General features: G+C 61.0%; 861 protein-coding genes, 17 tRNA genes, 9 rRNA genes, 6 pseudogenes and 5 riboswitches (2 of these 898 only partly in view). Of the genes and pseudogenes, 518 read left to right on the top strand and 375 right to left on the bottom strand.

Translation table 11 applies throughout. The annotated features are described in order from the left end of the window. The 10 genes from ACYQ47_RS19665 to ACYQ47_RS19710 all read left to right on the top strand — a co-directional run. On the top strand, positions 1–29 hold the end of the coding sequence (locus tag ACYQ47_RS19665) for a KdsC family phosphatase (protein WP_459906542.1). 538 nt of this gene lie to the left of the window's left edge; only the last 29 of its 567 coding nucleotides appear in the window; the start codon falls outside the window, past its left edge; the stop codon is at positions 27–29. A gap of 4 nt (positions 30–33) precedes the next feature. After that, positions 34–636: an LPS export ABC transporter periplasmic protein LptC gene (gene lptC, locus ACYQ47_RS19670; RefSeq protein ID WP_459906543.1), complete on the top strand. Its 603-nt coding sequence runs from the start codon at positions 34–36 to the stop codon at positions 634–636. A 40-nt stretch (positions 637–676) separates the two neighbouring features. Then, entirely contained in the window at positions 677–1378 is a 702-nt protein-coding gene (gene lptA, locus ACYQ47_RS19675) for a lipopolysaccharide transport periplasmic protein LptA (RefSeq protein WP_309841269.1), read from the top strand. Positions 1379–1389: 11 nt separating this feature from the next. Then, positions 1390–2157, top strand: a complete 768-nt coding sequence (lptB, locus tag ACYQ47_RS19680; protein WP_244826923.1) for an LPS export ABC transporter ATP-binding protein — start codon at positions 1390–1392, stop codon at positions 2155–2157. A gap of 149 nt (positions 2158–2306) precedes the next feature. Beyond that, entirely contained in the window at positions 2307–3824 is a 1518-nt protein-coding gene (locus ACYQ47_RS19685) for an RNA polymerase factor sigma-54 (protein ID WP_244826922.1), read from the top strand. Between the two features lie 179 nt (positions 3825–4003). After that, complete coding sequence (gene hpf, locus ACYQ47_RS19690; protein WP_244826921.1) at positions 4004–4363, top strand: ribosome hibernation-promoting factor, HPF/YfiA family; 360 nt, start codon at positions 4004–4006, stop codon at positions 4361–4363. A gap of 395 nt (positions 4364–4758) precedes the next feature. Beyond that, a complete protein-coding gene (ptsN, locus tag ACYQ47_RS19695; protein WP_244826919.1) occupies positions 4759–5214 on the top strand; it encodes a PTS IIA-like nitrogen regulatory protein PtsN in 456 nt (151 codons plus the stop codon). 222 nt (positions 5215–5436) lie between these two features. Then, positions 5437–6405: an HPr(Ser) kinase/phosphatase gene (gene hprK, locus ACYQ47_RS19700; protein WP_061172712.1), complete on the top strand. Its 969-nt coding sequence runs from the start codon at positions 5437–5439 to the stop codon at positions 6403–6405. A gap of 81 nt (positions 6406–6486) precedes the next feature. Next, complete coding sequence (gene rapZ, locus ACYQ47_RS19705; protein WP_250462862.1) at positions 6487–7383, top strand: RNase adapter RapZ; 897 nt, start codon at positions 6487–6489, stop codon at positions 7381–7383. Positions 7384–7418: 35 nt separating this feature from the next. Continuing rightward, positions 7419–8051: an LON peptidase substrate-binding domain-containing protein gene (locus ACYQ47_RS19710; protein WP_244826917.1), complete on the top strand. Its 633-nt coding sequence runs from the start codon at positions 7419–7421 to the stop codon at positions 8049–8051. A 4-nt stretch (positions 8052–8055) separates the two neighbouring features. Here the strand turns inward: ACYQ47_RS19710 and mutY are convergent, their stop codons facing one another. After that, positions 8056–9117, bottom strand: coding sequence for an A/G-specific adenine glycosylase (gene mutY, locus ACYQ47_RS19715; RefSeq protein WP_459906544.1), 1062 nt, complete (start codon positions 9115–9117; stop codon positions 8056–8058). A gap of 5 nt (positions 9118–9122) precedes the next feature. After that, positions 9123–9953: a bifunctional DNA-formamidopyrimidine glycosylase/DNA-(apurinic or apyrimidinic site) lyase gene (gene mutM, locus ACYQ47_RS19720; RefSeq protein ID WP_250491739.1), complete on the bottom strand. Its 831-nt coding sequence runs from the start codon at positions 9951–9953 to the stop codon at positions 9123–9125. Positions 9954–10039: 86 nt separating this feature from the next. On the opposite strand from mutM, the gene ACYQ47_RS19725 reads away from it, so the two are divergent. The 8 genes from ACYQ47_RS19725 (at position 10040) to hisC (ACYQ47_RS19760) (ending at position 17184) form a co-directional block, all read left to right on the top strand. Further along, complete coding sequence (locus tag ACYQ47_RS19725) at positions 10040–11908, top strand: tetratricopeptide repeat protein (protein WP_310394780.1); 1869 nt, start codon at positions 10040–10042, stop codon at positions 11906–11908. Then, on the top strand, positions 11908–12543 hold the full coding sequence (gene lolB, locus ACYQ47_RS19730; protein ID WP_250462854.1) for a lipoprotein insertase outer membrane protein LolB: 636 nt from the start codon (positions 11908–11910) through the stop codon (positions 12541–12543). The genes ACYQ47_RS19725 and lolB overlap by 1 nt, the downstream gene beginning before the upstream one ends. A 16-nt stretch (positions 12544–12559) precedes the next feature. Beyond that, positions 12560–13441: a 4-(cytidine 5'-diphospho)-2-C-methyl-D-erythritol kinase gene (gene ispE / locus ACYQ47_RS19735; protein WP_459906545.1), complete on the top strand. Its 882-nt coding sequence runs from the start codon at positions 12560–12562 to the stop codon at positions 13439–13441. A gap of 53 nt (positions 13442–13494) precedes the next feature. Then, positions 13495–13571, top strand: a tRNA-Gln gene (locus ACYQ47_RS19740). Between the two features lie 50 nt (positions 13572–13621). Beyond that, positions 13622–14575: a ribose-phosphate pyrophosphokinase gene (locus tag ACYQ47_RS19745; protein ID WP_244826911.1), complete on the top strand. Its 954-nt coding sequence runs from the start codon at positions 13622–13624 to the stop codon at positions 14573–14575. A gap of 152 nt (positions 14576–14727) precedes the next feature. Then, the gene (locus ACYQ47_RS19750; protein ID WP_244826910.1) at positions 14728–15345 is read left to right on the top strand and encodes a 50S ribosomal protein L25/general stress protein Ctc; all 618 of its coding nucleotides are present in this window, start codon (positions 14728–14730) and stop codon (positions 15343–15345) included. Positions 15346–15492: 147 nt separating this feature from the next. Next, a complete protein-coding gene (gene pth, locus ACYQ47_RS19755) occupies positions 15493–16095 on the top strand; it encodes an aminoacyl-tRNA hydrolase (protein ID WP_459906546.1) in 603 nt (200 codons plus the stop codon). 18 nt (positions 16096–16113) lie between these two features. Continuing rightward, positions 16114–17184, top strand: a complete 1071-nt coding sequence (gene hisC / locus ACYQ47_RS19760) for a histidinol-phosphate transaminase (protein WP_459906547.1) — start codon at positions 16114–16116, stop codon at positions 17182–17184. A 17-nt stretch (positions 17185–17201) separates the two neighbouring features. On the opposite strand, the gene ACYQ47_RS19765 is transcribed toward hisC (ACYQ47_RS19760), so the two are convergent. From ACYQ47_RS19765 to rsmD, 3 genes are all read right to left on the bottom strand, one after another. Continuing rightward, complete coding sequence (locus ACYQ47_RS19765) at positions 17202–17459, bottom strand: YfhL family 4Fe-4S dicluster ferredoxin (RefSeq protein WP_250462846.1); 258 nt, start codon at positions 17457–17459, stop codon at positions 17202–17204. A gap of 80 nt (positions 17460–17539) precedes the next feature. Further along, on the bottom strand, positions 17540–18046 hold the full coding sequence (gene coaD, locus ACYQ47_RS19770; protein WP_244826906.1) for a pantetheine-phosphate adenylyltransferase: 507 nt from the start codon (positions 18044–18046) through the stop codon (positions 17540–17542). Positions 18047–18149: 103 nt separating this feature from the next. After that, a complete protein-coding gene (gene rsmD, locus ACYQ47_RS19775) occupies positions 18150–18797 on the bottom strand; it encodes a 16S rRNA (guanine(966)-N(2))-methyltransferase RsmD (protein ID WP_459906548.1) in 648 nt (215 codons plus the stop codon). A 244-nt stretch (positions 18798–19041) separates the two neighbouring features. Here rsmD and ftsY point away from each other — a divergent pair, with 244 nt between their 5' ends. Then, complete coding sequence (gene ftsY, locus ACYQ47_RS19780; protein ID WP_250525337.1) at positions 19042–20331, top strand: signal recognition particle-docking protein FtsY; 1290 nt, start codon at positions 19042–19044, stop codon at positions 20329–20331. 97 nt (positions 20332–20428) lie between these two features. Continuing rightward, entirely contained in the window at positions 20429–21796 is a 1368-nt protein-coding gene (locus ACYQ47_RS19785; protein WP_459906549.1) for a Fic family protein, read from the top strand. A gap of 31 nt (positions 21797–21827) precedes the next feature. On the opposite strand, the gene ACYQ47_RS19790 is transcribed toward ACYQ47_RS19785, so the two are convergent. From ACYQ47_RS19790 to ACYQ47_RS19800, 3 genes are read right to left on the bottom strand one after another with little or no spacing between them, the layout of a single operon-like run. Next, the gene (locus tag ACYQ47_RS19790) at positions 21828–22460 is read right to left on the bottom strand and encodes a LysE/ArgO family amino acid transporter (RefSeq protein WP_244826902.1); all 633 of its coding nucleotides are present in this window, start codon (positions 22458–22460) and stop codon (positions 21828–21830) included. Then, entirely contained in the window at positions 22457–23101 is a 645-nt protein-coding gene (gene maiA, locus ACYQ47_RS19795; protein WP_459906550.1) for a maleylacetoacetate isomerase, read from the bottom strand. Before maiA ends, ACYQ47_RS19790 begins: the two co-directional genes overlap by 4 nt. 9 nt (positions 23102–23110) lie before the next feature. Further along, positions 23111–23809 carry a fumarylacetoacetate hydrolase family protein gene (locus ACYQ47_RS19800; RefSeq protein ID WP_250462832.1) on the bottom strand — a complete coding sequence of 233 codons (699 nt, stop codon included), beginning with the start codon at positions 23807–23809 and terminating at the stop codon, positions 23111–23113. 297 nt (positions 23810–24106) lie between these two features. Between ACYQ47_RS19800 and ybiB the strand changes: the two genes are divergently transcribed. Continuing rightward, positions 24107–25084 (top strand): DNA-binding protein YbiB, encoded by a 978-nt coding sequence (gene ybiB / locus ACYQ47_RS19805; RefSeq protein ID WP_244826899.1) that lies wholly within the window; start codon positions 24107–24109, stop codon positions 25082–25084. A gap of 467 nt (positions 25085–25551) precedes the next feature. Then, on the top strand, positions 25552–27207 hold the full coding sequence (gene leuA / locus ACYQ47_RS19810; RefSeq protein WP_459906551.1) for a 2-isopropylmalate synthase: 1656 nt from the start codon (positions 25552–25554) through the stop codon (positions 27205–27207). A 23-nt stretch (positions 27208–27230) separates the two neighbouring features. On the opposite strand, the gene ACYQ47_RS19815 is transcribed toward leuA, so the two are convergent. Next, a complete protein-coding gene (locus ACYQ47_RS19815; protein WP_250491732.1) occupies positions 27231–27614 on the bottom strand; it encodes a nuclear transport factor 2 family protein in 384 nt (127 codons plus the stop codon). 45 nt (positions 27615–27659) lie between these two features. Continuing rightward, positions 27660–28226, bottom strand: a complete 567-nt coding sequence (locus ACYQ47_RS19820) for an acyloxyacyl hydrolase (protein ID WP_284502949.1) — start codon at positions 28224–28226, stop codon at positions 27660–27662. Between the two features lie 353 nt (positions 28227–28579). Between ACYQ47_RS19820 and rpoH the strand changes: the two genes are divergently transcribed. Beyond that, a complete protein-coding gene (gene rpoH, locus ACYQ47_RS19825; RefSeq protein WP_244827955.1) occupies positions 28580–29515 on the top strand; it encodes an RNA polymerase sigma factor RpoH in 936 nt (311 codons plus the stop codon). 185 nt (positions 29516–29700) lie between these two features. On the opposite strand, the gene nagE is transcribed toward rpoH, so the two are convergent. The 5 genes from nagE to ACYQ47_RS19850 all read right to left on the bottom strand — a co-directional run bounded on the left by nagE (position 29701) and on the right by ACYQ47_RS19850 (position 37139). After that, entirely contained in the window at positions 29701–31485 is a 1785-nt protein-coding gene (gene nagE, locus ACYQ47_RS19830; protein WP_250491731.1) for an N-acetylglucosamine-specific PTS transporter subunit IIBC, read from the bottom strand. Positions 31486–31542: 57 nt separating this feature from the next. After that, positions 31543–34131 carry a phosphoenolpyruvate--protein phosphotransferase gene (gene ptsP, locus ACYQ47_RS19835; RefSeq protein ID WP_459906552.1) on the bottom strand — a complete coding sequence of 863 codons (2589 nt, stop codon included), beginning with the start codon at positions 34129–34131 and terminating at the stop codon, positions 31543–31545. Between the two features lie 12 nt (positions 34132–34143). Beyond that, on the bottom strand, positions 34144–35151 hold the full coding sequence (locus ACYQ47_RS19840; RefSeq protein WP_244827954.1) for an SIS domain-containing protein: 1008 nt from the start codon (positions 35149–35151) through the stop codon (positions 34144–34146). Beyond that, positions 35144–36247, bottom strand: coding sequence for an N-acetylglucosamine-6-phosphate deacetylase (gene nagA, locus ACYQ47_RS19845; RefSeq protein WP_459906553.1), 1104 nt, complete (start codon positions 36245–36247; stop codon positions 35144–35146). Before nagA ends, ACYQ47_RS19840 begins: the two co-directional genes overlap by 8 nt. A 157-nt stretch (positions 36248–36404) precedes the next feature. Continuing rightward, the gene (locus tag ACYQ47_RS19850; protein WP_459906554.1) at positions 36405–37139 is read right to left on the bottom strand and encodes a GntR family transcriptional regulator; all 735 of its coding nucleotides are present in this window, start codon (positions 37137–37139) and stop codon (positions 36405–36407) included. 330 nt (positions 37140–37469) lie between these two features. Here ACYQ47_RS19850 and ACYQ47_RS19855 point away from each other — a divergent pair, with 330 nt between their 5' ends. Then, positions 37470–38399, top strand: a complete 930-nt coding sequence (locus tag ACYQ47_RS19855; protein WP_459906555.1) for a bifunctional helix-turn-helix transcriptional regulator/GNAT family N-acetyltransferase — start codon at positions 37470–37472, stop codon at positions 38397–38399. 225 nt (positions 38400–38624) lie between these two features. On the opposite strand, the gene ACYQ47_RS19860 is transcribed toward ACYQ47_RS19855, so the two are convergent. Next, positions 38625–39437 carry a MetQ/NlpA family ABC transporter substrate-binding protein gene (locus ACYQ47_RS19860; protein WP_459906556.1) on the bottom strand — a complete coding sequence of 271 codons (813 nt, stop codon included), beginning with the start codon at positions 39435–39437 and terminating at the stop codon, positions 38625–38627. Positions 39438–39638: 201 nt separating this feature from the next. Between ACYQ47_RS19860 and ACYQ47_RS19865 the strand changes: the two genes are divergently transcribed. Beyond that, entirely contained in the window at positions 39639–39935 is a 297-nt protein-coding gene (locus tag ACYQ47_RS19865; RefSeq protein WP_244826889.1) for a YciI family protein, read from the top strand. 48 nt (positions 39936–39983) lie between these two features. Here the strand turns inward: ACYQ47_RS19865 and ACYQ47_RS19870 are convergent, their stop codons facing one another. Genes ACYQ47_RS19870 through ACYQ47_RS19890 form a run of 5 tightly spaced genes read right to left on the bottom strand, consistent with a single transcriptional unit; the run spans position 39984 to position 44068 of the window. Then, positions 39984–40586 carry an SCO family protein gene (locus ACYQ47_RS19870; RefSeq protein WP_459906557.1) on the bottom strand — a complete coding sequence of 201 codons (603 nt, stop codon included), beginning with the start codon at positions 40584–40586 and terminating at the stop codon, positions 39984–39986. Next, positions 40583–41488, bottom strand: a complete 906-nt coding sequence (gene cyoE / locus ACYQ47_RS19875) for a heme o synthase (RefSeq protein WP_244826887.1) — start codon at positions 41486–41488, stop codon at positions 40583–40585. Before cyoE ends, ACYQ47_RS19870 begins: the two co-directional genes overlap by 4 nt. A 9-nt stretch (positions 41489–41497) precedes the next feature. Then, complete coding sequence (locus ACYQ47_RS19880; protein WP_244826886.1) at positions 41498–42607, bottom strand: COX15/CtaA family protein; 1110 nt, start codon at positions 42605–42607, stop codon at positions 41498–41500. A 37-nt stretch (positions 42608–42644) separates the two neighbouring features. After that, positions 42645–43277 (bottom strand): SCO family protein, encoded by a 633-nt coding sequence (locus ACYQ47_RS19885; RefSeq protein WP_250462804.1) that lies wholly within the window; start codon positions 43275–43277, stop codon positions 42645–42647. Positions 43278–43327: 50 nt separating this feature from the next. Beyond that, positions 43328–44068 carry an SURF1 family protein gene (locus ACYQ47_RS19890; protein WP_250525327.1) on the bottom strand — a complete coding sequence of 247 codons (741 nt, stop codon included), beginning with the start codon at positions 44066–44068 and terminating at the stop codon, positions 43328–43330. A 123-nt stretch (positions 44069–44191) separates the two neighbouring features. On the opposite strand from ACYQ47_RS19890, the gene ACYQ47_RS19895 reads away from it, so the two are divergent. Further along, positions 44192–44401 (top strand): twin transmembrane helix small protein, encoded by a 210-nt coding sequence (locus ACYQ47_RS19895; RefSeq protein ID WP_244826883.1) that lies wholly within the window; start codon positions 44192–44194, stop codon positions 44399–44401. Positions 44402–44571: 170 nt separating this feature from the next. On the opposite strand, the gene ACYQ47_RS19900 is transcribed toward ACYQ47_RS19895, so the two are convergent. From ACYQ47_RS19900 to ACYQ47_RS19935, 8 genes are all read right to left on the bottom strand, one after another. Continuing rightward, positions 44572–45429, bottom strand: coding sequence for a cytochrome c oxidase subunit 3 (locus tag ACYQ47_RS19900; RefSeq protein WP_244826882.1), 858 nt, complete (start codon positions 45427–45429; stop codon positions 44572–44574). Positions 45430–45505: 76 nt separating this feature from the next. Then, positions 45506–45718, bottom strand: a complete 213-nt coding sequence (locus tag ACYQ47_RS19905) for a DUF2970 domain-containing protein (RefSeq protein WP_459906558.1) — start codon at positions 45716–45718, stop codon at positions 45506–45508. A 5-nt stretch (positions 45719–45723) separates the two neighbouring features. Beyond that, positions 45724–46293, bottom strand: coding sequence for a cytochrome c oxidase assembly protein (locus ACYQ47_RS19910; RefSeq protein WP_459906559.1), 570 nt, complete (start codon positions 46291–46293; stop codon positions 45724–45726). A 9-nt stretch (positions 46294–46302) separates the two neighbouring features. Next, positions 46303–46443, bottom strand: a complete 141-nt coding sequence (locus ACYQ47_RS19915) for a cytochrome oxidase small assembly protein (protein WP_459906560.1) — start codon at positions 46441–46443, stop codon at positions 46303–46305. Between the two features lie 66 nt (positions 46444–46509). Next, positions 46510–48123, bottom strand: coding sequence for a cytochrome c oxidase subunit I (gene ctaD, locus ACYQ47_RS19920; protein ID WP_244826878.1), 1614 nt, complete (start codon positions 48121–48123; stop codon positions 46510–46512). 100 nt (positions 48124–48223) lie between these two features. Then, positions 48224–49822, bottom strand: coding sequence for a cytochrome c oxidase subunit II (gene coxB, locus ACYQ47_RS19925; RefSeq protein ID WP_459906561.1), 1599 nt, complete (start codon positions 49820–49822; stop codon positions 48224–48226). 56 nt (positions 49823–49878) lie between these two features. Next, entirely contained in the window at positions 49879–50355 is a 477-nt protein-coding gene (locus tag ACYQ47_RS19930; RefSeq protein ID WP_244827953.1) for a DUF2244 domain-containing protein, read from the bottom strand. Between the two features lie 233 nt (positions 50356–50588). After that, positions 50589–51572, bottom strand: a complete 984-nt coding sequence (locus tag ACYQ47_RS19935; protein ID WP_459906562.1) for a methyltransferase domain-containing protein — start codon at positions 51570–51572, stop codon at positions 50589–50591. A gap of 158 nt (positions 51573–51730) precedes the next feature. Between ACYQ47_RS19935 and ACYQ47_RS19940 the strand changes: the two genes are divergently transcribed. Then, entirely contained in the window at positions 51731–52507 is a 777-nt protein-coding gene (locus ACYQ47_RS19940; RefSeq protein ID WP_459906563.1) for a phosphoribosyltransferase family protein, read from the top strand. 20 nt (positions 52508–52527) lie between these two features. After that, entirely contained in the window at positions 52528–52998 is a 471-nt protein-coding gene (trmL, locus tag ACYQ47_RS19945; protein ID WP_244826875.1) for a tRNA (uridine(34)/cytosine(34)/5-carboxymethylaminomethyluridine(34)-2'-O)-methyltransferase TrmL, read from the top strand. Between the two features lie 44 nt (positions 52999–53042). On the opposite strand, the gene ACYQ47_RS19950 is transcribed toward trmL, so the two are convergent. From ACYQ47_RS19950 to ACYQ47_RS19965, 4 genes are all read right to left on the bottom strand, one after another. Then, positions 53043–54041 carry an NAD(P)H-dependent glycerol-3-phosphate dehydrogenase gene (locus ACYQ47_RS19950; RefSeq protein WP_459906564.1) on the bottom strand — a complete coding sequence of 333 codons (999 nt, stop codon included), beginning with the start codon at positions 54039–54041 and terminating at the stop codon, positions 53043–53045. A 51-nt stretch (positions 54042–54092) separates the two neighbouring features. After that, positions 54093–54563 carry a protein-export chaperone SecB gene (secB, locus tag ACYQ47_RS19955; RefSeq protein WP_244826873.1) on the bottom strand — a complete coding sequence of 157 codons (471 nt, stop codon included), beginning with the start codon at positions 54561–54563 and terminating at the stop codon, positions 54093–54095. A 94-nt stretch (positions 54564–54657) separates the two neighbouring features. Then, positions 54658–54918 carry a glutaredoxin 3 gene (grxC, locus tag ACYQ47_RS19960; RefSeq protein ID WP_244826872.1) on the bottom strand — a complete coding sequence of 87 codons (261 nt, stop codon included), beginning with the start codon at positions 54916–54918 and terminating at the stop codon, positions 54658–54660. Further along, positions 54915–55340, bottom strand: a complete 426-nt coding sequence (locus tag ACYQ47_RS19965; protein WP_244826871.1) for a rhodanese-like domain-containing protein — start codon at positions 55338–55340, stop codon at positions 54915–54917. The genes grxC and ACYQ47_RS19965 overlap by 4 nt, the downstream gene beginning before the upstream one ends. A 183-nt stretch (positions 55341–55523) precedes the next feature. On the opposite strand from ACYQ47_RS19965, the gene gpmA reads away from it, so the two are divergent. The 3 genes from gpmA to ACYQ47_RS19980 all read left to right on the top strand — a co-directional run bounded on the left by gpmA (position 55524) and on the right by ACYQ47_RS19980 (position 58987). Further along, complete coding sequence (gene gpmA / locus ACYQ47_RS19970; RefSeq protein WP_244826870.1) at positions 55524–56270, top strand: 2,3-diphosphoglycerate-dependent phosphoglycerate mutase; 747 nt, start codon at positions 55524–55526, stop codon at positions 56268–56270. A 223-nt stretch (positions 56271–56493) separates the two neighbouring features. Next, on the top strand, positions 56494–58074 hold the full coding sequence (locus ACYQ47_RS19975) for a S41 family peptidase (protein WP_244826869.1): 1581 nt from the start codon (positions 56494–56496) through the stop codon (positions 58072–58074). Positions 58075–58222: 148 nt separating this feature from the next. Next, positions 58223–58987, top strand: coding sequence for a HesA/MoeB/ThiF family protein (locus tag ACYQ47_RS19980; RefSeq protein ID WP_244826868.1), 765 nt, complete (start codon positions 58223–58225; stop codon positions 58985–58987). 3 nt (positions 58988–58990) lie between these two features. Here the strand turns inward: ACYQ47_RS19980 and ptsP (ACYQ47_RS19985) are convergent, their stop codons facing one another. The 7 genes from ptsP (ACYQ47_RS19985) to ACYQ47_RS20015 form a co-directional block, all read right to left on the bottom strand. After that, positions 58991–60751 carry a phosphoenolpyruvate--protein phosphotransferase gene (gene ptsP / locus ACYQ47_RS19985; RefSeq protein ID WP_459906565.1) on the bottom strand — a complete coding sequence of 587 codons (1761 nt, stop codon included), beginning with the start codon at positions 60749–60751 and terminating at the stop codon, positions 58991–58993. 210 nt (positions 60752–60961) lie between these two features. Continuing rightward, positions 60962–61231, bottom strand: a complete 270-nt coding sequence (locus tag ACYQ47_RS19990) for an HPr family phosphocarrier protein (RefSeq protein ID WP_244826866.1) — start codon at positions 61229–61231, stop codon at positions 60962–60964. Between the two features lie 35 nt (positions 61232–61266). Beyond that, positions 61267–61755 carry a PTS sugar transporter subunit IIA gene (locus ACYQ47_RS19995; RefSeq protein ID WP_244826865.1) on the bottom strand — a complete coding sequence of 163 codons (489 nt, stop codon included), beginning with the start codon at positions 61753–61755 and terminating at the stop codon, positions 61267–61269. Positions 61756–62061: 306 nt separating this feature from the next. Further along, on the bottom strand, positions 62062–63018 hold the full coding sequence (gene gshB / locus ACYQ47_RS20000) for a glutathione synthase (protein ID WP_244826864.1): 957 nt from the start codon (positions 63016–63018) through the stop codon (positions 62062–62064). Between the two features lie 65 nt (positions 63019–63083). Further along, positions 63084–64373, bottom strand: coding sequence for a glutamate--cysteine ligase (gene gshA / locus ACYQ47_RS20005; RefSeq protein WP_250462790.1), 1290 nt, complete (start codon positions 64371–64373; stop codon positions 63084–63086). Positions 64374–64725: 352 nt separating this feature from the next. Beyond that, positions 64726–66198: an ammonium transporter gene (locus ACYQ47_RS20010; protein WP_244826862.1), complete on the bottom strand. Its 1473-nt coding sequence runs from the start codon at positions 66196–66198 to the stop codon at positions 64726–64728. Between the two features lie 33 nt (positions 66199–66231). Next, the gene (locus ACYQ47_RS20015; protein ID WP_014190273.1) at positions 66232–66570 is read right to left on the bottom strand and encodes a P-II family nitrogen regulator; all 339 of its coding nucleotides are present in this window, start codon (positions 66568–66570) and stop codon (positions 66232–66234) included. A gap of 434 nt (positions 66571–67004) precedes the next feature. On the opposite strand from ACYQ47_RS20015, the gene ACYQ47_RS20020 reads away from it, so the two are divergent. Together ACYQ47_RS20020 and ACYQ47_RS20025 are read left to right on the top strand one after the other, a co-directional pair. After that, positions 67005–67265: an accessory factor UbiK family protein gene (locus ACYQ47_RS20020; protein WP_250525320.1), complete on the top strand. Its 261-nt coding sequence runs from the start codon at positions 67005–67007 to the stop codon at positions 67263–67265. 95 nt (positions 67266–67360) lie between these two features. After that, positions 67361–68911, top strand: a complete 1551-nt coding sequence (locus tag ACYQ47_RS20025; protein ID WP_250462787.1) for a YifB family Mg chelatase-like AAA ATPase — start codon at positions 67361–67363, stop codon at positions 68909–68911. 363 nt (positions 68912–69274) lie between these two features. Here ACYQ47_RS20025 and ACYQ47_RS20030 read toward each other — a convergent pair whose 3' ends face one another. Then, complete coding sequence (locus tag ACYQ47_RS20030) at positions 69275–69889, bottom strand: hypothetical protein (protein ID WP_459906566.1); 615 nt, start codon at positions 69887–69889, stop codon at positions 69275–69277. A gap of 174 nt (positions 69890–70063) precedes the next feature. Between ACYQ47_RS20030 and ACYQ47_RS20035 the strand changes: the two genes are divergently transcribed. Further along, on the top strand, positions 70064–70600 hold the full coding sequence (locus ACYQ47_RS20035) for a peroxiredoxin family protein (protein ID WP_250462782.1): 537 nt from the start codon (positions 70064–70066) through the stop codon (positions 70598–70600). A 229-nt stretch (positions 70601–70829) separates the two neighbouring features. Here the strand turns inward: ACYQ47_RS20035 and ACYQ47_RS20040 are convergent, their stop codons facing one another. From ACYQ47_RS20040 to ACYQ47_RS20065, 6 genes are all read right to left on the bottom strand, one after another. Continuing rightward, positions 70830–72158, bottom strand: coding sequence for a sigma-54-dependent transcriptional regulator (locus ACYQ47_RS20040; protein WP_244826858.1), 1329 nt, complete (start codon positions 72156–72158; stop codon positions 70830–70832). Between the two features lie 37 nt (positions 72159–72195). Then, positions 72196–74166, bottom strand: a complete 1971-nt coding sequence (locus ACYQ47_RS20045) for a sensor histidine kinase (RefSeq protein WP_244826857.1) — start codon at positions 74164–74166, stop codon at positions 72196–72198. Between the two features lie 21 nt (positions 74167–74187). Further along, positions 74188–75471: a dicarboxylate/amino acid:cation symporter gene (locus ACYQ47_RS20050; protein ID WP_459906567.1), complete on the bottom strand. Its 1284-nt coding sequence runs from the start codon at positions 75469–75471 to the stop codon at positions 74188–74190. Positions 75472–75948: 477 nt separating this feature from the next. Continuing rightward, positions 75949–76953 carry a lipoyl synthase gene (gene lipA, locus ACYQ47_RS20055; protein WP_459906568.1) on the bottom strand — a complete coding sequence of 335 codons (1005 nt, stop codon included), beginning with the start codon at positions 76951–76953 and terminating at the stop codon, positions 75949–75951. Next, the gene (lipB, locus tag ACYQ47_RS20060; RefSeq protein WP_309841196.1) at positions 76950–77768 is read right to left on the bottom strand and encodes a lipoyl(octanoyl) transferase LipB; all 819 of its coding nucleotides are present in this window, start codon (positions 77766–77768) and stop codon (positions 76950–76952) included. The genes lipA and lipB overlap by 4 nt, the downstream gene beginning before the upstream one ends. Positions 77769–77841: 73 nt before the next feature. Beyond that, entirely contained in the window at positions 77842–78168 is a 327-nt protein-coding gene (locus ACYQ47_RS20065; protein ID WP_244826854.1) for a DUF2917 domain-containing protein, read from the bottom strand. 96 nt (positions 78169–78264) lie between these two features. Between ACYQ47_RS20065 and ACYQ47_RS20070 the strand changes: the two genes are divergently transcribed. Beyond that, positions 78265–79245, top strand: a complete 981-nt coding sequence (locus ACYQ47_RS20070; RefSeq protein ID WP_459906569.1) for a transcriptional regulator GcvA — start codon at positions 78265–78267, stop codon at positions 79243–79245. On the opposite strand, the gene ACYQ47_RS20075 is transcribed toward ACYQ47_RS20070, so the two are convergent. The 10 genes from ACYQ47_RS20075 to ACYQ47_RS20120 all read right to left on the bottom strand — a co-directional run bounded on the left by ACYQ47_RS20075 (position 79229) and on the right by ACYQ47_RS20120 (position 88146). Further along, entirely contained in the window at positions 79229–79525 is a 297-nt protein-coding gene (locus tag ACYQ47_RS20075; RefSeq protein ID WP_244826853.1) for a DUF493 family protein, read from the bottom strand. The two genes, ACYQ47_RS20070 and ACYQ47_RS20075, sit on opposite strands and share 17 nt — an antisense overlap. 29 nt (positions 79526–79554) lie before the next feature. Beyond that, positions 79555–80448, bottom strand: a complete 894-nt coding sequence (locus ACYQ47_RS20080) for a D-amino acid aminotransferase (RefSeq protein WP_459906570.1) — start codon at positions 80446–80448, stop codon at positions 79555–79557. A gap of 12 nt (positions 80449–80460) precedes the next feature. Further along, positions 80461–81675: a D-alanyl-D-alanine carboxypeptidase family protein gene (locus ACYQ47_RS20085; RefSeq protein WP_370652117.1), complete on the bottom strand. Its 1215-nt coding sequence runs from the start codon at positions 81673–81675 to the stop codon at positions 80461–80463. 534 nt (positions 81676–82209) lie between these two features. After that, a complete protein-coding gene (locus tag ACYQ47_RS20090) occupies positions 82210–82845 on the bottom strand; it encodes an alpha/beta hydrolase (protein ID WP_309841191.1) in 636 nt (211 codons plus the stop codon). Between the two features lie 29 nt (positions 82846–82874). Further along, positions 82875–83204 (bottom strand): (2Fe-2S) ferredoxin domain-containing protein, encoded by a 330-nt coding sequence (locus tag ACYQ47_RS20095; protein ID WP_244826850.1) that lies wholly within the window; start codon positions 83202–83204, stop codon positions 82875–82877. Between the two features lie 52 nt (positions 83205–83256). Further along, the gene (locus tag ACYQ47_RS20100) at positions 83257–84417 is read right to left on the bottom strand and encodes a VanZ family protein (protein ID WP_250462765.1); all 1161 of its coding nucleotides are present in this window, start codon (positions 84415–84417) and stop codon (positions 83257–83259) included. Positions 84418–84433: 16 nt separating this feature from the next. Then, positions 84434–85081, bottom strand: coding sequence for an ABC-type transport auxiliary lipoprotein family protein (locus ACYQ47_RS20105; RefSeq protein ID WP_459906571.1), 648 nt, complete (start codon positions 85079–85081; stop codon positions 84434–84436). A gap of 19 nt (positions 85082–85100) precedes the next feature. Continuing rightward, positions 85101–86069, bottom strand: a complete 969-nt coding sequence (locus ACYQ47_RS20110) for an MlaD family protein (protein WP_244826847.1) — start codon at positions 86067–86069, stop codon at positions 85101–85103. Between the two features lie 64 nt (positions 86070–86133). Next, a complete protein-coding gene (locus ACYQ47_RS20115; protein ID WP_250525313.1) occupies positions 86134–87012 on the bottom strand; it encodes an ABC transporter ATP-binding protein in 879 nt (292 codons plus the stop codon). A 6-nt stretch (positions 87013–87018) separates the two neighbouring features. After that, complete coding sequence (locus tag ACYQ47_RS20120; RefSeq protein WP_244826845.1) at positions 87019–88146, bottom strand: MlaE family ABC transporter permease; 1128 nt, start codon at positions 88144–88146, stop codon at positions 87019–87021. A gap of 178 nt (positions 88147–88324) precedes the next feature. On the opposite strand from ACYQ47_RS20120, the gene ACYQ47_RS20125 reads away from it, so the two are divergent. The 6 genes and pseudogenes from ACYQ47_RS20125 (at position 88325) to ACYQ47_RS20150 (ending at position 91296) form a co-directional block, all read left to right on the top strand. Continuing rightward, the gene (locus ACYQ47_RS20125; protein ID WP_459906572.1) at positions 88325–88672 is read left to right on the top strand and encodes a type II toxin-antitoxin system RelE/ParE family toxin; all 348 of its coding nucleotides are present in this window, start codon (positions 88325–88327) and stop codon (positions 88670–88672) included. Further along, entirely contained in the window at positions 88665–88997 is a 333-nt protein-coding gene (locus ACYQ47_RS20130) for a helix-turn-helix domain-containing protein (RefSeq protein ID WP_244826843.1), read from the top strand. Before ACYQ47_RS20125 ends, ACYQ47_RS20130 begins: the two co-directional genes overlap by 8 nt. Positions 88998–89046: 49 nt before the next feature. Beyond that, positions 89047–89949, top strand: coding sequence for a biotin--[acetyl-CoA-carboxylase] ligase (locus ACYQ47_RS20135; RefSeq protein WP_459906573.1), 903 nt, complete (start codon positions 89047–89049; stop codon positions 89947–89949). Further along, positions 89946–90062: pseudogene (locus ACYQ47_RS20140) on the top strand (type III pantothenate kinase); the annotation flags it as partial. The gene ACYQ47_RS20135 and the pseudogene ACYQ47_RS20140, both read left to right, overlap by 4 nt. Before the next feature lie 150 nt (positions 90063–90212). Beyond that, positions 90213–91040, top strand: a complete 828-nt coding sequence (locus tag ACYQ47_RS20145; RefSeq protein ID WP_459909242.1) for a type III pantothenate kinase — start codon at positions 90213–90215, stop codon at positions 91038–91040. 16 nt (positions 91041–91056) lie between these two features. Continuing rightward, positions 91057–91296 (top strand): hypothetical protein, encoded by a 240-nt coding sequence (locus ACYQ47_RS20150; protein ID WP_244826841.1) that lies wholly within the window; start codon positions 91057–91059, stop codon positions 91294–91296. Between the two features lie 322 nt (positions 91297–91618). On the opposite strand, the gene rfaE2 is transcribed toward ACYQ47_RS20150, so the two are convergent. The 7 genes from rfaE2 to ACYQ47_RS20185 form a co-directional block, all read right to left on the bottom strand. Beyond that, complete coding sequence (gene rfaE2, locus ACYQ47_RS20155) at positions 91619–92101, bottom strand: D-glycero-beta-D-manno-heptose 1-phosphate adenylyltransferase (protein ID WP_459906574.1); 483 nt, start codon at positions 92099–92101, stop codon at positions 91619–91621. A 147-nt stretch (positions 92102–92248) separates the two neighbouring features. Beyond that, entirely contained in the window at positions 92249–93124 is an 876-nt protein-coding gene (locus tag ACYQ47_RS20160; RefSeq protein WP_244826839.1) for a ferritin family protein, read from the bottom strand. A gap of 393 nt (positions 93125–93517) precedes the next feature. Then, a complete protein-coding gene (locus tag ACYQ47_RS20165; protein WP_309841170.1) occupies positions 93518–94516 on the bottom strand; it encodes a MerR family transcriptional regulator in 999 nt (332 codons plus the stop codon). Between the two features lie 329 nt (positions 94517–94845). Further along, positions 94846–95580: a PhaM family polyhydroxyalkanoate granule multifunctional regulatory protein gene (locus ACYQ47_RS20170; RefSeq protein ID WP_250508496.1), complete on the bottom strand. Its 735-nt coding sequence runs from the start codon at positions 95578–95580 to the stop codon at positions 94846–94848. 36 nt (positions 95581–95616) lie between these two features. After that, positions 95617–96444: an enoyl-CoA hydratase/isomerase family protein gene (locus tag ACYQ47_RS20175; RefSeq protein ID WP_250525309.1), complete on the bottom strand. Its 828-nt coding sequence runs from the start codon at positions 96442–96444 to the stop codon at positions 95617–95619. 18 nt (positions 96445–96462) lie between these two features. After that, the gene (locus ACYQ47_RS20180) at positions 96463–97635 is read right to left on the bottom strand and encodes an ABC transporter substrate-binding protein (RefSeq protein WP_459906575.1); all 1173 of its coding nucleotides are present in this window, start codon (positions 97633–97635) and stop codon (positions 96463–96465) included. A 126-nt stretch (positions 97636–97761) separates the two neighbouring features. Continuing rightward, entirely contained in the window at positions 97762–98748 is a 987-nt protein-coding gene (locus ACYQ47_RS20185; RefSeq protein WP_459906576.1) for a fumarylacetoacetate hydrolase family protein, read from the bottom strand. Between the two features lie 106 nt (positions 98749–98854). On the opposite strand from ACYQ47_RS20185, the gene ACYQ47_RS20190 reads away from it, so the two are divergent. From ACYQ47_RS20190 to ACYQ47_RS20220, 7 genes are all read left to right on the top strand, one after another. Further along, on the top strand, positions 98855–99664 hold the full coding sequence (locus ACYQ47_RS20190; RefSeq protein WP_459906577.1) for an IclR family transcriptional regulator: 810 nt from the start codon (positions 98855–98857) through the stop codon (positions 99662–99664). A gap of 114 nt (positions 99665–99778) precedes the next feature. Continuing rightward, entirely contained in the window at positions 99779–100948 is a 1170-nt protein-coding gene (locus tag ACYQ47_RS20195; RefSeq protein ID WP_459906578.1) for a DUF3108 domain-containing protein, read from the top strand. Between the two features lie 137 nt (positions 100949–101085). Next, entirely contained in the window at positions 101086–101877 is a 792-nt protein-coding gene (locus ACYQ47_RS20200; protein WP_459906579.1) for an alpha/beta fold hydrolase, read from the top strand. A gap of 135 nt (positions 101878–102012) precedes the next feature. Continuing rightward, the gene (locus tag ACYQ47_RS20205) at positions 102013–102270 is read left to right on the top strand and encodes a BTH_I0359 family protein (protein ID WP_244826831.1); all 258 of its coding nucleotides are present in this window, start codon (positions 102013–102015) and stop codon (positions 102268–102270) included. Between the two features lie 213 nt (positions 102271–102483). Beyond that, positions 102484–103545, top strand: a complete 1062-nt coding sequence (locus ACYQ47_RS20210) for a homocysteine S-methyltransferase family protein (RefSeq protein WP_459906580.1) — start codon at positions 102484–102486, stop codon at positions 103543–103545. A gap of 41 nt (positions 103546–103586) precedes the next feature. Further along, on the top strand, positions 103587–106304 hold the full coding sequence (gene metH / locus ACYQ47_RS20215; RefSeq protein WP_459909244.1) for a methionine synthase: 2718 nt from the start codon (positions 103587–103589) through the stop codon (positions 106302–106304). A gap of 143 nt (positions 106305–106447) precedes the next feature. After that, on the top strand, positions 106448–106654 hold the full coding sequence (locus ACYQ47_RS20220; protein ID WP_250462726.1) for a hypothetical protein: 207 nt from the start codon (positions 106448–106450) through the stop codon (positions 106652–106654). Positions 106655–106757: 103 nt separating this feature from the next. On the opposite strand, the gene ACYQ47_RS20225 is transcribed toward ACYQ47_RS20220, so the two are convergent. Beyond that, positions 106758–107084 (bottom strand): DUF1840 domain-containing protein, encoded by a 327-nt coding sequence (locus ACYQ47_RS20225; RefSeq protein ID WP_244826828.1) that lies wholly within the window; start codon positions 107082–107084, stop codon positions 106758–106760. Positions 107085–107338: 254 nt separating this feature from the next. Here ACYQ47_RS20225 and argS point away from each other — a divergent pair, with 254 nt between their 5' ends. From argS to ACYQ47_RS20245, 4 genes are all read left to right on the top strand, one after another. After that, positions 107339–109123, top strand: a complete 1785-nt coding sequence (argS, locus tag ACYQ47_RS20230) for an arginine--tRNA ligase (protein ID WP_459906581.1) — start codon at positions 107339–107341, stop codon at positions 109121–109123. A gap of 133 nt (positions 109124–109256) precedes the next feature. After that, positions 109257–110000 carry an SPOR domain-containing protein gene (locus ACYQ47_RS20235; protein ID WP_459906582.1) on the top strand — a complete coding sequence of 248 codons (744 nt, stop codon included), beginning with the start codon at positions 109257–109259 and terminating at the stop codon, positions 109998–110000. A gap of 103 nt (positions 110001–110103) precedes the next feature. Continuing rightward, positions 110104–110751, top strand: coding sequence for a thiol:disulfide interchange protein DsbA/DsbL (locus tag ACYQ47_RS20240; protein WP_244826825.1), 648 nt, complete (start codon positions 110104–110106; stop codon positions 110749–110751). Positions 110752–110766: 15 nt separating this feature from the next. Beyond that, positions 110767–111540: an SDR family oxidoreductase gene (locus tag ACYQ47_RS20245; protein WP_459906583.1), complete on the top strand. Its 774-nt coding sequence runs from the start codon at positions 110767–110769 to the stop codon at positions 111538–111540. Positions 111541–111598: 58 nt separating this feature from the next. On the opposite strand, the gene ACYQ47_RS20250 is transcribed toward ACYQ47_RS20245, so the two are convergent. From ACYQ47_RS20250 to flhD, 14 genes are all read right to left on the bottom strand, one after another. After that, complete coding sequence (locus ACYQ47_RS20250; protein WP_250462714.1) at positions 111599–112909, bottom strand: DUF3443 domain-containing protein; 1311 nt, start codon at positions 112907–112909, stop codon at positions 111599–111601. Positions 112910–112927: 18 nt separating this feature from the next. After that, positions 112928–113437: a DUF2844 domain-containing protein gene (locus ACYQ47_RS20255; RefSeq protein ID WP_404989354.1), complete on the bottom strand. Its 510-nt coding sequence runs from the start codon at positions 113435–113437 to the stop codon at positions 112928–112930. Between the two features lie 321 nt (positions 113438–113758). After that, entirely contained in the window at positions 113759–114430 is a 672-nt protein-coding gene (gene cheZ / locus ACYQ47_RS20260) for a protein phosphatase CheZ (RefSeq protein ID WP_244827944.1), read from the bottom strand. Between the two features lie 38 nt (positions 114431–114468). Then, a complete protein-coding gene (cheY, locus tag ACYQ47_RS20265) occupies positions 114469–114864 on the bottom strand; it encodes a chemotaxis response regulator CheY (protein WP_244826821.1) in 396 nt (131 codons plus the stop codon). Positions 114865–114918: 54 nt separating this feature from the next. Continuing rightward, positions 114919–116043 (bottom strand): protein-glutamate methylesterase/protein-glutamine glutaminase, encoded by a 1125-nt coding sequence (locus ACYQ47_RS20270; RefSeq protein WP_244826820.1) that lies wholly within the window; start codon positions 116041–116043, stop codon positions 114919–114921. Continuing rightward, on the bottom strand, positions 116040–116807 hold the full coding sequence (gene cheD / locus ACYQ47_RS20275) for a chemoreceptor glutamine deamidase CheD (RefSeq protein ID WP_244826819.1): 768 nt from the start codon (positions 116805–116807) through the stop codon (positions 116040–116042). Before cheD ends, ACYQ47_RS20270 begins: the two co-directional genes overlap by 4 nt. Next, a complete protein-coding gene (locus ACYQ47_RS20280; RefSeq protein ID WP_244826818.1) occupies positions 116804–117733 on the bottom strand; it encodes a CheR family methyltransferase in 930 nt (309 codons plus the stop codon). Before ACYQ47_RS20280 ends, cheD begins: the two co-directional genes overlap by 4 nt. A gap of 147 nt (positions 117734–117880) precedes the next feature. Continuing rightward, on the bottom strand, positions 117881–119698 hold the full coding sequence (locus tag ACYQ47_RS20285; RefSeq protein WP_459906584.1) for a methyl-accepting chemotaxis protein: 1818 nt from the start codon (positions 119696–119698) through the stop codon (positions 117881–117883). 46 nt (positions 119699–119744) lie between these two features. Next, positions 119745–120263 carry a chemotaxis protein CheW gene (gene cheW / locus ACYQ47_RS20290; protein WP_244826816.1) on the bottom strand — a complete coding sequence of 173 codons (519 nt, stop codon included), beginning with the start codon at positions 120261–120263 and terminating at the stop codon, positions 119745–119747. Positions 120264–120285: 22 nt separating this feature from the next. Beyond that, positions 120286–122547: a chemotaxis protein CheA gene (gene cheA / locus ACYQ47_RS20295; protein ID WP_250462705.1), complete on the bottom strand. Its 2262-nt coding sequence runs from the start codon at positions 122545–122547 to the stop codon at positions 120286–120288. Between the two features lie 63 nt (positions 122548–122610). Next, positions 122611–122991 (bottom strand): response regulator, encoded by a 381-nt coding sequence (locus tag ACYQ47_RS20300; RefSeq protein ID WP_244826814.1) that lies wholly within the window; start codon positions 122989–122991, stop codon positions 122611–122613. A 77-nt stretch (positions 122992–123068) separates the two neighbouring features. Further along, positions 123069–124052: a flagellar motor protein MotB gene (gene motB, locus ACYQ47_RS20305; protein WP_244826813.1), complete on the bottom strand. Its 984-nt coding sequence runs from the start codon at positions 124050–124052 to the stop codon at positions 123069–123071. Positions 124053–124068: 16 nt separating this feature from the next. After that, the gene (gene motA, locus ACYQ47_RS20310) at positions 124069–124929 is read right to left on the bottom strand and encodes a flagellar motor stator protein MotA (protein ID WP_244826812.1); all 861 of its coding nucleotides are present in this window, start codon (positions 124927–124929) and stop codon (positions 124069–124071) included. A gap of 462 nt (positions 124930–125391) precedes the next feature. Next, positions 125392–125703: a flagellar transcriptional regulator FlhD gene (gene flhD, locus ACYQ47_RS20315; RefSeq protein ID WP_250508485.1), complete on the bottom strand. Its 312-nt coding sequence runs from the start codon at positions 125701–125703 to the stop codon at positions 125392–125394. Positions 125704–126352: 649 nt separating this feature from the next. Here flhD and ACYQ47_RS20320 point away from each other — a divergent pair. The 3 genes from ACYQ47_RS20320 (at position 126353) to ACYQ47_RS20330 (ending at position 128970) form a co-directional block, all read left to right on the top strand. Beyond that, entirely contained in the window at positions 126353–127417 is a 1065-nt protein-coding gene (locus tag ACYQ47_RS20320) for a glycosyltransferase family 4 protein (protein ID WP_244826810.1), read from the top strand. A 250-nt stretch (positions 127418–127667) separates the two neighbouring features. Next, the gene (gene aqpZ / locus ACYQ47_RS20325; RefSeq protein ID WP_244826809.1) at positions 127668–128387 is read left to right on the top strand and encodes an aquaporin Z; all 720 of its coding nucleotides are present in this window, start codon (positions 127668–127670) and stop codon (positions 128385–128387) included. 298 nt (positions 128388–128685) lie between these two features. Next, a complete protein-coding gene (locus ACYQ47_RS20330; protein WP_459906585.1) occupies positions 128686–128970 on the top strand; it encodes a PXPV repeat protein in 285 nt (94 codons plus the stop codon). 494 nt (positions 128971–129464) lie between these two features. Here the strand turns inward: ACYQ47_RS20330 and ACYQ47_RS20335 are convergent, their stop codons facing one another. Next, complete coding sequence (locus ACYQ47_RS20335) at positions 129465–130289, bottom strand: Cof-type HAD-IIB family hydrolase (protein ID WP_250525299.1); 825 nt, start codon at positions 130287–130289, stop codon at positions 129465–129467. A gap of 47 nt (positions 130290–130336) precedes the next feature. Then, a complete protein-coding gene (locus tag ACYQ47_RS20340) occupies positions 130337–131233 on the bottom strand; it encodes a glucosamine kinase nucleotide-binding domain-containing protein (protein WP_459906586.1) in 897 nt (298 codons plus the stop codon). 109 nt (positions 131234–131342) lie between these two features. Between ACYQ47_RS20340 and ACYQ47_RS20345 the strand changes: the two genes are divergently transcribed. From ACYQ47_RS20345 to ACYQ47_RS20355, 3 genes are all read left to right on the top strand, one after another. Continuing rightward, on the top strand, positions 131343–131954 hold the full coding sequence (locus tag ACYQ47_RS20345; protein ID WP_244826805.1) for a DNA-3-methyladenine glycosylase I: 612 nt from the start codon (positions 131343–131345) through the stop codon (positions 131952–131954). A gap of 441 nt (positions 131955–132395) precedes the next feature. Beyond that, positions 132396–132821, top strand: coding sequence for a hypothetical protein (locus ACYQ47_RS20350; RefSeq protein ID WP_244826804.1), 426 nt, complete (start codon positions 132396–132398; stop codon positions 132819–132821). 17 nt (positions 132822–132838) lie between these two features. Next, positions 132839–133216, top strand: a complete 378-nt coding sequence (locus ACYQ47_RS20355) for a phospholipase D-like domain-containing protein (RefSeq protein ID WP_244826803.1) — start codon at positions 132839–132841, stop codon at positions 133214–133216. 100 nt (positions 133217–133316) lie between these two features. Here the strand turns inward: ACYQ47_RS20355 and rpsU are convergent, their stop codons facing one another. Both rpsU and ACYQ47_RS20365 read right to left on the bottom strand, forming a co-directional pair. Next, positions 133317–133529, bottom strand: coding sequence for a 30S ribosomal protein S21 (gene rpsU / locus ACYQ47_RS20360; RefSeq protein ID WP_244826802.1), 213 nt, complete (start codon positions 133527–133529; stop codon positions 133317–133319). 322 nt (positions 133530–133851) lie between these two features. Continuing rightward, entirely contained in the window at positions 133852–134802 is a 951-nt protein-coding gene (locus ACYQ47_RS20365) for an aldo/keto reductase (protein ID WP_244826801.1), read from the bottom strand. Between the two features lie 187 nt (positions 134803–134989). Between ACYQ47_RS20365 and ACYQ47_RS20370 the strand changes: the two genes are divergently transcribed. From ACYQ47_RS20370 to ACYQ47_RS20385, 4 genes are all read left to right on the top strand, one after another. Then, positions 134990–137230, top strand: a complete 2241-nt coding sequence (locus ACYQ47_RS20370) for a tetratricopeptide repeat protein (RefSeq protein ID WP_244826800.1) — start codon at positions 134990–134992, stop codon at positions 137228–137230. 275 nt (positions 137231–137505) lie between these two features. Next, positions 137506–138642, top strand: coding sequence for a flagellin (locus ACYQ47_RS20375; RefSeq protein WP_250508479.1), 1137 nt, complete (start codon positions 137506–137508; stop codon positions 138640–138642). Between the two features lie 179 nt (positions 138643–138821). Next, positions 138822–140363, top strand: a complete 1542-nt coding sequence (gene fliD, locus ACYQ47_RS20380) for a flagellar filament capping protein FliD (protein WP_244826798.1) — start codon at positions 138822–138824, stop codon at positions 140361–140363. A gap of 9 nt (positions 140364–140372) precedes the next feature. Next, positions 140373–140672 carry a flagellar protein FliT gene (locus tag ACYQ47_RS20385; protein ID WP_244826797.1) on the top strand — a complete coding sequence of 100 codons (300 nt, stop codon included), beginning with the start codon at positions 140373–140375 and terminating at the stop codon, positions 140670–140672. Positions 140673–140797: 125 nt separating this feature from the next. On the opposite strand, the gene ACYQ47_RS20390 is transcribed toward ACYQ47_RS20385, so the two are convergent. After that, positions 140798–141808 (bottom strand): sodium:calcium antiporter, encoded by a 1011-nt coding sequence (locus ACYQ47_RS20390; protein ID WP_309961731.1) that lies wholly within the window; start codon positions 141806–141808, stop codon positions 140798–140800. Positions 141809–141939: 131 nt separating this feature from the next. Continuing rightward, positions 141940–142093: riboswitch (yybP-ykoY riboswitch) on the bottom strand. Positions 142094–142292: 199 nt separating this feature from the next. Here ACYQ47_RS20390 and ACYQ47_RS20395 point away from each other — a divergent pair. Continuing rightward, positions 142293–143888: an ABC transporter substrate-binding protein gene (locus ACYQ47_RS20395; RefSeq protein ID WP_459906587.1), complete on the top strand. Its 1596-nt coding sequence runs from the start codon at positions 142293–142295 to the stop codon at positions 143886–143888. A gap of 115 nt (positions 143889–144003) precedes the next feature. Here the strand turns inward: ACYQ47_RS20395 and ACYQ47_RS20400 are convergent, their stop codons facing one another. Both ACYQ47_RS20400 and ACYQ47_RS20405 read right to left on the bottom strand, forming a co-directional pair. Continuing rightward, positions 144004–146028: an ATP-binding protein gene (locus tag ACYQ47_RS20400; protein ID WP_459906588.1), complete on the bottom strand. Its 2025-nt coding sequence runs from the start codon at positions 146026–146028 to the stop codon at positions 144004–144006. Between the two features lie 176 nt (positions 146029–146204). Continuing rightward, positions 146205–147278: an MBL fold metallo-hydrolase gene (locus ACYQ47_RS20405; RefSeq protein ID WP_459906589.1), complete on the bottom strand. Its 1074-nt coding sequence runs from the start codon at positions 147276–147278 to the stop codon at positions 146205–146207. Between the two features lie 123 nt (positions 147279–147401). Between ACYQ47_RS20405 and ACYQ47_RS20410 the strand changes: the two genes are divergently transcribed. The 11 genes from ACYQ47_RS20410 (at position 147402) to bioB (ending at position 158850) form a co-directional block, all read left to right on the top strand. Beyond that, the gene (locus ACYQ47_RS20410) at positions 147402–147824 is read left to right on the top strand and encodes a MerR family transcriptional regulator (protein ID WP_250491677.1); all 423 of its coding nucleotides are present in this window, start codon (positions 147402–147404) and stop codon (positions 147822–147824) included. A 24-nt stretch (positions 147825–147848) separates the two neighbouring features. Next, positions 147849–149648 carry a bifunctional isocitrate dehydrogenase kinase/phosphatase gene (gene aceK, locus ACYQ47_RS20415; RefSeq protein WP_244826792.1) on the top strand — a complete coding sequence of 600 codons (1800 nt, stop codon included), beginning with the start codon at positions 147849–147851 and terminating at the stop codon, positions 149646–149648. A gap of 42 nt (positions 149649–149690) precedes the next feature. Then, positions 149691–150467, top strand: a complete 777-nt coding sequence (can, locus tag ACYQ47_RS20420) for a carbonate dehydratase (RefSeq protein WP_250462664.1) — start codon at positions 149691–149693, stop codon at positions 150465–150467. Beyond that, a complete protein-coding gene (locus ACYQ47_RS20425; RefSeq protein WP_250491676.1) occupies positions 150460–151653 on the top strand; it encodes an acetyl-CoA C-acetyltransferase in 1194 nt (397 codons plus the stop codon). The genes can and ACYQ47_RS20425 overlap by 8 nt, the downstream gene beginning before the upstream one ends. 47 nt (positions 151654–151700) lie before the next feature. Continuing rightward, on the top strand, positions 151701–152309 hold the full coding sequence (locus ACYQ47_RS20430) for a glutathione S-transferase family protein (RefSeq protein ID WP_250491675.1): 609 nt from the start codon (positions 151701–151703) through the stop codon (positions 152307–152309). Beyond that, positions 152306–152728, top strand: a complete 423-nt coding sequence (locus tag ACYQ47_RS20435; protein WP_459906590.1) for a YchJ family metal-binding protein — start codon at positions 152306–152308, stop codon at positions 152726–152728. Before ACYQ47_RS20430 ends, ACYQ47_RS20435 begins: the two co-directional genes overlap by 4 nt. Positions 152729–153054: 326 nt before the next feature. Continuing rightward, entirely contained in the window at positions 153055–154299 is a 1245-nt protein-coding gene (locus ACYQ47_RS20440) for a dienelactone hydrolase family protein (RefSeq protein ID WP_250491673.1), read from the top strand. 283 nt (positions 154300–154582) lie between these two features. Continuing rightward, positions 154583–155896, top strand: coding sequence for an adenosylmethionine--8-amino-7-oxononanoate transaminase (locus tag ACYQ47_RS20445; protein WP_459906591.1), 1314 nt, complete (start codon positions 154583–154585; stop codon positions 155894–155896). Further along, positions 155893–157098 (top strand): 8-amino-7-oxononanoate synthase, encoded by a 1206-nt coding sequence (bioF, locus tag ACYQ47_RS20450; protein ID WP_459906592.1) that lies wholly within the window; start codon positions 155893–155895, stop codon positions 157096–157098. The genes ACYQ47_RS20445 and bioF overlap by 4 nt, the downstream gene beginning before the upstream one ends. Then, positions 157095–157796, top strand: coding sequence for a dethiobiotin synthase (gene bioD / locus ACYQ47_RS20455; protein WP_459906593.1), 702 nt, complete (start codon positions 157095–157097; stop codon positions 157794–157796). The genes bioF and bioD overlap by 4 nt, the downstream gene beginning before the upstream one ends. Positions 157797–157800: 4 nt before the next feature. Then, positions 157801–158850, top strand: coding sequence for a biotin synthase BioB (bioB, locus tag ACYQ47_RS20460; RefSeq protein ID WP_309841117.1), 1050 nt, complete (start codon positions 157801–157803; stop codon positions 158848–158850). Positions 158851–158896: 46 nt separating this feature from the next. On the opposite strand, the gene ACYQ47_RS20465 is transcribed toward bioB, so the two are convergent. Beyond that, positions 158897–159874 carry a sulfate ABC transporter substrate-binding protein gene (locus ACYQ47_RS20465; protein WP_250491775.1) on the bottom strand — a complete coding sequence of 326 codons (978 nt, stop codon included), beginning with the start codon at positions 159872–159874 and terminating at the stop codon, positions 158897–158899. Between the two features lie 110 nt (positions 159875–159984). Beyond that, positions 159985–160584, bottom strand: coding sequence for an RBBP9/YdeN family alpha/beta hydrolase (locus ACYQ47_RS20470; protein ID WP_244826782.1), 600 nt, complete (start codon positions 160582–160584; stop codon positions 159985–159987). 150 nt (positions 160585–160734) lie between these two features. On the opposite strand from ACYQ47_RS20470, the gene ACYQ47_RS20475 reads away from it, so the two are divergent. Continuing rightward, entirely contained in the window at positions 160735–161676 is a 942-nt protein-coding gene (locus tag ACYQ47_RS20475) for a 2-hydroxyacid dehydrogenase (RefSeq protein WP_459906594.1), read from the top strand. A gap of 57 nt (positions 161677–161733) precedes the next feature. Here the strand turns inward: ACYQ47_RS20475 and ACYQ47_RS20480 are convergent, their stop codons facing one another. After that, complete coding sequence (locus ACYQ47_RS20480) at positions 161734–169002, bottom strand: non-ribosomal peptide synthetase (RefSeq protein ID WP_459906595.1); 7269 nt, start codon at positions 169000–169002, stop codon at positions 161734–161736. 293 nt (positions 169003–169295) lie between these two features. Between ACYQ47_RS20480 and ACYQ47_RS20485 the strand changes: the two genes are divergently transcribed. From ACYQ47_RS20485 to ACYQ47_RS20510, 6 genes are all read left to right on the top strand, one after another. Further along, positions 169296–170219 carry a hydroxymethylglutaryl-CoA lyase gene (locus tag ACYQ47_RS20485; protein ID WP_459906596.1) on the top strand — a complete coding sequence of 308 codons (924 nt, stop codon included), beginning with the start codon at positions 169296–169298 and terminating at the stop codon, positions 170217–170219. A 30-nt stretch (positions 170220–170249) separates the two neighbouring features. Further along, on the top strand, positions 170250–170753 hold the full coding sequence (locus tag ACYQ47_RS20490; protein WP_250462638.1) for a YbaK/EbsC family protein: 504 nt from the start codon (positions 170250–170252) through the stop codon (positions 170751–170753). 38 nt (positions 170754–170791) lie between these two features. Next, positions 170792–171346, top strand: coding sequence for an FAS1-like dehydratase domain-containing protein (locus ACYQ47_RS20495; protein ID WP_459906597.1), 555 nt, complete (start codon positions 170792–170794; stop codon positions 171344–171346). Further along, positions 171343–172254 (top strand): MBL fold metallo-hydrolase, encoded by a 912-nt coding sequence (locus tag ACYQ47_RS20500; RefSeq protein WP_459906598.1) that lies wholly within the window; start codon positions 171343–171345, stop codon positions 172252–172254. Before ACYQ47_RS20495 ends, ACYQ47_RS20500 begins: the two co-directional genes overlap by 4 nt. Before the next feature lie 454 nt (positions 172255–172708). Beyond that, positions 172709–173191 carry a hypothetical protein gene (locus ACYQ47_RS20505; RefSeq protein WP_250508463.1) on the top strand — a complete coding sequence of 161 codons (483 nt, stop codon included), beginning with the start codon at positions 172709–172711 and terminating at the stop codon, positions 173189–173191. A gap of 81 nt (positions 173192–173272) precedes the next feature. After that, positions 173273–174175 carry a DUF7164 domain-containing protein gene (locus ACYQ47_RS20510; RefSeq protein WP_459906599.1) on the top strand — a complete coding sequence of 301 codons (903 nt, stop codon included), beginning with the start codon at positions 173273–173275 and terminating at the stop codon, positions 174173–174175. Positions 174176–174206: 31 nt separating this feature from the next. Here the strand turns inward: ACYQ47_RS20510 and ACYQ47_RS20515 are convergent, their stop codons facing one another. After that, complete coding sequence (locus ACYQ47_RS20515) at positions 174207–175097, bottom strand: alpha/beta fold hydrolase (protein WP_309841106.1); 891 nt, start codon at positions 175095–175097, stop codon at positions 174207–174209. Positions 175098–175323: 226 nt separating this feature from the next. Between ACYQ47_RS20515 and ACYQ47_RS20520 the strand changes: the two genes are divergently transcribed. Continuing rightward, the gene (locus ACYQ47_RS20520; RefSeq protein ID WP_459906600.1) at positions 175324–176286 is read left to right on the top strand and encodes an NAD(P)H-dependent flavin oxidoreductase; all 963 of its coding nucleotides are present in this window, start codon (positions 175324–175326) and stop codon (positions 176284–176286) included. Between the two features lie 83 nt (positions 176287–176369). Here ACYQ47_RS20520 and ACYQ47_RS20525 read toward each other — a convergent pair whose 3' ends face one another. Together ACYQ47_RS20525 and ACYQ47_RS20530 are read right to left on the bottom strand one after the other, a co-directional pair. Then, entirely contained in the window at positions 176370–177464 is a 1095-nt protein-coding gene (locus ACYQ47_RS20525) for a porin (RefSeq protein WP_244826773.1), read from the bottom strand. Between the two features lie 512 nt (positions 177465–177976). Beyond that, positions 177977–178375: a hypothetical protein gene (locus ACYQ47_RS20530; RefSeq protein ID WP_244826772.1), complete on the bottom strand. Its 399-nt coding sequence runs from the start codon at positions 178373–178375 to the stop codon at positions 177977–177979. Between the two features lie 477 nt (positions 178376–178852). On the opposite strand from ACYQ47_RS20530, the gene ACYQ47_RS20535 reads away from it, so the two are divergent. The 9 genes from ACYQ47_RS20535 to ACYQ47_RS20575 all read left to right on the top strand — a co-directional run bounded on the left by ACYQ47_RS20535 (position 178853) and on the right by ACYQ47_RS20575 (position 186534). Continuing rightward, positions 178853–179872 (top strand): bile acid:sodium symporter family protein, encoded by a 1020-nt coding sequence (locus tag ACYQ47_RS20535; RefSeq protein WP_250508459.1) that lies wholly within the window; start codon positions 178853–178855, stop codon positions 179870–179872. Between the two features lie 270 nt (positions 179873–180142). Beyond that, complete coding sequence (locus tag ACYQ47_RS20540; RefSeq protein ID WP_459906601.1) at positions 180143–181189, top strand: acyl-CoA dehydrogenase; 1047 nt, start codon at positions 180143–180145, stop codon at positions 181187–181189. After that, positions 181177–181983, top strand: a complete 807-nt coding sequence (locus ACYQ47_RS20545) for a PIG-L deacetylase family protein (RefSeq protein WP_244826769.1) — start codon at positions 181177–181179, stop codon at positions 181981–181983. Before ACYQ47_RS20540 ends, ACYQ47_RS20545 begins: the two co-directional genes overlap by 13 nt. Further along, positions 181980–182588 carry a class I SAM-dependent DNA methyltransferase gene (locus ACYQ47_RS20550; protein ID WP_309961772.1) on the top strand — a complete coding sequence of 203 codons (609 nt, stop codon included), beginning with the start codon at positions 181980–181982 and terminating at the stop codon, positions 182586–182588. The genes ACYQ47_RS20545 and ACYQ47_RS20550 overlap by 4 nt, the downstream gene beginning before the upstream one ends. A gap of 194 nt (positions 182589–182782) precedes the next feature. Continuing rightward, a complete protein-coding gene (locus ACYQ47_RS20555; protein WP_459906602.1) occupies positions 182783–183784 on the top strand; it encodes a LacI family DNA-binding transcriptional regulator in 1002 nt (333 codons plus the stop codon). Positions 183785–183796: 12 nt separating this feature from the next. Further along, positions 183797–185041, top strand: coding sequence for an AGE family epimerase/isomerase (locus tag ACYQ47_RS20560; RefSeq protein ID WP_250462623.1), 1245 nt, complete (start codon positions 183797–183799; stop codon positions 185039–185041). A 5-nt stretch (positions 185042–185046) separates the two neighbouring features. Next, on the top strand, positions 185047–185964 hold the full coding sequence (locus ACYQ47_RS20565; protein ID WP_459906603.1) for a carbohydrate kinase family protein: 918 nt from the start codon (positions 185047–185049) through the stop codon (positions 185962–185964). Between the two features lie 63 nt (positions 185965–186027). Next, a complete protein-coding gene (locus ACYQ47_RS20570) occupies positions 186028–186249 on the top strand; it encodes a hypothetical protein (RefSeq protein ID WP_244828154.1) in 222 nt (73 codons plus the stop codon). A 42-nt stretch (positions 186250–186291) separates the two neighbouring features. Further along, complete coding sequence (locus ACYQ47_RS20575; protein WP_244826764.1) at positions 186292–186534, top strand: hypothetical protein; 243 nt, start codon at positions 186292–186294, stop codon at positions 186532–186534. 7 nt (positions 186535–186541) lie between these two features. On the opposite strand, the gene ACYQ47_RS20580 is transcribed toward ACYQ47_RS20575, so the two are convergent. Then, positions 186542–187189, bottom strand: coding sequence for a glutathione S-transferase family protein (locus ACYQ47_RS20580; protein ID WP_459906604.1), 648 nt, complete (start codon positions 187187–187189; stop codon positions 186542–186544). 234 nt (positions 187190–187423) lie between these two features. Here ACYQ47_RS20580 and ACYQ47_RS20585 point away from each other — a divergent pair, with 234 nt between their 5' ends. Continuing rightward, complete coding sequence (locus tag ACYQ47_RS20585) at positions 187424–190999, top strand: indolepyruvate ferredoxin oxidoreductase family protein (RefSeq protein ID WP_459906605.1); 3576 nt, start codon at positions 187424–187426, stop codon at positions 190997–190999. A gap of 24 nt (positions 191000–191023) precedes the next feature. Here ACYQ47_RS20585 and ACYQ47_RS20590 read toward each other — a convergent pair whose 3' ends face one another. Further along, complete coding sequence (locus tag ACYQ47_RS20590) at positions 191024–192343, bottom strand: sensor domain-containing phosphodiesterase (protein ID WP_244826761.1); 1320 nt, start codon at positions 192341–192343, stop codon at positions 191024–191026. 364 nt (positions 192344–192707) lie between these two features. On the opposite strand from ACYQ47_RS20590, the gene ACYQ47_RS20595 reads away from it, so the two are divergent. Next, on the top strand, positions 192708–194372 hold the full coding sequence (locus ACYQ47_RS20595) for a Na+/H+ antiporter (RefSeq protein WP_244828152.1): 1665 nt from the start codon (positions 192708–192710) through the stop codon (positions 194370–194372). 55 nt (positions 194373–194427) lie between these two features. On the opposite strand, the gene ACYQ47_RS20600 is transcribed toward ACYQ47_RS20595, so the two are convergent. From ACYQ47_RS20600 to ACYQ47_RS20620, 5 genes are all read right to left on the bottom strand, one after another. After that, positions 194428–195729 (bottom strand): solute carrier family 23 protein, encoded by a 1302-nt coding sequence (locus ACYQ47_RS20600; protein WP_250462612.1) that lies wholly within the window; start codon positions 195727–195729, stop codon positions 194428–194430. A 293-nt stretch (positions 195730–196022) separates the two neighbouring features. Beyond that, the gene (locus ACYQ47_RS20605) at positions 196023–197582 is read right to left on the bottom strand and encodes a methyl-accepting chemotaxis protein (RefSeq protein ID WP_244826759.1); all 1560 of its coding nucleotides are present in this window, start codon (positions 197580–197582) and stop codon (positions 196023–196025) included. Positions 197583–198066: 484 nt separating this feature from the next. Beyond that, positions 198067–198609 carry a response regulator transcription factor gene (locus ACYQ47_RS20610; protein WP_244826758.1) on the bottom strand — a complete coding sequence of 181 codons (543 nt, stop codon included), beginning with the start codon at positions 198607–198609 and terminating at the stop codon, positions 198067–198069. Positions 198610–198641: 32 nt separating this feature from the next. Continuing rightward, positions 198642–199934: an ATP-binding protein gene (locus ACYQ47_RS20615; RefSeq protein WP_459906606.1), complete on the bottom strand. Its 1293-nt coding sequence runs from the start codon at positions 199932–199934 to the stop codon at positions 198642–198644. A 90-nt stretch (positions 199935–200024) separates the two neighbouring features. Further along, positions 200025–200264, bottom strand: a complete 240-nt coding sequence (locus tag ACYQ47_RS20620) for a cysteine-rich CWC family protein (protein ID WP_459906607.1) — start codon at positions 200262–200264, stop codon at positions 200025–200027. A 111-nt stretch (positions 200265–200375) separates the two neighbouring features. On the opposite strand from ACYQ47_RS20620, the gene argB reads away from it, so the two are divergent. Both argB and ACYQ47_RS20630 read left to right on the top strand, forming a co-directional pair. Beyond that, positions 200376–201275, top strand: coding sequence for an acetylglutamate kinase (gene argB, locus ACYQ47_RS20625; protein ID WP_244826756.1), 900 nt, complete (start codon positions 200376–200378; stop codon positions 201273–201275). Between the two features lie 76 nt (positions 201276–201351). Further along, complete coding sequence (locus tag ACYQ47_RS20630; protein WP_250508449.1) at positions 201352–202122, top strand: pyrimidine 5'-nucleotidase; 771 nt, start codon at positions 201352–201354, stop codon at positions 202120–202122. Here ACYQ47_RS20630 and ACYQ47_RS20635 read toward each other — a convergent pair. Both ACYQ47_RS20635 and ACYQ47_RS20640 read right to left on the bottom strand, forming a co-directional pair. After that, positions 202112–202432 (bottom strand): type II toxin-antitoxin system RelE/ParE family toxin, encoded by a 321-nt coding sequence (locus tag ACYQ47_RS20635; RefSeq protein WP_244826754.1) that lies wholly within the window; start codon positions 202430–202432, stop codon positions 202112–202114. The two genes, ACYQ47_RS20630 and ACYQ47_RS20635, sit on opposite strands and share 11 nt — an antisense overlap. Further along, entirely contained in the window at positions 202429–202710 is a 282-nt protein-coding gene (locus tag ACYQ47_RS20640) for a type II toxin-antitoxin system Phd/YefM family antitoxin (protein WP_244826753.1), read from the bottom strand. The genes ACYQ47_RS20635 and ACYQ47_RS20640 overlap by 4 nt, the downstream gene beginning before the upstream one ends. A gap of 293 nt (positions 202711–203003) precedes the next feature. Here ACYQ47_RS20640 and metX point away from each other — a divergent pair, with 293 nt between their 5' ends. Genes metX through ACYQ47_RS20670 form a run of 6 tightly spaced genes read left to right on the top strand, consistent with a single transcriptional unit; the run spans position 203004 to position 209094 of the window. Continuing rightward, positions 203004–204149, top strand: a complete 1146-nt coding sequence (gene metX, locus ACYQ47_RS20645; protein ID WP_244826752.1) for a homoserine O-succinyltransferase MetX — start codon at positions 203004–203006, stop codon at positions 204147–204149. Beyond that, the gene (gene metW, locus ACYQ47_RS20650; protein WP_250462600.1) at positions 204146–204754 is read left to right on the top strand and encodes a methionine biosynthesis protein MetW; all 609 of its coding nucleotides are present in this window, start codon (positions 204146–204148) and stop codon (positions 204752–204754) included. The genes metX and metW overlap by 4 nt, the downstream gene beginning before the upstream one ends. Before the next feature lie 59 nt (positions 204755–204813). After that, positions 204814–206100, top strand: a complete 1287-nt coding sequence (locus tag ACYQ47_RS20655; RefSeq protein ID WP_250491655.1) for an AmpG family muropeptide MFS transporter — start codon at positions 204814–204816, stop codon at positions 206098–206100. Beyond that, complete coding sequence (locus ACYQ47_RS20660) at positions 206082–207020, top strand: M48 family metallopeptidase (RefSeq protein WP_459906608.1); 939 nt, start codon at positions 206082–206084, stop codon at positions 207018–207020. The genes ACYQ47_RS20655 and ACYQ47_RS20660 overlap by 19 nt, the downstream gene beginning before the upstream one ends. Positions 207021–207059: 39 nt before the next feature. Beyond that, the gene (locus ACYQ47_RS20665) at positions 207060–207509 is read left to right on the top strand and encodes a hypothetical protein (protein WP_459906609.1); all 450 of its coding nucleotides are present in this window, start codon (positions 207060–207062) and stop codon (positions 207507–207509) included. Between the two features lie 55 nt (positions 207510–207564). Beyond that, on the top strand, positions 207565–209094 hold the full coding sequence (locus ACYQ47_RS20670) for a P-loop NTPase family protein (RefSeq protein ID WP_459906610.1): 1530 nt from the start codon (positions 207565–207567) through the stop codon (positions 209092–209094). A 54-nt stretch (positions 209095–209148) separates the two neighbouring features. On the opposite strand, the gene ACYQ47_RS20675 is transcribed toward ACYQ47_RS20670, so the two are convergent. The 5 genes from ACYQ47_RS20675 to gatC all read right to left on the bottom strand — a co-directional run bounded on the left by ACYQ47_RS20675 (position 209149) and on the right by gatC (position 214284). Next, entirely contained in the window at positions 209149–209931 is a 783-nt protein-coding gene (locus ACYQ47_RS20675) for an exodeoxyribonuclease III (protein ID WP_244826749.1), read from the bottom strand. Positions 209932–209950: 19 nt separating this feature from the next. Then, positions 209951–210790, bottom strand: a complete 840-nt coding sequence (locus ACYQ47_RS20680) for a PPK2 family polyphosphate kinase (RefSeq protein WP_250462594.1) — start codon at positions 210788–210790, stop codon at positions 209951–209953. A gap of 138 nt (positions 210791–210928) precedes the next feature. Further along, positions 210929–212404: an Asp-tRNA(Asn)/Glu-tRNA(Gln) amidotransferase subunit GatB gene (gene gatB / locus ACYQ47_RS20685; protein ID WP_250525272.1), complete on the bottom strand. Its 1476-nt coding sequence runs from the start codon at positions 212402–212404 to the stop codon at positions 210929–210931. Next, on the bottom strand, positions 212401–213894 hold the full coding sequence (gatA, locus tag ACYQ47_RS20690; protein WP_459906611.1) for an Asp-tRNA(Asn)/Glu-tRNA(Gln) amidotransferase subunit GatA: 1494 nt from the start codon (positions 213892–213894) through the stop codon (positions 212401–212403). Before gatA ends, gatB begins: the two co-directional genes overlap by 4 nt. A gap of 90 nt (positions 213895–213984) precedes the next feature. Beyond that, positions 213985–214284, bottom strand: a complete 300-nt coding sequence (gene gatC / locus ACYQ47_RS20695; RefSeq protein WP_244826745.1) for an Asp-tRNA(Asn)/Glu-tRNA(Gln) amidotransferase subunit GatC — start codon at positions 214282–214284, stop codon at positions 213985–213987. Positions 214285–214672: 388 nt separating this feature from the next. On the opposite strand from gatC, the gene ACYQ47_RS20700 reads away from it, so the two are divergent. From ACYQ47_RS20700 to rodA, 5 genes are all read left to right on the top strand, one after another. Beyond that, positions 214673–215716 carry a rod shape-determining protein gene (locus ACYQ47_RS20700; protein WP_004189550.1) on the top strand — a complete coding sequence of 348 codons (1044 nt, stop codon included), beginning with the start codon at positions 214673–214675 and terminating at the stop codon, positions 215714–215716. Positions 215717–215912: 196 nt separating this feature from the next. Then, positions 215913–217031: a rod shape-determining protein MreC gene (gene mreC / locus ACYQ47_RS20705; protein WP_459906612.1), complete on the top strand. Its 1119-nt coding sequence runs from the start codon at positions 215913–215915 to the stop codon at positions 217029–217031. Further along, the gene (gene mreD, locus ACYQ47_RS20710; RefSeq protein ID WP_244826743.1) at positions 217028–217540 is read left to right on the top strand and encodes a rod shape-determining protein MreD; all 513 of its coding nucleotides are present in this window, start codon (positions 217028–217030) and stop codon (positions 217538–217540) included. Before mreC ends, mreD begins: the two co-directional genes overlap by 4 nt. 77 nt (positions 217541–217617) lie before the next feature. Then, positions 217618–219939 carry a penicillin-binding protein 2 gene (mrdA, locus tag ACYQ47_RS20715; protein ID WP_459906613.1) on the top strand — a complete coding sequence of 774 codons (2322 nt, stop codon included), beginning with the start codon at positions 217618–217620 and terminating at the stop codon, positions 219937–219939. Positions 219940–219951: 12 nt separating this feature from the next. After that, positions 219952–221106: a rod shape-determining protein RodA gene (gene rodA, locus ACYQ47_RS20720; protein WP_244826741.1), complete on the top strand. Its 1155-nt coding sequence runs from the start codon at positions 219952–219954 to the stop codon at positions 221104–221106. Positions 221107–221145: 39 nt separating this feature from the next. Here the strand turns inward: rodA and ACYQ47_RS20725 are convergent, their stop codons facing one another. The 5 genes from ACYQ47_RS20725 to queC form a co-directional block, all read right to left on the bottom strand. Continuing rightward, complete coding sequence (locus ACYQ47_RS20725; protein ID WP_244826740.1) at positions 221146–221835, bottom strand: tetratricopeptide repeat protein; 690 nt, start codon at positions 221833–221835, stop codon at positions 221146–221148. Next, the gene (locus tag ACYQ47_RS20730) at positions 221832–222614 is read right to left on the bottom strand and encodes an HpcH/HpaI aldolase family protein (RefSeq protein WP_459906614.1); all 783 of its coding nucleotides are present in this window, start codon (positions 222612–222614) and stop codon (positions 221832–221834) included. Before ACYQ47_RS20730 ends, ACYQ47_RS20725 begins: the two co-directional genes overlap by 4 nt. A 162-nt stretch (positions 222615–222776) precedes the next feature. Then, positions 222777–223223, bottom strand: a complete 447-nt coding sequence (gene queD / locus ACYQ47_RS20735) for a 6-carboxytetrahydropterin synthase QueD (RefSeq protein ID WP_459906615.1) — start codon at positions 223221–223223, stop codon at positions 222777–222779. 17 nt (positions 223224–223240) lie between these two features. Further along, the gene (gene queE, locus ACYQ47_RS20740; RefSeq protein WP_250525267.1) at positions 223241–223873 is read right to left on the bottom strand and encodes a 7-carboxy-7-deazaguanine synthase; all 633 of its coding nucleotides are present in this window, start codon (positions 223871–223873) and stop codon (positions 223241–223243) included. 24 nt (positions 223874–223897) lie between these two features. Further along, entirely contained in the window at positions 223898–224632 is a 735-nt protein-coding gene (gene queC, locus ACYQ47_RS20745) for a 7-cyano-7-deazaguanine synthase QueC (RefSeq protein ID WP_309961806.1), read from the bottom strand. Between the two features lie 1492 nt (positions 224633–226124). Here queC and ACYQ47_RS20750 point away from each other — a divergent pair. After that, positions 226125–227036: a lipopolysaccharide biosynthesis protein gene (locus tag ACYQ47_RS20750; protein WP_459909247.1), complete on the top strand. Its 912-nt coding sequence runs from the start codon at positions 226125–226127 to the stop codon at positions 227034–227036. Positions 227037–227211: 175 nt separating this feature from the next. On the opposite strand, the gene ACYQ47_RS20755 is transcribed toward ACYQ47_RS20750, so the two are convergent. The 9 genes from ACYQ47_RS20755 to def form a co-directional block, all read right to left on the bottom strand. Beyond that, a tRNA-Phe gene (locus ACYQ47_RS20755) sits at positions 227212–227287 on the bottom strand. A gap of 95 nt (positions 227288–227382) precedes the next feature. Further along, the gene (esaR, locus tag ACYQ47_RS20760) at positions 227383–228096 is read right to left on the bottom strand and encodes a response regulator transcription factor EsaR (RefSeq protein ID WP_250462569.1); all 714 of its coding nucleotides are present in this window, start codon (positions 228094–228096) and stop codon (positions 227383–227385) included. Next, complete coding sequence (locus tag ACYQ47_RS20765; RefSeq protein WP_459906616.1) at positions 228097–230526, bottom strand: sensor histidine kinase; 2430 nt, start codon at positions 230524–230526, stop codon at positions 228097–228099. Positions 230527–230548: 22 nt separating this feature from the next. Beyond that, positions 230549–231145 carry a DUF4390 domain-containing protein gene (locus tag ACYQ47_RS20770; protein WP_250462564.1) on the bottom strand — a complete coding sequence of 199 codons (597 nt, stop codon included), beginning with the start codon at positions 231143–231145 and terminating at the stop codon, positions 230549–230551. Beyond that, entirely contained in the window at positions 231142–232602 is a 1461-nt protein-coding gene (gene rsmB, locus ACYQ47_RS20775) for a 16S rRNA (cytosine(967)-C(5))-methyltransferase RsmB (protein ID WP_459906617.1), read from the bottom strand. The genes ACYQ47_RS20770 and rsmB overlap by 4 nt, the downstream gene beginning before the upstream one ends. Before the next feature lie 164 nt (positions 232603–232766). Beyond that, a complete protein-coding gene (htpX, locus tag ACYQ47_RS20780) occupies positions 232767–233621 on the bottom strand; it encodes a zinc metalloprotease HtpX (RefSeq protein ID WP_244826731.1) in 855 nt (284 codons plus the stop codon). Positions 233622–233750: 129 nt separating this feature from the next. After that, positions 233751–234398 (bottom strand): LysE family translocator, encoded by a 648-nt coding sequence (locus tag ACYQ47_RS20785; protein WP_459906618.1) that lies wholly within the window; start codon positions 234396–234398, stop codon positions 233751–233753. Positions 234399–234492: 94 nt separating this feature from the next. Then, positions 234493–235485 carry a methionyl-tRNA formyltransferase gene (fmt, locus tag ACYQ47_RS20790; protein WP_459906619.1) on the bottom strand — a complete coding sequence of 331 codons (993 nt, stop codon included), beginning with the start codon at positions 235483–235485 and terminating at the stop codon, positions 234493–234495. A 35-nt stretch (positions 235486–235520) separates the two neighbouring features. Next, positions 235521–236024: a peptide deformylase gene (gene def / locus ACYQ47_RS20795; RefSeq protein ID WP_244826728.1), complete on the bottom strand. Its 504-nt coding sequence runs from the start codon at positions 236022–236024 to the stop codon at positions 235521–235523. A 201-nt stretch (positions 236025–236225) separates the two neighbouring features. On the opposite strand from def, the gene dprA reads away from it, so the two are divergent. The 3 genes from dprA (at position 236226) to ACYQ47_RS20810 (ending at position 240694) form a co-directional block, all read left to right on the top strand. Beyond that, positions 236226–237428, top strand: a complete 1203-nt coding sequence (gene dprA / locus ACYQ47_RS20800) for a DNA-processing protein DprA (RefSeq protein ID WP_459906620.1) — start codon at positions 236226–236228, stop codon at positions 237426–237428. Between the two features lie 72 nt (positions 237429–237500). After that, on the top strand, positions 237501–237878 hold the full coding sequence (locus ACYQ47_RS20805; protein WP_244826726.1) for a thioredoxin family protein: 378 nt from the start codon (positions 237501–237503) through the stop codon (positions 237876–237878). A gap of 158 nt (positions 237879–238036) precedes the next feature. Continuing rightward, positions 238037–240694 (top strand): DNA topoisomerase III, encoded by a 2658-nt coding sequence (locus ACYQ47_RS20810; protein WP_250491639.1) that lies wholly within the window; start codon positions 238037–238039, stop codon positions 240692–240694. A 76-nt stretch (positions 240695–240770) separates the two neighbouring features. Here ACYQ47_RS20810 and ACYQ47_RS20815 read toward each other — a convergent pair whose 3' ends face one another. Next, complete coding sequence (locus tag ACYQ47_RS20815) at positions 240771–241856, bottom strand: LysR family transcriptional regulator (RefSeq protein ID WP_244826724.1); 1086 nt, start codon at positions 241854–241856, stop codon at positions 240771–240773. A 335-nt stretch (positions 241857–242191) separates the two neighbouring features. Beyond that, positions 242192–244060 (bottom strand): phosphoenolpyruvate carboxykinase (GTP), encoded by a 1869-nt coding sequence (locus ACYQ47_RS20820; RefSeq protein ID WP_459906621.1) that lies wholly within the window; start codon positions 244058–244060, stop codon positions 242192–242194. Positions 244061–244533: 473 nt separating this feature from the next. Between ACYQ47_RS20820 and ACYQ47_RS20825 the strand changes: the two genes are divergently transcribed. Continuing rightward, complete coding sequence (locus ACYQ47_RS20825) at positions 244534–245550, top strand: D-2-hydroxyacid dehydrogenase family protein (RefSeq protein ID WP_244826722.1); 1017 nt, start codon at positions 244534–244536, stop codon at positions 245548–245550. Positions 245551–245580: 30 nt separating this feature from the next. Here the strand turns inward: ACYQ47_RS20825 and ACYQ47_RS20830 are convergent, their stop codons facing one another. Genes ACYQ47_RS20830 through ACYQ47_RS20840 form a run of 3 tightly spaced genes read right to left on the bottom strand, consistent with a single transcriptional unit; the run spans position 245581 to position 247378 of the window. Further along, a complete protein-coding gene (locus tag ACYQ47_RS20830; protein WP_250508438.1) occupies positions 245581–246057 on the bottom strand; it encodes an OsmC family protein in 477 nt (158 codons plus the stop codon). 16 nt (positions 246058–246073) lie between these two features. Continuing rightward, a complete protein-coding gene (locus tag ACYQ47_RS20835; protein WP_459906622.1) occupies positions 246074–246943 on the bottom strand; it encodes a patatin-like phospholipase family protein in 870 nt (289 codons plus the stop codon). A 9-nt stretch (positions 246944–246952) separates the two neighbouring features. Beyond that, positions 246953–247378: a PaaI family thioesterase gene (locus tag ACYQ47_RS20840; RefSeq protein WP_250508436.1), complete on the bottom strand. Its 426-nt coding sequence runs from the start codon at positions 247376–247378 to the stop codon at positions 246953–246955. A gap of 146 nt (positions 247379–247524) precedes the next feature. Between ACYQ47_RS20840 and ACYQ47_RS20845 the strand changes: the two genes are divergently transcribed. After that, a tRNA-Lys gene (locus tag ACYQ47_RS20845) sits at positions 247525–247600 on the top strand. Positions 247601–248424: 824 nt separating this feature from the next. Here the strand turns inward: ACYQ47_RS20845 and ACYQ47_RS20850 are convergent. Continuing rightward, positions 248425–249057, bottom strand: a complete 633-nt coding sequence (locus tag ACYQ47_RS20850) for a TetR/AcrR family transcriptional regulator (protein WP_459906623.1) — start codon at positions 249055–249057, stop codon at positions 248425–248427. Positions 249058–249502: 445 nt separating this feature from the next. Continuing rightward, the gene (locus tag ACYQ47_RS20855) at positions 249503–250948 is read right to left on the bottom strand and encodes an efflux transporter outer membrane subunit (RefSeq protein WP_459906624.1); all 1446 of its coding nucleotides are present in this window, start codon (positions 250946–250948) and stop codon (positions 249503–249505) included. 263 nt (positions 250949–251211) lie between these two features. Here ACYQ47_RS20855 and ACYQ47_RS20860 point away from each other — a divergent pair, with 263 nt between their 5' ends. Together ACYQ47_RS20860 and ACYQ47_RS20865 are read left to right on the top strand one after the other, a co-directional pair. Further along, the gene (locus tag ACYQ47_RS20860; RefSeq protein ID WP_459906625.1) at positions 251212–252333 is read left to right on the top strand and encodes an efflux RND transporter periplasmic adaptor subunit; all 1122 of its coding nucleotides are present in this window, start codon (positions 251212–251214) and stop codon (positions 252331–252333) included. Continuing rightward, entirely contained in the window at positions 252330–255437 is a 3108-nt protein-coding gene (locus ACYQ47_RS20865) for an efflux RND transporter permease subunit (protein ID WP_459906626.1), read from the top strand. Before ACYQ47_RS20860 ends, ACYQ47_RS20865 begins: the two co-directional genes overlap by 4 nt. A gap of 1465 nt (positions 255438–256902) precedes the next feature. On the opposite strand, the gene ACYQ47_RS20870 is transcribed toward ACYQ47_RS20865, so the two are convergent. The 5 genes from ACYQ47_RS20870 to ACYQ47_RS20890 all read right to left on the bottom strand — a co-directional run bounded on the left by ACYQ47_RS20870 (position 256903) and on the right by ACYQ47_RS20890 (position 260985). After that, positions 256903–257181, bottom strand: coding sequence for a BrnA antitoxin family protein (locus ACYQ47_RS20870; RefSeq protein ID WP_459906627.1), 279 nt, complete (start codon positions 257179–257181; stop codon positions 256903–256905). Continuing rightward, positions 257165–257434: a BrnT family toxin gene (locus ACYQ47_RS20875; RefSeq protein ID WP_459906628.1), complete on the bottom strand. Its 270-nt coding sequence runs from the start codon at positions 257432–257434 to the stop codon at positions 257165–257167. The genes ACYQ47_RS20870 and ACYQ47_RS20875 overlap by 17 nt, the downstream gene beginning before the upstream one ends. A 770-nt stretch (positions 257435–258204) precedes the next feature. Beyond that, a complete protein-coding gene (locus tag ACYQ47_RS20880) occupies positions 258205–259191 on the bottom strand; it encodes an NAD(P)H-quinone oxidoreductase (RefSeq protein WP_459906629.1) in 987 nt (328 codons plus the stop codon). A gap of 14 nt (positions 259192–259205) precedes the next feature. Further along, on the bottom strand, positions 259206–259535 hold the full coding sequence (locus tag ACYQ47_RS20885) for a carboxymuconolactone decarboxylase family protein (RefSeq protein ID WP_459906630.1): 330 nt from the start codon (positions 259533–259535) through the stop codon (positions 259206–259208). A 13-nt stretch (positions 259536–259548) separates the two neighbouring features. Continuing rightward, the gene (locus ACYQ47_RS20890) at positions 259549–260985 is read right to left on the bottom strand and encodes an NAD-dependent succinate-semialdehyde dehydrogenase (RefSeq protein WP_459906631.1); all 1437 of its coding nucleotides are present in this window, start codon (positions 260983–260985) and stop codon (positions 259549–259551) included. A 360-nt stretch (positions 260986–261345) separates the two neighbouring features. Here ACYQ47_RS20890 and ACYQ47_RS20895 point away from each other — a divergent pair, with 360 nt between their 5' ends. Then, positions 261346–262302 carry a LysR family transcriptional regulator gene (locus ACYQ47_RS20895; protein ID WP_459906632.1) on the top strand — a complete coding sequence of 319 codons (957 nt, stop codon included), beginning with the start codon at positions 261346–261348 and terminating at the stop codon, positions 262300–262302. 379 nt (positions 262303–262681) lie between these two features. Here the strand turns inward: ACYQ47_RS20895 and ACYQ47_RS20900 are convergent, their stop codons facing one another. Beyond that, a complete protein-coding gene (locus ACYQ47_RS20900) occupies positions 262682–263578 on the bottom strand; it encodes a LysR family transcriptional regulator (protein WP_459906633.1) in 897 nt (298 codons plus the stop codon). Positions 263579–263685: 107 nt separating this feature from the next. Between ACYQ47_RS20900 and ACYQ47_RS20905 the strand changes: the two genes are divergently transcribed. Then, the gene (locus ACYQ47_RS20905) at positions 263686–264393 is read left to right on the top strand and encodes an SDR family NAD(P)-dependent oxidoreductase (protein ID WP_459906634.1); all 708 of its coding nucleotides are present in this window, start codon (positions 263686–263688) and stop codon (positions 264391–264393) included. A 659-nt stretch (positions 264394–265052) separates the two neighbouring features. Here ACYQ47_RS20905 and ACYQ47_RS20910 read toward each other — a convergent pair. From ACYQ47_RS20910 to ACYQ47_RS20925, 4 genes and pseudogenes are all read right to left on the bottom strand, one after another. Further along, a pseudogene (locus ACYQ47_RS20910) lies at positions 265053–266286 on the bottom strand (porin). A gap of 330 nt (positions 266287–266616) precedes the next feature. Then, positions 266617–267633, bottom strand: a complete 1017-nt coding sequence (locus ACYQ47_RS20915) for a Gfo/Idh/MocA family protein (protein ID WP_459906635.1) — start codon at positions 267631–267633, stop codon at positions 266617–266619. Between the two features lie 118 nt (positions 267634–267751). Beyond that, positions 267752–268615 carry a shikimate dehydrogenase family protein gene (locus ACYQ47_RS20920; protein ID WP_459906636.1) on the bottom strand — a complete coding sequence of 288 codons (864 nt, stop codon included), beginning with the start codon at positions 268613–268615 and terminating at the stop codon, positions 267752–267754. Positions 268616–268732: 117 nt separating this feature from the next. Continuing rightward, positions 268733–270166 carry an MFS transporter gene (locus ACYQ47_RS20925; RefSeq protein WP_459906637.1) on the bottom strand — a complete coding sequence of 478 codons (1434 nt, stop codon included), beginning with the start codon at positions 270164–270166 and terminating at the stop codon, positions 268733–268735. A gap of 85 nt (positions 270167–270251) precedes the next feature. Between ACYQ47_RS20925 and ACYQ47_RS20930 the strand changes: the two genes are divergently transcribed. The 10 genes from ACYQ47_RS20930 to arsH all read left to right on the top strand — a co-directional run bounded on the left by ACYQ47_RS20930 (position 270252) and on the right by arsH (position 278741). After that, on the top strand, positions 270252–271061 hold the full coding sequence (locus ACYQ47_RS20930; protein WP_459906638.1) for an IclR family transcriptional regulator: 810 nt from the start codon (positions 270252–270254) through the stop codon (positions 271059–271061). Continuing rightward, positions 271058–271867 (top strand): 2-keto-4-pentenoate hydratase, encoded by an 810-nt coding sequence (locus tag ACYQ47_RS20935; protein ID WP_459906639.1) that lies wholly within the window; start codon positions 271058–271060, stop codon positions 271865–271867. Before ACYQ47_RS20930 ends, ACYQ47_RS20935 begins: the two co-directional genes overlap by 4 nt. Positions 271868–271879: 12 nt before the next feature. Further along, on the top strand, positions 271880–272773 hold the full coding sequence (locus tag ACYQ47_RS20940; RefSeq protein ID WP_459906640.1) for a fumarylacetoacetate hydrolase family protein: 894 nt from the start codon (positions 271880–271882) through the stop codon (positions 272771–272773). 28 nt (positions 272774–272801) lie between these two features. Then, the gene (locus ACYQ47_RS20945) at positions 272802–273497 is read left to right on the top strand and encodes a hypothetical protein (RefSeq protein WP_459906641.1); all 696 of its coding nucleotides are present in this window, start codon (positions 272802–272804) and stop codon (positions 273495–273497) included. A gap of 108 nt (positions 273498–273605) precedes the next feature. Further along, positions 273606–275177: a UxaA family hydrolase gene (locus ACYQ47_RS20950; protein ID WP_459906642.1), complete on the top strand. Its 1572-nt coding sequence runs from the start codon at positions 273606–273608 to the stop codon at positions 275175–275177. Positions 275178–275564: 387 nt separating this feature from the next. Then, positions 275565–275888, top strand: a complete 324-nt coding sequence (locus ACYQ47_RS20955) for an ArsR/SmtB family transcription factor (protein WP_459909249.1) — start codon at positions 275565–275567, stop codon at positions 275886–275888. A 12-nt stretch (positions 275889–275900) separates the two neighbouring features. Beyond that, positions 275901–276377 (top strand): ArsI/CadI family heavy metal resistance metalloenzyme, encoded by a 477-nt coding sequence (locus ACYQ47_RS20960; protein ID WP_459906643.1) that lies wholly within the window; start codon positions 275901–275903, stop codon positions 276375–276377. 23 nt (positions 276378–276400) lie between these two features. Then, positions 276401–276895, top strand: a complete 495-nt coding sequence (locus tag ACYQ47_RS20965) for an arsenate reductase ArsC (protein ID WP_459906644.1) — start codon at positions 276401–276403, stop codon at positions 276893–276895. Between the two features lie 22 nt (positions 276896–276917). Beyond that, entirely contained in the window at positions 276918–278003 is a 1086-nt protein-coding gene (gene arsB, locus ACYQ47_RS20970) for an ACR3 family arsenite efflux transporter (protein ID WP_459906645.1), read from the top strand. Between the two features lie 15 nt (positions 278004–278018). Further along, positions 278019–278741: an arsenical resistance protein ArsH gene (gene arsH / locus ACYQ47_RS20975; RefSeq protein ID WP_459906646.1), complete on the top strand. Its 723-nt coding sequence runs from the start codon at positions 278019–278021 to the stop codon at positions 278739–278741. A 209-nt stretch (positions 278742–278950) separates the two neighbouring features. On the opposite strand, the gene ACYQ47_RS20980 is transcribed toward arsH, so the two are convergent. The 3 genes from ACYQ47_RS20980 to imuA are packed head-to-tail and all read right to left on the bottom strand — an operon-like array spanning position 278951 to position 284212. Beyond that, complete coding sequence (locus ACYQ47_RS20980; protein ID WP_459906647.1) at positions 278951–282100, bottom strand: error-prone DNA polymerase; 3150 nt, start codon at positions 282098–282100, stop codon at positions 278951–278953. Positions 282101–282111: 11 nt separating this feature from the next. Further along, the gene (locus ACYQ47_RS20985; RefSeq protein WP_459906648.1) at positions 282112–283575 is read right to left on the bottom strand and encodes a Y-family DNA polymerase; all 1464 of its coding nucleotides are present in this window, start codon (positions 283573–283575) and stop codon (positions 282112–282114) included. Further along, the gene (imuA, locus tag ACYQ47_RS20990) at positions 283499–284212 is read right to left on the bottom strand and encodes a translesion DNA synthesis-associated protein ImuA (RefSeq protein WP_459906649.1); all 714 of its coding nucleotides are present in this window, start codon (positions 284210–284212) and stop codon (positions 283499–283501) included. The genes ACYQ47_RS20985 and imuA overlap by 77 nt, the downstream gene beginning before the upstream one ends. Before the next feature lie 146 nt (positions 284213–284358). Between imuA and ACYQ47_RS20995 the strand changes: the two genes are divergently transcribed. The 3 genes from ACYQ47_RS20995 (at position 284359) to ACYQ47_RS21005 (ending at position 286115) form a co-directional block, all read left to right on the top strand. Further along, the gene (locus ACYQ47_RS20995; RefSeq protein ID WP_459906650.1) at positions 284359–284715 is read left to right on the top strand and encodes a hypothetical protein; all 357 of its coding nucleotides are present in this window, start codon (positions 284359–284361) and stop codon (positions 284713–284715) included. Then, positions 284712–285068, top strand: a complete 357-nt coding sequence (locus ACYQ47_RS21000; protein ID WP_459906651.1) for a hypothetical protein — start codon at positions 284712–284714, stop codon at positions 285066–285068. Before ACYQ47_RS20995 ends, ACYQ47_RS21000 begins: the two co-directional genes overlap by 4 nt. Before the next feature lie 87 nt (positions 285069–285155). Next, positions 285156–286115: an SOS response-associated peptidase family protein gene (locus ACYQ47_RS21005; RefSeq protein ID WP_459909251.1), complete on the top strand. Its 960-nt coding sequence runs from the start codon at positions 285156–285158 to the stop codon at positions 286113–286115. A gap of 75 nt (positions 286116–286190) precedes the next feature. Here the strand turns inward: ACYQ47_RS21005 and ACYQ47_RS21010 are convergent, their stop codons facing one another. From ACYQ47_RS21010 to ACYQ47_RS21075, 14 genes are all read right to left on the bottom strand, one after another. After that, positions 286191–286850, bottom strand: coding sequence for a flavin reductase family protein (locus ACYQ47_RS21010; protein WP_459906652.1), 660 nt, complete (start codon positions 286848–286850; stop codon positions 286191–286193). A 571-nt stretch (positions 286851–287421) separates the two neighbouring features. Next, positions 287422–287982: a flavoprotein gene (locus ACYQ47_RS21015; RefSeq protein WP_459906653.1), complete on the bottom strand. Its 561-nt coding sequence runs from the start codon at positions 287980–287982 to the stop codon at positions 287422–287424. A gap of 7 nt (positions 287983–287989) precedes the next feature. Continuing rightward, on the bottom strand, positions 287990–288367 hold the full coding sequence (locus ACYQ47_RS21020) for a CBU_0592 family membrane protein (RefSeq protein ID WP_459906654.1): 378 nt from the start codon (positions 288365–288367) through the stop codon (positions 287990–287992). Continuing rightward, entirely contained in the window at positions 288259–288681 is a 423-nt protein-coding gene (locus ACYQ47_RS21025; protein WP_459906655.1) for a hypothetical protein, read from the bottom strand. The genes ACYQ47_RS21020 and ACYQ47_RS21025 overlap by 109 nt, the downstream gene beginning before the upstream one ends. 523 nt (positions 288682–289204) lie before the next feature. Then, positions 289205–289780 carry a LuxR C-terminal-related transcriptional regulator gene (locus tag ACYQ47_RS21030; RefSeq protein WP_459906656.1) on the bottom strand — a complete coding sequence of 192 codons (576 nt, stop codon included), beginning with the start codon at positions 289778–289780 and terminating at the stop codon, positions 289205–289207. Between the two features lie 659 nt (positions 289781–290439). Beyond that, positions 290440–293232 carry a DUF927 domain-containing protein gene (locus ACYQ47_RS21035; protein WP_459906657.1) on the bottom strand — a complete coding sequence of 931 codons (2793 nt, stop codon included), beginning with the start codon at positions 293230–293232 and terminating at the stop codon, positions 290440–290442. Next, positions 293229–293564, bottom strand: coding sequence for a hypothetical protein (locus ACYQ47_RS21040; RefSeq protein ID WP_459906658.1), 336 nt, complete (start codon positions 293562–293564; stop codon positions 293229–293231). Before ACYQ47_RS21040 ends, ACYQ47_RS21035 begins: the two co-directional genes overlap by 4 nt. Next, positions 293561–293791: a transcriptional coactivator p15/PC4 family protein gene (locus tag ACYQ47_RS21045; protein WP_459906659.1), complete on the bottom strand. Its 231-nt coding sequence runs from the start codon at positions 293789–293791 to the stop codon at positions 293561–293563. Before ACYQ47_RS21045 ends, ACYQ47_RS21040 begins: the two co-directional genes overlap by 4 nt. Continuing rightward, on the bottom strand, positions 293788–294021 hold the full coding sequence (locus tag ACYQ47_RS21050) for a hypothetical protein (RefSeq protein ID WP_459906660.1): 234 nt from the start codon (positions 294019–294021) through the stop codon (positions 293788–293790). Before ACYQ47_RS21050 ends, ACYQ47_RS21045 begins: the two co-directional genes overlap by 4 nt. Then, a complete protein-coding gene (locus tag ACYQ47_RS21055; RefSeq protein ID WP_459906661.1) occupies positions 294014–294442 on the bottom strand; it encodes a hypothetical protein in 429 nt (142 codons plus the stop codon). The genes ACYQ47_RS21050 and ACYQ47_RS21055 overlap by 8 nt, the downstream gene beginning before the upstream one ends. Then, a complete protein-coding gene (locus tag ACYQ47_RS21060; protein WP_459906662.1) occupies positions 294435–295142 on the bottom strand; it encodes a hypothetical protein in 708 nt (235 codons plus the stop codon). Before ACYQ47_RS21060 ends, ACYQ47_RS21055 begins: the two co-directional genes overlap by 8 nt. After that, positions 295139–295348, bottom strand: a complete 210-nt coding sequence (locus ACYQ47_RS21065; protein WP_459906663.1) for a DNA-binding protein — start codon at positions 295346–295348, stop codon at positions 295139–295141. Before ACYQ47_RS21065 ends, ACYQ47_RS21060 begins: the two co-directional genes overlap by 4 nt. 241 nt (positions 295349–295589) lie before the next feature. Further along, positions 295590–296336 (bottom strand): hypothetical protein, encoded by a 747-nt coding sequence (locus tag ACYQ47_RS21070; protein ID WP_459906664.1) that lies wholly within the window; start codon positions 296334–296336, stop codon positions 295590–295592. Positions 296337–296441: 105 nt separating this feature from the next. After that, on the bottom strand, positions 296442–297740 hold the full coding sequence (locus ACYQ47_RS21075) for a tyrosine-type recombinase/integrase (protein WP_459906665.1): 1299 nt from the start codon (positions 297738–297740) through the stop codon (positions 296442–296444). A 554-nt stretch (positions 297741–298294) separates the two neighbouring features. Between ACYQ47_RS21075 and ACYQ47_RS21080 the strand changes: the two genes are divergently transcribed. From ACYQ47_RS21080 to ACYQ47_RS21090, 3 genes are read left to right on the top strand one after another with little or no spacing between them, the layout of a single operon-like run. After that, on the top strand, positions 298295–298972 hold the full coding sequence (locus tag ACYQ47_RS21080) for a CsgG/HfaB family protein (RefSeq protein ID WP_459909253.1): 678 nt from the start codon (positions 298295–298297) through the stop codon (positions 298970–298972). 25 nt (positions 298973–298997) lie between these two features. Continuing rightward, positions 298998–299363 carry a DUF4810 domain-containing protein gene (locus ACYQ47_RS21085; protein WP_459906666.1) on the top strand — a complete coding sequence of 122 codons (366 nt, stop codon included), beginning with the start codon at positions 298998–299000 and terminating at the stop codon, positions 299361–299363. A 9-nt stretch (positions 299364–299372) separates the two neighbouring features. Next, a complete protein-coding gene (locus ACYQ47_RS21090; RefSeq protein WP_459906667.1) occupies positions 299373–300044 on the top strand; it encodes a DUF799 domain-containing protein in 672 nt (223 codons plus the stop codon). Positions 300045–300079: 35 nt separating this feature from the next. Here ACYQ47_RS21090 and ACYQ47_RS21095 read toward each other — a convergent pair whose 3' ends face one another. Further along, a complete protein-coding gene (locus tag ACYQ47_RS21095) occupies positions 300080–300466 on the bottom strand; it encodes a DUF488 domain-containing protein (protein ID WP_250462448.1) in 387 nt (128 codons plus the stop codon). A gap of 218 nt (positions 300467–300684) precedes the next feature. On the opposite strand from ACYQ47_RS21095, the gene ACYQ47_RS21100 reads away from it, so the two are divergent. Then, entirely contained in the window at positions 300685–302070 is a 1386-nt protein-coding gene (locus ACYQ47_RS21100) for an MFS transporter (protein ID WP_244826715.1), read from the top strand. 212 nt (positions 302071–302282) lie between these two features. Here the strand turns inward: ACYQ47_RS21100 and dbpA are convergent, their stop codons facing one another. From dbpA to dnaA, 5 genes are all read right to left on the bottom strand, one after another. Then, the gene (gene dbpA / locus ACYQ47_RS21105; protein ID WP_459909255.1) at positions 302283–303671 is read right to left on the bottom strand and encodes an ATP-dependent RNA helicase DbpA; all 1389 of its coding nucleotides are present in this window, start codon (positions 303669–303671) and stop codon (positions 302283–302285) included. Further along, positions 303668–303862, bottom strand: a complete 195-nt coding sequence (locus ACYQ47_RS21110; protein WP_459906668.1) for a hypothetical protein — start codon at positions 303860–303862, stop codon at positions 303668–303670. Before ACYQ47_RS21110 ends, dbpA begins: the two co-directional genes overlap by 4 nt. Before the next feature lie 236 nt (positions 303863–304098). Next, the gene (gene gyrB, locus ACYQ47_RS21115; RefSeq protein WP_244826712.1) at positions 304099–306570 is read right to left on the bottom strand and encodes a DNA topoisomerase (ATP-hydrolyzing) subunit B; all 2472 of its coding nucleotides are present in this window, start codon (positions 306568–306570) and stop codon (positions 304099–304101) included. A gap of 114 nt (positions 306571–306684) precedes the next feature. Beyond that, positions 306685–307791, bottom strand: a complete 1107-nt coding sequence (gene dnaN / locus ACYQ47_RS21120) for a DNA polymerase III subunit beta (protein ID WP_244826711.1) — start codon at positions 307789–307791, stop codon at positions 306685–306687. A 270-nt stretch (positions 307792–308061) separates the two neighbouring features. After that, positions 308062–309648 carry a chromosomal replication initiator protein DnaA gene (gene dnaA, locus ACYQ47_RS21125; protein WP_244826710.1) on the bottom strand — a complete coding sequence of 529 codons (1587 nt, stop codon included), beginning with the start codon at positions 309646–309648 and terminating at the stop codon, positions 308062–308064. A 463-nt stretch (positions 309649–310111) separates the two neighbouring features. Between dnaA and rpmH the strand changes: the two genes are divergently transcribed. The 4 genes from rpmH (at position 310112) to yidC (ending at position 312886) form a co-directional block, all read left to right on the top strand. Further along, a complete protein-coding gene (gene rpmH, locus ACYQ47_RS21130) occupies positions 310112–310246 on the top strand; it encodes a 50S ribosomal protein L34 (protein ID WP_004198824.1) in 135 nt (44 codons plus the stop codon). 104 nt (positions 310247–310350) lie between these two features. Beyond that, positions 310351–310827 carry a ribonuclease P protein component gene (rnpA, locus tag ACYQ47_RS21135; RefSeq protein ID WP_244826709.1) on the top strand — a complete coding sequence of 159 codons (477 nt, stop codon included), beginning with the start codon at positions 310351–310353 and terminating at the stop codon, positions 310825–310827. Between the two features lie 59 nt (positions 310828–310886). Further along, positions 310887–311207, top strand: coding sequence for a membrane protein insertion efficiency factor YidD (yidD, locus tag ACYQ47_RS21140; protein WP_244826708.1), 321 nt, complete (start codon positions 310887–310889; stop codon positions 311205–311207). Between the two features lie 8 nt (positions 311208–311215). Beyond that, complete coding sequence (gene yidC, locus ACYQ47_RS21145; RefSeq protein ID WP_459906674.1) at positions 311216–312886, top strand: membrane protein insertase YidC; 1671 nt, start codon at positions 311216–311218, stop codon at positions 312884–312886. A gap of 94 nt (positions 312887–312980) precedes the next feature. Here the strand turns inward: yidC and ACYQ47_RS21150 are convergent, their stop codons facing one another. Beyond that, positions 312981–313397, bottom strand: a complete 417-nt coding sequence (locus ACYQ47_RS21150) for a helix-turn-helix domain-containing protein (RefSeq protein ID WP_244826705.1) — start codon at positions 313395–313397, stop codon at positions 312981–312983. 306 nt (positions 313398–313703) lie between these two features. Between ACYQ47_RS21150 and mnmE the strand changes: the two genes are divergently transcribed. Continuing rightward, on the top strand, positions 313704–315092 hold the full coding sequence (mnmE, locus tag ACYQ47_RS21155) for a tRNA uridine-5-carboxymethylaminomethyl(34) synthesis GTPase MnmE (protein WP_459906676.1): 1389 nt from the start codon (positions 313704–313706) through the stop codon (positions 315090–315092). Between the two features lies 1 nt (position 315093). Here the strand turns inward: mnmE and ACYQ47_RS21160 are convergent, their stop codons facing one another. Beyond that, positions 315094–315570, bottom strand: a complete 477-nt coding sequence (locus tag ACYQ47_RS21160) for an SgcJ/EcaC family oxidoreductase (protein ID WP_250462436.1) — start codon at positions 315568–315570, stop codon at positions 315094–315096. Continuing rightward, a complete protein-coding gene (locus tag ACYQ47_RS21165; RefSeq protein WP_250491629.1) occupies positions 315567–316193 on the bottom strand; it encodes a LysE family translocator in 627 nt (208 codons plus the stop codon). The genes ACYQ47_RS21160 and ACYQ47_RS21165 overlap by 4 nt, the downstream gene beginning before the upstream one ends. 402 nt (positions 316194–316595) lie before the next feature. Here ACYQ47_RS21165 and sap1 point away from each other — a divergent pair, with 402 nt between their 5' ends. Then, positions 316596–316949 carry a surface attachment protein Sap1 gene (gene sap1, locus ACYQ47_RS21170; protein ID WP_459909257.1) on the top strand — a complete coding sequence of 118 codons (354 nt, stop codon included), beginning with the start codon at positions 316596–316598 and terminating at the stop codon, positions 316947–316949. Between the two features lie 4 nt (positions 316950–316953). On the opposite strand, the gene ACYQ47_RS21175 is transcribed toward sap1, so the two are convergent. Next, entirely contained in the window at positions 316954–317193 is a 240-nt protein-coding gene (locus ACYQ47_RS21175; protein WP_244826700.1) for a hypothetical protein, read from the bottom strand. On the opposite strand from ACYQ47_RS21175, the gene ACYQ47_RS21180 reads away from it, so the two are divergent. The 3 genes from ACYQ47_RS21180 to ACYQ47_RS21190 all read left to right on the top strand — a co-directional run bounded on the left by ACYQ47_RS21180 (position 317192) and on the right by ACYQ47_RS21190 (position 320841). Further along, positions 317192–317743, top strand: coding sequence for a YaeQ family protein (locus ACYQ47_RS21180; RefSeq protein ID WP_250462431.1), 552 nt, complete (start codon positions 317192–317194; stop codon positions 317741–317743). The genes ACYQ47_RS21175 and ACYQ47_RS21180 overlap by 2 nt on opposite strands. A gap of 997 nt (positions 317744–318740) precedes the next feature. After that, complete coding sequence (locus tag ACYQ47_RS21185) at positions 318741–319064, top strand: site-specific integrase (protein WP_459906680.1); 324 nt, start codon at positions 318741–318743, stop codon at positions 319062–319064. Positions 319065–319584: 520 nt separating this feature from the next. Continuing rightward, entirely contained in the window at positions 319585–320841 is a 1257-nt protein-coding gene (locus tag ACYQ47_RS21190) for an SAM-dependent methyltransferase (RefSeq protein ID WP_459906682.1), read from the top strand. On the opposite strand, the gene ACYQ47_RS21195 is transcribed toward ACYQ47_RS21190, so the two are convergent. The 5 genes from ACYQ47_RS21195 to ACYQ47_RS21215 all read right to left on the bottom strand — a co-directional run bounded on the left by ACYQ47_RS21195 (position 320824) and on the right by ACYQ47_RS21215 (position 326631). After that, positions 320824–321852 (bottom strand): hypothetical protein, encoded by a 1029-nt coding sequence (locus ACYQ47_RS21195; RefSeq protein ID WP_459906684.1) that lies wholly within the window; start codon positions 321850–321852, stop codon positions 320824–320826. The two genes, ACYQ47_RS21190 and ACYQ47_RS21195, sit on opposite strands and share 18 nt — an antisense overlap. Further along, positions 321849–322484, bottom strand: coding sequence for a hypothetical protein (locus tag ACYQ47_RS21200; RefSeq protein WP_459906686.1), 636 nt, complete (start codon positions 322482–322484; stop codon positions 321849–321851). Before ACYQ47_RS21200 ends, ACYQ47_RS21195 begins: the two co-directional genes overlap by 4 nt. A gap of 21 nt (positions 322485–322505) precedes the next feature. Beyond that, on the bottom strand, positions 322506–324596 hold the full coding sequence (locus ACYQ47_RS21205) for an AAA family ATPase (RefSeq protein WP_459906688.1): 2091 nt from the start codon (positions 324594–324596) through the stop codon (positions 322506–322508). A gap of 458 nt (positions 324597–325054) precedes the next feature. Then, positions 325055–325750: a hypothetical protein gene (locus tag ACYQ47_RS21210; RefSeq protein ID WP_459906690.1), complete on the bottom strand. Its 696-nt coding sequence runs from the start codon at positions 325748–325750 to the stop codon at positions 325055–325057. Next, on the bottom strand, positions 325747–326631 hold the full coding sequence (locus tag ACYQ47_RS21215; protein WP_459906692.1) for a DNA-processing protein DprA: 885 nt from the start codon (positions 326629–326631) through the stop codon (positions 325747–325749). Before ACYQ47_RS21215 ends, ACYQ47_RS21210 begins: the two co-directional genes overlap by 4 nt. Positions 326632–327496: 865 nt before the next feature. On the opposite strand from ACYQ47_RS21215, the gene ACYQ47_RS21220 reads away from it, so the two are divergent. Together ACYQ47_RS21220 and ACYQ47_RS21225 are read left to right on the top strand one after the other, a co-directional pair. Further along, positions 327497–327628 carry a hypothetical protein gene (locus ACYQ47_RS21220; protein WP_459906694.1) on the top strand — a complete coding sequence of 44 codons (132 nt, stop codon included), beginning with the start codon at positions 327497–327499 and terminating at the stop codon, positions 327626–327628. A gap of 635 nt (positions 327629–328263) precedes the next feature. After that, positions 328264–329017: pseudogene (locus ACYQ47_RS21225) on the top strand (YoaK family protein). 169 nt (positions 329018–329186) lie between these two features. On the opposite strand, the gene ACYQ47_RS21230 reads toward ACYQ47_RS21225, so the two are convergent. Further along, positions 329187–330422 carry an MFS transporter gene (locus ACYQ47_RS21230; RefSeq protein ID WP_459906696.1) on the bottom strand — a complete coding sequence of 412 codons (1236 nt, stop codon included), beginning with the start codon at positions 330420–330422 and terminating at the stop codon, positions 329187–329189. A gap of 945 nt (positions 330423–331367) precedes the next feature. Between ACYQ47_RS21230 and ACYQ47_RS21235 the strand changes: the two genes are divergently transcribed. Both ACYQ47_RS21235 and ACYQ47_RS21240 read left to right on the top strand, forming a co-directional pair. Beyond that, positions 331368–332426, top strand: a complete 1059-nt coding sequence (locus tag ACYQ47_RS21235) for a helix-turn-helix domain-containing protein (RefSeq protein ID WP_459906698.1) — start codon at positions 331368–331370, stop codon at positions 332424–332426. Then, complete coding sequence (locus tag ACYQ47_RS21240) at positions 332426–332914, top strand: PIN domain-containing protein (protein ID WP_459906700.1); 489 nt, start codon at positions 332426–332428, stop codon at positions 332912–332914. Before ACYQ47_RS21235 ends, ACYQ47_RS21240 begins: the two co-directional genes overlap by 1 nt. Before the next feature lie 170 nt (positions 332915–333084). On the opposite strand, the gene ACYQ47_RS21245 is transcribed toward ACYQ47_RS21240, so the two are convergent. From ACYQ47_RS21245 to ACYQ47_RS21265, 5 genes are all read right to left on the bottom strand, one after another. After that, a complete protein-coding gene (locus ACYQ47_RS21245; protein WP_459906702.1) occupies positions 333085–333894 on the bottom strand; it encodes a 2,3-dihydro-2,3-dihydroxybenzoate dehydrogenase in 810 nt (269 codons plus the stop codon). A gap of 20 nt (positions 333895–333914) precedes the next feature. Continuing rightward, complete coding sequence (locus ACYQ47_RS21250) at positions 333915–337841, bottom strand: amino acid adenylation domain-containing protein (protein ID WP_459906704.1); 3927 nt, start codon at positions 337839–337841, stop codon at positions 333915–333917. Positions 337842–338046: 205 nt separating this feature from the next. After that, positions 338047–338922, bottom strand: coding sequence for an isochorismatase (locus ACYQ47_RS21255; RefSeq protein WP_459906707.1), 876 nt, complete (start codon positions 338920–338922; stop codon positions 338047–338049). A gap of 49 nt (positions 338923–338971) precedes the next feature. Beyond that, complete coding sequence (locus ACYQ47_RS21260) at positions 338972–340585, bottom strand: (2,3-dihydroxybenzoyl)adenylate synthase (protein WP_459906710.1); 1614 nt, start codon at positions 340583–340585, stop codon at positions 338972–338974. Then, the gene (locus ACYQ47_RS21265) at positions 340585–341763 is read right to left on the bottom strand and encodes an isochorismate synthase (RefSeq protein ID WP_459906712.1); all 1179 of its coding nucleotides are present in this window, start codon (positions 341761–341763) and stop codon (positions 340585–340587) included. The genes ACYQ47_RS21260 and ACYQ47_RS21265 overlap by 1 nt, the downstream gene beginning before the upstream one ends. 639 nt (positions 341764–342402) lie before the next feature. Between ACYQ47_RS21265 and ACYQ47_RS21270 the strand changes: the two genes are divergently transcribed. Then, positions 342403–342696, top strand: a complete 294-nt coding sequence (locus tag ACYQ47_RS21270) for a helix-turn-helix domain-containing protein (protein WP_459909259.1) — start codon at positions 342403–342405, stop codon at positions 342694–342696. A gap of 235 nt (positions 342697–342931) precedes the next feature. Here ACYQ47_RS21270 and ACYQ47_RS21275 read toward each other — a convergent pair whose 3' ends face one another. Beyond that, positions 342932–343249, bottom strand: coding sequence for a hypothetical protein (locus tag ACYQ47_RS21275; protein ID WP_459906714.1), 318 nt, complete (start codon positions 343247–343249; stop codon positions 342932–342934). Between the two features lie 821 nt (positions 343250–344070). On the opposite strand from ACYQ47_RS21275, the gene ACYQ47_RS21280 reads away from it, so the two are divergent. Further along, positions 344071–346185, top strand: coding sequence for a prolyl oligopeptidase family serine peptidase (locus tag ACYQ47_RS21280; protein WP_459906716.1), 2115 nt, complete (start codon positions 344071–344073; stop codon positions 346183–346185). A 50-nt stretch (positions 346186–346235) separates the two neighbouring features. Here ACYQ47_RS21280 and ACYQ47_RS21285 read toward each other — a convergent pair whose 3' ends face one another. The 7 genes from ACYQ47_RS21285 to ACYQ47_RS21315 all read right to left on the bottom strand — a co-directional run bounded on the left by ACYQ47_RS21285 (position 346236) and on the right by ACYQ47_RS21315 (position 355297). Further along, positions 346236–347321, bottom strand: a complete 1086-nt coding sequence (locus ACYQ47_RS21285; RefSeq protein ID WP_459906718.1) for a glycosyltransferase — start codon at positions 347319–347321, stop codon at positions 346236–346238. A 619-nt stretch (positions 347322–347940) separates the two neighbouring features. After that, positions 347941–348987 carry a fimbrial protein gene (locus tag ACYQ47_RS21290; RefSeq protein WP_459906720.1) on the bottom strand — a complete coding sequence of 349 codons (1047 nt, stop codon included), beginning with the start codon at positions 348985–348987 and terminating at the stop codon, positions 347941–347943. A 48-nt stretch (positions 348988–349035) separates the two neighbouring features. Further along, complete coding sequence (locus tag ACYQ47_RS21295; RefSeq protein WP_459906722.1) at positions 349036–351543, bottom strand: fimbria/pilus outer membrane usher protein; 2508 nt, start codon at positions 351541–351543, stop codon at positions 349036–349038. Between the two features lie 43 nt (positions 351544–351586). Further along, entirely contained in the window at positions 351587–352276 is a 690-nt protein-coding gene (locus ACYQ47_RS21300) for a fimbrial biogenesis chaperone (protein ID WP_459906724.1), read from the bottom strand. Positions 352277–352408: 132 nt separating this feature from the next. Next, positions 352409–353074, bottom strand: coding sequence for a fimbrial protein (locus ACYQ47_RS21305; protein ID WP_459906726.1), 666 nt, complete (start codon positions 353072–353074; stop codon positions 352409–352411). Positions 353075–353666: 592 nt separating this feature from the next. After that, positions 353667–354884 carry a beta-ketoacyl-[acyl-carrier-protein] synthase family protein gene (locus ACYQ47_RS21310; RefSeq protein WP_459906728.1) on the bottom strand — a complete coding sequence of 406 codons (1218 nt, stop codon included), beginning with the start codon at positions 354882–354884 and terminating at the stop codon, positions 353667–353669. After that, positions 354881–355297: a hypothetical protein gene (locus tag ACYQ47_RS21315; protein ID WP_459906730.1), complete on the bottom strand. Its 417-nt coding sequence runs from the start codon at positions 355295–355297 to the stop codon at positions 354881–354883. The genes ACYQ47_RS21310 and ACYQ47_RS21315 overlap by 4 nt, the downstream gene beginning before the upstream one ends. A gap of 845 nt (positions 355298–356142) precedes the next feature. Here ACYQ47_RS21315 and istA point away from each other — a divergent pair. Then, positions 356143–357699, top strand: a complete 1557-nt coding sequence (gene istA / locus ACYQ47_RS21320; RefSeq protein ID WP_459906732.1) for an IS21 family transposase — start codon at positions 356143–356145, stop codon at positions 357697–357699. A gap of 16 nt (positions 357700–357715) precedes the next feature. Next, a complete protein-coding gene (gene istB / locus ACYQ47_RS21325; RefSeq protein WP_459906734.1) occupies positions 357716–358465 on the top strand; it encodes an IS21-like element IS408 family helper ATPase IstB in 750 nt (249 codons plus the stop codon). Between the two features lie 944 nt (positions 358466–359409). On the opposite strand, the gene ACYQ47_RS21330 is transcribed toward istB, so the two are convergent. The 7 genes from ACYQ47_RS21330 to ACYQ47_RS21360 all read right to left on the bottom strand — a co-directional run bounded on the left by ACYQ47_RS21330 (position 359410) and on the right by ACYQ47_RS21360 (position 364431). After that, positions 359410–362136, bottom strand: coding sequence for a DUF927 domain-containing protein (locus tag ACYQ47_RS21330; protein ID WP_459906736.1), 2727 nt, complete (start codon positions 362134–362136; stop codon positions 359410–359412). Further along, a complete protein-coding gene (locus ACYQ47_RS21335) occupies positions 362133–362468 on the bottom strand; it encodes a hypothetical protein (protein WP_459906738.1) in 336 nt (111 codons plus the stop codon). Before ACYQ47_RS21335 ends, ACYQ47_RS21330 begins: the two co-directional genes overlap by 4 nt. Continuing rightward, positions 362465–362695 (bottom strand): transcriptional coactivator p15/PC4 family protein, encoded by a 231-nt coding sequence (locus ACYQ47_RS21340; protein ID WP_459906740.1) that lies wholly within the window; start codon positions 362693–362695, stop codon positions 362465–362467. Before ACYQ47_RS21340 ends, ACYQ47_RS21335 begins: the two co-directional genes overlap by 4 nt. Further along, complete coding sequence (locus ACYQ47_RS21345) at positions 362692–362922, bottom strand: hypothetical protein (RefSeq protein ID WP_459906742.1); 231 nt, start codon at positions 362920–362922, stop codon at positions 362692–362694. Before ACYQ47_RS21345 ends, ACYQ47_RS21340 begins: the two co-directional genes overlap by 4 nt. Beyond that, entirely contained in the window at positions 362915–363343 is a 429-nt protein-coding gene (locus ACYQ47_RS21350) for a hypothetical protein (protein WP_459906744.1), read from the bottom strand. Before ACYQ47_RS21350 ends, ACYQ47_RS21345 begins: the two co-directional genes overlap by 8 nt. After that, on the bottom strand, positions 363336–363515 hold the full coding sequence (locus tag ACYQ47_RS21355; RefSeq protein WP_459906746.1) for a hypothetical protein: 180 nt from the start codon (positions 363513–363515) through the stop codon (positions 363336–363338). Before ACYQ47_RS21355 ends, ACYQ47_RS21350 begins: the two co-directional genes overlap by 8 nt. Positions 363516–364227: 712 nt before the next feature. Continuing rightward, on the bottom strand, positions 364228–364431 hold the full coding sequence (locus tag ACYQ47_RS21360) for a helix-turn-helix transcriptional regulator (protein WP_459906748.1): 204 nt from the start codon (positions 364429–364431) through the stop codon (positions 364228–364230). A 292-nt stretch (positions 364432–364723) separates the two neighbouring features. Here ACYQ47_RS21360 and ACYQ47_RS21365 point away from each other — a divergent pair, with 292 nt between their 5' ends. The 3 genes and pseudogenes from ACYQ47_RS21365 to ACYQ47_RS21375 all read left to right on the top strand — a co-directional run bounded on the left by ACYQ47_RS21365 (position 364724) and on the right by ACYQ47_RS21375 (position 366905). Then, a complete protein-coding gene (locus tag ACYQ47_RS21365; RefSeq protein ID WP_459906750.1) occupies positions 364724–364906 on the top strand; it encodes a hypothetical protein in 183 nt (60 codons plus the stop codon). A 141-nt stretch (positions 364907–365047) separates the two neighbouring features. Continuing rightward, positions 365048–366257: pseudogene (locus tag ACYQ47_RS21370) on the top strand (IS3 family transposase). 219 nt (positions 366258–366476) lie between these two features. Next, positions 366477–366905 carry a PRC-barrel domain-containing protein gene (locus ACYQ47_RS21375; protein ID WP_459906752.1) on the top strand — a complete coding sequence of 143 codons (429 nt, stop codon included), beginning with the start codon at positions 366477–366479 and terminating at the stop codon, positions 366903–366905. A 356-nt stretch (positions 366906–367261) separates the two neighbouring features. Here the strand turns inward: ACYQ47_RS21375 and ACYQ47_RS21380 are convergent, their stop codons facing one another. The 10 genes from ACYQ47_RS21380 to ACYQ47_RS21425 all read right to left on the bottom strand — a co-directional run bounded on the left by ACYQ47_RS21380 (position 367262) and on the right by ACYQ47_RS21425 (position 375456). Further along, on the bottom strand, positions 367262–367789 hold the full coding sequence (locus ACYQ47_RS21380; protein ID WP_459906754.1) for a hypothetical protein: 528 nt from the start codon (positions 367787–367789) through the stop codon (positions 367262–367264). Next, positions 367758–368444, bottom strand: coding sequence for a LuxR C-terminal-related transcriptional regulator (locus ACYQ47_RS21385; RefSeq protein ID WP_459906756.1), 687 nt, complete (start codon positions 368442–368444; stop codon positions 367758–367760). Before ACYQ47_RS21385 ends, ACYQ47_RS21380 begins: the two co-directional genes overlap by 32 nt. A 562-nt stretch (positions 368445–369006) precedes the next feature. After that, on the bottom strand, positions 369007–370401 hold the full coding sequence (locus tag ACYQ47_RS21390) for an alpha/beta hydrolase (protein ID WP_459906758.1): 1395 nt from the start codon (positions 370399–370401) through the stop codon (positions 369007–369009). Positions 370402–370916: 515 nt separating this feature from the next. Beyond that, the gene (locus tag ACYQ47_RS21395) at positions 370917–371495 is read right to left on the bottom strand and encodes a hypothetical protein (protein WP_459906760.1); all 579 of its coding nucleotides are present in this window, start codon (positions 371493–371495) and stop codon (positions 370917–370919) included. Between the two features lie 28 nt (positions 371496–371523). Next, positions 371524–372732, bottom strand: a complete 1209-nt coding sequence (locus tag ACYQ47_RS21400; RefSeq protein ID WP_459909261.1) for a tyrosine-type recombinase/integrase — start codon at positions 372730–372732, stop codon at positions 371524–371526. 378 nt (positions 372733–373110) lie between these two features. Next, positions 373111–373186 (bottom strand) — tRNA-Ala (locus ACYQ47_RS21405). Positions 373187–373246: 60 nt separating this feature from the next. Further along, a complete protein-coding gene (locus ACYQ47_RS21410; RefSeq protein ID WP_309964189.1) occupies positions 373247–373591 on the bottom strand; it encodes a c-type cytochrome in 345 nt (114 codons plus the stop codon). A 2-nt stretch (positions 373592–373593) separates the two neighbouring features. After that, positions 373594–374397: a BON domain-containing protein gene (locus ACYQ47_RS21415; RefSeq protein ID WP_244826698.1), complete on the bottom strand. Its 804-nt coding sequence runs from the start codon at positions 374395–374397 to the stop codon at positions 373594–373596. Between the two features lie 22 nt (positions 374398–374419). Continuing rightward, on the bottom strand, positions 374420–375007 hold the full coding sequence (locus tag ACYQ47_RS21420; RefSeq protein ID WP_244826697.1) for a phosphoheptose isomerase: 588 nt from the start codon (positions 375005–375007) through the stop codon (positions 374420–374422). A gap of 89 nt (positions 375008–375096) precedes the next feature. After that, positions 375097–375456 carry a YraN family protein gene (locus tag ACYQ47_RS21425; protein ID WP_244826696.1) on the bottom strand — a complete coding sequence of 120 codons (360 nt, stop codon included), beginning with the start codon at positions 375454–375456 and terminating at the stop codon, positions 375097–375099. Positions 375457–375530: 74 nt separating this feature from the next. Here ACYQ47_RS21425 and rsmI point away from each other — a divergent pair, with 74 nt between their 5' ends. After that, the gene (gene rsmI, locus ACYQ47_RS21430) at positions 375531–376412 is read left to right on the top strand and encodes a 16S rRNA (cytidine(1402)-2'-O)-methyltransferase (protein WP_459909264.1); all 882 of its coding nucleotides are present in this window, start codon (positions 375531–375533) and stop codon (positions 376410–376412) included. A gap of 46 nt (positions 376413–376458) precedes the next feature. Here rsmI and ACYQ47_RS21435 read toward each other — a convergent pair whose 3' ends face one another. Further along, positions 376459–377061 carry a septal ring lytic transglycosylase RlpA family protein gene (locus ACYQ47_RS21435; protein ID WP_250466280.1) on the bottom strand — a complete coding sequence of 201 codons (603 nt, stop codon included), beginning with the start codon at positions 377059–377061 and terminating at the stop codon, positions 376459–376461. Positions 377062–377727: 666 nt separating this feature from the next. Here ACYQ47_RS21435 and ACYQ47_RS21440 point away from each other — a divergent pair. The 3 genes from ACYQ47_RS21440 to ACYQ47_RS21450 all read left to right on the top strand — a co-directional run bounded on the left by ACYQ47_RS21440 (position 377728) and on the right by ACYQ47_RS21450 (position 379557). Then, positions 377728–378372: an MBL fold metallo-hydrolase gene (locus ACYQ47_RS21440; RefSeq protein WP_250466279.1), complete on the top strand. Its 645-nt coding sequence runs from the start codon at positions 377728–377730 to the stop codon at positions 378370–378372. Further along, positions 378369–379004 carry a 3'-5' exonuclease family protein gene (locus ACYQ47_RS21445; RefSeq protein WP_250466277.1) on the top strand — a complete coding sequence of 212 codons (636 nt, stop codon included), beginning with the start codon at positions 378369–378371 and terminating at the stop codon, positions 379002–379004. Before ACYQ47_RS21440 ends, ACYQ47_RS21445 begins: the two co-directional genes overlap by 4 nt. Before the next feature lie 82 nt (positions 379005–379086). After that, positions 379087–379557, top strand: coding sequence for an Lrp/AsnC family transcriptional regulator (locus ACYQ47_RS21450; RefSeq protein ID WP_244826692.1), 471 nt, complete (start codon positions 379087–379089; stop codon positions 379555–379557). A 3-nt stretch (positions 379558–379560) separates the two neighbouring features. Here ACYQ47_RS21450 and ACYQ47_RS21455 read toward each other — a convergent pair whose 3' ends face one another. The 3 genes from ACYQ47_RS21455 to ACYQ47_RS21465 form a co-directional block, all read right to left on the bottom strand. After that, the gene (locus tag ACYQ47_RS21455) at positions 379561–380742 is read right to left on the bottom strand and encodes a cation diffusion facilitator family transporter (RefSeq protein ID WP_459906764.1); all 1182 of its coding nucleotides are present in this window, start codon (positions 380740–380742) and stop codon (positions 379561–379563) included. Between the two features lie 195 nt (positions 380743–380937). Next, positions 380938–381240: an H-NS histone family protein gene (locus ACYQ47_RS21460; RefSeq protein WP_244826690.1), complete on the bottom strand. Its 303-nt coding sequence runs from the start codon at positions 381238–381240 to the stop codon at positions 380938–380940. Between the two features lie 352 nt (positions 381241–381592). After that, complete coding sequence (locus tag ACYQ47_RS21465; RefSeq protein ID WP_250466273.1) at positions 381593–382258, bottom strand: HugZ family pyridoxamine 5'-phosphate oxidase; 666 nt, start codon at positions 382256–382258, stop codon at positions 381593–381595. A gap of 203 nt (positions 382259–382461) precedes the next feature. On the opposite strand from ACYQ47_RS21465, the gene ACYQ47_RS21470 reads away from it, so the two are divergent. Then, on the top strand, positions 382462–383640 hold the full coding sequence (locus tag ACYQ47_RS21470; RefSeq protein WP_244826688.1) for an MFS transporter: 1179 nt from the start codon (positions 382462–382464) through the stop codon (positions 383638–383640). 57 nt (positions 383641–383697) lie between these two features. Here the strand turns inward: ACYQ47_RS21470 and ACYQ47_RS21475 are convergent, their stop codons facing one another. Further along, positions 383698–384843, bottom strand: coding sequence for a branched-chain amino acid ABC transporter substrate-binding protein (locus tag ACYQ47_RS21475; RefSeq protein ID WP_244826687.1), 1146 nt, complete (start codon positions 384841–384843; stop codon positions 383698–383700). A gap of 595 nt (positions 384844–385438) precedes the next feature. Here ACYQ47_RS21475 and ACYQ47_RS21480 point away from each other — a divergent pair. After that, a complete protein-coding gene (locus ACYQ47_RS21480; protein WP_250466311.1) occupies positions 385439–386140 on the top strand; it encodes a dienelactone hydrolase family protein in 702 nt (233 codons plus the stop codon). Between the two features lie 125 nt (positions 386141–386265). Here ACYQ47_RS21480 and ACYQ47_RS21485 read toward each other — a convergent pair whose 3' ends face one another. Then, positions 386266–386451 (bottom strand): hypothetical protein, encoded by a 186-nt coding sequence (locus tag ACYQ47_RS21485; protein ID WP_244826686.1) that lies wholly within the window; start codon positions 386449–386451, stop codon positions 386266–386268. Positions 386452–386704: 253 nt separating this feature from the next. Next, positions 386705–387943: an MFS transporter gene (locus ACYQ47_RS21490; RefSeq protein ID WP_459906768.1), complete on the bottom strand. Its 1239-nt coding sequence runs from the start codon at positions 387941–387943 to the stop codon at positions 386705–386707. A 384-nt stretch (positions 387944–388327) separates the two neighbouring features. Here ACYQ47_RS21490 and ACYQ47_RS21495 point away from each other — a divergent pair, with 384 nt between their 5' ends. The 3 genes from ACYQ47_RS21495 to ACYQ47_RS21505 all read left to right on the top strand — a co-directional run bounded on the left by ACYQ47_RS21495 (position 388328) and on the right by ACYQ47_RS21505 (position 390546). Next, positions 388328–388540, top strand: coding sequence for a hypothetical protein (locus tag ACYQ47_RS21495; RefSeq protein ID WP_244826684.1), 213 nt, complete (start codon positions 388328–388330; stop codon positions 388538–388540). Between the two features lie 62 nt (positions 388541–388602). After that, positions 388603–389637 (top strand): serine/threonine protein kinase, encoded by a 1035-nt coding sequence (locus ACYQ47_RS21500; protein ID WP_309845070.1) that lies wholly within the window; start codon positions 388603–388605, stop codon positions 389635–389637. Between the two features lie 186 nt (positions 389638–389823). Next, complete coding sequence (locus tag ACYQ47_RS21505) at positions 389824–390546, top strand: PepSY-associated TM helix domain-containing protein (protein ID WP_250466269.1); 723 nt, start codon at positions 389824–389826, stop codon at positions 390544–390546. Between the two features lie 128 nt (positions 390547–390674). Here the strand turns inward: ACYQ47_RS21505 and ACYQ47_RS21510 are convergent, their stop codons facing one another. The 13 genes from ACYQ47_RS21510 to mgrA form a co-directional block, all read right to left on the bottom strand. Then, entirely contained in the window at positions 390675–391886 is a 1212-nt protein-coding gene (locus tag ACYQ47_RS21510; RefSeq protein WP_459906771.1) for a PepSY-associated TM helix domain-containing protein, read from the bottom strand. Between the two features lie 135 nt (positions 391887–392021). Then, positions 392022–393041 carry an XdhC family protein gene (locus tag ACYQ47_RS21515; RefSeq protein WP_459906773.1) on the bottom strand — a complete coding sequence of 340 codons (1020 nt, stop codon included), beginning with the start codon at positions 393039–393041 and terminating at the stop codon, positions 392022–392024. Then, the gene (locus ACYQ47_RS21520; RefSeq protein WP_244826679.1) at positions 393014–393559 is read right to left on the bottom strand and encodes a CoxG family protein; all 546 of its coding nucleotides are present in this window, start codon (positions 393557–393559) and stop codon (positions 393014–393016) included. Before ACYQ47_RS21520 ends, ACYQ47_RS21515 begins: the two co-directional genes overlap by 28 nt. A gap of 18 nt (positions 393560–393577) precedes the next feature. Next, positions 393578–394789 carry a vWA domain-containing protein gene (locus ACYQ47_RS21525; RefSeq protein WP_244826678.1) on the bottom strand — a complete coding sequence of 404 codons (1212 nt, stop codon included), beginning with the start codon at positions 394787–394789 and terminating at the stop codon, positions 393578–393580. Then, the gene (locus ACYQ47_RS21530; RefSeq protein WP_250466310.1) at positions 394765–395661 is read right to left on the bottom strand and encodes an AAA family ATPase; all 897 of its coding nucleotides are present in this window, start codon (positions 395659–395661) and stop codon (positions 394765–394767) included. Before ACYQ47_RS21530 ends, ACYQ47_RS21525 begins: the two co-directional genes overlap by 25 nt. Positions 395662–395724: 63 nt before the next feature. Then, the gene (locus ACYQ47_RS21535; RefSeq protein WP_250466260.1) at positions 395725–396525 is read right to left on the bottom strand and encodes an FAD binding domain-containing protein; all 801 of its coding nucleotides are present in this window, start codon (positions 396523–396525) and stop codon (positions 395725–395727) included. Positions 396526–396538: 13 nt separating this feature from the next. Beyond that, entirely contained in the window at positions 396539–398920 is a 2382-nt protein-coding gene (locus ACYQ47_RS21540) for a xanthine dehydrogenase family protein molybdopterin-binding subunit (protein ID WP_309961977.1), read from the bottom strand. A 58-nt stretch (positions 398921–398978) separates the two neighbouring features. Then, positions 398979–399455, bottom strand: a complete 477-nt coding sequence (locus ACYQ47_RS21545) for a (2Fe-2S)-binding protein (protein WP_244826675.1) — start codon at positions 399453–399455, stop codon at positions 398979–398981. Positions 399456–399854: 399 nt separating this feature from the next. Further along, positions 399855–401267 carry an amino acid permease gene (locus tag ACYQ47_RS21550; RefSeq protein WP_250466256.1) on the bottom strand — a complete coding sequence of 471 codons (1413 nt, stop codon included), beginning with the start codon at positions 401265–401267 and terminating at the stop codon, positions 399855–399857. A gap of 168 nt (positions 401268–401435) precedes the next feature. After that, the gene (locus tag ACYQ47_RS21555) at positions 401436–402092 is read right to left on the bottom strand and encodes a response regulator (protein WP_459906777.1); all 657 of its coding nucleotides are present in this window, start codon (positions 402090–402092) and stop codon (positions 401436–401438) included. Positions 402093–402100: 8 nt separating this feature from the next. Then, positions 402101–402910 carry a sensor histidine kinase gene (locus ACYQ47_RS21560; protein WP_459906779.1) on the bottom strand — a complete coding sequence of 270 codons (810 nt, stop codon included), beginning with the start codon at positions 402908–402910 and terminating at the stop codon, positions 402101–402103. A gap of 336 nt (positions 402911–403246) precedes the next feature. Continuing rightward, the gene (locus ACYQ47_RS21565) at positions 403247–404017 is read right to left on the bottom strand and encodes a ferredoxin--NADP reductase (protein ID WP_244826671.1); all 771 of its coding nucleotides are present in this window, start codon (positions 404015–404017) and stop codon (positions 403247–403249) included. 490 nt (positions 404018–404507) lie between these two features. Next, positions 404508–405551 carry an L-glyceraldehyde 3-phosphate reductase gene (gene mgrA, locus ACYQ47_RS21570; RefSeq protein ID WP_244826670.1) on the bottom strand — a complete coding sequence of 348 codons (1044 nt, stop codon included), beginning with the start codon at positions 405549–405551 and terminating at the stop codon, positions 404508–404510. A gap of 211 nt (positions 405552–405762) precedes the next feature. On the opposite strand from mgrA, the gene ACYQ47_RS21575 reads away from it, so the two are divergent. Both ACYQ47_RS21575 and ACYQ47_RS21580 read left to right on the top strand, forming a co-directional pair. Further along, positions 405763–406554: a mechanosensitive ion channel family protein gene (locus ACYQ47_RS21575; protein ID WP_244826669.1), complete on the top strand. Its 792-nt coding sequence runs from the start codon at positions 405763–405765 to the stop codon at positions 406552–406554. A 71-nt stretch (positions 406555–406625) separates the two neighbouring features. Further along, entirely contained in the window at positions 406626–406832 is a 207-nt protein-coding gene (locus tag ACYQ47_RS21580) for a DUF3185 family protein (protein ID WP_244826668.1), read from the top strand. A gap of 14 nt (positions 406833–406846) precedes the next feature. On the opposite strand, the gene ACYQ47_RS21585 is transcribed toward ACYQ47_RS21580, so the two are convergent. Further along, positions 406847–407623, bottom strand: a complete 777-nt coding sequence (locus ACYQ47_RS21585; RefSeq protein WP_459906782.1) for a phytanoyl-CoA dioxygenase family protein — start codon at positions 407621–407623, stop codon at positions 406847–406849. Positions 407624–408001: 378 nt separating this feature from the next. On the opposite strand from ACYQ47_RS21585, the gene ACYQ47_RS21590 reads away from it, so the two are divergent. Next, complete coding sequence (locus tag ACYQ47_RS21590; RefSeq protein WP_250466308.1) at positions 408002–408286, top strand: hypothetical protein; 285 nt, start codon at positions 408002–408004, stop codon at positions 408284–408286. A gap of 99 nt (positions 408287–408385) precedes the next feature. On the opposite strand, the gene metK is transcribed toward ACYQ47_RS21590, so the two are convergent. After that, on the bottom strand, positions 408386–409573 hold the full coding sequence (gene metK, locus ACYQ47_RS21595; protein ID WP_244826665.1) for a methionine adenosyltransferase: 1188 nt from the start codon (positions 409571–409573) through the stop codon (positions 408386–408388). A 279-nt stretch (positions 409574–409852) separates the two neighbouring features. Between metK and ACYQ47_RS21600 the strand changes: the two genes are divergently transcribed. The 12 genes from ACYQ47_RS21600 to ACYQ47_RS21655 all read left to right on the top strand — a co-directional run bounded on the left by ACYQ47_RS21600 (position 409853) and on the right by ACYQ47_RS21655 (position 422941). Continuing rightward, positions 409853–410737, top strand: a complete 885-nt coding sequence (locus ACYQ47_RS21600) for a lipid A biosynthesis lauroyl acyltransferase (RefSeq protein ID WP_459906785.1) — start codon at positions 409853–409855, stop codon at positions 410735–410737. A 79-nt stretch (positions 410738–410816) separates the two neighbouring features. Further along, on the top strand, positions 410817–411701 hold the full coding sequence (gene dapF / locus ACYQ47_RS21605; protein ID WP_459906787.1) for a diaminopimelate epimerase: 885 nt from the start codon (positions 410817–410819) through the stop codon (positions 411699–411701). Between the two features lie 36 nt (positions 411702–411737). Further along, a complete protein-coding gene (locus tag ACYQ47_RS21610) occupies positions 411738–412451 on the top strand; it encodes a DUF484 family protein (RefSeq protein WP_244826662.1) in 714 nt (237 codons plus the stop codon). A 7-nt stretch (positions 412452–412458) separates the two neighbouring features. Next, a complete protein-coding gene (gene xerC / locus ACYQ47_RS21615; protein WP_244826661.1) occupies positions 412459–413382 on the top strand; it encodes a tyrosine recombinase XerC in 924 nt (307 codons plus the stop codon). A gap of 40 nt (positions 413383–413422) precedes the next feature. Beyond that, positions 413423–414622, top strand: a complete 1200-nt coding sequence (locus ACYQ47_RS21620; protein ID WP_459906790.1) for a class I SAM-dependent rRNA methyltransferase — start codon at positions 413423–413425, stop codon at positions 414620–414622. A 133-nt stretch (positions 414623–414755) separates the two neighbouring features. Next, positions 414756–415859, top strand: a complete 1104-nt coding sequence (locus ACYQ47_RS21625; RefSeq protein ID WP_459906792.1) for a CobW family GTP-binding protein — start codon at positions 414756–414758, stop codon at positions 415857–415859. Positions 415860–416423: 564 nt separating this feature from the next. Then, entirely contained in the window at positions 416424–416840 is a 417-nt protein-coding gene (dksA, locus tag ACYQ47_RS21630) for an RNA polymerase-binding protein DksA (protein WP_035962045.1), read from the top strand. 342 nt (positions 416841–417182) lie between these two features. Then, on the top strand, positions 417183–417719 hold the full coding sequence (gene hslV, locus ACYQ47_RS21635; RefSeq protein ID WP_244826658.1) for an ATP-dependent protease subunit HslV: 537 nt from the start codon (positions 417183–417185) through the stop codon (positions 417717–417719). Positions 417720–417743: 24 nt separating this feature from the next. Further along, the gene (hslU, locus tag ACYQ47_RS21640) at positions 417744–419090 is read left to right on the top strand and encodes an ATP-dependent protease ATPase subunit HslU (protein ID WP_244826657.1); all 1347 of its coding nucleotides are present in this window, start codon (positions 417744–417746) and stop codon (positions 419088–419090) included. A gap of 352 nt (positions 419091–419442) precedes the next feature. After that, the gene (gene ada, locus ACYQ47_RS21645; protein WP_459906795.1) at positions 419443–420531 is read left to right on the top strand and encodes a bifunctional DNA-binding transcriptional regulator/O6-methylguanine-DNA methyltransferase Ada; all 1089 of its coding nucleotides are present in this window, start codon (positions 419443–419445) and stop codon (positions 420529–420531) included. Between the two features lie 145 nt (positions 420532–420676). After that, on the top strand, positions 420677–422290 hold the full coding sequence (gene gshA, locus ACYQ47_RS21650; protein ID WP_459906797.1) for a glutamate--cysteine ligase: 1614 nt from the start codon (positions 420677–420679) through the stop codon (positions 422288–422290). Positions 422291–422431: 141 nt separating this feature from the next. Further along, a complete protein-coding gene (locus tag ACYQ47_RS21655; protein ID WP_244826654.1) occupies positions 422432–422941 on the top strand; it encodes a hypothetical protein in 510 nt (169 codons plus the stop codon). 3 nt (positions 422942–422944) lie between these two features. Here the strand turns inward: ACYQ47_RS21655 and ACYQ47_RS21660 are convergent, their stop codons facing one another. Both ACYQ47_RS21660 and ACYQ47_RS21665 read right to left on the bottom strand, forming a co-directional pair. After that, positions 422945–424504, bottom strand: coding sequence for a DHA2 family efflux MFS transporter permease subunit (locus tag ACYQ47_RS21660; RefSeq protein ID WP_250466235.1), 1560 nt, complete (start codon positions 424502–424504; stop codon positions 422945–422947). A gap of 96 nt (positions 424505–424600) precedes the next feature. Then, complete coding sequence (locus ACYQ47_RS21665; RefSeq protein WP_459906800.1) at positions 424601–425101, bottom strand: MarR family winged helix-turn-helix transcriptional regulator; 501 nt, start codon at positions 425099–425101, stop codon at positions 424601–424603. Positions 425102–425300: 199 nt separating this feature from the next. Here ACYQ47_RS21665 and ACYQ47_RS21670 point away from each other — a divergent pair, with 199 nt between their 5' ends. Continuing rightward, complete coding sequence (locus tag ACYQ47_RS21670) at positions 425301–425582, top strand: hypothetical protein (protein WP_459906802.1); 282 nt, start codon at positions 425301–425303, stop codon at positions 425580–425582. Between the two features lie 190 nt (positions 425583–425772). Next, a complete protein-coding gene (locus tag ACYQ47_RS21675; RefSeq protein ID WP_459906804.1) occupies positions 425773–427407 on the top strand; it encodes an efflux transporter outer membrane subunit in 1635 nt (544 codons plus the stop codon). 222 nt (positions 427408–427629) lie between these two features. Here the strand turns inward: ACYQ47_RS21675 and ACYQ47_RS21680 are convergent, their stop codons facing one another. The 12 genes from ACYQ47_RS21680 to gspD form a co-directional block, all read right to left on the bottom strand. Further along, a complete protein-coding gene (locus ACYQ47_RS21680; RefSeq protein WP_244826649.1) occupies positions 427630–428409 on the bottom strand; it encodes a type II secretion system protein N in 780 nt (259 codons plus the stop codon). 1 nt (position 428410) lies between these two features. Then, on the bottom strand, positions 428411–428914 hold the full coding sequence (gspM, locus tag ACYQ47_RS21685) for a type II secretion system protein GspM (protein WP_244826648.1): 504 nt from the start codon (positions 428912–428914) through the stop codon (positions 428411–428413). Beyond that, positions 428911–430224, bottom strand: coding sequence for a type II secretion system protein GspL (gene gspL, locus ACYQ47_RS21690; protein ID WP_250526423.1), 1314 nt, complete (start codon positions 430222–430224; stop codon positions 428911–428913). Before gspL ends, gspM begins: the two co-directional genes overlap by 4 nt. A gap of 17 nt (positions 430225–430241) precedes the next feature. Then, the gene (gene gspK / locus ACYQ47_RS21695) at positions 430242–431354 is read right to left on the bottom strand and encodes a type II secretion system minor pseudopilin GspK (protein ID WP_459906807.1); all 1113 of its coding nucleotides are present in this window, start codon (positions 431352–431354) and stop codon (positions 430242–430244) included. Then, positions 431351–432022 carry a PulJ/GspJ family protein gene (locus tag ACYQ47_RS21700; protein ID WP_250492853.1) on the bottom strand — a complete coding sequence of 224 codons (672 nt, stop codon included), beginning with the start codon at positions 432020–432022 and terminating at the stop codon, positions 431351–431353. Before ACYQ47_RS21700 ends, gspK begins: the two co-directional genes overlap by 4 nt. Further along, positions 432000–432386: a type II secretion system minor pseudopilin GspI gene (gene gspI, locus ACYQ47_RS21705; RefSeq protein WP_244826644.1), complete on the bottom strand. Its 387-nt coding sequence runs from the start codon at positions 432384–432386 to the stop codon at positions 432000–432002. Before gspI ends, ACYQ47_RS21700 begins: the two co-directional genes overlap by 23 nt. Continuing rightward, complete coding sequence (locus tag ACYQ47_RS21710; RefSeq protein ID WP_244826643.1) at positions 432386–432868, bottom strand: GspH/FimT family pseudopilin; 483 nt, start codon at positions 432866–432868, stop codon at positions 432386–432388. The genes gspI and ACYQ47_RS21710 overlap by 1 nt, the downstream gene beginning before the upstream one ends. 13 nt (positions 432869–432881) lie before the next feature. Next, the gene (gspG, locus tag ACYQ47_RS21715) at positions 432882–433340 is read right to left on the bottom strand and encodes a type II secretion system major pseudopilin GspG (RefSeq protein ID WP_244826642.1); all 459 of its coding nucleotides are present in this window, start codon (positions 433338–433340) and stop codon (positions 432882–432884) included. Positions 433341–433457: 117 nt separating this feature from the next. Then, on the bottom strand, positions 433458–433871 hold the full coding sequence (locus ACYQ47_RS21720; protein WP_244826641.1) for a type II secretion system protein N: 414 nt from the start codon (positions 433869–433871) through the stop codon (positions 433458–433460). Next, positions 433871–435088: a type II secretion system inner membrane protein GspF gene (gene gspF / locus ACYQ47_RS21725; protein WP_244826640.1), complete on the bottom strand. Its 1218-nt coding sequence runs from the start codon at positions 435086–435088 to the stop codon at positions 433871–433873. Before gspF ends, ACYQ47_RS21720 begins: the two co-directional genes overlap by 1 nt. 5 nt (positions 435089–435093) lie before the next feature. Continuing rightward, positions 435094–436605 carry a type II secretion system ATPase GspE gene (gene gspE / locus ACYQ47_RS21730; protein ID WP_370652050.1) on the bottom strand — a complete coding sequence of 504 codons (1512 nt, stop codon included), beginning with the start codon at positions 436603–436605 and terminating at the stop codon, positions 435094–435096. Further along, positions 436602–439025, bottom strand: coding sequence for a type II secretion system secretin GspD (gene gspD / locus ACYQ47_RS21735; protein ID WP_250492893.1), 2424 nt, complete (start codon positions 439023–439025; stop codon positions 436602–436604). The genes gspE and gspD overlap by 4 nt, the downstream gene beginning before the upstream one ends. Before the next feature lie 624 nt (positions 439026–439649). Here gspD and ACYQ47_RS21740 point away from each other — a divergent pair. Together ACYQ47_RS21740 and ACYQ47_RS21745 are read left to right on the top strand one after the other, a co-directional pair. Further along, complete coding sequence (locus tag ACYQ47_RS21740) at positions 439650–440096, top strand: lytic transglycosylase domain-containing protein (RefSeq protein WP_250492851.1); 447 nt, start codon at positions 439650–439652, stop codon at positions 440094–440096. Between the two features lie 182 nt (positions 440097–440278). Further along, positions 440279–441487 carry a GTP-binding protein gene (locus ACYQ47_RS21745; protein ID WP_459906812.1) on the top strand — a complete coding sequence of 403 codons (1209 nt, stop codon included), beginning with the start codon at positions 440279–440281 and terminating at the stop codon, positions 441485–441487. Positions 441488–441631: 144 nt separating this feature from the next. Here the strand turns inward: ACYQ47_RS21745 and ACYQ47_RS21750 are convergent, their stop codons facing one another. Continuing rightward, a complete protein-coding gene (locus ACYQ47_RS21750) occupies positions 441632–441910 on the bottom strand; it encodes an HU family DNA-binding protein (RefSeq protein ID WP_008352404.1) in 279 nt (92 codons plus the stop codon). 299 nt (positions 441911–442209) lie between these two features. Here ACYQ47_RS21750 and ACYQ47_RS21755 point away from each other — a divergent pair, with 299 nt between their 5' ends. The 8 genes from ACYQ47_RS21755 (at position 442210) to ACYQ47_RS21790 (ending at position 452456) form a co-directional block, all read left to right on the top strand. Next, complete coding sequence (locus tag ACYQ47_RS21755) at positions 442210–443235, top strand: VTT domain-containing protein (protein ID WP_459906815.1); 1026 nt, start codon at positions 442210–442212, stop codon at positions 443233–443235. 83 nt (positions 443236–443318) lie between these two features. Beyond that, the gene (gene mnmC / locus ACYQ47_RS21760; RefSeq protein WP_459906817.1) at positions 443319–445109 is read left to right on the top strand and encodes a bifunctional tRNA (5-methylaminomethyl-2-thiouridine)(34)-methyltransferase MnmD/FAD-dependent 5-carboxymethylaminomethyl-2-thiouridine(34) oxidoreductase MnmC; all 1791 of its coding nucleotides are present in this window, start codon (positions 443319–443321) and stop codon (positions 445107–445109) included. A gap of 783 nt (positions 445110–445892) precedes the next feature. Next, positions 445893–447095 (top strand): cation:proton antiporter, encoded by a 1203-nt coding sequence (locus ACYQ47_RS21765; RefSeq protein WP_250466215.1) that lies wholly within the window; start codon positions 445893–445895, stop codon positions 447093–447095. Between the two features lie 44 nt (positions 447096–447139). Beyond that, complete coding sequence (locus tag ACYQ47_RS21770) at positions 447140–448255, top strand: YbdK family carboxylate-amine ligase (protein WP_244826634.1); 1116 nt, start codon at positions 447140–447142, stop codon at positions 448253–448255. A gap of 803 nt (positions 448256–449058) precedes the next feature. Then, positions 449059–449703 carry a MarR family winged helix-turn-helix transcriptional regulator gene (locus ACYQ47_RS21775; RefSeq protein ID WP_244826633.1) on the top strand — a complete coding sequence of 215 codons (645 nt, stop codon included), beginning with the start codon at positions 449059–449061 and terminating at the stop codon, positions 449701–449703. 145 nt (positions 449704–449848) lie between these two features. Beyond that, on the top strand, positions 449849–450577 hold the full coding sequence (locus tag ACYQ47_RS21780) for a glutamine amidotransferase (RefSeq protein ID WP_250466213.1): 729 nt from the start codon (positions 449849–449851) through the stop codon (positions 450575–450577). A 101-nt stretch (positions 450578–450678) separates the two neighbouring features. Next, positions 450679–451791: an NADH:flavin oxidoreductase/NADH oxidase gene (locus ACYQ47_RS21785; protein WP_244826631.1), complete on the top strand. Its 1113-nt coding sequence runs from the start codon at positions 450679–450681 to the stop codon at positions 451789–451791. Between the two features lie 215 nt (positions 451792–452006). After that, on the top strand, positions 452007–452456 hold the full coding sequence (locus ACYQ47_RS21790; RefSeq protein WP_244826630.1) for an SET domain-containing protein: 450 nt from the start codon (positions 452007–452009) through the stop codon (positions 452454–452456). A 54-nt stretch (positions 452457–452510) separates the two neighbouring features. Here the strand turns inward: ACYQ47_RS21790 and ACYQ47_RS21795 are convergent, their stop codons facing one another. The 3 genes from ACYQ47_RS21795 to ACYQ47_RS21805 form a co-directional block, all read right to left on the bottom strand. Continuing rightward, positions 452511–454031, bottom strand: coding sequence for a sensor histidine kinase (locus tag ACYQ47_RS21795; RefSeq protein WP_370652049.1), 1521 nt, complete (start codon positions 454029–454031; stop codon positions 452511–452513). 20 nt (positions 454032–454051) lie between these two features. Beyond that, positions 454052–454738, bottom strand: a complete 687-nt coding sequence (locus tag ACYQ47_RS21800) for a response regulator transcription factor (RefSeq protein ID WP_244826629.1) — start codon at positions 454736–454738, stop codon at positions 454052–454054. A gap of 282 nt (positions 454739–455020) precedes the next feature. Further along, complete coding sequence (locus ACYQ47_RS21805; protein WP_459906821.1) at positions 455021–455284, bottom strand: hypothetical protein; 264 nt, start codon at positions 455282–455284, stop codon at positions 455021–455023. Positions 455285–455286: 2 nt separating this feature from the next. On the opposite strand from ACYQ47_RS21805, the gene ACYQ47_RS21810 reads away from it, so the two are divergent. Next, positions 455287–455772, top strand: coding sequence for an Lrp/AsnC family transcriptional regulator (locus tag ACYQ47_RS21810; RefSeq protein WP_244826627.1), 486 nt, complete (start codon positions 455287–455289; stop codon positions 455770–455772). On the opposite strand, the gene ACYQ47_RS21815 is transcribed toward ACYQ47_RS21810, so the two are convergent. Next, positions 455748–456287 carry a class IV adenylate cyclase gene (locus ACYQ47_RS21815; RefSeq protein WP_244826626.1) on the bottom strand — a complete coding sequence of 180 codons (540 nt, stop codon included), beginning with the start codon at positions 456285–456287 and terminating at the stop codon, positions 455748–455750. The genes ACYQ47_RS21810 and ACYQ47_RS21815 overlap by 25 nt on opposite strands. A gap of 88 nt (positions 456288–456375) precedes the next feature. Continuing rightward, complete coding sequence (locus ACYQ47_RS21820; protein ID WP_459906824.1) at positions 456376–457278, bottom strand: LysR family transcriptional regulator; 903 nt, start codon at positions 457276–457278, stop codon at positions 456376–456378. Positions 457279–457403: 125 nt separating this feature from the next. On the opposite strand from ACYQ47_RS21820, the gene ACYQ47_RS21825 reads away from it, so the two are divergent. From ACYQ47_RS21825 to ACYQ47_RS21955, 27 genes are all read left to right on the top strand, one after another. Further along, positions 457404–459080 (top strand): GMC family oxidoreductase, encoded by a 1677-nt coding sequence (locus ACYQ47_RS21825; protein ID WP_250466205.1) that lies wholly within the window; start codon positions 457404–457406, stop codon positions 459078–459080. Between the two features lie 312 nt (positions 459081–459392). After that, positions 459393–460172 (top strand): ABC transporter ATP-binding protein, encoded by a 780-nt coding sequence (locus ACYQ47_RS21830; protein ID WP_244826623.1) that lies wholly within the window; start codon positions 459393–459395, stop codon positions 460170–460172. Next, positions 460169–460930, top strand: coding sequence for an ABC transporter ATP-binding protein (locus tag ACYQ47_RS21835; RefSeq protein WP_459906827.1), 762 nt, complete (start codon positions 460169–460171; stop codon positions 460928–460930). The genes ACYQ47_RS21830 and ACYQ47_RS21835 overlap by 4 nt, the downstream gene beginning before the upstream one ends. 95 nt (positions 460931–461025) lie before the next feature. Next, the gene (locus tag ACYQ47_RS21840) at positions 461026–462243 is read left to right on the top strand and encodes an ABC transporter substrate-binding protein (protein WP_459906829.1); all 1218 of its coding nucleotides are present in this window, start codon (positions 461026–461028) and stop codon (positions 462241–462243) included. Between the two features lie 83 nt (positions 462244–462326). Then, the gene (locus ACYQ47_RS21845) at positions 462327–463211 is read left to right on the top strand and encodes a branched-chain amino acid ABC transporter permease (protein ID WP_244826620.1); all 885 of its coding nucleotides are present in this window, start codon (positions 462327–462329) and stop codon (positions 463209–463211) included. Further along, positions 463211–464182, top strand: coding sequence for a branched-chain amino acid ABC transporter permease (locus ACYQ47_RS21850; RefSeq protein ID WP_244828141.1), 972 nt, complete (start codon positions 463211–463213; stop codon positions 464180–464182). Before ACYQ47_RS21845 ends, ACYQ47_RS21850 begins: the two co-directional genes overlap by 1 nt. Before the next feature lie 504 nt (positions 464183–464686). Next, positions 464687–465853, top strand: a complete 1167-nt coding sequence (locus tag ACYQ47_RS21855) for an ABC transporter substrate-binding protein (protein ID WP_459906831.1) — start codon at positions 464687–464689, stop codon at positions 465851–465853. 248 nt (positions 465854–466101) lie between these two features. Next, positions 466102–467274, top strand: coding sequence for an ABC transporter substrate-binding protein (locus tag ACYQ47_RS21860; protein WP_250466197.1), 1173 nt, complete (start codon positions 466102–466104; stop codon positions 467272–467274). A 156-nt stretch (positions 467275–467430) separates the two neighbouring features. Next, positions 467431–468486: a branched-chain amino acid ABC transporter permease gene (locus ACYQ47_RS21865; RefSeq protein WP_459906834.1), complete on the top strand. Its 1056-nt coding sequence runs from the start codon at positions 467431–467433 to the stop codon at positions 468484–468486. Positions 468487–468490: 4 nt separating this feature from the next. Further along, positions 468491–470275: a branched-chain amino acid ABC transporter ATP-binding protein/permease gene (locus tag ACYQ47_RS21870; protein ID WP_459906836.1), complete on the top strand. Its 1785-nt coding sequence runs from the start codon at positions 468491–468493 to the stop codon at positions 470273–470275. Further along, complete coding sequence (locus ACYQ47_RS21875; RefSeq protein ID WP_459906838.1) at positions 470275–471027, top strand: ABC transporter ATP-binding protein; 753 nt, start codon at positions 470275–470277, stop codon at positions 471025–471027. Before ACYQ47_RS21870 ends, ACYQ47_RS21875 begins: the two co-directional genes overlap by 1 nt. A gap of 150 nt (positions 471028–471177) precedes the next feature. After that, positions 471178–473142 (top strand): tRNA uridine-5-carboxymethylaminomethyl(34) synthesis enzyme MnmG, encoded by a 1965-nt coding sequence (gene mnmG, locus ACYQ47_RS21880; protein ID WP_459909268.1) that lies wholly within the window; start codon positions 471178–471180, stop codon positions 473140–473142. Further along, a complete protein-coding gene (rsmG, locus tag ACYQ47_RS21885) occupies positions 473139–473804 on the top strand; it encodes a 16S rRNA (guanine(527)-N(7))-methyltransferase RsmG (protein ID WP_459906840.1) in 666 nt (221 codons plus the stop codon). Before mnmG ends, rsmG begins: the two co-directional genes overlap by 4 nt. A gap of 75 nt (positions 473805–473879) precedes the next feature. Beyond that, positions 473880–474650, top strand: a complete 771-nt coding sequence (locus tag ACYQ47_RS21890; RefSeq protein WP_459906842.1) for a ParA family protein — start codon at positions 473880–473882, stop codon at positions 474648–474650. 46 nt (positions 474651–474696) lie between these two features. Next, a complete protein-coding gene (locus tag ACYQ47_RS21895) occupies positions 474697–475599 on the top strand; it encodes a ParB/RepB/Spo0J family partition protein (RefSeq protein WP_244826612.1) in 903 nt (300 codons plus the stop codon). Between the two features lie 3 nt (positions 475600–475602). Next, positions 475603–476739, top strand: a complete 1137-nt coding sequence (locus tag ACYQ47_RS21900) for an SLC13 family permease (RefSeq protein WP_459906844.1) — start codon at positions 475603–475605, stop codon at positions 476737–476739. A 303-nt stretch (positions 476740–477042) separates the two neighbouring features. Beyond that, the gene (locus ACYQ47_RS21905) at positions 477043–477522 is read left to right on the top strand and encodes an ATP synthase subunit I (RefSeq protein WP_250509722.1); all 480 of its coding nucleotides are present in this window, start codon (positions 477043–477045) and stop codon (positions 477520–477522) included. A 167-nt stretch (positions 477523–477689) separates the two neighbouring features. After that, entirely contained in the window at positions 477690–478541 is an 852-nt protein-coding gene (atpB, locus tag ACYQ47_RS21910; RefSeq protein ID WP_244826610.1) for a F0F1 ATP synthase subunit A, read from the top strand. 90 nt (positions 478542–478631) lie between these two features. After that, positions 478632–478901 (top strand): F0F1 ATP synthase subunit C, encoded by a 270-nt coding sequence (gene atpE, locus ACYQ47_RS21915; RefSeq protein ID WP_244826609.1) that lies wholly within the window; start codon positions 478632–478634, stop codon positions 478899–478901. A 136-nt stretch (positions 478902–479037) separates the two neighbouring features. Beyond that, on the top strand, positions 479038–479508 hold the full coding sequence (locus ACYQ47_RS21920) for a F0F1 ATP synthase subunit B (RefSeq protein ID WP_244826608.1): 471 nt from the start codon (positions 479038–479040) through the stop codon (positions 479506–479508). 2 nt (positions 479509–479510) lie between these two features. Then, positions 479511–480053, top strand: a complete 543-nt coding sequence (locus tag ACYQ47_RS21925) for a F0F1 ATP synthase subunit delta (RefSeq protein WP_250466184.1) — start codon at positions 479511–479513, stop codon at positions 480051–480053. A 57-nt stretch (positions 480054–480110) separates the two neighbouring features. Further along, on the top strand, positions 480111–481652 hold the full coding sequence (atpA, locus tag ACYQ47_RS21930; protein WP_244826606.1) for a F0F1 ATP synthase subunit alpha: 1542 nt from the start codon (positions 480111–480113) through the stop codon (positions 481650–481652). Between the two features lie 70 nt (positions 481653–481722). Beyond that, positions 481723–482619 (top strand): F0F1 ATP synthase subunit gamma, encoded by an 897-nt coding sequence (atpG, locus tag ACYQ47_RS21935; protein WP_244826605.1) that lies wholly within the window; start codon positions 481723–481725, stop codon positions 482617–482619. A 44-nt stretch (positions 482620–482663) separates the two neighbouring features. After that, positions 482664–484058: a F0F1 ATP synthase subunit beta gene (gene atpD, locus ACYQ47_RS21940; protein ID WP_244826604.1), complete on the top strand. Its 1395-nt coding sequence runs from the start codon at positions 482664–482666 to the stop codon at positions 484056–484058. Positions 484059–484127: 69 nt separating this feature from the next. Then, a complete protein-coding gene (locus ACYQ47_RS21945) occupies positions 484128–484553 on the top strand; it encodes a F0F1 ATP synthase subunit epsilon (RefSeq protein WP_244826603.1) in 426 nt (141 codons plus the stop codon). A gap of 218 nt (positions 484554–484771) precedes the next feature. Continuing rightward, positions 484772–486502, top strand: coding sequence for an AMP-binding protein (locus ACYQ47_RS21950; RefSeq protein WP_459906849.1), 1731 nt, complete (start codon positions 484772–484774; stop codon positions 486500–486502). A 601-nt stretch (positions 486503–487103) separates the two neighbouring features. Further along, entirely contained in the window at positions 487104–488051 is a 948-nt protein-coding gene (locus ACYQ47_RS21955; RefSeq protein WP_310394451.1) for an alpha/beta hydrolase, read from the top strand. 4 nt (positions 488052–488055) lie between these two features. Here the strand turns inward: ACYQ47_RS21955 and ACYQ47_RS21960 are convergent, their stop codons facing one another. Then, positions 488056–488895 (bottom strand): transporter substrate-binding domain-containing protein, encoded by an 840-nt coding sequence (locus ACYQ47_RS21960; RefSeq protein ID WP_250509673.1) that lies wholly within the window; start codon positions 488893–488895, stop codon positions 488056–488058. 141 nt (positions 488896–489036) lie between these two features. Here ACYQ47_RS21960 and hemE point away from each other — a divergent pair, with 141 nt between their 5' ends. The 4 genes from hemE to ACYQ47_RS21980 all read left to right on the top strand — a co-directional run bounded on the left by hemE (position 489037) and on the right by ACYQ47_RS21980 (position 498461). Further along, positions 489037–490134, top strand: a complete 1098-nt coding sequence (gene hemE, locus ACYQ47_RS21965; protein WP_459906852.1) for a uroporphyrinogen decarboxylase — start codon at positions 489037–489039, stop codon at positions 490132–490134. Positions 490135–490587: 453 nt separating this feature from the next. Continuing rightward, complete coding sequence (locus ACYQ47_RS21970) at positions 490588–492825, top strand: primosomal protein N' (RefSeq protein WP_459906854.1); 2238 nt, start codon at positions 490588–490590, stop codon at positions 492823–492825. Between the two features lie 465 nt (positions 492826–493290). Beyond that, positions 493291–497220 carry a trifunctional transcriptional regulator/proline dehydrogenase/L-glutamate gamma-semialdehyde dehydrogenase gene (gene putA / locus ACYQ47_RS21975; protein WP_250526401.1) on the top strand — a complete coding sequence of 1310 codons (3930 nt, stop codon included), beginning with the start codon at positions 493291–493293 and terminating at the stop codon, positions 497218–497220. Positions 497221–497312: 92 nt separating this feature from the next. Further along, entirely contained in the window at positions 497313–498461 is a 1149-nt protein-coding gene (locus ACYQ47_RS21980) for a branched-chain amino acid ABC transporter substrate-binding protein (protein WP_459906856.1), read from the top strand. An 83-nt stretch (positions 498462–498544) separates the two neighbouring features. On the opposite strand, the gene ACYQ47_RS21985 is transcribed toward ACYQ47_RS21980, so the two are convergent. Continuing rightward, positions 498545–500227, bottom strand: coding sequence for a thiamine pyrophosphate-binding protein (locus tag ACYQ47_RS21985; protein WP_459906858.1), 1683 nt, complete (start codon positions 500225–500227; stop codon positions 498545–498547). Between the two features lie 404 nt (positions 500228–500631). On the opposite strand from ACYQ47_RS21985, the gene flhF reads away from it, so the two are divergent. Genes flhF through ACYQ47_RS22000 form a run of 3 tightly spaced genes read left to right on the top strand, consistent with a single transcriptional unit; the run spans position 500632 to position 504079 of the window. Then, positions 500632–502416 carry a flagellar biosynthesis protein FlhF gene (gene flhF, locus ACYQ47_RS21990; RefSeq protein WP_244826591.1) on the top strand — a complete coding sequence of 595 codons (1785 nt, stop codon included), beginning with the start codon at positions 500632–500634 and terminating at the stop codon, positions 502414–502416. Continuing rightward, positions 502409–503329: a MinD/ParA family ATP-binding protein gene (locus ACYQ47_RS21995; RefSeq protein WP_244828138.1), complete on the top strand. Its 921-nt coding sequence runs from the start codon at positions 502409–502411 to the stop codon at positions 503327–503329. Before flhF ends, ACYQ47_RS21995 begins: the two co-directional genes overlap by 8 nt. An 18-nt stretch (positions 503330–503347) precedes the next feature. Then, positions 503348–504079 carry an RNA polymerase sigma factor FliA gene (locus ACYQ47_RS22000; protein WP_244826590.1) on the top strand — a complete coding sequence of 244 codons (732 nt, stop codon included), beginning with the start codon at positions 503348–503350 and terminating at the stop codon, positions 504077–504079. A 94-nt stretch (positions 504080–504173) separates the two neighbouring features. Here ACYQ47_RS22000 and ACYQ47_RS22005 read toward each other — a convergent pair whose 3' ends face one another. Continuing rightward, entirely contained in the window at positions 504174–505268 is a 1095-nt protein-coding gene (locus ACYQ47_RS22005) for a GGDEF domain-containing protein (RefSeq protein ID WP_244826589.1), read from the bottom strand. Positions 505269–505471: 203 nt separating this feature from the next. Here ACYQ47_RS22005 and ACYQ47_RS22010 point away from each other — a divergent pair, with 203 nt between their 5' ends. Continuing rightward, a complete protein-coding gene (locus ACYQ47_RS22010; RefSeq protein ID WP_459906862.1) occupies positions 505472–506449 on the top strand; it encodes a Rieske 2Fe-2S domain-containing protein in 978 nt (325 codons plus the stop codon). A 52-nt stretch (positions 506450–506501) separates the two neighbouring features. On the opposite strand, the gene ACYQ47_RS22015 is transcribed toward ACYQ47_RS22010, so the two are convergent. Next, complete coding sequence (locus ACYQ47_RS22015; protein ID WP_309844921.1) at positions 506502–508748, bottom strand: glycosyltransferase; 2247 nt, start codon at positions 508746–508748, stop codon at positions 506502–506504. Positions 508749–509041: 293 nt separating this feature from the next. Between ACYQ47_RS22015 and ACYQ47_RS22020 the strand changes: the two genes are divergently transcribed. Continuing rightward, positions 509042–510196, top strand: a complete 1155-nt coding sequence (locus ACYQ47_RS22020) for a DegT/DnrJ/EryC1/StrS family aminotransferase (protein WP_459906865.1) — start codon at positions 509042–509044, stop codon at positions 510194–510196. 150 nt (positions 510197–510346) lie between these two features. Here ACYQ47_RS22020 and ACYQ47_RS22025 read toward each other — a convergent pair whose 3' ends face one another. From ACYQ47_RS22025 to ACYQ47_RS22075, 11 genes are read right to left on the bottom strand one after another with little or no spacing between them, the layout of a single operon-like run. Beyond that, positions 510347–511327: a transketolase family protein gene (locus tag ACYQ47_RS22025; RefSeq protein ID WP_459906867.1), complete on the bottom strand. Its 981-nt coding sequence runs from the start codon at positions 511325–511327 to the stop codon at positions 510347–510349. Between the two features lie 9 nt (positions 511328–511336). Continuing rightward, a complete protein-coding gene (locus ACYQ47_RS22030; protein ID WP_309844914.1) occupies positions 511337–512206 on the bottom strand; it encodes a transketolase in 870 nt (289 codons plus the stop codon). Positions 512207–512218: 12 nt separating this feature from the next. Then, a complete protein-coding gene (locus ACYQ47_RS22035; protein ID WP_309962056.1) occupies positions 512219–512965 on the bottom strand; it encodes an SDR family NAD(P)-dependent oxidoreductase in 747 nt (248 codons plus the stop codon). Positions 512966–512990: 25 nt separating this feature from the next. Further along, positions 512991–513404: a hypothetical protein gene (locus tag ACYQ47_RS22040; RefSeq protein WP_459906870.1), complete on the bottom strand. Its 414-nt coding sequence runs from the start codon at positions 513402–513404 to the stop codon at positions 512991–512993. Beyond that, the gene (locus ACYQ47_RS22045; protein ID WP_459906872.1) at positions 513401–515071 is read right to left on the bottom strand and encodes a GMC family oxidoreductase; all 1671 of its coding nucleotides are present in this window, start codon (positions 515069–515071) and stop codon (positions 513401–513403) included. Before ACYQ47_RS22045 ends, ACYQ47_RS22040 begins: the two co-directional genes overlap by 4 nt. Before the next feature lie 2 nt (positions 515072–515073). Beyond that, positions 515074–515565 carry a 3-hydroxyacyl-ACP dehydratase FabZ gene (fabZ, locus tag ACYQ47_RS22050; protein ID WP_459906874.1) on the bottom strand — a complete coding sequence of 164 codons (492 nt, stop codon included), beginning with the start codon at positions 515563–515565 and terminating at the stop codon, positions 515074–515076. Between the two features lie 25 nt (positions 515566–515590). Continuing rightward, positions 515591–516823 carry an acyl-CoA reductase gene (locus ACYQ47_RS22055; protein WP_459906876.1) on the bottom strand — a complete coding sequence of 411 codons (1233 nt, stop codon included), beginning with the start codon at positions 516821–516823 and terminating at the stop codon, positions 515591–515593. Next, the gene (locus ACYQ47_RS22060; RefSeq protein WP_250509659.1) at positions 516804–517904 is read right to left on the bottom strand and encodes a LuxE/PaaK family acyltransferase; all 1101 of its coding nucleotides are present in this window, start codon (positions 517902–517904) and stop codon (positions 516804–516806) included. The genes ACYQ47_RS22055 and ACYQ47_RS22060 overlap by 20 nt, the downstream gene beginning before the upstream one ends. Then, the gene (locus tag ACYQ47_RS22065; protein WP_459906879.1) at positions 517883–519337 is read right to left on the bottom strand and encodes an AMP-binding protein; all 1455 of its coding nucleotides are present in this window, start codon (positions 519335–519337) and stop codon (positions 517883–517885) included. Before ACYQ47_RS22065 ends, ACYQ47_RS22060 begins: the two co-directional genes overlap by 22 nt. Continuing rightward, the gene (locus ACYQ47_RS22070) at positions 519334–519573 is read right to left on the bottom strand and encodes an acyl carrier protein (RefSeq protein WP_309962065.1); all 240 of its coding nucleotides are present in this window, start codon (positions 519571–519573) and stop codon (positions 519334–519336) included. The genes ACYQ47_RS22065 and ACYQ47_RS22070 overlap by 4 nt, the downstream gene beginning before the upstream one ends. Positions 519574–519587: 14 nt before the next feature. Further along, positions 519588–520250, bottom strand: coding sequence for an acetyltransferase (locus tag ACYQ47_RS22075; RefSeq protein WP_459906882.1), 663 nt, complete (start codon positions 520248–520250; stop codon positions 519588–519590). A gap of 858 nt (positions 520251–521108) precedes the next feature. Between ACYQ47_RS22075 and ACYQ47_RS22080 the strand changes: the two genes are divergently transcribed. The 3 genes from ACYQ47_RS22080 (at position 521109) to ACYQ47_RS22090 (ending at position 523542) form a co-directional block, all read left to right on the top strand. Beyond that, the gene (locus ACYQ47_RS22080; protein ID WP_459906884.1) at positions 521109–521879 is read left to right on the top strand and encodes a hypothetical protein; all 771 of its coding nucleotides are present in this window, start codon (positions 521109–521111) and stop codon (positions 521877–521879) included. A gap of 811 nt (positions 521880–522690) precedes the next feature. Continuing rightward, positions 522691–523242 (top strand): DUF4019 domain-containing protein, encoded by a 552-nt coding sequence (locus ACYQ47_RS22085; RefSeq protein WP_459906886.1) that lies wholly within the window; start codon positions 522691–522693, stop codon positions 523240–523242. Positions 523243–523293: 51 nt separating this feature from the next. After that, the gene (locus tag ACYQ47_RS22090; protein WP_459906888.1) at positions 523294–523542 is read left to right on the top strand and encodes a hypothetical protein; all 249 of its coding nucleotides are present in this window, start codon (positions 523294–523296) and stop codon (positions 523540–523542) included. Between the two features lie 65 nt (positions 523543–523607). Here ACYQ47_RS22090 and ACYQ47_RS22095 read toward each other — a convergent pair whose 3' ends face one another. Continuing rightward, positions 523608–523853, bottom strand: coding sequence for a hypothetical protein (locus tag ACYQ47_RS22095; protein ID WP_459906890.1), 246 nt, complete (start codon positions 523851–523853; stop codon positions 523608–523610). A 614-nt stretch (positions 523854–524467) separates the two neighbouring features. Between ACYQ47_RS22095 and ACYQ47_RS22100 the strand changes: the two genes are divergently transcribed. Both ACYQ47_RS22100 and ACYQ47_RS22105 read left to right on the top strand, forming a co-directional pair. Then, on the top strand, positions 524468–524926 hold the full coding sequence (locus tag ACYQ47_RS22100; RefSeq protein ID WP_459906891.1) for a GNAT family N-acetyltransferase: 459 nt from the start codon (positions 524468–524470) through the stop codon (positions 524924–524926). A gap of 161 nt (positions 524927–525087) precedes the next feature. Next, a complete protein-coding gene (locus ACYQ47_RS22105; RefSeq protein WP_459906893.1) occupies positions 525088–525858 on the top strand; it encodes a hypothetical protein in 771 nt (256 codons plus the stop codon). An 11-nt stretch (positions 525859–525869) separates the two neighbouring features. Here ACYQ47_RS22105 and ACYQ47_RS22110 read toward each other — a convergent pair whose 3' ends face one another. Together ACYQ47_RS22110 and ACYQ47_RS22115 are read right to left on the bottom strand one after the other, a co-directional pair. Then, positions 525870–526922, bottom strand: a complete 1053-nt coding sequence (locus ACYQ47_RS22110; protein WP_459906895.1) for a phage portal protein — start codon at positions 526920–526922, stop codon at positions 525870–525872. After that, complete coding sequence (locus ACYQ47_RS22115) at positions 526919–528685, bottom strand: terminase ATPase subunit family protein (protein WP_459906897.1); 1767 nt, start codon at positions 528683–528685, stop codon at positions 526919–526921. The genes ACYQ47_RS22110 and ACYQ47_RS22115 overlap by 4 nt, the downstream gene beginning before the upstream one ends. Before the next feature lie 143 nt (positions 528686–528828). Here ACYQ47_RS22115 and ACYQ47_RS22120 point away from each other — a divergent pair, with 143 nt between their 5' ends. The 25 genes from ACYQ47_RS22120 to ACYQ47_RS22240 all read left to right on the top strand — a co-directional run bounded on the left by ACYQ47_RS22120 (position 528829) and on the right by ACYQ47_RS22240 (position 546143). Continuing rightward, entirely contained in the window at positions 528829–529641 is an 813-nt protein-coding gene (locus ACYQ47_RS22120) for a GPO family capsid scaffolding protein (RefSeq protein ID WP_459906899.1), read from the top strand. Between the two features lie 32 nt (positions 529642–529673). Continuing rightward, the gene (locus ACYQ47_RS22125; protein ID WP_459906901.1) at positions 529674–530690 is read left to right on the top strand and encodes a phage major capsid protein, P2 family; all 1017 of its coding nucleotides are present in this window, start codon (positions 529674–529676) and stop codon (positions 530688–530690) included. After that, entirely contained in the window at positions 530687–531349 is a 663-nt protein-coding gene (gpM, locus tag ACYQ47_RS22130; protein ID WP_459906903.1) for a phage terminase small subunit, read from the top strand. Before ACYQ47_RS22125 ends, gpM begins: the two co-directional genes overlap by 4 nt. 121 nt (positions 531350–531470) lie before the next feature. Continuing rightward, the gene (locus ACYQ47_RS22135) at positions 531471–531947 is read left to right on the top strand and encodes a head completion/stabilization protein (protein WP_459906905.1); all 477 of its coding nucleotides are present in this window, start codon (positions 531471–531473) and stop codon (positions 531945–531947) included. After that, positions 531947–532153: a tail protein X gene (locus ACYQ47_RS22140; protein ID WP_459906907.1), complete on the top strand. Its 207-nt coding sequence runs from the start codon at positions 531947–531949 to the stop codon at positions 532151–532153. The genes ACYQ47_RS22135 and ACYQ47_RS22140 overlap by 1 nt, the downstream gene beginning before the upstream one ends. A gap of 13 nt (positions 532154–532166) precedes the next feature. Continuing rightward, entirely contained in the window at positions 532167–532511 is a 345-nt protein-coding gene (locus ACYQ47_RS22145) for a putative holin (protein ID WP_459906909.1), read from the top strand. Position 532512: 1 nt separating this feature from the next. Beyond that, complete coding sequence (locus tag ACYQ47_RS22150; RefSeq protein ID WP_459906911.1) at positions 532513–532785, top strand: phage holin family protein; 273 nt, start codon at positions 532513–532515, stop codon at positions 532783–532785. Then, a complete protein-coding gene (locus ACYQ47_RS22155; protein WP_459906913.1) occupies positions 532782–533621 on the top strand; it encodes an N-acetylmuramidase domain-containing protein in 840 nt (279 codons plus the stop codon). Before ACYQ47_RS22150 ends, ACYQ47_RS22155 begins: the two co-directional genes overlap by 4 nt. Next, positions 533618–534058, top strand: a complete 441-nt coding sequence (locus ACYQ47_RS22160) for an Rz-like lysis system protein LysB (protein WP_459909438.1) — start codon at positions 533618–533620, stop codon at positions 534056–534058. The genes ACYQ47_RS22155 and ACYQ47_RS22160 overlap by 4 nt, the downstream gene beginning before the upstream one ends. Next, complete coding sequence (gene lysC, locus ACYQ47_RS22165; protein WP_459909270.1) at positions 533943–534194, top strand: Rz1-like lysis system protein LysC; 252 nt, start codon at positions 533943–533945, stop codon at positions 534192–534194. Before ACYQ47_RS22160 ends, lysC begins: the two co-directional genes overlap by 116 nt. Then, complete coding sequence (locus tag ACYQ47_RS22170) at positions 534187–534600, top strand: phage tail protein (protein ID WP_459909272.1); 414 nt, start codon at positions 534187–534189, stop codon at positions 534598–534600. The genes lysC and ACYQ47_RS22170 overlap by 8 nt, the downstream gene beginning before the upstream one ends. Positions 534601–534663: 63 nt before the next feature. After that, positions 534664–535137, top strand: a complete 474-nt coding sequence (locus ACYQ47_RS22175) for a phage virion morphogenesis protein (RefSeq protein WP_459906915.1) — start codon at positions 534664–534666, stop codon at positions 535135–535137. Positions 535138–535230: 93 nt separating this feature from the next. Next, complete coding sequence (locus tag ACYQ47_RS22180) at positions 535231–536034, top strand: phage baseplate assembly protein V (RefSeq protein ID WP_459906917.1); 804 nt, start codon at positions 535231–535233, stop codon at positions 536032–536034. Next, a complete protein-coding gene (locus ACYQ47_RS22185; protein ID WP_459906919.1) occupies positions 536031–536387 on the top strand; it encodes a GPW/gp25 family protein in 357 nt (118 codons plus the stop codon). The genes ACYQ47_RS22180 and ACYQ47_RS22185 overlap by 4 nt, the downstream gene beginning before the upstream one ends. Continuing rightward, positions 536384–537298, top strand: a complete 915-nt coding sequence (locus ACYQ47_RS22190) for a baseplate J/gp47 family protein (protein WP_459906921.1) — start codon at positions 536384–536386, stop codon at positions 537296–537298. Before ACYQ47_RS22185 ends, ACYQ47_RS22190 begins: the two co-directional genes overlap by 4 nt. Further along, positions 537291–537842, top strand: coding sequence for a phage tail protein I (locus ACYQ47_RS22195; RefSeq protein ID WP_459906923.1), 552 nt, complete (start codon positions 537291–537293; stop codon positions 537840–537842). Before ACYQ47_RS22190 ends, ACYQ47_RS22195 begins: the two co-directional genes overlap by 8 nt. 6 nt (positions 537843–537848) lie before the next feature. Then, entirely contained in the window at positions 537849–539207 is a 1359-nt protein-coding gene (locus tag ACYQ47_RS22200; protein WP_459906925.1) for a phage tail protein, read from the top strand. 11 nt (positions 539208–539218) lie between these two features. Continuing rightward, positions 539219–539821, top strand: a complete 603-nt coding sequence (locus tag ACYQ47_RS22205) for a tail fiber assembly protein (RefSeq protein WP_459906927.1) — start codon at positions 539219–539221, stop codon at positions 539819–539821. Positions 539822–539833: 12 nt separating this feature from the next. Next, positions 539834–541006 (top strand): phage tail sheath protein, encoded by a 1173-nt coding sequence (locus ACYQ47_RS22210; protein WP_459906929.1) that lies wholly within the window; start codon positions 539834–539836, stop codon positions 541004–541006. Positions 541007–541033: 27 nt separating this feature from the next. After that, the gene (locus ACYQ47_RS22215; protein WP_459906931.1) at positions 541034–541543 is read left to right on the top strand and encodes a phage major tail tube protein; all 510 of its coding nucleotides are present in this window, start codon (positions 541034–541036) and stop codon (positions 541541–541543) included. A gap of 51 nt (positions 541544–541594) precedes the next feature. Further along, the gene (locus ACYQ47_RS22220) at positions 541595–541918 is read left to right on the top strand and encodes a phage tail assembly protein (RefSeq protein WP_459906933.1); all 324 of its coding nucleotides are present in this window, start codon (positions 541595–541597) and stop codon (positions 541916–541918) included. An 8-nt stretch (positions 541919–541926) separates the two neighbouring features. Further along, on the top strand, positions 541927–542049 hold the full coding sequence (locus tag ACYQ47_RS22225; RefSeq protein ID WP_459906935.1) for a GpE family phage tail protein: 123 nt from the start codon (positions 541927–541929) through the stop codon (positions 542047–542049). Between the two features lie 2 nt (positions 542050–542051). Next, positions 542052–544661 carry a hypothetical protein gene (locus tag ACYQ47_RS22230; protein WP_459906937.1) on the top strand — a complete coding sequence of 870 codons (2610 nt, stop codon included), beginning with the start codon at positions 542052–542054 and terminating at the stop codon, positions 544659–544661. Between the two features lie 16 nt (positions 544662–544677). Next, positions 544678–545076, top strand: a complete 399-nt coding sequence (locus ACYQ47_RS22235; protein ID WP_459906939.1) for a phage tail protein — start codon at positions 544678–544680, stop codon at positions 545074–545076. Between the two features lie 11 nt (positions 545077–545087). After that, a complete protein-coding gene (locus ACYQ47_RS22240; RefSeq protein WP_459906941.1) occupies positions 545088–546143 on the top strand; it encodes a phage late control D family protein in 1056 nt (351 codons plus the stop codon). A 535-nt stretch (positions 546144–546678) separates the two neighbouring features. On the opposite strand, the gene ACYQ47_RS22245 is transcribed toward ACYQ47_RS22240, so the two are convergent. Further along, positions 546679–547257 (bottom strand): hypothetical protein, encoded by a 579-nt coding sequence (locus tag ACYQ47_RS22245; protein WP_459906943.1) that lies wholly within the window; start codon positions 547255–547257, stop codon positions 546679–546681. A gap of 23 nt (positions 547258–547280) precedes the next feature. Further along, entirely contained in the window at positions 547281–547733 is a 453-nt protein-coding gene (locus tag ACYQ47_RS22250; RefSeq protein ID WP_459906945.1) for a helix-turn-helix domain-containing protein, read from the bottom strand. An 80-nt stretch (positions 547734–547813) separates the two neighbouring features. Here ACYQ47_RS22250 and ACYQ47_RS22255 point away from each other — a divergent pair, with 80 nt between their 5' ends. The 11 genes from ACYQ47_RS22255 to ACYQ47_RS22305 all read left to right on the top strand — a co-directional run bounded on the left by ACYQ47_RS22255 (position 547814) and on the right by ACYQ47_RS22305 (position 555264). After that, on the top strand, positions 547814–548050 hold the full coding sequence (locus ACYQ47_RS22255) for a hypothetical protein (RefSeq protein WP_459906947.1): 237 nt from the start codon (positions 547814–547816) through the stop codon (positions 548048–548050). Positions 548051–548053: 3 nt separating this feature from the next. Next, positions 548054–548350, top strand: a complete 297-nt coding sequence (locus ACYQ47_RS22260; RefSeq protein ID WP_459906949.1) for a DNA-binding protein — start codon at positions 548054–548056, stop codon at positions 548348–548350. 115 nt (positions 548351–548465) lie between these two features. Then, positions 548466–548714: an Ogr/Delta-like zinc finger protein gene (locus ACYQ47_RS22265; protein ID WP_459906951.1), complete on the top strand. Its 249-nt coding sequence runs from the start codon at positions 548466–548468 to the stop codon at positions 548712–548714. Between the two features lie 282 nt (positions 548715–548996). Continuing rightward, on the top strand, positions 548997–549128 hold the full coding sequence (locus ACYQ47_RS22270) for a hypothetical protein (RefSeq protein ID WP_459906953.1): 132 nt from the start codon (positions 548997–548999) through the stop codon (positions 549126–549128). Positions 549129–549232: 104 nt separating this feature from the next. Beyond that, positions 549233–549781, top strand: a complete 549-nt coding sequence (locus ACYQ47_RS22275; protein WP_459906955.1) for a BRO-N domain-containing protein — start codon at positions 549233–549235, stop codon at positions 549779–549781. 13 nt (positions 549782–549794) lie between these two features. Beyond that, entirely contained in the window at positions 549795–550007 is a 213-nt protein-coding gene (locus ACYQ47_RS22280) for a hypothetical protein (RefSeq protein ID WP_459906957.1), read from the top strand. Between the two features lie 2 nt (positions 550008–550009). Beyond that, positions 550010–550213, top strand: a complete 204-nt coding sequence (locus ACYQ47_RS22285) for a hypothetical protein (protein ID WP_459906959.1) — start codon at positions 550010–550012, stop codon at positions 550211–550213. Positions 550214–550364: 151 nt separating this feature from the next. Continuing rightward, positions 550365–550628 carry a hypothetical protein gene (locus ACYQ47_RS22290; protein ID WP_459906961.1) on the top strand — a complete coding sequence of 88 codons (264 nt, stop codon included), beginning with the start codon at positions 550365–550367 and terminating at the stop codon, positions 550626–550628. 2 nt (positions 550629–550630) lie between these two features. After that, complete coding sequence (locus tag ACYQ47_RS22295; RefSeq protein ID WP_459906963.1) at positions 550631–553417, top strand: toprim domain-containing protein; 2787 nt, start codon at positions 550631–550633, stop codon at positions 553415–553417. A 567-nt stretch (positions 553418–553984) separates the two neighbouring features. Next, entirely contained in the window at positions 553985–554320 is a 336-nt protein-coding gene (locus ACYQ47_RS22300; RefSeq protein WP_459906965.1) for a helix-turn-helix domain-containing protein, read from the top strand. Next, positions 554233–555264: a tyrosine-type recombinase/integrase gene (locus ACYQ47_RS22305; RefSeq protein WP_459909274.1), complete on the top strand. Its 1032-nt coding sequence runs from the start codon at positions 554233–554235 to the stop codon at positions 555262–555264. Before ACYQ47_RS22300 ends, ACYQ47_RS22305 begins: the two co-directional genes overlap by 88 nt. Positions 555265–555318: 54 nt before the next feature. Here ACYQ47_RS22305 and ACYQ47_RS22310 read toward each other — a convergent pair. Further along, positions 555319–555394: transfer RNA gene (locus tag ACYQ47_RS22310), tRNA-Arg, on the bottom strand. Positions 555395–555698: 304 nt separating this feature from the next. On the opposite strand from ACYQ47_RS22310, the gene ACYQ47_RS22315 reads away from it, so the two are divergent. After that, positions 555699–556598 (top strand): c-type cytochrome, encoded by a 900-nt coding sequence (locus ACYQ47_RS22315; protein WP_244826577.1) that lies wholly within the window; start codon positions 555699–555701, stop codon positions 556596–556598. A 185-nt stretch (positions 556599–556783) separates the two neighbouring features. On the opposite strand, the gene ACYQ47_RS22320 is transcribed toward ACYQ47_RS22315, so the two are convergent. Continuing rightward, positions 556784–558871, bottom strand: coding sequence for a UvrD-helicase domain-containing protein (locus ACYQ47_RS22320; RefSeq protein ID WP_459906968.1), 2088 nt, complete (start codon positions 558869–558871; stop codon positions 556784–556786). Positions 558872–559182: 311 nt separating this feature from the next. Between ACYQ47_RS22320 and ACYQ47_RS22325 the strand changes: the two genes are divergently transcribed. The 8 genes from ACYQ47_RS22325 (at position 559183) to ACYQ47_RS22360 (ending at position 569262) form a co-directional block, all read left to right on the top strand. After that, entirely contained in the window at positions 559183–560226 is a 1044-nt protein-coding gene (locus tag ACYQ47_RS22325) for an oxidoreductase (protein ID WP_459906970.1), read from the top strand. Between the two features lie 154 nt (positions 560227–560380). Beyond that, complete coding sequence (locus ACYQ47_RS22330) at positions 560381–561181, top strand: hypothetical protein (RefSeq protein WP_459906972.1); 801 nt, start codon at positions 560381–560383, stop codon at positions 561179–561181. Beyond that, entirely contained in the window at positions 561178–561570 is a 393-nt protein-coding gene (locus ACYQ47_RS22335; protein ID WP_250526389.1) for a hypothetical protein, read from the top strand. Before ACYQ47_RS22330 ends, ACYQ47_RS22335 begins: the two co-directional genes overlap by 4 nt. 105 nt (positions 561571–561675) lie before the next feature. Continuing rightward, positions 561676–561789, top strand: a riboswitch (glycine riboswitch). Positions 561790–561811: 22 nt separating this feature from the next. After that, positions 561812–561930: riboswitch (glycine riboswitch) on the top strand. A 125-nt stretch (positions 561931–562055) separates the two neighbouring features. Continuing rightward, on the top strand, positions 562056–563177 hold the full coding sequence (gcvT, locus tag ACYQ47_RS22340) for a glycine cleavage system aminomethyltransferase GcvT (protein ID WP_250509649.1): 1122 nt from the start codon (positions 562056–562058) through the stop codon (positions 563175–563177). A gap of 75 nt (positions 563178–563252) precedes the next feature. Beyond that, positions 563253–563633 carry a glycine cleavage system protein GcvH gene (gene gcvH, locus ACYQ47_RS22345; RefSeq protein ID WP_250466057.1) on the top strand — a complete coding sequence of 127 codons (381 nt, stop codon included), beginning with the start codon at positions 563253–563255 and terminating at the stop codon, positions 563631–563633. Positions 563634–563690: 57 nt separating this feature from the next. Then, positions 563691–566621: an aminomethyl-transferring glycine dehydrogenase gene (gcvP, locus tag ACYQ47_RS22350; RefSeq protein WP_459906975.1), complete on the top strand. Its 2931-nt coding sequence runs from the start codon at positions 563691–563693 to the stop codon at positions 566619–566621. 172 nt (positions 566622–566793) lie between these two features. Then, on the top strand, positions 566794–567840 hold the full coding sequence (locus ACYQ47_RS22355) for an alginate lyase family protein (protein ID WP_250509721.1): 1047 nt from the start codon (positions 566794–566796) through the stop codon (positions 567838–567840). A 33-nt stretch (positions 567841–567873) separates the two neighbouring features. Then, entirely contained in the window at positions 567874–569262 is a 1389-nt protein-coding gene (locus ACYQ47_RS22360; RefSeq protein ID WP_250526387.1) for an L-serine ammonia-lyase, read from the top strand. Positions 569263–569393: 131 nt separating this feature from the next. On the opposite strand, the gene ACYQ47_RS22365 is transcribed toward ACYQ47_RS22360, so the two are convergent. Continuing rightward, a complete protein-coding gene (locus ACYQ47_RS22365; protein WP_310394413.1) occupies positions 569394–569687 on the bottom strand; it encodes a hypothetical protein in 294 nt (97 codons plus the stop codon). A gap of 218 nt (positions 569688–569905) precedes the next feature. Here ACYQ47_RS22365 and ACYQ47_RS22370 point away from each other — a divergent pair, with 218 nt between their 5' ends. Next, positions 569906–570658, top strand: a complete 753-nt coding sequence (locus tag ACYQ47_RS22370) for a hypothetical protein (RefSeq protein WP_459906978.1) — start codon at positions 569906–569908, stop codon at positions 570656–570658. A gap of 22 nt (positions 570659–570680) precedes the next feature. Here the strand turns inward: ACYQ47_RS22370 and flhA are convergent, their stop codons facing one another. From flhA to flgA, 5 genes are all read right to left on the bottom strand, one after another. Next, the gene (flhA, locus tag ACYQ47_RS22375) at positions 570681–572777 is read right to left on the bottom strand and encodes a flagellar biosynthesis protein FlhA (protein ID WP_244826565.1); all 2097 of its coding nucleotides are present in this window, start codon (positions 572775–572777) and stop codon (positions 570681–570683) included. After that, entirely contained in the window at positions 572774–573982 is a 1209-nt protein-coding gene (gene flhB, locus ACYQ47_RS22380) for a flagellar biosynthesis protein FlhB (protein WP_244826564.1), read from the bottom strand. Before flhB ends, flhA begins: the two co-directional genes overlap by 4 nt. Positions 573983–574661: 679 nt before the next feature. Next, positions 574662–575096: a flagella synthesis protein FlgN gene (locus tag ACYQ47_RS22385; RefSeq protein ID WP_250466048.1), complete on the bottom strand. Its 435-nt coding sequence runs from the start codon at positions 575094–575096 to the stop codon at positions 574662–574664. 109 nt (positions 575097–575205) lie between these two features. After that, the gene (gene flgM / locus ACYQ47_RS22390; protein ID WP_244826562.1) at positions 575206–575529 is read right to left on the bottom strand and encodes a flagellar biosynthesis anti-sigma factor FlgM; all 324 of its coding nucleotides are present in this window, start codon (positions 575527–575529) and stop codon (positions 575206–575208) included. A 303-nt stretch (positions 575530–575832) separates the two neighbouring features. Continuing rightward, the gene (gene flgA / locus ACYQ47_RS22395; RefSeq protein WP_459906982.1) at positions 575833–577320 is read right to left on the bottom strand and encodes a flagellar basal body P-ring formation chaperone FlgA; all 1488 of its coding nucleotides are present in this window, start codon (positions 577318–577320) and stop codon (positions 575833–575835) included. 464 nt (positions 577321–577784) lie between these two features. On the opposite strand from flgA, the gene flgB reads away from it, so the two are divergent. The 13 genes from flgB (at position 577785) to ACYQ47_RS22460 (ending at position 590491) form a co-directional block, all read left to right on the top strand. Continuing rightward, on the top strand, positions 577785–578288 hold the full coding sequence (gene flgB, locus ACYQ47_RS22400; RefSeq protein WP_244826560.1) for a flagellar basal body rod protein FlgB: 504 nt from the start codon (positions 577785–577787) through the stop codon (positions 578286–578288). Between the two features lie 14 nt (positions 578289–578302). Further along, the gene (flgC, locus tag ACYQ47_RS22405; RefSeq protein WP_244826559.1) at positions 578303–578728 is read left to right on the top strand and encodes a flagellar basal body rod protein FlgC; all 426 of its coding nucleotides are present in this window, start codon (positions 578303–578305) and stop codon (positions 578726–578728) included. 11 nt (positions 578729–578739) lie between these two features. Then, positions 578740–579471 carry a flagellar hook assembly protein FlgD gene (locus ACYQ47_RS22410; RefSeq protein ID WP_250466045.1) on the top strand — a complete coding sequence of 244 codons (732 nt, stop codon included), beginning with the start codon at positions 578740–578742 and terminating at the stop codon, positions 579469–579471. Between the two features lie 27 nt (positions 579472–579498). Continuing rightward, positions 579499–580716: a flagellar hook protein FlgE gene (gene flgE / locus ACYQ47_RS22415; RefSeq protein WP_244826557.1), complete on the top strand. Its 1218-nt coding sequence runs from the start codon at positions 579499–579501 to the stop codon at positions 580714–580716. 34 nt (positions 580717–580750) lie between these two features. Next, positions 580751–581503 (top strand): flagellar basal-body rod protein FlgF, encoded by a 753-nt coding sequence (gene flgF / locus ACYQ47_RS22420; RefSeq protein ID WP_244826556.1) that lies wholly within the window; start codon positions 580751–580753, stop codon positions 581501–581503. A gap of 33 nt (positions 581504–581536) precedes the next feature. Next, entirely contained in the window at positions 581537–582325 is a 789-nt protein-coding gene (gene flgG, locus ACYQ47_RS22425; RefSeq protein WP_244826555.1) for a flagellar basal-body rod protein FlgG, read from the top strand. Between the two features lie 27 nt (positions 582326–582352). After that, complete coding sequence (locus tag ACYQ47_RS22430) at positions 582353–583048, top strand: flagellar basal body L-ring protein FlgH (RefSeq protein ID WP_244826554.1); 696 nt, start codon at positions 582353–582355, stop codon at positions 583046–583048. A gap of 6 nt (positions 583049–583054) precedes the next feature. After that, on the top strand, positions 583055–584182 hold the full coding sequence (locus ACYQ47_RS22435; RefSeq protein WP_244826553.1) for a flagellar basal body P-ring protein FlgI: 1128 nt from the start codon (positions 583055–583057) through the stop codon (positions 584180–584182). Between the two features lie 13 nt (positions 584183–584195). Beyond that, a complete protein-coding gene (gene flgJ / locus ACYQ47_RS22440) occupies positions 584196–585236 on the top strand; it encodes a flagellar assembly peptidoglycan hydrolase FlgJ (protein WP_309844826.1) in 1041 nt (346 codons plus the stop codon). Between the two features lie 272 nt (positions 585237–585508). Continuing rightward, complete coding sequence (locus ACYQ47_RS22445; RefSeq protein WP_370652046.1) at positions 585509–586297, top strand: flagellar brake protein; 789 nt, start codon at positions 585509–585511, stop codon at positions 586295–586297. 352 nt (positions 586298–586649) lie between these two features. Then, positions 586650–588575: a flagellar hook-associated protein FlgK gene (gene flgK / locus ACYQ47_RS22450; protein ID WP_244826550.1), complete on the top strand. Its 1926-nt coding sequence runs from the start codon at positions 586650–586652 to the stop codon at positions 588573–588575. 11 nt (positions 588576–588586) lie between these two features. Beyond that, positions 588587–589822, top strand: a complete 1236-nt coding sequence (gene flgL, locus ACYQ47_RS22455; RefSeq protein ID WP_309844822.1) for a flagellar hook-associated protein FlgL — start codon at positions 588587–588589, stop codon at positions 589820–589822. A 246-nt stretch (positions 589823–590068) separates the two neighbouring features. Beyond that, positions 590069–590491 (top strand): hypothetical protein, encoded by a 423-nt coding sequence (locus ACYQ47_RS22460; protein ID WP_250466040.1) that lies wholly within the window; start codon positions 590069–590071, stop codon positions 590489–590491. A gap of 23 nt (positions 590492–590514) precedes the next feature. Here ACYQ47_RS22460 and fliR read toward each other — a convergent pair whose 3' ends face one another. The 13 genes from fliR to fliF all read right to left on the bottom strand — a co-directional run bounded on the left by fliR (position 590515) and on the right by fliF (position 602124). Then, entirely contained in the window at positions 590515–591312 is a 798-nt protein-coding gene (gene fliR / locus ACYQ47_RS22465; protein WP_459906989.1) for a flagellar biosynthetic protein FliR, read from the bottom strand. 8 nt (positions 591313–591320) lie between these two features. Further along, positions 591321–591590 carry a flagellar biosynthesis protein FliQ gene (gene fliQ / locus ACYQ47_RS22470; RefSeq protein ID WP_244826546.1) on the bottom strand — a complete coding sequence of 90 codons (270 nt, stop codon included), beginning with the start codon at positions 591588–591590 and terminating at the stop codon, positions 591321–591323. A 28-nt stretch (positions 591591–591618) separates the two neighbouring features. Further along, on the bottom strand, positions 591619–592389 hold the full coding sequence (gene fliP / locus ACYQ47_RS22475) for a flagellar type III secretion system pore protein FliP (RefSeq protein WP_244826545.1): 771 nt from the start codon (positions 592387–592389) through the stop codon (positions 591619–591621). Beyond that, the gene (gene fliO, locus ACYQ47_RS22480) at positions 592389–592904 is read right to left on the bottom strand and encodes a flagellar biosynthetic protein FliO (RefSeq protein WP_250526377.1); all 516 of its coding nucleotides are present in this window, start codon (positions 592902–592904) and stop codon (positions 592389–592391) included. Before fliO ends, fliP begins: the two co-directional genes overlap by 1 nt. Beyond that, complete coding sequence (gene fliN, locus ACYQ47_RS22485; RefSeq protein ID WP_244828135.1) at positions 592901–593293, bottom strand: flagellar motor switch protein FliN; 393 nt, start codon at positions 593291–593293, stop codon at positions 592901–592903. The genes fliO and fliN overlap by 4 nt, the downstream gene beginning before the upstream one ends. Before the next feature lie 46 nt (positions 593294–593339). Next, on the bottom strand, positions 593340–594338 hold the full coding sequence (gene fliM / locus ACYQ47_RS22490) for a flagellar motor switch protein FliM (protein WP_244826543.1): 999 nt from the start codon (positions 594336–594338) through the stop codon (positions 593340–593342). A 36-nt stretch (positions 594339–594374) separates the two neighbouring features. Next, positions 594375–594866, bottom strand: coding sequence for a flagellar basal body-associated protein FliL (gene fliL, locus ACYQ47_RS22495; RefSeq protein WP_244826542.1), 492 nt, complete (start codon positions 594864–594866; stop codon positions 594375–594377). A gap of 297 nt (positions 594867–595163) precedes the next feature. Continuing rightward, a complete protein-coding gene (locus ACYQ47_RS22500; RefSeq protein ID WP_250509634.1) occupies positions 595164–596606 on the bottom strand; it encodes a flagellar hook-length control protein FliK in 1443 nt (480 codons plus the stop codon). Between the two features lie 31 nt (positions 596607–596637). Further along, on the bottom strand, positions 596638–597087 hold the full coding sequence (gene fliJ, locus ACYQ47_RS22505) for a flagellar export protein FliJ (RefSeq protein ID WP_459906992.1): 450 nt from the start codon (positions 597085–597087) through the stop codon (positions 596638–596640). 71 nt (positions 597088–597158) lie between these two features. Further along, positions 597159–598673 carry a flagellar protein export ATPase FliI gene (fliI, locus tag ACYQ47_RS22510; RefSeq protein ID WP_250466294.1) on the bottom strand — a complete coding sequence of 505 codons (1515 nt, stop codon included), beginning with the start codon at positions 598671–598673 and terminating at the stop codon, positions 597159–597161. An 8-nt stretch (positions 598674–598681) separates the two neighbouring features. Beyond that, complete coding sequence (gene fliH, locus ACYQ47_RS22515; RefSeq protein WP_250466034.1) at positions 598682–599353, bottom strand: flagellar assembly protein FliH; 672 nt, start codon at positions 599351–599353, stop codon at positions 598682–598684. Beyond that, positions 599346–600341 (bottom strand): flagellar motor switch protein FliG, encoded by a 996-nt coding sequence (gene fliG / locus ACYQ47_RS22520; protein ID WP_244826535.1) that lies wholly within the window; start codon positions 600339–600341, stop codon positions 599346–599348. Before fliG ends, fliH begins: the two co-directional genes overlap by 8 nt. Then, a complete protein-coding gene (gene fliF, locus ACYQ47_RS22525) occupies positions 600331–602124 on the bottom strand; it encodes a flagellar basal-body MS-ring/collar protein FliF (protein ID WP_244826534.1) in 1794 nt (597 codons plus the stop codon). Before fliF ends, fliG begins: the two co-directional genes overlap by 11 nt. A 297-nt stretch (positions 602125–602421) precedes the next feature. Here fliF and fliE point away from each other — a divergent pair, with 297 nt between their 5' ends. The 5 genes from fliE (at position 602422) to ACYQ47_RS22550 (ending at position 605501) form a co-directional block, all read left to right on the top strand. Beyond that, positions 602422–602787, top strand: coding sequence for a flagellar hook-basal body complex protein FliE (gene fliE, locus ACYQ47_RS22530; protein ID WP_244826533.1), 366 nt, complete (start codon positions 602422–602424; stop codon positions 602785–602787). A gap of 241 nt (positions 602788–603028) precedes the next feature. Beyond that, entirely contained in the window at positions 603029–603448 is a 420-nt protein-coding gene (gene fliS, locus ACYQ47_RS22535) for a flagellar export chaperone FliS (protein ID WP_244826532.1), read from the top strand. A 29-nt stretch (positions 603449–603477) separates the two neighbouring features. Then, positions 603478–603807 (top strand): flagellar protein FliT, encoded by a 330-nt coding sequence (locus ACYQ47_RS22540; RefSeq protein WP_244826531.1) that lies wholly within the window; start codon positions 603478–603480, stop codon positions 603805–603807. 75 nt (positions 603808–603882) lie between these two features. Next, positions 603883–605205, top strand: coding sequence for a flagellar hook-length control protein FliK (gene fliK / locus ACYQ47_RS22545; protein ID WP_459906997.1), 1323 nt, complete (start codon positions 603883–603885; stop codon positions 605203–605205). Further along, positions 605202–605501 carry an EscU/YscU/HrcU family type III secretion system export apparatus switch protein gene (locus tag ACYQ47_RS22550; RefSeq protein WP_244826529.1) on the top strand — a complete coding sequence of 100 codons (300 nt, stop codon included), beginning with the start codon at positions 605202–605204 and terminating at the stop codon, positions 605499–605501. Before fliK ends, ACYQ47_RS22550 begins: the two co-directional genes overlap by 4 nt. Here ACYQ47_RS22550 and ACYQ47_RS22555 read toward each other — a convergent pair. Further along, entirely contained in the window at positions 605498–607186 is a 1689-nt protein-coding gene (locus ACYQ47_RS22555) for an isovaleryl-CoA dehydrogenase (protein WP_459907000.1), read from the bottom strand. The two genes, ACYQ47_RS22550 and ACYQ47_RS22555, sit on opposite strands and share 4 nt — an antisense overlap. A 313-nt stretch (positions 607187–607499) precedes the next feature. Between ACYQ47_RS22555 and ACYQ47_RS22560 the strand changes: the two genes are divergently transcribed. Then, a complete protein-coding gene (locus tag ACYQ47_RS22560; protein WP_459907002.1) occupies positions 607500–609197 on the top strand; it encodes an OmpA family protein in 1698 nt (565 codons plus the stop codon). Between the two features lie 119 nt (positions 609198–609316). Here the strand turns inward: ACYQ47_RS22560 and ACYQ47_RS22565 are convergent, their stop codons facing one another. Beyond that, entirely contained in the window at positions 609317–610258 is a 942-nt protein-coding gene (locus ACYQ47_RS22565; RefSeq protein WP_250466025.1) for a LysR family transcriptional regulator, read from the bottom strand. Between the two features lie 112 nt (positions 610259–610370). On the opposite strand from ACYQ47_RS22565, the gene ACYQ47_RS22570 reads away from it, so the two are divergent. The 12 genes from ACYQ47_RS22570 to ACYQ47_RS22625 all read left to right on the top strand — a co-directional run bounded on the left by ACYQ47_RS22570 (position 610371) and on the right by ACYQ47_RS22625 (position 622986). Further along, a complete protein-coding gene (locus tag ACYQ47_RS22570; RefSeq protein WP_250509630.1) occupies positions 610371–610829 on the top strand; it encodes a CidA/LrgA family protein in 459 nt (152 codons plus the stop codon). Between the two features lie 3 nt (positions 610830–610832). After that, complete coding sequence (locus ACYQ47_RS22575) at positions 610833–611555, top strand: LrgB family protein (RefSeq protein WP_459907005.1); 723 nt, start codon at positions 610833–610835, stop codon at positions 611553–611555. 98 nt (positions 611556–611653) lie between these two features. Beyond that, positions 611654–612433 (top strand): glycosyltransferase family 2 protein, encoded by a 780-nt coding sequence (locus tag ACYQ47_RS22580; protein WP_459907007.1) that lies wholly within the window; start codon positions 611654–611656, stop codon positions 612431–612433. 88 nt (positions 612434–612521) lie between these two features. Then, positions 612522–612638: riboswitch (S-adenosyl-L-homocysteine riboswitch) on the top strand. Positions 612639–612670: 32 nt separating this feature from the next. Next, positions 612671–614092 (top strand): adenosylhomocysteinase, encoded by a 1422-nt coding sequence (gene ahcY / locus ACYQ47_RS22585; RefSeq protein WP_250466021.1) that lies wholly within the window; start codon positions 612671–612673, stop codon positions 614090–614092. A gap of 96 nt (positions 614093–614188) precedes the next feature. Further along, positions 614189–614542 carry a phage holin family protein gene (locus ACYQ47_RS22590; protein ID WP_244826521.1) on the top strand — a complete coding sequence of 118 codons (354 nt, stop codon included), beginning with the start codon at positions 614189–614191 and terminating at the stop codon, positions 614540–614542. Positions 614543–614583: 41 nt separating this feature from the next. Beyond that, positions 614584–615423 (top strand): methylenetetrahydrofolate reductase [NAD(P)H], encoded by an 840-nt coding sequence (metF, locus tag ACYQ47_RS22595; protein ID WP_244826520.1) that lies wholly within the window; start codon positions 614584–614586, stop codon positions 615421–615423. Between the two features lie 366 nt (positions 615424–615789). Beyond that, a complete protein-coding gene (locus tag ACYQ47_RS22600) occupies positions 615790–617421 on the top strand; it encodes an ABC transporter substrate-binding protein (protein ID WP_244826519.1) in 1632 nt (543 codons plus the stop codon). A gap of 149 nt (positions 617422–617570) precedes the next feature. Continuing rightward, entirely contained in the window at positions 617571–618581 is a 1011-nt protein-coding gene (locus tag ACYQ47_RS22605) for an ABC transporter permease subunit (protein ID WP_244826518.1), read from the top strand. A 258-nt stretch (positions 618582–618839) separates the two neighbouring features. Continuing rightward, on the top strand, positions 618840–619760 hold the full coding sequence (locus ACYQ47_RS22610; protein ID WP_244826517.1) for an ABC transporter permease subunit: 921 nt from the start codon (positions 618840–618842) through the stop codon (positions 619758–619760). 1 nt (position 619761) lies between these two features. Continuing rightward, positions 619762–620754: an ABC transporter ATP-binding protein gene (locus ACYQ47_RS22615; RefSeq protein ID WP_459907012.1), complete on the top strand. Its 993-nt coding sequence runs from the start codon at positions 619762–619764 to the stop codon at positions 620752–620754. Beyond that, complete coding sequence (locus tag ACYQ47_RS22620) at positions 620751–621755, top strand: peptide ABC transporter ATP-binding protein (protein WP_459907014.1); 1005 nt, start codon at positions 620751–620753, stop codon at positions 621753–621755. The genes ACYQ47_RS22615 and ACYQ47_RS22620 overlap by 4 nt, the downstream gene beginning before the upstream one ends. Before the next feature lie 124 nt (positions 621756–621879). Beyond that, a complete protein-coding gene (locus ACYQ47_RS22625; protein WP_244826514.1) occupies positions 621880–622986 on the top strand; it encodes a TraB/GumN family protein in 1107 nt (368 codons plus the stop codon). 13 nt (positions 622987–622999) lie between these two features. Here the strand turns inward: ACYQ47_RS22625 and ACYQ47_RS22630 are convergent, their stop codons facing one another. From ACYQ47_RS22630 to pxpB, 5 genes are all read right to left on the bottom strand, one after another. Next, positions 623000–623956 carry a DUF979 domain-containing protein gene (locus ACYQ47_RS22630; RefSeq protein ID WP_459907016.1) on the bottom strand — a complete coding sequence of 319 codons (957 nt, stop codon included), beginning with the start codon at positions 623954–623956 and terminating at the stop codon, positions 623000–623002. Further along, positions 623953–624672, bottom strand: coding sequence for a DUF969 domain-containing protein (locus tag ACYQ47_RS22635; RefSeq protein WP_250509626.1), 720 nt, complete (start codon positions 624670–624672; stop codon positions 623953–623955). Before ACYQ47_RS22635 ends, ACYQ47_RS22630 begins: the two co-directional genes overlap by 4 nt. Before the next feature lie 106 nt (positions 624673–624778). Further along, the gene (pxpA, locus tag ACYQ47_RS22640; RefSeq protein ID WP_459907019.1) at positions 624779–625534 is read right to left on the bottom strand and encodes a 5-oxoprolinase subunit PxpA; all 756 of its coding nucleotides are present in this window, start codon (positions 625532–625534) and stop codon (positions 624779–624781) included. A gap of 22 nt (positions 625535–625556) precedes the next feature. Further along, the gene (locus ACYQ47_RS22645; protein WP_459907021.1) at positions 625557–626603 is read right to left on the bottom strand and encodes a 5-oxoprolinase subunit C family protein; all 1047 of its coding nucleotides are present in this window, start codon (positions 626601–626603) and stop codon (positions 625557–625559) included. Then, entirely contained in the window at positions 626600–627253 is a 654-nt protein-coding gene (gene pxpB, locus ACYQ47_RS22650; protein ID WP_244826510.1) for a 5-oxoprolinase subunit PxpB, read from the bottom strand. The genes ACYQ47_RS22645 and pxpB overlap by 4 nt, the downstream gene beginning before the upstream one ends. Positions 627254–627434: 181 nt before the next feature. On the opposite strand from pxpB, the gene ACYQ47_RS22655 reads away from it, so the two are divergent. Continuing rightward, entirely contained in the window at positions 627435–627947 is a 513-nt protein-coding gene (locus tag ACYQ47_RS22655) for a winged helix DNA-binding protein (protein WP_244826509.1), read from the top strand. A 1-nt stretch (position 627948) separates the two neighbouring features. Here the strand turns inward: ACYQ47_RS22655 and ACYQ47_RS22660 are convergent, their stop codons facing one another. Beyond that, positions 627949–628566 carry a 5-formyltetrahydrofolate cyclo-ligase gene (locus ACYQ47_RS22660; protein ID WP_404989366.1) on the bottom strand — a complete coding sequence of 206 codons (618 nt, stop codon included), beginning with the start codon at positions 628564–628566 and terminating at the stop codon, positions 627949–627951. A gap of 8 nt (positions 628567–628574) precedes the next feature. Between ACYQ47_RS22660 and ACYQ47_RS22665 the strand changes: the two genes are divergently transcribed. The 4 genes from ACYQ47_RS22665 to ACYQ47_RS22680 all read left to right on the top strand — a co-directional run bounded on the left by ACYQ47_RS22665 (position 628575) and on the right by ACYQ47_RS22680 (position 633480). Continuing rightward, entirely contained in the window at positions 628575–630542 is a 1968-nt protein-coding gene (locus ACYQ47_RS22665; protein WP_250509623.1) for a lytic transglycosylase domain-containing protein, read from the top strand. A 120-nt stretch (positions 630543–630662) separates the two neighbouring features. Further along, entirely contained in the window at positions 630663–631619 is a 957-nt protein-coding gene (locus ACYQ47_RS22670; protein WP_244826506.1) for a complex I NDUFA9 subunit family protein, read from the top strand. Between the two features lie 11 nt (positions 631620–631630). Then, positions 631631–632254, top strand: a complete 624-nt coding sequence (locus ACYQ47_RS22675) for a glutathione S-transferase family protein (protein WP_459907025.1) — start codon at positions 631631–631633, stop codon at positions 632252–632254. After that, the gene (locus ACYQ47_RS22680) at positions 632251–633480 is read left to right on the top strand and encodes a multifunctional CCA addition/repair protein (RefSeq protein ID WP_459907027.1); all 1230 of its coding nucleotides are present in this window, start codon (positions 632251–632253) and stop codon (positions 633478–633480) included. The genes ACYQ47_RS22675 and ACYQ47_RS22680 overlap by 4 nt, the downstream gene beginning before the upstream one ends. A 3-nt stretch (positions 633481–633483) precedes the next feature. On the opposite strand, the gene ACYQ47_RS22685 is transcribed toward ACYQ47_RS22680, so the two are convergent. After that, on the bottom strand, positions 633484–633678 hold the full coding sequence (locus ACYQ47_RS22685) for a DUF2905 domain-containing protein (RefSeq protein WP_244826503.1): 195 nt from the start codon (positions 633676–633678) through the stop codon (positions 633484–633486). 9 nt (positions 633679–633687) lie between these two features. Beyond that, positions 633688–634893 carry a class I SAM-dependent methyltransferase gene (locus tag ACYQ47_RS22690; RefSeq protein WP_309962147.1) on the bottom strand — a complete coding sequence of 402 codons (1206 nt, stop codon included), beginning with the start codon at positions 634891–634893 and terminating at the stop codon, positions 633688–633690. 13 nt (positions 634894–634906) lie between these two features. On the opposite strand from ACYQ47_RS22690, the gene ACYQ47_RS22695 reads away from it, so the two are divergent. The 7 genes from ACYQ47_RS22695 (at position 634907) to ACYQ47_RS22725 (ending at position 641517) form a co-directional block, all read left to right on the top strand. After that, positions 634907–635752, top strand: a complete 846-nt coding sequence (locus ACYQ47_RS22695) for an SDR family oxidoreductase (RefSeq protein WP_459907030.1) — start codon at positions 634907–634909, stop codon at positions 635750–635752. 35 nt (positions 635753–635787) lie between these two features. Beyond that, complete coding sequence (locus tag ACYQ47_RS22700) at positions 635788–636189, top strand: dihydroneopterin aldolase (RefSeq protein ID WP_250465976.1); 402 nt, start codon at positions 635788–635790, stop codon at positions 636187–636189. Continuing rightward, complete coding sequence (ttcA, locus tag ACYQ47_RS22705; protein ID WP_309844738.1) at positions 636186–637145, top strand: tRNA 2-thiocytidine(32) synthetase TtcA; 960 nt, start codon at positions 636186–636188, stop codon at positions 637143–637145. Before ACYQ47_RS22700 ends, ttcA begins: the two co-directional genes overlap by 4 nt. Before the next feature lie 97 nt (positions 637146–637242). Continuing rightward, positions 637243–638607 carry a bifunctional UDP-N-acetylglucosamine diphosphorylase/glucosamine-1-phosphate N-acetyltransferase GlmU gene (glmU, locus tag ACYQ47_RS22710; RefSeq protein WP_459907033.1) on the top strand — a complete coding sequence of 455 codons (1365 nt, stop codon included), beginning with the start codon at positions 637243–637245 and terminating at the stop codon, positions 638605–638607. A 61-nt stretch (positions 638608–638668) separates the two neighbouring features. Further along, positions 638669–640486, top strand: coding sequence for a glutamine--fructose-6-phosphate transaminase (isomerizing) (glmS, locus tag ACYQ47_RS22715; protein WP_244826497.1), 1818 nt, complete (start codon positions 638669–638671; stop codon positions 640484–640486). Between the two features lie 549 nt (positions 640487–641035). Beyond that, complete coding sequence (locus ACYQ47_RS22720; protein ID WP_459907035.1) at positions 641036–641329, top strand: HipA domain-containing protein; 294 nt, start codon at positions 641036–641038, stop codon at positions 641327–641329. Positions 641330–641343: 14 nt separating this feature from the next. Next, positions 641344–641517 (top strand): hypothetical protein, encoded by a 174-nt coding sequence (locus ACYQ47_RS22725; protein WP_459907037.1) that lies wholly within the window; start codon positions 641344–641346, stop codon positions 641515–641517. A 279-nt stretch (positions 641518–641796) separates the two neighbouring features. Here ACYQ47_RS22725 and ACYQ47_RS22730 read toward each other — a convergent pair whose 3' ends face one another. Next, complete coding sequence (locus ACYQ47_RS22730) at positions 641797–642501, bottom strand: FadR/GntR family transcriptional regulator (protein ID WP_459907039.1); 705 nt, start codon at positions 642499–642501, stop codon at positions 641797–641799. Between the two features lie 333 nt (positions 642502–642834). On the opposite strand from ACYQ47_RS22730, the gene garL reads away from it, so the two are divergent. The 3 genes from garL (at position 642835) to gudD (ending at position 646420) form a co-directional block, all read left to right on the top strand. Continuing rightward, positions 642835–643620: a 2-dehydro-3-deoxyglucarate aldolase gene (gene garL / locus ACYQ47_RS22735; RefSeq protein ID WP_250509614.1), complete on the top strand. Its 786-nt coding sequence runs from the start codon at positions 642835–642837 to the stop codon at positions 643618–643620. A gap of 70 nt (positions 643621–643690) precedes the next feature. Beyond that, positions 643691–644584: a 2-hydroxy-3-oxopropionate reductase gene (locus ACYQ47_RS22740; RefSeq protein WP_459907042.1), complete on the top strand. Its 894-nt coding sequence runs from the start codon at positions 643691–643693 to the stop codon at positions 644582–644584. A gap of 486 nt (positions 644585–645070) precedes the next feature. Further along, positions 645071–646420: a glucarate dehydratase gene (gene gudD / locus ACYQ47_RS22745; protein ID WP_250465959.1), complete on the top strand. Its 1350-nt coding sequence runs from the start codon at positions 645071–645073 to the stop codon at positions 646418–646420. 280 nt (positions 646421–646700) lie between these two features. Here the strand turns inward: gudD and ACYQ47_RS22750 are convergent, their stop codons facing one another. The 3 genes from ACYQ47_RS22750 to ACYQ47_RS22760 all read right to left on the bottom strand — a co-directional run bounded on the left by ACYQ47_RS22750 (position 646701) and on the right by ACYQ47_RS22760 (position 648219). Beyond that, positions 646701–647519, bottom strand: a complete 819-nt coding sequence (locus ACYQ47_RS22750; RefSeq protein ID WP_244826482.1) for a DUF72 domain-containing protein — start codon at positions 647517–647519, stop codon at positions 646701–646703. A gap of 36 nt (positions 647520–647555) precedes the next feature. Next, positions 647556–647822: a cupin domain-containing protein gene (locus ACYQ47_RS22755; protein WP_459907046.1), complete on the bottom strand. Its 267-nt coding sequence runs from the start codon at positions 647820–647822 to the stop codon at positions 647556–647558. 100 nt (positions 647823–647922) lie between these two features. Then, entirely contained in the window at positions 647923–648219 is a 297-nt protein-coding gene (locus tag ACYQ47_RS22760) for a hypothetical protein (RefSeq protein ID WP_459907048.1), read from the bottom strand. Positions 648220–648637: 418 nt separating this feature from the next. Between ACYQ47_RS22760 and arsC the strand changes: the two genes are divergently transcribed. Continuing rightward, positions 648638–649060, top strand: a complete 423-nt coding sequence (arsC, locus tag ACYQ47_RS22765; protein WP_244828133.1) for an arsenate reductase (glutaredoxin) — start codon at positions 648638–648640, stop codon at positions 649058–649060. A gap of 109 nt (positions 649061–649169) precedes the next feature. Next, positions 649170–649442, top strand: a complete 273-nt coding sequence (locus tag ACYQ47_RS22770) for a hypothetical protein (protein ID WP_244826479.1) — start codon at positions 649170–649172, stop codon at positions 649440–649442. Between the two features lie 106 nt (positions 649443–649548). On the opposite strand, the gene ACYQ47_RS22775 is transcribed toward ACYQ47_RS22770, so the two are convergent. Continuing rightward, the gene (locus ACYQ47_RS22775) at positions 649549–650043 is read right to left on the bottom strand and encodes an MgtC/SapB family protein (protein ID WP_250466292.1); all 495 of its coding nucleotides are present in this window, start codon (positions 650041–650043) and stop codon (positions 649549–649551) included. Positions 650044–650174: 131 nt separating this feature from the next. Here ACYQ47_RS22775 and ACYQ47_RS22780 point away from each other — a divergent pair, with 131 nt between their 5' ends. Beyond that, positions 650175–650549, top strand: a complete 375-nt coding sequence (locus tag ACYQ47_RS22780; protein ID WP_284503230.1) for a RidA family protein — start codon at positions 650175–650177, stop codon at positions 650547–650549. A gap of 3 nt (positions 650550–650552) precedes the next feature. On the opposite strand, the gene ACYQ47_RS22785 is transcribed toward ACYQ47_RS22780, so the two are convergent. Continuing rightward, positions 650553–651149 carry an alpha-ketoglutarate-dependent dioxygenase AlkB family protein gene (locus ACYQ47_RS22785; protein WP_459907050.1) on the bottom strand — a complete coding sequence of 199 codons (597 nt, stop codon included), beginning with the start codon at positions 651147–651149 and terminating at the stop codon, positions 650553–650555. A gap of 130 nt (positions 651150–651279) precedes the next feature. Between ACYQ47_RS22785 and ACYQ47_RS22790 the strand changes: the two genes are divergently transcribed. Beyond that, the gene (locus ACYQ47_RS22790; protein WP_244826475.1) at positions 651280–651669 is read left to right on the top strand and encodes a response regulator; all 390 of its coding nucleotides are present in this window, start codon (positions 651280–651282) and stop codon (positions 651667–651669) included. 7 nt (positions 651670–651676) lie between these two features. On the opposite strand, the gene ACYQ47_RS22795 is transcribed toward ACYQ47_RS22790, so the two are convergent. Together ACYQ47_RS22795 and ACYQ47_RS22800 are read right to left on the bottom strand one after the other, a co-directional pair. Beyond that, on the bottom strand, positions 651677–652486 hold the full coding sequence (locus ACYQ47_RS22795) for an endonuclease/exonuclease/phosphatase family protein (protein WP_250465929.1): 810 nt from the start codon (positions 652484–652486) through the stop codon (positions 651677–651679). A gap of 50 nt (positions 652487–652536) precedes the next feature. Continuing rightward, on the bottom strand, positions 652537–653076 hold the full coding sequence (locus tag ACYQ47_RS22800) for a hypothetical protein (protein WP_459907053.1): 540 nt from the start codon (positions 653074–653076) through the stop codon (positions 652537–652539). A 384-nt stretch (positions 653077–653460) separates the two neighbouring features. Here ACYQ47_RS22800 and ACYQ47_RS22805 point away from each other — a divergent pair, with 384 nt between their 5' ends. From ACYQ47_RS22805 to ACYQ47_RS22820, 4 genes are all read left to right on the top strand, one after another. Further along, complete coding sequence (locus ACYQ47_RS22805; RefSeq protein WP_459907055.1) at positions 653461–654438, top strand: AAA family ATPase; 978 nt, start codon at positions 653461–653463, stop codon at positions 654436–654438. Between the two features lie 185 nt (positions 654439–654623). Next, on the top strand, positions 654624–655724 hold the full coding sequence (locus ACYQ47_RS22810; protein WP_459907057.1) for an NAD(P)/FAD-dependent oxidoreductase: 1101 nt from the start codon (positions 654624–654626) through the stop codon (positions 655722–655724). Between the two features lie 125 nt (positions 655725–655849). Beyond that, the gene (locus tag ACYQ47_RS22815) at positions 655850–656164 is read left to right on the top strand and encodes a high-potential iron-sulfur protein (RefSeq protein WP_244826470.1); all 315 of its coding nucleotides are present in this window, start codon (positions 655850–655852) and stop codon (positions 656162–656164) included. Positions 656165–656393: 229 nt separating this feature from the next. Then, on the top strand, positions 656394–657683 hold the full coding sequence (locus tag ACYQ47_RS22820) for an MFS transporter (protein ID WP_244826469.1): 1290 nt from the start codon (positions 656394–656396) through the stop codon (positions 657681–657683). Positions 657684–657707: 24 nt separating this feature from the next. Here ACYQ47_RS22820 and ACYQ47_RS22825 read toward each other — a convergent pair whose 3' ends face one another. Together ACYQ47_RS22825 and ACYQ47_RS22830 are read right to left on the bottom strand one after the other, a co-directional pair. Continuing rightward, entirely contained in the window at positions 657708–657977 is a 270-nt protein-coding gene (locus tag ACYQ47_RS22825; protein ID WP_244826468.1) for a hypothetical protein, read from the bottom strand. Positions 657978–658031: 54 nt separating this feature from the next. Beyond that, positions 658032–658790: a Mut7-C RNAse domain-containing protein gene (locus tag ACYQ47_RS22830; RefSeq protein WP_459907060.1), complete on the bottom strand. Its 759-nt coding sequence runs from the start codon at positions 658788–658790 to the stop codon at positions 658032–658034. A 90-nt stretch (positions 658791–658880) separates the two neighbouring features. On the opposite strand from ACYQ47_RS22830, the gene ACYQ47_RS22835 reads away from it, so the two are divergent. The 3 genes from ACYQ47_RS22835 (at position 658881) to ACYQ47_RS22845 (ending at position 660641) form a co-directional block, all read left to right on the top strand. Next, the gene (locus ACYQ47_RS22835; RefSeq protein ID WP_250509607.1) at positions 658881–659753 is read left to right on the top strand and encodes an NAD(P)-dependent oxidoreductase; all 873 of its coding nucleotides are present in this window, start codon (positions 658881–658883) and stop codon (positions 659751–659753) included. Between the two features lie 89 nt (positions 659754–659842). Continuing rightward, positions 659843–660268, top strand: coding sequence for a hypothetical protein (locus tag ACYQ47_RS22840; RefSeq protein WP_244826465.1), 426 nt, complete (start codon positions 659843–659845; stop codon positions 660266–660268). Positions 660269–660275: 7 nt separating this feature from the next. Then, on the top strand, positions 660276–660641 hold the full coding sequence (locus tag ACYQ47_RS22845; RefSeq protein ID WP_309844700.1) for a response regulator: 366 nt from the start codon (positions 660276–660278) through the stop codon (positions 660639–660641). A gap of 213 nt (positions 660642–660854) precedes the next feature. Here ACYQ47_RS22845 and argC read toward each other — a convergent pair whose 3' ends face one another. The 4 genes from argC to ACYQ47_RS22865 all read right to left on the bottom strand — a co-directional run bounded on the left by argC (position 660855) and on the right by ACYQ47_RS22865 (position 663748). Continuing rightward, positions 660855–661808, bottom strand: a complete 954-nt coding sequence (argC, locus tag ACYQ47_RS22850; RefSeq protein ID WP_459907063.1) for an N-acetyl-gamma-glutamyl-phosphate reductase — start codon at positions 661806–661808, stop codon at positions 660855–660857. A gap of 162 nt (positions 661809–661970) precedes the next feature. Beyond that, positions 661971–662537: a flavodoxin family protein gene (locus ACYQ47_RS22855; RefSeq protein WP_459907065.1), complete on the bottom strand. Its 567-nt coding sequence runs from the start codon at positions 662535–662537 to the stop codon at positions 661971–661973. 185 nt (positions 662538–662722) lie between these two features. Next, positions 662723–663229: a YbhB/YbcL family Raf kinase inhibitor-like protein gene (locus tag ACYQ47_RS22860; protein ID WP_250465911.1), complete on the bottom strand. Its 507-nt coding sequence runs from the start codon at positions 663227–663229 to the stop codon at positions 662723–662725. A gap of 255 nt (positions 663230–663484) precedes the next feature. Continuing rightward, the gene (locus tag ACYQ47_RS22865) at positions 663485–663748 is read right to left on the bottom strand and encodes a hypothetical protein (RefSeq protein WP_459909440.1); all 264 of its coding nucleotides are present in this window, start codon (positions 663746–663748) and stop codon (positions 663485–663487) included. Between ACYQ47_RS22865 and ACYQ47_RS22870 the strand changes: the two genes are divergently transcribed. Beyond that, positions 663647–664306, top strand: coding sequence for a response regulator (locus ACYQ47_RS22870; RefSeq protein WP_250509719.1), 660 nt, complete (start codon positions 663647–663649; stop codon positions 664304–664306). The two genes, ACYQ47_RS22865 and ACYQ47_RS22870, sit on opposite strands and share 102 nt — an antisense overlap. A gap of 99 nt (positions 664307–664405) precedes the next feature. On the opposite strand, the gene ACYQ47_RS22875 is transcribed toward ACYQ47_RS22870, so the two are convergent. Further along, a complete protein-coding gene (locus ACYQ47_RS22875; protein WP_244826459.1) occupies positions 664406–665092 on the bottom strand; it encodes an orotate phosphoribosyltransferase in 687 nt (228 codons plus the stop codon). Positions 665093–665347: 255 nt separating this feature from the next. Here ACYQ47_RS22875 and ACYQ47_RS22880 point away from each other — a divergent pair, with 255 nt between their 5' ends. Both ACYQ47_RS22880 and ACYQ47_RS22885 read left to right on the top strand, forming a co-directional pair. Beyond that, complete coding sequence (locus ACYQ47_RS22880) at positions 665348–666574, top strand: MFS transporter (RefSeq protein WP_459907068.1); 1227 nt, start codon at positions 665348–665350, stop codon at positions 666572–666574. A gap of 243 nt (positions 666575–666817) precedes the next feature. Then, positions 666818–669097, top strand: a complete 2280-nt coding sequence (locus tag ACYQ47_RS22885) for an NADP-dependent malic enzyme (RefSeq protein WP_459907070.1) — start codon at positions 666818–666820, stop codon at positions 669095–669097. Positions 669098–669210: 113 nt separating this feature from the next. Here ACYQ47_RS22885 and ACYQ47_RS22890 read toward each other — a convergent pair whose 3' ends face one another. After that, positions 669211–672798 (bottom strand): indolepyruvate ferredoxin oxidoreductase family protein, encoded by a 3588-nt coding sequence (locus tag ACYQ47_RS22890; protein WP_459907072.1) that lies wholly within the window; start codon positions 672796–672798, stop codon positions 669211–669213. Between the two features lie 347 nt (positions 672799–673145). Between ACYQ47_RS22890 and ACYQ47_RS22895 the strand changes: the two genes are divergently transcribed. Continuing rightward, positions 673146–673349: a hypothetical protein gene (locus ACYQ47_RS22895; protein ID WP_250509602.1), complete on the top strand. Its 204-nt coding sequence runs from the start codon at positions 673146–673148 to the stop codon at positions 673347–673349. Between the two features lie 113 nt (positions 673350–673462). On the opposite strand, the gene hppD is transcribed toward ACYQ47_RS22895, so the two are convergent. Further along, positions 673463–674566 carry a 4-hydroxyphenylpyruvate dioxygenase gene (gene hppD / locus ACYQ47_RS22900; RefSeq protein WP_459907075.1) on the bottom strand — a complete coding sequence of 368 codons (1104 nt, stop codon included), beginning with the start codon at positions 674564–674566 and terminating at the stop codon, positions 673463–673465. A 135-nt stretch (positions 674567–674701) separates the two neighbouring features. Here hppD and ACYQ47_RS22905 point away from each other — a divergent pair, with 135 nt between their 5' ends. Next, positions 674702–675205, top strand: a complete 504-nt coding sequence (locus ACYQ47_RS22905) for an Lrp/AsnC family transcriptional regulator (RefSeq protein ID WP_244826453.1) — start codon at positions 674702–674704, stop codon at positions 675203–675205. 56 nt (positions 675206–675261) lie between these two features. On the opposite strand, the gene ACYQ47_RS22910 is transcribed toward ACYQ47_RS22905, so the two are convergent. From ACYQ47_RS22910 to ACYQ47_RS22925, 4 genes are all read right to left on the bottom strand, one after another. Beyond that, a complete protein-coding gene (locus ACYQ47_RS22910) occupies positions 675262–675894 on the bottom strand; it encodes a GNAT family N-acetyltransferase (RefSeq protein ID WP_459909279.1) in 633 nt (210 codons plus the stop codon). Positions 675895–676129: 235 nt separating this feature from the next. After that, positions 676130–676735 (bottom strand): TetR/AcrR family transcriptional regulator, encoded by a 606-nt coding sequence (locus tag ACYQ47_RS22915; RefSeq protein WP_250509599.1) that lies wholly within the window; start codon positions 676733–676735, stop codon positions 676130–676132. A 28-nt stretch (positions 676736–676763) separates the two neighbouring features. After that, on the bottom strand, positions 676764–677564 hold the full coding sequence (locus ACYQ47_RS22920) for a DUF1835 domain-containing protein (protein ID WP_459907078.1): 801 nt from the start codon (positions 677562–677564) through the stop codon (positions 676764–676766). Between the two features lie 166 nt (positions 677565–677730). After that, positions 677731–679200 carry an MFS transporter gene (locus ACYQ47_RS22925; RefSeq protein WP_244826449.1) on the bottom strand — a complete coding sequence of 490 codons (1470 nt, stop codon included), beginning with the start codon at positions 679198–679200 and terminating at the stop codon, positions 677731–677733. A gap of 181 nt (positions 679201–679381) precedes the next feature. Here ACYQ47_RS22925 and ACYQ47_RS22930 point away from each other — a divergent pair, with 181 nt between their 5' ends. Further along, positions 679382–680644, top strand: a complete 1263-nt coding sequence (locus tag ACYQ47_RS22930) for a TIGR03862 family flavoprotein (protein ID WP_459907080.1) — start codon at positions 679382–679384, stop codon at positions 680642–680644. A gap of 7 nt (positions 680645–680651) precedes the next feature. On the opposite strand, the gene ACYQ47_RS22935 is transcribed toward ACYQ47_RS22930, so the two are convergent. Then, positions 680652–681830: a methyltransferase gene (locus tag ACYQ47_RS22935; RefSeq protein WP_250465890.1), complete on the bottom strand. Its 1179-nt coding sequence runs from the start codon at positions 681828–681830 to the stop codon at positions 680652–680654. Positions 681831–682009: 179 nt separating this feature from the next. On the opposite strand from ACYQ47_RS22935, the gene ACYQ47_RS22940 reads away from it, so the two are divergent. The 55 genes from ACYQ47_RS22940 (at position 682010) to dsbD (ending at position 727000) form a co-directional block, all read left to right on the top strand. Beyond that, positions 682010–683305 carry an SGNH/GDSL hydrolase family protein gene (locus tag ACYQ47_RS22940; protein ID WP_459907083.1) on the top strand — a complete coding sequence of 432 codons (1296 nt, stop codon included), beginning with the start codon at positions 682010–682012 and terminating at the stop codon, positions 683303–683305. Between the two features lie 469 nt (positions 683306–683774). Then, positions 683775–685307, top strand: a 16S ribosomal RNA gene (locus ACYQ47_RS22945). 64 nt (positions 685308–685371) lie between these two features. Then, a tRNA-Ile gene (locus ACYQ47_RS22950) sits at positions 685372–685448 on the top strand. 56 nt (positions 685449–685504) lie between these two features. After that, positions 685505–685580, top strand: a tRNA-Ala gene (locus ACYQ47_RS22955). A 305-nt stretch (positions 685581–685885) separates the two neighbouring features. Beyond that, positions 685886–688766 (top strand): 23S ribosomal RNA (locus ACYQ47_RS22960). Between the two features lie 117 nt (positions 688767–688883). Continuing rightward, positions 688884–688997 (top strand): 5S ribosomal RNA (rrf, locus tag ACYQ47_RS22965). Together the 16S, 23S and 5S rRNA genes with 5 tRNA genes alongside form the textbook arrangement of a ribosomal RNA operon. Positions 688998–689144: 147 nt before the next feature. Next, positions 689145–689230: transfer RNA gene (locus ACYQ47_RS22970), tRNA-Tyr, on the top strand. Positions 689231–689259: 29 nt separating this feature from the next. After that, positions 689260–689333, top strand: a tRNA-Gly gene (locus ACYQ47_RS22975). Positions 689334–689348: 15 nt separating this feature from the next. Next, positions 689349–689423, top strand: a tRNA-Thr gene (locus tag ACYQ47_RS22980). A 62-nt stretch (positions 689424–689485) separates the two neighbouring features. After that, positions 689486–690676, top strand: a complete 1191-nt coding sequence (gene tuf / locus ACYQ47_RS22985) for an elongation factor Tu (RefSeq protein WP_090541958.1) — start codon at positions 689486–689488, stop codon at positions 690674–690676. 66 nt (positions 690677–690742) lie between these two features. Next, positions 690743–690818, top strand: a tRNA-Trp gene (locus ACYQ47_RS22990). A 34-nt stretch (positions 690819–690852) separates the two neighbouring features. Beyond that, entirely contained in the window at positions 690853–691233 is a 381-nt protein-coding gene (gene secE, locus ACYQ47_RS22995; RefSeq protein ID WP_244826445.1) for a preprotein translocase subunit SecE, read from the top strand. Between the two features lies 1 nt (position 691234). After that, positions 691235–691792, top strand: coding sequence for a transcription termination/antitermination protein NusG (gene nusG / locus ACYQ47_RS23000; RefSeq protein WP_244826444.1), 558 nt, complete (start codon positions 691235–691237; stop codon positions 691790–691792). Positions 691793–691939: 147 nt separating this feature from the next. Then, positions 691940–692371, top strand: a complete 432-nt coding sequence (rplK, locus tag ACYQ47_RS23005) for a 50S ribosomal protein L11 (RefSeq protein ID WP_244826443.1) — start codon at positions 691940–691942, stop codon at positions 692369–692371. Next, positions 692372–693070, top strand: coding sequence for a 50S ribosomal protein L1 (gene rplA / locus ACYQ47_RS23010; RefSeq protein WP_244826442.1), 699 nt, complete (start codon positions 692372–692374; stop codon positions 693068–693070). 301 nt (positions 693071–693371) lie between these two features. Further along, positions 693372–693869 (top strand): 50S ribosomal protein L10, encoded by a 498-nt coding sequence (rplJ, locus tag ACYQ47_RS23015; RefSeq protein WP_250465884.1) that lies wholly within the window; start codon positions 693372–693374, stop codon positions 693867–693869. Positions 693870–693952: 83 nt separating this feature from the next. Then, positions 693953–694327 (top strand): 50S ribosomal protein L7/L12, encoded by a 375-nt coding sequence (rplL, locus tag ACYQ47_RS23020; RefSeq protein WP_244826440.1) that lies wholly within the window; start codon positions 693953–693955, stop codon positions 694325–694327. A gap of 368 nt (positions 694328–694695) precedes the next feature. Beyond that, the gene (gene rpoB / locus ACYQ47_RS23025; protein WP_244826439.1) at positions 694696–698802 is read left to right on the top strand and encodes a DNA-directed RNA polymerase subunit beta; all 4107 of its coding nucleotides are present in this window, start codon (positions 694696–694698) and stop codon (positions 698800–698802) included. 21 nt (positions 698803–698823) lie between these two features. Then, positions 698824–703065 (top strand): DNA-directed RNA polymerase subunit beta', encoded by a 4242-nt coding sequence (gene rpoC / locus ACYQ47_RS23030; RefSeq protein WP_244826438.1) that lies wholly within the window; start codon positions 698824–698826, stop codon positions 703063–703065. A 188-nt stretch (positions 703066–703253) separates the two neighbouring features. Continuing rightward, the gene (gene recQ / locus ACYQ47_RS23035) at positions 703254–705101 is read left to right on the top strand and encodes a DNA helicase RecQ (protein WP_309962266.1); all 1848 of its coding nucleotides are present in this window, start codon (positions 703254–703256) and stop codon (positions 705099–705101) included. Positions 705102–705321: 220 nt separating this feature from the next. After that, a complete protein-coding gene (gene rpsL / locus ACYQ47_RS23040) occupies positions 705322–705702 on the top strand; it encodes a 30S ribosomal protein S12 (RefSeq protein WP_006053290.1) in 381 nt (126 codons plus the stop codon). A gap of 203 nt (positions 705703–705905) precedes the next feature. Then, the gene (gene rpsG / locus ACYQ47_RS23045; RefSeq protein ID WP_006053291.1) at positions 705906–706376 is read left to right on the top strand and encodes a 30S ribosomal protein S7; all 471 of its coding nucleotides are present in this window, start codon (positions 705906–705908) and stop codon (positions 706374–706376) included. 129 nt (positions 706377–706505) lie between these two features. Continuing rightward, positions 706506–708608, top strand: coding sequence for an elongation factor G (gene fusA, locus ACYQ47_RS23050; protein ID WP_250509591.1), 2103 nt, complete (start codon positions 706506–706508; stop codon positions 708606–708608). Positions 708609–708673: 65 nt separating this feature from the next. Then, positions 708674–709864: an elongation factor Tu gene (gene tuf, locus ACYQ47_RS23055; RefSeq protein WP_090541958.1), complete on the top strand. Its 1191-nt coding sequence runs from the start codon at positions 708674–708676 to the stop codon at positions 709862–709864. A gap of 137 nt (positions 709865–710001) precedes the next feature. Continuing rightward, positions 710002–710313, top strand: coding sequence for a 30S ribosomal protein S10 (gene rpsJ / locus ACYQ47_RS23060; RefSeq protein WP_006998489.1), 312 nt, complete (start codon positions 710002–710004; stop codon positions 710311–710313). Positions 710314–710498: 185 nt separating this feature from the next. After that, a complete protein-coding gene (gene rplC, locus ACYQ47_RS23065) occupies positions 710499–711158 on the top strand; it encodes a 50S ribosomal protein L3 (RefSeq protein ID WP_244826435.1) in 660 nt (219 codons plus the stop codon). Continuing rightward, positions 711158–711778, top strand: a complete 621-nt coding sequence (rplD, locus tag ACYQ47_RS23070) for a 50S ribosomal protein L4 (RefSeq protein ID WP_244826434.1) — start codon at positions 711158–711160, stop codon at positions 711776–711778. The genes rplC and rplD overlap by 1 nt, the downstream gene beginning before the upstream one ends. Then, positions 711775–712089, top strand: coding sequence for a 50S ribosomal protein L23 (gene rplW, locus ACYQ47_RS23075; RefSeq protein ID WP_008343846.1), 315 nt, complete (start codon positions 711775–711777; stop codon positions 712087–712089). The genes rplD and rplW overlap by 4 nt, the downstream gene beginning before the upstream one ends. 2 nt (positions 712090–712091) lie before the next feature. After that, positions 712092–712919 carry a 50S ribosomal protein L2 gene (rplB, locus tag ACYQ47_RS23080; protein ID WP_250465880.1) on the top strand — a complete coding sequence of 276 codons (828 nt, stop codon included), beginning with the start codon at positions 712092–712094 and terminating at the stop codon, positions 712917–712919. A gap of 10 nt (positions 712920–712929) precedes the next feature. Beyond that, positions 712930–713205 carry a 30S ribosomal protein S19 gene (rpsS, locus tag ACYQ47_RS23085; protein ID WP_035506764.1) on the top strand — a complete coding sequence of 92 codons (276 nt, stop codon included), beginning with the start codon at positions 712930–712932 and terminating at the stop codon, positions 713203–713205. A gap of 12 nt (positions 713206–713217) precedes the next feature. Beyond that, complete coding sequence (rplV, locus tag ACYQ47_RS23090) at positions 713218–713547, top strand: 50S ribosomal protein L22 (protein ID WP_011490054.1); 330 nt, start codon at positions 713218–713220, stop codon at positions 713545–713547. 11 nt (positions 713548–713558) lie between these two features. Continuing rightward, positions 713559–714359, top strand: a complete 801-nt coding sequence (rpsC, locus tag ACYQ47_RS23095; RefSeq protein WP_244826432.1) for a 30S ribosomal protein S3 — start codon at positions 713559–713561, stop codon at positions 714357–714359. A 2-nt stretch (positions 714360–714361) separates the two neighbouring features. Next, the gene (gene rplP / locus ACYQ47_RS23100; RefSeq protein WP_061170924.1) at positions 714362–714778 is read left to right on the top strand and encodes a 50S ribosomal protein L16; all 417 of its coding nucleotides are present in this window, start codon (positions 714362–714364) and stop codon (positions 714776–714778) included. Between the two features lie 10 nt (positions 714779–714788). After that, entirely contained in the window at positions 714789–714983 is a 195-nt protein-coding gene (gene rpmC, locus ACYQ47_RS23105) for a 50S ribosomal protein L29 (protein WP_035933103.1), read from the top strand. Further along, positions 714980–715252 carry a 30S ribosomal protein S17 gene (gene rpsQ, locus ACYQ47_RS23110; RefSeq protein WP_008343854.1) on the top strand — a complete coding sequence of 91 codons (273 nt, stop codon included), beginning with the start codon at positions 714980–714982 and terminating at the stop codon, positions 715250–715252. Before rpmC ends, rpsQ begins: the two co-directional genes overlap by 4 nt. 299 nt (positions 715253–715551) lie before the next feature. Beyond that, complete coding sequence (gene rplN / locus ACYQ47_RS23115) at positions 715552–715920, top strand: 50S ribosomal protein L14 (RefSeq protein ID WP_006998478.1); 369 nt, start codon at positions 715552–715554, stop codon at positions 715918–715920. Between the two features lie 9 nt (positions 715921–715929). Beyond that, complete coding sequence (gene rplX, locus ACYQ47_RS23120) at positions 715930–716238, top strand: 50S ribosomal protein L24 (RefSeq protein WP_244826431.1); 309 nt, start codon at positions 715930–715932, stop codon at positions 716236–716238. Between the two features lie 14 nt (positions 716239–716252). Next, positions 716253–716792 carry a 50S ribosomal protein L5 gene (rplE, locus tag ACYQ47_RS23125; RefSeq protein WP_244826430.1) on the top strand — a complete coding sequence of 180 codons (540 nt, stop codon included), beginning with the start codon at positions 716253–716255 and terminating at the stop codon, positions 716790–716792. Positions 716793–716799: 7 nt separating this feature from the next. Beyond that, positions 716800–717105: a 30S ribosomal protein S14 gene (rpsN, locus tag ACYQ47_RS23130; RefSeq protein WP_244826429.1), complete on the top strand. Its 306-nt coding sequence runs from the start codon at positions 716800–716802 to the stop codon at positions 717103–717105. 14 nt (positions 717106–717119) lie between these two features. Then, positions 717120–717515, top strand: coding sequence for a 30S ribosomal protein S8 (rpsH, locus tag ACYQ47_RS23135; RefSeq protein ID WP_062638157.1), 396 nt, complete (start codon positions 717120–717122; stop codon positions 717513–717515). Between the two features lie 19 nt (positions 717516–717534). Then, the gene (gene rplF, locus ACYQ47_RS23140; protein WP_244826428.1) at positions 717535–718068 is read left to right on the top strand and encodes a 50S ribosomal protein L6; all 534 of its coding nucleotides are present in this window, start codon (positions 717535–717537) and stop codon (positions 718066–718068) included. Positions 718069–718080: 12 nt separating this feature from the next. Continuing rightward, the gene (gene rplR, locus ACYQ47_RS23145; RefSeq protein ID WP_035967614.1) at positions 718081–718446 is read left to right on the top strand and encodes a 50S ribosomal protein L18; all 366 of its coding nucleotides are present in this window, start codon (positions 718081–718083) and stop codon (positions 718444–718446) included. Between the two features lie 14 nt (positions 718447–718460). Continuing rightward, the gene (rpsE, locus tag ACYQ47_RS23150; protein WP_244793886.1) at positions 718461–718979 is read left to right on the top strand and encodes a 30S ribosomal protein S5; all 519 of its coding nucleotides are present in this window, start codon (positions 718461–718463) and stop codon (positions 718977–718979) included. A gap of 14 nt (positions 718980–718993) precedes the next feature. Beyond that, positions 718994–719176 (top strand): 50S ribosomal protein L30, encoded by a 183-nt coding sequence (gene rpmD / locus ACYQ47_RS23155; protein ID WP_016346466.1) that lies wholly within the window; start codon positions 718994–718996, stop codon positions 719174–719176. A 30-nt stretch (positions 719177–719206) separates the two neighbouring features. Further along, positions 719207–719641: a 50S ribosomal protein L15 gene (gene rplO, locus ACYQ47_RS23160; protein ID WP_244826427.1), complete on the top strand. Its 435-nt coding sequence runs from the start codon at positions 719207–719209 to the stop codon at positions 719639–719641. A 41-nt stretch (positions 719642–719682) separates the two neighbouring features. Further along, the gene (gene secY, locus ACYQ47_RS23165) at positions 719683–721029 is read left to right on the top strand and encodes a preprotein translocase subunit SecY (protein ID WP_250465878.1); all 1347 of its coding nucleotides are present in this window, start codon (positions 719683–719685) and stop codon (positions 721027–721029) included. A gap of 8 nt (positions 721030–721037) precedes the next feature. Further along, positions 721038–721256, top strand: coding sequence for a translation initiation factor IF-1 (infA, locus tag ACYQ47_RS23170; protein WP_004521905.1), 219 nt, complete (start codon positions 721038–721040; stop codon positions 721254–721256). Positions 721257–721276: 20 nt separating this feature from the next. Beyond that, complete coding sequence (rpmJ, locus tag ACYQ47_RS23175) at positions 721277–721393, top strand: 50S ribosomal protein L36 (protein ID WP_004199844.1); 117 nt, start codon at positions 721277–721279, stop codon at positions 721391–721393. A 42-nt stretch (positions 721394–721435) separates the two neighbouring features. Continuing rightward, entirely contained in the window at positions 721436–721801 is a 366-nt protein-coding gene (gene rpsM, locus ACYQ47_RS23180; protein WP_061179113.1) for a 30S ribosomal protein S13, read from the top strand. A gap of 28 nt (positions 721802–721829) precedes the next feature. After that, on the top strand, positions 721830–722234 hold the full coding sequence (rpsK, locus tag ACYQ47_RS23185; protein WP_006052224.1) for a 30S ribosomal protein S11: 405 nt from the start codon (positions 721830–721832) through the stop codon (positions 722232–722234). A gap of 171 nt (positions 722235–722405) precedes the next feature. Then, positions 722406–723029 (top strand): 30S ribosomal protein S4, encoded by a 624-nt coding sequence (rpsD, locus tag ACYQ47_RS23190; RefSeq protein WP_244826425.1) that lies wholly within the window; start codon positions 722406–722408, stop codon positions 723027–723029. A 146-nt stretch (positions 723030–723175) separates the two neighbouring features. Then, entirely contained in the window at positions 723176–724153 is a 978-nt protein-coding gene (locus tag ACYQ47_RS23195; RefSeq protein WP_244826424.1) for a DNA-directed RNA polymerase subunit alpha, read from the top strand. Between the two features lie 138 nt (positions 724154–724291). Next, a complete protein-coding gene (gene rplQ / locus ACYQ47_RS23200) occupies positions 724292–724687 on the top strand; it encodes a 50S ribosomal protein L17 (protein ID WP_016346459.1) in 396 nt (131 codons plus the stop codon). A gap of 149 nt (positions 724688–724836) precedes the next feature. Beyond that, a complete protein-coding gene (cutA, locus tag ACYQ47_RS23205; protein WP_459907103.1) occupies positions 724837–725169 on the top strand; it encodes a divalent-cation tolerance protein CutA in 333 nt (110 codons plus the stop codon). Beyond that, positions 725162–727000 carry a protein-disulfide reductase DsbD gene (gene dsbD / locus ACYQ47_RS23210; RefSeq protein ID WP_459907105.1) on the top strand — a complete coding sequence of 613 codons (1839 nt, stop codon included), beginning with the start codon at positions 725162–725164 and terminating at the stop codon, positions 726998–727000. The genes cutA and dsbD overlap by 8 nt, the downstream gene beginning before the upstream one ends. A gap of 37 nt (positions 727001–727037) precedes the next feature. On the opposite strand, the gene hemB is transcribed toward dsbD, so the two are convergent. Both hemB and yihA read right to left on the bottom strand, forming a co-directional pair. Continuing rightward, a complete protein-coding gene (gene hemB / locus ACYQ47_RS23215; RefSeq protein ID WP_459907107.1) occupies positions 727038–728036 on the bottom strand; it encodes a porphobilinogen synthase in 999 nt (332 codons plus the stop codon). A gap of 252 nt (positions 728037–728288) precedes the next feature. Next, a complete protein-coding gene (gene yihA, locus ACYQ47_RS23220) occupies positions 728289–728942 on the bottom strand; it encodes a ribosome biogenesis GTP-binding protein YihA/YsxC (RefSeq protein ID WP_244828132.1) in 654 nt (217 codons plus the stop codon). Between the two features lie 298 nt (positions 728943–729240). On the opposite strand from yihA, the gene ACYQ47_RS23225 reads away from it, so the two are divergent. From ACYQ47_RS23225 to msrQ, 5 genes are all read left to right on the top strand, one after another. Further along, a complete protein-coding gene (locus tag ACYQ47_RS23225; protein WP_459907110.1) occupies positions 729241–729900 on the top strand; it encodes a c-type cytochrome in 660 nt (219 codons plus the stop codon). A 201-nt stretch (positions 729901–730101) separates the two neighbouring features. Continuing rightward, positions 730102–732339 carry a cytochrome c biogenesis protein ResB gene (locus tag ACYQ47_RS23230; RefSeq protein ID WP_459907112.1) on the top strand — a complete coding sequence of 746 codons (2238 nt, stop codon included), beginning with the start codon at positions 730102–730104 and terminating at the stop codon, positions 732337–732339. A gap of 4 nt (positions 732340–732343) precedes the next feature. Beyond that, positions 732344–733555, top strand: coding sequence for a c-type cytochrome biogenesis protein CcsB (ccsB, locus tag ACYQ47_RS23235; protein WP_244826418.1), 1212 nt, complete (start codon positions 732344–732346; stop codon positions 733553–733555). 155 nt (positions 733556–733710) lie between these two features. Further along, a complete protein-coding gene (gene msrP, locus ACYQ47_RS23240) occupies positions 733711–734700 on the top strand; it encodes a protein-methionine-sulfoxide reductase catalytic subunit MsrP (protein WP_459907115.1) in 990 nt (329 codons plus the stop codon). 3 nt (positions 734701–734703) lie between these two features. Then, positions 734704–735372 (top strand): protein-methionine-sulfoxide reductase heme-binding subunit MsrQ, encoded by a 669-nt coding sequence (gene msrQ, locus ACYQ47_RS23245; RefSeq protein WP_459907117.1) that lies wholly within the window; start codon positions 734704–734706, stop codon positions 735370–735372. A 48-nt stretch (positions 735373–735420) separates the two neighbouring features. Here msrQ and lysA read toward each other — a convergent pair whose 3' ends face one another. Further along, positions 735421–736683 carry a diaminopimelate decarboxylase gene (gene lysA, locus ACYQ47_RS23250; RefSeq protein WP_459907119.1) on the bottom strand — a complete coding sequence of 421 codons (1263 nt, stop codon included), beginning with the start codon at positions 736681–736683 and terminating at the stop codon, positions 735421–735423. A 44-nt stretch (positions 736684–736727) separates the two neighbouring features. After that, complete coding sequence (gene lptM / locus ACYQ47_RS23255; protein ID WP_244826414.1) at positions 736728–737015, bottom strand: LPS translocon maturation chaperone LptM; 288 nt, start codon at positions 737013–737015, stop codon at positions 736728–736730. A gap of 36 nt (positions 737016–737051) precedes the next feature. On the opposite strand from lptM, the gene cyaY reads away from it, so the two are divergent. Further along, complete coding sequence (cyaY, locus tag ACYQ47_RS23260; protein ID WP_244826413.1) at positions 737052–737372, top strand: iron donor protein CyaY; 321 nt, start codon at positions 737052–737054, stop codon at positions 737370–737372. 20 nt (positions 737373–737392) lie between these two features. On the opposite strand, the gene ACYQ47_RS23265 is transcribed toward cyaY, so the two are convergent. Continuing rightward, positions 737393–739798, bottom strand: coding sequence for a penicillin-binding protein 1A (locus ACYQ47_RS23265; RefSeq protein ID WP_250465854.1), 2406 nt, complete (start codon positions 739796–739798; stop codon positions 737393–737395). 277 nt (positions 739799–740075) lie between these two features. On the opposite strand from ACYQ47_RS23265, the gene pilM reads away from it, so the two are divergent. From pilM to ugpQ, 13 genes and pseudogenes are all read left to right on the top strand, one after another. Then, positions 740076–741059: a pilus assembly protein PilM gene (pilM, locus tag ACYQ47_RS23270; protein ID WP_244826411.1), complete on the top strand. Its 984-nt coding sequence runs from the start codon at positions 740076–740078 to the stop codon at positions 741057–741059. After that, a complete protein-coding gene (locus ACYQ47_RS23275; protein WP_459907123.1) occupies positions 741056–741727 on the top strand; it encodes a PilN domain-containing protein in 672 nt (223 codons plus the stop codon). The genes pilM and ACYQ47_RS23275 overlap by 4 nt, the downstream gene beginning before the upstream one ends. Continuing rightward, positions 741724–742566, top strand: a complete 843-nt coding sequence (pilO, locus tag ACYQ47_RS23280) for a type 4a pilus biogenesis protein PilO (protein ID WP_459907125.1) — start codon at positions 741724–741726, stop codon at positions 742564–742566. The genes ACYQ47_RS23275 and pilO overlap by 4 nt, the downstream gene beginning before the upstream one ends. Continuing rightward, positions 742563–744098: a type IV pilus secretin PilQ gene (locus ACYQ47_RS23285; protein WP_459907127.1), complete on the top strand. Its 1536-nt coding sequence runs from the start codon at positions 742563–742565 to the stop codon at positions 744096–744098. Before pilO ends, ACYQ47_RS23285 begins: the two co-directional genes overlap by 4 nt. A gap of 160 nt (positions 744099–744258) precedes the next feature. After that, positions 744259–744765 (top strand): shikimate kinase, encoded by a 507-nt coding sequence (locus tag ACYQ47_RS23290; protein WP_244828131.1) that lies wholly within the window; start codon positions 744259–744261, stop codon positions 744763–744765. An 8-nt stretch (positions 744766–744773) separates the two neighbouring features. Continuing rightward, positions 744774–745862, top strand: a complete 1089-nt coding sequence (gene aroB / locus ACYQ47_RS23295; RefSeq protein WP_459907129.1) for a 3-dehydroquinate synthase — start codon at positions 744774–744776, stop codon at positions 745860–745862. Between the two features lie 124 nt (positions 745863–745986). Then, a pseudogene (locus ACYQ47_RS23300) lies at positions 745987–747153 on the top strand (deoxyguanosinetriphosphate triphosphohydrolase); the annotation flags it as partial. A 47-nt stretch (positions 747154–747200) separates the two neighbouring features. Beyond that, a complete protein-coding gene (gene ugpB, locus ACYQ47_RS23305; protein ID WP_459907131.1) occupies positions 747201–748526 on the top strand; it encodes a sn-glycerol-3-phosphate ABC transporter substrate-binding protein UgpB in 1326 nt (441 codons plus the stop codon). 58 nt (positions 748527–748584) lie between these two features. After that, the gene (gene ugpA, locus ACYQ47_RS23310) at positions 748585–749469 is read left to right on the top strand and encodes a sn-glycerol-3-phosphate ABC transporter permease UgpA (RefSeq protein ID WP_244826404.1); all 885 of its coding nucleotides are present in this window, start codon (positions 748585–748587) and stop codon (positions 749467–749469) included. Further along, on the top strand, positions 749466–750311 hold the full coding sequence (ugpE, locus tag ACYQ47_RS23315) for a sn-glycerol-3-phosphate ABC transporter permease UgpE (RefSeq protein ID WP_459907134.1): 846 nt from the start codon (positions 749466–749468) through the stop codon (positions 750309–750311). Before ugpA ends, ugpE begins: the two co-directional genes overlap by 4 nt. 69 nt (positions 750312–750380) lie before the next feature. Further along, positions 750381–750692 carry an antibiotic biosynthesis monooxygenase family protein gene (locus ACYQ47_RS23320; RefSeq protein ID WP_244826402.1) on the top strand — a complete coding sequence of 104 codons (312 nt, stop codon included), beginning with the start codon at positions 750381–750383 and terminating at the stop codon, positions 750690–750692. A gap of 3 nt (positions 750693–750695) precedes the next feature. Then, complete coding sequence (locus ACYQ47_RS23325; protein WP_459907136.1) at positions 750696–751781, top strand: sn-glycerol-3-phosphate import ATP-binding protein UgpC; 1086 nt, start codon at positions 750696–750698, stop codon at positions 751779–751781. A 14-nt stretch (positions 751782–751795) separates the two neighbouring features. Further along, entirely contained in the window at positions 751796–752545 is a 750-nt protein-coding gene (ugpQ, locus tag ACYQ47_RS23330) for a glycerophosphodiester phosphodiesterase (RefSeq protein ID WP_310394275.1), read from the top strand. 42 nt (positions 752546–752587) lie between these two features. Here the strand turns inward: ugpQ and ACYQ47_RS23335 are convergent, their stop codons facing one another. Further along, entirely contained in the window at positions 752588–752965 is a 378-nt protein-coding gene (locus tag ACYQ47_RS23335; RefSeq protein ID WP_250509569.1) for an ElaB/YgaM/YqjD family protein, read from the bottom strand. Between the two features lie 29 nt (positions 752966–752994). Between ACYQ47_RS23335 and ACYQ47_RS23340 the strand changes: the two genes are divergently transcribed. After that, positions 752995–753225 (top strand): hypothetical protein, encoded by a 231-nt coding sequence (locus ACYQ47_RS23340; RefSeq protein ID WP_459907139.1) that lies wholly within the window; start codon positions 752995–752997, stop codon positions 753223–753225. Positions 753226–753257: 32 nt separating this feature from the next. Here ACYQ47_RS23340 and ACYQ47_RS23345 read toward each other — a convergent pair whose 3' ends face one another. Further along, positions 753258–753965: an OmpW/AlkL family protein gene (locus ACYQ47_RS23345; RefSeq protein ID WP_370652139.1), complete on the bottom strand. Its 708-nt coding sequence runs from the start codon at positions 753963–753965 to the stop codon at positions 753258–753260. 223 nt (positions 753966–754188) lie between these two features. Between ACYQ47_RS23345 and ACYQ47_RS23350 the strand changes: the two genes are divergently transcribed. From ACYQ47_RS23350 to ACYQ47_RS23360, 3 genes are all read left to right on the top strand, one after another. Further along, a complete protein-coding gene (locus ACYQ47_RS23350) occupies positions 754189–754896 on the top strand; it encodes a transposase (protein ID WP_244826396.1) in 708 nt (235 codons plus the stop codon). 321 nt (positions 754897–755217) lie between these two features. After that, a complete protein-coding gene (locus tag ACYQ47_RS23355; RefSeq protein WP_250526317.1) occupies positions 755218–759921 on the top strand; it encodes a glutamate synthase-related protein in 4704 nt (1567 codons plus the stop codon). A 78-nt stretch (positions 759922–759999) separates the two neighbouring features. After that, a complete protein-coding gene (locus tag ACYQ47_RS23360) occupies positions 760000–761466 on the top strand; it encodes a glutamate synthase subunit beta (RefSeq protein WP_459907142.1) in 1467 nt (488 codons plus the stop codon). A gap of 135 nt (positions 761467–761601) precedes the next feature. Here ACYQ47_RS23360 and ACYQ47_RS23365 read toward each other — a convergent pair whose 3' ends face one another. Next, complete coding sequence (locus tag ACYQ47_RS23365; RefSeq protein WP_250526316.1) at positions 761602–763344, bottom strand: ABC transporter ATP-binding protein/permease; 1743 nt, start codon at positions 763342–763344, stop codon at positions 761602–761604. A gap of 247 nt (positions 763345–763591) precedes the next feature. Further along, positions 763592–763719, top strand: a riboswitch (TPP riboswitch). Between the two features lie 202 nt (positions 763720–763921). On the opposite strand from ACYQ47_RS23365, the gene ACYQ47_RS23370 reads away from it, so the two are divergent. The 29 genes from ACYQ47_RS23370 to tatC all read left to right on the top strand — a co-directional run bounded on the left by ACYQ47_RS23370 (position 763922) and on the right by tatC (position 785315). Continuing rightward, positions 763922–765064 carry an FAD-dependent oxidoreductase gene (locus ACYQ47_RS23370; RefSeq protein WP_459907144.1) on the top strand — a complete coding sequence of 381 codons (1143 nt, stop codon included), beginning with the start codon at positions 763922–763924 and terminating at the stop codon, positions 765062–765064. An 18-nt stretch (positions 765065–765082) separates the two neighbouring features. Continuing rightward, positions 765083–765280 carry a sulfur carrier protein ThiS gene (gene thiS, locus ACYQ47_RS23375; protein WP_244826389.1) on the top strand — a complete coding sequence of 66 codons (198 nt, stop codon included), beginning with the start codon at positions 765083–765085 and terminating at the stop codon, positions 765278–765280. Positions 765281–765306: 26 nt separating this feature from the next. Continuing rightward, positions 765307–766116, top strand: a complete 810-nt coding sequence (locus ACYQ47_RS23380; RefSeq protein WP_250509564.1) for a thiazole synthase — start codon at positions 765307–765309, stop codon at positions 766114–766116. Continuing rightward, entirely contained in the window at positions 766113–767177 is a 1065-nt protein-coding gene (gene thiE / locus ACYQ47_RS23385; protein WP_250509563.1) for a thiamine phosphate synthase, read from the top strand. Before ACYQ47_RS23380 ends, thiE begins: the two co-directional genes overlap by 4 nt. Positions 767178–767274: 97 nt before the next feature. After that, the gene (locus tag ACYQ47_RS23390; protein ID WP_459907147.1) at positions 767275–768090 is read left to right on the top strand and encodes an ABC transporter ATP-binding protein; all 816 of its coding nucleotides are present in this window, start codon (positions 767275–767277) and stop codon (positions 768088–768090) included. After that, the gene (mlaE, locus tag ACYQ47_RS23395) at positions 768087–768854 is read left to right on the top strand and encodes a lipid asymmetry maintenance ABC transporter permease subunit MlaE (protein WP_244826385.1); all 768 of its coding nucleotides are present in this window, start codon (positions 768087–768089) and stop codon (positions 768852–768854) included. The genes ACYQ47_RS23390 and mlaE overlap by 4 nt, the downstream gene beginning before the upstream one ends. Positions 768855–768958: 104 nt before the next feature. Further along, positions 768959–769525 (top strand): outer membrane lipid asymmetry maintenance protein MlaD, encoded by a 567-nt coding sequence (gene mlaD, locus ACYQ47_RS23400; protein WP_244826384.1) that lies wholly within the window; start codon positions 768959–768961, stop codon positions 769523–769525. Positions 769526–769536: 11 nt separating this feature from the next. Then, the gene (locus ACYQ47_RS23405; protein WP_250509562.1) at positions 769537–770466 is read left to right on the top strand and encodes an MlaA family lipoprotein; all 930 of its coding nucleotides are present in this window, start codon (positions 769537–769539) and stop codon (positions 770464–770466) included. 124 nt (positions 770467–770590) lie between these two features. After that, positions 770591–771220, top strand: coding sequence for an MlaC/ttg2D family ABC transporter substrate-binding protein (locus ACYQ47_RS23410; RefSeq protein WP_244826382.1), 630 nt, complete (start codon positions 770591–770593; stop codon positions 771218–771220). After that, on the top strand, positions 771217–771516 hold the full coding sequence (locus ACYQ47_RS23415; protein ID WP_309844566.1) for an STAS domain-containing protein: 300 nt from the start codon (positions 771217–771219) through the stop codon (positions 771514–771516). The genes ACYQ47_RS23410 and ACYQ47_RS23415 overlap by 4 nt, the downstream gene beginning before the upstream one ends. A 202-nt stretch (positions 771517–771718) precedes the next feature. Beyond that, positions 771719–772645 (top strand): ABC transporter ATP-binding protein, encoded by a 927-nt coding sequence (locus ACYQ47_RS23420; protein ID WP_459907152.1) that lies wholly within the window; start codon positions 771719–771721, stop codon positions 772643–772645. After that, entirely contained in the window at positions 772642–773397 is a 756-nt protein-coding gene (locus ACYQ47_RS23425; protein WP_244826379.1) for an ABC transporter permease, read from the top strand. Before ACYQ47_RS23420 ends, ACYQ47_RS23425 begins: the two co-directional genes overlap by 4 nt. A 17-nt stretch (positions 773398–773414) precedes the next feature. Further along, the gene (locus ACYQ47_RS23430) at positions 773415–773654 is read left to right on the top strand and encodes a BolA family protein (RefSeq protein WP_244826378.1); all 240 of its coding nucleotides are present in this window, start codon (positions 773415–773417) and stop codon (positions 773652–773654) included. Between the two features lie 144 nt (positions 773655–773798). Then, a complete protein-coding gene (gene murA, locus ACYQ47_RS23435) occupies positions 773799–775070 on the top strand; it encodes a UDP-N-acetylglucosamine 1-carboxyvinyltransferase (RefSeq protein WP_459907155.1) in 1272 nt (423 codons plus the stop codon). Further along, positions 775067–775759 (top strand): ATP phosphoribosyltransferase, encoded by a 693-nt coding sequence (gene hisG, locus ACYQ47_RS23440; protein WP_244826376.1) that lies wholly within the window; start codon positions 775067–775069, stop codon positions 775757–775759. The genes murA and hisG overlap by 4 nt, the downstream gene beginning before the upstream one ends. 47 nt (positions 775760–775806) lie before the next feature. Continuing rightward, positions 775807–777129, top strand: coding sequence for a histidinol dehydrogenase (gene hisD, locus ACYQ47_RS23445; RefSeq protein WP_310394260.1), 1323 nt, complete (start codon positions 775807–775809; stop codon positions 777127–777129). A gap of 72 nt (positions 777130–777201) precedes the next feature. Continuing rightward, complete coding sequence (gene hisC, locus ACYQ47_RS23450) at positions 777202–778275, top strand: histidinol-phosphate transaminase (protein WP_244826374.1); 1074 nt, start codon at positions 777202–777204, stop codon at positions 778273–778275. A 33-nt stretch (positions 778276–778308) separates the two neighbouring features. Continuing rightward, positions 778309–778896 carry an imidazoleglycerol-phosphate dehydratase HisB gene (hisB, locus tag ACYQ47_RS23455; RefSeq protein WP_244826373.1) on the top strand — a complete coding sequence of 196 codons (588 nt, stop codon included), beginning with the start codon at positions 778309–778311 and terminating at the stop codon, positions 778894–778896. Between the two features lie 54 nt (positions 778897–778950). Next, the gene (locus tag ACYQ47_RS23460; RefSeq protein ID WP_244826372.1) at positions 778951–779571 is read left to right on the top strand and encodes a MarC family protein; all 621 of its coding nucleotides are present in this window, start codon (positions 778951–778953) and stop codon (positions 779569–779571) included. Beyond that, complete coding sequence (gene hisH / locus ACYQ47_RS23465; protein WP_459907159.1) at positions 779568–780209, top strand: imidazole glycerol phosphate synthase subunit HisH; 642 nt, start codon at positions 779568–779570, stop codon at positions 780207–780209. Before ACYQ47_RS23460 ends, hisH begins: the two co-directional genes overlap by 4 nt. 118 nt (positions 780210–780327) lie before the next feature. Beyond that, entirely contained in the window at positions 780328–781080 is a 753-nt protein-coding gene (hisA, locus tag ACYQ47_RS23470) for a 1-(5-phosphoribosyl)-5-[(5-phosphoribosylamino)methylideneamino]imidazole-4-carboxamide isomerase (protein WP_244826370.1), read from the top strand. 86 nt (positions 781081–781166) lie between these two features. Continuing rightward, a complete protein-coding gene (hisF, locus tag ACYQ47_RS23475) occupies positions 781167–781940 on the top strand; it encodes an imidazole glycerol phosphate synthase subunit HisF (RefSeq protein WP_459907161.1) in 774 nt (257 codons plus the stop codon). A gap of 2 nt (positions 781941–781942) precedes the next feature. Continuing rightward, complete coding sequence (gene hisI, locus ACYQ47_RS23480; RefSeq protein WP_244826368.1) at positions 781943–782347, top strand: phosphoribosyl-AMP cyclohydrolase; 405 nt, start codon at positions 781943–781945, stop codon at positions 782345–782347. Then, positions 782344–782712, top strand: a complete 369-nt coding sequence (locus ACYQ47_RS23485; protein WP_250509558.1) for a phosphoribosyl-ATP diphosphatase — start codon at positions 782344–782346, stop codon at positions 782710–782712. The genes hisI and ACYQ47_RS23485 overlap by 4 nt, the downstream gene beginning before the upstream one ends. 28 nt (positions 782713–782740) lie before the next feature. Then, positions 782741–783133 carry a DUF4870 family protein gene (locus ACYQ47_RS23490; RefSeq protein ID WP_244826366.1) on the top strand — a complete coding sequence of 131 codons (393 nt, stop codon included), beginning with the start codon at positions 782741–782743 and terminating at the stop codon, positions 783131–783133. A 36-nt stretch (positions 783134–783169) separates the two neighbouring features. Beyond that, on the top strand, positions 783170–783532 hold the full coding sequence (locus ACYQ47_RS23495) for a histidine triad nucleotide-binding protein (RefSeq protein ID WP_250509557.1): 363 nt from the start codon (positions 783170–783172) through the stop codon (positions 783530–783532). Between the two features lie 155 nt (positions 783533–783687). Beyond that, on the top strand, positions 783688–783924 hold the full coding sequence (gene tatA / locus ACYQ47_RS23500; RefSeq protein ID WP_250465805.1) for a Sec-independent protein translocase subunit TatA: 237 nt from the start codon (positions 783688–783690) through the stop codon (positions 783922–783924). 36 nt (positions 783925–783960) lie between these two features. Next, positions 783961–784494 (top strand): Sec-independent protein translocase protein TatB, encoded by a 534-nt coding sequence (gene tatB / locus ACYQ47_RS23505; protein ID WP_459907166.1) that lies wholly within the window; start codon positions 783961–783963, stop codon positions 784492–784494. A 44-nt stretch (positions 784495–784538) separates the two neighbouring features. Further along, positions 784539–785315 (top strand): twin-arginine translocase subunit TatC, encoded by a 777-nt coding sequence (gene tatC / locus ACYQ47_RS23510; RefSeq protein ID WP_244826362.1) that lies wholly within the window; start codon positions 784539–784541, stop codon positions 785313–785315. A 96-nt stretch (positions 785316–785411) separates the two neighbouring features. Here tatC and ACYQ47_RS23515 read toward each other — a convergent pair whose 3' ends face one another. Further along, on the bottom strand, positions 785412–786635 hold the full coding sequence (locus ACYQ47_RS23515) for a S1C family serine protease (RefSeq protein WP_244826361.1): 1224 nt from the start codon (positions 786633–786635) through the stop codon (positions 785412–785414). 20 nt (positions 786636–786655) lie between these two features. On the opposite strand from ACYQ47_RS23515, the gene ACYQ47_RS23520 reads away from it, so the two are divergent. The 13 genes from ACYQ47_RS23520 to ACYQ47_RS23580 all read left to right on the top strand — a co-directional run bounded on the left by ACYQ47_RS23520 (position 786656) and on the right by ACYQ47_RS23580 (position 799244). Next, the gene (locus ACYQ47_RS23520; protein ID WP_459907168.1) at positions 786656–787402 is read left to right on the top strand and encodes a Nif3-like dinuclear metal center hexameric protein; all 747 of its coding nucleotides are present in this window, start codon (positions 786656–786658) and stop codon (positions 787400–787402) included. 215 nt (positions 787403–787617) lie between these two features. After that, positions 787618–788247 (top strand): ubiquinol-cytochrome c reductase iron-sulfur subunit, encoded by a 630-nt coding sequence (petA, locus tag ACYQ47_RS23525; RefSeq protein ID WP_310394247.1) that lies wholly within the window; start codon positions 787618–787620, stop codon positions 788245–788247. Next, positions 788247–789629, top strand: a complete 1383-nt coding sequence (locus ACYQ47_RS23530) for a cytochrome b (RefSeq protein ID WP_250526309.1) — start codon at positions 788247–788249, stop codon at positions 789627–789629. Before petA ends, ACYQ47_RS23530 begins: the two co-directional genes overlap by 1 nt. A 23-nt stretch (positions 789630–789652) precedes the next feature. Then, a complete protein-coding gene (locus ACYQ47_RS23535; protein ID WP_459907171.1) occupies positions 789653–790411 on the top strand; it encodes a cytochrome c1 in 759 nt (252 codons plus the stop codon). An 89-nt stretch (positions 790412–790500) separates the two neighbouring features. Next, the gene (locus ACYQ47_RS23540) at positions 790501–791112 is read left to right on the top strand and encodes a glutathione S-transferase N-terminal domain-containing protein (protein ID WP_008344155.1); all 612 of its coding nucleotides are present in this window, start codon (positions 790501–790503) and stop codon (positions 791110–791112) included. Between the two features lie 63 nt (positions 791113–791175). Beyond that, complete coding sequence (locus ACYQ47_RS23545; RefSeq protein ID WP_250509553.1) at positions 791176–791685, top strand: ClpXP protease specificity-enhancing factor; 510 nt, start codon at positions 791176–791178, stop codon at positions 791683–791685. Positions 791686–791703: 18 nt separating this feature from the next. Then, a tRNA-Thr gene (locus tag ACYQ47_RS23550) sits at positions 791704–791779 on the top strand. 445 nt (positions 791780–792224) lie between these two features. Next, positions 792225–793757: ribosomal RNA gene (locus ACYQ47_RS23555) — 16S ribosomal RNA — on the top strand. Positions 793758–793821: 64 nt separating this feature from the next. Continuing rightward, a tRNA-Ile gene (locus ACYQ47_RS23560) sits at positions 793822–793898 on the top strand. Positions 793899–793954: 56 nt separating this feature from the next. Continuing rightward, positions 793955–794030 (top strand) — tRNA-Ala (locus ACYQ47_RS23565). A gap of 305 nt (positions 794031–794335) precedes the next feature. Then, positions 794336–797216 (top strand): 23S ribosomal RNA (locus ACYQ47_RS23570). A 117-nt stretch (positions 797217–797333) separates the two neighbouring features. Continuing rightward, positions 797334–797447: ribosomal RNA gene (gene rrf, locus ACYQ47_RS23575) — 5S ribosomal RNA — on the top strand. A gap of 156 nt (positions 797448–797603) precedes the next feature. Next, complete coding sequence (locus tag ACYQ47_RS23580; protein WP_459907174.1) at positions 797604–799244, top strand: NAD(P)/FAD-dependent oxidoreductase; 1641 nt, start codon at positions 797604–797606, stop codon at positions 799242–799244. Positions 799245–799364: 120 nt separating this feature from the next. On the opposite strand, the gene ACYQ47_RS23585 is transcribed toward ACYQ47_RS23580, so the two are convergent. The 3 genes from ACYQ47_RS23585 to ACYQ47_RS23595 form a co-directional block, all read right to left on the bottom strand. Then, entirely contained in the window at positions 799365–800906 is a 1542-nt protein-coding gene (locus ACYQ47_RS23585) for a UxaA family hydrolase (protein WP_244826355.1), read from the bottom strand. Positions 800907–800915: 9 nt separating this feature from the next. Continuing rightward, complete coding sequence (locus tag ACYQ47_RS23590; protein WP_244826354.1) at positions 800916–802196, bottom strand: MFS transporter; 1281 nt, start codon at positions 802194–802196, stop codon at positions 800916–800918. 115 nt (positions 802197–802311) lie between these two features. Next, the gene (locus tag ACYQ47_RS23595; protein ID WP_459907177.1) at positions 802312–803436 is read right to left on the bottom strand and encodes a mannitol dehydrogenase family protein; all 1125 of its coding nucleotides are present in this window, start codon (positions 803434–803436) and stop codon (positions 802312–802314) included. Between the two features lie 252 nt (positions 803437–803688). Here ACYQ47_RS23595 and ACYQ47_RS23600 point away from each other — a divergent pair, with 252 nt between their 5' ends. After that, positions 803689–804387, top strand: coding sequence for a FadR/GntR family transcriptional regulator (locus tag ACYQ47_RS23600; protein ID WP_250465782.1), 699 nt, complete (start codon positions 803689–803691; stop codon positions 804385–804387). Positions 804388–804437: 50 nt separating this feature from the next. Here the strand turns inward: ACYQ47_RS23600 and ACYQ47_RS23605 are convergent, their stop codons facing one another. Further along, on the bottom strand, positions 804438–804758 hold the full coding sequence (locus ACYQ47_RS23605) for a DNA-binding protein (RefSeq protein ID WP_244826352.1): 321 nt from the start codon (positions 804756–804758) through the stop codon (positions 804438–804440). 389 nt (positions 804759–805147) lie between these two features. On the opposite strand from ACYQ47_RS23605, the gene ACYQ47_RS23610 reads away from it, so the two are divergent. Next, positions 805148–806017 (top strand): class I SAM-dependent methyltransferase, encoded by an 870-nt coding sequence (locus ACYQ47_RS23610; protein ID WP_309844526.1) that lies wholly within the window; start codon positions 805148–805150, stop codon positions 806015–806017. Here the strand turns inward: ACYQ47_RS23610 and ACYQ47_RS23615 are convergent, their stop codons facing one another. Beyond that, entirely contained in the window at positions 806018–806575 is a 558-nt protein-coding gene (locus ACYQ47_RS23615) for a DUF1415 domain-containing protein (RefSeq protein ID WP_459907180.1), read from the bottom strand. It abuts the gene before it with no gap. Beyond that, positions 806572–807216, bottom strand: coding sequence for a TetR/AcrR family transcriptional regulator (locus ACYQ47_RS23620; RefSeq protein ID WP_459907182.1), 645 nt, complete (start codon positions 807214–807216; stop codon positions 806572–806574). The genes ACYQ47_RS23615 and ACYQ47_RS23620 overlap by 4 nt, the downstream gene beginning before the upstream one ends. Before the next feature lie 127 nt (positions 807217–807343). On the opposite strand from ACYQ47_RS23620, the gene ACYQ47_RS23625 reads away from it, so the two are divergent. Beyond that, on the top strand, positions 807344–808627 hold the full coding sequence (locus ACYQ47_RS23625; RefSeq protein ID WP_459907184.1) for an MFS transporter: 1284 nt from the start codon (positions 807344–807346) through the stop codon (positions 808625–808627). Positions 808628–808837: 210 nt separating this feature from the next. Continuing rightward, complete coding sequence (locus ACYQ47_RS23630) at positions 808838–809434, top strand: nitroreductase family protein (protein ID WP_459909283.1); 597 nt, start codon at positions 808838–808840, stop codon at positions 809432–809434. Between the two features lie 49 nt (positions 809435–809483). Here the strand turns inward: ACYQ47_RS23630 and ACYQ47_RS23635 are convergent, their stop codons facing one another. Further along, on the bottom strand, positions 809484–810971 hold the full coding sequence (locus ACYQ47_RS23635; RefSeq protein WP_459907186.1) for an MFS transporter: 1488 nt from the start codon (positions 810969–810971) through the stop codon (positions 809484–809486). 197 nt (positions 810972–811168) lie between these two features. On the opposite strand from ACYQ47_RS23635, the gene ACYQ47_RS23640 reads away from it, so the two are divergent. Beyond that, entirely contained in the window at positions 811169–812443 is a 1275-nt protein-coding gene (locus ACYQ47_RS23640) for an Hsp70 family protein (protein ID WP_244828124.1), read from the top strand. Between the two features lie 64 nt (positions 812444–812507). Here the strand turns inward: ACYQ47_RS23640 and ACYQ47_RS23645 are convergent, their stop codons facing one another. Then, positions 812508–812711, bottom strand: a complete 204-nt coding sequence (locus ACYQ47_RS23645; RefSeq protein ID WP_016346375.1) for a cold-shock protein — start codon at positions 812709–812711, stop codon at positions 812508–812510. Positions 812712–813187: 476 nt separating this feature from the next. Between ACYQ47_RS23645 and ACYQ47_RS23650 the strand changes: the two genes are divergently transcribed. Beyond that, entirely contained in the window at positions 813188–814780 is a 1593-nt protein-coding gene (locus tag ACYQ47_RS23650) for an APC family permease (RefSeq protein ID WP_250465772.1), read from the top strand. A 90-nt stretch (positions 814781–814870) separates the two neighbouring features. Here the strand turns inward: ACYQ47_RS23650 and ACYQ47_RS23655 are convergent, their stop codons facing one another. From ACYQ47_RS23655 to ACYQ47_RS23685, 7 genes are all read right to left on the bottom strand, one after another. Further along, positions 814871–815656 carry a DODA-type extradiol aromatic ring-opening family dioxygenase gene (locus ACYQ47_RS23655; protein ID WP_459907189.1) on the bottom strand — a complete coding sequence of 262 codons (786 nt, stop codon included), beginning with the start codon at positions 815654–815656 and terminating at the stop codon, positions 814871–814873. Positions 815657–815765: 109 nt separating this feature from the next. Continuing rightward, on the bottom strand, positions 815766–816362 hold the full coding sequence (locus ACYQ47_RS23660; protein WP_459907191.1) for a UbiX family flavin prenyltransferase: 597 nt from the start codon (positions 816360–816362) through the stop codon (positions 815766–815768). 13 nt (positions 816363–816375) lie between these two features. Continuing rightward, entirely contained in the window at positions 816376–816687 is a 312-nt protein-coding gene (gene grxD / locus ACYQ47_RS23665) for a Grx4 family monothiol glutaredoxin (RefSeq protein WP_244826344.1), read from the bottom strand. Positions 816688–816784: 97 nt separating this feature from the next. Beyond that, positions 816785–817621: a peptide chain release factor N(5)-glutamine methyltransferase gene (prmC, locus tag ACYQ47_RS23670; RefSeq protein ID WP_459907194.1), complete on the bottom strand. Its 837-nt coding sequence runs from the start codon at positions 817619–817621 to the stop codon at positions 816785–816787. Beyond that, the gene (gene prfA / locus ACYQ47_RS23675; RefSeq protein ID WP_244826342.1) at positions 817618–818700 is read right to left on the bottom strand and encodes a peptide chain release factor 1; all 1083 of its coding nucleotides are present in this window, start codon (positions 818698–818700) and stop codon (positions 817618–817620) included. The genes prmC and prfA overlap by 4 nt, the downstream gene beginning before the upstream one ends. A 94-nt stretch (positions 818701–818794) precedes the next feature. Continuing rightward, positions 818795–820129 (bottom strand): glutamyl-tRNA reductase, encoded by a 1335-nt coding sequence (gene hemA / locus ACYQ47_RS23680; RefSeq protein WP_244826341.1) that lies wholly within the window; start codon positions 820127–820129, stop codon positions 818795–818797. A 162-nt stretch (positions 820130–820291) separates the two neighbouring features. Further along, complete coding sequence (locus ACYQ47_RS23685; RefSeq protein WP_309962336.1) at positions 820292–821104, bottom strand: glycosyltransferase family 2 protein; 813 nt, start codon at positions 821102–821104, stop codon at positions 820292–820294. A 251-nt stretch (positions 821105–821355) separates the two neighbouring features. Here ACYQ47_RS23685 and ACYQ47_RS23690 point away from each other — a divergent pair, with 251 nt between their 5' ends. From ACYQ47_RS23690 to ACYQ47_RS23700, 3 genes are read left to right on the top strand one after another with little or no spacing between them, the layout of a single operon-like run. Beyond that, positions 821356–821628 (top strand): hypothetical protein, encoded by a 273-nt coding sequence (locus ACYQ47_RS23690; RefSeq protein ID WP_244826339.1) that lies wholly within the window; start codon positions 821356–821358, stop codon positions 821626–821628. 47 nt (positions 821629–821675) lie between these two features. Then, positions 821676–823505 carry an aminopeptidase P family protein gene (locus tag ACYQ47_RS23695; RefSeq protein ID WP_459907197.1) on the top strand — a complete coding sequence of 610 codons (1830 nt, stop codon included), beginning with the start codon at positions 821676–821678 and terminating at the stop codon, positions 823503–823505. 27 nt (positions 823506–823532) lie between these two features. Further along, on the top strand, positions 823533–824156 hold the full coding sequence (locus tag ACYQ47_RS23700) for an HAD family hydrolase (protein WP_244826338.1): 624 nt from the start codon (positions 823533–823535) through the stop codon (positions 824154–824156). Positions 824157–824159: 3 nt separating this feature from the next. On the opposite strand, the gene ACYQ47_RS23705 is transcribed toward ACYQ47_RS23700, so the two are convergent. The 4 genes from ACYQ47_RS23705 to ychF all read right to left on the bottom strand — a co-directional run bounded on the left by ACYQ47_RS23705 (position 824160) and on the right by ychF (position 828912). Continuing rightward, complete coding sequence (locus tag ACYQ47_RS23705) at positions 824160–825284, bottom strand: DUF748 domain-containing protein (protein WP_244826337.1); 1125 nt, start codon at positions 825282–825284, stop codon at positions 824160–824162. Between the two features lie 242 nt (positions 825285–825526). After that, positions 825527–827194, bottom strand: coding sequence for an energy-dependent translational throttle protein EttA (gene ettA / locus ACYQ47_RS23710; RefSeq protein ID WP_244826336.1), 1668 nt, complete (start codon positions 827192–827194; stop codon positions 825527–825529). A gap of 178 nt (positions 827195–827372) precedes the next feature. Then, the gene (locus ACYQ47_RS23715; RefSeq protein ID WP_244826335.1) at positions 827373–827696 is read right to left on the bottom strand and encodes a DUF3761 domain-containing protein; all 324 of its coding nucleotides are present in this window, start codon (positions 827694–827696) and stop codon (positions 827373–827375) included. A 121-nt stretch (positions 827697–827817) separates the two neighbouring features. Continuing rightward, complete coding sequence (gene ychF, locus ACYQ47_RS23720; RefSeq protein ID WP_244826334.1) at positions 827818–828912, bottom strand: redox-regulated ATPase YchF; 1095 nt, start codon at positions 828910–828912, stop codon at positions 827818–827820. Between the two features lie 240 nt (positions 828913–829152). On the opposite strand from ychF, the gene ACYQ47_RS23725 reads away from it, so the two are divergent. The 4 genes from ACYQ47_RS23725 to ACYQ47_RS23740 all read left to right on the top strand — a co-directional run bounded on the left by ACYQ47_RS23725 (position 829153) and on the right by ACYQ47_RS23740 (position 833739). Further along, on the top strand, positions 829153–830325 hold the full coding sequence (locus ACYQ47_RS23725) for a UbiH/UbiF family hydroxylase (protein WP_459907202.1): 1173 nt from the start codon (positions 829153–829155) through the stop codon (positions 830323–830325). A gap of 30 nt (positions 830326–830355) precedes the next feature. After that, positions 830356–831087 (top strand): DsbC family protein, encoded by a 732-nt coding sequence (locus tag ACYQ47_RS23730; protein ID WP_244826332.1) that lies wholly within the window; start codon positions 830356–830358, stop codon positions 831085–831087. A gap of 98 nt (positions 831088–831185) precedes the next feature. After that, positions 831186–833003 carry a M61 family metallopeptidase gene (locus tag ACYQ47_RS23735; protein WP_459907205.1) on the top strand — a complete coding sequence of 606 codons (1818 nt, stop codon included), beginning with the start codon at positions 831186–831188 and terminating at the stop codon, positions 833001–833003. Between the two features lie 139 nt (positions 833004–833142). Then, positions 833143–833739, top strand: coding sequence for an FMN-dependent NADH-azoreductase (locus ACYQ47_RS23740; RefSeq protein ID WP_250465758.1), 597 nt, complete (start codon positions 833143–833145; stop codon positions 833737–833739). Between the two features lie 98 nt (positions 833740–833837). Here ACYQ47_RS23740 and ACYQ47_RS23745 read toward each other — a convergent pair whose 3' ends face one another. The 8 genes from ACYQ47_RS23745 to rpe all read right to left on the bottom strand — a co-directional run bounded on the left by ACYQ47_RS23745 (position 833838) and on the right by rpe (position 841025). Continuing rightward, the gene (locus ACYQ47_RS23745; protein ID WP_250526291.1) at positions 833838–834614 is read right to left on the bottom strand and encodes a uracil-DNA glycosylase; all 777 of its coding nucleotides are present in this window, start codon (positions 834612–834614) and stop codon (positions 833838–833840) included. Further along, the gene (locus ACYQ47_RS23750; protein WP_244826328.1) at positions 834611–835264 is read right to left on the bottom strand and encodes a CYTH domain-containing protein; all 654 of its coding nucleotides are present in this window, start codon (positions 835262–835264) and stop codon (positions 834611–834613) included. Before ACYQ47_RS23750 ends, ACYQ47_RS23745 begins: the two co-directional genes overlap by 4 nt. 21 nt (positions 835265–835285) lie before the next feature. Next, positions 835286–836071: an indole-3-glycerol phosphate synthase TrpC gene (gene trpC, locus ACYQ47_RS23755; RefSeq protein WP_459907208.1), complete on the bottom strand. Its 786-nt coding sequence runs from the start codon at positions 836069–836071 to the stop codon at positions 835286–835288. An 11-nt stretch (positions 836072–836082) separates the two neighbouring features. Then, positions 836083–837114 (bottom strand): anthranilate phosphoribosyltransferase, encoded by a 1032-nt coding sequence (gene trpD, locus ACYQ47_RS23760; RefSeq protein WP_459907210.1) that lies wholly within the window; start codon positions 837112–837114, stop codon positions 836083–836085. A gap of 5 nt (positions 837115–837119) precedes the next feature. Then, a complete protein-coding gene (locus ACYQ47_RS23765; RefSeq protein WP_459907212.1) occupies positions 837120–837704 on the bottom strand; it encodes an aminodeoxychorismate/anthranilate synthase component II in 585 nt (194 codons plus the stop codon). Positions 837705–837716: 12 nt separating this feature from the next. Continuing rightward, on the bottom strand, positions 837717–839213 hold the full coding sequence (gene trpE / locus ACYQ47_RS23770; protein WP_250465751.1) for an anthranilate synthase component I: 1497 nt from the start codon (positions 839211–839213) through the stop codon (positions 837717–837719). 385 nt (positions 839214–839598) lie between these two features. Then, entirely contained in the window at positions 839599–840339 is a 741-nt protein-coding gene (locus ACYQ47_RS23775) for a phosphoglycolate phosphatase (RefSeq protein WP_459907215.1), read from the bottom strand. Beyond that, on the bottom strand, positions 840336–841025 hold the full coding sequence (gene rpe / locus ACYQ47_RS23780) for a ribulose-phosphate 3-epimerase (RefSeq protein WP_244826322.1): 690 nt from the start codon (positions 841023–841025) through the stop codon (positions 840336–840338). The genes ACYQ47_RS23775 and rpe overlap by 4 nt, the downstream gene beginning before the upstream one ends. Positions 841026–841320: 295 nt before the next feature. Between rpe and apaG the strand changes: the two genes are divergently transcribed. Both apaG and mltA read left to right on the top strand, forming a co-directional pair. Continuing rightward, complete coding sequence (gene apaG, locus ACYQ47_RS23785; RefSeq protein ID WP_250509525.1) at positions 841321–841695, top strand: Co2+/Mg2+ efflux protein ApaG; 375 nt, start codon at positions 841321–841323, stop codon at positions 841693–841695. A gap of 90 nt (positions 841696–841785) precedes the next feature. Continuing rightward, positions 841786–843027: a murein transglycosylase A gene (gene mltA / locus ACYQ47_RS23790; protein WP_250509549.1), complete on the top strand. Its 1242-nt coding sequence runs from the start codon at positions 841786–841788 to the stop codon at positions 843025–843027. Here mltA and paaK read toward each other — a convergent pair. The 4 genes from paaK to paaN form a co-directional block, all read right to left on the bottom strand. Further along, the gene (gene paaK / locus ACYQ47_RS23795) at positions 843024–844322 is read right to left on the bottom strand and encodes a phenylacetate--CoA ligase PaaK (RefSeq protein WP_250509524.1); all 1299 of its coding nucleotides are present in this window, start codon (positions 844320–844322) and stop codon (positions 843024–843026) included. The genes mltA and paaK overlap by 4 nt on opposite strands. 70 nt (positions 844323–844392) lie before the next feature. Then, positions 844393–844779: a hydroxyphenylacetyl-CoA thioesterase PaaI gene (gene paaI, locus ACYQ47_RS23800; protein WP_250509548.1), complete on the bottom strand. Its 387-nt coding sequence runs from the start codon at positions 844777–844779 to the stop codon at positions 844393–844395. Positions 844780–844837: 58 nt separating this feature from the next. Then, the gene (paaG, locus tag ACYQ47_RS23805; protein WP_250465747.1) at positions 844838–845629 is read right to left on the bottom strand and encodes a 2-(1,2-epoxy-1,2-dihydrophenyl)acetyl-CoA isomerase PaaG; all 792 of its coding nucleotides are present in this window, start codon (positions 845627–845629) and stop codon (positions 844838–844840) included. 102 nt (positions 845630–845731) lie between these two features. Next, positions 845732–847441, bottom strand: coding sequence for a phenylacetic acid degradation protein PaaN (paaN, locus tag ACYQ47_RS23810; protein WP_459907219.1), 1710 nt, complete (start codon positions 847439–847441; stop codon positions 845732–845734). 139 nt (positions 847442–847580) lie between these two features. Between paaN and ACYQ47_RS23815 the strand changes: the two genes are divergently transcribed. From ACYQ47_RS23815 to rrf (ACYQ47_RS23840), 6 genes are all read left to right on the top strand, one after another. After that, entirely contained in the window at positions 847581–848357 is a 777-nt protein-coding gene (locus ACYQ47_RS23815; protein WP_459907221.1) for an enoyl-CoA hydratase, read from the top strand. Between the two features lie 495 nt (positions 848358–848852). Continuing rightward, positions 848853–850385: ribosomal RNA gene (locus ACYQ47_RS23820) — 16S ribosomal RNA — on the top strand. Between the two features lie 64 nt (positions 850386–850449). After that, positions 850450–850526 (top strand) — tRNA-Ile (locus tag ACYQ47_RS23825). 56 nt (positions 850527–850582) lie between these two features. Continuing rightward, positions 850583–850658: transfer RNA gene (locus ACYQ47_RS23830), tRNA-Ala, on the top strand. Between the two features lie 305 nt (positions 850659–850963). Continuing rightward, a 23S ribosomal RNA gene (locus ACYQ47_RS23835) occupies positions 850964–853844 on the top strand. A 117-nt stretch (positions 853845–853961) separates the two neighbouring features. Further along, a 5S ribosomal RNA gene (gene rrf / locus ACYQ47_RS23840) occupies positions 853962–854075 on the top strand. A 119-nt stretch (positions 854076–854194) separates the two neighbouring features. On the opposite strand, the gene ACYQ47_RS23845 is transcribed toward rrf (ACYQ47_RS23840), so the two are convergent. After that, on the bottom strand, positions 854195–855385 hold the full coding sequence (locus ACYQ47_RS23845; protein WP_459907223.1) for a M20 aminoacylase family protein: 1191 nt from the start codon (positions 855383–855385) through the stop codon (positions 854195–854197). Between the two features lie 166 nt (positions 855386–855551). Between ACYQ47_RS23845 and ACYQ47_RS23850 the strand changes: the two genes are divergently transcribed. Together ACYQ47_RS23850 and ACYQ47_RS23855 are read left to right on the top strand one after the other, a co-directional pair. Further along, entirely contained in the window at positions 855552–857633 is a 2082-nt protein-coding gene (locus ACYQ47_RS23850; RefSeq protein ID WP_459907225.1) for a molybdopterin-containing oxidoreductase family protein, read from the top strand. A gap of 130 nt (positions 857634–857763) precedes the next feature. Next, positions 857764–859437: a long-chain fatty acid--CoA ligase gene (locus tag ACYQ47_RS23855; protein WP_244826314.1), complete on the top strand. Its 1674-nt coding sequence runs from the start codon at positions 857764–857766 to the stop codon at positions 859435–859437. Positions 859438–859590: 153 nt separating this feature from the next. Here the strand turns inward: ACYQ47_RS23855 and ACYQ47_RS23860 are convergent, their stop codons facing one another. After that, positions 859591–860769, bottom strand: coding sequence for a porin (locus tag ACYQ47_RS23860; protein WP_244826313.1), 1179 nt, complete (start codon positions 860767–860769; stop codon positions 859591–859593). A 346-nt stretch (positions 860770–861115) separates the two neighbouring features. Between ACYQ47_RS23860 and coq7 the strand changes: the two genes are divergently transcribed. The 18 genes from coq7 to lpxC all read left to right on the top strand — a co-directional run bounded on the left by coq7 (position 861116) and on the right by lpxC (position 881627). After that, on the top strand, positions 861116–861772 hold the full coding sequence (gene coq7, locus ACYQ47_RS23865; protein ID WP_244826312.1) for a 2-polyprenyl-3-methyl-6-methoxy-1,4-benzoquinone monooxygenase: 657 nt from the start codon (positions 861116–861118) through the stop codon (positions 861770–861772). Between the two features lie 384 nt (positions 861773–862156). Next, positions 862157–862585 (top strand): division/cell wall cluster transcriptional repressor MraZ, encoded by a 429-nt coding sequence (mraZ, locus tag ACYQ47_RS23870; protein WP_250465724.1) that lies wholly within the window; start codon positions 862157–862159, stop codon positions 862583–862585. A gap of 27 nt (positions 862586–862612) precedes the next feature. Continuing rightward, entirely contained in the window at positions 862613–863554 is a 942-nt protein-coding gene (rsmH, locus tag ACYQ47_RS23875; protein ID WP_459907229.1) for a 16S rRNA (cytosine(1402)-N(4))-methyltransferase RsmH, read from the top strand. Then, positions 863551–863895 (top strand): cell division protein FtsL, encoded by a 345-nt coding sequence (gene ftsL / locus ACYQ47_RS23880; protein ID WP_244826309.1) that lies wholly within the window; start codon positions 863551–863553, stop codon positions 863893–863895. The genes rsmH and ftsL overlap by 4 nt, the downstream gene beginning before the upstream one ends. Continuing rightward, positions 863892–865751: a peptidoglycan D,D-transpeptidase FtsI family protein gene (locus ACYQ47_RS23885; protein WP_244826308.1), complete on the top strand. Its 1860-nt coding sequence runs from the start codon at positions 863892–863894 to the stop codon at positions 865749–865751. The genes ftsL and ACYQ47_RS23885 overlap by 4 nt, the downstream gene beginning before the upstream one ends. Beyond that, positions 865748–867274, top strand: coding sequence for a UDP-N-acetylmuramoyl-L-alanyl-D-glutamate--2,6-diaminopimelate ligase (locus tag ACYQ47_RS23890; RefSeq protein WP_459907232.1), 1527 nt, complete (start codon positions 865748–865750; stop codon positions 867272–867274). Before ACYQ47_RS23885 ends, ACYQ47_RS23890 begins: the two co-directional genes overlap by 4 nt. Next, positions 867271–868701, top strand: a complete 1431-nt coding sequence (locus ACYQ47_RS23895) for a UDP-N-acetylmuramoyl-tripeptide--D-alanyl-D-alanine ligase (RefSeq protein ID WP_459907234.1) — start codon at positions 867271–867273, stop codon at positions 868699–868701. Before ACYQ47_RS23890 ends, ACYQ47_RS23895 begins: the two co-directional genes overlap by 4 nt. Positions 868702–868721: 20 nt before the next feature. Then, positions 868722–869891: a phospho-N-acetylmuramoyl-pentapeptide-transferase gene (mraY, locus tag ACYQ47_RS23900; protein WP_250465716.1), complete on the top strand. Its 1170-nt coding sequence runs from the start codon at positions 868722–868724 to the stop codon at positions 869889–869891. 77 nt (positions 869892–869968) lie between these two features. Next, on the top strand, positions 869969–871480 hold the full coding sequence (gene murD / locus ACYQ47_RS23905) for a UDP-N-acetylmuramoyl-L-alanine--D-glutamate ligase (RefSeq protein ID WP_459907237.1): 1512 nt from the start codon (positions 869969–869971) through the stop codon (positions 871478–871480). Next, a complete protein-coding gene (gene ftsW, locus ACYQ47_RS23910) occupies positions 871477–872775 on the top strand; it encodes a putative lipid II flippase FtsW (protein ID WP_244826303.1) in 1299 nt (432 codons plus the stop codon). Before murD ends, ftsW begins: the two co-directional genes overlap by 4 nt. Next, positions 872772–873905: an undecaprenyldiphospho-muramoylpentapeptide beta-N-acetylglucosaminyltransferase gene (gene murG, locus ACYQ47_RS23915; RefSeq protein WP_250526273.1), complete on the top strand. Its 1134-nt coding sequence runs from the start codon at positions 872772–872774 to the stop codon at positions 873903–873905. The genes ftsW and murG overlap by 4 nt, the downstream gene beginning before the upstream one ends. A gap of 3 nt (positions 873906–873908) precedes the next feature. After that, positions 873909–875300 (top strand): UDP-N-acetylmuramate--L-alanine ligase, encoded by a 1392-nt coding sequence (murC, locus tag ACYQ47_RS23920; RefSeq protein ID WP_244826301.1) that lies wholly within the window; start codon positions 873909–873911, stop codon positions 875298–875300. A gap of 26 nt (positions 875301–875326) precedes the next feature. Next, positions 875327–876268: a D-alanine--D-alanine ligase gene (locus ACYQ47_RS23925; RefSeq protein WP_244828120.1), complete on the top strand. Its 942-nt coding sequence runs from the start codon at positions 875327–875329 to the stop codon at positions 876266–876268. A 30-nt stretch (positions 876269–876298) separates the two neighbouring features. Continuing rightward, positions 876299–877051 carry a cell division protein FtsQ/DivIB gene (locus ACYQ47_RS23930; protein ID WP_244826300.1) on the top strand — a complete coding sequence of 251 codons (753 nt, stop codon included), beginning with the start codon at positions 876299–876301 and terminating at the stop codon, positions 877049–877051. Positions 877052–877077: 26 nt separating this feature from the next. Further along, positions 877078–878310 (top strand): cell division protein FtsA, encoded by a 1233-nt coding sequence (gene ftsA, locus ACYQ47_RS23935; protein ID WP_244826299.1) that lies wholly within the window; start codon positions 877078–877080, stop codon positions 878308–878310. A gap of 144 nt (positions 878311–878454) precedes the next feature. Continuing rightward, positions 878455–879657 (top strand): cell division protein FtsZ, encoded by a 1203-nt coding sequence (gene ftsZ / locus ACYQ47_RS23940; RefSeq protein ID WP_244826298.1) that lies wholly within the window; start codon positions 878455–878457, stop codon positions 879655–879657. Positions 879658–879939: 282 nt separating this feature from the next. Continuing rightward, the gene (locus ACYQ47_RS23945; protein WP_244826297.1) at positions 879940–880443 is read left to right on the top strand and encodes a peroxiredoxin; all 504 of its coding nucleotides are present in this window, start codon (positions 879940–879942) and stop codon (positions 880441–880443) included. 266 nt (positions 880444–880709) lie between these two features. Beyond that, on the top strand, positions 880710–881627 hold the full coding sequence (gene lpxC / locus ACYQ47_RS23950; protein WP_244826296.1) for a UDP-3-O-acyl-N-acetylglucosamine deacetylase: 918 nt from the start codon (positions 880710–880712) through the stop codon (positions 881625–881627). 50 nt (positions 881628–881677) lie between these two features. Here the strand turns inward: lpxC and ACYQ47_RS23955 are convergent, their stop codons facing one another. Further along, a complete protein-coding gene (locus ACYQ47_RS23955) occupies positions 881678–882172 on the bottom strand; it encodes a DUF721 domain-containing protein (RefSeq protein ID WP_309844456.1) in 495 nt (164 codons plus the stop codon). 288 nt (positions 882173–882460) lie between these two features. Here ACYQ47_RS23955 and secA point away from each other — a divergent pair, with 288 nt between their 5' ends. The 4 genes from secA to ACYQ47_RS23975 all read left to right on the top strand — a co-directional run bounded on the left by secA (position 882461) and on the right by ACYQ47_RS23975 (position 888026). Then, complete coding sequence (gene secA / locus ACYQ47_RS23960; RefSeq protein WP_244826294.1) at positions 882461–885274, top strand: preprotein translocase subunit SecA; 2814 nt, start codon at positions 882461–882463, stop codon at positions 885272–885274. 171 nt (positions 885275–885445) lie between these two features. After that, complete coding sequence (gene argJ / locus ACYQ47_RS23965) at positions 885446–886687, top strand: bifunctional glutamate N-acetyltransferase/amino-acid acetyltransferase ArgJ (protein ID WP_310396762.1); 1242 nt, start codon at positions 885446–885448, stop codon at positions 886685–886687. 26 nt (positions 886688–886713) lie between these two features. Continuing rightward, entirely contained in the window at positions 886714–887577 is an 864-nt protein-coding gene (locus tag ACYQ47_RS23970; RefSeq protein ID WP_459907244.1) for an ATP-binding protein, read from the top strand. Between the two features lie 5 nt (positions 887578–887582). Further along, the gene (locus ACYQ47_RS23975) at positions 887583–888026 is read left to right on the top strand and encodes an NUDIX domain-containing protein (protein ID WP_244826291.1); all 444 of its coding nucleotides are present in this window, start codon (positions 887583–887585) and stop codon (positions 888024–888026) included. Here ACYQ47_RS23975 and ACYQ47_RS23980 read toward each other — a convergent pair. From ACYQ47_RS23980 to ACYQ47_RS24020, 9 genes are all read right to left on the bottom strand, one after another. Beyond that, positions 888023–888214: a DNA gyrase inhibitor YacG gene (locus tag ACYQ47_RS23980; RefSeq protein WP_244826290.1), complete on the bottom strand. Its 192-nt coding sequence runs from the start codon at positions 888212–888214 to the stop codon at positions 888023–888025. The genes ACYQ47_RS23975 and ACYQ47_RS23980 overlap by 4 nt on opposite strands. Positions 888215–888281: 67 nt before the next feature. Then, positions 888282–889037 carry a cell division protein ZapD gene (gene zapD, locus ACYQ47_RS23985; RefSeq protein WP_244826289.1) on the bottom strand — a complete coding sequence of 252 codons (756 nt, stop codon included), beginning with the start codon at positions 889035–889037 and terminating at the stop codon, positions 888282–888284. 147 nt (positions 889038–889184) lie between these two features. Next, positions 889185–889790: a dephospho-CoA kinase gene (gene coaE / locus ACYQ47_RS23990; RefSeq protein WP_459907247.1), complete on the bottom strand. Its 606-nt coding sequence runs from the start codon at positions 889788–889790 to the stop codon at positions 889185–889187. A 16-nt stretch (positions 889791–889806) separates the two neighbouring features. After that, the gene (locus ACYQ47_RS23995) at positions 889807–890718 is read right to left on the bottom strand and encodes a prepilin peptidase (RefSeq protein WP_459907249.1); all 912 of its coding nucleotides are present in this window, start codon (positions 890716–890718) and stop codon (positions 889807–889809) included. Between the two features lie 31 nt (positions 890719–890749). Continuing rightward, positions 890750–891958 carry a type II secretion system F family protein gene (locus ACYQ47_RS24000; protein WP_459907251.1) on the bottom strand — a complete coding sequence of 403 codons (1209 nt, stop codon included), beginning with the start codon at positions 891956–891958 and terminating at the stop codon, positions 890750–890752. Then, complete coding sequence (locus ACYQ47_RS24005; protein ID WP_250526265.1) at positions 891955–893148, bottom strand: GspE/PulE family protein; 1194 nt, start codon at positions 893146–893148, stop codon at positions 891955–891957. The genes ACYQ47_RS24000 and ACYQ47_RS24005 overlap by 4 nt, the downstream gene beginning before the upstream one ends. 74 nt (positions 893149–893222) lie before the next feature. Next, on the bottom strand, positions 893223–894512 hold the full coding sequence (locus ACYQ47_RS24010; RefSeq protein WP_459907253.1) for an HlyC/CorC family transporter: 1290 nt from the start codon (positions 894510–894512) through the stop codon (positions 893223–893225). 160 nt (positions 894513–894672) lie between these two features. Then, a tRNA-Pro gene (locus ACYQ47_RS24015) sits at positions 894673–894749 on the bottom strand. Positions 894750–894790: 41 nt separating this feature from the next. Then, complete coding sequence (locus ACYQ47_RS24020; protein ID WP_244826283.1) at positions 894791–895783, bottom strand: polyprenyl synthetase family protein; 993 nt, start codon at positions 895781–895783, stop codon at positions 894791–894793. Between the two features lie 247 nt (positions 895784–896030). Here ACYQ47_RS24020 and rplU point away from each other — a divergent pair, with 247 nt between their 5' ends. The 4 genes from rplU (at position 896031) to proB (ending at position 899146) form a co-directional block, all read left to right on the top strand. Next, entirely contained in the window at positions 896031–896342 is a 312-nt protein-coding gene (gene rplU, locus ACYQ47_RS24025; RefSeq protein WP_244828118.1) for a 50S ribosomal protein L21, read from the top strand. A gap of 52 nt (positions 896343–896394) precedes the next feature. Then, positions 896395–896655 (top strand): 50S ribosomal protein L27, encoded by a 261-nt coding sequence (gene rpmA, locus ACYQ47_RS24030; protein WP_014192314.1) that lies wholly within the window; start codon positions 896395–896397, stop codon positions 896653–896655. Positions 896656–896865: 210 nt separating this feature from the next. After that, a complete protein-coding gene (gene cgtA, locus ACYQ47_RS24035) occupies positions 896866–897978 on the top strand; it encodes an Obg family GTPase CgtA (protein WP_459907256.1) in 1113 nt (370 codons plus the stop codon). 49 nt (positions 897979–898027) lie between these two features. Next, entirely contained in the window at positions 898028–899146 is a 1119-nt protein-coding gene (proB, locus tag ACYQ47_RS24040) for a glutamate 5-kinase (protein WP_459907258.1), read from the top strand. 92 nt (positions 899147–899238) lie between these two features. Here the strand turns inward: proB and ACYQ47_RS24045 are convergent, their stop codons facing one another. Both ACYQ47_RS24045 and ACYQ47_RS24050 read right to left on the bottom strand, forming a co-directional pair. Further along, positions 899239–899802: a CNP1-like family protein gene (locus tag ACYQ47_RS24045; protein WP_370652138.1), complete on the bottom strand. Its 564-nt coding sequence runs from the start codon at positions 899800–899802 to the stop codon at positions 899239–899241. Positions 899803–899908: 106 nt separating this feature from the next. Further along, complete coding sequence (locus ACYQ47_RS24050; RefSeq protein ID WP_244826279.1) at positions 899909–900559, bottom strand: RNA pyrophosphohydrolase; 651 nt, start codon at positions 900557–900559, stop codon at positions 899909–899911. A gap of 295 nt (positions 900560–900854) precedes the next feature. Here ACYQ47_RS24050 and ACYQ47_RS24055 point away from each other — a divergent pair, with 295 nt between their 5' ends. Both ACYQ47_RS24055 and ACYQ47_RS24060 read left to right on the top strand, forming a co-directional pair. Then, entirely contained in the window at positions 900855–902591 is a 1737-nt protein-coding gene (locus ACYQ47_RS24055; protein WP_459907260.1) for a proline--tRNA ligase, read from the top strand. Position 902592: 1 nt separating this feature from the next. Beyond that, a complete protein-coding gene (locus tag ACYQ47_RS24060; protein ID WP_244826277.1) occupies positions 902593–903192 on the top strand; it encodes a MarC family protein in 600 nt (199 codons plus the stop codon). Between the two features lie 47 nt (positions 903193–903239). Here the strand turns inward: ACYQ47_RS24060 and ACYQ47_RS24065 are convergent, their stop codons facing one another. Continuing rightward, positions 903240–903791 carry a hypoxanthine-guanine phosphoribosyltransferase gene (locus tag ACYQ47_RS24065; RefSeq protein ID WP_459907263.1) on the bottom strand — a complete coding sequence of 184 codons (552 nt, stop codon included), beginning with the start codon at positions 903789–903791 and terminating at the stop codon, positions 903240–903242. Between the two features lie 115 nt (positions 903792–903906). Beyond that, positions 903907–905274: a signal recognition particle protein gene (ffh, locus tag ACYQ47_RS24070; protein WP_244826275.1), complete on the bottom strand. Its 1368-nt coding sequence runs from the start codon at positions 905272–905274 to the stop codon at positions 903907–903909. A 121-nt stretch (positions 905275–905395) separates the two neighbouring features. Between ffh and ACYQ47_RS24075 the strand changes: the two genes are divergently transcribed. The 3 genes from ACYQ47_RS24075 to ACYQ47_RS24085 all read left to right on the top strand — a co-directional run bounded on the left by ACYQ47_RS24075 (position 905396) and on the right by ACYQ47_RS24085 (position 910666). Beyond that, on the top strand, positions 905396–906307 hold the full coding sequence (locus tag ACYQ47_RS24075; protein WP_244826274.1) for a cytochrome C assembly family protein: 912 nt from the start codon (positions 905396–905398) through the stop codon (positions 906305–906307). A 28-nt stretch (positions 906308–906335) separates the two neighbouring features. Beyond that, on the top strand, positions 906336–906677 hold the full coding sequence (locus ACYQ47_RS24080) for a PP0621 family protein (protein ID WP_459907266.1): 342 nt from the start codon (positions 906336–906338) through the stop codon (positions 906675–906677). Between the two features lie 986 nt (positions 906678–907663). Next, complete coding sequence (locus ACYQ47_RS24085) at positions 907664–910666, top strand: ribonucleoside-diphosphate reductase subunit alpha (RefSeq protein WP_459907268.1); 3003 nt, start codon at positions 907664–907666, stop codon at positions 910664–910666. Positions 910667–910825: 159 nt separating this feature from the next. On the opposite strand, the gene ACYQ47_RS24090 is transcribed toward ACYQ47_RS24085, so the two are convergent. After that, on the bottom strand, positions 910826–912220 hold the full coding sequence (locus ACYQ47_RS24090; RefSeq protein ID WP_459907270.1) for an MFS transporter: 1395 nt from the start codon (positions 912218–912220) through the stop codon (positions 910826–910828). A gap of 119 nt (positions 912221–912339) precedes the next feature. On the opposite strand from ACYQ47_RS24090, the gene ACYQ47_RS24095 reads away from it, so the two are divergent. From ACYQ47_RS24095 to ACYQ47_RS24110, 4 genes and pseudogenes are all read left to right on the top strand, one after another. Then, positions 912340–912552, top strand: a complete 213-nt coding sequence (locus tag ACYQ47_RS24095; protein WP_250465684.1) for a DUF3820 family protein — start codon at positions 912340–912342, stop codon at positions 912550–912552. 696 nt (positions 912553–913248) lie between these two features. Further along, on the top strand, positions 913249–914508 hold the full coding sequence (locus ACYQ47_RS24100) for a ribonucleotide-diphosphate reductase subunit beta (RefSeq protein ID WP_250465682.1): 1260 nt from the start codon (positions 913249–913251) through the stop codon (positions 914506–914508). Positions 914509–914612: 104 nt separating this feature from the next. After that, a pseudogene (locus ACYQ47_RS24105) lies at positions 914613–914949 on the top strand (hypothetical protein). A 31-nt stretch (positions 914950–914980) separates the two neighbouring features. After that, the gene (locus tag ACYQ47_RS24110) at positions 914981–915709 is read left to right on the top strand and encodes a histone H1-like DNA-binding protein (protein ID WP_244826268.1); all 729 of its coding nucleotides are present in this window, start codon (positions 914981–914983) and stop codon (positions 915707–915709) included. Between the two features lie 264 nt (positions 915710–915973). Here the strand turns inward: ACYQ47_RS24110 and ACYQ47_RS24115 are convergent, their stop codons facing one another. From ACYQ47_RS24115 to tpx, 3 genes are all read right to left on the bottom strand, one after another. Beyond that, on the bottom strand, positions 915974–916453 hold the full coding sequence (locus ACYQ47_RS24115) for an outer membrane lipoprotein (RefSeq protein ID WP_244826267.1): 480 nt from the start codon (positions 916451–916453) through the stop codon (positions 915974–915976). A gap of 17 nt (positions 916454–916470) precedes the next feature. Continuing rightward, the gene (locus ACYQ47_RS24120) at positions 916471–917409 is read right to left on the bottom strand and encodes a carbohydrate kinase family protein (protein WP_244826266.1); all 939 of its coding nucleotides are present in this window, start codon (positions 917407–917409) and stop codon (positions 916471–916473) included. 136 nt (positions 917410–917545) lie between these two features. Further along, positions 917546–918004: the 3' portion of a thiol peroxidase gene (gene tpx, locus ACYQ47_RS24125; RefSeq protein WP_250465680.1), read on the bottom strand. The gene runs 42 nt beyond the window's last position; 459 of the gene's 501 nt are visible here — the last part of the coding sequence; its start codon lies off the right edge, out of view — the gene reads right to left on this strand; it ends in the stop codon at positions 917546–917548.

Here is a 918004-nt window from a genome sequence, read left to right on the forward strand (position 1 = left end):
CGCTGCTAGCCGCGGCGCTCGGAGAATAAGCCAATGCCTCGTCCCGGCCGTTTCTCCTCCTTGCTGCCGCTCGTCGCCATGGCGGCGCTCGCGGGCATCACCTATTGGCTTCTGCAGAGCACGCTGCCGTCCGGTGCGCCCGCGCCCGAGCAGCCAAAGCGTCATACCGCCGATTACTTCGCCGAGAATTTTTCCGTCTCCGAACTCGATACCTCGGGCACGACGCAGTATCGCCTCACGGCCAAGTCCATGGTGCATTACGAAGACGACGAAAACAGCGACCTGACGCTGCCCGCCATGCGCATGTTCCAGCCGCAAAAGCCCACCGTCACGGCGACGGCGCAGCGCGGCACGGTGAACGGCGACGTGTCCATCGTCGATCTGTACGACAACGCCCGCATCCTGCGCGCAGCCGGTTTCGGCGATCCGCAGATGCAAGCGGATTCGCAGCATTTTCGCGTGCTGGTGAACGACGATGTCATCCTGACGGAAAAACCGGTTAGACTTCAGCGCGGCCCGTCCGTGATGACGGCCAACGGCATGAACTACAACAACGTGACCCGGGAAATGAAGCTCTTTGGTAACGTGCGCGGCGCGATAGCCGCGTCGGACATCAATGGCGGCTCGTCAAAGTAACCTAGTTATCCCGGCAAATCCTTCCGAATTTTGTGACTGCATGAACCAAAGCTTCCCTCGTCCCGATGGCGGCCACACGCGCGCAATGTTCGCGCGCCGCACCGCGCACGCCGTGCGGGCTGGGCTCGCGGCCGCCCTGGTCTCGCTGACTTCGCTCACCGCGATGCTGGCGCTGCCAACTCCGGCGCACGCCGAAAAGGCCGACCGCGACAAGCCGCTCAACATCGAAGCGGACAACATGTCCTACGACGACCTGAACCAGAAGAACGTGTTCACCGGTCACGTCGTTGCGACCAAAGGCACGATCGTCATCAAGGCGGATCGCGTCGATGTCACGCAAGATCCACAGGGCTATCAGTACGCGACCGGCACCTCGACCGGCAACAATCTCTCGTACTTCCGTCAAAAGCGCGATGGTCTCGACGAGTACATCGACGGCAACGCGGTTCGTATCGACTACGACGGCAAGAACGACTTCACCAAACTCACGACGCGCGCCACCGTGCGCCGCCTGCAAGGCCTGACCAAGGTGCAGGACGAAGTGCACGGCAGCGTCATCACCTACGACGGTCAGAAAGACTTCTACACGGCAACCGCTGGCAAGGACGTGGCCTCACCAGGCAATCCGACCGGCCGCGTGCGCGCCATGCTCGCGCCGCGCAGCGGCAACGCGGCGTCGCTGGATGGCCCGCCCGCCACGCTTGCACCGTCGAACACTCTAAAGGGAACGCCGCAGCAGTGAACTCGCCAGCCATGCCCCACCGTAAGCCGGAAGGCCAGTCGAGCTCGCTGGTCGTGCGTAATCTGAAGAAGCGTTACGGCTCGCGCACCGTGGTGAAAGACGTGTCGCTAGATGTGAAGAGCGGCGAAGTCGTCGGTCTGCTTGGGCCGAACGGCGCAGGCAAGACTACGTCGTTTTATATGATCGTCGGCCTCGTGCCGCTCGACGCAGGCGAAATCGTGCTCGACGATACCTCGATCAGCCTTCTGCCCATTCACCAGCGCGCGCATCTCGGTTTGTCGTATCTTCCGCAGGAAGCCTCGGTGTTTCGCAAGCTCACCGTCGAGCAGAACATTCGCGCGGTGCTCGAACTGCAGACGGACGAAACGGGCAAACGCCTGTCCAAAGACGCCATTACACAGCGCGCCGAAGCCCTGCTCGATGAACTGCAGATTGCGCATCTGCGTGAGAATCCGGCGTTGTCGCTGTCGGGCGGCGAACGCCGACGCGTTGAAATAGCGCGCGCGCTTGCAACCAACCCGAGCTTCATCCTGCTCGACGAGCCGTTCGCGGGCGTCGATCCTATCGCGGTGCTGGAAATCCAGAAGATCGTGAAGTTTTTGAAGCAGCGCAACATCGGCGTGCTGATCACGGACCACAACGTGCGCGAGACGCTCGGCATTTGCGACCACGCGTACATCATCAGCGATGGCAGCGTGCTGGCAGCGGGTGCGCCGAGCGAGATCATCGAGAATGAAAACGTGCGGCGCGTTTATCTGGGTGAGCATTTCCGCATGTAACGCATAGGACGAAAGGCGCGTGTACCGCGCCGCATCAAGTCGCAAGTGCAATTTTTACGTGCCGCCCACCGAGGCGGCACACGCTTTTTTGGATTCGCCGCGAGGTTTCGCGCGCGTGGCAAACTCTCTACAATGAATAAAAATTTGCCATGAAAGCCAGCCTCCAACTCCGACTATCGCAGCATCTTGCGCTGACCCCACAACTGCAGCAGTCCATCCGGCTGCTGCAGTTGTCGACGCTCGAATTGCAGCAGGAAGTGGCAATGGCCATCGCGCAAAATCCGCTGCTCGAGAACGAGGACGACTGGATTGCAAGCCCGCTGCGCGTCGCGGCAGACGGCTCGCTGATCTCGTCTCCCGCTTCGAACAATTCGGCGCCCGAACCCATGATGAGCAACGGCTCGTCATCGAGCACGTCGAGTTCCGATCGCTCGGAGAACGGCGAGCCGCAAGGTGTCGACGAATACAACGGCATGGGCTCCGACAACGGCGCGGATTCGAGTTCGTGGAACCTCGAAGACTATGGCCGTTCGAACAATGCCTCCGACGACGACGATCTCCCGCCGCTGCAAATCCACGAATCGACCACGACGCTGCGTGACCATCTGACCGCGCAGTTGCGCATGACGTCGGCGAACCAGCGCGATCGCGCGCTGATTACGTTCCTAATCGAGTCATTGGACGAAGACGGTTATCTCACGGCCACGCTCGAAGAAGTCCAGGCCGATCTGCCCGACGAACTTGAAGTCGATGTCGACGAACTCAGCGCGGCACTCGCCTTGCTGCAGAGTTTCGATCCGCCCGGTGTGGGCGGCCGCTCGGCATCCGAGTGTTTGAAGCTGCAATTGCTGCGACTGGATGGTTCGCCCACGCGCACGCTTGCGCTGGACATCGTCAACAATCATCTGGAATTGCTTGCCGCGCGAGATTTCACGCGTCTGCGCAAGCATCTGAAGGCGAGCGACGATTCGCTGCGGGACGCGCATTTGCTGATCAAGTCATTGGAGCCTTTTCCAGGAGCTGCCTATGGCAAGAGCGAAGCCGATTACGTCGTACCGGACATTCTCGTGCGCAAGATGTCTGGCGGGTGGACCGCCGAGTTGAATCCGGAGATTGTGCCGAAGCTGCGTATCAACCACTTGTACGCGAACATTTTGCGCAACAACCGTGGTGATCCGGGCAGCGGTTCGTTGCGGCAACAACTTCAGGAAGCGCGCTGGCTCATCAAGAATATTCAGCAGAGATTCGAGACGATTCTTCGCGTCGCGCAGGCCATTGTCGAGCGTCAGAAGAACTTCTTCGCTCATGGCGAAATCGCCATGCGGCCCTTGGTTTTGAGGGAAATTGCTGATACGCTGGGTTTACACGAGTCGACGGTTTCACGCGTGACGACCGGAAAGTACATGCTCACCCCATTCGGGACGCTTGAATTTAAGTACTTCTTCGGATCGCATGTTTCGACTGACACTGGAGGCGCGGCATCGTCCACGGCGATCCGGGCCCTCATCAAGCAACTGATAGGAGCGGAAGACCCCAAAACTCCTCTTTCAGACAGCCGCATCGCCGAACTGCTGGCGGAACAAGGCTTCGTGGTTGCGCGGCGCACTGTCGCCAAGTATCGCGAGGCACTGAGAATTCCCGCAGTGAATCTGCGCAAGTCTCTTTGACCCGTCTCTATAGTCTGTCGCATGTCGCGACGGACGTTTACCGGCCGCAGCGCAAATGCGCGGACGAGCCGGTCGGTGCGCCTTTCCTCACGCGCTCGTAGCTCATGCGCTCTGGAGTCGCATCGCCGACCGGTATCGGACGAGCCTTGGCCTGGCGGCCATCAGCTTGGAGAGCAACTATGAACTTGAAGATCAGTGGACACCACCTCGAATTGACGCCTGCGTTGCGCGAGTACGTGATCACGAAACTGGACAGGGTGCTGCGTCACTTCGATCAAGTGATCGACGGCAGCGTTGTCCTCTCGGTCGACAATCATAGGGAAAAGGACAAGCGGCAAAAGTGTGAAATCAACTTGCACGTGAAGGGCAAGGACATTTTCATCGAGAGTTGTGACGTTGATATGTACGCGGCCATCGATCTAATGGTGGACAAGCTGGATCGTCAGGTCATCAAGCACAAGGACAAGATCCAGGGCCACGCTCACGAGGCCATCAAGTACCGCGCCGAAGCGCAAGAACTGGAAGCGCCGTCGCCCTGAATGCGGCGCGTCGCGTGATCCGAGGTCGTTTGCACGTGCCCGCCGCCAGCCGGTGGGCGGGTTTGGAGGAAATCCTCCAACCTTGGCCGAACAGTCATCGAGAGCACAGACCAGAGCAAAGCCGCCCGCCTTGGCGGCTTTTTTGTTGGGAATCGGTGACGAGTCAGTACAAGCCATTGATTTCCCGGGTTTTGTACTGCACATTGAGTTGCAATAGGGCAATGGCGCGCCGCACCATCACGCATTACCCTGTTCTATAATGGCCCGGTTGTTACAGGGGTTAACCAAACAGATACGCTGCAGGAAGCCCAAGCGCATTTTCCGTCCGATCGTCGCCGTGAGCGCTTACAGTAGCCACGATGAGGAGCTATCAGGCCACGCATCAGCCTGCCAACATGAATCGTTTAGCTAAATTTCTTCCCATCGAGAACGTGGTTCTCGGACTGGCCGTTACCAGCAAGAAGCGTGTATTCGAGCAGGCGGGTCTGATTTTCGAGAACCAGAACGGCATCGCCCGCAGCATCGTCACCGACAATCTCTTCGCTCGTGAGCGTCTCGGCTCGACTGGCCTCGGCGAAGGCGTCGCCATTCCACATGGCCGCATCAAGGGGCTGAAGCAACCGCTCGCCGCCTTCGTGCGCCTGGCGGAGCCTGTCGCGTTCGAATCGCCCGACGGGCAGCCGGTTTCGCTCCTGATCTTCCTGCTCGTGCCCGAGCAGGCGACCCAGCAGCATCTTGAAATTCTCTCGGAGATCGCGCAATTACTCTCCGACAGCGAAGCGCGCGAGCGTTTGCACAAGGAAGAAAATCGCGAGGCCCTGTATCAGGTCCTCACGCAGTGGCAGCCATAAGCGGCGCGCTCGCATTGCCGAGAGCCGCATTTGCAGCAGGTCAGCCGCCCTTTCCAGGCTTTTTGGGGCGTCTCGCTTATGCGGTGCTTCTGCGGCACAATCGTTTCAAACGCGGTCTGAACGCGGGTCAAACGCAGTGAAATGCAGCACCATGCGGCTGATTGAAGCAATTCGCTTCGGCGCGCGTTGGCTGCTCCCGGCTTCCAACGGAGTTCCGGCCTCATGGATACGTCCAGCATCAACGCCCAAAGCATTTTCGACGACAACGCCGCCACTTTGAAGCTCAGTTGGCTGACTGGGCACGAAGGCTGGGAACGCGGGTTTTCGAGTGAAACCGTTGCCAACGCGACCTCCAGCGCGGACTTGGTCGGCCACCTGAATCTGATTCACCCCAACCGTATCCAGGTGCTCGGCGACGCCGAGATCAACTACTACCAGCGCCAGTCCGACGAAGACCGTTCGCGCCACATGGCCGAACTGATCGCACTGGAACCGCCGTTTCTCGTGGTGGCCGGCGAAGTCGGCGCGCCGCCGGAACTCGTGCTGCGCTGTACGCGATCGTCCACACCGCTTTTCACGACGCGCATGTCCGCGGCCGCGGTCATCGACAGTCTGCGCGCTTACATGTCACGCATTCTCGCGCCACGCGCCACGCTGCATGGCGTGTTCATCGACATTCTGGGCATGGGAGTGCTTCTGACCGGCGACTCCGGCCTCGGCAAAAGCGAACTCGGGCTGGAGTTGATCAGCCGTGGCCACGGTCTGGTGGCCGATGACGCCGTGGATTTCGTGCGCCTTGGTCCTGATTTCGTCGAAGGGCGCTGCCCGCCCCTGCTGCAAAATCTGCTCGAAGTGCGCGGTCTCGGTCTGCTGGACATCAAGACGATTTTCGGCGAGACCGCCGTGCGCCGCAAAATGAAACTCAAGCTGATCGTGCAACTGGTTCGTCGGCCGGATGGCGAGTTTCAACGGCTTCCGCTGGAAAGTCAGACCGTGGATGTCCTCGGTCTGCCGATCAGCAAAGTGACGATTCAAGTCGCCGCGGGCCGAAACCTTGCTGTGCTGGTAGAAGCGGCGGTACGCAATACGATCCTGCAATTGCGCGGCATCGACACGTTGCGGGACTTCATGGACCGTCAGCGGCTCGCCATGCAGGACCCGGATAGCCAGTTCCCCGGCAAACTGATCTAATTTCCCGCCCGAGTTCACGCTCGAAGCGCGAAAAAACGGACCCGAAGCCAGTGCTAAGATAAGGCAATTGAAGCGAAGCCCATGCGTATCATCCTGATCACCGGCATCTCCGGCTCTGGCAAATCGGTTGCGCTGAACGCTCTCGCGGACGGCGGCTACTACTGCGTCGACAATCTGCCGCCGCGCTTCTTGCCCGAACTGGCCGATTACCTGTCGAGCGAAGGACAGCAGCGTCTCGCCGTCGCCATCGACGCGCGTTCGAGCCATTCCCTGGACGATGTCCCCGGCATCATCCACACACTGTCTAGCAAGTACGACCTGCGCGTGTTGTTCCTCAACGCAAGCACGCAGTCGCTCATTCAGCGCTTCTCCGAGACGCGTCGCCGTCACCCGCTTTCCGGTTCACCCATGCACGAGGCCGATGTCGGTGTGCTCAACTCGCTCGCGGAAGCCATCGAGCGGGAACGCGAACTCGTGGCCGACCTGGCCGAGTACGGCCATCAGATCGACACCAGCAATCTGCGCGCGAACGTCCTGCGCGCGTGGGTCAAGCGCTTCGTCGAAACCGATGCCGCCGACCTCACCCTCATGTTCGAATCGTTTGGCTTCAAGCGCGGCGTGCCGCTCGACGCCGATCTTGTTTTCGACGTGCGCACGCTGCCGAATCCGTATTACGACCGCGAGTTGCGCCCGTTCACGGGCCTCGATCAGCCGATCATCGACTATCTTTCGGCGCAGCCCATGGTCGGCGAGATGATCGACGACATCGGCGAATTCGTCGGCAAATGGCTGCCGCGCTTTCGCGACGATAACCGCAGCTATCTCACGGTTGCGATCGGCTGCACAGGCGGGCAACATCGCTCGGTGTACATCGCACAGGCGCTGGCCGCGCGCTTTCGCGGCGACGCCAATGTGATCGTGCGGCATCGTGACGCGCCCATCCCCGTGGATGACAGCGCAATCCACACGCGAACCTGATCGCCGCGTCGGCGGTCGCAAACTGGAGGCGCGCAATGTCCTCGAACCCCGTTCTAGCCGACTTGCCGCTGTTTCCGCTTCACACCGTCCTCTTTCCCGGCGGCCTGCTGCCGCTCAAGATTTTCGAGGCGCGCTATCTCGACATGGCGCGTTCGTGTTTGCGCGAGAAGTCGCCGTTCGGCGTGTGCCTGTTAAAGAGCGGTCATGAGATCGCGTCGCCGGGAGATCCGTCGGTGCCGGAAAGCATCGGCTGTCTTGCCGAAATCACGGAATGCGATGTCGATACCTTCGGCCTCCTGCTCGTGCAGGCGCGCGGAACGGAACGCTTTCGGCTCGTGACGCATCGCGTCGACCCGAGCAATCTGCTGGTTGGAACGGCGGAAGTGCTGGGCGAGGATCAGCCGCTGCATGGCGCCGAAACGCTCGCCAAGTTCGGCGCGTGCGCGGAGGTGCTGGAGCGCATCATCGAGACCATCAAAACGCGCGAGCCGCAGAACCTTCCGTTCGTCGAGCCCTATCTCTTCGACGACCCCACCTGGGTGTCGAACCGTCTTGCCGAAATCCTGCCGATTCCCATGCGCGCGCGCCAGAAGCTCATGGAACTGATGGATGCCGGCGCGCGTATCGACGTCGTGCATCACTACATGCAGCATCATCAACTGCTTTAGCGCTTTAGATGAGCGAGCCGGTGAGTCCGTCGAGCAGCTTGCGAACGGGCGCGGGAACGCCGAACGCATCGAGCCGGGAAAGCGGCGCCCAAACGGTTTGCGCGTCGTTCAGTTCGCGCGGCGTGCCACGGGTTTCGCCGAGACGCGGCTCGATTTCCAGTTTGAAATGCGTGAACGTATGCGAAAGCGGCGCAAGCCGCTGCAACTGCGCGTCGCCGCCAAAACTGTGCGCCACGGCCGCGAGCGCGGCTTCGTCGGCGGCTTCGGGCAAGCTCCAGAGACCGCCCCAGATTCCCGTCGGCGGACGCTTTTCGAGCAGGATCGAATCGCCGTCTTTCAGCACCAGCATCCACGTCTTGCGCGTCGGCACCGCTTTCTTCGGACGCGCCGCCGGCAACTCGCGCTGACGTCCTTCCACGTTCGCCACACAATCCGGCGCGAACGGACAGCGCGCGCAATCGGGCTTGCCGCGCACGCACAGCGTCGCGCCGAGGTCCATCAGGCCTTGCGTGTAGGCGGTGACTTCATCCTTGTTGGCGGCATCGGGCAAGAGCGATTCCGCGAGCGTCCACATTGCGTTCTCCACACGCTTTTCGCCCGGAAAACCTTCGACGCCGAACACGCGCGCAAGCACACGCTTCACGTTGCCATCGAGGATCGTCGCGCGTGCGGCGAACGCGAACGATGCAATCGCCGCCGCCGTCGATCGGCCGATGCCCGGCAATTCCGCGAGCGCTTCGACTGTCCGCGGAAACGCGCCGCCGTGTTCGAACGCCACGACCTGCGCGCAGCGATGCAGATTGCGCGCGCGCGAGTAATAGCCGAGCCCGGCCCAGAGCGCCATCACGTCGTCGATCGGGGCGTCCGCGAGCGCAGTCACGGTCGGGAAACGTTCGAGAAAACGCGCGTAGTACGGAATGACCGTGCTGACCTGCGTCTGCTGCAGCATGATCTCCGAGAGCCAGATGCGGTAAGCATCGCGCGTGTTCTGCCACGGCAGGTCGTGACGGCCGTGAATGCGTTGCCACGCGATCAGGCGCGCGGAAAAGTCTGTAAGAGCGAGCATTGAGTTCAACGTTGGCAGCGCGGGCAGAAGTACGTCGAGCGTTGCCCCTGGACGATTTGCTTGATGGCGGTGCCGCAAACATGGCAGGGCAATCCGGCGCGATCATAGACGAAATAGTCGAGCTGGAAGTAGCCCGATTCGCCATTGCTGCCGACAAAGTCGCGCAGCGTGCTGCCGCCCTTTTCGATCGCCGCCGCGAGCGTCACGCGCACGGCATCGGCGAGCAGATCGTAGCGCACGAGCGAGATGCGCCCGGCGGCAGTCGTCGGACGAATGCCCGCGCGAAACAAGCTCTCCGACGCGTAGATATTGCCCACGCCCACGACGATTCCACCCGCAAGCAGCGCCTGCTTCACCGATACTTTGCGCCCGCGCGTCGCGCGAAACAGCAGCGCGCCTGAGAATTCCGGCGAGAACGGTTCGACGCCGAGACTCGCGAGCAAGGGATGAGCGAGCACGTCGCCATCGGCGCGTGCGTGCCACAGAATCGCGCCGAAGCGACGCGGATCGCGAAAGCGCAGGATGAAGTCATCGAACACGATATCGACGTGATCGTGCTTGGCGGCATCCGGTGGGCGCGGCACGTTACGCAAGACGCGCAGCGTGCCTGTCATGCCGAGATGCACGATGAGCCAGCCTTCGGCCGTCTCGAAAAGCAGATATTTGCCGCGCCTTTCGACCTTCTCTATTTTCAGGCGCGCGAGCGTCTTTGCGAGATGCGCCGGAATGGGCCAGCGCAGCGCGGGCGTACGCACATCGACATGCTCGACGCGCCTTCCGGCGACATAAGGTTCGATTCCGCGACGGGTGACTTCTACTTCCGGCAGTTCTGGCATATTTCCTGGAGAGCGTCTTGCTGGGACGAGTGTGCCGGTATTTTAGCCACCGCGTTACAATCGACCGAAACATCGTCTGGATTTCCATGAACCCGTTCGAAATCAAACTGAATACGTTGCGTCAGGCCGGCCTCATCCGATCGCGTGCACGGTCAAGGGCGCGGTTCACGCGCATGGCCGGCGCGATTGCAGTTGCATTGTCCGCGATCGCTTTCACGCCCGCGCACGCTCAGGTACCGAACGCGACACCCGTGCCGAGCACCGACGATCAGGCCGCGGCGCAAAACGCGTCTGATCTTCTGACCGCGCCTGTCAATAACGCGGAGTCGCAGGATTTGCCGAACGTGGCGGCATCCAGCCAGATCGTCTTTCAGGTGTTGGCGGCGGAAGTCGCCTTGCAGCGTGGCCAGGCCGCGCCCGCCTACCAGACTTACCTCTCGCTCGCGCGCGACACGCATGATCCGCGCTTCGCTCAGCGCGCCACGGAAATCGCCATTGCCGCACAGAGCCCCACCGACGCAATGACCTCCGCGCAGCTTTGGCAGCAATTTGCGCCGCATTCCGAGCGCGCCGCGCAGTTGAGCGCTTCGTTGTTGATCGTGTCCGGCAAGCCCGACGACGCGAAGCCCACGCTGCAAAACGAACTCGCCAAGGTTCCGGCCGAGCAACGCGGCGAAGCCATTCTTTCGTTGCAGACGCTGCTTGCACGCGGACCGAATCGCGTAGGCGGCCTGAATGTCCTGAAGGATCTCTCCGCGAACGACTTGGATCTGCCCGAAACGCAACTCGCGCTTGCCCGTCAGCAGTTGCTCGCGGACGACCAGCCGGGCGCGAAGGCATCGCTGGAAAAGGCGTTGAAGCTGCGCCCGGATTACTTGCCCGCGGCGCTCACGCTCGCGCGCATGGGCCCGGAAGAGCGCAAGGAAGGCATCGCTTCGTTCGAGAAGTATCTCGACAAGAATCCGAAGTCGCATGACGCGCGGCTCGCGCTGGCGCAGTTGTATCTGTCGTCGGACCGGCTCGACGACGCGCAGAAGCAGTTCGAGATCATGCGCAAGAACGACTCGAAAGATCTGACGCCGCTCATGGCGCTCGCGCTCATCGACATTCAGAAGAAGCAGTTCGACAAGGCGCAGGACCTGCTCAAGCAGTACGCGCAGGCTGCGGAGGCGTCGCCCAACGGCGATCCGGGACAGGCTTACATCTACCTCGCACAACTGTCGCTCGAACAGAAGGACGAGGCGCAAGCAAGCCAGTGGCTCGACAAGATTCCGCGCACGAGCCAGCAATATTTGCCCGCGCAGATCACGCGCGCGCAACTGCTCGCGAAGCAAGGCAAGGTGGATGAAGCGCGATCGCTTCTCAATGGCCTGCAAAGTTCCGATCCGCGCGACCTCGCATTGCTCGCGCGCACCGACTCGGCGATTCTTTTCGAGGCGCATCGCTACGACGAAGCGGAAGCGAATCTCGCGAAGGCCGTGGCCGCGTTCCCGGACGATCCGGATCTCGCCTACGACTACGCCATGGCCGCCGAAAAGAACGGTCACTACGACGTAATGGAAACGCAGTTGCGCAAGCTCATGCGCGTGGACCCGAGCAATCCGCAGGCATATAACGCACTCGGCTACTCGCTCGTGGATCGCAACCAGCGTGTCGACGAAGCGGTGAAGCTGATCGAGAAGGCGGTGTCGCTCGCGCCGAACGACGCCTTCATCATGGACAGCCTCGGCTGGGCGCGCTTTCGCCAGGGCAACGCGGCCGAAGCCGAAAAAATTCTCTCGGACGCCTACAAGATTCAGCCGAACGCGGAGATCGGCGCGCATCTCGGCGAGGTGCAGTGGAAGTCCGGGGAGCAGGATCAGGCGCGCGCCACGTGGCGTCAGGCGCAGAAGCTCGAACCCGACAACGACACGCTCGTCAAAACGCTCAAACGACTTCAGGTAAACGATCTTTGATGGCTTTCGATTTCATTGCCGGCGCGTCGCGCGGTTTCATGCGCAAAGGCGCGCTCGGTTTTACGGCCGCGACCGTGTTGATGCTTGCCGGTTGCGCATTGCAGCCGCGTTTGCCGACCACATCGGATAAGACGACTTCGCTCACCACGCAGACGAGCCGCGCGTATCACGGACGCTTCGCCGTGCAGTACAACGACCAGAACGGCACGACGCGCAACGCCTACGGCAACTTCGACTGGCAGGAAACCGGCGACACCGTGACGCTCCAGTTGCGCAACCCGCTCGGCCAGACCATGGCGATCGTCACTTCGTCGCCGTCGCTCGCGACGCTCGAACTGCCGAACCGGCCGCCAGTGAACGCCGAGAACGTGTCGGAGCTGATGCAGAACACGCTTGGCTTCGCGCTGCCGGTCGAGGGCTTGCGCTACTGGCTGCAGCCGTCCGCGGCGCCAACCTCGCGCGCGCAGACCACGCTCGACCCCGAAGCCAACAACGGCCGCCCCAAAGAGATCAGACAGGACGGCTGGACCATCGACTATCTCGCCTATGCCGACGCGCCCGCGACGGGCGTCAAGCGCGTGAACCTGGTCCGCTCGGAACCGCCGCTCGATATCAAGCTGGTGCTCGATCAATAACGCCTTCGCATCAGAAATGTCATCGACTCACGACTCGCTTCGCAACTGCCTCGCGCCCGCGAAGCTGAACCTCTTTCTGCACATCACGGGCCGTCGTCCGGATGGCTATCACTCGCTGCAGACTGTCTTCCAGTTGCTCGACTGGGGCGACATGCTGCACTTCAAACGACGCGATGACGGCATCGTTACGCGCAAGACGCTCGTGCCGGGCGTACCCGAAGCGGACGATCTGGTCGTGCGCGCGGCGCGCCTGCTGCAGAAGCACACCGGCAGTCGCTTTGGCGTCGAGATCGAGATCGACAAACATCTGCCGATGGGCGCGGGGCTTGGTGGAGGAAGTTCCGACGCGGCAACGACTCTTTTAGCGTTGAAACGTCTCTGGGGTGTTGATCTTTCGCGTGAGATTCTGCAGAATCTCGCCCTGCAACTCGGCGCGGACGTGCCGTTTTTTGTCTTCGGGCAAAATGCTTTTGCAGAAGGTGTTGGCGAAGCGCTGCAGGCAGTCGTTCTGCCCAAGCGTTTTTTTCTGGTAGTTACTCCTTCAGTTCACGTCCCGACGGCGGCGATTTTTTCGGAAAAGGCCTTGACAAGGGATACGAAGGTCGCCACAATGACGGACTTTCTTGCAGCGCAAAAGTCAGACACTAACTGGCCAGACAGCTTCGGTCGAAATGACATGCAGGCTGTAGTCGCAAGAAAGTACGCGGAAGTTGCACAGGTGCTCGAGTGGTTTTCCAATCTCGCACCCGCGCGAATGACCGGATCTGGAGCAAGCGTGTTCGCCGCTTTCCCGAGCCGAGCCGAAGCAGAGATGGCGCAAGCCAAACTCCCGGCAAGCTGGAAGAGCGTGGTGACAAGCAGTCTGGAACGTCATCCTCTCTTTGCTTTCGCGTCATAGGTTTCGTTTTGCCGGGTATGTCCTACACTTCCCGGCGAGACTCAAAGTTGTGTAGGGGAGTCGCCAAGTTGGTCAAGGCACCGGATTTTGATTCCGGCATGCGAGGGTTCGAGTCCTTCCTCCCCTGCCATTCCTTTTCTCGCGTTTTTCCTCTCGCCTCCAGCCGCAGACAGGTGCACGATGAGCAGTGACGGCCTGATGGTATTTACTGGCAACGCAAATCCCGCGCTTGCACAGGAAGTCGTCAAGATCCTTGGAATTCCTCTCGGCAAAGCGATGGTCAGCCGTTTCTCCGACGGCGAAATCATGGTCGAGATTCAGGAAAACGTTCGAGGTAAAGACGTATTCGTTCTGCAGTCCACCTGCGCACCGACGAACGACACCCTGATGGAACTCATGATCATGGTCGATGCGCTCAAGCGCGCATCAGCAGGCCGGATCACCGCAGCCATCCCCTACTTCGGCTATGCGCGTCAGGACCGCCGTCCGCGTTCCGCGCGAGTGGCCATCTCGGCGAAGGTCGTCGCGAACATGCTGGAAATTGCCGGCGTCGATCGCGTGATCACCATGGACCTTCACGCCGACCAGATTCAAGGTTTCTTCGACATCCCCGTCGACAACATTTACGCCACGCCCGTTTTGCTCGGCGATCTGCGTAAGCAAAATCACGATCATCTGCTGGTTGTATCGCCGGACGTCGGCGGCGTGGTGCGCGCACGTGCACTCGCCAAGCAGTTGAATACGGATCTCGCGATCATCGACAAACGTCGTCCGAAAGCGAATGTCGCCGAAGTGATGAACGTGATCGGCGAAGTGGAAGGCCGTACATGCGTCATCATGGACGACATGGTCGACACCGCCGGCACGCTCTGCAAGGCAGCGCAAGTGCTGAAAGATCGCGGCGCGACTCAGGTTTTCGCTTATGCCACGCATCCGGTGTTGTCGGGTGGCGCAGCGGAGCGTATCGCGGCGTCGCAACTGGACGAACTCGTGGTGACGGACACCATTCCGTTGTCGGCGGAGTCGCTCGCGTGCCCGAAGATTCGTCCGCTGTCGAGCGCGGGTCTGCTCGCCGAGACGTTCTCCCGAATCCGGCGCGGCGACTCGGTCATGTCGCTTTTCGCGGAAGGTTGAGCAAGAATTAGCAAGGAACGCGGAGCACGAGCTTCGCGTTTTTGCATGATCGGCAGGAACGAACGAAGGTTCTTGCCGTTGTTGTGGGATCAGCGCATTTTCGTTGATCCCGATTTTCACTGCCTGGTCGCGGGCAGATATAGGAGTTTCAAATGAAAGTCGTCGCTTTCGAGCGTAGCAAGCAAGGTACGGGTGCGAGCCGCCGCCTGCGCAATTCGGGCAAGACCCCGGCTATTGTGTACGGTGCGGACAAGGACGTTCAACTGGTCGAACTGGACCACAACGCCCTGTGGCACGCGCTGAAGAAGGAAGTGTTCCATTCGTCGATTTTGGAACTGGAAGTCGCTGGCGGTTCGCAACAAGTTCTGCTGCGCGACGTGCAATATCACCCGTTCAAGCAACTGGTGCTGCACGTGGATTTCCAGCGTGTCGACGCGAACAAGAAGCTGCACACCAAGGTGCCGCTGCACTTCATGAATCAAGAAACCAACCCGGCCGTGAAGCTCGCGGGCGCGGTGATCTCGCACGTCGTGACGGAACTGGAAGTGGAATGCCTGCCGGCAGACCTGCCCGAGTTCCTGGAAATCGATCTGGCGACCATCGAAGCCGGCCAAACGATGCACGCAAAGGACATCCCGCTGCCGAAGGGCGTGAGCCTGACGATCGCGATCGAAGCGGAAAACCCGGTGGTTGCATCGGCGACCATTCCGGCTGCTGTCGTGTCGGATTCGACGGACGAAGCCACGGGTGAAACGCCGGCTGCTGAGTAAAACGCATCAGCTAGCGAAGTTCGCTATCCTCTCGATCCGTTCGCAAGGACGGTCGACGTGACCCGCCGGCGCGCAAGCCTCGGCGGGTTTTTTTTCGCATCAACATTAAACGATACGAGCAGGCTTCCTAGCCTGCGATGATTCGACATGATCAAGCTGATCGTTGGCCTGGGAAATCCGGGCGCCGAATACACCGCGACGCGCCATAACGCGGGCTTCTGGCTAGTCGACCAATTGGCGCGCGACGCCGGCGCGAGTCTGCACGACGAGCGCCGCTTTCACGGTCACTATGGCCGCGGACGTCTGAACGGGCATGAAATCCATTTGCTGGAACCGCAGACGTTCATGAACCGCTCGGGACAATCGGTGGTTGCGGTCGCGCAGTTCTTCAAGATTCTTCCCGATGAGATTCTCGTCGCACACGACGAACTCGATCTTCCGCCCGGCACCGTCAAGATGAAGCTCGGCGGCGGCAGCGGAGGCCACAACGGGCTCAAGGATATTTCCGCACATCTGTCGTCGCAGCAATATTGGCGGCTGCGCATTGGCATCGGGCATCCGCGTGATCTGATTCCCGAAGGCGCGCGTGCGGGCGCGAAGCCGGACGTCGCCAATTTCGTGCTGAAGCCGCCGCGCCGCGAAGAGCAGGACGTGATCGATCAGTCGATCGAGCGCGCGCTCGCCGTCATGCCCTTCGTCGTCGCGGGCGAAAACGAACGCGCGATGATGAACCTGCATCGCAATCCCTGACTTCCACTGGAGCAGACCGTGAGCCGTTTCTGGAGCGATATCGTCCATCGACTGACGCCTTATGTGCCGGGCGAACAGCCCGCGCTGGCACATCCCATCAAGCTCAACACCAACGAGAATCCGTATCCGCCGTCGCCGCGTGTGGTCGAGGCGATTACGCGCGAACTCGGCAAGGATGGCGCGTCGCTGCGCAAGTACCCGGATCCGACCGCGCGCGCGTTGCGTGAGGCGGTGGCGAAGCATCACGGTTTGCGCGTGGAGCAGGTGTTCGCGGGGAACGGTTCGGACGAAGTGCTCGCGCACGCGTTTCAGGCGCTCTTGAAACACGAAAAGCCGATTCGTTTTCCCGACATCACGTACAGCTTCTATCCGGTTTATGCCCAGTTGTACGGTGTGGAATACGAGGCGATCCCGCTGAACGCGGATTTCGGTATCGATACCGACGATTACCGCGCGCCAGGCGGCGGCGTGCTGTTGCCGAATCCGAATGCGCCGACGGGCCGCGCCCTGCCGCTCTCCGAAATCGAGGTGCTGCTGAAGGCGAATCCGGATGCGCCAGTCATCATCGACGAAGCGTACGTGGATTTCGGCGCGGAATCGGCCGTGAATCTGGTCGATGCTTATCCCAATCTGCTGGTCGTGCACACGACTTCGAAGGCGCGTTCGCTTGCGGGCATGCGCGTGGGTTTCGCATTCGGCGATGCAAGCCTGATCGAAGCGCTAACGCGCGTGAAGGACAGCTTCAACTCGTATCCGCTCGACCGGCTCGCGCAAGTAGCGGCGCTCGCTTCGTATGAAGACCGCGCGTGGTTCGAGGAGAGTTGCGGCAAAGTCGTCGCGAGTCGCGACAAGTTGACAGCGCAATTGAGCGCGCTGGGATTTGAAGTGGTGCCGTCGGCGGCGAATTTCGTCTTCGCGAAACACCCCGCGCACGACGCGCTCGCGCTCGCCACCGCGCTTCGAACGAAGGAAATCTTCGTGCGGCATTTCAAGCTGCCGCGCATCGACCAGCATTTGCGGATAACGGTCGGCACGCCAGACGAATGCGATGCGCTCGTCGCTGCACTGACCGAACTCGCCAGCGCGTAAGAACAGAGATAAGGCGGTTACTCGCCTTTCGCCGCCATCAACGCGCGGTATTTGTCCATCAACTGCTCCGGCGACTCGACGTGCGCCGGGTCGCGCGGAATGCATTCGACGGGGCACACCTGTTGACACTGCGGCTCATCGAAGTGGCCGACGCATTCCGTGCACTTGTTCGGATCGATCACGTAGATCTCCGTACCCATCGAAATGGCGTCGTTCGGGCACTCGGGCTCGCACACGTCGCAGTTGATGCACTCGTCGGTAATGATCAAAGACATGATGCTTCACTCTCTTGCGCCGGCGATGTTCCGGCATGGAGTCCGCGCATCGCGCGAGCGCTGATACGCGGACCCGGCGCTCAAGGCGCCGAAGGATCTTTCTGGGCGGCCACGCCGACCTTGTCGGTCAGCCGCTTCTCCACCGATGGAAACACGAACTTGCTCACATCGCCGCCAAGCTGGGCGATCTCGCGCACGATGGTGCCCGAAATGAACTGGTACTGGTCCGACGGCGTCATGAACATGGTTTCGACGTCGGGCAAAAGATAGCGATTCATGCCGGCCATCTGAAACTCGTACTCGAAATCCGATACGGCGCGCAGGCCCCTCACGATCACCCGCGCGTTGTTCTTGCGCACGAAATCTTTTAGTAGCCCGGTGAAACTGCTTACCTGGACGTTCGGATAATGCCCGAGCACGTCGTGGGCGATATCCAGCCGTTCCTGCAGCGAAAAAAACGGCTTTTTCGCGCGACTGTCGGCCACGCCGACTACCAGCGTATCGAAAATGCTCGATGCGCGCCGGACGATGTCTTCATGCCCGCGCGTCAGCGGGTCGAACGTTCCCGGGTACACGGCGACAACCATGAGCTTTCTCCTCTTTTATTTACCTTGGACCGCGTGACAGCGATGGCCCATTTTCCCCGCCCCCGTCCGAACGCGCCGGGCGCGTCAGATCGGGGAACGCGCATTATTCATCATTTTGGCGGCGCAGCAAATGATAGCGAACCATGCCCGCTTTCCCTTCGCGCGTGATTTCCCAGCCCGCCAGAGCGTCGATGCTCGCCGGTTCCAGCGGATCGCCGCATTCGACGTAGAGCGCGCCATCCGCGGCGACGAGCGGCGCGGCGATCTCAAGCGCGCGCAAGAGCAAAGCCTGATCGCCGAAAGGAGGATCGAGGAACACGACATCGAACGAGCCTGGCGCGAGACTGCGGGCGAGACGCAGCGCGTCGGCTTCGGCGATCTCGATGTTGCGCGCATCCAGCCGCGCCTGATTCGCTTTGAGTTGCGCGACCGCGCGGCCGCTACGCTCGACCATGAGCACGCGTGCCGCGCCGCGCGACGCGGCTTCGAAACCGAGCGCGCCGCTGCCGGCGAACAGGTCGAGACAGCGCTGGCCATCCAGGTCCTGGCCGAGCCAGTTGAAGAGCGTTTCGCGGACACGGTCGGGCGTGGGTCTCAGACCGTCGAGATCGAGGACGGGCAGCGGCGTGCGCTTCCAGTTCCCGCCGATGATGCGAATGGTGTGCGGCTTGCCGCTGCGCGACGACGCGCGGCTCGAAGAGGCCGAGGAACGGGCCGGAATATGCGGACGAGTGTCGGACGAACGGGACATAAAAGAGATTGAGTGAGACTGGCGCGCGGCCCGGCCGATGGGCGTTTTGACTGTTCCCGGCGACTGGCGTGGGCCGTGAGCGCCCACGTTACCACAGCGCGGCGTCGTGCCGGGAGGCGCACAGGCGCGTCGGGCCGCGCCTGATAAAATACGCGGCTTACACATCTCAGCGCGAGCCGCGCACACGCGAGCGCATCGGCGCGCAGACGCGAACCGGCAAGCACGCGCGCTCTCCTCACATACCATGTTCAGCTTCTTCAAACGATTCAAAAAGCCGGCTGACGAGCCGCTCGACACGCCGGAAGAGGACAACCTCGAAGCGGACGACGACGGTTCCTCGGTTGCATTAGAGGACGAGGCGTCGGGCGAGCATGTTCATGGTGAAGACGCGGCGGCCTCGAACACGCAAGCTATTCGCGGCGACGCGGCGGCGTCTGACGAACATGTTCATGGCGGCAACGCGAAGCCGCATCAGGCTGAAGCTGCAAACACATCATCACATCGAGCACCGGCGCCTTCGGCCGCAGAGCCTACGCAATACTGGCAAGGCCGCACCGAATCTCAATGGCTGCGCGCGCCCGAGACCGATCAGGCGAGCGAGGAAATCATGCCGCCGCCTGAGCCCGATCCGGCCGCGCGCAAGTCCTGGCTCGCGCGTCTGCGCAATGGGTTATCGAAGACGAGCACGAGCCTCACGGGAATCTTCGTCGGCGCGAAGATCGACGAAGATCTCTACGAGGAGCTCGAAACCGCGCTTCTGATGTCCGACGCGGGCGTCGATGCCACCGAATATCTGCTTGAATCCTTGCGCGAAAAAGTGCGCGCCGAGCGTTTGACGGACGCCACGCAAGTGAAGGCCGCACTCCGCGTGCTCTTGATCGACTTGCTGCGTCCGCTCGAAAAGTCGCTGATGCTTGGCCGCGCCCAACCGCTCGTGATGATGATCGCGGGTGTAAACGGCGTCGGCAAGACGACGAGCATCGGCAAGCTGGCGAAGCATCTGCAGCATTTCAATCAGTCGGTGCTGCTCGCCGCCGGGGACACGTTCCGCGCCGCCGCGCGCGAACAACTCACGGTCTGGGGCGAGCGCAACAACGTGATGGTGATCGCGCAGGAAAGCGGCGACGCGGCCGCCGTCATCTTCGACGCCGTGGGCGCTGCCCGCGCGCGCAAGATAGACGTGATGATGGCCGACACCGCCGGCCGCCTGCCGACGCAGTTGCATTTGATGGAAGAACTGCGCAAGGTGCGCCGCGTGATCGCCAAGGCGATGCCCGACGCGCCCCACGAAGTGCTGCTCGTGATCGATGCCAACACGGGACAGAACGCCCTCGCGCAAGTGAAGGCTTTCGACGACGCGCTCGGCTTGACGGGTCTTATCGTGACCAAGCTGGACGGCACGGCGAAAGGCGGCATTCTCGCGGCTATCGCGCGTCAGCGGCCGATTCCGGTGTATTTCATCGGCGTTGGAGAAAAGGTCGAGGATTTGCAGCCGTTCAGCGCGGAAGAGTTCGCGGACGCGTTGTTGGGGTGAGGTGGGGCGCTGATGAGATTCGATTAGATCGGCGTTAATCTTATCAATCTTATCAGGCCGATGATAAGATTAAGCTATTCTTATCATCGGCGCCGTTATGATCGACCAATCGCTTCTTCTAGCCATCGTCCAGTGCGTAGCGCAACGCATCGAGGCGGGTGATCCCGGTGTTTCTGCTGGCGTCATCGAGGCAAGCATCGGGCCGTGGTCCAGACCGACAGTCAACCGCGCTCTGGCCCGGCTGGTCGCGCAAGGCTCACTGGAGCGACAAGGCGCGGGAAGGTCGACCATCTATCGAACGACCAATTCTTCGTCGTTGGTCGGGGTGCAAGAGGAGCTCCGCGGGCCTGCCGGTACACGCTATCGTGCGTTGGATGACGAAGCGCGGAAACTGATTGCCGCGCTGTCGGCTCCGCTGGGAATGCGACAACCTGTCTCTTATCAACGCTCATTTGTCGATGCTTATCGGCCGAATTTCGGCGGTCTACTGCCCGCCGCTCTAGCCGAAGATCTGTATTCAAAAGGCAAGTCGCAGGATCAACAGCCTGCCGGAACATATGCGCGAAAAGTTTTGGAACAACTGCTCATCGACTTGTCATGGTCGTCATCGCGACTCGAAGGCAATCAGAAGACCCTGCTAGATACGCGAGAACTGTTCGAAAGGGGACGAACGGAAACCGATGACCGCGACGCGACCATGCTTTTGAATCACAAGGAAGCGATCGAATTCATGGTCGATGCGGTTCCCACCGAAGGCATGACGGTGCCTGTCGTTCGAAATTTGCAGAGTCTGCTCATGCGCGATCTTTTGCCGGATGCAGCCGATCTCGGTGCTATCCGAAGCAAGATCGTTAGCATTCATGGGTCAGTGTACATGCCGAGTCAGGTGCCGAAGCTGCTCGGAGAGATGCTTTCGCAAATCATCGATAAAGCGACTCGAATCCATAATCCTGTGGAAGCAGCGTTTTTCGTTTGGGTGAATCTCGCGTATCTGCAGCCTTTCGTCGACGGGAACAAGCGCACTAGTCGCCTGAGCGCAAATATGCCGCTCATGTTGTCGAATTGCGCACCCTTGTCCTTCCTCGACGTCGAGCAAAGCGATTACGCGCTGGCGATGATAGGCGTCTACGAGCGACTCGACGTCACTTTGGCAATCGATTTGTTCGAGTGGACCTACCGCCGCTCGATCGATAAATATCAGGTCATCGTCGAGTCCATGGGCGGCCCAGACCCGTTGAGAGCCCGCTATCGTGAGCAGCTTGGTGAAGCGATTCGACAGATCGTGTTTTTCGGTTCTACCTTGAATCAGGCAGTCGAAGGCGCAGGCTTATCCGAAACCGATATGGCCGCTTTCAACGGAATGCTCAGGACAGAACTCGAGCACCTCGAAGCGTTCAACTGTGCAAGATATCGTCTCCCGATGATCAAGACACAGGAATGGATAGACAAAGGACGCCGCTTCTAGCGTCGGCTTGCTTCATGGCGCGCTGGACTCTTCACCGCGCCACCACCAACGTCCCTGCAATCCACCACATCACGCAGCCGACGATCACATCCAGCACGCGCCACGACACGTCCTTCTCGAACCACGGTTTTAGCAACCGCGCGCCATACCCTAGCGCCGTGAACCAGACGACCGACGAACACATCGCGCCCGCCGCGAACCACGCGTTTCCCGGCCACGCATAGCGCGCGCCGATTCCGCCCAGCAGCACCACGGTATCCAGATAAACATGCGGATTGAGCAGCGACAACGCAAAAACCGTTGCCGCCGCGCCAGCCGCCGTCTGCGAATCGCGCTCCGAGGCATTCAAATGTCCCGGCCCGCGCCACGCCGCGAGAAACGCCCGCACGCCGTAGAGAAAGACGAAAGCCGCGCCCGCCCAGCGGATCACGTCGAGTAGAACCGGTGCACGCTGGATCAGCGCGCCCATTCCGCCAATGCCAAGCCCGATCAACATGACGTCGATAGCCGCGCAGATCGCCACGACAATTCCCACGTGCTGGCGTTTCAGACCCTGCCGCAACACGAACGCGTTCTGCGCGCCGATCGCGACGATCAGACTCGCGCCCAAACCCGCGCCCGACAGATAACTCGACAGCGCACCCGCCGGAATCACTGCCGTCATTCGGCGTCCGGTTGCTGGCCAGGCGCGGCACGCGCGAAGGCGTCGATCTGGCCGGCATGATCGGCAATGCGCGCAATCGTCGGATACGCATTCAGATCGATACCGAAGCGTCGCGCATTGAACACCTGCGGCACGATGCACAAATCGGCGACGGTCGGGGTATCGCCGAAAGTGAGCGCGCCGACGCGCTCGTCGCGCGCCAGCCGCTTCTCAAGCGATTCGAACCCCGCCTCCACCCAGTGCCGGTACCAGGCGTCCTTCACGTCATCAGGCGTCTTCACCTCGTGCTTGAGGTATTTGAGCACGCGCAGATTGTCGAGCGGATGAATCTCGCACGCGACCTGCAGCGCGACCGAACGCACGAACGCGCGATCCACCGGGCGCTCGGGCAACAGCGGCGGCTGCGGATGCGTCTCCTCCAGATACTCGATGATCGCGAGCGACTGCGTGAGCACGTCAGCGCCATCGACGAGCGTCGGCACGATGCCGTCCGGATTGAGCGCGCGGTATTCGGGCTTCAGTTGCTGACCGCCTTCGCGCAGCAGATGAACGCCCTCGTACTCGTAGCCGAGCCCCTTCAGATTCAACGCGATACGCACCCGATAAGCCGCCGAGCTGCGAAAGTAGCTATAGAGCTTCACGGGCGAGCCTCAAACCACGCGCACGGAGAAATCGCCGATACCTTCCACGCCGCCCTTGAGCAGATCGCCCTTCACCACCGCGCCGACGCCTTCGGGCGTGCCGGTGAAAATGAGATCGCCAGGGAAGAGTTCGAAAAGCGTGGAAAGGTAAGCCACGGTCTCGCCGACCGACCAGATCAGCTGCGAGATGTCGGAGCGCTGCTTTTCCTCGCCGTTGACGGTCAGCCAGATCGCGCTTTTTTCCAGATGCCCGACTTTCGATACCGGATGAATCGGACCGATGGGCGCGGAGCGGTCGAAACCCTTCGCGGTATCCCACGGGCGCCCCATTTTCTTCGCTTCGGCTTGCAAGTCGCGACGCGTCATGTCGAGGCCGAGCGCGTAACCGTAGACGTAATCGAGCGCCTCGTCGGCGGGAATGTCCTTGCCCTGCTTGCCGATAGCGGCGACGAGTTCCATCTCGAAGTGCAGGTTTTTCGTCTGCGACGGATACGGAAACTCGCCCGTGGCTCCCGGCGCGACATACAGCACGGCATCGGCAGGCTTGCTGAAGAAGAACGGCGGTTCGCGGTCGGGATCGTGGCCCATTTCACGCGCGTGCGCTTCGTAATTGCGGCCGACGCAGTAAATGCGGCGCACCGGGAATTGCTCGCTCGAACCGTCGACTGGCACCGCCGCTGCGGGCGCCGGAGGAAACACGTAACTCATTCCGCTCTCCTTTTGCTGTTTTCTGGGTTGCCGCCTCGTTCGGTGCGAACACGCGGCGAGAGAGCGAGTGTAACGCGCGAGGCCGAATCGTGGCGGCGCTTGCCTGGCGGGCTTTCGCGGGCATTCGCGTGCTTTCGCCGAGCCGACAGCGGGCTTACCGGCGCGAACGGATTCGGCGTTGGCAACTTGCCAGCATCGCTTAAATGCGATACTGAAGGTCTATCCCGCTCCTTCGAACTCGCGTGCCGCATCGCTCACGAACTTGAACATCGAGCCTGCGGCCCGCGCAAGCCGCCAATGACAGAGACAGAAACCCCCGCCAACCACTTTGCCTGCGCACGCTACATCAAGGAAATCGGCCGCGGGCCGAACGGCGCGCGCGCATTGTCCCGCGACGACACCTACGCGCTCTACGAAGCCATGCTCGACGGCCGCGTGTCCGATATCGAACTCGGCGCCGTGCTGCTCGCTTATCGCGTGAAGGGCGAGACATCAGCCGAACTCGCCGCGATGCTTGCCGCCGCGCATCGCTCGTTCGAGCCGCTGCACGTGCAGGAAGGCCGCGAGCATGCGCGGCCCGTGTCGATTCCAAGCTACAACGGCGCGCGCAAGCAGCCCAATCTCACGCCGCTCCTGTCGCTTTTGCTCGCGCGCGAAGGCGTGCCGGTGCTGGTGCACGGTGTCGTCGACGATCCCGGCCGCGTGACGAGCGCCGCGATTTTCGGCGAACTCGGCATTCCGCACGCGGCTTCCCGCGACGAAATCGAGGATAGTCTCGCGTCCCGCCGGCTCGCGTTCGCGCCGATCGCCTCGCTCGCGCCGAAGCTCGCGCGCCTTTTGAAACTGCGCCGCGTGATGGGCGTGCGCAATTCGACGCATACGCTCGTGAAGATTCTTCAGCCGTTCGCCGATCCGGGCTTGCGGCTCGTGAACTACACGCATCCGGAATATCGCGAAAGCCTGACCGGGCTTTTCACCGAGCATCCGGACGCCGCTGCCGGTGGTGCGCTGCTCGCGCGCGGCACGGAAGGCGAAGCGGTGGCAGACACGCGCCGGCAAGTCCAGGTCGACTGGTTCCACGACGGCCACGCGGAAACGCTGATTTCGCCCGAACATTCGCAACCGGATGCGCCGCCCATCGATTTGCCCGAGTCGCTCGATGCCGCGATCACCGCGCGCTGGATCGAAAGCGTGATGCGCGGCGACGTGCCCGTGCCGCCCGCCATCGCGCGTCAGGTGGAAGTCATCGCCGGGATCGTTCGAAAGCCGGTCTGAGTGCCCCGGATTCGGCTTGTGCCGATTGCAAAAAGATTCAGCACGTATTTGACACGATCTTAAGCAGTGGTTTAGAGTGCAAATATGCGTCTCACCCAGTCTTCCTCCCTCCGAATTATTTCGGGCCGCCTAGCGCGGCCCCTATCGCTACGTCTAGCGTAAATCGCCAGGCGTAGCGCCTCGCGTCGTCAAGGCGCGCGGTCCTGCCAGTAGTTCTCGTAGTTCCTTCCTTACCACTTGTAGTCGTCAGCTTTTCGGCTCGCTCATCCTGCGAACTGAAAACGCGAGGGTCAAATGCACGCTGCTTCGCGCACGTTCACGTTGGTCGCAGGCGTCACCATCGCCGGGACGCAACGTGTACGCTCGCCAGGCGCTGTCTCACGTGCATCGCGCCATTGCCGGCCAGCCGCCGGTGAAGGCATCTCTTGCAGACGCTACGCAAACTGTCCGAAGAGAGATCGACGATCATGATGCCGAACCCCGCCGAGAAATACCGCCCGTTTCCGCAAGTCCGCCTGAATGGCCGCCGCTGGCCGAACCGCACGATCGAAAAAGCGCCCATCTGGATGAGCACCGATCTGCGCGACGGCAACCAGTCGCTCATCGAGCCGATGAGCATCGCCGCAAAGCTCGAATTCTTCGAGATGCTGGTGGCAACGGGCTTCAAGGAAATCGAGGTGGGGTTTCCGTCGGCATCGCAGACGGATTTCGATTTCGTGCGCAAGCTGATCGACGAAAAGCGCATCCCGGACGACGTGACGATCGAAGTGCTGGTGCAATCGCGCCGCGAATTGATCGAGCGCACGTTCGAGGCAGCGGAAGGCGCGAGCAAGGTGATCGTGCACTTGTACAACGCGATCGCGCCGTCGTTCCGGCGCATCGTGTTCAATCAGTCGCAGGAAGAAGTGAAGGCGCTGGCGGTGGAAGGCACGCGCATCATCAAGGAATGCGCCGATGCACGGCCGCAGACGCGCTGGACCTACCAGTACTCGCCCGAGACCTTCAGCATGACGGAGTTGCCGTTCGCGCGTGAAGTCTGCGACGCCGTCGCGCAAATGTGGCGTCCGACGCCCGATCACAAGATGATCGTCAATTTGCCGGCCACCGTGGAAGCCGCGACGCCGAACGTATTCGCCGATCAGGTCGAATGGATGGACCGCAATCTCGGTTATCGCGACAGCATCGTGCTTTCGGTGCATCCGCATAACGATCGCGGGACGGCGGTCGCGGCCGCGGAGCTCGCGGTGCTCGCGGGCGCGGAACGCGTCGAAGGTTGTCTTTTCGGCAACGGCGAGCGCACGGGCAACGTCGATCTCGTCACGCTTGCGCTCAATCTCTACACGCAGGGCGTCGATCCGGGCCTCGATTTCTCCGATATCGACTCGGTGCGTCGCGTCGTCGAGCGCTGCAATCAGTTGCCGGTGCATCCGCGTCATCCGTATGCGGGCGATCTTGTTTTCACGGCGTTTTCGGGCTCGCATCAGGACGCCATCCGCAAGGGTTTTGCGCAGCGTCAGCCGGGCACGGTCTGGGAAGTGCCGTATTTGCCGATCGATCCCGCCGATCTCGGTCGCAGCTACGACGCCGTGATCCGCGTGAACAGCCAGTCCGGCAAGGGTGGCGCGACTTATCTGCTCGAACGCGGGCTCGGCTTCACGCCGCCGCGCCGCGTGCAGATCGAGTTCAGCCACGCCGTGCAAAGACTTGCGGACATGTCGGGCGAGGAAGTCACCGGTGACGCAATCTGCACACTCTTCAAGCAAGAATATTTCGACGCGGGCGGCGTGGTCGCGCGCGTCGATGCGGCGACGCTCTCCGTGTTCGGGCGCAACGTCGCGGTGCCGCCGGCATCAGGCGCGACGAGCGGCGATGTCTACGCGCAAGCCGTGGCGGCGTGTTTCGATGTATCGGCAAACGTGAGCTGGTTCGAAACGGCGGTAACGGCGAGCGGCGACACAGCCGTCTTCGTAGGCTGCCGCGTCGGCGACGAGCCGTTGCGCTTTGGCGTCGCGGTGCACGCGAATCCGGCGTTGGCTGTCGTGGATGCGGTCGTCAGTGCGGTGAATCGGTCGAAACCCTTGGGCCGTCACGCAGAGCGGCAAGACGAAGCGGTCGAGGCTTGAGGCCTCGACGTCGCGCGCGGCGGCTACTCCAGCGCCACGCGCGTCGCCTGCAAGGCTAGCAGCAGCCATTGTCCGTCGGTCTGAACGTGAACCGCGGTGTAGGCAATGGGAAACAGCAGCGCGCCGTTTTTCGATTCCATCTCGATCAGCGCCCGTCCCGAGACGAGGCAGGTGTCCTTGCCGGCGACGATCACGTCCTGCGACTGGATCTCGATCTGCCGATAGCGGCGTCGACCAGCGGTGATCGCGTCGATGAACTGGCGCTTCGTCTCGCGCTTGCCGTTCGTGTGAACGTAGCTGACGTTCTCGGCCAGAAGCGCATCCAGAGCCGGGCCGTCGCTGTCGACCATCGCCCGGAAGCGGTCGCGCTCGAGGCCTCGAATGGCCTCCGTGGATTTTGCCGGCATCTGTCGGTTCCCCTTGTGTCGAGAAACCGATGCGCCGGCGCCCCGTCAGAAGTTGTATTGCAGATATAGCTGGCTGAAATTTATACCAGGATTCGGCTCTTTGATACTGGCGTTCGACAGATGCTGAAACCGGAAGCCCGCCTGATAGTTCTGCTTCTCGCCGAAGATCGCACCGACGCCGACCATATCCGCGAACTGGAACGCGGACGACACCGTGAAATCCGTCGTGATTCGCGTATGCGACAGAAGCCGCACGCCGACGCCCGCTTCAATGAACGGCCGGATATATCCCGAACTCTTCACGAAGCGCAGAACCGGCGTCACACCGAATTCCCAGATGTTCGGGTGCACGGCGTTGCTTTCCTGCGAGTGCCAGTAGGCAACGTGACCTTCGCCGAGCAAGGTGAAGTGAAAGCCGCCGATTTCCCACCAGGTCAGATTCGGGTCCCATACGAAGCCGAGATCCGCCTTTTTGATGTCGCGATCGGCCACGCCGCCCGCGATTTGCAAACCAAAGCGGTCGGCATGCGCTGCCGCCGACGTGACTCCTAGTAACAGGGCAATTGCGCCATGGGACAACAGATGACGCCAAGGGCCTTTATTTTTCTGCATGGACACCCCATCTGTGGGATTGACGAGTCGAGCCGCCAAGCGGGCTTCGCGCATTGTAGATTCATCGTCTCATAATTGCACGAATGATTGCCATTAGCCTATTTGCTTGAATATCCTGTCTTCCTTACGTCAAAGTAAGGTAACTAATTCTATCGCACGTGACGAATCGGTAAAAATGGTACGATTCGAATACAGTGCTCGGCTATGAATCCACAAAGTTGATAGCTTTGTGGGAACTCTCACATTCGTTTCCCCTCTAACACTTAGCACTCGTTGAAGCGGAGTGCTAATATCATGTCTGACTTGCCGCGCCTTTGCGGCAACAGGCATTTGTTGATAAGGAGCTTATGAGCGTGTCCAATGCGATGACCCTTCCGAATGTTCTTAGCTCGGCACCTGCCAAGGCAACTTCGGCAGGCGCGCTGACGTACGCACAATCGTCCATGTTGACCGGCCAGATCGGCAACATTGATTCATACATACAAGCGGTGAACCGCATTCCAATGCTTTCGCAAGCAGAGGAGCGTCAGTACGCCACCGAATTCCGCGAACAGGGCAACCTGAATGCGGCGCGGCAACTGGTGCTTTCGCACCTGCGCCTCGTCGTGTCCATCGCCCGGAATTACCTGGGTTATGGTCTGCCGCACGCGGACCTGATCCAAGAAGGCAATATCGGTCTGATGAAGGCCGTCAAGCGCTTCGATCCCGAACAAAACGTACGCCTCGTGTCGTACGCCATGCACTGGATCAAGGCGGAGATTCACGAGTACATCCTGCGCAACTGGCGCATGGTGAAGGTCGCGACGACCAAGGCGCAACGCAAGCTGTTCTTCAACCTGCGCAGCCACAAGACCGGCACTTCGGCGTTCACACCGGAGGAAATCGAAGGTCTGGCAAGCCAGTTGAACGTGAAGCGCGAGGAAGTCGCCGAGATGGAAACGCGTCTGTCGGGCGGAGATATCGCGCTCGAAGGCCAGGTCGAAGATGGCGAGGAGGCCTATGCGCCGATCGCCTATCTGGCTGACTCGCATAGCGAGCCGACGAATGTCATCGCCGCGCGTCAGTTCGACAAGTTGCAAAGCGACGGTCTGGCTTCCGCGCTTGAATCGCTGGATGCGCGTAGCCGCCGTATCGTCGAAGCGCGCTGGCTCGAAGTGCAGGACGACGGCTCGGGCGGCATGACGTTGCACGAACTGGCGGACGAATTCGGCGTATCGGCTGAGCGAATCCGTCAGATCGAAGCGAGCGCGATGAAGAAGATGCGTTCCGCGCTGGCCGAGTACGCGTGATATCGCGGTAGTTCGATGACCGTAGTTCGGTGCTGAAGTAAGTTCGAAGCCCGCTGTTCCGAAAGGACAGCGGGTTTTTGTTTTTAGGTGGAGGTGTGCCGTAACGGCAGCAGTGACTTAAAACGTCGCCCACTATAAAAACGGCGCCCGAAAGCGCCGTTCATCAAACCAGACCGAATCTCGCATCAAGCCGGCAACGGCGATGCCCCGCCGCCACTTCCCGGCACGCGCGTCGCGAGTTGTGCCGCGTAACGCTGCGCGGCCGCGCCCACGACAATGTGGAACGTATCCGCCGACACCCACGCGACATCCAGCGTCGACAGGCGCTGACGATCCACCGCCGAAGGATCGCGCACGACCACGCGCAGTCGCGTTTGCGCGACGGCATCGAGCGTGACGACATTGGTCGCGCCGCCGAACACCGCCAGCCAGCGCAGCGGATCGGGATCGAGCGGGCCGGCAGTCTGATCGAAGGCGCCAACGTTCGCGGAAGCCACCGAAGCAGCGGCCGGAGCGGACGAAGCCGGCGTCGCTCCGCGCGTCGACGAATGTTCGAGTTCACCGCGAATTTCATCGGCGATGATGTCCGCCTCCGGTCCGATGATCACCTGCACGTTCGTCGCGCCGCGCTTGAGCACGCCACGCGCGCCGATGCTCTTCAACTGCGCTTCCGACACCTTCTCCGTATCCGCCACCGACAAACGCAGACGCGTCGTGCAGGCATCGACGAGCGTCAGGTTCGACGCGCCGCCCAGCGCCGCAATGTACTTCGCGGCGCGCGTGTTCGCTGCACCCGGCAGCGGCGTGCCGTAGCCGCCTGCAACCGGCGTGGCGGACGTTTCGGCATCGGTCGTGGCCGGCTCGCGGCCCGGCGTCGCCATATTGAACTTGCGGATGAAGAAGCGGAACAGGCCGTAATAGATCACGCCGTAGACGAGCCCGAGCGGAATTGCCATCCAGCCGCGTTGCGACAGACCGTAGTTCAGCACGTAGTCGATCGCACCCGCCGAAAACGTGAAGCCCAGATGAATGCCGAGCGCCGAGCAGATCGCGAGCGACACGCCGGTAAGTACCGCATGGATCGCGTAAAGCACCGGAGCCAGAAACATGAAGCTGTATTCGATCGGCTCGGTCACGCCCGTCAGGAACGCGGTGAGCGCCATCGAAAACAGCAGGCCGCCGACGACCGCGCGGCGCTCTTTCGGCGCTTCGTGGAACATCGCCAGACACGCGGCCGGAAGGCCGAACATCATGATCGGGAAGAAGCCCGTCATGAAGCCGCCCGCGGTTTTATCGCCGGCAAAGAAGCGGTGCAGATCGCCATGAACGACCGCGCCACCATCCGGCGGCGTAAACGAGCCGAACACGAACCACGCGAGCGAGTTGATGATGTGATGCAGACCCGTCACCAGCAGAATGCGGTTCAGCACGCCGAAGACGAAAGTGCCGAGCGCGCCCGCCGTCGTGAGCCACGTTCCGGCCAGGTCGATAGCCGCCTGCACCGGCTGCCAGATGTAGCCGAATATGATGCCGAGCGCGAGACACGCGACCCCCGTGACGATGGGCACGAAACGCTTGCCGCCGAAGAACGCCAGATATTCCGGCAGCTTGATGTCCTTGTAGCGGTTATACAGATAGCCCGCGACCACGCCCGCGACGATCCCCGACAACACACCCATGTTGAGCTTGTCGTTGATGTCCTTCATCACGGCGATCTCGATGAGATAGCCGATGGCACCGGCAAGACCCGCCGTGCCGTTGTTGTCCTTCGCGAAACCGACCGCCACGCCGATGGCGAAAAGAAGCGGCAGGTTCGTGAAGATGGCGTCGCCCGCGTCGGCGATCATCTTGATGTTGAAGACATCGGGCTGGCCTAGACGCAATAGCAGGCCGGCTACCGGTAGTACGGCAATCGGCAGCATCAGGGCTCGGCCCAGGCGCTGCATCTTTGCAAACGGGTTAGCGTCCATCGGGGTTCTCCAAAAGATATAGGTCTTGTCTTTGCTGCTTGGGGATTACTGCGTTCGTCAGTCTTGCGGCCAGATTTCAAGGCTGGCCGCTCTTACTGCCTGCGCGGATTCGAGCGCGAGCACGTCTTCCGCGCGCTGCCGGCAAAGCTGGTAATCGAGATTACGCACGCGCGCCTTGATGCCCGGCACCGCCACCGGATCGACCGACAATTCCGTCACGCCGAGGCCGATCAGCAACGGCACCGCAAGCGGATCGCCACCGAGCGCACCGCACACGCCGACCCACTTGCCGTGCTTTTGCGCGCCTTGCACGGCCGTCTTGATGAGCCGCAGCACGGCCGGATGCAGGCCGTCGGACTGCGCGGCGAGATCGGGCTGGCAACGGTCCATCGCGAGCGTGTACTGCGTGAGGTCGTTGGTGCCGATGGACAGAAAATCCGCGTATTTCGCGAGCTGATCGGCAAGCAGCGCCGCTGACGGCACTTCGATCATCACGCCCACTTCGATCGGTTCCGTGCGGCCCGCTTCGCGCGCCAGTTCGTCGATCCGTACCCGCAGGCGTTGCAGTTCGCCGGAGTCGGTGACCATCGGCAGAAGAATGCGCACAGCGCCAAGCGGCTTCACGGCGAGCAGACCACGCAGTTGATCGTCGAGCAGATCCGGCCGCACTTGTGCGAGGCGAATGCCGCGCAGACCGAGCGCCGGATTTTCCTCGGGCGGCAGTGTCAGATAATCGACTTCTTTATCCGCGCCGACATCCAGCGTGCGAATGATCGCGGTGCGGCCCTGCAGCGCATCCACGATTCCCTGATAGCTCGACGCATGTTCGCCGGGCGTCGGCGCCGACTGACGATGAATGAACAGCAATTCGGTACGCAGGAGGCCGACCGCGTCCGCGCCATTTTCGACAGCGGCTTGCGCGTCTTCGAGCGTGGCGATGTTCGCGGCGATTTCGACGGCGTGGCCGTCGCGGGTCGTCGCGGCCTGTCCCGACATCTTGCGATTCGCCTCGCGCACGTTCAAAAGACGATCGCGTTCGTTGCGCGCGCGTTCGACATCGAGTTCGGTCGGCGCATGTTCGATACGTCCCGCCGACGCGTCCACGACCACTTGCGTGCCTTCGGGAATCGCGTGCAGTGCATCGCCGATGGCGACGAGCGCCGGAATGCCCACCTGTCGCGCGATGATCGCCGCATGCGACGTGGCGCCGCCGCGCGACATCACGAGCGCTGTCACGCGCGTGCGGTCGAGCGAAGACAAATCGGAAGGCGTGAATTCGACAGCCGCGAGCACGGCTTCAGCAGGCAATTCGCGCGCGGCGGTGTTCGTGTGGCCGAGCGCGCGCAGCACGCGTTTCTCGATATCGCGCAGATCGGCGGCGCGTTCGGCGAGCAGTTCGTCCTTCACGTTGTTCAAGAGCGCGATTTGCGCGCGGATCGCCTCGCGCCACGCGAAGCCCGCGCTCTTGCCGAGGCTGATGAGATCGCGCGCGGCATCGACGAGCGTCGGGTCTTCCAGCAACACGCGATGCACCGCGAAGATTCCCGCCTCGCCGACCGCGCCGCGTTGCGATGCGGTGCGTACGGTTTCGTCGAGTTCGGCATCGACTTGCGAGATGGCGCGATCGAGTGCACGGCTTTCCGCCGCCGACGATTGCGTGGCCGCTTCAGGCGGCACGATTTCCTTGTCGTCCCAGCGCACCAGTTCGCCGACCGCGATGCCCGGCGCCGCGCACACGCCCGCAAGCGTGTTCGGCGCGAGCGGTTGCGCGACCGCGCTCGCAGCAACAACCGGCGCGGGCGATTTCGCGCGTGCCGGTGACTCTTCGACTTCGCCCTGACCCGCGCGCAGCAACTCCGCCGCGACGGCTTCGACGGCTTCCTTCGCCTGCGCGCCGATACCCAGCAGCTCGACGGTCGCGCCTTCGCCCGCGCCGAGACCCAGCAACCCGACGACGCTTTCCACCGGCGCCTTGCGGCCTTGATAACGGATCTCGACCTTTGCATCGAAACCGCGTGCGGCTTCGCGCGCGCGCGCCGCCGGACGCGCATGCAAACCGCCCGCGTGACCGAGCGTCAACGTGCGGCGCGCTTCTTCCGTCACGTTCGCGCTCGAACGCGCGCTTTCGGCCCTGGCGCCGTCTTTCGCGCGCAGCACGAGCATGCGTGCGCCAGCCTTCAACATGCCGCGACCGGCACGCTCGATGACTTCGAAGGCATCGCCATTGGCGACGGCAATAACGGAGACGAGACTCGGCGCGTGCTGCGCGACGAAATCCGCATTGAACTCGATGAGCGGCTGACCCGCGCGCACGGTTGCGCCCTGCTCGATCATCGGCGCGAAGCCCTGGCCGCCCAATTCGACCGTATCGATGCCGATATGCACGAGAATTTCCGCCCCGTGCGGCGTGCGCAACGTGACCGCGTGATGCGTGCGCGCCAGATGCGTCACCGTCCCGTCGCAAGGCGCGACGAGCACGCCATCGAGCGGATCGATGCCGATGCCGTCGCCGAACATGCCTTCCGCGAACACGGGGTCCGGCACGTCGGCGAGCGGGACGACGGGGCCGGTGAACGGCGCGAGCAACACGACGTCGTTCGGGTTATCGATGGGATGATTCAACAGTGACTCCTCGGCGCGACGCATCGGCTTACTCGCTTAGTGGGTTTCGGTGACCTTGTTCAGGTGGCGCGGCGCGTCGGGATTGCGCCCGCGCGCGGCGGCCAGACCCGCGGCCATCACATAGAACGAAAGGATTGCGGCGATCGGATCGAGCGCCGGGTGATTAGTGGCGACGAGCGGCAATTCCGCGCCGGGCACGTCGGCAGGCGCCGCGAGCAGCACGCGTGCGCCGCGTGCGCGCATGTCGGCCGCCAGTTGAATCAAGCCTGCCTGCTCCGGCCCGCGCGGGGCGAACACGAGCAGCGGATAGTCCTTGTCGATGATCTCCATCGGACCATGACGCACTTCGGCGCTGGAGAACGCTTCCGCCTGAATGCCGGAGGTTTCCTTGAGCTTGAGCGCCGCTTCCTGCGCGATAGCGAGACCGAGACCACGGCCGATCACGATCATGCGATCGACGTTCGTGAGTTCGTTCACGGCACGCGTCCAGTCGAGCTTGCCCGCCGCGCGCAAGGCGTCCGGCAACGACTCGAGCGCGTCGAGCAGTTCGGTATCGCGTTGAACATGCGCGACGACGATGGCCGAGAGCGACAGCATGGCGATATAGCTCTTGGTTGCCGCCACCGACAATTCCGGCCCGGCGAAAAGCGGCAGGTACCACTCGCACGCCTTTTCCAGCGGGGAGTTCGCGACATTGACGGCAGCAACGGTGAACGCGCCCGCATCGCGCAACGCCTGCATCGTGCCGACGAGATCGGGGCTCTTGCCCGACTGCGAGAACGCGACCGCGAGCTGGCCCGACACGCGCAGCGGTGCTTGTTGAAGCGTCGCCACGGACATGGGCAGCGAAGCAACCGGCACGCCGATGCGGCTCATCGTCAGGCTTGCAAAATAGCTGGCGGCGTGGTCCGAACTGCCGCGCGCAACGGTGAGCGCGACATGGCGCGGCTGCTCGGCGAGCTTGACCGCGAGCGCTTCGATGCGCGAGGTATCGGCGAGCTGGGCCGCGACGACGTCGGCGGACTCCAGGGCCTCGTTAAGCATATTCGACAATTGATTCTCCTTCGACATACGTGGCGCTCAGCGCGAGTTCCCGGTCGAGCACGACGAGATCGGCCCATGCGCCACGCGCGATGCGGCCGCGATCTTCGAGTCCGAGGTAATCGGCGGGAAAGCGTGACAAACGGTTCGAGACGTCCGCGAGCGGAATGCCCAGCGAGACGAGATTGCGCAGCGCCTGATCCATGGTCAGCGTGCTGCCGGCGAGCGTGCCGTCCGCGAGACGCACGCCGCCCATGCACTTGGTGACGTGCTGGCTGCCAAGGCGGTATTCGCCGTCCGGCATGCCGGCCGCCGAGGTGCTGTCGGTAACGACGTAAAGGCGCGGAATTGCGCGCATCGCGGCGCGAATCGCACCCGGATGAACGTGCAGCAAATCTGGGATCAGTTCCGCGTACTCGGCGTGCGCGAGCGCGGCGCCGACCATGCCCGGATCGCGATGATGCAGCGGCGACATCGCGTTGAAGAGATGCGTGAAACCGCGCGCGCCGTGCTTGAGCGCATTGACGGCGTCATCGTAAGTGCCGAGCGAATGACCGAGCTGCACGCGCACGCCGCGCGAGGCGAGTTCGGAAATGATCTCTAGATGCCCGGAGATTTCCGGCGCGATGGTCACGACGCGAATGGGCGCGAGCGACAAATATTCGAGCACTTCATCGCGCACCGCGACGGCCGCGGCGTCCGGCTGCGCGCCGAGCTTGCCGGGATTGATATACGGCCCTTCGAGATGCACGCCGAGCACGCGCGCGCCGCTTGCGGCACGGCGCTTCGCCTGCTCGCCCAAGCCCGCGAGAACTTGCAGGAGTTCGTCGCGCGGCGCGGTCATCGTGGTGGCGAGCAGGCCCGTGGTGCCGTGTTGAGCGTGTTGCCGCGCGACGGTATCGGCTGCGTTGCCGCCTTCCATGATGTCGCGCCCGCCGCCGCCATGCACGTGCAGGTCGATGAAGCCGGGCAGGATATACGGCGCGTCGTTCGTGGAAGGATCGGCAATATGACCTTCCAGCGCCGTCACCCGACCGTTTTCGAAGCGAAGCGAACCGTTGATCCAGCCATCGGTCGTGAGTATGTTTCCTTTCAGCATGAAGTTCTCTGGAAGTGCGCTATGCATGATGAGGTTCAGTGCCATCCGCGCCTTGCTGCGAGCAGGCCTGTTCGCTGGCCCCGTGTGACCGGCGAACGTGCGGTGGCGGCTTTCGGGTCCTCTCGTTCTGATCTTGCTACTTCTGCTTTCCCGCTTTTTATCGATGCAACTCCGCGACGAAGTCGTAGTAGTCGTCGCGGCAATACGTGTCCGTCAGTTCGACGGCGCGCTGCTCCGCCGAGTAGCCGATACGGGTGATCACGAGCAGCGCCGCGCGTGGCGCAATGCCCATCAGCCGCGCAATCTCGGCTCCGGCGTTGACCGCGCGAAAGTGCTGCAACGCGCGCACCACCGACTGCCCGCGCGCTTCGAGATAGCAATACAGCGACGCGCCGATCTCGAACGGCTCCGGAACGACGGACACCGGTAACGCCGAATGTTCGACCGCCATGACGATGCCGTTCGCGCGGCGAAGTCTGCCGAGACTCGCGACCGATGCGCCCGGCGCGAGCCCGAGACGGACGGTTTCATCGCGACTCGCTACGCGCACGTCACGCCGGAGCCACACCGAGTCAGGTGCGAAACCGCGCTGTTCCATCTTCTTCGTGAAGCCCGTCAGCACCGACAGTGGATCTTGCGTGCGCGGCGTGATGAAACTGCCTGCGCCACGTACTCGCCGAATGAGCCCGCGCTCGACGAGCAAAGCCAACGCCTTGCGCGCGGTGATACGCGAAACCCCGACCGCTTCCGACAACGTGCGCTCTGCTGGCAACGCCTCACCTGCATTCCAGGCGCCGCGCTGAATAGCTGCAGCAAGACGCGTGGCGACCTGCAGATACAGCGGTGTGGGACTCAACGCGTCGGGCGTCAATTCCCGTAAGCGTCCATTCATGAAGTTTCCTGCAGGCCTCGAAGTGGAGCCCATTATATAACCAACATAATACCAGTCAAACCTTCTGCGTCACTTGATGCCAACAGGCAATAACATCGCAAAATCAATGGTTTATAACAACAATAACATCAACAACTTGGAGACGACAGCCATCGGGATTTACCCTCATGTCAAGCCCAAAACTACAAAATGGTCTACATATCGACGGGCGCTTAAAATCAGGCCAATTGGCAATAGCACGATCGTTCTTTCTTTGGCACAATGGTGCAATTGGTTCGGAATCGCAACTAATTAAATAATAAAACTGATTATTGAGAGAGATAAAAGTCGATGGGCTCTTCAGATCCGAGTCGAGCGGTAGACGTCGTCAGACGCTTTAATCGCTTCTTCGCTCGCCATGCGGGCGCCTTGCACGAGCGGCTTCACAAAAGCCACTTTTCCCTAACGGAGGTGCGCATCCTCCACGAACTTGCGCACGATCGCGCACGCACCGCAGCCGACTTATCGCGCAATCTGGGCCTGGACACAGGCTACCTGAGCAGGCTGCTCACCAACTTCCAGAAGCTTGGGCTTATTGTGCGCGGCAGGAACGAATCCGACGGCCGCGCGCATCTGCTCACCATTACAGCGGACGCGCGAGCCAAGGTCGACGAGATCGACCTGCATGTCTCGGCCGAAGCGGCCACTCTGCTCAGTCGGCTCACAGCCGGCGAAATCGAGCAGTTATCCAATGCAATGATCGACATCGAGCGGCTGCTCAGTCCTCATCATGGCGAAGGCCACAACACGCGTTTGCGCAGCCCTCGCCGTGGCGACTTCGGCTGGATCGTCGAGCGTCACGCGCATCTAGAATCATCCGACCGTGCGGCCCATGCCAACGAAGCCTATTCGGCGAAAGTCGTCGCGCGTTTTCTCGGCGCCGTGCAGAGTGGAACGCCACGCATCGCTTGCTGGGTGGCGGAACGTGAAGGCGCCGCGCGCGTCGGCGCGGCGCTCTTAAGCGCGCAGTCGGAGAAAGAGGCGCGCATCGAGTTGTTGTTCGTCGAACCGGGCGCGCGTCGGCGGGGCTTGGGCGTGCAACTCGTATCCGCCTGTACGAACTTCGCGCATGGCGCGGGCTACGATAACGTGATCTGCCGGATGCCAATGGTGCATGAGGACCTGTGCGCGCTATTCAAACGCACTGGCTTCACGGCGAAGCAGGATGGCGATTCGGGTGTGATCTGGCATCGCGAGCTTCGGCGTGTTTATGCGGACTGAGGGCTGATTTTGCTCGCTCGTCGTGTCGCTTCACATGAAGAGAGACGGCAGCGAGCATTTTAGTCACGTCGCGCCATGTGAAAGAAGGCGATACGCACGTTATCGGCGTTGTAATGCTTCGAGATGTTTGCGTGGACCGAGTGCTGGCATAGCCCTCGGTCCCAAAGGCGTCGGACAGCAAAACGGCGTCCCAGGGGACGCCGTTGGCAAACCGTGCGTTCTCGATCAGAACGAAGGTACAACCGAGCCTTTGAACTCGCTCTTCATGAACTGGCGCACGTCTTCGGACTGATACGCCGCGACCAGCTTCTTCACCCACGGCTGGTCTTTGTCCTTGGCGCGCACGGCGATCAAGTTCGCGTAAGGGCTGTGCACGTCCTCTAGCGCGATAGCGTCCTTGGTCGGCTGCAAGCCCGCCGCCAGCGCGAAGTTCGTATTGATGGCGGCGGCATCGACGTCTGCGAGCGTGCGCGGCAGTTGCGCGGCGTCGAGTTCGAGTAGCTTGACCTTCTTCGGGTTCTCGGCGACATCCAGCGGCGTCGCGCTGTTTCCGTTCACGCCAGCGCCGGCCTTGAGCTTGATCACGCCCTGCGCTTGCAGCAAAAGAAGCGCTCGGTTTTCGTTCGACGGATCGTTCGGCACCGCGACCTTCGCGCCTTGCGGCAGATCCTTCAGCGACTTCAGCTTCTTCGAATACACGCCAAGCGGCGAGATATAGGTCAGTCCCGCATTCACGATCTTGTAGCCGCGCTGCTTCACCTGACTGTCGAGATACGGCTGATGCTGGAAGCTGTTGGCGTCGAGGTCGCCAGCATCGAGTGCGGCGTTCGGCTGAACGTAATCGTTGAACTCGATCACCTTAACGTTGAGGCCTTCGCGCTTCGCGACCTTCTGCACGACTTGCCAGATTTGCGCGTCGGGTCCGCTGATGGTGCCGACCTTGATGACCTTGTCATCGGCATGCGCGGTGACGCTAATGAAATAAGCGGCAGACGCCGCGACGACGGTAAGAGCTTTAAGCAAATTTCTGCGCTGCATGGTGTTCCTGTTTCAATGCGAGGTTGCTGCAAAATTGCCGCTTGAGTGCCCGCGATGGATTCATCGCCCTCGGTCGATGCCAACCGGGAAACGAATGTTCGCACGGCTTTGGTGCGACGGAAAAGACAGAATGTTCATGTCGATATCCGGCTCGCGCTTTGACGTCTAGAATCGCTACAGACCGATTTCTGAGACACCATCATGTACATGATCAATCTGCGTTATACCGGCGCTCTTGCGGAAATCGACGATGCGCTCGAAGCCCATCGCGAGTATCTGCAGCGCTACTTCGCCGCTGGTGTCTTCGTGATCGCGGGTCCGAAAGTGCCGCGCGAAGGCGGCATCATTCTGGCGTCGGCCATCGAGCGTGAGCGGCTCGACGCGATCATCGCGGAAGATCCGTTCGCGCAGCAGAACTTGGCTCACTACGATGTCACCGAGTTCAAGGCGACACGTCTTGCGCCCGGACTGAAGTTGCCGGAGCCTGCCGCGGAATAAAGAAAGCGGCCCGCAGGCCGCTTTCTCCAAACCAACGATGCGCCGATCTCAGTCGATCAGCAGCTTCAAGTCATGCACCCACGGCTCGACGCCCTGACCGTCGCGCGCGAAAAGACGCAGTTTGCCGTCCTTGTCGAACACATAGCTCGCGGCGGTGTGATCCATCGTGTAGTCATCCGCCGTCTTGCCGTTGGACTTCGCGTAGTACACGCGGAAATCCTTCGCGATTTTGGCAAGCTCGGCGTCGTTTGCCGGCCGCAAGCCGACATACGCCGGGTTGAACGCCGTCACGTATTGACCGAGAAGATCGGGCGTGTCGCGCGCGGGATCGACCGTGACCATGAGCACCTGCACGTCCTTCGCTTTACCGCCGAGTTGCTGCAATGCTTGCGAGAGTTCGGCGAGCGTGGTCGGGCAGACATCCGGGCAATGCGTATAGCCGAAAAACAGAACCACGGCCTTGCCTTTGAAGTCACCGAGCGTGCGCATCTTGCCGCTGGTGTCGGGCAACGAGAAGTCGCTGCCAAACTGCTTGTTGCCCGTGATGTCGAGGTTCTTGAAATCGGGCGCCTTCTCGCATGCAGAGAGCAGCGCCATGCTCGCCAGCGCGAGCAAAAGCGGAGCGAGCATCTTGCGAAAGAAAGCCCTCATGCACCGATCACCGTGCGAACGTAATGATCGACCAGAAGCGCGCCGAACAAGAGCGACAGATACACGATCGAATAACGGAAGGTCTTGCGCGCCAGCGCGTCCGAGTAATCGCGATAAATCTTCCACGCGTAACCGAGAAACACCGCGCCCAGCGCAACCGCGCTCGCCAGATAGATCACGCCGCTCATGCCCGAGATGAACGGCATCAGCGTGACCGCGAACAGGATGACCGTGTACAGGAAGATATGCAGACGCGTGTACTGCTCGCCATGCGTAATAGGCAGCATGGGCAGACCGGCGTTTTCGTAATCCTTCTTGCGATACAGCGCGAGCGCCCAAAAATGCGGCGGCGTCCAGACGAAGATGATGAGCACGAGAATCCACGCGTCGCCGGGAACCGCACCCGTAACGGCCGCCCAACCGAGCGCCGGCGGCATGGCACCCGAAGCGCCACCAATGACGATGTTCTGCGGCGTATAAGGCTTGAGCAGCAACGTATAGATGACGGCGTAGCCCACGAACGTGGCAACCGTCAGCCACATCGTGAGCGGATTGGTGAACGTATAGAGCGTCCACATGCCGATACCGCCGAGCACCGCCGAGAACGTGAGAATTTGCGCGCTCGTGATTTGCCCGCGCGCCGAAGGACGCCACGCGGTGCGACGCATTTTGGCATCGATCTTCTGTTCGACGAGGCAGTTGATGGCGAATGCAGCGCCCGCCAGCAGCCAGATGCCGACCGCGCCACCAATCAAAACGGTCCACGGCACCATGCCGGGCGTGGCGAGGAACATGCCGATGACGGCGCAGAACACGGCAAGCTGCGTGACGCGCGGCTTGGTCAGCGCAATGTATTGCGATACGCGGCTGCCAAGCGGGGAGTGAAGTGTCGTGCTATCCATGATGTGGAGTCACGCTGAAACGATGTCGCGCGCGGGAACCGCGGCGCGGCCGGGACGGCTGGAAGAGATTCGAAAGTTTAGCATAACGAGTAGTAGCAACAGGATGGCAGCCCCGCCATTGTGCGCCACTGCGATAGGCAGCGGCCACTGCAACACGATATTGGACAAACCTGTAAAAAATTGAATCAGGATAACGACGAGCACGGCGGTCGCGGGCGTGCGTAGGGACTCGAAACGGCGCAGCATCGCGGCGAGCCAGAGCAGATAAAGCACGACCACTATCGCAAACGTGCGATGCGTCCAATGGATTGCCACCAGCGCGTCCTGCGAGATGACGTCGCCGTCGCCGGTCATGCCGAGCGCGCGCCACAAGTGGAAACCGTGTTCAAAGTTCATCGGCGGAATCCATTGGCCATTGCAGAGTGGAAAGTCCGTGCAGGCGAGCACCGCGTAATTCGTGCTGACCCAGCCACCCAGCGCAATCTGCACGACGAGCAACACGATGCCGACGATCGCGGCCGGCATCCATCGCGCGGCGGCCGGGTCGAGCGAGGGAATCGGCGTTTGCCGCGCGGCGAGCCAGCCGAGCGCGGCCAGCAACGCAAGCCCGAGCAAGAGATGCGTCGTGACGATGACCGGCTGCAACTTGAGCGTGACGGTCCACGCGCCAAAAGCGCCTTGCAGCAGAATGAGCGCGAGGATGCCCGTCGGCCACCACGGCGAAACATGCAGCGCCTTTCGTCTGATGCGCGCGGTCCACGCAATGACGACCTGCGCGATGATCAGCACGCCGATCGCCATCGCAAAGTAGCGATGCAGCATCTCGATCCACGCCTTCATCGGGCTGACCGGACCGGTGGGCATGGCCTGATGCGCGGCCGCGATCTGCGCGTGCGCGATGAACGGCGACGCCGTGCCATAACAGCCCGGCCAGTCGGGACAGCCAAGGCCGGAATCGGTCAGGCGCGTGAAGCCGCCGAACATGATCAGATCGAGCGTCAGAAAAGTGGTTAGCCAGACGAGCTTCCTGAACTTGTTGTCATCGGCCTTGACCCAGACGAACGAGAGCGGCAGCAGCGCAATGCATAGGCCGATCAGACCGAGTTCTAATACAAACATACTTTCACCTTCGTTTTGGTCGTGGCGTCCCGGCGTATCAGCCGATGCGCGACCACTTCAATAGCTTCGCCACGTCCGTGTTGATCTTCTTGGGATCGGGGTCCTTCGGGAAGCGCATCATCAGGTTGCCGTTCGGATCGACAAGATAAATGTGATCCGAAAGCTTCGTGCCGGCGTCCACCGGCAGCCATCCCGAGAGGGCTTGTTCGTTCGTCACGAGCATGCGTGTGTCCGGTTGCGGATACGCGGTTTTGATGACATTCGCGACGGGCTTGTCGTCCGTGCGCAGCCAGACGTTCAGCACGCGCTCGCGCTCGCCCGACTGTAGCGCGCGCACCTGCCGCATGAAATAGAGGCGCTTCACGCACACTTCGTCGCAATCGCTGCCGTTGACGGTGATCATCAGCCACTTGCCTTCGAGCGACTTGAGTGGCACCGGCTGACCTTTTTCATCGGTGACGACGATCTGTTCCGGAATCGGCCTTTGCGGTTCGATCAACGTGCCGTAGCTCGTCGTGCCGCCCGCGGGCTTGACGACGTAGTACATCAGATACGAGGCGATCACCGGCGCCGCGCAGACCAGCGCGAGCAGTACCAGCATCCACCGGCCGCTGATCCAGGAGCCTTTTTTCGCGGGCGGTCGGGTTGTCGTGGTGCGTTGAGCTTGCATGGATTCTCTATTCGGTCGATGCCACTTCCATTGGACGCGGCATCATGGGTTCATGCTTCTTTCGCGGCTTCGTCTGTGGCGGCCGGGTCGCTGTCTTTCCTCGCGGCGCGCCGTGCGGCATACAAGCCGAAGGCGATGGCCGCTGCCGCCATGCCCCACCACTGGAACATGTAGCCGTAGTTGCGATCGACGCCAAGCGTGGCCGCCGGCCAGTCGCGCACGAGCTTGTCGGCGGTGGCGCTCGTCTGTTGAATCACGAACGGCTGAAACGCGAGCCCGGTTTCCGCCGCATACGAGGCGACGTTCAGGTTTTGCCGGATCTGCTGACGCGCAGCGGAGCCGCCGCTGCCGAGCTCGAACGCCTCCGATGCATTCGAGCGCGCGATGCCCTTCACGTCCACGATGCCTTTCGGCGTCTCATAGGGCTCGATGCCCGTACGGTCCGCCATGTTGCGCGGCAGCCATCCGCGATTCACGAGCACGTAGCCGCCGCCCTCGAGTTTAAGCGGCATCACGACATAAAAGCCCGGCTGGTCGTTATACGGACGATTGTCCAAATAGACGACGCGCTCCGGCATGAATTCGCCGCGCGCCTCGACGCGATGGAATTCGATCGACTTGAGCGGCAACGGATCGACACTCACGCGTCGTGCGGGCGCATTCTCGAACGCGACGATCTGCGCGTTCAGCGCTTCCTTCTGGTGCGCGCGGTCGCGCTGCCAGAAGCCGAGCCGCAAAGTGATTGCGACGACGATCAGGATCAGCACCGTGGGCCAGAGGCGGATTTTCATGCCGCACGCTCCGGAACCGACGCCGCACGCACCGATTCATCGAGTGCGATAATGAGACGACTCGTTTTCATATTGCTCACGGCGTTTCGCGAGCGGTCGATGCAACTATCGCAGGCTGGTTTCATGCACATCATCGTTGCTATTGCATTCATCCTCATCATTGGCAGCCTGGGCTCGGCCCTGTACTTCATGATGACCGATAAAGGTCAGACGAAGCGCATGGTGTGGTCGCTCGCCACGCGCGTCGGGCTGTCCATTTCGCTCTTCCTGTTCATCCTGTTTGCGCACTGGATGGGCTGGATTCAATCGACCGGCATTCCGCTCGGACGATAACGCGTCTCGAAGGTTTCCCACGCGGGACCGATTGTCGCGGCGCGACACAATCGCGCGCATTCACTCACTTCCCAAAACAAAACGCCGCCCGCGAAGGTCGAGGGCGGCGTGGCGTGTCTTGCGTGACAGCGTGCGCGCCGAATTGGCGCGTCCTCGCTCGAAGCAAACGCTTACAGCCAGTAGACGACGACGTACAGCCCGAGCCACACGACGTCGACGAAGTGCCAGTACCACGCGGCGCCCTCGAAGGCGAAGTGATGTTCCGCGGTGAAGTGGCCGCGAATCAGGCGCACGCATACGACCGCGAGCATGGTGCCGCCAAGGAACACGTGAAAACCGTGGAAGCCGGTGAGGAGGAAAAACGTCGAGCCGTACACACCAGACGAAAGCGTCAGGTTCAGTTCGTTGTAGGCGTGGAAGTATTCGTAGCCCTGGCAAAACAGGAAGATCACGCCCAGCGCGACTGTCGCAGCCAGCCAGATGATGGCCTTTCGGCGATGATCTTCACGCAGCGCATGGTGAGCCACCGTAAGCGTCGCGCCCGAGGAAAGCAAGAGCGCCGTGTTGATGGTCGGCAGCGGCCACGGCACCATCGAGCGGAAATGCGGCACCAGCGCAGCCGGGCCGTTGTTCGGCCACACGGCGGTGAAGTCCGGCCAGATCAGCTTGTAATCAAGGCTGCCGAGTTCGTGCATGGCAATGGCGCGCGCATAAAACAGCGCGCCGAAAAACGCCGCGAAGAACATGACTTCGGAGAAGATGAACCAGCTCATGCTCCAGCGATACGACACGTCGACGTTCTTGCCGTACATGCCGCCTTCGGATTCGGAGATGGCGTCGCCGAACCAATGCCACAGCACGAACAGCAGAAACAGCAGGCCGACGAACGTGGTGGCAGGCGCCCACGAATGACCGTTCACCCACGCCGCCAGGGAGGACAGCATCACCAGCAAACCGCACGCAGCCATGATCGGATGGCGTGACGGATGCGGCACGAAATAGTACGGGCTCTCGTTTTGACCGCTCATTTGATTCTCCACTTCGATCCAGTTGCTTGAGTTTTCTTGTATCGCCGCGCGTTCGACCGCTCGCCCGACGTTTCGTCTATCCGACTACCGCGCGCACCACCAGCAGCAACACGACGATGAACACCACCGCGCCGATCACCCCCGCCGCGATCAGATGCAGCGGGTTCAACTGCGCGGCGTCGTTTTCCAGATCCGCCCGGCGGCGCACGCCGAAGAACGACCAGAACACCGCCTTCACGAGCTTCAGGAAACCGCCGCCACTGCGTCCATTTCGTGCTTCTGGGTTCATGATCATCACGTTCCCTTGGCCGCGGGTTTCGGTGTGTCGAGTTCGAAGAACGTGTACGACAGCGTGATCGTCTTGACGTCCTTCGGCAGCTTCGGGTCCACGACGAACACCACCGGCATGCGCTTCGTCTCGTTGGGCCCGAGCGTCTGCTGCGTGAAGCAGAAGCATTCGATCTTCTTGAAGTACTCGGTGGCCTGCTTCGGCGCATAGCTCGGAATGGCCTGCGCCTTCACGGTGCGGCCTTGCTCGTTGGTCACCTGGTACATCACCGTCATCACTTCGCCGGGGTGAATGTCGAGACTGTTCTGCTCCGGCTTGAACTGCAGCGGACCGCGCGCGTTCGCATCGAACTCGATGGAAATCGTACGGCTCGCGTCGACCTGCGTGTTCTTCGCCTCGCGCGCGCTCGCATCGCGCTGCACGAGATTGTTGATGCCGGTGATCTGGCAAATTGCCTTGTACATCGGCACCAGGGCGAAGCCGAAGCCGAACATCATCTCGGCCACGACGAAGAGCTTCACCAGCATCGACCGATTGAACGACCGGTCGACTTGAGAATCATCCTGAGTGGACACTTGGCTTTCCTACCCTCGCGACAACAGGTATTGCCTGACGACGATACCCAGAAAGAAGACGGCGGCAACCAACATCATGATCAAACCGAGCCGCTTGTTGCCCGCGCGGATTTCTTCGGGCGAACGTCTTTTTTGTGGATTCGGGGCCATGCTTCCTTTGATCTTTGTGACTGCAAGGCTTCGGAGCGAAGCCTTGCAGCCTTCGAAACCAGACTATTATTCGACCGTTGGCGGTTGCTCGAAGGTGTGGAACGGCGCCGGGCTCGGCACGGTCCATTCCAGTCCTTCCGCGCCATCCCACGGCTTGTCGCCTGCCTTTTCCAGCTCACCACCGCCGCGATACGTCGGCAGCGCGACCGCGAACAGGAAGTACACCTGCGCGAGACCGAATCCGAACGCACCGATGGTCGCAACCTGGTTGAAGTCCGTGAACTGCGCCGGGTAATCCGCATAGCGACGCGGCATGCCCGCGAGACCCAGGAAGTGCATCGGGAAGAAGGTGATGTTGAAGAAGATCAGCGACGCCCAGAAGTGGATCTTGCCGCGCATCTCGTTATACATCCAGCCAGTCCACTTAGGCGCCCAGTAGTACCAGCCCGCGAACAGCGCGAAGAGCGAACCCGCCACCAGCACGTAGTGGAAGTGCGCCACCACGTAGTAAGTGCCGTGCATCTGGATGTCGAGCGGGGCCATGGAGAGGATCAGGCCCGTGAAGCCGCCCATCGTGAACACGAACAGGAAGCCGATTGCAAAGAGCATCGGCGTCTCGAACGTCAGCGCGCCGCGCCACATCGTCGCGACCCAGTTGAACACCTTCACGCCCGTCGGAACGGCGATCAGCATGGTTGCGTACATGAAGAACAGCTGGCCCGTCACCGGCATGCCCGTGGCGAACATGTGGTGCGCCCAGACCATGAACGAGAGAATCGCGATCGACGACGTGGCGTACACCATCGAGCTATAGCCGAAAAGCGGCTTGCGCGAGAACGCCGGAATCACCTGCGAGACGATCCCGAACGCCGGCAAGATCATGATGTAGACCTCGGGGTGTCCGAAGAACCAGAAGATATGCTGGTACATGACCGGATCGCCGCCGCCCGCCGCATTGAAGAACGACGTGCCGAAGTGACGGTCGAACAGCACCATGGTGATGGCGCCTGCCAGAACCGGCATCACGGCGATCAGCAGGTACGCGGTGATGAGCCACGTCCACGCGAACATCGGCATCTTCATGAGCGTCATGCCGGGCGCGCGCATGTTCAGGATCGTCACGACGATGTTGATGCCGCCCATGATCGACGACGCACCCATGATGTGGACCGCGAAGATGGCGAAGTCCATGCCCGGGCCCATCTGCGTGGAAAGCGGCGCGTAGAGCGTCCAGCCCGCTGCGGTCGCGCCGCCCGGCACGAAGAACGAGCCGACCAGCAGAACCGCGGCGACCGGCAGGAGCCAGAAGCTGAAGTTGTTCATGCGCGCGAACGCCATGTCCGACGCGCCGATCTGCAGCGGCACCATCCAGTTCGCGAAGCCGACGAACGCCGGCATGATCGCGCCGAACACCATGATGAGGCCGTGCATGGTGGTCAACTGGTTGAAGAACTCGGGACGCATGATCTGCAGTCCCGGCTCGAACAGCTCGGCACGAATGCCAAGCGCCATCACGCCTCCGGAGAGGAACATGATGAAGGAGAACAACAGGTACAGCGTCCCGATGTCCTTGTGGTTGGTGGCGAAAAGCCACCGGCGCCAGCCATGCGGCAACTCGTGCGCATGGTCGTCGTGCGCGTGGTCGTGACCCGCGGCTACATCGTGTCCGATGCTAGACATGACAATCATCTCCTAAAGCAAATACTCGGGGCACTTGGCTATGACGCGGACCTTTCCGTGGCTCGCAGTGTTGCGATGAGGGAAAGGTGCGCTCGTCAGGTCAAGCAGCCGGACTGATTTCTACGCGACGGGCTTCCTTCGCATCCGTGCCGCCCGTAACGGATTCGGGCTTTTTCAACACGATACGATCTTCCGATACACCTGCTGCCTTCAACGCGTCGCGCACGGTTTGCGCGCGTTGCTTGGCGAGTTCCGCGTTCAGGTCGGCGCCTCCGGAGGCATCCGTGAAGCCGGAAATAGCGAGCTTCGCTTCGGGATGCGCCTTGGCATAGGCCGCTGCGGCCTTAACCGCGTCGTTGGCTTCCGCGGGAAGCGTGCTCTTGCCCGTTTCGAAATAGATGCTCGCGGGCAGATTGGCGCTCGCCGTTGCCTCGGCACCGGACGCCGCCGCAGCCGGCGCCGCGCTTGCGGCTTCGGGCGTTGCCGCAGCCGCTGTCTTCTGACCGCCGCCTTCGGGCATCTTGCCATTGCGCGCGTCGGCAACTTGCTTCGGCTGCAGAATGTCGCCCGTATGGTTGCCCCAGGTATTGCGCTCGTAAGTGATGACCGATGCGATCTCGACATCGTTGAGCGTACTCTGCCACGGCGGCATGGCGCCCTTGCCGTGCAGCACGATGCTTACGTGGTCCGCGATCGGGCCGTTGGCAACCTTGCTGCCGTCGAGCGCCGGGAACGGACCGCCGCCCTTGCCGGTCGGCTGGTGGCAGACCGCGCAGTTCGACGCGTAGACTGCCGCGCCGCGCGTCTTCAACTCGTCCATCGTGTAGGTCTTGTTGGGATCGTCGGCGGATGCGGCCAGTTTCTTCTTTTGCGTGTCGACCCACTTCGCGTAGTCGTCGGCGGAAAGCACTTCGACGACCACCGGCATGTACGCGTGTTCCTTGCCGCAAAGTTCGGTACAGAAGCCACGGAAAGTACCGATTTTCTCGGCCTTGAACCAGGTGTCGCGCACGAAGCCGGGAATGGCGTCCTGCTTCACGCCGAAGGCCGGCACGTACCACGAGTGAACGACGTCGTTCGCGGTGGTGATGATGCGAATTTTCTTGTCGACCGGCACGACGAGCGGATTGTCCACTTCCTGCAGGTACAGCTCGGAAATCGGCTTCTGGCCGTTCACTTCGCTACGCGGCGTGGTGAGCGTGGAGAGGAAGCTGATGCCCTCGCCCGGACCCTTCACGTAGTCGTAGCCCCATTTCCATTGGTAGCCGGTGACTTTGACGGTGAGGTCGGCGTTGCTGGTGTCCTTCATTGCGACGACGGCCTTGGTGGCCGGCAGCGCCATCAACACGACGATGACGAACGGCACGATCGTCCAGATGATTTCGACCGTGGTGCTTTCGTGGAAATTAGCGGGCTTGTGGCCTTTGGACTTGCGGTGCGCAATGAGCGAATAGAACATCACCCCGAACACGCCAAGAAAAATGACGAGACAGATGATGAGCATGAACGTATGGAGGCCGTAGAGCTCCTCGGCGATCTTCGTCACTGGCGGCTGAAAGTTCAGCTCGTTTACAGCTGGGCCGCCAGGACTGTCGTTGACCGCCAGGGCTACGCCGGCGTTCAGCAGTGCGCCTGCCGCCAGCACGCCCGAGAGGGCTCGCTTGATTGTTTTCATAGCATCCTTACCCAAAATTTCCATTCAAACCCTCGACCCCCGTGGGCATCGCGCCGAGCCGTCAGGCCACATCATGCCTCTTAAGCAGAGCGTCTCAGCGACGCTCGCAGCTCGGCAGCAAATTGTTTGCGACGATGCTGTGCAAGGTGTTGTCCGATTTTCACCGATTGACCGCGCGACACGATCGTGAGCGGCTCTCTCGGCGTCGCGCCCGTTTCGACCCGCACCCAGCGCGGATTGAATTCGAACTGCGTCAGTTCCTCGGCGTTCATCTGCTCGATCAACAAGCGGTTTTCAAACAACCGGATTCGTTCGTAGTCGACTGCGTGCCGCGCGTAGATAAGAAACGCGACGCCGACCACGGTCAGCTCGATCCCGGTGAACGGCAGCACCAGCCAGGCGCCGTTCAGAAACAAGAGCGTTGCGATGAGAAAGGAAAACAGCGCCAGCGACAGATAAAAGACCACGAACTGACGCGGCGAAGCGGAACAGTTCCGTTTCATCAGCCAGTCTTTGATGACTGGCTCGTCGTCTGTCAGCGCGTGGCTTGCTTGCATCGCCGCCTCCTTCCCATCCGCATGCAATCACATACTTTTGCTCGGATTTCGCCCAAATTTGTCACAGCCCGGGCGACAAACTGACGCATTATAGGCGCGTCGGGTAGTATCCACAAGCAAGGGTCGTAACGTCTGAAACCCAAGCGCCACAAGCTTCTGCGCCCTTTTGACGCACCTTTTGGCGCTGCTTTTGCCCGCAAATTTCAGACATAACTGACGCCCTCTTTACCCCGTCACCGATTCCGTTTTGGGCCTCGTCCTATATCTTCCAGCCGAATGATTCCGTGACCTTCGGCGGTCGTGCGCGGCACCGCTTTCCATGCATGACCGTAGATCACTTCGAACGTGAGCGGGATCGTTCCGTCGTCGCGACGCAAGGCTTCGAGCGCGCCGTGAACCGCGCTGCGTCTGGCTTTCACGTCGATTTGCGAGTCTGCGGCCGCGCTTCGTTCGAACGGATAAGCACCCCAGCGCGTGACATCGGCAAGCAAGGATTCCGGCGAACGGTAAGTGATGGTGAGCACCTCCTGATCCATCACGGGAATCTCGAAGCCGCTTTCCACCAGCATGTCGCCCAAGTCGTGCATGTCGACGAAATCGATCGTATGCGGCTGCGGCGGCAAGCCCAGCGTGCGCTCGACCTCGCGATACGCCGCGGCGAGTTCACGCAGCGTGTCTGGGCCGAAGGTGCTGAACATGAGAAGGCCGTTGACCTTCAGCACGCGTTGCCACTCAGGGAAAACGAGGTCGGGCCGCGAATGCCAGTGCAGCGCGAGGTTCGACCAGAGCATCTCGAACGCGCCCGATGCGAACGGCAGCTCGGAGAAATCCGCCTGCGCAAGTTGCGGTCCGCGCGCGCCGAAGGCCTTGGCGAGCGTGGCCGGCAGGAACCGCCGCCAGCCCGCGCCGTTTTCGGCTTCCGCCGATTCCGCATCGCGGGCGCGCGCGAGCATCGCGGAAGAAATATCGACACCCAGTACCGATGCCTCCGCAAAGCGCTCGCGCAGCGCGGGCAGATCCGCGCCCATGCCGCACGCCGCATCCAGCACGCGCGTCGGCGCGACCTTGATGTATTCGAGGCGCTCGCGCATCCGGCCGGCAATCTCGCGAGGCAGGAACGCGACTTCGTCGAAAGTCGCGGCGCGACGGTCGAAGATCGCGCGCAAACGGCGCGAATCATAGGCCGGTCGGCTAGTTTGAGGGGGCGTTTGGGACATGACGATCTATTCGCGAAGAGTGCGAAGTATACTCGGTCGTCTTGAAATCAGCCCGTGCTAAGGGCCGATACGGGGCATAACCGTTCCGATTGTTTCTCCGCTCGTGCATGCGCTCGTCCGAGTTCGTTGCCTGTTGCCTACCATTCGTCCGCGCCGCCATGAATGTCTTCAGCAATTTCTTCCCGTCATCCGCACGCGTCGCGATAACCGCGCGCGGACTTGGGAAACGGCTGCTCGATGCCGCGCTGCCCAGCCAATGCGCGTTATGCGGCAATTTGTCGCAAGACGTAGTGTGCAGCGATTGTGACGGTCAGTACTGGAACGAGTCGCGCCTGAGATGCGCGACCTGCGCGCTTCCGATGGCGGCGTTTGCGCTGGACAGAGAACGCGAAGATACGCGGATGCACTGTGCGGCGTGCCTCGACAATCCGCCTGCGTTCAATGACACGATCGCGCTTGCCGACTATCGCGCGCCACTCGACACACTGGCCGTCGAGTTGAAGTTTCGCGCGCGGCTGGCGACAGGCGCGACATTCGCGCGGCATCTCGCTGCGTTGTTCGATGACAGCGATCTGCCTTTACCCGACGTGATCGTGCCGGTGCCGCTATCGCGCCAGCGCCTTGCCGCGCGCGGCTACAACCAGGCGTGGGCGATTGCGCATCCGCTCGCGCGTCGCATGCGCGTTCACGGTGACGCCGCGCTCGTCGTGCGAAGACTCGACACTGCGCAGCAATCCAAGCTCGATCTCGATACGCGCCGCCGCAACGTTGCATCCGCGTTCGAAGTAAAGGGCGACGTGCGCGGCAAGCATGTCGGCGTGGTCGATGACGTGATGACCTCCGGCGCCACGCTCGATGCCCTCGCGCGCACGTTGAAGCTGGCGGGCGCGCGGCGCGTCAGCAATTTCGTGGCGCTGCGCACCCCCAAAGATTAACCAATCCACCACTGCAATCCATGTTCAACGTCGTACTCGTCGAGCCCGAAATTCCGCCGAACACCGGCAATGTGATCCGCCTGTGCGCCAACACGGGCGCGCGTTTGCATCTGATCGAGCCGCTCGGCTTTCCGCTCGACGACGCCAAAATGCGCCGCGCTGGTCTCGATTATCACGAGTATGCGGAGATGAACGTGCACGCCAACTGGAGCGCCTTCCTCGCGAAGGAAACGCCCGACCCAGCGCGCATGTTTGCCTTTACCACGCGCGGCTCGACGCCCTTTTTCGATCACGCGTTCCAGCCCGGCGACTGGTTTGTGTTCGGCGCGGAAACACGCGGTCTTGCGGCCGACTTGCTGGATGGTTTTCCGACGCAACAACGCGTGCGCCTGCCCATGCGTCCGGGCAACCGCAGCCTGAATTTGTCGAACACGGTGGCAATCGTCACGTTCGAGGCGTGGCGTCAGGCAGGATTCGACGGCGGCGAGTGAGCGTCGTGAACCGCTTCGGTCCGCGTCGCGACGCAGACTAAAAGCTATTCGGCCTTTGCGTCCCGGCTGAGCAGCGCCTGCACCGCGTGGCGCGGCGTGACGTTATCGAAAAGTACGCGGCATACCGCCTGTGTGATCGGCATGTCGATGCCACGCGACTGCGCAAGCGAAAGAACCGCGCGCGCGCAGCGCACGCCCTCAGCTACATGCCCGAGCGCCGCGAGAATCTCGTCGAGCGTGCGGCCGCTCGCCAGTTGCACGCCGACCGTGCGGTTGCGCGAAAGGTCACCGGTTGCGGTAAGAATCAGGTCGCCGAGGCCCGTGAGACCGGTGAAAGTCTCCGCGCGCCCGCCCAATGCGACGCCGAGCCGTGACATTTCCGCGAGACCGCGTGTGATGAGCGCCGCCCGCGCATTGAGGCCGAGGCCGAGGCCATCGGAGATGCCGGTGGCGATGGCGAGCACGTTCTTCACCGCGCCGCCCACTTCGACGCCGACGATATCGTCGCCGGTATAGATGCGCATGGCGCCATGATGGAACGCGGTCACGGTGCGCGTGCCCAAGGTCGCCGATGCGCTCGCAACTGTCAGCGCAACTGGCAAACCACGTCCGACTTCGCGCGCGAAACTCGGACCCGACAGCGTGCCGTTACTGACATGGTCAGGCAATTCGGCCGCGACGACCTCGTTCGGAAGGCACTGCGTATCCGCTTCGAAGCCCTTGCATAGCCAGAGAATATGCGCGGGAACGATGCCCGCCTGGCGCATCGAGCGGCACATGGCGCGCAGGCCCGCGACGGGCGTCGCGACGACGCACAACGCGTCGTCAGCGGCGGCGTGTGCGAGGGCCGCGTTGAAATCGGCGGAATACACCAGCGCTTCTGGCAGGCCTACGCCCCCGAGATAACGCGCGTTTTCATGCGTTTGGATAAGCGATTCGATAAGCGCGCCATCGCGCGCCCAGAGCAACGTGTCGTGCCGTGCCGCGAGGTGGCCCGCTAATGCGGTGCCCCACGCGCCGGCGCCGAGGACGGCTACTTTCATGCTCGGCTCCGGTTAGGCAGAGTGAGACCAGACTGGTTGATACGTTAAGCGTCAGTGCGTCGCGCCGTTCGCCGCGCCTTCCTGCGAGCCCGCAAGTTGCGACAGGCGCTGCTCGTACAAGGCCTGGAAGTTGATTTCGGCGAGGTGGATCGGCGGGAAACCGGCGCGGGTGATCGCATCGGCGATATTCGAGCGCAGGTACGGGAACAGGATGGTCGGGCACGCAATGCCGACGAGCGGGTCGATCTGTTCAGCCGGAATATTGCGAATATCGAAGATACCTGCCTGCTTTGCTTCGATCAGGAATGCCACCTTGTCCGTGACTTTGGCCGTAACCGTGCCTGTTACCAGCACTTCGAAGACACTTTCAGCCAGACGGTCGGCCTTGACATCGACTTCGACCTCAACCGCGGGCATGTCCTGTTCGAGGAAGATGGCGGGCGAGTTCGGCTGCTCGAGCGACATATCCTTCAGATAAATGCGCTGGATGTTGAAAAACGGTTGGTTATTCTCGTCGGACATAATGGTTTCCTAGATGATTCGAAGTTCGGCGCGCCTGTCTCTCGGCGTGCGCGCCTTCGCCGCCGGCGCAATGCGCGAGCGGCGCGCGGTGGTGTCAGGCCGACTCGAGAAGCGGCACGAGACCGCCCTTGCGGTCCAGCGCCGAAAGATCGTCATAACCGCCGACGTGCGTGTCGCCGATATAAACCTGCGGCACGGTCCGGCGGCCGGTGCGCGTCATCATTTCCTCGCGACGGCCCGGCTCACGGTCGATCAGCACCTTCTCGATGTTTTCGACCCCGCGGGACTTTAAAAGACGTTCGGCCATCTGGCAATACGGGCACACTTGGGTGCTGTACATGAGGACTTTGTTCACTTGACTGCTCCTTGTTTCACGACCGGCATTCCGGCCTTTTGCCAGGCATCCACACCGCCTTGCAAAACATGGACCTCAGCGTAGCCAGCCTCCGAAACGGCGCGGCTGGCACGCTGCGATTGTTGACCGGTCTGGCACACGAGCACGACCGGATTGCCTTTATTTTTGGCGATCTGGCCAATTTTTGCTTGGAGCTCCGTTTGCTCGATATTGCGGGCCGACGGCAAATGGCCCTGCGCGAACTCGGACGCGGGCCGCAAATCGACAACCACGGCGTTGCGCCGGTTGATGAGCGTAACGGCTTCAGCGGCCGAAATGCCGCCACGGCCGCGCCGCATGAGGACAGGCCAAAGCAGCAGCGCGCCGGAGATGAGCGCAATCGCGATGAGTGCGAGATTCGTGTAATCAGTGAAAAACTTCACGTCGAGGGCCGCCGAAAGGTAGTAATGAAGGAAGAAAGGGAAATGAGGGCAATCCGAACATTATAAAATAACCGTCTACCGCGATGGCCTTGTCCATCCGGCCGATGGCGGCACCCCGCGCGCGTGGGCAGGATATCGGGGGTGCGATCGGCGCACCGCTTCCTAACTGACCGACCTACAAACATGTACAAGCTAGTGCTCATCCGCCACGGCGAATCGACGTGGAACAAGGAAAACCGCTTCACCGGCTGGGTGGATGTCGACCTGACCGAGCAGGGCAATCGCGAGGCACGCCAGGCAGGCGTGCTGCTGAAGGAAGCGGGCTATACCTTCGACATCGCTTATACCTCCGTGCTCAAGCGCGCCATCCGCACGCTCTGGCACGTGCAGGACGAAATGGACCAGATGTACATTCCGGTCGTTCATTCGTGGCGTCTGAACGAGCGTCACTATGGCGCGCTTGCCGGGCTGAACAAGGCCGAGACCGCGAAGAAGTACGGCGACGACCAGGTGCTCGTCTGGCGCCGCAGCTACGACACGCCGCCGCCCGCGCTGAATCCGGACGACGAACGCGCTTCCTTCAACGACCCGCGCTATGCCCGCGTGCCGCGTGAACAACTGCCGCTTACCGAGTGCCTGAAAGACACGGTCGCGCGCGTGCTGCCCATGTGGAACGAGTCAATCGCGCCGGCCATCAAGTCGGGCAAACAGGTCGTGATCTCGGCGCATGGCAATTCCATCCGTGCGCTCGTGAAGTATCTGGACAATATTTCGGACGACGACATCGTCGGACTGAACATCCCGAACGGCGTCCCGCTCGTATATGAACTGGACGAGAACCTGAAGCCCATCCAGCATTACTACCTGGGCGATCCGGACGCCATCGCGGCGGCGCAGGCGGCTGTCGCCAAGCAGGGCAAGGCGGGATAAGCACGACAAGCGCTTTGCATGCGCGGACCACGGCGGTCCGCGCGCCCGATGTCCGCTCGCTGACAGTCTTCCGTCGCGCCCGACACATTCGTCGCAGAGCCCGCTGTTTCAAGCGCTGCGTGCCCGGGCATTTAAGTTGCGTTTAAGTCGTCATTGAAGGTGAGCGGGTATACTGGCCCGTCACCCACGATGCAGCCCATTCGTTTTCCAAACGCACTCCTCTATGCGAAAGAACCTGAAAAACTTCGGTCTCATAGCCGCGGGCGTTGCTGCCGGCGCACTTGCAACTCTGCAGATTTCCGCGTCCGCCCAGCAAGCGGCCTCATCGCCGCTGCCGCTCGATCAATTGCGGCTCTTCGCCGAAGTCTTCGGGCAGATCAAGCACGAATACGTCGAACCCGTCGATGACAAGAAGCTCCTTACCGCCGCCATCAAGGGCATGGTGTCGAGCCTCGATCCGCACTCGTCGTATCTCGACAAGACCGATTACGAAGAGCTTCAGGAACAGACCAAGGGCCGTTTCGCGGGCCTCGGCATCGAGATTTCCTCGGAAGACGGTCTCATCAAGGTCATCTCGCCTATCGAAGACACGCCTGCGTTCCGTGCCGGCATTCGTCCGGGCGACCTCATCACGCGCATCAACGACAAGCCGGTGCGCGGCATGACGCTCGACAAGGCCGTCAAGCAAATGCGCGGCGAACCGGGCACCAAGGTCACGCTCACCATCTTCCGCAAGAGCGACGACCGCACGTTCCCGCTCACCGTCACGCGTGCGCTCATCCGCGTGCAGTCGGTCAAGATGAAGGTGCCTGAGCCGGGCTATGGCTATATCCGCATCACGAGCTTCCAGGAGCGCACGGTGCCGGACCTCGCGGCCAAGCTGCAGGATCTCGCGCGTCAACAACCGAACCTGAAGGGCCTCGTGCTCGACCTGCGCAATAACGGCGGCGGTCTGTTGCAGAGCGCGGTCGGCGTGGCGGGCGCGTTCCTGCCGGACAACTCGGTGGTCGTGTCGACCAACGGCCAGATCGCGGACGCGAAGCAGACTTTCCGCGACACCTACGACAACTATCGTTTGCCCTCCTTCGATTCCGATCCGCTGAAGAGCGTGCCGGACATCTTCAAGAAGGTGCCGATGGTCGTGCTGACCAACGCCTACTCGGCGTCGGCATCGGAAATCGTGGCGGGCGCGTTGCAGGATCATCACCGCGCGCTGATCGTCGGTAAGACGACCTTCGGCAAGGGCTCGGTGCAGACGGTTCGCCCGATGACCGCGGACACCGCGCTGCGTCTGACAACGGCGTACTACTACACGCCGAGCGGCAAGTCGATCCAGAACCAAGGCGTGCGCCCCGATGTGCCGGTGGATCAATACGCGGATGGCGACCCCGACGACGCGCTCGTCACGCGCGAAGTCGATTATTCGAATCACCTCGCCAACACGCAAGACCCGAACGAGAAGAAGGAATCCGAACAGCGCGAGCAGGACCGCCTGGAACAACTGCGCATTCTCGAAGAGCAGAACGACAAGAAAACGCCGGAGCAGCGCCGCAAGGATCGCGAACGCAAGCCGGTGGAGTTCGGCAGTTCGGACGACTTCATGCTTGCGCAGGCGTTGAACAAGCTGGAAGGCAAGACGGTCGTCGAATCGAAGTCGTACAGCGAACGCAAGCTCGCGCAGAACAAGCCGGGACGTTCGGCTTCGGCGCCGGTGGTTGCGGCGCCCGCGCTGCCGGCCACGCCGGGTTCGGCGCCGGCATCGGGCGCGGAACCGGCTTCGTCGCCCACGGCTCAGTCGAAGTAAGAGGCAGGGCAACATCAGCAGTACGGCTTCGCGGTCACGCGCCGCGAAGCCTTTCCTCCGGCGCGCGCTTAGAATATCCGCCTCAAGCGCGCCGCTTCCATGGCGTTCCCTTCGCAGCACAGACAGCGCGTTGCCACGCGCCCGCTCGATGAACGACGACCAACTTCTCCGCTATTCCCGCCATATTCTCGTCGATGAAATCGGCATCGAAGCGCAGCAGCGCTTTCTCGATGCTCACGCGATCATTGTCGGCGCGGGCGGCCTAGGCGCGCCTGCCGCGATGTATCTCACGGCAGCGGGAATCGGCAAGCTGACCCTCGTCGATGCCGATACCGTCGACCTCACGAATCTGCAACGGCAGATCGTGCACGCGACGCGTTCGGTCGGAGAGGCCAAAGTGGAATCCGCGCGCGCGACGCTCAACGCGCTGAATCCGGATGTCGAGATCGAAGCGGTCAACGCGCGTGCCGACGCGGCCTGGCTCGATGCCAACGTGCCGGGCGCGTCGGTCGTGCTGGATTGCAGCGACAACTTCGCCACGCGTCACGCAATCAACGCCGCGTGCGTCGCGCATGGCGTCCCGCTCGTGTCGGGCGCGGCCTTGCGTTTCGACGGGCAGATCAGCACATTCGATTTCCGCTCGGAGCAATCGCCGTGTTATGCATGCGTGTTTCCGCCGGATCAGGCGTTCGAGGAAGTCGCGTGTTCGACGATGGGCGTGTTCTCGCCGACCGTGGGCATCATTGGCGCAATGCAGGCGGCGGAGGCGCTACGCGTGATCGGCGGCTTCGGCGAAACGCTCGCCGGCCGGCTGATGATGCTGGATTCACTGCGCATGGAGTGGAACACGATGAAGATCGCGCGCCAGGCCGATTGCGTGGTCTGCGGCGAGCGGCATGCGCGTGCTTCGTAAGCCTCAAATCTTCTGAAGCCGCGCCAACGCTGCTTGCAATTCATCCGGCTCGTAAGCCGCGAGCACGTCCGCTACGGGCTTATCGAATGCCTTGAGATTCGAGCGCAAGATTTCCTGCTTCACGACAAGCAACTGGCTCGGATGCATCGAAAACTCGGTCAGACCGAGCCCGAGCAACAAGCGCGTGACCGTCGGGTCGCCCGCCATCTCACCGCACACCGAAACCGGCACGCCGGCGCGCTTCGCTTCGCGCAGCGTGAACGCGATCAGATTCAGCACGGCCGGATGCAGCGGATCGTACAGATGCGCGACCGCGTTATCCGCGCGGTCGATGGCGAGCGTGTACTGAATCAGATCGTTGGTGCCGATCGACAGAAAATCCAGCCGGCTCAGGAAGAGCCGCACGGCGATGGCGGCGGCGGGAATCTCGATCATCGCGCCGACCTGAATCTGGCGGTCATAGGCGATGCCCGCGTCGTCGAGTTGACGCTTCGCCTCGCGGATCAGATCGAGCGTCTGATCGATCTCCTGCGCGTGCGCGAGCATTGGAATCAGAATCTTGGTCGGACCGAACGCGGATGCGCGCAAGATGGCGCGCAGTTGCGTCATGAACATTTGCGGCTCGGACAGACTCCAGCGAATGGCGCGCAGCCCGAGCGCCGGGTTCGGCGCGACTTCGTAGCCGTCGCCGGCGCTCATCGAATCGAGTGGCTTGTCCGCGCCGACATCGATCGTGCGAATGGTCACCGGCTTGCCGTTCATCAGTTCGATCGCGCGCTTGTAGGCCTCGAACTGCTCCTCTTCCTCCGGCAACTGGTTCTTATGGTTCATGAAGAGAAACTCGGTGCGAAAGAGGCCGACGCCCATCGCGCCCGCTTCCACCGCGACCTTCGCATCCTCGGGCAGTTCGATGTTCGCGCACAGCTCGATCTTCGTGCCGCATAAGGTTTGCGTCGGCGAAAACTTGAGGCGCTGCAGCTTGCGCTGCTCCAGCACCTTTTCGCTTTGCCGGTACGAATACTCTTCGAGCACGATCGGCGCGGGATCGACGATGACAATGCCGTGATCGCCGTCCACGATGATGAGATCGTTCTGACGAATCAGCACGCTCGCCTGCTGCACCCCAACCGACGCGGGAATGCCGAGACTACGCGCGACGATCGCCGTATGCGACGTGCGGCCGCCGAGATCGGTGACAAAACCTTTGAATGCTTGCGTCTTGAACTGCAGCATGTCGGCCGGCGCGATGTCGTGTGCGACGACGATCATCTCGTTGTGGCCGTTGCTCGCAACCGTATGCGCCACCATCGATGCAGTGGTCGGCGCGCCTGCAAGCGCCTTGAGCAGCCGTTCCACCACTTGCTCGATATCCGCCTTCCGTTCGCGCAGATATTCGTCTTCGATTTCGTCGAAATAGCGGCTCAGGATTTCGAGTTGTTCGGTGAGCGCCCATTCGACGTTGTAGCGCCGCGTGCGAATCAGATCGATGACTTCCTGCACGAGCATGGCGTCGTTCAGGATCATCATATGAACGTTGATGAACGCTGTCATTTCGCCAGGCGCGTCCGCGGCCAGGTCGTTGCGAAGCGTTTCGAGTTCGGCGAGCACGCCCGCCTGCGCGGCATAAAACCGCGCGATTTCAACGTCGATCTGGTCGGGATCGATGAGATAGTGAGCGACATCGAGCGCCGCAGGCGCGATCAGATACGCTCGCCCAATGGCGATGCCTCGTGAGACGGGAATTCCATGCAGCGTGAAGGACACGCGCACCTCCTCTGTAGTTTCTGCGCGGTCTCTCGGGGCCTGCGGTAGGCGCTTCGGACCGCGCTAGCATTATAAGTTCGAATGAGGCCGCGGTCGCCGAACGGCCGTCGCAGCGAGGCGCGGCCGTTTGTCCTGCAAAGAACGCGGACGCAAAAAAGCCGCGTCGAAGCGCGGCTTTTCGTTGGCTACTTCCGATACGGGATGAAGCGCTTACTGCCCTTCCCCGAACTTGTCGGCGATAAGCGCGAGGATCGCTTTCATCGCATCGGCTTCGTCGGCGCCTTCGGTTTCGATGGTCACCGTGCTGCCGATACCCGCTGCCAGCATCATCACGCCCATGATGCTCTTGGCGTTGATCCGGCGACCGTTACGGCTCATCCAGATTTCCGACTGATAGCTACCGGCCAGTTGCGTGAGCTTCGCCGATGCCCGCGCGTGGAGTCCCAGCTTGTTTACGATCGTTGTTTCCTGTTGCAGCATGATGCTCCGGGCGCTAGTGGATGAATTGAGCGGCGTCAGTGACTCGCGGCCTTCGCGGCGACGAGATCGGCACTCGCGGAGCACGCCGGATCTTGCGAACCGGCAGCCTTCGTCGCGAGCGCGCAAGGATTAAGCGGCGTGGAGGAATCCAGTTCCTGGATGCCTTTCGAGCCGCCTTGCAGAATTTTTTCGGTAAGCGTGTCGATGGGAGTCGCGCGATAACACACGGCGCGCACGAGCATCGGCAAATTGACGCCTGCGAGCACGCGCACGTCCGTTTCCGCGAGACTCGCCGCGATGTTCGCGGGCGTCGCGCCGAAGACGTCGGTGAGCACGATGGCGCCATTGTCTTCTCGCAGACGGTCGAGTTCCGAGCGCGCGAACGCGCGGACTTCGACGGGATCGCAGTCGGGCGTTACGTCGACGACGCCGATGCGTGCGGGCAAGCCGCCGTAAATGTGCGCGACACACTCGCGTAGCGCGGTAGCGAACGGAGCATGCGCGATGATCAGAATGCCAGCCATGTCAGGATTGCTGCCTCTGTAACGACGCCAGGGTTGCCGGCGTCTAGAGATCGCTCGAAAACGCGCGAGCGGCGCGGGATCGATGCCTATATGGTCGCACGCGGGCCGAAAATCAACCGCCTTACGCCAGACACCGTTCCACCATTACCACAGCTTACGCTTGCACTCTTAAACACAGTTTAAGACCGGAAAAAGCACGTTCCAACCCTAAAACTTGCAAGCAACCGGGAAATAATTGTAACAGCGTCGGCGATTATGTTTTTGCAGCGCGCCAATTCGAGCGTTGGCTAGCGCTCGAAAGGCCGTTTAGCCGACCGCGCGTTCGAGCGCGTCGATGAACATTCCAGCAACGTCGAAGCCTGTCTGATCCATGATTTCGCGGAAGCATGTCGGGCTCGTCACGTTGACTTCCGTCAGGTAATCGCCGATGGCATCGAGGCCGGCCAGCAAAAGCCCACGTGCTTCAAGAATTGGCCCGAGCGTTTCGGCAATCTCGCGATCGCGCGCCGACAGCGGTTGCGCACGGCCAAGACCGCCCGCCGCCAGATTGCCGCGCACCTCGTTGCCCTGGGGAATACGCGCCAGCGAATACGGCACCGGCTGACCGCCGATCACCAGAATGCGCTTGTCGCCGTCCGTGATCTGGGGGATGAACTTCTGCGCCATCACCGTACGCGCGCCGTCCTCGCTCAACATCTCGATGATGGACCCGAGGTTCATGCCGTCCGCTTTCACGCGGAACACGCCCATGCCGCCCATGCCATCGAGCGGTTTCAGAATGACATCGCCATGTTCCGCATGAAAGCCGCGCAGGCGAGCCGCATCGCGCGTGACGAGCGTGGGCGCCACGTACTGCGGCCATTCGGCAATAGCCAGCTTCTCCGAATGATCGCGAATGGCTTGCGGCTTGTTGAAAACGCGCGCGCCGGCGCGTTCCGCGATTTCGAGCAGCCAGGTTGCGTTGACATATTCGAGATCGAACGGCGGGTCTTTACGCATCAGCACCGCGCCGAAACGCGTGAGCGGCAAATGCTCCGCCTGTTCCGCCGCGAACCACGGCCAGCGGTCGCTGTTCGCTTCGTCGCCGACAATCGCAATGCGTCGCACGCTCGCGTCGACCGACGTGCCAGTCCACGCCAGATGCTGCGGCTCGCATGCGTACAACACGTGACCGCGCCGCGCGGCTTCGGCCATCATCGCGTAGGTCGTGTCTTTATAGATCTTGAAACGATCGAGCGGATCGGCGATGAAGAGAATGTCCATGTGTATTCGCTTGGGCTAGTGACCGTGGCCATGAGTATTGGCCACGAGAGCAGGGCATTATGCACTCAGACCTGAATGGCTTCCGGGTCGGTCTTCTCGAGTTCCACCGATGCCGCCAGCAACCCAAGCCTGGCCACCACGCCATACATGTAAAAGCGGTTCGGCGGCGCGGCGCCGGGCTTCGCGTGCGCATCCGGCAGCGCGGTGTGCTCGAAGCCGAGCGGCACGAAATGCATGCCGGGCGCGTTGAGGTTCTGGTCGCGTTCGCGCGAGTCGTGCACGCGATAAAACCCGCCGACCACGTACCGGTCGATCATATACACGACCGGCTCCGCCACCGCATTCTCCACGCGCTCGAATGTGTGCACGCCTTCCTGCACGATCACATCGTGCACCTGCAGGCCTTCCTTCGCGTCGTTCATGCGCGTGCGCTCGCGCTTGGTCAATGCGGCGACCTCGCTTGCGTCGTGCACGGTCATCACGCCTTTGCCGTACGTGCCGGCATCGGCCTTGATGACGACATACGGCTTCTCGCTGATGCCGTACTCGCGGTACTTCTTCGCGATCTTCTTGATAACGCCGTCGATTGCCTCGGCCAGCGCTTCCTCGCCCGTGCGCGCCTCGTAATCCACGCCTTCGACGTGCGCGAAGTACGGGTTCACCATCCACGGATCGATCTCGACGAGCTTCGCGAACTTTTTCGCGACATCGTCATAGCAGGCGAAGTGCGTCGACTTGCGGCGCACCGCCCAGCCCGCATGCAACGGCGGCAGGATGTATTGCTCGTGCAGATTTTCGAGCACGGGCGGAATGCCGGCGGAAAGATCGTTGTTGAGCAGGATCGAGCACGGATCGAAATTCTTCAGGCCGAGACGGCGCGGCGTGCGTTCGAGCGGTTCGAGCACGACCTTTTGACCATCGGCGAGCGGAATGGTCACGGGCCCGTGGATGTTTTCATCGAGCGTGCCGAAGCGGACGTTGAGTCCCGCCTGACGCATGATGGTCGCGAGCCGCGCAACGTTCTCCAGATAAAACGCGTTACGCGTGTGCCGCTCCGGAATCACGAGCAGATTCTTCGCGTCCGGACAAATTTTTTCGATGGACGCCATCGCCGCCTGCACGGCAAGCGGAAGCACTTCGTGCGGCAGATTGTTGAAGCCGCCGGGAAAGAGATTGGTGTCGACGGGCGCGAGCTTGAAGCCGGCGTTACGCAGGTCGACGGAACAGTAAAACGGCGGCGTGTGCTCCTGCCATTCGAGACGGAACCACCGTTCGATGGAAGGCGTAGCCTCGAGAATTTTCCGCTCGAGGTCGAGCAGCGGGCCACTTAACGCCGTAACTAAGTGCGGAACCATTGATTTCTCGTGGACAGCGTTTTGCGTGGGACTGGGCAACCGCCAAGGCGATCGTTCCAGCCGATACAGGGACGAAAGATTGTAGAGCAATTGCCCTGCCTAACTGGGTATGGACCGCCATTTAGCAAGGCTTTGCGGCCCATCGTGGCAATCTGCACAGGCAATCCGGGCCATTTGCGGCGCGAGCCGCGCTGGACGAAAACCCGACGTAACGCGCGGACGAAAAAAAACCCGCCATGAAGGCGGGCCAAGTCGCTGCGCTCGTTCGTTTGCCGTCGCCCCGGCGACATGCGCCGATCGGATGAGAACCGGCGCGCCCTCTCGCGGCACGCCGGATCGCGGCTCAAATCCCTTATTCGACGTGCTCGCCATGCAGCGTGACGTCGAGACCTTCGCGTTCCTCTTCTTCCGTCACGCGCAGGCCCATGACCATGTCGATGATCTTGAGCAGCACGAAGCTGACGACGCCGCTATAGACCAGCGTGACCAGCACGCCCTTCGCCTGCACGATGACATTGCCATCGAAGCCGCCGATGTCCTTCACTGCGAACACGCCCGTCAGCAATGCGCCGATGATCCCGCCCACGCCGTGCACGCCGAACGCATCGAGCGAATCGTCGTAACCGAACTTGTGCTTGAGCCACGTTGCCGACCAGAAGCAGACCACGCCCGCCACGATGCCGATCACGATAGCGCCCGTCACGCCCACGAAGCCCGAAGCCGGCGTCACTGCAACGAGACCTGCAACCGCGCCCGAGATGATGCCGAGCACCGAAGGCTTACCCTTCGAAATCCATTCCGCGAACATCCAGCCGAAGGCGGCGAATGCGGTGGCGATCTGCGTCGTGAGCATGGCGAAGCCGGCACGGCCGTCAGCCGCGACTGCCGAACCCGCGTTGAAGCCGAACCAGCCCACCCACAGCATCGATGCACCGATCAGCGAGAGCACGAGGTTGTGCGGCGCCATCACTTCACGGCCGTAGCCAACGCGCTTGCCAAGCACCAGACAGCACATCAGGCCCGCGATACCGGCGTTGATGTGAACCACCGTGCCGCCCGCGAAGTCGAGCACGCCCGCGCCTGCCAGCCAGCCGGTCGGTTCCCAGACCATGTGCGCGATCGGCGAGTAGACGATGATCGACCACAGCGTCATGAACACGAGCATCGCGGAAAACTTCATCCGGTCGGCGAACGCGCCGGTGATGAGCGCCGGGGTGATGATCGCGAACGTCATCTGGTAGACGAAGTAGACCGATTCCGGAATCGTCGATGCCAGATGGCTGACGGTCAGCGTCGTGGCCTTGTCGCCCTTGATGTAGTTCATGCCGTGCAGGAACACGCGCGAGAAGCCACCCAGGAACGAATTGCCCGGCGTGAACGCGATGCTGTAGCCCACGACCGTCCAGATGATCGTGACGAGACAGCAGATTGCGAAGCTCTGCATTACCGTTGCCAGCACGTTCTTCTTGCGAACCATGCCTGCGTAGAACAGCGCGAGGCCCGGAACCGTCATGAACAGCACGAGTGCGGTCGAGGTGAGCATCCAGGCGGTATCGCCCGAGCTGATCTTCGACGAATCGACCGAGAATGGTTCGGTCGGCGCGGCGGGAGCGGCGTCGGAAGCTGCCGCCGCTGCGGAAGCGCCTTCCGCCGACGAAGCCATCGCCGTGTTGGCGCTGGCCGGTGCGCTTGCAGGCGCCGATGCGGCGTCGGCCGCGGGTGCCGAGGCAGCGGCCGGAGCGGACGCGTCCTGGGCGAGTGCGGTGCCGACATTGGCGCCGACCAGGGCGCCCGCCACCAGCAATGACATCAAAAAGTTACGCATTCTTCGGTTTCCTCTTATCGCCGATTTCTTTTCTTAGAGCGCGTCCGCGCCGGTCTCACCGGTACGAATACGAATGACCTGTTCGATTGCCGTGACGAAAATCTTGCCGTCGCCGATTTTTCCCGTGCGCGCCGCGCGTTCGACCGCTTCGATCGCCTGATCGACGATGTCGTCCGACACGGCCGCTTCGATCTTCACCTTCGGCAGGAAATCGACGACGTATTCCGCGCCCCGATAAAGTTCGGTGTGACCTTTCTGGCGGCCGAAGCCTTTTACCTCGGTCACCGTGATGCCCGAGACGCCGATCGCCGAGAGCGCTTCGCGCGCTTCGTCGAGCTTGAACGGCTTGATGATTGCGGTAATGAGCTTCATGTATCCCTCGCTGTGGTGTGCCTCTGATCCTTCGATGCCTTCTAAAGCGGGATGCCTCGGTTGCAAGCCCACGTCCGTCCTGTCGGGCCGCTGAAAGAAGCGTGCAGAAAAGGTCCGCGCCACTTATGCAACTCGTATGCCAATCGAGTGCTCGCGGGGCTTTGCACGATTTCACGAAAGGCGCGCGCAAGGGATCTGCCGAATGGCTAACGCGCGCCGTACCTGCTGGCGCCGGGGTGGGTTCGTTGCTAGAGTGCTCGCAAGGTCCCGTTAAAAGGGGCAAAGGCGGAAAACGCGGGAGCGCGGGAGCGCTAAAATCGCGGCGCCTCGAATGTGCCCGGCAGTGCGTGACGAATGCACCAAAATCGATCATGCAACCGGCCGGGGCACTGACCTAACAATGAATGCACTTTTTTTGTGCAAAGGGAGAAACGATGAAGCAGCCCAACGACGTTTTCAATGACCTGCAGCAGAAGATGAGCGAGCTCTTTAAGAATTCGCCTGCTAAAGACGTCGAGAAAAATGTGAAAGCCATGCTTTCGCAGGGCTTCTCGAAGCTCGATCTCGTGACCCGCGAAGAATTCGACACGCAGACTCAGGTGCTCGTGCGTACGCGCGCCCGGCTGGAAGAGCTGGAAAAACGCGTCGCGCAACTGGAGCAGCACCAGCCGGGCGTCTCCTCGTCGCAGGACTGACGGCTTTAGCCACTGTCGACCTCGGCCGGCGAGCCGTGAAGTCCTAGTCTCATTGCCGGCGCCGCCTTCGAGCGCGCGCCGTTTCAGGTGAAATCATGTCGCTTGCCGTGGTCAAGAGCCGCGCACCCGCCCCTGGGCGCGCGCCGGAAGTGGTCGTCGAAGTTCATCTCGCAAACGGATTGCCGTCGTTCTCCATCGTCGGCTTACCCGATCTCGAAGTTCGCGAAAGCCGCGAGCGCGTGCGCGCCGCGCTGCAGAATTGCGGACTGGAATTCCCCGTCAACCGCATCACCGTCAATCTCGCTCCGGCAGATTTGCCAAAGGAGTCGGGACGTTTCGACTTGCCTATCGCGCTCGGCATTCTGGCGGCGAGCGGACAGATTCCGGCTGCGTCGCTCGAAAATCGTGAGTTCGCTGGGGAGCTGTCGCTGACCGGCGCGCTGCGGCCCATGCGCGGAGCATTCGCGATGGTGTGCGGAGCGGCGCGACACCATGCATCGAACGGTTCGGAGAGCGGGCGTGCGCCGGAAATCTATGTGCCGCTCGCAAGTGCTGCCGAAGCCGCGCTGGTGCCCGGCATCGAAGTGTTCGGCGCGGCGGATTTGCCGACGCTCTGCGCGCATCTGAACGGCGTTCCGGATGCGCGGCTTCGTCCCGCGCGGGCTTTTGCGCAATTGAATGCGTCATCGTGGCCGGCCGCGCCCGATCTCGCGGATGTCATCGGGCATCCGGCTGCGCGTCGCGCGTTGGAGGTTGCGGCGGCGGGTGGTCATCATCTGCTGATGGTCGGGCCACCCGGCGCGGGCAAATCCATGCTCGCCGCGCGCTTGCCAGGCCTGCTTCCGCCAATGACCGACGACGAAGCGCTCGCCTCCGCCGCCATTCTGTCGGCAAGCTCGCTCGGATTTACGCCCGCGCAATGGAGGCGGCGGCCGTTTCGCGCGCCACATCATTCATCGAGCGCGGTGGCGCTGGTTGGCGGCCGAAATCCGCCGCAGCCGGGCGAGATCACGCTTGCGCACCTGGGCGTGCTTTTTCTCGACGAGTTGCCCGAATTCGATCGCAAGGTACTCGAAACGCTGCGCGAGCCGCTCGAAGCGGGTTGCATCACCGTGTCCCGGGCGGCGCAACAGGCCGAGTTTCCTGCCGCGTGTCAGCTCGTCGCCGCGATGAATCCGTGTCCGTGTGGATGGCGTGGCGATCCAGGCGGACGTTGCCGATGCTCACCCGACGTCGCCGCGCGCTATTTGCGCAAGTTGTCCGGACCGCTGCTCGATCGCATCGATATTCAGATCGAGTTGCCTGCGCTCTCGCCCGCTGAACTCTCGGCGCGCGGCGCCAAGCATGGCGAATCCAGCGCAACGGTGGCTTCACGCGTCGAGGCGGCGCGCGCTGTCCAGCTCGCGCGGCAAGGCAAGACCAATCGCGAACTCGATGGCCGCGATGCCGACACGCTCTGCCGACCCGATGCCGAAGGCGCCGCGCTCCTGCGCGCCGCGAGCGAGCGCTTCGGTTGGTCGGCGCGCGGCTATTACCGCGTTTTGAAAGTCACACGGACCATTGCCGATCTGTCCGGCGCGAACATTCCGACCGCGGCGCATGTCGCGGAAGCCGTGCAATACCGTCGCGCGTTTCCTGCGGCATGAGCCTCAAGGTCTTTGGGCGCGAAATATTGCCTGTCAAGACTTGACTTATGCACACCAAGCCGATCCGCCATTCTTTTTCCTACTATCAACCTACATGACAGAACGCATTGCACAGACCATTGATTTTATTGAACTATTTAACTTGCCATGAAGGGAGGCAGAGTAAGCCCGGCCACATGAAGCGGGCTTCCAGCGACTTACCGACACTGTTTTCCACAAAGTTATCCACAGACTCTGTGGATAGCGAAAAAAGTCCTGACAAATCCGGGCATTAGACGTCAAAGCTGTGAATGAACTTCGGCTTTGTAAACCCTCAGGAACAGCACTCTTAAGTGAGCAGTCGCAGAAAACCGAGGTTTACCTCTAAAACAGTTTGAAGGAAGAAAAGAATTGGTCAGACTGTTCAGAAGGCGGCGCTTCGTCTGAGACAATCGCGACTTGGTAGACATGCATGCCATGCGCCACGAAGCGCGCGTGAATCGTCCGGCTCTCGCGCTGATTCCCGCTTTGTCCCTTGACTTCCATCTCGCTGCCGAGCACTCGACCGCCGACAGCAAGGTCGATCTGCGTCGCGCGCGCGGCCGGCTGGGCATTCACGTTACGGGCGAGGCCTTGCTGGAGGAAATCGAGCGCGGCGCGTTGCAACGCGGGATCGGCGCTGGGCAGGACAACCGTGCCGATTGCGAAAACCGCGTCATTGGCTTCGGCGGTCTGCATGCGCATGGTCATCGGCTGGCCGGCAATCTGAATCTTGCGCTCCTCGGCGTGCGGCTTGGCGGGCAGCGTGACTTCGTAGCCGTCGTCGTTGTTCATGATCGTGCGCCAGTCATACGACGGCGTGCACGCGATCAACGCGCCGCATGCGACACATGCGCACACCATCGCGCTCAATGAACGTGCGCGCATGGAACGATTCGGAATATTGCGCACGAGAAACCGGCGCAGACTGGCCGTATTCGCAGAAAGAACTCTCTTCATGGCTGACCGTTGCGTGAAAAGCATCATTATCGCGCCGCGATACCCGGATTTCGTTTGGCCGACCGGATGCGTCACGACTGCGCCGCACGTTTGGCGCTAAAATAACCAGCACTTTCCCATTGCAGTTGCGCCTTACAAGGCGCTTCGCTCGACTACGAGCCGTTCGAGGTTGCCATGTCCCAAGCCACTCAAGATACTCAGACTCGTGCCAAGAGTCCGTTGCGCTACGTTGTAATGGCGCTCGTCGCCGGCGTGATCGCATGCACGGGGTATTTCGCGTTCGGCGGACAACAGAAGGTGCCCGATGCAACCTTCACGCTGCTTTCAGGGCAGAAGATTTCCACATCGAACGATCTCAAGGGCAAGGTCTATCTCATCAACTTCTGGGCGACGAGTTGCGAGACTTGCATGAAGGAAATGCCCCAGATGATCGACACGTACAACAAGTTCAAGGGTCGCGGGCTCGAATTCGTGGCCGTCGCCATGAATTACGACGCGCCGATGTACGTCAGCAATTATGCGCAGACGCGCAATCTGCCGTTCAAGGTCGCCATGGACGACGGCAGCGCCGCCAAACAGTTCGGCAACGTCCAACTGACGCCGACGACGTTCGTGGTCGACAAGGACGGCAAGATTCTCAAGCGCTATGTCGGCGAACCGACTTTTGCCGAGCTGGATGCATTGCTCAACAAGGCGCTTGGAGCGGCTTGAAGGAACGAGCGCGTTGAGCGGCGTCGCGTTGGGGAAAACTTACGACTGGCTTGAGCGTGCGGCGTACCGAGGCGCTCAGGATTGGCTAGCAGCGCTCAACGGTGGATCTAGGTAATAACGCGGCGCAAAAAGCGATTCAAGGAACGGGCGTTGAACCGTTTATCCGCCGTTCGACTTTCGCCCGGCTTAAAGGCCAGCCCGAACCGGCCAGCCAATACGCGCCAGCACCCTACCGCTCAGCATCCCCCTTCACCGCAATCCCGTATCGCTTGATCTTCTCGTAGAGCGTCGCCTTGCCTAGCTGCAGGCGATCAGCCGCCACCGCCACCGCCCCGCCGCACTGCTCCAGCGTCTGTGCAATCACCGCGCGCTCGAATTGCTCCGTGCGTTCCTTGAGCGGCTGCGTAGACGTATCGAGCGCGGCTCCCGTATCGTCGATGACACCGAGCACCATGCGATCCGCCGCATTGCGCAGCTCGCGCACGTTGCCAGGCCATTCGCGCTGCATGAGTTCGGCGCGCTGACGGTCCGTGATGAGCGGCGCAGGCCGTTCGTAGCGCACGGCGGCATCGAGCAAAAAGTGTTCGAAAAGCGGCACGATGTCCTCGCGACGCTCGTTGAGCGGCGGCAGTGAAATGGTCACGACGTTGAGCCTATACAGCAAGTCGCGGCGAAATGTGCCGTCCGCGACGTGTTCGTTCATGTCGCCTTTCGCGGCGGCCACCACGCGCAGATTCGCGCGTACCGGCTGATTCGAGCCGAGCCGCTCCAGCACGCCGTCCTGCAGCACCCGTAGCAGTTTCACTTGAAGCGAGAGCGGCATGCTCTCGATTTCATCGAGGAACAGCGTGCCGCCCGATGCCGCCTCCAGCCTGCCGATGCGCCGTTTCTGCGCGCCGGTGAAGGCGCCGGCCTCGTAGCCGAACATCTCCGATTCGAACATCTGCTCCGGCAACGCGCCGCAATTCACCGCGATGAACGGCTTGTCGCGGCGCGCCGAAAGATCGTGCAGACTGCGCGCGATCAGTTCCTTGCCCGCGCCGGTATCGCCGTTGATGAGCACGGACGCATCCGTCGGCGCCACGTTGGCGATCAGCCGCCGCACTTGTTCGATAGCCGGACTGCGCCCGATGATGCGGCTCTGCCCCGCCAGTTCGCGCCGCAGCGCCTGGTTCTCGAGCACCAGCGTGCGTCGCTCCAGCGCGCGGCGTACCGCTTCGATCAGCCGCTCGGAGGCAAACGGCTTCTCGATGAAGTCGTACGCGCCGTCGCGCATGGCTTGTACCGCCATCGAAATGTCGCCGTGACCGGTGACGAGTATCACCGGCACTTCGGGCGCGCGCTCCCGGCATTGCGCGAGCAGGTCGAGACCGCTCGCGCCCGGCAAACGGATATCGCTCACGATCACGCCCGTATAACTCGCGTCGATGGCGCGCGCCGCCGCTTCGACGCTGCCGTGGCCGATCACGTCGAAGCCCGCGAGCTGCAGGCTCTGCACGCTCGCGCGCCGCACGAGTTCGTCGTCTTCGATATAGATCACCTGCGAACCGGTGCTCATGGTCTTGCCCCTTATGTTGCCTCATGCACGCCGGCCTTCAGGCGCGGCGCAACGTCAGTACGAATTCGGCGCCGTAGGAACCGTCGGCGTCGGCTTGCGTGCCGCCTTCGGGACCGGCCGCGACGATTGGCGCCACGCGATTGCGCGCGATCAGCGTACCGCCATAATCTCGCGCGATCGCCGACGAAATCGCGAGTCCCAAACCGAGCCCGTGACCCGTTTCCTTCGTCGTGAAGAATGGCTCGAAAAGGCGCGGGAGCACGTCGGCGGGAATGCCGGGGCCGTTGTCGCGCACCACGATCTCGACCACGGTTTCACGCGCGTCGAGTTCCATGACGATGCGCGGGGCATCGCATGACGCGACGGCATCGAGCGCGTTGCCGATCAGGTTGATGAGCACTTGCTCCAGCCGCAAGTCCTCGCAACGCACGAAGACCGACGCGCATTCGCCTTCGATCTCCGGTGCGATATCGAGCGCGACGTTCTTCATGCGCGGCCGCAGCATGGCGAGCGTGTTGTGCAGCGCGCGTGCGACGTCAGTGCGCGCGTTCTTCGGCCGCGCCTTCGCGACGAAGAGCTTGAGCTGATTCGTGATCTTGCCCATGCGCTCGGTGAGCGACGCAATCGCTTCGAGATTCTCGCGCGCCGCCGCCTGATCGCCGCGCTCGATCAACACGCGCGTGTTGTCCGAAAAGCTGCGCAGAGCCGCAAGCGGCTGATTCAATTCATGCGTGATGCCGGCCGCCATTTGCCCGAGCGCGGCGAGCTTGCTTGCCTGGATGAGTTCGTCGTGCGCCGCGCGCAGGTCCTGTTCGGCGCGCGTGCGTTCGTTGACTTCCTTCGTCAGTTGCTCGTTGGCCTCCGACAGATCCGCTGTGCGTTCCGCGACGCGTTGATTCAGTTCGGCATACGCGGTCTGCAGCATCTCGCGGCTGCGGATCATCTCGCGCACGCGCGCGCGCCGCATGCGCCAGTAAAACGCCAGCAGACACAGCGACACGAATACGAGGGCCGTCACGACCACCGCGTTTTGCGCGGCGCTCTCGACCGGATCGAGCGGCGCCATCGTGATCAACTGCCAGTCGGGTTCGCCGATAGAACGCCGCGTCGCCAGAAAGCTCGGCGCATTGCGCCCGCCGCCGACGCGCACGATCTGCGCGCCGCCTTCGAGCGTCTTTGCGATGGTCATCGGCAAGGGCGTGATGGGCTGTTGCGCGTACTGGCGCGTCTGGTAGACGGACGCCTCGACGCTTTGCGGCAACGGCCTCACGGTGTGATATTTCCACGAAGGCACCGAGGAAAGAAAGATCACGCCGTGGTCGTCGGTGACGAGTAGCGGCTCCGTGGCATCCGCGCCTTGCAGCCATTCGAGATTGAGCTTCACGACCGCCACGCCGATCAGTTCGCGCGTGCCTTCCTTGAACACCGGCTGCGAGATGTAATAGCCCGGTTCCAGCGAAACGGTGCCGAGCCCGAAAAAGCGTCCGACGCCGCCCTTCGCGGCATCGACGAAATAAGGTCTGAAAAGATATTCGACGCCGACAAAACTGTCCGGTCCGCGCCAGTTACTGGCGGCGACGCAGAAGCCGTCCTTGCGGATCAGATAAGTCGCGGTGGCGTGCGCGCGCTGGTTGAGGTCTTCGAGATACTGGTTCGCGCGATCGACGTTGTTGCGGTCGGGCGTGTCGAGCACGTTCTGCACGAGCGGATGGCGCGACAGCAGATACGGCAGATATTCGTAGCGGTCGAGCGTGCTTTTGAGCGTGTTCGTAGTGCGATCCACGCGCACCGCGGCATTGAGCCGAAGCTCGTCGATACCCCGCCGCCACGCGATCTGCCAGGTGAGCGCGCAACACGCCGCAAGCAGAGCGGCGAGCGCGAAGAACACGAGGATGCGGCGCGACACGTGAGCAGATTCCCGCAAATGAGTATCTGCCATTGTGGCATACGCGCCTTCGATGTAAGGCCGCGGCGAAGCGCCGGTTGGCTGATGCTTCGCCGCGTGCATGGCTGCCTGCTTTCCGCGGCTTTAAGCGACGGTTTCGGGTTCGTGCTCGGCCGCGCCGTGCTTGAGCGCGTCGCGCAGCTTGTTGCGATCGAGCTCGTTCTCCCACGCCGACACCACCACCGTCGCCACGCCATTGCCGACGATATTCGTCAGCGCGCGGCATTCGCTCATGAAGCGGTCGATGCCGAGAATCAGCACCATGCCCGCGAGCGGAATGGTTGGCACGACTGCAAGGGTTGCCGCCAGCGTGATAAAGCCCGCGCCGGTCACGCCGCTTGCGCCCTTGGACGTGAGCATGGTCACCGCGAGCAGCGTCAACTGCTGGCCCCAGCTTAAGTCCGTGTTGGTTGCCTGCGCGATAAACAGCACCGCCATCGTCATGTAGATGTTGGTGCCGTCGAGATTGAACGAGTAGCCCGTCGGCACGACGAGTCCCACGACCGAGCGCGAGCAGCCGAGCTTTTCGAGCTTGAGCATCAGTTGCGGCAACGCGGCTTCGGACGAACTCGTGCCGAGCACGATCAGCATCTCTTCCTTGATGTAAGCGACGAAGCGCAGGATCGAGAAGCCCACCATCCGCGCGATGGTGCCGAGCACCACGAGCACGAAGACGATCGACGTCAGATAGAACGTGCCGATCAGCTTGAGCATGGGGAACAGCGAGCCGATCCCGTACTTGCCGATGGTGAACGCCATCGCGCCGAACGCACCGATGGGCGCGAGTTTCGTGATGATGCCGACCATGCCGAACAGCACGCTCGACAGCCCTTCGATGAAGCTCGTCACCACGCGGCCGCGTTCGCCGAGATGCGCGAGCACCGAGCCGAACAGGAGCGCGATCAATAGAATCTGCAGGATTTCACCTTGCGCGAACGCGGAGATCAGCGTGTCGGGGATGATATGCAGGAAGAAATCGACCGTGCTCTGGCCGTGCGCCTTGGTCGCGAACGACTCGACGGCCTTGTGGTCGAGCGTCGCGGGATCGACGTTGAAGCCGACGCCGGGCTTGAGCACGTGCGTGGCGATGAGGCCGAGGACGAGCGCGAAGGTCGAGACGACTTCGAAATACAGCAGCGCCTTGCCGCCGACGCGTCCGACCTTCTTCATGTCCTCCATGCCGGCAATACCGGTCACGACGGTACAGAAGATGATCGGCCCGATCACCATCTTGATGAGTTTGATGAAGCCATCGCCGAGCGGCTTCATGTCGGTGGCGAGAGCGGGATAGAAATGCCCGAGCGCGATACCGATGGCGATGGCCAAGAGCACCTGCACGTACAGGACTTTATAGAAAGGTTTCTTCACGATAGTTCCAGGCAAAGGTCAGGCAGTTGGCGAAAAAAGAGCCAGCGGCGGGCTTTGACGCTTGATGCGTGTCGGTTGTGTTGGCAACGAGCATCGGAAACGCGTCGTTCGAGCGAGAGCCGCTACGTCGACGGATTCAGGAACGGATGGATGCGAAGGGATTCATCAGCTTGTCTCCTTGACTTTTATAGACGGCTTCGCGGGCCGTAACTCTTCTATTGCAAGGGCGATGCCAGACTTTTTGCTGCGTAACCTGCTGATTTGGCTGAATATTTTTAGGACCTTGGCGATTGCCAATCCAGCTTTCCGGAAATCCGGAAAATGCTTGTCCGGGAGTTCGGACTATTCGATGCCGTCTGTCACGACGTCTTGGTGTGGGCGAAGTTCACGCCATCTGCGCGCTGTCGGCCAAAAAAAACCCACGGTCTCCGTGGGTTTTCTTCTTCGTGCGAAATGCAGGAAAGGCAGTAAGCAGCTTCAAACCACGCCAGCGCCATGCGCCTGCAAATCTGCGTGATAGCTCGAACGGACCATCGCGCCGACTGCCGCGTGCGTGAAGCCCATCTTGTACGCTTCTTCCTCGTACATCTTGAACGTGTCCGGATGCACGTAAGCCCGCACCGGCAGATGATGCTCCGACGGTTGCAGGTACTGGCCGATCGTCAGCATGTCGACGTCGTGCGCGCGCAAATCGCGCATCACCTGAAGAATTTCTTCCTCGGTTTCGCCGAGGCCGACCATCAGCCCGGACTTGGTCGCGACTTCCGGATGCAGCGCCTTGAAGTCCTTCAAGAGCTTGAGCGAATGATGATAATCCGAGCCCGGACGTGCTTCCTTGTAGAGACGCGGCACGGTTTCCAGATTGTGGTTCATCACGTCTGGAGGCGCGGCGGTCAAAATGCCGATCGCGCGATCCAGCCGGCCACGGAAGTCCGGCGTCAAGATTTCGATGCGCGTTTCCGGCGAATGCTCGCGCACCTGCCGAATGCACTCGACGAAGTGCGCCGCGCCGCCGTCACGCAGATCGTCGCGATCCACGCTCGTGATCACCACGTACTTCAGCTTCAGCGCGCCGATGGTGCGCGCGAGATTCAACGGCTCTTCCGTATCGAGCGGGTCTGGACGGCCGTGGCCCACGTCGCAGAACGGGCAACGGCGCGTGCATTTGTCGCCCATGATCATGAACGTGGCCGTGCCCTTGCCGAAGCACTCGCCGATATTCGGGCAGCTCGCTTCTTCGCAAACCGTATGCAGATTGTGTTCGCGCAGAATCTGCTTGATCTCGTTGAAACGCGAACTGCCGGTGGCCGTGCGTACGCGAATCCATTCCGGCTTCTTGAGCTTTTCGATCGGTATGATCTTGATCGGGATGCGCGCGGTTTTCGCCTGCGCCTTCTGCTTCGCGGTGGCGTCGTAGGCGGCGGGCGGAACGGCGGTGTTGCCGTCGGTCGATCCAGCAAGATTTGCGGTTGCGTCAGTCATTCGCTTGATCCGTTTGAGTCTGCTTGGACGGCGGCGCCGTCGTGCAATTGTGCGGCGGCAGCAGGAACGCCGTCGATCTGATGCGCCAGCCGTTCGGCGAGCGTCGCGGCTACGTCGCGCCAGTCGGCTTCGACGCCGAGCGTCGCCATGTCGACCGTTTCGAGTCCCGCGTAGCCACACGGGTTGATCGCGAGGAAGGGCTGCAGGTCCATCCTCACATTGAGACTCACGCCGTGATAACTGCAGCCGTTGCGAATCTTGAGTCCCAGCGCGGCGATCTTCGCGCCTTCGTGCAGCGCGTGCGAACCGGCGTTGGCGCCCAGTTCCGTGTGCCGCGCGGAAGGCTTCGCGACGTAAATGCCAGGCGCGCCGACCTTACGATCCGTGACAAGATTATACGACGCAAGGGTTTCGATCACGGCCTCTTCGATCCGGCGCACCAGTTCACGCACCATCAGCTTGCGACGCCGCAGATCGAGCAGCAAATAGGCCACTATCTGACCGGGCCCGTGATAGGTGATTTGTCCGCCGCGATCCACCTTGATGAGCGGAATGCCGCTGTCGGCCAGGAGCAGATGCGCCGGGTTGCCGGCAAGTCCGAGCGTGAACACGCGCGGATGTTCGACGAGCCAGATTTCGTCTTGCGTTTCGGGCGTGCGCGCGTCGGTGAAGGCGCGCATCGCGTCGAAGCTTTCCTGATAAGGCTCTAAGCCGCGCCAGCGCAACGTGACCGGATGGTCGCCGAAGCGGAAGACGCTGGACGGTTCGGCGGGAGTGGAGCGTTCCGGCGCGAAAGCGGTGGAAATGGCGGACATGATTCCGATAGTTTACCGAAATCGCTCGATGCCCGCCGACGCTGAACCCGAAGATAATGCGCCGGACTGCGCTTCAGACCGTGCGCCAGCCCGAACGCAACCGCTGCGCGAGACGTTCGATGCTCGTCGATACCCAGTGGATCGCGCGCTCGTCGCAGCGCGGCACAATGGTGAAGACGACTTGCGCGGGGCGGTCGCCGTCCACCGAAAGCCATAGGCGTTCGCGTTCGCGCAACTTGAGTTGGTCGCCGGGCACGAGCCAATAGTCTTCGGTGTCGTTGCTGCGCGTCGCCCAGACCGTGCTGCCTTGCACCGAAAGCCGCGTGCCACGCACGATGCGCATCGGCACCGTTTCGCCCGGCTTGATTTCGAACATGACGCTTGTTGATATTTCTCGCATGATCCACTCCGCCAAAGGAACGTTTCGATGACTACAATCCTAGGCGTGGCAAGGCGTTGAACCAAACGATCAATTTTCACTGCTATGTGAGCCAAATTGACAACCGACCCTCAGACTATCCATACAGATTTGCGCCAGTTGCCCGCTCTGAATGCGCTTCGAGCGTTCGAAGCCGCCGCGCGTCATGAGAGTTTTTCGCGCGCTGCCGACGAGCTTTTCGTGACGCACGGTGCGGTGAGTCATCAGATTCGCGCACTCGAAGCCGAACTGGGCGTGCCGCTTTTCGCGCGCGACGGGAAGCGCGTACGCCTGACCGATCGCGGCCGCCAGTACGCCGTCGAAGTGCGGGCCTCGCTCCTTTCGCTGGCCGAATCCACGCGACGAATTCGTTCCGGCGACCGGGACCGCCGCCTGATCGTGTCGATGCTTTCGTCGTTCTCGGCGCGCTGGCTGACGCCGCGCGTGGGCAAATTCATCGAGAAGCATCCGGAAGTGGATCTGGAACTGCACTCGACGAACGCGCTCATCGACTTCAATCGCGACGATGTGGACCTCGCGATTCGCTTTGGCTACGGCAAATACGCCGGTCTGCATACAGAAGAGTTGCTCGACGAAGTGTTCTTCCCCGCGTGTTCGCCGCGCTTCAACGGCGGCAATCTGCCGCGCACGCCGGCCGATCTGGCGAACCTGCCGCTGCTGCGTTCGAACGACGAGTTGTGGCGCCCGTGGTTCGACGCCGCCGGCCTGACGCAAACGCCGGAACCGAAGCGCGGCGTTCTGTATGAGGATTCGTCGAATCTGCTGCAGGCGGCGATCGACTGTCAGGGAGTCGCGCTGGTGCGAAGGTCGCTGGCGATGCAGGAAATCATCGCGGGAAGGCTTGTGCGTTTATTCAACGTGGATGGTCCGAGCCCGTGGACCTATTTCTTCGTCTGCCCGCCCGCGGCGATGCAAACCGCGCGCGTGCAGGCATTTCGCAATTGGATTTTCGACGAAGCCGAGCAGTTCCGGCAGCTCTACGAACGCACGCCCGCAGTCTGCGACGCACCCGAAAGCACGCTCAAAGCACTACCTTGACCATGGGATGGCCGGTAAGCGCGCGATAGATGTCGTCCAGATGCGCGCGGTTCTGCGCGCGCACGGTGCAAGTCAGGCCGGTGTAATTGCCGCCCGACGAAGGCCGCGCTTCGACGCGCCCGTCGTGAAATTCGTTGTCGTATTCACGCAGTACGTTGACGATCGCGTCCTGAAACTCCGGATGCGTCTTGCCCATCACCTTGATCGGAAAGTCGCACGGAAAGTTGAACAACGCGTCGATGTCGGGGTTTGCGGCGGTTTGAGGTTTGGATTCGGACATGGCTTTCTCCTTCGCATGGCGCGGTTCGCTCACAGGCCGAACTCGCGCGTCTTGGCTCGCTGATACGCGCCATACAGCGCAGCATAGACCGCGCCGGGCCGGCCGTCGCCAACGCGCTGACCGTCGAGCGTCGTAATCGGCATGACCTCTTTGGTCGCCGAACTGATCATGAGTTCATCGGCCGCGCGCAGTTCGGCTTCAGTGATGTCGCGTTCCTCGAACACGATTCCCGCTTCCTTCGTCAACTCTTCGATGAGGCTGTAACGGATGCCTTCCAGAATGCGCGGCCCACGCGGCGCGCCGAGGAGCGTGCCGCCTTTCACTACCCAGACATTTGAGGACGAACCTTCGGTTAGCAAGCCGTCGCGCAACTGAATGGTTTCCAGCGCGTCGTGTTCGGCGGCGTGCTGCGCCATGAGCACATTGCCGAGAAGCGAGGTCGACTTGATATCGCAATGCAGCCAGCGCTTGTCTTCGGCGGTGACGGCGGCCGCGCCGCGAGCCCGCGCCTCGACGCTCGGAAACACGAGTTGTCCGACCATGACAAACACGGTCGGCGTGATGCCCGCCGGAAAGGCGTGGCCGCGCCGCTTCGCCACGCCGCGCGTGACCTGGATGTAGACGAGCGCATCGCCGGCGCCGGCGTTCGCTTCGATCGCACGGGCGATCAACGCGCGCCAGCCGGCATCGTCGAAAGGATTGGCGATGCTGATCTTGCCGAGACTGCGTTCGAGTCGCGCGAGATGCTGAGTCAGGCGAAACGGCAGACGCTCGCCGTTTGCCTGCGCGTAGAGCGGCACGACTTCGTAGATGCCATCGCCGAAAATGAAGCCCCGGTCCAGCACCGGAATGCGCGCTTCGGAAAGCGGGCCCCACTCTCCGTTCAGATAGACCGTCGGGTCGAAGTCTTCGGCGATGCTCATCGAACCTGCTCCTTACTTACGCTTTTGCCACATCAACAAAGCCGAATCCCACAAGCGGCCGAAGATGCCGGCTTCTGGCACGTCCTGCAGCGCGACCAGCGGGAACTGCGCGACGTCCTTGCCGTCCGCGACCATCTTGACGGTGCCGATCTGCTGGCCCTTCTTGATCGGCGCGATCAGCAAATCGTTACGCGTGACCGTGGGCTTGACCTTTTCGCCGAGACCCTTAGGCACGGTGATGTACTGGTCCGTCTCGACGCCCGCCTGCACGTTGTCGGACGCGCCCTTATACACGCGCGGCGATTCGATCACCTGATTCGCCTTGAAGAGACGCACCGCGTCGTAGGCCGTGTAACCGTAGTTCAGCATCTTCAGGCTGTCTTGCACGCGCGCGGATTCCTTCGGCTCGCCCATCATCACGGCGACCAGACGGCGGCTCGCGTCGGGCGTGCCGACGAGCGGGCGCTTGGCCGTCGCGATCAGGCAATATCCCGCCGCCTTGGTGTGACCGGTCTTGAGACCGTCGACGGAAGGATCGAGCCACAGAAGACGATTGCGATTCGGCTGCTTGATCTTGTTGTACGTGAAGTCGCGTACCGAGAAGATGCTGTAGTACTCGGGGAAGTCGCGGATGAGGCGCGTGGACAGCACCGCCAGGTCGCCCGCCGTCGTGTAGTGCTGCGGGTCGGGCATGCCGTTCACATCGGCGAAATTGGTGTGCTTCATGCCAATGCGCTTGGCGCCGGCGTTCATTAGCGTGACGAAGTTGCCTTCGCTGCCGCCGACGAGTTCGGCAAGCGCGATGGCCGCGTCGTTGCCCGACTGGATGATCATGCCGTAGACCAGGTCATGCACGGTTACCGGCTTGTTCGCCTCGATGAACATGCGCGACTCGTCCGTCTTCACGCGGCGCACGGCCTCGGTCGGCATCACCGTCTGGTCCATGTTGATCTTCTTCGACTTCAACGCGTCGAAGACGAGGTATGCGGTCATCAGCTTGGTGAGCGATGCCGGTTCCACACGCTCATCCGGATTGCCCGATGCGAGCACCTGATTGCTGGTGGCGTCGACGAGCACCCACGAATGCGCGGTGACGTCCGGCGGCGGGACTTGCGCAAAGGCGCTCGCGGCGGCGAGCACGGCGGGCATCACGATAGCGGCTTGCAACGTGCGACGCTCGACTGCTGAAAGGGGAGAAACAGACAAGCCGGAAGGGAAAAAGCGCATAGGATCGGTCGGAAGAAGAAGCATCGGCGTTTCGCCGGGTGTGATCGGCGTTGGCGAAACGCGGGTTGAACAGGTGGACCGTCGATACCGGTCGCGCTAGTCGCTCGTGTTGCCAGCCATGGTCTTCGACTGGTCATGCGAACTCGCGCTTACTCGACAGACGGACGCGCCATCGAAGTCTATCGCCGCGCACGCGGAGAAAACCGTGAGCGTTCCGACGCCCGGGCAACATGAGTACGAAACGCAGGTCTTCGAATATCGCGTGAGCCCGCATGAAAGCTTGCGCGCTCGGGCGCCGGGTCTTCGCTGCGTCACGCAACATGAAAGGCCATTCGGCAGGACGTTTGCTCACGCTCGCAGCAAAAAATTCTGCGTCATTATACGCGCGCCGAGGGTGCGGTTTCCGATGAATCTACGGACAAGACGCGTGTTTTCACGTTTGCCGCGCCGCAATTCGAGGGATTACGCCGATAGCCATTCGAGCGCCGATTCGCGCGGCGAAACGCTCGATGACGACGAGATTGAAACGCTCTTTCAGCGCCAGGCATCGACGATGATGCGTTTCAAAACATGCAGCTTGCGATGGAAGAAATGCTCGCCGCCCGGGATCACGACAACCGGCAATTCCTGCGGGCGCGCCCAGTCGTAGACGGAGGATATGGGCACGGTCTCGTCCACTTCGCCGTGGATCACGAGCGTGCTTTCGGGCACGGGCGCGACTTCCCAGCGGCTCGCAGCGGTGCCCGCAAAGACCATGCGCTCGATGCTCTTGCCGCTTTCGACGAGCCGCTTCGCGACATGTGACAGCACGAAGGTGCCGAACGAAAAGCCCGCGAGCACGAGCGGCACGTCTTCCTGACCCGGCTGCGCGCGCATGTGGTCGATGAGCGCGAGCAAGTCGTCCTGTTCGCCGATACCGTTGTCGTGCTCGCCCGCCGTCTGGCCGACGCCCCGAAAGTTCGAGCGATACGTCGTGTAGCCGAGTTGCACGAAGGTACGCGCGAGCGTCTGCGCGACCTTGTTGTCCATCGTGCCGCCGAAGAGCGGATGCGGATGCGCGACGAGCGCGATTCCGCGCGGCGCTTTATCGGCGGCATCGGTCCGGTCGAGCGCGACTTCGATCTTGCCCGCTGGACCGTCGATCAGGAATTTTTCGGTTTGCGCGTTCATCGGGTTACTGAGTCTGGGTCACCAAGCGGTCACGCGGGTTGATCGATCAGAAGGCGCTCAACGATCTTGCCGTTCGCAAGATGCGAATCGACGATCTCGTCGATGTCGGTTTCGTCGATATACGTGTACCACGTGCCTTCCGGATACACGACGAGCACGGGGCCAAGTTCGCATCGGTCGAGACAGCCAGCCTTGTTGATGCGCACGTTGCCCTCGCCCGCGAGGCCGAGTTTCTTCACGCGCTTCTTCGCGTGTTCCTGCATTTGCTGCGCGTTGCAATTGGCGCAGCTCGGGCGCGCGGCGTCGGCATCGCGCTGATTGAGGCAGAAGAACACGTGGTACTTGTAGAAAGAGTCCATGGCGTGGGGCCTCGAGTGTGTTCGGATCGATTATAGCGAGCGATGTTCATGCCTACCCGGCCCGCGCCCGCCGCCGCGCGAGCCACGCGCGCTCCGCCGCCGACGCGAGCCAGCCGAGCGCCGCGTAAGGCCACACCCACGCGAGCCAGTGCAGAAGGCCGTTGAAGTGCAGATAGCGCCCTTGCCGCCAGTCGGCCAGCACGATGTCGAAGTACGGATTCAGCGGCAGCAAATTGACGAGCGCAAGCCCCGCGACGAGCGCCGCGCCGGCAAGCACGGCGCGCAACGAGCGTGGCAATGCAACCGACAGCACGGCCGCCAGCGCGCCGATCGCGATGCCTTCGAGCGCACCGTCCGTTGCCCAGTCGTAAAAAAGTCCCGCGCGCGATTGCAGAAACGTCGCGGCCGCCTTGGCGAACAACGTCGCGACGATCAGGCCGAGCATCAGCCGGATGCGGGGCGCGCGCTCGCGCGTGAGCAAGGTTGCAAGTACGAGCGCCGCATACAAATTGCACGACGTGATGATCGCTTCCCATGCGTCGTCGGGCAGGAGCGCGCCGAGCCGGTCCGACCAGGTTTCGAGGTCCCACGAGGCGGGCGCCCAGGCGAGGATCGCGTCCTGCATCGCGGGATCGAGTCCGTCCCAAAGCGCGCGCGGCAGGTCGCCACCGCCGAACAGATAAGGCGCGGGGAACATGCCGGCGAACGGCCACAGCGCCGTCAATCCGATCACATACGCCGCGTGCCGCTCGAACCAGGTGAAGCGGATGCGCCTGAGCCAGCCGCGATCGAGCAGCGCACTCGTCGCGGGCGCGATCAGCACGCCGCCGACAAGCGCGCCGAACGCATTGGCGGCGAGATCGAGATTGGAGGCGACGCGCGTCGGCAAGTAAGTCTGGATGGCTTCCATCGCGCCCGACAGAAGCGCGCCGCCGAAGAGCGCGAGACACACCGCCACCGATCCCCTGAAGCGCGGATAAAGCGCCAGCACGATCAACGCGCCGAGCGGCATGTAGCCGAGCACGTTGGTGATGACATCGAACGCGGTCAGATACTGCGGCAAGGGATCGGCGATGAAAGCAAACGGCCCGATGCCGAGCGTGCGCCAGCCCGAAAACGGATACAGCGACGCATAGACCACGAGCGTCGCGTAGGCGGCGAGCGCCTGCCGGGAAAACGCCGACGGGCGGCGCTGCCATTGCTTGATCGTCATGAGCCGCGCGAATGCCTCATTGTGCGGCGGCGGTGAGCGGCTGCTTGTCGAGCCACCCGCTGAGTTGCGAAATCATCTCGTCGGACGCGGCGGCGAGCGCGCGTGCGCCGCCCGCCGCGTCGCCGGTGGGCGCGCTCGCTTCGGTGCTGAAGTTGCGTTGCGCGACGACGCGTCCTTGCTGCGTGAGCGTCGCGCGCACCGCGACCAGACCGTGGCTGCGCTCGGGCGCATCGAAGACTTGCTCGAAGCGTGTGAGTTCGATTTCGAGCAAGGCCGCGCGCACCGGATCGGCGCCCGTAAGAACCGGACCGCGCGCCGACAAGCTGTCGCGCAGACGTTGCGTCAGGAGTTGCGCGGGCGGCATCGTCCAGTGACTGTTCGAATAGTTGCCGGTGCGTTGTGCGTCGACATAACTGAGCCGGTAGATGAAGTCGTCCGTTTCGAGATTGCGCGGCGCGCTCACGGCCAACACCTTGACCGGCGGCGTGGTGGCCGGCGTGGTAGCCGGCGTGCTGTTCGCGCTCTGGTCGATGGCGGGCGCGACGCCCAGGTCGTAGCGCACGTTCGGCATCGCCGATGGCGTGGACGCGCACGCCGCGAGCATCGTCATGCAGGCGAGCGCGAGCGCGGCGGTCATCGTCATGTTGCGGTGGTCGTTATGCATAGCGTTCCTTCGAATCACGTCAATGCGCCGTCGGCGTCGGGCTTGCGGGCCACGCGAAACCCGGTTCGCCCGGCCCCGGCGACTTCTGCGGCGCGCCGAACAACACGCTGCGCGGATTGGTGCTGAATGCATCGGCGGCGCGGTCGACGGAACGCGCGGCGCTGCCGACGTCGTCGGTGAACGAGTAAAGGCGCGGCAACGCTTCGAAGCCCACGCGCGCCGTCACGTTGCGCAGCGACTCGTTCATGTCGGTGAGCGCCGCAGCCGCCTGGTCGGCCGCGTTGCCTGCCTTGTTCAGATTGGTGACGAACGGGCCGTCGGGCCGATTCAGGTTTTGAATCAGCGTATTGGTCGATGCCAGCGTGCGGTCGAGTTGCTTGAGCGTCTGGGGCAAATGCTCGGTCGCGGGCGACACCTGATTGGTAAGTGTCGCAATGCCGTCGGCGGCATTTTTCAGGCTCTTCGTCGTGTCGAGCAACTGGACGCGCACATCGTCGGAGAGGAACTTGTCGGCATCTTCGGAGAGGCGTTCGAAGCGCTTGAGGATGACGTCGCCGCGCTCCTGCAATTGTTCGAAGAGACCGGGACGCATCGGCACTTCGGCCACGTTCTGCGCCGACGATGGCAACGCGCTCGGGTCTTTCCCCGTGTCGTCGAGCTGCACGAACGCGATGCCCGTCACGCCCTGAAAGCCGAGCGTGGCGAAGGTGGAATGCGTCATCGGCGCGTTCTGGTCGACGAGAATGCGAATGCGGATCTGCCCCGGATGCGCTTTATCGAAGCGGATGGACTGCACCTTGCCGACGCCGAGACCGCGATAACGCACGGAGGCGTCCGTAAAAAGCCCGGTCACGTTGGTGCGGGCGATGAGGTCGTAAGGCACGCGCACCGTGCGGTCCACGTTGAAGAAGAACACCGCGAACGCAATGGCGAGCACGAGAACGATGGTGAACAGTCCGGTCCAGAACGCATGTGATTTGTTTTCCATCGTCATGTTCCTTTGCTTGCTGGCTCGCGCGTGCGGTGGCCTTCGCGTCGTTGGCGGGAGGTGCTCATTTGTTGACGCTGATGGTCGCGTCCTCCAGCGCGGCGGCGGGCAGCTTTGCGCGGCGTTCGGGCGGCAGCGCCTGCAATGCGCGCCGGCCCCGCCGCCCCAGAAAATATTCGCGGATGAACGGATGATCCACCGCGCACGCTTCTTCCACGGGCGCCGCGACCAGTACGCGCCGGTCCGCCAGCACGGCGACACGGGTGGACAGCGCGACCATGGTATCGAGATCGTGTGTGACGAGCACGACAGTCAGCCCGAGCGCGCGATGCAGGGTCGCGATGAGATCGACGAATTCATCGGAGGCCTTCGGATCGAGACCGGCGGTGGGTTCGTCGAGAAACAGCAGTTCCGGTTCCAGCGCAATGGCCCGCGCGATGCCCACGCGCTTCACCATTCCGCCCGATAACGCCGACGGCATCTTGCTCGCGTGCTTGCACGACAGCCCGACCATTTCGAGCTTGAGCATGACGAATTCGCGGATCAGGTCTTCGGGAATCTTGCCGAGTTCGCGAAACGGCTGCGCGATGTTGTCGTACACGGAAAGCGACGAGAACAGCGCGCCTTGCTGAAACATCATGCCGGAACGCGTGCGCATCATTTTCGCGGTTTCGTCGTCCATGTGCGCCCATTCCTCGCCGAGCACGCGGATACTGCCCGAAGTCGGCGATTCGAGGCCGAGAATCTGCCGCACGAGCGTGGTCTTGCCCGAACCCGAGCCGCCCAGCAACGCGACGATCTCGCCGCGCCGCACATTCAGATTCAGATGCTCGTGAATCACCGTTCGGCCATAGCGCTTAGTGACGTCGCGCACTTCGATCACCGGCTCGGCAATGACGGGCGGCGGCTGATGACGAACGGCGGTGGCAAGGGTCGTCGACATATGCGCCTATAGCCCCACGTTCTGAAACAGGATGGCGAAGACGGCATCCGCGAGAATCACGATGGTGATGGAACTGACCACGGAAGTCGTCGTGCCTTCGCCGAGACTCTGCGAATTCGCCTTGATGCGAAAGCCGAAGTGACACGCGGCAAGCGCGATCAGCATGCCGAACACCACGCCTTTGCCGAGTCCGATCCACAAATTGGCGATAGGCACGACCGAAGGCAGCGAGCGGATGAAGAACGAGATGTCGATGGACAACACGAGCTTTGCCGCGACTGCGCCGCCCGTCAGCGCGATGATGTTGGTCCACATGACGAGCAGCGGCATGGCGATACCGAGCGCGATCACGCGCGGCAAGACGAGCCGCAGACCGTGCGGGATGCCCATGACCTGCATGGCATCGAGTTCTTCCGTCACGCGCATGACGCCGATCTGCGCGGTGATGGCCGAACCCGAGCGTCCGGCGACGAGAATCGCGGAGAGCACCGGCCCGAGTTCGCGGATCACCGAGAGCCCGAGAATATTCACGATGTACTGATTCGCGCCGAACACGCGCAACTGCTGCGCCGACAGATAACTGAGCACGATGCCGATCAGGAACGCCACCAGCGCGGTGATGGCGAGCGCCTGCGCGCCGGCGCTGTAGATGTTCGCGGAGATTTCGACCCAGGGAATGCGCCTCGGCCGCCGCACGAGCCCGAAGAGATCGAGGACGAAGCCGCCGAACATCGACAGGCCGCCTTGCAGATGGTCGAAGAAGCCGAAGATCAGTTCCCCGAGCCGCGTGACCGGGTTGGTGCGCGTGACGACTTCGGGCTCTTCGCGTTCGGCGTCGAGCAGCGCGACGCGTTCGAAGATTTCGCGTTGCGTGTCCGACAGCGCAATGGTCGCCGGCATGCGGCGGCCCCACACGCGCCAGAGCGCTTGTCCGCCGACGTGATCGAGCCGCTCGACCGACAGCAGATCCCATTGGCTGATGGCTTCGCGCCCGACCGCGCGCAGCCGCCGCGTCACACCGCTCTTGGCCCGGTCGCGCGCGAGCGCAAGCGCGGTCCACTGGCCCGAGAGCCGAACCACCTTGCCTTGCTGACCAGCTTCCACACTAAGGCGGGGCGGCGTGTCGAAGTTCAAGGAGCGATGCGCGTCAGAACGCGGCGTGAAGGGGAGAGGACATTGTAACGAAGGTTAATGAGGCGGCGCTGTTATGGCGCGGGGGGTTGTGGGATGGCTTAGACCGACTGGCTGAATTTACACGAGGCGCCGGTCACGAAAAACTGGCAACTGGAAATCCGGCCTCTTGTTATCAAATATGCTAACCTCAGAAACTAGCGACTGGACGATTGCGTACTACAACGCCCGCGTGAAGCGCGAGATCTTTTCGCTGCCGACAGGCATCCGTTCAGACTACTTGAGACTGCTGCGAATCCTGATGAAGCACGGCCCCGCGTTGCGGCTGCCGCATTCGCGGGCGCTCGGCGATGGTCTGTTCGAACTTCGACCGCACGGCGAAGAAGGTATCGGGCGAGTGTTTTATTGCACGCTGCTCGGCCAGCGGATCGTCATGTTGCACTCCTTCGTCAAGAAGACGCAGCAGACGCCCGACGACGAATTACGCATTGCCCGCAAGCGCATGATGGAGACGAAACGCAATGGCTAAAACCCGGCTGCAACGCGAACTGGAAGAGCGCTACGCTCCGGTTCCCCACACGCGCGAAGACACTGAGCGCATGATGGCGGACCCGGAATTCAAGGCCGCTTACGATGCACTCGAAAGCAAATATGCGCCGCTCGAAGCCTTTCTCGACGCGCGCGTGGCAGCGGGCCTGACACAAGCGCAAGTCGCCGAACGCATGGGAACGACCGCGTCCGCCGTCGCGCGGCTCGAAGCATCGCTTGCCAGCGAAAAACATTCGCCATCGGTATCGACTTTGCGCAAGTACGCTGCGGCTTGCGGCAAGCGGCTGAAGATCTCGCTCGTTTAGCGTGAGGTGAAGGCATCCGGCGTAAGGGCGCGCCGCTACAATACCCGCCATGAACCCACCCTCTTCCTTCGCCCCGGACGCGCCGTGGCGCATCGACCGTAACCGGCTCGCGACGCTGGCCGAGCGGCCTGCCCGCGAGTGGACCATCGAAATCGTCGATGAAACGGGCTCCACCAATGCCGACCTGCTCGCGAAATTTCGCGCCCAGCCGCGCGACAAATCGCACGAGGAAGCGAGCGCGCCGCTTGCGCGCATCGCTTATTTGCAGACAGCGGGACGCGGAAGACGTGGCCGCGCGTGGCTCGCGGAGCCGGGCAACGCGCTTCTGATGTCGGTCGGTTATGTGCTGAAGCGGCCCATCGAGGGGCTTTCGGGCCTGAGTCTCGCCATCGGCACCGCCGTGCTCGACGCGCTCGCGCGCCTGCCGCTCACGCCGTCCGCGCGTCCGGCGCTCAAGTGGCCCAACGACGTTCTGCTCGACGACGGCAAGCTCGCGGGCATCCTCATCGAAACGGCATGGAGCACGCCGCAAGCGACGGCGGTGGTGATCGGCATCGGCATCAACTTGCATGGCGTCGAACGGCTCGCCGCTCAGGTCGACGACGTGCATCGCCAAGCAAACGCCGCCGCACCGGGCGCGTCCCCGGCCGCGCTTGCGCGCGCCTGGCCCGATGCGAACCTTACCAAGACGCTCGCTGCGCTATTGAACGCGCTCGACGCCGCGCTGCCGCGCTTCGAAGCCGAAGGCTTCCGCCCGTTTCGGCAGCGCTGGATGGACGCGCATGCCTACGCCGGGCGCGAAGTCGTGTTGATCGATCAGGGTCTGGAAGTGACGCGTGGCATTGCGGCGGGTGTGGATGACGGAGGCCATCTGCTGATCGACGCGCCCGAAGGACCGCGCGTCGTCGCAACGGGCGAACTGAGTTTGCGCCTGGCGAAGGAGCGTCCGTGAGCGAGGCGCCGTGTTTGCTGATCGACGCGGGCAATAGCCGGATCAAATGGGCGCTCGTGGATTCGCGCGGCGAGTGGATGGCGAACGGGGCGTTCGAGCATGAGCGTGATGAAACGGGTCTTGGCGACGTCGTGAAGCCGCTTCATGGTGCGCTCGATGCACGCGGCTCCGCGCTCTCGCAAACGCCCGCGCAAAGTGACTCAGCGCCGAAGTCACCTCATGACGCGGCCGATGCACGCGGCATTGCGTTCTCACAAGCGAGCGTGCAAGCTGACCCGGCGCCGAAGCCGCTTCATGACGCATTCGAGGCACGCGACTCGTCGGCGCACACGCACGCGAATAAAGCACCCAACGGCGATGACGCGTCCATAACGTCCGAAGCAACAGCAACAGCGACGCCATCGACCGAAGCCGCCTGGTCCGCGTTACCCACGCCATCGAGCGCGTGGATTTCCAACGTGGCGGGCGCCTCGGTGCAAGCGCGCATCGAACGTATGCTGGATGCACGCTGGCCCGATCTGCGGCGAACGGTCGTCCGGGCGAAAGCGCGGCAATGCGGCGTAGTCAATGGCTACACGGCACCGGAACGCCTCGGCAGCGACCGCTGGTCAGGCATGATCGGCGCGAGGGCAGCGTTTCCGGGCGAACATCTGCTGATTGCCACCTTAGGCACGGCGACGACGCTCGAAGCCTTGCGCGCGGATGGCACGTTCATCGGCGGCCTGATCGCGCCGGGCTGGTCGTTGATGATGCAATCGCTCGGCAGCAACACGGCGCAGTTGCCGACGCTCGATGCCGCATCGGCACGCGCCGCGCTCGACCGAACCGCGAGTCGCTTCGCCACCGATACCGCCGCCGCGCTTTCCGCCGGCTGCCTGCTCGCGCAAGCGAGTCTCATCGAGCGCGCGTGGCACGATCTGCGCGCGCAATGGCAAGCCGAAGTGCGTCTCGTGCTGGGCGGCGGCGCGGCGAATGAAATCGCGGGCGCGCTGTCCGTGCCGCATACTCGCCATGATTCACTCGTGCTGTCCGGCCTGGCGCTCATCGCGCGCGACGCGACTGCGCCGATATCTCGCAAACTCTCTGATTGATTGACGGAGCCCAAGCATGCTGCGCTGGCTGATCGCCCTACTCATTCTGGCCAATCTGCTGATGTTCGCGATCGTGCGCAGCACTTTCGGACCGCTGCCCGCGGCCGGCGCGCGCGAGCCGCATCATCTGCTGGAACAGGTGCATCCGGAAACGCTGGTAACGCGGGCGCTGCATCCCGAAGAAGCGGCGGATCAGCCGCAAGTCGGCGCGCCCGCGCCTGCTGCAAATGTGCAGGAGCGGCCGCTTGGCCAGTGACTGCGTACGGCGCGCGCTTCGTTTTCGATTCCGTGCCTGTCGCGAATTCAGGTGCGCTCACTTGGTCGGTGAGTGCATATAACTTGTGAGTTCGTCGCTGTTCGTGAATGTCTCACCGTGCGGCCCAGCCTGATAGTCGGCCGGTGATTGAATGCGTGGGCTCGCATCCGCGCCGGCGGTGTCCTCGTGTTTGTCGGTGTGCAATTCGGCGTCGAGTGCATGTACTGCTCGGCGTGCAAACTTTTATGTGTGCCTTGGCGAATGAATGCGCGCAGCCTTGACGGGCGATTCCCGTGCCTTGCGCCTACGCCCGGTAAGCACCTCAACCCCGCGCGCGAACCTTCCTGAGCAACGCAGTCGTCGACCGGTCATGCTCGAACGGAATGGCCAGCGCCGTGCCGCCCCAACCTCGCACGAGCGCCGATTCCGCGAGCTTGTCCATGTCGTAATCGCCACCCTTCACTAGCACATCGGGATGCACTGCATCGATGAGTTGCAGCGGCGTCGTCTCTTCGAACTTCACCACCCAGTCCACGCTCTCGAGCGCCGCCAGCAACGCCATGCGATCGTCTTCGCGATTGATCGGCCGATCGTCGCCCTTGCCGAGCGTGCGCACGGAGGCATCGCTGTTCACGCCGACGATGAGCGTCGCGCCAAGCGCTTTCGCATCCGCGAGATAACTGACGTGACCGCGATGAAGAATGTCGAAGACGCCGTTGGTGAAAACAACCGGTCCGGCGAGGTTTGAGCGAAGCGCGGCGAGCGCATCGCGCGTGGTGATCTTGCGTTCGAAAGTGGCGGGCATGGCGGCGCTCAGTGCAGTAGAACTCGAAGCGCGATTGTGCCACGCGAGTACGTTCCTCCGAACGTCCTCCAGAGGTCATAAGCAAAACGGCCCGCCGGATTGCTCCGGCGAGCCGTTTCACCCATTGCGACCGAAGCCAGCCAGAACTCAGGCAGGCTGTTCCGCCGCACCGCCCGATGCCGCTTGCAGACGCTGCACCACTTCCTTGCGATAGCGGTTCAACTCCTGCGCGGTCACGAACGAGCGCTCGAAAAGAATCGAGAGGTTGTGCAGAATGCGCTCCACGACCTTCTTTTCCCAACTGTCGTCGAAGCGGATCTGGTCGTCGAGCCAGCGCTCGAGCCATTCGGGGTCCGGCAGACGCGACTGCACCGTATCACGCGGAAAGAGCGCCTGATTCACATGCAGATTCGTGGGATGCAGTGGCTTTTCCGTGCGACGCGCCGACGCCATCAACACGCCAATCTTGGCGAAGGCGGCGCGCGCAGTGTCGCCCGCTTGCACGAGCGCCTTCTTCATGTAGCGAAGATACGCGCCACCGTGACGCGCTTCGTCGCGCGAAATGGTTTCGTAGATATGCTTGATGACAGGCTCGGTATGCCATTCGGCCGCACGGCGATACCAGTGATTCAGGCGAATCTCGCCGCAGAAATGCAGCATGAGCGTTTCGAGCGGCGGCGCGGGATCGAATTCGAAGCGCACTTCGTGAAGTTCTTCTTCGCTCGGCACGAACTCGGGTTTAAAGCGCCGCAGATATTCCATCAGGACGAGCGAGTGCTTCTGTTCTTCGAAAAACCACACGCTGATGAAAGCCGAGAAGTCACTGTCGTTGTGATTGTCACGCAGGAACATCTCGGTTGCAGGAAGAGCGGACCATTCGGTGATCGCGTTCATCTTGATCGTCTTGGCCTGCTCGTCGGTGAGCAGAGACGCGTCGAACTTGTCCCATGGAATGTCCTTCTCCATGTCCCAACGGACGGATTCCAGCGATTTGTACAGTTCCGGATAAAGCATGGTGTTCATTGTCCACCCCTGATGCCACTTATGCGACGTTATATCTAAGATCTTCGGCACGAGCGTGCGGCGCGAATTGCTGCACGCAAGCAGCCAAGCTTTCAATTTTACGCGGGATTGCGACGGCCAAAGACGAAAACCGACAATGAAGCGCCAGATAATGGCGCGCGGTACGCGTTGCGCTCCGCGTAAACACTGCACTTACGTGCAATGTTGCGTTGTCAGCGTCTTTTCTACCGTGGGTGAGGAGCGAGTCCTGTGCCTGAGGTATGTTCGATCGGCAGCCGCGTGTGCTGCCCGAGGCGTTGTTCCGCCGATGATGCCTACCGCTGCCGACTGTCATGTGACATGGTCGAGGCTCGGCGCAATTGCGCCGAGCCCTACGTCAGCGGCGTTCGCCGATCATAGCACGGCGGATTGACGCCACTCGGCCACTGTTTCGTCGATAGGTCCAAGTCCAGGGAGGTGGTCGACGCCTTCCTGAAACTTGCGACGCAATGCAGGACTGCTACCGCCGACCCAAATGCGCACGTGTGGTGGAAGCATGTTGCGCAGGTCCGTTACGCCATTGGCGATGGACTGTGCCGGAAGCACGGCCGAAAACGACAACGCCACGATATCGATGTCATGCATCTTCACCGCTTCGACGATATCGGTGAGCGGTGTCTGCAGGCCGAGCTGCATGCAGTCGCATTCAGACAGGGTAAACATGGCCTCGGCCATCAGAATGCCAAGCCCGTGACCTTCGCCCGACAAAGTGGTGAGCAGCACGCGCGGCCGTCCGCCACGTCCGCGCAGCGCATCGGAGAGCGGTCGAATCAGGGAACGCAGAGTGCTTTGAATCGCCTCGCTAAAGAGATGCTCGTGGTACACCTGCAGCGTACCCGCCGCCCACGCATTGCCGACGCGCGCCGCGAGCGGCGCCGCCACGTCCACGACGAAACGTTCCAAACCGTCGCGGGTCGCGCGCTTCAGGAGCAGAAAACGGAACTCGTCGTAAGCGCCCGAGCGCAGCAGCGAAACCATGTGATCGAGTTCGACGTCCGGCGCATCCTGTCCCACACCCGACGACTGCGCCAGTTCCTGCAGTGCTTCGACTGGTTGCACGAGAACCTTGCTCGGCCGATGTCCCGCATCCAGCAGACGTTTGACGAGCCGCAGCTTCGATACCTGCTCTTGCGGATACAGGCGTTCGCCGCCGGCGGAACGCATGGGTTGCGGAAAGCCGTAGCGGCGCTCCCAAACGCGCAAGGTGTCTTTTGTCAGACCTATTTCCTGCGCGATTGCACCGATACCAACGCCGGATACCGCGAATTCAGCCGAATGGCTGTAGGACGATCTTTCGGATGACGCCGTCCCGTCGGGCACCCGTTCGAATTCTTGCTCAGATTGATTTGTCATGGACAATTCGGATTGAAAGCGAACACACGTACACTCGCACAGGGCGTTCCCGGCAACGCGGTTGGACAAAACCTTCCGAACAACCATCCAATCATAGACAAAAACTAGTCTGATCATCGGCGTTGCGATTGCGGGGAACGAACGATTGCCATACAACGAACCGCCCGCGATACGTCCGGGCGGACTGTTGCGTTATTGGATATACGGAGTGGGTTGGCGTTTGGACGCACGCCGAGCGTTAAAAGTGGAATCGGGCAGAGCATACGAGGAACTTGCCCGAAAGCAAAAATAAGCCGGAGGAATGTGTGTGCCCCCGGCAGCTAGCTCGACTACTCTGCTTTCTTGCGCGGCGCGGCTTTCCTTGCGGGCGCTTTCTTCGCGGCGGTATCGGACGCCTTGTCGCCGTTATCGGAGTCGGATGTCGAGGACGCTGCGGCGTCACCGGATTCCGGCTGTACACCCGGCGCGCCCGTCATGCCGGGCTGCATCATGGCGAGATGCGCCAGTTGGTTGAACTGCGATTGCAGCACGTTCCACCAGCCGCTCGGATCGAACCCGGGCGGCAGCGCGGCATCCGCATTGGGTTCTTCCGACTCCTCGCTCGACGCCGCCGGTTGCGCCGCCGCTTGTGGCGGAGGCGTTTCCTTCGCCGCGCCGGTCATCGGCCAGCCGGCTGCAGATTTCGGCTTCTCGGCAGGCGTTTGCTTGCCTTCCATCGACGTCTGCGCGTACGCGCCGAACGCACGCAACGTGGCGAGTGTCGCCCGCTGCACTTCTAGCGCCTGAATCGCCGATTGCAGCATGCTGAGGTTGAGCTTCAGCCACTGCTCGACCGCGCGCATGTCGGTCACGCGCTTGTCGAGTTCCTCGATGTTGGTGAGCGGCGCCATCATGTCGGACATCGCCGAGAGCGACGGACCCATGCCCTGACCGCCGCCCTGCATCGCGGCGGCGAACGGATTCAGGCGCATCAGCTCCCACATCTTGCCCATCATGTCGGCCTGGCCGAATCCGGGAAAACCGGGCATCGTGAATGGCGAGTTGCCGCCGGCGTTGTCGGTCATTGTTCTCTCCTCAGCAAGGTGTTCGGGTGCCCCAATTCAGAACGGCGCGCCGCCGGGGAAGTCCGGCGCGCGACGCTCTCGCAACGAGCGCATGCCTTCGTGCACGTCTGGTCCTGCAAAACCCATAAATTCGAGCGCGAGGGACGTATCGAATGTGGGTCCCGCCGAGCGCAGCCAGTTGTTCAGCGCGTACTTGGTCCAGCGGATCGCGGTCTGCGAGCCATGCGCGAGACGGTTCGCGACTTCGAGCGCCTTCGGCATCAAGTCGCTTTCCTCGACCGCGAGCGACACGAGCCCGATGCGTTCCGCTTCCTCGCCGCTCACCGGCTCGCATAGCAACAGATAGTACTTGGCCTTGGCCATGCCGCACAGCAGCGGCCAGACGATGGCCGCGTGATCGCCCGCTGCAACGCCCAGGCGCGTATGGCCGTCGATGATGCGCGCCGTCTTCGATGCGATCGAGATATCCGCGAGCAAACCCGCGACGAGTCCCGCGCCGACGGCCGGACCATGCATGGCGGAAACGATAGGCTTGCTGCAGTTGATCACGTTGTACACGAGATCGCGCGCCTCGCGCCACACGCGGGCGCGCACGTCGAAGTCGTTGGCCATTTCCTCGACGAGCCCGAGATCGCCGCCCGCCGAAAAGCCCTTGCCTTCGCCGCGAATCAGCGCGACGCGCGTGTCGGGATCGCGGTCGATATCGCGCCAAATTTCCGCGAGTTCGCGATGCATGTTGGCATTGGCGGTAGAGAGGCCGCTTTTGTTCGCGCCCGCGCCGGGCATCACGACTTCGAGCACGCCATCCGCATGGCGGCGCAGTTCGAGCGAGCGGTAATTCGAGTACAGGGCAAGGTCGGTCATGTCGATGTCAGGTTGCGTTCAGCGCGGCTGATAGATCCATTTGCCGTCGCGAATCTCGACCATTACGCGCGCGCGTTGATCGAGACCGATGTGATCGTTGGGCGTCATGTTGACCTGCCCGTTGGTATCGGCGAACTGCTTCGTGCTTTCGAGCGCGTCGCGCAGCGCGGCGCGAAACGCGGGCGTGCCGGGCGCGCCCGCTTTCAACGCGATGGGCACGGCGCGATCGAGCAGCATGCCCGCATCCCACGCATACGAGCCGAACGCGGAGACCGAGCCCGCGCCCTGCTTCGTTTCATACAGTTTGATGTAGTCGAGCGCGAGGCGCTTCGCCGGATGATCGTCAGGCAACTGGGCGGCGACGAGCACCGGGCTCGCAGGCAGAAAGGTGCCGTTGCAGTCCGTGGCGCACACGCGCAGGAAATCGCGATTACCCACGCCGTGGTTGTGATAGACCTTGCCCTTGAAGCCGCGCTGCGCGAGCGTCTTGGGTGGCAAGGCGGCAGGCGTGCCCGCCGCGCCGACGACCACGGCATCAGGCTTCGCCGCAAGAATCTTGAGAATCTGGCCGGTCACGCTCGGGTCGGTGCGATTGAACCGCTCGTTGGCCACGACTTCGATCTTGTGAATCTGCGCGAACTTCGCGACTTCCGCGTAGAAGGTTTCGCCGAGCGCGTCTGCCTGGCCGATGAACGCAATCGTCTTCACGCCGTGATTGCTCGCGTGTTCCGCAATGGCCGATGCCATCATCGCGTCGGTCTGCGGCGTCTTGAAGACCCAGCGCCGCTTGTCGTCCACGGGCTCGATGATCTTCGCCGATGAAGCGAGCGAGATCATCGGCGTCTGACCTTGCGACACGACATCTACCATGGCGAGCGAGTTCGGCGTGATCGACGAACCGATGATCGCGTCGACCTGATCTTCGCTGATCAGCTTCTTCGTGGTCTGCACCGCTTGCGTGGTGTCGGATGCGTCGTCGAGCACGATGTAGTCGACCGCTCGGCCGCCCATTTCCTTGGGCAGAAGCGCGACGGTTTCCCGAGCCGGAATGCCGAGCGATGCAGCCGGCCCCGTCAGCGAGAGCACGAGACCGATCTTCACGTGCGGCGTCTGCGCGATGGCCCCGGTCGTCATGAACACCGAGGCGAATGCCAGCGCCGCCACCGCCATCCTCCACTTGCCTTTGCGCATGGAACGTCTCCTTGTTGTTTTATTCGCGCTTTAGTTCGAACTTCATTCACGCCGCAGCGCCCGGCAAGTGTAAGACGGCAAAGGCTCGCGACGCATCGGGCTAAACCCCGCCGCGCGCTCGGTGCCTTAGTGCTCCAGTTGCGTCACGGCCTGATCGATCGCGCCGAAAATGGACTTGCCGCGCTCGTCGAACATCTCGATCTTCACGCTGTCGCCGAACTTCATGAACTCCGTCTCTGCCGCGCCGTGCTCGATGACTTCGAGGCAGCGCTTCTCCGCGATACAGCAGTAGCCGCGCCGCGCGTCCTTGTTGGAGATGGTGCCCGAGCCGACGATGGACCCCGCGCGCAGGTTGCGCGTCTTTGCCGCGTGCGCGATCAACTGGCCGAAGTGAAAGACCATATCGACGCCGCATTCCGGCTGACCGACTTTCTTGCCGTTCCAGTGCACGATCATCGGGCGATGCACGCGGCCTTCGCTCCAGGCGTCGCCGAGTTCGTCGGGCGTGACGGCCACGGGCGCGAACGCGCTCGCGGGCTTGCTCTGAAAGAAGCCGAAGCCTTTCGCCAGTTCGGGCGGAATCAGATTGCGCAGCGACACATCGTTGACGAGCATCAGCAAGCGCACGCTCTTCAACGCTTCATCGGGCGTGGGCGCCATCGGGACATCCGACGTGATGACCGCCACTTCCGCTTCGAAGTCGATGCCGAACGATTCGGACGCGCACACGATATCGTCCGTCGGCCCGATGAAATCGTCGCTACCGCCCTGATACATCAACGGATCGGTCCAGAACTCGGGCGGCATGTCCGCGCCGCGCGCGCGCCGCACGAGTTCGACGTGATTCACGTAGGCCGAGCCGTCCGCCCACTGGAAGGCGCGCGGCAGCGGCGCCATGCAGGCTTTGGGTTCGAACGTGAAGCTATTGCGTGCGCGCGATTGATTCAGCGCTTCGTAGACGTCCATGAGTTGCGGCGCATAGAAGGCCCAGTCGTCAAGCGCGCGTTGCAGCGTCGAGACGATTCCATCGGCGATGGCCGCGGTGCGCAAGTCGCGCGAGACGACGACGAGTTGGCCGTCGCGCGTGCCGTCTTTCAGCGTGGCGAGTTTCATAGAGCGAAGGGTAAGCCGTGATGACGTTAAGGAAAATCTATTTTACGATGGTGAATCGCCGGTCGATGAGTCGGCCATTCGGCATAAGCCCTTTTACGCGCTCCAGATGGATGAAACCCAGGACGACGACCTCGTCGACACCGCTTCAGAAAAAACCCGCTCGGGCATCCAATCGATCGAAGTCGGCTTTCGTCTGCTCGACGTGCTCACCAACGAACCGCGTGCCATGATGTTGCGCGATCTTGCGCAGCGGGCCGGCATGAGCCCGGCGAAGGCCCATCGCTATCTGGTGAGCTTCGTGCGGCTTGGGCTGGCATCGCAAGATCCTTTGTCGGGGCGCTACGAGCTCGGCGGCTTCGCCTTGCAGATGGGACTGGCACGCCTTGCACGCGTCGATGGCGTGAAGCTCGCGCGCCTGGCGCTTGCGCAATTGCGCGACAGGCTGGATCAGACGGTCGGCATCGCCGTGTGGGGCAATCAGGGGCCGACCGTCGTGCACTGGATGGAATCGAGCTATCCGGCGAAGGCATCGCTCAAGCTCGGCGATGTCATGCCGCTGCTTTCGTCGGCAACTGGTCTGCTGTTCGCGGCTTACCTGCCGCGCAGCAAGACGCAGGCGATGCTCGCGCGTGAACTCGCCACCACGAAGAAAACGCTCGCGGATGTCGAGCCGCTTCTTGCCGATGTGCGCGAACAGGGCGCGGCGCGCGTGGAAGGCATGCTGTTGCCATCGATTCATGCATTCTGCACGCCGGTTTTCGATTCAACGGGCGAACTCGCACTGGGTTTGATCGCACTGGGTCACGAAGGCGCGTTCGACACGCGCTGGGGCGGTGAAATCGATTCCGCGCTGCGTGAATGCGCGCGCGGTTTGTCGTATGAGCTGGGTTATGCGGTAGCCGAGCGCTCGCTTTGACGCGTTTTGTAAAAGCTTCGCGTGCGAGGCGCATTCAAGGAACATCGTTTCGTTCAAATGTGTCGAAAACGTTCCTCGTGTTCCGTAACACGCGCCTTTCCGTCGCTTCGTTCAATGCCACTTTTCCCGTTTCGCCGTCGAAGTACCGCTTTTGCATCCGGCGAGCCATCCGATGCCGAAAACCCTCCGCGCCGCTGGGGCCGCTGGGCGCTGGTCATTCTGATCGTCGTGTGTCTGCACCTGGGCGCGATGCGCTGGGTTGGCCGTGCGCAACGGCCGGTTAATCCGCCGCCGGAAAACCCACCCGTGCAGGTCGAACTGTTGACACAGAAACCGGTTGCGCCGCCTGCGCCACAGCCTCCCACGCCTGCACAGACGCCCGTCAAACCTGCACCGACGAAGGCTGTCGAACCACCGAAGCCCACACCCCAGCCGAAACCAGCCGCACCGGCGCCAACGCTTACACCTTCAACAACACCCGCGCCGCCTGTCACCCCAGTCGTTGCCGATGACGACACCGCCCAAGCACAAGCCGCCGCGATTGCAGCCGCTTCTGCCGCTTCTGCCGCTTCTGCATCCGCGCAAGCTGCCGTGCCTGCATCGCAGCCAGCCGTCGCATCCGGCGACAAATTCAGCGTGCCGCCATCCGGCGAGCTTCGTTACGACACGCTCGTGAACGGCGTTATGAATCAGACCGGCACCATTCACTGGACGAACGATGGACAGCATTACGAGATGGTCGTTTCCATTCCGCTGCCCTTCGTCGGTCCATACGTCTACTCGAGCAAAGGTCACATCGATACCTTCGGCATCGCGCCGGACCAGTATTCCGAACAACGCGGCCGCCGCGCCGCCGATATCGCCGTGTTCAATCGCGAGACCAGACAGATCGTCTATACGCGTACGCCCAATAGCCAGCCGCTCGCCGATGGCGCGCAGGACCGCTTCAGCGTGGTCATGCAATTGTCCAGTTTGGTGCGTGGATCGCCCGATCAATACAAGCCGGGCGTGACGCGCCAGTTCAGCGTCGCCGATAACGACAGCAACGAAGTCTGGGCACTCGAAACCGTCGGCGACGAAAACGTGCAGTCGCGCGGCGGATTCACCACGGCGCGCCACTTCACGCGCCTGCCGCGCCGCGAAGGGGACAAACGCAAGCTCGACATCTGGCTCGCGCCCGCGCTCGGCTGGCTGCCTGTGCGTATCCTGCAAACCGAACCGAATGGCATGCAGATCGAAATGCTGTGGGCGGACAAGTTGGGGATAGCTCCCGATGCGCGCTAAGACGACGATTCAGGCACGCCGGATGCGTATGAAGAATCCGCGTCACGGCAATGCAGTTGCCCGGACCTCGAACTGACACCGCCGCGCGCACGAAAAACGGAGACAGCAGCGCAAACCGCATTCTCCACGGAGCCGATATGCAGTTGACGATCAATGGCATCGACACACGGTATGTTCTCGACAATGAAGGAGGCGGCCCGACGCTCACCTTCATCCACCAACTTGGAGGCGATCTCTCGGTGTGGGACCAGATGGCGGGATACTTCCGTCATGGCTACAACGTGTTGCGTTATGACCTGCGCGGACATGGAAGGACTGCGGTATCGCAGGACGCGTTCAGTATCAGGGACCTCGCCGATGACCTGGCCGAATTGCTCGACAAGCTTGGCGCAAAGACCACGCACCTTGTGGGCTTATCCATTGGCGGCATGGTCGCGCAGACGTTTGCGATCAACCATGCGGATAAAGTGGATTCGCTGACGGTCGTCGGTGCGCCGGCGTTTATTCCAGAAGAAGCGCAGCCTACCTTTCGTCAACGGGCAGCTTCCGTGCGCGAAAACGGCGTAGCGAGTATGGTGGATGCAACGCTCGAACGCTGGCTGACGCCGCAATTTCGCAAGGCGCATCCGGAAGTGGTCGAGCAAATTGGCGAAACGATTGCGCAAACGCCCGTCGAAGGTTTCGCCCGCGCGGCTGAAGCAATCAGCCGTTTCAACGTCCGGGACAAGCTCGCAGCCATCGACAAACCCACGCTGGTAATTGCCGGCGAGCACGACAGTGGCACGCCACATGCTGCATCTCAGGTGATTGCCGATACCGTACCAGGCGCGCGATTCGAACTACTCAACGCAGCGCATCTGAGCCCGGTCGAGGAGTCGCAACGGTTTTGCGCATTGTTGAATGACTTCTTGCGCACGTCCGCGTCATAAGCTTTCCGCGTCAAAAGCTTCACAAGAAAGCCTCGATAAACCGGCATCACGTCGAGGCCACCCCTTGAATTCCCACCCGAGCGCTCCAATTACGGTGCAGGATTGCCAGGAGCAACAGGAATAAGGAGTGTCGCCATGCAAATGATCTACAACAGCCCTAACTATTGCGTCGTCGAGTTCCCGCCGCAGGACAATCATCTTGCGATGATGTCGGGCGGCTATGAGATCGTCGACAAAAATACGCAGCGGGAAATCTTCATCGACGGTGCGCTTGCCGCCAAGTTTCGCGAGCACGTGCAGAAACTGATCGAAGAAGAACCGTCGCTCGAAGACGTCGATGAATTCCTCGGTCAGTTCGATATCTTGATGAATCAGCCGGTGGTGCTCCACTGAAACTCGACTGCGCGCGCGGTTGAGTGCCGCGTCGCGCCCGCTCCAGCAGCGGTGATCATGGCAGCATGCGACACGAAAGACCCCGTCCGGGCAACCAGGCGGGGTTCTTTTTTTGCATCGGCGCCATGTCCGCGAGCGCTCCCGCACACGGCGATCGAGCCGCGCTGCGGCTACAATGCAGACTATTTCACATTGGTGCAGGGCCCGTCCGTCATGAACCAGAACGCCACATCCAAAGCTCCTTCGCGCGTCTACACGCGCGGCGCCGCGCTCCCCGCGCTCTTGCAGAAACGCATCCTCATCCTGGATGGCGCGATGGGCACGATGATCCAGCGCTACAAGCTCGACGAAGCCGCGTACCGTGGCGAGCGCTTCAAGGACTACGCACGCGACATCAAGGGCAACAACGAACTGCTTTCGATCACGCAGCCGCAGATCATCCGCGAGATTCACGACAAGTATCTGGCGGCGGGCGCGGACATCATCGAGACGAATACGTTTGGCGCGACACGCGTGGCGCAGGCCGACTACGGCATGGAAGACCTGGCTATCGAGATGAACGTCGAGTCGGCGAAGCTCGCGCGTGCCGCCTGCGATGCCTTCTCCACGCCCGACAAGCCGCGCTTCGTGGCGGGCGCGATCGGACCGACGCCCAAGACCGCAAGCATCTCGCCCGACGTGAACGATCCCGGCGCGCGCAACGTGACCTTCGACGAATTGCGCGAGGCTTATTACGATCAGGCGAAGGCGTTGCTCGACGCGGGCTGCGATCTGTTCCTCGTCGAGACCATCTTCGACACCTTGAACGCGAAAGCCGCGCTCTTCGCGCTCGACGAGCTGTTCGAGGACACGAACGAACTCCTGCCGATCATGATCTCGGGCACGGTAACGGATGCGTCGGGCCGCATCTTGTCGGGACAGACGGTCGAAGCGTTCTGGAACTCGCTGCGTCATGCGAAGCCGCTGACTTTCGGCCTCAACTGCGCACTGGGCGCGGCGCTGATGCGTCCGTATATCGCCGAATTGGCGAAGCTCTGCGATACCTACGTTTCGTGCTATCCGAACGCGGGCCTGCCGAATCCGATGAGCGATACGGGCTTCGACGAGACACCGGATGTGACCTCGGGCTTGCTGAAGGAGTTTGCGCAGGCGGGGCTCGTGAACCTTGCGGGCGGTTGCTGCGGGACGACGCCGGAGCATATTGCGGAGATCGCGAAGGCGCTTGCCGAGGTGAAGCCGCGCGCGTTTCCCTCGCAGTATCGCGACGCTGCTTGACGACGATACCGACATCGACCGACGACAAGATAAAAGACACCATGACCGACCACACCATGCGCCTCTCCGGCCTCGAGCCATTCAACGTCACCGACAGCTCGCTCTTCATCAACGTCGGCGAGCGCACGAACGTGACCGGCTCGAAGGCGTTCGCGCGCATGATCCTGAACGGCCAGTTCGATGAAGCGCTCGCCGTTGCGCGTCAGCAGGTCGAGAACGGCGCGCAGGTCATCGACATCAACATGGACGAGGCCATGCTCGATTCGAAAGCCGCCATGGTGCGCTTTCTGAATCTGATCGCCTCTGAGCCGGATATCGCGCGTGTGCCGATCATGATCGACTCGTCGAAGTTCGAGGTGATCGAAGCCGGTCTCAAATGCGTGCAAGGCAAGGCTATCGTCAACTCGATCTCGCTCAAGGAAGGCGAGGACGCGTTCCGTCATCACGCGAACCTGATCCGTCGCTACGGCGCGGCATCCGTGGTCATGGCCTTCGACGAGCAAGGGCAAGCCGATACCTTCGAGCGCAAGACGCAAATCTGCAAGCGCTCCTACGACATCCTTGTGAACGAAGTGGGCTTCGAGCCCGAGGACATCATCTTCGATCCGAACATCTTCGCTATCGCGACGGGCATCGAAGAGCACAACAACTACGCGGTCGATTTCATCAACGCCACGCGCTGGATCAAACAAAATCTGCCGCACGCCAAGGTGAGCGGCGGCGTGTCGAACGTGTCGTTCTCGTTTCGCGGCAACGACCCCGTGCGCGAAGCCATCCATACCGTGTTCCTCTACCACGCCATTCAGGCGGGCATGGACATGGGCATCGTCAACGCGGGCCAGCTCGGCGTTTATGCCGATCTCGACGCCGAGTTGCGCGAACGCGTGGAAGACGTCGTGCTCAATCGTCGCGACGACGGCACCGACCGTCTGCTCGAAGTCGCCGACAAGTTCAAGACCGGCGCGGCAAAAAAGGAGGAGAACCTCGAATGGCGTAATCAGCCGGTCGAAGCGCGTCTGTCGCATGCGCTCGTGCACGGCATCACGAACTTCATCGTCGAAGATACGGAAGAAGTGCGCGCGAAGATCGAGAAGGCAGGCGGCCGGCCGATCAACGTGATCGAAGGGCCGCTCATGGACGGCATGAATGTCGTCGGCGACCTGTTCGGCGCGGGCAAGATGTTCCTGCCGCAAGTGGTCAAGTCCGCACGCGTGATGAAGCAGGCGGTTGCGCATCTCATTCCGTTCATCGAAGAAGAAAAGAAGCGTCTCGCCGATGCAGGCGCCGACGTGCGGCCGAAGGGCAAGATCGTCATCGCGACCGTGAAGGGCGACGTGCACGACATCGGCAAGAACATCGTCTCGGTCGTGCTCCAGTGCAACAACTTCGAAGTGGTCAACATGGGCGTGATGGTGCCCTGCGCGACCATCCTGCAAAAGGCGAAGGAAGAAGGCGCGGATATCATCGGGCTCTCGGGACTCATTACGCCGAGTCTCGAGGAGATGGCGTACGTCGCGTCCGAAATGCAGCGCGACGACTACTTCCGTGGCAAGCAGACGCCGCTTCTGATCGGCGGCGCGACGACTTCGCGCGTGCACACCGCCGTGAAGATCGCGCCGCATTACGAAGGGCCGGTGGTGTATGTGCCGGATGCGTCGCGTTCGGTCTCGGTGGCGTCGAGCCTGCTGTCGGACGAGGGTGCGGCGAAATATCTCGACGACCTGAAGACCGACTACGACCGCATCCGCACGCAACACGCGAACAAGAAGGCGCTGCCCATGGTCACTTACGACCAGGCGCGGGCCAACAAGACGAAGATCGACTGGAGCGCGTATCGGCCGAAGAAGCCGGGCTTCATCGGGCGGCGCGTGTTCAAGAATTACGATCTAGCCGAGTTGGCGACTTATATCGACTGGGCGCCGTTCTTCCAGACATGGGATCTCGCGGGCCCCTACCCCGCGATTCTCAACGATGAAATCGTCGGCGAATCGGCGCGGCGCGTGTTCTCGGACGGCAAGTCCATGCTCTCGCGCATCATCCAGGGCCGCTGGCTTCAGGCGAACGGCGTGGTCATGCTGCTGCCCGCGAACACCGTGAACGACGACGACATCGAAATCTACACGGACGACTCACGCTCGCAAGTCGCAATGACATGGCGCAATCTGCGTCAACAAAGCGTGCGTCCGATTGTCGATGGCGTGCAAAGGCCGAACCGCTCGCTTGCCGACTTCATCGCGCCGAAAGATTCCGGCGTGGCCGACTACATCGGCGTGTTCGCGGTGACGGCGGGCCTTGGCGTCGACAAGAAGGAAAAGCAGTTCGAAGCCGATCACGACGACTACAGCGCAATCATGCTGAAGGCGCTGGCCGACCGTTTCGCCGAAGCATTCGCCGAAGCACTGCACGCGCGCGTGCGTCGCGATCTGTGGGGCTATGCGGCGAACGAAACGCTGGACAACGAATCGCTCATCGCGGAAAAGTACGCCGGCATTCGCCCGGCGCCGGGTTATCCGGCGTGCCCGGATCACCTCGTCAAGCGCGATATGTTCGAAGTACTTCAGGCAGGCGAAATCGGCATGAGCGTGACGGAGTCGCTTGCCATGTTGCCGGCCGCGAGCGTGTCGGGTTTCTATCTCGCGCACCCGGAGAGCACGTATTTTTCGGTGGGCAAGATCGGCGACGACCAACTTGCGAGCTTCGCCGAACGCATGGCGATCTCGAACGCGGATGCGGAACGCGCCCTCGCGCCGCAGCGCTAATGCTGCAAAACAACATATGCAATCTGTGATAACGAAAAAAATGCACGCTATCGGCGGGAAAATTTTGATTTCCGTAGACTTGTAGCCGCGATAGGTCGTCACCACGACGGCCACGCATTTCTTTTCGTCACGGAGAAAGTCGCATGAAGAAGATGACGTCCGCCGTAACCGTAGCGCTTGCGGCAGCCGTACTTGCAGCATCGAGTTCGGCTGCGTTCGCGCAGGCCAGCACCACCACGGCGTCTTCGTACTCGCCGCCCGTTACCGAGCACAAGAAGAAGCCGAAGAAGCCCAAGAAGCCGAGAGCGTCCGCCAAACCTGCTCCGGCGGAAGGCGGTCAGTCGCAGTAAGCGGCAGCATCGCGACTCAGCCGTCTGACGTTATGTCCGCTGCAAAGTAAAAACCCGCATCGTCGCCGATGCGGGTTTTTTTATTCGCCGATGCAACGAACGTTCAGACGCCCCAGAGAATGTCCGTATGCTCTTTCTGCGCAAGACGCAGCATGTCGAGAAACGGATAAGCGCGTTGCGCCAGCCCGATAGGAATCTCGTGCGGTTCGTGACCGTCCTCGCCTTCGTGGAAGTGGCCGTCGTGCTCGGCGCGCTCTTTCTTGTCCGTCGACACGGCGGCTTCGAGTTTTTCGATAGCCGCGGGCAGTTCGTCGTGAGTGATGACGCCCCGTTCGTTCAGCTGTTTACCAATGATGCCAAGCAGATACTCGGCGAGGTTTTGCAGCATCATGACGTCCGGAGCCGCGCTGGTTTTGAAAGTGATCAGCATGGTTAGGTCCTTTTCTTTATGTTGATATGCAGCTTTGAAAGCTGCACGATGTTGCCGCGAGTCGCGCCGACTGCCCGGTATGCACCCTGATTCGACATATTAGCACCTGCTAAAATCCCGCTTTACGCGTAGTTTGATTCCCGCGGCCTGTCGAGGCCTCTTACGGCCGGACCAGCATCGCGTCGCGCATCCGAGCGCACCGCCCTCGCCTACGCCACACCACATCGGACTCGCTCCACTGGATCATTTTCAGCATGCTGCCCGCACACAAAGAAACCCTAGAAACGCTCCTCACCGACGCGGTCAAGCAGGTCGCGCAAGCCACGCAGGGCGCGACTGAAGCGGCCTTCGTCGCGCCGACCATCGTGCTCGAACGACCGAAGGTCGCGGCGCATGGCGATGTCGCCTCGAACGTGGCGATGCAACTCGCCAAGCCGCTGCGCGCCAATCCGCGTCAGCTTGCGCAACAAATCGTCGATGCGCTACTCGGCAACGCAGCAGCCAAGGGGCTCGTCGAGGGCGCGGAAGTCGCGGGCCCGGGCTTCATCAATCTGCGACTCGCGGCAACGTCGAAGCAAGCCGTGATCCCGGCAGTGTTGTCCGAAGGCGCCGCATACGGCGACTCGCAGCGCGATGCAGGCAAGCAAGTGTTGATCGAATTCGTCTCCGCGAATCCGACCGGACCGCTGCACGTCGGTCATGGCCGTCAGGCCGCGCTCGGCGACGCGCTCTCGAACCTGCTCGGCACGCAAGGTTACGCGGTGCATCGCGAGTTCTATTACAACGACGCGGGCGTGCAGATCGGCAACCTCGCCATCTCGACGCAAGCGCGTGCGCGCGGCTTCAAGCCAGGCGACGCCGAGTGGCCGGAAGCGGCGTACAACGGCGAATACATTGCCGATATCGCGCGTGATTACCTGGCGGGCGCAACCGTCGCGGCGAAAGATGGCGAGCCGGTCAAGGGCGTGGGCGATGTCGAGAATCTCGAAGCCATCCGCAGCTTCGCGGTCGCTTATCTGCGTCACGAGCAGGACATGGATCTGACCGCGTTCGGCGTGAAGTTCGATCAGTTCTATCTGGAGTCTTCGCTGTACAAGGAAGGACGCGTCGAGCAGACCGTCGAGGCGCTCGTGGCTGCCGGCAAGACCTATGAGCAAGAGGGCGCATTGTGGCTGCGCACCACCGACGACGGCGACGACAAAGACCGCGTCATGCGCAAGACCGACGGCACCTACACCTACTTCGTGCCGGACGTGGCGTATCACGTCGCCAAGTGGCAGCGCGGCTTCACCAAGGTCATCAACGTGCAGGGCTCGGACCACCACGGCACCATCGCGCGGGTTCGCGCTGGGCTGCAAGGGCTCGGCATCGGTATTCCGAAAGGCTACCCCGACTACGTGCTGCACAAGATGGTCACCGTCATGCGCGACGGCCAGGAAGTCAAGATCAGCAAGCGCGCCGGAAGCTACGTGACCGTGCGCGATCTGATCGAATGGTCGGGCGGCATGACGCCCGGCAACGAAGCCGCGCCCGATCAACTGGACGAAGACACCATCCGCCGCGGCCGCGACGCCGTGCGCTTCTTCCTCATTTCGCGCAAGGCAGATACCGAATTCGTCTTCGATATCGACCTCGCGCTCAAGCAGAACGACGAAAATCCGGTCTATTACGTGCAGTATGCCCACGCGCGCATCAGCACGATTCTCAACGACTGGAAGGAGCGCTACGGCGGCGCTCTGGCCCAAGCCGCGCACGCCGATCTCGAGCCGCTGTCGAGCCCGCGCGCCATGGCGTTGCTCAACAAGCTCGCCGAGTATCCGGAAATGCTCGCGCACGCCGCCGAAGAACTGGCGCCGCATGCCGTCGCTTTCTATTTGCGCGACCTCGCTGGCGAATTTCACTCGTTCTACAATGCGGAGCGCGTGCTCGTGGACGAACAAAAGGAACGCGACGCGCGCATCGCGCTGCTTGCCGCGACGCGTCAGGTGCTCGCCAACGGTCTCGCGACCATCGGCGTGTCGGCTCCCGAAAAGATGTAATGGTCAGAAGACGTCCGTCGCGCCGAAAACACGACTTTCGACGCGCGCGGACGGCTGCCTGGCGCGGACTTGGCTTTAAGCCACCGTTATAATCGTCGGCCAACTCGAAGACTTTTTGCAGGTGATTCATACGATGGCAAAACCACGTCGCACGTCGAAGCAGTCGCAGTCGAAGCAAACCGGGGGTACTTTTCTCGGCATCGTGCTGGGCCTGATCGTCGGGCTCGCGATCGCCGTGATCGTCGCGCTATATATCACCCGCGCGCCCACGCCGTTCGTGGCGAAGGTTGCGCCGCCGCCCTCCGACACCAGTTCCGCGCCCGCCGCGCAGCCTTACGATCCGAACCGTCCGCTGCAAGGCAAGACGCCTGGGCAGGCCGTGCCGCAAGCCGCGCAACCCACGCCGCCCAATACCGCGCCGGGCCAGAGCACCAATCAAACGCAATCGTCGGGCATGCTGGACGAACCGCAGATCGTCGAAGTGCCGCCTTCCGGTTCGGCCGCGTCCACGCCGAGGAACGGCAACGCCGCGAATCCGAAGCCGCCCGACAACGCGACGAGTTCCGCCGCCGCCACGCCCAAGCCGAGCTCGACGACGGGCACGGCCAAGACCACGCCGCCCGCTCCTGGCGACGTCAACACGGGTTACTTCCTGCAGGTCGGCGCGTACAAGACTCAGGCCGACGCGGAACAGCAGCGCGCGCGGCTCGGCTTCCAGGGTTTCGAATCGAAGGTGACGCAGCGCGACGCGGGCGGCGTGACGTACTATCGCGTGCGCGTCGGCCCGTTCGCGAAGTTCGAGGACATGAACACGGCACGCCAGCGTCTGTCCGATGCAGGCGTCGATACCGCCGTCATCCGATTCTCGAAGCAATGACGGGCGTGGCCCGCGTCGTAATCAACGCGATGCGGGCCGACTTTAAGCTCGGCTTAAGCGTCGTATGTCCCACTTATGGACCTTCTGTGCTTCCTCTCAAATCATGAAAAAACTGCTTAGCGCCCTCGCTCTTTCTTTCGGCATCGCGGCTCTTTCGCTGAGTGCGGCCAATGTCGCATCGGCGGCGCCCGTTTCGGGCAAGGACTATACGGTGCTTTCGGCGCCTCAACCGGTCGGCGCGCCCGCGGGCAAGGTCGAAGTCATCGAATTCTTCTGGTACGGCTGCCCGCATTGCAACGAATTCGAGCCGTACATCGAGACGTGGGAAAAGAAGCAAGGACCGGACGTCGTGTTCAAGCGCGTGCCGGTTGCCTTCCGCGACGACTTCATCCCGCACTCGAAGATGTATCACGCGCTCGTCGCGCTGGGCGTCGCGGAGAAGGTCACGCCGGCCGTGTTCAACGAGATCCACGTGAAGAAGAACTATCTGCTGACGCCCGAGGCGCAGGCGACCTTCCTTGCGACGCAGGGCATCGACAAGAAGAAGTACATGGACGCGTATAACTCGTTCTCGACGCAGAGCGACATCAAGCGCGACGCCAAGTTGCTGCAGGACTACAAGATCGACGGCGTGCCTACCGTCATCGTGCAGGGCAAGTACGTCACGGGTCCGGCCGCGACCAACAGTCTGCAAGGCACGACCGACGTGATGGACTTTCTCGTTCAGCAAGTTCGCGACAAGAAGATGTAATCGACACGGGCCGGCATGAACGCAGTTCGTCTCAAGGTTTTCCTGACCGGCGCGTCGAGTGGCATCGGCCTCGCTTTAGCCGAAGAGTATGTCAAGCGCGGGGCCGAACTCGGCCTCGTCGCCCGTCGCGTCGATTCCCTCGCGGCATTCGCCGCCCGCCATCCGCAAGCCTCCATCTCGATCTACCCCGCCGACGTGCGCAACGCGAACGCGCTTGCCGATGCCGCGCGCCTTTTCATCGAAGAACACGGTCCCGCCGATATCGTGATCGCCAATGCAGGCGTAAGCCGTGGCGTCCTCACCGGCCACGGCGATCTCGAAGCCTTCCGCGCCGTCATGGACACCAACTACTTCGGCATGGTGGCCACGTTCGAGCCGTTCATCGCGTCGATGACGGCGGCGCGAAGCGGCACGCTCGTCGGTATCGCGAGCGTCGCAGGCGTGCGCGGGCTGCCGGGATCGGGCGCCTACAGTGCGTCGAAATCGGCGGCGGCGAAGTATTTGGAAGCGTTGCGTGTGGAAATGCGGCCACAAGGCGTCGCGGTCGTGACCATCGCGCCGGGCTACGTGCGCTCGGAAATGACGGCGCACAATCCCTATTCCATGCCCTTTCTCATGGACGCGGACCGCTTCGCCGCCAAGACCGCCGACGCCATCGCGCGCAAGGTGCGCTACGCGACCTTTCCATGGCAAATGCGCATTGCAGGCATGCTGCTGCATGTCATGCCGCGCTGGCTTTACGACTTCATCTTCGAACGCGCGCCACGCAAGCCGCGCGACGGCCAATAAAAAATCCGGCAACGCGCTCAACGCTGCCGGATTTTTTTGCTTCGAACTTACTGGCCGGTCAGAACGCCACGTAAGGCGAGCTTCCCTGCGGATCGTAGCCGACATACACGTGCCGTCCGTAGAAGAACGGCATGCCGAAGTCGAAGAAGCCCGTCATGCCCAACTGACCGCCGAGACTGTCGAATGCGTACTTCCCGCCGCCCGAGGTCAACGTGCGCGCGCTTACGAGACTGAACGGCACGGTGGCGGTATTGCCCTCGCTGCCGGTGATCGTGGCCGACAACTGTTGCTCGGAACTCGGGCAATAGAACGAACTCGTGCTCGAACAGAGCGTGAAGCTGTCCTGGAAGAAGTTGCCGTTCGAGCCGGTATCGAAGAAGGTCTGATACGTCGTGCCCTTGTAGGAGCCCGTCAGATCGCCGAATTGGTCCGTGCCGTACTTCGTGACGCCCGAAAGCGAGTTATTGCTCTGCGTGCCGATGCCGAACACCAACGTGCCGGCGGCACTCGCCGCGCCGTTGTCTGGAATGGGCGGCAACTGCACGATCACGCCGTTGTTGTCGGTCGGAAAGCGCATGACCGGGTTGACGACCTGCTGCGCGAGCGGCACTGCCGTGCCCGTGCAGTTCGTGCCGTTCTGGCAGGAGAAGTAAGTCGCGTTGAGCGCGGAACTCACGCAGGACGTGCCGCAGTCGTAGGTCGCGGGACCGACGCCGAGAATGCCGTTCGCGCCGATATCAGCGGTCGTCGCTTCGTCATTGCCGGACGGGCAGCCGTTCATGCCGGACGGCGCCGAGGTCGAAGCCAGATCGCCGATGATCTGCAACGGCACGTTGCTCGCGACTTCGGTACCGATACGCACATCCGCCTGACGCACCGTGCCCCACGTATAGCCATCCGCGAAACCGGCGCATTCGGCGAGCTGACCGCCGTTCCCCGCGCTCGTGACAGGCAGGCTGCCCAGCACCGACTGCGCCGCCGTGTTCAGGATACGCAGGCCGTAGGAAGCGGTATCGAGCTGAATGTTGTCGATGGTCTGACATACGTTCGTGCCCGGCGCGCATACCGTCACCGACACGTTCGGAATATTGACGAAGCCCGCCACACCCGCGTTGACGCTGATCGGCACGGCATTGGTGCCGTTGGCCGCAACGGGCTGCGCGTTCGCCGTGCTGGTGGAACCGCCGCCGCCAACCGAGCCGCCGGATGAGCCGCCGCTCGAACCGCCGTTCGAGCTGGATTTGTTGTCGTCGCCGCCACCGCCGCATGCGGCGAGCGCGAACGCGAGGAACAGCGCGCCGAGCCAGCGCACGCAGTTGCGTGCGCTCGAAGAAGAGGAAGCGCCGAGGCCGAGTGTAGTTCTACGCATACTGGGTTCTCCCGTCGCTTACTGAATGTCGCTGGCGGATACGCCGGCGGGCAAGGATTGCGGCAGATAGGCGCTGCCGGCAAATGCACCCATGTGTCCGCCCGAGCGCACGACGAGACCCGAATCCTGCACGCTCACCTGACCGCGTGCGCCGCGCTCGGCGCGTTGCGCAAGCAGGCCTTGCTGATACTGCGGGAAATAGCTGCCGAGCAGCGTGGCCAGGTCGGGCACACGCGGTCCGCGCCAGGCGATGCCGAACACCGTGCCTTCCGTGGACAAATACTCGTTGACGATGGTGCCGCTCGCAAGCGTGGTCGACCGGACCGTATAACTCGAAGCGCTGGCAGACGACGCGCCCGAGGCGCCCACGGCTGCGCGCACGACCGCATTCGTCGCCGTGGCGCCCGGTGGCGCGGTGAGCGGATCGCCGCCAAGCGCGGCCAATGCCGGTGCCGCGGCGCAGATGCCGAACGCTCCCGCTAGCAGAACGAAGTGTCTTTGCAGATGCCCAAGACGGGGTTGCTTCAGTGCCTTCACTGGGCCTCCTGATATTCGCTGTCCATGATATTTGACGCCGCCGGCGCACTCGCAAGCGGCCGGCTCATGACGTTCCGGTGACGCAAGAACCGCCGATTTGCGCACCGCCAGGGTGCCGCACAACCGTCAGTATGCCAAAGTCCTCGGAATTGTCCGAACGTTCGCCAGCACGCGCCGTTTGCGTTTTGGCGAATTGGACCGGAAACAGTGCGATTCATTCACACGAATTCACGACGCGCGCGAAAAAACGCGACGCGCACTCTTCGTGCGCGCCGCGTCATTCGCGGGCGAGAAAGCCGCCGATGCAGGAGCTTAAAAACCCAGGCTCGCCAGCAGGTCGTCCACTTGCGACTGATCCTGCACGACATCGCTGCGGCCTTGCGGATTGATCTGCGGACCGTTGAGCAAGGCTTCCGGGCTGCCGCTCGAAGAGACGAGCGCCGCCGCCGATGCCGCGAACTGCTCGCGCCGCTCCGGTGCGATGTTTTCGAGCAGCACGCCAAGCAATTGCTGTTCGATGAGATACACGACATCCGTGATCTTGTTGATGACCTGTCCGGTCAAATCCTGGAAATCCTGCGCGAGCATGATTTCGAGCAGTTGCGCATTGGTCGCCTGCGTCTTCGCCGGAACGCTTTGCAGAAACGTGCGCGTATCCGCGAGCAATTCGCCCGCTTCGCCCTGTCCGAGCGGCGCGCCGTACCATTGCTCCCAGCGTGCATCGAGCGCCTGCGCTTCGTGCTGCATCGCTTCTTGCATCGGCTTCGCGAGTTCGATCGCGTTGAGCGCGCGCTCGGCAGCCTGCTCGGTCATCGTGGCGACGTACTTCAGGCGATCGCGTGCGTCCGGAACGGCAACGGCTGCCGCTTCCACCTGCTTGTCGAGGCCGAGTTCGCGCATCGAGTCGCGCAGCGTGCGCGTCAGTTGCCCGATGCGGGCGAGAATCCGGTCAGTGGACTGATCGTTCTCGATCTCCGCCTGCATGAGCGGGGCGGCAAAATCAGTAGTCAGATCGTTCACGATCAGCTCCCCGCTTTGGCCATCTTCTCGAGAATCTTGCTGAGCTTCTCGTCGAGCGTGGCGGCCGTGAACGGCTTAACGACGTAACCATTCGCACCGGCTTGCGCCGCCGCGATGATGTTTTCCTTCTTCGATTCCGCCGTCACCATGAGTACCGGCAAATGCGAGAGGTTGGCGTCCGCGCGAATCTGCTGCAGCATGGCGAGGCCGTCGAGGTTCGGCATGTTCCAGTCGGAGATGACGAAGTCGAAGCCGCCGCCGCGCAGTCGCGCGAGACCGGCGGCGCCATCTTCGGCTTCATCGACGTTCGAATAGCCGAGTTCTTTCAGCAGATTGCGCACGATACGGCGCATCGTCGGAAAATCGTCGACGACGAGGATCTTCATGTTCTTGTCCATCACTACTCCCGGTTGTTTCAATGCGGCGCGACGCCGCGAATCCAAAGTGAAAAATCAGACGCGCTGCACGCGTTCGCCCATCGAGGCAAGCCGCGCCATGACGCGCCGGCTCATTTCGTTGAGCGGCGCGATTTCGCTCGCACCGCCCATTGCAATTGCTTCGCGCGGCATGCCGAACACCACGCAACTCGCTTCATCCTGCGCAAGCGTGTAAGCGCCCGCCTGCTGCATGTCGAGCAGGCCGGCCGCGCCGTCGCGGCCCATGCCGGTCAGGATCACGCCGATCGCGTTCTTGCCCGCGTGCTGCGCGGCCGAGCGGAACAGCACATCCACCGAGGGACGATGCCGGTTGACCGGCGGCGCGTCCGACAGATGCGCCACGTAGTTCGCTCCGCTGCGCGCGAGCACCAGATGCGCGTGGCCCGGCGCGATATACGCGTGGCCCGGCAAGACACGCTCGCCGTGTTCGGCTTCCTTCACCGTGATACGGCACAGTCCGTTCAGACGCTGCGCGAACGACTTCGTGAAGCCGGGCGGCATGTGTTGCGCGATCAGCACGGCGGGCGCATCGGGCGGCAGCGGCACGAGCACTTCGCGGATCGCTTCCGTTCCGCCCGTCGATGCCCCGACGATCACCAGCTTTTCCGTCGATACCAACGGGTTGTTCAAATGCGGCGCGGGCCGCACGGCCGCAGCCGACCCCGCGCTGGCGGGCGCGCTCGCCGCATGCGTGGTCTGCCGCACGCGAGCGCGCGACGCCGCGCGAATCTTGTCGGCGAGCTTCTCCGCGTAATCGAGCATGCCGTCGCGGATGCCGACTTTCGGCTTCGTCACGAAATCCACCGCGCCGAGTTCCAGCGCGCGCAACGTGATTTCGTTGCCGCGCTCGGTCAGCGACGACACCATCACGACCGGCATCGGCCGCAGGCGCATCAACTTTTCCAGGAAGTCGAGGCCGTCCATGCGCGGCATTTCGACATCCAGCGTCAGTACGTCCGGGTTATGCAGCTTGATGAGCTCACGTGCGACGAGCGGATCGGGCGCGGTCGCGCACACGTGCATGTCGGGCTGCGAGTTGATGATCTCGGTCATCAGGCTGCGCACCAGCGCCGAATCGTCGACGCACAGTACGTTGATCTTCGGCGTCGCCGGCTTGTTGTTCGCGTTGACGATACTCATGCTTCCTCCGCCGCTCTGGTGCTGCGCGGCGCACGCGCCAGGCCGCTGCTGAAAAGCTCGGCCCGGGGCTTTGCGCCCGCCGCACTCGATGCGCCGAACAGTTCCACGCGCGGCTTGCCCGTGGCGCCCGCCGCACCCGGCTTCGTGTTGAATAACTCGACCCGCGAGCGTGCCTTTGCGAGCCGCTCCGCGCGTTCTTCCGGCGTGCGTTGCACGAGCGCCTGCTCGCGTTCCACCACCACCGGCTCGTGCGCGGCCTTCAGTTTCTTGACCATCACTTGTCCCGAGCGCGGCATGAACGCCACCTTGCGCGGATGCATGCCCTGCAAATCCTCGGCGACGATACGAATCTTTTCCAGCGCGAGATAACGCCGCACGAACTCCGAATTACGATCGCCGATATTGATGGTCGTCATGCCCGCGAGCACCGCGCCGCCGCCGAACACCTTCGCTTCGAAACGCTCACGCCGTCCGCCGCGCTTGATGAGTTCGTTGATCAGCACTTCCATTGCATAGGCGCCGTAGCGCATCGAATCGGACGCCGCCGCCGACGCATCCGAACCGTCGTCGGGCAACATGAAATGATTCATCCCGCCAATGCCCGCCGTGCGATCGTTGATGCACGCCGCCACGCACGAGCCGAGCACGGTCACGAGCACCATGTCTTCGCTCGTCATGTAAAACTCGTTCGGCAGGAGCTTCACGCCCGGCTTCTGAAAGTGATTGTCGAAATACAGATTCGACGCGATCGGCAGGCCGCTCATGCCACTTCTCCCGCCAGCGCCTTCGTCTGTTTCGCCGCGCCCGCGTTCTTCATGTCGCGCGTCAGTTCATACACGGTCTGGCCGCGCAGACGGAACGCCTGCGACACGTACGTGAAGTTTTCCGAGTGTCCCGCGAACAGCAGGCCGCCCGGCTTCATCAGCGGATCGAAGCGCGACAGCACGTGCGATTGCGTCGGCTTGTCGAAGTAGATCATCACGTTGCGGCAGAAGATCGCGTCGAACGGACCCTTGATGTCGTAGCGCGCATCCGTCAGATTCACGCGGCCGAAGTTCACCATCGCGCGCAGCTCGGGACGAACCTTCACGAGGCCCGCATGCGCGCCCGTGCCCTTCAGGAAGAAACGCTTGAGGCGGTCCGCCGGCAGCGTCTTCACCTGATCGAGCGAATACACGCCGGCGTCGGCCTTGGCGAGCACCTGGCTGTCGATATCGCTTGCGAACACCGTGCACTGGCGCGCGGCGTGATCGCCGAGCGCTTCGACGAGCGTCATCGCGATCGAGTAAGGCTCTTCACCCGTCGATGCCGCCGAGCACCACACCGACACCGGTTGCTGCCGGCGCTTGGCGAAGTCCGCGAGAATCGGAAAGTGATGCGATTCCCGGAAAAACGCGGTGAGGTTCGTGGTCAGCGCATTGACGAAGGCTTCCCATTCGTTGCTGTCTTCGTTGGCTTCCAGCCGGTCCAAATACAGCTTGAACGTGTCGATGCCGCATGCGCGCAGACGGCGGGCGAGACGGCTGTACGCCATGTCGCGCTTGTGGTCGGAGAGCGAAATGCCCGCGCGGCGATGGATCAGTCCGCGAATGCGAGCGAAGTCCGCTGCCGTGAATTCGAAGTCGCGTTCGACTTCGGAGCCGCGCGTGCCGGCGGCCGGGTCGATGCGTGCGTTGCGCGTTGCCGTCATGATGCTTCGTGCTTCCCTGGCGTCTTCTTCGGCGACGCGCGCCGTTGTGTCGTTGAATGCGACCTTGCGTGGCTTTGTCGTTGCTGTTCCCCGCGAACGGAGGTCATGTCGAAAGCCTGCATGGTCGCTGCTGTTTGCAAACCCGGCTTAGAAGGTTTCCCAGTCGCCGTCGTCCGCGGTCGTCGCCTTGGCGCGCGGTGCGCTCACGGCGGCTTTCGCTGCCATACGCGGCGCGGGCTTCTTCGCTGGCTGTTGCGCTTCGCTTGCCGTTACCTTGATAACGGCCGGTTCGCGCGCGACGTTAGCCTCGGGCGAAACTTTTGTGGGTTCGGCGCGCTTGAACGTCTTCGCCTTCGAGACGGCAGCCTTCGGCGCCACGCGTGCAGCGGGCGCGGCTACCGTCTTGGTGCCTGCTTCGATGCGCCATTGGCCGACCACGTCCTTCAGTTGCCGCGTCTGCTCTTCGAGCGATGCCGCGGCAGCCGCCGCTTCCTCGACGAGGGCCGCGTTCTGTTGCGTGACGCTGTCCATCTGAGTGACGGCGCGATTCACCTGCTCGATGCCATCGGACTGCTCTTCCGATGCCGCGCTGATCTCGCCCATGATGTCGGTCACGCGGCGCACCGCCTGCACGATCTCGCCCATGGTCTCACCGGCGCGCGTGACGAGTTCGGAGCCGCTTTGCACCTTGCCGGCCGAATCGCCGATCAGCGCCTTGATTTCCTTCGCCGCCGCCGCGCTGCGTTGTGCAAGCGAGCGCACTTCGCCCGCCACGACCGCGAAGCCGCGTCCTTCCTCGCCTGCACGCGCCGCTTCCACGGCCGCGTTCAACGCGAGAATGTTGGTCTGGAACGCGATGCCTTCGATCACGCCGATGATGTCCACGACCTTGCTCGAACTCGATGCAATCGCGTTCATCGTATCGACGACCTGCTCGACGACCTGGCCGCCGCGCGACGCGATATCCGACGCGTTCACCGCAAGCTGGCTCGCCTGACGCGCGTTGTCCGCGTTCTGCTTGACCGTGCTCGTCAGCTCTTCCATGCTCGACGCCGTTTCCTGCAGCGACGCCGCCTGTTCTTCCGTGCGTTGCGAGAGGTCCGTGTTGCCGCTCGAAATTTCATGCGCGCCGACATCGATCGATTCCGCGCCGCGATGCACCGCACCGACCATATGCGTCAGGTCCGTTCGCATGCGTTCGATGCCCGCGAACAGACGCCCGATTTCGTTCGTGCTGTCGGTATGCGCCGACTTCGTGAGATCGCCGCGCGAGATGCGGTCGAAGTGATCGACGGCGTCGTTGATCGGCTGCACGATAAGGCCGCGCAACGCGATGCGCGTCCCGATGAGAATGAGCACCGACAACGCGAGCAGCGCGCCGATGGTCAGGCTAAGCGTCGAGATGTGCGACGCCGTGTTCGAGCGCGATTCTTCCGCGTGCTTCTGCTGGAACGCCACCGCCGCGACTACCGCCTGATCGAAGGACACGAACATCGGGCTGATCTTCGTATCCGCGATGGCGTGATACGCGGCCATGTCGTTCGCGCGGATCGCGGTGAATTCCGGCTCGACGCCCGTCTTCACGAGCGTGTCGTGCTGCGCCACGAGCTCATCGAGCGTGGTCTTCGGCAGCATCGGCTTATGGGTGTCGAGATAGAGCTTCCAGTTCTCGTTGCTCTTGTCGAGCAGATACTGGCCGCGGTCCAGCGCTTTCTTCGCTTCCGCGTCGTTGCCCGCTTCGGCGAGCGAACGCACGCGGTCGAGCGTGATGCGCGAGCGCAGCAGATACGACGAGGTCTCCGCGAGCGCGCGCATCGCGACCATGTCTTCCTGCGCGAGCGACGTGAGCGAATGGCTCGCCGAGTTCAGGCCGACGAGCGACAGCGCGCCGATCACGGCCGCGCAACTGACGAATAGCAGTCCGACGAGCGTGAGCATCGTGCGGATCGACAACTTCTTGAACATGTCTTTCTTCCCTGAGCCCGCGCTTCGGTACACGAACGCGGTTGTTTTAAGCGGCAACCGAGTCGATCAATTCCATCTCGCGGCTCGTCATGAGCTTCTCGATGTCCATCAGAATCAGCATGCGGCCATCCACGGTGCCTAAGCCCGTCAGATATTCGGAGGTCAGCGTCGCGCCGAATTCGGGCGCGGGCATCACTTGCTCTTGGGTGAGCGTGAGGACGTCCGAGACGCCGTCGACCACCATGCCGACCACGCGATGCGCGACGTTCAGAATGATCACGACCGTCTGGTTGTCGTACTCGACGCGACCCAGATTGAACTTGATGCGCATGTCCACGATCGGCACGATGATGCCGCGCAGATTGATCACGCCCTTGATGAACGAAGGCGCATTGGCAATGCGCGTCACGTTGTCGTAACCGCGAATCTCCTGCACCTTCAGGATGTCGATGCCGTACTCTTCGGCGCCGAGCGTGAACACCAGAAACTCTTGTCCGGCGGCTTCCGCGTGTTGCGCGTCGCGACGCGAAGACGTCGCTGAATGGATGTTTTGAATGTCTGCCACGGTAACTCCTTCGATGCGGGTGTTAATGAGCGTGCGCGCTGTGCTGCACACGCGATTCGCGGTTGAGCGCGGCCACGTCGACGATCAGCGCGACGCTGCCATCGCCCAGAATGGTCGCGGCTGAAATGCCGTGCACCTTGCGATAATTGGTTTCGAGATTCTTCACGACCACTTGCTGCTGGCCGACGAGTTCGTCGATCAGCATGGCGAAGCGCCGGCCTTCGGTCTGCATGATGGTGACGATGCCTTGCGTGGGCTCGGTGCGCGCGTTCTCCACGTCGAACACGGCATGCAGCGCCACGAGCGGCAGATACTCACCGCGCACGCGCACCACGCGCTCGCCGTTGGCGACCGTGTAGATGTCTTCGGCCACCGGCTGAAGCGACTCCATCACGAAGTTGAGCGGCAGAATGAAGATCTCGCTGCCGACCTTCACCGACATGCCGTCGAGAATCGCGAGCGTGAGCGGCAGCACGATCTTGGTGGTCGTGCCCGCGCCTTCACGCGACTTGATTTCGACGTGGCCGCCCATCGACTGGATGTTGCGCTTGACCACGTCCATGCCCACGCCGCGGCCGGAAATGTCCGTCACCTGTTCGGCGGTCGAGAAGCCCGGCATGAAGATGAGCTGCCACACTTCCTCGTCGCTCATCGACTCGGAAACCTGCATGCCCTGCTTCTGCGCCTTCGCGAGAATCTTGTCGCGGCGCAGGCCCGCGCCGTCGTCGCTGACTTCGATCACGATGTTGCCGCCGTGATGCGCCGCCGACAACACGAGCTGGCCGGTCGTCGACTTGCCCGCCGCGCGACGCGCTTCCACGGTTTCGATGCCGTGATCGAGCGAGTTGCGCACGAGGTGCGTGAGCGGATCGATGATGCGTTCGATCAGGCTCTTGTCCAGTTCGGTCGCCTGACCGAACGTGACGAGTTCCACGTCCTTGCCGAGCTTGCCCGCGATATCGCGCACGAGCCGGGGGAAGCGGCTGAATACGTAATCCATCGGCATCATGCGGATGGACATGACGGCTTCTTGCAGATCGCGCGCGTTGCGCTCGAGCTGCGCCATGCCGTTGAAAAGACGGTCGTGCAATGCAGGATCGAACGTGCTCGTCGTTTCCGCGAGCATCGCCTGCGTGATGACCAGTTCGCCCACCAGGTTGATGAGCTGATCGACCTTCTCCACGCCGACGCGAATCGAGCTGCCTTCCGCCGATGCGGCCGCTGCCGGACGCGCCTTTTTATCGGCATCGTTCGTATTGGCGTTGGCCGGTTTCTGTGACGGTTGGGCGGCAGTCTCCGGGACCGCCGCCGTCGCCGCTTGTTGTTTTTGTTGCGCCGTGGATGCAGACGCGTCGAGCGCCTGCGATGCGTCCGGCTGTTGCTGTAGCGCGTGATGCGCCGCCGTTGCCGGCGGTACTTCGACGGATGCGGCCGGCGACTGCGCCGACTGATCCGCCGCATTGCCACGGCCGATTCCGATCTGCGATTCATCGATCACGAAGCAGCACACGGCCACGATGTCGTCGGCGCTCACGTCCGACTCGAGCCAAAGCACGAGTTCGGCGTCAGTCTTCTTTTCTCCGACGATACTTCCCAGGTTACCCAGCTCCTCGGTCAAAGTCGCCAGGTCCTTCTCGCCCACCCCCCGTAGCGTAATTTTCAGGTGGGGTCCTGCTTCCGCTGCCGATGCTGCCGCAGCGGTTCCTGCAATCGGTGCGCCGTCCGTGACTTCGAACGCGCCGTCCCACGTGCCGTCGTCCTCGATCGCTTCCGCAGCCTGCGCGATGACATGCGCGGGCGGAGCGTTCGGGCCTTCGTAGGCGGGTTCGTGTTGTTGCGCCTTCTCGATGACGGCGGCGGCTTCTTCTATCACCGGTGCCGCCGGCGCTTCCGGGTCTTCGTGCTTCAGACGCTCGAGCTTCGCGCAGATCGCCGCGGCCGCAGCCGCATCCGGCTCGGCGCTCGCGCGATACGCGGCGAGCTGGTCCGAGAGCACGTCCTTCGTCGCGAGGAAGGTATCGATCATGTCGCGGCGCAGAACGAGTTCGTTGTTGCGCGCGCGGTCCAGAAGCGATTCGAGGATGTGCGTCGTTTCCGTGAGCGCCGTGAAGCCGAAGGTCGCCGCGCCGCCCTTGATCGAATGCGCCGCGCGAAAGATCGCCGCGAGGTCTTCCGGATCGGGATTCGCAATGTCCAGAACGAGCAGCAGCTGCTCCATCTGCGCGAGCAGTTCGTCTGCTTCGTCGAAGAAGGTCTGATAGAACTGGGTAATGTCGAGTGTCATGCTTGAGTCACCGCAGAAATGCTGTTCAGTCGCGTTATTCGGTCGAGGTTTGCTTCGTCTTGCTCAGTGCTGCTCTTCGGGTTCCGACAGTGCAGCCACCAACTCGGTCAAGAGCTCGGGATCGAGCGGCTTCTGAATCCAGCCGGTCGCTCCCGCCGCGCGCGCCGCGTCCTTGAACGCTTCGCTGTCCTCGGTCGTCAGCACGAGCACCGGCGTTGCCTGGTAGGCGTGATTCACCCGCAACTCCGCGATCAAATCGAGCCCGCTCTTGCCGGGCATGTGCTGGTCCGTCAGGACGAGATCGAAACGCTCGGCGAGGGCCCATTCGAGCCCTTCGTTGCCGTCCGACGCGACGGTCACTTCGTAGCCCGCCGTCGTCAGCGTGGCGGAGAGAATCTGCCGCATGGCGGCGGAATCGTCGATTGCCAGAATGTTCTTGATCATGTGTGTCTCTTGCGGTCTTGCCGGGTTGACGGCTAAAACGTGTGGAGTCTTGAGAGTCTTTCGCGCGGATTTCGCTTTTATTGCGGTCGCGCTTGGAATACGGGCGCGAGTTTGTCCAGCACGGGAGCCGCGCCCGCCGCGTTGTCGAATGTCGCGGGCGGCGCGCCGTCGTCGCGCAACATGGCGCTCTCCGCGCGCCGGTTGAGCACGATGATGCTGATGCGCCGGTTTTCCGGGTCCATCGCGTCCTTGCGATTCAGGTTCTGCGTCGATGCAAGCCCGAGCACGCGCAGCACCTTCGCTTCGTCCATGCCGCCGTAGATCAGCTCGCGCCGCGACGCGTTCGCGCGGTCCGCCGATAGTTCCCAGTTGCTGTAGCCCTTGTCGCCGCCGGCGTACTTCACGGCATCCGTATGTCCTTGCACGACTATTCGATTGGGCACGTCGTTCAGCGTCTTGCCTATCTCGCGCAAAATGTCGCGCATGTACGGCTGCACGGAGTCGCTGGAGAGCGCGAACATGGGCCGCTTCTGGGTATCGACAATCTCGATGCGCAAGCCCTGCTGGGTCGAATCGATGCGTATCTGCTGCCTGAACTGGCGCAAGGTCGGGTTGGCCTCGACGGCCGACATGAGCTTCACCTGGAGGTCGTGCAGGCGCTCTTGCTCGCGGCGTTCGATCTCGCCTTCGGCTTGTCTCAACGCGGCTTCATCGGGTCTTGCCGACGAACGCACCGCGAACGGCGTATTGCCTTCGGTGGTGCGCACCGTGCCGGGCTCGGGACTCGACAGATCGCGCCCGCCGCCCATGATGATGCTGGAGTCCATGCCGACGGTCTTGCCGCCGACCATCGCGGCCTTGAGCGGCGTGTTGAAGTATTCGGCGATACCGCGTCGTTGCACCGGCGAAGTCGAACTCAGAAGCCACATGAGCAGGAAGAACGCCATCATCGCGGTCATGAAGTCCGCGTAGGCAAGCTTCCACGCGCCGCCGTGATGTCCCTTGCGGCCCGCGACGATACGCTTGATGAAAATTGGCCGGTCTTTGTCGGGTGAGCTCATGGCGTCGTTCCTCGCTTCACTTCGCGCGGACCCGGCGCACGTGTTCTTCCAGTTCGGAGAACGACGGGCGCTCGGTCGAGAACAGCACCTTGCGGCCGAACTCCACCGAGATGGCGGGCGCATAGCCGTTCAGACTCGCAAGGATCGTCACCTTGATGCACTGAAACATCTTGGTCTGCTCGGCCACGCGCTGCTCCGCCACGCCCGCGAGCGGGCCGATGAAGCCATACGAAAGCAGAATGCCGAGGAAGGTGCCGACGAGCGCCTGCGCGATCATCTCGCCGAGAATCGCGGGCGGCTGATCGGCGGAAGCCATCGTGTGCACGACGCCCATGACGGCCGCGACGATACCGAACGCGGGCATGGCGTCGCCCACTTTGTGCAGCGCTTGTGCGGGCGCTTCGCCTTCGGCGTGATGCGTCTCGATTTCCTCGTCCATGAGGCTTTCGATCTCGAACGCGTTCATGTTGCCGCCGACCATCAGCCGCAGATAATCCGTCAGGAATTCGACGATGTGCTCGTCCGCGAGAATCTTCGGGTACTGACCGAAGATCGGGCTTTTATGGGGATCGTCGATATCGCTTTCGAGGGTGAGCGTGCCTTCCTTGCGCGCCTTGGCGAGCAGGACGTAGAGCAGGCCCATCAGTTCCATGTACACATCCTTGTTGTACTTGGAGCCCTTGAACAGCGTGGGAATGACGCGCAGCGTCGACTTGATCGTCTTGATGCCGTTACCGAGGATGAATGCGCCGACACCCGCGCCCGCGATCATCAAGATTTCGACCGGTTGCACGAGCGCGCCAAGGTGGCCGCCTTCGAGCGCGTAACCGCCGAATACGGACAGCAATGTCACGAGCGTTCCAACGAAAATCAGCACAGTCGAGTCCTCAAGGTAGTTGCGGGATGACCGCCGTTATGTGGGTTTACGGCACGGCAAGGGAAAACTTTGGTGCATGACCGGGAGGTGAGGCAAACGCTAAAACCCGCGTGGCATGGGGCTCTGACGACATGCGGCGCAATGGCGCATGGCGCGCGGGGACGCTACGGTGCGAATGCCTTTTCGTGCGCGCAACGGCGGCGTATAGCTCTTCGCGATACGCCAGTTGTTCGTGGTAGAAGGCGAGTTGACCGCGAGACGTGCGTCGATCTGCCAGCGAGGCGGCTCACTGGGATGAATGGCCTGTCATGGGCCGCAGACGTATGCCGACCAACTTACGAGGTGTTGGCACGGCGGCCGCTCGTCTGATCGGTTCGTGCCGGCTGCGCGCCGTTGCGTTCGGTCAGCGCTGTGAGCGCGCAACGCAAACGCCGCCGTGATCAGCTCGAATCAACGCGCAGATCAGCCGGCTTCTATCGCCAATGCATCCGCGAGGAGGGTCGCGTCCGGCGCTGCGCTTTTGTCCTTTTCGTCGAGTGACGAAAGGATGGCGTGATCGTCGAAGCGAAAGCGGCACAGCAAATGGCTCGACGACGCCACCCTCACCGCCTGCGCGGGCGAAAGCGAAGCCAGTAACTGCGCCACGTCGTCCGAAAGCGCCAGCCGAGCCATGGCCGAAGCGCGGTCCGCAACCAATAGCTGCTGCGCCAGAAGCAAGTACGCGAGATTAAGCTCGCGAATCTCCGCGAGCGTGGTGGTTGTGCTGGCCGTCATCTTTTCCCCGAATCGATACCCGGCTCGTCAGGCCGTGCGGGAAACGTTTGCTCGGATCGCTCTGGATTGCGGCGATTCGGCCCCGCTCATGGTGTGGATTCGATTGTCGATGAGGCTTCGAGCGCGCGCCAATCGGATAAATCGACCGATTTATCGACGGAAAAGCCCGCGACGTCGTGTAAGAAAAATTCCTACGCGAAATAGTTGAACCGCTGTTTGAGCGAATCGGGAGCACCAAACTCAACTATCGGCAGGTTTTCATCCGACTTGAAATGCCCCGCGCACGAATCGCTCCGTGCCATGTGCAGAACCGGCCCATATGCCTTAGGCCCGATCCGTGCTACTTCAATGCCTCGCGGCAATGCCCTGCGTGCGTCGAATTCGTCTACGTCATTGATATCGATGCACTTTTTGACTTCGTAACAGCCGTTGTTTCGTGCTGTAACAAGGTTAAGCGTTTGAAAAATGAAGTGTAATGCCGCGCTCGATCCCGATAATGAGCAGTAAGGGATAACCCGGTTGAACAGTTTCTTGTCCGGGCCAGTCTCGGGCGGCGTCTTCTACACGAACGCGGCCCGCCCGAACGGCATGCGTCGAGCGCTCGACCGGAGCGTGACTGCAATGCCTTAAATAACAGGAGAGTCACGTTATGCGAATCGCACAAATTGCACCGTTGCACGAAGCAGTTCCCCCGAAGTTTTACGGCGGCACCGAGCGCGTCGTGTCGTATCTGACCGACGCACTCGTCGACCTCGGCCACGATGTAACTCTGTTCGCCAGCGGCGATTCGCAAACCAAGGCGACTCTCGATGCGGCCTGGCCGCGCGCGCTGCGCCTCGACCCGACCGTGCGCGACGCGCTCGCGCCGCACATGCTCCTGCTCGAAACCGTCCGCCGCCGCGCGCATGAATTCGACGTGCTGCACTTCCACCTCGACTACATGCCGTTCCCGCTGTTCACGCAGATGGACACGCCTTTCGTGACGACGCTGCACGGCCGTCTCGACCTGCCTGAACTCCAGCCGATCTTCAACACGTTCACGAAGGCGAACGTGATCTCGATCTCGGACAATCAACGCACGCCGCTGCCGCAAGCCAACTGGCTAAACACGGTCTATCACGGTCTGCCGGAAGATTTGCTCACGCCGCAGCCGCACAAGAAGCCGGAATACCTGGCGTTCCTCGGCCGTATCTGCCCGGAAAAGCGCGCCGATCTGGCCATCAAGATCGCGGCGCAAAGCGGTCTGCCACTGAAGATCGCCGCGAAAGTGGACAAGGTCGACCAGGAATATTTCAAGTCGACCATCGAGCCGCTCTTGTCGCAGGCGCATGTCGAGTTCATCGGCGAGATCAATGAAGCGCAGAAGCCGGAATTCTTGTCGGGCGCAAAGGCGCTGCTATTCCCGATCGACTGGAACGAGCCGTTTGGCCTCGTGATGATCGAAGCGATGGCATGCGGCACGCCGGTGATCGCGTTCAATCGCGGCTCGGTGCCGGAAGTGATCGATCATGGCGTGACCGGCTTTATCTGCGAAGACGTGCAAGGCGCAGTGGGCGCGCTGCATCGGATAGATGAGCTATCGCGCACGGAAATCCGCGCGCAGTTCGAGCGTCGTTTCAGCGCGAAGACCATGGCGCAAAATTACGTCGATAGCTACACGGCCATGCTTCAGGCGGCCAAGCGTCCGGTGCTTCGTCAGGTCGCAGTGGGCTAATACGCGGCGCGCCAGACCTTAGGTATCGTTTAAAAAACCGCCCGACAACGGGCGGTTTTTCATTTTGTGAGCCCAATTCAACCCGCTAAGGATATTCCGAAGATTCTGCCGTTATCGCGTGAATTGACTGCAAATCAACCATTTTTGACAGTTTTGCCAAAGAATCGCGCTTAAACTCCGCTGCGCAAGAGGAGTTGAGCTTTCTTGCATTTTGTCAACGGTTGTTCATATTTTTCACGAAGGCAGGATCATGCAATTGTCGAAGCGTCTCGGCGCTGAAATTTTCGGTACTTTCTGGCTTGTGCTGGGCGGTTGCGGAAGCGCCGTGCTTGCCGCGGCCTTTCCTCATGTCGGCATTGGCCTGGCTGGCGTTTCGCTGGCGTTCGGTCTCACCGTGCTCACCATGGCTTACGCCATCGGCCATGTGTCGGGTTGCCATCTGAACCCGGCGGTTAGCATCGGTCTCGCGGTTGCGGGCCGCTTTCCGGTACGCGATCTCGGTCCGTACATCATCGCTCAGGTGATCGGCGCGACGCTCGGCGCATGGGTTTTGTCGCTGATCGCCACGGGCAATCCCGACTTCAATCTGGTTGCCAGCGGCTTCGCGGCGAACGGTTTCGGCGAGCACTCGCCGGGCAACTATTCGATGCTCGCGGCACTGGTTTGCGAAGGCGTAATGACTTTCTTCTTCCTGTTCGTCATTCTCGGCGCCACCGATGACCGCGCACCGAAGGGTTTCGCGCCGATCGCCATCGGCCTGTGCCTCACGCTCATCCATTTGATCTCGATTCCCGTCACCAACACGTCGGTGAATCCGGCGCGTTCGACTGGCCCGGCATTGTTCGTCGGCGGCTGGGCACTCGACCAGTTGTGGCTGTTCTGGATCGCGCCGTTGGCCGGTGCAATCGTCGCGGGCGTGGTGTACCCGATCCTGACGAGCGAACGCAGAAAGGCACTGATCACTGCCTAAGTACGTTTGATCATGCTTCAAAGACGGGCGCCTCGTGCGCCCGTTTTGCTTTTCCAGCGCGAATTCTGTGCTCTTAGATTAAAGCGGCGAGACAAATGTAATGGACAATTACGAAGCATGCTTACTATCTTCGTTCGGCGCGCCGTTCCCTCGCTCGAAAGCTTTGCTGGACAAGGCTCCGGCTTGTTTTATCGTCTTTACGACGCGCTTTCATACCGTAACAACTCGTCGAGGCTTGTAAGACGCGCGGCGCTTACATTGGACTCATGCGACACGCGTCGCTCTAAAGGAGAACACCATGAAGCGCATCGTCACCCACATGCTCGTAGCTGCCGGCCTCGCGATCGGTGCGGTTGGAGCGGCTCAGGCCCACAGTGATCTTCACATCGGCGTTTCGCTCGGCGCACCCGCGTATGTGGCGCCGGCTCCGGTTTATGTGCGCCCGGCGCCGGTGTATGGCGGACCTTATTATCGTCATGAGGAACCGCGCTGGCATGGCAACTACGGTTACGACAATGGCCGATGGAATCGTGCCGGCTGGCATGACAACGGCAATCACAATGGCTGGGGACGTCGCGGATAAGAATGATGGCGCAGTCGGCTGCGGCTGCCGGAACTGCAGTGGCCGGAGCTGCGGTGGCGGTCGCGGTGGCATTTACGGGGCAGTCGCAGTCGCACTTACGGTGGCGTTCGCCTTCGCAGTTGCGATGGCACTCGCGGTCGCCGTTGCCCGTCACAGTTGCGTTGGCAGTTGGAGTCGCAGTCGCAGTCGCACTTACGGTGGCAGTCGCCTTCGCAGTTGCGATGGCACTCGCGGTCGCCGTTGCCCGTCACAGTTGCGTTGGCAGTTGGAGTCGCAGTCGCACTTACGGTGGCAGTCGCCTTCGCAGTTGCGATGGCACTCGCGGTCGCCGTTGCCTTCGCAGTTGCGTTGGCAGTTGGAGTCGCAGTCGCACTTACGGTGGCGGTTGCCTTCGCAGTTGCGATGGCACTCGCGGTCGCCGTTGCCTCCGCAGTTGCGATGGCAGTTGGAGTCACAGCACGAGCCACCGCCGCCCCGCACGCTCCATCAATAGGTCAGGCACCCGCAATTTCGTCGCGAATCCCGAAAAGCTTGCGCAACTGATGCGCGACACCCGCCTCGAAATTGTTGCCAATACGCGGTACGTCCGGCAGCCGCTTGATGAGATCGGGATTCGCGTTGTTCATCATGAACGGATGCCCTGCCGTTTCGAGCAGATCGATGTCGTTCATGTTGTCGCCAAACGCGACGCATTGCGCGGGATCGATATCCAGTCGCTGCAAAACGTAGCGCAGCGCGCGTCCCTTCGACACATCCGAGGTCATCACCTCAAGACAGTCCGGCAGCGAATAAGTGACGTACAGCGAGTCGCCGAATTCGCGCTCCAGATTTGCCGCTGTCTCTTTCAGATCGGCCGGCTCGCCGATATACAGCACCTTCGCGATGTTCTCGCCGTCGTGCTCGCGCAGATCCATCACCTCGTACTTGAAGCCCGAATCCTGATGGAAAACGAGCAATTGCGGCGCGTGGCGGTCGATCAGCCACGCGTCGTCGGCGAAGAGGTTGACGATCACGCGCCCATTGCCGCCCGCAAGATCCGGTTGCACCAGACGGCGAACGGCGGCGGGATCGAGATCGCGCGAGTAGATGCGTTCGTCGCCGGGCGCGTGCACGCGTGCGCCGTTCGACGTGATCAGATAGGCGTCGACCCCGAGCACATCGCGAATACCCGCGACGTCGCGATAATGCCGCCCCGTCGCGATCACGATAGGCACGCCGCGCGACGCGAGCGTGCGAACGGTGGTCGCGGTGAAGGGGTCGAGCTGGTGGTTGCTATTGAGAAGCGTGCCGTCGAGATCGGTTGCAATGGCCGAGTACATGAACTGCCCTGTGTGAGCGGATCGAAGCTGCCGCGAAGCGGGCTATTTTATCGCGCCGGACGATGCGCACGTCTCGCCAGTTCCAACGCGCCAGCGGCCGAATCGGCGCGCGGGGATCGCACGCGTTCGCGCAAGGCGGCAGGCACGAACGGCTCGTAAAGCGCGGCTAGTCCGCCGCACAACGCAACAGGCAGCTTGCCCGCGGGATCGAGCGCGCCGACGAGCGTCTCGATCTCCCGTGCGGCCTGCGCGAGCAAACGCGCCGCCGCCGGATGATCGCGGAACTCGAAGACGAGCGGCGCGAGCGTGGCGTAAACCGTCTGATTGGCGGCGCAGAGCCACACGACAAGGCTGTCGCGATCGCTTGCGCCGGTGCGTTCGAGCAGTGCGCGCGACCAGCCGTCGGCATCCGCGCGACCGTCGAGAACGCGCTGAAGATGCACGACCGCGCGCAGGCCGAGCCACGCGCCGCTGGCTTCGTCGCCGCTCGGAAAGCCATAACCGCCGGCGATCCGGCATACACCGGCTTCATCGAGCGATGCCGCGATGCTGCCCGTACCGAGCGCGACGATCACGCCCGCGTCGCCTCCGTGCGCGCCCAGAACCGTGGTGTAGGCGTCGCTCTCGACGCTCAACGCGCGCACGCGTGGCGCGTGAGCAAGAAAGCCCGCGAGCCAGTCTGCGTTATTGACGCCAGCCAGACCGCAGCCGAGCGAGCACGCGTTCCAGTCGAACGGCAGACCGGCGCTTTCGAAGGCGCGCCGGCAAGCATCGCCGATAGCCTGCCACGCGCGCTCCACGCCGAGCGCGAGCGCCGAGGGACCGCCGCTCACGCGCGCGAGTTCGGCGCCGACAGCATCGGCAAGAATCACGCGCGTGCCGCTGCCGCCGCCGTCGATGCCCAGCAGAAAGCCGTCGGAAGAAATAAGAGTCGAGGTAGTCATGGCCGCAAGCTTACCGGTGCTGGCGGCGCGCGCCAATTGGCCGAATGGCCGAGGTGGCGGAAAGCGGCCCTTCGGCTATCCTGACGCGATCCGAAAACCGAGAAACGCAATGGCCGATACCGACGCAACCCGCTGCTCCTGGGCGACCGCCACGACGGACGCAATGGTCCACTATCACGACACCGAATGGGGCGTGCCCTCCCGCGACGATCGTCACCTCTTCGAAATGCTGGTGCTCGAAGGCGCGCAGGCCGGGCTTTCGTGGTCGACCATTCTCAACAAACGGGAGGGCTACCGCGCGCTGTTCGCGGACTTCGATATCGAGAAAGTCGCGCGCTTCACTGCGAAGGACATCGAGCGGATCGTCGGCGACGCGCGCGTGGTGCGTAACCGCATGAAGATCGAATCGGCGGTGCTCAATGCGCGCGCGGTCCAGCAAATTCAGGCGGAGCACGGGTCGTTCGCCAGCTTCGTGTGGTCGTTCGTCGGCGACGCGCCGATCGACACGCCCCGGAGCGCGGTCAATCCAACACCAGCATCGACGCCCGAGTCGGACGAACTCAGCCGCGCGCTCAAGAAGTACGGCTGCAAGTTCATCGGCACGACCATTTGCTATGCGTTCATGCAGGCGACCGGCATGGTCAACGACCACGTGGCGACGTGTCAGGCGCGGCAAAAAATCAAGACAAAACGGAAAGCGCCCGCCAAGACCAAGCAATGAGCCCAGTCCGATATGGAAAATCTTTGCTTTTTGGCAACATGCCTGAGTGCAAAAACTACGTATAAGGGAAGATCCTTATAGCTGACGTTTTTTTGCAGTGAAGCAGCGCGAAAACCTTTCTGGATAAGGGTTTCCGATGCTTCTTCCGCACTGCACGAACGTGCGGTTCATGTAAAAATGGCGTCCTCGCGTGCGCCACCGCACCTTTTTACCGAGCCGAACCGTTATAACTGTCGGTAAGCGGATCGTTCAAGGAATCAAGAATCCGACGCGAGCATAAGGACGCTATGAGACCCAGGCGTCCAGGCCGGGAAAACCATCATGCTCGAAGCAGTACCCGGACAGCAGTCGCAACAACGCCGCTGTTCCGGTGCCGCAAGTGCAGGTTGCTCGAACTACTCAACGCTTGGCCGCTGCGCAGGGGCGCAGGGGAGAATGAATATGAAAAGCCTTAACTTCCTGACACATCAGGACATTTTCAACCGCGCAGTCCAGCATCTTCTCGTGCAAGGACAAGCCGCATTGCTGCCACACGGCGGCGGCGCGTATCGCGGATACTGCGGCGGCTGCCCGATCGGCAGCTTCATTCAGCCGCGCGACTACATCACGGCGATGGAAGGCATTCCCATTCGCTACATCGCGAAGGCGCCTGAAGTGGTGCCGGCGTATATGGATGTAGGCGTCGCGGGTCTCAAGCGTGCGCTCTTGCGCGCGCGTATCAACGTGTTCGATCCCAACACCGTCGAGTTGCTCTCCTGCCTGCAGAACGTGCATGACGTTTTCGGCAAATGGGAATGGCGCGAGCGTCTTGCTTCGATCGCGCGCCAGTTCGGTCTGTCGGCCGAGCTCCTGAAAACGGCTGCATAAGCGCTTCGGGTGTCGAGATGTTGAGCCCAATCACGATGTTGAGTCCAAAGGACATCTACCAACGCGTCAGCCGGCATTTGCTGGAGCAAGGCGCGGTATCGGAAGATGACAACGGTTCCTGCCGCCTGCGCAGCGCGAACGGGCGCAAGTGCGCAATCGGTTCGCTGGTGCGCGACGAGCATTACGACCCGGCGCTCGAAGGCGTGGGAATTTCGTACTACCGGCACGCGCACGACGGCAAGCTATTGCGCGCGCTGTATGCGTCGAATGTGAATGCGTACGATCCGAACGTGATCGATCTATTGATGGAGCTGGAGCAAATTCACGACGACTCGAGCGTCGAGGAATGGCCACATCGGCTCGCGGTACTCGGCAAGCGTCACGCGTTCGTCTAAAGACCGGCGGTAGAAAGCAAAACGGCGGTGCGCCCTTACGGGTCGCACCGCCGTTTGCCTTTGCCGAACCAGATTCGCACCCGGCCCGAGGCGAAGACGCTTAGTGCATCTTCTTCGGCAGCATCTGGCTGCGCAGGCGCTTGCGCAGACGCGAAACGGCTGCTGCCTTCTTGCGCTTGCGCGCGGTGGTCGGCTTTTCGTACGACTGGCGCTCGCGGAGTTCCGCGATCAGGCCATTCTTTTCGATCGTGCGACGGAAACGCCGAATCGCGACATCAAACGGCTCGTTTTCTTTAAGGGTAATGGTGGTCATGTAAATCCTGTTTCGCTAAACGTATTTCTAACTGCACGACGGACAAACCCGCCGCGCGCCGGCACTCCGATCGTCCACCCAACACGGCGGACACGAGCAAAGCGGCCACGGAGGCCGGAAAAGAGAGAGAGTTGAGATTCAGTTGCGCGCTCGCTGGAAAGACGTGAACGCGCATTTGGAGCCGTCTGCTGCACATTGAGCATTTTCACGCTCGACGGCAAGGGCAAAAATCGGACACATTTCTCGATTCGGGCGCGATGTTACCAGAACCTCGCGCCCGTGCCAACACCCCGGTTCACTGCAAGCCTTTGATGCAGCGGAATTATTTTTGCCAGGCGCTGGCTTCGTCGAGCGCTTTGACATCTTCCGGCGTGAGTTGCAGGCGCGTGGCTTCCGCAAGGCTTTCCAGTTGCTGCACGGACGTCGCGCTGGCGATAGGCGCGGTCACGCTCGGGCGCGCGATGATCCACGCAAGCGCGACCGTCGCGGGCGCCGTGTCATTGCGTTTGGCGACTTCGACGAGCGCATCGACAATTTTCAAACCGCGGTCGTTCAGATACTTCTCCACACGCGAGCCGCGCGCCTTTTCCTGCGTGTCTTCCTTCGAGCGATACTTACCCGACAGAAAGCCGCTTGCAAGACTGAAGTACGTCGCCACGGCGAGCTTGTTGGCATCGACGACCGGTTCGAGATCCGTCTCGTAGGCTTCGCGATCGTAGAGGTTGTATTCCGGCTGAAGGATTTCGTATGCGGGCAGTCCCGACTCCTTCGAGATCTTCAGCGCCTCTTCCACCCGCGCGCCCGAATAGTTCGACGCGCCGATCACGCGCACCTTGCCTGCGGCGATGAGCTTTTGATAAGCGCCGAGCGTTTCTTCGAGCGGCGTGTTTTCGTCGTCGCGATGCGAGTAGTACACGTCGATGTAATCGGTCTTCAGGCGCCGCAGCGAGTCGTCCACCGCCGCCGCGATATTCGCCGCCGAAAGCCCCGAGCGCGTGCTCAGCATGCCGACCTTGGTCGCCAGCACGATCTTGTCGCGCTTGCCGCTTTCCTTGAACCACTTGCCGATGATCGTCTCCGACTCGCCGCCCTGGTGCCCGTCGATCCAAGCGGAGTAAACGTCGGCGGTATCGACGAAATTGAGGCCGTGATCAACGAACGCGTCGAGGATGGAGAACGACGTGCGCTCGTCCGCGGTCCAGCCGAACACGTTGCCGCCGAAAGAAAGCGGCGCGACTTTGAGATCCGATTTGCCGATGGTGCGTGTCTGCATGTGTGCTCCGGATGCTTGATGGGTACGGATCGAAAAGGATACGCGGGAACGCGCCCGTGCGCTCGGCGCGCTTTTCGGTGCCTCGCGCAAAAGCGCCGAACTGAGCGGTTTTTCCCCGCCAGTTCCGCCCTTCGGCTCAAGGTGGACGGCTCGATAATCCGTGCAACGCTACCGAAATGCCGAGACCATGAACACCTTCGAAGCACTGGACCAAACGCCCGCACACGTCGCGACGAACGCCGACCAGCAGTTCGAGGCCGATCTCGCCGATGTGCTGCAAGCCGCGATCCTGCAGCATCAGACGCTCAACCTGCACGAGGCCGAGAAGCTCTATCTCCTCGTTCTGGACGCGCGGCCGCAACACGCCGACGCCAACTTCAACCTCGGCATGCTGATGGCGCAGCGCGGTCAATACGAGGCAGCCGTGCCGTTCTTCGAAACCGCGATCGGCACGGACCCGACGCAGCATATCTATTGGGCTACGTATATCGACGTGCTGACGCGCAGCGGTCAGGTCGCGGCGGCGAATATCGTGTTCGAAGTCGCAGTCGCGCAAGGCATGAGCGGGCCGGCAATCGAGAAACTGGCCGCCGAACTGCGCGATGCGACAAAGTCGCGCGAAGGCATCACGGCGCCAAACGGCCGCACGACGCCGACGCCGCAGGAAGTACAGCAGTTGCATGCGCACTTCAATGGCGGGCGACTCGAAGAAGCCGTGGCGCTCGCGAAGACCCTGACGCAGCGCTTCCCCACTTTTCTGCTGGGATGGGAAGTCATGGGCGTGGCCCAGGTTCGCCTGATGGACCTGCAGTCGGCCATTCCCTCGCTACGCCGTTATCTGCAATTGAAGCCGGATGGAATCGACGTTCGCCGAATCCTGGCCGACTCCCTGCGCCTCTTCGACAAGTTCTTCGAAGCGGAAGCCGAATGCCGGCGCATGATCGAGCAGGACCCGAACTATCCGGAAGCGCACCGCATTCTCGGCGTGACGCTGCGCTCGCTGATGCGCCTCGACGACGCGCAAGCTGCTTGCCGTCGCGCCGTGGAACTCGCGCCGTTGTCGGCGAAAGCGCACGAAACGCTCGGCGTGGTGCTGATGGACCAGACGCGATTCGACGACGCGGAGAAGCATTCGCGTCGCGCGATCGAACTCGATCCAACTTGCGACAGCGCGCACGAGAACCTGTTGTTCTGCTTGTCGCACAAGGAAGAAATCGACCGGAAGGCGTACTTCGAGCAGCATCTGTACTTCGCCGAGCAATGCGCGAAGCCGCTGCAATCGACGTGGAAGAAGCATCGGAACCAGCCGGACCCGAACCGCTGCATTCGCGTGGGCTTCGTCTCGGGCGACTACAACCAGCATCCGGTGGCTGTCTTCATCGAGCCGGTGTTCCGCTATCTCGTAAACGATCCCAGCGTCACGGTGCACGCGTACTACAACCGCTCGGTGACCGACGAGGTCACGCGCACGCTGCGCGATATCGTGCCGCGCTGGCACGACGTCTCGGGTTATAGCGATGCCGCGCTCGCCGACAAGATTCGCGCGGACGGCATCGACGTGCTGATCGATCTTTCGGGGCACACGGCCTATAACCGCCTGCTGACTTTCGCGCGCAAACCCGCGCCGATCCAGGCGACGTGGATGGGCTATCTCGGCACGACCGGCATGACCGCGATGGATTACTACATCGGCGATCGCCACTATGTGCCTGAAGAACAGATCGACGGTCAGTTCGTCGAAAAGCTGGCTTATCTGCCGGCGTATGCGCCTTTCAAGCCCTCGGAACATGCGCCGGCGCTCAACGCGTTGCCCGCGCTCACCAACGGCCACATCACTTTCGGCAGCTTCAACCGCTTCAACAAACTGCGTCCGCGCACCATCGCGCTGTGGTCGGAACTGCTGCGCGCGGTGCCGGATGCGCGCATGTTGATCGCAGGCGTGCCGCGCGACAACAGCCACACGATTCTGATCGATTGGTTCGAGAAGGAAGGAATCGATGTGAGCCGGCTCGAGTTTCGTCAGCGCTCGTCGCTCGTGCGCTATCTCGCGCATCACCTCGACGCCGATATCGCGCTCGACACGTTCCCTTACGCGGGCGGCGTCACCACCATGCAGGCGCTGTGGATGGGCGTGCCCACGCTCACCTTACCCGGCGAACTGATCGCGAGCCGAGGCAGCACGTCGGTGCTTTCCAACACGGGCCTCGGTGACTTCGTGGCTCGCGACCGCGCGGACTTCGTCGCGAAGGGCATCGAGTGGGCGGGCCGGGTCGAAGAACTCGCGCAGATCCGCGCCGGCATGCGCGAGCGCTGCCTGCAATCGCCGGGCTTCCAGCCCGACACGGTGGCCCGCGCGCTCTCCGCCAGCATGCGCCAGATGTGGCAGCGCTGGTGCGCCGGCAAGGCTGCGGCCACGTTCGACGTCTGAAGCGAATTTTTTAACGAAAGAAGTCGCTCCGTCTGCCGTTAAAGCTCTCAGACGGGGCATTCAAAAACCGCGAGCATCGGCAGCAGAGCCCCGCTGGGCAAGCTTTAGCACGGATTTCCAGGTATTTATCAGGCAAATCGAAACGAGCACTAAAGTTTGCCTAGCACGGGCCGAAAACCTAAACAAGCGGCCAAACAAACAAACGACGGACGCTTCCGCCAAACGATGGCGTTATCAACTCAGATAAATGCGCCAGGCCTCATCGGAGAAACAAAATGATCGGTATCAATAGCAACATCAACTCGCTGGTCGCTCAGCAAAACCTGAACGGCACGCAAAGCGCACTGTCGTCGGCAATCACGCGTCTTTCGTCGGGCAAGCGCATCAACAGCGCAGCAGACGACGCAGCTGGCCTCGCAATCGCTTCGCGCATGACCTCGCAGATCAACGGCCTGAACCAAGGCGTTTCGAACGCGAACGACGGCGTGTCGATGGTTCAGACGGCTTCGAGCGGTCTGTCGCAGATCACGGACAACCTTCAGCGTATCCGTCAGTTGGCCGTGCAAGCATCGAGCGGCTCGCTGTCGACGGCTGACAAGACCTCGCTGCAACAAGAAGTGACGCAGCGTATCAGCGAAATCAACCGTATCTCGTCGCAAACCACGTTCAACGGCACGAACCTGCTCGACGGCACCGCCGGCAGCAAGACGTTCCAGGTTGGCGCGAACGTCGGCCAGTCGATCACGATCGACCTCGGCTCGGCAGCAAACGTCTCGGCTCTGTCGCTCGGCGGCAGCAACCCGCAGAAGGGCACGGTCATCGGCACGGTCGACGGTCTGAGCCTGGGCAACACGGGTGCATCCGCAGCTGCCAGTTCGGCAACGATCACGTCGGTCAACGTCATCGCTGACGGCTCCGGCGGCTACACGTTCACCGACCAGGACAACAAGGCACTCGGCAGCTCGTTCGCCTCGTCGAACGTGTTCACGGGTCTGTCCGCAGGCAGCACGAGCATCAGCCTGAACAGCACCAACGTTCCTTCGGCAACTGCAGCTCAAACGTCCGAAGTCGGCGCGCTGACCGCGAACAACACGCCGCCGCAAGTGTCGCAAATCGACATCAGCAAGGCGAACGGCGCATCGTCCGCAATCGAGGCAGTCGACAACGCACTGGATGCAGTGAACTCGCTGCAAGCTCAGTTGGGCGCTGTGCAGAACCGCTTCAGCTCGGTTGCCGCTACCCAGACCGCGCAGTCGACCAACCTGTCGTCCGCTCAGTCGCAGATCACCGACGCGAACTTCGCGCAAGAAACCGCGAACCTCTCGAAGGCTCAGGTTCTGCAACAAGCTGGTATCTCGGTTCTGGCGCAAGCGAACTCGATGCCCCAGCAGGTTCTGAAGCTCCTCGGCTAAGCATCGCCGACGCAGTAACCGGCGCGTCTCGATCACGGCGCGCCGGCGACGTACCCAGGGAGGCTTGCCTCCCGATTTGCATTTCCGCCAGAGGCGCCTTCATGACGAATCGCCTGCTGACGGCGCAGTAAAACGCATCTTCAACCGCTCACGGCAAGAAGCCAGAAACGGAGCCATACATGTCCACGGTAGCAACCACTTCGGCATCCACGGTCGATCCGACCAGCGCCGTCCAGCAGGCCGCGCAGTCGATCATCAGTGGCTCGACCAACTCCACGATGGATGTGAACTCGCTCGTCACCGCCATCGTCAACGCGAAGGTCGCCGGACAGACGGATGCGCTGACAGCCAAGCAAACCAAGGACAACACCCAGCTCACCGCGGTCGGCACGCTCAAGTCCGTGCTGTCGCTTTTGCAAAGCTCGGTGAGTTCGCTCGCGGACGGCACGACGCTCGGCGCCTTCACGGCGACCGGCAGCGGCAAGGGTCTGACCGGCACGGCCAGCACCGGCGCGGTCGCGGGCACGTATTCGGTCGCGGTCAGCAACATCGCCACCTCGCAATCGCTTACCTCCACCGCGTTTACCAGCACCGCGCAACTCGGCACGGGCACGATGAAGCTGTCGGTGGGCGGCAAGGACATGTCGATCAGCATCGACTCTTCGAACAACACGCTCGCGGGCATTGCGTCCGCGATCAACAAGGCAAGCGGTAACCCCGGCATCACGGCGGCGGTCGTCAACGGCACCGATGGCGCGCACCTCGTGCTGCGCTCGGCGTCGACGGGCCAGGCCAACGGCATTACCGTGGCGGTCACGCCGAACATGCAGTCCGACGGCACGACGCCCGACGACAATGGTTTGTCCAAACTCAACGTGGCATCGACGTTGAGCGCCGCCACGACAGACTCGAACGGCAATGCGGTTCCGGCGCAGACGGCCATCAGCTCGTCGAACTGGACGCAGACGACGGCCGGCATGGACGCCAACTTCACCATCGCGGGCACGCCTGCCAGCAGCTCGACCAATGCGGTCACGACGGCGCTGTCCGGCGTGACGCTGAATCTCACGTCGGATGCGGTCGGCACGACCCAGACCTTGACCATCGCGCAGGACACGGCCACGCAGAAGACGGCCATCGATGGTTTCGTCACCGCGTACAACAACTTCATCACGACGGCCGCGTCGCTGACTTCGTTCGACTCGACCCAGGCAGCCGGTTCGCAAGGCGGCGCGCTGCTCGGCGACTCGATGATGAACACCATTCGCAACGCCCTTTCCAGCACGATTGCCAAGGGCGTGGGTTCCGGCACGAGCCAGGTGAACCTCGCATCGATCGGCATTACGCTGCAACCGGACGGCACGCTCAAGACCGACGAAGACGCGTTGACCGCGGCATTGTCGAGCAACTCGGGCGCGGTGGCATCGCTCTTCAATTCGAGCACGGGCGTAGCCGCGCAACTGAACAACAGTCTGACCGGATTTCTCGCGACAGGCGGTATTGTCGATACGCGCACGACCGCGCTCACCGCCGATCTTTCGAGCATCACGGACCAGCAAACCGCGCTCGCTTCCTACACGGCGCAACTGACCACGACCTACAACGATCAGTTCACCGCGCTCAACACGCTGATGTCGCAGATGGCGACGCAGGGCAGCTACCTGACCGCGCTCTTCGGCGGCACCAACAGCGCGGGCGCGCTAGCAAGCAACAAGTCGTAAGGAACGAACATGAACCAGCAAGAAATGATTCAACACGCCTGGGCACTGACCGAGGCGATCGAAGCAGCGGTCAACGAAGAAAACTGGGCGCGCGCGGCCGAACTCACAGAGGCGCGCACGCCGCTCCTGATGGCCGTGGAAGCGAATCAGCCGGCTGAATCGCTCGCGACCATTCGCCGGATTCAGGCGAGCATCGAAGCAACGATGGGCCGTGCGAACGCCGCGCAAGCCATGCTGTCGACCGCGTACCGCAAGTCGATGGATCAGGCGAAAGCCGCCGGACGATATCAACAAGCCGCGCGCTTCTAAAGTTTTTCCGGCACGCGCCGATAACCTTAATAAGAACAACGAGAAGAACGCGTCAGACATGACGCGGCGCTTCGCTCTTGATGCCCGCCTCGCGCGGGCATTTTTTATTTGCGTCGCTCGAAGGCTCAGCGGCCGAGGGTTAAGGTCAGATAAGCCGCGTACAAGATGCCATTGCCAAGCAATGCCCACAACACCACGCCATTGCCGCGCGCGTTGAAGCGCAGCCATGCCGCCGCCGCGAGCGTGATCAGCACGCCGGTCAGCACTTCCACGCGCGGCTCCCACGGCGTCAGCATGATGCCGATGCCCGGCAGCAAGGTGCCCTGAAATACCATCGCGCCTGTGATGTTGCCGAACGCGAGCGTATCTTTTCCGCGTCGCGCCCAAAGAATGCTGTTCACCTTTTCCGGCAGTTCGGTTGCAATCGGAATGATGATGAGCGAGAGCAAGAGCGGCGATATGCCAAGCGCCGCCGACACGCCTTCCACACCGTGGATGAAGCCCTTCGCCCCGCCGACGAGCAGCACGATGCCGATCAGGAACTGCAGCATGATCGACCCGATACCGTTCGGCAAACCCACGCGCGTGATGAAGAGACGCTCGGGCGCTTCCGTGCCGTGTCCGCTTTCGACAAGACTCGCCGATGCCTTGAACGTGGTGATCACGTAGATCACGTATAAGCCGACGAGGCCGACCGCGAACATCGCCCGCACCTGCCACGCATGATGCGGCACGAACATGGCGCCGGCCGCAATCAGGAACGCGACGAGAAAGAAGTTCAGGTCGCGCGTGAAGCCGCTGCGCTCGGGCACGATCCGGCCGCGCAAGCCACGCGATTTGATGACCGCGAGCGTCATCAGGAAAGTGGAAAGCGTCGCGAGCATCAGCGGCGCGCCGAGAATGGCGCCGACACCGATTTCTTCGTTAACCGAACGGCTCGCCGTGCCGCCCAGCAGCGCGATGATCGGCACGGTCGTTTCCGGCAGCGCCGTGCCGACCGCCGCGAACAGCGATCCAGTCACGCCCTCCGATATGCCGAGCCGTTCGCCGAGATGTTCGAGCGCATTGGTGAAGAGTTCCGATGCGATGAGAATGACCGCGAGCATCAACGCGAGTTCGACGAAAAGCATCGTCATGCGGCACCTCGCGGGAAACGATGCAACGCGCGGGCGCGAATGAGCGCGCAGAGAGACAGGGATTTTTGTAGTTGTGGGGACACGATGATTCCACGGTCGGACGTTCAGCGAACCACGATGCGCCATGCGCCGTCCGACCAAGAACGACAAAGCGCATCGATGGTCTCGCCAAACCGCCGGATGCGACAGCACCGACCGGTCGAACGCGCCACGGCAGCAAGGCCGAGGATGTTGACGCGTTCTCCTTCGCTGATGGAAGGAAGGCTACTCCCCAAAGACCGGGGCAGTGTAGCCTGAGCCGCCCGGTTCGGCAACCCGCACGGCGCGTTCGAGGCATAAGCGTATGCGCAACGATTCGTTGTCGAGCGGCGAGCGCTTCGCTAACCTAGCCGCGCGGATGCGCTACTTGCTCGCCACACGCGCACAGGGTAAAACCAGCCACAAGAACAATCGTAATGTGACCAGCCGGGTCACGGGAGATCTCATGCGCAACACACTTTTCGCTGCCGCCATCGCCGCGACGTTCGCCGCCGCGCCGCTTATCGCAATGGCCAAGCCGCTCACCATCTGCACAGAATCGAGCCCGGACGGCTTCGATGTCGTGCAGTTCAATTCGCTCGTCACGACCAACGCGTCGGCGGATGTCATCTTCAACACGCTCGTGTCATACGACGAGGCCGCGAAGAAAGTCGCGCCCGCGCTCGCCGAGAAGTGGGAGCTCAGCAGCGACGGTCTCACCTACACGTTCCATCTGCGTCCGAACGTGCAGTTCCAGACCACCGACTACTTCAAGCCGACGCGTCCGCTCAATGCCGACGACGTCGTCTTCACCTTCGAGCGCATGTTGTCGGACAGCAACCCCTGGCACAAGATCGCGGGCGCGAGCGGCTTCCCGCATGCGCAATCGATGGGTCTCGTGAAGCTCATCAAGGCCGTGACCAAGGTCGATGACAAAACGGTGAAGTTCGAACTCAACGAGCAGAACGCGACCTTCGTGCCGATCCTCACGATGGGCTTCGCATCGATCTATTCGGCGGAATATGCGGACAAGCTGCTGAAAGCGAACCAGCAAGTCGATCTGAACAGCAAGCCTGTCGGCACCGGTCCGTTCGTGCTCAAGAGTTATACGAAAGACGCGGTGATCCGTTATGACGTGAATCAGCGCTACTGGGGGCCGAAGCCTAAAGTCGATCGCCTGATATATGCCATCACGCCGGACGCCGCCGTGCGCGCGCAGAAGATCAAGGCGGGCGAATGTCAGATCGCGTTGTCGCCGAAGCCGCAGGACGTGCTCGACGCGAAGAAGGACAAGTCGCTGAAGGTTAGCGAGACGCCCGCATTCATGACCGCGTTCGTCGCGCTGAACACGCAGAAGAAGCCGCTCGATAACCCGAAGGTGCGGCAGGCGTTGAACATGGCGTTCGACCGCACCACCTATACGAAGACGGTGTTCGAAAACACGGGAACGCCCGCTGTGAACCCGTATCCGCCGAACACGTGGAGCTATGACAAGAACATCGCGGCGTACAAGTATTCGCCCGATGCCGCGAAGAAACTGCTCGCGGATGCAGGCTTGCCCAATGGCTTCGAAACGACCATCTGGGTGCGTCCGAACGGCAGTGTGCTGAACCCGAATCCGAAAGCTGGCGCCGAACTGCTGCAGGCGGATCTGGCGAAGATCGGCGTGAAGGCGCAGGTGAAGATCATCGAGTGGGGCGAACTCATCAAGGAAGCCAAGCAGGGCCAGCACGACATGCTCTTCATGGGCTGGGCCGGCGATAACGGCGATCCGGACAACTACCTCTCGCCGCTTTTCAGTTGCAATGCGGTGAAGTCGGGCATCAACTTCGCGCGCTTCTGCGACCCGCAACTCGATAAGCTCATCGCGGATGGCAAGGTCACCTCCGACGTCGCGAAACGCACGAAGGCTTATGTGGACGCGCAGAAGATCATCCACGATCAGGCGCTGTGGATTCCGCTCGTTTATCCGACTGCGGCGGCAATCACGCGTGCCAACGTCAGCGGCTATAACGTGAGTCCGTTCGGGCGGCAGAACTTCGGGGCTGTGACGGTGCAGTGAGGGGTTTAGAGAAGGCATCGACGAATGACACACGAGGATGAAGCATCTGCATTGATGCTTCATCCCGTCTCGACTGGCTGACATCGACCGAGGAGGTGCAAGCTATCCACGCGTGCTACTCTTCGGAATCAACCTCTAGCAGCGCCTCTTCCGCCTCTGTCTCGACATCGTCGAAACAAGGCACATTAGGAATGAATTTCGCATGTGCCAAGCGCAGATAATCCTTGGCGCTATCTAGATCAGCTTCGTAGGAAAGTTGCTGGTTGATGAAGCGAAGCTTGGAGCGCGCATCATTAATCACGTCCGCCCAAGACCTGATCCACACCGTAATGTTTAACTCAGCGTCGTCGAATACCTGACCCTTTGGGCGATTCCTCTGGTTTGCCTCTCGCTTGGCGAAAGCGTCGAGATCATTCGAAACGGCTAAGAAAGTCCACCTGGCCGGCACGTCACGGAATCGCTCATCGGCCGCAACCGCCATCGCATACTTCTTGATCTGGGTGATAACCTCGTCGTCAATCTTCTTGGACGGACGCTTAAGCTCGACGATCAAGTATTCATACTCGCCTGTTCTCGGCTGTATCACTTTCTGAAGCATCAGATCGACACGGCCGCGTTTGCCAGAGCCTACGTCGACCGGTGTTATTACTTCGACGTCTTCTCTGTCTCCTAGCTTGAATAGATGCTTTTTGAGAACGTCTTCGAGTCGCTGCTCGCTGCCTGCCAGAGTGAACGCTTCATCAAACAACCAGGACTCGGCCTCAAGCGTTTTATGTAGTTGGTCACGCTCAAGCAGCGCAGCCTTACTGTCACGGTCGAAAAGAAGAGTCTCCAGCGCGGTTAAAAAATTTAGTCGATTAGCTACGACCTTTGCCGAACTAATGATTGACGACAGACTTGTTTTCTTCAACAGCGCGGCTAGGTCGTCTTGCGCCTCCTGCTTCAGCCCCAAGACCTCACTGATGATGACTTGAACTGATTCAGGATTCTGGCGAATAGCTTGCGCCAGAAGTTGAAATGTAAATCGTCGCGACTTCGTGTCGGCTTCCTCGAATGAGGGGAGATAGCTCTGCACGTTCACAGCAAGGATGTCGAAGACCTGCCGCTCAACCGTCTCAATCGGGCCGATGTCGGCTCTCTCCTCATAGGGATAGATGTTCTCTGCCTTCCACTTGGACACGACCTCACTCTGATTCTCTGCGAGCCTTCGCCGAAAATGATCTTTCGTTCTTGAACGTACAACCTTTAATACCTGTTGTACGTCCGGATGGATTTCCGAGAGGGCAAGTTGGTTCGTCTGATCCAACTCGCGGAATAGGTCAGCTTTCACATAGACCGTGAAGTGGTAACCAGGAGCTCTTATGTGCTGCCCAACGGACAACTCGTGCAGCGTAACTCCGTTTGCATCACACAGATGGAGCACACGTTCGGTCGGTACCTTCCATTCGACTATCGACATCGAGGAAGATATCTCTCGGCCGTCAGCGAGAATCACGTTACGCAAATGGTAGTCCGATCGGCATTGCTGCACGTCTTCGGGATTCACTCGCGAGCCATCGAACTCGAGCCTCAAGTCAGGATATTCAGTAAGATAAGCCGCAAAATTCTTTGTCAAGCCCATCAACATCGTCCCGTCCCTGAACGAGCGAAAGTCGTGGCTTAGATTTTCTATTACTACTTCCGTCCCAGTTCCTTTCAACGCGCGAGTTACCTCTGGCTCGCTTACGTCGAAGTCATCAATCTCGTTCACGTGGCCGACAATTCGATACGCCCTCAGGCCACGTTTGTCTTGGTAGACGGTACTCCACTGAACGAGTTCTCCAAGGCTGAAGGCCTTGAAACGGCCTTTGCCATTCTTTCCGTGCAACGCTCGACCGTTCTGTCTGCCCTTAAGCTTTTTCCAAGAATCACCCAGACTGCCGAAAAACGCATTGACGTCAGAATGGTTGATACCACCCCCGTCATCGCTAACAATGATCGTCTCTAGGCAATTAAGCTCGTTGAACTTTAACGTGACGCTTACTTGTGTTGCTCCGGCGTCAAAACCGTTCCAGATTAATTCAGAAAGGGCGGACCTCGGGGTCGCAGAGGTCTGCGACTTAATGAAGTCTCGCTTTGCTTGCACATGCACCTTCGCCATAGGCCCCTCGGCTATTTTTTTTAACTACCAAATTTTGTGTGGTGGGAGCGTAGCACGTGGAACGCCGTGTGTGCATAAGGCTTCATTGCAATACGTTAGTCTCGAGCGTGACGCGTCTTTCCGCGGATCGACTTTCCTACCCTGCCGAAAATCATCAAGACGCATCGCTCATGGATTCAACCAGGCGAGTACCGGATCACCCCGTCCTCGCCCGTCTCGCGCGTAAGCGTGCCATCCAGCCACAACAAGTTCAGATGCGCGAGCGCTTCGCCAAGTGCGAAGGTCATCTGATGGATATCGAGCTTGCGCTTGAACATGATCGGCACGATATCTCCCGCGCTGCACGGACGCTGCGTGCACGCCTCGACCACTTCCGCAAGCCGCGCGCGATGATGGTCCCGCAACTGACCGATACGCGTGAGCACGCCGCGAAACGGCTTGCCATGCGAAGGCAAGGCGAGCACGTCGGCGGGCATGTGTTCGTAGCGTCCCAACGATTCGAGATATAGCGCAAGCGGATTGCCTTCCGGCTCGATAGCGAACACGGACACGTTCGTCGAGATGCGTGGCAAAACCATATCGCCGGAAATGAGCAACTTGTCCGCCGCGCAATACAGCGCACTATGTTCGGGCGAATGACCGTAGCCCGAAATGATTTGCCATTCGCGTCCGCCAATCGCGATGCGGTCGCCATCGCGGATACGGCGGAACTCGGCGGGGATGGAAGGCACGAGCGTCGGGTAATAGCTGTCGCGCTTTCTCAATGCATCGAGCGATGCCTCGTCCGTTAGACCATGCGCCGCGAAGTGCTTCGCCGCGCGCTCGCCGCCCGCGTTCGAGCCATCGCCCGCGGCCATCACGCGGCCCATTGCATACTCGCCGAGCGCAATCCAGAGACGCACGTTCCAGCGTGCCTTGTCGCCACCCTTGCAGATCCAGTCGGCAAGACCGAGATGATCCGGATGGCAATGCGTGACGATCACGCGCAGCACAGGCAAGCCGTCGAGCGCGCTGTCGAACACGCTTTCCCAGTTCGCGCGAATATTTTCGTTCGAGATGCCGCAATCGATGATGGTCCAGCCCTGCACGCCATCGATCTCATCGCGCAATAGCCACAGATTGATGTGATCGAGCGCGAACGGCAGAGGCATGCGCAGCCAGTAAAGGCCAGGCGCGACTTCCTTCACGCGCCCCGCTTCGGGCAATTCGTCGGCAAAAACATAATCGAGTTGATGTTCGAGTGCGTTCATTCTTTTGCGCCTCTGAGGTGAGCATGAATGCGGGTTCAAGCCACGTTGCAATTTCGCCAGGTTGACGATAACGTAAACCTTATTCTAACGTTGCATGTGTGATCACGTGCTCCGGCGCCGGCAATGACTCAAGCAATTCACTACACCATCACCGAGCTGGCGCGCGAGTTCGACATTACGTCGCGCGCCATTCGCTTCTACGAAGACCACGGTCTGCTCGCGCCCGAGCGCGAAGGCGCGAACGGCCTGCGGCGTGTGTATTCGTCACGCGATCGCACGCGCCTGAAACTCACGCTACGCGGCAAGCGGCTCGGCTTTACGTTGTCGGAGATTCGCACGCTGCTGGACTTGTACGACTCGCCCACGGGCGGCACGCGGCAGTTGCAGGCTTTTGTCGATACCATCGCGGCGCATCGCGAAGTGCTCGAGCGGCAACTCGTCGATCTCACCACGACGCTCGCCGAACTCGAAACATACGAGAAGCAAGGCCGCGCGCTCCTTGCCGCTGGCGTCGAAAAGCGCGCCCGCAGAGCCAAAGCCGCATGATGGCCAACGAGACGCCCAGCCGACATGAATCACTTCCCCAAGCTGCTCTCGTCGCAAATAGGCTTCGATGTCGCGCAGACGATACTCGAAGGCTTCGATCGCCATTACCGCGTCTTTCGCGAAGCGGCAGTCGAGGCGAAGCATCTGTTCGAGGAAGGCAACTGGCAAGCGCTCGCGCAACGCGCACGCGACCGCATCGCGTCTTATGACGATCGCGTCGCGGAATGCGTGACGTCGCTGGAAGACGAGTACGACGCCGAGACCATCGACGATGAAATCTGGCAGCAGATCAAGCTGCACTTCATCGGCTTGTTGACGACGCATCGGCAGCCGGAATGCGCCGAGACGTTCTTCAACTCGGTGTGCTGCAAGATCCTGCATCGCTCGTATTTCAACAACGATTTCATCTTCGTGCGGCCCGCCATTTCGACGGAATACATCGAGAACGACGAGCCCGCCGCCAAGCCGACGTATCGCGCGTATTACCCCGAGAAAGACGGGCTGCAGGCCACGCTCGAACGCATCGTCACGAACTTTCAGCTGGAGCCTTCGTTCGAGGATTTGCCGCGCGACGTGCATTGCGTGGTGGATGCAATCGAAGAGGCCTTTGGCCAACTCACGCCCGCGCCGAACTTTCAGATTCACGTGCTCTCGTCGCTGTTCTTTCGCAATAAGGCGGCATATGTCGTCGGGCGCATCATCAATGGCGATGCCTTACTTCCGTTCGCGGTTGCCATCCGTCACACGCAGCCGCACTTGCTGGCGCTCGACACCGTGCTTTTGAACCGGGAGCAGTTGCTCGTCATCTTCAGCTTCTCGCATTCGTACTTTCTCGTCGACATGGAAGTGCCGTCCGCGTATGTGCAGTTCTTGCGCAGCATCATGCCGGGCAAGCCGAAGGCCGAAATCTATACCTCGGTGGGCTTGCAGAAGCAGGGCAAGAATCTGTTCTATCGCGACCTGCTGCATCATCTGAAACATTCGAGCGATCGCTTCATCGTGGCGCCCGGGATCAAGGGGCTCGTGATGATCGTGTTCACGCTGCCTTCGTTTCCTTACGTGTTCAAGCTCATCAAGGACGCGTTTCCGCCGCCGAAGGAAACCACGCGCGAGAAGATTCAGGGCAAGTATCAACTCGTCAAGCGTCACGACCGCGTGGGCCGCATGGCCGACACGCTCGAATATTCGAGCGTCGCGCTGCCGCTTGCGCGCCTCGACGATGCGTTGATCCGCGAACTTGAAAAAGAAGCGCCTTCGATGATCGAATACGAAGGCGACAAGCTCGTCATCAAGCACGTGTATATCGAACGGCGCATGGTGCCGCTCAATCTCTTTCTGCAAGGCGGCAGCGACGCGGACGTCGATCACGGCATCCGCGAATATGGCGACGCAATCAAGCAGTTGATTCAGGCGAACATCTTTCCCGGCGACATGCTGTACAAGAATTTCGGCGTGACGCGCCACGGGCGTGTCGTGTTTTACGATTACGATGAAATCGAGTATCTGACCGATTGCAACGTGCGTAGCGTGCCGCCGCCGCGCTACGAGGAAGACGAGCTGTCCGGGGAACCGTGGTATACCGTCGGGCCGCACGACATCTTTCCGGAGACGTACGGCACGTTCCTGCTCGGCGATCCGCGCGTGCGCGAAGCATTCATGCGTCATCACGCGGATTTTTTCGATCCCGCGCTGTGGCAGCGTCACAAGGAGCAGCTACAACGAGGCGAACTCGCCGATTTTTTCCCCTACGACCGGGCCCTGCGATTCTGCATCCGCTATCCGGAGCGTTTCGACAAGGCAACGGCATCGATACGCGCCGCTTGATACATCATCGAGCGCGCAAGTACCCGAAACACGACCATCACCATGACTGAGCAAAACGACCAAGCCTTCCATCCCCTCGCCCATCTCTTCGACAACAATCAGGCGTGGGTCGAACGCAAGCTATCCGACGACGCGGAGTTCTTCACGCGCCTCGCGCACCAGCAGGCGCCGGAGTATCTGTGGATCGGCTGCTCCGACTCGCGCGTGCCGGCGAACCAGATCATCGGCTTGCCGCCCGGCGAAGTGTTCGTGCATAGAAACATCGCGAACGTGGTCGTTCACTCGGACCTCAATGCGCTGTCCGTCATTCAGTTCGCGGTGGACTTGCTGAAGGTGAAGCACATCATGGTCGTCGGCCACTACGGCTGCTCGGGCGTGGGTGCGGCGCTCGTCGGCCAGCGCGTGGGTCTCGCGGACAACTGGTTGCGGCACGTCGAGGACGTGCGCGAAAAACACGCGGCGCTGCTCGATGAATGGCCGGTTGGAGAAGCGCGGCACCGGCGTCTGGTCGAACTCAATACCATCGAGCAGACGCTCAACGTGTGCCGCACGACCATCGTCAACGACGCGTGGGCGCGCGGTCAGGACCTCACCGTGCACGGCTGGACCTATGGCGTGCACGATGGCCGCTTGCGCAACATGGGCATGATGATCAGCGCGCAAGACCAGGTGGATTCAACCTATCAGGCATGCCTCGCCGCGTTGACGCGCGGCGGCGCGCATGCTGCGGCGAACGATGTGATCGCGTCGGATGCGGCGCGGCTCGGCGACGTTCCCGCCGTCATTCAAGGCGTCATCAAGGAGCTGAAACATGAGTGAGACATCGAAGGATTCCGTGGTCATCGTATCGGCGGCACGCACGCCGATGGCCGCATTTCAGGGCGATTTCGCCGCGATGACCGCGCCGCAGCTCGGCGCGGTCGCGATTCGCGCGGCATGCGAACGTGCGGGTCTCGAACCCGCGCGGATCGACGAAGCGATCATGGGCTGCGTGCTGCCTGCGGGCCAAGGTCAGGCGCCTGCACGGCAAGCGGCGCTCGGCGCGGGCTTGCCGCTTTCCACCGGCAGCACGACCATCAACAAGATGTGCGGCTCCGGCATGCGCGCGGCCATGTTCGCGCACGACATGCTGCTGGCAGGCTCGGCCGATGTGATCGTCGCGGGCGGCATGGAAAGCATGACGAATGCGCCGTATCTGTTGCCGAAGGCGCGCGGCGGCATGCGCATGGGTCACGGTCAGGTGCTCGACCACATGTTCCTCGACGGCCTGGAAGACGCTTACGACAAGGGGCGTCTCATGGGCGCGTTCGCGGAGCAATGCGCGTCGTCGTATGAGTTTTCGCGCGAATCGCAAGATGCGTTTGCCGTCGAGTCGTTGCGACGCGCTCAGCGCGCCAACGACGACGGATCCTTCGCCTGGGAAATCGCGCCTGTCACGGTGCAAGGCAGAAAGGGCGATACGGTCATCGCGCGCGACGAACAGCCGTTCAAGGCGAACATCGAGAAGATTCCATCGCTCAAGCCCGCGTTTGCCAAGGACGGCACGGTGACGGCCGCGAATTCGTCGTCCATCTCCGATGGCGCCGCCGCGCTCGTGATGATGCTCGAATCCACCGCCAAGCGGTTGGGCGTGACGCCGCTCGCGCGAGTCGTGGGTCACAGCACTTTCGCGCAGCAGCCCGCGTTGTTCACGACCGCGCCGGTTGGCGCCATTCGCAAGCTGTTCGAGAAGAACGGCTGGCGTTCCGGCGATATCGATCTCTACGAAATCAACGAGGCCTTCGCCGTAGTCGCCATGGCCGCGATGCGCGAGCACGATCTGCCGCACGACAAGGTCAACGTGAACGGCGGCGCGTGTGCGCTCGGACATCCTATCGGCGCGTCCGGCGCGCGCATTCTCGTGACCTTGCTTGCGGCGCTGAAGGCTCGCGGGCTCAAGCGCGGCGTTGCGAGCTTGTGTATCGGCGGCGGCGAAGCGACGGCCATGGGTATCGAACTGGTCTAAAGAGTTGGCGCCGTGCCACGACCATCCATAACAAGGGAAGATTGCACGTGACTTATCAGGTACATGGCGTTTCGTCATCGGGAAACTGCTACAAGGTGCGGCTCGCGCTTGAACAACTGAATCTGCCCTACGTCTGGCACGAAGTGGACATGATGAACGGCGCCACGCGCACCGAGTCGTTCCTGAAGCTCAATCCGAATGGCAAGGTTCCGGTGCTCGTCATCGACGAACAAACGGCGCTCACCGAATCGAACGCCATTCTCTGCTATCTCGCCGATGGCACGCCGCTCCTGCCCGCCGACCGGCTCGAACGCGCGCGCGTGCTGCAATGGATGTTCTTCGAGCAATACAGTCACGAGCCATATGTCGCGGTGGCGCGCTTCATCAAGCAGTTCCTGAAGAAGCACGACGATCCGCGGCTGCCCGACAAGATCGCTGGTTCGTACCGCGCGCTCGACGTGATGGAGCAGCATCTCGCCACGCGCACGTTCTTCGCCGCCGAGCGCTACACGGTGGCCGATATCGCGCTTTACGCTTACACGCATGTCGCGGATGAAGCCGGTCTCGATCTCGCTAGCTATCCGGCCATTCGCGCGTGGCTTGCGCGCGTGAAGAACCAGCCGGGGCGCATCGACATGCCGAGCGTGGATCAATGAAGCCGGTGGAATGTCCTTGCGGCGGAGCATCGCCCAATCAACATCCGAACGCCCGCGCGCCGCGTTATGAAGCGTGCTGCGGGCGCTTTATCGAAGCCGGCGCCTTTCCGGCGAACGCCATGGAACTCATGCGTTCGCGCTATACCGCTTACGTCCTCGGCAATACGACCTACCTGCGCGCGACCTGGGACGACAAAACCCGCCCGCCCGATCTCGATGTCTCGAACGACGCGCACACACGCTGGCTCGGTTTGCAAATCAAACGTTACGCTGTGATCGATACACAACACGAGGAAGTCGAATTCGTCGCGCGCTACAAGGTCGAAGGGCGAGCGCATCGCTTGCACGAAGCCAGCCGCTTTTGCCGCGACAACGCCGGCCACTGGGTCTATATCGACGGTGACGTAAAAGAAAAGTAAATGTCTCTTTAAAACATATAAATCCAATTCAGTATTAATTTCCTTGATTTCTCCTTTCAAATTAAATGGTTACGGGGTTACGCTTATTGTGCAGTGCAATTTTGAACAGTTAATCTCTCTTCACGTCAGGGCGCAGTCATTGCCGCGCCCCGATGTTCGCAGCGAAGCCCCGTATTGAAGCCAATTGTCATGCCTTTTCTAGGCATGGCTCCCGGAACCCACATTCGATACTGCTCATCATGAGCAGCGAGATAGGTTTGTGACTTCAATCGTGCATTTGGGGCCAAGCCAATCAAGCCTTAATCGGAGCGAGGCGGAGTTAAGGGATGGCGATCAGAACCTGGTTGGTCGGATGCAGCATGGTGTGCTCACTTGCGACATCGTTCATCACGACTGTCGTGAAAGCCGAACCGATCGGCGGCGTTCGCCCCTCCGAAGGGCTTTCAGCCCCCGTCTTCGGCCAGATACCCGACGCGCTCGACGCTCACCTTCCGGTCGTCGGCAATGGTCTGAACGAAAGCATCGTTCAAATTCCCGAAGCCGACATCTCGCTCGAAACGACCGTTTTCAAACCGGACGGCGCGGGTCCTTTCCCGATGATCGTCTTCAACCACGGCAAGCTCCCCGGCGACTCGCACGCCCAACCGCGCAATCGGCCGGTCGCGCTCGCACGCGAGTTCGTGCGTCATGGCTATGTCGTGGTCGTGCCGAATCGCCGCGGCTTCGCGGGCTCGGGCGGCGACTACGCCGGTCATGGTTGCGATGTCGAAGCCAACGGCTTCGCGCAGGCGGAAGACGTCGCCGCAGCGGTCGCGTACATGAGCCAGCAGCCTTATGTCGACAAGACGCATATCGTCGTGGGCGGCACTTCGCACGGCGGCTTGACGACCATGGCCTACGGTGCGCGCGAAGCGGTCGCGGCGCCGGGCGTGCGCGGTCTCATCAATTTCTCGGGCGGTCTGCGTCAGGACGAATGCACCGGCTGGCAAAAGAATCTCGTCGATGCCTTCGGCGCTTATGGCGAGAACGTTCGTTTGCCTTCGCTGTGGCTCTACGGTGACAACGATTCGGTGTGGCAAGGCGACTTGTCCACGCAGATGTATGCCGCATTCGTGTCGCACGGCGCACGCGCGCAGATGACCGACTTCGGCACCTACAAGAACGACGCGCATAGGCTCGTCGGCGACCGCGACGGCGTGCAGGTCTGGTGGCCGCGTGTGAAGGCGTTCCTCGCGCAAGTCGGCATGCCGACCACGGTGCAATATCAGGTCGCCGAGCCGCATTCGCCGAAGGCCACCGACTTTGCGAACCTCGATGCCGTGCAGTCGGTGCCCTTCATCGATGAAAGCGGCCGCAACGGCTATCGCAACTTCCTGAGCCAATATTCGAGCCGCGCGTTCGCCGTGTCGAACTCGGGCGCGTGGTCGTGGGCCGAAGGCGGCGACGACCCAATGTCCGTCGCGCTCGCCAGTTGCCAGAAGCAGAGCGCCGATCCCTGCAAGCTCTACGCGGTGGATAACGCCGTCGTGTGGAACGAAGCGGGCGAGCAAACGCAGACGGCATCGCGCTGATACGCTTCTTCCCTCCAAATTTTTCGAACGCCGGCCTTGCGCCGGCGTTTTGCGTCTTTCGCCCGTGTTGGCGGTCCGTTCGGCGAAGTTAGCCGCGATCGTGCTTTTCACCACTTCGTGGAAGCGTGCGCAGGCGATCCAGGACCCGGCCGAAAAGCGAAGCTTCCGGATATTTTCGCCATAATCGAAGCGCGCGAAGTCAGGCGCAATCCTCGAATAGCGCAGGCCCTCGCGGCTTGCCCGATGTATCCGGCTGGCGCCATGCGCCGCCTGGGAGCCGTTTTTGAACACAGAAGACAATCAGGACTGGGTCGCGCGCTCGCTCGCCGCGGTGTGGCACCCGTGCACTCAGATGAAACACCACGAGCGCATGCCGCTCGTGCCCATCGCGCGCGGCAAGGGCGCGTGGCTCTACGACCCGGCGGGCAACCGCTATCTCGACGCCATCAGTTCGTGGTGGGTCAATCTGTTCGGCCACGCGAATCCCGACATCAACCGCGCGCTCAAGGATCAGCTCGATACGCTCGAACACGCGATGCTCGCGGGCTGCACGCATGCGCCCGCCGTCGAACTGGCCGAACGGCTGTCCGCGCTCACACGGCACACGCTCGGTCATGCTTTTTTTGCGTCCGATGGCGCGTCCGCCGTCGAGATCGCGTTGAAGATGAGCTTTCACTTCTGGCGCAACCGTGGGCAAAGTGAAAAGCGCGAGTTCGTGTGCATGGCGAACAGCTATCACGGCGAAACCATCGGCGCGCTCGGCGTGACCGATGTCGCGCTCTTCAAGGACGCATACGATCCGCTGATCCGCCACGCGCATGTGGTCGCATCGCCGGCGGCGAGCGGCGAAGACGAAGCCATCGACGCCATGCGCGCGCTCTTCGAACAACGCGCCGCGCATCTCGCCGCCGTGATCGTCGAGCCGCTCGTGCAATGCGCGGCCGGCATGGCGATGTACGACGCGTCGTATCTCACCCGCTTGCGCGCCCTGTGCGATGAACACGGCGTTCATTTGATCGCCGATGAGATCGCTGTCGGCTGCGGCCGCACCGGCACTTTCTTCGCGTGCGAGCAAGCGGGCATCTGGCCGGACTTCGTGTGCTTGTCGAAGGGCATCAGCGGCGGTTATCTGCCGCTTTCCATCGTGCTCACGCGCGATGACATCTACGCCGCTTTCTACGATGACGACGTTACGCGCGGCTTTCTGCATTCGCATTCGTACACGGGCAATCCGCTTGCATGCCGCGCCGCGCTCGCGACGCTCGATCTGTTCGAAAGCGCCAACGTGCTCGCGGAGAATCGCCGCAAAGCCGCGCTTTTGCGCGAGGCCTTGCAGCCGCTCGTGAGGCATGAACGCGTGCGCAATCTGCGCGAGCGCGGCACGATCTTCGCGTTCGATGTCGTCACCGAAGATCGCGCGTTCTCGCGTCGCTTCTTCGAGTTGGGGCTGCAGCGCGAACTGTTGCTGCGTCCTATCGGCAAGACGGTTTATCTGATGCCGCCATACGTGCTCACCGACGACGAACTCGCGCTGCTCGCCAGGCGCACGCGCGAAACGCTCGATGCCACGCTGGCCGCCGCCGAGGCCACCGCATGAGCGACACATCGAAAGCGCTCTACGAAACGCTGCAGCAAGGACTCGCCGATATCGACGCGCGCGGTTTGCGCCGCCGTCGCAGAACCATCGACAGCGCGTGTTCGGCCCATATGACCGTCGATGGCCGCGCGATGATCGGCTTCGCGAGCAACGACTATCTCGGTCTCGCCGCCCACGAAGCGCTGCGGGAAGCGCTTGCCGAAGGCGCGTCGCTGTATGGCGCGGGCAGCGGCGGCTCGCATCTGCTGGGCGGCCATTCGCGCGCCCACGCGCAACTCGAAGACGATCTCGCCGCGTTTTCCGGCGGCTTCGTCGACAACCCGCGCGCGCTTTACTTCAGCACCGGTTACATGGCCAATCTCGCCGTGCTCTCGACGCTCGCCGGACGCGGCACGATGGTGTTCTCCGACGCGCTGAATCATGCGTCGCTGATCGATGGCGTCAGGCTCTCGCGCGCGCAGGTGCAAATTTATCCGCACGCCGACATGGAAGCGCTCGACGCCATGCTCGATGCATCGCAAGCGGACGCGACGACGAAGCTCATCGTGACGGATACCGTGTTCAGCATGGACGGCGATATCGCGCCGTTGCAAAGTCTCGTGGAACTCGCGGAGAAATACGGTGCGTGGCTCGTCGTCGACGATGCCCACGGCTTCGGCGTGCTCGGTCCGCAAGGTCGCGGCGCGCTCGCGCAATTCGCGCTGCGCTCGCCGCATCTCGTCTATGTCGGCACGCTAGGCAAGGCGGCGGGCGTTTCCGGCGCGTTCGTCGCGGCAAGCGAGACGGTCATCGAATGGCTGGTCCAGCGCGCGCGGCCTTATATCTTCACGACCGCGTCGCCGCCTGCCGTGGCGCACGCCGTATCCGCGAGCATCGGGTTGATCGGCAGCGAAGACGGCGATGCGCGACGCAAGCATCTGGCATCGCTCATCGAAACGACGCGCGGCATGTTGAAACGCACACGCTGGTTGCCGGTCGAATCGAAGACGGCGGTGCAGCCGCTCGTCATCGGCGGCAACGACGAAACGCTCGCGCTCGCCGCCGCGCTCGACAAACGAGGCCTCTGGGTTCCCGCGATCCGCCCGCCGACCGTGCCTGCGGGGACATCGCGCTTGCGCATTTCGTTATCGGCCGCGCATGGCGACGACGACCTCGCCCGACTCGACGAAGCACTTGGCACGCTCAGTAAAGAAACGACATGACCGCTTTATCGCTATTCGTCGCCGGCACCGATACGGAGATCGGCAAGACCTTCGTCTCGTGCGCGCTGTTGCATGGCTTCGCGCGCGCGAACTTGCGCGCCGCCGCGATGAAACCCATCGCGTCCGGCGCAATCGAACGTGACGGCGTGCTGCATAACGAAGACGCCGATCAACTCGATGCCGCCGCCAACGTCGCGCTGCCGCCCGCCATTCGCACGCCGTTCATGATGCGCGAGCCGATTGCGCCGCATATCGCCGCCGCGCGTGAAGGCATTGCGCTGGATATCGGGCGCATCGTAGAGGCGCATCGCGTGGCGTGCGATCATGCGGATATCGTCGTCGTGGAAGGCGTGGGCGGCTTTCGCGTGCCGCTAGACGATACCCATGACACCGCGGATCTCGCCGTCGCGCTGAAGCTGCCGGTCGTGCTCGTGGTCGGCATGCGGCTCGGCTGCATCAGCCATGCGTTGCTGACCGCCGAGGCGATCACGTCGCGCGGCTTGCGCATCGCGGGCTGGGTGGCGAATCGCGTCGATCCGCACATGCTTTATCCGGAAGAAAACATTCATTCGCTGCAACACCGGCTCGAAGCACCGCTCATCGGCGTGATTCCGCATTTCGCGCCATCCGAAGCCGCGCGCGCCGCCGATCATCTCGACACGCGCCTTCTGCTCGGCCGGCTTTTACTCAAGGACTGAATTCATGACGCAGACCATCACTGCCAACCCATCGTTGCAAACTGCCGCGCAAACCTCCGCGCCGACGCAAACGCCCGTGCAGGCGCGCTGGAAAGTCGCCGATATCGTCGCGCTTTACGACCTGCCGTTCAACGACCTGCTGTATCGCGCGCAAACGGTGCATCGCGAACATTTCGATCCGAACGCCGTACAGCTCTCCACGCTTCTGTCGATCAAGACCGGCGGCTGCGAGGAAGATTGCGCGTACTGTCCGCAGTCCGTGCATCACGACACTGGCCTGCAAGCCGACAAGCTGATGGCCGTGGATGAAGTGCTGAAGGCCGCCGAAGCCGCCAAGGCCAACGGCGCGACGCGCTTTTGCATGGGCGCGGCGTGGCGCAATCCGAAGGATCGCCATCTTGAGCCGATCAAGGACATGATTCGCGGCGTCAAGGCAATGGGACTGGAAACCTGCGTGACGCTTGGGATGCTGGAGCCGCATCAGGCAGAAGGCTTGCGCGATGCCGGCCTCGATTACTACAACCACAATCTCGATACGTCGCCCGAGTTCTACGGCCAGATCATTTCGACGCGCACGTATCAGGATCGGCTCGATACGCTCGAACGCGTGCGCGATGTGGGCATCAACGTGTGCTGCGGCGGGATTGTCGGCATGGGCGAATCGCGGCGTGAACGCGCCGGTTTGATCTCGCAGCTCGCCAACATGGAGCCGTATCCGGAGTCGGTGCCGATCAACAATCTCGTGCAAGTGGCCGGAACGCCGCTCACGGGCACCGCGCCGCTCGATCCCTTCGAGTTCGTGCGCACGATCGCGGTGGCGCGTATCACCATGCCCAAGGCGATGGTCCGTCTTTCGGCCGGACGCGAGCAGATGGATGAAGCGTTGCAGGCGCTTTGTTTCGCGGCGGGCGCGAACTCGATCTTCTACGGCGATCAGTTGCTCACGACGAGCAACCCGCAAGCCGAAGCGGACCGCAAGCTGATCGAGCGTCTGGGAATGCGCGCGGAATCGGCGCAGAACGTCAGCGCGGAAGAACGCGGCTGCTCGAACTGAGCGGAGAGTAAAAAGAAAAGGGCTCGCGCGTGGCGAGCCCTTTCGGTTATTTCTTCTCGACCACCTGATCGAAAGTCCCGCCATCGGCGAAATGGGTTTGCTGCGCCTTCTGCCAGCTGCCGAAGATCTGCTCCACCGTGAACGTCTTGAGCGGCTTGAACTCGCTTGCATGCTTGGCCAGCACCTCCGCGTTACGCGGCCGCAAATGATGCTGCGCGATGATCTCCTGCGCTTGCGGCGTGTAAAGAAAGTCCACGTACGCCTGCGCTTCCTTGCGCGTGCCGCGCTTGTCCACCACCTTGTCGACGATGGAAACCGGCGGCTCCGCCAACAGGCTCGATGACGGATACACCGCATCGAAGTCCTTCGCGCCGACGCCTGCTTCGATCAGACCGACTTCGTTCTCGAAAGTCACGAGCACGTCGCCGATATTGCGCTGCGTGAAGGTCGTGGTCGCACCGCGCCCACCGGTGTCGAGCGTCGGCACGTTGGCGAGGATCGCTTTCTCGAAGTCCAGCGCCTGCGCATCGGTTGCGCCCTGCTGCTTCTTGTAGCCCCACGCCGCGAGATACGTGTAGCGGCCATTACCCGAAGTCTTCGGATTCGCGATGATCACTTGCACGCCCGGCCGCGCGAGATCGCTCCAGTCCTTGATGTTCTTCGGATTGCCCTTTCGCACGAGAAACACCATGGTCGTCGTGTAGGGCGCGCTGCCGTTCGGAAGACGCGTGCGCCAGTTGGCCGGAACGAGTTGACCGCGTTCGGCAAGCAGGTCGATGTCGTTGGGCTGATTCATCGTCACGACATCGGCTTGCAGTCCCTGAAGCACCGACAGCGCCTGCGCGCTCGATGCCCCATGCGACTGCTTCACCGTCACCGTTTCGCCCGCGCGGCTTTTGTAGTCGGCGATGAACGCCGTATCGATGTCCTTGTACAGTTCGCGCGTCACGTCGTAGGAGACGTTGAGCAACGAAGTATCGGCATGCGCGATGCCCGCCGTCATATAGAGCGCCGCGGCTGCCATCAGCACGCGCTTACTGTATCCCGCCATATCGTCCTCAAGAATGCGATTGCAAAAGAAAGGCCGCGCGATGGCGGCCGGATGGTTCATGTTCGTCGATGAAACCGGGCGCATCAGCCATACGCGTGCTCGTGCAAGGAGACTTCGCCCGCGAAACTTTCAGCAGGGTAAGCATATTGAGCCAGCGTGTCGATGAAATATTTCGCGCGCGGCCACGGACCGAAACCCGCCGCCGTGTTGATATGACCGGCATCGCCGAGATTCACGAACGCGCTCGAAAGCCGTGCTGCAAGATCGCGCGCGTGGTCGAGCGGCATCCACGGATCGGTTTCGCTGCCGACGAGAATGGAAGGCACGGCAAGACGCGTCGGTTCGAAGTGACCGGCGAAACGGAACTTCTCCGGGCTCGCGGGCGCGACGAACAATACGCCGACGACTTCGGCATCGGTTCGATTCTGCGCGAGCGCGTGCGCCGTCGCGAGACAGCCGAAGCTATGCGCGGCAAGCACGACAGGACGGCGAATGGTCGCGAGTTGCGCGAGCACGGCGTTCGCCCAGATGTCGAGATGCGGTGCGTCCCAGTCTGCCTGTTCGACACGCGATGTATCGGCATACTGATGCTCGAGCCAGCTTTGCCAGTGCGCGCCCTCGCTGCCGTGCAAGCCGGGCACCGTCAGCAGCGCGGGGCGCGGTGTTCGATTGCTGGTCGTCATGTGCGGTTCTCGCTGACATTGTTCACCTTGCATTTTCGCGTGGCGCGCGGCAAGGACGAACGAATCAATCGTCATGTCGATATGCTCGCGGATGCAGCCGCACGCTTTTGCACCCTTTAGAATGGGTGGATCGAACGACGGAGGCGGACGTTGAAAATCATCTTCTACGAAGAGCACGCGGACACCGACGCATGGCTCGGCGGTTTGCGCCGCGAACTGCCGGACGCCGATCTGCGCATCTGGCAGCCTGGCGACACCGCGCCCGCCGATTACGCCATCGTCTGGCGCGCGCCGCGCGAACTCTTCGCGAACCGGCCGGAATTGAAGGCCATCTTCAATCTCGGCGCGGGCGTCGATGCAATCCTCGATGTCGAGCGCAAGGAACCCGGCACGCTGCCGCCGAACGCCACGCTCGTGCGTCTGGAAGACACCGGCATGGCGCAACAAATGGTCGAGTATTCGACGTATGCCGTTCTGCGCTATCTGCGCCGCTTCGACGAATACGAAGCGCTGCAAAGGGAGGGACGCTGGCAGAAACTTACGCAGCATGCGCGCGCATCGTTCACGGTGGGTGTGCTGGGTCTCGGCGTTCTCGGTGGTGAAGTGGCGCGCGGGCTTCTCGAGCTCGGCGTGCCGGTGCGAGGCTACAGCCGCACGGCGAAGACAATAGAAGGTGTCGAGGTTTATGCGGGTCCCGAGCGCTTCGATGCGTTTCTAGATGGCGTGCACGTGCTCGTCAACTTGCTGCCGCATACACCGGACACGGAAGGCATTCTCAACGCGCGCACTTTTGCGAAGCTCGCGCGCGGTGCTTATCTCGTGAACGTGGCGCGCGGTCCGCATCTCGTCGATGACGACCTTCTCGCCGCCCTCGATAGCGGCCAGCTCGCCGCCGCGACGCTCGATGTGTTTCATGTCGAGCCGTTGGCCAAGGAGCATCCGTTCTGGAAGCATCCGCGCGTGTCGGTCACGCCGCATATCTCGGCGGAGACGTTGCGCGAGGAGAGCATCGTGCAGATCGCGGCGAAGATCAAGGCGCTGTCGCGCGGGGAAACCATTGGCGGTATCGTGGATTTTTCGCGAGGGTATTGAATGCGAAGACCGTAAGCGGCGCTGCCGTCTTGCCTGAAGGAGACGGCAGCGCCGGCCTCACATGGTTTTTGCCTCGATCGGCATGAAGCCTTCATTGCGCAAATACCGCACATAGACGCGCATCAACCGCGCACGGTCGATTGTAAGACTCACATCGAACTGCGCGAGCCGGCTGATCGTGCCGATCTGTTCGACCGGCATGTCGTGCCAGTCGAGGTCGCCCGTGTAGAAATCACGGAGAAGCGCCAGACCGTTAGTCGGGTCTATCGTCGCGAGGCGCTGCTTCCACGCTTCCGGCGTTTCCGGATTCGCGCGCAGACCTTGCCTGGCGAGCGCATCGAACCATTCCGCCTGTTCAATACGCTCCGGGTTCTGCAGATTTGCCACATGCAATCCATCTTGCGGATGCAGCGCAAGCGCGCATACGGCGCGGGCGAGCAAATCGACCGGCGTCATTTCCACGGGCTGCCCCGTGGCAGGATACGCGCCCATCTGAATGCATCCCTGATTGAAGAGCCAAAAGTGGTTATGCCGATAGTTGCTATAGCCGCTCTCCCCGTGCCCCGTGACGTTGCCCACGCGCACGACCGTGGCCGGCAAGCCGTATGCGCGGCTATACGCCAGCACGCGCTGCTCGCCGACCCATTTGCCAAGCAAATAGCCGTTGTCGGACTGCGGCCTCGCGCCGTCGATACGCTCTTCGATGCGTGTCGCGCCTTGTTGCATCATCGGCACGGACATGGTGGAAAGGAAGCACAACGGCTTCATGCGCACCGATAACGCAAGTTGCAGCAACGCCTCGGTGCCACCCACGTTCGCGGCCTTCAAACTGCCGTAACCGTGCAGATGATGTACGAGCGCGCCGCAATGCAGGATTGCATCCGCACGCTCGGCGAGCTGCTGCCAGCCGGCATCGGACAGACCGAGACGCGGCCGCCCGAGATCGGCGCACAGCACCTGCACGCGCGAAAAATCGATTGCCAGACCGGCTGCACGCGCTTCATCGACAAGACGCGCAAGGCCCGCTGCGGGATCGGCGCAGCGTTGAAGACAGAAGATCGTGTCGGTCCGACAGCTCAGTTCGGCCAGCAAATGAATACCGATAAACCCGCTCGCGCCCGTCAGAACGACGCTGCCGATGCGCGCGCCGTCTTTCTCGCGCCACGGCGGCAGCGCAACGTCGGGCGCCGCGAGCGGCAAGGCGGCGTCCGCGACGGCGCGGGCGATGTCGTCGTAACCATCGCCATTGGCGAGAGCCGCGATGGTCGGCGCGCGATAAAACGCCGGAATCGCGAAATCGATGCCCGTCTCGGCGCGCACGCGCGCATGCATGCGCATTGCGAGAATGGAGTTGCCGCCGAGATGAAAGAAGTCGTCTTCGCGGCTGACGGTATCGAGATGGAGCAGCGCACACCAGATCGCGGCGATGTCCGCTTCTACTCCCGCGCGCGGCGGTGAGCCGCTCGATCGTGCCGCCGGCTCGGGCAGCGCTCGGCGATCGATCTTGCCGGAACCCGAAACGGGCAGAGCCGTAAGCTCGGTATAGCGCGCGGGCGCCATGTAATCCGGCAACGCGGCCGCAACCTGCGCGCGCAGCCTGTCTTCATCGACGTACGCATCCGCTTGCAGCACGTAATAAGCCGCGATGTAGCGTTGCTCGCCTTCGCCGCGCATCGCGCAGGCCACGCTCTCCACGCCCGGCACGCTGGCAAGCTCGTTCTCGATTTCGCCCAGCTCGATCCGAAAACCCCGCAGCTTGATCTGTTCGTCGTTGCGGCCGAAGTACTCGATTTCGCCATCCTCGAGATAGCGGCCGAGGTCGCCGGTCTTATACATCCGTGCATAGGGCTTGCCCGCGAACGGATCGGCAACGAAGCGGCGCATGGTCAGTGTCGATTCGTTGCGATAGCCGCGCGCGAGATTCGCCCCGCCGATACAAATCTCGCCGATGGAGCCCACCGGCACGCGTTGCGACTGCGCGTCGAGCAGATAGACGTCATAGCTGGGCAGCGGCTTGCCGAGCACGCGCACGCGGCCATCGGGCGCGATCTGGCCGCAGGTTGCCATCACCGTGGCTTCGGTTGGGCCATAGAGCGTGAAGAGGCGCGTCTGGCCGGACCACCAGCGCGCGGCGGTTTCGTCGAGGGTATCGCCGCCGAACGCAAGCATCTGCATGGCAGGCAACGGCCTCTTCGGCAAGCCTTGCAACAGCACCGGCGCGAGAATGGCGTGCGTCACGCATTCGCGCTCGAGCAGGCCGTGCAGGACTTCGGGGTCGCGCCGCGCCGCTTCGGGGGCGATGACGAGCGTGCCGCCATTCAGAAGCGCCAGGAAAATTTCGAGCACGCTGGCGTCGAAATTCGTCGATGCCACGAGCGTGCTGATGCAGCCAGCCGCATAACCGAGCGCCGTCGCCGCGCCCGCGACCATGCGCGCGACGCTGTGATGTTCGATCAGCACGCCCTTCGGTTTGCCCGTCGAGCCGGAGGTGTGGATGACGTAAGCGAGTGCATCGGGCGATACATCCGGGCGCGCGCGCGGGACGGCTCGCGCGAGCATGTCGGCATCGAGAAAGGTGAGATGCGAGAGTTGCGCGGCTTCGAGGCCGGCGCGGCCGTCTGCATCGGCGATACATGCGGTAAGCGCGCAGTTGGTTGCGAAGTGCGTGAGACGCTCGGCGGGATAGGAAGGGTCGAGCGGCACATAAGCGCAACCGGCCTTGAGCACGCCCAGAATCGCGGCGACGAGAAGCGGGCCCTTCGCCATCGCCAGACCGACGCACGAGCCCGCCGTCACCCGTTCCAGCAAGCCGCCGGCAATGCGCTCGCTCAGAGCGTCGAGTTCGTCATAGCGCAGTGTTTCGTTCTCGAAGCGAATGGCTTCGCGATCGGCAAAGCGCGACGCTATCGATGCGAAGCGCGCCGGTATCGACGAAGCCGCGTCGTCGAGCGGCGCGCCGTGCGAAAAGCCCGTGATGAGCGCGCGTTGCGCATCGCTCAGATAGGCGAACTCACCGACGAGCGCGGAAGGCTGATTCGCGGCGGCGTCGATGAGGGTGTCCAGCACGTCTTTCATTGCGTGGGCCGAGCGCGCTTCGAAGAGCGAACCATCGTATTCGATACGGCCATCGATTTCCCCTTGCTGATTCGCGTAAAGGATCACGGAAATATCGGCCTTCGAGGTCTTCGTCGGCAACTCCTCCACGCTGACGCTGCCAGCGCCGATGCGCGCCTGCAAGTCGATGCCGCTTTGCAAGCTGAACAGCGTGTTGAGCGCGCCGATATCTTCGATGCCGGCCTCGTAAGGCGTGGCGAGCAGATGATCGCGGTCTTCGAGCATTTGCGCGTGCACGGCCGAGACGAGTTCGCCGAAACTCTGACGCGGATCGATGCGCACTTTCATCACGGCCATCGACACGAGCATGCCGTAGACGTTCTCGCTGCCGGGAATGTCGCGGCCCGCCTGAGGGTAGCCGCTCACAATCTTCGGCTGCCCGCTCAGGCGCCATAGCCAGGCGAGGTGCAGCGCGAACAGCACGGGCGATAGCGTCGTGCCTCGATCCTGCGCGATACGGCGCAGCTTGTCGGCGCGTTCTCGCGTGAGGTGAACGGGAACGATGCGGTTCGTGTTGGTGTGGCGCGTGGTGAAATCGAATGGCAATTCGAGGCGCAGTGGCGTGCCCCGCAGCTTGTTCGTCCAGTAGTTTCGTGCGCGCGCATGCGCCGGCGTTTTCGCTATCTCATGCATCCACGCGCAGTAGTCGAACCAGTTCGGCGTGCGCTGCGCAAACGGCTTACCTTCGTAATGCGCCGCGAGTTCATCGAGCAGAAGCTTGAGCGACCAGCCGTCGAACAGCGCGTGATGGACGCCGATGAGGACCGTGCTCACGCCGCTTTCGGCATCGAGCAGCATGTGCGCGCGCCAGCAAGGCGCTGCGTCCGGATGAATCGCTGCCGTGGTCCATGCGTCGATGTGCGCGCGGATCGTCTCCGCCGTGGCGCTTTGGATCGGAATGAGCGCGGAGTCGCAAGACGCCACCGAAATTAGACGCAGTTCACCGTGAGCATCCGTGAGGGTGGAACTGAAGAGCGAATCGCGCGAGAAAAGCCGTTTGAGCGCCGCATGCAGTTCGAGTGGATTCACTTCGCGCGAGAAGTCGGCGCGCACGACGATGTTGTACGCGTTGTCAGTCCTGTCGATGCGCGCGCGATGAAACAGCGCCTCGACGATGCCGCTCGTTATCGCGACGCTCGGCGCGGCTCGTGCATCGTGAAGCAAGGGCGGCAGAGCGTCGTCGCCATCGAGCGTATTGCGCAGGGCGTGGCAGAACGCATCGAAACCGGGATGGGCAAGCAGAAGGCCGGGCTTCACGTTCACGCCGAGCGCCGCGCCAATACGTCCGCAAGCCAGCGTCGCCAGCAACGAATGGCCGCCTGCCTCGAAGAAGTGACTGCTTTCGTCGATGGCATCCGGCGTCAAGTCAAGCGTCGCGGCCCACGCCGATTGCACAGCGCATTCGAGCGAATCGAACTGGCGTGCGCTCGCTTGCGATGAGGGCGTCGAAGGCGCGGGCAAGCGCGCGCGATCGATCTTGCCGTTCAAGGTGAGCGGCCAATGTGCAATCGGCACGATGAACGCGGGAACCATATAGGCCGGCAAAAGCGTCTCCAGCCGCTGACGCAGCTCGGCGGCGGCGAGCCCGTTCGCCGTGTACCAGGCGACCAGCGCGTTGCTGCCCTGATGCCTGTGCGTGCCGATACACACCGCGCTGACTTCCGGCTGCGTCGCGATCACATGCTCGACCTCGGCGATCTCGATCCGATAACCGCGCACCTTCACCTGAAAGTCGCTGCGGCCGAGGAACTCTATCTCTCCATTGGGAAGGAAGCGGCCAAGGTCGCCGGAGCGATACAGCCGGCCTTCGTTTGCGTTTGCGTCATCGATGAACTTTTCCGCCGTCATTTCCGGACGACGCAAATACCCGCGCGCCACCGACTCTCCGCCAATGCATAGCTCGCCGATACCGCCGAGCGGCACGCCGCGCCCGTTGGCATCGAGCAAATGAATGGCGTAGCCGGGCAGCGGGCGGCCCAGTTGATTGGCGAGCTTCTGGTCGCCGAAGGTGTTCTCCGTGCAGAGCACGGTCGCCTCGGTCGGGCCGTAGATGTTGGACAAGCGCACGACCGAGGACCAGAAGCGCACGGTGTCGTCGTCGCTGGCTTCGCCGCCGCACATGATCGTGTCGAGGTCCGGCAACGGGCGGCGCGGCAGCAAGCGCAAGACGGCCGGCGGCAGAAATGCGTGCGTGATGCGCGATTGCTCGAGAAAGTCGAACAGCGCGGCGGGATCGGCGCGAACCGAGTCCGGTGCAACCACGAGTTGTCCGCCATGTGCGAGCGGATTGAAAATCTCGAAGACACTGGCGTCGAAATTGACGGATGCGAACTGCAGCCAGCGCGTGCCCGGATTGCGTGCGTAACGACCTTCGAGCGACGCGATCATGTGCGCGAGCATGTCGCGCTCGATCACGACGCCCTTCGGCCGGCCCGTCGTGCCGGAGGTGTAGATGACATACGCAGCGTGCGACGGATCGGTCCCGCGAAACAGCGCCGATGGTCCGCCGCTCGGTGTATCAAACATGTCTTCGATGAGCAGCGCCGGGCAATCGAATGCGGCGCGCACTCGCGCTTGCGTCGCGGTGTCCGCGATCACGGCGCACAGTTGCGCATCCTCGGCCATGAAGCGCAGCCGCTCTTCGGGCATCAACGGATCGAGCGGAACATATCCCGCGCCGGCCGCCAGCACGCCGACCATGGCCGCCACGACTCGCGCACCGCGCGACACGCATACGCCGACAAGACCATTGGCCTTCGCGTGGGGCGCAAGCGCGTCCGCGATACGCGCCGATGCTTCCGCCAGTTCCGCGTAGGTGAAACGCGCATCGGGGCCACTCAGCGCCGGCGCATCTGGCTGAGTTCGCACCATCTCGTCGATGCACGCAAGCACATCGCGCGGCGGCGATGCAAGCGGCGCGCCATGCGACCACGCGCGACGGCGCGCATCGAGCGATGCGGTGTCGAAACCGAGCTCGCCGACAGGCGTATCGAGTTGTACCGCGAGTCCCGACAACAATGCCGCGTAGTGTTCGAGGGCGATGGAAAGGCCGTTCGAAGCTTGCGGATGACGCAATTGCACATGCAGCGTGATGTCCTCGCTCACGTGCAGATAGATCGCCACGTCCTGCCGTTCGGGCCGGCGGCAAAAGCGCGTGAGCAGCACGCCGCGAGCGCCGCCGAGAACGAGCGCGTCATGCGGCAGATGATCGCGCTCGCACAGCACAGTGGTCGCGCGTTCGTATTCCGGACGCAGGCGCTTGAGTTCGTCGAAGATATCGCCTGCGGGAATGTTGCCGTGGAAATTCGCCATCGCCAATCGCGACGCCGCATGATGCAGATACTGGCGCAACGTCATGGCGTCGTCGAACTCGCTGCAGATGAAGCGCAGACGCTCGTCGTGCCCCATCGTCTCGTATGACTGCTCCCGCCCGCGCCGATGATGCGCCGTAATCACCGCCGACTGTCGCGACATCTTCTGCAGCAGCACATGCAGGCAACTCTGCAGCAGAAATTCGATACTCAGTCCGAGCACGCGGGCCTGTTCACGCAACGCTCCACTCGTAGCGGCGCCGAGCGCCATCGTAAAGCTCGCTTCGCCGGGCGCGCCTTCCGCGCGCGGCGGCTGCCAGGCGAATTCGCCATCGGCCAGTTGCCGAACCCAGAACGCGAGATCGCCGCGCCATTGCTCCGCTTCCATCGACGCGCGCTCCGCAACGAGCACGCCGCGCTGATCCAGCGAAAGCTCGCCTGCGAGCGTCTCGCCCGCGTACGAGCGCGAGATCGCCGCGAACAACGGCTGCAATGAGAAGCGGTCCAGCAGCGCGGGATGGCAGGCGAAGACCAGATAGCCGCGAGATGCGCCGCGCAACAACGTGAGCGCCCAAGGCGCGCCGGCGTCTATCCGAAGCGGACGTGCGCACAGCATCTGAATGATGGAGGATGCGCTGGCTTCATCGGCATCGTCGATATCGACGACTTCGAGTTCTGCCAACCCGATTTCATGCAGCAGATAGCGCGGACCATCGTCGCCGTGGATCACGCGCCAGCGCAACGGTTGCGAGTGCCGCGCCACGCACGCCACCGCGCGCGCCAGTCGCGTGCTGTCGGGAACGCTGTCCAGTCGAAAGACCGCGCACAGATTGCGTGCCGCGGCGGTTTGCTTCGCCGCACGCGCCTGCGTTCGGGAAAGCGGATAAGTTTCGAACTTCATGATGACCTTCTGCCGTTCGGCGTTGTTCCTTGGGACTAAGTGACCGAGCCAGTCGCCTCGCCTCGTCGCGTTCGCCCGGACTGGCTGGCATTCTCGGCTGCCCATGATAGTTAGCAGGCCTTTCGTTAAAGGAGTGGAACGCCAAAAAACTACAATTCAATCAAAGCATTAACTGCCATCCGGCAATCAATACATCCAAGCTACTTGAATCAAGCAGACATTTGCGCTCGCTTCCGATGTGGCAAACTGGCTGACGCAACGAACCGACGTCAGAGAATCGCAAGGAGACAGGCATGATCCCCACTCAAGTCAAAATCGTCGAAGTCGGGCCGCGCGACGGCTTGCAGAACGAGAAGGAATTCGTCGCCACGGAAACCAAGATCGAGCTCGTGAACCGGCTCGCGCGTGCGGGCATCGTCAATGTGGAATCGACTTCGTTCGTCTCGCCGAAATGGGTGCCGCAAATGGCGGATGCCAGCGCGTTGATGGCGGGCATCGAGCGTCGCGCGGGCACCATTTACTCCGTGCTCACGCCGAATTTGCGCGGCTTCGAGGGCGCGCTCGAAGCAAAGGCCGACGAGATCGTCATCTTCGGCGCGGCAAGCGAGGCGTTCTCGCAAAAGAATATCAATTGCAGCATCGCGGAAAGCATCGCGCGCTTCGAGCCGGTCGCGAAAGCCGCGAAGGACGCAGGCTTGCGTCTGCGCGGCAGCATCTCGTGCGCGCTCGGCTGTCCGTATCAGGGCGAGGTGAGCGTGGCGTCGGTGGTGGATGTCGTCGAGCGCATGAAGGCACTTGGCTGCGACGAAATCGATATCGCGGATACGATCGGCGTCGGCACGCCCAAGCGCACGCGCGAAGTGTTGGCGGCGGCGTCGAAAGCGTTTCCGCGCGAACGCCTGTCAGGACATTTCCACGATACTTATGGGCAGGCCATCGGCAACATTTATGCGGCGCTGCTTGAGGGCATCGAGATATTTCATGCGTCGGTTGCGGGGCTCGGCGGCTGTCCGTATGCCAAGGGCGCGACAGGCAACGTCGCGACCGAAGACGTCGTGTATCTGATGAATGGACTCGGCATCCAGACGGGCATCGACCTGGATCGACTGATCGAGACAGGCGACTTCATTTCGCGCGCCATCGGCAAGCCGAGTTCGTCGCGTGCGGGCAAGGCGCTGCTCGCCAAGCAGCGCGACGCCGTTGCCGCCTGCGTCTGACCTGTTGATCGTTCGATGGAAAGGAAAGCAATGACCGAAGTACAGAATCTCGATGACCTTCCCGATTCCGCGCGCCGCGTCGCGCTTCTGTTGCAGGAACGCGGTCACGCGCGGCCCGTCGTAATGCTGCCGGAAACCGGCAAGACATCGGCGGAAGCGGCGGCGGGACTGAACTGTTCCGTGGCGCAGATCGCCAAGTCCATTCTCTTCCGGCGCCGCGACGACGACGCGCCCGTGCTCGTGATCGCAAGCGGCGCGAATCGCGTGGACGAAGCGAAGGTCGCGGCGCACGTCGGCGAACTGGCGCGCGCGGATGCGAAGTTCGTGCGCGAGAAAACCGGCTATGCCATTGGCGGCGTATGTCCGATCGGTCATGCGACCGAACCCGTGACGCTCATTGACGAAGACTTGCTCACGCTCGAAAGCCTGTGGGCGGCGGCGGGTCATCCGCACGCGGTGTTCAATCTGACGCCGCAAGAACTCGTGTCGCTGACGGGCGCGCCGGTTGTCGATGTCGCCTTGCGCGCGTCATGAAAGGCGAGGTCGCGTCGCCGTGCGTGGACGTCTGTCGCATGAATCCGGAGACGGGCTTCTGCGACGGCTGCCTGCGCACCATCGACGAAATCGCGGCGTGGTCGTCCATTGACGATAACGCGAAACGCGACGTGCGCGCGCGTGGCGAAAGCCGTCGTCGCGGCGCGCGCGTGGTGCGTATCGGCGAATCGTTCGAAGCGACGATTGCCTTGCCGGCGGACTCCATTCGCCACTTCGCCACGCTCGTCAACGACACCAACCCGCTGCATCACGACGAAGCGTATGCGCGCGCCAGCCGTTTCGGCTCGCTGATCGCGTCGGGCACGCAACCGACCGCGCATCTCATGGCGATGATCGCCGAACACTTCTCGACTTACGCGCAACCGCTCGGACTGGAGTTCGGCATCAAGCTCACGCGCGCGGTGAAGGCCGACGACGTGCTCGCCATGCGCTGGCAAGTGCTCGATGCAAAGTGGAAGACGAGCCTTCGCGGCGACCTGGTGAAGCTCGCGGGCCGCGCGGTGAATCAGCTTGGCGAGACGGTGATCGAGGCGACGGCGACTATCGTCGTCATGCCGAAGGAGCAAGCGTGATCGCGCTGCCCGCTTCCATGACGGTGTTCGAGCGCGGCTGGTTGTCGTCGAACAACGTGCTCTTCGCGAGCGATGAGGGCACGGCGTTGATCGACACGGGCTACGTCTCGCACGCGCCGCAAACGCTGGCGCTCGTGCAGCACGCGCTCGGTGCGCGCAAGCTCGATCTGATCGTCAACACGCACTTGCATTCGGATCACTGCGGCGGCAACGCACTGCTGCAACGCACCTATGCGTGCAATACGCTGATCCCGCAAAGTGAAGCGCACGCGGTGCGTGTCTGGGACGAAGAGGCGCTGACGTTTCACGCCACGGCGCAGCGTTGTGACCGGTTCACGTTCGACGGCACGGTCGAGAATGGCGCCACGCTCATGCTCGGCGGCTTCGAATGGTCCGTGCTGGGCGCGCCGGGCCACGATCCGCACTCGCTCATGCTGTATTGCGCCGAGGCGCGCATCCTCATCAGCGCGGACGCGTTATGGGAAAACGGCTTTGGCGTGATTTTTCCGGAACTCGAAGGCGAAAGCGGTTTTGCGGAAGAACGCGCGGTGCTCGATCTCATCGCGCAACTCGATGTCAATGTCGTCGTTCCGGGCCACGGCGCGCCTTTCACCGATGTCGCGCGCGCACTCGACGTGGCCGCGTCGCGGCTCGACTATCTGCGCGCCGACCCTGCCCGCAACGCAAAGAACGCGCTGAAAGTGCTGATCGTCTTCAAGTTGATGGACGTGCGTTCGATGCCCTTCGACACCTTGCTCGCGATGACCGCATCTGCCCGCGCCATGCGCGCCGCCGCGAACGCGCTTGCCGCGCCCGCGCAGCATCGCGCATTGCTGGAGAAGATCATCGGGGAATTGGCGCGCGGCGGATCGCTCAACGTGGAAGGCGACATGCTCTCGGCGGTATGAACTCCGCGCGCAAAAAGAAAGCCGCTTGTCAGCTACGGCAAGCGGCGGAATAGTATGGACGTGATCAACGTCGACGCCATCGTAACCCGCCGCTATATCACGTGCATCGGTGCTTTCCCTACAGTAAGTTGACGACAAGCGCACACTAAAGGCAACCATGTTCGCGCTATCGACACTCATTTTTATGCCATTTAATGCGATTTGCATGTGTGGCAAAGCGATGCATAAAGCCGTAAGCTCAAGGACAAAACAGGCATGACTTTGCTCAAGTAATAAGAAAAATCGGCATTGATGCAGGCAATTGCTTCCACTACGATTAAAAACGCCCGAGATTACTTGAATTTAAGTAATTTTGAGCCTCCATTTTTACAACTCAATACAAATCATAATGGACATTAATCGTAGAAAAATCGTATCTGCATCCACTGTAGCGGTCCCGTTACTAGCGGGGTTAATGACATCCACGGCAAGCCAGGCACAGACGACAACAGCTCAGGGGCGTTATCTCAGTATTCGTTTGAGAGACTCCGAGCTGCTACCCACCACGCAGATTTCGAACGCGAAAAGATGGAATTTCCTGCATTTCGGTTTGCCTTATGACCAGGTAAGCCATGTTAATCCCGATGGTTCATTGAGCCTGCCAAATGGCGTGTACGCTGTCGCGGGGCAAATGGTCGTTTCGGTGGCGGACGCGAACCTGGCTCAGGTGTCGATCAACAGAAGCGAGCCGAACCTGGCCGCAAGCGGCAAGGATGCTTTCTACGACGACCCCTACTATTTCAAGGTAGCCACCGATCATGGGGGCAAGGCCGGCAATGTTATTATTCCTTTCAGCGGCATGCTTCAGTTGACTACCTGGACCGATTTTGCAATCTACACTTCGACCAACGTCTCTCTGCAGTCTGGCACTACGCTATTTATCTTTCCCGTGATCTAAGCGAGCAGAAGTGCCAAGTGCCGGCAAGCGCAGGCCCACTTCGCCGCTGGCACTGAATAAATGTATCGTTAAAGGTCTTTCTTGAATCAAGCACGAAAAGATATCGGCATACTGGTATATGTAGACAATGTTCCGAGTAACATCGAGGAATTTAGCTGGCTCTATAAGAGCATCATCCATACAGGCTTGTTTGACCGAAGCACGTTAATCGTTGCGTGCCATCCGGAAGCAACATCTAAACTGCCGCGAGACAGTAATATAGTCGTTATTCCGAGCGTTCCTTATTCTCAGAAAAACAGCGAATGGTCGGATTATGGATACATCAATTCTGTCGCCAATCTCTGCGATAAAGCCGTTTTAGACGTTTGTCGGCAGTTCGATTACATTCTGAAAACCGATTGCGACACCTTTGTGACGCCCGCGCTGTCGAAGTTTCATCCTGCCGGCCTTTGCTTTGGTTTCGGAGCCTACGCATATGAGGCGTCGGTCCGACAGAAACTTAACGAATGCAGTGCCCGGTGGGGATTGCCTCATTCTGGCTTACATAATATTGGTGCGTCGGTGCTGGGGCCATCGACAATGGTGTGCGACTTCCTGCCGGCTCAAATGGACTGTTGCATTCGCCTGCTCGACGAGGAGTTCCGAGACTTCCGTGGAGAGTGGCCAGGCTGGTGCAGAAACGTGATTACCATGTATGCGGGAGAGCTAGCGCTACGTCGCACGTATCCGCAGCGTTGCTCCATAGGACTTCTCGACCATTTCCCCTACGCGTCGCTTACGCATGGCAGCGATGTCCTGCATATTCATGCGTGGCAAACAGACGAGTACTGGTCGAAATTGAAGTATCGCGAAGGCGCATACGATCACATTGCGCTGCAGGACATCGATAGGTCCACGCTGGGTGGTTATTGCCACTGGCTGGCGGCGTCCGATATAGAACAAGTCCGGGCCGAAGCCAACCAAGCACTTTCGACCCATGCGTAAGGCCGCCGCGTCTGAGATCATCGGCTCTTTGTCAGCAGAACTCTGCTTCGAAGAACGCACGCATCTCCACGAGTAACTCCTGCGGCACTTCCTCTGGCACGTAATGGCCGCAATCGAGCGCGCGGCCGCTTACGTCGCGCGCGACGCGCCGCCATTGACCAAGCACATCGAACGCGCGCTCTAGCCCGCCTTGCTCGCCCCACAGCACGCGCACGGGGCACGCTATCTTCACGCCGCGCTCGGTGTCGTCCCGGTCGTGTTCGAGGTCGATGCCCGCCGACGCGCGATAGTCCTCGCATGTCGCAAACACCGCATCGGGCGCGGCCAGCGCATCGCGATATGCCTGCAGCGCGTGCGGCGCGAACGGCGCAAGACCCGCACGGCCACGGCCCATCAAGTGTTCGATGAACCCGGTCGTATCGGCGCCGATCATCTTTTCCGGAAAGGGCGATGGCTGGTTCATCAGGAACCAGTGGAAGTTGGCGCTCAACAACGCGCGGTCAGTGGCTTCGAACATCGCAAGCGTCGGCACAATATCGAGCAGCATCAGGCGATCGACGGCATCGGGAAAATCGATCGCCATCCGATGCGCGACGCGCGCTCCGCGATCGTGCGCGCACACGAGAAAACGTTCGAAGCCGAAGTGACGCATGACCGCGACTTGATCGGCGGCCATGGCGCGTTTGGAGTAAGGCGCGTGGCGTTCGTCGCTCGGCGGCTTGGCCGATGCGCCATAGCCGCGCAAGTCGGTGGCGATCACGGTGAAGTGCCGCGCGAGTTCATCGGCGCATGAATGCCAGATCTCGTGCGTTTGCGGATAGCCATGCAAAAGCAAAAGCGGCGGGCCGTCTCCGCCCTTCTCGCCGGCAATCTCGACGCCCGCCGCATTCACGCGAAACGGCTCGTAGCCTCTGAAGGACATGGTGTTTTCTTGTTCGTGGCGTAGCGGTCCATTGTAGGCGCGGCATTCCGAATGCTCGATGAGCAACGTGCACACAAGCGGTGAAACCGAGGATTTCCTCGGGAATCGGAGGATGACAGGGCTGCGGCGCCTGTGCCTATAATCGAACGATCGTGCGTCTCAATTTAGCCGCTCGAAGACGACTCCCCAACCGTAAAATAAGTACGAAATCCCGGAGACTCGCGCCATGGCACTTCCCGCCGTACTGCAGAACCTTGCATTGCCGGTCGTCGGCTCGCCGATGTTCATCGTCAGCTATCCCGAACTCGTGCTTGCGCAATGCAAAGCGGGCATCGTCGGTTCGTTTCCGGCGCTCAACGCGCGTCCCGCCGAATTGCTCGACGAATGGCTCACGCAGATTCAGGCATCGCTCGCCGAACACGTGGCCACGAACCCGAATGCGGTCATCGGGCCGATCGCGGTGAATCAGATCATCCACCAGTCGAACGCGCGGCTCGAACAGGACGTGCGCGTGTGCGTCGAGCACAAGGTGCCGATCTTCATCACGAGCCTGCGCGCACCGGTAAAGGAAATGATCGATGCGGTGCATTCGTACGGCGGGATCGTGCTGCATGACGTGATCAACTTGCGGCACGCGCAAAAGGCGCTCGAAGCGGGCGTCGACGGGCTGATTCTCGTGGCGGCGGGCGCGGGCGGCCACGCCGGCACGATCTCGCCGTTCGCGCTCGTCGGCGAAGTGCGGCGCATGTTCGACGGCCCCATCGTGCTGTCAGGCTCCATCGCCAACGGCGGCTCGATTCTCGCCGCGCAGGCCATGGGCGCGGACCTCGCTTACATGGGCACGCGCTTCATCGCGACGCGCGAGGCGCACGCGCTCGACAGCTACAAGCAGGCTATCGTCGATGCCAATGCCGCCGACATCATCTATACGAATCTCTTCACCGGCGTGCATGGCAACTACATTCGCCAGAGTATCGTGAATGCGGGACTGGATCCCGAAGCGCTGCCGCAGTCCGACAAGACCGCGATGAATTTCGGTGACAGCGCGGCCAAGGCGAAAGCGTGGAAGGACATCTGGGGTGCGGGCCAAGGCGTCGGCCTGATGGACGATGTACCGAGCGTCGCGCGACTGGTCGCGCGCTTGCGTCAGGAATACGACGAGGCGAAGTCGCGTTTGCGGATCGGCTGAAACGCTCGTCGCAGAGATTCAGATGAAAAAAAGCGCGTTCCGGTGATTATCCGGAACGCGCTTTTCGTTTGCTGCCGCAAGACTCAGAACTTGGCGCGGATGCCGACGCCGAAGGTATCGCCCGAAGACATGCTCGTGTACTTGTCGTTCAGGTACGCGGCATAGACGTCGGTGCGCTTCGACAGCGGGTAGTCGTAGCCTACGGCCCAGCTCTTATGGGTCTGGTCCAGACCGCCGTTGCTGCGCGAATACGCATAGGACGCCATTACCAGGCCCGGGCCGAGCGGCACCGTCACACCGCCCTGCCCCGTGTTCACGTGGAACGTGCCGGGGTCGATGTCGTTCTTCGTGTACATGTACTGGGCGAAGAACTTCACGTACTTCAAGTCGTACGACGCACCCAACTGGGCAACGCTCTGGCTCTTGTAGCCGGGAATGGCGAAGGCGTTCGAGGTGACCAGATCGCCCGGCGTGTTGTTGAAGTTCACATATTGATAAACGCCGGTCGCGGCGAACGGGCCGTGGAAGTACAGGAACTGCGCGCTGTACTTCTTCGAGCGGCCATCGCCCGCGTTGTTGCCGAAGCTGTACATCGCGCTGCCGGACAAGCCGTTGAAGTCGGGCGTCGTGTACTGCAACGAGTTGTTCCAGCCCGAATCGCCCGTCACGCCCTGATCCGTCGTGTAGGTCGGGAACGTGCCCTGACCGAGGAACACGTGATAGACCATCGGCGAGAAGACATACGAGTCGACGAACGGGTTGAACAGAATCGTCGAAACGAACAACTGCGTCGTCAGGCGGCCAGCGGTGAACGTACCGATCGGCCCTTGGATACCGACATACGAGTTACGTGCAAAGAACGTGTCGCCCTGGAAGCGACCGTATTGGCCGTTCTGCGCGCGGAAGAAGCTTTCCAGGGTGAAGATCGCCTTGTAGCCGTTGCCCAGATCTTCAGCGCCCTTCAAGCCCCAGTACGATGTGGACATACCGCCGCCGCTCACATTCCAGGCGCGATCGCCGCCGGGAAACTTTTGTGCGCCGACCCATTCGTCGACCTGACCGTAAAGCGAGACGCTCGATTGCGCCTGCGCCGCGCCCGCGGCGAGAAAGCCGAACATGGCGGCGACTACGGTGGCCTTGACCGTGGTCTTCATCGCACGGTTGACGGTTGGCTTCATGAACTCTCCTGTCGTTTGTCAAAAATTGAATGCTTGGCGGGCGAGGAACGGTGCACTCGCCTCTTCTGTCGGCTAATGATTTCGGCGAGAGCGGTGTCGCTAGTGGAGCGGCACCATCTTTACGGACCATTTTTCCGGTCAAAAATGTTTTTGGTTATTGCGGGTATCACGGTTTGAATAGGCAGGCGCGCCTTTTCACGCTTCGATGCGCGTCGCTTCTCGCGTCAAAGCCGAATCGTTCCGAGCGGTCTTTATAGGAAGCCGAGCAACGGCGCGCCTTTGAAGGCGATGAAAGGGAAATCGAAACTGCTTTGGATTGCGAAATCCCGCGCAGGGCGCATTGTCCGTGCAGCGCGAAAAGAGAGGAATGTTTATGCGGTCACGAATGAACAACTGTGGCGTGATTGCGTCACCGTCACGGCGTAACTAGACGCGCAAATAATTTTTAGTTAACCACGAAGTTAACGCGCAAGCATTGCGGAATTGCAACAAGACGTCGCAGCAGATGAAGCTCAGTTGCGGAAGTTGGCGTTGCCGGAGGTGCGGCCATCATCGACCGGGCGGCCGGGTTGACGTGGCAGGCTGCGCTCTTCGTTATAGCGGGCGATGTCAGCGCGAATGGAACCCGCGCCTCTGAGCGACGCCGCCTGTTCGGCGCGCGGCACGGGCCGCACTTCAGCGCTCACTGGCGTGAGACCGTCCTTGGCGGCAACCGGCGTATGGTGCAGCGACTGACGGCTGCTCGCGGAATCTTGAAACACCGCCGACGACAGCCATTCGACACGCGGACCGGCAAGCGCGAGCGAACCCGCGACCGCCAGCGAAGAGATCGCGGTGGCTGCAAGAAAGCGAGTCGTTGTGCGTATGCCGATGAGCGCCATGTCGAGAAAACAGCCAGTGTCCGACACCATCCCTGCCCGTTAGCGACGCAAAAAGAGAAGTCGACGCCCAACGGACAACCGGTCAAAGTCGGACCAATGGCGACGGCGAGGAGATCTCGCGCGCACTCGTCGACCGGCATGTTCCACAATTTATTTCGCCCGGCGTCGGCCGTCGAGCCAAAAAGTGTTAGGCCCGATTCATGGTTGTAACACCATGTTACGTCGGAGTTTTTCCGCTGCATCCTGCTGATTTGAAAGACAAATCGTCCGATGAAAAAAGTCGCTCACGGAGGATTTGCGCACTGTCGAAGTGACCGGTCTGGCGGCCCGGTTGATGCTGCTGCATCGAAGGAAAACAAGCGCGCTCATGCGCGGTGGTAATCAATCAATCCTGTAAATGAATTTGCCTTTTCAATCGCCTACGAGCGAAAATCATGGTTTTTACTGACTTGACGCGCGCGGTACCCGAATACTTCGGCCCGTAAGCACGAGTGCGAGATCCAACCGATGGCGCGGCCCAAACTTCTTCCCGATAACTTCACGCTGGCGCTCGTCAGCACGGTCATCCTTGCGAGCTTTTTGCCTTGTCGCGGCAACGTGGCCACGGCGTTCAACTGGATCACCAACGTTGCAATCGGGCTGCTGTTCTTTCTGCACGGCGCAAAGCTTTCCCGCGAGGCGATCGTCGCTGGCGCAACACACTGGCGGCTGCATCTGCTCGTTCTGTTGAGCACTTTCGTGCTGTTCCCGTTGCTTGGCTTCGCGCTCAAGCCGTTGCTCATGCCGCTCGTCACGCCTGCCCTTTACACCGGCATTCTGTTCCTGTGCACATTGCCCTCCACGGTGCAGTCGTCGATCGCGTTCACATCGATGGCAAAAGGCAACGTGCCTGCGGCGGTGTGCAGCGCGTCGGCGTCCAGCCTGCTTGGCATCTTCATCACGCCTGCGCTCGTCGGCTTGCTCGTGACGAGCAATGGCGCGACAACGGGTTCGCCGTGGCACACGGTTGGCAGCATCGTCATGCAATTGCTCGTGCCGTTCGTGGCGGGACAGTTGCTACGCCCGGCTATCGGCAAGTGGATCGACCGGCGCAAGGCGGTGCTCAAGTTCGTCGATCAAGGCTCGATTCTGCTCGTGGTCTATGTCGCGTTCAGCGAAGCCGTGAACGAAGGCATCTGGCATTCGATTTCCGCTTCCACGCTTTTGGGCCTTCTCGTCGTCAACGTGCTGCTGCTCACCGTCGCGCTCCTGGTAACGGCCTTCACCGCGCGGCGTCTCGGTTTCAGCCGCGCCGATCAGATCACCATCATCTTCTGCGGTTCGAAGAAGAGCCTTGCTTCCGGCATTCCAATGGCGAAGGTGATTTTCGCGTCCCATACGGTTGGCGCGGTCGTGCTCCCGTTGATGCTGTTCCATCAAATTCAGTTAATGGTGTGCGCGGTCCTGGCGCAACGCTGGGGCGCGCGCAAGACCGCGGCTGAACCCCCGCGCGAAGGCAAGAACATCGCCGCAACCGCGCGGCGCTGACACGTCCATCATCGTTTCCCGACAAAGGCCGCCTCGTGCGGCCTTTGTGCATTTGAACCCGTCTGATCGATACCGTCGACTCGGCCGGACGGCGTAAGTCGATTTGCCTGACTCCTGTCCGGCGCTTTTGCTTATCCCGTCTGGCTGAATGGCGTCCGGGCATGTCGCTTGCCACACTCTTGTCCAAGTAATGCGCAAACGAGAACAGGAGATGTCCATGCGGAACGCTAGCGCCCTCCAGCACAGCGAAGATCGGGAGTGAGTCACGCCATGTCACTCGCCTCGGCCGCCGAGCCGCTTGTATCGGCATCCGCCCTGCAAGCATGTCTCGGAGATTTGTCTTTTCAGCGCGGCAACGCAGACGACACGGCTCGCGCCCTACGCGTTCTGATCGACGCACGCCTCGACCGGCTGCCCTTGCCCGGACGCGGCGCCACGCGTGAGCGCTGGCGCGCGCTCGGCGCCGTTGCCGCTTTCGACCTCGCGCTCGTCAAACTGTACGAAGGCCATACGGACGCGCTCGCCATCCTCGCCGAACTCGACGAAGAGCATCACGCCTCGAACGAAGCGTGGGGCGTATGGGCCGCCGAGCCGCCGAACGCCCGCCTTGCGGCCATCGGCAACCCGGAGTCGGACGACGTGCTTCTACACGGCGTCAAGGCGTGGTGTTCCGGAGCGGCTTCGGTGACACACGCGCTCGTGACGGCTTGGAACGAGCGCGGAGAGCCGATGCTCGCCGCCGTCGATATCCGCCAGCCGGGCGTCAAGGTGACGCGCGAAGGCTGGTTTGCCGTCGGCATGCAAGCAAGCGCGAGCGTCGATGTCCACTTCGACAACGTGCCTGCGCGGCGAATCGGCAAGCCGGGAAGCTATGTCGAGCGCCCTGGCTTCTGGCAAGGCGGCGCGGGCATTGCAGCGTGCTGGTTAGGCGCGGCGGCGGGCATTGCGCGCTTCGTCGAAAAGGGCGCGCGACGCGGCGCCGATCCGCACAAGCTCGCGCATCTCGGCGCCATCGACACCACGCTTTGCGCCACGGCCGCGCTGCTGCGCGAAACGGCGGCATTCATCGACCGCGAGCCGCAGGCCAACGCCATGCTCGCCGCCATGCGCGCGCGTCTGGCCGCCGAACGCTGCGCCGCGCATGTCATCGAGCATGCGGGCCGCGCGCTCGGAGCGGCGCCGCTCTGTCGCGACGATCACTTCGCTCACTTGATGGCGGATTTGCCGGTCTTCATCAGACAAAGCCACGCGGAACGCGACGAGGCATCGCTCGCGGAACATCTGCTCGAACGGGAGCCTGACTCATGGAAAGTTTGACGACGCAAGAGCCGAAGGCGCTCGCCGAAACCGGTGCGCCGGAGCACGACAGGGTAATCGAAGGGCGAGGCACGCCCGAGAAAAGCTGGCAGGACTGGGGCAAGCTGAGCGCGCTACCGGAAGTCGATCCCGCCGATCTCGTCCCGCTGGGCGGCCGCGCTGTCGTCGTGGCGCCACACCCGGACGACGAAGTGCTCGGTACGGGCGGATTACTTTCACGCCTCTCGGAATTAAGCCGGAACGTGTTGATCGTCGCCGTGACGGACGGCACCGCGAGCCATCCGGAATCGACCGAATGGACGCCGGATCGCCTTGCCAGCGTGCGTCCGCAAGAAACGCGGGACGCCTTGCAGCGGCTGCATCTGCGTAACGCGCAAGTCGTCCGGCTGGGCTTGCCGGATGGCGGGGCGCGACAAATCGAAGCGGATCTATCAGTACTTCTGGCTAAATTTCTTCAGCCTGGTGACATCGTTTTCACTACGTGGCGGTACGATGGCCATCCCGATCACGAGGCCGTCGGGCGCGCCACGTGTCTGGCCGCGAACGAGCTTGGTTTGCCGTTTGTCGAAGTGCCGCTTTGGACCTGGCACTGGGCGTCGCCGGACGATTCGCGCGTGCCGTGGAGCCGCGCGCGGCGCATCGCCCTGGACGCGGCAACGCACACCAGGAAGCTCCGGGCCGTGCAAGCCTTCAGAAGCCAGACCGAGCCGGATAAAACGACCGGACAAGCGCCGGTTCTGCCCGAGCATGTTCTGGCCCGCCTGACGAGGCCCTTCGAAGTCATTCTCATATGAGCAACATCAACGATCCGAAGCAGTACTTTGACCAGCTTTACAAGGACAACGACGATCCCTGGAAGATCAGGAACCGTTGGTACGAACGCCGCAAGCGCGCGTTGACGCTAGCCACGCTTCCCAACGACCGCTACGCGCGCGCATTCGAACCGGGCTGCGGCAACGGTGAACTAACGGCGCTGCTTGCCGCGCGCTGCGACGAAGTCGTCGCCACGGACATCAGCGCGGACGCCGTCGAGCTGACGCGGCAGCGCATCGCGCAATTCGACAACGTGACGGTCGAGCACATGCTGCTTCCGGACGCGTGGCCCGAAGGCAAGTTCGATCTCGTGCTCCTCAGCGAAATCGGCTACTACCTTGACGAGCCGCAGCTGTGGCATATCGTCGAACATGTGCGCCGCACGCTTACGCCAAACGGAACGGTCGTGGCATGCCATTGGCGAAAACCCATGGAAGGCTGGACGCATACCGGCGAAGACGTGCACGCGCGTCTGCGCGGTCGAATGGGCTTGCCGCTCTTGTGCCACTACTGGGACGACGACCTTCTGCTCGACGTTTGGACGCCCGACAAGCGTTCGGTACACGAGCGCGAAGGTTCGATGTAAATGTTTTCTGCTTTTTACTAAACAAACAAAAAGGCTTCAAACGCCATACAGCATTGGTCTTAGTGGTTTCCCCACCCTTTCTCCACGGTTCGTTTTGCGGTTTTTTACTATACAATCGCCGCAAAACGAATGTAGCCGGTTCGCGCTAAACACCGCCCGCGCCGCAGGAAATCCGCGGAGACAGAATCACCACGATGGCCACCACCATTCGCGATGTCGCGCGCGCGGCAAGCGTCTCGATCGGGACGGTGTCACGCGCGCTCAAGAACCAGCCGGGGCTGTCGGAAGCCACGCGCGTGCGCGTCGTCGAAGTCGCGCAGCAACTCGGTTACGATGCCGCGCAATTGCGCACGCGCATTCGCCGTGTCACGTTTCTGCTGCATAGGCAGCACAACAACTTCGCCGCCAGCCCGTTTTTCTCGCATGTGCTGCATGGCTTCGAGGAAGCCTGCCGAGAACATCGGCTCGTGCCGTCGGTGTTGACCGCGGGTCCCACGCTCGATCTCGCGCAGCAAATGCGCCTGCACGCTCCCGACGCCATCGCGGTCGCGGGCTTCGTCGAGCCGGAACTGCTTGCGCATCTGCACTCGCTGGCGCGCCCCACGGTGCTCATCGACCTGCGCGCGCCGGGCTTTCGCTCGGTGAACATCGACAACGTAAGGGGCGCGTCGCTTGCAATGCAGCATCTGTTCGCGCAGGGGCGGCGGCGCGTGGCGTTCATCGGCGGGTCGCTTGCGCATTACAGCATCGCGCAGCGCGCGCTCGGCTATCGCAAGGCGTATTTCGATGCCGGCCTGCTGTTCGACCCAATGCTGGAACTCGTCACGCACCCTGGATCGCCTCCCGATCTCGCCGCCGCCGACGCCATGCGGCGGCTGATCGGCGAGTCGCGCGCGCAATCCATTCCTTTGCCCGACGCGGTTTTCGCCTATAACGATGCAGCGGCCCTCGCCGCCATGCGCGTATGCCTCGCGCACGGCATGCGCGTGCCGGAGGACATCGCCTTCGTCGGTTTCGACGATATCCCGGCCGCCGCGCAGAGCACGCCGCCGCTTTCGACCGTGACGGTCGACAAGGAAGCGCTCGGCCGTCGTGGCGTCGACTTGTTGCTGGAGGACAATGCGAACCCGCCGGGGCAGGCCGACACGCTGGTGGGCGTCGATTTCATCGCCCGCGCGAGCTCCGGCCAGATATGAGATGAGCGATACATGAACCTGACCGCATCCCCCGTGGAAACCGCGCCGCAAGCGAGCGTCGATTTCCGCAGCCGCGACTTCCTGCTCTCGCACGTGCGCGACACGCTCGCGTTCTACGCGCCCACCGCGCGCGACGAGTCAGGCGGCTTTTTCCACTTCTTCAAGGACGACGGCCGCGTCTACGACCGCACCACGCGCCATCTCGTCAGCAGCACGCGCTTCGTCTTCAATTACGCGATGGCTTATCGCCATTTCGGCGATCCGTCGTATCAGGATTGGGCGCGCCACGCGTTCCAATTCCTGCGCGACGCCCACTGGGACGCGAAGCACGAAGGCTACGACTGGGAAATCGAATGGCGCGACGGCCAGGCGAACACGCTCGACGGCACGCGTCATTGCTATGGCCATGCGTTCGTGCTGCTTGCTTGCGCGCACGCAGCCATGGCGGGCATCGACGAAGCGAAGCCGTTCATCGACGAGACTTTCGCGCTGATGGAGCGCCGCTTCTGGGACGCCGAAGCAGGTCTCTACGCCGACGAGGCCACGCCCGACTGGCAGTTGTCCGACTATCGCGGGCAGAACGCCAACATGCACGCGACCGAGGCGCTGCTCGCCGCGTATGAAGCCACCGGCCACGTGATTTATCTGGATCGCGCGGAGAAGATCGCGGGCAACATCACGCTGCGGCAGGCGAAGCTTTCGCACGGCCTCGTCTGGGAACACTTCAAGCGCGACTGGTCGGTGGACTGGCATTACAACGAATCCGACAGCTCGAACATTTTTCGTCCGTGGGGTTTTCAGCCGGGGCATCAGACCGAATGGGCGAAGCTGCTGCTGATCCTGGAGCGGCATCGCGCGCTGCCGTGGCTTGCGCCGCGCGCCATCGAATTGTTCGATGCAGGCTTCTGCCGCGCCTGGGACGATCGTCATGGCGGCCTCTACTACGGCTTCGGCCCCGACGACACGATCTGCGATCACGACAAATACTTCTGGGTGCAGGCCGAAAGCTTCGCGGCGGCGGCGCTGCTCGGCGCGCGCACGGGCCGCGAGCGCTTCTGGGACAGCTACGACGAACTCTGGCGCTATAGCTGGGAACACTTCGTCGATCACGAGTACGGCGCGTGGTATCGCATCCTCACGTGCGACAACCGCAAGTACGGCGATGAGAAAAGTCCTGCCGGCAAGACCGACTATCACACCATGGGCGCGTGCTACGAAGTGCTGAACGCGCTCGGGTCCCATTCGACACAACGGTGACGCGCATGGCAACCGAGAAGACATCCGAGACCTTTCCGCAATTCGTTTCCGCAGGCGACATCCTCACGGACATGATCCGCACCGACGTGTCGAGCTGGCTTTCGCGTCCGGGCGGCGCGGGCTGGAACGTGGCGCGCGCTGTTGCGCGTCTCGGGTTGCCGACGGCGGCGGCCGGGTCGCTCGGCACCGATAATTTCTCCGACGATCTCTGGGACGCAAGCGTCGCCGCCGGCCTCGACATGCGTTTCCTGCAGCGCGTGGAACGTCCGCCGCTGCTCGCCATCGTCCACAAGACGCAGCCGCCCACTTACTACTTCATGGGCGAGAACGGCGCGGACCTCGCGTTCGATCCGTCGAAGCTGCCGCAAGGCTGGATGGAGCGCGTGAAGTGGGCGCATTTCGGCTGCATCAGCCTCGTGCGTCAACCGCTCGGCAACACGCTCGCCGCGCTCGCCGCGCAACTGCGTCAGCACGGCGTGAAGATCAGCTTCGATCCGAACTATCGCAACTTGATGGAGCACGGCTACGAGCCGACGCTGCGCAAGATGGCCGCCCTCGCCGATCTCATCAAGGTCTCCGACGAAGACCTGCACATGCTGTTCAAGGGCTTGTCCGAAGCGGACGCGCTCGCGCAAATCCGCGCGATGAACCCGCAAGCCACCGTGCTCGTCACGCGCGGTTCGGACGAAGCCACGCTTTATGCGGACGGCCAGGAATATTGCGCGCGGCCGCCGAGCGTCGAAGTGGCGGATACGGTCGGCGCCGGCGATGCGTCCATCGGCGGCTTGCTCTATAGCCTGATGGCGCGTCACGGCCAATGGCCCGATCACCTGAAGTTCGCGCTGGCGGCAGGCGCGGCGGCGTGCCGGCATTCGGGCGGGCATTCGCCATCGCTCGAAGAAGTGGAGGAGCTGCTCCGGTAGCACGGCGTCATACGCGTTCCATGACCGCGTGCTAGCATGATTTCGTCCTTGCCGGAGGCGCTCATGGAAGACACGACGTACACGAAAGGCATCTATACCGCGACGATCGGCGTGCGCGCCATTGACGGGGACAAGTATCAGGGTCTCGTCTCACTCGAACGCGACGACGGCGAAGACACCGAGCCGACACTCTACGAAGTGGAAGCCGCATCGGAGAACGAGCACGAAGCGCTGGAAGAAGCGCGCGCGCTTGCGCATCGAATTCTCGGTGAAATCGAACTGTAGGAGCAGCGGCGCGCCGCTGCTTATCCTGATCGGGAGGGCATCATGCCGGAGCAGGTCTTCCTCTATGGCGTCTACGCCATCCACGTCAAGCCGCTCGAATTGCAGGGCGCGCGCTGGGATGCGGAGTACGAAATCCGTCATAACGACAAACCCGTGCAAGCGTGGTCCACGGTCGGCGGCGACGGCCTTGCCGATTCCGCCGCCGCGGTCGAGCTTGCGCATCGACGCGCGGTAGCGGACATCGAAGCCGGTGCGGGAATTCCTAAGCCGCGCACGTTTCCCTAAATCTCATTCAATGCGCGGGCGGCGTGATCGCGCCGGTATGCGGCCGTAACGCGAGCCGCTCCGCTTCCCGATGATCGATCGCCGCCGCGCGTTCATGACCATCGCGCGCCACCGCCCGTTCGACATAATCGAAGAGCACGCCCTGCGGCGCGATCAGCTTCGCCATGAACGCAATCTGCAGCGTGCTCGCCGCGAGGATGTCGGCGGCGCTGAACTGTTCGCCGAGCAGCCACGGGCCTTCTTCGAGCGCGCCTTCGATGGCGCGCTCCACGCGCGCCAGATCGCCCCATCCGAAGCTCACCGTGTTTCCTTGTGCGCCGGTCATGCGTTCGGCCATCGCGGGTTCGAGACATGAACCGGTGAAGAACATCCACTGCAGAAAGCGGCCGCGCAACGGGTCGTGCGGCGAAGCGCCGAGCTTCGTTTCCGGATAGCGATCCGCGAGAAACAGCAGCAGCGCGCCCGACTCCGCCACCTTGACGTAGCCGTCTTCCAGCGCGGGCAGTTTCGACATCGGATTGACGCGGCTGAACGCGGGCTCGTTCTGTACGCCCGCGCGGATGTTCACGAACTCGAGGTCGTAGGGCACGCGCATTTCCTCGAGCATCCACAGCGCGCGAAAAGCGCGGGTCTTCGGCCAGTAATAGAGCTTCATCGGCATCCTTCTTGGGGCGATCGTCGGACGTTCAGGTTAGACCCAAAGCATGCGCGATCCCGCTTCGGGTATACGTGAGGACCCGGGCAATCGAGGAGATTCCGCTCGGTTATCTCGAAATTAATCCGATTACTTTCCGAGAGAACGCGATAGTCGGGAAGTGCGCAAAAACTTTCCGCCTTCGACAGCGAAAAATGGAGACCTGCCCCGCGTACCTAAAAGAACGGAGACTCCATGAACGCGCGTGTTCCCGCTGACTCATTCGCCTCGCACTCTAAAGAACCGGCATTGTCGGGCTATCGACTGACCGACAACCTGAGCGCCACGAGCGGCCGCATCTTCCTTACCGGCACGCAGGCACTCGTGCGGCTCGTCCTGATGCAGCGCGAACTCGACCGCGCGGCGAATCTCAACACGGCCGGTTTCGTGAGCGGCTATCGAGGCTCGCCGCTCGGCATGGTCGATCAGCAATTGTGGAAGGCGAAGAAACTGCTCGCGTCGCACGACGTGCGCTTTCTGCCCGCGATCAACGAGGAACTCGGCGGCACGGCGGTGCTCGGCACGCAGCGCGTTGAATCGGACCCGGAGCGCACCGTCGATGGCGTCTTCGCGATGTGGTACGGCAAAGGCCCTGGCGTGGACCGCGCGGGCGATGCGCTCAAGCACGGCAACGCCTACGGTTCTTCGCCGCATGGAGGCGTGCTCGTCGTCGCCGGCGACGATCACGGCTGCGTGTCTTCGTCGATGCCGCATCAGAGCGATAAGGCGATGATCGCGTGGCACATGCCGGTGGTGAATCCGTCGAACGTGGCCGACATGCTGGAGTTCGGTCTCTACGGCTGGGCGCTGTCGCGCTTTTCGGGCGCGTGGGTCGGCTTCAAGGCGATTTCGGAGACGGTCGAATCCGGCTCGACCGTCGATCTGGACGGCATCCGCCGTGACTGGCCAGCGCCGCAAGACTTCACGCCGCCGCCGGGCGGATTGCACAACCGCTGGCCCGATCTGCCGAGTCTCACCATCGAATCGCGCCTCGCCGCGAAGATAGAAGCGGTGCGGCACTTCGCGCGCGAAAACAGCATCGACAAATGGATTGCGCCGAGCCCGCGCGCCAACGTGGGAATCGTGACGTGCGGCAAGGCGCATCTCGATCTCATGGAAACGCTGCGCCGCCTCGATCTCACCATCGCCGATCTGGATGCGGCGGGCGTGCGCATCTACAAGGTCGGGCTCTCGTATCCGCTCGAAACGACGCGGCTCGAATCGTTCGTCGAAGGGCTCGCGGAAGTGCTCGTGATCGAGGAGAAAGGGCCGGTCATCGAGCAGCAGATCAAGGACCATCTCTACAACCGCGCGCAAGGTGCGCGTCCCGTCGTGATCGGCAAGACGGCGCAAGATGGCGCGCCGCTTCTGTCCGCGCTCGGCGAGTTGCGGCCCTCGCGCGTGCTGCCGGTGTTCGCGCAATGGCTCGCGCGTCACAAGCCCGCGCTCGATCGCCGCGACAAAGTGGTGGATCTCGTCGCGCCGCAAATTCTGTCCAATATCGCCGATGCCGTGAAGCGCACGCCCTACTTCTGCTCGGGCTGTCCGCACAACACGTCGACGAAGGTGCCCGAAGGGTCGGTGGCGCAGGCGGGCATCGGCTGTCACTTCATGGCTTCGTGGATGGAGCGCGACACGACCGGTCTCATTCAGATGGGTGGCGAAGGCGTCGATTGGGCTTCGCATTCCATGTTCACGAAAACGCCGCACGTGTTTCAGAACCTGGGCGACGGCACCTATTTCCACTCGGGCATTCTCGCGATTCGTCAAGCCGTGGCCGCGAAGACGAACATCACGTACAAGATTCTCTATAACGACGCCGTCGCGATGACCGGCGGCCAGCCCGTCGATGGCAGCATTTCCGTGCCGCAAATCGCGCGGCAAGTGGAAGCCGAAGGCATTGCGCTGCTCGTCGTGGTCAGCGACGAGCCCGAAAAGTACGACGGCCACGAAGATCAGTTTCCGCGCGGCACGACGTTTCATCATCGCGACGAACTCGATGCCGTGCAGCGCCGTCTGCGCGACACGCCGGGCGTCACCGTGCTCATCTACGACCAGACCTGCGCCGCCGAAAAGCGCCGCCGCCGCAAGAAAGGCGAATTTCCCGATCCAGACAAGCGGCTCTTCATCAACGAAGCGGTGTGCGAAGGTTGCGGCGACTGCGGCGTGAAGTCGAACTGTCTATCGGTCGAACCGGTGGAAACGGAGTTGGGAAGAAAGCGCCGCATCGATCAGTCGTCGTGCAACAAGGACTATTCGTGCGTGAATGGCTTCTGCCCGAGCTTCGTCACGCTCGAAGGCGCGAAGCTCAAGAAGGCGGAAGGCCACGCGTTCGATCCAGCCGAACTCGCGCGAAAGGTCGATTCCCTGCCCTTGCCGCAAGCGCATCTCGACGCTGCGCCCTATGACATCCTGGTCACGGGCGTAGGCGGCACGGGCGTGGTCACCGTGGGTGCGCTCATCAGCATGGCGGCGCATCTGGAAGGCAAGAGCGCGTCGGTGCTCGACTTTATGGGCTTCGCGCAGAAAGGCGGCTCGGTGCTGTCGTTCGTGCGCTTCGCCGCGACCGATGCGCTTCTGAACCAGGTGCGCATCGACACGCAACAGGCCGACTTGCTGCTCGCTTGCGACATGGTGGTGGGCGCGAGTCCCGAAGCCTTGCAAACGGTGCGGCACGACAGAACGAAGATCGTCGTGAACACGCACGCCATCGCCAACGCGAGCTTCGTGCAGAACCCCGAGGCGAATCTTCACGCGGATGCGCTCATCGACAAGATGCGGCACGCAGCCGGGCCCCATGCCGCCGACGCGCTCCGAAGCTGCGATGCACAGGCGCTTGCCACGCGCTTTCTCGGCGACACCATCGGCGCGAACATTCTGATGCTGGGCTTCGCGTGGCAGTTGGGGCTCGTGCCGTTGTCGCACGCGGCGCTCATGCGCGCGCTCGACCTGAACAACGTGGCGGTGGCCGCGAACAAGCTGGCCTTCGCCATCGGACGGCTCGCGGCGGCGGATGCGAGCGCGCTGGAAGCGCTGGCGGCATCGAAGGAAAACAAGCGTGTCGCGATGGCGGACATGCCCTTGCGCGAGCTGATCCGCGACCGCGAGGAACGGCTTCTCGCGTATGGCGGCGCGAAGTGTGTCGCGCGTTATCGCAAGCTCGTCGAGGCCGCATCGGGCGATGACGTCCTCACGCGCGCCGTTGCGGTCACGTTCTACAAGCTGCTCGCGGTAAAGGACGAGTACGAAGTCGCGCGCCTCTACACGGACCCGGCGTTTCGCGCCGCGCTCGCCGCGCAGTTCGAAGGCGCGGCCGGCGACGACTACACCGTGAAGTTCAATCTCGCGCCGCCCGCCATGTCACGCGCGCCGAAAAAGAAGGTGTTCGGTCAATGGATGTGGTCCGTGCTCGGCGGCTTGTCGAGATTTCGCGCGCTGCGCGGCACGGTGCTCGATCCGTTCGGCAAGACGCTCGAACGGCGCATGGAGCGTCAACTCGCCAGCGATTACGAACTCACGATGCAACGCGCGCTCGCCAACCGCGATACGCACAACGCGCAAGACGTGCTGGCGCTTGCCGCGCTCTTCGAACGCGTGCGCGGCTACGGTCACGTGAAGCTCGCCAGCCTCGCGATGGTCAAGCGCGGCGAACGCGATATCGCGGCGCGCATCGGCATTGAAGCGGCGACGGGCGACGCGGTGCGCGCGTCCGTCGAAACGATGAAGGGCGCATCGAGCTTGAAGGGAATTCCGGTCGTCGTGGCGAAATGATCGGGACGTGTGACGCCTCGGCTCTCAGACGAGCTCGTCGTCCGAGATCCAGTCGATGTCGCCGCACAGCACGCAGCGCTTGCCGTCGAGCCGCGTCTCCACCGACAACGTGACGCAAGGCATCGCCTCGTTGATCGACAGATACGGCTTCGTCACGTGCACGCGCTCCGGCTCGCCGAGCGCCGCCCGAAAATACGGCCGGCGCAGCCAGTTCGCGCCTTGCGCGTCGATCAGCGGGAGAAATCGTGCTTCGTGCGCCGCGCGGTCGGCGCGCAGCACGACATTGCGGCCCGCCTGGCGACCGTTGGCGTCGAGCAGGAAGCAGCGGGCGGCGTTATCGAGCGCGAGGAAGTTCCAGCACACTTCGTCGAGCGGCTCGCCCGCCGCAAGCCGTTCCGCCGCGCGCTCGAAGGCACGCACGTAGGGTTGCAGACGCGTCGCCACGCGCCGTTCGCGCGCCTCGGTCTGCAAGCGGTAGCGCTCGGTGAGTTCGCCGATGACGGTTTTCGCGTGGTCGCCATCCGCGAGACCCGGATGCGGCCGCGCGAAGAAGAAGCCCTGCACGAAGTCCGCGCCGCTCGCAAGCGCCAATTGCGCCTCGTGTTCGGTCTCGACGCCTTCTATCAGCACGAGCTTGCCCGCTTCGTGCAGCAAGGACACGATGCCCGAAAGCACTGCTTCCATGTTCTGCCGCTGCTTGATCGTGCGCGACGACGAAGGCGCGTGCACGTTCTGCCCGGCGTGCGACAGCATCACGCGATCTAGCTTCACGATATCCGGATCGAGTTGCCAGATGCGTTCGATGTTCGTATGTCCCGCGCCGAAGTCGTCCAGCGCAATGAGAAAGCCCTGATCGCGGAACTGCTGCACGGCGAGCGCGAGCCGTTCCATGTCTTCGGCGCTCTGCTCCAGCACTTCGAGCACGACGCGGCGCGGCTCGATATGCAGCCGCTTGAGGTTGGCCATCAACGCGGCGGCGTGATACGGCTCGGTCAGCGCGCCGGGATGCACGTTGAGAAAGAGCCATTCGGTCTGCGCGCCCAGCATCTTGAAGTTTTCCAGATGCAGCGCCTGCGCCAGCCGGTCGATCAGCATGGCTTCGCCAATACGCGATGCCTGCCCGAAAACATCGACCGGAGGAACCGGACGATCGAGCGAGTCATGCGCGCGCAACAAGCCTTCGTAGCCGACCGCGCGCATATGCGAAAGGCTGAAGACCGGCTGGAAGACGCTCGAGAGCGTCAGGTCGCCATGTTCGACGGAATAGCGGTCGAAGCCCGAGGTCACGCCCAGTTCGAAGCTACGCGTGGTGACCGTCGCTTTTTCCGGATTCGCGATCACCATGTCCGTGCCCTCCCGCAAAACGCCGAATCTCTTGCCTGGCCAAGCCTGACCGGTCCCGCCCCGGCCCCGTCCAATACCGATTTCATAGAACAGCCCTCGTTGATCTGCCGGGAGTCTTGCGTCCCCCGTGGCTGACGATTAAGCAAGCTCCATGCGAGCAATGCATGTGGATTTGTCGGCGTTTTAGGTGGAATGTGCACCGCTATCAGGCGATTTCGCGTGCATGCGCACCTCCGCGGTGCGAGCGTCGTATATCACCGTATATCAACCCTGACCGGCTCACGCGATAAACTTTCGCGTCGCCCGAACAATGCTAGACGGCATCAAGGGCTTTCGCCTCTTTGCGTCGTGCAGTACCGCACATATGGAAATCGTCTTCACCGTACTCATTCTTCTGATGGTGGTCGCGCTGTCCGGCTTCGGACTGAGCCTGCTTCCGGTCAAGCTGCCGCTGCCGCTGATCCAGATCGCCATCGGCGCGGTGCTGGCGTGGCACGGCTTCGGGCTTCACGTCACGTTCGATCCCGAACTCTTCATGCTGCTGTTCATTCCGCCGCTGCTTTTCGCGGATGGCTGGCGCATTCCGAAGCGCGAGCTCTACATGCAGCGCCGCGCGATCCTCATGCTCGCGCTCGGCCTCGTGTTCATCACGGTCGGGCTGCTCGGCTACTTCCTGCACGCGATGATTCCCGAGATGCCGCTGCCCGTCGCGTTTGCGCTCGCGGCCGTGCTTTCGCCGACGGATGCCGTCGCGCTGACGGGCATTGCCGGGCGCAATCGCATTCCGCCGAACCTCATGCATATCCTCGAAGGCGAAGCGCTGATGAACGACGCGTCCGGCCTCGTCGCGCTGAAGTTCGCCATCGCGGCGGCGCTCACCGGCGTGTTCTCCCTGCGCGACGCGACCATCAGCTTCTTCATCATCGCGGCGGGCGGGCTCGCCATCGGCGCGGCGATCAGTTGGGCGATCACGGAGATACCCGCGCGCATCCTCAAGTTTTCCGAGGACGACGACCCCGCAGCGGGCGTCATTCTCACCGTGCTGATTCCGTTCGCCGCCTACGTGATCGCCGAGCGCGCGGGTTGCTCGGGCATTCTGGCGGCGGTATCGGCGGGAATGATGATGAACATCCAGAGCCTGCGCGACAGCATTCCGAGCGCGGTGCGTATCCGCATGACGAGCACCTGGGCGATGATCGAGTTCGTCTTCAACGGAATGGTGTTCATTCTGCTCGGCCTGCAGTTGCCGCACGTGATCGGGCAGGCGCTGATCGAAGCGCATCACGATGGCGACGCGCAAGTAGGCCTTTTGATCGGCTATGTGCTTGCGACCGTCGTCGCGTTGTATGCGTTGCGCTTCGTGTGGGTATATTGCCTGCGCTGGGTGGCGAGCCGCAACGCCGCGAAACAGGGCATTGGCGCGGCGCCCGGTTTTCGCACGCTCGCCATGACCACGATTGGCGGCGTGCGCGGCGCGGTCACACTCGCGGGCGTGCTCTCGCTGCCGGTCACGCTCGATAACGGCACGCCGCTCGCGGGTCGCGACGTGGCAATCTTCATCGCGTCGGCGGTGATCCTGGTGTCGCTAATCATTGCGGTCATCGGCTTGCCTATTCTCTTGCGCGGCACCGCGCGCATCGACAAGCCCTACGCGGCGGAGGAGCGCATGGCGCGGCGGCGCATCGCGCAGGCGGCGATACGCGCTATCGACGACACGCACGAGACGCTGATCGAGCAGATGGACGAAACGGCGGCGGCGCGCTGCACGGATTCATCCGCGCGTGTGATGGGCATTTACCGGCGAAGGCTGGAATCCCTCGGCGATGAGGAAGCGCCACGCGTGGCCGCGAAGAGAAGCGAAATGGTCGAGACACGGCTGCGCATGGCCGCGATGCGCGCCGAGCGGGCCGAGTTGTTCAGGTTACGCGCGGCTCAGACGATCAACGACGAGACGTTGAACAAGCTCATCCGGGAGATCGATCTGGCGGAGACCGCGCTGGTGAACCGGAAGCGGGGGTTGTCGGCTTGAGAGCATGCTCTCTTGCCTGCGCGTGCGTTCCACCGGGCGCGCAGGCGCTTTGTCATCAGACCACGCCCGACCCACGCCGGCGCAGCAGCGCATACAGAATGATCGCGCCGAACGTCGCGGTGCCGATCCCGCCAAGCGCGAAACCGCCGAGTTTGAGCGTGAAGTCGCCCGCGCCGAGCACGAGCGTGACGGCCGCGACGATCAGATTGCGGTTATCCGAGAAGTCCACTTTGTTGACGACCCAGATGCGCGCGCCCGTCACCGCGATCAGCCCGAACACCACGATCGACACGCCGCCGAGCACCGGCCCCGGAATGGTTTGAATGACCGCGCCGAACTTCGGCGAGAAGCCGAGCACGATGGCGAACAATGCCGCGATGGCGAACACGAGCGTCGAATAAATCTTCGTGACGGCCATCACGCCGATGTTCTCCGCATAAGTCGTCACGCCCGTGCCGCCCGCGAAACCGGAGACGATGGTCGCCAGTCCGTCGCCGATGAACGCGCGTCCGATGTAACGGTCGAGACTCTGTCCCGTCATCGCGCCGACCGCCTTGATGTGGCCGAGGTTCTCGGCGACGAGAATGATCGCGATGGGCGCGAGCAGGGTCATCGCCTGCGGTTCGAACACGGGCGCGGTGAAGTGCGGCATGCCGAACCACGCGGCGTTCGCGACGATCGAGAAGTCGATCGGTTTGCCCATGCTCATGCCATTGGTCAGCACCGCGTAGATGATGTAGGCAATCGCCAGCCCGATCAGAATCAACAGGCGCTGCGCCATGCCGCGCGCGAACACGGCCACGCCGCCCACGCAAAGCACGGTGACGAGCGCCATCCACGAATCGAAGTTGCTGGCGCTCACGCCTTTCACGGCGATAGGCGCGAGATTCAGTCCGATCACGCAGACGATCGCACCGGTGACGACGGGCGGCATCAGCGCTTCGATCCACTTCGTGCCGACCGCCGTGACGATTGCACCGATGATCGCGTAAGCCACGCCGCACGCCACGATGCCGCCGAGCGCAACGGGAATGTTCATGTTCGGGCCGTGGCCGCTGTAGCCCGTCACCGCGATGACGAGCCCGATGAACGCGAAGCTCGAACCGAGATAGCTAGGCACGCGTCCGCCGACCAGCACGAAGAAGAGCAGCGTGCCGATTCCCGACATGAAAATGCACAGATTGGGATCGAAGCCCATGAGAAGCGGCGCGAGCACGGTCGAGCCGAACATGGCGACGACGTGCTGAATGCCCATGGCGAACATCTGCGGCCAGGGCAGGCGCTCATCGGGGCCGACGACGCGGCCGCCTTGCGCATCCGGCTGGACGGGCCAGCGCGGGAAATAGGGATTGGACATGGGAAACAACTCCTTCTCGACATTGACGCCGTTTCGTGCGGCGCGGGTGTTCTGGAAACTGGCGCGAGTTTACGGAGTGGGATGCAGGGTGGCAAGCGAGGTGATATTACGGGAGGCTTGCGGCGATGAGCGCTTCGCACGCATCGTTGCGAAAGGCGCATTGGCGCCGAGATTCATGCGCGGCCCGCTCGAACGCGACCGCACGATGAGCACCGAAACGCTAGCGCGTCCGCTGCTCGCCGTCGGCGACATTCGACGCTGGCCGCCATCGCAAGCGGCCAGCGCGAACCGAATTACCCGCGCCCGTCCAGTTCGAACACCGCGACCGCGCCCTTCAGTTGCTCGGCCTGATCGGCCATCGCGCCCGCAGCGGCCGCCGCTTGCTCGACCAACGCCGCGTTCTGCTGCGTCACCTGGTCCATTTGCGCCACCGCGCGATTCACCTGTTCGATGCCCGCGCTCTGCTCGTGCGAGGCCGCCGAAATCTGCGCCATGATGTCCGTCACGCGCTGCACGGCTTCCGTCACTTCGGCCATGGTCGAACCCGCGCGCTCGGCGATCGCCGCGCCGCTGTCCACCCGCGCCGTCGACGCTTCGATCAGTTCCTTGATCTCCTTCGCCGACATCGCGCTGCGTTGCGCAAGCGAACGCACTTCACCGGCGACGACCGCGAAACCGCGTCCTTCCTCGCCCGCGCGCGCCGCTTCGACAGCGGCATTCAGCGCCAGGATATTGGTCTGAAACGCGATGCCTTCGATCACCGCGATGATGTCCGTCATTCGCTTGGAGCCCGCCGCGAGTTCGCGCATGTTGTCCACCACTTCGCCGACGAGTTCGCTGCCGCGCGTCGAGACATCCGATGCGCCGCGCGCCAGGCCGCTGGCTTCATCGGCGTTGCTGGCGTTCTGACGCACGGTCGCAGTGAGCTGCTCCATGCTCGACGCGGTTTCTTCCAGCGACGCCGCCTGCTCTTCCGTGCGTTGCGACAAGTCGGTGTTGCCTTGTGCGATTTCACGCGATGCGAACAGAATCGATTCGCTCGAATGCCGGATGCCGCCGACGATCTCCGCCAGCTTCACGCTCATGTTGCCGAGGCTGTGAAGCATGCTGCTGTCGTCGCCCGGACGCGTTTGCACACGCGCCGTCAGATCGCCTTCCGCGATACGGTTCGCAATTTGCGCCGCATAGCCCGGCTCGCCGCCGAGCTGCGCCGACAGCCGCCTGCCGATCAAGACCGCGAGCAAGCCGCCGGCCGCCATCGCGCCGAGCACGAGTGCGAGCATCACGACGCGCATCGTCTGGTATTCGGACGCCGCGTTGTTGCGTGCGCCGGTTGCGCGCTCACGCTTGAAGTCGGCGAGACGTTCGAGCGATGCGCGCGCTTTCTCGCTGGCATCGATCGCACGGGCAATGAGACCCATCTGATCGACGTCCGTCGGCATGGGTTTCGTGCCGATCTGCATATGCACGATGTCTTCCCATCCGGCGATAGCCTGCGCCGCCGAGTCGTAGAGCGCGCGGCCATCCGTCGTCGTCATCGTGGGGCGCAGGTTGTCGAGCGCCTGATGCATGCTTGCGAGCGAGGCGGTCATGCCCTCCTTGAGCTTCGCCTTGCCGGCATCGTCGGCGAAGGTGAGATTCGCGGCGGCGAGGTCGGTGTTCAGCTTGTGCTTGTTGGCTTCCTCGACCCAGTAAAGGCCGTCCATGTGTTTCGCGCCGATCTCGCCGATCAAGCTGTTCATCTTCGCCAGCGATACGACGCCGGTCACGCCCACGCATGCGGTAAATACAATCACCACCGCGAATGACAGCACGAGCTTGCCAAACACGGAAAGGCGGTCAAACCAGTTCATCGATGTCTCCTCTGTCGACCAGCGCTTCATCGACCGGCGTTCGAGCGTCGAGCTTTCCGCGCCGGTCCGTCTGGTCCCACGCCCCGCAGACGACGCCCACGGACGGCGTGGTGCGAACTCAGGTTCGCGCACAGAGAGCTTTACGGCGCGGGTTGCGGCCTTCTTGAGATCGAATGCGGAGAATACGGCGGATGAGATGTGAGGCGAAAGGCGGACGAAAACTGGCGTTGTCATGCAAGCGCTGGACGCTTGCGTTGCGCGTGCGCGCTCGCTGTCGTTCAGTGCTGCGCCGAGGATGCTCGCCGCCTTCAAGTTCCTGCTGAATCGCAGCTTTCTAGGAGTCTTCCTAGATTCGGAATAATCGTATATTTGGCCGCAACGAGTCGACGTATTCTTTCCCTGTGCGTATTCCCCTGTATATGCACGTAGTCGTTGTAACTCTCCGATTACCGCCCTCGTTCCCCCGGCTTGGGCGGTTCTTTTTTTATTGGCGCACGGGCTTCTTCGCCAGCTTCCGCTGCAACGTCCGCCGGTGCATGTTGAGCGCACGCGCCGTCGCCGAAATATTGCCGTTGTTCTCGGCCAGCGCCCGCTGAATGTGCTCCCATTCGAGCCGCGCCACGGAAAGCAAAGTCGGATTCTCAATCGCTTCTTCCGCCGTCTGCTCGCTCGCCTGTTCATGCAGCGCGGCGAGAATGGACTCGACGTTCGCGGGCTTCGCCAGATAATTGTCCGCACCGTCCTTTACTGCCTGAACCGCCGTCGCAATGCTCGCGTAGCCCGTCAGCACGAGAATGCGCGCGTCCGGCTGCAAGTCGCGCAGTGGCGAGACAAGACGCAAACCGGAATCGTTACCGAGGTGAAGATCGACCGTGATCTGGCCGAACTTGTGCTGATTGGCGAGCTTCAGCGCTTCGCTCGCGTCGTGCGCCTGATGCGCGGTGTAGCCGCGCCGAACCAGGCCGCGCGCGAGAATGCCCGAAAAAACCTCGTCGTCGTCGATGATCAGGAAATTCATGTCGCTCATGCTTCTTTCTCCAATGTTGGCCGGCGTCGTGCTCACGCCGCGCCGCTTGATTCGGTTCGTGCATCATCGGCGGGCGATGCGCCGATATTCGGCAGACGCAGGATCGCGCGCGTGCCGCGTGGCTGATCCGCCGCGAGTTCTATCGATCCCTGCAGGCGCGCCGCCGCCGCGAACGCAAGGTATAGCCCGACGCCGTGGCCCCCCTGCGTGCTGTCCACTGGCGCGGCGCCCAGGCTCGAACGCAGCGCGGGCGGAATGCCCGGCCCGCGATCGCAAATATCGAAGCGCACCATCTGCACGCCTTCCACCCGTTCAGCCGATGCCTGCAAAGTCACGAGCTCGCTGCTCGCGCGCGCCGCGTTGTCCAGCAAGATCGTGAGAATCTGACCGATGGCAACGGAATCGTCGATGGACATGGACTCCGGCGTCTTGCCCGCATGCTCGAACTTCACTTGCGGATGCCGCAGCCGCCATTGCTCGATGAAGCTCGCGAGCCATTCGCGAAGCGGCTGGCGATTCGACGGCCCCGTCGCGCGGCTGCGCAAGCGCGCGAGCGCCGAGGTGCACAGCGCCATCTGCTGTTCGAGCAATTCGAAGTCGGCCGCGTAAGGCGCGAGGTTGCGGTCGTGCGCGGCGGAATCGCGCAATTCCTCGCTCAGCATTGCAATGGTAGACAGCGGCGTGCCCATTTCGTGCGCAACGGTGGCCGCCTGCACACCGAGCGCAACGGCGCGTTCGTCGCGCAGATGACGTTGCTGGGCGTCGGCGAGCGCGGCGTCACGCACGCGCAGCGCCCGCGACATGCGTGCGACGAACCAGCCGATCAGCCCGACGCTCACCATGAAGTTCACCCACAGACCCGTGCGGAAGTAGTCGAACAGATTCGATGGATTCTCTATGTTGAGCGGCACGTAGTTGTAGCTCAGGAGCGCATAACAAGAGACCGCGAAGAGCGCGAGCCACGCGGTCATGGTCCACGGCAGAATGGCCGCGGAAATGGCCAGCGACGGCAGATACAAGGTGACGAACGGATTGGTCGAGCCGCCCGAGAGAAACAGAAGCGCGGAGAGCGCGCCTAAGTCGACCCACATCTGGCCGAAGAGTTCGACATTGGTTTCCGGCTGAGCCCGCGCCACGCGCAGCCACGTCAGCCCGTTGAAGAACATTTCGAGCGCGACGACGAGGAGCATGGCCGGCAAGGGCAGCTTCGCGCTGTAGAAAATCTGCACGACGGCGATGGTCGTCAACTGGCCGATGATCGCCAGCGAGCGAAGCCAGAAGAGGTGACCGAGGTTGACCCGTCCGGTATTGGTTATGCGATGCATCGGGTGATTGAGTGCGTGCGGTCCATGCGACATTATCCCGCTTGCGCCTATAGTGAAACCGAACGTGGCGCGATTTGTCGCACCCTAATATCAGCGTGACGCTTGGCCTATCTCCGCCGCCAGGCATGCGCGGCACAGGCAAGTCGAGTCCGGCCGCAAGCGTTCGCGCGGCAGCGCGGGCAAGGTTGCGCACCAGCACGTCGCAGCGCCGGCGAGCGCGCCGCAATGAAACGCCGCGCCGCAGCGCGTGCACCGTTGCGTCGCGTCGGAGCCTGATTGAAGCGTTACGTTCATCATCGTTTCATCGACATTGACAAGCGATGATCGCATGCCCGGCCGCCATGCCGGAAAACGAGACGGCGCGCGGGGAAAACGACCTGTCGTGTAGCGTCACTCCTGTACAATCCGCGTGTTTAAACGCTCCTCGCCTCATTTGCCGCCATGTCCGAGCTACCTGACCTCACGCAGATCGCGCCTACGCTGAAAGCCGAAATTCTGGCCGAGGCGCTGCCTTATATCCGTCAGTATCACGGCAAGACGGTCGTGATCAAATACGGCGGCAACGCAATGACCGAAGAGCGCCTCAAGCAAGGCTTCGCGCGCGACGTGATCCTCCTGAAGCTCGTCGGCATCAATCCGGTGATCGTGCACGGCGGCGGTCCGCAGATCGACCAGGCGCTCAAGAAGATCGGCAAGCAGGGCACCTTCATTCAGGGCATGCGCGTCACCGACGAAGAGACCATGGAAGTGGTCGAATGGGTGCTCGGCGGCGAGGTACAGCAGGACATCGTCACGCTCATCAACCATTTCGGCGGTCAGGCGGTCGGCTTGACCGGTAAGGACGGCGGGCTCATCCACGCGCGCAAGCTAATGATGCCGGATCGCGATAATCCGGGCCAGTTCATCGACATCGGTCAGGTGGGCGAAGTGGAGTCCATCAACCCGGCGGTGGTGAAGGCGCTGCAGGACGACGCGTTCATTCCGGTCATCTCGCCTATCGGTTTCGGCGAAGACGGACTCTCCTACAACATCAACGCGGATCTGGTCGCGGGCAAGCTGGCGGTCGTCCTGAACGCCGAAAAGCTCGTGATGATGACCAACATTCCCGGCGTGATGGACAAGGAAGGCAATCTTCTCACCGACCTTTCCGCGCGCGAGATCGACGCCCTTTTCGCCGACGGCACCATCTCCGGCGGCATGTTGCCGAAAATTTCCTCCGCGCTGGATGCGGCGAAAAGCGGCGTGCGTTCGGTGCACATCATCGACGGGCGTATCGAGCATTCGGTGCTGCTCGAAATTCTGACCGAGCAGCCGTTCGGCACGATGATCCGCTCGCATTGAGCTTCGTCACTCTTCCTCCAACGCCCGCTGCGGTTTGCTCCGCGCGGGCGTTTTTATTTGCCGAACGTAATCGCGCATGAGTTCATCTCGCAGTGCTCGCCGCCGTCATGTCAAAACGCGCGGCCCAGTTTGGCTCTTCGATCTCGACAACACGCTGCATCACGCGTCGCACGAGATTTTTCCGGCGATCAATCGCGCGATGACGCAGTACATCATCGACCGGCTGGGCGTGGATATCGACGAAGCGAACCGGCTGCGCGTCGGCTACACGGTGCGATACGGCGCGACCTTGCTCGGACTCGTGCGGCATCACGGCATCGATCCCGCCGATTTCCTGCGCGAAGTCCATACCTTCCCCGATCTGCCGTCCATGCTGCGCGCCGAGCGCGGCCTGAAGCGCATCGTGCACGCGCTGCCGGGCCGCAAGATCGTGCTCACCAACGGACCGACGCTCTACGCGCGCTCGGTGCTCGCGGAACTGGGTATCGGCAAGCTGTTCGAGCGCGTGATCGCCATCGAGGACATGCGCGACGGCGAACGCTGGCGCGCCAAGCCCGATGCGCCCATGCTCCGTCGCGCGATGCGCCGCGCGCACGTGCATTTGAAAGACGCGATTCTGGTGGAAGACACGCGCGGGCATCTGAAGCGTTACCGGCGGCTCGGCATTCGCACGGTGTGGATCGTCGGCCATTTGCCGATGGCGCGCACGTCAAGTGGCGGCATTTCGCAGCGCTTGCCCGGCTCGGGCCGGCCGCATTACGTGGATCGCACCGTGCGTTCGTTGCGCGCGCTCACGCTCGGCATGCGCGGCGGCGGCTTTCGAGCGGCGAAAGCGACTACATCCTGAAGAGGCGCCGCGCGAGCATGTCTTCGAGGTCCGAGCGCTGATCGACGACGAGATGCACGTAGATGGTTTCGCCATCCACCTTGTAGATGACGCGGTTGGTGCCGCTCGCCACTTCGTAGTATCCCGTCATGCGGAAGTCGACCAGTTCGGGCGGCGTCGCGCCACGACGCGGTGACGCTTCTATTTCGGCGATGGTGTCGGCCAGGCCGTCGCGCGTGGCCTTCCACGCCATCTTGCCGAACTTGTTGATGACGTAGCGTCTATAGTCGCGCAACTCCTGCTGCACCGGATCGAGAAAGACGGTTTTCACTTGACGCCTTCTTCCCTGTCGAGCCGTTCGAGTTCGCCGAAGAGGTCGATTGCGTCTATGCAATGCCCGGCCTCGATGTACTTCTGCCCCATCGCCAGAATCTTGAGCAAAGCCACGGTCTGATGCAGGTCTTCATAAGACTGCACGTCCTGCACGACCACCCGCCCTTCGCCGTTTTGCGTGATGAGCATGGGCTCGCGGCTCTCGACGACGTTGCGGATCATTTCGGCCGCGCGGCTCTTGAGATGGCTCAGCGGCCTCACACGACTCGGTTTCATTTCCGCTCCAGGGCCCACGCGCAGATTAGACAATATAGACACAAACTCGGGCCATATCCAGAACGCCCGGGCACCGCTATTGGCGGCTTTATTACGTTTTCCGCTATACTTCTTCGCTCAATCTGAATTCGAACACGCGCCGATTTGCTGACTCGATTGCGGGCGCGCGAACCTTCCCAAGCGGTATTGCGGGGAGGTTCAATACAAATGCGGCTAAAGAGGTCGTCAGCCGCGCCGTCAATCCACACGCGCATCGCCGACACCCGTTTAGCCGCTATTTCAAGGCGGAATGAATGGAATCAATCGGCATCGTCACTCCCCAAACCTTGCGCTTCACCGAGCCGCTCGTCATGCAAAGCGGCTCGACGCTCAACGACTACGAACTCGTCGTCGAAACCTACGGCGAACTCAACGCCGCGCGCTCGAACGCCGTGCTCGTTTGCCACGCGCTCAATGCGTCGCATCACGTGGCGGGCGTCTACGCCGACAACCCGAAAGACGTAGGCTGGTGGGACAACATGGTTGGTCCCGGCAAGCCGCTCGATACCGACCGCTTCTTCGTGATCGGCGTGAACAATCTCGGTTCGTGTTTCGGCTCGACCGGGCCGATGAGCATCGACCGTACAAGCGGTAAGCCCTACGGCAAGAGCTTTCCCGTCGTGACGGTGGAAGACTGGGTGCATGCGCAGGCGCGCGTGGCCGACCGCTTCGGCATCGAACGCTTCGCGGCGGTGATGGGCGGCAGTCTCGGCGGCATGCAGGCGCTTGCCTGGAGCACGATGTATCCGGAGCGGCTCGGGCATTGCATCGTGGTGGCATCGACGCCGAAGCTTTCGGCGCAGAACATCGCGTTCAACGAAACGGCGCGCTCGGCGATTCTCTCCGACCCCGACTTCCACGGCGGCGACTACTACGCACACGACGTGAAGCCGCGCCGCGGCTTGCGCGTGGCACGCATGATCGGCCATATCACCTATTTGTCGGATGACGACATGGCCGTGAAGTTCGGCCGCGCGCTGCGCCGTGCCGAAGGCGCGCTCGACGCGTACAACTTCAACTTCGACGTCGAGTTCGAAGTGGAGTCGTATCTGCGCTATCAGGCCGACAAGTTCGCCGAATACTTCGACGCCAATACGTACTTGCTCATCACGCGCGCGCTCGATTATTTCGATCCCGCCAAGGCCTTCGAAGGCGACCTGCGCCGCGCGCTCGCCAACACCACGGCGAAGTATCTGATCGCGAGCTTTACGACCGACTGGCGTTTCGCGCCCGCGCGTTCCCGCGAGATCGTCAAAGCGCTGCTCGACAACAAGCGCACCGTGAGCTACGCGGAGATCGACGCGCCGCACGGCCACGACGCCTTCCTGCTCGACGACGCGCGCTATCACAACTTGATGCGCGCCTATTACGAACGCATTGCCACGGAGATCGGCGCATGAACCAGCACACTCTCGATTCCCTCGCGCTGCGTTCGGACTTTCGCGCCATCGCGCGCTGGGTCGAACCGCGTTCCTCCGTGCTCGATCTCGGTTGTGGCGACGGTTCGCTGCTCTCGCTGCTCGGCGAAGAACTCGAAGTGCATGGTTACGGCATCGAAATCAATGACGCCGGCGTGCTCGCGTGCGCGCAAAAAGGCGTGAACGTGATCCAGCAGAATCTCGAAGACGGCCTGCGTCTTTTCGAAGACGACAGCTTCGATTTCGCCGTGCTTTCGCAGACGCTGCAGACCATTCATCAGACCGCGGCGATCCTGCGTGAAACCGTTCGCGTGGGTCGCGAATGCATTGTCTCGTTCCCGAACTTCGGGTACTGGCAGCATCGGCTCTCGGTTATTCAAGGGCGCATGCCGGTTTCGAAATCGCTGCCATATCAATGGCATAACACGCCGAACGTGCGCGTTCTGACCATCAAGGACTTCGAGGCGCTCGCGCCCGAAGTGGGCATCGAGATACTGGACCGCGTGGTGCTGCACGACGGGCAAACGGTCCGTTGGGGCGCGAACTGGCGTGGTAGTCTTGCGGTCTATCGCGTGAAGCGCCGTTGAGTTCGAATCGGCCCGTCACGCATCGAAACGCACCACCACGACGTATTACCCACATCGATATGCCCGAAACGCCACGCGAGGCGCCCGCTCTTACAGCTCACGAAGAAGATCCCGGCTTGCACGCGTTCCTCAACGCGCGCATCCTCATTTGCGTCTTTCTCGGCTTCACGTCCGGACTGCCGCTCTTCACGCTCTACAGCCTGTTGCAGGCGTGGCTCTCGACTGCGGGCGTCAACGTCAAGGAGATCGGCCTCTTCGCGCTGATCGGGCTTCCCTATACGTGGAAGTTCGTCTGGTCGCCGCTGATGGACCGCTTCATTCCGCGCTTTCCGGGCTGGCGTCCGGGCCGACGGCGCGGCTGGATGTTCGTCACGCAAGTGCTCGTGATGGTGGCCATCGGCTCCTTCGGGTTCTTTTCGCCCTCGCAGAACCTGTGGGCGGTTGCGGCCATCGCCGCGCTCGTCGCGTTCTTCAGCGCGAGTCAGGATATCGTCATCGATGCCTACCGCCGCGAGCTGCTCGCCGATACCGAGCAAGGTCTCGGCAACGCGGTTCATGTCAACGCGTACAAGGTGGCGGGGCTCGTGCCTGGCTCGCTTTCGCTGATTCTCACGAACGTTCTTCCGTGGAAGACCGTGTTTCTGATCACCGCCGCGTTCATGCTGCCGGGCCTCATCATGACGCTCGTGGTCAAGGAGCCGGCCATTCACGGCGCGCCACCCAAGACGTTGCGCGAGGCGATCGTCGAGCCGTTCCACGAGTTCATCACGCGCAATGGCTGGCAATCCGCGCTGCTGGTGCTGGGCTTCATCTTCCTCTACAAGCTCGGCGACACCATGGCGACCGCGCTCGCCACGAAGTTCTTCATCGACGTAGGCTTCACGCTCACGCAGATCGGCGTGATAGCGAAAGCGGTCGCGTTCTGGGCGAGCATCGCGGGTGGCTTGATCGGCGGTATCTGCCTCGTGAAGATCGGCATTGCGCGCGGACTCTGGGTCTTCGGCTTCTTGCAGATCATCGCGACGCTCGGCTTTGCGTGGCTCACGAAAATCGGGCCGTCGCCCGCCGCGCTCGCGGTGCTTTACGGCTTCGAAACGTTCGCGACGGGCCTCACGCTCGCCACATTCACGGCGTATATCGCGAGCACGACCGATCCGCGCTACACCGCGACTCAGTTCGCGCTCTTCACGAGCCTCGCCGCCGTGCCACGGACTTTCGCGGCGGCGGGCAGCGGCTTTATCGTGAGTGAAACAGGATGGTTTCCGTACTTCATGGTGTGCGTCGCGCTGTCCATACCCGGCATGCTACTGTTGCCGAAGATCGCGCCATGGAGAACGCCACGATGACGGTATCGATGCCGGCCCGGCCCACGCTTGGCGCGCTCATCTGCGCGCTCATGCTGGCGACGCTCGCGCCCATGTCCGCGCGCGCGCAGGACGAAGAGCGCGCGCCGCCTTACACGGCGCCGAACAGCCAGATCCGCTTCGGCAACTCGGCGTTGTTCCGCAATCTGATTCCGCCCGCGACGCTCGAACAGCAGGCAAGCGATGAATATGCGCAGATCATTCACGACGCCGAGCGCAACAAGACACTGCTCGGCAATGACAATCCGCTCGTCAAGCGCGTGCGCGATATCGCCACTCACGAGATTCCGTTCGCGCTCAAGTGGAATGACCGCGCGAAGAACTGGAAGTGGGAAATCAACGTCATCAAGTCGCCCGAAGTGCGCATGTACTGTTTGCCGGGCGGCAAGATCGTGGTGTATAGCGGGCTCATCGACAAGCTGCACCTGAACGACAACGAGATCGGCATGATGATCGGCCATGAGATCGCGCACGCGCTGCGCGAACATGCGCGCGAACGGCTCGGGCGGCAGCAGGCGCAGCAGTTGTCGTCGGGTACCATGCCGCAGCTTTTCGGCTTTACCGATTACGGTTCGCAGCCGCTTGGCATCGGCGATCAGTTGCTGGCCATGAAATACGCCCCCGCCGACGAGACCGAAGCGGATGTCATCGGCAGCGAGATTGCTTCGCGCGCAGGTTACGATCCGCGCGCGGCCATCACCTTGTGGAACAAGATCGATACCGCCACGCGACGCTCCGACAACGGTTTCATCTGGATGCATCCGTATGGGCCGGAGCGCCGGCAGGACCTGCTCAAGCGCCTGCCGGACATGATGCCGCTGTATGCCAAAGCGGTGGGAAAGAGCATCGACCAGTTGCCGAATTACGGCGGGTTGGGGCGGTTTAAGAAGGGTGGAAAATGATGTTCAGTTTTGCGTACCAAAAATCGAGGGAGCAGCAAGGTGCACAAGGGCTTGAAGGAACCACATCTTTTTAACGCGGCATCAAACCCGTTAAGGATGATTCGAAATCTCACAGGGATACTCGATGAATCCGAGTTGGCTAAAATTCGTAGAGAAATTGATGCAAATGTAGTAGGTCTTTTTAATCTGGGCGAGACGCACTTTAGATTTGCAGTGTTGATTGCGGCGACTGAGTGGCGCCAAAAAGTGTCACGTTTTTATTACGCGGCATATAACATGCGAAGAGCTGTTGCGCTTAAATTTGATGGCTCCTACACCACAGATTCTAGTGATCATCATAAGGTCGATGTGATTCCTGATGTTCTGGAAAATCACGGCCTCTATAGAGTAAAGCTTAAGAATCTACGCGATGACCGAAATCTCGCTGATTACAGCCATCTCGCGAACGAGACCGATCTGCTACTCAGCGTCGCGGAAGCTCAAATGTAGTGGCACAGTTACTTACAGACACCAAAAAATTCTTGACCGATAACGGCATTGATCTATGAATAACGCACCGGTTCGAGACGATTTAGAAATCGTTGTCAAAGCATTTTCCGACGTTCTGTCGGGGATCCGTCCGTCGTTCCACGTAAAGGACCGTCCCGACGGTAGCTTTATAGTTTTCGAATTCGCAAAGCCAAACGCACGCTTCTTCGAACTTCTCGATGGAATTAGCGAATTTCTTCCTGATGACAATATCTATAAAAACAGAGTCGGCATAAGCGCGCGTGCTCATAAACCCGCCAATATGTTGACGATTCCGGAGACAATGCTGATGCAGAAAGAGGTTTCTGCTAGCTTAACCGTTGACCGAAATACCTTCGGAAAGGATTTTCTTGCCCGCTACACCCCGTCAGTGACGGGCCTAGAAAAAGACGTGGTTCTGCAAACCAATCACATAGTCTACGGTCGACGTGGCTCTGGAAAGTCCAGTCTGCTTGCGTTCGCGATGCATAACTTGCGCTCCGAACAGAAGCCATTTTGCTGGATTGCCATGCAAACCTATTCGGCCCGACTGGATCACCAAGCGATTGCAAGCGTACTGTCAGAAATATTCTCTGAGGCTGCTCAGCATTCGGAGATGCCGTCCGACTTCCTGAGCCTCGCCCACGAGTTGCTATCACTCGGCGAGTCGGACAACGAGAGTCTGGTTGCCGTTCGACTTGCCCGGATGGTGCCGCGGATGCGGAAAATCCTTGGCATTCTTTCAGAAAAAAATAGCTTTACAATTTTTCTCGATGATATCCATGTGTTGGGCTACTCGCTCCAGCCTGAACTTCTTTCTGTTGTGTACTCTCTTACCCGAGGAAACAATGCCTACATTAAAGTTTCGGGAATCGAGCAATTAACCAATCTCTGGGACGGCAATAATAGGCGCGGCATGGAGCCGCCACATGACATACAAACGCTGATGCTCGATCACAATTTGACCAGTCCTGATCAGTCGAAAACTCATATATTTAGCATTTTAGAGAAGCATGCGATTTACTGCGGCTTGCCAAGCATCGATTACTTGGCAAGCCAAAACTTCATTGATCGCCTTGTATTGTCAGCGGCGGCAGTACCGCGAGACGCTCTTAGTCTTTTTTCAAAATCTATCTCCCGTTCGCTTTTGCGTAGTCAAAAAAGCGTGTCGATTACAAGCCTGAACTCGGCAGCATCGGAGGCTATAGAAGAAAAACTAAAGGACGTTCGCAAAGATTCGTTCGAGACCAACGAAACTACGGTTTCAAAGCAACTCCAGTATGTGAAAGAGTTTTGTTCAGAAAACAAAAAGAATGCTTTTCTCGTTAAGATTGATACGGGGAATGCTATTTACATCAGCGTACAACGCCTCGTTGCCTTGCGGTTCGTGCATGTTCTGCATCAAGGAATCACACCTCACAAAGCAGGAGAACGTTATGCGGCTTTAATGCTTGACTACGGTTTCTACATTGGCGTACGTACGGCACGAAGCATGCAATTGATTCCCGATACGCCTAGGCAGCTAACCGCGAAGGAATTAAGAACTCTTCCGATCTTGCCCTCGTAGGATGATGGACTGCCATGCGCGAGCATGGCAGTCATACCACCGTCCCGCCTTAGCCTACTTCTTCCCAATCTTCCAGTTGTAATCGATAGTCAGCGGCGCGTGATCGCTGAATTTGATGTCGCGGAAAATGGAAGTCTTCTTGGCGGTCGCCGCGACTTCCTGCGTCGCGATTTGATAGTCGATACGCCACCCCACGTTCTTCGCGTACGCCTGCCCGCGATTGCTCCACCACGTGTATTGCTCGGCACGCTGGTCGAGCGTGCGAAAGACATCGACGTAACCGACATCGTCGAAAAGCTTCGTGAGCCACTCGCGCTCTTGCGGCAGACAACCCGAGTTCTTCTGGTTGCTCTTCCAGTTCTTGATGTCGATTTCCTTGTGCACGATATTCACGTCACCGCACACGATCACCTCACGCTCTTGCGAAAGCCCGGCGAGATGCGGCATGAATTCGTCCATGAAACGATACTTCGCCTGCTGCCGCTCTTCGCCGCTCGACCCGGACGGGACATACACCGACACCACGGACAGCTTGCCGAAACGCGCTTCCACGTAACGTCCTTCGGGATCGAACTCGGCACTGCCGAAGCCGATCACGACATCGTCCGGCTCGTGACGCGTGTACAAACCCGCGCCGCTATAACCCTTCTTCACCGCGTGCTGGAAATAACCCTTGAAACCGTGCGGCGCGAGAAACTCCGGCGTGAGATCGTCCTGCGAACACTTGATTTCCTGCACGCACACGACGTCCGATTTCTGCTCGCCGAACCAGTCGAAGAAACCTTTCTTGGCCGCCGAACGGATGCCATTCAGATTGGCGGTAATCACCCGAAACATACTTGTCCTCTTTCCTTGTTTATTCGACCTTCACGCCCTTGAGCGATTCCTTGGCGGCCGGAAATTCGAGTTTCATGCCCTGCATCGTGCGCAGCAAAAGCTCCGCGACCATCACGTTGCGATGCGGTTTCGAATCGCCGGGAATGATGTACCACGGCGCGTATTCGGTCGAGGTCGCGCCTAACGCCAGCTCATACGAGCGCTGATATTCGTCCCACAGCTTCCGAGCGTCGAGATCGGAGACATCGAACTTCCAGTGCTTGGTCGGATCGTCGATACGCGCTTGCAAGCGCTCGCGCTGCTCGTCCTTCGAAATATGCAGAAAGCATTTGACGATGGTCGTACCGCTATCCGCGAGCAACGCCTCGAACTCGCGAATATGCCGGTAACGGCGCTCGCATTCGTCATCGTCGATAGACTTCATCACGCGCGGCACGAGCACGTCTTCATAGTGGCTGCGATTGAAGACAGCGAACTCGCCGGCCATCGGCGCCTGCGCGTGCACGCGCCAGAGGAAATCGTGCGAGGCCTCGCGCTCGGAAGGCGCGCGAAACGGCACGATGCGCAAGCCGAGCGGATCGACGTCATGGAACACCGCGCGCACCGTACCGTCCTTGCCGCTCGTGTCCATGCCTTGCAGCACGAGCAGCACGCGCCGAAGACGCTGCGCGTGCAGCTTCTCCTGCAGGTCGTCGAGCTGCGCGCCGATTGCCGCGAGCCGGTCGCGGTCTTCGTCTTTCGAGCCGTTCGAAAACGGCTTGCCGGATGGATCGATCGAACTCAGATCGAAGGGCTTGAGCTTCTTGTCGTCATCGAAATACGGGACGAGGAAGTCGTCCAGAGACGGTTTCTTTGCCATGTCGCCAACCTTTTGTTCTATCCCGAAACGCCAATGAAAACGGGCCGCTGCCAAGCTAGACGGCAACAGCCCGTTCGTCGTGCTACTTCCAGGCGACCGGTTCTCCGTCGACGCGGAGGAGTTCGCCCAAGTGCTCGCTCAGGATAGCTTTTTCTTCAGAAGCTCGTTCACCTGCTGCGGGTTCGCCTTGCCCTTGGTCGCCTTCATTGCCTGGCCGATCAGCGCGTTGAACGCCTTTTCCTTGCCCGCGCGGAATTCTTCCACCGATTTCTGGTTCGCCGCGAGCACCTCGTCGATGATCGCTTCGAGCGCGCCGGTATCGGAAATCTGCTTGAGCCCCTTCGCCTCGATGATGCGGTCCGCCGCGCCCACGTCGGTTGCCTTCTCGTCCCAGATCGCCTGGAAAATGTCCTTCGCGATCTTGTTGGAGATCGTGCCATCCGCAATGCGTTGCAGAAGCAGCGCGAGTTGCGCCGCCGCGACCGGCGACTCGCCGATGTCGAGCGATTCGCGGTTCAGTTGCGCGGAGACGTCGCCCATGAGCCAATTGGCGGCGATCTTCGCCTGCGCCGCGCCCGCCGCCTGCACGACGGCTTCGAAATAAGAAGCCATTGCCTTCGACGACGTGAGCACGCCGGCGTCGTAAGGCGTCAAGCCGTACGTTTCGGCGAAACGCTTCTGCATGTCGGCTGGCAACTCCGGCAGTTCCGACTTCACGCGCGCCACCCAGCTTTCCTCGATAACCAGGGGCATCAAGTCCGGGTCTGGGAAATAGCGGTAGTCGTGCGCGTCTTCCTTGCTGCGCATGGAGCGCGTTTCGCGCTTGTCGGGATCGTAAAGACGCGTCTCTTGCACGACGGTGCCGCCGTCTTCGATCAGTTCGATCTGACGGCGCACTTCATATTGAATCGCTTCTTCGAGGAACCGGAACGAGTTCAGGTTCTTGATCTCCGCGCGCGTGCCGAATTCCTTCTGACCGACCGGGCGCACCGACACGTTGGCATCGCAACGGAACGAGCCTTCCTGCATGTTGCCGTCGCAGATGCCTAGCCACACGACGAGACCATGCAACGCCTTCGCATACGCAACCGCTTCCGCCGCGCTGCGCATTTCCGGCTCGGTGACGATCTCGAGCAGCGGCGTGCCCGCGCGATTCAAATCGATGCCCGTCATGCCTGCGAAGTCTTCGTGCAGCGACTTGCCCGCGTCTTCCTCGAGGTGAGCGCGCGTCAGATTGACGGTCTTCTCGTATGCTTCCTTACCGGCCTTTTCATTGGCCGGAACCTGGATGGTGAGCTGACCGCCCTGCACGACAGGAATCTCGTACTGGCTGATCTGATAGCCCTTCGGCAGATCCGGATAGAAGTAGTTCTTGCGCGCGAAGACGCTGCGCGGCGCGATATGAGCGCCGATCGACAAGCCGAAGCGAATCGCGCGTTCGACCGCGCCGCGATTCATCACGGGCAGCACGCCCGGCAACGCGAGATCGACGGGACAGGCTTGCGTGTTCGGCGCTGCGCCGAACTGCGTTGCCGCGCCCGAGAAAATCTTGGAAACGGTGGATAACTGCGCATGCGTTTCCAGACCGATGACGACTTCCCACTGCATGCTCATACTCCCGCTGCCGATGGTGCCTTGGCATGCCAGTCGGTCGCGCGCTGGAACGCGTCGGCGACCTGAAGCATCCGGGCTTCGTTGAAATAGTTGCCGACGATCTGCAGACCGACCGGCCGATTCGCATTCGCGCCCGCGCCGAAACCGCACGGCACGCTCATGCCGGGCAGACCCGCGAGGCTCACGGAGAGCGTGTAAATATCGGCGAGATACATCTGCACGGGATCGTCGGCCTTCTCGCCGAGATTCCACGCGACCGACGGCGCGACCGGTCCCATGATGACGTCGCACCGCTTGAACGCTTCCTGGAAATCGCGCGCGATGATGCGGCGAATCTTCTGCGCTTGAAGGTAATACGCGTCGTAGTAGCCATGCGACAACACGTACGTGCCAACCAGAATGCGCCGCTTCACTTCGGGACCGAAGCCTTCCGCGCGCGACTTCTTGTACATGTCGAGCAAGTCCGTGTAGTGCGCCGCGCGATGCCCGTAGCGCACGCCGTCGAAACGCGACAGATTCGACGAGGCCTCCGCCGGCGCGATGATGTAGTACACGGGAATGGAAAGCTCGGTCTTCGGCAACGATACTTCGACGAGCGTCGCGCCGAGCGCTTCGTATTGCTTCAACGCGGCGTCGATGGCGGCGCGCACGTCGTCGGCAAGCCCTGCGCCGAAGTACTCCTTCGGCATGCCGATACGCAAACCGGCGAGCGGCTTTTGCGCATCGCCGCCGTTCCACGTCTGGCCGAGATGGCGCGTGTAGTCTTCGCTGTCGCGGTGCAGGCTGGTGGAGTCGCGTTCGTCGAAGCCGCCCATTGCGTTGAGCAAGAGCGCGCAGTCCGCGGCGGTCTGAGCCATCGGCCCGCCCTGATCCAGCGACGACGCGAACGCGATCATGCCGTAACGCGACACGCGGCCGTAAGTCGGCTTGATACCGGTGATGCCGGTGAACGACGCGGGCTGGCGAATGGAGCCGCCCGTGTCGGTGCCGGTCGCGGCGGGCGCAAGACGCGCGGCGACGGCAGCGGCCGAGCCGCCCGACGAACCGCCCGGCACGGCCTTCAGGTCCCACGGATTTTTCACCGCGCCGAAGTACGAATTCTCGTTGGACGAACCCATGGCGAACTCGTCCATGTTGGTCTTGCCGAGACAGACCATGCCCGCTTGCTTCAAGCGATCGACGACGGTGGCATCGAACGGGCTCGCGTAGTTTTCGAGCATGTGCGAACCGGCCGTGGATGCCCAGCCGCGCGTCACGAACACGTCCTTGTGCGCAATCGGCAAACCGGTGAGCGCGCCAGCCTTTCCTTCCGCGATGAGCGCGTCGGCGGCTTTAGCCTGAGCGAGCGTGAGGTCGCGGTCCATGCCGATGAAGGCGTTCAGATTCTTCGCGGCTTCGATGCGCTGCAGATACGACTGCGCCAGCTCGACCGCGGAGATTTTCTTGGAGTCGAGCGCGGCGCGCAGTTCGGTCAAACTTTTCTGATGCATTGCAGTTCCCTGATGAGCGCGGCAGTGAACGCCGCGCGGGAGTGTCGTTTCGGCGCTGGATACGCCCGACGCGTTACTTGTTCGATTGCGTTATTCGATGACCTTCGGCACCAGATACAGCCCGTCTTGAACGGCTGGCGCACTGCGCTGGAACTCTTCGCGCTCGACGCGCTCTGAAACTGCGTCGTCGCGCAGGCGCAGCGCGACTTCCTCGATCTGTTCGATCGGATGCGCAAGCGGTTCGATGCCGGAGGTATCCACGGCCTGCATCTGTTCGACGAGACCGAAGAAGTCATTCAGGCGCGCGAGCGTGGGTTCTGCCTCGTGTTCGGGCAACTCGAGCCGCGCGAGATGCGCAATACGTTTTACGTCGGTCAGGGTCAAAGACATGAAAATCACCGGAGATAAGCGTGGACTTCCCAATCTCGAAAACACACTGCGCCGCGATCGTTTGCGGCGCGCGTTGCGATCCTGGGAAAAGCGCTAAAAAGCAGACTGGCGACGGCAAAAAGTGCCATCCTTTTCCTATAGATACGCCCAAATTATAAGGTATCATTACACGTTCGACTCACATCTGGATTGACCTGCCAGCGGCTTTCTCCTTGAATCGTTAAATTGCGAGAAACGTTTACGCGGCACGTCTCATCCTGCGGTAGATTTCCTCGCGGATTTGCACTTCACGGCGAACCTTCGCCGCCCCGGCAAACCGTTATTTTTTCCGCTGCCGTCCCCGGCGCTCATAGCGACGCACGGCCACCCAGCGAGACAGGATTTTTGAATGTTCGGTTTTTTGCGCAGCTACTTTTCCAACGACCTGGCGATTGACCTCGGCACCGCCAACACGCTGATCTACATGCGCGGCAAGGGCATCGTTCTCGACGAGCCATCGGTCGTTTCAATTCGCCAGGAAGGCGGCCCGAACGGCAAGAAGACCATTCAGGCAGTCGGCAAGGAAGCCAAACAGATGCTCGGCAAAGTGCCGGGCAACATTGAGGCCATCCGCCCGATGAAGGACGGCGTGATCGCCGACTTCACCGTTACCGAGCAGATGATCAAGCAGTTCATCAAGACTGCACATGAATCCCGCATGTTCTCGCCGTCGCCGCGCATCATCATCTGCGTGCCGTGCGGGTCCACGCAAGTCGAGCGCCGCGCCATCAAGGAAGCAGCGCACGGCGCGGGCGCCTCGCAGGTTTATCTCATTGAAGAACCCATGGCCGCTGCCATCGGCGCGGGTCTGCCGGTTTCGGAAGCCACGGGTTCCATGGTCGTCGACATCGGCGGCGGCACGACGGAAGTGGGCGTCATCTCGCTTGGCGGCATCGTGTACAAAGGCTCGGTGCGCGTTGGCGGCGACAAGTTCGATGAAGCCATCGTCAACTACATCCGTCGCAACTACGGCATGTTGATCGGCGAGCAAACGGCTGAAGCCATCAAGAAGGAAATCGGTTCGGCGTTCCCCGGCTCCGAAGTGAAGGAGATGGAAGTCAAGGGCCGCAATCTTTCCGAAGGCATTCCGCGCAGCTTCACCATTTCCAGCAACGAAATTCTCGAAGCGCTGACCGACCCGCTGAATCAGATCGTCTCGTCGGTGAAGATCGCGCTGGAACAAACTCCGCCGGAACTCGGCGCGGATATCGCCGAACGCGGCATGATGCTGACTGGCGGCGGCGCGCTGTTGCGCGATCTCGACCGTCTGCTCGCGGAAGAAACCGGCTTGCCGGTGCTGGTCGCGGAAGATCCGCTGACCTGCGTCGTGCGCGGTTCGGGCATGGCGCTCGAACGCATGGACAAGCTCGGCAGCATCTTCTCCTACGAGTGATACGGCCGTGACCTTCAGACTTCGCTGTTCCGCGACCTCACGGTCTTCAACGCACAGTCTGAACGCACCCGCGTAACGCGACGCGCACACGGCCCGGCTCATGTCCGGGCCGTTGTTGAAACAGCGTAGGGCAGGCTCAGCCGAAACCGGCAAACCTGCAGCATCGATCCACCCGCTCACGCCCTCGGCGCCGACCATGGAATACAGTCCGCCGCCACTTTTCAAGCAAGGCCCTTCCGCGCTCGCGCGACTGATCTTCTTTGTGGTGCTCGCCATCGCATTGCTCGTTTCGGATGCGCGGTTCAATACGCTGGAAATTGCGCGCGGCATGCTCGGCGCCGGCCTCTATCCGCTGCAACGAGCGGCGCTCGTGCCACGCGACATCTTCATGGGTGCGGCCGACCTCGCGGTTACGAGCGCCACCTTGCGCAGCGAGAACCGCAAGCTCTCCGACAAGAATCTGGACCTGTCCGTCAAGGCGGGCGATGCCTCTCAGCTTTCGGCTGAGAACGCGCATCTGCGTGCATTGCTGAATCTGCAATCGCGCGCGACGACGCAAACCACGCCCGTCGAAATCCAATACGACACGCGCGATCCTTTCACGCAGAAAGTCGTGATCGGCAAGGGTTCGCAGCAAAACATCCAGGATGGCGCGCCCGTCGTGACAGAAGACGGCGTGATCGGTCAAGTCACGCGCGTGTTTCCGTTGCAATCGGAAGTCACGCTGCTGACGGACAAAGATCAAGCGGTGCCGGTGCAGATCGCGCGCACGGGTTTGCGCAGCGTGATCTACGGCACGCCGAAAGGCGACACGCTCGACCTGCGCTTCGTGCCGATAAGCGCCGACGTCCAAGCTGGCGACGAGCTCGTGACGAGCGGTCTCGATGGCATCTATCCGCCGGGACTCGCGGTGGCCAAAGTGTTGCGCGTCGACAAGCAAGCGGATACGGCATTCGCGCGCGTCGTCTGCGTGCCTATTGCCGCTGTTCGCGGCGCGCGTCAGTTGCTCGTACTGCATTACAACGTGAACGTGCCGCCGAATCCGATCGAAGTCGAAGCCGCCGCCGCTGCAAAGGAAGCGAAAGAGAACAAGGGCAAGAAGAAGCCTATCGCGAAGGCCACGGTCTCCACCGAGGGTGCAAGCGGCGCATCGGCGACGTCGGCCGCGTCGGCTGCCGCTCCGGTATCCGCTCCCGCTGCCGTGGAAAAGCCCGGCGCGAAACCTGCCGCGCCGAAAGCCGCCTCGGCCGCTACCGCCCGGCCATCGCGAAAAGCGCATATGCCTAAGCCCGCATCCGCGAGGGCCGCGCAATGAACCGCCCGCAATACATTCTTCAGCCGGTCAATCCGTACTTCATCACCTTCAGCCTCGCTGCAGCGTTTCTGCTGAATCTGGTGCCTTGGGGCCGGCTTATCGGCATACCGGATTTCGTCGCGCTCGTGCTGCTGTTCTGGAACGTCCATCAGCCGCGCAAGGTGGGCATGGGCATCGCGTTTCTGCTTGGGCTGTTGATGGACGTGCATAACGCGAATTTGCTCGGCGAACATGCGCTGGCTTATACCTTGTTGTCTTATGGCGCGATTACCATTCACAGGCGTGTCCTGTGGATGTCCCTGCCTGTACAAACCTTCGTCGTCGCGCCGCTTCTGGTGGGCGCGCATCTCGTGCCGTTCGTGATCCGCCTGATGACGGGCGCCGCGTTTCCCGGCTGGAGTTATCTCGTCAACGGATTTGTCGAAGCCGCGCTCTGGCCGGTCACGAGTTTTCTGCTGCTGATACCGCAACGACGCGCCGCCGATCCCGACGATACGCGCCCGATCTGAGCGCCACCGCGCGCGTGCCGCCCCCGATGCGAACGCGCGCGGACTACACTTGAATCGCGACCCACCGCGAAAGCTGCATGACCGAAATAAAGAACACCGAGCAACAGTTGTCCAGATTCCGCCTGCGCGTCGCGGCGGCGGGAATGTTCGTGTTCGTCTGCTTCGGTTTGATCGGCCTGCGTTTCCTCTATTTGCAGGTCTGGAACTTCAGCAAATACTCGTTGCAGGCAAACGAGAACCGCATCTCCGTGGCGCCGATCGTGCCGAACCGCGGCATCATCACCGATCGCAACGGCGTGGTGCTGGCGAAGAACTATTCCGCTTACACGCTCGAAATCACGCCGTCCAAGATCACCGCGTCGCTCGACGACACCATCGACGCACTCTCGCAAGTCATTCCTATCGATTCACGCGATCGCCGGCGTTTCAAGAAGCTGCTGGAAGACTCGAAGAACTTCGAAAGCCTGCCAATCCGCACGCGTCTCACCGACGACGAAGTCGCCAAGTTCACCGCACAGCATTACCGCTTTCCGGGCGTCGAAGTGCGCGCGCGGCTCTTCCGGCAATATCCGCTCGGCATGACGGCCGCGCACGTCATCGGCTATATCGGGCGAATTTCGCAGCGCGATCAGGAGCGTATCGACGACGCGAGCGACGCCAACGACGAAGCCTCCGATCACTACGATCCGCGTCTCGACGCCAACAACTACAAGGGCACGGATTACGTCGGCAAGATCGGGGTCGAGCAGAGCTACGAAACCGAGCTGCATGGTCTGACAGGTTTCGAGGAAGTCGAAGTCACGGCGGGCGGCCGCCCGGTCCGCACGATGTCGCGCACGCAGGCGACGCCCGGCAACAACCTCGTGCTGTCGCTCGATATCGGGCTGCAGCAGGTCGCCGAGCAAGCATTCGCGGGCAAGCGTGGCGCGCTCGTGGCTATCGAGCCATCGACGGGCGACGTGCTCGCGTTCGTGTCCGCGCCGAGCTTCGATCCGAATTCCTTCGTCGATGGTATCGATCAGCAGACGTGGGACGCGCTCAACAACTCGCCCGATCATCCGTTGCTGAATCGTCCGCTGCATGGCACGTATCCGCCGGGCTCGACCTATAAGCCGTTCATGGCGCTCGCCGCGCTCACGCTGCACAAGCGCACGCCCGGCTGGGGCTTTCAGGACCCCGGCTTCTTCACGTTCGGCGGTCACACGTTCCGCAACGACGTGCGCTCGGGTCAGGGCTGGGTGGACATGAATCGCGCGATCGTCGTGTCGAACGACACCTACTTCTACATGCTCGCGCGCGACCTCGGCGTGAACGCGATGGCCGGCTTCATGAAGCCGTGGGGATTCGGCCAAATTACCGGGATCGACATTTCGGGTGAGGCGCGCGGCATTCTTCCGTCGACGGAATGGAAGCGCAAGGCGTATCGCAAGCCGGAGCAGCAACGCTGGTACGAAGGCGAAACGATCAGCCTTGGCATCGGGCAGGGCTACAACTCGTTCACCATCCTGCAACTCGCGCACGCCACGGCGACGCTTGCCAATAACGGCGTCGTGATGAAGCCGCACCTGGTGCGCGACATCGAGAATCCGCTGACGAAGGCCATGCGCGTCGTGGTGCGCGACCCGAGCGACAAGATTCCCGTGCGCCAGCAAGACGTCGACTTCATCAAGCGCGCAATGGAAGGCGTCATCACGAACGGTACGGCCGCGAAGCTCTTCGTGGGCGCGCCTTATCAGGCAGCGGGCAAGACCGGAACCGCGCAGGTTTACTCGCTGCAGGGCGCGAACTATCACGGTCACGCGACGGCAGAGCATTTGCGCGACCACGCGTTGTTCATCGCGTTTGCGCCGGCCGAGCAACCGAAGATCGCGCTTGCGCTGATCGTCGAAAACGGCGGCTGGGGCGCGGAATCGGCGGGGCCGGTCGCGCGCAAGGTGCTCGACTATTATCTGGTCGATCGTCTGAAGCCTGGCGCCGAGGCGGCCGCGATCGAAGCCGCCGCATCCGCGACCACGGACGCCGGCCTGCCGATGATCGGCGGCACGCAATCGCCCGTCGCGGCGGCGCTGCCGGCCTCGGTGGTGAACGCGTCGCCGGCGTTCTCGCCGCTGGCGGCGTCGAATCCGGCGGTTGCTCGGGCTGCATCGGCGCCGGCGTTGCCTGCATCATCGCCGAAAGCAGCGAACGCGCGCATCGCTTCGGCGCCAGCGGCGGCGTCTTCAGCACGGGCCGCGAATGCGCGCGTCGCTTCGGCGCCTGCCGCGGCGTTGCCCGCGTCCGCGCCGGGCCGCAAGCCCGCGCCGAACAAACGACCCGCCGAGCCCACGCCGACGATGGTCCGCAGCAACCCGAACGACGCCGTGCGCACGCTGGCGCCGTCCGGCGGTATCGACGAATAAAGGATGACCGGCATGCAACTCACCTTCGACAAGCACGTCTGGAAAGAGCACGCAAAGCGCATGTTCGCGGGCTTCGACAAGCCGCTCGCGCTGATCGTCTTCTTGTTGCTGTGCGTGGGAATCGTGACCCTGTATAGCGCGAGTATCGACATGCCGGGCCGCGTGGAAGACCAACTGCGCAACATCATGCTGACCTTCGGGTTGATGTGGGTGCTCGCCAATATCCCGCCGCAAACGCTGATGCGCTTCGCCGTCCCGCTGTACACCGTCGGCGTGGCGCTGCTGATAGCGGTCGCGGCGTTCGGGCTCACGCGCAAGGGTGCAAAACGCTGGCTCAATGTCGGCGTGGTGATCCAGCCGTCGGAAATCATGAAGATAGCGATGCCGCTCATGCTCGCGTGGTATTACCAGCGGCGTGAAGGCAACATTCGCTGGTGGGATTACGTTGCCGGGTTCGTCATTCTGCTGCTGCCCGTTGCGCTGATCGCCAAGCAGCCGGACCTCGGGACGGCAGTGCTCGTGTTCGCGGCGGGGATGTTCGTCATCTATTTCGCGGGACTCAGTTTCAAGCTGATCGTGCCGGTGCTCGCGGCGGCCGTGGTCGTCATCGCGTGCGTGGCGGTGTTCCAGAACCGCATCTGCCAGCCCGAAGTGAACTGGCCGATGATGCACGACTATCAAAAGCATCGTATCTGCACGCTGCTCGATCCGACTTCAGACCCGCTCGGCAAAGGCTTTCACACCATTCAGGCGGTGATTGCCATCGGCTCCGGCGGCACGCTCGGCAAGGGCTGGCTGAAGGGCACGCAGGCGCACCTGGAATTCATCCCCGAAAAACACACCGACTTCATCTTCGCGGTGTTCGCCGAGGAATTCGGCCTCGCGGGCGGGCTCGTGCTGCTCTTTCTCTATATGGCGCTGATCGCGCGCGGACTGTTCATCGCGGCAAACGGCGCCACCTTCTTCGGGCGATTATTGGCCGGTTCGCTTACGCTCGCATTCTTCACCTACGCGTTCGTCAATATCGGCATGGTGAGCGGAATTCTGCCCGTGGTCGGCGTGCCATTGCCGTTCATGAGTTACGGCGGGACAGCGCTCACCACGCTCGGCGTCGCTGTTGGACTCATCATGAGCGTCGCGCGACAGAAGCGATTGATGCAAGGCTAGCCTCAATCCCCGTGTCCCGAAAAAGCCGCAGTGTCACGTTCACTGCGGCTTTTGCTTTTCCAGCTCCGCGCTCAGTTGCAGGTACTTGAGCTTCGCCGCCGGATCGCCTTGCGCGGCGGCCGCCGCGTAATAAGCACGCGCGACGTTGAGATTGCGCTCGACGCCATCGCCGCCACGTTCGTAGAACGATCCCGCCACGTATTGCGCGGTCATGTCGCCGCCTTCCGCCGCCTTCTTGTACCAAGTGAATGCCTGCTCGTTGTCGCGCGTGGTGCCGCGTCCATCGAGAAATTGGTTGGCGAGCGCGAGTTCCGCCTGCACGTGTCCCTGACTCGCGGCGCGCAAGAACCAGCGATGCGCTTCCGCCGGGTCCTTGTCCACGAACTGGCCGTCGTCGTACATCTTGCCGTACACGAACTGCGCGTGAGACATGTTGGCGTCGGCGGCGCTACGCAACCACTTCTTGCCTTCGGGGACATTGGCGGGACCGCCTTCGCCGTTCAGCAGCATCATCGCGTAATTGAATTCGGCGAGGCGGCTGCCCTTTTGCGCGGCGCGACGGAACTGCGAACGCGCTGAGACGAGATTGCCCGCGTTGTAATCGGCGACGGCGTTTTGCGTCGCGAGGTCCGTCGGCTTTGGCATCGTCTGCGACTGCGCGTTGGCCGCGAACGCCGCGCCGAACATCAAACAGGCTGCAGCGATGCCGCCACGCCAAGCCGTGTTCATGCTCTCGCCTCCTGCAAAGCCTGACGCGTCGCCTTCAGGAGCCACATGACGTCGGCGGCGAGCGCGATCAGGTTGATGCCGGCTTGCGCATATTGCCGCGCGCCAGCGACATCGATCGCGAAAATGCCGCTCGCGATGCCCGCGCGCTTCGCGGCTGCCGCAACCTTGTCGATGGCTGCCTGCACATCCGGGTGCTTCATGTCGCCGAGATGGCCGAGGCTTGCCGCGAGATCCGCGGGCCCGATGAAGAGGCAGTCTATGCCCGGCGTCGCCGCGATCTCGTCGACGGCTTCGAGCGCCGCCACCGATTCGATCTGCACGATGGTCGCGATCTGCGCGTTCGCGCCCGTCACGTAGTCGCGCCGCATGCCGTACGCAGCCGCGCGCACCATGCCCGCGACGCCGCGCAAGCCGTCGAGCTGGGCTTCGGTCGGATACTGCGTGAGCTGCACGATGCGCGCGGCATCCCCGGCCGATTGCACGTTGGGGAACATCAGCGTGCGCGCGCCCGCGTCGAGCACGCGCTTGACGAGCCAGCCATCGGAGAACGGCACGCGCACGATCGGCTCGCTCGGCAGATGCGCCGCCGCGATCGCGCGCAACTGATCGACGACGTCGCGGCTATCGTTCGGCGAGTGCTCCATGTCGATACACAGCCAGTCGAAGCCCGCGTGCGCGAGCGCTTCGGCGGCATCGGCGCTGCCGAGCGACAGCCACAGGCCGAAGAGCGCGCCGGGTTCGGAGAGACGTTGCTTGAGGGGATTCGTGAAGGTGCTCATTGCGCGGCTCCTGGAAGTTGGGCGCGCTTCGAGAAGCGGAAAAACGGCGGAAGGAATGACGGCATTACTCGCGCTCCGTTTGTGTCGCCGCGGAAGACGGGCGATTCAACGAGCGATGATACCGTGACGGCGACGCAGGCGTGGGCCGCGCCGCCGGATGCGTCAGGCGTGTTCCACGTCGGCCCAACAATTGGGCGTTTCGTACAAGCGAAGGCGCTTGAGCTTGAGATTGACGCCGTAATGCGCGTCGTAGACTTCCGCGAGAATCTTGAACGCGACCGCCGCCATATTCTCGACCGTCGGAATGCGGTCGAACACGACGGTCTTGTGATCGGCCATCGACTGCAAGAAATCGCGTACTTTCACGTCGCCTTCGTAGACGATGAAAGCGTGATCCCACTTGTTGACGAGATGCTCCATGGCGAGCGACTTTAAATCCGCGAAGTCCATGACCATGCCGCGATCGGGCGCGCCTTCGACATCCACGAGATCGCCTTGCAGCGTGATTTCGAGCACGTAACGATGCCCGTGCAAATTGCGGCACTGACTGCGGTGATCGGGGATGCGGTGGCCCGCATCGAATTCGAGTTTTCGGGTAATCGTCTGCACGTCGGCGGGACCGTCTGTCAGGGAATGTTCAAATATTTATGCGTCTGCATCGACAGCCGCCACTTGGGATGCCGCTTGCACCAGTCGACCGCGAGCTTCGTGTTCATGTCGCGCGACGGGCCGTCCATTGGCTGGACGAGGAAGTACTCGAAATCGAGCTTTTCGTAATCGGCGAGGCGCTGGTTGTCCTGCGGCACGACGACCTTCAGCTCATGGCCCTTGGTCACGACGAGCGGTGCGTCGGCTTTCGGACTCACGCAAATCCAGTCGATGCTGTCGAGTACCGGCAGCGAGCCATTCGTTTCGATAGCCATTTCGAAGCCGGCGCCGTGAAGGGCATCGACGAAAGGCTGGTCGATTTGCAGCATCGGTTCGCCGCCCGTGCAGACGACGAACTTGTTCGCCTCGCCTTCGGGCCAGAGCGAGGCGATCATCGCGACGAGTTCGGCGGGCGTGCGGTATTTGCCGCCGTTCTCGCCATCGGTGCCGACGAAGTCGGTATCGCAGAACTGGCAGACGGCTTCAGCGCGATCCTGCTCGCGACCCGACCACAGATTGCAGCCGGCAAAGCGGCAAAACACGGCCGGACGCCCGGCGTTCGCGCCCTCGCCCTGCAACGTGTAGAAGATTTCCTTCACTGCGTACGTCATGACTGCTCTGTGATCAATTGAAGTTCAAACCGGCGCGATAGTGACTTGCTCGCCCGCGCGGTATGCCTCGTAACCGCGTTTGCGCAGCTTGCACGCCGGGCATTGGCCGCAGCCGAAGCCCCAATCGTGTAGCTCGGCGCGCTCGCCTACATAGCACGTGTGCGTTTCGACGCGGATCAATTCGACGAGCGCGTCGCCGCCGAGCGTTTCAGCCAGACGCCACGTGTCGGCCTTGTCGAGCCACATCAGCGGCGTTTCCAGCGCGTAACGCGTCTCCATGCCGAGATTGAGCGCCACTTGCAGCGCTTTCATGGTGTCGTCACGGCAATCGGGATAACCGGAGAAATCCGTCTCGCACATGCCGCCGACGAGAACTTTCAATCCGCGCCGATACGCCACCGCCGCCGCGATCGTCATGAACAACAGATTGCGTCCGGGCACGAAGGTGTTCGGCAGGCCGCTTGCGGTCGACTGAATCTCGATTTCGCGTGTCATCGCGGTATCGCTGATGGCGCCGAGAACCGATAGATCGATTGTGTGGTCTTCGCCGAGCCGCTCAGCCCAATGCGGAAATTCGCGCAGCACGGCGGCGCGAAAACCGTCACGACACTCGAGTTCGACGCGATGCCGCTGACCGTAGTCGAAACCCAGCGTCTCGACGGTCTTATAGCGTTCGAGCGCCCAGGCAAGGCATGTGGCCGAGTCCTGTCCGCCGGAAAACAGCACGAGCGCGCTGTCCTTAGCGTCTGTACGAGTCACCGTGAAACTCCGTGTTTGAGATTGGCCTGCGGGCCATGTCGCCGGTCGGTAAGAGAGACATGCTTTTACCCCGACGTTTCAGTATAGGCCGACGACCCTTTCCCCACGTGCGGCGACTCTTATGTCCCATATACGAAGGCGTCGCCAGAATTCGCACGCTTTTGACCGGCCGCACCTGTGAGCCACAACGTCGAAAAACAAAAAGGACCTGCGGTCCGAGGACAGGCAAGTCCTTAATTCGATGCAGATTTTATCACGCAGCACGATTGTTTGCCGATCGTTAGGCTCGCTGCGCCGAGCGAAGAGTTACCCAAAACGCTTCGAAGTTTCAGCACGGATTATCGGTAAGAGCCGGCGATACGCACCGAACTCTGGTTGCGGGAGACATACCACCACGAGGCTGAAGGTCATTCTTCTTTAAGGAAATGCCGTCACTTGAATGAATCATCTTTTCGCCACACGCGGTCGTGGATGACCTTCCGGTTATCCGTCGAACTGCGTGCAACACACTCAAATTCGGAAATATATACTTATTTGTCAAAATGAAATCGGCAAAACTGTCTTTAAAAGCTAAAGGTCCGCGCCGAGGAGCCGTAATTCTAGGTAATCGTCTAGAAAGACGGTTTGCGTTAAGTAACAAGTTCCGCTTCACCAGAATTCGCGCCTGAGGCGAATTCAACGCGCAAACGTTCAAACGCAGCAAGCGCGTGGCTTTTTCTTCGTGCCGGTCCTTAGGTAATACGCCGCAATCGCTCCAGGCGCTCGAAACGCGTGGACGAACGGTGTGGGTCCGGCTGTCTGGCAGCGTCCGGCATTTGCCGTTGGACTGATCTGCCCACCCTTCGGGGCATTTCATTCGGCCTCCGAATGAACTCGTTCCCGGCACCCATCCGCAGGGTTAAGCGGGACGCAGGTCCGTAACCGATTTGCCGATTCACTTCCGGCGCTTTGGTCAACGCACTCCTTTTCTTAGCCGACGCACAACACATCATTAGTAACGCTAACTAATAATATGAAGAATTCGACCCATACCCCTGCCCGTTTCGCCTTCACCGCTCCCAAGGCAAGTTTGATTGCCGCCACGATCGTCGCCAGCGTGCTGCTCACCGCGTGCGGCGGAGCCGGCAACGACGCCTTCGACCTCGCATCGACCGCGGAAGCTTCGAAGCGCAACACATCGGCATTCGTCGTGACGGCGCCGACGGTCAACGCAACCGCGACCGGCACCGTGACCGTGAAAGGCACGACCGGATCGAAATGGACCACGGTTTCTGTCGTCGACATGACGACGGGCAACAAAGTAGCGCGCGATGCCGTGCCCGCAAGCGGCGCATTCTCGACGACCGTCGATACCACGCGTCAGGTCAACGGCGTGCATACGTGGCAGATCACGGCGGCGAATGCATCGAACAGCGTGCGCTCGGTGCAAAACGTCAGCGTGACGGTGTCGAACACGAAGGCCACGACGCCCGCCACGCCGACCACCACCAAGATCTTCTACGGCGCGAACGGCCACAATAACGAAGGCGGCGCATACGACATTTCCAGCCCCGCGCTGCAACTGTCGCAACTGCAGGATCTCGGCGTGAAGCTGTACCGCAACGAGGTCTATAGCCAGGCGGCGGCGACCAAGCTCGCGGGCATTGCGAAGACGATGGCGGCAGGCGGCGTGACCGTGTATCCGGTGATGCTGATGGGTATCGACTTCAACAGCGAAACCGATGCTTATAACGCAGGCTTCGCGCTCGGCCAGCAAACGGCCGCCGCGAACAAGTATCCGTACTATGAAGTCAGCAACGAACTCGAAGCGGACTGCCTCACAGGCAACGTGGATGGCGTCTATCCCCAGCACTTCGACAACAAGAAGTTCCAGATTGCGCGTGGCGTGATCCGCGGCATGATCGCCGGCGTGAAGTCGGTGGATACGGCGGGCAAGATCATCATGGGCGGCGGCGCATGGATGCACTACGGCTTCGACCAGATGCTCGCGGCCGGCACGCAGCCGGACGGCACGACGGGTCACCCTGTTGTGAGCTGGGACGTCACCGCATGGCACTGGTACTCGGACCAGGGCGACATCACGAACGCATGCGGCGGCACGGGCTGCCACGACATCCTCGCGACGCTGCAGGCAATGGGCAAGCCGATCTGGATCAACGAATTCGGCGTGCGTCCGAACATGGGCACGGATCAACAGATCGCGTCGTACCTCGTTGGCAACAAGATGATGGCGCAGTTCGTCTCGGTGGCGACGAAGTACAACATTCAGGCTATCCAGACGTACGAACTGTACGACGATCCGGTGGGCGGCGAAGGTGCTTACGGTCTGATCAAGAACGACGGCAAGACGGTGAAGGCGGCTTACACGGCATTCAAGAACTTCGTCACGGCAAACCCGAAGTAAAGATGTTCTTCCAAGCGGCTCGCAGTCGGGGCCGCAAGAAGCAAAAAAAAGCGGACAGGCAAATCAAACGCCTGTCCGCTGTTTTCGCTTGTTTCGTGCAGATACCGAGCCTGACAAAAGCCCGGCCGCAAAAGAAAAAGCCCGAGAGTGATGACACTCTCGGGCTTCTTAATTCTGGTGGCCTGGGACGGAATCGAACCATCGACACGCGGATTTTCAATCCGCTGCTCTACCAACTGAGCTACCGGGCCATCGGAGAAGTGAGACTATATCAGAGTGATGCACGAGGCTCAAGCCTTGAGCCGAATTTTTCTCTAATTCGACGCAATCGGCTCGATGCCGCGGGTCAAACGTCGTTCTTGTTCTTTCCGAGATCGACGCCCAATTGCTTGAGCTTGCGGTACAAGTGCGTACGTTCGAGCCCTGTCTTTTCGGCGACGCGCGTCATGCTGCCGTTCTCGCGCGCGAGGTGATATTCGAAGTACGCGCGCTCGAAAGCATCGCGGGCGTCGCGCAAGGGAATATCGAACGAGATCGATGCCGTCTGTCCCGCGTTCGGCGATGCCCCGCCCGAAGCCGCGTCGCCGGGTGTGGCGTTCAACGCCGACGCGCTCGGCAGCGCAGCGGCCACCGGCACGCCGGATGCCCCCGCGCTCGTCAGCGGCTTGGTCGATGACACGACCGCGGGCGCCGCGCTTCCATGCGCCAGGCCCTGCTCGACCGCCTTCAGCAGTTTCTGCAACGCGATCGGCTTCTCGAGAAAATTGAGCGCGCCGATCTTCGTCGCTTCGACGGCCGTGTCGATGGTCGCGTGCCCCGACATCATGATCACCGGCATCGTGAGCTTGCCCTGCGCGGCCCACTCCTTCAGCAGCGTTACGCCGTCGGTGTCGGGCATCCAGATGTCGAGCAGCACGAGGTCGGGCGTCTGCTGCAAGCGGTAGTCGCGCGCGTGTTGCGCGTTCTCCGCCACGTCCACCACGTGGCCTTCGTCGCTCAGGATCTCGGAGAGCAGTTCCCGGATCCCCATTTCATCGTCTACTACCAGGATGGTCGCCATTTAAGCTGCCCTTGTCTGCACTGTTGCTTTTGTCGTTCCGTGATTCGCTGCCGTGCCCGTTCCCCGCGTCGTCGCGCCGGGAGCGGCGGTATCGTCCGCGAGTTGAAGAAACAGAATCGATATCTGCGCGCCCTCGATGACATCCGCGTTCTTCGACCGATTGCGAATGTCGATGCGCGCGCCGTGCTCGTCGACGATCTTCTTCACCGTTGCAAGTCCTAGTCCCGTGCCCTTTGCTTTCGTCGTGACGTACGGCTCGAAAGCGCGTGACAAGATGCGCGCCGGGAAGCCCGAACCGTTGTCCGACACCGTGAGCCGTACCGCGACACGCGCATGGCCCGATGCGTCAGGCTCGCCATATTCTACTGTTCTCGTTTCGAGAAGCACGCGCGGCTCCGCGACATCGGCCACGGCGTCCTGCGCGTTCTGCAACAGGTTGTGAATCACCTGTCTTATCTGCGTGGCATCGCCGCGAATTACCGGCAGTTTCGTGAGGTCCACCTTGATCGCGCTCTTGCCTTCCTCGATGCCATACAAGGTCAGCACTTCGGCGACCAGCTCGTTCAATTGCAGATTACCGAGGACGGCCGGCGGCGTGCGCGCGTATTCGCGGAAATCATCGACCATCTGCTTCATCGCCTGCACCTGATTGACGATGGTCGTCGATGCGCGCCTCAGCACTTCGGCGTCGGGCGCGGCGAGTTTGTCCGCGAGCTTCATTTGCAGGCGTTCGGCGGAAAGCTGAATGGGCGTGAGCGGATTCTTGATCTCATGCGCAAGGCGCCGCGCCACTTCGCCCCAAGCCACGGAACGCTGCGCGGAAATCACGTCGGAGATATCGTCGAACACGACGACATAGCCAGTGGTTTCCGCGTCGTCGGAGTCGGCGTCGGTGGCGCTCAGCAACTGCGTGCCGCGCACGAGCAAGGTAAGCGGCTCGTTCTCGCCAGGCACCGTCACCGCGACTTGCTGCTGCCAGTGTCCGCGATCGCCAATGGGATGCCCGCTGCCGACAGCGGCGGCATCGCGTTCGGCGAAGGCTTTCTTGACCATCGCGCCGAACTCGCCGAGGGCATCGATCTGATCGAGCGGCTGATTCAGCAAGCCGATAAACCGCTGCCGGAAGATGCGTTCCGCGCCGCGATTGACAGTGGTGAGCCGAAACTGCCGGTCGAACACGAACACGCCCGCCGTGAGATTCGCGAGAATGCTTTCCAGATACGCCTTCGAATGCTCCAGCGCGATGCGGTTGTTTTCCACCGCCGCGCGCGCCTCGGAAAGCTGCCGCGTCATCGCGTTGAACGACTGCGTGAGAAAGCCGAGTTCATCGCGCGAATTGATCTCGCGTTTTGGCGTGTAGTCGCCTTCGGCCACCTCCTTCGTGCCTTGCGCGAGCAGAAACAGCGGTCGCGCGAGCTGATTGCCAAGCGCGAGCGCGAGCATCATCGCGATGAACGTGGCGAGAAAGAGCGCGAGCGTCAGCGTGCCGATATACATCTTGCGCAAGCCCGTGCGCCCCAGCCGCTTTTCCTGATATTCACGATACGCGCGCTGCACGGCATCCGCGTTGCGCGCGAGTTCCTGACTCACCGGCTGCTCGATCTGCAGGAAGCGATCGACGTGCTGAAACTCCGTGGTCGTCGTGGGATCGGGGATCTTCGTGATCACCCGCAATCGCAACGCGCCTTTCGGCCCGGTGGACGATGGATCGCCGTCGATTTCGCCTTCTATCGCGCCATATGGATGATCTTGCGCCTCCTTCAGCATCGAGCCGGTCGGCTCGTTCGTCGGCAACAGCGAATAGTAGTTGCCCGAGGCCTGCGCGATAGTGCGCAATCCCGACACGCGCTGCGTGCTGTTATTCGCGGACAAATCCTCGCGGTTGTACTGATCGCGCGGACGCTCGAACACGACCGCGTCCTGAATGTTGTATTGATCGCGCAACCGCAGGAGCGAAAGCGTGAGACTCGACTGATCCGCGCTAGCAAGCTGATCGCTCATTTGCCGGCCGCGCGCCTTGAAGTCGGCGAGCGATGTCTGCAACATGCCGCGCCCGAGCGTGAGACCCGACGTGAGCGCGGTCTCGACGTTCACGTCGAACCAAGATTCGATACTGCGCGACACGAACTGATACGACACGACGTAGATGATTGCGCCCGGCAGCACGCCGACCAGCGCGAAGATCAACGCGAGCTTGGCCAGTAGCCGCGTGCCGAAGCGGCCCTGCCGCACGCGCGCCACGATGATCGCCGTGAGGCTGATCACGATCAGCATGAAGATGAGCGCAATCGCCACGTTCGCCGCGTAGAGCCAGCCGTAATAGCGGTCGAAGAATTCGGTATTGGCGCTGGCGAGCGCGAGCATCACGAGCAGCAGAACCGCCGTGACCGCCACTGTCGAGACCAGCAACCGGACGACGAGACTTTTCATGTCCGTGCGGCCGCGTCGAAATCTATTTCGCACGTTCTGCCGCCGTAAAAGTAAAACGCTTCCAGTCCGATGAAAGGTTCCAGTCGCGGTTGTTCACCGCGTCGATCTGGAACGGCTTGGGCATCAGCGCGATGTCGAGTTGCATGCGCACCGATGCGTTATAGGTTTCGCCGGGATGCACCTGATTGCGGTCGAAGACATGCCACGATGTCACGTGCTTGATCACCGCCATGGCTTCGTTGAGCGATGCAAAGCGCAATTGCAGGCCGCCGGTCGACACGCGATATTCATTGGTCAACGGCTGATAAGACAGCCGGATGCTCTGCGAAACATTCACCGGCTCCTCGTCGAACCAGTACCAGCGCGGCCGGGACAAGTTGAAGTCGATGGTGAAATAGAGCGGCACGCTGCGGTTCACGGCTTCTTCGAGGCTGCTGTTGAGGTCGAAGTCGAAATGGGCATCGAGATTCCAGCCGTTATTGTCCGACTGCAACGAAGCCCGCTGCACGGAAATGGTTTCGGCGAAGGCGGAATCCGCTGCCGCGAAATACAGGCAGAACGTCAGCGCGGTCCAGACGACGAGCGCGAGCCGAAGCGGAAAAAGGCGTTTGATCGTCACCGTTTCTGAAAGCGCGCGTAGAAGAATCCGTCGTGGTCCGCGCGGTAACTCGATGCAGCTTCCGCGTTCCCGTTCGATGGCTGGCCGGCCACTTGTGTACTGTCCCGTGACCCGTTTGCCGCGCCCGCGCCCGCACCGGCACGCGCCCTGGTCGGCAGCAACTGGCCCGGCGCGTCCAATCGTACCGCATCTTCATGCGTGCTTCCAAACCAGCGAGCCTGCTCTTCGCCTTCCTCGGGAAAGATCGAGCAAGTCACGTAGAGCAACTCGCCACCCTTGGCGACGAGCGGCCAGAGCGCCGTGAGAATGCGCCGCTGTTCTTCGACGAGCGTCGCGATGTCCGAGGGCCGCCGCAACCAGCGGATGTCCGGATGACGCCGCACGATGCCCGAGGCCGAACACGGCACGTCCGCGAGAATGCGGTCGAACGGCGCGCCATCGAACCATTGCGAAGGATCGCCGGCATCGCCCACGCAAATCTCGGCGTGCAGCTTGAGGCGCGCGAGATTTTCGCCGATACGTCCCGCGCGAGTCGCATCGCTTTCCAGCGCGACGAGTTCGACATTCGCGAGTTCGAGGATATGACCGGTCTTGCCGCCAGGCGCGGCGCACGCGTCGAGCACGCGCATGCCGTCACGCGCGTCGAGCGCTTGTGCCGCGAGTTGCGCGCCCGCGTCCTGCACGGAGACGACGCCATCCGCGAAGCCCGGAATACGCTCGACCGGCAGCGGTGTTTCAAGGCGCACCGCGTGCAGACCGGCGGCTTCCGCTTGGATATGTTCCTGCCGCAAGCGTTCGAGATAGGCATCGACGGTGGCGTGACGCGCGTTCACACGCAGCGTGAGCGGCGCCTGCACGTTGCCCGCATCGAGAATCTCTTGCCACGCGTCCGGCTGCCCGCGCTTCACGGCGTCGATCCACCATTGCGGGTAATTCCAGCGCGCGACTTCGCTCACACGCGCTTCTTCGAGGAGCGCATCGCGTTCGCGCAGGAAGCCGCGCAGCACGGCGTTGACGAGGCCCTTCGCGAAAGCAAACTCGCGGCGCGTGGCGATGGCGGTCACCGCCTGATCGACGACGGTGAACGGCGCGTAGGCCGCGTGCGCTTCGTCGTCGGTGAGCAGCGTGAAAGCGCAGACCAGCACGTTGGCCACGTGCGGCGGCGGCGCCTTGCGGACGAGCTTATGCAAAAGCGCATCGGCAAGTGCGAGACGGCGCATCGCGCGATACGCAATGTCCTGAATCGCGCCCCGCGCCGCCGGCTGCCTGCCCGCGGCGACAACCGTCTGCAAGGCGGCCGGCAACGCCGATCCCGCGCGCACGGCGCCGACCGCCTGCGCCGCGCCGTCGAGCGCGAACGCGAGGGAATCGGGAGCAAGATGCAGCGCGCTCAAATGAGTCGCTCCGCGCGCCGAGTGCGGCGCGGTGGAAAGTCGCCGGGAAGGCTTGTCGGTCATGTGTAAGGTCGTGCGACTTCGTGTGAACATCGATTCGAACGACGATTGTAACGTGCAAGGCTTCGTGGCCCGGTGCTTGCGCGTTTCGCACCACAAAAGGAAAAAGGCCGCGCCAGCGTGACTGGAACGGCCTTCGGTGTTACGCGTCGTGACGACGCCCCGGATTACATGCGCCCGGTGCGCGCCATTTCCATCAAGCGCGCGACGCGTTCTTCCGTCGCCGGGTGCGTCGAGAACCAGTTCGCAATGCTGCCGCCCGACAGCGGATTCATGATCATCATCTGCGCCGTGGCCGGGTGCGCTTCCGCCGTGGGGAACGGCACGCCGGACGCGTACGCGTGGATTTTCTCGAGCGCGCTGGCGAGCGCTTGTGGATCGCCGGAAATCTCCGCGCCGCCGCGATCCGCCTCGAATTCACGCGCGCGAGAAATGGCCATCTGGATCAACGCGCCCGCAATAGGCGCGAGGATAGCCACCGCGATGCTCGCAATCGGGTTCGACGGGCGCCCTTCGTCATCGCGGCCACCGAAGAACATGGCGAAGTTCGCGAGCGCGGAGATTGCACCGGCCATCGTCGCCGAAATGGTCGAGATGAGAATGTCGCGATGCTTCACGTGCGCCAGTTCGTGCGCCATCACGCCGCGCATTTCGCGCTCGGACAGCACGCGCAGGATGCCGGTGGTCGCCGCGACGGCCGCGTGTTCCGGATTGCGACCGGTTGCAAACGCGTTCGGCGCGTCTTCGTTGATGAGGTAGACACGCGGCATTGGCAACTGAGCGCGCGTGGCCAGGTCGCGCACCATGCGATAAAACTGCGGCGCAGTGGTTTCGTCGACCTCCTGCGCGTTGTACATGCGCAGGACCATCTTGTCCGAGAACCAATACGAAAAGAAATTCATGCCGAGCGCGACGACGAGCGCGAGCATCATGCCCTTCGACCCGCCGATCATCCCGCCGATCACGACGAAGAGGGCCGTGATCGCAGCCATCAGCATCGCGGTTTTGACCCAGTTGAACATGTCAGGAACTCCTATCCCTAATACGGTGCGCACTTTGCGCGATGGTCCCGGCCACACTGGCCAGGACGCTCATTGTAAGCAAATCGTTAGATAGGGGCGTCCGCGAAAAATTCAATCGGGTTGTTGCGTTCAGCGATGTGACGTTGCGAGCTTCAGTCCCAGGCCGACGAACGCCGTGCCCACACCGCGATCCAGCCACTTTTTAATCCCCGGTTTGCCCGAAAAACGTTCGGTGACGCTGCCCGCGATCCACGCAACGAAGCTGTTCCAGACCGTGCTCATGGCGATAAACACGAGTCCGAGTGTGAGAAACGCGAGCGTCTTGTGCTGGCTGTCCGCCGCGACGAATTGAGGAAAGAACGAGACGAAAAACAGCACGACTTTCGGATTCAGCACGTTCGTGACGAAGCCTTGCGCGAATAATTGATGCAGCGATTTTGGCGCGGCTTGCGCGCTGGTTCGTGCTGCGTGAGCGTCTACGGCCTTGTCGTGCTTCGTGAGAATGAGCCGCACGCCGAGATAAATCAGGTAGATCGCGCCAGCGATCTTGACGACGGTGAACGCCGTGGCCGATGCCGCGAGAATCGCCGTCAATCCGAATGCGCACGCGAGCGTATGAACGATGCAGCCCGCCGAGATGCCGAGCGCGGATACGATTCCCGCGCCGCGTCCCTGCGCGACGCTGCGCCCGACGATATAGGCGGTATCGGGGCCGGGCGTGACATTCAGCAGAAAGACGGCGACGAGAAAGAAGGCAAAACCGGTAATGCCGAGCATCGGAAACTCCAAGCGCGCGCGTGTTGAAGACTCACGATTCTAGCGCCGCGCGACGCATGCGTTACATGTCCGTCGCGCGTGCTTCAAGCCTGGGTCAAGCGTCCGGATCGGTTTCTTGCAGCGCGAAACGCTGACCTCGGGCAAGCGGCGCGCCCGCGAGAAACTCGCGCACGGGCAGGCGCTTGCCACCGGGCTTTTGCAACTGCGTGAGCCTGAGCGCGCCCGTTCCGCAGGCCGCGACGATTCCTTCCGCCGACACATCCACGACGGTGCCCGGATCGGCTTGCCACTCGCCGCTCACCTGCTGCGCGGACCAGATCTTGATCGCGACGCCATCGAGCGTGCCGAACGCGCCGGGGAACGGGTCGAACGCGCGCACCTGACGCGCAAGCGTTTCCGCCGGACGCCGCCAGTCGAGCGCGGCCTCGTTCTTGGCGATCTTCTGTGCATAGGTCGTGCCGTCGTCAGGCTGCGGTGTCGATGGCAGCGCGCCGTCGCGTTCGAGGTCGCGGAGAGCCGCGACGATCAGATCCGCGCCAATTTTCGCGAGGCGGTCGTGCAGCGTGGCGGTGGTGTCGTCCGCGCCAATAGCCGTGCGGCCCTCGCGGATCATCGCGCCGGTGTCGAGGCCCGCGTCCATTTGCATGAGCGTAATGCCCGATTCGGCGTCGCCCGCTTCGATCGCGCGATGGATCGGCGCGGCGCCGCGCCAGCGCGGCAACAACGAAGCGTGGATGTTGATGGCGCCGCGCGGCGGAATGTCGAGCACTTCCTGCGGCAGGATGAGCCCGTAAGCGGCGACCACCATCACGTCGTGCGGCGTGGCGCGCAGCAACTCGATGGCATCGGCGGCTTCTTGCGGATACTTCCCCGCGCGCCTGAGCGACGTGGGCTGCGCGACCGTTAGCCCGTGTTCGACGGCAAAACGCTTGACGGGGCTGGCGGTCAGCTTCATGCCACGGCCAGCGGGCCGGTCGGGCTGGGTCAGAATCAGCGGCACGGGAAATCCGGCCGCGTGGATAGCCGCGAGCGCGGCGGCGGCAAATTCCGGCGTACCGGCGAAAACGACACGCAGCGATTGAGTCATCGATTGTTACTACCCTTGAGACAACATAAAGCGCTTTACAGCGCCTTTTCGAGCTTCTTCATCTTGCCGCGAATGCGCGTTTGCTTGAGCGTCGAGAGATATTCGACGAACACGTGACCCGCCAGATGATCCATTTCATGCTGGATGCACACGGCAAGCAGGCCATCGCAGTCCAGTTCGTAGCTTTCGCCTTTCTCGTTGAGCGCCTTCACGCGCACCTTGTCCGGCCGTTCGACGAAGTCGTAGATGCCCGGCACCGAGAGGCAGCCTTCTTCCCACTCTTTCTTGACCTCGCTCGCCCAGACGATCTCCGGGTTGATGAAGACGAGCAGTTCGTCGTGCGCATCCGATACGTCGATGACGATTACCCGCTCGTGCACGTCCACCTGAGTCGCGGCGAGACCGACGCCGGGCGCCGCGTACATGGTTTCGGCCATGTCGGCGACGAGCTTGCGAATGCGGTCGTCCACGACGGCGACGGGCTTCGCCACCTTGTGCAGCCGCTTGTCCGGGTAGTTCAGTATCTTGAGCAGAGCCATGATTCGAATTATCTACGCGCGCCGCGACGCGTGTGAAGTCGGCCATTCGGCCAGGTTGCGGGTGGGTGGCGGCATGCCGAAGATATGCAGATGAATCCGCTGGATTCAACGCCGCCGGCAAGCGGCCAACCGGCGTCGCTCGGCCTGAACACACGGGCGGGCGACACTTCTTAATTACGTTCCGGGACCAAAAATCTTAACATGACGACCGCCTTACCGCCGACCGAGCCTCAACCGGAGGCGCTCACCACGGACCTCGACGAACTTTCCGCCTGGCTGCGGCTCACGCATGCAAAGGGACTGCGTCCCGCCGCCCTGCGCGCGCTCTTGAGCGCGTTTGGCGGACCGAAGAACGTTCTAGCCGAAAGTTTCGCCTCGCTCGCCGAAGTCACCAACACCGATGCCGCGACCGCCGCGCTCGCGCCGCCCGCCGAAGTCGAAGGCGTGCCATTCGGCAACTATATTGAACGCGTGCTGGAATGGGCCGCCGAACCCGGCAATCACATTCTCACTTTTGCCGATACCGCGTATCCGCAAGCGCTCCTCACCATGCCCGATCCGCCCGCGCTCTTGTACGCGAAAGGGCGAATCGACTTGCTGCAAGCGCGCGCGGTGGCGATCGTCGGCAGTCGGAACGCCACGCCGCAAGGACTCGAAGACGCGCGCCGGTTCGCGCGCGCTCTCTCGGACGCCGGGCTTGCCGTCGCGTCGGGGCTCGCGCTCGGCATCGATGGCGCGGCGCATCGGGGCGCGCTGGACGGCGCCACAGGCACGATCGCCGTCATCGGGACGGGCGCGGATCTGGTGTATCCGTCGCTGCATCATCAGCTCGCGCACGAAATCGCCCGCGATGGCGTGATCGTGTCCGAATGGCCGCTCGGCACGCCCGCGCGCTCCGCCAACTTCCCGCAGCGCAACCGGCTCATCGCGGGCCTGGTGCAGGGCGTTTTGATCGTCGAGGCGGCAATGCGCTCCGGCTCGCTCATCACCGCGCGGCTTGCCAACGAAATGGGCCGCGATGTTTTCGCCATGCCCGGTTCGATCCACGCGCCGCTGTCGCAGGGTTGTCATCGCATCATCAAGCAGGGCGCGAAGCTCGTGGAGACGCCGGAAGACGTGCTGGAGGAATTCGGCTTTCCCGCCACACCTCGCAAAAAGCGCGGCAAGGCACCGGCTCCGGCAAACGCCTCGTGGGCTTCGGCGCGTCTGCCCGGCAAACCCGAGACCGACGAAGCCGCCCGCGTGCTCGCCGCGCTCGGCCATGCACCCGCGACGCTTGAAAATCTCGCTGCCCGCACCGATCTCGACGGAGCCGCGCTGCAAAGCGCCCTGCTGCAACTCGAATTATCGGGCTTGATCGCGGCCTTGCCGGGCGGACGCGTGACGGCGCTCGAACGCTCGTGAAGTTGCGTCGTGCTACATTCGCGAAAAATGAGTACGACGCCAAACCCCAGACGAAAGGACGCCAGAAACGCCATGTCCGCGCTGAATCTCGATACCGATGCCGATGAGATCGCCGAGCGCATCGCCGTGCCCGGCACCTTGTTCGTCGCCTGTCTATGCGCCGAATGGTGCGGAACCTGCCGTGAATATCGCGACGGTTTCGACAAACTGGCGGCGGCGCACCCGGAAATCTGCTTCGCGTGGATCGATATCGAAAATCACGCGGACCGTTTCGATGACCTCGATGTCGAGAATTTCCCGACCATTCTCATCGAGGACTCGGTGACGACCCGCTTCTTCGGCACCGTGTTGCCGCAGGCTTCCATTGTCGAACGCATGCTGGTCGATCTGACCGCGCTGCCGAACATGGCGGGCGCGCCGAAACTGCGTCCGGCGCTTGCCACGGCGTAGAAAAGTGCGTGCGCGCGGCGTCGCGAAACGAAGCTCGCGGAACTAAACGGCGAGCGTCGCAATTCGTGCTTCGGCGCGCATCGAACAAAGCCTGTGCTATAAAGCGGCGTTAATGCAGTCCAAATCGGACCGCTGCCAAATACCTACTATATTGAGTCATGTCCAAAGCCCTGATCATCGCTGAGAAGCCTTCCGTCGCGAACGACATCGCGCGTGCGCTGGGCGGCTTCACGAAACATGACGAGTATTACGAGAGCGACGACTACGTGCTCTCGTCCGCGGTCGGCCATTTGCTCGAAATCGCGGCCCCGGAGGAATACGACGTCAAGCGCGGGAAGTGGAGCTTCGCCAATCTGCCGGTCATTCCGCCGCATTTCGACCTGAATCCCATCGCGAAAAGCGAATCACGGCTGAAGGTTCTGACGAAGCTGCTCAAGCGCAAGGATGTCGACCGGCTCATCAACGCCTGCGACGCGGGGCGTGAGGGCGAACTGATCTTCCGTCTGATTGCGCAGCACGCGAAGGCGAAGCAGCCGGTCCAGCGCCTGTGGCTGCAGTCGATGACGCCCGCCGCCATCCGCGACGGATTTGCGCATCTGCGTAGCGACGCCGACATGCAACCGCTCGCCGATGCAGCCCGTTGTCGCTCGGAAGCGGACTGGCTCGTTGGCATCAACGGCACGCGCGCGATGACCGCGTTCAACAGCAAGGGCGGCGGTTTCTTCCTTACTACCGTGGGCCGCGTTCAGACGCCAACGTTGTCTATCGTCGTGGAACGCGAGGAAAAGATTCGCCGCTTCGTGCCGCGCGACTATTGGGAAGTGCGCGCCGAATTCGTTGCGGCGAAGGGCATTTACGAAGGCCGCTGGTTCGACCCGAAGTTCAAGCGCGTCGAGAACGATCCCGAACAGCGTGACTCGCGTCTGTGGAGTCTCGCCGCGGCCGAATCCGTGGTGGCGGCTTGTCGCGACAAGACCGGCACCGTGACGGAAGAATCGAAGCCGTCCACGCAAATGTCGCCGCTGCTCTTCGACCTGACGAGTCTTCAGCGCGAAGCCAACAGCCGCTTCGGCTTTTCGGCGAAGAACACGCTCGGCCTCGCGCAAGCGCTGTATGAAAAGCACAAAGTCCTGACCTATCCGCGTACCGATGCACGCGCGCTGCCGGAAGACTATCTCGGCACGGTCAAGGACACGCTGACCATGCTCAAGGACAGCAACAACTATCTGCCGTTCGCGAAGCAAGTGCTCGACAAGGGCTGGGTGAAGCCGAACAAGCGCATCTTCGACAACTCGAAGATCAGCGATCACTTTGCCATCATCCCCACGCTTCTGGCGCCCAAGGCGTTGTCCGAGCCCGAGCAGAAGCTGTATGACCTCGTGGTCAAGCGCTTCCTCGCCGTGTTCTTCCCGGCGGCGGAATATCTGGTGACGACGCGGATCACCGAGGTCTCTGGGCATCACTTCAAGACCGAGGGCAAGGTGCTCGTCGAGCCGGGCTGGCTGCAGGTCTACGGTCGCGAAGCGGCGGGCGAGGAAGGCAATCTCGTGCCGGTGCAGAAAAACGAACAGGTCGATGTCGACAAGGTGGCCGCTCACGGTCTCGTCACCAAGCCGCCCGCGCGCTACAACGAAGCGTCGTTGCTCTCAGCCATGGAAGGCGCGGGCAAGCTCGTCGAAGACGAAGAGTTGCGCGAAGCGATGGCTGCGAAAGGGCTCGGCACGCCGGCCACGCGCGCGGCGATCATCGAAGGTCTGTTGGGCGAGAAGTACATGGTGCGCGAAGGCCGCGAACTGATTCCGACTGCCAAGGCATTCCAGTTGATGACGCTTCTGCGCGGTCTGGGCGTCGAGGAACTGACGGCGCCGGAACTGACCGGCGAGTGGGAGCACAAGCTGTCGCAGATGGAGCGCGGCAATTTGCATCGCGATGCGTTCATGCAGGAAATCGCCCGCATGACGCAGACCATCGTCAAGCGCGCAAAGGAATACGACTCCGACACGATCCCAGGCGACTACGCCACGCTCGAAACGCCGTGTCCGCACTGCGAGTCGCAGGTGAAGGAGAACTATCGCCGCTTCGCGTGTACCAAGTGCGAATTTTCCATCTCGAAGATTCCTGGCGGACGTCAGTTCGAGATTCCTGAAGTCGAGGAGTTGTTGCGCGAGAAAACCATCGGACCGCTGTCGGGTTTCCGCAGCAAGATGGGCCGTCCGTTCTCGGCCATCCTGAAGCTCGCTTTCGACGACGAGATCAAGAACTTCAAGCTCGAGTTCGATTTCGGTCAGGACAACGGCGGCGAAGACGGAGAACCGCCCGACTTTTCCGAGCAGACGCCGGTCGGCGCGTGCCCGAAGTGCCAGTCGCGCGTGTACGAGCACGGCATGAGCTACGTCTGCGAGAACTACGTCGCGAATCCGAAGACCTGCGACTTCCGCTCGGGCAAGGTCATCCTGCAACAGGAAATCGCGCGTGAGCAGATGGAGAAGCTGCTGAACGAAGGACGCACCGACTTGCTGACCAACTTCAAGTCGTCGCGCACGGGCCGCAACTTCAAGGCGTTTCTCGTCAAGCAGCCGGACGGCAAGATCGGCTTCGAATTCGAGAAGAAGGAAGCCAAGCCCGGCGCGAAGACGGCAGCGAAGCGCGGCGCGGCAACGGAAGCACCAGCCGATAACGGCGACGAAGGCGATAGCGATGTCGCCGTAGCCGCCAAGACGACGCGCGCCAAGCCCGCGACCAAGACGGCCGTGGCGAAGAAAGCGCCTGCGAAGAAAGCCGCGGTGAAAAAGACCGCTGCGCGCAAGACGAGCTAGCTTTAGCTCGCGTCGAAAAGAAAAAGCCCCGCGAAGCAATTCGCGGGGCTTTTTGTCATTGGCGGCGCAGCCGTGTTCAGTATGGCGACGCCGCCGGCAAGCGGCCACGCGGACGCGTCGGCTTGGCCAGCTTCGGGCCGAGTTCACTCTGATTCGAACGCGAACGCGACGCCACTTCCTCTTCGGCACGCCCGTAGTGCGGCGGCGGCGCAGTCGATACCGCGGGCCGGCCCATGCCATCGCGAATCCACTGTTCGCCGAGCTGATGATTCGGCGTCTGGCTGAAATACTCGACGAGGTGATCGATGAACGTGCGCACCTTCGCCGGCAGATGCCGACGGCTCGGATAAGCCACGTTGATCTCCACTTGCGGCAACTGGAAGTCGCCGAGCAGGCGTACGAGCTGGCCGCGCGTCGTATCGTTGCCGATCAGATAGCTCGGCAAAATCGCGATGCCCATGCCGAGCAGCGCAAACTGGCGCAGCATTTCCGTGTTGTTCGCGATGATCACGTTGGTCGGCCGCACCCGCACTTCGCCGTCCGGGCCGGTGAACACGCGTTCATCGCCCCAATACTCGGCGGGCAAGCTCAGACACGGATGCTCGAGCAGATGTTCGGGGCGCGTTGGCGTGCCGTGCGATTCGAGGTAAGCGGGCGTGGCGCAGACAGTCATGCAGCCGGTGGTCAGACGCCGCGTAACGACGCTCGCGCTTTTCACTTGCCGCGCGATCACGATGCCCACATCGAAACCTTCCTCGACCAGATCGACCTGACGATCCACGAGCGTCACGTCCGGTACGACTTTGGGATAGCGCTGTGCATATGTCTGTAACACGGGCGCGAGATTATGCAGACCGAACACCACCGGGGCGACAATTCTCAACGAACCCATTGGCTCGTGATTCCGCGCAACCACCATTTGCTCGACATCTTCCAGTTCATCGAGAATCTGCCGCGCACGCTCCAGATAAACCTGCCCGGACTCCGTGAGCGAAAGGCTGCGCGTCGTGCGGTTCAGCAAACGCGTGCCGAGGCGACCTTCGAGGTCGGCGACATGGCGCGTTGCCACCGCATTGGAGATATCCATCGCGTTCGCCGCGCGGGCGAAGCTGCCGAGATCGGCCACGCGAATGAACACTCTCATCGACTGCAAATGATCCATGGGACAACTCCTGCCGCGAGGCGGCTTTCAATTTCTGCTGAAAAGCTATTCAGAATTATCCTAGGACTAGCGATTTCGTGCAGAAGTTGCGAGGGCGCGGAGTTTTTTCGGAAATTTCCGATGAAAATCATGGCTTACGCGAACGAAAGATCGCCGATTGTTGTCGGCCGCACAACACTCGAACGCACGCGCCACAAGCCGAGATTTTTGGTCAAGCTGGCCGCGCCAATTTTGGCGGGTTAGCGGAAGAAAATGCGAACCGGCATCGGCAGATTCGCATTTAGGGATTTATGCGCTCCGTGAGCGTAATCACGGAGCGCTTGCAACGACGGAAATCAGGCTGCCAGACGCCGTTCGATGTCCGCCTTGGCCTCCGGAAGCGCATCCGGCAAGCCTTGATGGAGCTTCGCGAAAAGCTCGTCGTGTAGGGCGAGCTCGTCGCGCCAGGCGGTATCGTTGACGGAAATGACCTGCTCGAATTGCTCGCGCGTGAAGTTCATGCCGCCCCAGTCGATGTCCTCGTAACGCGGCGAGATGCCGAACGCGTGTTCCTCGCCCGCCGCCGTGCCTTCGATGCGCCCGACCATCCAGTTCAGCACGCGCATGTTTTCACCGAAGCCGGGCCACGCGAACTTGCCGTCCGCGCCCTTTCTGAACCAGTTCACACAGAAGAACTTCGGCGACTTCGCGTTCATGCCTTCGAGGCGCTCGCCCATCTTGAGCCAGTGATCGAAGTAGTCGCTCATGTTGTAGCCGCAAAACGGCAGCATCGCGAACGGATCGCGGCGCACGACGCCTTGCTGGCCGGCAGCGGCCGCCGTGGTTTCGGAGCCCATGGTCGCGGCCATGTAGACGCCCTCTTTCCAGTCGCGTGCCTCGGTCACGAGCGGCACCGTGTTCGAACGCCGGCCGCCGAAGATGAAGGCATCGATTGCGACGCCTGCTGGATTCTCCCAGTCCGCGTCGATCGACGGACATTGCGATGCCGACACCGTGAAGCGCGCGTTCGGATGCGCGGCTTTAGCGCCGATTTCCTTCGCAAGTTCCGGCGTCCAGTCGCGGCCTTGCCAGTCGATGAGATGCGCGGGCGGCTTATCGGTCATGCCTTCCCACCACACGTCGCCGTCATCGGTGAGCGCGACATTGGTGAAGATCACGTTTTCCTTGAGCGTCGCCATTGCGTTGAAGTTGGTCTTCTCGCTCGTGCCCGGCGCGACGCCGAAATAGCCGGCTTCCGGATTGATCGCGTAGAGACGGCCATCGCGGCCGGGCTTGATCCAGGCGATGTCGTCGCCGATTGTCGTCACCTTCCAGCCGTTCATGTCTTGCGGCGGAATCAGCATCGCGAAGTTGGTCTTGCCGCACGCCGAAGGAAACGCCGCCGCGACGTGGTACTTGCGTCCGGCAGGCGACGTGACGCCGAGGATCAGCATGTGTTCGGCGAGCCAGCCTTCGTCGCGGCCCATCGTCGATGCGATACGCAACGCGAAGCACTTCTTGCCGAGCAGCGCGTTGCCGCCGTATCCCGACCCGAAGCTCCAGATCTCGCGCGATTCCGGAAAGTGCACGATGTACTTCGTGTCGTTGCACGGCCAGGGCACGTCTTTGCGGCCATCCGAAAGCGGCGCGCCGACCGAATGCACGCACGGCACGAACTCGCCGTCGTCGCCGAGCACGTCATACACTTCGCGGCCCATGCGCGTCATGATCCGCATGTTCGTGACCACATACGGGCTGTCCGACAACTCCACGCCGATGTGCGCGATCGGCGAACCGAGCGGGCCCATCGAGAATGGCACGACGTACATCGTGCGGCCACGCATCGAGCCATCGAAGAGGCCATCGAGCGTCACGCGCATTTCCTGCGGGTCGATCCAGTTGTTCGTGGGACCAGCGTCTTCGGGGCGTTGCGAGCAGATGAACGTGCGGTCTTCGACGCGCGCCACATCCGTGGGATCGGAACAGGCTAGAAAAGAGTTGGGGCGTTTGGCGGGGTTCAGTTTCTTCATCGTGCCGGCGGCGACCATCTGTTCGCAAAGGCGGTCGTATTCCGCTTGCGACCCATCGCACCATTCGATGCGATCCGGCTTCGTGAGGGCCGCGACCTGCTGCACCCAATCGATCAATCTTCGATGTCGTACATAGGCCGGTGCTTCAAGATCTGCGGCGGTTTTGTTGTCTTCGACTACTGCGGGCTGGTTCATCAAGCTTCTCCGTTCTCTGCAATGAAAACCGGTAGCCCAACGACGCTGCATGCGAGAGGCTTTTTGCGACTGAACCGCCGGGCGCTTCATGCGCGTTGGCGCATGAAGAACGGTTCGTGAGCCGTTTGCGCGTCGTGGGCGTGTGTTCCTCAGGCGCTCAAGCGAGCGACTTTGCGCCTTGCGCCTTAAAGGAACAAACTGTTAAAAAGAGATACTAAGTGGCCTGTCTCCTCCTGCCTAACCGCGTTTTCCGCAGTGTGCGCTGTGATTCTTTATTTTTAGCGCATTCGTTCGCGGTCGTTCAAAAATTGGGAGTCAAGCATAACACCGCGTCACACGCCTACCGTGATGCAGCGCGTACATGGATGAAGCGCATATTTATCGGTAGTTACCCGAAGTTAGTGCGTGATTCATTGTCTCGCGAGTTCAATCGAGCAGCACGTTTGATGCCCAACAAAAGCTAATCAATGCACATGAAAATCGCCATTCTCGACGACTACCAGGACGCCGTTCGGAAGCTCGATTGCTTCCATTTGCTCGATGACCATGAGGTGAAGGTCTTCAATAACACGGTGCGCGGGCTCGGACAGTTGGCTAGCAGACTGTCGGAAACAGATGCCCTCGTGCTAATTCGCGAACGCACACGCATCAGTTCCCAGCTTCTCGACAAGTGCCCGAAGCTGCGCATGATCAGCCAGACCGGGCGCGCGGGCGGCGGACATATCGACATCGACGCTTGTACCGAACGCGGTATCGCCGTGCTCGAAGGCACGGGTTCGCCGGTCGCGCCGGCCGAGCTTACTTGGGCGCTCATCATGGCGGCACAGCGGCGCATTCCTCAATACGTCGCGAATCTCAAACAGGGCGCGTGGCAGCAATCTGGATTGAAAACGTCTGCACTGCCGCCGAACTTCGGCTTGGGACAAGTGCTGCGCGGACAGACGCTCGGCATCTGGGGATACGGCAAGATCGGCCAGTTGGTCGCGGGCTACGGCAAGGCGTTCGGCATGAATGTGCTGGTGTTCGGCCGCGAGCATTCGTTGCAGGCAGCACGCGACGATGGCTTCGCCGTCGCCGAAAGCCGCGAAGCGCTCTTCGAACAGAGCGACGTGCTCACCGTCCATCTACGTATGAGCGATGAAACGCGCGGCATCGTTCGAACGGAAGACCTCATGCGCATGAAGCCGACCGCGCTCTTCGTCAACACGAGCCGCGCCGAACTGCTCGAAGAGAACGCGTTGCTCAATTCGCTGCATCACAACCGGCCGGGCATGGTCGCCACCGATGTCTATGAAAGCGAGCCGATTCTGCAAGGCTACGGACTCTTGCGCATGGAGAACGTGATCTGCACGCCGCACATCGGCTACGTAGAGCGCGAGAGTTACGAGCTCTACTTCGGCGCGGCGTTCAGGAACATTCTGGCCTTCGACGCCGGCGACAAGTCGAGCGTGTCGAACCCGGAAGCGTTGCAGCACGCGCGGCGGCGTTGAGCGCAAGAGCGAGCGGCCGCGCGGCGTTCGCTAAAGCGTCGATACCTCGATCGAAGGCTCGCATCGCACCGGGAAATTCACCGAGTTCGCGATGAAGCAATAGCGATGCGCGTCTTCATGCAGACGCGCGGCTAACTCGGCGTCGTTCCCCGCGCCGATGGTCACGCGCGGATGCAGCGTCACGTCGATGAAACGGCCGCTGCCGTCCTTGTCTTCCTGCATCGTGCCGATGGCTTCATCGACATATCCGGTCACGACGATCTTGTTGGTCGCGCACAAATGCAAGTACCAGAGCATGTGACACGACGACACCGACGCCACGAACAACTCCTCCGGATTGTGGCGCGCAGGATTGCCGCGAAAGGCGGGATCGCTCGACGCTTCTATCGCGGCCTTGTTCGCCACGCGCACGAGATGGTCGCGCGAATAAGCGTCGTAGGCGGACGTGCCCGAACCGAGATCGCCTGTCCACGCGACGCTGAGCGTATAGGTGTGCTTCTTCGCCACGTTCTGCTCCTTGGCTCTAGTCGAGATGTGAAGCTGCCTCCAGAAGACGCGGCAGATGCGCGAGGAAATCGTCGGCATCGGCGCGGCCCAGATCGTACGCGTGTTGCATCTGCGCGGGGCTCGTATAGTCCCAGCTCGAAATTGGCACCTTGCGCGACGGCTGAACGTAGATGCGTCGCTGCTCGCCATGCGGCACCACGAACATGCGCTCGCGCGGATACAGCCGCGTGACCATGACGAGCACCGTTCCCGGCGATGCATCGAGCGCGGAGACCGGCACGTTATCGACCATGCCGCCATCGAGCACGGGACGACCGTTGCGCCGCAGAATCGGCGTGAAAGGCGGCGTGCTCGACGACTGCAGGATGAGGTCGGCGAGATCCTCCGGCGTCGCGCACTCTTGCGCGATGACGAACTCCGGATGAAAACCGAGCGCGGTGCCGAGCGTCGGATGCAGCGTCTTGCGCACGTACTTTTCGATGTTATACGCGATGATGCCCGCCGCCACCGCGCTGCGCGCCCCGAGCCAGCGCGGCAGATGCGACACGCCGATGCGAATCTCCGGCGCCGTTTGCAGCGCGCCGAAGCGTTCCGCGAAGATATCGAGCAGCGCCTGACGGTAGATGCGGTAATGCGGGAACACGGACTGACCGCGCAGCAGGTTGCCCCAATAGGCGTTCTTCGTGTTGCCGCTCAGGGCTTTTGCGTAGTACTTCATCACCCATTGCGCGTTGTTCGTGTAGAGCATGCAGGCGGTGGCCGCGCCCGCCGAGATGCCCGCGATGATGCGCGGCTTGAGATCGAGTTGCGGCTGGATGACGTCCCAGAAACCTGCCTGCCACCAGCAGCGATTGCCGCCGCCTGCGAATACGACTTGATCGAACATGTTTGCTGCTTAAGCCTTTTGCTGATGCGTCGGGTTGATGAGTGCGTAGGTCGTGGTCGCGTGAGCGGCGAGTTCGCCGTCGTCGCCGCGAAGCTCGATTTCGCCGAAGACGAGATTGCGGCCGCGTCGCTGGATTTTCGCGGTGACGAGGACATCGCCGGACTTGACCGGGCGCATGAAGGTCGTGTTGAGCGAAACGGTGGTCATGGGAACGAAGCCGCCCATTGCATGGGAGATGGCGACGACCATCGCGGTATCGGCGGCGGCCATGAAAACCTGACCGCAGATGACTCCGCCCGCGTGCCGCAGATGATCGGCGTGCGGCAGACGCAGCGTGATTGAATCTTCCGTGGAAGATTGCGGCGCGAGATGCAGTTCGCGGACCCACGGCGCGAGGATCGTGTCCAGCAGATTGCGAATGGCGGAGTCGTCCATGGCTGTGAGTCTTTGTGTTGTGTGCGTGATGATACCGGGCGGGACGTTTTTGATTCGCGGGCTGGCCGTTGGTGCGATGCGAAAATTTTCGGGCTAAGGACTTGCGCTTTTCGAAATAACCCCGCTATAATTTCATTTCTGTGTTGGGGGCGTTAGCTCAGTTGGTAGAGCAGCGGACTCTTAATCCGTAGGTCGAGTGTTCGAGTCACTCACGCCCCACCAATAAATTCAAGCACTTAGCCCAGTCATCACGACTGGGCTTTTTGTTTTCAGCGGTCTGTGTAACCGCTATGTAACCCGGCTTTGGCAATACATTCACGATGCGATGAACTGGCTTCGATGTCCATTCGTAGGCGGTCGGCGAAAGCAATTTATTCGATCATGCGTCGGATTGAAATGCCGTGCGATCGGGCGCGCTTCGCGGAGGTAGAGGTTGCTGGTCGATCCCAGGCGTGCGCGTCAAGCACTGCAAGGGCTTCCGGCCGATCGCCCTGTGTAAAGCTTTGGCAGAATTTCCCGTTGGGCCGGCGGTCGCATACAGATGCCGCGGTGCCGTTGGAACAGTAGGACCATAAAGAGCAAGCACCGGACTTAGCGTTCAGCCGCTTTGGACCTTCCCTTCCTCAGGCGCAGGTCTCGACAGGTAGTCCATCACCATATCGCTTGACTGAATGACCGCTTCGCACTATTTCGAATGGTAGGCGACGGGGTTGGCATGCTTCCGTCCGATCTTCAAATTTTTTCGCTGAAAAGCGGCAATGGAATTAAATTACCCAGAGGCGGCTCTCCGGGCAATGCGTACTCCCGACCCGGATCGGTCAATCAATACACCTGCGCCTCGCCGACCGCTTCCGAGGTACACCGGACTCTTCCACGATCTGGCAGCCTTACGCGCCTCAATAAGGCGATCGGGCGTCGAGTACATTTCGCAGACACAAGGTATTGCAGTCGGGAGCCACATCACTGATCGGAACTTTGCACAGCCCAGGAAGGGACAGGCCGTTCTGCTCAATGGAGCCTCTTCCAATGCGAAGCCTCTCGCTGCCTCAAGGAGCGAGGCTGCGCAAAACCAGGTTCGTCACAATGGTCAAGCGGTGCTCGAGTTCTTCGTTCGACTCCGATTCGAGTAATTTCGGATGCGAGAAACACAACGAAGCCGCGACGATTGCGCTGCATATTTCGTCCAGCGGTGATTTCCTCTCAAACTCACCGGACTCTCGGCCATCCACAATCACCTGGCGGATCGCACTCTCGACGGCATGTTGATGCTCGACCGTGGCGCACCAGTTGTGTTCCATCGCGACGACAACGATTTCGTGAACCTTCCGGTCCTTCAGAAACCTGTCACAGCTACATTGCATCATCGTAAGGAGCAATCGCCGCAGGCGGGTAGTGGCCGGTTCGCGTCTAACGACGATCTCGTGCAGACCTGCATCCATTTCGCTTAACGCGTGAGCGACGACGGCCTCGCCGATTGCCTGCTTGGAATCGAAAAATCGATAGATATACGCAGCAGATACACCGATTGCACGTCCAAGAGCGGCGACACTCGTCTTCGAGTAGCCATAATGACGGAAGTGTTCGTCGGCCGCCTTGAGGATTTGAGTGCGGCGTTCATGCTCTGCTGGGCCTCGTTGGCCCGCTGGAGCGCCATCAGTGGTGTCGATAAACTCTGCCATATCCTTCATTTACCAGGTGGCAACGCACTATGAGAGGTCGGCCAATTTAGAGTTGCGCGCTGCGTCCCTTGAGATTGACCGACGAAAAGTCACCATACTCGGCCACGAAAACGAGCTTCATACCGCGCCGTTCGCACCTCTCGGTCACCCTTCAGACGCGCTGTACGCGACCTGCGTCTCGGCGTATGTCACCCATGCTGAAGCGGATCATCGCCTAGGTTGAACTACCACGGCGCAAGTTGCTTTCCCGACTGGTCCATATTTGCTCATGCAAGAGGCAAGAACCGGCACGACTTCGAAGCGTCGGCAAGGATTTTACATCCTTCAATGAGGCAACCCCGCCGCAAGCGCCAAGCGCCAAGCGCCAAGCGCCAAGCGCCAATAGCTCGGCTCGGTCGCGGAAGTCACAAGTGCGAATTCGTCTTCGACTGTATGGCCGATAACCTTACTCATCCCAACCGCCTCCCAAAGCCAGAAACGAGGCGACGGCTGCGCGCGCGGCGTCCGATTGCGCAACGATTCTCTCGTCCTGAACCCGCTGCAAGCGGTCGTCCGCATCCAGGACCTGCAGGTAATTTTCAGAGCCCGACTGATAGGCCGCGAGAGCCGACGCGAGCGCACGCTGTAGCGCCGTTTCGCCGAGGGCCAGTTGCCGCTCGCGCGCCTCGCGCTTGACCACGAGCGAAAACGCATCCTCGACGTCGGCGGTCGCCTGAAGGACGCTCAAGCGGTAGGCGGCAAGCGCTTCCGCGTTTTTCCCTTTGGCCGCCTGAACCTCGGCGTCCACGGTTCCGAAGTCGAACAGCCTCCACCGCAGTCCGGCGACGCCTTGCGCCAGGGCAGCGTCGCCCGTGAAGACGTTGCTGGCGACCGTCGTCGCGGAGCCGACGAGCGCGGACAACGAAATCGTCGGGTAGTAGCCGGCAATGGCCTGCCCGATTCGCGCGTTCGATGCAGCCAGATGCCGCTCGGCCACGATGATGTCCGGGCGTCGCCGCAACAGCGACGCCGGACCGTCTGCCGTCTGGATGCCCGGCGGCTGCGGAATCGGCCGGGGCGAATCCAGCGCCTCGTCGGCGGTACCGGGTTCGATGCCCATCAGGATGTCGAGCCCGTTGCGCGCGGACACCAGCGCCGTTTCGAAAACCGGAACGTTGGCGGCGGTCGTCGCAAGCTCTCCTTGCGCCTGACGCAATTCCAGTTCGGGTGCGACGCCTCGCGAATACCGAAGCTGCGCCAGATCGACGCGCCGTTGCTGCGTCGTGGTTTGATCCTTGGCCAGGGCAAGACGCGCTTGCACCGTGCGGACCAGCACGTAGGTGTCGGCCGTTTCCGCAATCACGGATAGCCGTGCAGCGACGCTCGATGCCTGTGCCGCCTGGTAGTCCGCCTGGGCCGCCTCGGCGCTTCTCCGAAGCCCTCCGAACACGTCGATTTCCCAGCTGACGCCCGCGCTAGCCTGATAGAGCGGCGAGTTGCGATCGAAGCCAGGCTGCGAGTTTTCGACCCTGCCCAGCGGATCCTCCAGCGACTGATGCGCTGCGGCCGCCTGAACGTTCATCTGTCCCGCAGGCAACAGCGCTGCTCGCGCGGCACGTGTCGTGGCGTGAGCCTGCGCGACGCGCGCGGTCGCCTGCGCCAGCGTGAGGTTCTGCGCAAGCGCGGTCGTGACCACGCGATTCAGCACCGGATCGTTGAACCCTGTCCACCATTGCGACAGCTCCGGCGTCGGTGCGCCGGCACGCTCGTTGAGTGCCTCCGCGCCCTGAAACGATGACGACATCGGGACGGTTGGAGGCTTGTAGTCAGGGCCGACCGCGCAGCCGGCCAACGTGAAGACAGCGAGCAGCAGCGCGGGAAGAGATTGGCGTTTCACTGAGAGGGAGGACATGCGTAGACTCGGTTTGTTGGAAGTTACGAGTGTATATTATCGTTACTTGAAGTCAATGTGATTCGATTGGATAGACCACACTGAATCTGGTCGCCACCTTTGGTATTTTTGGAAAATATCTACAAAACAATGCTTTATGTAGATATTCAAGCGCCAGTCTAAGACAAAAAGTCGACTAATCGATGGCTTAGTAGAAATCAATTGGTTACGTATTGACTGAATCGTAACTTAAAATCATAATGCGGCCACACATAGGAGTTGCCATGCGAACTGATCGAATCTGGTCCCCGCCGTTGATCGGCCTGGTGGCTGCGCTGTCACTCACGGCCTGTAGCAAGCCTCCCCCGCAAGACCCGCGCACCGAGGTGCCGCTCGTCGCGATTGCGACGGTCGCCGAAGCCGGCGACGTGCAGCGCAGTTTCACGGGCGTGGTCGCCGCCCGCTTTGAAAGCGATATCGGTTTTCGTGTCGGAGGGAAGGTCATACAGCGACTCGTCGACACGGGGCAGCACGTCGTGCGCGATCAGGTGTTGATGCGCCTCGACCCGACCGATCTCGCGCTGGGCTCCACCGCGCAGCACAATGAAGTCGAGGCAGCGCGGGCGAAGTCCGTTCAGGCGAACGCGGATCTGAAACGGCTCGCCGGTCTCGTCGAGCAGGGCGCCGTGTCCGCGCAACAGTACGACCAGGCCGTCGCCGCGCAGAAAAACGCCAGCGCGCAGCTCAACGCGGCGTTGGCACAGGAGGGCGTCGCGAAAAATGCCGACCGGTACACGGTCCTCGTGTCCGACGTGGACGGCATCGTGACCAATACCTTCGCGGATCCGGGACGAGTCGTGACCGCGGGTCAAACAGTGGTCGCGATCGCACGAGACGGACAACGCGAAGCGGCCGTCGATCTTCCGGAAAACGTGCGGCCGGCGTTGGGCACGGTGGGCGTCGCGTCGGTGTACGGCGTCGATCAGAAGCCCATCGCTGCACGGTTGAGAGAGCTGTCCAGCTCCGCGAGCCTGCAGACGCGTACGTACGCCGCCCGATTTGTTCTGGAAGGCGCGGTCAAGCCGGCGCCGCTGGGCGCAACAGTTACGGTGCGCCTTAGCGACGACAGCACGGCGGGGCAGGTCACGCTGCCGGTATCCGCACTCTATGATCCCGGCACGGGACCCGGCGTCTGGCTGCTCGATACGAAAACCTCGACGATCGGATTTCGCGCGGTCAAGGTCGGCACGGTGGGCGAAGAGGAAGCACACATAGCCGGTGGCCTGCGGCCTGGCGACCAGGTCGTGGCGCTTGGCGCCCACCTGCTGCACGACGGTGAGAAAGTGCGGGTCACACCGTCCACCCAGCAGCGCGCGCTCGCGTCTTCAGATGGAGACGCAAAATGAACAGGTTCAATCTCTCCGCGCTAGCGGTCCGTGAGCGCGCCGTCACCCTGTTCCTGATCATCGCCATTAGTCTGTCGGGCGTATTCGCTTTCCTGAAACTCGGCCGGGCCGAAGATCCGGCCTTCACCATCAAGGTACTGACCGTCTCCGCCGTGTGGCCGGGCGCAACCGCGAGGCAGATGCAGGACCTCGTCGCGGAGCCGCTCGAAAAGCGGCTGCAGGAACTGACATGGTACGACCGCACCGAAACGATCACGCGGCCCGGCCTCGCGCTTCTGACGCTGACGCTGAAAGACAGCACGCCGCCTTCGCAAGTGCAGGAACAGTTCTATCAGGCGCGCAAGAAGCTCGGTGACGAAAGCCACAAACTGCCGAATGGAGCCCTGGGTCCGTTCGTCAACGACGAGTACTCGGACGTCAGTTTCGCTCTGTATTCGGTGGAAGCCCCCGGCCTGCCGCCGCGACTTCTGACGAGAGAAGCGGAGTCTCTGCGGCAGCGTCTGCTGCACGTTGCCGGTGTCAAGAAGGTCGACATTCTGGGTGAGCGGCCGGAGCGCGTCTTCGTTGCGTTCTCGTATGCGAAGCTGGCCAACCTGGGTATCAATGCGCGCGACATTTTCGATGTCCTGCAGCGACAGAACGCGTTGACTGCGGCGGGGTCGGTCGACGCCAACGGTCCGCAGGTATTCATCCGGCTCGACGGCGCATTCGACGATCTCCAGCAGATCAAGGCAATGCCGATCGTCTCCAACGGACATATGTTCAGGTTGTCGGATGTCGCCGACGTCACGCGAGGATACGAAGACCCGGCCACCTTCCTGATTCGGCACAACGATCAGAACGCGCAGGTGCTGAGCGTCGTCATGCAGGACGGCTGGAATGGGCTCGATCTCGGACGCGCGCTCGAAGCGGAGGAGAAGCAGATATCGGCGGAATTGCCGGTTGGCGTCGGCTTCAAAAAGATCACCGATCAGGCCGTCAATATCCGCGAAGCGGTCGACGAATTCATGCTGAAGTTTTTCGTCGCGCTTGGCGTCGTGATGCTGGTCAGTCTGGTGAGTCTCGGATGGCGCGTCGGAATCGTCGTGGCGGCAGCGGTGCCGCTCACGCTCGGTGCCGTCTTCGTCATCATGCTGATGACGGGCCGGGTGTTCGACCGCATCACGCTGGGCGCGCTGATCATCTCGCTCGGTTTGCTCGTCGACGACGCGATCATCTCCATCGAGATGATGGTGGTGAAGCTCGAGGAGGGCGTCGAGCGCGTCAAGGCGGCGTCCTACGCATGGAGCCACACGGCGGCGCCGATGCTCGCGGGGACGCTTGTGACCATCATCGGATTTACGCCGGTGGGATTTGCGCGATCAACCGCCGGCGAATACGCCGGCAACATATTCTGGATCGTCGGTTATGCGTTGATTGCATCATGGATCGTCGCCGTCACGTTCACGCCTTACCTCGGGGTGAAGCTGCTGCCGGATATCAAGCCGATTCAGGGAGGTCACGCGGCGATCTACGCCACCCCGAACTACGAAAAATTCCGCTCGGCGGTGACGTGGGCAGTGCGTCGCAAGTTCTGGATCGCAGGCGCCGTGTTGCTGGCCTTCCTGACGGTCGGCGGCGGCATGGCCGTGGTGAAACAGCAATTCTTCCCGACCTCGGATCGGCCCGAGGTGCTGGTCGAAGTGCAAATGCCCGAGGGCACGAGCATCGAGGCGACGAGCGCCGCGACCGCCAAGGTCGAAGCGTGGCTCAAGCGGCAACCCGAAGCGAAGGTCGTTACCAGCTATATCGGTCAGGGCGCCCCGCGTTTCTTCTTCTCATACAACCCGGAGTTGCCGGATCCGTCGTTTGTGAAGATCGTCGTCCTGACGCCCGACGAAGAAGCGCGTGACAACCTCAAGGTCCGCTTGCGCGAAAACGTCGCGAACGGACTGGTCCCCGAGGCACGCGTGCGGGTAACGCAACTGGTATTCGGTCCTTACTCGCCTTTCCCTGTCGCGTTCCGGGTGATGGGACCCGACGTCGACCAGGTCGGCGTCATCGCCAAAAGAGTGGCGGCGATAATGCGCGCCAATCCCCATATGCGCCAAGTCAACGAGGACTGGAGCGAACGCGCGCCGACCGTTCATTTCATACTCGATCAGGACCGCTTGCGCGCTATTGGGCTGACCTCCGCTGATGCCGCCCAGCAACTGCAGTTCTTGCTGACGGGTGTTCCCGTGACCCAGTTCCGCGAGGACATTCGCACAGTGGACGTGTTCGCGCGCAGCGCCGGTCCTGAGCGCCTCGATCCATCGCGCCTCGGAGACCTGAACCTGACCGGCAGCGACGGCCACCTGATCCCGCTCTCTCAGATCGGTCACATGGAGACGCGCTATGAGGCCCCAATTCTGAAGCGCAGGGATCGAACGCCCACCATCACCGTGAGAGGCGATATCGACGAATCGCTTCAGCCGCCGGATGTCTCGCATGAAATAGAGCGGGCGATTGCGCCGGTCATTGCGTCGTTGCCGCCTGGCTATCGGATCGAGACGGCCGGCTCGATCGAGGAAGCCGGCAAGGCGAATGCCGCACTCGCGCCGATCTTCCCTGTGATGATTCTGCTGACGCTCACGGTGATCATCATCCAGGTGAGGTCGTTCTCCGCGATGGCGATGGTGTTTCTCACCGCGCCGTTGGGGATTATCGGCACCGTGCCGACCTTGCTGATCTTTCACCAGCCGTTTGGTTTCAACGCGATCCTGGGGCTGATCGGCTTGTCGGGGATCCTGATGCGCAACACGCTGATCCTGATCGGGCAGATCCATACCAACCAGCAAGCCGGGCTCGATCCTTTTCACGCGGTCGTCGAGGCAACCGTTCAGCGTGCGCGCCCCGTCGTGCTCACCGCGATGGCAGCAGTGCTGGCGTTCATCCCGTTGACCTTCTCGGTCTTCTGGGGATCGATGGCCTTCACGCTAATCGGCGGTACGGCCGTGGGCACGGTGATTACGCTGCTGTTCCTGCCCGCTCTGTACGCGATCTGGTATCGCATCAAGCCAACGCCGCGCGAGGAATCGCGCGCGCTGGCACACACGCATCGTCTCACCACGCTCTCTGAATAAGGATGGTTCAAATGAAACGCAGTCATATGACCGGCCTCGTAAAGGCGCTCGCCGCTCTGGTACTAGGCGGCGCTTGCGCAGCATGCGCGGGTGTCCACTCGCAACCGTCGCCGGGCGGCGATTCAGCCAGCCTTGGCAATCACATGTCAGGGAGGAATCCTTCTGACATCAGCGCTGACGCATTCGAGCAGCGCAATCGCGACATCGTGAAATCGGTTACGGGCAGAGCGATGTAAGACTTGAACATGAAAACCCTCTGCTAGGGTCCCAGTGCAGCCGTACGATTTTCTTTTCTCCGGTGGAATCTCCTCCCCCTGTCACCGGGTCTATCCTGGGTCTGCAGCTAAGACCCAGGATCTTCTTTGTATGAAACGGTTCACAAGATATTTTGCGAAATTCGTCGTTCCGCATGATGTTTGAAGATCCGGTTACCGTGCTGTTCGACCGCCTTAATTCGAGGTCAAAAGTGCAAGTTTGCGCGGAAAATTACGATCATATAGACGGCAGAGGCATTGGTCGGCGCGAGCCGCACCGTGGTAATCACGCAAACGTGCGGAGCGCAGGTTGCGCGGGTGAATAAAACGAATAGTTCCAAAAGAAGTTATCGCTCGGTTGAAAAACTCGACGGGAACAACGTAGGTAGATCTGGCCTCCTTGGCATTCGGCGAATGACTGCTCAGTGACTGGAACGAACGTCTGAATGTCTTGTTGGCGGTACGTTCGAATGACGCTTCATGGCCGACTGCGGAAATCGGCTCGACGCATGCCCAGTCACGGGTCAAGCCTTGGTGCTAATTTCAAGAATGTGCGCGAAGGTCTCCAATGAGGCGCGCGCTGCGTTCAAGCTGCGGATGGGCTTACCAAATGAAGCCGTGGGGAAGGGGTGAAAAAGTCTGGGGCAAACTGGCATTGGACCGACCGTTCCGTCAAATCTTAAGCCCGGTGAAATCAAGTAATCAGGTCGCCGGTCACTTCCTCTGACCGTCCGCCCAGCTTTAACATCTTTAACACCACTTTAACATCCCTTTAACATGTGGAAATCGGCGCAAAGCCCCGCCAGTAAAGGAGTTTGTCTAATTAGGGCCATGTTAAAGCCTTTAACATTTTTTGTTAAAGGGGGATTTTTTCTGCGCGTGAGAGAACGCTCTGTGTCCGGGTCGAAAGGTGTCTAGACCTTTGATACCCCCTCCCCCTAACATCCCACGTCTCTCATCGCCCAGAGCGCCCTGAGGCTTCTGCCGATGTCATGCGCGCGTAACGGTCCACGCACAGCAATCGCAGGTATGCGTCGTCGTTATTGCCCCGCGCTCCAAGCGGCACGCGATGATCAATTTGATCTATGCGCAAGATGGATTCGGGTGCGAAAAGCCCACGCAGCGAACTGGGTGGGCTTTTCTTTGGCTAAGCGAACGCCCCACAAAAATAACGTCACAAAAAAGAACGTCTTCGCAACTGTTTTTCGCAGTTAGGCGGGTTGATGATCCTTTAGCCAATCACGCAGAGCATCGTTCATGCGCGTTTGCCAACCGTCCCCCGAAGCCTTAAACGCCTCCACGATGTCTGCATCGTAGCGGACAGTCAACTGGACTTTTGTGACCGCCAACGGAGGGCGGCCGCCACGCCGCCGCATACGCGCGAACTGCTCGTCGCTCGGCACGTAGGTATCAGGATCAGCAGCGATGCCCCGGTTGATCTCAGCGTCCTCTTCCTCAGTCGGCATGTAGATCTCACGTTTCTTCGTCATAACGCTTCACCTCCCTTCGGTTTGCTTTACGCAGGCTGATTACGTGCATCGCGGATCCCCGCTGCGTGTAGACAACGCAGTAAAGGCGACCATCGATGAGCGTGTAGCCAATCTCCCGAAGTTCTCTGTAATCAGTGCGATGATCAACATCGAACCAAACTTCGGACCAGTCGATCTCGGTTGCGAGCGAGAGGGCGACGCCGTGCTTCGACAGATTCGCTCGGCTTTTCTCGGGGTCGAAAGTGATCTCCATGCGGATATTGTAGTTACACAAACTTAATGATGCAAGCTGTCTGATGTCCGCCGTCCAGCGCCCTCTCAGCAGCTATTTGCCAATCGACTTCGGGGCACATGTGCCGGTTCGCGGACATCTAAACGTCGGTGTACGCGCTCATATTGGCGACGACTCGGCATGTCCCAAGTCTTTTCGGCGAGATTCTGCACGGATGACCCACAGGGATCTGCGAACTCCGTCACGACGCGGGTTTGCGGGGTGCACTTCGCCACTTTCTCGCCACTTACTTTAGGTTCGATGCGTCGGCCAGTCCGATCTTCTCGCTCAGTCGTGCCTGCGCATCGACAACCGATCCAAGGTCGGCCTCTAGGTGCGCCATCGTCGCGCGCTTATCCTAATGGCACATTACGCGCCTGATGATCCTGAAGAGGGACGCTCTGTGTCTGGCCCAAGACAACCGACAACGACGTCTATGGAGACGTTTGTCGACGCTGACGAAGTTCGGCATGTCGCCTGCCAATCGATCGAAAGTGTTGGGTGGCGGAAAGAATAAAAAGTTGCCAACTCGGTTGGCACGAGCCGTCAATCGAAGTCGTCGTCCTACTCTGATAGCCAAGTTCCCGCTGGCGCTCCCTCGATGGCCGTTTTGCAGCAAGCAAATTCGCGGGGCATCGTGTCGGACCGGCCAAAATGCGACACTCAGCCGGCAGCGATAGGTCGCTGAAACTCAGCAAAATTCAGCCACCCAAGGCGGAGCGTTTGCCAGCCTGCCGCCGCGGCTTAACTCGTCAACTCATCGTCAGGATGATTTTCCCAACGTTCGCCGACGACTCCATGCGTCGATGCGCGTCCGCCGCACGCGCGAGAGGAAATGTACTATCAACCACGGGCTCGAGGCGCCGGCCGCCAGAGAAGCAGTTGAGCCAACGTTCACCGAAACGCCGGACCATCGCGTGCTTTTCCGCCTGGGCGCGCGACTTCATGACCGTGCCGATAATCTGGATGTGGTGATACAGAATGGTCTCCAGGTCGACACTCACCTGCCCGCCGCCACCCAGAATCCCGACTTGCACGAGACGCCCCCCGTGCGCGAGGGAAGCAATATTGCGCGCAAAATACGGCTCCCCGACGAAATCAATCACGACATCGACGCCCCGCCCACCAGTCTTCTCAGCAACGACAGCTGCGAAATCCTGCGTGCGGTAGTCGATGACATGGTCGGCACCCAGCTGAACAACACGTTCCAGCTTCGTCGCCTCGGCAGTCGCAAATACAGTCGCTCCGGCCACGTAGGCTAGCTGGACGGCGGCGGAACCGACGCCGCCCGCCGCCGCATGAATGAGTACGGAATCGCCCTGCGTGAGCCGCCCGAGACGCATCAGCGCTTCATGTGCCGTGACGAATACTTCAGGGATGGCAGCCGCGTGCACATAATCGAGCCGCTCCGGAATCGGCATCGCCATGCGCCAGTCGATGCGCGCGAGTTCGGCATACGCCCCGCCGCCGACCACACCCATTACGCGGTCGCCCACTTGATAGCCTTCGACCGACTCGCCAACCTCAAGCACCTCGCCCGCGATTTCCAGCCCCATGATGGTGGAGTCGCCAAAATTCGGGCGGCCGTAGCCGCCGCGTCGATGCGTGAGATCAGCGCGGTTCACGCCTGCTGCGAGGACACGGACCAAAAGGTCGTCGGGGCGCAGTTCCGGGTCGGAAACGTCAGCGAGTTTGAGCACATCGGCATCGCCGAATTTGTTGAAGGTGATGGCTTTCATGATTGCGTGTCCTGTTATGCCTGTACATCGCCAAGCGTCGATTGCGCGGAGGCGGAAGCCGAGATAGCGGCCGGGAAACCTGCGTAGAACGCGAGGTGGGTGATAGTTGCTGCGAGTTCTTCCCGCGTGACGCCGTTGCTCACTGCACGGCGCAGATGCGCGGGAAGCTCATCGTGATGCCCTCCAACAATCAAAGCGGCAACAGTCACGAGACTTCTGTCACGCGGCGATAACGCCGTGTCTGCCCACACCTGCGGAAACAGCACGTCGTCGACGAGTGCTGCGAGCTTCGGCGTGAACGCGCGCGCGGCTTCACGCGGGCTGTCGAAATTGGCTTTTGACATGATCGGTTGCTTCTCAGATTTGGCTGATGAATTTGTTGGTGAGATAGAACTCGATGCCTTCGGTGCCACCTTCCGAGCCGATGCCGCTTTCCTTGAGGCCGCCGAACGGAAGCTCGGTGGACACGATGCGGTATTGGTTGATGCCAATCATGCCGGCCTCCAACCCGTCGCCAACGTCGATGGCAGTGCGCGCGTTGTTAGTGAAAGCGTAGGCCGAGAGACCGTACGGCAGGCGGTTCGCTTCGGCGAGGCCGTCTTCCAGCTGGTCGAAACGCATCAGCACCGCAATAGGACCGAACGGCTCCTCGTGCATCACGCGAGCGTCCATCGGTACGTCGACGAGTACGGTTGGTTCGAAGAAGTAGCCCTCGCGCTCGATGCGCTTGCCGCCGGCAAGTACTTTTGCGCCGCGCGCTACGGCATCGGCGATGAGGTCTTCCATTTTGGCAACCTGGCGCGGATTCGCGAGCGGGCCAACCTGCGTGCCAGGTTGCATGCCGTCGCCCACCTTGAGCGACTGGGTAGCAGCCACGAAGTGCTCGGCGAACTCGTCGTACACCTCGCGCTGAATCAGGAATCGTGTCGACGAGATGCAGACCTGTCCGGTGCCGCGGAAGCGGTTCGCAGCGCCCTCGACGGCAGCACGCTTGACGTCGGCGTCCTTGAACACGAGCACGGGGCCGTGGCCGCCAAGTTCAAGCGTAATAGGCTTGACGCCTGCGGCTGCACGTGCGGCGAGCAGTCGGCCGATGGGAACGGAGCCCGTGAACGTCACCTTGCGGATTATTGGGGACGCAATCAGCGCCTTCGACACCTCATCGGGAACGCCGAAGACCACCTGCAGCACGCCCTTGGGCAAGCCTGCGTCGTCGAGTGCGCGGGCAAGCGCGAGCGCCGTCGCTGGGCTCTCCTCGCCCGGCTTGATAATGACGCTACAGCCGGCGGCCAGTGCCGCCGAGAGCTTGCGGGCGGGCGTGATGGCCGGGAAATTCCACGGCGTGAAAGCGGCGACCGGGCCGATGGCCTGCCTCTTCACCAGTTGTTGCACGCCAGGGCGATTAGACGGCACAACGCGACCGTCGATACGACGCGCTTCTTCTGCGAACCACTCGAAGTATTCGGCAGCACGCAGGACTTCATCGCGGCTCTCGGCGAGCGGCTTGCCCTCTTCCAGCGTCAGCAGTTCGGCGATGTGTGCGGCGCGCTCGCGAATCAGGTTTGCACCATCTTTGAGAATACGTGCTCGCTCCGCCGGCACCGTATTGCGCCATACGTCAAACGCGCGCTTCGCGGTTTGCAATGCCTGCTCAAGGTCAGCCGCCGTTGCAAGCGGCACGCGGCCCAGTTCCTGCAGCGTTGCGGGATTGACGACCGGAGCGGTATTGCGTTCGCTGGCAGCAATCCATTCGCCGTTGATGAAAAGACGGAGGGCGTCGTAGTGAGCGTTCATTTTTTCAACCTCAATATGGTTAGTGATTCGAAGCAATCGACCTTCATGCCCAACCGGATAACGGAGCTTCTCCTGACGTGATCAGGTCGAACGAATCTGGAGAAAACGGCTTTGGCTTAGGGCTGTCAGTGAGGTGCCTGTCTGCGGAACCCAGTCTAGGCCGGATGACCTCGCGGTTTTAGCCAGGGCAGAAAGAATGATTCTTTCTGTGGGAGGGAAAATCCGAGCGACCCGCCAGGTTACGCTTACCGACACGCAATGCAGCTCTCGCCTATGATGAGCGGGTGCTCGCGCACCGTGGCACGTCGACCGCCCGGCGGGGTAACGAGACGAAGAATTCAGACGAACGGGACAAGTGGGATGGACAAGTTATACAACATGTCGGTTTTTGTAAAAGTTGTCGAAATGGCGAGCTTCACTGCGGTTGCTAACCACCTCGACACGACTGTCGGAAACATTTCGCGCGCTGTTTCGGTACTCGAGGAGTCGCTGGATACCCGGCTCATGCAGCGCTCGACGCGCCGTCTTGTCATCACCGACGCAGGGCGGCGGTTCTATGACCGGTGTGTCGCCATTCTGACCGACGTGGAGCATGCTGAGGCCGAAGCGCGAGACGCTCTACTGGAGCCGCGCGGCACTTTGCGCGTCCACTCGGTGCCCGGCCTTGGGCGCAATCTGGTGACTTGCGCCGTTATGGCTTACCGCAACTCGTATCCGGAGGTATCGGTCGACCTCCTGCTGTCACAGCGCATGCCGAATCTGCTCGAAGAACAACTTGACGTCGGTATCGTGATTACAAGAACGCTGCCCGATTCCGCCTACGTCAGCCAGAACATAGGCACGAGCCATTGCATCCTCGCAGCATCACCCGAGTATCTGGCAGCGCACCCGGCGCCGACGTACCCGGAAGAACTAATTGACCATCACTGCGTTCTGCTCGGGACCGTCGATTACGCGCCCGACGAGTGGCGTCTTCAGAGTGCCTCCGGCGACGCAACCTTTCGCCCAACCGGAGCGCACCTCAGCGTCAACGACATGGACTCGATGTCACAAGCCCTGCGGGACGGGGCCGGTATCGGCCTCCTCGCGGCCTACTCCGCGATAGAGGATCTGCGCAGCGGCTCGCTCGTTCGCGTGCTGCCGCAGTACCACACACACGTCCGCAATGTCTACGCCGTCTATCCGTCGCGCCAGTTCGTTGACGCGAAAATTAAGCGATTCATCGAGACGTTGAAGGCCCACGTCGGGGAGCATCTGGACGCTTACGCGAGGGAGCTCGAGCTCGCTCCGGCCGCAATTCTGCCAGCCGGTCGCTAAATTTGGGTACGGCGAGACGGCGCGAAAGCCGCCGAGTCGCTGCATCTGGCGAGCACTCACTCGACGGTGCGAACGAACTGCGCGATCTCTGCTCCGTTGAGTGGTGCTGTTCGACCTTTTCCGGAGACCTTCCTCAGCCGATCGCAAGTCCGATTTTCGAGAGATTGTCTTGGGATAGCGCTCCGCACCGTGTAAAACTGCGGGCGAATCGTTTCATCTGTCGGCTAGCAGGAGCGCAGCCGACATTCGTGCTGGAGCGGCGGCCGACCGCTTCGGGTCGTTCATTGGCAGTCGACTTCGCGTTGGCCAACGCCATATCCTCCACAGTATCGCTTCTTCGTCGGTGTGCGGCGAGCTGCGGGTCGGACGCGCCTAGAACTTAAGCGTCGAAAAGAGTTTCGCTCTGCTTGAATGAATCGATAAGGTGCTGCATGACCGCGCGTATTGTCGGGACGTTTCGGTCCTGTCTGCGTATCAATAGCCACATATCTCGCGGCAGGGGCAACGGCCCCAGCGAGCACGGGCTCAGCCCAGGCAAGCTTCGGCCTAGATAATGAGGCAACAAGGCTAGGCCTGCACCGTCTCGCGCGGCGATCGCCTGCAAGATGTGATTCTCGGCGCGAAGTGAAACGCGCGAGTGCTGGAAATGCTGTGTCAGCCAGTTCGTGCCCGGCATGTCGGCGCTTTCCTCGTTGAAACTCACGAAAACCGGCACCTCCCCGCGTTCGGCTCGCTCGCACTGCGCTGGTGCGCCATAGAAGCCGAACGCCATGCGACCGAGTGGCTTTGCGATCAGGTCCGCGTCGACGAGGCGACCCACACGCACCGCCATATCGGCTTTGTGACGATCAAGACTGACGGAACGAAGGTTTGTCGCAAGATCAATGTCGATACCAGGATAGGACTCGGTAATCTGTGTGAGGCGTGCAAGGATGAAACCCTGACATAGCGCGGGCGGTGCATTTATGCGCACCAGGCCTCGAAGGATAGCGTCGCCATCGCTCGCCTGCGCATGCCCTATCGTCAGCGCCGCGGTTTCCATTTCCGCTGCAATCTGCAATGCGTGTGTTCCAGCCGGCGTCAGTGCGTAGCCCTCCGGCCGGCGCTCCACAAGCTTTTGACCGACGCTTTTCTCGAGAGACTGGACACGGCGAGCAATCGTCGCGTGATTGACCCGCAGGGCGCGGGCAGCGGCAGACAGGCTTCGATAGCGCCCCAGCGCCAGAAATATCCGCATGTCCTGCCAGTCGAGTTCTGTGCGTTTTTTATCAGTCATTGCGCGAGGATAGCGGCTCCTCTTTCCGAAAGTCCAGCGATAACCTGCTGTCCATACCACGGGATGCCAACTGCATCCAGGTTCACTCAACAGCCAGGAGAAACAGCATGAGCCAGAAAAAGGTAGCCATTGTCACCGGCGCTTCGCAGGGCATTGGCGAAGGCATCGTGAACGGCTTCCGCGCCCGGGGCTACGGCGTCATCGCTACATCGCGCTCGATCCAGCCTTCAGCCGAGCCTGACCTCGTGACCATCGCCGGCGACATCGGCGACCCCGACACGGGTAAGCGTCTGGTCGAGGCAGCTCTCGACAGCTTCGGCCGCATTGATACGTTGGTGAACAACGCCGGCATCTTCATCGGCAAGCCGTTCACCGAATATACCGAAGAGGATTACCGGCTCAAGGTGAAGACCAACCTCGACGGCTTTTTCTTTACCACGCAGCAAGTTATTCCAATGATGCTCAAGCAGGGCAGCGGCCATGTCGTCCAGATTACGGCTTCGACGGCGGAATTCGCGAGCTCGCGCTCGCCCGCCTTCATCGCCATGCTGACGAAGGGTGGGATGAACGCCGCGACCAAGAGCATGGCGATCGAGTACGCCATGCGCGGGATCCGCGTGAACGCCGTGGCTCCTGGCGTTATCCGCACGCCGATGCACGATCCGAGCATGGTTGACAAGCTGGCCGCCTTCCATCCCTTGAACAAGCTCGGCGAAGTCGAGGATATAGTTCGAGCGGTGCTATATCTTGAGGACGCCGCCTTTACAACCGGCGAGATCCTTCACGTCGACGGCGGTCTAATCGCTGGACGTTGACCATCTAAGGGGCGCCGAGGGAGCGCCCCTACGCGCCGGTAGGATGGTGTGCTGGTATGGAAGGATGCGGTGAGCAGCGAGGCACTCGACCTGCTCCGGCTCGAGTCTCGAAAAGAGGTGTGTCGGTGCCGACAGTCATGAAGAGGCTTCCAAATCCAGCTAAGGGCTTAATCCCGTGTTGAGGTGCAGCTGACCTGCGCCCGCCGTGCTTCCCGGCGGCCTTGCGCCGGCTCACGGCCAGGAGCCGCCGGTCGAGGTCGACATCCAGTTCGACTAGCCAAGCTCTCGTTTCCTGTCGCTCAATGGCCGCTTTGCGGCGAGCAAATCACCGAGGGCACAGCCTCAATCCGGCCACTTTGAGACGCTCGCTGCGGCGCCGGGCGGTCGTTATCGGCGGCCGTTCTCTCATGCTGAGCGGACGTTCGCGACGGCCAACGACGATCCGAACTCAAGGTCCCGTAGGTATCGACCTGTTCGGGGTCGATCTCTCGTTGCACCAGAGCAGCCGTGGTGCATGAAGGTGACGCAAGCTCGCAACGTGCTGCTGGCGCTTTGCGGGCCTGCGGATTTCCCGGACCGCCGCTCACGGTTGTCCTGTTGACCACCTGTCGGTGGCCTCACCATAGACCGTCGCAATCGGGGAGAGCCTCCGCCGGTGCTTAGAAGCGGTGGACAATGCCCACCCCTGCTGCGAACATGCTGCGCGAGGAAGACGGAGTCGACTGGAAGCCGTCGCCGATCGATGCGGTTGCATCGATTTGGCGGTTCGCCGCGCCTGCTGCCGTGAATGTCGGTGTGCCGAGCGTGCGGCCGTTTGCGCGCTGGAACGCTTCCAGTGCGTAAAAGCCGGTCCGTTTGGACTGCGCGTAGTACTGGGACAGGTTCAACTGGTGATACGACGCTGCGTCGTCGATACCGTTCGCCTTGCTCGCCCACGTGTAGCTGTAGCCGGCGGCGAAGTCCCATGCCGTCGTAGCCTTCCAATGCAGCACAGTGCCAGCGGTATTGAAAACTTGCTCGTCGGTGAACTTCGACAGCGCGCCCGGGATGTACTGAACGTTTGTGTATGTCGCCGTGATATCCCACGCGCTGTTGAACACGTAGGCGAGGCCAACAGCAAAGCGGTTCTGTGCCTGTGCGCCCTGATAGCCGTTGGTGACTGCCGACACGCCCGACTGGCCAGCCGTGTTCATAGTCGAGTCCGTGCCGTAGACGCCGCCGCCGACGGTCGAGTTGTTGATGCGCATAAACGCAACCGAACCGCCGATCGGGCCTTGCTGATACTGAATCGCGGCCGACCACGTCGAGCCCCGGTACACGCTGTCAGGCACGCCTGCGAGCGACTATGATCCGCTCGCCGTAAAGCCGAAGAGCTGCGGCGACGTATAGACGATCGAGTTGTTCGCACGGTAAATCGTGTCCAGCGCGTCCAGATCGCCGGGATGCGCGCCGAAGTAGCCGGTCAGCCAGTTCGTCGGACTGTACGGCGCCATCAGCGTGTAGTACGACGTGTACTGGCGACCCAATGTGAGCGTACCGAACGGCTGGTTGCAGACCGACCCAGGCTTGACGGCCGAACATCGCGTTCGTGTATTGCTGCGCGCCGTTGTTGATGTTGAAGCCCGACTCCAACTGGAAGATGGCCTTGGTGCCGCCGCCCAAGTCTTCAGTGCCCTTCAGGCCGAAGCGGTTGCCCGCCCAGATGCCCGATGCCGTTTTAATGTTCGAACGGCCACCGCTCGTCGAACCGAGTAAGGTCTGGCTGCTTTGATAGACAATCGAATCGTCAACGATACCGTACAGCGTCACGCTGTTTTGAGCGAACGCTGGCGCAGTTGCCGCGAGTGCCGTTGCTGCGAAAGCGGAAGCTTTGGTCAAGTTTAAATCCTTCATTACGTCTCCTTTGTTAGATATGGGGATTGCTTCTGTTCTATGGGATCGGTTCGAGCGCCGTAAGTACGCTAAAACTGAGCGTCTCCGCCGTCGCGAATGCATGGAACAGAGCTCGTCGGCTCACAGCTAGTCAAAAATAAGGAAAACTAAGTTAAACCTGCGACGTGCCATCCTCAGGTGAAGGAGAACATCTAGACTGCAGCCATTCCGGGATAATGCGATAAATCGATCACGTTGCGAGGCAGCCACGAAACTGCGCCAATCGACAATAATCCTTTGGCGCATGCAGATCGGCTGTCTCGCATATTTTCAACGCTACAAGCGATCCAACTAACAATTGGGCTCAAGGATAAGAGGCACTCCCCCTTGTTGGGCCGACGCATATGCTGCGTCCATGACTTGCATCATCAGCTCCGCATCCCGCAATGATGCAATCGGCTTCGCGCCAGTCTGACTTTCTTCAAGTACGCGCTTGACAAACAAGGGGTAGTAGACGTCGGTCTCAAGCTGGAGGCGGCGGCTTCGCGTGCCGGCAGAAAGATTATTTCTGTCGCGGATCTCGATTCGGTCCGGACCAGACTTCGCGTACATGCGGTCCGAAGCTAGAGTGAAAGAAAATTCGCGCTGCTCGTCGGCGGTACTGGGAAAGCTGTATCCCGTCTCCACCAAGCCGATCACGCCGTCTTCGGTTTGCATGGTCACCAGCGAATAGTCTTCTGCGGCACCTCGATGCGTCCTTGAGTTCATGACGGCCGAGACACGGGCAACCTCCTTGCCTGTGAGCAATCTGAACAAGTCGATGAAGTGCGTTGCCAAGTTGATTGTTGATCCTCCGCCGGAATATACGGGATCGACTGCCCAACCGGAGCCTGCAGCTTCGTATCGACTGGGCGGTCCAGCAATGAAACGAAACGACATGTAGTTGAAGTCCGAGGGTACGCGCCCCTGCGCTTCTTCAAGTGAGCCAAGCAACTCGCTCATTCGGAAGATTAGCGGCACCGCGCAATAAAGATTCGCTTCCTCGGTCAGTGTGCGAAGCCGGGTGACTTGGGACATGTTGACGCCGCACGGCTTCTCTAGCGCGAACGGAATGTTCCGCGCGATGACGGCCTCGGCGAGCGCCGGCATTTCGGAATGCCGCCCGAACACAAACGCGAAATCAACCTCCTCGCGCTCAAGCAACTCGTAGGCCGACGAGTACAACTTGCTCCCGAAGCGTGCCGCAATCGCCTCACCCTTCACTTGCTCAGCATCGGAGACCGCAACCACCTCAATCCCGGGCGCGTTGAGCGCATCAAGATACAGCGGGACATGCCAATGGCTGGCCTCCAACAAGGCAACTTTCATACTTCTTCTCCTTCGCAATTTCCCACGAATTTTTTAATCCGGATTGGCAGGTAACAGCTGGTGGCATGGGGCATATTTCGCAATTCGGCATGACGGCCGTGCGCTTTTGCCTCGCTGCTCATTTCAGGCTCTCGTCTCTTGTTGAGCGGCCTTCGGGACGGTAGTCGAATCCGAGAAAGCGCAGCGCGTACAAAGCCTGTCCTTGATGCATTGGACCCCCGTCCTGAACACGACATCCCCGTGCCTGCGCGGCTCGGAGAAGCGGCGTCGGCTCGGTCGAATTAATGATGTCTACGACGATGGTGCCGTGTGCGAGTCGCTCGGGATCAACTGGCATGGCGTCGTTCGCTTTCATGCCGAGCGGCGTGGCATTGATCACGACCTCGAAACCATGCGGATCGGATGGTCCTGAACGCGCAGTACAACCCGTTTCGGCGGTAACAGCCGCCGCAAGATCCCTGGCGCGGTGCTCGTCGACATCGGAGATGGTCAGCGTGCTAGCGCCTTCGGAAGCGACGGCAAATGCGATCGCTCGACCTGCGCCTCCTGCGCCCACGAGAAGCACCGACTTATTCGCCGGATGGTTGCCTTCCCACTGCATCCCAAGAACGCAGCCGATCCCATCGGATATCGCGCCGACCCACCGTCCATCCGTGTCGCAGCGGATGACGTTGAGCGCGCCGACCTGACGAGCGGTCGAATCCAGCTCGTCGACAAATGCGAGCATCCGTTGCTTATGAGGCATTGTGACCAGCATGCCGGACAGATTGCCCATCGCTCGTGCACCGCTGACGAAGGCCGACAGGTTATCTGCCTTGACCCAAAAAGGAACGCAAGCAGCGTCGGTGCGCTGTTCGACAAACAGCCGGTTCAACAGTTGTGGCGACTTCGCCGCGCTCAGCGGGTCGCCTACCAACCCATAGAGTCGCGTTGTGCCCGAGATATGTGGTTGCATTGCGGCGTGATTTTCAATGTAAAACAAAGGTCAATTCGTGCACATTCGAAACCGCGTACGGCTCCGAAGTGCGCATTTGCATGCGACGTCCAACTTGCGTTGCGCCCACGCGCTGATCACGCCGAGTAGGCGGCTGGCAACGGCTTAAGACCGCACGTTATTGACAAACCCCGGTTGAGCAGCATCCTTGCTCGTCACGGCGATGGCTTCTCTGCGCAGGCGTTCATATTCGGCCTTGGGTACCGGAATCGCGTTGCGGTCACCGAGATCGTCAAGGCGAATACGGTACGTTTCCCGAGTGGTGAACGCGGCAAACGCGGCAACCAGACAAATGCCGAACGTGAGAAAGCCAATTTTCAACGGGATGTTGGCGGATCCCGGGGGCGCGACTGCGACAAAAAGCGACGGCAGCAAGGCACACAAGGTCGTCCCTACGTTTTGTCCGATTGCCATGCCGGTGACACGCACGCGCGTGCGGAATAGTTCGGGGAAGAGACTCGGGAACACGCCGTTGAAGCCTTGGTAAGCGACGCCCCACATGAGCACCGAAAAGACCAGCGAGAGCCAGACACTGTGGATGCTGATGGCGTACAGATAGCCGAAAGAGAGGATCCCGGAGCTCACGACGCCGACCAGAACCGGGGGCCTGCGACCAATCTTGTCCGAGAGGTTGCCGACGAGGGGGATCAGTATTACGGAGCAAAGGTTGCCGAGGACCGGCACCCACAGAAAGACGCTGGCAGGAAAGCCAATGCCATACGCCGGCTGGACTGCATAGGTCGCGCCGAACACAGTCGCCAGGAGCGCGGTGACCGCGGCAAGTGCCATGCCGACAACGCGCAAGACATCGCCCCAACTCTCGCGTAGGACCTCGATGACCGGAGACGCAGGAACTTCCCCGTGTGCCTGCTCTTCAGAAAAAGCGGGGGTCTCATCGACCTGGCGCCGAATGATGTAACCCGCGATGATCACGACGATGCTCAGCAGGAACGGAATGCGCCAGCCCCAGGAAGCAAACTGATCCTTCGGCATGAAGTGCGCGAGCGGCAAGAAGATGCCTGCCGCGAGGAGTTGCCCTGCCTGCACCCCTTGAAGGGTAAAGCTTGCAAAGTACCCACGCCGTCCGAACGGCGCATGTTCGAGAATCATGGAACTGGCGCCGGACATTTCACCCGCGACCGCGAATCCCTGAATAAGCCGCAGGATCACGAGCAGCACTGGCGCCCAGATGCCGATCTGCTGGTAGGTGGGCAAGAGGCCCACACACATCGTTGCGATACCCATTAAGAGCATGCAGACGATCAGGACCGTCTTTCGGCCGTGGCGATCGCCGAGGTGCCCAAGCACCATGGCCCCGATCGGTCGGGCGACATAGCCGACACCGAAGGTCGCCAGTGAAGCGACGATGCCTACCGTTGGATCCGCTGATGGAAAGAAAAGTTGCGGGAACACCAACGTCGCTGCAGTCGCGTAGATGAAAAAATCGTAGTACTCGAGCGCCGAGCCGATCCAGCCACTAGCGGCTGCGATCTTCGACTGGCGCTTGCCGTGGGGCGTCGCCGGGGCTTTTGCTTTCATGCCTGTCTCCATGGGTAATTGACTTTTTGGTGTCGCTGGTCTATTGTTGTAACACCGTTCCAATAGGAAGGATGTTACTCAAATTATGAGAGTTGTCAAGGGAGCAGTTGACCGATCGCTTCAGGCGATCGAGTTGCTCGCACGTGAGGCGCGGTGGATGCGTATGTCCGATATCGCTGCTGAACTCGAGCTCGAGAAAGGACCGGCCCATCGAGTCCTAGCGCAGTTGTGTGAACAGGGCTGGGCTGAACAGGACGAACACACTTCCCAATACCGGCTGACCTTGAAGCTTTCCTTGCTCGGTCAGCGGTATTTACACGGGCTTGGCTTACCGGGCCTGGTGCAACCGATCCTCGATGAGGTTGCGGCTCAGTGCCGCGAATTGGTCCGGCTGACGGTGGTCAGTGAGGGAAAACTCGCGTGGCTGGCGTCCTCCCAAGGCGCGGCACCGGGTCTCATGTATTCGCCGTCCATGGATAGCCCTATTACGTTGCATGCAACGGCGAACGGAAAGGTGTGGCTAGCGTCGATGTCAAACGACCAGGCGGTCGAATGTGCGTTGCGTGGTGGACTCGGAAAAGCAGCGGCCCGCGCATGGGGGCCGAAGGCGATCACCAGCATCGAGCAGTTGATCCCCGAGTTGGAGCTGACCAGACAGCGCGGCTATGGGCTTGTCGTAGAAGAGGCCGAACCCGGCGTTGCCGCCTTGGCGGTGCCAGTGCGGTCACTGACCGACGGTGCAGTGGTCGGCACGATGAGCATTGCCGGACCCGTAATGCGAGTTCAGCCCGAGCATTACGACAACTTCTGCGCGTTATTGAAAGAAGCGGCTTCGAAGCTAGGTGCGGTATGGCCGCGTCAAAGCGTTGGTGCCAATGTAAGTGAGGCGGCATGAACGTGCCAGCCACAACACAGGCCGCCCAGGCTATCGCCAGTCCGCGTGAACAGGCAGCACGCCTTCTTGTGACCGCGCGCCAAGAAGGCGCGCTCGTCGAGCGGCTGCCTGTCGAACTGCTGCCTGCGAATCTAGACGACGGCTTCGCAATCCAGCAAGAGGTCAGCCGTCAGCTAGGCCGGCAGATCGGCGCATGGAAATGCGCGCTTCCGCAGCCGGGCAAAGTCATCGCTGCGCCGATCTACGACGCTGATATTCATCGAGGCGAAGTATGTCGCATGAGTGGGTCTCCGCGTGTCTCTGTAAGGGCGGAACCGGAACTGGCGTGCCTACTCAACCGCGACCTGCCGCCACGGCGCGAAGCCTATGGCGAAGCCGAAGTGCTCGATGCTCTTGGGGACACGCACCTAGCGCTCGAATTGCTGGGCAGCCGTTATGCGCATCCCGAAGAGCTGACATTCCCTGAATTACTGGCAGACGGCTTGTTCAATGCCGGTCTTGTCATTGGACCCCGGGTTAATTCGATCGAGGGCGCGACGTTGGCCGATCTCCCCGTCGAATTCGACGTCAGTCTAGCCAGCGCCGGGCACGAGGCAGTCACATTCGCTGGCCGCCACCCTGATCGCAGCATGCTGGCGCCGATGGTGTGGCTCGCCAATTTTCTTCGTGTCCGCGGCCTCGGACTGCACGCAGGCCAAGCTGTGATCACCGGCTCTTACGCGGGTGTGCTGGCACTGCCAACCGGCATTGACCTGCGTGTTGGCTTCGGCGACCTCGGCACATTGCCGATTACTTTTTTGTCTTGAGAGGAGTACTACATGCGTCTCGTTCGTTTCGGCCAGCCTGGCCAAGAGAACCCCGGTATCATCGATTCGAGCGGCGCGATCCGCGATTTGAGCGGCATCGTGGACGACATTGATGGAACGACTGTCTCGCCGGTCGCCCTCACAAAGCTGAGTGAACTCGATTTAGATCGTCTACCCATCGTTGAAGCGGGCACGCGTCTCGGCGCCTGCGTCGGCAACGTTCGCAATCTCGTGTGCATTGGTCTGAACTACTCGGATCATGCTGCTGAAACCGACACACCGATACCACGCGAACCGGTGGTGTTCAACAAGCATACGGGCTCAGTCAGCGGCCCAAACGATCCGGTCATCTTGCCCGCAGACGCGCAAAAGCTGGATTGGGAGGTCGAACTCGGCGTGGTGATCGGCAAACCCGCGTGGCAGATCGACGAAGCAGACGCGCTAGACCATGTGGCGGGCTACTGCCTTGCGAATGACGTTTCCGAACGCGCGTATCAGCTCGAACGCGAAGGCCAGTGGACCAAGGGTAAAAGCGGATTCTCGTTCGCTCCGCTCGGACCGTGGCTTGTTACGCGTGATGAAATTTCCGATCCGCAGGTGCTTGACCTGTGGCTCGACGTCAACGGCACGCGTCGTCAGACCGGCAACACACGCACGATGATCTTCAATGTCGCGCATATCGTGGCGTATCTCAGCCGCTTCATGCCGTTGATGGCGGGCGACGTCATCATTACGGGCACGCCTCCCGGCGTGGGCCTCGGTCAGAAGCCGCCGGTCTTTCTCAAAGCAGGCGATACGATGACGCTTGGCAGCAGCGGACTTGGCGCGCAGACGCAAAAGGTTGTGCAGTATGCGGACACACTCGGCGCGGCATGGGCCCGCGGCGAGTATCCATTAGCGCTGTAAGACAATTCGATTTGACAAAGGAGGAGATATGAGCCTTGCTGGAACGGGCATTGTCGCAATCTGGCATGACCTGCTGCCGGAAGCGAAGGACGAATTTTACGAGTGGCACAATCGCGAGCATATGCCGGAACGTGCCGGGATTCCAGGGTTCAGGCGCGGTCGGCGCTTCATAGCACTGGATGCAGGTCCCGAGTACTTCAATCTTTACGAGGCCGACACAGTCGAAGTCCTAGGCGCGCAAGACTACCTTTCTCGGTTGAATACGCCGACGCCGTGGACCAAGCAGGTGGTCGCCTCTTTCCGGAGCGTCGCCCGCTCAATCTGTCACGTGGCCTATTCGGACGGTGTTGGGCAGGGATCGAATCTCATGACTGTGCGCTTCGACGTGCCTTCGGATGCACGGGCGGAGGTCGTGAAGGGTTTGCGTCAGCGCGTCCTACCGCCCCTTGTCGACCTACCGGGTATCACGGGCGTCCACCTGTGCCTTGCCGACGAGGAGATCAGCAAGGTGGAGACGGCGGAGAAGAAGGCGCGTTCAGAAGGCACCCAGGTACCGACATGGATCGTGTTAGTCGAAGGGTGCCGGGCAGACTATGTCCGTTCAGCGGTGGACCGTTTGGTTTCGGGACTCGCGGCATTGCCCCAGGCCGGCGCGACAGAGCCGGACACGACCCTCTATCAACTTGAGTACACGCGCTGCAAAACGCCCTGGAGCGCTGGTTAAGCAGTTAAGCGGCTAAGCGTCGTCTGAGCACCGCTGCATGGCCTTTCGCGCAAATCCCACGTGGCTAGGCGCGACTGACCTTCACCCTGAGAACATAGGAATACTGCCATGTCGTTGAATATTGTCGACACGTCCGTCCCATCCACCGCATCCATGTCGGCTCGTGTCATACGGCTGAATCCGGCCGACGATGTTGTTATTGCGCTCGAACAGCTCATGTCCGGCACGGTGATCGAGAATGAAGCGGTGACAGTTTCGGGACTGATTCCGCCCGGTCACAAAGTGGCGACACGTGACATCGGTCAGGGTGAGGCGGTGCACCGCTACGGTCAGGTAATCGGCTTTGCAAGCCAGCCAATTCGCGCTGGGCAGCACGTTCATACCCATAATCTTGCGATGGGCGATTTTGCGCGCGACTACGCGTTCGGTCAGGCCGCGCGTCCGACTGTTCCGTCGAATGAGCCGGCAACATTTCAGGGCATTGTCCGGGAAGACGGCCGTGTCGCCACGCGCAACTACGTCGGAATTCTCACCTCTGTAAATTGCTCGGCCACCGTTGCACGAGCCATTGCTGACCATTTTCGGCGCGACGTCCATCCGGAAGCACTAGCGGCGTTTCCGAACGTTGATGGCGTCGTCGCGCTAACACATAGTTCGGGTTGCGCAATCGACTCGGAGGGCGACGGTCTCGCGATTTTGCAGCGCACGCTCGGCGGCTATGCATGCCATCCAAACTTCGCTAGCGTGCTGATCGTAGGTCTCGGCTGTGAAACAAATCAGATTTCGCGACTACTTGAAACACAAAGACTCCGCGAACACGACCGATTGCGAACGTTCACGATCCAGGACAGCGGTGGCACGACATTGACGATTGCGAAGGGTATTGAACTGGTTCGGCGCATGTTGCCCGAAGCGAACAACGTGAGGCGAGAGCCGGTCAGCGCAAGCCATCTCACGATCGGTCTGCAATGCGGAGGATCCGACGGCTATTCCGGCATCACCGCCAATCCGGTGCTAGGCGCAGCCGTTGATTTGTTGGTGCAGCACGGCGGCACCGCGATTCTCTCGGAGACGCCGGAAATCTATGGCGCAGAGCACCTACTGACGCGCCGCGCCACAACGCCAGAGGTGGGTCGGAAGCTGATTGATCGCATCAGGTGGTGGGAAGCATACGCGCAGCGGCAAGGGGCCCAGATCAACAACAATCCGTCGGCGGGCAATAAGGCCGGCGGCTTGACGACCGTCCTCGAGAAATCATTAGGCGGCATCGCAAAGGCAGGTTCGACAAACCTCACCGAGGTGTACGAATACGCTCAGCCCGTTAAGGCGCGCGGTCTGGTGTTCATGGACACGCCTGGATACGACCCAGTGTCGGCGACCGGCCAGGTAGCAGGCGGTGCAAACCTGATCTGCTTCACCACGGGACGCGGTTCAGCTTACGGCTGCGCCCCCGCGCCTTCCGTCAAACTTGCGACCAACACAGCACTTTGGCAACGACAGTCCGATGATATAGACCTGAACTGCGGAGAAGTGTTGGAAGGACGTGCGACGATCGAGCAACTGGGTCGGGTGCTTTTCGAATTGCTGCTAGATGTAGCCTCGGGGACCCGTTCTCGCAGCGAGCGGCACGGTTACGGACAAAACGAATTCGTACCTTGGCAGATTAGCGCAATCATGTGAGCGTAGGTCAAGGCCATTTGGCGGTCTTTATTCTGCTAACCAGGTAACGGTTTTCCCCGCAGTGCCTTTCCTAAGCATGCGCGCCAATGCGAGTAAGCCCAGTTGAAGGGCTGCTATACATCGGACATCCGCCACTGAACGCTCGCCGGTTTGAAGGTCTGCTTCGGGTCGAGAGTTCGCGTTGCCGACCAGCCGTTACCGGGCAGCCAAATACCAGTGGCCGCTTTACGGCGATGAGTTCGGAGCTCGGATTGGCTCACCCCGACCCTGAACTGCCCTTCGATCCACCGTCTCGGCTAGGTTCGTTCGCAAAACGATAGCCGTCATTGCTCCGGTGAGCTGCCGCAGCGGCTTGCCTCCATGCGACATTTCGAATATATTGGAAATATGGAAGACAAAGACGTTATCCGCGCCCTCGCGGCGCTCGCCCACGAACTGCGCCTGCGGGTGTTTCGCATGCTGGTTGTCGCTGGCCCGACCGGCTTGACGCCGGGCGCCATGGCGGAACAGCTCGACGTTCCCAATGCGACGCTCTCCTTTCACCTGAAGGAGCTGATGCGCGCGGGGCTCGTCACGCAGGAGCGCGACGGCCGCAGCCTGATCTATCGGGCCGCCTATGACCAGATGAACGCGGTCCTGGGTTTCCTGACCGAAAACTGCTGTCAGGAGCAGCCTTGCCTTGAACCTGGCGCGGCCTCATGCAAATGCTGACGGAGAACCACCATGAAGCGGTTTCATATCCACATCCACGTTGACGACCTCGCAGCCAGTGTCGCGTTCTATTCGAAGCTGTTCGACGCGGAACCGGCGCGCGTCGAGGTGGACTACGCGAAATGGATGCTGGACGATCCTCGCGTGAACTTTGCGATTTCAACGCGCGGCACGAAAGCTGGTGTGGACCACCTCGGCTTCCAGGTCGACGACCCGGCCGAGCTTGCCGAACTCGCAACGCGGGCGGAGGCTGCGGACATGGTCCTGCTCCATCAGGGCGAAACCAACTGCTGCTATGCGCGCAGTGACAAGCACTGGGTTCTGGATCCACAGGGGATTGCCTGGGAGCACTTCCATACGCTGGACGGCGCTCCGGTATATGGAGAGAGCAGGCAAACATCGTCGTCGGCAGGGGCAACGTCCTGCTGTGCCCCGAGCGGCAAACCCATTGGCATCCCTGTTAAGCCTGCCGGTTCGGCCTGCTGCTGATCATGCTGCGCACGGACAACACCATGACCACAAACGTACTCATTCTCTGCACGCACAATTCCGCGCGCAGTGTGCTTTCCGAAGGCATGCTGAACCGCTGGGCGAAGAAGCTCGGCAAGGACGTCCGCGCGTACAGCGCGGGCAGCGCCCCGAGCGGACGCATCAATCCGTTCGCGCTCGAAGCGCTGACGAATGCCGGTATTGATACGGAAGGCTATCGCAGCAAAAGCTGGGATCAATTCGCGCAGGACGGTGCACCCGAGATGCGCATCGTCATCACAGTCTGCGACAGCGCTGCGGCCGAACAGTGTCCGTTCTGGCCGGGCAGCCCTGTCAAGGTCCACTGGGGCTACGCCGATCCGTCGAACGCGCCGGGCGGCGATGAAGGCAAGCGTCACGCATTCGAACTCACGCGCGAAGCGATCGGCTACCGCATGCTGCAACTGCTCACGCTCCCACTCGAAAGTCTGGACAACGCCGAGCTGAAGCAGGCGCTAAACGACATCCTTCAGAGCTGAATCCTCTCCATCAAGTCACCCCATGAACACCCCCAATGTTGCCGCTTCGGGGAAGTCGGCCGCAAAACCGGCCATCAGCTTCTTTGAGCGATACCTGACCGTCTGGGTCGCGCTGTGCATCGTCGCCGGCATTCTGCTTGGGCAAGTCCTGCCTGGGGTCTTCCAGGCGATCGGCCGGATGGAATATGCGCACGTCAATCTGCCGGTCGGCCTGCTGATCTGGGTGATGATCATCCCCATGCTCGTCAAGGTCGACTTCGGTTCGCTGCATGAGGTGCGCCAGCACGTTAAGGGCATCGGCGTTACGCTCGTCGTGAACTGGCTGATCAAACCGTTCTCGATGGCATTGCTCGCATGGCTCTTCATCAAGCACCTGTTCGCGCCGATGCTGCCTGCAGAGCAACTCGACAGTTACGTCGCGGGCCTGATCCTGCTTGCCGCCGCGCCCTGTACGGCGATGGTCTTTGTCTGGAGCCGGCTGACCGGTGGCGATCCGCTGTTCACGCTTTCCCAGGTCGCGCTGAACGACAGCATCATGGTGGTCGCCTTTGCGCCGCTGGTCGGCCTGCTGCTCGGCATTTCCGCGATCACGGCGCCGTGGGCGACGCTGCTCACGTCCGTCGTGCTCTACATCGTGATTCCGGTCATCCTTGCGCAGATCCTGCGCCGGGTGCTCCTTGCCAAGGGACAGGCGGCGTTTGATGCCGCGATGGCAAAGATCGGTCTATGGTCCGTCACCGCGTTGCTGGCGACGCTGGTGCTGCTCTTCGCGTTCCAGGGCGAGGCCATCCTGAAGCAGCCGCTCGTCATCGTGCTGCTCGCCGTGCCGATCCTGATCCAGGTGTTTTGCAATTCGGCGCTCGCCTACGGGCTCAATCGCGTAGTTGGCGAGAAGCACAACATTGCCTGCCCCTCAGCCCTAATTGGCGCGTCGAACTTCTTCGAACTGGCTGTCGCCACGGCAATCGGCCTGTTCGGATTCAACTCAGGGGCCGCGCTCGCGACGGTCGTGGGCGTGCTGATCGAGGTGCCGGTCATGCTGCTCGTGGTGCGCATCGTCAACCGCTCAAAGGACTGGTACGAGTGCGCCTGGGGAATACAGAAATGATCACAGAGGGCAAACGTGTCCGATTTCACGACTGACTTCCCGCAGGTGGACCCGGCGCTGTTTCGTGTGCCCGATATCAATCGCCTACAGCCTGCAAAGGCGTCGCCGCATCCGCCGCGTATCCTGCTGCTCTATGGTTCGCTGCGCGAGCGCTCGTTCAGCCGCCTGCTGAGTGAAGAAGCTGCACGCCTGCTCACGGCGATGGGTGCCGAAGTGCGCACCTTCAATCCGAGCGGCCTGCCGCTGCCGGACGACGCGCCGGACAGCCATTCCAAGGTTGCCGAGCTACGCGAGCTGGTGCTGTGGTCGGAAGGCATGGTCTGGTGCTCGCCGGAGCGGCACGGCGCGATGACCGGCATCATGAAGGCGCAGATCGACTGGATTCCGCTTTCGGTCGGGGCGGTGCGGCCGACCCAGGGCAAGACGCTCGCCGTGATGCAGGTCAGCGGCGGCTCGCAGTCGTTCAACGCCGTCAACCAGATGCGCGTGCTCGGACGCTGGATGCGCATGCTGACCATCCCCAACCAGTCGTCGGTGGCCAAGGCCTTCATGGAGTTCGACGAAGCCGGCCGCATGAAGCCTTCAGCGTATTTCGACCGCGTTGTTGACGTGATGGAAGAGCTGGTCAAGTTCACGCTGCTGACGCGTGACATCGGCCCGTACCTTGTAGACCGGTACAGCGAACGCAAGGAGAGCGCTGAGGAACTGATGAAGCGCGTCAATCAGGCCAGTATCTAAAGCTTGGTGGCCGAAAGCAGTGGCAATGCGGACGTTCGAATGTCGGCCCGAAAGTACCGGCCAATGTCTGGAAGTGGCCGATTGGGTGAGTTCACCAGCGGCCGTTTCCTGGCGCTTCGGTTGGCTGAACATCGATTCCGCTGAGTGGCTGGTTTGGAGGCATTGTCTGACCGGGTTGGGTCGCCTTGAGACATTTGAGGGCAGAAAAATCAACAGAAGTTGCGGCTGATGGCGGTAAGCCCGCCCAAAAGATGCGACATATCTACAAGCCGCTGCGCGACTAGGTGTCGGACTTCCCCTTGGCATTGCCAGGTACCGTACACAGCCAACAAGGCGGCGCCTAAAGCTTCTTTTCGTTGTTTCTCAAGTAGCGAGGGCCAGATGATCACGTTCACGTTGCCGGTCTCATCTTCAAGCGTGACGAACATCACGCCCTTAGCCGTCCCTGGTCGTTGCCGTACGGTGACAAGGCCGCAACCGCGAGCCAGCCGCCCGTTTCGGAATGTACGTAGCGTCGAGGCCGGCATGAGGCGCTGCTCGAGAAGTGTGGGACGCAACAGAGACAACGGATGCCGCCCAAGCGTCAACCCCGTTGAGTTGTAATCGCTCACGATGTCCTGTGCCTCGGAGGGCGCGCCGAGCGCGGGTGTCTCGTCGTCGATCCTGCTATCTGAAAGGAGATCTCGGTCAGGCACGGCAGCGGCCGAATGCCAGAGCGCTTCCCGTCGGTTGCCCGCGAGCGATTGAAGGGCGTTGGCAGCCGCCAGTACTTGCAAATCGTGGCGATCAAGTTGCGCTCGGCGCGCCAAGTCGCTGACGCTCCCGAAACGTCTCACCGCTCGGGCGTTTTCGATGCGCTGCGCAGCTCCATCGCGCATACCCTTCAACAATGATAGTCCGAGACGTACGACTGGCTTCGAGTCTCCTGGCTCATGTTCAAGGATCGAGTCCCAACCGCTGACCGTGACATCGATCGGCGCCACACCGACACCGTGACGTTTCGCGTCCTGCACGAGCTGAGACGGCGAATAAAATCCCATCGGCTGGCTGTTTAGCATGGCGGTCAGAAACGCTGCCGGTTCATGACACTTCAGCCAGCTGCTCGCATAAACCAGTAGCGCGAAGCTCGCCGCGTGACTTTCAGGAAAACCGTATTCGCCAAAGCCTTTGATCTGCTCGAAGATGGCTTCAGCAAAGGATTTTTCGTAGCCGCGCTCTTGCATGCCGTTGACAATGCGATCGTAGTATTGTTGCAGGCCGCCTTTGCGCTTCCATGCTGCCATCGCACGGCGAAGCTGATCGGCCTCACCCGGCGTAAAGCCTGCCGCGAGAATAGCAACTTGCATCACCTGTTCCTGGAAAATAGGCACACCCAGCGTGCGACCTAGTGCGGTTTCCAGTTCCTTGCTCGGGTACGAAACGGGCTCAATCTTTTGACGTCGTCTCAGATAAGGGTGGACCGCGCCGCCCTGGATCGGACCTGGACGGACGATGGCGACTTCGATTACGAGATCGTAGAAGGTGCGGGGCTGCATCCGCGGCAACATACTCATCTGCGCACGCGATTCGATCTGAAAGACGCCAACTGTGTCTGCCTGCGAAATCATTTCGTAGGTCACGGGATCTTCCGGCGGGATGTCCTGCATCTCGAAACGCTCGCCGCGCTGTTCAGAGATGATATCGAGCGTGCGACGGATGGCCGACAGCATGCCGAGTGCGAGCACGTCGATCTTCAGCAAGCCAAGCGCCTCCAGGTCGTTTTTATCCCATTGAATGGCGCTGCGATCAGCCATCGCCGCGTTCTCGACGGGCACGAGCCGCGTGAGCTTTCCGCGACTGATGACGAAACCGCCCGAATGCTGCGACAGATGACGCGGAAAATTGAGAATCTGCGCCGCAAGCTTCGCCCACATCTGAATCAGCGAGTTTTCTGGATCAAGCCCCGACTCTTCGAATCGACGCAACAGATCCTGCGAGTGATCGAACCATTGATGGCTTTTCGCGACCTTGTCGACAATTTGCGGATCAATGCCCAGCGCCTTGCCTGTTTCGCGCAATGCACCCCGCGGCCGATAGGTCGAAACCGCTGCCGCGATCGCAGCACGATCGCGGCCGTACTTGCGATAGATATACTGGATCACTTCTTCGCGCCGCTGATGCTCGAAGTCGACGTCGATGTCTGGCGGCTCGCCTCGCTCTTTGCTTATGAACCGCTCGAACAACATGTTGCCGCGCGAGGGATCGACCTCCGTCACGCCGAGGCAATAGCAAACCGCGCTGTTGGCCGCAGACCCACGTCCCTGACAGAGAATGTGCTGGCTTCGCGCGAAGTGGACAATGTCATAGACCGTCAGAAAATAGGCCTCGTAGCGCATCTCGCCGATCAGTTGCAGCTCATACTCGATCTGCTGCTGAACCTCATGCGGAATTCCAGCCGGAAAGCGCTTATGCGCGCCGATGTAGGTCTCCTGCCGCAGATAGCCTTCGTGCGTGAAGCCTGCCGGCACCAGTTCATCGGGATATTCGTAGCGCAGTTCATCCAGCGAGAAGCTACAGCGCTCCAAAATGTTGAGCGTCTGAGTAAGGGCGTGAGCGGGATAGAGATTCGCCAGACGCAGCCTTGAACGAAGATGCTGCTCCGCGTTTGGCGCGAGATCGTAGCCACATTCAGCGACAGGTTTGCCGACACGGATCGCCGTCATCGTGTCCTGTAGCGGTTTTCGGGAGCGCACGTGCATGACGACGTTGCCAAGCGCGACGACCGGCACGCGATGCCGCTCGGCGATGTATTCCACGCTGCCGCGATGAATGTCGTCCATCGCGCGTTGATGAAGGATCAATCCGACCCATGCGCGAGCCGGAAACGTCTCATTGAGCCATTCGAGCTGCGCTGAAAGCGCCTCTTCCTTCGCCGGGAAATCCGGCACCAGAATCGCCAGGCAATCAGGTACGCCGCGCAGGTGCGCGTAGTCTTTGTCGGGCTTCGAGACGTCGTGCGGCGTGAGCAGGTACGTGCCTTTTGCCGCGCGCATGCGACCGAGCGTGATCAACTCGGACAGGTTGCCATAGCCGTTGCGGTTTTGCGCAAGCAGGATGAGGCCGAACGCCGGGCTCTTGTCCGCGTGCACGAGCCGGAAGTACGAGCCGATGACCAGCGGCAGCTTTTCTTCTTTCGCCTGGACATGTGCGCGCACAACACCGGCGAGCGAACACTCGTCGGTGATGGCGAGGCCCGAGTAACCGAGTTGCGACGCGCGCAGCACGAGCTCCTCGCCATGCGATGCGCCATGCAGAAACGAAAAATTTGTGAATGCGAAAAGCTCCGCGTATTCGGGAAGGGTTGAGGAGAACAGATCCACGGCAACACCGATTACCCGAACAGTCCGTGCAAAAACCAGCGGACCTCTTCAGTCTTCACGCTCGGTCGTTCACGGTAGATCCAGTAGCAACTGTTGTCGGCGGCTTCCGCGACGTAATAGTCGCGCGTCACCAACTGGCCGTCGTGCCAGCCCGCTTCGATGCGCTCACCCGTCGAGACAAGTTTCAGGGGCGAGCCGTAGAACGGCCGGTGGTTCTTGATCATGAGCCGCACAGGTGCGTCCAGCAGCCACGTAGGACGCGGAAGATCGGCCGGAGGCGGGCAGGGCTTGGTGGATGCCTGCACCGGTACCCATTGATTCGCGTGCTCGGGCCGGTGATCAGATGTTGGCGCCGGTCGCAAGACGTTCTCGGATCCCAGACGCGCGACCAGCAGTTCGAGCAATCGATTGTGATCTTCTGCAGAGCCGCCTGGATCCGGGAAAAGCGAGTCGCTGGGCGGCTCGGCGGGCTGAACCTTCGTAGCGCTCAGGCGCACCGCAATGACAGCCGCTTCCAGCTCGATGCGGCCGAGTCGTTCTTTGAGCAGGCGAACCAGATGTTCCTCGTACCAAGTTGGCTCAGCGAGCGCGATATCGATTACTGTCGGTTCGATCGCCTGGCGGCCTCGCTCGTGTTCGAGCGTGATCGTCGCCTGCGTGAGTGCGAGCTGCTGCGCGCTCAACCAGCCGCAGAGTTGCACGATCAGGCGTCGTGCGGAGAAAAGGATGGCCTCGGCATGCTCGACGCGATCGGGCAGTTCGATACGCGCGCTAAAGGCAGGCGGCAGCGCCAGCCACGCGTATAGTTCAGGCGACAGGCCGTAGGCACGGTCAAGCGAATCGAGTAAATCCACACCGCACCTCTTTTTAAGCCCCGCGCGCGGCAGGCGTCGAATATCGTTGAGTACCCGGCAACCCAGGCCGTTGAACCACTCGGCAAATGACCGGACTTCGGGGACCAGCATGAACGGCAGCTCACCCAGATGGCGTTCGAGTGAACGCATCTTGAGCACGCGCCGATGGCCACATTTGGCAAGCAACCACGCTCCTTGACCCGTGGGCGCCACGCTCATTCGGGCGGTGACGCCGATTGTCTTGACCGTCTCGCGAATCTGCCGGCAGACGTGCACGATGCCGCCGAAGAGCCGAAGACTTGCCGTCACGTCGACGATGATCGTTTCTTCTTCGCGTATCGCGACTTGTGGCGAAAAACGAAGCAGCGCGAACGCGACTTCGCGTTGTACGTCCAGTTCACGCGCGGGGTCGCGGTCGTACATCAGCGCGTCGGCCGCAAGCGTGGTCACCCCACCGCGCTTCATGCCCACCAGCACCCCGGCATCTCTTGCCGCCTGATCGAGGACGATCACTCGGTCACGTTCGAGCACCACACACCCGTGTTTAGTTGGAGACGACCACCTCGGACGGAACACCTCCAGCGAAAGCCGGGGCAGGAAGATGGCGACGAACACGGCCATGAGGACTGAGCAGAATCGGTGACGGTTGAAGGTGGATGGAGAGTGGATCGGTTCGGGTGGGCCCTCGTCGCTTGATGACGTCGACGGCGATGCCGCCGTCGGCGGGCCGCACCCCCAGTCGTAACGTCGCGGGTGACGAATCCTGGGCAGCGGCAAGCGGTCGAACCAGAATCAGGAGCGTTTCCGTCGCTTGTGCTGCCAGATGCAATCGACGTAACGCCTCAGACCGCATGTGCTGCTGCCAGACGAGCAGCGCGCCGCAACTTCGCGCGTTGAGCACGCGCTCGGCACACCAGAGCGCGTCCGCCGTCTTTGGCGCGCGCAGCATCATGAGCTTGTCCAGCGGCACGCCCAGATAGGCGAAGGCCAGGCTGTTCGGCACGTGCGGGGCCTGGAGCAACGCAATGGGCCGCTTGCTCGCTGCGACCAGCGCGGGCTTCAGTAAGCGCATCTCACCGATCCCTGGCTGCTGGACGAGCAACTCAATCAGCGAGCCGATTGGCCAGCCGCCACCGGGCAGCTCGGCCGACAATACCGCGTAGCCGGTGTTGATCGTCTTGCCGTACGCGCGCGCCATTGAAGAGCCGCGCCAAAGCGCCGGGTGAATCGACTCGATTTGTTGCGGCAGGGCAGCCATGATCGGGAACGTTCTCCAAGAATCCGGTTATTGCAGTACTGTATAAATATACAGTGTTGATCTTAGCGCAAAATTGATTTTGTTCATTGCTCCCTTTTTTGCTGACGATTGGCAAATGGGATCCTATGATCGCTCCGAGACATCCGATGCCTGAAGTCGTCAACTTCGTTGCAAAGTTGCGTGAGGCTTTTGAGGATGCGACTATCGACGAAGCCGTGGCCCGCGGCAACACGAGCGAGCCGACTTTTTGGCTCGGGAGAATGACCGGACGCCGAAACGGAGTTGTGGACAAGTTCCACCGCTGGCAGATCGACGCGCGCGTGCGTGACCGACACTATTCCTCGGGTTGCGCCGGTGCATGTATCGGGTTGCCAGCGCTGCAGCGAGCCGAGATTATTCTCTGCGTTGAAAGTCTGAAGAGCATCCGCAACTGCATTAAGTGGGGCTATTCGGCGTTGGTTTGGTCCGGAACCTCGGTTGGATACACGCAGGGAGCAAGATGAACATGCCTGATATTGACGAACTGATGGGCGCGCGAGCCGATCTGCTGTGCTTTCTGGTCGCGACGGTAGCGGCGTCGTACGCGCTCACGCGGGAATGGCGCGTCGATCATGTTGTGGAGAGCGGCCGTATTTGGCTCAAACGCAATCTCGTATCGATGCACTGGCTAGAGCGCGTTCGGATCGGTCAACTGGCGCTCAAGATCGCGCGTCGCGATTTAAAGGGCGCAGGCATCGCCGTTCGCCAGGCAGATGTGCAAGCGCTCTTCAACGGCGATATGGGATTGAACCACGCAAGCACCGTGGTCCAGAAGATGATGAAGTTGTGCCGTGAGGCGACCGGCACGGCAAGCTAGGCGACCGAAGTAAGCGATCAAGCCCGTGCTCGACACGGGCGACCGAACGGACACGTGAGCAGACCGATACAGAGCAAGGAGGCGACAGTGTGCTACTCGGCGCAGATCCAGGCGGACTATCGAAAATACGTCAAGATGTTCGGCGCGCAGATGGACATTCGCGAGTTCGCGCGTCTGTACTGGGAGCGTGCCGAAGGCAGCAAGGCGAAGATCCCGAAGGCGATGGACGCCCCGTTCCTTGAGCCGCAGAACGAAGACGAACGCCAGATCAAGGCGTTCGTTGATCGGTTCAACGCTGAGCAGGCGAATACGCTTGAACAGGAGCTCTTCAAGCAGCGCAAGCGCCTGGCTGATGCCGAACGTATGCTCCAGACGAAGGTAACGAAAGCCGCAACCGAAAGCCAGCGCATCGCCACCGACAAGATCGACTCCGCTTTGCGTCGGCTCGACGATCTGCGTCGCACGACGCCCAAGGATCGCGATGCGCGGATTTTTCCGGGGCACTACGCGCCGGTGCTCGTCGTGGAGGATGGCAAGTACGTGGTAAAGCCAATGCGCTATCAATGCCGCATCGCAGGCAAGCCTGCAAACTACGATGTTCGCTTCCCGGGCACCTACAACGCACGACGCGACAATCTCGAGGGCTTCTGGAAGCCATGCTTTGGTGTGTCGCATGGTTTAATGCTGGTCGACGTCTTCTACGAGAACGTCAAGCGTGCACGCTACGAGAACACATTGCTTGAGACGCACGAGCGAGATGAAAACCTCGTCCTCGAATTTCGACCGAGCAATGGTCAACTGATGTTCGTTGCGTGCTTGTGGTCGCACTGGAGCGCACCAGGCCAATCGGATTTGCTTTCGTTCGCCGCGATCACGGATGAGCCGCCGCCTGAAATCGAGGCTGCGGGACATGACCGTTGCATCATTCCGATTAAGCCGGACAACGTCGACGCGTGGCTGAACCCGGACGCATCGAATCTGGATGCGTTGTACGCCATTCTCGATGATCGCGACCGGCCGTATTACGAGCATCGGCTTGCCGCTTAAATCTTGCCAATGCAAAGCTCGACTCGCTCGTGGAATCGATTAAAGAGCGATGCCGACGACATCAGGCCAATCGCATCAAACCTTGGAAAGTGCCTCGTACGCTTTTTCCGGTATTTCCGCAAGTCGGGACGAATGCACCTGGTTGCTGAGACCATAAAACTTTTGGAAATTCATGATCAACGGCGACCACTTGTCCGGATCGATTCGATTGGCGTGACCTTCTACGAGCAGGTCGGGATGGACGTGAACACGCTGGATCCGCACCTCGATCAAGCTGATGAAGCCGCGCAACTGGTCGCTATCTTCGCCAATACCATGGACTGCCGAGACAACAGCTTCAAGTTGAATCGGACATTCAAGCGCGCGTGCTGCCGCGATCGTATCGGATTCCATCCTCGTCAATTCAGCGCGCCCAAATTTGTCAGGTTCGTAGACGTAGCCCAGTGCGCGCCTGAATTCAGGAACCGGATAAACGCCCGTGGTGCGGGCGATGCGATCAACAGCGCCCACTTCTTTGACCGACGGAAGATTCAGCACACATTCGCCGGTACGGATCAGGTTGCGTGTGGTCTGCGATCCGGACGCAATACCGAGCACGCCTCGCCAGCCCAGCCAGAATACTGAAGATATGGGCGCGAGATTGTCCGTACCGTTTTCATTGACGGTGCTAACCAGGACAACTGGCGTTCCCAGGTAGAGGATATGGGGTTCAGCGATAACGTGAGGCGCATTCATGAGTGTGTGCTCCTTGAGTGGACGGACTTATGATGCGACCTAGACGGGTTTAATACGCTCCAGTTCTTGCTTCGTTATTGGTGCTCGCGCTTTCATAGCCAAGGTCGTCAGCGACTTGTTGCACCGAAGCGCTGGCCGCCAACCATTGCACTGCCAGCATCAGGGGGAGCTGCTGTCGCGAGTGTCCGAAACTAATACCCGTTTGAGTTCCATTGCGCGCGCCATCGAGCGACACTCATACCAACTCTTCGCGCCAGCATTTCCATCGTGCTTCGATCAATAGGTAGACAGTCAAGCGTCGCGCCCTCCCGGCCAAAACAATTGTCGCTGCCAACGCTGCACGTCTCATTCACTGCGACGGTTGTTGCTCCCGATCGTCAACTGCGGATCGTCGTCCCCACCGCCAATCTCGAGCGGTACAACGCTATTGATTCAGTCGATCACCCGTGCTGATGTGTGGCGTCAAGCCGGCTCGTTCTGCGCGTTCGAGGATCCGGCTTCGCCACGTAGCAACGCCAGTACGAGATCCACCGTCCAACCGGGTGGTGTCGCAGAAGTGAAGGCCTATGCGTCAGCTGGCGCTACTGGGAAAAGCTTCAGATTGGACAGCAGCGACAATCGTCGGCACATCAGCAAGCGCTGCGGGACCGAAATCACCTCCAGCAAGTAATTTGACTCGCGGTTCTATAATCCTGTCGTTCCAAGAACGAAGTTTTTCAAGATGTTCTTGAGTGCAAAGATGCTCCCACATATATTTATTCATTGACGGCGCTACAAGTATGGGTTTTTCTCTAAACTGCCACGCTCTGAAAACCGTTGTGAGCAAATTGTCGCATAGTCCGTTTGCAAATTTGCTTAGCGTGTTAGCGGTCGTCGGCGCCACTAGCAAAATATCCGCCCACTTTCGCAGCTCGATATGGAGCACGCGATCCTCGCGCCGCTTCCATGTGTACCATTCCGATTCGTCAGTATGAACTTCACATATAGTCTTTACCTGTTCGACATCAAAAAACGCAAGTGACGGCATCGACGCAAGCAAACGGACTGCAAATCGTCCACACAATTGATCAAAGAGTAACATTGCATCTTTGGAACCAATGCTTCCCGTTACTCCTACAAGAATTTTTTTCATTGTAGTTTCAACTGGCGGATTTGGATTTAAGCAGCGCTTTGACTATCCCATACATACTTACCGCTGACCAAAAAATTTCAATAACGAAAGACGGAGGATTGAAGTTGTGATAGAGCGAGTATAAAACCAGAGCACAGCCGCAGAGGTTTATTAATGGAAAGGCCAGCCCCTCGACATTCGCCCTGCCGCTAATGCCTCGATAATACTGAAAGACAATGATTAGCGCCCCGGCGAAGCCGATAAAGTCGGATATCGTCGATTGGTAATCTAAAACACTCACAGATATAAGCCCCCGTCGTTGTGAATCAACTGGTGCACACTTAAACAGTCTTGCCACCCTCGCTTCGCAGTTATGAAAACCTTCAGCCCATCGTTTAGCTTGCATGCCACGACGATTGAACAAGCAAGCGGTTCCACGTCAGTGAAAACATCGTCGACGACAGTCAAAGCAGCCTCCTCTAACGTTATTGCTTTATTTTCGAACGACAACAAGTATTTACGAAACGACTCGAACTCTATCAATCTACGACGCGGCGAGTAGCTGAGCGTCAAGGTACCGACATTAACTTCATAAGCGCGCAGGTGTTCTTTAGTTCGAAACCCCGGATAGCAAAACTTTATCTCATAAGCACGTACGCGCGTTGCCTCGTCGAACGTACTTGAGATCGTTAAAGATTTCTCCGTCTGGCGCACATTCATAGAGACATCTCTTCATTAAAGGCGACACACGTCAATAGAGGCAGGATGAAGATTCATAAGGCTTCGGACCGAAGTTTGGTTCTTCTGCATTTAGGACTTCTCAGGTTGGCTGCTAACTCCAAAGAGCCAGAATGCGCTGCGGCGCAGTGTGCCTACAACGCTCACAAGCTTGGCACTCATGGCCGAGTTCGCTAAAAGATAGCATCCACTCGGCCGAGTTCTCTGTGCAGAAGTCTCTTCGGTTCGTCTGCGCTCCACCACTGCGCTGGAGCAAGTATAAGTCAATGATCAGACAAATTAGACGAATTGATACTCTACGTAAGCGAGTGAACTTTTTTCCATCATGCGCTTCTACCGGACACTGAAACGCCGATATCCGCTCGTAGCGCTTCTGCGGTAACGAATATCTACATGGGTCTGGCGAGTGATTAGTCGTGCTCGTCGATATGTCCTGCCGCGTCGTGATTCCGCATAAGCTTTCTGCGTACACCGGCTCGCACGGGATTAAGCTTTCAACATCCCACTAAGCCGTCGATTGCAATGCTCTGTCATGGAGGATGCAGACATCCTCTTCTGAGAATAAGCGAAAAAGTTCAGCGGTCGATGCCACGCCAAGCTTAAGCATCGCGTTCGTTTTGTGGGTGCAGATGGTTTGCTTCGAGCGGTGGCGCGCGAACGCGATCTCCTTCAGCGACTGACCGGCTAGCGTCGCCTTGAGAACGTCGATTTCGCACGCGCTTAGAGGCTGAAAACTCTGGCCGCGTCTAGGCAGCGTCGCCGCGTACTTGGCAAGCGTGGACGATACAAATTTTTGGCGGGCGTACGCGGCATCGATCGCTGACTTCAGATGCTCGCCGACTTCATCCCGGTCCAGCACTGCGTGAACGGCGCTCAGGGCCGACAGCGTGGCGAGGTAAGCGGGATTCTTGATACACGAATGCAGCACCAGACCCACGTCAATATGTCCCGCCCGTATGCGGGTCAACAAAGGTTCGCGAGCGGAGTTTTGCCTCGACGAGACGCTCTGCAGGTCCGCGACAATCACATCACACTCACTCGCGAGCTTGGCCAGCGTATCACCGCAGCAGGTCGTGGCCACGGTTGTGACCCCTGCGCATTGCCTAACGGCCGCCTCGGTACCCAGTGCGCTTATGAGATGGCTACCAGCACAAACAACCCTTAACGACATCGTGACCTCGCAGATAGATACGAAGCAACGAGCCTACCGAGGGCGTGGGCCTCGGACAATCGGATGGATACGAACAGGCGATCTTCAGACAGCCGTCGCAATTGCTTTCAATAAGCTGTCGTCGATATCGAGTCGAGTTTTCCCCCACTCTATAGGTACACAAAACTCACTGCCAACACTGCCAAACTGCCAACAGCGGCCTCAAACCCTTACTGGGTAAGGGTTTCGCTGTTGGCAGTGGGCAGCGCTTTGATGCCAATTGTTGGCAGTCGACTGCCCACACCCCGCTATCAGGGATTCCGTCATGCGAAACACTGCCAACACTGCCAACACACTGCCAACAGCAAAAGCTATATAGCATAAGGGTTTGAATAGGGTAGTTGGCAGTTGGCAGTGTTGGCAGTGAGATTTCCCTACACGGGAATTTTGTGAAGGCAGAGAAATCAGTCGAAAGCCATTAGAAAGCGTTTAACGTGATCCTGACAAAGCTTTCATGTTCATGTGTTCCGTTTGGCCATAAAAAAACCTCGCGCGGTGGCGAGGTCCAAAGATAGAAGCGCGGCGTGCTGCTACTGATCGTCGTCAGCTTTCCAATCAGCGTGATTTTTACGTGGGTAGAGCACGTAGACCTGCCCCAAGCCACGCCCACCGTTTCTCGTCCAGCCCTTGCGTCCTGTGGGACGCAATAGGATGCGAGCTTTGTGAAGGGCCTTGCAGGCGTGCTTCAGGTCATAACCGACGACGAACACCCCCTTGAAGGTTGCGGGCGGCACGTACACGGTGATCTTGCCGTCGGCGTCGGCCCGAATAAACCCCAGCGAGTTGTGCACAACGGGCATGTTTTCAGTGAGCGGCAGGCGAACGAATCTCGAGTGCTCATGCTGCTCGATGAGACCTTCGACCTGCTCGATCAAACGCTCATCGTCGCGGTCGCCCGTCCCGAACACATCAAGCCACCGCCGCCAGACGGTATCGACCGCCTGCTGCGATTCTTCGGCGGTCCACCCCGTCAAGCCCGCCTGCGATGCCATCACCAAGGCAGCGGCTAGCAGGGCGAACTTGCGTGTCGCGCGCCGCACGGGTGGCGCGGCATCCGGCGGCACCATCGCCGCCATGCGGAAACGCTCGCGCCCGATCTGCTCGCGCGCGTCACTCCACCTTGGCAGAAGCCATTTCACGAACGCGGGCCCGAGCGTGCCATGCTGTGCGCGACCAGCAGCCGTCAGTGCGTCAGAGAAAGCTTCGGCGCTCGCGTAGCCGTGCAGTTCGTCAAATGCGCGATGCAGGCCCGCGTCGGCGGGCACATCAAGCAAGCGCACCTCCTGCCCGCCACGCGGCTTTAGACCGCCTTCGGCGAGATACTGACTCATCGCGACTTCGCCCGTCGAAATGAGCGTCAACCTCCACGACCGAGAAGCGACGGTGCCGCCGTCACGCGCTCCTTGTACCTTCGAAATGCCATTGAGCATCTGGTAGATCGCCGGGCCGATCTTGCGCGCATCGCCCGAGCCGATCTCGTCGAGATATAACAAGCGATCGTTGGCTGACTCCGACATCAGCGCCAGACCTAGGGACGTACCATTCCAGCTCGCCTTGCTGCGGTCTGGGTCTCCCCAGACGCTAGCAGCCACATCGCCGCAGGTGCTCTTACCCGCTGTCGAGTTGGTATAGAGATGCAAACCAATGCCGTCCTTCTCTCCGGCGATGGAAAGCAGCGGCCCGGCCAGCGCGCATGCCACGCTCGTCATAGCGAGGGCATTGCCTTGCGTTAGGCGACCTACCTGCTCTCGCCAATCGCCAAGCGTGCCACGCGCCTTATAGGCGCTCGGATTGTCCGGTTTGCCGTTAAAGTGCATACGAGCATTCGGTTGCCCAACGACTTCCCCGGTGGGCAGTACAAAAGCGCCGTGCTGCCAACCGGTCATGCTGACGATCTCATACCACGCGTCGCGGTTCTCGGTCTGAAGCCAGTACGCAAGTCGCTCACGAGCCGCGCGATCGGTTGCGACCGCCAGCCCGCCGCTACGCAATCGCGCCCAACCGTCGCGCTCCCCAATCTCTGCATTGGGCATGGCTTCGATTACCTCTTCGCCGCAACCCGCGCGCTGCCAGCGCAACACGCGCATCTGACGGCCTGAGCTGTCGCGGCCGCTTCCCAACGCCTCCAGCGAGTCACAGAGCCATCGAGGCGCAAGATAGACCGTCTTGCCGCTGTCGCGATCGACTTTCACGCCCACGAAGTACAAGCCGTCTTGACGGCGCTCGTAATACGCTTCTAGTTCGCCTGCGCCGGCAGTTGTCGCTCCTGCACCGCTACGGTCCGGCTCATCGCCGCCATCCGGCTTCGCAGCCTTCCAGATCTGCGCGGCGACTGCGGCTGCTCCAAAACGTGTGTGCATGTCGTTGAAGTCCGTTTCGTCGTCACCACGCTTGTCGCCGAACTCCGGGAGGGCAACGGCGCCACCGACGGATCGCGCCGCCTCCACCGCCTTCTGCTGTCCGTTACCGAGGTCCGCCAGTACCGCAATCTCGGCATCGGGATAGGCCGCGCGCATCGTCTGTGCAACCTTCGTGAGGTTGCCCGCCGAGAGCGCCGCCACTGCGACATCGCCCGTACAGAGGTGAGCCGACAGCGCTGTGGCGACACCTTCGGCGATGAGCATGCGCTTGCACTGTTCTGGCGCGGCGGCGAACCAGCAGCCGCCCGCCTTCTCCCCATTGGCCAAGGCCGACTTGCGCCCGAGTTCATCGATCATCTCGATGGTGGTGATGACGCTCCCGACCCGTACGGGCGCAATCAGAATCCGCCCCTCGAGCTGCGCGCCTCCCGATTGCGGCCGGTAGCCGATCAGCTTCTGAAGCTTCGCGGCGTCCATTTCGCGCAGGGTGTCAACCGCACTGACACCCTTGCGCATCAGGTACGGATGATCGTCGCGAGCGGGGTGAGCTTTCTCGATGACGGCGATGGCAAGCGAGGCCGCGTGCTTACGGGCCTTCGTTCGTTTCTGCGCCTCTTGTTCCGTGCGTGCGTCGCGCTCGACACGACGGCGCTCGACCTCTGCCGGGTCGATAACCGTTGCGGCGGTCGAACGCGGGTTGTAGCCGTACTTCTTCGCGATCGCGAACAGCGTGCCGATGGTGATACCGGCGTCGGGACGAATTGAGCGCCACGTATCCCGAACGTCAGCCGCCACGTAGTTCGGGCTTCCCTGACTCCAATTGTCAAACATCACAAAGCCAGCTTCGCCCTCGCTATGCTTGAGCGATGCAGCGACACGAAACCATACGTCGCGCTCAACGTCCGGCGGAATGTACGAGAGTGCTTCAAGGATCCGCTGATGATCATCAAAGACGGTGCTCATTGCTTACCTCCTGCAATCGAGCTTGCTCGGGCAATCACGCGAGCGAAGGCGAGGTTGTCGCCGATCGCCGCCGTCGCTTGCCCCGCGAGAACGCGCATGCGCGGCGATGGTTCACGCTTGGACATCATGGTTTCAAGCAGATCGGTACGGCGAAACCCCTTTTCGGCGGCAGCGGCAAACACTACGTCGAGCACGCGGCGTGCGAACTGGCGCACGTCGTCATCGGCTTTCTTTGCATGAAACACAAGGAAGCCGCACATGAGAACGCACTCAGTCGGGCTCGCGTACTCGCCTTCAGCGATTGGAATGCCGAGTTTGTAGTTCTCGTTCATACGACCTCCCGCGCGGCCAGCGTCAGCCCCTGAATGATCTGCGGCAGTAGTTCCGGGCGCAGCATGATGCCCTTCTGCGTCGGCACGAACTCACCCGCTGCATTGGCGACCACAAGCCGGACATCGACGTACTCACGGCCTTTGTAACAACGATGAATGATCCGGATGCGCTGCGTCGCGCTCTTCTGGATATCCATCACCACCTTGTCCTGATCGACCGTACTCATACATCCTCCTTCGAACCGCTTGCCTTCGCATCGCTGCGCACATCATTAGCCGCAAACGCAGCGTCAGACAGCTTGTCGGCAACGTCCTGAGCCTGACCCATCAACATGGAAACAACCCCATGCACGGGAACGTCACAGTCCGCCCGATCTTCTGGCAGTGCGGCCGACAGTGTTTTCAGGACATCGTGTATCTGCCATGCTTTGGATGCGAGTTCATAGAGATTAGTCATGGCGCGCCTCCCGTGAGGAGTACTCATCGCTGTAAGTACGACGAGATCGCTCGATCTTGAGACGGTCGAACAACCGCTGCCGAAGCGTGCAGTCGGCGTCCGAGGCGATTTCTGCGATCTGTCCGATCAGCTCGGTTTCGTTAGCGATGCGGTGGAGCAGGAGCGTTTGATCGGCATCCTGTAACGCCCCCGTGCGAACTCGCTTGGGCTCGACGCTTCGGTCGCTCGCAATCAAACAACTAATGGCGGACGTAACGGTGCTCAAAGACGACGCTGCATCGACTGCCACACACGAGCAGTCAGCGAGGAACTGCAACTCGCTGTCCGAGGCGTGCGCCATGTCGAATCGCTCTGCGAAAAACGCGAGCAAGCCAGCTGCCGACGGTGTTTGATGGATAACGTCGCGTGTTGTGTCAGTCATGGCGCACCTCCGCACGGGCGATGTCCATCAGCTGACGTAGCGCATTGCCGGTAATGTCGAGCGCATCCAGATCGGACGCAGCCAGCGTGGCTTCACGTAAGGCGTGTTGCGCGCACTGAATGATGTCGATATAGACGAGGGGAACGGTTTGCTCTGAACGAGCGAAAGAAATAGCACGCATTGCGGCCTCCGACGTTATGTTGGAAGCCCGCTCCCCACTGCAAAATGGGGTGGGCGGGCGCATGACAGGGTTTGCAGACCGGAACGTCGGCACCGGCGAGCGCGAGCGCTCCCCTGCCAAGGCCCGCCCATTGACAAGCGCGCAAAGGCATACGGACGAAAAAAAACCGCACTGAGGCGGTCGTCCGCCGACATAATCCGGGCTGCAAATCCCGAGCGAGAGGTGTCTCCTCCCACGCTTTAGAGGATAGACGACAGATTCCGATTTCGTCAAGCCAGCAGTGGTTTCGTACTGGACCAATGGCGCCGCCACGCGAGCACGACTAACATAAGCACTCTTTTCGACTTTGGGATTTTTCTCATGGCTGGCCTTCGGGTCAGCCATTTTTTTCATCTGCAAAGAGTCGTTCTCGTACGTGACAGATAGTGTGAACGTGCTAGTTCCGCTACGCTTGGCTACGCATGACTCGTAGTACCGGTCTTGGCTGGCGCTTGCGCCAGCGCTTTTTTTGCCCATCATGACCGATCTCCTTCCGTGAGCAGCGCCTGGAGATCCTTCACACGCCATGCGAGCCGGCCGTTAATGCGAATCGGGCGGATGGGACCGTTTTCGTGGCATGCCCACTTGCGCAACGTTTGTGGCTTGCGATTGATTGCGGCCGCCGCCTCTGCGGTGGCCATGATTGCCGGAAGGTCGGCGCGGTATAAAAGATTTTGCTGGTTCATCTCAACGCTATTAGAGTTCGCCTTGCGGGCGAAACATCGAGCGTTGATCACGTGCCGATATGCGCTTTCAACGCCTCGACGTTCCACCTTGCTCGGCAATGTGTCTCGGCGTTGATACTTTGCCTGCAACAACCGCGCGCAACCAAACAACAACCATTGAGTGCCGTTGAGTAAGGCTTTGCGGGCGGTTGCGCAACCGGGTAGACAACCGCTTCCGCGCTTTTCGGTCGCTATGCGTCATTCACGCCCTGTCAGAAAACACCCTTATCGGCATTCCGTAGCTTGCCGCGCCGCCCCGAATTCGCTCCTTGGCGCGCGCCACGGTCTTGCTGATGCTCTGTGGCGTAACTCCGAACTCAGAAGCCAGCGCCTTGTGCGTCTCGCCATCGGTCGCACGCCGCACGATCTCAACTCGCTGCTCCGCGCTTAATTTGGGCGAGAACGGGTTCTCAGTTCGCGATGATTTAGGTTCGGCATCGGAGCCGCGTTGTTCGTTGCCACTAGGGGCGATCAGGTCGAACTGTATGCCGCTAGGATTCGAGCCCTCGGCAAAGAGATGAGCGGCAACCTCATTGAAGGTCCACCTCATGCCCAACGATGCGATGAACGCATTCGCGTCCGTCACGCTTAGTAGCCACCCGTTCCAGTTGTCGATTGAGTCGAGCGGCAGCAACGAATGACGGTTGCGCGGAACGATAATGCGTTTCTGCGCTGCATCCATCAGAGCATGAAACCAGCCGTCAACCAGCAGGCTTTCGTCCAGTCCATCGTCGTACCAGTCGTTCAACACAAAGTTCACGATTGCAAGAAATTGCAAAGGGCTCAGGATGCCGCGCTCGTGAACCCTGTGTATCCATTTCTCGGGCCCAAACCAGCGCCGCTCGAACGTTTGTTCAACGCCATCGAAGATGTCCGTTTGCCTGTCGATTTCCTCGCCCTCGATGGCGTCTATAACGAGTTCAAGGAGATCTTGGGGAGGCTGAATCATCTTGCATCCTTCAATGCAAACCTTCAATTGAGATGCTCCCGCCAGACCGAGTGAAGGGGTCTCGGCTCTTCGCCCGCTAAAGCTAGACGGGAGCAAAGCTGGTTGCTAGTTGACTACTTGCAAGCTCTTTGCTTGCGAGGCGTCGAAATCGACACCGCCCTCCACGAGAATCCAAGCCTCAATTTTGTCGTACCACGCCCGCAGCAAATCGAGCGGGCGCCGACGGTAGTGCTTCTCGGCAAGCGCACTGGGCTTATGGCCCATGATCTGCGCGCTCACGCCGGCCGGCATCTCAACCCACTCGCACAACGTTCCGAACGAGCGACGCAGGCCGTGGAGACTGACGTGCGGCAGTCCCGCCGCGACGAGCGCCTTAACGTGCCCCTTGGACGGCTCATTGAGGCGTCCATCCGCAGAGGTTGTACTACTGAAAACCCATTCGCTGCGCCGAGGCAACCCGCTGAGGAGCATGGAGAGATAAGCGCCTAGCGGAATCACACGCCCCGATTCTTCAATCTTGTCGGACAGTGAAAGACTGCGCCAACGAAAATCGATATCGCTCCAGCGGAGTGCGGCCATTTCCTCACGTCGCGCGCCAGTCAGCAGAAGCGCTTGCAGATAGGCCGAAATGACGGGATTGTCGATTCGCCTTACGGCACCGAACCAGAGCTTGAGCTGCTCGCGCTGAAGCACATCGCCTTCTTTGGCCTGCACACGCGGCACCGCGTCCCTTACGCGACGAGCCTTGTAGCATCCTGCTGGCACGACGCCGGCGTATTCGTCGACATCCTCTGTCCATCGAATGAAGGCCCTGAGCAGGCGATACGAAAGCGCCGCCATCGTAGGTCGTTCGGAGGTTTGAGACTTCAACCACTCTGCGATGCGCTCGCCCGTCAGTTCTGAGAGCTTCAGTGCCATGAGGTGCGCGAGCGGACCAGGCATTGTTGTGCCCTTGCCTCGTCGGTACGGGATGCCGCCTGGTGTTGATAGGCGAAGATGATCTTGATAGTGCCGCTGGCTCCATCGACCCCGGCGGTCATCAATGTACGCCTCCCACGCTTCGCCGACAGTGACATCTCGACGGCGCTCCTCTACCTGCTTCGCCAAGCTTGCCGCCCGGCGCTCGGCGGCCTCTTCCCGAGGATCTTTACCGGCATCGACCAACCGCTGCAAGCGACGTGCTTCGTCTTGTGCCTGCGCGATTGTCCAAGCATCCGGTGAGCCGATCGTGATGCGCAATGTTGAGCCGTGAAGCTTGGCTTGGAAGATGTAGGTCGTTGCGCCTGACCGAGTCGCGCGTAGCCCGAGCCCGGTTGCCCCACAATCCCACAAAAACGCTTGCGACTTTCCTTCTGGACATACGTGAGCGCGAACACGCGCCGCCGTAAATTTGACTTTTGACATGCCGACCCTATAGACACACGCCTCATCCGTGTAACCGCTGTGTAACCCGATTTTGTCGTAAACGATCAATTTCGGTCAACGCGAAGATCCGTTGGTCGGAAGCTCAAAGGCTTACCCAGTAAGGCTTTCGACGGGTTACACAACGCAAATCAACACCGATAAATAGTGCCAGACTGGGACTCTTAATCCGTAGGTCGAGTGTTCGAGTCACTCACGCCCCACCAAAGAATTAATGCAAAAAGCCCGGTCCTCGTGACCGGGCTTTTTGCATTTCGAGCCTTGCGACTCTCTCACTCGCATCCGCAGCGGACGGTCGGTCATGTCTGCCGCTTCCACCTCATCGCGCCAAAAATTAAGAATTTTCGCGCTAGCCCTCGCTTTCAAATCGCTGAACAATCCTTGCCTCTTTCGCTCTCGATGCAACAAGGGCGCTGGTAGATCCGTTACCGTTCACACGAGTCCGCGAACGCACCTGTCGAAACATCGTGACGCGAAAACCCGCGCTGTTCGTCACCGCATCGAATGCGTCCGGCACGCTGTCTCGCAAGGTTCCAATGGTCTTCACAAAACAACACTTAGTAGTCGCCCTCGCTTCCGTTACCGTCCTCCTGAGCGGATGTGCGACGGAAGCATCCAAATCACTGCCCGTTCAGGCGGTCAGCATCGCTCAGACGCCCTATGCGGGCAAGCCGGTAGCCGTCGCCGTTGGCAAATTCGACAACCGTTCGAGCTATATGCGCGGCCTTTTCTCCGATGGCGTCGACCGCGTCGGCAGCCAGGCCAAGACCATTCTCGTCACGACGCTGCAACAGAGCCGGCGCTTCTCCGTCCTCGATCGCGAGAACATGAACGAGACCAAGCAGGAAGCCGCCATCGCAAACAAGCAGCAAGCGCTTAAAGCGGCCAACTACGTCATTACCGGCGACGTCACCGAATTCGGGCGCAAGGAAGTCGGCGATCGCGAGTTGTTCGGCATTCTCGGCAGCGGCAAGAGCCAGGTAGCCTACGCCAAGGTGAGCCTGAATATCGTCGATGCATCGACCTCCGAAGTCGTCGCGTCGAGCCAGGGCGCCGGCGAGTACAGCCTGTCCAACCGGGAAATCATCGGCTTCGGCGGCACCGCGAGTTATGACTCCACGCTCAACGGCAAGGTGCTCGACCTGGCAATTCAAGAAGCGGTGAACCACCTGTCCGAACAAGTCGACGCGGGCGCGCTACGAGCCTCCAAGTAAGCATCACTCATCAACACTCAGAAGCATGAATCACAAGAAACTTTTCTCGACCGGCATTCTCTTGCCGGTCGCGGCAGCGTGCGCGCTGCTGACCGGTTGTGCCACGCAATCCACGCCGCCGCTTTACCAGTGGGACGCGTATCAACCGCAGGTGTATGCCTTCTTCACGGGCGACAAATCCGTCCCCGAGCAGATCGACGCGCTCGAAAAAGCGCGCCAGCAAATCCTTGCGAAGAATAACGCGCTGCCGCCCGGCTTCCGTGCCCACGTCGGCGCACTGTATGCAAGCGTCGGCCGTTCGGACGAAGCCAGAAAGGAACTCGAAGCCGAAAAGAACGCGTTCCCCGAGTCGTCCGCCTACATGAACCTTTTGTTGAGCAAACTTCATTAAACGCCGGCCATGATCAAGTTCCTCTCTCATAAACTCTTCGCGGCGCTGTCGGTTTTGTGCCTGTTGAGCGCGTGCGCTTCCACTCCGCAACAGAGCGACTACACCGCATTTCGCAACAGCAAGCCGCGCACGATTCTCGTGTTGCCGCCGGTCAACGAGACGTCGGATATCAAGGCGACATACGGCATGCTCGCCCAAATGACGATGCCGCTCGCAGAAGCGGGCTACTACGTCGTGCCGGTCGCTGAAATGGACGAGACGTTCAAGCACAACGGCCTGACTACGCCTACGGACATCCAGAATGTCGCGCCGGCCAAGCTGCGCGAGATTTTCGGCGCGGATGCGGCGTTGTACACGACGGTCACGAACTACGGCACCAAGTTCGTGGTCTTCGACAGCAGAACCGTCGTCACCGCAAACGCGAAGCTCGTCGATCTGCGTTCAGGCGACGAACTCTGGAAAGGCTCCGCGAGCGCGAATGGCAAGGAAGTGGGCGTGAACGTGGGCGTAGGTTACGGGCTCATCAGCGCGATTGCGCAGAGTGTCGTGACGCAGGTCGCGCATACCTTAACCGACAAGTCCTTCGACGTGGCAGGCCTCACGAGCCAACGTCTTCTGGCATCGGGCGGCAAGGCGACCGTACTCTACGGACCGCACTCGCCCAAATACGGCACGGACTGATCGCATGCTCGCCTGAGCCCCACAGCCCAGGCGAGCTAAATCACCACCGCGCCTCTTTCCGCCAGCAACTCCCGCAGCACCGAACGGTGGCACCGCGACTCGTCCTCGCAATAACATCCGACCGACAAATTCGTCGAACGCGATAACGCCGCAAGCAAGTCCAGCGATCGGCTCGCCTCGGAAACCGCCATCTCCGCCTTGAATTTCCTCACGAACGCGCGCCATTGTTTGTCGTCTTCGGCCGCGAGCGCTTCGGCGACCAGTTCTGCCGATGGCGCCAGATTCGGATACCACACATCGTAAAAGTCGCGGCTCGCGAATTCGGCTTTCGGCACGCCGCGCGGCGGACGCCGAACCGTGCCGATACGCAGCCCTTCGTCCACCGCGCGCGGCGTGCCGAGCCGCACGATTCGAATCGCCATGATCGTTTTCCTTCGAATGTCACCGGCGAAGGATAACCGCGCCGAAGCAACGCGCGATACACGCTGACAACGCTTTGAAAGCTCCCGCGACCGTGGCGAGCGGAATGCGCCGGGTTCCCGTATCGTTTCGGATTATTCCTCTTCCGCTTACATCCGGAACCGCCGACGTGCCCTCCGAAGAACATCCCCAAAACGCGCCCCGCAACCCCGACGCACCCATGTCCTCGCTCGAGCGCCGCGGCATGCTCGCGATCCTGCTGTCCGTCGCGCTCGCCACGCTCGATACCGCCATCGCCAACACGGCGTTGCCGGCGATCGCGGCCGATTTGCATACGACACCCGCCGCGTCGGTCTGGATCATCAACGCGTATCAGCTGGCAATGGTCGCCACGCTGCTGCCGCTTGCCGCGCTCGGCGGCATCCTCGGACACCGGCGCGTGTATCTCGGCGGGCTCGTCGTGTTTCTCGTCGCGTCCGCGGTCTGCGCGTTCTCGTGGTCGCTGCCGACGCTCGTCGCCGCGCGCCTGCTGCAAGGGCTCGGCGCGAGCGCGATCATGAGCGTCAACGCGGCGCTCATCAGCGCGATTTTTCCGCCGCATCGGCTTGGGCGCGGCGTGGGACTTAACGCGCTCGTCGTGGGTATCGCGTTCGCGGTCGGGCCGACGGTCGCATCGATCGTGCTCTCGCTCGGCACGTGGCCGTGGCTCTTCGCCGTGAATTTGCCGATCGGCGTCTTCGCGCTCGCCATCGCGGTGCGGTCGTTGCCGCAGACCAAGCGCGCCGAACACGGCTTCGACCGTGTCGCCGCCTTGCTCAACGTGATCACGTTCGCGTCGCTCATCTTCGCGCTCGGCGAAGCCGCCCAGCGCGCGCCCGCGCATACCGTGCTCGCGTCGTTCGGCGTCACGTTGATTGCGGGCGTTCTGCTTCTGCGACGCGAGCGCGGTCATCCCGCGCCGATGCTACCCGTCGATCTCTTCCGCCGCCCGATGTTCGCGCTCTCCACGATGACCGCGATCTGCTCGTTTGCCGCGCAAGGGCTCGCGTTCGTGTCGTTGCCGTTCTTCTTCGAAAGCGTGCTTGGTCGCAGTCAGGTGGAAACCGGCTTTCTGATGACGCCGTGGTCAGCGCTCGTCGCGTTGATGGCGCCGATCGCCGGACGCTTGTCAGATCGGCACGCGCCGGGTTTGCTGGGCGGCGTCGGGCTCGCGATTCTATGCGTGGGAATGGTGTCGCTCGCGATGCTGCCAGCGCAACCGCATGTGCTCGAAATCTGCATCCGCATGGCGATCTGTGGCGCAGGCTTCGGCTTCTTTCAGTCGCCGAATCTGAAGGCGTTCATGTCGAGCGCGCCGCGTGAACGCGCGGGTGGCGCAAGTGGCACGATCGCGACTTCGCGGCTGATCGGACAGGCCACCGGCGCGGCGCTCGTCGCGTTGTGCTTCAGCATCGCGGGAAAGCATGGTCCGGCGCTCGCGTTGTCGCTTGGAGCGGCGTTCGCGGGCGTGGGAAGTGTGGCGAGCGGATTGCGGCTGGTGACGGCGAGAACGTCGAAGGTGACGTCGTCGGATGGGATTTCAGTCGAGCCGCAGAGGAAAGTTTGAGAGTCAAGCACGGCGCCGTTGCACCGCACGTTTGCAGTTGCTTGGAAACCCGCGTGAAGGCCGGGATACGCTGAATCTGCAAAGCTTTCGCGCGCGCGGCTCGCTTCCGTGAATCCGCGGTGCGGCGCTGCGGGGCGCATCGGGCGGGCTCGCTCGGAGGACAACCCTTCACGCTACAGTTCCTTAACTAGCTCGTTGGCGACTCACCGGACTCACATCCGCCGCACCTTGACCTTCCGCCCCTTCAACTTCCCCGCTGCCAGCTTGCGCTCGGCATCATCGGCGATACCGCGTTGAACGGCCACGTACGTGACCATGTCCATCACGTTGATCTTGCCGATCTCCTCGCCCTTGAAGCCCGCTTCGCCGGTCAGCGCGCCGAGCACATCGCCGGGACGGATCTTGTCCTTGCGGCCGCCGAGGATTTGGAGCGTCGCCATGGGCGGCTTCAGATGCCCAGGTTCCGCCGATGTCAGCTCCGCCAGCGGATACCACTCCACTTCCTTGCGCTGCGCCACTTCGATCGCGCCGACGCGTCCCATCTCGTCCATGCTCGCAAGCGACAGCGCCCAACCTTCCTCGCCCGCACGCCCCGTGCGCCCGATGCGATGCACGTGTACCTCGGGGTCCGGCGTCACATCGACATTGATGACCGCTTCGAGTTGCGTGATGTCCAGCCCGCGCGCGGCGACATCGGTCGCGACCAGCACCGAGCAACTGCGATTGGCGAATTGCACGAGCACCTGATCGCGTTCGCGCTGTTCGAGTTCGCCATGCAGCGTGAGCGCCTCGAAGCCTTGCGCGCGCAGTACGTCGAGCAAGTCGCGGCATTGCTGCTTCGTGTTGCAGAACGCAAGCGTGCTGACGGGACGATAGTGGTCCAGCAGCAAACCCACTGCATGCAGACGCTCGTGATCCTCGACCTGATAGAAGCGTTGTTTGATCTTCGCGTTGCTGTGCTGTTCGGTGAGCTTGATCTCGCGCGGATTGCGCAGGAACTGCTGACTCAATTTCGCGATGCCCTCGGGATACGTCGCCGAAAACAGCAAGGTCTGACGGTCTTTCGGACACAGACGCGCGACTGAAGCGATATCGTCGAAAAAGCCCATGTCGAGCATGCGGTCGGCCTCGTCGAGCACGAGCGTGCGTACGCCATCCAGCGAAAGCGTTTCGCGCTGAAGGTGATCCATGATGCGTCCCGGCGTGCCCACGACGATATGCGCGCCGTGTTCGAGACTCGCGATCTGCGGACGCATGGGCGTGCCGCCGCATAGCGTGAGCACCTTCACGTTGTCTTCTGCGCGAGCCAAGCGGCGGATTTCCTGCGTGACCTGATCGGCGAGTTCGCGCGTCGGGCAAAGCACGAGCGCTTGCACGGCGAACTGACGCGAATCGAGTTTGGCGAGCAGTGGCAACGTGAAGGCGGCGGTCTTGCCGCTGCCCGTTTTCGCCTGCGCGATGAGATCGTGACCGGCGAGTGCGAGCGGCAGGCTCGCGGCCTGGATCGGCGTCATCGATGTGTAGCCGAGCTGCTGCAGATTCGTCTGCATCGCTTCGTTGAGCGGCAGGCTGCTGAATGAGGTATCGGTCGCCATGGTTATTGCGCGCCTCGCGGCGGGGTTTCGGTGACCTGCTCGTAGGTGATGGCGCCATCGAGTGCGTCGTGGCGCGTCACGTAATTGCGCGCGCCGCACATCGGGCAGCGGAACAGCAGGCCCTGACCTTCATTCTTGATGACGACGTCTGAGACGTCCCACGTTGCGTCGCAGGACTGGTTTCGGCAGGTGAACATGTCGGATTTCTCGTTGTTGCGTGATGCACGTAGCCGCGATGGAATGCAGCGAAGTGGTTTTCGGTTCAAACCGAAAGTGTACGCGGGTCTGCGGGTGGCGCGGCGGAACCAGGTCCGTGCGTTTTGGGCGGGGGTATGGCGTTGGCGTTCAATAAAAAAACCGTAAGTGCCTGCGCGTTGAAACCTCGCGCGCGGTACTTACGGTTTCGGTGAGATAGCGTCGCGCTACCTACCCCTCAAACATCAATATTCCCCGCCCGCAACGCATTACTCTCGATAAACGCGCGTCTCGGCTCCACATCGTCGCCCATGAGTGTCGTGAAAATGCCGTCGGCCGCAATTGCGTCCTCGATCTGCACGCGCAGCAAACGCCGCACGGCCGGGTCCATCGTCGTTTCCCAAAGCTGTCCGGGATTCATCTCGCCCAAGCCCTTGTAACGCTGCTTGCTGACGTTGCGTTCCGCATCCGCGATCAGCCACTTCATCGCGCTCTTGAAGTCCAGCACGGCCATCGAGCGCTCGCCGCGCTTGATCAACGCGCCTTGGCCAATCAAGCCCTTGAAGGTATCCGCAGTGGAAACGAGTTGCTTGTAGTCGGCGGTCAATTGAAGATCTTCATCGAACACCGAAACTTTCACGTTGCCATGGTGACGCCGCTTGATATGCAACGAACGCAGCTCGCGAACCTGATCGTATGCCGCCTCGACCGTCACTTCCGGCTTCAACGGGTCCGAACGCAACTTCGTTTCGAGCGCCTTCGCCGATGCCTCCGCCGCTTCCTGCGTCGACAAATCGATGACCGTGCCATCCATCACCGCTTCGAGCGAGGCGGCATCGTAAATACGGCTGATGCGATCGATCACCGCCTGGGCCAGCAAATACGCACGCGCGAGTTCGCCCAAGGCATCGCCCGAAATCGGGTCCGCGCCTTCGCTCGGCACCAGTTCAGAACCCTGCAGCGCGAGCTTCAGCATATGCTGGTTGAGCTCGTGCGCGTCCTTCATATACCGCTCGTCCTTGCCCGCCTTGATCTTGTAAAGCGGCGGCTGCGCGATATAGATATACCCGCGCTCCACGATCTCCGGCATCTGCCGATAGAAGAACGTCAGCAGAAGCGTGCGGATGTGGGCGCCGTCCACGTCCGCGTCGGTCATGATGATGATGCGGTGATAGCGCAGCTTGTCCAGGTTGTAATCATCCTTGCCGATGCCGCAACCCAGCGCCGTCACGAGCGTCACGATCTGCTCGGATGAAATCAGCTTGTCGAAGCGCGCCTTCTCAACATTCAGCACCTTGCCGCGCAACGGCAGGATTGCCTGGAACTTCCGGTCGCGCCCTTGCTTGGCCGAGCCGCCCGCCGAATCACCCTCGACGATATAAATTTCCGACTTCGCCGGGTCCTTCTCCTGGCAATCCGCGAGCTTGCCCGGCAAGCCGACGCCGTCGAGCACGCCCTTTCGCCGCGTCATCTCGCGCGCCTTGCGAGCGGCATCTCGCGCACGCGCGGCATCGACGATCTTGCCCGTGATGATCTTCGCGTCGATCGGCGTCTCTTGCAGATAATCTTCCAGCGCCTTCGCGACGATTTCCTCGACCGGCGCGCGCACTTCCGACGACACCAGCTTGTCCTTCGTCTGCGAACTGAACTTCGGCTCAGGCACTTTCACCGACAGCACGCACGACAACCCTTCGCGCATGTCGTCGCCGCTCGTCTCGACCTTCGCTTTCTTCGCGATGTCGTGGTCGGCGATGTACTTGTTCATCACGCGCGTCATCGCGGCGCGTAAGCCTGTCAGGTGAGTGCCGCCGTCGCGCTGCGGAATGTTGTTGGTGAAGCAGAGCACGCTTTCGTTGTAGCTGTCGTTCCACTGCATGGCCACTTCGACGGTGACGTTTTCACGCTCGCCCGTTGCATGGAACACGTTCGGATGCAGCACCTGCTTCTGCTTGTTGATGTATTCGACAAAGCCCTTCACGCCGCCCGCAAAAGCGAAGTCGTCTTCCTTGCCGGTGCGCAAGTCGGTCAGGCGAATGCGCACGCCGTTGTTCAGGAACGAAAGCTCGCGCATGCGCTTGGCGAGAATGTCGTAGTGGAATTCGACATTGCCGAAGATGGTCGCGTCCGCCAAAAAGTGCACTTCGGTGCCGCGATTTTCGGTGTCGCCGACTACCGGCATGGGCGAATACTGCACGCCGTTCTCTTCGATAAGCTCGCGGTTCTGCACCACGCCGCGCGCGAACTCCATGAAGTGTTTCTTGCCGTCGCGGCGCACGGTGAGGCGCAGCCATTCGGACAGCGCGTTCACGCACGACACGCCCACGCCGTGCAGGCCACCCGACACCTTGTAGCTGTTCTGGTCGAACTTGCCGCCCGCGTGGAGTTCGGTCATCACGATCTCGGCGGCGCTGCGCTTCGGGTCGTGCTTGTCGTCGCGTTTCAGGCCGGTAGGCACGCCACGGCCGTTGTCCGTCACTGAAATGGAGTTGTCCGCGTGAATGGTCACGTGGATGTCGTCGCAATAGCCGGCCAGCGCTTCGTCGATGGAGTTGTCCAGCACTTCGAAAACGAGGTGATGCAAACCGGTGCCATCCGACGTATCGCCGATATACATTCCCGGGCGCTTGCGCACGGCCTCCAGACCTTCGAGGATCTGAATGGACGATGCGCCGTAGCTGTTGTCGGGTTGCGAATTTGTGTTTTCAGTCATGGAATTTTCCGGTTCTGCGTCGCTGCTTCGGTTACTGCTCGAAACTTTTCAAAACACCTTAAAAACGCCAAAGGGGCGAGCCGCCCCTTGGTGTGTTCGTGGTACCTGAACGCGTCAGATGCGCATTGGCATCACGACATACTTGAATTCCTCGTTTTCCGGAATTGTGATGAGCGCGCTGGAGTTGGCGTCGCCAAGGCTCACTTGCAGCGTGTCGACCTTCAGATTCGCAAGCACGTCGAGCAGATACGTGACGTTGAAACCGATGTCGACGGTATCGCCCTGATACGCGATTTCCAGTTCTTCCTGCGCTTCTTCCTGGTCGGCGTTGGTCGACATGATCTTGAGCTGACCCGGCTCGACCAGACACCGCACGCCCTTGAACTTGTCCGACGTGAGAATGGCCGCGCGCTGCAGGGAGCGCTGCAGTTCTTCGCGACCGATTTCGAACGTGTTCTTGTGCGCCTTGGGAATCACGCGCTGGAAGTCGGGGAACTTGCCTTCGACGAGCTTCGACACGAGTTCGACTTGGCCAAAACTGAACTTAACCTGCGTCGCGGCGATGTCGATCTTGAGCGTGTCGTCGATGTCTTCGAGCAGACGCTGCAATTCGAGGATGGTCTTGCGCGGGATGATGACTTCCTGACGCGGGAACGTGCCGCCGTCGATCTTCATGGACGAGAACGCGAGACGGTGACCGTCCGTTGCGACGGCCATCAACTGGTCGCCATCCACCACGAGCAACATGCCGTTCAGGTAATAGCGAATGTCTTGCTGGGCCATGGCGAAATACACCATGCCGAGCAACTGGCGAAACGTTTTCTGCGGAACCGAAAGGCTCGCGCCGAAGTCTGTAGCCTGGTTGACGGTAGGAAACTCGTCCGCGGCGAGCGTCTGCAGCGCGAAGCGGCTCTTGCCGGAGCGCACGGTCAGGCGCTTGTCGGACAAGTCGAGCGCAACCTCACCCGGCGGCATGGCGCGCAGAATGTCGAGCAACTTGCGCGCGGCGACCGTGGTGGCGATCTGGTCGCTGCCAACGCCGAAATCGGCGCGCGTGGTGATCTGGAGTTCGAGATCCGTCGAGAGGAACGACACATCGGCGCCGTTCTTGGTGATCAGCAGATTGGCGAGGATCGGCAAGGTATGGCGGCGTTCTACGATACCGCTCACGGTTTGCAGCGGCCTTAGAAGATTGTCTCGTTCGGTCTTGACCAGTTGCATAGAGTTCCTTCGTTGATGTGACGGCCTGTCCGCCGGTTTTGCCACCGCTGGTTTTGTCACCAGCGGTTGGTTCGCCGCGCTCGCCGGACAACCTCGTAACACGCGTTGCCGGCCCCCCGCCGGTCACTCGCGAATGCTTGACGCCAGCCGCCCAGGCCACGGACAGCTAAACCTATATTGTGCCTTAAAACGGAACCGCCCCCGAAAATTGGGGGCGTTTTTACCAATAAACAGGTCCGGTGGCGCAATAATCGACGCGTTCGCGCCGGCTCAACCCTTCAGCGTTTGTTCGAGCACGTGAAGTTCGTGATTGAGCTGCGCATCCGTGCCGCGTTCGGCCGCGATCTTGCGCACGGCGTGCAGCACGGTGGTGTGATCGCGACCGCCAAAAAGCTCGCCGATCTCGGGCAGACTCTTCTGCGTCAGTTCCTTCGCCAGATACATCGCGATCTGGCGCGGGCGCGCGATATTGGCCGGCCGCTTCTTCGAATACATGTCGGCGACCTTGATGCTGTAGAAATCCGCGACGGTCTTCTGAATGTTCTCCACCGAGATCTGGCGGTTCTGCACCGTCAACAGATCCTTGAGCGCTTCCTTGGTCAGCTCGATGGTGATGTCGCGGCCATGGAACTTCGAATAAGCGAGGATCTTGCGCAGCGCGCCTTCGAGTTCACGCACGTTCGAGCGCAGATGCTTCGCGACGAAGAACGCGACGTCTTCGGACAGACTCACGCCTTCGGACTGCGCCTTTCTCATCAGAATGGCGACGCGCATTTCCAGCTCGGGCGGCTCGATGGCGACCGTCAAACCGGAATCGAAGCGCGAGATCAGACGGTCGTCGATACCGGAGATTTCCTTCGGATACGTGTCGCTCGTGATAATGACTTGCGCCTTGTTCGCGACCAGCGCCTCGAACGCGTAGAAGAACTCTTCCTGCGTACGCGACTTGCCCGAAAAGAACTGAATATCGTCGATCAACAAAAGATCGAGCGAATGGTAGTAACGCTTGAAGTCGTCGAACGCCTTGCGCTGATACGCCTTCACCACGTCGGACACGTACTGCTCCGCGTGAATGTAGCGAATGCGCGCGCCCGCCTTGTCCATCAGCAACTGATTGCCGATAGCGTGGATCAGATGCGTCTTGCCCAGGCCCACGCCTCCGTAAAGAAAGAGCGGGTTGTACGAGATGCCGGGATTGTCGGCGACCTGAATGGCCGCCGCGCGCGCGAGCTGATTCGCCTTACCGGTGACGAAATTGTCGAAGGTCAGCACGGGGTTGAGCTTCGAACGTTCGTAAGCGGAATCGGTTTCACCGCCGGCCGATGGGTTGCCGCCCGGACGCCACGTGCGCCGGCCAGCGGCGGCTTCGTTGGCGTCGAGGCTCGGCAAGTCGAGATCGGCTTGTTCGTCCTGCATGGCCTGAGCTTGCTGGGCGGCTTCCGCCGCCAGCGCGTTCACGTGCGCGGCAGCGTTCGCGTGCGCGACGACCGAAGGCGCTTGCGGTGCGGCGGCCGGCGCGGGCGGACGCGGCGCGCCGTCGGCGACACCCGCGCCGGCCGCCGGCCGCGGCGCGGCGTTCGGCGCCTGACCGATGGCGCTGCGCGCGGTCGCTTTCGGGTCGAGTACGAACTGGACGTCGATCGTCGCGCTGAAGTATTCGCGCGCCATATCGGCAATGCGTCCCGAGAACTGGCTCTTCACCCAGTCGAGCTTGAAGCGATTAGGAGCGGCTATGCGCAAAGTGCTCGCGTCGGCATCGAAGTCGACCGGGGCCAGCGGCTTGATCCACGTGACGTACTGCTGCGGCGTGAGTTCACGCTCCAGCAGTGCCGAACAGTGTTCCCAGAAATCGTTCATCGAATGCGGTCGTTTTATGGTTGGCTCCGCGCTCCTGACGGCCGTGCTTGCCGGATGCGCTCAAGCGCCTCGGCAAGTCCCGGCACAGCCATGCAGGCATGCTCCGGAGGCTTACGCCGCAAGGGTTTGCGGGCGAACGGCGGGCCGAAGCAGTAGGCGGATATTTGGGAGTAAGGCGAGATTCTAACGCCAAACGGGACCGGCGCGCGAGTTATCCACAGGGTCAAATCAGCGCGTCCGGCAGGCTGGAAATGAACATGATGCGAGCATGGCGAGCTTCACTATTACGCTAACCTATTGACGGTCAATAGGAAAACGGTTTAAATAGCGGGTTCCGCGAAAACAGAATTCCTGAACCTCCGGTCGTTGCGCCCGTTGTGCCTCTCGTGCCTGCGGTTATCCACAGTCGGAACACGGTGGCGCCAAAGCCCGCGCGGTCGATCAATACTCAAGTGAGAGCATCATGAAACGTACTTACCAACCTTCCGTGACGCGCCGCAAGCGCACCCATGGCTTCCGCGTTCGCATGAAGACCGCTGGCGGCCGCAAGGTCATCAACGCTCGCCGTGCGAAGGGTCGCAAGCGCCTGGCAATCTAAGGCTTTCCGGTGGCTGGTCGCGCACGCGTGGTACAGGCCGTATCTGTCCTGAAGCCGGGCGCGCATCACGAACCGGCAGGCTGCTTTAGCGCCGCACAGAAGTCTTGAAACAGGACATCGTTCAGTTGCCGGCGCAGGCCGCGTTCCCCAAGGCCGCAAGGCTACTGAAAACGGATGAGTTCTCATCCGTTTTTCGTTTGCGCCCATGGCGACGTTCGCCGCATTTCGTGCTGTACGGGAAACCGACTGGGCAGGAGGCGCGTCTCGGCCTCGTGATCGGCAAGAAGCAGGCGCCGCGTGCAGTCACGCGCAACTTGATCAAGCGGCACGCGCGTGACGCGTTTCGGTTGCGTCGCGAAGCGTTGAGCGGTTTCGATATCCTCGTGCGCTTGCACGCGAAAATCGACCGCAAGGCCATGCCGAGCGCCAGTTCGCCGCCGCTCGGCGCGCTCGTGCGAGGCGAACTGGAAGCATTGCTGGACCGTGCCGTGCGCGAAGTCGCGCGCCGTGCGGCTGAAACCGTGGCGGCGCCGCCTGGCGTGCCCGCCGTAGACGACACCTCCGGCCCTTCCGGGTCATGAAGCGCAGTCTGCGTCTCGAATCGCCGGTCACGGCGAACGGGGCGCGCGGCGCGAAGCTTATGCAAACGGCACTAATCGCGTTGTTGCGCTTCTACAAGGTTGCTGTGAGCCCGCTGCTCGGCAGCCGGTGCCGTTTTTATCCCTCCTGTTCCGACTACGCGCGCGAGGCAATCCAGTATCATGGCGCCGCGCATGGCACGTATCTCGCCGCCAAAAGGCTTTGCCGCTGCCATCCGTTTTCGGCGGGCGGCGTCGATCTCGTGCCGCAGCCTTCCGATTCGCGATCAGATTCCACGCGGGTTTCCGAGCCGGCCGCGGAATTCGCTCAAGAAAAGCATTCACCACTAAACGGCGCTGATGCGCTTACCGATCGACACTGAGACAACGCATGGATATCAAACGCACCGTCCTATGGGTCATCTTCTTCGTGTCAGTTGTCATGCTGTTCGACAACTGGCAGCGCGACCATGGGCGCCCGTCGATGTTCTTCCCGAGCGCGACGCAGCCGGCCAAGACCGCCAGCAACCCCGCACCGGGCACGGCCGCATCGGGCGCGCAGCCTTCCGAATTGCCCGACTCGCCGGCCGGTACCGCCGCGCCGGGTTCGGCGACGCCGCCCGCCACGGCGGCCGCGCAACTCGTCAAGTTCACGACGGACGTGTATTCCGGTGAGATCGACACGCGCGGCGGCACGCTTTCGAAACTCTCGCTCGTGAAGGAAGGCGACGGCAAGCAGCCCGACCTCTACATCACCCTCTTCGATCACACGCCGACCCACACGTATCTCGCGCGCACGGGCCTGCTCGGCGGCGACTTCCCGAACCACAACGACATCTTCACGGCGGTGCCGGGCCAGACGTCCTTGTCGGGCGACGCCAAAACGCTGACGCTCGCGTTCGAATCGCCGGTGAAGGGTGGCGTGAAGGTCGTAAAGACCTACACGTTCACGCGTGGCAGCTACGTGATCAACGTCGATACGAAAATCGAGAACGTCGGTAGCGCGCCGGTCACGCCGAAGCTCTACATGGAACTCGTGCGCGACAACACGCCGGTGGAGACGCCGCGCTTCTCGCATACGTTCATCGGGCCGGCGGTCTACACGGACCAGCATCACTTTCAGAAGATCGACTTCAGCGATATCGACAAGAACAAGGCTACGTTCGCGCCTTCCGCCGACAACGGCTGGATTGCGATGGTGCAGCATTACTTCGCGTCGGCGTGGATTCCGCAGCAGGGCGCGAAGCGTGACATCTATGTGCAGAAGATCGATCCGGATTTGTATCGCGTGGGTGTGCAGCAGGCCGTGCAGACCATTTCGCCGGGACAGACCGCGACCGTCGATGCGCGTCTTTTCGCGGGTCCCGAAGAAGAGCGCATGCTGGAAGGTATCGCGCCGGGGCTCGAGCTCGTGAAGGATTACGGCATGGTTACGATCATCGCCAAGCCGCTTTTCTGGCTGCTCGAAAAGATCCACAGCTATGTCGGCAACTGGGGCTGGGCAATCGTGCTGCTTACGCTGCTCATCAAGGCTGTGTTCTTCCCGCTGTCGGCGGCGAGCTATAAGTCGATGGCGCGCATGAAAGAAATCACGCCGCGCATGCAACAGATTCGCGAGCGCTTCAAGAGCGATCCGCAGAAGATGAACGCGTCGCTGATGGAGCTTTACAAGACCGAGAAGGTGAATCCATTCGGCGGCTGTCTGCCGGTCGTGGTGCAGATTCCGGTGTTTATCTCGCTGTACTGGGTGCTGCTGTCGTCGGTGGAAATGCGCGGTGCACCGTGGATCGGCTGGATTCACGATCTGTCGCAACAAGACCCGTACTTCATCTTGCCGGTGCTGATGGCTGTATCGATGTTCCTGCAGACCAAGCTGAACCCGACGCCGCCGGACCCGGTTCAAGCCAAGATGATGATGTTCATGCCGATCGCGTTTTCGGTCATGTTCTTCTTCTTCCCGGCGGGTCTCGTGCTGTATTACGTCGTGAATAACGTGCTGTCGATCGCGCAGCAGTATTACATCACGCGCATGATGGGACAGCGGAAGAAGAAGGCGGCTTGAGGTTTCTTTAGATTTGATGTGGAAGTGGATTTGAAAACGCCCGGCATGCCGGGCGTTTTTGTTTGCTGTCGATCTTAGTAGGTTCAGGTCAGCTTCACCGCTTCGCCGCCCCGTAAAACTGCTGCACAAGCTCCTCGACCAGATACCGATGATGCGGCGACAACGCCTCGATCTTCGACACAAGCTCGAGCGTTTCCCCGGACGCCGGGTATTGCTCATCCCGTACGAGCGGCTTTGGCGTCCCCTGAGCGATACCGCCCGGCGACGGTCCATAGTGCAGCCAGTGCAACTCCACTTTGAACCATTCGGCCAATACTTCCAGCTTGTCGATGGTCGGAATCGAACGCCCGGTGAGCCACTTGTGCGCCGTTTGAGGGGAAACCGCCTCGCCGTGGTAACGAAGACTGAATTTTTTGGCGAGATCGGTCGCGCCGCGCAACTTCTCAGGTGCGCGGGTCATCGAGAACTTAAGCCGCTCGGAGAAATCGGCTTTTTCTTGTGGTGTAGGCATAGTGCAATTGTGCGAGGCAACCGTTGCCTATGCGTCAACCAATCGCGTTAGAAGTGGCGGAAATATTCGTCGTTTTATCTTGCGTAAGCGTTACCTATCACTGCCAAAAGGCAATCTAAATTCGCTCTCAGACCTTCGTCAGTGCTGCCTAAGCCGCGAATTTGTTGTGGAAAATGGCGTGAGTCGCATGCGTTCGTGCGTATCTCAAATAAGATACGCCAAGATTTTTCCTAACGGGCGGGATGCCGGCAGCTAAGCGTCTCGGCGCGATACAATCCCCGCACCCGAAATCCCTGCTTTCCTCACATGCTCAGCAACGACTCCGATCCGATTGTCGCCATCGCCACCGCGCCCGGACGCGGCGGGATTGGCGTCGTGCGGCTGTCGTTCGGACGCGCGGGTGAGCGCGCCGCGCACCTCGCGATGTTCGCGCTGTGCGGCCAATCGTTGAACGCGCGCCACGCCAGCTACGTGCCGTTTCTCGACGGCAACGGCGAGGCAATCGATCGCGGCATCGCGCTCTACTTTCCCGCGCCGCACTCATACAGCGGCGAATATGTTCTTGAATTGCAGGGTCACGGCGGGCCGATCGTGCTTCAACTCGTGCTACAACGCGCGCTCGACGTCGGACGCGAGTTCGGCCTGAGACTTGCCGAGCCCGGTGAATTCACGCGACGCGCGTTTCTCAACGACAAGCTCGATCTCGCACAGGCCGAAGCCGTCGCCGATCTGATCGAGGCCAGCACGGAAGCCGCCGCGCGCTCCGCGGGCCGCTCGCTCGAAGGCGCGTTTTCGCGCGAAATCCACGCGCTCGTCGAAGACGTCATCAATTTGCGGATGCTGGTTGAAGCGACTCTGGACTTCCCCGAGGAAGAGATCGACTTCCTGGAAGCAGCGGACGCGCGCGGCAAGCTCGCACGCATTCGCGAGCGCTTGAACACCGTCCTCGCCGATGCCCGGCAGGGCGCCTTGCTGCGGGAAGGCTTATCAGTCGTGCTGGCCGGGCAGCCGAACGTGGGCAAATCGTCGCTGCTGAACGCGCTGGCCGGCGCGGAGCTCGCTATCGTCACGCCGATTGCCGGCACCACGCGTGACAAGGTCGCTCAGACCATTCAAGTGGAAGGCATACCGCTGCATATCATCGATACGGCGGGGCTGCGCGACACCGAAGACGAAGTCGAGCGAATTGGTATCGAGCGGACTTGGGGTGAGATCGAGCGCGCCGACGTCGTGTTGCATTTGCTCGACGCCCGAAACGGGATGACGAGCGAAGACGACGCGATTGCCGCGCGTTTCCCCGATGGCGTGCCGGTCGTGCGCGTGCTGAACAAAACGGACCTGGCGGGCGCACCAGCCGCAAGCCGCGACGCGGACGGCGACGCGCGCCAAGTGAATCTCTCGGCGAAAACGGGCGAAGGCATCGCGCTCTTGCGAGAAATGCTGCTCAAGGTTGCCGGATGGCAGGCAGGCGCGGAGAGCGTGTATTTGGCGCGCGAACGGCATCTCATCGCGTTGCGGGCGGCGCGCGAACATCTGGCGCTGGCGGCCGCCCACGCCGATCAGAACTCACAGGCGCTTGATTTATTCGCTGAAGAGCTGCGCCTCGCTCAAGAAAATCTCAATGCAATCACGGGTGAGTTCAGTTCCGATGATCTACTGGGCGTGATTTTCAGCCGGTTTTGCATCGGAAAGTAACTCAAGCGAGTTTCGGTTTCCCTATCTCCCGCAACTCGGCGCTCAGTTTGTCGCTTTCCTGCGGCCTTCCATGAAACGCGGCCGGCGTGTTCTGGAACAGCTCGATGCGATACGCCCCGTCGCACATCGACAGAACCATGGTCTGAATCGCGTTCAGACTCGGATCGAGCGCCGCCGTGCCGCGTGGCCACATCCCTGCAACCGCACGCAAAAGCAAAGTCTGCCCGCTCGCCATGCGTCTGACTTCCCGCACCTTGGCCACGAAGAGCGGCGTCGGATGCTGCGCGAAAATCGGTTGCAGATGCGCTTCGATGCACGCGCGGCCATCGATCGTGCTGCCGTCGAATCCGACCAGACTGCCGCGCTCGGCGAAACGCGCGGCCATTGCTGCCGCGTCTTGACGATTCCAGTCATCGAGCAAGCCGAAAAATACGCGGCGCGCGTTGGTCGCCCAATCAGCAAATGCGGTCTGAGTCATGTCGCCCTCTTCCATGCAGCCGCAAAGACGCCGGCGCCCATAAGCAGCGCGCCGCCGGTCCGATTCACCGTGCGCTGCACGGAGGGCTTGCGAATTGCCCGACGCGCGCCCGATGCGAGCAACGCGTAAAAGAACGCGTTAGCAGCCGCCAGCCCGACAAAGGTTGCCTCGAACAGCGCGATTTGCGAGACGCTCGCCGCGTGGGGATCGATGAACTGCGGCAGAAACGCGACGAAGAAGATGATGCTCTTCGGGTTGAGCGTGGTTACCGCGTAGGCGTGGGCCAGGATGCGGCCGGTGCGCAGATCGTCGCCGGCCTTGACTGCGTCCGTGTCGATCACCGGCGCGCGCCACAACTTGATGCCCAAGTAAAACAGATACGCCGCGCCCACCCACTTGACCACCATGAACAGTTCCGCCGATGCCGCCAGCAAAACGCCGAGACCGAGCATGGAAGCCGTCATCGACGTGAGGTCGCCGAGCGCCACGCCGAGCGTCGTCGCGAGCGCGTACTTGCGCCCGTGCCCGAGCGCGTAGGACACGACCAGCAATACGGTCGGGCCAGGGATTGCAACAAGAATGGCCGATGCGATAGCGAACGGCAGCCACTGAGCAAGCGTCATGGGATGTCTCCTGATTTCGTTGAGATCGATTTATCCATGAACAGCGGCGCGGCGCAATAGGCCGGAAGGCTAGCTAGACATCTCGGCGAAGAATCGATTGCTTGGAAGTTTGGAAAGCGCTCTTGGTCGGGTAATGCGGCGCACAAGAATCGTGTTGAGATAAATCGCTACCATTGGCAAGTAATAACCGCTTCAATCTCCTCCAAATAGAGGTTTTTAATGCCTTTCATATCATTACGCTGCGTTCTGACAAACTAACGCAAGCGTGCGACATTCCGGCTTGTTGCAATCGCACACAACTTGTGCTTGCAAACTTTCAAACGTCAATTAGCATGGCTTTTGCATTTTGCGGCTTTTAAATACATAGCTAATTTCGAGACGAATTCGTTTGGAGGCTACTCAATGAAGAAGCGCGCCAGTTTTCTCGTTGCGATGGTAGGGACGTTCGTCATCGTTTGCGCTGCGCAGGCGCAGGACAGCGCGGTTCAAGCCCAACAGACATTCACGTTTCGGCCTAACTCATATGGTTGCCTGTCCAAGGACAAATTCGATTCGGCCTATGAGCATGCGAAAGCTGGCGAGCATCAAAAGATGCAGCAATATTTCGAAGGCTTCGAATGCGTTTCGACGCCGGTCGATTCGCATTTTCGCGTATTGCGCGTAGTCGGACACGACATCGAATTCGTCAATGCGTCGAATAGCGATACGCAGGGAATGTGGACTGCCGACCGGTTTATCGAGCAGAAAGGGCTTTGAGTAATTACGAATGACGGTAGCCGACGCGCATCGAATGAATGCGCGTAGGTAAATCATTGCCGTTGAAAATGGTGCCATCTTCCGTGGCGGCGAACGCTCGCTGCGCGCATCTTATTCTTCCAATTTGTTCCTGAATCACCGCACAATGTCGGTCGCGTGAGCGTCGGCGTGCGGTGTCTTGGTATTTGTTCGCCGCCTCTTCTACTTTCCTTGCCGGTTTTCGACCGGCCTTTTGGTGTTGCATGGCCCTCAAATCGACAATCTACAAGGCGGACCTTCAGATCGCCGACATGGACCGCCACTACTACGGCGACCATTCCCTGACCATCGCGCGTCATCCTTCCGAGACCGACGAACGGATGATGGTGCGCGTCGCCGCTTTTGGCCTATTCGCGAGCGAACGACTGGAGTTTTGCAAAGGACTATCCGACACCGATGAACCCGATCTCTGGCAAAAGGACCTCACTGGTCAGATCGAGACGTGGATCGAGATCGGCCAGCCGGATGAGCGGCGTATCGCGAAAGCGAGCGGTCGCGCGGACCGCGTGGTGGTTATCGCGTATGCGGGCAGGACGAGCGATATCTGGTGGCAAGGTGTGAAGGGCAAGGTCGAGCGTCTACAGAACGTGACGGTGTGGTCGCTTGAGGAAGGCGTCGGCGAGGCGCTTGGCAAGCTGGCCGAACGGACGATGCGGCTGCAGATGACGGTGCAGGATGGTGAGGCGTCGTTGGGGAGCGCGACGGTGGATCCGGTGATGATTCGGAAGGGGGTGTTTAAGGGGGCGGCGGTTTGATATCGATGCGGGCGGGTTGAACGACGCGTAATGTACGTGTGGGATGTCGTCAATGCGAAAAAGCTCAGCCGAATGGCTGAGCTTTTTGATTTTTCGTGGTGAGGAGGGCTACACAAGTAATCGCCAGAGCCTTTTATTCATAGCCAACTCTCACCATAAAACGGGAGGGATGCCCCTATAAGTGCCCCCATTGATGAGCGTCTACTCAAAACTGCTCGCAGGGGTAGTTAGGCTCGCCCCGTCACTTACCTTCAGTCGATCAACTTGGTTCACCCACGTTCCAGGACCGCGACACATCCATCCAGCACCGCACAAGTCAGGCACTGAGCGCCTCTCCGGAGTGAGCATAGCTGTCGACGGAGCGCCTCTGAATCCGTGAGTTGGGCGTTCGAGTCACTCACGCCCCATCACATAATTAGCGATAGAAATCAACCATTTGCGAGCGACCGAATGCTTTTTTCGTCTGTGCCCAGTGCTCGGCGGCGTCAAAAACTGGCCTTTGCCGGAGGTCCCCCGACGAAAAATTCAGACCAAGGGTTTTCAATCTTCCGCACGCAGTCTGGATTGGCCTACGTCAGCCAGCGCGGCACTTATTGGCGCGCCGAGGTAAGCCGACGCGGTACAGGCCCGTCTATCGCTTGTCCGACACAAACAGCAAGCGCAGCAATGGGCTGGAACGTCGAGTCGGAGATGGATAGCGGATCATACATCGATCGCACCGGAGCCGAACGACCTACGCTCCTTGAGGCACTATAACGGTACCGTCGAGAAATCGTCTCGGAGAACCGCCGCCCCTATGAGGAAATCCGACGCATCCAACGCTGGATCGACAATCACCTGTCGCATCGAACTCTAGCCTCCTTGCGCGGCACGGGCTCTGCGAAGTATCGAGACGAACACAGGGCCGCCGGACGAGCAGAAAACACCATTCGACTCGAATTCCGACGAACAGCCATCTCTTCGAAATCGCCCGCAGGAATGGGGCTTAGAAGCGCAGATGAACCCCTCGAAGAACATTCGCAAACCGTCCGGCTGCGAGGCGAGGGATCGACGTCTGCACCCTAGAAAATCCGAAAAACTTCACGCGCTACTTTCGGCCAGCGGCAATCCGTGGGCCGCGCTTGCCTTTGAACTGGGAATCGAAACTCGTCTGCGAAAAGGCGCGCTATTCAATGTGCGATGGCAACAGCTCGATCTTGAGAATCGCCTCCTTCGCTTTCCGCCAGACGCCCGCGGCGCCAAGAATACGGCAGTGCCGGCAGTTCTGCGGCTGTCTTGTCGAGCCGTCACGGTATTTCGCCGCCTTGCGGCCGATTCGTAAGCTCCAGAGGAACGCACCAACCGCTCGCGACTCGGTCCTGCGGGCGTCATCCCTGAGAAGCTGTCAGGACGGGTATTCGGTATAAGTGTCAACGCTGTATTCTGCGTCTGGAAGCGAGCGCTCGAGAGCTCAAGAACGCATCCCTCGACGACCCGAGGCGGGTACTCTTCGGTGGCGTGACTTACGTCACGAGGCTGCAACTCGCTTCTTCGAAAAAGGCTTGCACCCGATGGCGGTCGCCTCCGTTACCCGTCACCGCAGCATGCAGATGCTGAAAAGGTACACCAATTTGAAAGCCTACAGTATGGTCGGTCGTTCGGGTCAGGAGCCTACCGCCGCGGCGCACGAACCATCGGCCGCCAATGCAAAGCCTACGAACCTACGTTACAACACAATTTATGCTCTCCCGGTTGGTCGGCAGAGTTGACATATCGCCTGCGTCAAATAAGATCGAATCCGTTAAAAATCACTCTACCTTGGGGGCACTTTGCTTGAGACCAATCCGCACCTCGACGCCTGGATGAGCGGCTGGTCAACGCCAGCGCCTAGCACATACCAACGCAGTGACCAGCTGGCATTTCAGCGTTGGTTCAGGTTCAAGGAGGCATTTTCTCCGAAACTTGTCCACGACGTAATCGGCACGTTACCGCAACCTCCAAAGAAAATTCTGGATTGCTGCGCCGGCTCGGGCACAACAGGTGTCGTCGCACAATTTCTCGGTATCGAACCCACGTTAATCGAGGTGAACCCTTTTCTCTCTGATGTCATCGAAGCGAAATTAAGCGACTACCGCGATGTCGATATCAGCTTTGAGGCCGGTGCGTTACTGGACCGCGCAAAATCAATAAAAGTTTCCATTGATGATGTTCGCTCTAGACTTCCCACGACATTTGTAGAGCCAGGAACGAAAGAACGCTGGCTATTCGATCGCGGAGCCGCAAAGGGAATAGAAAAAATCCGATTGTCCATTTTAGGATGTAGAAAACCAAAAGTATGCAGACTGTTCATGGTCGCGCTTGGATCGATCTTGATCGAAGCTAGTAATGTGCGCATTGATGGCAAGGGCCGTCGTTATCGGCAAGGATGGCAAAATCGCCACACAACTGAGAAAGACGTCTTTGCTCGATTTGTGCTGGCAGTTAGTAACATGATCGAGGACATATACCACCACGCTGGAATCCCTAGAAGTCCCTACACGCTTCTCCGAGGTGACGCAAGGAAACAGCTAAAGAATGCAACAGACTTGCACGATTTAGCCATTTTTTCGCCGCCCTACCCGAATTCATTTGATTATACCGACATATATAATATAGAGCTTTGGATGCTCGGCTATTTTAAAAGCGCGGCAGATAACCGCCAACTCCGATTGAACACATTGCGCTCGCATGTTCAAGTGAGCTGGGACTTCTCTCCGACCGCACACAATAGTCCAACTCTGAAAAGGACACTCACATCACTTGATTCAGAGCGAGCGAACCTGTGGGACAAGCGCTTGCCGGAAATGGTGGAAGCCTATTTCGAGGACATAAGCCTTCTCCTCTCGGGAATCAAGCCGGCTCTTTCACCGAGTGGAAAAATCGCCATCGTGGTTGGTGACTCCTCTTATGCGAATATTAAGATTGATTCCGCGAGCATCATCGGCGAATTAGCCGATCGTATCGGACTTTGCCTCGTAAAAAGTCAGTCAGTGCGGGTGATGCGCTCATCAATGCAGCAACCCGCTAAAGGAAATAAGACTTTAGACGAATGGCTGCTTCATCTACATCACCGGATCTAGCGCATCCCGAACATTCGAGGAGGAGTTCTGGACTGGATAATTTTTGAATGTGACACCATCGGTTCCGCATTCACTCCTTATTCCATCTAATAGCTCCTCTTTCTTATCTTTTCGCAAATCGTAGCTACATAGCAAGCGAATACATGCTCCGAGTTGGCTACCGTAGGTCCGCGCCTGTATCCGGCCACCCATCAAGTGTTGCTTCAGTACAGACTCGTGAATCTTCGACCCGGTGCTAGAAAAGCTCCTGAGCACTTTTAACTCCAACAACCCACGAGCAGGATCCTTTTCGTTCTTGCTAATCATAAAGAGATCAGTTCGACCGATCGGGATATTTGTCTCCGCCAGTGTTGTATAACCCGTGAACATTACCCGAAGTGCGACCAGCACATTTTCCTGCACGATTGATTCTGCCCTTTCCCTCGGAATAAATTTGCTTGCATCATCCCAGATTTGTCGCCTCATTTCCTGAGAATTAAGCTGTTCCGAAGCAAAAACGTCCAGAGCGTTCAGTAACGTTCCCGCGTCGAGGGTCGACTCGACGGTATCTAAATCAATTTCGATGGATGAATCAACATCATCAAGCAATCCGGCTCGGTAATACACCATATAACCAGGCTTCCGCCCCAAAATTACGGCGGGAAGAGGGCACACGTCCGAGTCAGAAACTATTGTTTGACAAGACGTCTGAAAATCATTGGCCGCTCCATATTTCCATCCATTCGAAGTCACAGCTCTACCTACAATATAGACTCCACTGGTCAACTTAGCTTCGTTCGCAATATTGAAAATACGATCACATGATCGCGAGTTACCCAAAATCGATGGACACTCTGAAAATACTAAGAGAACGGTTTCACCAGCTGATAAATTTGCCCCCCATCGACGAAAGGAATCAAGCCATCCCGGCTCCCAAGCCACGGGGTCATCATCGGAGATCAAACTATCTGCTTTATGCGCTGATCGCTTCAACGCTCCAGCATCAATTCCGCCGCTAAATTTTGGCCTCACGACGCCTCCGCCGATTGCATTGAAGAGGCGGACGCAAGGTAATCGGCGTAAAGATTAACTGCCATCGTCGTTGGCAACTGGTTTCGATCCCAGGTCTCGCTTTTAACCATCTCGATAGCATCGCTGGTGCTGTTCTCATCATCCCAAGCACCGAAGTCGACCACATCGCCCAGACCGTACCTACTATTGGCATAATTACCGTCATATGCCAAAAGATTTCTGTTTTCCATTGAACTAGGATGTCGCGAAAACGCTAGTGCAACACTGTGGAGAGCGCCAGCCACAATTTCAAATCGCGTCGATGCTCTTCGGCACTTAGCAATAACTTCCAGTCCATTCTCTGTGATAGAATAAGAAACAGACTTAATAGACGCACCGTTCAAAACTAAATTAGAAACGCGAACGAGCCCCATTCCAACAAGGCGATCTATATTCCAAACTAATTCAGGATAAAGAGGGCCCTCACGCTCTTTGAGCACGGTGTATGTCATCGGCTCCAAATCAAAGCACGGTGCGACGGCGTTCGCTAAATAAGCAAGGGCGTTGATTTCTCCGAGTGGCAGCGGTGCCAATCCAGCGGTCTCGATGCCTCTAAGCAGCGATAGAATCCAAAAGCGTTGATATTGCCTCATTATCTCCTCCGCAATGGCAAATCAATCTTCGACCGACAATCGGATGGCCTCGTCAAGCTTCTCAGAATATTCGGCGGAGTAATCGCGAAGAGCTTGACTCTTTGCTGCATAATCGAGCAAATTTAAAATATAGTCAGATCGCTGAAACCCGACGCCATCTTCCTTGTTTCGCGGATCGCCATCGCTGCCTTGATTGCCCAGCAGAGCCGGAATCATCTCGCTACCATTCAAATTTGACGTTGTAATGATAGTTCGAGAAAGTGTCTTACCCCCGGCTTGCGTTTCTCTTAAGCCACGAACTGGATCAATACCCCGCGCGAAATCATTCAACGCTGCCCCAGCTTTCGGAATAAAAACGGCATCCAGATTGGCCTCGGGTGTTTCTATTACCAAACTACAAGGCCCCTGTTCGGCAGCTATTGAAAGAAATGTCATCCTAAATGCGAGCTCAATGAATTCCTTCTGCGACTCTGACACTGAGGAAATACTTTCGCGAGAGGTTCCAGAGTGTCTAAAAACGCCCGACGTCATTAAGACATGAAATTCTGGAAATGCGATTTGTATCGAAGCACCTTGGCCGATTTTACGAAGAACGGTTCTATAGTCAAGAATACACCGCTCGGCAAGAAACGCCTTCACAAACCCGTCGAATCTCTCGATCAACTTATCTTTAAATTCCTCAACGTTCTCAGTAATACCATCGACAAGATCTTTCAAATACTCCAGAGCCTGCCTTTTGATTTGCAATTGCTCGTCAACTGACTCCTGAAGTACTCGAACACGCTCGTCTAGCTTAATAATTTGTTCTGGCGCGCCACCACCAATTAGTGCTTCTTTAACTTCGAGCTTTTGCCTGCATGCACTTAGCTCAGCGGACAACTCATCTCTCTCAACCTGAACCCTGAGATAATCCTGCAAAGCCTGTTTGGCGTCTTCTGCTGCTGAATTTGCTGCTTTCTTTTGCATCTCTCGTTCATGAGCCAGCGTCTCTAGCTGCGCAGACTGGTCGTCCAATGTCGGAGCAACGGCATGCCCTTCCTGCTGCGCAGGCTTCGATCCACATATGGGGCAATCGATCGCATGACTTAAATGATCTGCTACATGCTTCAAATGATCGTGGTCGGTCGTGCCGCAGACTACACAACCACGCCCCGCTTGGATGCTGGCAAGAACAAAGGCGCCATAATCGCTGAGCGAAGGGAATATTGCTCCCAACATCTGTTCCCGAAGGCGCAGTTCCTCCTGCTCGATCCGCTCCGCCTCATGACGTCGCTGCTCAACATCTCGCCGGCGCGCTCGTCGAGTCTCATCTAGCTCAGAAAGCCGCTCGGCAAGTTGCTTGCTCCGCTCCTCCATCTGTTTGACCTGCACTCGAAGCAGTTTGAGTTCATCTGGCGTAGATTGCGCTTCTTGCTCCAAAAGCCTCAAGAGGCGCGTACGTTCTCTCGTAAGCACGTGATGAGTGTTGCGTGCCGCACTGTCCGCCGACAGAGCAGTTCCAAGCTTATCTTTATATGTTTTTTGCAGATCGTCAGGAGCAAATAAAATGCGCAATACTTCAGTCTGCGCCCACGTGTCCCAGATGAGAGAACGCCGATCCTCTAAGTAGAATGACAAATACTGCAAAAGCAATACAAAATCAAAAAAATCGTCCACTCCTGCAAGCTCGCAGACTGCTCGCTTGTACTGATCCTCTATCTCTAACGCTGAATCTGTGTCGTTACGTGTACCGTCGAAGTTCAACTCAAGGAGTTGCAGATTCGCCAGCGAACGCGTGATCTCAATGAAGCGGCCGCCCAATGAAAAACGAATCGTCGCAATCGCGTCTTTAGCGCGGTCTGGGACCCGCTCTGCAAACACGTCTGAGCGTATAGTCGCGAGACTTCGCTGTGCTCCTCCGAGTTCATCCCCGCCGCGTAAGTCGCGAGGCCCGGTGAATAATCTAAAAATTATGCTGAGCAGTGTCGTCTTGCCGATACCATTGATGCCAACGATAACGTTGACGCCCGGTAGGAAACGATGATTGAGCCCCGGATCTGAATCCATCCCAGGATAAAGAACATAGTCGTCGATTTCGATTTGTTCGATGACCGGCAGATGGATCGTGCGCATGACTGTCGTTGTACCGAAAGGAATTGCTGGAGGCCCGGCTCCAAGAGACGCGAGACATTGTAGCGCGCGCTCGGACTTGTATCTAATTGTTTCTTACTGCGCCGTGCACGGCTTGTGTTGCCACGACGCGGTACTGTCTCTCTGCGTCGAAGCTTGACCAAAAAAAACCCGGGGTAATTTCAGAGGTGTGCCAAGTCCATTTCCCTACCGACACCAAGGTACCGATCAAGAACAACAACGCGGTCAGCAGGACTATGTCCCGACCAACAATCTGCAGCAATACCCTTGCCCTCTACAACTTAGCCCATCAAATCAGCTCGCGAAAAGGTCTCGACCTCCACGAATAGATAACACAGACGCTTATACCCCTCGACGACATGGTTTTCGAGATCTTTCCTCGTCACGCCTGGAGGACTACGTTTAACCGTCACGGTAAAGCCCAAGCCCCACCAAAATGCTCAGAGATCGTCGGCAAGGTCTGCAAACGGGTTCGGCAGAATGCGGCGGGCCACGAAGTTTCCGATCATGACCGCGTGCGGATAGTGAAGCGCCAATCGTCGCGTTGCTGCGACGTAATGCGCGCCGGACGTCAGCATATCGTCGAACACGAAAATATGGGTTGGCTGATTCTCCAGATCGCCGACGCTAGCGTCAAAGCTTAGATCCAGAAATAGATCCTCCGGGGTCGGCCGGGCGTCAGTCTCGTGACTAGCGCCGTGTCGACCGGAAAAACCGAGACAATCGCGGATGTCCAATTCGGTCTCCAGATTGCGGGCTACGGCTTGCAGAACTTGAAGCATCCGCGGATCGAACATTGCGTCGTCGCGCGCCTTCGACGGAGGAATCGGGACCAGCATGATGCGATGCTTATCCAAAATGTGCTCCCACTTCCAGAGCCGCGCGAATGCACGTCCCACTTTCTCAATAGCCTCTTGCTTGTATCGCCAATCTGCGGCGCCCCTGCGATCCATCTTTTTCTTCAAGTTGCTCATGAGCTGGTTCGTTGGCGAGAAATTCCATTTCTCGCCAACAGTGTGCTCGTAGGGCGTGTATTCACCCCAGAAGTAGCATTTCGCCTGCTCGGGCAGATGAAAGTGATCAGGACGCTCAAGCGCCCCTACAACCGTCAGACGAGGGGGCATCCTTGCGGTCATGAAAGGGCATGCATAATGTCATCAAATTCACGCACCCGAATTGCACCCAGCTTTTCATATTTCGCCGGCCATGTGATTGCGGAATTATGAAAATTGCTTTCCAGAATAAACAGTTTTCGCCCCTGCTTTAACGCCGCCTGCGCCTGAATCAATGTTCCTGAGGTCTCGCTTGCTTCGATGATAATCGTCGCCTGCGAAAGCGCAGACATCGTCTTGTTCCGTTCCGGAAAGAACAACCTGTTCCATTTCGATGACTGGCTCTTATAGCGCAGCACCGGAACCTGACTGATGAGTAGGTATTCCTCCGCGATCCTGCGCTGAAGCGCCTCGTTTTCCTTAGGGTACACTTCCGAAATCGGTGTGCCAATCACGGCGATAGTGCGTCCACCATGCTCGATTGCGGTTTCGTGCGCAATCGTGTCGACACCCTGCGCGAGCCCGGAGACGACGGTGAAATCATATTCGACCAGAGCGCGCACGAGCTTGCGAGTACGCGCAATGCCTTCTGGCGAAACCTTGCGCGTGCCAACAACAGCTACCCGGCGGGGCGATTCCGCTAGTTCCCAAGATCCGAGAAAGTAAAGCAACTCCACCGGCTCCGTTGCTTGGCGCAAACGTTCTGGATAGTCATGGGCGCCATTAATGCGAACGCCAAACCGCTTGATGCCCCTACGCGATAGCTGCTTCACTACCTCTTGGGCCGTGCGTTCAGCGTCCTCATCATCGACAAGATCTGACGGCAAACTGCCTGGATTCGCCTCGAACAAGTCAGCCAGACGTTTCGTTGTCGAATTTGGCTGCTGCCAGAGAAATTCGTAAGCGCCAATCTCAGTGCGTGTGTCGATCGGCTTGTCCACCAGGAACTCACCTAACGTGCTCATGGCACCTCTCATCCTTTGAGTCGATCAAGACGTGGCCGCGCATCGACGAATCCACACGGGCCTACAATGTGTGTAAATATACAGTACTCTAGGCGCCAGGATACGAAAGCAGGCGTGGTCCGAAGTTTCGCCCGGGGCCAAACCCCAGCAGCGGTACGAAGTCTTTTAGGCTCTCTTTGGTGAATGTAGAGTCCGAAATGTGTCTGCGGTCGATGCCACGGTCAGGTTCAACGCGATGACACGAAGAACAAGCGATGTCGACTGCCGACCCTGAGCCGGCGACCACATACGTCGCTGGGTCATTCGACAGGATCATCCCGCACTGCATCGGCCTCGCATCCTGCCCCGTGCTGGCGACAACGTCCGTCGATACCGGTGCCCTCTCCCGCGCCGCCAAGGGCCGCCTATCCGTTTGACGAGTGGGAAGCGCATGTGCCCTATCCAGATTACGCGCCGCACACCCGCAGACCATCTGCGTCATCTTATCGCCCGGCATTCGATACTCAAACCGGTGTCGAAGCCCCGTTTTCAGCAGCGCGACTCGTTCGCTTTCGTCGACGTCGAGCCGTTCGAATTGCGCGGCATATCGCCACCGATCAGGCAAGTCCCACCGTTTGGCCTGACTCCGGCTTCTCCATGTTCGGGCCATCTCCCCCGCAAGCGATGCACCAATCCGCTGCCCGCGCTGCAGTTCCGCACACATCTACACGCTCAACGTCGCACGCATGGCAGGCAGCACAATCGGCAGTGTCGCAGGTGCGACGAGCGGTATCGCGATGGCGCTTGCTGACGCCGAAGCCGGTACTGCAGCGGCGGGATCGGTGGACCCCTTCCACTTGATATTCGAGGTCTCACCAGCGCATTGATGGCCGGCCTGCTCGGCAGCGCCGCAGGACACGCGGCGGGATCCATTGTAGGGCCGGCCATCGACGGGGACATGTTCGATGCCTACCGGCACGTCACATCCGGTCACGCGTTCAACGCGCAGCATGCCTGAGCGTCGCACTCGCGGCCGCCGGCGCGATGCCGCGTGGATCGGCGCCAGCGCCGTACGCACACAGAAAGCGTGTACGAAGAGATGCAACTCGTTTCATGATTCGACCCGTCGTTAGCATAGACGCCCGGCCACGCCACCCGCCGGGCGTTTTCACATCTCGAGGTTCCATATCTCTCAGCCCGACACCAACGGAGCTAACCATAAGCGTGCGGCGCGACGCCTTGTCGAAACCAACGACTTGCCGCGCGGCAACTGGCTGGTGGTGCGAAAACCGGGATCGGCGGCTCGAGCCGGATTTCGATTACCGGTTGAGTGCTCCTATCGGTTCGCATGCATTCGGTCATCTCCTCGTGCATCCACCTTTTTCAATTCTTCCCGCCTTATTTTTGTGCAAATCCTGAAAGGCCATCATCCGTCCCCTCCATCTGACATAGGCCTGCGGCCTAAACCTGAACTTTTAATTTCGCGGGTGTAAAACTTCGACGGAACGGTCGGTCCCTAGCCCAAACGCCCCAGACATTCTCTCCCCCTCCCCTCGCTGGGGGCCGCGCATTATCCAAGTATGCGGTGTGTGGAGCGCCCTTCGTCTCGCACATGATATTTTCAGCCTTCGTGCTAAGAGAACAGAAGGCCCTATGCCACTCGCTTTTCTTCGTGGTCTGACTTCACCGGACCGAACCGATCAAGGAAACCGGCGGCTTGACTGTACCCTGAGCTTTGTGGCCGGGGCGACGAATGCGGGTGGATTTCTAGCCGTTGGGCAGTACACGTCTCACATGTCCGGACCTCGATCGGCGATAATGCCGTACTCGGTCAAACTACCCTCGTCCTGTCAGCTGCCTGCGCTGTGACGGCTTTCGTCTCGGGCTCGGCGACGTCGGCGATTCTTATCAACTGGGGACGCCTGCGCCTCGCGCGCAGCATCTATGCGACGCCGCTGCTGCTCGAGGCCGCGCTTCTTGTAGCCTTTGCGCTGGTCGGATCGCATCTCTTGACACACAGGATGCTGGACACTCCGCTAACCGTGGCGCTTCTCTGTTTCGTCATGGGACTGCAGAACGCAACGATTACGAAGATCTCGAAAGCTGAGATCCGCACTACGCACGGACCGGACTCATCACCGATATTGGCATTGAAATCGGCAAAGCGTTCTACTGGAATCGGGGCTGTCCCTCGGATAAATCACACTATGTTCGTGCCAACCGCCCGGGACTTCGCTTGCTGAGATCTTTGCAAGCCATGTTCATGCTAGGTGGCTTTGTGGGCGCGATCGGTTTCTCGCATATCGGCTTCCTCGCGGCGTTTCCTCTGGCTTGCGTACTGTTCATGCTCACATTCGTGCCGGTCATCGACGACATAAGCGCAATCCGGCGGCGCGCCCGTCTCTAATTTCGAGGCAATCAAATTCGGTTTCCGCGAACGGCTGCGCACGCGTCATCACAATCGGACGATTTCGGGAAGCGGCGTGCGCGCCTGCGCTTCCGCAAACGAGCCGGAGACATCCTTCGCCGCGCGTCGTATGCTGGAGTTTCGTTTTATTGGCTCGCGCAGTTCCGAACTATCCGCGTGATTTGGCGCTGGCGGCGCGCAGTGCCAAAAGACCATTACCGGCGATGCCGGTGACGCCAAGCACCAACAACGCTCCAGCCGGTCCGAACACTGTGGCGAGCGCACCCGCCAGCAGCGTTCCGAGTGGCCAACAGCCAATCCCTACTGTCACCAGCCCAAAGACCCGGCTACGCATTCCAGCGGGTACGGTCTCAATCACGATAGTGGTCTGATATATGTTGTATGCAGCGCTTCCAAGTCCGCCGATGAAGAGGATTAGAAGCAGCATGCCCAGGGAGCTATGATGCGCACCCGCGAATCCAGCAATCCCAATCGCCAAAAAGAATAAGGTCGACCCGCCCAGCAACCAACAAAGACATCTCCCCGGGATGCGAGCGCTTCCGATCACTGCTCCGGCAACAAATGACCCTGCCGGTTCCGCCGAGGAAAGCACACCAATCATGAAGGCTGACAATGTGAAGGTCTCTTTGCCGAGAGGCGTCAGCAGAACGTTGTAGCTGTAACCGCACAGGTTCGTGATGATCGTCACGATGAGAAGCGCGGTGATCGTTCTGCTGTCGCGCGCATATCGCCAAGCCTCAACGAGATCCTCGCGAATTCGGAACAAGGCGAACCCCGCGGTTGTTGCCTGTATCGTCTCAAGCCGAGAAATGAGTGATGCGGCAAAAAGAGACGCCGCCGCCGAGAGAGAATACGACGTCGCAACGCCTAACGTTCCATAGATCCAGCCCCCGAGCAACGGTCCGATACAGCGAGTCGCGTAGTTGGTCATGCTGTCGACGGCAACCGCGCGCGAGGCCATCGACGCGCCCGCCGCCTCAGCGATCATACGTCGTCGTGCCGGCATCTCTGTGGCATAAACGACACCGCTTGCCAGCGCGGCAGCGCAGAGGTGCCACATAGACAATGCCCCGAACAACGACAGAACCGCGACCGTCGTTGACGCAGCGCTTGCAAGCAACAGACCGAAAAGCACGATTTTCTTCCGGTCCATTGCATCGGCGACCACACCCATAATCGCACCGCTAAAAAGGAGCGGCAGACTTCGACAAGCGGAGACTACTGCAACGTCTACAGCGGAATGCGTCGCGTTGAAGGTGAACAATGCGGCGGCTAGCATTTCGAGCCACATCATTGAGGTCGACACCGCGCCGGCTGTCCAAAGAGGTATGAAGCCTTTCGCGCGCATCACGCCTGTCGTATGCGGCGATGGACCTATGGTCATCTGATCGTCTTCCTAGTCTCATACATTGGCGATAGGAGGCGCTTGATAGCTGCCCTGTCCGGCGGCGACGGCACGGTAATCGCGACATCCGCAAACTCAGCGTGCCCTCTTACCGACCTTACCCCGCACCGCCTGCGCGGGAAGTCCGCCCTGCTGAGTAAGCACGGCGTTCCAATCCGACGATCAGGCGCGTGATGCGTCACCGGGATCTTCGCACGACGATGGTCTATCTGGAGGCGGCCTCGGCTCGGTCGTCAATGCGCATGCACGACGGCGCGAGAAGATGGGACTGACCGAAGCACCGACACCTAAAGTAAGTGGCGAGAAAGTGGCGAAGTGCACCCCGCAAACCCACGTCGTTATTGAGTTGGCACATTCTTGTGGGTCATCCGTGCAGAATCTCGCCGAAAAGACTTAGGACATGCCGCGTCGTCGCCAAAATGAGCGCCTACGCCGTCATGGCGACGTTGGCCCATCGCCAGCAGCGGCAGTTTCCCAATGCGCCGTGCATAGACGGTCGAGTTGTACGATGAGACACTGGGACCTTAGGGGGAGGGGGTATCTGAGACCTGGCAGCTTTTTGACCCGGACACAGAGCGGTCTCTCACGCGCAGAAAAAATCCCCCTTTAACAAAAAAATGTTAAAGCCTTTAACATGGCCCTAATTAACTAAACCCCTTTACTGGCGGGGCTTTGAGGCAATTCGGCACATGTTAAAGCGATGTTAAAACATGTTAAAGATGTTAAAGCCCATGGATCAGTCCCGAGAGGTCACAGCCGACATAATTCTTTCATTTTGAAAGAAAATGATTCATCCGAACGGTCGATGCTTAACCATTTTTTTAGGGCGCATAGCTACTCCCCCTCAGACGCAACCCCCGACCCTAGTTTCCGTAGTTGACAAAAAAACGTTAAATAGATAATTTGTCAACCAGGGAGGAAACTATGATAAGCGACCGCATTCGCCGCGCGCGACTGCTGCGAGGCCTGAGCTTGGATGCACTGGCGCAACGCATGGGCGACATCACCAAGCAGGCATTGAGCAAGTTTGAAAAGGATGATGCTGTACCCACCTCCGCGCGTTTGCTGCAGCTCGCGCGGGTCCTCGACGTGAAACCTGAATACTTTTTCCGTTCAGATGCTGTCGAACTTGGCCCTGTGGAATTTCGGAAGCTCTCTGGCATGCCCGTGCGTGACCAAGAATCTGTCATTGAACAAGCACGGGATCATCTGGAGCGTTACCTTGCACTAGAACAGTGCTTTGAAGCCGCGGAAGTTTCCGTTAAGCCGTTTCCCTCTCAGTCGCTGCATGTCGGGAATCTAGACGAGGCTGAGTGGGCAGCCGAAGAGTTGCGGAAAGAATGGCGTCTCGGTAGCGACGCAATCTCAAATCTGACTGAATTATTGGAGGGGCACGGCATCAAGGTCGCGATGCTGGATGGCATCGAAAAATTCGATGGTGCATGCGTCGCCACCCAGGACAAGAGGCACGTTTTGGTAGCGCTTAATCGCCAGCGTCCGGGCGAGCGTCAGCGATTTACCGCCGCACATGAATTGGGGCACTGGCTTATGGCCCTTCCGGAAGACATGCCCGAGCGGGAGAAAGAAGCATGCTGCCATCGCTTCGCGGCAGCCCTCCTCTATCCGCGAGAGCGCGTCAGGGCTGATTTCGGAAGTAGCGTGCGGCATCGCGTACTCATGCAAGAACTGATGCTTGCCAAGCGCGGCTACGGCGTTTCAATGCAAGTGGCAATGCGCCGTCTCAAAGATCTTGGCTTGATTGCTGACAGTCTCTTCCGGTCTCTTAATATCCAGATGGCAAGGAAAGGCTGGAAGACGGCCGAGCCGGAAGCAATGAGCGCAGAGGAACCTTTGCGGTTCGCGTCGCTCGTGTATTGGGGGCTGGCGGAGGGGTTATTCACGCAATCTCGGGCAGCTGAATTCCTGCAGCAGCCGGTATCTGCGCTGGAGGCTAACGGGGCCGCCGTTGTGCTGGAGGCCTAATGCCGAAGGTGTACGTGTCAGATACAAACATCTGGATTGATTTCCACCATGCCGCGCTGCTTGACGAACTGTTCCAATTGCCATTCTCGCTTTGCTGCACGGACTTCGTTGCGTTCGAGCTGGACACTCCTGCGCTGGCTCCGCTCGTCGGGCGCGGACTTATCGTCGAAGAGATGAGCGCAGACGATGTTCGGCAGCTTTCCAAGCTCACGAGGTTGCACGAGAACCCATCGTTGGCCGATATGTCGTGTTACTTCCTCGCGAAGAAGAGTGGCATACCGCTGCTTACGGGCGATGGTCAACTGCGACGACTCGCCATAAATGAGCACGTCGAAGTCCGTGGCGCGCTCTGGCTTCTCGACCAACTGGTGGAGTCCGCTGTGATAGAGACAGCGCGCGCCGCCGGGGCGCTCCGAACCATGCTTGAGAGAAATGCGCGCCTGCCTGAAGCTGAGTGCAGGCTACGGCTCGAACGTTGGGAACGCTAATGCGGCACGACGCCTCGCTTTGCGCCGCCTCGTCGGAAACAAGACGAGGCTGACAGTCACTTTAGATTAATAACGCATCGACTTCGATCAGTCGCCTACCGGCCGCCGGAGGGGAGCGACACGGCTTGGCGCGTGGCCCTTCACTCGGAATGGCAGCGAATTGGTGCAAGTCATGCACCGAGTGTCGCCCCACCGTCTACAGACAGCGTGTGTAGTGTGATGTGGCGCGACGCGTTCGACAAGAGAAACAGTACAGCTTCAGCGACATCATCTGGTGCCGCGATGCGGCCAAGAGGGATGCCGAGACGATATTTCTCGAGCGTTCCTACAATCACGTCCGTTCCGTTTTCCAAGTCATGCCAGACCTGACGCTGCATTGGGGTATCTGTCGAGCCAGGCGCGACGATATTACAGCGAATTCCGTGCGCGGCTAGTTCTAGCCCGAGGCAACGGGTGTATTGGTGAGCCGCCGCTTTCGATGCCGCATATGCCGCCATCTGCGTGCGCGGCACCAACGCCGCATTCGAACCGACGGTAACGATGGCCCCCGACCGACGTACCGCCATGCGTGACGCGACCGCACGCGACAGGTTAAACACGCCATGAGTATTCACTGAAAAGCATTTCATCCACTCGTCGTCCGTTATCGATGTCGCGCTGGCCAGCGTCAAGACCCCGGCAACATTCGCGAGCATCCCGATCGGACCGAAAGCCGCTTCCACTCGCTCGACAACGGATTCGACTGCACTTGCATCTGCGATATTGACCACGAAACCTCGTATGCGCCCGGGCAACGCCACGCTTTGCCTTATTGTGCGGTTGAGCATGTCTCCGTTTATATCCAGCGCTGCCACATCAACGCCACGCATTGCGAGCGCGTACATGACCGCAGCCCCGATTCCGCTAGCGGCGCCAGTCACAACTGCAACTCCAGTCGGAAACCTTTGGCTCATATTGCAGACGTTTGCTTCGCATTCCATGATTAAAAGTCGTATGGGGCTCAGGTGCTGAACCTGTCACTCAAAACGGCTCCGATCGCAGCCATCGGTTCCATGTCCGACATCCCGTCATGCGAACAGTCGACATCGCAGCAGATCATAGATTCGGTCGGCCTGTGTGCATACCAGCTCTTAGGCGATGGCATCCCGGATTTTTTTTGCGTCGCGTTAAAAAGCAGCAGTTGGCCGTGATAGCGGGGCGTTGGCGCCTCGCGAAATAGCCGCATCTGCCGCAATGTTGCATCGACGAATTCATCCAAGCCTGCGTCGCCAAGCACCGCGAAGGGGCTAGTCGCGCACAGCAGGCGCTGTCGCTTCACTGTGTCGGAAACGTCGGTCGTATCGAAGTCGCCATTGACCTGTAGCAGTGTTTGCAGCGCGTCGCTGCGCACGGGTAGCCGCTGGCCAGCCCATGCCGATGACGGATAGCTGTCCATCAGCGCTAGGGTAGCTACCTTTTCGCCATCACGAGCCAGCGCCGCTGCGATACCGTAGGCGAGCGCCCCTCCGAGCGACCATCCGAGCAGGTGATACGGTCCAACAGGTTGCAGCGCCCGCACGCGGTGCACATAGGTCGCAATTAGCGCTTCGAAGTCGGCCGCATTTCGCGTGTCTTCCATCGAAATTTGCAGCCCGTCAACCGTCACATTGGGCAGACAGGCGGCGAGACGCAAATAGCTCCAAGCAAGACCCTCGGCTGCATGAATGCAGATGAGCCGTGGCGTGTCATTTCTACCCTTTTGGAGGGTCAGATGTTGTGCGAATGCATCCAGCTCGACGGGTGGAAGGCATGGTGACGGGGTGCACACCGCGGCAGCTAGAGCGGCGACCGTAGGATGGCTGAACAGGATCGATACTGGGACGTCCCGGCCGAGTGTCTTTGCTAGTCGCACGCTTACCTGCATTGCCGACAGCGACTTGCCGCCGACGTCAAAGAAGTTGGAATGCGGCGTTAATGCGACATCGCCGAGCACGCTCCGCCAGGCGGCCATCACCTCAAGTTCGAACCTACCGCTGACCTCACTGCTAGTGATGCCGGCGCGTCGTACGTGAATTTTTCGCAAGGCGTTGCGATCGATCTTCCCGTTCGCATTGCGCGGTAGCCGCTTGAGCGCGTGCCAGTGATTAGGAACTGCAGCAGAATGCAGCTGCTGAGCGAGTTGCCCGCGTAACGGCCCTGTATCTTCCAATCCCGTGACAAACGCAACAAGTACAACCGCCCCTGCGCTACTTTGCATCGCAATTACTGCCGCTTCGCACACGTCCGGCACGTGTAAAAGCGCATTCTCTATCTCGTGCAGATCGATCCGAACACCGCTTATCTTGATCTGATCATCAATTCTGCCTTCGAAATATAGCTGGCCGTCTCGCAGTGTCGCAAGATCACCAGTACGGTACGCGCGCTGGCCACAATGCGGCAAAGTCACGAAGCGCTCGGACGCTCGGGTCGAATCACCGAGATACGCGAGCGCTAGTCCGTCGCCGCTCAACACTATCTCACCTGCTCGCCCAGCGGCGACCGGATACATACGCTCGTCGACAACACACGCGTCTATTCCCGCGCGCGGCGTGCCAATAGGCACCGACTCGCCGTTGTACCAGACGCTATGCGGGCCACCGATGCATGCAGAGGTCGCGATAATAGTGGCCTCGGTTGGCCCGTAAGTATTCAACAAAGTATGACGTGGCAGGTATAACGCCCAACGGCGCACTCGTTCTGGCAAAGCGGACTCGCCGCCGATGATTGTCAGACGCACGCATTCGAGTCGACGCGCGAGTTGTTCATCAAGCGCATACGCGAGCTGGTGCCAATATGCTGTCGGCAGGTCAAGCACACTTATGCCGCGCCGTTCGACTTCGGCAGTGAACGCATCGACTGAGTTCAGCATTGCATCATCCCTCAATACGAGGGTGGCTCCCTGGCAGAGCGTTATGAAAATCTCTTCGAAACTGGCATCGAAATGCAGCGGAGCAAATTGCAGCACGCGATCATCCACATTGACGCCATAAAGCTCGCAAGTGCTCGCCACAAACTGATTAAGCGCGCCGCGGCTAATCAGCACCCCATTCGGGCGGCCGGTAGATCCCGACGTGTGCATCAAATATGCGGGCAAAGAGTTCTCGATAGGTTCACGCTGCTTCATAAAGTGATGCACATCCTGCAGGTGCGCCGCACTTAGATCTAGCACTGGATAAGTTCCCGCGTATGCCCAGTGCTTGGTACTTACAATGACGAGCGTTGGAGCCACGCCCGCGAGCATCGTCGCAATGCGTTGTGAAGGACCGTTAGGATCAAGTGGCACTATGACAGCGCCAACCTTCAAAACAGCAAGCATCGCAGCAATTACTTCCGGCGACCTTGGCGCCAAGATCGCGACGCGAGTTTCTTGGGTGACGCCGCGTCGAGCTAGTTCGTCCGCCAAGGAAAGTGTGCCTGCGAGCAACGTGCCGTAATCGACCCGACGCTCACCATATTCGATTGCAGTGCTCGCCGGCTGATCGTGAGCGACGCGTTCGATCCGCTCGATTACGTCGATGTACGGCCCCGTCAGGGATGAACCTCGCAAAATCGACGTCGGAGGTAGGCGTTCCAGCAGATGCGCAATCGGTTCGCTCGCCGCGCAGGCGCCAAACCTGTCGAGGACATCCACAAGGTTCCGCATGTATGCTCTGAGCGTTGGTGCGTCGTAAGCATTTGGATTGGCTTCGAGAGTTAGACGCCACGCGCATCCGCTTACTGCTAAGGCCACGTTCAGGTCCTTCACGGGGCCGCCGCGGACCGGGCGCACGCTGCTCGTAAGCCCGTCGAACGCAACTTGGCGGTCGAACGGCATTATGTTGACGGACTGATTAAAAATCGGCCCTTTACGCTTCGATGACTCCAGATCGTCACGGATCCAACCGTACCGATAGTACAGATGCGGTCGAATCGCGTTTATCTGATCCGAGCATACTCGCGCGAGATCGCGCGGCGAATGATTTGAATCGATATGCAATTGGAACGGAACGATATTCATCGCCATGCAGGGCACGCCGAGTGCGGGCGTTCCGAGCCGATTCATCACGAGCAGCCCGATCGTCAGGTCTCGCTGCTCTCCCTGCCGTGCCAACCAAACCCCGATAGCACATAACAACCATGCGTTCCAATCGACCCCCGCGCGCCTAGCGGCCTTGCGAAAAGTGGCGAGCCGGATGTCGTCGACAACGATAGTTTCCTGCAACGCTTCGTTGGCAACGTCATGTTCTGGCGTGAGCAGAAGCGGCGCAGGGATGTGACGCGTATATGTGCGCCAGAACGCCCGGTCGACGTCAAAGCTGCCGCTACGACGATAATGCGTCTCGGCTTCGACGACGCGATCCATTTGCCAGTCCGGCAAATCGGGCAACCGTGTTTTGCTTATGAGGGCGTTGTAGCGCGCCGCCACGGTTTGCTGAAGCAAATTGTAGCCGAAGCCGTCAAGAGCGATGTGATGAACTTGGAGATACCACCAGTGTTTCGTAGGCGAGAGTCTCAGCAACGCGGTGCGATAAAGTGAGTCAGACGTGAGTGCGGAGGACTTCGACATCGATGACTTTATCCAGCAACGAGCTACATGCTCGGGTTCATCTTCCGCCGATACATCTATCAGCGCCAGCTGTGTACTCGGCTCCTTGCGGCATTGCCAAAGTGCATCGTCTGCCCAAGCGAAGTGCATATGCAACGAGTCAGCATGATCGAGCACCGCTTCGACGCAAACCGTCAGCGCTGCCATATCAAGGGCGCCTTCGAGCTCAATAATTTCGGCTGTCAAATAGCCGAGGTCGCTTGGATCAGATTGCTGCGCTAGCCAGATCCCATATTGAGCGGAAGTCGCACGTATCGGTCGGTTTTTGAGTTGCATAGTTGAATAATTCGCGAACACAGTTTCTGCGGAATCGCTGCCGCCCATCCGCCTGCTCTTGCCCAACCACAAATCGTAATCGCGCGAAATTAGTTGCAAATGCCCCCATTCCTTCTGGCGAACGACGTCCGACTAACCTGTCACCCGAGCCGCAGGAATTTGATTTCGTTAGGCTTGCGGATCAAATAAGGTCGGCCAGCCAGAGCAACGGTTACCGCGCGAGCGAGGTTTATGAGACGGGGCTAACGCGTCGTCAAGTGGACGCCTTTTTGGCACGTTGCAACAGGCGAGTCCAAGCGTCGAGCGTTGGTATTTCAGCGAGCTGCACGAATGTAATCGGATAGCCTTCGGACCGCCAGTGTTCGACAAAAGCCATCATGCGGATCGAATCGACGCCGCAAGCGATCAGGTCGGCGTCCGCACGCAACTCAACGGCCGGAACGCACAAGCTCTCGGCAACAAGCTTTGTGACTTCCCCAAGTGAAGGGGCCTTTGATTCGACGCGCGCCGCGCCGACCAGTGAATCAGTCGATACAACGCGGCCGCAGCGCCCCGAGACATATTCCAGCGCCATCCGATGCTCACGCTCGGAGAAATCTGCGATTGCATCGCCGACTAAGAACGGCTTGATGTCACGCATGAATGCGTCGCAAGCAGTCATCAAACAGCCGATATGCGCGTAAACTCCGCAGATTGCGAGCTGGTCGCGATGTTGTACGCGCAATCGTGCTTCCAGGTCCGATCGTTGGAAGGCGCTATAGCGCCACTTGTCCAGCACCGTATCTCCCGGGACTGGCGCAACTGTCGCAGCAATGGCTGCGCGCGCGGGTTGCGCAGCCAACCCCGGTCCCCATAAGTCGGTCAACAGCGCGCGATCCGCGGGCGCTGTGTTTGCCGGCTGTGCCGTGTAATAGATAGGCATCTCCGTTGCACGTGCAAAGGCGATCAAGCGTCCAACACCGGCTAACAATTGCGGCACCGGTGAAGCGTGGCGATCATAGAAATCGAGGAAATAGTCCTGAAGGTCGTGAACAAGCAGCGCTGCACGTTTCGGATCAAACAGCCACATCACGCCGTTTGTCGGCATGTCGGTAGGCATAGGATAAGAAGCAATCTTGGGGATAGCCATATGGGACTCGATCGATTGTGGAAAACTTGGAATGGCACTTAGCCGAACTTCAGACGCCAATCTTGGTCAGCCGATCGGAGATTCGCTGTCGGAGCGCCTGCTTGTCTAGTTTCCCAACTGCCGTCTTCGGGAAAGCATCGACAAACTCGATACGGTCCGGAATCTTGTAGGTGGCCACTCCCTGCTCGAGCACGAACCGCTTAAGCTCGGCCGCACTTAACGATGCAGTGCCGCGGATCACATATGCGCAACTACGCTCTCCTAGATAGGGATCCGGCATCGACACGAGCGCCGCATCGGCAACGCCAGGATGCATCAGTAACACGTGCTCAATCTCCACCGCAGATATCTTCTCGCCGCCGCGGTTGATTTGGTCCTTTGCGCGCCCTTCCACAACGAGATAACCGCCCTCGATCACACGCACACGGTCGCCGGTACGATAGTACCCATCAGGCGTAAAGGCGCGAGCATTGTGACCTTCCGCATCGTAGTAACCGCGGATCGTGTAGGGTCCGCGTGTCAATAGGTTACCCACCTCGCCCAGAACAACGGCACGGTCGTCGTCGTCCACAACAACGATCTCATCGTCCGGCGAGATCGGTCGCCCTTGCGTGGAAATCACGACCCCTTGCGGATCATCAAGCCGGGTGTAGCAGACCAACCCCTCTGCCATCCCGAACACCTGCTGAAGTTGCGCGCCGAAGCCCTCTACGGCGCGCGCCGCCAACGACGAATCGAGTCGCGCCCCTCCAACCTGAATAAGCTCAAGAGACGCTGGCGCACCGCCATGCCGACCGACGGCAGCCAACCAGGGAACTAGTAACGACGGTGAGAGCGCGACCACGGTCACGCGTTCACGCTCGATCAACCCCAAAGCTGTACCGGGGTCAGCACTGTCACTCAGAACGACCGTGCCTCCCGCATGAAACACCCCCAGCGACCCGGGCGAACTGAGGGCATAGTTGTGAGCAGCCGGCAACGCGGCAAGGTAGACGCTGCGCTCACTCAGACCACAGATGCGAGAGCTTTCTCGCACGCTGTACAAGTAATCGTCGTGCGTTCGGGGAATTAACTTCGGCATCCCAGTGCTGCCGCCTGACAACAGTATCAAGGCCAATCCGTGTGACTTCGGCCTCGTCGGCGATGCACTTTCCCCAGTATCGAAAACTTGTAGCCTCGCGTTGTCCTGTGTTGTGAACAACGCGTGCCTCAGAGTAGGCACATCCCTCCGCACGTCACCAGCAAGTGAGCGGTAGTCGAAGTTGGCATGGCGTTGCGCTGCGATGTACGCCACGGCGCCGCTGTGACGACAAAACGAAGTGATCTCGCGGCGGCGGTGCGCCGGCAGCGCATATATCGGCACTGCTCCAAAGCTAAATAATGCGAAAGTGGTCGCGAAAAACGCAAGGCAGTTCGGCAACTGCAGCACCACGCGGTCGCCTGGAGCGATGCCCAAAGCACTCAGCGCCCCTGCGGTCCGTTGCGCCTCAACCGCAAGATCTCGGTAGGACCACCGAAGACCGCCGTGCACGAGTGCTGTTCGCTCGCCGAAACGTGCGACCAGAGCATCAAACCACTCGGCGATGGATTCGCCCCGCCAATAGCCTTTTGCCCGATAGAGAGCAGCCAAATCTGCAGGCCATGGGGTAAAGAGCCCGCTCATCACGTCCAACTCCGCTCGTCGCCTGCGGACCGCATGCTTCTAATTCCAAGCGCATCCAGCATCGTCTTGAACTTCGCTGCGGTTTCAGCACACTCGCCGCCTGGCGTCGATTTTGCGACTATTCCGGCTCCAGCGAAAAGGCGTAGTGTTCGATCGACGGCCTCTGCGCAACGGATCGTAACGATCCATTCACCGTCGCCGCGCCCGTCCAGCCAGCCGAGCATCCCCGAGTAGAACCCGCGGTCGAACGGTTCCGCGGCGCGAATAAAATCGCGCGCCGCCTCACGCGGCGTACCGCATACCGCTGGCGTCGGATGCAACGCAAGCGCAAGCGTAAGCGCGTCCGCATCCGTTACGCCAGAGACAACGGTCGATAGGTGCCACATCGTATCGGTATCAATCAGCGAGGGCCTTGCCGGAACGTCCAAATCCCGGCAAAGAGGCGCAAGGCTATCTCGCACTGCGTCGACGACGACGCGGTGCTCCTCGAGATCCTTTACCGAGTTCAACAATATCTCTGCGCTCCGCCGATCCTCAATCGGATTGCTGCTGCGTGGCGCAGACCCTGCCAGCGGATTCGCTCGTACAACATTGCCGAATCGGCTCACGAGCAATTCCGGGCTTGCTCCAAGCAATGTTCGCCCGTCGCCGATACCGACTGAAAATGTATAGCCACGAGGGTTGCAAGCTGCAAGACTCGCGACTAGCGGAGCGACCTCCACCAAGTCCTCGCAGTCCACTTCAAGTGTGCGAGCGAGCACAACCTTCTCCAGCTCGCCCGTATGGATACGAGCAATTGCGTGCGCCACAGCAGTAGCGAATGCATGCGCCGAAGGGACCTCGCGAATTGCCGCGCGTTTTCCGGACGGCGCGCGCGCCGGCGCGTGCGGGAGGCCGAGCGGCGCGGCACGTATCATCCCTTTCGTGACGCGCAGCGCGGCCGGTGCATTGGTGTCAAACGGCACCGCACCCACGACTGTTGCGCCGGCGCCTCCTTCGGCCTGCGCCTGATGCAGCACGGTTGCTAAACGTTCGACCAACGAAGTTTTCCCATGCGGGATGACGTCTGATCGACCAATTGCGAGGAGCGTGTGCGCTGGCGTCGCAAGGAACAGTGGTGAATCCGCCCGGTACAGATCCCATCTAAATGGGGTATGAGGGCACGCTATCTGGTTCATTGCATCAACTCCTGACTAAATAGTGCGTCTTATTACTGCTGAGCTCGTTATGGTGTTCGCCCGTCGCTCTAAGGCATCCCGGTCCACGCACCGCTGCTTCTTGCGGATCTCTGAATTCGACATGTCGCCTAAGGCACCGTCTAACTCTTTCAGCAACAGCTTCCGTGATAAATTTCTTCGTCGCGTCACCACTTTGCCGCGATCCCACAAGTTGCGTCGAGAAAAGTATCTCAAGCCACGTGCCTTCAACCACGCGAGGGTTAGAATGGAACGGTAGCAGCGGCGGTCCTCCGCGCTCGGTCTTCACAAGAATAGAAGTTCATTCGAAGATCCCAAATTCCTGCACCTCATCCTCGTCATCGCGACGCCGCGCTCTTTGTTGGGAAGAAGTGAAGTAGCAGGTGTGAAAGCAACCGCTATCTCCTAGCGCACAGTAGCATTCGCCGCGCTGTTGGCGTTCTATTCGAGGTAGTTAACTAAACTAAGCGGTGCGACACCGCCGCACACTCGAACCGATTGGGTATCTCGTCTCGCCGGAACATAGACAGTGCGGTGCCCCCAAAGGCGCCGACGCTATGGCCGCATTCGTGTACAAGCAAAGATGAACATCTAACCGAATGAGTCGCAGGCATGAAAGGAATGGCAACAAGGCTTAGGATCGAAAGGAAGAGGCTCGGAGACTCTCAACGCTCATTAGCAAACAAGGCTGGCGTAACCGAAAAGACGCAGGCTATGTATGAGAATGGGCATCGCTTCCCCGACTCACGGTATCTGCAACTCGTTGCGCAGTCAGGTGTTGACGTGCTCTACGTGTTGACCGGAATGCGGTCCGAGCAAACCTTGACGAGCGAAGAGTTGATCCTTGTCCATAGCTACCGACGCTTAGCCCCCCATATCCGACGAGCTGTCGTCTTGTTCGTGCGTTCGCTGTAACCGGACGTCTCAGGCGTAGGCAAACTTCCTATGCGAGCGAGTAGATCGAAGGGGGAGTGGTCGCGGCTTCCGCACCCTCGTCGACGATAGGAAGGCGACAACAGTGGTTTGGGCAACGGGGCGTTGTTTCAGCTCAAAGGTCCCCTGCCCGCCGACACAGACCGTCCCCTCACGCGCAGAAACAGTCGCATGCAACAACAAGCGTTGAAGCGCCCCGGACGTGACGAGAAGCAAGTCAACGAACATTTAGGTACTTGATGGCCTCTAGTCGGATGCGCAGCACGTCGATGAACATGTCCTCGCGGGACTGCTCTCTCACCCACCGACGCCAAGTATCGTTATAGGTGGCTGTGCAATGCTCCGAGTAAAAGAAACCTGCCTCGAGCATTAAAGATTCGGCGGCATCCCAAGCGCGGCTGGGTATTGTCTGCAGCTGTTCTACAGCTGTGGCCAGTTCGCGCAGCGCGTCCGGGTTGGCGCCAGATTCCGGGTACTTTTCAAGTACGTGCTGCGCGTTTCTCGATGCCTGTTTTATTAAAGAATAAATTGGCATGTTCAATAAACAAGTAAAGAGTGTCTAATGGCATTAACTTCCGACAACCAGCGGCAACTAAGTGTGGGCTCATTGCTAAGGGTCGCCTCCTTGGAGCCGACACCAAAAATCCTTAAAAGCGCGGACGCTCGATTGGTTGAGGGCACCCGTGATCGGCGTCGCTCGCATTGAGGTAACGCAAGGTCGCAAGGATGCAGCTCGAGACAACAGAGGTCAAAGGTGCGTGCGATCGAGCGTCCTTACAAATCCAACCACTTGCTTACAAGGTAGTCGGTGCCGTATGACTGCACTGAGGTCTAGAGCGAGTGCTGTGCTCACTCCTTCCGCAGCGTTCCGTCCAGCATGATGGCATGCTGATTCGCGCGCGCAGCCGTTCTTCATTCGCCTGAAAACAGAAAACATCTTGGCTTGAACGAGGCTTCGCGTCTGCGCTCGGCGTTGGAATATTGGTTTATGCGGCATGTCATTCTATCCACAACGGACTATAGCCGGCTTCGTACGCCGTGATGCCGCTTTCGTCAGTTCGGCGGATTATATCGCCGCTCCGAGCAAACGCAAGTTGCTACCAGATCAAAGTATAGGATTGCGGCAAATGGTCTCAGCTATCGGAACAGACGACATCTGCCTAGGGTAGGTGACCGAGCGGGCTTTTATTTCGGATACCTTGACAATAAGTCGCTTGTGAATCGCAGACCGCAGTCAGGTGCTAACAGCGCGTCGCTTATCAGACAATGACATAGATGACAGCGAAGATTGAAGGTAGCAGAATTCGTTGATCTCTCTTTGACCTCTCCCGCAAACATATGAGTCTCCCCATTAGATTGAGCGATGTCGCAATTCTCGAATCCGAAGGTGGCGATCCCTTCATCACCCTCGAGTCATTTAACGACACCCCGACCAACGCTTGGATCGTCGCGCAAACTCAGCACACCAACGCGACTTTCGGCAATACGCCTGAAGCAACAGCACTCGCTGAGCGGCTCGAAAAGGTCTACACATCGAAAGATCGCCTCGTAGCTTGTTCCCGCTATGGTGATTGGGCGTATAACATTTGGCAGGACGAAGATCATCCGCTAGGGATCGTGCGACGCACTGAATGGTTCTCGTGGCTCGACGGCAAGCCAAAGTGGGAACTTATCCTTGATGTGGCCCAGCTCGACTTGAATGAGCAAGTCGGCGATGGCCCGCATTGGACACTTTTGGACTTCCGATTGCTTTATCCTACGTACGACCGCGCGCTAGTCAGTCTCTCACCAGGCGGATCAGATGCGTTCGTTGTTCGTGAACTTGATGTGGAGGAGCGACTGTTCGTCGAAGACGGTTTTGTGTTGCCAGACGTCGGCAAACACCGGATATCTTGGATAAGTCGCGAAGCAGTCTACGTTAGTTGGGATGACAGCCTTGTCAATCCAAGTCCCGATCTCACGAACTCTGGTTTCCCGCGGACCGTCCGCCGCTGGGCGCGTGGAACGCTGCTGATGAACGCGCCGGTCGTATTTGAAGCCGCACATTCCGACATGTGGGCAAGCGCGAGCTTCGATCCCATCGAAAAGTTGCATGTTGCCTCACGCGCCGCAAGCTTCTACGAGACGCATCAATACTGGCTCGATGAATCCGCGACTAAATGGCGTCAATATGAACTGCCGACTCACGTTGAGATTGAACACTGGAACGGCTGGCTGTTCGTCACCCCCCGCAAGCCGTGGAATGTCGGAGGAAGCCTGTATGCGGCGGGCACGCTTGCGGTGATTCGTCGAGATGCGTTTCTCGCAGGCTCACGCCAATTTACGGAATTGTTCGTGCCGTCCGAGCGGCGCGCGCTTGCAGGCATCGACTTCACAAAGCACTGGCTCATCGTCTCGCAGGTGGACGATGGCAAGCGACGTGTGGTTCTAATGCGGCCGCCTGCTCCATCCGACATCGAATGGGAAGTACGCGCTTTCTCACTGCCTGAGGCAAGTCATGCACGGGTTGCTTCCGTCGACAGCGAGCGTGATGACACTATACTCATACAAGACGAGCATTTTCTGACGCCACGATCGCTCCACTACGCGGACCTAGCAGATGACGGACCGTGGCAACTGTTATCCCGCCTACCCGCTCAGTTCGACGCCAGCGAACTCTCCGCTGTGCGTCGTCATGCGATCGCGCAGGACGGCGAGCGCATTCCGTATTGGCTGATAGGTCGAGACGTCGAAACGCGCACTGACGCGCGCCCTTGCCTGCTGTATGGTTACGGCGGCTTCGAAATCGCACTCGAGCCGTGTTACAGCGCGACGACCGGCATCGCTTGGCTCGAGCGCGGCGGACTATATGCAGTCGCCAACATCCGTGGAGGCGGAGAGTTCGGTCCCGACTGGCATCAAGCCGCGCTTCGACACAAGCGTCATGTTTCATTCGGCGATTTCATCTCCGTCGCACAGGCGCTGATTGATTCCGGAACTACGACATCGAAGCAGCTTGCGATTCGCGGTGCCAGCAACGGCGGGCTGCTAGTCGCGGCGTGTATGGTGCAACGGCCAGAGCTCTTCGGTGCCGTGTTGTCGGAGGTCCCACTCACTGATATGGCACGCTTTCACCAGTTGTTGCAGGGCGCATCCTGGATCGACGAATTCGGTGATCCGAACAAACCTGCTGATCTGAAGTACCTGATGACCTATTCGCCGTATCACAATGTGCGAGCGGAAGTTGCTTACCCTGCCGTACTGTTCACTTCGTCAACGCGCGATGATCGTGTGCATCCCGCACATGCGCGCAAGATGGTCGCGAGGATGCAGGCACAAGGACACCGGAATGTATGGTATCTAGAACTGCAGGAAGGCGGTCATGGCCTAGGAATTACGCCCAAGGCCATAGCCCACGCGGAATCAGTGGCTTTTACTTTCTTAGCGACCACGGTGGGGCTTACCGGCTTACCTGAAATTGGCAGCAATTAGAAAAACTCCGCGTCTAGAGTCGAGGCTTGACTGTAGCGAGTGGGGGGCGCTCAACGGCAGAACCCCCGCTCGTACAACGAGCTTCGATAATATAAGGACGTTTCGTAAGCCATATCGCTGACGGTGAATCCGCGTTCGGTGATTCGGCGGCCTTCCTCGCCGAGACGCACGCGCAGCCCCGCATCATTGGCCATGCGCCCGATAGCTTCGCGAAGAGCGCTTGGGTCGCGCGGAGGAACAAGCAAACCATTTACTCCATCCTGGATGAGTTCGGGTACGCCGCCCACACGCGTGCCGATCACCGGTACGCCTGCCGCCATTGCCTCGATGAACGCTTGGCCAAGCGCTTCTCGATGCGTTGGCAAAACAAACATGTCGCTCCCGTTTAAAATGTTCGGCACGTCTTTACGAAAGCCGAGCATGTGTATGCGGGTCTCCAGGCCCAGCCTATGCACCAGATTTTTGATACGGGCAAATTCGGGGCCATCGCCCGCCAGGACCACGTGCAGAAGCATATGAGGTTTGGCGAGTGGTCGCACGGCTTCAATTAGGTCCTCGTGTCCTTTTTCGTCGCGCATCATTGCGACCATGCATGCGACAGTTGCGTTAGCCTCAATCCCTAACTCCGTGCGTAAGGTTGAATGCGACTTTGAATGCCATTTATGGATGCCGTCATAAATAGTGTGTACTCGCGTGTTGGGAACTCCCGCCGAGATTAGATGCTGACGCACGTAATGACTGACGGCAATCACACGATGTGGTATCCATTTGTACGAAGCCAAGGAGCTGATCGGCAACGCAAGGTGTCGCGTACGCACGATCAGCGGCGTTCCCGCCATTCGCGCTGCAATGCCGGCAACGAGACTATCGTGCCCGCTATGCGTATTTAGAACGTCGAAAGCGTGCCGCCGTAGTAGAGATTTGATGGCGAGTACTGACCGCAGATCACCCCCCGAGCGCATGCGTGCATGATGCACCCTGAAGCCAAGTTCGCAGCACCTCGTTGCAAGACGCGCGTCTTTCGGACATAACAATTCGATTGAGTGGCCGCATTCTCGCAACGCAACCATCTCTCTTAGGGTACGTGCCTCTTGCCCTCCCCAACCCCTCGATGATTCGCTATGTAGGATCTTCACTTTTGATTAGCCTTCTAATTTCGTTAGTCGAGCAGCGTCCTTTTGGCTTGGTACCACCTTAAAACAACCCACCTCCATTCTCAGTGCGCGGTAACTTAGTATGCCTTAACTTAACAACGCTTAAAGGGCGGCGCAATATGACGCGTACGATTGCTGAGCGAGGCACCTTCAAGAGTACGTTTCGCAGACTTCGTCAGAGGTCTTTTACTTGTCCGATTGCTGATCATGCACCGTTGTCGTATGTTTTTGATCTTCCAGATTTCCCGGTGAAAGTAGTATGAAAACGGACGACCTGATTATGACCCTCCTAACCTGGCTCATCCTGGGTCAACAACCTATTCATGATGGAAGACTTTTTGAGCACTCATCGGTTCGATATATCCACAGGAGCTTGAGTCGAAAACATATTAAGCTCACCACCTCGAGCCCTCTCACAATTTCTTGGCCTCGCGCTAGGGATAAGAGTTAGTGTTGTGGTCCGAGCGCCTTTGTCGACGAGCATTCAACGCAGGCAACGTACAAAGCCTCGCAAAATCTTGAAGACGAGCAGAGCTTTGTTTCTGCATCAGGCACTGGTCATGGACCGCGCGCTTGCGACGAAAGATGTCGTCGGTGAGGGTCACTGGAACTCAATGGTGAAAAGCGCGACGCTATTTGCCGCGCCCGGCTTGACATCAGTTCCCGTCTGAACGTATTCAGCGCTCATCGGGAGCGAGACCTCACCGACTCCGTGCGACGGATCTTGAAGGAAGTCGGAGATGTCCAACTGCTGATTCAAGTAGACCACCTGGTTATCCCTTCCGTAGCGCATTCGAATCCCAACATCTCTCGCGGTTCGTGAGCCTTGGTCAATCAGCCTTATCGTACCCGGCATATCGGTGTTCCCGTATGGGCTTTCAAACTTTATTTTCAGGTTCGACACTATCTGGTTGCAGTCCATTTTTATCTCAAACAGCGACTTCTTAGCAGACGTAGACCCAACTCCGGAGAAGTCGGACGCATCAGTTTTGGGCATTTCGACATTCGTGTATTTACTTCGAATGTCGCACGTAGGTTGCTGGACTATAACGCCGAACGAAAGCGAGAGAGTTTCTAAAACTGTCGGATATATCAACTCGCCGGTAGCGTATTTTCGCACCGATGCATATCCGCCTTTGATAACACCCGTTTTTATAAATCTTAATGTCAAAGGGCGTCCTTGCGACGCAGGCGGATAGACCATATAGCCCGGACGGTGAGGATTCGGGATAACGATTGGCGCAAGGCCCTGACGCGGAACTTGGTTTCCGCTGTTCGGGTTTGCGGGATAATAGACTTGGTATCCCACCCCCTCAACATTGGGCAGCAAATAGGTATCGGTGGCAGGGTCAAAAGGCGTCGTGCCAACGAAACGCTCTAAGGTCCCGATGTCACAGAGTGCCACCGCATATTGCTCCATCCCTTGTTTTCCCGCCCAATCAGGCATATCGAAAGTCCAGGCATTCCCTATCTGGTCTCCGACCTTGAGTCCTGGATCCACCTTGAGGTTTATTAATCCCGCCGAGAACGTGTATTGCCCAAATGGAAAGTTTGCGTTCAATTTGCAAGCAGCCCACACCGGCGCGCACCCCAAAAAGCATGCCGCTGCAATAGCGAGCAGCGCAATCCTGAAACTCGCTTCTTTCAATCTCTTTTCCTCATGTGGACCGAATCGCGGAGCTTCCCTGCGAACGGTTTAGCGATCGTTGGCGAAGTTGCATACTGCGTCGACTAGACGGTCGTCCGACATTCCGCTCGTTTGCGAGATGTGAACAGAGAACGTGCAGTTCTTGTCACGAGCGCTGCCCCAATCCACGGCGTAGCTGGATGGGCCCGCTTCGAGGCCAGTCAGGTAGGCACGTCCCATTGTACCGACAGCTCCTTTTTCTTTGCCTTTGCGATCTGTGATGCGCGCCCCAAAGGGGACCTTTTCTCCATCAGGCAGCGTCAATCGGACAAACAACCGCTTTCCGATGTCGGCCTTCAGCTTCGAGTAGGTGACTGCGCCTCGAGTCGGAGCGACCGATACTGCAGGCTCAAGCAAATCAACATCGCTTGTCGCGGTCTGCGCCGCATTCACAGCAACACGGTTCTTCCGATATGGCACAAGACTTGGCACCACCGCGCGCCCACTTGAGTCGGTAGCAACTCCTGGGTAACCTTCAATAGCAAGCCCGCCTGCATTTGGTACTTCAATGATGCCCGTCGTCTCCCCGACAGACTGAGACAAAAGCGGACCATGGCTGTCAATGATCATTCCGCCGCTTAAGGAAGCCTGCGACTGACTCGACCGTGCCCCTTGGCTATGACCAATATATACATTTCCTTTCGACCCTTGATAGTTGAGCGAGCCATAGAAACTTCGCGAATCGCCGGTGCCTTTGCTCACGTTCGCACTGTAAGAAAGGTTGCGATTGGAAAGGATTGAGCCAGCGACACCCGCTTGATGGTCGAGCTTGCCCTTCCCATCACTCGCGACTTGATACGTCGCGGTTGATACGCTCTTGTCGATTGGTATCGAGACACCCACCTGTAGCTGGCGTTCGGTTTGATGCATACGCCGTGCTGCAAATTGGCTGTAATTGAAACTGACTGTGGCGGTTCGGAATGATGTCGCATAGCCGAGCTGCAGCACCGTCTCTGCCGAGTGCGATCGCCGGTACCCTTGTCGGATGGCCGTTAAGTACACTGAGCCATACGTGCCAAGCGGCTGTGCGACGTTTGCGCTCACTTCACTTTTAAGATCGCCCGCCCTCCTCCATCCTCCCCGGTCTTCCCGAACCGCTTGTGCAAACGAACGGTAGCCTTCGGTCAAGTACCTCGTGCTAACGAGTCGGAACTGCGTGCCGTACGCCGGCAGCGACTTTGCGTACGTTAGCTGAATTCCGTTTCCCGACTGACGAAAGGTGCTGCCCGAGCTTAGCTTTGTATGTGTAAAATCAAACGCTAAAGCTCCTAAACCTTTCATATTAAGACCAACGCCTGCTGTGAGAGCACTGTACACACTTGATAACACCGCACGACCGTAGACCGTCGCGTTGGAGGTCAAACCATAGCCAATCGCTGCTTTCGCTGCGAACGGTCCGTCAGGTTCTGAAGCGTCTCGGTACTTTCCGATCGCCAGGTCGTAATTGAGCATTCCCTCTCGTACTAAAGTCGGCAGCGCGGCATAAGGTTGCTTGTATCGAGTGATCGAACCATCCGCCTCCGCGATCGTAACCTCGAGGTCGCCGGCGCCCGGCGTTGCGTATAGATCGTCGATGACGAAGGGGCCCGGTGCCACGTTGATTTTGTAGAGCACGTAGCCATTCTGTCGAATTGTAACTTCGGCGGCTGTGCGGGCGATTCCGCGAATGGATGGGGCAAATCCCCGCAAGCTGTCAGGCCGCATAGAGTCGTCCGTTTGCAGTTGAATACCGCGCAAGCCAAAACCATCGTCTCCGAACCCGGACACGAACGTGTCTCCCACCGTCAAGCGCGATTGGATAGTTGGCAAAGCTCGTTCGACGTAAGTCGCTCGCGATTCAAACTTTGTCCCATAAGGGCTACGATTGATGGCGAGCCAATTCCGAAATCTCCAAGGTCCAAGATTCAGTCCGGAGTGCAAGCTTGCGTACAAACTATCTCTATTTCGCAAATAGTCGTGGTTCCCGTTTAGCTGATACCCGAAGAGCAAAGCCGTGACGCCGTCGTCGAGTTGGTCCATCGGCACAACGCCACGAGCTCGGCGCAGCATTGCTGCTTGAGGTATTGAGATCCGAAGAGTTTGAGACGCTGCGTCAAATTGCGTTGTGGTGTCAGGAATAATTCTACCGAGATCGATACAGACGCCGTCTGCGTACTCCGAGATTTTGGGAAATGCGGCGATATTGACCTTCCATCTCATCAGTTGCTCTCGACTCAGGCAGGGTGAAGCATCGACATCATGACGATCCGTGACCAGTTTGATTTCCTCATCACCTAATCGATCTCCGTTGAGAAAGACCGTGCTCGGGTAAGAGCCAGGCAGTATGCGATTGCCAAATGAAAAAACGGACAGATCGACGTCTTGCGGACCGCCTCCTAAGCTCAGAAAAGCATTGTTGAACACCGCGCGGTCGCTATCCGCACGTACTGTTATCGGCGAGGCATTGCTTAACGCAATAATGGCAAGATACTCCACACAACGCCGACAGATTTTAAGTGCTGTCGTCGATTCATGCACCCAAGTGATCCTTTTCAATCGACCTGCAATCCACGAAGATGGCTTAGTTTCTTGTCTTGATCGCCGCTGGTACCGCGGGGCGCTCCTCAGTTGCCCCGAAGTCGTTAATGATCGAGTAGCTCACTTGAAGATCGGCGTCACAGTGTGGCAAAACGAATTCACGTGACGACCACGGAGCTACATACCCACTTTCAAGTTCCGTGCGTCGCCCGTCGCCATACTTGATTGTTAGATCTGTGAAACTTGCGAAGAATGGCGCGTCATTGCGCAGAACAAGCGAACAGGTACGTAAATGGCGGTCCCTTACTTGACTCCAGCGAAGCAAGCTAGTATCAAGCTTGTCTTGGTGAAGGCCGGGCGGACGGTAGAAGAGCTTGATTCGCGTACGGACCGAGATCTGAAGTACGTTGTCACGCTTATCAATTCTCGGGATCTCTTTCACGTTAAGCCAATACATGGATTCGCGGTCGCTCGGCAATCCACCGCCCACCTTCACAACACGAAGCAATCCCTCACGCCGTCCGTCGATCCGAGAGACGGCGGGAACAACGAAGAAGGGCGTGTCGGTGTTGCCACTGTCGTCCTCGATCCATGCTTGGACGACGTATGGCTCGTCGGATCTGTTTTCTGCGGTAATAGACGTTTCTCGTTTTGCACCTTCGAATACGAGCCTAGTCCCGGACAACACAATCGCTGCGTCCACGCCATCGGCCGCCAATAAGTAAGCGAACATGAGGGGGATGATTAAGTACCGCGGTCGAAGAAACATCGAGTAAGATCGCTTTACGTAGATTACTCAATCTACAGAATGGAATACACAAGTTGAGCCCAGAGATATCATTCCCTGGGCTTGTCACAGTCATTGTCAGTTATATGAAACTGTGAATTGGGCGGTAGCGTTCGCAACGCCAGCTACGGCAGCACTTTTCGTGGCTTTATAAAAGGCTCGGAATGGGAGAGAGAAGGAGCCGTTCCTGATTGGAATTGCGTCAGATTTTGTTCCGAGCGCCAGATCCTTTTGGCTATTTACGTCGTAAAGACCCACAGCTACGTTCTGCGCGCTCGATGGACCAGCCGTCAGTGCGATAAGACTCGGATCGTCAGCATCAGGCGTTGCATTGAATGTGACCTGAGCATTTTTGACCGTGCCGAGGGTACAGCCCGTGAGTTTAATCTCGAAGTCTCGCCCCGTTGACTTTGCGCCGGCTGCCGACAATACGTTTGTCGATATCGAACCTAACGGGACTGTTTGATTGACACTGCTTCCATCGACCGAGCAGGGCGCAGTTGTGATCTCGCCGGTGAAATTTATCTGCCCTTTGTTGACTCCTGGGCTGGGACTATCTGCCATCGCGATACCGACTGCGAGGATACTAAGTGAACCGGCTGCTAACACTTTCTTTCGGCATCTCATTTCTACTCTCCTAGTTAGTGCTTCGAGATAAAAGTTGAGGATATTGAGCAACACTTTGATGCTCTGACCGGCACATGGCCGGATGCGCATCAGCTTCTGCGATGCGAACTTAGTCATCCCAGTTCTAGGGAGTTGTCGTGAACGAGACGGCGTCTGTATGTCTACGCGTCGCGATCTCGTAAGCGTTGAGAACTATCGCTTGCTTCGTGCACGGCGAAGCAACCGGACGAAAGACTTTTCTAAGCCTAGGGCCATCAGACACGCCGGGATGAAGACGACGTAGCGCACGAACATTCCGCGCCAATGAGGCGTTTCCCTTTGCGACATTTGAAAAGCGCTGTCTTCAACAAACCAGAGGGTCGGCTTCGACATCGCCCACATGATCCACTTGTAGCGACGCATCATGGACGCGCAGGTAGGTCCCCATAAGCTATATCCATGATTGACGCTTGGCGTAAATGTCATACGACAATATGCTACGTCCGCCATGTAGCGAGCGCTGTCCATGTACCCCGCCTTAAACAGCTCTGTGCAAACGCGCTTGGAACCTCCTGAGTCGACCCATATGTGAAGCTCCCGATCGCTTGGACGAGTTTTTGCCAACGTGTCCCTCGAAGATCGGGGGTAACGCATATTCGTCGTCCTGAAGCTGATTCTCTCCTCGCTCAACGATTCGCTCCTTATCTTAAGGTTCCACGATGGGACACCGTCAGCATCGCTTGATGATCAGCACAGTGTTGTTCCCTCCCATCCCAAATGAGTTGCTCATAGCAATTCGTAGATCGCTAACCGAGCGCCCGACCTCAGGAACATAATCGAGCCCCGCGAAGAACGGGTCTTTCCCATCGTGATGAAGAGTCGGCGGAATTTTCTGTTCACGAATTGCTAGCGCGCAAATCGCCAATTCCAGCGCACCAGCCGCGCCGATCAAATGTCCATGAGACGACTTTGTGCTGCTTATCGGAATGCGTGGGAGTGACGAACCGAACACATGGCGAAGCGCTTCCACTTCGATCACATCTCCATTTCGAGTTGCAGTACCATGCGCATTCACATATCCGACCTGGCTCGCTCTTATGCCTGCATCGGTGATCGCCCGCTCAATCGCGAGAGCTTGGCCGTGCGACGTAGGCATCGTTAAACGACTGTGGTCATTACTCGAACCGTATCCGACTATCTCAGCGATTGGATAACTTCCCCGACGAGCCGCATGGGCGGCGGATTCGAGCACAAGCACGCATGCGCCTTCTGCGAGTGCGAAGCCAGTCCGGCTTTCACTGAACGGGCGACACCCTGTCCCAGGTGCAATCGCCGGCTCGTCGCACAGGACTCGCAGCTGAGACCAAGCTCGAAGCAGCGGTGGGCTCAACATAGCCTCGGTGCCTCCACACAACGCGATATTTAAGTGTCCGTCGCGAATACGGCGGAAAGCTTCTCCGATTGCGACGGCGCCTGCCGAGCACGCGGTCGTGTAGGTCAGCACCTCCGCCGACGTGCCGACCTCGATTGCTATGTGTGCAGCAGGGGCATGGGGCATGGCCGCAGGTATGGTGAGTAAGATTTCACGCCTGTTTCGGCCATAAAAGTCGTTGATCCCGCCAACAAGCGAGGTCACGCCGCCGATGCCTGTTCCAATGAACACGCCACAGTCGCGCCCCACCTCATCGCCACCCCATCCACTGGAAATCATGGCTTGTCGCGCTGCGTATAAAGCCAGCAAAGACACACGATCGAGACATCTCGAGTCAGCCGGGGCGAAATGCGCCTCGATGTTCAATTCCGCATGTCCGACGTATCGGTCTATCAGCGGATTAGGATGACGCTGGATTCCATTTTTCCCCGCAATAAGTGCGTCAAAGAAGACATTCGGATCGTTGCCTAGCGGTCCAGTCAATCCAATGCCGGTGATAAGCACATCATGCTTCATGTAGAACCATCCCTAATGCTGCTTCGAGCATTGTTCTCGCTTTCAGGTAGGCCGGCAGTCAGGTTCGTCGCGGTCGTGCGCATCTCGCTTTCCAAAAGACACGACTCCGCCTTCTTTGCCTGAAGCACTGCGCGCACAAGCGCGCTGATGTTCGGCGGAAACACCGGCAAGGATCCCTCTGCGTTGGCGGTGGCCAGGACGTTGCGCGTTTGTAGATAGCGGTCGAACTGAAGACCCTCGCGCTCCTCGATTAGAAGAATGATTTCGAGAATAACTAAAGAGTCGAAGTTCGGAATCACGTCCACGAAGAGTTCGTCGCGTCGAAGGCGAGCGATGTCGACTCTCAGCGCGCTCCCAATCAGCACTGACAGCTTGACATGCAAATCAGAGCCGTCTTTGTCGGTTCTAGGCATGGCGAGTGGAACCCCTTTATGACCTACGCAGGCCTTCGCGCTGCGCTGGAATGCAGTCCGAAATGCGCCGACCATCGATCGTTAGTCGGCGTGGCGGCTCACAGGGATCATGATGCAAACCGGCCTTCGACGGCTCGGCCGAGCGAGCTGACACAGGGCAGAGTGTCCTTGCTCAAGTGCAAGACTGCGCCGCTCACTCATGCCACGCCAATGCATCCTTGCGACGCACTGCGGAGGCAGAACTTTATAAGCATCGCATCCGACCGCTACATGAGCTCCGCTCAGCGGCGGTCCATCGGCGGTCAACTTTATTCCCGATCTCGCAGGGCCAAGCATTTGAGCTTGCGCGTTCGGGCTGAGATAAGTGCTGCAACAAGTTTCGCCGCGAGATCTTGAGCTGGTGTCAGCCTTTGGCTCAATCTCCCTGCTGACGCTGTCCGCAGTTCTCTCGCCGCATTTGTTTTGACCCATATCCGCCGACGCTGGCAGGAAGAGAGGAGACCCGGGATTGCTAGCCCACGCGGCAGAGGCGAAGAATGTCCATAGGACATTCCAGTTTACCGATGGCAGTAGCCTCAAAGTGCGTATTCCGGCGAACGTGATCACGCATTTCAGCGGATCGTGATCGCGGATTCCGAATGATCGTGATCAGCCGTTTCGGTTGATCACGATCGCCGATCACAGATTTCCGAAACGCGTGATCACGATGCCGGAATGAGCGATCACGGGACCGAAACGGGTGATCACGTAACCGGAACGTAATCCGGGTTTGAGTCTGGCGGCGGCGTTGCGCATGTATTCACCGGCGGCGTTAGCCTGCTCCCTTTTTTGCGGGAGAGGCGCTGATGCCGACACCTCGGATGAGCATGCGCAAATTGAAGGAAGTCCTGCGACTGAAGTGGGCGTGTGGCCTGACGCATCGTCAGATCAGCAGGGCCATCGGCATCAGCGTCGGAGCCGTGTCGAAGTTCGCGGCCCAGGCCAGCCAGGCGGGACTCGACTGGGCCGCAGCCCAAGCGCTGTCCGACGATGAATTGGACGCGCGCCTGAGGCCTGCGGCGACCGATGCCACGGCGACAGCGTCGCGACGCATCGAGCCTGACTACATGGCATTGCATCGCGAGCTGCGTCGCAAGGGCGTGACGCTGCAACTGCTGTGGGAAGAATACGCTGAAGCGAACCCCGGCCAGCGGACCTACCGCTACACGCAGTTCTGCCAGAAGTACAAGGACTGGGCGAAGTCGATCAAGCGTTCAATGCGCCAGCAGCACCGCGCCGGCGAGAAGCTGTTCGCCGACTTCGCGGGTCCCACTGTGCCGATCCTCGCGCGCGATGGCGGCGTTGAGTTCGAGGCGCACGTGTTCGTTGCCGTGCTCGGCGCATCGAACTACACGTTCGCGTGCGCGACCCGCACCGAGACGATGGCGGACTGGATTGGCAGCCTGTGCGACGCGCTGGAGTTCATCGGCGGCGTGCCCGAGCTGCTCGTGCCCGACAACCCGAAGGCGCTGATCGCGCGGCCCGACCGTTACGAACCCGGACTGGGCACGACCACGCAGGACTTCGTGAACCACTACGGCACGGCAATGCTGCCGGCGCGTCCGCGCAAACCGCAGGACAAGGCCAAGGTCGAAGTCGGCGTGCAGATCGTCGAGCGCTGGGTGCTGGCCCGGTTGCGCCACTATCGCTTCTACAGTCTGGCCGAACTCAACAAGGCCATTGCAGAACTGATCGCCGAGCTGAACCAGCGCCCGTTCAAGCGGCTCGAAGGCAACCGTCGTGAATGGTTCGAACGTCTGGACCAGCCCGTACTGCGCCCTTTGCCCGTGCGTCGCTACGAGATTGCCACCTTCCAGAAGTGCCGTGTGAACATCGATTACCACGTCGATGTCGGCGGCCACTATTACAGCGTCCCGCACAGCCTCGCGCGGCAGGAGGTCTGGGCGCGCATCACACGCCACGGCGTCGAGATCCTGCATGGCGGCAAGCGTGTCGCTGCGCACGCACGCTCGCGCCTCAAAGGTAAACACACGACCATCGCCGAACACATGCCGGCCGCGCATCGCGCGCACATGGAATGGACTCCGGGCCGCCTGCTCAACTGGGGCGCATCCGTCGGCCCCGGCGCCGAGGCTGTCGTGCGACACCTGCTGACCAACAAACCCCACCCCGAGATGGGCTATCGCGCCTGTCTCGGTCTGCTCTCGCTCGCGCGCAAGTACGGCAAGCACCGCCTCGAAGCCGCGTGCCAGCGCGCATTGAAGATCGGCTCGCCCACGCGCCGCTCCGTGCTGTCGATCCTGGAAGCGGGGCTTGACCTGCAGCCCTCGCTCCCTATCACGCTCACCGAATGGCGCTCGCCCGAGCACGAGAACGTGCGCGGTCCCGACTACTACCACTGACCCGAAGGAGATCACAATGTTGATGCAGCACACCCTTACCCAACTGAAGGCGCTGAAACTGGACGGCATGGCCCGCGCCTTTGAGGAGCAGTCGGCGCTCACGGCCAGCACCAGCCTGTCGTTCGAGGAGCGCGTGGGCATGCTCGTAGATCGCGAGCTGGCCTGGCGTGATACGCGGCGACTCGAACGTCTGCTGCGCGCGGCGAAGCTCAAGAACCCACAGGCCTGCGTCGAGGACATTGAATACCGGCAAAGCCGTGGGCTGGACCAGCGCATCGTCGCCACGCTCGCCGGCTGCGACTGGGTGCGCAATGCGCAGAACCTGATCCTGACTGGCCCCACGGGCGCGGGCAAGACCTGGCTCGCATGCGCGTTCGGCCAGCAGGCGTGCCGTCAGGGCTTCTCGGCGTTCTATGTGCGCGTCGCGCGGCTGTTCGAAGAAATGAAAATCGCGCACGGCGACGGCAGCTTCACACGTCGGCTCGCGCAACTCGCGAAGATCGATGTGCTGATCCTCGACGACTGGGGTTTGCAGGATCTCGACCAGGCCGCGCGCAACGATTTGCTCGAAGTACTTGATGATCGTGTCGGTACGCGCTCGACGGTGATCACCAGCCAGTTGCCGCTCGAACACTGGCACGCGTGGCTGCAGGATCCCACGCTCGCCGATGCGATTCTCGACCGGCTCGTGCATCAGGCCCACAAGCTTCCGGTCAAGGGCGATTCGATGAGAAAGAAAACAAAATACGAATCCGCTGACGCCTGATCGTGATCACCGTAGCTATAATCCATTGACCGCGCAACACCACCTTCCAGACTGATCACGTTCGCCGAAATGACTGATCACCATCGCCGAAATCCGCACTCAAAGCCCCCCCCCCCCGGAAAATTCGTGAAGTCCTTCTCATAAGCTTCATCCCTCAGCGATTAATACCGAAACGTGCTCACCCAATACGCTCGCCATTGCAAACGTGTGTCATGCTCGATTTTTGATCAGATAAACGACGTGCCCCGCCTGGCCGGTTATCTTTGCAGAGTGCAAGGCCTTACGCATCGATTGCTTTTATCGTCGTTCGATTAGTCATTATTAAAGCGGATAACGACCATCCTTGAACATCAGTCGAGTACGAAACCAGCATTAACAACACTGGAAATTTGATATTTATCAAATGCAGCAACCCGTTCCATGGATGGATAAATTAATAATCGCTTGTTGCTTCTGTAGATTCGAAGATAAGAAGCTTAGTCTTTCGACTCCGTCGCTTTGCCAACGGCAATTCAAATTTGCATTGCAACACTCACGCTCGCTCGCAACGAGTGCGTTCTCACGGGATGAGGTCCAAGCGTAAGTCTGTAATCTTGAACACAACATCGTTCACTACGGCCCCTTCGAGCGGCCAGTTTCGGGGCGGGTCATTCAGCGACGACACCGATGCGGATGAAGCTATCTACTCAAATTCGGTGTAACAGGTGTAGCAGGTGTAACGGCGTCTGCAAACGCAAGCAGATCGGGGTTCTCAGCGTTACACCGCCCCCGTTACACCGGTAATTGACACGTGGGCTGGTGTAACAGGGATTTTCGATAGCGGTATCGAGGGTGTAACGGTGTAACGGCGGAACCTTCAACGGTGTAACGCGAAACGCCTTAAGCCTCAGGGCTTTACGGCGTGCGTTACACCTGCTACACCTGTTACACCGGTTTTAGGATGATCATGAAGCTCCGCTTGCGGTCCAGATCCTGGAGGTGAATACGTAGACGCGGGTGCTTCCTTTGCCTGGGATTCGCTCCACCCGCTGAAACTTTCCATCCGGCGAGCCGCGAACCCAGCCCGCGTCGATGAGCACTTTTGCTGCGCATTTTGGATCGAATCCCATAGATACCTCGCGCTTAAAAACCTCTGGAAACACAAGGTATTCAGAGCCACCCTCGGCAGGTCGCCGGAAGCCGGCCCTGTTTAGAGTAGGCCGCAATCCCGTATCATTCAGATCGGTAAAGCGTGATTCTTCATGAGCCTCAAAAAATGCTTTCACATGCGCGAGAATCGCGGCATGCTCGTAACTGCCCGCGCCGCCGCGATTAATGAGCCACGCTTTAAAACACATGGCCGCAGCAGATCTCGCTTCGCCCTCTTGCCACCCTGTAATAGCGCAGGTCGTCGCGTATTCGCCTGCTATACCGATAAGCGCGAGCCGATCGCAAACACGATGAGCCTGGCCGCAGGCATCCGGCGGAAGGTGCTCGGCAAGAAATCTCGCTGTCTCCTGTTTGAGGTATTTCTCGACCACCTCTGGCTCTCTTGATACGATTTTCAGCAGCTCGATCGCCGCCATCCCGTAGCTACGCTTACACCCTTCGCCGATCAGCGCCGACAGTTGTGCACCGCCTGCCTGTCCGTGCACATTCTCGAAAAGGCCAAAGCCTCGACCCGCATCAGCCGGAATTTCGACAAGTCTGACTTCCTGACCCGCCTTTGCTCTTTTGCCTCCAGCTTGCATGTGCTGCGCGAGGCCAATCTCGCCGGCCGACAGGAAGAGCAACCTCCACGACTGCCGCGCACGCGCCGAGCCGGTGCGCCCGGCGCGCGCCTTGCCGCTCCCGTTAGCTAGCATGTACGCAATCTCCCCGGCCTCGCGTGGATCGACCTGCGCTAGCTCATCCAGCACGAGTAGGGTGTCATTGTGAAGCGCAGCTAACCCCTCAAGGCCGTTTGAGGTTGCACGCCACCGCTGCATGTACTCGGGACCACCATAGACGCTACACGCGGCACGGAGCGCGGTCGTTTTGCCTGTCGATGAATCGCCCACAAAGTTAAGACCGCCCGACTCCTGCCCAGAGTACGCCAGCATCATTCCCGCAAACGCCGTCGAAACAGCGACGAGCATCCGAGAATTGCCGGAGCAATAAGATGCGACGTCGCGCTTCCAATCGTCCAATGTTCCAGCCTGTGAGTACGTCCGCATCACGGCCTCCGATTGGAAAATCACGCGCTCGGCTGACACGCCAATCGTACGGTCGGGAAACACGAAGGCGCTGTTATGCCAGCCAGTACGTGTCACGCACCTGCCCCGCGCCTTGGGTTTCGCGGTCGTCACGTATTCCGTTAGCTTATTGCGAGCGCGGTTACTCGGTGCGATGTCTAACCCCAACCGTGCGAGCTCGCCTCGCATGTCCGCACCGTCCGATCGCAGCATCTCCATCGGCATGGCCCAGACATGCGGATGATCGTCGGCGTCCTTCCACTCAAGCAGACGCCCCCAGTTTTCCGAGGCGCGATCGCGCACCAGCGCCCGAACGTAAAGTGGCGAGCAGATCCAGTGCGGCATGCCGTCGTCATCGGTATAGAACACCCCGTCCTTACTCACGGAGAAGCCACGCGGCACGCAGCCCTTATCCGGTTGCTCCCCGCCGTCCGGCCTTGCAGCCCGTTCGATCTTGGCGGCGACCGCCGCCGCGCCGAACCGTGTGTGCATGTCGTTGAAGTCGCTCTCGTCCTCGTCGCGTGTGTCGCCAAACTCGGGTAAGGCGAGCCTGCCATCAACGGCTTTCGCCGCTTCGGCCGCCATTTGTTGCCCGTTTCCGAGGTCCGCGAGTACGATAATCTCAGCCTCCGGATGCCCTGCTCGCATTGCCTGAGCGACCTTCATGAGGTTGCCCGCAGACAACGCAGCCACCGTAGCGTGGTTCGTGCACAAATGAGCTGAAAGCGCGGTAGCCACCCCTTCCGCGATCAAGATACGGGCACAGTCTTTTGTGAATTCGCCGACAAACCAGCCGCCGCCCGCTTTGGCGCCGCCCGCCAGCGCCGACTTGCGCCCATCGTCGTCGATCATCTCCACGGTTGTGACCGCACCGTCGATCATGACCGGCGCGATGAGGATTCGTCCCTCAAGCTGGACGCCGCCGGAGTGCGGGCGATAACCTGTCAGCGTCCGAAGCTTTCGCACGTCGAGCTCACGCAGAGCATCGACGGCTGTGATGCCTTTGCGTAACAAGTATGGATGGTCGTCACGCGCAGCTTCGGACTTCTCGATGATGGCGAGCGCGATCGTTGACGCGTGATTGCGGTCCTTCGCGCGTTGCTGCTCATCCTTTTTTGCCCGAGCGTCGCGTTCCGCCCGGCGGTGGGCGACTTCCACTGGGTCCACGACGATTGCCGCCTTTGCGCGCGGGTTGTAACCGTACTTCTTGGCGATCGCAAACAAGGTGGCAATGGTGATGCCCCCATCGGGACGGATCGAGCGCCACGTGTCGCGAACGTCGGCGGCGACGTAGTTCGGACTGCCCTGGCTCCATTGATCGAACGTGTCGAAGCCAGCCTCGCCCTCGCCATGCTTGAGCGCCGCAGCGACGCGGAACCATACGTCGCGCTCAACGTCCGGCGGGATGTACGAGAGTGCCTCGAGGATCCGTTGGTGTTCGTCAAAGACGGTGCTCATTGCTTACCTCCCGCAATCACATGTGCCTTCGCAATTACGCGAGCGAAGGCAAGGTTGTCGCCGATCGCCGCCGTCGCTTGCCCCGCGAGAACGCCCACGCGCGGCGATCGGACACCCTTCGCCATCATCGTTTCAAGCAGATCGGTACGGCGAAACCCCTTCTCGGCGGCAGCGGCAAACACCACGTCGAGCACGCGGCGTGCGAACTGGCGCACGTCGTCATCGGCTTTCTTTGCATGAAACACAAGGAAGCCGCACATGAGAACGCACTCAGTCGGGCTCGCGTACTCGCCTTCAGCGATTGGAATGCCGAGTTTGTAGTTCTCGTTCATACGACCTCCCGCGCGGCCAGCGTCAGCCCCTGAATGATCTGCGGCAGTAGTTCCGGGCGCAGCATGATGCCCTTCTGCGTCGGCACGAACTCACCCGCTGCATTGGCGACCACAAGCCGGATATCGACGTACTCGCGGCCTTTATACCGACGATGAATGATCCGGATGCGCTGCGTCGCGCTCTTCTGGATATCCATCACCACCTTGTCCTGATCGACCGTACTCATACATCCTCCTTCGAACCGATCGCGCACTGACCGTGACGCACGCCATCTGCGTGCACGTATTCATGCAACTGTTCTGCGACTCCAGCAAACTGATCTATCAACATGCGAACGACACCGTAGACAGGGTGGTCGTCGTTCACAGGAAGCTCCGCAATGGCGATCAGCAACATCTGCAAGACATCGTGGAACTGCTGAACCTTCGCCGCCATCTCGAGGTGCCTAACCATGGTGTCCTCCCTGTAAGGAGTACTCATCGCTGTGAGCACGACTAGAGCGCTCTATTTTGAGACGGTCGATCAATCGCTGTCGAAGGACGCACTCGGCTTCGGACGCGGTCTCGACGATCTGACCGATGAGCTCGATTTCACTGGCGATGCGGTAGAGCAAAAGAGGTTGTTCGGCTTCCTGTAACGCGCCGGAGCGCACTGGTTTGAGTTCAGGGCTTCGGTCATTGGTGATCAAGCATCCGATGGCTGATACGACGGTGGCTAACGACGACGCGGAATCGCCCGCCACGGTTAGGCAGTCCGCGAGGAATTGCAGCTCGCTGTCTGAGGCGTGCGCTGTGTCGAAGCGCTCGCGAAAGAAGGCGAGCAGGCTTGCTGCCGAAGGTATTTGCTGGATAGCGGTGCGTGTTGTCTTAGTCATGGCGCACCTCCGCACGGGCGAGCTCGGCAAGCTCGAGGAGTGCATCTGCGCAGCAGTCAAGCGCGTCGTTCGCGCTCGGCGCGAGCGCAGCTTCACGCAATGCGCGGTTGATGATTTGGATTTGAAGCGGCGGATCAGTTTGCTCGGGACGAGCGGGGATAGCGAGTCGCATGGTGCAGCCTCCTATGTCAGGTTCAACGAACCCGGCCCCCAACTGCAATTGGGGTGGCCGAGCGCAAGGCGGGATTGCAGTACCGGCGACATAGGAAACCGGCGAGCGCGAACGCTCCCCCACCAAGGCCCGACCATTGAAGGCGTGCGCAAGGCTGCGGACGAAAAAAAACCGCCGGTCGGCGGTTGTCCGCCTATGTCCCATCGAGACTGCAATCCCGAGCGAGAGGTGTCTCCTCCCACGGCACAGAGAATAGACGACCGCTTCCGACTTCGTCAAGCAAGCCTCTTTCGTATCCAACCGATGGTGCACACCCTCGAGCTTGGCTACTATCGAAGTGCAGCATCCATGAAACCCTTCTTTGCTGGCCTCAACGGCCAGCTTTTTTTTGGCCGTCGGCTCACAAGCACGATCGTTTGTCATCGACGGCGCAGCAGGATGCGAAGCGCACGCGATTTCGTACCCGACCAATATCAGGCGCGCCGCTCCTCGACTAACATTGCTATCGGGGTCTTCTTTTTGGCCGGACATCGCGCCGGCCCTTTTTTTTGCCCTTGGGTATTCTCTGGAGCCTGTGCAAATCGGCCCATAGCCGTCGCCGCACGTGGACGCTCCATCACCACACGCATCGCCCGTAGCAGTGGTCTCATGCTTCGCATCGCCGCGACTACCAAGCCTTGAGATTGCCAGAGAGAAAAACATCGAAAGCATCTCAGTCTCCCATACGATAGTTAGCGGGAGCGAGGAGGAACGCCTCGATGTCGGACACACGCCATCCGACAGAGCGCGGTCCGAGTGCAACCGGTGAAGGAAAAGTTCTGTTCTTGATTCGCGCGTAGATGGTGGACCGGGAAAGTCCCGTAACTTCTTCCACTTGCTTCCTGCGCAGAATTGCTTGTGAAGTTTGATATCTCATTGCCCTACCCTAATACGCGTGTGCTCCGGCCCATCCGGCACGCAAAGCAGAGCTTCGCGCTACCAACTTCGGGCTTGTCCGAATTCGCCATGAGGCGCGTCCGAATTCGGCTGCTAGACCATATGCAATAAGGCCTCCAGCCGCGGTGTACCTGCGCAGAATTGGCGACGATCAGCGCCCGCTTGTTTGAGAGCCACGCAGGCTTAAGCAAGAGCTATCAGTTATATGTGAAGTTCAACACGCAACCATCAGGTCGCCAAGCGTAGGATTCGCTTAATACTCGGAGGCCAAGATGGATCAGTACTTCATCACCCAGCAAGGCGTGATGCGGCGGTTGATGCAGATTCGAAAAGATGCTTCGAGCAATGCCGGCCGCTTATCGACTGTAATTGCGACGAGCAGAGACGGCACCGAGATCCAAGGTATCGAGGAAGTGTTATTAGACCTGCGCGCGGGAAGAGTCGAATTCTTATAAAGTCCTGGCCACTGGCCTAACCAGAAAATGTTCGTTAGTTAACTTTGTGGAACAGCCCCCTGAAAGACCGGACACAGTCTCCCACTTACAATAGCGGGTAGGCATAAGACTGTGTATATGACTAACAACAAGAACGAAGTAATGGAAGTGTTGACGGGACCTGAGCGCCGACGGCGCTGGTCGGCTGATGAGAAGCTGGCGATGGTTCGGGAGACGTTCGAGCCCGGCAAGACAGTTTCGATGGTGGCTCGGCTGCACGGCATCAATCCGAATCAGCTGTTTCAGTGGCGCAAGCTGCATCAGGACGGCAGCCTGTCGGCAGTGAGCGCTGGAGAAGAAGTTGTGCCGGCGTCCGAGTTGAGCGACGCGCTGAAGCAGATAAAGGAGCTCCAGCGCCTGCTGGGCAAGAAGACCATGGAGAACGAGATTCTCCGGGAAGCCGTGGAGGTGATGAAGTCGCGAAAATGGATTGCGCGCTCACCCTCATTACCGGGGGACGGCCAGTGAAGCAGGTCTGTGACGTTCTCGGTGTAGCGCGCTCAAATGTGTCGTAAAGCTCGCCCGGACTGCTGACTGGCAGGATGGCCGGCGCGCACGCAAAACGGATGATGCTGGCATTGTCGACGAAATTCGTTTGCTCGTTGCTGACTTGCCCAGCTACGGCTATCGACGCGTCTGGGGCCTGCTGCGAAGCGAGCGGGAATTGCGGTGTGAGGTTCGAGTGAATGCGAAACGTGTTTATCGCGTGATGCGCCAGCACGATTTGTTGCTTCACAGGAGGCCTGCGAGGCCGAGCATCGAGCGTCGGCATGAAGGTACGGTGGCGGTGCCCAGAAGCAATCAGCGATGGTGCTCTGACGGCTTCGAGTTTCGTTGCGACAACGGCGCGCCGCTGCGCGTGACGTTCGCACTCGATTGCTGTGACCGCGAAGCGATCAGCTGGGCAGCGACGACAGGCGGTCATAGCGGCGACGTTGTGCGCGATGTCATGCTGGCGGCTGTCGAACATCGTTTCGGGAACGTTCGCAAAACGCCCGCGCAAATCGAATGGCTCAGCGACAACGGTTCGGGTTACATTGCCGAAAAGACCCGCGCGTTCGCTTCAGATATTGGTCTCAAGCCGTTGACCACGCCCGTATGCAGCCCGCAGAGCAATGGCATGGCAGAAAGCTTCGTCAAGACGATGAAGCGCGATTACGTTGCGTTCATGCCGAAGCCGGACGCGGCGACCGCCGTGCGCAATCTGGCCGTCGCATTCGAACACTACAACGACAAACACCCGCATAGCGCGCTGAAATACCGCTCGCCGCGCGAGTTCCGACGTAAAGCCGATTCATCAACCTTGGTGTGAGATGGTGTCCGGAACTACGGGGGCAAATCCACTTTGGCATTTCTCAACGCAGCAAGGAACGTCGGAGAAGGGCAAAGTAATCGCTTCGTGAAGATTGCACATCCCGCATGCACAGCCTGCTATAGGGGCTTGTGGCTGCCAACGAGGCGCCTTAGTCGGTCCAGTCCTGCCGGGAACGGGATTTGCACTTCGGCAGGTTCCTCAACTCGGAAGTCCAACATGAAGACGTCCCATCAGATCGCCCTTTCATTGGCTATTGGCACGGCGAGCATTACTGCACAAGCGCAAGTGGCCGGAACGCAACCGCTCAGCGTTACCGTGCAACAATCTCAGGCCCTCTTGCAGGGTTGGAGCGCGAAGAAGGGCATTCTTGGGAAAGCCGTGTACAACGACAAGAATGAAAAGATCGGTTCAATTAAAGATCTAGTGATCACGACTGACGCAACAGTTTCCGCAGCGGTAATCGCCGCTGGTGGCTTCTTGGGCGTAGCTACTCATGACGTCGCTGTCCCAATCGCATCACTTGAGAATCGTAATGGCAATTTTTATCTTGCCGGAGCGACCAAGCAAGCGCTGAAAGACACTCCGGAATTCGAGTACAGCAAAGTCCAGACGCCTCCGAAGCCGAAAAAGCTCAAGGCCGAGTGAGTAATTGCCTGCCTCGGCATCGCCAGCTAATCGAAGTGATAAGGTGGTAGCACTACCGCTTCGCCTACCTAGGAATAGCTATTGCGTTGATGAAACGCGCGCACCATGCGCGTTTCCTTGGAGATTTGCAATGTCATCAGATCCGATCGACCCGACTGCTGTACCCTCAACACCACCGGATGCACCAGCACCCGGACCAACCCCTGGCGATGTCCCAGACGTTGGCGGACCCGAGCGGGAGCCGGACCAGCAAGGTTGACTGCGATACCCGCCGGTCGTCACAGCAGATGCGGGCGGCCGACGCGATGCGAGCGCGCCGCTTTCGTGGCACCACATCGAGTTTTCGATAGCACTCATCATGGCGGCGCGGACTCAGAAAGACGAAACATCGGAAAGGCGCAGTACGCCTTCATTGGCACCGGGACGCTCGTCGGGTTGGCGACCTCCCAATCCTTTCGCGGCTTGACAGACGGCGGGATATTGGCAAACGCAGCGTTCATAGGGATCTGCCAACTTACGACGATATCCGCGTCAGTTTTTTGCGCTAATTCTTTTACTTGATCCCCCCGTCTTCCAGTATCTACATCAATGAAACAAGAAGCGCCGGAGAGCACATATCCTTCACGCTTCAGCTCACTAATCTGTTTTTGAAGGTCGCTGGTTTCTATTATTTCAGCAGTTCCGATGCGAGAACCCGCTTGACTTTGCGGGCTAAAATCTCCAAAGGGTTCGTAGTGCTCGACAAAGGGACTACTGCAGCCCGATAGAAGAACAACGGCAAGAAATCTAATAGCGGTCGGCAACACTGCGGCCGCGCGATATGGATGTTGTCCCGATCTGCTCCGACTATTATTAATCGCCAGGCTTAGGTCTTCCTGAGCCATTCGTGCACGTGAGTTCAACAAGAATGAAATCCTCCTCGGAAAAAACCCTGAATAACTCTGCATCCGATGTGACCCGCAACTTTCGCATTGCGTTGTTTTTGTGAGTACTGATCGTTTGTTTTGATCGATACCTCGCCAAGGAGATCTCCTTCACGGAAGATCCCGATAGAATTGATCGAATGATATGGATTTCGCATCGAGATAATGGCTTTACCTCCTCTAACGCGCTCGTATTACTTAAGCTCGTTTCCGCAAGCGTCGGCGAAACAAAATGCGCCCCTGCATTGGCTGCCTCAATAGCCACATTCAGATGTACGATTACGTCTTCAGCGTCGAGCATCGCACTCACTCCCAATTGACCAAGCGTGGCAATATAAGCAGCGTTACGAACACATGAATGCAATACGACGCCGACATCCGGATAATCGTCCAGAATAAGCTTTATCAGCGGAATCGTTGTCCCGACCATACATGTCGATGCCGCCTTTTTATCCATCACGATTACATCGAATTCATTTACTAACTCCAGATCTGAGATGTAAATGGCCCTTCCCATCGCGCCGATCAATGTCAGATCATGATATTTCCGTAAGATCGTCTCGATGCCTAGAGCGGTTACCGGATGGCTGTCAGCCGCAAGGACCCTTATAGACAATGTACCCGCCTTTTCTTCATGATGATCTTTTCAGCTTGCGGCCGATTGGCTGCACGCGAGGATGTCAAGATTAGATCAATGAAAGCAGACCGCTCAATCAGACATGTACGAGATTTCGATTCATTCAGTACATTTTCGATAATGCTTTATCGAAGCATTGTCACATCGATGGGCCAGCGACGATGTAAGCTAGCTAAATCGTACTCGTCCGAGTTGCACTCGTACATACGCAAGAGACAAGATAAGGGACGAACAACACAAGCCGGTTCAGTTGAATTTTCTGCGCATGACGGTTTAACGAGATTTTCGACACGAAGATCGAAATCAGAACGTCTGGGATTACTTCTGCTCTAACAAGAAGCTGGTGCCGCTATAAGCGCTTCCAGTAATTGTCATTACGCTAGAGTCAGCACGGTTGAGGTTCGAGGACCGGCAACAAATGCTAAGCGCATTACCTGACTCGACTTGGTTTTCACCGAGATCCGGCGCCGAAATCTGCAAGTAGCGAGTACGCGCGCTGGCTACCAGGAACTTCGAATGCCACTGAACTTGCACAGAGAGACTATTGCCTTTTCAAGAAGCGTACAACCTCATGGCAAACGACATCGCGTTCGTTGTCTTGTGTAATCATGTGGTACGAATCACCAAGCCATATCGTGCGTATATTTTGCGATCGCATACCCCTAAGCACGACGTTCACATTTCCTGGACTTGAAGTCTCGTCATCGATAGCGTGGATGATCAAGGTGTCTGCTTGGATTTTCGGAAGTGAAGCGATGACAAGCTTGCCGAGTCGGCGAGCCTGATACAGAGCGCTCAGCGTAAGTGTAGCCGGACCAACCGAGCTTGTTCGCTTTCGCTGAAGGGAACGAGCAACACGATCGCGCCGCCCTTTATGTTTGAGCCCGAACGGGTGGCTCTCGCGATAGCGATAACGATGCCTTAATGGACTATGGTATGCAATCTGGAGCACCCCTGCATACCACGGCACTGCCCAACCGTCATAGTGGAGAGTTAGCGACAAAAGAATCAAGGCGTCGAGGCTCGGTCGCCTCGACGCGATTACCAGAGCGAGCAGCGCGCCGATCGACAGGCCGCAGACCGCCACATAATCAGAGCGCGCCGCGAGTGCATCAAACTTCTCGAGTGCGGCCTCAATCCAAACTTCCATGGCCTCCTCCCCCTGAGCTGCACTGTAACCGGGTATGACCGCTCTGCTAACCTCATAGCCTTCTTTCTCAAGAGCTCGGGCAAGGTAGCTCATTTCTGAAGGCGAACTGGAAAGACCGTGAACAAGTAAGACCGCCCGTACGGTTCGCTTTTCGATAGGAACAAAGACTTCTGAGCCTGCTAGCGGCCGAATACTATGCATTTTTTTTCCAGGCGTGTCCGCGACAGTTCCGATATTGCCATTTGCAAGGCCGATCCCGTCGCTGTTCGTCTGTGTTCTCAAAGTTTCTGAACTTTTCATATCATCGAGTCGATGTAAAAAAGAATTTTTCTTCACGCGGTTACCTACCGCGTTATTTCCTAGTTCCGTTAGCAAGACTTCGCGCCGTGACTCGGCGACTCGCGCGATAAGTACCGCCCGATATTCTTGACGCTTTAGTAGCTCAATCACAGCGATTAAGATTATCAACACAGAGAAGAAGATTGTCGAATCGTCACCCGTCTTAATATCTGTCGGCGAGCTTGGAGGTAAGACCGCTATCAAGAGCGCCGTGAATGAGAAGGCGTAACCGGCAATTAGCGCGATAAGAACGGCGGATACTGCAATTAAGGCATAGCGACAATCCGTGCGCGCCGCAAAATACTGAGGCAAATGTATAGAACTAACCGTTAAGCATGTCGCTGTTACAGTTCTGAACTTCCAATCTCTTCCGCGCGCCCAATGCCGCGCATTTCGAACTTCCATATGTATATCTAGATAACAGGGTTGCGCTTGAGAAAAAGCCAAGGTTGAGATGTCTCGTCACTGAGGCGAGTCACGCCGTGTTTGAGGGTTCCATTTTGGGTGTTCTGCAACGCACGGCTTAGGACGACTGTCGAATTCGTTCGGTGTCAGGAACCGAAATCAATTCTTACTGACGAACGGCCGATGCAGCGATGACAACGCCGGCGCGCTGCCGATGTAAGCTTAACGCACGAACATTGCCCGAAGATATCGGACGTGTATCGAATTGGGGCAACTATACTGACAATCATATTTCCACTGCCTAGACTCTTCTCGATGAGTGGAATGAATCGACTCGAGCAATGTTCGATTTTGGCGTGGTGATCGCTAACGAAAGCCTGCTCAATATGTTGGCGACTGACGTTAACTTGCTGATTTCTTGATGATCAAAATTGATAGGCCCGCAGTGCTCGTCAACTAGCGAGGCCGATCCAAGAAACGATGAACCGCGGGTGGGTAGCTTGAACTCGTTGAAGGCAGACGGAGCAAGAAACCCCAATCAGGGAACAATGTCACGCCTATTGCCCTTGATCAAGTATCGCCCTCCTCAATCGGCGCGCTTCGTCGAGATACTTTTTGATTGTTGCGTCGTCAAGCGGTACACCTGCACGCTCAAGATCAATCCGCATCTCTTTCGCGTGAAGGTTCCGAGGCGAGTCCGGATCCATACGATAGCCGCCCATTGCCAGTCCGATGATGAGCTTGAGCATGGTTTTACGCTCTCTCGTTATTGCACTTTTGCCCTCTTCCTCTTCGCGAAAGCTTGGCATCGTCGGCGATACATCTCGCCGCTGTCGGCGAGCTAGTTCACGGATCAAAGTTTCCGGCAACGCGAATCCGGCACGCTGGACTGCATCGCAGATGAAAAAGGGGTCGTCCTTTACCTCCCATTTGCACATACCGTAGCGTTGGCCCCAATTCATGCGCTTGATGACGGTGGCGATCTGCCTTGCCTTCTCGTACTCTGGCTGTCCTCGCGCAGACCGAACCCCAAAATCTAAATGCAAACGTGGGTCCTTGGAGTCGAGCAAAAGCGCGGCTTCCTTCACGGTCCACCGGTCGAGCGCTACCCAGTAGCGATAATCGACGAAATTCATCGGCACGCGAACGCATCTCTTCGACAGCCTAGCGCACTGCGTCAGCAGAGATGGGCGCGCCTGCTTTGAGCTTGTCGAGATAGTCTGCCCAAACCTGCATCATCCGCACGCGGTCGTCGATGAATTTCGTTCGGTTGTAAGCTGTTCCAAGGTTGTCGGCAACTCGATGGGCGAGCTGATGCTCGATCACCTCACATGGAAAGCGGAGCTGCTCGTGAAGAATGGTACGGGCCATCGCTCGAAATCCATGTCCGGTAATTTCCGTCCGTGTGTCATAGCCCAATCGCCGCAGCGCCGCATTGACCGCCGCACCGCTCATTGGCTTACGCGGGTCACGTCCAGGGAAAGCAAACTGGCGATGTCCGGTAAGAGCATGTAGATCACTCAGGATGCTCAACGCCTGTGTGGAAAGTGGAACGAGGTGGTCAGTTCTAGTCTTCGAGACGTTATATCGCCACTCTGCGCGTTCGAGGTCGATGTCTTTCCATTCGGCATTTCGCAATTCGCCCGGCCGGACGAACAGGAGCGGTCCGAGGCGTAACGCGCATTGCACAACGAATGTACCCTGGAAGCCGTCAAGGGCGCGGAGCAGTTCAGCTACCTCCTGCGGTTGCGTTAGGGCCGCAAAGTGCGTATGTTGCGCGGGTGCGAGCGCTCCACGCAGGTCGGCCGACACGTCCCGTGACGCCCGGCCTGTTGCTATAGCGTAGCGGAATACCTGTCCACAATTCTGGTGAACGCGATGAGCCGTGTCGAGCGCGCCCCGCTTCTCCACGCGCCGTAAGACGGCGAGCACGTCAGGTGCAGAGATATCCGCGACTGGCCGACCGCCTAACCACGGGAAGACATCATTCTCGAGACGCGCGATTACCTTATCGGCGTGTGACTCTGCCCACGTCGGCGCCTGTCGAGCGAACCACTCACGAGCAACAACTTCGAAGCTATTAGCCGAACGTGCGACAGCGGCTGCTCTTTGAATCCGGCGCTCAACACTTGGATCAATGCCGTTTGCTAAAAGACGGCGTGCGTCGTCACGACGCCGGCGGGCATCTTTCAGCGACACCAGCGGATACGACCCTAACGCCAGTCGCTTTTCTTTGCCGGAAAATCGATATTTCAGCCGCCAATGTTTGCCACCGGATGGGGTAACTTCCAGATACATCCCCGCACCGTCGGTGATTCGATAGGTCTTATCTCTGGGGTGCGCGTTTTTTATAGCAACGTCCGTCAACGACACGGTATTTCTCATACAAAACATCGGCTAGCTAGAATCGCGGCAAAGCCCCCAGTCGTCAAGACTTCGTACAGGCGGCGTTAGATCTTTTTTGTATCCATAAATAACGCACAGTGTTTGTTGGATCTTTCTTGCGCCGGGACAGCGGAGCCCTGAGAGACTAGATCCCGAGCGTTAGCCATTGGTTCACTGAGGGGGAGACGCTTGTAACTGTGGGTGGGGGCATCGCCTGTAAGGCGCCCCGACATGCCCCCGGAACATGCCCCCAAATGGCATCGCATGACACAGGATGATCTCGGATGACATTGGAATAAAAAAACCCCGCGAGCCTTGCTGGCTGCGGGGTTTCGGGACTACTTCGGACGTGCTAGGAATGTTGGTTGGTGGAGAGGAGGAGGATCGAACTCCCGACCTTCGCATTGCGAACGCGACGCTCTCCCAGCTGAGCTACCCCCCCAACGAAGTAAAAGTGTATCACAAGCATCTCAACGAAACGCAAGCCCGAGCCGCCACCAGCTTACTTCTGCGGCGCTCCCGCCAGCACCCACGCGACCACGGTCTTGATGTCGGCATCGTTCATGGAAGGATGCGAAGGCATCGGTATCGATCCCCACACGCCCGCGCCACCCTTCTTCACTTTCGCTTCAAGCTTCGCGCTCGCGGATGCATCGCCCTTGTATTTGTCCGCCACTTGTTGAAACGACGGCCCAACAAGTTTGCGATCCACCGCGTGACATCCCATGCACGCATTGCTGCGCGCAATCGCCATCGCATTGGCGGCGGATATAGGCTGATCCGCCGCATGAACCAACGCCGACACACTCAAAAGCAAACCAGCCACGACACAACCACGCAGTCGCATCATCACTTACCCACTGGCGCCGGAGCCGCACTTCCCGGATGAACATCCGAATTCTTAACGGGCGCGGGCGTCTGCTGATCCAGCGGACGCGATGTCACCGATGAATCCGGCACCGTTCCAACCGTGGCCTCAGGCGCCGGGGCACTCGCCGCCGAGACGCCGCTCGCATCCGATGCCGCCGCCGCCTCCAGCGCCTTGGCTTCTTCCGGCTTGATGTACTGGAACACCTTCACCACTTGTTCGACGCCCGGCACGCGCGCGGCGACATCCGCGCCATGCGCGCCTTCATCCGGGGTGACGAGGCCCATCAAATACACAATGCTCCGCTCGCACACGACCTTATAGTAATTCGCGCGCAAGTCCTTCTCACCGACCATCGCGGTCTTCACGCGGCCTTCGAGGTACGAGTCGTTGGCGCGCGAGGAAATAGAACTCGCACCCTGCACCGACAGTTCATTGACGATGCTGCCCACGTTGTTGATGTCGTGCACGACAGACTCGGCCTTCTGCTTCGAGGCATCGTCGGGTACTTCGCCCGTCAAGAGCACGCGCCGGTTGAACACGGTGACATTGACATGCGCCGTGTCGGGCACGCTCTCGTTAATCCGGGATAACGCCTTCACCTGGATCTCGCGATCTTCGGTCTGGGCGCCGAGCGTGCGGCGATCGGTGGCGATCAAGGTGCCGCCGCCCATCGCACCGACCACCGCGAGCGCACAGCCCTGCAGTGTCAACGCAACACCCGACAACATACTCACCACCAACGTGGCGTTAGCCAGCGTCGCCTTCACGCGTGTCTTGTTCATCAACTCGTTTTCCCCTTTGTGTTCAGTCGTCGCCTAGCAGCATCGCGTCGATGCCGTCGCTCAGGCAGTGAATGGTCAACAGATGGACTTCCTGAATACGCGCCGTCCGCTCGGAAGGCACGCAGATATGTATGTCGGTGTCGATGAGCACTTCGGATATCACGCCGCCGCCCTTGCCCGTCAGCGCAATCACGATCATCTCGCGTTCGTGCGCTTCCTGAATCGCCGCGAGCACGTTCACCGAGTTGCCCGACGTGCTGATGGCAAGCAGGACATCGCCCGCATGTCCCAACGCACGAACCTGCTGCGAGAAGATCTGTTCGAAGGCGTAGTCGTTGCCGACTGCCGTGAGTATCGATGTATCGGTCGTCAGCGCAATGGCCGGCAATGCGGGACGCTCGCGCTCGAAGCGGCCGATGAGTTGCGCGGCAAAACGTTGCGCGTCGGCGGCCGAACCGCCGTTGCCGCATGTGAGAATCTTGGAGCCGTTGGCGAGCGCGCTGAACAGCGTGTCGACTGCCGCCGCGATCGGGACCGCCAGCACATCGAGTGCTTCGAGCGTGAGCGCCGCGCTGTCGCGGAATTGCTGTTGAATGCGTTCGACTGACATCGACTCTCGATTATCGGCCGCGGCGGCGGCGGTTGTTGCGTGTGAATGCTGCGCAGTTTACCGCATGCATGCCGCGGCACACCTCAACATCAAGTGCCGTCGGCACGAAATGCATCCGTCACCCAGCGAATGCGTCCCGCATCGAAGGCGATCACGTCGAAGCGGCACGCGGGCAACGCGCCGCGCCACTTCGTCAGATAAAACTGCGCGGCGCGCACGATCCTCTCGCGCTTTCTGGCATCGACGCTCGCGGCGGCATCCGCGAACCGGCGGCTCGCGCGCGCCCTGACTTCGACGAACACGAGCGCGCCGCGTTCATCGGACATGACGAGATCGATCTCGCCGCCACGGCAACGCACGTTGCGCGCGACGAGCTTCATGCGCTGCCTTTGCAGGTACTCGAGCGCGCGCGCTTCGAAAACATCGCCGAGCGATTTGGACACAGGCACTCCTCAAAAGTTGTCGAGCGTTGAGCGCTTGCACGCGTGGCAAAATGGCAGTCTTTCCTTCGACGCCCGCGCTCATGCTTCAGATCTCCGAATTAGCCGACGGGCAGCACTATCCGACGGGCGCGCTCTATGTGGTCGCCACGCCGATCGGCAATACGGCGGACATCACGGTGCGCGCACTGCACGTGCTCGGTCTCGTCGATCGCATCGCCGCCGAAGACACGCGCAACACCTCGCAACTGCTCGCGCGCTACGGCATCTCGAAGCCGTCGATCGCCGTGCACGAACATAACGAACGCAGCGCCGCCGAACGCGTGATCGAGCATCTGAAGAACGGCGAGCGCATCGCGTGCGTGTCGGACGCGGGCACGCCCGGCATTTCGGACCCAGGCGCACGTCTCGTCGATGCCGTGCGCAACGCGGGCTTTCCCGTCATCCCCTTGCCGGGCGCAAGCGCGCTCACCACTGCATTGAGCGCGGCCGGCGCGTGGGTCAGCGGCTTCTCGTTCATCGGCTTCCTGCCGTCGAAACCCAAACAACGCGCCGCGCAACTGCGCACGCTGAGCAAGCACTCAATGGCGCTCGTGTTTTACGAGGCGCCGCATCGCATCGTGGAAACAGTACGCGCGCTCGGTGAAGCGCTCGGCGGCGGGCGGCAAATGCTGATCGCACGCGAATTGACGAAGTTACACGAGAGCCTTCATCGCTGCACCCTGGCCGAAGGGCCAACGTGGCTCGAAGCAGATGCCAACCGGCAACGCGGAGAATTCGTGCTTGTGGTGCAGGGCGCACCGGAGGAAGAAGCATCGGACGACGTCAACGACGAGCTGCTCACCATGCTGCTCGAAGAGTTGTCGGTGAAGAGCGCGGCGCGCATCGCGGCAGCGCTCTCGGGCGCATCGCGCAACGTCTTGTACGAACGCGCGTTGATACTCAGCAAACGCTCGGAAGAATGAAAAAAGGCCGTCGCGATGACGGCCTTTTCATGGATCAGACGCAGGTTCAGTTCACGCCGTCATCCGCCAGCGACTGCGATTGCTCGCGCGCCGCCCGCGCTTCCTGCTGCGTCAGTCCTTCGATCTTCACCTTTTGCGTGCCGCTGCTGCTCATGTCCAGCGCCGATGCAGCCGCGTACGAAAGATCGATCACGCGGCCACGCACGTAAGGTCCGCGATCGTTGATCTTAACCACCACCGTCTTGTGATTCGCTTCGTTCGTCACGCGCACCCATGAAGCCAGCGGTAGCGTGCGATGAGCGGCGGTCATCGCATTCATGTTGAATTTCTCGCCGCTCGCCGTCTTGCGGCCGTGGAACAGGCGACCGTACCAGGAAGCCTTGCCCTGTTGCTCGAATTCGCCGACGTTCGGACCGCTGGTAATCGGCTGCGCGTTGGCTAGCGACTCGCCCTGTGCTTGCTTCGGAGCAGGCACGGAGCTCAGGTTGTTGTCGAAAGCGAGGGGTGCGGTGGAGCGGGCACTCGTCGTGCTAACGGTAGCTGTTGTCTGAGGATTGGACGCGATGTCGCCCGAACCCGGCGCGGCGCAGCCAGCCAGTACTGCGACGGCTAGCAAGCTACCGACATGTCGAAGATATCGAGCATTCATAGGCGTGTCTTCATTGTTTGTAGAGCGGCCGCGCCGCGCTCAAAGCGCGCGCAAGACTGCTCGAAAGGCAAGCCGCGCAAAGCAGGACGCCGTTCGAACCAGCGAACGGCGAACTGATGCTCGGATGCGGCGTACTCTTGCCGCAAAGCCCGGTTATTGTTCACGTCTGGCGCAGCCTGTCCCCGGCAGCCTGACCAGACCCCACGTGCCGCCATCGAACGTGACAACGGTTCGCGCGCTATGAGACGTTGTTTCAGCGCAGGAACGGCGGCGTAGGCCCCATCCGGTGCGACGGCAGCTAAGGCCGTCTGACAGACGCGCGGCGCCTGACCGGACAAGACGTGTGCACCAAATGACGGTGCTTGAGTTGCAGTTACGAGGCTTTCAGCCCCCAACAGCGTACTGATAACAATTGTAAAAACGCACTAGCGTTCAGACTTTTGTCCATTGACGGCATGGTCAAAGCCATGCACAAGTGTCGTCATTATACAAAAAAACGGGGGTCCGGCTCCTCCGACTGCATATTTCGTCATTGATTTTCGCTATGACCGTAAGAATTGCAGCTCTGGAAGCGGCCTCCGGGCCTTTATGGAGGCTGACGCGAGCGTGATCCGGCACCGGTACAATGCACCTTTTTACACGCGACTTCGTCCCGGTGAGAGTCTTATGAAAGTCATTCTTGTGCCCGTGACGCCGTTCCAGCAAAACTGCTCCATCGTAATCTGCGAGACGACGCAGCGCGCCGCCGTGGTCGACCCCGGCGGCGACATCGAGCGCATCATCGCCGAGGTCGAGCGGCAAGGCGCGAAGGTCGAAAAAGTGCTGCTGACGCATGGTCATCTGGATCACTGCGGCGGCGCGAAGGCACTCGCGGAACACTACGGCGTCACCATAGAAGGACCGCATCGGGAAGACGCGTTCTGGATCGACCAGTTACCCGCGCAATCCAAGCGCTTCGGTTTTTCGGATGCCGAAGCCTTCACGCCCGAGCGATGGCTCGAAGACGGCGACACCGTGCGGTTCGGCGAGGAAAGCATGGAAGTCTATTTTTGCCCCGGTCATACGCCCGGACACGTGGTGTTCTTCAGCCGCGAGCATCGGCTGGCGCTCGTCGGCGATGTGCTGTTTGCCGGCTCCATCGGTCGCACCGATTTTCCGCGCGGCAATCACGCCGAACTGATCCGCTCCATCCGCGAGAAGCTCTGGCCGCTCGGCGACGACGTGACCTTCGTGCCGGGCCACGGACCTGCATCGACACTTGGCGAGGAACGCCGCTCCAATCCCTATGTAGGCGACGGAGTGAGCGCATGAACGCCATTCCCGAAATCTACGTCAGCACGGATGTCGAAGCCGACGGTCCCATTCCCGGTCCGCACTCGATGCTGAGTTTCGCGTCGGCCGCGTTCACGGCGGACAAACAACTCGTCAGCACGTTCTCGGCGAATCTGGAAACGCTCGAAGGCGCGGCGCCGCATCCTGTTCAAGCGGCATGGTGGAAGACACAGCCCGAGGCTTGGGCCGCGTGCCGTATCGATCTGCAAAAGCCCGAAGTCGCGCTCGTCAAGTACGTCGAATGGGTGGAGGCCCTGCCCGGCAAACCGGTGTTCGTGGCGTATCCAGCAGGCTTCGACTTCACCTATATGTTCTGGTACATGATGCGCTTCGCCGAACGCTGTCCTTTTTCGTGGTCCGCGCTCGACATCAAGACGCTGGCTTTTGCGATTACCGGCTTGCCGTATCGGAAGGCGATCAAACCGCGTCTGCCCAAGCACTGGTTCGACGACCTGCCGCATACGCACGTCGCGCTCGATGACGCTATCGAGCAGGGCGCGCTCTTTTGCAACATGCTGGCGGAGCTTCGTGCCTCGCAGGCCGCCACACAAGCCACTGCGGGCGAAACTGAAAGCATCGTCGAAGGTAAAAACGCGCCGACAGGCCGGTGAGTTAGGGAAACTACCTCAGTGCAGCCGCTTTGCATTGCGTTTCTTTTTCTGCGCCTCTAACATTAGGTCAGATCGCGACCGAATGGAGGCGCAGTTGACTCTAGATACATTCTCACAAAAAATCCTGCGTCTCCTGCAACTCGACGCGCGGCGGTCCGTTCAGGAAATTTCGGATCAGGTCGGGCTTTCGAGTACGCCCTGCTGGCGCCGTATCAAGGACATGGAGCAGTCCGGCGTCATCCAGCGTTACACCGCTCTCCTCGACCGGGAGAAGCTCGGCCTGCACGTCTGCGCGCTCGCGCATATTCATTTGACGCGGCACACCGAAGGCGGCGTCGAACAGTTCGAGCGCGAGATCGCCACCTGTCCGGAAGTGACCGAGTGCTACAGCACCACGGGCGAATCCGACTACATTCTCAAGATCGTGGCGCCCGACATCAAGTCATACGACGCGTTCCTGCACGAGCGCATCTTCAAGATTCCGGCCGTGGCGCAGGTTCGCACGAGCGTCGTGCTGCGCGAAATCAAGTTCGATACGCAACTGCCACTCTGAATATCAAGGTCGAACGGGCGCGTCACGCGTCGTTCGAAGCGCATGGGTTACGCGTAACTCGTGCGCGCCAAGCTTTCGCTTGAGGGCATCGATATCGATTCGGGCAAGGCGCGCCGCCGCGTCTTCGCCTAATTGATCTGGCAAATGCGCTGGCAAAACAATATCGATATCGAAGCCGCTGCTCAGGTAATGCAGATTCAATTCCTCTATTGGCAAGCTCTCTGCGCCGAAAGCGGCGCGCACAGCGTCCATTGCAGTGGACCGCAACGGGAAATTGCCGGGCAGCGGGTTGAGCGCGTCGCTTTCCGGATCGACGTGAATGAGGGCATCGATCACGCGCGGATCGGTCATTACGTGCGCACGCGCCGATTCGGCAATGAAATGCCCCTCCGAAACCGAAATACGCGGATCGACGAGAATATGCGCGTCGACGATTGCCAGGTCGCCCATTTTCCGAGTACGTAATTCGTGGACTTCACGCACACCAGGCGTGCCGAGCAAAATGGCGCGTAAATCAGCGGCGGCGGTTTGATCGAGCGCCCGGTCCGACAAATCCTGGAGCGCATCCCACGCGAAACTCCAGCCCATTTTGCCGACCATGAAACCGACCAGTGCGGCGGCAATAGGATCGAAAAATTTAAGTCCTGCGAGACTGCCGATAATTCCAAGCGCCACGACGAGTGACGAAGCGGCGTCCGAACGTGCATGCCAGGCGTTGGCCACGAGTAATGCCGAGCGCACGCGTTCTGCCGCGCGCAGCATATATCTGAACAAGGCTTCTTTCGATACGAGGACGATTAACGCAACCACCAGCGCGCTGGCGTGAACGGGGGGAATATCGTCCAGGTTTAGAACTCGCGTGCCGGCGCGCCATAACATTCCCGCACCGACTGCAATCAACAATCCGCCGAGGAATAACGACGCTACCGTTTCATAACGGCTATGACCGTAGTTGTGATCGTGATCCGGCGCTGCCGCCGAACGATGGTTGGCAATCAGAACGATGAAATCGGAAACCAGATCGGATAGCGAATGGACGCCGTCCGCGAGCAGCGCTTGAGAATGGGCAATAAAACCCACGGTCAGTTGCGCCGTGCTTAAAACGCAGTTGAGCGCAATGCTGGTCCAGGTAGTCGTCCGCGCAACGTCCTGCTTTTCCTTGGCACGAGCCGTCGAAAGCGACATGTAATTTGCCTTGAGCCAAACATGTATGTCGATAAATCTTAACGCCGTGCCTGGCTTCGCGCTTTCAATGCGCTCTTCGCTCGCGGAAATAGGACAGACGGCGACATTAATACGTGCCGTTACGCGTGCGAACTCGCTAGTCGGAAAAAAAGCCGCGTTCTAAGCGCGGCTCTTTTCACTGAAATCTGGCCCGACTTATCTGCCGATCAGAAAACTATCGCGGTCTTGTCCCGCAATCCACTTTGGCGGCTTACCGCGGCCCGACCACGTGCTACCGCTTTCCGGGTCACGGTATTTCGGTGCAACGCCGTTACGGGCACGGGATGCCTTCGGAGTCTTAGCGCCTCGACCACCGGCTAGTTCCTGAAGCGTGATGCCGTAATCCGCCATTTTCTGCTTGATCTCATTGAGCACTTCGGCGTATTCACGCGACTTCGCTTCTTCAATCTGACGTTCCAGAGACTCGCGCTGCGCGAGAAGTTCCTTGTATGAAGGCATGGCAATTTCCTGAGTGGTTTGCTGAATTACGAGTCTGTCGCCCGCTTTACGTTTTCGATAAAGCCTCGGATGGCACGCAGATTAACACATATCGGATTAAGGCGGCATGTGCGCATTGCCACTTAAATTGAGTTTCAGCGGCTTTCCTCGTAACAATGGGCCGTCTGTTCGCTTCTCGCCCGTAGCACCTCTCGGGAAAGTAGTAAGGAATAGACGTCGTTAATCGTGAAAAATTGGCGCGCAATGAAATGCCGTCGACGCTCTTTGGGCAAATATTTCACCGGATGACAGTTTAGATGCAGCCGTTCCTCATAGTAAGCTGTCTTTTTGCCATCCGGTTAATGAATGCTGCCTAGCTTTGCCGCTCGATGCAATCGATTAGCGCGGTCCTCAATTCGTCCCCGTTAAGTTTCGGCTTATCGAAGGTAAAACGATTGCGTGTGCCGTCGCGCAGCAAATCGCATCCGTATCGGTCTATCCCTAATAATGCGAGATTCGCCGGCCGAGCGTTATAAGCGTCGAAAATCTTGCAGAGCGCGACTTCATCGGCGGAAGAAACCGGCTCCAGATCATCCAAATCTTCTGCGCGCAGCCATCCCATTGCACCAAAACCGCCAATAAATCGCATTCGTTCCAGCGACATCAGCCAGAACGAGAAATCACCCAACTCCAGATAACGCCCCGCGTCCGGGTGATATCGCAAATAACGACGCGACAGTTCTTCATATTGCGCAAGCGGCGCGGGCGCGAATGTACCGAGCATGGTCAATCGCTGTCCTTCGAGAACGCGCCCTTCCGCCGCGTGAGTAATCAGAAAACCGGCCCGTCCGTCTGCCTGAAGATTGCGTGTATGTTCGGCGAGCTGGCTGATCAACAACATTGGCGTATGGTGAGCGGTCGGCGCAAAAGGCAAAGCGGTTGGATAAGGAAAACCGCGTGGGTCTCGCGACTGCGTGGCGAGCGTGCCTTCTGGCATGCGATGCAGCAAATGCAAAGGCGCTTGCGACGGGATATGCATGAATCTCCTTTTTGATTATTCGAGTTTGATGCGACCGATGGTAAAGCACGGGCATCGAGCGTGTCTGCTAGCCGTTCGATAGAATCGAAAGCTCCCGCGAAATGAGGCAATCTGCAAGGTTGTCCTGCGTTCGCATCACTCTTTCAAACTTTTCGTTCGTGTCCGACTCGACCTCTCTTTCCGCCTCCCGCGAGTCAAATCCGATGCAAGCCTTGCATCGCAGCCTCCCGGCCGCCGCCCGCAAGCGCGCCCGCTATTCGACGATGGCCGTGTTCTTCATCGCCGGCATGATGTACGCCTCGTGGGGCGTGCATGTGCCGACCGTGCGCGACAAGTTCGCGCTCAGTCCCGGCATGCTGTCGTTCGCACTCTTCGCCGTCGCTGGCGGCTCGATCTTCGCCATGCTCACAGCCGGTCCGTGGATCGCGCGAGCCGGCACGCGCATGGCCTGCATGGCGGGCGGCCTCACCATGATGTGCTGCGGCGCGCTGATTCTAGTCGTCCCGGCTTTCTGGATGCTGCTCATCGTGCTGGCGTTTTTCGGCTTCGGCATGGCCACACTCGATGTCGCCATGAACGCCGAGGCCAGCGCCGTCGAAGAAGCGCTCGAGCGCCCGATCATGTCGTCGCTGCATGGCATGTTCAGCGTGGGCGGCATGGCGGGCGCGGCGGTCGGCGGCGCGTTGCTCGCGCACGGTCTTGCGCCTGCCGCGCATCTCGCTCTTGTCTCGGGCGTCAGTCTGATCGTCTTGCTCGTGTCGATGCCCTACGTGCTGCCGCACGTGGCGCATCACGATGAACACGCGAAATCGTCGTCGTCGAATCGCTGGCGCTCGGGCGCGCTCTGGGCGCTGGGCGGCATGGCGCTCGTTGCGTTGATCGCGGAGGGCGCCATGTACGACTGGGCCACCGTGTACATGCGCGACGTCGTGCTGGCCACGCCCTCGGTCGCAAGCGCCGCTTATGCCGCGTTCTCGGGCGGCATGGCGGCCGGTCGCTTTGGCGGCGATGCCGTGCGCGCTCGCTTCGGCGCGCCGCAATTGATCTTCGGCAGCGCGGGACTCGCGTTTATCGGCATGGTGATGGCGCTCGTCGTGCCGAACGCGGTCGTGACCCTGACCGGCTTCACACTGATGGGCCTCGGTCTCGCCAACATGATGCCGGTGCTCTTCGCGGCCGCGGCGCGCGTGGAGGGCGTGACGGCGGCGGAAGGGCTCGCGCAGGTCGCGGGCCTCGCGTATTTCGGCTTGCTGCTCGGACCGGTGCTGATTGGCGGCGTCGCGCAAATCAGCACATTGCCCATCGGGTTGTGCGTGGTCGCGGCTTGCTGCGCCTTGATCGCGCTGATCGGACCGAAGATCCTCAAGCGCCTCAAGATATAAAAAAACGCGCGGACCTTTGAAGTCCGCGCGTTTCCTGGAGCCGAAGGCCCGCCGTCATTACATCTTGACGACGTCCAGCAAGCTCTTCTTGCCCTTCTTGTAGTCGTACAGCGAGATCACGCCGTGCTTCAGGTCGCCCTTCGAATCGAAGGTCGTCTCGCCGATCACGCCCTTGTAGTCCGTGTTCGGCATGGCGGCAACGATCTTCGCCGGATCGGTCGAGTTTGCGCGCTTCATCGCGTCGACGATGATATACACCGCGTCATACGTGAACGGCGCGTAGATCTGGATAGGCTGACCGAAGCGCTTCTGGAACTTCGCCGCGAACGCCTGGCCGCCTTCCATCTTTTCGAGCGCCATGCCGGCTTCGGAGCACACGATGTTGTCGGTTGCGTCGCCAGCCAGGTCGGCCAGCTTTTCCGTGCAGACGCCGTCGCCTGCGAGAACCTTCGCGCGCAGGCCGAGCTGCTTGGCTTGCTTCGCGAACGGGCCGCCGGTTGCGTCCATGCCGCCGTACATCACCGCGTCGGGGTTCTCACCCTTGATCTTGGTCAGAATCGCGCGGAAGTCGACTGCCTTGTCGTTGGTCGCATCGTGCGAAATGACCTTCAGGCCAAGTGCCTTCGCGGTCTTTTCGAACTCGTTGGCGAGACCCTGACCGTAGGCGGTCGAGTCGTCCACCACGGCGACGCTCTTCACCTTCAATTGCTTCGCGGCGTAGTTGGCGAGCGCCGGGCCTTGTTGAGCATCGGTCGCGACGACGCGATATGTCGTCTTGAAGCCTTGCTGCGTGTAGGTCGGGTTCGTGGCCGACGGCGAAATCTGAACGATGCTCGCGTCGCTGTAAATCTTCGATGCCGGGATGGACGTACCGGAGTTCAAGTGACCGACGACGCCGACAACCTTGTCGTCGACCAGCTTCTGTGCAACCTGCGTGGCGGTACGCGGGTCGGCCGCGTCATCCTGCGCGTCGAGTTCCAGCGTGACCTTCTGGCCGCCGATGGTGAGACCCTTCGCGTTGATTTCCTCGACTGCGAGCCGCGCGCCGTTTTCGTTATCCTTGCCCAGGTGAGCAATGCCGCCGGTCAGCGGAGCGACGTGACCGATCTTGACGACCTGGTCGGCTGCTGCGGATGTTGCCAACGTAGCGAAAAGCACGGCTGCAGCGCTGATCGGCAACAGTTTGTGAAGCTTGGTGTTCATGTAAGTCTCCAGTTTCGGTCCCAAAAACAACGTAATCGCCCTGTGCCCCGTCTTTCATCACGATCGCTCAGTCCCGTGGACGACCACGCCGGATGCATCGTCATGCACTTGGCAAGTCCTTCTGGCTGGCCATTTTTGGCGGCCGCCATCCGCACTGCGCGCAAGTGTAGGGGTGTCAAATTAAATTAGGGAAGTTTTTTAAGATACTGGTGTGACTACCGATTAAAGGCCAGTTGAGAAGCGCGGGCGTTTGTGGTGGCGTTCCGTGAAGACGCCCTGTTCATGCGGGTTTCCAAGGAGCGGACGTGTGCCGGTTTGAACGCGCTTCAAGAGCGGCGGCCGTTTGCCGATAATCCCGCGCGCTCGCTTCATTAGCCTGTTTTTAAAGCCGCTTAGTCGCCAAGTGTTTAGACTAGCCGCTCTAAAAATCCTTTTCCCGTCAAAGGTCATGCCAGCGCGGCCCGGGCGCGCTCAGGCGTCTGAAAGGGAAAGCTGGCACACTCACTCGCCAACGCGGTCCGAGGCTGGCGAATCAACGCACACAGCCGCCTCAAACGCGCATGTTCAATCGAGCTAAAGGAGCAACGACATGACCATTTCCACCACTTCCCGCTGGATCGACATTCCCGCTGATGGCGGCAGCTTCCAGGGCTATCTCGCCCTGCCAAAGACGGGCACCGGACCCGCTGTGATCATCCTGCAGGAAATCTTCGGCGTGAACGCGCATATTCGCAGCGTCGCCGATCAATATGCGGCAGATGGCTACGTGGCGCTCGCACCGGACGTTTTCTGGCGCACGCAACCACGCGTGGAGTTGGGTTACGACGGCGCGGATCGCGAAAAGGCGATGGAACTGCTGCAAAAGACCAATCTCGATGCAGCCGTCGGCGACGTCGGCGCGGCCGCCCAGGCATTGCGCGCGTTGCCCGAAGTGACGGGCAAGGTGGCGGCCATCGGCTTCTGCTTCGGCGGACGCCTCGCTTATCTGGCGGCGGCGCAAGAGTCGGTCGATCTCGCCGTGGCCTATTACGGTGGCGGCATTCAGAATCAGCTCGATCAGGCCGACAAAATCAAATCACCGATTCAATTCCATTACGGCGAACTAGACGCGCATATCCCTTCCGATGCAGTCGCCAGCGTGCGCGACCGTTTTGCGGGCCGTTCGGATTCGGAACTCTATCTTTATCAGGGCGCCGATCATGGCTTCAATTGCGGCGATCGCGCTTCGTATAACGCGAAGGCATCGGCGCTGGCGCACGGCCGGACCTTGACGTTCCTCGGCGAATATCTGGTCTGAATATTTCGTTCGACGGCGCGTAATGTTCGCGCCTGAAAAGACAAAACCCGGCTTGACGGCATTAGAGCCGTACCGGTTTCGATCAGCGGCGGACGTGCTGATTAAAGCGCATCCGCCCGCCGCGCCTAAACCAGCGCCGGCAGTCCTTCCACGAGCAGGAACGCAACCAGCACGCCCAAGAGCGCGCCGAATACGCGCAAGGCGTTGTTCTTGAAATGCGTTGCGCAGGGAATGGCGCCGAGGAACAAGGCGCCAGCGAGCGCCATCGGGATAATCAGAATGAAATCGCCGATTGTGAAGTAAGTCGTCATGGTGCGTCTCCCTTCTTCCAGCTTCAAGCTCTTGTCGCGGCGCGCTCGAGATAATTCGTCGCGTCGACGCTTCGAGTATAGGCCGGTCGAATCGCCGTGTCGGCCTATATTCGTGCGACTGAAAACTATTGCATTGCACCAAGCTTTTCGAAACAAGGCTTTGCGAACGGAATTATTAAGTAGACGCGGAAAAACCCTTACTTCCCTCATATTTCAACGGGCTTTCAAAATCGCCTCAGCGGAATAATGACGATTAAGCACTCCGCTCGCGCACATTCAGATAAACCGCGCCCGCCATACCGACCAGCAGCAAAGCGCCGATCAGCGAAGCCACGCCAGGCCATCCGAACGCCGTCCAGAAGTGGCCGCCGTACGAGCCGATCAGGCTCGATCCAAGGTAATAAGCAAGCAGATAGAGCGCCGCCGCTTGTCCTTTTGCCTGCGCGGCGAGTCGTCCGACCCAGCCGCTCGCCACTGAATGCCCGGCAAAGAAGCCGAACGTCAGGCAGGCAATTCCGCCGATGATCACCGGCAAGGAACCCGAAAGCGTCATCGCGATGCCGAGCATCATCAAAAGCAAACTCGCGATCAGCACGCGCCCGCGCCCGAATACATCCGCGAGTTTGCCCGACCACGGCGATGCGACCACGCCGGTGAGATAAACCGTGAAGATCGCGCCGATTTGCGTCTGATTGAGCGAGAACGGCGCGCCGAGCAGCCGATAGCCCACGTAGTTGTAGAGCGTGACGAAACTGCCCATCAGCACGAAGCCGATGAGAAACAGAAACGGCAATCCGCCGTGGCGCAAATGTCCGGCAAGCGAGCGTCGATGATGGTGGAACCCAACGCCGCGTCGCGGCTTGAAGCGCCGCGATGGCGGCAGCAACGAACGGAATGCCAGCGTCGCGACAAGCCCGAGCAGCCCGATTCCTCCAATCGCAATGCGCCAGCCGAACAGATCGGCGAGGATGCCGCTGATCACGCGACCCGCCATGCCGCCTATCGCGGTGCCGCCGACGTAGAGCCCCATCGCAAGGCCCAGGCCTTCGGGGTGCACCTCTTCCGCGAGATATGCCATTGCCACCGCCGGCACGCCGCCGAGCGCGAAGCCTTCCAGCGCGCGCACGATCAATAGCGCGTGCCAGTTCGGCAGCGCGGCGACGATCATGGTGAGAACGGACGATGCGAGCAGCGACATCGTCATCAAGCGGTGGCGGCTCCAACTCTCCGAAACGAATCCGGCGATGAAAATCGCCACTGCCAGCGCCGCCGTGCTCACCGAGACCGAAAGCGCACTCACCGCCGGGCTTACGCCGAACGCCTTGGTGAACTCCGGCAGCAGCGGCTGCACGCAATAGAGCAGCGAGAACGTGGCATAGCCCGCGAACAACAAGGCCAGCGCCGCGCGCCAGTAAGCGCGCGAGCCGCGCTCGAGATAGGGAATGGAATCAGCTTCAGTTTCGGTGCGCTGCGGCGCCGGCGATGCATTCACAACCAGGGTCTCCGTGTCGACCAGAGAGGATTATTCTGATCTGGTTCAAAGTTGTCGGCCCACGCTCGGCGGCCCAAAACCGTTAAAGATACGCCGATCCTTAGGGTTTTGCCCGATACAGAAATCGGTCACATGTGCCGCAGGACACAACTTAATGCCGAAAAACGTCATCCAATGGCAACAAATGATATCGGCGGGCATCGCGCTCACGCGCCGCGATGCGCTAAAGTAAGGACACAATCGTTCATGGAAGCCGTGTGTGCTGCGCGTCGCGCAACAATGACGCGGCAGGTTGTCTGGTGCACGAGCCGTGAAAAGCCTGTGCTTGGTGAAAATATTTGACCGGCGTTTTATCCTCAGCCGGCACGGAAACGGGGATTCATCATGCAAATCGGTTCGATTGTCCGCTCCGTCCATATTGCCGTGCCTCAGGGCGCACGCGGCATCGTGATGCGAATTTTGGGCGACATGGCTATGGTCGCGTGGTACGCGGGCGAGCCCGGCGTCACTCAACTGCTCAACACGGAGCCGTTCTTTCTCGAAGATCTGATCGATACGGGCGAGATCGTGCGCCCCGCGAACACGGTCGTCCACTGAAGGAACGCTGACCGGCGCGCGGCCGGCGAGCCAGTTGTCCGCGCGCGGGGCACAATGCCGGAATGAACTCAACTCATTCCGATACCCCCGGCGCGCCCGCGCCGAGCGAGGCCCCGCCCTTTGCCGGCCTCGCGCCCGAGCGTGTGCTCGACGCGCTCGACAGCGTGCTGATCCCCGCTGGCAAGCGCACTGACGGCCGCCTGCTGGCGCTCAACAGCTACGAAAATCGCGTCTACCAGGCGGGTCTCGAAGACGGGCCGCCGATCGTCGCGAAGTTTTATCGCCCCGGGCGATGGTCGGACGCCGCGATTCTCGAAGAGCACGCCTTCGTCGCCACGTTGACGGAGCGCGAGATTCCAGCGGTTCCGGCACTTTCGCTCGAAGGCGCGACGCTCCATGAATTCGAAGGCTTTCGCTTCTCCGTGTTCGAACGGCGCGGCGGCCGCGCGCCGGATCTCGACGGCCGCGACACACTCGAATGGCTCGGGCGCTTCATCGGGCGCATTCATGCGGTGGGCGGCATCGAACCGTATCGCGAACGGCCCACACTCGATATCCAAACCTTTGGGTACGAGCCGCGCGAGTTTCTGCTCACGCATCGCTTCGTGCCCGACGATGTCCGCGAGGCCTACGAGCGCGTCGTGGACATGGCGCTCGAAGGCGTCGCGCAATGTTTCGAGCGCGCGGGCGACGTGCGCCATCTGCGACTGCACGGCGATTGCCATCCGAGCAACGTGCTCTGGACCGATGCCGGTCCGCATTTCGTCGATTTCGACGACAGCCGCATGGGCCCGGCCGTTCAGGACCTCTGGCTGCTGCTGCCGGGCGACCGCGCGGAGGCATCGCGCGCGCTTGCCGATCTGCTCGCCGGATACGAAGACTTCTGCGATTTCGACTCGCGCGAGCTGCATCTGATCGAAGCGCTGCGCACCTTGCGGCTGATTCACTACGCGGCCTGGCTCGCGCGCCGCTGGAACGATCCCGCGTTTCCCGCCGCCTTTCCGTGGTTCAACACGCAGCGTTACTGGGAAGAACGCATCCTCGAACTGCGGGAGCAAGTCGGCGCGATGCAGGAAGGCCCGCTCTGGCCGGTCTGAAATATTTCGTTAGAAATGATCGTGTTAGTCAGTCGAAAAACGTTGAGTTAGGTTTTTCGACATGTAATGATAACGATTCTCATCTGATTGCCTCTTCGTTGCCTCTCGCCGACGCCGCGTTTGAACGCGTGTCTAGCCGACTGCGGCGAGGCTTTGCCCGAACCAGACCCACTTCCGGAGAGACGCGTGAACGCGCCCGATACACTGAATCCGCAGCCATCCGCGACGAGCGGCGCTTCCTACCGGCCGCATCGGCTTATCGACGATGCCGAGCAGTTCGTTCGCAAAAATCGGTCGCGCCGTTCGGTTTTTCTCAAATGGCTGCGAAAGGTGCACGGCTGGATCGGCTTGTGGGGCGCGTTACTCGGCTTGCTGTTCGGCACGACGGGTTTCCTGTTGAATCACCGCGCGCCGCCGCTGCGTATCTCGACAGGCGAACCGCAGGTTTCGCAGATGCAGATGCCTTTGCCCGCCGAAGGATTCAAGTCGCCGCGCGACATGGGGACGTGGCTCAAGAAGGAATTGAAGATCGACGGTCAGCTTGGCCGCACGCGTCGCGAGCCCGCGCATCCGGTCGGCTGGGGCGACAAGAGCACGATGCAGCCGGAGCAGTGGTCGGTGGCACTGGCCACGCCAGGCGGCAACGTGCAGGCGGAATACTGGGTGGGCAATAACTTCGTGTCGGTGAAGCGCACCGAAAACACCTTCCTCGCGATGATGACGAACCTGCATAAGGGCGTGGGTCTGAGCGTGGGCTGGGTGCTGCTCATCGATACGTTCGCGGGCAGCATCATATTGCTGTCGCTGACTGGCGTGCTGTTGTGGACGGAGCTCAACAAGCGGCGCACGGCGGGTGTGGTGATCGTCACCGTCTCGCTGATCGCGGCAATTGTTTGTGGGTTGATGTAAGGCGCTCCCTAGCGCGCTTGGCGCGTGGCGAAGCGGTTTGGATGCGCGGTGTCGCCGTTTTTGCCGCGTTTTTCCGCTTTTCCCCATGGCCGGCCTTTGCCATGCCGGCGCGAACCACGCGCGCCGCTCTATGCCTTCCTCTTCCGCGGATTATGCCGCGTGAGCCAAAGATACAAACCGCTTCCCAGCACGGCGATGGTCAGCAAATCGAACGCTGCCCAGAAAATTTTGAGCGGCATCCCGCCGAAATCGCCGAAATGCAATGGCTGCGAGCCAAGCAGCACTTTCAGATACCACGGCAGTTCGCGTGAATCGGTGAGCGCGCCGGTCGATGCATCCACGAGAACCGGCCGCAGGATTCGCGTCGTGAGAATGCCGTCACCGCGCATCCACACGGCATAGTGATGCGGACTGCTGAAGCGCGTCCCCGGAAACGCCACGAACGACGGAATCATGCCGGGTGCGACGCCCTGCGCGGTCTTCACGGCGTCGTCGACGGTTGCGCGCACCGTCACCGGCGGCTGGCCATGATAAGGCGCGAGCATCTGCGCGAGCTGATCGTTACGCCAGGCATCGAGCATGAGATCGGCGAGCGTGTTGATGGAACCGGTCGCGCCAACCAATAGCGCCCACGCGAGCGTCAACATGCCGATGGCGTTATGCCAGTCGAGCCAGACGATGCGCCGCTTCTTCGCAAGCCGCACGCGCCCGAGCCCCACCTTGCGCCAGAACGGCAAATACACGACGACACCCGAGACAATCGCCGCGAGAAACATCACGCCCATCGCGCCGAGGAACAGTTTGCCGAAGAGTCCGGCGAACATATCGACGTGCAGTTTGAGCAGCACGAACTTGAGCGATCCCTTTCCCGGCGGCATGCCGAGCGGCCTCGCGGTGCGTGCATCGACGGTGGTGCTTAGCGTGTCGTCGGGCGGTGTATCGGCGCGAGGCGCGGTGACGATGACAGGCAAAAGCGGTTCGTCCGGCTCCCAAATCATGTACTGCGCAACGTGGCCGGAATGCTCCCTCAGCGCGGCGTGCAAGACCGCGTCGTAACTCGCGCGCGCATTCGCCTGCGATGCGGGCAGCGCAGGCGCTTCGATGGCATCGCCCGTCAGCAGGTCGAGTTGGTGACCGAAGACGAGCGGCAGGCCCGTCAGACAGAGCAGCAACATGAACGCGGTGCAGATGAGACTTGTCCAGCGATGCACCACGGACCACCCGCGTAACGCACGGTGGCTCATGTGACGCTGCCCGGTTCTGGCGGACGCGGGTTGTGGCGGCGCATCCGCTTGCGCGATTGCGCGGCGGGCATCGCCGGTCAAGGGTTTGCCGGGCATTCGGTGCGGATTGGAAATAGTTCGATGACCTGTCCGCGCAGGCTTGGCGCATCAAAATAGGCCGCGCGGATGAGAACGACGATTATAGGCCGCACGCGATGCGGGCCTGAGCTTGCGAATTCGGGGTCGCCAAACTCAAACGCCACACACCTCGCCACTTCCCGCGACTTCCCGCGCGGCCTTTGCGCCTTCCACCTTCAGCAACTCCGGCAAGGACACGCCGTTCTTCGCCGCCGTGACTTCCGCGAGAATCGACACCGCGATCTCGGGCGGCGTGCGGCTGCCGATATAAATGCCCACCGGCCCGTGCAGTCGCGCGAGTTCGGCTTCGTTGAGATCGAACTCCTTCAGGCGCTCGCGCCGCGCGGCGTTGTTGCGCCGCGATCCCAGCGCGCCGACATAGAAGGCAGGCGTTTTCAGCGCTTCCATCAGCGCGAGATCGTCGAGCTTCGGATCGTGCGTCAGCGCGATGACCGCGCAGCGTTCGTCGAGCTTCATGTCCATCACGGTATCGTCGGGCATGGTCCGCACGATGGTCGTGCCCGGCACGTTCCACTCGTCCGTGTACTCCATGCGCGGGTCGCAGACGGTGACCTGATAATCCAGCCCCACCGCGATGCTGCACAGATAGCGCGACAACTGCCCCGCGCCGATCACCAGCATGCGATAGCGCGGCCCGTGGATGGTGAGCAGCGTGGCGTCGTCGAAGAGCACGCCATCGGTAGCTTGCGCCGGTTCGAGACGCGCGCGGCCGGTCGCCATGTCGAGCGTGCGCGCGACGAGCCGCCCGCTTTCCACCGCCGAGCACAGTTCCGCGATGCCGCTGTCCTTCGTCAACGGCTCCAGCACGAGCTGAATCGTGCCGCCGCACGGCAAGCCGAAGCGATGCGCTTCTTCCGCGCTGATGCCGTACTTCACCGCTTCCGGCTTCGTCTGCTCGATACCGCGTTGCCGCACGCGCTCGATCAGATCGTCTTCTATACACCCGCCCGACACCGATCCGACCACGTGGCCGTCGGCGCGCACGGCGAGCATGGCGCCTTCCGGGCGCGGCGACGAGCCCCACGTCTTCACCACCGTGACGAGCAATGCGCGATGACCTTCTTCGAGCCATCGCGCGCTGTTTTTCAAGACTTCGAGATCCACGCTGTCCATGATTTCTTTCCCTGTTCCTGCCCTGCGTCGCCGCCGTTTTCAGCGTCCGCCGATTCATTCGCCGGTCCACTCGCGCCCTGCAATTGCGCGCTGAAGCGCTTGAAGAACTCGCCCGCGATTTTGCGCGCCGCGCCATCCACGAGCCGCGAGCCGATCTGCGCCAGCTTGCCACCCACCTGCGCATTCGCGCTGTAAGTGAGCCTGGTGGTGTCGGCGGTCTCGCCCGGTTCCAGGTTCACCGTCGCGCTGCCCTTGCTGAAACCGGCCGCGCCGCCCTGCCCTTCGAACACGATGGTGTACGTCTTCGGCGCGTCGATATTCGTCAGTTCCATGCGGCCCTTGAAGCGCGCCTTGACCGGGCCGACCGCCGCCGTCATCGCGACCGCATACGCATTCTCGCCTTCCGCGTCGATGCTGTCGCAGCCGGGGATACAAAGTTTCAGAATCTCCGTGTCGTTGAGCGCTTCCCACGCCCGCGCCTGGGGCACCGGCAAGACATGCGTTTCGGACAGTTCCATTTTTCGTCTCCCTGAAACTCACGGGACGCGACGCGCGCCTGAATCGTGCCGGCCGTGCGCCGCCGCCAGTTCCCGTCCGACAGCGGTGAGACTGTCGAGATTGTGGGCCGCGAGCATCGCATCGACGTGCGGCAGGATCGCGCGCACGCCTCGGGCGCGCGGCGTGAAATCGGCGAATCTCAGAAGCGGATTGAGCCACACCAGCCGATGCGCGAAACGATGCAGCCGCGCAATTTCGGTTTCGAGCACGTCGATGGCCTCGTGATCCAGGCCGTCGGTGACGAGAAGAACGGTCGCGCGACCTGCAAGCACGCGGCGCGCCCAGCGTCGATTGAACTCGGCGAGCGCCCCGCCAATGCGCGTTCCGCCCGACCAGTCGGCGACCTGAAGCCCGAGCGCGGCAATCGCGACGTCCGGATCGCGCTCACGCAACGCGCGCGTGGCGTTGGTCAGACGCGTGCCGAACAGAAACACCTGCAAGCGCTCGCGCGATTGCAAAAGCGCGTGGCAGAAGTACAGCACGGCGCGCGAATATGCGCTCATCGAGCCGGATATGTCGAGCAACAAGACGAGCGGCGGCCGGCGTTCCACGACGGCGCGGTACTTCCACACGGTCCAGTCGCCGCCTGAACGAACCGCGTGACGTGCGCTCGCCTTCAGGTCGGCATGCGTGCCGCGCGAAGCCGCCTTGAGCCTGCGCGTCGGTTCGCTAGCAAGCGGCAGCCGATGCGCGCGAATCTGATGCCGCAACGTGCGCCATTCGTCGGCGCTCAGGGTATCGAAATCGCGCTGGCTCAGGCGTTCCCGCGCGCTGAACGAAAGGCGCGCGTGCGCTTCCTCGGTCGCGCCTTCCCGCTTCGTTTCAGCCGATGACACCGCGCGCGTGGCGAGCGCATCGGCGAGACGGTTGTTGCGTTTGGGCGGCGGCATGCCGTTCGTCACTTTCGGCAGCAACAGCATGCGCAGCTTGCCTTCCCAGTCGGGATCGCGCCAAAAGAGATCGAAGGCCGCGTCGAAGATGCCGCGCTCGTCGCTCGCGTGAACCAGCAGACACGCGAGCGTCGCGTGCACGTCGTCGCGACGACGCAGATCGATGAAGCGCAGCGCGTCGATGGCATCGACGGCATGCGCGGGCGACATGCCGAGGCCCGCGCCGCGCAGCAGCCTGACGAAGTGCACGACGTTGCGCGCGATGGTCTCCATCGCTATGACCGCGCAGCCGAAAGACATTGCGCGAGCGTGTCGGCGTCCATGCGCGCGAGGTCGTCCTGATACTTCAGCAGCACGCCGAGCGTGTCGCGCACCGACTGCGGGTCCAGTTCCGACACCGACAACGCCGCGAGCGCGCGGCACCAGTCGATGGTTTCCGCGACGCCCGGCGCCTTGAACAGATCCAGCGTGCGCAACTCGTGCACGAAGCCGACCGCTCGCGCCTGCAAGTCGCGGCTCGCTTCCGGCGCGCGGGCCGCGACGATCTCGAGCTCGACATCGCGCGCGGGATAGCCGATCCACTGATAAAGACAGCGGCGCTTGAGTGCATCGTGCACTTCGCGCGTGCGGTTCGAGGTCATCACGACGAGAGGCGGATGCGTGGCGCGCACCGTGCCGTACTCGGGAATCGACACCTGAAAGTCCGACAGCAGTTCGAGCAGGAACGCTTCGAACGGCTCGTCGGCGCGATCGATTTCATCGATGAGCAACACGCGCCGCGCGTTCGCGTTCGAAGGATCGGGCAGCAGCGCCTGAAGCAACGGACGCTTCAACAGAAACTCGCCGCGATACAGCGAATCGTTCGAGGGTGTTTCACCCGATGCTTCCGCGAGCCGCAGCGCCATGATCTGACGCGGATAGTCCCATTCGTAGAGCGCGCTCGCCGTATCGAGACCTTCGTAGCATTGCAGGCGCAAGAGCGTCGTGCCGCACAGACCCGCCGCCGCTTTCGCGAGTTCGGTCTTGCCGACGCCCGGCTCGCCTTCGAGAAAGAGCGGCCGCTGCATTTTCAGCGCGAGAAAAAGCGCCGTCGCGAGCTCGCGGTTCGCGAAGTATTGATGCTCGCGCAGTCGCGCGAGCGTCTCGTCGATGGAATCCGGCTCGTTCGGCATCATGGGAAGGCGCGGCGGACTCGAAATCCGCCGCTTGGTTGCTGAATGACTTCGACGTGCTGCCTAGAACGAGTTGGCGCGTTCGATCGCCCGGCCCGCCAGCACCGGAATCAGATGCGCGCGATATTCCGCGCTCGCGTGCATGTCGTCGTTGAGTTCGCCGGGCAGGATCTTCACGCCTCGCGCCGCGCTGACGGAAAAGTCTTTCGACAACGCCGCCTCCAGCTCGGCCGCACGAAACACGGAAGACGCCGCGCCCGTCACGCCAACGCGCACGCCGTCTTCATGCTTTGCAACGAACACGCCGACGAGCGCGAAGTGCGAAGCAGGGTTGCGAAACTTTTCGTACGCGGCGCGCTCGGCGAGCGGAAATTCCACCGCGACGATCAACTCGTCCGGTTCCAGCGCGGTCTGATACATGTCGATGAAAAACTCATCCGCGCCAATGCGCCTGCGATCCGTCACCACCGTCGCGTTCAGCGCAAGCACGGCGGCCGGATAGCACGCGGCGGGGTCGTCGTTGGCAAGCGAGCCGCCAATCGTGCCGCGCTCGCGCACCTGTCTGTCGCCGATTCGGCCAGCCAGATCGGCGAGACCGGGCAGCGCCTTTCGAACCTGTTCGTCCGATGCAACCTGCGCGTGGCACATGGCGCCGCCGATGATCAGCTTGCCGCCATCGAGCGCGATGCTTTTCATCGACGCGATGCGCGTCACATCCACGAGCGCCGACGGCTGCGCGAGCCGCAAGCGCATGGTCGGCAAGAGACTCTGGCCGCCCGCGAGAAATTTGGCATCGCCGTTGGCGGCAAGCGCGGCAACCGCAGCCTGAGTCTCGCCGGGACGTTGATAGTCGAATGCGTACATGTTCGTTCTCCGTTCAGGCGCGTTGGGCGGCGTGCATTGCGGACCACACGCGATGGGGCGTCGCGGGCATCTGCAAATCCTTCACGCCGAGCGGCGCGAGGGCATCGAGAATCGCGTTGATGACGGCGGGCGGCGAGCCGATTGCGCCCGCTTCGCCGCAGCCCTTCACGCCGAGCGGATTGTGCGAGCACGGCGTGCCCTTCGCGGTTTCGACGGTGAAGTTCGGCAAGTCGATTGCATGCGGCATCGCGTAATCCATATACGAGCCTGAGAGCAACTGGCCGGTGGTGTCGTCGTAGACGCAGCGCTCGAGCATCGCCTGGCCGATTCCCTGGCCGAGCCCGCCATGCACTTGCCCTTCGACGATCATCGGGTTGATCACGTTGCCGAAGTCATCGACCGCCGTGAACTTCTGAATACGCGTTTCGCCTGTGTCCTGATCGACTTCCACTTCGCAGACATACGCGCCCGACGGATAAGTGAAGTTGGTCGGGTCGTAGAACGCGTTTTCGTTCAGCCCCGGCTCCATGGTTTCCAGCGGGAAGTTGTGCGGCACGTAGGCGGCAAGCGAGACATCGACGAAACTCTTCGTGCGGTCCGTGCCCGCCACGCGGAACGTGCCGTTCTTGAACTCGATGTCCTCCACCGCTGCTTCGAGCAGATGCGCGGCGATCTTCTTGGCCTTCGCTTCCACCTTGTCGAGCGCCTTCATGATCGCCGAGCCGCCGACCGAAATGGAGCGCGAGCCATACGTGCCCATGCCGAACGGAATACGGCCCGTGTCGCCGTGAATGATCTCGACGTTGTCGATATCCACGCCAAGCCGGTCCGCGACCACTTGCGCGAAGGTCGTTTCGTGCCCTTGTCCGTGACTGTGCGAGCCGGTGAAAACCGTGACCGAGCCGGTCGGATGCACGCGCACTTCGCCCGCCTCGAACAAGCCTGCCCGCGCACCGAGCGCCCCCGCGACATTCGAAGGCGCGAGCCCGCACGCCTCGATATAGCATGAATAGCCGATGCCGCGCAGCTTGCCCGCTTTCTCCGATTCCGCCTTGCGCATGGCAAAGCCTTGCACGTCCGCGAGTTCGAGCGCGCGGTTCAGACACGCGTCGTAATCGCCGACGTCGTAGGTCAGGCCGACCGGCGTCGCGTACGGAAACTCACGAATGAAGTTGCGGCGGCGCAGTTCGACCGGATCGATATTCAACTCGCGCGCCGCCGTTTCAACGAGCCGTTCGACGACATAGGTCGCTTCCGGACGGCCCGCGCCGCGATAGGCATCGACGGGAACGGTGTTGGTGAAGACCGCTTTGACTTCGGCGTAGATCGCGGGCGTGGTGTATTGGCCGGCGAGCAAGGTCGCGTAGAGCACGGTCGGAATCGACGAGGCGAACGTCGACAGATACGCGCCCATGTTCGCCGTCGTGTGCACGCGCATCGCGAGAAACTTGCCGTCGTTGTCGATGGCGAGTTCTGCTTTGGTGACGTGATCGCGGCCATGCGCGTCGGAGAGAAACGCTTCGGAGCGCTCGGCCGTCCACTTGATCGGACGCCCGACTTTCTTCGACGCCCACGTCAGCGCCACGTCTTCCGGGTACAGGAAAATCTTCGAGCCGAAGCCGCCGCCCACATCCGGCGCGATGATGCGCAGTTTCGATTCCGGCAGCGACAGTACGAACGCCGCCATCAGCAGCCGCTCGACGTGCGGGTTCTGATTCGCGACGTAGACCGTGTAGCTTTCGTCGTGCTTCGAATAGCTCGCGTTGACGGCGCGCGGTTCGATCGCGTTCGGCACGAGGCGCTGGTTGACGATATCGAGCGTCGTCACGTGCGCGGCCTGCGCAAAGGCGGCGTCGGTCTTGGCCTTGTCGCCGTGGCCCCAGTTGTAGCAGACGTTGTTCGGCACGCTGTCGTGCACTTGCGGCTGGCCGTCGCCGGCGGCGCTGCCGGTATCGACCGCGGCGGGCAGCACGTCGTAATCGACCTCGATGAGTTCGAGCGCGTCCTTCGCTTCCTTGATGGATTCGGCGACCACGAGCGCGACCTGATCGCCCACGTGCAGCACCTTTTCGTTCGCGATGACGGGATGCGGCGGCTCTTTCATCGGCGAGCCATCGGTGCTGTGGATCAGCCAGCCGCACGGCAAGCCACCGACATTTTCGCCGGCAAGATCCTTGCCCGTGAAAATGGCGATCACGCCCGGCGAAGCCTTGGCCGCTTCCATGTCGATACCGCGAATCTTCGCGTGCGCGTGAGGCGAGCGCAGGAACGCGGCGTAGCTTTGCTGTGGAAGGACGACATCGTCGGTGTACTGGCCGGCACCCGTCAGGAAGCGATAGTCTTCCTTGCGCTTGATGCCAGCGCCAATCAGTTTCTGTTGCTCAGGGGCATTCATCGCGGTCTCCTTGATAGGCGCGAAATCCGGATCGATCGATAGAGCGCAGCTAGTGTTTCTAGCCGCCCGACCTCATGGATTGCGCGCCCTGCAGGACCGCCTTGACGATGTTGTGATAGCCCGTACAGCGGCACAGATTGCCGTCGAGCTGCTCGCGCACTTCCTCTTCGGAGAGATCCGGAGACTGCGCGGCGAGTGCGCTCGCGCTCATCACCATGCCCGGCGTGCAGAAACCGCATTGCAGACCGTGGCATTCCTTGAAGGCCGCCTGCATGGGATGAAGCTCGCCGTCTTTCGCCATGCCTTCGATAGTCGTCACCGCCATGCCGTCGGCCTGCGCGGCGAGGATGTTGCACGACTTGATCGCGCGCCCTTCGAGATGCACGGTGCACGCGCCGCACTGCGCGGTATCGCAGCCAATGTGCGTGCCGGTGAGCCTGAGTTGTTCGCGTAGAAACTGGACGAGCAGAAGATGCGGTTCGACGTTGGCGGTCACGGGTTTGCCGTTGACCGTCAGGCTGATGCTGAGCGTCATTACTGTCTCCTTTGCGACCCGGCCGGAGCTTTTTTGCTCCATACGCGGGCCTCGTGCAGTTTCTCTGCGACGACTCGAAGCGAAGCTATCCGCTTCTATTCCGGTCACGGCAGACCGACTGCTGTGGGGATGGACCAGCCTTACGCCACTCGCTTGCTTCGCCACTCACGTCAACCACGTCCTGAACCTGCCGACCTGCTGCTGTGAGCGTTTGGCTGGGAAATCGTGTGATGCGCGTTCATGTTTGCAGAGCCGAGTAAAGCACAAATCGGCGAGCGTAGCTATTGGGCTTACTTGCCGGTGGATGCGTTTGCCTGTCTGCGCTCGTCTTCGCTTGCGGCTTTGAAAATAAAAACGCCGCCCGAAGGCGGCGTTCATGCAACCGGCGCGCAAGACGCCTTACAGCACGTTTTTCGAAGCCTGCGCGCGACCGAGCACCGAATGCCGGCGCGAGTAGACGAAATAAATCGCGAGGCCGATCACGAGCCAAACGACGAACGCGACCCACGTCATCGCCTTGAGATTGAGCATGAGAAACAGGCACGACGCCACCGCGAGAATGGGCACCACCGGCACGCCAGGACAGCGGAACGCGCGCGGCAGGTCGGGATGCGTGCGGCGCAGGATCAGCACGGCGATGGATACCATCGAGAACGCCGCGAGCGTGCCTATGTTGATGAGCTCCGCCAGCACGTTGAGCGGCACGAGCGCGCCGATCAGCCCGAAGAAAATGCCGACGAGCCAGGTCGTGAAGAAAGGCGTCGAATAACGCGGATGAACTTTCGAGAGCCGCGCGGGCAAGAGCCCGTCACGCGACATCGCGTAGATGATGCGCGTCTGGCCGTAGCTCATGACGAGGATCACGGTGAGCATGCCGAGCACCGCGCCTAAGTCGATGAAACCCGCGACCCAGTTCTGTCCGACCACTTGCAGCGCATACGAAACCGGATGCGAAACGCCCGCGAACTGCGCCGACGGCACGATGCCCGTCACGACCGCCGCGACGGCGACATACAGCACCGCGCACACGGCCAGCGACGAAATGATGCCGATCGGCAGATCGCGCTTCGGGTTCTTCACCTCCTCGGCGGCGGACGACACCGAATCGAAACCGATGAACGCGAAGAACATCACCGCCGCCGCGCCGAATACGCCCGACCAGCCATTCGGCATGAACGGATGCCAGTTGGCAGGCGTCACATGAAACACGCCGACGGCGATCACCAGCAACACGACGGTCACCTTGATCGCGACCATGATGTTGTTCACGCGCGTGGATTCCTTCACGCCGACCGACAAGAGCGCGGTGATCGCCATCATCACCAGAAATGCGGGCAGGTTGAAATAGGTGACGTGGTCGGGCAACGCGCCGGGCGCGGCGGTCAGTACGGTCGGCAGCGAGATGCCGAAGCCCGACAGTAGCGATTGCAGATAACCCGACCATCCGACCGACACGGCGGAAGTGGCAAGCCCGTATTCGAGCATCAGATCCCAGCCGATGATCCACGCGGCCAGTTCGCCAAGCGTGGCGTACGAATAGGTATAGATGGAACCGGCGACCGGAATGGTCGATGAGAACTCGGCGTAGGCAAGCGCCGCGAAACAGCACGCAATCGCCGCGACAATGAACGAAACCATGAGCGCCGGGCCGGCTTGCACGGCGCCGGTTCCCGTCAGCACGAAAATGCCGGTGCCGATGATGGCGCCAATACCAAGGAAGGTGAGATCGAGCGCACCCAGAGTCTTCTTGAGCGACGTGCTGTGGGTGGCAGCCAGCATGTGCTCGATGTTTTTTTTGCGGAACAACGACATTGCGGTGAGTCTCCTAAAGGCGCTCAAAGGCACCGTACCTCGGGAAAACCCGATAGTTTAGCGGAGACTGGAAGCATGCCCAAAGAACGAGCATGGGACGCCCTTTCCTTGCGCATTTTTTACAGATCGTTCGTTTTTTATCTTGTTTAAGATAAATTTCGGGACCATTCAGCCCGCTATTGCCGGGTTCATGTCGATGAGGCGATGGCTCATCACATAGAAGGTCAGTTCGGCGTTGTTCGCAAGCTGCATCTTGTCGAGTAAGCGCGCCCGATAAACGCTCACTGTTTTCACCGACAGCGAAAGCGCGTGTGCGATGTCCGTGAGCCGCTTGCCCGAAGCCAGCATGCACAGCGTCTGGAATTCGCGGTCAGAGAGTTGCTCGTGCGGCATGCGCTCCGAACCAAGCGAAACGTAGTTCGCAAGCGCTTCCGCCATTTCCGGGCTCACGTATTTGCGGCCCGCCGCGACTTGCTGAATCGCGCCGATCATGAGCGCAGGGTCCGCCGTCTTCGAGAGATAACCCGCCGCGCCGGCCTTGAGCGCGCGCACGGCATATTGATCTTCGCGATGCATCGAAAACATCAGCACTGGCAGACGCGGCATGTCGCGCTTCAGGCGCTTGAGCACGTCGAGACCGTTCACATCGGGAAGCGAAATGTCGAGCATCGCCACGTCGGGCGCGTCGCGCGCGGCGAGTGCGAGCGCCTGCACGCCGGTTCCGGCTTCGATCACCTCCGAGGCCAGCTCGCGCTCGATCAGCAATTGCGCGACGCCACGGCGCACGATGGCGTGGTCGTCGGCGAGCAGGATGCGCAGCGCCATGCGCGGCCTCAGGCGTTGGCCGCGCGCGGAACCGGACGCGGCGGGCATGCCAGCGGAATGCGCGCGTGCACCGCGACGCCGCCCATCTCCGATGCAGCGACGCGCGTGCTGCCGCCGAACGCCTCGCATCGCGCACGCATGCCGGGCAGGCCGAAGCGGCCGGACTTGCGGCGCGCGGCGGGCGTCATGCCGATCCCGTCATCGTCGATGACGAGCGTCACGCCTTGCGCGTCACGCTCGACGCTAACCCGCGCGCGCGTCGCCCGGGCGTGGCGTGCGACATTGGTCAACGCTTCCTGCATCACGCGTAAAACCGCGACGGCAAGACCGGGCTGGAGATCGTCGAAGCGGGAATCGTCGGGGCAGACGAAATCGACATGAATGGCGGCACGCGCGCCGAAGGTGGCGATCCAGTCGGCAAGTCCGGTGGTGAAACCGGTGTCGAAGGGCGGCGCTTGCAAATTCTCGACGATTCGATGACTCGCTTCGCCTGCTTCCGCGATACAGTCGCGCGCCTGGCGAAGCGCATCGGCGCAAGCGGCAGGGGCATTGGCGGGAAGCCAGTATTGCGCGCGGGAAATCGCCAGGTTGGCTGCGGTCAGCACGGCGCCCATCTCGTCGTGCAGGTCCTGCGCGAGTGTGCCGCGCGTGTGCGCTTCGATGGCGGCCAGTTGCGTGGTGAGTTCGTCGATGCGCGCCGCGAGACTGCGCACTCGGTGATCGCTCTTGAGGCGTGCGTCGATCGGCACGGAGACTAGCGAAGCGGACGCGCGCGGCGCCTTGCGTGTTTCAGGCGGAATTTTGGCCGGCGAGTTCATTCAATGTCTCCCAAGTGAGCGCAACTAGAGCTACGTCGCCAGAAGACGCATGCGGCGTAACTAAATTTACATTCCGTAACATCGACGACGGACGATATCGTTGCGTCATCCGTCTGAGCGTTGCGGAATCATATCTCAAAATTATCATAAAGCCATATTGGACAAGGCTTTCAGACGTGAACCTCATGTCGTTTGGCAACCATTGCCACTATTCGCTGACGACCCGGCGTCGTGGCCACAGGCCGCCAATTTGTAACAATGCCCCGGCGAATCGGGGCGAAAAAAAACCGGCGCACGAAAGCACCGGTTTTCTCGACAGGACAAACAGCAGTCGAATCAGCCGACGAAAGCCTTTTCCACCACGTAATGTCCCGGATGATTATTGCTGCCTTCCTTGAAGCCAAGGCTGTCGAGCAACTCGCGCGTGTCGCGCAGCATGTGCGGGCTGCCGCAAAGCATCACGCGGTCGTTTTCGACCGAGAACGGATCGACCGACAAATCCGCGAACAGCTTCTTCGTTTCGATCAGGTCGGTGATCCGGCCGCGATTCGCGAACTCTTCACGCGTGACGGTCGGGTAGTACACGAGCTTCTCCGACACGATCTCGCCGATATGCTCGTGCGCCGGCAAGTGCTCGGTGATGAAGTCCTTGTACGCGAGTTCATCGACGAAACGGCACGTGTGCGTCAGCACGATCTTGTCGAAGCGGTCGTAGACGTCCGGGTCCTTGATGATCGACATGAAAGGCGCGAGGCCCGTGCCCGTCGAAAGCAGCCACAGCGTTTTGCCCGGCAACAAGTTGTCGGCGACGAGCGTGCCCGTCGGCTTCTTGCCGATCAACACGGGATCGCCCACTTTCAAATGCTGAAGGCGCGACGTCAGGGGGCCGTCCGGCACCTTGATGCTCAAGAATTCAAGATGCTCTTCGTAGTTCGCGCTCGCGAGGCTATAGGCGCGCAAGAGCGGCTTGCCTTCGACTTCGAGGCCCACCATCGTGAACTGACCGTTCTCGAAGCGGAACGACGAATCGCGAGTGCAGGTGAAACTGAAGAGCGTGTCGGTCCAGTGGTGGACGCTCAGAACGGTTTGAGAATTAAGGTTGCTCATGGCTTCTTGGACTGTGCGAGAACGATGATGCGATGACGCGGTGCCGCTCGCCGCCAGCCGAATGCTTTGGCGGGAACGGGCATCGAAAAGACTTTGCCGCGCTTAACTACGCAAAAGGACGATCGTATGGGCTGATGTCGGCGCTTCGGTATCACGCGGCCTGCTCAAGACTTGAGCCGAAGCACGCGCGCAAACCAGACAACCCAGCCGGACAACCCGGCGCAATCGAGCATTTTAACCCGATCGACATTTGCCGTCGTGTCGCGGCCGTGCGGCATAGAGACTGACTGGACGCGCGTGGGACTTTGCGGGACGGCGCGCACCTGGCTGCTCGGCCTGGCGAATGATTGCGAAGAACGGGAGACGCGCGTCGAACACGCCGCAAATCACAGCCAAAAAGCCGCCGAGCCCGCATGATAGCAACGGATTCCGCAATTATCCCAAAATACCCTTCTGACGGTCGGGCCGGGACAACGGCGGGACGACGCGATCAGATGCGTTGATCCGTCGACGGCTTCTCCCACAGATTCACGCCGCCTTCCTGCGCATGCTTGTCGATCTCGGCGAGTTCCTCTGCGCTGAACTCCAGATTCTTCAGCGCGGCGACGTTCTCGACGACCTGTTCCGCGCGGCTCGCGCCGATCAGCACCGAAGTCACACGGCCACCGCGCAACGCCCACGCGAGCGCCATCTGCGCGAGGCTCTGACCGCGACGCTCCGCGAGTTCGTTGAGCTTGCGCACATGCGCCAGATTCTCGTCGCTCAAATGCTCCTGCTTGAGCGATCCGCCGCCCGCCTTGTTCACGCGCGCATCCTGCGGCACGCCGTTCAAATACTTGCTCGTAAGCAAGCCCTGCGCGAGCGGCGTGAATGCGATGCTGCCGGTGCCGAGATCGTCGAGCGTATCGAGCAGTTCGTGTTCGATCCAGCGATTCAGCATGTTGTACGACGGCTGATGGATCAAGAGCGGCACCTTGTGCTCGGCCAGCAAGCGCGCCATTTCGCGCGTCTTCGACGCCGAATACGACGAAATGCCGACATACAGCGCCTTGCCCGAATGAACGGCAGTGGCGAGCGCGCCAGCGGTTTCTTCGAGCGGCGTGTCCGCATCGAAACGATGCGAGTAGAAAATATCGACGTAATCGAGGCCCATGCGCTTCAGGCTTTGATCCAGACTCGCGAGCACATACTTGCGCGAACCGCCGCCGTTGCCGTAAGGTCCCGGCCACATGTCCCAGCCAGCCTTCGAAGAAATCAGCAGCTCATCGCGATACGGCCGGAAGTCGTCCTTGAAGATCCGGCCGAAGTTCGTTTCCGCGCTGCCATACGGCGGGCCGTAGTTGTTGGCGAGATCGAAGTGCGTGACGCCGAGATCGAATGCCGTGCGCAGAATTTCGCGTTGCGTCGAGATGGGCGTGGTATCGCCGAAGTTGTGCCACAGACCAAGAGACAACGCAGGAAGTTTCAATCCGCTCTTGCCGCACGTGCGGTATTGCATCTGCGTATAACGCTCGGAAGCTGCTTCGTATGCCATATCGAATTCCCTTTGCGTGCTGGTTGACTGAATCGGTTTCGGGGACTGCGTTCGGGCGTTGTGCGGCACGTGCTCGCCGCTCCGCCGGTCGAGGCCGACAATGTTAAGCCAATCCGCCGCAAGCCGTACGACCCTCGTCCGGACGGCCTACGCGGGAACGTTCTGGTCCGACGCCGGACCAATGCAAATCCCAAATTAAGGAATCTGACCGATGAACTCTATCGATAAGCTGCGCCCTGCCTACGATTCCCTATTAGCCCTTGCCGTGACGTATGGCATCGACTTCCTCATGGCGATCCTGATTCTCGCTGTCGGATGGTGGATTTCGAACTTCGTCGCCAACGCGCTGCGGCGCACGCTCGGGCGCACGCATATCGACGCCACGCTCACGCCGGTACTCGCCAGCGTGGCGATGTGGGCCATTCGCGTAGTCGCCATCGTGGCCGCGCTCGGCAAGTTCGGCATCGCGGCGGCGAGTATCCTGACCGTGCTCGGCGCGGCCGGACTGGCTATTGGCCTGGCGTTGCAGGGCACGCTGCAGAACATCGCGGCGGGACTGATGCTGTTGTTGCTGCGCCCGTTCCGCGTGGGCGATTACATCGAGGGCGTCGGCACCACGGCGGGAACCGTGAACGAGATCGGTCTCTTCACCACGCGCCTCACCAAGGCCGACGGCATCGTCATGTTCGTGCCGAACAGCACGATCTGGGCGAATCCCATCACCAACTACAGCGCGAACGAACGCCGCCGCGTGGTGCTCAACTTTCAGGTGGCGCACGGTCAGAAGGTCGAACATGTGCTCGAGGAATTGCGCCGGCTCGTGAGCGAAGATCCGCGTATCGTGCAGGAAGCGCCGTCCGCGCCGTGGATCGCGGTAACGGATTACACCGACACCGGCGTCAAGTTCAACGTGGGCGCATGGACGCGCGCGAGCGATCACGCGAGCGTGCAGGCCGAATTGCTGCGCAAGATTCAGCCGCTGACGCGCGAGCAGATCACCTGAAACCGGGACGACTGGACGCGAGCGAGAAGATTGAATAACCTGTCGCGCCTTACCTTCCGCGAGACTGGCCCATGACCCGAGCGATTTCCGTTGCGTTGATTGTCGGCGGCATCGTGCTGCTTTATTTCGGCGGCCAGTCGTTTCATTCGTTGAGTAACGACGTATCGCGCTTTTTCACCGGTTCGCCCACGAACAAGACTATCTGGCTGCTCGCGGGCGGCGTCGTGGCCACGCTCGCGGGAATGATCGGCCTTGCGCTGCCGTCATCCCGCCGATAAAACGCAAAACGCGCTCAGACGAGCGGCACTTCCGGTTTCGCGGCCGATCGCGTGCTTGGCAACGGCACGTTACTCGCGCCGTGATACGTGTAGACGAGCGAGAATTTCACCTTATCGCTGAGGTTTTTGCCCGCCGAGTGCAGCGTATTGCAGTGGAAGAACACGACATCGCCGGGTTCGAGCGCGGGCGAAACCGCCGTGCGGATCAGCGCGGCGTTTTCGGGCAGGTCGGAGCGGAAGAATTTCGCTTCATCGAAGCGGTCGGACGTGAACGGCAGCTTGTGCGAGCCCGGCACGAACCAGAGCGCGCCGTTGTCGACGGTTTCATCGCCGATTGCGAGCCACGTCGAAACCAGATCGTCGCGCTCGAAGCCCCAGTAACGCACGTCGCGATGCCAGCCGGTGAGGCTGCCGTAAGCGGGATGCTTCGTCATTACGCAGTTGTGATGCGCGCGCGAAAGGTACGGCGTTTCGCCGAAGTACAACTCCATCCAGCCGCGAATCTCGGGCGATGTCGCGAACTCGGCGAAGAGCGGATCACGCACGTAGGCGTCAAGCAGACGGCGCACGGTGTGTCCGCCGGGCGCGTCCCGGGAATCGGGCGCGCCGGGGTATTTCAGATCGGCTTCGAATTCGAGCGGCGTCGCCGCCTCCGCCAACTGGCGGCGCGCGACTTCGCGTAACGCTTGGCAGCGCGCTTCAGGCACCAGCCGCTTGACGACGACGAAGCCTGTCTCGCGCAATTCGCGCACTTGTTCTGATTTCGATTGAAGCGGATTGTGTTCGGACATTTCAGTTCTTACCTCGACGGCTTCACGTGACTTCATTCAACCATCGCAATACCCGGCATCCGGGCGAATAGCACGATTGTAAATCTCACGCGCGGCTAAAGCCCGTTCGGCCTGCGCTTTAACGGCGCGACCGGCGTTTCGTCCGGCATTCAGCAGGGAAAACGCGGACTTACCGGAGTAATAATGGTCCTGTACATTGCCTGCATCAATTCGGTGCAACTTCCGCAGGCTCGTTGGACCGAATCCGTTGATCGCTATTTTTGAGACGACTATCGTCGAGTTGCCTCCATGCAACCGACTCTTCCCGATATGAACCACCGAATCGCTTCCGGCCTGACCCGAGTTGCCTCACACGCCGCGCGCCCGGCCCGACGCGGCGTGGTTCGCGCACTGCGCCACCATTCCGCGCGCACTCAGGCGCTCGCGGAACAGCTCATGCACGTGCATCCGGTCGTTGGCATTCGCTCGTGGTTTCGCGGCTTCTTCTTCAATCTTCGCGCGCGCACGGCATCGCGCAAGGTGTCGTTGAGAGCGCTGCTGCGCCGTCCGATGCAAGCCCGCGCGCCCGCACTGCCGAAGCCTCAGGCGGCGGCGCATACGAGCCGCCGTCCGCGACGTATTTCCGCTAGCAGCGCGGGTTGGTATGCATTCGCGGCACGCTGAAGGCCCGCACGGCGGGCTTCGATAAAAGCGACGCACAAAAAAACCGGCAAGCGCGATGCTTGCCGGTTTTCGTTTTGCCTGCCGAACCAATACGACGCTTTATGCGACGCTCGCGACCGGTTCCGTGCCCGCGGCTTCCGCGAGCGTGAGAGCCTTGTCGGTGGCTTCCCACGTGAATTCCGGCTCTTCGCGGCCGAAGTGGCCATAAGCCGCCGACTTCTCGTAGATCGGACGCAGCAGATCCAGCATCTGAATGATGCCCTTCGGACGCAGGTCGAAGTGTTCGAGCACGAGCTTCGTGATCTCGGCATCCGACACGCGGCCCGTGCCGAACGTGTTGACCATGACCGAAGTCGGGCGCGCCACGCCAATAGCGTACGACACCTGAATCAGGCAACGCGAGGCCAGGCCCGCTGCCACGATGTTCTTCGCGACATAGCGGCCGGCGTAGGCAGCCGAGCGGTCGACCTTGGACGGGTCCTTACCCGAAAACGCGCCGCCGCCGTGAGGGGCCGCGCCGCCGTAGGTATCGACGATGATCTTGCGGCCCGTCAGACCGCAGTCGCCTTGCGGACCGCCGATGACGAAGCGGCCCGTGGGATTCACCAGGAACTTGATGTCGCCCTTGATGAGATCCGCCGGCAACGTCGGCTTGATGACTTCCTCGATCACGGCTTCGCGCAGGTCCGAGAGATCGATGTCCGGTGCGTGCTGCGTGGAAAGCACGACGGTGTCGATGGAATGCGGACGGCCATCGACATAACGCACGGTGACTTGCGACTTCGCGTCCGGACGCAGCCACGGCAGACGGCCGTCGCGACGCAGGTTCGCCTGACGCTCGACGAGACGATGCGAAAGGTGGATAGGCAGCGGCATGAGTTCGGGCGTTTCGTCGCATGCGTAGCCGAACATCAGGCCCTGGTCGCCCGCGCCTTGATCGAGGTTGTTGTCGTGCGCCTTGTTCACGCCTTGCGCGATATCCGGCGACTGCTTGTCGTAAGCGACGAGCACCGCGCAGCCGCGATAGTCGATACCGTAGTCGGTGTTGTCGTAGCCAATGCGCTTGATGGTGTCGCGCGCAACCTGGATGTAGTCGACATTGGCCGTCGTGGTGATTTCGCCCGCAAGGACGACGAGGCCGGTGTTACAGAGCGTTTCCGCTGCGACGCGCGAGTATTTGTCCTGACTCAGGATTGCGTCGAGGATGGCGTCGGAGATTTGATCGGCGACCTTGTCCGGGTGGCCTTCGGAAACGGATTCGGATGTAAACAGATAGTCGTTCGACACGCTTCAGACTCCAATTAAAGTACGTTGTGGTTTGCTCACGTAGCCGACTTCGTTCGGAGTCTGAAGCGGCGACGCTTTAGCGGATGTCATTAAACTCCAGCCCTTCTCCACAGATTGCATGAAGGCCGGCCGGCTTCGCCCCGCAAGTTGTCCATTAACTCGGCGAAGGTCTTATTATACCGGTTTCCCGTGTTTTTACTGAGCCGAACGCTTGTCCCCATTCGTCCCGAAACAATCTTCTGTCCATAGTTCACCTCCGTCTGTTCGCTGGAGCACCTCATGTTAGGGCGCATTGGCGTGGCGCTCGCCTTCGGCTTTCTCAAGTTTCTGGCGCTCATCCCGTACGGCATCACGGCACGTTTCGGCGACGGACTCGGCTGGCTGCTCTATCAGATCCCGAGCAGACGCAAGCGCATCGTACATACGAACCTCGCGCTCTGCTTTCCGGACTGGTCGCCCGAGCGCCGCGAGGAAGTCGCGCAGCAGCATTTCCGCCACGCCATCCGCAGCTATGTGGAGCGCAGCGTGCAGTGGTTCGGCTCGGCCAAGAAACTCGAAGAACTGATCGAGGTGGACAGCGCCGTCGATCTCTCCGACCCGAACCTGCCGCCCACGCTCTTTCTCGGCCTGCATTTCGTCGGCATAGAGGCGGGATCGATCTTTCTGAACTACTCGCTGCATCGGCAATGCGGGTCGCTGTATCAACCGTTCTCGAATCCGCAGGTCGAGGAAATCGCGAAAGCGCAGCGCGCCCGCTTCGGCGCGGACATGGCGAGCCGTGCGGACAGCGCGCGTATCGTGCTGCGCTGGCTGCGCGACCGCAAACCGGTGATGCTCGGCGCGGACATGGACTACGGCATGCGCAATTCCACCTTCGTGCCGTTCTTCGGCATTCAGGCGTGTACGTTGACGGCCGTCGGCCGGCTGGCGAAAGCGGGCAAGGCGCAAGTGGTGCCGTTCATCGGCGAGGTGCTGCCGAACTACAAGGGATATCGGCTGAAGATTTTCGAGCCGTGGCAGAACTACCCAACTGGCGACGACGAAGCCGACGCGCGCCGCATGAACGAGTTCCTTGAAGAGCAGATTCCGCACATACCGGAGCAGTATTACTGGGTGCACAAGCGTTTCAAAACGCGTCCGCAGGGCGAGCCGGGCTTCTATTGAGCGCGCATGGCGCCGTGGTGGCGCAGATCGTCGCGAAACGTCATGAAACGTGACGGTGAGGCTCACATACAATAGCGCCATGAAACTCAAATTCACCAAGATGCAAGGCGCGGGCAACGACTTCGTCGTGCTCGACGGCTACACGCAGGCGCTCGATCTGAGCGCGCAGCAAGTGCGTGCGCTCGCCGACCGTCATTTCGGCGTGGGCGCGGACCAGTTGCTGCTGGTGGAAAAGCCGACCATCGAGGGCGTCGATTTCAAATACCGCATCTTCAATTGCGACGGCGGCGAGGTCGAACATTGCGGCAACGGCGCGCGCTGCTTCGTGAAGTTCGTGCGCGACCGCAAGCTGACCGACGCTGCAACCGTGCGCGTGCAGGTGCAAAACGGCGTCATCACGCTGACCATGCAAGCCAATGGCGAAGTGACGGTCGACATGAGTACGCCGGTGTTTCATGCGCCCGAAGTGCCTTTCGACGCGCACGGTCTCGAAGGCCGCAACGAAGGCAACGACACGCTCTGGCCGCTCGATCTGAACGGCTACGCGAATGAACCGCGCTGGATTTCCGTCGTCTCGATGGGCAATCCGCACGCCGTGCAGATCGTGGATGACGTGGAAGCGTATCCCGTGCTCGTCGAAGGTCCGCTGATCGAGCGTCACACGCGCTTTCCGAAGCGCGTCAACGCGGGCTTCATGCAGATCGTCGATCGTCAATCGGTCAAGCTGCGCGTCTACGAACGCGGCGCGGGCGAAACGCTCGCGTGCGGCACGGGCGCGTGCGCGGCGGTGGCGGCAGGCATCCGGCGCGGCGTGCTCGACACGCCGGTGCGCGTCGAGACGCACGGCGGCACGCTCACCATCAGCTGGGAGGGCGCACGCGACGAATCCGCGCCGCTTTTCATGGCCGGACCCGCCGCGACGGTTTTCGAAGGCGAGATCGACCTCGACCGCATCGCCGGCTGAGTTTGCATACGCATCGCATCATTACGACCATCGACCATGAATCCACGCGAAGTCGCCGATTATCTGCTCGACAACCCCGATTTCTTCACCGAGCACGCTGAACTGCTCGGCACGATCCGGTTGTCCAATCCGCATGGCAAATCCGCCGTGTCGCTGCAGGAACGCCAGATGGAAATGCTGCGCGACAAGAACAAGCAACTCGAACGGCGCCTCGCCGAACTGCTGCGCTACGGCCACGAAAACGACAGCATTTCGACGAAGTTCAACCGCTGGACCGTGCGCGTGATCGCGCAGCGCGATCCATACGCGTTGCCCTCGACCATCAGTCGCGGCCTGTGCGAAGTCTTCGACGTTCCGCACGCCGCGCTGCGCGTCTGGGATGTCGACGAAGGGTATCGCCAGGCCGACTTCGCGCGTCAGGTCGGCGAGGAAGTGCGCATCTTCGCGAACAATCTGGAAGTGCCGTATTGCGGCGCGAACAGCGGCTTCGCGGCGGCGCAGTGGCTTGGCGCGCCGAACTCGGCGTCGGCTACGACCGTTGCCGGAGAAGGCGCCGCGCAGCGCAAGATCGAATCGATCTCGCTGATCGCCCTGCGCGATCCGCAAGCCGGTCCGGATGCGCCCACCTTCGGCCTGCTCGTCATGGGCTCGCCCGATCCGCGCCGCTTTCACGACGGCATGGCGACCGATTTCCTCACGCAGATCGGCGCATTGGCCAGCGCGGCTTTGAGCCGTCTGATGCCTTACTGAGATCGCCATGGACGCCGCCGAAGCCATCGCCACGTATCTTTCGATGCTCGAACACGAGCGGCGTCTGTCCGAACACACTTTGCGTGGCTACACGTACGAACTGAGCGAACTGCGCGCGCTCGCCAAAGACCGTCCGCTCGAATCACTGACCGCGCTCGATATGCGCGGCGCGGTGGTCAGGGCGCATTCGGCGGGGCTGTCGTCGCGCTCCATCGCGCATCGGCTGTCGGCGTGGCGGGCGTTTTATCGATGGTTCGCGCAGCAAGTCGACATGCCCGCGAATCCGGTGGCGACCATTCGCGCGCCCAAGCGCGAGAAGAGCTTGCCGAAGGCGCTTTCCGTCGATGACGCCATGGCGCTCATGGACGCGCCCCAGGCCAGCACAACCGAAGCCGCGCGCGATCACGCGATCCTCGAACTCTTCTACTCGTCCGGCTTGCGGCTCGCCGAACTGGTCGGGCTGGACGTGCATTTCGTCGAGACCGCCGAATACCGCTCGCAAGGCTGGCTCAATCTCGCGCACGAGGAAGTGACGGTGCTCGGCAAGGGCAACCGGCGGCGTTCGGTTCCAGTCGGACGCAAGGCAGTCGATGCCTTGCGCGCGTGGATCGCGGTACGCGGCGAATTCGTCAAGCACGACCCGCACGCGCTTTTCATTTCGGTGCGCGGCAACCGCATGGCGCCCGGCGTGGTGCGCGAGCGCGTGAAGCGCATGGCGCTCCTCGCGGGCATTCCGTCGAACGTACATCCGCACGTGTTGCGGCATTCGTTCGCCACGCATGTTCTGCAATCGAGCGGCGACCTGCGCGCCGTGCAGGAGTTGCTCGGTCACGCGAGCATCACGGCCACGCAGGTCTATACATCGCTGGATTTTCAGCATCTCGCTCGCGTCTACGATTCAGCGCACCCGCGCGCGAAGAAGCGCGATTAACCTGCGGGCGCTTGCATGAGCGCCCGCGCCTGACATTCTCATGCATACCATCACGCTCAAACCGGCGAAGGACAGGTCGCTCGTTCGCCGCCATCCGTGGATTTACGCCAACGCCATCGCGCGGATCGACGGCAATCCCGCGCCTGGCGTGACCGTCGCCGTGCGCGCGGCCGACGGCCGCTTTCTGGCGCGCGCGTCGTATAGCCCGCATTCGCAGATTCGCGCGCGCGTCTGGTCTTTCGACGAAGCCGAACCTGTCGATCACGCGTTCTTCAAGCGTCGCGTGCAGCGCGCGGTCGCGCATCGGCAGACGATGGTGCGCGATACCGGCGCCACCCGTCTCATTTTCGGTGAAGCGGACGGCTTGCCCGGTTTGATCGTCGATTACTACGTCGCCGACGAAGGCGCGCGCGCGCAACTCGTTTGCCAGTTCATGGCGACGGGCGTCGAAGCTTGGAAAGAGGCGATCGTGCAGGCGCTCATCGACGCCACCGGCTGTCCGAACGTCTACGAACGCTCGGATGTGTCGATTCGCCAGAAGGAAGGGCTCGAGCAAACCACCGGCGTGCTCGCCGGCGACGCGCCGCCCGAGACGCTCATCACGAACGAATGCGGCGTGCGCTATCACGTCGATGTCATGCACGGCCACAAGACAGGCTTCTATGTCGATCAGCGCGACAACCGCGTGCTGGTTCAGCAAAACGCGGAAGGCCGCGAAGTGCTCAACTGCTTTTGCTACACGGGCGGCTTTTCGCTCGCGGCGCTCAAGGGCGGCGCCACGCGCGTGGTGTCCGTCGATTCATCCGGCGACGCGCTCGCCCTGGCGCGCGCCAACGTCACGGCAAACGGCTTCGACGCCGAACGCGCCGAATGGCTCGACGCCGACGCGTTCAAGACCTTGCGCCGTCTTTACGACGAAGGCCGGCGCTTCGACCTGATCGTGCTCGATCCGCCGAAGTTCGCGCCGTCGAAGGAGAGCGTCGAGCGCGCCGCGCGCGCTTACAAGGACATCAACCTCAGCGGTTTCAAGCTGCTACGTCCGGGCGGGCTGCTCTTCACGTATTCGTGTTCCGGCGCGATCGATTCGGACCTCTTCCAGAAGATCGTCGCGGGCGCGGCGTCGGACGCGCGTGTCGATGCGCGCATCCTCAAGCGGCTCGGCGCGGGCGTCGATCACCCTTTGCTGACGGCTTTTCCCGAAGGCGAATACCTGAAAGGGCTGCTGTTGCAAATCGCGTGAGCGCCCTTATCTAGCGGCCACGTAACCGGGTCGCACGGAGCACCGGTTCGGCAAATATGTTTCAATATTCGACTCATTGCGCCTGCCGCGGCCCGCGCAATCCCCGAACACAGACAAGGACACAGGCGACACCATGATTCCCGTAACCATCCTGACCGGCTTTCTGGGTAGCGGCAAAACCACGCTGCTCAAGCGCATTTTGAACGAGCAGCACGGCATGAAGATCGCCGTGATCGAGAACGAGTTCGGCGAAGAGAACATCGACAACGAAATCCTCGTGCAGGAAACGAACGAGCAGATCATCCAGATGAGCAACGGCTGCATCTGCTGCACGATTCGCGGCGATCTGGCGCGTGCGCTGGAAGACCTCGCTAACCGCAAGAAGGCGGGGACGCTCGATTTCGACCGCGTGGTGATCGAAACGACGGGTCTCGCGAATCCGGGCCCCGTGGCGCAGACGTTTTTCATGGACAACACGGTCGCCGACGAATTCCTGCTCGACGCGATCATCACCCTCGTCGATGCAAAACACGCGAACGCGCAGCTCGACCAGCACGAAGTGGTGCAGCGTCAGGTCGGTTTCGCGGACCGCCTGTTCATCACCAAGTCCGATCTCGTCGATGCCGCCGCGCTCGAAGCGCTCAAGCATCGCCTGCTGCACATGAACCCGCGCGCGGCCATTCGCGTCGTCAATTTCGGCGATGCGGACATCAAGGAAATCTTCGACCTGCGCGGCTTCAATCTGAATTCGAAGCTCGAGATCGACCCGGATTTCCTCGCGGAAGACGACCACGAACACGATCACGGCCATGACCACGCGCACGATCACGGCCATGACCACGCGCACGATCACGGCGACGACCACGATCACGCCACTTGCGGTCACGATCATAGCCACGACCATGAGCATCATCATCACCATCACGCGCATCACGACGACAAGATCAAGTCGTTCGTGTATCGCAGCGACAAGCCGTTCGATCCGAACCGCCTCGAAGACTTCCTGGGCGGCATCCTGCAGATCTACGGCGAGCGTCTGTTGCGCTACAAGGGCGTGCTCTATATGAAGGGCGTGGATCGCAAGGTCGTGTTCCAGGGCGTGCATCAGATGATGGGCAGCGACCTCGCCAGCAAGTGGATGCCGATCGAGAAGAAAAACAGCAAGATGGTGTTCATCGGTATCGAGTTGCCGAAGGATCTGATTTTCGACGGCCTCGACGCCTGCCTCGTCAAATAGATTGGCATGCATATCGCTTAATAGGCGCGGTTCCCGTCTTCCGGAAGCGTGCGCGAAAAGCTGGAAACGCCGCCGCGGCCTATCGCGCGCGGCGTTTTTCGTAGCGTGACTTTCGTGCGGCGTGTGTAGTCGCGACCACGAAGCAGCATCGCTTTTTGTACGTCCACGCGTTATATTTTTGAAATTCCGACATAAATTGACAGGGTTTTCTCGTTGTCGTCGGAAATTGCGGTTCAGTTACAATACAGCCCCACTGGAGAAGGGCGAATCCGTTTGGCGCATGGCTTGAAGTCACATCTGAGCCTTACGCTGTCGGATGTCAGGAGAAGGGATGGCCTGTTTTGCGTTATCTCGATTTAGCGGGGGAAGGCGAATCGAAACAACGCAGGAAGGCCCGGAACGCGGACATGCAAAAAAATGCCCCGCGTACCGGACACATCCGTAATCGGTTTCCAGAGGAGTTCGGCCCCGCATCGACGTGTCGCGTGATGCCATGACGCTGCATGCGGGTAATGTAGTCGGGGCGTTGCGGAAGACTTCGCCTTACATTGAAGAAGCAAGCAGATGACAACGAAACTCTTGACCGAAGCCGAAATCCTGAAGATGAGCGAGAAGGACTATATGAACGAGGAACAGCTCGCCTTCTTCAAGAACCGGCTCGAACAGTTGCAAGCCGACATTCTCAAGAATGCCGGACAGACGACCGAGAACCTGCGGGAAACGGTGATCGTGCCGGACCCGGCGGATCGCGCGACCATCGAGGAAGAGCATGCACTGGAACTGCGCACGCGTGACCGCGAACGCAAGCTCCTGAAGAAAGTGCAGCAGTCGCTCGCGCGCATCGAGTCCGGCGATTACGGCTGGTGCGAGGAAACCGGCGAGCCGATCGGCATTCCGCGTCTCATCGCGCGCCCGACCGCCACGCTCTCGCTCGAGGCACAGGAACGCCGCGAACTGCGTCAGAAGCTGTTCGGCGACTGAAGCGCGTCTTTCTCGGCGAACGTCGCGGGGCCGCCCGCCACGGGGAAGACGCCGCCGCGAAATTCGGGTGTTCGAACGCTCCGGTACACGCAAGGCACACGCATCCGCGTGTGCCTTTTTGTTTGCGCGGCGCGTCCTGCGCATCGCGTGTCTTGATAAATTCCCCATCGCCCTAAAATGAATCCGACGCGCCCGTTCACGACGACGGCGCGTGCGCGGCGCCGGACGCTCGTCTTTTCGAGTCGGGCGGAACCCCGCGCCGTGCACTCCATCGAATTCTCGACTGCGTGGCGGTTCTTTAGATCGAGCCGCCCGCGTCCTTCGTTTTCTCAAGGAACGCACATGGAACAATTTCACGGCACGACCATCGTCTCCGTGCGAAGCGGCGGCAAAGTCGCGTTGGGCGGCGATGGTCAGGTGACGCTCGGCAATATCGTCATGAAAGGCGGCGCGAAGAAAGTGCGCCGTATCTATGGCGGCAAGGTGCTGGTCGGCTTCGCCGGCGGCACGGCCGACGCGTTCTCGCTGCTCGACCGCTTCGAAGCGAAGCTGGAAAAGCATCAGGGCAATCTCACGCGCGCAGCCGTCGAACTCGCCAAGGACTGGCGCACCGACCGCATGCTGCGACGTCTCGAAGCCATGCTGATTGCCGCCGACGCGCAAGCCACGCTCGTCATCACCGGCAACGGCGACGTGCTCGATCCCGAAAACGGCATCTGCGCCATTGGCTCGGGCGGCGCGTACGCACAAGCCGCGGCACAGGCGCTCGCCGAAAACACCGAACTCTCTCCGCGCGAAATCGTCGAGAAGGCGCTGACCATCGCCGGCGACATGTGCATCTACACCAATCACAATCGCGTCATCGAGACGATCGAGTAAGCGCACGCGCGCAAAGGACCAACGATGACCACCATGACTCCCGCCGAAATCGTCTCGGAACTCGACAAACACATTATCGGCCAGGGCCGCGCGAAGAAAGCGGTCGCGGTCGCGCTGCGCAATCGCTGGCGCCGTCAGCAAGTCGCCGAGCCGCTGCGTCAGGAAATCACGCCGAAGAACATTTTGATGATCGGGCCGACGGGCGTCGGCAAGACCGAGATCGCGCGACGTCTCGCGAAGCTCGCGGACGCGCCGTTCATCAAGATCGAAGCGACCAAGTTCACCGAAGTGGGCTACGTCGGCCGCGACGTGGACAGCATCGTGCGCGATCTGATCGAGATTTCGGTGAAGCAGACGCGCGAATCCGAGATGAAGAAAGTCCGCACGAAGGCCGAGGATCGCGCCGAAGACCGCATCCTCGACATTCTGCTGCCGAGCGCGCGGCCGGTTGGCTTCGGCGCGTCGAGCGCGGCGGAATCGGCCGAGGACAGCAACAACGTCACGCGTCAGACCTTCCGCAAACGGCTGCGTGAAGGCGCGCTCGACGACAAGGAAATCGAACTCGATGTCGAACAGCCGCAAGTCGGCATGGACATCATGGGTCCGCCGGGCATGGAAGACATGACGGAGCAAATTCGTTCGATGTTCGCGAACATCGGCGGCGGCAAGAAGACGCGCCGCAAGGTGAAGGTGAAGGAAGCGCTCAAGCTGCTCACCGACGAGGAAGCCGGCAAGATGCTCAACGACGAAGAGGTCAAGAGCCGCGCGGTGCAGAACGTCGAGCAAAACGGCATCGTGTTTCTGGACGAGATCGACAAGATCGCGTCACGCAGCGAAACCGGCGGCGCGGAAGTGTCGCGCGCAGGCGTGCAGCGCGATCTGCTGCCGCTCGTCGAAGGCACGACCATCAACACGAAATACGGGATGATCAAGACAGATCACATTCTGTTCATCGCGAGTGGCGCGTTCCATCTGGCCAAGCCGAGCGATCTGATTCCCGAACTGCAAGGGCGTTTTCCCATTCGCGTCGAGCTGGATTCGTTGTCCGTGCAGGACTTCGAGTCGATCCTGAATTCCACCGATGCAAGTCTAGTCAAGCAATACAAAGCGCTGCTCGCGACCGAAGGCGTGGAACTCGATTTCGCCGATGACGGCATCCGGCGTCTCGCCGAAGTCGCGTTCTCGGTGAACGAGAAGACGGAGAACATCGGCGCGCGGCGGCTTTACACGGTGATCGAAAAGTTGCTGGAGGAAGTGTCGTTCGCGGCGGGGAACCACGCGGGCACGCCGGTGCGAATCGACGCGGCGTATGTGGATCGCGCACTGAACGACGTGGCGCAGGATGAGGATCTTTCTCGCTACGTGCTGTGATGTAACTCGGTGAAAACGAACCGGGCTAGCTTCAGACGCCCGGTTTTTTTACGCCCGAAAGCCACGCGGCGCGCGGCATCGCCAAAAACGACAGACGAAAAAAAGCCCGCCTAGTTGGCGGGCTGAATCCATATCAGGAGGAGACATGGAGGAGACAGTTCCAATACTACACAGCCACTTGATGCGACGCAATAGTTTTTTTAGTAAAAACCCCTATGGCGCCGAAGTGTGGCATCTGTGCGTCACAATTCTGAAATTGCTGGACGCGGCGCGCGATGACAGCGCAAGAAACGGCGCGTAACCTTTCTCACAGGGCCTTACAGTGGATTCACGCCCTTCCACTGGAGCAGCCATGAACATCGCGGAAACCTTTCAGATCGTCCCTGATTTCGATACCGACGCCGGCCGCTGGCAAGCCGTGGTCGATCGCGACGCGCGCGCCGACGGCGCATTTTTCTTCGCGGTGCGCACCACGGGCGTATTCTGCCGTCCGTCGTGCGCGTCGCGGGCGCCGCGACGCGAGAACGTCGAATTCTTCCAGACGACGGATGCCGCCGCCGAAGCGGGTTATCGGCCATGCAAGCGTTGCCAGCCGACCGGCCTGCCGCGCGAACTCGCGATTGTCGAGCGCGCGTGCAAGGTACTCGACGCCGATCCGCAGCGGCGCCTGACGCTCGCGCAACTGAGCGACGCCGTGCACGTCAGCCCGTTTCATTTGCAGCGCTTGTTTTCGCGCATCGTCGGCGTATCGCCGCGGCAGTATCAGGCGGCGAGGCGCGCAGGCGTGCTGCGTGAAGCCTTGCAGCACGGCCGGGACGTCACCCGCGCGACCAACGACGCCGGTTTCGGCTCGCCTTCGCGTCTGTACGACGCCGTTCCCGCCGAACTCGGCATGACGCCATCGGCCTACAAGCGCCGTGGCGCGGGCTCGACCGTGCGCTATACGACGGCCGACACGCCGCTCGGCGTCGTGCTGGTCGCGGCAACCGACAAGGGCATCTGCAAGATCGCTTTCGGCGACGATGGCCGCGCACTCATCGATCAATTGGCGGTGGAATTCGCCATGGCCGAGCGAATCGACGATGCCACGCGACTGGAGCCGTTCGTCGCGCAAGTTCTGGCCTACGTGCAGGGCACGCGCGAACGTTTCGATTTGCCGCTCGACATCGGCGCCACGGCGTTTCAAGGGCGCGTCTGGGAAGCGTTGCGCAACATTCCCTACGGGCAGACGCGCACCTATTCCGAGATCGCCGAAGCGCTCGGCGCGCCGCGCGCGGTGCGGGCGGTGGCGAACGCGTGCGCGTCGAATCCGGTGGCGCTCGCAATTCCCTGCCATCGCGTGATTGGCAAGGACGGCGCGATCACGGGGTATCGCTGGGGCGTGACGCGCAAGGAGGCCCTGCTCGATGCCGAACGCGCGCAAAGGGACGCGAAGTCCTGAGCGCGGCCCTCGCAAACCCCGGAAATCCCCGCAAATGCCCGTCGCCATTGGGCCCAAGCACGTCGAACACCGAGATGTTAAAGTGCCCGCTACCCGAAAATAAGACCGGGCGCGAAACACCTGCGCTCCTCGCTCAACGGCTTCAATGGCAAACCAGCAATCCGCTCACCCCAAGGCCGGCGCCTATCAGCGCCGGCTCGCCGCGCTCGCGTCCGGACCGCACGCCAACGCGTTGCGTCAAGGCTTGCGCGGCATCGAGAAAGAAAGCCTGCGCGTGACGCCCGAAGGCAAGCTCGCGACGACGCCGCATCCGCGTTCGTTCGGCTCGGCGCTGACGCATCCGCTCATCACGACCGACTATTCGGAAGCGCTCGTCGAACTCATCACGCCGGCGGAAACGGATATCACGCTGACGCTCGATCGTCTCGATCTGCTGCATCGTTTCGCCTACGCGCATCTCGGCGACGAGTTGCTGTGGAACGATTCGATGCCCTGTTCGCTGCCGCCAGAAGACGACATTCCGCTCGGGTTTTACGGCACGTCGAACATCGGTACGCTCAAGCACGTGTACCGGCGCGGGCTGGCGCTGCGCTACGGCCGCACGATGCAATGTATCGCGGGCATCCACTACAACTATTCGCTCGACGAAAACGTCTGGCGCGCGTGGCAAGCGCTCGATCCGTCGAGCACGCTCTCGGCGAAAGACTTCCAGTCGGAGCGTTATTTCGCGCTCATCCGCAATTTCAGGCGCACGAACTGGCTGCTGATGTATTTGTTCGGCGCATCGCCCGTGCTGAACCGGCGCTTTATCGAAGGCAAGGCACATAGCCTGGAAGCGCTCGACGCGGACACGTTCTATCTGCCGCACGCCACCAGTCTGCGCATGAGCGATCTCGGCTACACGAACAACCCCGCGCAGGCGGATTTATTGCCGAGTTACGACAATCTCGCCGCGTATGTCGACGTGCTCGCGAACGCCGTGAGCCAGCCGTATGCGCTTTATCAGGCCATCGGCACGCAGCGTAACGGCGAGTGGGTGCAGATCAACACCAACGTGTTGCAGATCGAAAACGAGTTCTACTCGACCATTCGGCCTAAGCGAGTCACGCGTTCGGGCGAGCGTCCGCTGCATGCGCTGGCCGATCGCGGCGTGCAGTACATCGAAGTGCGTTGTCTGGATATCGATCCGTTCGAGCCGACCGGCATTTCCCTCGCCACTTCGCGCTTTCTCGACGCCTATCTGCTTTACTGCGCGCTCGAAGACAGCCCGCTGCTCTCGCGCGAAGCGAATCTCGAAGCGAACGGCAACTTCACCAAGGTATCGAAGGAAGGGCGCAAGCCAGGACTGACGCTCACGCGCGACGGCGCGTCCGTGTCGATGCAGCAATGGGCCGAGGAATTGTTCGACGCCATTGCGCCGGTTGCGAAGATTCTCGATCAACTCGACGGCACGAACGACACCACACGCGTGCTCGAAGCACTGCGGCCGCGCATTCGCGATGCATCGCTGACGCCTTCGGCACGCGTGCTTCAGACGATGCGCGACAAGCAGCAATCGTTCGATGCCTTCGCGCTCGAATTGAGCCGCCAGCATGCGGAGTTCTTCCGCGAGCGTCCGCTTTCGCCCGAAGAAGCAGGCGAGATGGCCGCGCTTGCCGCGAAGTCGCTGGAAGAGCAAGCCGAGATCGAACGCAATCAAACCGAAACGTTCGACGAATTCGTCACCGCGTATCGCGACTACAAGGCGGGCGCGCGCTGAACCGGCGCGTAGTTTTACCTTGCCCGCGCCTCGTGCGCGTGGCAAGCGTTACGCGTGTTTGAAACAACCCGAAACGCGCAGAAACGCCGCCCGGCGGGATCAGTCAAAATGATCAAGGACTTATCGACTAGCGGGGACGCAATGAGCACCAAATTACTGAAGGCCGCATCGGCGACGGCAGCGCTGGTTCTGCTCGCGAGCTGCACGAGCGAAGGCCAGGTCAGCAGTCAGACGATGGAGCAGGCCACCGCGCCGCTCACCTGCATGAGCAAGCTGGAATGCGACGCCTGGTGGGCGCGCGCGCAAGTCTGGGTGACGAATCATTCGGAGTACAAGCTTCAGGCAATCACGGATTCGATCATCCAGACGGCAGGACCGTCGAGCGGCAAGCGCGCGCTTGCTTATCAGATCACCAAGACGCCGAGCAACGAAGGCACGGCCACGATCGGTTTCGCCGCGCATTGCGACAGTCCGCTCGGCTGCCAGCCGGGTCCGTGGCAAGCGGGCGCGGATTTCAAGCAGTTCGTGCGCAATGGCGCGACGCGCCCCGTGAGCGCAACGCCGCAAGCCGTGCAGACGAATCCGCAGCCTGTACCGCTCAATCTCGACAGCCAGCCGGGCCAGTCGGGCGAACCGCTCACGCCGCAATAGGCGTCAGTGTCCCGTCGTGGCCGACGCGCCTTTCCTCGGGCGCGTCAGCCAGACCATCGCGGCGAGCACGAGAAACGCATAGAAGGAAATGCGGAAGAAGTCGTTGGTCGACATCATGTACGCCTGCGCCGACACCACGCGGTCCAGTTGCGCCGTCAGTGCCTGCCCTGAAAGCCCCAGTCCCGAGAGAAGGTCCGAATAAGCGGTCGTGCCCTGGGAATAGGCGCTCACCGACTCCGTGAGCACGGAATGATGGCGGATCATGTCGTTCTCCCAGAAGGTCGTGCTGACCGCCGTGCCTATCGCGCCCGACAAGGTCCGCAGAAAATTCGACAGCCCCGCCGCGCCGGCGAGCCGTTCGTCGGAGACGCTCGATAGCGTGATGGTCGTCATCGGTACGAAGAAGCACGCGACGCCAATGCCCTGAATCAGACGAGGAAAGATGATGTGGCTAAAGGGCGTATCGAGCGTGAAAGTCGAGTTCCAGTACGACACGAACGCAAACACGATAAACGCGAAGCTCGCGACCACGCGCAGATTCATGCGATGCATGTTTTGCCCGATCATCGGCGAGAGCACGAGCGCGAGTATGCCGACCGGCGCGGTTGCAAGACCCGCGAGCCACGGCGTATAGCCGAGCACGGTTTGCAGCCACAGCGGCAACACCACGACCGAGCCGAAGAACGCGAGAAAGCCCAGCGAAGTGATCATCACGCCCATTGCGAAATTGCGGTCGCGGAACAGCGACAGGTCGATCACCGGTTCTTTTTCCGTCACTTCCCACGCGAACATGAACGCGAGCGATACCGCCGCGACGATCGCCAGCGTGACGATGAACGTCGAGTTGAACCAGTCGCGGTCCTTGCCGAGATCGAGCATCATCTGCAGGCTCGCGACGCCGATCACGAGCAAACTGAGCCCGACGGCGTCGATGCGCTGTCGCGTCGTCTTGGTCTCATGTCCGCGCAGGAGAAAGTACGCAATCGCCGCCGAAAAGATGCCGATCGGCACATTGATATAGAAGATCCACGGCCACGTGTAGTTGTCGGTGATGTAGCCGCCCATCACGGGACCGAAGATTGGCGCGACGATGACAGTCATTGCCCACAAACCGAGCGCGAGTCCGCGTTTTTCCGGCGGATAGCTGCGCATGAGGATGGTTTGCGACAGCGGCACCATGGGGCCGGATACGAGGCCTTGCAGCAGCCGGAAACCGATGAGCGATTCGAAGTTATGCGCGAAGCCGCAAAGCGCCGACGCCACGGAAAACAGCAGCACGGAGATAGTGAACAGTTTCACTTCGCCGACGCGGCGCGCGAGCCAGCCGGTGAGCGGCACGGCGATCGCGGATGCAACCGAGTACGAGGAAATTACCCACGTGCCTTCGCTCGTCGCGACGCCCAGACTTCCCGAAATGGTCGGCACGGCGACATTGGCGATGGATGTGTCGAGCACTTCCATGAAGGTGCCGAGCGCCAAGCCCATTGTCAGCAAGGCGAGGATGCCGCCCGTGAGCGGACGCGGCGCGGGCGTGGCGGGTTCGGCAGTCGCGGTCGTCGACATATCTGTTCTCTTATGCGTTCGAAAGTCCGTGCCGCGGCATTCTCTGCCCAGACAGCGAAATATGCGGCTCTTGGCGGCTACGTTGCCGCTGCTCGGTCACTCCCCGGCGTCTTCGACACATCCGACGCAACCTGCGCGGCCAGCACCAGGCGAATTGCCGACGATGCGCGCTAGCATCGACGTCAGAAGATCGAGTTCGGCCCGGCTGAAGCCTTCCAACTGCTCGTTCAGCACCGCAGCGCCGAGCGCGGGCAGTTGCGCGGCGGCGGCGCGGCCACGGTCCGTCAGATTCAGTTCGACGATGCGCCGGTCCGCGTCGCTACGCGTGCGGCCGATGAAACCCTTCTTCTCCAGCCGGTCCAGCATGCGCGTCATGGAACCGCTGTCGTAAGACATCTCGCGCGACAGTTCCAGCGGCGTGCGCGCTCGACCCGCTGCCAGGAAAAGCAGCACGCCGATTTGTTGCGACGTCAGATCGAGCGGCCGCAGCGCTTCGTCAGTTCGCGCGATCAACACGTTGCGAGCCTTTGCAAGGTAGTAGCCAAGGCTGGTGTCGAGTTGGATCGTGGCCGGATCGTAAAGCGGTTCGCTGGTCATTCGACGGTCCGTGGGACGACGCGCAAAGCTATGCAACGTCCCAGAAAAGCAACATTCCGAAAAAAGCAATCGGTAGTATCTTGAAAACTACTTGCATAGTCAATATTATTTAAGGCACCGAGTTACGCGCGACATGCGCCACCCGAGACCATGTTCTGATCGCCCGATGCGTCGTTCGCGACGCCCCAAGGACCCTTCGATGACCCGCTTTGCCCGCACCGCCGGCCGACGTTTCGGCCAAGTCAGCAGCTCGATCGCCAACGTATCCCGTCAGTTCGTTCCGCCGAATCTGAACTCGTGGAAATTCGCGTTGTATCTGATCGTGTTCCTGATGCCGGGCGGTTCGTTCATCGTGCTGGCCATGGGATGGTTCGAGAATCGGCAGCGGCGCAAGACTGAAAAGCCCGCGCGTGCATCCAACCGCACTTTGCTTCCCGCGCCGTGCGCTTGCCCCAGTAGCGGCGGAGCAGGCGGCGCCTGAAGCGCGTAACGCGTCGTAACCGATTCCCGCTGCCGCGTAACACCCACCTTACGCCGAAGCCGTTACCCTAACGTCTGCCTGACGCTCGCGCGCAAGTCCCACGACCTGCTTCGCGAGCGTTCCGTTACCATCTCGGCAGTCGCATTCGTCGTATCGGACGAAGCGCCGCCGACAGGAATTTCGAAAGCAGATGCCGTCTCGCCTCGCTGTTTCATCCTCGCTGCGCCTTTCCGCCACTGCGCTTGCGGCCACGCTGGCGTTGTCCTTCGCCGGTTGCGCGGTCGGTCCCGACTATCAGCGCCCGTCCACGGCAATGCCCGCGTCCTATAAGGAAGCGCCCGATGGCTGGAAAGTCGCGCAGCCCGCCGATCAGACCGATCGCGGAACGTGGTGGACCATTTACGTTGACGCAACGCTCAACAACCTCGAAGCGCGGCTGAATCAGTCGAACCAGACGGTTGCGCAATATGCGGCGGCTTATCGGCAGGCGCGGGCGCTCGTCGGCGAGGCGCGCGCGGCATATTTCCCGACCATCGGTGCGTCGGCTTCGGGATCGCGCTCTGGGCAAGGTGCGGGCACGCGTTCCACGAGCACCTCTACGTTCGGCAACAGTTCCAGCACCGTCGGCAACAGCTTCAGCGCGTCGCTCGATGCCACTTGGGAGCCTGATCTCTGGGGCAGCGTGAGCCGCACGGTATCGGCGCAGAAGGCCGGCCAGCAGGGCGCGGCAGCCGATCTTGCGAACGCGCGTCTGTCCGCGCAAGGCACGCTCGCGCAGACCTACTTCCAGTTGCGCTCGCTCGACGCGCAACAACGGCTTCTGGACGATACCGTCGCCGCTTATCAGCAGTCGCTGAAGCTCACGCAGAATCAGTATGGGCAGGGAATCGTCGCGCGCTCGGACGTGATTCAGGCGCAGACGCAGTTGCAGTCGGCGCAGGCATCGGCAATCGATAACGGCGTCGCGCGCGCGCAGTACGAGCATGCCATCGCCGTGCTTATCGGCGAGGCGGCTTCGACCTTCTCGCTGGCGCAGATGCCGCTCGATGCCACGCCGCCGACCGTGCCCGCGCAGATGCCATCGGCGATTCTCGAACGGCGGCCGGATATCGCATCGGCCGAACGGAAGGCTGCGGCGGCGAACGAACAGATCGGCGTGGAAATCGCGGCGTACTTTCCCACGCTCACGCTCTCCGCGCAGGGCGGCTTCGAAAGCTCGGTGTTGTCGCAATTGCTGCGCGCGCCGTCGCGTTTCTGGACGCTCGGCCCGGACATCGCCGCAACCATTTTCGATGGCGGTTTGCGCGCCGCCCGCACGGACGCCGCGCGTGCCGCTTACGACCAGAATGTCGCGACGTATCGGCAGACGGTGCTGACGGCGTTTCAGGATGTCGAAGACAATCTCGCTTCGCTGCGCATTCTCGAGAAGGAAGTCGTCGTGCAGCAGCAGGCGGTGGAGTCGGCGCAGCAGGCGCTCGCGATCATCAACAATCAGTACAAGGCGGGGACGGTCGCGTTCATCAACGTGCTGACCGCGCAAACCACGGCGTTCACGGCGCAGCAGAAGCTGGCGAATATCGCGGGACAGCGGATGGTCTCGTCGGTGGGATTGGTGAAGGCGCTAGGCGGCGGGTGGGATGTCGCGCAGATGGATCAGGAAACGGGGGCGGCGCAGGCGCCGGCTTCGGCTTCGGCTTCGGCTTCGGCTTCGGCTTCGGCTTCGGCTTCGGCTTCGGCTTCGGCTTCGGCTTCGGCTTCGGCTTCGGCTTCCGATATCGTCAGTCAGACGCTATCGGCTAGCGACAAGCGCGCGTCAGCCGACTAAAACGCCCGTGCAAGCTCGAACGCATGCGTGTTGCCTGGTGCGCCGCGTTGCGGGCAAGCAAGCACAAGCCAGCTGAGTAAGAATCTCGCGAGCGCAAGCGGTGCGCTCAGTGCGCCTCCGTTGTTCAACGTGCGCGCACGAACCGCTCAATCCGAAGCGCCGTTGGAAAGACAACTTGCACAACCGCACCGGCACTAAAGACATCGGAAAGCCAGCACCGCCTCACCGCACCAAGGTCAGCGCCACCGTATCCTGATCCGTATGCCGGCCTAGCAGATTCAACAGTCCCGCCAGATTCTCACGCTGCTCGGGCGCCGCCGTCGCGGTGCCGTTGAACGCCGTCGATCCCTGCGACACCGTGCCGTTTCCCTTCAGCAGGAGCGGGCCACGCGTAGTCGTGAGATCGATTTCCGCCGATTCACCCTGCGCCTGCAACGCCACCCGATACGACCCGAGCGGCTTCACCCGCGATACTCTCGACGACATGTCGTCAAGCGTGACGACCACCTGACCATACGCATTCCTGCCGAGCACGCGGAACTCGGTCCATGTGAGCCGCACCGAACCATCGAAGTTCAGCGTGTTGAACGGCGCGCCGAGTCCGGAAAGCAACGTAGCCGGCACGGCGATCCCGCCAGCCGAAAGAAACGCGCCGCGCGGCGTGGCATCGACGATCACGGCGTCGGGCATCGCTTCGCTCTGGCGCATGGTCATGTGAACGCGGCCCGTGAAAAGCGGCCAGAACGCCGTCGTCCACTCGATACGCCCCGGCAGCAGCGTCGCGCCGGAAACGTCGCCGCCCGTCGCGAGCATGAGCGTGGCTGAACCGCGCCAGAGCGAACCCGCCGGATCGACGAGATTCACGCGGCCGCCCGTTACGCGCGCGAATTGCGGCGTGATCCAGGCGGCGGGCAGCATTACGAGCAGCGTGCCGGCGACCGACAAGATCATCACAAAAAAAGCCGGCAGCGCGTACCGGATTCGGCGAGTCCAATAGCTCATGTCACTTCACGCTCGCCGGTTGCAGCGATGCCGTCAGATCCACCTGGCCATCCGGCTGAAGCGCCGTGACATGCGCCTCCGACACTTGCACCTTGAACTGCTTGCGGGCGTCGTCGAGCCACAGCGTCCAGTTCGGAAACGACGTGTTCTTCAACTGAATCTGCACCGCCGCGCCGATCACCTGCACCTGCGTCGCCTGCATGCCGCTGTCCGCCAGCGACTTGGTGAGCGCATCGCGCAAGGCGCCGCCCGTCGGCGTCACGCTATCCGAATTGCCCGCGAGCGAGCGCGCCTCGTTGGCTTGCGCGGTCATCGTCGCGAGCTGGCGTTGCATGGCGGGCAGCGTGTCGCGCAAGCGGCCGCGCCCTTCGAAGGCAGGCGCCCACAGCACCAGATACACGAGCGCGAGGCCGAGAACCAGTCCGCCCCAAAACAGCAGCGCCTTTTCGCGTGCCGTGCGCGCCTCCCAAAACTCCCCGAGCGAACGTCCGAGTTCCGCTTTCATTGACCGCTCCTGATCGTCCACTTACCCGTGTTGCTGTCGATTGCACCGTTCAGCCCGTTCGCCGAGAGACGCCGGGAAAGATCGCCATCGACCTTCGTCTCCGGTTTGAACGTCACTTCGAGATGCCGATCGCGATAATCCAGCCCCGCGATGCCGTTCACCGGCACCGGCCCGAGCGAACGCGCGAGGCCATCGGCGAGTGTCAGAAAATCCGATGGCGACAGCTCGCCCGACGCCACGCGCAGACGATCGAGATTGCGCGTCATCTGATCGGGCGCGTCGAGCACGACGGTGGTTTTCGGAAAGGCGTTGAGCAGCAGCTCCGTCATCTGCGCGCTGATCGCGTCGCGCTGACGCGCAAGCTGAATCCACTGCACGTTGATCCCGATGATCGACACGACGATCGACGCCACCACGAGCGCGATCGGCACGCGCAGACGGCGCATCGTCGTGCGGTCGAGCCGCCACGGCTGCGCGGCGAACTCGAACTGGCACAGATCGAAGCGGCTCGCGAGCGCATTGCGTGCGAGCGACTCGAACGCGAGCGGCTCTGCGCCGACGATGCTCGCCGCCGCCCGCGACGATGCGAGACGCGGCTCGTCGCCCGGAAGATCGAGAAGCGAATACACGGTGACCGGCTGATCGCCCGCGAGAGCGTCGAGCGTTGCGGCTATGGAGTCGGACGGCAAGGCGAGTCCCTCGCCGAGCGCCGCGTGTTCGCCGCGCGCAATCGCCACTTCCATGCGCGGCGTGACAAGCGCGGCCGGCGCGGCCACTTCGCCGATCAGCGCGGGCGCGGTCGAAACCACATGCCCGAGCAGTCCGGCGACGAACGGTGGCGCGGCAAGCGTTTCATCAGCTTCGCGGGACGGAATCGGCAGGCAACGCATGGCGGGCACCGCCTTCACATTGCGATGCCCCGCGCCAGAGAATGCCTCGCGCACGAAGCGGAACCAGCCGCGATCGATGACCGCGAGCACGCGCCGGCCATCGGCGAGCGCGACGGGATCGACGGCGATATGGCAAGTCTGCGCGTCCTGGATCACCTGATCCTCGATCACGTTCGGCAACGCCTGACGCAAGCGCGGCCCCTTCAGCGGCGGCACTTGCGCGGCGAGCAGCAGCGTGTCGCGCGCGGCGACGATCAGCACGGTCGCGTTCGCACGCGGCAGCAAGCCGAGCGAGGCGCGGCCAGCGCGCTGAGTTTCGCCGCGCTTGTCGAGCAGCACGAACGGCAGGTCGGGCAGATGCCACTCTTCCGAGCGCACCGCCGGATCGCGCGGCGGTAGTAGAACGATCAGTGTGCTCAAAGGCCACTTCCTCTCATTTAAAGCGCGTCGCGCGTATAGACGATGCGCGTCGTATGCGTGGTCGGATCGCGGTACACGAGCGTCGAGCGCTCCAGCTGCGCGCGCTCATGTTCGACGCGCCCACGGATCACGAAATAGCGTGTGGTGACATCGAGCTCGCTGGGATCGATCGATGTCGCGGTCTTCACGCCCGCGCCGGTGAGCGCGAGCTGCACGTTGCCGGTATCGTGAAAGAACACCGTCTCGCGGCGCGCGACGAACGCCTGCGCCTGCGAGAGATTCATTCCCGACACCACGGCCGCGACCACTTCGGCGGGCGCGGTGTTCATGTTCACGGCGGTCGTCGTCGGCAGAACGGTGACGAACGGCCTGAGCTTCGCGACGGCTTCCGGCGAGAAACCCTGCACGTCGAGCAGCGAGTCGACGCTGATCATCTGCAAGGGCGCGACGGGCGCGTCGGTATCCGCGTCCTTCAGGCCGGGATCGTCGGTGAAATTGCCGCCGCCCGTGCCGCCGCCCTGCGCAATCGCCGCGATGGTCGCTTCCGGCGTGGTCGTGCTCGTCGTGGTGCTGTTGCCCGTTTGCGTCTGAAAACGCGTCGCGGACCGCGCGAGACCCGCGCGTATCTGCAGCGCCACCGTTTTTGCGAGCGACCCGTTGATGCCGAGAAGCGTAAGCAGCCGCTGGAACGCCTGAATCTGTTCGACGTTGATGGTCAGTACGCCCGGCGTTGGCGTCGACACGAGGTTGCGCAGATTGAACTTCGCCTGCGCGTCTTCAATCGATCCGGACAGAAACGTCTGCGCGCCTTCCTGCGAACGCACTTCACCGATCTGCCCGAGAAAGTCCGACAGCTTCGTCTTCGCGATGGGCACACCCCACACGCCGCCGAGATACGTGACGGTCGGCGAGGTATCGGCTTCCGAGCGCAAAATGAGGCGCGTCCAGTCGAGCGCGCTACGCGAAATCCACTGCGCCTGCGCGAGCAGCCGCTGATTTTCGATACGCCGCACCTGCACCTGCTGACGCCACAACATGCCCGACACCAGAATGGCCGACAGCGCGACCACCAGCAACGCGCTGATGATCGCTACTCCGCGTTCTTTCCGGCTTCTGGCGCGCATCGTCATTCTCCGACCATGAATACACGCGTGATCGGCACGGCGAGATTGCGCGCGCCGACCGCCACCTGAATTCCCGAAACCGCGCGCGGCAGCGGCGCGTTGCCGAGCTGCGGCACCTTCAGATTGTTGTCGTTCTCGTTGATCTGCGAGAACACGTCGTTCATCCTCGTGGTCCAGCCTTTCTGCGGAATATAGACGCGCGAGGCGAGCGAAGCCACGCCGCCCATCAACTGCACCGCGTTCCAGCCGTCCGCCGTATCGCTCGATGACAACGCGCGCCGCACTTCGCCCACATTTGCGAGCGGCGGCGACGCGAAGCGCACGATGCGTCCGTCCGATAAACGGTAACGCACGACCTGCAAGCGCGGCGGCGCACCGACCGCGAACATGCCGCGCACGATCTGCAGCGAACCGTTGTCGATCGACACCGCGGGCTGACCCGCTTCGTCGTCGGTGGCGGCTTGACGCGCGTCGATACGCATCTGGTCGAACAACTGCGCGACCACGCGCTCGTCTTCCATCGAATTGGTGATGGTCGCACGGGCGCGGATGATGGAGTCGAGCCCGCGCCACGACAGCACCGCGATCACCGCCAGAATGGCGATGGCGATCAGCATTTCCAGCAGCGTAAAGCCGCGCTGCCTCGCGGCGTCAGAGGGAGCGATTCGTTTCATTCGCCACCACCGTGACCATTTGCGCGAGATAGCCCGAACGGCCCGGCGTCGTGACGAACATCTCGACGCGCCGGAAAATCGGGTTGGGCGTCGCGGTGACGCGCTGCGTGCAGACCAGCTTCAGGTTGCCCTGCGAACATTCGAAGGTGCGCGAGCCGATCTCCGGGAATGTGTGCGCCAGCCGAATCTGCGCGAGCTCGTTGTCCGCGCTCCAGCCGGCAAGCAGACGCCGATGCAAATCCGCCTCGCCGTTGGCAATCGCGCCGACCGCCCGCAGCGACGCGGCAAGCGCCACCGCGATGATCGCCAGCGCAACCAGCACTTCGATCATCGTGAAGCCGCGTTCCTTCCGCCGGGTGCACATCACCGCACCTGAAAGCGGCCATTGCCGCTGCCGACGATGGTCGCGCGCCCTGCCGGCGAAACGAGCGTGACTTCCATGGGCGTGTCGATGGCTTCGGTGCCGAAAACGAGGCGGCTCGCCGACTTGTCGGAATCGAGAAACTGGATCGTCGCGCTCGTCACGCCGCCTTCCCACGGACGCGGCCGCAGCAGATCGTCGCGCAGCGGACGCCAGCCGTCCTCGGTGCGGATATCGAAGCGAAAACCGCCGTCGTAAGGCTGCCACGCGATGGGCCGCGCGCGCACTTGCGCTTCGTCGCCCGCGGATTCGAACAGGAGCGCGAGACGCTGCGCTTCCTCGTTGAGGTCGGTGCGCGGATTGCGCGTGAGCTGCAACGAAGCCAGCGACACGAGCAGACCCGCGATCACCAGCACGACGAGCATTTCCAGCAGCGTGAAGCCTGCTTCACGGCCTCTATGCATATCGCGCCTGCCCACGATCATTCCTTCGATGAGATTACTGCCACGAACCGACGTCGGCGTCGTTGCCGTCGCCGCCCGCCTTGTTGTCCGCGCCGTAGCTGAACACGTCGATTTCGCCGTGCACGCCCGGATTCAGATATTGATACTGCGCGCCCCACGGGTCGGCCGGCAGACGTTCCAGATAGCCGCCGTCCTTCCAGTTGTTCGGCGCCGGTTCCGTGGTCGGCTTCTCGATCAGCGCGCGCAAACCCTGCTCTTGCGTCGGATAACGGCCGTTGTCCAGGCGATACAGCTTCATCGCCTGCATGATGGTGCCGATGTCCTGTTTCGCGGCGACGCGGCGCGCCTCGTCCGGACGACTCATGATCTTCGGCACGATAAGCGCGGCGAGAATGCCGAGAATGGCGATCACCACCATGATTTCGATCAGCGTGAAGCCGCCCTGACGGCGCGCCTTTGCAACGTTCATGCGGCGTTGTGTCCACAATTGCATGACTACTACCTCTTGATATGAATCCGGGGCTTGCGCCCGCTGTTATTGAAAATTCCCGCCGAGCATTCTAGCGAGCGCGTTCGCATGAACACGCGAACGAACCCGCCGCGCGGCGCTTTAGCGCACGTAGATCGTCGGTCCAGGAGGCATCTGCGGCAGGAAGATCTCCGACTTCGAGCCGTTACGATCGATGATGATCGAACGCGCGCGCACTTCCGAAAGCTTCACGCCTTGCGTGAGCGGACCGCCGAGCGAGATCGCGCGGGCCGGCTCGCCGCCATAACTGACGATAGCCGCCGCGCCGTGCTGCAGGGCCAGGATGCCGAACAGATGCACATCCTGATTCGCTTGCCGTTCCAGTTGTCCGCCGAAAATAGTCGCGGCCTGTTCCACCGACGGCGTGCGCGTGGCGGCGGCAGCGGGCAAGGGCGCGGTCTGCCGCGAGGTCAGCGTGACGACCCAGTACGTCACGGTCACGCAAAAGAGCGCGAGGGCGGCGAGCGATATCAGGCGAATTTGCAGGCTGTTCATTACTGCACCAAATTGTTCAGTTCGATGATCGGCAGCATCACCGCGAGCACGATCACCAGCACGACGCCGCCCATCGCCAGAATGAGCAGCGGTTCGAGCAGACTCGTCAGGAACATCGTGCGACGTTCGAGTTCGCGCGCTTCGCCTTCGGAGGCGCGGTCGAGCATGGTGGTGACGTCGCCGGTGGCTTCGCCGGAGCGGATCAGATGCACCAGCACGGGCGGAAACGTCTTCGTGTTGCCGAGCGCGCGCGACAGCGACGAACCTTCGCGCACGCGCACGATGGCGTCGTCGACGTTATTGCTCATCGCCCGGTTGCTCAGGGTTTCGCCCGCGGCCTGCAGCGCGCGCAGGATCGGCACGCCGGCGGCCGTCAGAATGGCGAGCGTGCTGGCAAAGCGCACGGTGTTATAGCCGCGCACCAATTTGCCGATGAGCGGCGCGGTGAGCAGCCAGCGGTCGAACGCCATGCGCGGCCCGGGCCGCGCGAGAATGCTCTTGACGATCCACGCGAAAAGCGCGACGCCGATCAGCATGGCCCACCAGTAATTTCGCACGAACGCGGAGAGCGCCATCATCATCACGGTGAGAACCGGCAGCGCCTGCTTGGTGCTGGCGAACACGTTCACGACCTGCGGCACGACATAACTCAAAAGAAACGTGACGATGCCAAGCGCGATGATCGTCACGATACCCGGATACGTAAACGCCAGAATGATCTTCTGTTTCAGCGCGTTGCGTTGCTCGATGTAGTCCGCGAGACGCGAGAGCACGAGACCCAGCTTGCCGGTATGCTCGCCCGCCGCGACGAGCGCGCGATAGATCTCGGGGAAGTCTTTCGGATGCTGCGCCAGCGCATTGGCGAACGAATGCCCGCCGAGCACTTCGGCGCGGATCGCGGCCATGAGTTCGCGGATGTAATCGCGCTCGGACTGCTCGGTCAGAACCGCGAGCGTTTCGCCGAGCGGCAAACCCGCGATCAAGAGGCTCGCGAGCTGACGCGTGAGAATGGCCTGCTCGCGCTGCGACAGACGCCGCCCGAGCGAAAGGCGTTGCTGCCGTTCGCCGCGCGTCCGCGTACCCGCCGCCTCGACGATAAGCGGCGTCAGACCTTGCGTGCGCAACTGGCTGCGCGCGGCGCGGGCGCTGTCGGCATCGAGCACGCCCTTTTGCGTCTTGCCCGCGTGGTCGATCGCTTCGAAACGGAAAGCCGGCATACGCGTTAATCTCCGCCCGTCACGCGCAGCACTTCTTCGAGCGACGTCACGCCGGTCGCCAGCCAGCGGTTGCCGTCCTCGCGCAGCGTGCGCATGCCTTGCTTGCGGCCCGCCGCGAGAATTTCGGCATCGGCGGCGTTGCGGTGGATCAGCGGACGGATTTCATCGTCCATCAGCAGAAGTTCGTAGACGCCGCGGCGTCCTGCGTAACCCGACTGGCCGCAGCGGTCGCAGCCCACCGGATGCCAATGCGTCACGCCGTCTTCCTCGACGCGCTCTTCCTTGCACACCGGACACAGTTGCCGCACGAGCCGCTGCGCCAGCACGCCGAGCAGCGACGATGCGAGCAGATACGGCTCCACGCCCATATCGGTGAGACGCGTGACGGCCGAAGCGGCGTCGTTCGTGTGCAAGGTCGCAAGCACCAGGTGACCCGTGAGCGACGCCTGCACCGCGATCTGCGCCGTCTCCAGGTCGCGAATTTCCCCGATCATGATGATGTCCGGGTCCTGCCGCAAAATGGAACGCAGCGCGCGCGCGAAGGTCATGCCGATGCGCTCGTTCACCTGTGTCTGGCCAATACCCGACAAGTCGTATTCGATCGGATCTTCCACCGTCATGATGTTGGTGGTGGTGGTCTCAAGCCGCGACATGGCCGCATAAAGCGTCGTGGTCTTGCCCGAGCCCGTCGGCCCGGTGACGAGCACGATGCCGTGCGGACGGCCGATCAGCTTGTCGAAGTTGACGAGCGTGTCGCGCGCCATGCCGAGCTTTTCGAGGTTCAGGCGTTGCGCGTCTTTTTCGAGCAGACGCAGCACCGCGCGTTCGCCGTGTCCGGTCGGCAGCGTCGACACGCGCACATCGACGGGACGCCCGCCCACGCGCAAGGTAATGCGCCCGTCCTGCGGCAGACGTTTCTCGGCGATATCGAGCTGCGCCATGATCTTGATCCGCGAGATCAGCGCGCCGTGCAGCGCTTTCTTCGGGCGCACGACGTCGCGCAACGTACCGTCCACGCGAAAACGCACGACCGACGCGTTCTCGAACGGCTCTATATGTATGTCCGACGCCTGTTCGCGCGCCGCCTGCGTCAGAAGCGCGTTGATCATGCGGATGATCGGCGCGTCGTCTTCCGATTCCAGCAGGTCCTCAACTTCCGGAATGTCCTGCATCAGGCGCGAGAGATCGACTTCGCCCTCCACTTCGCCGACAACCTGCGCCGCGCTGCCGTCGTTGCGCGCATAGGCGGAATTGATGGCGGCGGCCAGTTCATCGGCGGATTTGCGCTGGATGGACAGCGCGCCGAAATTGCGCGCGACCTCCGCGAGCGCGGCGTCGGACGTGCGCTCGCTGATCCAAACCTCGATGTTGTCCGCATGCTGATGCGCGAGCAGTATCTGTCCGGTTCGCGCGAAGCTGTAAGGCACGAGCCTGGCCGCGAGCGGCGACGCTGCGGCCGGCGCTTCAGCGTTGTGGGCGAGATTCGTGCGATCGGCTTCGGCGTTCAGCGTATTCACGGCCGTGCTCCTGACGAACTGTTCGAATTGTTCGAACTGTTATCCAGCGGCGTGGTGCTCGGCTGATTGTTGGGCACCGCGTAATTGGTTGGCGCATTGCCGTACGGCGGCTGCTGCGGCTGCGGCAACTCCGAACGCTGCGGCGCTTGCTGATACGGCTGCGGCGCGGGACCCGCGTTCGGGTCCTGGGGCAGCGTCGTGCTCGGCGTACCGCGCGTCAGGTTGCTCCAGTCCAGCAGATTTTGGGCCGGGGCGCCACCGCCTTCGCTCGGTCCAAGCGGCTTCGGCGGCATGACCGGCACGTTCTGATCGCGAATCAGGCGGTTGTCCGTGGTCGAGCCGTATTGTTGCTGGCGCATGTAGTCGTAGCGCGTGTTGGCGATCTGCGAAGCCGTCGCCTGATCGCGCACGATCACTGGGCGCAGGAACACCATCAGGTTGGTCTTCGTGCGCGTCTTGCTTTCGCTGCGGAACAGGCTGCCGATGAACGGGATGTCGCCCAGAAGCGGAATCTTGCTGTTGTTATTGTTGTACTGATCCTGCATCAAGCCGCCCAGCACGACGATTTCGCCATCGTCCGCGAGAATGGTCGACTGCACGGAGCGCGTGTTGATGGTCACGCCGCCCGGATCGGTCTTGGTCGTGGCATCGACGCTCGAATCTTCCTGATAGATCTGCATCTTGAGCACGCCGCCGTCGGTGATCTGCGGCTTGACGTGCAAGGTCACGCCGACGTCGCGGCGGTCGAACGTGTTGAACGCCGTCACCGACGTCGCGGCGTTGGCGGTCGGCGTGGCGTAGGAGCCCGTTACCACCGGCACGTTCTGGCCGACGACGATTTTCGCTTCCTCGTTGTCGAGCGTGATCAGGTTTGGCGTGGAGAGGATGTTGGCGTCGGCGGACGTGGACAACGCCTGCAAGAGACCGCCGAGACCGAACAGATTGCCGAAGCGGTGCAGCAAGCCAATGTTCAGGCCGTTCGCCAAAAGACCCGTCGAAGCGGTGATCGCCGACGTGTTTTGCGCGACGGCTGCGCCCTGCACGGTCAAATCGAAGATGTTGGTATTGCCCGAGCCGAAGCTCGTGCTGCCGTACACCGCGTTGTTGCCGCCGTTCGAAAGCAGCAGACCCTGCCATTGAATGCCGAGATTGGCCCCGGTGGTGGCCGAGAGCTCGACGATCAGCGCTTCGATATAGACCTGCGCGCGGCGCGCGTCGAGCTGGTCGATCACGGCGCGCAGGTTCCGATAGACCGGGTCCGCCGCGGTGATGATGAGCGAATTCGTCGCCGAATCCGCCTGGATCATGCCGCCGCCCGAGTCGTTGCCGTTGTCGCTGTCCTTGTTCGACGAGAAACCGCTGTCGCGATTGCCGCCCGAACCCGACATCGGGTTACTGCCGCTGCCCGAACTGCTGTTGCCGCCAAAACCGCCTGGCAACGGCGGCACGCCCGACGTGCCGGTGGAGTTCGACGAATTGCCGAGCCCGCCGCTCTGGCCGAACGAATTCGACGAGTTCGAGTTCGAATTGCTCGACGAGTTGTCGTTGCTGCTGCCGTTGCCCTTGCCCATCATGCCGCGCAGGGTTCTGGCAAGACGCGTGGCGTCGGCGTTGCGCAACGCCACGACGTGCATGTTGCCCGGCTGTGAAGTCGGCGAGTCCAGCTTCTTCGCTAACGTTTTCGCGGCTTCGAGCCGCGCGCTGCTGGAAGCGCGGAACATGAGCGAGTTGGTGCGCGGGTCGGCGGTGACGACGACCTTGAGCGTGGCGTCCGTGCTGCCGATCGTGCCGGGGTCGAGCAGCTTGTTCATCTGGTCGGCCACGTCGATCGCGTTCGCGTTCTTCAGCTGGACCAAGTCCACCTCGCGCCCGGCAGCGGTATCGATACCCGCGATGATTCCGGCGATCCGCCGCACGTTGTCGGCGTAGTCGGTGACCACGAGCGTGTTGTTGCCGGGATAGGCCGCGATGGTGTTGTTCGGCGAGATCAGCGGGCGCAACACCGGCAAAATGTTATTGGCCGATTCATTGCGTAACTGGAACACCTGCGTGATGACCTGATCGCCTCGCGCGGCAGGCGAGTTGCCGACATAGGTCGGCACGCCCTGCAGCTTGGCGTCGGCCTCGGGCACGACTTTCAATACACCGTGATCCTGCACCAGCGCAAAACCCTGCATGCGCAGTGAGGCTTGCAATGTCTTCAGCGCCTGATCCTCGGGTACCGGATTTTCCGAGACGAGGTTCAACTGCCCCTTCACCCGGGGATCGACGATGATTGTCTTGCCAGTGGCGGCGCCGATCGCCTTTGCGACCTGGTCGATATCGGCGTTGACGAAATTCAATGTCACTTGCGCGTGCGCGGCTTGCGCGACGATAAGTCCCGCCGCCAGCAGTGCCGTCGCGATGCGACGCAGTGCGATAGGTTGTCTTCTCATGAATGTGTTGTCTAAGCGAACTTCTCGGGTAAAGCCCGCTAAGGCAGCACCGCTCGTCAAGCAGAGGCGCCGCCGATCGTTTCCGGGCTAGCTTGCCCGGGCGACGATCATTTCAAAAAATTGTGACGATAGCAGCAACGCGTAACGAAATTATTCAAAAAATCGTTCAAGACCAGAATTTTCTCTAGCCGCCTTCGCTTACTGAATTCCGCCGCTCTCAAGCTTTCAACGAACTTGCCGATAAACCGCCTGTGAAGCCTTCACAGGCTGGCCCATGCGCGCGGGAGACGAATTGTAACCCGACTCGAAGTCTTATTATTCAGACGTTTAAGAACGCCTTCCGCCGCGCGGCTGGCGGAAAACGGCTGACCTATGGCGCGCCCTCGCCGGGGTGTATGTCTGGTGGCTAACTTATGGCGTCAAACTTCAGCGGGTATGATACGGGCGGTTCCGCATTCCGGGCGGCGACATCGGGGGTGGGTTTTCCCGATGCCATACGGCTGCGAGCGTGCTTTGACTGGCGCCGACGCGGATGAATGACGTTAGGCGCCCGGTCGCCGAATTGGCGGCGTGACGCTTTTCCGCGTGGGCGGATGGAGTAGAAAGAAGATGAAGAGATTCCTGCGATTACTTGCGATGGCCGGCGGCGTGATGCTCGCGGCTGCTTCCGCACACGCCGACTGCTTCGACGAGGCAGCGAAGTATCAAAAGGTCAATCCGCTCATCTTGCGCGCCATCGCCTGGCAGGAATCGCACAACAAACCCGACGCCATCAACAAGAACGCCAACGGCTCGACCGACTACGGTCTGATGCAGATCAACTCGATTCATCTCAACACGCTGGCTCAATACGGTATCTCCAGCGGCACGCTGATGGAACCCTGCAAGGCCGTGTACGTGGCCGCATGGCATCTGCGCCAGAAGATGAACAAGTATGGCAATTCGTGGCAGGCCGTCGGTGCTTACCATTCCGAAACACCCGCATTGCGCGACAAGTATTCCTCGCAGATCATCGATATCCTGCGTCGCTGGAAATTGCTTCAGGCTTCCAAGTAAGTTCGGCCCGGCGCTCAGGCGCTTGCGTCCTTGCGCCTTTCATCTGCATTTGATGCAAAATCCCTTCTCCGACAGCGCGCACCGTTGACCATTGTCCGGCGTGTCGCTTCGCCTGTGCGCGGGCTTGCCGTTTGCCGCGTGTCCGCCTGCCTCTCAAATGCCGCTCGCCGGTCATCATCGCAATGAACTCAACGCCACTCCCAGTCACCGTGATTTCCGGATTCACCGGCGCGGGAAAGTCCGCGCTCGTCAATGCCATGCTCGCCAACGACGAAGGCGTGCGCGTTGGCGCCGTTAGCGTCGCCCACGAAGCGGACCCGGTCGAAGCAATCGAGCGAGACATCGCAGCGCTTGCCGAACAGCAGCGATTCGATGCGATCGTCGTCGAGCTGCCGCCGTTCGTGAACCCGCTCGATATCGCGGAGCAACTTGCTTTCGGCGACGATGAGCAAGCGACGCTCGGCGGTCAGGCCGTGCTCGATACCTTCGTCACCGTGATCGATGCGGCGAGCTTCCTGCGCGATTACGCGTCGACGGATTCGCTCGCGCAACGCGGCCTTGCATCGCACGATGACGCGCACGACGAAGGCAGGACGGTGGTCGAGTCGCTCATCGAGCAGATCGAATTCTGCGATGTCATCGTGATCAACAAGATCGACCTCGTCGACGAAGAGGCGCTCGAAACGCTCGCGAGCATTCTTCATGCGCTCAATCCGCGCGCGCTTCGGGTGCAGACGCAGTCAGGCAAGGCGCCCATAGCCGACGTGCTCGATACGAACCGCTTCGATTTGGACAACACGGCAAGCGCGCCTGGCTGGCTCGCGATTCTCAACGACGAGCATCCTTCGAACGGCGAGCCGGATGCGTCGGGTGTCGGGCATCTCGTCTATCGCGCGCGCCGGCCTTTTCATCCGCAAAGACTGTGGGAACTGCTGCATCGCGAATGGACGGACGTGTTGCGCGCCAAGGGATTCTTCTGGCTCGCCACGAGAAGCGAAGTGGGCGGGGCGTTGTCGCAAGCGGGCGGGACGCTGCGGCATGGTCCGGCGGGCGTGTGGTGGGCGGCGCAGGATCGCAGCGAATGGCCAACGGACGATCCCGAGCTCGAAGCGGATATCGTCGCGGAATGGTTCGGTGACCCGGATGACAACAGCGTTGGCGATCGCAGGCAAGAGCTGGTGCTGATCGGCCTCGATCTCGACGTGGCGGCATGGGACGCCAACTTCGATGCATGCCTGCTCACCGACGAGGAATGGCTGCTCGGCTCGGACGGCTGGCGGCATCTGAACGATCCGTTTCCTGCATGGGGTATCGACGATCACGAGCATGAACACGGCGATCACGATCACGAGCACGGTCCGGATTGCGGCTGCGACGGCCACACGCACTAAGCCAAACCGCACGAGTCGAGCGCGCGAAAAAAAACCCGCCGAAGGCGGGTTTATGTGTTGCTGCGGTCTGTCTGCGCGCACGCGGATTAACCTGATTCCGAGGCGCCGCGCTAAGAGCGCGTAGCGCCACAATCGGCAAGAAACTTACCGCTTGTTCACTGCGTCCTTGAATGCCTTGCCAGCCGTGAACTTCACCGTCTTTGCGGCCGGAATCTTGATGGACTCGCCCGTCTTCGGATTACGGCCGGTGCGCGCTGCGCGCTTGCCCGAACCGAAGCTGCCGAAGCCGATCAACTGCACTGCGTCACCTTTCGAGACAGCCTTCTTGATCACTTCGAGCAGGGTGTCCAGCGTTTCGCCGGTTTGAGCTTTGCTTGCGCCGGTCTGAGCGGCTACGGCGTCGATCAATTCCTGTTTGTTCATTAAGGTTCCTTTATCAGTTTAGGTTGACACGAACAGCGCGAACGCGCCGATTATACGTGCGCGGGCCGTGCAGTCGAGTAGGGACGGCCTTCCGGCGCGCCTTTGCGACGAACTGGCGTTCTTTCGCGCCACTTCTACGGCCATGCTTCGCTTCATTGCCCTCGCGCCGCCTCTATACGCGGCGCTTGGTATGATAGCGCAGCGCAAACCCAATCAGGACAAGGGTTTCAAAGATTTACCCTTATATTTTCCGGGCTTGCGGGCGGTTTTTTTGAGCATAGAACTCCGGGGTGCGGTCCATGCTACGCGAGCTGATCATCGAATACGGGCTGCCGTTGGTTTTTGCCAACGTTCTGCTGGAATGCCTCGGTCTGCCGCTGCCAGCCTTGCCCACATTGGTTCTGACGGGCGCCATCGCAGTCACCGCGAGCCTCGGAAGAAGCGGTCTCACGGCCATGTTTCCCGCCTCCGCATTCGCGCCGCTCGTCGCTATCGTGGTGGTCGCAAGCACCGCCGCATTGCTCGGCGACACACTCTGGTTCTGGCTCGGACGCCGTTATGGCAGCCGCGTGCTGGGCGTTCTGTGCAAGCTTTCCATCTCGCGCGACACGTGCGTGAACCGCAGTCTCGACTTCTTCGGCCGCTTCGGCGTGCGTATTCTCGCGGTATCCAAGTTCATCCCCGGCCTTTCAACGCTGGCCATTCCCGTGGCGGGCGCGACCGGCGTCGGCTTCGGCACCTTTCTGTTTTATGACGCACTCGGCGCGATCCTTTGGTCGGGACTCGGCGTGACGTTCGGCGCGATGTTCGCCGATCTCGTCGATAAGGCGCTCGCCCTGCTCGACTGGCTCGGTCGCGGCGTCCTGGCAATCGCGGTCGTCGTGCTCGCGCTATATCTCGGCGCGCGCTGGTGGCGGCGCGTCACGTTGTTGCGACGCCTGCGCATGGCGCGCATCGAGGTTGCGGAGTTGCGCGCGTTGCTTGCGAGTGAACCACGGCCGCTCGTCATCGATGTTCGTCGCGGCGAGCGTCGCGCGATGGACCCGTATGCCATTCCGGGCGCGCTGCTGCTCGATCATGGCGGCATCGCGGCGCAGCTTGCGGGCATCGAGCGCGATCTCAAGATCGTGACCTACTGCGATTGTCCGAACGAAGTATCCGCGGCGTTGGCGGCAAAAGACCTGATCGCGCATGGTTTCGACGATGTCGCGCCGCTCTTCGGCGGTCTCGAAGCATGGCGCGCCGCCGGTCACGAGGTCGAACCGATCGCGCTCGAAGGCACGATGCCCAACGCCTTGCATGCGGCCAAAGCGCCGTCTGTCTAGTACATGCTCGATGTCTTGCCGTATTCGTCCGGTATAGCGGACGCCTTCGCTTCCCTTCCCTTTTTCGCATGACCGAATCATCGTTGCCTACGGACAAGCTTTTCGAGCTGCACGATCTTCCCGCGCGCTGGCGGCATCGGCGCGTCTTTACTTTCGTCGATACGCAATTCGCGCACACCAACCGCTTTCTCGACATCTGGCGACGTTGGCGCGATGACAACGCGCGTTGCGAACGTCTGCATGTAGTCGTCATCGCGCCGTTGCATGCGCTCGATGCAGCGCCGTCGAAGAACGGCGACGTGCTCGCGGACGCACTGATAAACGCCTGGCCGATGCGCGTCTCCGGCATGCATCGGCTCGAATTCGATGGAGGGCGCGTGGTGCTGACGCTCGCCATCGGCGATCCGAACGACATGCTGTCGAGACTGTGGCTGCGCGCCGATGCCTTCCATCTCGACGCCGCCGCCTTCGACAATCCGCAATGGTTGTGCAAGGGCATCGCGCGGCTTGCGGGCGATGACGCAACCGTATCGGCGACGAACATCGCGGACGCCGCCTCGTTGCGACGCGCATTGGAGGCATCGGGTTTCACGTGTGCCGACGACCGAAGCGCGCGCTTCGCCCCGCGCTGGCGCGTGCGTCGTCACGAACCGCCGCGCGCGTCCGCTGTCCAGTCGCGCGAAGCCATCGTGATCGGCGCGGGACTCGCGGGCTCTGCAATGACATCGCGTCTCGCGGCGCGCGGCTGGCATGTCACGCTCATCGACCGGCACGCGCTGCCCGCGCGCGACGCGTCGGGCAATCCGGCTGGCGTGTTTCATCCCATCGTCTGGCGCGATGACAGCGTCGCCGCGCGGCTCACCCGTGCGGGCTTTTTGTTCGCGCTGAGTCAGTGGCAAGCGCTCGAAGCGCGCTCATACGACTTGCAACGTAGCCGCGATGGCTTGCTGCAAATCGCGGACACGCCCGAAGACGCCGCCGCGATCGCCGACGCCATCGCCCGTTTCGCGTATCCGCGCGACTACGTGAGTTCGGTATCCAGCGCCGATGCATCGCGTATCGCAGGCGTGGATGTCGCGCGCGGCGGATGGTTCTTCCCGCACGGCGGCGCGATCTCGCCGGCATCGGTCTGCTCGGCGCAGCTTGCCGATGCCGGCGCCGCGCTGACGACGCGAATGAACACGGAAGTGGCGCGCATCGAACGTGATGGTGACAACTGGCGCGTCTTCGACACGCACGACGCGGAGGTCGCGCGAGCGCCGATTCTCGTGCTGGCGAACGCGCATGAAGCTGCGCGACTCGCATATCTCGATGATGCAACGACGAGCAGCGTTCGCGGACAACTCAGCGTCCTGGACAGCACCACGCTCGATGGATTGCGCGTTCCCGTCATCGGCGAAGGTTATGGGGTGCCTTTGGGCGAACGAGGCACGCTGATCGGCGCGACCTATGACATCGACGATCCCGATATCGAAGTTCGTGACGCAGGGCATCGGGAAAACATCGAGCGCGTTGGAGCCATGCTTCCGGCACTGCAAGCGACGGCGCATGTGAAGCAAGGCCGCGTCGCGTTCCGTTGCGTGACGAGCGACCGCATGCCGATGATCGGCCAGTTCGCCGATGAAGCCGCCGCGCGCGCCGACGCCGCCCGCCTCAAAGGCGCGTGGCCGCTCGACCTGCCGCGCATGCCGGGTTTGTATGGCGCGTTTGCCTTCGGTTCGCGCGGGCTCGTCTGGGCGACGCTCGCCGCGGAACTCATCGTCTCGCAGATCGAAGGCGAACCTTGGGTCATCGAACGCGAACTCGCCGAGTCGATCGATCCCGCGCGCTTTTTATTGCGAGCGCTGCGTCACGGTCAATTCGACGCAACGTAGTTATCCAAGCCGGGTTGTGGATAAGACCCGGGTTTACCGAAGAACGAGTTGTGGACTCGTTGTGCACGTAAACGGGACAACCTGCACGAGTGCCCGAGCGTCCCGAAAGTTGTTCAAAGTTGACCGCCATGCCTGAACATGTTTACCGCTGCGTTCTGCTTTTCACAATCGCTTGTTTGGAAAGGAGAAATTGGTCTTATCCACAGGTAAGGCAGGTGCTTGTTAACTACTACTACGTGTATATACAGTAAACCTGTAAACACCTGACACAGAGGCTATCGGAAGAGAGAAAACGAATCCGCAAACCGCCGGCCGGTCAGCCTTGCCGCCTTCGCGTGTGCGCGGTTGTCGCTTTTACTTCATAAAAATCATGAGCCTGGACTTCCCTGTCACGGTCATCGAGGTATGGCACAATCGCGCTTCTTCCCGCGTCGCGCCGTTCAGACGGCGACCGCTTCAACGGAACGATGAGCGCGCGCCACGAATCTGATCAACCAGGGCCGCGCTGTCGTCTGGCCGTCGGCCCGCCTCCGGGCAAGCGCCGCTTGTCTTGCCCGCATCCGTCACCATCTCAATGCGCGCGAGTCGTAAGCCGCGCGATGGCGAGCCGGGTGCGTCGTCTAATTCGTGCACGGCTGGTTCCGTGACGCCGTGTTCGTTCGCTTTCGTTTCATTTGAATGAACTCATTCGCCTGAACAGGCGAGCCGCTCGGATGCGCCGCGCGCGCAAAGTCACGCAACAGAACGTGCATCCTCTGCTGCAACGAAGGAGAAGCAAACACGATGAATTCGGCCTTTTCGTTTTTGCCCGCCTGGCCGCTCGAACCCAATGCCATTCTTTGGGCAGGTCTTGCGCTCGTCACCGCCGGCCTCGCCGGAGAATTGCTCTGGCGCGCATGGCGTCTGCCGCGTATCACGGGCTATGCGGTCATCGGGCTGATCGCCGGTAACGCGGGACTCGGTGTGATCGACGTAAGCGCAGGCGCCATCTCACGGCCTCTGCTGGATGTCGCGCTCGGGCTATTGCTCTTCGAACTCGGCGGCCGGCTCGATTTGCGCTGGATCCGCCGCAATCCGTATCTGATTCTGTCGAGCATCGCCGAAGCCACGCTCACCTTCGGCTTCGTGCTGATTGCGTTGATGTTATGCAACGTGCCGACAATGCCTTCGATCGTCATCGCGGCCATCGCCATGGCGACGTCGCCCGCAATGGTCATCCAATTGAAGACCGAATTGCGCGCCGAAGGACAGGTCACGCAGCGTCTTCTCACGTTGACCGCGTTGAACAGCATGTACGCGGTGATCGTCGAAAAACTCGCGGCCGGCGTGTTGCATCAGGAAATTTACGGCAATGCGTTTGCAACCATTCTGCAGCCGCTTTATCTGCTGATCGGTTCGCTCGTGCTGGCCTTCCTGCTCGCGCGTGCATGCAACCTGCTGTATCGGCGTCTGAATGCGAACGACGAGCACTCCTTCGTCGCGTTGTTCGGTCTCGTGCTGCTGGCTATCGCGATCGCGCATATCTTCAAGCTGTCGATCATTCTTGCGCTGCTTGCAGCAGGCATCATCGTTAAGAACGCTGATGAAAAGCCGCAACTCTGGCCTACGCATTTCGGTTCCGCTGGATGGCTGCTGACCGTCATTCTTTTTGCGCTGACACTGACGTCGTTCGAATGGCGCGATATCGCGCTTGGCGGTGTAGCGGCGCTCGCGCTGATCGTCGCGCGCTTCATCGGCAAGCTGGCCGGCGTGATGATTTTCGCAAAGCCGAGCGGGCTCGACTGGAAGCAGGGCGCGGCGTTGGGCGTCGCGCTCACGCCGATGTCCGCGCTTGCCTACCTGCTCGTCGACGACATGTACGTGCTTTATCCGAGCTACGACCCGACGCTTCGCGCGATCGTCATGTGCTCGATCGTCGTGCTGCAAATCGTGTCGCCGTTCCTGGTGTACCGTAGCCTGTCGGCGGTGGGCGAGCGGCGCGAATAGGCGCCGCACCGCACCGCACGGGCATTGAATTTTCTAGAGGCGTCATGGCACTCGAACCATTTATCGACTCCGAGCCGTTCACCTTCGGCGTGGAGCTTGAGATCCAGGTCGTCAATACGCACGACTACGATCTGACCCGCGCCGCGTCGGACCTCATGCGTCTCATCAAGGACGAAGAGATTCCGGGCAACATCACGCCGGAAATCACCGAAAGCATGATCGAGCTTTCGACCGGCATCTGCACGACGCATGAACAGGCCGTCACCGACCTGCGCAAGATTCGCGATACGTTGGTCGCGGCGGCGGATCAACTCAATGTCGGCCTTGCCGGCGGCGGCACGCATGCTTTTCAGCAATGGAGCGACCGGCAAATTTACGACGCGCCGCGCTTCCAGTACATCTCCGAACTCTATGGCTACCTGGCCAAGCAATTCACGGTGTTCGGCCAGCACGTGCATATCGGCTGTCCGGACCCGAATAGCGCGCTGTTCCTGTTGCATTCGATGTCGCGCTATATTCCGCACTTCATAGCGCTTTCGGCATCGTCGCCGTATATCCAGGGTGTCGATACCGGCTTCCATTCGGCACGACTCAATTCAGTATTCGCGTTCCCGCTTTCCGGACGCGCGCCGTTTGTCCTCACGTGGGACAGCTTCGAGGAATACTTTTCGAAGATGGTGCACACGGGCGTCGTGAACAGCATGAAGGACTTCTACTGGGATATCCGGCCGAAGCCGGGTTTCGGCACCATCGAGGTTCGCGTGATGGATACGCCACTTTCTGTCGATCGCGCTGCGGCGATTGCTTGCTATATACAAACGTTGTCGCGGTATTTGCTGCTCGATAAACCGCTTACGCCGCAAGAAGACGATTACCTCGTCTACACATTCAATCGTTTCGAAGCTTGCCGCTTCGGTCTGGAAGGCACTTGCGTGCATCCGCAGTCGGGAGAGCGGCACACCATCGGCGAAGATATTCTCGCAACGCTGGATGTACTTGCACCGCATGCCGAAGCATTGGGTTCGCAAGCGGCGCTCGCGCAAATCGCGGACATTGCACGCGGTGGCATGAATGACGCCACTTGGTTGCGCGGCGTTTTCGACAAAGAGAAGTCGCTCCATGAAGCCGTACGTCAGCAATGCCTGCAATGGCGCGCATGACGCTGCCCTTACACACGCGTTGAAGTGAGAATCAAGACGAAAGGCCGTTTCGATGAAAGTCGAAACGGCCTTCGTGCTTTGAAACTTCGGTCTCGCTATGTTGTGTATGAAACGCGTGCATGCGGAACTTAGGAATAAGCTCGTTGCCTGAACGTTACGTGAATCGTTACGGCATCTCTAAGGTTTCCCGTGAGAAGTCCGTATACCTACGTAATAGAAGGTAACGAGGGCTGCGCGACGCTATGGAAAACGTTAAAAAGCGCTGCAAGGTCAACGAATTGGAAAAACGATAAGGCGGTGAATCAAAGTTGAATGGATGCGCGCGACCAAGGATAAGACAAAGGGTGGTCGGAAGATGCCTTGGCTTATCGAGAATTCGCTCACAACCAAACGCTACGTTTTTCCACGGGTTATCCACAGTTTTGCGTGAATAATTAAGGTGTACGTTTGTTCTAGGTCGCTTAGAATGGCGACGTTGCCGACGGCGCGTCATAGTCGGCAAAAACATAGCGCCGCAACCGGTCACTTTGGACGCAAAGCAAGATTGTCGAGCAGGGTGGTGAAGTGGCTGGTGACAAGATGGCGCATAACGAAGAGGGTTGCATGTCCCCCATTCAGGCAAAGCGAATTGGCTTGGTACGCCTGAATTTTGAGACGGCGGGGACCACGACCTGAAGGCGGTCTTTGGAATACTGACAGCAATGCACAGGCAGCAGGTTCCTGGGGCGGCTTAGGGGACGTGGTGTTCGTTGGTTAGCGAACATGCCGTCAAAACCCATAAGCGGAACAACAAGCGAAAGATCATGAGTGAAGGTTTATACGGAGAGCAGGCGACGGGGCGGGTGACCCACGGCCTGCTGAGGCTGAGCACAGCGATGCGCAGCCAGGCCTGGGAATGGGCGGAAGGCGCGGGGCTTACGCCAACCCAGGGTGAAATTCTCGTACTGCTGATGCAGCGCAAGGGGCCCATGCGCCTCGGCGAGATTGCACGGGAAACCGCGCTGACCGCCGCGACCACCAGCGACGCCGTGAGCACGCTCGAAGGCAAGGGGCTCGTCGAAAAGCGCCGTGCACTCGACGACGGTCGCGCACTGGCGGTACGTCTGACCGCACGCGGCCGCACGGCCGCCAAGCGCGCGCTGCAATGGCCGGACTTCCTCGCGAAGGCAGTCGGCACATTGCGTGAGGAAGAGCAAGCGGCGCTTTACCGCAGCTTGCTCAAGACCATCCGGCAGCTCGAAACACAACAGCAGATTCCGGCGCATCGGATGTGTCTGTCGTGCGCGCATTTCCAGCCGAGCAAGAATCCGAAGAAGGTGCTGCATCATTGCGCACTGCTTCAGATCGACATGGCGGATACCAATCTGCGTCTCGACTGTTCGGTATACGAAGAAGCCGACGTCGCCACGCAGAAGAAGAGCTGGAAGGTCTTCGCGCAAATCGCCTGAACGGCAACGGCCCGGGACAACCCGGGTCGATCGGTGCAAAGGTACGCTGTGAGGCCGCGTCGAGTCGGTTAGACTGTGCGCGTCGCGCCTCCTGGCGAGGCGCGGCTCGTCTCTACTCCGCAGTCCGAGCCACGGAAACCCGCCGATGAAACATGAAGTCCTGGCGATTCGCCACGTCTATTTCGAAGATCTGGGCAGCCTCGAACTGGTCCTCGGCGACCGCGGCCATCTCGTGCGTTATCTCGACGTGGGCCGCGGACGCATAGACGCGCCCGATCCGCTCGATGCATCGCTCATGGTCGTGCTCGGCGGGCCGATCGGCGCCTACGACGATGCGCAGTATCCCCATCTGGCTCCGCTTTTGTCGATGCTCGAAAAGCGCATTGCGGCGGGCTTGCCGACTATCGGCATCTGTCTTGGCTCTCAGCTGATCGCGCGTGCTCTCGGCGCGCGCGTGTATTCGTCGGGAAAGCTGGAGCTCGGCTGGTCGCCGCTTGCGCTGACCGACGCCGGGCGCGCGTCGCCGCTGCGTCATCTCGAAGCCGATGGCAAACCCATTCCCGTATTTCACTGGCACGGCGACACCTTCGATTTGCCGCAAGGCGCGAGCTTGCTTGCATCGACGGAAGCTTGCGCGCATCAGGCGTTCTCGTGGGGCGAGCATGTGCTTGCGCTGCAGTGCCATCCCGAAGTGCTGCCAGACCGGTTCGAGAGCTGGCTCGTCACCTATCCCGCGGATATCGCCAGGAGCGGCGCCACGGCCGTCACGCTGCGTGAAGAGACGGCGCGCCACGGTCCCGCCCTCGAACGCGCGGCGCGCGCCATGTTCCACGAATGGCTCGACAAGTTTCCCTGCACCGAACGTCAGGGCTGAAAGTCAAGGCGCGGATTGCGGCGGGTGGGACCGCATGCATCCTGCACGGAAGAAATCCCGATGCTATTCTCGATCGCATCTTTTCTCACCGAGCCTTCGACATGAGCGCGCTTTTCACTCCCAAGACCTTACGCAGCCTTCAGCTTCCCAATCGCATCGTCATTTCGCCGATGTGCCAGTACTCCGCCGAACGCGGCGAGGCCACCGCGTGGCACATGATCCATCTGGGCCAACTCGCGCTCTCGGGCGCGGGCATGCTCGTCATCGAGGCGACCGCGGTCGAGCCTGACGGCCGCATCACGCCTGGCGATCTCGGTCTCTGGGACGACGCGACCGAAGCCGCGCTGCGTCCGGTCCTCGCGGCCATCCGCCAGTATTCGGATATCGCCGTGACCATGCAGCTCGCGCACGCGGGCCGCAAGGCGTCGAGCAACAAGCCGTGGGATGGCGGCCAGCTGATCCCGGTTGCCGACGGCGGCTGGATGACGCACGCACCTTCGGCCATTCCGCACAAGGAAGGCGAGACGCCGCCGCTCGCGCTCGATGCGGCCGGCCTCATTCGCGTGAAGGAAGCGTTCGTCGCATCGGCGAAACGGGCGGCGCGGCTTGGTATCGACGGCATCGAAGTGCATGCGGCGCATGGTTATCTGCTGCATCAGTTTCTGTCGCCGCTCGCCAATCAGCGCACCGACGAATACGGCGGTTCGCTCGAAAATCGCATGCGTTATCCGCTCGAGATTTTCGAGGCCGTGCGCGCCGCGTTTCCCGCCGACAAGCCCGTCGGCGTGCGCGTGTCCGCGACGGATTGGGTCGAGGGCGGCTGGACCATCGAGGACACGATCGCGTTCGCGGCGGAACTGAAGAAGCGCGATGTCGACTGGATCGATGTCTCGTCGGGCGGCGTATCGCCGCTGCAGAAGATCACGCTCGGGCCGGGCTATCAGGTGCCGTACGCACAGGCGGTCAAGGAAGCCACGGGCGTGACGACCATCGCGGTCGGTCTCATCACGGAGCCGCAGCAAGCCGAGGCGATCGTTGGTAGCGGCAAGGCGGACTTCGTCGCCATCGCGCGGGCCGCGCTGTACGATCCACGCTGGGCGTGGCACGCCGCCGCCGAGCTCGGCGCGACCGTCACGGCGCCGCCGCAATACTGGCGCTCGCAGCCGCGCGAACTGAAGAACCTGTTCGGCGACGTGGCGTTCGGCCAGCGCTAACCAACATCATCAGTCGACCCACGGATACTCACGGGCCAGTTGTTCGACAGCGGCCCGGGAGTGTACGATAACGATTGAGTTGAACAGCACGTTCAACCATGCCAACGCGGCGCCTCAGCGGCCACCGCGTTTTTTTTATCCGCTTTCGTCGAGACGATCCAAGACGAAGTGGACATGAAGCCAACCCCACACCTCGTTTATTAAGGATTCGTTCGATGAGTTCACGCAGGATCACCGTCCGCCGCTCGGGAGTACATGGCAAGGGCGTATTCGCCGTGAAGCACATCGCGGCGGGTGAGCAGGTGATGGAATACAAGGGCGAGCGTATCTCGTGGAAGGAAGCGCTGCGCCGGCATCCGCACAATCCGGATGAGCCGAATCACACGTTCTACTTCGCGCTCGACGACGGCAGCGTGATCGACGGCAAGATCGACGGCAACAGCGCGAAGTACATCAATCATTCGTGCAAGCCGAATTGCGAAGCCGAGGAAGTGGAAGGGCGCGTGTTCATCCACGCCCTGCGCGACATCGAGCCGGAAGAGGAGCTCAATTACGACTACGGCCTCGTGATCGAAGGCCGCATCACGAAGAAGCTCAAGAAAGAATACGAATGCCGTTGCGGCGCGAAGAAGTGTCGCGGAACCATGCTCGCGCTGAAGAAATAGGCGCTTGCAACGCCATGGTAAAGAAGCCACTGCATGGAATCATGCCGTGGCTTTTTATTTTGCGGCGGCTGGCGCCGCGCCGTCCTTGAGCGGCATACGCACGATGAAGCGCGCGCCGCCTTCCGGAGCGTCTTCGTAATGCACCGTGCCGCCGTGCAGCGAGATGATGTCGTGAACGATGGCGAGCCCGAGTCCCGCGCCGCCTTCCACCATCTGACCGTCGCCACGGAAGAAGCGCTTGAAGAGATCGGGTTGCTGATCCGGCGGCACACCGGGACCGTTGTCCTCGATGACCACCTCGCCGAAACGCTTGCCTTGTGCATCGTGCCAGTCGCCGATGGTCAGCGTGATGCGCGAACCTTCATGACGCGACGGCGGCACATACTTGAGCGCGTTGTCGATGAGATTCGCGATCACCTCGCGCGTCAGCACGATATTGCCGCGCGCCATCATCGGATGTTCGTTGTCGGGGTCGTCGAGACGCTGAAAGCCCAGATCCACGCCCGCCGACAACGCGCGCGGCACCCATTCCGCGCCGGTTTCGAACGCGAGCGTGGCGAGATCGAAGTCGGTGAAACGCGCGGCTTGTTCGCCCGGTTCGGCGCGCGCGAGCGAAAGCAGTTGATTCGACAAACGCACCGCGCGATCCGCCGATGCGCGCAGTTCCTTCACCGCTTCGATGGCCTTCGCCGGATCGCGCGAACTAAGCGCTTGCTCCGCGTGCAGCTTGACGGCGGTAAGCGGCGTGCGCAATTGGTGCGCGGCATCGGCGATGAATTTGCGTTGTGCATCGAGCGCGGCCTGAAGGCGCACGAGCAAGCCGTTCATGGCGCTCGTGAGCGGACGGATTTCGCTTGGCACGAAGGTTTCGTCGACGGGTTCGAGCGAGATGTGGGTCTGCTGGTTGAGCGTGTCGGCGAGATCGGTGAGCGGGTTCAATTGCTGATTTACCACGCGCCATACGATCACCCAGCCTGCGAGCAGCAAAAGCAGCAGCGGCATCATGATCGCGAAGAGAAACTCCACCGCGATTCTGTAGCGCGAGCCCACGCGCTGCGCCACTTCGACCACGATAGGATTGCCCGTCGGCTGCGGCACGCGCACTTGCGCGGCGCGCACGCTCACGCCCTGATAGTGCGTTTCGAAAACGTATGCATAGTGGATGCGCCGCACGGCGGTGCCGGTCAGCGGCAGATCGGGCTCGCCGGCAATTTCCTGGTCGCCCGTGCTGATGCGATAGACGAGCTGCTCCACCGGATCGGAGAACATCGCCTGGGCGAGCGGCGGAACGGTGACGGGGGCATCGACGCCCGCGAGCTGAATCTGCTTGGAGATGGCGGTGGCGAGATCCGCGAGAGAACGGTCCACCACGTGCTGCGTGTACTGCCACGCGAGCCAGTACGCCATCAGGCCGCTCATCAGCGCGAGCAGGGACAGCGGCGCGGCCAGGCGGCGCAACAGCGTGCGCCGCAGGCTCGGTGACGCGGGAACTTCGGTGGCCTTAGATCGCGCCAGATCGAGCCAATCTTCGCGGGCGAAACGCTGATCGCCCGCGCGCCGGGTGGGAAGTCGCAAACCGTTCTACCGCCGGGACGTCACGTCGCCTGACGGATCTCCTGAAGCAAATAGCCGAAGCCGCGCACCGTCACGATTTCCACGCGCGTGTTTTCGAGCTTTTTGCGCACGCGATGCACATAAACTTCGATGGCCGTATCGCCGAGATCGCCGCCGAAATGCGTCAGGTGATCCTGCAATTGCGCCTTGCTGACGACGCGGCCATGACGCAGCAGCAGCATTTCCAGCACGGCGAATTCGCGCGGCGACAGTTCGAGCGGACGCTCGTCGTTGAAGATGCGGCGATCCACGCCCGACAGACGCAAGCCGCCCAAGGTGACTTCGGGGCGCGGCACGTCGCCGTGCGGGCCGCTACGGCGCATCACGGCGCGAATGCGCGCTTCCAGTTCCTGCGGCTCGAAGGGCTTGAGCATGTAGTCGTCGGCGCCGCTGTTCAGCCCTTGCACGCGGTCATGCAGTTCGTCGCGCGCGGTGAGGATGATGACCGGCGTATGCCGGTTGCTCTGGCGAAAGCGCGCCAGAAGCGTCATGCCGTCGATGCCCGGCAGGCCCAGATCGAGAATGACCAGTTCGTGGCGGTTCTGCGCGAGCGCTTGCTCGGCGAAGATGCCGTCGTGGACCATATCGACCGTGAAGCCCGACTGTTCGAGGCTGCTCTGGATGCCGCGCGCAATGGGGCGGTCGTCTTCAATCAGAAGGATTCGCATGAACTCGCTCAAGTACGATGGGTTTAACCCGAGCCGGCGCCCAAGCCGGTGACATGCACGACGCGGCGGCGCGGGTTCGAGCCGGATCAAATCCGTTGATTCTCATGCGGCGTCGCGCGAACGTAACCTCGAGCCGCGAGCGGCCGTACACCGGATGACTTTCTGCCTGAACGTTGCCCAGGCTAGTTGCGCTGCTGATTGTACAGCGTCAGTCAGAAGTGCCGGTCGATCGGCCGGGTCCACGGGCGCGCGTCACGCGGCTACATTACACGCGCTTATAAATCAGCCTGCACGACCGAAAGATTTCAGCACGATTTCTTTCTCCAAGCTTCGCATCGGCTTCCATCCATGACGTGAAGCTGGCAAAAGGCGCTTTTCGATCCTTTCGATCATGTCACGGTTGGTAATACGGCTGTTACCTTGTCGGTTGCCGTAAGCAGGCGTTAAGCTCCGCGCGAAACGGCCCTTCGGCGCGTCGGGTATGTGAGTGATGGCACTTTCATGCGCTAAAGTCGCATCTTCGTTTTCGCTTTCGCGCGCGCCCAATCATGCTGGAACTCGATCATTTCGATCTCGCTTTGCTCGATGTGCTGCAACGCTTCGGTCGCGCCACGCATCAGCAATTGGGCGAGCAGGTGCCGCTGTCGCCGTCGCAGATCGGCCGTCGACTGCAGCGGCTCGAAGCGACCGGCGTGATCGAAGGATATCGGGTGGTGTTGCGGCCAGAAAAGCTCGGCCTCGGTGTGACCGCGTTCACGAGCCTGAAGCTCAAGCATCACGGCGATTCGATCATCGAGGAGTTTCAGCAGCAGATCGAGACGCTGCCCGAAGTGCTCGAATGCCACGCGACCGTCGGCGATGCGGATTACCTTCTGCGGATCGTCGCGCCCGATCTGAACGCGCTGTCCACCTTCGTGATGAAGAAGCTGATGCGCGTTCCCGGCGTCGATAGCGTGCGCTCGAACATCGTGCTCACGACATTCAAGCGCAACGGTCCGCTTCCGCTAGGTCACTTGTCGACCGATTCCGCCTGAAGCGTCGGATTCAGCAAGTCGACATAAGCAACCGGCACCAGATCCGTCTGTTCCACGCCAAGACGCGCGAACATGGCGTGCGCTTCTTCCTCGCCGCCGGCTTCGTCGTCTTCCTGACCCAGCAGCACTTCGAGTTCGATGAAGTCCCCAAGCCCATCCACGCGATCCAGATGGATGCGCGTGCGCCCGACAAGATAGACATGCCTTTCCTTCGTGACGATGCCGCGCGTGGTCAGCGCCTGCGCGAGCAGCGTATGCATGGCTTCGGGATTCGTCACGGGACTGCGCGAGTAATACGAGACTTTCGGGCCGTCGCGGTCGTCGCGCTGATAGAAGATCAGCTCCGATGGCGTGCCGTCGTCGAACTGGCGCAACTTGAGACGGCCGGTGGGCACGTCGTAGAAGAAGTCCTGCTGGCGAAACACCAGCGGCCTGTCGGTGGCGAGCGCGGCGGCGCGCTCACGCAATTGGTCGAACTGATGAGCGCGTGCCTTGATTTCGATGTTGCGTGCCATGGAGGACTCCGGTTGAGCGGTTTGCCTTGAATGAAGCATCTGCGCTCAAGCCTAGCAAAGTTTCGATGAAGGCCGCTTGAACTTCGCCTTACATCGACCATTGGGCGTCGATGAGCCGCAGCGCCGCCGCAATCGCCGGTTCCTCGCGGCGTTCGGCGAGCGTCACGAACGACAGTTGTGTCGATACCGTGACGCCCTCGACGATGGTCAGCGCATGCGCGTGCGCCTCCCGAAGCGCGATCGAATCGCGGGCGAGCGAAAGGCCCACGCCCGATTTGACGAGATCGAGCATCGACGGCTCCTGATCCACTTCGGCGACGATGGTCGGCGACGCGTTGGCGTCGCGGAAAATCTTCGATAGCAGCCGGTTGTGCGCGGATTCCGGCGGCGTCCAGATCCACGGCAACCGCGCGAGCGTCGCCCAGTTGCGCTTTCCCTTGTTCACGCGGTTATGCCAGCCGGCGGGCGCGAGCACGCGATAGTCGAAGGGCGTCAGCCGCACGACATGAAAGCGCTCGCCATCGCGCGTGCCGTCCGCCGCAGGGTCGCCGATGTAGTAGCCGACATCCAGTTCGCGCGACTTCACGCGTTCGAGCACCCAACCCGACATGCCATGCCGCAACGCCGTTTCAATGCGTGGATAAGCTTCCACGAGTTGCCGCAGAAAGCCGCCAAGGCGCAGAAATTCGGGGTCGAGAATCGTCCCGATGCGCAACGTGCCGCTCACTTCGTCGCGCAATGCGGCGGCGGCGCGTTGGACATCTGCGGCGGCGACGAGCGCGCGTTCCGCGTGCGGCAGCAGCGCTTCGCCGTCGCGCGTCAACAAAAGTCCGTGCGATGTCCGCGAGAACAGCACGACGCCGAGCATCTCCTGAAGATTCTTGATCTGGAGACTGACCGCTGGCTGAGTGACATGCAATTGCGCCGCCGCGCGCGTGAGATTGCCTTCGCGAGCGACGGTGATGAAAGCGCGCAGAAGTGTGTAGTCCATGCGCTGATATTAGCGCGACTTATATCGCCGATGAACATATCTCATTGGATTTGCTGCGGCTTGCGGCGTTACTCTCGCCAGACCATGCCGCGACAGACGGCATATCCGGCCATCAGGAGACAGCGATGAAACAGGACGCCCGCAAGCTGGAAGGTGAATTCGACTACATCATCGTCGGCGCGGGCACGGCCGGATGCGTGCTCGCCAATCGCCTCAGCGAAGACCCCAACGTGAACGTGCTGCTGCTCGAAGCGGGCGGCAAGGACGACTATCACTGGATTCACATTCCCGTCGGCTACTTGTACTGCATTGGCAATCCGCGCACGGACTGGCTGTACAAGACGCAAGCCGAAGCGGGTCTGAACGGGCGCGCGCTGTCTTATCCGCGCGGTCGCGTGCTCGGCGGATGTTCATCCATCAACGGCATGATCTACATGCGCGGCCAGCGCGAAGACTACGATGACTGGGCGCATATCAGCGGCGACCCGAACTGGTCGTGGGATTCCGTGCTGCCCATCTTCAAGCGCAGCGAGGATCATCACGGCGGCGCGAATCAGTGGCATGGCGCGGGCGGCGAATGGCGCGTGGAAAAACAGCGTCTCAAGTGGAAGATTCTCGAAACCTTCTCGCAAGCCGCGCAGCAAAGCGGCATTCCCGCAACCGATGACTTCAATCGCGGCGACAACACAGGCGTCGGTTATTTCGATGTGAACCAGCGCGGCGGCATTCGCTGGAACGCGGCCAAAGCATTCCTGCGTGAAGCGATGAAGCGCCCGAACCTCACGACCATCACCGGCGCGCACACGCAACGGCTCGTGTTCGAGGGCATGCGGTGCTCGGGCGTGGAATATCGCGGCGGCGACGTCGATTACATCGCGCGGGCGCGTTGCGAGGTGATTCTCAGCGCGGGCGCGGTCAACTCGCCGCAGATTCTCGAGCTCTCGGGCATCGGCAATGGCGCGCGGCTGCAGCGGCTCGGCATCGATGTCGTGCGCGATCTGCGCGGCGTCGGCGAGAATCTGCAGGACCATCTGCAATTGCGCATGGCATACAGAGTGAACGGCGTGCGCACGCTCAATACGTTGTCGGCCAAATGGTGGGGCAAGCTTTTCATCGGCATGCAATACGCGCTCTTGCGCAGCGGCCCCATGTCGATGGCGCCGTCGCAACTCGGCGCGTTCGCCAAATCCAATCCCGACGACGCATCCATCAAGCGCTCCGATGTCGAATATCACGTTCAGCCGTTGTCGCTCGAACGCTTCGGCGAGCCCTTGCACGCGTTCAATGCGTTCACGGCGTCCGTATGCAATCTGCGGCCTACGTCGCGCGGCAGCGTGCATATCGGCTCGCCGGATGCGCACGCGGCACCGCTCATCGCGCCGAATTATCTTTCCACGGAACACGACCGCGAAGTTGCCGTCAACGCGTTGAAGCTCACGCGGCGTATCGTCAGCGCGCCCGCGCTGGCGCGACATGCGCCCGAAGAGATTCTGCCCGGCATCCAGTTCCAGACGCAGGAAGAACTGATCGAAGCGGCAGGCAATATCGGCACGACGATTTTTCATCCGGTCGGCACATGCCGCATGGGTACGGACAACGATCCCGCCGCCGTGGTCGATAGCCGTCTGCGCGTGATCGGCGTGCGCGGATTGCGCGTGGTCGATGCATCGGTGATGCCGGTCATCACCTCCGGGAACACGAATTCGCCGACGCTGATGATCGCCGAACGCGCAAGCGACATGATTCGCGAAGACCGGCGCGGCATGGAAGCGCAAGAGGTCATCGCAACCGCGCTTGCATGACCGCACGATGAACGGCGCGTTTTGCGGCCTCGCACGAGACGGCGTCATGCGAGGCCTTCGCATGTCCGACAGCCCGAGCTTTCAACGGCGTAAGTAAGTGCAAATCCCAATGATTGCGCTGCATCATTGCGGCGACAATGGCCTCGAATCAGGTGATGCTCGGCTTATCGCGCGCACACTTTTGTGCAACCGCAACAGCGGCGCACGAGGCAAAGCGGTATCGGCGCGAAACCCGCGTCCGGTATGCGCGGATAAAAAATAAGGCGCAGGCGAAGTCATCCGCTTAGCGTTTCACTTCGCATGGAAGGGGACATGATTCTCGGCGACACCATTCTGGAAACGCGAGGGCTCACGAAGGAATTCAAAGGCTTCACGGCCGTGAATGGCGTGAACCTGCGCGTGCGCCGCGGTTCGATCCACGCGCTGATCGGTCCCAACGGCGCGGGCAAGACGACCTGTTTCAACCTTCTCACCAAGTTCCTCGAACCCACCGCGGGCCAGATCGTCTTCAACGGCACCGACATCACGCGCGAACGCCCGGCGCATATCGCGCGGCGCGGCATCATTCGTTCGTTCCAGATTTCCGCCGTGTTTCCGCACTTGAGCGTGCTGCAGAACGTGCGCGTCGGCCTGCAGCGGCAGCTCGGCACGTCGTTCCAGTTCTGGCGCAGCGAGCGTTCGCTCGATGCCCTCAACGACCGCGCGATGGATTTGCTCACGCAAGTGGGCCTGACCGATTTCGCCGATACGAAAACCGTCGAGCTTTCATACGGCCGCAAGCGCGCGCTGGAAATTGCCACGACGCTTTCGATGGAACCCGAACTCATGCTGCTCGACGAACCGACGCAAGGCATGGGGCACGAGGACGTGGATCGCGTGACGGCGCTCATCAAGAAGGTCTCGGCGGGACGCACCATTCTGATGGTCGAGCACAACATGAACGTGATCGCGGGCATCTCCGACACCATCACGGTGCTTCAGCGCGGCGAAGTGCTCGCGGAAGGCAGCTATGCGGAAGTATCGAAGAATCCGCTCGTGATGGAAGCCTACATGGGCAGCGCCGATGCAGCGCTCACCGGAGCGCACGCATGAGCACGATCGTGGAAGCGCGCCGCTCGCAAGAGGCGAACGGCGCAGCGGGTCATGTGCCCGCGCTGGAAATAGCAGGCTTGCAGGCGTGGTACGGCGAATCGCACATTCTGCATGGTGTCGATCTGAAGGTGAATCGCGGCGAAGTGGTCACGCTGCTCGGCCGTAACGGCGCGGGGCGCACGACCACGATGCGCGCCATCATGGGATTGACCGGGCGGCGCACGGGCTCTATCCGCGTGGGCGGACGCGAGACCATTGGGCTTGCCACACACAAGATCGCGCATCATGGGGTCGGCTATTGTCCGGAGGAGCGCGGCATTTTTTCGAGCTTGTCCTGCGAAGAAAATCTTCTCCTGCCACCGGTGACCGGCAATCCGAAAGAGGCGATGCCGCTGGACGAGATCTACTCCATGTTCCCGAATCTGAAGGAGCGGCGCGCGAGTCAGGGCACGCGGCTCTCGGGCGGCGAACAGCAAATGCTCGCGGTGGCGCGCATTCTGCGCACCGGCGCCAATTTGCTGCTGCTCGATGAGATATCGGAAGGGCTTGCGCCCGTCATCGTGCAGACACTTGCGCGCATGATCCTCATGCTGAAGGGGCGTGGCTACACCATCGTCATGGTCGAACAGAATTTTCGTTTCGCGGCGCCGCTCGCGGACCGCTTCTATGTGATGGAGCATGGAAACATCGTCGAGCATTTCGGCGCGGGGGAACTCGAAGCGAAGATGCCGGTGCTGCACGAATTGCTCGGGGTGTAATCGTTCTTAAATCGACAAACGCGGCACGTTGAAGCGGCACGTAAAGCGGCACGGCTCAGGCAGCACGCAACAACCAAAAACTCACGGAGACTGCAATGAAAATGAAGACCCTCGCGCGCCTTTCCACTTTTTGCTTTGCGGCTGCGGCGGCGAGTGTGGCGTCCATGAACGCTGCTCACGCGGCCGACGGCAACACGGTGAAGATCGGCTTCATTACCGACCTGTCGGGTCTCTACGCCGATATCGACGGCCAGGGCGGTCTCGAAGCCATTCGCATGGCGATTGCGGACTTCGGCGGCAAGGTGAACGGCAAGCAAATCGAACTCGTGTATGCGGATCACCAGAACAAGGCGGATATCGCGGCATCGCGCGCGCGTGAGTGGATCGACCGCGATGGCGTGAACGTGATCATCGGCGGCACGAACTCGGCTACCGCGCTTTCCACCAATCAGGTCGCGGGCGAGAAGAAGGTTCCGTACATCAACATCGGCGCGGGCGCGGACAACCTCACGAACGAGCAGTGCACACCGTACACCGTGCACTATGCGTACGACACCATGGCGCTCGCCAAGGGCACCGGTTCCTCCGTGACGAAGCAGGGCGGCAAGTCGTGGTACTTCCTCACCGCCGACTACGCGTTCGGCAAGGCGCTCGAAAAGAACACGGCCGATGTGGTGAAGGCCAACGGCGGCCAAGTGCTCGGCGATGTACGCCATCCGCTGTCGGCGTCGGACTTCTCGTCGTTTCTGTTGCAGGCGCAAGGATCGAAGGCGCAGGTGCTCGGTCTTGCGAACGCGGGCGGCGACACCATCAACTCGATCAAGGCAGCGAAGGAATTCGGCATCAACAAGTCGATGAAACTCGCCGCGTTGCTGATCTTCCTGACGGACATCCACAGCCTGGGACTCGAAACCACGCAAGGCCTCGTGGCGACGGATAGCTGGTACTGGAACAAGGACGACAAGACGCGCGCGTGGGCCAAGCGCTACTTCGACAAGATGAAGAAGATGCCGACGAGCCTGCAGGCCGCGGACTATTCGGCTGTCACGACGTATCTGAAGGCCGTGCAGGCCACGGGCACGACCGACAGCGACAAGATCATGGCGCAGTTGAAGCAGACGAAGATCGACGACTTCTACGCGAAGGGCACCATCCGCCAGGACGGCGCGATGATCCACGACATGTATCTCATGGAAGTGAAGAAGCCGTCGGAGTCGAAGGAGCCGTGGGACTACTACAAGATCACGGCGACGATTCCCGGCGATCAGGCATTCGGCACGAAGGCGGAGTCGCGCTGCGCGGCGTGGAAATAAGCGCACACGGTTGATGCGGCAAGCGGCTGTCATTGGCCGCTTGCCGCGATGACTTAATCGACCCATTCCTGACGGCAGGTTCAATGGAAATTTTCGGCATTCCGCTCGCCGCGATGATGAGCCAGTTGCTCCTCGGACTGGTGAACGGCTCGTTCTACGCGATCCTGAGTCTCGGGCTCGCCGTGATCTTCGGCTTGCTCAACGTCATCAACTTCGCGCACGGCGCGTTGTTCATGCTCGGCGCCATGCTCGCGTGGATGGGCGCCTCGTATCTCAACGTGCCGTATTGGGCGATGCTCGTGCTCGCGCCGCTTATCGTCGGCCTCTTCGGCATGGTTATCGAACGCTCGATGCTGCGTTGGCTGTACAAGCTCGATCATCTCTACGGCTTGTTGCTTACGTTCGGCCTCACGCTCGTGATCGAAGGCGTGTTCCGTTCCATCTATGGTTCGTCGGGTCAGCCTTACGACGTGCCCTCGCTTCTGACGGGCGCGACCAATCTCGGCTTCATGTTCCTGCCGAACTATCGCGCGTGGGTCGTCGTGGCATCGCTCGCGGTGTGCTTCGCGACATGGTTCGTGATCGAGAAGACGCGCATTGGCGCTTATCTGCGCGCGGGCACGGAGAACCCGAAGCTCGTCGAGGCATTCGGCATCAACGTGCCGCTCATGATCACGCTCACCTATGGCTTCGGCGTCGCGCTTGCGGCCTTTGCGGGGGTGCTGGCCGCGCCGGTGATTCAAGTGTCGCCGCTGATGGGCCAGTCGATGATCATCACCGTGTTCGCGGTCGTGGTGATCGGCGGCATGGGTTCGATCATGGGCTCGATTCTCACGGGTCTTTTGCTCGGCATCATCGAAGGCCTGACGCGCGTGTTTTATCCGGAAGCGTCCGCGACCGTTGTCTTCGTCATCATGGCGCTCGTGCTGATGGTGCGGCCCGCCGGACTGTTCGGCAAGGAAAAATGATGCAGAGAAAAGCGCTTTACGGCTTGTTGCTGATCGCTTTGATCGTCGCGCCCTTCGCGGGCGTGTATCCGGTCTTCATGATGAAAGTGCTGTGCTTCGCGTTGTTCGCGGCGGCGTTCAATCTGTTGATCGGCTATACGGGCTTGCTGTCTTTCGGGCACGCGATGTTTCTGGCAAGCGCGGGTTACACCGCGGGCTATGCCATCCAGACATTGGGGTTGACGCCCGAACTCGGCGTGATCGCGGGAACGGCGGTGGCGACCGTGCTTGGATTGATCGTCGGTCTTCTGGCGATTCGCCGCCAAGGCATCTACTTCGCGATGGTCACGCTCGCGCTCGCGCAGATGGTCTACTTCGTGTTCCTGCAGGCGCCGTTCACGCATGGCGAAGACGGCTTGCAAGGCGTGCCGCGCGGCAAGCTCTTCGGCGCGTTGAACCTCGGCAGTGACATCACGCTCTATTACGTCGTACTTGTCGTCATGTTGCTGGCGTTTGCGTTGATCGTGCGTATCGTGCATTCGCCGTTCGGGCAAGTGCTGATCGCGATCAAGGAGAACGAGCCGCGCGCGGTATCGCTCGGCTACGATACCGCGCGCTACAAGCTGCTTGCGTTCGTGTTGTCGGCGGGTCTCGCAGGGCTTGCCGGTGCGCTGAAGACGCTCGTGCTCGGCTTCGAAACTCTCGGCGATGCCTACTGGACGATGTCCGGCCTGGTGGTGCTGATGACGCTCGTCGGCGGCATGAGCACCATGTTCGGTCCGTTGCTCGGCGCGGCGATCATCGTTGCGCTGGAAGACCGGCTCGGCGATATCGGCGGCGGACTTGCGCGACTCACCGGCGTGGACTGGTTCAATTCGCTGGGTGAATCCGTGACTATCGTGACGGGCCTGATTTTTATCGCATGCGTGCTCGCATTTCGGCGCGGCATTGTGGGTGAAATCGTGGCGCGTGTCAGACCGCTACAGGGTTAACCATTTAGTTGGATATCCGAACAAATACTGTTCAAGCAACGACACGCGCGCAATGCACGGTTAACGACCTCGAAATCGCCCTCTTAAGGTGCTTTTATGCACCACTAGGGTAAATGCTAGGTTGTTGCGAAACGATACAGTCGATAACATTCTGCTTAGTTCTGTTGCACCCAGATTTTTGAGGTGGAGAACGAGGAGACATGAGGCACCAAGTGCCCGACCGAAAGCGCTGTTGGATGATTCCAACAGCGCTTTTTTATTGGCTGTTTTGTTTTGCGTCGATATTTCGCGTCGCCGAAATATAATCCGCATACCGTTTCGGCGGATTCAAAAAACTCGCATTCACACCCGGTCGCAGCTTACGTTCGACAGCCGTCATAAGCCCTGCAAAACGCTTGCTGTGCATGACGCGCCTCCGCTAAACTGCATTTCCCGACCCATCGGTCGGTGAAAAGACGCGGGCTTCAAACTGGACGTTTCACGATCAAGACGGGGCGCAAATCAATGAAGTGGGCTTTACGCGTTAAGACGGTCGCAATGGCTGTCGCGGGTTTATCGGCGGTATTCAGCACTCAGGTTTTCGCGGACGTAAAGATAGGCGTGACGGTTTCGGCAACGGGCCCGGCGGCTTCGCTCGGCATTCCGGAAAAGAACACCATCGCGTTGCTGCCGAAGGAAGTGGCGGGGCAGAAGGTGCAGTACATCGTGTTGGATGACGCCACGGATTCCACGCAAGCCGTGAAGAACGCGCGCAAGCTCACGAGCGAAGACCACGTCGATGCGCTCGTCGGTTCGACGGTCGTTCCCAATTCCCTCGCGATGATCGACATCGCCGCCGAGACCACCACGCCCATGATCTCGATGGCGGCCGCGGCCAGCATCGTCGAACCCATGGATGCGAAGAAGGCGTGGGTCTTCAAGACGCCGCAGAACGACATCCTCATGGCGACCGCCATAGCGCAGCACATGTCGAATCATGGCGTGAAGACGGTTGCCTTCATCGGCTTCTCGGACGCCTACGGCGAGAGCTGGTTCAAGGAGTTCACGAAGGCGGCGGAGCTCGCGAAAATTCGCGTCGTGGCCAACGAGCGCTTCGCGCGCAACGACGCATCGGTCACGGGGCAAGTGCTCAAGATGATGTCGCAGAACGCGGATGCGGTGCTCATCGCCGGTGCTGGAACACCCGCCGCGCTGCCGCAGAAGACGCTCAAGGAGCGCGGCTACAAGGGCAAGATCTATCAAACGCACGGCGTTGCCAACAACGACTTCCTGCGCGTATGCGGCAAGGATTGCGAAGGCACGTTCCTGCCCGCCGGACCGTTGCTGGTCGCCGAGCAATTGCCGGACAGCAATCCGGTGAAGCAAGCCGCGCTCACTTACAAGAAGGCTTATGAAGGCGCATACGGCGCGGGTTCGGTCTCGACGTTCGGCGGTCATGCGTGGGATGCGGGCCTCATTCTCCAGCGCGCTATTCCCATTGCCTTGAAGAAGGGTCAGCCAGGAACGCCCGCGTTTCGCGAGGCATTGCGCACGGCTATCGAGGGAACCAGGGACTTGCCTGCATCGCACGGCATCTTCAACATGAGCGCGAACGATCACTCCGGTCTTGATCAGCGTGCTCGCGTGATGGTGGAGATCGTCGGCGGCAAGTGGAAGCTCTCGGGCAACTGAGCATGTGAAATCACGCAAACGAAGAAGGCGCGTCTGTCATGGTCGCGCCTTTTTTTCTGCATGCCGTAATGGAAGAGAAGAGGGCGCGAAAAACCCCATGCAGCGCCTGCCGACGGTCAGGGAAAACCAGCCTAGGCACGTGGTTTCGCGGTACATAGATTGGGGCGGCTATTCAGACGGCAGTGAGCAAGCTTCATCGATAACAACTCGCAGCGGCGCGTACAGCCGGTCGCGTTTGGAGACAAGCAATGAAAACGAAGCACACATGGATCAGGGCAAGCGTCGCGCTCGCCATCGCGGGGGGCGCGCTCGTAAGCTCGGGCGCGGCCTTCGCGCAAGTGAAGATTGGCGTGACGCTCTCGGCCACGGGACCGGCGGCATCGCTCGGGATTCCCGAGAAAAATACCATCGCGTTGTTGCCAAAGGAAATTGGCGGCAAGTCCGTCGAGTACATCGTGCTGGATGACGGCTCCGACACGAGCCGCGCCGTGCAGAACACGCGCAAGCTGATAGACGAGGATCATGTCGATGCAGTCGTCGGTTCAACGGTAACGCCCAATTCGCTCGCGATGATCGATGCCGCTTCGGCTTCGAAGACACCGATGATCTCGATGGCGGCATCGGCTTCCATCATTGCACCGATGGATGGCAAGAAAGCGTGGGTCTTCAAGACGCCGCAGAACGACGCGCTCATGGCCGACGCCATCGCCAGTTACATGGAGAAGCACGGCGTGAAGACAGTGGGCTTCATCGGCTTCGCGGATGCCTACGGCGACGGCTGGTACAACGTCTTCAACGCAGCGGCGAGCGCGCACAAGCTCAAGATCGTCGCGAACGAACGCTATAACCGCACGGACACGTCCGTCACCGGTCAGGTGCTCAAGACGGTGGGCGCCAATCCGGATGCCGTGCTGATTGCAGGCGCGGGAACGCCGTCGGCGCTGCCGGCGAAGGCGTTGAAGGAGCGCGGGTACAAGGGCAAGGTTTATCAGACGCACGGGGTGGCGAACAACGACTTCCTGCGCGTGTGTGGCAAGGATTGCGAAGGAGAGATCCTGCCTGCCGGGCCGGTTCTCGTGACCGAGCAACTGCCGGAAAACAATCCGGTGAAGAAGTCCTCGGCGGCGTACAAGAACGCCTATGAGAAGGCCAACGGGGCGGGTACGCTTTCCACCTTCGGCGGTCACGCGTGGGACGCCGGTCAGATGCTTCAGCGTGCGATCCCCGAAGCGCTGAAGAAAGCGCAGCCGGGTACGCCCGAGTTCCGTGAGGCGCTGCGTGCCGCGTTGGAGAATCTGAAGGACTTGCCCGTCGCGCACGGCATCATGAACACGACATCGAACGATCACAACGGCTTCGACGATCGCGCGCGTGTGATGGTGCAAATCTCCGATGGCAAGTGGAAGCTGCTCAACGACTGATCGGACTTGAGCGCGCGCTCTGCTAAAGGCGCGTGCTTTTCTCCGATTTTCAAGATAGCAAAGCGGTGCGCCGATGTATGCGGCGCGCCGCTTTTTCCCATGTTCACGGGCCGATCCGGCAGCCCGACCTTTTTGCGGAAGCTCTGAAGAGGAAGTATGGACTTATCGATTGCGGCGATCCTCGCGCAAGACGGGATCACCACGGGCGCGATCTATGGATTGCTCGCGCTCGCCCTGGTGCTCGTGTTTTCCGTGACTCGCGTCATTTTCATCCCGCAAGGGGAGTTCGTCGCTTATGGCGCGCTCACGCTTGCCGCGCTGCAGACGCAAAAGCTGCCGGCGACGTGTTACTTGCTCATCGTCATGGGCGCGGGTTGCTTCGTCGCCGAACTTGCGGGGATCGTGCGGCATCCGACGCGGTATCGGCAGATTGGACGGCTGCTTGCAACGCTCGCGGGAAAGTATGTGCTGTTTCCCGTCGCCGTATGGGCACTGACGCAGGCAATCTTCGCGCAGCCCTTGCCGATGTTCGTGCAGATCGCGCTGACGCTGTTGATCGTCGTGCCGATGGGACCGTTCGTGTATCGACTCGCCTACGAGCCGATCGCGGAGGCGAGCACGCTGTTGCTGCTGATCGTCGCGGTGGCCGTGCACTTCGCGATGGTCGGGCTCGGGCTCGTCATGTTCGGCGCGGAAGGATCGCGCACGACAGCGTTCTCCGACGCCACCTTCAATCTCGGCAGCGTGTCGATCTCCGGGCAGAGTGTGTGGGTGGTGGGCACGGCGGTCGTGCTGATCGCGGCTCTCTACTTCTACTTCGACCGGACCATTTCCGGCAAGGCGTTGCGGGCGACGTCGGTGAACCGTTTGGGCGCGCGACTGGTCGGCATCGGCACGACGCAGGCGGGGCGGCTCGCGTTCACGCTGGCGGCGGGGCTCGGCGCGCTGTGCGGCGTACTCGTCGCACCCATCACGACCATCTATTACGACTCGGGATTCCTGATCGGCTTGAAGGGCTTCGTCGGGGCAATCGTGGGCGGTCTGGTGAGTTATCCGCTGGCGGCAGCGGGGTCGCTGCTCGTCGGCTTGCTGGAGTCGTATTCGTCATTCTGGGCGAGTGCGTACAAAGAGGTGATCGTCTTCACGCTAATTATTCCGGTGCTGCTATGGCGAAGCCTGGCAAGCCCGCATTCCGATGAAGACGAGGAGTAACGCAATGGCATTCCTTCATCGATACCGCTTCTTCTGGCTGTTCCTCGTCGTGGTCTTTGCGTTGCCCGTGTTGCCGAAACCGGTGGCCGTGCCCGAGTACTGGATAACGCTGCTCAACTACATCGGCTTGTATTCGATTGTCGCGATAGGGCTCGTCTTGCTGACGGGCATAGGCGGGATGACGAGCTTCGGGCAGGCCGCGTTCGTCGGCGTAGGCGCGTATGCAACGGCGTTTCTGACGACCCAATACGGTGTCTCACCGTGGCTTGCGTTGATCGCGGGCGTGGTGTTGACGGCAGTCATCGCGCTGTTTCTGGGCCTCATCACGATGCGGCTTTCCGGGCACTTTCTGCCGCTCGGCACAATCGCGTGGGGACTGTCGTTGTTTTATCTGTTCGGAAACATGGAGTTGCTCGGCAAGTACGACGGGATCAATGGAATTCCTATGTTGAACCTTTTTGGATGGCACTTGGAGTCTGGGCGCAGCATCTACTACCTGATTTGGGTCGTCGTGCTGCTCGCCGTCGTATCTGTTCAGAATCTGCTTAATAGTCGTCCGGGCCGCGCTATCCGCGCGTTGCGCGGCGGCGGCACGATGGCGGAGGCGATGGGCGTCAATACCGGCTGGATGCGCGTCGTTATCTTTGTCTATGCGGCGGTGCTTGCGTCCATTTCCGGCTTTCTCTACGCGCATTTGCAGCGTGCGGTGAATCCGACGCCGTTCGGGCTTAATCATGGCATCGAGTTTCTGTTCATGGCGGTGGTTGGCGGAGTGGCGCATGTCTGGGGTGCGATTCTGGGCGCGACTATCCTCACCGTTCTGCAAGATTATCTGCAGACGCTGCTGCCCAAGTTGCTCGGTGCGAACGGAAACTTCGAGGTTATTGTCTTCGGCGTGTTGATGGTGCTGCTGCTTCAATACGCGCGTCAGGGAGTGTGGCCGTTTGTGGCGCGTTTGTTTCCAAGCGCTCCGCGAGCGCGCGTGCCGGAGCGCGGCGAAGCGTTGCCGCAGCGCAGCAAGCCGGCGGCGGGCGAATCGCTTCTTGTCGTCGATAACGCGCGCAAACAGTTCGGCGGGCTTGTTGCAGTAAACGATGTGAGTTTCGATATAAAGGCAGGGGAGATCATAGGGCTGATCGGGCCGAACGGCGCTGGAAAATCCACCACTTTCAATCTCGTGACCGGAGTGCTTCAGGCCACGAGCGGCGCGATCAGCTTTCGAGGCGAGCGTATCGAGAGGCTGACATCGCGGGAGATCGTAAAGCGCGGCATCGGGCGAACCTTCCAGCACGTGAAGATGCTTCCGGGTATGAGCGTCTTGGAAAATGTTGCGATCGGCGCGCATCTGCGGGGAAACACCGGAGTTTGGCGGAGCGTCGCGCGTTTGAACGGTGCGGAGGAAAGTCGGCTGATGGCCGAGGCGGCGCGACAGATCGAACGCGTCGGTCTGGAAAAGCATGTATTCAGTGAGGCCGGAAGTTTGGCGCTGGGGCAACAACGCATCATGGAAATTGCGCGCGCGCTGTGTTGCGATCCGACGCTTTTGCTTCTTGATGAGCCAGCAGCTGGTTTGCGATACCAGGAGAAGCTTCAGCTTGCCGACCTGCTGCGTAGGCTTCGCGCAGAGGGAATGAGCATCCTGCTGGTCGAGCACGATATGGACTTCGTGATGAATCTCACCGACCGCCTTGTCGTGATGGAGTTCGGGACGAAGATCGCAGAAGGTTTGCCGTCAGATGTTCAGAAAGATCCTACTGTGCTCGAAGCGTATCTTGGTGGAGTGGAGTGATGCAAAAAAGTGTGCCGATTCTTCAAGTCGATGGTTTATCCGTCCGATACGGGAAAGTCGAGGCGCTGCACAATGCGACGCTTACGGTCGGCGCTGGACAAATCGTGTCCGTGATCGGTCCAAATGGTGCGGGAAAATCCACCCTGTTGAATGCAATCATGGGAGCTTTGCCGCAGACAGGATCGTCTAACGGTGTGATTCGGTATCTGGACGAGGATGTCGCTGCGCTGCCTATCGAGCGTCGTGTTTCACGTGGAATGTGCCTTGTCCCTGAGCGCCGGGAACTGTTTGCTTCGATGTCGGTTGAGGACAATCTCGTCCTAGGCGCCTATCGGCGCAAGCGAGCGGGGGAGCGAAATTTCTTGGATCAACTTGAAACAGTCTTTCGCCTTTTTCCCCGGTTGAAGGAACGCCGCACGCAGGCGGCAGGAACGCTATCCGGCGGTGAGCGGCAAATGCTTGCTGTGGGTCGAGCGTTGATGGCCAAGCCAAAATTGTTGATGCTCGATGAGCCTAGTCTGGGTCTGGCACCTTTGATCGTGAAGGAGATTTTTCATATCGTTAGCGCGCTTCGCGAGACGGGCGTCGCAATACTTTTGATCGAGCAAAACGCACGCGCGGCACTACAGATATCTGACTTTGGCTACGTTCTTGAGACAGGCGAATTCGCCCTGAAAGGCCCCGCGCAAGATTTGCAACACAATCCCCAAGTCATTGAGACTTACCTCGGGTTGGTAAAGAAGGCTGTTTAGCGGGCTGCGTCAAATCTCGAAGGCGTGTTTCACGTGAAACACGCCATTTTTTTCGCCTTTTCCGGGTCGTTGGAAAATCGGCGGACGAGAACCCGATATAATTCGTCGATATTCTTTCTTCAGGTTCGCATCGCCCGATGCGAGATCTTCATGCTTTTTCTCTCAGAATTTGATGTGATCGTCGTTGGCGGTGGTCACGCGGGCACCGAAGCGGCGCTTGCATCGGCGCGAATGGGCTGTCGGACGCTGCTCCTGACGCATAACATTGAGACGCTTGGCCAGATGAGCTGCAACCCGTCGATAGGCGGCATCGGAAAAGGACATCTCGTCAAGGAAGTCGATGCGTTGGGCGGTGCGATGGCTGCCGCCACCGACGAGTCCGGTATTCAGTTTCGTATTCTCAATTCGTCGAAGGGTCCTGCAGTGCGAGCCACGCGCGCTCAAGCCGACCGCATTCTTTACAAGCAGGCAATACGCCATCGGCTGGAAAATCAGCCGAATCTCTGGCTGTTCCAGCAAGCCGTTGACGATTTGATGGTGGAAGGCGACCGCGTGATTGGTGCCGTTACGCAAGTTGGCTTACGGTTTCGGGCGCGTGCCGTGGTTCTGACAGCGGGGACATTCCTCGACGGAAAGATCCACGTGGGGCTGAACAACTACGTGGGCGGCCGCGCGGGCGATCCTGCTGCGATATCTTTATCCGCACGTCTCAAAGAGTTGAATTTGCCACAGGGCCGACTAAAGACGGGAACGCCACCGCGCATCGACGGCCGCACGATCGATTTTTCAAAACTTGAAGAGCAGCCGGGCGATTTGGATCCGGTTCCGGTTTTCTCTTTTCTTGGCCGCGTCGAGCAGCATCCGCGTCAGGTGCCGTGCTGGGTGACGCACACGAACGCTCAAACGCACGACATTATTCGGTCGGGCTTGGATCGGTCGCCGATGTACACAGGGGTAATTGAAGGCGTTGGGCCGCGCTACTGCCCGTCGATTGAAGACAAAATCCATCGGTTTGCGTCGAAGGACGCACATCAAATCTTCCTGGAGCCGGAAGGGCTGACGACGAACGAGTTCTATCCCAATGGAATTTCGACGAGTCTGCCTTTCGATGTCCAGTTAAATCTTGTGCGTTCCATGCGTGGTCTCGAACACGCCCATATCTTGCGTCCTGGCTATGCAATCGAATACGACTACTTCGATCCGCGTGCGCTGAAGGCTTCGCTGGAAACGAAATCCATTGGTGGGCTTTTCTTCGCCGGACAGATCAACGGCACGACGGGTTATGAGGAAGCTGCCGCGCAGGGACTACTAGCCGGCATAAATGCAGGGCTTCAAGTGCAGGGCAGGGATGCCTGGACGCCGCGCCGTGATCATGCGTACTTGGGTGTATTGGTCGACGATTTGACGACGCGCGGAGTTTCTGAGCCGTATCGAATGTTCACAAGCCGTGCGGAATATCGTCTGTCTCTACGTGAAGATAACGCGGATATGCGCCTGACCGAAACAGGGCGGGAGCTTGGAGTCGTAGGTGACGTTCGTTGGGATGCTTTCAGCCGCAAGCGCGACGCTGTTTCACGTGAAACAGAGCGTCTGCGCTCCACTTGGGTGAACCCTAAGACGCTTCCGGCTGAAGAGGCGACCGCATTACTCGGCAAGCCGATCGATCACGAGTACAGTTTGGCCGACCTGCTACGACGCCCTGGTGTCTCATACGACGGCGTCTGCGCTCTGCGCAGCGGGGAATGCGGTTCAGCCGAAGCGTTAGCCGATGATCCAGTTCTGCTTGCGCAGATCAAAGAACAGATCGAGATTGGCGTGAAGTACCAAGGCTATATCGACCGGCAAGCGGACGAGATCGTGCGCAACGGAGCGCAAGAGAACACGCGTTTACCAGAGGCGATCGACTACAGCGAAGTGCGCGGCCTTTCGTTTGAGGCGCGACAAAAGTTGACGCAGCATCGTCCAGAAACGATCGGGCAGGCTTCGCGTATTCAGGGCATCACGCCGGCTGCCATCTCATTGCTCATGGTGCATCTCAAGCGCGGCCTCGGCCGGCGCGGACGCGGCACAGGCAGCGATCAGGATCAGGCCAGCAGCAACCCGGTGGTTCAATGAAGGACCAAAACGAATTGCTGGCTAACTTGCTCGACCGAGGTACGGCTGAACTCGAGCTTGGGTTGACGTCATCGCAGAAACAGCAGCTACTCGATTACGTCGCGCTGCTGGGCAAATGGAACGCCGTCTACAACCTGACCGCGATCCGCGACCCGAAGCAAATGCTCATTCAGCATATTCTCGATTCGCTTGCCATCGTTCCGATGCTCGTGGCGCGCCGACCAAAATCGATTTTGGATGTCGGTTCGGGCGGCGGCCTGCCGGGCATCGTGCTGGCCATCGTCTTTCCCGACGTGAAAGTGACGCTGAATGACATCGTTCATAAGAAGACCGCCTTTCAGTCGCAAGCGAAGGTTCAGTTGGGGTTGGCGAATCTTTCCGTCGTGACCGGACGTGTTGAGAATCTGCGGCCGGGTTGCGAAGTCCCGGTAAAATTCGACGTAATTGTCTCGCGCGCGTTCGCAGACCTCGCGGATTTCGTTACACTTGCGCGTCATCTGGTTGCGGAGGACGGCCGGATTCTCGCGATGAAGGGCTTGCAACCGGACGACGAGATCGCGCGTCTGCCAGAGGGCGCGACGGTGGAGCGCATCGAGCGTCTGAATGTTCCGATGCTCGATGCCGAGCGCCACTTGATCCATGTAGCCGTCGGCGCGCAGTAACACGTCGCGGGCGCTTTCGTCACGGCCGTAAACGCAGCTGATCTTCTGACAGCGAAGAAACGAGGACATAAAACGATGGCAAAAATCTTCTGCGTCGCAAATCAGAAGGGCGGCGTTGGAAAGACCACCACGGCGGTCAATCTCGCGGCAAGTCTCGCGGGCCTTGATCAACGCGTTCTACTGATCGATCTGGACCCGCAGGGGAACGCGACGATGGGCAGTGGCGTCAACAAAGGCGCATGCGAGAAAACAATCTACGAAGTGCTAGTCGATGGCGTGACGCTACGTGAGGCGGTAGTGCGACCGGAGAGCGTGGGATACCACGTTCTGCCTGCGAATCGTGAACTCGCTGGCGCGGAAGTCGAACTTGTAGACATGGATGACCGCGAGCACATTCTTCGCTCGGCCATCGCGGAAATAGTCGATGACTATGATTTCATCTTGATCGATTGTCCGCCTGCATTGTCGCTGTTGACATTGAACGCGTTGTGCGCAGCACATGGCGTCGTCATTCCAATGCAGTGTGAATATTTCGCGTTGGAAGGCTTGTCGGATCTGGTGAGCACCATCAAGCAGATCCACGCGAACCTCAACCGCGATCTAAAAGTGATCGGACTGTTGCGTGTGATGTTCGATCCGCGCATCACCTTGCAGCAGCAAGTGTCCGAACAGTTGAAGGAACACTTTGGCGACAAGGTTTTCGATGTCGTCATTCCACGCAACGTGCGCCTTGCCGAGGCGCCGAGTTACGGCCTGCCAGGCGTGGTGTTCGACAAGTCGTCGCGTGGCGCGCAGGCGTATATCCAGTTCGGCACGGAAATGATCGAGCGCGTACGCGCGCTGTAACGCAAACCCATTCGATCTGGCGGACGACGCCAACGGAGGAATCGAAATGAGCGCTGTGATGAAGAAGAAGGGTTTGGGCCGAGGCCTGGATGCATTGCTCGGCGGCAGCGTCGACATTACCGAAGCCGTACGCGGCGAAGGCACGCCGTCAGTCCTGTCGCTCGACAAGCTGCAGGCGGGCAAGTATCAGCCGCGTACCCGAATGGACGAGGGCGCGTTGCAAGAGCTCGCCGCGAGTATTCGCGCGCAAGGCCTCATGCAGCCGATTCTCGTGCGCTCCGTCGGCCCGGATCAGTACGAAATCATCGCGGGCGAGCGACGTTTTCGCGCGGCGCGTCTGGCTGGGCTCGACGAAGTGCCGGTGCTGGTGAAGAACGTGCCCGATCAGGCTGCCGCCGCGATGGCGCTGATCGAAAACATCCAGCGGGAGGATTTGAATCCGCTGGAAGAGGCGCAGGGTATCCAGCGCCTGCTCGACGAATTCACGTTCACGCACGAGCAGGCGGCCGAAGCGGTCGGGCGATCGCGTAGCGCGGTATCGAATCTGCTGCGTCTCTTGAACCTCGCCACGCCCGTTCAGACGATGCTGCTCGCAGGCGATCTCGACATGGGCCACGCACGCGCGCTGCTCGCCGTCGATGCCGCCACGCAGATTCAGTTGGCTAATCACGTGGTGAATCGCCGCTTGTCGGTGCGTGAAACGGAGCGCCTCGTCGCCGCGACGACGAAGGAAGCGCCGGCAGTCAAGGCGCGTCCCGCGAACGATGGCGGCCGTGACACGCGCAGGCTCGAAGAAGAGTTGTCGGATCTGCTCGCGGCGAGCGTGAAGATCAAGCTGGGCGGACGAGGACGCGGCAAGGTGATGATCGATTTCGGTAACCTCGACGCGCTCGAAGGCATTCTGAGCAAACTACGCGGCAGCATTGAAGCGCCTAATTCGGCTGCGTGAGTCTTGTCGGAATACAACGTCAAGCAATCGCGGTCCGACCTCCTGACGCGCGTTTGGAGGACCGTCAGTAAAGAGCCGGTCCTCGCCATTCTCGTGCTCGCGCTCGGCGTGTTGCAAGTGGTTCATCCGCGCTCGTGGGCTTCGCTGCCAGGTCTTGTGGATTGGCAGACCGTGCTCACGCTCGCCGGCCTGCTCATCCTGACCAAAGCGATCGAATTGTCAGGATTCCTGATGTGGGCCGCGCATCGGCTGGTGCATCACATCCGCGGCGAACGCGGCCTGGCGCTGCTGCTCGTCGCGCTGGCGGCGGCGCTGTCCACGGTGCTGACCAACGATGTCGCGTTGTTCGCGGTCGTGCCGCTCGCGCTATCGCTGCATCGGCTCGCGCCCTTGCCCATCAAGCGTCTCGTTATCGTGATCGCGTTGTCGGTGAACGCGGGATCGATCCTCACGCCGCTCGGCAATCCACAAAACCTTTTCCTCTGGCAGACGAGCGGCGTTTCCTTCGGCGCGTTCGTCTGGGCGTTGCTGCCGCTTTGCGCGGTCCTCATGCTCATGCTCGGCGCCGTGACTTGCGCGATGTTTCGCAACGCGCCGCTCGACTTTTCCGGCGATGCCGAAGAGCACGGCGTCGACCGTGTGTTATGCGGTGTGAGCGTGCTTGCGTTCGCTGGCTTCGTCGCACTGGCCGACGCGCATCATGCCGGGCCCGGCCTCGCTGTCATTGCCGTCGCGTTCCTGCTTTGGCGCCCCGAAGTCGTCTTGAAGATCGACTGGCTGCTTCTGCTCATCTTCATGCTGATGTTCATTGTGCTGCGCAGCGCAGCCGCGTTGCCGGCCATCCACGGCTTCATTGCGCAGTTGGATATCGGCACGCCGATGCGTGCGTATGCTGCGGGCGCGGTGCTGTCGCAGGCCATCAGTAACGTGCCGGCGGCCATCGTGCTCGCCGAGTTTTCGAAGGACTGGCGCGCGCTTGCGTTCGGCGTGAGCGTCGGTGGCTTTGGGGTGGCAATCGGCTCGCTCGCCAATCTCATCGCCGTGCGTCTTTCGGGCGAGAAGGGCATGTGGGGTCCGTTTCACCTCGTTTCGATCCCTTTCTGGTTTGTTGCAGCGCTTGTTGGATGGGCGCTCATCTGAGTTTCGCGACGCAATCTCACGTCGTCTGAAAATCTGCTTGTAACCGCAAGAAAAGTCTCGCTTTCGAGACCATTTTTTAAGCTTTGTCCGCTTGGCTTTTGACGCACCTAAACTATTGAATCCCCGAGGACAATCGCTTACAATCCCCCGGATTTATCAGCTAGGCCACCTAGAAAGCGCGGCGAAAGCGCAGGGTGGTTTCCGAACTGTCGGTTGATGTGTTGAAGGGGTTTGAAGACGGTGCGAGAGCAGAATCGAGCGCCGGTGGGCGGGCAAGACAGCGCTCAAAACAAACGCGGAGACATTCACGCTTCAGGAAATCAGCCCCGCAGTTCGTCTGACGACTCGTGGGACGCCGAGGCGCAAGATAACAATATCGTTCCGCTCACGCGGGGCCAGGCAGAGAAGCTGTTCGGTCCTGATGTGAGTCGTCCATCGCGGGTCACGCCTTTCAAGGTAGTGGCCGCGCAAATGGTTTTGTCCCTGGGTGCGACGCTGTTGTGGTGGCTGTTCTACAAGCCGCCGGGCGATGCTGCGCTGTCCGCCTTCCTCGGAGGCGCGATCTGCTGGCTGCCCAGTGCACTGTTCGCGGCGCGCCTGAAGGCGAAGAGCGGAGCCGAGACCATCATGAGTTGGATGATCGGCGAAGCGATGAAAATGGGAGCGACGATTGCTATGTTCGTAGCGGTCGCTTTCTGGTACAAGAGCGCGCTGTGGTTGCCTTTGCTCGTTACGTACATCGTCGCGTTGAAGACTTACTGGCTGGCCATGGCTTTGCGTTGACCTCCAGGGTAATCGCCAGCCCGAAGTCAAGTATGTAGCATCACACATGAAAGCGCGGTTATGAACGCCGCGCTCGGGCCGGACGCCCGGAGCCGCAACGCGAAGCGGTGGCTCGGATAAGCGTCTGGCGACGAAAGATTTTTGACAATTTGGGTGGCTTTAACGATATGGCAGCTAGCGAAGGAACGCACGCTCTGGACCCGTCCGAGTACATTGCGCACCACTTGCAGAATCTTTCCACGCACACGCAGACGTCGATTTTCGACATCCACGTCTGGAATCTGGACACGCTGTTCTGGTCCATCGTGTGCGGTCTCCTGACCATCGTCATTCTCGGTATCGCGGCGCGCCGTGCGACGTCCGGTGTTCCCGGCCGTTTCCAGTGCGCGATCGAGATGCTCGTCGAAATGGTCGAAGATCAGTCGAAGTCGATGATCCACGGCAGCCGCCGCTTCATCGCTCCGCTCGCGCTGACCGTGTTCGTCTGGGTCGCCCTGATGAACTCGCTCGACTTCATCCCCGTGGATCTGCCAGGCCGCGTGATTGGCTGGCTGGGCCTCGAACAAGTGCTGCCGCATCATCGCATCGTGCCCACGGCCGATTTGAACGGCACGCTCGGCATCGCGCTCGGCGTGTTCGTGCTGATGATCTACTACAACCTCAAGATCAAGGGCGCAGGCGGCTTCGTGCACGAGCTGCTGTCCGCTCCGTTTGGCGCGCATCCGCTTCTGTGGATTCCGAATCTTGCGCTGAACATCATCGAGTTCGTCGCCAAGACGGTTTCGCTCGGCATGCGGCTTTTCGGCAACATGTACGCGGGTGAGCTGCTGTTCCTGCTGATCGCGCTGCTCGGCAGCATGTGGCACTTCGGCGCGGACGCCTCTGTACTTGGCTTTATCGGCCATGTGGTCGCGGGTACGGTCTGGGCGATCTTCCACATTCTGATCGTGCTGCTGCAAGCGTTCATCTTCATGATGCTGACGCTCGTGTACATCGGTCAGGCGCACGACTCTCACTAAAGAGTGTTCGCGGCAGGTCCAGAATCGCTTAGGTTTTAGTTTTCAATTTTTATAAATCCAGTTCCAAAGTCTTTAATCAAAGGAGTGAACATGAACGCTTTCATCGCCAACATCCAGGGTCTGACCGCCATCGGTATCGGCATCATCATCGGCCTGGGTGCAATCGGCGCCTGTATCGGTATCGGCCTGATGGGCGGCAAGTACATTGAAGCATGCGCCCGCCAGCCGGAACTGATGAACCCGCTCCAGACCAAGATGTTCCTGCTGGCTGGTCTGATCGACGCGGCGTTCCTGATCGGCGTTGGTGTGGCAATGCTGTTTGCGTTCGCGAACCCGCTGCTCTCGAAGCTCGCAGGCTGAGGTTCCTCGGAAGTGTGCGTCTCTTCTTGCGATGAGACGCAAGACGGAACGGGTGAGGCGCTGATCGAGCACAACGGGCCGATGAGCGCCTTTTAACCGTTTCACTCTCCGACTAAGCAACGTTTAAGGAAACACCGTGAATCTCAACGCAACCCTGTTTGCGCAAATGGTCGTGTTTCTGATCCTCGCGTGGTTCACGATGAAGTTCGTGTGGCCGCCGTTGATCAATGCCCTCGACGAGCGCTCAAAGAAGATTGCCGACGGCCTCGCCGCCGCCGACAAGGGCAAGGCGGAACTCGAAGCCGCGCATAAGCGCGTCGACCAGGAACTCGCGCAGGCTCGCACGGACGGTCAGCAACGTATCGCTGACGCCGAAAAGCGCGCCGCAGCCGTCGCCGAAGAAATCAAGGCCAACGCTCAGGCTGAAGCCGCGCGCATCGTCGCGCAAGCCAAGGCGGACGCCGAACAGCAAGTCGTCAAGGCGCGCGAGTCGCTGCGCGCCGAAGTCGCGGCCCTGGCCGTGAAGGGCGCCGAGCAAATTCTGAAGCGCGAAGTCGATCAGAAGGCTCACGCCGATCTGCTGAATCAACTCAAAACCGAGCTCTGATCATGGCCGAACTTGCAACCATCGCTCGTCCTTACGCAGAAGCGCTGTTCCGCGTAGCCGAGAGCGGCGATCTCGCGGGCTGGTCCACTTTCGTCGAGGAACTGGCCCAGGTTGCGCGTCTGCCCGAAGTGCAGTCGGTCGCCTCGAGCCCGAAGGTGAGCCGCGATCAAGTAGCAGATCTGCTGCTGTCCGCAGTGAAGTCGCCTTTGGCTCAAGGCAATGTACAGGCGAAGAATTTCGTCGGCATGCTGGTGGACAATCATCGTCTGTCGCTGCTGCCTGAAATCGCCGTGCAGTTCGACGAGCTGAAGAACGCCCGCGAAGGTGCGGCCGACGCGCTGATCGTAAGCGCGTTCCCCTTCGAAGGCGAACAATTGAACGACCTAGTCGCAAGCCTCGAACGCAAGTTCGAACGCAAGCTGAAACCGACCGTCGAAGTCGATCAGTCGCTGATCGGCGGCGTTCGCGTGACGGTTGGCGACGAAGTGCTCGATACCTCGGTCCGCGCGCGCCTCGCCAGCATGCAGACGGCTCTGACCGCCTGACGCTTCGTTAGAAGCGAATCGCTGGCACGCAACAGAATTGACTATCAGGAGCGAATAATGCAACTCAATCCCTCTGAGATCAGCGAGCTGATCAAGAGCCGGATCCAGGGCCTTGAAGCGAGCGCGGATGTTCGCAACCAGGGCACCGTGATCTCCGTGACCGACGGTATCGTGCGTATTCACGGCCTGTCGGACGTGATGCAGGGTGAAATGCTCGAGTTTCCGGGCAACACCTTCGGCCTCGCGCTGAACCTCGAACGCGACTCCGTCGGCGCCGTTATTCTCGGTCAGTACGAGCACATCTCGGAAGGCGACATCGTCAAGACGACGGGCCGCATTCTCGAAGTGCCGGTCGGTCCGGAACTGATCGGCCGCGTGGTCGACGCGCTGGGTAACCCCATCGACGGCAAGGGTCCGGTCAACGCGAAGATGACCGACGCAATCGAAAAGATTGCTCCGGGCGTGATCTGGCGTAAGTCGGTGTCGCAGCCGGTGCAAACGGGTCTGAAGTCCATCGACTCGATGGTGCCTATCGGCCGTGGTCAGCGCGAGCTGATCATCGGCGACCGTCAGTGCGGCAAGACCGCGGTGGCTGTCGACGCGATCATCAATCAGAAGGGCAAGGACCTTTTCTGTATCTATGTCGCGATCGGCCAGAAGGCTTCGTCGATCATGAACGTGGTGCGCAAGCTCGAAGAAACCGGCGCAATGGCTTACACCATCGTCGTGGCGGCTTCGGCTTCGGAATCGGCCGCGATGCAATACCTCGCGCCGTACGCCGGCTGCACGATGGGCGAATACTTCCGCGATCGCGGCCAGGACGCGCTGATCGTTTATGACGATTTGACCAAGCAAGCATGGGCGTATCGCCAGATTTCGCTGTTGCTGCGCCGTCCGCCGGGTCGTGAAGCGTATCCGGGTGACGTGTTCTATCTGCACTCGCGTCTGCTCGAGCGTGCGGCTCGTGTTTCGGAAGACTACGTCGAGAAGTTCACCAACGGCGAAGTGAAGGGCAAGAGCGGTTCGCTGACGGCACTGCCCGTCATTGAAACGCAAGCCGGCGACGTGACCGCGTTCGTTCCGACGAACGTGATCTCGATTACCGACGGCCAGATCTTCCTGGAAACCGACTTGTTCAACGCCGGTATCCGCCCTGCCATCAACGCGGGCGTTTCGGTGTCGCGCGTAGGTGGTGCGGCTCAGACCAAGGTCATCAAGAAGCTGTCGGGCGGTATCCGTACCGACTTGGCGCAGTATCGTGAACTGGCTGCGTTCGCGCAGTTCGCGTCGGACCTGGACGAAGCCACCCGCAAGCAGCTGGAGCGCGGTCGCCGCGTGACGGAACTGCTGAAGCAGCCGCAGTATCAGCCGCTTCAAGTGTGGGAACTCGCTGTGGCGCTGTTCGCGGCTAACAACGGCTACCTCGACGATCTGGAAGTTGCGCAAGTGCTGCCGTTCGAAAAGGGCCTGCGCGAATACCTGAAGACGAGCCATGCCGATCTGGTTAAGCGCATCGAAGACAATAAAGACTTGTCGAAGGACGACGACGGCGCACTGCATACCGCGCTGAAGGACTTCAAGAAGTCGGGCGCTTATTGATCGGGACTGAGGAGCAACGCGCGGTGCATCGACCGATGAACACCGCGCGGCTTCGATCAAGGAGTAAGCAATGGCTGGAATGAAGGAAATTCGCGGCAAGATCAAGAGCGTGCAGAACACGCGCAAGATCACGAAAGCGATGGAAATGGTCGCCGCATCGAAGATGCGCCGCGCCCAGGAGCGCATGCGTTCCGCCCGTCCGTATGCCGACAAGGTCCGTGCAATCGCGGCGCACATGAGCGCGGCGAACCCTGAGTATCGTCACCCGTTCATGGTGAAGAACGAAGGCGCGAAGACGGCCGGCCTGATCCTCGTCACGACCGACAAGGGTTTGTGCGGCGGCATGAACACGAACGTGCTGCGTGCGTCGTTGCAGCGCATCAAGGAGCTGGAGCAGACCGGCGTGTCCATCGAAGCGTCGGCTATCGGCGCCAAGGGTCTCGGCTTCCTGAACCGGCTGCGCGCCAAGGTCGTGTCGCAAGTCACACATCTGGGCGACACGCCGCATCTGGAAAAGCTGATCGGCGCGGTGAAGGTGCAGCTCGACTTGTATTCGGAAGGCAAGATCAACGCGGTGTACCTGGGGTACACGCGCTTCGTCAATACGATGAAGCAGGAAGCGGTGATCGAGCAATTGCTGCCGTTGACGGCCGAAGATCTGCAGCAGAAGGCAGACGAAGCCGCGATTGCGAACGACACGCCGAAGACCTCGTGGGACTACATCTACGAGCCGGACGCTCAAACCGTGGTGGACGAATTGCTCGTGCGCTACGTCGAGGCGCTGGTTTATCAGGCGGTGGCGGAAAATATGGCGTCGGAACAATCGGCGCGCATGGTCGCAATGAAGGCCGCGTCGGATAACGCGAAGACCGTGATCAACGAACTGCAGCTCGTCTACAACAAGAGCCGCCAGGCCGCGATTACGAAAGAATTGTCGGAAATCGTCGGCGGCGCCGCTGCGGTCTGATCTTGATGACCGCGTGAAAGAACACAGTATCTAAAGGAAATGCGATGAGTACTACTGCTTTGGTAGAAGGCAAGATCGTACAGTGCATCGGCGCCGTTATCGACGTGGAATTTCCGCGCTCGCACATGCCGAAGATTTACGACGCGCTCATTCTGGAAGGCACCGAGCTGACGCTGGAAGTCCAGCAGCAGTTGGGCGACGGCGTGGTCCGCACCATCTGTCTGGGTGCATCCGACGGCTTGCGCCGCGGCACGATAGTGAAGAACACGGGCAACCCCATCAGCGTGCCGGTCGGCAAGCCGACGCTTGGCCGCATCATGGACGTGCTCGGCCGTCCGATCGACGAAGCCGGTCCTATCGAATCGACCGCCACGCGTTCGATTCACCAGCTCGCGCCGAAGTTCGACGAGCTGTCGCCTTCGACCGAACTGCTCGAAACGGGCATCAAGGTTATCGACCTGATCTGCCCGTTTGCCAAGGGCGGTAAGGTTGGCCTGTTCGGCGGCGCCGGCGTGGGCAAGACCGTGAACATGATGGAACTCATCAACAACATCGCGAAAGAACACGGCGGTTATTCCGTGTTCGCCGGTGTGGGTGAGCGTACCCGCGAAGGGAACGACTTCTATCACGAAATGAAGGACTCGAACGTTCTCGACAAGGTCGCGCTGGTGTACGGCCAGATGAACGAGCCGCCGGGCAACCGTCTGCGCGTGGCGCTGACCGGCCTCACGATGGCCGAGCACTTCCGTGACGAAGGTCTCGACGTGCTGTTCTTCGTCGACAACATCTACCGTTTCACGCTGGCGGGCACGGAAGTGTCGGCACTGCTCGGCCGTATGCCGTCGGCAGTGGGCTATCAGCCGACGCTGGCTGAAGAAATGGGCAAGCTGCAAGAGCGCATCACGTCGACCAAGACTGGTTCGATCACGTCCGTTCAGGCCGTGTACGTCCCTGCGGATGACTTGACCGACCCGTCGCCGGCTACGACTTTCGGCCACTTGGACGCAACGGTCGTGTTGTCGCGTGACATTGCATCGCTGGGTATCTATCCGGCAGTGGACCCGCTCGATTCGACCTCGCGTCAGATCGACCCGAACGTGATCGGCGAAGAGCACTACTCGATCACGCGCGGCGTGCAGCAAACGCTGCAGCGTTACAAGGAATTGCGCGACATCATCGCGATTCTGGGCATGGACGAACTCGCGCCGGAAGACAAGCTCGCCGTGGCGCGCGCTCGTAAGATCCAGCGTTTCCTGTCGCAGCCGTTCCACGTTGCTGAAGTGTTCACGGGCTCGCCGGGCAAGTACGTGCCGCTGAAGGAAACCATTCGCGGCTTCAAGATGATCGTCGAAGGTGAGTGCGATCATCTGCCGGAGCAGGCGTTCTACATGGTCGGCACGATCGACGAAGCCTTCGAAAAGGCCAAGAAGATTCAGTAACGGTCGGGTGTAGACGAAGCGGGCGCGGATCTCAAACTCCGCGCCTTCGTAATACGCTCAGGAGTCGATATGGCAACCATCAAAGTAGACGTCGTCAGCGCGGAAGAGCAGATCTTCTCGGGCCAGGCGAAGTTCGTCGCGCTGCCGGGCGAAGCAGGTGAACTCGGCATTTTGCCGGGCCACACGCCGCTCATCACGCGCATTCGTCCGGGCGCGGTGCGCATCGAAGCGGAAGACGGTTCGGAAGAGTTCGTTTTCGTCGCAGGCGGAATCCTCGAGATTCAGCCGGGCGTCGTGACCGTTCTTGCCGATACCGCCATTCGCGGCGCCGATCTTGACGAAGCAAAGGCCGAGCAAGCAAAGAAGCGCGCGGAAGAAGCGTTGCAGAACACGGGCTCGAACCTTGAATACGCGACCGCGCAAGCGGAACTCGCGTACGCAACGGCACAGCTCGCCGCCATTCAGCGTTTGCGCAAGCTTGGCTCGAAGCACTAAGCCAGCGCGCTTGTAGCGAATCGAAGAAAGCAGCCTCCGGGCTGCTTTTTTTATGGCGAGTCCGGGTTGCTTACCGGCAAATCTGCATGACCGTTGTGCACCCCGATTGCGGGTAACACTTGATGCCAGCGCCGCTTGCCACCGTGCAAAATAGCCTTCCAAACAGCCTACGTCTTTGAGGCTGCATATCTTGCACGGTCGATAGCGGAGACCCTTCGATGGCAACTCAACCGACGCAGGCCAGCGCGCAAGTCGAACCGCGTGACGGTCTTTCCTACGTCCGCGGCGCGACCGACACGCCCTTGAGCGACGCCACCGTTTCGCGCTTTCTTCTCGATACCGCGCGCCGCTTTCCCGGGCGTCCCGCTGTGGTGTTTCGTGAGCAGAACCTCCGCTGGACCTGGCGTGAGTTCGCCGACGAGATCGACGTGCTTGCGAGCGGCTTGCTTGCGCTTGGCATCGAAGCAGGCGACCGCGTCGGCATCTGGTCGCCGAATCGCGCGGAATGGCTGCTGACGCAATTTGCAACGGCGCGCATCGGCGCGGTGCTGGTGAATATCAATCCGGCTTATCGGCTTGCCGAACTGGAATACGCACTGAACAAGGTCGGCTGCAAGGCGATCGTCGCGGCGGAGCAGTTCAAATCGTCGAAATATCTGGAGATGTTGCAGACGCTCGCGCCGGAGCTCGCCCATGCGCAACCGAACGCGCTAAACGCGGCGAAGCTGCCGGACCTGCGCGCCATCATCCGAATGGGCGAAGGCAAGACGCCCGGCATGCTCAACTTCGACGCGTTGATGGAAGAAGGCCGCGCGCTCGTCGATACCGCCAAGCTCGATGCGCTCGAAGCCAAACTCGCCGCCGACGAAGCGATCAACGTGCAGTTCACGAGCGGCACGACGGGCAATCCGAAGGGCGCGACGCTTACGCATCGGAACGTGGTGAACAACGCGCGCTATATCGCGATGGCCATGCGCCTCACCGAGAACGACTCGCTGTGCATTCCCGTGCCGCTTTACCACTGCTTCGGCATGGTGCTCGCGGTGCTGGCGTGCGTATCGACCGGCTGCGCGATGGTGTTCCCCGGCGAGGCATTCGACCCCGCCGCGACGCTCGCCGCCGTGCACGAAGAGCGTTGCACGGCGCTACACGGCGTGCCGACGATGTTTATCGCCGAGCTCGATCATCCCGAGTTCGCGAATTACGACTTGAGCCGGCTGCGCACGGGCATCATGGCGGGCTCGCCGTGCCCCATCGAAACGATGAAGCGTGTGGTCTCCACCATGCATTTGGACGAGATCACCATCGCTTACGGCATGACGGAGACAAGTCCGGTTTCGTTTCAAAGCTCGACCACCGACCCGCTCGACAAACGCACGACCACTGTCGGGCGCGTTCAGCCGCATCTGGAGGTGAAGATCATCGGCCCGCTCGGCGAAATCGTGCCGGTCGGCCAGACGGGCGAACTGTGCACGCGCGGCTATTCGGTGATGAAAGGCTATTGGGGCGACGACGCAAAGACGCGCGAGGCAATCGTCGATGGCTGGATGCATACCGGCGACCTCGCGACGCTCGACGCCGAAGGGTACTGCAACATCGTCGGACGCCTGAAGGACATGCTGATTCGCGGAGGCGAAAACGTCTATCCGCGCGAGATCGAGGAATTCTTGTTCCGCCATCCGAAGGTGCAGTCGGTGCAGGTGTTCGGCGTCCCGGATGAAAAGTATGGCGAAGAGGTGTGCGCCTGGGTCGTGCTGCGTCCGGGCGAGATCGCCAGCGCCGACGAGATCCGCGACTTTTGCCAAGGACAAATCGCGCACTACAAGATTCCGCGTTACATCCGGTTCGTCGACGAATTGCCGATGACGGTGACAGGCAAGGTCCAGAAGTTTGTGATGCGCGCGCAGATGATCGACGACCTGAAGCTTGCGGAAGCCAAAACGGCGTAATTGAAACGACGAAGGGAGCGCTATTAAGCGCTCCCTTCCTGTCATGGCACGAAACGTTCGGCGGCGAAACTCGCAACTAGCGCAAACGTTTGTGCAGGCGAAAAAAAAGCGGGCCTGGAGCCCGCTAAAAACCACACGCTACGGGGTTAGCGCGAGGAGACCAAAGGTGGGATTCGATTCAACGTCAAATCGACGAACGATCCCAACACTGATGTCCCTTTCAGAGATTCGCCCAAGGCGACCACCGGAAAACGCCGCATTTGCAACCGCGCGCCCGGACACATCCGTGTTGAAACCGTTTGAACAGATTGTGGGCGAATTGATTCTGACCCGCCGTAACAAAGTGTTTCAGGTTGTAACCCCCGTCCCATAAGGCTCTCGTTAAATTTTCGGTCGCGGATGCGTACAAAGCCGTGCAGATATTGTCAGTTATTAAGCTGATTTATTCGATCCGCTAAAACTCCCGGAGTTTTTCCGGTTATATGGGCCGCTGCGTTAATCGGCATTTTCCGGGAAAATCGAACGGGCGCACGTATGAAATCGATACTCATTCGGCCTGAACCGCCAAAACTTCCCGTAAAAGACGCACTTGGAGACTCGTATGACCATTGACGCCGCTCTGCTTCGCTACTACGCCACCGTCGCCGAAGCTTTTCCGCCGCTCGGTCCCGATGCCGACGCGAAGGCAGTGCGCGAGCGCTTCAGCGAAGTGGCGAAAGCCTACGCCCCGGCCCCGGACGAAACCATTTTCGTCGAGGACATCGAAATTCCGCTTGCCGGGCGCACGCTTGCCACGCGCATCTATAAGCCGAAGTCGGCGAACGGTCCGCTGCCGCTAATCGTCTACTTTCACGGCGGTGGCTGGGTGGTCGGCGATATCGAGACGCATGATGCGCTGGTCGCCCGCCTCGCGCGCGATTCGCAGTGCGCAGTCGCGAGCGTCGATTATCGGCTGGCGCCGGAGCATCCATTTCCCGCGCCTTGCGACGATGCCCTCGACGCGCTGATTTGGCTCGCCGAACATCGTTCGCGGCTTGGCTTCGCGACGGACCGGCTGGCTGTCGGTGGCGATAGCGCGGGTGCGCATCTCTCGGTGGTCGCGGCGCGCGGCGCGAACGAGCGCGTGGCCGGTCTCGTCAGTCTCCAGCTTCTGCTGTATCCGGTGATGCGGCGGCAATTCGAGAGCGCGAGCTGTCTTGCAAACGCGAACGGCCCCGGCCTCACCAACGACGAGATGAAGTGGTACTGGACTCAGTTCCTGTCCGGCGTGATGCCCGACGCCCATGATGTGCGCGCCTTTCCGCTCGCCGAGCCGTTCGAGCGGACGCCTGCGCCCGCGTTGATCGTCGCGGCAGCCTACGACCCGCTTTACGACGATGCCCACGAACTCAAGCGCTTCCTCGAAACCAACGGCGGCCGCGTCGAATTGATCGACGCTGCGGAAATGACGCACGGCTTCGCCCGCATGCATCCGCGATCCGAAGCCGCGCTTGCCTGGCTGCGTCGAATCGGCGAGCGCGCGGGCGAGTGGTTGCGCGCCGCGCGCTGATCGTTCATTTGAGCCACTTGTCCACTACAGCCTGAAACTCGCCCGAACCGCGCGCGAGGTGCAACCACTGGTCGACATACTGCTGCCAGACGACATCGCCGCGCGGCAACAGATACGCCTTTTCGCCGAACTGGAACGGTTTGTCCGGATGCACGGTGCATAGGCCTGGATTGAGCTTCTGCTGAAGCAGCGTTTCCGAGGCATCCGTGACCATGACATCTGCCTTGCCGTCCAGAATCTGCTTGAAGATCGTGACGTTGTCCGGGTACTCGATCAACTGCGAATGCGGGAAGAACTGCTTGGCAAAGCGCTCGTTCGTGCCGCCGGGATTCACGATCGTGCGCACGTTCGGCTGATCGATCTGTTCGACGGTCTGATACTTGTCCACGTCATCGCAGCGAACAATTGGCGTTTTGCCGTCCTCCATATATGGCGCGGTGAAGAAGGCGCGCTTCTGCCGGTCGAGTGTCGTCGATACGCCGCCGACCGCGATATCGCACTTGTCGATGAAATCGTTCATCAGGTTCGACCACGAAGTCTTCACGTATTCGGCCTTGGCGCCAAGCGACTTCGCGAGGCTTTCCGCCAGGTCGATATCGATGCCTTCGAACTGTCCGTCCGTACGCAGGAACGTGTACGGCTTGTAGTCGCCGGTCGTGCAGACGCGCAGCGTGTGGCGCCCGAGGATGTCGTCGAGCCGCGTGGGCGGCGCGACGGGCGGCGGAGGCGCGGGCACGGTGCCGACACTTCCCGCTTGCACCGTTTGAGCAAGTGCGGTGGTGGACATCGACCCGGCAAAGACGGCGATTGCGACACTAATGGACGTTAAAAACGCGCGTTTCATCGATTCTCCGTGTTCTATTCGTATTGGTTGCCGCCGTCGATCATAACGAGCGCGCGTGAGTCTGAACATCACTCTCAGCCGCCGATGACGCGCGCATCGTCCGGTAGAATGGACGATTCTTCGCATTCAGCATCGAGCGCCGTGGCCCACACTCTCCTGAACGACACCTTTCTGCGCGCGCTCTTGCGGCAGCCGACCGAATACACGCCAATCTGGCTGATGCGTCAGGCCGGGCGCTATCTGCCCGAGTACAACGCCACGCGCGCACGCGCAGGCAGTTTCCTCGGTCTTGCGAAGAATCCCGATTACGCCACCGAAGTGACGCTTCAGCCGCTCGAACGTTATCCGCTCGACGCGGCGATCCTCTTCTCCGACATCCTCACCATTCCCGACGCAATGGGCCTCGGGCTGAACTTCGTGCAAGGCGAAGGTCCGCGTTTCGAACGCACGGTGCGCACCGAAGACGACGTAAAGCGCTTGGCCGTGCCGGACATCGACGCCACGCTGCGCTATGTCACCGACGCCGTTAGCCAGATTCGCCGCGCGCTCACCGACGCGGAAGGCCGTCAGCGGGTACCGCTCATCGGCTTCTCGGGCAGTCCGTGGACGCTTGCGTGCTACATGGTGGAAGGCGGCGGCTCGGACGATCATCGCACCGTGAAATCGATGGCTTATTCGCGGCCCGATCTCATGCACCGCATTCTCGATGTGAACGCGCAAGCGGTTGTCGCGTATCTCAACGCCCAGATCGAAGCCGGCGCGCAGGCGGTCATGATCTTCGATACCTGGGGCGGCGCACTCGCCGACGGCGCGTATCAGCGCTTCTCGCTCGACTACATCGCGAAGGTCGTCGCAGGCCTCAAGCGCGAGCACGACGGCGCGCGGGTCCCGGTTATTACGTTCACGAAGGGCGGCGGGTTGTGGCTTGAGCAGATCGCGTCAATCGGCGTGGATGCTGTCGGGCTAGACTGGACGGTGAACCTCGGCGCGGCGCGCGAGAAAGTGGGCGCTCGCGTGGCGTTGCAGGGCAATATCGATCCGAGCGTGCTGTTTGCGCCGCCCGAGGCGATTCGCGCCGAAGCACGTGGCGTGCTGGAAAGCTTCGGCAATCATCCGGGACACGTCTTCAATCTCGGCCACGGCATTTCGCAGTTCACGCCGCCCGAACACGTTGCCGAACTGGTCGATGAAGTCCATTCGCACAGCCGGGCGATGCGCGCGGCCGCGTTGGTACGCTAAACCGTATGTTGCAGTGCAGTGCAGCGCGATAGCGTCGGGTGCAGCGTTTCAGAAATCGTCGGATTTGTCTGAAACGCCCGCCCTTGGTGGAATCGAAAGATGTCAAGACAGCAGTTATACACATTTTGTACGTTGCGGCGCGCCATCAGACATATCGCCATCCTCGATCAATTAAATGTCGCTATTTGTTGCGTAAGTACCTGTTTGTATTGATGTTTGTTGTAGTCTGCCCGAAATGTGGGCCGACGCACATAAGTGATCGGCGACACGGTTTGCGGCAGCCCGTAATGCACTTCTCAACAAAGTTATCCACAGGCCTGTGGAAAGCATCGGAAATCTAAAAATAATCTTCGGTTTACCAGCGATTCTGATGTTTTACTTTAAGTTCGTCGCGCGAAGCCTGATGTCATTGTCGGAAAGCCCGCCGTGGCTTGCCGAAAGGCGTCGCGTGGCATGAGCGGCCTCTATGTGCGCGTCGCTATCGATCAGCCGATGTCCGTGCTGTTTGATTACGTCTGTCAACTCGACGTCGAGCCTGTGGTCGGCTCGTTGGTGCAGGTGCCGTTCGGGCGGCGCGATGTCGTTGGGCTCATCTGCGAAATCGCGACCTCAACCGACGTCCCAGCCGACAAACTGCGCCACGTAAGCGCCATCTGCGATGCCTGCGCGCCGCTTTCCGCCGAATGGATCGGGCTCGCGACGTTCGCGGCGGAATACTATCAACGCGGGCTCGGCGAAGTTGCGCTGCCCGCTTTGCCGCAAGCTCTACGCGACGCATCGCGCTGGAACCGCCTATTCGCGGTCGAGCCGCGTTACCGGATGCTGGCAGCCGGACGAGCCGAACTTCCGGATGCCTTGCCCGCGCGGGCGAGCGCGTTGCGGCGGCTGGCGGAAGCGCTGGGATCGAGCGAGACGCTGGGTTTGTCCGAAGCGCGCGCCGTACATCCCAAGGCAAGCGCGACTTTCGACGAATGGCTGACGCGCGGCTGGATCGAAAGCGTTGAAGACGCATCGCCGGCGGATCACGCGCCGACGCTCGCGGCGACCGAAGCGCCGCCGCGCCTGACCGACGAGCAACGCAAAGCCGTCGATGCCATCGCGAGCGCGCAAGGCTTCGCGCCATTTCTGCTGCACGGCGTGACGGGCAGCGGCAAGACCGAGGTTTATCTGCACGCGCTTGCCGCGCTGCTCGCCAGACAAGCGGATGCGCAGGCGCTCGTACTCGTGCCCGAAATCAACCTGACACCGCAGTTCGAGACGGCGTTCCGCAATCGTTTTTCGATGCTTGCGCCCGGTTCCATCGTCACGATGCACAGCGGTCTTGCCGAGGGCGAACGCGCCCGCAACTGGCTCGCGGCACACACGGGAAGCGCGCGCATCGTGCTTGGCACGCGCCTCGCGATCCTCGCGTCGCAGCCAAAACTGGCGATGATCGTCGTCGATGAAGAGCACGACCCGGCGTACAAGCAGCAAGAAGGGTTGCGTTATTCCGCGCGCGATCTGGCCATCTATCGGGCGAAGCAGCTTGGTATTCCCGTCGTGCTCGGGTCGGCGACGCCATCGCTCGAAACCTGGTGGCAGGCGGAGCAGGGCCGCTACACGCGCCTGACGCTCAAGCGCCGCGCCGTCGCTGATGCGGCGTTGCCAAGCGTGCGGCTCATCGATCTCGAAGAGGAAAGGCAGCGCGGGCGCGCGTCCGTGGAAGGCTTGTCGGGCCCGCTCATCGCAGCGCTGAAGGCGCGTCTGGAACGCGGCGAACAGAGTCTCGTGTTCCTGAATCGGCGCGGCTATGCGCCGATTCTGTCGTGCGACGCCTGCGGCTGGGTCGCGGGCTGTCCGCGATGCAGCGCCTACGCCGTGCTTCACAAGCCCGAGCGCGCGTTGCGCTGTCACCATTGCGGCTGGGAATCGCGCATTCCAAAGGCATGCCCGGAATGCGGCAACATCGATATCGCGCCAATGGGACGCGGCACGCAACGCGTGGAGGAAACACTCGCGAGCGTGGTTCCCGGCGCACGGGTGTTGCGCATCGACGCGGACAGCACGCGGCGCAAGGGCAGCGCGCAGGCGCTTTTCTCGGATGTCCATGCAGGCGAGGTCGATATTCTCGTCGGCACGCAGATGATTGCGAAGGGCCACGACTTCCGCCGTGTGACGCTCGTGGGTGTCCTAAACGCCGACACCGCGCTTTTTTCTCACGACTTTCGCGCAAGCGAACGGCTTTTCGCGCAACTGACGCAGGTGAGCGGCCGCGCGGGTCGCGCCGGACTTCCCGGCGAAGTGATGATTCAGACGCGATATCCGCGTCACGCGCTGTATCAGGCGTTATCGCGGCAGGATTACGTGGGATTCGCCAACGCGACGCTTGCGGAACGTCGCGACGCGCGTCTGCCGCCATTCGTCTATCAGGCCATGCTGCGCGCGGAAGGCCGCACGCTCGAAGCGGCGCTGGCGTTTCTCGGGCAGGCGGCGGCCGCCTTCGCGCCCTTGCCGGGCGCGGACCGCGTGACGGTCTACGATGCCGTGCCGCTGACCATCGTGAAAGTGTTCAACGTGCACCGCGCGCAATTGCTGCTCGAAAGCAGCTCGCGGGCTGCGCTGCAATCCGCCCTGCGCGCGTGGCAACCGGAGTTGCGCGCGCTGAAGGGCGTATTGCGCTGGAACGTGGAAGTGGATCCGCTGGACGTCTAATACTCGGCGCGCGTGGCGCTTCCAGATGCGGATTCGAGGTCGTCGTGAAGATCGTCCGAACGGCCTACATGCGGCGATGCGCCTCGCACAAACAAGACGACGCACACTGCGAACATCACCCAAACGCTGGCTATCACCATCCAAGTGCTCATGCTCGTTATTCTCCGAGAGCCCCGCGGTGGTCCTCCGCGGAATGTGGCGCCGACGGCGCGCATGGCGTTTATATCGGCTGCACTCGGGCAATTACTTAGGGCATGTCCCAAAATAAAAACGCCTAGGGAAACTACTAGGTGATTTCCGCCAATGTCCGTTCGGCGTTGCATCGCGCAAAGCCTTGTCCCACAAGGGTTCCAACATGGTGCAACCCTCTCGAAATTGTCGGTTGCACCTTTTTTTTCAGCGGAGTACGATTCGCCAACTTTTAGGTCTACGGCCGGGTGAGCACGTCCGGCAAACGAAGGAATCATGGCGAGCACAACCCTTGGCGTCAAAGTCGACGATCTGCTGCGTTCACGGCTCAGAGATGCCGCGACCCGGCTCGAGCGCACTCCTCACTGGCTCATCAAGCAGGCGATCTTCGCCTATCTGGAGCGTATCGAGCATGGTCAGCTTCCGCCGGAACTTTCGGGCACGAACGGCTCGGGCGAACCCGGCGAGACCGTAGCCGTCGAGGGCGATGACGACAGCGCGCCGCAACCTTTCCTCGATTTCGCGCAGAACGTGCAACCGCAGTCGGTGTTGCGCGCGGCGATCACGGCGGCGTATCGTCGCCCGGAACCCGAATGCGTGCCGTTCCTGATCGGACAAGCGCGCTTGCCGGCCAGCGTTTCCGCCGATACCGAAAAGCTCGCGACCAGACTCGTCGAAGCCTTGCGCGCGAAGAGCACGGGCGGCGGCGTGGAAGGGTTGATCCACGAGTTCTCGCTGTCGAGTCAGGAAGGCGTTGCGCTGATGTGTCTCGCCGAAGCGCTGCTGCGCATTCCCGACCGCGCGACCCGCGACGCGCTCATCCGCGACAAGATCAGCAAGGGCGACTGGCGTTCGCACATGGGCCAGGCGCCGTCGCTGTTCGTGAATGCGGCGACGTGGGGCTTGATGATCACCGGCAAGCTCGTCACGACGAATAGCGAGGCCGGTTTGTCGTCGGCGCTGACGCGCATGATCGGCAAAGGCGGCGAGCCGCTGATCCGCAAGGGTGTGGACATGGCGATGCGCCTCATGGGCGAGCAGTTCGTCACCGGCGAGACCATCTCCGAAGCGCTCGCGAACAGCCGCAAGTTCGAGGCGCGCGGTTTCCGCTATTCCTACGACATGCTGGGCGAAGCCGCGACCACCGAGGAAGACGCGCAGCGTTACTACGCGTCCTACGAGCAGGCGATTCACGCTATCGGCAAGGCGGCGGGCGGGCGCGGCATCTACGAAGGCCCGGGCATCTCGATCAAGCTCTCGGCGCTGCATCCGCGTTATTCGCGTTCGCAGCAGGAACGCACCATGAGCGAACTGCTGCCGCGCGTGCGCGCGCTGGCGCTGCTCGCGCGTCGTTACGACATTGGCCTGAACATCGACGCGGAAGAAGCGGATCGCCTTGAAATCTCGCTCGATCTGCTCGAAGCGCTGTGCTTCGACCCGGCGCTCGCGGGCTGGAACGGCATCGGCTTCGTGGTGCAGGGTTATCAGAAACGCTGCCCGTTCGTGATCGATTACCTGATCGACCTGGCGCGTCGCAGCCGGCATCGGCTGATGATTCGTCTCGTGAAGGGCGCGTATTGGGATACCGAAATCAAGCGCGCGCAAGTGGACGGCCTCGAAGGCTATCCGGTTTATACGCGCAAGATTTATACGGACATCTCGTATCTTGCTTGCGCGAAAAAACTGCTGGGCGCGCCGGATGCCGTCTATCCGCAGTTCGCGACGCACAACGCGTTCACGCTGTCGGCTATCTATCACCTCGCGGGACAGAATTACTATCCCGGCCAGTACGAGTTTCAGTGCCTGCACGGCATGGGCGAACCGCTCTATGAAGAAGTCACGGGCCGCGACAAGCTGAACCGGCCATGCCGCGTATATGCGCCGGTCGGCACGCACGAAACGCTGCTCGCGTATCTCGTGCGGCGTCTACTCGAAAACGGCGCGAACACGTCGTTCGTGAATCGTATTGCCGATGAATCGATCCCCGTGAAGGAGCTCGTCGAAGACCCGATCGACGAAGCGCAGAAGATCGTGCCGCTCGGCGCGCCGCACGCGAAGATTCCGCTGCCGCGTCAGTTGTACGGGGACGAGCGGCCCAATTCGATGGGTCTGGACTTGTCGAACGAGCATCGCCTGGCGTCGCTGTCGTCGGCGTTGCTCGCGAGCGCGAATCATCAGTGGCGCGCCGAGCCGATGCTCGAAGGCGACGATCCGCACAACGGCGTCGCACGCGACATTCGCAATCCCGCCGATCTGCGCGATCTCGTCGGCACGGTGGTGGAAGCGTCGAAGGAACAAGTCGGCGCCGCGATCGCCAACGCGGTGGCCGCCGCGCCGATCTGGCAAGCGACGCCCGTCGATGACCGCGCCGACTGCCTCACGCGCGCCGCCGACTTGCTCGAAGCGCAGATGCACACGCTGATGGGCCTCGTCGTGCGCGAAGCGGGCAAGTCGCTCGCGAACGCGGTATCGGAGATTCGCGAGGCTATCGACTTCCTGCGCTATTACTCCGCACAGATTCGCGAGGAATTTTCGAACGACACGCATCGTCCGCTCGGACCGGTGGTCTGCATCAGCCCGTGGAACTTCCCGCTCGCGATTTTCATGGGTCAGGTCGCGGCGGCGCTCGCGGCTGGCAATCCGGTGCTCGCGAAGCCAGCCGAGCAAACGCCGCTGATCGCCGCGCAAGCCGTGCGCATTCTGCGCGAAGCGGGCGTGCCGCCGGGCGCCGTGCAACTGTTGCCGGGCAACGGTGAAACCGTGGGCGCAGCGCTCGTCGCCGACCCGCGCACGCGCGCCGTGATGTTCACCGGCTCGACCGAAGTCGCGCGCCTCATCAACAAGACGCTGTCCGAACGGCTCGATCCGGACGGCCGCCCGATTCCGCTCATCGCCGAAACCGGCGGCCAGAACGCGATGATCGTCGATTCCTCGGCGCTTGCGGAACAGGTCGTCGCGGACGTCATGCAGTCGTCGTTCGACTCGGCGGGTCAACGCTGCTCGGCGCTACGCGTTCTTTGTCTGCAAGACGATGTCGCGGATCGCACGCTCGAAATGCTGACCGGCGCGATGAAGCAACTCGCGGTGGGCAATCCTGACCGGCTGTCGGCGGATGTCGGTCCCGTGATCGATGCCGACGCGAAACGCGGCATCGACGCGCACGTTGCGCAGATGCGCGAGAAGGGCCGCAAGGTCGTGCAACTTCCGCTGCCGGACGGTTGCGCGCAAGGCACATTCGTGCCGCCGACGCTGATCGAACTCGACGGCATCGACGAACTCAAGCGCGAGGTCTTCGGCCCGGTGCTTCATGTGGTGCGTTACCGCCGTTCGTCTCTTGATAAACTGCTCGACCAAATTCGGTCGACCGGTTATGGACTGACGCTCGGCATCCATACGCGGATCGACGAAACCATCGCGCATGTCATCTCGCGCGCGCACGTGGGCAACATCTACGTGAACCGCAATGTGATCGGCGCGGTGGTCGGCGTGCAGCCGTTCGGCGGGGAAGGTTTGTCGGGCACGGGTCCGAAGGCGGGCGGCGCGTTGTACTTGCAGCGCTTGCTGGCCAAGCGTCCCACTGGACTGCCGAAGTCGCTGGCAAGCGCGCTCGTGGTGGACAAGGCGGCATCCGCCGATGCCCCGACCGCCGCTCTCACGGCGCTGCGCGACTGGTCCATCGGCGAACGCGATCCGCAGACCGCGGCGCGTTGCGACGGTTATCTGCAACACGTGCTCGCGGGCGCGACGGCCGTGCTGTCCGGTCCGACCGGCGAGCGCAACACGTACACGCTCGGCGCGCGCGGCACGGTGCTGTGCGTGGCGGCAACCCCGAGCGGCGCGCGGGCGCAGTTTGCCGCCGTGCTGGCAACGGGCAACAAGGCGCTGTTCGCCGGTTCGGCGGGCGAGCAGTTGGCGGCGTCGCTGCCGGCATCGCTCAAGCCGTATGCCGCGGTCAGGAAAGACGCGGCGGCGGAGTTCGACGCCGTGCTGTTCGAAGGCGACAGCGACGAACTGTTGTCGCTCGTGAAGGAAGTCGCGAAGCGCCCGGGACCGATCGTATCGGTGCAGGGCGTGGCGGCGGGAACATTCGCCGATGCTGATCATGACGGCGAAGACTATGCGCTCGAACGTCTGCTGACGGAACGCTCGGTGAGCGTGAACACGGCGGCGGCGGGCGGCAATGCGAATTTGATGACGATCGGTTGAGAAGTATCCTCTCGCGCTCGATTCAAACAAACGGCAGCAGGCACGGCGATCCCGGCGACGAGCTGCCATTCACACTGGTACTAGGAGAAGCTATGAAGCACACGATGAACAAGCTGGCAGCCGCCCTGACGCTCGCCGGCCTGTCGCTCGCGGGGACTGCGTTCGCGCAAACAGCAGAAGATGTGAAGGTCGGCTTCGCCGGGCCGATGACCGGTGCGCAGGCGCACTACGGCAAGGATTTCCAGAACGGCATCACGCTCGCGGTCGAGGACTTCAACGCCACGAAGCCGGTGATCGGCGGCAAGCCGGTTCGCATCGTGCTCGATTCGGCGGACGATCAGGCCGACCCGCGCACGGGCACGACCGTCGCGCAGAAGCTCGTCGACGACGGCATCAAGGGCATGCTCGGCCACTTCAACTCGGGCACGACCATTCCGGCATCGCGCATTTATGCGAATGCCGGCATCCCCGAAATCGCGATGGCAACCGCGCCGGAGTACACCACGCAAGGCTTCAAGACGGCCTTCCGCATGATGACGTCCGACACGCAGCAAGGCTCGGTCGCGGGCGAGTTCGCGGTGAAGACGCTGAAAGTGAAGAAGATCGCCATCGTCGATGACCGCACGGCTTACGGCCAGGGTCTCGCCGACCAGTTCGAGAAGGCAGCGAAGGCGTCGGGCGGCAACATCGTCGTGCGCGAATTCACGAACGACAAGGCTGTCGACTTCAAGGCGATTCTGACCAAGATCAAGTCGTCGAATCCTGACCTCGTGTACTACGGCGGCGCGGATTCGCAAGCCGCGCCGATGGCCAAGCAAATGAAGACGCTTGGCTTTCTTGCACCGCTGATGGCGGGCGAGATGGTCAAGACCGACACGTTCATCAAGATCGCGGGCGACGCGGCCGATGGCACGGTGGCATCGCTCGCCGGCCTGCCGATGGACCAGATGCCTGGCGGCGCGGACTACACGGCGAAGTACAAGAAGCGCTTCAACGAAGACGTAGAGACGTACTCGCCGTACGCCTACGACGGCGCAATGGCCATGTTCAACGCAATGAAGGCGGCCAACTCGACGGACCCGGCAAAGTATCTGCCGCTGCTTGCCAAGACCGACATGCAAGGCGTGACCACGAAGCATCTGGCGTACGACTCGAAGGGCGATCTGAAAAACGGCGGTATCACGCTGTATAAGGTCGTTGGCGGGAAGTGGACGACGCTGCAGAGCGTGGGTGGGAAGTAAGGTTTAGTGGCTGTTTTGGATGGCCCGGTCGTGTGCGACCGGGCCGTTTTCGTTTGGACGGGGCTAACCGGCTGAACCAGCCCTCAGCGCTTCCCCTGCTCCCGAATCTGTTCGAGCGTCGCGCCCGGCGTGCTCTGATCCGCCGGAATCCGAATCTCGATCACCGCGGGCAATCCGGAACTCACAGCGCGCTCGAACGCCGGCATGAACTGCTCCGTCGATTCGACCCGCTCGCCGTGCGCCCCGAACGCGCGCGCATAAGCCGCGAAGTCGGGGTTCGTCAGCCCCGTGCCATGGACCCGATGCGGATAGTGCCGCTCCTGATGCATGCGGATCGTGCCGAACTGCCCGTTGTTCACGACCACGAAAATCACCGGCAGCTGGTACTGCATCGCCGTGGCGAGTTCGTGGCTCGACATCATGAAGCAGCCATCGCCCGCGAACGCGATCACCGTGCGCTGCGGATACAGCGACTTCGCCGCGATGGCCGCAGGCACGCCGTAACCCATCGCACCGCTCGTCGGCGCAACTTGCGAGCGGAAGTGCCGATACGAATAATGCCGATGCAGCCAGGTCGCGTAATTGCCCGCGCCGTTGGTGAGAATCGCGTCTTCGGGCAGGCGCTCAGAAAGCGTGCGCATGATCTCGCCGAGCTGGACATCGCCGAGCATGGGGCGCGGCTTGCGCCATTCGAGATACGCGGCGTGCGCCGTCTCGGCGCTGCCCGACCACGCGATCTGCGCGGGCGGTTCGAGCGCGGCAAGCATCGACGCAATCTCGGGCATGCCGGAGACGATCGGCAGATCGGCGCTATACACGCGGCCCAGTTCCTCCGCGCCCTGATGCACGTGAATCAGCGTCTGCTTCGTCTTAGGGATGTCGAGCAGCGTGTAGCCGCCCGTCGTCGATTCACCCATGCGCGGGCCGAGAACGAAGAGCACGTCCGCTTCGCGCACGCGCGCGGCCAGCGCCGGATTGATGCCGAGCCCGACATCGCCCGCGTAATTCGGATGCTCGTTATGCAGCGTGTCCTGATAGCGGAACGCGCATCCCGCCGGCAACTGCCAGCGCTCGATGAAGCGCGCGAAGTCCTGCGTCGCCTCGGCGGTCCAGCCGCTGCCGCCCGCGATCACGAACGGTGTCTTCGCGTTGGCGAGCAGTTCGCGCACGCGCTCCATCTGCGCCTGCGACGGCGCCGCCGCGACGCGTTGATAGCGCGGCACGGGCGGCGCCGCATCGCACGCTTCGGTCAGCATGTCTTCGGGTAACGCCAGCACGACCGGGCCGGGTCGTCCCGCCATCGCGACATGGAACGCGTGGCTTAGATATTCCGGCACGCGGCGCGGATCGTCGATTTGCGCGACCCACTTCGCCATCTGCCCGAACATGCGCCGATAGTCGATTTCCTGAAACGCCTCGCGATCCATGTGATCCCGCGCGCATTGGCCGATCAGCAGGATCATCGGCGTCGAGTCCTGGAAAGCGGTGTGCACGCCGATGGACGCGTGCGTCGCGCCCGGCCCGCGCGTGACGATAGCCACGCCCGGACGCCCCGTCAGCTTGCCGACCGCCTCGGCCATGTTCGCCGCGCCGGCTTCGTGGCGGCAGACGATCGTCTGTATCTGGCTGGTTTCGTCGTGCAGCGAATCCAGGACGGCGAGAAAGCTCTCGCCCGGCACGCAGAACACGCGTTCGACACCGTGATGAACGAGCGCATCGACAACCAGACGCGCGCCGGTGGTCTGGCCATGAGAAGCGGATGCCATGCGAACAAGTCTCCTTTGTCAGTGAGCATCGGTGAGCCCGGGTTTCGAGCCGCAGACCGTAGCTTACGCCGCTGGATGGGACTCTGGCTGATGCAGTCCGGCCGCCTTGGCGCGCGACGCGCCTGCCGCCGCGCGCCTCACAGCCGGACAAACCGCCAAGCGACATCTCTCGTCCCGTCGCGTCGATCGTGCCAGACCGGCATTTTTTCCCGCATGACGCGCGACGCAATCCGCACGGCCGGGTTGTTTCCATCAGTCGAAATACCCCTCTTTCACACCCTTTATCCAGCGATAGGCCCGAAGTGATCTTCGCAATAATGGCTTCACTGAAAAGCGGGCACGGAAATAACCAAAGGGTGCTCGCCTCGCAAATATCGCTGCATCTATCCTCATCGGGGGCCAGTTTGAACATTCGTAAATTCATCGGCGCGAACAGTCGTGACGCTCTGCGCCAGGTCCGTGAAGCGCTCGGACCCGATGCCGTGGTGTTGTCCAACCGCACGCTCGACGATGGATCGGTGGAAATCGTCGGTGTCGCGGATAGCGATCTCGCTTCGATCTCGCCCGCGAAGGCCGCACGCGAACAAGCCGCCGCCGCGCCGTTCGCCAGCGCCACGCCGCGCGCCGCGCTTGCACAAGCCGCAGCCGCCGCGATGAAGCAGCAGGCCGCCGCTCCCAGCTCTCCGATGAACCCCTACGCCAGCGGCGATGTTTTCTCCTCCGTCTTCGGCAACACCGCCGACGCCGACGATTTCGACGAGCAAGCCGACGAAGAGCGCATGGAAGCACCGCGCACGATGGCCGATTCCAATCCGTGGTTGATCGAACATGCGCGCCGTATCGCGCAACAGGCTTCGGTGCCGTCGAACCGGCCGCTGACGCCGTCTGCCGCAATTGCACGCGGCATGGGCGTGCCGGTATCGGTCAAGGCAGCCGACGCACCGCGCCAGCAAGCGCCGCGTGCACAAGCCGCCGCGCAACCGGTTGCCGCCGCGCCTGCCGCACCCGCCGCGCAAGCGCACGCAAAGATCGAAACGCCCGACTGGGCGCGTGAAGCCGCGCAAGTCGCCGCACGCCGCGCCGCACAGAAGATCAACGCAGCACCGCAACCCGCCGACGAAGCGCCGGCCGCATCGGGCAATTTCGAAGGCTTGCCGGCCAATGCCGCAGCCGTCGTGACCGAAGCCATCCGCACGCGCATGGAGCAAGTCGTCAACGAAACGGTGATGAACGAACTCTCGTCGATGCGCGAGATGATGGAAGAGCACTTCTCGGGTTTGCTGTGGGGCGACCGCCAGCGCCGCAACCCGACCAACTCGGCCTTGACCAAGCGCCTCTTCGCCGCCGGTTTCTCCGCGCAACTCGTGCGCATGGTGATCGACAACATGCCGTCGATGGAGAACGTGGAAAACGCGCTCGAATGGGTGCAGCAAGTTCTCGAATCGAATCTGCCGGTGATGCCGAGCGAAGACGCGTTGATGGAACGCGGCGGCGTGTTCGCGCTGATGGGCCCGACGGGCGTCGGCAAGACGACGACCACGGCAAAGCTCGCGGCGCGCTGCGTGATGCGCTTCGGCGCCAGCAAGGTCGCGCTCCTGACGACGGACAGCTACCGGATCGGCGCGCATGAACAACTGCGCATCTTCGGCAAGATTCTCGGCGTCTCGGTGCACGCGGTAAAGGACGGCGCCGACCTGCAACTCGCGCTCTCCGAACTGCGCAACAAACATATCGTGCTGATCGACACGATCGGCATGAGCCAGCGCGATCGCACGGTCTCCGACCAGATCGCGATGCTGTGCGGCACGGGTCAGCCGGTGCAACGCTTGTTGCTGCTGAACGCCACGAGCCACGGCGACACGCTCAACGAAGTCGTGCAGGCCTACAAGAGTGCGCCGGACCAGCCGCCGCTCGCGGGCTGCATTCTGACCAAGCTCGACGAGGCGACCAACCTCGGCAGCGTGCTCGATACGGTCATCCGCTACAAGCTGCCGGTGCATTACGTATCGACCGGTCAGAAGGTGCCGGAGAACTTGTACGTCGCAACCAAGCGTTTCCTCATCAAGAGCGCGTTCTGCATTCCGCGCGATGGCTCGCCTTTCGTGCCGCAAGACGACGATGTGCCGGCGCTTCTGTCCGCACTGTCCGCACGCGCCACGACCGAACTGCATGGAGTCCATTTTGGATAAGTTCGTGCTCGATCAGGCTGAAGGCCTGAGAAGGCTGCTGACGCGCGCCAGTTCTCGCGTGGTGGCTGTAGTGGGCGGACCGGCGGGCATCGGTTGCACGTCGGCGGTAGTGAACCTCGGCGCGGCGTTGTCCGTGCATGGCAAGGATGTGCTCGTCATCGACGAGCGGCATAACGCGGGCTCGGTCAGCCGCATGGCGGGTGTGGATGGCGCGGGCGCGCTCTCGGCGGTGATGTCCGGCCGTCGCGAATTGCAGGATGTCGCGGTGCGCACGCCGATGGGTTTTTCGCTGATCGCCGCACCGCGCGATGAACGTATCAGCCACGACGCAGCGCAAGCACGCGCGCTGCTCGACGGCCCCGCAGATATCGTGCTGATCGATGCGCAACTCGATCGTAATGGCGCGCTCTCGTCGCTCGCGGCGCAGGCGCATGACTTTCTGATAGTGACGCGGGTAGCCGCGTCGGCGATCACCGAGGCGTATGCGTGCATGAAGCGCTTGCACTACGCCCACGCGATCGGCCAGTTCCGCGTGCTGATGAATCACGTGCAGGACGCAGCCGATGCAGCGGTCGCGTTCGACAACCTCTCGGGTGTCGCGAGCCGTTATTTGGCCGTGTCGCTCGTGCAGGCAGGGTATGTGTCCGAGGATGCGCGCGTCGCTCGGGCGAGGGAGCTCTCTCGGTGTGCGGTGGAAGCGTTTCCGGCTACGGCCGCGGCGCGCGACTACCGCTACATCGCAGCCGAGCTGCTGCACTGGCCGATGCGTCCCGCGCCGTTTTCGCGCGGCGACGAAGCGAGCCAGTACGACGCGCACATTCCGGTTGGCGAGTCTGGTGAAAGCGGACGGAAAGCGGCGCACCGAGCGGCGGCGTTTTCCGATCATGCAATGAGCAGCACGGCGTCGATGTGATATTGAAAGGTGAACAGGATGTATAACGCCCAAGGCAAACTCTCGCAGTCCGACGTGCTTACGAAATATGCGCCGCTCGTTCGCCGCCTCGGACTCCAGCTCGTCGCCAAAATGCCGGCGAGCGTCGATCTCGACGATCTGATTCAGGCCGGCATGATTGGCCTCCTCGATGCGGCTAGCCGCTACAAGGAAGATCAGGGCGCCCAGTTCGAAACCTACGCAAGTCAGCGTATTCGCGGCGCCATGCTCGACGAGTTGCGCGCCAACGACTGGTTGCCACGCAGCATGCGCAAGACATCGCGCGAAGTGGAGTCGGCGGTACACAAGGTGGAACAGAACCTTGGCCGTTCGGCCAGCGAGACCGAAGTCGCCGAGCACATGAAGATGCCGCTCGACGAGTATCAGTCGATGCTGCAGGACTTGCACGGCAGCCAGTTGATCTATTACGAAGACTTCGACCGCTCGGCGGACGACGAGCCGTTCCTCGACCGTTACTGCGTCGATCGTTCGGACCCGCTGTCGGCGCTTCTGGACGACAGTCTGCGCGGCGCGCTGATCGAAGCCATCGACAAGTTGCCGGAGCGCGAGAAGCTGCTCATGAGCTTGTACTACGAGAAGGGCCTCAACCTGCGCGAAATCGGCGCGGTGATGGAAGTGAGCGAGTCGCGCGTGTGCCAGTTGCATAGCCAGGCCGTGGCGCGTTTGCGTGCGAAGCTGCGGGAACAGTCGTGGACTAGCGTCGAGGCCTGAGTTCCGAGTTGTAGAGGCGCGCGAAGCCCCGAACCGGGGCCGCGCGCTTTTTGCTTTTGCCTTTGCAAAGGCGCTCGAATGCGCGCGGATGGGCTCAATGCATCTCGAAGTCGCGCGCCTCGGCGAACACCGTCTTGCCTTCGCCGAGACTCTTTGCGCGATACATCGCGCGATCCGCGGCTCTCAGCACGGCGGTGATATCGGCGTCATGCGCTTCTGCCGCGCTCGACAGCAAGCAGGCGCCGATACTCGCCGATACGCTCACTGGCCGCTCCTGCACCAGCGTGAGGTCGGCGAGCGCCGAATGGATGCCATCGGTGAGCGTGAGCACCGCGCTGCGATCGCGCATGTTGCGCGCGAGCACGACGAACTCGTCGCCGCCCAGCCGCGCGATGGTGTCGGTCTTGCGCATGCGCCGTGCAAGCAATTGCGCGAACGACTGCAACAGCACGTCGCCGACCGCGTGACCGTAGGTATCGTTCACGCCCTTGAAGCCGTCGAGGTCGATCAGTAGCAGTGCGCTGGTATTCGCGTCGGCGGCTTCGGGCGCGGACATCGCGCGATTCACGGTTTGTTCGAGCGCGTAACGGTTATAGAGGCCCGTGAGCGGGTCTGTCGATGCCTGCCGCGCCAGCACGCGATTCGCGCTGCCAAGCCTGTCGACCAGCACACTCAGATACACCGACGCGCCCAGCACGCTCAGCGCGAGCCCGAGCGCGGCGGCGCGGTTTGCCACCCACCACGGTTGCCACAACGCCAGCGCGACGATCGCGACGAGCGCCATTGCGCACGAAATGGCGAGCGTGCGCTTGCCGTAGCGGCATCCCGAGCCGATCAGAAACCAGAACACCACCCACAGCAGCGGCAAGGCGAGCGTGCCGCAGAGAAAGAGCATGGCGCCGAGCAACGCCTGATCGAGGATAGTGGTGATGACGAGCCGGACGTTGGACAGCGCCATCATCCGGCTGACGAGCAATAGTGTGATTGCACCGTAGGACACGTAGAGCGCGATCAACCGCGTGATCAGCGACGCGTTGGCCGAAGGGTGCCGCCACGCATACACCGCATAAGCCAGCAGAACTGCCGCTCCCATCCCGATACGCAGCATGGCTTGCTCGCGTTCGGGATTCCGGTTGCCGGACCATGCGAAGGCATAGGCCCGGCGTGCCGGTTGATGCGCCTGCTCCATACTGAACCCCTGGTGGTGATTTCTTGCTGTTATGGTCTTTTGCGCGTGTCTTTGCTGTCGCGCTTTTGTCTTATTGCGGCCCCGTCGCGATGTTCGTCTCCGACGACTGGTATTTTGCAACGTTTTGCCAAGCTGCTGTGAATCGTGTAAGAACGCATCTCGGACAGATGATTAACGGCGTTTTCTGCGGATGCTTCAGTGCTATGAGCGACGACTTTTCTCTCGCTGGCGAATGGCTGGCGGTCTGTAATGGCGATGACGTGCCGGCGGGTTCGACGCGAGCGTTCATCGTGGCGGATGAGCGCATCGTCGTATGGCGCGATGCCGAAGGCGTGGCGCATGTCTGGCGTGACTACTGTCCGCATCGCGGCGCGCAACTGTCGCTGGGCACGGTGACGAACGATCAGCTCGTGTGTCCGTATCACGGCTGGCGCTACGACACGCTTGGTCAGTGCGTGCTGATTCCGTCGAATCCGTCGCTTCGGCCTTCGAAACGCGCGTGCGCCACCGCGTTCGTCGCCGAGGAGAAATACGGCGTCGTGTGGATGTGCTTCGGCGAGCCCGCGCACGCGCTCGATTTCTTTCCCGAAGCCGCGATTCCGGGCGGACGGCGCATCAACCTTGCGCCGCAGACGGTGAAGTCGTCCGCGCCGCGTGTCGTCGAAAACTTCCTGGACATGGCGCATTTTTCGTTCGTGCACGTGGGCATTCTCGGCGAGGATGCGCATACCGAAGTGCCGGACTATGAAGTCGTGGAAAGCGCAGACGGACTCGAAGCGCGCCAGTGCCGTTTCTGGCAGCCGGCGGGATTGCCGGGGCAGGGCGGCGCGATGATGGATTACGTTTATCGCGTGAAGCGGCCGCTGGTTGCGAAGCTCACGAAGATGGCGTCGGGGGTAATGGGCGCACTGCATATCATGCTGGTGGCGTCGCCCGTGACGCAGACCGAGACCCGCGCGTGGCTCGTTTCCATTCACGAAGACGAGACTTCGCACAGCGACGAGGAGCTGTACGACTTCAACATGGAGATTCTGCTGCAGGACACGCCGATCGTGGAGTCGCAATGGCCGAAGCTGCTGCCGCTCGCGCTCGATGCGGAGTTGCATCAGAAGTGCGACCGGATGTCGGTGGCGTATCGGAGATGGTTGGCGGGAATGGGGTTTGGGTGGGGGACCATCTAACACGCGGAAAAAGCGGGAACGTGCGTATTGCGCCACGCTCCCGCCATGAACCTTAGAGCAGCGCGACGCCTGCTTCGGTGACCACCTTCCAGTCAAATTCGTCGTGCCCGCAAATCTGCTCCATGGCGCCGCAGAATTCACTCGCCGTTGCGTGCAGATAACGCAGATCGTCGCCCCATTCGGGCAGAGCGCCTTGCTGTGTAGTCAGCACGACGACCATATGATCCTTGTGCGGGCTGTTCGCATGTAGCTTCAGGCTGTGCTGAACCTTTTGCGCGTCGCCCTGCGCGTCAAGGATCAACACGGCTGGAATCCGTTCCGGCGCGGTGACGGAGGTCTTGCCCGGATTGAGACCCAGGCAGCGCAGAAAAACCTCGTGATAGCGCGACAGTTGGGACTGCACCGAACCGCTCTTGTACACGATAGCCTGCGCGGTGCGGGCCAATCCGCGTCGTTGTGCGGGATTGTCGATGAGACGCGCGATTGCATCGATCCAGCTCTCGGTCGATTCCGCCTCTACGCACAACCCCGAGCAGCGGTTTGTCACCAGTTCGTTGTAGGCGGAATGATCGCTGCCGACCGTCGCCACGCCCGCCGCCGAGTATTCCAGCCACTCCATGCGTGGTGCGCCATCTATAGTTGCCGATGCCGCCAGCGGCATGAGCGCGAGATCGAGTTCGAGCTGCTGTAACGCCACGGCATGCGCGGCGTACGTCGCGGACGTGCCCGTCATGGTGACGTCTTCGTGGCCCATCCAGTCATCGGGCGGCAGCGCGCCGACGAAGACGAACTGCACAACGCCTGCAAAGCGCGCGCGAATCTCATTCAGCGCCGGTTCGATCAAGGCAAAATTGCACGGCTTCATGGCCGAACCCATTAGGCCAATACGTACCTTGCCACCATGCGTACGTACCGGACTGTAGAAGCGGTCGAAGTCGACGCTCGTCGGCAGCACATGAATATTGGCGTTGTACGCCCGCAGCGCATGCGCGAGTGCGGGCGTCGACACGACGAGTGCACTGGCGCGGCGCATGACGTACTCGGTCTTCTGCGCGGTCTGCCGGCTTAGGAAGTGCAAGGGATGATCGGCGGGAAGATCATGCATAAGTTCGTCCGTCTCGTAGACGACCGGCTTGCCCGTCGAGAACAATTGATCTAGCTGTTGCTGCGGAATCGAGATCGGAAAACGTCGCTGCATCAGAAGCATGTTGAAGGGGCCGAGCACGCCTGCGTTGTCCTGAACCGGCCAGCTGAGTTCCCACTGATCGGCCAGCAATTCGAACGGTTTGGCGACGCGCACGGTGGTCGCGCGATGCGCAACGGGCTCCATCGTCAGCACCGCGATACGCGGCCTGGGCGGCTGCATTGCCGACGCGTGCGACGATGGTGCCACGGACGCGGCGTCTCGACGCAGGTTCGCTTTGCGTGCCGCATGCTGAGTCTTCTCCAGGAACACGGGAAGCTGGGCTCGGAACACACGGCTCATGGCAAGCACGGTTGGATAAACCGTGTCCACGGTGGCAACGGCCCGTGCGAAGCCGTTCTTTTCGGTGGCCATCGCAGAGCCATTTGCGCCGAACGCGAACTGATCGGGCACTTCCTTCAGGCCGCCGTCGGGCAGGAAGATGACCGGGCAGCCGCACATCATCGCTTCAGGGCAGACGGACGAAAGCTCGTACGAGTACAACACGCGCCCGCCCTGAAGCTTCTTGGCCAGTTCGGGCAGCGTTACTGGATTCGCCATCGAAAGCAATTCGGTTCCGGCTGGAAGTAGCGAAAAGTCGATCTTGTCCAGCGGATAACGATATTGGAAGACAAAGGTCTTGTCCTTTTTGCGCGTCGGGTCGGGTCTGAACAACTCCGTATCGAGCACCGGGAGAAACAGAAAATCGACGTCGCTTTTCTTCGCGTCGCCGAGAAAATTCTCCGAGTAGTAAAAGAACAGGTCGTCTTTGCCCTCGTTGAGCGGCTTGCCGTTGATGAAGCCGATGCGGTTGAGGATGTAGCGCACGCACACTTCGGCATTGAGCGGATTGCCGGACACGACTTCCGGGTAGATCGCAATGGGCGTGCGACCCTGCGCCCGGTGCAAGGTCTGCACTTCCGGCGTGAGAAGCGGGGTGTCGAATGCTGGGTTCACCACTGGCGTGCCGGCAATATACGCCTCATAACCGTCGCGATTTAGCACGTCGCAAAGCGTGTGCATGACGACGATACCCGCCGAGGTTTCCCGATAAGCCGGGGCCATGATGTAGTACGGATGACCCTTGCGCGAAGGGGGAATGCTGGCCATGTTCATGTGGCGGAACCCTGCGTTTCTTTGTGCTTACACTTGCCTGATTCGGCGGCTTGATGGCGCCGTGGCCGACTTGAATGACCCGGTTTGCCCGAGCATGAAGTTTCGTTTGAAAGCTGCTGGTTCATTCACGCGAACAGGTGGATGTTTGGGCATTAATTCGGCGCTTTAACGGCCGGTCTCGCGCAACATAATTTGCAAACTCGTCTGACCGCGTCGGCATTCGAGACGCCGGCCAACTGGACAGGCGCGCATCCGACACAAGACCACGAGACCACGAATTTACGAGCGCCATCATGAATGCCAGCCTGCCCCACCAAGCCGTCCTCGCCCTGCAGCAGCATGAACGCATCTACGTCACCCAGCCGCATCTGCCGCCTCTGGAGCAGTTTCTGCCGTATCTGGAGCAGATCTGGGAAAGCAAGGTGCTGACAAACGGTGGCCCGTTCCATCAGCAACTCGAACAGGCGCTTTGCAAGTACCTTGATGTGCCGCATCTCTCGCTCTTCAGCAACGGCACGCTCGCGCTCGTTACCGCGCTGCAGGCGCTGCGCATCACCGGTGAAGTGATCACGACGCCTTATTCGTTCGTCGCGACTGCGCACTCGTTGCTGTGGAACGGCATCAAGCCTGTTTTCGTGGATGTCGATCCGGTCACGCTGAATCTCGATCCCGCGAAAATCGAAGCGGCCATCACGAAGGAAACCACGGCCATCCTGCCCGTACATTGCTATGGCCATCCGTGCGATGTCGAAGCGATCCAGCGCATCGCCGACATGTACAACCTTAAAGTCATCTACGATGCCGCGCACGCGTTCGGCGTACGCACTGAAGCGGGCAGCATTCTGCGTGCGGGCGACCTGTCCGTGCTCAGCTTCCATGCGACCAAGGTCTTCAACACCTTCGAAGGCGGCGCGGTCATCAGCCCTGATGCGAAGACCAAGCTGCGCATCGACCGGCTGAAGAACTTCGGTTTCGTCGACGAAACCACGGTCGTGGCGCCTGGCATCAACGGCAAGATGAGCGAGGTCAATTCGGCGTTCGGCATGCTGCAGCTCCAGCATATCGACGATGCGCTCGAACGGCGGCGCGCGGTCGCATCTCGGTACGCCGAGCGGCTCGAACGCGTGCGCGGCATCCGTTTGTTGCCCGTGTGCGTCGATCAGGAATCGAACAACTCGTACTTTCCGATTCTCGTGGAGAACGAATATCCGCTTTCCCGCGATGAATTGTTTGAAGCGTTCCGCGCGCAGGACATCATGGTGCGCCGCTATTTCTTCCCGCTGATTTCCGATTTTCCGATGTACCGTGGTCTGTCATCGGCGCCGCGCGCCAACCTGCCTGTCGCGGCCGATGCCGCCAGCAAGGTCATGTGCCTGCCGATCTTCCCGACGCTCACAGACGAACAGCAGGCGCGTATCGTCGCGCTTATCGAGGCGAACGCGGGGTAAGTGTCGCGCTTGTTCGAATATGAAGCCTTCCCTAAAAAGCAAACGCGGACCGTTCTTGAGCGGCCCGCGTTTTTTTCGCATAGCGCTTGCGCGGGTCAGAATGGTCACGAGATGCCACGCCTCCATTCACTGGATAGCGCGACAGCCTACTCAGTCGTTGGCAGCGTCCATGAACGCGCGGATACGTTGCGCGATCTTTTCGGCGACGAGCCCGTGCTTTTCGAGCAGCCAGCGATAATCGCCCGCCTTGTCGAAGCTGTCCGGCAAACCGATGATGAGTTGCGGCGGGGCACGACGCAATGCCGCCTTGTATTCCGCAACCGCGCTACCCAAGCCGCCGATGATGGAATGCTCCTCCACGGTCACGATCAGCCCGGAGCGTGCGCAGGCCGTGTCCACGGCGCCCGTATCGAGTGGTTTGATCGTATGCATGTTGATGACGCCCGCCGCGATGCCCTGTTCTTCGAGCAGCTTCGCCGCTAAAAGCGACTCATGCACCATCGATCCATTCGCGATGATCGTCACCTCGGCGCCCTCGCGCAGCGTGATCGCGCGGCCGATTCTGAACTCGTAGTCTTTCGTGTACACGGGCGGATTGTTCACCGCGCCCGTCAGGCGGATATACATTGGCCCCGTGAATTGCGCGGCGGCTTCCACCGTCTTGACGATCTCCGCGCAATCGGCGGGACACACGACCGTCATGTTGGGAATCGCGCGCATCACGGCGGCGTCCTCGATGCCGTAGTGCGAGTTGCCGAGCAGGCCCATGGAAACTCCGCTGCCTATTGCCACTGCCTTCACGTTCATCTCCATGTAGCCGAGATTCATGCGGATCTGTTCGGCGGCGCGCATCGAGATGAACGGTGCGAACGACGTCGCAAAAACGTTATAGCCCTCCTTGGCGAGTCCGGCCGCCATTCCGACGAGGTTCTGCTCCGCAATGCCGACGTTCAGAAAGCGGTCCGGATAACTCTTTTTGAAGCGATCGAGCCCGGAAGAAGTACCTAGATCCGCCGACATCACCATTACATCTGGATAACGCTCGCCGAGCGCGAGAACGGCCTGACCGAACATCCCGCGCGACCCGAGGCGCGACCACTGGCGCGCGTTACTTGCGTTGATTTCCAGCATGATGCTCCCTTAAACCGCCACGCCAAAGTCCGGCGTACAAATGGTCTGCGATTGCGGTGCTTCCCGCGCTTCCAGGTCGGCAAGCGCCAGTTCATAGCTCGCTCGCGTGAGGCGATTGTGATGCCACTCGTTGTTATGCTCCATGAACGAGATGCCCTTGCCCTTCACTGTGTTTGCGACCAGCACGCGCGGCTTGGCTCGCACGCGCGGTGCCTCGAACGCGGCGACGAGCTGGGCGATGTCGTGGCCGTCAACTTCTATGACGTCCCAGCCAAAGCTGCGCCAGCGTGCGGCGAGATCGCCGAAGTCGATGATCTGACGCGCGTCGCCGTCGCTTTGCAGCCGGTTATAGTCGACGACCGCGGTGAGGTTGTCGAGACCGAGCTGCGCCGCCGACATCGACGCTTCCCATACCGAGCCTTCGTTGCATTCGCCGTCGCCGAGCAGCACGAAGGTGCCGAACGACTTGCCGCGCTTCTTCGCGGCGAGCGCGATGCCGACCGACATCGACAAGCCCTGCCCGAGACTGCCGTTCGACGATTCGATACCGAGTTTCAGGTTCATCACCGGGTGCGCAATAAGGTCGCTGCCGTTGGTCTGGAACGTCGCGAAGGTGGCCTCGTCGATCAAGCCCGCCGCGAGCAACGCGGGAAAGTAGCCGAGCACGCCATGTCCCTTGCTAAGTATGAAGCGGTCACGCTCCGGCCAGCGCGGATCGCGAGCGTCGTAACACAGCACGCGTGCATAGAGCGTCGCCATGATCTCGACCATCGACAGGCCACCGCCCAGATGCGTACTGAGATTGCATTGGTGGCTAATGTCGAGCATCTTGCGGCGCATCAGGCGCGCCATGTTTTCGATTTCGGGGTAGTGGTTCATGTGATTTCCTGTTCAGACGATGCCGCCGTCCACCCGCAGAATCTGGCCGCTCACGAACGCGGACAACTCCGATGCGAGGAACAACGCGACATTGGCGACGTCCTGCGACTCGCCCGCTCGCTTGAGCGCTGACGATTCGACGATCCGCTCGCGCGCGGCCGGCGTCATCTGTTCAAACATGTCGGTACGGGTCGGGCCGGGCGCGATGGCATTGACGCGAATGCCCGACGCGCCAAGTTCTGTGGCCATGCTTTCGGTCGCGCGCGCGAACGCCGCCTTGCTCGTACCGTACGCGAGCGTCCCGGCATCGGCAATGAGCGCAGCCGTCGATGTCAGGTTGATGATCGAGCCTGACTTATGCCGTGCCATCAAACGCGAAAGGCCTTGGGTCAGCAGTACCTGACCAAAGAAGTTCACATCGAAAACGCGTCGCAACTCGGCCATGGTCGTCATCTGCATCAGCCCGCCGCTCGCGGTGCCGGCGTTGTTCACGAGCACGTCGACGCGCGGCGTGAGCGCCATGATCGCCTTGACGGCCGCTTTCACCGACGCTTCGTCGGCAAGTTCAAGGGGCACGCTTTGCACCTCTACGTGGCCATCGTCGGCAAGCGATGCAAGCCAAGCGGCATGCGCAGGCGTCGCCGGATCGCGCACGCACGCGATGACGCGCGCCCCTTGCGCGGCAAACGTGCGCACGATCGCGTCGCCGATGCCACGGTTCGCGCCCGTCACCACCGCAACTTTGTCCTTTAACAGCATGCCTTGTCCTAATGTTTCCAATGGTTCAGATGTCGCGCCAGATGGGTCCGCGCTCATAGACCGGTTCGAGAAGCGTCCAGTCGTCGTCGCCTAGCGCATTTCCCTCGGGAAACGGCGGCGCCGCGCCCGCGCCGATGCAGGCGAGCACCGTGCGATCCGTGTAGTAGGCGCGCAGCGCGTGCGTGACGAACGCCGAGAACGCGCGCACGTCGGCGAGCTTGCAGGCGTTTATCGCGGCTAGGCGCTGCGTCGCGTCGAGCGCTTCGAACGGCGCGCCGACACGTTCACGCGCGACTCGGACGAGCACGGCGAGAAAGGCGTCGGACTGCGCCGTTGCACGATGACGCAGCAAATAGCCTTCAAAATCCACTCGCGAGGCGGGCGGCAGGCCGAGGGCTGCATCGCCGGGCAGTATTGTGTCGAGTACGAGATCGATCATGACGTGATAGGGGACGCGGGTTGTGGCTCGCACGGCTTCACGGGAGCGCGTGCATGCAACGGCGTTCCGGCAACAGCATCGAGATGCCGCGCAAGCCAGTCGGTCGCCATGAGCGTGATCGCCTGCGCGGTCGCGACCGGATTCACGCCGCCAGATGTGACGAACACGCTGCTGTCGACGACGAACAGATTCCTCACCGCGTGCGCCTGACCATTCCGGTTGACTACCGAGGTCGCCGGGTCGTCGCCCATTCGCGCGGTGCCCATCAAGTGCCAGCCAGTGTGGCGCACCGGTGCAAACGATGAAATTACCTTCGCGCCGGCCGCGGCAAATACCTGCTTGCTCATATCGATGGCATGAGTAAGCATGCGCTTCGTGTTCTCGCCAAGCCGGTAATGAACTTTCACGCCCGGCATGCCGCTCGAATCAAGATGGTCATAGTCGAGTTCGATTCGGTTCTCGACGTCGGGCAGATCTTCGGCGATCGCGGCGATGCCCACGGTGTGGTTGTAAAGCTTCGCAAAGCGCGCGTGATGGCCAGGGCCCAGAGGCAGCTGCCGCATGTAGTGGCCGGACACGGCGGTTTCGGCGGGAGGCGCGCCGCGCAGCACCTGCATGGTATAGCCCCGCGCAAAGTCGCGCTCGCGAGACGTTTCGTAGAATTGCTGGCTCAGAATGCACGCGCCATGCGGACCGAAACTGGACTGCAAGTCTTGCTCAAATACGCCTTCGGTGTAAGCGAGCGGATGCAACATGAGGTTGCGTCCGACCAGGCCGTTGTCGTTCAAGAGTCCGTCGGGAAACGCGCTCGACTTCGAGTTTAGCAACAAGCGCGGCGTGCCGATTCCGCTTGCCGCGAGTACAACCACGCGCGCATCGATGCGCTGCTCGCGGTTCTGTTCGTCGACATATTCCACACCGTTAGCGAGTCCGCGCGCATCGAGCGTAATTTCGCGCACGCGGCAATGCATCCGCACCTCAACGCCCTGCGCGAGCGCGGCGGGCCAGTATGTGACATCGACACTTGCTTTCGCGCCTTGCGCGCAGCCGGCGTTGCACGGGCCCAGGTTGATACACGCGGCGCGGTTGCCATGCCGATGCGTGTTGATCGCCGCATACGAAGGCCACCAGTGCCAGCCGAGATGGTTGAATGCCGCACCCATCGCGCGACCGGCGCCGCCGAGGGGAACGGGCGGCAACAGCGTCTCGTAGTCGGGGTTGGCCGGGTCCCCGACAAGTCCCGCCACGCCCATCATGCGTTCGTTTTCGGTGAAGAACGGCTGCAGCCTGGCGTAGTCGAACGGCCAGTCATCGCCGACGCCGTCGAGGCTGCGCGTGCGGAAATCGGACGGATGAAAGCGCGGGAAATGTGCCGAGTACAGGATTGTGCTGCCGCCGAAGCCGTTGTAGTTGGCAATCGCGATCGGCGACGCGGAATCGTCGATCGGATAGTCGGCTACGTTGTTGCGGATGGCCGGATTCGAGCTATACGAGCCCGCACGCGCGAGTTCCCAATCCGTGCGAGTCGACGGATAGTCGGCAGGCCGCGTCGCACCACCCTGTTCAAGACAGACGATGCGCAGCCCGCGCTCGCGCGACAGCCGCCACGCTGCGGCTGCACCGCTCGCACCCGAGCCAACGATCACGATGTCCGCGATATCGTTCATCGTCAGGCCGGCTTCTTCGGAGTGAACTGCTCGAGGATCTCGGGAATCGCGATCAACATGTCTGCCTCGCAAGCGATGTCTCCGTCCACGCGAGCAATTCCGCGTCCTTTGCAGATTCCGCGCCGCCACGACAGCACTTCTGTTTCAATCTCGAACTTCTTGCCCGGCAGAACTTCCTTCCGATAGCGCACCGTGTGTTGCAGCGCGTGCGTCACCTTGCCCTTGAGGCCCGGCAGCGTCGTGATCGCGACGGTAAGCATCTGCGCGAGCGCTTCGAGTTGCAGCGCGCCGGGCATGTTAGGGCCGGCGGGGAAATGCACGGGGAAGTACCACTCGTTCATCGTCAGATTCTTGTAGCCGCGCGCGGACTTGCCGGGCACGACTTCATCGACGTGATCGATCATCAGGTAGGGATAACGGTTTGGCTGATACGCCTGCAACTCCATGCAGTTCAGGCTAAAGCCGTGCGGTAGGTGGTCGTAAGCGGTGTCCATCTGTTCCTCGAAAATTGATGCGGGCTTAGCGCACGTCGATCACGCGCGACAGGCTGGCCACGAGGTCGTAGCCGTCCCATACGATGTTCATGTCTAGCGCACGGCCGACCGGGACGACGCGATCCACGCCGCGCAGGCGTTGAGCCGTGGCGAATTCGCGCAGTCGCGCCGGCTCCAGGCCGAAATAGGTGAGCGTCTGATAGCGCTCGTTGATAATCGGCGCGAGCTTGTCAAGGGCATCGAGCGTCACCTCGTGGATCGTGCCGAAGTAACCGCGGCAGGTATCCTGATCGGCGGCGAGTTCAGTGAGCGCGACGCGATATAGCACGTTGCCGTGGCACTCCACGGCCGCGACGCGTGGGTTGCCGAGCGCGTGGCGGCACGCGTCGACGAACTTGTCCATGACCTGCACCGGACGCGGTGCGTAGCGCGTGCGCGCATGCTCGGCGAGTGCGGGCCAAAGACGCGACTGTGCCGCGGCGGCTTCGTCGGTCGCGCCGATCCAAGCGATCAACTGCGGCGACGAGCACGCTGCCTGGTCCATCAGATACAGGTCGTTGTAGAGTCGCGCGCACAGGTCGAGCAGGCCCCCGTGATCGAGTTCGAGAACAGCGCGCGGTTCGATGGCGCAAAGCGAGTAGCGATCCGAAAACGCGACTTCGCGGGCGCGCGGACGGCCCGGCAGCGTGCGCATATGCGCGACCGTCGCGTCGCCGCCCCAGACGATACGGGCATCCGCCTGCGCCATCCAGAAGCCGTTGATCGCGTCGTCGTGGTCGTAGCGCACCAGAAGCATTGCGGAAGCGAGCGGAGCGTGCTTTTCTTGGGCGAGGCATGCCGAAATCGCGTCGATGAGCAGCCGCGCGATCTCCGTCTCTTTCGACGGCAGGCGCAACACGCAGACGTTGCCCGCGAGCAGCCCGAACGCCAGCGAGAAGGCAAAATTCACCGGCACGTTCGACGGGCAGATATGGAACGAGAGCCCGAGGCCCAGACGGACTGTGCCCTCAAAGCTCTGATCGGCGTTGCGTCGCGCCGTGGCAAGTTGCGTGAGATTCGCGCGGCGGCACCAGTAAGCGAAGCTGACGACATCCGGCATCGCGCGGGCGCGCGGATGCGTGAGCAGCGTCCGCGAGAGATCCGCAAGGAAGTCCATGCGGGGTGCATGAAAGACCGGCGTCGGAGCGTTCGACACCGCGTGCGCTTGGCCGACGATCACCGTCATGCGGCTTAGGATATCAGCGGGTATAGGTATCACTGCAACCTCGTGCTTCAGCATGCTGAATGCGCCCGTGTACCGCAAAGTAAGTGCCTTTGCGTCCGCACGGACAGTCGTCGATCCCCACGATCTCGCCTTCGTCCTCGCTCAAAAGCGAATGTCCCGGATAGCTGTGCGGCAGCGTTGACAAGAGCTGGATCAGGCCACGCCCGCCGCGTTGCAAAGGGCGGAAGTCAATTGGATCGCGTACGCGGATATCCGACCATGCAGACGCGTGCAGATGGCCATGCTCGCATTCGACGAAGATCGATCCGGTCTGCTCGACCATGCCGTAGTAGCTGTGGACTCGTGCCAAGTTCGTGATTGCGCCGACGCGCCGACGGAACGTGGCGCCATCCACGGCTTGCGACTGCAACTGCTTCCAGCCGCCGCCGTGCACCAGCACACCGCGCTCGAGCGGAAGGGTCTCGCCCGCGTCTTCCAGCGCGCGTACCAGATGCAGCCAGACGACGAACGTGAAGCCGAAGACGAGGATGTCTTCGTCGGCGTGCTTGTCGAGCCATGCGCGCACGCGCTCGAGATTCAGCGACATGTCATCGTCGAGAGCGAATTCGACGTCGCGGCCGAACATCGAAAAACCTTGAATGCCAGCGGTGCGCGCTGAAAAACGGTAGCGATTCGCGATGGTCGCACGGCAGTCGATCACGAGCATTGGAAGGCGCTTCGGTCCGATCAGATCGCCGACGATGCGCGACAGCACCTTTACCTGAAGCATCGACGTTTTCCGATCGAGAAATATCTGCGATACGTTCTGCCCGCTCGTGCCGGACGATGTCATCGTCTTCACGACTTCCGCGTGCGGCACGCTCACCAGTTGCTCGTGCTTGAAAAGGCGCACGGGCAGAAACGGCAGGTCGTCAAGCGCGTTGGGAGTGGACTCGCCGTGCGCAGTCCGCACGGAAGCGAGCTTGTCGAGCATCGCGCGATACGGCGGGCACGCTTCATAGTGCAGCGCGGTGAGGCGGCGCAATTCGGCGCCGAGCAGGGCATCCTTCTCCGACTGCGGCATGCCGTACACGGGCCACTGCAGGACGTCGCTCACGACAGGCTCGCCAGACATGCGTGATCCACCTTTCCAGCCGGCAGCCGCGGCAGCGCCGCGAGGGGCTTGACGACGATTGCCGACGCATGGACGCCGATACGCTGTGCCAGTTCCGAGCGCAGCGACTGCGCCCACGCGACGGAAGGTGCGGCCTCGGAATTGGAATGCGAGTCTGGCGCGACGGCATGAATGACGAGGCGCTCATCGGTGCCGTTCGCTGCGCATTCGAAGCCGAGTTCGGCGGCGAGTTGTTCGACGGCATCCAGCGAAACGCGAATGCCAAACACCTTCAGGAAGCGATGCAGCCGCCCTTCAATGAAGAACGCGCCGTCCTCATCGAAATGGGCGAGGTCACCCGTGCGGAGCGTGCCTCGGTTGACATCCGGCAGAGCGAAGTCGGCCGCGCACTCGGCGTATCCCATCGACACGTTCGCGCCTGCATAGATGAGTTCGCCTGTTTCGCCTGCAGTTTCTATTACGCTGCCATCTGCGCGTTCGAGCGAGAGGCGGCCGCCTGGAATCGCTTGGCCAATGCTGGCGGGCTTCAATGCCGCGTCGGCCGGCGCGAGATAAGCGATACGTGCCGTGGCTTCGGTTTGACCGTACATCGCAAAGAAACGGATCCCGCGTTTCTCGCAGATTTGCGCGACATCGCGCAACTTCTCCGGACGCATGCGCCCGCCAGCCTGCGTCAGCGTGCGCACCGACGGCATGTCGATGCGCGCGAGGCGAAGGCGCAGCAGCATGTCGTAGCTATACGGCACGCCCGCGAGGCTCGTCGCCCCGTATGCGTTGAGGGTGCGCCAGAATGCGGCGTCCATCAGCGAGCGATTCGTCAGCACGACCGATGCGCCCGCGCGCAGATGGCTGTTAAGAACCGACAAGCCGTATGAGTAGCTAAGTGGCAGCGACGTTATCGCGCGCTCGTCGGGCGTGAGTCCTAGATACTCGACGATAGACGTCGCGTTCGCGACCAGATTCGTGGCGGTGAGCCGTACGAGTTTGGGCGAGCCGGTCGAACCCGAGGTAGCAAGTAGCATCGCGAGGTCGGCATGCAACGCTGGTGTCGAGCCGTCGGTTTTCGCCTTTGTGTCGTACAGGCCGTAATCCTCCATCTCGCGCACGAGCGTCGCGCCTGGGGGAGCCCATGCGGCGTTGCGCGCGATGAGTACCTGTGCCGGACGGTAAGCGTCGTACAGTGCGCCAAGCGTACTTGCATGAATCGAGCGGCTCAAGAGAAGCGGCACGGCGCCGCGTTCGAGTGCGGCGAGATAGCACAGCACGGTCGGCAGATCATTCTCGCCGACGATAAAAACGAGCTGGCGCGCGGGCAGATCCGCTGCCAACTGTCCGATGGAAGCATGCAAGGCCTCGTAAGTGAGCATGCGACCGTCCTCGGCAATCAGGGCAGTGCGTTGCGAATATTGCCGGCTGACCAGGGGCACGTTCATACCTCGATGCCGTACTTCTTCAGCTTTTCGACGCCGATGGTGTACGAGCCGAATTCGATGATGTCCTCGGTTTCCATCATGATCTCGAACGCGTCCTCGAGCGCGGCGATCATGCCCATGTGGCCGACCGAATCCCAATCAGGCACGCACTGATACACGAACTCCGCGTTGAGCGCGTCGTGAGGGACCGCGAAGCAGTCCATAAATACCTTATCGTAAGTATCCCTGTTAGTCATGTTCGTTACCGGTTTCACTTGAAGACCTTGCGGTCGGTGTTGGGGCGCGCGACGCGCGCGGGATTACCGAGCGCGATCACGTTGTCGGGAATGTCGCCGTAGACGACAGACCCCATGCCGATGATCGAATTTGAGCCAATGCGCACGCCCTCCTTCACGAGTGCGCCCATGCCGATGTAGCTTGCCTGGCCAACCGTGCACGCGCCGCCAAGATTGACCATTGAGGAGACGACTGTGTAGTCGCCGATTTCGACGTCATGGCCGACGATAGCCATCGTATTGATGCTTGCGTGCGCACCGAGTCGCGCGTCGCTCGAAATCGAGCAGAACGGCGTGATGACGACCCCTGCTCCGAGTCGCGCGCTGTCCGCGACGATGGTGCTCGCGTCCACGACAATGCCCGACTGCGTACCCGCGTCGCGGAGCTTGCGCGCCAGGACTTCGCGGCCCGCCGGCTCGCCGACCGCTATCACGAATTCGGCCGAGTCGAATTGCGCGTGCAAAGATGAATCGTCGAAGCGCAGCACCGGGGCGCCATGCTTCGTGCGCGCTTCGCAGATATCGTCGACGAACGCGATCTCGGACCACTGCCCGGTGGACGCGTTCTGGCGGCGGGCGACGTCCATCACTTCTCTGCCGAAGCCGCCTGCGCCGTAAATGAAGAGTTTGCGTGTCACGTGAATGTTTGCCGTGCGTGGCGCGCAGTCCGCAATGTGTTGGGGTGCGCGCGATTGTTCCGTGACGAGAGTATCGCCGTGGCGCCGGAAATTCGAACGACTGAAGAAACGCCGAAAAGGGTGCTTATTCGGGTTTTGAGGGAGAGCGAGAGGTTGGCGTGCAGGTCGCGCGGTTCCTGCTGGGCTTGCAGGCGCGCAACAACTACGACGCTATTGGTGCGCCCGGCTGGGATCGAACCAGCAACCCCTGCCTTCGGAGCTTTGCCTACGTATCAAACACTCTTTTAAATCAATGACTTGTGCAACTCGCCAACTTCAAAATCAAGGCCAAACAAGCTCAACTAAGAGCAATCCAGCGGGTCCAAGCTGCAGTTTAGCTGCACCGGTCAAGCTGAAGGCGGCGCCGGACGCCTTCATTCGCCTAGGCGTTTCAAGACCCCTTACAGTCGGACGACTTATTTCGGTCAAACGTCCGAGGAGCATAGGCGACGGCACCAACTGTCAACTGCATCAAAAGCAGCAACCCTAGAGCCGGCCGGCGGGGGGACTGCTGAAAGGGTGATCTACGACGGCCAACAGACTTGCGTGTAACATCACGGCTGTGTGGCGCACTTGTGCAAGCTCTGGCTGAACGGTAAGTACGCATGTTTCGTACTCTCGCACGATTGAGCGGGGGTCCCAGCTCTGCGATAGATATTATCAATCGGTCGTGCGTTGTGACGCTATATAATCCATCGACGCTGCCTCAAGGTTTTCTTGGTACGGCCGATGACATCCATATGATGGATTGTTTCCTCGCTCCGACTTTGCAGGAATGTTGCTGTACGCACAGACGGCTGGCGTCCGAAAAACCATAAAATGAAAGCAATTCCTGAGCTCAAATCCAACACCCTAATCGAACGCATCAACGAACTTCAGAAGATTTCGGCCCACCGATACATTGATCCGACACAAGTTAGCGGAGTGTCTCGGGACTGGCGTTTGATCGGTCGGGAAATCAGAGATCTGTTTCGTGTAGACGCGTGTGTTGCCTGGGAGCTGACAGGCGCTTGGAAGGGGCTCACCGGAGATTTCGAAGGCACCGAGGAAGCGTTCAGAGCCAGCGCGGCGCTAGGCGACAACTGGTCGAACCGATGCAACTGGACGGTAAATCGGCTCAATCTTGGAATGTTTTCTGCTGCGCAAGAAATGTACTCGTCCGTTGGTAGTCCGGAGACAGGGCATTTTTCGGAGATGCTCGAGGACGGCTACAAAGCCGGCGCGATCGCGCAAGCCGCTCACTACATCGAGAGGGCAAGGCAAATGAACATTGATTGGGACAAGAAGCTTGTGCATGAAATTGAGGCTGCTCATACCATGCTGAAGGCGTCCGGAATTTCCGACGAGCGGGTTGCTCGACAGCTCGATGTCGCGGGTTCCATTCTTAGGAAGCACGGTATTCGCCCTCACGTTTCGCCGCGCGTGACGGCGTCTGCAGGCTTCTTCGAGGGTGTGACGTATTCGCTAGCTGTACCCGTCTCGGCGGAGGAAGCGTTCGAGATGAACGTGGAACTTGCGATGTGCGAGGACGAGGCAGGTATCGAAAAGTGCGTTGAATTCGACGTTGTGTTTGAGGCAGCGTTCGCATGAGTTCGACTGCTCAAGAATTGGTGGACTGCGCGGAGGCGATGGCGCGATCCGCAGCTAGCGAATCGGAATACCGGGCAGTCTGCAGCCGTGCTTATTACGGCGCGTTCCATGCGGCCAACGCCTTCCATAATGGGCTTCCAGTTCCGGGTTCCGTCGGGAGAGCAACTGGTCGGCACGAGCAACTTATCGCGCAGCTCGCAAATCCTGGCTGCGGGAAGGGTAACAAAAAGTACTTTGTGTCTCAGGCCTTGAGCAAAGGACTCCGACTTCTCGTCGATAATCGCGTCAAAGCGGACTACCACATCGATGTTGAGGTCAACAGAGGCCATGCACAGGCAAGTGTAGCTGGCGCGCTTGTGATAGCCGCGAAGTCGATCTAGGTCGCTGATAAAGGACCATCTTCATAGGCGTCTACGCCGCTTCGATGATTTATATCGACCGCTCACCCGTCTAAGTTAAAGATGGACCACAGCAGGCGTCCAACAGGCTCATCGGCTCGCCTTTTTGACTTTTCATCGAGCTGCAATCGAGGCAGCAATATGAATGCCTCGTCGTGGCCGAGCTCCACGGCATATTTTGCGAAGCCCTGCCCCTTCGGTTTGTCCAGCGCCTAATTGCCACGCGACTCTCTAATTGGTATCTCACGATAGAGATCTGCGCATAATAAGGCCTCGGACGCGTCACTTTTCCGTCGCTTCACGAATTCCTTCGGAAGTGTGCGTTCGCCGTTTGGGTGGCATCGTTCTCCATCGATGAGTCACTCAGAACGGACCCGCATTCAGGCGCTCCATAACTCGCCATAGGCCGCAAAATGAATAAAACTCGAAGAATGTGTGTGGCTCTGAGTTTTCTGGCTCTCCTTGGGCGCGTGGACTATGCTGTAGGTCAATTTTCTTCGTCCGGGCCACAATCGCCCATAGTCAACGGCAGCGGCAACGAAATTAATTACTGGTCCCAAGAGCCCCGTAAGCGAAGCAAATCGAAGGTTCATTCGTATCCGAAGGAGACGGTAGACCAATATGCGATTCGCTGGCTTGAACTGATCGATGTCGGAGACTACAAAGCTGCGTACGTTCAACTTCATCCGCAACAGAGAAATATGGTCAGCGAGGAGAAGTTCGCGCAGGTTATGGCGTTATATCGCCGGAACTCAGGACCGCATCGCAATCGGAAGTGGGTCGCTGGTAATGTGGTCAACCCGCCGCAAAGCCGTCTGCAAGACAGACCGGAGTTTGGCGCCGCGTTCGCCACCGACTATCTTTATTCGCACGGCAACGATGCCAACGAAATAGTTGGCGTTGGACAACGCGATGACGGCAGCTGGAGCGTTGTTGAATACTCTTGCGGCCCCTGCGTACGCTGATCATTCCACTCATCTATACGGGCATTTTCAATGCAATGGCGAAAGATATCCGTGATCGGCGCTCTCATCATCGGTGGATTGGCTTGGACCGAACACGCCACCGACCTTGCCGAGAAGATATTCCATCACTTCCAAGAAGTGAAGGTCTCTGAACCCGTCAGCAAGAGCGCTTCGCCATCGATTACATCTCAGACGACTTCTGGTGGAGAGTCTCCGATAATCAATGGCGACAGAAACGTTGTCAACTTTGAAAATGAATCCCCGGCATCCGATCGAAAACTGGTCGAGAAAACTAAATAGGTTGTGCAGTCGTTTAAGAGTTGGCCCGAGAGTTTTCGTCTCTTCGCCCGACCATTGTCCATAAACTAGAATCGCGCCTCTAGCCGATCGATCTCGTTCGCACTGAACACTGCTGCGGCCTTAGCGGCCACACCGACGCCTTCCGTATCACTTGACACGAACCCATCAACTGTGGCGGAACGCGATGCGCTGCGAGCGAAATCAGCGCGGGAGACATTTTTGATATTGAAAAACTTGCCTATCGCCGTGACCTCGGGCATGGAAATGAGCTGATTGCCGTGTCTCTTTTCAGCCGACGCTGCCAGGAACAAGTTGCAGAAATCGATGCGAAAGGCTGCGAGCAACGATTTTACAGCGTGTAAAGACACAAAATCCTAGGACGCTTCAGCTACTGCAGATGGTGAAGGTCCCCTACCAAGGGATCGATCGTGCCTGTCTGCGTGGAACTGCAACGACGCGCAACGATCTGCACGATTTGTTGCGCTGTGTGTTCTCGCTGTGTGCCTTACGGCATAAAGCTGTAGCCCGTACCTGTATGCGCACGAAAAGTGGCAAGGTAAGCGAAGCCCGCAGGCGGGGAGGGGACTGCGCAAGGCCTCTGCCGATCGCTCCCGGTCGGGTCTCAGAAAATTGACCGGGTTCCGAGCCGTCGCTTTCACCTCATCGCTTTAACGAGGACCCATACGTGGCTGCTTATTACGTTGAAGCCTGCCAGGTGTCGGAGCATTCCGATCCTCGGATGCCGCATAAGGCCGCGCCTTTGACGTATGAGCAGGATCAAAGATTCGGCAAAAAAACATAAAAATTTGCTACCAAGTTGCGCTCATCGTTTGTGTTTTTTTACTTCATATCAAATGCGTTGCCAAAGTATTATCTGCATTCAAACCAATGCCTTACTCTAAATTACGCTCGACGCAGGTCGATCGTGAAAGCTATTCTTATGACCTTAATAAACGTGCATTCTAAAAAAGAAGCGATCAAGACCGAAGACGTTGCTTATCTGTATCAAAGTGTAGGGTTCGGAAAAGCACGCGACTACCTATCGCTCGAACATTTTCGATTACGGTTTATTGATGCTGATAATGTGCTGTCCGCTTTTGCTGTTGATGGCTGCGGAAATTTGATCGGGATGGCACGTGCCCTTACGGACGACCCGTCGGTGACGTTCATTGCTGAAGTATGCGTGCACCCGTCACAGCAGCGTTGCGGAGTTGGTAAGAGGTTGCTGCAAGAGATAGCCGGCCGAGCGAGCCACACAACTTTATACGCTGACGCCCTCCCCACAGGCCTTAAACTTTGTGCTTCCGTAGGGATCGTTCCGAAACCGATGCTTATCGCTTGTTCGAAGCCACCTAACTCGCTTAATAAATGTAGCCCTTACTAGTGGCCTTCTCCGCGCAAGGTCGGACGAAGCGAGACTAACATCAATAGACTTGTGCTTCTTTGGCGAACAACGTAAAGGCTTCGTGAAAGAGCAGTAACCTTTGAGAAACACTGCTTTCGAGGCAAAGTTTTGCTGATTGCAGTGTTACTACGTCGCTCACTATGAAAAAGCAAAAAACTAAGAACCAGTCAGGCACCCAGCAAGATGCAAGCACGTCACTGGCAGAAGAAAATCCGAACGCTAACGATGCTAATCGCAACGGCGCAGAAAACTCCGTCGAAATTGCCGAACTGACAAACAAAGCAGGTTGTGATCAGATATATGGGCGAGCCTGCGCATCTTGCAACCGCAGGCGCTCATTGGTTGCAAAAGCCTTGTGCTTCAGCCTCGCGACAGCAGCATATGCTTACTGCTTAAAACACAACCCCGACTTTAAAATGATCAATTTCGATAAATCCGACATTCCGGCTATGTTCGAGCGCGCGCGGAAACACTTAGAGGAACAAGCCTTTGTATTCTCGGCCGATGAATTTAATCTAGGCGACCATATTGACAATGTTTATCGAATTGAAAATTCTCTTAGAGAACTGGAACAAGTCGACGAAGGAATGGAAGACTACGTTAGTGACTTCGATTTCCCCGCCTATATTCGTTACCACGTAAATCTAAAAAGGCAGCTTGCCGTCGCGCCCCCTTCCGTGAATGCCACCAAGGTGCATCGCTCGTTCAACGAACCTTTCGCGATCTTGATCACTTACGAACCTGAAACGTGCGAATTTCTAGTCCGGCCGACGCTTCGCGAAGAGGTTGAGCACGTGCTGCCACAATATCCAGCGCTTAGATACCCGCTGAAGCCAGATGAGGGTTTTGACGGCGTAGAGGCGGAGACGTCTGAATTCTTTGCGGCCATTCTTTCCCGCCTCAAGCTATAAAAGAGCTGTCGCTAATCCCGGGCGGACGCGCTCGGGATTTCGTACCGATCAAAAGTTACGATCTCCTCGCCAAGCCAAGTGTTGATCTCGGTAAAGCGGCCTTGGAGCGGCGAAATCTCATTGCGTCCAAAGACTCGGGCAGCAGTGTCCGGCGTGCCAAAGCCTCCCGAATTGCTGGGTACGATTCCAAGCACTTGAGGAGGCACCCTGTGGGCTGCAAGCAAGTCGTCACGCGTCACATTTTTGATGTTGAAGAATTCGTCTTTTGCCGCGACCTCTGAAACGGGGATAAGTTGGATACCGTCTTTCTTGCCACCTGGCGCATACATGAAGAGGTTGCGAAAATTGCCGGGACCCTTTGCGCCTTTGAGCTGCTCCCGGATGTTGTCCACATCCTCCATCTTGTTGGCCGCATCCGTCAGGTAAAGAATGAATCCGGCGTGGCTGCCGTTCTCGTAGTACTTTCGGCGGAATAGCGTGGACGACTCATTCAACCAGGCCGAGTGCATCGAGCTCAAGTATTCCGGCAGGCCATACACCTCTTGGTTGATATCCGGTCGCATCAGTTGAAAGACACTGTCCTTCTCGAACTCGTGCTTGTTCTGCGTTCCGTTCACGTACACGTACCCGCTGAGATCGGTCTTTCGACGCACATACTTGGCGAGCGCTGGCTCCAAAGAGAGCGTGCCGCCTAGTTTGTTGCGACGGCGCTCAAGATAGCCATTGCCGAAAGTCAGAAAGTCCAGCGCCCATCGCTCGAAGGCTTGGCGCGAGAGCCACTTGTGCGGCCGAAAGGTGGACGCGAGCACGTTCACTTTAAAGAAGAGCGCAGAGCTGTGATGCGTGCTGGCCCGAAATGACTTCGCGAGCCCCGCGAAGCTCACCGGCGGCTCGAACCACTCGCCATTCGACCAGCATTCCACGTAGTCAAGGATGTCGGCCCGGCTAAGCACGGGGGTGGGTTCGCCGAAGGTGAAGGACTCGAAACGCCCTGCATTGGGCTCGGATGCGGTCGAAGTCGTCCGGTGGTGCGTGATCGGCGTGCGAGCTCGGCGCTTGCTCATGAATAAAACTCCACAAAAGAAGATGAATTGCTGCTGCCCGCAAGCGGTTCCCGGTCGATGGCATGCAGACATGCCCAGGCCAAATCAGCATGACCGATCTCCTCGTTTCGCCCGGCGCTGTAAGTGGCTTGCCGACCGCTGGCGGTCATGGTTTGTTTGATCGCCATGAAGGCCGCGACCAAATCCTTCTGACCCGCGTCAAATTGCAATCTGGCGTTGCGGATCACGGACTGGCCTTTCAAGACCAACCGCGTTTTGACTTCGGGCGAATAGTTCAACGCGACCGCGCTGGGATAGAACTTGATGACGTTCTGGTAGACGCCCTGCCCCATGCCGGTTGTGTCGATTGCGATATACGTGACGTTGTAACGCCGGGTGACGTTCTCAATCGCTGCGGCTTGCCGCTCAAAATCGTTGCCGCGGAACTGCTCACACTCCAGAACGCGGAAGGTTCCCCCATCGACACGGGGCGGCGCAACCACCACGAGCGCGGCAGAGTCGCCCGTGAACGCAGGGTCGTAGCCCACCCAAACCTCGCGGTGGCCGAATGGGCACAATAGCAATGGCGAGAAATCGTCCGCCCATTCTTCCCACGCATCGACCATGCAACGCTGCAGCTCGGCGAGCTTGAACACGGACACCGAATCGTCGATGAACTCACACATCAGCAGATTCGCGAACGCCTGGGCGCTATACCGGCGCTTCAAGTCGTCGAGATCGAACAGGTTGCAGCCGGCTGCGATCGCGTCCTCGACTGTGACGATCTGCCGCCATTGCTGATCGGCGCAAGAACGACCGCGAGCAAGTGCGTCGTGGCTTGTGTCGATTTCGATTCGCTCGGTCGGCGCGCGGCCAGCATTGATCTCGGCTCCGCTCCAAAACGCGAATGCCTCGTGCGTGGTGCTTGACGGTGTGCTGAAGTACGTCAGTCGCCACTGCTTATGCATGGCCATTCCCGAGGCCACCTGATTGAGCTCACGAAACTTCGGCACCCAGAAATACTCGTCGAAATACAGGTTGCCGTGGTACGACTGAGCTGTTCGCGAGTTGGTCCCGAGAAAATACAAGGTCGCTCCGTTGGCAAGCATCATCGGATCGCCCGTGAGCTCAACACCCACCACCTCCCGCGCGAACTTCAGGATCTCTTGCTTGAATACATGCGCTTGCGCCTTGCTGGCTGACAAAAATATTTGGTTTCGACCGGTTTCGAGCGCATCGATGAAGGCCTCGCGTGCGAAATACCACGTCGCGCCAATCTGCCTGGACTTCAGAAGGTTGCGGATTTTCCGATCGGCGTTCCGGTACCAAACCTTCTGATACTCGAAGAGTGATTCACGGAACGCGGTCGATAGAAGCTGTTGCTGCTCTTCGCTAATCGCGTTGCGCGAAGGTTTGCGCTTGGGTCCGGCGTTGCGAGCTTCGATATTCGGATTGAGGTCGCTCTCCCTTCCCGTCGCGTCATATTTGCGTACGCGCGCAAAGCGCTCAATCTGTCGTCCAAGCAGATCAATTTCCTTGTAGTCCGCGCCGTCCTTCTTTTCCTTCGCAATGAGCGTAATGAGACGTGTCTCGGCCGCGCTTTCGATGCGTTGCAGCGGCGTCGCCTCTTTCCAATTCTCGCGTCGACACCACGATGCGACGGTCGATGTCTTCAACGCGAAATAACGTGCAATGGATGAAACGCGCCATCCCTGCCAATAAAGGGCGCGCGCGGCGCGACGAGGATCGCTCGCGCTGTTCGTAGAAGTGACTGGACCAGACATGGATGAAGCGTAAGGTCTCGCGCGTGCGCGAGCACTTGATGCATTGCGTGCTTTGGGCTTTGACGCAAGTCAATCGTTGCCCTCTGACGCACGCGCATCGAACATGAGAACCACGCTCACACCAGCAAGGTTCGACTCTATCCATGGCATCCAGCAAAACGAAATTCTTTCGCGTCGCCGTCGAAGGCGCGACCGTTGACGGCCGCGAAATCAAGCGTGAATGGCTTGTACAGATGGCAAAGCACTACGATCCGGCGCTGTTTGGCGCGCGCATCAACGTGGAGCACATCAAGGGCTTTGCTCCTATGTCGGCGACCAATCCGTTTGGCTCATACGGCGATGTAATCGCGCTGAGCACCAAGGAGATTGATGAGGGACCGCTCAAAGGAAAGATGGCGTTGTATGCGCAAATCAGTCCGACCGATGAGCTCATCTCACTGACGAAGAAGCGACAGAAGATCTATACGTCCATCGAAGTTAATCCGTCCTTTGCGGACCTTGCCGAAGCCTACCTTGTGGGCGTTGCGGCGACCGATTCGCCTGCGAGCCTCGGAACCGAATCGTTGCAGTTTGCGGCGCGCCGATCCAGCAACCTCTTCTCGGCGCCATGCGAGACGTCGATCGAGATCGACGAGATTCCTACACCGACCAGTCTGCTGTCGATAGTCAAGGCCATGTTTGCCCGCAACCGTATCGCCGACGAGGAACGCGATGGGGATGTGCGCCGGGCTGTTGAAGAGATCGCGAATTTCGCCGGTCAGCAGAGCCAGGAGATCGACTCCTTGCGGGATTCGCTCGAACTTGCGCAACAGAGCGCGAATGACGCCCAGCGGCGAGCTGACGAAGCCATCGCATTGGTTGAGCAGCTGACCCAAACGCTTTCCACCGCTGACAACGGCGCGCCTCGTCGTCCGCTCTCGACCGGCTCGACCGGCGAAGTGCTGACCGACTGCTGAAGCCACCTCGCTACCTGAAAGAGAACAACCTCATGAAAAAGACAACGCGCCTGGCCTATAGCGCATACGCCGCGCAGATCGCGAAACTGAACGATACGGCCGACGTGTCGACGAAGTTCACTGTCGAGCCGACCATTCAGCAAAAGCTGGAAACAAAGATGCAGGAGTCAAGCGCGTTTCTCTCTCGCATCAATATTCTGCCGGTGACGGAACTCGAAGGCGAGAAGCTTGGGTTGTCGGTATCGGGTCCGATCGCGAGCCGCACGGACACCACCAAGGCGGACCGTAAGCCGGTCGATCCGACCGCGCTCGACAGCAATCGCTATCGCTGCGAGAAGACTGACTATGACACCGCTATTGCGTATCGCAAGCTCGACGCCTGGGCAAAATTTCCGGACTTCCAGCAACGCATCCGCAACGTGATCCTGAAGCAGTGCGCGCTCGATCGCATTGCGATCGGCTGGAACGGTGTCGAAGCTGCGCCGAGCACGGACAGAAATGCGCATCCGCTGCTCCAGGACGTCAACATCGGCTGGTTGCAGCAGTACCGCAATTACGCCAATCAACGCGTGCTCCATGAAGGCAAGGTGAAGGACTCGCACAAAGTGTATGTCGGTAAGGGGGGCGATTACGCCAACCTCGACGCGTTGGTCATGGATCTTGTCGATTCATTGATTGATCCTTGGTTCCGCGAAGATACCGAGCTGGTCGTCATCTGCGGACGTGAGCTGTTGCACGACAAGTACTTCCCTATTGTCAATGCAACACAGCCGCCGACCGAACAACTGGCGGCCGACATCATCGTGAGTCAAAAGCGCATCGGTAACCTGCAAGCAGTGCGCGTGCCGTTCTTCCCGAAGCATGCATTGATGGTCACGAAGCTGGACAACCTGTCTATCTACTACCAGGAGAGCGCGCGTCGTCGTGCACTCATCGACAACCCCAAACGCGACCAGATCGAAAATTACGAGTCATCCAACGACGCCTATGTTGTCGAGGACTTCGGCTGCGGATGCGTAGCTGAAAACATCGAGCTGGTGCCGGCATGACGATGAGCACTCCCGCCAGGTCGCACTTTGCACGCGCGACGGCCGCGCGTGCAGCCGCTGCTTCAACGCCCGGCCAAAGCATGGCTGGGGCGACACCCTATGAGCTGATGCTCATCAAGCTCGCAACCGATCGTCGGGCGCTTAAAGGCGTGCAATCGGTGGCTCGGAAGATCGAATTGAAACGCAAGCTCCTGCCGGAATACGACGACTACGTTGCAGGCGTTCTCGACGCCGGTCGCGGCGCGCAAGACGACGTGCTTGTCACGGTCATGATCTGGCGTATCGATGTGGGCGACTATGAAGGTGCGCTCGCAATCGCTTCCTACGCGGTTGAACACAGTCTTGCGCTGCCGGACTACTTTGAGCGCTCGCTTGCGTCGTTGCTGGCCGAGCAATTCGCCGATGCCGCGCTCGCAGCCTTCATGGATGACCAGTCATTCCCGTTCTCGCCTCTTGAGCGTATCGATCAACTCACGGCCGACGCTGATATGCACGATCAGGTGCGCGCGAAACTCTACAAGGCGCTCGGATACGCGATTGAACAAGTCGATGCCTCACGCGCGTTGGACTATCTGCGCCGCGCGGTATCGCTTAATGATCGCGTGGGCGCGAAGAAGGACATCGATCGGCTTACAAAGTCGATTGAAACCGCAGGCTGACAGCAATTGAGCAGCCTGCTCGTTACGAGCCCCAACCGGCCTGGCGGCACCGGCGTTCATTCCACCACCTAAGCGTGACGGAGGCGAACGCCGGTCCACCGCCAACTCTATAGGAACGGTCATGAGCAGCTTCATTGCGACTCCAACACTCGAACCATCGGCCGCCGAGAAAGAGCTGATCCGAAACGACGGATTCTTCCCCGACATCTCACTCGCCGAGCTGCGCGCAACGATGCGCCTTGACGGAACGGTCACTAACGAGCGCTTGCGCGAAGCGACGATCGGTGCAATCGACAGCGTGAACAACGAGTTGCATGCGTGGCGTGCTCAACAGATCTCAGCCGGGTTCTCGACGTTGGCCGATATCCCTGCAGCGAACATCGACGGGCAGAGTGTTCAGCTTATTCGCTATCGGCGCGCAGTGTTCAACCTGACGCACGCGGATATCACCGAGCGCTATCGGGATTGGGATACGACCAAATCCGGCGGCCAGAAGGCCGAGGATATTGAATCGACGATTGGTCAAGCGCGGCGCAATGTCCGGTGGGCACTAAGCGACCTTCGAGGGCTTGCGCGCACGACCGTGGAGTTAATTTGATGCGAGTGCGCTCGCAGCAGGGCGACACGGTCGATTTGTTGTGCTGGCGCGTCTATGGCCGCACCGATGGCACGGCTGAAGCGGTATTCGAGGCGAACCCCGGGCTTGCCGACCTAGGGCTAGTACTTCCTCTAGGCACGTCGGTGGAAATGCCTGAGCTTGGCAAAGTGGTGAACACCGCGCCGTTATTGCAATTGTTTGACTGAAAGGAGCGGGCCAATGGCCGAGCCGAATACCACCACCGCGCTGGCGCTGTCCGTCGCCATCGGACTGGCCAGCCTCGCGCCTGGCATCGATGGCAATGCGCTAGTCGGTTCGTTCACGGGCGCGGCGCTTGTTGTAGTGACATCGAGAGATATCGGCGTCATCCAGCGCGCGGCCTACATGCTTATCTCGCTCGTCATGGGCTATCTAGCAGCACCCGAGATCATCGGCTCCACGCCATTGCGATCAAGCGGCGTGGCTGCGTTCTTCGCGGCTTCGCTCGTTATCACCGTGACGTTGCAGATTATCGAGCGCATCAAGAGCGCTGATCTGTTCGCTCTTCTGAAGCGGGGCAAGTGACGTGAGTACCTCTTTTGCGGCTATCGCGCTCACGGCGCACGTTGTGACGACGCTGCGCATCGTGTTCTTCCGGCGCAAAGGCGCTCGGCACCGTGCTCATGTCTCCTGGCTTGCATGGGCACTCGTGACCGTACTTGGATGTTCGGCAATCGAGCTGGCGTTGCATCCCCGGCACGTGGACTTCCTTGAAGCCACGCGGTCTGTTTTGCTTGCGCTTTTTGTGTACTGCGCGCGTGGCAACGTGGCGCGCCTTTTATGGAGTGGCGAACAATGAGAATCCTTCGTTTTGGCGCGGTAGGCGATGAGGTGGCGCTTCTTCAGCACCGACTCCTTCGGGCCGGTTTCGAGCTCACCGTGACTCATGTGTTTGATGAGGCTACCGAGGCCGCAGTCAAAAAGGTGCAAGATGACGCGGGTCTCGTTGTTGACGGCATCGCCGGACCAAAAACGCTGCTTGCGCTCGCTACAGGAAAGCGAGACGCAAAGCAGCTCGCCGACGCAGACCTCATCAAGGCTGCCGCGACGCTCGATGTCCCCGTCGAGTGCGTGCGCGCCGTCAACGAGGTCGAGTCTCGCGGCGAAGGCTTTCTTGCTGATGGCCGACCGGTCATTCTGTTCGAGCGTCACGTCTTTTGGGAGCGCTTGGTCACCCACCAGATCGACCCGAAGCCTCTCGCGGCTCGTTATCCAAACATCGTGTCGGAGACGCGTGGCGGCTACGAAGGCGGATCCGCAGAGTATGTTCGGCTCGCGTGGGCCCAAATGCTCGCGCCAGTGGCCGCGTGGGAGGCAACGAGTTGGGGCGCGTTCCAAGTAATGGGCGAGCATTGGAAGCGACTCGGCTATCAAAGCCCGCAAGAGTTCGTTTCTCGAATGGAGGCGGGCGAGAGCGAGCAGCTCGATGCATTCGTGCGCTTTGTTTCTTCTGATGCCAAGCTGATCGCCGCGCTGAAATCGTGCCGGTGGGAAGCTTTCGCTGAGGGCTACAACGGCAAGGCGTTCAAGGCAAACTTCTACGATGTAAAGCTTGCTCGCGCGTATGAACGCTATGCTCCCAAGCCTACGCCTACACCTGCTCCTCCGCCTGCACCGACTAAAGCGACCGCGTGAGCGTGCTGGCGATCAAGCTCAAGCTAGCTGTCTGCGTCCTCGTCATCGCGGCGTTGGTTAGCAGCGTGCTGTATGTACGGGCACTGCGCACGGCACTGATAGCGCAGAGCGATCAGCTTCGTATCGTGAGTCAGCGCGTTGCCGATCGAGACCAGACCATTCGCGAGCTGCAACGCGACGCTATTGAGAAAGCGCGGCAGCGGGCACAGCTTGACAAGAGCACGACCGCGGCTAAAAACACCGAGTCAAAACAACGCGAAGCGATGAGGAAAGCCATCCATGATAGTCCGACCGTTCAATCGTGGGCCGACACTGCTTTGCCTGACGACGTTATGCGCTTGTCAGCCAATCCCGCCTACGCCAGCGCCGCAGATTTCAGTGCAGCAATGCCAGACGATCACACCGTGCGACCTTCCAGCGATGTCTCCACGCACTAACGGCGAGTTGCAAGATGCGCTTACAACAGCGAAGGGCGCGTGGGCCACGTGTGCGGCCAAGGTGGATGTGATCGTCGAATGCCAGGCTCGTGCGCAGGCCCGGATCGCCGAAGAGAAGGCAAAGGACCATGATTAAACCAAGCAGTTTGCGCGCGGCACTTGCGGCTGCCCTCCCGACGCTTGCGGAGAATCCGGACAAGCTGACTGTCTTTATCGACCAGGGTTCGATTGCCGCGACCGGCGGGAACTCCAGTTCGTTCGAATACCGGTACACGCTCAACGTTCTCGTGCTCGATTACGCAGGCGATGCAGACGAAGTATTCGTCGCCGTTGTCGATTGGGTTCGCACGCATCAGCGGGACCTTGTTACGAACTGGAATCAACGCGAGAGCGGCATCACCTACGAAATTGACATTTTGGGAAACGATGCCGCCGATGTGTCGATCAAGCTGCAACTCACCGAAAGCGTTGTCGTGAAAGTTGAAAATGGCGTCCGAACGGTGATTCATGTTGATGATTCGCAGACCGACGAGCAGCCGTGAGCGAAGTAACATTTCTTTGCTCACTCTCGGATCACATACGTCTTATCGTTAGCCGGCCGTGGAATGCAAAATCAACTAGATGACTTCGAAGCATGGGCCGGTGGCCTGCTCTCGAAGCTCCAACCCGCTGCACGTCGCGCGGCGATGCGCGATGTTGCTCGTGTGCTGCGCCGCAGTCAGCAGACTCGCATCGCCGCGCAGCGCAATCCGGACGGCGCTGCGTATGAACCGCGCAAGCCACGCTTCGAAGTTGGCGCGAAGAAGCTGCGCGACAAGCGCGGACGAATCAAGCGCGCCGCGATGTTCGCCAAGTTGCGCACCATCCGATATATGCGAACCGAAGTCGGCGCGGACGGACTTGCCATCGGTTTCGCTGGGCGCGTCGCACGCATCGCGCGCATCCACCAGTTTGGCGAAACGGCGCCCGTCGCACCGGGCGGTCGAGACTACCGCTATCCCGCCCGTACACTGCTTGGCTTCACGGACGCTGATCGCGAATTGATACGCGACATGCTGCTTAAGCACATTACTCAGTAGCAGGTCGAACCGCCTCGCCTGAAATTACGTAATCCGAGGTTTGACGCCACGTATTGATCGCCACGCGCGCGCCTGCTTGGCAAGATTGGCGATATGCACGCCAATGAATTTCGCCGCCTTCTCATCAATTTGATCCGCAAAGGATCGGTGTCCGATGTTGACCTTTCGACTGACCCGCCGAGTGTGCGGGTGTCGGTGGGCGACCCGGATGTTGAGCACGCGCCGGGTTTGAAGACGAATTGGCTACCGTTCGTGACGGTGCGAGCAGGCAAGACGCGCGTCTGGCATCCGCCCACCATTGGCGAGCAAGTCGTCCTGCTCTGTCCGATGGGCGACCCGGCGCAAGGCCTCGTATGGGGCGGTTTCTTCAGCGATCACGTAAAGCCGCCCAGTCGCAGCCCTGACGTTCACGCGACGGCCTACCCCGATGGCGCATTGGTCCAATACGACCATGCCGCTCACACACTTTCCGCCACGCTTCCCGATGGCGCAACGATCGATCTCGTCGCGCCGGACGCAGTGATCGTTAAAACTCAGAAGGCATCAATCGAGAGCGAGACTTGCACGCTTCGCGCGAACCACATCTTGCTCGACGGCGACGTCGTAGTCAGCAAGTCCATGACGGTGGCTGGCGTATTTGCATTCCAGTCCGGCATGAGCGGCAAGGGCGGCGCTGGTCGCGATGTGATGCAAATCGATGGCGGGGCGACTTTTTCGAAAGACGTGAGAGCTGACGGCGTGAGCCTGGCGGGCCACTTGCATCGTGCCCAAGGCTCGACTGCGCCAACGAGCACGCCAATCAGAGGAGCGAGCTTTAGAGGCATGAATGCCGCAGCTGGCCGATCGCTGCGCCGTGCGCGCTTGCGCCGCCCGAGTCGACTGGGAGGTCTCGCATGAGAGGCATGAATGCGACCACTGGCAGGTGGATTTCCAGTCATGACCACCTCTACCAATCCATCGGGAAGATCGTCTCGACACCGCTTGCTTCGTGTCTTAAGCGCCGCAATTTCGGTTCGGAGTTCCATGATCTGATCGACGCACCGGTCAACGGTGCAACGCGCACGCGTCTTTACGCAGCAGTCGCCACCGCGCTCATGCGTTGGGAGCCCCGTCTCACGCTAACCCGCGTGTTGCTCGTGGGCGACGAGGCGGAACAAGGCGCGCTTTACCTCGAAATCGAAGGCTGGGCAAACTTAAGCGGTGCGCCCGTACGGACGCGCATCGACGCGATCAGCGGGAGGACGGTATGAGCGCGACGCCCATCGATCTCTCCAGGCTTGCGTCGCCGGACATCATCGAAACGATCGATTTCGAGACGTTGTTCGCGACCTTAAAGGCAAAGTTCATCGCGCTCGTCCCTGCAGAGGAGCAGGTTGAAATAGCGGAGACGCTCAAGCTCGAATCCGAGCCCATCGTGCGGCTGCTGCAATTGCTGGCCTATCGCGAGATGACGCTGCGCCAGCGGGTGAACGATGCCGCGCGGCGGATCATGCTCGCTTATGCCATTGATTCCGACTTGGACCATCTGGCCGCGCTAGTGGGCATTAAGCGCCAGACCATCACGCCGGCTGATCCTGAGAAGGGGACGCAGGCGTTGATGGAAGGCAACGCTGATCTGCGCACGCGCATACAGCTTGCACCGCAGAGCTTCTCCGTAGCAGGTCCGGAAGGCGCGTATATCTCGCGTGCTCGCAACGCGCACGCCCACGTGCTCGACGCCACTGCGATCAGTCCTGCGCCTTGTGAAGTGCTCGTCACCATTCTCTCGCGGTTGGGGGATGGGGCGGCTGAACCGAGCTTGATCGATGCCGTTGTCGCGGCACTGAGCGCGGCTGACGTACGTCCGCTTACCGATCAAGTCACCGTCAAATCAGCGGAAATTATCAAGTACTCCGTGCGCGCAACCTTAACCTTTTTCTCCGGTCCTGACCGGGCGGTCGCCCTTGCCGAAGCGAACAAGGCGATGAAGCGATACACCGAGCAGATGCACCGGCTGGGTATGGAAGTCACCCTGGATGGGATCTACGCGGCCGCGCGTGCGCCTGGCGTTCAGAAAGTCGTGCTTGAGGGGCCGCTACAAGGCATCCAAGCGTCTAAGACGCAAGCGCCGTATTGCACCGGAATCGAACTGATCGATGGCGGAGTTTACAGCCATGAATAAGCTGCTGCCGCCCAACGCGACGCGACTTGAACGCCGCTTCGCTGTTACGAGCACATGCATTGATGACATTCCGACGCCGCTCGCGACGCTCATTGATCCGGAAACGATTCGTCTTGACTTGCTGCCGTGGCTCGCCTGGCAACTGGGCGTGGATACATGGAAAGGGTATTGGCCCGAACACGTGAAGCGCGCGCGCGTGAAACAGGCGATTCCGGTAGCGCGTCGCAAGGGCACGGCCGCCGCAGTCCGCGAAGTCGTCGCGGCTTTCGGCGGCAACTTGGTTCTGCGCGAATGGTTCGAATTGCGCCCGCCCGGCGCGCCTGGAACGTTTGAGATTTTGTTGACAGTCAGCGGACAAGAAGGCGAGCCGCCCACTGCTGAGTACGTCGCGGATATCTGTGCGGAAATCGATCGCACCAAACCTCTGCGAGCGCACTACACCTTCACACAAGGTTTTTCTAAGCAAACCCGGCAAACGGTGGGCGGCGCAGCACGCGCAGCGGTGTATCGCCGGTTGACTCTGACCGAACCTCGAGGCAGCTAGCGGACCATGGGAACCATTCTTACTATCACCGATGCTGGACGCGCCGCGCTCGTCGCGCCGAACAAAGACGGCACAAATGCGCACAAGGTTGTTGAGATAGGTCTCGCGACGGCTCGTTTCGAGATGAGCAAGGCATTGAAGTCATTGCCCAACGAGCACAAACGCCTCACGACGTTCGGTGGGGCCAACGTGGCGCCCGACACGATTCATGCGACGCTCACGGACGACAGCGAGGACCAATACACGCTTTTCGGGTTCGGGCTTTATCTCGAAGATGGCACTTTGCTGGCCGTCTATGGTCAGGACACGCCGATCATGGAGAAGTCTCCCGCCGCGTGGCTTTTGCTCTCGGCCGACATGCAGTTCGCGGCGATCGATGCCACGCAGCTTGTATTCGGTGAGACATCGTTTCTCAACCCGCCTGCGACCGCCGATCGGGCCGGGGTCGTCCGACTCGCCACTCAAACGCAGGTGGACACTGGCCGCGACACCGAGCGCGTGGTCACGCCCGCGACGCTCAGTAAGCAGCTGCGTGCCAAGGCCGATTTAAGCGGCGCAGATTTTACGGGCTCAATCGGCACCAAGGATCGGCTGCGCTTGCTCGCTGCTCCTGGTGGCGAAGCCGCCTTGGCGTCAGGCAACGGCGACGACTGCTCCTCGACGACGAACAACGTCGCCCTGCGCTCGAGTCACGGCATCGGCTTCGGGCCAAGCGTGACCAATGGACCGATCGCCCAAGAAGCGTTCTCGCACTGGTTCAATACGCGCACAGGCGATATGGGATGCCGAGGCGCGTTGCATGTTGGCGGAACGATCACCGCGCAAGAGCCCCAGGTTGGCGACGGCCCTAACACCGTACCGACAATGGCATGGGTCCTTCAAACCATTGCCGCCGCAGCAATTGGCAGCGTTTGGTTCGAACCAAGGTCATTTGCGCGCGCCGGATTTCTCAAACTCGACGGCGCGACCCTTAAGCGTACCGACTATCCAGCCCTGTGGGCCTATGCGCAGGCCAGCGGCGCGCTCGTGAAGGAAATCGAATGGGTCGTAAGCCGTAGCGGTTGCTTCTCTGAGGGAGACGGGGCGTTGACATTCAGACTGCCGGACCTGCGAGGCGAATTCATTCGCGCTTTCGACGATGGCCGCGGTGTCGATACAAACCGCGTCATCGGATCCTTTCAGGCACAGGATGTTCAACCTCACACCCACGCGCTGCAAACCTCGGGGCATCACTATCACGCGGGGCGATACGTGGGTGAGGCGACCGAGAACACGAACAACGGCGGCAATCATACGGGCTTGTCGGATGGTCGCGAAACGCGCCCCCGCAATATTGCGCTGCTCGCCATGATTCGCGCTTACTGAAGGAGTGACCTATGCTCATTCACCACTACCACCCCGAGTCTGGCGCATACGTGCACAGCACTCAGGCAGACGTTGACCCGCGCAACGACGGCCGATGGCTCATTCCGGCTTCTGCGACCGCGGATGCGCCGCCCGAGCGTACGCCTACGACTTGGCCGTTTCATACCATGGGCGCATGGCGTCTGCTGCCCGATTTCCGTGGCCGCATCTGCTATCGCATTGAGTCAGGCGAGCCTGTCGAGATTACAGTCGCGGGAAAAAGTCCAGAGGTGCTGGGACTTACTGACCAGCCACGCCCCTCGCCCGCTCACATCTGGCTTGACGGCAAGTGGGACATTGATCCTGCGCTCGCTCGGCAAAGATTGCGCGACGCCGCTATGAATGAATACGACACGCGCATGGCGCGCGCGCGATCGATGAACGCCGGTCGAGCCGACGCTTATGCAGCCGGGTTGCTCACGCCTGAGCAGGCTGAAGCGTTCCGTGCCTGGGCCGCGTATCAGCTCGATCTCATGCGTGCTGTCGACGCCGAGGGATTCCCCGATCAGGTGACGTGGCCGACCGAACCCGCCCAGGCACCGACGCTGGACGCCCCCGCTTCCTCTCACCTTTAAAGGAATAGACCTATGACGCAGGACTATCACCACGGCGTTCGCGTGATCGAAATCAATCAGGGCTCAAGGCCGATCCGGACCGTGGCCACCGCTGTGATCGGCGTGGTGTGCACAGCAAACGACGCGGACGAAAACGCCTTCCCCTTGAATACGCCGATTCTTCTCACGAACGTTATCGAAGCGCTTGGAAAGGCAGGTAAAAAGGGCACGCTATCCACCACGCTTCGCGCAATCGGCGCTCAGACCAAAGCCCTTACCGTGGTCGTACGCGTGGCCGAAGGTAAGGACCTGGACGAGACCGTCGGCAATGTGATCGGGACCGTGACGAGCGAAGGCCGCTACACCGGCTTGAAAGCATTTCTTGCGGCGAACGCGAAGCTCCATGTCACGCCGCGCATCATCGGTGTGCCCGGACTGGACCGGCCGGAAGTCGCTGCTGCCATGCTCCCGATCGCGCAGTCGCTGCGCGCGATGACGTATGCGTTTGCCTGGGGCTGCAAAACCAAGGAAGAAGTCGCGGCTTACCGAGATCAATTTGGCCAGCGCGAGATCATGCTCCTGTGGCCCAACTTCATCGCATGGGATCGCGATGCGAAGAAGAATGTCGAAGTTCCTGCGGTCGCGTATGCGCTTGGCCTGCGCGCGAAGATCGACGAGCAAATCGGTTGGCACAAGACGCTGTCGAATGTGGCGGTCAACGGCGTGGTAGGCATCTCCGCTGACGTGTCATGGGGCTTGCAGGACCCGAATACCGATGCGGGCTTCCTCAACGAGAAAGGCGTCACCACGCTCATCAACAAGAACGGATACCGGTTCTGGGGCTCGCGCACGTGTTCCAGCGATCCGCTGTTTGCTTTCGAGAATTCGACGCGCACCGCTCAGGTCATCGCCGACTCGATAGCAGAGGCGCAGATGCCAGTCGTTGACGGGCCACTTCACCCCTCGCTGCCGCGCGACATCATCGAGTCGATCAACGGCCGGTTTCGAGGGTGGATTTCGCAGGGTTATCTGGTCGGCGGCTCCGCGTGGTTCGATCCCGAGCCGAACACCACCGACAGCTTGAAATCCGGGCAGTCGTACATCGATTACGACTACACCCCGGTTCCTCCGCTCGAAAACCTCGTGCTGCGCCAGCGCATCACGGACCGATACCTCGCCGACTTCGCCTCGCGTGTAGGCGCGTAATCGTCGGCCTTCTCAGGAGCTCAGAACATGGCGTTGCCGCGCAAACTCAAAGGTTTCAATCTGTTTCACAACGGCGAGAGCTTTCTCGGTCAGGTAGCCGAAGTCACGCTGCCCAAGCTCACCCGCAAGATGGAGGACTATCAGGGCGGTGGCATGAGCGGCCCTATCAAAATCGACTTCGGTCAGGAGGGCATTCAAATCGAATGGACGTGCGGTGGCTTCATGCGTCCCGTGCTCGCCCAGTACGGCATCATGGCGCACGATGGCGTGCTGTTGCGCTTCTCCGGTGGCTACCAGTCCGAAGACGCGTCCGGCGTAGACTCGGTCGAAATCGTCATCAAAGGCCGGCACAGCGAGATCGACATGGGCACGGTCAAGGCTAAGGAAGACACGGCATTCAAGGTGACGACCGTTGCGAGCTACTACAAGCTCGCAATCAATGGCCATGAGCTCATCGAGATCGATTTCATCAATTCGATCGAGAAGATCGACGGCAAAGACCTGCTCGCCGCGCTGCGCAAAGCGATAGGCATCTGACGGCGTCCACGTCTCGCAGATCACTCACCCCTTTCATCTTTCGACACAGCTATGGAACCCAACCAAATCGAGAACCTTGTCGACCCGAACACGCACACGCTCGATACGCCGCTCGTGCGCGGTGAGCAGACCATTACCACCATCACGCTTCGAAAGCCCAAATCGGGCGAGCTGCGCGGCGTGTCGCTCTCCGACCTCGTGAATCTCGATGTCACGGCGCTCTCAAAAGTGCTGCCGCGCATCAGCACGCCCACGCTCACCGAGCACGACGTCGCCAACATCGATCCCGCCGATCTCGTCGAACTGGGAGGTATCTTTGCAGGTTTTTTGATGTCGAAGGCCGTCAAATCGAAACTGGAATCCCTGAGAGGGTAGAAGACGCGATGGCCGATCTCGCCGTGGTCTTTGCTGGATGGACGCCTGCGGTGATGGACGAATTCAGTTTGGTCGAGTTGATGGAGTGGCGCGAGCGAGCGCGGCAACGTAGTGGCAGTGGGAGCGAATAGCGGTGGACAACGCATTGAAACTTCGCGTCATGTTCGACATGGTCGACAGGATCACCAAGCCTTTGAAGACCATGCTTGCAGGCAACAAGGCGCTTGCCTCGTCGCTCAAGGAAACGCGTGCACAGCTGAGCAACTTGAGCCATGCGCAGAAGAACGTTGCCGCGTTCCGCGAGCTCTCCGGTAGCGTCGCCAAGACGACGGCCGAAATGACAGCCGCGCACGCCGGTGTGGGCGAGCTTACGCGGGCGCTGCGTGCATCGGGGCCACCGTCGAGGGCCATGATCGCCGATCTGGAGAAGGCGAAGCAGACGGCAGCAGCGCTCACGACGCAGCATAGTCAGCAGGTCGCCAAGTTGAGCGCATTGCGCACTTCGCTTGCGGACGCGGGGCTTTCGACATCAAGCCTGGCTCGTCACGAGCGCGAGCTCAAGGCGAGCATCGATGCCACGAGGACGTCGATCGCGCAACAGCAAAGGCAGCTTGAGCAACTCGCAGAGCGCGAGCGGCGCGTTGCGTCTGCACGCTCGAAAATGCAGACCGTGCAGGGCGTTGGTGCCAACATGGCCATCGGCGGGTTTGCGGCGAAGAGCACCGGCACGCGCATTCTGGGCGGTCTGGGCGAGACGCTTGGTGAAGCCAAGAAAATCCAGAATGAGGTCGGCCGAATTCGGGCGCTTGGCCAGAGCGAAGGCGCCACGCGGGAGGCTGTTGCGTTCGCGCGGGACATGAAGGTGTACGGTACAAGCGCCGCTGACAACATGACGATGATGCGCGATTCGATGTCGGTCTTCGCCGACTCGCATCACGCGAAGGTCGCGGCACCGATCCTGTCGAAAATGAAGTTCGCGAACGACGCCGTGTACGGAGACGAGCACGCCGAAGACAATGAGCGCAAGTTCATGAACATGCTTAAGGTGATCGAGCTGCGCGGAGGCATGAAGGACCACGCGACGTTTCTCGATGAGGCCAATCGCGTTCAAAAAGTCATTTCGGCAACGGGCGGGCGCGTGGGCGGCGACCAGTGGATGGAGTTCATCCAGCGCGGCGGCGTTGCCGCCAAGTCGCTGTCCAAGGATGCCTTCTTTTATCAGATGGAGCCACTCATCCAGGAGATGCGCGGCAGCGCAGGTAAGGGGCTCATGTCCGGCTATCAAAACCTGATCGAAGGACGCACGACGGTGCGCGCTGCTCGCAAGCTGATGGGTCTCGGATTGCTGGATTCGAAGAAGGTCGAGTATGACAAGAACGGCCACGTCAAAGCATTCGCCGATGGCGCGTTGCTAAATTCCGAACAGTTCAAGTCTTCGCCCTATGAATGGATGCAGAAGACTTTGCTGCCAGCCCTCGCGAAGAAGGGCATCACGGATGATAAGGCGGTCATCAGCACGATCGGTTCGATGTTCACGAACTCGACCGCCTCGAACTTGTTCACCACGATGTTTTTGCAGCGTGGTCAAATTGCAAAGAACGAGCGCCAAAATAGGGGCGCTGCTGACATCGACACGCTGAACGAAATTGCGAAAGGACAAACCACTGGCAAAGAGCTTGCCGCCTTGGCGAAGCTGCGTGATCTTAAGAGAGAAATCGGCGAACGCGTCACGCCGCTGTATAACGCAGGGCTCGATAAAACGCGCGCGCTCGCTGAGCGTCTTCTGAGCGTCGTCAGAGCACACCCGGCCGCCGCGAAGGCCGTCATTACGGTGCTAGCGGTCTTCGGCGCGCTTCTGGCCGCATGCGGCACCTTAGTGATTGCATTGGCCGCGGTGCTCGGTCCGCTCGCGGTGTTGCGGTTCAGCATGGCGACGCTTGGCATGCAAGGTGGCTTGCTCACGCGCGGACTTGGCCTTGGCGTGAGCGCCTTTCGAATGCTGGGGTCGGCGGCGTGGTTCGCCGGGCGAGCGCTATTGCTGAGCCCGATCGGCCTCGTGATTACGGCATTGGCCGCTGGCATCGCGGTTGCAGCCTATGCCATCTACACACATTGGCACGAAATCAAGTCCGGCGCATCTGCCCTCTGGGACCATTTACGTTCGGCATTTGGTTCGGGCGTGGCCTGGCTTGAAACGCTACCCGCTTCGTTGGCTGCGATCGGCGCGAACATCATTTCGGGCCTAGTCAATGGCATCAGCAGTCAGATGAGCTCGGTCAAGGACGCCATCGTGAACGTGGCGAGCTCGACGGTGGGCTGGTTTAAGGAAAAGCTAGGCATTCAAAGCCCCAGTCGTGTGTTCGGCGTGCTGGGCCATTTTGTTGGAGAAGGTGCGGCGCTTGGGATCGAGCGCACTCAGGGGCGCGTCGCTCGTGCGGCCTTCGGCTTGGCTGCGGTTGCAGCGAGCTCGTTCGCTTCGCCTGCAATGGCAGCAGGCACTCCGCTCGCCAAGCCCGCGATTGCGCTGGCGCGCTCGAATGTGCCGATCGACAGGCGCGGGCCGCTGGCGGCCGCATCGGCCGGCAATACTGGCGGCGGCGCAGCCTCCTCTGTCGTGGTCAATATCTATCCGCAGCCGGGCATGGACGCGCGGGCGATCGCGCGTGCCGTCACGGCCGAGCTCGACCGTCGCGATCGCGCGAGACAATCGCGGCTCGGTTCAAGCCTTCGAGACCGATCGTAATCGCAGGGGAAACCATATGATGATGTCGCTCGGGCAATTCTTATTCAGTCTCAGATCAGCGCCGCTCAAGGAACTGCAACGTCAACGCAACTGGAAACACCGGACGAGCTCGCGCGTCGGCGCCCGCGATGCAAGCCAATATGTCGGCGTCGGTGACGACACGATCACGCTCAATGGAATGGTGGCGCAGGACAACTCGATCGGGACCATCGCATCGCTCACCGAGCTCGCCAAAATGGGAGATTCGGGCGATGCGTATGTGCTCGTGGACGGCTCGGGAACGGTGTATGGTGCGTTCGTCATCGAGAGCCTGAACGAGACCGCGTCGTACCATACCGTCGCCGGCGTTGCCCGCAAGATCGAGTTCAATCTGTCGATCAAACGTGTTGACGATGACGTGTTGGCCAAGCCGTAGGGTCCCGCACGATGACATCGTTATCGAACATGCAACCCAAGGCCGACTATCGCATCACCCTGGACGGCCGCGATCTATCGCGGCTAATCGCACCGAAGCTCATCAGCCTAACGCTTTCAGAGTCGCGTGCGGAGGAAGCGGACACGCTCGATCTTGTCATCGACGATTCGAAGAACACCTTTGCGATCCCGAAGCGCGGCGCGAACGTTCGCGTGGAGATCGGTTGGTTCGGCGAGCCGCTCGTGAACAAGGGCGTCTTTACGGTCGATGAAGTCGAGCACAGCGGTGCACCTGATATCCTGACCATCCGCGCACGATCAGCCTCGATGACCCATGCCATGCACGAGCGGCGCGAACAAAGCTGGCACGGCCAGACGCTCGGCTCGATCGTGCGCACCATCGCCTCACGCCATTCGTTGAAAGCGCGGGTAGCCCAAGCGCTCGCCGAGGCGGCAATCGCGCACATTGATCAGACGCACGAGAGCGATATGTCGTTTCTGACACGGCTTGCCAAGCGCTATGACGCGGTGATGAACATCAAGGATCTGCATTTGCTATTCATGCCGATCGGCTCGGGCAAAACAGCGAGTGGCCACGCGCTCACAGAAATCAGTCTCACACGACGCGACGGTGACAGCCATCGCTACCATGTCGCGCAGCGCGAGAGCTATACCGCAGTGCGTGCGCATTGGCATTCCAACGGTGCGGGCAAGCGTCAATCCGTTGTGATCGGCGGCGAAAATAATCGAGACGTGAAGGTGTTGCCTGAAGACTATGCGAGTGAGGCAGAAGCGCGGGCCGCTGCGACAGCAGAACTTGCGCGGGTGCAGCGCAGTCAGGCAACGATGGACTACACGTTGGCGCGTGGCCGCGCGGAGATGTTTCCAGAGCTGCCGGTGACGATCACGGGTTTCAAGCCCGAGATTGACGACACGTTATGGCTGGTGAAGCGAGCGACGCACACGATGACCGGCGACGCAGGCTTTACAACGGCGCTTGAGCTCGAAGTGCGCGACGACCCGACGACCGAGCGCCATCGGTCGCACTTCCGCCACGCCGGGCGTTGAGACTTGCATTACTCGCAGGTCGTCATCGCAAAGCTGATCTGCCCACATACCATCGACTAGAATAAGCACCCGCCAGCTCGAACGAGGTTAGGATCGATTGTCCTCGGCGGGAAAATCATATCGAGCTGTTATAGAGAAATTGAATATGCTACGACGCACTCTTATAGCCTTGCCCATCGGAATAGCACTATCAGTTATCGCAGGGCATCAATCCGAAATGAAGCCCGCCGCACAGCTCGATGATTCGCGGGAAGTCGACTCAAGCTCACCGAAGGCTCATTCAGAAATGGTCGCACGACCGGCCATCCAACGCGGGCTACGCCCTCCGATCGAGCAGGCCTCCGACGCAAAGGTGGAGTGAGCTGAAATAAGACGTAAGGCCTACCTGCCGACATCGGCTTCGCTATCTGAATGGATAGCGAAACGCGTAATAACGGAACGCCGAGAGAACAGATGCAAGCTGAGGCAGCATCCGCTCATTTCCCTGTTCGACTTCAAGTTGGCGGTTCGGGTCATTTTCTTGCCCGGGCGAACCCTATCGAAAGCCAACCGGCGTCAAGGTTGACGATAGATCGTCATCAGGCTCGCCCGGGATCGAGATCGCTGGAGAAGCAGGAAAAGCCAGTACCTGTTCGTGCTTCGAACGCACTTCTCGAGATACGCCCACTGCGATACAAACAGCGAACGCGCACAAAAGCAGCGCGCCGACCCAAGGCACATACCAATCCTTCAAAAATGGCATCGTACGCTGCAGTCGAGCAAGCGACCCGCCGAAGGTTGGCCTCGTGTATGTCTTCGAGCGCTGCACGAAGCTCGTCTCCCAGCCGTCGAGAAATGCCATGACTGGCCTAAATTCGGCGACCGTCATCGCGCTTATGCTGGCCAGTCCGAATTTCGTGCACAAGATCTCGGTCAAGCGCAATGTATCTACGCCTGAACGGCGGGCGACCGAGAAGACCTTTTGCGTCACTAGCTGCGTCTGTTCTTCGTCAATTGAGAGTGAGACGTCCGGCCGATCGAGATTGACGTACAGATGCACCTCTCCGACGTTCGAACTGATGTCGCCGCCGGCCACTACGCCTACGTTGCTTCGAAATTCAAACTTCGTTTTCATTGATCGGCCTGCGTGTTCGTCTATCAACCATCCGTTTTCTTCTTGGGTTTCCCCATCCCCATGTTGATCGTGAATGGCGCGGTGATATCCCCCTTGACGCGCTGACCGATAGTCGCCCCTTCGAAATTTTGTTTGATATCTCGCGGTTTTTTCTCGCTTGGCTGGACCTGCTGTGTCATTCCGCCAATCATCCCGAGGACGCCTGCGCGGCCACGTTCGTCAAGGGAACGATATCCGGCTAAGAGCGCTTGTTCATCCACGGCAAGAGCATCACTAGACCGAACGCCGGTGAGTAGGTACGCGACGTCAACCCCATGTGCGGCTACCAATTCGAGATATCCGGTGTCTGGTCGCCGCGAGCCGTTCTCGTACTTCAACTGACTTTCCTTTGTCACGCCGGCAAGTGCGGCGAAAACGGTCTGATTCAACCGTAGTCGCTTACGCTCTTCCCTCAGTCGCTCGAAAAAAGTGGACACTAAATCACCATATTTGATTGACAGGTGAGCATTCGGTCACTATCATCCTGTGCAAGGTTATCGACTGGAGTATATCCGCCGTGCTTACCAAGAAACCCCTCTACAGACGTGCGCCAAAAGGCGTGTTGTCTACTAAGCCGGTCTACATGCGGCTCATGCCGAATGAGCGGCGCATGTTGGAAGACCTGTCTGCAACACTAAATAGCTCCGCATCAAGCGTAGCGCGCCTGATTTACCTTGAAGGCATCGACCGGTACCGAGCCAAAGTTAGCCGATCAATGGCGCAAGCGCACGCAAACACGATTGCGGGAGATTGAGTGATGCGCCACCCTGCTCTGATCGAACCCGCTTTGCGCCAAGCACTTCATGGTCCTCAACGTCAAGAGGTACAGGCCGCGCTCAATTGGGACGATTCTCAGGTCAGTCGCTTTCTGAGCGGTAGCCAAGGTGTCGTAATCGACAAACTAGATACGCTTGTCGCCGCAGTTGGATTTGTCCTGGTGACTCGTAAGTATCTTGATGCGGTGGCTACTCTCGGGGAAGTCGGCGTGCATTGCGAATGTGCCCGCCGAGGTCACGGCGAATGCCGTTCAATGCGAAGCCCGTTCGAGATCTAAATCGTTGGTGTGCTTATGCGGAGACTGCGCACCGGTTGAAGAATGAGCGAGCAATCTGACGCGGAAATACGGTTTGTGTGCGTAGCATACCCACCTGATTTTGGAGTGAATCGATATGGCGATTTTGAATCGCTGCCCTCATTGCCGTGCTCGCGCCGTCGCGCGTAGCAGCCATGAAATCTCGCTGACGTTTCGGGAAGTCACGTATCAATGCACTAATCCCGAATGTGGGCATACGTACGTGGTGAACATGGAGTTCGCGCGAACGCTTTCGCCGTCGGCCACCCCCAATCTGGACCTGAAGCTGCCGCTTTCGCCACACGTGCGTGAGCGCCTGGCGCAACAGCTAGATCTGCCTCTGTAGCAGACCGCCCCTAACCCTCGTCGCCTCTCGCATCGTGCCGTCACGGCGCGAGGGACTTTTTTTTGCCTATCGAAACTGGAGATCTGCATGACACGCACTTCTACCTCGATGGTCCTAGTGTTCGAGAACGTCAAATTAGATGTCGTCGATACTCGCAATGTGCAGTGGCTAAGGGCCCCTCAGATTGAGGGGGCCTTGGGCTATAACGAGTGCGTATGTCGATCCACAAACTGTTCGAATCCAACTGTCCTGTGGCTAAGGGGTAATCAAATTGAATATGCCTTGGCCTATCAAAACCCCTCTCAGAACATCCAGTTCCTGTACGACCGCAACGCCGACGAATTCACCGACGAAATGACGCAGCTCGTCGAACTGGAGACTGCCCGTGACCGCCAGCAAGTCCGCATTCATTAGCTAGGTATGCCGCTGTAGCAGACAGCCCCTAACCTTCGTCGTCCCTTGCATCGTGCCATCACGGCGCGAGGGACTCTTTTTACCTATCGAAACAGGAGATCTGCATGACACACACCTCTTCCTCGTCCGTCCTGGTGTTCGAGAACGTCGAATTTGATGTCGTCGATATTCACAATGTGCCGTGGCTAAGGGGTTACCAAATTGGTAATGCCTTGCAGTATTCCGATGCGCCGGTCGCCGTGGCCAAGCTGCACGACCGCAACGCCGACGAGTTCACCGTCGAAATGACGCAGCTCGTCGAATTGGAGACCGCCGGTGGCCGCCAGCAGGTGCGCATTTTCAGCCCGCGCGGCTGCTATCTGCTCGGCATGCTGGCCCGCACGGAGCGCGCGAAGGCATTCCGCGTTTGGGTCCTCGACGTGTTGGAAGGTCGGCAAGTCCCGCAGCAGACCGGACGCTTGAGCGTCTCACAGCGACTGGCAGCACTGCGCTACCGCGGCACGCTTGCCAAAGACCTTTCTCGGACCACCGAGCGCGGACTTGCGCTCGAGCTACACGCGAACTTGCGTCATGTCTCCCGGCTGCTCGGCATGCCAGTGTCCGAACTCGAGACGCTTGCGCCGGGACTGAAGCAACAGTCGCTTGGCCACTAAACCGGAGACAGACATGGCACGGCTTGCATCAACACCTGTAGCTATCCCGTTCGATCCGGCGAAGGCCTCTTCTCGCCAAAGGGTCGAATACCTGCACGCTCTATGGCGCGCGGATATCGATCCGTTTGTGTTCGTCGGCGTCGCCCACCGTCTAGGTTACTCGTTGCGTTGTTACTGGGATGTCCGCGCCGACATGCCTGTGCTGACGCCGCTTGTTCTTCACTGACAATGCGTGAGTCGCTGAGCGAGACCGATCTGCGCGCGGCTTGGAAGCGCTTGCACTTGGTTGGCGACTATGACATGTCAATGCGTCATCGCGCTGTACGGCTTGCCGTCGAAGCTGCCGCGCACGCGTGGCGCAACCGTGAACAAGCGCGTACGCGACAAGCGCTCGACGCGAAGCGGCGCGCCGCGAACGATATCGACGATTGATCGAACCGCGCCGGCAGTCCGGCGCTCCGTAACCTTTTCCCGGGCAGTTCCACGCTTTGCAACGGCACGGTGCCGAGGTTTTTCACATCTGTTTGCTCGCGCGTTTTCCTTTCAGTTGAGAGACGGCGTTCTAGCTAGAACGGAGGCATACATGAATCAATCCCAAGAGACCACACCGAACGACGCGGCATTAAGAGCAGCCATTGAGTCTGCCGCTGCGGTCCTTCGCTTCAACAACCGGCCCGGCAGCGTCGCGCGGCAAGCGACGCTCAGCCTGTTCGTCGCGGCGCTGAGCGATCGCCTTGCCCTTGCGTTTCCGCAATCAGCGGAGGCGCTCAATGCGGTCGTATTCAGCGCACCAACGGGTGGCAATCCAACCACAGCAAGCGCGCAGCATCCGGGGCTACACGAATAACCATGGCTACGATCGACGAATTGAAGCATCGCATCGACTTGCACGATCTGGCCGATCGGCTCGGCATCAAACGCGGCCGAGGCGGCAATAAGGCGCTGTATCACTCGCCTCAACATCAAGATAAGAGTCCGTCGCTGTCGATATACATGAACCATCCTAAGTACGGCACTGGATGGAAGGACCACAGCAGCGGCGCAGGCGGCTCATGCGTTGACCTCGTGATGTTTACTCGCGGTGGGACCGTCGCCGAGGCGGTGCGGTTTCTGCACGACGCCTATGGCATCCCCATGGACCGGCCCACATCGACCGAACGGCGCGAAAAATCGACCGTTGAGTACATCGCAGACCGTTGCCTGTCCGACCCAGAATCTGCTCGGGAGTATCTTCGCGGCCGTGCGATCTCGGACCCTGCGATTGATGCAGCGATTAGCGCGCGCTCCCTCGGCTTCAACACCTGGACGAGTTCCAAGGTCGTTCAAGGCGAGGTCGGCTACGGCGGCCCTGCGGCAGCATTCGTCGTACGTGCCCCCGCCGACACGCGTGTCGTGGCCGTGGATCTTCGCTACGTGGATCCGTCGCTCAACGGCGGCGTCAAGACGCAAACACAAGGCGAGAAAGCCGGGTTCGGCTGGACGGCCGACGCTCGGCGGCTAGCGAAGGCCAAGCGCGTGTATGTCGTCGAGAGCGCGATCAATGCGCTGTCGATCGACACCTGTGCGTTGCCGGGGACAGCAGCGTTTGCCTTGCGCGGTCTGGCAAACGTCGACGCCATCGATTTCACAATGCTTCGAGGCAAACAGGTCGTGATCTGCATGGACAACGACGAGCCTTTCGCGGACGGTCATCCTCGCGCTGGCCAGCGTCCGGGACCGGAGGCCGCCTGGACGCTGTACGAGCGGCTCACGAGCCTGAACATTAGCGCGATGCTCGTTGACCAGTCTCAATGGCTTGCTGACCTTGCCGATGGCGAAAAAACGCGCAAGCCGATCAACGACGTGAACGACTATCTGCAGCTACGCGGCGCGGCCGAGCTTGCTCGGGCGTTGGACCAGCTCGAACCTTGGCTCATTGCCGGTCTCGCCGGCGACGCGACACGCCGAGGACGGCCGCGCATTTTTTTGCCTTCGCACGACTTCGCGCAGTACTGGCGCTTTCGCGTGCGCCCCGACTTCACGAGCTACATCACGAAGATGGACCGCAACGAGGAATCGGGAGTCGAAACGCCTGTGATCACGGATCTCTGCGGTTTTCGCATCGCGGGCATGAGTCGTGTCGCGGTGGCCAGTGCGACATCGACGATGACGGGCGACGCCGATCAGGCGCCAAGCGTTTATTTCGCCGTCTCTGTCCAGGCCGCGCGTCACGGCGCGCAGCTTATTCGTCGCGTGTTTCTAGACGACCAGCTGCACAACGTGGATCAGTGGGGGAAATTTGGGCCTATCTGGTCGCCAGCGCCGTTCAAGCGCATGGTGAACATTCTCGAACGCGGAGCTGACCTCGGAGCGCGACAGGCCGCGAATTTTGTGGGGCTTGCATGGCGCGACGGCCGGCTGATCGTGAACGAGGGTCCCGACTGCTACTTCACCGAGGCGGACAAACAGTGCCCCTATCACAATCTGACGTTTCCGAGCGGCCCGATCGCGGACGCCCGCCGCGTAATTAGCGCGTTCCAGACGACGTTCAAGCAAAGCGCTGCGACCATACCGCTCGTGTGGGCCCTAGGCGGTCACCTCAAGGCGCTGTTGGGCTTCTGGCCGCACATCACCATCCAGGCGAACAAAGGGGCGGGCAAGTCGACCTTAATCAAACGGCTTGAGCGTGCTCTGGCGTTCACGATGTTCTCGGGTCAGTCGCTTCAAACCGAGTTTCGCTTGCTCACGAGCATCAGCCACACGAGCCATCCGGTCGGATGGGAAGAACTGTCAGCGCGCCGACAAGACGTAATCGACAAGGCGGTTGGACTGTTGCAGGAGAACTACCAGTACACCGTCACTCGACGTGGCTCCGACATGACGGAATACCTCCTGTGCGCGCCGGTGATGCTGGCCGGTGAGGATGTACCCGTGCGCAGCCTGCTCGGCAAGCTCGTACGCACCACATTGACGGGCAAGCGAGGCCCGCTGCTGCCGGATGATCTGCCGCGCTTTCCCGTGCGGCAGTGGCTTGAGTTCCTCGCGCGCCTCGATAAGCGCTCTGTTATGGCGAGCTACGCCGAATTGCGCAACGAGGCGCTCGCGAATTGTCGCGCGAGCGGTGAGGACGACGGCGCTACCCGCATGGCGGGCAACTACGCGGCTGTCAACCTCGCTTGGAAGTATCTCTGTGAGTTCGCCGGCATTGATGCGCATGACGGCAAGTTCATCAGGGATCTGCTCGCCGAAATGAACAGCCATGTCTCCGAAACGAGTGCAGACCGAGAACCATGGGTTTGGATTTTGGAAACGGTGTTGTCGGAAATCGATGGAGGCAATTACAAGCATCCGTACACGTTCGATACGGTCGATGGCGAGTTCTGCCTTCTGATGCGCACCGGGCATGTGATGGATCACATCGCACATACGAGCGCTTTGCGTGACATCTGGAATGGTTTGCCCGTTAAGTCGGACCGCGTGTTCAAAGCGCAGCTCAAGCATGCAGGGGTCGTTGTTGGCGACAAGGAAGTAGAGCGTCGCATCTTCACTCGACGTGTGCCCTACCTGACTCCGATCTCGCTTCGGCGGCTTGCCGACTTCAACCTTCACGTGTCCGTTCGCGAAGATCTTGCGACTGACGCCCTGCAAGGAGCGTAGTCCGATGCACTACACCTACCTCCAAATCGGTGGCGCTAGCACCCGCCGACTCATTCTTTCCGTCCGAATTAAGCACTTCTTTGGTGCGCGAATCGCCGGGAGAGGCCGTTTTTCGCATGGGGAGACCACAGGTAGCGCAGAAAACCCGCGTTTTTTGATGGCGACTTCACGTAAGTCCTTGATTGTTGAGAAGAGTACTTCCATGAGTCACCCTCGATTTGCCACTAGTCACCGTGATTTTGCCACTAGTCCATTTGTGGACTATTTGCCGCTTCCCCTCTCTTTTCTCTCTCTAAGTTGTTGTAAAGAAAGAAGAAAGAAGGGCAAGAAAACCGAGAAGACACACAATTCACACGCCACGAGTCTTAAGCGGTTTGCCATCAGTCAGCGACGCTGCCTATTTTTTAGGCCACGAGTCAGAGAGGTCTGCCATGTGTTTTTGATGGCAACTAGTGGCACGATAAACTCAATAAAATCAATCGCTTATCATGCATTTTCGGCCGTTGCCATCATTCCACTAGTTGCGCTGCCCCTCCCCCCGCTGCGTCGCGCTCGATAGACAACCCGATGAACACCATAGATCTCAAGCAAGCCGCCGCGCTGCTCAGCGCGCATCCCGAAACGGTTCGCCTGAAGGCGAAGGCCGGAGAGCTGCCCGGCCGTAAGGTCGGCAAGCGCTGGATATTTTCGACGGTTGCCTTGCAACGCTACCTCACCGGAGAATGGACTCCGCGAGTTGTGCAGGGCGATCAGCAGGAGGAAGTTAAAAATTGTCGCTCTACAAACGGAAGTCCAGTCCGAACTGGCAATACAAGCTGTACCCCCCTGGTGGCGGATCGCCGATACAAGGAAGCACTGGCACCAGCAACAAGGAACAGGCCCAAGAGTTTTACGACCGTCTGAGGGTGGATCTGTGGAATCAGGCGCGGCTTGGCATGAAGCCGCGCTACACCTGGAACGATGCTGTCGTGCGGTATATAAGCGACCGCGAAGGGCTATCTAGCCTGGAGACATCGAAAACGCATCTGCGATGGCTTGACCAGCACCTGTCGGGCCTTGCCTTGGCCGACATCGACCGGAACCGCATCGACGCGATCGCGCTGGCAAAGAGGAGGGAAACTCGCGTGATACGAACGAAACACGGCGTGGTGGACACCGGCAGGACCGTCAGCGCCGGCACCGTACGTCGTGTCATCGGCGTGCTGAAGGCCGTGCTTAATGCGGCCGTCGAGTGGGAGTGGTTGGACCGTGCGCCGGTGACGAAACGCCCGAAGGTCGTCGCGAAGCGTATCCGTTGGCTGACGCCGGCGGAAGCGGAGCGGTTGCTGGCCGAGCTGCCTGAGCACCTTTCCGACATGGCGCGGTTTAGCCTCGAGACCGGATTGCGCCGCTCGAACGTCACGGGGCTGCACTGGTCGCAGGTCGACATCGTGCGGCGGATCGCCTGGATTCACCCTGACCAGGCGAAGGCGAAGAAAGCGATCACCGTGCCGCTGTCCGACACAGCAATCGCGGTGCTACGCCGCCAGGTGCCGAAGAAGCGCATGCCTGAGCATGTTGACAGCGTGTTCGTCTATCACGGTAAGCCGGTCTACCAGACGGTGACGGCCGCTTGGCGCAAGGCGCTGAAGCGCGCCGGTATCCGCGACTTCCGTTGGCACGATCTGCGGCATACATGGGCAAGCTGGCACGTGCAGCGCGGCACGCCGGTGCAGGTGTTGAAGGAGCTCGGCGGGTGGGAGACGATGGAGATGGTGCAGCGGTACGCACACCTGTCGGCCGACCACTTGGCGCAGTGGGTCACGCCGCTGACGCTGTTGCCTAAGCCGAGACTAGCTGCAATTTAGCTGCAATGAGAAGGAGGGCAGAACCGAAGACATTGCCGAAACCCTTGTCAGACATGGTGCGCCCGGCTGGGATCGAACCAGCAACCCCTGCCTTCGGAGGGCAGTACTCTATCCATTGAGCTACGGGCGCGTTGACGAGGATCTTGGCTGCGGGGGACGCTGGAGAAGCGTCTGCAAGACCCATGCGAATCCGAGAGAATACCTGTTTTCGATGAATCCGTCCATCGCGCGGCCTGCGCGAGCGCCTATCGTGGAAGCTCGGAACCCGCGCCGGTTCGGGTAAACGCGCGTGAAACCAAAGCAGGCGGCCCACGCCCTGCGTTAAACGTTCCGTCTATAATCGACCGTGCCCTCATACAGAAGGAGGGCACTCGCGGTAGCCACACGCTGTCACTGAACCGACTCACCTAGAAAAAACGGGAGACGAGACAAGCATGAGCGAAGCACCCCACGGAGCCCCAATAAAAACACCCGGCCAACTCATCGCGGCGGTGATCGCGGGGTTTGGCATACCGGTCGCCATCATCATCCTGCTCGCGGTCTATGTGAATAACTCGACTCGCACCGGCGCCGGCACCGACCTCGAAGCTTCGGTCAAGGAACGTATCGCACCGGCCGCTCAAGTCGATATCCGCGATGCCAACGCGCCACGCGTCTACAAGACCGGCGAACAGGTCTTCAAGGCCGTGTGCTCGGCTTGTCACGCGGCAGGAACCGCAGGCGCGCCCAAGTTCGGCGATGCGAGCGCCTGGGCCCCGCGCATCAGCGAAGGCTACGACACGCTTCTGCATAACGCGCTCAACGGCAAGGGCGCCATGCCCGCGCGCGGCGGCACGAGCCCCGACGACTATAGCGACTTCGAAATCGCTCGCGCAGTCGTCTACATGGCCAACGACGGCGGCGCCAAGTTCCCCGAACCGGCTCAACCCGCTTCTGGCGCAACGGCAGGCGCCGCGGCTCCCGCAGCCGGAGCATCCGGCGCGGCGGCTGGCGCGAGTTCGACGGAGAACGCTCAGGCTGCGGCGGCAGTCGCCGCGCTGGCATCGGTGCCGCAGGCGGCTGCTCCGGCAGCGGGCGCGCAAAGCGCCGATGCATCGCAAGCCGGCAAGGCGCTCTATGAGCAGGTTTGTCAGGCGTGCCACGCGGCCGGCGTGCTCAACGCACCGAAGTTCGGCGACAAGGAAGCATGGGCGCCGCGCTTGAAAGATCCGATGGACACCGTCTACAACTACGCGCTGCACGGCAAGGGCGCAATGCCGGCGAAAGGCGGGTCGAATGCATCCGATGCGGACGTGAAAGCCGCCGTCGATTACATGGTGAATGCTTCGAAGTGAATGGCGGCGGTAAAAGCCCTGCGTGCGTGTGAGCGTCGCGGGGCTTTGCTTTTACAACGCGATATTCGCCGAACGGGGAGTTAGCCGGCTTGCCTTTCGACCGTAGCTACCGGGACCGCGTCTGCAGCTCTATATCTTATGCATACGCTCGACGCGCTTCAAGACTGCCAAGCGCGCAGCGCTCATCACCCCTTCTGCAACATCGCCTTCAGCATCGCCATCCGATCCTTCGGCGACAACGGCGCTTCTTCGGCCGTCGGCGGCGGTGCATCGTCGAGCAGCATCTCGGGGATGAAGCGCGATGGCTCGCACACCACCGTTTCCCGCGCGCGCTTGCGCTTCTTGCACCAGTTCAGATGCAGGCTGCGCTGCGCCCGCGTGATCGCCACATACATGAGCCGCCGTTCTTCCTCGATACGCGCGGAATCCACTGGCGCGTCATCGTCCGAACTGCCGCGATGCGGCATGATGCCTTCCTCCACGCCCACCAGAAACACGTGCGGATATTCGAGCCCTTTCGACGCATGCACCGTCGATAGCCGCACCGCGTCCGGGTCTTCGTCGCGGCCTTCGAGCATGGACATCAGCGCGACGGTTTGAATCAGGCCGAGCAGATTCTTGCCGTCATCCGAAAGACCGTCGGCCGTATCGAACCCGGTTTGTTCCGCTTCCGCCGATGGCTCCGGCTTCGTGCCCTTGCGCTTGAGCCACTCGCAGAATTCGAGCACGTTCTGCCACTTCGATTGCGCCTGCCGTTCGTCGTAGGCATCGTAGAGATACGCTTCGTAGTGGATCGCTTCCATCATGTCGTCGAGCACGGTGCTCGCCGGATCGCGCGCGGCGCGGTCCGACAGCCTGCGAATCCACTCGCAAAACGTGCGCAGCGGTTCCACTTGCCGCGCCGACAAGCGCGCCTCGATACCGCCCATGAACACGGCCTCGAAGAGCGACACCTTCGCCGCGCCGGCGAACGCGCCGAGCGCTTCGAGCGTCGTGTTGCCGACACCGCGGCGCGGCGTCGTGATCGCGCGGATGAACGCGGGATCGTCGTCGGGATTCGCGATCAGCCGCAAATACGCGATGATGTCCTTGATCTCGGCGCGGTCGAAAAACGACTGCCCGCCCGACAGCACGTACGGAATGCGCTCACGCCGCAAAACCTGTTCGATGATGCGCGCCTGAAAGTTGCCGCGATACAGAATGGCGTAGTCGCGAAACGCCGCGCGCCGTTCGAACTTGTGCGCCGACAGCCGGAACACGACGGACTCCGCTTCATGCTCTTCGTCATTGCAACCGGTCACGGTGATGCTGTCGCCCATGCCGTGCTCGGACCAGAGCTTCTTCTCGAACAGTTTGGGATTGTTGGCGATCACATTGTTCGCCGCTGTCAGAATCCGCACCGTCGAGCGATAGTTCTGCTCCAGCTTCACCACATGCAGTTTCGGGAAGTCCTTGCTCAACTGCCCGAGGTTTTCCAGCGTGGCGCCGCGCCAGCCGTAAATGGCCTGATCGTCGTCGCCCACGGCGGTGAAGGCGGCGCGCGGACCAGCCAGCAGCTTCAACAACTCGTACTGACAGGCGTTGGTGTCCTGATACTCGTCGATCAAGAGATATCGCAGACGGTTTTGCCACTTGTCGCGAACCTGCTCGTTTTCGGCGAACAGTTGCGCGGGACGCAGGATGAGATCGTCGAAATCCAGCGCCTGATACGCATGCAAGGTCGCCGCGTAGCTCCGATAAACAATCGCCGCCTGATGCTCGTCTTCGTTGTTCGCGAGCACGGACGCCTGATCGGGCGAGACCATCGCGTTCTTCCACAGCGAGATGATCGACTGCACCTTGCGGATCAAGCCCTTGTCGGTCGTGCCGAGCTGCTCCTGAACCATGCCGAAGCAATCGTCCGAATCCATGATGGAGAACTGCGGTTTAAGGCCGACATGTTCCGCTTCCTGACGCATGATCTGCACGCCGAGCGAGTGAAACGTGCAGATGGTCAACTGATTCACGGGCACCTTGCGGCCTTCCTTGCCGGGCGTCGTGAGCGTTTTGCCTTCGAGCAGCTTCGCGGTGCGCTCGCGCATTTCGAGCGCGGCCTTGTTGGTGAAGGTGAGGGCGGCAATGTGCCTAGGCTCGAAGCCGCGTCCTTCGATCAGATGCGCGATCTTCTGCGTGATCACGCGCGTCTTGCCGCTGCCCGCACCGGCGAGCACGAGACAGGGACCGTCGAGATAGCGCACGGCTTCGCTTTGCGCGGCGTTCAGACCTGCGGACATCGTTTTGGACTTTGAGTTGAGGCTCGCGGCGGCGCCGGTGCCTGATGGACTGCGCGCATCGCAGCGACGCGCGTGCGACCGCAAAAAATGCGCGAGAGCGCGATGTTAACACGATAGAACGCGACGGGTTTTGGCCCTCGTTCGTTCGGACGATGGGTGGCGCTCGCGATTGCGTCTTGTCGCCAAACGGGACCATCGTCCGTCAATCGGCAGATGATCGTGACGCCGCCGTGAACGAAGCACTGAGCGCGCCGCGTCCAACTGACATGCCACAATATCCAGCCGGATTACCGATTCAAAGGACGCCAAGCATGAGTTCAAAACTGAAAGTCGGCGTGATGGGCTATGGTCTGGCGGGCGCGACGTTTCACGCGCCGGTCATCGAACACTGCGGCCGCGCGGAGGTGACGGCCATCGCGACGAGCCAGGCCGAGCGCGCCGAGGCCGATTATCCCGATGCACGGATCGTCGCCGATTTCGATGCGCTCCTCGCCATCGACGCGCTCGATTGCATCGTCATCGCCACGCCTAACGACACGCACTTCGACCTCGCGCATCGCGCGTTGTCGGCGGCCAAGCATGTGGTCGTCGACAAACCCGTGACGCTTTCCTCGCGCGATGCCCGCACGCTCGCCGATCTCGCCGCATCGCGCGGGCTTCTGTTCGCGCCGTTCCACAATCGCCGTTGGGATGGCGATTTCATGACCGTGCGCGCGTTGATCGAAAGCGGGCGGCTTGGACGCATCACGCATTACGAATCGCATTTCGACCGCTTTCGTCCGAAAGTGCCGCAGCGCTGGCGTGAGGAAGCATCGCGCGGCGGCGGCTTGCTGTTCGATCTCGGGCCGCATCTGATCGATCAGGCGCTCACGTTGTTCGGCGCGCCCGCGACGGTGACGGCGTTCGTGAAGGCGCATCGCGACCACGCGCATGCGCCGGATTACGTGCATCTCGTGCTCGGCTATGCGGATAAGGAAGTCGTTCTGCATGCAAGCGCGCTCGCGGCGCTCGATCCGCCGCGTTTCACGATTCACGGCACGCGCGGCAGTTATGTGAAGAGCGGGCTCGATGTGCAGGAAGATCAACTGCGCTCCGGCATGCGGCCGGGGCATTCGGAATTCGGCAAGAACCCGCCGGGCTTGCTGCGCGAAGTCGATGGCGATCACGATCTGCGTCAGGCTTTCGCCACCCGCGACGGAGCGTATGTGGAGTTTTATCGGGCGCTAGCGGGGGCCGTGTTGGACGGCAAACCGTTCCCCGTTAAGCCGCAGGATGCGGTGGACGCGATGGCGATCATCGAGCTGGCTATTCAGAGTGAAAAGGAAGGGCGGCGGGTGGAGTTTGTTCGACATTGACGAAGCGGCCTTTGCGCTCACTCGAACGATTGCGGCAATAATTCCGTGCCTTCCAGCAGGGGCATTTAATTCACATTAAAGAGACAAACGCCTGGCGCGATCGAGGCGGTAGTATTTCGAATCGACCGCAAACGAATATCCGGAGTGCGTTCCCTTGAATGTCCCGAAAGCTGTTGCAACAGAATGGCTATGCGATCTGATCGATATGGTGATCACGGCGCAGAGCAACGAATTCCAGGTAAGGCGCATCGAGCGAGAAGCGCTTGCGTTCTTGAGCAAGGGCCGCGAACGTCCTGAGATATTTTGGCTCGTACTCGCATTCACCGCGTTCCTCCGTGGTGATCGCGACGAATGCGTTCGTTGCTCCGAAGCCGCGCAGGCACTAGCGAGGCATGACGTCACCATTCTGACCAATGTGGCGTCGCTAATGTGCGATCTCGGAGAGCCGCGCATGGCGGTGAACTACGCGCGCTTGCTCGCCGATACGCAGCGTAGCGACCCGACAAGCCGGGTCAAGGCGGCTCGTGTATTCGTCACGGCGCTGCATGCCGAAGAGGCGGCGGCAATCATGCTTGCTCATGATCTCAATGCAACCGTTGCCGAAGGCGATGCGGAGCTACCGCGCGACATCGAAGCGACGGCACAGATCTTTCTTCGTTGCGGCGTCGATGCCGAGCAACGGCTTGCTTTGTTGGAAACGGCGGTCGAAGCAATCCGCTCGCAGGGCTGCATGATTCGCGGCAGCAGGTTGATGATTTACGACGACACAACGAGATACGAGCTTTATGTCGACGAAACTGCAAGCCAGTGTGGAAACGTCAACTTCGCGATTGCCGAGGTATTGACCACGACCTTCGATAACGCGTACCCAGAGGTGATTACCTTCGTCTGTCGCCCTGTTGGTTCGCTTAGTGCGCTTGCCTCCCGCAGTGCGCTAATGGAGGTGGTGGAATGAGCATCGAGGTTTCCGATCTGCTGCATCTGGCGCAGCAGTTGTCGGCAGGCAATAGCGAATGCGAATGGCGATCCGGCGCGTCGCGAGCTTATTACGCCGCTTATCACAAAACGCTTGCCGTGGCGGACGCCTGCTTGCCGTCAACGCGCGAGGTTGCCGGTCAACATGAACGGCTGACAAATCGGCTCATGACCGTAGGGAACAAAGGCCGCGCGCTGGCCTACGTGCTCATCGACCTAAAAAAAGTGCGTACGCACGCGGATTACCATCTCACGAAGCCGTTTAGTCAGCACGACGCCACCGACCTCGTCGCGAACTGTCTGGCGTTCTTGCCGAAAACCGATGCATTTCAGGGGCAAATCAACTCGACCCTGTCAACGACGTTCTGAGGCCGACGCATGGCGAGGCATCGTCGCCAGCCACAACCCGCTCCACCGCACACTCAGCCCCGTCCGAATCCGTTTGACAAGCCTAATTCGGTCGCGTAAATTCGGCCGCACGCGTCGGGAGAGCGCGTGGCTTCTGTCGATTTCAAAATCGCCAAGCGAGCCGCGCCGCCGAAGGGGCACACCCACAAACTCTCAGGCAAAAGGACCGGCCGCGTCGAAGAAATCGCCCTTTCGGGCAATTTTTTCGCACTCTGGAGAGCGGCAGCGGCATCGAACGATGTCAGCAGCCCACCGAAGGGGCGCGCGACGGATTTTTTTGATCCGCGCAATCTCTCAGGTACCGAGGACAGAGGGGTCACGCATCGCAACCGCCAGCCGGTATGCGCTTTGCGCTGCTGAAAGTCAGCGAGCAAAGGCATAGTCCGCGGCGAAGGCAGATATCTGCGCGCTGCGTGGCCTTTTTTGTTTCGCGAACCGAGGCCCCGATGACCGCTCTTCAACACACGCCCTTGCATGCCGCCCACCTCGCGCTCAACGCGCGCATGGTCGATTTCGGCGGCTGGGACATGCCCGTCAACTACGGTTCGCAAATCGACGAACATCACGCCGTCCGAACCGACGCGGGCATGTTCGACGTATCGCACATGCGCGTCGTCGATTTCGAAGGCGACGCCGTTCGCCCCTTCTTTCTGCACGCCATCGCCAATAACGTCGACAAGCTGACGACGCCCGGCCGCGCACTGTATTCGTGCCTGCTCAAGACCGACGGCGGCGTCATCGACGATCTGATCGTCTACTACTTCTCCGAAACGAGTTTCCGCGTGGTCGTGAACGCGAGCACGGCGGATAAAGACATCGCGTGGTTCCAGCAACTGAACGCGGAAGGTGGCTTTGATCTGTCGATCCGCCCGCGCGGCGATTTCGGCATCATCGCGGTGCAAGGTCCGAATGCACGCGAAAAGGTCTGGCAAGTGCTGCCGCAGACGCGCGCCGAAACCGAATCGCTCAAACCCTTCAATGCGGCGAAGTTCGCAACCACGCCCTTCGGCGAACTGATGCTCGCGCGCACCGGCTACACGGGCGAGGACGGCTTCGAGATCGTGGTTTCCGCCACGAACGTGGAAGCGCTGTGGAACGCGCTCCGCGAAGCCGGCGTGAAGCCCGCAGGCCTCGGCGCACGCGACACCTTGCGTCTCGAAGCCGGCATGAATCTCTACGGCCAGGACATGGATGAAACCGTGTCGCCGCTCGACGCCGGCCTCGCCTGGACTGTCGACCTGAAAACCCCGCGCGATTTCGTCGGCCGCGCCGCGCTCGAAGCGAACGGCTCGCAGTCGAACTTCGTCGGGCTCGTGCTCATCAAGGAGAACGGGCGTGCGGCTGGCGTGCTGCGCGCGCATCAGAAGGTCGTCACGGCGCACGGCGAAGGCGAGATCACGAGCGGCACGTTTTCGCCGTCGATGCAGGAGTCGATTGCGTTCGCTCGCGTCCCGACGCAAGTGGCGATCGGCGATACGGTGCAAGTGCTCATCCGCGACAAGCAAGTTGCCGCGCGCGTGGTAAAACTTCCGTTCGTGCGCAACGGCAAGACGCTCGTGAGCCTTTGAGGCCCGACAGCGGACGAACGTGGCGCGCGCCATCCGATCACGAACCCCACGAACGAATTACGCAAGGAGCATCCAATGAGCATCCCGGCCGATCTGAAATATACCGAATCGCATGAATGGGTCCGCACCGAATCCGACGGCACGCTGACCATCGGCATTACCGATCACGCGCAAGAAGCGCTGGGCGACATCGTGTTCGTCGAACTGCCCGCAGCGGGCAAGGCAGTCGCGGCGGGCGACGCCATCGCGGTGATCGAATCCGTGAAAGCGGCATCCGATATTTACGCGCCGGTGTCGGGCGAAGTCGTCGCCGCGAACGACGCGTTGACTTCGTCGCCGGATTCGGTGAATGGCGCACCGTACGAAAGCTGGCTCTTCAAGATCAAGCCGGCCGCCGACGCCAGTCTCGACAAGCTGCTCGACGCCGAAGGCTACGGCAAGTCGATCGGCGAATAACTCATCTCAATGACGAAAGCGGTTGCGTTTCCAACCGGCCGCTTTGCAGGAATTCACATGAAGCTCGAACATCCGGATCACCTGATGAACCGCACCTCCCTGTCCCTCGCCGCGCTCGAATGCCATGACGCATTCGCGGCACGGCACATCGGTCCCGACGATGCCGACCAGCGCGCCATGCTCGACGCGCTCGGGTTCGCATCGCGCGCGGCGTTCATCGACGCGGTGATTCCGGAATCGATCCGCCGTCAGGAAACGCTGCCGCTCGGCGCGTTCACGCAGCCGAAAAGCGAAGCGGAAGCGCTCGCGTCGCTGCGCAAGCTGGCGAACGAGAATCTCGTGTTTCGCACGTATATCGGCCAGGGTTATTACGGCACGCACACGCCGGGCGTGATCCTGCGCAACGTGCTGGAAAATCCGGCGTGGTACACGGCTTATACGCCGTATCAGCCCGAGATTTCGCAAGGGCGTCTGGAAGCGCTTCTGAACTTTCAGCAGATGGTGATGGATCTCACGGGCCTCGCCATCTCGAACGCGTCGCTGCTCGACGAAGCCACCGCCGCCGCCGAAGCCATGACGCTTCTGCAACGCGTCGGCAAGCCGAAATCGAACCTGTTCTATGTGGCCGACGACGTGCTGCCGCAGACCATCGAAGTGGTGAAGACACGCGCTAAGCCGGCGGGCATCGACGTGCAGGTGGGACCGGCCGCGGATGCCGCGAGCGCGAACGCATTCGGCGTGCTGCTGCAATATCCCGGCGCGAATGGCGACGTTCGCGACTACCGCGCGCTCGCCGAAGCGGTGCATGCGGCGGGCGGTTACGTGATCGCCGCAGCCGACTTGCTGGCGCTCACGCTCATCACGCCGCCAGGCGAATGGGGCGCGGACGTGGCTATCGGCAATACGCAGCGTTTCGGCGTGCCGGTCGGCTTCGGCGGTCCGCACGCGGCGTACATGGCCGTGCGCGACGAATTCAAGCGTCAGATGCCGGGCCGTCTCGTCGGCGTGACTATCGACGCGCAAGGCAATTCCGCGCTGCGTCTCGCGCTGCAAACGCGCGAACAGCATATCCGCCGCGAAAAGGCGACGTCGAATGTCTGCACGGCGCAGGCGCTGCTCGCGATCATGGCGAGCATGTACGCGGTCTATCACGGCCCGCAGGGTCTCAAGACCATTGCGCTGCGCGTGAATCGCGTCGCGTCGGTGTTCGCGGCGGGCGTGCGAAAGCTCGGCTACGCGCTCACCAACGACACGTTCTTCGATACCGTGACCATCGAAAGCGGCGCGAGCACCAACGCGCTGCATCAGGCCGCTTACGCCGCGCATGTGAATCTGCGTCATGTGAGCGCGAATCGCGTCGGTGTGTCGCTCGATGAAACCACGACGCGCGACGATCTCACGAAGCTCTTCGCGCTGTTCGCCGAAGTCGCGGGCAAGAACGAGACGTTCGATATCGACGCGCTCGATGCATCGCTTGCCGATCCATTGCCCGCAGATCTCAAGCGCACGAGCGAATACCTCACGCATCCGGTTTTCAATCGCCATCATTCCGAGCACGAAATGCTGCGCTATCTGCGCAGTCTCGCGGACAAGGACCTCGCGCTCGACCGCACGATGATCCCGCTCGGCTCCTGCACGATGAAGCTCAACGCGACCTCCGAAATGCTGCCGGTGACGTGGCCCGAGTTCGCGCAGATTCATCCATTCGCGCCTGCGGAACAGACGGTCGGCTATCGCACTATGATCGATCAGCTCGAACAGATGCTCGTCGCGTGCACCGGCTATGCGGCGGTGTCGTTGCAGCCGAACGCCGGTTCGCAGGGCGAATACGCCGGCTTGCTCATCATTCACGCGTATCACGAGTCGCGCGGCGAAGGGCATCGCAATGTATGTCTGATTCCGGCGTCCGCGCACGGCACGAATCCGGCTTCGGCGCAGATGGCGGGCATGCAGGTCGTCGTCGTTGCATGCGATACGAACGGCAACGTCGATATCGAAGACCTGAAGGCGAAGGCCGAAAAGCATTCGGCGAATCTCGCGGCGATCATGATCACGTATCCGTCGACGCATGGCGTGTTCGAGCGCAACGTCCGCGAAATCTGCGAGATCGTGCACGCGCACGGCGGCCAGGTGTATGTCGATGGCGCGAACATGAATGCGATGGTCGGCCTCACCGCGCCCGGCCAGTTCGGCGGCGATGTCTCGCATCTGAACTTGCACAAGACGTTCTGCATTCCGCACGGCGGCGGCGGACCGGGCGTGGGTCCGGTAGCGGTTGGCGCGCATCTGGCCAGGTTTCTTCCGAATCAGGCTTCGACCGGTTACAAGCGCGATGACGCGGGCATCGGCGCGGTATCGTCGGCGCCTTACGGCTCGGCCGCGATCTTGCCGATCTCATGGATGTATATCGCGATGATGGGCGCGGAAGGTCTCACCGCCGCCACGGCAAGCGCGATTCTCGCGGCCAACTACGTCGCGAAGCGCCTCGCGCCGCATTATCCGGTGCTGTATAGCGGGCCGGGCGGGCTCGTCGCGCACGAATGCATTCTCGATGTCCGGCCGATCAAGGAATCGAGCGGCATCTCGGTGGAAGACGTGGCCAAGCGTCTGATCGACTACGGCTTCCACGCGCCGACGATGAGCTTTCCGGTGCCCGGCACGCTGATGGTGGAACCGACCGAATCGGAGTCGAAGGAAGAGCTGGATCGCTTCATCGACGCGATGATCGCCATTCGCAACGAGATTCGCGCGGTGGAAGAAGGCAGCGCGGATCGCGAAGACAACGTGCTGAAGAACGCGCCGCACACGGCGGCGGTCGTTACGTCGGATGCGTGGGACCACAAGTACACGCGTGAAGCGGCGGCGTATCCGCTGAAGTCGCTCGTGACGCGCAAGTATTGGTCGCCGGTTGGCCGCGCGGATAACGCGTATGGCGACCGCAATCTGATGTGCTCGTGCGTGCCGATCTCGGAGTACACGGACGAGTAATCGATCAAAACCGCGGAACCGCCCAGAAACGTCAAGCATTGTCTGGCGGTTTTGCAGCGCGAGTCAGAAGGGCTAACATCTCACCCCGGACCAAAAGCCAAAATAGGGAGTTCATATGGCGACAAGGGTGCGAGAGGTGAACGAGACGAAGCGCTTCCATGCCGCGCGATTCATGCTGTGGGCGTTGGCTTGCGCCGCGCCGTCCGCGCATGCGGCGATGAATTTCTGCGCCGCGCCCGCCATGCAGACGAGCGAGCGCACCAATGCCGATCCCGGCGTGAAGGCGCTCGTGCAGATGGTGCAATCGCACGTCAACGACCAGCCGAAGCCGCTCGCGAAATTGCATACCGAAGGCACGCTGCCGCACGAAGGCATACGCGACGAGAGCATCGAAGCCGAAAAGGATCTCGGCTTGATGCGCGATGCCGCGCTCGCCTGGCGCGCGACCGGCGACGAGCGTTATCTGCGTCTCGTCGACCGCTTTCTGTTCGCGTGGACGACAACGTATCAGCCGAGTTTCAATCCGATCGACGAGACCAACTTCGAGTCGCTGATCCTCGCCTACGATCTGACCGCGAGCGCGTTGCCGGTGAAGACGCGCAACGCGGCGAACGCGTTCATCACGAAGATGGTGACGGGCTACGTCGCCGACATGGACAAGCAGAAGCGCCCGCTCACGGGCACGTATCGGAACAACTGGCAGAGTCATCGCGTGAAGCTGGTGGCGATGGGCGCATTCACCATCGACGACCGCAAGCTCATCAACGCGGCGCAGCGGCTGTTCGTCGAGCATATCGGCGACAACATCGCGCCGGATGGATCGACCGTCGATTTCGCCGAACGCGATGCCTTGCGCTACGTCACCTACGATCTTCAGCCGCTCGTGACGGCGGCGCTGGCCGCGCGACGGCATAACCGCAACTGGCTGCCGGAGCGCGCGCAGTCGGGCGCAACGCTCGCGCAAGCGCTCAACTGGCTTACCCCGTATGCGCTCGGCACCCGCACGCATGACGAATTCGTGCATTCGACCGTGTCTTTCGATGCCAAGCGTCGCGAGGCCGGATTGCCGGGATTCTCGGGTCAGTGGGATCCGAAAAACTCGGCGGAACTCTTTCATCTCGCGGCGCGTCTCGACGGCCGTTATGCGCCGGTGGCGTTGCGGCTCGCGCCGACGCCGCCTGCGTGGCTCGCGGTGTGTCTGCCGTTGCCGGCGCGATGATCCCGTCTCAAGCAGCTCAAGCAAGGAGCATTCATGGCAGTCAGCGTATTCGACCTCTTCAAGATCGGCATCGGACCTTCGAGCTCACATACCGTGGGCCCGATGCGCGCCGCGCTGATGTTCGCGCAAGGGCTCGAACGCGATGGGCTGCTGGACGCGGTGGCATCGGTGAAATGCGAGCTGTACGGATCGCTCGGTGCGACGGGTAAAGGCCACGGCACGGACCGCGGCGTCATGCTCGGCTTGATGGGCGATGCCCCCGACACGGTCGATGCGGGCACCATCGCGCCGCGCCTCGAAACCGTACGCACGTCCAGGACGCTCGCGCTGCTCGGCACGCACGAGATTCCGTTCACGCTGAAGGAGAACATTGCGTTCTATCGGCAGGCGTTGCCGGAGCATCCGAACGGCATGAAGCTGCACGCATTCGATGCGAGCGGCGAGCCGTTGCGCGAGGCGACGTATCTGTCGGTGGGCGGCGGCTTCGTGGTGACGGCGGGCGCGGCGAACACGGCGGTGCTTACGGCCATCGAACACTTGCCCTACGCCTTCAAGACGGGCGATGAGTTGATGAAGATGTGCGCCGATTCGGGCAAGTCCATCGCGCAACTGATGTGGGAAAACGAGCGCGTGTGGCGTAGCGAGGACGAGATTCGCGCGGGCTTGTTGCGAATCTGGGACGTGATGCAGGATTGCGTCGCGCGCGGCTGCGGCATCGGCAATCCGGATGCGGATGGGCATCTGCCGGGTCCGTTCCAGGTGAAGCGGCGTGCGCCGGTGTTGTATCGCGCGCTCGCCGGCAAACCCGAGCAGGCGCTGCGCGATCCGCTATCGATGATGGACTGGATCAACCTCTACGCCATCGCCGTGAATGAAGAGAACGCGGTTGGCGGCCGCGTGGTGACGGCGCCGACGAACGGCGCGGCGGGCATCATTCCAGCGGTACTGCATTACTACGATCGGTTTTTGCCGGGATCGAATGCGCAGGGCGTGATCGATTTTCTGCTGACGGCGGCGGCCATTGGCATCCTCTACAAGATGAACGCGTCGATTTCTGGCGCGGAAGTGGGATGTCAGGGCGAAGTGGGCGTTGCGTGCTCGATGGCCGCCGGGGGACTTGCGGCGGTGATGGGCGGCACGCCCGCGCAGGTGGAGAACGCGGCGGAAATCGGCATGGAGCACAACCTTGGGCTCACGTGCGACCCGGTGGGCGGCATGGTGCAGATTCCGTGCATCGAACGTAACGCGATGGGATCGGTGAAGGCCGTCAACGCGGCGCGCATGGCGATGCGTGGCGATGGATCGCATTATGTATCGCTGGATTCGGTCATTAAAACCATGCGCGAGACAGGGGCGGATATGAAGACGAAGTATAAGGAGACTTCGCGGGGTGGGTTGGCGGTGAATATCGTGGAGTGTTGAGGCTCCAAGCAGAAATTGTCAGGGCGATTGAAAAATTCGGTGGACGAAGCAGTTTCCATCACGCAAGGCGGTTAGCATCGATAGAACTAAAACGAATCTATCGACTGCTCCTTCGGTGCGACGCGGTCGCTTCAAATACTTGAGAGACCGCCTTGCTTCCACAGGATCTTGCTGCGCATAAGCAAGTGCGCAAAACGCTGACCGGCTCGCCAAAGTTCAAGCAGATGGTCAAGAACAAGTGGCCGAAGCCATTTAATCGGATGGCGAGGCCGCGCGTTCACGCCACCGAACTCATTCGCGTGTCGGACGACCACTTCGTATTGTTCGTTTGGCGCGACGGAGAACAACTCGAAGACCGCGCGTTCTACGCGCATCTGCTTTGCTCGCTGCCGAAGGGCGATCTCTATCCCTTGCTCGAGTTTCATTACCATCCAAGCCATAAGGGTTTGCACTGCAAGGTGCCGTGTCGGACGACAAGCGATTATCGGAACCGCTTGCTGCCGGGCGCGCCGGAGCTTAACCTTAAGTCGTCGAAACGTTTCGATCCACGTGCGGAAAATGATCGTGGCGCTTTGATCGTGTTGTTCTGTAAGGCGACGGGCATCACGATCTCAAACGAGCAAGACGGCCAGGGCGACTTATCGTGCTAGCAGACACACTTAAACAAACAATCTGCGCGCTATTCGAAGTTCACGCTGACTCGAACGGCGTGTATCGCGTCATTACGCCGCTCGAATATCCGGGAACAGGCGATCGCGTGGTGGTGCGTATTCGTTCTCGCGACGACGGTTTTGTTATCGATGAAAACGGAGAATCCTGCTTTCACGCAAGTATGGCGGGTGGCGATGTCGAGTCGGGCGCCGTCGAGCGCTGGTCGGACGCGTTTGCTCAAAACAGTCCGGCGCGCCTCTGCGATGACGAAGTAATCCGCGCTACGACAATCGACGAACGTCTTCTTGCGCCCTATGTGTTCCGCGTCGCGGAGGCAGCGCAACAGCTTTATGGCGTAGCTACGTCTCGCGCCGAACGCCAGGGTAGCAATGAGTTCACGGTCCGCTTGAAATGCGCGATCGACGAGATTGCAAGCGATTTGGGCCTCGCGCATGTGTCGGACGTTGAGTTGCCGATATCCGGTGGCTTGATCGCCGACCATGTCATCGATACGCCCACGCCTTCCATCGTGATTGCCGCGACGAGCGCGAAGCGTCTTCTAGAAGGGGAGATCATTCATTTGCAGTACCGCGCCCAAAAGATGCCGGGCGCGGTCTTGGCAATTGCGGAGTCGCAACAAGCGGTCGGCAAGATTCAGTTCGAACGCGCGAATTACTACACGTGGAAAACCGTTGTGTTCGATGCGCGCAATCTTCGAAGTCTGATCAGCGCCACGCTTAATTGATTATCGAATCAAGGCCCGCACCTCAAGCCCCAATCAAATTAACCACTTTCACATTCCGCGTATCCGGCACTTCCGCATAAGAAAGCACCTTCAACTGCGGCAGACTCCGGCGCAGGAACCGCGCAAGCATCGCGCGTAGCGAATGCTGCACGAGCAGCACCGGCGGCAAGCCCAAGTTCTGCTGACGCAGCATCGCGTTCTGCGTCGAGTTCATCAGCGTCTGCGCAAGCCCCGGCTCCAGTCCGGGGTTCGCGCCCGTCGAAAGCGCCTGCGACAACACACGCTCCAGCATTGGATCGAGGCCCATCACCTGAAGGTCGTCGGTGCCCGGAAACCACTGCTGCGAAATCGCGCGGCCGAGCGCAAGGCGCACCGCAGCCGTAAGCTCGTACGGATCGGCAAGTCGCGGCGCGTGCTCCTGCACCGCGTCGAGAATGGTGCGCATGTCGCGAATCGGCACGCTTTCGTCGAGCAAATTCTGCAGCACCTTCTGCAACAGCGTGAGCGAAATGGTCTTCGGCACGAGATCCTCGGTGAGCGACGGCGTGTCCTTGCCAATACGATCCAGCAACGCCTGCACTTCCTGACGCCCAAGCAATTCCGCCGCGTGCGTCACGACGAGATGATTCAAATGCGTCGCGACCACCGTGCTGGCATCGACGACCGTGTAGCCATAAACCTGCGCCTGTTCGCGCATATTCGTGTCGATCCACACTGCCGGCAGGCCGAACGCCGGGTCCTGCGTCTGCGGGCCCGGCAAAGTCACCGACACCTGCCCCGGATTGATCGCGAGCCACTGTCCCGGAAACACTTCGCCAACGCCCACTTCCACGCCCTTCAGCGCAATGCGATAGCCGTTCGGCCGCAATTCCAGGTTGTCGCGAATATGAATGACAGGCGGCAAAAACCCGATTTCCTGCGCGAACTTCTTGCGAATGCCCTTGATACGCTTGAGCAATTCTCCATCCGTATTGCGATCGACGAGCGGAATCAGCCGGTAGCCCACTTCGAGGCCGAGCGGATCGATCAGCGCGACATCGTCCCAGCTCGCTTCGGCATTCTCCACCGGCGCGGCCGCGACCGGCGTGATGTCCGTAACGTTGCCGGCTTTCTTCTTCGCTTCGGCGCGCTTGTTCATCGAACGCGCGGCGTAGATCAAGCCGCCACCGAGCAGCATGAACGCAAAGTGCGGCATGCCCGGAATCAACCCCATCACGCCGATGATCACGCCCGTGATCATCAACACGCGCGGGTTCTGGAACAACTGGCCGGTCAACTGCGTACCGATGTCTTCCTCGGTCGCGACGCGCGACACGATCACGCCCGCCGCCGTCGAAATGATGAGCGAAGGAATCTGCGCGACGAGGCCATCGCCGATGGTCAGGAGCGTGTAGTTCGTCGCCGCGTGGCCGAAGTCCATGTCGTGCTGAAGCATGCCGACGATCAGCCCGCCCACGATGTTGATCACCATGATCAGCAAGCCCGCAATCGCGTCGCCGCGCACGAACTTGCTCGCACCGTCCATCGAACCGTAGAACTCGGCTTCTTGCGCCACCGCCGTGCGGCGCTTCTTCGCGGTTTCTTCGTTGATGAGGCCGGCGTTCAGGTCGGCGTCGATGGCCATCTGCTTGCCGGGCATCGCGTCGAGAGTGAAGCGCGCGCCGACTTCCGCGATACGTCCCGCGCCCTTCGTGATCACCATGAAGTTGATGATCATCAGAATCACGAAGACGACGATACCCACGGCGAAATTGCCGCCAACGAGAAAGTGGCCGAACGATTCGATCACCTGACCGGCAGCGTCCGGGCCGGTATGACCTTCGAGCAGCACGATCCGCGTGGACGCCACGTTCAGCGACAGGCGCAGCAGCGTCGAGAACAGCAGCACGGCGGGGAAGGCCGCGAAGTCGAGCGGCTTCTGTGTGTACATGCTGACGAGCAGCACCATCACCGAGAGCGCTATGTTGAAGGTGAACAGCAGATCCAGCAGGAACGCCGGCAACGGCAAAATCATCATGCCGAGGATCATGCAGATCAGGATCGGACCGGCGAGCGCGCGCAAATTCTGCGTGCCGAGCGCGTCGGGCCGTTTGGCGAAAAATCCAGCGCGCGCGTTCATGCTGCGGCTCCATTCGAGGTGTCATCGGCGCCGAGTACATCGGCGGCTTCTTGTTCGGCATCGGCGTCGGAGACGCTGCCCTTGTCGAGTTCTTTCGGTACTTCGAGATCGGACGGATCGTCCGGCTTGGCGCCGCCGTCTTCGCGATACCGGCGCAGCTGATAAACCCACGCCAGCACCTGCGCGACAGCGCCGTACAGCGCGCCCGGAATCTCGCGGTTGATTTCCACGTTGTGATAGAGCGCACGCGCAAGCGGCGGCGCTTCGAGCAGCGGCACGTTATGCTCGCGGCCCAATTCGCGGATACGCGCGGCCACCAGATCCACACCCTTGGCGACGACCTTCGGCGCGCGCATTTCTCCATCGGCGTATTTGAGGGCGACGGCGAAGTGCGTCGGGTTGGTGACGATGACATCGGCGGTCGGAATTGCCTGCATCATGCGGCGCCGGGCGGCGGCGCGTTGTTGCGCACGGATGCGGCCCTTCACGTGCGGGTCGCCTTCGCTTTCCTTGTGTTCGCGCTTCACTTCTTCCTTGCTCATGCGCAGCTTCTTCGCGTGCGAATAAAGCTGATACGGCACATCGACGGCGGCGACGAGAAAGAGGCCGCCGATGGCCATGCCGCAGCACACGAACAGCAGATGCATGGCATCGGCGAGCGCGAGGTCGAGCGGCTTGGTCAAAAGACCGAGCACTTCGGCCTTGCGGCTCCACATGGCCGAGCCCGCCATGCCGCCGACGACCACGGTTTTCAGCATCGACATGCCGAGCTGGATCGGACCGTTCGACGAGAACATCTTGCCGAGGCCGCTGATCGGATTGAGCCGGCCGAAGTTCGGGGCAAGCGGCTTCGTGGTGATGAGCCAGCCGCCGAGCGCCATGGGTGCGGCGAGCGCGGCGGCGGCGGTGAGCGCGAGCACCGGCAGCATGGCGAGCATGCCTTCCTTGCTGGCGTTGGCAGCGCCGATCATCATCTGGTGGGTATCGAGCACGTTCTCGTGATTGAAGGTGAACGCGCCGCGCAGAATGCCTTGCAGATGACCGTAGATCGGACCCGACAAACCCCATACCCCGAAAAATCCCGCCGCGAGGAGCGCGAACGATGCGAGTTCCCGCGAGCGCGCAACCTGGCCTTCCTCCCGCGCCTTTTCGAGGCGCCTGGGAGTGGCTGATTCGGTTTTTTCGAGATCGCTTTCTTCTGCCACCGCGCTTCGACTCCGGTTCGACTGCGTTAATCGCCATGCACGCGGCGCGAAGCCGCTTCTTGATGAAAGCGATTATTGCGGAGGACGTCGAGCCACCATCGGCGGATAAGGCCGGGGAAAGGGGGTTTATTCGGGTGATGAGAGGCTTTGGAACGGACGCGCCGCGCGGCGGAAGCGTTGATCCGGCGATGTGCCGCGCCGATCGGATGTAAGCGTTGGCATTCGCCGAAAGTCGGACGCCAGCGGACTGAAGCAAGCTCCGACGCTACAAGAAGTGCGAGGCTTATCGGTGAAAGGGAGCGTCGACGCTTGCCGCTGCGGCCATCGGCACACTCGGCGGAATCATGTGCCGACGGTTCGAAAGGCGCGGATCGTTCACCGCGCCCGCCCGGCTAGAGGCTGCGCGGAGCTTCGAACGACTGCAAAACAGCGGGCTTTCGCAAGAGCCAGAGGCGTCAGCAAGCCGGCGATCGAATCAGGCGCGACCGCGTCGAAAAACCAACCCGCCGACAGATAACCAGCCTCGGCCGCCAGCCAGGAGCGCCAAGCGACGTGCGCCCCGATCGAGACAAGAAGCCCGAGAAAGCGTTGGAGAACGGCTGTCGTTTACCGAGTGCCAGCGGAGCAAGCCGCGCCGGCCCGAAAGCGCACACGGCAAATGCAACCCTCCAACAAATCCTCAAGCTCCCGGCAACCGCCCATCCGGCCCGTAAAAGCCCGCCTTCGACGGCGCAACCTGCAACGCGGCGAGCGCCTTTCGGTTGTATTCCATGCGCGTGCGGATCAACACGCCGTTGTTGTTGTTGCCTTGACGCGCACGGCGAGCGGCGGCGCACAACAACGCCCATTGCTCGGCGATGCGCGCATCGCCCTGAGCGGCGACTTCCATGCCGGCGAAACCGCCCGGCAGGTCGAGCGCGTGCAAATGCGCGTCGCGATCTTTCTCGAGCGCGGCGATGCGCTCGGTCAGCTCGGTCTTGTTCTCGATGATTCCCGGCAGCGCTTCGAGCGGCTGCGCGGCGATCAGCGCCTTTTCCTCGTGGGCGAGGAGGGCTTCGAACGCCAGAACGGCGGCGACTTCTTCGGTAACGGTGGACAGCAGGGCGTCTCTCATTGCAGCTCGCTAAAAAAACGCGGGTTTCACAATGCGCCTGCCGCCGTCGAATTCCGGTTCCGTTGCGCGTCTGCTTTCGAAGCGAAAGCGGGCGCGGCGGAGAGAGAACTCAGGCGCCAGCGGGCGCGGTTCTGGTTTGCAGCATGTCGCGCGCGGAACTCAGCATGCCGTCGGCGATCTTGCCGGCGTCAATCTTGTAGCTGCCGTCGCGCAGTGCAGCCTTGATCGAATCGACTTTCGCCGTATCGACGTCGGCGCTGTTCGACGCGCGCAGACCCGACGACAGCGATGACAGACTCACTTTCGAGTTCTGCGCGGCGGTCGTGCCGGCTTGCGCCACGCTAGAAGCGCTCTTGGCGTCGTTTTGCGATGCACGTTGTGTAGCGTCTTGAATTCCAGCCAGTGCGATGTTGCTATTCGATTCGATTTTCACGATGTCTATTCCCGTACTTGTTGAGTCCTTTATCGGCGGGGGTGTTTGGAAACTTTACCCAACCGGGGGACCCATACGGGGCATCGACTCGCTCGTCGCCCGCAAAGCCTTACGGGGCGGGCGTCAGAGCAATTGCAACAAAGTGAAACAAACTGTTATCTGGCCCACATAAGGGCTCTAGCGGCTCGTTCAGACCGATTCGTTCGGACGATGGAGCGCCGAAAAGAGCCACCTTCGGTCACGCATCTCGACGGTCTTACTGTCTTTCACGACCTGATTCGCAGATATCTTCCTCAAGCCGTCTCACATCCGTATCTCGACGGTCTGACTGTCCTTCACGATGCCGGTGATGATCTGTCCGTTGGCCGTCTTCACGCGGACTTGCTGGCCGGGCGCGGCGTTGTTCATCACGCTGCCTTCGGCGGAAATCGAGAATCCGGAGCCATCCGTGACGACATGCACCGTCTGGCCGACGGCAACCGAGCTGGCAGCGCGCAGCATGTCGGTGCGCAGCGGCAACCCCGCCGGCACGCGCGACAGCGCGATGGCGCCCACGGCTTGCGCGGGATCGGTGACGGTGGCCTGCGGCATCGCGGTGATATCGCCTTCGTGGGCGACCACATCGCCCTGACCGAGCATCTCGCCGGGAGCGATCGCGCGCGCCGCCGTATAGTAAGTCGCGTTGATCGCCACGCGCGCTTGCAGATAGAGCGTCCACGGGCGCTCGCCGACGCAGCGCACGCCTACTGTCATACGGCCCCAGAGCCGTGCGCCGGTCGGCATGAACGGATCGATCGACGAACACGGCGCGAGACCTCGCGGGAACGCAGGCGTCACGGTGATCTCGACCTTGCCCGGCAGTCCGGCGGTTTGTTGCTGAAGAAAAGCCACGGCAGCCGCGCGAATGCTCTCGCCGTCCTGGACGGTGGCGCCGGTGGCGTTCGCCTGTGGCAGCGTCGTCGCGGCGGGCGCTGCGGCGGCTCCCGCCGCGGCGGACGGATTGAAACTGACGCGCTTCATCGGCGATGCCGCGCTGGAAACGGGCGCCGTCGTGCCTGCCGCGATCGGACGCACGGCACCGTTGCGGGCGGGAATGGCGTCGTCGCGGGTGACGACCACGGGAATCACATCGCGCGATGGCGTGACGGAGGCGACTCTGCGCAGATTCGCGTTCGCGGCGGTATCGGGTTGAGCTGCGGTTTGAGCGGCGCCCGGAGCATCGGCAACCTTGGAAACGGGCGCGCTCATCGCGCCGCTTACTGCATTCTGATTAGCAGGGGCCGCCGCGCGCGCCGTTCCAACGCCCGTTTGCGCCTTCGCTTCGCCCGGACCGGGAATGACGATCATGCCGCTTGCGTCGTCCATGGCGTCGTCGGCGGCTTCGGCGCGCGCTTCGAGCGCGAGCGCGGCATGGCGCATGGCGGCATCGGCGGCTTTGCTGGCATCGCCGTAGCCGCTCGGGCGCGACATCATCGCGGATGAAATTGCTGCCTGAGAAACGGCGGCCACCGGTGCGGGCGTGGTCGCGGGCGCGGCTTTCGCGGTCTTGAGACCCTTCGCCATTTCCGCCGCGGCTGCCGGATTCGTCTCCGCGTTGCCCGGAATGACGATAGGACCATCGTCCTGCTGCGCGTAAGCGTTCGCCGTAAAGCCAAAACCAGCGGCCCCGACGAACAGGAGGGCCACGCCAGCCGCCGAGCGTCGCGCAAGCGACGACGCCTTCTGCACGCGGCGCTCCATCGCGGCGACGCGGGCAAGAGCCTTCGACGAATGACTGGCGGACCTGCTCATTACTTCTCTCCCTCGCGCGCCGCGAATGCCGCGTCGGCGTTCTGATTCGATTGAGCCGTCCTGCCCTTTGCGGGGGCGCGGACAGGACGGCGACTGCAAACCGCTAACGACACGCCGCGATTTCCACGGCGGCACTCCCATTCGACTGACTCGTCTTGCCCAGGCCGGGGCGCGGACAAGACGGCAACTGCACATCGCTGGACAAACCCCGCCGCAATGCCACGGCGGCCGAGCCCATCCACCCGATCAGTCCCACGAACATCACGGCCGCTTCGACTCCCAAACCATTCCTATCGACCACGAACCAGATTCTAGATAGACCGCGCGGCGATCAAGCGTTGAATAGAGGCCCCGTTTCCCGGTTATTCGTCGGATTAGTTGTTGCGCGCCGCTCCTAATATTCGTGTCATGCAAAAAGGTCTTGGCGATGCCGGACCCGAACCAAACATCTGTAGAGGACGGTGATGCTAGACAAACTCGACAAGGAATTCGCCTTCGGCCGCGAAGCGCTCGATGTCCGCGCGTATCGGCAGGAACTGCTTTCGTCGAATATCGCCAACGCGGACACGCCGGGCTACAAAGCGCGCGACGTCGATTTCTCGTCCGCCCTTGCTGGCGCGCTGAAGAAAGGCGGCGCCACTGGCACGGCGAGCAGCGCGGGCACGAGCAGCACCGGCACGCTGGCAATGGCGCAGCCGGTCAGCGTGAGCGCCGGCGCGGCAATGGCGGTCACGGCGCGCGGCCACATGTCGGGCACTTCGACGCTCACCGCATCCGGCGGTTCGAGCGACGACTACGGCCGCCTCGCCTATCGCGTGCCGAACCAGCCGTCGCTCGACGGCAATACGGTCGATCTCGACGCCGAGCGCGTGCAATTCGCGGACAACGCGCTGCACTTCGAAGCCGGCATGACGGTGTTGAGTTCGCAGATCAAGTCGATGCTTTCGGCGATCACGTCGAACAGTTAAGGAGCCAGAAAACCATGCCTTCTTTGATGAACATTTTCAGCGTGGCCGGTTCGGCGATGTCGGCTCAGGCGCAACGCCTGAACGTCACCGCGTCGAATCTGGCCAACGCGGACAGCACCACCGGCCCCGACGGCCAGGCGTACAAGGCGAAGCAGGTCGTGTTCGCGGTCGATCCGCTCGGCGGCGCGAAGAGCGGCTCCGGTCAGCAAGTCGGCGGCGTGCAGGTCACCGGCGTGATCGACGACCCGAGCCCGATGAAAACCAGCTACGACCCGAGCAACCCGGCGGCGAACGCGGACGGCTACGTGACGCTGCCGAACGTCGATCCGGTGCAGGAAATGGTCAACATGATGTCCGCGTCGCGTTCCTATCAGGCGAACGTCGAAACGCTCAATACCGCGAAGCAATTGATGCTCAAGACCCTCACCATCGGAACCTGAAGGAACATAACGTGACAACCAGCACAACCATCGGCAGCAACGGCACCACGGTGTCGCAGACGCTCCTCGACACCATGAACGGCGCGTCGTCGGCTTCCTCGACGTCGTCCAGCTCGAGCTCCAGTTCGACTTCGGGCACGTCCGCATCGGACCTGCAGAACACCTTTCTCACGCTGCTCGTGACGCAGTTGAAGAACCAGGACCCGACCAACCCCGCCGACAGCTCGCAGATGACTTCGCAGCTCGCGCAGATCAACACGGTGTCGGGCATCGGTCAGTTGAACACGTCGCTGTCCTCGCTCGCCACGCAGCTTTCCGCCGGCCAGTCGACGCAAGCGGCGATGCTCATCGGTTCGACCGTGCTCGCCTCGGGCAGCAACGTGTCGGTATCGAGTGGCGCGTCGTCGACTTTCGGCGTGCAGCTCGCCAACGACGTGAGCGACCTTCAGGTCGTCGTCAAGAACTCGTCCGGCCAGATCGTCAACACGCTCGACCTCGGCGCGCAGAGCGCAGGCGTCGTGCCGGTCTCGGGCTGGAAGCCGGTCGACTCGAAGGGCAATACGCTCGCCGACGGCACTTACACGATCACCGCGCAAGGCACGATCAACGGCCAGCAGGCAACGGCGACCACGCTCGCGGCCTCGCAAGTCCAGAGCGTCGTGCAGATGACGGGCGGCGCACCGGGTCTCAAGCTCGCGAACGGCTCCACGGTCGCACTGTCGAGCGTCGCCTCGATTCTTTAAACAAACAGACATTCCAGAGAGAAACACATGAGCTATCAACAAGCACTGAGCGGTCTGGGCGCTGCATCGAGCGACCTCGACGTGATCGGCAACAACATCGCGAACGCGAACACGGTCGGCTTCAAGCAAGGCCAGGCGCAATTCGCCGATATGTACGCAAGCTCGATGGCCACCGCCGTCAGCAACCAGATCGGTATCGGCACGCGCCTGTCCGAAGTGCAGCAGCAATTCTCGCAAGGCACGATCACGACGACCAACCAGGCGCTCGACGTCGCCATCAACGGCAACGGTTTCTATCAGTTGTCGAACAACGGTTCGACCGTGTACTCGCGTAACGGCGTGTTCCACCTCGACAACACCGGCAAGATCGTCAACTCGGCCGGCCTGCAACTGATGGGCTACGCGGCGGATTCGAACGGTGTGGTCAACAGCGCAAGCACGGTGCCGCTGTCGGTGCCGACGGCCAATATCGCGCCGACCGCGACGAAGACCATCACCGCGTCGTTCAACCTGAATTCGCAGGACGCAGTGAAGGACAAGGCCGCGTTCGATCCGACCAACGGCAACACGTACAACGCCTCGACCTCGGTCGATGCCTACGATTCGCTCGGCGGCACGCAGAAGGTCTCGGTGTACTTCACGAAGTCCGCGACGGGCTCGTGGGAGGCGTTCGCGGGTTACGGCGATCCGGTCACGCAAAAGTCGGATCTCGGCGCGGTCACGTTCGATACGTCGGGCAACCTGACGAGCAGCCCGAAATACACCTTCACGATTCCCAACGGCGCGGACCCGAGCGGCACGACCACGCAGTCGCTCACGCTCGATCTCACCGGCACGACGCAATACGGCGCGACGAGCGGTCTCGCGAATCTGCATCAGGACGGCAACAGCACGGGCGAACTGACCGGCTTCACGGTCGGCACGGACGGCATGCTGACGGGCAACTACTCGAACGGCCAGACCAAGTCGCTCGGCCAGATCGCGATTGCCAACTTCAACAACCAGAACGGTCTGCAGAACCTGGGCGGCAACGTCTACGCACAGACGGCGGCTTCGGGCGCGGCGCAGGTCGCGGTTCCGGGCTCGACCAACCACGGCGTGCTGCAAGGCGGCGCGGTGGAAGACTCGAACGTCGATCTGACGAGCGAACTCGTGAGCCTGATCACCGCGCAGCGCAACTATCAGGCGAACGCGCAGACGATCAAGACGCAGCAGGCCGTCGACCAAGCGGTCATCAACCTGTAAGCGTCGCCAAGTCAGTCAAGGAAGGAAGCGATTCATGGACCGTCTGATCTACACCGCGATGACCGGCGCAAGCCAGGCGCTCGAACAACAGAGCGTCGTGGCGAACAACCTGGCGAACGCATCGACCACGGGCTTCAAGGCTCAACTCGCGGCGTTCCGTCAAGTGCCGATGTCGTTCGAGAACCAGTCCGCCGATGGCACGACGCGCACTTTCGTGCTCTCGTCCACGCCGAACGCGGACTACTCGGCAGGCCCGATCTCGCAAACGGGCAATCCGCTCGATGTCGCGATTCAGGGACCCGGCTGGCTCTCCGTGCAAACGGCCGACGGCAACGAGGCCTACACGCGCGCCGGCAATCTGCACGTGGATCAGAACGGTCAGCTCGTCACGGCGAACAACTTGCCGGTGCTCGGCACGAGCGGCCCGCTGTCCATTCCGCCGGGCGCGGAAGTGACGGTCGGCAAGGACGGCACGGTGTCCGCGCTGATTCCGGGCGATCCGCCCACGGCGATCGCGACGGTGGATCAGCTGAAGCTCGTGAATCCCGATCCGTCGACGCTGTCGCGCGGCGATGACGGCCTCTTCCATACCGCCGATGGCGACCCCGCCGAAGCGGACCCGAATGTGGTCGTGGCAGGCGGCTCGCTCGAAGGCAGCAACGTGAACCCGGTCTCCGCGATGGTCTCGATGATCTCCAACGCACGCCAGTTCCAGATGCAGACCAAGCTGATGGAATCCGCGGACCAGAACGAACAATCGGCGAACAAGCTGCTGAACTTCAGCTAAGCCGCACAGCCAAGACATTAGGAAACGAACGACATGAACCGCTCCCTCTATATCGCCGCGACCGGCATGAATGCTCAGCAGTCGCAGATGGACGTGATCTCGAACAACCTCGCCAACGTGAGCACCAACGGCTTCAAGGGCTCGCGCGCGGTGTTCGAGGATCTGCTTTATCAGACAGTGCGTCAGCCGGGCGCGAACTCCACGCAGCAAACCGAACTCGCGTCGGGCAGCCAGCTCGGCACCGGCGTGCAGCAAGTCGCGACCGAACGCCTTTACACGCAGGGCAACCTGCAACAGACCGGCAACTCGAAGGACGTCGCGATCAACGGTCAAGGCTTCTTCCAGGTGACGATGCCCGACGGCACGACCGCCTACACCCGCGACGGTTCGTTCCAGACCAACGCGCAAGGCCAGCTCGTCACGTCGAGCGGCTATCAATTGAATCCGGCGATCACGATTCCGCAAAACGCGACCGCGATCACCATCGGCTCGGACGGCACGGTCTCGGTCACGCAGCCGAGCAGCACGGCCAGCACGACGGTCGGCCAGATCACGCTCGCGTCGTTCATCAACCCGGCCGGTCTCGAAGCGAAGGGCGAAAACCTCTTCGCCGAAACGGGCAGCTCGGGCGCGCCGAACGTTTCGCAACCGGGCCTGAATGGCACGGGCTCGCTGCAACAAGGCTATGTGGAAGCGTCGAACGTGAACGTGGTGCAGGAACTGGTCAACATGATCCAGACGCAGCGCGCCTACGAGATCAACAGCAAGGCCGTGACCACGTCCGACCAGATGCTGCAGACGCTTTCCCAGATGCAGGTTTGACGCAGAAGCATTAAACGGATCATCAAGATGTCGCCACTCAACACTATCGTTCGCGCGTCACGCCTTGCATCGCTTCTCGCGCTCGGCGCGGCGCTTGCCGCTTGCGGCCTCGTGCCGAAGGAACCGATCATCCAGCAGCCGATGACCGCGCGTCCGCCGCAGCCGCCCATCGGCACGCGTTCGCCCGGCGCGATCTACAACGCGGGCTATGCGGGCCGGCCGCTGTTCGAAGATCAGCGTCCGCGCAACGTCGGCGACATCCTGACCATCGTGATCTCGGAAAACGTCAACGCGACGAAGTCGTCGGCGGCGAACACCAACCGCACCGGCACGGGTGCGTTCGCCGTGCCGACCGTGCCGGGCGTCTTCGGCGGCCTCTTCAACAACACGAACCTGTCGGCCACGGGCGCCAACAAGTTCACGGCGGGCGGCGGCGCAAGCGCGGCCAACACGTTCAGCGGCACGCTCACCGTCACCGTCACCGAAGTGATGTCGAACGGCAATCTGATGGTCAGCGGCGAAAAGCAGATGCTCATCAACCAGGGTAACGAATACGTGCGTTTCTCGGGCGTCGTCAATCCGACGACCATCTCGGGCAGCAACACGGTCTACTCCACGCAGATCGCCGATGCGAAGATCGAATATTCGGCGAAGGGTTATATCGACGAAGCGCAAAACATGGGCTGGCTCCAGCGCTTCTTCCTCAACGTCGCGCCGTTCTGACCGATCATGAATTCGCTCCTTCGCTTCCTCTCGTTCTCGCTCGCGGCTGCTGTCGTCGCCATCGGCTCCGTTCCGCATGCGCACGCCGAGCGCCTGAAAGACCTCGTCTCCTTTCAAGGCGTGCGTGACAATCCGCTGATCGGTTATGGCCTCGTCGTCGGTCTCGACGGCACGGGCGACCAGACCATGCAGACGCCGTTCACCACGCAGAGCTTGACCAACATGCTCGGCAACCTGGGCATCACGGTGAATTCAGCGACCACATCGAACATGCAATTGAAGAACGTCGCCGCCGTGATGGTGACGGCTACGTTGCCGCCGTTCGCGCGTCCCGGCGAAGCGATCGACGTGACCGTGTCCTCGCTCGGCAACGCCAAGAGCCTGCGCGGCGGCACCTTGCTGATGTCGCCGCTGAAGGGCGCGGACGGTCAGGTCTACGCGATGGCGCAGGGCAACCTCGTCGTCGGCGGCGCGGGCGCAAGTGCGAACGGCAGCAAGGTGCAGGTCAATCAACTCGCGGTGGGCCGCATTTCCGGCGGCGCGCTCGTCGAACGCGCGGTGCAGAGCACGGTGCTGCAACAAGGCGGCACCATGCAGATGGAACTGCGCGAGATGGATTTCGACACGACCCAGCGCATCGTCGCGGCCGTGAACAACCAGTTCGGCACGGGCACGGCGCTCGCGCTCGACGGCCGCACGATTCAGTTGCGCGCGCCGTCCGAAGCGAGTGAACAGGTATCGTTCATGGCGCAATTGCAAAACATCGACGTGCGTCCGGCGCAAGCCGCGGCCAAGGTCATTCTGAATGCACGCACCGGCTCCATCGTGATGAATCAGATGGTCACGCTGCAAAATTGCGCGGTCGCTCACGGCAACCTGTCGGTCGTCATCAACACGAAGACGGCGGTGAGCCAGCCTAACGCGTTCTCGAACGGCCAGACGGTCGCCGCGAAGGAATCGTCAATTCAGTTGAAGCAGGATAGCGGCGCGCTCAAGATGCTTTCGGCGGGCGCGAATCTGGCGGACGTGGTGAAGGGCTTGAACGCACTCGGCGCGACACCGGCCGATCTGATCTCGATCCTTCAGTCGATGAAGGCGGCGGGCGCACTGCGCGCCGACCTCGAAATCATCTAAGGGACGACGGCACATGAACTCGACTTCGAGCGGTATCGCCAACACGGCATTGGCATCTACCGAGACGGGCGGACTGTCGAACCTGACCAACCGCTTCGCGCTCGATACGCAGGGCTTCGACGCGTTGCGCGCGCAGGCCAACGCATCGCCGCAACAGGGTTTGAAGGCGGCAGCCAAGCAGTTCGATGCGGTCTTCACGACGATGATGCTCAAGAGCATGCGCGATGCGACGCCCTCGGACAGCCCGTTCGAGTCGAACGATACGAAGTCGTTCACGGCGATGCTCGACCAGCAGTTGTCGCAGCAGATGTCGTCGAAGGGTATTGGCGTGGCGGACGCGATGTACAAGCAGCTCATGCGCACGGCGGGCATCAAGGACACGTCGGCCACGGGCGGCGCGGCAAACGGCATGAACGCGATGAACGCGCTGTCGGGCGGCGGCGGCAGCAGCGACGCGAACGCGGGCAACATCGCCGCAATGAACGCAATGGCCAAGGCCTACGCCGCGGCGCAGGCCAACAAGAGCGGCGCATCGCTCAACAGCGGCAACGGCTACACGGGCGCCGACGCGCTCGATCCGGGCGTGCGCGGCAACGGTTCGGACAAGGTCAACGCGTTCGTCGAACGGCTGGCCACGCCCGCGCAAGCCGCGAGCGCGGCAACGGGCATTCCGGCGCGCTTCATCATCGGCCAGGCGGCGCTGGAATCGGGCTGGGGCAAGCGCGAGATCAAGTACGCGAACGGCGCGACGAGCCACAACATTTTCGGCATCAAGGCGACGTCGAACTGGACCGGCAAGACAGTGGATTCGGTAACGACGGAATACGTCAACGGTCAGCCGAAGAAGGTCGTGGAGCGCTTTCGCGCCTACGATTCCTACGAAGCCGCGCTCACCGACTACGCGAGCGTCATCAAGAACAATCCGCGTTACGCGCCGGTCGTGGAGGCATCGCGCGATGTCGCGGGCTTCGCGCACGGCATGCAAAAGGCAGGCTACGCGACCGATCCCCAATACGCGAAAAAGTTGATCTCGATCATGCGTCAGATCGCCTGACGAAGCGTTTTCGAATTCGACCGAAAGGCAGGCGTTTCGTCAACGGCGGAACGATCCTGCCTTTTTGCGCTCGGCGCTCAATACGTTGATTTAGAGCCATGCGCGCTCTTTGGCCTGCTTCGTGCATGTGCAAACGTTTTAGTCCTCGTAGGGACGGCGCGCCACATATTTTTCGGGGCTGCCTGTCTAAACTTTGCTGGCAGTTTGCCGCTATCCCTAAGAAGAAACTGCCGGTTCGAAGGTGAGCCGGTTCGACACGTGGCGTAGCGGAAATGGACGGTACGCGACCAATGAATACGGCCAGCACAATGAATATCAATCACATGCAGGACTTCGCCGACGACGACATTGCGCCGATCGTGGACTTTGGACGACGCAATCCGCTGGAGATCGGTGTGTCGTTGCGCAACCTTGCCCATCGCGGCGACTTTTTGACCGCGCAATACGGCGACGGGCAGATTGTTACGCGCCTTTTGGACGTCGATGTTACGGGACATCGCTTTACGTTCGACTGGGGCGGCATGGCGGAACAGAATCGTCACGTGCTGGCTGCGCCCAAGCTGATTTTCAGTTCGGCGCCGGACGGCGTGCGACTCGAATTCACCACGGGCGCCGCGCGTGAGACCGTGTTCGACGGACGTCCCGCTTTCGAGGCCGAGTTTCCGCCGGTGCTTTACTACATGCAGCGTCGCGAATATTTCCGCGTCGAAGCGCCGGTGCTCGACCCCTACATTTGCAGCGGTTCGCTGCCGGATGGCGAGCGCTTTCGCTTCGAAGTGCATGATCTTTCGCTCGGCGGCGTCGCGTTGCGAACCACGGACGAACGCGTGGCCGACCTGGAGATGGGCATCGTGATTCAGGATGCCGAACTGCACTTCACGACTACCGGCAAGGTGACCGTGGATATCAAGCTGGTGTCGCACAGGGAATCGACGACGGCCAAGGGCGATCGCCGCTTCACGCTCGGCTTCAAATTCATCTCGATGCCGGGATCGGCGGAAAACACGCTGCAGCGGCTCATTACGCAACTGGAAATGAAGCGGCGCGCGCTGGCGAAGTAAGGCGGCCGTTCACATCGGTTTCATCCCTCGCGGCGGCGCTGCTCTGAGCGCCGCCCGTCCTGCTGCAAGGTTTCCCGGTTTTTTCCATTCCCTCGCGTCGCGATACAGCTAAAAGCGCCCGCCGAAATCCAATCCGAATAAGCCCCAAAACCCCCTTCAAATCGGCAAATTGCGCTTGCACGACGCGCTCGATAATGCCCAAGTCGAGCAAACCGTCCACGGTATCCGCGTTGAAGAACCGGTCCGCGAACGTTTGCCGAAACGCTCAACTTTCCCGGCGCTTCGCCGATAAACAAGGCAGCTATCCGGCGGCGTTGCATGACGCCATCGCCGCCAAGACAAGGATCAACGCATGTCCAACAACATCTTCAATATCGGCCTGTCGGGACTGAATGCGGCTCAATGGGGCCTGACAGTCACCGGGCAGAACATCAGCAATGCGGCGACGCCCGGCTATACGCTCGAAAAGGCTTCGTTTCAGGAGTCGTCGGGACAGTACACGGGTTCCGGCTATCTCGGCAGCGGCGTGCAGACGACTACCGTCACGCGTCAATACAGCCAGTATTTGACCACGCAGGTCAACAACACGACCGCGTCGAGCAGCGCCGCCAACACCTATTACTCGTTGATCTCGCAGCTGAACAACCTGGTTGGCGACCCGACCACCGGTATCGCAACCGGCATCAGCAACTATTTTTCGGGCATGCAGTCGGTGGCGAATTCGGCGAGCAGCACGTCGTCGCGCCAGTCGCTCATGAGCAACGCGCAGACGCTCGCGAATCAGCTCAATTCGGCAGGTGAGCAATACGACCAGTTGCGTTCGAGCGTCAACACGCAACTGACGAGCGCGGTCTCGTCGATCAACAGCTACACGCAACAGATCGCTGATCTCAACAAGCAAATCAACGTCGCCAGCGCGCAAGGTCAGCAGCCCAATCAGTTGATGGATCAGCGCGATCAGGCCGTTGCGAGTCTCAGCTCGATGGTCGGCGTGCAGGTCGTGCAAACGGATGGCAACTACAACATCTTCGTCGGCAACGGACAGCCGCTCGTCGTCGGCGGCACGGCTTCGGCATTGCAGACGGTGACATCGCCGACTGACCCGAGCGAATTGACGGTCGCGTTCAAGAGCAAGGACGGCACGACGCCGACCGCCGCGCAGACGCAATACCTCGATACCAGCGCGTTGTCGGGCGGCGTGGTTGGCGGCCTGATGGACTTCCGCTCGCAAACGCTCGATCCGGCGCAAGCGCAACTCGGCGCGATTGCGACGAGCTTTGCCGCGCAACTGAACGGACAGAACTCGCTCGGCCTCGATCTGAACGGCCAGGCTGGCGGCGCGCTCTTCTCGGCGGGTTCGCCCACCGTCTACGCCGACGCGCGCAACAAGGGCACCGGCACGGTCACGGCCGAGTTCTCCGATGCCACGCAGCCCACGTCCAGCGATCTCACGGTCACCTATAACGGCACCGGCTTCGACGTGACCGACACCCAGAGCGGCAAGGCGCTCGGCAGCTTCACGCCGCCCAACGCGTTCGACGGTCTGAAGATCACGCCGTCGGGCACGATGCAAGCGGGCGACTCGTTCTCCATTCAGCCGACGCGCGCCTCGCTCGACAACTTCCAGCTCGCGACGACCAACGGCTCCGCGATCGCGGCCGCTTCGCCCGCGGTGACATCGGCGGCGACCGCGAACACCGGTACGGCCACAATTTCCTCGGCGACGGTCGCGGCGGGTTACAGCACGCCTTCGGCTATCGCGCTCACGTACAACTCGACGGCGGGCGGCTTCACGTCGAATGTCGCGGTGACCGTGGGCACCACGAATTACCCGGCCAACACGACCATTCCCTACGATTCGTCGAAGGGGCTCACTGTCACGTCGAACGGCATCAGCGCGACGATCAGCGGCAAGCCGGCCAATACGGACGTGTTCAACATCAATCCGAACACGGGCGGCACGAGCGACGGCAGCAACGCGCTCACCATGTCGAACCTGGTGTCGACCAAGTCGATGAACGGCACCGACACGCTCACGAATTCCTATGCGAACTACGTGAACCAGATCGGCAACCAGACGAACCAGCTGAAGAGCACGAGCTCGTCCCAAACGGCGCTGCTCAGTCAGGCGACATCGGCGCAACAGTCCGTGCAGGGCGTGAACCTGAACGAGGAAGCGGCGAACCTCATGCAGTATCAGCAGCTTTATCAGGCGAACAGCAAAGTGATTCAGACGGCTTCGACGCTGTTTCAGACGCTGCTTGGCATCTTTAACTGAGGCATTTAGCGATGCGTATATCCAGTTCGCAGTATTTCAACATGAACGTCGCTTCGATGAGCGACCAGCAGAGCTCGCTTGCCTCGATGTATCAGCAGATCTCGTCGGGCAAGCGCATTCTGACCGCTTCCGACGACCCGCTCGGTGCCGCGCAGGCCGTGCAGCTCACGATGAAGACCGCCACGCTCACGCAATACAGCGCGAATCAGACCACGGCGCTTTCGTCGTTGCAGCAGGAAGATTCGACCTTGAGCGACGTGAGCGGCGTGCTGCAAAGCATTCAGACGCAAGTCGTGCGCGCGGGCGATGGCTCCCTCACGAACGCGGATCGCAAATCGATTGCGGATACGCTGCAGGGTTATCGCGACCAGTTGATGAGCGTCGCGAACACGACCGACAGCGAAGGCAATTACATTTTCTCGGGTTTAAAGGGCGGCACCGCGCCGTTTTCGAACAATGCTTCCGGCGTAGGCACGACGTATTCGGGCGATGCCGGCCAGCGCACGGTGCAGATCAGCTCGGGCCGCTCGATTCCCGTGGGCGACACCGGCGCGTCGATTTTCATGGGCGTGTCGCCCACGGATAGCGACGCGGTACCGTCGGCATCGGCGACCAATACGGGCACGGCCACGATCAGCAAGGTGAGCACGACCGATCCGGGCAACGCGAACAATGCGAGCACGTATTCGATCGCGTTTTCGGTATCGTCGACGGATGGTTCGACGAGCTACCTCGTGACCGCGACGCCGCCTGACTCGTCGTTGTCGACGACACCGACCGCATACACGGCCGGCACGGCGATTTCGTTCGGCGGTCAGAAGGTGACGGTCAGCGGCGCGCCCGCGAACGGCGACAGCTTCACGGTGCAGCCGGCGGCATCGGGCAACAACGATGTGTTCGCGACGCTCGACAATTTGATCAGCGCGCTCAAGCAGCCGACGGGCACGCCAGCCTCGGAAGCGACGTTGACCAACGCGTTGTCGACGGCTTCGACCAAGCTCGACAACACCTACACGAACGTGTTGTCTGCGCAGACGGTGGTGGGTGGCCGCGAGCAGGAAGTGAAGGCCACGCAGACGTCGATGGCGACTTCGCAGACGCAGACCGCCAGCGATCTTGCGAATCTGACGAGCATCGATCTGGTTTCGGCGATCAGTTCTTATGAGCTCACGCAGAACTCGTTGACGGCGGCACAGCAGGCGTTTTCGCAGATCCAGAAGTTGTCGTTGTTCAACTACCTCAGCTAATAAGGGGTCTTTGTCTCTCGTTTTTTAAGGGAACTTCGAGAAGGGCATCGTGCGGTTTGGCGATGCTCTTTTTTTCGTTTTTTCAGTGGAAGAAGCCGGGAACGATTGCCTATGATTGACGCACCGGACTTAAGTGCAACGTCGAAGATTCGTGCGCCATGAGATACCGACTGCTTGGTGAGACGGGTGACGGAAATGAGGATTGATCGCGCGCTCGTTGTGCTCTGTGCAATGACATGTCCGATCATGTTTGTCGCGTGTGGAAGCGGCTCGGATTCGCCGCCTGCCCGCAAGAACACGGCACAACTCGACGCCGGGCGGGCACAGTGGGCCGCGACGCTGCCGGAGCCGGACGCTGACTACGGTGAATATCCGTCGAATTATCAGGACATCATCAAGGCGGCCATGGCGAAGACGCTCAAAGACCCCGAGTCGGCGCGCTATGGCGATTTCTCCACGCCAACGAAGGATCAGGCTATCGAGAACATGACGGAGCACCGTGCCGTTTATGGCTATCTCGTGTGCACGGACATCAACGCGAAGAACAGCTATGGCGGTTACACGGGAGCCAAGCGCCGCTGGTTCCTTATTCGCAACGGCGCTGTCGTTCGGTATGGTGAACGGCCCATGTATGTCGGGCACGTTGCGCCGTGCATGCGCGCACCGTGAGCCACGATGCGGGCAATGAGGCGTCAAGGGCCCATCGAGCCCGCGATTCTTCCCACCTGTCCCAGCCCCGCCTCGAAGATCCGCTGAAAAAACGGCATCAAATTAGGCACCATCAACTGAAGCAGCAACAAGCCGACGAGCATGGTGACCGGAAAACCCACCTGGAAGATGCCGATCTGCGGCGCCGCGCGATTCAGAATGCCGAGCGCGAGATTGGCGATAAGAAGCGCCGCCACGACCGGCAACGACAGCAACAACCCGGTGGAAAAAACCGAAGCGCCATAACCCACCATCACCCGCCAACCTTGCGCATGCGAAGCGGACGCCACGACATTGACATCGACGGGCACACTCTGGAAGGTCATGATCAGTGCCGCGATCAGTTGCAGATGCCCGTCGAAGACGAGAAACGCCAGCATCGCCAGCGTGTTGAGATAGCGCGATACCACCACGGCATTGCCACCCGCGCGCGGATCGTAAAGCATCGCGAAACCGAGGCCCATTTGCTGTCCGATGAACTCGCCAGCCGCATCGACGGCGGCAAAGGCTATTTGCATCGTCATGCCAATGGCCGCGCCAATCAGGAACTGATTGACGATGATCCACACGCCCGCCGCTGAAAACACCGTGGCGTCGGGCATGGCGGGTAAGGTGGGCGCGACGATCAGCGTGATGAAGGCCGCCAGCGCGATCTTCACGCGCGTGGGCAACGCCATATGGTTCAGCACCGGCGCGGTGGCCATCAAGGCGAGGATGCGCACGAACGGCCACAGAAACGCCGTGAGCCAGCCGTTCAGTTGCGCATAAGTAACCGAGAACATCGAACGAATCAGCCCGTGATTGCAGGCGTGATGGTGAACACGTGCCGCATGTAATCGAGGATGGTCGTGAGCATCCACGGTCCTGCGATGACGAGCGTCACCGCCACGGCGATCAGCTTGGGAATGAAGGAGAGCGTCGATTCGTTGATCTGCGTGGCCGCCTGAAAGAGACTAACCACCAGACCCACGACGAGCGCGACCAGCAAGAGCGGGGCAGCCAGCAGCAACGCGACATACATCGCCTGATGCGCTATGGTCATGACCGATTCGGGTGTCATTCCAGCAACCTCAATAGAAACGATAACGTTACGAAACGAAGCTCTGCGCAAGCGAGCCGATCAGCAACTGCCAGCCATCGACGAGCACGAACAGCATGAGCTTGAAGGGCAGCGCTATCGTCGTGGGCGAGACCATCATCATGCCCATCGACATCAAGACGCTCGCCACCACCACGTCGATGATGAGGAACGGAATAAAGATGGTGAAGCCGATCTGAAACCCCGTCTTCAGTTCGCTCGTCACGAACGAAGGCACCAGCAGCGACAGCGGCACGTCTTCCGGACCGTTCATCGGCGCGGCCTTCGAGATGCGGGCGAAGAGCGCGAGATCCGCTTCGCGCGTCTGCTTCAGCATGAACTGCTTGAAGGGCGCGACGCCGCGCTGCATGGCCTGATCCATCGCGATGGTGCCGTCGGAGAAGGGCTTGTATGCGTCGGTGTAGGCTTTGTCGAGCACCGGCGACATCACGAAAAACGAGAGGAACAACGCGAGGCCCACGAGCACTTGATTAGGCGGCGTGCTCGTCGTGCCGAGCGCCTGGCGCAAGAGCGACAGCACGATGATGATGCGCGTGAAGCTCGTCATCATCAGGACCATGGCCGGGAGGAACGAGAGCATCGTCAGCAGCAACATCGTCTGCACGCTGAGCGAGTACGTCGTGCCGCCGTTCGGGCCGGGGCTGGTATTGAAGGCGGGAAGACCCGCCGTGCTTTGCGCGAGCGCCGCGACCGGCAACAAGGCGATCACGACCGGCAGCGCCAGTTTCACGCCGCGCACGATGTTACGACTGACCTGCATTACTTGCTCCCGCCCACGAACTTCTGAAGACGCTTGTTCGCTTCACCGGCGAGGGCATCGCGAAACCGCTGACCAAAACTGCCTTGCAACGTTTGCGCGGCCGACGGTGCTGGTTCGCCGCTTACGTCCGCATCCGCCGATCCGGCGGGCATGGTATGCAGCAAGCGCACGTTGCCGGGCCCCGCGCCGAGCACGAGCCAGGTATCGCCTATTTCGACGACCGCCACGCGCTCCTTGTTGCCGAGCGACGCGCCGCCCACTACTTTCACGAGGCCGCCTTTCCTGCCGCCTTGCAAGCCGAACTTGCGAGCGAGCCACGCGCAACCGAACACGAAGCCGATCACGATGACGAGACCGAACAGCGTCTGCAACACCGCGCCGAAACCGAGCGACGGCACGGCGCTTCCCGCGCCGACGCTCGAAGCGATCTGCGCGGCGTGGTTCACGGCGTTCATATCGGCTGCGCGGGACAGCGCAGGCACGAAGGCAATCAGGACGGCGGCAAAGCGTTTCATCGATTCAACTTCCGGATACGTTCGGACGGCGTGATGATGTCGGTCAGGCGAATACCGAACTTGTCGTTCACGACGACCACTTCGCCTTGCGCAATAAGACAGCCGTTCACGAGCACGTCCATTGGCTCGCCCGCCATGCCGTCGAGTTCCACGACTGAACCCTGCGCGAGTTGCAGCAGGTTGCGAATCGCGATCTTCGTGCGGCCGAGTTCCACCGTCATCTGCACGGGGATGTCGAGAATCATGTCGATGTCGTTGCGCGTCGAAGGCGCCGCGGCTTTCGACAAGGGCTGGAACACGCCCGCGCTGGCCACGGCAGGCGTTTCGTTGCCGTTCTGCTCGGCGAGCGCGCTCGCCCAGTCGTCCATCGACAACTCTTCCGCCTTCATGTCGCCCACGCCGGTCGAGCCGGGCAGTGTGCCTTCCTGCAAGAGATCACTCATATCCACCTTCCTTCATGTTGTCCGACGCGCTGACCATTTTCTGCACGCGCAGCGCGTATTGACCATTGAAAATTCCGTAGCCGCATTCCATCACCGGCACGCCGTCCACCTTGGCGACGACATGCTCGGGCACGTCGATCGGCAGCACGTCGCCCTTGCGCATGTTGAGCAGCCTTTCGAACGACGAACGGATCTCGGCGAGTTCCACTGTCAGTTCCACTTCCGCCGATTGCACTTGCTGCGAGAGCACGCGCACCCAGCGGCGATCCACTTCGAGCGCTTCGCCCTGAATCGGCGAGGAGAGCTGATCGCGAATCGGCTCGATCATCGAGTAGGGCATGCAGATATGCAGCGTGCCGCCCGTCGAACCGAATTCGATGGTGAACTGCGTCACGATGACGATTTCATTCGGCGTCGCCACGTTCGCGAACTGCGTGTGCATTTCCGAGCGCATGAATTCGAACTGCAGCGGACGCACGCTCTTCCACGAAGCGGAGTAGTGCTCGAATACCAGCGTGAGCAGCTTGTGGATGATGCGTTGCTCGGTCTGCGTGAACTCGCGGCCTTCGACGCGCGTATGGAAACGCCCGTCGCCGCCGAAGAGGTTGTCGACCACGAAGAACACGAGGTTCGGATCGAACACGAACAGCGACGTGCCGCGCAGAGGCTTCACATGGACCAGGTTGAGGTTGGTCGGGATCGGCAGATTGCGCGTGAATTCGCTGTACTTCTGCACCTTCACCGGGCCGACGGAGATTTCCGCCGAACGCCGCATGAAATTGAAGATGCCCACGCGCAACAGGCGCGCGAAGCGGTCGTTGATGATTTCGAGGCCGGGCATCCGGCCGCGGACAATGCGTTCCTGCGTCGCGATGTTGTAAGGACGAACGCCGGCGGGCTTGCTGTCGTCTGAGACCTGATCGACTTCGCCGGTGACGCCCTTGAGGAGGGCATCGACCTCCTCCTGCGACATGAACTCTTCGTGGCCCATGACTCTTTTCCGTTTCCTTGAATCTGGTGCGCGGGCTTACTGCACGACGAATTCGGTGAACAACACTTCTTCGACGTGGGCGGGATGATCCGGCGCGCTGGCGGCCTTCTCGACGGCTTCGCGCAGTTCGTCGGCGAGCTTGCGCTTGCCTTCGACGGTCGCCATCTCTTCGGGGTGCTTGCCGGAGATGAGCATCAGCACGCGGCTGCGGATCTCAGGCATGCGTTCGGTGATCTGCACCTGAGCCTTTTCGTCCGCGAGCTTGAGCGACAGACCGACGCGCAGGTAGTGCATGATGCCGTCGTCGGCTTGCAGGTTGACGGTCAGCGAATCGAGCGGGAAGAACACGGGCGGCGGCACCGGTGCGGGCTTGGCGGGGCCGTGAGGCTGCTTGCCGAGCATGAAGTAAGCGCCGCCGGCGCCAGCACCCAGCAGAACGACCGCGCCAATGGCGATGATCAGAGTCTTCTTGAGCTTGCCGCTCTTCGCGGGAACGATGTCTTTCGGATTTGCAGTGGTGGTAGCCATGAATTCTTGCCCTCTTTCGATAGGTTGAATTGTTGGCTATAACGCCGTTGAGCGATGGGGCGAAAAGAGGGGGGATTTGGGGCTAACTCGTGGGTTAAAGATTCGCGGCGCGACAGCGGTTTTACGGGGCATCGGGCGGCGCGGGTGGTGATTCTCGTGCTTTGACGTGGTCTGATCGCCGCGTGGACACCAACAAAAAAGCAGCTTTACGCCTCGAAAGGCCTAAAGCTGCTTTTTGCGGCGAGGAAAGGCGCGCCGCCGCCAAACGGCTAGCGCACCGCTTGTCCCGTCAAGCCATCAAGCAAACGTATCCACCAACCCGACCGTGCGCCGCACCGGCATCGTCACCGTGCTTGCCACGCCCGAATCGCTACCGCCGACGCCGCCAACACCGCCCACGCCGCGTCCGTTGCCCGACGACGAGCGGCCCTCGCCGCGGTCCTGTTGCGACGACTGGCGCGCGAATCCATCCGAAACGCTGGTGGAGCCTAAGCTGATACCGTTGGCTTCCATCGCCTCGCGCAGCTTCGGCATCGCGGCTTCGACCGCTTCGCGCACCTGCGCATGCTGCGACACGAAGAGCGCGTGCGCGTGATTCTCGGAAACCTGCAGAGTGACCTGCAACGGGCCGAGATCCTTCGGATTGAGCGTCAACTCCGCGCTCTGTTGCTGCGAATTCGAGAGGAACACGACTTTCTGGCTGAACGCATCGTCCCAGCCGCCAGCGCCCACGTGCGGCGCTATCGCCGCGCTGGTCGCCGCCGTCATCTCGCCTTGCGCACTCGATACCGCCGACCCCGCCGATGCCGATTGCATCGCCACCGCGCGCGCCGCTGCATCGGCTTGCTGCGAGATGGCTTTGTACGCCGCGCTGCCCGCATCGGCTTGTGGGGTCAGCGCGGCCTGAACCGCTGCCGCATCGCTTGCCAGTGCCGCGGTCGTCGCCGGCGCCGCGTTGTCCCTGGCATCGCCGGCGAGCGCGTTGAGCAGGCCGCCCGAGCGATTACCCTTCGATCCTTCGCCGACCATGCCGCCCGACGGCTCGTCACTCTTTCCAGCGCCCGTGGCCGCGCCCGCGCCCGCATGCGCCGATGCCGCTGCGTTCATCGGCACGGCATTCGCCGGCACGTTGTTCATCGCGGCGAGCGCGGCCTGCAGCGCATCTTGCGCGGACTTGGCGTCGCCGCTCTTGTGCGTGTCGCCGGTCGCGGTCTTGTCGTCATCCGTCGATGCAACCGCCGTCGCGGCCGCATCGGTCACGTCGGACACGGTGGTATTCGCAGCTTCGGCGGCGTCCGCGCGCTCGGCCGCATCGGCGGCATCCGTCGCTTTCGCGGGCTTTGCCGGGGCGGCAGGCTTGGACGCATCCGCCGTTTCGGTCTTGCCCGAAGGCTTCGATGCCTCCTTCGTCGAATCCGTCTTGCCGCTCTTGTCGGCCGACGACGACGCCTGCGTGTCTGTCGCGCTATCGCTCTTCTTCACGTCGCTCGCGTCGTCCGACTTGCTGGCGCTCGCGGTGTCGTCGGACTTCGGCACGTCATGCACGCTCGACTTGGCCGCAGTGGACGAAGACAAGGACGACGCCGCCAGCGCCTTGGCTGCCTGTGCGTCGGCATTGGCCTTGTCGGTCATGCTCTGCAGCGTCAGGCCGAACGACGCGCCTGCGTCCGCTGCACGCTTTTTGGCAGCCGAAGATGACGAAACGCCCGACTGCGCGCCGATGGAAGAAACGGAGGACATGCGTTACCTCGAAAAAGTCCGGTAGTTAAATTCAGGCGCGTTCGGCGCGCATGCGCAGCGCCTTGGCCGCGTGCTCGTCCGATTCGCGCTGTTCCACGCGCGCCGCCTTCTTGGCGAGCAACGCCTCGCCGCGCGCCGCGAGCACCTCGTAGCTGCCGACCTTCTGCTTCTTGAGACGCCATTCCGGCTTCGCCGCCTCGATGCGCTGGTCGGCCATCACGAGCAACGTGCGCTGTTGCGCAATCGCCGAGTCCAGCGTGTCGACGAACGCCTGGAAGTTACGCAGCGTCTGCGCCGTCGTGCCTTGCTGCGCCGACGCCGTGAAACGCGCGTGATATTCGTCGCGATACGTCACGAGCGAATTGAGTTGCCCCTCGATTTCGTTGCGCTCCTGCTGAAGCTTGCCCAGCTTCTTGGTCGCGGCGTCGAGTTCTTCCTGAGCGAGTTCGATCAGGGTGTTGATCGGCAGATTCTTTGACATGGACGAGTTGGTCTCTGTGGTCGCGCGGTTTTTTTAATAACTTATGACAAATATAGGTGCGGCTGCAAATACTAGTTGAAAAGTTGATGCAATAAATCAAGACTCGGTTCGAAATTCGCCTGCTCGCGAAAGCCTTGCTGTAAAAACGACTCCATTCGCGGATAAAGCGCGATGGCCCGGTCGAGCAGGGCATCGCGGCCGCTGGAATACGCGCCCACGTTAATCAGATCGCGATTGCGCTGATAACGCGAAAGCATCTGCTTGAAAAGGCGCACGTGTTCGAGATGCTTGTCGTCGATGAGCGCGGTCATCGCGCGGCTGATCGACTGTTCGATATCGATAGCCGGATAATGTCCCGCCTCGGCAAGCGAGCGGTTCAGCACGATATGGCCGTCGAGAATGGCGCGGGCCGAATCGGCGATCGGATCTTGCTGGTCGTCGCCTTCGGTGAGCACGGTGTAGAACGCGGTGATCGAACCGCCGCCTTCCGGGCCATTGCCGGTACGCTCGACGAGCGCGGGCAGCTTGGCGAACACCGACGGCGGGTAACCCTTGGTCGCGGGCGGCTCGCCAATCGCAAGTGCGATCTCGCGCTGCGCCATCGCGTAACGGGTCAGCGAATCCATGAGCAGCAACACATGCTTGCCCTGATCGCGGAAATATTCGGCGAGCGAAGTCGCGTAAGTCGCGCCCTGCATGCGCAGGACCGGCGAAACGTCGGCCGGCGCGGCCACGACGACTGAACGCGCGAGACCGTCTTCGCCCAGAATCTGTTCGATGAATTCCTTCACTTCGCGGCCGCGTTCGCCGATCAGTCCGATCACGATCACTTCCGCGCTCGTGTAGCGCGCCATCGTGCCGAGCAGCACCGATTTACCGACGCCCGAGCCCGCGAACAGGCCCATGCGCTGGCCGCGTCCAACCGTCAGCAGCGAATTGATTGCGCGCACGCCGACGTCCAGCACTTTGTGAATCGGCTCGCGATTCAGCGGGTTGATGACCGGCGATGACAACGGCGCATCGACTTTTGCGCCGAGCGGGCCAAGTCCGTCGAGCGGACGGCCGGATGCATCGACCACGCGGCCGAGCATCTCCCAGCCGACCGGCAGACGTTTTGCGCCTGCCATCGGATCGTTGATCGGCGCGCTTTCCAGCGGATACACGCGCGCGCCGGGCAAGAGGCCGGCCATTTCCGTGGTCGGCATCAAAAAGAGTTTGTCGCCCGCGAAGCCGACGACTTCGGCTTCGGCGGTCGGAATGGCGCTGCCCGGCGGCAGTTCGATCATGCATTCGGAACCGACGCCCATCTTCAGGCCGACCGCTTCGAGCACGAGGCCGGCGGCGCGCGTGAGACGTCCGCACGGACGCAGCGGCTTGGCGATCGCGGTGCGCGCCTTGAGGGCGTCGAGCTTGTCGCGCCAGGCGTCGATATGCGGATTGCCCGCCATGTTCGCGAGTTCCGCGATGGTCCGCGCAGCGAGTTCCTCCGGCGATTCTTCCTCGACGACAGCCTCCGGCCCGAACGACGCGCGTGCGATTTCCTGCTCCAGCTCGCTCAGTCCGTCCTGCGTGATGCGATGCGTCATTGCGCTATTTACCACGGCTTGTTCCTCCCCAATGCCGCCGCGACACGCTCCCAGCGCGACGCATTGGTCGAATCGATTTCGCCGCTCGCCGCGTGCGCGCGGCAGCCGCCGCGTTCCACGAGCGGGTCTGGCCGCACCATCCAGCCAGCCGCGCCGAGTTCTTCCTGCAAGTACGCATCGACGATAGGCAAATCGGCGGGATTCACGATCAGCGTCGGCGATCCCGTGAGTTCTGGCTCGGCCGCGATCACTTCGCGCGCCACGGTGACGAGCGCCGTCGGATCGTGCGCCAGATGCTGCCGCACCACTTGCTGCGCGATATCGACCGCGAGCGTGGCGAGCGTTTCCGCGATGGCGGCATCGGCGGCTTGCAGCGCGATCCTGAACGCATCGGCGATTTCCGCGAGACGCGCCGCTTCGGCGAGCGCTTCCTTGCGGCCGTCCTCGAAACCCTTGGCGTGACCTTGTTCGAAACCGGCCTGATACCCGATCGCCTGTCCAGCCACATGACCCGTGGCGAGACCTTGCGCATGCGCGTCTTCCTCGACGCGGCGCAAATGCGCTTCGAGCGCTGCCTGATCCGCCGCGCTGTGGTCCACGGTGACGGGATCGAACGAAGCCATCTCCCAGCGTTGATACGCGGAGAGCGGCGCCTTCGGGTTCTGGGCCGGATTAGACATATGCATCCTCTGCCTTGCCGCCTAATTGAATCTGGCCGTTCTCCGCCAGATTACGCACCACCTGAAGCACCTTGCGTTGCTGCTGCTCGACTTCCGACACACGCACCGGACCGCGCGAATCGAGGTCTTCCGCAAGCAATTCGGCCGCGCGTTGCGACATGTTCGACAGGAACTTCTGACGCAACGCGGGCTGCGCGCCCTTGAGCGAGACGATCAGCGTTTCGGATTCCACTTCCTTCAGCAGCAACTGGATCGCGCGGTCTTCCAGGTCGAGCAGGTTCTCGAACACGAACATCTGGTCGATGATCTTCTGCGCGAGTTCCACGTCGTATTCCTTGACGTTGTTGATCACGCCCTCTTCATGGTTGCTCGACATGAAGTTGAGAATCTCGGCCGCCGTGCGGATACCGCCCATCGGCGCGCGCTTCAGGTTGTCGCTGCCGGAGAGAAGCGTGGTCAGCACATCGTCGAGTTCGCGCAACGCGGCGGGCTGAATACCGTCGAGCGTGGCGATACGCAGCAGCACGTCGTTACGCAGACGGTCGTTGAGCAGCGAGACGATTTCCGAAGCCTGATCGCGGTCCAGGTGCACGAGGATCGTCGCGATGATCTGCGGATGCTCGTTCTTGATGAGTTCCGCGACCGCGCCCGAGTCCATCCACTTCAGACCTTCGATACCGCTCGTATCGCTGCCTTGCAGAATCCGGTCGATGAGCGCGCCAGCCTTGGTTTCGCCGAGCGCCTTCGTGAGCACCGAGCGGATGTACTCGCTCGAATCGAGCGACAACGCGGTGTGCTGCTCCGCTTCGCTGACGAATTCGGTCAGCACGTTGTCGAGCTGCTCGCGCGTCACGTTCTTGAGCGCCGCCATGGTCGCGCCGATCTTCTGCACCTCGCGCGGAGCGAGATACTTGAAAACTTCGGCGGCTTCTTCCTCGCCGATCGACATCAGGAGGAGCGCGGCTTTATTGAGACCTTCAGCGTTCATCGGACACCCAGTTCTTCACGACCGTCGCCACGATTCTCGCGTCCTGACGCGCCACCATACGCGCGTAGTCGAGATTGCGATCGAACTTGGCCTTGTTGCTTTCATGACCGAGGAGACTTACCTCGGCATCCTTGTCATCATCGTCATTCTTGGCGCCGCCTTCGAGCGTCGGGCCGTCGAGCAGCGAGAGTTCGTCTGGCGCGTTGAGCGAGGGCGCCGCCGGTTCCGGCACGGGGAAGGCGCGGCGCATTGCCGGCTTCACCATGCTGAAGTACAGGAACAGTGCGACGATGCCGATGCCCACGTACTTCGCCAATTGGATACCGCGCATGATCATGTCCGGCGTGCGCCACCACGGCACATCGGGCGTCACGTTCTGGTCGGAGTTGAACGCGCTGTTCACCACGTTGACCGAGTCGCCGCGCTTCTCGTCGTAGCCCATCGCGTCCTTCACGAGTTGCTGGACTTGCGCGAGCTTGTCGGCGGCGAGCGGCGTCATCGTGACGTTGCCCTTCGCATCGACCTGACGCTGATAGTTCACGACCACCGCCACCGAAAGACGCTTGATGCCGCCTGTCGCCTGTTCGTAGTGGCGCACCGTGCGGTCCACTTCGTAATTGGTCGTCGTGTCCTTGCGCAGGTTCTGCGGCGTGGACTTCGCGGCGGCAGCGCCGGTTGCGTCCGATGCTCCGCCCGTGACCGGCGCGGATGCCGGCTGCGGCGGCTGGTTCGACAGCGCGCCCGGCACTCCCGACGGGCCGCTGCCCGAGGTTTCGCTGGATTCGCTCGATTGCTGGCTGCGGATCGACGTGTTCTGCGGGTTGGCGTTCGGGCCGTAGCTTTCGGCGGTCTGTTCGAGCTTCGAGAAGTCGATGTCCGCGCTCACTTGCGAATGCGCGTTGCCGCCGCCGAAGAGCGGGGAAAGAATGGCGTCGATGCGCTTTTGCGTGTTGTGCTCGATCTGCTGCACGTACTTCAGTTGCGATGCGTCGAGACCGTTCGCGGCGCTCTGGTTCGTGAGCAGGTTGCCGTCCTGATCGACGATATTCACGTTCTTGACCGGCATGTCCGCCACGCCCGACGACACCATGTGCGCGATCGCCGAAACCTGTCCTTCGTCGAGCACGCGCCCGGGAAAGAGGTTGACCATGACGGACGCGGTCGGCAGTTCCTTGTCGCGCACGAACACGCTCGGCTTCGGAATGGCCAGATGCACGCGTGCCGACTTCACCGAGGAAATTGCGCCGATGGTGCGTTCCAGTTCGCCTTCGAGCGCGCGCTGGTAGTTGATCTGCTCCGCGAACTGGCTAATGCCGAACTTTTGGTTGTCCATCAGTTCGAAGCCGACCGAGCCGCTTTTCGGCAAACCCTGGCTTGCGAGGCGCAGACGCGTTTCGTGCACCGACTCGGCCGGAACGAGGATCGCGCCGCCGCCGTCGGAGAGCTTGTAGGGAATGTTGCCCTGCTGGAGCGCGGCGACGATCGCACCGCCGTCGCGGTCGGAGAGATTCGAGAACAGCACGCGGTAGTCGGGCTGGCGCGTCCACATGACGAGCCCCGCCACGACCATCGCCAAGATCGCCACGGCGATGATGAGCGGCACGCGCGGGTTCGAGCGGAATTGCGAGAGCATCGGCATGCGCTGAGCGAAGCCGCCGAAGTCGGCGCCGCCAGCGCCGCCGGTGAGGCTGGGGCTCGCGGCGCTCGCCGAGGCGCCAGGCTGCGCGCCTGCCAGGCCCATTCTGGCGTCTGGCGTGATCAGTGAGTTGTTGGGCGTATCCATTTAGCGTCGAAGCTCCGAATCTTTTGCGTTCCCCTCTGGCCGGTCGTACTGCCCGTGATGCGGCGCCGGAGGACTTTTGACGAGATGGATTATCCGCAGAAGATTGCAAGTCGATTCGGCGAATAGAGCCGGGTTTCCCCCGTTCTTCCAGCGCTTTGGAAAATGCCGCGCTGCTAATCTTTCTCGTACTCGGTAAAAGCGTTCGGACGACCGTTCGCACGCCGCCCCGAACCCGGCGACGAGCGTCTTTCGCACTTGGGCGCTGAACCGGCCCTTTACTTGTCAATCGGAGACACCATGAACTTCCCGATCAATCCGCTCACCTCCGCGCTGAGCACAATGCAGTCGATGGCGACGCAGGCCGCCGGCAGCCCCACGGTCGCCACGGGCGCCGTATCCGGACAGGACGCGGGAATCGGCCAGTCGGGCGCGGTGAGCGCGGGCACGTTCGCGGACGCGCTGCAGTCGTCGATCAGCAAGATCAGCGACAACCAGACGAAGGCGCTGTCCGAAGCGCACGCGTTCGAAATCGGCGCGCCGAACGTTTCGCTCAACGACGTGATGGTCGATATGCAAAAGGCCAACGTCGGCATGCAGTTCGGCTTGCAAGTACGCAACAAGCTCGTGTCGGCCTACAACGACATCATGCAAATTTCGGTGTGACGCGCTGTGGCTGGCGCGTGCGTTTCGAATCCGTCCCCATCATGCCGATACGGCCCCAGAGCCTTGCGCCCTAAAGCTTTGCCGCGATTCTCCGATAACCTCGATAACAGCACGGCGAACGATGGTTCGATCGCCAGCACCGATTCTTACCGGTCGGACGAAACGGCCTTTGCGCCGTCGTCCGAGCACCGCGCGCCACGTGCCGCGGGCGTCATTCGGTATCGCATAAGGAGAACCACGGATGTATTCCCCAGGACAGGCGGGAGCCAACGCATATGCACGCGTCGGCGTTCAGACAGGGGTGATGGGAGCGAGCCCGCACCGGCTGATCGTGATGCTCTATCAGGGCGCGCGGCAGTCGATTGCACAGGCGCGGATGCACTTGCAGCAGAAGAACGTGGGCGCGCGCGGAACGGCGATCAGCAAGGCGATCAACATCATCGAGACCGGGTTGCAGCAGGCGCTCAACAAGGAAGCGGGCGGCGAAGTCGCGCTGCGTCTGGACGCGCTGTACTCGTACATGGCACGCCGGCTCCTGGAAGCGAATCTGAACCAGGACGAGTCGATGCTCGTGGAAGTGGACAATCTGCTGGCTACGCTCGAAGAGGCGTGGGTCGGCATTGGACCGGAAGTGGCGAGAACGACCGCGGCAGCCGTCTGAGCGGCAGCCATGGCGACTGCCTGACAAGAATGAATACCACAGACGAATATTTCGCGCACTACGAGGCGATTGCTGCGCTGTCCGGCCAGATGCTGGCTGCGGCGCGCAGTGGCGAGTGGAGCGAATTGAAGACGATGCAGGGCAGGTATCGCGAGTTGATCGAACGGTTGAAGGACGTGGATACCGGCTCGGAACTCGACGACACCGCCCGTGCGCGCAAGCTGGACCTCGTGAAGAAGATCCTCGCCGACGACGCCGCGATTCGCGACCTCAGTTCGCCGAGCCTCGCGCGTCTTTCCGCGCTCTTCACGACCAACAGCCCGGCGCGCGTACTTAAAAAGATGATCGGACTGCGCTAGACAACGCGGCTTGCGACGGAGAACTCTTCCGGCGTCTGGCCCGGCCCTCGCGCGCGGTCTTTCCAGGATGCCGGCATGTCAGGACTCGATTCCGCGATCGCCACGATTATCGCCAGCCGGACCGAGCTCCTTCTGTCCGCGCTGCGCGCCAACGCCGGTTCGACCGGCCAGACGACCACGCAGACGGGCGTTTCCTTGTCCGTCGCGACGCCCGCCGGAACCGCGGCGGGCGCATCCGCGCAGACGCTCGCTCCGGTGGCGTCCGCGCAAACCGAACTGTCGAGCGTGGCCCGCACGCTCGATGTCATTTCCCGCCTGGGCGGCGCCGCGCCCGCGATTCTCGGTGATACCCCGCTCTGGCCGACACCGCCGCGTCCCGCGAGCGCGTTCGCCGCGCTGACCACGGGGCTTTTCGATACCGCTTTCTCCTCCAATGCCGCCGCTGTCGCGGCCGCGCGCGCGGCGAGCCAGAATCTGCCGCCGTTGCCGGCGTCCGCGCTGGCATCGGAGCTTGCGAAAACGGTGGCGCAAAGCGGCCTCTTCTACGAGTCGCATCTCGTGCAATGGATGGCCGGGCAGCGCAGCACGGCGTCGCTCGCGAGCGAACCGCAGGCGCGCATCGATCCGCGCGCGCTGACCTTGCCGCTCGATTTGCCGGGCGACGAAAGCATCGCGCGCGATACCGCCTTCGACGACACGCGCCCACCGGCGTTTGCCTCGACACAAACCGATCTGTCCGATCTGCACGCCGAAACGCATAACGTCGCGATGCCGCAAACGCCGCAGCAAGCGGCGGCGCTCGCGGCATCGGTACGGGATGCGCCCGCGCTGGCGCTGTCGAATTCGCAAAGCGCGCCGTCCGCGCCCGCTTCGCCGCCCGCCGCGCCGCAGCCGAGCCAGCATGAATCGGCGCTGCAGGCATCGCTCGATGCGGGTATTCATCCGGCGACGCTCACGGTCGTGCGTCAGCAACTCGACATCCTCGCCAACGAGCAATTCCGCTGGCAGGGCGAAGCGTGGCCGGGGACGCGTTTCGACTGGGAAGTGGCGCGAGAGCCGCGTCCCGCAGTGGATACCAGCGAGGAACGCGTGTGGCGCACGCGCGTCACGTTGTCGTTGCCCGCGCTCGGCATGGTGGACGCCGAACTCGTGCTGACCGGCGACAAGCTGGTCGCGCGTCTGAGGGCGAGCGATACGGGCGCATCGCGTTTTTCCGCCGATGCCGCCGCGTTCCAGCGTCAGCTCGAAGCGGCGGGCATCGCGCTGGCGTCGTTCAGCGTGCGTTCGATGGATGGCTCGGGCGCCGCCACGGGCGACATCGACCTGGATGCGCCGAAACCGGTGCGTTCGCCGCTCGAGCATTTATTCCGCGCGCCGCCGGGTGGAGAAGTGACATGAGCAATCCACTGTATTCGCGCAAGCAGGCCACCGCGCTCACTTACGATGCGGGCAGCCGCGAAACGACGCCGCGCGTCGTGGCAAAGGGCTACGGCGTGGTCGCGGAAATGATCGTGCAGCGCGCGAAGGAAGCGGGCGTGTATGTCCATGACTCGCCGGAAATGGTGTCGCTCTTGATGCAGGTCGATCTCGATTCGCATATTCCCCCCGCGCTTTATCAGGCGGTGGCGGAGCTGCTGGCCTGGGTTTATCGGCTGGAGAACGAGGAGCCGGTGAGGGAAGCGGGACGCCGCTAAAACTCGAAAGCCCGCCTCACGATCGCCGCATGATCGAAGCGCGCGGGCAACGTGCCATACACGCGGCCGGTTTCGCCGCGCGCATCGCCCAAACGGGTTTCGATGAACGCCTGTGCCACCTCGTCCGGCGCATGTCTCGCCAGCAATACGCCTTGTGCACATAAGGTCAATTGCTGCGCGATGCGCCGCGCCGATGCCTCGCGCGACGCCGGATCGCTCGTCAAACTAGTCAAGAGTGTCTGCAAAGCCGCACCGAGCGCCGGATGCGCGCTTGCCGTATCGCGCCAGTCGTCGAATAGTGCGTGCGCCGCGTCCTGCTCGCGCTCGAACGCACGCAGCACGTCTAGACACATGACGTTGCCCGAACCTTCCCAGATCGAATTGACCGGCGCCTCGCGATAAAACCTCGCCATCGGCCCGGTTTCGACGTAACCGTTGCCGCCCCAGACTTCCATCGCCTCGCCGGTGAATTCGAGCGCGCGCTTGCAGACCCAGAACTTCGCCGCAGGCGTGACGATGCGCCGCCACGCGCGTTCGCGCAACGCCGCTCCCGCCGATGCGCTCTGCTCGAACGCCCCGGCCAGCCGCATGAACAGCACCGTCGCGGCTTCCGATTCGAGCGCGAGGTCGGCGAGCACGTTGCGCATCAAGGGCTGATCGGCGAGATGCGCGCCAAACGCGCTGCGATGCCGCGCATGATGGATCGCTTCGACCAGCGCCGCGCGCATCAACGCCGCGCTGCCGATCACGCAATCGAGCCGCGTGTAGTTCGCCATTTCGATGATGGTCGGCACGCCGCGTCCTTCATCGCCGATCATCATGCCGTAGGCATCGAGAAACTCGACTTCGCTGCTCGCGTTCGAGCGATTGCCGAGCTTGTCCTTCAGACGCTGCACGTGCACGGCGTTCTTGCGGCCGTCGGGCACAAAGCGCGGCACGTAGAAGCAGGAGAGTCCGCCTTCGTCCGCCGTGCGCGCGAGCACGAGATGCGCGTCGCACTGCGGCGCCGAGAAAAACCACTTGTGTCCGATTAACCGATAGTCCCCGCCGCGCCCGGGTGTGCCGAGCGCATGCGCGCGCGTGCGATTGCCGCGCACGTCGGAGCCGCCCTGCTTTTCGGTCATGCCCATGCCGATCAACATCGATCGCTTGCCGGCTTCGAGGGCGATGTCGCGCGAATCGTGCTCGCGCGACAAGAGCGGTGCGGCGAGCCGTTCATAAAGCGCGGGTTCATTGCGCAAAACGGGGATGCTCGCGAAGGTCATCGTGACCGGACACAGCGATCCGGATTCGAGTTGTCCGTGCAGAAAATAACAGGCGGCGCGCGCGGCCATCGACCCGGCGCGCGCCGAAGGTTCGAACGGCAGCGCGTGCAGACCTTCTTGCCGCAGACGTCGCAGCAGTTCATGCCAGGCCGGATGAAACTCGATTGCGTCGATACGCTCGCCACGCGCGCTGTGCGTGCTCAGTTCCGGCGTATGCCGGTTGGCGAGATCGGCGAGCGCGAGCACGTCCGGTTGTGTAAGCGCGCGGCCGTCGCGGTGGAGCGCCTCGGCATGCCAATGCGCGCCTTCGCGCTCGAGCGCGGCAACGAGCGCGCGGTCCGCGGCGAAGGCGTCGTAGTCGACAAGCGGCGGCGACTGATTCGTGACTTCGTGTGTCTCGAACAAGGGTGCGTGGTTCATCGTGTGTCTCCCGTGCGAGCTTGCGTCGGCTAATCGCAACACGCGTGGTCAAAAATGATCCTCTATCTCTATTTAACGATGATAGGCCGCACGCCCGACTAGCTGTAGCGCTGCCGCTCGCTTCAATCTGGCCGGGCGCTCGCGTTTGGTCTTAAACCATTCCTATATTTTTCTGATGCGAACTCTTAAAGACCAACCGGATGAGAGAAATCCGATTGTTTGGCTACCACGGCTGACGGACAGGAGGCCGAACCTATAATCGCCGAGACCCTTATGGCCTGAGGTTTACAGGCCTCTTCTGGAAGTCTTCTCAATGAGCATCAACCTCAATCAACTCGTTCAAGGCGCCTTGACCGAGAGCGTATTGCAACACCTGGCTGCACGCGTTGGCTGCACGCAGGAGTCCGCGAGGCGCGTCGTCGGACTATGCGCGCCAGCACTCATCGGCTCGATGATGAACAAGGCGGCGTCGCTGGATGGCGCACGCAGTCTGTTTGCATCCGTCATGTCGCCGGGCGTGAACACGCATATCGCCGAGGAACTGCCGCACTTCGTTCTCAACGACGAAGGCATGCAAACGCTCCTCGCCACCCATTCGACGGTGGATGGCGTCATTGCCTCGCACGACAATCTCAATGCGCTCGCCGAGCGTATTTCCGAATACACGGGCGTGGCGGCGAGCGCATCGCGCACGTTGTCGGGCGTCGTGGGCGCGACCATTCTCGGTATCCTCAAGCGCTATTTCACGCAGCACAACGGCCATATCGGCCAGTTGCCCACGCTGCTCGGGCATCAACTGCCGGTCGTGCGGGCCAACATGACGGATTCGTTCGCGAATGCGCTGGGGCTCGGCTCAGTCGGCGCGTTCCTCGCGGGCGTGGCCTCGCGGCTGAAGGCGGTGTCCTCGCATCTCGGTCATCCGGCTACCCAAGAAGCAGCGTCGTTCCCCATTCATGGTGAACAAGAACCGGCCGTGGAAACCGCGCAAACAAACGACAAGGGTCCGCGCCGCAAATGGCTGTGGGTTGCCAACGCCGCTGCCCTCGCGTTGCTGGCCGCGCTCGTTGCGCGCGGCTGTTCGACCGAAAACAAGTCGAAAGACGTGACGGCCGAAACGCGCACGGACGCCTCGGCGGCATCCGACGCCGCATCTGCATCCAGCGCCAGCGCCAGTGACGATCAGGCATCGCAAGCCACGGCTGTGGCGCCCGATCAGGCATCGTTGCCGACCATTTTGCCGGGCAAGGACGCAAGCCTGTCCATGACGGTCGACGCCTCCGGCATTCCCACGCTGAAAGCCACGGTGAACAGCGAGCAGGAACGTCAACGCCTGATCGACATGCTGTCGGCCAAGCTCGGCGCGGACAAGTTCCACGCGAACGTGACCGTCGATCCCGACACGAAGCCCGCCGCTTGGCTCGACAAGCTCGAAGGCCTGCTGCCGTTGATGACGCTGCCGGGCGCCGATCTGCAGATTACCGGCGACACGATCACCCTGAGCGGCGGCGCAAGCGAGCCGAAGCTCGGCTGGGTCGACAAGCTGAAGGCGCTGTTCGGCGCCGGCTGGACGGTCGGCACGCAATCGGCTCCGGTTGCGGCTCCGGCATCGGAAGCGCAAGCCAATCAAGACGCGGATGCCTGCTCGGCTCCGGCTATCGTCAAGACGCTGAACCTGAAGCCGGTCAACTTCGGCACGGGTTCGAACACGCCGCCGCCGGTTGCCATGGCGGCGCTCGCTGCATCTGCGAAGGCGCTGAAGGCCTGCGACACGCAAGCAAAGCCAATTCAGCTTCAGATCGCAGGCTATTCGGACAACACGGGCGGCGCGGCGCTGAATCTTCAGTTGTCGAAGAAGCGTGCGGAAGCGGTGCGTTCGTACCTGGTTCAGCACGGCATTCCTTCTGATTCGCTGACGGCTCAAGGCTTTGGCGACGCCAATCCGGTCGCCGACAACTCGACCGCCGCTGGCCGCATGGCTAATCGACGTATCGAGTTCAAGCAAGCCGACTGAGCGTCGCGCGCCATCTCGGGCGCGATGCGTTGAAAAAGCGCCGGACCGCTGTGAAGCGGTTCGGCGCTTTTTTTACTGCGCACCAGGCGCATCAGGCAAGGGAACTCCCGTTCAACGCATTACAGCGCCTCGCCACGCTTCAGCCGCGGAAAGCCATCGGCCATGAAATCCTGATCGACATTCGCGGGCAGTATTTCGCGCGCGACTTCAATCCACGCTCGCGCCGCATGCGACAGATATCCGTTGCGCCGCCAGCCGACGGCCATATCCCAGCGAATCTCGGGCGCGACGACCGGCCGGCAGGTGAACGCCTCGGCATCCAGGCGGCCGCAATAAGGCGCGGGCAACAGCGCGATGCCGATGCCAGCCTGTACCAACGCCGCCATGAAATCCCAATGCCCGCTGCGACCGACGATCGTCGGCGCAAACCCCGCCGCGCGGCACGCGTTCAGCACGACGTCGTTGAGCGCGAGACTTTCGCCGTAGAACACAAAGGGTTCGGCTGCCAGATCGGCGAGCGCTACCTCGTTCAGACCGTCCCAGCGCGAACCTTTTTGCGCCACGAGCCACAAGAGTTGCCGGCTGACGGGCAGCACGTCGAACGTTTCGGCATCGACTGGCTGCAGCACGCCGCCGAGTTCGAGTTCGCCTTCGATCAACGCAGCCTCGATCGCCTTCGAGCCTTGCTCGAACAGCTTCAGCTCGATCTTCGGATACCGCTCCCTGAAAGCGGCAATGACTGGCGTGAAGAGCGCGCCGCCCATCGGCGGAATGCCGATCGTCAGCGTGCCGCGCCCGAACGTGCCCAGATCGTTCAGTTCCGCTTCGAGCCGCGCATGGGCCGCGAGCACATCGACGCCACGCTGATAGACGATTTGCCCGGCATCGGTCAGGACCATCTGACGGCCTTCCCGCAGTAAAAGCGGCGAGCCGACCTCGTCTTCCAGTGACTTGACCATTTTGCTGATGGTCGGCTGAGTGACGAACATATGCTCGGCGGCAGCAGTGAAGCTCTTTTGCTTGACCACCTCAATGAAATACCTCAACGCGCGCAATTCCATGTGAGATTCCAGATTGGAATGATTTGGATAATGCTAAGTCATTTTTTTTATGTAAATGGTGCACTTATACTCCGCCTACAGGTTAACCCTAGTCATTCGCCCCGAGCCCGCCATGTCCACCGTTCTTTCCGCCCCATCCGCCTTCGCCAACGCCCGCATGGCGCTTGCCCGCGTGACGCGCATCGCGATTCAATCGGCGGCGCTCGCGGCGATCTGGTTCGTCGCGGACCTGGCCGCGCGCAAGCTGGCGCTGCCGGTGCCAGGTGGCGTCGTCGGACTAGTCGCGTTGTTGGCGCTTCTGTTCTGCGGCGGCGTGGCGCCGCGCTGGGTCAAGGCGGGCGCCGACTGGCTGCTGTCGGACATGCTGCTGTTCTTCATCCCGGCGGCCGTGGCGGCGGTCCAATACGGCGGGCTTTTCATGGAAGAAGGCTGGCGTTTGGCGCTGGTTGTCGTCGCGGGAACGCTCATGGTGATGGTGGCGGTGGCGTTCGCCGTGGATCGGGCGGCGCGCCTGGAGCGTCACCTCGCGCTGCGCCGGGCGCTCAACGCGCGGCAAGCGGCGCGCGCCTGAGCCATGAGCCACTTCTACGCTTCGCTGCTCCAAGACGACGCTGCACGCCTGATCGCTGCCGGATGCTTCGTGATGACCGTCGTCCTGTACTTCGTGTCGAAGCGGCTTTACGCGCGCTTCAAAAGTCCGTGGCTGACGCCGCTTCTGACTGTCCCGGCGGTGCTTGCGGCGATTGTCGTGACGGCGCGCATTCCATACCCCGTTTATTTCGCCGATACGCGCTGGCTCATGTGGCTGCTCGGGCCAGCCACCGTCGCGTTCGCGGTGCCGATCTACGAGTACCGGTCGCTCCTGAAGCGGCACTGGATTTCGTTGAGCGTCGGAGTGACGGTTGGCATTCTGGTGGCGGTCGGCGGGTCGATTGCGCTTGCGAAGTTGCTGCATCTGTCGCCGGAACTGCAGCGCAGTCTCGCGACGCGTTCGATATCGACGCCATTTGCGCTCGCGGTATCCGACAAGATTCACGCGCCGCGCGATCTGACCGCGCTTTTCGTCATCGCGACGGGCGTGTGCGGCATGCTCTTCGGCGAGATCGTGCTGGCGCTGGTGCCGCTGCGCACGCGGCTTGCGCGCGGCGCGTTGTTCGGCGCGGCGGCGCATGGCGTCGGCACCGCGAAGGCGCGCGAACTCGGGAACGAAGAGGGCGTTGTCGCCAGCTTGACGATGATGATCGCGGGCGTGGTGATGGTGCTGCTCGCGCCAGTTTTGAGCATGCTGCCGATATAGGCAATTACGCGCACGCGCCGCTGTTTAGGAGTTTTCGCGGGCAATTCGCGTGGCATCTATTGCGACAATGCGGGCTCAAATTTTTCGGTTCGAGCCAAATGTCACTAGTCTCCCAGCACCCCGGCGTCTCAGTCATCATTCCGTGTTTCAACTCGGCAAAAACGCTGGCACGCGCGCTCGATAGTTGTCTTTTGCAAACCGAAGCAGCGCAGATCATCGTGGTAGACGATGGCTCGCAGGACGCATCGGCGGCGGTTGCGAAGTTTTATTCCCTGAAAGACCGACGCGTCGAACTGGTTCAGATGCCGGAAAACGGCGGTCCGGCTCGGGCGCGCAATCGCGGTGCGAACTTTGCGGCACACTCCATTCTTGCGTTCCTCGACGCCGACGACGAGTACCAGCCAGGCGCACTGGCGACTGCCGCACTCTATCTGCGAAACACGCCTCGGCAAGCCGCAGTCCGTTTCAGCGCCGATTTCAGCGACTTTCCCGCCGATCTGCGTGCTTTCCCCGACTTCGAACGCCACGCCGACATCATGAGCGACACGGTGGCGAGCACGCTCGTGATTCAGCGTGCGACCTTCCTCGCGCTCGGCGGCTTCCCTACAGATGAAGTCTTCCGGCGTTATGGCGGCGAGGATTCGGCGCTTTCAAATGCAATCATCGACATTTACGGTTGTTATCGCCTGGAAGCCAGGAAAGGCGTTCGCGTTCACTATCATCCGGGGAGCCACGTGGCGTTGTATTTCAGCCGCGCAGGAGGCGCCGAAACGCCGTTCGACGAGCATTGGGCGACCACCGAGGCCATCCAACAGTTCGTCGCACGCGCCCGCACGGCGATGTCCGGCACTGCTGAATCAACGATCGATCAAGCCTGAACGCCCCCTACGCTTAGTCACCCCCATCAATCAGACTGCGCTTAATCCCGCATTCGCATTCCGCCGACTTTTGCTACAATCTTCGCTCGCCCCCGAGGAGCGTTGCGACGGGTTTCACCCGCCAGGCTCGGAGGCTTCAATCGGACGGTTCGAAGGCACATAAACAAGCCCGCTGAGCCACCGCATCGAACGGCGCTCACGTCAAAATTTCTAGTCTTTTTTAGAAAGGAGGGCGTGATGAACGCCGCAGTTCTCGATTCCAAGAATTCCCAGGATTACGTTGTTGCCGACATGTCGCTCGCCGCATGGGGCCGCAAAGAACTCGACATCGCCGAAACGGAGATGCCCGGTCTCATCCAGACGCGCGAGGAATACAAGGCGCAACAGCCGCTGAAAGGCGCGCGCGTCGCAGGCTCGCTGCACATGACCATCCAGACCGGCGTGCTGATCGAAACGCTGACCGCACTCGGCGCCGACGTGCGCTGGGCATCGTGCAACATCTTCTCCACGCAGGATCACGCTGCCGCCGCCATTGCCGCGGGCGGCACGCCGGTGTTCGCGTTCAAGGGCGAATCGCTCGACGAATACTGGGAGTTCTCGCACCGCATCTTCGAATGGCCGAACGGCGAATTCGCCAACATGATTCTGGACGACGGCGGCGACGCCACGCTCTTGCTCATCCTCGGTTCGAAGGCCGAAAAAGACCGCTCGGTCATCGGCAAGCCGACGAATGAAGAAGAAGTCGCGTTGTACAAGTCGATCGCTTCGCACCTCGATGCCGACCCGACGTGGTACTCCACGCGCCTCGCGCACATCCAGGGCGTGACGGAAGAGACGACCACAGGCGTGCATCGTCTGTATCAGATGGAGAAGGAAGGGCGTCTGCCGTTCCCGGCCATCAACGTGAACGATTCGGTCACGAAGTCGAAGTTCGACAATCTATACGGCTGCCGCGAATCGCTCGTGGATGGCATCAAGCGCGCCACCGACGTGATGATCGCCGGCAAGATCGCGGTCGTGGCGGGCTACGGCGACGTGGGCAAGGGCTGCGCGCAGTCGCTGCGCGGTCTGGGCGCCACTGTCTGGGTCACGGAGATCGACCCGATCTGCGCGCTGCAAGCGGCAATGGAAGGCTACCGCGTCGTGACGATGGAATATGCCGCCGACAAGGCCGATATCTTCGTGACGGCAACGGGCAACTACCACGTCATCAACCACGACCACATGAAGGCGATGCGCAACAACGCCATCGTCTGCAACATCGGTCACTTCGACTCCGAAATCGATGTCGCTTCCACGCGCCAATACACGTGGGACAACATCAAGCCGCAAGTCGATCACATCATCTTCCCGGACGGCAAGCGCATCATTCTGCTGGCTGAAGGGCGTCTCGTGAATCTCGGCTGCGCAACCGGCCATCCGTCGTTCGTGATGTCGAACTCGTTCACGAACCAGACGCTCGCGCAGATCGAACTGTTCACGCAAGGCGACAAGTACGAGAACAAGGTGTATGTGCTGCCGAAGCATCTCGACGAGAAGGTCGCGCGTCTGCATCTGGGACGTATCGGCGCGGAACTGACGGTGCTTTCGACGGAGCAGGCCGGTTATATCGGCGTCGACAAGAACGGTCCGTTCAAGCCGAACCACTACCGCTATTAATCCGCTACTGACAAGGCACGCGGCGGCGTGGCCGCGCACGGATCGGGAGGTTCGTGCGCGGTACAAAGACACATTGCATCAACCGGAGAACACTCGATGACCGTGCTGCTGACATGGCTGATCAACGCGCTCGCGCTTCTGATCATCACCTATCTCGTGCCGTCGATCCACATCCGCAGTTTCGGCACGGCGCTCATCGTGGCCGTGGTGCTCGGACTCATCAACGCAGTGCTGCGCCCGGTGCTCATCATTCTCACGTTGCCCGTGACCATCCTGACGCTCGGCCTCTTCATCCTCGTGGTGAATGCGCTGTGTTTCTGGCTGTGCTCGTCGCTCTTGAAAGGCTTCGAGGTGACGGGTTTCTGGTCCGCGTTCTTTGGCTCGATTCTCTATAGCATCGTGTCGTGGCTTCTGTCGGCGCTCATCTTCGGACAGCGCAACTTCGGCTGACGCCGCGCACACCACGCCTCGCCGCGCGTACACACACCATCATGAAACCGATCGAACTTTCATTCGAGTTTTTCCCGCCGAAGACGCAGGAAGGTGTGGACAAACTGCGCGCCTCGCGCGCGCAACTGAAAACGCTCGCGCCGAAGTTCGTCTCCGTGACGTTCGGCGCGGGCGGCTCCACGCAGCAAGGCACGCTCGACACCGTGCTCGAAATGGCCGCGGAAGGCTTCGAAGCGGCGCCGCATCTGTCTTGCATCGGCTCGTCGAAGGACAGCCTGCGCGCGATTCTTTCGCAGTATCGGGAGCACGGCATTCGCCATATCGTCGCGTTGCGCGGCGACTTGCCTTCGGGCATGGGTGAAGTCGGCGAGTTGCGCTATGCGTCCGAACTCGTGGCGTTCATTCGCCAGGAGCACGGCGACTGGTTCAACATCGAAGTGGCGGCGTATCCGGAGTTTCATCCGCAATCGCGTTCGCCGCGCGCCGATCTCGAAAACTTCGCGCGCAAGGTGAAGGCGGGCGCGAACTCCGCGATCACGCAGTACTTCTTCAACGCGGACGCCTACTTCGAATTCGTCGATGAAGCGAAAAAGCTCGGCGTCGATGTGCCTATCGTGCCGGGCATCATGCCGATCACCAACTTCACGCAGTTGATGCGCTTTTCCGAGATGTGCGGCGCGGAAGTGCCGAAGTGGATCGCGCGCCGGCTCGAAAGTTACGGCGACGACCGCGAGTCGATCCGCGAATTCGGCGTCGATGTGGTGACGGGTCTGTGCCAGCGTCTGATCGACGGCGGCGCGCCCGGCTTGCATTTCTACACGCTCAACGGCGCGTGGGCGTCGAAGACGGTTTGCGAGCGGCTCGGCGTCAAGAGCGTCTGAGTTTGTTTTACCCGCGCGGCGTGCGTCCGCGCGGTCCTTACTTTCCTCCTCGTTTAGCACTTTTTTCGGGCGTTTTAGTACCCGACGGCGCACTTTGCGCACGCTGCCGGCACCTTGCGCGGATATTTCGCCATCCGAGCTATCACGCTTAGGCATAGGCGATAACCTAACCGCATCGAACCAACCGGCAGCCGTAAATCCAGTGGGGAAAACGACCACACACGTAATATTTGTTCATGCTAGGGTAGCGCCCGAATTTGCTTGCGCCGTTTCATCCGGCAGATTCGCGTGGCTGGCAGCACCGCCGATGCGATCAAGTAATATCGCGCTACGTCAGTTGAAAGCTGGCATCGACCTGGAGGAAACATGAAGAAGAATGGCCTGTTGCGAGTCGCCCGCGTGTCGGCGCTCATGGGCGCCGTCGCCACGGCAACGCTATTCGCGGCGAACGTCGCGAATGCCGCCATCCCCAACAAGACGCTGGTGTACTGCTCGGAAGGCAGTCCCGCCGGTTTCGATCCCGCGCAATACACCACTGGCACCGACTTCACCGCGAACACGTTCACGGTCTATAACCGCCTCGTCGAATTCGAGCGCGGCGGCACGAAGGTCGAGCCGGGTCTCGCCGAAAAGTGGGACGTGTCGGCGGACGGTTTGACCTACACCTTCCATTTGCGTCACGGCGTGAAGTTCCAGACGACGTCGTACTTCAAGCCGACGCGCGAATTCAACGCGGATGACGTCCTCGTCACGTTCAACCGCATGCTCGACCCGAACCAGCCGTTCCGCAAGGCGTATCCGGTTGCGTTCCCGTACTTCACGGACATGGGCCTCGACAAGCTCATCGCGAAGGTGGAGAAGGTCGATCCCTACACCGTGAAGTTCACGCTCAAGGAAGTGAACGCGCCATTCATCCAGAACATGGCGATGGAATACGCGTCCATTCTCTCGGCCGAATACACGGACAAGCTGGTGAAGGACGGCAAGGCCGCCGACATCAATCAGTATCCGGTTGGCACGGGACCGTTCATCTTCCGTAGCTATACAAAGGATGCGACCATTCGCTTCGACGGCAATCCGGATTACTGGAAGCCGAACGCGGTGCAGGTGTCGAAGCTGATCTTCTCGATCACGCCTGATGCCGCCGTGCGCGTTCAGAAGCTGAAAAGCAACGAATGCCAGGTGATGAGCTATCCGCGGCCAGGCGACATCGAGTCGCTCAAGTCCGCATCGAATCTTGATACGCCGTCGCAGGCCGGTTTCAACGAAGGTTACGTGGCCTATAACGTGACCAAGAAGGGGCTGGACAACACCGACGTGCGCCGCGCGCTCGACATGGCGATCAACAAGAAGGCGATCATCGATTCCGTGTATCAGGGCGCGGGCCAGGCGGCCACCGCTCCGATGGCGCCGACTCAATGGTCCTACGACAAGAACCTCAAGACGAGCCCGTACGATACGGCCAAGGCCAAGGATCTGCTCGCGAAGGCCGGCTTTCCGAACGGCATGGATATCGACCTTTGGGCCATGCCTGTGCAACGCGCGTACAACCCGAACGCACGTCTGATGGCCGAGATGATCCAGGCCGACTGGGCGAAGATCGGCGTGAAGGCAAAGATCGTGTCGTACGAATGGGGCGAGTATCTCAAGCGCGCGCACGCGGGCGAGCATCAGGCGCTCTTGATCGGCTGGACCGGCGACAACGGCGACCCCGACAACTGGCTCGGCACGCTGCTCGGTTGCGACGCGGTGAAGGGAAGCAACTTTTCGAAGTGGTGCTATAAGCCGTTCGACGATCTGGTCGTGAAGGGCCGTTCGACGAGCGACGTGGCGGCGCGCACGAAGGCTTACATGGACGCGCAGCAGATCTTCGCGCAACAGCTGCCGTTCTCGCCGATCGCGCATTCGACGGTGTATCAGCCGGCCAGCAAGAAGGTAACGGGCCTGAAGATCGAACCGCTCGGCTATGTGCGTTTCGACGGCGTGGGCATGCAGTAAAGCGAGAGCATCCGCAAAACGCAGCTTGCAAGCGGAACGCTTTTTGCACTAAACCATAATTAGTCGAACAGGACCGGCGGCGCGGGTCGAAAACGATCCGCGCCGCCGGTCACTCTTCCAAATCCCCAAGTACGAACCAAAGGGCGATCATGTTCCGATTCGTTTTGCGACGCATAGGAATGGTGATACCGACGTTCATCGGCATTACGATTCTCGCGTTCGCGCTCATCCACCTGATCCCGGGCGACCCCATCGAAGTGATGATGGGCGAACGCGGCGTGGACCCGGCGATGCACGCCGAAGCCATGAAGCGCTTAGGTCTCGACGAGCCTTTACCGCTTCAATATCTCCACTATGTCGGCCATGCGCTCAAGGGCGATCTCGGCATGTCGATCATCACCAATACGAGTGTGATGAGCGAATTCATGGCGCGCTTTCCGGCGACCGTCGAACTCTCCATCTGCGCGATGATCTTCGCGCTCATCGTCGGTCTGCCGGCGGGCGTGGCGGCGGCGCTCAAGCGCGGCACGGTGGTCGATCATGGCGTGATGGGCACCGCGCTCACGGGCTATTCGATGCCGATCTTCTGGTGGGGCTTGATCCTCATCATGTTCTTCTCGGCGAGGCTCGGCTGGACGCCGGTGTCGGGGCGGATCGCGGTGGAATACGACATTCCGCACGTCACGGGCTTCATGCTGATCGACTCGATCTTCTCCACCGATGAAGGCGCGTTCAAGTCCGCGGTGAGCCATCTGATATTGCCGACCATCGTGCTCGGCACGATTCCGCTCGCGGTGATTGCGCGCATGACGCGTTCGTCGATGCTCGAAGTGCTGCGCGAGGACTACATTCGCACGGCGCGCGCGAAGGGGCTTTCGCCGTTGCGCGTGGTGATCGTGCATGCGTTGCGCAATGCGCTGATTCCCGTGGTGACCGTGATCGGCTTGCAGGTTGGCACGTTGCTCGCGGGTGCGGTGTTGACGGAGACGTTGTTCTCGTGGCCGGGCGTCGGCAAGTGGCTGATCGATGCCATTTCGCGTCGCGATTATCCCGTCGTGCAGGGCGGCATTCTGATGATCGCGTCGCTCGTGATCTTCGTGAATCTGATCGTCGATCTGCTGTACGGCGTGTTGAATCCGCGCATTCGCCATACAAGGTGAACATGTACCACCCCCACGCTCACATTCGTTCGCTGCCCCCAAGGGGGCGCATGCCTCTCTTGAGGCGGCTCGGCGAGAGGCATAAACATGTACCATCCCCACGCTCACATTCGTTCGCTGCCCCCCGAGGGGGCGCATGCCTCTCTTGAGGCGGCTCGGCGAGAGGCATAAACATGTACCACCCCCACGCTCACATTCGTTCGCTGCCCCCCAAGGGGGCGCATGCCTCTCTTGAGGCGGCTCGGCGAGAGGCATGATATGGCCGACATTCAAAACAACCTACCTCCCCAGGCAGTAACACCGCCACCCAGCGGCCGCATGGTCGCGGGCCGCGAGTTTTGGGCGAACTTCTCGCGCAATCGCGGCGCAGTGGTCGCGGGCTTCATCGTGCTCGTGCTGATTCTGGTGGCGCTCACCGCGCCCGTGATCGCGCCGCACAGCCCCATCGAGCAATATCGCGAATACGTGAAGATTCCGCCCGCGTGGCTCGAAGGCGGCAACCGCATGTTCCTGCTCGGCACCGATGAAGCCGGCCGCGACATTCTCTCGCGTCTCATGTACGGCGCGCGGCTGTCGTTCTGGATCGGCTTCGTATCGGTCGTGCTCGCGCTCATTCCGGGCGTCGTGCTGGGGCTCATGGCCGCGTTCTTCGGCTGGCTCGATACGCCGATCATGCGCATCATGGATGTGCTCCTCGCGCTGCCTTCGCTCTTGCTCGCGGTCGCCGTGGTCGCGATCATCGGGCCGGGGCTCGTCAACACCATGCTTGCCATCGCCATCGTCGCGCTGCCGGGTTATGTGCGTCTGACGCGCGCATCGGCGCTCGGCGAATTGCAAAAGGAATACGTGACGGCATCGCGCGTCGCGGGTGCGGGCGTCGTGCGGCTGATGTTCTCGCAAGTGCTGCCGAACTGCGCCGCGCCGCTCATCGTGCAGGCGACGCTCGGGTTTTCATCGGCGATTCTGGACGCCGCCGCGCTCGGCTTTCTCGGCTTGGGCGTGCAACCGCCCGCGGCAGAGTGGGGCGCCATGCTGGCTTCGGCGCGCGATTACATCGAAAGCGCATGGTGGATCGTCACGATGCCCGGTCTCTCCATCCTGATCTCGGTGCTCGTCATCAATCTGCTCGGCGACGGTCTGCGCGACGCCCTCGACCCGAAACTGAAACGGATGGGATGACATGAACGATCTACTCACTATCCGTAATCTGCAAGTGACGTTCGGCGGCACACAGGCGGTCGATCGCATCGACCTGTCGGTCAAGCCGGGCGAAGTGGTCGGCGTGGTCGGCGAATCCGGCTCGGGCAAAAGCGTCACGATGATGGCGCTCATGGGCCTGATTGATGCACCCGGCAAGGTCTCGGCCGATCAGATCACCTTCGATGGGCGCGATTTGCTGAAGGCCTCGGCGCGCGAGCGTCGCAAGATCATCGGCAAGGACATCGCGATGGTGTTTCAGGACGCGCTGACGAGCCTGAACCCGAGCTACACGGTCGGCTATCAGATCAAGGAATCGCTGAGACTGCACGAAGGCTTGCGCGGCGACGCACTCAACAAACGCGCGCTCGAACTGCTGGATCAGGTCGGCATTCCAGATGCGAAAAGCCGCATCGACGCGTTTCCGCATCAGATGTCGGGCGGCATGAATCAGCGCGTGATGATCGCAATGGCGGTCGCCTGCAATCCCAAACTTTTGATCGCCGACGAGCCCACGACCGCGCTCGACGTGACCATTCAGGCGCAGATCATGGAACTGCTCGTGCGCTTGCAAAAGGAACGCGGCATGGCGCTCGTGCTGATTTCGCACGATCTCGCGGTGGTGTCGGAAGTGGCGCAGCGCGTCGCGGTGATGTATGCGGGCGAGATCATCGAAACGAATCACGTCCCTGCCATCTTCAGCGAGCCGCATCATCCGTACACGGAAGCGTTGCTAGCCGCGATTCCGGAACATAGCCGCGGCGCGGATCGTCTGGCGGCGTTGCCGGGCATGGTGCCGGGCCGAGACGACAGACCCAGTGGATGCCTCTTTGCGCCGCGCTGCAAATATGCCGTCGAGGACTGCTGGAAGGGGCGGCCGAATCTGTTCCAGCTCGACCCCAACGACGCCGCCGTGCGCGCGCGTTGCATCAAGCCGTTGAATGTCGAAGTGGTGGTGGAAGGAGGCGCGCGATGAACGCCGTACCGAAGGAAATCAACAAGGACATCGTGCTCGCCGCCGATCAGCTCACGCGGCATTACAGCGTCAAGCGCAGCATGTTCGAGCAGGGCACGGTGACGGCGCTGAACGGCGTGTCGTTCGAGTTGCAGCGCGGGCGCACGCTTGCTGTCGTCGGCGAATCGGGCTGCGGCAAGTCCACGCTCGCGCGTCAGTTGACGATGATCGAAACGCCGACATCGGGCCGTCTTCTGATCGATGGCGAGGACGTGGCGGGCGCGAGCAAGGACAAGATCGCCGCGTTGCGGCAGCGCGTGCAGATGGTGTTCCAGAACCCGTTTGCCTCGCTCAATCCGCGTAAGACCGTCGAGCAGACGCTCGGCGAACCGCTCGCCATCAACACGAAGCTCAACGCAACCGAACGCGCTCAACGCATTGCGCAGATGATGCGCACCGTCGGCCTGAGACCGGAACACGCGACGCGCTACCCGCACATGTTTTCGGGCGGTCAACGGCAACGCGTGGCGATTGCGCGCGCGATGATTCTCGACCCGCAAATCGTCGTCGCCGATGAACCCGTCTCCGCGCTCGATGTCTCGATCCAGGCGCAGATTCTCAATCTGTTCATGGACCTGCAAGCGCAGTTCGGCACGAGCTACGTGTTCATCTCGCACAACCTGTCGGTGGTCGAGCATATTGCCGATGACGTGATGGTGATGTACTTCGGCGGCGTGGCCGAACTCGGCGACAAGAAAACCATCTTCGCGCGACCGCGTCATCCGTACACGCGCGCCTTGATGTCGGCAACGCCCGCGTTGTTCGAGGAAGATCGCCGCATCAAGATCAAGCTGCAGGGCGAAATGCCTTCGCCGCTCAATCCGCCATCGGGCTGCACGTTTCATCAGCGCTGCCCGTACGCGATCGATCGTTGCAGAACCGAGGAACCGGCGCTGCGCGTCGTCGACGGGCGGCAGGTCTCGTGTCATCGCGCCGAGGAGGTAGGTGACGTGGAGGTTTGAATCGCATCGACACGCGGTTTGACGCGCGCCAGCTTCGTTCAAAGAAGGCGGCGCGCGGTCAAGCTCCAAGTCGATTGTCTCGAAGCGACAGCGCGTGTCCAGCGGGTCGCGTGAATGTTTTAAGATGTCGCTCGTGCCGTATTCATATGACCAGCCGCGCGCCGCGCGCGTGGCGTCCGCCAGAGCGACAGCCATTGTGCTGTCGTTCGTACTGTTCATGGCAGGCGCGGTCGTTACGCCATCCGGTTTCGCGGTCGTCGGATCGCGTACGCCGGCAGGTGGCACCCCTCAGCCCGCAGGCGGCGCGGACGTAGCGGCGGCACCGGGCGCATCGGCACCCGCGCCGGCCGTGGATCGATCCGATGGCACGACGGCAAGCGGCCCCGTGCGCGCGGCGCCGGCGCGCATGCCGTTCTACGTTGCGACCAAAGGCACGACCACCATCTATTTGCTCGGCACGCTGCATGTCGGTTTCGCGACCGACTATCCGGCCGAACAGCCGTTTCGCCAGTCGATACTGGCTGCGCTCTATGCATCGCCCACACTCGCGCTCGAAATCTCTCCCGACGAACTGCTCGTTTCGCAAGAGGACGTGAATCGCTTCGGCATGTGCCGCAGCGAATGTCTGATCGATTATTTGCCGGATTCGATGTGGCAGGCGGTGCAAGCGCGCATGCGCAACAATCCCGATGCGCTGAAGGAATTGCGGCACACGCGTCCGTGGCTCGCGTCGATGCTGATCGAAACATACGACACGCTCAAGGCCGGTTTTCAGAGCGAGTACGGCACCGAGGCGCAGTTGCAGAATGTCTATCTGCATGTGCGCGGAAAAATCGTCGGGCTCGAAACCTTGAACGAACAGATATCGACGTTCACGCGTCTGACTTCCGCGCAACAGCGCGAGATGCTCGCACAGGATCTCGTGCAGACGCCAACCGAAAACATCGCCGACGTGAAAGAGCTGCACCGGCTCTGGCGAATCGGCGACGCGGACGCGCTAAAAGCCTGGGACGACGCCAAGGGCAACAAGCTTGCGCGCTCGAAGCCGCTCGCGGATCAGGTGGATAACCGCGTGGTATATGAGCGCAATCGCCGCTTCGTCGCGCGGATGGTGCAACTGGCAGCGCCCGACAAGCCGGTGTTCGTGGCTATCGGGGCGCTGCATCTCGGCGGGTCGCGCGGCGTGCTCGAACTGCTGAGAAAGCGCGGCTTCGTCGTGGTGGCTGGCTGAACGCTTTGCCGATTCAGATGAACATCAGCCAGTTCAGCAAAAAGATGTTCACGATCAGAAGCGACAACGCTGTCGGCACCTGCACCTTGATCACCGCGTTCTTGTCGGGCAACTCCAGCAACGCCGCCGGAACCATGTTGAAGTTCGCGGCCATCGGCGTCATCAGCGTTCCGCAGTAGCCCGAGAACATGCCGATGGCGGCCATCGTCGCCGGATTGCCATGGAACACGCCGACGAGAATCGGTACGCCGACACCGCCCGTCATCACAGGAAACGCGGCGAAGCCGTTGCCCATCACCACCGTGAAAAGCGCCATGCCGACGACATAGACCGTCACCGCGACGAGCCGATAGTCGAGGTTGATGTAGGCCGTCGTCACATGCGCGACCGCCTTGCCGACGCCTGCGTCCGAGAACACGAGCCCGAGCATGCCGAGCATTTGCGGCAGCACGGCGGCCCACGAAAGCGCGTCGATGAGACGGCGCGCCTCGCGCATCGACTGGCCGACGGTATCGCGCGTCATGACGCACGCCACCGCCAGCGCGATCACGCAGCCTATGCCGAAGCCGATCAGCGTCACGTTCTTCAACTCGATCAACGGTTGCCCGCCGAAGACAAGATGGCTCGCGCCGAGCGTCAGGATCACGGTGACGACCGGAATGGTCAGCGCGGGCACGAAGAGCTTGTTGCCGAGCCGCGCGGCGCTCTGCCGGCGCGTTTGCTCCGACAGCATTTTCGGCTTCGCGCCGGTCACGCCGCCGAGTCCGGCGATGAGCGCCATCGCGATCACGAGCACGCCGACGACCGCGGGCGGCAGCCAGTCGCCGATCAGGAACACGAGCGCATACACGAGCCAGAACACGCCCGTCGTCAGGCGGCGCGGATGCGACTTGTCGGTGAGGATCATGCCGGCGACCACCACCAGCACGATGCCGACGAGATAGAAAAGATAGTTGATGGTGAGCGTCATGCTTTCTCTCCCGCGAGATTGCGCGTGAGCGCGCCGAGTTCGCGCGTCAGGCGCCGGTCGAGCAGCCACAGCCGAAAGCCGTGGATGAGGAACGCGCAGATCGCGGTCGGAATGCCCCACACGGCAACATGCATGGGTTCCACGACGATGCCCGCTTCCTTGAGGAACGTGACCATCAGCACGATGGCGCCGAACGCCACGAAGATGTCCTCGCCGAAGAAGAGGCCGACGTTGTCGGTTGCCGCCGAATAAGCGCGCAGCTTGTGGCGCACCGCGTCGGAGAGCTTGCCGTAACGCGTTTCGGCGGCGCCTTCGGCCATCGGCGCGAGGAGCGGTCGCACCATTTGCGGATGGCCGCCGAGACCCGTGAGGCCGACCGCCGCCGTCAGTTCGCGCACGAGCAGATAGACGATCAACAGGCGCCCGACCGTCGCCGCGCGAATGCTCGATATCCACGTCTGCGCGCGTTCGCGCAAGCCATGCCGTTCGAGCAGGCCGATCACCGCGAGCGGCAGCAAGATGATGAGCGGAATATTGCGCGTCTTCAGAAAGCCGGTGCCGATGGTGGTCAGAATGCGCTCCACGGGAAAGTGCGCCGCGAAGCCGGTGACGATCGCCGCTGCGGCGACGATCAGCATCGGATTGAAGCGCAGCACGAAGCCCACGATGATGACGGCCACGCCGATGAGCGGCCATAAGTTGACTGCGGTTGCCATGAGATCTCCAGACCAGGGGTTAGGCATCGCGCCTCGAAGCGGACGCGTAAATAGCGCTTGTTAAAACGCCCCGGCAGGCGGGGCGTTCGATGCATCGGAAAATCGCTTATTCGGCGCGGGCGGCGCGGGCGGCGCGGACATCGACGCCCGCATCGGCGAGCGCGCCGCGAATGCGTCGCGCGAATTCGAGTGCGTGCGCGCCATCGCCATGCAGGCAGATGGTCTGCGCCTTGAGCGGCACCCATTCGCCGGACACGGCCTGCACGCGTTGCTCGCGCACCATCGCGAGCGTGCGGTCGAGCACTTCGGTTTCATCCTCGAGCAGCGCGCCCGGTTCCTTGCGCGGCACGAGCGAGCCATCCGCGCGATAGCCGCGATCCGCGAAGACTTCCTCGATGGCGACCAAGCCCGCGCGCCGCGCCGCATCGACGAGACCGCTGTTGGCGAGACCGAAGATCAGCAGCGACGGATCGAAGTCATGCACGGCGGAGCAGATGGCATCCGCTATCCCGGGGCTTTTCGCGGCCTGGTTGTAGAGCGCGCCGTGCGGCTTCACATGCGCGATACGTCCGCCTTCCGCCCGCGCAATGGCCGACAGCGCGCCCAGTTGATACAGCACGCCCGCGTAGATTTCCTCGGGCGGCAAGTCCATTTCCTTGCGGCCGAAGTTCTCGGGATCGTTGAAGCTCGGATGCGCGCCGATCGCCACGCCTTTTTTCACCGCCCAGCGCACGCACTCGCGCATCGCGGTGGCGCCGCCCGCATGCCAGCCGCATGCGATGTTCGCGGAGCTGACGAGTTCGAGCAGCGCTTCGTCGGTGCCGCAGCCTTCGCCGAGATCGGCGTTCAGATCGATTTCCATGATGTCGTATCGTTCAAAGTCGTTACGTTGATTTAGCCAGACGCGCGCAGCGTTCCTCGTGCATCGCGATGGCCGTGCCCACCTGACTGACATAGCGCCGCTCTTCGGCGAGCGCATGGCGTGCTTCTTCCAGCGACGTTTCGATGAAGCGCACGCCGCCGTTCAACCGCACTTGCGCGAGCTTCCACAAATCCGCCTTGATGACCGCGCCGATCTTCGGATAGCCGCCCGTGGATTGCGCGTCGCCCATCAGGACGATGGGCTGGCCGTTCGGCGGCACTTGTATCGTGCCGGGCAAGACCGCGTGCGACAGCAGTTCGATTTTCTCGCCGCGTTCGAGCTCCGTGCCCGCGAGGCGAAAGCCCATGCGGTTGCTGTTTGGCGTGATGGTCCATTCCTCGTTCCAGAAGTCGCGCTGCGCCTTCTCCGTGAAGCTCGCGTATTCCGGACCGCGCAGCACGCGAATCGGCACGGCCCAGTCGACGCCCGGCGCATGTCGGCCGCGCCGCACGGGTTCATCGACGAGCACGAACTTGCACCACGCGGGCGCCTTCACGCCGAAGGCCGGTTCTTCCGGCGAAAACGCGATGCCCTTGTGCGGTTGCGGCACGCCGACGGGCAAACGGTCGCCGTCGGCAAGCGCGCGTCCGCCCAGGCCGCCGAAGCATGCGCCGAGGTCGGTGCTGCGCGAGCCGAGCATCGGCAAGACGTCGATACCGCCCGCAATGCACACGTAGCCGCGCATGCCGCGCTTGGCCGCGCGCAGCGTCAGTTCCTGGCCCGCGCGCACGGGCAGACTCCACCACGAATAAACCGGCTTGTCGTCGAGCGTCGCGCCGAAGTCCGTGCCGGTAATCGCCACGCGCGTCGCGCGCGAGAAGCGCAGCACGGTCGGCCCGAACGTGACTTCGATGCCCGCCGCATCCGCCTTGTTGCCGACGATACGATTGCCGATTTCCAGCGACAGCGCATCGAGCGCGCCGCCCGAACTCACGCCGAGATGCCGATAACCGTGGCGCCCGAGATCCTGCACGGACGAGAGCACGCCCGCGCGTTTTACTTCGATCATGCGCGCACCTCCAGCGCCGTGAAGCGCACGCGGTCGCCGGGCTGCATGAGCGTCGGCGGGTTGCGGGCCGGATCGAAAAGCTTGAGGTCGGTGCGGCCGAGCAGATTCCATCCACCGGGCGATACAGCGGGATAGATACCCGTCTGCGCCCCGCCGATGCCGACCGAACCCGCCGGCACTTCGAGGCGCGGTTCCGCGCGGCGCGGCGTGTGCAGCGCGGGATCGAGGCCGCCCATGTAGGCGAAGCCCGGCTGAAAACCGAGAAAGAAGACGACGTATTCGGCTTCGGTGTGACGCTTCACGACTTCATCGACGGAAAGGCCGACGTGCTTGGCGAGCGAACTCAGATCGGGGCCGTCCGCGCCGCCGTAGCGCACCGGAATCTCGATCTCCGCGCCGCCCGTGTCCGATGGCGTGGCCGCTTCCCAACCATCTTCGAGTTGCGCCGCGAGGGCTTCGTAATCGGCTTCGAGCGGGTCGAAGACGATGGTCAGGTTGTTCATGCCCGGCACGACTTCGACGACGTGCGGCATGAGCCGCGCGATGTCGGCGAGCGCCCAGATGCGGCGCTGACAATCGAGCGTCGCCGGTGGCGCGGATTCGCACACGAGCGCGTTGTCGCCAAGCGGATGAATACGTGGTTTCGTCATGCCTCTCTGGTCCCTTGCGCGCGCCGTCCATGCGGCCAGCAACGCGTCAGAATGCTACATTGTCAATAAATTATCGACAATTTATCAATAAGCGTTTGTTCGGAGTGTAGTTCGTGACGCAAGGTCGCGGCTGCGCGATATCGTTCGGATACACTCCACGCACTTTTCAACGGTCCTCGCCATGTCGCGTCACCCTACCAAGATCGTCTCGTCCGAGCATCTCGTGTCAGAAGTCAGCGCCGAGTTATCGGAGTTCGAATACGCGCTCATCATGGTGAGCAACGCGTTCAATCGCTGGATGGTGCGTTGCATGTCGGCGGCGGGCGCGAAGGACATGACCGCCGTGGAAGTATCGCTGCTGCATCACGTGAGCCATCGCGATCGAAAGAAAAAGCTCGCCGATATCTGCTTCGTCCTCAATATCGAGGATACCCACGTTGCCACGTATGCACTCAAGAAACTGGTGGCGCGCGGTTACGTTAAAAGCGAGAAGACGGGCAAGGAAGTGTTCTTTTCCGCAACGGCGGCAGGGCGCGAGTTGTGCGGGAAGTATCGTGAAGTGCGGGAGAGCTGTCTCATGTCGACGCTGCGCGAGAGCGGGCTGACAAACGAGCAGATTGGCGACGCCGCGCAACTCATGCGCAACGCATCCGGTCTTTACGATACCGCCGCGCGCGCGGCGACATCGCTTTGAGTCAGTAGACGGCAGCCTCGGTGACGATGGCTCCAAGCGGCAAGTCGTGAGTCTCGCGCGGGAGCGCATCGCATTTGCCCGATTCGTAGGCAATCCCGATCGTCACGGGGCGCTCGCCATTCGGCCAGGCGGCGAGCGTGCGATCGTAGTAGCCGCCGCCGTAACCCAGTCTCAAGCGCTGCAGATCGAAACCGACGCATGGAATCAGCAACAGATCCGGCGTCACGCGGGTTTCCTGCGCAGGCACGGGAATGCGATAGCGGCCTTCCTTCATCGGCATCTGCGCATGCCATGCGTGGAAGGCCATCGGCGCCTTGGGCTCGACCACCACGGGCAACGCGGCGGCGCGCGTCGCGTCTGCCGCGAGCCAGCGCGTGAGCAAAGCGCGTGCATCGAATTCGCCCGCAACGGGCCAATAAAAGCCGATGCACTTGACCGCATGCTCCGCGAGCAACGCCTCGATGCGTGTCGCGAGCGCCTTGTTTCTTTCGGCTTGCGCGGGATCGTCACGCTGTGCTTCGCGGCTTGCGAGAAGCGTGGAACGCAATGCGCTTTTAGGTTCCGCGCAAACGTTGCGTGCTATGCTTTCAACCGATCTTTGGACCACCTCGCGCTCCAGTAATAACGATGTCAAAACGCCTCGACCGAGTATATCTTGCGGCTGGTACCGCACTTGCCGCAGTGACGCTCGTCGCTTGTGGAACAGCTTCCGCGGTTCGCCCCGACGAAGACTTCTCGCCGTCGTCCGACGACCGCATCTTCATGCAATTGCGCGATGCCGCGCGCGCGAACGATCCGGCCAAAGCCGCCGTTCTTGCCGCGCAAATCCCGAACTATCCGGCGCCGAGTTACGTCGAGTACTTCACGATCAAGCCGCAACTCTTCGATTCGCAAGGCCACGCGCGCATCGACGCGCCCGATGCGCCGGTGCTGTCGTTCCTGCAGCGCAACGACGGCCAGGCCATTGCCGACCGCATGCGCAACGATTATCTCGTCGTGCTCGGCAGCCGTCACGACTGGAAGAACTTCGAGCAGCAATATGCCCGCTTCGTGCTCAACGACGACACGCAGGTCAAGTGCTATGCACTCGAAGCGCGTCTCTCGAAGGGCGAGAACGTCGCGGAAGCGGCGCGCGCGCTGCTCGTCGATCCCAAATGGTACGGCGACGGCTGCGTCGATCTCATCGGCGCACTTGCGGAGTCAGGCCAGTTCACGAGCGACGACATCTGGCAGCAGATTCGCATCGCTTACGAACAGAACTACACGTCGACCGGATTAAATATCGTCGAAGCGCTCGGGCAGGAAAAGCCGAAAGGCTCGCTTCTCGACGACGCGGTCAACAAGCCGCCGCTTTACCTCGCGCGCGGCGTCATGCCGAACACGCCGGCGCATCAACTGACCTTGCTCGCCATCACGCGCATGGCTCGCAACGATCCGGCAATGGCCGCGGCCACGTTCAGTTCGGTCGCGCCGAGTCTCACCGCGCAGGAACGCGCGATCGGCTGGGGCACCATCGGCTATCAGGCGGCGATCAAGCGCATGCCGGCCGCGTCGGACTGGTATCGGCTATCGGCGAACGCGCAGTTGTCGAACCCCGCATATGAATGGCGCACGCGCAGCGCGCTGCTTGCGGGCGACTGGAACATGGTGCGCTGGTCTATCGACCAGATGCCGCCCACCTTGCGCAGCCAGCCTGCGTGGACTTACTGGCACGGCCGCGCGGTCAAGCAAGCGGGCGACGCCGCAACGGCCAATCAGGAATTCCAGTCGATCGCGGACCAATACAACTTTTACGGCCAGCTCGCGCTGGAAGAGACCGGCCAGAAGATCAGCGTCCCGCCGCGCACTACCGTGAGCGATGCTGAAATCGCGCAGATGCAGTCGGTGCCGGGCTTCGCGCTGTCGCAACGTTTCTACTCGCTGAACATGCGGCTCGAAGGCAACCGCGAGTGGAACTGGCCGTTGCGCAGCATGACGGACCGGCAACTCATCGCCGCCGCGCAGTATGCAAAGCGCATCGAACTGTTCGACCGCACGGTGAACACCGCCGACAAGACGAAGACCGAGCACGACTTCACGCTGCGTTATCTGTCGCCGTTCCGCGATATCGTCGAGCGCGATGCGCAAACCACCGGGCTCGATATCGAATGGGCATACGGGCTTATTCGCCAGGAATCGCGCTTCATCATCAACGCGCGTTCGGAAGTAGGCGCGGGCGGTTTGATGCAACTGATGCCTGGCACGGCGCAACTCGTCGCCAAGAAAATCGGCATGGGTCCGGTGTCGCGCGCGCAAATGAACGACATCAACACCAACATTCTGCTCGGCACAAATTACCTGTCGATGATCTACAATCAATTCGATAACTCACCCGTGCTCGCCACTGCCGGTTACAACGCAGGTCCCGGCCGGCCGAAGCAATGGCGGCAGGATTTGCGCGCGCCTGTCGAGGGCGCGATTTTTGCTGAAACCATTCCGTTCACCGAGACGCGCGATTACGTCAAGAACGTGCTGTCGAACACCGTATATTACGCGGCACTGTTCGAAGGCCGTCCGCAATCGCTGAAGACGCGGCTGGGATACATCGCGCCGTAGTTCTTTTGCACCGCGCGTCGCGGTTTCGTTGCACGAATAAACGGAACGGGCGCGCGGCTGCCCCTTCGCCGTTCGCATTCGTCAAAGCGCACTCACAAAGCCGCGACTCAAGAGGCGAATATGCGACATCAAAAGGTAGCGCTCATCGGCGGTTCGGGTTTCATCGGAAGTCATCTCGTCAACGCGCTGGTCGATCTCGGCAAGAACGTGCGGATTGCCACGCGGCGCCGTTCCAACGCGGCGCATCTGACGCTTCTTCCCGTCGATGTCATCGAAACCGATATTCACGATCCCGCGCAACTCGCGGCTTTCGTCGCGGAGGCCGACGCGGTGATCAACCTCGTCGGCGTGCTGCAAGGGCGGCGCGGCGAGCCTTATGGGCCTGAGTTCGAGAAAGCACACGTCGAGTTGCCGCGCAAGATCGCGGCGGCGTGCGCGGCGAAAGGCGTGCGCCGGCTGCTGCACATGAGCGCGATCGGTGCGGATTCGGAAGGTCCGAGCATGTATTTGCGCTCGAAGGGCGATGGCGAAAAGGCGGTGCGCGACTCGGGCCTCGACTGGACCATTTTTCGAAGCTCCGTCGTTTTCGGTCCCGAGGACAATCTGCTGAATCAGTTCGCCTTCCTCGAACGCATGTTCCCGGTGATTCCGCTGGCTTGCGCCGACGCGCAGTTCCAGCCTATTTTCGTCGGCGACGTGGCCAAGGCCATGGTCAACGTGCTCGACCTCGACGCGGCCAACCGCATGGTCTACGAACTCGCGGGGCCGGGCGTCTTCACGCTCGCGGAGCTGGTGCGCTTTGCGGGCGCGACCATCGGCAAGCATTCGCGCATCATCAAGCTGCCCGAGAGCCTTGGCCGCCTTCAGGCGATGACGCTCGAACTCGCGCCCGGTGAACCGCTGATTTCGCGCGACAATCTCGATTCCATGAAAACGCCGAATATTGCGAGCGGCCCGCTTGCGCCCGAACTGGGCATCGGCGAACCGGCGAGCATCGAGGCGATTGCGCCGTTGTATCTGACGGGCGCGTCGAATCGCTCGCGCTTCAATTCTTTTCGCGCCACGGCGCATCGCTGAACATCGATCGCATGAAACTCGTCATTGGTGACAAGAACACGTCTTCCTGGTCCATGCGCCCTTGGGTGCTGATGAAGCACTTCGGCATTCCCTTCGAGGAAACGCTGATCCGTCTCGGTCAGTCCGATACCAAGGCGCGCATTCTCGAAGTGTCGCCATCGGGCAAGGTGCCGTGTCTCGTCACCGACGACGGCGCCTCCGTGTGGGAGTCGCTTGCGATCATGGAGACGCTCGCCGAGCGCTTTCCCGACAACGCGATGTGGCCGCGCGATGCCGCTGCGCGGGCACGTGCGCGCAGCATCAGCGCCGAGATGCACGCGAGTTTCGCTGACTTGCGTCAGTCGATGCCCATGGAAATTCACACGCACGCGCCAGGCAAAGGCGCAAGCGAAGGCGCATTGGCGAATATCGCGCGCATCGAAGCGTTGTGGGCCGATTGCCTGGCGAAGTCGGGCGGGCCGTTTCTGTTCGGCGAGTTCGGTATTGCGGATGCCATGTTCGCGCCGGTCGTCATGCGCTTCAATTCCTACGAGCCGTCGCTTGACGATGAATCGCGTGCCTATGCGCAGCGCGTGACCGCATTGCCTGCGGTCGCGGCGTGGATCGAGGATGCAAAGCAGGAAATCGCGCAATGAACATTTACGCGGTTGGCGGCGCGATCCGCGACGAGTTGCTCGGCGTGCCGGTGGTGGATCGCGATTATGTCGTGGTTGGAGCCACGCCCGAGCAAATGGTGGCGCAAGGCTATAGGCCGGTGGGCAAGGATTTCCCGGTGTTTTTGCATCCGCGGACGCACGAGGAATACGCGCTCGCGCGCACCGAGCGCAAGACGGCGGCGGGGTATCACGGCTTCCAGTTCTACTACTCGCCGGACGTAACGCTCGAAGAGGACTTGGCGCGGCGCGATCTGACCATCAATGCAATGGCGCGCCAAGTGAATCCCGATGGCGAACTGACCGGCCCGGTGATCGATCCGTTCAACGGCCGCGCCGATCTCGCGGAGAAACTCTTCCGGCATGTGGGCGATGCGTTCATCGAAGACCCGGTGCGTATTCTTCGTCTCGCTCGTTTCGCGGCGCGCTTCGCCGATTTTTCAGTCGCGCCGGAAACCGAAGCGCTGATGAAGAAAATGGTCGAGGCGGGCGAAGTCGATGCCCTCGTGCCCGAGCGTGTATGGCAGGAAGTCTCGCGCGGTCTGATGGAAAAGAAGCCTTCCCGCATGTTCGAGGTCCTGCGCGGTTGCGGCGCGCTGGCGCGCATTCTCCCCGAAGTCAACGCGCTTTGGGGCGTGCCGCAACGCGCCGACTATCACCCTGAAGTAGACACCGGCGTCCACGTGATGATGGTGGTGGACTACGCGGCGTCGCAGGGGTTTGCGTTGCCGGTGCGCTTCGCCGCGCTCACTCACGATCTCGGCAAGGCGACCACGCCGGACGATATTCTGCCGCGCCATCTTGGTCACGAAGGGCGCAGCGTCGATCTCCTGAAGCCGCTTTGCGACCGATTGCGCGTGCCGAACGAGTGCCGCGATCTGGCGGTACTCGTCGCGCGCGAGCACGGCAACATTCATCGCGTCATGGACGCGGGCGCGGCCGCGCTGGTGCGCCTCTTCGAACGCGCCGACGCGTTGCGCAAACCCGCGCGTTTCGCGGAAGCCTTGCAGGCGTGTCTCGCCGATGCGCGCGGTCGGCTCGGTCTGGAACAGCAGCCTTATCCACAGGCTGAACGGCTGCGCGAGGCGCTATTCGCGGCCCGTTCCGTCGATGCCGGCGCGGTCGCGCAACGCTTCGCCAATCAGCCCGCGCGCATAAAGGACGCCGTGCACGATGCGCGCGTCGAAGCGGTGAAGGCGGTTCTGTAACGGCTAGAGCGCGCGCGCGATCAGCGACAGCAACATCGACAGCAGCAGCGTCGACATGAACGGAAACGAGTACTCGCGTCCAAAGATGCGCAGCGTGAAGTCGCCCGGCAAGCGCCCGACGCCGAGCTTGCGGAGCCACGGCCAGCAAGCCGACAGCACCATCAGCGCGACAAACGTAGTCAGAAGCCAGCGGATCATGGCAATGGCTCAGAGCGTATGGGAACGGTCGCCGGCCGAGAAGGCGTCGAGCGTGCCGGGAATGCCGCGCGAAAACGCGATCACCTTGAAGAGTTCGCCCATCTCTGCTTCCGAAAGCAATTTCTGCACGGCGTTGGCGGCGGGCAAAAAGCGCCGCACGTCGGCGGGATCGAGTTCGTTGAGTACGTCGGTGATACCGGCGTTCATCAGAAAGCGCGCCTGCGACGTGAAGCCCAGCAGATCGGCGCCGGCTTCCGTGCCTGCTTCCGCGATCCCCGTGAATTCGACGTGCGCCGTGATGTCCTGCAAGCCCGGATAGAGAAACGGGTCCGTGTGCGCGCGATGCCGGTAATGACACATCAACGTTCCGGTCGCGCGCTGCGCGTGATAGAACTCGCGGCGCGGAAATCCATAGTCGATGAAAAACGCCGCGCCGCGCGTGAGCATGGTGCAAACGGTCTTCGTGAAGCCGAGCGCCGCCTCGTGCGTTTCGGTCACGTATTCGGTGAATGGCTCGTCGTTGGCTTCGTCGATGGCGGCATCGATCAATTCGATTTGCTCGTCGATTTCCACGGGATGGTCATCGAAAGCGAGACGGTCGTTCAGCACGACCACGCCGCGCTCGTGCCACGCGCCGAGCTTGCGCACCACGAGTCGCACCGGCATGGCGTCCAGCACTTCGTTGCCGATCACCACGCCTTCGAACGAATCCGGCAATGCATCGAGCCAGATGACCTTGGCGGCGAGCGTGGGCGCCTGCGCTTCGATTGTCTCGCGCTGGCGCGCGCGCAATTCGCCGGAAAGATCGACGATTGCATAACTATCGAAGGCCACGTCCAGTTCGGCGAGCGCGTTGAGCAAACCCGCCGCGAGCTTGCCCGTGCCCGCGCCGAACTCCATCAGCCGGCGCGTGCCGCTCTGTTCGAGCGCCTGCGCCACGGGCCGCGCGAGCGTCGTCGCGAACAAGGGCGACAATTCCGGCGCGGTGACGAAGTCGCTGCCGTCTTCCGCGCGCCGGCCGAACTTCGTCGCGCCGCCGCTGTAATAGCCGAGTCCGGGCGCGTACAGCGCGAGGTCCATGTAGCGGTCGAACGGCAGCCAGCCGCCCGCCTCGGCGATACGTTCGCAAATCAGCGCGGAAAGTGCGTCGGACTGGGCGAGTGCATCCGCGCCGGGAGCAGGTAAACTGTCGGATTGTCGAGCTTTCGGATTCATCCCAGTATTGTAAATGAGCGCCTCCACGCCGTTATCTTCCGCAAATTCGCCGCTTTCGCCCGCTTCGGCTGCGCGGTCCCGCGTCGTACTCGTGACCGGCGGCGCCAGGCGCATCGGGCGCGGCGTCGCGCTGGAATTCGCTCGTCAGGGCTGGGACGTCGCCGTGCACTACGGCGGCTCTGCGCGTGAAGCGCTCGAGACCGTCGTCGAAATCGAAGCGCTTGGCCGGCGCGCGGCCGCATTGCACGCGGACCTCGGCATCGAAGCGGACGTGGCGCGTCTCGTGCCGGCGTGTGTCGAGGCATTCGGCGCGCTGAATTGCGTGGTGAACTGCGCATCGCGTTTCGACGAAGACACGGCCACCGACTTCGGCTACGCGAAGCTGCTCGAGATGACCGCGATCAACGTCGCCGCGCCGCTCACGCTTGCGCGTCTGTTGCACGAAATCACGCCTGAATCCGCCGCCGATGACGACACGCAACGCGGCGTTGTCATCAACGTGCTCGATCAGAAGCTGTACAACATGAACCCGGATTACCTGTCGTACACGCTCACGAAGGCCGCGCTGGAAAACGCCACCGTCGCGCTCGCGCAGGCGCTGGGGCCGAAGGTGCGCGTCGTCGGCCTCGCGCCGGGACTGACGCTGATTTCCGCCGGGCAGACGCCGGAATCGTTCGCGGCGGCGCATCGCGTGACGCCGCTCAAGCGGGCGTCCACGGTGCGCGACGTCGCGGAGGCCGCGTGCTTTCTGGCGAACGCGCACGGCATGACCGGCACGACGCTCGTGGTCGATGGCGGCCAGCATCTCGTGCCGAGCCCGCGCGACGTGATGTACCTGTTCGGCGCGCCGAAGCTGTAGCCCGCGCGCCGCGTATCAACTTTTGGAACGAACCCATGCTTGCCGCACTTTCGCATCCCCGGCTGGCCGATTGCCGGCGGCTTTTTCTGCGCAACTACGAAGTGCGCATCAATATCGGTGTGCATGACTTCGAGAAGCGCGGCGAGCAACGCGTCGTGATCAACGTCGAACTGTTCGTGCCGCTCGCGCTGTCCACGCCCGTCGCGGACAAGCTCGCCGAAGTCGTCGACTACGACTTCATGCGCTCGACCATCGCCGAGCGCGTGAAGCGCGGCCACATCCATCTGCAGGAAACACTCTGCGACGATGTCGCCGCCGCGCTGCTCGCGCATCCGAATGTGCGGGCCGTGGCGGTATCGACAGAAAAACCCGACGTGTATCCCGACTGCGACGCGGTGGGCGTCGAAGTCTTCCGTATCAAAGAGGAACGAGCATGAACGCGCCCGAGACACTGCAAGCGCCCGACGAGCAAAAGCCCGCGCGCGAAGCGCTGACGCGCCGTCAGCAGAAGGAAGCCTACGAGAACAACAAGCTCTTCAAGCGGCTCGCGCGGCAAGTCGGCGAGGCGATCGGCGACTTCAACATGATCGAGGAAGGCGACAAGGTCATGGTGTGTCTGTCCGGCGGCAAGGACAGTTACGCGATGCTCGAAATTCTCATGCGCCTGCGCGAGCGCGCGCCGATCAACTTCGAACTCGTGGCCGTCAATCTGGATCAGAAGCAACCAGGATTTCCGGAGCATGTGCTGCCCGAATATCTGAGCAAGCTCGACATTCCGTTTCATATCGAGAACCAGGATACGTACAGCATCGTCAAGCGGCTGGTGCCGGAAGGCAAGACGACGTGTTCGCTGTGCTCGCGGCTGCGGCGCGGCATTCTGTACCGCGTGGCGGGCGAACTGGGCGCGACCAAGATCGCGCTCGGGCATCATCGCGACGACATTCTGCAGACGCTTTTGCTCAACATGTTTTATGGCGGCAAGCTGAAGGGCATGCCGCCCAAGCTGCAATCGGACGATGGCAAGAACATCGTGATTCGCCCGCTTGCCTACGTGAAGGAAACCGATCTGGAAAAATACGCCGCGTTGCGCGAGTTTCCGATCATCCCGTGCAATCTGTGCGGCAGTCAGCCCAACTTGAAGCGCGCGGAAATGAAGGCGCTGGTGCGCGATTGGGACAAGCGTTTTCCCGGTCGAGTGGACAATATGTTCAACGCGCTGACCAATGTCGTGCCGTCGCACTTGATGGATCACAAGCTCTTTCCGTTCGCCGGATTGCGCGCGACGGGCGAGGCGGACGCAAACGGCGATCTTGCCTTCGACGAAGAACCGTGCGCGAGCGAACCGTCCGGGCCGGCAAACGCGATTTCAATCGTGCAGTTCGACGACCTTTGAGCCTTTCCCGACAAGGCGCAGCGTGGCATTTACCGCACTGCGTCAAAAGGCCTGCGTGCTATATTGGCCGCAACCATTCTTCGCAAGAAATCCGTCAATGAACATCGTGATTCTGGCTGCCGGCATGGGCAAGCGCATGCGCTCCGCTCTGCCGAAGGTCCTTCATCCGCTGGCGGGCAAGCCGCTTCTCGCGCATGTCATCGACACGGCGCGCACGCTTTCGCCAACGCGGCTCGTCGTGGTGATCGGTCACGGCGCGGACAAGGTGCGCGAAGCCGTCGGCGCGTCCGACGTGCAGTTCGCCGTCCAGGACAAGCAACTCGGCACGGGCCACGCGGTGCAACAGGCGCTGCCGCTGCTCGATCCCTCCGTGCCGACGCTCGTGCTCTACGGCGACGTGCCGCTCACGCGCGCAAGCACGTTGCAACGCCTGCTCGATGCTGCCGGCGGCGAACGCTACGGCGTGCTGACGGTAACGGTGGCTGATCCGACCGGCTACGGCCGGATCGTGCGCGATGCCAGCGGTTCCGTGCAGAAAATCGTCGAACAAAAAGATGCGAGCGAGGAAGAGCGGCGGATCGCGGAGATCAACACGGGCATTGTCGTTTCGCCCACGCGCACGCTCGAAGCGTGGCTCGCGTCGCTTAAGAACAACAACGCGCAGGGCGAGTTTTATCTCACCGATGTAGTCGAGCGCGCCATCGAAGCGGGCGTCGAAGTGGTGACGGCGCAGCCCGATGCCGAATGGGAAACGCTCGGCGTGAACAGCAAGATTCAGCTGGCGGAACTGGAGCGCGTGCATCAGCGCAACGTGGCTTACGCGCTGCTCGAAGCGGGCGTGACGCTCGCGGACCCGGCCCGCATCGACGTACGCGGCACGCTCGAATGCGGCGCGGACGTTTTCATCGACGTGAATTGCGTCTTCGAAGGCCGCGTGACGCTGGCGGATGACGTGACCATCGGTCCGAACTGCGTGCTTCGCAATGCCACCATCGGCACAGGCGCGCGCGTGGACGCGTACACGCATATCGAAGGCGGCAAGACCGGCGCGAATGTCGTGCTCGGGCCGTATGCGCGGCTGCGTCCGGGCGCGGTGCTTGGCGACGAAGCGCATGTCGGCAACTTCGTCGAAGTGAAGAACGCGGTGCTAGGCCACGGTTCCAAGGCGAGCCACCTGACCTATATCGGCGACGCGGACATCGGCGCGCGGGTAAATGTCGGCGCCGGAACCATCACCTGTAACTACGACGGCGCGAACAAGCATCGCACGATCATCGAAGACGACGTGTTCGTCGGCTCGGATACGCAGCTCGTCGCGCCCGTGCGCGTAGGTCGCGGCGTGACCATCGCGGCGGGCACGACCGTGTGGAAGGATGTCGGCGAAGGCGAACTCGTGCTGAACGAGAAAGTGCAGGTCAGCAAGCCGGGCTACGTTCGCCCGGTCAAGGCGAAGAAGGTCTGAACAACGCGCGCGGACTGCATTGCGGCGCGCGCACGAAACTAAGTCTGAAAGGATCAACGCCATGTGTGGAATTGTCGGCGCGGTTGCGCAACGTAATATCGTCCCGGTGCTCGTCGAAGGCCTGCGACGCCTCGAATATCGCGGCTACGACTCGTGCGGCGTCGCCGTATTGAGCAACGGCGAGCCGCGCCGCGCGCGCAGCGTCGCCCGCGTGGCCGATCTCGACGAACAGGTGAAGCAATCGGGACTCGCCGGCATGACGGCCATTGCGCACACGCGCTGGGCCACGCATGGCGCGCCCGTTACCGACAACGCACACCCCATCTTTTCGCGCGATACCGTGGCGCTCGTGCATAACGGCATCATCGAGAACTACGAGGCGCTGCGCGAGATGCTGCGCGGCAAGGGCTACGAGTTCGTATCGCAGACGGATACCGAAGTCATCGCGCATCTGATCCACAGCATGTATCGCGGTGATCTGTTCCAGACCGTGCGCGAAGCCGTCGCGCAATTGCATGGCGCGTATGCCATCGCGGTCATTCATAAGGATCAGCCGCATACGGTGGTGGGCGCGCGGCAGGGTTCGCCGCTCGTCGTCGGTCTGGGCGATGGCGAGAATTTCCTCGCGTCCGATGCGCTCGCCATTGCGGGCAGCACGGACCGTTTCTCGTTCCTCGAAGAAGGCGATGTCGTCGAACTTTCGCTCGATGGCGTGAAGATTTTCGATCGGGCGGGTCTGCCCGCGAAGCGCGAAGTGCGCGTGGTGACGGCGTACGGCGGCGCCGTGGAGCTTGGGCCGTATCGCCATTTCATGCAGAAGGAAATCTTCGAGCAGCCGCGCGCTATCACCGACACGATTCCGCAAGCCGATCACTTCGACCCGGAGCTATTCGGCGCGACGGCCGGCGAGGTGTTCGCGGAAATCGACAGCGTGCTCATTCTGGCGTGCGGCACGAGTTCGTACGCGGGTTTGACGGCGAAGTACTGGCTCGAATCTATCGCGAAGATTCCGACGCAGGTCGAGATTGCGAGCGAGTATCGGTATCGGGAGTCGGTGCCGAATCCGAAAGCGTTGGTCGTGGTGGTATCCCAATCGGGCGAAACCGCCGACACGCTCGCCGCGCTCAAGCATGCGCAATCGCTCGGCCACAAGCACACGCTCGCGGTCTGCAACGTTGCGACGAGCGCGATGGTGCGACAGACCGAGTTCGCGTTCCTGACGCATGCGGGCACGGAGATTGGCGTGGCGTCGACGAAGGCGTTCACGACGCAGCTCGTCGGCTTGTTCGTGCTGGCGGTGACGCTCGGGAAGCTGCGCGGTTTCGTCGATGCAAAGCAGGAAGCGGCTTATCTCGGTCAGTTGCGTCACTTGCCGGCGGCGTTGAATAGCGTGCTGGCGCTGGAGCCGCAGATCATCGCGTGGTCGGAGGAATTCGCGCGCAAGGAGAATGCGCTTTTCCTCGGGCGCGGGCTGCATTATCCGATCGCGCTGGAAGGCGCGTTGAAGCTCAAGGAGATTTCGTATATCCACGCGGAGGCTTACCCGGCGGGCGAACTGAAGCACGGGCCGCTCGCGCTGGTGACCGAGGCGATGCCGGTCGTGACCGTCGCGCCGAACGATACGCTGCTTGAAAAGCTCAAGTCGAACATGCAGGAAGTGCGGGCGCGCGGAGGTGAGCTTTATGTGTTCGCGGATGCGGATACGCGCATCGTCAGCGAGGCGGGCATTCACGTCATCCGCATGCCCGAGCATTACGGCGCGCTCTCGCCGATTTTGCATGTGGTGCCGCTGCAGTTGCTGTCGTATCACACCGCTTGTGCGCGTGGGACGGATGTGGATAAGCCGCGGAATCTGGCGAAGTCGGTGACGGTGGAGTGAAGTTGGGTTGGTGCCGTCGCGAGTTTTGTAAAGCGCCCCTTCGGGGGCGTTTTTGTTGGATGGGGCATATCCTGAAACAAGTGGCACCCTTTTCTAAGCGGTAAAACAACGCCGGTAAGCGTCAATCTTTGCATTTAACCGGCAAAAAAACGCGCTTTAACTTAGCAAGCTCAGCTGAGATTTGGGAGGAATCAGGCCAGCGCCTGCGCGCTCACCGCCTTGCGCAAAATCTCCAACAGGAAAGACGTGGCAAGCCGCGCCGGCATAACAACGCGCGCACTGCGCGATATCGAACGCGGCGGACAAGGGTCGCTCGATTCTTTTATCCGCGTCGCCATGGCATGTTGGGCCTTGCCGACAATCTGGATCTCCCTTTCGAACTCAAGCCGCGCTCCGATCACAAGGAAGTCTGCGCGGTCGAGGCCATGTACGGCGCCATTGCAACTGCGTGCGAGCTACGAATGCCCGTCACGGCTTATTTCGATCTCGGCGATTCCATGGCCGCCTTTGGTATCGAACGATTCGATCGCGAGCTGCATGCGGGTCCCCATGCGTACGGCAGCCGGCGTGGCGCACGCCGACTTTCGCGTCCCTCAGATGGACTACGTCACGCTCTTGCGACTCATGCAGTTCATAACGCGCGATGCACGCGAAGTACTTCAGGCCTTCGAGCGATGCGTGTTCAACGTCGTCTTCGACATTCGCGACGATTACGCCAAGAACTTTTCCTTCGTGATGGACGCGGATGGCCGCTGGCAGTTTCACCCGCGTACGAGCTTACGTTTAATTCAGGTCCGGGCGGCGAGCATCAAATGGATGTCTGCGGAGAGGCAAGGGCCGTGACGCGCGAGCATGTCATGAAGCTCGCCAGCAAGACCGGCATCGCGCCACGTGTCGCTGCGCGCTCCATCGATCGAATCGCGGCCATCGCATCGGACTTCAAACGCTACGCCGACAACCTGCCGATAACCGTCGAAACCCTCGACGCCATGACCAAGACGATCTCGATCAACCAGGTGCGCGTGGCCTGACGCCTGTGGACAACCCTGTCAACAGCTCGATTGTTCGTCTGTTGGCGGTTTCTGGATAACCTCGCGTTAACCCGCAAACACCGAAAGTTGTCCCAGCTTCCGTCCGCAAACGCGCTCGCCATACCGGACTTGTTAAATCGCCAACTCGTTGATCGGAAAAGCACGACGGTACTTATCCACTGAAACGCCTCGTGCTTGTTAACTATTACTACGTATACATATGAATCCTTTTGTTAACTTAGACAGACGAGGCGCGCTGCTCAAAACCCGTGCGATGTTTCAGACCGCAGCCGACGCATGCACGTCTTTCAACCGCTCGCGGCTGTTGCTCAGATGCAGGCGCATTGCTGCGCGTGCATCGTCGCTGTCCTGACGCACGATCGCCCGATAAATCGCCTTGTGTTCACTCAGAACATTGTGCAGGCGTTCGATCTGATCCAGCTCTGCCAACTCCGCCCGGCCAAGCCGCGTGCGCGGACTCACGCCTCGGCCCATCTGACTCAGGACGTCGTGGAAATATCGGTTGCCGCTTGCCCGAGCAATTTGCAGATGAAACTCGACGTCGTGTTCGAGAACATCGGTGCTGCCGCTCGTCAGTTGATCCTCGAAGTTTCTGAGCGTCGCGGCAATCTGCTTCAGATGCTGCTCCGTACGGCGTCCCGCGGCGAGCGCGGCGGCCGCGCCTTCCAGGTCGATGCGAAACTCGATGATCGCCATGATGTCCAGCAGGTTCGACAACTCGACGCCCGGTAAGCGAACGGTCTCGCGCTCGGACGGCGCCAGAATGAAAGTGCCAACGCCATGTCGCGTCTCGACGACATTCGCCGCCTGCAACCGCGACACCGCTTCGCGCACCACCGACCGGCTCACCGACAGCTGCTTCATCAACGCGGCTTCGGTCGGAATCCGGTCGCCAGGTCGCAGAACGCCGCGCTCGATTTCCTCGAACAACGTGGTGACAACTTTATCGGTCAAACTCGCCATGTTCTCTTGATGTTGGGAAGAATGGTGTGGTCGGACATCTTGTCCGCGCCGTGGGCAGCGCCTGTAACTTGGATGTCAGACAACGCATCTTGTCGTCACGCCGTTCGTTCGTCAACTCGGCGATTCCAGCGCTCGCAGCGCTTATCAAATAGGATGTCATATAACTGGCCGCGTTCAACGGTACCGCTTCAAACGTGGCCGCAAAAAGGATTAAGGGTTAACTCCGCTGTCTAATGTGAATGAAAACACAGTACCCTGTGTTAAGACGTCTGATGACATTTGCAATCTCAGACACCGGCTTCTCATCGAAAGACAGTCGCTCAAGGAGACACCATGTCATCAACGGCACCTTATCAAGCTTTGCCCAATACCTTCCGGGCGGCGCTTCTCGCACGCAAGAAAGTGATTGGATGCTGGACGTCGCTTGCCAGTCCTATCGTCGCGGAATTGCTCGGCGTTGTCGGCTTCGACTGGATTCTGCTCGACGCCGAGCACGCGCCCAACGATTCCATCACGCTGATTCCGCAGCATATGGCGCTAAAAGACAGCGTTAGTGCGCCCGTGGTGCGGCCACCGGCCAACGACGCCGTCGCCATCAAGCGCTTGCTCGACGCGGGCTTCGTCAACTTTCTCGTTCCGTTCGTCGATAGCGCCGACGACGCTCGCCGCGCTGTGGCATCCACACGCTATCCGCCGCAGGGCATTCGCGGCGTGTCGGTCGGGCATCGGGGCAACCGGTATGGCACGGTGCCCAATTACTTCGACCTGGCCAACGACAACATCGCCGTCGCGGTGCAGATCGAAAGCCGCGCGGCCGTCGAAGCCATCGACGAAATCGCGGCCGTCGACGGCGTCGATGCGCTCTTCGTCGGGCCTTCGGATCTCGCGGCATCGTACGGACATCTCGGCAATGCGAATCATCCGGACGTGCAAGCCGCCATCAAACATGTCTTCGAACGCGTGCACGCGGCTGGCAAGTCGAGCGGCATTCTCGCGCCCGTGCAGCAGGAAGCCGAGCGCTATCTCGCGCTGGACTGCACGATGGTCGCGGTCTGCGCCGACCTGGGGCTGCTCAGGAACGCCGCGCAGGGCGTGAAGAGGCACTTCATCCAGGAGTAAGCTGCGCGGGTGGCAAAACCCGCGGCTGACTTCGAGAATCGAATCTGAAAACCGACCAAGGAGCGACACAATGCAAAAGGCAGGCTTTATCGGACTGGGCATCATGGGCAATCCCATGGCCGCCAATCTCCTCAAGAACGGCGTCGAACTTGCGGCATTCACGCGCAGCGGCGTGCCCGCCGATCTGACCGGCGCGGGCGCCAAGGCGTGCGATAGCCCGGCGGATGTCGCCGCCCAGGCCGACATCATTTTCCTGATGGTGCCGGACACGCCCGATGTAGAGCGCGTGCTGTTCGGCGAGAACGGCGTCGTGCAGAACTTGCGCGCGGGTCAGATCGTCGTCGATATGAGCTCGATTTCGCCCATCGCCACGCGCGAGTTCGCGGCGAAGGTGCGCGAGCGCGGCGCGGACTACCTCGATGCGCCCGTTTCCGGCGGTGAAGTCGGCGCGAAGGCGGCATCGCTCACCATCATGGTCGGCGGCGCGCAGGCGACCTTCGACAAGGTCAAGCCGTACTTCGACATGATGGGCAAGAACATCTCGCTGATCGGCGAAGTGGGCGCCGGGCAGGTCTGCAAGGTGGCGAATCAGGTGATCGTCGCGGCAACCATCGAGGCTGTCGGCGAAGCGCTGCTGCTGGCGTCGAAGGCCGGCGTCGATGCCGAGAAGGTTCGCACCGCGCTAATGGGCGGCTTCGCGTCGTCACGCATTCTCGAAGTGCACGGCGAGCGCATGACCAAGCGCACGTTCAATCCGGGCTTCCGGATCGAATTGCATCAGAAGGACTTGAATCTGGCACTGGCGACCGCGCAGTCGCTTGGCGTGTCGCTGCCGAACACGGCGACGTGTCAGCAGTTGTTCAATTCGTGCAGCGCGCATGGCGGCAAGGCGTGGGATCACTCGGGAATGGTTCGCGCGCTGGAGATCATGGCGAATCATGAGATTGGGCAGGAAAAGAAGTAAGACGCTGGTTCAACTGTCGTCGACAAGCCGGCGTTCGCCGGCTTTTGTTTTTGGCTGGCTCGTTGGAGCTTGGCCCTTGCCGTGAGGCTCGACGCGGGCGCACTCGCTATTAGTTGTCGGACGTCTTAATTGCCCTTTGCCAATTTGAACCGCTGGAAGGATCGAGGGGCTCTAAAGGGCTTGTAGAAAGGACTCAAGCGCGACAGGGTAAACGCCGAATTGGTGTTCAAGCCGACTCGCGATACTATGTCATCTGACAACGTATAACGATGACGGCGTGCTTCTACACGTCACATAACGCGCGCGAACCGCTGATCGTATATTGCGCGGAAAGACGATAAAGACGCGCTACATCACTTTCGTGAATACCGGCGTCGCGACGCGCGAGACATCGTCTTGGTTCTCCGCGTGCCATCGGTGCCGCGACTCAATGTGCTCTCGCGCGAAAACAAGCGCAGCGCAAACCAACCCAACGAAGCTCCGACCATGTCCACTCAAGCACCTCAAGCGAACGCCACACCCAAAGTCACCGACCTGCGCGTCGTACCGGTCGCGGGCCGTGACAGCATGCTCATGAACCTGAGTGGCGCGCACGGGCCGTTCTTCACGCGCAACATCGTGATCCTCACCGATAGCGCGGGCAATCAGGGCGTCGGCGAAGTCCCGGGCGGCGAGAGCATCCGCAAGACGATCGACGATGCGCGCGCGCTCGTCGTCGGGCAATCCATCGGCAACATGCAGGCGGTGCTGAACCGCGTGCGCACGCAATTCGCGGATCGCGACGCGGGCGGCCGCGGCCTGCAGACGTTCGACTTGCGTACGACCATCCACGCCGTCACCGCGCTCGAAGCGGCGCTGCTCGATTTGCTCGGTCAGCATCTGGGCGTGCCGGTCGCGGCGTTGCTCGGCGAAGGGCAGCAGCGCGACGAAGTGGAGATGCTCGGATATCTGTTCTATGTCGGCGATCGCAACAAGACGGACCTGCCGTACGCGAGCGGCGCGGATGGCCGCGACGACTGGGAACGCCTGCGCACCGAAGAAGCGATGACACCTGAAGCGGTCGTCCGTCTGGCCGAGGCCGCGAAGGCGCGCTACGGCTTCAACGATTTCAAGTTGAAGGGCGGCGTGCTATCCGGCGACGAAGAGATGCAGGCGACGACCGCGCTCGCGGAACGCTTCCCGGAAGCGCGCGTGACGCTCGATCCGAACGGCGCGTGGTCGCTTGCCGAAGCCATCCGCCTGTGTCGCGACAAGCACGACGTTCTGGCCTACGCCGAAGATCCGTGCGGCGCGGAAAACGGTTACTCGGGCCGCGAAGTGATGGCCGAATTCCGCCGCGCGACTGGCCTGCCGACGGCCACCAACATGATCGCGACCGACTGGCGGCAGATGGGTCACGCAATCCAGTTGCAATCCGTTGATATTCCGCTTGCCGATCCGCACTTCTGGACCATGCAAGGCTCGGTGCGCGTCGCGCAGATGTGCAACGACTGGGGTCTTACGTGGGGATCGCATTCGAACAACCACTTCGATGTATCGCTCGCGATGTTCACGCATGTGGCCGCCGCCGCGCCGGGCAAGATCACGGCGATCGATACACACTGGATCTGGCAGGACGGCCAGCGTCTGACGCGCGATCCGCTGCAAATCGTGGGCGGCAAGGTGAAGGTGCCGGAGCAGCCGGGTTTAGGCGTAGAACTCGATATGGATGAAGTGGAGAAGGCGCACGCGCTGTATCTGCAACACGGACTCGGCGCGCGCGATGATGGCGTCGCCATGCAGTATCTGATTCCGAACTGGAAGTTCGATAACAAGAGGCCTTGCATGGTGCGATGAGCGGGCAGTGATCTAAGGGACTGCGGCGAAAATGCTTCGTTTGGGGGCGGGGCATTTTTGTCGCGAGGGAAGAAGCGTCTGGAATCTTCGGCGTAATCTTCGCCGTCGCTGCGACATTGGGAATTGCACTGATCCTTATCGGCCGAACGGCATTTAGTTACAACACCCTGCCACCGCCTGTGAAAGTGAACTGACATAAATCCGGTGACGGCTCTTTACCTACGAAGCGGCAAAGACACCGTCACCGGTCGCTACCCGCGGAACGTTCGCCTCAGTCGAATTACGTCGTCCCATTGATTCGTTCGGTCAGTGCAATTGCCGCAGCGGGATTGCGCTCCTTATAACCACTGATGACGTAAAGAAACACATCCCGTGAACCGACCTTCGCACCCGCGCTTGTCGATGCCCTCGCCATATCCTCAGGCACGCCACCCGCCGCCCATTCTTTCGCGCGGCTCGCCCAGCCATCGAGCGCGGCCTTCGAGTAACCTTGCTTCTGCTTCTCTGTCGTTCCCATGATGCGTGCATAGACGAATGGTGCGGTCGTATCCGCGATTTGCGGATACTTCGAGTCTCCCGCGACGACAATCGCCACGCGATGCTTTCGCGCCAGCGCCACGAATGCCGGATCGCTGAAACTCTCGTGTCTCACTTCGACGGCATGACGAATTGCGCGGCCTTCCACTTTCGCGGGTAGCAGCTTGAGGAAAGCGCCGAAGTCATCGGCATCGAACTTCTTGGTCGCTGCGAATTGCCAGTTGATCGGGCCGAGCTTGTTCTGTAGTTCCAGCACGCCGCTCTTGAAGAAACGCTCGATGGTTTCGCCCGCATCGGCGAGTACTCGGCGATTGGTCGCGTAACGCGGCGCCTTCAGTGAGAACACGAAGTCGTCCGGGGCTTCATCGCGCCATTTGGCGAAGGTCTCGGGCTTTTGCGAGCCATAGAACGTGCCGTTCACCTCGATGGTCGTGAGCGCGCGGCTCGCGTATTCGAGCTCCTGCTTCTGCGCGAGTCCCTTCGGATAGAACGTGCCGCGCCAGGGCTCGAACGTCCATCCGCCGATACCGACGCGAATCCGCGCCGTCTTTCGCGTGGCCATATGTCGTCCTCGATGTCGTGTGTTCGCCGATGCGGCTTACTTGCGCCCAACCAGATAGGTCACGCCTTGCGGTCCGTAGCGTTCTTCATGCTCGAGATTCGCGGACAGCTGGAAGATCTCGCCGACGTGATACAGCCGCTCGTCATCGCCAACGCGGATGGTGATCTCGCCTTCGACAATTAGCGCCTTGGCTTCGAAGGGATGCGCGTGAATATCCATTACGCCGTTCGGCTCGCGCGTGACGGTCACGACTTCTTGAAAGCCCTCCTCGGGAAGAAGGGCGAGGAATTCGTCTCGGTGCATGGCGATCGTTCCAAAGGGAAAAGGAAAGCGCGCCCGCATATGCGAGCGCACGGGATCATGCACCGGATGCTAGCGCAACTTTCAGGCCGCGCTTGCTGCTTCAGTTGCCGAAGAATATGTCGCAGGGCGGCCCGCGCACGCACGGCTTGGAGATGCCCGCGTTGGTTCCGGTCGTGCCGATTGCGCCAGTGGCGCCACGAGAGGCGGGCGCGCCGCCATACGACATATCGCCCGTTTGGCCTTGCGTGCTGCCTTGCATCGCCGGTTGCGACGAGGTATCCGCCGTGGTTTGTCCCGGCACCTGCGCCGTGCGGTAATACGTTTCCTGCGCCGAGGCGCTGCCAAGAGCCACCAGTAGCGAGGCGGCAAGCGCCGTCGCGACGAGACGTGTTTTCATATCGACTCCTTGAATGAGATGCACGAACCGACAATGGCCGGGTCGCGCTATTCGTTGTAGCGAACCGTCGTTCGCACACGACGTGCCACGGTGCGTTCTACTCGATGGCAGTGCGCGAAGAGGCGTCAGGGCCGGTTCCGGTCGGCTTCTGCCATGCGACCACTTGCCGGACTTGTAGATATGCAATTCGAAGGCGACTGCGAAGCAGTCAGGGCCGAACGCCAGTAAGACCGCTGGCGGATGATGCACCCAAGACATGCCGCACTGCACACTTCGTTATAGGCCGCGCAGCCGCGATTGAACAGGGTATTTGCTGCATCGCTGGCAATCCGGTCGGTGGCCTGACGCAAGCCGGGCGTGCGCGTCATCGTGAGGTCGGCCTAGAATGCCGAATGTGATCATCAAGGACATCGCCGACATGACTGTCATCATCTATCACAACCCGAAGTGCGGCACCTCGCGCAACACACTCGCGCTGATCCGCAATGCGGGCATCGAGCCGAAAGTCGTCGAGTATCTGACCGCGCCGCCGGATCGCGCGACGCTCACTTCGCTCATCGCGCGCGCCGGGCTTTCCGTGCGCGAAGCGCTGCGCGAAAAGGGCACGCCCTACGCCGAGCTCGGCTTGGGCGACACGAGTCTCACCGACGAGCAACTCATCGACGCCATGCTCGCGCATCCAATCCTCATCAATCGTCCCTTCGTCGATACCCCGAAAGGCGCGCGACTGTGCCGTCCATCCGAACTCGTGATCGATCTTTTGCCGGAGCCGCAAAAAGGACCTTTTGCAAAGGAAGACGGCGAAGTGGTTATCGACGAAGCAGGCAAACGCTTGCTCTGACTTGACCGTTACCTGACGTTACCTTTCTCGCGGGTCTGTTGCACCTGTGTCAGGAATCGCCTTCTAGACTGCACTCGACATCACGCAATCGGGGCAAGGAGAAGGCGACATGAAGAAGCAGCTTGCAACTGTGGCAATCGCGTTGGCAGGACTCGGGGGTTTGGCGGTATCGACGGCAGCATCGGCGCATGTCGATGTCGCGGTAGGCGTCGGCGTGCCGGTTTATGCACAGGCCCAGCCGGTCTACGTGCAGCCCGCATACGGATACGGCTACGGCGATGAACGCTGGCGCGAACATGAATGGCGACGCCACGAGCGCGAGCGTCATTGGCGGCATGAGATGCATCGCGAAGAACGCTGGCGCGAACATCACGGCTGGTAAGCGCATCGACTTTCTGCGCCTGGAAACGCGGCGGGCCGCAAGGTTGCGCCGCGTTGCTCATTGAATGATGCGAGAGTGTGCCGACGCGCACAGGCAACTCCGCCAGTCACTCTTCCTCGCCAATACCCGCCGGACGTTGACTCGGCGGCTTGCGCATCCAGCGCTTCAGCAAGCCTTTCTCGATGATCCGCCCAACCGTCAGCAGCACGATGAGAATCACCGTGGCGATCAGCGCGAGACTCCATACGCCGAGCCCACACAGAATGCCCACGGCCGCCGTCACCCAGATGGAAGCCGCCGTGGTCAGCCCGCGAATGCGGTTCTCGCGCGGATTCTGAATGATCACGCCCGCGCCCAGAAAGCCGATGCCCGTCACGATGCCTTGCACCACCCGCGAGACTTCGGTGTTGTGCGCGAGCGGCTCGGTGGCAAATCCGAGCGCACACATGGTCGCGATGCACGCACCTAGCGACACGAGCCCGAGCGTCTTCATGCCGGTCGGTTTGCCGTGCAGATCGCGATCGACGCCGATGATGCAGCCGATCGCCACCGCGACGAGCATGCGGACGACGGCATCGATGAGAATGGGTTGAGGAAGCATCGCGAAGAAACAGGACTGGAAGGGACGCTGCATCTTCGCATCAAAGGTCCGGACGCGCGCGGGATATTTTGGCGGGCTAACGTGCCGGTTCCTTGCAAGGAGACAACGTGAACCACCGACCCAAATTCTCGATGATCGATGCCGCGCCGACGCCTGTCGGCCCGTTCTCCCACGCGGCAGAAGCCGACGGCTGGGTTTTCCTCACCGGCCAGATGCCGACCGACCCCAACGACGACAACGCCCCGCTGCCCGAGGGCGTCGCCGCGCAGACGCGCCGCGTGATGGATAACCTGATCCTGGTGCTGACGGGACTCGGCCTCACGCTCGACAGCGTGGTGAGCGCGCGCATCTTCCTCACCGAGTTCAAGCGCGACTACGACGCGATGAACGCCGTGTACCGCTCTTACTTTCTGCCGAAGCCGCTGCCGGCGCGCACGTGCATCGGCGTGACGGGCCTTGCGCGCGATGCGCTCGTCGAGATCGACTTCGTCGCGCGGCGGCCCTGAAGTTCAACGCCGCTTCGATGCGTCGACCCAGCGAAAGGTCAGGTTGATGCGTTCGCCGCGCGCGCCCGGCTCCTTCGGCACGCGATGCACCCATTCCAGCTGCGTGCGTCCGCGCATCACGAGCAGGCTGCCGTGCGTCAGCGCGAGCGCGTGCGTGGCATGCGTGCGCGCGTGGCGGAACTCGAATGCACGCGTGGCGCCAAGACTCACCGACGCGATCACCGGCTCGGGCCCGAGCTCGCGTTCCTTGTCGGCGTGCCAGCCCATGCTGTCGAGCCCCGTGCGATAACGGTTGAGGAGCACGCTGTTGAAACGCGCGGCGCACACGACCTGAGCGGCATCGCGCAACCGGGCGACGGCGGGCGTCCACGGCTGCGGCACGTTGCGGATGCCCGAGTAGACATAGACGGCATCCGGCTCGCCTTGCCACGCGGTCAGGCGCGGCAGCGGCAAACGGCCGCGGGGCGTGTTCATCGTGTCCTGCTGCCAGCTTACTTCCGCGATCAGCTCGCCCATGAGATCGGAACCGGCGTCGGAGTCGATCCAGTCCGGGTGCCACACGATATCGGGTTTGGGAATGTCGTCGAAGAGATCGAACATGGGAACGCCGGCGTGCGCGGAAAAGTCCACGATAGCAGAGCTGTCGCATGCTGCCTTGCGCCCTCATTTCATCAGGCTCGGGCGTTGTGCTACAGTCGCCTCGCCATCTTGAAAATGTACGAGGACACGCATGAACACCACCGCCGAAGCGACCGGCGGCGCGGCGTCGAGCCGGCGCATTCTGATTGTCGACGACAGCGAGGACGCCGCGCTTGCCATGTCGATGCTGCTCGAGGCACTGGGCCACGAAGTGCGCACGGAGCACGACGGTCCGCGCGCGCTGCAGTCCATCGACGATTTCAAACCCGACGTGGTGCTGCTCGATATCGGTCTGCCGGGCATGAACGGCTTCGACGTGGCGCGCGAGATGCGCAAGCGCCCCGTCACGCGCGACGCCTTGCTGCTCGCGCTGACCGGTTACGGCAGCGACGCGGATCGGCAGAATTCGATCGATGCCGGCTTCGATCATCACCTCACCAAGCCAGTTTCCATCGACGCTCTGGAAGCGCTGCTCGGCTAACGCCGCCTCATTCCTCAACGCGCAGTCTCGCCATATACGGCAAGTGATCGGACAGCCATGCGGTGTCCTGCGTCGGCACGAGCCATTCGACAGGCTTAAGACCGCGCACGAACATCTTGTCGAGCGCGAGTGCGGGCGAGAACGCCGGAAAGGTGCGGCCGGATTCGCCGAGCATCGTCGCGACCTCGCTCATGCCGAGTTCGCGAAATAGCGGCACGGAATCGTTGCGCCAGTCGTTGAAATCGCCTGCCAGCACGAGCGGGCCTTCCGGCGCTTCCTTCGCAATCCAGTGCGCGATCCAGTTCATCTGACGCAGACGCGCGGAACGCGTGAGCGCCAGATGCGCGCACAAGAGCGTGATGGCCTTGCCGGCGAAAGTGGCGCGCGCGACCAGCAAGCCACGCTTTTCGAAGCGATGCGCCGAGATGTCCCAGCGCCCGGACAGATCCAGCGGATGCGGCGACAAGATGGCGTTGCCGTGCCGCCACGACGGCTTGAACACGTTCGGCCCGAGGGCGATCTGCAATTCGAGCGCGGTGGCGATTTCGGTGGCCTGGCAATGCCAGACATCGTCGAGCGGCGCTGCAAGCGGGTTGCCGAAACCGCTTGCGAGCACGGGCTGCGGCATGCGCCGCGCCATCGCTTCCTGGAGAAAATAGACGTCGGCGTTGGTGGTCTGAACCCACCGCTGCATGGCGTTCCAGGCGCGCAGTCCGAGCGGTGAGCGGCCCTTGTGGAGGTTCCAGCTTACGGCGGTGAAGTCCGGCGTGCCGTTGTGCGTGGATGGACCTGGCGGAAGATGTTCTGGGTTTCGCATGCGTTCGTTGTGTGGTGGCGCGGCCTCTCTACTTTATGTCACGAAGGCCGTCATTGCGTTGCTGGTGCCGAAGCCATGCTCGCGCGCACTCGATACAACAGCGTCGGATTGCTGTCGACGATCTTCCATTCGCCCCATTCGCCGGGCTTCAGCACGAGCCCCGGATGCGATCCGCTCACCTGACGCGGCACCGGCGGCAACTTGCAGCCGGCCGCCGTGGTCCGCGAGGAATCATCCTGAAGCGTTTCCTGAGCGTCGATGGCGAGCGTGATGTCGTCGGCGCTCGCGTGCGTCGGCGAAACGGTGATGGTGCGCGTGAGATCGATGTCGCCCGCCGGCTGATTCGCACAGCCGACCTGATTCTGCGTGATGTTGTGATGCGTATCGGTGCGCGCCTGGCCGACATTCGTCGTGGCGGAAAACGAATCGATTTGCTGACCGTCGCGCACGACCTGCAACTGCCAGTCGACAGGCTGCGGCGTGCTTGACTGCGCCCAGGCAGGTCCCGCCGATACCACCACGAGGCACGCGCTCGCAGCAAGCGCAAATCTAAAGGGGAACGGCAAGACGGTTCGTGTTGTTCTTTGCATTGAAGGCTTCTCCGGCGCACGGGCGGTTCGGATGGCGGCGTTTCGCTCTTGCGCGTGATCTGCTTGGGCGAAAAGCCGCTGGATCGGCGTTTCCTCGGCGACTTGATTCTGACCGGGCTGCACGGCTACGGTTCAGCCAGAATCCTTACCAAAACCCGACATCTGGGGCCGCGCAAAACACTTCGCAGCGAGGTTGGAAAAACGCCGCAGAAAAACAGCACGTTTCGAACCCGCTCGCGGCACGCTCACACGTGGGACGAACGATGATACTCGCGCCTGCGCTATGCGGCGGAATTGGCAGCAGACCCGCGAGACTGCTCGCTTGCGTGGTGTTTTGTCGTCGCTACACTGGCTTTGTCGACCAAAACAATGACGGGGTGTGACATGACGACAGCCGTGGTGAAACAGGAACTGGCGGTGGCATCGTTCAGCAAGGTCTACAGTCTCGACGACGTGGAAACCGCGCTCAACGACTTGTCCGAAGGCGCAAGCGACGCCCTGCGCGCCACTTACGAAAAGATGCTCAAGGTCGGCAATCTGCGCTTCTGCGTGAAGCCGAATCGCATGCCGTGCATCGACGACCTTGCGGCTTCCCTGCCGAACTTCGAGGAGCCGCTCGACGACATTCGCAAGCAGATCGCGCTGTGCCTCGAAACCGAGGACCGCCTCGAACTCATGCCAATACTGTTGCTTGGCGAACCCGGCATCGGCAAGACGCATTTTGCGAAGCAGCTTGCGCGAATGCTCGGGACCACGTCGCATTACGTGGCGATGAGTTCGCTCACGGCCGGATGGATTCTCTCGGGCGCGTCGTCGCAATGGCGCAACGCCAAGCCAGGCAAGGTGTTCGACGCCCTCGTGAACGGCAGTTACGCGAACCCCGTCATTACCGTCGATGAAATCGACAAGGCCACCGGCGACGCGCAATACGATCCGCTCGGCGCGCTTTACGCGTTGCTCGAACACGACACGGCGCAGACTTTCATCGACGAATTCGCGGAAGTGCCGATCAACGCGGGCAACGTCGTGTGGATTGCAACGGCCAACGACGCGCGCGCCATTCCCGAGCCGATCATGAACCGCATGAACGTCTACGAGATTCCCGCGCCGGATCGCGACGGCGCGCGTCGTATCGCGCAGGCGATTTACGACGACATCCGCACGACGCACGCGTGGGGCCGGCGCTTTCCCGAAACGCTCGGCGATGCCCCGCTCGATGCGCTCACGCAAGCCTCGCCACGCGGCATGCGGCGCGCGATGCTCAACGCGTTTGGCAACGCGCGTATCGACGGACGGCATCACGTCGAGGCGCGCGATATCCAGCTCGACCGTAATTCGCGCAAGAAAGCGATCGGTTTTTAAAGCGCTCGAATTTTTGGAATTGCCAAAAAAGCCGTGGAAACATGGCTTTTTTGTCATCGGACGGCCAGTTTCATGCCTTTTTCTGCATTGCTCCGTAATTCGGTTCAATTGCCATGCGTTTGTTGTGCAACTCGCAATAGTCAAGAACGTAGAATGGTTGCGAGCTATCTTGCGACGGAACGGACATGGATCGGATCGAGTGCGTGGTAATCGGCGCGGGCGTGGTTGGACTTGCGATTGCGCGGCAACTGGCAATGCGCGGGCGCGAAGTGATCGTACTGGAAGCGGGCAAGGCGATCGGCATTGGCACCAGTTCGCGCAACAGCGAAGTGATTCACGCGGGCATCTACTATCCGCGCGGATCGCAGAAAGCCGAGCTGTGCGTGCGTGGGCGCGAAATGCTGTACGAATACTGCCGCGAGCATGGCGTGCCGCATCGGCAATGCGGCAAGCTGCTCGTTGCCACGGCGCGCAATCAGATTCCGCAGCTTGCGGGCATCGAACAGAAGGGCCTGGAAAATCGCGTGGAAGGTCTCGTGCGGATCAGCGGCGCACAGGCGGCGGAGATGGAGCCGCAACTGACGTGCGTCGAGGCGGTGTGGTCGCCGAGTACGGGAATCGTCGACAGTCACCAGTACATGCTGGCGCTACAAGGCGATGCCGAGAATCACGGCGCGAACATCGTGTTTCATACGCCGGTGGCCGCCATCGACGCGCGCGAAGGCTGCTTTATCGTCGAGACCGGCGGCGATGCCCCGGCGCGCTTCCGGGCGTCGTTTCTGATCAACAGCGCGGGGCTTCACGCGAACAGGATCGCCAGCAAGATTCGCGGTCTCGACGATCGTCACGTGCCGCCGCTCTACTTCGCGAAGGGCAACTACTTCAGCGTGAGCGGGCGCGCGCCGTTCGAACGGCTCATCTATCCGATGCCCAATGAAGCGGGACTCGGCGTGCATCTGACCGTCGACATGGGCGGCCAAGCCAAGTTCGGTCCTGATGTCGAATGGGTGCAGTCGCTCAATTACGATGTCGATCCGCGCCGCGCCGATTCCTTCTACGCCGCGATTCGTGCGTATTGGCCGGGTCTGCCTGACGACGCGCTGCAGCCGGCCTACGCGGGCATCAGGCCGAAGCTCTCGGGTCCGGGGCAGGCTGCCGCCGACTTCATGATTCAAGGCAAGTCCGCGCATGGCGTGCCGGGGCTCGTGAATCTGTTCGGTATCGAATCGCCCGGACTGACGGCTTCACTCGCCATCGCCGAGCGCGTGGCGGACATGATGCGTTAGCCGCGATTCCCCCGGGTTCTTATCTATAACATTTGGCTTCATCGATTCGCTTCCGGATTGTTATGCTCGGGCATCGCCGTCGTCAGAACGGCGTTTTCCCCCAATACAACATGGAGCGAGTCACCATGAAGGCATCTCGTCGTACGTTTCTCATCACCAGCGTGGGCGTTGCATCGACGTTCGCGCTCGGCTCGAAAGCCGCTTTCGCCGACGCACCGAAGGTCGACGAAAACGATCCCACCGCCAAGGCGCTCGGCTACAAGGAAGACGCGACCAAGGTCGATAAGGCCAAGTTCGCCAAGTACGCCGCCGGCGAAGACTGCGGCAACTGCCAGTTCTATCAAGGCAAGGCCGCCGATGCCTACGCGCCGTGTCCGATGTTCGCGAACAAGCAGGTCGCCTCGAAGGGCTGGTGCGGCGCGTATGTAAAGAAGGCCTGAGCTTTCTTCGTTCTACGACGAACGCGCCTGGCGGCATTGCCCGGCGCGTTTTGCGTTGTAGCCGCTTGATAAGCAAACGCATGGTCTTTACACTCGCCAAGGCAAATTCAGCCTTACGCCTCGCCTGAGCAAATGCATTCGATGCGCCGGGCGATACGCGCACGACGCGGCCAACGGGGGTCCGTCCGATGGCACGAAACCCAATGATCGACAAACCAAAGGGATTCGCATGGCAGGCAGACCATTGAATGCGCGCGCCGTCGCGGCCGCGGTTATCGGCAATGCGCTGGAGTGGTACGACTTCACCGTGTTCGGCTTCATGACTGTCGTCATCGCCCGCTTGTTCTTTCCGAGCTATAGCGACTACTCATCCATTTTGCTGACCACCGCGACCTTCGGCGTCGCGTTCGTGATGCGGCCGGTCGGCGGCATCGTGCTGGGTCTTTATGCGGATCGCGCGGGACGCAAGGCGGCGCTCACGTTGGTCATCGCGATGATGACCATCGGCATTCTGCTGCTCGCGATAGCGCCGCCATACTCGGCAATCGGGATCGGCGCGCCGCTCGTGATCGTGTTCGCGCGGCTGTTGCAGGGCTTCTCCGCCGGCGGCGAGTTCGGAACGGCGACCGCGCTCTTGATCGAAGCAGCGCCGTTTTCCCGACGCGGTTTCTACGGCAGTTTCCAGATGGCGAGTCAGGCGGCGGCGCTCTTGCTCGGCGCGCTCGTCGGCGCGGCGATCACGCGCGGACTGTCGCCCGAAGCGCTCGATTCATGGGGCTGGCGCGTGCCGTTCGTTCTCGGTTTGATCATCGGGCCGATCGGCCTGTACATTCGGCGCAACATGGCCGATACCGAAGCGTTCCTGCACGCGAAGAAGACCGCGCGCCGCGCGACGCTTGGTGAAGTCTTCCGCAATCACAGCCGCGAAGTGCTGTGCGGGCTCGGTTCGGTGATCGCGCTGACGGTGACGGTCTATGTGCTGATCGCCTATCTGCCGACCTTCGCGGTCAAGCAACTCAAGCTGCCGCTCGGGCAGTCGTTCACGGCGCTGATCGTCGGCAATCTCATCTTGACCGTGCTTTCGCCGGTGGCGGGCGCGTGGTCGGATCGAATCGGACGCAAGGGCCTGACCTTGTGGTCGCTTCTCATCACGCTCGTGATCATCTATCCGCTCTTCGCGTGGCTCGCCGCCGAACCGAGCGTGGCGCGGCTCGTGGTCGTGCAGGCGCTCTTGTCGATCACGCTGTCCGGTTACTACGGGCCGTTCGGCGCGCTGATCGCGGAGCTGTTTCCCGCTCATATCCGCTCGACCGGGCTTGCGCTCGCGTACAACATCGCGGTGATGCTGTTCGGCGGCTTCGGGCAGTTCATCGTGACGTGGCTCATCAAGACGACGGGCTCGCAACTCGCGCCGACCTTCTACGTGATGGCGGGACTCGTGCTTTCGATCATCGCCGTGGCCTGCATTCCGGCGACGCGTCACGTCGATGTCGACGAGGCGCGCGACGGCATCCGCTAGGCGGTCGAGCGCCTGCGCGACGCTTCAACGCTCCAGACCCGCTGCGACGAGCAATTCCGCCAGGACTTCGGAGAGACCGCCTTCGTGGTTCGCGGCGCGTTCCTTCAATTGCGTCACGAGCTTCTCGTCCAGCTTGCAGGCAAACGGCACGAGGCCCTTGGCCTGATCCAGCTTGCGCTGCTCGCGCCGATCCAGTTTCGGCGCTTCCGCTGCGCCCACGCGCGGCTTGCCGCCTTGCTTCAGGTCGTTGGCGAGCTTGAACGCCTTGGTTTGTTCCAGTTGAAATTTGTTCACGCGATGCTCCGTTGCGGCGTTTTGATAGGCAGGGGCCGTATTGTACGTGGAGGTTCACACGCGGCTTGCATCCGCGAGACCGTCGATGCGCTCGCGCATGCGCTTCCAGTGCGAGCCTTCCCAGAAGACGCGGCGGCAGACATCGCAAGTCACGAAACGCGTGTGCCGTTCGCGCACGCCTTCGGGCACGCGGTCGTCGATCTCGCTCGCTGCCGCGCGACGCAGCGGCGCGTTGCACATGAGGCAGAGGCGAAACGCGCGCACATGCGGCGCGAGATCGAGACGTTCCGCCACTTCACGCCATTGCTCGTCGGCATGCAGTGCGCGCACGTAGCAGCCGTGCAGCACATTTTTTCGCTTGAGCAATTCGCGGTCGCGCGTAAGGACGATGCGTGCTTCATCGTGCGCAAGGCGCTCGATTTCATCGTCGGCGAAGTTGTTGTCGTAACGCGTGTCGAAACCCGCGAGCCGCAACAGTTGCGCGAGGCCGCCGAGATGCGCATCGGCGATAAAGCGCAAATTTTCCGCGACGAGTGCCGGCCGCAAGAGCCGCGCGCCTTCGGCCATGCCGGGCGGCACGCGCCGCGCGGGATAGATCTCGATGACATCGTTTTCTTCGATCGGCGCGTCGAAGCCGGCCGGATGCCCGTTGCGCACGATCAGCGCCACTTCCGTGTGCGGCACGCCCAGCGCTTCGATCATGTGTTTGGCCGACGAAGACGGCGGACAGGCGCAAGCGAATGCCTGCCCGCGTTGGGGCCGCGCCAGAAAGTCGTTCAGTTCGCGATGGAAGTGAAAGCGCGCCGTGACCATGCAGGGAGTATCGCATCGGCGGATTCGGCGTGCTGCCGGTCGATGTGCTCTACTGGCGCTCGGTCGGCAATCAACGAATGGAGCGTAAGCATGGATATCGGATTCATCGGTCTGGGTGAAATGGGCGCGGCCATGGCCGTCAACGCGCTGAAAGCGGGCCACACGGTGCGCGTCTGGAACCGCTCGCGCGACAAGACGCGTTCGCTCGCGGACCAGGGCGCATCCGTGGTCGATACCCCCGAGCAGGCATTTGCCGGCGACGCCGCCTTTTCGATGCTCGCGGACGATCAAGCGCTGCGCTCCGTGCTGATCGATGGCGGCTTGCTCAAGCACGCGCCGAAAGGCCTCGTGCACGTGAACATGGCGACCATTTCGGCGGCGCTCGCCGTCGAACTCGCGCAATTGCACGCGCAGCATGGCGTCGCTTACGTGGCCGCGCCCGTGCTTGGCCGGCCGGATGTCGCGGCGGCGGGCAAGCTCAACATTCTCGCGGCCGGCGCCGATGCCGACATCGCGCGCGTGCAACCCGTCTTCGACGCGCTCGGTCAAAAAACCTGGCGCGTGGGCCACGAACCGCAGCACGCCAACGTGCTCAAGCTGGCGGCGAATTTCATGCTGGCGTCGGCGATAGAAAGTTTCGGCGAAGCGGCCGCGCTCGTGAGCGGACACGGCATCGAGGCGCAGACGTTGCTCGACGTCATCACGAATTCGCTGTTTCCGGGGCCGGTTTATCAGGGCTACGGCAAGATGATCGCGGAGCGTCGTTACGAGCCCGCGCTCTTCAAGGCGCGGCTCGGTCTGAAGGACGTGCGCCTCGCGATAGCCGCGGGCGACGCGGTCAACGTGCCGCTGCCAGTCGCGAGCGTGGTGCGCGACAACCTCGTCGACGCGCTTGCCCACGGCGACGGCGAAAAGGACTTCGCGGTGCTCGGGCAAGTGGCGGCGCGCCGCGCGGGACGATGATCGTTGAAAAGAAACGTCTGTTCTAACGGGTTCGTGATTTGCTGGGATGGCTATGCATCGAACGTAATTAAAAATAGCTGGGAGACGTCATGCCATCGAACCGCATCGCCTTTGCCGCGCTTTGCTGGGGCGCCTTGTCGAGCGCGCCCGCTCACGCCGATGACACCCCGAGCCCGTGCGATGCGCTGAAGCGCATCGTGGCGGCGGCGCCGAATTTCTCGTCACTCTCCGCAATCGATGGACGGCCCGTCGCGTTGGCATACGGCGACGGCGCGAGCTGCGCGGCGTCGCAAAGCAACTATCGATGCACCTGGACGCCGCACGGCGGAGCAAGCGCCGATGCGCTGCAAAGCGTCGCGGCGGACATCGCTTCCTGTCTGCCGGACGCCACCCACGATCAGAATTCGCCCGCGCGCCAGCACTTTTATCTTGGCGCACGCGGCGCGCGCACGGAGATCGCGGCATCGCAGGCGGGCGAGAACAAGCTGAAGCTCGAAATCTACGGCAACCGGTGAGGCTATCGTGACGAAGCGCATCCTTATAGCCGACGCCGACGACGACGCCCTGAGCGGTCTCGCCAATCTCCTGAATGGAATGGGGCACGAAGTGGCGCTCGCCGCCAATGGCGCGCAAGCCGTGCACGTGGCCGCGCAGTTTTCGCCGGATGTCGTGATTCTGGATATCGGCGCGCCGCTTTTGGATGGGCTCGTCGCCGCGCGTGATTTGCGCCGCACGCCCACAGGTCACGCGATGATGCTCGTTGCGCTCACGGGCTGGGGTCAGCCGCAACACCGCGAACTAACGATGGATGCGGGCTTCGACGTACATCTCGTGAAGCCAATTTCATCGGATCAACTGCAGTTCATTCTCTCGATGACGCAGCCGTGAAATATTCCGTGTTGATCGCATGCAACGGAGATGTTGCATCGCATCAAATTTAACGATATAGTTACTCCTGTCTCCTCCATGTCTCCACTGATATGGATTCAGCCCGCCAAACTAGGCGGGCTTTTTTTCGTCCGCAGCAAATGATGCAGCCAATAAAAAAAGCCGATCCGCTGACAAAACGAACCGGCTTTTCTGCTTTCCGAGGGATAACGATCAGCGCGTGAGCCCGGCTTCCTCGTCGGCACCGATGGCCAGATTCATGCATTGAATCGCCGCGCCGGATGCGCCCTTGCCAAGATTGTCGAGCCGCGCCACGGTCACGAAACGCTCTTCGTTGCCGAACACGAAAATCTCGACACGGTTCGTGTCGTTGCACGCTTGCACGTCGAAGAAACCGTTGTCGAGATTGCTTTCGGCATCGAACGGAAGCACGCGCACGAACGGCTCGTTGTTGTAGTACTCGGCGAGCATATCGCGCACGTCCTGCGGGTTCGCCTTGCGCGCGAGCTGGTCGGGCGAGAAATATGTCGTCACCGCCAGACCCTTCAGGAACGGGCCGACTATTGGCGTAAAAATCGGCGCGCGCTTCAAACCCGTGCGCACCGACATTTCCGGCAGATGCTTGTGCGTGAGGCCGAGTGCGTACGGACGCGGACTCGCCAGACGCGCGTCGCCGCCGGCTTCGTATTCGGCGATCATCTTCTTGCCGCCACCGCTGTAGCCGGTGATCGAATAGGCGTGCGCGTCGAAATCGGCGGATACGAGACCGCCCGCGACGAGCGGTTGCACCGACAGTACGAACGCCGATGCATGGCAGCCCGGTACGGCGATGCGCTTCGCAGTACGCAGACGTTCCCGCTGCGCGCGCGACAGTTCGGGCAGACCGTACGCCCAGTCGTCCTGCGTGCGAAACGCGGTGCTGGCGTCGATCATGACGGTGCGAGCGTTGTCCTTGTCGACGAGCGAAACCGATTCGCGCGAGGCGACATCCGGCAGGCATAGAAAGGTCACGTCGGATGCGTTGATGAGGCGGCGGCGTTCCTCGACGTCCTTGCGCTTCGTGTCGTCGATACGCAGCACTTCGATGTCACGGCGTCCCGACAGATATTCGAAAATCTTAAGGCCGGTGGTGCCTTCCTGTCCGTCGACAAATACTTTCGTGGTCATCTCGATCTCACTGGTTCGGCGCGACGACGCAAATGGTTGCAACGCCTACGCGCTCGCCGCAAAAACGGACATTTTAAGGCGTTTCCGAGACGCGTTGATGTCCGTTGTCCGCAACGAGCGCGTGCAGGCTGTCAAACGCGCCGCCCAAGCGGCGCGCGCGCCTTACTTGCCGGTCCAGCGAGCAGTCACGGCAGCGATTCGCGCGCCAAACACGCGGGCGCTTTCGAGATCGCCGGGCGGCGGTGCTTCGTCCGGCGATGCATCCGCCGGCGATTGCGTCAGCAACCCGGTCGAGCCGCCGACGAAGTTCAGGTCGTTGCGGGTAGCGGCCTTCGTGTTCGACGGCATCATGCCGGTGCCCGCCCAGATCATGCCGTGCTGCATGGCGAGCGTGACGAAGTAGGAAATCGTCAGAAACTTGTCGCCGTTCATGGTCGCGGAATTGGTGAAGCCCGCCGCGATCTTGTCTTTCCATTTTTGCGCGAACCAGGGTTTGGAACTGGCGTCGGCGAATTTCTTGAAGTCGGCGGACGGGCCGCCCATGTACGTCGGCGAGCCGAAGATGATGGCGTCGGCGGCATCCAGGTCGGCCCAGGCGGCGTCGTCGAGATCGCCGACTGCGATCAGTTTGGCGTTGGCGCCTGCGTCCGTGGCGCCGGCCAGCACGGCTTCGGCGGCTTTCTTCGTGTGGCCGTAGCCGCTGTGATAAACGATGATGATGTTCGACATGGTTTCCTTTAGCCGCGATGAATTCGCGGTGCGTCTCGACTGCACGCGTGTGGGTTTGCTCTTCGCGACGACGGCATGGAAGCCATCACTCGACGAAGGCGGCGGGCGAGCGGAACCAGTCTAGCAAAGACAAATTTCGTTCTGCGGACATGGATGCGGCGAGCGTTACGCTCGCCGCCCGTTCATTACCGGCCGTAAGTGAACGTCAACTGCGCCGAAGCGATGCTTACCGTGCGGATTTCGTGTTCGAACATCAGCGCGGGCGTACCCTGCCGCAGCCGCAGATCGTCGCTGCGCAGCGCATACACCGTCACGATATAGCGGTGCGCCTTGCCAGGCGGAGGGCACGGACCGCCGTAACCGTCGGTATCCCAGTCGTTGCGGGCTTCCACCGCGCTCATTTTGCGCAGCGCGCCGGCGGCGCTCGCATTGGCCGGTATATGCGTCACACCCGCCGGAATGCCAGCGACGGCCCAATGCCACCAGCCGCGGCCGGGGGCGTCGGGATCGAATACGGTGATCGCAAAACTGCGCGTATCGGTGGGCGCGCCGCGCCATGAAAGCTGCGGTGAGCGATTGCCGCCCTTGCAGTCGGATTCATTGAAAAGAAGATCGCGCGAAACCGGCTTTCCCGGAACTAGATCGACGCTTGAAACGGTGAATGCCGGTTCAGCCACGGCGTCTTGTGGCATGAAAATCACCGTCAATATCCACGTCGAGAGTGCGAATAACGTAAGACCGGCCGGACTCTCGGTTCGACATGCGAGGCGCATGTAGCTGACTCCTGTCAGTGTCGTTGCGCCTTATATCAGCGTTTCGATGGCTGCAACGATGTTTTTTGTCTCAGTGATGCGCTTCATGCCAAGTTGCAGTTTAACATTGCAACAAAGCATTAAAAGCTTGCACCTTGAGACTAAACCTATGGCGCAGTTCAAATGTGTCTGAAATTAAAAACGAGATGACGCCTTGACGGCGGCGACTTCGGCAGCTATCAAAGAGAAAATGAATATCCCGACAGTGATTCGCGCGGCATCAGACGAACCAATATTCTGGGGCAGTAAATGAGCCAGCGAATAAAAGTCATCATTGCAGACGATCATCCGGTCATCTTGTTCGGCGCCACTCAGGCGCTCAACAAGTTTCCGGAGGTCGACGTCATTGGTCAGGCCAAGCAATCCACCGAGCTTATTCAATTGCTGCAAAAATCGCATTGCGACGTTCTCGTAACCGATCTTGCAATGCCGGGCGGCTCTTATGGCGATGGCATGCCGCTGCTCGGCTATATCGGCAGGCAATTTCCCCGGGTAAAACTCGTTGTCCTGACCATGCTGGAAAACCCGGCCTTGCTCAAACGTCTGCGCGAAGTCGGTGTCATGTCGATAATCAACAAAGCCGACGACATGAACCATATCGGCTGGGCAATTCAGCACGTCATGCGTGGTCAGGAGTATCTCGGGCCATCGGTCAAGGCGGCGCTCGACAGCATGGGAATGAGCGGAAGCGGTCAGCAACGCAGCGTGATTCTTTCCAAGCGTGAACTCGAAGTGGTGCGGCTCTTCGTCTCGGGCATGACGATCACTGAAATAGCGGGGCAATTGCGGCGCAGTATTAAAACCATCAGCACGCAAAAGAACACCGCTATGCGCAAACTGGGTATCGAGCGAGATTCCGAATTGTTTCAGTATGCACAAAGTAATGGCTTGATGAATCTCTCGGCATATTCGGGCGACGGTTCCGTGGAAGACGTGCCCATTCCAGATTCAAATTAGGTTCGCAGTATTTAACCGCTGGACGAATTGAAAAAAGCCGCTGATGTCATGTCAGCGGCTTTTTCGTTTCGATTCTCAACCAGCGATTGCTTTAAAGACTTATTGCGGCGCAGCCGTCGCTCCGCCGTGTGCCGCCGACCATTCGGCAGGCGCGTGCAGGAATTTCTCGACCTCATCCAGCGTCTTCGATTCGAAATAGCCTTGTTCCTTGGCGACGCGCAGCACGTCCCACCACGTCGCGAGCGCGTGCAGATTCACGTCGATATCCTTCAGCACCGACACGCTCTCTTTGAAGATGTTGTAGTGAAAGAGCACGAAGCAGTCGTTCACCGTTGCGCCGGCCGTGCGCAGCGCATTGATGAAGTTGATCTTGCTGCGGCTGTCGGTGGTCAGGTCTTCCACCAGCAGCACGCGCTGGCCTTCGGTTAGAAGACCTTCGATCTGCGCGTTGCGACCAAAACCCTTGGGCTTCTTGCGAACGTATTGCATCGGCACCATCAGGCGATCCGCCAGCCACGCCGCGAAAGGAATACCCGCCGTCTCGCCGCCTGCAACCGCGTCGATTTGTTCGTAGCCGACGTCGCGCAGAATGGTCGCCTCGGCCATTTCCATCAGACCGCGACGCACGCGCGGATAGGAAATCAGCTTGCGGCAGTCGATATACACCGGGCTCGCCCAGCCGGACGTGAAGATATACGGTTTTTCCGCGTTGAAGTGCACCGCCTGTACTTCGAGCAAAATCTTGGCGGTGGTGTCGGAGATCGTCTGGCGATCGAAGCCTGTCATGGGCGAATCCTTGGACTTGGATGGTGGCGCTTGGTCGAAGCGGGAGGCGGCCGCGTGGGGCCCTGGCGCATTAACAGGCAGAACGAGCCGCTTTTAGGCGGCGTTCGTGCGGTTCCTGCGCGCGTAGGCCGAAATTTTACCCGAGGTGAGACGTTCGGGCGAGCGGCGCTCGGGACAGCGCCTATTTTTTGAGCGTCTTGTAGCCGCGTGGTCGTCGCACTTAAACTCGCGCAACTTCGCCCGCCGTGCTCCCACATGACTCCCGCTTCCCCTTCCGTCGATACCCCGAATCACCGCCACGCGCTGCACGCGCTCATCGCTTCCATTCTCGGCTATGCGATGGACGGCTTCGATCTCCTGATCCTCGGCTTCATGCTGCCCGCGATCGCCGTGGATCTGCACCTCACGCCCGCGCAGGCAGGGTCGCTCGTCACGTGGACGCTGGCTGGCGCGGTCGCGGGCGGCGTGGTGTTCGGCATGCTCTCCGATTACTTCGGCCGTGTGCGCATGCTGACCTGGACCATTCTCCTGTTCGCCGTCTTCACCGGCCTGTGCGCGCTTGCAAGAGGATACGGCGACTTGCTGGTCTATCGCACCATCGCGGGCATTGGGTTGGGCGGGGAGTTCGGCATTGGCATGGCACTCGTCGCCGAGGCATGGCCGGCTCGGCTGCGGGCGCGCGTGTCCTCGTATGTCGGGCTTGGCTGGCAACTCGGCGTGCTCGCCGCCGCGCTTCTCACGCCGCTTTTGCTGCCGATGATCGGCTGGCGCGGCATGTTCGCCGTCGGCTTGTTGCCGGCGGTCGCGTCGTTCTTCGTGCGGCGCAAGGTCGCCGAACCCGCGCCCTTCACGGAACGTCGCGCGAAGCACGCGCCGCGCAAGCTGCCGCTCGGACGTCTCTTCGACACCGCGCGCACGACGCGTGCGAGCCTCGGCGTGATCGTGCTGTGCTCGGTGCAGAATTTCGGCTATTACGGGCTGATGATCTGGCTGCCCAGTTATCTATCCAAGACCTTCGGCTATTCGCTCACGAAGTCGGGTCTCTGGACCGCCGTCACCGTGCTCGGCATGGCGCTCGGCATCTGGCTCTTCGGCGTCGCGGCCGACCGCTTCGGCCGCAAGCCCGCGTTTCTCTTCTATCAGATCGGCGCGGTGGCAATGGTCTTCGTCTATTCGAACTTGACGAGCCCCGGCGCGTTGCTGGTAGGCGGCGCGGTCATGGGCGTGTTCGTCAACGGAATGATCGGCGGTTACGGCGCGCTCATCTCCGAAATCTATCCGACCGAGGCGCGCGCCACCGCACAAAACGTGCTGTTCAATATCGGCCGCGCGGTCGGCGGACTGGGTCCGGTCGTGGTTGGCGCGCTTGCCGCGAAGTATTCGTTCGCGACTGCGCTCGCCTTGCTGGCATCGATCTATTTACTCGATATATTTGCCACGCTCTTTCTCATTCCCGAGAAACGCGGCGCCGAACTCGACTGATCAACCGTTCGGCCTAGGGAAAATGCTGCTGCGCGCCATCTGGAAGGCGAGGTGTACACTGGTCGTCCCAAAAATTAAAGCTCCGGCCGTCCCGTTTGATCCTTACGGGCGGCACGCCGCGTCTATCCGATGCGCCGGGCGACTGAAGACATTGGTCCATCGAATCACACTCCACACTCAATGTTGAGCGGTCGTCGGCGGTGTGAACCCTGTTCAAAATATTTCTAACGTCTCAGGCTAATCATGGACGAACAACTGAAGCAAAGCGCTCTCGCATATCACCAATATCCGCGTCCGGGCAAGATCTCCGTCACGCCGACCAAACCGCTTTCCAATCAGCTGGATTTATCGCTTGCGTATTCGCCGGGTGTAGCCGCCGCATGCATGGCGATCTTCGATGAACCGCTCGACGCGCAGAAATACACCTCGCGCGCGAATCTCGTCGGCGTGGTGACGAACGGCACGGCGGTGCTCGGCCTCGGCAACATCGGTCCGCTCGCGGCCAAGCCGGTGATGGAAGGAAAAGGGTGTCTGTTCAAGAAGTTCGCGGGCATCGACGTGTTCGACATCGAGCTCGACGAGACCGATCCCGACAAGCTCGTCGATGCAATCGCCATGCTCGAACCGACGCTCGGTGGCATCAACCTCGAAGACATCAAGGCGCCGGAATGCTTCTATATCGAGAAGAAGCTGCGCGAGCGCATGAAGATTCCCGTTTTCCATGACGATCAGCACGGCACGGCGATCATCGCGTCGGCGGCAATCCTCAACGGCCTGAAAGTGGTCGGCAAGAAGCTCGACGAAATCAAGCTCGTCTGTTCGGGCGCGGGCGCAGCCGCTATCGCGTGTCTGGACTTGCTCGTCGATCTGGGCTTGAAGAAGTCGAACACGCTCGTCGTCGATTCGAAGGGCGTGATCTACGAAGGGCGCGGCAACCTCGATGTGTCGAAGGAGCGCTATCAGGCGACCACCGACGCGCGTACGCTCGCCGATGCCATCGATCAGGCCGACGTTTTCCTCGGTTGTTCGAGCGCGGGCGTGCTCAGGCCCGAGATGGTCAAGGTGATGGCCGACAAGCCGCTGATTCTCGCGCTTGCCAATCCCGAGCCGGAAATTCGTCCGGAGGAAGCGAAGAAGGTGCGGCCGGACTGCATCATCGCGACTGGCCGTTCGGACTATCCGAATCAGGTCAACAACGTGCTGTGCTTCCCGTTCATCTTCCGTGGCGCGCTGGACGTGGGCGCCACGACCATTACCGAAGAGATGAAGCTCGCGTGCGTGCGCGCGATCGCCGAACTCGCGGAAGAAACCGACCAGGGCGATGAAGTCGCGAAAGCCTACGAAGGCCATTCGCTCGAATTCGGCCCGGAATATCTGATCCCGAAACCGTTCGATCCGCGACTCATCATCAAGATTGCGCCGGCCGTGGCGCAGGCCGCGATGGATTCGGGCGTGGCGACGCGTCCGATTCAGGACATGGACGCGTATCGCGAGACGCTCGGCGCGACGGTGTATCGCACCGGCATGGTGATGCGGCCGGTGTTCGTGGCGGCGAAGGCTGCGCCCGCGCGCATCGCGTTTGCAGAAGGTGAAGACGAGCGCGTGCTGCGCGCCGCGCAGTTCGTGTTGTTGGAGAAGATCGCGAAGCCGATCATCATCGGCCGGCCGGCTGTCGTCGAAATGCGTCTGCAGAAGATGGGCTCGAAGCTCAAGCCTGGCGTCGATTTCGAGATCGTGAACCCGGAAGACGATCCGCGTTATCAAAAGAGCTGGCAGGCGTATCACGAAATCGCCGCGCGTGAAGGCGTGACGCCCGAAAGCGCGAAGGCCGCGCTGCGCAAGTTCAACACGCTGATCGGCGCGATCCTGGTTCATACCGGCGACGCCGACGGCATGATCTGCGGTCTCATCGACACGTATCAGGATCACCTCAAGTTCATCGATCAGGTGTTGGGCAAGTCCGAAGGCGCAAACAACTTCGCGGCGATGAATCTGCTGATGCTGCAAGGGCGCAATCTTTTCATCAGCGATACCTACGTCAACGAAACGCCAACGCCCGAGCAGCTTGCTGACATGACGATCCTCGCCGCGCGCGAGATCGAGCGCTTCGGCATTTCGCCGAAGGTGGCGCTGGTGTCGAACTCGAACTTCGGCAGCGTGCCGAGCGCGTCGAGCAAGCGGATGGCCGAAGCACGCAAGCTGATCGCCGAACGCGCGCCGGGCCTCGAAGTCGATGGCGAAATGCACGGCGACGCCGCGTTGTCGGAAGCGGTACGCAAGGCTTCGTTCCCCGGCACGACGCTCACCGGCGAAGCGAACCTGCTCATCATGCCGAACGTGGAAGCCGCGAACATCACGTACAACCTGCTCAAGATGGTGAGCGGCGAGGGCGTGACGGTCGGACCGTTCCTGCTGGGCGCGGCAAAACCCGTACACATCCTGACGCCGGCCGCGACCGTGCGACGGATCATCAATATGACGGCGGTGGCTTCGGCGAACGCGAAGGTGGCGAATAACAAGTAAGGGCAAAACGGCGGCTTCTCGGAGAGGTCGCCGCTTCTCTTTGGACGCACGAAAGACAAAAGGGCGGTCCTCGCGGATCGCCCTTTTGTTTCAAACAGCGCGTAACCCAGGCCTTACGCTACCTGTCGCGCCTGACCGCCCTCGTTGTTTCTCCACCGCGTCAGCAGCGCATTCCACTTGATCCGCGCCGCCTTCACGTTGTTGTCCTTCACGTGGCCGTAACCGCGCATCGAATCCGGCAGATTCGCCAGTTCGATGGCAAGCGCCAGCTTCTGCGGCGTCAATCCACCGATCAGCTCCTTCACCAGCGCCTCGTATTCCACGATCAGCGCGCGCTCCATCTTCCGCTCCTCGGTTCTGCCGAACGGATCGAGCGCCGTGCCGCGCAGAAACTTGAGCTTCGCGAGCCCGCGCATGGCGGACATCATCCACGGGCCATATTGCTTTTTCACCAGATGGCCGTGCTGGTCCTTCTTCGACATGCTCGGCGGCGCGAGATGGAACTTGATCTTCCAGTCGCCTTCGAAACTGTTCTTCACCTTGTCGAGGAAAGCGGGGTCCGCATAGAGACGCGCGACTTCGTACTCGTCCTTGTACGCCATCAGCTTGTGCAGATTCTTCGCGACGGCTTCGGTCAATTGATATTGGCCATCGCCGACGCCGAGTTCCGCCTCGGCGGCACGCACCGACGCGACGAGTCGGCCATAACGCGTTGCATACGCGGTGTTCTGATACTTCGCAAGATAGTCGAGGCGCTTGTCGATGAGCGCGTCGAGCGCCTTCGGCGTGTGCAGCGCAATGATCTTGCCCGCGCCTTCCGGCGCGCTGCCGCGTTGCGCTTCGGTCAGCTTGCGTAGCGAGTCGAGATCGTGCGCGGCGCGACGGCCCCATTCGAACGCGGCCAGATTCTTTTCGACCTGTACGGCGTTCAATTCGATCGCGCGCACGAGCGATTCATGCCGCAACGGCACCCAGCCTTTTTGCCATGCGTAGCCGAGCACGAACGGATTCGTGTAAATGGCGTCGCCCATTAGCGCGACGGCGAAGCGGTTGGCATCGACGAGCGCGACATGTTCGCCCGCCGCCGCACGGATGTCGGCTTCAGCGCTCGCGCCGGGAAAGCGCCAGTTCGGGTCCTTGATGAACGCAGCGGTCGGCGTCTGCGCGCTGTTCACGACCACGCGCGTGTGATCCGGCTGCATGCGCGAGCCGCATTCGTCGCTGGCGGTGACGATCGCATCGCAACCGATGACGAGATCCGCCTCGCCCATGGCAATGCGCGTTGCGTGAATATCGCCCGGACGGTTGGCAATCTGCACGTGGCTCATCACCGCGCCGCCTTTCTGCGCGAGGCCGGTGACGTCGAGCACGGTCACGCCTTTCTGCTCCAGATGCGCCGCCATGCCAAGCAGCGCGCCGATGGTCACGACGCCCGTGCCGCCGACGCCCGTCACCAGCACGCCATATGGCCGGCCGATATCCGGCAGGTCAGGCGCGGGCAGGGCCGGCATGCCGCCGGCTTCGACAGTCGTCGCCTTCGGCTTCTTCAACTGACCGCCTTCGACCGTGACGAAACTCGGGCAAAAGCCGTTCAGACACGAATAGTCCTTGTTGCAACTCGACTGATTGATCTGCCGCTTCGTGCCGTACTCGGTATCGAGCGGTTCGACCGAAAGGCAGTTCGACTTCACCGAACAGTCGCCGCAACCTTCGCAGACCGCTTCGTTGATCACCACGCGCTTCGCCGGATCGGGAAACGCGCCGCGCTTTCTGCGGCGGCGCTTTTCGGTCGCGCAGGTTTGGTCGTAGATCAGGATGGACGTGCCGGGAATCTCGCGTAGTTGCCGCTGAATGTCGTCGAGTTCATCGCGATGATGCACGTCGATGCCCGGCGCGAGTCCCGTGCTCGGCGTGTACTTCTCGGGCTGATCCGTGACGATGACGATGCGCGCCGCGCCTTCCGCCGCGAGCTGATGCGTGATCTGCGGCACGGTCAGCACGCCGTCGACGGGTTGGCCGCCGGTCATCGCGACGGCGTCGTTATAAAGAATCTTGTAGGTGATGTTCACCTTCGCCGCGATCGCCGCGCGAATGGCGAGCAGGCCGGAGTGGAAGTAGGTGCCGTCGCCGAGATTGGCGAAGACGTGCTTGTCGTTCGTGAACGGCGCCTGGCCGACCCACGCGACGCCTTCGCCGCCCATCTGACTGAACGTGCTCGTGCTGCGGTCCATCCACACCGTCATGTAGTGGCAGCCGATTCCCGCCATCGCGCGCGAGCCTTCAGGCACGTTCGTCGACGTGTTGTGCGGACAGCCCGAGCAGAACCACGGCTTGCGCTCCACTTCCACACGCGGACGCGCGAGCGCTTTCTCTTTCGCCTCGATCACGGCAATGCGCGCCGCGATGCCCGCGCGCACATCGGCGGGCAGATCGAACTTTTCGAGACGCGTCGCAATGGCCTTCGCGATGATCGCTGGCGAGAGTTCGTAGTGCGCGGGCAGCAACCAGTTGCCCATCGGCACGGACCATTCGCCGCCTGCACCGTCTTTCTCGTCGAACTTGCCGAAGACGCGCGGACGTTGCGCATCGGGCCAGTTGTACAACTCCTCCTTGATCGCGTATTCGAGAATCTGGCGCTTTTCCTCGACCACCAGAATCTCGTCGAGACCGCGCGCGAATTCGTGCGCGCCTTGCGCTTCGAGCGGCCACACGCAGCCGACCTTATAGAGACGAATGCCGATTTGCGCGCAGGTGGCGTCGTCGAGACCGAGATCGGTCAACGCCTGACGCACGTCGAGGTACGCCTTGCCCGCCGTCATGACGCCGAAGCGTGCGTTGGGCGAATCGATTTCCACGCGGTCCAGCTTGTTCGCGCGCACGTAGGCGAGCGCGGCGTACCACTTGTAGTCGAGCAGACGCGCTTCCTGCACGAGCGGCGGATCGGGCCAGCGAATGTTCAGGCCGCCGTCGGGCATGGCGAAATCGGTCGGAATCACGATCTTCGTGCGATGCGGATCGATATCCACCGACGCCGACGATTCCACCACGTCGGTCACGCATTTCATCGCGACCCAGAGGCCGGAGTAGCGGCTCATCGCCCAGCCGTGCAGGCCGAAGTCGAGATATTCCTGCACGTTCGACGGAAACAGAACCGGCAGGCCGCACGCCTTGAAAATGTGTTCGGATTGATGCGCGAGCGTCGATGACTTCGCGGCGTGGTCGTCACCAGCGAGCACGAGCACGCCGCCGTGCGTCGCCGAACCAGCCGAATTGCCGTGTTTGAAGACATCGCCGGTGCGGTCGACGCCCGGACCCTTGCCGTACCACATCGAGAAGACGCCGTCATATTTGGCGCTCGGGTACAGGTTGCCCTGTTGCGAGCCCCAAACGGCGGTGGCCGCGAGGTCTTCGTTTACGCCGGGCTGAAACACGACCTGATGTCCGGCGAGATGCTTTTTCGCCTTCCAGAGCGACTGGTCGAGTCCGCCGAGCGGCGACCCGCGATAACCGGAAATGAATCCAGCGGTGTTGAGGCCAGCGGCTTTGTCGCGCTCTTGCTGCAGCATCGGCAGACGCACCAGCGCCTGGATGCCGCTCATATAGGCGCGGCCGCGTTCCAGCGTGTATTTGTCGTCTAGCGTGACGGATTTGAGTGCGGCTTCTAGCGAAGCTCTTTGTTCTGCGTCTAGCGGGGCGTTCATTCTGTGTACTCCTCCACCCGAGTTTGGGATCACCAAAGCATGTTCCGGGCCGCAGCGTCTTGTGAACGCTCAGGCCGGGACTTCCCAGTTTGCCGATGCTCACGGATTTCAGACAGTGGTACTAACCCGTTGAAAAATACGCACTTACTCGCGCTTTGCATTGAAACGTTGCCGCAAGTGGGCGATTCAGGACAGTTTTGTTACGGCGTGTAAGTTCGACCGAATCGTGGAACCCATGCGCGGATGCATGTCTAAATGAGCGCTTGTGGGGATCGCGCGCCATTCCGGAAGGAATGCGGCGGTCGTTGCAAGTGCCGTAAATCGCAGTCAGAAGGAGTTAATTAAAAATGAAGCAACGTCACATCCAGAGTTTTTTAATGGTATCGGCGGCCTTTTTCGCTATCAACGCACCGATTGGCGGTGCGCGTGCGAATGCGCCGCAAAATGCGGCATCGCCCGTTCCGCGAATTTCGCAAGTCCGCGTGCCGTCGGCACAAACCGGCGCCGGCATGCGCCGTGAATCCGAACGCAGCGACGACACGGCCGCATAAAGCCAATCGCTCTATTCTTCGCTCCTCGGCGCTGTCGAACGAATCGCGGAAAAGAAGAAGGGACATGAACCTGAAAGGTCATGTCCCTTTTCTTTTAGCGCTTACGCTGGTTACTAGTTGGCGGTCGTGTCTTTCAGCACGCCACGGCGCATCTGATCCAGTTCGATCGATTCGAACAGCGCCTTGAAGTTGCCTTCACCGAAGCCCTGATTGCCCTTGCGCTGAATGATCTCGAAGAAAATCGGCCCGATCTGGTTCTCGGTGAAGATTTGCAGCAGGATTTCGTCGTGCACACCGTCGATCAAAATCTTGCGCTTCTTTAGTTCCGCGACCGATTCGCCGTGGTCCGGCACGCGCCGATCCACGAGTTCGTAGTAAGTGTCGATGGTATCGAGAAGCGCGATTTTCGACGCGCGAAGGCCGTCGACCGTGTTGTAGATGTCGTCCGTCCCGAGCGCGATGTGCTGAATGCCTTCGCCGCGATACGCGTCCAGATATTCCTGAATCTGGCCGGCATTTTCCGAACCTTCTTCGTTGATCGGAATACGGATCTTGCCGCAGGGCGAGCTCATCGCCTTGGACTTGACAGCCGTCACTTTTCCTTCGATGTCGAAATAACGCGCTTCGCGGAAATTGAAAAGCCGCTCGTAAAACTCGGCCCATTCGACCATCCGGCCGCGATGCACGTTATGCGTGAGGTGATCGATATACGTGAGGCCGTTGCCAACCGGATTCGGCGAAGCGCCGGGAATCGGCTCGAAATCGACGTCGTAAATGCTGATGTCGCCGATGCTGCCCGGCTGCGCGCCGTTCTTGCCGCGCCAGCGATCGACGAAGTAGATCAGCGAATCGCCGATTCCCTTGATCGCCGGAATGTTCAATTCCATCGGGCCGTTCTTGTTGTCGAAGCCCCACGCGCCCAATTCCAGCGCGCGTTTGTAGGCTTGAGCGGCATCGGCGACGCGGAATGCGATGGCGCAAATCGACGGGCCGTGCAGGCGCGCAAAGCGCTGCGCGAACGAATCCGGCTCCGCGTTGACGATGAAATTAATTTCGCCTTGCCGGTAAAGGGTCACGTCCTTGTGACGGTGCCGCGCAATGGCGGTGAAACCCATTTGCTCGAACAGTTTGCCGAGCGCGACGGGATCGGGCGCGGTGTATTCGATGAATTCGAAGCCGTCGGTGCCAACGGGATTTTCCCAAGTCGATGCGGTCATGCGCGTGTCTCCTGATATTCGTTTCGATATTGAGACAGTCTAGTCAAGCTGGAGAAGCAAAAGCTTGCGAAACAAATCGCGTGTTTCTAAGATTGCGCAACAACCTGCCGTCTCACGCTTCAAACGAGCCAGAACGTGCCCGAAATAGAACTCGACACCATCGACAGGAAGATTCTCGCGATCCTTCAGGAAAACGGCCGGCTTTCGAATCAGGAAATCGCGGATAGAGTCAGTTTGTCACCGAGTCCGTGCTTGCGGCGCATTCGGCGCCTGGAAGAACTTGGCGTGATTCGCGGCTACGTCGCGCTGCTCGACGCGAAAAAGCTCGGGCTTGGGCTGCTCGCCTACATCAACGTGCGACTGGAAAAACGCGGCGGCGTTCCACTCGCGGCCGGTTCGCAGAATCCGCCAACGCATGCTGATCTGTTTCGCGACGCGGTGCGCGCGTGGGACGAAGTCGTCGCGTGCGACGCGATGACTGGCGAAATGGACTTTCTGCTGCGCGTTCAGGTACGCGACATGGAGCACTTTTCGCGCTTCATGCAGGAACGGCTGCTGCACCATCCTTCGGTGATCGACGTGCGTTCGAGTTTCTCGCTCGAACGAATCAAGGACACGACGGCGCTGCCGTTGCGTTGAAATGAAAAAGGGCGGTCAGAGCCGCTCTTTCTTTGGTGAGATACGTGGACTGCGATTCAGGCCACGGTTGCCGCAGGCATGAACGCCTGAAAAACCTTCGACGCCCGATGGGCCTGCCGTTTGATCGCGTAATCGAAGACGGCGGCCTGTTCCTGAAGCATCTCGGCCATGATGCTGCCTTGATCGGCGGGCGCGAGCGAGAGATACGCGTCCGCTTCGCCATATGCGTATTCGATCTTCATCCCCGATTTCCGGGCGATGTGCATCATGGTCTTGTTGCGCGACAAACAATGCATGTAGAGCTGCGAGACTTTCGAATTGCGGCTGCGCATGGCGGCGCGCTCGAACATTTTGGTGCCGATGCCCCGGCCACGCGCGCTTTCGAGAACTGAGACGCCGAACTCGGCGGTGCGCTTTTCACCATCGACCGGAAGATAGGCCAGATGGCCGACGCCGATCAACTGCAGCGCGTTGTCGAACACGCCAAAAACGGCGTCGTTAGCAAAGTTGATGTTGCGAACGTAATTCTCGATGACGTGATCCGGCACGATCTGCCCGAAACGCAGCAGCCGGTCGTCTTCGTCGAGCGCAAGGAAGTGTGTCTGCAGCCGTTCGCGATCAGCCGACGACAACTCGCGGACCAGAACCGGCAGACGCGCGGATGCAGGCAGCGGATCGCTAGCGAATATCTGCGCGGCAGTGCGGTCGATGTTCAATTCCACGATGATTCTCCTCGGTGATGCGGGCATGTTGCACAGCAAAAACAATTTTAGCCCAATCGAGGAAGGCGGGTACGGGAAAACCCTTAATCAAAGCTGGAGGACACGTTCTAAATAGCTACGGAAAACGTTTGTAATCTATAAAAATCATGGACTTATAGAGTGTGTCAACGTGCAACAGCTTCATGCTGCGACGCAATATCGCTCAGGCTTCAGTATTCAGGCCGCTTTCAATCATCGCGACGACTTGCTCGCCGAACTCACGATACCCGAGCCTGCCGCCCGGTTTGAGCCACGTGAAAGTCCAGTTGATCATGCCGAAAACCATCATGGTCAGCGCGGTTTGATTTTCTCTCGTCACGCGCTTCGGGTACGCGCGCGCCAGTTGTCGCGCGAACGCAGCGACGATATCCCGCTGGCGATCCAGAACGATCTCGCGCTGCACGTCTTCCAGATATTTGACGTCGTTCAATAGCGCGACGTGCCGGCTATGAGAGGTCTCGTATTCGGCAAGGAACGCCCGCACCAGTTCAGCGAAAGCCTCGCGCTCGCCCAGTCCGCGTCGCTGGCTCGCGGCTTCCACTTCCGCGATGATCAGCATCAGCCGCTTAGTGTAGCGGTCGAGCAGATCGAAAAGAATCGCTTCCTTGCTCTCGTAATAATGATAGAGGCGCGCTTTCGACGTGCCGCTCGCGGCTGCCAAGTCGGCCATCGACGTGCTGGGGTAACTCGTCTGCGCGAATTTCGCGGCGGCAAGCTCCAGAATCTGTTCGCGTTGCGTCTCGTGATCGGGCGCTTTGGTTCGGGCCATTGGGTCGGAAGATGCGTTCTTGTCGGTTTTAGCGCCGCAATTCGGCCTGCACGATATCCGACGGCGTGCCGCGTATTTTAAGCCGGCCCGCCGTGACGAGTTCGCGGCATCGCCAGAAAGCGATCGAATCGCTGAGAAGGAAATCGAAGCGGCGCGCCATTGCGCCACCGGCGATCCGCCGCGCGGGCTGCCATTCGGGGCTGGCTAGGTCGAGCAGGGCTTCGTCGACGTCGAACCAGCTTCCCGAAACCAGCATGTTGTCGCGCAGCCGACGTGTCTCCGCGCTCGCATGCTTCGCCTCCTGCCATTCGAGCGCCAGCCGGCTAATGCGCAGCACCGAAATCGGCGCGGCGCTCGGCAACTTCTTTAGCAACTGTCCAGGTGAAAACATGCCGACAGCGGTCGCGCGATCGGCACGCCGGAGCGGATCGGAATGCGCGTCGGATGCTTCGATCGACAGGTCGTCGTAGTTGAGCTTCGCCTCGTTAAGACGTTGCGGCACGTTGCGCAGATGGTAGGCGACGCGCCGCAAGGTGAGCTGGTCGGCCGCGCTCTGTCCGTGCCACACGACAATCTGCGCGTCGCCGCGCACGAGGCGTGTCAAGAGCGCCTGCTGCGCTTCGAGTTCGTCCTCGAATTCATTCGTGCTGTTGAGCACTTGACGCCAAAACGCTGCGCGCGTGAGCGAAGTGTCGTCGGCGTCTCTGAGCGGGCCGACCGCGAGATCGTCGCGCAGAGGGATGACACGGTCTGGACGGTCGGCTAGTCGAAGCGCTTCGGCGAGAGACAGGGCCGCGCTGTCGCCATTGGTGACGTGGATCGTGGTCATTGTTGTGGATTTGCCAGAAGGACTCGTGTTTTGCCGCTCGGACGAGCAGCAATCAGTCTACGCGAATCGATTTGCGACCGGCTGTGGGCTGGCGCGCTTCGGCAAACCATTTCAGAAGCGCGAACGGCGCGACCGCGAGGCCACGCCGTTCTAGCCGAAAGACGCCTTATCGCGTGCCGCTGGCGGCGAAATCCTCGGCATCGACGTCATAGCCGGACGGTTCCCAGTGCACCGCGAACAGCGCGATCAAGCCGAGAAGCGGCGCTACCGCGATGATCCAGAACACCTTCGTGCCCAGCGCCGCCGACAGCACCGGAAACAGGAACAGGGACACGGTGGAACTAGCGCGCATCAACGTCTGATTGAAGCCGACGCCCACGCCGCGCAATGACGTCGGATAACTCAGCGACGCAAACGTCATGCTGTGCGAGCCCGGTCCGACGCCCTGGCCGAGCAGGAACGCGGCGAGCAGCGCGATCGCGATCGCCACCTGCGCACCGGTTGCCGGCTTGCCGACGACAGCGAGCCCGACGAGCGCCACCAACTGAAACGCGTAGCCGATCACGGTCAGATTCCACGCGCCGTACTTCGGCACGGTGCGCACGGAGAACAGGCCGCCCGTGAACGCGAACAGCAGATTGAGCGCGAGCGAGGCGAGAATCGTGGTGAGCATCGACTGCGCGAGGAAGCTCGAAATGATCACCGGCAAGCCGAACGCGACCGCGTTGTAGGCGAAGGACGATGCAATCGCAATGACGGTCGCGAGCACGGTCCTGCGTAAATACACGCCGCGCAGAAGCGCGCCGTAGTTGCTCCACGTCGCCTTGCGCGCCTTCGGAACGGTCGATGCAGCCGCTTCGACGCGAACCTCGACGCCATACGAACGTTTGAGAATCTCGGCGGCGCCCTTGAGATCGCCCTGATTCGCGGCCCACACGGGCGACTCGCTCATGTAACGGCTGCGAATCGCGATGATGAGAATGGCCGGCACAGCGCCGAAGCCGAGAATCAGCCGCCACAGCAAGCCTGCGTGATGCGCCGGCAGTACCGCGTACAAACCGAGCACCAGCAGATAGGACACGCTGATCGCGGCGTACCACGTTGGACACCACATGGCGACGCGCGCGGCCTTGTTGCCACGGCCTTGCAGACGCGAAAATTCGGCGAGAAAGGCCATTGCCACCGGAAGATCGATGCCAACGCCCAGCCCCATCACGAAGCGCGCGCCGCCGAGCACCCACGCGTTGGGCGCGAACGCGCAGGCAATGGCCGCGATCACGAAGAAGAACATGTCCGCCATGAAGACGCGGTATCGGCCGATCTTGTCGGTGAGATAGCCGCCGAGAAATGCGCCGATGATCGCGCCGAACGTGATCGCCGATGCGACGAAACCGGTTCCCGTCGGGCTCAGCGAGAACTCACGGGCGATGTCCTTGATGCCGAACGCGAGCGCGCCGAGATCGTAGGCATCGAGGAAAATGCCGCCGAGCGCGATGGCGACGACCACGCGCGCGTCGCTGCCGATGGCGGCGCCACGATTGACGAGACTGGAGACATCGGCGGCGCTGCGGATGACGGGGCGCGCATCGGCGGCGGCCGGAGCGGAAGCGCGTTCGGACGCGAGTGAGACGGACATAAGCGGGCGGAAAGTGAAAAAGTGTTGATGCAGCGAATCGCGCGATGCTACTGGCAGGGCTTGCCGCGACCAAATTCTTTTTTGTTATTTAATGACTTACGCGCGCCGGCGGGCTTTTCAGGCTGCAAGTTTCATCGGCGCGGATGCGACAATCGCGGCTCTTTTTCTTTTTCCATTCAGCATGGCGCCTGCAGAAAACATCGAAACGGTGAACGTCGCGGTCGTCGGTGGCGGACCGGCCGGGCTCATGGCCGCCGAGGCGCTCGCGGCGGGCGGCGCGCGCGTGGATGTCTTCGACGCGATGCCATCGGTCGGCCGCAAATTCCTGATGGCGGGCAAGGGCGGCATGAATCTGACGCACTCCGAAGCTGCCGACGCGTTTCTAGGCCGCTACGGCGCGCGCAGCGCCGAAATCGCGCCGCTCCTTGCTCGCTTCGATGCCGACGCGCTTCGCCAATGGGTGCACGGCCTTGGCGTGGAAACGTTCGTTGGCAGTTCCGGCCGCGTCTTTCCGCGCGACATGAAGGCCGCGCCGATGCTGCGGGCCTGGCTGCATCGGCTGCGCGCGTCCGGCGTGACGCTGCATATGCGGAATCGATGGCTCGGTTTCACTGACGACGGCGCCTCGATCTCGCGCTTCGCGACGCCCGACGGGGAAAAGTGCATTCGTCACGACGCGCTGATCCTCGCAGCGGGAGGCGCGAGCTGGCCGCAACTCGGCTCGGATGGCGGCGCAATTGCGCATCTCGCCGCGCGCGGTGTGCCGGTGCGGCCTTTCGTGCCGTCCAATTGCGGTTTCGATACCGACTGGTCGCCGCATTTCCAAAGCCGCTTCGCGGGCGAGCCGCTCAAGGCGGTGGCGATCGGTGTGGCGCGCGCGGACGGCCGGCTCGACTGGCGCACCGGCGAAGCGCTGATTACGGACAATGGTATCGAAGGAAGTCTGATTTACGCGCTGTCGGCGTCAATCCGCAATCGGCTCGCCGAAAACGACGGCGGAGCATCGACCATTCTGCTCGATCTAGTTCCGCAGCTTTCCGCCGAGCGGGTGCGTGCGGAGGTGCTGCATCCACGTGGCGCGCGCTCGCTGTCGAGTCATTTGCAAAGCCGCCTGCATCTGACCGGCGTGAAAGCGGGCTTGCTGCGGGAATGTCTGACAAAGGCGGAATTCGGCGATCCCGAAACGCTCGCCGCACGCATCAAGGCGCTGCCGTTGCGCGTCTTACGCCCGCGTCCGATCGCCGAGGCGATCAGCAGCGCGGGCGGCGTGGCGTTCGAAGCGCTCGACGAGCGCTCGATGCTTACCGCGTTGCCCGGCGTGTTCTGCGCGGGCGAAATGCTCGACTGGGAAGCGCCGACAGGCGGTTATTTATTGACGGCGTGTTTTGCGAGCGGGCTCGTGGCTGGGGAAGGCGCGCTCGCGTGGCTGGCGTCGCGCGGCTGAAGCGCGCTCAGGCCGCCACCAAGCGCCACAACGAAGTCACTTCCTTCGAGCGCGCCGCATACAGCGGATCGGTTTTATCGAATGCACGCGGATGCTGCGGCCGAATATCGATGCGGCCATCCACTTTCAATTTCGCCGCGTCGATCCACTCCTGCAACTGCGCGCGCGTGCGCAGCCCGAGATGCTCGGCGAAATCGGACAGAATCAGCCAGCCTTCGCCGCCGGGCGTGAGATGCGCGGCGAGGCCATCGAGAAAACCGCGCAGCATCCGGCTTTCGGGATCGTAGATCGCGTGCTCGATCGCCGAACTCGGCCGCGCGGGCAGCCACGGCGGATTGCACACGACGAGCGGCGCGCGTCCTTCAGGAAAGAGATTCGCTTCGACCACATTCACTTGGCGATTCAGCCCGAGCTGCCCGATGTTTTCGCGTGCACAAGCCAACGCACGCGGATCGAGGTCCGTCGCGACGATTCGTTCGACGCCGCGCCGTGCAAGCACCGCCGCCAAAACGCCCGTACCGGTACCGATATCGAAGGCCAGCGAAGTCGACGGAAGCGGCTGATTGGCAACGAGGTTGATGTATTCGCCCCGCACAGGCGAGAAAACGCCGTAATAGGGATGAATCTTCCCGCCCACCGCCGCGACATCCACGCCTTTCTTGCGCCACTCGTGCGCGCCGACCAGCCCGAGCACTTCTCGCAACGAAACCACCGACGCGTCACGAGCCGCGCCGTACGCTTCTTCGCACGCTTCCTGTACATTCGGCGCGCGGCGCAGCGGAATCGCATACTGCTCGTCTAGCGGCAGAAGCAGCATCGCCAGCGTTCGCGCACGTTGCGACTGCGCCAGACGATGCAGATTGAAGGTATCGACCGGCGAAGCAGCCGCCGCTTTTTCCCTTTCCGCCGCCGCCTTTTTCGGCTTGCGCGGCTTGTTGTCGATACGGCGCGCCATCGCCTGAAGCAACTGCCGCGCGTTTTGATAATCTCCGCGCCAAAGAATGCCGGTTCCTTCGCAGGCAAGGCGATACGCGTTGTCGGCCGTCATCTGGTCGTCGCCAATGACAATGCGCTTTGGCGCCGGGTTGCTGCTTTCCGAGCGCCAGCGGGCGGAGCGTTCTTCGCCGTCCTCTTCCCAGTGCAGGATTGGCGGAGTGTCGGCGTGAGGCGTGCTTTTAGATTGCATTGTTGTCTTTTGATGTGCGGGCCAGCGGCTGCCGGCCGCAAAGTGAACTGGCAGCATTTTGATGCCATTTCACTCGCGCCGGTCGCACCTTTCGAGTTTTGAAGGCGAATCGGGCGCGGTCGATCAGGCACAATCCACGTTTTGTCACAATCGAGCGCTCGTCGGAACGCCATCGCCGAATGAAATTCAGAATTATTGCCTCGCTGTGCGCGGCCGCGCTTGCCGCGCAATTCGCCTTCGCGCCGCAGACGCTCGCCGCCGAATCCGCCGACGCCGCGGCCAACGAACATTGGGTCAGCGCCTGGGGCACGGTTTTGCAGTCCATTCCCCAATTAGCCAATCTGCCGCCGCTGTACCGGGCACCTGAAGTGGGCGGGCGGACGGTTCGGCAGTTGATCTATCCGCAACTCGACGGGAAACGACTCCGGCTGCGCGTCAGCAATCTGTATGGAACGGAGCCGCTTGTCATCGAATCGATGAGCGTCTCAAGTGCCGTCAGCGGCAGCAGTCCGGCCATCCGCGCGGGTAGCGCAAAGCCAGTGGCGTTCGGTGGACACAACGCGGTAACCGTTCCGCCAGGCGGCCAGGCGACCAGCGATCCCATAGCGTTCGATGTCACCGCGTTCCAGCCAGTCGCTGTGAGCACATTCATGGGTAAGGATCAGAAACTCGTGGCGTGGCATCGGGTCTCGAGTCAGGTGAATTACGTTTCGTCGCCCGGCAATCACGCAAACGACGCTTCCGCCGATGCGTTTCGCACGCGCTTTACCCAATACGCGTGGCTGACGAATGTGTCGGTCGAACATCCGTCCGCGCAGACGGTGGTGGCAATCGGCGATTCAATCACCGACGGCATGCGCTCGACGCTGAACGCCAACCGAAGCTGGCCGGATGTGCTCGCCAGACAGGTCGCGCAGAAAAGTGGCGGTCAGGCGGCGATAGTGAACGCGGGCATCAGCGGCAATCGGCTCCTCAGCAATTCGCCGTGCTATGGAGAGGCGCTCGTCAGCCGTTTCGAGCGCGACGCACTGCGTCAGCCGGGCGTGCGGGCGATCATCGTGTTGATCGGCATCAACGACATCAACTTTGCGGCGATGCCCGCGCACGCTGGACTCGACTGCGACGCGCCGCACACGGAAGTCAACGCCGACGCGCTGGTGCGCGGATACCAGCGGCTGATCGCGCAGGCGCATCAGCGCGGCATCAAGATCTACGGCGCGACGCTCACGCCCGCAGCGCTGCCGCCGGAACGCGAGGCCATCCGGATGGCGGTGAACGCGTCTATCCGTTCGAGCCATGCGTTCGATGGCGTGATCGATTTCGATCAGGCGCTTCGCGATCCGGCGCGCCCGAACGTCCTGCAACGGCGTTTCGATAGCGGCGACCACATCCATCCAAGCGATGCCGGCTACGCAGCGATGGCCGCAGCCGTTCCCTTCGACATGGTGTTTGGGCAGGCAAAAGCGGCGCATTGAGGTGCTTCAAAAAAAGTTGGCTCGCTGTCTTGCCATTGGCGTTCGCATCGCCTAATATTCCGCTCCTCGTCGCAAGACGGGAGCCGCCAGCGAAACAGGCGGCCTCGAAGTCGGCAGATTTTGATGCGAAAGCGGAAATAAGCTGTTGACAACGAGAAAAAGATTCCTCATAATCTCGTTTCTCTGCTGCAGATGCAGCGACGCAAGACGAAGCGGTGCTGAGCAAAATGCTTGGTGCGCTTGGCGGGAAGTCTTGGCGAATGTGCTCTTTAAAAACTAACAGCCGATAAGTGTGGGCACTTGATGGCGCGAGCGGTTCTGACCTTTTGGGGTTGGGACGTTTAGCGAAAGTTATCAAGTCTCACACAGTATTAGAGGAAGGTTTATCTGTCGAAAGACGGATTGATCATCGTCAGTACGTTGAGTGAGCGACCGGTTGGTAAAACAACCGAAAACAGTAACAGGCATTGAACTGAAGAGTTTGATCCTGGCTCAGATTGAACGCTGGCGGCATGCCTTACACATGCAAGTCGAACGGCAGCACGGGGGCAACCCTGGTGGCGAGTGGCGAACGGGTGAGTAATACATCGGAACGTGTCCTGTAGTGGGGGATAGCCCGGCGAAAGCCGGATTAATACCGCATACGATCTACGGAAGAAAGCGGGGGATCCTTCGGGACCTCGCGCTATAGGGGCGGCCGATGGCAGATTAGCTAGTTGGTGGGGTAAAGGCCTACCAAGGCGACGATCTGTAGCTGGTCTGAGAGGACGACCAGCCACACTGGGACTGAGACACGGCCCAGACTCCTACGGGAGGCAGCAGTGGGGAATTTTGGACAATGGGGGCAACCCTGATCCAGCAATGCCGCGTGTGTGAAGAAGGCCTTCGGGTTGTAAAGCACTTTTGTCCGGAAAGAAAACCTGCCTGTTAATACCGGGTGGGGATGACGGTACCGGAAGAATAAGCACCGGCTAACTACGTGCCAGCAGCCGCGGTAATACGTAGGGTGCGAGCGTTAATCGGAATTACTGGGCGTAAAGCGTGCGCAGGCGGTCTGTTAAGACCGATGTGAAATCCCCGGGCTTAACCTGGGAACTGCATTGGTGACTGGCAGGCTAGAGTATGGCAGAGGGGGGTAGAATTCCACGTGTAGCAGTGAAATGCGTAGAGATGTGGAGGAATACCGATGGCGAAGGCAGCCCCCTGGGCCAATACTGACGCTCATGCACGAAAGCGTGGGGAGCAAACAGGATTAGATACCCTGGTAGTCCACGCCCTAAACGATGTCAACTAGTTGTTGGGGATTCATTTCCTTAGTAACGTAGCTAACGCGTGAAGTTGACCGCCTGGGGAGTACGGTCGCAAGATTAAAACTCAAAGGAATTGACGGGGACCCGCACAAGCGGTGGATGATGTGGATTAATTCGATGCAACGCGAAAAACCTTACCTACCCTTGACATGGACGAAACCCGGGTGAGAGCCTGGGGTGCTCGAAAGAGAATCGTCGCACAGGTGCTGCATGGCTGTCGTCAGCTCGTGTCGTGAGATGTTGGGTTAAGTCCCGCAACGAGCGCAACCCTTGTCCTTAGTTGCTACGCAAGAGCACTCTAGGGAGACTGCCGGTGACAAACCGGAGGAAGGTGGGGATGACGTCAAGTCCTCATGGCCCTTATGGGTAGGGCTTCACACGTCATACAATGGTCGGAACAGAGGGTTGCCAAGCCGCGAGGTGGAGCCAATCCCAGAAAACCGATCGTAGTCCGGATCGCAGTCTGCAACTCGACTGCGTGAAGCTGGAATCGCTAGTAATCGCGGATCAGCATGCCGCGGTGAATACGTTCCCGGGTCTTGTACACACCGCCCGTCACACCATGGGAGTGGGTTTTACCAGAAGTGGCTAGTCTAACCGCAAGGAGGACGGTCACCACGGTAGGATTCATGACTGGGGTGAAGTCGTAACAAGGTAGCCGTATCGGAAGGTGCGGCTGGATCACCTCCTTTCTCGAGCTTAAACGCTCGCCCACTCAAGTGTTCACGCTTATCGGCTGTCAGAAAGACAGGCTAAGGGTCTGTAGCTCAGTCGGTTAGAGCACCGTCTTGATAAGGCGGGGGTCGTTGGTTCGAATCCAACCAGACCCACCACCCGGGCAAGCGGTGCTTGAAACGACCAAGCGAGCAGACTGAGTCAGGCACACACGGGGGGATTAGCTCAGCTGGGAGAGCACCTGCTTTGCAAGCAGGGGGTCGTCGGTTCGATCCCGTCATCCTCCACCAATCCTCAATGCACAGCGCTGAACGCGGGGTTCAACGTTGCGCATTGGCGATTGAGCCAGTCAGCGCGGGTAGGTGATCGAATTTGATCATGCTATCGGCTGTCGTTCTTTAACAATCTGGAAGAAGTAGTAAAGAGATTATTCGAAAGCACTTAGAGATGGGTGTGAGTAGGGTAATCAGGGTTGTGATTGTATCAAGTATGAAAAGGTGATCGAAAGATTGCTTTGGAATACGGCACAACGCGAATACTCAACCTATGACGGTGGGCTTAAAGGCAGCAATGCTGGCAGACACACTCGTTATAGGGTCAAGCGAACAAGTGCATGTGGTGGATGCCTTGGCGATCACAGGCGATGAAGGACGCGGTAGCCTGCGAAAAGCGGTGGGGAGCTGGCAAACGAGCTTTGATCCACCGATATCCGAATGGGGAAACCCGGCCCGAATGGGTCATCCTAAGCTGAATCCATAGGCTTAGTGAAGCGAACGCGGTGAACTGAAACATCTAAGTAATCGCAGGAAAAGAAATCAACCGAGATTCCCAGAGTAGTGGCGAGCGAAATGGGATCAGCCTGTACTCTTTATCTGTGTTGTTAGCTGAACGCTCTGGAAAGTGCGGCCATAGCAGGTGATAGCCCTGTAAGCGAAAACAGCGTGGAAGAACTAGGGGTACGACAAGTAGGGCGGGACACGTGAAATCCTGTCTGAAGATGGGGGGACCATCCTCCAAGGCTAAATACTCGTGATCGACCGATAGTGAACCAGTACCGTGAGGGAAAGGCGAAAAGAACCCCGGGAGGGGAGTGAAATAGATCCTGAAACCGCATGCATACAAACAGTCGGAGCCTCGCAAGGGGTGACGGCGTACCTTTTGTATAATGGGTCAGCGACTTACGTTCAGTAGCGAGCTTAACTGATTAAGGCAGGCGTAGCGAAAGCGAGTCCGAATAGGGCGATCAGTTGCTGGGCGTAGACCCGAAACCAAGTGATCTATCCATGGCCAGGTTGAAGGTGCGGTAACACGTACTGGAGGACCGAACCCACTAACGTTGAAAAGTTAGGGGATGAGCTGTGGATAGGGGTGAAAGGCTAAACAAACTTGGAAATAGCTGGTTCTCTCCGAAAACTATTTAGGTAGTGCCTCGTGTATCACCTTCGGGGGTAGAGCACTGTCATGGTTGTGGGGTCCATTGCGGATTACTACGCCATAGCAAACTCCGAATACCGAAGAGTGCAATCACGGGAGACAGACATCGGGTGCTAACGTCCGGTGTCAAGAGGGAAACAACCCAGACCGCCAGCTAAGGTCCCAAAGATTGGCTAAGTGGGAAACGAAGTGGGAAGGCAAAAACAGTCAGGAGGTTGGCTTAGAAGCAGCCACCCTTTAAAGAAAGCGTAATAGCTCACTGATCGAGTCGTCCTGCGCGGAAGATGTAACGGGGCTCAAGCCAGTCACCGAAGCTGCGGATGCATATTTATATGCATGGTAGGAGAGCGTTCCGTAAGCCTGCGAAGGTGCGTTGAAAAGCGTGCTGGAGGTATCGGAAGTGCGAATGCTGACATGAGTAGCGATAAAGGGGGTGAAAAGCCCCCTCGCCGTAAGCCCAAGGTTTCCTACGCAACGTTCATCGGCGTAGGGTGAGTCGGCCCCTAAGGCGAGGCAGAAATGCGTAGCTGATGGGAAGCAGGTCAATATTCCTGCACCATTGTTAGATGCGATGGGGGGACGGATCGCGGAAGGTTGTCCGGGTGTTGGACGTCCCGGTCGCTGCATTGGAGAAGGTGCTCAGGCAAATCCGGGCACATAATTCAAGGGTGTGGCGCGAGCTTCCTCGGAAGCGAAGCAATTGGAAGTGGTTCCAAGAAAAGCCTCTAAGCTTCAGTCTAATAGTGACCGTACCGCAAACCGACACAGGTGGGCGAGATGAGTATTCTAAGGCGCTTGAGAGAACTCGGGAGAAGGAACTCGGCAAATTGGTACCGTAACTTCGGGATAAGGTACGCCTCTGTAGCTTGACTGGCCTGCGCCAGGAGGGTGAAGAGGTTGCAATAAACTGGTGGCTGCGACTGTTTAATAAAAACACAGCACTCTGCAAACACGAAAGTGGACGTATAGGGTGTGACGCCTGCCCGGTGCCGGAAGATTAAATGATGGGGTGCAAGCTCTTGATTGAAGTCCCGGTAAACGGCGGCCGTAACTATAACGGTCCTAAGGTAGCGAAATTCCTTGTCGGGTAAGTTCCGACCTGCACGAATGGCGTAACGATGGCCACACTGTCTCCTCCCGAGACTCAGCGAAGTTGAAGTGTTTGTGATGATGCAATCTCCCCGCGGCTAGACGGAAAGACCCCATGAACCTTTACTGTAGCTTTGCATTGGACTTTGAACCGATCTGTGTAGGATAGGTGGGAGGCTATGAAACCGGAACGCTAGTTTCGGTGGAGCCGTCCTTGAAATACCACCCTGGTTTGTTTGAGGTTCTAACCTTGGTCCATGATCTGGATCGGGGACAGTGCATGGTAGGCAGTTTGACTGGGGCGGTCTCCTCCCAAAGTGTAACGGAGGAGTACGAAGGTACGCTAGGTACGGTCGGAAATCGTGCTGATAGTGCAATGGCATAAGCGTGCTTAACTGCGAGACCGACAAGTCGAGCAGGTGCGAAAGCAGGTCATAGTGATCCGGTGGTTCTGTATGGAAGGGCCATCGCTCAACGGATAAAAGGTACTCTGGGGATAACAGGCTGATACCGCCCAAGAGTTCATATCGACGGCGGTGTTTGGCACCTCGATGTCGGCTCATCTCATCCTGGGGCTGTAGCCGGTCCCAAGGGTATGGCTGTTCGCCATTTAAAGAGGTACGTGAGCTGGGTTTAAAACGTCGTGAGACAGTTTGGTCCCTATCTGCCGTGGGCGTTGGATATTTGAAGGGGGCTGCTCCTAGTACGAGAGGACCGGAGTGGACGAACCTCTGGTGTACCGGTTGTCACGCCAGTGGCATCGCCGGGTAGCTATGTTCGGAAGAGATAACCGCTGAAAGCATCTAAGCGGGAAACTCGCCTTAAGATGAGATATCCCCGGGGCTTCGAGCCCCTTGAAGGGTCGTTCCAGACCAGGACGTTGATAGGTCAGGTGTGTAAGTGCAGTAATGCATTGAGCTAACTGATACTAATTGCCCGTAAGGCTTGATCCTATAACCAGTGTGTTTGAACCACTGGCGAGTTATGCGTGTGCGACAATCGCCACCCAACATTTACTGCTTCTTCCCGGATTGGTTGTGTGCCCACCCGGCGCACGACAACAAGTCATGCCTGATGACCACAGCGAGTTGGTACCACCCCTTCCCATCCCGAACAGGACCGTGAAACGACTCCACGCCGATGATAGTGCGGATCTCCCGTGTGAAAGTAGGTAATCGTCAGGCTCCTCATGCAGCAACAAAAACCCCACCCCCAAACAGGTGGGGTTTTTGCGTTTTGCTTTCAACTATAAGTGAGAGCCTCAGTTAATGCGGGTCGCGCGGAAGGCTTGACAACACCGTGTTTCTTCCCCATAATCGATAGTTCTCTGCGGAGGGGTGCCCGAGTGGCTAAAGGGGGCAGACTGTAAATCTGTTGGCTTACGCCTACGTTGGTTCGAATCCAACCTCCTCCACCAGAATTCAAGCGGTAGGGAATCCAGCCCAAGCGGGTGTAGCTCAATGGTAGAGCAGAAGCCTTCCAAGCTTACGACGAGGGTTCGATTCCCTTCACCCGCTCCAGTGTCGGTTTGTAGTGCCCATGTGGCTCAGTGGTAGAGCACTCCCTTGGTAAGGGAGAGGTCGGCAGTTCGATCCTGCCCATGGGCACCAGAAGTATTAGTCTAGTAAGTTGCGCGTGGCGCAAGGTGCGAAAATCCTGTTAGGAGTCGAAAATGGCCAAAGGTAAATTCGAGCGGACCAAGCCGCACGTGAACGTGGGCACGATCGGTCACGTTGACCACGGCAAGACCACGCTGACGGCAGCGATCACGACGGTGCTGACCAAGAAGTTCGGCGGCGAAGCGAAGGCATACGACCAGATCGATGCAGCGCCGGAAGAAAAGGCGCGTGGTATCACCATCAACACCGCGCACGTCGAGTACGAAACGGCTAACCGCCACTACGCACACGTCGATTGCCCGGGCCACGCTGACTATGTGAAGAACATGATCACGGGCGCAGCGCAGATGGACGGCGCAATCCTGGTGTGCTCGGCCGCTGATGGCCCGATGCCGCAAACGCGTGAGCACATCCTGTTGGCGCGTCAGGTCGGCGTGCCTTACATCATCGTGTTCCTGAACAAGTGCGACATGGTGGACGACGCCGAGCTGCTCGAACTCGTCGAAATGGAAGTGCGCGAGCTTCTGTCTAAGTACGACTTCCCGGGCGACGACACGCCGATCATCAAGGGTTCGGCCAAGCTGGCGCTGGAAGGCGACACGGGCGAGCTGGGCGAAGTGGCGATCATGAATCTGGCCGACGCGCTGGACACGTACATCCCGACGCCGGAGCGCGCAGTGGACGGCGCCTTCCTGATGCCGGTGGAAGATGTGTTCTCGATCTCGGGTCGCGGCACGGTGGTGACGGGTCGCGTGGAGCGCGGCGTGGTGAAGGTTGGCGAGGAAATCGAAATCGTCGGTATCAAGCCGACGGTGAAGACGACTTGCACGGGCGTGGAAATGTTCCGCAAGCTGCTGGACCAAGGTCAAGCGGGCGACAACGTCGGTATCCTGTTGCGCGGCACGAAGCGTGAAGACGTGGAGCGTGGCCAGGTTCTGGCCAAGCCGGGTTCGATCACGCCGCACACGCACTTCACGGCTGAAGTGTACGTGTTGAGCAAGGACGAAGGCGGCCGCCACACGCCGTTCTTCAACAACTACCGTCCGCAGTTCTACTTCCGTACGACGGACGTGACGGGTTCGATCGAGCTGCCGAAGGACAAGGAAATGGTGATGCCGGGCGACAACGTGTCGATCACGGTGAAGCTGATTGCACCGATCGCCATGGAAGAAGGTCTGCGCTTCGCTATCCGCGAAGGCGGCCGTACCGTCGGCGCAGGTGTGGTTGCCAAGATTATCGAGTAAGAGCCAGAAATCTCTCGGTAGTCTGTAGTTTTCGGGGTCGGCGAAACCGTCGACCCCAAATGGTTTAGGGGTATAGCTCAACTGGCAGAGCGTCGGTCTCCAAAACCGAAGGTTGGGGGTTCGATTCCCTCTGCCCCTGCCAAATTATTGCGCCAAGTGGCGCTGCTTAAGGTGTTATGGCGAATCCTTCCGTCGAAACTGTAAATACTTCCGGCGACAAGTTGATGTTGGTGGCGGGCGTATTGTTGGTCTTGGCCGGGTTCGTGGGTTTCTTCTGGCTGTCAGGCCAAGAGTGGTACGTCCGCGGCGCAGCGCTGGCTGTTGGTGTCATCGCGGGTGTCGCAGTCGGCCTCCTCTCGACGCCGGGCAAGGGCTTCATCGCCTTCGCGAAAGACTCCTATAAGGAAGTCCGCAAGGTTGTCTGGCCCACCCGCAAGGAAGCAACGCAAACGACCCTCGTGGTTTTCGCGTTTGTTTTAATCATGGCCATCTTCCTTTGGCTTAGCGATAAGTCGATCGAATGGGTGATTTTCTCGGCGATTCTGGGTTGGAAATGATATGAGCGATACTCCGGCATCCCCGAGCGGAAAACGTTGGTATGTGGTGCACGCCTACTCCGGAATGGAGAAGAGCGTGCAACGTGCGCTTCAGGAGCGTATCGACCGAGCAGGCATGCAAGATCAGTTCGGTCAAATTCTCGTCCCGACCGAAGAGGTGGTTGAGGTCAAGGGCGGTCACAAGTCGGTTACTGAGCGTCGTTTCTTCCCTGGCTATGTCCTGGTGGAAATGGAGATGACGGACGAAACCTGGCACCTGGTGAAGAACACTGCGAAGGTCACCGGCTTTGTTGGTGGAGCGCGCAATCGTCCGAGTCCCATCTCGCCGCGTGAAGTCGAAAAGATCATGTCGCAGATGCAGGAAGGCGTCGAAAAGCCGCGGCCCAAGACGTTGTTCGAAGTTGGCGAGATGGTTCGCGTGAAGGAAGGTCCTTTCACCGACTTCAACGGCAACGTCGAAGAAGTGAACTACGAAAAGTCCCGAGTCCGTGTGTCTGTCACGATTTTTGGGCGCTCGACGCCGGTCGAACTCGAGTTCGGTCAGGTCGAAAAGGTTTAAAAGTTTCATCGCGTGAGGCCTTTGGGTTCTCGCGCGATTTTGCGCTTACAGCCCGCGTAATGGCTGTTGAGGAGCGTCAGTAGGCATGGTTGTTGAACGCGCGCTATCACTCATCGAACGTTTCGGCGTTCAGCAGAGGTTTTCAAAATGGCAAAGAAAATCATCGGCTTTATCAAACTGCAGATTCCTGCAGGTAAAGCCAACCCGTCGCCGCCGGTCGGTCCGGCACTGGGCCAGCGTGGCCTGAACATCATGGAGTTCTGCAAGGCGTTTAACGCGCAGACTCAGGGCATGGAGCCGGGTCTGCCGGTGCCGGTTGTAATCACGGCATTCGCGGACAAGAGCTTCACGTTCATCATGAAGACGCCGCCCGCTACCGTTCTGATCAAGAAGGCAGCCAAAGTCGACAAGGGTTCGGCAAAGCCGCACACCGATAAGGTCGGCAACATCACCCGCGCTCAAGCGGAAGAAATCGCGAAGACCAAGATGCCGGATCTTACGGCAGCTGATCTTGACGCCGCCGTGCGCACGATCGCCGGCAGCGCCCGTTCGATGGGCATCACTGTGGAGGGCGTGTAAATGGCTAAGCTTTCTAAGCGCCTTCAGGCATTCGCAAGCAAGGTTGATCGCCAGAAGCTGTACCCGATCGACGACGCATTGGCTCTCGTGAAGGAATGCGCAAGCGCCAAGTTCGACGAGTCGATCGACGTCGCAGTCCAACTCGGCATCGACGCGAAGAAGTCGGACCAAGTGGTTCGCGGTTCGGTCGTTCTGCCGGCAGGCACGGGCAAGTCCGTTCGTGTTGCTGTGTTCGCGCAAGGCGAAAAGGCCGAGCAAGCACGTGCAGCGGGCGCAGACATCGTGGGTATGGAAGACCTGGCCGAGCAAGTCAAGGCCGGTAACCTGAATTTCGACGTCGTGATCGCTTCGCCGGACACGATGCGCGTCGTCGGTACGTTGGGCCAGATCCTCGGCCCCCGCGGCTTGATGCCGAACCCGAAGGTCGGTACGGTCACGCCGGACGTCGCGCAAGCTGTGCGTAACGCGAAGGCTGGTCAAGTCCAGTTCCGCGTCGACAAGGCCGGTATCATTCATGGCACGATCGGACGTGCATCGTTCGAACCTGCTTCGCTGCGTCAAAACCTGGCAGCACTGGTCGACGCGCTGCAAAAGGCCAAGCCGGCCACGAGTAAGGGCGTGTACCTGCGCAAGATCGCTCTGTCGAGCACGATGGGTGTCGGCGTACGCGTGGATCAAGCCACGCTCGCGCAGCAGTAACGAATTTGGGCGCGGTCTTGAGACCGCGCTGTAAAGGGCTTTGGGCGGTTGCGAGGTTGCAGTCGGAATCGAGCAACCGGTTGTCAAAGACCGTTGGTGGTGGCGTCGCGGTTGGGCACTGCCTTAATTCAAGCCAACGCAGATGGCGAACCCGAAACGGTTTTGCAGTGGTTGAAGTCGGTTGTCGTGCGCTGTGATGCGAACACCAATCGATCGAGATACTCCTAACAGTCGGACGCCGTTGTCGAACGTGGTGCATGAGGGTTGGTAACCCGAGTGCATCGAATCTGGAGGTTTAACCGTGCCACTGAACAAAGAAAGTAAGCAGGCAGTCGTCGCTGAAGTCGCCGCGCAAGTCGCGAAGGCTCAGACGATGGTGCTCGCTGAGTATCGTGGGATCACGGTTGGCGATCTGACCAAGCTGCGCGCGAAAGCGCGTGAGCAACAGGTGTATCTGCGCGTGTTGAAGAACACGTTGGCGCGTCGCGCCGTCGAAGGTACCCCGTTCGCTTCGCTGGCTGAGCAGATGACCGGTCCTCTGATCTACGGCATCTCGGAAGATGCCATTGCCGCTGCCAAGGTCGTCAATGACTTCGGCAAGAGCAATGACAAGTTGATCATCAAGGCTGGTTCCTACGAAGGCAAGGTGATGGACAAGGCAGGCGTGCAAGCGCTGGCCAACATCCCGAGCCGCGAAGAACTGCTCTCCAAGTTGTTGTTCGTCATGCAAGCACCTGTTTCCGGCTTTGCGCGCGCTTTGGCCGCGCTGGCAGAAAAGAAACAAGGCGAAGCTGCATAACGCACACGCTTGGGCGCCAGTCGCTCAGTTAGGTATTAGCTAGATCGCTAGCTCGATCCGAATTCAATCTAGGAGTATTTCAAATGGCAATCGCAAAAGAAGACATCCTCGAAGCCGTTGGCTCGATGTCGGTTCTCGAACTGAACGAGCTGGTCAAGGCGTTCGAAGAGAAGTTTGGCGTGTCGGCAGCTGCTGTTGCAGTCGCTGGCCCCGCAGGCGGCGGCGCTGCTGCTGCTGTTGAAGAGCAAACCGAGTTCACCGTGAACCTGCTCGAAGTCGGCGCGAACAAGGTTTCCGTGATTAAGGCTGTTCGTGAACTGACGGGTCTTGGCCTGAAGGAAGCGAAGGACCTGGTCGACGGTGCACCGAAGCCCATCAAGGAAGCGGTGCCGAAGGCTGCTGCTGACGAAGCAAAGAAGAAGTTGGAAGACGCAGGCGCGAAAGCTGAAATCAAGTAAGTTTCATTGCGCTGTGTTGAGGCTGGCGGTTTTCCACCGCCGGCCTTTTTGTGCTTTGTGAGGGCAGAGTTTTTATGCGTGTAGTCAGGCATAAATGTCCTCGCAGAGGCCAAAGAGAACAGTCGGATCAGCATGAATTTCCGGCAGTTCTCTTTGTCTTCTGAAGCGACTGCAGAAGGCAAGTTTGGTCGGGTAGCGGGAAACACAGGCATCCGCTGCCGTCAGCCAGCGGTTGGTAGCGGCCAACCACCAAGCTTCTAGATTCGCGCGTCCTCCCCGGACATTCGCGCGAATCTCAGTCGGTGAACACCGGGCCGTGACGTCGAGGTATCCCGCCTCGCCAACGCCCGCCGTGATTCGGAGATCGTATGCAATATTCCTTCACCGAGAAGAAGCGTATTCGCAAGAGTTTCGCGAAACGCCCCATCGTTCACCAAGTTCCCTTTTTGCTGGCGACCCAGCTTGAATCATTCCAGACGTTTCTGCAAGCGGATACGTCCTCCACGCAGCGCAAGGCGGAAGGCCTGCAAGCTGCATTTACCTCTGTTTTTCCGATCGTTTCGCACAACGGGTTTGCGCGTCTCGAGTTCGTCAGCTACATGCTGTCGCCGCCCGCGTTCAACATCAAGGAATGTCAGCAGCGCGGCCTGACGTACTGCTCCGCCTTGCGCGCGAAGGTGCGTCTGGTTTTGCTCGACAAGGAATCGCCGAGCAAGCCGGTGGTCAAGGAAGTGAAGGAACAGGAGGTGTACATGGGCGAAATTCCGCTCATGACGCCGACGGGTTCGTTCGTCATCAACGGTACCGAGCGCGTGATCGTGTCGCAGCTTCACCGTTCGCCTGGCGTGTTCTTCGAGCACGACAAGGGCAAGACGCATAGCTCCGGCAAGCTGTTGTTCTCGGCTCGTATCATCCCTTACCGCGGTTCGTGGCTCGACTTCGAGTTCGACCCGAAGGACGTGCTGTACTTCCGCGTCGACCGTCGCCGCAAGATGCCGGTCACGATTCTGCTCAAGGCTATCGGCATGACGCCCGAGCAGATCCTCGCGAACTTCTTCGTGTTCGACAACTTCGCGCTGATGGGCGAAGGCGCGCAAATGGAATTCGTGCCGGAGCGTCTGCGCGGTGAAGTCGCGCGCTTCGACATCCAGGACCGCGATGGCAATGTCATCGTCACGAAGGACAAGCGGATCAACGCGAAGCACATTCGCGACCTCGAAAACGCCAAGACGAAGTTCATCTCGGTGCCCGAGGACTATTTGCTCGGCCGCGTGCTGGCGAAGAACGTGATCGATCCGGAAACGGGCGAAGTGATCGCGAACGCTAACGAGGAAATCACCGAGACGGTGCTCGAAAAGCTGCGCGAGGCGAAGGTCAAGGAAATCCAGACGCTCTACACGAACGATCTGGACCAAGGCCCGTATATCTCGTCGACGCTGCGTATCGATGAAACCGCCGACAAGATGGCCGCGCGTATCGCGATCTACCGCATGATGCGTCCGGGCGAACCGCCGACCGAGGAAGCAGTCGAGGCGTTGTTCAACCGTCTGTTCTACAGCGAAGACGCGTATGACCTTTCGAAGGTCGGCCGCATGAAGTTCAATCGCCGCGTTGGCCGTGATGAAATCATCGGCCCGATGACGTTGCAAGACGACGACATCCTCGCGACCATCAAGATTCTCGTCGAGTTGCGTAACGGCAAGGGCGAAGTGGACGACATCGACCACTTGGGCAATCGTCGAGTGCGTTGCGTCGGCGAACTGGCGGAGAACCAGTTCCGCGCGGGTCTCGTGCGTGTCGAGCGCGCAGTGAAGGAACGCCTCGGTCAAGCCGAAAGCGAAAATCTGATGCCGCACGACCTGATCAACTCGAAGCCGATTTCGTCGGCAATTCGCGAGTTCTTCGGTTCGTCGCAGTTGTCGCAGTTTATGGACCAGACCAACCCGCTGTCGGAAATCACTCACAAGCGCCGTGTTTCGGCACTTGGCCCGGGCGGTTTGACGCGTGAGCGTGCTGGCTTCGAAGTTCGCGACGTGCACCCGACCCACTATGGCCGCGTGTGCCCGATCGAAACGCCGGAAGGTCCGAACATCGGCCTGATCAACTCGCTGGCTCTTTACGCGCACCTGAACGAATACGGCTTCCTCGAAACGCCGTATCGCAAGGTCGTGGATAGCAAGGTGACTGATCAGATCGACTATCTGTCGGCGATCGAAGAAGGCCGTTACGTGATCGCGCAGGCGAATGCCGCCGTGGGCGAAGACGGCACGCTGACCGACGAACTGGTTTCGTCGCGTGAAGCAGGCGAAACGCTGATGGTCACGCCGGACCGCATCCAGTACATGGACGTGGCGCCGTCGCAGATCGTGTCGGTGGCGGCATCGCTGATCCCGTTCCTTGAGCACGATGACGCGAACCGCGCGTTGATGGGTTCGAACATGCAGCGTCAGGCAGTGCCGTGTCTGCGTCCTGAAAAGGCCGTGGTCGGTACGGGTATCGAGCGCACGGTCGCGGTCGACTCGGGTACGACGGTGCAGGCATTCCGCGGCGGTGTCGTGGATTACGTCGATGCCGGCCGTATCGTGATTCGCGTGAACGACGATGAAGCCGTCGCCGGCGATGTCGGCGTGGACATCTACAACCTCATCAAGTACACGCGTTCGAACCAGAACACGAACATCAACCAGCGTCCGATCGTCAAGGTGGGCGACAAGGTTGCGCGCGGTGACGTGCTGGCCGACGGCGCATCCACGGATCTGGGTGAGCTCGCGCTCGGTCAGAACATGCTGGTCGCGTTCATGCCGTGGAACGGCTACAACTTCGAAGACTCGATCCTGATCTCGGAAAAAGTCGTGGCGGACGATCGTTATACGTCGATCCACATCGAAGAACTGAACGTCGTGGCTCGCGACACGAAGCTCGGACCGGAAGAAATCACGCGCGACATCTCGAACCTTGCGGAAGTGCAGCTTGGCCGTCTGGATGAGTCGGGCATCGTGTACATCGGCGCGGAAGTCGAAGCGGGCGACGTGCTGGTCGGCAAGGTCACGCCGAAGGGCGAAACCCAGCTGACGCCGGAAGAAAAGCTGCTGCGCGCGATCTTCGGTGAGAAAGCATCGGACGTGAAGGACACGTCGCTGCGCGTGCCCTCGGGCATGAGCGGGACGGTGATCGACGTGCAAGTGTTCACGCGCGAAGGCATCACGCGTGACAAGCGCGCGCAACAGATCATCGACGACGAACTGAAGCGCTATCGCCTCGACTTGAACGACCAGTTGCGTATCGTGGAAGGCGACGCCTTCTCGCGTCTCGCACGTATGCTGAACGGCAAGGTCGCGAACGGCGGTCCGAAGAAGCTGGCGAAGGGCACGGCGATCGATCTTCCGTACCTCGAAGACCTCGATCACTACCACTGGTTCGATATCCGCCTCGCGGACGAAGAAGCAGCGGCGCAGCTTGAAGCCATCAAGGACTCGATCGAACAGAAGCGTCACCAGTTCGACCTCGCGTTCGAGGAAAAGCGCAAGAAGCTCACGCAGGGCGACGAACTGCCGCCGGGCGTGCTGAAGATGGTCAAGGTGTATCTCGCGGTCAAGCGTCGTCTGCAGCCTGGCGACAAGATGGCGGGTCGTCACGGTAACAAGGGTGTCGTGTCGAAGATCGTTCCGATCGAAGACATGCCGTACATGGCCGATGGCCGTCCGGCCGACGTCGTGCTGAATCCGCTCGGCGTGCCGTCGCGGATGAACGTGGGCCAGATTCTCGAAGTGCATCTGGGCTGGGCCGCGAAGGGTCTTGGCTGGCGTATCGGCGAAATGCTGCAGCGTCAGGCGAAGATCGAAGAACTGCGTCAGTTCCTGACCCAGATCTACAACGAGTCGGGCCGCAAGGAAGAGCTGGAAAGCTTCTCCGACGACGAAATCGTCGAACTGGCGAAGAACCTGCGCGAAGGTGTGCCGTTCGCAACGCCGGTGTTCGACGGCGCAACGGAAGACGAGATGTCGCGCGCGCTGAATCTGGCTTATCCGGATGACATCGCGAAGAACCTCGGCATGACGCCTTCGAAGAATCAAGTCACGCTGCACGACGGCCGAACGGGCGAACCGTTCGAGCGTACGGTCACGGTTGGCTACATGCACTACCTGAAACTGCATCACTTGGTCGACGACAAGATGCACGCGCGTTCGACCGGCCCGTACTCGCTCGTCACGCAGCAGCCGCTGGGTGGTAAGGCACAATTCGGTGGCCAGCGTTTCGGTGAAATGGAAGTTTGGGCGCTCGAAGCGTACGGCGCGTCGTACGTGCTGCAGGAAATGCTGACGGTCAAGTCGGACGACGTGACAGGCCGGACCAAGGTTTATGAGAACCTGGTCAAGGGCGATCACGTGATCGACGCCGGCATGCCGGAATCCTTCAACGTGTTGGTGAAGGAAATCCGCTCGCTCGGTATCGATATCGATCTCGACCGCAACTAATCGGACTACGGAGAGAAAGCAATGAAAGCTCTGCTCGATCTATTCAAGCAAGTCCAGCAAGAAGAAGTGTTCGACGCGATCAAGATCGGTCTGGCTTCGCCCGACAAGATCCGTTCGTGGTCATTCGGCGAAGTGAAGAAGCCGGAGACCATCAACTACCGTACCTTCAAGCCGGAGCGGGACGGTCTGTTCTGCGCGAAGATTTTTGGTCCGATCAAGGACTACGAATGCCTTTGCGGCAAGTACAAGCGTCTGAAGCACCGCGGCGTGATCTGCGAAAAGTGCGGCGTCGAAGTGACGCTCGCCAAGGTGCGTCGCGAACGCATGGGCCATATCGAACTGGCCTCGCCGGTTGCGCACATCTGGTTCTTGAAGTCGCTGCCGTCGCGTCTGGGCATGGTGCTCGACATGACGCTGCGTGACATCGAACGCGTGCTGTACTTCGAGGCATACGTGGTGATCGATCCGGGCATGACGCCGCTGAAAGCGCGGCAGATCATGACCGAAGAGGATTACTACAACAAGGTCGAAGAGTACGGTGACGAATTCCGCGCCGAGATGGGCGCGGAAGGCGTGCGCGAACTGCTGCGTTCAATCAACATCGACGAACAGGTCGAGATGTTGCGCACCGAACTCAAGAACACGGGTTCGGAAGCGAAGATCAAGAAGTACGCAAAGCGCCTTAAAGTGCTCGAGGCTTTCCAGCGTTCGGGCATCAAGCCTGACTGGATGGTGCTCGAAGTGCTGCCGGTGCTGCCGCCGGAACTGCGTCCGCTCGTGCCGCTGGATGGCGGCCGTTTCGCGACGTCGGACCTGAACGACCTTTATCGCCGCGTGATCAACCGTAACAACCGGTTGAAGCGTCTGCTCGAACTGAAGGCGCCTGAAATCATCGTCCGCAACGAAAAGCGGATGCTGCAGGAAGCCGTCGATTCGCTGCTCGACAACGGTCGTCGCGGTAAGGCAATGACGGGTGCGAACAAGCGTCCGCTGAAGTCGCTCGCCGACATGATCAAGGGTAAAGGCGGTCGTTTCCGTCAGAACTTGCTCGGTAAGCGTGTCGACTATTCGGGCCGTTCGGTGATCGTGGTCGGCCCGACGTTGAAGCTGCATCAGTGCGGTCTGCCGAAGCTGATGGCGCTCGAACTGTTCAAGCCTTTCATCTTCAACAAGCTGGAAGTGATGGGCGTAGCTACGACCATCAAGGCCGCGAAGAAGGAAGTCGAGAACCAGACGCCCGTGGTGTGGGACATTCTCGAAGAAGTCATTCGCGAACATCCGGTCATGCTGAACCGCGCGCCTACGCTTCACCGACTCGGCATTCAGGCTTTCGAGCCGGTGCTGATCGAAGGTAAGGCAATTCAGCTGCACCCGCTCGTTTGCGCGGCGTTCAACGCCGACTTCGACGGTGACCAGATGGCCGTTCACGTGCCGCTGTCGCTGGAAGCGCAGATGGAAGCGCGTACGCTGATGCTCGCGTCGAACAACGTTCTGTTCCCGGCCAACGGCGACCCGTCGATCGTGCCGTCGCAGGATATCGTGCTGGGTCTTTACTATGCATCGCGTGAAGCGGTGAATGGCAAGGGCGAAGGCATGACGTTCACGGGCGTGTCGGAAGTGATTCGCGCGTACGAGAACAAGGAAGTCGAGCTGGCATCGCGCGTCAACGTGCGGATCACGGAAATGGTCCACAACGAAGACCAGAGCGAAGGCGCGCCGAAGTTCGTGCCGAAGATCTCGTTGTTCGCAACGACGGTCGGCCGCTCGATCCTGTCGGAGATTCTGCCGCCGGGGCTGCCCTTCACCGTGCTGAACAAGCCGTTGAAGAAGAAGGAAATTTCGCGTCTGATCAACACGGCGTTCCGCAAGTGCGGTCTGCGCGAAACGGTGATCTTCGCCGACCAGTTGATGCAAATGGGTTTCCGTCTTGCAACGCGCGCCGGCATCTCGATCTGCGTGGACGACATGCTCGTGCCGCCGCAGAAAGAGACGATCGTCGGTGACGCCGCGAAGAAGGTGAAGGAATACGACCGTCAGTACATGTCGGGTCTCGTCACCGCGCAAGAACGCTACAACAACGTGGTCGACATCTGGTCGGCAACGTCGGAAGCGGTCGGCAAGGCGATGATGGAACAGCTCGCAACAGAGCCGGTGACGGATCGAGACGGCAAGGAAACGCGTCAGGAATCGTTCAACTCCATCTACATGATGGCCGACTCGGGCGCGCGCGGTTCCGCGGTGCAGATTCGTCAGCTCGCCGGTATGCGCGGCCTGATGGCGAAGCCGGACGGCTCGATCATCGAGACGCCGATCACCGCGAACTTCCGCGAAGGCCTGAACGTGCTGCAGTACTTCATCTCGACGCACGGTGCACGTAAGGGTCTGGCGGATACGGCGTTGAAAACGGCGAACTCGGGTTACCTGACGCGCCGTCTCGTCGACGTGACGCAGGATCTGGTCGTCGTCGAAGAAGATTGCGGCACGTCGAACGGCGTGGCGATGAAGGCGCTGGTCGAAGGCGGTGAAGTCGTCGAAGCGCTGCGTGACCGTATTCTCGGTCGCGTCGCGGTGGCGGACGTCGTCAATCCGGAAACGCAGGAAACGCTGTACGCATCGGGCGATCTGCTCGATGAAGACGCGGTCGAGGAAATCGAGCGCCTCGGTATCGACGAAGTGCGCGTGCGCACGCCGTTGACCTGCGAAACGCGTTATGGCTTGTGCGCTTCGTGCTATGGCCGCGACCTGGGTCGTGGTTCGCGCGTGAACGTCGGCGAAGCGGTTGGTGTGATCGCGGCGCAGTCGATCGGTGAACCGGGCACGCAGCTTACGATGCGTACGTTCCACATCGGTGGCGCGGCATCGCGTGCGGCGGTTGCTTCGACGGTCGAAGCGAAGTCGAACGGTACGGTGCGCTTCACGGCCACGATGCGTTACGTCACCAACGCGAAGGGCGAGCAAGTCGTCATCTCGCGTTCGGGCGAGGCGATCATCGCGGACGACCTCGGTCGCGAGCGTGAACGTCACAAGATCCCGTACGGCGCCACGTTGCTGCAACTCGACGGCGCGCAGATCAAGGCCGGTTCGCAACTGGCTCAATGGGATCCGCTGACGCGTCCGATCATCACCGAGTGGGGCGGTACGGTGAAGTTCGAAAACGTCGAGGAAGGCGTGACGGTCGCGAAGCAGATCGACGACGTCACGGGTCTTTCGACGCTCGTCGTAATCGACGTGAAGCGCCGTGGTTCGCAGGCTTCGAAGAGCGTGCGTCCGCAGGTGAAGCTGCTCGACGCGAACGGCGAGGAAGTGAAGATCCCGAACACCGAGCATTCGGTGCAGATCGGCTTCCAGGTCGGCGCACTGATCACCGTAAAGGATGGTCAGCAAGTGCAGGTTGGTGAAGTGCTGGCACGTATCCCGGTTGAAGCGCAGAAGACGCGTGACATTACCGGTGGTCTGCCGCGCGTGGCCGAACTGTTCGAAGCGCGCTCGCCGAAGGACGCCGGCATTCTGGCGGAAGTCACGGGCACGACGTCGTTCGGTAAGGACACGAAGGGCAAGCAGCGTCTCGTCATCACGGACCTCGAAGGCAATCAGCACGAGTTCCTGATCGCGAAGGAAAAGCAGGTGCTGGTGCACGATGGTCAGGTCGTCAACAAGGGCGAAATGATCGTCGACGGTCCTGCCGATCCGCACGATATCCTGCGTTTGCAGGGTATCGAGGCGCTGTCGCGTTACATCGTGGACGAAGTGCAGGACGTGTACCGTCTGCAAGGCGTGAAGATCAACGACAAGCACATTGAAGTGATCGTGCGTCAGATGCTGCGTCGGGTCCAGATCACGGACAACGGCGACACGCGCTTCATTCCGGGCGAACAAGTCGAGCGGTCGGACATGCTCGATGAGAACGACCGCATGACCGCGGACGACAAGCGTCCGGCCACGTACGAAAACGTGCTGCTCGGTATCACGAAGGCTTCTCTGTCGACCGATTCGTTCATCTCGGCGGCGTCGTTCCAGGAAACGACCCGCGTGCTGACCGAAGCGGCGATCATGGGCAAGCGTGATGATCTGCGTGGCCTTAAGGAAAACGTGATCGTCGGCCGTCTGATTCCGGCTGGTACGGGTCTCGCGTTCCACAAGGCGCGCAAGAGCAAGGAAATGTCGGATCGCGAACGCTTCGACCAGATCGCTGCCGAAGAGGCATTCGATTTCGGTACGCCGGAAACCCCGGCAACGGAGCAGGCGCCGCATACCAACGAGTAAGTTCTCTCGCTGGATTGTCGGTTGCAACATCGAACCGCTCGGCTTTTAGCTGGGCGGTTTTTTTTCGCCGGTTCGTTTTCGACGATTTCCACTCTGCCGATTGGCTAACGCTGTAACGAGCGCCTCGGCAGGCGAGCATGCGTTGTTAGAATTCGGTATCTCCATGTTGTAGTGAGCGTCTCCCGTCCATGTCCCGTCCGCTGCAGATCCTCAAGGAAGTTTTCGGCTATCCGGCTTTTCGCGGACAGCAGGCGGATATCGTCGAACACGTCGCCAACGGTGGCGACTCGCTCGTGCTTATGCCGACGGGCGGCGGCAAATCGCTTTGCTATCAAATTCCGTCGCTCGTGCGCAAGGAGGCGGGTTTCGGCGCGGGAATCGTCGTGTCGCCGTTGATTGCGTTGATGCAGGATCAGGTCGCAGCGCTCACCGAGCTTGGCGTGCGCGCGGCGTACTTGAACTCGACGCTCTCCGGCGCGGAGGCCGCCGCCACGGAGCGCGCGCTGCGCAACGGCACCATCGACCTTTTGTATGTGGCGCCCGAACGTCTCATGACGCCGCGCTTTCTAGAATTGCTCGAAAGCGCGCGCGTGGGTCTTTTTGCCATAGACGAAGCGCATTGCGTATCGCAATGGGGACACGATTTCCGACCGGAGTACATCCAGCTTTCCGTGCTGCACGAACGGTTCCCTTCGGTGCCGCGCATTGCGCTCACGGCGACCGCGGACGCCATCACGCGCGACGAGATCGTGCATCGGCTGGCGCTCGACGACGCGCGTATCTTCGTATCGAGCTTCGATCGGCCGAATATCCGTTACCGGATTGTCGAGAAAGACAACGCACGCTCGCAGTTACTCGATTTCATCCGCGCCGAGCATACGAATACGGACGGCACGACGGACGCAGGCGTCGTTTATTGTCTGTCGCGTCGCAAGGTGGAAGAGACCGCCGAGTGGCTGAAGGGTCAGGGCGTGCGCGCGCTGCCGTATCACGCGGGCATGGAATTCGAGACGCGGCAGAAGCATCAGGAGATGTTTCAGCGCGAGGAAGGCGTCGTGATGTGCGCGACGATTGCGTTCGGCATGGGTATCGATAAACCGGATGTGCGCTTCGTCGCGCATCTGGACTTGCCAAAGAGCGTCGAGGGCTACTATCAGGAAACCGGACGCGCGGGTCGTGACGGCATGCCGGCGAACGCATGGATGGCTTACGGACTCGGCGATGTCGTGCAGCAGCGCAAGATGATCGACGAATCCGAAGCCGACGACGCCCACAAACGCGTACAGACCGGCAAGCTCGATGCGCTCCTTGGCTTGTGCGAAACGGCTGCCTGCCGGCGCGTGCGGCTGCTGGCTTATTTCGGCGAGACGAGCCAACCGTGCGGCAACTGCGACACATGCCTGGAACCGCCCGCGTCGTTCGATGCCACGCGCGAAGCGCAAATGGCGCTGTCCTGCGTCTTCCGCGCGCGCAAAGCGAGCGGCTTTCATTTCGGCGCGGGACATCTAATCGACATTCTGCGCGGGTCGCGCAGCGAAAAGGTCCTACAGCGCGGACACGAAAATTTATCGACGTTCGGCGTCGGCGCCGCGCTTTCCGAGCCGGAGTGGCGCGCGGTGTTTCGGCAGCTCGTCGCTTTTGGCTATCTGGCGATCGACCACGACGGCTTCGGCGCGCTCGTTCTCACCGATGCGAGCAAGCCCGTGCTGAAAGGCGAGGAGCACGTCACGCTGCGCAAATACGTGAAGCCGGTGCGTAGCCGGCAATCGTCGGGACGCACGCGGGAACGCGCCGATCCGACCACGGGCATGTCGCAGCGGCAGAAGTCTCGCTGGGAGCGTCTGCGCATATGGCGCGCAGAGACCGCCAAGAGCGACGGCGTGCCGGCCTACGTCATTTTTCATGACGCCACGCTTGCCGAAATAGCTCGAAGCGATCCGGATACGGTGGATGATCTGCGTCATATCCCGGGCATCGGCGCGCGCAAGCTGGAGCGTTTCGGCGACGAGTTGCTGGATGTCGTGACGACTGAATAAGCCAACGCTTTGCGCGGTACTCCGAAATGCGCGCAACGTGTTGACCCAATTGGGATTTTCAGCATATCATGCTAGGTTCTCGTTCTTGGTCCGTTTTCGGAACCGGCTTAGCGCCGCGTCCGACAAGGGATCGAGCTTCTTCGAGAACGTTAGACGCGCATTTTCCGACGCTTTGCCCGTCGAGAATCGCGCCGAATTTGATCATTTTCAGGAATAAACGATGCCAACCATCAATCAATTGGTTCGCAAAGGCCGCACGTCGGAAACGACGAAGAGCAAGTCGCCGGCCCTGCAGGACTGCCCCCAGCGTCGTGGCGTGTGCACTCGCGTGTACACCACGACGCCTAAGAAGCCGAACTCGGCACTTCGTAAGGTTGCGAAGGTTCGCCTGACGAACGGTTTCGAAGTTATTTCGTACATCGGTGGTGAAGGCCACAACCTGCAAGAACACTCGGTCGTGCTGATTCGCGGCGGTCGTGTCAAGGACTTGCCGGGTGTGCGTTACCACATGGTTCGCGGCTCGCTGGATACCCAGGGCGTCAAGGATCGTAAGCAAGCTCGCTCGAAGTACGGTGCGAAGCGCGCCAAGGCTGGCAAGTAAGTCGCCGGTCTGCAGTCGTCTGCTTGTAGTTTGAGGTCGCCGTAAGGCGGTTTAGGCGGTGGTGCTGGAATGCCAGTGCTATCGAGTAAGTGGTCACCCGGCCAAGCTGGTTTTGTCGAAAAGATGGATCGGGTTTGTTGGTGGCCGCGGAGCTTAAAGACTCGTTCGGAGTCGGCTCCAACTGAAAAGGTAAAGGAAGAATCATGCCGCGTCGTCGCGAAGTCCCCAAGCGGGAAGTGTTGCCGGACCCGAAATTCGGCAACGTAGATGTAGCCAAGTTCATGAACGTGCTGATGCTCTCAGGCAAGAAGTCGGTTGCCGAGCGTATCGTGTACGGCGCTTTTGAACAGATCCAGACCAAGGGTGGCAAGGACCCGCTGGAAGTGTTCACGGTTGCGCTCAACAACGTGAAGCCGGTGGTCGAAGTGAAGAGCCGTCGCGTTGGTGGTGCCAACTACCAAGTTCCGGTCGAAGTGCGTCCCTCGCGTCGTATGGCATTGGCGATGCGTTGGTTGCGTGAAGCCGCGAAGAAGCGCAGCGAAAAGTCGATGGCCCTGCGTCTTGCAGGCGAACTCTCCGAAGCGGCAGAAGGCCGTGGCGGCGCGATGAAGAAGCGCGACGAAGTTCACCGCATGGCAGAGGCCAACAAGGCATTCTCGCATTTCCGTTTCTAAGCTCCCGCTCGTAGGGCAAACGGAAAAATAAGGGCGGGTGCGCTACTCCAGGCGCCTCGCCCGTTTGTGTTAGGACGCTGTCGGCTCGTTATAGATCGAGTCGGCGGGTCGACCAAAAAAGGATCCAAAGTGGCTCGCAAGACACCTATCGAGCGCTACCGCAACATCGGTATTAGCGCTCACATCGACGCCGGCAAAACGACGACGACCGAGCGCATCCTGTTTTACACGGGCGTGAACCACAAGATCGGCGAAGTTCACGACGGCGCTGCAACGATGGACTGGATGGAGCAGGAGCAGGAGCGCGGCATCACCATCACGTCGGCTGCTACCACGGCCTTCTGGAAGGGCATGGGCGGCAACTATCCCGAGCACCGCATCAACATCATCGACACCCCGGGGCACGTCGACTTCACGATCGAAGTGGAGCGCTCGATGCGCGTCCTCGACGGCGCGTGCATGGTCTACTGTGCAGTGGGCGGCGTGCAGCCGCAGTCGGAAACCGTGTGGCGTCAGGCTAACAAGTACAAGGTTCCCCGTCTCGCGTTCGTCAACAAGATGGACCGCACTGGCGCAAACTTCTTCAAGGTCTACGAGCAACTGAAGACGCGTCTGAAGGCGAACCCGGTTCCCGTCGTCGTGCCGATCGGCTCGGAAGAAAACTTCAAGGGCGTGGTCGACCTTCTCAAGATGAAGGCGATCATTTGGGACGAAGCGTCCCAGGGCACGAAGTTCGACTACGTCGACATCCCGGCTGAACTCGTCGACACGTGCAACGAGTGGCGCGAGAAGATGATCGAGTCGGCTGCCGAAGCCAGCGAAGAACTGATGGAAAAGTACCTCGGCGGCGAAGAGCTGACCGAAGCGGAAATCGTCAAGGCGATCCGCGACCGGACCATCGCGTGCGAAATTCAGCCGATGCTGTGCGGCACCGCGTTCAAGAACAAGGGCGTGCAGCGCATGCTAGACGCCGTGATCGACTTCCTGCCGTCGCCGGTCGACATTCCGCCGGTTACGGGTGAACTCGAAAACGGTGAGAAGGGCGAGCGCCGTGCTGCCGACGACGAAAAATTCTCGTCGCTGGCATTCAAGATCATGACCGACCCGTTCGTCGGTCAGCTGATCTTCTTCCGTGTGTATTCGGGTGTGGTCAATTCGGGTGACACCGTGCTGAACGCGACCAAGGACAAGAAGGAACGTCTGGGTCGTATTCTGCAGATGCACGCGAACCAGCGCGAAGAAATCAAGGAAGTGCGCGCAGGCGACATCGCGGCAGCCGTGGGCCTGAAGGAAGCGACGACGGGCGACACGCTGTGCGACCCGCAGAGCCCGATCGTTCTCGAACGCATGATTTTCCCGGAGCCGGTGATTTCGCAGGCAGTCGAGCCGAAGACGAAGCCCGACCAGGAAAAGATGGGTCTGGCGCTGAACCGTCTGGCTCAGGAAGATCCGTCGTTCCGCGTTCAAACGGACGAAGAGTCGGGCCAGACCATCATTTCGGGTATGGGCGAGCTCCACCTCGAAATTCTGGTCGACCGGATGAAGCGTGAATTCGGCGTTGAAGCAACCGTCGGCAAGCCGCAGGTTGCGTACCGCGAAACGATCCGCGCGACGGCTGCCGATGTCGACGGCAAGTTCGTCAAACAGTCGGGTGGTCGCGGTCAGTATGGTCACGCGGTCATCACGCTCGAGCCGAACGAACAGGGCAAGGGCTACGAGTTCCTGGACGAGATCAAGGGCGGTGTGATTCCGCGCGAATACATCCCGGCGGTGGACAAGGGTATCCAGGAAACGCTGAAGTCGGGCGTGCTGGCTGGCTTCCCGGTCGTCGACGTGAAGGTTCACCTGACGTTCGGTTCGTACCACGACGTCGACTCGAACGAAAATGCGTTCCGCATGGCCGGTTCGATGGCCTTCAAGGAAGCAATGCGCAAGGCAAGCCCGGTCATCCTCGAACCGATGATGGCCGTGGAAGTCGAAACGCCGGAAGATTACATGGGCAACGTGATGGGCGACTTGTCGGGCCGTCGCGGTATCGTCCAGGGCATGGAAGACATGATCGGCGGCGGCAAGATCGTTCGCGCCGAAGTACCGCTGTCGGAAATGTTCGGCTACTCGACCTCGCTGCGCTCGCTGTCGCAAGGCCGTGCTACGTACACGATGGAATTCAAGCACTATGCTGAAGCTCCGCGTAACGTTGCCGAAGCGATCATCAACGCCAAGGGCAAGTAAGCCCTGCAAGTCATTCGGCGAGCCATAAGCTTTAACCGATAAACAATCTCTGAAAGAAGGTAATCATGGCAAAAGGTAAATTCGAGCGGACCAAGCCGCACGTGAACGTGGGCACGATCGGTCACGTTGACCACGGCAAGACCACGCTGACGGCAGCGATCACGACGGTGCTGACCAAGAAGTTTGGCGGCGAAGCGAAGGCATACGACCAGATCGATGCAGCGCCGGAAGAAAAGGCACGTGGTATCACCATCAACACCGCGCACGTCGAGTACGAAACGGCTAATCGCCACTACGCACACGTCGATTGCCCGGGCCACGCTGACTATGTGAAGAACATGATCACGGGCGCGGCGCAGATGGACGGCGCAATTCTGGTGTGCTCGGCCGCTGACGGCCCGATGCCGCAAACGCGTGAGCACATCCTGTTGGCGCGTCAGGTCGGCGTGCCTTACATCATCGTGTTCCTGAACAAGTGCGACATGGTGGACGACGCCGAGCTGCTCGAACTCGTCGAAATGGAAGTGCGCGAGCTTCTGTCTAAGTACGACTTCCCGGGCGACGACACGCCGATCATCAAGGGTTCGGCCAAGCTGGCGCTGGAAGGCGACACGGGCGAGCTGGGCGAAGTGGCGATCATGAATCTGGCCGACGCGCTGGACACGTACATCCCGACGCCGGAGCGCGCAGTGGACGGCGCCTTCCTGATGCCGGTGGAAGATGTGTTCTCGATCTCGGGTCGCGGCACGGTGGTGACGGGTCGCGTGGAGCGCGGCGTGGTGAAGGTTGGCGAGGAAATCGAAATCGTCGGTATCAAGCCGACGGTGAAGACGACTTGCACGGGCGTGGAAATGTTCCGCAAGCTGCTGGACCAAGGTCAAGCGGGCGACAACGTCGGTATCCTGTTGCGCGGCACGAAGCGTGAAGACGTGGAGCGTGGCCAGGTTCTGGCCAAGCCGGGTTCGATCACGCCGCACACGCACTTCACGGCTGAAGTGTACGTGTTGAGCAAGGACGAAGGCGGCCGCCACACGCCGTTCTTCAACAACTACCGTCCGCAGTTCTACTTCCGTACGACGGACGTGACGGGTTCGATCGAGCTGCCGAAGGACAAGGAAATGGTGATGCCGGGCGACAACGTGTCGATCACGGTGAAGCTGATTGCACCGATCGCCATGGAAGAAGGTCTGCGCTTCGCTATCCGCGAAGGCGGTCGTACCGTCGGCGCAGGTGTGGTTGCCAAGATTATCGAGTAAAATCTCGGGCTCACCTGTCGTTGCAGTACTGAAGTAACGTGACCGAGGCCGGGTGTTCGCCCCAAGCGAATGCCCGGTCTCTCGCTCTTTTGCCAAATCGGCGGTGCAACATCGCCTCGCTCTTTTAAGGAATTGTCATGCAGAACCAAAAAATCCGTATCCGTCTGAAAGCATTCGACTATCGCTTGATCGATCAATCGGCAGCCGAAATCGTCGATACGGCGAAACGGACTGGTGCAATCGTCCGTGGCCCGGTGCCGCTGCCGACGCGCATTCAGCGCTTTGACATTCTGCGTTCGCCGCACGTCAACAAGACGTCGCGCGATCAGCTCGAAATCCGTACGCATCAGCGCCTGATGGACATCGTCGATCCGACTGACAAGACGGTCGACGCGCTGATGAAGCTCGACCTGCCGGCTGGCGTCGACGTCGAAATCAAGCTGCAGTAAGCCTCTAGAGCTTCACCGGGTTTTCGGGTGAAGCTAAGTCTTTGATTGCTTGCAGAAAACGAAAAGCCTTGTTATACTCCAAGGCTTTTCGCGCACTTGCGCAAAAAAGTCCGCCCAGTTTCTCGTAACGAAGTGGACATTTTGTAATCAGCCCCGACCAATCGCAGTCGGGAATGGAGAAAACGATGAGCCTTGGACTCGTAGGTCGCAAGGTTGGCATGACCCGTATCTTCACGCCTGAAGGGGACTCGATTCCCGTCACCGTGCTGGACGTGTCGGACAACCGCGTGACGCAGATCAAGACCGTTGAAACGGATGGTTATACCGCCGTTCAGGTTGCATTCGGTGCTCGCCGCGCATCGCGCGTGACGAAGCCGCTGGCGGGTCACCTCGCCAAAGCCGGCGTTCAAGCTGGTGAAATCCTCAAAGAATTCCAGATCGAATCCGCGAAGGCCGCCGAATTGGCGAACGGCGCTGTGATCGGTACGGACATTTTCGAAGTTGGCCAGAAGGTCGACGTGCAAGGTACGTCGATTGGTAAGGGCTACGCCGGTACCATCAAGCGTTACAACTTCGCCTCAGGTCGTGCCTCGCACGGTAACTCGCGTTCGCACAACGTTCCGGGTTCGATCGGTATGGCGCAGGATCCGGGTCGTGTGTTCCCGGGTAAGCGCATGACGGGTCACCTCGGTGACGAAACCGTCACGGTTCAGAATCTCGAAATCGCTCGCATCGACGCCGACCGCAATCTGCTGCTGGTTCGCGGCGCGGTTCCGGGTGCGAAGGGCGGCAAGGTATTCGTGACGCCGGCCGTCAAGACGCGTGCTGTGAAAGGAGCGAAATAATGGAACTTAAGCTCCTGAATGCCAATGGTCAGGAAGCTGCTGGCGTGAACGCATCGGACGTCGTGTTCGGTCGCGATTACAACGAAGCCCTGATTCACCAGGTCGTCGTGGCTTATCAAGCCAATGCACGTAGCGGCAACCGCGCTCAGAAGGATCGTGAGCAGGTCAAGCACACCACCAAGAAGCCGTGGCGTCAGAAAGGTACGGGTCGCGCTCGTGCCGGTATGTCGTCGAGCCCGTTGTGGCGTGGCGGTGGTCGTATCTTCCCGAATTCGCCGGAAGAAAACTTCTCGCACAAGGTCAACAAGAAGATGCATCGCGCAGGTCTCTGCTCGATCTTCTCGCAATTGGCTCGCGAAGGCCGTATCTCGGTGGTCGAAGACCTCGCGCTTGAAGCGCCGAAGACCAAGCTGTTGGCCGATAAATTCAAGGCGATGGGTCTCGATTCCGTGTTGGTCATCACCGATACGGTCGACGAGAACCTGTACCTCGCGTCGCGCAATCTGGCCCACGTGGCCGTTGTCGAGCCGCGTTACGCCGACCCGCTCTCGCTGATCTACTTCAAGAAGATTCTGATCACGAAGGCTGCGGTCGCTCAGATCGAGGAGTTGCTGTCATGAGCGAGATTCGCAAAAACGATCATCGTTTGATGCAAGTTCTGCTCGCGCCGGTGATCTCCGAAAAGGCGACGCTGGTGGCCGACAAGAACGAACAAGTCGTGTTCGAAGTCGCCCCGGACGCCACGAAGCAGGAAGTAAAGGCTGCTGTCGAGCTGCTGTTCAAGGTCGAAGTCAATTCCGTCAACGTGCTCGTCACGAAGGGTAAAGCCAAGCGCTTTGGCCGCTTCAACGGCAAGCGCAAGGACGTGAAGAAGGCGTACGTCTGCTTGAAGCCCGGCCAGGAAATCAACTTTGAAGCGGAGGCCAAGTAATCATGGCAATCGTTAAAGTTAAGCCGACTTCGCCGGGTCGCCGCGCGATGGTCAAGGTGGTCAACAAGGATCTGCATAAGGGCAAGCCGTTTGCGGCGCTGCTCGATTCGCAGTCCGTGACCGCCGGCCGTAACAACAACGGCCGCATCACCACGCGTCATAAGGGCGGTGGTCATAAGCAGCACTACCGTATCGTCGACTTCCGTCGCAACAAGGACGGCATTCCGGCAAAGGTCGAGCGTCTCGAGTACGACCCGAACCGTAGCGCGAACATCGCGCTGGTTCTGTACGCAGACGGTGAGCGTCGCTACATCATCGCGCCGAAGGGCGTGGTCGTTGGTACGCAGCTCATGTCCGGTTCGGAAGCGCCGATCCGCGCAGGCAACACGCTGCCGATCCGCAACATTCCGGTCGGTACCACGATCCACTGCATCGAAATGCTGCCGGGCAAGGGTGCGCAAATCGCGCGTTCGGCTGGTACGTCCGCGATGCTGCTGGCGCGCGAAGGCGTCTACGCGCAGGTTCGTCTGCGTTCGGGCGAAATTCGCCGCGTGCACGTCGAGTGCCGCGCGACGATCGGTGAAGTGGGCAACGAAGAGCATAGCCTCCGTCAAATCGGTAAGGCTGGCGCGAACCGCTGGCGTGGTATCCGTCCGACGGTGCGCGGCGTTGCAATGAACCCGGTCGATCACCCGCACGGCGGTGGTGAAGGCAAGACGGCTGCAGGTCGCGATCCGGTGAGCCCGTGGGGCACGCCGACTAAGGGTTATCGCACCCGTAGCAACAAGCGCACGACGACGATGATCGTCCAGCGCCGTCACAAGCGTTAAGGAGTAGGCAATGACACGTTCTGCTAAAAAAGGTCCGTTCTGCGACGCTCATTTGCTGAAGAAAGTTGAGTCGGCTGCAGCTACGCGCGACAAGAAGCCGATCAAGACTTGGTCGCGTCGCTCGACGATTCTCCCGGACTTCATCGGTCTGACGATCGCTGTTCACAACGGCCGTCAGCACGTTCCGGTGTATGTCACGGAAAACATGGTCGGCCACAAGCTTGGCGAGTTCGCATTGACCCGTACGTTCAAGGGTCACGCGGCCGACAAGAAGGCCAAGAAATAAGGGGCTATCAAGATGGAAGTGAAAGCAATTCATCGCGGTGCCCGCATCTCGGCGCAGAAAACGCGCCTTGTGGCTGACCAGATTCGTGGTTTGCCGGTCGACAAGGCGCTGAACGTTCTGACGTTCTCGCCGAAGAAGGCGGCGGGTATCGTCAAGAAGGTCGTGCTGTCTGCGATCGCGAATGCGGAACACAACGAAGGCGCCGATATCGATGAGCTCAAGATCACGAGCATCTATATCGACAAGGCTGCTTCGTTGAAGCGTTTTACCGCACGCGCTAAGGGTCGTGGTAACCGCATCGAGAAGCAATCCTGTCACATCACTGTGACGGTCGGGAATTAAGGAGCCATACGATGGGACAAAAAATTCATCCGACTGGCTTCCGTTTGGCCGTCAGCCGCAACTGGGCTTCGCGCTGGTATGCGAACAACAGCAACTTCGCGGCGATGCTCCAGGAAGACATCGGTGTTCGTGAGTACCTGAAGAAGAAGCTGAAGAACGCTTCGGTTGGTCGCGTCATCATCGAGCGTCCGGCAAAGAACGCGCGCATCACGATTTATAGCTCGCGTCCGGGCGTGGTCATCGGCAAGAAGGGCGAGGACATCGAACTGTTGAAGGCTGAACTGCAGAAGCGCATGGGCGTTCCGGTTCACGTCAACATCGAAGAAATTCGCAAGCCGGAAACCGATGCTCAGCTGATCGCTGACTCGATCACGCAACAGCTCGAACGCCGGATCATGTTCCGTCGCGCGATGAAGCGTGCGATGCAGAATGCCATGCGCCTTGGCGCGCAAGGTATCAAGATCATGAGTGCGGGCCGTCTTAACGGTATCGAAATCGCTCGTACCGAGTGGTATCGCGAAGGTCGCGTGCCCCTCCATACGCTGCGTGCCGATATCGACTACGCAACGTCGGAAGCGAAAACCACGTACGGCATCATCGGTGTAAAGGTGTGGGTCTACAAGGGCGACACGCTGGGCCGTAATGAAGCGCCGGTGGTGGAAGAAGTGGCGGAAGACAAGCGTCCGCGCCGCAACGCACGTCCCGGTGGCGATCGCCGTCCGCGCCGTGATGGCGAAGGCGCTCCGGCAGGTGCTCGTCGCGGCGGTCCCCGTCGTGGCGGCGCTGGCGGTGACGCGAAGAGTGGAGAATAACGATGCTGCAACCGAAACGCAGAAAGTATCGCAAAGAGCAGAAAGGTCGTAACACCGGCAAGGCGACGCGCGGCAACGCGGTGTCGTTCGGTGAATACGGTCTGAAGGCTATCGGTCGCGGCCGTTTGACCGCGCGTCAAATCGAAGCCGCGCGTCGTGCAATGACGCGTCACATCAAGCGTGGTGGCCGGATCTGGATCCGCATTTTCCCAGACAAGCCGATTTCGCAGAAGCCGGCAGAAGTACGTATGGGTAATGGTAAGGGTAACCCGGAGTACTACGTCGCTGAAATTCAACCGGGCAAGATGCTGTACGAAATGGACGGTGTCACCGAAGAACTGGCGCGCGAAGCGTTCCGTCTGGCTGCAGCCAAGCTGCCGCTTAAGACGTACTTCGTCGTGCGTCAGCTCGGCGCCTAAGGAGTAAATGATGAAGGCATCTGAACTTCACCAGAAAGACCAGGCCGCGCTCAACAAAGAGCTGACGGACCTGCTGAAGGCGCAATTCGGCCTGCGCATGCAACTCGCGACCCAGCAGCTCACGAACACGAGCCAGCTGAAGAAGGTTCGTCGCGACATCGCACGTGTGCGGACCGTCCTGACTGAGAAGGCGAACCAGAAATGAACGATAGCGTAAAAACCTCGCTCAAGCGGACGCTGGTCGGCAAGGTCGTCAGCAACAAGATGGACAAGACGGTCACCGTTCTGGTCGAGCACCGCGTGAAGCATCCGATCTACGGCAAGTACGTCGTGCGTTCGAAGAAGTACCACGCGCATGATGACGCCAATACGTACAACGAAGGCGATCTCGTCGAAATCCAGGAAACTCGTCCGATTTCGAAGACGAAGGCTTGGGTTGTGTCGAAGTTGGTTGAAGCGGCGCGCGTGATCTAAGTCTGTAGTTGTAGTGCCGCGATGCAGTAACTAGTGTCGCAGTAAGTTTCGCTTGCAAGACCGAGATTATTTGTTATAATCTCGGTCTTCCCTCTTTGTGGGAGCCCCGTCGCGGGCGAAACTGGTGGGGGAAGCCGGTTCAGGCGCCAGCCTGAGTCGACAGATTCACCGGATTGCGATGGCGGGTTTCGTCTGCCCTCGCTGCCTGTTCTAACCCAAGCAGCCGATTGGCTGACGGGACCAAGACTGACCGGATGCGCCATGGTGGTGTGACCGGATTAAGTTGGGAAAGATAAACCATGATCCAGACCGAAACTCGGCTTGAAGTGGCCGACAACACGGGTGCGCGTGAAGTCATGTGCATCAAGGTGCTCGGCGGTTCGAAGCGTCGTTACGCTAGCATTGGCGACATCATCAAGGTGACCGTCAAGGAAGCGACGCCGCGCGGACGCGTAAAGAAGGGCGAAATTTATAACGCCGTGGTCGTTCGCACGGCCAAGGGCGTGCGTCGCCAGGATGGCTCGCTCATCAAGTTCGACGGCAATGCCGCCGTACTGTTGAACACGAAGCTCGAGCCGATCGGCACGCGTATTTTCGGGCCGGTGACGCGTGAACTGCGTAGCGAACGATTCATGAAGATCGTTTCGCTCGCGCCGGAAGTGCTGTAAGGAGTCGCGATGAACAAGATTCGCAAGGGTGACGAAGTTATCGTCACTACCGGCAAGGACAAAGGCAAGCGCGGTACCGTGCTGGTCGTTGCGGAAGAGCATGTCACGGTCGAGGGTATCAACCTCGTCAAGAAGCATGTGAAGCCGAACCCGATGAAGGGTACGACGGGCGGTGTGGAAGCCAAAACGATGCCGCTGCATATTTCGAACGTCGCATTGGTCGACGCGAATGGCAAGGCGTCGCGTGTGGGCATCAAGGTCGAAGATGGAAAGAAGGTTCGCTTCTTGAAGTCGACCGGCGCCACGCTTAACGCCTGACGCGGAGTTAAAAAATGGCTCGTCTGCAAGAAATTTACAAAGAAACGGTTGTGCCGCAACTGGTTGAAAAGTTCGGCTACAAGTCCATCATGGAAGTGCCGCGCATCACCAAGATCACCCTCAACATGGGTCTTGGCGAAGCGGTCGCTGACAAGAAGATTATCGAAAACGCCGTGGGCGACCTGACGAAGATCGCTGGCCAAAAGCCGGTTATCACGAAGGCGCGCAAGGCAATCGCGGGCTTCAAGATTCGTCAAGGCTACCCGATCGGCGCGATGGTTACGCTGCGCGGTCAAGCGATGTACGAATTCCTGGATCGCTTCGTGACGGTTGCGCTCCCCCGTGTGCGCGACTTCCGTGGCGTCTCGGGCCGTGCATTCGACGGTCGTGGTAACTACAACATCGGTGTGAAAGAGCAGATCATTTTCCCCGAAATTGACTACGACAAGATCGACGCGCTGCGTGGGCTGAACATCAGCATCACGACCACCGCGAAGAGTGACGACGAAGCAAAGGCGCTGCTCGCCGGCTTCAAGTTCCCGTTCAGAAACTGAGGTTACCGTGGCTAAACTGGCACTGATCGAACGTGAAAAGAAGCGCGCACGCCTCGCAGCCAAGTACGCTCCGAAGCGTGCTGAGCTGAAGGCTGTGATCGACGACGCAAGCAAGTCGGACGAAGAACGCTATATCGCCCGTCTCGCGCTGCAACAATTGCCGCGTAACTCGAACCCCACTCGCAAGCGTAACCGCTGCGCGATCACGGGTCGTCCTCGCGGCACGTTCCGCAAGTTCGGACTCGCGCGTAGCAAGATCCGCGAAATCGCATTCCGCGGTGAAATCCCTGGCCTCACCAAGGCGAGCTGGTAATAGGAGAAACATAAATGAGCATGAGTGATCCTATCGCCGATATGCTGACTCGCATCCGCAATGCGCAGATGGTTGAGAAGGTTTCGGTGACTATGCCCTCGTCGAAAGTCAAGGTTGCGATTGCGCAGGTTTTGAAGGACGAAGGTTATATCGACGATTTCGCAGTGAAGGCTGAAGGTGCGAAGTCGGAATTGAACATCGCGTTGAAGTACTACGCTGGCCGTCCGGTTATCGAGCGCCTCGAGCGCGTCTCGAAGCCCGGTCTGCGCGTGTACCGCGGGCGCAACGACATTCCTCAGGTGATGAATGGCCTGGGCGTTGCAATCGTCTCGACGCCGAAGGGTGTGATGACTGACCGCAAGGCGCGCCAGACCGGCGTCGGTGGCGAAGTCATCTGCTACGTCGCTTAACGCCGAAGGGAGAAGAAACATGTCTCGAGTAGGTAAGAGCCCGATCGCGTTGCCGCAAGGCGCCGAAGTGGCCGTCAAGGGCGACGTCATCACCGTCAAGGGTCCGCTCGGCACGATTTCGCAAGCGGGCAATCCGCTGGTGAGCGTGGCGAACGACAATGGTACGTTGAATTTCGCGCCGGCTGACGAAAGCCGCGAAGCGAACGCGATGTCCGGCACGATGCGCGCCCTGGTGGCGAACATGGTGCATGGCGTCACCAAGGGTTTCGAACGCAAACTGACGCTGGTTGGCGTCGGTTATCGTGCACAAGCGCAAGGCGACAAGCTGAATCTGTCGCTGGGTTTCTCGCACCCCGTGGTGCACCAGATGCCGGAAGGCGTCAAGGCTGAAACCCCGACGCAGACCGAAATCGTGATCAAGGGGATCGACAAGCAGAAAGTCGGCCAAGTCGCGGCGGAAGTTCGTGGCTATCGTCCGCCGGAGCCCTATAAGGGCAAGGGCGTGCGTTATGCCGACGAGGTCGTGATCCTCAAAGAAACGAAGAAGAAGTAAGGGTGCGCAATCATGGATAAGACTCAATCTCGCCTGCGCCGCGCTCGTCAGACGCGTATCAAGATCGCTGAGCTGCAGGTCGCGCGTCTCGCCGTGCATCGCACGAATACGCATATCTACGCGCAAGTGTTCTCGGCATGCGGCACGAAGGTGCTTGCAAGCGCCTCGACGCTGGAAGCCGAAGTGCGCGCTGAACTGGCTGACAAGTCGGGCAAGGGCGGCAATATCAACGCTGCAACCCTGATCGGCAAGCGTATTGCCGAAAAGGCTAAGGCTGCCGGCATCGAATCCGTCGCCTTTGACCGCTCGGGTTTCCGCTACCACGGCCGCGTGAAAGCGCTGGCTGATGCCGCGCGCGAAGCCGGGCTCAAGTTCTAAGGGAAGAATTCGTCATGGCAAAGATGCAAGCGAAAGTTCAGGCTGACGAACGCGACGACGGCCTGCGCGAAAAGATGATTTCGGTCAACCGCGTGACCAAGGTCGTGAAGGGTGGCCGGATTCTCGGTTTCGCCGCACTGACCGTGGTAGGCGACGGTGATGGCCGCGTCGGCATGGGCAAGGGCAAAGCGAAAGAAGTTCCGGTCGCCGTTCAAAAGGCAATGGAGCAAGCCCGCCGCAACATGTTCAAGGTGCCGCTCAAGAACGGTACGTTGCAACACGAAGTGCACGGTAAGCATGGCGCTTCCGCAGTCCTCCTCGCTCCGGCGAAGGACGGTACTGGCGTGATCGCAGGCGGCCCGATGCGCGCAGTGTTCGACGTGATGGGCGTGCAGAACGTGGTGGCCAAGAGCCACGGTTCGACGAACCCGTACAATCTCGTTCGTGCAACGCTCGACGGTCTGCGTAAGCAGTCCACGCCGGGCGACATCGCGGCGAAGCGCGGCAAGTCCGTCGAAGATATTTTGGGCTAAGCCTCGAGGTCATCATGTCTGAGAAAACTGTCAAGATTCAGCTCGTCAAGAGCCTGATCGGGACCCGCGAAACGCACCGCGCTACGGTGCGTGGCCTCGGCCTGCGTCGCCTCAACTCGGTGAGCGAGCTGCAGGACACGCCGGCAGTGCGCGGGATGATCAACAAGGTTTCGTACCTCGTTAAGGTCATCGGCTAAGGCCGCCGACTAGGATCCAAGGAGTTGAACATGGAATTGAATAACCTGAAGCCGGCAGAAGGCGCGAAGCACGCTAAGCGTCGCGTCGGTCGCGGCATCGGTTCGGGCCTCGGCAAGACTGCAGGTCGCGGCCATAAGGGTCAGAAATCGCGTTCGGGCGGCTTTCACAAAGTCGGCTTCGAAGGCGGTCAGATGCCTCTGCAGCGTCGTCTGCCGAAGCGCGGCTTCACTTCGCTGACGAAGGAATTCGTCGGTCAAGTGCGCCTGGCTGATCTCGAGAAGCTGCCGGTCGACGAAATCGATCTGTTGGCTTTGAAGCAAGCGGGTCTGGTCGGCGAGCTCATCAAGAGCGCGAAGATCATCAAGACCGGCGAGATCACCCGCAAGGTCACGGTGAAGGGTCTGACGGCAACGAAGGGCGCCCGTGCAGCAATCGAAGCCGCTGGCGGCTCGTTCGCCGAGTAATGCGATTTCGCCGTTACTAGCACTAGCATCGGAGAAGGTTCTTGGCTAACAGCCCGAGTCTCGCAAAACCCGGTCGAAGCGCGGCGAAATTTGGCGATCTGCGTCGGCGTGCAGTCTTCCTGCTGCTGGCGTTGGTTGTCTACCGCATTGGTGCGCATATTCCGGTTCCCGGCATCGATCCGGATCAGCTGGCGAAGTTGTTCCAAAGCCAGTCGGGCGGCATCCTTGGCATGTTCAACATGTTCTCGGGTGGCGCGCTGTCACGATTCACGATTTTCGCGTTGGGCATCATGCCCTACATTTCGGCCTCGATCATCATGCAGTTGTTGTCGATCGTGTCGCCGCAAATGGAGGCGTTGAAGAAGGAAGGACAGGCTGGTCAACGAAAGATCACGCAGTACACGCGGATCTTCACGGTGGTTCTGGCAACCTTCCAGGCTTTCGGTATCGCGGTGGCGCTGGAAAATCAGCCCGGCCTGGTATTGGATCCCGGCATGGTGTTCCGGCTGACGACGGTGGTCACGCTGGTAACGGGCACGATGTTCCTGATGTGGCTTGGTGAGCAGATCACGGAGCGCGGTCTCGGCAACGGCATCTCGATCATCATTTTCGGTGGTATCGCGGCAGGCTTTCCGAATGCAATCGGCGGTCTGTTCGAGCTGGTTCGCACCGGTTCGATGAGCATCATCTCGGCGATCATCATCGTCGCGTTGATCGCGGCGGTTACGTATCTGGTCGTGTTCATCGAACGCGGTCAGCGCAAGATCCTCGTGAACTATGCGAAGCGCCAGGTCGGTAACAAGATTTACGGTGGACAGTCGTCACATCTGCCGCTGAAGCTGAACATGTCGGGTGTGATTCCGCCGATCTTCGCGTCGTCGATCATTCTCTTCCCGGCAACCATCCTGAACTGGTTCAGTTCGGGAACGCGTACCGGCTGGTTCGCGAACACGCTGCACAGCGTGGCTGAAGCCCTCAAGCCCGGTCAACCTGTGTACGTGCTGCTGTATGCGTTGGCTATCGTGTTCTTCTGCTTCTTCTACACCGCGTTGGTGTTCAACAGCAGGGAAACCGCCGACAACTTGAAGAAGAGCGGTGCGTTCGTTCCGGGTATTCGTCCGGGCGATCAGACTGCACGGTACATCGACCGCATCCTCACGCGTCTGACGCTGGCCGGTGCGATCTACATCGTGTTTGTGTGCTTGTTGCCTGAGTTTCTGGTGTTGCGCTGGAACGTGCCGTTTTATTTTGGTGGAACGTCGCTGCTGATCATTGTCGTCGTCACGATGGACTTCATGGCTCAGGTGCAGTCGTACGTTATGTCGCAACAATATGAATCGCTGCTCAAGAAGGCAAACTTCAAGGGCGGCAACGTCCCGATGCGCTAGTTAGGACTATGGCCAAAGACGATGTAATCCAGATGCAGGGCGAGGTCATTGAAAACCTCCCCAACGCTACTTTCCGGGTGAAATTGGAAAATGGCCATGTCGTCCTGGGACACATATCCGGAAAGATGCGGATGCACTACATCCGTATCCTACCGGGCGACAAGGTTACGGTTGAATTGACGCCTTACGATCTGTCTCGTGCACGGATCGTGTTCCGGGCGAAGTGATTTGAAAAAAGGGTAATATCATGAAAGTGATGGCATCGGTTAAGCGCATTTGCCGCAATTGCAAGATCATTAAGCGCAAGGGCGTTGTGCGCGTGATTTGCAGCTCTGATCCGCGCCACAAACAGCGTCAAGGCTGAACGCCGCGCTTTTTGCTTGCGCTTTTTGTTTGAGGAAAAACAATGGCTCGTATCGCAGGGGTTAACATCCCGAATCACCAGCATACCGAGATCGGCCTGACGGCAATCTTCGGCATTGGTCGCACGCGTTCCCGCGGCATTTGCAGTGCTGCTGGTGTGGAATTTTCGAAGAAGGTCAAGGACCTCACCGACGCAGACCTCGAAAAGCTGCGTGACGAAGTGGGCAAGTTCATCGTCGAAGGCGATCTGCGCCGTGAAGTGACGATGAACATCAAGCGCCTGATGGACTTGGGTTGCTACCGCGGCATGCGTCATCGCAAGGGTCTGCCCCTGCGTGGCCAGCGCACGCGCACCAACGCCCGTACTCGCAAGGGTCCGCGTCGTGCAGCGCAATCGCTGAAGAAGTAAGCGGAACTGACAGTTACAGGAAAACGTAATGGCTAAGGCTTCGAACAACTCCGCGGCGCAACGCGTTCGCAAGAAGGTCAAGAAGAACGTCGCCGAGGGCGTGGTTCACGTTCACGCGTCGTTCAACAACACCATTATCACGATCACCGATCGTCAAGGTAACGCGCTGGCATGGGCGACCTCGGGCGGCCAGGGTTTCAAGGGCTCGCGTAAGTCGACGCCTTTCGCAGCTCAGGTTGCAGCAGAATCGGCTGGCCGCGTGGCAATGGAATACGGCGTGAAGAACCTCGAAGTGCGGATCAAGGGCCCCGGCCCTGGCCGTGAGTCGGCGGTGCGCGCGCTGCATGGTCTTGGCATCAAGATCACCGCGATCTCCGACGTGACGCCGGTCCCGCACAACGGCTGCCGTCCGCCGAAGCGTCGTCGTATCTAAAGTCGCGCATCAGTTGATTCGCGACCGCATGTTTCCTGTCGATGCGAAAGCGTCGGCGGGCTTCGTGCGTTATGCATCTGCTTCGCGCATTTCACTAAGCCCACCGTTCGGCCTATAGGGTTCGAACTAGCGCAGACGAAAGTTTGCGTGATCAATTTTTAAGGATTCAAAGTGGCACGCTATACCGGTCCCAAAGCCAAGCTGTCCCGCCGTGAAGGCACCGATCTGTTCCTGAAGAGCGCACGCCGCTCGCTCGCCGACAAGTGCAAGCTCGACAGCAAGCCTGGTCAACATGGCCGCATTTCGGGCGCACGCACGTCCGACTACGGCACCCAGTTGCGCGAAAAGCAAAAAGTGAAGCGTATCTATGGCGTGCTCGAGCGTCAGTTCCGCCGCTACTTCGCTGAAGCCGACCGCCGCAAGGGTCCGACGGGCGAGAACCTGCTGCAATTGCTCGAATCGCGCCTCGACAACGTCGTTTATCGCATGGGCTTCGGCTCGACGCGCGCTGAAGCACGTCAGCTCGTGAGCCACAAGTCGATCGTCGTGAACGGTCAAGTCGCGAATATCCCGTCGCTGCAAGTGAAGTCGGGCGACGTCATCTCCGTGCGTGAGCAGTCGCGCAAGCAGGCTCGTATCGTCGAAGCGCTGTCGCTCGCCGAGCAAGGCGGTATGCCGAGCTGGGTGTCGGTCGACGCCAAGAAGTTCGAAGGAACGTTCAAGTCGATGCCGGAACGCAGCGATATTGCTGGCGACATCAACGAAAGCCTGATCGTCGAATTGTATTCGCGTTAATCGCGCGGTTAATCGCGCGGTAACCGGATTGGCAGCCGGGGACCCTGATTGCCGGTGGCAAGAGGGCGGCCTCGGCTGTTTTTTTCAGGTTGTTACCGGTCAGCCTTATCGGTGTAACGAGCCGAGGGTATTGAAAAGGAAAACCTATGCAAACCAGTTTGTTGAAGCCCAAGATCATTGCAGTTGAATCGCTTGGCGAGAGCCATGCGAAAGTGGTTATGGAGCCGTTCGAACGCGGCTATGGCCACACCTTGGGCAACGCGCTTCGGCGCGTGCTGTTGTCGTCGATGGTGGGCTACGCGCCGACCGAAGTGACGATTGCAGGCGTAGTGCACGAATACTCGACGCTCGACGGTGTGCAAGAGGATGTGGTCAACCTGCTGTTGAACCTGAAGGGCGTCGTCTTCAAGCTGCATAACCGCGACGAAGTCACGGTGACGCTGCGCAAGGAAGGCGAAGGTCTCGTCACGGCTGGCGATATCGAACTCGCGCATGATTGCGAGGTCATCAATCCCGGTCACGTGATTGCCCACCTTTCGAAGGGCGGCAAGCTCGACGTCCAGATCAAGATTGAAAAGGGCCGTGGCTACGTGCCGGGCAACGTGCGTCGTTATGGCGAGGAATCGGCCAAGATCATCGGTCGTATCGTGCTTGACGCGTCGTTCTCGCCGGTTCGCCGCGTGAGCTATGCCGTGGAAAGCGCGCGTGTCGAACAGCGTACCGACCTCGACAAGCTCGTGATGAACATCGAAACCAACGGCGTGATCTCGCCGGAGGAAGCGATCCGTCAATCGGCGCGCATTCTGGTCGATCAGTTGTCGGTCTTCGCAGCGCTGGAAGGCACGGAAGCGGCAGCGGAAGCGCCGTCGCGTGCGCCGCAGATCGATCCGATCCTGCTGCGCCCGGTGGATGACCTGGAACTCACGGTTCGCTCGGCGAACTGTCTGAAGGCCGAAAACATCTACTACATCGGCGATCTTATCCAGCGTACGGAAAACGAACTGCTGAAGACGCCGAATCTGGGCCGCAAGTCGCTGAACGAAATCAAGGAAGTCTTGGCTTCGCGCGGTCTGACGCTCGGCATGAAGCTCGAAAACTGGCCGCCGGCTGGTCTCGACAAGTAAGCGAAAGAGTCAATCGCGTTACTGGCAAAGACGCGGATTTTGCTTTAAAATCCGCGTCTTGCTTTTTCTTCGACCGGCCCGTGCGCCACTTTAGAGCGCAATAGAAGAGCTGGATCAAAACTCGTTTAAGGAACTGAAATGCGCCATAAGCATGGTTTGCGGAAACTGAACCGCACGAGCAGCCACCGTCTGGCAATGCTCCGTAATATGTCGAACTCGCTGATCGAGCACGAAGTCATCAAGACGACGCTGCCGAAAGCCAAGGAACTGCGCAAGGTTGTCGAGCCCCTCATCACGCTCGGCAAGAAGCCGTCGCTGGCAAATCGTCGTCTGGCGTTCAATCGCCTGCGCGATCGTGACTCCGTCGCAAAGCTGTTCGACGTCCTCGGCCCGCGTTACGCAAGCCGTCCGGGTGGCTACCTCAGCATCCTGAAGTTTGGTTTCCGAGTTGGCGACAACGCACCGATGGCGCTGGTTCAACTGATGGACCGCCCGGAAGTCGAAGAAACCGAAGAAGTTCAGGAAGCTGAATAAATTCGGTTGGTGGTGAACGAAAAGGTCAAGCGTAGCTTGGCCTTTTTGCATTGTGGGCTTCGGAGTCGTTGCGATCGTCGAAGTGAGCAGAGTGCTACGATAAGGCCCGATCCACAAGTCTCACGTGCCGCGCCGCACCGGAGCCCGAAGTGAATGTCCCTGTCGTCCTTATGCTGACCACCGTTCCGGATGCACACGCTGCCGACACGTTGGCGCAAGCGGTGCTCGAGGCGCGCCTGGCTGCGTGTGTGACGAGGCTCGGCGAAGTGCAATCGCAATATTACTGGAAGGGCGCACTGGAGACATCGCGGGAAGTGCAGTTGCTCTTCAAGACGAGCCCTGCGTGCAGCGCCGAACTGCAGCGCTTCGTCGCGGCGGCGCATCCTTACGAAACGCCCGAAATTCTTGTCTGGCAGGCCGATGCATCGCCGGGATATGGACAATGGGTCAATGCAGAAACGCAGCGTCCTCTTCATGTTTGATCTTCCTCGTCTCGTTTTGCGTTGGCTGATGATGGCCGCGACGCTCGCCTTTCTGCCTTTGGCGATAAACGCCGCGCACGCCGCGGACGACTTCCTCGATCCCGCCGTCGCCTTCAAGTTCAGTGCGTCCGAACAGCCGGGCGAAGTGGACGTGCGTTATAAGATCGCCGACGGCTACTACATGTATCGCGAGCGCTTTGCCTTTGCGGTCAAAAGCGGCGGGGCGATTATCGGCGCGGCGCAACTGCCCGCCGGCAAGGTTCATTTCGACCAGACATTTAACAAGGACGTCGAAACCTATCGCGGCGAACTACTCATCCGCATTCCGGTGACTCAGGCAAAGGGGCCGTTCGAGCTATCAGTTACGTCGCAAGGTTGCGCGGATCAGGGCATCTGCTATCCGCCGATGGAGCGCGTTTATCGCGTCAAGGGCGACGCGTTGCAAGCTGCGGGTGCCGGTTCTGCGACGTCTCCAGCGACAAACACTGCGTCGTCCCAATCCTGGTTCGAACGCGCGACGAGCGCCGACTACGCGCAGTCGATGCTCGAAGGCGGCGGCTTCTTCGCTGTGGTCGGCTTGTACTTTCTGGCGGGCATGGTGTTGAGCTTGTTGCCTTGCTCGTATCCGATGATCCCGATTCTTTCCGCAATCATCGTCGGCGAAGGCGCGCGCGTCACGCGCACGCGTGGCTTTGCGCTGTCGGTGTCGTACGTCGTCGGCATGGCGCTTGTCTATACCGCGCTTGGGATTGCCGCGGCGCTCGTCGGTCAAAGCCTCGGCGCGTGGCTGCAAAACCCGTGGGTGCTGGGCGCGTTCGGCATCCTGCTCGCGGTTTTCGCGATCGCGCTGATCTCGGGAGTCGATATCGCGTTGCCGGAGCGCTGGCAAAGCGGCGTCAACGAGGCGTCTCAGAAACGCGGCGGCGGTAAGTTCGCAGCGGTCGCCGTGATGGGCGCGTTGTCGGCGCTCGTCGTCGGCGCGTGCATGACCGCGCCGCTTTTCGCCGTGCTCGCGTTTGTCGCGCACACGGGCAACGCCGTGCTCGGCGGGGCCGCGCTGTTCGCCATGGGTATCGGGCTTGGTGTGCCGTTGCTGATCATCGGTCTCGGCGCGGGGTCGGTGCTTCCGCGAGCGGGAGCCTGGATGGACGGCGTGAAGGTGTTTTTCGGCGTCGCGTTGCTTGCGGCCGCTTTGTGGATCGTGTGGCCGGTCATCGGTGGCGTCGCGCAAATGTTGCTGGCCGCGCTTTGGCTGCTGGTCGCGGCGGCATCGCTCGGCCTATTTGCGTCGGGCGCGGTCGCGCCGATCAACGTCTGGAAGCGGCTGGGGCGCGGCCTGGGCGCCGCGTTTGCCATCTGGGCGGCGGCGTTGCTGGTCGGTCTCGCGGCGGGATCGACGGATGCGTTGCGCCCGCTAGCCGTACTAGCCGCGCGCGGCGGCAGCAATGCAGGCGCGACGGCACGAGCATCGGGGCCGATCTTCGCGCCGGTCAAGTCATCGACGGAACTGGATTCGGCGGTGAAATCGGCGGCACGTCCCGCCATGCTCGACTTTTACGCCGACTGGTGCGTGTCCTGCAAGGAAATGGAGAACCTGACTTTCTCCGACGCCCGCGTTCAGGCGCGTCTCGCGCAACTCAATCTGTTGCGTGCGGACGTGACCGCGAACAACACCGATGATCAGACCTTGCTCAAGCGCTTCAAGCTGTTCGGCCCGCCCGGCATCATCTTTTTCGATGCGCAAGGCAACGAGGTCGCGCGCGTAGTTGGCTATGAATCCGCGGATACGTTTTTGAAAAGCCTCGATAAAGTCAGTCCGGCGAACGGATGACGAAGGGCGATGCATTGCGCACCGCCCTGAAACGACTTTATTTCGACGCCCGCAAAATCTTCGCGGCATCCAGCGCGAAATAGGTCAAGACGCCATCCGCGCCCGCGCGTTTGAACGCGAGCAGCGCTTCCATCATCGTCTTGTCGTGATCGAGCCAGCCGTTTTGCGCGGCGGCCTTGATCATCGCGTACTCGCCGCTCACCTGATAGGCGTACGTCGGAAAGCGGAACTCGTCCTTCACGCGCCGCACGATGTCGAGATATGGCATGCCGGGCTTGACCATCACCATGTCCGCGCCTTCCTCGATGTCCATGCGCACTTCGCGCATCGCTTCATCAGAGTTCGCCGGGTCCATTTGATACGTCATCTTGTTGCCCTTGCCGAGATTCGCGGCGGAGCCGACGGCATCGCGGAACGGGCCATAGAACGCCGATGCGAATTTCGCCGCGTAAGCCATGATGCGCGTGTGGATGTGGCCGTCGCTTTCCAGCATCTCGCGAATGGCGCCGATGCGTCCGTCCATCATGTCCGACGGCGCCACGATATCCACGCCTGCTTCCGCCTGGGTGCGCGCCTGATCGACGAGAATCTCGCTCGTTTCGTCGTTCTTCACGTAGCCTTCTTCATCGAGCACGCCGTCCTGGCCGTGACTCGTGTACGGGTCGAGTGCGACATCGGTGAGTACGCCGAGCGTCGGGAAGTTCTTCTTCAGTTCGCGCACGGCACGCGGGATCAGACCTTCGGGATTGGTCGCCTCGCGTCCATCCGGTGTTTTCAGCGACGGTTCGATTGCCGGAAAGAGCGAGATCACGGGCACGCCCAGCTCGACGCACTGCTCGGCCACGCTCATCAACAAGTCGACGGACGTGCGCTCGACGCTGGGCATAGACGGCACGGCATGCCGCACGTCGGTGCCTTCGACGATGAACACGGGATAAATCAGATCGTTCGTGGTGAGGATGTTCTCGCGCATCAGACGGCGTGAGAAGTCATCGCGGCGCATGCGGCGCGGGCGATGATGGGGATAGAAACTCATGACTTGGCTCGGTTTGAAGTGCTTCGGGGACGAGGATGAAAACGCGCTTCGAATATGCTTGAAGCCTTGCCGGGCAAGCGCTCGGAGCGGTCCGGAAACGTTTTGAGACAATGGTATATCATACCGATCGAGTAAGGCGCTTCGCGCTGAACTCCCCGCTTCTCCTCCCTGAGCGGGTGCCTGTCGTTATTCGATCAGGCTGTTAACCCGCCGTCATGCGGCGGGTTTTTTTCATGCCGCACGCGTTAATTTTCACTCCGCGACGTCTTCCGAAGCCGCTTGCTTAGGCGCGAGCCAGCCTTCAATAAGCTCATGCGCTTCTTCCAGTCCCGTGCGCTTGAGTGCTGAAAAAAGCTGCACGCTCAATTCACCGCGATAGCCCGCATCCTTGTACTCGCCGAATGCTTTTTTCGTCGCGCGCAGGGCGTTGGTCATCTCCTGTCGCGTCAATTTGTCGCATTTGGTGAGCAGCGCGTGAATGGGCTTACCGGTGGGCGCGAACCAGTCGATCATGATCTGGTCGAGCTCGGTGAGCGGACGACGCGAGTCCATCATCAGGATCATGCCGCGTAATTGAGCGCGGCTTTGCAGATACGTCGAAAGCAATTGCTGCCAGTGCGCCTTTGCGGCGCCTGGCACTTCGGCATAGCCGTAACCCGGAAGGTCGACCAGAAAGCCGGTCGGTTCGTCTTCAGGCCCGACGGAGAAGTAGTTGATGTGCTGCGTGCGTCCGGGCGTCTTGCTGGCGAACGCGAGCCGCTTCTGATTGCAGAGCACATTGATCGCAGTGGACTTGCCTGCGTTGGAACGGCCGCCGAAAGCGATTTCAGGTTGCGGCGTCGGCGGCAGATCACGAAGGTGATTGACAGTGGTGAAGAAGCGAGCTTGATGGAGCAGAAATGGCATTTGGCGGGTCGACTGAGAGAGCTGCGAAAACATGAAGCCTTGAGAACCCGGCAAATACTGGGCATGCCCCGACTGGCGTCTTTGCGTGTAGCGGGTTATTGTACAATACGACGGTTTTTTAAAGATCCGCACGGGCACGGAAGACCCGGGTTGCAAGCGCACCCACAATGGAGCGAGACAGTTTTAAGGGCGTCTTTTGAGCCCTTTCGTTCGGGTCATGTTGTGGCCGTTCCCGGTTTGCCGCCGTCGTTTTTTGCAGAACCTCACATTCTCACAAGACGAAAAACAGGGTACGCGAATGAACCGACTGTACAGGTCTCTGATGTTGATTCAGGCAGCGGCGGCTTTCGGTGGATCGATAACAGCATCAGCAAACGCGGCGGAGCCCGCGCAACCGGCGAAGCCGGATGTGGCCCGAGGTCAGGCCATTGCAACCCAGGTGTGCGCGGCGTGTCACGCGGCGGATGGCAACAGCGCTGGCGCGGCGTTTCCCAAGCTCGCGGGCCAGCACGCTGAATACATCGTCAAGCAGTTGAAGGATTACAAGACGCAGCCGGGAGCCAAGGCGCCGACGCGTAACAATCCGATCATGGCGGGCATTGCGGGCGCGTTGTCGGATCAGGACATGATCAACGTCGCCGCATACTTTGCGTCGCAGAAGGCCAAGCCCAACTTTGCGCGCGACAAGAACGACGTTGTGCTCGGGCAGAAGATTTATCGCGGCGGCATCGCGGACAAGGGTGTGCCGGCGTGCGCGGCGTGCCACGGCGCTACAGGCATGGGTATCCCGGTGCAATATCCGCGGCTGTCGTGGCAGTGGGGCGATTACACGGTGGCGCAGTTGAATGCATTCGCGCAAGGCACGCGTAACAATAGCGAGCCCATGCATGCCATCTCCTCCCGTTTGAGCGAAACGGAGATGAAAGCGGTGGCGGATTACATCGCCGGTTTGCATTGATCCGGGCAGGGCATGCGTTCTTCGGCATCGAACCCGGTAATCGTCGATACTGAGTTGCCCCAAGCGTTGCCCGTAAGTTGCCACTGAGCAAACATTAAGCAGCCGGTCCAACGAGGCCGGCGCGAAAACAAGAAAAGGGTGGGACGTCGGTCGACGAGGCCGCTCGCGTCGCCACCCTTTTTGCTGTCAGTCGGAGTTTGAATGAGCGTCACCACATCGGGATTGCAGTCGAAGTCGAGCCGTCGCGCGGTCAGGCATTTTGTCGAACTCGTGAGTTCGATGCGCTTCGCCATCGCCTTGCTGGTCGTACTGGCCATAGCAAGCATCATCGGCACGGTGCTTACGCAAGACGACCCGTACCCCAACTACGTCAATCAGTTCGGCCCGTTCTGGGCGGACATCTTCCGCGGCATCAGCATCTACACCGTGTACAGCGCGTGGTGGTTCATGCTGATCCTGATCTTTCTTGTGATTTCGGTCTCGCTATGCGTCATTCGCAACGGCCCGAAAATGATCGCGGACCTCAAGAGCTGGAAGGATCGCGTTCACGAAGGCGGCTTGCGCGCATTTCATCACAAGGGTGAATTCGTGGTCAGCGCGGATCGCGCGCAGACGGCCGCCACGCTCGAACGTCTTTCCGCAAAGATGGGTTATCGCTTTGTCGCGCGTCAGATTGACGCAGGCTCGACGCTCATCGCGGGCAAGCGCGGCGCGCTCACGAAGATCGGCTACATCTCGGCGCATCTGGCTATCGTCATCATTTGCGTCGGCGGGCTGCTCGACAGCAATCTGCCCATCAAGCTGCAGATGTGGCTCTTCAACAAGACGCCCATTCAGACCAACGCGGTCATCAACGACATTCCGGCGGAGCATCGCCTGTCCGTGTCGAATCCGACGTTTCGCGGTTACGCGTGGGTCCCGGAAGGTCAATACGTCGGCACGGCAATCTTGAATCAGCAGGACGGCTCGATTATTCAGGACTTGCCGTTCTCGATTCAACTCGACAAATTCATCGTCGATTACTACTCGACCGGCATGCCGAAGCTGTTCGCGAGCGACATCGTGGTGATCGACCACAAGACCGGCAAGCGCATTCCGGCGCGCGTCGAGGTGAACAAGCCGTTCACGTACGACGGCGTGTCGATCTATCAGTCGAGTTTTCAGGATGGCGGCTCGAAGATGCAGATGACCGCCTGGCCCATGAGCGGCGGCAGCGCGAAAACCACGCCCTTCAACGGTACGATCGGCGGCACTGCGCCCGTGAATCAGCAGATTGCCGGTGCGCAAGGCCAAACGGTCGAATTCACCGATTTCCGCGCAATCAACGTCGAAAACATGACGGACGGCAACGGTGCGCCGGACGCACGCGGCGTCGGCAAGAAGGAAACCTTGCGCGATGCGTTCGACGAGCGCCTCGGCTCCGGCGCAAAGACGTCGAAGCCGACGGATCTGCGCAATATCGGCCCATCGGTGCAGTACAAGGTGCGCGGCACGGACGGTCAGGCGCGCGAGTACAGCAACTACATGTTGCCGGTCGATGTCAGCGGTCAGCGGATGTTCCTCGCCGGCATGCGCCTGAGCCCGAGCGATCCGTTCCGCTACTTGCGCATTCCTGCCGACGAGCAAGGCACGGTGAAGGAATGGATGAATCTGCGCGCCGCGCTTGCCACGCCCGCGACGCGCATCGAGGCTGCGCACCGGTTCGCGCAGCGTTCCGTGCCCCAGGAAAACGGCGATTTGCAGAAGCACCTGGACGAAAGCGCGATCCGCGTGCTGAATCTTTTCGCCGGCTCGGATGAATCGGGCAACGGGTCCACGAATCCGCAAATGAGCGGCGGATTTCAGAGTATCGCGGCGTTCATCGATCGTTCGGTGCCGAAGGGCGAGCAAGAAAAGGCCGCCGGTTTGCTCATGCGCATGCTGGAAGGCGCAATGTGGGACGTCTGGCAGATTTCCCGCGAACAAAACGGCGAGCCGGCCGCAAAAGTGGACGAGAAAAACAGCGCCTTCGTTCAGTCTTCCATCAACGCGCTTTCCGACAGCTTTCTGTACGGATCGCCGGTATTTTTGCAGCTCGACACGTTCAAACAGGTGCAAGCATCGGTATTCCAGCTGACGCGCGCACCGGGCAAAAAAGTGGTGTATCTTGGCAGCCTGCTGCTCGTGCTCGGCATTTTCTCGATGTTTTACGTGCGTGAACGCCGGCTCTGGTTCTGGCTCAAAGATTCAGGGCAAGGCGGTGCGAGCGTTTTGATGGCAATGTCCACGGCGCGCCGCACGCTCGATTTCGAGAAGGAATTCGAGCGTACGCGCGCGACGGTCGCGGCGGCGCTCGGCACCACGCCGATCGATCCGGCGGCGCAGCATTCGTCGAAAGCATCGGCGACGCAAACACACGAGCCATCCGCGGCCTCCGGCTCGGAAGTATCAACACGGTAAGATCATGGACCTTTCTCAGACCTCCTCCCACGCGCAGCCCAAGACGGAACGTCCGGCATCATCGTCGTCGGGCCTGCCCGATGTCGCCGTTTTCGACGATCGACCGTTCCTCAAACGCCTGGGCGCAATCGACTGGCTGTTCGCCATTGCGATGGTCGCGGGCGCGGGCTTCGCGCTCAACCGCTATCACGCGTTCATGGACGTGTACGACATGGCGGTGCTGGTCGCCGCGGTGCCGACCTTCGTCGTGCTCGGCTGGCGCTGGAAACCGGCGCGGCTGCTCATCGCGACGATCGCGGTCATGTCGCTGTTCTCCATCCAGCTCTATCAGCACGACCTCGCGCGCGCCGAAACCAACTTCTTCCTCAAATACTTCCTGTCGAGCCAATCCGCGATTCTATGGATGAGCGCGCTCTTCATCCTGGCGACGCTCTTTTACTGGATCGGCCTCGTGTCGCGCTCGCAGACGGGCGGCGCAATCGGCTCGCGCATGACGTGGGTCGCGGTGCTCATGGGCTTCACGGGCCTGATGGTGCGCTGGTACGAGTCGTACATGATCGGCGCGGATGTCGGACACATTCCCATCTCGAATCTGTACGAAGTGTTCGTACTGTTTTGCCTCATCACGTCACTGTTCTATCTCTACTACGAACAGCATTACGCGACGCGTCAGATGGGCGCGTTCGTGCTGCTCGTGATCAGCGCGGCGGTCGGCTTCCTGATGTGGTATTCGATTGCCCGCGACGCGCAGCAGATTCAGCCGCTCGTGCCCGCGCTGCAAAGCTGGTGGATGAAGATTCACGTACCGGCGAACTTCATCGGCTACGGCAGTTTCGCGCTTTCCGCGATGGTTTCCGTCGCGTATCTGGCGAAGCAGCGCGGCTTTTTGGCCGACCGTCTGCCGTCGCTGGAAGTGCTCGACGACGTGATGTACAAGTCCATTGCGGTCGGTTTCGCGTTCTTCACCATCGCGACCATTCTCGGCGCGCTGTGGGCCGCCGAAGCGTGGGGCGGTTACTGGAGCTGGGACCCGAAGGAAACGTGGGCACTGATCGTCTGGCTGAACTACGCGGCGTGGCTGCACATGCGGTTGATGAAGGGCCTGCGCGGCGCGGCGGCGGCGTGGTGGGCGCTGACGGGATTGATCGTCACGACCTTCGCGTTTCTGGGCGTCAACATGTTCCTTTCGGGACTGCACAGTTACGGCAAGCTCTGATCTCGCGCCATCGAAAGAAGAGAAACCGCCATGCGTCGCGCTGGCGGTTTTTTTTTGTCTTGTGATGGAATAGCGGCATCCGGTTTGCTGTTTGCACGTATATGAATGGATGGGCGGCGTATCCAATGCCGCGCAAGCAAAGGGAGTATGGCTCCATGTGGATCAGACGTAATCGCGCGCTTTACGGTGACGATATCGCCGCGCACGAAATCACGCCGCGCGATGTGTTCGAGAATCGGCGGCGTGCGCTGCGTTCGATCGGCGCGCTGGCGGCGACCGGCTTGACTGGCGTGAGCGGCATCGCGAATGCGGCGTTTACATCGCCGGATGCGAAGGGCCAGAAACTCGCGGCGAAAGCGAATCCGAAGTTCATCGCGCTCGACAAGGCGACGTCGCTCAAGGACATCACGAGCTACAACAATTTCTACGAGTTCGGCACCGACAAGGGCGATCCCGCTGAACACGCGGGCACGTTGCGGTCGAGGCCGTGGAAAGTGTCGGTCGAAGGCGCGATCAAGAATCCGAAAACCTACGACATCGACGAGCTTCTGAAGCTCGCGCCACTCGAAGAACGTTTGTATCGCCTGCGATGCGTCGAAGGCTGGTCGATGGTCATTCCGTGGATCGGCGTCTCGCTGTCCGAGCTCATCAAGCGCGCGGAGCCCACGGGCAGCGCGAAGTACGTGCAGTTCGTCACGCTTGCCGATCCTTCGCAGATGCCGGGTCTTTCGACGCCGATCCTCGAATGGCCGTATTCCGAAGGCCTGCGCATGGACGAAGCGATGAATCCGCTCACCTTGCTCACCGTCGGCTTGTATGGCGAAGTGCTGCCGAATCAGAACGGCGCGCCGGTGCGTATCGTCGTGCCGTGGAAATACGGCTTCAAGAGCGCGAAGTCGCTGGTCAAGATTCGCTTCGTCGAAAAGCAGCCGCCGACGAGCTGGAATCTATACGCGCCGACGGAATACGGCTTCTATTCGAACGTGAATCCTGGCGTGGATCATCCGCGCTGGAGTCAGGCGACGGAGCGGCGTATTGGCGAGGACGGTTTCTTTGCGCCCAAGCGCAAGACGCTCATGTTCAACGGATATGGCGATCAGGTTGCGTCGCTCTATCAGGGCATGGACCTCAAGAAAAACTTCTGAACGATGCCCACTGCATCCGAACTCAAGCGATCGCAAACGCGCGCGAGCGTGCGGTCCGGGCCGCGCTGGATCGCGCCCGCAAAAGTGATCGTGTTCATCGCGGCGCTCTATCCGCTGGCGCGCATTGTGTTGCTCGGCTTCATGGGCGGACTGGGCGCGAATCCGATCGAGTTCATCACGCGTTCGACCGGCCTCTGGACACTCGTCTATCTCTGCATCACGCTCGCCATCACGCCGGTGCGCCGGCTCACGGGCGTGACGGCGCTCGTGCGCTTTCGCCGCATGATCGGCCTTTACGCGTTCTTCTTCGCCGTGCTGCACTTCACGACATACATTTGGTTCGATAAGTGGTTCGATGCCGCCGCGATGTTGAAGGACATCGGCAAGCGGCCGTTCATCACCGTGGGCTTCGCCGCGTTCGTGTTGCTGATACCGCTCGCGGTGACATCGCCGAAAGCGATGGTCCGCAAGCTCGGCCGCCGCTGGCAGATGCTGCATCGGATCATCTATCTCGTCGCTATTCTGGCCATCCTGCATTTCTGGTGGATGAAGGCCGGCAAGCACGATTTCGCCTTGCCGAAGATTTACGGCGCAATCGTGATCGTGTTGCTGGGCTGGCGGCTGATCGCGTGGCTCAAAGGACGAATCGAGCGACGCCGGTTGAGCGCATAAAAAAAAGCGATGCCACGGCATCGCTTTTTTGGCTCACGGCACGAAGATTCAGTCCGGCAAAATGGATTCGCCCGCGAACAACTGCTTCACTTCTTCGCGTTCGCGCACCACGCGCGCGCGTTCGCCATCGACCATGATTTCAGCGGCGCGCGCACGCGTGTTGTAGTTCGAGCTCATGACGAAGCCATACGCTCCCGCCGAAAGAATGGCGAGCAAGTCGCCTTGCTCGACGGCCAGTTCACGATCGCGTCCGAGCCAGTCGCCGCTTTCGCAAACCGGGCCGACGACATCGTATAAACGCGCGCTTGCCTTGCGTTCGATGACCGGCACGATGCGATGAAACGCCTCGTACATGGCGGGACGCGCGAGGTCGTTCATCGCGGCATCGACGATAGCGAAGTTCTTCTCTTCACCCGGCTTCAGATACTCGACGCGCGTTAGCAGCACGCCCGCATTGCCGACGAGCGAGCGTCCCGGCTCGAAATACACTTCGCGCTGACCGTGGCCGCGCTCTTCGAAATGCGCGAGCAACGTGCGCACGAAGTCGCCGATATCCGGCGGCGTTTCGTCGTCGTACGTAATGCCGAGACCGCCGCCGACATCCACGTGACGAATGCCCATGCCGTCGGACTCGATCTGTTCGACGAGGTCGAGCAGCTTGTCGACGGCATCGAGATACGGGCTCACTTCGGTGATCTGCGAACCGATATGACAGTCGATACCCACGACATCGAGATTCGCCATGTCATGCGCTTCACGATACGTCGCGCGCGCGTCGCCGAAGGCCACGCCGAACTTGTTCGACTTCAAACCGGTGGAGATGTACGGATGCGTTTTGGCGTCGACATCGGGATTCACGCGCAGCGACACGGGCGCCTTCTTGCCAAGCGACTTCGCGACTTCGTTGAGCGCGTGCAACTCGGGAATGGACTCGACGTTGAAGCACTTCACGCCCGCTTCGAGCGCCTCGCGCATCTCGGCCGCGCTCTTGCCGACGCCCGAGAAAACCGTGTTGGAAGCCTTGCCGCCCGCGGCCAGTACACGCGCCAGTTCGCCCGACGACACGATGTCGAAGCCCGCGCCCAGACGCGCGAACACGTTGAGCACCGCGAGGTTGCTGTTGGCTTTGACCGCGACGTGCACCGTTGCCTTGCGGCCCGCGCAGGCATCGGCGTAAGCGCGATAGGCGCGCGTCAGTGCATCGCGCGAATAGACGTAAAGCGGCGTGCCGAACTGTTCCGCGAGCGACGCGGCGGGGACGCCTTCGACGTGCAACGCGCCGTCGACGTAGTGGAATGCGGAATCGTTCATGCGTGGATTCGGATGTACGCGGCTTGGTGCGCGTGAGGCTTAGGTCAGTACCCGGCGGGCGCCGGTTTCAGAGTGGTGTCCGGCGAAAGCGACAGCGGCGCGCCGGAGGTATCGGGAATGTCGCCAGTCTCGCTCGCAGCCGATGCAGCGCTTGCCTTGTCGACGGAAGCGGAAGGCGGCGTATCCTGAAGGTCGCTAGGACGCTGCGGCAGTGGCGGGACAGTGGGAAGATAGAGCGGACCACGTTGTCCACAACCGCCGAGTGCGAGTGTTGCCGCGGCGCTCATGCTCAAAGCCGCTACAATCGCGCTCATCCTGAAAACGACTCGCATGACCGTCCCTGTACCATTGAATCGATGGAGTTTAGCATGACAGACCAGGAATACCTGAGCTTGGCAGAGGCCGCGCTGACGGCCATCGAACGTGCTGTGGATCGGGCTGAAGCCGATATCGAATTCGAGCGTAGCGGCAATGTGCTCACGCTGGAATTCGAGAACCGCACGAAGGTGATCGTCAATCTTCAGCCGCCGAAACACGAGATCTGGCTAGCCGCGAAGGCGGGCGGTTTTCACTACAAATACGTGGATGGCGCCTGGCGCGACACACGCGACAACAGCGAGTTTTTCGCCACGCTCACGAAGTATTCGACCGAACAGGCGGGCGAGCCCGTTCGCTTTTCAGCGAAGTAAGGCGCGCCCGGCAAGGAACGTCACTGTCCCTTGAACAGATTCATGATGTCCTGCTTTTCCTGCTCGCCGACTTCGGGCGCCGGAGCCGTGACGCCTGACACGCCCGCTGCCGACGACGCCTGACTCACGCCGATTGTCGCGATGAAGCCGTGGCCCGGCGTCATGTCGTCGAAGTACAGTTCGCCACCGAGCGAGGTCACGTCGGGCGGCGTCATCGGCTTGTACTCGGGCAAGCCCTTCAGCGCGCGCGTCATGTAATCCATCCACACGGGCAGTGCGAGACCGCCGCCCGTTTCCTTGTCGCCGAGCGTGCGCGGATTGTCATAGCCGATCCACGCAATCGCCACGAGCGAACGCTGATAGCCCGCGAACCAGGCATCGCGCGAATCGTTCGTCGTGCCGGTCTTGCCTGCGAGGTCGGTGCGCTTCAACTGATTCGTCTTGGCCGCCGTGCCGTGCTGCGCGACGCTTTGCAAAAGGCTATTCATCACGAACGCGTTGCGCGGCGTGATGGCAAGCGGCGCGCTTTGCTGCGCGACGAGCGGTTGCGGATGCGAAACGACCGCGCCGTATGGGTCGGTGATATCGGCGATCAGATACGGATTCACGCGATACCCGCCATTGGCGAACACCGCGTAGCCCGTCGCCATCTGCAGCGGCGTGACGAGACCCGCGCCGAGCGCCATCGGCAAATACGCGGGGTGCCGGTCCGCGTCGAAGCCGAAGCGCGTGATGTACTGCTGTGCGTACTTCGTGCCGATGGTGTTCAAAATGCGGATGGACACCATGTTCTTCGACCTCTGCAGCGCGGAGCGCATGGTCATGGGTCCGTCGAAGCCGCCGCCGTAGTTCTTCGGCTCCCACGCCTGACCGCCGGTTTCGGCGGCGGTGAAGAAGAGCGGACCATCGTTGATGATGGTCGCGGGCGACAAGCCTTTTTCCAGCGACGCCGAATAGATGAACGGCTTGAAGCTCGAACCCGGCTGACGCCACGCTTGCGTCACGTGATTGAACTTGTTCTTGTTGAAGTCGAAACCGCCCACGAGCGCGCGGATGGCGCCGTCCTGCGGCACGAGCGAGATCAGCGCGCCTTCCACTTGCGGCAACTGCGTGATGATCCACTCGCCGTCGTCGTTCTTCATGAGCCGCACGATCGCGCCAGGACGAATGCGGGCATTGGGCTGTGCGCGCGTGGAGAGCGCATTGGAGACGAAGCGCAGATCGGCGCCGTTGATGGTCGCCACGTTGCCGTCGATGAAGCTCGCCTTCACTTCCTTCGTGCTCGCCGACGTGACCACCGCCGCGACGATCTCGCCGTTGTCCGGATGCTCGGCAAGCGCGTCGTCGATAGCCTGCTCGCGGTCGTCCGCATTCGCGGGCAGATCGATGAAACCCTCGGGCCCGCGATATCCATGCCGGCGTTCGTAGTCCATCAGCCCCTTGCGTACCGCGCGGTAGGCGGCGTCCTGATCGGCGGAATCGATCGTGGTCACGACATTCAGACCGCGCGTGTACGCCTCTTCCTTGTACTGCGCGTACATCATCTGCCGCACCATTTCCGCGACGTATTCGGCGTGCACGCTGAACTCGCGGCCTTGTCCCTTCACGACGAGCGGCTGATTCTTCGCCTGGTCGTATTCGTCCTGCGTGATGAAGTTGAGTTCGCGCATGCGCTGAAGGATGTACTCCTGCCTCACCTTCGCGCGCTTCGGATTCACGACCGGGTTATAGGCCGACGGCGCCTTCGGCAGACCGGCGAGCATGGCGGCTTCCGCGAGCGAGATGTCCTTCAGATCCTTGCCGAAGTACACCCGGGCGGCGCTCGCAAAACCATACGCGCGCTGTCCGAGATAGATCTGATTCATATAGACCTCGAGAATCTGATCTTTCGTCAGCGCGCGCTCGATCTTGTAAGCGAGCAGCATCTCGTAGATCTTGCGCGTGTAGGTCTTCTCGCTCGACAGGAAGAAGTTGCGCGCGACCTGCATGGTGATCGTGCTTGCGCCCTGTGACGCGTGACCGTTCGACAGCGCCACCGTGCCCGCGCGCAGGATGCCGGTGAGATCGACGCCGCCGTGGTCGTAGAAACGCGAGTCCTCGATGGCGAGCACCGCTTTCTTGAGATGGTCCGGCACATCGCGAATGCGCACGACGCTGCGCCGCTCTTCGCCGAATTCGCCGATCAGCACGTGATCCGCCGTATAGATGCGCAGCGGCACCTTCGGCTTGTAGTCAGTGAGCGCATCGAGCGAAGGCAGGTTCGGCATCGCGACGACGAGCGCATACCCGAGCACGAGCGCCGCGCAAACGATTAGCGCGAAAAAGCTGATGACAAGCGCGGAAAGCAGCCGCAAATACCACGGTCGCCTGGTCGTCTGACCTTCGGGCGGTTTGGATGGCGGGTTGGTCGGGGAAGAGGATTGCATGGCACCACCAAAAAACAGTCTCGGGATTATAGCCGTCCGGGTTTCGAGCCTTTCTTAAGACTTGCGACGAATCGCGGGCGTGCTTCGGTCCCGTTTCTCCTGCTTCGGAACTTCGTCCCTTCAAGATACGCGGGATCGTGCGGATAAGCACCTCTGAAACGCGCCAAACACACGCGTTAGCCATTTGGCTGAATGTTCGAAAGACGCGCGGCTCACCACAATTCTTCTCGTGCAAGCGCTCGAAAGGTTCGGCGCGCAAGAGACGATGGAGTGAGTCATGAACAAGGCCTTATTGACAGTTACGCGCCGCTTTGCAGCGGGTATCGATGTGAGCGAAAGCGCGGTGCGGATAGTGGTGCTCAGCAAGCGCGTGCGTTCGCCCTCGGCGGTGTGCGTCGAGCATATCGATTGGGTGGCGCTCGAACCGGGCGCGGTGATCGACGGCGAGTTCGTCGATCGCGCCGCCGTGATCGCGGCGCTCTGCGATACGGTCGAGCGCTTGCCGCAGAACGGCGTGTCGCGCGCGCTGCGTTGCGCAATGGGCTTGCCGTCGTCCGCGACGCTCACCACGCGCGTGCCGCTCACCGCGTTGCTGGAGACGCGCGATGCGCCCGCGCTCGTGGCGGACGGCGATCCGCGCGGCGTGCTCGAACCCGCCGTGCTCGCGGAGGCCGAGCGCATCTCGGGCATCGAACGCGGCGCGCTCGCGGTCGACTGGTCAGTCGAAACGCAGGAGGACGGCCGCGCGCAAGTCGCAATTGCCGCCACCGCGCGCCGGCATGTCGAGGCGCGCGTCGAAACGGCGGCTGCGGCGGGAATCGCGCTGTCCGCCATCGACGGCGAACCGGCGGCGGCCATGCGCGCAATGCGTCATTCCGGCAAGGTGGAGCTCGGTCCGGATGCGCGCTTCATGCTTTGCTGGCTCGAAAAGACGGGGCTGCACGGCTGGGTCGCCGGCGCTCACGGTGTCGAGTCCGAAGTGCGGTATCCGGCGCCCGAGCATTCATGTCTCGCCGACGCGCTCCGCGATCTTGCTGGCACCGATGCGCCGCTCGACTGCGTGTACGTCGGCGGCGAAGCGGACCTGATGGCGCAGGCCGCGCTGCCACTTCCCGCGCTGGCGAAGATGTTCGGCTGCCCGGCGCTGCCGTTCGAGTGCGCGCCGTATTGCAATGGCGTGGCGGGCATCGATGCGTCGCTCAAACATTCGCCGCTCTTCGCGGTGGCGTTCGGTCTGGCGTTGCGCGAGGTGCTGCAATGAGCGGCGCGAGCGTGGTCGAAGGCTTCAACCTGCTTCCTTACCGCTTGCGCAAGCGCCGCGAGATGCGCCGTCAGCGGCTCGCGATTCTCGCGGCGGCGAGTCTTGCCGGATGCGCGGCGGTCGGCGCGGTCGCGGGCTGGGATGCCTTGCAGCGCGCGCGTCTGGATGAGCGGCGTCTCGCGCTGGAAGCGTCGCTACGGACATCGGGCGCGCAGCTCGAAGAGCACGCACGGCTCACGCGTGCCGAAGCCGACCGGCGGCGCGCGCGCCAAAACGCGCAACCGCTTGCCGCGCCGCGCGACCGTTTTCTCGCGCTTCTCGACGCGCTGGCTGACGCGCCCCGGCAACCTGGCGTCGAGCTGCAACGCGTCTCGCAACGGACCGACGAAGTCGAACTCGCGGCGCTCGCGCCCGATTCGCAAGCGGCGGCGAACTGGCTCAAGCGTCTGGAGGACGTGCGCGACGTGCAGTCGGTGGAAGTGATCGAGATGAAGCGGCGGCCAACCACGCCGGCGCCGGCGAGGCGCGATGCCGTATCGAACGTCGAACGCTACGAATTCACGGCGCTGGTGCGCTACGCACGCGAAACCGCGGCGGCGGCAAAGACCGCGCAACCCGCGCTCGCCGTCCGCCGCACGACCAACACCGCTCACGGGAGCAATCAATGAACACGATGTCCTTCAACGATGCCGGCCGTCTGCGCTCAGTCGCGGCCTTCCATGAATGGCCGCTTCGATGGACGCTCTGCGGCGCGATGCTTCTCGCGGCGATCATCTGCGTCATCGGCGTGCAGGGCTGGCGCGCGGCCGGTCTGATCGATCTCGATGCAAGCCACGCGGCGCTCTCCGCCGCGCAGGAGAAAGCGGGCCAACTGCGCGGTATCGAGGCGCAATTGCCCGATCTGCGCAAACGCGTGGCGGCGGGCGGTCTGAACCCCGAACACTGGACTGCCGCCGATGCGCTACACGCCGTAGCCAGTCTCGCCGCGCAAAGCGGGTTGCACGTGACGGAGATCGAGCCGCTTCAGACGAAACTCGCCGAGGTCCAGGCACCGCGCGCGCTCCGGTTTCGCGCGGAAGGCGGCTTTGCCGAGATGAAGCGGTTCATCGAGGCGCTCGCGGGTTTGCCGCGTCTCGTCATACCGGAAGGCGTGCAAATCCGGCGGCAGACGGGTGTACTTTCCATCGATACGACCTTGCGCATCCACGATGATCTTCCGGCCGTGCCGCTGCCCGAACCGGCGCGCACGAACGCCTTCGTCATCGATCCGTTCGGCAAGGAAAGCGCCGGCGGCTTTTCGCGCAGCGCGGACTTGCTGCTCGTCGGGACGCTTCTCGGACGTCATCGCGCGATGGCGCTGATGCAGAGCAGCGAGGGCGTTGGCGACTTCCGGCCCGGCGAGAAGATCGGAGACGAATGGCTCGGACGCGTGCGGCCGCGCGCGGTCGAGCTCGCGAGTGACGACGGCGCTTCGCGCACGCTGAGTTTCGCGGAGGATCGCAAATGATCGCGCCACCAACTTTTCGTTTTAAGGGGCTCGTTCTGGCGCTGGCGCTCCTTTTCGCGTCGCACGCGGTCTGGGCCGAAGCCGATCAAAGCGAACCCATTGCGCCTTTGCCGCCGTTGCCCGCGGGCTACGAGACTTTGCCGACCGACCAGTTCGCCATCGATACGAGCACGCCGCCCGCGCTCTTGTCGCCGCCCGTCGCGCAGAGTGCGGAGCCCGTGGCTGCCGCGAAGTCATCGACGGAAACGAGCGAGGCGCTCGAAGGCCCGCCCGTGCCGATGCCGCAGCCAGAACGTCTGAGCACGCAATCGCCCGGCAGCACCGACGACGGCAAGCCGATCACGCTCGATCTCAAGAACGCCGACCTGGGCGCCGCGCTGCATGCGTTTGCGCGCTTCAGCGGGCTCAATATCATCGCGAGCGACAAGGTGCGCGGCCAGGTGTCGATCAATCTCGTCGCCGTGCCGTGGCGCCGCGCGTTCGACACGCTGCTCGACGTGAACGGCCTCGCCATGGAGCAGCACGGCAACGTGATCTGGGTCGCGCCGCTCGCGGAACTCGCCGCACGCGAGAAGCTGCGCTACGAGACGCACGCGCGCGCCGCCGATCTCGAACCGCTCGCGAGCCGCACGTTCGTGCTGCGCTATCCGCGCGCGGAAGACGTCCGCAAGCTGCTGACAGGCTCCGGGAGCCAGCGCGTGCTGTCCAAACGCGGCTCCGCCATGGCCGACACGCGCACCAATCTGCTCTTCGTGACGGACCTCGACGCGCGCGTGAAGCAAATCGCCGAACTCGTCGCGCAGATCGACAAGCCCACGCCGCAAGTCGTGATAGAAGCGAAGATCCTGGAAGGCGAGGCGGGCATTTCGCGCACGCTTGGCGTCAAGCTGGGCGTCGCGGGCGTGAACGACCCGGCGCGCGGTCTCTCGGGCGGCAAGGACGGTGTCGTGTACGATTTATCGGCGCGGCCGATCAACGGTTTCGACGCCGCCACGGCCGGACTCACGCTGTTCGCGGCTCAGGCCACGCGGCTTCTAAACATCGAACTGAGCGCGCTCGAAGCCGAGGGACGCGGGCAGATCGTCTCCCGGCCGCGTGTAGTGACGGCTGACCGCGCGAAGGCGCTGGTCGAGCAGGGCACGGAGCTGCCGTATCAGGCGAAAGTGGGCAACGGCGTTTCCGGCGTGCAGTTTCGGCGCGCGGCGCTCAAACTGGAGGTCGAGCCGCAGATTACCCCGCACGGGCACGTCATTCTTGATCTCGATGTCGCGAAAGACAGCGTCGGCGAGCAGACCGACGCGGGTCCGGCCATCAACACCAAGCACGTCCAGACGCGCGTCGAGGTCGAGGACGGCGGCACGGTGGCGATCGGCGGCATCTACTCGGAAGACGAGCGCAACGACGTCACGGGCGTGCCCGGACTGTCGAAGCTGCCGTGGCTCGGCTGGCTGTTTCGCCATGACGCGCGCCGCAGCTCGCGCAACGAGCTGGTGATCCTGATTACGCCGCACGTCATTGCTTCGAGTGGATGAAGGCGGAAAGAAGCGGAAAGCGGGGCCGCGAGCGGGCGGCCCGACTCGACAAAGCGGGCTATTTGCCCTTAAGCTGCCGCACGAACAAAATTCGATTGACTTGAAGGAAACTGAGTTGCAGGAAGGGCACGCGAACGCGAACATCTTTTTCGTCGGACTCATGGGGGCGGGTAAAACCACCGTGGGCCGCGCGGTTGCGCGCCGCTTGCAGCGCTCATTTATCGATTCGGATCAGGAAATCGAGGCGCGCACCGGCGCGCGCATCCCGGTGATCTGGGAGCTCGAAGGCGAGGCGGGTTTTCGTCAGCGCGAAGCCAACGTTATCGACGAGCTGTCGCAAAAGAGCGGTATCGTGCTCGCTACGGGCGGCGGTGCGGTGCTGCGTCCGGAGAATCGCGAACATCTGAAGAATCGCGGCGTCGTCATCTATCTGCGTGCAAATCCGCACGATCTCTGGCAGCGCACGCGGCGCGACAAGAACCGGCCGCTTTTGCAGACCGACGATCCGCGCGGCAAGCTGGAAGCGCTCTTTCAGACGCGTGATCCGCTCTACAACGAGTGCGCGCATTTCGTCGTGGAAACCGGCCGACCTACCGTCAACGCGCTCGTCAACATGGTCCTGATGCAACTGGAGGTGGCCGGCGTCATCAAACCGGCTCAGTCATAATGTCCGTCATGATTTCCCCCTCGCTTACCGTCGACGTCGAACTGGGCGAACGCGCCTATCCCATTCATATCGGTGCGGGCCTCATCGGTCGCACGGAGCTTTTCGCGCCGCATATCAAGGGCGCGTCGGTCGCCATCGTCACCAACTCCACCGTCGACCCGCTCTACGGCGACGAACTCCGTGCCGCACTCGCCACGCTCGGCAAGAAGGTAACGACCGTCGTGCTGCCGGATGGCGAAGCGCACAAGAACTGGGAAACGCTCAACACGATCTTCGACGCGCTCCTCAGCGAACGCTCCGACCGCAAGACCACGCTGATCGCACTCGGCGGCGGCGTGGTGGGCGACATGACCGGCTTCGCGGCGGCATCGTATATGCGCGGCGTGCCGTTCATTCAAGTGCCGACCACTTTGCTCTCGCAAGTGGATTCATCGGTGGGCGGCAAGACGGGCATCAATCATCCGCTCGGCAAGAACATGATCGGCGCGTTCTATCAGCCGCAAGCGGTGATCGCGGACATCGGCGCTTTGCGCACGCTGCCGGAGCGTGAACTCGCTGCGGGACTCGCGGAAGTCATCAAGACGGCGGCAATCGCGGACGCCGAGTTCTTCGAGTGGATCGAAGCGAACATCGCGAAGCTGAACGACCGCGACGAAGAAGCGCTTGCTCACGCGGTCAAGCGTTCGTGCGAGATCAAGGCGTCGGTGGTGGCATCGGACGAACGCGAAGGCGGACGCCGCGCAATTCTCAACTTCGGTCATACCTTCGGGCATGCCATCGAAGCGGGCCTGGGCTACGGCGAATGGCTGCACGGCGAAGCGGTGGGCTGCGGCATGGTGATGGCGGCGGATCTTTCCGTGCGCCTCGGCAAACTGGATGAACCCGCGCGCAAGCGTCTCGTGCGCGTGATCGAAGCCGCGAAGCTGCCGGTCGTGGCGCCCACGCTTGGCGCGGCGCGTTATATCGATCTGATGAAGGTCGACAAGAAAGCCGAAGCCGGCGAGATCAAGTTCATTTTGCTGACCCGCTTCGGCGAGGTCGAAATAGCAAAGGCGCCCGACCACGCCGTGTGCGAGACGCTCGCCGCAAGCGTCTGAGTATCGGATCGGCGCCGACCCGGCGGCAATGCCGGAGACAACCGGAACCACGACTTGAGCGGAGCAGCCGGTGAGCGAAATAGAAAGTCTACTTCCGTCGAGCGGGCCGCCATCGGGCTCGTTCGAAGCGTATCTCGCGCCGTACGCGGCGCATTCGGCGTTGTCGCGCGGACGCCGGTATGCCGAAGCGCCGCCTGCCGCCCGTACCGAATTCCAGCGCGACCGCGACCGCATCGTGCACTCCACTGCATTCCGGCGGCTCGAATACAAGACGCAGGTGTTCGTCAATCACGAAGGCGACCTCTTTCGCACGCGTCTCACGCATAGTCTCGAAGTCGCGCAGATCGCGCGTTCGGTCGCTCGCAATCTGAATTTGAACGAAGATCTGGTCGAAGCGATTTCGCTTGCGCACGATCTCGGCCACACGCCGTTTGGTCACGCGGGCCAGGACGCGCTCAACGAATGCATGCGCGATCACGGCGGCTTCGAGCACAATCTGCAAAGCCTCGCGGTGGTGGATCAGCTCGAAGAGCATTACGGCGCATTCGACGGCCTCAACCTCTGCTTCGAGACGCGCGAGGGCATTCTCAAGCATTGCTCGCGCGAGAATGCGCGCAAGCTCGGCGATCTCGGCGAACGCTTTCTCACGGGCAAGCAGCCGTCGCTCGAAGCGCAGATCGCCAATGTCGCCGACGAAATCGCCTACAACAATCACGATGTCGACGACGGCTTGCGCTCCGGCTTCATCACGCTCGAACAGCTTTCCGAAGTCAGCCTCTGGCATACGCATTTCGATGTGGCGCGCGCCGCGTATCCGGACATCGGCGGACGCAGGCTGATTCACGAGACCATTCGCAGCATCATCAATACGCTGATCGTCGATCTGATCGAGGCGACGAGCCGCAATCTCACGCGCGTGGCGCCGAAGTCCATCGACGATATCCGCAACGCGCCGCCGCTCGTCGCGCATAGCGATGAAATTGCCGCGCAAGCTGCCGCGCTCAAGCGTTTTCTGTTCAGGAACCTGTACCGGCACTATCGCGTGATGCGCATGGCAAACAAGGCGAAGCGCGTCGTGACGGGTCTCTTCGACGCGTTCACCGACGACCCGCGCCTGTTGCCGCCCGCTTATCAGGCGCGTCAGGCCGCGGTGGAGGAGTCGGCCAACGACGCGAGTTCAACCGGCCACGACAGCTCGCAGGCGCGGCTCGTCGCGCATTACATCGCGGGCATGACCGACCGCTATGCACTGAAGGAGTATCAACGCCTGTTTGTCATCGACAACAACTAATATCGCGCGTTTCAACGCGCAAGAATCAATTCAAGGAGACTTTCTCGATGAGACGCATGCCCTCGTTCCGCTCGATCGCAGCAGCTGCCGTGCTCGCGTTCGCCGGCAGCACCGCAGCGCAGGCCGCGACGGAAATCCAGTTCTGGCACGCCATGGAAGCCGCGCTCGGCGAGCGCGTCAACGACATCGCCAACGACTTCAACGCGTCGCAGAGCGATTACAAGATCGTCCCCGTGTTCAAGGGTACGTATGACCAGACGCTCGCGGCGGGCATCGCGGCGTTTCGCAGCGGCAACGCGCCCGCGATCCTGCAAGTCTACGAAGTCGGCACGGCAACGATGATGCAGGGCAAGAAAGCCGTCGTTCCGGTCTACGACGTCTTCAAGCAGGCAGGCGTGCCGCTCGACGAGAAGGCCTTCGTGCCGACCATCTCCGGTTACTACAGCGACGCGAAGACCGGCCATCTCATCTCTATGCCGTTCAACAGCTCCACGCCGGTTCTGTACTACAACAAGGACGCCTTCAAGAAGGCGGGACTCGACCCGAACCAGCCGCCGAAGACCTGGGCCGATGTCGAAACCGACGCAAAGAAGATCAAGGCCGCCGGTTACTCTTGCGGTTATTCGTCGGGCTGGCAAAGCTGGATTCAGCTCGAAAACTACAGCGCGTGGCATGCAGCGCCGTTCGCGACGAAGAACAACGGCTTCGACGGGCTCGACGCCAAGCTCGACATCAACAAGCCGCTGCAAGTCGCGCATATCGCCTTCCTGCAGAAGATGGCGAAAGAAGGCAACTTCACCTACGTGGGCCGCAAGGACGAGCCGGTCTCGAAGTTCTATAGCGGCGATTGCGGCATTATCACGAACTCGTCGGGCTCGCGCGCGACCATCAACAAGTTCGCGAAGTTCGAATACGGCGTCGGCATGATGCCTTACGACGCGAACGTGAAGGGCGCGCCGCAGAACGCGATCATCGGTGGCGCGAGTCTCTGGGTGCTGTCGGGCAAGGACCCGGCCGTGTACAAGGGCGTCGCGAAGTTTCTCGCTTATCTAACCTCGCCGCCGGTCGCGGCGAAGTGGCATCAGGACACGGGCTATCTGCCGGTCACGCAAGCGGCCTACGAACTCACGCAGAAGCAGGGGTTCTACGACAAGAATCCCGGCGCGGATATCGCCATCAAGCAGATGCTGAACAAGCCGCCGCTCGCCTACACCAAGGGTTTGCGTCTTGGCAACATGCCGCAGATTCGCACCGTCGTCGATGAAGAACTGGAGCAGGTCTGGGCGGAGAAGAAGACGCCGCAACAGGCGCTCGATTCTTCGGTTTCGCGCGGTGACGAACTGCTGCGCCGCTTCGAAAAGAGCGGTGGTTAAGCGCCCATGACGCAGCGCGCCCGCGTGTTTCTCGCGGGCGCCGTTTCAGGATACATCGATGGAAAAACGGTCTCGTTTCGATACGAGCGTCCTGCCGTATCTGCTCGTTGCGCCTCAGCTCGCGATCACCGCGCTGTTCTTTCTGTGGCCGGCGGGCGAAGCGCTCTGGCAATCCACGCAAAGTCAGGACGCGTTCGGCACGTCGAGCGAATTCGTCGGCCTCGCGAACTTCAAGCAGCTCTTCGCGGACCCGCTTTATCTGTCGTCGTTCAATACGACGATGATCTTCTGCGCGCTCGTTACCGTGTCGGGACTCGTGATCTCGCTGCTGCTCGCCGCGTGCGCCGACCGCGTGACGCGCGGCGCGAAAGCGTATCAGACGTTGCTCATCTGGCCATATGCCGTCGCGCCCGCGATTGCGGCGGTGTTGTGGTCGTTTCTGTTCAACCCGAGCATCGGGCTCGTGACGTATGCGCTCGCGAAGCAGGGCATCGTGTGGAACCACGCGCTGAACGGCACGCAGGCCATGTTTCTCGTCGTGCTCGCGTCGGTGTGGAAGCAGGTCAGCTACAACTTCCTGTTCTTCTATGCGGGACTTCAGGCAATTCCGCAGTCGCTGATCGAAGCCGCGGCCATCGACGGAGCCGGTCCCGTGCGACGCTTCTTCGGCATTGCGTTGCCGCTGCTTTCGCCGACGAGTTTCTTCCTGCTCGTCGTGAATCTGGTCTATGCATTCTTCGACACCTTCCCCGTGATCGACGCCGCCACCGGCGGCGGCCCGGCGCAGTCGACCAAGACGCTCATCTACAAGATTTTCGCGGAAGGCTTTCAGGGTCTCGACATCGGTAGTTCGGGCGCGCAATCGGTCGTGCTGATGGTGATCGTCGTTGCGTTGACCATCGTGCAGTTCCGCTTCGTCGAACGCAGGGTGCAATATTCATGATCGAGAACCGACGCGGCTTCGATATCTTCTGTCACGCGGTGCTGCTCGTAGGCGTCGCGCTGATAGTGTTTCCGGTGTATGTCGCGTTCTGCGCGGCCACGATGAATTCGAAGGAAGTCTTCACCGTGCCGCTCTCGCTCGTGCCGAGCACGCATCTCTTCGAAAACGTGGCGAACATCTGGACGCACGGCAGCGGCAACGCGGCGGCGCCTTTCGGACGCATGCTGATCAACAGCCTCGTGATGGCGCTCGTGATCTCCATCGGCAAGATCGCGGTGTCGATCATCTCGGCGTATGCGATCGTGTTCTTCCGCTTTCCGTTCAAGAACTTAGCGTTCTGGCTGATCTTCGTCACGCTCATGCTGCCGGTGGAGGTGCGTATCTTCCCGACGGTGCAGGTCGTGTCGTCGATGCATCTGTCGAACACGTACGCCGGGCTGACGCTGCCGCTCATTGCATCGGCGACCGCGACCTTTCTGTTCCGCCAGTTCTTCATGACGCTGCCGGACGAACTGATGGAAGCGGCGCGCATCGACGGCGCGGGGCCGCTGCGTTTCTTCCGGGATGTCGTGCTGCCGCTGTCGAAGACGAACATTGCGGCGCTCTTCGTCATCACGTTCATCTACGGCTGGAATCAGTATCTGTGGCCGATTCTCATCACCAACGAGCAGTCGCTCCAAACGGCGGTGGTGGGCATCAAGAGCATGATCGCATCGGGCGATACCGCGACTGAGTGGCATCTCGTCATGACCGCGACCTTGCTCGCCATGTTGCCGCCGCTCGCGGTCGTCCTGACGATGCAGCGCTGGTTCGTGCGCGGCCTCGTCGATTCGGAAAAATAACGCAACCACCTTGGCATGACGCCCGAGAACAGAAAGCGTCCGCTCGGGCTCAAACGGGAGACTTCAGACATGATTCTCGAAATCGCACAGTTGCCGGTCATGGCCGGCGAGGAAAGCGCATTCGAAGCCGCTTTCGACGAAGCGCAGAAGATCATCGCGGCGCAGCCGGGCTATCGTTCGCATGAGCTCGTGCGCGGGGCGGACGCCGGCAACGGCTCGCAATACGTGTTGCTGGTGCGTTGGGATTCGGTCGCGGCGCATGATCCGGGCTTTCGGCAATCGGCGGGTTACCAGCAATGGCGCGCGCTGCTGCATCGCTTCTATGAGCCGGGCATCGCGGTCGCGCATTTCGCGACGGTGTGCGGCGCGCTGCGGGACTGATCGATGGCTGCGTTGAATCTCAAGGCGGTCAGGAAAAGCTACGACGGCAAGAACTTCGTGCTGCACGGCATCGACGTGGCAATCGCGGATGGCGAGTTCGTCGTCATGGTCGGTCCTTCGGGCTGCGGAAAATCGACGTTGCTGCGCATGGTCGCGGGGCTCGAAAGCGTGTCCGAGGGCGAGATCCAGATCGGCGGCAAGGTCGTCAACAAGCTGGAGCCAAAGGATCGCGACATCGCGATGGTGTTCCAGAACTACGCGCTCTATCCGCATATGAGCGTCGCGCAGAACATGGCTTACGCGCTCAAGATCGGCGGCGCGGATCGCGCGACTATCGAGAGCCGCGTGGCGAATGCGGCGCGCATCCTCGAACTCGAACTGCTGCTCGCGCGCAAGCCGCGCGAACTGTCGGGCGGGCAGCGTCAGCGCGTTGCCATGGGCCGCGCGATCGTGCGCGAACCGGCCGTGTTCCTCTTCGACGAACCGCTCTCGAATCTCGACGCCAAACTGCGCGTGCAAATGCGTCTCGAGATTCAACGGCTTCACGCGCGACTCGCAACCACGAGCCTTTACGTTACGCACGACCAGATCGAAGCGATGACGCTCGCGCAACGCGTCATCGTCATGAACAAGGGACACGCCGAGCAGATCGGCGCGCCGACCGAAGTCTACGAGCGGCCGGCGACGGTGTTCGTCGCGAGCTTCATCGGCTCGCCCGCGATGAATCTGCTCGAAGGGCGCTTGTCGGAAAACGGCTCGACGTTCGAGGTGGCGGACGGCGGACCGAAGCTGCCGGTTGCGGGCGCTGCCGGCTTGAACGGCACGATGCACGGTCGCGAGTGGATCATCGGCCTTCGCCCCGAGCATATGACACCGGGCATCGTCGGCGCGGCGAGCGCGACGCTCGATGTCGATTCCACCGAGCTGCTCGGCGCCGACAATCTCGCGCACGGCAAGTGGGGCAAGCACGACGTGGCGGCGCGTTTACCGCATACGCACCGGCCGCAGCGTGGCGAAAAGCTGGCGGTGTCCGTGCCGCCGCAACAACTGCATTTCTTCGATCCGGCGAGCGGTCGGCGCGTCAACTGAAGGGAGTATCCGCGATGAGAACCTGGCCTTATCCCGCAATCGTCGCGCATCGCGGCGGCGGCAAGCTCGCGCCCGAGAACACGCTCGAAGGCATCGACGAAGGCGCGCGGCGCGGTCTGCGCATGATCGAATTCGATGCAAAGCTCTCGGCCGACAATGTGGTTTTTCTGCTGCACGACGATGACGTCGATCGCACCTCGAACGGTCATGGACCCGCACGCTCGATGACTTACGCACAGATCCGTGCACTCGATGCGGGCTCGTGGTTCGGCAAGCCATTCGCGGGCGCGCATATGCCGACGCTCGCTGAAGTACACGCGCGTTGCACGGAACTCGACATGGCGGCAAACGTGGAAATCAAGCCGTGTCCCGGACGCGAAGTCGAGACGGGTGAGCTTGTCGCGCGTGAGGCGGCGCGCTTGTGGGCGAGTGCGGAACCGGCGCCGTTATTGTCGTCGTTTTCATACGAGGCGCTGCAAGCCGCGCGCAACGCGGCACCAGAGCTTCCTCGCGGCATGCTGTACGAGGAAGTTCCGGTCGACTGGCGCGAGCAAACGTCGGCACTCGCATGCGTGTCGCTGCATGCGAGTTACCGGCATTTGAGCGAAGCACTCGTTCGCGAAATCAAGGACGCGGGCTTGCGCGTACTTGCCTATACACCGAATGAACCTGAGCGCGTGAAGTTGCTCGCGCAATGGGGAGTCGATGCGATCTGTACGGATCGCATCGATATCATTGGTGCGGATTTTCTTGCGGGAAGTTGAACGACGCGCGCGGCGCCATTCATACTGGCGCCGCTCGTTCGGTCAGCGAGCGCGGGCCAGCAAAACGCCCGCGACGAGCGCCAGGCCGCCGACGAGTGCAATCGTCTGCCAGGGCTTTTCGTGCAGATACGCGTCGGCGTCGTCTATAGCAGCGCCGGCGCGTTGTCTGAGCGCGGCGTGCGTGTCGTTCAGACGGGAACGTGCGCCGTCCAGTTGCGAACTGATTTGCTTGCGCAAGATGGCGGCATCGGCCGATGCGCCGTTCGACAGCGTTTCTTCAAGATCGGAAAGCAGCGCGCGCAACTCGCCGCTGATGTCCTCGGCGGCATCACGGCCATGACGCGCCATACGGCGCGCACGGCGGTTGGTGCTGCTCCAGGAATCTCCGATGGCGTCTCGCGTGTTAGGCAATGCGTTCATAGATCGCTCCGTCGATGGATGAATCGTGGATGGATGACCACACCGCTCGCGAAGAGCGGGAAATCGATGATGCAGCAAATTCGATGCCCATGGGCGCGCACGGTCGTGTCACCACCAAGACTGTCGGTGAACGGCGTTGCGACAGCGTAATAAATGCGCAAGCTCCGCAAATGCGCGGGTCACATTTACAAGAGCCGGTAAAATCAAACGCCGCCACGTTTCATGCATGGCGGCGCTTTTATTTGCATGCCCGCAGATAAAATTTCGGGAACGCCGTGGTTAATCCAGTGTTCTAGAAACGATAGCCGACACGCAAATAAGTCACGATGGGATTCAACGTGATCTTCGCTTTCGACTGCACGTTCAACGTGCCAACCGGCGTCTGCGCTTGCGAGTTCAAAGTCGCCGTTGCCTTCAACGGAATGAACGACACGGAAAAACCCGCGAACCAATGCTCCGTGAAGTTATAGACGGCGCCCACGTTGAACACCGGCGCCCAAGAACTATCCGTGTCGACGGAGGTCGGACCATGCAGGACGTTGCCTTCGAACGATGAGTTCGTGATCTTGGCGTCGGTGAACCAGGTGCGGGTTACGCCAATACCGACGAACGGACGAAACTTCGCTTGAGGAGCATTAAAGAAGTATTTGAAAAGCAGCGTTGGGCTCCATTGTTTCGCGCTGCCGAGCTTGCCGTATTGCGAGAACGAGCCTGTGCCTTCGAGGTCGAAGGAGGGCGGAATGCCCATTTCGAATTCCGCCGCAATGTGGTCGGTGGCAAAGTAACCAAGCGTGAAGCCTGCCGTATCCGCGCTTGAAATGCCGGCGCCCGTGCCCTGTACGTCGATATTGACGGGAGATCCGCCTACACTTGTCTCTTTGAGCGGGCCGCTGCTGTCTTGCGGGGCGAAGTGAAACCAGCCAGCGGTTGCGTAGAAGGAACCCGCCGACTGTGCGTGCGCCGCGCTGGCTACACACGCAAATGCCGCTGCTCCCACCATGACTTGTTTTATTTTCAATTTGTGCTCCTCCAGAAAAGCACGCTCATTATGAGCATAAGATTTCAAAGTAACCATAGCGTCGCCGTAGAGCATTTTCCCTAAGACGTGTGCGGCGTTGGAATCGTGTTGCATGGCATTTGCATGTGTTTCGTCCACGCTGCCTCAACATCTCCACAAGGTCCCCGATTGGGGTAACACAAACGCGACCAATGGAATATCCAGAATGGCACGGCTTGCACGACTTTATGTTCCCGATCAGCCGCAGCATGTCATCCTGCGCGGTCTCGACCAGCAACCTGCCTTCGTCGACGACCAGGACTACGAGCTTTTTATCGACTGCTTGAGAACTGCATCACGTGATCATCATCTTTCCATTCATGCATATGCGTTGATGCCGCAGGCGGTGCATCTGCTTGTCACGCCGCGCGACGAATCGAGCCTTCCGAAGGCGATGCAGGCAGTCGGGCGTCGTTACGTGGCGCATTTCAATCGCCGTTACACGCGGCGCGGGACGTTGTGGGAAGGGCGATATCGCGCAACGGTCATCGAGGGTGAACGTTATTTCCTGCTTGCCACGCGCGTGGTTGAAACCGCGCCGGTTCGCGCGGGTCTGGTTGCCGCGCCGCAGGACTACAAGTGGTCGAGTTTTCGGCACCATATAGGGCTGACGCTCGACGGACTGATCACCGACCATCCGCTTTTCTGGTCGCTCGGCAATACGCCGTTCGAACGCCAGCATGCATACAAGGAGTTGTGCGATCAGCCGCTCGACGAGCGTGAGGCCAATCGTCTCCTGCAAGCCACACTGAAAGGCTGGGTGCTCGGCAGCGATGCGTACCGCGATTGGGCATCGCGTGCGGCGAACCGGCGCGTGTCGCCATTGCCGCGCGGACGGCCGCGTAAAGTGCGCGAGACGCCTCAATCTCAATAACCACGGGCATCGCGGAAAACGACGCTTGAAAGGACGGCGGCACGAAGATTCGGGCGCGCCGTTTCTTTTTGCCCAAGATCGATATGGAACCAATATTTTGGGGCATGCGTGCACCATATCGATAATTAGTGACGCATCATCATATTTTATTTGCCATCTCTTTGATTGGTCGCGTATATTTCGATTTCCGGCGGTTTTTGCGGCGCAGCGCGCCCGTTGCACGACCGGCTTCGCGGCTTCCAAGTCGAAATAAACGTCGCGGGCGACATAAAAAATGGTTCAACGGCCGAGTCGGCCCCTCACAGTAGAGACGGTGTCCCCATGAACGATCATCAGCAACCGGCAGTCGGTTCGCCTCCCGCCGCGCAGGGCATGTATGACCCTACCAACGAACATGACGCCTGCGGCGTCGGTTTCGTCGCCCATATCAAGGGGAAAAAGAGCCACGAGATCATTCAACAGGGTCTCAAGATCCTCGAGAATCTCGATCACCGTGGCGCCGTCGGCGCCGATCCGCTCATGGGCGACGGCGCGGGCATTCTGATTCAGGTTCCGGACGGCTTCTATCGCGAAGAGATGGCCAAGCAAGGCGTGACTTTGCCGCCTGCCGGCGAATACGGCGTCGGCATGATCTTCCTGCCGAAGGAACATGCTTCGCGGCTCGCGTGCGAACAGGAACTGGAACGCACGGTGAAGGCGGAAGGCCAGGTCGTGCTCGGTTGGCGCGACGTCCCGGTCGACGGCAACATGCCTATTTCTCCGACCGTGAAGGCGAGTGAGCCGCTCATCCGCATGATCTTCATCGGGCGCGGCAAGGACATCGTCGTGACGGATGCGCTCGAGCGGAAGCTCTACATCATCCGCAAGACGGCGAGCCACCGCATTCAGGCGCTCAAGCTCAAGCACGGCAAGGAATACTTCGTGCCGTCCATGTCGTCGCGCACGGTCGTCTACAAGGGCCTGCTGCTGGCCGGTCAGGTCGGCGTGTATTACCGCGACCTGCAGGACGAGCGCGTGGTCTCGGCGCTCGCGCTCGTGCACCAGCGCTTCTCGACCAACACGTTCCCGGCGTGGGAACTGGCTCACCCGTATCGCATGATTGCGCACAACGGTGAAATCAACACCGTGAAGGGCAACGTCAACTGGCTGAACGCGCGCACCGGCGCGATCGCCTCCTACGTGCTCGGCGACGATCTGCCCAAGCTCTGGCCGCTGATTTATCCCGGCCAGTCGGACACGGCTTCGTTCGACAACTGCCTCGAACTTCTCGTGATGGCGGGCTATCCGCTCGTCCACGCCATGATGATGATGATTCCCGAGGCATGGGAACAGCACACGCTCATGGACGACAACCGCCGCGCGTTCTACGAGTATCACGCAGCGATGATGGAGCCGTGGGACGGTCCCGCCGCCATCGCGTTCACGGACGGCCGCCAGATCGGCGCCACGCTCGACCGTAACGGCCTGCGTCCGGCGCGCTATCTCATCACCGACGACGACCTCGTGATCCTCGCGTCGGAATCGGGCGTGCTGCCTATCCCGGAATCGAAGATCGTCAAGAAGTGGCGTCTGCAGCCGGGCAAGATGTTCCTGATCGACATGGAACAAGGCCGCATCATCGAGGACAAGGAGCTCAAGGACAACCTCGCGAACGCGAAGCCGTACAAGAGCTGGATCGACGCCGTGCGTATCAAGCTCGACGAAATCGAGCCGAAGGCGGAAGACGTCGAAACGCAGCGTCGCGAAGCCGCCGCGCTGCTCGACCGTCAGCAGGCGTTCGGCTATACGCAGGAAGACCTCAAGTTTCTGATGGCGCCCATGGCGCAGTCGGGCGAAGAGGCCGTGGGCTCGATGGGCAACGACTCGCCGCTCGCGGTCATGTCCGGCAAGAACAAGACGCTCTATCACTACTTCAAGCAGTTGTTCGCGCAAGTGACCAACCCGCCGATCGATCCGATCCGCGAGAACATGGTGATGTCGCTGGTCTCGTTCGTCGGTCCTAAGCCGAATCTGCTCGACACGACCAACATCAACCCGACGATGCGTCTCGAAGTGTCGCAGCCCGTGCTCGACTTCAAAGACATCGCGAAGATTCGCGCCATCGACAAATACACCGGCGGCAAGTTCAGCTCGTACGAACTGAACATCTGCTATCCGGTGGCTTGGGGCAAGGAAGGCGTGGAAGCATGCATTGCGTCGTTGTGCGCCGAAGCCGTCGATGCCGTGAAGTCCGGTTACAACATGCTGATCGTGTCCGACCGCAAGATGGACCGCGACAATGTCGCGATTCCGGCGCTGCTCGCCACGTCGGCCATCCACTCGCATCTCGTGCAGCATGGTCTGCGCACGAGCACGGGTCTCGTCGTCGAAACCGGGTCGGCGCGCGAGACGCATCACTTCGCGCTGCTCGCGGCGTACGGCGCGGAAGCCGTTCACCCGTACCTCGCGCTGGAAACGCTCGCCAACATGGCGGAAGGCTTCAAGGGCGATCTGTCGGCCGAGAAGGTCATCTACAACTTCACGAAGGCGGTCGGCAAGGGCTTGTACAAGGTCATGTCGAAGATGGGCATTTCCACTTACATGTCCTACACCGGCGCACAGATTTTCGAAGCGGTCGGCTTGTCCTCGGAGCTCGTGGAGAAGTATTTCCGTGGCACGGCGTCCAAGGTCGGCGGCATCGGCATCTTCGACGTGGCGGAAGAAGCCATTCGCCTGCATCGCGATGCCTTCGGCGACAACCCGGTTCTCGCGAACATGCTCGATGCGGGCGGCGAATACGCTTATCGCGTGCGCGGCGAAGAGCATATGTGGACGCCGGATGCCATCGCCAAGCTGCAACACTCGGCGCGCAGCAACTCGTATCAGACGTACAAGGAATACGCGCATCTGATCAACGACCAGACGAAGCGTCACATGACGTTCCGTGGTCTCTTCGAGTTCAAGCTCGACCCGTCGAAGGCCATTCCGCTAGACGAAGTGGAGCCGGCGAAGGACATCGTAAAGCGTTTTGCGACAGGCGCGATGTCGCTCGGCTCCATCAGCACGGAAGCGCACGCCACGCTCGCGGTTGCCATGAACCGTATCGGCGGCAAGTCGAACACGGGCGAAGGCGGCGAGGACGAGAAGCGCTACCGGAACGAACTGCGCGGCATTCCGATCAAGACCGGCGACACGCTCAAGTCCCTGATCGGCGATGAAATCGTCACCGACGTCGCGTTGAAAGACGGCGATTCGCTGCGCTCGAAGATCAAGCAGGTTGCATCGGGCCGCTTCGGCGTGACGGCGGAATATCTGTCGTCGGCGGATCAGATTCAGATCAAGATGGCGCAAGGCGCGAAGCCGGGCGAAGGCGGTCAACTGCCGGGCCACAAGGTTTCCGACTATATCGGCAAGCTGCGTTACTCGGTGCCGGGCGTCGGTCTCATTTCACCGCCGCCGCACCACGATATCTATTCGATCGAAGACTTGGCGCAGCTCATTCACGATCTCAAGAACGTGAATTCCGCGGCGAGCATTTCGGTGAAACTGGTGTCCGAAGTGGGCGTCGGCACCATCGCTGCGGGTGTGGCGAAGGCAAAGGCGGATCACGTCGTGATCGCGGGTCATGATGGCGGCACGGGTGCATCGCCCTTGTCGTCGCTCAAGCACGCGGGCACGCCGTGGGAACTCGGTCTCGCCGAAACGCAGCAGACGTTGGTGCTGAACCGTCTGCGTGGCCGTATTCGCGTGCAGGCCGACGGCCAGATGAAAACCGGCCGCGATGTCGTGATCGGCGCGCTGCTCGGCGCGGATGAATTCGGCTTCGCGACGGCGCCGCTCGTCGTCGAAGGCTGCATCATGATGCGCAAGTGCCATCTGAACACGTGCCCGGTCGGCGTCGCGACGCAAGATCCGGTGCTGCGCGCAAAGTTCACTGGCCAGCCGGAACACGTCGTCAACTTCTTCTTCTTCATTGCGGAAGAAGTGCGCGAGATCATGGCGCAACTGGGTATCCGCAAGTTCGAGGATCTGATCGGCCACGCCGAATTGCTCGACACGAAGAAGGGCGTCGAGCACTGGAAGGCGAAGGGTCTCGACTTTTCGCGCGTGTTCTATCAAGTGCCGGTGGGCGCGGAAGTCGCGCGCAAGCACGTCGATGTGCAGGACCACGGTCTGGACAAGGCGCTCGATCATGTGTTGATCGAGAAGTCGAAGGCGGCGATCGAGAAGGGCGAGCACGTTTCGTTCATCCAGCCGGTGCGCAACGTGAACCGCACGGTCGGCGCCATGCTGTCCGGGTTGATTGCGAAGAAGTACGGCCACGACGGTTTGCCCGACGACTCCATCCATATCCAGTTGAAGGGCACGGCGGGCCAGAGCTTCGGCGCGTTCCTCGCCAAGGGCGTGACACTCGACCTCGTCGGCGACGGTAACGACTATGTCGGCAAGGGCATGTCGGGCGGGCGCATCATCATTCGCCCGACCAACGACTTCCGTGGCAAGTCCGAGGAGAACATCATCTGCGGCAACACGGTGATGTACGGCGCGATCGAAGGCGAGTCGTACTTCCGTGGCGTCGCGGGCGAGCGCTTCTGCGTGCGTAACTCGGGCGCGACGGCAGTCGTCGAAGGCACGGGCGATCACGGCTGCGAATACATGACGGGCGGCACGGTGGTCGTGCTCGGCGAGACGGGCCGCAACTTCGCGGCGGGCATGTCGGGCGGCGTCGCGTTCGTGTTCGATCCGGACGGCACGTTCGGCGCCAAGTGCAACAAGACCATGGTGGCCCTCGATCCGGTGCTGCAACAGGCCGAACAGGAGCGCACGGTGGATCGCGCGCTGTGGCATGCCGGCAAGACCGACGAAGCGCTGCTCAAGGGTTTGATCGAGCGTCACTTCCAGTTCACCGGATCGCCGCGTGCCAAGGCGCTGCTCGAGAACTGGGATGCGTCGCGCCGTCAGTTCGTGAAGGTGTTCCCGACCGACTACAAGCGCGCGCTCGGCGAGATTGGCGCGAAGAAGGCAAAGGACGCACTCGCGGCCTGAGCGGTCTCACTATAGAAGAGCTCTCCGGTACGCCGGAGAGCGAGTTCCTCACCAAATACAGAGAAAGAAGAGAACCACATGGGCAAGGCAACCGGTTTTCTCGAGTTCGAACGCCGCCACGAGGCGTACGAAGCACCGCTGACCCGCGTCAAGCATTACAAGGAATTCGTCGCCGCGCTGACCGATGAAGACGCCAAGGTTCAGGGCGCGCGCTGCATGGACTGCGGCATTCCGTTCTGCAACAACGGTTGTCCGGTGAACAACATCATTCCGGACTTCAACGATCTCGTGTTCCGTCAGGACTGGAAGAGCGCGATCGAAGTGCTGCATTCGACCAACAACTTCCCCGAGTTCACGGGACGCATTTGTCCGGCGCCGTGCGAGTCGGCTTGCACGCTCGGCATCAATGACGATCCGGTGGGCATCAAGTCGATCGAGCACGCGATCATCGACAAGGCGTGGACCGAAGGCTGGGTCGCGCCGCAGCCGCCCAAGCACAAGACCGGCAAGAAGGTTGCGGTGGTCGGCTCCGGTCCCGCCGGGCTCGCGGTCGCGCAGCAACTGGGACGCGCCGGTCACGACGTGGTCGTGTTCGAAAAGAACGATCGCATTGGTGGTTTGCTGCGTTATGGCATTCCCGACTTCAAGCTGGAGAAGTGGCTGATCGACCGCCGCATGCGCCAGATGGAAGCGGAAGGCGTGTCGTTCCGCACCAACGTGTTCGTCGGCAAGGACGCGCTGCCGGGGCACATCGGCAATACGGCCAAGGAAACCATCACGCCGGACGAACTGAAAGAACAGTTCGATGCGGTCGTGGTGGCGGGCGGTTCGGAAACGCCGCGCGATCTGCCGGTGCCGGGGCGCGAGCTGGAAGGCATCTATTACGCGATGGAATTCCTGCCGCAGCAGAACAAGGTTAACGCAGGCGACAAGCTCGCGGAGCAACTGGTCGCGAAGGGCAAGCATGTCGTCGTGATCGGCGGTGGCGACACGGGTTCGGATTGCGTCGGCACCTCGAACCGGCATGGCGCTAAGGGCGTGGTGCAGTTCGAACTGCTCGCGCAGCCGCCCGAGGAAGAGAACAAGCCGCTCGTGTGGCCGTACTGGCCGATCAAGCTGCGTACGTCGTCGTCGCATGAAGAGGGTTGCGAGCGTGACTGGTCGGTTGCGACGAAGCGTTTCGAAGGCAAGAACGGCAAGGTCGAGAAGCTGATCGCGGTGCGCGTCGAGTGGAAGAACGGCAAGATGCAGGAAGTGCCGAACAGCGAGTTCGAGCTGAAGGCCGACCTCGTGCTGCTCGCCATGGGCTTCACGCAGCCGGCTTCGCCGGTGCTGGATGCGTTTGGCGTCGACAAGGACGCGCGCGGTAACGTGCGCGCCTCGACCGAAGGTGACAAAGCGTATTACACGTCGGTGGACAAGGTGTTCACCGCGGGCGATATGCGGCGCGGTCAGTCGCTCGTGGTGTGGGCGATTCGCGAAGGGCGTCAGTGCGCGCGGTCGGTGGACGCGTATTTGATGGGCAGTAGCGAATTGCCGCGATGAGAGAGCGGGGTTGATGGGACGAAAGGGCGGACCTTTGGGGTTCGCCCTTTTTTGTTGGCGGGGTTATGCCACCAAAAAAAAAACCGCACCCACAATTGCTCGCGGATGCGGTTCTTCCTTCAGCAAGAGACGGAATCAAGCCTCCGCCATCGTCCTCTCTATCTCGATCCGATAATCATGGAACAGCGCCACCGACTCCCGGTGCGCAACGCTCAAAATCGCCGCCTTCGGCAAACGTTCGACGAGCGTGTTGTAGATATGCAGTTCGTTATCCGCATCGAGGGCGCTGGTGGCTTCGTCGAGGAACAGGAAGTCGGGCTTGTGCAGCAGCACGCGCGCGGCGGCAAGACGCTGTTGCTCGCCCGGCGACAAGCTGCGCGCCCAGTGCGCATTTTCTTCCAGGCGGTCGCCATACTCGGCCAGATTGCACAGACGCAGCGCCTCGCGCGATTCCTCGTCGGTGAAGGTGCCACCCGGCGACGGATAGCTCAACGCCGCGCGCAGCGTGCCGATCGGCAGATAGCTCACTTGCGGGATAAACAGCATCTTCGCGTCGACGGGTGCGTCGATACTACCGTCGCCAAACGGCCAAAGGCCCGCCAGAGCCCGCATCAGCGTGCTCTTGCCCGCGCCCGACGGCCCGACTATGAGCCAGCGCGATCCCGGTTCTATCGTCACATCGCCCACGCGCGAAAGCGGCGTGCCATTCGGCAACGCGAGCGCAAGCCCCTTGGTAGTCAGCGCTTTCGTGCTCGTGTAATGCAGGTTGATACCGCCATGCGCCGTTGCCGGCGACGTTTCCTCGCGGATATGCGTCGAGCGCATCACACGCTTGAATTCGCGCAGACGATTCACCGTGGCGCGCCATTCGACCAAGGTCGAGTAACTGTTGATGAACCAGGAGAACGAATCGCTGACCGTGCCGAACGCCGATGAAATCTGCATCAAGACGCCGAACGAGAACGCGCCCGCGAAGTAACGCGGCGCGGCAACCATGATCGGGAAGATGATGGCGATCTGTCCGTAGAAACTGAGCACGAAGGTCATGCGCTTCGTGTACTTCATGATCATCCACCAGTTGTCGCGAATGCGCTGGAAAATGGTCTTCGCGTTGGCCGTCTCGGTGGCGATGCCATCGTAAAACGCGATCTGCTCGGCATTCTCGCGCACGCGAATCAGCCCGAAGCGGAAATCGGCCTCGACCTTCTGTTGCTGGTAGTTGATCGACACCAGCGGATGCCCGACCTTCTGGATGATGACCGAGCCGATGATCGCGTAAAGCGCCGCCGCCCAGACCATGTAGCCGGGAATGACGAGCGGCGTGCCGAATGCCGTGATGGTCAGCGCGCCCGCGAGCGTCCACAAAATGGTGATGAACGTGACGAGCGTGACGAGCGTGGAAAGCAGATCGAGCGACAGAGACAGCGTGGTGGTCGCGAAGGATTGCAGGTCGTCGCTGATCCGCTGGTCGGGGTTATCGGCGAGACGGTCGCGTTCTATGCGGTAAAACGCGCGGTCGCCGAACCACTGTTCGAGATACTTATTGGTCAGCCACTGGCGCCAGCGGAAGCCGAGCATCTGCCGCAGATACCGCCCATAAACCGCGAGCAGAATGTACGCGAAGGCGAGGCCGGTGAAGACCAGCAGAAGGTGCGGAAAGTCGTGGACGTTCTTGTTCTGCAGCGCGTTGTAGAACGCCGCGCTCCAGCTGTTGAGCCGCACGTTGATCCATACGACCGTCATGTTGATCGCGATGATGGCAACGAGCAGACCCCATGCGAAGCCGCGCTCCTCCGAGACCCAGTAGGGCTTGATGAGGCTCCACGCAGAGACCGTGTCGGCTTGTTGCTGCGTGTTTTCCGGTTGAGAATTGGCCATGACCTTCCTGATGATATGCCGGTCCGAGTTACGAATGGACGCACCGCGCCGCGATACTCGCACGAGCAGCCTCTTTCCTGTCCCGAAGATTGTTCAGAGGTTCCCTTAACTGCCGCTTAATTCCGTGCTCATTCGCACAACCATGCGGAGAACCATGCTCGCGGCATTGTGCCAGAGTGCCGACTGAGGCGACCAAAGGCGGGGATCCCGGTTTGCAGCGGCTTTGGCTTTCATGGTCTAATGATCTTCGACGAAACAGGGGTGCTTCGCGCGCGACGTCATCGAATTATCGGTGTGCTGGCGCGGCGAGGCTGAGAGAGACCCTTTGCACCCGATCCGGGTAATACCGGCGAGGGAAGTTTCCGGAGAACGCGCGGCCGTCGCGCCTTTCCTCCAGGTTCTTCCATCATCTTTCTTTTCCGCCTGGCGCGCGTTGTTTGCGTTGCCGCTGCCGGGCCGGTCTCTCCTCTGCAAGTTTTGTCTTCGCGTTCGTGCGTTTGCTGCACGGCGTTATCAGTCGTGGATAAGACCGGAGCGGCGCCCAGCCTCGTTTCGATCTACAGGAGACATCGGAAAAGTGAACACGATCGATCAGCCCGCCGCGCGCCGGCCAGACTTCGCCGTCATCGGCGGAGGACTCGTCGGGCGGCTCGTGGCGTGGCAACTCGCGGGCGCGGGCCACGGCGTCGCGCTATACGAGCGCGGCGACGCGGCGGGCACGCAGTCGGCTGCGTGGGTGGCCGCCGCGATGCTCGCGCCGCTCGCCGAGGCGACGAGTGCGGAGCCGCTCGTCGTCGAACTCGGCGCGGCGTCGCTGGAACGCTGGCCGGGTCTCATCGCCGAGTTGCCCGAGCCGGTTTACTTTCAGCGCAACGGCACGCTCGTCGTCTGGCACGGCGCGGATCGCGCGGAAGCGCCGCTGTTCGAACGCAGGCTGCGCGCCAACGCGCCTGCAAGCTTGCTCAATGGCGGCTTCGTCAAGCTCGCGGGCGCGGAAGTCGCGCAAGCGGAACCCGCGCTCGGCACGCGTTTCGCGCAAGGCTGGCTGCTGCCGCACGAAGGTCAACTCGACAATCGTCAGGCGCTTCGAGCGCTCGCGGCCGGACTTACGGCGCGCGGCGTGCGCACGCACTGGAATTCTCCGGTCGATGCCATGCCCGACGCGCGCTGGATCATCGATTGCCGTGGGCTGGGCGGGAAAACGGCGTGGCCCGCGTTGCGTGGTATTCGCGGGGAAGTGGCGCGCGTGCATGCGCCGGGCATCGGGTTGTCGCGGCCGGTGCGGCTGCTGCATCCGCGTTATCCGCTGTATATCGCGCCGAAAGAGGACGATCTTTACGTGATCGGCGCGACCGAAGTCGAAGGCGAGGACATGTCACCCGTGAGCGTGCGCTCGGCGCTGGAACTGATGAGTGCGGCGTTCGCGGTGCATCCGGGTTTCGGCGAGGCGCGCATCCTCGAACTCAATTCTCAGTGCCGGCCGACGCTGCCGGATCATCGGCCGGCCATCGTCTGGGACGGGGCGCGGACCGTGCGCGTGAACGGCCTGTATCGGCACGGCTTCATGATCGCGCCGGAAGTCGCCGATGCCGCCTGCGCACTCGCCCAAGCCATCGCGGGCGGAACCGTCGCGGACGCCGCATCGTTCGCGGATTATCGCGGCGGCGCGCGCTGGTCCGAACTTCTGCATAGCGAACCGGCCATCGCGGCCGCGCTCTAGTCATCGAAAGTCAAAGCCATGAACATCCACATCAATCAGCGCGAATTCAGTCTGACCGATGCCGCCACCGTCACCGACGCGCTCGCCGCATTCGGCGCAAAACCGCCGTTCGCGGTCGCGCTCAACGGACAGTTCGTCGCGCGCGGCGAGCACGGCACGAAGACGCTTCGAGCCGGCGACAAGCTCGACGTCGTGTCGCCCGTCGCGGGCGGCTGAATCTATCGAATCCGAAGGATCGAATCATGACCTCACACACCGCCGCCCATAGCCTCACGCTCTACGGCCAGACGTTCCCGAGCCGTGTGCTGCTCGGCACATCGCGTTATCCGTCGCTGCAATCGCTTTCGGATTCCATCGATGCCGCGCGGCCCGGCATGGTGACCGTCGCGCTGCGCCGTCAGTCCGAGACTGGCGAGGCCGGTTTTTTCGATGTCCTCAAGCGTCACGGCGTCGCGCTGCTGCCAAACACGGCGGGCTGCCATAGCGTCGATGAAGTGCTGACCACCGCCTACATGGCGCGCGAGGTTTTCGACACGCCGTGGATCAAGCTGGAACTGATCGGCGACGACTACACGTTGCAGCCCGACCCGATCGGCCTCGTCGAAGCGGCGGGCAAGCTCGTGCGCGACGGCTTCAAGGTGCTGCCTTATTGCACCGAGGATCTCGTGATCGGCCGCCGTCTCCTCGATGCCGGCTGCGAGGCGTTGATGCCCTGGGGCGCGCCCATCGGCACCGGCAAGGGCGTGACCAATCCCTACGGTCTGCGCACGTTGCGCGAGCGGCTGCCAGACGTGCCGCTGATCGTCGATGCAGGCCTCGGCGTGCCCTCGCATGCGTGCCAGGTGATGGAGTGGGGTTTCGACGGCGTGCTCTTGAACACCGCCGTGTCGCAGGCGACCTTTCCGTCGCAGATGGCGCGCGCGTTCGCGCTGGGTGTCGAAGCCGGACGCACGGCGTTTCTCGCCGGTCCGATGGCCGAGCGCGACAGCGCGCAGGCCAGCACGCCGGTCGTTGGCATGCCGTTCTGGCATCAGGACGGAGGTGCTGCATGAGCTTGCTCGGACACGAAGTTTTCTGGCCGCCGGCGGATGAGTTGACCGAAGTCGCCGAACGTATCCGCGCGCGGCTCGGCGAGTGGCCCGCGCCGCCAACGCGCTGGCGCATCTGCCTGACCGTGCCGGATACGCCAAGTGCGCAGGATCTGCTCGTCGTCAACGAGCCATACGCCGCGGGCAATGCGACGGTGCTGGAAGCGTACGAACATCGCGTGATATTGCTGCATGCAGGCGCGCGCCACGTTCTCGAAGGCGAGCGTTCCGACGACTGGCTGGCCGCGCTGGCGGCGTTCCTCGACTGCAATTTCGAACCGCACGATGCGCTCGTCCTGGCAATGGCATGGCGCGCCGGCGACGAACAGAAAGAAGACGCGTGGCCAAGCGACTTCGACACGTTCCCGCGCGTCGGCGATCTTCCACCCGCGCCGGAACCTGCTTTTCCCGCTTGCCCGGACAAGCTCGGTCTTTACCCCGTATTGCCGAGCGCTAATTGGGTCGAACGCGTGCTGGACCTCGGCGTGCGCACGGCGCAGTTGCGCCGCAAGACCACCGACGCAGCGGACCTTCACGGCGAAATCGAGCGTTCGGTCGTGGCGGGGCAGCGGCATCAGGCGCAGCTTTTCATCAACGATCATTGGCGCGAAGCGATCGCCGCACGCGCTTACGGCGTGCATCTCGGTCAGGAAGATGTCGAAACCGCCGATCTGCAGGCAATCGCGCAAGCCGGCTTGCGCCTCGGACTTTCGACGCACGGCTATTACGAGATGCTTCGCGCGCTGCACTTCCGGCCGAGCTATCTCGCGCTCGGCGCGGTGTTTCCCACCACGACGAAAGTCATGCCCACCAAGCCGCAAGGCCTGGCGCGGCTTACACGCTACGTAAAGCTTCTGAAAGGACGTGTGCCGCTCGTCGCGATCGGCGGTATCGACGGCAAGGTATTGCCCGAGGTGCTGGCGACCAGCGTAGGAAGCGCTGCTGTCGTGCGTGCCGTGACAGAAGCGGCGGACACCGAAGCCGCCGTCGAGTCGCTACAACAAAGCTTTGCAAATCAAGGGTAAATGTTCTGAAAATCATATCGGGTAGAGCGTAGGTAAAGCACCGATTGCGCGCAGGCCCTATAATTCGGCCTCTTGCGTCCAAGGAATTTCTTACCTCGTGCCAGCTTTCCCCGAGCCCCTGCTAGAGCTTCGCGACGTCGATTTCGGTTACGGTAATCGGCCCGTTCTCTCGAACCTGAACATGCGTTTCACGCGTGGTCAGGTGGTTGCGGTCATGGGTGGCTCCGGCTGCGGCAAGACGACAACCTTACGGTTGATCGGCGGGCTGGTGAAAGCCAGCCGCGGTCAGGTGCTGTTCGCGGGCAAGGACGTCGGCACGCAATCGCGCGACGGTCTTTACGCGCTGCGCCGCCGGATGGGCATGCTGTTTCAGTTCGGCGCGCTGTTCACCGACCAGACCGTGTTCGAGAACGTCGCGTTTCCGCTGCGGGAACACACGGATCTGCCGGAGGAGCTCATCCGCGATCTCGTCCTGATGAAGCTCAACGCGGTCGGCCTGCGTGGCGCGCGCGATCTCGCGCCGTCGGAGATTTCCGGCGGCATGGCGCGCCGCGTCGCGCTTGCCCGCGCCATCGCGCTCGATCCCGAACTGATGATGTACGACGAGCCGTTCGCCGGTCTCGATCCCATCTCGCTCGGCATAACCGCGCAACTCATCCGCACGCTCAACGACGCTCTCGGCGCCACGTCCATTCTCGTTTCGCACGATGTGCCCGAGTCGTTCGCCATTGCGGACTACGTGTACTTCGTCGCGAACGGCGGCATTCACGCGGAAGGCACGCCGGAGCAATTACGCGCGTCGGAAGACCCGACCGTGCGTCAGTTCATCGACGGCACGCCGGACGGTCCCTTCAAGTTTCATTACGCGAGCCAGCCGCTCGCGACGGATTTCGGCATCGGAGGGAAAGCATGATCAGCGCACTCGGACGCTGGGTGCTCGACGGTTTCGGAACCGCCGGTTATGCAATGCGCATGCTGTTGCGCCTCGTACTCGAATTCTTCCCGCTTTTGCGGCGGCCGCGTCTCGTAACGAAGCAAATTCACTTCGTCGGCAACTATTCGCTCGTCATCATCGCGGTGTCGGGCCTGTTCGTCGGCTTCGTACTCGGGCTGCAGGGTTATTACACACTGAACCGCTATGGTTCGGAGCAGGCGCTCGGACTGCTCGTCGCGCTTTCGCTCGTGCGCGAACTCGGGCCGGTCGTCACGGCGCTGTTGTTCGCCGGCCGCGCGGGTACGTCGCTGACCGCCGAGATCGGTTTGATGAAGGCGGGCGAACAACTCACGGCAATGGAAATGATGGCCGTCGATCCCATGAAAGTGGTGGTCGCGCCGCGCATGTGGGCGGGCATCATCGCCATGCCCGTGCTGGCGGCCATTTTCAGCGCGGTCGGCATAATCGGCGGGTATGTGGTCGGCGTGTTGCTGATCGGCGTGGATTCCGGTGCGTTCTGGTCGCAGATGCAAGGCGGCGTGGACGTGTGGCGCGATGTCGGCAATGGCGTCATCAAGAGCATCGTGTTCGGCTTCGCGGTGACGTTCATCGCGTTGTTCCAGGGCTACGAAGCACGGCCAACGCCGGAAGGCGTGTCGCGTGCGACCACGAAAACGGTCGTGTATGCGTCGCTCGCGGTGCTCGGCCTCGATTTCCTGCTGACCGCGTTGATGTTCAGCTGATGTCCAGCTAATGAACCAAATGCAAAACGCCCGCGAGGGCGTGGGCGTTGTGAAGGGCACAGACCTCACACGCGCTCTGCGACAAGATTCTCTTTGGGAAGACGATGAAAAAGACTGCTCTCGACTTTTGGGTCGGCCTCTTCGTGGTGCTCGGTTTCGTGGCGCTGCTGTTCCTTGCGCTGAAGGCGGGCAACATGAGTTCGCTGTCGTTCCAGCAGACCTACGCGGTGAAGCTCAAGTTCGACAACATCGGCGGCCTTAAGGCGCGCGCGCCGGTCAAGAGCGCGGGCGTGACGGTCGGGCGCGTCGGCTCGATCAGCTTCGATGGAAATACGTATCAGGCGGTGGTCGCCATCGACATCGACAAGCAATATCAATTTCCGAAAGATTCGTCCGCCAAGATTCTGACTTCCGGTCTGCTCGGCGAGCAGTACATCGGCCTGGAGCCGGGCGGCGACGATCAGATGCTCAAGAATGGCGACACCATCACGATGACGCAGTCCGCCGTGGTGCTGGAAAATCTGATCGGACAGTTCCTCTATAACAAGGCAGCGGATTCCGGCGCGTCGAAATCCTCGGCGGCGCCGGCGGCAACGGCAGCTCCCGCACCGGCATTTCCGGGTGCGGCAAGCGCTATGGGCGCGAGCGCGGCCTCGGGTACGGCTCAATAAGGAGAAACAACATGCACTCGACAGGGATGCGGCGCGCAATCGTTCTAGCGGCAACGGTGGGCATGTTCGGCGGGTGCGCGACAGTGACCACTCCGACCAAGGGCGATCCCTTCGAGAGCTACAACCGGACGATGTTCACGATCAACGACAAGGTCGATCAATACGCGTTCAAGCCGGTGGCGCAGGCTTACGTCTGGGCCGTCCCGGAACCCGTGCGCAACAGCGTCACGAACTTCTTCTCGAATATCGGCGATGTCTACATCGCGGCGAACAATCTTCTGCAACTGAGAATCGCGGATGGCGTGTCTGACATCATGCGCGTCGCGATCAACACGGTGTTCGGCGTGGGCGGTCTGTTCGACGTGGCGACCATCGCCAAGCTGCCGAAGCATTCGGGCGACTTCGGTCTCACGCTCGGCCACTACGGCGTGCCGCCTGGCCCGTACGTCGTGCTGCCGCTCCTTGGACCAAGCACCGTGCGCGATACCGGCGGCCTCGCGGTCGATTATTTCGGTAATCCGCTGAGTTACGTGCAGCCGGATTCCGTGAGCTGGGCCTTGTACGGCGTAAATCTCGTGAACACACGCGCGAACCTGCTGGATGCATCCGACATTCTTTCGGATGCCGCGCTCGACAAATACTCTTTCGTTCGTAACGCTTACCTGCAGCGGCGGCAATATCTGATTACCGGTGGCGAAGGCACCTCGCCCGATTACAGCGAAGCGCCGCTTCCAAACTACGATGCGGAAGGCGCGGAAGCCGCGACTCCGGCGGGCGCTTCGGCCACGGCGGTTCCGTCCGAAGCGGCATCGGGCGCGACGCCTGCTTCTGGAGCCGCTGGCGCGCCGCGCGCAGCGAGCGACACGGGCAACAACACGGTTCCGGGACATCAGTACGTTCCGCCGCGCGCGCCGGGATTCCCTTCGTTCCGCTTGCGTTGAGCGGACTGGCGCTAACGGCCGGTAAAATACTTGGCAGCATTTTTTACAGTTTGACAGGCGCGCGGTCTGAACTCGTTCTAGCCAGCGCGCTCAAACTCAAGCCCCTTTTTTTGCAGGATCTGCGATGAAAAAAATCTTTTTGCTTCCCATCTTCGCCATGCTGATCGCGTTCTGCGGCGCGGCGTCGGCGCAATCCGTCGACTCGAGCGCGCCCGACGTGATGATCAAGACCGTCACGCAACAAGTGCTCGACGACATCAAGTCCGACAGCAAGATTCAGTCGGGCGACATCCAGCGCATCACTGAACTCGTCAATCAAAAGATCCTGCCGTACACGGACTTCACGCGTACCACGCGCCTCGTGATGGGGCGCAACTGGAACACGGCAACGCCCGAGCAACAAAAGCAGATCGTCGAGCAATTCAAGATGCTGCTCATTCGCACGTATTCGGGCGCGCTCGCTCAGGTTCGTAACCAGACGGTGCAGTACAAGCCATTCCGCGCGTCGCCGGAGGACACGGATGTCGTGGTCCGCTCGGTCGTGATGAACAACGGCTCGCCGATCGAACTCGACTACCGCCTGTACAAAACGCCGCAAGGCTGGCGCGTGTACGACATCAACGTGCTCGGCGCATGGCTGATCCAGGCGTATCAGCAGCAGTTCAACGAGCAGATTTCGCAGAATGGCGTGGCTGGCTTGCTGCAATTCCTCACGCAGCGTAATCAGCAACTCGCGAACGGCAAGGCATCGTGAGCACGCAGGCAAATGCGCAAGTCGCGGGCGGCCGCTTCCAAACGGCTGCCACGCTAACCCACGAAAGCGCGAAGGCTGCGCTCGACGCGGGTTTGTCGCGTATCGCGGCGGGTGCAACCGAAGTCGACTGCGCGCCGCTCACGCATTTCGATTCATCCGCGCTCGCCGTGCTGCTTGCATGGCAGCGCGCCGCCACCGAGCGCGGCACGGCGCTTGGCGTCGTGAATGTTCCTTTCAAGCTTGCCAGTCTCGCGCAAGCTTACGGCGTCGACACGCTGCTCTCCTTCCGACATTGATCCTGTCCTGACGCCATATCAGGTGCGGCAACCAGGCATGCGTTGCCGCGATCAGGATCGCTCCGAAGTCGGCTCCATCCGGTTTGCCCTATAATCAAATGCTTTTTCGGGCCCGCACCCGGCAATTTTTCGATCGAGCCCGGGTCTGTCAAGCGTTATCCGCACAATCGAGGCGCGGCCACACGAGGCACGCGCACTGTCAATGTCAGCCATAGAAATCCGAAACGTCAGAAAGCGCTACAAGCAGCTTCAGGCGCTCAAAGGCGTGAGCCTCACGGTTGAAGAGGGCGAATTCTTCGGCTTGCTCGGCCCCAACGGCGCCGGCAAGACCACGCTGATCAGCATCCTTGCCGGACTCGCGCGCGCCGATAGCGGCACGGTGTCCGTGCGCGGCCACGATGTCGTGGGCGACTTCCGCGCGGCGCGCCGTGCGCTTGGCGTGGTGCCGCAAGAACTGGTGTTCGATCCGTTCTTCACCGTGCGCGAGGCTTTGCGAATTCAGTCGGGCTATTTCGGTTTGCGCAAGAACGACGACTGGATCGACGAAGTCATGGTCAATCTCGATCTCACCGAGAAAGCGGACGTCAACACGCGCGCGCTCTCGGGCGGCATGAAGCGACGCGTGCTGGTGGCGCAGGCGCTGGTGCATCGGCCGCCGGTGATCGTGCTCGACGAGCCCACGGCGGGCGTCGATGTCGAACTTCGTCAGACGCTCTGGAAGTTCATCTCGCGGTTGAATCGCGAAGGGCACACCATCGTGCTGACCACGCATTACCTCGAAGAAGCCGAGGCGCTATGTGATCGTCTCGCCATGCTTCGCCGTGGTGAAGTCGTGGCGCTCGAGCGCACGAGCACGCTTCTGCAACGCTTTTCCGGTCTGCAACTTTATCTGCGCTTTTCGAGCGGCTCGCTGCCTGTGGAACTGCGTCCGCTGGAAGTCGATCCGCACGCGGTGTCCGGCATGCAGCATCTGCTGCGCCTTTCGAGCTACGACGATGTCGAGCCGATTCTCGCGAAGTGCCGCGCGGCCGGTTGCGCGCTGGATGAAATCGAGGTTCGCAAAGCCGATCTCGAAGACGTGTTCGTGCAAGTCATGAACGAACCCGACGTGGTCGAGGGACTTTCATGAGCGGCTTTCAGACGTTGTTCTACAAGGAGCTTTTGCGCTTCTGGAAGGTATCGTTTCAAACGGTGCTCGCGCCGGTCGTCACGGCGTTGTTGTACCTGACCATCTTCGGTCACGCGCTTTCCGGGCACGTACAAGTTTATGCTGGCGTTGGTTATACGAGCTTTCTCGTGCCCGGCCTCGTGATGATGAGCGTTTTGCAGAACGCGTTTGCGAATAGCTCGTCGTCGCTGATTCAATCGAAGATCACAGGCAATCTCGTGTTCGTGCTGTTGCCGCCCATTGCGCATTGGGAAATGTTCTTTGCGTATGTCTTGGCATCGGTAGCGCGTGGACTTTGTGTCGGGCTTGGCGTTTTCGTCGTGACGATATGGTTCGTCCCGATGTCTTTTTCCGCGCCGTTCTACATCATTGCGTTCGCGATCCTCGGTTCGGCAATCCTCGGTACGTTGGGTTTGATTGCCGGCATCTGGGCAGACAAGTTCGACCAGTTGGCCGCGTTTCAGAACTTCCTGATCATGCCGCTCACGTTCCTTTCCGGCGTGTTCTATTCGACGCATACGTTGCCGCCGGTTTGGCGCGCGGTGTCGCATCTGAATCCGTTCTTCTACATGATCGACGGTTTTCGCTACGGCTTTTTCGGTCTTTCGGACGTGAATCCGCTGGTGAGCATGGGTATCGTCGCTGCATTTCTGGCCGTGCTCGCACTCATTGCCGTGCGTCTGCTCGCGAGCGGCTTCAAGCTGCGTCACTAATTCTTTAGGAGACTTTCATGTTGCCGACTCCCGAGCAAGTGAAGGACTACATCGCTGGCGGCCTCGCCTGCCAGCATCTCGAAGTCGAAGGCGATGGCCAGCACTTCTTCGCGACCATCGTGAGCGACGCGTTCGTCGGCAAGCGGCTGATCGCGCGGCATCAACTGGTTTATGCGGCGCTTGGCGAGCGCATGCGCGAAGAAATTCACGCGCTCAGCATGAAGACGCTTACGCCCGACGAATTCAAAGCCGCGTAAATACGCGACATTCGTAGCAATACGCAACACGCAACATCCCGTAACACCCGGCAACACCGGCAGGAAACAGTGCGAATCATTCAAGACAACCGCGGCGCCGAAAGCGGCTCCGCAGCAGGACGCTCGGTCGAAGGACACGTCATCATGGATAAACTGGTCATCACGGGGGGCGCGAAGCTCTCCGGCGAAATCACCGTATCGGGCGCGAAGAACGCGGCTCTGCCGATTCTGTGCGCAAGCCTTCTCACGGCCGACGACGTCCATCTGTCGAATGTGCCGAATTTGCAGGACACGCGCACGAAGCTCAAATTGCTGCGCCAGATGGGCGTGCACTCCGAAGCGTCGAGCGATGGCCGCGTGACGCTCAACGCATCGAAAGTAGACAACCTCGTCGCGCCGTACGAAATGGTCAAGACCATGCGCGCGTCGATCCTCGTGCTCGGTCCGCTCGTCGCGCGCTTCGGCGAGGCGAAGGTATCGTTGCCCGGCGGCTGCGCAATCGGCGCGCGTCCGGTCGATCAGCACATCAAGGGTCTGCAGGCGATGGGCGCCGAGATCAATATCGAGCACGGCTTCATCGAAGCGCGCGCGAAGCGTCTGAAGGGCGCGCGCATCGTCACCGACATGATTACCGTCACCGGCACCGAAAATCTGCTGATGGCGGCAGTGCTCGCGGACGGCGAGACGGTCATCGAAAATGCCGCGCGCGAGCCGGAAGTTACCGACCTCGCGCATTTGCTCGTGAAGATGGGCTCGAAGATCGATGGCATCGGCACGGATCGGCTCGTCATCGAGGGCGTCGAGAAGCTGCACGGCGCGAAGCATAGCGTGGTGCCGGACCGTATCGAAGCGGGCACGTTCCTGTGCGCGGTCGCGGCCGCGGGCGGCGATGTCACGCTGCGCAACGTCACGCCGTCGCTGCTCGATGCCGTCACCGCCAAGCTGCGCGAAGCGGGCGTGAGCATCGAGGAAGGCGACGACTGGATGCGCGTGCGCATGAACAAGCGCCCCGAAGCGGTCAACATCCGCACGTCCGAATATCCGGCGTTCCCCACTGACATGCAGGCGCAATTCATGGCGCTGAACACTATTGCCAAGGGCACGTCGCAAGTCGTCGAGACGATCTTCGAAAACCGCTTCATGCACGTGCAGGAACTGAACCGGCTTGGCGCGAGAATTACCATCGACGGCAACACGGCGCTCGTCTCGGGCGTGGACATGCTGTCGGGCGCGAAGGTCATGGCGACCGATCTGCGCGCGTCGGCAAGTCTCGTGATCGCGGCAATGTGCGCCGATGGCGAAACGCTCATCGACCGCATCTATCACCTGGATCGCGGCTACGACCGCATGGAGTCGAAGCTGACGGCGGTCGGCGCGCGGGTGAGTCGTATCAAGGGCAGCGGGAGCGAACAATGAGTTCGTTGCCGCAGACGTCGTCCTCGCTTGCCGCCAATGCGCCGCTGACGCTCGCGCTGTCGAAAGGGCGTATCTTCGAGGAGACGGTGCCGCTGCTCGCCGCTGCCGGCGTGGAGGTCGTGGAAGATCCGGAAAGCTCGCGCAAGCTCATTTTGCCGACGACGAATCCGAATTTGCGCGTGATCATCGTGCGGGCCACCGACGTTCCTACCTACGTCGAATACGGCGCGGCCGATTTCGGCGTGGCGGGCAAGGACGTGTTGATCGAGCATGGCGGAAGCGGGCTTTATCAGCCGGTTGATCTGAACATTGCGCGCTGCCGGATGTCGGTGGCCGTGAAAGCTGGCTTCGATTACGCGAACGCGGTGCGTCAGGGCGCGCGTCTGCGTGTCGCGACGAAGTACACGGAAACCGCGCGTGAGCATTTTGCGGCGAAGGGCGTGCACGTCGATCTGATCAAGCTTTACGGTTCGATGGAACTGGCGCCGCTCGTCGGTCTGGCCGATGCCATCGTCGATCTCGTCAGTTCGGGCGGCACGCTGCGGGCGAATAATCTGGTCGAAGTCGAAGAGATCATGCAGATTTCGTCGCGCCTCGTCGTGAATCAGGCCGCGCTCAAGCTGAAGCGCGCGGCGCTCAAGCCGTATCTCGACGCTTTCGAGCGCGCATCGGCAGGAACGGATAATTAGGGCAGCCGCGTAGTCGCGCGGCGAGCCACAGCAAACGGAAAACCAGCATGTCTATCAAGATTCGCAAACTCGATTCCAGCACCGACGGTTTTCAGAAAGCTTTGCGCGCGGTTCTCGCATTCGAGGCGAGCGAGGACGAAGCAATAGAGCGCTCGGTCGCGCAAATTCTCGCGGATGTCAAAGCGCGCGGCGACGCCGCCGTGCTCGACTACACCAACCAGTTCGATCGTCTGAAGGCGCACAGCGTCGCGGCGCTCGAATTGCCCGTGGCGGAACTGGAAGCCGCGCTGGAAGGGCTTGAGCCGAAACGTCGCGCGGCGCTCGAAGCAGCGGCTGCTCGCGTGCGCGGATATCACGAGAAGCAACGCATCGAATGCGGCAGTCATAGCTGGCATTACACCGAAGCCGACGGCACGGTGCTCGGCCAGAAGGTGACGCCGATCGATCGCGCGGGCATCTACGTGCCGGGCGGGAAGGCGGCGTATCCGTCGTCCGTGCTGATGAACGCCATTCCGGCGCGCGTCGCGGGCGTCAAGGAAATCGTGATGGTCGTGCCGACGCCCGATGGCGTCAAGAACCCGCTCGTGCTCGCGGCGGCGCTGCTCGGCGGCGTGGACCGCGTGTTCACCATTGGCGGGGCGCAGGCGATTGGCGCGCTGGCGTACGGGACCGAATCCGTGCCGGCGGTCGACAAGATCTGCGGGCCGGGCAACGCGTATGTCGCATCGGCGAAGCGGCGCGTGTTCGGCACGGTCGGTATCGACATGATCGCCGGGCCGTCCGAGATTCTCGTCATCTGCGACGCCACCACCGACCCGCGCTGGGTCGCGATGGACCTGTTCTCGCAAGCCGAACACGACGAACTCGCGCAATCCATTCTGCTGTGTCCGGACGCGACGTTCATTCGGCGCGTCGAAGAAGCCATCGTCGAATTGCTGCCGGCCATGCCGCGCCGCGAAGTCATTCAGCGCTCGCTCGAAGACCGCGGCGCGCTCATCAAGGTGAAGGACATGGCCGAAGCGTGCGCGATCGCGAACGATATCGCGCCCGAGCATCTGGAGATTTCGGCGCTCGATCCGCATCAGTGGGCTGCGCAGATCCACAACGCGGGCGCCATGTTCCTTGGCCGCTACACGAGCGAAAGCCTCGGCGATTACTGCGCGGGCCCGAACCACGTGTTGCCGACTTCACGCACGGCGCGCTTCTCGTCGCCGCTCGGCGTGTACGATTTCATGAAGCGTTCGAGTGTGATCGAAGTGAGCGCGGAAGGCGCGCAGACGCTCGGCGAGATCGCGGCGGAACTGGCTTACGGCGAAGGCCTGCAGGCGCATGCGAAGAGCGCGGAATATCGGATGAAAAACGTCGGCTGAATCTGGCCGGCTTAGACGACCAAGGCGGCCTGAGAGCCGCCATATGTCCGGCGCAAAGACGTCGGCGACATCATGACCACACCTCAAGACATCCTGCGTCCCGACGTCCTTTCCATGACGAGCTATCCCGTGGCCGATTCCACGGGCTTGATCAAGCTCGACGCGATGGAAAACCCGTACTCCTTGCCCGCCGATCTCGCCAAGCGTCTTGGCGAACATCTCGCGGGCGTGGCGCTGAACCGTTATCCATCGCCGCGTCCGGCGGACCTGCTCGCCAAGATCAAGCGTGCAATGAAGGTGCCGGAAGCCTGCGACGTGCTGCTCGGCAACGGCTCGGACGAACTGATCAGCATGATGTCGATGGCGTGCGCCACGCCCGGCGCGAAAGTCGTGGCGCCGGTGCCGGGCTTCGTGATGTATCAGATGTCAGCGAAGTTCGCGCAGCTCGAATTCATCGGCGTGCCGCTCAACGCGGACTTCACGCTAGACGCAAACGCGCTCATCGCGGCTATCGACGAACATCAGCCCGCGCTCGTTTATCTCGCGTACCCGAACAATCCGACCGGAACGCTTTACGCCGACGCCGACATCGAGCGCGTGATCGCGTCGGCGAAGAAGAGTCTCGTGGTCATCGACGAGGCTTATCAGCCGTTCGCGGAAAAGACGTGGCTGCCGCGCGCGGCCGAGTATGACAACGTGGTCGTCATGCGCACGGTGTCGAAGCTCGGACTTGCGGGCATCCGGCTCGGTTATCTGGTCGGTCTGCCCGCGTGGACCATGCAATTCGACAAGGTGCGCCCGCCGTACAACATCAACGTGCTAACGCAGGCAACCGCTGATTTCCTGCTGGATCATCTCGATGTCCTCGACGCCCAGGCCGCCGATCTGCGCGCGCAGCGCGCCGTCCTCGCGCGCGAAGTCGCCGCGCTGCCCGGCATGACGGTGTATCCGAGCGCGGGCAACTTTCTGCTCGTGCGCGTGCCGGATGCCGCCGTCGCGTTCGAAACCCTGCTGACTTCGCGGGTTCTCGTCAAAAACGTGAGTAAAATGCATGCTTTGCTGGCAAATTGCGTGCGTTTGACGGTCGGCACGGCCGAGGAAAACGCGCACATGGTCGCGGCGCTCAAAAAGCTCGCGCTCAACTAAATCCCCACTCTTCGAAAGCCTCAAGGAAACACCATGCGCATTGCGGAAGTCGTTCGCAACACCAGCGAAACGCAGATCCGTGTGAAGCTTGATCTGGACGGCACCGGCAAGCAGAAGCTCGCCACCGGCGTGCCGTTTCTGGATCACATGCTCGATCAGATCGCGCGACACGGCCTGTTCGATCTCGAAGTCGAAGCGCATGGCGACCTCCATATCGACGATCACCACACCGTCGAAGACACCGGTATCACGCTGGGTCAGGCGGTGGCGAAAGCCATTGGCGACCGCAAGGGCATTCGCCGTTATGGCCACTCGTATGTTCCGCTCGATGAAGCGCTGTCGCGCGTCGTCATCGATTTTTCCGGCCGTCCGGGCCTCGAATTCCATGTGCCGTTTACGCGCGCGCGCATCGGTACGTTCGATGTCGATCTCACCATCGAATTTTTCCGTGGCTTCGTGAATCACGCGGGCGTGACGCTGCACATCGACAATTTGCGCGGCATCAACGCGCATCATCAGGTCGAGACCGTGTTCAAGGCGTTCGGCCGCGCGTTGCGCATGGCCGTCGAAGCCGACGAACGCGCCGCAGGACAAATTCCTTCCACCAAAGGCAGTCTCTGATCAGCCCGTTCCAAGCGACGCAGCAATGCGTCGCGCACGAAAGGCTCGCCCGCGATGGATCTCTTCAAGTCGTTCATATCCTTGCTTGCGCTGATCAATCCGGTCGGCGCGATACCGTTTTTTCTTAGCCTGACCGCGCAACAATCCGATCTCGAAAAGCGCAACACCATCCGCGTGGCATCGATCTCGGTGTTCTGCGTAATCGCGATCACCGCGCTGCTCGGGCAGCAGATCATCGCGTTCTTCGGCATTTCGGTCGGCTCGTTCGAAGTCGGCGGCGGGATCATCATGCTGCTCATGGCGATCAGCATGTTGAACGCGCAAGTCGGCAACGCGCGCTCGACCGTCGAAGAGCGCATGGAAGCCGAGGAGCGCAATAGCGTTGCCGTTGTGCCGCTCGCGATTCCGCTGCTCACCGGGCCGGGATCGATCAGCACCGTGATCGTCTATGCTGCAAATGCACAGCATTGGTACGACCGCTTCGGGCTCGTCGTGCTGGGCGCGATCATCGCGGCGTTGTGTTTCGGCGCGTTGAATCTGGCCGAGCCAATCGCGCGCTGGGTCGGGCGCACGGGTATCAATATCGGCACGCGTCTCATGGGTTTGATGTTGTCCGCGCTGGCGGTGGAGTTCATCGTCAACGGGTTGAAGGCCTTGATGCCATCTTTGAAATGAAAACTTCGATAGCGATTGTTGATTACGGAATGGGCAACCTGCGCTCGGTGTATCAGGCGCTTAAGAAGGCCGCGCCCGACGCCGACGTGGCGATCGTCGATCTGCCCGAGGCCATTCGCGCGGCGGATCGTATCGTGCTGCCGGGTCAAGGCGCGATGCGCGATTGCATGGGCCATCTGGGCGCGTCGGGCTTGCAGGATGCGGTGATCGAAGCGTCGCGCAACAAGCCGATGCTCGGCGTTTGCGTCGGCGAACAGATGCTGTTCGACTGGAGCGAAGAAGGCGACACGAAGGGCCTCGGGCTTTTCCCCGGCAAGGTCGTGCGCTTTCAACTCGAAGGCCAGTTGCAGGACGACGGCTCGCGCTTCAAGGTGCCGCAAATGGGCTGGAACCGCGTGCATCAGACGCAAGCGCATCCGGTGTGGGACGGCGTGGCGGATGGCGCGTTTTTCTACTTCGTGCATAGTTACTACGTCGTGCCGGACAACCCGGCGCACACTTCGGGCGAAACCGTTTATGGTTCCGCGTTCACATCGGCGGTGGCGCGCGACAACATCTTCGCCACGCAATTCCACCCCGAGAAGAGCGCCGACGCGGGCTTGCGGCTGTATCGCAACTTCGTTCACTGGAACCCGTAAAGCGCGCAACCGGGCGTTGCAATACTTGTACTACACTAGCGAAGCGGCCCGCTGTAAGGCACCGAGACCTCACGCGCGGCCGTTTCGATCAACTCAATCCAGAAAATACGCGATACCTATGCTGCTCATTCCGGCCATCGATCTCAAAGACGGTCAGTGCGTGCGCCTCAAACAAGGCGATATGGACCAGGCGACCATTTTTTCAGAAGATCCGGCGGCAATGGCCCGGCACTGGGTCGACCGAGGGGCGCGCAGACTACACCTCGTCGATCTGAACGGCGCCTTCGCGGGCAAGCCGAGGAACGGCGACGCTATCCGCGCAATCATCGACGAAGTGGGTAGCGAGATTCCCGTGCAACTAGGCGGCGGCATTCGCGACCTGAACACCATCGAGCGCTATCTCGACGACGGTCTCTCGTTCGTCATCATCGGCACGGCGGCGGTGAAGAATCCCGGCTTCCTGCAGGATGCGTGCAGCGCGTTCGGGGGGCATATCATCGTCGGGCTCGACGCCAAGGACGGCAAAGTCGCCACAGACGGCTGGAGCAAACTGACCGGCCACGAAGTAGTGGATCTCGGGCGCAAGTTCGAAGACTACGGCTGCGAGTCGATCATCTACACGGACATCGGGCGCGACGGCATGCTTCAGGGCATCAATATCGACGCCACCGTGCGGCTCGCGCAAGCCGTGAAGATTCCGGTGATCGCGAGCGGCGGACTGTCGAGCATCGCGGACATCGAGTCGCTCTGCGAAGTCGAGGGCGAAGGCATCGAAGGCGTGATCTGCGGTCGCGCCATCTATTCCGGCGACCTGGACTTCACTTCCGCGCAAACGCGCGCGGATGCGTTGCGCGAAGCGGACGGTGCCTGAGGCTCTTTCGGGCGCGAGCACGTTGCAGCACGCCGGGCGGCGGCTCTTGCCGCCCTTCATTCGTTTTGGACCTGCAGTGGCGGAACATGGCTCTCGCTAAACGCATCATCCCCTGTCTCGACGTGACCGCCGGGCGCGTCGTCAAAGGGGTCAACTTCGTCGAACTGCGCGACGCGGGCGATCCCGTGGAGATCGCGCGACGCTACGACGACCAAGGCGCGGATGAACTCACGTTCCTCGACATCACCGCGACTTCCGACCAGCGCGACCTCATTTTGCCGATCATCGAATCGGTCGCGTCTCAGGTGTTCATTCCGCTGACCGTCGGTGGCGGCGTGCGCGCCGTCGAAGACGTGCGGCGCCTGCTCAACGCCGGCGCGGACAAGATCAGCATGAATTCGTCGGCGGTGGCGAATCCGCAACTCGTACGCGATGCATCCGACAAGCACGGTTCGCAATGCATCGTCGTTGCCATCGACGCCAAGCGCGTTTCCGCCGATGGCGAGCCGCCCCGCTGGGAAGTGTTCACGCACGGCGGGCGCAAGGCAACGGGCATCGACGCAATCAAATGGGCGCGCAAGATGGCCGAATTCGGCGCGGGCGAAATTCTGTTGACCAGCATGGATCGCGACGGCACCAAGTCCGGCTTCGACCTCGCGCTCACGCGCGCCGTGTCGGACGCCGTGCCCGTGCCGGTGATCGCTTCGGGCGGCGTCGGTACGCTCAAGCATCTGGCGGATGGCATCACGGAAGGCCGCGCCGACGCCGTTCTGGCCGCGAGCATTTTTCACTATGGCGAACACACGGTCGGCGAAGCCAAGCGCTTCATGGCCGACCAAGGCATTTCGGTGAGGAATTGACGGTGACGGATCAAGCCGATTGGCTCGACAAGGTGAACTGGGACGCGAACGGCCTCGTGCCGGTGATCGCGCAGGAAGCGTCGAGCAACGACGTGCTCATGTTCGCCTGGATGAATCGCGAGGCGCTCGCCAAAACTATCGAACTGAAGCGCGCCGTCTATTTTTCGCGTTCGCGTCAGCGCCTGTGGTTCAAGGGCGAGGAATCGGGGCACGTTCAGCATGTGCATGAAGTGCGGCTCGATTGCGACGAAGACGTCGTGCTGCTCAAAGTCGAACAAGTATCGGGGATCGCGTGCCACACCGGCCGTCATTCCTGCTTTTTCCAGAAATTCGAAGGAACGGCGCAAGACGGCGCGTGGGTCGCAGTCGAGCCGGTTCTGAAAGACCCCGAAAGTATTTACAAATGACGCAAGCCACCACGCAGGACACGCTGCTGCGCCTCGCCGCGGTTATCGACGGTCGAAAAGGCGGCGATCCGGAACAATCCTACGTTTCGCGACTCTTTCATAAAGGTGACGACGCGATCCTGAAGAAGATCGGCGAGGAAGCGACGGAAGTCGTACTCGCCGCGAAGGATGCGCGCCACGGCGGCGCGCCGAAAGCGCTCGTCGGGGAAGTCGCCGACCTGTGGTTCCATTGTCTCGTGATGCTGTCGCATTTCGACCTGAGCCCCGCCGACGTGATCGCCGAGTTGGAACGGCGCGAAGGTTTGTCGGGTATCGAAGAAAAAGCGCTGCGCAAAACGCGCGAGCGCGAGCAAAACGGCAGCTGACGAGACGCCCATTGCGAAGGAGGGCCCCGTGAATACGCCTCACGAACAGTACCCGCCGCCGGTGTATCAGAATCAGCTCGACCCGCAGCGGCTGAGCAGCCTCAAGACGCTCACGCATGTCTTGTATGCGCTTTACGCGCTCTATTGGCTGACGGGCGGGTTGACCGTGCTCGTCGCGATCATCATCAATTATCTGAAACGCGGCGATACCGTCGGAACGCCTTACGAAGCCCATTTCACCTGGCAGATACGCACGTTCTGGTGGGCTGTCCTCGGACATCTGGTTGGCGCGGCACTCATTTTCGTCGGGATCGGCTTCGTGATTCTTTTCGCGGTCGGCATCTGGACGCTTTATCGCGTCATCAAAGGTTGGCTGTATCTTTATGAAGGAAAAACGTTCGACCCACGCGCGTGGTTTTGAACGGCAACACCTGGCAACAGGAGACACGGGAATTTCATGAGCCAAGACAACTGCATTTTCTGCAAGATTGCGTCAGGACAACTGCCAAGCACGAAGCTCTATGAGGACGACGAGTTCGTCGCCTTCAACGACATCAATCCGGCCGCGCCGGTTCACGTGCTCGTCATTCCCCGGAAGCACATCGAAACGCTGTCGCACTGCACGGAAAGCGACGCGCCGCTGCTTGGTAGAATGGTAAGTCTCGTTGGTCGTCTGGCAAAAGATCTCGGCGTCTCCTACACGGGTGGCGAGACGGGATTCCGGACGGTGATCAACACGGGGCCGGGCGGTGGACAGGAGGTTTATCACATCCACGCGCATTTGCTGGCAGGAGAGCGTCCGTGGCGCCGGATGGGCTGAAAACCGCAAATTTTGTCGGCAAACGCCTTTCCAATGCAATATTGGACGCGCAGAATTGGTATTCATAGCCGAAGTGACTTTTTCGGCGCGGGCCGCAAGGCCGATCTTCCGTTCGCACAAAGCCGTTGCGGCGGAATTACGGAGAATTTTCATTCATGGGTTCGTTGAGCATTTGGCATTGGTTGATCGTCCTTTTGATCGTGGCGCTCGTCTTCGGCACGAAGAAACTGCGCAACATCGGTGGCGATTTGGGCGGCGCGGTCAAGGGCTTCAAGGAAGGCATGCGCGATGGTGAGCAGCCGGCTTCGACCACCGATCCGCGCGAACTGCCGCGCAACGGTGCGGTTGACGTGGAAGCGAAGGACAAGACCCGTTCGGGCGACTATCGCTAATCCGGTCATCGACCGCAATCTTTCACTTACTCTTCAATGCTCGATCTCGGTCTGACCAAAATGGCGCTGATCGGCGTCGTGGCGCTCGTGGTGCTCGGGCCTGAGCGCCTGCCCGGGGTTGCGCGCACGGCCGGCGCACTTTTCGGGCGCGCGCAGCGCTATATCAACGACGTCAAATCCGAAGTGGCGCGCGAGATGGAACTCGACGAGCTGAAGAAGATGCGCACCGACTTCGAAACCGCTGCGTCGAACGTCGAAACGTCCATTCACGACAACCTGAAGCGCCACGAAGCCGAATTGAACGACGCGTGGAGTCAGGGCACGTCCGTGTCGCCGAGCGTCGCGAGAGAAGAGGCCGAGGCGAACGGCGGCAGCGCGGCGGTCACGGACAAACCGTGGATGCGCACATCGGGCATCCGCGCCGCGCGCAAGAACTGGCGCGTCAAACAGAGCGCCATCCCGAACTGGTACAAGCGAACGAATCTGCGCCGCACGCGGGTTCAATCTGGCGCGGCTCGCGTTGCGCGCCACACGCCCGAAACCTTGCGCCGCCCGACCCGGTTTTTTTGATCCGGGCCACTTCCTTTCATCGATGATCCATACCGAGGGCCGGCGTGAGCGACCCGCTACAAAATAAAGACGAGCCCGTCGAAGAGACGTTCATTTCGCATCTGGTCGAATTGCGTGACCGCATCATCAAAGCGGGCGCTTCGGTTATCGTGGTGTTCGTATCGCTGGTGTACTGGGCGCCGGACATCTTCAAGTTACTGGCCCGGCCGCTAATGCAGAACCTGCCGGCCGACGGCAAGATGATCGTCACCGACGTGACCGGCTCGTTCTTCGTGCCCATGAAGGTGACCATGCTCGTCGCCTTCGTCATCGCGCTGCCGCTTGTGCTGTATCAGCTTTGGGCGTTCGTGGCGCCGGGTTTGTACCAGCACGAGAAGAAGCTCGTCGCGCCGCTCGTGTTCAGCAGCTACGCGCTCTTTCTTTGCGGCATGGCTTTCGCGTATTTCGTCGTGTTTCCGACCATCTTTCGCGTGATGGCGCATTACAACGCGCCGCTCGGTGCGGAGATGACCACGGATATCGACAACTACCTGAGCTTCGTGCTCACGATGTTCCTCGCATTCGGCGTAACGTTCGAGGTGCCGATCGTCGTTGTGTTGCTGGCGCGCATGGGTGTCGTGTCCATCCAGAAGCTCAAGCAGATTCGCCCGTATGTAATTGTCGGCGCGTTCGTCATTTCGGCGGTCGTTACCCCGCCAGACGTTTTCTCGCAGCTGATCCTGGCCATCCCGCTCATCATTCTCTACGAAGCGGGGATTATTGCGGCGCGGCTGGTGGTTGGAAAGCAGCCAATCAAAAGCGAAGAGGCAACGGCCGAGTAGGTGCGGCGTATTGCCGCGGCAGTGAAATGTCGGATGCGCAAAAAAGGCAGCTTCGATTACCGAAGCTGCCTTTTTGTTTTCAACGGAGAACCGAGTTTATTCGTCGCCCTGATCGTTTCCTTGATCCTCGTCTTCCGGTAACTGTGGCGCGCGCGGTTGAGCCGGGCGCTTGCCGATAGTCACGTTGATATCGAGTTCCTTGTTCTTGCGCATTAAATGAACCTTCACCGACGTGCCCGGTTTGATCTGCGCGACCACGTTCAGGAGGCGCGTGGTGTCGGTGATGGTGTCGTCGTTGATGCTGACGAGAATGTCGCCCGGCTTGATGCCTGCCTTGTCCGCCGGGCCGCCTTGCAACACCCCGGCCACGATGGCGCCAGATTTTTGGTCGAGCCCGAACGACTCCGCGATCTCCGGCGTCACGTCCTGCGGCTCCACGCCAATCCAGCCGCGCGTGACCGTGCCCGTCGTGATGATGCTCTCGAGCACGCTGCGCGCCGTCGACACCGGGATCGCAAAGCCGATTCCCAGTGAGCCGCCGCTGCGCGAATAAATCGCCGTGTTGATGCCGAGCAGATTGCCGTTCACGTCGACGAGCGCGCCGCCCGAGTTGCCGGGGTTGATTGCCGCGTCGGTCTGAATGAAGTTCTCGAACGTGTTGATGCCGAGGTGATTGCGCCCGAGCGCGCTCACAATGCCCATGGTTACCGTCTGCCCGACGCCGAACGGATTGCCGATAGCCAGCACGACATCGCCGACGCGCGTTTGGTCCATGCGGCCGAGCGTGATGGTCGGCAGATTCGTCATGTTGATCTTGAGCACGGCAAGATCGGTTTCCGGATCGACGCCGATTACCTTCGCGCTGGACGTGCGGCCGTCGGCAAGCGCAACTTCGATTTGATCGGCGCCATCGACGACATGCTGGTTCGTTAGAATGTAACCTTCCGAGCTGACGATGACACCCGAGCCGAGATTCGACGCTGGCGGCTCGTCGCTCTTGCGCTTGTTTTTATCGCCGAAGAAGTAGCGGAACAGCGGGTCTTTGGCGCGCGGGTCCGGCGGCAGATTGCCGTCCTTGCTGGAAAAGACGTTGACCACAGCGGGCATGGCCTTTTGCGCGCCTTCGGCATAGGAAGATTGAAGCGGTCGCGAGCCTATGCTCGGCGCCACTTCCTGCAGCGCGACTATTGGTTCGGCGAGTTGCTTGCCGAATTGGCCCTGACGTTGAAGCCACTGCGGTTTCAAGGTCGCGATGATGAACATCAGGGCCAAAATCACGGTGACCGCTTGGGCAAAAAATAGCCAGAAGCGTCTAAGCATTTGAAGGGATAGAGGAATTCATGGATCGGATCGAACTCGAATTGTATCTGAACAATCTGCTGGAAATCGGCCGCTTCAAGGACTATTGCCCGAACGGTCTACAGGTGGAAGGCGCGCGCCGGGTTCAGAAGATCGCAACCGGCGTGACGGCCTCGCTCGCCTTTCTCGAAGCCGCGCTCGAGTGGGGCGCGGACACGGTACTCGTGCATCACGGCTACTTCTGGCGCAATGAGGCGCCGCAGTTGACGGGACGCAAGTATCAGCGAATCCGCACGCTTATCGCCAACGATATCAACCTGTTTGCCTATCATTTGCCGCTCGATTCGCATCCGGAGTTCGGCAACAACGCGCAGCTCGGCGCGCGCCTCGGCTTGATCGCGGACGGCCGTTTTGCAGGCCAGGATCTCGGGTGGATCGCGCCGCTTACCATGCCGCTTTCGCTCGAACATTTCACTGCAACGGTCGAAAACGCGCTCGGCCGCAAGCCGCTCGTATTCGGCGATTCAGACCGCGAACTGCGGCGCGTCGCGTGGTGCACGGGCGGCGCGCAAGGATACTTCGAAGAAGCCATCGCGGCGGGCGCGGATGTCTACGTCAGCGGCGAAGTATCCGAGCAGACCATGCACATTGCGGCGGAATCGGGCGTGGCCTACATCGCGGCTGGCCATCACGCGACCGAGCGCTACGGCGTCCAGGCGCTGGGTAATCACCTGTCGGAAGAATTCGACATCGAGCATGTGTTTACCGATATCGACAATCCGGTATAAATGTTTTGCGCCGATTATCGTTTTAATCGGCCTTGCAGTTGCCTTAAATGATTGCTTCACAAGATGGCGCGAAAACGTGCGGGAAAACCCGGAAAGAACAATCACTTGGAGTGATTTTTCCTATTCGGGCCTTGTAAATGCCAACTCCATTCGCGCACACTAGCGACGGAACACTGATGTGACGGTATAAATCCAACTCAGAAGTGGGGCGTGTGATGCGAGACAAGGACGATAAGCACGATGGGCGCGTTGACGGTAGCCGCCGTACCTGGCTGATAGCGACGACCGTAGCAGGTGGTGTCGGAGGTGTAGCAACAGTAATTCCGTTTGTAGGATCGTTCGCTCCGTCGGAGAAGGCGAAGGCGGCAGGCGCGCCGGTCGAGGTCGATATCAGCGGACTCAAGCCCGGCGAAATGATGACCGTCGCGTGGCGCGGCAAGCCTGTGTGGATCGTCAACCGCACCGACGCAATGCTTTCGGACGTCAAGAAAGCCGACACCGAAGTGGCCGATCCGAAATCGAAGATGGAATTCTCGATGCCGTTGCCGGAGTACTGCAACAACGAGTTCCGTTCCCGCACCGATCACAAGAACATTTTCGTGGCGGTGGCCGTGTGCACGCATCTGGGCTGCACGCCGACCCCGCGTTTCACCGAAGGCGCCCAACCCAATCTTCCCGATAACTGGCCCGGCGGTTTTCTCTGCCCGTGCCACGGCTCGACCTATGACATGGCGGGCCGCGTCTTCAAGAACAAGCCCGCGCCGCAGAATCTGGACGTGCCTCCGTACATGTTCACTTCCGCGACGCAACTCGTGATCGGCAAGGACGAAAAGGGAGAGGCTTAATGGCGACCGCAGACAAGGATGTGGAGACGACGGGCCTGATCGGCTGGATCGACCGGCGCTTTCCGCTCACCGCGACGTGGAAGCAGCACGTTTCCGAGTACTACGCGCCGAAGAACTTCAACTTCTGGTACTTCTTCGGCTCGCTCGCGCTGCTCGTGCTCGTGCTTCAGATCGTCACGGGCATCTTTCTCGTCATGAACTACAAGCCCGATGCGACGCTCGCGTTCGCATCGGTCGAATACATCATGCGCGAGGTGCCGTGGGGCTGGCTCATTCGCTACATGCATTCGACAGGCGCTTCGATGTTCTTCGTCGTCGTCTATCTGCACATGTTTCGCGGGCTGATGTACGGCTCGTATCGCAAGCCGCGCGAACTGGTGTGGATTTTCGGCTGCGCAATTTTCCTGTGCCTCATGGCCGAGGCGTTCTTTGGCTATCTTTTGCCGTGGGGGCAGATGTCGTTCTGGGGCGCGCAGGTGATCGTGAATCTGTTCTCGGCGATTCCCTTCATCGGCCCGGATCTGTCGCTCTGGATTCGCGGCGATTACGTCGTGTCGGACGTCACGCTGAACCGGTTCTTCGCGTTCCATGTGATCGCGATTCCGCTCGTGCTGATTGGCCTCGTCGTGGCGCATCTGGTCGCGCTGCACGAAGTCGGCTCGAACAACCCGGACGGCATCGAGATCAAGGCGAAGAAGGACGCGAACGGCATTCCTATCGATGGCATTCCGTTCCATCCGTACTATTCGGTGCACGACTTCCTGGGCGTGTCGGTCTTCCTTCTGATCTTCGCGGCGATCATTTTCTTCGCGCCGGAGATGGGCGGCTACTTTTTGGAAGCGAATAACTTCGTGCCGGCCAATCCGTTGCAGACGCCGCCCGAAATCGCGCCAGTCTGGTACTTCACGGCTTTCTACGCGATGCTTCGCGCCACCACCGATCCGTTCAAGATCGTGCTGATGGTCATCATCGCGCTGCTTGGCCTCTTTGCGCTGTTGCGCGCGCGCGGCAAATGGCGGATCGGCTTGCCGGTGCTCTCGCTCGCGGTGATCGTCTTCATGGCGCTGACGGAGTCGAAGTTTTGGGGCGTGGTAGTCATGGGCACGGCGGTCGTATCGCTCTTTTTCCTGCCCTGGCTCGATCGCAGTCCTGTGAGGTCCATTCGCTACCGGCCGTTTTTCCATAAAGTGTTCTACGGCATCTTCGTGGTCGTGTTCCTCGTGCTGGGCTTCTTGGGAACCAGGCCGCCGTCACCGGTGGGGACGCTGATCGCGCAGGTCTGCGCGCTGATCTACTTCGCGTTTTTCCTCGGCATGCCGTTCTGGACGCCGCGCGGCAGATTCAAGACGCCGCCCGAGCGAGTGACTTTCAAACCTCACTGAGCACTCGTCCGGAGACAAACACAATGAAAAAATGGCTCGGTTCCCTCACAATCATCGGCGCGGCAATGTTCGCGTTCGGCGCGAGTGCGCCGGCGTACGCGCAGGAAGAAGCGGTGCTCGACCGCGCGCCCGATAACGCGGACAATTTTGCTTCGTTGCAGCACGGCGCCCAAATCTTTGTAAACTACTGCCTGAATTGCCATAGCGCCAATCTGATGCGGTACAACCGGCTGACCGACCTCGGCATCACGCCACAGGACGTTCAGGAAAATCTGCTGTTTTCGACAGACAAGATCGGCAACACGATGTCCATTGCAATGCGCCCGGAAGACGCGAAAGCGTGGTTCGGCGCGTCGCCGCCGGACCTGTCGGTTGAAGCGCGGGCGCGTGGCAAGGACTGGTTGTACACGTACTTGCGGGGGTTTTATCGCGATCCGGCGCGGCCGACCGGCTGGAACAATCGCGTGTATGAGAATGTCGGCATGCCGCACGTGCTGTGGACGATGCAGGGTATCCGCGATGCAAAATTCGAAACCGAAACCGACGAGCACACCGGCGAAAAGGTAAAGAGATTCGTGGGTTACACTCAGGTTAGCCCGGGTTCCATGTCCTCCGTGGATTATGATAATGCTGTGGCCGATCTGGTTTCGTACCTCTCGTGGATGTCCGAACCCGCCCAGCAGACTCGCAAGCGCCTCGGCGTATGGGTCCTGCTGTTCCTGGCGTTGTTGAGTTTCCTCGCATGGCGCCTGAACGCGGCATACTGGAAAGATATTAAATAGCGCCCTAGACGGCGTGGGTCGGCACGACGGCGTTTCCCTGGGAAGCGTCGCGGCCGGCCTTTCGAGTTTACTGAAGGAACTTTAAAGACATGATGGTTCTGTATTCCGGCACTACTTGCCCGTTCTCCCAGCGCTGCCGGCTGGTGTTGTTCGAAAAGGGCATGGATTTCGAGATTCGTGACGTCGATCTGTTCAACAAGCCGGAAGACATCGCGGTCATGAACCCATACGGTCAGGTGCCGATCCTCGTCGAGCGCGACCTCATCCTGTATGAATCGAACATCATCAACGAATATATCGACGAACGGTTCCCGCATCCGCAGCTCATGCCGGCCGATCCGGTGCAACGCGCCCGCGCGCGCCTGTTCCTGCTGAACTTCGAGAAAGAATTGTTCGTGCACGTCGGCACGCTCGAAAACGAGAAGGGCAAAGCCGCCGAGAAGAACCACGAGAAGGCGCGCAGTGCAATCCGCGATCGTCTTACGCAGCTCGCGCCTATTTTCCTGAAGAACAAGTACATGCTCGGCGAAGAATTCTCGATGCTCGACGTGGCCATCGCGCCGCTGTTGTGGCGTCTGGACCATTACGGCATCGAGTTGTCGAAGAATGCTGCGCCGTTGATGAAGTACGCCGAACGCATTTTCAGCCGTCCGGCCTATATTGAAGCGCTGACGCCTTCCGAAAAGGTGATGCGTCGATAGTTTGCGGGCATCGGAGCGCGGCGGCGCGCATTTCGCCCGCCGCGCTCCTGTAGAGGAAAGTTGATGCAAGAGATTTCCACCAAGCCGTATCTGCTGCGCGCGCTCTATGAGTGGTGCACGGATAACGGGTTCACCCCACACATCGCGGTGCGGGTCGACGGCGCCACGCGGGTGCCGCGTCAGTTCGTGCGTAACGACGAAATCGTGCTGAACATCAGTTTCGAGGCGACGAGCCAGCTTCAGATGGGCAACGAATGGATCGAATTCAGCGCGCGTTTCTCGGGTAAGTCACACAAGATCGAAGTGCAGGTTACGAACGTGCTGGCCATCTATGCACGAGAGAACGGGCAGGGAATGGCGTTCCCGGTCGAGCCTTCATCGCAAACGGCTATCGACGCGTCGGGCGCGAGCACCGCGCCGCATCCGGTCGAGCGAGACGAAAGTATCGTGGAAGACGCGGTAGAGGAACTGTCCGACGCCGACGGGACTTCGTCGAGCGACGACGTTTCGGCAAGCTCGGATGACGATGCTTCAAAATCATCTGGGCGATCGCACCTCAAAGTCGTCAAATGAAGTAGAATTCCGTCCTTCGCCGGCTTAGCTCATCTGGTAGAGCAGTTGATTTGTAATCATCAGGTGGCGGGTTCGAGTCCTGCAGCCGGCACCAAGACTAGCGTCGACGGGTCGTGCGATGTCCGCACGACCCGTTTGGTTTGAGCGGGTTGTATGTTCCGCAGTGGTCTGAAGAAGCTGAAAGGCAAGTCAATAAGAAAAGCTTCAAATTCTTGTTGACAGTAACTGAAACGACGTACATAATCTCGTTTCTCTGCTGCAGATGCAGCGACGCAAGACGAAGCGGTGCTGAGCAAAATGCTTGGTGCGCTTGGCGGGAAGTCTTGGCGAATGTGCTCTTTAAAAACTAACAGCCGATAAGTGTGGGCACTTGATGGCGCGAGCGGTTCTGACCTTTTGGGGTTGGGACGTTTAGCGAAAGTTATCAAGTCTCACACAGTATTAGAGGAAGGTTTATCTGTCGAAAGACGGATTGATCATCGTCAGTACGTTGAGTGAGCGACCGGTTGGTAAAACAACCGAAAACAGTAACAGGCATTGAACTGAAGAGTTTGATCCTGGCTCAGATTGAACGCTGGCGGCATGCCTTACACATGCAAGTCGAACGGCAGCACGGGGGCAACCCTGGTGGCGAGTGGCGAACGGGTGAGTAATACATCGGAACGTGTCCTGTAGTGGGGGATAGCCCGGCGAAAGCCGGATTAATACCGCATACGATCTACGGAAGAAAGCGGGGGATCCTTCGGGACCTCGCGCTATAGGGGCGGCCGATGGCAGATTAGCTAGTTGGTGGGGTAAAGGCCTACCAAGGCGACGATCTGTAGCTGGTCTGAGAGGACGACCAGCCACACTGGGACTGAGACACGGCCCAGACTCCTACGGGAGGCAGCAGTGGGGAATTTTGGACAATGGGGGCAACCCTGATCCAGCAATGCCGCGTGTGTGAAGAAGGCCTTCGGGTTGTAAAGCACTTTTGTCCGGAAAGAAAACCTGCCTGTTAATACCGGGTGGGGATGACGGTACCGGAAGAATAAGCACCGGCTAACTACGTGCCAGCAGCCGCGGTAATACGTAGGGTGCGAGCGTTAATCGGAATTACTGGGCGTAAAGCGTGCGCAGGCGGTCTGTTAAGACCGATGTGAAATCCCCGGGCTTAACCTGGGAACTGCATTGGTGACTGGCAGGCTAGAGTATGGCAGAGGGGGGTAGAATTCCACGTGTAGCAGTGAAATGCGTAGAGATGTGGAGGAATACCGATGGCGAAGGCAGCCCCCTGGGCCAATACTGACGCTCATGCACGAAAGCGTGGGGAGCAAACAGGATTAGATACCCTGGTAGTCCACGCCCTAAACGATGTCAACTAGTTGTTGGGGATTCATTTCCTTAGTAACGTAGCTAACGCGTGAAGTTGACCGCCTGGGGAGTACGGTCGCAAGATTAAAACTCAAAGGAATTGACGGGGACCCGCACAAGCGGTGGATGATGTGGATTAATTCGATGCAACGCGAAAAACCTTACCTACCCTTGACATGGACGAAACCCGGGTGAGAGCCTGGGGTGCTCGAAAGAGAATCGTCGCACAGGTGCTGCATGGCTGTCGTCAGCTCGTGTCGTGAGATGTTGGGTTAAGTCCCGCAACGAGCGCAACCCTTGTCCTTAGTTGCTACGCAAGAGCACTCTAGGGAGACTGCCGGTGACAAACCGGAGGAAGGTGGGGATGACGTCAAGTCCTCATGGCCCTTATGGGTAGGGCTTCACACGTCATACAATGGTCGGAACAGAGGGTTGCCAAGCCGCGAGGTGGAGCCAATCCCAGAAAACCGATCGTAGTCCGGATCGCAGTCTGCAACTCGACTGCGTGAAGCTGGAATCGCTAGTAATCGCGGATCAGCATGCCGCGGTGAATACGTTCCCGGGTCTTGTACACACCGCCCGTCACACCATGGGAGTGGGTTTTACCAGAAGTGGCTAGTCTAACCGCAAGGAGGACGGTCACCACGGTAGGATTCATGACTGGGGTGAAGTCGTAACAAGGTAGCCGTATCGGAAGGTGCGGCTGGATCACCTCCTTTCTCGAGCTTAAACGCTCGCCCACTCAAGTGTTCACGCTTATCGGCTGTCAGAAAGACAGGCTAAGGGTCTGTAGCTCAGTCGGTTAGAGCACCGTCTTGATAAGGCGGGGGTCGTTGGTTCGAATCCAACCAGACCCACCACCCGGGCAAGCGGTGCTTGAAACGACCAAGCGAGCAGACTGAGTCAGGCACACACGGGGGGATTAGCTCAGCTGGGAGAGCACCTGCTTTGCAAGCAGGGGGTCGTCGGTTCGATCCCGTCATCCTCCACCAATCCTCAATGCACAGCGCTGAACGCGGGGTTCAACGTTGCGCATTGGCGATTGAGCCAGTCAGCGCGGGTAGGTGATCGAATTTGATCATGCTATCGGCTGTCGTTCTTTAACAATCTGGAAGAAGTAGTAAAGAGATTATTCGAAAGCACTTAGAGATGGGTGTGAGTAGGGTAATCAGGGTTGTGATTGTATCAAGTATGAAAAGGTGATCGAAAGATTGCTTTGGAATACGGCACAACGCGAATACTCAACCTATGACGGTGGGCTTAAAGGCAGCAATGCTGGCAGACACACTCGTTATAGGGTCAAGCGAACAAGTGCATGTGGTGGATGCCTTGGCGATCACAGGCGATGAAGGACGCGGTAGCCTGCGAAAAGCGGTGGGGAGCTGGCAAACGAGCTTTGATCCACCGATATCCGAATGGGGAAACCCGGCCCGAATGGGTCATCCTAAGCTGAATCCATAGGCTTAGTGAAGCGAACGCGGTGAACTGAAACATCTAAGTAACCGCAGGAAAAGAAATCAACCGAGATTCCCAGAGTAGTGGCGAGCGAAATGGGATCAGCCTGTACTCTTTATCTGTGTTGTTAGCTGAACGCTCTGGAAAGTGCGGCCATAGCAGGTGATAGCCCTGTAAGCGAAAACAGCGTGGAAGAACTAGGGGTACGACAAGTAGGGCGGGACACGTGAAATCCTGTCTGAAGATGGGGGGACCATCCTCCAAGGCTAAATACTCGTGATCGACCGATAGTGAACCAGTACCGTGAGGGAAAGGCGAAAAGAACCCCGGGAGGGGAGTGAAATAGATCCTGAAACCGCATGCATACAAACAGTCGGAGCCTCGCAAGGGGTGACGGCGTACCTTTTGTATAATGGGTCAGCGACTTACGTTCAGTAGCGAGCTTAACTGATTAAGGCAGGCGTAGCGAAAGCGAGTCCGAATAGGGCGATCAGTTGCTGGGCGTAGACCCGAAACCAAGTGATCTATCCATGGCCAGGTTGAAGGTGCGGTAACACGTACTGGAGGACCGAACCCACTAACGTTGAAAAGTTAGGGGATGAGCTGTGGATAGGGGTGAAAGGCTAAACAAACTTGGAAATAGCTGGTTCTCTCCGAAAACTATTTAGGTAGTGCCTCGTGTATCACCTTCGGGGGTAGAGCACTGTCATGGTTGTGGGGTCCATTGCGGATTACTACGCCATAGCAAACTCCGAATACCGAAGAGTGCAATCACGGGAGACAGACATCGGGTGCTAACGTCCGGTGTCAAGAGGGAAACAACCCAGACCGCCAGCTAAGGTCCCAAAGATTGGCTAAGTGGGAAACGAAGTGGGAAGGCAAAAACAGTCAGGAGGTTGGCTTAGAAGCAGCCACCCTTTAAAGAAAGCGTAATAGCTCACTGATCGAGTCGTCCTGCGCGGAAGATGTAACGGGGCTCAAGCCAGTCACCGAAGCTGCGGATGCATATTTATATGCATGGTAGGAGAGCGTTCCGTAAGCCTGCGAAGGTGCGTTGAAAAGCGTGCTGGAGGTATCGGAAGTGCGAATGCTGACATGAGTAGCGATAAAGGGGGTGAAAAGCCCCCTCGCCGTAAGCCCAAGGTTTCCTACGCAACGTTCATCGGCGTAGGGTGAGTCGGCCCCTAAGGCGAGGCAGAAATGCGTAGCTGATGGGAAGCAGGTCAATATTCCTGCACCATTGTTAGATGCGATGGGGGGACGGATCGCGGAAGGTTGTCCGGGTGTTGGACGTCCCGGTCGCTGCATTGGAGAAGGTGCTCAGGCAAATCCGGGCACATAATTCAAGGGTGTGGCGCGAGCTTCCTCGGAAGCGAAGCAATTGGAAGTGGTTCCAAGAAAAGCCTCTAAGCTTCAGTCTAATAGTGACCGTACCGCAAACCGACACAGGTGGGCGAGATGAGTATTCTAAGGCGCTTGAGAGAACTCGGGAGAAGGAACTCGGCAAATTGGTACCGTAACTTCGGGATAAGGTACGCCTCTGTAGCTTGACTGGCCTGCGCCAGGAGGGTGAAGAGGTTGCAATAAACTGGTGGCTGCGACTGTTTAATAAAAACACAGCACTCTGCAAACACGAAAGTGGACGTATAGGGTGTGACGCCTGCCCGGTGCCGGAAGATTAAATGATGGGGTGCAAGCTCTTGATTGAAGTCCCGGTAAACGGCGGCCGTAACTATAACGGTCCTAAGGTAGCGAAATTCCTTGTCGGGTAAGTTCCGACCTGCACGAATGGCGTAACGATGGCCACACTGTCTCCTCCCGAGACTCAGCGAAGTTGAAGTGTTTGTGATGATGCAATCTCCCCGCGGCTAGACGGAAAGACCCCATGAACCTTTACTGTAGCTTTGCATTGGACTTTGAACCGATCTGTGTAGGATAGGTGGGAGGCTATGAAACCGGAACGCTAGTTTCGGTGGAGCCGTCCTTGAAATACCACCCTGGTTTGTTTGAGGTTCTAACCTTGGTCCATGATCTGGATCGGGGACAGTGCATGGTAGGCAGTTTGACTGGGGCGGTCTCCTCCCAAAGTGTAACGGAGGAGTACGAAGGTACGCTAGGTACGGTCGGAAATCGTGCTGATAGTGCAATGGCATAAGCGTGCTTAACTGCGAGACCGACAAGTCGAGCAGGTGCGAAAGCAGGTCATAGTGATCCGGTGGTTCTGTATGGAAGGGCCATCGCTCAACGGATAAAAGGTACTCTGGGGATAACAGGCTGATACCGCCCAAGAGTTCATATCGACGGCGGTGTTTGGCACCTCGATGTCGGCTCATCTCATCCTGGGGCTGTAGCCGGTCCCAAGGGTATGGCTGTTCGCCATTTAAAGAGGTACGTGAGCTGGGTTTAAAACGTCGTGAGACAGTTTGGTCCCTATCTGCCGTGGGCGTTGGATATTTGAAGGGGGCTGCTCCTAGTACGAGAGGACCGGAGTGGACGAACCTCTGGTGTACCGGTTGTCACGCCAGTGGCATCGCCGGGTAGCTATGTTCGGAAGAGATAACCGCTGAAAGCATCTAAGCGGGAAACTCGCCTTAAGATGAGATATCCCCGGGGCTTCGAGCCCCTTGAAGGGTCGTTCCAGACCAGGACGTTGATAGGTCAGGTGTGTAAGTGCAGTAATGCATTGAGCTGACTGATACTAATTGCCCGTAAGGCTTGATCCTATAACCAGTGTGTTTGAACCACTGGCGAGTTATGCGTGTGCGACAATCGCCACCCAACATTTACTGCTTCTTCCCGGATTGGTTGTGTGCCCACCCGGCGCACGACAACAAGTCATGCCTGATGACCACAGCGAGTTGGTACCACCCCTTCCCATCCCGAACAGGACCGTGAAACGACTCCACGCCGATGATAGTGCGGATCTCCCGTGTGAAAGTAGGTAATCGTCAGGCTCCTCATGCAGCAACAAAAACCCCACCCCCAAACAGGTGGGGTTTTTGCGTTTCTGCGGCGTTTGGCTGATACGCCAGATTCGATCAGCCGTGCATGCCTTGATCGCGCGATAAAATCAGCAAAACATTGCGCAGCCGATTGCCATTCGAGTTCCCATGCTACGTTTAAGCGAAATCAAGCTTCCGCTCGATCATCCCGATTCGGCCATCGAGCCTGCGGTCATCGCACGCCTTGGAGAAATCGGCGTGACGTCAAGCGAACTCGTGCGCTTCCATGTCTTTCGCCGCGCGCACGATGCGCGCAAGCGCGCCGACATCAAGCTTACGTACATCATCGATGTGGAGTTGGCAGATGAAGCGTCGGTGCTCGCGCGACTAAAGGCCCGGCCGCATCCGCATGTCGGCATTACGCCGGATATGGCTTACCACTTCGTGGCCAAGGCGCCTGAAGCATCGAGCCAGCTTCGCCCCGTCGTTATCGGCATGGGGCCGTGTGGGCTGTTTGCCGGGCTGATTCTCGCGCAAATGGGTTTTCGCCCGATCATCCTCGAGCGCGGAAAAGCCGTGCGCGAGCGGACGAAAGACACTTGGGGTCTGTGGCGCCGAAACGAGCTTAACCCGGAATCCAATGTGCAGTTCGGTGAAGGCGGCGCTGGCACCTTCTCCGATGGTAAGCTCTACAGTCAAATCAAGGATCCGAAGCACTACGGCCGTAAAGTCCTCGACGAGTTCGTCAAAGCGGGCGCGCCTGAAGACATCCTGTATTTGAGCCGGCCGCATATCGGCACGTTTCGACTGGTCAGCATGGTCGAAAAGATGCGCGCGAATATTCATCAACTCGGCGGCGAAGTACGATTCGAGCAGCGCGTCGAGGATATCGAGATCGACGATGGCAAAGTGCGCGGTCTACGCCTGTCGAGCGGCGAAACGCTGCGCTGCGATCACGTTGTGCTGGCCGTCGGACATAGCGCGCGCGATACCTTCCAGATGTTGCACGATCGCGGCGTTTTCATGGAGGCGAAGCCGTTTTCGCTCGGGTTTCGTATCGAGCATCCGCAGGGCATTATCGATCGGAGCCGTTTCGGCAAATTCGCCGGTCACGAACGGCTTGGCGCCGCGGACTATAAAGTCGTCCACCATTGCAGCAACGGCCGCGCTGTCTACAGCTTTTGCATGTGTCCTGGCGGAACGGTTGTCGCGGCGACGTCGGAGCCCGGCCGAGTCGTGACCAATGGCATGAGCCAGTACTCGCGCGCGGAACGTAATGCGAACGCGGGCATCGTCGTCGGCATCACGCCGGAAGATTATCCGGGCGGTCCACTCGCGGGCATCGCCTTCCAGCGCATGTGGGAAGAGCGTGCGTTCGAACTGGGCGGCGGCGATTACAGCGCGCCTGCACAGCTTGTGGGCGACTTCATCGCGAGGCGCGCATCGACATCGCTTGGATCGGTCGTGCCTTCGTACAAGCCAGGCGTCAAGCCGACCGATCTCAGCACAGCGTTGCCCGATTATGTGATCGAAGCCATCCGAGAAGCACTGCCTGAGCTCGATAAGAAGATCCCCGGCTTCGCGATGCACGACGCCGTTCTCACTGGCGTCGAGACGCGCACGTCGTCGCCGCTGCGGGTGCGCCGAAATAATGACGATTACCAAAGCGTCAATGTCGAAGGTTTGTATCCGGCGGGCGAGGGCGCGGGTTATGCGGGCGGGATCTATTCAGCGGCGATCGACGGAATCGAAGTCGCGGAGGCCGTCGCGTTGAGGATGATGGCGGAACATGAGGCGGCCGTCCGGTAACGTCGCGACTCATTCGCTGTCCATGCAAACGTCGAAGAGACATAACCACCGCCCATTGCCTCTAAAACGAAAAAGAGCGCATCGTCACCGTTGCGCCCTTTCATCCGCATCCAAAGAACCTCAAGTAACCACGCCCACCTGCCAGGGCACGAACTCACTCTGCCCATACCCGTGCAGTTCGCTCTTCGATGCCACGCCCGACGCGCAGTCGAGCATCATCTGAAAAATCTGGTCGCCGAGTTGCCCGATGCTCGCCGTTCCATCGATCACGCCGCCGCAGTTGATATCCATATCCTCTTCTTGCCGCTCCCAGAGCGCGGTGTTCGTCGCGAGCTTGAGCGATGGCGAAGGCGCGCAGCCGTAAGCCGAACCACGTCCGGTCGTGAAGCAGATGAGATTCGCGCCCGAAGCAACCTGACCCGTTGCAGACATCGGATCGTAGCCGGGTGAATCCATGAACACGAAGCCCTTGGCGTCGACGCGCTGCGCGTACTCATAAACCTCGACGAGATTGGTCGTGCCGCCCTTGGCCACCGCGCCAAGCGACTTTTCGAGAATCGTGGTCAGCCCGCCGACCTTGTTGCCCGCCGATGGATTGTTGTCCATCGCCGCACCGTTGCGCGCGCAATAGTCCTCCCACCACTTGATACGCGTCAGCAGTTTCTCGCCGACTTCACGGCTGACCGCGCGCCGCGTCAGCAAATGTTCCGCGCCATAAACCTCCGGTGTCTCGGAGAGAATCGCCGTGCCGCCATGCGCGACGAGTTTATCGACAGCCGCGCCGAGCGCCGGATTCGCCGAAATGCCCGAGTAGCCATCCGACCCGCCGCATTGCAAACCGACGATCAGATGCGACGCCGGCACCGGCTCGCGCTTGACGCGATTCGCTTCCGTGAGCATCTCCTTGACCAATGCGATGCCGTGCTCGATCGTCTTTCTCGTCCCGCCGCTGTCCTGAATCGTAAAGCTGCGCAGACGCTCGCCGTCTTTCAGTCCGCTTGCTTCGAGCACGCCGGAAATCTGATTGGTCTCGCATCCCAGGCCGACGAAGAGCACCGAATAGAAATTCGGATGCACCGCGTATCCCGCCAGCGTGCGACGCAAGATGGCAAGGCCATCGCCCTGCATGTCGATGCCGCATCCCAAGCCATGTGTGAGCGCAATCACGCCATCGACGTTCGGGTAGTCCGCCAGCGCTTCCGGATGAACGTCGCGCCGAAAGTGATCAGCAATCGCGCGCGCGACGGTCGCCGAGCAATTGACGCTCGTCAGCACGCCGACGAAATTGCGCGTCGCCACGCGGCCGTCATCGCGGCGAATGCCCATGAACGTCGCGGGTTCATCGACGAAAGGCGTCGGATGCTTGTCGATGCCGAACTCGTGCTCGCGCGCGAACTCGGCCATCGACAGATTCTGCGTATGGACATGCTGGCCGCGTGCGATGGCGTCCTTCGCCACGCCGATGATCTGGTTGTAGCGCTTGACGGGCTCGCCCGCGGCGATGGCGCGCGTCGCGATCTTGTGGCCCGGCGGAATCAGGCCCATGACGACGAGATCCTCCGACGCGATGCGCGCGCCGGAGAGCAACTGACGTGTCGCGATGACGACATCGTCTTTGGGATGCAGCCGGATGACCGCATGGTCGGTGGATGTGGTGGACATGATGTTTTCTTAGATCGTGGAGGGAGCGCGCTTGTCGGCGAGGGCTTCCGTTTCGGCGCGGTTGAGCGGTTCGATCTTGCCGACAATTACAAGATAGCTGAACGCGCCGAGAAAGCAGAAGCCGCCTGCAACACACAGCGGAATGGTGAAAGAGCCTTTCGTCATTTCGACCATGACGCCCGTGAACGTCGTGATGACGATACCCGCCAGGTTCGACGCGAAATTCTGAATGCCACCGATGGACGCAACGTGTCCCGGCGTCGGTGCAACATCGCCCGGCAGCGACCAGATGCTGGCCGCGGCGAACGCGAGGCTGCCGTACGCAACGCCGAAAAAGCCGAGCATCAGATAAATGTTCGTGGTGAACGCCGAGAGCGTGATGACCGACGACAGCAGCATGCCGCCGACCATGCAGGTCTTGCGCGCCGCCGTGAGGCTCCAGCCGCGCTTGAAGAGCGAGTCGGACACGACGCCGCCGAGCCAGCCGCCCGGGATGGACATCAGCGCCGGAATCATGCCGAGCGTGCCGAGCGACTTGAGCGAGAAGCCATGCGTCTGCACGAGATAGCTCGGGAACCAGGTGATGAAGAAATAGATCACGAAGTTCAGGCAGAAGAAGCCGAGCATCATGCCCCACAGCGTGCGGTACTTGAAGAGCGAGCCCCACGAGACCTTGTTCTTCGGCGCGACCGGTTGCGGCGGGACATCCACGGGACCGGTGAGGTCGCCGAGCGACTTATTACGGTAAATGAGGAACCAGCCCAAGATCCACACCGCGCCGAGTGCGCCAGTGATGACGAACGACGCTTCCCAGCCCACCGAGCTGATGATGAGCGCAACGACGGGAATCGACAGCGCGGAACCGACACGCGAGCCGCTATCGAAGATGCTGGTGGCAAACGCGCGCTGCTGCGGCTTGAACCACTGCGCGACGAGCTTCGCGCACGACGGATACGCGCCCGCTTCGCCGACGCCCAGCATCAGCCGGCAGCCGAACATGCCCGCGACGCTCGTCGCGGTGGCGGTGAGCGCCGTGAACACCGACCACCAGCCCACCGCAAGCGGCAGTGCGATTCGCGCGCCCACGCGGTCAACGAACCAGCCGAAAGGCATCTGCATGAGCGCGTAGGTCCAGAAGAAGCCGCTCAGGATGAAGCCCATTTCCGCCGGCCCAATGCCGAGCGCCTTCTCAATCTGCGGTGCAGCCACGGCCAGATTCGCGCGATCGATGTAATTGATCGCGATGGCCAGAAAGGCCAGAAATATCACTACCCAACGCATTTTGCGCATCGTTTGTCTCCTCGGGATGATGGCATTTCATTTCTGCCGGCCCGAACCGCCATGCCGACGCGGTGAGCCGTGATTCAAAAACGGTGTGACGGGAGTCCGCGTTCTTTGGCGGATCTCAATGCGCGTTCAATGCATCGCGCAGGCGCCTTTGTTCGATATCGAGTTCGAGTTCGGCGGCGAAATCGATCACAGGTTGAAAACGCCGCACTTTCTTCTCGTCGTGATTGCGCGCGATATCCGCGAGCTTGTGCACGAGAAACGGGTTCTCGAAGCGGTCGCGCACGCTCGCGAGATAGTCGCTTGCCACGTCGCCCTTGCCGAGCGCGACAAACACCGGCAGCACTTCGTCGCGCCAGGTGGCTTCGAGCGGCTCGCGGTACGCGGAATCGCGCATCGCGTCGAGCACGGTCATGTCGGGCGCGCCGCCGCGCGTGCGCCAGATTTCCGCGAGCATCGTGTGGCCGAGGTTGAGCAGCAGCAGTTTCAGGCGCTCGTAGTGCGCGAGGTCGTCGGTGACGACGATGTCTTCGTGTTCGCACGGCAAGGTCATGCCCGCTTGCCGCTCGATTGCCCACAACGCGTAAGGCTCGGCAATCGCGCCGACCGGCAGGATCGGCTCCGACACGATGCGGTCCACGAGCGAATTCACCCAGACGCAATCGTTCGACAAGTAAGCGATGAACGCGTCGTCCGCATTCCATTTGCGAGCCAAGTCGAGCACGAGGTCGCGCAAGGTGTCGCCGTTACGCGAGACGAGTTCGCACGGCAACAGCGTGATCGGCGCCGCGCTCGCCTTGAAGCGTGCGTGCAGCAGCACGGCGAGCTTGGCCGCGAATCCGCGCGGCGTACGCGCGCCATCGAGCAGGTCGGCCGTGTCTTCGTCGAAAAGGGCGTAACCCGTGTCGGCCGTGTTCGAGACGATCACCTTGACGTCGCGTTCCATGCGTTCTAGCAACAGCGGCCAGTCGTCGTTTGCGTGCAGCGCTTCGGTGATCGAATCGCATTCGATGGTGGTGTCGACGGTCGCGTCGCGCTCGCGTCCGCGAATGCGTACCGGATAGCGGCCCGTGGCGCGCAGCGCATCGACGCGCGCGCGGCTGTCAGGACTCGACGTGGTCTGCACGACGGTGATCTTGCCGAGCGCTTTCGCAGGATCGCGCCGCGCGGCTTCGGCCACGAAGAAGTCGACGTGCGCTTGCAGAAAACGGCTCGTGCCGAACTGGAGAATCGGATTGGTCATGTCGGGCGGCTATCGCGCCATCGCTCGATGCGACGGCGAAGTACATGGGGGATTTGTCGTTGGGAACGGTTCCAGACAGCCGTAAAAAATATGGCCCATCTGGCCTTACCGAAATGCATACTAGTGGCTCGAATTGGAATTGGTCAAGCCACTTGTAAGCGTTTGAAAATGGTCGAACGCGCTTCGTACGGTGCGTCAACCCTTCCGCTGATTACAATCCACGTTTTCCCCGAGACATGCAGGAGTGTGCACGTGAGTGTCAAACCAGTCGAAACGCGTCGCCTCTACCTTCAGATCGCCGATAAGCTGCGCGCTCTGATCGAACAGCAGGACTTTGCGCCGAACGGCCGGTTACCCTCCGAACGCGAACTCGCGCAGACGTTGGGCGTGTCGCGGCCTTCGGTGCGCGAGGCGCTGGTTGCGCTGGAACTGGAAGGGCGAGTCGAGATTCGCATGGGCTCGGGCGTCTATATCTGCGCGACGCCCGTGGCGAAGCCGCCCGCCACCGAGGCGGAACTGGGCGAGAGCCCGATCGAGATCATGAATGCGCGCAGCGTGATCGAAGGCGCAATTGCCGCGAATGTCGCGCCGTTTGCCAAGCCAAAGGCATTGAAGACGCTACGCGCCGTCTACGAGACCATGGCGCGCGAAGTCGAAGCGGGACAAGTGCCAATGAGCGCCGACCGCGCGTTTCACGTTGCGATCGCGCAGATGTCGGGCAACGACGTGCTGGTCAGGACAGTGGGCAGTCTCTATGACGAACGGCATAGTCCGCTGTCATCCACGTTACGCGGACATTTCGAGGGGGAGGAAACCTGGGCGGCCGCGCTCGGCGAACATCTCGAGATTCTCGAGGCGCTCGAAGCGCGGGACGCGGTGCAGGCTCAAGCCGCGATGCAGCGGCACATGCGCAAGTCGGCCGAGCGTCTGATGACACGGCGCAAAGGCTGAAACCGGCGCGCCTTCAAAGACGAACCGGTTCTCTCGAAAGTTAGCCCGCGTTAGCCGGGATACGCTTCATCGACCTTCAGGCCAGCCAGCTTGAAGATCACGCGCAGTGTCTGCGGCGCGATCTCGCGGCGCGAGGCGAGCGTGGTCAGGACGAAGTCCATCACCTTGGCGTACTTCAGCATGGTCAGACACGATTCGATATCCGTGGAGCCGTCGCGCATCGATTCGGCGAGACGCAGCATCTCCACCGAAATCTCTCGAGCCATTTCAAGTTCGAGTTGTTGCTTCTCGCTCCAGGCGGGCATCGTGGTCAGCGCCGCGAGCATCTCCTGAAACTGCTTTTCTGCTTTCTTGTCGGGGATCGCGTCCATCGCCGTCCTCTCCATGTTCATGGCGCCGGCGAGTCGCAATCGCCGCGCTGAGTGTTAGGTGTTACGTAACGAAAGCCGCTCGCGGGTGACGACGCGTACTGCGTTGTCGAGGCGTGGCTTTGCTACCTGCTTGTTGCTCTTCCTTGCTGCATTGGCGCGCCGGGCTTCCTCCCCACGCTGCGCATCGTCCCGGCCAGATCCGCATACCGGACAATGCACGAAGTGTTCCAAGCGTTTTCTAGCCGTCTTGCATCGCCGGTCGACTTGGGCGGAACAAGAGCGTCTTCGCGCTTTTGGGTAAACTTCTCCTTTCGAGTCGGCAGAACCAGCGGTTAGCGCACATTCGGCGCAAACTAGCCTCGTTTTTTAATTTCCACGTCACTTTCACGATGGCCAAGAAGTCCTCCGCGTCGGCTCCGGGCACCCCCGACCCCACTACAAAGCACGAAATCCGTCCAGGTCAGTCGATCGAACTGCTGAAGGAACTTCATATCCTCACGCGCGACGGCAAGATGAATCAGGACAGCCGCCGCAAACTGAAACAGGTCTATCACCTCTATCAGTTCATCGAACCGCTGCTTGCCGACGTTCACGAACGCCAGGGTTCGGTGTCGCTTGTCGACCATGGCGCGGGGAAGTCTTACCTTGGGTTTATTCTCTACGATCTGTTCTTCAAGACTCTGCGCGATCGGTCACACATCTACGGTATTGAGACGCGTGAGGATCTTGTTCAAAAATCGGAGGAATTGGCGAAGCGGCTGGATTTCGAGGGAATGTCGTTTCTGAATCTGTCGGTGGCCGAATCGATTGAATCGAATCTGCTGCCGGATTCCATCGATATCGTGACCGCGCTGCACGCCTGCAATACCGCGACGGACGACGCCATCCAGTTCGCTCTGCAGAAGAACGCGAAGTACATCGTCGTGGTGCCGTGTTGTCAGGCGGAAGTCGCGTCAGTGCTGCGCAAGAACAAGGGGCATGCGCTGTCGAAGAACGTGCTGACGGAGATGTGGCGGCATCCGCTGCATACGCGCGAATTCGGCAGCCAGATTACGAATGTACTGCGCTGCCTGCAGCTCGAATCGCACGGATATCAGGTCAGCGTGACGGAACTTGTAGGCTGGGAACATTCGATGAAAAACGAGCTCATCATCGCTCAGTTCAAGGACTTGCCGCGCGCCCGGCCCGCGCAACGGCTGTCGGATGTGCTCGAAACGCTCGGGCTGGACGAGTTGCGCGAGCGCTTCTTCGCGCACTGATCAGTCGCTTTTCATCCACGCCGCGAAACCTTCGTGACCGAGGCGACGCAGCGTTTCCATGTTGCGTTCGTAGATTTCGGCGGCGTCGGGAAAGGCATCCACTGCGCGGTCGATGCTCGCTTCGCGCAGCAAATGAAAGATGGGATACGGCGCCCGATTCGTATAGTTCTCGATGTCGTCGGGCTCGCTGCCTTCGAATCGATATTGCGGATGAAAGCTCGCGATCTGCAGTTCTCCGGCAAGGCCCATGTCGTTCAACAAGCGGTCGGCGAAGAACAGCGCGTCGTTGTAATCGGTGAAGTGCGCAAAGGCGTGCGGCGTGATGAAAAGCGTCGTGTCGATGTCTTTTGCATCGCTTTCGCGCAAATGGCGCAGTTCGTCCGCGAGTTCCGCGACGACATCTTCCACGCCGCGCGCGTCGCTCACGACATAGCGAATCTGTCCCTTCACATGCACGCTCTTGGCAAAAGGACACAGGTTCAAGCCGATGACAGCGCGGGTGAGCCAGTGGCGCGTGGCCGCGATCACTTCTTCTTCGCGGGTGCTACGGTCGTTCATGGTGCATCCTGAATAAGCGGTCTGCAGGCCGCGTCGATCAACGTGCGCGCAATACGAGGCGCCGCGCGCATCGGCCCCGAACCGGGACCGTAAGTCTGGCTCGTCGCGTAGACGCCATCGACGAGCAACGCCAGCGATTCTGCCAGTTCGACGGGATCGGCGGCGCCCGCAGCGGCCGAAATCTCGGTGAGCCGCGTGATCAGATAGTGCTTGTTGCGCTCGACGGATTGCCGCGCGGGATGCGCTGGATCGCCGAATTCGCACGCGATGTTGAGAAACGGACAGCCGCGGTAATCCGGCACCGACGCGCGCCCGACGAGATCCTCGAGCGATTGAACGAGTTGCTCGGCCGGCGCGCCCGGATGCTTCTCGACGCTTGCCTCGAAGCGCTTGCGGAATCTTTCGTCCATGCGCTGCAGATACGCGGTGACGAGTTCGTCTTTCGAAGCGAAGCGCCGGTACAGGCTCATCTTGTTGACGCCCGCGCGTTCGACGACGGCATCGACGCCAATCGCGCGGATGCCTTCGCGATAAAACAGTTCCTGCGCGGCATCGAGCAATTGTTCCCGAGCCTGCACGCCGTCGGTTCGCACACTGCGGCGAGCAGGGGTTTTCGGCTGGTCGGCGGGAGTTCGTGTCACAGTCGCATCCTTGAATATTGCTTGGGTCTTGACATGTTACCGATCGGTAACTAAGCTCGCAACTCTGATGTGACAGGTCGGTAACGTCACGGCGCGTAAAACACGAAATTCACGGAACGGAGCAGCGATGACTTGGGTAGCGAGACGGCTTGGCGGCCGCGTGCATTATGGCTGGATCGCAGTGGGCGTCGTTTTCCTGGTGTTGCTGGCGGCGGCCGGCACGCGCGCGACGCCGAGCGTGATGATGTTGCCGCTCGAAAAACAGTTCGGCTGGTCGCGCGGAACCATTTCGCTCGCCATCTCGATCAACCTTGCGCTTTACGGCCTGACCGGACCGTTCGCCGCTGCCGCCATGCAGCGCTTCGGCGTGCGTCCGACCTTGCTCGCCGCGCTTACGACCTTGGCCGCGGGCGTCGGCCTCTCCTCGATGATGACCGCGCCCTGGCAGATGATCGTGATCTGGGGCGTGATGGTCGGCGGCTCGACGGGCGTGGCGGCGCTCACGCTTTCGGCGACGGTGGTGAATCGCTGGTTCACGACGCATCGCGGGCTTGCAATGGGCATTCTCACCGCCAGTTCGGCGACCGGGCAGCTCGTGTTTCTGCCGTTTCTCGCGGCGTTGTCGGAGCATCACGGCTGGCGGCCGGTGGTTTTCGTCGTGGCCATAGCAACCGCAGTCGTCGTGCCGCTCGTCGCGTGGCTTCTGCCGGAGCGTCCGTCGGATGTCGCGCTGCGACCCGTCGGCGAGAGCCCGGACGCGCCGCCCGCCGTCATTCCGCCACCGAAAAATCCGATCAAGGTCGCATTCGGCACGCTCGGCATGGCGAGCAAGACGCGCGATTTTTGGCTGTTGTTCTTCAGCTTTTTCGTCTGCGGCGCGAGCACGAACGGTTATGTCGGCACGCATCTGATCGCGATGTGCTCCGACTACGGCATGACGCAGGTGCAAGGCGCGACCTTGCTCGCGGCGATGGGCATTTTCGATTTGTTCGGCACGACGCTTTCCGGATGGCTTTCGGATCGCTTCAACGCGCGCCTGCTGCTGTTTTGGTACTACGGCCTGCGCGGGTTGTCGTTGATCTATCTGCCGTATGCGTTTGGCATCGACTTCTTCGGCTTGCCGCTTTTCGCGGTGTTTTACGGGCTCGACTGGATCGCGACCGTGCCGCCGACGGTGCGCCTCGCCACCGATGTCTACGGCAAGGAGTCGGCGCCGATCGTCTTCGGCTGGATCGTGGCGGGGCACCAGCTGGGCGCGGCGTTCGCGGCGCTGGGTGGCGGCATGCTGCGGTCGAGCCTCGGCAGCTACACCGTGGCGACGATGATCTCCGGCGGTCTTTGCCTCGTCGCAGCCGTTACGGTGCTGCGGATCAATCGCGCGGGGCGGTCGATGGGCGTCGCCGCCACTTGAGCGCTTTTGCGGACGTGTGAGTCCGTGACTTATCCTTGTCGTTCGATACCTGAACGGCGCGCATTGGGCCGATGCGCGCCGTTTGCCCTTTTGAGGGCGGCGCGAGGCAACGGTGCTGTATTGAAGTGGTAGCGTTGTGCGGTTGACTGCTGCAAACCGTTATCGTGATGGGCAGGCCTCGCTTCTTCCAATCGCCGAAGGATTTCAATGATGACCGCCAAACCCGCCGCAACCGAAGTCGATATCCACGAACTACTCGCGGGCCGCTGGAGCCCGCGCGCGTTCTCCGACGCGCCGCTGAGCCGCGAGCATCTGCATAGCCTGCTCGAAGCGGCGCGCTGGGCGCCTTCATCGAGCAATTTGCAGCCTTGGCGTTTCATCGCGTTCGATCGGCATCGCGACGAAGCCGCGTTCCAGCGCGCGTTCGAAACGCTCGCGCCGTCCAATCGGACATGGAATGTTCGCGTGCCCGTGCTGGTCTGCGTGACTGCGTCGACGCTCACGCCGAAGGGCGATGTCAGCCGCACCGCGCTCTACGACACCGGCGCGGCCGCGATGGCGCTCGTGCTCCAGGCGCACGCGCTCGGACTCGCGACGCATCAGATGGGCGGCTTCGATCGCGACGCGTTCCGCGCGGCGTTCGAGATTCCGCCGGAGGTGGAGATCATCGCGATGGTCGCAGTCGGTCATCACGGCGACGCGAATCTTCTCGACGACGCGCTTCGCGAACGCGAGGCCGCGCCGCGAGCACGCAAGGCGCTGGGCGAGACCTCGTTCGAAGGCGCGTGGGGAAAGGGTTTCGAGTGAAGCCAGGCTTACGCGGCGCGGGTGCGCTTGACTGCGGATGTGTACGACATCACCCCTCATCCGCCGATGACAGCGGCCGCGCAACATCTTCCAGAGACTTGCGCTCCGCCGCCACGCCCCAGATGCCGGCCACGACGGCGGCCGCGATCATCAGCGCCGAGCCGATCAGATAGCCGACGAACACCGCGCCACGCTGATGCGTATCGATGAGTTGCCCGAACAGCGCCGGCCCGATGATCCCGCCGAGCGCCGTACCGAACGCATAAAACACGGCGATGGCAAGCGCGCGAATCTCCAGCGGAAACGTCTCGCTGACCGTCAGATAGGCCGAACTCGCCGCCGCCGACGCGAAGAAGAAAATTACCATCCAGGCTATGGTCTGCGTGGTCACGGAAAGCATTCCGTGCATGAACATCCATCCGCTGATCGTGAGCAGCACGCCCGAGATCGCGTAAGTGAAGGCGATCATCCGGCGTCGGCCAAGCACGTCGAATAGCTTGCCGAGCAGAACGGGGCCGAGAAAATTGCCCGCTGCGAACGGCAGCACGTACCAGCCGATGTGATCGCCCGGCACGTGATAGAAGTCCGTCAGCACGAGCGCGTAAGTGAAAAAGATAGCGTTGTAGAAGAACGCCTGCGCGGTCATCAACATGAGGCCGACCAGCGAGCGGCTCCGATGCACATGAAACAGCGTGTGCGCGACTTCCGAAAGTGGCGTGTGCTCGCGCATCTTTAGGCGCAGCGGCTTGATCGGCGTGTTCGGTATTTCGACGCCGTGGTTGCGAAAATGCGCTTCGATGTCCTCGACAATCTGCTTCGCTTCATCGACGCGGTTATGCGTGATGAGCCAGCGCGGACTTTCCGGCACCCACATCCGCATGAAGAGAATGGTGAGACCGAGCGCTGCGCCGATCAGAAAGCACCCGCGCCAGCCCCAATCGGGCGGCATCAGGCCCGGATCGAGCAAAACGAGCGAACCGGCCGCGCCAATGCCCGCGCCAATCCAGAACGTGCCGTTAATGGCGAGATCGGTCCAGCCGCGCAAACGCGCGGGCGTGAATTCCTGGATCGTGGAATTGATGGCCGTGTATTCACCGCCGATGCCCGCGCCCGTCAGAAAGCGGAACAGCACGAAACTTGCGAGATCCCATGAGAACGCGGTTGCGGCGGTCGCGGCCACGTAGAGAAAGAGCGTGATGAAGAAGAGCTTGCGTCGTCCGAGCCGGTCGGTGAGCCAGCCGAAGCCAAGCGCGCCGACCACCGCGCCTGCAATGTACGCGCTGCCGGCAATGCCGACATCCGTGTTGTTGAAGTGCAGCGCCGGGCTCGACTTCAATGCGCTCGCCACCGCGCCCGCGAGCGTGACTTCGAGCCCGTCGAGCAGCCACGTGATGCCGAGCGCGAATACGATCAACGTATGAAATCGTCCCCAGGGCAGACGATCGAGCCGTCCCGGTAAATCGGTTTCTATGATGTCGGATCGATCGCTGGCGCTCGCGGTCGAACGATTTTCCTGCGGTAAGGTAGTGTCGTTCATTAGCTCGTGCCCGCCGCATCCGCGCGCGCAACAGTGAATAAATTGCCGCTTTGGCGAGCAAGTTGCATTCCGCGCCGGTTGAAGCGTCGTGGCGGTTCCAGACGGGTTCGAATGCGGTTGATGCATGCCGCCGAACATGCTACAAACCCTGTCCACTTTTGAATGCGGCGTTGCCTCGTAACGCTGCCTCGATGTCCATGACCTACTGTGCGATCGATTTTGGCACGTCGAATTCCGCCGTCGCCGTGCCTGCCGCGATTCAGGCGCAGACGCAGGGTGGCCATTCGATCCGGCTGGCTCCCGTCGAGGGCGAGGCAACCACGCTTCCGACGGCCGTCTTCTTCAACACGGACGAAAACAGCCAGTCCTATGGCCGCGCCGCGCTCGAATCGTATATAGACGGCTTCGACGGCCGCCTCATGCGTTCGATGAAAAGCATTCTCGGCTCGCCGCTCGCCGACACTAGCACCGATCTCGGCGACGGCTCCGCCATCAAGTACACGGACGTCATCACGCTTTTTCTGCAGCATCTGAAGCAGAAAGCACAGGCGGTCTCGCCAAGTCCGCTCGATCGCGCGGTTCTCGGCCGTCCGGTCTTTTTCGTCGATGACGATCCGCGCGCCGACCGCCTCGCGCAGTCGCAACTCGAAGCGTGCGCGCACGCCATCGGCTTGCGCGAGATTCACTTTCAATACGAACCGATCGCCGCCGCATTCGATTACGAAGCGCGCCTGACGCAGGAAGGGCTCGTGCTGGTCGCGGATATCGGCGGCGGTACGTCCGACTTCTCACTCGTTCGCGTGGGGCCCGAGCGCGCTCGCCAGCTAGACCGAAAAAGCGATGTCCTCGCGCATCACGGTGTGCACGTGGCCGGCACGGATTTCGACCGGCGCGTCGAGCTGACGACCGTTTTGCGCGAACTCGGTTATCAGACGCTCGATCCGCAAGGGCGCGAAGTGCCGAACCGCGTGTATTTCGATCTGGCGACGTGGCATCTGATCAATACCGTCTACACGCCCAAGCGCGTGAGCGAATTGCAACTGATGCGCCACCTTTACACCGAACCGCGTCTGCATGACCGGCTAATGCGCGTCGTCGATCGCAGGCTCGGGCATGCGCTGACCGCGCACGCTGAGGAGGCGAAGATCGACGTGGCGGCGGGCGGCGTAACCGAGATCGACATGGAAGAGGTGGAGGAAGCGCTGCGCGTCGCATTCGACGAAGCGCAGCTGATCGAAGCGGGAGCGGACGAGACGCGGCGTATCGTCGAAGCGGCGCTGGAAACGGTGAAACGCGCGGGCGTGGCGAACGCGGATGTCGGCGCCGTGTACTTCACGGGCGGCACCACCGGTTTGCGCTTTCTGTCCGATGCGCTCGCGGCGGCTTTTCCCGGCGCACGAGCCGTATTCGGCGATCGACTTGCCAGCGTGGCGACGGGTCTCGGTATTTACGCGCAACGCGTCTTTACCTGATCGCGCTCGTTCCAGATGCAAAAAACCCCGCCGAGGCGGGGTTTTCTTTAAGCCGGATAAAAACTTACGCCGGCTTGATGTTCGCTGCTTGCTTGCCCTTGGGGCCAGTCTTCACTTCGTAGGTAACCTTTTGGTTTTCTTGAAGTGTCTTGAAACCCTCAATGCGGATTTCCGAGAAGTGTGCGAACAGATCTTCGCCGCCGCCATCCGGGGTGATGAAGCCAAAGCCCTTTGCGTCATTAAACCACTTGACGGTACCGGTTTCCATGTTACTTATTCCAAAAAATTGATGAATGAGGCCGAAGCCAAGGGTGCATGAAGATCAAGGAAGGGGCAATGGGACCAACCGGAGTACCGCGATGGCGAACTACGAAAGAACCACAAGTCACTCGCCACTTGAAATCCTGCAAGAAGGTTTATACGGCTAATCGTTTTCGCGGTCAAATAATATCCGACTGCCGCGCAGGGACTTTTTGAGATATCGCAACGTATCTTACGAATCTTTCATAATTTCACTGCCAACTGTCTATCACCGCCGTGTGGTAGCTTTCATCGCGCAAAAACTGATGAAAGCTGACAAACCTTCGCTGCATTCGAAAGGTGCAACCGTTACACTACGCGCCAACCTGCCAAGGTTGCACCAAAATCGCCCTATCACCGGACCGTAGGCCGGCATCGCGCGCGGCGGATGTGCATTCGTGCGCCTGACCTCCAAGCGCAAGGCGAGAGACACTGGAGAACAATGTGAAGAGTTCGATACAACGAAATATCGGGCCGATAGCACTCATGCTTACCGGCCTCGGTTCCATCATCGGTTCAGGCTGGTTGTTCGGCGCGTGGAAAGCGGCCAAGATCGCCGGTCCCGCAGCCATGGTCGCGTGGGTGATCGGCGCGGTCGTCATCATGGCGATCGCTCTTACTTACGCGGAGTTGGGCGCGACGTTTCCCGAATCCGGCGGCATGGTGCGTTACGCGCGCTATTCGCATGGCGCGCTCGTCGGTTTCATCAGCGCGTGGGCGAACTGGATTGCCATCGTCTCGGTCATTCCGATCGAGGCCGAGGCATCCATTCAATATATGAGCACGTGGCCCTATGAATGGGCGCATGCGCTCTTCGTGAATGAAACGCTCACGACTTCAGGGCTGATCCTCTCGGCGCTGCTCGTGGTCGTGTACTTCATGCTCAACTACTGGGGCGTGAAGGTGTTCGCGCGCGCCAACTCGACAATCACTGTCTTCAAGTTCCTGATTCCCGGCCTGACCATCGCGGGCCTCATCTATACAGGGTTCCATTCCGAGAACTTCGGCACGGTGTCGAGCTTCGCGCCCTATGGCTGGCCGGCCGTGCTGACGGCGGTGGCGACGAGCGGCATCGTGTTCAGCTTCAACGGCTTTCAAAGCCCGGTCAATCTCGCGGGCGAGGCGCGCAATCCGTCGCGGAGCATCCCGTTCGCCGTGATCGGCTCGATTCTGATCGCGCTCGTGATCTATGTATTGCTGCAAGTGGCCTACATCGGCGCGGTCAATCCCGCCGATGTCGCGAAGGGCTGGTCGCATTTCAACTTCGCGTCGCCGTTCGCGGAACTGGCGCTGGCGCTGAATTTGAACTGGCTCGCCGTGCTTCTTTATGTCGATGCTTTCGTGAGCCCGAGCGGCACCGGCACCACCTACATGGCGACGACCACGCGCATGATCTACGCGATGGAGCGCAACAACACGATGCCGAAGATATTCGGCAACGTGCATCCGTTCTACGGCGTGCCGCGTCCCGCGATGTGGTTTAACCTGTTCGTCGCGTTCGTGTTCCTGTTCTTCTTCCGGGGTTGGGGCACGCTGGCGGCGGTGATTTCGGTGGCGACGGTCATTTCGTATCTCACCGGGCCTGTGAGCCTGATGGCGCTGCGCCGCGCCGCGCCGGATCTGGAACGGCCGGTCCGCTTGCCGCTAATGGGCTTGGTCGCGCCGTTCGCGTTCGTCTGCGCGTCGCTCGTCCTGTACTGGGCAAAGTGGCCGCTGACCGGCGAAATCATCCTGTTGATGGTCGTCGCGCTGCCCGTGTACTTCTACTTCCAGGGCAAGACCGGCTTTGCGGGATGGGGCCGCGATCTGAAAGCCGCGTGGTGGCTGGTGGCGTATCTGCCGACAATGGCCGTCATGTCGCTCATCGGCAGCAAGGAATTCGGCGGAAGTGGCGTGTTGCCGTATGGCTGGGACATGGCGCTCGTCGCCGTGCTCGCGCTCGTGTTTTACTTCTGGGGCGTCCACACCGGTTATAGGACGGACTATCTGGATGAACGCGAAGCGCACGAAGACATTCAGCACGAAGTCGGCGCGTAAACAGATCGTCGACGAGAAGCGGTAAAACGAAGCCCGCCTGAGCAATCAGGCGGGCTTCGTTCTTTCCTGCTCGACTCGTACGTTCAGGCCTCAGGCGTCCGCGAACACGTAGTTCGTCATGGCGAGCGCGCGCTGGAAAGTGCCGAGCGACTGTATGCGCAACTGATAGTCATCCGCCGCAGCGCCTAGTGCGCCGAATACTGGCAGCAGATGCTCGTCGGTCGGATGCATCAGCGCGGCGTGCGGCGCGCGGGCGCGATAGTCGAGCAGCGCGTCGATGTCGCGATCGGCAAGACGCGCCTCGAACCAATGCGTGAACTCATCGACGCGCGGATCGGCATCTTCGGGACGCGCGCCGAAGTCCGCCATGCGCAGGTTATGCGTGATTTGCCCGGAACCGACGATCATCACGCCGTCACGCCGCAAATCGCGCAGCGCCCGGCCGATACCGAAGTGATGCGCGGCATCGAGGCGCGGTTGAATGGAAAGTTGCGCGACTGGGATGTCGGCGTTGGGAAACATGAGCAGAAGCGGCACCCACGCGCCGTGATCGAGGCCGTGCTCCGTCGTGCTCGCAGCAATGCCGTGCTTGCCGAGCAGCGCGGCGGCGTTGCGGGCGAGATCGGGCGCGCCGGGCGCGGGATAGCGCAGTTCATAGAGCGCGCGCGGAAAACCGTAGAAATCGTGGATGGTTTCCGGCCGCTCGGCGATGCTCGCAACGGGTTGCGTCGTGCCCCAGTGAGCCGAAAGCATGAGGATGGCGCGCGGGCGCGGCAGCGTTTCAGCGAGCGAGGCGAATTCGCCGGAAGGCATCGACGGGTCGATAGGCAGCGTCGGCGCGCCGTGAGAAATGAAAACGGAGGGAAGGGAAGTCATGGCGTCGCGTATTGAGTTGGATGCCACCAATGTACGGCCGTGACTGGCGGAAATAAACGGCTGTCGAAGCAATGAATTGTGTCGTCGGCGTTTGCAATCGAAGCGACGCTCAGTCCGCTTCGCCGCGCATCCCTTCCCATGCAACGGCGGCCGGCGATGCGATCTGGAACAGATCGATCACCCGCGCGACGGTGTGATCCACCATCTCGTCGATGCTCGCCGGCTTCTGATAAAACGCCGGCAGCGGCGGAAAAATCACGCCGCCCATTTCCGTCACGGCGGTCATATTGCGCAGATGCGCGAGGTTGAGCGGCGTTTCGCGCACCAGCAGCACCAGACGGCGACGCTCCTTGAGCACGACATCCGCCGCGCGCGTGATGAGATTGTCGGAGAGTCCGTGCGCGATGCTTGCCAGCGTTCGCATGGAGCACGGCGCGACGATCATGCCTTCCGTGGAAAACGAGCCGGACGCGATGCTCGCGCCGATATCGCGCACGTTATGAACAACGTCCGCGAGCGCGTGAACCGTGGATTTATCGAGTTCCAGCTCGTGCTGGATATTGAGCCAGCCGGCGCTGGAAACGAGCAGATGCGTTTCCACGCCGGAAACACGGCGCAACGTTTCAAGCAAACGCACGCCGTAGATCGCGCCCGTGGCGCCCGTGATGGCGACGATGAGCCGTCGTCGGGCGGCAGGCGCGTTCACTTCGAAGATGACTTCAGGCAGCGGCGAAGAGCTGTTGCAGTTCGCCGGATTCGTACATCTCCATCATGATGTCCGAGCCGCCGATGAACTCGCCCTTCACGTAAAGCTGCGGAATGGTCGGCCAGTTCGAGAATTGCTTGATGCCCTGACGAATTTCGTTGTCTTCGAGCACGTTCACGGTCGTGATCTGATCGACGCCACACGCCTTCAGCACCTGGATGGCGCGGCCGGAGAAACCGCACATCGGGAACTGCGCCGTGCCCTTCATGAAGAGGACGACCGCGTTTTGATCGACGAGTTGCTTGATGCGTTCTTGCGTTTCCATGATGTTCCTGCGCTTTGATGTCGGTGGGGACTAAGTGTTGAAATGATAGCGGATTTCGCTATTCCGGGCTGACCGCTGCCTGGCTCGCCCGCCGCGCTCAGGCATTGAAAACGCCGCCGCTGATGCGTTCGATTCCCGCCAGATCGCGCAGCGAATGCACATCGGTGAAACCGCGCGCCGTGAGCAGTCGGCGCACGGCGTCGGACTGATCGTAGCCGTGTTCGAGCCACAGCACGCCACGGCGCGCAAGCAGAAACGGCGCTCTCTCGATAATGGTCCGGATGCAGGACAAACCGTCGGCGTCATCGGTGAGCGCGTCGCGCGGCTCGAAGCGCAGGTCGCCTTGCTGCAAATGCGGATCGTCGCTTGCGATATACGGCGGATTGCTCACGATGGCTTCGAAGAGCAGCGAAGGATCGACCTTCGCGGTCCAGTCGCTTTCGACGAACGCGAGCGGCCCGCCCGCGCGCGCCGTATCGAGCAGCCGTTCTGCATTGCGACGCGCGACATCCAGCGCGGCGCCTGAGCGGTCCACGGCCCACACGCGCGCGTCGGGCCGTGCATGCGCAAGCGAAACCGCAATGGCGCCGGTTCCCGTGCCGAGATCGAGCACGCGCGCGTTCGGCGTATTCGCGATGGCGTCGAGCGCCGTTTCCACCAGCAATTCGGTTTCCGGGCGCGGAATCAGCACATCGGGCGTCACGTCGAATTCGAGCCCGAAAAATTCACGCGTTCCGGTCAGCTGCGCGATCGGTTCTCCCGCGACACGGCGCGCGACGAGCGCCTCGAAGCGGCTAACCGCGATGGCGCCAAGCGCTTCGCGATCGCGCGTGATCAACTGCGTGCGTCGCCAGCCGAGCACGTGCATCAGCAAGACGCGCGCTTCGAGCGCGGGCAGCGCGCACGCACGCAGCAGATCGACTGCGGTCGTCACTCGGTTTCCCCGAGCGCCGCGAGCAATTCCGCCTGATGCTCGCTCACGAGCGCGCCGATCAGTTCGTCGATATCGCCGTCCATGATGTATTCGAGCTTGTAGAGCGTCAGATTGATGCGGTGATCCGTCATGCGCCCTTGTGGAAAATTGTAGGTGCGTATGCGCTCGGAGCGGTCGCCCGAACCGATCAGACTCTTGCGCGTCGCCGCTTCCTTCGCGTGTTGCTCGTGATACTGCTTGTCCTTGATGCGCGCGGCGAGCACCTTCAGCGCGCGATCCTTGTTCTTGTGCTGCGAGCGGTCGTCCTGACATTCGACGACGATTCCGGTCGGCAAGTGCGTGACGCGCACGGCCGAATCGGTCTTGTTGATGTGCTGCCCGCCCGCGCCCGACGCGCGGAAGGTATCGATACGCAGATCCGCTGGATTGATCACCACTTCGCTGATTTCATCGGCTTCCGGCATGACCGCGACCGTGCACGCGGACGTATGGATGCGCCCCTGCGTTTCCGTCGCCGGCACACGTTGAACGCGATGCCCGCCCGACTCGAACTTGAGCCGCGAGAAGGCGCCGTGGCCCGCAATCCGCACGATCACTTCCTTGTAGCCGCCCAAGTCGGACACGCTCTCGGACATGGTTTCGGCAGTCCAGCGGTTGCGCTCCGCATAGCGCAGATACATGCGCAGCAGGTCGCCGGCGAACAGCGCGGATTCGTCGCCGCCCGTGCCCGCGCGAATTTCGATGAAGATATTGCGCTCGTCGTTGGGATCGGTCGGCAGCAGCATGGTCTGCAGATCGCTTTCGATCGTCGCCATGCGTTCGCGCGCTTCGCCGATTTCCTCTTCGGCGAAATCTCGCATCGACGGATCGGACAGCAATTCCTGCGCGGTCGCTTCGTCGTTGAGCGCCTGACGCCAGAGCGCGTACTGCTCGACGACCGGACTGATTTCCGCATGTTCGCGCGTGAGTTTCCGATACTGATCCATATCGGCGGTCACGTCTTCGCGGCTCAACAATTCGTTGAGTTCGACCTGCCGTTTTGCAAGCTGGTCGAGCTTGCTTTGCATGCTCGTTTTCATCGGGCGGAGTTGGAGCGATGCTCCGGAGAATTGTGGAATCAGAAATGCCTGCGCGTCAGCGCCGCGCGGCATTGGAGAACAGCGAGGAAAGCCGCTAACGGTCCGGAGACTGCGACGATTCAGGCGCCGAAGGCGTGTCGTCTTGCGGCTTGTCGGACGAACCGTGGCGGTAGAAGCCGCTCATCAGGTCGATGAGCTGGGCGCGCTCTTCCGTGGTCGCGCGATTGAGCGCGTGCGTCGGACCATGAATGAGCTTGTTGGTGAGCGATTGCGACAATGCTTCGAGCACTGCGGCGGGATCGTCGCCGCGCGCGAGCAGCTTGCGCGCGCGTTCGACTTCGGCGCGGCGCAACGCGTCGGCTTGTGTATGCATGTGGCGGATGACCGGCACGATACTGCGCGCATCCAGCCACTGCATGAAATTCTGCACACGCGTTTCGATGATCGCTTCGGCTTGCGCGACGGCAGCTTGCCGCGACGCATTGCCTTCGCGCACGATCGCGCCGAGGTCGTCGACGGTATAGAGGAACACGTCCTGCAGATTGCCGACTTCCGGCTCGATATCGCGCGGCACGGCGAGATCGACCATGAAGATTGGCCGATGCCGGCGCGCGCGCACCGCGCGTTCGACCGCGCCCAGCCCGATGATAGGCAGCGTCGACGCCGTGCACGACACGATGATGTCGAACTCGTGCATGCGCGTGGGCAGCTCGGAAAGCGGAATAGCGCGGCCGTTGAAACGTTCGGCGAGCTTTTCGCCGCGTTCGGCCGTGCGGTTTGCGACCACCAGTTCGCGCGGATTCTGCGCGGCGAAGTGCGTGGCGCAGAGTTCGATCATTTCGCCCGCGCCGATGAAAAGCACGCGCTGACTCGAAATGTTTTCGAAGATGCGCTGGGCGAGTCGCACGGCGGCGGCGGCCATGGAAACGGACTGCGCGCCGATCTCGGTCGTGGAGCGCACTTCTTTGGCGACCGCGAAGGTGCGCTGAAACAACTGGTTGAGATAAGTACCGAGCGCGCCCGCTTCCGATGCGGTGCGCACGGCATCCTTCATTTGTCCGACGATCTGCGTTTCGCCGAGCACCATTGAATCCAGCCCCGAGGCGACGCGGAAGGCGTGGCGCACGGCCTCGGACTGCGGCAGCGCGTAGACGTGCGGCGCGAGTTCCGAGACCGGGAGATTGTGGTACTTCGACATCCACTGAATGGCAGCGTCGCGCGCGGCGGCGTCGTCGGTGGCGCAGTAAAGTTCGGTGCGATTGCAGGTCGAGAGGATCGCCGCTTCGGGCGAAACCTTGGCGAGCGGCCCAAGCCAGATGTCCTTCAGCGCGCCCAGAGCAGGCTTCAGCTGTTCGAGCGGAAACGCCACGCGTTCGCGCAAGGCGACAGGCGCAGTGTGGTGATTGATTCCGATCGTGAGGAGCTGCATGTAATGGGCCTAAGCCGATGGCCTTTCAGATAGCGCGATATTATAGCGTTTTACCAATCTCTTCATTTATAGGCGGCATAGGGGATGGCTGGTGTTCGCTCGCGCCGCTTGCAGCCGGCGCGAAGCCCCAAGCTCGTGCGACGCCAGGACGCAGCGCCGCGCTCAATCGAAGTACTTTGCCAGCTCGGCGGCGCGCGCTTCGAGTTCCTCTTGCGACAATGCATGCGTCTCGGCAGCCGCTTCGCGATTTCGTTCGGCGGCGGCAATGGCCGCGTGCCGCGAAGTATTGTCGTGATGCAGATGGAACAGCGACGCGTTTGCATCGGGCACGGAATGCCAACGAACGCCGAGCCGCACCGCGCGCGTGAGCAGGTCGTCATCTTCGCCGCCCCAGCCAATGAAGCGCGGATCGTAGCCGCCAACGCGCATGTAATCCGAGCGTTTTATGAGCACGATGGCGCCCGGCGTATTCGCATAGAGAATTTCCATTTCTTCGGGCCGGTCGCTTTCGAGAAACGGTTTTAGTATTGCGTAATCTCCGGAAGCAATGAATGCATCGCGATAAACACCCGTAACGTTAATCACGTTCGTGAATGGGCAAAGTGCGTCGCTTGCCGTTCCATGACGAATTGCGTTGATGCAAAGCGGCAGATAATCCGGGTTGGAAATCATGTCCGCGTCATGGAAACAAATGATGTCGCCGGTGCACATTCGCGCGCCCAGATTGCATAGGCGCGCCTTTGGAAAGGGGCCGTTGTCGCATACGAAGACATGCCTGATCTTTTCGTCGCCAAGGCCCGACCAGTGGAAGGTGGGCGTGGCATCGGCTTCGATGAGATAAACCGTGTAGTCGGAATAAGTCGAATCGAGATGGCGCAATATGCCGCGCAGATTTTCACGCCGCTCCAGCGTGGAACCGCGGTAGGTCATCACGAATTCCAGACCGTTTAGCGATATGAGGCTTTTCTCAATCATGGTGCTTTATTTTCCGCTGTAAACCTATTCGATCGATGCCGCGAACTTGGGCAGTGACTCGTTAGAGTATCGCCCTTAAATCAGCGTGGCTAAAGCGGTCATTTTACCGGCCCGGCATATTTTCATTTTTAAGCTTAGTCGCATAAATCGTTCAAGGAAACGCACTTGCCATCGCCAACCTGGCCCCCTAAACTCGACCGCTAACGGCGCGCGGCGCCGGTTCGATCGCAATCAAAGGGGCGCGGTAGCTGATGGGCTGGACGGGCTTGATCTTTTTGGGCGCGGTAATCGGCGCGACGGGTTGGTGGCTGCATCCGCTGCGGCGCGCGGGGCGCGTGGGCACAGGCGCGGCGGGGCGCATCTGGACGGCCATCGTCGCGGGCATATTGGCGATAATCGTCGCGCGCATGTTCGGCAATATCATCAACCTGTATCACGACGGCGATACGCTTGAATGGTTCGCGTGCACGGTGTTCGCGCTCGTCGTCGTGACGGTGACAGTCGGCCTTGCCGCGCGTCGCTAAACCCGCGCTCGCCGGCGCTTCCTCACGCATTCCATGCAGGTGACTTCATGAACGACCGCATCGCACATTCCGCCATTCCCGACGCAGCCGAGTTCGCCCGGCGCATTGAATCGCTGCGCGGCCAGATGGCGCTCGACAATCTTGCCGCCGTGCTGATTCCGTCGGCAGACCCGCATCTTTCCGAATATCTGCCGGAGCGCTGGCAAGGGCGGCAATGGCTGTCCGGCTTCACCGGTTCGGTCGGCACGCTCGTGGTGACGGCGGATTTCGCGGGCGTCTGGGTGGATAGCCGCTATTGGACGCAAGCCGAGGCGCAACTGGCGGGCACCGGCATCGCGCTCATGAAGATGATGGGCGGCCAGCAAACCGCGCCGCACGTCGAATGGCTGGCGGCGCATGTCGATTCGGGCGATGTCGTCGGTGTCGATGGCGCCGTGCTCGGCGTGGCGGCGGCGCGCTCGCTTGCGGATGCGCTGAAGGCACGCGGCATCGTACTGCGCACGGATGTCGATCTGCTCGATTCCATCTGGCCGACGCGTCCCGGTTTGCCTGACGCGCCCATCTACGAACATGCCGCGCCGCACGCCAGCGTGAGCCGCGCGGACAAACTCGCCCAGGTGCGCGAAGCCTTGCGCGCAAAAAACGCGCAGTGGCACTTCGTGTCCACGCTCGACGATCTCGCGTGGATCTTCAATCTGCGCGGCGGCGATGTCAGCTACAACCCCGTGTTCGTCGCGCATGCGTTGATCGGCAGTGACGACGCGACGATCTTCATCGCCGATGGCAAGGTGTCGGCCGAGCTCGAGGAATCGCTCGCGCGCGACAACGTGCGCGTCGCGCCTTACGCCGATGCGCCCCGCGCACTCGCCGCGCTGCCCGCCGGAGCCACGCTCCTGATCGACCCGCGCCGCATCACGCATGGTTTGCTGGAGCAAGTGCCCTCGGCGGTGACGATCGTGGAAGGCGTGAATCCGTCCACCTTCGCGAAGTCGCAAAAGACGGCGGCGGAAGCCGAGCATATCCGCGCGACGATGGAACAGGACGGCGCGGCGCTCGCGGAATTCTTCGCCTGGTTCGAGAATGCGCTGGGCCGCGAGCGCATTACGGAACTTACCATCGACGAAAAGCTCACGGCGGCGCGCGCGCGGCGTCCGGGCTTCGTGACGCTGAGCTTCGGCACTATCGCGGGCTTCAATGCCAACGGCGCGATGCCGCACTACCGCGCAACCGAAGCGTCGCATTCGGTGATAGAAGGCAATGGCTTGCTCTTGATCGATTCGGGCGGACAGTATGTGAGCGGCACGACGGACATTACACGCGTGGTTCCCGTCGGCGAGATCACGGCTGAACACAAGCGCGATTTCACCATCGTGCTGAAAGGAACGATGGCGCTGTCGCGCGCACGCTTTCCGCGTGGCATCCGTTCGCCAATGCTCGATTCCATCGCGCGCGCGCCTATCTGGGAAGCAGGCGCGGACTACGGCCACGGGACCGGGCACGGCGTCGGCTACTTTCTGAACGTGCATGAAGGCCCGCAGGTCATCTCGCACTACGCGCCCGCCGAAAGCTGGACGGCGATGGAAGAGGGCATGATCACGTCCATCGAGCCGGGCATCTATCGGCCGGGCAAGTGGGGCATTCGCATCGAGAATCTGGTGCTGAACCGAAGCGCGGGCAAGACCGAATTCGGCGATTTCCTCGACTTCGAAACACTCACGCTCTGCCCTATCGACACCCGCTGCATCGACCTGGCCTTGCTGCGCGAGGACGAGCGCGCGTGGCTCAACGCGTATCACGAGGAAGTGCGCCGGCGCGTGTCGCCGCATGTGTCGGGCACGGCGTTGGCGTGGCTCGAAAAACGCACGCAGGCTATCTGATCCGAAACAAGAAGGAGCAGCAAAACCATGACCATCAAGGCAGTCGTATTCGACTTCGGCGGCGTGTTGATCGACTGGGACCGCGAGTATTTGTACCGGCAACTGATTCCGGACGAAACCGAGCGCCGCTGGTTTCTCGACAACGTCTGCAAGATGGATTGGGTCGTGCAGCAGGACGGCGGGCAGACCATAGAAGAAGGCACCGCCGAACTGATCGCGCGCTATCCCGATCACGAAGCGCTGATTCGCGCGTTCTATGCGCGCTGGCACGAGATGGTGTCGGGCGTGCTGGAAGAGGGCGTGGCGCTCGTCGACCGGCTGGACGCGGAAGGCGTGCCGCTATTTGGCCTGACGAACTGGTCGGCGGAGACGTTCCCGTATGCGTGGGAACGCTTCGACGTGTTGCGGCGGTTTCGCGAGATCATCGTTTCGGGGCGCGTGGGAATCGTCAAGCCCGACCCGCAGATTTTCGCGTTGATGCGCGCGGAGATCGAAAAGCATCTCCCGGGCATTCAGCCGCACGAACTCGTCTTCATCGACGACAACGCGAAGAACGCGCAGGCCGCGACGGATCTCGGCTGGCACGGCATACACTACACGGGCGCGATGGAAACCGAAACGAAGCTGCGCGCGCTCGCCGTGCCTATCTGACGCTTACTGACCGAGCAAACTCTTGAGCGCGTTGCCAATACCGCGCACGGTATCGCCCGTGCCTTTGGCCACGCCTTCGACGCTCACACCGAGCGCCTTCGCAAAACCGGCGGCGAGTTTCTTCGACAGACTTTCCTGCAGCGAAAACTTCGGATCGCGCAGATCGCCGTCGAGCACGAAGTCGAGCTTGATCTGATCCTTGCGGTCTTTCAGCGCGGCAACAGCGGCTTTCGTCGGAATGGAGAGGAAGGTGTCGAGTCCGTTGCCGGTGTCGCTGATCTGCAAGTGATTCAGCGTGAGCGTGCCGGGCGCGTGAATGCGGTAATCGTGGATGTTCGCGTCCACGGTGAGGTCGATGGTCCCGCCTGTCACCGCCGCACGCGCGCCGGCCTTTTTCAGCAGATACGGGTCGAGCGACGCGATATCCACGCCGCTCAGCACGGCGCGCGTCTGCGAATCCTTGTTGGCGATGACCATCCAGCCGCCCCACGAAACCGTTCCCGTATGCGACGGACCCTTGATCGAACCGGACATCGACAGATTGGTGCGGTCGGTGAGCGCGGGGAGATGCAGATGGTCGATGGTCGCGCGCGAATCGCTGATCAACACGCGATACGGCGGCTTTTGCACCGATGAATCGAAGAACTCCATCGAGCCGCGTTCGAACGACACGCGATCGATGAGCTTCTCTTCCTGCGAGCGCGCGTCTTCCTTCGCGTCGGGCTTCGCGTCGGCGACGCGCGCGGTTTCCTTGAGACCGGGCAGAATCTGCACGCGGCCATCGGCGGAACGCACGATCGACAAATAGTAGTTGTCCACGCTCACGCCATGCAGATGCACGCGGTTTCGCAGCGCTTCGTGCATGTCGATGTCGAGCACGATGCGCTCGGCGCGCATGGCGTCGCTCGCGGGCCAGTCCTGCGGGCCGCGCAGACGCACGCGCGACAGTGTGACGTGGCCGAAGCCGACATCGATCTCTTCGGCCGAGCCGTTCGGCCCGAGCGTTTCGAGAATGCGCTCCTTCATCTGATGCGCGACGAAGAGCCACCCGCCAACCGCCACGACGATGATCGCCACGACGATTCCGACTGCCCAAAGCGCTCCCCGTTGCGCTTTCGATCGCGCCATCTGCAATGTCTCCCGAATACTGGTTCTGCCTGAGGCTCACTCGGCGGTAAGCCGTTTCGCGTGCATCGTTTTTTTAAGTGAGCGCGTACTTTTCAGCCTCTGTCGCGCCGCTAGCGTGTCGCAAAGATGCCGTGAAGACTGGCGGCGACGTGCCTCAGACAGTCGCCGCATTCGTGTCCGATGTCGGTGCGCGCGCGCGCATAGGCACGCGCGTTCCTCGTCTCATCCGTTCACGCAAAGGATCAGCGCGTGATCGGCTTGTAGCGCAGACGCTTCGGCCTCGCGGCTTCTTCGCCGAGCCGCTTGCGCTTGTCGGCCTCGTATTCCTGATAGTTGCCGTCGAAGAACTCGACGTGCGAGTCGCCTTCGAACGCGATGATGTGCGTGGCGATACGGTCCAGGAACCAGCGATCATGCGAGATCACCATGACCGAGCCGGCGAATTCGAGCAACGCGTCTTCGAGCGCGCGGAGCGTTTCGACGTCGAGGTCGTTGGACGGTTCGTCGAGCAGCAAGACGTTGCCGCCCGCGATCAGCGTTTTCGCCAGATGCAGACGTCCGCGTTCGCCGCCCGACAGATTGCCGACGAGCTTCTGCTGATCGCTCCCCTTGAAGTTGAAGCGGCCGATATACGCGCGCGACGGCGTTTCGTACTTGCCAACCGTGAGCACATCCGCGCCGCCGGAGATTTCCTCGAACACGGTCTTGTCGGCGCCAAGCGCGTCGCGGCTTTGATCGACATAGGCGAGCCTGACCGTCGGCCCTTGCACGATCTCGCCGGAATCCGGCTGCTCCTTGCCGGTCAGCATGCGGAACAGCGTGGACTTGCCCGCGCCGTTCGGCCCGATGATACCGACGATCGCGCCCGCCGGAATCTTCATGCTGAGGTTGTCGATCAGCAGCCGGTCGCCATACGCCTTGCTGACGTTTTTGAACTCGATGACTTCATTGCCGAGACGATCGCCCACGGGAATGAAGATTTCCTGCGTCTCGTTGCGCTTCTGATATTCCTGGCTGTTGAGTTCCTCGAAGCGTGCGATGCGCGCCTTCGACTTCGCCTGACGTCCCTTCGGATTTTGGCGTACCCATTCCAGTTCCTTCTTGATGGCTTTCTGGCGGGCGGATTCGCTCGATTCTTCCTGCTTCAGGCGCTCTTCCTTCTGGTCGAGCCAGCTGCTGTAGTTGCCCTTCCACGGAATGCCGTGACCGCGGTCGAGTTCGAGAATCCATTCGGCGGCGTTGTCGAGGAAGTAGCGATCGTGCGTGACCGCGACGACGGTGCCCGGATAGCGCGTCAAGAACTGTTCGAGCCATTCGACGGATTCGGCGTCGAGGTGGTTGGTCGGTTCGTCGAGCAGGAGCATGTCGGGCTTTTGCAGCAGGAGCTTGCACAGCGCGACGCGGCGCTTTTCGCCGCCCGAAAGATGTTCGATGGTCGCGTCCCACGCGGGCAGGCGCAGCGCATCGGCGGCGACTTCGAGTTGCTGCTCGGGGCTGCCGCCGTCGCTCGTCGCGAGGATGGCTTCGTACTTCGCCTGCTCGGCGGCGAGCTTGTCGAAGTCGGCGTCGGGCTCGGCGTAAGCGGCGTAGATTTCGTCGAGCTTCTTGGTTGCCTGAAAGACATCGCCGAGACCTTCTTCGACTGCCTGACGCACGGTTTGTTGCGGATCGAGTTGCGGTTCCTGCGGCAAATAGCCGATGTTCAGATTGGGCATCGGCGTGGCGTCGCCTTCGATGTCCTTATCGACGCCCGCCATGATCCGGATGAGCGTGGACTTGCCTGAACCGTTGAGACCGAGCAGACCGATCTTCGCGCCGGGGAAGAACGAGAGTGAGATGTCTTTCAGGATCTGACGCTTCGGCGGGACGATCTTGCCGACGCGGTTCATGGTGAAGACGTATTGGGCCATGTCGATGTTGTCTGTAATGGTGTGGTGAAGAGTGCGAACGCCGGGCGCGGGCGGCTGCGTGCGGGACGCGCACGCCGCGTTATCGGCATTCGACGCGAATCGTCGGCGCGGGATGACGCGCTTCCCGGCGCGTGTGCCGCGCGGGATCGAATGTCATTGTACTTCGGGCGTGCTCAGGCTATTGCCAGCGCGCCACGCCGCCATGCCGTGAACACGTTCCGCCGTGGTGGCGGCTGAAGCTGTACGAGCCGTCGCGGCACTGCGCGGTCGCGCCTTCGGGTACCGCACCCGAACGCGAGCGAGAGGGCGCATGGATTACGTTGCCGTCGCGGTTGACGTAATGGCCATGTCTGTCGAGGTCGTTTTCGTCAGGTTGCGGGTTGAAGCTGTTCGCGTTCGCGCTGTTCGCGTACGCGTGCGCCGGTGTGCAAGGGATGACGCTCGCGGACAATGCAATGCAACACGTGACAGCGAGCGAACGCAGAAACGCGGGTCCTTTCATCTTCTTTTTGTCTCTCTTTATTTTTATCGGGTACCGCTCATGAAAAAAGCGGAGCCCCGTTTATCGGGCACTCCGCTTTTTCATGCAAGACGATTTGACGATTCTTGACGCTTGACGGCGCTCAAACGTTGAACAGGAAGTTCATCACGTCCCCGTCGTGCACGACGTATTCCTTGCCTTCGGCCCGCATCTTCCCGGCTTCCTTTGCGCCTTGCTCGCCCTTGAACGCGACGTAGTCATCGAACGCGATGGTCTGCGCGCGAATGAAGCCGCGCTCGAAATCGGTATGGATGGCGCCAGCGGCCTGAGGCGCCGTATCGCCGATATGAATGGTCCACGCGCGCACTTCCTTCACGCCAGCCGTGAAGTACGTCTGCAAGCCAAGCAACTTGAAACCCGCCCGGATCACGCGGTTCAAACCCGGCTCGTCCATGCCCATGTCGGCGAGGAAGTCCTGCTTGTCCGCGTCGTCCAGATCGGCGATTTCCGCTTCGATTGCCGCGCACACCGCGACGACCGGCGCGTTCTCCGCGTCCGCATGCTTGCGAACGGCGTCGAGATATGGGTTGTTCTCGAAGCCGTCGTCCTTCACGTTCGCCACATACATGGTCGGCTTCGCCGTGATGAGGCAAAACGGCTTGATGAGCGCCTGCTCGTCTTCGTTCAACGAAAGCGCACGCACCGGCTTGGCCTCGTCGAGCTGCGCGCGCACCTTTTCGAGCACGGCGACGAGCTTGCCCGCTTCCTTGTCGTTGCCCGACTTCGCCGCCTTCGAATAACGCGTGAGCGCTTTTTCGACCGTCGACAGATCCGCAAGCGCGAGTTCCGTGTTGATGACGCCGATATCGTCCAGCGGATCGATCTTGCCCGCGACGTGGATCACGTTCTCGTCGTCGAAGCAGCGCACGACGTGCGTGATCGCATCCGTCTCGCGGATGTTCGCGAGGAACTGATTGCCGAGACCTTCGCCCTTCGACGCGCCCGCGACGAGACCCGCGATATCCACGAACTCGACGACGGCCGGCAGGATACGCTCGGGCTTCACGATTTCGGCGAGCGCGGTGAGGCGCGCGTCCGGCACTTCGACCACGCCGACATTCGGCTCGATGGTGCAGAACGGATAGTTCTCGGCGGCTATACCCGCCTTGGTCAAAGCATTGAATAGAGTGGACTTGCCGACGTTAGGCAAGCCGACGATGCCGCATTGGAGGCTCATGGAATCCTTCGAACTGGTGAGACGGCGCAGGCCGCGCGGGTTTCGTCAAAAGTCGCGCGCCGGGCAAAGGCTGAATTGGCAAAAACGCCCGCCAGCGCAACGGCCGCGTCGAGCGGCCAGGCAAACCGCCATTGTACCGCCGCGCCGGGCAGCGGCGTTTCGCGCCGCCTTCCGCGACGGCCCGCCGCAGCGCCGCGCAGGCGCCAAATACGCTGCAATCCTCACGGCTATAATGGCCGGATGACTTCGCATCCCCTGACCTTTCATGCAGTTGTCGTCGGCGGCGGGCTCGTCGGCAAGACCGCTGCGCTCGCGCTCGCGCAATCCGGCTTGCGCACCGCGTTGCTCGCGCCGCAAGCTGCCGCCTTGCCCGCGGGCGCCGCGTTCGATTCGCGCATCTACGCGCTCTCGTCGAGTTCGCAGACGCTGCTCGAACGGCTGCGCGTCTGGCAAGCGCTCGATCGCACGCGGCTCGGGCCCGTCTTCGACATGCGCGTGTTCGGCGACACGCACGCGGAACTGCACTTCTCCGCGTTCCAGGCCTCGGTGCCGCAGCTCGCGTGGATCGTCGAATCGAATCTGATCGAACAGTCGCTCGACGCCGCGCTGCGCTTCCAGCCGAGTCTGTCGTGGTTCGAATCGCGCGCGCAGGGCATGACGGTCGAGGACGATGCCGCGCACGTCACGCTTGCAAGCGGCGAGACGCTCGAAGCGGATCTGATCGTCGGCGCGGATGGCGCGCATTCTTGGGTGCGCGCGCAAATGGGCGCAAAGGTCGACCGGCGCGATTATCGGCAAACGGGCGTGGTCGCGAATTTCAAGGCGGAGCGGCCACACGGCGAAACCGCCTACCAATGGTTCCGCGACTCGGAAATCATCGCGCTGCTGCCGCTGCCGGGCGATCACTTCTCACTCGTCTGGTCCGCGCGCACCGAACACGCCGACGAACTCCTCGCGCTCGATCCCGCGCAACTCGCGGCACAAGTCGAACAGGCCACGCAAAACATGCTCGGCACGCTCGAATGCGTGACGCCCGCGCAAGGCTTCCCGCTCGCGTTGCAAACGGTCGACAAGCTGATCGCGCCACGTGTCGCGCTTATCGGCGACGCCGCGCATTTAATTCATCCGCTAGCCGGGCAAGGCATGAACCTCGGTTTGCGCGATGTCGCCGCGCTCGCGGATGTCATCGCCAATAAAGAAGGTTTTCGCAATCTTGGCGATCCCATTTTGCTGCGCCGCTACGAACGCGCGCGCCGCGAAGACATACAAAAACTCATGTTGGCGACAGACGGCTTGCAACGGGTTTTCTCGGTGCCGGGCACGCTTGCGCGCGCGGTTCGCAATACCGGCATGGCGCTCGTGGGCGCGCAGCCACTCGTCAAGCGCTGGCTGGTTTCGGCCGCGCTTGGTTAAAGACACGCCAGGCACATACAGGAAAAGAACATGAAACGCACACTTCGAACGGCACTCGCAGCGGCCGCGGCACTCGCCGTGACACTTGGTCTCGGCTGTACGGCGCAGGCCGACCAGACCACCGACAAGATCAAGTCCACGCTCGAATCGCGCATGGGCGACGCGAACATCAAGAGTGTCGACAAGACGCCCATTCCAGGGCTCTATGAAGTGAACCTCGGCTCGCAGATCGTCTATACCGACGCCACCGGCAACTACGTGCTGATCGGCGATCTCGTCGATACGCGCAGCAGCAAGAATCTCACGGAAGCGCGGCTCTCCGAGACCAACAAGATCGACTTCGCGAAGCTGCCTTTCGAGAACGCGGTGAAAGTGGTGAAGGGCAACGGCAGCCGCAAGATCGCGGTGTTCTCGGACCCGAATTGCCCGTATTGCAAGCAACTCGAATCGACCTTGAAGTCCATCGATAACGTCACCGTGTACACGTTCCTGTATCCCGTGCTCTCGCCGGATTCGACCGCGAAGTCGAAGTCGATCTGGTGCTCGAAAGATCGCGCGATGAGCTGGGAAGGCTGGATGCTGGACCGCAAGGCGCCGACCACGGCCGCCTCGTGCGACACCACCGCCATCGACAAGAACCTGAAGCTCGGTCACACGATGAACGTGAGCGGTACGCCGACCGTGTTCCTCGCGGACGGCCGCCGTCTGCCGGGCGCCGTTCCCGCCGACCGGCTGGAGAAGGAACTTTCGACCGCGCATTGAGGCGGCCCGAACCCACGACGAGAGGCGCATGAGAGGCGCCTCTTTTGGTTTCAAAGGCGCACCGACCGCGCGCCCACAACAAGAACAAAGGACACGACATGGCAACGACTACGCTCGATCGACCGGTGCGCTACAGCATCGTTCCGAAGAACCCGGCCGCGCATATCTTCGAAGTCACGCTCACGGTCGCCGCGCCGGACCCGGCGGGACAACGCTTCATGCTGCCGGTGTGGATTCCGGGCAGCTACATGATTCGCGAATTTGCGCGCAATATCGTCACCTTGCAGGCGTTCAACGCGGCGGGGCGCAAGATCGGTATCGAAAAAATCGACAAGCACGCGTGGCAAGCCGCGCCGGCGGATGGCCCCATCACGCTGCGTTACGAGGTGTACGCGTGGGACATGTCGGTACGCGCCGCGCATCTGGATGACAGCGTCGGCTTTTTCAACGGCACGAGCGTGTTTCTCGCGGTGGAGGGGCAGTCGGCTGCGCCGTGTATCGTCGATATTCAAGCGCCGGAGGGCGGAGCGCTGCGCAACTGGCGCGTCGCCACGGCGCTTGCCGAAGCGCGTGGCACGAAGCGCCATGGTTTCGGCGCGTACGAGGCCGCGAATTACGACGAACTCGTCGATCATCCGGTGACGATCGGCGAATTCGCGCTCGGCGGCTTCACCGCGCATGGCGTGAAGCACGACATCGTGATCTCGGGACGCGTGATCGGGCTCGACATGAACCGGCTCGCGGCCGACCTCAAACGCGTGTGCGAAGCGCAGATCGCGCTCTTCGAACCGCGCACGAAGAAAGCGCCGGTGGATCGCTACGTGTTCATGACGGTCGCCGTCAGCGATGGTTACGGCGGGCTGGAACATCGCGCATCCACGGCGCTGATCTGCAATCGCGGCGACTTGCCGGTGCTTGGCCGACCCGAAGTCAGCGAAGGTTATCGCACGTATCTTGGCCTCTGCAGCCACGAATACTTCCATACGTGGAACGTAAAGCGCATCAAGCCGGCGGCGTTCGCGCCGTACGATCTGTCGCAGGAAAATTACACGTCGCTTTTGTGGCTCTTCGAAGGCTTCACGTCGTATTACGACGACCTGATCCTCGTGCGCACCGACCTTATTTCCGCGAGCGATTACTTCTCCATGCTCGGCAAGACCATCGGCGGCGTGTTGCGCGGAAGCGGGCGGCTCAAGCAATCGGTGGCGCAGAGTTCGTTCGACGCATGGGTGAAGTACTACCGCGCCGACGAGAACGCATCGAACGCCATCGTCAGTTACTACCAGAAGGGTTCGCTCGTCGCGGTCGCGTTCGATTTGTCGATCCGCGGGCAGACGGACAACCGTAAGTCGCTCGACGATGTCATGCGTCTCTTGTGGCAGCGCTACGGACGCGACTTCTATCTCGGCAAGGCACGGGGCATCCGCGAGGACGAAGTGGAAGCGCTCTTCGCCGAGGCCACCGGCGCGGATCTGCGCTCGCTGTTCCGCGACGGCGTGCGCGGCACGCGCGACTTGCCGCTCGACGCGCTCCTCGAGCCGTTCGGCATAGCACTCGCGCCCGATCTGCCGACGAGCGGCACGGCCGGCAAGCCGTCGCTCGGCGTGCGCGTGCGGGGCAGCGCGGATTGCACGCTGGCGGTCGTGCACGACGGCAGCGCCGCACAGAAGGCGGGGCTTTCGGCGGGCGATGTTCTCGTGGCCATCGATGGTCTGCGTGTGACGGGATCGAATCTGGAGGCGCTGTTGTCGCGTTATCTGCCGGGTGCGAAGGTCGAAGTACACGCGTTTCGCCGCGACGAACTGCGTCGTACCGAAGTGAAGCTCGACGGCCCCGAAGTGTCGCGTTACGTGCTGACGGCTATCGACGGGCGCGGACCGTCGAAACAATGGCGCGAGCGCTGGCTGAAGGGCTGAAAGGCTGCGCCCACCGGGGATTGTCCTACTGGTGCAACGATCCTTCACGGCCGGACGGCTTTTTCCGGAACGCCGAACAACGAAGAATGCTTCCAACGCGGGCGCCGACGGCTCCCGCTCCTCCATCAAGGAAGCCATCATGACGACGATTCTCCAGATCAACTCCGCAGCCCGCTCGCAAGGCGCTCAATCGACGCTGCTCGCCGACGAACTCACCGCGAAGCTGCAACAAAGCAATCCGGGCGCGAACGTGGTCGTCCGCAATCTGCTCGCCGACCAGCTCACGCACCTCGACGACGCCACGCTCGGCGCGTTCTTCACGCCCGCCGAACAACGCACGCCGGAACAAGTCGCCATCAACGCGAAGAGCGAAGCGCTGATCGACGAACTGCAAGCGGCCGACATCGTGGTGATCGCGGCGCCGCTGTATAACTTCGGCGTGTCGTCGCAACTGAAGGCTTATTTCGACTGGATCGCGCGGGCCGGAATCACGTTCCGCTACACCGCGACCGGCCCCGAAGGCCTGGTGAAGGGCAAGAAGGTGTTCGTGGTGTCGGCGCGTGGCGGCAAGTACGCAGGCACGCCGAACGACTCGCAAACGCCGTATCTCAAGACGTTCCTCGGCTTCCTCGGCATGACTGACGTGAACTTCATCTACGCCGAAGGCCTGGCGATGGGGCCGGAGGCCGCGAGCGCAGCGCTCGCTTCGGCACGCGATTCGATCGCGGCGCTGTAAGGCTTAAGCTCGACGCCGAAGTAAAAGAGCCCGCCCGGTCTTCGGACCGCGGCGGGCTCTTTGCATTGCATTGCATTGCGTTGCATTGATGAGGATGCTCAGGCGAGCAACTGTGCCTCGGCGGGCAAGCGCCAGTCGATCGGCTCGCGCCCATGCCGCTTCAGATATTCGTTCGCGGCGACGAAATGCCCGCACCCCAGAAACCCGCGATGCGCCGACAACGGCGACGGATGCGGCGCTTCCAGCACGCAATGCGCCTTTCCCGTGCCGTCGATCAGCGCGCGTTTTGCCTGAGCGTGCGCGCCCCACAACATGAACACGACGCCATCGTGGCGCTCGGCAATTTCGTGGATCAGCGTGTCCGTGCACTGTTCCCAGCCCCGCTTGGCATGGCTTCCCGCTTTATCGCGCTCGACGGTCAGCGACGTGTTGAGCAAGAGCACGCCTTGTTTCGCCCACGAATCGAGGCAGCCGTGAGCAGGCGCGACGATATCCAGACTCGCGGCGATTTCCTTGAAGATGTTGCGCAACGAAGGCGGCGGGCGCACGGGCGCGGGCACGGAGAACGCAAGCCCATGCGCTTGCGGCGCGCCTTTGTCTTCACCGTGATACGGGTCCTGACCGAGAATCACCACTTTGACCTCGCCAGGACTGGTGAGGCGCAATGCGCGGAAAACATCGGCGGGATAAACGGTCTTGCCGGCGGCGCGCTCGGCATCCACGAAAGCGCACAACGACGCATAGCGCGGACTGTCGATAAATGCTGTCAGATGCCGCCGCCATTCAGCGGGCAGCGCTTCGAACTGGCTTTCGAGCGTGATGAAGCCGCTAGCGTGCGTGCGAGGCTCGTCAAAAAGAGAAGGCTGCTGGCTCATGCTTCGGCGTCGTCTACCGCGCTTTCCGGACGCTCGCGCAGCCGATAACCTCGCTCCGCCTTGCTCAAATCTTCCGGGTCGAGTTCGGGAAACGCGCCGCGCAATTCGGCGGCGAGCGTGGAGAGCGCTTTGGCGTCGCCGGACTTGATTTCGAGTTCCAGCTCGCTGATTTCCGCGTGATGGTTTTCGCCATCCACGTCCGCCGTGATCTTGCCGGCGTCGAGCGCGACTTCGATCTGCGAACCTTCACGCTCGATGTCCCACACGATGCGCCGGAAGTCCGTGCGAAACAGGGCGATCAGATTCGGCGCGGCGTCCTGCAACGCCTTGCGGGCCGCTTCGTCTTCGCAGGAAACGAGGAGCGCATCGATTTCAAGCGATTCGCCCGCCACCGGCATCTCCCATTCGTGACGACGGCTCAAGCCGGCTTTCGATTCGCCCAGCACCTTGTACGTCTGCAACCACTGGTCGGGCGTGCGGCGCAGGCGCAATGCGGACTTCGCCTTGGCGAGCGCGCAATCCGGCGTGTCGAAATAGACGTTCGCCAGTTCCATCGGCTTGCCCGCACCGGTGCGCTCGTCGAAAAAGCGCGCCACGTCGTCGTGCTGCGAAGGCGGCAGCGCGAGCTTGATTTCCTGTTCGATGCCCAAAATTCGGTCCCGTCTTTAGAGTCAGAAGAACATTCGCGCGAGTTCCGTGCCCGGATCGTCGGCGCGCATGAACGCTTCGCCGACGAGGAACGTGTGCACGTGCATCGCTCGCAGCCGGTCCACGTCGTGGCGCGAGAGAATGCCCGATTCCGTCAACACGATGCGGTCGTCCGGCACCGCTTCGAGCATGCCGATGGTCGTATCGATAGTTGTCTGGAACGTGCGCAGATTGCGATTGTTGATGCCGATGAGCGGCGTTCTCAGTGTGAGCGCGTCTCGTAGTTCGTCGGCGTCGTGCACTTCGACCAGCACCGCGAGTCCGAGCGAATGTGCATAGGCTTCGAGATCTTGCATCTGCGAAAGTTCGAGCGCGGCGGCTATCAGCAGAATGCAGTCGGCGCCCATCGCGCGCGCTTCCATGATCTGATAAGGGTCGACGATAAAGTCTTTGCGCAGCACCGGCAGGCTGCACGCGGCGCGCGCTTCTTCGAGATACGCGACGCTGCCTTTGAAGAACTGCACGTCGGTGAGCACGGAAAGGCACGCGGCGCCGCCTTGCTCGTAGGAGCGTGCGATTTCGCCCGGCACGAAGTGCTCGCGCAGCACGCCTTTGGAAGGGCTCGCCTTCTTCACTTCCGCAATGACCGCGGCCCGGCCTTCAGCATGCTTCGCACGCAGCGCGCCGACGAAATCGCGCAAGTCGCGCGCGCTCGCTTCGAGCCTGAGTTCTTCGAGCGGCGCGCTTTGTTCGGCGGCGCGGATTTCCTCGCGCTTCACCGCGATGATGCGATCCAGAATGTCGCTCATGGTGATGTCCGTTATTTGGTGAATTGCTGCGTGAAGCGCACGAGAGCTTCGACCTTTTCGCGCGCCGCGCCGCTGGCGATGGCTTCGCGCGCGGCGGCCATGCCCTCGGCGATCGAATCGACGATGTCGGCCGCGTAGAGCGCCGCGCCCGCGTTCAGCGTGACGATCTCGCGCGCTACACCCGCCTTGTTGTTCAGCGCGCCGAGCAGCATGGTTTTCGATTCCTGCGCGTCCTGCACTTTCAGCGAGCGGTTCGAGACCATTTGAAGACCGAAGTCTTCCGGATGAATCTCGTACTCGTTCACTTCGTCGTTCTTCAATTCGCCGACCTTGGTCGCGGCGCCAAGCGACACTTCGTCCATCCCGTCCTTGCCGTACACGACAAGCACGTGGTTTGCGCCGAGCCGCTGCATCACACGAACCTGGATGCCGACGAGGTCTTCATGGAACACGCCCTGCAGCTGATTCGGCGCGCCCGCCGGATTGGTCAGCGGCCCGAGAATATTGAAGATGGTCCGCACGCCGAGTTCGCGGCGCACGGGCGCGATGTTCTTCATTGCCGGATGATGGTTCGGCGCGAACATGAAGCCCATGCCGGTTTCGGCAATCGAGGCGGCGACTTGTTCCGGCGTCAGATCGATATTCACGCCAAGCGCTTCGAGCACGTCCGCGCTGCCCGACTTGCTCGACACGCCGCGATTGCCGTGCTTCGCGACCTTCGCGCCGGCGGCGGCGGAAACGAACATCGATGCCGTGGAAATGTTGAAAGTGTGCGAGCCGTCGCCGCCCGTGCCGACGATATCGACAAAATGGGAGTTGTCCGCCACCTCGACGTGATTGGCGAACTCGCGCATGACAGTCGCGGCGGCCGCGATCTCGCCGATGGTTTCCTTCTTCACGCGCAAGCCGGTAATGATCGCAGCGGCCATCACAGGCGACATCTCGCCGCGCATGATGGTGCGCATGAGATGCAGCATTTCGTCGTGGAAGATTTCGCGATGCTCGATCGTGCGTTGCAGCGCTTCTTGTGCGGTGATCGTCATGGCAGTCACGCTCGCTTTCCCGATCCCGTGTTTTTCACGAAGTTTTCGAGCAGCGCGTGACCATGCTCGGAAAGAATGGATTCCGGATGGAACTGCACACCTTCCACTTTGAGTTCCCGGTGGCGCACGCCCATGATTTCACCATCAGGCGTCCATGCGGACACTTCGAGACAGTCGGGCAAAGACTCGCGTTCAATCGCCAGCGAGTGATAGCGCGTGACGTTGAAGTGTTTTGGCAGGTCGGAGAACACGCCTCTACAGTCGGTTTCGATCGCGCTCACCTTGCCGTGCATGATGGTCTGCGCGCGCACCACGCGTCCGCCGAACGCTTCGCCAATGGCCTGATGGCCGAGGCACACGCCGAGAATGGGCAGCTTGCCGGAGAACTCGCGCAGAACGTCGAGCGTGATGCCCGCGTGCTGCGGATTGCTCGGTCCCGGCGACAGGCAGATGCGTGCGGGATTGAGCTTGGCGATTTCATCGAGCGAGATTTCGTCGTTGCGAAACGTCTGCACGTCCTCGCCGAGTTCGCCGAAGTACTGGACCAGGTTATAGGTGAACGAGTCGTAGTTGTCGATCATCAGCAGCATGGTCTTTTCTCCTCAGAAGTCGCTGTCGAGGCCATCTTGCACTTGCTCGGCGGCACGCAACACGGCGCGCGCCTTGTTCTCCGTCTCTTGCCATTCGGACTCGGGCACCGAGTCGGCAACGACACCCGCCGCTGCCTGCACATAGAGATTGCCCTTGTGAATGAGGCCGGTGCGAATGGCAATCGCCAGATCCATTTCGCCGCTGAACGACAAATAACCGACCGCGCCGCCATACAAGCCGCGCTTCACGGGTTCGAGTTCGTCGATCAATTCCATCGCACGCACTTTCGGCGCGCCGGAAAGCGTGCCGGCGGGGAAGGTCGCGCGCAATACGTCGAAGTTGCTCATGCCGGGCTTCAACGTGCCTTCGACCGAACTCACGATGTGCTGAACGTGCGAATACTTTTCGATGATCATCTTGTCCGTCACCGAAACCGAGCCGGTCTGCGCAATACGGCCCACGTCGTTGCGCGCGAGGTCGATCAGCATCACGTGCTCGGCGACTTCCTTCGGATCGTTCAGCAGTTCGGTGGCGAGTTCGGCGTCGCGCTCGGGCGTGTTGCCGCGCGGTCGCGTGCCGGCAAGCGGACGTATGGTCACGATGCGCTCGCCCGCGCGCTGTTCCTGACGCACGAGAATTTCCGGCGATGCGCCGACCACGTGAACGTCGCCGCCAAAGTTGTAGTAGTACATGTACGGCGACGGATTGAGCGAACGCAGCGCGCGATACAGCGAGAGCGGGTTGTCGCGGAACGGCTTGACGAGCCGCTGGCCGACTTGCACCTGCATTAGTTCGCCCGCCGCGATGTATTCCTTCGCGCGTCGCACGGCGTTCAGATAATCCTCTTTAGCGAACTCGCGGAACGTTTCGGTGCGCACACTCGCCGACGTCACGGGCGGCTGGACGGTAGCACGCAGACGCGCCCGCAGTTCGCGCAGCCGATGCTTCGCCTTGGCATACGCCTCGGCCTTGGTGGGATCGGCATAAACGATCAGGTAGAGCTTGCCCGCGAGGTTGTCGATGACCGCGACTTCCTCGGTCAGCAGAAGCTGAATGTCCGGCAGACCGAGATCGTCGTGCGGCGCCGTATGCGCGAGCTTTTTCTCGATATAGCGCACCGCGTCGTAACCGAAGTAGCCTGCCAGGCCGCCGCAAAAGCGCGGCAAACCTGGACGCATGGCAACCTTGAAACGCTTCTGGAAGCGTTCGATGAACGCGAGCGGATCGCCTTCATCGGTCTCGGTGACGTTGCCGTCGGTCACGACTTGCGACACGCCGTTCTGTACGCGCACCACCGTGCGCGCCGGCAGGCCGATGAACGAATAGCGCCCGAAGCGCTCGCCGCCCACGACGGATTCCAGCAGGAACGAGTTGGCGCCATTGCGCTCGGACTGCGCGAGCTTGAGATAAAGCGACAGGGGCGTTTCGAGATCGGCGAGCGCTTCTGCGATGAGCGGAATGCGGTTATAGCCTTCGTTCGCCAGCGATTGGAATTCGAGTTCGGTCATGTTGCGATCCTTTGCGTGCCGCGCATTCTTTTGATTGAGCGCGGCATCGGGACAAGCGGGGCACTGCGATCGGCCGGTTTTTCATGCTGTCGAACGGTGCGCGACGACACGCGTTTTCGCGGGCGTTTCTCGCAAGGAGAGACGTCTTGAAGAACGACGCGGTTATCGTTCGTTGCGCCGGAATGGTTCCGAAGCAAGCGGTGCGACAAGTCAGAGGAAACGGCGCGGGAATGCGCAGCGAAACAAAAAACGGATGCTGAAGCGTGCTCGAACATGATGGCTTCAGCGTACCTCGGGCGAGGTTAGCGCGACCAGCGACGCCAGGGCCAGGCTCCCCGGTCGATGCTGCTCAGACTCCGTTTTCTGTTGAGAAACATGAGATGGACTATTCAGTCAGTGTGGTATTGGGCGGCGCCAGCGTAGTGGAAATGGCCATTGCGGCGGCGCGCAGCGTGGAAACTATACCATCGGATTTCACCGATTGCACATCTTTCCCGTGGTTATAGCCGTAGGGGACGGTGAGCGTCGCCATGCCCGCGGCGCGGCCCGCGAGAGCGTCGTTTTCGGAGTCGCCGACCGCCACGGTTTCGCGCGGCAGCACGTCGAGCCGCTCGCACGCGGTGAGCATGGGAAGCGGATCGGGCTTCTTCTGCGCGACCGAATCGCCGCCGAGAATGACCTTGAAATACTCGGCAATGCCGAAGTGCGCCAGCAACTCCACGGCGAACCGATGCGGCTTGTTGGTCACGCACGCGAGCGCGATGCCGAGTTCGCGCATGGCTTCCAGGCCTTCCTTCACTTCGGGAAAGAGCGCCGAGTACTGGCCGTTGATCTTCGCGTATTCGCTTTGATAGATAGCGAGGGCGTCGTCGAATTGCGCGGCGGCCTCGGTGCGCGGCAGGCGCACGGCGAGCACGCTGCGGATCAGATTCTCCGAGCCCTTGCCGACGTAATCCACGACTTCATCGCGCGCGACCGGCTGCTGTTCCAGACCGATGCGCACGAGCATGCCGTTGATCGCGGCGACGAAGTCGTCGGCGGTATCGACCATGGTGCCGTCGAGATCGATGATGGCCGCGCGGATCGGTCGCGCGGGTCGTATCGAAAAGGTGGTGAGTTCGCTCACTGCGCGTTCCCCACTTTGGCAAGTTCGGCGCGCATGGCGTCGATTACTTGCTTGTAGTCGTGCTTGCCGAAGATGGCCGAGCCCGCGACGAAGCTGTCCGCGCCCGCAGCCGCGATCTCGCCGATGTTCTCCACCTTCACGCCGCCATCCACTTCGAGATGAATATCGCGGCCCGTTCGCTCGCGGTAAGCGTCGATACGCGTGCGCGCTTCGCGAATCTTGTTCAACGCTTCAGGAATGAACGACTGTCCGCCAAAGCCGGGGTTCACCGACATGATGAGCACGAGATCGACCTTGTCCATCACGTGATCCAGATAAATGAGCGGCGTGGCCGGATTGAACACGAGGCCCGCCTTGCAGCCGTGATCGCGAATGAGCGACAAGGTCCGGTCGATATGATCCGAACCTTCCGGATGGAAACTGATCTGATTAGCTCCGGCTTTTGCAAAGTCCGGCACGATGCGGTCGACCGGGCGCACCATCAAATGCACGTCGATGGGCACGTCCACATGCGGGCGAAGCGCCTCGCACACCACCGGGCCGATCGTCAGGTTCGGCACATAATGGTTGTCCATCACGTCGAAGTGAACCCAGTCGGCGCCGGCCGCGACGACGTTACGGACTTCTTCGCCAAGGCGCGAGAAGTCGGCGGACAGGATGCTAGGAGCGATATGGAATTGCTTCATGGACGTGTGGAGTGAGTTGGCCCGCGTCCGGCGAAAGCATTGCCGGATTAAGGCTCGATGTCTGGAACACCGATTCTAACCCGCGTTTTTTCAGCACGTTACCCGGCTGAACGGCCTAATACGTGCTACTCGGAATGAAATGGCGCGAGTTTTGGATTTGACTCGAGCACGCAATTCGTATTGCGACTGTGAATTGCATAAAGCAGAATGCTTGACCAGTGGAAGCAAAGCGATGAAACAATGAGGCACCTGCGCGCTAAATGGCGGCGCAGCGACGAATAGAATTGGAACAACGATGAGCCAGTACGAATTCAGCGTCGCGGTCGAGACGCGCTACCTGCCGGACCAGTCAGATCCCGACAACCGTCAATACGCGTTCGCCTACACGTTGACGATCCGTAACACGGGTCAGATCACCGCTCAACTGATCTCCCGTCACTGGATCATCACCGATAGCGACGATCACGTGCAGGAAGTAAAAGGGCTCGGCGTGGTCGGGCATCAGCCGCTTCTGCCGCCGGGCGAGCGCTTCGAATATACGAGCTGGGCCGTCATCGCGACGCCCGTGGGCACGATGCGCGGTTCGTATTTCTGCGTGGCGGAAGATGGCGAGCGCTTCGAAGCGCCGGTCGCGGAGTTCGCGCTGCACATGCCGCGCACACTGCATTGAACGCGGAGTTTTAGTGGCAATCAGCGGCGCTTCGCAGCGTCGTTTTGGCGGTTCTGGTGTTTCTTCTTGCCCGAATTCGTCCACACGACGATAAAAATCAGCAAGCCGAGCGCAACCAGCGCCTCGAGCCCGAAAACCAGCATTGGATATTCGTCGAACAGATCAGACATGGCGGTTCCCATCAAGAACGAGCATTGTATGCGTTTCACGCGGTCTGCCGCGCGCGTGGCGGCGCTGGCCGCATCGATTGCAACCGCGGTCCTCGTCGCCTCGTGCGGAGGCGGCTCTTATACGAAGCCAGGCGCGAATGCACCGACTGGCGCGCCGATCATCACGGGACAGCGCGCGGCTTCGCGTCTTTCGCCGGTGAGCTGGCAGCAAGTGCCGGGCTGGCAGGACGATTCACTTATCGGCGCGACGGCCGCGCTGCGTCAGAACTGCAGCCGTCTCGCGCGTCAGGCGCCGTGGCAGCGAGCATGCGCGGCGGCACAGCAGCTTGACGATCTGGACATGTCGGCGGCGCGCAGCTTCTTCGAGAGCTACTTCACGCCTTATCAGCTCGCGAATACCGACGGCACGCTCGACGGCCTCGTAACCGGCTACTACGAGCCGTTGTTGCGCGGCGCGCGTACGCGGCATGGCATCTATCAGAACGCGCTTTATCGATGGCCGTATCGCTATAAGCAAGGCTCCGCGTTGCCTGCGCGCGCGCAGCTCGAACGTTCGGGCGCGTTGACCGGCAACGAACTCGTCTGGGTCGACGACCCGATCGAAGCGTTCTTCCTGCAGGTTCAGGGTTCGGGACGCGTCGTCATGGAAGACGGAAGCGTGATGCGCGTTGGCTTCGGCGGCACGAACAACCAGCCGTATCGGTCGATCGGCAAGGAGTTGCTCGATCGCGGCGAAATCACGCCGGTGCAGGCGACCATGCAGGGCATCAAGGCGTGGGCGAAGGCGAACCCCGCGCGCGTCGATGCGCTCCTCGACGTGAATCCGCGCTTCGTGTTTTTCCGTGAGATGCCGTCGGCCGACGTGGTGTCCGCGAGTCTCGGCGACGGCCCGGTTGGCGCCTTGGGGGTGCCGCTGACGCCCGAACGTTCGATCGCCGTCGATCCGTCCGCGATCCCCCTCGGCACGCCCGTGTTCCTCCAGACCACGCGCCCGCTCAGCAATCAGCCGATGAACCGCCTCGTCTTCGCTCAAGACACCGGCAGCGCAATCAAGGGCGGCGTGCGCGCCGACTACTTCTGGGGCCTGGGCGACGACGCCGGCGATCTTGCCGGCCGCATGAAGCAGGGCGGCCGGATGTGGCTCTTGCTGCCGAATTCCTAGCGGGCGCGTTTGTCGACGACGCGTCGCGCCTTGCCCACCGAACGCTCGATGCCGTTCACCGCGAGCACATTCACGATAGCGCTGACGCCTATCAGCGCCTTGATGTCGTAGGTAAGCGCGTCCCTGGCGCCGTCGAGCGCGACGGTATCGGGCGCGGATTCGGGGCAAGGCTCGACGTTCAGCGTCAGGACGTCGAGCGGACCTTCCTTCGTCAGTACGATCTGGTAGTGCGGCGCGAGCACGGGGCGCTTGAGCAGCAACTCTTCTATCTGCGTGGGGAACACGTTGACGCCGCGCACGATCATCATGTCGTCCGAGCGGCCGGTGATCTTTTCCATGCGGCGCATCGTGCGCGCGGTGCCCGGCAAAAGCCGTGTGAGATCGCGCGTGCGATAGCGGATGATCGGCAGCGCTTCCTTTGTCAACGAGGTGAAGACGAGTTCGCCGAATTCGCCATCCGGTAACACTTCGCCCGTTTCCGGGTCGATGATCTCGGGATAAAAATGGTCTTCCCAGATCGTCGGGCCGTCCTTGGTTTCCGCGCACTCCGAAGCCACGCCCGGCCCCATCACTTCCGAAAGCCCGTAGATGTCGACCGCGTCGATACCCATGCGCGCCTCGATCGCGCGACGCATGTCGTTCGTCCACGGTTCCGCCCCGAAGATGCCGAGACGCAGCGAGCAACTCGCCGGATCGACGCCTTGCCGCTCGAGTTCATCCGCGATCGAGAGCATGTAGCTCGGCGTCACCATGATGATGTCCGGACGAAAGTCCTGGATCAGTTGCACTTGCTTTTCGGTCTGACCGCCGCCGAAGGGAATTACCGTGAGTCCCGCGCGTTCGGCGCCGTAATGCGCGCCGAGGCCGCCCGTGAAGAGACCGTAGCCGTAGCTCACGTGGACCTTATCGCCGCGTCGCGCGCCGGCTGCGCGGATCGAGCGCGCCACGAGATTCGCCCAGATGTCGATATCGGACGCCGTGTAACCCACAACAGTCGGCTTCCCGGTCGTGCCGGACGAAGCGTGGATTCGCGAAATTCGCTCTTGCGGCACGGCGAACATGCCGAACGGATAACTGTCACGTAAATCTTTTTTCGTCGTGAACGGGAAGCGGGCGAGATCGGCGAGCGACTGCACGTCCTCCGGGTGCACGCCGGCTGCATCGAACTTGCGCCGATACACCGGCGAGTTCTCATAGGCGTGCTTGAGCGTCCATTTCAGACGGTCGAGTTGCAGCGCCAGAAGTTCGTCGCGGCTCGCCTTTTCTATGGGCTCGAGCGGCAGCGTCGTGGTCATCGTTGTCTCCTTCATGCTCGCCATGCAGCGGGGCCATGTCTGGCGCGTCCGCCTGCCCGGGTCGGTCCAGTCAGACTGGTATGACGGTGCCGCGGATCTGCGCGGACTTGCCGCGAAACATCGCGACTGTTTCGCCTTCGCGGTTGGTCAGGCGAATATCGTAGATGCCGGCGCGGCCGCTCAAAGTCTGCTCGATCGCTTCGGCGGTCAGTCGATCGCCGCCTTGAACCGGACGCAGAAATTCGATCGAACAGCCCGCCGCGACCGTGCTGAGGTTGTACGAATTGCATGCAAAGGCGAAGGCGGAATCGGCAAGCGTGAACATCAAGCCGCCATGACAGATCGCGTGGCCGTTCAGGAAGTCGGGGCGCACGTTCATCTGCAGCCGCGCATAGCCAGGCCTGATTTCGACGAGTTCAATGCCGAGCGAGCGCGTGCAGGCGTCTGCTTCATACATTGCCTTGGCGGTCGCTTCCGCCAGTTGTTGAGGCGTCACAGGTTTCTCCTTGCGGCTCTCACAGACCTTCGAAGCGCGGTGCGCGCTTTTCCTTGAACGCGGCGACGCCTTCCATGAAGTCGTGGGACGCGCCCAACTCGCGTTGAACATCGCGTTCGAGGTCGAGTTGCTGATCGAACGTGTTGTTGGCGCTCGCGCGAAGCGCCTGCTTGATCGCCGCTATCGCCTTCGTGGGCTGCTGCGCGAGTTGTGCGGCCAGTTGCGTCGCGGCGTCGGTCAAGTCGGCGTCTTCCACCACGCGCCAAACGATGCCCCACGCTTGCGCTTTTTCCGCGCCGAGCTTCTCACCCGTCAGCGCGAGCCCGAGCGCGCGCGCTTCGCCGACACGTCGTGGCAGAAGCCACGTTCCACCTGAGTCGGGCACGAGACCAATCTTCACGAACGCCTGGATAAAGCTGGCCGAGCGCACGGCAATGACTAGATCGCACGCCATCGCCAGATTCGCGCCGGCGCCGGCGGCCGTGCCGTTGACAGCGGCGATGATCGGCAATGGCATTGCCTGAAGACGTCGCACGAGCGGGTTGAAGTGTGCCTCGATCAGCTCGCCGAGATCGGGCGTGGCGCCTTGCGTGAAGTCGAGATCGGCCAGATCCTGACCCGCGCAAAAGCCGCGTCCCGCGCCGGTGATGATGACCGCGCGCGCGTTGCTCGCTTCGACTTCGTTCAACGCGTCGTTCAGCTCGATATGCATCTCGCGGGTAAAGCTGTTCAGCTTGTCGGGACGATTGAGCGTCACCGTTGCGACGCGCGTCGTTGCATCGATATGAAACAGGACGGACTTCCCGGACATGGCGTCTCCTCAATCACCAATCGTTCGAATCGATACTAGCCGTGCGTCCGAGCCCTTGCCATTCGGCCGAATGGCATAGGCCTTTTGCACCGTCGCTTTTGCCTATGCCGTTTGGCTAGCTTCCGCAGTCGCGGCCTTCGGCGCAACATGGACTCTGCTTTGCACGACACGAAAGCGATTGGCGACGTAAGCCGCGTCGGACAGCGCAGCGTTGGCCGCGGGATTCGCGCCGGTGCCATGGAAGTCCGAGTACGCCGCGGTCTGATTGACGAAAACGCCGCCCGTCAGATTGATGGACAGGGCGACGCCGCCGCGAATGGCTGCGTCATAGGCCGCTTCGATCACTGCGTCGTCCGTGCTGTACACGGCGAAGGTCAACGCGCCGTGTTCTCGCGCGATCAAGCCGGCAAGTTCCAACGACTGCGCGGTCGAGTCCGTCGCGACGACGAAGGAGATCGGGCCGAACCATTCCTTGGTGAAGCTGGCTTCATCGGCGCGCGCGTCGAGTTTGAGCATGAGGGGCGTATGCACTCGCGCTTCGGGAAATGCCGGGTGCGCGAGCGTCTGGCTATCAAGGAGAACCGCGCCGAGTTCGCGTGCTTGGGTTACACGATTGACGACGCCATCGTTTTGAATCGCGCCGGTCAGTTCGACCGCGCGCGCCGGATCGGAGGTCAGTTTTTCGACGGAAACGGCGAGCGCCTTGGCGACATCGTCGAAGCTCACGTGTCCGTCGGCCGTGCGGATACCCTCACGCGGCACGTAGATGTTTTGAGGCGCCGTGCACATCTGGCCGGAATAGAGCGCGAGCGAAAACGCAATGTTCCGTGCCGCTGCCTTCAGATCGTCCACGGAATCGATGACGATCTGATTCACGCCCGCTTTTTCCGTATAGACCTGCGCCTGATGCGCGTTGCGTTCGAGCCAGGTGCCGTTCTGCGTGCTGCCCGTGAAGTCGATCAGCTTGATTTCGGGCCGCACGGCGAGTTCTTGTACGAGCGGGCCGTCATTCGGAGCGGTGGCGAGCAGCGTGACGACATTCGGATCGAAGCCCGCATCCCGCAGTACTTCGCGCGCGATGCGAACAGTGATTGCAAGCGGCAAGATCGCACCCGGATGCGGTTTGACGATGACGGCGTTGCCGGTCGCGAGATCGGCGAACAGGCCGGGGTAACCGTTCCACGTCGGGAACGTGCAGCAGCCAAGCACGAGGCCCGTGCCGCGCGGAACAATGGTGAAGCGCTTTTGCATCGCGAGCGGCGGATTCTTGCCTTGTGGCTTTTCCCAATGCGCTTCGGAAGGGATTCGGCGCATTTGGTCCCACGCATAGACCACGGCTTCGAGCCCGCGATCCTGCGCGTGCGGGCCACCTGCCTGAAAGGCCATCATGGATGCCTGACCGGTCGTATGCATCACGCTTTGCGCAATTTCGAAGCTCGCGCGGTTCAGTCGCGAAAGAATCTCGAGACTCACGCCGACCCACGCTTTCGGTCCAGCGGCGCGCCACGCAGATTGCGCTTCGGAAGCGGCCCGAATGAGCGCGTCGGGATCAGACTTGGGATACTTGATGCCAAGCCCAATGCCGAACGGCGATCGTTCGTCACCGACCGTCTCTCCCGTCGAGGGCTGGTCGAGTTCGAACGTCTTGCCGAGATGCGCCTTGAACGCGGCTTCGCCATCCGCGGCTGCCGTTTCCCCGTACACTTTGGGGCTCGGCATTTCGGCGAACGGGCTCCAATAGCCGCGTGTCTCGATGGCGGCAAGCGCTTGGTCGAGCGTCGCCTCATGTTTCGTAAAGAGCGGATGTGTCATGGTCGCGAGCAGTAGGAACGGCGGATGGCGGCGGATCGAATAATTAACCGACCGGTTGGTTGGTAATGTTAGCATTATCGAGATAGCGCGAAGCAAGTGATTTCATTAGGGCTTACCTGAGGATCGAAAGGAGGAGTGCATGGCTTACGAGAATCTGTTGGTGGAGACGCGCGGGCGGGTTGGACTGATCACGCTCAATCGGCCGAAGGCGCTCAACGCGCTGAACGACGCGCTGATGGACGAGTTGGGCGCGGCGTTGAAGGCATTCGACGCCGACGAGGATATCGGCGCGATCGTCGTGACCGGCAGCGAGAAGGCGTTCGCAGCGGGTGCGGACATCGGAATGATGGCCGGCTATTCCTATATGGACGCCTACAAGGGCGACTACATCACGCGCAACTGGGAAACCATCCGCTCGATTCGCAAGCCGATCATCGCGGCGGTCGGCGGCTTCGCGCTGGGCGGCGGCTGCGAACTCGCCATGATGTGCGACATCATCATCGCCGCGGATACCGCGAAGTTCGGCCAGCCGGAAATCAAGCTCGGCGTCATCCCGGGTGCGGGCGGCACGCAGCGGCTGACGCGCGCGGTATCGAAGTCAAAAGCGATGGACATGTGCCTGACCGCGCGCATGATGGACGCGAGCGAGGCGGAGCGGGCGGGTTTGGCGTCGCGCGTCGTCGGTGCGGAGCGTCTGATCGATGAGGCCGTCGAGGCCGCGACGATCATCGCTTCTTTCTCGCTGCCAGCGGTCATGATGGCGAAAGAGGCGGTCAATCGCGCCTACGAAACAACATTGGCGGAAGGCGTTCATTTCGAACGTCGCTTGTTCCATTCGCTCTTCGCGACGGAAGATCAAAAGGAAGGCATGGCCGCGTTCGTCGAGAAGCGCAAGCCCGTCTTCAAACACCGTTAAGTTTCTTCGACGCAAAGGGCTTGCGATTCTTGCCGGCGCCCACTAGAATTCCGTTCCTTCGCGATTCGATGAACGCGAAGGAAGCGAGAAGTGGTTTCAGTAGGCGAGGCGGGCAAAGGTGGTATTCGCTCCGAAGCGCGGTGGGCAAGAAAAGAAAGCTTCAAATTTTTGTTGACAGTAACTGAAACGACGTACATAATCTCGTTTCTCTGCTGCAGATGCAGCGACGCAAGACGAAGCGGTGCTGAGCAAAATGCTTGGTGCGCTTGGCGGGAAGTCTTGGCGAATGTGCTCTTTAAAAACTAACAGCCGATAAGTGTGGGCACTTGATGGCGCGAGCGGTTCTGACCTTTTGGGGTTGGGACGTTTAGCGAAAGTTATCAAGTCTCACACAGTATTAGAGGAAGGTTTATCTGTCGAAAGACGGATTGATCATCGTCAGTACGTTGAGTGAGCGACCGGTTGGTAAAACAACCGAAAACAGTAACAGGCATTGAACTGAAGAGTTTGATCCTGGCTCAGATTGAACGCTGGCGGCATGCCTTACACATGCAAGTCGAACGGCAGCACGGGGGCAACCCTGGTGGCGAGTGGCGAACGGGTGAGTAATACATCGGAACGTGTCCTGTAGTGGGGGATAGCCCGGCGAAAGCCGGATTAATACCGCATACGATCTACGGAAGAAAGCGGGGGATCCTTCGGGACCTCGCGCTATAGGGGCGGCCGATGGCAGATTAGCTAGTTGGTGGGGTAAAGGCCTACCAAGGCGACGATCTGTAGCTGGTCTGAGAGGACGACCAGCCACACTGGGACTGAGACACGGCCCAGACTCCTACGGGAGGCAGCAGTGGGGAATTTTGGACAATGGGGGCAACCCTGATCCAGCAATGCCGCGTGTGTGAAGAAGGCCTTCGGGTTGTAAAGCACTTTTGTCCGGAAAGAAAACCTGCCTGTTAATACCGGGTGGGGATGACGGTACCGGAAGAATAAGCACCGGCTAACTACGTGCCAGCAGCCGCGGTAATACGTAGGGTGCGAGCGTTAATCGGAATTACTGGGCGTAAAGCGTGCGCAGGCGGTCTGTTAAGACCGATGTGAAATCCCCGGGCTTAACCTGGGAACTGCATTGGTGACTGGCAGGCTAGAGTATGGCAGAGGGGGGTAGAATTCCACGTGTAGCAGTGAAATGCGTAGAGATGTGGAGGAATACCGATGGCGAAGGCAGCCCCCTGGGCCAATACTGACGCTCATGCACGAAAGCGTGGGGAGCAAACAGGATTAGATACCCTGGTAGTCCACGCCCTAAACGATGTCAACTAGTTGTTGGGGATTCATTTCCTTAGTAACGTAGCTAACGCGTGAAGTTGACCGCCTGGGGAGTACGGTCGCAAGATTAAAACTCAAAGGAATTGACGGGGACCCGCACAAGCGGTGGATGATGTGGATTAATTCGATGCAACGCGAAAAACCTTACCTACCCTTGACATGGACGAAACCCGGGTGAGAGCCTGGGGTGCTCGAAAGAGAATCGTCGCACAGGTGCTGCATGGCTGTCGTCAGCTCGTGTCGTGAGATGTTGGGTTAAGTCCCGCAACGAGCGCAACCCTTGTCCTTAGTTGCTACGCAAGAGCACTCTAGGGAGACTGCCGGTGACAAACCGGAGGAAGGTGGGGATGACGTCAAGTCCTCATGGCCCTTATGGGTAGGGCTTCACACGTCATACAATGGTCGGAACAGAGGGTTGCCAAGCCGCGAGGTGGAGCCAATCCCAGAAAACCGATCGTAGTCCGGATCGCAGTCTGCAACTCGACTGCGTGAAGCTGGAATCGCTAGTAATCGCGGATCAGCATGCCGCGGTGAATACGTTCCCGGGTCTTGTACACACCGCCCGTCACACCATGGGAGTGGGTTTTACCAGAAGTGGCTAGTCTAACCGCAAGGAGGACGGTCACCACGGTAGGATTCATGACTGGGGTGAAGTCGTAACAAGGTAGCCGTATCGGAAGGTGCGGCTGGATCACCTCCTTTCTCGAGCTTAAACGCTCGCCCACTCAAGTGTTCACGCTTATCGGCTGTCAGAAAGACAGGCTAAGGGTCTGTAGCTCAGTCGGTTAGAGCACCGTCTTGATAAGGCGGGGGTCGTTGGTTCGAATCCAACCAGACCCACCACCCGGGCAAGCGGTGCTTGAAACGACCAAGCGAGCAGACTGAGTCAGGCACACACGGGGGGATTAGCTCAGCTGGGAGAGCACCTGCTTTGCAAGCAGGGGGTCGTCGGTTCGATCCCGTCATCCTCCACCAATCCTCAATGCACAGCGCTGAACGCGGGGTTCAACGTTGCGCATTGGCGATTGAGCCAGTCAGCGCGGGTAGGTGATCGAATTTGATCATGCTATCGGCTGTCGTTCTTTAACAATCTGGAAGAAGTAGTAAAGAGATTATTCGAAAGCACTTAGAGATGGGTGTGAGTAGGGTAATCAGGGTTGTGATTGTATCAAGTATGAAAAGGTGATCGAAAGATTGCTTTGGAATACGGCACAACGCGAATACTCAACCTATGACGGTGGGCTTAAAGGCAGCAATGCTGGCAGACACACTCGTTATAGGGTCAAGCGAACAAGTGCATGTGGTGGATGCCTTGGCGATCACAGGCGATGAAGGACGCGGTAGCCTGCGAAAAGCGGTGGGGAGCTGGCAAACGAGCTTTGATCCACCGATATCCGAATGGGGAAACCCGGCCCGAATGGGTCATCCTAAGCTGAATCCATAGGCTTAGTGAAGCGAACGCGGTGAACTGAAACATCTAAGTAACCGCAGGAAAAGAAATCAACCGAGATTCCCAGAGTAGTGGCGAGCGAAATGGGATCAGCCTGTACTCTTTATCTGTGTTGTTAGCTGAACGCTCTGGAAAGTGCGGCCATAGCAGGTGATAGCCCTGTAAGCGAAAACAGCGTGGAAGAACTAGGGGTACGACAAGTAGGGCGGGACACGTGAAATCCTGTCTGAAGATGGGGGGACCATCCTCCAAGGCTAAATACTCGTGATCGACCGATAGTGAACCAGTACCGTGAGGGAAAGGCGAAAAGAACCCCGGGAGGGGAGTGAAATAGATCCTGAAACCGCATGCATACAAACAGTCGGAGCCTCGCAAGGGGTGACGGCGTACCTTTTGTATAATGGGTCAGCGACTTACGTTCAGTAGCGAGCTTAACTGATTAAGGCAGGCGTAGCGAAAGCGAGTCCGAATAGGGCGATCAGTTGCTGGGCGTAGACCCGAAACCAAGTGATCTATCCATGGCCAGGTTGAAGGTGCGGTAACACGTACTGGAGGACCGAACCCACTAACGTTGAAAAGTTAGGGGATGAGCTGTGGATAGGGGTGAAAGGCTAAACAAACTTGGAAATAGCTGGTTCTCTCCGAAAACTATTTAGGTAGTGCCTCGTGTATCACCTTCGGGGGTAGAGCACTGTCATGGTTGTGGGGTCCATTGCGGATTACTACGCCATAGCAAACTCCGAATACCGAAGAGTGCAATCACGGGAGACAGACATCGGGTGCTAACGTCCGGTGTCAAGAGGGAAACAACCCAGACCGCCAGCTAAGGTCCCAAAGATTGGCTAAGTGGGAAACGAAGTGGGAAGGCAAAAACAGTCAGGAGGTTGGCTTAGAAGCAGCCACCCTTTAAAGAAAGCGTAATAGCTCACTGATCGAGTCGTCCTGCGCGGAAGATGTAACGGGGCTCAAGCCAGTCACCGAAGCTGCGGATGCATATTTATATGCATGGTAGGAGAGCGTTCCGTAAGCCTGCGAAGGTGCGTTGAAAAGCGTGCTGGAGGTATCGGAAGTGCGAATGCTGACATGAGTAGCGATAAAGGGGGTGAAAAGCCCCCTCGCCGTAAGCCCAAGGTTTCCTACGCAACGTTCATCGGCGTAGGGTGAGTCGGCCCCTAAGGCGAGGCAGAAATGCGTAGCTGATGGGAAGCAGGTCAATATTCCTGCACCATTGTTAGATGCGATGGGGGGACGGATCGCGGAAGGTTGTCCGGGTGTTGGACGTCCCGGTCGCTGCATTGGAGAAGGTGCTCAGGCAAATCCGGGCACATAATTCAAGGGTGTGGCGCGAGCTTCCTCGGAAGCGAAGCAATTGGAAGTGGTTCCAAGAAAAGCCTCTAAGCTTCAGTCTAATAGTGACCGTACCGCAAACCGACACAGGTGGGCGAGATGAGTATTCTAAGGCGCTTGAGAGAACTCGGGAGAAGGAACTCGGCAAATTGGTACCGTAACTTCGGGATAAGGTACGCCTCTGTAGCTTGACTGGCCTGCGCCAGGAGGGTGAAGAGGTTGCAATAAACTGGTGGCTGCGACTGTTTAATAAAAACACAGCACTCTGCAAACACGAAAGTGGACGTATAGGGTGTGACGCCTGCCCGGTGCCGGAAGATTAAATGATGGGGTGCAAGCTCTTGATTGAAGTCCCGGTAAACGGCGGCCGTAACTATAACGGTCCTAAGGTAGCGAAATTCCTTGTCGGGTAAGTTCCGACCTGCACGAATGGCGTAACGATGGCCACACTGTCTCCTCCCGAGACTCAGCGAAGTTGAAGTGTTTGTGATGATGCAATCTCCCCGCGGCTAGACGGAAAGACCCCATGAACCTTTACTGTAGCTTTGCATTGGACTTTGAACCGATCTGTGTAGGATAGGTGGGAGGCTATGAAACCGGAACGCTAGTTTCGGTGGAGCCGTCCTTGAAATACCACCCTGGTTTGTTTGAGGTTCTAACCTTGGTCCATGATCTGGATCGGGGACAGTGCATGGTAGGCAGTTTGACTGGGGCGGTCTCCTCCCAAAGTGTAACGGAGGAGTACGAAGGTACGCTAGGTACGGTCGGAAATCGTGCTGATAGTGCAATGGCATAAGCGTGCTTAACTGCGAGACCGACAAGTCGAGCAGGTGCGAAAGCAGGTCATAGTGATCCGGTGGTTCTGTATGGAAGGGCCATCGCTCAACGGATAAAAGGTACTCTGGGGATAACAGGCTGATACCGCCCAAGAGTTCATATCGACGGCGGTGTTTGGCACCTCGATGTCGGCTCATCTCATCCTGGGGCTGTAGCCGGTCCCAAGGGTATGGCTGTTCGCCATTTAAAGAGGTACGTGAGCTGGGTTTAAAACGTCGTGAGACAGTTTGGTCCCTATCTGCCGTGGGCGTTGGATATTTGAAGGGGGCTGCTCCTAGTACGAGAGGACCGGAGTGGACGAACCTCTGGTGTACCGGTTGTCACGCCAGTGGCATCGCCGGGTAGCTATGTTCGGAAGAGATAACCGCTGAAAGCATCTAAGCGGGAAACTCGCCTTAAGATGAGATATCCCCGGGGCTTCGAGCCCCTTGAAGGGTCGTTCCAGACCAGGACGTTGATAGGTCAGGTGTGTAAGTGCAGTAATGCATTGAGCTAACTGATACTAATTGCCCGTAAGGCTTGATCCTATAACCAGTGTGTTTGAACCACTGGCGAGTTATGCGTGTGCGACAATCGCCACCCAACATTTACTGCTTCTTCCCGGATTGGTTGTGTGCCCACCCGGCGCACGATAACAAGTCATGCCTGATGACCACAGCGAGTTGGTACCACCCCTTCCCATCCCGAACAGGACCGTGAAACGACTCCACGCCGATGATAGTGCGGATCTCCCGTGTGAAAGTAGGTAATCGTCAGGCTCCTCATGCAGCAACAAAAACCCCACCCCCAAACAGGTGGGGTTTTTGCGTTTCTGCGGCATTGGGCGCGCAAAGAAAAGCGCTGCGTGGTTCGAGCAGCGCCAAATAAAAAATCAAAGTTATCGGGCTAAGAACTGCTCCGCCAATCGAACCCAGTAAGACGAGCCGACAGACAACAAATCGTCATTGAAATCGTAACTGGCGTTATGCAACATGCAGGGACCGGCACCATGTCCATGATCCCGATGACCGCCGTTGCCATTCCCGAGAAACGCATAACACCCGGGCTTTTCAAGCAACATGAACGAAAAGTCCTCCGCGCCCATTGTCGGTTCGACTGAGGCGTTCACCTTATCCTTGCCTACAACTGCAGTCATCACTCCCGCCGCAAACTTCGTTTGCTCAGCGTCGTTGATCGTCGGTGGATAATTTCGATGAAAATGCAGTTCCGCCTCGCAATCGTAAGCCGATGCCGTTGCTTCGACGATCTTGCGCATACGTTCTTCGATAACGTCTAAAGTCTCGACCGTGAACGTGCGCACCGTGCCACCTAACCATGCCTCATCCGGCACGACATTGACCGCGTCGCCAGCATGAATTTGGGTGATTGAAAGCACGGCGGTATCGATAGGCTTCTTGTTTCGAGTAATGATGCCCTGTAAGCCATTGGCGATCTGCACAGCAGTGAATACCGGGTCACGCCCGTTATGAGGCATTGCCGCATGCGAGCCGATGCCGCGAATCGTGATTCGAAACTCATTGCTCGACGCCATGATTGGTCCGGAAACCACGCCGAAGTGCCCCGCTGGCATTCCCGGCCAGTTGTGAATCCCAAAGACGGCATCGACAGGGAAACGCTTGAACAAGCCGTCTTCGATCATTGCACGCGCGCCTGCGCCACCTTCCTCGGCCGGCTGAAAGATGAAAACAATCGTGCCGTTAAAGTTGCCATGCTCCGCCAAATGTTTTGCCGCGCCGAGCAGCATGGCAGTGTGCCCGTCGTGACCGCACGCGTGCATGCGGCCGGGGTGGGTCGATCGATGTTCGAAGGTGTTGATTTCCTGAATGGGCAGTGCGTCCATATCGGCGCGTAGTCCGATCGACCCGTTGCCGGAGCCACGCTTAAGCACGCCGACGACGCCCGTCTTTCCCAGCCCACGATGCACAGTAATGCCCCATCGCTCGAGGCTTTCCGCGACAAGCTTGCTCGTCCCCGTCTCTTCGTAACGCAGCTCCGGGTGAGCGTGAATCGTTCGTCGGAGAGCTTTGATTTCTTCGTGCGATGCTTCGATTTCGGGAATCAGATTCATTTTGGAACCGTTCTCACGTTTGAATTCGGACGTTGCGCATTGACACTGCGTCGGTCCTTGCATTCTACGCCGTCATTATTTGATGATTTGAACGGTCGTTCCCACGACGACCATAATAAAATCGACTCATCTGACGCTTTTCATCTGGTAATCCCGGACCCACGCCATGAACGCTCCAACCGAGTTCGCCCGAGCCGTCTGTCCACATGACTGTCCCGATACCTGCGCAATGCGCGTCACGGTCAAGGACGGCAAAGCGGTAAAGGTCAGCGGCGATCCGGATCATCCGCCGACGCAGGGCGTGCTTTGCACGAAGGTGACGCGTTATGCCGAGCGCACGCATCATAAAGACCGGCTGCTCACGCCGTTGCGCCGCGTCGGCCGGAAAGGCGAAGGGCGCTTCGAAGCGATCAGTTGGAACGACGCGCTCACCTTGGCGGCCAACAAGCTGAAGTCGATTGCACAGCGCGCGCCCGAAGCGATTCTCCCGTACAGCTATGCTGGCACGATGGGACTGGTACAAGGCGAGAGCATTGCGGCGCGTTTTTTTAATGTGCTCGGCGCGTCGCGGCTGGATCGGACGATCTGCGCCGCCGCCGGGACTGCCGGCTTGCGCTACACATACGGCGCGAGTCTCGGCATGCACACCGAGTTTTTCGAAGAAAGCGAGCTCATCCTGATCTGGGGAGCGAATCCGATCGCGTCGAGCCTGCATTTCTGGACGCGTGCGCAGGAAGCAAAGCGGCGCGGCGCCAAGTTGATCGCAATCGATCCGTATCGGTCGCTGACGGCGGAAAAATGTCATCAACATATTGCGTTGCGGCCCGGAACGGATGCCGCGCTCGCGCTCGGAATGATCGACGTTTTGATTCGCGAGGATCTCATCGACCGTGAATATGTCGATGCCCACACGCTCGGTTTCGAGGAACTCAAGGCGCGCGCGGCGCAGTTTCCGCCTTCGCGCGTGGCGTCGATATGCGGTCTTGACGAGAAGACGGTGATCGATCTCGCGCGCGCATTCGGTTCTACCAGGAAGGCGTCGATTCGCCTGAATTACGGTATGCAGCGCGTGCGCGGCGGCGGCAATGCGGTCCGCGCCATTGCCTGTCTGCCGTCGCTCACGGGCGCATGGCGTGAGCGCGCGGGCGGACTGCTGCTGTCGTCGTCGGGTTGGACTCCGGTCGATGGAAACGCGCTCGAACGTCCGAACCTGTCGCCCGGCTGGCCGTCGAAACTGCCGCGCATCGTCAATATGAACGCTATCGGCGACGCGCTGCTGAACCCCGGAGACGACGCATTCGGCCCGAAGATCGAAGCGCTGATCGTCTATAACTCGAACCCGGTGGCCGTGGCGCCCGACTCCGCGAAAGTCGCCGCGGGCTTTGCGCGTGACGATCTGTTCACCATTGTTCTCGAACACTTTCAGACCGATACGGCTGACTATGCCGATCTGATTTTCCCGGCGACGACACAGCTCGAACACTTGGACATCCATAAGTCTTACGGGCATACGCATGTGATGGCCAACTTGCCGGCTATTCAACCGGTCGGCGAAGCGCGCACGAATACAGACATCTTTCGCGGTCTCGCGCGCGCCATGGGCCTCACCGAACCGGCACTTTTCGAGACCGACGAACAGATTGCATCGAAAGCCTTTCGCTGGGCCGATGCGACGCTCGAAGGTCAGGACTGGAACGCGCTCAAAGAGACGGGTTGGCTGAAACTCAATCTTGCCGATGCGCCCTTGGCTCAAGGCGCCTTTCGCACGCCTTCGGGCAAGTGCGAGTTTTATAGCGAACGTTTGAAAAACGAAGGACTCGATCCGCTGCCCGATTATCTGCCGCCGTACGAATCGACGGACGGCTCGCCCGAACTCGCGGCGCGCTATCCGCTCGCGATGATCTCGCCGCCCGCGCGCAATTTCCTGAACAGCAGTTTCGTGAACGTCGAGAGTCTGCGCGCGACCGAAGGCCAGCCGCATCTCGATATCCATCCTGCCGATGCCGAACTCCGCGGTATCGAAGACGGCGTGCTGGTTCGCATCTTCAACGATCGCGGCTCGATGCAGGCGCGCGCCCGTGTAACCGAACGCGCGAAGGAGGGCGTCGTGGTCGGATTGTCGATCTGGTGGAAGAAGTTGTCCCCCGATGGCCGTAACGCCAATCAGGTAACGAGCCAGGCACTGACCGATCTGGGGGGATCGGCGACGTTTTACGACTGCCTGGTCGAAGTGGAGTCAATGCATTGAGTCGTAATGAAAGAGCAGGCCGGAACGAGTCTGGAAGGCGGCGTCTAACCCAATTGTCGGAAGCGAGGCAAGCAGCTAGCATCTCGTTTTCGCACGATCATTCTAAATTCCAATAAGAAGGAGACGCCGCATGGAAAAACCATGGTTGAAGTCCTACCCGGACGGCGTACCGGCTGAAATCGACGTTTCCGCGTACCGGTCGGTTTCCCAGTTGCTCGAAGACAGTTTCCGCAAGAACCGCGACCGCCGCGCGTTCGTCTGCATGGGCAAGTCGATTACCTACGGCGAACTCGACGACATGTCGAAAAAGCTCGCGGCATGGTTTCAGACGAAGGGTCTCAAGCCCGGCGCGCGCGTCGCGTTGATGATGCCCAACGTGCTGCAATATCCGATCGCGATTGCGGCGGTTCTGCGCGCGGGTTATATCGTCGTCAACGTCAATCCGCTTTACACACCGCGTGAGCTCGAACATCAGTTGAAGGACAGCGGCGCGGAAGCCATCGTCTTGCTCGAGAATTTCGCGCATACGCTGCAAGCCGTGGTGAAGAACACGGCCATCAAACACGTCGTTGTCGCCGCGCTCGGCGACCTCATGGGTTTGAAAGGGCTCGTCGTCAATCTGGTCGTGCGGCGCGTGAAGAAGCTCGTGCCCGAGTGGAGTCTGCCCGGACGGGTTCGCTTCAATGACGCGCTCAGCGAAGGTGGACGCGCCACGTTTCATAGCGTCGAACAAAGTCCCGATGACGTCGCGTTCCTGCAATACACGGGCGGCACGACGGGCGTCGCCAAGGGCGCGACGCTTTTGCATCGCAACCTGATCGCGAACGTGTTGCAATCCGAAGTCTGGCTGGATCCGGCACGCAAGCGCCGGCCCGATATCGACCAGTTCATCTGCGTGGTCGCGTTGCCGCTTTATCACATCTTCGCGCTGACGGTGTGCGGCATGCTGACGATCCGCACCGGCGGACTTGGCGTGCTGATTCCGAATCCACGCGATATCGCGGGGACGATCAAGGAACTAAAGGGCATACAGATCAATACGTTTCCGGCCGTTAACACGCTCTATAACGCGCTGTTGAATCATCCCGATTTCGACCAGCTGGATTTCTCCAAGCTCATCGCGGCGAATGGCGGCGGCATGGCGGTGCAGGAAGCCGTCGCCAAACGCTGGTTCGCGAAGACGGGCGTGCCGATTGTCGAAGGCTACGGGTTGTCCGAAACGTCACCCTGTGTGACCTGCAATCCGGTCACGGCGATGGAATATACGGGGACGATCGGCTTGCCGTTGCCATCGACGGAAATCGTCATTCGCGACGACGACAACAACGACGTTCCGTTCGGTCAGCCCGGCGAAATCTGCATTCGCGGTCCGCAAGTCATGGCGGGCTACTGGAACCGCCCCGACGAAACCGCAAAGGTGATGACGCCCGACGGCTTCTTCCGCTCGGGCGACGTGGGCGTCTTCGATGATCGCGGTTACGTGAAAATCGTCGATCGCAAGAAAGACATGATTCTCGTGTCCGGCTTCAATGTTTATCCGAACGAGATCGAGGACGTGGTCGCCATGCTGCCCGGCGTGTTCGAAGTGGCCGCGGTCGGCGTGAAGGATCAGAACTCGGGCGAAGCGGTGAAGCTCTTTATCGTGCGCCGTGATCAGAGCCTGACCGAAGCGGATGTCGTGGCGTTCTGCAAAGAGCGGCTGACGGGGTACAAGCGGCCGCGCATCATCGAGTTTCGCAATGACCTGCCGAAGAGCAATGTCGGCAAGATCTTGCGGCGCGAATTGCGCGACGGCACGGCCTGAAGAATCGATTTGGGAAATGGAAAAGCCTTCGTGTCGAAAGACCGAAGGCTTTTTTCTTTGCATCGCATGGAAGCGGTTATGCCCGACGCGCCTTGCCATATAAAAAAGGCGCCCGAAGGCGCCTTTCAAGAGATACCGCTATGTTAAGACTTGTTAGAACTTGTGGCGAATACCGACCAGCGCCGCGACCTGGTTCGACGTCGACGACGGCGACAGACCGTTGATGCTTGCAACCGCTGCGCGTTGCGTCGAATCCGTACCCGTTGCGTGCTGGTACACACCGTCGATATACACGTCCGTGCGCTTGGACAGGAAGTAGTCCGCGCCGAGCATGCCTTGGTGGTACTTGGCATCGGCCAGGCCATAGCCCTTCGTGTAGTCGTAAGCGACGCCGAGCAGCAGAGCCGGGGTCAACTGATACTTGAAGTTGAGTTCGGCGTTGTGGAACTTGCCCGAACCGCCCGTGTAAGCAGCCGGGTTGAGGCCGGCGCCGGCTTCGCGGCCGACATCCTTGAACTGCGTGTTGCTGTACGTCGCGCCGACCGTTGCCGCGCCGAACGTATAAGCACCGCCCGCCGAGATCACTTGTTGCGTGTGAGCCGATGCGAAGCCCGAGATCACGCGGCTGTTCGGGAAGTTCGAAGCCGTACCGGCCGTTGCAGCCGTGCGCGAGGTCGTGTTGTTGCCGAAGAACGAATAGTTCGGGTCCTTGACGTTCAAGTACGCAGCGCCCAATTGCAACGGGCCTTGCGAGTAGCCGAGGCCAGCCGACCAGATCTGGTTGCGATTGAACTGACCTGCGTTGCCGCCCAGGCTGTACAAGCCGCCGAACGTGAAGCCGGCGTAGTTGGCGCTCGTGAATTTGACCGAATTGTTGACGCGCAACGAGTTGTTCATGTTGTCGAGGTCGCCCGGGTGCGCACCGAAGTACGTCGCCCACTGGCTGCCGACTTCGAACGCGCCGGTGAAGTCAACCACGGAGTCGTACTGACGACCCAACGTGACCGTGCCGTACTGCGCCGTCGACAGACCGACGTAAGCCTGACGGCCGAACTCGTCGCCGCCTTGACCCAGCGCGCCGTTGAACACGTTGAAGCCGTTTTCCAACACGAAGAGGGCCTTCAGACCGCCGCCGAGATCTTCCGTACCACGCAGGCCCCAACGGCTGCCCTGCACGTTGCCGCTGTTCAAGGCATACAACTTCTGACCAGCGCTATTGTTCGAGTACAGGAAGCCAGCGTCGATGATGCCGTACAGCGTCACGCTGCTTTGCGCGTGGGCGGCGCCAGCGAAGGTGCCCAAAGCGGCCAAAGCGAGAAGCGACTTTTTCATTGAATAGATCTCCAAGGAGTGTTTGCGACTTTTGGGCAAGGTCACTGTTCTATCGCCAGTGTGTTGACGTCCCTGCCGGGCACTTCTGAATGAAGTTGAGACGTAATGTAACAAAGAGGTCTTGGGCGACAAAGGAAAAGGGGCCGGTCTGCGCACCTCGTGTGACGTTTTTGCAACATGCGCTAAAATCTTGGTTTTGCAGGAATTTTATGACTCGCGTTTGCCCTAATTCAAAATTTGATTAGTTCAAAAAGCCTGCTTTGGATATTTCTTGCCAGAGAATATGGCTTGCTGAAAGAAGGCGAAGAGCATCGAATTCCGCGCAACGAGATGAGGGAGAAAAACCATGACGCTAGACGAAGTCATCAGCGAATTCGACCGCGGCCTGCGTTCCATGGCGGGTATCAGCCGCATGTCGCGGCCGGTTCCGGAGCCGAACGCGCTCGGTCAGTCGGAGATGAGCCTTCCGGGCATCGACGAACCCGCGCTCGACGAGAAGGAGCGGTCGCACGCCGCTGGTCTGATGCGCGTGAACCATGTCGGCGAAGTCTGCGCGCAGGCGCTTTATCAGGCCCAGAAGCTGGCGACCAATAGCCCGCAGCTGAAGGCGAGCTTCGAACACGCCGCGCGCGAGGAAGAAGACCATCTCGCATGGACGTCCAAGCGCCTTCGCGATCTCGATTCGCGCCCGAGCCTGCTCAATCCGTTGTGGTACGCAGGCGCACTAGCCATCGGCTTTGCAGCCGGACGCCTCGGCGATCGCGCGAGCCTGGGTTTCATGGCCGAAACCGAGCGTCAGGTGGAGCAACATCTCGATGGCCACATGAAGACGCTGCCGCAAAACGATCACGCGTCGCGCGCGATCGTCGAGCAAATGCGGCAGGACGAAGCCGCACACGCTGCCGCGGCTATCGGAGCGGGCGGTGGTGAGGTTCCGTTCCCCGTGCGAGCGTTGATGCGCGCAGCATCGAAGATCATGACCCGCACCGCTTACTATATTTAGACGGCAGTCTCATGGTCGATGGCCTGCTCCATCGACCAAATTACCGTTTGCGCGTGCGCGGAGGCGGCATATCCACCTATAAGAACGGTTACATTTCATTCATTTTGTCGGTCAAATTCACGTAACACTTTCACATCGTCCACTAGCTCTATAATTTATAACGCTTTTCTACTTTGTGCTACTTTAAGCTCCTGCGCTAAGTCCTTGTTCTAACGGGCAAAAACTACTCGAAAAAAAGTTTCGCGTCTTGACCGAGGAAATGCCTTCCACTAAAGTGGGAGACAGTGTCAGAAAGTGGTCTTTTGTGTGATTTCGGAGTCACTTTAAGGCTACTTCGCAAAAAGACGGGCGCCAACGGGGGCGTCAGCACAGGGAGAAGGGCGAGTGTTCCAGGGAGCGTCGGCGCTGACGCTCGATGCGAAAGGACGGATGTCGGTTCCGTCTCGCTATCGGGAAGCGCTGCAAGGGCAGGCAGAAGGCCGGGTGACGCTCACAAAGAGCCCGGATGGATGCCTGTTGCTGTTTCCTCGCCCGGAGTGGGAAGTCTTTCGCGCCAAAGTCGCCGCGCTTCCCATGGAAGCCATGTGGTGGCGGCGCATCTTTCTCGGCAACGCAATGGATGTGGAAATGGACGGCGCCGGCCGCGTATTGGTCTCGCCCGAACTGCGCTCTGCCGCATCGCTTGAAAAAGAAGTGACCCTGCTCGGCATGGGCGTGCACTTCGAATTATGGGACTCGCAGACCTATGCGGCGAAGGAAGCCGCGGCAATGGCGCAGGGCATGCCCGACGCGCTGAAGAATTTCACTTTCTGACGCGGCGCTAAAAACATGGCACCTGCGATGAGAAATGAACTGCAGCATCGCACGGTGCTGCTAAACGAAGCAATTGACGGGCTGATCACGCGCGCGGACGGCATCTATATAGATGGCACTTTCGGGCGCGGCGGACATAGCCGGGGCATTCTGGATCGGCTGGGCGAAGCGGGGCGGCTCGTCGCCTTCGACAAAGACCCGCTCGCAATCGCCACGGCGCAACAGATAGAAGACTCACGCTTTTCGATCGTGCATGACAGTTTCGCTGCCCTGCGCGATACGGCGAGCGAGCGTGGGATGGGGCGAGTGTCGGGCGTGTTGCTGGACCTGGGCGTGTCGTCGCCACAAGTGGACGACCCGGAGCGCGGCTTCAGTTTTCGCGCGCAAGGTCCGCTCGACATGCGCATGGACCCGACTCGAGGGGAGTCGGCGGCAGAGTGGCTCGCGCGGGCAACGGTGCAGGAACTCACGGAGGTGATCAGAGATTATGGGGAAGAACGGTTTGCTTTTCAGATTGCAAAGGCGCTTGTTGCTCGCAGGGCAGAGTCCGAGCGTCTTGGGCCTCTCGACAGCACGAGCGAGCTTGCCGAAATCGTGGGTCACGTCGTCAAAACCCGTGAGAAGGGCAAGGACCCGGCAACTCGCACCTTTCAAGCTATACGGATTCACGTCAATCAAGAGCTTGCGGAGCTGCAAGTAGTACTTGAGTCGGCACTTTCGTTGTTGGAGCAAGGGGGGCGGCTGGTCGTGATCAGCTTTCATTCGCTCGAAGACCGGATCGTCAAGCGTTTCATGCAGGCGCATGCCAGCGCGCCCGCCGTGGACCGTCGCTTGCCGATCCGCGCGGTCGATCTTCCCAGCCCGCCGTTGCGGGTCGTGGGCCGCGTGTTTCCGAGCGACGCTGAAGTCGCCGCCAACCCGCGCGCCCGGTCCGCGGTCATGCGTATCGCGGAGCGGATCGCGCCATGAATCGCCTCAACATCTTCCTGTTGATCGTCGTGCTCGGGTGCGCGTTGTCGGTCGTCAGCGCCACCAACAAGCAGCGGCAAGTGTTCATCGAATTGCAAAGGGCGCAGTCGCAAGAGCGTCAGTTGCAGCAGGATTATGCGCAGTTTCAGTATCAGCAGAGCGCGTTGTCGAAGACCTCGCGCATCGAGCAATTGGCTACTAACTCGTTGAAGATGCAGCCCGTCGCTACCGGCCGCACGCAATACCTGACCTACGACCCGGCGACCTTCAAGGCCGCCGACGCGCCCATGCCGCCGCCGCTGCCCGCGTCGGCGCCGCCCGCACGCGGAGCCAAACGATGAAAAAATCCGCGAAACAAAAGGACGTCGCCTACACGCCGAATCCGATCCTCGCCGTGCGTCTGCCCATGTGGCGCTCGAAGCTGGTCGTGTTCATGTTGTTCATGGCGTTCGTCGCGCTCGCCGGGCGGGCATTCTGGATCCAGGGTCCGGGCAACGCGTTCTTCAAGAAGCAAGGCGAAAGCCGCTATCAACGCACGCTGGAAATGCCCGCCACGCGCGGCCAGATTCGCGACCGTAACGGTCTCGTGCTCGCCACGAGTCTGCCGGTGAAGGCCATCTGGGCAATTCCCGAAGCCGTGCCGAACGACCTCGGCGCGGACAAGCTCGCGCAACTCGCAAAGTTGCTCGACATGACGCAGAAAGATCTGCGCGCGAAACTCTCGATGGACAAGACCTTCGTCTACGTGAAGCGTCAGGTGCCGCTCGAAGTCGCGCAAAAGGTCGCGGAGCTCGACGTTCCCGGCATCTATTCGCGCGGCGAATACAAGCGCTTCTATCCGGAAGGCGAAATCACTGCGCATCTGATCGGCTTTACTAATATTGAAGACAAGGGACAAGAAGGCGTCGAACTCGGCGACCAAGGTGTCCTCGCGGGTACGCCTGGCATGCGTCGCGTCATCAAAGACCGCATGGGTCATATCGTCGAGGATGTCGACGAGCAGGTCGTGCCGCATAATGGTACGGACGTCGAACTCTCGATCGATAGCAAGATTCAGTACATCGCGTACACGAATCTGAAGGCTGCGGTCGAGAAGTCGAAGGCGAAGGCTGGCGCTGCAATTGTGATCGACACCAAAACGGGCGAAGTACTCGCGCTCGTCAACTATCCCACGTACAACCCGAACGACCGCACGCGCATGACCGGCGAGCAGTTGCGCAACCGCATTCTCACGGACACTTTCGAGCCAGGCTCGATCATGAAGCCGTTCACCGTTTCGCTCGCGCTGGATTTGCATCGCGTGACGCCGAATACGCTCGTCGAAACGGGTGGCGGCACGTTCGTGCTGGACGGCGCGCGCATCACGGACGATTCAGGTTTCGGCACGCTCACTGTCGGTGGAGTGATTCAGAAATCGAGCAATATCGGCGCGACCAAAATTGCGATGCAATTGCGCGCCGAAGAAATGTGGAACATGTACACGAGCCTCGGTCTCGGTCAGGCGCCGAAGGTTGGTTTCCCTGGCGCGGTGACGGGACGGTTGCGGCCGTGGAAGAGCTGGCGGCGCATCGAGCAGGCAACCATGTCTTATGGCTACGGCTTGTCTGCTTCGCTGTTTCAGCTAGCACGCGCTTATACCGCGATTGCGCACGACGGTCAGGTCATGCCGGTGTCCATTTTCCGCACGCCGGGCGATCAACCGGCGCAGGGTCAGCAAGTGTTTTCGCCGACCACCGCACGTGAAGTGCGCGCCATGCTCGAAACCGTGGTGTCGAAGGGCGGCACGTCGCCGGATGCAGCGGTGCCGGGCTATCGCGTCGGCGGCAAGAGCGGCACCGCGTACAAGCATGCGGGTCGCGGTTACGACCATTCGAAGTATCGCGCGTCGTTCGTCGGCATGGCGCCAATGCCGAATCCGCGCATCGTCGTGGCCGTATCGGTCGATGAACCGACGGCGGGCAGTCACTTCGGCGGCCAGGTTTCGGGTCCCGTTTTCTCGGCCATCGCCGGCGACACGCTGCGTGCGCTCAATGTGCCGCCCGACATGCCGGTCAAGCAAATGGTCGTGACCGACGATTCGAACTCCGCAACGCAACCGCCGGCGAAGCAGCCCGCGAACAACGCCAACAACGCAATAGCCGCGAAGAAATACGCAGTGTCGAGCAACACGAAGACGCATCCGGGAGTCGTGCGATGAGCGCGCAGGCCCGCCAGATATCGAACGCGGTCGAATGGCTGCGCGCACATGCGCAACCCTCGGCGAACCTGCATGCCGACACGCGCTCACTCAAGAGCGGCGACGTGTTTCTGGCCTATGCCGTCGATGGCGCGGACAACCGTTCTTATCTGGATGCCGCGCTCGCAGCGGGCGCGGTGGCGGCGCTGTATCAGCCGGAAAACTTCACGGGCAAGCCGGATGCGTCGAAGACGCTCGCCGTTGCAAAACTCAACGAACTCGCCGGCCCGATTGCCGCTGCATGGTACGGCGAGCCGACCGCGTCGATGCTCACCGTTGGCGTGACGGGCACCAATGGCAAGACTTCGTGCAGTCAGTGGATTGCCACCGCGCTCACCGCGCTCGGCCGGCCGTGCGCAATCGTCGGCACGTTGGGTATCGGCATGCCGGGCAAGCTCGTTCATACCGGCTTCACCACGCCCGACGCGGCACAGCTTCAGCGCAATCTCGCGCAACTCAAGACGCAGGGCGCGGAGGGCGTGGCGATGGAAGTCTCGTCGCATGCGCTGCATCAAGGGCGCGTGAACGGCACGGATTTCGACCTCGCCATCTTCACGAACCTCACGCAGGATCATCTCGACTATCACGGCACTTTCGACGCATACGAAGCCGCCAAGGCGCGTCTTTTCGCGTGGCCCACGCTCAAGACCGCAATCGTCAATCGCGACGACGCGGCGGGACAACGTTTGATCGAATCGCTGCGCGGCAAGGTGCGCACGATTGCATACGGCGTCGATATTCCCGTGAACGCCGTGCCAAGCGCCGATGCGCTTTTGCTCGCGACCAACGTGCGCGCCACCGCAACGGGCACCGCGTTTCATCTTTCGTCGGACTGGGGCGAAGCCGACGTGGAAGTCGGCACGCTCGGCGCCTTCAACGTCAGTAATCTGCTTTCCGTGCTCGGCGTGCTGCTCGAAGTCGGCGTGCCGTTCGACACCGCGCTTGCACGCATCGCGAAACTCGAATCGGTGAACGGCCGCATGGAGCGGCTCGGCGGACGGCCGCAAAGCGATGAGCCGCTCGTCGTGATCGACTACGCGCATACGCCCGACGCGCTCGACAAGACACTCGCCGCCTTGCGTCCAATTGCAACTGCGCGTGGCGGCGAACTCGTCTGCATGTTCGGATGCGGCGGCGACCGCGACGCGACCAAACGCCCGCTCATGGGCGCGATTGCCGAGCGACTTGCCGATCAGATCGTCATCACGAGCGACAACCCGCGCAGCGAAGACCCGCAAGCGATCATCGACCAGATCGCGGGCGGCATGAAGGACGCCAGGAAAGCGCGCCGTATCGAAGATCGCGCGAGCGCGATCTTGCAGGCGATTCGCGCGGCGGCGCGCGAAGACGTCGTCGTGCTGGCCGGAAAGGGCCACGAAGCCACGCAGGAAATCATGGGCAAGAAACGCGCTTTCTCGGATCAGGACCACGCACGCCTCGCGCTTGCCGCACGTGCCACGCAGCAGCGCGGAGGCGGCGAATGACCATGTTCACCTTGCGCGAAGCCGCAGCGCTCATTCCCGGCGCCGTTTTGCAGGGCGATGAAAACCTCGCGATCGAACGCATCGTCACCGACAGCCGCGCGGTTCAGGCCGGCGATCTCTTCGTAGCGGTGAAGGGCGATCGTTTCGATGCGCACGACTTCCTCGATCAGGTTGCAAAGGGCGGTGCGTCGGCGGCGCTCGTTTCGCGCGAGCCATCATCCGGGAATGCCTGGCCGCTGCCAGTCATCAAGGTAAAGGACACGCGCATCGGGCTCGGTGCGCTGGCACACGGCTGGCGTGAGCGCTTTGCCATGCCGCTCGTCGCCGTTACCGGCAGCAACGGCAAGACCACGGTCAAGGAAATGATCTCGTCGATCTTCGCGTCCGCGGTCGGCGAAGATGCGCGGCTCGCCACGGCCGGCAACTTCAACAACGACATCGGTTTGCCGCTCACGTTGTTTCGCCTGAACGCGGCGCACAAGCTCGCGGTCGTCGAACTCGGCATGAATCATCCCGGCGAAACGAGTGTGCTCGGCAAGATCGCCGCGCCGACCGTCGCCGTGGTGAACAACGCGCAACGCGAGCATCAGGAATTCATGGCAACGGTGGAAGCCGTCGCGCTCGAACATGCATCGGTCATTCACGCGCTCGGCGAAACCGGCACGGCCGTGTTTCCCGCCGACGATCACTACGCGAGCATCTGGCGCGTGGCCGCGACCGGCAATCCGATCATGGACTTCGCATTGAGCGAGGACGCAGCGAAGGCGGCCGTCACCGGCACGCTCGACGGCACGACGGTGCACGTTCGCTCGCCGCAAGGCGAGATCGACATCGCGCTTGCCGTGCTTGGCGATCACAACGCGCGCAACGCATTGGCCGCAACGGCGGCGGCACTGGCTGCAGGCGTATCGCTCGATGCCGTCAAGCGCGGTCTCGAAGCATTTCAGCCGGTCAAGGGACGTCTGCAAGTGAAGCGCGCGGTGCTTGGCGCGCTTTCCGGCGCCACCGTGATCGACGACACGTACAACTCCAACCCCGACTCCATGCGCGCGGCCATCGACGTGCTCGCATCGCAAGCATCGCCGCGCGTGCTCGTCATGGGCGACATGGGCGAAGTAGGCGAAGAAGGTCCAGCGTTCCATCGCGAAGTCGGTGCTTATGCGGCACAACGCGGAATCGACGCGCTCTTCGCGTTGGGCGACGCGAGCGTCGATTCCGTGAACGCATTCAACGCTGCGGCATCGAAGCAGGCCGGCGCGCATTTCAACGATGTCGCCGCCCTAATTCAAGCAGTGCAACAAGCCGGCTTCGGACCCGGCGCCACGTATCTCGCGAAAGGCTCGCGCTTCATGAAGATGGAGCGCGTGGTGGATGCCGTGACAAGTCCACAACCACCCGTCGCGGGCACCACGCCCGCGGCACACTGAACTGAAAGAGAAGGACCAGCATGCTACTCGCACTCGCGCAATGGCTCCAGAATGACGCCAGCTTCATGCGCGTGTTTACCTACATCACGTTCCGCGCAGTGGGCGCCACGGCGACGGCGCTCCTGATCGGGCTCGTCTGCGGTCCGTGGGTGATCCGCAAACTGACCGCGTTGAAAGTCGGTCAGGCCGTGCGCCGTGACGGCCCGCAATCGCACCTCGTCAAGTCCGGCACGCCGACCATGGGCGGCGTGCTCATCCTCATCGGTATCGCCATTTCGACGCTGTTGTGGGCCGACCTCACCAACCGCTTCGTGTGGATCGTGATGCTCGTGACCTTCGGCTTCGGCGTGATCGGCTGGGTGGATGACTATCGCAAGGTCGTGTACAAGGACCCGCGCGGTATGTCGTCGCGCGAGAAGTATTTCTGGCAGTCGGTCATCGGTCTCTTCGCCGCGGTGTACCTCGCCTTCAGCGTGTCCGAAGCGAACAACGCGCGCGTGTTCGATCTCTTCATGGCGTGGGTGCGCAGCGGTCTTTCCATGGGTCTGCCAGCGCGTGCCGACTTGATGCTGCCGTTCATCAAGGCGATCAGCTATCCGCTCGGCGTATGGGGCTTCATCGCGCTGACGTACTTGGTGATCGTCGGCGCCAGCAACGCGGTGAATCTCACCGACGGCCTCGACGGCCTGGTCATCATGCCCGTGGTGCTGGTGGGCGCGTCGCTCGGCGCGTTCGCTTATGTCATGGGTAGCTCCGTGTATTCGAAGTACCTGCTGTTCCCGCATATTCCCGGCGCGGGCGAATTGCTGATCTTCTGTTCGGCCATGGGAGGCGCCGGTCTCGCTTTCCTCTGGTACAACACGCACCCGGCGCAAGTGTTCATGGGCGATGTCGGCGCGCTCGCGCTCGGCGGCGCGCTCGGCACCATTGCCGTCATCGTGCGTCAGGAGATCGTGCTGTTCATCATGGGTGGCATTTTCGTGGCCGAAACGCTTTCGGTCATGTTGCAAGTCTTCTGGTTCAAGTTCACGAAGCGCCGTTATGGCGAGGGCCGCCGCTTCTTCAAGATGGCGCCGCTGCATCACCATTACGAACTGTCCGGCTGGACCGAGACGCAAGTGGTGGTGCGCTTCTGGATCATCACGTTGATGCTGTGTCTGCTTGGTTTGTCGACGTTGAAGCTGCGTTGATTTCGCGGTGATTTTCGTGTCGATGGTGCGACGTTCGAAGGTTTCTTGAATTTTCGTTTCAGGTCAAAGGTAAAGCGATGTTTGGCGAGAAGTTTGTGGATCGGCAAAGTCCGATGGTGCTTGTGCTGGGACTCGGTGAATCGGGTCTCGCGATGGCGCGCTGGTGCGTCAGGCACGGCTGCCGCCTGCGCATCGCCGACACGCGCGAACTGCCGCCGAATCTTTCCGAGCTCGCCATCCATCAGATCGATGCGGACTTCGTCGGCGGCCCGTTCTCGACTGAATTGCTCGATGGCGGTATCGAGATCGTCGCCATCAGCCCAGGACTTTCGCCGCTCGCGCCGGACTTCGCGCCGCTGATCGATGCTGCTAAAGCACGCGGCATTCCTGTGTGGGGCGAACTCGAATTGTTTGCGCAGGCGCTGGCCAAGCTCGGTATGGACGGCTATCAGCCGAAGGTGATCGCCATCACGGGCACGAACGGCAAAACCACGACGACCGCGCTCACGGGCCTCCTGTGCGAACGCGCGGGCAAGCGCGTGGCGGTCGCGGGCAACATCAGCCCGGCCATGCTCGACAAGCTCACTGAAGCCATCGATCAAACCGCGCTGCCCGACGTCTGGGTGCTCGAACTGTCGAGCTTCCAGCTCGAAACCGCGCACACCTTCGCGCCGGACGCCGCCGCCGTGCTGAACATCACGCAGGATCATCTCGACTGGCACGGCGGTCTCGACGCCTACGCCGCCGCGAAAGGCCGCATTTTCGGCGCGCGCACGACGCGCGTGCTGAACCGCGACGACGCCCGCACCATGGCGCTCGCGAAGAACGTCGCGGCGAATCGCGTGGTGAGCTTCGGTCTGGACGAGCCGGTCAACGTGGGCGACTACGGGCTTTTGCGCGAGAACGGCATGGTCTGGCTCGCGCAAGGCGTGGATCAGGACGCCGCCGACGAACCGGTCAGCTCGCGTCGTCGCAAACAGGAAGCCGCCGCGCCGAACGTGGTGAGCAAGCGCCTCATGCCTGCCGACGCGCTGCGCATTCGCGGTCTGCATAACGCCGCCAACGCGCTGGCGGCGCTGGCGCTCGCACGTGCGGTCGATCTGCCGCTCGCCGCCTTGCTGCACGGCTTGCGCGAATATCACGGCGAGCCGCATCGCGTCGAAGTGATCGCGCAGATCGAAGGCGTCGATTACGTCGATGACAGCAAGGGCACCAACGTCGGCGCCACGGTCGCCGCGCTCGACGGTCTCGCGCAACGCATCGTGCTGATCGCGGGCGGTGACGGCAAGGGCCAGGATTTCTCGCCGCTCGAAGCACCGGTCGCACGCTGGGCGCGCGCCGTCATGCTGATCGGCCGCGACGCGCCGCGCATTCGCGAAACGCTCGAAGCCACCGGCGTCGCGCTCGAAGATCACGCCACGCTCGAAGCCGCGACGCAGTCCGCCGCGCGCCTCGCGCAACCGGGCGATGCCGTCCTGCTCTCGCCCGCCTGCGCGAGCCTCGACATGTTCAAAAACTATGCACATCGCGCCGACGTATTTCGCGGCGCGGTCGAAGAAATTGCCGCCGCGCGGGGAGTCATGCTATGAGCTGGTCGGAACGCTTTGGATCGAAATTGACTGGCCAGCGCAACGCGGTTCCGCAGGATTCGCTTGCGGGTCGCGCGGGCGCTTCGGTGCGCGTCGGACGTCCCGAAACCGCGGGCGGCATTTCGAGCGCGGTCAACGGCGTGCGTCCGGCGCGCTCGCGCATGCTCGACTACGACTACTCGCTTTTGTGGGTGATGATCTCGCTGCTCGGCCTTGGCATCGTGATGGTGTATTCGGCTTCGATCGCCATGCCCGATTCGCCGAAGTACGCGCAGTATCGCGACTATCACTTCCTCGTGCGCCATCTGATCTCGATAGCAACGGCGCTCGTCGGCGCGGTCATCGCGTTCAAGATTCCCATCAAGACCTGGGACAAGTACGCGCCGAAGCTCTTTCTCGTGGCGCTCGTGCTGCTCGTCATCGTGCTGGTGCCGCATGTGGGCAAGGGCGTGAACGGCGCGCGCCGCTGGATTCCGCTTGGCATCACGAACATGCAGCCGTCGGAAATCATGAAGCTCGCGGTGACCATCTACGCCGCGAACTACACCGTGCGCAAGCAAGAGTTCATGCACAGCTTCGGCAAGGGCTTTTTGCCGATGGCGGTCGCGGTCGGCGCAGTCGGCGCGCTCCTGCTGCTCGAACCGGACATGGGCGCGTTCATGGTGATCGCGGCTATCGCCATGGGCGTGCTGTTCCTCGGCGGCGTCAACGGCAAGCTGTTCGGCGGCCTGGTGGCGACGGCGGTCGGCACCTTCACCTTGCTCGTGTGGGCATCGCCTTGGCGTCGTGAGCGAATCTTCGCTTACCTCGATCCGTGGGACGACCGTTACGCGCAAGGCAAGGCTTATCAGCTCACGCACTCGCTCATCGCATTCGGACGCGGCGAATGGTTCGGCGTGGGCCTCGGCGGCAGCGTCGAGAAGCTCAACTATCTGCCGGAAGCGCATACCGACTTCATCCTCGCGGTGATCGGTGAAGAGCTCGGCTTCGTCGGCGTGATCTGCGTGATCCTGCTGTTTTACTGGATCGTGCGCCGCGCGTTCGAGATCGGCCGTCAGGCACTCGCACTCGATCGCACCTTCGCCGGTCTGATGGCCAAGGGCGTGGGCATCTGGTTCGGCGCGCAGACCTTCATCAACATGGGCGTGAATCTCGGTCTTTTGCCGACCAAGGGTCTCACGTTGCCGCTCGTGAGCTACGGCGGCTCGGGCATTCTTTTGAACTGCGTCGCGCTCGCGGTACTGCTGCGCGTCGATTATGAAAACCGGGTGCTGATGCGCGGAGGCAAGGTATGACCGTGCAAGGCTCATCCACTGCGAACGCACGCACGCTGATGGTCATGGCGGGCGGCACCGGGGGCCACGTGTTCCCCGGTCTAGCGGTCGCGCACTGGATGCAGGCGCAGGGCTGGCGCGTGGTGTGGCTCGGCAATGCGAGCGGCATGGAAGCGACGCTCGTCCCGAAGCACGGTATTCCGATGGAGTCCGTGCGCTTCGGCGGCGTGCGCGGCAAGGGCATCAAGACCAAGTTCATGTTGCCCGTGAATCTCTTGCGCGCGTGTTCGCAGAGTCTGCGCGTGCTGCGTCAGGTGAAGCCGGATGTCGTGCTCGGCATGGGCGGCTACATCACGTTCCCGGCGGGCGTGATGACGAGACTCGCCGGCTGCCCGCTCGTGCTGCACGAACAGAATTCCATCGCGGGACTCGCGAACAAGGTGCTCGCGCATCTTGCGAAGCGCGTGCTCGTCGCTTTTCCGAACGCGCTGCCCAATGCCGAATGGACGGGTAATCCCATTCGTGCGGAACTAACGCGCACATTGCCACCTAAAGAACGCTATGCCGCGCGTTCGGGCCGGTTGAACGTGCTCGTGGTCGGCGGCAGTCTCGGCGCGGCTGCGCTCAACGAAACGGTGCCGAAGGCGCTTGCCCTGTTGAGCGACGAAGAACGTCCGCGCATCGTGCATCAGGCAGGCGCGAAGCATATCGAAGCGCTCGAAGCGAATTACGCCGCGGCAGGTTTTTCGCGTGGCGGCGACTTGCAACTCGTGCCGTTCATCGAAGACATGGCAAGCGCTTATGCGGCAGCCGATCTCGTGATCTGCCGTTCAGGCGCGATGACCGTCTCCGAGATCGCGGCGGTCGGCGTAGCGGCGCTGTTCGTGCCGTTCCCGTTCGCCGTCGACGATCACCAGACGACCAACGGCGCGTTCCTCGCCAGGAACGGCGCGGCGGAATTGATACAACAACGCGATTTGTCGGCGGAAAGGCTCGCCGGCTGGTTGCGTATGCAGTCGCGCGAAACGCTCACGGCAATGGCCGAGCGTTCGCGCGCGCTGGCGAAACCGGACGCGACCGAACGGGTCGCGAAGGTTTGCGCCGACGTGGCCGGTGCGCGTACCCACGCGCAAGCTCGAGAGGCACATTAAGTCATGAAACATATCGTCAAACACATTCACTTCGTCGGCATTGGCGGAGTCGGGATGAGCGGCATCGCGGAGGTGCTGCTCAATCTCGGTTATCAGGTCAGCGGTTCGGACCTGTCGAACAACGCAATCACCGAGCGCCTCAAGATGCTCGGCGCGCGCGTGGCTATCGGGCATCACGAACAGAACATCGAAGGCGCGAACGCGGTCGTCGTATCCACGGCCGTGCGGCAAGACAATCCGGAAGTGCTGGCCGCGCGTCATCGTCGCGTGCCTATCGTGCCGCGCGCGGTCATGCTCGCGGAACTCATGCGCCTGAAGCAGGGCATCGCCATTGCCGGCACGCACGGCAAGACCACGACCACGTCGCTCGTCGCAAGTGTGCTGGCGGCAGGCGGACTCGATCCGACCTTCGTCATTGGCGGCCGGCTGATCAGCGCGGGCGCGAATGCGCGGCTCGGCACCGGCGACTTCATCGTCGCGGAAGCGGACGAGTCGGACGCGTCGTTCCTCAACCTCTTTCCCGTGATCGAAGTCATCACGAACATCGACGCCGATCACATGGACACCTACGGCCACGACTTCGCGCGGCTGAAGCAGGCGTTCATTGAATTCACGCATCGCCTGCCGTTCTATGGCATTGCCGTGTTGTGCGTGGACGACCCGAACGTGCGCGAAATCCTGCCGTTCGTGTCGAAGCCGATCATCCGCTACGGTCTCGGCGCCGAAGCGCAAGTGCGCGCGGTGAACGTCGAAGCGCGCGGCGGCCGCATGAAGTTCACGACGCTGCGCGAAGACGCGCCGCCGCTCGATATCGAACTGAATCTGCCGGGCACGCACAACGTGCAGAACGCGCTCGCCGCCATCGCCATTGCGACCGAACTCGAAGTCGCGGATGCCGATATCCAGCGTGCGCTCGCCGAGTTCAACGGCGTGGGCCGGCGCTTCCAGCGTTATGGCGAAGTGAAGGCGAACGACAACGAAGGCGCGTACACGCTGATCGACGACTACGGTCATCACCCGGTCGAGATGGCCGCGACCATCGCGGCGGCGCGCGGCGCGTTTCCGGATCGCCGGCTCGTGCTCGCGTTCCAGCCGCATCGCTACACGCGCACGCGCGACTGCTTCGAGGATTTCGTGAAGGTGTTGTCCACCGTCGATGCCCTCGTGCTCACCGATGTCTATGCCGCGGGCGAAGCGCCCATCGTCGCCGCCGACGGCCGTGCGCTCGCGCGCGCCATCCGCGTGGCGGGCAAGGTCGAACCGGTGTTCGTCGAAACCGTGGACGAAGTACCCGATGCCGTGACGACGCTTGCGCGCAACGGCGACGTGGTGATCACCATGGGCGCGGGTTCCATCGGCGGTGTATGCGGGCGGCTCGCGCTGAGCCAGAACTGAACATGAAAGACGCAACCAAAAGCAACGTGAATCAACTCGATCCCAAGGTCTTCGGCAAGGTCGCCGTGCTGCTTGGCGGTAACTCGGCCGAGCGCGAAGTCTCGCTCAACTCGGGACGGCTCGTGCTCGAAGGTTTGCGCGAAGCGGGCATCGACGCGCATCCGTTCGATCCGGCGGAGCGTCCGCTCTCGGACTTGAAGGCGGAAGGTTTCGAGCGCGTGTTTATCGCGCTGCATGGCGGCTATGGAGAGAACGGCCAGTTGCAGGGCGCGCTGGACTTTTATGGCATCCGTTATACGGGCAGCGGCGTGCTCGGTTCGGCGCTCGGCATGGACAAGCTGCGCACCAAGCTCGTGTGGCAGCAGACCGGCATTCCCACGCCGCCGTTCGAGACCGTGTATCGCGGTGAAGACTACGACGCGCGCACGCACGAAATCATTGCGAAGCTCGGCTTGCCGCTCTTCGTGAAGCCAGCGACGGAAGGCTCGAGCGTCGCGGTCATCAAGGTGAAGAGCGCGGAAACGCTCGCGCCCGCGCTCGAAGAAGCCGCGAAGTACGACAAGATCGTGATCGTGGAGAAGAGCATCGAAGGCGGCGGCGAGTTCACGTGCTGTATCGCCGGCAATCTGGATTTGCCGGTCATCAAGATCGTGCCGGCGGGCGAGTTTTACGACTATCACGCGAAGTACGTCGCCGACGACACCCAGTACCTGATTCCCTGCGGCCTGACCGAAGCGGAGGAAGCGCGCATGAAGCAACTGACGCAGCGCGCCTTCGACATGCTCGGCTGCACGGACTGGGGCCGCGCCGACTTCATGCTGGACCTCGACGGCAATCCGTACTTTCTCGAAGTCAACACGGCGCCGGGCATGACGGATCACTCGTTGCCGCCGAAAGCGGCGCGCGCGGTGGGCATCAGCTACAAGGATCTGGTGGTGAAGGTGTTGTCGTTGACGCTCGAAGACTAAACATTCGCACAGGACACAAGCAAACGAACCATGTGGAACAACGTTCGCCAAATGAACCTCGCCGCCAGCGCGCTGCACTTGATGCTCGTGCTCATGCTGCTGGCCGCCGCGGGCATCTGGGCGATACAGCGTCCCGAGTTTCGTCTGCGCGGTATCCAGATCGACGGCGACACGGCGCACATCAACACGCCGACGGTGCGCGCGAGCGTGGTGGGGCATCTGAAGGGCAATTTCTTCACGGTCGATCTCGATACGGCCCGCGCCGCGTTCGAGCAGATGCCGTGGGTGCGTCATGCAAGCGTGCGGCGCGTCTGGCCGAATGCGCTCGCAGTGACACTCGAGGAATACAAGCCGCTCGGCACCTGGGGCAACGACCAGTTGGTGAGCGTGGACGGTGAACTCTTCACGGCGAACCAGGGCGAACTCGACGACGACCTGCCCGCGTTCGACGGTCCCGAAGGCACGGCGAAGGAAGTGGTCGCCCGGTATCACGATTTTCAGAAGTGGTTCGCGCCGCTCGACGCGCAGCCGGAGGAAGTGACGCTGTCGCCGCGATTCGCGTGGACGGTCAAGCTCTCGAACGGCACGCAGCTCGAACTGGGCCGCGAGCGCAATGAAGACACATTGCTCGAACGCAGTCGGCGCTTCGTCGCGTCGTGGCCGTCGGTGACGGGGCGTTGGGGCAACGACATCGAATACGCGGATTTGCGTTACCCGAATGGCTTCGCGATACGAGCAGCTGGAATGCGTTTCATCAATGACACCGACAAGGCCAAGAAGTAAGCAGACAAAACGGGCATGAGCACGCTATGAGCAAAGACTACAAAGACCTGCTGGTTTCCCTCGACATTGGAACGTCGAAGGTGGTCGCGATCGTCGCCGAACTGAAAGGCGAGGGCCACTACGAGGTGATCGGACTCGGTCAGAGCGACTCGAAGGGGTTGAAGAAGGGCGTCGTGGTCAACATCGAGGCCACGGTGCAATCCATTCAGCGCGCGCTCGAGGAAGCCGAGCTGATGGCGGATTGCAAGATCACGAATGTCTTCACGGGCATTGCGGGAAGCCATATCCGCAGCTTCAATTCGAGTGGCATGGTGGCGATCAAGGACAAGGAAGTCACGCAGACGGACGTCGCCCGCGTGATCGAAACGGCCAAGGCCATCAACATCCCGACCGATCAGCAGGTGCTGCATATCCTGACGCAGGAATTCATCATCGACGGTCAGGAAGACGTGCGCGAGCCTATCGGCATGAGCGGTATCCGGCTCGAAGTAAAGGTGCATATCGTGACGGGCGCGGTGAGCGCGGCGCAGAACATCGTGAAGTGCGTGCGCCGCTGCGGGCTCGAAGTGAACGACCTCATTCTTCAGCCGCTCGCCTCGTCGCTGGCGGTGTTGACGGAAGACGAGAAGGAACTGGGCGTGGTGCTCGTCGATATCGGCGGCGGCACGACGGACATCGCCATCTTCAGCGAAGGCGCGATCCGTCACACGGCCGTGATTCCCATCGCCGGCGATCAAATCACGAGCGACGTCGCGATGGCGCTGCGCACGCCGACGCCGGACGCGGAAGACATCAAGGTGAGCTACGGCATCGCGAAGCAGGCGCTCGCCGATCCCGACGAGATGATCGAAGTGCCGGGTCTCGGCGAACGCGGTCCGCGCACGCTGTCGCGTCAGGCGCTCGCAGCGGTGGTCGAGCCGCGTGTCGAGGAACTGTTCTCGCTGGTGCAGCAGGTCGTGCGCGAATCCGGCTACGAAGAATTGCTGTCGAGCGGCGTCGTCCTGACCGGCGGCGCGGCGATGATGCCCGGCATGGTCGAACTCGGCGAAGACATTTTCCTGAAGCCAGTGCGTATCGGCGTGCCGGAATACGCGGGCGGCCTTGCAGATGTCGTGCGCAATCCGCGCTATTCGACGGCCATGGGCCTGCTCGCCGAAGGACGCTCGCAACGCATGCGCGGCCGCAAGGTCGCGGTACAGAACGGATCGATGGGCCAGGTCTTCACGCGCATGAAAGACTGGTTTCTCGGAAACTTCTGAATCGAATAAGAAACATAAGTAGCACGAAAGAAAAAGCAGCAGACGCTGAATATAATTCGTGCCAGTACCGGCGGCTGGCGCGCGGTGAGGGGTTGCCCGATCTCTCGCCGAATAACGCCGATCTTCATTCTTGACGGAGGCAACATGGATTTCGAAATGCTGGAAACGGAAACCAACGGAACGATCATCAAGGTGGTCGGTGTCGGAGGTGCGGGTGGCAACGCCGTGCAGCACATGATCAACAGAGGTGTACAAGGCGTCGACTTCATCGTGATGAATACCGACGCGCAGGCACTGGCTCGCTCACGCGCGCCGGCGGTTCTGCAATTGGGCATGACCGGTCTCGGTGCGGGCGCCAAGCCGGACAAGGGTAAGGAAGCGGCGGAAGACGCGCGCGAGCGTATCGCCGATGCATTGCGTGGCGCGCACATGGTGTTCATCACCGCGGGTATGGGTGGCGGCACGGGGACGGGCGCGGCGCCGGTGGTCGCGCAGATCGCGAAGGAAATGGGCATTCTGACCGTCGGCGTCGTGAGCAAGCCGTTCGAGTTCGAAGGCGGCCGCCGCATGCGCGTGGCGGAAGCCGGCTCGCAGCAGTTGGAAGATCACGTCGACTCGCTCATCGTCGTGTTGAACGACAAGCTGTTCGACGTGATGGGCGATGACGCCGAAATGGACAAGTGCTTCCAGTGCGCGGATGACGTGCTGAACAACGCTGTCGCGGGCATCGCGGAAATCATCAACGTCGATGGTCTCGTGAACGTCGACTTCGAAGACGTGAAGACCGTGATGGGCGAGCAAGGCAAAGCGATGATGGGCACGGCGACAGTCGCCGGCGTCGATCGCGCGCGTCTCGCAGCGGAACAGGCCGTGGCGAGCCCGTTGCTCGAAGGCGTGGACTTGTCGGGTGCGCGCGGCGTGCTCGTGAATATCACGTCGAGCCGTTCGCTGCGTTTGTCGGAAACGCGTGAAGTGATGAATACCATCAAGAGCTACGCGGCCGACGACGCAACCGTGATCTTCGGCGCGGTGTACGACGACGCAATGGGCGATGCCCTGCGCGTGACGGTGGTGGCAACGGGACTGGGCCGCGCGGCGAAGAAGCAGCAGCAAGCGCCAATGACCCTCCTGCGCACGGGCACCGACAATCAGCCGGTCGCGCATGCGCACGCAACGCACAACACGTATTCGCCGCAGCATGGTCAGCCGACGGATTACGGTCAGCTGGACACGCCGGCAGTGTGGCGTTCGACGCGGGAAACGGCGGCATCGCATGTGCAGGCATTGCAGGAAAAGGGCGTCGACACTTACGACATCCCGGCGTTCCTGCGCAAGCAAGCGGACTAAGACGGGCCTCATCGCCGAATCATGGCGACGAGCGAAGCCGTAGCACCCGTTATCACGCGCGCTGAGTCGAGAAGCGCGACAATGCAGGCTTCACGTGGGGCGACTGTCCAAGGCCGCGTTCGAGGACGTATCGAATCGGACGCCAGGCCGTGGCCAGGCGCTCTCCACGAATTTGCCACTGTGCAGATGAAGCCGGTGTCGTCGAACTTCGCGATAAAGCGTCAAGCGCGGGACGATGCACTTCGCCGGAATGTGCGGGCACTGACGAGGGAAGGACCGAGCATGATCAAAGTGGGTGAAACGTTGCCGGATGTGCGTCTCTTCGAGTTCATCGAGGAGCCGAGCGAAGGCTGCGCCGTGGGACCGAACGGGTTCTCGGCGCGCGAGCGGACCGCTGGCAAGCGCGTGGTGATCTTCGGATTGCCGGGCGCGTTCACGCCGACGTGTTCCGCCAGACACGTGCCCGGCTACGTCGAGGCGGCGGAGGAGTTTTCCGCTGAGGGTATCGACGAAGTCTGGTGCGTTTCCGTCAACGACGCGTTCGTCATGAACGCGTGGGGACGCGATCTTCAAACCGCGGGCAAGGTGAAGATGATCGCGGACGGCAGTGCGCGTTTTGCCCAGGCACTCGGACTGGATCAGGATTTGACCGAGCGCGGCATGGGAATTCGTTCCCAGCGCTACGCGATGGTGATCGACAATGGCGTGGTCAAGACGCTCAATGTCGAAGCGCCCGGCAAGTTCGAAGTCAGCGACGCTCAAAGCATCCTGGCGACGTTGCGCTGAGTGAAGCGGCGTCGCGTTGTCTCTGTACAACGCCGCAGACGCACTCTCAAACAGCCGCAACTTGGGGCCGATGACCGGAAATGCCTCCATTCCGGCCATCGGCCCGTTCTACTTCATTAAATCTGTCATCGGCAGGTAACACCGGGAAACACTTGAAACCTCCCGGAGCGCGACGACGTGCACTGGATGGAGTATACTTCGGCCTATTAGCTTATATAGTGCGATTAATTCTCTTTATTGGGAATTCATATCGGAAGAAGAAAATCATGTTGAAGCAGCGAACAATCAAGACCGTAGTCAAGACCGTGGGAATCGGGCTCCATTCCGGCCGGAAGGTCGAACTGACGCTCAAGCCCGCACCGGCTGGCACGGGCATCGTGTTCTCGCGTATCGACTTGCCGCAGCCGGTCGACATTCCCGCGTCCGCGATGTCCGTCGGCGACACGCGTCTGGCGTCCGTGTTGCAGAAGGACGGCGCGCGCGTTTCCACCGTCGAGCACTTGATGTCGGCATGCGCGGGACTCGGTATCGACAATCTGTATGTCGATGTAACGGCCGAGGAAATCCCGATCATGGACGGCAGCGCGGCTTCGTTCGTGTTTCTGATTCAATCGGCGGGTATCGAAGAGCAGAACGCGCCGAAGAAATTCATCAAGGTGACGAAGCCCGTCGAAGTGCGCGACGGCGATAAATTCGCGCGTCTGGACCCGTATTTCGGCTTCAAACTGAGCTTTACCATCGACTTCCGTCACCCGGCCGTCGACAAGACCGGTCAGGCGTTGGAAGTGGATTTCGCGACTACGTCATATGTGCGTGAAATCGCGCGTGCTCGTACGTTCGGCTTTGCGCACGAAGTTGAAATGATGCGTGAACTCGGTCTCGCACGCGGCGGCAGCATGGACAACGCGATCGTGCTCGACGAGTACCGCATCCTGAATAACGACGGCTTGCGCTACGACGACGAATTCGTGAAGCACAAGATGCTGGACGCCATTGGCGACCTGTATGTCGTGGGGCATCCCCTGCTCGCGTCATACAAAGCGTACAAGGGCGGCCACGCCATGAACAACATGCTTTTGCGCGAATTGCTCGCAAACGAAGACGCTTACGAAATGGTCACGTTCGAGGACATTCAGAAGGCGCCGCGCGGTTTCAGTTTCGACACGCAGACGGCATTTGCCTGAGTCACTTCAGGCAGCGAGTTTCAAGCGAATGAGCGGTGCGAAAGCATCGCTCATTTTTTTTCGCCTTTGCCTTGATGACGCGCGGCCATTTTCGCGAGCGCTTCCTGCAGCGGCGAAGGCGCGAGCGTCTCGGCAAGCTCGTGCAGCGCCGATGCGCCCGCCGCCGACATCCGCGCTTGCTTGGGCGGCACCGCGTCCTGCATCGATTGCGGACGCACGCGCACTCTCAGCGAGTTGACCGCCCAGCCGCGTTGCTGCAAATCGGCGAGCAAAGTGGGCTCGATATGGCGCAGCCGCGCCGCGAGCGCGTTATGCGCGGCGAAAAGCGCTAGCACGCCATCCTTGATGAAACCGGGCTCGACATTGGCCGCGAGATAATCCGGCAGAAGCGTGCTCAGATCGCGCTGCAGCGCCGCCACTTGCTCGACGCCTGCCCGCAATGCGCGAAAGGCATCGGTGCGATCGAGGACATCGGCCAGCGCCTGTGGCTTGCGCGGATCGAACCGCTGCGGTCCAGATCTTGAATTTGTAGAAAAACGGCTCATTTTTGGCTTGAGAACGCCCGACGCAATGGTTCGATTGTAACGCGCGCCCGCGCGCTTCCCCGACGCGCAAGCCTTATTCGGCAACCGCGCCGGAACAAACTTTCAAACGGTTGACTGTCGCGTTCCCCCGACGCGCGCGAGCCCACGCGGACGTAAGGTCTGCCAAACTCGCGTGCTAAAATTCCCGATTCGATTTCACCCAATGGACTTAAGTCGCCGGGGTTCTCCGAACTCGGACGCAGCAAGCAACATGCGCCCATCCGAAGCCGCGACGCAGACACTGATCCGATGACCACCGGTTTCCTTCAGAAGATTTTTGGCAGCCGCAATCAGCGGCTGGTCAAGCAGTACCAAAAGACCGTTGTGGCGATCAACGCCCTCGAGCCGACCGTCGAGAAATACACGGACGATCAGCTACGCGCGAAGACGGACGAGTTCCGCCAGCGCGTCGCGAGCGGCGAATCGCTCGACGTGCTTCTGCCCGAGGCGTTCGCGGTCTGTCGCGAAGCGAGTCGGCGCGTCCTGAAAATGCGCCACTTCGACGTCCAGTTGATCGGCGGCATGGTGCTGCATTACGGCAAGATCGCGGAAATGCGCACGGGCGAAGGCAAGACGCTCGTCGCCACACTCGCCGCGTATCTGAACGCGCTGTCGGGCCGCGGCGTGCATGTCGTGACGGTGAACGACTACCTCGCGCAACGCGACGCCGAATGGATGGCGCGTCTCTACAACTTCCTGGGTCTTTCGTGCGGCGTGAATCTGTCGCAAATGGAACACGGCCAGAAGCAGGAAGCCTACGCGGCGGACATCACTTACGGCACGAACAACGAATTCGGCTTCGACTATCTGCGCGACAACATGGTCTACGAGACCAACGCGCGCGTGCAGCGGCCGCTCAACTTCGCCATCGTCGATGAAGTGGACTCGATCCTCATCGACGAAGCGCGTACGCCGCTTATCATTTCCGGTCAAGCCGAAGATCACACCGACCTCTACGTGCGCATGAACGCGCTCCCGCCGCTGCTCGAACAGCAGATCGGCGAGGAGAAGGCGGACGGCACGGGCGTCGAAAAGCCGGGCGACTACACGCTCGACGAGAAAGCGCGTCAGGTGTTCCTTACCGAATCGGGCCATGAAAAGGCGGAGCGTCTGCTTGCCGAATGGGGTTTGATCGGCGAGGGCGAAAGTCTCTACGCGCCGCAGAACATCACCTTGATGCACCACGTGTACGCCGCTTTGCGCGCGCACACGCTGTTCTTCCGCGATCAGCACTACGTTGTGCAGGGCAGCGAGGTCGTTATCGTCGACGAATTCACGGGCCGCATGATGACGGGCCGCCGCTGGTCGGACGGTCTGCATCAGGCAGTGGAAGCCAAGGAGCACGTGCAGATCCAGAGCGAAAACCAGACGCTCGCTTCCATCACGCTGCAAAACTATTTCCGCATGTATTCCAAGCTGTCCGGCATGACCGGCACGGCTGACACGGAAGCCTACGAGTTCCAGGAAATCTACGGTCTGGAAACGGTCGTGATCCCGACCAACCGGGCGCCGAAGCGTGTCGACAAGCAGGATCAAATCTACAAGACATCGAAGGAACGTTACGACGCCGTCATCCGCGACATTCGCGAGTGCGTCGAACGCGGTCAGCCAACGCTCGTCGGCACGACGTCCATCGAAGCGTCGGAATTGCTCTCCGGCCTGCTCACTCAGGCAGGCATTCGCCACGAAGTGCTGAACGCGAAGCAGCACGCGCGCGAAGCGGCCATCGTCGCGGAAGCGGGGCGTCCGAGCGCCGTGACCATTGCGACCAACATGGCCGGTCGCGGCACGGACATCGTGCTTGGCGGCAATGTAGAGAAGCAGGCTTCGTTCATCGAGGCGGATCTTTCGATTGCCGAAGGCGAAAAGGCCCGGCTGATTCAGAAGCTGCACGACGAATGGCAGATGCTGCACGACACCGTGAAGGAAGCGGGCGGCCTGCATATCATCGGGACCGAGCGGCATGAATCGCGCCGTATCGACAACCAGTTGCGCGGCCGCGCGGGCCGTCAGGGCGATCCGGGTTCGTCGCGCTTCTATCTTTCGCTGGATGATCCGCTTCTGCGCATTTTCGCGGGCGACCGCGTGCGCGCGATCATGGACCGCCTGAAGATGCCGGAAGGCGAGCCGATCGAAGCGGGCATGGTCACGCGGTCGATCGAAGGGGCGCAGCGCAAGGTGGAAGCGCGCAACTTCGACATCCGGAAGCAACTGCTCGAATACGACGACGTCTCAAACGATCAGCGCAAGGTGATCTATCAGCAGCGCAACGAGTTGCTGGAAGCGACGGACGTGCAGGAAACCATCGCGGCCATGCGTCAGAGCGTGATCGGCGACCTGGTGCGCAACTTCGTGCCGGCGGGCAGTATCGAGGAACAGTGGGACGCGCCCGAGCTTGAAGAAGTGCTGCGCAACGACTGGTCGCTCGATCTCGCCGTGCAGGAGATGATCAACGAGTCGAACTCCATCGACGCCGAGGAAATCAACGAAGCCGTGCTCGCCGCCGCCGACGAAGCGTACGAGGCGAAGGTCGCCATGGTCGGCCGCGATTCATTCAGCGCGTTCGAACGCTCGATCATGCTGCAGACGCTCGACAGCCGCTGGCGCGAGCATCTGGCCGCGCTCGATCATCTGCGTCAGGGCATCCATCTGCGCGGCTATGCGCAGAAGAACCCGAAGCAGGAATACAAGCGCGAGGCGTTCGAACTCTTCGCGGCCATGCTCGACGAGGTCAAGCAGGAAGTCACGCGCGTCGTGATGAACGTGCAGATCCAGTCGCCGGAGCAGCTCGAAGAAGCCGCCGAACAGTACGAAGAGCGCGGCAGCCATCTGGAGAACGTGTCGTTCACGCACGCGGACTTCAACGCGCCGGCGGCAGCGCCCGCGCCTGCCGCGGTGGCGGCAACTGCCGCCGCGCAGATGGTCAATCAGGCTATGTCCGCAGGCGACGACGTCAGCGTCGTCACACGTTCAGCCGACGATCTGCCGAAGGTCGGCCGCAACGACCCGTGCCCGTGCGGCAGCGGGAAGAAGTACAAAAACTGTCACGGCAAGCTGGCTTAATAGGCTGCTCAGACGAAACGGACCAAGCGACGCAGCAATGCGTCGTTTGTCCATCTGGCGCTTTCGCGCGCGTTTCACGGCGTCGCTCCGCTCCCGGCGCGCGTCAGTCCTTCATCCTGTGCCGGCCTGGTCTTCTCACCGGCACGCGTCACCTACAGCTGAGTCGCGAACATGGCCGTCAATTTCCCCTCGATCGATCCCGCAGCGCTTCATCCCGTCGCCGGCGTCACGCTAGGCTGGGCCGAGGCGAACATTCGCAAGCCCAATCGCAAGGACGTGCTGGTCATTCGCGTCGATGAAGGCGCGACCGTGGCGGGCGTGTTCACGCAAAATCGTTTTTGCGCCGCACCGGTAATCGTCTGCCGCGAGCATCTCGAAGCCGTTCGCGCGGGCGGCAAGGGCATTCGCGCGCTCGTCATCAACACGGGCAACGCGAATGCGGGCACCGGCGAGCCGGGCCTCGTGATCGCTCGCGAGACTTGCGCGGAGCTTGCGCGCCTCGCGAACCTCGACGCGCAGCAGATCCTGCCGTTCTCCACGGGCGTGATTCTCGAGCCGCTACCGCTCGATCGTCTGAAAGCGGGCTTGCCTGCCGCGCTGGCCAATCAGCAGGCCGCGCACTGGTTCGAAGCCGCGCAGTCCATCATGACCACGGACACGCTGCCGAAAGCCACGTCGCGTCAGGTTCGGATCGACGGCCACACGGTGACCTTTTCGGGCATCAGCAAGGGCGCGGGCATGATCAAGCCGAACATGGCCACCATGCTCGGGTTCCTCGCCTTCGATGCCAACGTCGCGCAACCCGTGCTCGACGAACTGGTGAAGCACGTTGCGGATCGCTCGTTCAACTGCATCACCATCGACGGCGATACCTCGACCAACGATTCATTCATTCTGATCGCGTCGGGCAAATCGAGCCTGCCGGCAATCACTTCGACGGATTCACCCGCTTACGCTGCTTTGCGCGATGCAGTCACTGCCGTCGCGCAAGAACTGGCGCAGCTCATCGTGCGCGATGGCGAAGGCGCGACCAAGTTCATGACGATCACCGTCGAAGGCGGCAAGGACGTCGCGGAGTGCCGCCAGATTGCTTATGCAATCGGCCATTCGCCGCTCGTGAAGACCGCGTTCTATGCGTCGGACCCTAATCTCGGGCGTATTCTCGCGGCAATCGGCTATGCGGGCGTGGCGGACCTCGACGTCGGCAAGGTCGATCTTTACCTCGACGACGTGCTCGTCGCGAAAGCGGGCGGGCGCAACCCCGAGTATCGCGAAGAAGACGGCCAGCGCGTGATGAAAAAGAGCGAGATCGCGATTCGCGTGCTGCTCGGCCGTGGCGACGCACAAGCCACCGTTTGGACCTGTGACCTTTCGCATGATTACGTGAGCATCAACGCCGACTATCGCTCCTGATCCGGCGCGCCCAAGAAAAAGACACCATGGACAAGCTCGAACAATTCCTCACGCGCGCCGAAGCGGTGCTGGCGCGCATCGAAGGCATGTTGCCGCCCGCGGCGCCGGAAATCGACTGGGAATCCGCAGTGGCGTTTCGCTGGCGCAAGCGCCAGGGGCGCGGCTATTTGCAGCCGGTGACGGCTGTTTCGCAGATTGCGCTGGATGATCTCCAGAACATCGACCGTCAGAAAGGCCTGATCGAACAGAATACGCGCCAGTTCGTGCAAAAGCTGCCCGCCAACAATGTGTTGCTGACGGGCGCGCGCGGCACGGGTAAATCGTCGCTCATCAAGGCTTGCCTGAACGCCTATTCGAAAGACGGCTTGCGTCTGATCGAAGTCGACAAAGACGATTTGCACGACCTTGGCGATATCGTCGATCTCATTTCAACGCGGCCGGAACGCTTCATCGTGTTCTGCGACGATCTTTCCTTCGAGGAAGGCGAGTCTGGCTACAAGGCGCTCAAAGTCGCGCTCGACGGCTCGGTTGCCGCGCAGTCTGACAACGTGCTCATTTACGCGACGTCGAATCGCCGTCACTTGATGCCCGAGTACATGAGCGAAAACGAGACGTACAAGCACACGTCCGATGGCGAGATTCATCCGGGCGAAGTCGTCGAAGAAAAGATTTCGCTGTCGGAGCGTTTCGGGCTGTGGGTGAGCTTCTATCCATTCAAGCAGGACGATTATCTGGCGATCGTCGGCCATTGGCTGAAGCATTTCGGCGTCGATGAAGCCGAGATTACCGGCGCTCGTGGCGATGCGCTCGTCTGGGCGCTCGAGCGCGGTTCGCGTTCGGGCCGTGTTGCATGGCAGTTCGCGCGCGACTGGTCGGGACGCAAGCAATGACGGACATGACCGACGCCAGGCACGAGAACGAGGCGACCATCGATCTTGCACCCGATGGCCGCAAGGTGACGAAAGTGGCCGTCGGCGTCATGGTTCAGCCGGACGGGCGCTATCTGCTTGCGCAGCGTCCGCCGGGCAAGCCATACGAAGGTTACTGGGAATTTCCGGGCGGCAAGCTGGAACGAGGAGAGAGCGTCGAGGCTGCGCTTGGCCGGGAGTTGCATGAAGAGCTGGGAATTGACGTGGTCGCCTGTGAACTTTGGCGCACGCTCGAACACGATTATCCGCATGCCTACGTGCGGCTGTTTTTCTGCAAGGTGACGGAGTGGAAGGGCGAGCCGCTCGGGCGCGAAGGGCAGGCTATCTCTTGGCAGACTCTGCCGGTGGACGTGGCGCCGCTGCTACCTGCAGCCATTCCCATTTTGGAATGGCTCGCCGAAGAAGCCTAGTTCAAGCTGCCGCGCGTGTCGTCGTCAGGCGGCGTTTCCTGGGCGTTGCCTCCGATCTTGTACTTTTCGGTGGCCCAGGCGCCCAGATCGATCTGCTTGCAACGCTCAGAGCAGAACGGACGAAAACGGTTTTCCGGTACCCAGCGAACTTCCTTGGCGCAGGTCGGGCATTTGACGACAGTGGTCATGACGATGAGACGTAACGAATGGAGCGGGCTTCGATCTATCCTCGATACGAAACCGAAATGCTCGGGTTCAAAGGCTGCAAAGCGTCAGATGAAAGGGCACGTCGACATCGACGGCGCGCGGCTTGAGATCGCCGTCCTGCACGGTGAAACGCACCCACAGCATGTACTTGTTTGCGCTTGCTTCGGGAATCACGCGAACTTCTTGCGACACCCGCACCTGCATTAGTTGATACGTTCTGCCGGACAACATCTGTTGATAGCTGCCCTGCATGGCCATGACTTTAGACGCCTGGCCGGATTCGCGCGCAAGCCGCAATACGATGGCGGCGGCGTCGCGCAAAGCGAGCATGGGCATGACCCATTTGGCGATGTCCTGCCGGCGCTCTTCCACCGGCAACTGCTGCCACGCGTAATACGAGGGCAAATCGAATTTGCACGTACCGCCGGGAATGATCGTACGACTACGAATACTTGCAAGCCACTCGTTGTCCGCAAGATGCTGGCCGGTCTTGCCGTGCATGTCCGCAAGGCCCGCGAGCGTCTGTTCGATCTCGCCCAGCACCGCTTCCAGCGCTTCTTGTTCGATCCCGGGATTGCCGCGAAAGGGCGCAAGCGTCTGGCGCTGGCGCTCCAGTTCCTTCATGAGATCGGCTTTGAGGTCCGTACGGCCCGCGACTTCGGCGATCTCGAAGAGCGTGATCAACGCGACATGATGCTCCCGCGGATCTTCCTGAGTCAGAAAGAACGTGAAGCGCTCGAACAGGTCTTCGAGACGCAACAGCGTCCGGATTCGCTCGTTGAAGGGATACTCGTAAAGGATCAAGCGCTCGCCTCGGCGTAGGTCGGTTGCTTCCCCGGCAGGGAAGTCAGGACATTCTAATGCTGCATCCCTACCCTAGCAAATCGCGCCACATTTAGGTCGATTTCGAAGCATTTCGATAATTTCGCCCATGCCGGCCGCAACGAACGCTCATTCGGACGCCAGCGCGAGATAGCAGGCGTGCAAGGTATCGACATGACGGGCGAGCGTGTCCAGCGTGGATGTTTCATCGTTTATGACGATATCGTCCGCTGCTTCGAGGCGTGCTTCGCGCGTTGCCTGCTTCGCAATGATCGCGAGCACTTGTTCGCGCGCAAAGCCATTACGTCGCATGACGCGCGCGATCTGCGTTTCTACCGGGCAATCGACCACCAGCACGCGTGACACTCGCGTCTTCCAGTTGCCCGATTCCACCAGAAGCGGTACGACGACGATGTGATACGCGCCCGTTGCAGCCTGCCGCTGACGCTCGGTCTCCGCGCGAATCAGCGGATGCACGATGCCTTCGAGCCGGGCCTTCGCGGTATCGTCGGAGAAGACGAGCGTGCGCATTTTCGTGCGGTCGAGCGAGCCGTCGGTTGCAACGAACTCTCGGCCAAACTCATTCGCGATAAGCGGCATTGCGACGCCGCCCGGCGCTGTCACCCGATGCGCGATGAGATCGGTATCGACTAGCGGCACGCCGCGCGCCGCGAAAAGGTCAGCGACCGTGCTTTTGCCGCTGCCGATGCCGCCCGTCAGACCGATGCTGAACATCCGTGGCTCCTTGTCGTCATCCGAACAAAGCATAAAGCGGTGTTCCGATAAAAAGCGTGGTCGCGCCGCCCGCCGCGAGGAACGGCCCGAATGGCAGCGGTTCTTCGAAGCGCATGCGCCCGCGCCACGTCGCCACGATGCCGAAGGCCGCGCCCGCGACCGCCGAGATCAGCACGACCTGCGCAAGCGCTTCCCAGCCGAGCCACGCGCCGATAGCCGCGAGTAGCTTGAAGTCACCGTAGCCCATGCCTTCGACGCCGCGCGCGAGTTTGAAGAGCCAATAGACGCACCACAGGAAAAGGTAGCCCGCGATGGCGCCGGTCACGGCATCGTGCAGCGTCGCAAACCCGCCCGCGCCGAAATTGACGATGAGCCCGGCCCAAAGCAGAGGCAGCGTCAGCACATCGGGCAAATAGCGCGTGTCGTAATCGATGAGACTGGCCGCCAAGAGCGTCGCGCACAGCCCGAACGCGGCGAACGCGGGCCAGTCCGGTCCGAACGCGTAGAGCGAAAGCGCGGCGAACGTGCCCGTCGTCAGTTCGGTCAGCGGGTAACGCGGGCTCACGCGCGCGCCGCATGACGCGCATCTTCCACGCAGAGCGAGATAGCTGACGACGGGAATGTTTTCCCACGCGCGCAGGACGTGACCGCAATGAGGGCACGCACTGCGCGGCACGGCGAGGTTGAAGCGTTTAGGGTAGGAATCGCCTTCGGGCTGCGGAGCATTTGGAAGCGCTGCATCGACTTCGGCGCGCCAGGCGCGTTCGAGCATGACCGGCAAGCGGTGCACGACGACGGTGAGAAAGCTGCCGATCACGAGGCCGAACACGATGGCGAAGCCGTACTGAACGGCGTACGGAAGCGCGGCAAAAGCCGCGAAATAGCGGCTGGCGTAATGAACGGCGGATGGATCGAACAAAGGCTGCATGTTAGTGAAACGATGGCTTTGGCCCGCGATGCTACACCACGTTGCCGAGCTGAATGATGGGAAGATACATCGCGATGACGAGACCGCCCACGAGCGCGCCCAGCACGGCGATCACCACGGGTTCGCACAGACTCGCAAAGGTGCCGATGCGATCGTCCACCTGCCGGTCGGCAAGGCTCGCGAGATCGAGCAGCATGGCGTCGAGCGAGCCGGATTCCTCGGCGACGGCGATCGGCTGCACGACGTCATCGGGGAAGCACCGCAGCGCGCGCATGGCGGCCGCGAGACGCTCGCCGCGCCGCAGACGCACGGCGATCTCCACGGTGGCGTCGTCGAACACGCGATTGCCGGTGGCCTGCGTGAGCGAATCGAATGCGTCGGAGAGTGGCGTGCCGGCCGCGAGCAGCGTGCCGAGCGCGCGGCTCCAGCGCGCCACCGCAAGCGAGCGCAGCAACGTGCCCGCGAGCGGCAAACGCAGCGCGGCGAGATCCGCGCGCCGTCGCGCCTGCGGTGACCGCTTCAGCCGATGTATGCCGATCAGCGCCACGCACGCGCAAACCACCACGAACGGCACGCCATGACGCGCGACGCCGTCCGATAACGCGAGCACGAAGCGCGTCGGCGCGGGCAGGGCGGCGCCGAAGCCGTCGAAGATCGTCTTGAAGGTCGGCACGACGCCGATCAGCAGCCCCGCCGTGATCGCGAGCGACAGCAGTAGCACCATCGCCGGATAGGTCAGCGCGGCACGCAGCTTCGCGCGTTGCGACGCGCTGCGCTCGCGGTCATCGGCGATACGTCCGAGTACGGCAGGCAGCGCGCCCGCCACTTCGCCGACCGCGACGAGCTGACAATACAGCGCATCGAACGAAGCGGGATGACGCGCTAGCGCCGCCGAAAACGGCACGCCGCGTGTGATGTCGCGGGCGAGCGTGCGCATGAGACGCGCCAATCCGCCGCGCGAACCGGCGTTGGATAGCATGTCGAGCGCATTTGCGAGCGGCAGTCCCGCGCGCAGCAAACCGGCGAGCTGACGCGTAAAGACCGTGATCTCGATCCCTTTCGTGCGCGGCGCCGGGGCCCGGCCGAGTGCCTCCAGCCCAATGACGATCACGCCGCTGGACCGAAGCGACGCGCGCGCCGACGCGGCATCGGCGGCGATGGTCTTGCCGCTGCGGCGCCGGCCGTCGGCATCGACGCCGCGCCACGCGAAGCGCGTGTCCGTGGATTCGTCGCGCATCATGCGATTTCCGTGGCCTCGGTGGCTTCCGCGACGCTCGTCACGCCCTCGCGAACGCGTGCGAAAGCGGCATCGCGCAAGGCGGGCATGCCGTGCAGTTGCGCTGTGCGGGCAATGGCGTGCGTCGCCGCGCGTCCGACGATGAGTTCGCGGATGTCATCGGAAACCGGCATCACTTGATGCACGCCGACGCGCCCGCGATATCCGATGCCATGACACGCCGGACACCCACGCGGTTCGAACGGCCGGATGCCGTCATCTAGCGTAAGTGGCGCGGGCGCGCGACACGCCTCGCACAGCTTGCGCACGAGCCTTTGCGCGGTGACGAGCCGCAGCGCGGATGCGAGGTTATACGGCGCGACGCCGATATCGATCAGCCGTGCGATAGCCGCGGGCGCGTCGTTGGTGTGCAGCGTCGACAGCACGAGATGGCCGGTCTGCGCGGCTTTCACGGCGACGTCGGCGGTTTCGGCATCGCGGATTTCCCCGACCATCACGATGTCCGGGTCTTGCCGCATGAACGCGCGCAAGGCGACGGCGAAGTTGAGCCCCGCCTTGTCGCGCACGTTCACCTGATTGATACCCGCGAGTTGAATCTCCACCGGGTCCTCGACCGAGCAGATGTTGCGCGCCTCGGCGTTGAGCATCTGCAGGAAACAATAGAGCGAGAGCGTCTTGCCGCTGCCGGTCGGACCCGTCACGAGCACGAGACCATGCGGCGCGCGAATGGCGGACTCGACCGTGCGGCTTTGCTGCGCATCGAGCCCGAGGGCATCGAGCGAAAGAGCGGGCGGCAGCGCGTCGAGCCTGCGCAATACCAACTTTTCGCCGAACACGGTCGGCAGCGAACTCACGCGATAGTCGCCAATCTGCCCGCCCGCCAGCGCGAGACGCAGCCGCCCGTCCTGCGGCACGCGCCGCTCGGCGATATCCATCCGCGCCAGCACCTTGATTCGCGTGATGACGGCATCGCGCAGATGCGTCGGCGGATGCCGCAACACATGGAGCACGCCATCGACACGCAAACGAACGCGCCAGCCATGCTCGCCCGGCTCGATGTGGACATCGGACGCGCCGCGCGACGCCGCTTCGCGCAGCGTATCGGCGACTAGCGTGACCGCGGGCGCGTCTTGATCGGAAGGGGAATCGGGTGCCGGATCGGCGGTAGAAGCAAGGCGAAAGGGAGAATTCATGCGCGTGAGCCGGTCGATGTCGGAAGGCTCCGATCATCTCGCGGCGCATGGCGCGTGCGTAGTCGTCCGAATGGCTAACGCTGCGGGCGTTTGACCGGCGCGACGGGGCGGAAAATCTTGACCGTGCGGATGGCTTGATCGTCGCTGCGCATGACTTCGAAATACACGCCCGCGATACGCACCGACACGTCGCCGTCCGGAATGTCCTCCAGCGTTTCGAGGATCAGACCGTTGAGCGTCTTGGGGCCATCGGTCGGCAGGGTCAGCTTGAGCCAGCGGTTGAGTTCGCGCAGCGGCATGCTGCCCGCCACGATGCACTCGCCTTTGTCGTCCCAGCCGCCGCGCGAACCTGCGCCGCGCGGAATCGTCGTCGTGAATTCACCGATCAGTTCTTCGATGATGTCTTCCGGCGTCACGAGCCCCTGCAATTCACCGTATTCGTTGACGACGATCGCGATTCGCTGGCCGCTTTCCTGAAAGTACTGAAGCTGCTGGAACACGGGCGTTCCGGTCGGCACGAAGTAAGGCTCGGCGAGCAGCGCGCGCAGCGTCTCGCGTTCGAGTTCCTGGTTATGCAGCGCGGACAAGGTCTTGCGCACGTGGAGCACGCCTAGCACGCGGTCGATATCGCCCTGAAACACCACCAGCTTATTGTGATAGCAGGTTTCGAGTTGATGCAGAATTTGGTCGAAGGGCGCATCGAAGTCGAGCGCTTCAATGCGTCGGCGCGGGATCATCACGTCATCGACGGAAATGTTTTCTAGATCGAACAGATTCAGCAGGATGCTGCGGTGCTTGGTCAGCATGAAACTGCCCGATTCCAGCACGATGGTGCGCAATTCTTCCGGCGAAATGCGTTGATCGCGGCCGCCTTTCGTGTTGATGTGCAACGCGCTCAGAATGGCGTTGGCGAAAAGATTCACGAACCACACGAGCGGCCGCGCGATGCGCATGAGCGGCGAAAGGATCAGGCTCGCGGGCAGCGCGACTTTTTCGGGATATGTCGCGCCGACGATTTTCGGCGCGATTTCCGCGAACACGATGATGAGAAACGCGACCATGCCCGTCGTGATCGACAGGACCATGTTGTTGTGGCCGAAAGTCTTGAGCGCAATCGACGTGGTGAGAACCGGGATGATCGTATTGATCAGGTTGTTGCCGATGAGAATGACCGAAAGCAGTTGATCGGTCTTGGCGAGCAGTCCTTGCGTGGTGCGCGCGCGCAGCGATCCTTGACTAGCAAGGAATTTCAACCGATGGCGATTGAGCGCCATCATCGACGTTTCGGAAATCGAGAAAAAACCAGAAAGAATGAGCAGCAGAAAGATGGCGCAAATTTGCGCCCATAAGGGAAGGTTGTCCACGCGTTATCGAGTAGGGGCGGTGATGGGGACGACTATAACAGACGGGTTTATTGACTTGCCTGCTGCGTGCACGCGCTTGGCGGACCCATGGCAGACGCGTAAATCAGCCGCGCAAAACAAAAAACCCGCATGGCGGACCATGCGGGTTTTTCAGCAATTCTGGTCGGGGTGAGAGGATTCGAACCTCCGGCCTCTACGTCCCGAACGTAGCGCTCTACCAGGCTAAGCTACACCCCGAATTTGTTTTTACCTGGACTTTAGAGGCGGTTTAGTCTCTTTCAAGACTGCCTCGACGTCGAGTAAGAACATAATTCTATCAGGCTTTCTTTGTAAATGGAATCTGGAAACGAAGAAATCGCGCTTGCCGCAGCGTGCGCTTCCTTGCGCGCGCACTCAAGCGTGTGATCGAGCGCGCCGGAAGTCGTAATGGCGTGGAAGATCGTATCGAATCGATCGGTGCCGCCTTGCTCGATCGCCTCGCGCGCGAGTGTCGCTTGCTCTGGCGTGCCGTGCTCCATCAAATAGATGAGCGGCAGCGTAGGCTTGCCTTCGCGCAGGTCGTCGCCGGCATTCTTGCCCATGGATTCAGGCGTACCGGTGTAATCGAGCCAGTCGTCCATGATCTGAAACGCGGTGCCGATGCGCCGGCCGAATTCCGCCGCCGCTGCTTCCGTGCGCGCGTCAGAGCCTGAAAGTACCGCGCCGAGCTGGGCCGCCGCTTCGAAAAGCTTCGCCGTCTTGTAGCGGATCACCTGCATGTAACGCGCTTCGTCCACGTCCGGATCGTGCATGTTCAAAAGCTGCAGCACTTCGCCTTCGGAGATGACGTTGGTCGCGACGGATAAAATCTCCATCACGCGCATCTTGCCAACGGTCACCATCATTTCGAACGAGCGCGAATACAGGAAGTCGCCGACCAGCACGCTCGCAGCATTGCCGAAGAGCGCATTGGCCGTCTTGCGGCCGCGACGCAGGTCGGATTCGTCGACCACGTCGTCGTGGAGAAGCGTCGCCGTATGAATGAACTCGACCACGGCGGCCAGTTCATGCCGGTGCCCCGTCGTGTCCCCGAGCGCGCCCGCGACGAGTAGCAGGAGCGCCGGCCGCAAGCGCTTGCCGCCCGCGCCGATGATGTACTCGGAAATCTGGTTGATGAGCATCACTTCTGATGCCAGGCGCTGCCGGATGACGCGATTGACCTGCTGCATGTCCTCGGCGATCGGGGCAAGCAGTGCGGCGGCGTTGGGAGGGGAAGTGGCGGTGGACGACATGATCGGCTAATAAGGTGATGCGGCGGATTATAAGGCGAATCCGACTGACCACGCGTGTCGGGCGCGAGCATCGGGGGCGTTTGCCCGCGAAATCGGCGTCAAATCGGACTGTTTTCGCCGAGGATCGCGCCGTCATGCACAACGCACGGGATTGTCAATGCGTTTTGACGAAGCCTCTAACCCTATGTATAATCTCGTGTTTTCCTCGCGCGGTGCGTGGAAAAATGAATTCAGAGTGAGGTTCTCAATGTACGCGGTCATAAAAACCGGCGGCAAGCAGTACAAAGTTGCCGTTGGCGAAAAATTGAAAGTAGAACAGATACCGGCAGACATTGACGCTGAAATCACGCTCGACCAGGTTCTCGCAGTAGGCGAAGGCGAATCGATTAAGTTCGGTGCGCCGCTGGTCAGTGGGGCTTCCGTCAAGGCTACCGTGGTCTCCCAAGGTCGTCATGCCAAAGTGACCATCTTCAAGATGCGTCGCCGGAAGCACTACCAAAAGCACGCTGGCCATCGCCAGAACTACACCGAACTGCGCATCGACGCGATCAACGCCTAAGGCGTGGTCGCATCGTTATCGTTACGCGGAAATCGGTTAAGGAGCTAATCAAATGGCACACAAAAAAGCAGGCGGGTCTTCCCGCAACGGCCGCGACTCAGAATCGAAACGCCTCGGCGTGAAGGTTTATGGCGGCCAGGCAATCAACGCAGGCGGCATCATCGTTCGCCAGCGCGGCACGCGCATGCACCCGGGTGAAAACGTCGGCATCGGCAAGGATCACACGCTGTTCGCGCTGGCCGACGGTCACGTCAAGTTCGTGACGAAGGGCGCAGCAAGAAAGCACACGGTCGTCGTCGTCCCGGCAGCTTAAGTTTTACTGCACGGGCTTCAGGACCGACAAAGGCCCCGCGAAGTTCGCGGGGCCTTTTGTTTTTTGGATGCGCGAAACGCCGCATCGCCAGGAATTCTTCATCACCATGGCTGGCGCACGTCAGTCACGGCAAAATAGTATCTCGACCGGAACTTGAGCTTCAATGCAAGTTCCGGTCTCATCGAGCAGAAACACGGGACGGAGCAACGCATGAAGTTCATTGACGAAGCGAGAATTGAAGTCATCGCCGGCGACGGGGGAGATGGCAGCGCGTCGATGCGCCGCGAAAAATTCGTCCCGTTCGGCGGACCGGACGGCGGCGACGGCGGTCGCGGCGGCAGCGTCTACGCGGTTGCGGATCGCAATATCAATACGCTGATCGACTACCGGTTCTCGAAGAAGCATCAGGCACGCAACGGCGAAAACGGTCGCGGCGCGGACTGCTACGGCAAAGGTGGCGACGACATCACGTTGCGCATGCCGGTCGGCACCATCATCACGGATCAGGACACGGGCGAACTCATCGCCGATCTGACCGAACACAATCAGCAGATTCTGATTGCCCAAGGCGGCTCGGGCGGCCTCGGCAATCTACATTTCAAGTCGAGCACGAACCGTGCGCCGCGTCAGAAGACCGACGGCAAGCCGGGCGAGCGCCGCATGCTCAAGCTCGAGCTGAAGGTGCTCGCGGATGTCGGTCTGCTCGGCATGCCGAACGCGGGGAAATCCACGTTTATCGCGTCGGTGTCGAACGCGCGGCCGAAGATCGCCGATTATCCCTTCACCACGCTTGCGCCGAATCTCGGCGTGGTGCGCGTGGGTCCGAGCAAGAGCTTCGTGATCGCGGACATTCCCGGCCTGATCGAAGGCGCGGCGGAAGGCGCGGGGCTTGGGCATCGCTTTCTGCGTCACTTGCAGCGCACGGGCGTGCTGTTGCATCTGGTCGATCTCGCCCCGTTCGATGAAAACGTCGATCCCGTTGCCGAGGCGAAGGCCATCGTCAACGAACTGCGCAAATACGACGAGTCGCTCTACGAAAAGCCGCGCTGGCTCGTGCTGAACAAGCTCGACATGGTGCCGGAAGACGAACGTCGCGCGCGTATCGACGACTTCGTCGAGCGTTTCGAATGGACCGGGCCGGTGTACGAGATTTCGGCGCTGACCGGTCAGGGTTGCGAGGCGCTCATCTATGCAATCTACGACTACATTTCGCAGAACTCGGACGCGTCGCGCGCGGCCGAGGCCGAGGATCTCGCGGCGGACGTGCGCTTTCGCAACACGCCTGTGAAAGAGCAAGCAGACAAAGACGTAGACGAAGAGTAACGACGCGGCCCGCCCGCGTGGGCCGCGACACCCGAGGAGAATGCGCACGATGCGTTCGGTCATCGCCGCTGCTAAGCGAATCGTAGTGAAAGTAGGGTCCAGCCTCGTTACCAACGACGGGCGCGGGCTCGATCATGCGGCAATCAATCGCTGGGCGGCGCAAATCGCGGCCTTGCGCGAGCAGGGCAAGGAAGTCGTGCTGGTGAGTTCCGGCGCGATCGCGGAGGGCATTCATCGGCTTGGATGGACCAAACGTCCGCGCGAAATCGACGAATTGCAGGCCGCCGCCGCCGTCGGGCAAATGGGGCTCGCGCAGGTCTACGAGAGCAGCTTCGGCGCGCACGGCATTCGCACCGCGCAGATTCTGCTGACGCACGCCGACCTGGCCGACCGCGAGCGCTATCTGAACGCGCGTTCCACTTTGCTCACGCTGCTGCGTCTGGGCGCGGTGCCGATCATCAACGAGAACGACACGGTCATCACCGACGAAATCAAGTTCGGCGACAACGACACGCTCGGCGCGCTCGTGGCGAATCTGATCGAAGGCGACGCGCTCGTCATTCTCACCGACCAACGCGGCCTCTTCACCGCCGATCCGCGCAAGGACCCGAGCGCGACGCTCGTCGAACAGGCGGACGCCGGCACGCCAGAACTCGAAGCCATGGCGGGCGGTGCGGGTTCGAGCCTCGGACGCGGCGGCATGCTGACGAAGATTCTCGCGGCGAAGCGCGCGGCGCATAGCGGCGCGAACACGGTGATCGCAAGCGGCCGCGAAGCCGATGTGCTCACGCGGCTCGCTTCCGGCGAGATGATCGGCACGCAACTCATCGCGTGTACGGCGCGCATTGCGGCGCGCAAGCAGTGGATGGCGGATCACCTTCAAATGCGCGGTCACGTGGTGATCGACAACGGCGCGGTTCAGAAGGTCACAGCCGAAGGCAAGAGCTTGCTGCCGATCGGCGTGATCGACGTGAAGGGCGCGTTCGATCGCGGCGAAGTCATCGCCTGTTTGGACGACGAAGGACGCGAAGTGGCGCGCGGTATCACGAATTACAGCAGTTCAGAAGCGCGGCTGATTCATCGGCGGCCGAGCGGCGAGATCGAAACGGTGCTCGGCTATATGCTGGAGCCGGAGCTGATTCACCGCGATAATCTGGTGCTCGTCTGAGACTTGATACGTAAAAGGCCCGCTTGAAAGCGGGCCTTTTCGCATGAGCGCACGTTCGACGCAACTCAACTCAACGCAACGTCAACGCAACTTCAGCGCACGTTGATGGAACTCTGTGTGCGCTTGTACTGAATGTTGCTGGCGATCTGCTTGGCCGTGCCGACCGGCAGTTTGCTCGTGCAGAAATAATCCTGATACAGCGCCGCCTGATACGCATTCAATTCGCCATTTTCTATGCGGCGAAAGTCGAATGCGACCTCGCGATCCCAAGCCGTACCGTTATCGTTGATGCTCGCGTAGCGGCGCCATTCGTAGGTATCGCAGCGAATGCCTTCGTAATTCACATTGCGCGCGCCGCTCGGGCTCGTCGCGACGATCACGTAGCGAATGACGCCATCCTTGCCGACCGAAAGCGAAGTCTTGTCGACGGCGAAAATCAGCGGCGTATTCTGCGACACGTTGAACGCAAGCAGATTCGAGGCCTCGGGCAGCGGCGGAAGCGTATCGACCTTTTCCTCGGTCCACTCCGGCTTCTGGTCGAGCAGATAGGTGAAGACGCCATCGTCCTGAGTGGACGGGCCTTTGTTGCTGGAGCAGGCAGCGAGCGTGGCCAGCATGGCCACGGATACCGCAGCGGACAACGCAAATGAACCAATGGCTTTCAATTCGATCTTCCCGAAAACAGGTGCGCATACGGCAACAGCACGGCGAATTGCTCGCCGTGCCGTGCTCAGTGTCAAAGTAAAAGAAGAACCGCAGTGATCAGTCGCACGAAGACCGCTGCACGATGATATGCACTTCCTCGCTGATCGTGCATTCTGCCTGAACCTCGTTGCCAGCGACGGTTACGGCAGGTGCTTCGATCGTCATCGTCTGGACGACGCGTGGATAGCGTGGTCCGTGATGCGCGACGCGCTCGCCGCGTTCGACGCGGGAGTTGGTACGCCGCAAGAAGCGGGATAGCTCGGTCAGAGCCAGTTGATAAACGTCACGCTTGAACTCGATTACCGCATCCAGCGGGACCCAGTATTCGTTCCAGCGCCAGGCATCGAATTCCGGATGGTCCGTCGCGCGCAGGCAAATGTCACAGTCGCGTCCCACCATGCGCAGCAGAAACCAGATCTGTTTCTGTCCGCGATAATGTCCGCGCACTTCGCGCTTGATGAACTTATCCGGCACCTCATAACGCAGCCAGTCGCGCGTGCGACCGACGACCTTGACGTGCTCCGGAAGCAAGCCGGTTTCTTCGTGTAACTCCCGATACATCGCTTGCACAGGGGTCTCACCGTACTTGATGCCCCCTTGCGGAAACTGCCAGGAATGTTCACGCAGCCGCTTACCCCAAAACACTTCGTTGCGCGCGTTCAAGAGGATGATGCCGACGTTCGGGCGAAAGCCTTCACGATCCAGCATACAACCACCTTCGAATCCTTTAAAATTGCTTTGATTATAAACAGATAACGGGCACGGCGTATTGGAATCAACCCGCGGAACCGGCCTTCGTCATTAGCCCGGGTTCGAAGCACGCATAAGCGACTTTTTGCCAGAGCACTCCGCGTGCGGCAAAATCTTCTTCCGTTGGCCGAAGTAGCGCATCGACGCGCCGCCTCTGCTCCGTACAAAGCCGTCGTCCGTCCCGTCGTTCACACGTATCGCCAGTTTCGAGAGCCAGAGCTTTCGGAGCGCGTGGCGCATTTGGAAAACTCGAATGAAAGCATCCCGTTTCTTCATCGGCACCCTGAAAGAGGCGCCCTCCGAGGCCGAAATCGTCAGCCACAAGCTCATGATGCGCGCCGGCATGATCCGTCGCGTCGCGGGCGGCATTTACGATTACCTGCCAATCGGCTTGCGTTCGGTACGCAAGGTCGAGGCCATCGTGCGTGAAGAGATGGACCGCGCGGGCGCGCTCGAACTGCTGATGCCCGCCGTGCAGCCGGCCGAACTGTGGCAGGAATCGGGACGCTGGGAACAATACGGCCCCGAACTGCTGCGCTTCAAGGACCGTCACGACCGCGACTTCGTCATGGGCCCGACGCACGAGGAAGTGGTGACCGAGATCGCGCGCAGCGCAATCAAGAGCTATCGGCAGTTGCCGGTGAACTTCTATCAGGTGCAGACGAAGTTCCGCGATGAAATCCGCCCGCGCTTCGGTGTCATGCGTGGCCGCGAGTTCATCATGAAGGACGCGTATTCGTTCGATAAAGACACGGCCGGCCTCGCCGAGTCGTATCGGAAAATGTTCGATGCCTACGTGCGCATCTTCACGCGCATCGGCCTGGAGTTTCGCGCCGTCGCGGCGGACAACGGTTCGATTGGCGGCAGCGGCTCGCATGAATTCCACGTGATCGCCGAGACGGGCGAGGACGACATCGCGTATTGCCCGGCTTCGGATTTCGCGGCGAACGTCGAGGCTGCCGAAGGCGTGCCGCTCATCGCCACGCGCGCCGCGCCCGCCGAAGAGCTCAAAAAGACGCCGACGCCCGGCAAGGCGAAGTGCGAAGCCGTCGCCGAGTATCTCGGCATTCCGCTCGAGCGCACGATCAAGTCGATCATTCTCGCCACCGACAACGAAGGCGCCGAGCCGACCATCTGGCTTCTGATGCTGCGCGGCGACCATTCGTTGAACGACATCAAGACGGGCAAGTTGCCAGGCCTCAAGGGTTATCGCTTCGCGACGGAAGCGGAGATCGTCGAATGGTTCGGCACGCCGCCGGGCTATCTCGGCCCGATCGGCACGAAAAAGCCGGTGCGCGTGATCGCCGACAGCACGGTCGCGAACATGAGCGACTTCGTGGTCGGCTCGAACGAAGTGGATTTCCACACGACCGGCGTAAACTGGGGCCGCGATCTGCCCGAGCCGGAAGTCGCGGATATCCGCAACGTCGTCGCGGGCGATCCCTCGCCGGACGGCAAGGGCACGCTCGAAATCTGTCGCGGTATCGAAGTGGGCCACGTGTTCCAGCTTGGCACCAAATACTCGGATTCGATGGGCGCGACCTTCCTCGACGAAAACGGCAAGCCCGCGCCCATGCAGATGGGCTGCTACGGCATCGGAATCACGCGTATTCTGGGCGCAGCCATCGAACAGAACTTCGACGACAAGGGCATCATCTGGCCGGAAGCCATTGCGCCTTTCGAAGTCGTGATCTGCCCGATGGGCTACGACCGCAGCGAAGCCGTGCGCGAGCAGGCCGACAAGCTCTACGCGACCTTGCAGGAAGCCGGCCTCGACGTAATTCTCGACGATCGCGGTGAGCGCCCGGGCGTGATGTTCGCGGACTGGGAGTTGATCGGCGTGCCGCATCGCATCGTGATTGGCGATCGCGGGCTCAAGGACGGCAAGCTGGAATATCAGGCGCGCCGCGATACCGAAGCCACGCTCGTGCCGGTGGACGAGGCAGCGGGCATGGTGACGGCCAAGATTCGTGAGGCGCTCGCGAAGTAACGTGCAATACAACTTCCTGTCGGCGACGATTCTGCTTCTGTTGATTACCGATCCGCTCGGCAATATTCCAATCTTTATCAACGCACTGCGCGGCGTCGCTATCGAGCGGCGCCGCGTCGTGATCTTGCGGGAAGTGGCGATTGCGTTCGTGATCCTGCTGGTGTTCATGCTGGCCGGCGACCGCTTCCTGCGCGCGATGAACTTGACGGATCTGTCGTTGCGTATCGGCGGCGGGATCGTGCTGTTTTTGATCGCGCTGCGAATGATCTTTCCGCATCCCGACGGCCCGATGGGCGGCGACTCGCGCGGCGGCGAACCGCTTATCGTGCCGCTCGCCATTCCCGCGCTTGCGGGACCGTCCGCGCTTGCCACGGTAATGCTGCTGACATCGCAAGCGCCAGGGAAGATGCTGGAATGGATCGGTGCGCTCACGGTCACCATGGTCGTGTGCGCCATCGTGCTCGTGCTGGCCGAGAAGATTCAACACTGGCTCGGCGAGCGCGCGGTGACGGCATTCGAGCGCTTGATGGGGCTCGTGCTCGTGGCCATTTCGGTCGAGATGATGCTCACGGGCATACGGACCTTCGTGCATCAGCTATGAAAAAAGCGGCCTCGGCCGCTTTTTTTGACTGACTACCGAACGAACGCTCATGCGCCTTCGGTCAGCGCGCGAATGGTCGGCAGATTCCGCCAGTAACCCTTCGCATCCATGCCGCAGCCGAACACATAACGGTCCGGCACTTCGAAGCCACAGAAATCAGGACGCAGCGGTTTGGCCTTCGGGATGATCTTCTCGCACAGCACCGCCGACAGAAACTGCTTCGCGCCCATCGCCATGATGCGGTCGCGGATAGCAGCCATGGTTTCGCCTTCGTCGAGGATATCGTCGAGTACGAGCACCACGCGATCTTTCACCGATTCGGCCGGCGCCACGCGCCACTGCATTTCGCTGCCGCCCTTGATGGCGTTGCGATAGCGCGTCAGATGGATGTAATCGAACTCGAGCGGGAAGTCGAGATGCGGCAGCAGCATGCCGGTGAAAACGGCCGCGCCTCCCATGACCGAAAGCACGAGCGGAAAATCGTCGCTCGTTGTCGCCTTGATGGCTGCAGCCATGCGTTCGATCGATGCGTTGACGGCCTCGACCGAAACGATCTCTTCGGAGTGGCTGAAAATATGGAGAGCTTCTTCGCGATTCATAGAGGGAAGCGGGGAGGCGGACTACTTAGTGTGGAAAGAAACGGCGGCGTGCGCCCTATGATAAACCCGCGCTCCTCGCGGCGTTCGGCGCGAGCGCGGGCCTGTTCTGTCGCGCCTAGCGCATGCCGGGCATCATGCCCTTCATGCCGCGCATCATCTTTTGCAGGTTGCCGCCCTTGAGCTTCTTCATCATGCCGCGCATTTGCTCGTACTGGTTCAGCATGCGGTTGACTTCCTGCACATGCACGCCCGCGCCCGCCGCGATACGACGTTTGCGCGCGGCCTTGATGAGCTCGGGCTTCGCGCGTTCCTGAAGCGTCATGGAATTGATGATGCCTTCCATGCGACGCATCTGCTTCTCGGCGTTGTTCATGTCCGCGCCTTGCGCCGCTTGCTGAAACTGCGCGGGCAGCTTGTCCATGAGCGAAGAGAGGCCGCCCATTTTCTTCATCTGCGAGAGCTGCGCCTTGAAGTCGTTCAGGTCGAAGTCGCCGCCTTTCTTGACCTTGTCGGCGAGTTGCTGCGCGGCTTGCGTGTCGACGCCGCGCTGCGCTTCCTCGACGAGCGCGAGAATGTCGCCCATGCCGAGAATCCGGTTCGCCATGCGATCCGGATGGAACACTTCGAGACCGTCGAGCTTTTCCGCGACGCCGACGAACTTGATCGGCTTGCCGGTGACATGACGCACGGAGAGCGCCGCGCCGCCGCGCGAGTCGCCGTCGAGTTTGGTGAGCACGACGCCGGTGAGCGGCAGGGCGTCGTTGAACGCCTTGGCGGTGTTGACCGCATCCTGACCGAGCATGGCGTCGACGACGAAGAGCGTTTCGGCGGGCTTGAGCAGCGCGTGTAGCTCGCTGATCTCCTTCATCATGGCTTCGTCGATACCGAGACGGCCGGCCGTGTCGACGATCACGACGTCATGGTAGTGGCGCTTGGCCCAGTCGATTGCCGCGCGCGCGATATCCGCGGGCTTCTGATCCGGCTCGGACGGGAAGAAGTCCGCGCCGACCTGCTCGGTCACCGTCTGCAACTGACGAATAGCCGCCGGACGATACACGTCGACAGAAACCGTCAGCACCTTCTTCTTGCTCTTTTCGCGCAGCAGCTTGGCGAGCTTGCCGGTGGTCGTGGTCTTGCCCGCGCCCTGCAAGCCGGCCATGAGGATGACGGCGGGCGGCGTGACCGCGAGATTCAGTTCGGCGGCCTTGCCTTCGTAGTCGCCGCCGATCACGGCAGTCAGTTCGCGCTGCACGACGCCGACGAGCGCCTGGCCCGGCGAAAGGCTCGATAGGACTTCCTCGCCGAGCGCCTTTTCCTTCACCTTGGCGATGAATTCGCGCACGACCGGCAGCGCCACGTCTGCTTCGAGAAGCGCGAGACGCACTTCGCGCAGCATCTCCTGCGTGTTGGCCTCGGTGAGGCGGGCCTCGCCGCGCAGCGTCTTCACGACGCGCGCCATCCGTTGAGTGAGGTTGTCGAGCATGGGGAGCGCTATAGAATGCGGCCCAGAATTCACAGTGACATGGCGCGCTCACCGCGCTGCGCACTATGCTGGCGCAAGGGTGAAGGCGTCGCGGAACCGGGGCCTAGTGTAAACTTCGAACATGGATATTGTACTGTATGCCCTCACTGCGCTTCTCTACGGCGGACTAGCCGTGGCGGGGTGGCGCGCGCATCGTCATACCGCCGTCGAACCGGCGCTGGCGGGCGTGCCTGCGGGCGTAGGCTCGATGACATCGACGTCGCGCGCATCGGGCATGAGCGGTGTCGGGCGCGCTTTATTATTAGTGGCATTGCTGGTGCATGGCGTTCTGCTGCACACCACCATCTTTCCGCAGAACGCGATGATCTTCGGCTTCGCGTTCGCGCTCTCGGCCATGTTCTGGCTGGGCGCGGGCATCTACTGGATCGAAAGCTTCTTCTTTCCGCTCGACGGCCTGCGTCTGCTCGTGTTGCCGCTCGCTTGCGTGGCGTCCTTGCTGCCGCTTCTGTTCGGCGGCGTGCGCGTGCTTTCGTATTCCGCCGCGCCAATGTTCAAGCTGCATTTTCTGATCGCCAATATCGCTTATGGGCTGTTCGCCATCGCGGCGCTGCATGCGGTGCTCATGTTGCTGCTCGAGCGCCGGTTGCAGCGCATGCGCGGCCTCAACACGCGTCATGCGGCCAATGGCGGCTGGCTCGCGAGCTGGCTCGATACCTTGCCGCCGCTGCTTACACTCGAAAAGCTGCTGTTCAGATTGATCGCGGCTGGCTTCGTGCTGCTTACGCTGACGCTGGTGTCGGGCATCGCGTTCAACGAGCAACTGGTCGATCGCGCGCTGCGTCTCGATCACAAGACCGTGTTCGCGTTCCTTTCCTGGGTGATGTTCGGCGCACTGCTGACCGCGCGACGCGTTTCCGGCTGGCGCGGACGCGCTGCCTTGCGCTGGGTGCTCGCTTCGTTCGTCGCGTTGCTGCTGGCTTACGTGGGCAGCCGGTTCGTCTTCGAAGTGCTGCTGCATCGCGCAGTGGTGTGAGCGCGGCATTTCCAACCTGTTCAAGTCGATGCGAAACTTCATTCTTCTGATCGCGCTCTTCTTCGTGACCCAATGGCTCCTGAAGAAACTGCGCCGCGCCAACGAGCGCGCTCAAGCCGATGCGCGTTCGTCGGCGGGAAGCGGCGCGGCGGGCTCATCGGGCGCTGCGGGTGCCGCTGGTGCGCGCCGCACGCGTGGCGGCGCCGCTGCGAGCGATGCTCCGCAGCTCACCGATCCGCTCATCCGCTGCGTGCAATGCGGCGTGCATACGCCACGCAGCGAGTCGATCGTGGTGGCGGGACAGCGCTTTTGTTGCGATGAACACGCGCGACGTCATGCCGCGAGCCCGCGAGGGCGCGACGCGCGTTGAGCCTTCGGTGCCGAAACGAACATGCGCCGCCTCACGTCGAGGATGTCTTGCAGACTGCAAAGGCGCGCTGTTCCCGCAAAGGCCATGCTGCGATAAGCACGGTCATTCTCCCTTGACACGCACCAAGCGCATGCGGCGGCTACTTAGCCGACCGTGAACGTGAGACGCGGTTGCGGCGTCTATAGTGCGGCGCGCGCAGTCTCATACATCTAAACTCTCGCCGACTGCGAACGCCTGTATCGCCAGAATGGCATCGGCGCGAACGTCCCGCACGCGCAAAACTCGAAGCGGCCTTCGCGTATAGCGCAATCACGCGCCCGATTCACGCCTGTCCACACATCTTGACTTCGTTATAAACGCCTCGCGGAAGCTCCGTCTCGCTGCGCCGCAGCAAGCTCACGCCCGATCCCTTGCCGTGCTTTGACGCAGCAAAAGTCAACCCCGTGAGCGCATGGTCAGAGCAAATAAAACTTTTTGAGACTGTGCGAAAGTCCACTATACTTGGTGCCGAAAGACGTACTTTGCACTATATCTTGTGTTGTTGAGGCGGCGCCCGCTCTAATGAGCCGGCGCCGTCGGCTTTCCGGCGTAAGAGAAGTTGGCTGGCCCGGGGCGGTGCGCGCGACGCTTCCATCTGCGAGGAATGGGGCATCGGGTGTATCGAGCGCCAGCAAGAAGCACCGTGAAGAAGGCATGCAAGTAAACGTGAGTCGGAACGTGAGTCGGAACGCGAGTTGAAACGTGAAATCGCGTCGACCGACACCGCGCGCCAACGCGGGCATCGCATGAGACGCCAGAAACAATGCGGGCCGTTATCGGCGTTATTTTTTGCGCGATTCGTGTTCCGAGCCTGCTGTATTCACAGCCTGGCTTTACCGTCAAACATCGCGCGTGTCGCATCGGTTCAACGACGACAGCAAACGCGCGCGGCATAAGTGATAAATCCGCGGACCATCCGCACCATTCGAACATCAGGAGTTTTGCACATGCAAACCACCGAGAACGCCACGACTTCCTTCGAAGGCGCATCCGCGCGGCCGCAGGGCGGCGCCAATGCATCGGGTGCGCCAGCGCTCGCGCCGAATACGACGTACGCGGACTACAAAGTCATCCGCCGCAACGGAAGCGTGGTGTCGTTCGAGCCGTCGAAGATCGCCATCGCGGTCACGAAGGCGTTCATCGCCGTGAACGGCGGTCAGGGCGCGGCGTCCGCTCGCGTGCGCGAACTCGTCGACCAACTGACGCAAGCCGTCGTGCGCGCGCTCGTGCGCAGCCGTCCGCATGGCGGCACGTTCCATATCGAAGACATTCAGGATCAGGTCGAACTCGCGCTGATGCGCGGCGGCGAGCACAACGTCGCGCGTGCCTATGTGCTGTATCGCGAGAAGCGCACGCAAGAGCGCGCGCACGCGCCGGAAGTCCGGGCGAACGCGAGCGGCATCAACGTGGTGGACAACGGCGTCACGCATCCGCTCGATCTGGACGCGCTCAAGGCTCTGATCGTCTCGGCCTGCGCCAATCTGGGCGATGCCGTCTCCGCCGATCCGATCGTCGCCGAAACGGTGAAGAACCTGTACGACGGCGTGCCGATGAGCCAGGTCTACGACTCGGCCATCCTCGCCGCGCGCACGATGATCGAAAAAGACCCGGCGTACAGCCAGGTCACCGCGCGCATCCTGCTGCACACCATCCGCCGCGAAATTCTCGAAGGCGAAGTGACGCAAGCCGAAATGGGCGAGCGCTACGCCGAATACTTCCCGCAATTCATCAAGCAGGGCGTGCAAGCCGAACTGCTCGACGACAAGCTCCAGCAATTCGACCTGAAGCGTCTCGGCGCCGCGCTCGACGCGAGCCGCGATCTGCAATTCGGCTATCTCGGCCTGCAGACGCTGTACGACCGCTACTTCCTGCACACGGAAGGCAAGCGTATCGAACTGCCGCAAGCGTTCTTCATGCGCGTCGCAATGGGTCTGTCGCTCAACGAGATCGACCGCGAAGCGCGCGCCATCGAGTTCTACAACGTGCTGTCGTCGTTCGACTTCATGTCGTCCACGCCCACGCTCTTCAACTCCGGCACGCGCCGTTCCCAGCTTTCGTCGTGCTATCTGACGACCGTCGCCGACGACCTCGACGGCATCTACGAAGCGCTCAAGGAAAACGCGCTGCTCTCGAAGTTCGCGGGCGGGCTCGGCAACGACTGGACGCGCGTGCGTGCGCTCGGCTCGCACATCAAGGGCACCAACGGCAAGTCGCAAGGCGTCGTGCCGTTCCTGAAGGTCGTGAACGATACGGCCGTCGCGGTGAATCAGGGCGGCAAGCGCAAGGGTGCGGTGTGCGCGTATCTGGAGACGTGGCACCTGGACATCGAGGAATTCCTGGAACTGCGCAAGAACACGGGCGATGACCGTCGCCGCACCCACGACATGAACACGGCGAACTGGATTCCCGACCTGTTCATGAAGCGCGTGCACGAAGGCGGCGACTGGACGCTGTTCTCGCCGGCTACCTGCCCGGACCTGCACGACCTGTTCGGCGCGGCTTTCGAAAAGGCCTACACGGCTTACGAAGAGAAAGCGGCGCGCGGCGAGATCAAGCTGTTCAAGAAGCTGCCCGCGGCGCAACTGTGGCGCAAGATGCTCGGCATGCTGTTCGAGACCGGTCATCCGTGGATCACGTTCAAGGACCCGTGCAACGTGCGCTCGCCGCAGCAGCACGTGGGCGTCGTGCACTCGTCGAACCTGTGCACGGAAATCACGCTGAACACGAGCGACAACGAAATCGCCGTGTGCAATCTGGGTTCCGTGAACCTGGTCGCGCACCTGGCGAAGCAGGCGGACGGCACGCTCGCGCTGGATCACGCGAAGCTCAAGCGCACCATCAGTGTGGCGATGCGCATGCTCGACAACGTCATCGACATCAATTACTACGCGGTGGCGAAGGCGCGTAACTCGAACCTGAAGCATCGTCCGGTGGGCATGGGCATCATGGGATTCCAGGACTGCCTGCATCTGCTGCGCACGCCGTATGCGTCGCAAGAAGCGGTCGAGTTCGCGGATCGTTCGATGGAAGCCGTCTGCTACTACGCTTACTACGCGTCGACGGAACTGGCGGAAGAGCGCGGCCGTTACTCGAGCTATCGCGGCTCGCTGTGGGATCGCGGCATCCTCCCGCAGGACACGCTGCAGTTGCTGGCCGAGGCGCGTGGCGGTTATGTCGAAGTCGACACGTCCGAATCCATGGACTGGTCCGTGCTGCGTTCGCGCATCTCGACGCACGGCATGCGCAATTCGAATTGCGTGGCGATTGCGCCGACGGCGACGATCTCGAACATCATCGGCGTGTCGGCGTGTATCGAGCCGACGTTCCAGAACCTGTACGTCAAGTCGAACTTGTCGGGCGAGTTCACGGTGGTCAACGACTACCTGGTGCGCGACCTGAAAGCGCGCGGCCTGTGGGACGAAGTCATGGTGTCGGACCTGAAGTACTTCGACGGCACGCTTTCGCGCATCGACCGCATTCCGGCCGATCTGCGCGCCATCTACGCCACCGCGTTCGAGCTGGACGCGAAGTGGGTGGTGGAAGCGGCGGCGCGTCGCCAGAAGTGGATCGATCAGGCGCAGTCGCTCAATATCTACATGGGCGGCGCATCGGGCAAGAAGCTGGACGAGGTCTACAAGCTCGCATGGCTGCGCGGCCTCAAGACCACCTACTATCTCCGCACGATGGCGGCGACGCACGTCGAGAAGTCGACGGTGGCGCACGGCGCGCTCAACGCGGTTCCTTCAGGCGATGGCGGTAGCGGTGCCGCTGGCGCTGGTGGTGCGGACGGATTCAACGGCGGCGCGGTTGGCGGTGCGGCGGCGGGCGGATTCAACGCTGCGGCGGTGGCTGCTGCCGTGCCGGTTGAAGCGGCTCCGGAAGCGGATGGGCCCGTCTGCATGATGCGTCCCGGCGACCCCGGCTTCGACGAGTGCGAAGCTTGTCAGTAAGCTAGTTGCTGGCGGTTCGATCAGGTAGGGCTTTATGTTTTACGCCGGGCCGGCATTGCGTGCTTCGTTGAAGGAAGCGCGCGGTGCCGGCCCGGTTTCGTTTTGGTTCGATCGTTCTGTTTGCTTCGCGGCTTTGCAGCGTGGCGCTTCAGGCTTTCATCAACCTCGCGTTCCTTGCGAAATCTCCGAGCCGGCATCGAGCGGCAATCGCGCGGTTATCGGCATCGACAAAAACGAAAACATTCCGACGACGAAAAACGCGGGCCAAAAATCCGACCACTGCACAGCCGAATGTCCGTTCAGATACTGCGAGAACTCGAGCGTCACGCCGGCGATCGTCACACCCAGCCCGAGCGATACCTGCTGCACGAAGCTCGCGAGACTCGTCGCGCGTCCGACATCGCGCGTTTCGATCTCCGCATAAGCGAGCGAGTTGAGGCTCGTGAACTGCAATGCGGGAAAGAAGCCGCCAAGCAGCACGACTGCCCAGATCAGCCAGGTCGGCGTGCCCGGAAAGAAGGTCCCGCAGGCGGCGATGGCAATGCCGGAAAGCGCCGCGTTGAAGAAGAGCGTGCGTCGAAAGCCGAAGCGCCGCAACACGCGCGACGCCAGCGAGCGCATGAACATGCCACCGAAAGCCGAAGCGCAGGTGATCGCGCCGGACTTGAAGGCCGTCATGCCGAGCCCTTCCTGCAACGCGAGCGGCAGCAGAAACGGCACCGCGCCAAGCCCGATGCGAAAGAGCGATCCGCCGATCACGCTCGCCTGAAACGTCGGCACCTTGAAGAAGCGCAGATCGAGCAGCGGCCGTTCGACGCGCGCCGCATGCATGATGTAGAACGAGACCATGAGCGCGCCGACGACGCACATCGCAATGGCCACGCTTGGCGACACGAGCTCGCCGCCTACGAGCGACAAGCCGAGCAGCAGCAGCACGCCCGCGCCCGCCGAGAGAAAGAAGCCGAACCAGTCGAGCCTGCCCGGATGCTCCTCGCGCGAATCCGCGATGTAGCGGTTGGTCAGATAGATACCGAGAATGCCGATCGGAATGTTGATGAAGAAGATCAGCCGCCAGTGCAGATAGGTCGTGATGAAACCGCCAAGCAGCGGCCCCACGGCGGGTCCGAGCATTGCGGGCAGCGAGAGATAGTTCATCGCGCGAATGAAGTCCGCGCGCCGCACCGAGCGGAAGATGATGATGCGCCCGACCGGCACCATCATCGCGCCGCCGACGCCTTGGATGAAGCGCGCCACCGTGAATGGTCCGAGCGAGGTGGACGCCGCGCATAGGATAGAGCCGACCACGAACACGCCGATGGCCGCACGAAACACGGTGCGTGCGCCGAAGCGGTCGGCGACCCAGCCGCAGATCGGTATGAAGACGCCGAGGCCGAGCACATAACTCGTGACGGCAATCTTCAGCGTGACGGGATCGCGCCCGAAGGCACGCGCCATTTCGGGAATCGCAGTGACGATGACATTGGCATCGACGCTTTCCATGAACATCGCGCACGCGACGATGAGAGGGGCGATGAGAGCTTTGGCGATCGGCATGGAGAATCGCGTTCGACACGAGGCAGCGAGAGCGGCGATTATGGCACCGATATGGAGCAGCCGACGAGTACGAAACTCGCAATGCGCCGCGTTGAACATGGAAGAGGAGTGAAGAAGCGATGGACCCGCAAGACCTGCAACGACTCGTCACGCAGACGATGCCCTACGGCAAGTACAAGGACCGGCTCATCGCCGACTTGCCCGCTCACTATCTCGCGTGGTTCGCGCGTGAGGGTTTTCCAGAGGGAAAGCTGGGTCGCCTGCTTGCGCTCATGCATGAGATCGACCATAACAATTTGCGCTCTCTGCTCGATCCGCTGCGAGGCCGCTGAGGCTGTGCGTCGAGCGCTATAGGTTGTATTTGCCGGGAACGCAAGACACAATATCTAGTGGAAATTGAATGCGCCAAATGCTAGACTTCGGCAACGGTTTCGACGCATCGGAGCGCTTTGCCGAGAGGTCGAAAACAGCCTTCGGTGCATGCATGAACAGGCTTCGAACCCTTGCATCGAGTCACTCGTCGAGCTCATGCATCCGCGTCTCGCGAGACCACGGCAAAGCACATCGAAGCACGGCGAAGAGCATGCAGAGATGACGTATCGACACCACGAATCATCCAAGCGCTTGAGTCTTGTGACATCGCTCGACATTGCATCGCTCGAACATCGCAAGCAAGAACGTCAGCGCTACGCGGCATCTATCGCGAAGAGAGTCATCGAGCAAGCGCGAAGTCACGCGACATGATTTGATCGTCAGCCGCAAAGCCTTATGCGGCAACGCTCTCAGAGCTTCGAGAGAACACGGTCGAAGCACTCGCCGATGTCATCGAACACACTCGATCAGGACCGCTTCACACACGCTTCCACCGATCTTGCATGACGCTTCACACACGATGTGATGAACCAAATGTTGTATGCAGGAAGCAACGCCGAAACTAAAACGCGTGAAAACGAGAATTTCCATGAGCAAACTCTTTTAATGCTCATGGAAAGATGGTACAAACCGAACTAAATTGATGGTGAGAATTTATGCTCAACTGGGATGACGAGACCACTGCCGTAGCTCCCTCGAGCGCTTCGCAACAGAACCCGTTGCAGAACGCTCAAGGCACGACTTTCGGTACGCAAGGTACAGCGCATGTCGATCATCGTGCTGCCCAAGCTCATCAAGCTGCTCATCAGATCGCGCAAGCGAACAACATCTTCTCCGATGGCTTCGTTCCGCCCGCAGCCGCGACTCCTTCCGCCGGCGTCATCGCCGCGCAAAGCGAAGCGCGCGTCAACGTCGCGGACAAGCGCATCATCAACGGCAAGACCGACGTCAATCAGTTGGTGCCGTTCAAGTACAAGTGGGCGTGGGAAAAGTACCTTGCGGGTTGCGCGAACCATTGGATGCCGCAGGAAGTGAACATGTCGCGCGACATCGCCCTGTGGAAAGACCCGAATGGTCTTTCGGACGACGAGCGCCGCATCGTCAAGCGCAACCTGGGCTTCTTCGTCACGGCAGACTCGCTCGCCGCGAACAACATCGTGCTCGGTACGTACCGTCACATCACCGCTCCCGAGTGCCGCCAGTTCTTGCTGCGCCAGGCGTTCGAAGAAGCCATCCATACGCACGCGTATCAGTACATCGTCGAATCGCTCGGGCTCGATGAAAGCGAAATCTTCAACGCCTATCACGAAGTCGCTTCCATCCGCGCGAAGGACGAGTTCCTGATTCCGTTCATCCAGACGTTGACGGACCCGGCCTTCACCACGGGCACGCTGGAAGCGGACCAGAAATTGCTGAAGTCGTTGATCGTGTTTGCCTGCATCATGGAAGGGCTGTTCTTCTATGTAGGCTTCACGCAAATCCTGGCGCTGGGTCGCCAGAACAAGATGACGGGGGCTGCCGAGCAGTATCAGTACATCCTCCGCGATGAATCGATGCACTGCAATTTCGGCATCGACCTCATCAACCAGATCAAGCTCGAAGAGCCGCAATTGTGGACCGCCGACTTCAAGGCCGAGATCCGCGAGCTCTTCAAGGAGGCGGTCGAACTTGAATATCGCTACGCTGAAGACACCATGCCGCGCGGGGTGCTCGGCCTGAACGCGTCGATGTTCAAGAGCTACCTGCGCTTCATCTGCAACCGGCGTTGCCAGCAGATCGGGCTTGACCCGCTCTACCCGAACGAGGAAAACCCGTTCCCGTGGATGAGCGAAATGATCGACTTGAAGAAGGAACGCAACTTCTTCGAGACACGCGTGATTGAGTATCAAACCGGCGGCGCGCTGACCTGGGAATAACAACAAGCCCAGGACGTGTTGCAGACGAAATCGATGGGACGGCCGGGCAGCGGCGTGACACTCACGCGCGCTCGGCCGACAAGGTTTAGGAGAACGGTCGCCTGATGCAGAGTGCGCCTTGTGACTTAGCTAGCCCGTGCTCGTACACGGCTGCGATAGAAGACAGGCCTTTTGCGATCCCTTCAATGGGATGGGCAAACTTCCCCCCGGAAAACGCCAGCGGCAAGCTCGCTGGCTCGATCAAGCGATGGCCGGCGCCGCGTATCAGCGGTGCTGACACTATCTGGCGCGCGGTGCCAAAGGGCACGGCGCGCCTTGCCGTATTCATTAGCGTAAGCAGGTGGGATCAGCGTACGCCGATGAATAATCCGCTTCGTAGCGTGCGCCTTGAGAAGCGACGCGTGGGAAGCGGGTTTTGACGAAGGGTGTAGTTTGAACTGACTCTCATCTGAAAACCTGAAGGAGAAAAACCATGGCAGTTGCCAAGAAAAAACCCGCAGCCAAGAAGGTTGCAGCAAAGAAAGTCACCGCAAAGAAGGCCGCTCCGGCGAAGAAAGTAGCAGCCAAGAAGGTCGCCACGAAGAAGGTAGCAGCCAAGAAAGTCGCGGTGAAGAAGGTCGCGGCGAAGAAGGTTGCGGCTAAGAAGGCTCCGGCCAAGAAGGCGGCAGCAAAGAAGGTAGCGTCTAAGAAGGTCGCAACGAAGAAGGTTGCTGCCAAGAAGGCGCCCGCCAAGAAGGCTGCAGCGAAGAAGGTAGCCACCAAGAAAGTAGCCGCGAAGAAGGCGCCTGCGAAGAAGGCCGCAGCGAAGAAGGCTGCTGCCAAGAAGGCGCCTGCTAAGAAGGCTGCGGCGAAGAAGGCCCCCGCGAAGAAGGCTGCCGCCAAAAAGGCTGCCGCGAAAAAGGCTCCTGCAAAGAAGGCTGCCGCGAAAAAGGCTCCCGCCAAAACCGCTGCTGCCCCTGCTCCCGCCGCTGCGCCTGCCCCCGCTGCCGCTCCTGCTTCCGCTGCTCCCGCAGCGAAGAAGGCTCCCGCAGCCAAGAAAGCTCCGGCCAAAAAGGCCGCTGCTGCGAAGAAGACTACGGCTGCCGCTCCTGCAACGACGGCAACGACCGTATCGACGCCTGCTCCGGCTCCGGCCGCCGCAGTCAAGACGGCGTTGAATCCGGCGGCAGCATGGCCGTTCCCGACGGGCAGCCGTCCGTAAGTCTTTACGTTCGTAGTTGGCAGGACCACGGCACACACCGATGTGCCTTTCGACCGGGTAGGCCTACCCGGCCTCAAACCCGCTGCTCAGGGAAACCTGGCGGCGGGTTTTTCCGTTCGCATGACTTGGGGCTTCGCCGCGTTTTCGTGAGCCAAAGAAAAAGCGCATGCATCTTTCAATACATGCGCTTCGTTCGGAACGCGAAAGACCTGCGTGCGCTCGATCTGACGAGCCCACGCGAGGGCTAATCCTCCGCTGAATACCTTAGTGCGTGACGCGTGTGACGCCGCCACTCGACAGCAGGCGAACTCGCTCGCCTGCCTGGAACACTTCTCCGTTCGAGGTTTGCGTGATGGCGCGCATGTCGCCGTTATCGAGACGCACGGTGATCTCCAGGCCGTTTTTCATGGCGACGTTGTTCTCGACCGCGTTACCCGCGACCGCGCCTGCCAGACCGCCGATGATGCCCGCGATGATCGACCCGTTGCCGCCGCCGATGACGCTGGCTGCGGCCACGCCGCCGAGCGCGCCGCCACCTATGGTGCCGAGACCGGTCGGTTGACCGTTGTTCGAGCTGATCTTCACGCCCCGCACGCTTTCGACGGTCGCCATGCGCACCGTCTCTTCACGTTGCGCCTGCGAAGCCGTGTACACGTCCGGCGAACTGCTGTTGTAGGCGCAGCCCGTGAGCGCCACCGAGCCGACGAGCGCTACTGCAAGCGCGATACGACTTATCGTTTTCATTCCATTACTCCACTCAATCACGACAGGCTGCTTCCGAAAGCCTGCTTGTAACGCTCTTCAATTTCGGCACGTGCCGGCTCATAAGTTTGCGGACCCTGATGTTCGATCTTCAATGCACCCATCAGACTTGCAAGACGGCCCGTCTTTTCCCAACCAAGCTTGTTTTCGATACCGTACAGCAGGCCGCCGCGGAACGCGTCGCCGCAGCCAGTGGGATCGACGACTTGCCGCGCTTTCACGGCGGGCACTTCGAGCACGCCGTCCTCGTGATAGATCTGCGCGCCATGCTCGCCGCGCGTGATGATGAGCGCATCGACGCGGCTCATGATGTCTTCGATCGACCATCCGGTCTTGTTGCTCAACAACTTGGCTTCGTAATCGTTGACCGCCACGTAAGTGGCAAGTTCAATCATGCGACAAAGCTCGACACCTTCCAAGATCGGCAGACCCTGACCCGGATCGAACACGAACGGCACGCCCGCCGACGCGAATTGCGCCGCGTGCTCGCGCATGCCGTCGGCGCCATCCGGAGCCACGATGCCAAGCGAGATGTTCTTCGCTTCGTCGGCGCGGTTCAGGTGCGACTCCATCATCGCGCCGGGGTGGAACGCGGTGATCTGATTGTTCGCCAGGTCGGTCGTGATGAAGCATTGCGCCGAGTGCTGGTCCGGCAGGACGCGCACGTACTCTTTCGAGATACCGAGCGCGTCGAGCCGGTCGATATACAACTGAGCATCCGCCGCGCCCAGTGTCGCCATGATCTTGGGATCGCCGCCAAGTAGCTTGAGCGCGTAGGCGATGTTGCCCGCGCAGCCGCCGAAGTTGCGCCGCATCGTCGGCACCAGGAAGCTGATGTTCAGCATGTGCACCTGGTCCGGCAGGATGTGGTCGCCGAAGCGGCCCTGGAAAGTCATGATGTTGTCGTAGGCGAGCGAGCCGCAGATAAGCGTAGCCAAGGCGAACGTCCTTTAAGTTTAGGTGCCGAGGAAGAGGGTGCGCATACGGCGCGCGGCGGTGAAACCCTTATGAGCGTCCACCGCGTCCCGTATGCGGACCGCCGGACCGCCGCGGCGGTCCGGCATGCCGTCGACCTTACTTGAGCGAAGCAAGCGCGGCGTCGTAGTTCGGCTCCTGCTTGATTTCCGGCACGAGTTCCGAATGCAGCACCTTGTTGTCTGCGTCCAGGACGACGACGGCGCGTGCCGTCAGGCCCTTGAGCGGTCCGCTCGTGACGTCCACGCCATAAGCTTCCGCGAATTCGTGACCGCGAAACGTCGATGCCGTCACCACGTTTTCGATGCCTTCGGTCGTGCAGAAGCGCTTGGCGGCGAACGGCAGATCGCCCGAGACGACCACCACGACCGTGTTGTCGAGGCCGGCGGCGGCTTCGTTGAACTTGCGCGTCGAGGTCGCGCAGGTCGGCGTGTCGAGACTCGGCACAATGTTCAGCACTTTGCGCTTGCCCGCGAAATTCGCCAGCTTGACGTCGCCGAGATCGGCGCCGACGAGCGTGAATTCGGCCGCCTGCTGTCCGGCGCCCGGAAACGTGCC

It is taken from the genome of Caballeronia sp. HLA56 (assembly GCF_054655155.1).

Coding starts and splice junctions, on each gene's coding strand:
- lptC (WP_459906543.1), top strand. CDS start 34: ATGCCTCGTCCCGGCCGTTTCTCCTCCTTGCTGCCGCTCGTCGCCATG.
- lptA (WP_309841269.1), top strand. CDS start 677: ATGAACCAAAGCTTCCCTCGTCCCGATGGCGGCCACACGCGCGCAATG.
- lptB (WP_244826923.1), top strand. CDS start 1,390: ATGCCCCACCGTAAGCCGGAAGGCCAGTCGAGCTCGCTGGTCGTGCGT.
- ACYQ47_RS19685 (WP_244826922.1), top strand. CDS start 2,307: ATGAAAGCCAGCCTCCAACTCCGACTATCGCAGCATCTTGCGCTGACC.
- hpf (WP_244826921.1), top strand. CDS start 4,004: ATGAACTTGAAGATCAGTGGACACCACCTCGAATTGACGCCTGCGTTG.
- ptsN (WP_244826919.1), top strand. CDS start 4,759: ATGAATCGTTTAGCTAAATTTCTTCCCATCGAGAACGTGGTTCTCGGA.
- hprK (WP_061172712.1), top strand. CDS start 5,437: ATGGATACGTCCAGCATCAACGCCCAAAGCATTTTCGACGACAACGCC.
- rapZ (WP_250462862.1), top strand. CDS start 6,487: ATGCGTATCATCCTGATCACCGGCATCTCCGGCTCTGGCAAATCGGTT.
- ACYQ47_RS19710 (WP_244826917.1), top strand. CDS start 7,419: ATGTCCTCGAACCCCGTTCTAGCCGACTTGCCGCTGTTTCCGCTTCAC.
- mutY (WP_459906544.1), bottom strand. CDS start 9,117: ATGCTCGCTCTTACAGACTTTTCCGCGCGCCTGATCGCGTGGCAACGC.
- mutM (WP_250491739.1), bottom strand. CDS start 9,953: ATGCCAGAACTGCCGGAAGTAGAAGTCACCCGTCGCGGAATCGAACCT.
- ACYQ47_RS19725 (WP_310394780.1), top strand. CDS start 10,040: ATGAACCCGTTCGAAATCAAACTGAATACGTTGCGTCAGGCCGGCCTC.
- lolB (WP_250462854.1), top strand. CDS start 11,908: ATGGCTTTCGATTTCATTGCCGGCGCGTCGCGCGGTTTCATGCGCAAA.
- ispE (WP_459906545.1), top strand. CDS start 12,560: ATGTCATCGACTCACGACTCGCTTCGCAACTGCCTCGCGCCCGCGAAG.
- ACYQ47_RS19745 (WP_244826911.1), top strand. CDS start 13,622: ATGAGCAGTGACGGCCTGATGGTATTTACTGGCAACGCAAATCCCGCG.
- ACYQ47_RS19750 (WP_244826910.1), top strand. CDS start 14,728: ATGAAAGTCGTCGCTTTCGAGCGTAGCAAGCAAGGTACGGGTGCGAGC.
- pth (WP_459906546.1), top strand. CDS start 15,493: ATGATCAAGCTGATCGTTGGCCTGGGAAATCCGGGCGCCGAATACACC.
- ACYQ47_RS19765 (WP_250462846.1), bottom strand. CDS start 17,459: ATGTCTTTGATCATTACCGACGAGTGCATCAACTGCGACGTGTGCGAG.
- coaD (WP_244826906.1), bottom strand. CDS start 18,046: ATGGTTGTCGCCGTGTACCCGGGAACGTTCGACCCGCTGACGCGCGGG.
- rsmD (WP_459906548.1), bottom strand. CDS start 18,797: ATGTCCCGTTCGTCCGACACTCGTCCGCATATTCCGGCCCGTTCCTCG.
- ftsY (WP_250525337.1), top strand. CDS start 19,042: ATGTTCAGCTTCTTCAAACGATTCAAAAAGCCGGCTGACGAGCCGCTC.
- ACYQ47_RS19785 (WP_459906549.1), top strand. CDS start 20,429: ATGATCGACCAATCGCTTCTTCTAGCCATCGTCCAGTGCGTAGCGCAA.
- ACYQ47_RS19790 (WP_244826902.1), bottom strand. CDS start 22,460: ATGACGGCAGTGATTCCGGCGGGTGCGCTGTCGAGTTATCTGTCGGGC.
- ACYQ47_RS19800 (WP_250462832.1), bottom strand. CDS start 23,809: ATGAGTTACGTGTTTCCTCCGGCGCCCGCAGCGGCGGTGCCAGTCGAC.
- ybiB (WP_244826899.1), top strand. CDS start 24,107: ATGACAGAGACAGAAACCCCCGCCAACCACTTTGCCTGCGCACGCTAC.
- leuA (WP_459906551.1), top strand. CDS start 25,552: ATGATGCCGAACCCCGCCGAGAAATACCGCCCGTTTCCGCAAGTCCGC.
- ACYQ47_RS19815 (WP_250491732.1), bottom strand. CDS start 27,614: ATGCCGGCAAAATCCACGGAGGCCATTCGAGGCCTCGAGCGCGACCGC.
- ACYQ47_RS19820 (WP_284502949.1), bottom strand. CDS start 28,226: ATGCAGAAAAATAAAGGCCCTTGGCGTCATCTGTTGTCCCATGGCGCA.
- nagE (WP_250491731.1), bottom strand. CDS start 31,485: ATGGACGCTAACCCGTTTGCAAAGATGCAGCGCCTGGGCCGAGCCCTG.
- ptsP (WP_459906552.1), bottom strand. CDS start 34,131: ATGCGTCGCGCCGAGGAGTCACTGTTGAATCATCCCATCGATAACCCG.
- ACYQ47_RS19840 (WP_244827954.1), bottom strand. CDS start 35,151: ATGCTTAACGAGGCCCTGGAGTCCGCCGACGTCGTCGCGGCCCAGCTC.
- nagA (WP_459906553.1), bottom strand. CDS start 36,247: ATGCTGAAAGGAAACATACTCACGACCGATGGCTGGATCAACGGTTCG.
- ACYQ47_RS19850 (WP_459906554.1), bottom strand. CDS start 37,139: ATGAATGGACGCTTACGGGAATTGACGCCCGACGCGTTGAGTCCCACA.
- ACYQ47_RS19855 (WP_459906555.1), top strand. CDS start 37,470: ATGGGCTCTTCAGATCCGAGTCGAGCGGTAGACGTCGTCAGACGCTTT.
- ACYQ47_RS19860 (WP_459906556.1), bottom strand. CDS start 39,437: ATGCAGCGCAGAAATTTGCTTAAAGCTCTTACCGTCGTCGCGGCGTCT.
- ACYQ47_RS19865 (WP_244826889.1), top strand. CDS start 39,639: ATGTACATGATCAATCTGCGTTATACCGGCGCTCTTGCGGAAATCGAC.
- ACYQ47_RS19870 (WP_459906557.1), bottom strand. CDS start 40,586: ATGAGGGCTTTCTTTCGCAAGATGCTCGCTCCGCTTTTGCTCGCGCTG.
- cyoE (WP_244826887.1), bottom strand. CDS start 41,488: ATGGATAGCACGACACTTCACTCCCCGCTTGGCAGCCGCGTATCGCAA.
- ACYQ47_RS19880 (WP_244826886.1), bottom strand. CDS start 42,607: ATGTTTGTATTAGAACTCGGTCTGATCGGCCTATGCATTGCGCTGCTG.
- ACYQ47_RS19885 (WP_250462804.1), bottom strand. CDS start 43,277: ATGCAAGCTCAACGCACCACGACAACCCGACCGCCCGCGAAAAAAGGC.
- ACYQ47_RS19890 (WP_250525327.1), bottom strand. CDS start 44,068: ATGAAAATCCGCCTCTGGCCCACGGTGCTGATCCTGATCGTCGTCGCA.
- ACYQ47_RS19895 (WP_244826883.1), top strand. CDS start 44,192: ATGCACATCATCGTTGCTATTGCATTCATCCTCATCATTGGCAGCCTG.
- ACYQ47_RS19900 (WP_244826882.1), bottom strand. CDS start 45,429: ATGAGCGGTCAAAACGAGAGCCCGTACTATTTCGTGCCGCATCCGTCA.
- ACYQ47_RS19905 (WP_459906558.1), bottom strand. CDS start 45,718: ATGAACCCAGAAGCACGAAATGGACGCAGTGGCGGCGGTTTCCTGAAG.
- ACYQ47_RS19915 (WP_459906560.1), bottom strand. CDS start 46,443: ATGGCCCCGAATCCACAAAAAAGACGTTCGCCCGAAGAAATCCGCGCG.
- ctaD (WP_244826878.1), bottom strand. CDS start 48,123: ATGTCTAGCATCGGACACGATGTAGCCGCGGGTCACGACCACGCGCAC.
- coxB (WP_459906561.1), bottom strand. CDS start 49,822: ATGGAAATTTTGGGTAAGGATGCTATGAAAACAATCAAGCGAGCCCTC.
- ACYQ47_RS19930 (WP_244827953.1), bottom strand. CDS start 50,355: ATGCAAGCAAGCCACGCGCTGACAGACGACGAGCCAGTCATCAAAGAC.
- ACYQ47_RS19935 (WP_459906562.1), bottom strand. CDS start 51,572: ATGTCCCAAACGCCCCCTCAAACTAGCCGACCGGCCTATGATTCGCGC.
- ACYQ47_RS19940 (WP_459906563.1), top strand. CDS start 51,731: ATGAATGTCTTCAGCAATTTCTTCCCGTCATCCGCACGCGTCGCGATA.
- trmL (WP_244826875.1), top strand. CDS start 52,528: ATGTTCAACGTCGTACTCGTCGAGCCCGAAATTCCGCCGAACACCGGC.
- ACYQ47_RS19950 (WP_459906564.1), bottom strand. CDS start 54,041: ATGAAAGTAGCCGTCCTCGGCGCCGGCGCGTGGGGCACCGCATTAGCG.
- secB (WP_244826873.1), bottom strand. CDS start 54,563: ATGTCCGACGAGAATAACCAACCGTTTTTCAACATCCAGCGCATTTAT.
- gpmA (WP_244826870.1), top strand. CDS start 55,524: ATGTACAAGCTAGTGCTCATCCGCCACGGCGAATCGACGTGGAACAAG.
- ACYQ47_RS19975 (WP_244826869.1), top strand. CDS start 56,494: ATGCGAAAGAACCTGAAAAACTTCGGTCTCATAGCCGCGGGCGTTGCT.
- ACYQ47_RS19980 (WP_244826868.1), top strand. CDS start 58,223: ATGAACGACGACCAACTTCTCCGCTATTCCCGCCATATTCTCGTCGAT.
- ACYQ47_RS19990 (WP_244826866.1), bottom strand. CDS start 61,231: ATGCTGCAACAGGAAACAACGATCGTAAACAAGCTGGGACTCCACGCG.
- ACYQ47_RS19995 (WP_244826865.1), bottom strand. CDS start 61,755: ATGGCTGGCATTCTGATCATCGCGCATGCTCCGTTCGCTACCGCGCTA.
- gshB (WP_244826864.1), bottom strand. CDS start 63,018: ATGGACATTCTCTTCATCGCCGATCCGCTCGATCGTTTCAAGATCTAT.
- gshA (WP_250462790.1), bottom strand. CDS start 64,373: ATGGTTCCGCACTTAGTTACGGCGTTAAGTGGCCCGCTGCTCGACCTC.
- ACYQ47_RS20010 (WP_244826862.1), bottom strand. CDS start 66,198: ATGCGTAACTTTTTGATGTCATTGCTGGTGGCGGGCGCCCTGGTCGGC.
- ACYQ47_RS20015 (WP_014190273.1), bottom strand. CDS start 66,570: ATGAAGCTCATTACCGCAATCATCAAGCCGTTCAAGCTCGACGAAGCG.
- ACYQ47_RS20020 (WP_250525320.1), top strand. CDS start 67,005: ATGAAGCAGCCCAACGACGTTTTCAATGACCTGCAGCAGAAGATGAGC.
- ACYQ47_RS20025 (WP_250462787.1), top strand. CDS start 67,361: ATGTCGCTTGCCGTGGTCAAGAGCCGCGCACCCGCCCCTGGGCGCGCG.
- ACYQ47_RS20030 (WP_459906566.1), bottom strand. CDS start 69,889: ATGAAGAGAGTTCTTTCTGCGAATACGGCCAGTCTGCGCCGGTTTCTC.
- ACYQ47_RS20035 (WP_250462782.1), top strand. CDS start 70,064: ATGTCCCAAGCCACTCAAGATACTCAGACTCGTGCCAAGAGTCCGTTG.
- ACYQ47_RS20040 (WP_244826858.1), bottom strand. CDS start 72,158: ATGAGCACCGGTTCGCAGGTGATCTATATCGAAGACGACGAACTCGTG.
- ACYQ47_RS20045 (WP_244826857.1), bottom strand. CDS start 74,166: ATGCACGCGGCGAAGCATCAGCCAACCGGCGCTTCGCCGCGGCCTTAC.
- lipA (WP_459906568.1), bottom strand. CDS start 76,953: ATGACTGACGCAACCGCAAATCTTGCTGGATCGACCGACGGCAACACC.
- lipB (WP_309841196.1), bottom strand. CDS start 77,768: ATGTCCGCCATTTCCACCGCTTTCGCGCCGGAACGCTCCACTCCCGCC.
- ACYQ47_RS20065 (WP_244826854.1), bottom strand. CDS start 78,168: ATGCGAGAAATATCAACAAGCGTCATGTTCGAAATCAAGCCGGGCGAA.
- ACYQ47_RS20075 (WP_244826853.1), bottom strand. CDS start 79,525: ATGTCCGAATCCAAACCTCAAACCGCCGCAAACCCCGACATCGACGCG.
- ACYQ47_RS20080 (WP_459906570.1), bottom strand. CDS start 80,448: ATGAGCATCGCCGAAGACTTCGACCCGACGGTCTATCTGAACGGAGAG.
- ACYQ47_RS20085 (WP_370652117.1), bottom strand. CDS start 81,675: ATGCGCTTTTTCCCTTCCGGCTTGTCTGTTTCTCCCCTTTCAGCAGTC.
- ACYQ47_RS20090 (WP_309841191.1), bottom strand. CDS start 82,845: ATGAACGCGCAAACCGAAAAATTCCTGATCGACGGTCCAGCGGGCAAG.
- ACYQ47_RS20095 (WP_244826850.1), bottom strand. CDS start 83,204: ATGGACTCTTTCTACAAGTACCACGTGTTCTTCTGCCTCAATCAGCGC.
- ACYQ47_RS20100 (WP_250462765.1), bottom strand. CDS start 84,417: ATGACGATCAAGCAATGGCAGCGCCGCCCGTCGGCGTTTTCCCGGCAG.
- ACYQ47_RS20105 (WP_459906571.1), bottom strand. CDS start 85,081: ATGCATAACGACCACCGCAACATGACGATGACCGCCGCGCTCGCGCTC.
- ACYQ47_RS20110 (WP_244826847.1), bottom strand. CDS start 86,069: ATGGAAAACAAATCACATGCGTTCTGGACCGGACTGTTCACCATCGTT.
- ACYQ47_RS20115 (WP_250525313.1), bottom strand. CDS start 87,012: ATGTCGACGACCCTTGCCACCGCCGTTCGTCATCAGCCGCCGCCCGTC.
- ACYQ47_RS20125 (WP_459906572.1), top strand. CDS start 88,325: ATGCTAACCTCAGAAACTAGCGACTGGACGATTGCGTACTACAACGCC.
- ACYQ47_RS20130 (WP_244826843.1), top strand. CDS start 88,665: ATGGCTAAAACCCGGCTGCAACGCGAACTGGAAGAGCGCTACGCTCCG.
- ACYQ47_RS20135 (WP_459906573.1), top strand. CDS start 89,047: ATGAACCCACCCTCTTCCTTCGCCCCGGACGCGCCGTGGCGCATCGAC.
- ACYQ47_RS20150 (WP_244826841.1), top strand. CDS start 91,057: ATGCTGCGCTGGCTGATCGCCCTACTCATTCTGGCCAATCTGCTGATG.
- rfaE2 (WP_459906574.1), bottom strand. CDS start 92,101: ATGCCCGCCACTTTCGAACGCAAGATCACCACGCGCGATGCGCTCGCC.
- ACYQ47_RS20160 (WP_244826839.1), bottom strand. CDS start 93,124: ATGAACACCATGCTTTATCCGGAACTGTACAAATCGCTGGAATCCGTC.
- ACYQ47_RS20165 (WP_309841170.1), bottom strand. CDS start 94,516: ATGACAAATCAATCTGAGCAAGAATTCGAACGGGTGCCCGACGGGACG.
- ACYQ47_RS20170 (WP_250508496.1), bottom strand. CDS start 95,580: ATGACCGACAACGCCGGCGGCAACTCGCCATTCACGATGCCCGGTTTT.
- ACYQ47_RS20175 (WP_250525309.1), bottom strand. CDS start 96,444: ATGACCGACCTTGCCCTGTACTCGAATTACCGCTCGCTCGAACTGCGC.
- ACYQ47_RS20180 (WP_459906575.1), bottom strand. CDS start 97,635: ATGCGCAAAGGCAAGTGGAGGATGGCGGTGGCGGCGCTGGCATTCGCC.
- ACYQ47_RS20185 (WP_459906576.1), bottom strand. CDS start 98,748: ATGAAACTCGCCACGCTGAAAGACGGCACGCGCGACGGCCAACTCGTC.
- ACYQ47_RS20190 (WP_459906577.1), top strand. CDS start 98,855: ATGGATGAAACCCAGGACGACGACCTCGTCGACACCGCTTCAGAAAAA.
- ACYQ47_RS20195 (WP_459906578.1), top strand. CDS start 99,779: ATGCCACTTTTCCCGTTTCGCCGTCGAAGTACCGCTTTTGCATCCGGC.
- ACYQ47_RS20200 (WP_459906579.1), top strand. CDS start 101,086: ATGCAGTTGACGATCAATGGCATCGACACACGGTATGTTCTCGACAAT.
- ACYQ47_RS20205 (WP_244826831.1), top strand. CDS start 102,013: ATGCAAATGATCTACAACAGCCCTAACTATTGCGTCGTCGAGTTCCCG.
- ACYQ47_RS20210 (WP_459906580.1), top strand. CDS start 102,484: ATGAACCAGAACGCCACATCCAAAGCTCCTTCGCGCGTCTACACGCGC.
- metH (WP_459909244.1), top strand. CDS start 103,587: ATGACCGACCACACCATGCGCCTCTCCGGCCTCGAGCCATTCAACGTC.
- ACYQ47_RS20220 (WP_250462726.1), top strand. CDS start 106,448: ATGAAGAAGATGACGTCCGCCGTAACCGTAGCGCTTGCGGCAGCCGTA.
- ACYQ47_RS20225 (WP_244826828.1), bottom strand. CDS start 107,084: ATGCTGATCACTTTCAAAACCAGCGCGGCTCCGGACGTCATGATGCTG.
- argS (WP_459906581.1), top strand. CDS start 107,339: ATGCTGCCCGCACACAAAGAAACCCTAGAAACGCTCCTCACCGACGCG.
- ACYQ47_RS20235 (WP_459906582.1), top strand. CDS start 109,257: ATGGCAAAACCACGTCGCACGTCGAAGCAGTCGCAGTCGAAGCAAACC.
- ACYQ47_RS20240 (WP_244826825.1), top strand. CDS start 110,104: ATGAAAAAACTGCTTAGCGCCCTCGCTCTTTCTTTCGGCATCGCGGCT.
- ACYQ47_RS20245 (WP_459906583.1), top strand. CDS start 110,767: ATGAACGCAGTTCGTCTCAAGGTTTTCCTGACCGGCGCGTCGAGTGGC.
- ACYQ47_RS20250 (WP_250462714.1), bottom strand. CDS start 112,909: ATGCGTAGAACTACACTCGGCCTCGGCGCTTCCTCTTCTTCGAGCGCA.
- cheZ (WP_244827944.1), bottom strand. CDS start 114,430: ATGCAGGCGGAGATCGAGAACGATCAGTCCACTGACCGGATTCTCGCC.
- cheY (WP_244826821.1), bottom strand. CDS start 114,864: ATGGACAAGAACATGAAGATCCTCGTCGTCGACGATTTTCCGACGATG.
- ACYQ47_RS20270 (WP_244826820.1), bottom strand. CDS start 116,043: ATGAGTATCGTCAACGCGAACAACAAGCCGGCGACGCCGAAGATCAAC.
- cheD (WP_244826819.1), bottom strand. CDS start 116,807: ATGAGCGGCCTGCCGATCGCGTCGAATCTGTATTTCGACAATCACTTT.
- ACYQ47_RS20280 (WP_244826818.1), bottom strand. CDS start 117,733: ATGACGGCAACGCGCAACGCACGCATCGACCCGGCCGCCGGCACGCGC.
- ACYQ47_RS20285 (WP_459906584.1), bottom strand. CDS start 119,698: ATGTTCAAGAAGTTGTCGATCCGCACGATGCTCACGCTCGTCGGACTG.
- cheA (WP_250462705.1), bottom strand. CDS start 122,547: ATGACACTCGACATTACCCAGTTCTATCAGACCTTCTTCGACGAAGCA.
- ACYQ47_RS20300 (WP_244826814.1), bottom strand. CDS start 122,991: ATGATCAAGAACATTCTGGCAATCGACGATTCCGCCGCCATGCGGCAG.
- motB (WP_244826813.1), bottom strand. CDS start 124,052: ATGAGCTCACCCGACAAAGACCGGCCAATTTTCATCAAGCGTATCGTC.
- flhD (WP_250508485.1), bottom strand. CDS start 125,703: ATGACGGCCAGCACAACCACCACGCTCGCGGAGATTCGCGAGCTTAAT.
- ACYQ47_RS20320 (WP_244826810.1), top strand. CDS start 126,353: ATGCGAATCGCACAAATTGCACCGTTGCACGAAGCAGTTCCCCCGAAG.
- aqpZ (WP_244826809.1), top strand. CDS start 127,668: ATGCAATTGTCGAAGCGTCTCGGCGCTGAAATTTTCGGTACTTTCTGG.
- ACYQ47_RS20330 (WP_459906585.1), top strand. CDS start 128,686: ATGAAGCGCATCGTCACCCACATGCTCGTAGCTGCCGGCCTCGCGATC.
- ACYQ47_RS20335 (WP_250525299.1), bottom strand. CDS start 130,289: ATGTACTCGGCCATTGCAACCGATCTCGACGGCACGCTTCTCAATAGC.
- ACYQ47_RS20340 (WP_459906586.1), bottom strand. CDS start 131,233: ATGACTACCTCGACTCTTATTTCTTCCGACGGCTTTCTGCTGGGCATC.
- ACYQ47_RS20345 (WP_244826805.1), top strand. CDS start 131,343: ATGGCCGATACCGACGCAACCCGCTGCTCCTGGGCGACCGCCACGACG.
- ACYQ47_RS20350 (WP_244826804.1), top strand. CDS start 132,396: ATGAAAAGCCTTAACTTCCTGACACATCAGGACATTTTCAACCGCGCA.
- ACYQ47_RS20355 (WP_244826803.1), top strand. CDS start 132,839: ATGTTGAGCCCAATCACGATGTTGAGTCCAAAGGACATCTACCAACGC.
- rpsU (WP_244826802.1), bottom strand. CDS start 133,529: ATGACCACCATTACCCTTAAAGAAAACGAGCCGTTTGATGTCGCGATT.
- ACYQ47_RS20365 (WP_244826801.1), bottom strand. CDS start 134,802: ATGCAGACACGCACCATCGGCAAATCGGATCTCAAAGTCGCGCCGCTT.
- ACYQ47_RS20370 (WP_244826800.1), top strand. CDS start 134,990: ATGAACACCTTCGAAGCACTGGACCAAACGCCCGCACACGTCGCGACG.
- ACYQ47_RS20375 (WP_250508479.1), top strand. CDS start 137,506: ATGATCGGTATCAATAGCAACATCAACTCGCTGGTCGCTCAGCAAAAC.
- fliD (WP_244826798.1), top strand. CDS start 138,822: ATGTCCACGGTAGCAACCACTTCGGCATCCACGGTCGATCCGACCAGC.
- ACYQ47_RS20385 (WP_244826797.1), top strand. CDS start 140,373: ATGAACCAGCAAGAAATGATTCAACACGCCTGGGCACTGACCGAGGCG.
- ACYQ47_RS20390 (WP_309961731.1), bottom strand. CDS start 141,808: ATGACGATGCTTTTCGTCGAACTCGCGTTGATGCTCGCGGTCATTCTC.
- ACYQ47_RS20395 (WP_459906587.1), top strand. CDS start 142,293: ATGCGCAACACACTTTTCGCTGCCGCCATCGCCGCGACGTTCGCCGCC.
- ACYQ47_RS20400 (WP_459906588.1), bottom strand. CDS start 146,028: ATGGCGAAGGTGCATGTGCAAGCAAAGCGAGACTTCATTAAGTCGCAG.
- ACYQ47_RS20405 (WP_459906589.1), bottom strand. CDS start 147,278: ATGAACGCACTCGAACATCAACTCGATTATGTTTTTGCCGACGAATTG.
- ACYQ47_RS20410 (WP_250491677.1), top strand. CDS start 147,402: ATGACTCAAGCAATTCACTACACCATCACCGAGCTGGCGCGCGAGTTC.
- aceK (WP_244826792.1), top strand. CDS start 147,849: ATGAATCACTTCCCCAAGCTGCTCTCGTCGCAAATAGGCTTCGATGTC.
- can (WP_250462664.1), top strand. CDS start 149,691: ATGACTGAGCAAAACGACCAAGCCTTCCATCCCCTCGCCCATCTCTTC.
- ACYQ47_RS20425 (WP_250491676.1), top strand. CDS start 150,460: ATGAGTGAGACATCGAAGGATTCCGTGGTCATCGTATCGGCGGCACGC.
- ACYQ47_RS20435 (WP_459906590.1), top strand. CDS start 152,306: ATGAAGCCGGTGGAATGTCCTTGCGGCGGAGCATCGCCCAATCAACAT.
- ACYQ47_RS20440 (WP_250491673.1), top strand. CDS start 153,055: ATGGCGATCAGAACCTGGTTGGTCGGATGCAGCATGGTGTGCTCACTT.
- bioF (WP_459906592.1), top strand. CDS start 155,893: ATGAGCGACACATCGAAAGCGCTCTACGAAACGCTGCAGCAAGGACTC.
- bioD (WP_459906593.1), top strand. CDS start 157,095: ATGACCGCTTTATCGCTATTCGTCGCCGGCACCGATACGGAGATCGGC.
- bioB (WP_309841117.1), top strand. CDS start 157,801: ATGACGCAGACCATCACTGCCAACCCATCGTTGCAAACTGCCGCGCAA.
- ACYQ47_RS20465 (WP_250491775.1), bottom strand. CDS start 159,874: ATGGCAGCCGCGGCGCTCTATATGACGGCGGGCATCGCGCATGCCGAT.
- ACYQ47_RS20470 (WP_244826782.1), bottom strand. CDS start 160,584: ATGACGACCAGCAATCGAACACCGCGCCCCGCGCTGCTGACGGTGCCC.
- ACYQ47_RS20480 (WP_459906595.1), bottom strand. CDS start 169,002: ATGAAGTTCGAAACTTATCCGCTTTCCCGAACGCAGGCGCGTGCGGCG.
- ACYQ47_RS20485 (WP_459906596.1), top strand. CDS start 169,296: ATGATCCCCACTCAAGTCAAAATCGTCGAAGTCGGGCCGCGCGACGGC.
- ACYQ47_RS20490 (WP_250462638.1), top strand. CDS start 170,250: ATGACCGAAGTACAGAATCTCGATGACCTTCCCGATTCCGCGCGCCGC.
- ACYQ47_RS20495 (WP_459906597.1), top strand. CDS start 170,792: ATGAATCCGGAGACGGGCTTCTGCGACGGCTGCCTGCGCACCATCGAC.
- ACYQ47_RS20505 (WP_250508463.1), top strand. CDS start 172,709: ATGACATCCACGGCAAGCCAGGCACAGACGACAACAGCTCAGGGGCGT.
- ACYQ47_RS20515 (WP_309841106.1), bottom strand. CDS start 175,097: ATGTCCTTCAGAGGCTACGAGCCGTTTCGCGTGAATGCGGCGGGCGTC.
- ACYQ47_RS20520 (WP_459906600.1), top strand. CDS start 175,324: ATGGCACTTCCCGCCGTACTGCAGAACCTTGCATTGCCGGTCGTCGGC.
- ACYQ47_RS20525 (WP_244826773.1), bottom strand. CDS start 177,464: ATGAAGCCAACCGTCAACCGTGCGATGAAGACCACGGTCAAGGCCACC.
- ACYQ47_RS20530 (WP_244826772.1), bottom strand. CDS start 178,375: ATGGTGTCGGACACTGGCTGTTTTCTCGACATGGCGCTCATCGGCATA.
- ACYQ47_RS20535 (WP_250508459.1), top strand. CDS start 178,853: ATGGCGCGGCCCAAACTTCTTCCCGATAACTTCACGCTGGCGCTCGTC.
- ACYQ47_RS20540 (WP_459906601.1), top strand. CDS start 180,143: ATGTCACTCGCCTCGGCCGCCGAGCCGCTTGTATCGGCATCCGCCCTG.
- ACYQ47_RS20545 (WP_244826769.1), top strand. CDS start 181,177: ATGGAAAGTTTGACGACGCAAGAGCCGAAGGCGCTCGCCGAAACCGGT.
- ACYQ47_RS20550 (WP_309961772.1), top strand. CDS start 181,980: ATGAGCAACATCAACGATCCGAAGCAGTACTTTGACCAGCTTTACAAG.
- ACYQ47_RS20555 (WP_459906602.1), top strand. CDS start 182,783: ATGGCCACCACCATTCGCGATGTCGCGCGCGCGGCAAGCGTCTCGATC.
- ACYQ47_RS20560 (WP_250462623.1), top strand. CDS start 183,797: ATGAACCTGACCGCATCCCCCGTGGAAACCGCGCCGCAAGCGAGCGTC.
- ACYQ47_RS20565 (WP_459906603.1), top strand. CDS start 185,047: ATGGCAACCGAGAAGACATCCGAGACCTTTCCGCAATTCGTTTCCGCA.
- ACYQ47_RS20570 (WP_244828154.1), top strand. CDS start 186,028: ATGGAAGACACGACGTACACGAAAGGCATCTATACCGCGACGATCGGC.
- ACYQ47_RS20575 (WP_244826764.1), top strand. CDS start 186,292: ATGCCGGAGCAGGTCTTCCTCTATGGCGTCTACGCCATCCACGTCAAG.
- ACYQ47_RS20580 (WP_459906604.1), bottom strand. CDS start 187,189: ATGAAGCTCTATTACTGGCCGAAGACCCGCGCTTTTCGCGCGCTGTGG.
- ACYQ47_RS20585 (WP_459906605.1), top strand. CDS start 187,424: ATGAACGCGCGTGTTCCCGCTGACTCATTCGCCTCGCACTCTAAAGAA.
- ACYQ47_RS20590 (WP_244826761.1), bottom strand. CDS start 192,343: ATGGTGATCGCGAATCCGGAAAAAGCGACGGTCACCACGCGTAGCTTC.
- ACYQ47_RS20595 (WP_244828152.1), top strand. CDS start 192,708: ATGGAAATCGTCTTCACCGTACTCATTCTTCTGATGGTGGTCGCGCTG.
- ACYQ47_RS20600 (WP_250462612.1), bottom strand. CDS start 195,729: ATGTCCAATCCCTATTTCCCGCGCTGGCCCGTCCAGCCGGATGCGCAA.
- ACYQ47_RS20605 (WP_244826759.1), bottom strand. CDS start 197,582: ATGAACTGGTTTGACCGCCTTTCCGTGTTTGGCAAGCTCGTGCTGTCA.
- ACYQ47_RS20610 (WP_244826758.1), bottom strand. CDS start 198,609: ATGAGCGACATGAATTTCCTGATCATCGACGACGACGAGGTTTTTTCG.
- ACYQ47_RS20615 (WP_459906606.1), bottom strand. CDS start 199,934: ATGCATCGCATAACCAATACCGGACGGGTCAACCTCGGTCACCTCTTC.
- ACYQ47_RS20620 (WP_459906607.1), bottom strand. CDS start 200,264: ATGCGATCATCGCTTGTCAATGTCGATGAAACGATGATGAACGTAACG.
- argB (WP_244826756.1), top strand. CDS start 200,376: ATGTCCGAGCTACCTGACCTCACGCAGATCGCGCCTACGCTGAAAGCC.
- ACYQ47_RS20630 (WP_250508449.1), top strand. CDS start 201,352: ATGAGTTCATCTCGCAGTGCTCGCCGCCGTCATGTCAAAACGCGCGGC.
- ACYQ47_RS20640 (WP_244826753.1), bottom strand. CDS start 202,710: ATGAAACCGAGTCGTGTGAGGCCGCTGAGCCATCTCAAGAGCCGCGCG.
- metX (WP_244826752.1), top strand. CDS start 203,004: ATGGAATCAATCGGCATCGTCACTCCCCAAACCTTGCGCTTCACCGAG.
- metW (WP_250462600.1), top strand. CDS start 204,146: ATGAACCAGCACACTCTCGATTCCCTCGCGCTGCGTTCGGACTTTCGC.
- ACYQ47_RS20655 (WP_250491655.1), top strand. CDS start 204,814: ATGCCCGAAACGCCACGCGAGGCGCCCGCTCTTACAGCTCACGAAGAA.
- ACYQ47_RS20660 (WP_459906608.1), top strand. CDS start 206,082: ATGGAGAACGCCACGATGACGGTATCGATGCCGGCCCGGCCCACGCTT.
- ACYQ47_RS20670 (WP_459906610.1), top strand. CDS start 207,565: ATGAATAACGCACCGGTTCGAGACGATTTAGAAATCGTTGTCAAAGCA.
- ACYQ47_RS20675 (WP_244826749.1), bottom strand. CDS start 209,931: ATGTTTCGGGTGATTACCGCCAATCTGAATGGCATCCGTTCGGCGGCC.
- ACYQ47_RS20680 (WP_250462594.1), bottom strand. CDS start 210,790: ATGGCAAAGAAACCGTCTCTGGACGACTTCCTCGTCCCGTATTTCGAT.
- gatB (WP_250525272.1), bottom strand. CDS start 212,404: ATGAGCATGCAGTGGGAAGTCGTCATCGGTCTGGAAACGCATGCGCAG.
- gatA (WP_459906611.1), bottom strand. CDS start 213,894: ATGCATCAGAAAAGTTTGACCGAACTGCGCGCCGCGCTCGACTCCAAG.
- gatC (WP_244826745.1), bottom strand. CDS start 214,284: ATGTCTTTGACCCTGACCGACGTAAAACGTATTGCGCATCTCGCGCGG.
- ACYQ47_RS20700 (WP_004189550.1), top strand. CDS start 214,673: ATGTTCGGTTTTTTGCGCAGCTACTTTTCCAACGACCTGGCGATTGAC.
- mreC (WP_459906612.1), top strand. CDS start 215,913: ATGGAATACAGTCCGCCGCCACTTTTCAAGCAAGGCCCTTCCGCGCTC.
- mreD (WP_244826743.1), top strand. CDS start 217,028: ATGAACCGCCCGCAATACATTCTTCAGCCGGTCAATCCGTACTTCATC.
- mrdA (WP_459906613.1), top strand. CDS start 217,618: ATGACCGAAATAAAGAACACCGAGCAACAGTTGTCCAGATTCCGCCTG.
- rodA (WP_244826741.1), top strand. CDS start 219,952: ATGCAACTCACCTTCGACAAGCACGTCTGGAAAGAGCACGCAAAGCGC.
- ACYQ47_RS20725 (WP_244826740.1), bottom strand. CDS start 221,835: ATGAACACGGCTTGGCGTGGCGGCATCGCTGCAGCCTGTTTGATGTTC.
- ACYQ47_RS20730 (WP_459906614.1), bottom strand. CDS start 222,614: ATGAGCACCTTCACGAATCCCCTCAAGCAACGTCTCTCCGAACCCGGC.
- queE (WP_250525267.1), bottom strand. CDS start 223,873: ATGACGTACGCAGTGAAGGAAATCTTCTACACGTTGCAGGGCGAGGGC.
- esaR (WP_250462569.1), bottom strand. CDS start 228,096: ATGGCGACCATCCTGGTAGTAGACGATGAAATGGGGATCCGGGAACTG.
- ACYQ47_RS20765 (WP_459906616.1), bottom strand. CDS start 230,526: ATGAAAAGTCTCGTCGTCCGGTTGCTGGTCTCGACAGTGGCGGTCACG.
- rsmB (WP_459906617.1), bottom strand. CDS start 232,602: ATGACCGACAAGCCTTCCCGGCGACTTTCCACCGCGCCGCACTCGGCG.
- htpX (WP_244826731.1), bottom strand. CDS start 233,621: ATGTTCAACTGGGTCAAAACCGCGATGCTGATGGCTGCGATCACGGCC.
- ACYQ47_RS20785 (WP_459906618.1), bottom strand. CDS start 234,398: ATGCTCGGCATTACCGGTTTTGCCTTCTTTCTCGTCGCCGTCTTTCTG.
- fmt (WP_459906619.1), bottom strand. CDS start 235,485: ATGACTCAATCGCTGCGTGTCGTTTTCGCCGGTACGCCGGAATTTGCC.
- def (WP_244826728.1), bottom strand. CDS start 236,024: ATGGCTCTGCTCAAGATACTGAACTACCCGGACAAGCGGCTGCACAAG.
- dprA (WP_459906620.1), top strand. CDS start 236,226: ATGACGACCGCCTTACCGCCGACCGAGCCTCAACCGGAGGCGCTCACC.
- ACYQ47_RS20805 (WP_244826726.1), top strand. CDS start 237,501: ATGTCCGCGCTGAATCTCGATACCGATGCCGATGAGATCGCCGAGCGC.
- ACYQ47_RS20810 (WP_250491639.1), top strand. CDS start 238,037: ATGTCCAAAGCCCTGATCATCGCTGAGAAGCCTTCCGTCGCGAACGAC.
- ACYQ47_RS20815 (WP_244826724.1), bottom strand. CDS start 241,856: ATGGATCATTTGCAGTCGATGAGAGTGTTCATTCGCGTGGCCGATCTC.
- ACYQ47_RS20820 (WP_459906621.1), bottom strand. CDS start 244,060: ATGAACCAGCCCGCAGTAGTCGAAGACAACAAAACCGCCGCAGATCTT.
- ACYQ47_RS20825 (WP_244826722.1), top strand. CDS start 244,534: ATGAAAATCGCCATTCTCGACGACTACCAGGACGCCGTTCGGAAGCTC.
- ACYQ47_RS20835 (WP_459906622.1), bottom strand. CDS start 246,943: ATGTTCGATCAAGTCGTATTCGCAGGCGGCGGCAATCGCTGCTGGTGG.
- ACYQ47_RS20840 (WP_250508436.1), bottom strand. CDS start 247,378: ATGGACGACTCCGCCATTCGCAATCTGCTGGACACGATCCTCGCGCCG.
- ACYQ47_RS20850 (WP_459906623.1), bottom strand. CDS start 249,057: ATGGCAGAGTTTATCGACACCACTGATGGCGCTCCAGCGGGCCAACGA.
- ACYQ47_RS20855 (WP_459906624.1), bottom strand. CDS start 250,948: ATGTCCTCCCTCTCAGTGAAACGCCAATCTCTTCCCGCGCTGCTGCTC.
- ACYQ47_RS20860 (WP_459906625.1), top strand. CDS start 251,212: ATGCGAACTGATCGAATCTGGTCCCCGCCGTTGATCGGCCTGGTGGCT.
- ACYQ47_RS20865 (WP_459906626.1), top strand. CDS start 252,330: ATGAACAGGTTCAATCTCTCCGCGCTAGCGGTCCGTGAGCGCGCCGTC.
- ACYQ47_RS20870 (WP_459906627.1), bottom strand. CDS start 257,181: ATGACGAAGAAACGTGAGATCTACATGCCGACTGAGGAAGAGGACGCT.
- ACYQ47_RS20875 (WP_459906628.1), bottom strand. CDS start 257,434: ATGGAGATCACTTTCGACCCCGAGAAAAGCCGAGCGAATCTGTCGAAG.
- ACYQ47_RS20880 (WP_459906629.1), bottom strand. CDS start 259,191: ATGAAAGCCATCACCTTCAACAAATTCGGCGATGCCGATGTGCTCAAA.
- ACYQ47_RS20885 (WP_459906630.1), bottom strand. CDS start 259,535: ATGTCAAAAGCCAATTTCGACAGCCCGCGTGAAGCCGCGCGCGCGTTC.
- ACYQ47_RS20890 (WP_459906631.1), bottom strand. CDS start 260,985: ATGAACGCTCACTACGACGCCCTCCGTCTTTTCATCAACGGCGAATGG.
- ACYQ47_RS20895 (WP_459906632.1), top strand. CDS start 261,346: ATGGACAAGTTATACAACATGTCGGTTTTTGTAAAAGTTGTCGAAATG.
- ACYQ47_RS20900 (WP_459906633.1), bottom strand. CDS start 263,578: ATGACTGATAAAAAACGCACAGAACTCGACTGGCAGGACATGCGGATA.
- ACYQ47_RS20905 (WP_459906634.1), top strand. CDS start 263,686: ATGAGCCAGAAAAAGGTAGCCATTGTCACCGGCGCTTCGCAGGGCATT.
- ACYQ47_RS20915 (WP_459906635.1), bottom strand. CDS start 267,633: ATGAAAGTTGCCTTGTTGGAGGCCAGCCATTGGCATGTCCCGCTGTAT.
- ACYQ47_RS20925 (WP_459906637.1), bottom strand. CDS start 270,166: ATGAAAGCAAAAGCCCCGGCGACGCCCCACGGCAAGCGCCAGTCGAAG.
- ACYQ47_RS20930 (WP_459906638.1), top strand. CDS start 270,252: ATGAGAGTTGTCAAGGGAGCAGTTGACCGATCGCTTCAGGCGATCGAG.
- ACYQ47_RS20935 (WP_459906639.1), top strand. CDS start 271,058: ATGAACGTGCCAGCCACAACACAGGCCGCCCAGGCTATCGCCAGTCCG.
- ACYQ47_RS20940 (WP_459906640.1), top strand. CDS start 271,880: ATGCGTCTCGTTCGTTTCGGCCAGCCTGGCCAAGAGAACCCCGGTATC.
- ACYQ47_RS20945 (WP_459906641.1), top strand. CDS start 272,802: ATGAGCCTTGCTGGAACGGGCATTGTCGCAATCTGGCATGACCTGCTG.
- ACYQ47_RS20950 (WP_459906642.1), top strand. CDS start 273,606: ATGTCGTTGAATATTGTCGACACGTCCGTCCCATCCACCGCATCCATG.
- ACYQ47_RS20955 (WP_459909249.1), top strand. CDS start 275,565: ATGGAAGACAAAGACGTTATCCGCGCCCTCGCGGCGCTCGCCCACGAA.
- ACYQ47_RS20960 (WP_459906643.1), top strand. CDS start 275,901: ATGAAGCGGTTTCATATCCACATCCACGTTGACGACCTCGCAGCCAGT.
- ACYQ47_RS20965 (WP_459906644.1), top strand. CDS start 276,401: ATGACCACAAACGTACTCATTCTCTGCACGCACAATTCCGCGCGCAGT.
- arsB (WP_459906645.1), top strand. CDS start 276,918: ATGAACACCCCCAATGTTGCCGCTTCGGGGAAGTCGGCCGCAAAACCG.
- ACYQ47_RS20985 (WP_459906648.1), bottom strand. CDS start 283,575: ATGGCCGTGTTCGTCGCCATCTTCCTGCCCCGGCTTTCGCTGGAGGTG.
- imuA (WP_459906649.1), bottom strand. CDS start 284,212: ATGGCTGCCCTGCCGCAACAAATCGAGTCGATTCACCCGGCGCTTTGG.
- ACYQ47_RS20995 (WP_459906650.1), top strand. CDS start 284,359: ATGCCTGAAGTCGTCAACTTCGTTGCAAAGTTGCGTGAGGCTTTTGAG.
- ACYQ47_RS21000 (WP_459906651.1), top strand. CDS start 284,712: ATGAACATGCCTGATATTGACGAACTGATGGGCGCGCGAGCCGATCTG.
- ACYQ47_RS21010 (WP_459906652.1), bottom strand. CDS start 286,850: ATGAATGCGCCTCACGTTATCGCTGAACCCCATATCCTCTACCTGGGA.
- ACYQ47_RS21015 (WP_459906653.1), bottom strand. CDS start 287,982: ATGAAAAAAATTCTTGTAGGAGTAACGGGAAGCATTGGTTCCAAAGAT.
- ACYQ47_RS21020 (WP_459906654.1), bottom strand. CDS start 288,367: ATGCAAGCTAAACGATGGGCTGAAGGTTTTCATAACTGCGAAGCGAGG.
- ACYQ47_RS21025 (WP_459906655.1), bottom strand. CDS start 288,681: ATGAATGTGCGCCAGACGGAGAAATCTTTAACGATCTCAAGTACGTTC.
- ACYQ47_RS21035 (WP_459906657.1), bottom strand. CDS start 293,232: ATGAGCACCGTCTTTGATGATCATCAGCGGATCCTTGAAGCACTCTCG.
- ACYQ47_RS21040 (WP_459906658.1), bottom strand. CDS start 293,564: ATGAACGAGAACTACAAACTCGGCATTCCAATCGCTGAAGGCGAGTAC.
- ACYQ47_RS21045 (WP_459906659.1), bottom strand. CDS start 293,791: ATGAGTACGGTCGATCAGGACAAGGTGGTGATGGATATCCAGAAGAGC.
- ACYQ47_RS21050 (WP_459906660.1), bottom strand. CDS start 294,021: ATGACTAATCTCTATGAACTCGCATCCAAAGCATGGCAGATACACGAT.
- ACYQ47_RS21055 (WP_459906661.1), bottom strand. CDS start 294,442: ATGACTGACACAACACGCGACGTTATCCATCAAACACCGTCGGCAGCT.
- ACYQ47_RS21060 (WP_459906662.1), bottom strand. CDS start 295,142: ATGATGGGCAAAAAAAGCGCTGGCGCAAGCGCCAGCCAAGACCGGTAC.
- ACYQ47_RS21065 (WP_459906663.1), bottom strand. CDS start 295,348: ATGAACCAGCAAAATCTTTTATACCGCGCCGACCTTCCGGCAATCATG.
- ACYQ47_RS21070 (WP_459906664.1), bottom strand. CDS start 296,336: ATGATTCAGCCTCCCCAAGATCTCCTTGAACTCGTTATAGACGCCATC.
- ACYQ47_RS21075 (WP_459906665.1), bottom strand. CDS start 297,740: ATGTCAAAAGTCAAATTTACGGCGGCGCGTGTTCGCGCTCACGTATGT.
- ACYQ47_RS21080 (WP_459909253.1), top strand. CDS start 298,295: ATGGTCTTCACAAAACAACACTTAGTAGTCGCCCTCGCTTCCGTTACC.
- ACYQ47_RS21085 (WP_459906666.1), top strand. CDS start 298,998: ATGAATCACAAGAAACTTTTCTCGACCGGCATTCTCTTGCCGGTCGCG.
- ACYQ47_RS21090 (WP_459906667.1), top strand. CDS start 299,373: ATGATCAAGTTCCTCTCTCATAAACTCTTCGCGGCGCTGTCGGTTTTG.
- ACYQ47_RS21095 (WP_250462448.1), bottom strand. CDS start 300,466: ATGGCGATTCGAATCGTGCGGCTCGGCACGCCGCGCGCGGTGGACGAA.
- ACYQ47_RS21100 (WP_244826715.1), top strand. CDS start 300,685: ATGTCCTCGCTCGAGCGCCGCGGCATGCTCGCGATCCTGCTGTCCGTC.
- ACYQ47_RS21110 (WP_459906668.1), bottom strand. CDS start 303,862: ATGTTCACCTGCCGAAACCAGTCCTGCGACGCAACGTGGGACGTCTCA.
- gyrB (WP_244826712.1), bottom strand. CDS start 306,570: ATGACTGAAAACACAAATTCGCAACCCGACAACAGCTACGGCGCATCG.
- dnaN (WP_244826711.1), bottom strand. CDS start 307,791: ATGCAACTGGTCAAGACCGAACGAGACAATCTTCTAAGGCCGCTGCAA.
- dnaA (WP_244826710.1), bottom strand. CDS start 309,648: ATGAACGATTTCTGGGAACACTGTTCGGCACTGCTGGAGCGTGAACTC.
- rpmH (WP_004198824.1), top strand. CDS start 310,112: ATGAAACGTACTTACCAACCTTCCGTGACGCGCCGCAAGCGCACCCAT.
- yidD (WP_244826708.1), top strand. CDS start 310,887: ATGCAAACGGCACTAATCGCGTTGTTGCGCTTCTACAAGGTTGCTGTG.
- yidC (WP_459906674.1), top strand. CDS start 311,216: ATGGATATCAAACGCACCGTCCTATGGGTCATCTTCTTCGTGTCAGTT.
- ACYQ47_RS21150 (WP_244826705.1), bottom strand. CDS start 313,397: ATGCCTACACCACAAGAAAAAGCCGATTTCTCCGAGCGGCTTAAGTTC.
- mnmE (WP_459906676.1), top strand. CDS start 313,704: ATGCTCAGCAACGACTCCGATCCGATTGTCGCCATCGCCACCGCGCCC.
- ACYQ47_RS21160 (WP_250462436.1), bottom strand. CDS start 315,570: ATGACTCAGACCGCATTTGCTGATTGGGCGACCAACGCGCGCCGCGTA.
- ACYQ47_RS21165 (WP_250491629.1), bottom strand. CDS start 316,193: ATGACGCTTGCTCAGTGGCTGCCGTTCGCTATCGCATCGGCCATTCTT.
- sap1 (WP_459909257.1), top strand. CDS start 316,596: ATGAAGAAGCGCGCCAGTTTTCTCGTTGCGATGGTAGGGACGTTCGTC.
- ACYQ47_RS21180 (WP_250462431.1), top strand. CDS start 317,192: ATGGCCCTCAAATCGACAATCTACAAGGCGGACCTTCAGATCGCCGAC.
- ACYQ47_RS21175 (WP_244826700.1), bottom strand. CDS start 317,193: ATGCAACACCAAAAGGCCGGTCGAAAACCGGCAAGGAAAGTAGAAGAG.
- ACYQ47_RS21185 (WP_459906680.1), top strand. CDS start 318,741: ATGAACCCCTCGAAGAACATTCGCAAACCGTCCGGCTGCGAGGCGAGG.
- ACYQ47_RS21190 (WP_459906682.1), top strand. CDS start 319,585: ATGAGCGGCTGGTCAACGCCAGCGCCTAGCACATACCAACGCAGTGAC.
- ACYQ47_RS21200 (WP_459906686.1), bottom strand. CDS start 322,484: ATGAGGCAATATCAACGCTTTTGGATTCTATCGCTGCTTAGAGGCATC.
- ACYQ47_RS21205 (WP_459906688.1), bottom strand. CDS start 324,596: ATGCGCACGATCCATCTGCCGGTCATCGAACAAATCGAAATCGACGAC.
- ACYQ47_RS21210 (WP_459906690.1), bottom strand. CDS start 325,750: ATGACCGCAAGGATGCCCCCTCGTCTGACGGTTGTAGGGGCGCTTGAG.
- ACYQ47_RS21215 (WP_459906692.1), bottom strand. CDS start 326,631: ATGAGCACGTTAGGTGAGTTCCTGGTGGACAAGCCGATCGACACACGC.
- ACYQ47_RS21220 (WP_459906694.1), top strand. CDS start 327,497: ATGGCCGGCCTGCTCGGCAGCGCCGCAGGACACGCGGCGGGATCCATT.
- ACYQ47_RS21230 (WP_459906696.1), bottom strand. CDS start 330,422: ATGACCATAGGTCCATCGCCGCATACGACAGGCGTGATGCGCGCGAAA.
- ACYQ47_RS21235 (WP_459906698.1), top strand. CDS start 331,368: ATGATAAGCGACCGCATTCGCCGCGCGCGACTGCTGCGAGGCCTGAGC.
- ACYQ47_RS21240 (WP_459906700.1), top strand. CDS start 332,426: ATGCCGAAGGTGTACGTGTCAGATACAAACATCTGGATTGATTTCCAC.
- ACYQ47_RS21245 (WP_459906702.1), bottom strand. CDS start 333,894: ATGGAATGCGAAGCAAACGTCTGCAATATGAGCCAAAGGTTTCCGACT.
- ACYQ47_RS21250 (WP_459906704.1), bottom strand. CDS start 337,841: ATGGGCGGCAGCGATTCCGCAGAAACTGTGTTCGCGAATTATTCAACT.
- ACYQ47_RS21255 (WP_459906707.1), bottom strand. CDS start 338,922: ATGGCTATCCCCAAGATTGCTTCTTATCCTATGCCTACCGACATGCCG.
- ACYQ47_RS21260 (WP_459906710.1), bottom strand. CDS start 340,585: ATGAGCGGGCTCTTTACCCCATGGCCTGCAGATTTGGCTGCTCTCTAT.
- ACYQ47_RS21265 (WP_459906712.1), bottom strand. CDS start 341,763: ATGAACCAGATAGCGTGCCCTCATACCCCATTTAGATGGGATCTGTAC.
- ACYQ47_RS21270 (WP_459909259.1), top strand. CDS start 342,403: ATGGCAACAAGGCTTAGGATCGAAAGGAAGAGGCTCGGAGACTCTCAA.
- ACYQ47_RS21275 (WP_459906714.1), bottom strand. CDS start 343,249: ATGCCAATTTATTCTTTAATAAAACAGGCATCGAGAAACGCGCAGCAC.
- ACYQ47_RS21300 (WP_459906724.1), bottom strand. CDS start 352,276: ATGTTCGCTTACTTATTGGCGGCCGATGGCGTGGACGCAGCGATTGTG.
- ACYQ47_RS21305 (WP_459906726.1), bottom strand. CDS start 353,074: ATGACTAAGTTCGCATCGCAGAAGCTGATGCGCATCCGGCCATGTGCC.
- ACYQ47_RS21310 (WP_459906728.1), bottom strand. CDS start 354,884: ATGAAGCATGATGTGCTTATCACCGGCATTGGATTGACTGGACCGCTA.
- ACYQ47_RS21315 (WP_459906730.1), bottom strand. CDS start 355,297: ATGCCTAGAACCGACAAAGACGGCTCTGATTTGCATGTCAAGCTGTCA.
- istA (WP_459906732.1), top strand. CDS start 356,143: ATGCCGACACCTCGGATGAGCATGCGCAAATTGAAGGAAGTCCTGCGA.
- istB (WP_459906734.1), top strand. CDS start 357,716: ATGTTGATGCAGCACACCCTTACCCAACTGAAGGCGCTGAAACTGGAC.
- ACYQ47_RS21330 (WP_459906736.1), bottom strand. CDS start 362,136: ATGAGCACCGTCTTTGACGAACACCAACGGATCCTCGAGGCACTCTCG.
- ACYQ47_RS21335 (WP_459906738.1), bottom strand. CDS start 362,468: ATGAACGAGAACTACAAACTCGGCATTCCAATCGCTGAAGGCGAGTAC.
- ACYQ47_RS21340 (WP_459906740.1), bottom strand. CDS start 362,695: ATGAGTACGGTCGATCAGGACAAGGTGGTGATGGATATCCAGAAGAGC.
- ACYQ47_RS21345 (WP_459906742.1), bottom strand. CDS start 362,922: ATGGTTAGGCACCTCGAGATGGCGGCGAAGGTTCAGCAGTTCCACGAT.
- ACYQ47_RS21350 (WP_459906744.1), bottom strand. CDS start 363,343: ATGACTAAGACAACACGCACCGCTATCCAGCAAATACCTTCGGCAGCA.
- ACYQ47_RS21355 (WP_459906746.1), bottom strand. CDS start 363,515: ATGCGACTCGCTATCCCCGCTCGTCCCGAGCAAACTGATCCGCCGCTT.
- ACYQ47_RS21360 (WP_459906748.1), bottom strand. CDS start 364,431: ATGAGATATCAAACTTCACAAGCAATTCTGCGCAGGAAGCAAGTGGAA.
- ACYQ47_RS21365 (WP_459906750.1), top strand. CDS start 364,724: ATGGATCAGTACTTCATCACCCAGCAAGGCGTGATGCGGCGGTTGATG.
- ACYQ47_RS21375 (WP_459906752.1), top strand. CDS start 366,477: ATGAAGACGTCCCATCAGATCGCCCTTTCATTGGCTATTGGCACGGCG.
- ACYQ47_RS21380 (WP_459906754.1), bottom strand. CDS start 367,789: ATGGCTCAGGAAGACCTAAGCCTGGCGATTAATAATAGTCGGAGCAGA.
- ACYQ47_RS21395 (WP_459906760.1), bottom strand. CDS start 371,495: ATGAATTTCGTCGATTATCGCTACTGGGTAGCGCTCGACCGGTGGACC.
- ACYQ47_RS21410 (WP_309964189.1), bottom strand. CDS start 373,591: ATGCGACTGCGTGGTTGTGTCGTGGCTGGTTTGCTTTTGAGTGTGTCG.
- ACYQ47_RS21415 (WP_244826698.1), bottom strand. CDS start 374,397: ATGAACAAGACACGCGTGAAGGCGACGCTGGCTAACGCCACGTTGGTG.
- ACYQ47_RS21420 (WP_244826697.1), bottom strand. CDS start 375,007: ATGTCAGTCGAACGCATTCAACAGCAATTCCGCGACAGCGCGGCGCTC.
- rsmI (WP_459909264.1), top strand. CDS start 375,531: ATGCTTCAGATCTCCGAATTAGCCGACGGGCAGCACTATCCGACGGGC.
- ACYQ47_RS21435 (WP_250466280.1), bottom strand. CDS start 377,061: ATGAATGCTCGATATCTTCGACATGTCGGTAGCTTGCTAGCCGTCGCA.
- ACYQ47_RS21440 (WP_250466279.1), top strand. CDS start 377,728: ATGAAAGTCATTCTTGTGCCCGTGACGCCGTTCCAGCAAAACTGCTCC.
- ACYQ47_RS21445 (WP_250466277.1), top strand. CDS start 378,369: ATGAACGCCATTCCCGAAATCTACGTCAGCACGGATGTCGAAGCCGAC.
- ACYQ47_RS21450 (WP_244826692.1), top strand. CDS start 379,087: ATGGAGGCGCAGTTGACTCTAGATACATTCTCACAAAAAATCCTGCGT.
- ACYQ47_RS21455 (WP_459906764.1), bottom strand. CDS start 380,742: ATGTCGCTTTCGACGGCTCGTGCCAAGGAAAAGCAGGACGTTGCGCGG.
- ACYQ47_RS21460 (WP_244826690.1), bottom strand. CDS start 381,240: ATGCCTTCATACAAGGAACTTCTCGCGCAGCGCGAGTCTCTGGAACGT.
- ACYQ47_RS21465 (WP_250466273.1), bottom strand. CDS start 382,258: ATGCATATCCCGTCGCAAGCGCCTTTGCATTTGCTGCATCGCATGCCA.
- ACYQ47_RS21470 (WP_244826688.1), top strand. CDS start 382,462: ATGCAAGCCTTGCATCGCAGCCTCCCGGCCGCCGCCCGCAAGCGCGCC.
- ACYQ47_RS21475 (WP_244826687.1), bottom strand. CDS start 384,843: ATGAACACCAAGCTTCACAAACTGTTGCCGATCAGCGCTGCAGCCGTG.
- ACYQ47_RS21485 (WP_244826686.1), bottom strand. CDS start 386,451: ATGACGACTTACTTCACAATCGGCGATTTCATTCTGATTATCCCGATG.
- ACYQ47_RS21495 (WP_244826684.1), top strand. CDS start 388,328: ATGCAAATCGGTTCGATTGTCCGCTCCGTCCATATTGCCGTGCCTCAG.
- ACYQ47_RS21500 (WP_309845070.1), top strand. CDS start 388,603: ATGAACTCAACTCATTCCGATACCCCCGGCGCGCCCGCGCCGAGCGAG.
- ACYQ47_RS21510 (WP_459906771.1), bottom strand. CDS start 391,886: ATGCCCGGCAAACCCTTGACCGGCGATGCCCGCCGCGCAATCGCGCAA.
- ACYQ47_RS21515 (WP_459906773.1), bottom strand. CDS start 393,041: ATGGACAGCGTGGATCTCGAAGTCTTGAAAAACAGCGCGCGATGGCTC.
- ACYQ47_RS21520 (WP_244826679.1), bottom strand. CDS start 393,559: ATGGAACTGTCCGAAACGCATGTCTTGCCGGTGCCCCAGGCGCGGGCG.
- ACYQ47_RS21525 (WP_244826678.1), bottom strand. CDS start 394,789: ATGTCTTTCGGCTGCGCGGTCATAGCGATGGAGACCATCGCGCGCAAC.
- ACYQ47_RS21530 (WP_250466310.1), bottom strand. CDS start 395,661: ATGCCGAACGAGCCGGATTCCATCGACGAGACGCTCGCGCGACTGCGC.
- ACYQ47_RS21535 (WP_250466260.1), bottom strand. CDS start 396,525: ATGTACGCATTCGACTATCAACGTCCCGGCGAGACTCAGGCTGCGGTT.
- ACYQ47_RS21540 (WP_309961977.1), bottom strand. CDS start 398,920: ATGAATGCCCCTGAGCAACAGAAACTGATTGGCGCTGGCATCAAGCGC.
- ACYQ47_RS21545 (WP_244826675.1), bottom strand. CDS start 399,455: ATGACGCTCAGCATCAGCCTGACGGTCAACGGCAAACCCGTGACCGCC.
- ACYQ47_RS21550 (WP_250466256.1), bottom strand. CDS start 401,267: ATGTCGTTGTTCCGCAAAAAAAACATCGAGCACATGCTGGCTGCCACC.
- ACYQ47_RS21555 (WP_459906777.1), bottom strand. CDS start 402,092: ATGGCGCTGCGCATCCTGCTCGCCGACGACCACGCCATCGTGCGCCGT.
- ACYQ47_RS21560 (WP_459906779.1), bottom strand. CDS start 402,910: ATGAACTCGCCGGCCAAAATTCCGCCTGAAACACGCAAGGCGCCGCGC.
- ACYQ47_RS21565 (WP_244826671.1), bottom strand. CDS start 404,017: ATGAGCAACCTTAATTCTCAAACCGTTCTGAGCGTCCACCACTGGACC.
- mgrA (WP_244826670.1), bottom strand. CDS start 405,551: ATGGCATACGAAGCAGCTTCCGAGCGTTATACGCAGATGCAATACCGC.
- ACYQ47_RS21575 (WP_244826669.1), top strand. CDS start 405,763: ATGAACTCTATCGATAAGCTGCGCCCTGCCTACGATTCCCTATTAGCC.
- ACYQ47_RS21580 (WP_244826668.1), top strand. CDS start 406,626: ATGACCCGAGCGATTTCCGTTGCGTTGATTGTCGGCGGCATCGTGCTG.
- ACYQ47_RS21585 (WP_459906782.1), bottom strand. CDS start 407,623: ATGTCCGAACACAATCCGCTTCAATCGAAATCAGAACAAGTGCGCGAA.
- ACYQ47_RS21600 (WP_459906785.1), top strand. CDS start 409,853: ATGTTAGGGCGCATTGGCGTGGCGCTCGCCTTCGGCTTTCTCAAGTTT.
- dapF (WP_459906787.1), top strand. CDS start 410,817: ATGAAACTCAAATTCACCAAGATGCAAGGCGCGGGCAACGACTTCGTC.
- ACYQ47_RS21610 (WP_244826662.1), top strand. CDS start 411,738: ATGAATCCACGCGAAGTCGCCGATTATCTGCTCGACAACCCCGATTTC.
- xerC (WP_244826661.1), top strand. CDS start 412,459: ATGGACGCCGCCGAAGCCATCGCCACGTATCTTTCGATGCTCGAACAC.
- ACYQ47_RS21620 (WP_459906790.1), top strand. CDS start 413,423: ATGCATACCATCACGCTCAAACCGGCGAAGGACAGGTCGCTCGTTCGC.
- ACYQ47_RS21625 (WP_459906792.1), top strand. CDS start 414,756: ATGATTCCCGTAACCATCCTGACCGGCTTTCTGGGTAGCGGCAAAACC.
- dksA (WP_035962045.1), top strand. CDS start 416,424: ATGACAACGAAACTCTTGACCGAAGCCGAAATCCTGAAGATGAGCGAG.
- hslV (WP_244826658.1), top strand. CDS start 417,183: ATGGAACAATTTCACGGCACGACCATCGTCTCCGTGCGAAGCGGCGGC.
- hslU (WP_244826657.1), top strand. CDS start 417,744: ATGACCACCATGACTCCCGCCGAAATCGTCTCGGAACTCGACAAACAC.
- ada (WP_459906795.1), top strand. CDS start 419,443: ATGAACATCGCGGAAACCTTTCAGATCGTCCCTGATTTCGATACCGAC.
- gshA (WP_459906797.1), top strand. CDS start 420,677: ATGGCAAACCAGCAATCCGCTCACCCCAAGGCCGGCGCCTATCAGCGC.
- ACYQ47_RS21655 (WP_244826654.1), top strand. CDS start 422,432: ATGAGCACCAAATTACTGAAGGCCGCATCGGCGACGGCAGCGCTGGTT.
- ACYQ47_RS21660 (WP_250466235.1), bottom strand. CDS start 424,504: ATGTCGACGACCGCGACTGCCGAACCCGCCACGCCCGCGCCGCGTCCG.
- ACYQ47_RS21665 (WP_459906800.1), bottom strand. CDS start 425,101: ATGACCAGCGAACCGCTTTACGATCCGGCCACGATCCAACTCGACACC.
- ACYQ47_RS21670 (WP_459906802.1), top strand. CDS start 425,301: ATGACCCGCTTTGCCCGCACCGCCGGCCGACGTTTCGGCCAAGTCAGC.
- ACYQ47_RS21675 (WP_459906804.1), top strand. CDS start 425,773: ATGCCGTCTCGCCTCGCTGTTTCATCCTCGCTGCGCCTTTCCGCCACT.
- ACYQ47_RS21680 (WP_244826649.1), bottom strand. CDS start 428,409: ATGAGCTATTGGACTCGCCGAATCCGGTACGCGCTGCCGGCTTTTTTT.
- gspM (WP_244826648.1), bottom strand. CDS start 428,914: ATGAAAGCGGAACTCGGACGTTCGCTCGGGGAGTTTTGGGAGGCGCGC.
- gspK (WP_459906807.1), bottom strand. CDS start 431,354: ATGACGATGCGCGCCAGAAGCCGGAAAGAACGCGGAGTAGCGATCATC.
- ACYQ47_RS21700 (WP_250492853.1), bottom strand. CDS start 432,022: ATGAAACGAATCGCTCCCTCTGACGCCGCGAGGCAGCGCGGCTTTACG.
- gspI (WP_244826644.1), bottom strand. CDS start 432,386: ATGTGCACCCGGCGGAAGGAACGCGGCTTCACGATGATCGAAGTGCTG.
- ACYQ47_RS21710 (WP_244826643.1), bottom strand. CDS start 432,868: ATGATCGTGGGCAGGCGCGATATGCATAGAGGCCGTGAAGCAGGCTTC.
- gspG (WP_244826642.1), bottom strand. CDS start 433,340: ATGCAATTGTGGACACAACGCCGCATGAACGTTGCAAAGGCGCGCCGT.
- ACYQ47_RS21720 (WP_244826641.1), bottom strand. CDS start 433,871: ATGAACAGCCTGCAAATTCGCCTGATATCGCTCGCCGCCCTCGCGCTC.
- gspF (WP_244826640.1), bottom strand. CDS start 435,088: ATGCCGGCTTTCCGTTTCGAAGCGATCGACCACGCGGGCAAGACGCAA.
- ACYQ47_RS21740 (WP_250492851.1), top strand. CDS start 439,650: ATGAAGAGATTCCTGCGATTACTTGCGATGGCCGGCGGCGTGATGCTC.
- ACYQ47_RS21745 (WP_459906812.1), top strand. CDS start 440,279: ATGAACTCAACGCCACTCCCAGTCACCGTGATTTCCGGATTCACCGGC.
- ACYQ47_RS21750 (WP_008352404.1), bottom strand. CDS start 441,910: ATGAACAAACAGGAATTGATCGACGCCGTAGCCGCTCAGACCGGCGCA.
- ACYQ47_RS21755 (WP_459906815.1), top strand. CDS start 442,210: ATGCTACGCGAGCTGATCATCGAATACGGGCTGCCGTTGGTTTTTGCC.
- ACYQ47_RS21765 (WP_250466215.1), top strand. CDS start 445,893: ATGAATTCGGCCTTTTCGTTTTTGCCCGCCTGGCCGCTCGAACCCAAT.
- ACYQ47_RS21770 (WP_244826634.1), top strand. CDS start 447,140: ATGGCACTCGAACCATTTATCGACTCCGAGCCGTTCACCTTCGGCGTG.
- ACYQ47_RS21775 (WP_244826633.1), top strand. CDS start 449,059: ATGAGTGAAGGTTTATACGGAGAGCAGGCGACGGGGCGGGTGACCCAC.
- ACYQ47_RS21780 (WP_250466213.1), top strand. CDS start 449,849: ATGAAACATGAAGTCCTGGCGATTCGCCACGTCTATTTCGAAGATCTG.
- ACYQ47_RS21785 (WP_244826631.1), top strand. CDS start 450,679: ATGAGCGCGCTTTTCACTCCCAAGACCTTACGCAGCCTTCAGCTTCCC.
- ACYQ47_RS21790 (WP_244826630.1), top strand. CDS start 452,007: ATGAGTTCACGCAGGATCACCGTCCGCCGCTCGGGAGTACATGGCAAG.
- ACYQ47_RS21800 (WP_244826629.1), bottom strand. CDS start 454,738: ATGCGAATCCTTCTGATTGAAGACGACCGCCCCATTGCGCGCGGCATC.
- ACYQ47_RS21810 (WP_244826627.1), top strand. CDS start 455,287: ATGCTGGAACTCGATCATTTCGATCTCGCTTTGCTCGATGTGCTGCAA.
- ACYQ47_RS21815 (WP_244826626.1), bottom strand. CDS start 456,287: ATGGCACGCAACATCGAAATCAAGGCACGCGCTCATCAGTTCGACCAA.
- ACYQ47_RS21820 (WP_459906824.1), bottom strand. CDS start 457,278: ATGGACTACACACTTCTGCGCGCTTTCATCACCGTCGCTCGCGAAGGC.
- ACYQ47_RS21825 (WP_250466205.1), top strand. CDS start 457,404: ATGAAACAGGACGCCCGCAAGCTGGAAGGTGAATTCGACTACATCATC.
- ACYQ47_RS21830 (WP_244826623.1), top strand. CDS start 459,393: ATGATTCTCGGCGACACCATTCTGGAAACGCGAGGGCTCACGAAGGAA.
- ACYQ47_RS21835 (WP_459906827.1), top strand. CDS start 460,169: ATGAGCACGATCGTGGAAGCGCGCCGCTCGCAAGAGGCGAACGGCGCA.
- ACYQ47_RS21840 (WP_459906829.1), top strand. CDS start 461,026: ATGAAAATGAAGACCCTCGCGCGCCTTTCCACTTTTTGCTTTGCGGCT.
- ACYQ47_RS21845 (WP_244826620.1), top strand. CDS start 462,327: ATGGAAATTTTCGGCATTCCGCTCGCCGCGATGATGAGCCAGTTGCTC.
- ACYQ47_RS21850 (WP_244828141.1), top strand. CDS start 463,211: ATGCAGAGAAAAGCGCTTTACGGCTTGTTGCTGATCGCTTTGATCGTC.
- ACYQ47_RS21855 (WP_459906831.1), top strand. CDS start 464,687: ATGAAGTGGGCTTTACGCGTTAAGACGGTCGCAATGGCTGTCGCGGGT.
- ACYQ47_RS21860 (WP_250466197.1), top strand. CDS start 466,102: ATGAAAACGAAGCACACATGGATCAGGGCAAGCGTCGCGCTCGCCATC.
- ACYQ47_RS21865 (WP_459906834.1), top strand. CDS start 467,431: ATGGACTTATCGATTGCGGCGATCCTCGCGCAAGACGGGATCACCACG.
- ACYQ47_RS21870 (WP_459906836.1), top strand. CDS start 468,491: ATGGCATTCCTTCATCGATACCGCTTCTTCTGGCTGTTCCTCGTCGTG.
- ACYQ47_RS21875 (WP_459906838.1), top strand. CDS start 470,275: ATGCAAAAAAGTGTGCCGATTCTTCAAGTCGATGGTTTATCCGTCCGA.
- mnmG (WP_459909268.1), top strand. CDS start 471,178: ATGCTTTTTCTCTCAGAATTTGATGTGATCGTCGTTGGCGGTGGTCAC.
- rsmG (WP_459906840.1), top strand. CDS start 473,139: ATGAAGGACCAAAACGAATTGCTGGCTAACTTGCTCGACCGAGGTACG.
- ACYQ47_RS21890 (WP_459906842.1), top strand. CDS start 473,880: ATGGCAAAAATCTTCTGCGTCGCAAATCAGAAGGGCGGCGTTGGAAAG.
- ACYQ47_RS21895 (WP_244826612.1), top strand. CDS start 474,697: ATGAGCGCTGTGATGAAGAAGAAGGGTTTGGGCCGAGGCCTGGATGCA.
- atpB (WP_244826610.1), top strand. CDS start 477,690: ATGGCAGCTAGCGAAGGAACGCACGCTCTGGACCCGTCCGAGTACATT.
- atpE (WP_244826609.1), top strand. CDS start 478,632: ATGAACGCTTTCATCGCCAACATCCAGGGTCTGACCGCCATCGGTATC.
- ACYQ47_RS21925 (WP_250466184.1), top strand. CDS start 479,511: ATGGCCGAACTTGCAACCATCGCTCGTCCTTACGCAGAAGCGCTGTTC.
- atpA (WP_244826606.1), top strand. CDS start 480,111: ATGCAACTCAATCCCTCTGAGATCAGCGAGCTGATCAAGAGCCGGATC.
- atpG (WP_244826605.1), top strand. CDS start 481,723: ATGGCTGGAATGAAGGAAATTCGCGGCAAGATCAAGAGCGTGCAGAAC.
- atpD (WP_244826604.1), top strand. CDS start 482,664: ATGAGTACTACTGCTTTGGTAGAAGGCAAGATCGTACAGTGCATCGGC.
- ACYQ47_RS21945 (WP_244826603.1), top strand. CDS start 484,128: ATGGCAACCATCAAAGTAGACGTCGTCAGCGCGGAAGAGCAGATCTTC.
- ACYQ47_RS21950 (WP_459906849.1), top strand. CDS start 484,772: ATGGCAACTCAACCGACGCAGGCCAGCGCGCAAGTCGAACCGCGTGAC.
- ACYQ47_RS21955 (WP_310394451.1), top strand. CDS start 487,104: ATGACCATTGACGCCGCTCTGCTTCGCTACTACGCCACCGTCGCCGAA.
- ACYQ47_RS21960 (WP_250509673.1), bottom strand. CDS start 488,895: ATGAAACGCGCGTTTTTAACGTCCATTAGTGTCGCAATCGCCGTCTTT.
- ACYQ47_RS21970 (WP_459906854.1), top strand. CDS start 490,588: ATGAGCGGCCTCTATGTGCGCGTCGCTATCGATCAGCCGATGTCCGTG.
- putA (WP_250526401.1), top strand. CDS start 493,291: ATGGCGAGCACAACCCTTGGCGTCAAAGTCGACGATCTGCTGCGTTCA.
- ACYQ47_RS21980 (WP_459906856.1), top strand. CDS start 497,313: ATGAAGCACACGATGAACAAGCTGGCAGCCGCCCTGACGCTCGCCGGC.
- ACYQ47_RS21985 (WP_459906858.1), bottom strand. CDS start 500,227: ATGGCATCCGCTTCTCATGGCCAGACCACCGGCGCGCGTCTGGTTGTC.
- ACYQ47_RS22000 (WP_244826590.1), top strand. CDS start 503,348: ATGTATAACGCCCAAGGCAAACTCTCGCAGTCCGACGTGCTTACGAAA.
- ACYQ47_RS22005 (WP_244826589.1), bottom strand. CDS start 505,268: ATGGAGCAGGCGCATCAACCGGCACGCCGGGCCTATGCCTTCGCATGG.
- ACYQ47_RS22010 (WP_459906862.1), top strand. CDS start 505,472: ATGAGCGACGACTTTTCTCTCGCTGGCGAATGGCTGGCGGTCTGTAAT.
- ACYQ47_RS22015 (WP_309844921.1), bottom strand. CDS start 508,748: ATGAACATGGCCAGCATTCCCCCTTCGCGCAAGGGTCATCCGTACTAC.
- ACYQ47_RS22020 (WP_459906865.1), top strand. CDS start 509,042: ATGAATGCCAGCCTGCCCCACCAAGCCGTCCTCGCCCTGCAGCAGCAT.
- ACYQ47_RS22025 (WP_459906867.1), bottom strand. CDS start 511,327: ATGCTGGAAATCAACGCAAGTAACGCGCGCCAGTGGTCGCGCCTCGGG.
- ACYQ47_RS22030 (WP_309844914.1), bottom strand. CDS start 512,206: ATGAACCACTACCCCGAAATCGAAAACATGGCGCGCCTGATGCGCCGC.
- ACYQ47_RS22035 (WP_309962056.1), bottom strand. CDS start 512,965: ATGCTGTTAAAGGACAAAGTTGCGGTGGTGACGGGCGCGAACCGTGGC.
- ACYQ47_RS22040 (WP_459906870.1), bottom strand. CDS start 513,404: ATGATCGATCTCGTACTCGACACAATACTGCCCGGCGATGCAGCCCTC.
- ACYQ47_RS22045 (WP_459906872.1), bottom strand. CDS start 515,071: ATGAACGATATCGCGGACATCGTGATCGTTGGCTCGGGTGCGAGCGGT.
- fabZ (WP_459906874.1), bottom strand. CDS start 515,565: ATGGACACCGCTTACGACCACCTACCGCACGGCTTTAGCCTGAACTGC.
- ACYQ47_RS22060 (WP_250509659.1), bottom strand. CDS start 517,904: ATGTCTGGCGAGCCTGTCGTGAGCGACGTCCTGCAGTGGCCCGTGTAC.
- ACYQ47_RS22065 (WP_459906879.1), bottom strand. CDS start 519,337: ATGAACGTGCCCCTGGTCAGCCGGCAATATTCGCAACGCACTGCCCTG.
- ACYQ47_RS22070 (WP_309962065.1), bottom strand. CDS start 519,573: ATGACTAACAGGGATACTTACGATAAGGTATTTATGGACTGCTTCGCG.
- ACYQ47_RS22080 (WP_459906884.1), top strand. CDS start 521,109: ATGAAAGCAATTCCTGAGCTCAAATCCAACACCCTAATCGAACGCATC.
- ACYQ47_RS22085 (WP_459906886.1), top strand. CDS start 522,691: ATGAATAAAACTCGAAGAATGTGTGTGGCTCTGAGTTTTCTGGCTCTC.
- ACYQ47_RS22105 (WP_459906893.1), top strand. CDS start 525,088: ATGAAAAAGCAAAAAACTAAGAACCAGTCAGGCACCCAGCAAGATGCA.
- ACYQ47_RS22110 (WP_459906895.1), bottom strand. CDS start 526,922: ATGAGCAAGCGCCGAGCTCGCACGCCGATCACGCACCACCGGACGACT.
- ACYQ47_RS22115 (WP_459906897.1), bottom strand. CDS start 528,685: ATGTCTGGTCCAGTCACTTCTACGAACAGCGCGAGCGATCCTCGTCGC.
- ACYQ47_RS22120 (WP_459906899.1), top strand. CDS start 528,829: ATGGCATCCAGCAAAACGAAATTCTTTCGCGTCGCCGTCGAAGGCGCG.
- ACYQ47_RS22125 (WP_459906901.1), top strand. CDS start 529,674: ATGAAAAAGACAACGCGCCTGGCCTATAGCGCATACGCCGCGCAGATC.
- gpM (WP_459906903.1), top strand. CDS start 530,687: ATGACGATGAGCACTCCCGCCAGGTCGCACTTTGCACGCGCGACGGCC.
- ACYQ47_RS22135 (WP_459906905.1), top strand. CDS start 531,471: ATGAGCAGCTTCATTGCGACTCCAACACTCGAACCATCGGCCGCCGAG.
- ACYQ47_RS22140 (WP_459906907.1), top strand. CDS start 531,947: ATGCGAGTGCGCTCGCAGCAGGGCGACACGGTCGATTTGTTGTGCTGG.
- ACYQ47_RS22145 (WP_459906909.1), top strand. CDS start 532,167: ATGGCCGAGCCGAATACCACCACCGCGCTGGCGCTGTCCGTCGCCATC.
- ACYQ47_RS22155 (WP_459906913.1), top strand. CDS start 532,782: ATGAGAATCCTTCGTTTTGGCGCGGTAGGCGATGAGGTGGCGCTTCTT.
- ACYQ47_RS22170 (WP_459909272.1), top strand. CDS start 534,187: ATGATTAAACCAAGCAGTTTGCGCGCGGCACTTGCGGCTGCCCTCCCG.
- ACYQ47_RS22175 (WP_459906915.1), top strand. CDS start 534,664: ATGCAAAATCAACTAGATGACTTCGAAGCATGGGCCGGTGGCCTGCTC.
- ACYQ47_RS22180 (WP_459906917.1), top strand. CDS start 535,231: ATGCACGCCAATGAATTTCGCCGCCTTCTCATCAATTTGATCCGCAAA.
- ACYQ47_RS22185 (WP_459906919.1), top strand. CDS start 536,031: ATGAGAGGCATGAATGCGACCACTGGCAGGTGGATTTCCAGTCATGAC.
- ACYQ47_RS22190 (WP_459906921.1), top strand. CDS start 536,384: ATGAGCGCGACGCCCATCGATCTCTCCAGGCTTGCGTCGCCGGACATC.
- ACYQ47_RS22195 (WP_459906923.1), top strand. CDS start 537,291: ATGAATAAGCTGCTGCCGCCCAACGCGACGCGACTTGAACGCCGCTTC.
- ACYQ47_RS22200 (WP_459906925.1), top strand. CDS start 537,849: ATGGGAACCATTCTTACTATCACCGATGCTGGACGCGCCGCGCTCGTC.
- ACYQ47_RS22205 (WP_459906927.1), top strand. CDS start 539,219: ATGCTCATTCACCACTACCACCCCGAGTCTGGCGCATACGTGCACAGC.
- ACYQ47_RS22210 (WP_459906929.1), top strand. CDS start 539,834: ATGACGCAGGACTATCACCACGGCGTTCGCGTGATCGAAATCAATCAG.
- ACYQ47_RS22215 (WP_459906931.1), top strand. CDS start 541,034: ATGGCGTTGCCGCGCAAACTCAAAGGTTTCAATCTGTTTCACAACGGC.
- ACYQ47_RS22220 (WP_459906933.1), top strand. CDS start 541,595: ATGGAACCCAACCAAATCGAGAACCTTGTCGACCCGAACACGCACACG.
- ACYQ47_RS22225 (WP_459906935.1), top strand. CDS start 541,927: ATGGCCGATCTCGCCGTGGTCTTTGCTGGATGGACGCCTGCGGTGATG.
- ACYQ47_RS22235 (WP_459906939.1), top strand. CDS start 544,678: ATGATGATGTCGCTCGGGCAATTCTTATTCAGTCTCAGATCAGCGCCG.
- ACYQ47_RS22240 (WP_459906941.1), top strand. CDS start 545,088: ATGACATCGTTATCGAACATGCAACCCAAGGCCGACTATCGCATCACC.
- ACYQ47_RS22245 (WP_459906943.1), bottom strand. CDS start 547,257: ATGAAAACGAAGTTTGAATTTCGAAGCAACGTAGGCGTAGTGGCCGGC.
- ACYQ47_RS22260 (WP_459906949.1), top strand. CDS start 548,054: ATGCGCCACCCTGCTCTGATCGAACCCGCTTTGCGCCAAGCACTTCAT.
- ACYQ47_RS22265 (WP_459906951.1), top strand. CDS start 548,466: ATGGCGATTTTGAATCGCTGCCCTCATTGCCGTGCTCGCGCCGTCGCG.
- ACYQ47_RS22275 (WP_459906955.1), top strand. CDS start 549,233: ATGACACACACCTCTTCCTCGTCCGTCCTGGTGTTCGAGAACGTCGAA.
- ACYQ47_RS22280 (WP_459906957.1), top strand. CDS start 549,795: ATGGCACGGCTTGCATCAACACCTGTAGCTATCCCGTTCGATCCGGCG.
- ACYQ47_RS22285 (WP_459906959.1), top strand. CDS start 550,010: ATGCGTGAGTCGCTGAGCGAGACCGATCTGCGCGCGGCTTGGAAGCGC.
- ACYQ47_RS22290 (WP_459906961.1), top strand. CDS start 550,365: ATGAATCAATCCCAAGAGACCACACCGAACGACGCGGCATTAAGAGCA.
- ACYQ47_RS22295 (WP_459906963.1), top strand. CDS start 550,631: ATGGCTACGATCGACGAATTGAAGCATCGCATCGACTTGCACGATCTG.
- ACYQ47_RS22300 (WP_459906965.1), top strand. CDS start 553,985: ATGAACACCATAGATCTCAAGCAAGCCGCCGCGCTGCTCAGCGCGCAT.
- ACYQ47_RS22315 (WP_244826577.1), top strand. CDS start 555,699: ATGAGCGAAGCACCCCACGGAGCCCCAATAAAAACACCCGGCCAACTC.
- ACYQ47_RS22320 (WP_459906968.1), bottom strand. CDS start 558,871: ATGTCCGCAGGTCTGAACGCCGCGCAAAGCGAAGCCGTGCGCTATCTC.
- ACYQ47_RS22325 (WP_459906970.1), top strand. CDS start 559,183: ATGAGTTCAAAACTGAAAGTCGGCGTGATGGGCTATGGTCTGGCGGGC.
- ACYQ47_RS22335 (WP_250526389.1), top strand. CDS start 561,178: ATGAGCATCGAGGTTTCCGATCTGCTGCATCTGGCGCAGCAGTTGTCG.
- gcvT (WP_250509649.1), top strand. CDS start 562,056: ATGACCGCTCTTCAACACACGCCCTTGCATGCCGCCCACCTCGCGCTC.
- gcvH (WP_250466057.1), top strand. CDS start 563,253: ATGAGCATCCCGGCCGATCTGAAATATACCGAATCGCATGAATGGGTC.
- gcvP (WP_459906975.1), top strand. CDS start 563,691: ATGAAGCTCGAACATCCGGATCACCTGATGAACCGCACCTCCCTGTCC.
- ACYQ47_RS22355 (WP_250509721.1), top strand. CDS start 566,794: ATGCTGTGGGCGTTGGCTTGCGCCGCGCCGTCCGCGCATGCGGCGATG.
- ACYQ47_RS22360 (WP_250526387.1), top strand. CDS start 567,874: ATGGCAGTCAGCGTATTCGACCTCTTCAAGATCGGCATCGGACCTTCG.
- ACYQ47_RS22365 (WP_310394413.1), bottom strand. CDS start 569,687: ATGAAACTCGAGCAAGGGATAGAGATCGCCCTTCGGCAGCGAGCAAAG.
- flhA (WP_244826565.1), bottom strand. CDS start 572,777: ATGAACGCGCGCGCTGGATTTTTCGCCAAACGGCCCGACGCGCTCGGC.
- ACYQ47_RS22385 (WP_250466048.1), bottom strand. CDS start 575,096: ATGAGAGACGCCCTGCTGTCCACCGTTACCGAAGAAGTCGCCGCCGTT.
- flgA (WP_459906982.1), bottom strand. CDS start 577,320: ATGAGCAGGTCCGCCAGTCATTCGTCGAAGGCTCTTGCCCGCGTCGCC.
- flgB (WP_244826560.1), top strand. CDS start 577,785: ATGCTAGACAAACTCGACAAGGAATTCGCCTTCGGCCGCGAAGCGCTC.
- flgC (WP_244826559.1), top strand. CDS start 578,303: ATGCCTTCTTTGATGAACATTTTCAGCGTGGCCGGTTCGGCGATGTCG.
- flgE (WP_244826557.1), top strand. CDS start 579,499: ATGAGCTATCAACAAGCACTGAGCGGTCTGGGCGCTGCATCGAGCGAC.
- flgF (WP_244826556.1), top strand. CDS start 580,751: ATGGACCGTCTGATCTACACCGCGATGACCGGCGCAAGCCAGGCGCTC.
- flgG (WP_244826555.1), top strand. CDS start 581,537: ATGAACCGCTCCCTCTATATCGCCGCGACCGGCATGAATGCTCAGCAG.
- ACYQ47_RS22430 (WP_244826554.1), top strand. CDS start 582,353: ATGTCGCCACTCAACACTATCGTTCGCGCGTCACGCCTTGCATCGCTT.
- ACYQ47_RS22435 (WP_244826553.1), top strand. CDS start 583,055: ATGAATTCGCTCCTTCGCTTCCTCTCGTTCTCGCTCGCGGCTGCTGTC.
- flgJ (WP_309844826.1), top strand. CDS start 584,196: ATGAACTCGACTTCGAGCGGTATCGCCAACACGGCATTGGCATCTACC.
- ACYQ47_RS22445 (WP_370652046.1), top strand. CDS start 585,509: ATGGACGGTACGCGACCAATGAATACGGCCAGCACAATGAATATCAAT.
- flgK (WP_244826550.1), top strand. CDS start 586,650: ATGTCCAACAACATCTTCAATATCGGCCTGTCGGGACTGAATGCGGCT.
- flgL (WP_309844822.1), top strand. CDS start 588,587: ATGCGTATATCCAGTTCGCAGTATTTCAACATGAACGTCGCTTCGATG.
- ACYQ47_RS22460 (WP_250466040.1), top strand. CDS start 590,069: ATGTTTGTCGCGTGTGGAAGCGGCTCGGATTCGCCGCCTGCCCGCAAG.
- fliR (WP_459906989.1), bottom strand. CDS start 591,312: ATGTTCTCGGTTACTTATGCGCAACTGAACGGCTGGCTCACGGCGTTT.
- fliQ (WP_244826546.1), bottom strand. CDS start 591,590: ATGACACCCGAATCGGTCATGACCATAGCGCATCAGGCGATGTATGTC.
- fliP (WP_244826545.1), bottom strand. CDS start 592,389: ATGCAGGTCAGTCGTAACATCGTGCGCGGCGTGAAACTGGCGCTGCCG.
- fliO (WP_250526377.1), bottom strand. CDS start 592,904: ATGAAACGCTTTGCCGCCGTCCTGATTGCCTTCGTGCCTGCGCTGTCC.
- fliN (WP_244828135.1), bottom strand. CDS start 593,293: ATGAAGGCGGAAGAGTTGTCGATGGACGACTGGGCGAGCGCGCTCGCC.
- fliM (WP_244826543.1), bottom strand. CDS start 594,338: ATGGGCCACGAAGAGTTCATGTCGCAGGAGGAGGTCGATGCCCTCCTC.
- fliL (WP_244826542.1), bottom strand. CDS start 594,866: ATGGCTACCACCACTGCAAATCCGAAAGACATCGTTCCCGCGAAGAGC.
- ACYQ47_RS22500 (WP_250509634.1), bottom strand. CDS start 596,606: ATGTCCTCCGTTTCTTCCATCGGCGCGCAGTCGGGCGTTTCGTCATCT.
- fliJ (WP_459906992.1), bottom strand. CDS start 597,087: ATGTCAAAGAATCTGCCGATCAACACCCTGATCGAACTCGCTCAGGAA.
- fliI (WP_250466294.1), bottom strand. CDS start 598,673: ATGACGCATCGCATCACGCAGGACGGACTGAGCGAGCTGGAGCAGGAA.
- fliH (WP_250466034.1), bottom strand. CDS start 599,353: ATGTCTAATCCGGCCCAGAACCCGAAGGCGCCGCTCTCCGCGTATCAA.
- fliG (WP_244826535.1), bottom strand. CDS start 600,341: ATGAACGCTGAAGGTCTCAATAAAGCCGCGCTCCTCCTGATGTCGATC.
- fliF (WP_244826534.1), bottom strand. CDS start 602,124: ATGGATACGCCCAACAACTCACTGATCACGCCAGACGCCAGAATGGGC.
- fliE (WP_244826533.1), top strand. CDS start 602,422: ATGAACTTCCCGATCAATCCGCTCACCTCCGCGCTGAGCACAATGCAG.
- fliS (WP_244826532.1), top strand. CDS start 603,029: ATGTATTCCCCAGGACAGGCGGGAGCCAACGCATATGCACGCGTCGGC.
- ACYQ47_RS22540 (WP_244826531.1), top strand. CDS start 603,478: ATGAATACCACAGACGAATATTTCGCGCACTACGAGGCGATTGCTGCG.
- fliK (WP_459906997.1), top strand. CDS start 603,883: ATGTCAGGACTCGATTCCGCGATCGCCACGATTATCGCCAGCCGGACC.
- ACYQ47_RS22550 (WP_244826529.1), top strand. CDS start 605,202: ATGAGCAATCCACTGTATTCGCGCAAGCAGGCCACCGCGCTCACTTAC.
- ACYQ47_RS22555 (WP_459907000.1), bottom strand. CDS start 607,186: ATGAACCACGCACCCTTGTTCGAGACACACGAAGTCACGAATCAGTCG.
- ACYQ47_RS22560 (WP_459907002.1), top strand. CDS start 607,500: ATGAGCATCAACCTCAATCAACTCGTTCAAGGCGCCTTGACCGAGAGC.
- ACYQ47_RS22565 (WP_250466025.1), bottom strand. CDS start 610,258: ATGGAATTGCGCGCGTTGAGGTATTTCATTGAGGTGGTCAAGCAAAAG.
- ACYQ47_RS22570 (WP_250509630.1), top strand. CDS start 610,371: ATGTCCACCGTTCTTTCCGCCCCATCCGCCTTCGCCAACGCCCGCATG.
- ACYQ47_RS22575 (WP_459907005.1), top strand. CDS start 610,833: ATGAGCCACTTCTACGCTTCGCTGCTCCAAGACGACGCTGCACGCCTG.
- ACYQ47_RS22580 (WP_459907007.1), top strand. CDS start 611,654: ATGTCACTAGTCTCCCAGCACCCCGGCGTCTCAGTCATCATTCCGTGT.
- ahcY (WP_250466021.1), top strand. CDS start 612,671: ATGAACGCCGCAGTTCTCGATTCCAAGAATTCCCAGGATTACGTTGTT.
- ACYQ47_RS22590 (WP_244826521.1), top strand. CDS start 614,189: ATGACCGTGCTGCTGACATGGCTGATCAACGCGCTCGCGCTTCTGATC.
- metF (WP_244826520.1), top strand. CDS start 614,584: ATGAAACCGATCGAACTTTCATTCGAGTTTTTCCCGCCGAAGACGCAG.
- ACYQ47_RS22600 (WP_244826519.1), top strand. CDS start 615,790: ATGAAGAAGAATGGCCTGTTGCGAGTCGCCCGCGTGTCGGCGCTCATG.
- ACYQ47_RS22605 (WP_244826518.1), top strand. CDS start 617,571: ATGTTCCGATTCGTTTTGCGACGCATAGGAATGGTGATACCGACGTTC.
- ACYQ47_RS22610 (WP_244826517.1), top strand. CDS start 618,840: ATGGCCGACATTCAAAACAACCTACCTCCCCAGGCAGTAACACCGCCA.
- ACYQ47_RS22615 (WP_459907012.1), top strand. CDS start 619,762: ATGAACGATCTACTCACTATCCGTAATCTGCAAGTGACGTTCGGCGGC.
- ACYQ47_RS22620 (WP_459907014.1), top strand. CDS start 620,751: ATGAACGCCGTACCGAAGGAAATCAACAAGGACATCGTGCTCGCCGCC.
- ACYQ47_RS22625 (WP_244826514.1), top strand. CDS start 621,880: ATGTCGCTCGTGCCGTATTCATATGACCAGCCGCGCGCCGCGCGCGTG.
- ACYQ47_RS22630 (WP_459907016.1), bottom strand. CDS start 623,956: ATGACGCTCACCATCAACTATCTTTTCTATCTCGTCGGCATCGTGCTG.
- ACYQ47_RS22635 (WP_250509626.1), bottom strand. CDS start 624,672: ATGGCAACCGCAGTCAACTTATGGCCGCTCATCGGCGTGGCCGTCATC.
- pxpA (WP_459907019.1), bottom strand. CDS start 625,534: ATGGAAATCGATCTGAACGCCGATCTCGGCGAAGGCTGCGGCACCGAC.
- ACYQ47_RS22645 (WP_459907021.1), bottom strand. CDS start 626,603: ATGATCGAAGTAAAACGCGCGGGCGTGCTCTCGTCCGTGCAGGATCTC.
- pxpB (WP_244826510.1), bottom strand. CDS start 627,253: ATGACGAAACCACGTATTCATCCGCTTGGCGACAACGCGCTCGTGTGC.
- ACYQ47_RS22655 (WP_244826509.1), top strand. CDS start 627,435: ATGTCGCGTCACCCTACCAAGATCGTCTCGTCCGAGCATCTCGTGTCA.
- ACYQ47_RS22665 (WP_250509623.1), top strand. CDS start 628,575: ATGTCAAAACGCCTCGACCGAGTATATCTTGCGGCTGGTACCGCACTT.
- ACYQ47_RS22670 (WP_244826506.1), top strand. CDS start 630,663: ATGCGACATCAAAAGGTAGCGCTCATCGGCGGTTCGGGTTTCATCGGA.
- ACYQ47_RS22675 (WP_459907025.1), top strand. CDS start 631,631: ATGAAACTCGTCATTGGTGACAAGAACACGTCTTCCTGGTCCATGCGC.
- ACYQ47_RS22680 (WP_459907027.1), top strand. CDS start 632,251: ATGAACATTTACGCGGTTGGCGGCGCGATCCGCGACGAGTTGCTCGGC.
- ACYQ47_RS22685 (WP_244826503.1), bottom strand. CDS start 633,678: ATGATCCGCTGGCTTCTGACTACGTTTGTCGCGCTGATGGTGCTGTCG.
- ACYQ47_RS22690 (WP_309962147.1), bottom strand. CDS start 634,893: ATGAATCCGAAAGCTCGACAATCCGACAGTTTACCTGCTCCCGGCGCG.
- ACYQ47_RS22695 (WP_459907030.1), top strand. CDS start 634,907: ATGAGCGCCTCCACGCCGTTATCTTCCGCAAATTCGCCGCTTTCGCCC.
- ACYQ47_RS22700 (WP_250465976.1), top strand. CDS start 635,788: ATGCTTGCCGCACTTTCGCATCCCCGGCTGGCCGATTGCCGGCGGCTT.
- ttcA (WP_309844738.1), top strand. CDS start 636,186: ATGAACGCGCCCGAGACACTGCAAGCGCCCGACGAGCAAAAGCCCGCG.
- glmU (WP_459907033.1), top strand. CDS start 637,243: ATGAACATCGTGATTCTGGCTGCCGGCATGGGCAAGCGCATGCGCTCC.
- glmS (WP_244826497.1), top strand. CDS start 638,669: ATGTGTGGAATTGTCGGCGCGGTTGCGCAACGTAATATCGTCCCGGTG.
- ACYQ47_RS22720 (WP_459907035.1), top strand. CDS start 641,036: ATGCGTACGGCAGCCGGCGTGGCGCACGCCGACTTTCGCGTCCCTCAG.
- ACYQ47_RS22725 (WP_459907037.1), top strand. CDS start 641,344: ATGAAGCTCGCCAGCAAGACCGGCATCGCGCCACGTGTCGCTGCGCGC.
- ACYQ47_RS22730 (WP_459907039.1), bottom strand. CDS start 642,501: ATGGCGAGTTTGACCGATAAAGTTGTCACCACGTTGTTCGAGGAAATC.
- garL (WP_250509614.1), top strand. CDS start 642,835: ATGTCATCAACGGCACCTTATCAAGCTTTGCCCAATACCTTCCGGGCG.
- ACYQ47_RS22740 (WP_459907042.1), top strand. CDS start 643,691: ATGCAAAAGGCAGGCTTTATCGGACTGGGCATCATGGGCAATCCCATG.
- gudD (WP_250465959.1), top strand. CDS start 645,071: ATGTCCACTCAAGCACCTCAAGCGAACGCCACACCCAAAGTCACCGAC.
- ACYQ47_RS22750 (WP_244826482.1), bottom strand. CDS start 647,519: ATGGCCACGCGAAAGACGGCGCGGATTCGCGTCGGTATCGGCGGATGG.
- ACYQ47_RS22755 (WP_459907046.1), bottom strand. CDS start 647,822: ATGCACCGAGACGAATTCCTCGCCCTTCTTCCCGAGGAGGGCTTTCAA.
- ACYQ47_RS22760 (WP_459907048.1), bottom strand. CDS start 648,219: ATGAAAACACGTCTCGTCGCGACGGCGCTTGCCGCCTCGCTACTGGTG.
- arsC (WP_244828133.1), top strand. CDS start 648,638: ATGACTGTCATCATCTATCACAACCCGAAGTGCGGCACCTCGCGCAAC.
- ACYQ47_RS22770 (WP_244826479.1), top strand. CDS start 649,170: ATGAAGAAGCAGCTTGCAACTGTGGCAATCGCGTTGGCAGGACTCGGG.
- ACYQ47_RS22775 (WP_250466292.1), bottom strand. CDS start 650,043: ATGCTTCCTCAACCCATTCTCATCGATGCCGTCGTCCGCATGCTCGTC.
- ACYQ47_RS22780 (WP_284503230.1), top strand. CDS start 650,175: ATGATCGATGCCGCGCCGACGCCTGTCGGCCCGTTCTCCCACGCGGCA.
- ACYQ47_RS22785 (WP_459907050.1), bottom strand. CDS start 651,149: ATGTTCGATCTCTTCGACGACATTCCCAAACCCGATATCGTGTGGCAC.
- ACYQ47_RS22790 (WP_244826475.1), top strand. CDS start 651,280: ATGAACACCACCGCCGAAGCGACCGGCGGCGCGGCGTCGAGCCGGCGC.
- ACYQ47_RS22795 (WP_250465929.1), bottom strand. CDS start 652,486: ATGCGAAACCCAGAACATCTTCCGCCAGGTCCATCCACGCACAACGGC.
- ACYQ47_RS22800 (WP_459907053.1), bottom strand. CDS start 653,076: ATGCAAAGAACAACACGAACCGTCTTGCCGTTCCCCTTTAGATTTGCG.
- ACYQ47_RS22805 (WP_459907055.1), top strand. CDS start 653,461: ATGACGACAGCCGTGGTGAAACAGGAACTGGCGGTGGCATCGTTCAGC.
- ACYQ47_RS22810 (WP_459907057.1), top strand. CDS start 654,624: ATGGATCGGATCGAGTGCGTGGTAATCGGCGCGGGCGTGGTTGGACTT.
- ACYQ47_RS22815 (WP_244826470.1), top strand. CDS start 655,850: ATGAAGGCATCTCGTCGTACGTTTCTCATCACCAGCGTGGGCGTTGCA.
- ACYQ47_RS22820 (WP_244826469.1), top strand. CDS start 656,394: ATGGCAGGCAGACCATTGAATGCGCGCGCCGTCGCGGCCGCGGTTATC.
- ACYQ47_RS22830 (WP_459907060.1), bottom strand. CDS start 658,790: ATGGTCACGGCGCGCTTTCACTTCCATCGCGAACTGAACGACTTTCTG.
- ACYQ47_RS22835 (WP_250509607.1), top strand. CDS start 658,881: ATGGATATCGGATTCATCGGTCTGGGTGAAATGGGCGCGGCCATGGCC.
- ACYQ47_RS22840 (WP_244826465.1), top strand. CDS start 659,843: ATGCCATCGAACCGCATCGCCTTTGCCGCGCTTTGCTGGGGCGCCTTG.
- argC (WP_459907063.1), bottom strand. CDS start 661,808: ATGACCACGAAAGTATTTGTCGACGGACAGGAAGGCACCACCGGCCTT.
- ACYQ47_RS22855 (WP_459907065.1), bottom strand. CDS start 662,537: ATGTCGAACATCATCATCGTTTATCACAGCGGCTACGGCCACACGAAG.
- ACYQ47_RS22860 (WP_250465911.1), bottom strand. CDS start 663,229: ATGCCACAAGACGCCGTGGCTGAACCGGCATTCACCGTTTCAAGCGTC.
- ACYQ47_RS22865 (WP_459909440.1), bottom strand. CDS start 663,748: ATGCGATTTTTGCAGCAATTGAATAAGCTCGGTGGATTGCTTGGCCTG.
- ACYQ47_RS22875 (WP_244826459.1), bottom strand. CDS start 665,092: ATGACAGGCTTCGATCGCCAGACGATCTCCGACACCACCGCCAAGATT.
- ACYQ47_RS22880 (WP_459907068.1), top strand. CDS start 665,348: ATGACTCCCGCTTCCCCTTCCGTCGATACCCCGAATCACCGCCACGCG.
- ACYQ47_RS22885 (WP_459907070.1), top strand. CDS start 666,818: ATGGACGAACAACTGAAGCAAAGCGCTCTCGCATATCACCAATATCCG.
- ACYQ47_RS22890 (WP_459907072.1), bottom strand. CDS start 672,798: ATGAACGCCCCGCTAGACGCAGAACAAAGAGCTTCGCTAGAAGCCGCA.
- ACYQ47_RS22895 (WP_250509602.1), top strand. CDS start 673,146: ATGAAGCAACGTCACATCCAGAGTTTTTTAATGGTATCGGCGGCCTTT.
- hppD (WP_459907075.1), bottom strand. CDS start 674,566: ATGACCGCATCGACTTGGGAAAATCCCGTTGGCACCGACGGCTTCGAA.
- ACYQ47_RS22915 (WP_250509599.1), bottom strand. CDS start 676,735: ATGGCCCGAACCAAAGCGCCCGATCACGAGACGCAACGCGAACAGATT.
- ACYQ47_RS22920 (WP_459907078.1), bottom strand. CDS start 677,564: ATGACCACGATCCACGTCACCAATGGCGACAGCGCGGCCCTGTCTCTC.
- ACYQ47_RS22925 (WP_244826449.1), bottom strand. CDS start 679,200: ATGTCCGTCTCACTCGCGTCCGAACGCGCTTCCGCTCCGGCCGCCGCC.
- ACYQ47_RS22930 (WP_459907080.1), top strand. CDS start 679,382: ATGGCGCCTGCAGAAAACATCGAAACGGTGAACGTCGCGGTCGTCGGT.
- ACYQ47_RS22935 (WP_250465890.1), bottom strand. CDS start 681,830: ATGCAATCTAAAAGCACGCCTCACGCCGACACTCCGCCAATCCTGCAC.
- ACYQ47_RS22940 (WP_459907083.1), top strand. CDS start 682,010: ATGAAATTCAGAATTATTGCCTCGCTGTGCGCGGCCGCGCTTGCCGCG.
- tuf (WP_090541958.1), top strand. CDS start 689,486: ATGGCCAAAGGTAAATTCGAGCGGACCAAGCCGCACGTGAACGTGGGC.
- secE (WP_244826445.1), top strand. CDS start 690,853: ATGGCGAATCCTTCCGTCGAAACTGTAAATACTTCCGGCGACAAGTTG.
- nusG (WP_244826444.1), top strand. CDS start 691,235: ATGAGCGATACTCCGGCATCCCCGAGCGGAAAACGTTGGTATGTGGTG.
- rplK (WP_244826443.1), top strand. CDS start 691,940: ATGGCAAAGAAAATCATCGGCTTTATCAAACTGCAGATTCCTGCAGGT.
- rplA (WP_244826442.1), top strand. CDS start 692,372: ATGGCTAAGCTTTCTAAGCGCCTTCAGGCATTCGCAAGCAAGGTTGAT.
- rplL (WP_244826440.1), top strand. CDS start 693,953: ATGGCAATCGCAAAAGAAGACATCCTCGAAGCCGTTGGCTCGATGTCG.
- rpoB (WP_244826439.1), top strand. CDS start 694,696: ATGCAATATTCCTTCACCGAGAAGAAGCGTATTCGCAAGAGTTTCGCG.
- rpoC (WP_244826438.1), top strand. CDS start 698,824: ATGAAAGCTCTGCTCGATCTATTCAAGCAAGTCCAGCAAGAAGAAGTG.
- recQ (WP_309962266.1), top strand. CDS start 703,254: ATGTCCCGTCCGCTGCAGATCCTCAAGGAAGTTTTCGGCTATCCGGCT.
- rpsL (WP_006053290.1), top strand. CDS start 705,322: ATGCCAACCATCAATCAATTGGTTCGCAAAGGCCGCACGTCGGAAACG.
- rpsG (WP_006053291.1), top strand. CDS start 705,906: ATGCCGCGTCGTCGCGAAGTCCCCAAGCGGGAAGTGTTGCCGGACCCG.
- tuf (WP_090541958.1), top strand. CDS start 708,674: ATGGCAAAAGGTAAATTCGAGCGGACCAAGCCGCACGTGAACGTGGGC.
- rpsJ (WP_006998489.1), top strand. CDS start 710,002: ATGCAGAACCAAAAAATCCGTATCCGTCTGAAAGCATTCGACTATCGC.
- rplC (WP_244826435.1), top strand. CDS start 710,499: ATGAGCCTTGGACTCGTAGGTCGCAAGGTTGGCATGACCCGTATCTTC.
- rplD (WP_244826434.1), top strand. CDS start 711,158: ATGGAACTTAAGCTCCTGAATGCCAATGGTCAGGAAGCTGCTGGCGTG.
- rplW (WP_008343846.1), top strand. CDS start 711,775: ATGAGCGAGATTCGCAAAAACGATCATCGTTTGATGCAAGTTCTGCTC.
- rplB (WP_250465880.1), top strand. CDS start 712,092: ATGGCAATCGTTAAAGTTAAGCCGACTTCGCCGGGTCGCCGCGCGATG.
- rpsS (WP_035506764.1), top strand. CDS start 712,930: ATGACACGTTCTGCTAAAAAAGGTCCGTTCTGCGACGCTCATTTGCTG.
- rplV (WP_011490054.1), top strand. CDS start 713,218: ATGGAAGTGAAAGCAATTCATCGCGGTGCCCGCATCTCGGCGCAGAAA.
- rpsC (WP_244826432.1), top strand. CDS start 713,559: ATGGGACAAAAAATTCATCCGACTGGCTTCCGTTTGGCCGTCAGCCGC.
- rplP (WP_061170924.1), top strand. CDS start 714,362: ATGCTGCAACCGAAACGCAGAAAGTATCGCAAAGAGCAGAAAGGTCGT.
- rpmC (WP_035933103.1), top strand. CDS start 714,789: ATGAAGGCATCTGAACTTCACCAGAAAGACCAGGCCGCGCTCAACAAA.
- rpsQ (WP_008343854.1), top strand. CDS start 714,980: ATGAACGATAGCGTAAAAACCTCGCTCAAGCGGACGCTGGTCGGCAAG.
- rplN (WP_006998478.1), top strand. CDS start 715,552: ATGATCCAGACCGAAACTCGGCTTGAAGTGGCCGACAACACGGGTGCG.
- rplX (WP_244826431.1), top strand. CDS start 715,930: ATGAACAAGATTCGCAAGGGTGACGAAGTTATCGTCACTACCGGCAAG.
- rplE (WP_244826430.1), top strand. CDS start 716,253: ATGGCTCGTCTGCAAGAAATTTACAAAGAAACGGTTGTGCCGCAACTG.
- rpsH (WP_062638157.1), top strand. CDS start 717,120: ATGAGCATGAGTGATCCTATCGCCGATATGCTGACTCGCATCCGCAAT.
- rplF (WP_244826428.1), top strand. CDS start 717,535: ATGTCTCGAGTAGGTAAGAGCCCGATCGCGTTGCCGCAAGGCGCCGAA.
- rplR (WP_035967614.1), top strand. CDS start 718,081: ATGGATAAGACTCAATCTCGCCTGCGCCGCGCTCGTCAGACGCGTATC.
- rpsE (WP_244793886.1), top strand. CDS start 718,461: ATGGCAAAGATGCAAGCGAAAGTTCAGGCTGACGAACGCGACGACGGC.
- rpmD (WP_016346466.1), top strand. CDS start 718,994: ATGTCTGAGAAAACTGTCAAGATTCAGCTCGTCAAGAGCCTGATCGGG.
- rplO (WP_244826427.1), top strand. CDS start 719,207: ATGGAATTGAATAACCTGAAGCCGGCAGAAGGCGCGAAGCACGCTAAG.
- infA (WP_004521905.1), top strand. CDS start 721,038: ATGGCCAAAGACGATGTAATCCAGATGCAGGGCGAGGTCATTGAAAAC.
- rpmJ (WP_004199844.1), top strand. CDS start 721,277: ATGAAAGTGATGGCATCGGTTAAGCGCATTTGCCGCAATTGCAAGATC.
- rpsM (WP_061179113.1), top strand. CDS start 721,436: ATGGCTCGTATCGCAGGGGTTAACATCCCGAATCACCAGCATACCGAG.
- rpsK (WP_006052224.1), top strand. CDS start 721,830: ATGGCTAAGGCTTCGAACAACTCCGCGGCGCAACGCGTTCGCAAGAAG.
- ACYQ47_RS23195 (WP_244826424.1), top strand. CDS start 723,176: ATGCAAACCAGTTTGTTGAAGCCCAAGATCATTGCAGTTGAATCGCTT.
- rplQ (WP_016346459.1), top strand. CDS start 724,292: ATGCGCCATAAGCATGGTTTGCGGAAACTGAACCGCACGAGCAGCCAC.
- dsbD (WP_459907105.1), top strand. CDS start 725,162: ATGTTTGATCTTCCTCGTCTCGTTTTGCGTTGGCTGATGATGGCCGCG.
- hemB (WP_459907107.1), bottom strand. CDS start 728,036: ATGAGTTTCTATCCCCATCATCGCCCGCGCCGCATGCGCCGCGATGAC.
- yihA (WP_244828132.1), bottom strand. CDS start 728,942: ATGCCATTTCTGCTCCATCAAGCTCGCTTCTTCACCACTGTCAATCAC.
- ACYQ47_RS23225 (WP_459907110.1), top strand. CDS start 729,241: ATGAACCGACTGTACAGGTCTCTGATGTTGATTCAGGCAGCGGCGGCT.
- ACYQ47_RS23230 (WP_459907112.1), top strand. CDS start 730,102: ATGAGCGTCACCACATCGGGATTGCAGTCGAAGTCGAGCCGTCGCGCG.
- ccsB (WP_244826418.1), top strand. CDS start 732,344: ATGGACCTTTCTCAGACCTCCTCCCACGCGCAGCCCAAGACGGAACGT.
- msrP (WP_459907115.1), top strand. CDS start 733,711: ATGTGGATCAGACGTAATCGCGCGCTTTACGGTGACGATATCGCCGCG.
- msrQ (WP_459907117.1), top strand. CDS start 734,704: ATGCCCACTGCATCCGAACTCAAGCGATCGCAAACGCGCGCGAGCGTG.
- lysA (WP_459907119.1), bottom strand. CDS start 736,683: ATGAACGATTCCGCATTCCACTACGTCGACGGCGCGTTGCACGTCGAA.
- lptM (WP_244826414.1), bottom strand. CDS start 737,015: ATGCGAGTCGTTTTCAGGATGAGCGCGATTGTAGCGGCTTTGAGCATG.
- cyaY (WP_244826413.1), top strand. CDS start 737,052: ATGACAGACCAGGAATACCTGAGCTTGGCAGAGGCCGCGCTGACGGCC.
- ACYQ47_RS23265 (WP_250465854.1), bottom strand. CDS start 739,798: ATGCAATCCTCTTCCCCGACCAACCCGCCATCCAAACCGCCCGAAGGT.
- pilM (WP_244826411.1), top strand. CDS start 740,076: ATGAACAAGGCCTTATTGACAGTTACGCGCCGCTTTGCAGCGGGTATC.
- ACYQ47_RS23275 (WP_459907123.1), top strand. CDS start 741,056: ATGAGCGGCGCGAGCGTGGTCGAAGGCTTCAACCTGCTTCCTTACCGC.
- pilO (WP_459907125.1), top strand. CDS start 741,724: ATGAACACGATGTCCTTCAACGATGCCGGCCGTCTGCGCTCAGTCGCG.
- ACYQ47_RS23285 (WP_459907127.1), top strand. CDS start 742,563: ATGATCGCGCCACCAACTTTTCGTTTTAAGGGGCTCGTTCTGGCGCTG.
- ACYQ47_RS23290 (WP_244828131.1), top strand. CDS start 744,259: ATGGGGGCGGGTAAAACCACCGTGGGCCGCGCGGTTGCGCGCCGCTTG.
- aroB (WP_459907129.1), top strand. CDS start 744,774: ATGATTTCCCCCTCGCTTACCGTCGACGTCGAACTGGGCGAACGCGCC.
- ugpB (WP_459907131.1), top strand. CDS start 747,201: ATGAGACGCATGCCCTCGTTCCGCTCGATCGCAGCAGCTGCCGTGCTC.
- ugpA (WP_244826404.1), top strand. CDS start 748,585: ATGGAAAAACGGTCTCGTTTCGATACGAGCGTCCTGCCGTATCTGCTC.
- ugpE (WP_459907134.1), top strand. CDS start 749,466: ATGATCGAGAACCGACGCGGCTTCGATATCTTCTGTCACGCGGTGCTG.
- ACYQ47_RS23320 (WP_244826402.1), top strand. CDS start 750,381: ATGATTCTCGAAATCGCACAGTTGCCGGTCATGGCCGGCGAGGAAAGC.
- ACYQ47_RS23325 (WP_459907136.1), top strand. CDS start 750,696: ATGGCTGCGTTGAATCTCAAGGCGGTCAGGAAAAGCTACGACGGCAAG.
- ugpQ (WP_310394275.1), top strand. CDS start 751,796: ATGAGAACCTGGCCTTATCCCGCAATCGTCGCGCATCGCGGCGGCGGC.
- ACYQ47_RS23335 (WP_250509569.1), bottom strand. CDS start 752,965: ATGAACGCATTGCCTAACACGCGAGACGCCATCGGAGATTCCTGGAGC.
- ACYQ47_RS23340 (WP_459907139.1), top strand. CDS start 752,995: ATGGATGACCACACCGCTCGCGAAGAGCGGGAAATCGATGATGCAGCA.
- ACYQ47_RS23345 (WP_370652139.1), bottom strand. CDS start 753,965: ATGGTGGGAGCAGCGGCATTTGCGTGTGTAGCCAGCGCGGCGCACGCA.
- ACYQ47_RS23350 (WP_244826396.1), top strand. CDS start 754,189: ATGGCACGGCTTGCACGACTTTATGTTCCCGATCAGCCGCAGCATGTC.
- ACYQ47_RS23355 (WP_250526317.1), top strand. CDS start 755,218: ATGAACGATCATCAGCAACCGGCAGTCGGTTCGCCTCCCGCCGCGCAG.
- ACYQ47_RS23360 (WP_459907142.1), top strand. CDS start 760,000: ATGGGCAAGGCAACCGGTTTTCTCGAGTTCGAACGCCGCCACGAGGCG.
- ACYQ47_RS23365 (WP_250526316.1), bottom strand. CDS start 763,344: ATGGCCAATTCTCAACCGGAAAACACGCAGCAACAAGCCGACACGGTC.
- thiS (WP_244826389.1), top strand. CDS start 765,083: ATGAACATCCACATCAATCAGCGCGAATTCAGTCTGACCGATGCCGCC.
- ACYQ47_RS23380 (WP_250509564.1), top strand. CDS start 765,307: ATGACCTCACACACCGCCGCCCATAGCCTCACGCTCTACGGCCAGACG.
- thiE (WP_250509563.1), top strand. CDS start 766,113: ATGAGCTTGCTCGGACACGAAGTTTTCTGGCCGCCGGCGGATGAGTTG.
- mlaE (WP_244826385.1), top strand. CDS start 768,087: ATGATCAGCGCACTCGGACGCTGGGTGCTCGACGGTTTCGGAACCGCC.
- mlaD (WP_244826384.1), top strand. CDS start 768,959: ATGAAAAAGACTGCTCTCGACTTTTGGGTCGGCCTCTTCGTGGTGCTC.
- ACYQ47_RS23405 (WP_250509562.1), top strand. CDS start 769,537: ATGCACTCGACAGGGATGCGGCGCGCAATCGTTCTAGCGGCAACGGTG.
- ACYQ47_RS23410 (WP_244826382.1), top strand. CDS start 770,591: ATGAAAAAAATCTTTTTGCTTCCCATCTTCGCCATGCTGATCGCGTTC.
- ACYQ47_RS23420 (WP_459907152.1), top strand. CDS start 771,719: ATGTCAGCCATAGAAATCCGAAACGTCAGAAAGCGCTACAAGCAGCTT.
- ACYQ47_RS23425 (WP_244826379.1), top strand. CDS start 772,642: ATGAGCGGCTTTCAGACGTTGTTCTACAAGGAGCTTTTGCGCTTCTGG.
- ACYQ47_RS23430 (WP_244826378.1), top strand. CDS start 773,415: ATGTTGCCGACTCCCGAGCAAGTGAAGGACTACATCGCTGGCGGCCTC.
- murA (WP_459907155.1), top strand. CDS start 773,799: ATGGATAAACTGGTCATCACGGGGGGCGCGAAGCTCTCCGGCGAAATC.
- hisG (WP_244826376.1), top strand. CDS start 775,067: ATGAGTTCGTTGCCGCAGACGTCGTCCTCGCTTGCCGCCAATGCGCCG.
- hisD (WP_310394260.1), top strand. CDS start 775,807: ATGTCTATCAAGATTCGCAAACTCGATTCCAGCACCGACGGTTTTCAG.
- hisC (WP_244826374.1), top strand. CDS start 777,202: ATGACCACACCTCAAGACATCCTGCGTCCCGACGTCCTTTCCATGACG.
- hisB (WP_244826373.1), top strand. CDS start 778,309: ATGCGCATTGCGGAAGTCGTTCGCAACACCAGCGAAACGCAGATCCGT.
- ACYQ47_RS23460 (WP_244826372.1), top strand. CDS start 778,951: ATGGATCTCTTCAAGTCGTTCATATCCTTGCTTGCGCTGATCAATCCG.
- hisH (WP_459907159.1), top strand. CDS start 779,568: ATGAAAACTTCGATAGCGATTGTTGATTACGGAATGGGCAACCTGCGC.
- hisA (WP_244826370.1), top strand. CDS start 780,328: ATGCTGCTCATTCCGGCCATCGATCTCAAAGACGGTCAGTGCGTGCGC.
- hisF (WP_459907161.1), top strand. CDS start 781,167: ATGGCTCTCGCTAAACGCATCATCCCCTGTCTCGACGTGACCGCCGGG.
- ACYQ47_RS23485 (WP_250509558.1), top strand. CDS start 782,344: ATGACGCAAGCCACCACGCAGGACACGCTGCTGCGCCTCGCCGCGGTT.
- ACYQ47_RS23495 (WP_250509557.1), top strand. CDS start 783,170: ATGAGCCAAGACAACTGCATTTTCTGCAAGATTGCGTCAGGACAACTG.
- tatA (WP_250465805.1), top strand. CDS start 783,688: ATGGGTTCGTTGAGCATTTGGCATTGGTTGATCGTCCTTTTGATCGTG.
- tatB (WP_459907166.1), top strand. CDS start 783,961: ATGCTCGATCTCGGTCTGACCAAAATGGCGCTGATCGGCGTCGTGGCG.
- ACYQ47_RS23515 (WP_244826361.1), bottom strand. CDS start 786,635: ATGCTTAGACGCTTCTGGCTATTTTTTGCCCAAGCGGTCACCGTGATT.
- ACYQ47_RS23520 (WP_459907168.1), top strand. CDS start 786,656: ATGGATCGGATCGAACTCGAATTGTATCTGAACAATCTGCTGGAAATC.
- petA (WP_310394247.1), top strand. CDS start 787,618: ATGCGAGACAAGGACGATAAGCACGATGGGCGCGTTGACGGTAGCCGC.
- ACYQ47_RS23530 (WP_250526309.1), top strand. CDS start 788,247: ATGGCGACCGCAGACAAGGATGTGGAGACGACGGGCCTGATCGGCTGG.
- ACYQ47_RS23535 (WP_459907171.1), top strand. CDS start 789,653: ATGAAAAAATGGCTCGGTTCCCTCACAATCATCGGCGCGGCAATGTTC.
- ACYQ47_RS23540 (WP_008344155.1), top strand. CDS start 790,501: ATGATGGTTCTGTATTCCGGCACTACTTGCCCGTTCTCCCAGCGCTGC.
- ACYQ47_RS23545 (WP_250509553.1), top strand. CDS start 791,176: ATGCAAGAGATTTCCACCAAGCCGTATCTGCTGCGCGCGCTCTATGAG.
- ACYQ47_RS23580 (WP_459907174.1), top strand. CDS start 797,604: ATGCTACGTTTAAGCGAAATCAAGCTTCCGCTCGATCATCCCGATTCG.
- ACYQ47_RS23585 (WP_244826355.1), bottom strand. CDS start 800,906: ATGTCCACCACATCCACCGACCATGCGGTCATCCGGCTGCATCCCAAA.
- ACYQ47_RS23590 (WP_244826354.1), bottom strand. CDS start 802,196: ATGCGCAAAATGCGTTGGGTAGTGATATTTCTGGCCTTTCTGGCCATC.
- ACYQ47_RS23595 (WP_459907177.1), bottom strand. CDS start 803,436: ATGACCAATCCGATTCTCCAGTTCGGCACGAGCCGTTTTCTGCAAGCG.
- ACYQ47_RS23605 (WP_244826352.1), bottom strand. CDS start 804,758: ATGGACGCGATCCCCGACAAGAAAGCAGAAAAGCAGTTTCAGGAGATG.
- ACYQ47_RS23610 (WP_309844526.1), top strand. CDS start 805,148: ATGGCCAAGAAGTCCTCCGCGTCGGCTCCGGGCACCCCCGACCCCACT.
- ACYQ47_RS23615 (WP_459907180.1), bottom strand. CDS start 806,575: ATGAACGACCGTAGCACCCGCGAAGAAGAAGTGATCGCGGCCACGCGC.
- ACYQ47_RS23625 (WP_459907184.1), top strand. CDS start 807,344: ATGACTTGGGTAGCGAGACGGCTTGGCGGCCGCGTGCATTATGGCTGG.
- ACYQ47_RS23630 (WP_459909283.1), top strand. CDS start 808,838: ATGACCGCCAAACCCGCCGCAACCGAAGTCGATATCCACGAACTACTC.
- ACYQ47_RS23635 (WP_459907186.1), bottom strand. CDS start 810,971: ATGAACGACACTACCTTACCGCAGGAAAATCGTTCGACCGCGAGCGCC.
- ACYQ47_RS23640 (WP_244828124.1), top strand. CDS start 811,169: ATGACCTACTGTGCGATCGATTTTGGCACGTCGAATTCCGCCGTCGCC.
- ACYQ47_RS23645 (WP_016346375.1), bottom strand. CDS start 812,711: ATGGAAACCGGTACCGTCAAGTGGTTTAATGACGCAAAGGGCTTTGGC.
- ACYQ47_RS23655 (WP_459907189.1), bottom strand. CDS start 815,656: ATGACTTCCCTTCCCTCCGTTTTCATTTCTCACGGCGCGCCGACGCTG.
- grxD (WP_244826344.1), bottom strand. CDS start 816,687: ATGGAAACGCAAGAACGCATCAAGCAACTCGTCGATCAAAACGCGGTC.
- prfA (WP_244826342.1), bottom strand. CDS start 818,700: ATGAAAACGAGCATGCAAAGCAAGCTCGACCAGCTTGCAAAACGGCAG.
- hemA (WP_244826341.1), bottom strand. CDS start 820,129: ATGCAGCTCCTCACGATCGGAATCAATCACCACACTGCGCCTGTCGCC.
- ACYQ47_RS23685 (WP_309962336.1), bottom strand. CDS start 821,104: ATGATTGAGAAAAGCCTCATATCGCTAAACGGTCTGGAATTCGTGATG.
- ACYQ47_RS23690 (WP_244826339.1), top strand. CDS start 821,356: ATGGGCTGGACGGGCTTGATCTTTTTGGGCGCGGTAATCGGCGCGACG.
- ACYQ47_RS23695 (WP_459907197.1), top strand. CDS start 821,676: ATGAACGACCGCATCGCACATTCCGCCATTCCCGACGCAGCCGAGTTC.
- ACYQ47_RS23700 (WP_244826338.1), top strand. CDS start 823,533: ATGACCATCAAGGCAGTCGTATTCGACTTCGGCGGCGTGTTGATCGAC.
- ACYQ47_RS23705 (WP_244826337.1), bottom strand. CDS start 825,284: ATGGCGCGATCGAAAGCGCAACGGGGAGCGCTTTGGGCAGTCGGAATC.
- ettA (WP_244826336.1), bottom strand. CDS start 827,194: ATGGCCCAATACGTCTTCACCATGAACCGCGTCGGCAAGATCGTCCCG.
- ACYQ47_RS23715 (WP_244826335.1), bottom strand. CDS start 827,696: ATGAAAGGACCCGCGTTTCTGCGTTCGCTCGCTGTCACGTGTTGCATT.
- ychF (WP_244826334.1), bottom strand. CDS start 828,912: ATGAGCCTCCAATGCGGCATCGTCGGCTTGCCTAACGTCGGCAAGTCC.
- ACYQ47_RS23725 (WP_459907202.1), top strand. CDS start 829,153: ATGACTTCGCATCCCCTGACCTTTCATGCAGTTGTCGTCGGCGGCGGG.
- ACYQ47_RS23730 (WP_244826332.1), top strand. CDS start 830,356: ATGAAACGCACACTTCGAACGGCACTCGCAGCGGCCGCGGCACTCGCC.
- ACYQ47_RS23735 (WP_459907205.1), top strand. CDS start 831,186: ATGGCAACGACTACGCTCGATCGACCGGTGCGCTACAGCATCGTTCCG.
- ACYQ47_RS23740 (WP_250465758.1), top strand. CDS start 833,143: ATGACGACGATTCTCCAGATCAACTCCGCAGCCCGCTCGCAAGGCGCT.
- ACYQ47_RS23745 (WP_250526291.1), bottom strand. CDS start 834,614: ATGAGCCAGCAGCCTTCTCTTTTTGACGAGCCTCGCACGCACGCTAGC.
- trpC (WP_459907208.1), bottom strand. CDS start 836,071: ATGAGCGACATTCTGGATCGCATCATCGCGGTGAAGCGCGAGGAAATC.
- trpD (WP_459907210.1), bottom strand. CDS start 837,114: ATGACGATCACCGCACAAGAAGCGCTGCAACGCACGATCGAGCATCGC.
- ACYQ47_RS23765 (WP_459907212.1), bottom strand. CDS start 837,704: ATGCTGCTGATGATCGACAACTACGACTCGTTCACCTATAACCTGGTC.
- trpE (WP_250465751.1), bottom strand. CDS start 839,213: ATGACCGAACTCGAATTCCAATCGCTGGCGAACGAAGGCTATAACCGC.
- rpe (WP_244826322.1), bottom strand. CDS start 841,025: ATGAAGCAATTCCATATCGCTCCTAGCATCCTGTCCGCCGACTTCTCG.
- apaG (WP_250509525.1), top strand. CDS start 841,321: ATGAGCCAGTACGAATTCAGCGTCGCGGTCGAGACGCGCTACCTGCCG.
- paaK (WP_250509524.1), bottom strand. CDS start 844,322: ATGACCACGACGCTGCCGCTCGAGCCCATAGAAAAGGCGAGCCGCGAC.
- paaI (WP_250509548.1), bottom strand. CDS start 844,779: ATGTATGAAGCAGACGCCTGCACGCGCTCGCTCGGCATTGAACTCGTC.
- paaG (WP_250465747.1), bottom strand. CDS start 845,629: ATGTCCGGGAAGTCCGTCCTGTTTCATATCGATGCAACGACGCGCGTC.
- paaN (WP_459907219.1), bottom strand. CDS start 847,441: ATGACACATCCGCTCTTTACGAAACATGAGGCGACGCTCGACCAAGCG.
- ACYQ47_RS23815 (WP_459907221.1), top strand. CDS start 847,581: ATGGCTTACGAGAATCTGTTGGTGGAGACGCGCGGGCGGGTTGGACTG.
- ACYQ47_RS23845 (WP_459907223.1), bottom strand. CDS start 855,385: ATGAATCTGATTCCCGAAATCGAAGCATCGCACGAAGAAATCAAAGCT.
- ACYQ47_RS23850 (WP_459907225.1), top strand. CDS start 855,552: ATGAACGCTCCAACCGAGTTCGCCCGAGCCGTCTGTCCACATGACTGT.
- ACYQ47_RS23855 (WP_244826314.1), top strand. CDS start 857,764: ATGGAAAAACCATGGTTGAAGTCCTACCCGGACGGCGTACCGGCTGAA.
- ACYQ47_RS23860 (WP_244826313.1), bottom strand. CDS start 860,769: ATGAAAAAGTCGCTTCTCGCTTTGGCCGCTTTGGGCACCTTCGCTGGC.
- coq7 (WP_244826312.1), top strand. CDS start 861,116: ATGACGCTAGACGAAGTCATCAGCGAATTCGACCGCGGCCTGCGTTCC.
- rsmH (WP_459907229.1), top strand. CDS start 862,613: ATGAGAAATGAACTGCAGCATCGCACGGTGCTGCTAAACGAAGCAATT.
- ftsL (WP_244826309.1), top strand. CDS start 863,551: ATGAATCGCCTCAACATCTTCCTGTTGATCGTCGTGCTCGGGTGCGCG.
- ACYQ47_RS23885 (WP_244826308.1), top strand. CDS start 863,892: ATGAAAAAATCCGCGAAACAAAAGGACGTCGCCTACACGCCGAATCCG.
- ACYQ47_RS23890 (WP_459907232.1), top strand. CDS start 865,748: ATGAGCGCGCAGGCCCGCCAGATATCGAACGCGGTCGAATGGCTGCGC.
- ACYQ47_RS23895 (WP_459907234.1), top strand. CDS start 867,271: ATGACCATGTTCACCTTGCGCGAAGCCGCAGCGCTCATTCCCGGCGCC.
- mraY (WP_250465716.1), top strand. CDS start 868,722: ATGCTACTCGCACTCGCGCAATGGCTCCAGAATGACGCCAGCTTCATG.
- murD (WP_459907237.1), top strand. CDS start 869,969: ATGTTTGGCGAGAAGTTTGTGGATCGGCAAAGTCCGATGGTGCTTGTG.
- ftsW (WP_244826303.1), top strand. CDS start 871,477: ATGAGCTGGTCGGAACGCTTTGGATCGAAATTGACTGGCCAGCGCAAC.
- murG (WP_250526273.1), top strand. CDS start 872,772: ATGACCGTGCAAGGCTCATCCACTGCGAACGCACGCACGCTGATGGTC.
- murC (WP_244826301.1), top strand. CDS start 873,909: ATGAAACATATCGTCAAACACATTCACTTCGTCGGCATTGGCGGAGTC.
- ACYQ47_RS23930 (WP_244826300.1), top strand. CDS start 876,299: ATGTGGAACAACGTTCGCCAAATGAACCTCGCCGCCAGCGCGCTGCAC.
- ftsA (WP_244826299.1), top strand. CDS start 877,078: ATGAGCAAAGACTACAAAGACCTGCTGGTTTCCCTCGACATTGGAACG.
- ftsZ (WP_244826298.1), top strand. CDS start 878,455: ATGGATTTCGAAATGCTGGAAACGGAAACCAACGGAACGATCATCAAG.
- ACYQ47_RS23945 (WP_244826297.1), top strand. CDS start 879,940: ATGATCAAAGTGGGTGAAACGTTGCCGGATGTGCGTCTCTTCGAGTTC.
- lpxC (WP_244826296.1), top strand. CDS start 880,710: ATGTTGAAGCAGCGAACAATCAAGACCGTAGTCAAGACCGTGGGAATC.
- ACYQ47_RS23955 (WP_309844456.1), bottom strand. CDS start 882,172: ATGAGCCGTTTTTCTACAAATTCAAGATCTGGACCGCAGCGGTTCGAT.
- secA (WP_244826294.1), top strand. CDS start 882,461: ATGACCACCGGTTTCCTTCAGAAGATTTTTGGCAGCCGCAATCAGCGG.
- argJ (WP_310396762.1), top strand. CDS start 885,446: ATGGCCGTCAATTTCCCCTCGATCGATCCCGCAGCGCTTCATCCCGTC.
- ACYQ47_RS23970 (WP_459907244.1), top strand. CDS start 886,714: ATGGACAAGCTCGAACAATTCCTCACGCGCGCCGAAGCGGTGCTGGCG.
- ACYQ47_RS23975 (WP_244826291.1), top strand. CDS start 887,583: ATGACCGACGCCAGGCACGAGAACGAGGCGACCATCGATCTTGCACCC.
- ACYQ47_RS23980 (WP_244826290.1), bottom strand. CDS start 888,214: ATGACCACTGTCGTCAAATGCCCGACCTGCGCCAAGGAAGTTCGCTGG.
- coaE (WP_459907247.1), bottom strand. CDS start 889,790: ATGTTCAGCATCGGTCTGACGGGCGGCATCGGCAGCGGCAAAAGCACG.
- ACYQ47_RS23995 (WP_459907249.1), bottom strand. CDS start 890,718: ATGCAGCCTTTGTTCGATCCATCCGCCGTTCATTACGCCAGCCGCTAT.
- ACYQ47_RS24000 (WP_459907251.1), bottom strand. CDS start 891,958: ATGATGCGCGACGAATCCACGGACACGCGCTTCGCGTGGCGCGGCGTC.
- ACYQ47_RS24005 (WP_250526265.1), bottom strand. CDS start 893,148: ATGAATTCTCCCTTTCGCCTTGCTTCTACCGCCGATCCGGCACCCGAT.
- ACYQ47_RS24020 (WP_244826283.1), bottom strand. CDS start 895,783: ATGTCGTCCACCGCCACTTCCCCTCCCAACGCCGCCGCACTGCTTGCC.
- rplU (WP_244828118.1), top strand. CDS start 896,031: ATGTACGCGGTCATAAAAACCGGCGGCAAGCAGTACAAAGTTGCCGTT.
- rpmA (WP_014192314.1), top strand. CDS start 896,395: ATGGCACACAAAAAAGCAGGCGGGTCTTCCCGCAACGGCCGCGACTCA.
- cgtA (WP_459907256.1), top strand. CDS start 896,866: ATGAAGTTCATTGACGAAGCGAGAATTGAAGTCATCGCCGGCGACGGG.
- proB (WP_459907258.1), top strand. CDS start 898,028: ATGCGTTCGGTCATCGCCGCTGCTAAGCGAATCGTAGTGAAAGTAGGG.
- ACYQ47_RS24050 (WP_244826279.1), bottom strand. CDS start 900,559: ATGCTGGATCGTGAAGGCTTTCGCCCGAACGTCGGCATCATCCTCTTG.
- ACYQ47_RS24055 (WP_459907260.1), top strand. CDS start 900,855: ATGAAAGCATCCCGTTTCTTCATCGGCACCCTGAAAGAGGCGCCCTCC.
- ACYQ47_RS24065 (WP_459907263.1), bottom strand. CDS start 903,791: ATGAATCGCGAAGAAGCTCTCCATATTTTCAGCCACTCCGAAGAGATC.
- ffh (WP_244826275.1), bottom strand. CDS start 905,274: ATGCTCGACAACCTCACTCAACGGATGGCGCGCGTCGTGAAGACGCTG.
- ACYQ47_RS24075 (WP_244826274.1), top strand. CDS start 905,396: ATGGATATTGTACTGTATGCCCTCACTGCGCTTCTCTACGGCGGACTA.
- ACYQ47_RS24080 (WP_459907266.1), top strand. CDS start 906,336: ATGCGAAACTTCATTCTTCTGATCGCGCTCTTCTTCGTGACCCAATGG.
- ACYQ47_RS24085 (WP_459907268.1), top strand. CDS start 907,664: ATGCAAACCACCGAGAACGCCACGACTTCCTTCGAAGGCGCATCCGCG.
- ACYQ47_RS24090 (WP_459907270.1), bottom strand. CDS start 912,220: ATGCCGATCGCCAAAGCTCTCATCGCCCCTCTCATCGTCGCGTGCGCG.
- ACYQ47_RS24095 (WP_250465684.1), top strand. CDS start 912,340: ATGGACCCGCAAGACCTGCAACGACTCGTCACGCAGACGATGCCCTAC.
- ACYQ47_RS24100 (WP_250465682.1), top strand. CDS start 913,249: ATGCTCAACTGGGATGACGAGACCACTGCCGTAGCTCCCTCGAGCGCT.
- ACYQ47_RS24110 (WP_244826268.1), top strand. CDS start 914,981: ATGGCAGTTGCCAAGAAAAAACCCGCAGCCAAGAAGGTTGCAGCAAAG.
- ACYQ47_RS24115 (WP_244826267.1), bottom strand. CDS start 916,453: ATGAAAACGATAAGTCGTATCGCGCTTGCAGTAGCGCTCGTCGGCTCG.